Genomic DNA, 915082 nt, shown 5'->3' on the forward strand with positions numbered 1-915082 from the left:
ACGTACCGAAAGCCCGTCGGTGCCCTCGCCGAGGGTCAAGAATTCCACCGGGTTCGCTCGTGCGGTGAACTCGTGGCCGATACCCGAGAGGCGTGCGGTGAGTTTGTCGCTGGGCTCTCCCTGCTGGGCCAGGCCGCCCAGGTCGCCCTTGATATCCGCCAAGAAGACCGGCACGCCCTGAGCGCTGAGCTGCTCTGCCATCACCTGCAAGGTGACGGTCTTGCCGGTGCCCGTGGCACCGGCAATGATGCCATGTCGGTTGAGCATTCTTAAGGGAACACGAACTTGAGCCTCAGGCTCCGGCGTTCCAGCGACAATTGCCGCGCCAAGCTCCAGGCATGTGCCGTCAAAGGCGTAACCAGCCCGAAGGTGCGCGATGATCTCCTGCGAGGTACTTTCAACCATGCACATAGCCTACGCATCGCGTGGCGCTATCGGGAGAACGGCACGTAAAAATTCGTAGAAGACTTAGAAGGGATGCAAAAGCCGCTGCATAAAAGCCTTGGTGCGATGATGCGATGGATTACCGAGAACCTGGGCGGCGGACCCGTGCTCGACCACAACTCCACCATCCATGAACACCACGGTATCGGCCACGTCACGGGCAAAAGCCAGCTCGTGGGTGACTAGCACCATTGACCATCCCTCCTGCGCCAACTCCTTGATCACGGTCAGCACCTCGCCGACAAGTTCCGGATCCAGGGCACTGGTTGGCTCGTCAAAAAGCAACAGATCCGGCTGCAGCATCAGCGCCCGCACGATGCCCACACGTTGCTGCTGACCGCCGGAGAGCGAAGAAGGATAAGCCGCGGCCTTCTGCGAAAGGCCGACCCGCTCCAGCAATTCATTGGCTTTAGCCATCACCTCTTCGCGGGGCCGGCGCTGCACCTGCAAGGGGCCAATGGTCACATTTTGCAGCACCGTGAGATGGGGGAACAAATGGTGACCTTGAAAAACCATCGCTGAGCGATCGCGGAGCACCTGGGCCTTCTTAGGTGAAAGCCCAGAGGCAAAGCGCACCTCGGGGCCACCGGCAAAAGCTACGACTCCTTGATCCGGATTTTCCAAGCCGTTTAAGCAACGCAGTGCGGTAGTTTTACCCGAACCAGACGGTCCAATGAGTGCTACAACTTCACCGGAATGCACGGTAAAATCTATGCCGCGCAAAACCTGATTGCTGCCAAATGCCTTGTGCAGCCCGGTGACGTTGAGCAAGGGGGTGGGGTTCCTAGGCGACATACTTTTCAAGCCTGCTTTCCATGCGGTCCTGGATTGCCGAAAGGATCAGGCAAATGACCCAATAGATGGCTGCCGCTTCGAGGTATAGCAGCATGAATTCATAGGTGGTAGCGGCGATTTCCTGGGCACGCCGGAACATCTCGGTCACCAGAATCATCGATGCCAACGACGTGTCTTTAACCAGCGAAATGAAGGTGTTCGACAGCGGCGGTACTGCCACACGCGTCGCCTGCGGCAAGATGAGCCGATACAGGGTGCGCGTGCGGGACATCCCAATGGTGTAACCGGCCTCCCACTGCCCACCAGGCACCGACAGGATTGCGGCGCGGATGATTTCCGCGGCATAGCCTCCGACGTTGAGGGTGAACGCCAAAATAGCCGAAGGCCAAGGATCAATGGTGACTCCCAAGGAGGGCAAGCCATAGAAGATCACGAACAATTGGACCAATAACGGGGTGCCGCGGATGATCGAAATATAACCACGGGCAATTCCGGAGACCAGCTTGTTCGAGCTGATCCGCATCAGCGCGACCATCAACGCCAACGCCAGGCCCAGGCTGAAACTGATCAAGGTCAGGGGAATGGTGGCCATTAATGCGCCGCTGACCATCGGCCACAGCGAATCCAAGGCTAGCTGCCAGAGTGAATCCATTTGTTATCTTCCCGTCCTAGACAGCGGACACTGGCCCAAAGTGGGTCCTTGGGCCAGCTTACGTGTCGAGGTGCGACGATCGAGGCTAGTTACTTGGTGATGTCTTCGCCGAAGTACTTTTCGGAGATCTTGGTGAGGGTCCCGTCAGCCGACAATTCCTCCAATGCGGTGTTGATGGCATCGCGAAGTTCGGTCTGGTCCTTCTTCAAGGCGACGACGGTCTCGGACTTCTCTTCGGACTCGGCAGCGATCTTGATGCTGTCATCCGGGTTGGTCGTCTGCGAATCCAGGAAGGTGAGTTTGTCGTTGACCGTGGCATCAACGCGGCCCTGCTTGAGCAGCGTGACGGCCTGGGCCCAGCCCTCGACCGCCTGGATCTTGGCGCCCGCATCCTTGGCATCATCGTGGAAGCTACTGGTCAGCGACTGCGCAGTGGTTTTACCGTCCAGCGAATCGAAGGAAGTGATGTCGGTGTTCTCGCTTTTGGTGACGATGACACCGCTGGAGAAGTTGTATGGCTCGGAAAGCAGGTATTTCTCAACCCGTTCCGGGGTTACGTTGACCTGGTTGGCGATGACGTCAAATCGTCCGGCTTCCAGGCCGGCGAAAATGCCATCCCATTGGGTTTCTTGGAACTCGACCTCTACGCCGAGCTGATCGCCGACTGCCTCAATAACTTCGACATCAAAACCGGTCAGCTGATCGCCTTCGTGGAAGGAGAAGGGACGGTAGGTGCCTTCGGTGCCCACGGTCAGCACGCCGCTGTCTTTCACATGCTGCAGCAGGTTTTCATCCGCGGCGGGGGAGCTGGCGGAGTCTGTACTTGAGGCACCGCATGCACTCAGTGCCAGTGCGAGTACTGCCGTAATTGCCAGAAGGGGAGCTGTGCGCTTCATGATGACCTAACATTTCGAGGTGACGAGGTGTTCTCTACCCAGATCAACGGTGCTGACTTACCGGGTATTCCGTAAGATTTCCGTGAATAAACCTATGAAGCAACTGACATGTCATATAACTTCTTCTGGAAATCGATCATCCGTCGCCTAATCTTCCGCTAAAGCCCGAGGAGCAATGCCAGAATCATCATCATGGGGACGGCGCAGATAGTGGTGATTAACACCGTATCCTTGGCGACCGTCACACCACGCTCGTAGCGTTGCGCGGTGACGAAAATATTCTGTGCGGTGGGTAGCCCGGCCATAATGACCGCCGCGACCAGCATCCCACCGGAAAGGCCAAAGAGGTAGGCGGCGGCCAGCCACGCGAGCAGCGGCTGCAAGAATAGCTTCGCAACCGAACCCAGCAATACATCTGCCCGGCGTCCGGACTTCTTTTCCAAGGGTTTGGAGCCGACCAGGGAGATGCCGAATGCCATCAGCATGGCCGGAATCGACGCACCAGAAATTAGTTCGATAGGTGCCAATACCAATTCGGGAACCTCGAATCCAGTCAGCGCCACCACCAGTCCCAGCATCGAACCGATAATCATCGGGTTCTTCGCGGTGGCAACCACCAAGGCTATCGGGGTAGTGCGATGTGTGCTGGTCGTAGCATCTAGCATGGCCAGATTGATCGGCTGGTAGAGGGCCAACTGAAACAGGATGATGGGCGCCGCATGAGACACGTCGCCAAGCACGTACAAGGCGATGGGCAGGCCAAGATTCGCGGAGTTCACCGTGGAGGCCGACATGGCCGCCACGATTCGTTCGGCCGGCTCGCGTTTGAGCCACTTATAGGTCACCAGATGGTAAGCCAGAGCCGTCAAACCGGCAGAGATCGCGGCAACCCACATCAGCGGCCCTAGTACGGCCACCGGTTCTGACTCGGCCAAGGTGACAAACAACAGCGCCGGACTGGCAACGAAAAACGTCAGGCGGCTCAGCACATGGCGTCCCTGTTCGCCCAGCACTCCGGTGCGACCCACCAGGTAACCCACCAAGATCACTATCCAGATGATTGAGAATCCTGACAGCACACCGGTCATGGAAACTCCTCGGTTCGATAAGGCACGGGATGCCAACGCAAAACGTCGAGACACCTGAGGTGTCCCGACGTTCGGCCTAATGCGAGCGGGCGACGGGAATCGAACCCGCGTATCGAGCTTGGGAAGCTAGCGCTCTACCATTGAGCTACGCCCGCAATGCTCCGGGCGGCCTAATGGCGGCCCGGGCGAAGTCCAGCTTATCCTACGAAAACGCAGGTCAGAAATCTGCGAACCAAGATGTCCGAATTTTGACCCGAACTTACTCGGCCCGTTTTTCCTTGAGCAGTTCCTCCTTCAGGATGGCCACTCCATCCGCTGGAACTTCAAAGCTCAGCTCATCTCCCGGATTCACCACGAAACCGGTTCCTTCCAGCGCGCGCACAATCGTGGCACCCTGAACCTTAACTCCATAGGGGGCCATGTCGATGTAGGAGCCAGGGATACGATCCAAACCGGTAAACAGCGCGACCATTGCGGCCCCAGCCGGGTTGGTGAGCAGCATCGGCTGAGCGTTCTTGTTCTCCTCGGTCACCTCCTCGCGTGAGAGGAAGTAAACCTCGGCGGTCATGAAAGCGCTGATCACGGATCCGGAAAGTTCGGGTTTGTTAAGTCCGGCCTGCAACATCATCTCGAAGTGCGTTTTGGGACGTTCACGTTCCTTGTCCATTGGCGTTTCGACGGCCATATTCGGCTGGTCGTCGGGATTGCGTCCGTCCCGCGGGGCGTTGCTGTTATCGGAGCTCATGTACTCAAGCATGTCGCGCCAAACCCGCAGGTGCAAACGCCGAATGAGGAAAATCGGCGCAAAGGCCTAAAATAGTTGAAGAGCAATCATCATCATTTCCAAGGACTGAGCATGCCTGAATTTCGCTATGAAGATCTTCTGCCAATTGGCGAGGATCAGACCCCATACCGCAAGATTTCCTCCGAGGGCGTCAAAGTTGTCGCCGGACCGGATGGCAAGAACTTCCTGCAGGTAGCCCCCGAGGCACTGGAACAGCTGGCCGAAACCGCACTGCACGATATCTCGCACTACCTGCGTCCGGCCCACCTGCAGCAGCTGCGCAACATCCTCGACGATGACGATGCCAGCCCGAACGACAAGTTCGTGGCACTGGATCTGCTGAAGAACGCAAATATCGCCGCCGGCGGCATCCTGCCCATGTGCCAGGACACCGGAACGGCAATCGTCATGGGTAAGCGCGGCCAGCGTGTGCTGACCGAAGAGCAGGACGAGATTTCGCTATCGCGCGGCATCTACAACGCGTACACCCGGCTGAACCTGCGCTACTCGCAGCTCGCCCCGATCACCACCTGGGAAGAGAAGGCCACCGGCAACAACCTGCCCGCGCAGATTGACCTGTACGCAGACACCAAGGCCGGCCACGACACCGACTACAAGTTCCTGTTCATGGCCAAGGGCGGCGGCTCCGCCAACAAGTCCTTCCTGTACCAGGAGACCAAGGCGATCCTCAACGAGAATGCGATGCTGCGGTTCTTGGATGAGAAGTTGCGTTCCCTGGGAACGGCCGCTTGCCCGCCGTACCACCTGTCCATCGTCATCGGTGGAACCAGCGCCGAGATGGCCTTGAAGACCGCCAAATACGGGTCGGCCAAATACCTTGATTCGCTGCCCACCGAGGGTGCCATGACCGGACGCGGATTCCGCGATACGGAGCTTGAAGACAAGGTGCTGGAGCTGACCCGCCACTTCGGCATCGGCGCCCAGTTCGGCGGCAAGTACTTCTGCCACGACGTGCGAGTGGTGCGCCTGCCACGCCACGGTGCCTCGCTGCCGGTAGCTATCGCGGTATCCTGCTCCGCCGACCGCCAGATGATGGCGAAGGTCACCGCCGACGGACTGTTCGTCGAGCAGCTGGAAACCGATCCGGCGCGCTTCATGCCAGATGAGAACCACCCGGCGATCGCCGCGCACGACGACGAAACCACTGGGGTCTCCGGCACCGGCGGATCCTCCGTGGTCAAAATCGACCTGAACAAGCCCATGGATGAGATCCTGGCCGAACTGTCCAAATACCCGGTCAAGACCCGACTGTCGCTGAACGGTCCGCTGGTCGTGGCTCGCGATATCGCGCACGCCAAGATCAAGGAACGGCTGGACGCCGGCGAAGAGATGCCGCAGTACCTGAAGGACCACCCGGTCTACTACGCGGGTCCGGCGAAGACTCCCGAGGGCATGCCCTCGGGTTCCTTCGGCCCAACGACCGCCGGTCGCATGGACTCCTACGTGGATCAGTTCCAGGCAGCCGGCGGCTCGATGGTCATGCTGGCCAAGGGCAACCGCTCCGGCCAGGTCACCGAGGCCTGCAACACCCACGGCGGGTTCTACCTCGGTTCAATCGGCGGCCCGGCCGCCCGCTTGGCGCAGGACTGCATCAAGAAGGTCGAGGTCGTCGAATATGAGGAGCTCGGCATGGAAGCTATCTGGAAGATCGACGTCGAAGATTTCCCGGCGTTCATCGTTGTCGATGACAAGGGCAATGACTTCTTTGAAGCGACCATGAAGCCGACCTTCACTGGCATTCCGGTTCGCGCCAAGTAGTACGCGAACGTGGCTTAAATGCTTGGGGGCTCACCGAATGGTGAGCCCCCAAGCATTTAACATATGGATATTGAACTACTTTTCGGTGAAACCGAAACCCCAGTCGCGATACGGGGGAAGGAAACGAAGCACCAGCAGGTCGTCGTCCTTGACCGGACCTGATTCGTCCTTCTTCTTGGAAGCCGGCGGAGCGGAATCTTCTTCGACGGTTGCCGCGTTTTCCACGGTTTTCTCGCCAGCCTCTTCGCTTGCCGCTGCTTTCGCGTCGTGCAGGAATTCGTGATACTCCTCGAAGGTTTCGGCCTTCGATTCCTTCATGGCCGCGGCGTGCTCCTTGCCGATATAACGCACATGCCATGGCTCGTACTTATAGCCGGTGATCTCTTCCATGCCTTCCGGATAGCGAATGATCAATCCGTAGTCCACCGCATGCTCGGCAACCCACATGCCGGCGTTCGTTAGGCCGAAAGATTCTTTGAGATCGGTGCTGCCGCCGATGCTTCCAACATCTGCGGCCAAGCCAAGCTGGTGCTCGCTGGTTCCTGGGCGTGCAGAAATGCGTTCGGCATAGGCCGTACCGTATTTGGCCTGGTACTGGTTGAAGAGCACCGCTTGGCGTCCATAGGATCGGTAGGCGCTCAAAAGCTTGATGGGGTGACCGGACTTGCGTGCCCCGGCAATCAAAGCCTCAACGGCCTCGGCCGCTTCGGGGCGCAGCTTATGGGAAGTTCCCGCGACATCCACCAGCTTCTTTGGCGTGTAATCGGCAGGGGAGAGCTGGGTGTCGGGATTGATCAACGCGAGGAAGCTTGCGGCATCGGTAAATTCTCCAGCCTCGACTACTGGCAGCGCTTCGGGAGCCGCATGAGCTGCCACGCTGCCAGAGAGCACAACAACGCCCGCCAAAACGGCACTAGTGACTGCTGAAGCCAAGCGCATGAAACGTACCTTCTGTTGTGGATCGGCGAATGGGACACAAGTCCCTAGACCACGATAGCCTCAAATCCTCTATAAACTATGGGAATTTGAGCAGAACCACATGTTTCGATGTCACCGGGTTCACCCGGTGCACAGCACAGTGTCCGCGAGAATGACCGGTAGCATCAAGGAGACGAATCAAGAGTCTTGCTTCGCGCATAAGATCCGCACCTAGCCCCAATCATGCAAGGAACTCGATCTAGTTGAATAAGAACGAACTCAAGGCCGATGGGTTCACCGGTTTTCGGCCCTTTAAGGCGCTGGAGACGAACCGTGTGCCACAGCGTCAGGGCATCTTTGCGGTCTTGCGCCCCGCGGATTTCGAACCGCGTTTCCTGGCGCGCAGCGGCGCCGGAATATTCAAGAAGAAAAACCCTTCGCTGCCGATTGAAGACTTGAAAGCCCGCTGGGTCCAGGAGGCGGACATCTTGTATATCGGAAAGGCCAGCCCGGGCAGCCAAGGAAATCGCGGCCTCCGCATACAACTGAAAGAGATCATCGATTTTGGGGCGGGCAAACCCCCGGGGCACTGGGACAGCCGTTTGCTCTGGCAACTTGCGGGCTCCGGGAAGCTCATCATTGCCTGGAAGGAACTACCAGCCGAAGACCTGAACCAGGCTCTGGCCAACTATCAAGCGAAGTTCCTTGCGCACTATGGCCAGCTACCCTACGCGAATATCGTTCAAACGCGCGCCTAGGGTGAGCGATTCAGCAGATTCGGGAATAGTTTGCCCTAAAAACGCTACTTTTTGGGTTTCCTACTGCGACTTACAGGGATGAACAGGATAAATTTAGTTACGTGTTGTATTCAGATCGTGATATTCGTCGAGAAATTGTATCCGGTGAAATTGGCTTAGAGCCGTTTGACCCTGAGATGGTGCAGCCCGCATCGGTTGATGTGCGCTTGGACAGATTCTTTAGGCTCTTTGATAATCACAAGTACGCTCATATCGATCCGGAACAGGATCAGAATGAGCTGACCCGGCTTGTTGAGGTCGCCCCGGACGAACCCTTCATCTTGCACCCGGGAGAATTCGTGCTGGGATCCACCTTTGAGGCGGTGACTCTTGGCCATGGAGTTGCTGCGCGGCTCGAAGGCAAGAGCTCCTTGGGCCGCCTGGGTCTGCTGACGCACTCAACCGCGGGATTTATCGATCCGGGTTTCTCCGGTCACGTAACCCTGGAGCTGTCGAATATGGCAACACTGCCGATCAAGCTTTGGCCGGGATCGAAGATCGGGCAGCTGTGCTTCTTCAAGCTGACTTCGGATACCGAACACCCCTACGGCTCGGGTCCATACGGGAATCGCTACCAGGGGCAGCGCGGGCCGACCGCTTCACGTAGCCACCTGAATTTCCACCGCACCACTATCGAAGAATAGGTCCCGAGTTCCCCGCGCGCTGTTCTAGGGCAGGCTGCCCGGATAGGCCTTCGAGGTGTGGTTGCTCCTTAGCGCTAAGGAGCAACCACACCATCGCCATTTAAAGCATCAGGGCGCTTCCGCCGAGCCAAGAGCCGATGGCGAAGGTGACGACCAATGCCGTGGCCCCACCGATCAGCACGCGCAGCGTTGGGCGTAGCACCGGTGCGCCACCGAGCTTGGCACCTAAGATGCCGGTGACCGCCAGCGCGAGCAACACCGCGGCAAAGGTCACCGGAATCTTCAGTGGCCCAGGCAGCAGGACGGCGGTGGCAAAAGGCAGGACCGCACCGCTGAGGAAAGCAATAGCCGAGGCGATGGCCGCGTGCCACGGACTGAGCACCTCATCCGGATCAAGATTCAATTCGGCATCCAAATGGGCTCTGAGCACATCGTGCTCGGTCAGCTCAACGGCAACCTGTGCCGCGGTGCGGGCGCTCAGCCCCTTGTCCCGGTAGAGCTGGGTCAGCTCTTCGAGCTCGGCTTGGGGCGTGTCGCGCAGTTCGGCCTGCTCCTTCTCGATCAGCGCCCGCTGAGAATCTGCGGCGCTGGCGACCGACACATATTCACCGAGAGCCATGGAGATGGCTCCACCAATCACGGCTGCGGCGCCGGCGGTGAGGATCGGAGCGTTGGCGGTCGTGGCACCGGCAACACCGACGACCACGGCGGCAACCGAAACGATTCCATCATTTGCCCCGAGGACTCCCGCGCGTAACCAATTGAGCCGTTCGGCCACCCCCGAATCATGCGGCTCGACACCGTGCTCGGTATTTTCTGCGTTCATGAGCGACAGTCAATCACTAGTGCACCGGGCTTAGCCAGCAGGAGAAGATTTACGGCATTCGCGTTTCTAGCTGCCCGGTGTTTTGTGAGGCGAGCGGATCGGCAGCAGCAACAACAGGCCTAGCAGAAGCACCACTAAAATTCCCAGGATTCCATAACGTTGTGCCTGACCGCTCTCCACCAAGGGGGTGGCAAGGGCAATGGACAGTCCAAAGAGCGTCGGAGCGAGGAAGGAGACCGCACGTCCGGTGGTCGCGTAGAGACCGAAAAGTTCGCCCTCTCGCCCTTCGGGGATCATCCGGGACAGGTAGGAGCGCGAGGCCGACTGGGCCGGTCCCACGAATAGGGTGAGCAGCAGTCCGAAGATCCAGAATCCTGAGGCACCGGGGGAGAAGAACACCCCGGCCCCGGCAATCAGCAAGCCAATGAGCGAACCGGTGATTACCGCCTTCGGTCCAATCACGTCATCGAGGCGACCGCCTATTACCGCGCCGAGCGCGGCGACCATATTGCCCACAATTGCGAAGATGATGACCTCGGTGAGCGTAAAACCGAAGGTTCCGGCGGCAATCACGCCGCCGAAGGTAAAGATCGCGCTGAGCCCATCGCGGAAAACGGCCGAGGAGCCTAGGAAGAAGAGCAGATTGCGGTCTTCATGCCACAGACCCACGATGCGGCCCCACAACACCTTGTAGGACTGCGACAACGGAATCTTCGTCGACACCGTCGAGGTGCTTTCGGGAATGACGAAGAATAGCGGCAGCGCAAAGATCAGGCACCACAGTGCGCTGAACACCGCGACCCACCGCAAGTTCAGCGAGTCGGCCGTGTTCGCTCCGGGCCAGTCGACGATTGGCTGGACGAATCCGAAGAGCACCAGGGCCAGCGCCAGAATTCCGCCGACATACCCCATGCCCCAGCCGAAACCGGAGACCTTGCCAACGGTGGCGCGCGTGGAAATCTGGTTCAGGACCGCGTTGTAGTTCACCCCGGCGAATTCAGAGAACAGCGACAAGGCCGCAATGATCCCGACACCAAAGAGCAGGTAGTTCGGATCGGGGTAAACGAAGAAGCCGGCGGCGCAGACCAGCACAAGCAGCAAGGTATTAACGATGATCCAGAGTTTGCGCCGCCCGGCGGCGTCCGCCCGGAGCCCGGTCACCGGAACAAGCAAGGCGATCAACAAGCCTGCGATGGATAGGGCTTGCGAGAGGACCAGCGATGAATGGTCGGTATCACCGAAAAGTTCACTGGTCAGATACACGGTGAACACGAAGGTGATCATCACTGCGTTGATCGCCGCCTGGCCCCAATCCCAACTTGCCCAAGCCCAGGTGTACTTATTGAGCCACTTGCCACCGTGTTGGTCTACCACCGGTTCAATATTCGATCCCATGTGGGCATCGTACAGGTTTGCGGTGATCAGAAAATGAATTAGCACATGCATATGCCAGTGTCGGAATTCATCATGTTGTTCTCCGGTGGCGCAATTGCTCCCCGAAGCGCTCAACAGTGCATAAAATCCCCTCTGGACTGATAAAATTGCGTAGCGGACATTTTCTGTTCGTCGGACTCTGGCCCCTTGTTCAGTCGACAGAGGAGACATGTGTTAATAATTCTCATTGCACTCTTTGCAACGGCGGCGTTGTCCCCAATGCTGTTCCGGGCGCTCAAAAGAAACGCCTTCTATGTAGTGGCAATTGTTCCTGCAGTGGGTTTTATTTGGCTCATCACACGCATGCCGGCCGTCCTGGCAGCAGACCCGACCTTGTCATCCGGGGCCCCGAACGCGCCACCTTCTTTGAGCATCGACTGGATCCCGGGCCTGAATATCGGGCTGAACTTCCGCATGGATGCGCTAGCCGCAAGCCTGCTGCTGTTGATCCTCGGCGTTGGCGCACTCGTGCTGATCTACTGCGGACGCTATTTCAAGAACGATGACCCGCAAATCGGTGGCTTCGCCGCCAAGATGGTCGCCTTCGCCGGCGCCATGACCGGCCTGGTGACCGCCGACGACGTCATCATCATGTTCATCTTCTGGGAAATCACCTCGGTGCTTTCCTACCTGCTCATCGGCTTCAGCCAGCACCTGATCACCGCGCGACGCTCGGCAATGAACGCGCTGATCGTAACCACCTTCGGTGGATTGGCCATGCTCGCCGGGCTGCTGATGATTGGCGCTCAAACCGGCAGCTACCGGCTCTCCGAGTGGATCGCGCAGTCCGAACAGCTGGTCTCCACCGGAATGTTCGTTGACATGGCCATCGCCTTGATCCTGCTCGGAGCCATCTCCAAATCCGCGCTGGTTCCCTTCCACTTCTGGCTGCCTGGAGCAATGGCCGCACCGACCCCGGTTTCCGCCTATCTTCACGCCGCGGCCATGGTCAAGGCCGGGGTATACCTCATCGCCCGACTGGCCCCGGGCTTTTCCGAAACTGCTTTTTGGGTGCCGCTCACCGTAGGCATTGGCGTGCTGACCATGCTGATCGGCGGTTACCGCGCGCTGAAACAGTATGACCTGAAACTGATCCTTGCCTTCGGCACCGTCTCGCAGCTTGGCTTCATCATTGCGATCTTCGGCTTCGGCACCGCCGAAGCCGCCTTCGCCGCGCTGGCATTGACGCTGGCACATGGCTTGTTCAAGGCCACCTTGTTCCTCACCGTGGGCATCATCGACCACAACACCGGTACCCGTGATATCCGCAAGCTCTCCGGACTGCGTCGCAGCATGCCGATCCTGGCGCTGATCGCCGCTATCGCCGTCGCGTCGATGGCGGGGATCCCGCCATTGTTCGGATTCGTCGCCAAGGAGGCGGTCTACGAGGCCGCCTTGCACCTGGACACCGGCTGGGGGACGTTCGCGCTGATCGGGCTGGTTCTGGGCGCCGCGCTGACCATGGCCTATTCCTTGCGCTTCCTCATCGGGGCCTTCGGCGTGAAACCGAAGATCGCCGGCGAGACCACGTATAAGCGTCCCTCGCTGATCTTCCTGAGCCCCCTGCTGGTGTTGACCTTGTGCACCCTGGCGCTGGGCCTCTACCCGAAATTCATCGAACCGCTGATCGCCCACTGGTCGCTCCTGCAGGGCGGACCGGGGCAGATGCATCTAATGCTTTTCGCCGGGTTCAACCCGGCCTTGGGACTGAGCGCCATCTCGGTGGCCATCGGTATTTTGTTCTTCTGGCTGCGCAAGCGCACCGATACCGGAGCGCCGTTGCGGCGCAGCGTGATTTCCGCCGAGGAAGTCTACCGCGGGAGCATCAACGTGCTGGACCGTGTCGCCATTTGGACCACCGGTCGTACCCAGCGTGGTTCGCTGTCCTTCTACCTGGGCGTGATCCTCATGGTCGTGCTCATCTTGCCGCTGTCCATCGCGCTGACCGTCGAAACTCCGTGGCCCACCAACTGGGTCATTGCCGATCATCCGGCCCAGCTGGTCATCGGCGCGATCATCATCACCGGTTGCGTGATCGCGATCGTGGCGCCGAAGCGTTTCATGGCGGTGCTGATGGTCTCGGTGACCGGCTACGGGATGGTTGCCATCTTCGCGCTGCAGGGCGCCCCGGATCTGGCGCTCACCCAGCTTTTGGTGGAAACCATCGTGCTGGTCTCCTTCGTGCTGGCGCTGCGCGCCCTGCCCAAACGCCTCTGGGTTGGCCTGACCGAGATCAATTGGGGCCGCGCGGTGCTCGCCATCGCGCTGGCGATCATGGTGGTGTATATCGCTATCGCGATGATGGCCGCACGCACCGAAGCCCCGATCTCGCTGGCCTACCCGGATCTGGCTTACTACGAGGGCTTCGGCGAGAACATCGTGAACGTGACGCTGGTGGACATCCGCGTCTGGGATACCTTCGGCGAGATCACCGTGCTGGCGGCTGCGGCCACGGGCGTGGCCTCGCTGATCTTCGCCGGCCGGAGCTTCGGGCAGCGCGTGCGCGCCCATCATGTAGCACCGGGAAGCATCGACCGCGGCTCCGAAGCCATGGGCGACCAGCGGAGCAAGGAAGTTGGGCTGCGCGTGGCCCGGCGTTTCGCCAGCTCCAGCAACCAGGACTGGCTGATGGCCGGCAACACGCTGGTGGCCGAACGGCGTTCGATCATTTTCGAGATTGTCACCCGGCTGGTATTCCACACGGTGTTGCTGCTCAGCGTCTATGCGCTGATCGCCGGGCACAACGCTCCCGGCGGGGGATTCGCCGGCGGGCTGATCGCGGGGCTGGCCTTGACCATCCGCTACCTTGCCGGCGGACGCGTGGAGCTCTCCGAATCGATGCGTGTCGCACCTGGCATGCTGATCGGTGGCGGCTTGGCCCTGGCCGGAATTGCCGGAGTGATTCCGGTGCTTTTCGGCGACCCGATCTTCACCACCTACGTATGGGAATTCTGGCTGCCGGTCTTTGGCGAACATAAGTTCGTCACCTCAACGATTTTCGATATTGGAGTGTATCTGGTGGTCCTTGGCCTCGTACAGGACGTCCTGCGCTCCCTGGGTAGCGAAATCGATGAGCTCTCCGAGGGGCGCTCACCGATCGAACAACACGATGTCACCCACGCCACGGCTTCGGGGGTAGGACGATGAGCGTGAATATTACCTTCCTGGTGATTACCGGCGTGCTGCTGGCCGCCGGATTCTATCTGGTACTGGAACGTACCCTGACCCGCGTGCTGCTTGGCATCATGCTCTTGGGCAACGGGGTGAACCTGCTGATCCTGACCAGCGGCGGACGCCGCGGGGTGGCGCCGCTGTTCGATTCGAGCATTGCCCCGGAGGAGTACTCCGATCCGTTGCCGCAGGCCTTGATCCTCACCGCCATCGTGATCACCTTCGCGGTGACCGCGTTCCTGCTCGCGATGATCTATCGTTCCTGGGCGCTGACCAGCGCCGATGTGGTTGCCGACGATACCGAGGATATTAAGGTTTCGCAGTCCACCGCATATGACGAAGAAGAAGATTCGCCGGTAGCCGAGGACACGACAGAATTCGTCGATGAAGAAGGCCGACCGATTAGAGAAGGGGAAGAGTAACCATGGAATTTCTCGAACTCTCCCCGCTGGCTGTGCTGCTGCCGATATTCGGTGCCGGCGCAGCGTTCCTGGCGCGCCGCCGCCTCCGTGTCCAGCGGCTGATCACGATCGGCATCCTCTGCCTGACGCTGGTCCTCGAAGCCGGCATGGTGGCAGCGGTGTGGGGCGGCGAAAGCTATGCCATCCATATTGGCGGCTGGGACTCGCCGTTCGGCATTGCGCTGATGGTCGACGGCTTCAGCTCCTTCATGCTGCTGATTTCGACCGTGGTGTCCCTCGCGGTGCTGTTCTACGCGACCAGCCAGGGCCTGGCCGATGGGGACGAACCGGGGCCGGTATCGGTCTTCCACCCGGCCTACCTGATTCTGCTCGCCGGCGTGTCCAACGCCTTCCTCGCCGCGGATCTATTCAACCTGTATGTCGGCTTCGAAATCCTGCTGACCGCCAGCTACGTGCTGCTGACCCTCGGCGGTACCGCCGAACGCATCCGCGCCGGAACCACCTATGTGGTGGTTTCGGTGGTGTCCTCGGTGATCTTCCTGATGGCGATCGCAATGATCTATGCCGCCACAGGTACCGTGAACATGGCAGACCTGGCGGTGAAGCTGCCCGAACTGGACCAAGGCCCGCACCTGATCCTGCACGTGCTGCTGCTTATTGCCTTCGGCATCAAGGCCGCCGTTTTCCCGCTCTCGCTCTGGCTTCCGGACTCCTATCCAACGGCTCCGGCCCCGGTCACCGCGGTATTCGCCGGGCTGCTGACCAAGGTCGGGGTGTACGCGATCATCCGTACCGAAACGCTGTTGTTCCCCGGCGGGACGGTTAACGCCGCGCTGCTGGTGGTTGCGGCATTGACCATGGTCATCGGTATTCTCGGTGCGCTGGCCCAGACGGACCTCAAACGTATGCTTTCGTTCACGCTAACCAGCCACATCGGCTACCTGATCTTCGGTGTTGCCGTCGGCGGACCGCTGGCCATCGCCGCCACCATCTACTACGTGGGCCACCACATCATCGTGCAGACCTCGCTATTCATGGTTGCCGGGCTCATCGAACGCCGAGCAGGCAGCGCGAACGTGACCAAACTCGGCTCGCTGGCCAAGCTGTCTCCGATGCTTGCCGTGCTCTTCTTCATTCCGGCCATCAACCTCGGCGGCATCCCGCCCTTCTCCGGATTCCTCGGGAAGTTCGGGCTGTTGCATGCGGCGTCGTCCGAGGCAGACGCCTTGACTTGGGTGGTCATCGGCGCCGGGCTGCTGACCAGTTTGCTGACCCTGCTTGCGATTATTCGTGTGTGGGCGCGTATGTTCTGGCGCCGTGCGGCGGATGCCGAGGTGCCGAACGCGCAATTGATCGCAGAATCGACGCGGGTTCTGGAACATGCCGCGGCAGGCGGCGCCGAGTCCCCGCATCTGGGCAGGAAGCTTGCCCGCGAGTTGGAATCCGAGTCCCTGCCTTGGGGGATGCGCTACGCGACCGGTTCGCTCGTTGCCGCAGGTATCGCGCTGACCATTTTCGCCGGGCCGATCTTCGCCTTCTGTGAACGCGTGGCGGCCGAATTGATTGCACGTGAACCATTCATCAACGCAGTACTACCGTTGAGTTAGGAGGAAAGGCGCATGAAGGACAAGAACCTCAAACATCGTGACCAGCGCATCGATGATGCGCTGGATACCTCCGGTGTCCGTCACCGTGCCACCTTCAAGCAGGAGTGGCCGTTGCTCCTGCTGCTCATCTTCGTATGGGGTGCACTGTGGCAGGACTTCTCGGCCGGGAATCTATTGTTTGGCGCGATTATTTCGATCGTCATCGTGAATCTATTCCCGCTGCCGCCGGTGGTGCTTCCCGGACGAATAAACCTTTGGTATTGCCTGAAGCTCTTCGCGTGGTTCCTCGGTCAGGTATTCGTCGCCAGCGGCCATGTGGCGCGAGTTGCGATAGTACGCCGTAAGAAGGCACGCAGCGCGGTGATCGCAGTGCCGCTGCGCACCGAATCTGACTTGGTAGTGATGACCGTGGGCCATGTGCTGACCCTGATCCCAGGTTCCTTCGTGGTGGACGTGGACCGCAGCAGTTCCACCTTGTACCTGCACTATCTCGATGTGAATAGCGATGCGGATGTGGAAAAGGCGCGAGCGAATATCCACGACATTGAACGCCGGTTGATCATGGCCATCGGAAGCCCCGATGAATACGAGGCGATCAAGAATGAATGCGGTCCGGATTTCTCCAGCAGGAAGCCCAAGAAATGATTGAAATAGCTGTATGGATTGGCGGAGTGATGTTGGCGCTGGCCTCTATCGCTTGCCTGTGGCGGGTTTTCAAGGGCCCCTCGATTCTTGACCGGGTGCTCGCTCTCGACGTCATGCTGTTGATCATTTCCAGTGCGCTGTGCCTAGACATGGCGCTGAACCGGCACACCGATTACCTGCTGTTCACGGTGGTTGCCTGCACCTTGGGATTCATCGGCTCGGTTACCGTCTCGCGGTTCGTATCGGATCAGAGGAACGCCTAATGGACACGTTCTTAGAAGCACTCGCTGCGCTCTTGCTGGTACTTGGTTCCCTGATGTCGCTGATCGCCGGAATCGGTTTAATTACCTTCCCGGATCTGCTTTCACGCATGCACGCGGCCACCAAACCACAGGTATTGGGCTTCCTGCTGCTCTTCGCCGGACTCATCATCCACTTGCGCAGCTGGGGACTGATCCCGGTCTTTGCTTTGGCCTGGGGATTGCAGCTGCTGACTGCCCCGGTATCGGCGCACATGATTGGCCGCGCCGGATATCGCACGAAGCACGTGGCGAAAGAAACCTTGCATGTTGATGAACTAAAACAGGTCATTAGCAATCATTCGCAGACGACCGGAACCACCGCAGCGGTGCCGCCAGCGAAACCTGCACAGAACGACGAGCCCGAGAGCACCTAGCTGCTGGTTAAACTTTGGTGGGGCAGGCCAAATGGCCTGCCCCACCAAAGGAATTCGGCAATGTTACTTGCTGAACTTCTTCATGGCCTTGTTGGTGCCGCGATCAGCCAGCACCTGGATAATCGATGCGACCACGGCGGAGAAAATGGCGAACCCCAAAGCCTGACGCATACTCGCTTCCGCGGCTGCTTCCTTGCCGTGACGTGGCGCGTCGTTTCCGGTGAAGCCTTTCCAGACCTTGTCGACCAGTCTGCTTCCAAGCATTCCCGCTCCCATTGAAATTCCAAGGGTAACAAGCTTCTGCACTGAGTTCATGAGGACCTCGCATTCGCGTCGTAAGGTTTCGTTCTGTAGCCCAGCATACCTGCGGTATGGTGGTTGAGCAGTAATCATTCCGACAGGGGAGCGTCATGCCGTTCGCGGTGCAAGACGCTGAGAGTGCGATAGATCGCAGACCCTCGAACCTGCCCCGGCTAGTACCGGCGAAGGAAGTCGAGCATCTCGGATGCGGATCATGGCGCGCGATTAAACGCCCACCGGTCCGTGCATCTCCCCTCCTTACATAGGAGGACAAACCTTATGAACGTTGCACCAGCAACTAACCGTGCCAGCTGGCGCGTGGTCGACATCGTTGTGGCCTCGGTAATCGCGGTCGCCTCGGGCGTTATCTTTTGGGCTTGGAACGCCGGATACGGATTGGTCAGCCTTGCTTTCGTGGCTTTCCCACCGGCAAGCGCCTTCGTATCTGGCATGTGGCTTTTTCCCGCGGTGCTCGGTGCGTTGATTATCCGGAAACCCGGTGCCGCGCTGTATTGCGAGATCCTCGCCGCCGTCATCTCAGCCTTGCTAGGTTCCCAATGGGGATTAGCGGTGCTGTTCTCCGGCCTGATCCAGGGGCTCGGAGCCGAGGTGGTCTTTGCCGCAGTGAGGTACCGCCGGTGGAACCTGCCGGTGGCACTGCTTGCGGGATTCATGTCGGGAATTTTCGGCGGAATCGGCGAAGCCTACCTGCTGGGTTACTTCGCTGAGTACACCGAGGCGATGAAGCTGTTCCACGTAGTTGCCATGGGCATTTCCGGCCTAGTTATTGCCGGACTTCTCTCGTGGTTGGCAACCCGTGCTCTGGCGAAGACCGGTGCCCTGGGAGCATTGGCTAGCCGTTCGGCACACCTTGAAGGTTCGCTGCGCAGTGCCTGAATTGAGTTCTTCGACTACCGAAGCCACCCCCGGGCACCTCGGCGGTGGCGGCTTTGAGATCACGGCCGACAACTTTGGCTGGCACCATGCCGAACGTCCATTGCCGGCGCTTAGCGGACTGGACCTGCATATTCCCGCCGGGCAGAAGGTCCTGCTGCTAGGCCCATCTGGCGCCGGTAAATCAACGCTCTTGCACGCCTTGGCTGGAGTTCTGGAGATCGACGAACGGCAGCAGGCCACTGGCAAACTGCAGATTCAGCGACGGGATGCCTTTGCCCGCAGCTTCCCGGTCGGGTTGATGCAGCAAGACCCCGAAACACAGATCGTGCAGAGCCGGGTCGGCGACGATGTCGCCTTCGGGGCGGAGAATCTTGGAATGGCTCCGGAACTGATCCGCGCGCGAATCCCCGAGGTGCTTCGCGCGGTAGGACTTGGGAATCTGGATTTGTCGCACCGCACCCAGGAACTCTCCGGTGGCCAGAAGCAGCGGCTGGCCTTGGCCGGGATTCTTGCTATGGGCCCCGGTCTGATGCTCCTGGACGAACCCACCGCAAACATTGACCCGTCGGGGATCGCGCCGCTGCGTGATGCGGTGATTGCCGCCGCCAATGCCACCGGTGCGACACTGCTTGTGGTGGAACATCGCTTGCAGGCCTGGGCAGAACACGTAGACCGCGTACTCGTCCTTGCCCCTGGCGGAGGGATCGCCCATGACCTCGAGCCGCGGGCGCTCTTTGAGAATGAAAAGATTCGCCGTGAATTAGCCAGGGCGGGCATTTGGATTCCCGGCTACGTTCCGCACACCGAACCTCTTCACTCACGCGAGGGAGCGGAACTGCTCGCGGCGGTGAACCTGCGCGCGGCGCGCCATCCGCAGGCGGTGCGCACGGCCGAAATCAACTTGCGGCTGCGCGCCGGCCAAGCGTTGGTAATTCGCGGGGAAAATGGTGCAGGGAAATCCACCTTGGCGCTGACCTTAGGCGGATTGCTCGAGCCGGCTACGGGCAGTGTCGAAGCAAGCAGCGACCTGGCCGATGGGTTGAGTCCGCAACCCTTCAGCTGGCGGGCAGGGGCATTGGTTGCACGGATCGGGTCGGTATTCCAGGAACCGGAACATCAATTCGTCACGCAAAGCGTCCGCGAAGAATTGGCATTCGCACCTACCCGAGCACGCCAGGCCGGGGTGGAGAACGAGAAGTACGCTCCAGCGCAGATTGCTCTGCGGGTGGAGGAACTGCTGGACCGCTTGGGGCTTGCCCATCTGGGCGAGGCCAACCCGTTCACGCTCTCCGGTGGCGAGAAACGCCGACTTTCGGTAGCGACGGTGCTGGCCGCCTCACCAGATGTATTGATCTTGGACGAACCGACCTTCGGGCAAGATGCCAATACGTGGCTGGAACTGGCAAACATCCTGATCGAGGCGCTCGAATCGGGGATAACCGTGGTCGCGGTGACCCACGATGAAGATTTCGCTCACGCGCTCAACGCGGCGCAGATCGTAATGACTCGCGAGGAGCCGGATGCCAAGCCGGCAGCGGTACGCCAAGGCCCGATGCTCGACGCGCCCTTGGGGGATAGCTGGCTGGCAAAAATCAATCCGTTGGCCAAGCTGGGTGCGATCGCTGCGGCAACCTTGCCGTTGATCTCGACCATCGACTGGGTCTCTGCCTGCGTGGTCATCCTTGCTACGCTCTTTGCCTTGCCGCTGGCGGGCTTGCGTTTGGGCACGTTTATGCGCCGCGGCTGGCCGCTTATTGTTGCCGGGGCCCTCGCCGCCTGGGGAATTGCCTTGGTAGGTGAAGACTCCGGCGAAACGCTGCTAAGCCTGGGGATACTCAGCATTACCGAAGGATCGGTGAGCGCCGGAGTAGCTACCGGATTGCGTACCCTGGCGCTCGCGGTGCCCACGGTGCTCTTGCTCAGTTCAACGAACCCCAGCGACCTCGGCGGCGCCTTGGCGCAACAGCTCAAGGTTCCGCACCGCTTCGTCTTGGGAGCCCTGGCCGGGATGCGGTTGCTGGGCTTGCTGGTGGAGGAATTCACCACCCTGACGCTGGCCCGCCGCGCGCGAGGAGTCGGCGACCTTCGCTCACCGACCCAACGGGTGAAGGCGAAGCTCGGGCAGGTGCTCGCGCTGTTGGTGCAGGCATTGCGCCGTGCCGGAAGGCTTGCGGTGACCATGGAAGCCAAGGGCTTTGGCACGGGAACACGTACCTGGGTGCGCTCGGTGTCCTTCACCTGGCGTGACGGCGCGGTGTTGGCAACGGGTGTGCTATTGGGTACCGTGGCCATCGGTGCCGCCTTGTGGGCGGGCACCTTCAACCTGGTCTGGAGTTAGCGGACCGAAGCGCTGAGCTCGCTGAGCTCCGCATGGAGCTCGGCGTCTAGGCGTAGCGGTTTCGCATCAAGGGTGTGGACCGCAGTGAGCAGCCGTACCGAAGAAACCAGCCAGACCCCATCGGCCTGATAGAGGTCCTCCGGTCGGAGCGGACCGTAGCCCAGCTCCCAACCGTACTGTTCCGCCGCGTCGAAGATCGCGCTTTGGGTAGTGCCGGGCAGGATGCCAGTTTCAAGCATCGGGGTGATCAGCCGTTTGGTGTCTCCATCGCGTTGGGCAATGAGCACGGTGGAAGTTGGGCCCTCCAAGACCACACCGTCCGAGGAGGTGAAGATGACGTCCTGGGCTCCGTGCTTGTGCGCGAAACGCAAGGCCGCCATATTCACCGCATAGGACAAGGTTTTGGCGCCCATCAGAAGCCAGGGGGCCCGCTCGGCAAGCTTCGAATCGTAGCCGCGGTCCAGTAGCAGAACGTCGATTCCGGTCTCGCGCTGGTCTTTGCCCAACTGCGGGGCGGGGGCCACGGTTACCCAGCACAGCGCCTGCTCGGCGTCGGAATCAGCGCGCGAAACCACGAGTTTGACCACTGCTTCTTCGGCGCCGCCATCGGCGTCAAAGTCAGCCACGGCGGTATCGATGGCCGCGCGCCAACGGTGCTCGTCGGGGATGACAAGATCGCAGGCCTCGGCGGAAATAGCCAGACGGGCCAGATGCGCTTCCATTTTGCGTACGGCCTGGTTGGTGTACAGCATCGACTCGAACACGCCATCGCCTCGAGTCACGCCTTGGGCGGTTACTGGAAGTTGTGGTGCGTTAATGTCTGCCAAGCGCCCGGCAGGATACGCCGGATCAAGGAATACGAGTGAGCTCATAGTTAAAGATTATCGAAACTTTGCCGCACTACGCACCAATGAGGGCTTCAAGCACGCACAAGTCGCCACGGATTGGATAGTCTAAGTCAAGGAGTTTGGCGCGCTGACTGCGTCAAAGACGCTAAATTCGTAAATGAAAAAGAGAGCGGAGCGTGTTTAGATGTTGCCTAGCGGCGAACTGTTGCTTCAGATTGGTGCCGTCCTGTGGCCAATTGCCGTAGCAATTGACATCATTGTGCGCTTCGTGATGATTGGCATCGTCCCCGGAAACCGCCGTCCAACCACCGCCATGGCCTGGCTATTGGCGATCTATTTCATTCCCGTGGCAGGCCTGGCCGCCTACCTGCTTTTTGCGAATCCGAGGCTTTCGCGGCGTCGTTTGGAGAAGCAACGCCGCGCCAATGAAAGCATCACGAACGCCACCTCCCACATGCAGCTTCCCGAAGAATTCCACTCCACCGAAGAATGGGTGGAGTCTGCGGTCGTCCTCAATCGCAAGCTTGGGGCGTTCCCGCTTGACGGAGGAAACAAAATTGAGGTGCTTTCCAATTACAAGGCATCCCTGGAATCCATGCGCCAGGCCATCGAGCAGGCGCAACGCTACGTGCACATCCAGTTCTACATCATGGGCGATGATGAAGAATATGTTGGCCCGGTCCTCGACGCATTGGAGGCCGCCGCACGCCGCGGGGTGAACGTCCGCCTGCTCTTCGACCACCTAGGCACCTTGCGCGTGACCGGCTACCGGGATTTGAAGAAGCGGCTGCGCAAATCGGACATCGAATGGCGCGCGATGCTGCCCATCGACCCGATTGGCCGGCGCTGGCGACGCCCGGATCTGCGCAACCACCGCAAGATCCTCGTCGTGGACGGTGCGGTAGCGTTCACCGGCAGCCAGAACCTGATCGAACCGGGCTACAAGCGCGAGTCAGCCCATGCCCTAGGCCGCGAATGGGTCGAGATGATGCTGCGCGTCGAGGGTCCATTGGTGCGTAGCCTGGACGTCACCTTTGCGACCGATTGGTGGCAGGAAGATGACACTACCGATGTCTTGTCGGATTTGACCGAAGCCTCGCACCCGCTGTCGCAGGCAGATCAACCCGGAGCAACACTCGCCCAGGTATTGCCGAGTGGACCGGGCTACGAATCCGAAAATAACTTGCGGCTATTCAATACCCTGATGTACTCGGCCACCGAACGGCTGAAAATCACCAGCCCGTATTTCGTCCCCGATGATTCGCTGCTCTATGCCATCACCACCGCCGCGCAACGCGGCGTGGAGGTCGAGCTTTTCGTCTGCGAAAAAGGAGACCAGTTCCTGGTGCATCACGCGCAACAGTCCTATTATCAGCAGCTGCTGCAAGCTGGCGTGAGAATCTACCGCTACCCGGCCCCGAAGGTCCTGCACACGAAGTGTTTCACCGCCGATAACGATGTTGCCGTGGTCGGCTCTTCGAATATGGATATGCGGTCGTTCAGCTTGAATATGGAGATTTCGGTGATGATGCTCGGCCCGGAGATTGTCGACGCGGTGAACAAGGTGCAAGATCACTACCGCGAAATATCTTCGGAGCTGACCTTGAGCGAGTGGCGCCGCCGTCCACGCTTGCAGCGCTGGATCGACAACGTCTGCCGGCTGACCGCTACGCTGCAGTAATCCACGGGGCTCAGTCCCGCACCGGGAATTCTGTGCCGAGCGCCGAAAGCACACCCACGGATTTGGTGAGCACTTCTTCCCATTCCTCCTGCGGGTCGGAATCGGCGGTGATGGCACCGCCAAGCCCGAGGCTCAATTCCCAGCCATCGGTGGACAGCCGATCGCAGACAAGAGTACGGATGACTACCGAAAAATCCGCCGATCCATCGTGGCCAAGGTAGCCTACGGCGCCCGAGTAAAGCCCGCGGGGCCGTTGCTCTTCCAATTCGTCGAGGATCTCCATGCTCGAGAGCTTCGGCGCTCCGGTCATCGACCCCGGAGGAAAAGCTTCGCGCAGGGCCAGGGCCGCGTCTTGGCGGCTTCGCAACCGGGCATCAATGGTGGAAACCATTTGATGAACCGTCGCATAGGTCTCCACCGCGCACAGGCGCTTGACGGCTACCGTGCCGGGGAGCGCATAGTGCGACAGATCGTTGCGCAGCAGATCCACGATCATGATGTTTTCGGCGCGGTCTTTCGGGTGCGTGGCCAGATCGTGGGCCAGCGCCAGATCTTCGGGCTCGCTTTTACCGCGCGGGCGGGTTCCCTTGATCGGTTCGGCACGAAGTTTGCCGTGGGCGTCCAAGCTCAGGAATCTTTCCGGGGAGATGCTGGCGACCTCGAGATCCGCTATGCGAAGGTAGTGCGCAAAAGGTGCGGGGCTGGATTCGCGCATCCGGCAATAGGCTTCGAAGGGCGAGAAATCTTCGACCCGGGCTTTCAGCACAGTGGTGAGGCAGGCCTCGTAGGTGTTTCCCTCAAAAATCTGTTGTTGAACCGTCCGGACCTTCTGCCGATATCCGTTGGCGGAATCTGCGCATTCGAAGTCCAGGGCCGGCAATGGGGCGCCCTGGCGCGTACCGGCCGCGGCGGCCGCCGCGATGATCTCGCTAAGCGCGGCTACGCGGTCGGCGGCGCAGTGGAGCATCAGGCGATCCAACCGGTGGTCGACGACCAAGAGGGCATCGGGGCAGAAGAACTGCGCGTCGGGCCGAGTGCTGCCATCGGCCAACAGGACGCTGCGATCTTGTGCGCCGAGCTCGCGGCTCAATTCATAGCCCAGATAGCCCACCCATTGCGGCAGCGGATACTCCTGGGCCAGCGCCGAGTGCGGGGGCCACAAACGGTGCAGGGCGGTGAAGAACTCCCCGCCTTGCTGCACGGTGGCCGAGCCGGCATGGACTACGGTTCGATTCGCTACGCTCGAAAGGACTGCGGCGGCGGGATCCAGCGCCAAGGCGAGCACCGAGTACCTATTGCGATCCAACGGATCGGTAAGTTTGTGGCTCGTGGATTCCAGCAGTGCGGCCCTCGGCAGGGCGGAAGCTACGGCCTCAAACAGGGCCGCTACATCTGCCGGCGCCGCGAAGGTCGCCTGCAGCGCTGGGGCCGGCGCCGGGTCATCGTGGGGGAGCAGGCGTTGCAGCGCGGCCGGGAGGAATCGATGCGCCGTGCGTAGCTGTTGGCTCGGGGTTTGCTCCGTTGCCGCATTCAGCACGATGGTGACGTGTTCTTGCGGGGCCTCTGCGTGGAGATAGGCCGTCTCTTGGGCAGCCCACTGCTGCCAGTACGGGCGGTAGGTTTCGCCGTCTCGCGCCAACGCCCGCTCGCGGCGCAGGGTCGCGGGCGCGTCCAGCCAGATGCTCACATCCACGAAGTCGCGCGCAGCGGTTCCAGCGGCGCCAACGCCTTCGATGATGAGCACCGGGCCGGGGGCAAAGGTTCGTGGCGCCCCGTATTGGTTCGTTTCCCAGTCCCAGGCTTGCCAAGCCACTTCGTGGCCTTGAGCCAGTTCGGGAAGGAGCTCAGCGTAGAGCTTCCGGGCGCGTCCAAGCCCATCCCATCCGGGATACAGGTCTTCGAGGTGCAAGATATCTGCGCTTGCGCTGGCCCCCAGGGTGGTGGCTAGGGCGGCCGCGAATTGTGTTTTGCCCGCGCCGGAACGACCGTCGAGGGCAATAATATATGGTCTAGCGGTTTCCACGGGAGGCGATATTACTCCGCACATAATCGACGAGGGCGGGCAGGCTGGCAGCGATCATCTTCCAAGTTTCCCTGAAATCCCCGGCGTCGCCATACCAAGGGTCGTAAACGCCCTGGCTGTCATGGGGCTCGTTGGCAATTGCCGGATCGAAAGACCGGAACATGCGAAGCAGCGGTCGATCGGCTTGGTCGATCTCGGCTAGGTCCGGCACAAGGAATTCGAAGTGATCGGTGTCCATTGCCAATACCAGGTCCATATGCGCCAGTTCTTCGACGGTGACCTGTTGCGCCACATGCTCGGTGGCATCAAGACCGTGCTCGCGCAGGGTGTTTGCCGCCCGTGGGTCGATGGGATGGCCAACTTCCCCGTCGGTGGTCGCCCTGGAAGAGAGCTCGACCTCGGAGACCCCCGCGTCGCCCAACGCATTTTTGAGCATGTACTCGGCCATAGGCGAACGGCAGATGTTTCCCGTGCACACGATCATTATCCGGAACATGTCATTAGTCTAGGCACAAGTGGGGCTAACCTTCGAGAGCTACGCGCCCTATTTATGAGAACAAAAAGGCAACGATTTTGCTACGCGCTTCGGTGCCCTGGTGCTGCGCGGTGACTAATGCAGGAAAAGCAGCAGTGCGGCCACGAAAATGAAGAGCGTGCCAAAGACCAGATTAAGGATCTTCGCTCCGCGCGTGGTGGCGGTGAATCGTTGAAAGGTGCGTGCCGTGGCGGCGAAGAAGAACCACATCACCAAGATATCCACGCAAATGATCGTGCCGATGTAGATGGCATACTGCGCGATCAGCGGCTGGTCCGGACGAATGAACTGCGGTGTGAACGCCAGGAAGAACACGATGGCTTTGGGGTTCAGCAGATTCACCAGGATTCCGCGCCGAACCATGGCCCAGCGGCCCACCGCACCGCCTTGAGTGGTTCCGTCCGAGGCGACATCCGGTTTGGAAAGAATCATGCGGATGCCCAAATACACCAGATAGGCCGCGCCGGCATAGCGCACCGCGGCGAAGATCGCCGGTGATCCGGCAACCAGCAGCCCGACTCCAGCGGCAACGATGATCACGTGCATGAGCAACGCGATCTGCTGGCCGAGGATTCCCCAGATGGATGAGCGGAAGCCAAGCCTCATCGCGTTGGTCATCGTATTGATTGCGCCAGCGCCCGGGGTGAAGCTGATGACGATGCTCGCTCCGAGCAGGGAGATCCAAAGTGCAAGAGTCACTGGATCAGCTTAGTGTGTTTCGGCCCCCGGAGCGGATTTGGCTTCGTGACGTGACACGACTTCAGCTCTGGCGGCGTCGACCCCGGCTACGACTCGGCTCATGAAATCGGTAATGAGCGAGATTTGCTCGGAATCGTAGTCGGCGACGATTTCGAGCATGTTCTTGCCCAGCGGCAGAAACATCTCCTTCCCTGCGCGGCGTGCTTTGTCGGTCATCGCGATGCGCACGACCCGGCGGTCCTTGTCGGTTCGCTGCCGTTCGATATAGCCGATCTTTTCCAGCCGATCGAGCATCGCCGTCGTTGCCGGCGAGCTTAACTGCAGGTCCCGGCTTAGATCCCGCGGGGAGGGAAGGGCGCCGCGCAGCTGATGCTTCATGATGATCGAAAGCGCGTTCATATCCGTGCGGTGCGTGCCGTGGATCGATCCGGTCGACTCAACATATCGATCGGATGCAAGGCCGAATTCTCTTAATAGCGCCACAAGCTGATGGTTTGTAGTCGTAGACATGACTTTGATTGTATAGTTCATTTAATCATTCCATGATGGAACTACTTTCTGCTAGGCTGAGCTTGCCCGACATTCTTGGCAGAACCGTGTCATTGCGAAAAGGAACAAATCGTGCCGCATCTGAGAAAGCCAGAGTTGCCTTCGAAAAAGAAAGCCGTGGGAGTCCGCTTGGGGGTGTATTCCCTGGTGATCTTGCTTTGGTTGGCGATTGCAGGGGTGGGCGGGCCAACTTTCGGCAAGCTCTCCGAAGTCCAGACGAATGACCAGGTTGCCTTCCTGCCGGCAACCGCAGAGGCGACCCGAGCCCTTGAATGGCAGAACAAGTTCCGCACCTCGGATGCGATTCCGGCGGTGGTTCTGGTCACGAGCGAAACCGACCTCCCGGCCAGTGCCGGGGAGGACCTGGCCGCGCAGCTCGCGGACTTCGCCTATCTTGACGGGCAGGTTACCGGCCCCTTCGTTTCGGAAGACGGGCAAGCCGTTGAACTGCTGGTGCCGGTGAGCGCAGAGGTGAAAGCGAATGTTGGAGTCGAAGACCTTCGGGCGAAGCTGGCGCAGATCATCCCCGATGGCACCACGGGTTATGTCACCGGCCCCGCCGGGTTCAGCGCCGACCTCACCGAAGCCTTCGGCGGAATTGACGGGGTGCTTCTGGGCGTAGCCCTCGTGGCCGTGCTCGTCATCCTGCTGCTGGTCTATCGATCGGTGCTGCTGCCATTTGCAGTATTGCTCACCTCGGTGGTGGCGCTTTGCGCGGCGATCCTCACTGTTTACTACATGGCCGATGCGCAGTGGATCAGCCTCGACGGGCAGTCGCAAGGAATCCTGTCGATTCTGGTGATCGGTGCGGCGACGGATTACTCGTTGCTCTTCGTGGCGCGGCACAAGGAAGCTCTGGCGGAAGGCAAGGACAAGCGCCAAGCCGTCGCCAAGGCCTGGCGCAGCTCCTTGGAGCCGATTGTCGCCTCCGGCGGCACCGTGACGGTCGGCCTGCTCTGCCTGCTGTTCTCCGATCTGAACTCGAACAAGGCGCTGGGGCCGATTGGGGCCAGCGGCATCATCTTCTCCATCATTGCCGCTCTGACCTTCCTGCCCGCAGTGCTTGGCCTGCTCGGCCGGGCCGCCTATTGGCCATTCCCGCCGAAAGCCGCACAGCACGGTGAGCATGCCGTGGTGAAAGAAGGGCTGTGGGGGCGCATCGCGAACTTCGTCGCTGCCCATCCGCGTCCCATCTGGATCCTCACGTTGTTGGTTCTTGCCGCGGGTGCGCTGGGGGTAACCCAGCTCAAGGCGCATGGCGTTCCGCAAAGCGAGCTGGTCATTGGCGGTTCGGAATCACGGGACGGGCAGGCCGCCCTCGGTGAGCACTTCCCTGCGGGATCCGGCTCACCAGCCATCGCGGTGGTGAGCGAAGCCGATGCGGCCATCATCCTCGAAGATGTACTGGATGTCACCGGAGTGGACTCCGCTTACTTGCAGGCAGAAGACGGCGGGCCAGCCATGGCCGCACGCGGTGCCGACCCGCAAGTGATCGAGGGACGCAGCCTGATCTCCATCACATTGAGCGACGCCGCGGACTCGGATGAAGCCAAGGAAACCATTGGCGCACTCCGCGCGGCGGTTCATGCGGTGGACGCCGAGGCGCTGATCGGCGGAACCACCGCGACGCAGCTCGACACGGCCGATACCGCTCTGGCGGATTTGGCCAAGATCATTCCGCTGACACTCATAGCGATCCTGATCATTCTGATGCTGTTGCTGCGTTCGGTGCTCGCGCCGGTGCTGTTGATCGTCACCACGGTCATCTCCTACGGAACCGCAATGGGCGTGAGCGCCTTGGTGTTCAACGGCATCTTCAACTTCTCCGGCGCAGACCCGGCGGTGCCCCTGTTCGGTTTCGTATTCCTGGTGGCCCTCGGCGTGGACTACAACATCTTCCTGATGACCCGGGTGCGTGAGGAAACCTTGAAGTATGGAACCCGCGAGGGCATGCGCCGGGGGCTGAAGGTAACCGGCGGGGTGATCACCTCGGCGGGTGTAGTTCTGGCAGCGACTTTTGCGGCCTTGGGTGTCGTGCCGATCATGTTCCTCGCCCAGCTGGGATTCATCGTGGCCTTCGGGGTTCTGCTTGATACCTTCGTCGTTCGAAGCCTGCTGGTGCCGGCGCTAGTGGAGGAAATCGGGCCGAAAGTCTGGTGGCCCTCGAAGCTCGCGAAGAAGGCCGAATAACCCCCGACGTGTCTGAGATCTCTTGATTTGCGGGCATTTGACGGACTCAGGCACTGTCTGGGTCCGTCAATGGCCTGTAGACTGGGGTTGTGCGCACCAGTAAGTGATTTGGTGATTCTCCCGGAAAGCTCGGTGCGCATTCGTCGACAGTTTAGATTTCCCGCTGATGATCTGCGCCGCAATGCGCCTTTCCTCTCCCCAAGTTATCGGCCCGATTATGGCTTTTGCTTGTGGTGGACTTCCTCCTGGCTCGGCGAAACCAAACGTCGAAACCGGCGTGCGAATCAGAGAGAAAGTTTGAGCGTGACTACAACTTTTAGCGCCCTTGGCGTGCCCGAAAACCTATCGAATGTCTTGGCGAAGCTAGGCATCGAATCGGCCTTCCCCATTCAGGAAGCGACCCTTCCCACCACACTTGCAGGCGGCGACGTCCTGGGCCGTGGACAGACCGGTTCCGGCAAGACCCTTGCCTTCTCGATCCCATTGGTAGCGCGCTTGGCGCAGCGACCACAGCGTCGCAAGGCTCGCTTCCCACGAGCATTGATCATGGCTCCAACCCGCGAATTGGCCACCCAGATTGCCAAGGCAGTGGACCCACTGGCGGCAGCCTCCGGACTGCGCACCACCGTGATCTACGGCGGCGTGGCTCAGAGCCGCCAGGAGAAGGCCATGAACGAGGGCGTTGACATTGTCATTGCCTGCCCCGGCCGCCTTGACGATTTGATCAAGCAGAAGGTCGTTGACCTGTCCCAGCTGGAAATTTCGGTTCTGGACGAGGCCGACCACATGGCCGACATGGGCTTCTTGCCGGTAGTGCGCCGCATCATGGACCGCATGCCAACAGGAATCCAGCACATGCTGTTCTCCGCCACCTTGGACAATGGCGTGGACAAGGTCGTCAAGCGCTACCTGAGCAATCCAACCATCCACTCGGTTGATGCCCCGGAAGCCGCGGTGAACACCATGGAACACCACGTCTTCGTGATCCCGGCTGACGACAAAAAGGAACTGATCCGTATTCTGGCTCAGGGCACCGGACGCCGCATCATGTTCATGCGCACCAAGCACCACGCCAAGAAGATGGCAGTTGTCCTTTCAAAGGCTGGAGTCCCGGCAGTTGATTTGCACGGCAACCTGTCGCAGAACGCTCGTGATCGCAACCTCGCAGCCTTCTCCTCGGGTGAGGCGAAGGTACTGGTAGCCACCGACGTGGCCGCCCGTGGCGTACACGTTGATGGTGTGGAGCTCGTTGTGCACGTGGACCCACCGGCAGAACACAAGGCCTACACCCACCGCTCGGGCCGTACCGCACGTGCAGGTTCGGATGGAACCGTAGTGACCATCTGCACCCCTGATCAGCAGGGCGACGTTTCGACTTTGCTGAAGCAGGCCGGGCTGAAGGTACCTTTCGAAAAGGTCAACCTGAACTCGCCAGTTGTGGCTAAGGTCGTCGGCGAAGTTGCCGAACTCGTTCCTTATGTTGCTCCAGCACAGCAGACCCGCAACCCAGCGAAGAAGAAGCCTGCCGGCGAATCCTCGAACGCCCGTGGCGGACGCGGTGGCGCACGCAATGCACGCGGCGGCAAGCCTGCCGGTGAGGCGCAGGGCCGCGGCGGAGACCGTCGCCGTTCAGATCGTTCCGGTGCATCGAACCAGTCGGAGCGTCCAGCACGCGAATCACGCGGCGCTAATGCTGAGCGTCCAAGCCGTTCGGCTCGTGGAGCGAATGGCGAGCGTCCGTCGAACTCCCCACGCTCAGCACGATCCGGAGGCCGCAATGCTGCAGGTGCCGCAGGTGGTCGCTCACGTGGACCACGTCGTGCATCAAGCCCTGCTACCGGCGGACGGTAAGAACTAGTACGAAAAAGAACCTCCAGACAGCCAAAAGCTGTCTGGAGGTTCTTTTTGTAGTGGGGTTGCCGACCTGACCGGACAATGGGAATTGGAGACTTTTGCGCCGCATTGTGCAAACGTTTCCTATGTAAAAAGTTGGAAAAATACTGAAAAGTTTGATGTTTTCCCTGCATCCGAGTGTAAATGTTGGAAACGCTTGCACTTGATGGAATTCGCTCAGTAGTGTGGGCTGAATCACTGGCGAGTCAGCTCTTATGGCTTGCCGCTCGCACCTTCGAACTCAATGGAGCATTTCGTGAACAGCAAAAGCGCTGCTTCCTCCGTGCGCAGTCAGCCTCTGCCACCATACCTTCATAAACGTAGTTGGCGTCGTTGGGTCACCGCCTTGGCCGCAACCCCGATGCTGGCGCTCGCACCCCTGGCTAGTATTCCCGCCGTGGCAGATGAAACTTCTGTGACTCTGGCCGGTTCTTTTCAGTCGTTGTTGGGATGTTCCGCTGACTGGATGGCTGACTGTGAAGCTACCAGCCTGCAATCCACGGACCAGGAAGGGCAATACAGCCTGGAAGTGGAAGTTCCGGCGGGGAACTATGAATACAAAGTAGCGTTGAACAAAAGCTTTGACACGTCTTATGGACTGGATGGGGGAGAAGAGAACATTCCCCTAGCCCTGAGTGCGGATAGTCGATTGCGCTTCACCTTTGATACGGCCACTGGGCTGACACAAGTTGTGCCACTGGACCTTCGCGGAGAATATTCAGATACTGATGCCGAATTGGTCGCTGCGCCGGTCAGGCAAGCCGGTTCTGGTGAGCAATTCTATTTCGTCTTGACAGACCGCTTTGCCAATGGCTCAACGGCTAACGACACCGGCGGTTTGGAAGGTGATCGACTAACCACCGGGTTTGATCCGACGGACAAAGGATTCTATGAAGGCGGTGATATCGCAGGCTTACACTCCAAGCTCGACTACATTCAGGGCCTTGGCACCAGCGCCATCTGGCTCACGCCCAGTTTTAAGAACATGCCGGTTCAGGGTAGTGGTGATGATGCCAGCGCCGGATATCACGGCTATTGGGTCACCGATTTCACTCAGATCGACCCACATCTAGGCACCAATGAAGAACTCTCCGAACTGATTGATGACGCCCACAAGCGTGGCATCAAGGTGTATTTCGACATCCTCGTGAACCATACCGCGGATCTCATCGACAATAAGGAAAAGAAGTATTCCTACGTTGAGCAGTCTTCCCTTCCCTATAAGGATGCTCAGGGTCAAGCCTTTGACCCGGCGGACTACGCAGGCAGTGATACCTTCCCAGAGCTAGACGCTTCCAGTTCCTTCCCTTATACCCCGGTTGTTTCTGACCAAGTCAAGAAGGTCCCCGACTGGCTCAATGATCCAACGCTCTATCACAACCGCGGGGACTCAACCTGGGAAGGTGAGTCGGTCACCTATGGCGATTTTCAGGGGCTTGATGACCTCATGACCGAAAATCCTAAGGTTGTCAACGGTTTCGCAGAGGTCTACAAGAACTGGGTGGACTTCGGAATTGATGGCTTCCGCATCGACACCGCAAAACATGTGAATTTTGAATTCTGGGAACAATGGACCAAACAAGTTCAGGACTATGCACGAGCCCAGGGTAAAGACGACTTCTTCATGTTTGGCGAAGTTTATGATGCCGATGCAAAGAAGCTTTCGCCCTACGTGCGTAAGACGGAAATGAATTCCGTCCTTGATTTCACGTTCCAATCTGCTGCTGCCGGTTTCGCGGGAGGAAATTCAGCCAAAACGCTAAGCACGCTGTTCTCGGCGGATGACTACTACACCACGGCAAACACCTCAGCTGATGCTCTACCAACTTTCCTTGGCAATCACGATATGGGGCGCATTGGGTACTTCCTGAACAACAGCAATCAGAAACTCAAACGTGATGAACTGGCCCATGAACTGATGTTCCTGACCCGTGGCCAGCCGGTGGTTTACTACGGTGACGAACAAGGATTTGCAGGCACCGGTGGAGACAAGGATTCTCGCCAATCACTGTTCGCTTCTCAAGTCTCGGAGTATCAGAACCAAGAATTGATTACCGGAGAAAAGCTCGGAACCCAAGATCGTTATGACAGTGATTCTCCGATGTACCAGCACATCGCGGCCCTCTCTAAACTTCGCGAATCAAACAAAGCGCTGAAGGGCGGGGCACAAGTAGAGCTATACGCCCAAGATTCCAAGGGAGTCTATGCATTCTCGCGTGTGGACCGTGACGAGAAAACCGAATACCTGGTGGCCCTGAACAACTCGGAAGAATCCGCTGATGTTGAGTTGTCGACTCTGACCTCCGACGCAACCTACTCAGCGCTCTATGGCGCCGAAGACAAACTCAGCAGTGCTGCGGACGGGAAACTCAACGTGACGGTGCCAGCGCTATCTGCAGTGGTTTATAAAGCTGACAAGAACGTAGATAGTGCTGCCTTCACACCTGAGATTTCCGCTCCAAAATCTGGGGCCGGGCTCAGCGGCGTAACACCCGTATCCGTGGATTTAGGCGAACAGGCGTGGGCTGAAACAAGCATGTCGTGGCGTGAAGTGGGCACCGAGAAGTGGCACCTACTGGGCGTGGCAGAAGACCACACCCCACGAGTCTTCCACGACGTTTCATCGCTACCACAAGGCACCTTGGTGGAATATCGTGCCGTGAGTACCAATGCCGCAGGAGAACACAGCGCCGCTTCCACCTATGCTTCCGTGGGCAACGACGTTTCCGGGTTTGCGAAGGAAAAACCGGCTGAATCGGATATCTCCATGGTCACCGTGCCGGGAAGCCATAACACCGAAATGGGTTGTGTCACCGACTGGGATCCGGCCTGCGAGGCAGCCAAACTCACTGAACAGCCTGGCGGGGTCTATTCTGGTGAATTCGATGTCCCAGCAGGGGACTATGACTACAAGGTAGCCATCAACGGATCATGGGATCTGAACTATGGCGCTGCTGGTATTGCCGGTGGTGACAACCTTAAATATTCTCACGAAGGTGGGACCGTCAAGTTCTTCTTCGATCCCCGCAACAACATCGCACAAAGCGATCAACAGGGTCCGATGATCACCTTACCGGGAAGTTTTCAAGACGAATTGGGCTGTAAATCCGACTGGGATCCAACCTGTCTCGCTACTTTAATGGCGGACGCTGATGCTGACGGTACCTACGAATTCACTACGGAGAAGATCCCGGCTGGTACCTACGAATTTAAGGTGTCACACAACTTCGGGTGGGACGAAAATTATGGCGTTGACGGTGCCGTCGGAGGTGCTAACTACAGTCTTTCGGTAACCGAAGGAAAGCCAGTGAGCTTCAGCTACGACTCGAAGACTCACCTGTTGCAGATTGGTTCTGACACCCAAACAGTCGCCGGCGTTGGTCAAATGAAAGCGCAGTGGATTTCCGCTGACACCCTAGCGATTCCTCGTGATCTAGGCACTGGTGAAAACTATGCCCTCTACGCTTCAAAGGACGCCAGCTTGAAATTGGAGGGAGAAGAGATCTCCGGTGCGAAGCCAATCGAGCTCAAAGAAATTATTGGTGGGTTGAGTGCCGAACAACGCAAGAAGTTCCCACACCTTGCCGACTACCGTGCCTTGCGTGTTGAGCTAGATCGCGAAGACGTAGCCTCTGCATTGCGTTCACAACTGGCATTGGCACGATTTGATGGCGAAGGGGATACCCAGAAACTCACCGCCTTCACCGGAGTTCAGAGTGCTGGTGTCATTGATGATCTCTATGCCAAGGCGCTTGACGATGTAGAACTCGGCGTGAGCTTCACCGGTAAACGCCCTACCTTTAGGCTCTGGGCACCCACGGCCCAAAAAACAACACTGCTGATTACTGACAAGAAGGAGAAGACTGCACGATACGCTGCTAGCTATTCGAAGGACAGCGGTGTGTGGACGGTAAAGGGTAAACCTCAGATGGCTGAGGCGAAGTACCGGTGGGAAGTTCAGGTCTTTGTCCCTGAAACGGGCAAGATCGAAACGAATATTGTTACCGATCCATATTCGGTTGCGTTGACCACTAATTCCACCCACTCGGTCGCGGTGAGCTTGGAAGACCCTCACCACCAGCCAAAACAGTGGCGTAAGGCCAAAGCCAAAAACGTCGAAAAGGACGTGGACCGCAGCATCTATGAACTGCAGATCCGTGACTTCTCGATTTCAGATGCTTCGGTGCCCGAGAATCAGCGGGGCCGCTACGGAGCGTTTGGAGCAAATGGGGCCGGGAGTAAACAGCTCAAACAGCTTTCCGAGGCTGGCCTGACTACCGTTCACCTGCTGCCAAGTTTTGATATCGCCACCATTGAGGAGGAACAGTCACAACGTGTTGAGACGGACTGTGATCTGAAGTCGCTGCCGGCAGCTTCCAGCAAACAACAAGAGTGCGTTACTGCCCACGGTGATGAAGACGGATTCAACTGGGGGTACGACCCCTTCCATTTCATGGCTCCGGAAGGTTCGTACGCCACGAACCCTGAAGGAGCGAACCGTGTCGAAGAATTCCGCTCGATGGTTGGATCCTTGCACAGCATGGGGCTAGAAGTAGTGCTTGATCAGGTGTTCAATCACACCGCAGCCTCGGGTCAAGCCGATCGCAGTGTGCTGGATAAGATCGTGCCTGGCTACTACCACCGACTTGATGCCACCGGGAAAGTGGAAACCTCGACCTGCTGTCAGAACCTGGCCACGGAACACGCTGCGGCGCAGAAACTGATGGTTGATGCCCTGGTGGTGTGGGCCAAGGACTATAAGGTTGATGGATTCCGTTTTGACCTCATGGGCCACCACTCACGAGAAACCATGGAAGCCGTACGCAGTGCATTAGATGAACTGAAGCCGGGACGTGACGGAGTGGACGGCAAGTCCATTTACCTCTATGGCGAAGGATGGAACTTTGGTGAGGTGGCGGACAATGCTCGCTTCTATCAAGCGACTCAGGGGCAAATGAACGGTACCGGCATCGGGACCTTTAACGACCGACTGCGCGATGCCGTTCATGGTGGCAGTCCTGTTGATTCATCCTCAACATTCCGTCAGGGCTTTGGTACTGGCTTGGGAACGGATCCCAACGGTAATAAGGTCAATGGGAGCACCGAGGAAGCGTTGAAAGATCTCGGCCACGAAACCGACCTAGTGAAGCTCGGCTTGGCTGGCAATCTCGCAGACTTCGAATTCCTCGCTTCGGATGGCAGCGTGCACCGTGGTGATGAATTGGATTACCGCGGAGCGAAAGCAGGCTATGCTTCGCAGCCGGGAGAAGTGATCAACTATGTTGACGCGCACGATAATGAAACGCTCTACGACCTCACTGTGCTCAAGTTGCCACGAGATACTTCCATGGAGGATCGGGTGCGGATGAATACTCTCGCACAAGCAACCGTGATGTATTCACAAGCTGTTCCGTTCTGGCATGCCGGAACCGAGTTATTGCGTTCAAAGTCTTTGGACCGAAATTCCTATAACTCGGGGGACTGGTTCAACCGCATCGACTTCTCCGGAGTGGAAAATACTTTTGGCTCGGGTCTTCCGCCCGAGGCAGATAACGGGGAGAAGTGGGATCTGATGGCTCCACTATTAGAAGACCCTGCGCTCAAGCCGGATGCCAAGGCCATGGCTGATGCTGAAGGGGCAGCCTTGGACTTGCTGCAGACCCGCAAGGAAGTTGGACTCTTGCGATTGGGCTCAGCTGATCTCATTGGGCAAAAGGTGAGCTTCCCGCTGGGCGGGTCTGAGGCTGAACCGGGAATTATCGTGATGCGCATTGACGACACGGTGGGTAAGGATGTCGATCGCAAGCATGACGGTGCCTTAGTCCTCTTCAATGCCTCGCCGAAGGAGAGCACGCAAAAGCTTGAGGAGCTGGTAGGTCACGACTACTCGCTTGCCAAGTCTCTTGCGAAAGGCAGTGATGACCGGGTGAAGTCAACTTCGTTCGACAGTGCCACCGGTGAGCTGACTATTCCGGCGCGCACCGCGGCAGTCCTAGTGGAACCTCAGGGCTCGGCTAAGTAGTAGAACGGAGCATTCCTACTGGACCATCTGTAGGGATTATTCGCAGGACCATTGTTGGTAGATGAACTGATCTAGCCAGTGTGGCAATCGAGTTTTTCATTGCCAAAGCGTCCACGCTGACAGCGAACAACCCGCTCTCGTCATCACGAGAGCGGGTTGTTCCATTGTGTCTGTAAATCAGTTTTGAGGGTCTTTGCGACGCCCAAAAACAAAGTAGGAAATGCTTCCTAGTACGTTGAGGCAACTGACCACGGCCCACAGTGGTTTTGGCCCTCTCGCCAGCTGAACGGGGCGTCGACGAAGATCGCGCAAGGCTGCAAACATCAAAGTCAGCTCGATAATTCCAGCGAGGATGACAGCAACCTGGGTGCGGCGATCCAGCTCCCGGAAGGACCGTTTTTTCGGTAGGTTGAGGCGCCGGGAGGGCAGGGTGGATTGTCCTTGAATGCCTTGGGTGTCCTGTGTCTGAAAATTATTTTTCGGCATGGGAATCATTCTTGCCCTTTGTTCGTTGAAGAAGACAGAACGCAAAGTTGAGTGAGGTTGGCTCAAGTTAATTTGACAGTCGAAAGCGGCTGAGTAAACTTGAGTCCAGAACGCTCAATCAGGATAAAAATCCTCAGCGTTAGTACTTTCAACCAAGGCAAAGGAGAGCCATTATGTCGCGTGCCGTAGGTATCGACCTAGGAACCACCAACTCCGTAGTTTCCGTGCTCGAAGGTGGTGAGCCAACCGTTATCGCAAACGCGGAAGGCAACCGCACTACCCCGTCGATCGTTGCTTTCTCGAAGAGCGGCGAAGTTCTGGTCGGCGATATCGCCAAGCGCCAGGCAGTGAACAACATCGACCGCACCATCGCTTCGGTCAAGCGTCACATGGGTACCGACTGGTCCATCGACGTAGACGAGAAGAAGTACACCGCTCAGGAAATCTCCGCGCGCACCCTGATGAAGCTGAAGAACGACGCCGAGTCGTACTTGGGCGAAAAGGTCACCGACGCGGTCATCACGGTTCCTGCATACTTCAACGATGCCGAGCGCCAGTCCACCAAGGAAGCCGGCGAAATCGCGGGCATGAACGTGCTGCGCATCGTCAACGAGCCAACCGCCGCGGCGCTGGCCTACGGCCTGGAAAAGGGCAAAGAAGACGAACTCATCCTGGTCTTCGACCTCGGTGGCGGTACCTTCGACGTTTCCCTGCTCGAAGTTGGCAAGGACGAAGACGGCTTCTCCACCATCCAGGTCCGCTCCACCGCTGGCGATAACCGCCTCGGCGGCGACGACTGGGATCAGCGCATCGTTGACTGGCTGCTGGCTCAGGCCAAGCAGAAGGGCGCAGACCTGTCCAAGGACAAGATCGCGCTGCAGCGTCTGAAGGAAGCTGCCGAGCAGGCCAAGAAGGAACTCTCCTCGGCCACCAGCACCAACATCTCGTTGCAGTACCTCTCGGTCACCCCAGAGGGTCCGGTGCACCTGGACGAGCACCTTTCGCGTGCCAAGTTCCAGGACCTGACCAAGGATCTGCTCGATCGCACCAAGAAGCCATTCCACGACGTGATCGCCGAAGCCGGCGTGAAGGTTTCGGAGATCGCACACGTGATCCTCGTTGGCGGTTCGACCCGTATGCCAGCCGTTGCCGATCTGGTCAAGGACATGGCCGGCAAGGAAGCCAACAAGGGCGTCAACCCTGATGAGGTTGTCGCCGTGGGCGCAGCCTTGCAGGCAGGCGTGCTGAAGGGCGAGCGCAAGGACGTGCTGCTCATCGACGTCACCCCACTGTCCCTGGGTATTGAAACCAAGGGCGGCGTGATGACCAAGTTGATCGAGCGCAACACCGCGATCCCAACCAAGCGTTCGGAGACCTTCACCACCGCTGAGGACAACCAGCCTTCGGTGTCCATCCAGGTCTTCCAGGGCGAGCGCGAGTTCACCCGCGACAACAAGCCGCTGGGCACCTTCGAACTGACCGGCATCGCCCCGGCGCCGCGCGGCATCCCGCAGGTCGAGGTCACCTTCGACATCGACGCCAACGGCATCGTGCACGTCTCCGCCAAGGACAAGGGCACCGGCACCGAGCAGTCGATGACCATCACCGGCGGCTCCTCGCTGTCGAAGGAAGACATCGAGCGCATGGTGCAGGAAGCTGAAGCCCACGCCGAAGAGGACAAGGCCCGCCGCGAGGCAGCCGAGACCCGTAACGCCGCCGAACAGGCAGCCTACTCGGTTGACAAGCTCATCAAGGACAACGAGGACAAGCTTCCGGAAGAGGTCAAGACCGAGGTTCAGGCCGACGTCGACGCGCTGAAGGAAACCCTGGAGAAGCAGGACAACGACGACGAGGTCAAGGCCGCGTTTGAGAAGCTGCAGGCTTCGCAGACCAAGCTGGGCGAGGCAATCTACGCCAATGCCCCGACCGAAGGCGCCGAAGCTCCCGAGGGTGAGCAGGCTTCGAATGCTGATGAAGACATCGTCGACGCCGAGGTAATCGACGAAGACGACGAGAACGTCAAGAAGTAAGGGAGAGACGGGAATATGTCCGAGGCACAGGACCAGAACGCCAACTCCGGCCAGGAGCCGGAGAACGAGCAGGATGCCGCCAATGAGCAGCAGACTGCAGACGCTTTGGGTCAGGCCGAGGCGATCCTGAACGAGGCGGCCGCCGGCGTCGAAGAGGCGCAGGCTGAGGTCACCGAGAAGGAAAACGAGTTGCGCAACGACCTGCTCCGCCTGCAGGCCGAGTATGTCAACTACCGCAAGCGCGTCGAGCGCGACCGGGTGGCAGTGCGCGACAGCGCCGTCCAGTCGGTGCTCTCCACCTTGCTGCCGGTACTCGATGACATCGATGCCGCTCGTGCTCACGGCGACCTGGCCGATGGACCGTTTGCGGCCATCGCCAACAAGCTGGACACGGTTTTGGCATCGCACGGCCTGGAGCGAATCGACGAGGCTGGGGTCGAATTCGACCCTAACGTCCACGAAGCTTTGCTGCGCCAGCCGGTCCCCGAAATTCCGGCGGACCATGTGGGACAGGTATTGCGAGCCGGTTACCGCAAGGGCACCTACACTCTGCGCGCCGCGCAGGTGCTGGTCGCCACCGGCGAATAGCCGCACATCTAGATAGCGAAACTGCCCACTGCCGAGAATTCGTCAGTGGGCAGTTTCGAATCGCTAGTCGAAAGAAAGGGGGCCCTGATGGCAAGTCAGGACTGGATCGACAAAGACTTCTACGCCATTCTGGGCGTCTCCAAGGACGCCAACGAGGCGGACATCAAGAAGGCGTACCGCAAGCAAGCGCGTAAGTACCACCCGGATACCAACCAGGGCGATGCGGACGCCGAGCGGAAATTCAAGGACATCTCCGAGGCCAACTCGGTGCTTTCCGATAAGGAAGAGCGCGAACAATACGACGCCATCCGCGCCATGGGTGGAGGCGCCCGGTTCAGCGCCGGCGGAGCTGGCGGCGCCCCGGGCGGCCAGGCGGGATTCGACGACGTCTTCTCCAACCTCTTCGGCGGTGGGGGAGGCCCGCGCGGCCGCGGCGGACAGCCCGACTTCTCCGATCTCTTCGGCGGCGGGGCTGGATTCGGCGGCGGATTCGGCCAAAGCGCCCCGCCGCGCAAGGGAGCTGACCGGACGGCCAGCACCACCATCTCCTTCGCTGGTTCCATCAAGGGCACCACCATCGGATTGCGTGAGCAGAGCGGTGAAGTCATTGACGTGCGTGTTCCGGCAGGAATCAAGGATGGCCAGTCGGTGCGTGTGCGTGGACGAGGCCAACCTGGCGGAGCCGGCAACGGCGACCTGCTGGTCAAGGTCAAAGTCACCGAGCACCCGTTCTTCAAACGCGAAGAGAACAACATTCGTGTGCACCTGCCGGTTACCTTTGATGAGGCAGTCCTCGGAGCCAAGATCCACGTGCCGACTCTCGACGGGGAACAAGTAGCCGTGAAGGTGCCCGCCGGTTCGAACTCGGGTCGTACCTTGCGCCTGAAGGGGCGTGGGGTGAAGACCTCGAAGTCCACCGGTGACATGCTGATCGTCTTGGATGTGGTGATTCCACAGAACCTGAACGACAAGGCGAAGGCGGCCATCGAAGACTTCGCTGCCGCCACCGCGGGGGAAGATCCTCGCGTGGGACTTGAAGCCAAGGCCAGGCTCTAGGATTAATCCAGGAGCGATGTAGTGCAACGCGGCGGCGTGCCCCGAAAGGGGCACGCCGCGGTGGACAATGGATGTATCCCCAGCAGCGGAAGTAAGGAGACTGAATTTCATGGCCCACGAGTTCTTGCGACCTGTATTCGTCATTTCAGTCGCCGCGCAACTAGCCGACATGCATCCGCAGACGCTGCGGCAATATGACCGCATCGGATTGGTCTCTCCAAGCCGCCAAGCCGGCAAGCAGCGTCGCTACTCTCAACGTGATGTTTCGCTGCTGCGCCAGGTGCAGCTGCTGAGCAAGGAAGGCGTTTCGCTCGAAGGCATTAAACGCATCATCGAGCTGCAAAACCAGGTAGCCCACCTCCAGGGCCAAGTGGCCGAACTGCGCGATGAGCTGCACGCGGTCCAGCAAGGCCAAACCCGGGTCTTCGCCGCGGGTACGGCCGCCGGAGATGTGGTGTCCATGGCCCGTGGCATGCGCCCGGCACGCCGCGAGCCAAGCGTCACCCTATTTACCACCCGCCGCGCCATCGGCCGCTAGTCCCGCGCTCCGCGTACCTCTCGCACCCTCGACGGCGCCTCTCACCGATTTCAACTGGCCATTTGCCAGCATCCGGATTAGTCTCAGAATAACGTGATCCACCTCACCTTTCGTGAATCGCGCAGTTGCACACCGGAGCACCGTTCCGGACCAGAAAATAGTGCAGCAGGACTGTTTTGAGAACGGAGAGCTTCGTGCAGGAACATCTTTCAGCAACGGCGCACTTTCAGCCGGCACCTTCGGTTTCCGCGACCCCCGGTTTGCCGGTGCGCGCATGAAATCATATGCCCAGGGCGAAACAGGTGCACAGCTTCTCGACGAAACCATCGGCGCAAATTTAGAGCGTACCGTCGCCAAGTACGGTGAACGTGAAGCGCTCGTGGAGGTCGCCAGCGGAAGAAGATGGTCATGGAATGAGCTAGACCAGGCGGTCAACGACCTCGCACGCGGTCTGCTCGCGGCGGGCCTTCAGCAAGGCGACCGGCTGGGCATTTGGGCGCCGAACTGCGCCGAGTGGACGCTCACGCAATATGCCACCGCAAAAATCGGCGTGATCCTGGTGAACGTCAATCCGACATATCGCAGCCACGAATACTCCTACGCGGTCAATCACAGTGGCCTGCGAATGCTGATCACCATGTCCAGCTTCAAGACAAGCAACTATCGAGACATGGTCGAACGCTGCGCGGTGGACACCCCAACCCTTGAGCGGGTGGTTTACCTCGACACCGAGGACTGGACCGAACTAATCCACGGCGGACAGGGCGTGGAAGCGGGGCAGGTCGCGCAACGCCTGGCGCAGACGGCCCCGGATCAAGCGATTAATATTCAATACACCTCGGGGACCACCGGATATCCGAAGGGCGCAACGCTCAGCCATCGAAATATCTTGAACAACGGGTTCTTCGTCACCCAGACCATTCGGCTTGGACCGGAAGATCGGCTCTGCATCCCGGTGCCGTTTTATCACTGCTTTGGCATGGTGATGGGTAATCTCGGATGCACCGCGCACGGTACCACTATGGTGATTCCCGCCCCGAGCTTCGATGTCGAAACCACCTTGCGAGTCATCGCCGAGGAAAAATGCACGGGGATTTATGGGGTGCCCACCATGTTTATCGCCATGCAGAATCATCCCAGCTTCGGCACCCATGACCTGAGCACCTTGCGTACCGGAATCATGGCAGGTTCGGTATGTCCTGTCGAGGTGATGCGCCGCTGCCTCGAGGAGATGAACATGACCGAGATTTCCATCGCCTATGGGATGACCGAAACCAGTCCGGTCTCCTGCCAGACGCGTGCCGATGACGATTTGGCGGCTCGCACGGAAACCATCGGCAGGGTGCATCCGCACCTTGAGGTCAAGATCGTGGACCCGGCAACCGGCGAGACGGTGGAGCGCGGGCAACCCGGCGAGTACTGCACCCGAGGCTACTCGGTAATGCTCGGCTACTGGAACGACGCGGCGAAAACCGAAGAAGCCATCGACTCGGAGAACTGGCTGCATAGCGGAGACCTCGCGGTGATGCGCGAGGACGGCTACTGCACCATCGTCGGGCGAATCAAGGACATGGTGATCCGCGGGGGAGAGAACATCTACCCGCGGGAGATCGAGGAGTTCCTATTCGGGCATCCCGATATAGAAGATGTCTCCGTGGTGGGCGTGCCAAATGAAAAATATGGAGAAGAGATCTGTGCCTGCATCAAGATGAAGGCTGGCAAAACGCCCCTTGGGGTCCAAGACATCAAGAACTTCGCCGAAGGGCAATTGGCGCACTACAAGATCCCGGCCTATGTGATGATCCTCGATGAGTTCCCGATTACGGTCACCGGCAAGATTCGCAAGGTGCAACTGCGCGAAGACGCGGCGAAATCCCTGCTCAGCTAAGGACTGCGGGAGCCTAGATGCGGTCGTGCTTGGCTAAACGCGCCAAGAGCCCCTGCTTCACGCTGGGCCATTCGTGCGGCAAAATCGAGAAAACCACGGTATCTCGCAAGGTGCCGGTGCGAGCGTCATACATGTGATTGCGCAACACCCCATCTTGCTTGGCGCCTAGCCGGGCGATAGCTTCCCGGGACTGCCGGTTATGCCAATGCGTGCAGAAAGCCACGGCGATGCAGTCGAGCTCTTCGAAGGCGCGCTGAAGCAATAGGTACTTCGCGGCGGCATTGATGCCCGTGCCTTGGTGGGCAAGTCCCAGGAAGGTTGAACCGATTTCCACCCGACGATTGACCGCATCGATGTTGAGGTAGGTCGTCGCGCCCACTGCTTTGTTGCTTTGCAGATCGAGAATTGCGAACGGGGCCATCTTGCCTTCGCCCTGCAGGGCCAGCCGCCGCTCAATCTCGGAGTACATGGCTTGCGCCGAAGGGGTCTTAGCGAACCAGGCCTGGTCCAGCCCGTCGCGGGCCACCAGAGCGCTGAGATCTGCCGCATGCTTCGGGTCGAGCTGTTCGAGCCGGACACCGGCGAATTCTAGGGTGGGGGATGCGCTAAGGGCCATGGCTGCAAGTCTATTGCAATCATGGCCCTGCGAAACTAAGACCTACTTGGCGGCTCGGGTGAAGGCCAAGTCGAAGACCAAACGTCCCGCTTTCAAGGCCTTGCCTTCGAAGCTGGTGAGGATGCGACGCTCAAATCGTGGTGCCCAGCCACCTCGGTCATCGACAAATTCCGGTTCAGGGTCGAAGCCCTCCATGCCGTTCCGGCGCACCTTGGTCAGGTTGCTTTCCTCCCCGGCAGCGTTGCCGGGGTACTGGTTTTCGAAAGCCTGGTGAGCTTCCAGCACCTCGCGCATTTGCTCGGCATAGTTCGACCAGTCGGTGGCCAAGCGCAGTGTCCCGCCGGGTTTCAGCACGCGCGCGACCTTGTCCAGGAATGAGGAGGTAATGAGGCGGCGCTTGTGATGACGCGGCTTGTGCCAAGGGTCCGAGAAGAAGATCCAGAGCTCATCGGCGCTATTCTCTTCGAGCATGACCTCGAGTACTTCTGGCGCGTTGGCCTGCACCGCGCGAACGTTTTCCAACTCGAATGATTCAACCTTCAGCATCAGCTGGGCCAATCCCGGAAGGTACACCTCGACGGCCAGGTAATTGCGCTCGGGGTCATCCTTGGCGGCATTGGCGATGCATTCGCCCAAGCCCGTGCCGATTTCTACGATCAGCGGGGCGACGCGTCCGAATGCCTGCTCGGGATCCAAGCGGAAGTCGTCTGCCACCGAAGTATCTGCAATTTTACGCGGCGGCTCGATCACGTAGCGATCGGCGTTGCGGTCCCAAGCAGCTGCGCGGCGTCCTTGCAGCCGATTGCCTCTGCGTACGAAAGAGACCGGTTCGGCACGGAAATAAGATGGGTCTTTGGCCGCCTTGCCGGTGACTGCAGGCTGCTCTTCGCTACGTTCGCTCATGATTATTAATCCTAGCCGAGTACCGGCCGGCACAAACTTGGAATTTATAGGGCGTTGCACACCCGCGAAGCGGGCATCGAGAAATACTAGGGGGCGTTCCGGGTGTTCCCCTATGGCGAATAGCCGCCTCGAACAGGCATCCTAGAAGTATGACAGATCTAGTGCGCGGTTTATTGAACATCATTTGGCTTGTTTTTGGAGGACTTTGGCTGGCGTTGGGCTATGTCCTAGCCGGTATCATCTGCTGCCTGTTGATCGTCACGATTCCTTTCGGCATCGCGTCATTCAGAATTGCCGGTTACGCGCTGTGGCCATTTGGGCGCACGGTCGTTGACCGCGGGCCGGTCGGCGCGTTTTCGACGTTGGGCAACGTCATCTGGTTGATCTTCGCCGGTATCTGGATTGCCATCAGCCATGTGCTCACCGCGATCCCGATGTTCGTATCAATTATCGGCATCCCACTGGGCATCGCCAACCTGAAGATGATCCCGGTATCCTTGATGCCGCTGGGCAAGGAAATCGTTCCTTCCGACTACTTCATCGGCAACGTCCGCCGCTAAAATCCAAGAGCAATATCAAGGCCGATTCCCATTATTCAGGGAGTCGGCCTTGCTGCCTTCACGAGACTTCTGCAACTTTCGGTGCGTGCGCCGAGCAGCTGTTCGCGAAGGATTTCCGCATGCCCGCAGTGTTGGGCGAGCTCGCGCAGCAGGTGCAGCTGTATCCAGGCGAGCGAGAGCGGACCACGCCGATTTCCGGAAAGCACCGCATCATCCGCCAGGCCTTGGCGGATCTGGCGAGAGCGGGCTACCGCTTGTCGATAAGCCCGGCTTACCGAGGCGATAGTGTCCCCTGGCGCCAGGTCAAATGATTCATCCGGGGACTGCGGAATACCGAGTTCAGCGCGCGAGGCCCCGGTGGCTGCCTCGCCAAACCAGACCCGTTCAACAAACACCGCATGCTTCAGCAACCCGAGCAGCGTGGTCTTCGAGGCAACCAAATGTGTCCTTGCCTCGGACTCGGTCAGCCCATCGAGATATCCAAGCAGCATCTGGCGATGCTGCCCAATGAACACGTCCACCAGCTCGGCTGGGTCCTGGCGGTAGTGAATTGGGGCATCTGGATTGGTCATGCGACATACTTTGCCAGTTTTGCTAGACAGGTCAAGACCGTGGCCTGCGATGCCTTGGCGGAATGGCAACGTGGATAGGCCCCGCCTTGCCTGAGCACGGCCTCGCCATCCGCAGATCGAGCCACGCCAAAGATCGCGCGTAGGCCCTTCGGCATCCCCGCGAGCCGAAGACCAGCAGGACCTGTACACGGGGCTGAACACAGGACTAGAATCTTGAACATGCGTTCAGCTAAGGGTGGGCAAGACCCTGCGGGAAGCACGTCGACCGCGTCGCCGCCGGGTAGCAGCGACCTGACCGCGCGCGCCAGGATCCGCGATGCGGCGGCCTACCGGTTCGCGGTGGAGGGCTTCGGCGCCTCGGTGCGGGCCATCGCCTCCGACGCCGGGGTGAGCGCCGGCCTGGTGATGCACCACTTCGGCTCGAAGGCCAAGCTCCGCGACGCCTGCGATGAGAACATTCTGGCCACGATTCGCCGGCTCAAGCGCGAGCACGTCGCCGAGGCCGCCGCGGGCCAGAGCCTCATGCACATGTTCGCGGCCGCCGAGGAGAATGCGGCGGTCCTCGGGTACGTTCTGCGGTCCATGCAGGACGGCGGCCCGCTGGCCCGGGAGTTCATCGACCATATGGTCGACGACGCGGTGGGCTACAGCCGCGAGGGCGTCGCCGCGGGGGTGATCGTGCCCAGCCGGGACGAAGCGGCGCGGGCGGGCTACCTCACGCTTTCCGCGCTCGGCGCGCTGCTGCTGGAGGTGACGCTCAAGCCACCGGCGGACCCATCCGACCTCGCATCGATCGTCCGCGGCTACCTGAGCAGCAGCTACCTGCCGATGCTGGAATTGTTCACCGAGGGCTATCTCACCTCCCGTCGTGCGTTGGAGGACTGCCTCAGCTACATGTCCACCCCGCCCTAGCGGGAGCCGGCAGCGTCCGCGTTGCGCCCTGGGCCGCCGGTGGCACCGGGCCCGGGCGCGCTGAGTAGCAACAACTGCGACAGGCATGTGAAAGTGAGTGAGCCATGAGCACGACACCAGCTATCGAGATCCACGAACTGTCCAAGTCCTTCGGCAGGGTGCGGGCCCTGGACGGGCTGAGCCTGAGTGTGCAGCCCGGGGAGATCCGTGGTTTCCTGGGGCCCAATGGGGCCGGCAAATCCACCACCCTGCGCGTTCTGCTCGGGCTGCTGCGGGCCGACGCGGGCTCCGCCCGACTGTTCGGCGGCGAGGTGTGGCGCGACGCCGTCAAGCTGCACCAGCGCATCGCCTACGTGCCCGGAGACGTCAGCCTGTGGCCCAACCTGACCGGAGGCGAGTGCATCGACTACCTCGCCCGGCTCGGTGGCCGCGCCGACAAGCGCCGGCTCAAAGCCCGCAAGACCGAGCTGCTGGAGCGCTTCGAACTGGACCCGCGCAAGAAGACGCGCACCTATTCCAAAGGCAACCGGCAGAAGGTCGCTTTGGTTGCGGCCTTCCTGGCCGACGCGGAGCTGTACGTGCTCGACGAGCCGACCTCCGGGCTGGACCCGCTGATGGAGTCCGTGTTCACCGGGTACGTCCGCGAGGCCGGAGCCGCGGGCAAATCCGTGCTGCTCAGCAGCCACATCCTCTCCGAGGTCGAGAAGGTCTGCGACACCGTCACGATCATCCGCAACGGGAAGGACGTCGAGTCCGGCACGCTGGAGGAGCTGCGGCACCTCACGCGCACCAGCGTGAGCGCGGTGGTCGGCGCGGACCCGTCGGCGCTCGCCGCGCTGCCCGGGGTCCATGACCTGGCCGCCACGGCCTTCGCCGGTGCCACCCGGGTCACCTTCGATGCCGACAACGCGCAGATCGGCGCCGTGCTGACGGCGCTCACCGCGCTCGAGGTGCGCAGCCTCAGCGCCACCCCGCCGTCGCTGGAGGACCTGTTCATGCGCCACTACGGCGACGTGCTCGACCCTGGCACCGCAGCGGTGGGCGGATCGCCGGAGGGCGCCAAGGGCGCGGGTGCGCGATGAATGCCCACCTCGCCTCCGCAACGGCCGCTGCGGCGGAGCGTTCGGCCCGCGGATCGGCCTTGGCCGGAACCGGAGCGCTGGTGCGGTTCATGCTGCGCCGGGACCGCGTGCGGCTGAGCGTATGGACGGCGTCGATCGTATTCTTCTACGCGTACTTCGTGGTGGCGCTTGGCGCCTTGGGCGATCAGGCGCGCGCCGGGCGCGCGCTGATCATGCAGACCCCGAGCGGCATCGCCATGGGCGGACCGGGGTACGGCATCGAGAACTACACGGTGGGCGTCGCCATCGCCAACGAGGGCATCACCTGGATGGTCATGGGGCTCGCGATCATGAGCATCCTGCACATCGTGCGGCACACGCGTGGCGAGGAGGAGAGCGGACGCTCGGAGCCGGTGCTCGCCCGGACGGTCGGGCGGCACGCGCCCGCGGTCGCGGCGGCAATCACCCTGTGCGCCGTCAACGCCGTCATTGCGCTCGCCTCTGCGCTCGTCCTCTCCGGCGTGGGCGGGGCGGAGCTGGCTCTGGCCGACTCGTTCGCACTGACCGCCGGGAGCGGGCTGAGCGCCATGGTGTTCGGCGCGATCGCCTTGGTGGCCGCGCAGGTGACCGAGCACGGCCGGGGCGCGGTGGGCATCAGCCTCGCGGCGTTCGGTCTTGCCTTCATGCTCCGCGCCGCGGGCGATATCCAGCAGCGGCACGGCAGCGCGTTGTCGTGGTTTTCCCCGATCGCCTGGCCGCAGCAGATGCGGCCCTTCGTCGACGTGCGGTGGTGGCCGGCCGCGCTGTGCCTCGTCGCCATCTTCGTGTTCCTCCTCGTCGGCGCCTTCCTCGGATCACGCCGCGACTTCGGCGGGGGCCTGATTGCGGTTCGCGCGGGCCGGTCCGATGCCCGGGCGGTGCTGCGCGGGCCGGCCACCCTCGCCTGGCTCCAGCAGCGCACCGCGTTCAGCTGGAGCGCCATAGGGTTGGGCCTCATGTGGTTCGCCTCGGGCACCCTGTTGCCGGACATCACCTCCATGATCGCGGAAATCCCGGAGAGCAATCCGGTCTTCGCCGCGGTGTTCGGTGCGGATCCGAGCCAGTTCACCACGGCCTTCCTCGGGGTGATGATCATGTTCGCCATGCTGTGTTGCGCCGCATATGCCGTCGTGATGGGGCAGCGGGCCAAGGTGGAGGAAGGCGCCGGCCGTGCCGAAATCGCGCTGGCCAAGCCGATATCCCGGCATCGCTGGTTCGGCGCCCAACTGCTGGTCGCGGCGCTGGGTACCGGCATGCTTGCCGCGGTCAGCATCTGGGCCATGTGGCTAGGCGCGGCATCCGTTGGCTACGCGGAACAGACGTTCGCTGACTATACCGGGGTGCTGTGGCCCTACCTTGTGGCCCTGGCCAGCTATCTGGGATTCGCCACGGTCCTGTATGCGTGGATCCCGCGGGCGTCGGGCGCCGGGTGGGTGCTGCTAATCTACACTTTCGTGATCGGCATGTTCGGCGGGCTACTGCAGGACCTGCCGGACTGGGTGCACGGAATCTCGCCCTTCTACTGGCTGCCGGCCGCGTTCACCGAGCAACCGGAGCTCGGGCACATGCTAGGGCTGGCGGGGGTCGCCGTCCTCTTGTTCGCGCTTGGCTTCGCCGGATTTCGCCGGCGTGACGTGCCGACCGGCTAGGTGCAGTATCGCGGAGTCGCGCGCTCGCCTCGGCTGAACGGCATCGGTTGCCCATCGGTCCACGAGCCATGAGCTAAAAATCTGCGGCTCAGCCCCGTTGCCGTGCGAGGCTGCTTTCGCGGGGCACGCGCCAGGCCGCGGTGCTGGGGCCGAACAATCATGGAGTGCATTGTGCTCCGATGCGTGTACCGGAGCTGGGGGTGGGCCGCGCACCGTCTGCCCGTGCCTGGGCTGCCGGCGATACCTCGAGGCAAGCTATTTGCGTCGCGACGCGAATTTCTCGAAAAATATTTAGCAACCGCGGAATATCGATATGAAGAGTAGAGTTGAGTTAAGTACACTCAAGTTTATGGGTTCACCCTCAGAGAGAAAGGATGCGCGTGGACACCAAGCTCACTACCAAAAGCCAAGAGGCACTATCTGCTTCCGGGATGAATGCGTCGACCGCGGGCAATCCGCAGATCGAACCGGCTCACCTGTTGAAGGCTCTGCTGGATCAGCGGGACTCGGTCGCCGTGGCGCTGCTGAAAACCGCAGGACTGGACGTTGACGCCCTCTCCGTCGAGGCAAGCAGCGCCATCAATGCACTGCCGGCCAACTCCGGATCCTCGGTGGCCCAAGCGCAATTTTCGCGTCAGCTGCTCCAAGCGGTCAGCATCGCCCAGGAGATCGCGAACAATATGGGGGACACCTATGTCTCCACCGAACATCTGCTCATCGCGCTGGCCTCCGACCAGACCAAGGCCGGCGAAGCCCTGCGCAATGCCGGAGCCACCCGCGAGCTGCTGGTAGGAACCCTGCCAACCATCCGCGGGGACCGCAAGGTCGACAATCCGAACCCGGAAGACACCTTCCAAGCGCTGGAAAAGTTCGGCACCGATATGACGGCGCTGGCACGCGCGGGCAAACTGGATCCGGTCATCGGCCGCGACAAGGAAATCCGACGCGTCGTTCAGGTGCTTTCGCGGCGCACAAAAAACAACCCCGTGCTGATCGGTGAACCCGGCGTAGGCAAGACCGCCGTCGTCGAAGGACTCGCCCAGCGCATGATCGCCGGTGACGTACCGGAGTCCCTTCGCGGCAAGACGCTGATCTCCCTGGACCTCGGGTCCATGATCGCTGGCGCCAAATACCGCGGCGAGTTCGAAGAACGGCTGAAGTCGGTACTCGAAGAGATCAAGTCCTCCGCCGGGCAGATCGTCACATTTATCGATGAAATCCACACGGTGGTCGGCGCCGGCGCCTCCGAAGGCGCCATGGACGCCGGAAATATGCTCAAGCCGATGCTCGCCCGTGGCGAGCTGCGGCTCATCGGCGCGACCACGCTGGATGAGTACCGCGAGAATATCGAGAAAGACCCGGCCCTGGAGCGCCGCTTCGCCCAGGTCTACGTGGGGGAGCCAAGCGTGGACGACACCATCGCGATCCTGCGCGGCCTGAAGGAGCGCTACGAGGCGCACCACAAGGTTTCCATCGCCGACTCGGCGTTGGTCGCCGCCTCCACGCTGTCCAACCGCTATATCTCCGGGCGGCAGCTGCCGGATAAGGCCATCGACCTGGTTGACGAGGCCGCGAGCCGGCTGCGCATGGAGATCGATTCCGCACCGGAAGAGATTGATGAGCTGCGCCGCGAAGTCGACAGGCTGACCATGGAGGAGCTGGCGCTCTCCGGAGAGAGCGACCCTGCCTCGATCGAACGGCTGGAAGCACTGCGCTTCGACATGGCGGACAAGCAGGAAAAGCTGGACGCGCTCAACGCTCAGTGGGACGCGGAGAAGGCTGGGCTGAACCGCGTCGGCGACCTGAAGGTGAAACTGGACGATCTGCGCTCGCAGGCCGAAAAGTTCCAGCGTGAGGGGGACCTGGAGAACGCCTCGCGCCTGCTGTACGGGGAGATTCCGACGCTGCAAGGCGAACTTGAGGCAGCGGCCGAAGCCGAAGCCGGCAACACCGCGGAACACACCATGGTGGCTGACGAAGTCACGGCGGACGATATTGCCGAGGTCATCTCGGCCTGGACCGGCATCCCCGCTGGGCGGATGCTGCAGGGCGAAAGCCAGAAGCTGCTGCAGATGGAAGAGCGCATCGGACAGCGGCTGATCGGCCAGCAGCAAGCGGTTGCGGCGGTCTCCGACGCGGTGCGCCGCACACGTGCCGGGATTGCCGATCCGGACCGCCCCACCGGGTCCTTCTTGTTCCTTGGGCCTACCGGTGTGGGCAAGACCGAGCTGGCCAAGTCGCTGGCCGATTTCCTCTTTGACGACCCACGGGCCATGGTGCGGATTGACATGTCCGAGTACTCCGAGAAGCACTCGGTCGCCCGACTCGTCGGAGCGCCTCCAGGATATGTGGGATACGAAGAGGGCGGGCAGCTCACCGAAGCGGTGCGCCGTCGACCATACTCGGTCATCCTGCTCGACGAGGTGGAGAAGGCTCACCCGGAGGTGTTCGACATCCTGCTGCAGGTGCTGGACGACGGCCGCTTGACCGACGGGCAGGGACGCACCGTGGATTTCAGGAACACGATCTTGATCCTGACCTCAAATTTGGGTTCCCAGTTCCTGGTGGATCCAACCATGGAGGACAAAGACAAGAAGTCTGCGGTGATGAACGTGGTCAACGCGTCCTTCAAGCCGGAGTTCTTGAACCGTTTGGACGAGGTCATCATCTTCGATCCGTTGAGCATCGAGCAGCTTGGCAATATCGTGAAGCTGCAAATCGACCTGCTGGCCGAAAGGCTGTCCGAACGCCGGCTCAGCCTCGATGTGGACGAATCCGCCGGAGAGTGGTTGGCCTTGACTGGCTATGATCCGGCCTACGGCGCCCGTCCGCTGCGCCGGCTGGTCCAGCGAGAAATCGGTGACCGGCTAGCGCGGGAGATTCTCGGTGGAAGCATCCAGGATGGGGATACCGTCAAGGTCGGTCTCGATCCGGAGGGCGACCGGCTCAGGGTCGCTCGGGGTGAGGCGCCGCAACCTTAATGCCAGGGCATCGGATATAGCCGTGGCCGGTGGAATCCACCGGCCACGGCTATTGAAAATCTGCGGGGCTTAGCTTTCTTCGTTCTCTGGAAGCAGCGAGTTGCGCACATTGCCTTCGGAGAGGCTCAGGAAGCAGGAGACCTGGCGGTCTCCTTGCGTCCAGGTGCTTTCCGACGGGCGGGAGAAGTGATACGTCCAAGTTGAATCGAGGCCGGCGCTGGGGTCCAAGGAAACCGACTTGCACAGCGACTCGGACTCGGTCAGCAACTCGTTAGAGCCCGGGTATTCTTCGCCGGCTAGCTCGAAGGAACCGATGAGCTGAGCATTATGTGCAGAATCACAGGTCACTACGGTCTGCACTGCAAGCGGAGACTCGAAGCCGCGAAGGCAGTCGCCGAGGATGAGTTGTTCCGGTGGGATGGACGCGGCGATAATTCCATCCAGGCCGGGGCTCGGATTCCGCTCCACATTGTTCGCCTCTGGCGTAGCTGGCGTAATAAAGCGAAGTACAACGAATACCACCGCAGCGCTTAGGGCTAAAACGGCGATGACGAGTAAAACCCACTGGCCGATTTGCCGTTTGGGCTTCTCCGGTTCGGGCTGCAATGGCGGTAATGCCGCTTGCGGCTCGGGTAGATCTTTTTCCACCACCTGTAGTGCTCCTTGAAGGTTCGCCTTGGTTTGAAAGGGAGCAAGCTCACTAAATAGTCGTTGGACTAATCGACAGTCTAACGGGTCTGACACGTGTTGCGTTCAGCGCTCGCCGTCGAATCGTGTTAACCTTTAATTACGAAAGAACTGATCACATATTCGGGGGCCTTCACCTGTTAGGTGGACCACCTCCCGACTCTACTGAAAAGAGGGGGTCACGCCATGGGGCGCGGCCGTCAAAAGGCTAAAGCACAGCGTCAAGCGCGAGATATTAAGTACTACTCGCCCTCGACTGACCTTACGGCACTAGAGCGTGAGCTTGGTGTCCGGTCCGATTATCATGCCCAGAATCTGGAGCCTGATAATTCATCGCATGACGACGAAGAGTCTGATTACGACGAGCTGACTAAGAAGTACTCCGGAGACGACGACGCTGACTAATCCTCAGCTACTCAACCGAGAGTCATTGGCTCGGGTGCCTGCCTTCATATGAAGTTGTGCAGCTCTTCAGTACATTTTTGCGACATGCCGCAGCGACTAAGCTAAATTAGCTTCAAGGTCGTTGCGGCCTTTGTCGTCCCCGAATGCTCCGAAAGGTCAGAACGTGAGCACCCCCGAAGAGCTTTCCATCCAAATGGCCCACCACTCGGCCATCAGGTCCATGCAACGCATCGTGGAGCAGCAAGCGGATCCTTCCCCGGAAGAAGACGCCAGAGCCGGCGTGCAGGCAATGCTCGACCGAGGCAATGTGCTGGTGGTGACGGGTGCCGGAGTTTCCACCGACTCCGGGATCCCCGACTACCGGGGACCAAACGGCTCGCTGCAACGCCACCGTCCGATGACCTATCAGGAATTCAAATACCGTCCTGAGGCACGCCACCGCTATTGGGCCCGCGGGTTCGTGGGCTGGCGCCACATGTTCCAAGCCGAACCGAATGGAATTCACCGCCGGCTGGTGGGCTGGGAAGATACCGGCCGGATCAGTGGAATCATTACGCAAAACGTTGACGAGCTGCACCATCGGGCCGGATCAAAAACGGTGATCCCGGTGCATGGCGACCTTTCGATTGTGCGTTGCCTGGACTGCGGCCAGAGCGAGGACCGCCAACACTTCGACATCCGCCTGCAGGAGCTCAATGTCGGCTACATCGAATCCGTTGAAATCGACCCCAGCGCGATCAACCCGGATGGCGATGTGGAACTGCCGCAGTATTGGGTCGACCGGTTCATCATGGCTAGGTGTGAAAATTGCGGCTCCTTGGCGTTGAAACCCGATGTGGTGTACTTCGGCGAGAGCGTGCCGGTGGAGCGCAAGCAGCAGATGGCACAGCTCGAGGAGGCTTCTACCGGGTTGTTGGTGCTCGGCTCATCGCTGGCGGTGATGAGCGGGTACAAGATCCTGCTGAACTTCGTCAAACGCGGATTACCGGTCGCCTTGGTAACCAATGGCCACGTGCGCGGCGAGGAGAAAGCCACGTGGCGGTGGCGGGTGCCGCTGTCTCATGCGATGCGACAGCTCGATTAGCCACCGAAGGCAAAATTCGCGGCTGGGGATAATCCGTACTCGTCGTCGATGATCCTGGCTCCGCGCCCAACGGTGCATAACGCACAGGGGACAGGATGAAGAGGGCAGTGAGCAGCACCAGAATCACGGTGAGAACCGTGCAGAGGACCGATATCTTCCACCAAATACGCGGTCGTGCGCTCCTTGCCAGTCGTGCAGCGAGGACGTATCCGGTCAGGCCACCGAGGGTATTGACAATGACATCGGTGGCATCGGAACTCCCCAGCGCGAGAACGTACTGGATGATCTCGAAGGCCAGACTGACCCCGGCCATCAAGCCAACTGCGTGCAGCCAATGCCAAGCGCGAGCCAAGAGGCCCAGATAGAGGCCGAAGGGCATAAACAGGACAAGGTTCAGTCCAACTTCAACTGGCGCACTGGAGCCGGACTCGGCCCAAGCGACGAACGGCACGAGCTTAATGAGCCGCAGCGATCCGGAACCGACGAACGGAATCTCCAGCTTCCACAGCACCATCCAACCAAGCAAGACCAGATAGATGGCGAACAGCGGAACCAGCCGTTTGCTGGCCCGAGCCAATCCGGGCTCCGGGTGCTGTTCGTGCATGCCACGCTCCATTTCGGTAGGCGCCGTCGTACCGATTCTAGAGGAATCGAGCTGAGGCACCCCGGACTAGTGCCGTGGCTTGAGCGAGGTGTAGGACCATCGCTCCAGGGCTAGCCGGGGTGGGAATCGAGAACCTCCGCGGGCGAGAGCCAGTAGGTATTCCGGCGGGGGAGTTGCGGCGGGTCCAGCGACCGGGGCAAAAGCACCGCGGGAGGCCGGTCTTTGCGGATGATGACTTTGAAGAGCCCGGCATGGCGCGCGTGGTGGTGCCGGGGGCAGAACATCGCCCCGTTTTCAACACTCGTCTCGCCGCCCTCCTCCCACGGCAGGAGGTGGTCCGCTTCGCAGCGCCCCGCGGGCATGGTGCATCCCGGATACAGGCAGCCACGGTCGCGGGCAATCAGGGCTCGTTTCATATGCGGCGGGAAGAGCCGTTCGGACCGGCCGACATCGAGTATCTGTCCTTTGCCATTAAAAACCACCGGGAGGATCCCCGCATTGCACATCTGCGTGCGTGCCTCGGCATCGGAGAGCGGAATGCCGTTTTCGGTGATCGCGTAGCTCTTGTCGCCCGCGATCATTTTGGCGAAGTCCAGATGCACGACGACCTGCGGGGTGACGATGCCGGTGGTTTTCTTTCCCGTGGCGCCGGTGGAGCGAAGCGCGCTGAGCAGTGCGGTCAGGTGCCGCATCGCCGGGGTGAGGTCTTCGAAGGTCTGCGGGTAGAAGGAATCACCGGGCAGGGCTGCCGGCGCCGCGGCATGATCCGCGGGAGCCGGAGCCTCGGATTCCGCGTTTCCTGGCCCTGCGTGGGCAGCGGACTGGTCGCCGGAATTCTCCGCCGGGGACCCTTGCTCTTCGGGGGCACCGTCTTGCGCCCAGCGGGGCATGGTTTCCGGATCGTCCCACGGCGTGGTTGCTGGGGGTGGCGCGGGCACCGCCCCGGGCTCGGGAGCGGAATTGGACGACGCGCCGCCGCCTGCCTGCGCGTAGGTCCGCGCGGTCAGCTGCGCGAGTTGTTGCCGGTTGCCGGCGATGGTCGCCGGATTGTCGATCTGCGTGCGGAGGGATTCGATGAGTTCCGCCTCATGGGGCAGCACCTTGAGCTGATAGATCACCAGGCCGTTGCGCATGCCCTTGCGGAATATCCCGGCTTCGGCGACGAGCGCCTGGGGCGGGCGCTGCGTGCCGACCTGCTCTTGGACCAGCGTGCCCAGGTGCGTCAGGGCGGTAGCTGGCTCCTGGCGAAGCAGGGTGGCCGCCTGCCCTTCGAGCTGGTCGCGTTGCGCGGCGGAGGGCAGGTCCTTGTGCACGCCGCGGAGTTTGCTGGCGGCCTGGGCCACTAGGCGGGGATCGGTTTCCCGTCCGCTGAATTCGGCGGACAGCCGTGGGTAGGCCGGACCATGGCGTACCCCGTCCTCGGTGACCCGCGCGATCAGCGCGTCCGCCTGGGCGAGCCGGTAGTTGGCAGCGGAGACCGGCACCTGGAGCCATGAGGTGTACATCGAGGTGCAGTCCGTGAAGTGAGCGCGCCCGCTGGCCCGCTGGCCGGAAAGCTGCTCAAGGGTTTCGAGGGTGGGGGCCGGGCCGGCCTCGGCAACAGCTTGCAGGGACCGCTCGTCTAGTTGATGCGCGCCGCTGGAGCGCAGCGCGTCGGCCGCATGAATCTGGCTGCGGGCAAGCTCGGCCGCGCAGCGCTCGGTCAGCCAGGCGAAGTACGCGGCGTGGCCCGGTGCGAGGTCGATCCCGGCCAGCGCGCGCGTGGCCCGCGCGACCTGGCTGACGCCTTTCGCCAGCAGGTCCAGCGCCTGGGCGGTGGCTGCATGCGTACTCATGTGCCCCAGCATGCACCACGATGGGCCGGTGTCGGCAGGCGGCGGGCAAGCTGTGGATAAGCGGGCAAAAAAGGGGGCGAAACGGCACCGTGCTGGTGCCGTTTCGCCCCCTTTTGCGGGATGCTTCGAATGCTACTTGGCGTAGTTGCCGGTCAGCAGGACCGCGCCGCCGTCCACGCCCTTGGCGCCCTGGACGAAGTCCAGTCCGGCGGAGCTAGCGGAAGGCTCGAGGTTTTCGACCGAACCCATGATCCAGGCGCCCATGCCGGCCTTGTTCAGCAGTGCCACCGCGCGGTCGGCGACGTTCTGCTCGACCACCGCGACCATGCCCACACCCAGGTTCAGGGTGCGCTCAAGATCCGGCTGCGGCACATTGCCCAGCGCCGCAATGGTGGAGAAGACCGCGGGCAGCGACCAGGTGGAGCGGTCCACGCGGGCCATCAGGCCCTTGGGCAGCACGCGGGCCAGGTTGGCCGCCAGGCCGCCGCCGGTGACGTGGCTGAAGCCGTGCACCCCGAAGTTCTCCCCGTCGTTCAGCTCGCCGATCAGGTCCAGGCAGGCGGTGGTGTAGATGCGGGTCGGAACCAGCAGCTCCTCGCCCAGCGTGCGGCCGAATTCGGCGACCTCGCGCTCCAGCTCCCACTTGGCGTGCGCGATCACGCGGCGCACCAGCGAGTAGCCGTTGGAGTGGATGCCCGAGGAGGCCATGCCGATGACGACATCCCCGGCCTGCACCCGCTCCGGGCCTAGTAGCTGATCGGCTTCGATGACACCGGTAGCAGCACCGGCCACATCGTACTCGTCCTCGGCCAGCAGGCCCGGGTGCTCGGCGGTTTCGCCGCCCACCAGGGCGGTGCCGGCCAGCTTGCAGCCTTCGGCGATGCCGCGCACGATATCCGCGATGCGCTCCGGAACGACCTTGCCGGTGGCGATGTAGTCGGTCATGAACAGCGGCTTGGCGCCAACCACCACGATGTCATCGACCACCATGCCCACCAGGTCCTGGCCGATGGTGTCGTGGATGTCCAGCTTCTGCGCGATCGCAACCTTGGTGCCCACCCCGTCGGTGGAGGTGGCCAGGTAGGGCTTCTTGTACCCGGTGAGGAAGGAAACGTCGAACAGGCCGGCGAATCCGCCGACTCCGCCGACCACGCCGGTGGTGTGGGTGGCCTTGATCGCGCCCTTCATCAACTCGACGGCACGGTCACCGGCCTCGACGTCGACGCCCGCTCCGGCGTAGGTGATGGAGGTTGGCTGCTCTTGCGTGCCGCTCATGGCAGATGGATCCTTTTCTGTCGTGAACACCGAATAGCCGGTGCCGCTTGCAACGAGGTGGGTGATGGATTGGTGACTAGAGAGTTGCTTCGAGCTCGGCATCCGGGCCGGGCTCGCAACCGCTCTGATTTGCCTGCTCCAGCAGGTTCTTCCCGTGGCGCTCATCACCGGGCAGCGGGATCGGGTAGTCGCCGGTGAAGCAGGCGGTGCACAACTTCTCGCGCGGCTGCGCGGTGGCCCCGATCATGCCGTCCTCGGAGATGTACGCCAGCGAATCGGCGCCGATGGACTTTCCGATTTCGTCCACGGCCGCGCCATTGGCGATCAGCTCCGCGCGGGTGGCGAAGTCGATGCCGTAGAAGCAAGGCCATTTCACCGGTGGCGAGGAGATCTTCACATGCACCTCGGCGGCTCCGGCCTCGCGCAGCATGCGCACCACCGCACGCTGGGTGTTGCCGCGCACGATCGAGTCGTCCACGACCACCACGCGCTTGCCGCGCAGTACTGTCTCCAGCGCGTTGAGCTTCAGCTTGATGCCCAGCTGGCGCAGCGTCTGCGAGGGCTGGATGAAGGTGCGGCCCACATAGGCGTTCTTCACGAAGCCGTGGGTGAACGGAATGCCGGACTCCTCGGCGTAGCCGATGGCCGCCGGGGTGCCGGATTCCGGGACCGGGATGACGATGTCCGCGTCCGCGCTGTTTTCGCGGGCCAGCTGGCGGCCCATCTCCACGCGGGCTTCGTATACCGAGCGACCGGCGATGGTCGCATCGGGGCGGGCCAGGTAGACGTACTCGAAGACGCAGCCCTTCGGGGTGGCTTCGGCGAAGCGGGTGGAGCGGATGCCGGTCTCGTCGATGGCGATCAGTTCGCCCGGTTCGATCTCGCGGATGAAGGACGCGCCCACGGTGGCCAGGGCCGGCTGCTCGGAGGCAACCACCCAGCCGCGGTTCAGCCGTCCCAGGACCAGGGGACGCACCCCGTGCGGGTCGCGGGCCGCGTACATGGTGTTTTCGTCCATGAACACGAAGCAGAAGGCGCCCTCGATCTTGGGCAGCAGCTCCAGCGCGGTCTCTTCGAGGCTCTGGCCCTCCTTGCCCGCAAGCAGGGCGGTGACCAGCGCGGTATCGGTGGTATTGCCCTGGGCAATTTCGCCGCGCAGCTTGCCGCCCTCGGAGACCTGCTTGGCCTCGACCATTTCGGCGAGCTGCGCCGAGTTGGTGAGGTTGCCGTTATGCGCCAGGGCTACGGTGCCGGTCTGGGTCGGGCCCAGGGTCGGCTGCGCATTGGCCCAGTGGCTGGCGCCGGTCGTCGAATAGCGGCAGTGCCCCACGGCCAGGTGGCCGGTCATCGAGTTCAACGTGTTTTCGTCGAAGACCTGGGAGACCAGGCCCATATCCTTGTACACGTTGATTCGCGCGCCGTCGCTGGTTGCGATGCCCGCGGACTCCTGTCCGCGGTGCTGCAACGCGTACAGCCCGTAATAGGTTAGTTTTGCAACTTCTTCGCCAGGTGCCCAGACACCAAAAACGCCGCATTCGTCCTGCGGCCCTTTTTCGTTGGGAAGCAAGTCATGATTCAGGAATCCATCGCCACGCGCCATGTCAATTATTCTCTCATGTATCTATTGGTCGACACCGACCGTTTATGTGGTGAACGGCGACCAGGTGCGCGGCCACCGCTTGCCTTCCTGGGAAGGGGAGGGCGCCTAGCCTTGTCGCTCGCTGCCGGTGTCCCCGGCCAGGGGCACCGCCAGTTTTGGGGTGGTCTTGCGCGAAGTGACGCGATCGATAATTACATATGCGAGCGCGCCTAGCCCGGTGCCAAGTCCCGCGCAGAACATGGCGAAGAATCCGACGGCCGATCCCACGGTGTAATCCATGGACGGTTCACCAATCAAGCCAATGACTACGCCTACCAAGGCGCCGAGTACGGCGCCGGCGAGGACTATTGGCCAGAAGCGCGGTGCCGAATGAACCTGCACCTGGATTGGCTGGTCGGCGGATGGCGGGGTAGCGGGGTGTTGCTCCATAGCTTTAAGGGTACTCAATTAGCGGCAGGTGTGCCGACAAGTCTGCCCTTAGTCCGGAGGCGTGCAATTGCCCCGATTGCACTGCCGCAGCCCAGCCGGTGCGCCCGGTGACCAGTGAAAGCCATAATTCGGCGGGCATTTCGACCACATTTGGCGGTGTACCACGGGTATGGCGGGGCCCTTCAATGCATTGAGTCACACCAAAGGGCGGAACCCGCACCTCAACCGAGTTCCCCTCGGCCCGCGAAGCGAGTTCCTCCAAGGCGAAACGCACCGCCATGGCCAGCGTTGGGCGGGCTGTTTTCCCTTGGATTTCCGCGTTTTCGGTCCAGTTGCGAAGTGCTGCGCGGCCGGCGTGCTCGTCTATTCTTCGCTTGATCGCCATGGCGTTAAATTCCCTTCCTTGGATGACGAAAAAATGTCATATTCCGCCCCTGGATTTCGTTTTCGGTGGGGCTAGCGGGCCGCGAAGTCCCGGCCGAGGTAGCGAACCCCGGCAGCACGCGCCCCGGCGGTGTGCGCCGCGCTGCTCAGCCGGTCTGATAATTCTTCCAGCTTCCGCATGCTCAGCGCACCATGGGCAGCCAGCAGGCCCAACGCCAGCACATCGATTCCGCGCGAAGCGCCATCAAGGATTTTCACCGCCACGCTGACCCCGTTAGGGGCGGACATGCCCAGCACCCCTTCGGCACCGAGCTTGGCGATGATTCCGGTGGACTCGATGACCAGCGTATTGGGGCTGCCCGCACCGCGTACCGCCCACGGGTGTTCGCGCATGGCGCTGGCCACCGACCGGGCAGCCGGGTCGGTGGATGCCGCCAGCTTTCGAAACCCCTCCGCCAGGGACCGCAGCGACATCTGCGGTGCCGGAGCCCCGCAGCCATCGACGCCCAGGAAAGTGATCGGCCCGCAGAACTCTTCCATCGCCCGAGAGGCCGAACGCTGCACCGGATGCTCGGGCGACAGATAGCTGCCGAGCGGTTCACCGCTGGCCACAGCCGCCGCGAGAAAAGCGGCATGTTTGCCCGAACAGTTGAAGGCAAGCTTGTTTTGGCTGTGGCCGCGCGCGGCCATCTCGGAGCGTGTTGCCGAATCGCCGGGCCACGAGGCCGGGCATTGCAGATGCTCTTGGCCCAGCGCCACCGAGTCGAGCACGCTGCGCGCGAGCAGCTGATGTTGTTCGGTTCCCAGATGGCTGGCGCAGGCAAGCGCCAGTTGCGCGGATTCCAACGCCGCCCCGGCGCGCAGCGAACCGATCGCCTGAAAAGGCTTCAGCGCGGATCGCGGAAAGACCAAGGCTTCGGGATCGCCGATGGCCTCCAGAACCTGCCCGGCCGGATCCAGAACTACCGCTGCGCCATAATGCCGCGATTCGATCACCGAATTGCGGGTGATCCGCAGCAGCTCGCTGCACTGTGTGATGTCTATCGCTGAACCCATGAGGCCAAGTCTAGGCGCAGGCCCGCACGGAGGGCTTTCCCAAGGAAGGCAAGCCCCCAGGGGCTGGCGCGGTGATCTGGGCAACTTTTCATCGCCCGGTCACAGACCACTAATCGTGCGTGGTTCTCCGGTAAACTCGGTGCAGTGAAGGTACTGGTGATTGGCCCAGGCGGCCGTGAGCATGCAATTGTCCGTGCACTTAGTGCAGACCCCTACGTCAATGAGGTTCATTGCGCTCCCGGCAACGCCGGAATCGCACAGGACGTCACTACCCATGAGATCAACGCGCAGGACCCGCAAGCGGTTCTGGCGCTAGCCCGCGAGCTAGCCAGCGAGCTGGTAATCGTTGGGCCCGAAGCGCCACTGGCCGCCGGAGTTGCCGATGCGCTCATCGAAGCCGGGATTCCCGTCTTCGGGCCAACCCGCGCCGCGGCACAGCTGGAAGCCTCCAAGGCATTCGCCAAGGACGTCATGGCCGCCGCGCAGGTTCCCACCGCCATGGCGCATGTGGCAACGAATACTGCCGAAGCCGAAGCCGCCCTTGACGATTTCGGCGCACCCTATGTGGTCAAAGACGACGGGCTGGCCGCTGGCAAGGGGGTTGTGGTGACCGCAGACCGTGCCGAGGCACTGGCCCACGCAGAGCTCTGCTTTGCCGCCGGCGGCACCGTGGTTATCGAAGAATTCCTCGATGGCCCGGAAGTTTCGCTGTTCGTCATCTGCGACGGCAAGCACGCCGTCCCGCTGTCCCCAGCTCAGGACTTCAAGCGCATCTTCGACAACGACGAAGGCCCCAACACCGGTGGCATGGGCGCCTACTCGCCGCTTCAATGGCTTCCGGAAGGCTTTGTCGACGAGGTGATGGACCGCGTCGCCTACCCGACACTGCGCGAAATGGAAAAGCGCGGCACCCCGTTCACCGGCGTGCTGTACTGCGGACTGGCCATCACCAAGCGCGGCATCCGCGTCATCGAATTCAACGCCCGCTTCGGCGACCCGGAGACCCAAGCGGTTCTGGCTCGGCTGAAGACCCCGCTGGGCGCAATCCTCCTCGCCGCGGCGAACGGCAAGCTCGACGACGCCGAGCAGCTGCGCTGGTCCTCGAAAACCGCCGTGGACGTGGTCATCGCCGCCGAGAATTACCCGGATGCCCCGGTCAAGGGTGCGGTGATCGAAGGGCTGGAAGAAGCCAACCATGTCGGCGAGGTGCATGTGATGCATGCCGGCACCAGCACCGACGCCGAGGGCAATATCACCGTGGCCGGTGGCCGCGTCTTGGCGGTCGTCGCGTTGGGCGATGGCCTTGCCGCCGCCCGGGCGAACGCCTACGCGGGTGTTTCCAAGATCAGTTGGAGCGGTGCCCAGTCGCGCAGCGATATCGCCTTGAAGGCCGAACGCGGAGAAATCGTAGTGAACGGGGAGAGCAAGTAATGGCAGGATTCCAGACCGAAACGCTTTCCCTGGATGGCTGGGACCACTTCTATTCGGGCAAGGTGCGCGACCTGTACCTGCCGGCCGGGGTGAGCTTCGCGGACTCCGACCGTGTGCTGGTGGTCGCTTCGGACCGAATCAGCGCCTATGACTTCGTGCTGACCAGCGAGATTCCGGATAAGGGCAAGGTGCTGACCCAGCTGAGCCTGTGGTGGTTCGGGCAGCTGGACGAATTCGCCAACCACGTGATCTCCACCGAGGTGCCGGCGGCGGTAGCCGGCCGCGCGATGGTGTGCAAGAAGCTTGAGATGTACCCTATCGAGTGCATTGCCCGCGGTTATCTGACCGGCTCGGGTCTGGCCGAATACAAGGTCTCCTCGACCGTGTGCGAGCTGCCGTTGCCCGCGGGCCTGGTTGACGGTTCACGCCTGCAGCCGGCGCTGTTCACCCCTTCGGCCAAGGCCGAGGTCGGCGAGCATGACGAGAACATCTCCTTTGCGCAGACGGTGGAACGCGTCGGCGCGCAGGTCTCCGAGGCCTTGCGCGAGAAGACCGTCGCCCTCTACGAACGCGCCGAGCAGATCGCCCGTGAACGCGGCATCATCCTTGCCGATACCAAGGTCGAATTCGGCGCCGATCCGAGCAACGGCGAGATCACGCTCGGCGACGAGGTGCTCACCCCCGACTCCTCGCGCTTCTGGGATGCCCAGTCCTACGCACCGGGCAAGGCCCAGGCGAGTTTTGACAAGCAGTTCGTGCGCGACTGGTTGACCTCAGCGGAATCCGGTTGGGACAAGAATTCCGGGGCAGAGCCGCCGGCCTTGCCCGCAGAGATCGTGGAAAAGACCCGCGCCCGGTACATCGACGCCTATGAGCGTTTGACCGGGGAGAAATTCTCCGGCTAAGGGCAAAAACGAAAGGCCGGGGTGAAGGAGAAATTCCTTCGCCCCGGCCTTTTCGCTAAGCAGGGAACTAGCCGCCCAGCTCGGCTGCGTCCTTGCGTACGTGATACAGCACGTAGCCGTAGCTCAACTCGGTCGCCAACGGATGCCGCGCGATCCAGTCGCGAGCCAGATCCGCCGGAAATTCAAGGTGAAGTACCTTGGCGAGATCCTCTGCCGAGTCGAAGCTCCAACTGCTCATCACCTCATGGCGTTGGGCTCCCTGCGCGGCCCACCACCGCCGGATGTAGCCATCCTCGCCCTGATCCGCGGCCCAGTTGCTCTGCCGTAAAAGCGAAGCGAATTCTCCGTGCTGGTGGTCGTTGTCGATCACCAGCAGCGACCCTCCGGGGCGCAGGACACGCAGGACCTCGCGTAGTCCGGCGGCGCAGTCGTAGTTCGTTGAGGGGAAGAAATAGGCGAAGCGCGCGTGCACCACCTCCACGCTGGAGTCCGCCAGCGGAAGATGTTCGGCAGACCCGTGCAGCACCTGAACCCGCGAACTGCGCGCCCGCGCGGCGTCCAGCAGGCGCAGATCCGGTTCTACGCCGATAACCGTGCCATGCTCGGTGAGATATTTGGGGAGCCAATAGCCGCTGCCGCACCCCAAATCCAGCAGGACCTTGCCCGCCCAGGGCGCCAAGGAGCGCAATTGCGCAAAGAGCACCCCGGTTCGATCCAGCGCGCTATTTTCAATCTCGTAGACTTCCGGGTCCGCCCCCTGGTTCGGGGCCGGAAGGAAGTCGCCCAATTCGTTTGCCATGTGCTTGCGGCCGGTTAGACCAGCGAGTCCTTCCACGCCTTGTGCAGCGAAGCGAAACGTCCCTCGTCCGCGATCAGCTGTTGCGGGGAGCCGTCCTCGATGATTCTCCCATCGTGCACCACCAGCACCCGGTCGGCGATCTGCACCGTGGACAACCGGTGGGCGATGATCAACGCCGTACGGTTCCCCAGCAGCTGCTGCAGGCCGCGTTGCACCGCGCGCTCCGAAGGAATGTCCAGCGAGCTGGTGGCCTCATCCAGGATCAGCACGGCCGGGTCGGCCAAGAAGGCGCGAGCGAAGGAGATGAGCTGGCGTTGCCCGGCGGAGACGCGACCGCCACGCTTATTCATGTCGGTCTCATAGCCTTCGGGAAGTTCGCGGATAAATTCATCGGCGCCCACCGCCCTAGCCGCATCCTGGATCTCCGCGAGCGTCGCGGTGGGCTTGCCGAGCGCAATGTTCTCGGCAACCGTCCCGGAGAACAGGAACGCTTCCTGGGTGACCATCACCACATGCCGGCGCAGTTCCTGATTCGAGAGCTCATTGATCGGGACCGAATCGATTTCCAGGCTGCCCGAGCGCAGATCGTAGAAACGGGAAATGAGTTTTGCGAGCGTGGATTTGCCGGCACCGGTCTGCCCAACCACCGCCACCGTTTGCCCGGCTTCAAGCTTCAGATCGAAGCGGTCCATGATGATCGGCCCTTGCCCGTAGCCGAAGACCGCGTCACTGAAGACGATCTCTCCCTTGACCTGCTCGATACTGCGCGGTGCCAGCGGTTCCCTGACGCTAGGTTCCTCTTCCAAGAGCCCGGAGACCTTTTCGAGGGCTGCCGTGGCCGACTGCAAGGAGGAGTAGAACATGGCGATCTGTTCGACCGGCTGGAAGACGCGTTTAGCCGCAAGCAGCAGCGCCACCATCACGCCAACGGCCAGCGTCCCATCCAGAATGCGGAAGCCGCCGTAGGCGAGCAATACCGCGACGGTGAGGTTTCCAATGAGCACCAGGCCCGGCTGGAGAATGCCGAATAAGTTGAAGGAGCGCACCGAGTTGACCCGATATTTTTCGGCGATCTCAGCATAGTTTTCGTCATTTGCCGCTTCTCGGCGGAACGCCTTGACCGCGCGAATGCCGGTCATCGTTTCGACGAACATGGAGATCACCTTCGCGGAAACCACGCGGGACTCGCGGTAGAGCACCTCGGAACGGCTCTGGTACCAGAAGAAGAGGATCGCCACCGGTATGGCCGCGATGCACAGCACCAAAGCGCTGCGCCAATCCAGGATAAAGATGGTGGCCAGCGTGAAAATTACGAAGACGCACGAGGAGGCGAGTTCGGATACTCCTTGATCTAGCAGTTCACGCAGGGTTTCCAAGTCCGAGGTCTGCCGCGAGATGATCCGGCCCGAGGTGTAGTTCTCATGGAACTCGAGGCTCAGCCGCTGGGTGTGGCGGAAGACCTGCTGCCGCAGATCCAAGAGCATGGCCTGCGAAATGCGGGCGGCGCAATTGATGTACCAGGCCAGCAGGACGCCGGCCAGAATGGCGCAAACAATGTAGGCGCCGCCCGAAACTCCCAGCGCGCCCCAGTTACCCTCGCGGACCTGCGGCAGCGTCCAGTCGATGGCCAAGGCAATGAGGATAGGCAGGACGACGCGGGCCGCATTGGAAACCAGCACCAGCACCACGGTGAGAATGAAGAGTTTCTTCTGCGGCATGGCGAGCGTCGCCAGGAGCCTAAAGGAACGGCGGCGTACTCGTTTGCGTTGGGCGCCGGAGAGGTTGATGTTGTCCTCTTCGGTGACACCTAGTGGTTGGCTCATCGGGCGACCTCTTCGCTCATCGGTGCTTCGTCATCCAGGCTGGCAATCACATATCGGTAATGTTCGTTCGTGCTCAGCAGGTGCGTGTGGCTGCCGATCGCGTCGATGCGCCCATCGCGCAGCAGGGCCACCCGGTCGGCGAGCATCACGGTGGAAGGCCGGTGAGCCACCACCAAGGTGGTAGTGCCCTCCAGGACCTCGCGCAGCTTCGTGGTGACGGCTTCCTCCGTGCGCACGTCCAAGGCGGAGAGCGGATCGTCCAGGACCAGGATCCGGGGCCGGGCGGCGATGGCGCGGGCCAGGGCCAGACGCTGGCGCTGGCCGCCGGACAGGGACAAGCCTTCCTCGCCGATGAGCGTATCGACCCCCTGCGGCAGCTGATAGGCAAAGTGCGCCTGCGCCACGTCAAGGGACTGCGCCAAGAGCGCTTCGCGCTGCGCGGGGCTGTAATCCGCCGGGGCACCGAGCAGCACGTTTTCGCGGACCGAATTCGAGAATAGGGTGGTGTCTTCGAAAGCCACGGCTATTTCTTCGCGCAGCTCTTCCAGATCCCATTCGCGCACGTCTTGCCCGTGCACCAGTACCTGCCCGGCGCTCACCTCATGCAGTCGGGGGATCAGGTTCAGCAGTGTCGACTTGCCCGAGCCGGTGATTCCGACCAGCGCCATGGTTTCCCCGGCGCGGATCGTCAGCTCGATATCGGCAAGGATGGGGCGCCCGCGCCCGGAGGCATCGGGGTAGGCAAACCGAACGTGCTTGAGCTGTACTTCGCCGCTGCGTTCGGCCGGGGAGTTCGCCTGGGCGGGGGAGACGATGTCGTTGGAAGCGTCCATCACTTCGAAGTGGCGGTCCAGTGCGGTTTTGGTGCTCAGCGTCATGCCCAGCAGCATCCCCATGCCTTCCACCGGGCCTGCGATCACCGCTGCGATGGCGAAGTAGGCCACGAGCGAGCCGATGCTCAGCTGCCCGCCGGCAACCAGCGAGATGCCGATCAAGACGCCCAGCCCCAAGATCGTTTCGGGGATTGCGACGACGGCCATCAGGAAGCTGGCCAGGGTTTTGGCCTTGCTGATTTCCGTCTGTTGCAGCGATTTGGCCTGCTCGCTGAATCCGGCGTACACGTGGGGGCCGCGGCCGAAGGCCTTGATGACGCGAATGCCATGGACGGACTCTTCGACGGCGGTCGCCAGGTCGCCGGCCTGGTCTTGGCTCAGCCGGCTCGCGGCCCGGTAGTTGTTGCGGAAGTGGTAGGCCTTGATCGAGATGGGGATGGCGCCTAGCAGGTAGAGCAGTCCGAGGATCCACGAGTGGTAGAACATCAGCGCCAGCCCGGTGATCACGGTGACCGTGTCCACGATGAGCATCATGGCGCCGAAGGCGAGCCAGCGGCGCAGCAGCGACAGATCCGACATCGAGCGGGAAAGCAGCTGGCCCGAGCCCCAGCGCTCGTGGAAAGCCACGGGCAGGCGCTGCAGATGCTTGTAGAAGCGGATGCGCATCTGCGCTTCCAGCCCTGCCGCCGGGTTGAGCACGAATTGGCGGCGCAGGAAGATGAACAACGCTTCCAGGAAACCCAAGGCGCCGACAATCGCCATGGCGATCCAGATTGCGTTGTTCGTTCCATCGCTGTCCAGGACGTTGTTCACCAGCCAGGCGAGGACCTGTGGAATGACGAGGGCGACAATACCTGCGCCCAAGGCGCAGAGGAAGCCGCCGATGAGCCGCGGAAGAATCGGGCGGACGAACGGCCCCAGCCGTTTTAAGGTGGTTGTCAACGACACCGCTTCAGCTGCTTCTGAGTTTTGTTGTCGCGCCATGCGAGTTCCCCACCATCACCAATAACAATATCGACCGGACTACAGCCTACAGTCAGTAGTTGGGAAAATTCAATCAAATAATCACTAGTGGATAGATTATTTGTTGCTGGCTCAGAGACGGCTTCAGGCCCCGCACTTGAACCAAGTGCGGGGCCTGAAGGAATGGATGATCAGTCCCTTGCGGTGAGCGTGAGCAGTACTGCCTCGGGCGGGCAGGCAATGCGAAATGGTGCGAAGCGGGAGTGGCCCAGGCCCGCCGAGACGTTCAGTGGGACGGTGCGCCCGGCATATTCCCATTCGGTCAGCCCGCGGGCTCGCCACGTCGGCAAATCGCAGTTCGACACCAGGGCGCCGTATCCCGGAATGCATACCTGTCCGCCGTGGGTGTGGCCGGCGAAGATGATATCCGCCCCGGCCTCGGTGAGCTGATCCAGCACTCGTTGGTAGGGGGCATGGGTCAGCGCGATGCGTACGTGCGGAGCCTGGTATCCGGTGACCGAACCTTGCGGCCATCCAGCGAATTGGTCGCGATCCAGGTGCGGATCATCGATGCCGGTCAGATCAAGCCGGATTCCGTTGAGCACGGTGGAGTAAGCCCGGTTGGTCATGTTGACCCATCCGGCGGATCCGAAGGCCCGGTGCATCTCTTCGAAGGGCAGCTTGTCACGGCTCGAAGGGTTTGGCGTGCCGGAGCTTGCGCTGAGGTAGCGCAAGGGGTTCTTCATGCGCGGCCCGTAGTAGCAATTCGAGCCCGGCACGAAGGCGCCGGGGAATGCCATCAATGGCTTCAGCGCGTCGATCAGCGCCGGAACGCCATCGCGGTGGCTGAGATTGTCACCGGTGTTGATCACGTAGTCGGGGCGCTCGTCGGCGAGCCGATGCAGCCAGCGTCGCTTGAGGGCTTGGCCGGGGATCATGTGGATGTCCGAGAGGTGGAGCACGCGGATATCGCCCGCGCCGCGGGGAAGCACCTTGACGGTTTCGCGACGGAGCCCGAATTTCTGGGTTTCGTATAGTCCGTAGCCAAGCACCGCCGCGCCTGCTGCGACGGCGCCGCCGGCAAGCAGTGCTGCCGTGCCGGTGGCTCGACCGAATGCCGAAGAGAAATTAGTGTGTTCAACCATGACCGGTCCGTCATTGTCCTTTCAAGGGAACAGACCCGTTCGGGTCTGGTGATAGTGCCAATCTAAACCGAAAGGCCGCGTTCAACCAAAGTTGAACGCGGCCTTTCGGCGACTACCTAGTCGTCCGAATCCCCTCCGGGCTTGGCCGGAGTAGTCGGCTTCGACTTGTTTTGGCCGTTTCCGTTGCCATTACCGTTTCCATTGCCGGTGGCTTCAGACTTGTCGTCTTCGGACTCCTTGGAATCCTCTTTTTCGGAGTCTTCCTTTTTCGAATCTTCCTTTTTGGAATCTTCTTTTTTGTCCTCGTCGTCGTCGTCATCCTTTGGCTTTGGCTTCGGCTTCGGTGCCTTGCTGACCGAACCGAAGGAATCGCGCTCGTACTGCTGAACTGCCTTGGACATGAAGTCAACCCACAATGGAGCCGCATAGGTCGAGGAGTCAACCATCTCCGGAGCGCGTTCGTCGTTGATCATCGCCCCGTGCAGGGAGTTCTGCTTGGTGGCGGCCTTGCCGTCCAGGCGTCCGACCCAAGCCGCGGTGGAAATGCCCGTGCTGTAGCCGACGAACCAGGTGGAGGTGGCGTAGTCATTGGTGCCGGTCTTGCCTGCGATCGGTCCGGCAACCTGGCCCTTGGAGACACGGTTGGTGGCGATCTTCTTCAGCGTGCCGTTCAGGTCGGCCACGTACTGCGGGTCGATCTGCTGGGAGCAGTCTTGCTTCGGCACCTTGTACTTGGTTCCGTCCTTATCGACCACCGAAGTGATGGCCCGTGGTGCGCAGTATTCGCCCTTGTTGGCAAAGGTTGCGAAAGCCGCAGCCTGTGCCATCGGGGTGATATTTGCCGAACCGATGATGAACGCTGGGTTCGCCGGTGAAATTGGCGCTGGCTTGCCATCGTCTGCATCCTGATCCAACAGGCCCAATTTCTTGGTGTAATCGGCAATGGTGCACAAATCAACCTTATTGGCTTCCTGAATCGTGGCCGAGTTGATCGACCAGTACAGGCCGGTATCCACGGTCATGGTGCGGTAGAAGCCGCGCGAAGCATTTTTTGGAGTCCAACTCGAGCCTACGGTTGCAGTTCCCCCGGGAAGGCAGGAAGCCCTCCACTTGTCTCCGGGCCTAAAAGTTTCCTTTTTCGCGTTGATCTTGTCGTACATGTGATTGCCCTCGTGGAGCCATGCAAGAGTTGTGTAGGGCTTCATGGTCGAGCCACCCTGGAAGCCGCCAGCGCCACCCAACGCTCGTTCCACTGCGAAGTTGTAGAAAGTCCGGCTGCCGGTTTCTTCGGATTTTGGGGCGTAGGTGGTGTTCTGCGCCATAGTCAGAATATTTCCGGTACCTGGTTCAATCGAAACCAGCGATGAGTGGATGTCCTTGTTCGACTTGGCATCAGGATCAATGGCCTCGCGGGCGTCCTTGGCGGCCTTCTTATTCAACGCGGAGTTCAGCGTGGTCTTGATAACCAAGCCGCCACGGAACAGCAGGTTTTCGCGGTCTTCCTTGGTCTTGCCGAAGTTCTTGTCTTTGAGAACCAAGTTGGTGATGTAGTCGCAGAAGTAACCCGCGTCATCGGCAGCCATGCAACCCGAAGCCGACGAGCTTGGATCCACGCCCAGCTTGGACTTTACGGCCTTGTCGTATTCCTTCTTGGTGATCGCGCCGGTGCGGTACATGTTGCCCAGCACCTTATTGCGTCGATCCAAGGAGCGTTCTGGGTTCTTGATTGGGTTGTAGACGTTAGGCAACTGCACCATGCCGGCGAGCATCGCCGACTGCTGCAGGTTCAGGTCCTTGGCATCCACGGAGAAGAAGCGCTGCGCGGCGGCCTGCACGCCATACTCACGACCCGAGAACAACACGAGGTTCAGGTAGCCTTCGAGGATTTCGTCCTTGGACATTTCCTTTTCAATGGCTACCGCGTACTTCAGCTCGCGGATCTTGTCCGAGTAGTCCTTGTTGCCCGATACCGTCGTCTCGTCGGCTCCGGTCAAGATCTGGTTATTGACCAGCAGGTTGTTCACATACTGCTGAGTCAGCGTGGACGCACCGGAACGCGAAGAAGAGGTGGCGTTGCTGATGACCGCACGGGCAATGCCCTTGGGGTCAATGCCGCTGTGCTCGTAGAAACGCTCATCCTCCACCGAAACAATTGCTTTGCGCATGAACGGAGAAATGTCCTTGAGGTCCACCGGATCGCGGTTCTGTTCATAGAACGTCGCGATCAGCTTTCCATCGGAGTCCAAGACCTGCGAGGGCTCGGGAATGGGAAGCTTCTCGAATGTGCTCGGAAGCGCGCTTACAATATTATTTCCGGTGGTCAAACCGGTTTTTGCGATAGCTGCCACGGGAACGAGCATGCCCGCGGCCAGCACGCCACAAAGGGCACTGATTCCGAAGAACGCAACGATCTTTCCCAAAGTGGTAGCTGTATCAAAAAAGGGTGACTTCTTGGCTGCCATACCTACTAGTTTACAAGGACGCGCTAACGTATCGAGTATGACTAAATGGGAATACGCCACTTTGCCGCTCGTTATCCACGCAACCAAGCAGATTCTGGACCAGTGGGGTGACGATGGTTGGGAGCTCGTAGCGATCGTTCCCGGCCCCAACGGCACCAATCCAGTGGCCTACATGAAGCGTCCAAAAGCCTAACTTTCAGAAGGAGTAAAACCCCATGCAAGAAGCTACTTCCTCGCGTGTCGAAGCACGCCTCGCAGAGCTCGATCTGACCTTGCCAGCGGTGGCAAAGCCGGTCGCGGCCTACCTGCCAGCAATCACCACCGGCAACTACGTTTACACCTCCGGCCAGCTTCCGCTGATTAACGGAAAACTCTCAGCTCTTGGCAAGGTCGGCGCCGAGGTTTCGGCCGAAGATGCCAAGGCCATGGCGCAGACTTGCGCACTGAACGCACTGGCTGCCATCAAGGCAGAAATTGGTGACCTAGATCGCATTAAGCGTATCGTGAAGGTCGTTGGCTTCGTGTCCTCGGACCCGTCCTTCACCGGCCAGCCTGGGGTCATCAACGGGGCCTCGGAATTCTTCGGAAATGTCCTGGGCGAGGCTGGCGTGCATGCACGTTCGGCCGTAGGCGTGGCGGTTCTGCCGTTGGACGCTCCGGTCGAGGTTGAGGTCATCGCCGAATTTGAGTAGTCCACAACGCGATTCCGGTGTGCGCCAAGGGCGGTCTAGTCCGTCCGCGACGCGCACCGGAGTTTCGCGTCGCCTCGTAGAACTACCGCCGCATCAAATTCCAGCGGCGGAAAACTGGTTCACTTTCGGTTCGCGGACCCCGCGCACCGCCCGCCGTGCTTCCTCGGTCTGCCTGGTTCAAGACGGGGTGCACGGAGTAGAAACGTTCCTGGGCTACCGCCCCGGCGAGTCCCCTCTCGGGAGTGTGGCTTTTCCCGGAGGCAGCGTCGAAGCGGGAGACCGCGTGGAGTACAAGTGGTTCGGCCCGAACCTTTCGCAGTGGTCCAAGCGCATGGACGTGTTGGACCAGCAGCTCGTTCGAGCCCATCTGGTGTGCGCCATCCGCGAACTTTTCGAAGAAACCGGGATCCTGCTGGCCGGAACCGACGAACAGTCGGTTGTCGAAATGAACGATCCCGAGGAATGGATGTCCGCCCGCGAAGCCATCGCCGGACAGGACCTGGCCTTCGAGGAATTTCTTCGCCGGCGCGGGCTCGGCCTGCGCACCGACCTGCTGCGCCCGGTCAGCCACTGGCTGAGTCCCAACTTCGCCTTCCGGCGATTCGACACCTGGTACTTCACCGCAACGGTTCCCGTGCACCAGGAGCCCCGCCTGCTGCGCGCGAAGGGCAAATGGGCGCAATGGTGCAGCTCCGAGCAGATCATGGCCCAGCGAGCCACCAGCGAGCTGGGAGACCGCATTGGCCAGCCGAGCACCGTTGGCCTGAGGTTGTCGCAGATAACCAGCCCAGCGGTCGAGCAGATGCTGGAGCGGATGGCCGATGCCCACGGTGCGGTCGCCTACCTGTCGCGAGCGCGCACCTTGGATGTGCAGCATCCGGACCTGCTGGTGCGTGACGGAACCTATTATCTCGAAGTGCTTAGCGCGCTCGGGGTTGAATCGACGCGTCCTTGGCAGGCGGAACCGGGCCACTAGACCGACGGTCAAAAGCAAAAGGCCGGACAACCCGCGAGGGTTGTCCGGCCTTTTGCTCAGCGGTGCTTAGCGCGAACGCTGGCGCAGACGCTGGATGTCCAGGATCACGACGGCGCGGGCTTCCAGACGGAGCCAGCCGCGCTGCACGAACTCGGCCAGGGCCTTGTTCACGGTTTCGCGGGAGGCGCCGACCAGCTGGGCCAGCTCTTCCTGGGTCAGCTCGTGAGCGACCAGGATGCCATCGGTGGCTGGGCGACCGAAACGGTCAGCGAGGTCCAATAGCGCCTTAGCCACACGGCCAGGAACATCGGAGAACACCAGATCGGCTAGGGATTCATTAGTGCGACGCAGACGCGCAGCCAAAGCCTGCAGCAGCTGGATCGAGACCTCCGGGGAGTTCAGGATCGCCTTGCGCATGTTTTCATGGCTCAGACCAGCTAGTCGGGTCTCCGACACGGCGGTTGCGGTTGCGTTGCGCGGGTGTGGATCGAACAGCGCCATTTCGCCGAACAGTTCACCTGGGCCGAGCACGGCAATCAGGTTTTCACGTCCGTCGGCGGAAGTGCGTCCAAGCTTGATCTTGCCCGAGACGATGAAGTAGAGACGGTCACCCTGATCGCCTTCGCGGAACACTGATGCACCGCGAGACAGATCGACCTCGGTCAATTCTTCGGTTAGCGTGGCGAATACTTCATCACCAAGCGACGCGAAAAGCGGCGCGCGGCGCAGTACCTCGATATCCATTAAATCTCCTGTCAACAGTAGTAAGCGCTCACTTCATTGTGCCGTATTCGGTAACAATGTGACAGTTTCCACACGTGGTTTAACCAAGAAATGTTGAGAATCACGCTCGTCATACAAAAACTCGCGAATATTCTCGCAGAAATCCATCAGCTTCTAAGGGTACCTTGGGTTAATAGTAAGTTTGTGAATGAAGTGGGGTCTCGGTGCTCGGAGTATTCAGTTGGCTAGACGTTGCCATCTGTGTAGTTTTACTTTCATTTTTTATTGCCGGAATCCGTCGCGGCTTCCTCTATACGGTCGGCGACATGCTCGGGCTCATCGCCGGAGGCATCGCCGCATTCTTCGCCATTCCGCTGGTCTCGACCTTCGCCTCAAACCCCTGGTGGCGGGTCGCTCTGATGGTCGCCACGGCCGCCGTGCTGATCATTTTGGGCCAGGCCCTGGGCAGGGTAATCGCCACCCGCATCAGGCGCTGGATGAACTTCGATTTCCTGCGTGCCGCAGACGGTTTGGCCGGTGGCGTGCTTTCGGTTTTCATTACCGCCACAATCATCGGCGCACTGGCATTTTCCACGTCAAGCATGGGTATTCCGCGGCTTTCGAGCGAGATCGACAAGTCGAAAATGATCGCCTCGATCCGTGGGATGACACCCGAATTCGTGAACTCGGCAATCTCCTCGGCGCGTTCGGCGGTCATGGCCGAAACCATCCCCGCCCTGCTCGATCCCTTCGCCCCGCCGGTGCAGCCGGTCGAGGAAGGCGAATGGTCCGCCAACGACCTGCAGCGGGCCTCGGTGAGTTCGGTGGCAAAGATCTCCGGGACGGCCGTTCAATGCGGTGTGAACCTCACCGGTTCCGGCTTCGTCATCGACGACCAATTGGTGATGACCAATGCCCATGTGGTGGCAGGTTTGAGCGCGGCTACGGTGGAGGTCGAGGGTGATCAACTTCACCGCGGAAAGGTAGTTTATTTTGATCCGGAAGCCGATATCGCGGTGCTGCGTGTCGACGGGATGGAAGCGCAGCCTCTGGAGCTCGCCGACGAGAATCTGGGCCGCGGCGAGCAAGCTGCCTTCATCGGCTATCCGGCCGGTGGGCCGTTGCAGGTGCGCGGCGCGGTGGTCGCCTCACGCGCCACGGTGTCCATCGCCAATATCTATGGCGAGAACCCCGCCGCGCTCTCGGTTTACCAGCTGACGGCCAAGGTGGCCCAAGGCAACTCCGGCGGCCCCATGGTCAACGATTCCGGCGAAGCGGTAGGCATGATCTTCGCCAAGTCGCGAGGCAATGACGAGGTGGGCTTCGCGCTGAGCCTCGAAGAGATCGAACGCGCGCTCAAGGCGGCCGGGGACCGCACCACCTCGATCAAGACCGGTGAATGCATCGGCGGCTAGCGGCCGAGGATATGCGCCAGCTGCTGGACCGCGAGCCGGTAGCCATTGGTCCCGGCGCCGATGATGATCGAGGCGGCCACGGGGGAGACGTAGGAGTGATGGCGGAATGCCTCACGCCGGTGCACGTTGGAAATATGGACCTCTATCACCGGCAGCGACACCCCGCTGAGCGCATCGGCGATGGCCACCGAGGTGTGCGTGTAGGCGCCCGGGTTGATGATGATGCCGGCTTTGGTCAGCCGCGCTTCGTGAATCGCATCGATGAGCACGCCCTCGTGGTTCGACTGGAAGGCCTCCACGGTGAGGTCGTATCCCGCCGCGGTGCGCTGCGCCAGCGCCTCGACATCGGCGAGCGTTTCATGGCCATAGATTTCGGGTTCGCGGGTTCCTAGCAGGTTCAGGTTCGGTCCGTTGAGTAACAAGATGGTGCGCGAAGCGTTTTCAGACATGGAAACAATCTAATACACCTCGCGTTTGCTCCGGCGCTTCATGAACGTTTATGCGCTAGCTAAAAACGAAACGGGCCGCCGCTGGCGCACTCCGTTGCCGGTTGAACCGGTTGGCGGTGGCGCAGGCGGCGGCCCGTGGATCCCGGCCTGGGGGCCGGAGCTTGCTACTTCTTCATCGACTGCGCGATCTGCGTCATCACGGTCGCGTCGGACAGCGTGGTCGCGTCTCCGACCTCGCGGCCCTCGGCCACGTCCTTGAGCAGGCGGCGCATGATCTTGCCCGAGCGGGTCTTGGGCAACTCGGGGACCACCAGGATGTGGCGCGGCTTGGCGATCGGGCCGATGTCCTTGCCCACGTGGGCGCGCAGCGTGGCGACCACGTCCTCGCCTTCGGGCGGTTCGGTCTGCAGGATCACGAACGCGACAACCGCCTCGCCGGTGGTCTCGTCCTTGGCGCCGACCACCGCGGCCTCGGCCACGTACGGGTGGGCGACCAGCGAAGACTCGATCTCGGTGGTGGACAGCCGGTGCCCGGACACGTTCATCACGTCATCCACCCGGCCCAGCAGCCAGATGTCGCCGTCCTCGTCTTTCTTGGCGCCGTCGCCGGCGAAGTACATGCCCTCGAAGCGGGACCAGTAGGTCTCCTTGTAGCGCTCCATGTCGCCCCAGATGCCGCGCAGCATGGCTGGCCACGGGTCGCGGATGACCAGGAAGCCGCCCTCGCCGTCGGCCACCGAAACGCCGGCCTCGTCGACCACGTCGATGCTGATCCCCGGCACGGCGACCTGCGCAGAGCCCGGCTTGGTGGCGGTCACCCCAGGCATCGGGGTGATCATATGCGCCCCGGTTTCGGTCTGCCACCAGGTGTCCACGATCGGGGTTGGGTGCTCCTTGCGCTCGCCGTTCTTGCCGTTGTTGGTGCCGATGACATCGCGGTACCACATCCAGGCTTCCGGGTTGATCGGTTCGCCGACTGAGCCGAGCACGCGCAGGCTGGAGAGGTCGTAGCCGTCGGGGATCTCGCGTCCCCATTTCATGAAGGTGCGGATCGCGGTCGGCGCGGTGTAGAGGATGGAGACCTTGTACTTCTCGATCAGTTCCCACCAGCGACCCTGATGCGGGGTGTCCGGGGTGCCTTCGTACATCACCTGGGTGGCGCCGTTGATCAGCGGGGCGTAGGTGACGTAGGAATGCCCGGTGACCCAGCCGATATCCGCGGTGCACCAGTACACATCGGTTTCCGGGTGCAGGTCGAAGGTGTCGCGGTGGGTGACCGCGCCCTGGGCCAGGAAGCCGCCGGTGGTGTGCACGATGCCCTTCGGCTTGCCGGTGGTGCCCGAGGTGTAGAGCACGAACAGCGGGTGCTCGGAATCGTGGGCTACCGCGGTGTGCTCGGTGGCGGCGGTGCCGACTACGTCATCCCACCACTTGTCCAGTGCACCGAATTCGGTCGGCTCGCCGTTGCGCTTGACCACCAGCACGTTTTCCACGGTGTGGCCGGGCTTTTCAAGGGCGGCGTCCACCGCAGGCTTCAGCGGCGACGGCTTTCCGCGGCGCCAGGTGCCATCGGCGGTGACCACGAGCTTGGCGTCCGCGTCATCGATGCGGGAGCGCAGCGCGTCGGCGGAGAAACCGCCGAAGACCACCGAATGGATCGCGCCGATGCGCGCGCAGGCGAGCATGGTGATCACCGCTTCGGGGATCATCGGCAGGTAGACGGCCACCCGGTCGCCCTTGGCGACGCCCAAGGATTCGAAGGCGTTGGCCGCCTTCTTCACCTCTTCGGTCAGCTGCGCGTAGGTGTAGCTGCGGGTGTCTCCCGGCTCGCCTTCGAAATGAATGGCAACCCGTTCGCCCAGGCCGTTCTCCACGTGGCGGTCCAATGCGTTATAGGCCGCGTTGAGTTTGCCGCCGACGAACCACTTGGCCACCGGTGCTTCGGACCAATCCAAGGTCTCGGTGAAATCGGTGTCCCAAGTCAACACGCTCCGTGCCTGTTGCGCCCAGTAGCCCAACCGGTCTTCGCTTGCTGCCGCGTACTGGCTCGCCGAGCCGATGGCTTGGTCGCTGAAGTCTTTGCTAGGGGCAAACGCACGAGTCTCATGCGATAGGTTGTCCAGGGTCTTGGAGTCACTCACCGGTGATCGCGTCCTTTCGGTTAAACAAAAATTACTCTGTGATCAAAGTTACACGCTCGAACGCCGAGCCTGTGGTTTGTGTCACTGACGGGGCCAGTAACGGGCATTTTGTGCGCCGAGCGGTCATTTCGACGCGGTGAAATGCAGGCAAACAGTGATATTTTTCCCGGCTCATGACACGATCATCTCGTGGCAGCAAAAGTGAAAGTTGAATCAGAGATCGGACTCAAACGGCGGGCACGGAAGATGCACCGCCTGTTGGCCGAGGCATACCCCTATGCGGTGGCCGAATTGGATTTCGAGAATCCCTTCGAGCTGCTGGTGGCAACGGCGCTCTCCGCGCAAACCACCGACGTCCGAGTCAATTCGATCACCCCACGGCTCTTCGCAAGGTATCCCGACGCGCTGGCGATGAGCCAGGCCGAACGCGGGGCACTTGAAGAACTGATCCGGCCCACCGGATTTTTCCGCGCCAAGACAGATTCCCTGCTGGGGCTTTCGGCAGCGCTGGTGGAACGCCACGGCGGCCAGGTCCCTGCACGGCTCGAAGATCTGGTTAAACTTGCCGGGGTGGGGCGGAAGACCGCGAATGTGGTGTTGGGAAACGCCTTCGGCGTCCCGGGCATCACCGTGGACACGCACTTCGGCCGGCTCGCCAACCGCTTTGGCTGGACCGCGGAAACCGACCCGGTTAAGGTTGAGCACGCCGTGGGCGAATTATTCGAAAAGCGCGACTGGACCATGCTCAGCCATCGCGTCGTCTTTCACGGGCGCCGAGTCTGCCATGCCCGCAAGCCGGCCTGTGGCGCCTGCGTCTTGGCAAAGCTCTGCCCGTCCTCAGGGATTGGCGAGGAGATTCCGGCGAAGGCACAGAAATTGCTGAAGTATGAGCTCGCTCCGGGACGCGAAGAATTGCTGCAGAAAATGCTCGACGGGTCCACCCGCCGGGAACTGCGTGCCGAAGGATACGGACTGGACGCATGAGTGCACGTGCCGAGCTGGAAAAAGTCATCGCGACGCATGCCCAAAAAATGGGCTCTACGGTAAAACTTCCGAAACACTGGGTTTTCAACCAGATGGACGCCAACAGCGTGCGCAAGGCGGCGGTGCTCATCTTATTCGGGTCGGCCACCGGGCGGGGCGTGCACGAGGCGGCCAAGCCCGAGGAGCTAGACCTGCTTTTTGTGGAGCGCGCCTCCACGCTGCGCAAACATGCCGGGCAGATCGCCTTCCCCGGCGGCGGGATAGACCCCGACGATGGTTCGGCGAGCGCTGCGGCACTGCGTGAGGCGTGGGAAGAAACCGGGGTTGATATTTCAGGGATTGAAGTACTTGGCCAATTGACCGAAACCGAGCTTCCGGTCTCTAGCTTCTTGGTCACCCCCGTGGTGGGCTGGTGGCACACCGAATCCAGGGTCTATGCGGCGGATCTGCGCGAAAGCTCGGATGTCTTTCGGGCGCCGGTAACGCACCTGCTCGATCCGCATAACCGGCTGACCGCGGTGGTGCAGCGCGGTGCGCAACGCTTCAAATCCCCGGCCTTCGAATACGAGGGACACCTGATCTGGGGATTCACCGCGATTGTGATCGATCGTTTATTTGCCGAGTTGGGCTGGAACAAACCTTGGAACGCGCAACGCGAAATCAAGCTGAAGTAAGCGGCTATTTGCCTTCGGAATAGTTCTGCGAGATAGCGACGCTGACCGGAAAATTTGGGCTGTGCTCGCCAAAGAGCGTGCGTCCGGCGAGCAGCGCCGCGTGGCGCACCAACTCACCGAGGCGATCGGCCAGTTCTACCGGGCACTCGAAAACGACCTCGTCGTGAACGAAAAACACCTGCTGGCAGGACTGGGCCCATCCGGCCTGGCGAATCAGGTGACGGGCATGGCCCATCCACACCAACGCCCACTCGGCGGCGGTTGACTGCACCACGAAATTTCGGGTGAACCTGCCACGCGACCGTGCCGCGGCATCGGCGGCTCGTTGCCCGGCCTCATCTTGGGTAGCTCGCTGGGCTTGCACCCAACTTTCATCTGCCGGTGGGCAGCCGCGGCCTAGCCAGCTTTGAACTCCTTCGCCGCGCTCGCCTGCTTTCGCAGCCTGATCCACATACGCCATGGCCTGCGGGAAGTTTTTCTTCAAGGCCACGCCCACCGCACCGGAGGTGCCGCCACCGCCGCCGTAGATGACCGAGAGCATTCCCAATTTAGCCTCGTTGCGGTCCGAGACGAGCCTGGCATCGATGAGCCACTGATAAAGGTCATCTTGCTGGCCCGCCTCTTGGAGCCGACGATCTTGGGAGATCGCGGCGAGAATGCGTGGCTCGAGCTGCCGGCCGTCGGCAATGACGAAGGTGCGTCCTGCGGCGGTGCCCACCACCTGGCGGATCGAATGGGGCAGCTGCAGGGCTCCGCCGCCGCTGGCGGCCCAGCGCCCGGAGGCGACGGTGCCCAAAACGTAATGCGGGTGGAACCGCCCGTTCTTGACCCATTGGTCAAGCCAGGCGTCCCCGTGCGTGCTGGCCAGCCGGGAAAGCTTCTTGTATTCGAGGACCTGCGCGATGAGCGGATCCTTGAGCTGTTCCAGCTCCCAGGCCCGCACCGACTGGACTGAAAAACCTGCCCGGTGCAGGGCACGCAGGAGTTCGTGCGGGGAATCCGGGTTCAGCCCGGGCCACCGCAAGGCCTGTCCGAGGGCCTCGGCGAGGTGGGCGAGTTTGGCCGGACGCACCCCTTCGCCGACCGCAGGGCCAAGTTTCTCACGCAGCAGCGCGCGGTGATCTGCCTCGTTCCAGGCAAGCCCGGCATGCTCCATTTCGCAGGCTACGAGCGCACCGACCGACTCGGCATGAATGAGCAATTCAAGCTTTCGGCGCGCTGCCGGCTCTTCGGGCAGAGCCTGGCGTTGGCGCACATACATGGCCACGACTTCGTCCAGGCTTTCCCCGTTGACGGGTGTTTCGAATAAGGCGTCTTGATTGGGCCGGGCCATTGGGCTGTGCGGGTTTTCCAGATCGATGTCATCCAGTTGCTGCGCGCTCAGTGGGCTGCGGTGCAGGATTCGCTGCGTGAGCGAAAGCACGTGCGCCTTGGCAATGAAGACTCCCGCTGCCAGCAAGGAGGGCATCCAGTCCGCGGTGCGCAGCATGACCCAGCGTGGGGCATGTTCGTCTTCAATAGTGCGAACAGCCGTCGGGAACTGGGCTTTGGACACCGGGCGGCCCGGGAATACTGGCTTGCCACTTAGTGCGTGGCGAACTTCGAGGATGGCGTAGCCTTCGGGGTCAGCGGCGATAAAGGCAAGCATGCTCATTGTTCTATTGTGCATTGAAGACGGACAATATCCCCAGCTTGCCAAGCATCGGCTCGGCAGCAGCGAAACGATGGCACCGTTCAACTATGAATTGGTTATCTTTTCCCAGCTCCGCCTCACCGCCGGTGAAGAGCGATGGGCGGTTTGTGGCAACCGAACAAGCCTGCGATGCGCCGAGCTCGGCCGCGGTAGGCCCTGAGCGCCTCTGGGGCGCTGGCGAACTAGCCTGCACCCTGGTCAGCAACGACGAGCGGCTTGTCGAAAGCTGTGCGCTCATCGCCCTGGTGGCGGCCGTGCGCATACACCAATGTGCCGAGCTCAAGGATCTGCCGGCTCCCGGGAACGGCCCGGTGCTCTGGGGCGCGGATATGGCGGGCGAAGCGCTGGCATTCCCCGGACTCTGCGACGTTGTCCTCGGCTTTGAAGAAGACGACCAGCAGCTGTGGTCGGTGGCCAGCCAGATCCCGCGTGCCAGAGTGGCCATCTTGCCCAGGGCGCAGCAATGGTTGGGGGAGTACCTCGGACTTTGGGGAATGCGCGCAGGCCAGGCGCATTGTCTTTCCCTAGGCTCCCTCGCCGGCGGCTTGGGTACCAGTACCTTGGCGGCGCTCGTTGCCCACGCGGGCACGCTGTGCGGATTGAAGAGCCTGCTGATCGATCTGGATCCCCATTCCACCGGATTGTGGCCGCGGGTGACGCTCGATCCGCCCACGGGAATCGGCTGGGAAGAGCTGTGCCGCTCCGGTGGCGCGTTGGCACCGCACCAGCTGGTGGATACCTTGCCAACGGTGCGAGACACCGCGGTTTTGACTTGGTCGCCCAGCGCCGCACCCAGCGAGCTGGATGAACAACTGGTGGTGCGATTATTGGCGGCGGCCAGGCAAGGCTTCGACCTGCTAGTGGTCGATACCGGACGCGCGGTGCACCCGCAGCGTGCGGTGCTTGAGCAATTCGTTGACCGGCAGGTCTTGACCTGTGAAGATACCGGCAAGCCACCGGTCGCAGCGCATATCCGCTGCGGTCCAAGGAACCTGCGAAATTCGAATACCGCGACGGGACAGTATCTAGGGCATTTTCCGAGCTTGCCGAGGATCTCCCGGGCGATACAACGCGGCGTGCTCTTTGACGCGCTGCGCTCTCGAAAAGTCCGCCATGCGCTAGCGGACCTGCGGCTCCTGCCAGAATCCGAGGGGAACAAGCGATGAGCACGGGCAAACACAGTGCGCAAGGCTCGGGGCACACAACGCGTCGCGAAGTCGATGAACGCATCCTCGAATCGGTGCGTCAGCGGGCGATGGCCACCGGTGGGCAACTCGACGCGGTAGCCCTCGCCGGGGCCGTACAGGATTCTGGGGCCGCCTTAGGCGCCTCGGGAGCCGCCGAATCATTAAAAGCACTGCAAGACGAAGTCGCCGGACTATCGGTACTCGAACCATTCGCCCAACAACCCGAGGTGACCGATGTCCTGGTTGACGGGCAGGGCAGGGTGTGGACCGACTCGCCTCGCGGATTGGAACCCACCGAATACGTCTTCGGGTCGGCCGAACAGGTCCGCAGGCTGGCCGTCCACCTAGCCTCGCTGGCTGGACGAAGATTAGACGATGCAAGCCCATTTATGGACATGAGCTTGAAACACTACCGAGTCCACGCGGTGCTCCCGCCGATTGCAACGCAGGGGCCGCTGATCTCGATCCGTGTTAAGAAAACCAAGCCCTTGGACCTCGCCGGGGTACTGGAACACGCCGCGTGCTGGTGGCATCCGTTGCTTGCAGAGATCATGGAAAGGGAACTGAATTTTCTCGTCACCGGAGGCACCGGCAGCGGCAAGACCACCCTGCTTCAGGCAATGCTCTCGCTGGCTCACGAGGGTCAACGCATCATTGTCGTGGAAGACTCCCAGGAGCTCCACGTCACCCACCAACATGTGGTCGGCATGCAGACCCGTGCGGCTAATGTTGAAGCGGCCGGCAACATCGAACTGCGCGATCTGGTGGTTCAAGCACTTCGGATGCGACCGGATCGGTTGATCGTCGGGGAGTGCCGAGGGGCAGAGATCCGAGATTTCTTGGCCGCAATGAATACCGGCCATCAAGGTGCTGCCGGAACTCTGCACGCCAATAGCCCCGAAGCGGTTCCCGCCCGCCTGGCAGCTCTCGGCGCGCTAGCCGGATGGAACCTCCAAGCGACAGCCCTGCAGGCGACCAGCGCGCTTGACCTTATTATTCACATGGCGCGCGGAGAGCAGGGGCAACGCGGTCCGGTGGCCCTAGGCATCCTGAACTCCGCGGGAGACGGGCAAATGAGCGTGATCACGGCGGTCGACAGCAATCGGCACGCACCCCTGGACCGGGCTTCGTTGCCGATTCTTGAACAGAAACTCGGTCATGCAACTATCAGGGCGCTCGCCGAGCAGATGGCCCAAAGCGAAGGCTGAACGGCGATGTTGATTCTCCTGTTAAGCGCAGTGGCACTCTGGCTTTGGTTCCCTGGCACGGCTAAAAACGAAACGGGCGCTCGTCCCTGGCAGAAGCACGGTATTTTCGGGTCCTCGCGACGGCCGGATGAGCCGAAGCATATGTTGGCCGAGGATGCCCGCACGATTCGCGAACTTGCCGCCTTGGTGCGCAGCGGACTCACTTTCTACCCCGCCGTTGATGCATTGCTGGCCGCCGAACACAGCCAGTGTCCGGTGCGCCAGGCGCTTCACCAATTACGCGCCACGCACCGGCTGGGTGCTAGGAGCCCTTCGCCAACCGAACCGACGGCGAACAGCGCGCATCCCTCGTCGGTGCATCGAATGCATTGGTGCTTGCGGGTTTCCGAGCGCAGCGGCGCAAGCCTTGCGGAGGTGCTGGAACGGTTGGCCGATGATTTGGAAGCCGACCTGGTCGCAACACAAGCATTCGACGCCGCCATGGCCGGCCCCAAGGCAACGGCCAAGTTGCTGACCTGGCTGCCACTGGTTGGGTTCGGCGCCGGGATTCTTCTAGGCATTGACGTGCAAGGTGCCCTAGCCACCTCGTGGGCGGCGCAGCTAAGCGTGGTCCTCGGGCTGGCGTTGTGGCTGCTCAACCGGCTGTGGTGCAGGTACCTGCTGCGCACCACCACTCGGCAGGCGCTGCAATGACGTTCTTCGCGTTGTGCTGTGCGGTTGCCGCGGTCTTGCTGGCTATTTCTAGCCACGAGAGGCACGAAAGAACGCTGAGCATCAAGCGTCCGCAAGCCAAGGCCGTCGACATCCAGAATCAGCCTGTCGAGCTGATTCTGGATGTCAGCGCAAGCTTGTTGGATTCGGGGATGCCCATTAAAGACATTTTGGACACGCTGGGTCGCGGCGTCCCGCAAGGGGCACAGCTCTGCACCGTCGCACGATGCTTGGAAATGAACATGGAGTGGGATAAAGCCTGGCACTCGGCACCGGATTGGTTGCGGCCACTTGAAAAGGCTTTGCGCTTCGCTCATGTCACCGGAGCCCCGGCGGCGAGCTTGCTGCGCAATGCGGCAGCGCTGCAACGTCGCGAACGCAGCCAAAGAGTCGCAAGGCTGGGCGCGCAATTCGGTACCAGGCTGGTGCTTCCCTTGGGCGCCTGCGCCTTGCCAGCATTCATTGCCTTAGGCGTGGTGCCGCTGATTATTGCCTTGCTGCCGGGGCTCTGAACGAGTAATCCCCAGCTTGAAAGGAACCTAATCCGTGAAACGTTCAGGTGGCTCAAGCTGAAGGCACCACCCCAAATTATTTCGCATTTGGGAAACAACGAAAGGAAAAATCATGAAACGTATGGAAGCTATGATTTCCGAGCGTCTTGCTGACGAAGAGGGCTCAACCACCGCAGAATTCGCTATGGTCACTCTGGCCGCCGTAGCCTTCGCCGGACTGCTGATCAGCATCCTGTCCAGTGGGGATGTGCGAGGCATGCTGATGGGACTTATCAGCAAGGCCCTGTCGCTGTAGGCAATGAACTTCAACGATGAGAGAGGTAGCAGCACGGCGGAATTCGCGGTGCTGCTGCCGGCAGTTGCCGTGTTTTTATCCTTACTGTTGTGCTTTGGAGTGTTGGGTATGAAGCAGATCCAAGTGCAACAGGCTGCCGCTGCCATGGCCAGAGAACTGGCACGCGGAGAAGAAAGCTCGGTAGTGCATTCAAGCGGGGTCAGGCTCGCCGGAGATGACGCGACATATGCGATTTCACAGGGTGGGGGATTCTCCGAAGTTCATGTCAGCAAGTCTGTGCGCATTCCATTGCTTGGACCGATACAGGTCCATGGCGAAGCGAGCGTGGCGCTGGAATGAGACTACCAACCAGTGCAAGAGGCGAACGCGGCAATGGAACGGTGACGGCCACCGCGTTAGTGGCGGTGGCACTGATCCTGGCCTCGGCGGTGCTCCTCTGGACGGCCGCGACCCATGCATCGATGCGAGCGGCGGCTGCCGCCGATTTGGCGGCGCTAGCCGCCGCAGATACCGCTAGAGGTCTACGCGCCGGGGACCCCTGCGAGATCGCCCGAAGCGTATCGGCGGCTAACGAAGCCGAACTTGAGCAATGCGCCGTGGAGGACGGAGGAACCTCTGTGCGTGTAACCGTCAGTGTGCCGGTGACCTTCGTCGCCCTTGAGGTGAAGCTGCACGCGGCTTCGGCGCGAGCCCGGGCCGGTGCACCGCCCTTAGATCAGCGATGATGGGCAGGCACAATATCCTGCAGCACGGTGCTCAGCAGAAGTATGGCACCGCTTTTGTCCAATGGGTTATTGCGGTTTCCGCACTTCGGTGACTGCACGCAGCTGGGGCACCCGTGGGCGCATTCGCACGATTGGATGGCGTCTCGGGTAGCTCGCACCCAATCTAGGAAACGCTCGAAACCACGCTCGGCGAATCCGGCTCCCCCCGGCTGGGCGTCATAAACGAAGATGGAGGGGTGGCCGGTGTCCATATGAAGGGCCGTAGACACCCCGCCAATATCCCAACGGTCCGAGGTCGCGACCAGGGGAAGCAGCCCGATCATCGCATGTTCGGCCGCATGCAATGCCCCCGGGAACTGATCCACGGTGAGCCCGGCACCCAGTAGCCGCTGTTCGGTGAGCGTGAACCACACAGATTTAGTATGGAGTTCACGAGCTTCCAGCTCCAGAGGTTCCTCGGAGAGCACCTCGTTGGAGGCTACCGATTTGCGTTGGAACGAGACCACCTGAGTGGTGACGGTGACCTCGCCGAAAAATATACCGAGTTCCTGATGTTTGCTACTGCGCTCTTGGGAATGGACCTCTACCGTTGTCAGGTCGCGGGCGTTGGTGTAATAATCCGGATTGACTCGACTGACCACGACCACATGATTTTGTTCGTCGAGTTCTTCAACGTGGTAGCTGGCTCCTTGATGCACGTAAATGGCTCCGGGGTGTGCCTGATAATGTGTTTGCGGCGAATCCATGGTTCCAAGCAGCGCTCCGGTTTCGGCGTCGATAATGTCGACCGGGCCACCGCCGTCTGCCCGAATGGAGAACATCGAGGCGGCGTGTTGCGGATGGGTCCAGAACCATCCGGCCGGCCTACGGCGCAAGTAGCCGCGCTGCACCAAGGAGTCCAGCAACTCTTCGGTCTGCGGGCCAAAAAGAGCTAATTCTTCGGGCCGCAACGGGTGTTCCTGGGCGGCTGCGCACAAGTGGCCGCTGAGTACGTATTTATTATGCGGGTCAAAGACCGTCGCTTCGACTCCGAGTTCAAATATTGCCTCGGGATGGTGCACCAGATAGGTGTCGAGCGGGTCTTCGGCGGCGACAAATATGGCAAGCGCATCTTGTCCGCTTCTTCCGGCACGGCCGATCTGTTGGAAGAATGAAGCGCGCGTTCCGGGCCATCCGGCGACCACCACCGCGTCCAACCCGGCGATGTCGATGCCAAGCTCCAATGCGGATGTCGAGGTCACTCCCAATAATTGGCCGGAGCGCAATTGTTTTTCAACTTCGCGGCGTTCGGCCGGCAGGTATCCAGATCGATAGGCCGCCAAGCGGACGCTGAGTTCTGGAGCGAACTTTTCCAAATGCTTGCGCGTGAGTGCCGCAATGGTCTCTGCGCCGCGGCGGGATTTGATGAACACGATGCTGCGCACATGGTCCGCCATTAGGTCGGTAAGGATTGAGGCGCTCTCTGCGATCGCCGTGCGACGTAGCGGGGCACCATTTTCACCAGTCCGGTCGGTCAAGGGCGGTTCCCACAGTCCGATGACTAGTTCCCCCGAAGCGGAGAAATCGTGGGTAACAGCCTGCGCCGGGGCGCCGATGAGCCTCGAGAAGGATTCTTCCGGGTCCGAGCTGGTTGCCGAGGCGCCGATGAAGACCGGGTCGTTTCCGTAGTGGGCGCAGATGCGCCGCAGCCGGCGCATCAAGTTTGCGACGTGGGCACCAAAAACTCCGCGATATGAATGCGCCTCGTCGATGACCACGTAGCGCAACCGTTTGAAGAAACGCGACCAGGCCTGATGGTTGGACAGGATGCCACGATGGAGCATATCCGGGTTGGTGAAGACAAAGTTCGCGTGTTGCCTGACCCAGCTGCGGGTTCCTTGGTCGGTGTCGCCGTCATAGCTAGAGGCCCGAACGCCTGGCACCTTCAAAGCCTGCACCGAAGCCAACTGGTCTGCCGCCAAGGCCTTGGTGGGGCAGATGTACAAGATGGTCCCTTGGGCCTCGGCGTCATTGGGGCCGGTCTCTCGGGTGCGGTAGAGCAGGTCAATACTGGGCATGAGATATGCCAAAGATTTGCCGGAGGCCGTGCCGGTAGAAATGATCGTGTGGTTTCCCGCGTGAACGGATTCCGCGGCTTGCACCTGGTGCAGCCAGGGCCGCTGAATGCCTAGTTCCTCAAAGGTTTGCCGGACCGCGTCGTGGATCCAGGTCGGCCATGGCGCGGTGATCTCATCTTTCGCGGCCACCGACCTGCGATGGATGACCGCTTCGGGATCGTTTTGCCGATTGAACGGATCCAGCAACGCGCGCACGGACTTCACGTCTAGAGCCTCTCTGAGCAACGGTGGGTAGTTAAAAGCTTATCGCCGTCGAAAATAATTCCGACGGCGATCAGCGAAGAAATGGTGGCGGTTAGCCTTTGAACAGGACAACCTTGCCTAGCGAGGTCCAGCCCAAGGAAGCGTAGAGCTGCTGGCCGTCAACGGAGGCGATGAGCAGGCCCTCGTCCACATCGTGCTCTTGGGCCAGTGAGGCAAGCGCGCGCATGATCAAAGTTCCAAGACCCTGACGGCGGAAATCTGTACCGGTAATGATGCGGTCGAAGATCGCGAATCCGGCGACTGCCGAGACGTGGCCGGAAGCGGCTACGATCTCCTGATTGTCTTCTGGATGCAGCGAAACATAGGCATGGGTGCCGTCGCGTTCGATCTGGAAGACGAAGCCATCTGCGGGCAAAGGTACTTCGACGTCGTGCACGGCTAATTCGGTGACCATGAGGACTTCATCGTCTGCGGACACCTGAAGGCCAACCTCGCTGGCGGTACGCAGCAGTCCCTCGATTGAGTCATCGAATGCGGTGAGACGGCGCTTTGGATGCTTTTTAAGCGTCTCGGCGACCGCTGCGAGCTCTTCCTTGGAAGGCTCATAAATAACGTATTCCCAGTCCCCGGTCGTATCGTGACGGAGGGCCGCGTGGACTCGCCCCTCATGGCGGGTCTCGTATCCACGGACGCCTGCCCAGCCGTCTACCCAGGTACCAATCAGTTCATCGCTTGCGTTTGATGCCATGTTTTGACCCTACCCTGTCTCACCTAGGAATTAGCTGACGTTGAGCTAATCGTTGCTTACTTGAAACTATAGTCAATGCTGATACCCGGACAATGGTCGGGACCGAGAATGTGACTTTGCTCTTTTGCGCGGCGATTTGTGCCGAAAAGCTACTACCCTTATATGGTGGCCATTCATCGCATCGTTTTGTATTACGCATTTACTCCGCTTCCCGACCCGGAAGCCGTCCGCTTGTGGCAGCGTTCGCTGCTGGAACGCTGGGGCTTGCGCGGTCGAATTATCATCTCCAAGGACGGCATCAACGGGACCGTTGGCGGCGAGATTTCTGCCGTCAAGAAATACGTGAAGGCTACCCGCGAGTTCCCTCCATTCACAAAGATGGATATTAAGTGGTCCGAGGGCTCGGCCGAAGACTTCCCGCGTATATCCGTCAAGGTCCGTGACGAAATTGTCACGTTCGGCGCCCCGGGCGAGATCGAGATCGACGAGAACGGTGTGGTCGGCGGCGGGGTCCACCTGCGTCCCGAGCAGCTCCACGAACTGGTCGAAACGAAGGAGAAGGTTGGGGAGAAGATTCACTTCTTCGATGGCCGAAACGCGTTCGAAGCCCAGATCGGCAAGTTCAAGGACGCGATCGTTCCAGCGGTGGAAACCACCCGCGAGTTCATGGATGAACTCGATTCGGGAAAGTACGACCACCTGAAAGATCAGCCGATCGTCACCTACTGCACCGGCGGCATTCGCTGCGAGGTGCTCTCCGCGCTGATGGTCAAGCGCGGTTTCCAAGAGGTTTACCAGATGCAGGGCGGAATCGTCCGCTACGGCGAACAGTACGGTGACAAGGGCCTGTGGGAAGGTTCCCTGTATGTCTTCGACAAGCGCATGCACACCGAATTCTCCGAGGATGCGGTGACCATCGGCGAATGCGTCGGTTGCCAGGGGCCCACGAACAAGTTCGAGAATTGCGCGAACCCGACATGCCGCAACCTGCGTCTCTTCTGTGAAGACTGCGCCAAGGATGAAGAATTGCGCCGGTGCCCAGACTGCACCGAAGTATCGATCGAAGCCTAGGCAAGAACCAGCGCGCCGCATGATCTAGAGATCATGCGGCGCGCTGGCATTTAATCGGCGCTTAGGAACTTGGCCACAGGTCGAGTGACGCATCGATTACTTCGGTTTCCTCGGCCGTGGTGTCATAAACGCTGAAGCCTCGTGCTTGGTAGTTCGGGATGGCCGCTTCCCCATCCAACGAGCAGGTGTGCAGCCACACCCGGCCCACCGGCGGGAGATCTTCGAAGCGCGTGTGCAGATCCCAAGCCCGACGATTGGCTTCGCTGAGCAACAGACCACCGAGACCCTGCCCGATGGCTTCGGGGAATAGCCCGAAGTAGTAGATCTCTACCTCGCTCTGGGCCTCGGTCACCTCGGTCACCAGTTCCGCGTACCCCTTCGGCACCCCATCCTGGTAGAGCACATAGGTTTCAGAGCCCGCACGGCGCAGCGTCGCATCCCATTGTTCACGGCTGGAAGTCAGCCGATCTGCCCAGTTCAATTTGCTCCCCACGCTTTGATAGAGGAAGCGGGAAAACTCGGCCGAGATCTGTTGGGCGCGTTCGATCCTCGCATGCTGCGGAAGTTTTCTGGCACTCGGGCGCATTTCGGCACTCGAAAGCTGCTGCAAATAGGTGATGGTCACGACTGGCATACCGAACATCCTAAGGCGGTTGGGCAGTTGTTGCGCAGTCTTGTAACACCCGCGGACTCGTTAGACTTGGAACTGTGAATGCCGCTGAATTTTCTGCCATTGAAGATGCCCCTAGTAGTTACGACCTCGCGTTGCTGGACAAGCTCCATGCCGACTTGACAACAATGAAGTTTGGCTTTGATGCCATCACCGAGCTATTAGGTGATGATGCGGTGGCTGCTTATGGTCGGGATCAGATCCACCCGGCGCTTCGAGTTCTGAACAAGCAGCCCGAAGCCGGTTCCCTGGCGTGCGCCGTTCGGCTGTTCCAGTTGGGACAGGCGGAATCAGTCGCGGCGATCGCCGCGGCATTCCCCACGGTGCGTGCCGACGGGCTGCTCAAGCTCGGGTTGATTGAGCCATGGGCCTCGGGGTACCGGGCTAAGGTGGCGTTGGCGGTGCATGGCTCGGATGTAGATGGTGAATTGTGGGTGGCTCACGACCTGGGTTCGCACCAGCGTCCCGGGGTTCTGCGCACGGACCACGTTTTAGGCATTGGCCATGCTTCGCGCACGCTTGCGCAGGTCACCGTCCGTCCGGACGCTGAACGGGCCCTCGATCTCGGCACGGGATGCGGAATACAGCTATTCCATTTGCTCTCGCACTCCAAGCACGTGACCGCCACGGACCTTTCGGACCGCGCACTGGCGTTCACCCGGTTTAACCTGGTGCTCAACCACCGAGCTTTGAAGCTGGACCCGCAGCGGCTAGAAGAGCGGGTTACGCTATTGCAGGGCAGCCTGTTCGAACCGGTGGCCGGCCAGAAATTCGACTTGATCGCCAGCAATCCGCCATTCGTGATCACACCGCGCAATAAGTCCGAGCGTGAGCAAGACCGCTTCACCTACCGTGATGGTGGCATGGCCGGCGATTCCTTGGTGAGCACGCTGATTGCCCAGGCCCCCGAGCATCTGAACCCCGGTGCACATATGCAGATGCTGTCGAATTGGGAGATACCTCGCCTAGATGAGGAATCCAATGAACCATGGGCGCGGCGGGTCTCCGATTGGTTTGCCGATGACTTGGACGTCTGGGTGATTGAACGTGAACAGGCCACTCCGAGCGTTTATGCCGAAACCTGGTTGCGCGATGCGTCGCAAAGCGAGGACAGCGCCGCCTACGCGGCCGCCTATGACGCCTACCTCGACGACTTCGAATCCCGCCAGGTCGGTGCGGTCGGTTTCGGCATGGTGTATTTCCGCCGGCCCGCGCAACCGGAGGTAACCTTCCGTCTCTTCGAACAGATACCGCACCAGGTGGAACAGCCGCTGGCTCCTGCCTTGGAGCGAGACATTCTGATGGCAGATGCATTGCGCGAAGCCGGAGAAGAATGGAAGCAGTGGCACCTGCTAGTCGCAGAAGATGTCACCGAGGAACGTCATCAGCGCCCCGGTGCCGAACATCCAGGAGTGATCCTCTTGCGCCAGGGCGTGGGGATCCGCCGAACCGAAATTTTGGACTCGGCGCAGGCCGGATTCCTGTCGGCCTGCGATGGTGAATTATCGGTCGCGCAGTTGGTTGTAGCCCTTGATTCACTGATCGGTGAGGGCGAGGAGAATTTCACTGAAAGGCTTTATGAAGCTATTGCTCGCCTTCTGCGGCATGGAATGCTTCGTAAAATCTGAAACAAAGGCTAAACTTTTTCGTTATGACACGGAACACAGTCGAGGAAGACGGCGCGCAGCGCGCCGACGCGGAAGATCAACCCCCACAAGTGGTCTCGATCACCGACCCGCAGGCGATCCGCGCGCTGGCCCATGATGCTCGGCTGATCGTGCTCGACGAGCTTTTCGCATCGCAAACCACGCGCACCGCAACGGAGCTGGCATCGATGTGCTCATTGACGCCCAGCGCCATGAGCTATCACTTGCGCGCACTGGAGAAATACGGGTACGTGGCGCGCGCGGCCAGCGAAGGCGACGCGCGAGAACGCCGGTGGCGCGCCGCGGGCGAAAGGCTGGAGCTAAACACCCAGATCGATTCGACGAACGCGAAAACGGCCTACCTCAACGTGCAGTTGAACGCGTTCCGCACAAGGCTGAATGCCGAAGTGGAGCGGCGCGAGGCGGAAGCCAAGTCGGGAATCGAGCCGGATGCCGACCGCCCACCCTTGCTGACCAGTGGTTTAGTGTTTCTTCCCGAAGCGAAGCAAAAGGAGTTTAATCGGCGATTATTGGACCTCGTTTACGAGTATGAGGCAATGGCCACGGCCGAAGAACGCAACATCGACTCAAAGCGTATGTTCTACTTAATCTCACTACTACCCGAGTACCAGCACCCGGGTGGAGGTGCGAGCTAGAGAAAAGTTGTGCAGTTCTTCGGTGTAAGATCATCGGGAATTGCGACTGATTCTGGTCGCAAGGAATGGTGCTGCGATTGCCGCCCGAGCGTTACCTCGCTGGGAAGCGTTCGGAACCGCGTTGTATAAAAGGAGAGCTGTGCCCGCAAAGGCCAAGGAAAAGACCGGCAAGAAACTCGTTATCGTGGAGTCTCCTGCCAAGGTAAAGTCAATCGCCAAATATCTGGGCGAGGGCTTCGACGTGGACGCCTCGGTGGGCCACATCCGCGATCTTCCCCAGCCCTCCGAGCTTCCCACCGAGCTCAAGAAAACTTCCGTGGGCAAATTTGCGGTCGACATCGATAACGACTTCGAACCCTATTACATGGTGTACCCGGATAAGAAGAAGCGCGTTTCGGAGCTGAAGGCCAAGCTCAAAGATGCCGACGAACTCTACCTCGCAACAGATGCGGACCGCGAAGGCGAAGCCATCGCGTGGCACCTGCTCCAGGTGCTTAAGCCCAAGGTCCCGGTACGCCGTCTTGCCTTCACCGAAATCACCAAGGAAGGTATCGAGCGCGCCCTGGGCTCGATGCGTGAGCTGGATACCGATCTGGTCGATGCGCAGGAAACCCGCCGCGTCCTGGATCGCCTCTACGGTTACGAGATCTCTCCGGTTCTGTGGCGCAAGATTGCCCGCGGGCTCTCCGCCGGCCGTGTCCAGTCGGTCGCCACCCGGCTGGTGGTTGAGCGTGAACGTGAGCGCATGGCTTTCGTCTCCGCCGGGTACTGGGATGTCAAGGGAAGCTTCGCCACCACCGTTGGGGAAACCTTCGCCGCCAAGCTCTCCTCGGTGGACGGCAAGCGCGTCGCCTCAGGCCGCGACTACGATGACCGCGGCCAGCTGAAGACCACCCGCAACCCGGTCGCGGAGCTGAACCAGGAAGCCGCCGAATCATTGGTCAGCAATTTGGCCAACAGCGACTTTGCCGTCACCTCCGTGGAGGACAAGCCCTACACCCGACGTCCGGCAGCGCCCTTCACCACTTCGACCTTGCAGCAGGAAGCCAGCCGTAAGCTACGCTGGAGCTCGAAGCTGACCATGCAGATCGCGCAGCGTCTGTACGAAAACGGTTACATCACCTACATGCGTACCGACTCGGTATTCCTGTCGAATGAGGCCGTCCGCGCCGCCCGCACCCAAGCCACCGAACTTTATGGCTCGGATTCGATTCCCAAGAGCCCTCGCATGTACAAGGGCAAGTCCGACTCCGCTCAAGAAGCCCACGAAGCAGTTCGTCCGGCCGGTGACATGTTCCGCCGCCCAAAGGACGTCCGCTCCCAGCTCTCCAAGGATGAATTCACCCTGTACGAGCTGATCTGGAAGCGCACCGTCGCCTCGCAGATGGCAGATGCCAAGGGATTCACCGCCACCATCAAGCTCGCGGGCACCGCTAGCGATCAGCGCGTTGCCGAATTCTCTGCCTCCGGTACCGTCATCACCTTCCGCGGTTTCCTCTCGGCCTACGAAGAAGGCAAGGACTCCGAGAGCGACGCGGCAGATAAGCCGGAGAACGCCGAGGCACGCCTGCCTCAGCTCGCCGTGGGACAGGGGCTGACCGGGGATGAGCTGACCGCACTGGGCCACGAAACCACCCCGCCGGCGCGCTATACCGAAGCGTCCATCGTCGCCGAGCTGGAAAAGCGCGAGATTGGCCGTCCCTCGACCTACGCGCCGACCATCTCCACCATCATGGATCGCGGCTACGTGACCAAGCGCGGCGGCGCCCTGGTGCCAAGCTGGATCGCGTTCTCGGTAATCCGCCTGCTCGAAGAGCACTTCGCCAAGTATGTGGACTACGACTTCACCGCACGCTTGGAAGACGACCTGGACGAAATCGCACAGGGCAACCGTGCGCGCTCCGACTGGTTGAACATGTTCTACTTCGGCGGCAAGGGCGAAACCAGCCCGGAGGGCCTGAAGCACGTGGTGGACAACCTCGGCGACATCGACGCTCGGGCGATCAACTCCATCAAGATCACCGATGACATCACCTTGCGCGTGGGCAAGTTCGGCCCATACCTGGAACGCGCCATCCCGGAAGGCGCCGAAGAAGGCACCGACCCGCAGCGCGCGAATGTGCCCGAGGAACTGGCTCCGGACGAGCTGACCGCGGCGAAGGCCGAGGAACTGTTCGCCACCGCCCAGGTCTCCGAACGCGAGCTGGGCATCGAAGAGGCTACCGGCCGCAAGATCGTGGCCAAGGACGGCCGTTACGGCGCCTACGTCACCGAGATCATCCCGGAGCTCACGGAAGAGGAAATCGCCGCGCAGCCGGTGGAATACTACAAGAACGGCAAGCCAAAGCCGCCGAAGAAGCCGGTCAAGGTCAAGCCACGCACCGCGTCGCTGTTCAAGACCATGACCGTGGAAACCGTCACCCTGGATGAGGCTCTGCAGCTGATGAGCCTGCCCCGGGTGCTCGGTGCCGACGCCGAGGGCGAAGAGATCACCGTGCAGAACGGCCGCTTCGGTCCGTATCTGAAAAAGGGCAGCGATTCGCGTTCCATCGACAGCGAAGAGCAGATCTTCACCATCACCCTCGACGAGGCGCTGGCAATCTACGCACAGCCCAAGCAGCGTGGCCGCCGCGCCGCGGTGCCGCCACTGGCCGAGTTCGGGGTGGACCCGACGAGCGAGAAGAACATCGTGGTCAAGGATGGTCGCTTCGGCCCATACATTACCGACGGCGTCACCAACATCACCGTGCCGCGCACAACCTCCTTGGAGGAGCTGACGCGTGAGCAAGCCATTGAGCTGCTGGCGGATAAGCGCGCCCGTGGCCCGGTGAAGCGCACGGCAGCGAAAAAGGCTCCCGCGAAGAAGCCCGCAGCCAAGAAGGCCCCGGCCAAGAAGGCGACCACGGCGAAGAAAACCACCGCCAAGAAGAGCGAGAAGTAGACTTCGTCTCTGAGTTGAGGAGCGCACCATGAGACTTGGCGTTTTGGATATTGGTTCGAATACCGTCCACCTATTATTGGTGGACGCCTACCCAGGCGCCCGACCGGTCTCTTATGCCTCGCATAAACGACCGTTGTCGCTGGTGCGCTACCTCAACGAGTATGGCGCCATCACCGAAGAGGGGCAGCAAGAACTCATCGCCTTCATCAAGGAGGCAGCCGAGTTCGCCAAAAGCCATCGGGTCGAAGACTTCATGGGATTTTGCACCTCTGCCATTCGGGAATCCTCCAATGGCGTAGCTGTGCTCGAACGGGTGAGCCGGGAAACCGGTGTGAGCCTGATGGAGCTTTCCGGCGAAGAAGAAGCCGGAATGACCTTCTACTCGGTGCGCCGCTGGTTCGGCTGGTCGTCCGAATCGATCCTCAACCTGGATATGGGCGGTGGTTCGCTCGAACTTGCGGTGGGCACCGACGAATTCCCCCAGGTCGCCTTCTCCGTGCCGCTGGGCGCCGGCAGGCTGACCCGCGAATGGCTGCCCAACGATTTGCCTTCGATCAAGGAAGTCCGGGAGCTGCGCAACTACGTGCGTGATGTGCTCACCGACCCGACCACCGAACTGCGCCAATACGGCAAGCCCACGCTGGCCACGGCCACCTCGAAAACCTTTCGGTCGCTGTCGCGGATCACCGGATCCGCCCCCAGCGGGGAGGGGCCATACGTCAAACGCGTGCTGCACCGCGATTCGCTGAAACTCTGGACCAACCGGCTGACCGCGATGAGCTGGGACGAACGCGCCGAACTGCCGGGCGTCTCGGAAATCCGCGCCCCGCAGCTGCTCGCCGGTGCGATCGTTGCTCATGAGGCGATGAGCGCATTAAAACTCAAAAGTGTCCGCATCTGCCCTTGGGCGTTACGCGAAGGTCTCATGCTGCGACGTTTTGATCACGTGATGTTTGACTCTTCGACACCGCTCAGTAGTAGCGTGGGGGTAGGAGAGGTTGCATTGGGCTCGTTGAAGACCTTAAGTCTCGGCGAACCTACGGCCTAGCGCTTCACTGGAAAAGGCGCCGCTATGCAGCGGCGCGACGAGGAGGGGTCGGATATGGAAGACCAGCAGCGTGTACCTCGGGTACCGGTGACACTATCCAGTGCCTCGGTCTATCCGCTGACCGTACATGACGCCTTCGCGATAGCCAAGGACGTGGGCTACGACGGGCTTGAGGTGTTGGTGACCGGCAACCAGGCCAGTCAGTCAGCCACCGCGCTGATGGCCCTGATGGACAAATACCAATTGCCTATTATGGCGATACACGCGCCAACCCTGCTGCTTACCCAGCAGGTCTGGGGTTCGGCGTGGGCAAAAATCGAGCGGTCGGTGATCCTGGCGAAAGCGGTAGGAGCCAGCGTGGTTGTTGCGCACCCGCCGTTTCGTTGGCAGGGGAACTATGCCGAAGGATTCGTCGAGGGCGTACGCCGGCTGACCGACTCCACGGGCATGAAAATCGCGGTTGAAAACATGTACCCGTGGCGCAGCCGCGGACGTGAATCCTCCAAGATGTATCTGCCGCATTGGAACCCGGTCCCCGAGGACTATCGCCATGTCACTTGGGACTTTTCCCATGCGGCCATTGCAACTATGAACTCTCGCCAAGCGTTTGAGGACCTGGGGGACAGGTTGACCCACGTCCACCTGTGTGATGGGTTGGATAACGGCAAGGATGAGCATTTGGTGCCCGGATTGGGTACGCAGCCGGTCGTTGAATCGCTGAATTTCTTGCGCGATTCCCAGTGGGATGGCGTGGTCGCGGTGGAAGTATCAACGCGCAAGGCCAAACAGGCGGGGCAAAAAGAAGAATGGCTGGGCCAGACGCTCGAATTTGCACGCCAGCATCTGTCAATTAATCAAGACTCTGAACGGGTGACAAAATAACTGTATGAGCGAAGCTACGAATAATCTCCGACTCGCATTTTTGGGCACGGGCTCAATGAACGGAGCGATCCTGCGCGGTATCTTGGGCGCCGGACATGACCCGAAGAAAATTACCGCAACCCTGCGCAGCGACAACCGTGCCGCGCAACTGCGCGAACTGGGCATCAACGTGCTGATCGGCGACGAAGATCCCGAAGCGAATTCGAAGGCCGCCGCCGAAGCGGACATCGTTTTCCTCGGGGTGAAGCCGGTAGGGATTACCGCGCTCTGCGCCGAGATTTCCGAAGCCTTGCCTGCGCAGACCGTGGTGGTCTCGGTGGCCGCGGCGATTACCCTCGCCACCATGCAGGGGCAGCTGCGCGACGGACAGCCGGTGATCCGTTCCATGCCGAACACGCCGCTGATGGTTGGTTCCGGAGTCGTCGGCTTGAGCGCAGGCCAGGCGGTGAGCGAGACGCAAATCAACCTTGTCGCCGAGCTCTTTGCCGGTTCCGGGGAGGTCCACGTGATCGACGAGTCGCAGCAAAACGCGCTCGGGGCGATCTCGGGCTCCGGCCCGGCCTATGGCTTCTACCTGGCCGAAGCGATGACCAACGCCGGTATCGCCATGGGGCTCGACGAGAAGCTCGCCATGGATCTGGCCCGTGCCACCGTGGCCGGAGCCGGCAAGATGCTCGCTGACCCGCAGGCCAACCCGGCAGATATGCGTCGTGCGGTTACGAGCCCCAAGGGCACCACCGAGCAAGCGATTCTGACCTTCGATGCGCAGGGGATTCCAGCGATTATCGAAGCCGGGGCCAAGGCCGCCGCCGCGCGTGCCGCGCAGCTCAGCGCAGAACTCGGCTAATCCAGCGATTAAAAGTTCTATGGCGCCGGCACCCCGAACTGGGGGACCGGCGCCATAGCCGTCTTAACGCCCGTTTAGGGGCGGGCGGCGAAGCGTTCGAGCAGGTCCACGTGCCCGGAGACGATCAATATGTCACGCCTCGTGACCATCGTGTCCGGCACCGCGTAGGTGAAGTCCTCGCCCGGGGTTTTCACCCCGACGATGGTGATCCCGTATTTGGAACGCACCTGCGATTCGGCCAGGGTGAAGCCCTGGGTTTCCTTTGGCGGGTACATCTTCACAATCGCGAAGCCATCATCGAACTCGATGAAGTCCAGCATGCGTCCACCGACCAGGTGGGCCGCGCGAACCCCGGCATCGGCCTCCGGATAAATCACATGGTTCGCGCCGATGCGGGTGAGGATCTTGCCGTGGGAAGGCGTAATCGCCTTCACCCAGAGGTGCTCGATCCCCAGATCCACCAGATTCACGGTAATCAGCACCGAGGACTCGATCGAGGTGCCCACCCCGACCACCGCGGAGCTGAACTCCTGGGCGCCCAGCTGGCGCAGCGCATCGATATTGGTGGCGTCGGCCGCCACCACATGGGTCAGCGTGCTGGCCCACTGCTGGACCAATTCCGGGCTGCGTTCGATGGCGAGCACCTCGCGGCCCTGCTTGACCAGGGTTTCGGCCACCGAGGCGCCGAAGCGTCCCAGTCCGATGACGAGCACCGGTGCGTTGTGCTCCATACTTTTCTCAGCCAATGATCGGCCTTTCTTCGGGGAGGCTATACAGCGTATCGCGATGACGCATGGTCAAGGCGCTGGCCAAGGTGATGCTTCCGATACGTCCGGCGAACATCAGGGCGCTCAGTACGTATTTACCTGCGGGAGGCATCTCTGCGGAGACTCCCATGCTCAGTCCTACGGTACCGAATGCGGAGATCGATTCGAACAATGCGCGGGAGAAACCGACCTCCTGGTCGATGGCCAGCAGCAAGCCGGTGGACACCATCACCAAGGTGGCGCCGAGGGCGACCACCGACACCGCCACGCGCATGGTGCCTTCCGGGATGCGCCGGCCGAAAGCCTTCGCATCGCGCTCGCCGCGCACCTCGGCCATGATCGCCAGGAACATCACGGCGATCGTGGTGACCTTGATGCCGCCGGCCGTGGAGGCCGAACCGCCGCCGGCGAACATCAGCGCATCGGTGATGAGCACCGATACCTGGCTCATGTCGTTTTGGTCCACGAGGTTGAATCCGCCAGAACGGGTCATCACCGAGGCGAATAAGCCATGGACGAGCTTGTCGCCGGAATCCATGGTCCCAATGGTGCGCGGGTTGTTCCATTCGACCACGAGCCACAGCAGGGCGCCGGCGACCAGCAGGATCAGGGTCACCATCAGGGTGAGCTTGGTGTGCAGATTCCATTTCTTCGCATTGAACCGGTGGACGAGCAGCACCATGATCACGGGGAAGCCCAGGGAACCCAGGAACACCCCGAACATCAGCGGGCCGAGGATCCACAGGTCCGTTCCGTAGGGCACCAGCCCGTCGGAGTGCGGGGTGAAGCCGGCGTTGTTGAAGGAGGAGACCGCGTAGAACACGCCGTGCCAGATGGCCGAAGGCAGGTTTTCGCCGAGCACCGCGAAGCGCGGGACCAGAAGCAGCGCAATCAACGCCTGCAGGCTGACCGCGGTCAGGATCACGATGCGCAGCAGCGAGCCGACCTCGCCCAGGGCGGAGGCCCCGGTGGTGTTCATGGAATTCTGCGCCATCAGCTTGCCGCGCACGCCGAGCTTGCGCGAGACCGCCAGGGAGAGGATCGAGGCCAGGGTCAGGATTCCCAGCCCGCCCATGAAGGCGCCGATGATCATGATCAGCTGCCCGGCGAAGGACCAGTGGACCGCGGTGGAGACCGTGGTCAGGCCGGTGACGCAGACCGCCGAGACGGCGGTGAACAGCGCGTCGTGCAATGCGGTCGCTTCCCCGGAAGCCGAGGAGAACGGGGCTGCCAGCAGGGAAGTGAAAATCGCGATGGCCACGAGGAAGGCGCCTAGGGCCAAGCGGGCGGGGGAGCGGACCGTGAAGTCGGCGATCCGCACGCGCAACGCCAACCACTGTTTGCGCCGCTTTTCGCGTAATTCAGCTACCCGCGCCTTGTCGCGCGGTTCGCTCTGGGTGCTCATCGCCTTAATTCGCCATTTCGTTGGGACGGAGGGTTCTCCTTGTAATTTACGCGTTCGCAACCAATTGCGCTCGTCTTAGCCCCGCGAAACACGTGCAAAATGTCCCGGACGGCCATAAATGGGTTACAAGGATCACAATCGGGTAGCCTACAAAGGTGTTAGAACCTCGACATGCGCCGCAACCCACCCTGGTGCTCTGGGATGAAAAGTACTTGAAGTACAAGTTCAGCGACTACCATCCGATGCACCCCGCCCGGCTTGAGCTGACCCATCGGCTCAGCAAGCAGCTTGAAGTTTATGATGCTCCGACGGTGAGCATCTCGGCCCCCGAGGTCGCCAGCGACGCCGTGCTGCGGACCGTTCACGACCAGGGCTACCTGGACCAGGTGAAGCAGGTCAGCGCCGACCCCACGCTGATCGCGGTCGACTTTGGTTTGGGAACCGAAGACGACCCGGTCTTCGCCGGGATGTATGAGGCGGCCGCGCGCATCGTGGGCGGTTCGGTGATCGCCGCGGAGGCGATCATGGATGAATCAACCGTGCGCGCGGTGAACTTCGCCGGCGGGATGCATCATGCCAAGCGCAACAAGGCCAGCGGCTTCTGCATCTTCAACGACGCCGCCGCAGCCATTCACCGCATGCTGGAGCGTGGTGCGAAACGTGTTTGCTATATCGACGTCGATGCCCACCACGGTGACGGCACCGAATCGATCTTCTGGGACGATGACCGGGTCTTGACGATTTCCATCCATGAGTCGGGGCTTTCGCTCTTTCCCGGCACCGGGTTCGCCAACGAGACCGGAGGCCCGCAGGCCGAGGGCAGCGCGGTGAATATCGCCTTGCCCGCGATGACCGGGGACGCCGCGTGGATGCGCGCCTTCCACGCGGTGGTTCCGCAGCTGGTGCGCGCCTTCAATCCGGAGGTCATCGTGTCCCAGCACGGCTGCGATGCCCATCGCGATGACGACATGACCAATCTGAAGCTATCGGTGGACGCCCAGCGCCAGGTGGCTCTGGATATCTCCCAGCTGGCGGACGAGGTTTGCCAGGGCCGCTGGCTGGCTACCGGAGGCGGCGGCTACAACGTCACCGCCGTCGTGCCGCGCACGTGGACCCACCTGACGGCGATCGCCGCCGGCAAGCCCATTGCCTTGCGTACCTACGTTCCGGAGGGCTTCCGGCGCCATGTGCTGGAAACCTACGGCCGGGCGGTGCCCTATCTGATGGGGGATGACGCCCAATTGTGGTGGCGGAACTGGGAGGTCGGTTATGATCCGGCCGATCCGGTGGACCGTACGATTATCGCCACGCGTAAGGAAGTTTTCCCGCTCTATGGGCTGGACCCGTGGTTTGACTAAGGCGTTCGCTTTCCTGTGATCAATCTCGACCCTCAACAGGGGCAAAAAATTCGTTCCTGTAAGGCCATCTGCCGATAGGGTAATGTCTGTGGCTATTGACGACGTATTTTCTGCATTGGCAGAACCAACCCGACGCAAGATCATCGAGGCGTTAAAGATCGAGCCGATGGCGGTTGGTGCCTTGGTGGTTCAGTTGGAGATTTCTCAACCGACCGTCTCCAAGCACCTGAAGGTTCTGCGTGAAGCGGACCTGGTCAGCATGACAGCCCAAGGCCAACGCCGCATCTACAGTGTGCAGTGCGAAGCGATCGACACCCTGGTGTCCTGGTGCGTAGAGTTTTTGCCGGCCGAGGAGCCGGCGGCGGAGCTGATGCCGGTGGATCTGGACCTGATTCAAGATCCGCAGGACGCCAACGCACTTCCAGCCGCAGCTCATCAGCTCGGACGCAGTGTAGGGCGGGGGCTCGAACAAGTCACGGGACGAGCGCAAGAAATATTGGAGCGCTTCCCACGCTTCGGCCGTCGACGTTAGCTATCTGACCTGACTAAAAGCGGATTCGGGCATTGCGGTCGGTGATATTTAAGTTACGCAGGCGAGCGCTGTATGTAACAAAGAATTTTCATTGAGAATGTCAGGCATGGCATTCTCTTGCGTGGGGCAGAGTTGCCGGGCCGGTGGGCTTTTGCGCGCCCCTGAGGCCTGCCCCAAGTGATGAGGAGAAAAACTTGGACAAGCAACTAGCGAGTATTCGCGACGAAGTCTTCCGCCGTAATCCCGGTGAGGCAGAATTCCACCAGGCCGTGACCGAAGTCTTCGAGAGCCTCGAAGCGGTGTCACAGAAGCACCCAGAGTATGCAGAGGCTGCTATTCTTCAGCGCCTGTGCGAGCCAGAGCGCCAGATCATTTTCCGCGTGCCTTGGGTAGATGACCAGGGTCGTGTGCAGATCAACCGCGGTTTCCGTGTCGAGTTCAACTCCGCGCTGGGCCCATACAAGGGCGGACTGCGTTTCCATCCTTCGGTTTATCTGGGCATCGTCAAGTTCCTTGGCTTCGAACAGATCTTCAAGAACTCCCTGACCGGCATGCCAATTGGTGGTGGCAAGGGCGGCTCGGACTTTGACCCGCGCGGGAAGACCGACGGCGAGGTGATGCGCTTCTGCCAGTCGTTCATGACCGAGCTCTACCGTCATATCGGCGAATACACCGACGTTCCAGCCGGTGACATTGGTGTCGGTGGCCGTGAGATCGGCTACCTCTTCGGCCAGTACAAGCGAATCACCAATCGCTACGAGTCTGGCGTGCTGACCGGCAAGGGGCTGAGCTGGGGCGGCTCATTGGTACGCCCGGAAGCCACCGGCTACGGCGCGGTGATCTTTACCGAAGAGATGCTCAAGACCCGCGGGATGAGCTTCGACGGCCAGCGCGTGGTCGTTTCGGGGTCCGGAAACGTGGCGCTGCATGCCATCGAGAAGGCTCAGGATCTGGGCGCGAAGGTGATTACCGCCTCGGATTCCAGCGGATTCATCGTCGACGAAAATGGCATCGATCTTGATCTGCTGCGCCAGATCAAGGAAGTCGAGCGCGGACGTATCAGCGAATACGCCGAGCGCCGGGGGAGCAAGAAGGTTTCCTACGTGGCCGACGGAAACGTCTGGGACGTGCAGGGCGCGGTAGCCCTGCCGTGTGCCACGCAGAACGAACTTGGAGCAGCCTCGGCGAAGAAGATGGTTGCCGCGGGAACTATCGCCGTGGCCGAAGGCGCCAATATGCCAACCACCGCCGAGGCGACCTCGGTATTCCAGGATGCTGGCATCCTCTTCGGCCCGGGCAAGGCCGCCAACGCCGGTGGCGTGGCTACTTCTGCGCTGGAAATGCAGCAGAACGCTAGCCGCGACTCGTGGACCTTCGAGCACACCGAGCTTCGCCTGACCGAGATCATGGTAGGCATTCACGAGCGTTGCGCAACCACCGCCGACGAATACGGGGTGCCGGGCAACTACGTTGCCGGCGCCAATATCGCCGGCTTCGTCAAGGTTGCCGACGCAATGCTGGCTCAGGGCTTGATCTAGTCCCTCGACCCTCAAGCGACCTCTTGGCCGCTGTTTCGACGCCGTTTCCGGCCTCGGAACGGCGGCCAGCAGCTTTTAAAATCTCTTTTTTGAGATCTAAATGTGGTTCAGGTGTGTTCCGTGATGCAAAAGTTACGTAAGTGCGACTAGACTGGGATCGAGCGAACGTGAATATGATTGCCGATGTTGATCCCAAGTCGTATTTGTTCACGCGAGCAATATAAACGACGAATCAGAGATCAGCGTCAGGAGAAATTCCCCTATGGCGGATAAACAGAATTTTGCAGGAGCCCGTTTCATGACGGTCGCTGAAGTGGCCGAGATGATGCGTGTTTCTAAAATGACGGTTTATCGCCTGATTCATGCAGGCGACTTGCCTGCTGTTCAATTCGGTCGCTCCTATCGCGTTCCGGAAAACGCAGTGGAAGCCTACCTGCAAGCTGCGGCGATTGACCCGCAGCGTGGAACAGGTTCCCTCGGTCGATAGCCGCGCGATGGTCAGAGCATGGCCGAAAAGCGGGTAATCTATTAAGGAACGTTTAACGTCCGGTCAACCTTGTAGCTTATGCTTGTTCTTAAGCCTACATTTTGGTTGACATATTTATTTAGTTTGTGAGGAACCACTATGGGCTCTGTTATCAAGAAGCGCCGTAAGCGTATGTCGAAGAAGAAGCACCGTAAATTGCTTCGTAAAACTCGTCACCAGCGTCGTAATAAGAAGTAAATCTGCTTCAAGCAGCATTTGCCTCTTGGCAATTATCGCCACCGTATCAAGGCTTGACCTTGACGGTGGCGATTGCTTTTTCCCCAGCTATTTCCCGCGGCGGCTTGGTAGTGAACGCTTCGCGGCCCACACCGCGCCCAGCACACCGGCCAGACGCAGGCTGATCCGCGCCGCACGCTGTCCGGTGCGGAAGTCGTAGACCTGCCATCCGCGACGCTTGGCGTAGGCCCTCAGCCGCGCGTCCGGGTTGATCGCAACAGGATGTCCCACCGCCTCTAGCAGCGGCACATCGTTGTAGGAGTCCGAGTATGCCCAGGACTTGGAAAGCTTGATTCCACGTTCCTTAGCCAGCGTACGAACGGCCTGAGCTTTTTCGGCCGCATGCAAGATCGGGGTGGCCAGCGCGCCGGTGTATTTACCATCCACATTTTCAACCACGGTCCCCAAGGCACCGGTGAGTTCCAAGCGTTCGGATATGACGTTCGCTACTTCTAGCGGGGTCGCGGTGACCAGCCAAACTTCTCGGCCCACGGCGCGATGCTGATGGGCGATGGAGACCGTGCCTTTCCATAACTTAGGCTCAATGTACTCGTCATAGATTTCCTGGCCAATCTGCGCCATCTCGGCGACCGAAATGCCCTTGGCCATCAGCAGCGCACGGTCGCGAATCTGATGGATGTCGCCCAGATGCTCGCCGCGGGCGGCAAAGCGAAGCTGCTTGAGGGCAAACCAAAGAATTTCGCGTAGCCGGAAGAAACGACGCTGATGCATCTTCCTGGCCAGCAGATATAGGGAGGCACCACGGACCATGGTGTTGTCCACGTCGAAGAAGGCGGCAACGACGTCGCGTGGCGCCGACGTGTTCTGGCTGGTGAGGTGCTCTGAAGACTGCATTTGATCCAGTTTATTTCATTGCCGACTTAGACGCTGGTTGCGGCTCGTGAGATTATGGACAGGTGAGTAAAATGCATGAGATCCAGTTACTGGTGCGCCAAGGATGCCATTTGTGCGAGGCCGCCAGGGCGACAGTCAACGACGTCACCGAACGGATGAACATGGAGTTCTCCGAAATAGACATCGACGAGCATCCCGAACTGCTGGCACGCCACCACGAAGAGGTGCCAGTACTCCTCGTTGATGGTCAGGTCCGGGACTTCTGGACCATTGATGCCAAACGGCTTGAACGCCTGTTGGGCAGCTAATGGCATGAGAGGCCCCTTGATGCATTTACCGGCCCGTTCGAAAAGCAGAGCAGCGGCGCATGGCTGAAATTGAACCGCGGGTACTGCCCGAAGCGACGCTGACGCGCCTGACCCAGTATTTGCGGGCGCTCAATGCGTTCGAAGCGCAGGGCGTGGAACGCACCAGCTCGGGTGTGCTGGCCAAGGAAGCCGGAGTGAACCCGGCAATCCTCCGCAAGGACCTCTCCTTGCTTGGTTCCTATGGAACTCGTGGCGTCGGATATGTGGTGACCGAGCTGGCCGAACACATCAACCGGACCTTGGGCCTGAACCAGGACTGGCGTGTGGCCATCCTCGGCGCCGGTAACCTCGGACGTGCGCTGAGCGGCTACGCAGGTTTTGCCAGCCGAGGTTTCCAGGTGCGCGCCATCCTCGATGCGGACGTATCCCTGGTCGGCAGCGAGGTCGGCGAATTTATCGTGGAACCGGTCGGTGAGCTCGGCGAGGTGATTGCGCGGGAGCAGATCAATATCGCGGTCCTAGCGGTTCCCGGAGTCGCGGCCCAGGGGCTGATCGACGCGCTTGCGGCGCATGGGGTGAAGTCGGTGCTCAGCTTCGCGCCACAGCCGCTGCGCATTCCGGCGGGCATGATCGTCCGCCGCGTGGACCTGTCCACCGAGCTGCAGATCCTGGCCTACCACGCGGTACAACGCTAGGCGGCAACCGGGCAGTTAAAATCTAACGGCGTAGGCCGTGGCTCAAATGAGCCACGGCCTACGCCAATTTCAGCGCTGGGTCTGAGGACCCGAAACGGTTTAGCGGTAGCCAGCCCGGCGCGCCTGGCTGCGCTGGGCGATGTACTGCGAGGAAGCCGGCAACCAGGCGAAGACCACGCCGACGACGCCAGCAATGAATCCAAGGGCATAAACCACATTGATCATCGTGGCATCAGCCGCGTTGGCGTACATGCTGAACATCGGCAGGCTGATCAGCATGCCAACGACGGAGATGGCCGCCAGGATCGTGGCGATGATCCGCATCGCGCGGACCCCTCGACCGACGAAGTAGCCGACCAAGAAGTAGGCGATGAGCGTGATGAACATGCCCACCACGGTGAAGGTGGTCATGGTGGAAGTGATCTGCGACAGGAAAGTGTCGGGGTTTTCTATCATGCGTTCGATCTCTGCATTCATCGCGGCGTCGTTGGAAGACTCCATCTGCATGCGCATCTGATCTTCGAACATCGTCCACTGCGAGCGCACCATATTGCCGAAGAGGTTGGTGCTGTTGATCAGCCAGCTGGCTGCGGCGCTGAGCACCCCGGCAAGCATGATGAAAATAAACGCCATCTGCAAGGTCTTGGGACGCTCGGCAGGCGGCTGGACCGGAGCGTAGCCACCTTGCTGCTGGAACTGCGGAAGCTGCTGCGCTGCCGGCTGACCGTAAGGGGTCGGCTGCCCACCGTAGGGATTTTCGCCGTAGGGGTTCGGGTTCGAACTCCCGGACCCGGCTAACGGGTCATATGGCTGGCCTGGCTGGTTCGGATCGTTGGTGCTCATGATCGTCCTTTGATTGCTGCTAAACGGTGAGTAACTCTAACTACTAGCCTAGTCCGTGGCGTTTGTGATGTGCCCCTCCGAAAGGATGGTTTTTTGATATGGGAATCCCATGCAGAGGCTGTGAATACTTGATCGTGGCCACAATTTTCATCTTTTAGGTTGATTGTTTGAGAGACTGTAACCATGCCAGTTTCAACCGTTCATTTGTTGCGCCATGGGGAAGTTTTCAACCCGAACCGCGTTTTGTATGGCCGGATCCCGGGGTATGGCCTTTCCGAGCTGGGTTTCCAGATGGCGGATCGAGCCGGAGAGTACTTCGCCAAGGGTCAGGCCGAAGGCGCCCGAGTAGTCCGTCTGGTTGCCTCCCCGCTGCTTCGAGCGCAGCAGACCGCACAGCCCGCGGCCCAGGCTTTGGGCCTGCCCATCATCACCGATGACCGGGTGATCGAGGCAGGCAACAGCTTTGAAGGTCTGGCACAGATCAAGTCCCACCTGAAGAATCCGCGGTACTGGCCGCTGCTGCGCAATCCGCTGAAACCCTCATGGGGCGAACCGTACGCCGCGCAGGTCGCTCGCATGCGACAGGCCATGGACGACCAGCGCCAGGCGGCGGTGGCCGAACACGGCGACGGCGCCGAGATCATTATCGTCAGCCACCAGCTGCCTATCTGGGTGACCCGGCGCGCCGGTGAAGGCAAGCCGCTCTGGCATGACCCACGCCAGCGCGAATGCACGCTGAGCTCAATAACGAGTTTTGAGTTTGACGGAGACGAACTTCGCTCCGTGAATTACACCGAACCGAGCCCAGACCTGCTGGCGGGCGCGGCGAACATCCCTGGAGCCTAAGCCAAATGAATGAATCCTCGCAGAATCCTCGCTTCCTGAATCGTCGCACCATGCTGCGCTCGATGCTGGTTGCCGCGGCGGCTGTGCCGCTGGCCGCATGCTCGGTCACCGAGGATCCGCTAGCCAAGCAGGCGCGCTCCGGAGATAACAAAAACTACATCGCCGGCGACGGCGCGGTGCAGGAATATCTGCCCGCGAAGCGCAGCGAGCCAATCGAACTGACCTCCGAGACCTATCAGGGCACGCCCATCGATCTGGCGGCCCTGCGCGGTAAGCCGGTGGTGCTGAACTTCTGGTACGCCGCGTGCGCACCGTGCCGAATCGAGGCACCGCACCTGAAAGAACTCTCCGAGGACTTTGGCGAGGACGTTCCATTCATCGGAGTCAACGTCCGCGATGAGGCCGAAGCCTCGCTGGCCTTCGAGCGCAGCTTCGAAATCCCTTATGAATCCGTGCAAGACACCGATGGCCAGATCCAATTGGCGATGACCAAATACGTACCACTGCAGGCGGTTCCCTCCACGCTGGTTCTGGACCGCGAGGGACGGGTTCGCGCCCGCGTCATAGGTGCTATCGAAAAGGGGACGTTGAAGTCCCTGATCGACACCGCGCTCACCGAAGAGTTGTGAGCCTCCCGTTGATCTCTTCGAATCCCTTCGCCGACATTGCGCTCGACGGGTCGCTGCTGCTGGCCGCCCCGGTGGCCATGCTTGCGGGACTGGTTTCCTTCCTCTCACCGTGCGTTCTGCCCTTGGTCCCGGGATATCTCGGTTATGTCACCGGGCTGACCGGCGCCGATCTGCGCGAGCACCGCCGCGGTCGGGTCCTGCTGGGCGTGCTGCTGTTTGTCCTCGGATTCTCGGTAGTCTTTATCGCGGCCGGCGTGCTGTTCAGCCAGGCCACCGCGTGGCTGAAGTTCAACGGCGCCTGGGTAACCCAGGCCTTGGGCCTGGTCGTGGTGCTTATGGGCATCGTCTTCATGGGCGGAATTTCCTGGATGCAACGGGACCGAAAAATTCATCGGAAACCACCGGCAGGGCTCTGGGGAGCGCCGGTGCTGGGGCTGACCTTCGGTTTGGGCTGGGCCCCGTGCATCGGGCCTACGCTCAGCGCGGTGCTGATCATGTCCACTGGCACCGATGCGAACGTTGCCCGCGGAACGCTGTTGACGGTGTTCTATTGCCTTGGATTGGGTTTTCCGTTCATCCTGATCGCCCTCGGATTGCAGCGCGGCATGCAGGCGCTGGCATTCTTCCGCAAGCATCAGCTGCTGATTATGCGTCTGGGTGGGGGAATGCTGATCCTGCTCGGACTGGTCATGATCTCCGGGCTCTGGGGAACCTGGGTCGCTGAATTACAAAACTGGTTTGCCAATGAAGTGAGGTTGCCGATCTAATGGCGAAAAATAAACGAACCGGCAAAGACCGAGGCGACGCACCTGCCCTGGGTTTCCTTGGTTCGCTGCGGTGGATCTGGACGCAACTGACCTCGATGCCAACCGCCCTGTTCTTGCTGCTGCTGCTCGCGGTCGCTGCGGTTCCGGGATCGATCTTCCCGCAGCGGTCGATGAACCCCGAGACGGTCAATGAGTATCTCGAGCAGAACCCGGCAACCGGCCCCTGGCTTGACCGGTTCCAGCTCTTCGATGTGTATTCCTCCGCATGGTTCTCCGCGATTTATATTCTGCTCTTCGTTTCGCTGGTGGGTTGCATCATTCCCCGGGTGAAGAAGCACGCGCAGGCACTGCGCACCCCGCCGCCACGCACTCCCGCCCGACTCGATCGGTTGCCGCAGTACACCTCACTTTCGCTGGTTGAAGATGAAGCGGATACTCCTAGCGATGATGAAGTCATCGATGATGCCTACAAGGTGCTGCGCAAGCGCGGTTACCGTGTTGAGCGTCGCTCCGATGCAACCGGTCGTTCGGTAGCGGCCGAACGCGGCTACACCCGGGAAATCGGCAATCTGACCTTCCACATCTCGCTGATCGGTGTGCTCGTTTCGGTGGCCATCGGCGGAGCCTTCGGCTACGCCGGGCAGCGCGTCATCGTGGAGGGGGAGACCTTCGTGAACTCGCTGGTTTCCTATGATTCCTTCACCCCGGGCACCAGCTTCAACCCGGAGAATCTCACCGCCTATTCGGTGAAGCTGGACAAATTCGACATCGTCTTCGACCGCGAATCGAAGACGCACTTCGGCCAGCCCCTGGATTTCACCGCGCATGTGGAGACCCGGCGTTCTGCCGATGCCGAACCGGTGAAAGAAGAGCTGAAGGTCAACCACCCGCTGCGCATCAACGGCGCCGACGTGTACTTGGTCGGCAACGGCTACGCGCCGGTGGTGACGGTCCGTGACGGCAACGGGGATGTGTCCTTCTCCGGCCCGGTGGTTTCGGTGCCGCAGGACTCGGTGTACACCTCCCTGATGGTCATCAAGGCACCGGACGCGAAACCAGAACAGCTGGGTTTCCAGGGCTTCTTGCTGCCCACCGCCTTGGTCGATGAAACCGGCTTTGGCATCTCCGGGGATCCCAACGCGATCAACCCGCAGCTTCACCTGAACTCCTTCGCCGGAAACCTGGGCCTCGACGACGGCGTGCCGCAGAACGTGTATGTGCTGGACACCGAGAACCTCACCGAGGTGAATTCACGCAATCTCGACTCCGGCGGCATAGTGCTCGAAGCCGGGCAGACCTATGACCTGCCCGATGGCAAGGGGAGCATCGCCTTCGACGACCTGAAGCGCTTCATCGCCGTGGATGTGAATTACGATCCGAGCAAAACGCCGATCCTCATCTTCGCCTTCTTGTCCCTCGCGGGGCTGGCGGTCTCGCTCTTCACTCCGCGCCGACGCGTCTGGGTGAAGCTGAAGAACGAGGACGGGCAGCGCAGCATTGAATACGCGCTGCTGGCCCGCGGCGAGGATCCGCGCCTTGAACGTGAATCCGCAGAGTTGCACAATATCTTTGACAGCAAGTGGCCAGTGGCCAGCCAGAAGCAGGACCAAGGAGAAGTAAATGCCTAACGGCTCAAACCTCGCGCCAATCAACGAAACGCTGGGCAACTACAGCCAGCTGTTCATGTTGCTTTCGGCATTCGTCTACATGGTTGCCTTCATTTTCTTCGCGCTGGACCTGGCCAAGAGCAATAAGAGCATCAGCGAAATTGATGCGGCCGCATTAAAACGCGACTCCGAGATGCTCGTTGGTGCCGGAACGACCGCGGTGGCGCAGCCGAAACGCCCGAAGCGCGGTGCGCAGCCGGCGCGCGCCGACAACGTTGGCGAAGACATCGTCAACGACAAGATGAACTACACCGAGCACTCCTCGACGCGCAATATCGCACGCATCGCGGTGGTGCTGACCTGGCTTGGCGTGGCGATGCATGGCTTCGCGGTCGTCGCCCGCGGCGTCGCGGCGCACCGCGTGCCGTGGGGCAACATGTATGAGTTCTTGTCCACCGGCGCGCTGGTGGTCACCGTGGTGTACCTGGTGGTTTTGTTCTTCAAGGACCTGCGGTTCATGGGCAGCTTCATCATCGGCCTGGTGACCCTGATGCTGTGCGGCGCGACCCTGGGCTTCCCCACTCCGTTGGGCCACCTGGTACCCGCCTTGCAGAGCCCGTGGATTGTCATCCATGTGTCCATCGCGGTATTCGCCGCGGCGCTGTTCTCCATCAGCTTCGCCATGAACGTGCTGCAGCTGATCCAGCACTCGCGGATGAGCAAGCTGGCCGCCGGCCAGCCGGACAAGCTGCCATTCATGCGCTTGGTTCCCGGAGCGGGCGCGCTGGAGAACTTCGCCTACCGGATCAATACCATTTCGTTTGTCATGTGGACCTTCACCGTGATGGCCGGCGCGATCTGGGCCGAAGCGGCCTGGGGACGCTACTGGGGCTGGGACCCGAAGGAAGTCTGGTCCTTCGTGATCTGGGTGGTCTACGCCGGCTACCTGCACGCACGTGCCACCGGTGGCTGGACCGGGCCCCGTTCGGCCTGGCTGTCGATCATCGGCTACGGCTGCGTGATCTTCAACTTCACCATCGTGAATATGTTCTTCGACGGCCTGCACTCCTACGCCGGAGTCTAGCCCACACCCGGGACCCCGGTTGCCGGGGCAGCCCCGAGGGACGGACCACTCAAAGGTCCAGCCCTCGGGGCTTTTCCATGCCCGGAAAGCTCCTTGCCGTGACCAGCCGATCCGGAAGTTGAAGTCCACCGCGGCTAGGCCGCCGCCCAACAGCCGCCAGCGGCAGCTTAGCGGCCTTCCGGGCTTGGAATCAGCAACGGGCTAGCACCGCAGCGAAAACGTTGCGTAGAAAGAACTGCAGGGACCGGCATAAGCCGGGCCCTGCAGTTCGCTTCGCTGAAAATTAGCTGTCCTTGGACGGAGTATCTGAATCGTCCGAAGAATTACCCTTGTTAGGTTTCTTCTTCGCTTCGCGCTCTTTTCGTTTGAGTTCTTCCTCACGTGCTTTGAGCTCGGTTTCGCGCTGCTGCTGGCGCCGCCAGATTTCCAGCTGGCGGAGGAAATCCTCGTCGTCGTCGGGAGCATTCTGCTTGTCCGGGGACTTGCTTGCCCCCGCGGCCGGACGACCTAAAACAAACCACAATCCCGGCCCCAGCAGGGGCAGGAGGATGATGATGACTAACCATGCCGTTTTGGGCAGGGAGCGCACCCGATGTCGCTCGGTGCGTGCACACTCGATCAATGTGTAGATCATGAGCGCCACCGAAATGAGTGCGGCAAAAATAATGATGCGGACCATGCCTCTAGTCTAATGACTTTCTGGCTCACAGGTTCATCGGTAGACTTTAACGTATGCAGTTTGTGAAATATTCGGTGCTTCGGTTGGGTCTGTTCTGCGTTGTCTTCTTGGCAATGTGGAAGCTAATGGCCTGGCCGATCTTCACCTCGGGCCTGATTGCCCTGATAGTCGCCTTTGCCGTGTCCTATTTGTTCTTCAACAAACTACGTTTGGCAGCAAACGAGGACGCGCGCAACGCCTTTGCCAAAACCAGCGCATCGAAGACCGAATCCCAGCTGGCCGAAGAAGCCATCGAGGATTCCTTCGACGAATCGCAGCGACCGGAAAACAAATAAGCGAAGCCTTCCAAAGTTGTTCACTTTGGAAGGCTTCTGCCTTAGAGCCAGGCGTGCAGCATGATGGCCAAGCTGAAAAGCGCGGCGTAGACCACGTTCACCAGGCCCGTCTGCTTGAGCACCAGCACCAGCTTAGGCAGCGATTCTTCGCGCAGCATCAGCCAGCTTGGAGCGGCGGCCGGGATGAAGCTGAGCAAGATGAGCCACATCCAACCGTTTGACCCCGTGAGCAGCAGCGGCAAGACAATGGCGGCGCTCAACATCAGCACGTAGCTCAACCGGGCCGACTGTTCGCCCAGTCGCACCGCCAAGGTAATCTTGCCAACTTCGCGGTCCGTGGGAATGTCGCGGACGTTATTTGCCATCAGCAGCGCGCAACCGATCAGGCCGGTGCCGATCGCACCGAGCAGCGAAGCCAGCGTGAGCTGACCAATCTGCGTGTACGTGGTGCCCAGCGTGGCCACCAAGCCGAAGAAAATGAAGACGTAGAGATCTCCCCAACCACGGTATCCGTAAGGGTTCTTGCCGCCGGTGTAACCCCAGGCGGCAAAGATCGCCGCGACGCCCACCAAGAGCAGTGGCCACGAAGCGGAAAGAATCACGAGCAGCAATCCGAGAATCGCCGCCAACCCGAAGCATCCGAAGGCCGCGTTTCTCACGTGCTTCGGCTTCGCTAGTTTGGAGCCGGTCAAGCGCAGCGGGCCGACCCGTTCGTCGTCGGTTCCGCGGATTCCGTCGGAGTAGTCATTTGAGTAATTCACGCCGACCTGGAGCAGGAGCCCCACAAACAGGGCAAGGACAAAGCGGAACCATAAAAATTGGCCGGTTTCGCCCACTGCGGCCGCGGTGCCGATAACTACCGGGGCGATGACGATGGGCAGGGTGCGCAGGCGTGCGCCGGCGACCCACTGGGAAAGCGTTGCCACTTCTCGTTCCTTTCGGCGAGATCAAAAACTCGGACCCCTTAGTTTCCCGCGAAACTTCGGGCAAGGCGAATCGGATCAGCCGCCGGCGCGCAACTCGTCGAGGATTCGGCGTCGATCGAACTTCCCGTTGGGCAGCAATGGAAGCCCGGAAGGGTAGTGGCGGACCCGTTTGGGAACGGCCGCGGATCCAATAGTTTGACGCACGGCTTCGAAGGCATCCTGCGTATTTGTCGGACCTGAATAGGCTAAACCTACGCTTTGGCCCCATTGCGCGTCGGGTACCGGCAGCACCAGGCACTGCTTGAAGAACTCTTCGAGCAGGCCCTCAATTTTCCCGGCCGACAGTTTTACGCCACCGGTATTAATCACATCGTCGATACGCCCGGCGATATTCAGCCGGTTGCCGTCGACGCTGCCCAGATCATCGGTGAGGTACCAGCGCGTGCCTTCGTCGATGACGAAGTGTTCGGCGGTGGCTTCGGGATTATTTGCGTAGCCGTCGGCGAGCATCGGCCCGGAGACCAGGATGCGTCCCTGGCGTTCGGCAAGTTTCACCCCCGGCAGGGCGGTTCCGTTGTAGACCAGACCGCCCGAAGTTTCCGCAGCGCCATAGGTTTGGAAGATCTTCAGGCCCAGATGCCGCGAGCTTTGCAGCAGGTCCTTGCTGGCCCGTGCGCCGCCGAGCAAGATGGCGTCGAAACGCTTCAGCGCCGCAATGGTCCGTGGCTCCGGATTGTCCAGCAGGCGGGCCAACTGGGTGGGGACCAGGGAAGTCAGGCGGCGGGCATCGACCATTTCCTCGGCCGCGTCGGTGAACTTCTGCGCAGAGAAGCTGCCGGTCGTGTCCATCACCACCGGCTTGGTGCCAGCGAACAGGGAACGGGTCAGCACGCTCAAGCCGGCGACATAGTGCACCGGCAAGGCCAGCAGCCACTGGCCTTCAAAGCCGAGGAACTCGGCCGTGGCCTGCGCACTGGATGCCAGCGCCGAGACGCTGAGCACCGTGCGCTTGGCCCGGCCGGTGGAACCGGAGGTGCGCACCACTGCCATGGGCTGCTCGAAGCCCGGCAGGTCCGAGGCCGCAAGGTACTGGATGCGCCAGCCGCGGGGGCTGGACTCATCGGCCAATACCTCAACGGCCGGGCCCTCGTCGTTGGCCGCGTCGGCCAAGGCTGCCAGCAGTTCTGCTAGTTGTGCGTCCATATCCGGTTCTCGTTCCTTCACCGACGATTTAGAAGTAGTAAGGGTAGTTGGACCAGTCAGGGTCGCGCTTGCCCAAGAACGCGTCGCGTCCTTCCACTGCTTCATCGGTCATGTAGGCCATGCGGGTGGCTTCACCGGCGAAGACCTGCTGCCCGGCCAAGCCGTCATCGGCCAGGTTGAAGGCGAACTTCAGCATGCGGATGGCCTGTGGCGACTGGCGGGCAATATCTGCCGCATACTCCAATGCGACCTCCTCGAGGCGGGCGTGCTCCACCGATTCGTTGACCGCACCCATGCGGACCATGTCGTCGGCCGAGTATTCGCGGGCCAGGAAGAAGATCTCGCGAGCGGTCTTCTGCCCTACCTGGCGGGCCAGCAAGGCTGAACCGTAGCCGGCGTCGAAGGAGCCGACGGTTGCGTCGGTCTGCTTGAACTTGCCGTTCTGCTTCGAGGCGATGGTCAGGTCTGAGACCACGTGCAGCGAATGCCCGCCGCCGGCGGCCCAGCCGTTGACCACGCACAGCACCACCTTGGGCATGGTGCGCATCAGGCGTTGGACTTCCAAGATGTGCAGGCGTCCGGCACGGGCCGGGTCGATGGACTCGCGGGTCTCGCCCTCGGCATAGCGGTAGCCGTCGCGGCCGCGAATGCGCTGGTCCCCACCGGAGCAGAAGGCATGTCCGCCGTCTTTTTCCGATGGACCGTTGCCGGTCAAGATCACGGTAGCGACATCGCTGGTCATCCGTGCATGGTCCATGGCCCGGTAGAGCTCATCTACGGTGTGCGGGCGGAAGGCATTGCGCACCTCTGGGCGGTCGAAAGCGATGCGCACGGTAGGCAGGTCTCGCACGATGTTTCCCTGGGCGTCACGCTCCACCTGGCGATGGTAGGTAATGTCGGTGAAGTCGAAGCCTTCAACCAAGCGCCAGCGCTGTGGATCGAAGACATCAGAGACCTTCTTGGGCAAAACGGAATTATTCAGGCTACTCACCCTATGCATGCTAGTCGGTTTCGTGCCGAACTCTAAGAAAGCAGGCGTAGACTTTTCACGGCTTAAGACGCAAATGGGCGCGATATTTCCGCCGCCACGCTTCAGCCCGCCTTTTGGATCACGGGATTCATTTCACGATTTTTGTACCGGTTCAGCCTCTGGACCAGTGAGTCAGGAGTTGATCTATGCCATCTGGAGTGCATCACCGGGAAGATGCAGAAATCAGCGCAGAGGGTTATAAGAAATCCCTGAGCCGTCGCCACGTCCAGATGATCGCCATTGGCGGAGCCATTGGTGTGGGATTGTTCATGGGCTCCGGTGGCCGGTTGGCATCCACCGGTCCGGCCCTGGTGCTGTCCTATCTGGTAGCCGGTGCGCTGGCCTACCTGCTGATGCGGGCGTTGGGAGAGCTGATCATGTATCGGCAGACCTCCGGATCCTTTGTCTCCTACGCGGCTGAGCTCTTCGGTCCCAAGGGCGCTTTCGTTTCCGGCTGGATGTACGTGCTGAATTGGATCATGACCGGCGTTGCGGAGCTGATAGCGATTGGCTTGTACTTCCAATACTTCTTCCCGAATATCCCGGTCACCGTTTCGGCGTTCTGCGCGTTGCTGCTGCTGGTGGCAATTAACCTGTTCAGCGCCAAGGCCTTTGCCGAATTTGAATTCTGGGCAGCGTGCATCAAGGTCACCGCGATTATCTTGTTCCTGGCGGTGGGCATCTACATGGTGGTGACCAATGCGCAGGTAGGGGAGCACACAGCATCGGTTTCCAATCTCTTTATCGGAGACGAGAATGGCCAAGGTGGCTTGTTCCCTCGCGGCTTCTTTGTCAGCATCCTGGTGCTGAACTCGGTGATCTTCGCCTACAACGCCATTGAACTGGTGGGTATTGCCGCCGGTGAGATGGAGAACCCAGAAAAGGAAGTTCCCTCTGCGATCCGCGCCGTAGTAGTCCGCATCCTGGTCTTCTACGTAGGCAGTGTTTCGCTGTTGGCCATGGTGCTGCCCTGGCATGAATACGAATCCGGGGTGAGCCCGTTTGTGACTGTCTTCGAGAAGATGGGGCTGGGCTGGGTTGGCAGTGCGATGAACTTGGTGGTCATCACCGCCGCGCTGTCTTCATGCAATTCCGGGTTGTACTCCATTGGACGCATACTGCGCACCATGAGCGGGAACGGGCATGCTCCGCAGTGGCTGTCGAAAATGAACAAGCATTTTGTTCCTTCCGCCGGCATCATTTTCGTGGGCGTGGTTTACCTGGCCGGGGTCATCTTGAACATCTGGCTAGGTGAATCCTTCGCCTTCGACCTTGCGTTGAACACCGCCTCCATCGGCGTGCTGTTCACCTGGGCTTCGATCTTCGGCTGCCAGCTGATGCTGCGCCGCAAGAAGGGCGCGGTGTCGTCACTGCCCATGCCAGGCTCTCCGGTTACTGGTTGGGTTGGCCTGGTCAGCTTGCTGATCATCACCGTGCTGATTTCCTTCGATACCCTGACCGGAGAAAATGGTGAGGTCTTCCCGGTAGGGCTCTACACCATCGCCACGATTCCGCTGTTTGCCGTGGTGCTGTGGATCGGCTGGCGTTTCGCCCGCAAGCATGCCAAATCGAGCACCAATTTCTAAGCGGGGAACCAACTCGCCTGAAACAGCCAAGGGGCGCATCTGCATAATGCAGATGCGCCCCTTGGCTGTTGTGTTCGAGTGCTTAGGAGGTTCGGGTTTCATCCTGCTTCACTGCAGCGAGGATGCCGGTGTCCAATGCATCGGGGATCTCGGTGCCGCGCAGCGAAGCACCTGCGGTTTCCGGCATGAACTTGATGGCGATCGCACCAATGACACATGCTGCCATCATGTAGATGGCTGGGAAGAGCAGGAAGCCGGTGGCATTGATCGCTGCCTCGTTGACCATGGCTGCGGTGCCACCGAAGATCGCCGTAGCGATGTTGTAGGTGATGGCAAAGCCTGCGAAACGCACATGGGAAGGGAACATGGCCGGGAAGGTTGCGGTAATCGTGGCTAGCTGTGGAATATAGAGCAGGCCCAGTACTGCGAAGCCGACAATGGCCAAGGCGAAGGACTGGCCCATCAGCCAGAACATTGGCAGCGCCAGCACGAACAAGCCGATCACCGAGGCGTACCACATTGGTTTTCGCCCGACCCGGTCAGAGAGCGAGCCGGCAAATGGAATGACCGCCATCATCGCTACCTCACCAATCAAGATGGTGGCCAGCGAAGCGTTGGGATCCAATCCCAGCTGGGTTTCCAGATAGGTAGGCATGTAGCTGAGCAGCGTGTAGTTCACGACGTTCAGTGCGATGACCAGACCGGTCATGGTCAGCATCGGGCGCCAGTAGGTCATTACCAGTTCCTTGAGCGAACCGCCCTGCTGGGCTTCGCCGGCTGCTTCGATCTCCTGGAAGACAGGGGTGTCCTCCAGCTTGCTACGCAGGTACAGGCCGATCAGGCCCATTGGCAATGCGAGGAAGAATGGAATACGCCAGCCATAAGCCATCATGGCTTCTTCGCTGAGCATCACTTGCAGGCCAAGCATCACGGCCGTACCCAAGGCGAAACCGCCCAAGGTGCCGAATTCCAAGAATGAGCCGAAGAATCCGCGCTTGCGGTCCGGCGCATATTCTGCCATGAACGTGGCCGCACCGCCGTATTCGCCGCCGGTGGAGAAGCCCTGGACCATGCGCAGCAGCACCAGCAGAATTGGTGCGGCGATGCCAATGGTTTCAAAGGTCGGCAGTACGCCGATGAGGAAGGTGGCCAGGGACATCAAGATAATGGTCAACGCCAAAATCTTCTTGCGTCCCAGCTTGTCGCCCAGTGGGCCCCAGACCAGGCCGCCAATCGGGCGGACCAGGAAGGAGAGGGCGAAGGTGGCCAGAGCCATGAAGGTGCCGCCCTCGGTGGGGAAGAAGTGGGCGGTGATATAGGTGACGGCTACGGCGTAGACACCGTAGTCGAACCATTCTGTCATATTACCCATGGCCGAAGCGGCGGTGGCCTTGCGTACTTCTTGCCGGCCTTCTTGGGTGTTCATGTCCGGACCAATGTCATGGTCAAGGTCTGGAGTGAAATTATGGGTATTCGTGTTGTCGTTTGGCTGGCTATTTTCCGGTTGCATCGCTGCTCCGTCGTTTTCAGCTTTCCGTCGACCGATCGTCCAAAGGCCAGGAAGTAATTCATCGCCTTGGCCGCGGTCCACGATCTGGGATTTTTCCAGAGTCCGTTAAGTACCAGAGGGTATTCGAATCAATTTCTAATATCAACCGCTGACATGGAATCGATTGGACGCCGCGTGGGATAAAAGGCAATTAGAACAGCCAGGAGCAGCCCGGATGGCCGAGGGCTGAAAAAGTGCAATTGTGAAAATTTGCTGACCCGCGACTTTATTATTGAACGAATGGTCGGTAAGTTTAGGTGTTGAGAGTCACTTACCACTTTGGCATAAGGAGCACAGATGACCGAGGCATTTCTCGTTGGTGGAGCACGTACGCCGGTAGGCCGTTACGGCGGAGCGCTCAGTGCTGTGCGCCCCGACGACCTGGCCGCAGTGACCATCCGCCGTGTCATTGAAGACGCAGGGATCGATCCGGCACACGTGGATGAAGTGATCTACGGAAACGCCAACGGCGCCGGCGAAGAGAACCGCAACGTGGCACGCATGGCAGCCTTGCTCGCAGGCCTTCCGGTGACAGTCCCCGGGATAACCGTCAATCGCCTATGCGCCTCGGGCATGAGCGCCATTACGATGGCCAGCCATATGATCAAGGCAGGAGCTGCGGACATCGTGATCGCCGGCGGCACCGAATCCATGTCGCGCGCCCCCTGGGTGATGGAAAAGCCATCCAAGGCCTTCGCCATGCCAGGAGCAACCTTCGACACCTCCATCGGCTGGCGCTTCACCAACCCGCAGTTCCTCTCCGGCGACTACTCGCGTGATGGCAAGGCCACCTTCTCCATGCCGGAGACCGCTGAGGAAGTCGCCCGCGTCTACAACATCTCCCGTGAGGACTGCGACCAGTTCGCCGTGCAGTCCCACGAAAAGGCCATCGCCGCCATTGAAGCTGGCCGCTTCGTCGATGAAATCGTCCCGGTGACCGTCAAGCACCGCAAGGGCGAGAGCATCGTGGACACCGATGAAGGCCCGCGCCCCGGCACCACCATGGACGTGCTGTCCGGACTGCGCCCGGTCGTCAAGGGCGGCAGCGTAGTTACCGCCGGCAACGCCTCCACGCTGAACGACGGCGCCTCGGCCATCCTGGTGGTTTCCGAACGCGCCCTGAAGAAGTACGGGCTGACCCCGCGCGCCCGCATCGTCGATGGCCAGGCCGCCGGCCTGGAGCCGGAAATCATGGGCATGGGCCCAGTTCCAGCCACCCGCAAGGTGCTGGAACGTGCCGGGCTGGGCATCGAGCAGATCGGCGCCATGGAGATCAATGAAGCCTTCGCCAGCCAGTCGCTGGCCAGCATGCGCGAACTCGGCGTCGACCAAGAGATCGTGAACCGCGACGGCGGAGCCATCGCGCTGGGCCATCCGCTGGGATCAAGCGGTTCGCGCATCGTGATCACGCTGCTGGGCCGCATGGAGCGCGAGCTGGCAACAGCTGGGCGCAAGCTCGGGGTGGCCACCATGTGCGTCGGCGTGGGTCAAGGCTCGGCCATCTTGCTGGAAGGAGCCTAAAATGGAAAGCCTCGATAGCGAATTCCAGACCCTCAAGGTCAGCGAAACCGATGATCGACTATGGGTCCGGCTCCACCGGCCCGAGGTGCGCAATGCGATCGACCAGGCGATGGTCGACGAACTGCATGCCGTCTGCGATTACCTGGAAAGGAATCCCAAAATCCTGATCTTGGCCGGCACTGCCAGCCAAGCGCCCAGCGCCGCGAATCCCAAGGGGAGCAAGGGGATCTTTGCTTCCGGTGCCGACATTTCGCAGCTGCGAGAACGCCGCCGCGATGATGCACTCGCCGGGATCAACTCTGGGATCTTCGATCGCGTCGCCAAGCTGCCGATGCCCGTGATCGCCGCCCTTGACGGATTTGCTTTGGGCGGGGGAGCAGAACTGGCCTACGCCGCGGACTTCCGCATCGGCACCGAAGAGCTGCGCATGGGCAATCCCGAAACCAACCTCGGCATCATCGCCGCGGCCGGCGCGACCTGGAGGCTCAAGGAGCTGGTGGGTGAACCGATGGCCAAGGAGATCCTCCTGGCTGGCAAGGTGCTCACCGGCCGGCAGTGCCTGGAAACAGGACTGATCACGGAAATGCATCCGGCAAGCGAACTGGATGCGGCGGCTGAGGCGCTGGCTGATCGCATTGCGGCCCAGGATCCCTTGGCTGTGCGGATCACCAAGTCGGTATTCCACGCTCCGCGTGAAGCCCATCCGGTCATCGACACTTTGGCCCAGGGGATGCTGTTCGAATCCCAAGCCAAGTTTGAACGCATGCAGGCATTCCTTGATCGAAAGAAGAAGTAACCATGAGTGCAACCAATGAAATTGTGATGGGCCAGCTGCCTAAGTACAGCGGAGTACTCGGCGGCGGCCGCATGGGCGCGGGAATCGCCCACGCCCTGCTGACCAGCGGCAGCACGGTGGTTGTCGTTGAGCGCGATGAGGACTCTGCGCAGGCTGCCTATGAGAGGGTCGCCGAGTCCGTCGACAAGTCCATCGCGCGCGGCGTCGTGTGCGAATCCAAAGATGAGCTCATGCAGCGTTTCTCGGTGAGCACGGACTACGAGCAATTCGCCACCGCTCAATTGGTGATCGAGGCAGTTCCGGAAATCTGGGATTTGAAGGTCTCCTCGCTGCAGGCTGTGGAGCAGGTGCTGGACGCCGAGGCCGTGCTGGCCTCGAATACGTCCTCCCTGTCGGTCAGCGGGCTGGCTAAGGAACTGGCTCGGCCCGGCAAGTTCCTCGGGCTTCATTTCTTCAACCCGGTGCCCGCTTCGACGCTCATCGAGGTGGTCATCGGCGAGCAGACTGATAAGAACCTGGTTGATGCATCGCGCAGCTGGGTACAGGCGCTGGGGAAGACCGCCGTGGTGGTCAATGACGCTCCGGGCTTCGCTTCTTCGCGCCTGGGCGTGGCAATCGCCCTGGAAGCCATGCGCATGGTGGAAGAAGGCGTAGCCAGCGCCGAAGACATCGATAATGCCATGGTCCTGGGTTACAAGCACCCGACCGGACCGCTGAAAACCACCGACATTGTCGGCTTGGATGTGCGCCTGGGAATCGCAGAATACCTCCATGAGACCTTGGGTGACCGGTTTGCTCCACCGCAGATCCTCAGGGATATGGTGGCCGAGGGCAAGCTGGGGCGCAAGAGCGGCCAAGGCTTCTACAGCTGGTAGGAAACCCGCCATATAACCTTCAGCGACAATGGCCTCCGCCGGTCAGGAATGACTCGCGGAGGCCATTGTCCCTCTGGATCCTAGAAGAGATGTCCTAGCAGTGAAGCAAAGAGCTCATCTGGATCATGTGACAGTCCCTTGGAATCAAACCACTCGCACAAATTGACGCAGTCGCGGTGCAAGAAGTCCATGCCTTGCGGATTGCCCGCCAAATCCACGCACTGCGGAACATCGATGACCACTAGGCGCTCGCCGGAAACCAGGAGGTTGTAGGCGGACAGGTCGCCATGGGCAATGCCCAATCCAGCGAACTTCTCAAGGGCGTCAGTGAGTTGATCCCATAGTTCGGGAAGCCGTGGATCAAAGCGCGCAAGCTGTTGCAGGCGGGGTGCTGCCGCCAGCGAATTGTCCGGGTCGGCAATGAATTCCATGAGGATTTCGGTGCCGTCAATCTGTACCGGATACGGCACCGAAATGCCGGCTTCGTAACAGCGCAAGAGGTAGGTCCATTCCGCGTTGGCCCACTGCAAAGCGGCGATGTCCCGGCCGTAGGCGGAATTGTGGCTGATGGCTCGATTATCGCGCGAGCGCCGGGCAGACCTGCCATCGCTATAAGCTTGCGAACGGCTGAATTGAAGGTGGTCGCGGGAGCGATAGCGTTTGGCGGCCAGTAAGCTTGAGCGCTCCTGTGTTGCTCGTTCCAACAGGAAGACGTCGCCTTCTTTGCCGGTTTTGAGGATGCCTAATTCGGTGTCTACGGCACCGGCGTCCTCAATCAGCCATAGCGGGTATGGTTGCGGCCCGCGCATGCCCTTTTCGATAAACGGCCAGGTGGAGTAGCGCTGGCCAGCCGGTGGCTCATCCGAGGATGATTCGTTCCATACGGGCTTGTGCCTGCGGAATTTGAGTTTGGTATCTGCGTCAGCGAAGTTGGACGAGGTTACCTGTGAGCTGGTGGTTGGTTCTCCAGCAGGAAAATGCATGGGGATAAGTCCTTAGAAAAAGAGATCAATGACCGGGAACGGCGGTAAGCAATCATCGTTACCCCTCCTTCAATAGACTGATTGGCAGTTGCCAATGAGTAGAACTCTACAACAGAGAATCAATATGTTGCAATGGGTAAATGAGCCGGGGCCTGAACTATCAAAAGCAAAGCGGAGATCTGGAATGGGAAGGATCCGTGAATGCGCGGCATATTTGCGGAGCCTTTTATCGAATGGGTCGCCACGAGTGGCTTAGTGCCCGGGGCTGGCAGCAAATGCACGAGGGCGGAGTCAGCAAGGTCGTGGACCTGCGCAACCCCAACGAGATCCGCCGGCGGGAGCATGACCCCGCCGTACCCCAGGCAGCGTTCTCCGGCATTGAACTGGTGAACCTGCCGCTGGAGACGCCCGGCAATCCGAGGTTCGAATCGATTGCCGTGCCATATATGAATCACACCGCCATGTACAGGTTGGTGTGCGAAGAATTCGGCGACCAACTGCGTGCAGTCTTCGAGAATTTGGCGAACTCCCAAGGGTCAACCGTGATCCACTGTTCGGCAGGCCGCGACCGCTCCGGCTTGATTGCCACCATGCTGCTGGATCTCGCAGGTTCCCGGGATCAGATTCTCGTCCATGATGAGCTGGCGGTGCGGGGTATCAATGAATGGCATCGTGTCTCGCCGCGAAAGCATCCCTACGAGAGCTATCGGGGTGAAGAAGAGCTGCGGGAAATCATTCAAGAAAGAGCCACGGCCCTGTCGGAATGCTGTGCATGGCTTGGTACGGCCCGCTCCTATCTGCTGTCCCAGGGCATGAGCGAGGAGGGTCTCGATCACCTGAGTGATCTCGCACGGAATTCCTGAGTAGCGGGCGGGGTGGAGAATTCTCGCGAACAACAATTTGAGGTGTTCACGGTCACGCCCTTGCTGATAAGGTTAAGGTTAATACTGACCGACCGTTCAGGAAGGAATTATGTCGATGTCGACAAAACAGATCAGCGTGGTACCCAGCTTTATCGCCGGACAATGGCGGACCCCGCAGTCCGAGGGCGGAACAGAAGTCCGTGACGCCAACACCGGAGAACTTCTAGCCACTGTCACCAATGACAAGCTGGATGTTGCAGCGGCGGTGGACTATGGCCGTGGCACCGGGCATCAGGAGCTGGCCAAGCTCTCCTTGCATGAGCGCGCACTCAAGCTCAAGGAACTCGCGCTGTATCTGAACGAGCGACGCAAAGACCTTTACGAGATTTCCTTCAAGACCGGGGCCACCAAAATCGATTCCATGGTGGATATCGATGGCGGAATCGGTGTTCTGTTCACATTCTCATCCAAGGGCCGCCGTGAACTTCCCAATAGCAATGTCATCCTGGACGGGCCAACGGAACCGCTGAGCAAGGACGGCTCTTTTATCGGCACGCATATCTACACCGCAATGAGTGGTGTCGTGGTGCAGGTCAACGCGTTCAACTTCCCGGTATGGGGCATGCTCGAAAAGTTTGCCCCGGCGTTTATCGCTGGTGTTCCCACCATCGTCAAGCCAGCGACTCCAACGGGGTACCTCACCGAGGCAGCCGTGAGGATGATGCTCGAATCAGGCATCCTTCCCGAAGGGTCCCTGCAGCTTCTCTCGGGATCAGCCCGCGACCTGATGGACCACCTCGACTACCGTGACATGTTCGCCTTCACCGGCTCGGCCGCCACGGCCAGCAAGCTGAAGTCCCATCCAAATGTCATCGACGGGGGAGTGCGCTTCGCAGCAGAAACCGACTCCCTGAACGCGGCCATCCTCGGCCCTGATGCAGAGGAGGGAACAGCGGAATTCGAGGCCTTCGTCAAGGTCGTCGTCACCGAGATGACCTCCAAGGCCGGCCAGAAATGCACCGCGATCCGCCGCAATATCGTGCCTTCCCATCTGGTAGAACCGGTCATTGCCGCCATCGGCCAGCGAATCGAGCAGCGGGTTGTCATTGGCGACCCCCGCGTCGAGGGCGTGACCATGGGTGCCTTGGCTTCCCTGGAACAGCTGGCTGATGTGCGTGCTGCAGTGCAGGACATGATTGACGCTGGTGGCGAGCTGGCCTTTGGCCGCCTGGATGCCCCAGCCGTACGCGTGGCGCCAGAACGCGACGCCGTGGCCGAATTCGGTGCCTTCATGTCTCCGGTGGTTCTGCGATGGGCCGATGCCCGCAACCCGCTTGTGCACTCCCGCGAGGCGTTCGGACCGGTCAGCTCCGTCATCGGCTACGACAATCTTGACGAAGCCGTGCGGCTGGCCGCCATGGGTGCAGGGTCGCTGGTAGCCACCGTGTGCAGCAATGACACCGACACCGTGCGTTCACTGGCCCTGGGAATCGCCGCCCACCATGGCCGCGTGCACATCCTGAACCGGGAAACCGCGCGATCAACGACCGGTCACGGTTCACCAGTGCCACACCTGGTCCATGGTGGCCCAGGGCGCGCCGGCGGCGGCGAGGAGCTGGGCGGAATCCGATCAGTGAAGCACCATATGCAGCGCACTGCCGTTCAGGGCTCGCCGAATATGCTCACTGCGCTCAGCGGCGTGTGGCATGCCGGTGCTGAACAGCGCCTGGCCGGATGCGAAAAGTTCGGCGGCCAGGAGCAATACACGCACCCGTTCCGCAAGTCGCTGGCCGAGCTGCAAGTAGGCGATGGCTTCGCCTCTGATCTGCGCGTAGTGAACCTTGAAGAGATCAGCGAATTCGCCAAGAAAACTGGCGACACCTTCTACGCCCACACCGATGCAAAGGCAGCCGAAGCGAACCCGTTCTTCCCGGGAATCGTCGCCCACGGGTACCTGCTCGTGTCGTGGGCTGCCGGCCTCTTCGTAGAGCCAGCGCCGGGGCCAGTGTTAGCCAACTACGGATTGGAATCCCTGCGCTTCATCACCCCGGTGGCTGCCGGAGATTCAATCCGCGTGACCCTGACGGCCAAGAAAATCACGCCGCGAGTCACCGATGAATATGGCGAGGTCGCATGGGATGCGATCTTGCACAACCAGAATGATGAGATTGTCGCGACCTACGATGTCTTGACCTTGGTGGAGAAAGAAAACCTCACCTACGCCAACTTCGAAGGCTAAAACGCAACTTCAGCAAGGGTGGATGCCGTCAACCACGGCATCCACCCTTTTGCGTGCTCGGAGCCAGGACAGCTTTGCCGGATATCTATGAAAGCGTTTCCAATTTTGGCAAGATTTGACGCGGAGTGAAAAAATTTTAGGGCAATTTACGCGGACAGTTTCGCGGGTTTCCTGTATTTACAGGAATTTACTTATTGGAGAGAGCTAAGAAAACGCTTACAGTTGTGTGACAGGTCACGCGTTGATGGGGAACGTGTGGTTGAGCGATCCCGACGCTGTCGCGTCGAGCTATCGCAGCCCGATCATCACAATAAAGGAGTTTTTCTGTGGAACTTTTGCCATCACGCGCCAAATCAACACAACGCCGGCACGGAGCCAGGACGGTGAAGCCGGTGGCAGCACTCGGCGCCTCGCTCGCCCTGCTCGCCGCACCGTTGTTCGCAGCACCCGCCCAAGCCGCCACCCCATCCAACGACGGCAAGGATGTCATCCTCAACCTGTTCCAATGGAACTGGAATTCGGTAGCCCAGGAATGCGAGTCCAGCATCGGCCCAGCAGGATATGGCTACGTCCAGGTCTCGCCTCCAGCTGAGCACCTGCGCGGCACTGAATGGTGGACCTCGTACCAGCCGGTGAGCTACAAGGTGGACTCGAAACTGGGCAACCGCGAGGAATTCTCCGCCATGGTCAAAAGCTGCAACGACGCAGGCGTGAAAGTGATCGCAGACGCCGTGGTCAATCACATGACCGGAGCCGGGCAGACCGGTACTGGAACCGCAGGCTCGGCTTTCTCCGATGACAACTTCCCAGAGTATTCGGCCCAGGACTTCAACGATTGCCGCACCAACATCAACAACTATGCCGACCGCTGGCAAGTGCAGCACTGCCGCCTCGTGGGCTTGCAGGATCTGAAAACCTCCAGCAGCTACGTCCAGCAAAACATCGCCGACTATCTCGATGACCTCGTCTCGCTTGGGGTATCCGGATTCCGCATCGATGCCTCGAAGCACATGCCCGCAACGGACCTCGAAGGCATCAAATCCAAGATGAAGAACCCCGGCGTGTACTGGGTGCACGAGGTGATCGGGGCGTCGGGTGAACCGATCCAGGAAAGCGAGTACCTCGGCAGCGGCGACTCGCACGAATTCGACTACGCACGACAGCTCCATCATGATTTCGACGCGCAAATCGCCAACTTGCGCTTCATCGGCGACGGCAAGCTCACCAGTGACCGGGCCGGGGTTTTTGTCACCAACCACGACACCGAACGCAACGGCGAATCCATGAACTACAAGTGGGGCGCCAAGTACCTGCTGGGCAATGTTTTCATGCTGTCCTGGCCCTACGGGTCACCCACCGTGTATTCCGGATACGAGTTCACCGACAAGGATGCAGGCGCTCCGGGCGTCAGTGACGCATCGGTACCCAATGCCGACTGCGACTCCTCCGCCTGGACCTGCGAACAGCGGCAAGATGAAATCACCGGAATGGTGGGCTTCAACAACACCGTCGGCGACGCGGCTGTCAGCAATTGGTGGGACGATGGCGGCAACCAGATCGCATACGGCCGCGGCAATAAGGGCTTCGTAGCCATCAACAACACCTCGGCGGCAACCACCCGCGAATACACCAGCTCGCTGGCCGGTGGCACCTATTGTGATGTGGTGTCCGGAGGCGATTGCTCGAAGACCATCACTGTGGGCGCCGACGGCAAGTTCACCGCGACACTGCCTGCCTACGGTGCCATGGCCCTGCACATCGGTGCCGAATCCGATGGCGGATCAGGAACGCCGGATCCGGTCGAGGACACCGCTGATGTCAGCGTCGCGGTCACCGCCCAAACCGTCATGGGGCAGAACATCCGCATCGTCGGCAACCAGCCGGAACTAGGAAGCTGGGATCCGGCCAAGGCGCCACAGCTATCAGCTGCCAGCTACCCGAGCTGGAGCGGAACGGTGGACCTTCCGGCAGGAACGCAGTTCGAATACAAGTACGTCAAGTACGACCAGAGCGGCAATGCCACTTGGGAATCAGGGGCCAACCGCGTCGCGACCGTGAATGCGGACGGTTCCCTGAACCTGAACGACAGCTGGCGCAAGTAGCCACAAAAAAATGATCCCGCCCCAGTTCACACTGGGGCGGGATCATTCTAGGTTCAGCTACTTTTCGGTTTTGGCATTCAGCTTGTCCAAGGTTGCCTGCTTGGCTTTTTGCAAGGCCAGGCCTTCCTCGTCCAGCTCGACCTGCACCGGCTCGGCAGCCTGGGCAGGAAGACCGCGCCACAGGAAGTAGCCGTACGCGGCGGCCAGGGCGATGAAGACGTAGAGGCCAAGCATGCCCAGCATTGGCGAAATCAAGAAGTACACCACCAGGTCCGCGATAGCTGCCACAGCCAGCAGCAGCCAGCCTTCGCGAACGCCGCGCGCAATCATGACGAAGGAAGCGAAAATGGCGGCGTCAGCGAAATACATCACCCAGACTTCCGGGGTGGCGGTCAAGAAGCCGGAGTTGAAGAGGAAGGGGCCGAAGCGCAAGGCCACCAGCAGGATCAAGCCGACAACCATGCCCACGGCAGACCAGAGGGTGACCGGGGTCTTGGTCACTTCGCGCGTGAACTTGCCGTTGAGCATGAACTGCGAAAAACGCCATAGGCCGAAAATCGGCAGAAGCAGCAACGGGATCGCGTAGATCAGGCCCAGCAGGTCATACTGCAATGCGGAGATCATGGGTCCTACGAAAACCGAGAGAATCAGCGTCCACCAACCCAAATCATTGCGGTGCGCAAGAAGGATTGCGGAGACGAAAACTAGCAGCATGCTAGCGGCTGACAGCAGGATCTGGACATAGGAACTACCGCTGTCTGCAGTAGCCATGAACAGGGTTTCTAAGAAGGAATCCACGGTGCTCTTCACTCGATCGATTGGCAACGACAGGTGCACGAGGCACCCCTTAGATGCTAACGGTGATTCCTGTGAGGAAGACAAGATTACAAGGAGGCATACGCCACATTGCCGCTTGCCCTGTGGCACGCTTAAACGACGCTGGCTCCCACCGATCAGGTGGGAGCCAGCGCAAGATGCAATCCAGCGATTAAGCCGCTGTGGTGTGCAATCCGTTGAAGAGCAATGAAATGGCTTGGTCTTCCAATTCTGGTCCGTTGATCGGACCGTCAGCGCGGTACCAATCCACTACAGAGTTGATCAGGCCGAACAGCAACCTGGCCGTGGCCCGCGGTTCCAAGTCCGCGCGCAGCTTGCCGTCGGATTGGGCTGCGGTGACCAGCTCAGCGAGCTGGCGGTCCATCGCCCGTCGGCGCTGAAGAGCTTGGCGTTCCAGTTCGGTGTTGCCGCGCAAGCGCAGCAGCAGTGTCACGTAGGAACGCTTGGCCAACAGGATCCGGAAGGTAGCGCGCAAGAAGAATTCCAAACGCTCATCGGCGCTGCCCTCATGGGAGCGGACCTCGGCGATCACCGCTTCCAGGGGAATGAGCGCTTCATCCAACGCCAGACGCAGCAGGTCCTCTTTGGAAGGGACGTGGTGGTAAATCGCGGACTTGCTGATACCCAGCCGGTCAGCGAGCTTGCCCATGGAGGTCGCGTCGTAGCCGTATTCGTTGAATGCCTCTACGGCAATGCGCAATACGGTTTCCTGGTCGTACCCGGGGCGGCCACGCTTGGCCGGACGGTTCACAATATCGGTAGTTTCCATGATTTATCGATTATCCCATGTGCTCACTGGGTTAGCTGTTGCGCAGATCAAAGATGCGCTTGAGCTTGCCCATGGAACGCTCCAAGGATTCTGGCTCGACCACGTCGATGGCGCAGGAAGAACCGACGTGGATCTTGATCAGCTTGGCCAGCTCCTTGGCCCCGTTGGCGGCGTCCCCGGATGAGGCATCCATGCGGCGCTCCACCTTCACTGCCAGCTGGTCCATGCGGTCTGGACGGGAAAGGATGAGCTGGAAGTGCGGCGAAAGCGATGGCACCTTCAGGATCAATTCCTCGATCTGGCTTGGGAACAGGTTCACCCCGCGCAGGATGATCATGTCATCGCTGCGTCCGGTGATCCGGCCCATGCGACGGTGACCTGGGCGGGAGGTACCTGGCATCAGGCGGGTCAGATCATGGGTGCGGTAGCGGATGATCGGCAGCGCCTGCTTGGTCAGCGAGGTGAAGACCAGCTCGCCGTGTTCGCCGTCGTTCAATACTTTGGTTTCGTCGAACGCATCCACGATTTCGGGACGGAAATGGTCCTCCCAGATGTGGCTGCCGTCCTTGAGCTCGACCGATTCGCCGGCCACGCCCGGGCCCATGACTTCGGAGAGGCCGTAGATATCGCAGGCGTCGATGCCGAACATCTCTTCCAGCTCGTGGCGCATCTCTTCGGTCCACGGTTCGGCGCCGCAGACGGCGACCTTCAGCGAGGTGTCGCGCGGGTCCAAGCCTGCCCGCTGCATGGCATCGCCAATAGTCAGCAGGTAGGTCGGGGTGCACAGGATCGCGTCCGGCTCGAAGTCCTTGATCAGCGTAATCTGTTTTTCGGTCTGTCCGCCGGACATCGGAATGACGGTAGTGCCCAGGCGCTCGGCAGCCGCGTGCGCGCCCATGCCACCGGTGAACAAGCCGTAGCCGTAGGCGTTGTGGACCTTCCAGCCTGGCTTGACTCCGGAGAGGCGCAAGCAACGTGCGCCCATCTTGGCCCAGTCATCCAAGTCCTGCTGGGTGTAGCCCACCACGGTGGCGCGGCCGGTGGTGCCCGAGGAAGCGTGGATCCGCGCCACCTGATGCTGCGGAACGGCGAACATGCCGAAGGGGTAGCTCTTGCGCAGATCTTCTTTTTCGGTGAACGGGAACAGCTTCAGATCTGCCAGTTCCTTCAAGTCTGTGGGGTGCACGCCAGCCGCATCGTATTTGTCCTTGTAGTAAGGAACATTGGTGTACGCGTAGTCCAGCGTTTCCTTCAGTCGAGTGAGCTGAATCGACTCGATCTGGTCCCGGCTCATCGTCTCTTCGGGATCCAGTGGGTTGGGCAAGTTATCGCGGTCAGTTGGCTGTGACATGCTCATACTTTCGTGTGGTGACTGAATGTTTTAGCGGTTCTTAGGCTTGGGAACGGTGCGCGAGCGGCCCCTGAACTCGGCCACGGTTTCAATCCCGCCATTCGTTCCCGGCTGGGTGACCGTGATGTCGTAAATTCCGCTGCGTCCTTGCTGCGAGACGCGCTGCGCGGTTGCCGTCAGCAGGCGTCCCGGGATCCCTGGCTTGAGGAAATTGATGTCTGCGCCGGAGGCCACGGTGATGGTGTCCGCGGAGCCTTCCGGCGGATTGCAGCTCAAGGCAAACGCGGTATCGGCCAGCGAGAAGATCATTCCGCCATGGGCGATGCCGAAGCCGTTGAGCATTTCCTGGCGAAGCGTCATCGTAATGACCGCAAACCCGTCGCTCACTTCCACCACTTCAATGCCCATCCACTGGGTGGCATAGTCATTGTGCAAGATTGCGTGGGGTAGTGACTTATCGATTTGGGTTTCGCTCATAGGGACCTCCGCCGAATTAGTTACCGAACGATCATTAGGTAATACTAGATTGTGACCCATCTCAAGCCCTGCTGTCTAATGGCGGACGTCACAATTGCGCGGAGAGCCGGCGCCTCCCAGCGGCAAAGGCGCTGGTGAACACGCAGAATAGCGGGTTCCTTGAATTGCTGATATTCCATCGCCGAGCCGCCCTTGTCCGGCCCGGCGGCCGGCTCCGGCAGGGCTGCACGCCGGTCGAGAAGTGCTTCTGGCGGTGGAACTTCGCCGAGGGCACGGCCAGAGAATTCCCCGCGGCTGAAAACGAAACCGCCCACAGCCATCGAAAACAATCGAAGGTTGCGGGCGGATCGGTGGATTCAGGCTTAGGTGTCCTCGCGGGCTACTTCGCCGTGGCCGGGTTCTTGCCCAGCGCATCGAGGGCGAAGGCGTAATCCCAGGCGCGATTCTTCCACGCCTCGTAGCGGCCCGAGGCGCCGCCGTGGCCGCCCTCCATCTCGGTTTTCAGCAAGATCGGTTCGCTGCCGGTGCCGACCTCGCGCAGCTTCGCCACCCATTTGGCCGGCTCCACATACAACACGCGGGTGTCGTTCAAGGAAGTCACCGCGGCGATGCGCGGGTAGTCCACGGCCGTAACGTTCTCGTAGGGGGAGTAGGCCTTCATGTACTCGTAGACTTCCTTGTCCTCGATCGGGTTGCCCCATTCTTCCCACTCCAGGGCCGAGAGCGGCAGCTCCGGATCCAGGATCGAGGTCAGCGGGTCCACGAAGGGAACCTGCGCGATGATCGAGGTGTACAGCTGCGGCGCCAGATTGGCGATGGCGCCCATCAGCAGGCCGCCCGCCGAGCCGCCCAGGGCCGCGATGCGCGCCGGATCGGCCCAGCCCGCATCGATCAGGTACCGCGTGGCATCGATGAAGTCGGTGAAGGTGTTCCGCTTGGCGAGCTTCTTGCCCTGCAGGTACCAGTCGCGGCCCAGCTCGCCGCCGCCGCGCACGTGGGCGATCACGAAGACCACCCCGCGGTCCAGCACGCTCAACCGCGGAATCCCGAATCCCGGATCCATCGACACCTCATAGGAGCCGTAACCGTAGATCAGCACCGGATTCGGCACCGAGGTGTCCAAATCCGCGCGGCGCATCACCGTCAACGGAATCTTGGTGCCATCGGCGGCCGTCGCCCATTCGCGTGTGGACAGGTAATCCGCCGAGTCGTAGTCATTGACCGGAGTCTGCTTGCGCAGCACCAATTCCTTGTCATCCAGCCACAGGTCGTAGACGCGCGCCGGAGTGAAGTCCGAGGTGTAGCCGATGCGGATCAGCGGGGCTTCCAGATCGGCGAAGGTGGCAGCGGCGGTGAACAGCTCCTCGTCGAAGGCCGGCTCGAGCACCGGCAGCTGGGATTCGGTGCCCAGCGACTCCAACGGGATCAGCTGAACCCGTTCGCAGGTATCGCGACGCACGGAAACCACCAGATGCGTGGCGGTCAGCGCGGTGCCCTCGATCTTGACCGTGGACTCGTGCCCGAGCACGGTGCGCCAGCTCGCCGGATCGGTATCGGCGCCCAGCTGCGCCAGCTCGACCAGCGAGAGCATATTGTTCGGTGCCTGATGATCGTGGGTGATCAGGGCGCGCCGATCGTCTCCGGGCAACAGGTCGACCCCGTGGAGCAGGCGCAGTTCGCGCGGAACGAGCAGGCGAACCTGTCCGTCCTTGTCGTTCAGATCCAAGACGCTGGTTTCCGCGTATTCGGAGTTGCCGCTGGAAATGAGCAACTGCTGGAGATCGGCGCTGAGATCGAAGCCGAGCCACATGCCCGGATCATCTTCCTGGAAAACTACCGTATCGCTGGCCGGATCGCTGCCCAGCACATGGGCGCGCACCTGATGCGGGCGCCACGTATCGTCAACGACCAGGTAGTAGACGGTGGAGGAATCGGGGGAGAAGGCCAGCCCGTAAAACACGCCTTCGATGACGTCCGGAAGCAGCTGCCCGGTTTCCAGATCCTTGATGTACAGCGTGAAGCGCTCGTCCCCCTGGGTATCGATGCAGTATGCCAGCAGGTTGCTCGGCTCGTTGATGGCCATGCCGCCCAGCGCGAAGAATGACTGGCCCTCGGCCAGCTCGTTGCCGTCGAGCAGCACCTGCTCCCCGGGCAGCGCTTCGACCGGGTCGATGACCGGAGGCGTCCAGTCGGCGCGGGCATCGGGGGAGTCTTCGGCCTTGACCCGGCACTGAATGGTGTAGGGCTTGCCCTCAACCGAACGGGTGTAGTACCACCAGCCGCGCCGCCGCGTGGGAACCGACAAATCGGTTTCGACGGTGCGCGCCTTGATCTCCTTGAAGATCTCCTGGCGCAGCTCTTCCTGATCCGCGGTGACCGCATCGGTATAGGCATTCTCCGCATGCAGGTGGTCGAGTACCTGCTTGCTGGTCTTTTCCCGCAACCACTCATAATCGTCGGTGAAGTTATCACCATGGAATTCGCGGATCGTGGGAATCTTCGCTGCGAGCGGCGCGCTAGCGGTAATCGATGCAGAAGTCATGCACCCATTCAATCTCACCAGCGGCGATTGTGGGGTTGGCTATGCTCAGCGCGGACAGGAATCGGGCGGCAAATTCCTCGTTTTGGCACGCGGACATGGTGCAAAGGGTGTCGGCCGGCCGACATTGGCCATAGGCTAACTAACATAAAGAATCGAACTGCACCAAGGGCAAAGCGCCCTATTCGCAATAGAAAGTGATTCAGCAGTGAAAAACACACGCACAACTTTGAGGTCGAGGCGCTTGACTCGGTGGATTGCTGCGGCTGCCATCGGTTTCATGGCGCTGGTGGCCGGGGCCCCCGGGGCGTTGGCCCAGGGCAACGAGAGCGTCGAGGGTCAAACCTACGTCATCGGCACCGACACCACCTTCGCTCCGTTCGAGTTCCGCCAGGATGGCGAGCTCACCGGGATCGACATGGATCTGATCAATACCATCGCCGAGGAACAAGGCTTCAACGTCGAGATTCGTTCCCTGGGCTTCAGCGCTGCCTTGCAGGCGTTGTCCTCGAATCAGGTCGATGGCGTGATCGCCGGTATGTCGATTACCGACGAGCGCAAGGAAATCTATGATTTCTCCGAGCCATACTTTGAATCCGGTGTTCAGATGGCGGTGGATCGCGACGATGAGACCACCAAGGGCTATGAAGACCTGGAGGGCGAAACCGTTGTAGCCAAGACCGGTTCAGAGGGCGAGACCTATGCGAAGTCCATCGCGGACGAGTATGGCTTCACCGTCAAGTCCTTGGACCAGTCGGCCACCATGTACGAATCGGTGAAATCCGGCAGCGCCGTGGCCGTCATCGACGACTACCCGGTCCTTGCCTACGGCATTGCGCAGAACAACGGATTGAAGACCGTGACCGACAAGGTGCCGGGCGGCTCCTACGGATTCGCGGTCAACAAGGGCGAGAATACCGCACTGCTGGCGGCCTTCAACGACGGGCTGGCCGAGCTGAAGGCCAGCGGGGAGTACGACAAGATCCTGAACGAGTACCTGGCCGATCCGAGCGCCGCGGTGCCGAGCAACTTCTTCGACCTGGTGGCCAAGTCCTTGCCGGCGTTGATGACCGGTTTGGGGAACACCCTGTTGGTGACGGCGATTTCCTTCGCGGTGGCCATGGTCCTTGGTTTGCTCTTTGGCTTCATGAAGATTTCGGGCAACATCGTGGTCCGCGGAATTTCGACGTCATTCGTCAATATCTTCCGTGGCACGCCGCTGCTGCTCTGGGCTTTCATGTTCTACTTCGGCCTGCCTCAGCTCACCGGCTGGGATGTCAGCATCTGGGTTGCAGGTGTGCTCACGCTGTCGCTGAACGCCGGCGCCTATATTGCCGAGATCGTTCGCGGCGGCATCCAGTCGGTTGATCCAGGACAGCTGGAAGCCTCCCGTTCGCTGGGCCTTGGCTACGGGAAGTCAATGCAGAAGGTTGTGGTGCCGCAGGCCTTCAAGATGATGACTCCTTCCTTGATCAACCAGTTGATCATCATGCTCAAGGATTCCTCCTTGCTGCTCGCCATCGGCTTTGCCGAGCTGCTCTACCAGGGTCAGCAGATCTACGCGGCGAACTTCCGTGTCACCGAGACCCTGCTGATCGTTGGCGTCATCTACTTCATCGCCATCATGGCCCTGACCAAATTGGCAAACTTTGCCGATCGGAGGTTTAACAAGTGAGCACCGTAAGCGAGCAAACTGCCACGTCGAAGATCCAGGTCAAGGAACTGCGCAAGTCCTTCGGCTCAAACGAGGTCCTCAAGGGCATCGATCTTCAGGTGGGCGAAGGCGAAGTTGTCTGCGTGATCGGGCCTTCGGGCTCCGGCAAGTCCACGCTGCTGCGCTGCCTGAATAAGCTGGAAGATATTTCCGCGGGCAAGGTGATTGTCGACGGATTCGACGTCACCGATCCGAAGGTGGATATCAACGAGGTCCGTCGCCATGTGGGCATGGTGTTCCAGCATTTCAACCTGTTCCCGCATATGTCGGTGGCAGAGAACATCATGTTGGCGCCGGTGGAGCTGAAGAAGCTGAACCGGACCGAGGCGCGGGCCAAAGCCGAAGAGCTGCTGACCCGTGTGGGCTTGGCGGAAAAGGCCAATGCCCGTCCGGCCTCGCTTTCCGGCGGACAGAAGCAACGCGTGGCGATCGCCCGTGCGTTGGCGATGTCCCCGGGCATCATGCTCTTCGACGAGGCAACGAGCGCGTTGGACCCGGAGATGGTTGGCGAGGTGCTGCAGGTGATCAAGGAGCTTGCGGACTCGGGCATGACCATGGTGTTGGTCACGCACGAGATGGGCTTCGCCCGTGAAGTGGGGGACCGTGTGGTCTTCATGGATGGTGGCGTGGTATGCGAGGAAGGCAAGCCAGAGGAGCTGTTCGGAAACCCTCAGCAGGAACGTACCCGCGACTTCCTGTCCAAGGTGCTCTAGGTTTTCCCAGCGCTACCGCGTAAATTCGGCCCACTCTTGCAGCGTCCTCATCCGAGGCGCTGCCAGGGTGGGCCGAATTTGTGTGCGCGCTTTTGGGCTTGGTTGTTGCGCCACGCAACGTTAGTTGAAGATTAAAGTAAATTAACTTAGTCTGGAACCAGAGCTAGCGCCGACCCGTCGACGCGGAGCTGACCATTCGAGATCCGATGCTTTCGGATCAATCCACCAGGAGTCGCCCATATGAATAACCTCATCGACAACCCGCGCCTGCAGGTCATTGCCCAAACGATGCTGCGCCTTGCCTTTGGCTTCCTCTTCCTAGCTCACGGCTGGCAGAAGTACTTCCAGTACACCTTGGAGGGCACCACGGCGTCCTTTGACCAGATGGGAATTCCGGCCGCCGGAATTATCGCACCGGTCGCCGCGACCCTTGAGATCGTCGGTGGCGCAGCCTTGATCCTCGGCCTGCTGACCCGCGTGTTCGCAGGCTTGCTGGGTGCGCAAATGGTCGTTGCGCTATTCATGGTTCACATTCCAGGTGGCGTCTTCGTGGAGAACGGCGGCTTTGAGCTGGTGCTGGCGTTGGCCGCCGGCGCCCTTGCGCTGTTCCTCGTGGGACCGGGCCGCGTATCGGTTGATGCGTTGATCTTCAAGAACAAGAAGGCCGCCGTAAACGCATAACCGGCAGCCGCACGACCCTCAAATGCCCCAGGCGATGCCTGGGGCATTTTTGTGCCCGCGGGCCCGGTTCGCGGTCATTACCTTCAAGTGTGACGCCGCATCGCGGCGTTGCTGTTGACGTGATCGAGCGCACTCTCATATACTGAACGAACGGTCAGTATGTAAATTGAATTTCAGTGAGGTGAACCATGGCCCCGACCACACCGCAGGAGCCGGGACTGAGTGCCGTCCCAAGCTATGAAGAGCAGCAATCACAGGCGCGCTTCGACGCCCTAATTAACGACGATTCCCGTGTTGAACCTCGTGACTGGATGCCAGAGCCCTACCGCAAGACATTAACCCGTCAGGTGTCCCAGCACGCTCACTCCGAAATCATTGGCATGCAGCCAGAGGCCAACTGGATTACGCGCGCCCCTTCGTTGAAGCGCAAGTCGATTCTGATGGCGAAGGTCCAGGACGAGGCCGGCCACGGGCTGTACCTGTACTCCGCGGCAGAAACCCTGGGCACCGACCGTGACGAGCTGAACGACCAGCTGCTGACCGGACGCGCCAAGTACTCCTCGATTTTCAACTACCCGGCACGCACCTGGGCCGACATGGGTGCCATCGGTTGGCTCGTCGATGGTGCTGCAATCGCCAACCAGGTGCCGCTATGCCGTGCCTCCTATGGCCCATACGGACGCGCAATGGTGCGCATCTGCAAGGAAGAATCCTTCCACCAGCGCCAGGGATTCGAAATCCTGCTCTCCCTCTCCCGCGGCACCGAGGCACAGAAGAAGATGGCGCAAGAGGCCATCAACCGCTTCTACGAGCCGTCGCTGATGATGTTCGGTCCACCGGATGACCAGTCGCCGAACTCCGCCCAATCCATGGCCTGGAAGATCAAGCGCTTCTCCAACGATGAACTGCGCCAGCGCTTCGTGGGAATGATCGAAGAGCAGGTGAAGGTGCTGGGCATGACCCTGCCGGATCCGGACCTGCACTTCGATGAAGAGAAAAAACAGTGGATCCACAAGGATCTGAACTGGGACGAATTCATGAACGTCATCAAGGGCAACGGTCCAGCCAACGCCCAGCGGCTTGAACATCGCCGCAAGGCCCACCGCGAAGGTGCCTGGGTCCGTGAAGCCGCTACCGCATACGCCGCAAAGCAAGAACAAAGTGAGGTTGCCTAGCATGAGCCAAAAGAGCAATTGGCCCCTGTGGGAAGTATTCGTCCGTTCCTCCCGCGGGCTCTCGCATGTGCACGCCGGATCGCTGCATGCCCCGGATAAGGAAATGGCGCTGCGCAACGCACGGGATCTGTACACCCGGCGCAACGAAGGCATTTCCCTCTGGGTGGTGCTTTCCACCGATATCATCACCTCCGACCCGGACAGCAAGGACGCGTTCTTCGAGTCGCCGCAGGGCAAGGACTACCGCCACGCCACCTACTACAAGGCAAGCGAAGGGGTGAAGCACCTGTGAACCACGAAGAACTCGATGCTTCGCTCGATAGCTTCGGCGACGCGCTGGCCTCGGCCACCCGCGTCACCCCGGGCAACGCGCTGCGTCCGGAAGATATCGCGGTGGCAGGAGCCAAGCCAAGCGACGAAGTCGCCCAGTATGCCCTGCACCTCGGTGATGACGCGCTGATCCTGGCCCAGCGGCTTTCGCACTGGATCTCCCGTGCTCCGGAAATCGAGGAAGACATTGCCTTGGGCAATATTGCCCTCGATGTCCTTGGCCATGCCCGTTCGTTCCTGACCTATGCCGGTTTGGCGTGGGATAAAACCGAAGACGATCTGGCCTATTGGCGCGAGGAAGAGGAATTTACCTCGCTGCAGATCGTGGAACAGCCAAATGGCCATTTTGGCGTCACCATCATGCGCCAGCTCATCGTCTCGATCTACCAGCACCTGCTCTACAGCCGATTGCTGGAATCCGCGGATGAAACCATCGCGGCGATCTGCGCCAAGGCGGTCAAGGAAGTTGACTACCACCGGGACCACGCCATCGCCTGGACCATCCGATTGGGACAGGGAACCGAGGAATCGGCCGAAAAGATGCGCCACGCGCTGGAGATCCTTTGGCCTTACACCGGAGAGATGTTCCAGGACGAAGAGCTGCACAGCGAACTAGGCGATGTGGCGGTTCTCCCGTCCTCGCTGCGCGAAGCATGGGACGCTGAGATCACCTCCGTCTTTGCCGAAGCCGGGCTAGAAATACCGAAGTCGGGATTGGCGATGGCGCATGGACGCGCCGGAGAGCATTCCGAGCATATGGGCTACATCCTGGCCGAGATGCAAGTTCTTGCCCGCAAGCACCCCGGTGCAAGCTGGTAACCGATTCCCTAATCCGTTTGAAGGGAGCAACAGTCTTGAGCAGTGCAATAACCAGTGCAGAAGAACTCTATGGCGTTGCCGCCAAGGTCAATGATCCAGAAATCCCGGTGCTTTCCATCGCGGATCTGGGCATCTTGCGCGAGGTCAACGCCAATGCGGACGGCAGCGTGCAGGTGGTGATCACCCCGACCTATTCCGGTTGCCCGGCCATGGACGTGATTACCGAAGATCTGTACCTGGCCTTCCGCGCGGTGGGCATCGAGAAGGTCGACGTGAAGCTGGTACTGACCCCGGCCTGGTCGACCGACTGGATGACCGATGATGGGAAGCGCAAACTCGAAGAGTATGGAATTGCCCCGCCGACCGGTACCGGACATAGCGGGCGCGTCACCTTGGGCATGAGCGTCAAGTGCCCACGGTGCCATTCCTTGAATACCCGAGAGCTCGCGCGCTTCGCGTCGACTTCGTGCAAGGCGTTGTACTCCTGCAAAGACTGTTTAGAACCCTTCGACTATTTCAAGGTGCTTTCATGAGCGAACAAACTACCCCCACCCGTCGTCGGGCCACCTTCCACCGCCTGACGGTCGCCGAGGTGCGCCGGCTGACCAAGGATTCCATCGAGGTCAGCTTCGCGATTCCGGAAGAGCTTTCGAGCGACTTCGATTACTTGGCAGGCCAGTACGTCGCGCTGCGCAAAGAACTGCCAAACGCCGAAGGCGAGCTAGTTGAGGTTCGCCGCTCCTACTCGATCTGCGCGGCACCGACCGGCGAGCTGATCAAGGTCGCAATCAAGCGCGACCTTGGCGGTCAGTTCTCCACCTGGGCCAACGAAGAACTTGTCGCCGGAGACCAGATCGATGTGATGAGTCCTACCGGAGCGTTTATTTCGAAGCACAAGCTCACCGAAATGAACGATCCAAGCTCGGTGGATACCGTGAACCAGGACCAGTTCGTGGCCGTGGCCGCAGGCAGCGGGATTACCCCGGTGTTGGCGATTGCACGCACCATTCTCGAAGCGAACGAAAATACCCGATTCGATTTGATCTACGCCAATAAGGCAGCCATGGACGTCATGTTCCTGGAGGAGCTGGCAGATCTAAAAGATCGCTACCCGGCTCGCCTGGCATTGCACCACGTGCTGAGCCGCGAACAGCGTATTTCCCCATTGCTCTCCGGACGTATCGATGCCGAGAAGCTTTCGGCCTTGCTCACTAACGTCTTGCAGGCGCCGAAGGTCGACGAATGGTTCCTCTGCGGTCCATTCGAGCTGGTTCAGATGGTTCGCGATCAGCTCACCGAGCTGGAAGTCCCGAGCGAAAAGGTGCGCTTCGAGTTGTTCACCACCGGTGAGCCGAATCGTCCGCAGGGCCATGTGGGACGGCCAGTGCTTGTCGATGAAAACGAGAAGAGCATCGAAATCAGCTTCACCCTCGATGGTTTGCAGGGCGAGGTGAAGTCCCCGGTACTGGCCAACGAAACCGTGCTCAATGCGGCTCTGCGAGTTCGCCAGGACGTTCCCTTCGCCTGCGCCGGCGGAGTCTGCGGCACCTGCCGTGCCAAGGTCACTTCGGGAACCGTGACCATGGCGGAGAACTACGCGCTGGAACCGGAAGAGGTGGAAGCCGGCTACGTGCTGACCTGCCAGTCGCACCCAACCAGCGACAAGCTCAGCGTCAACTTCGACTCCTAGGGGATAAGCCATGATCGAGCTAAGCATTGACCAGGGCGTTGCCCGCATGGTGCTCAACGCACCGAAGAAGATGAATTCTTTGGACCCGGCCGCTCTGCATGAGCTCTCCGAGGCCTACGACCAGGCAGCCGCCGGGGTGGCCGAGGGAACGGTACGTGCGCTGGTGCTCACCGGCGAAGGCCGCGGATTCTGCGCGGGCCGCGATATTTCCGGAGTCAACCCGGCCGATGACGACGTTATGGGGTACCTGGATGGCCAGGTTCAGCCGTTGCTGGAGAAGATGTCCAGCTTCCCGGCTCCCACCTTCGCCATCGTGCAAGGCGCCTGCCTGGGTGTTGGGCTGGGGCTCGCGGTAGCCACCGACGTAGTGTATGTCGCGGAGAATGCGAAGATCGGTTCGCCGTTCGCAAATCTCGGCGCAACCCTCGACTCCGGCGGGCACTGGCTGCTCACCGAGCGTTTGGGAGCCCACCGCACGCTCGACATGATCTATACCGCCGAGCTGATTTCCGGTGCTGAGGCCGTGCGTTCGGGACTATTTTCTCGCGCGTTCCCGGCCGAGGAACTGATCGAACGCAGCGAAGAGATCATCTCGAAGGTGGCCCACGGCGCGACCCAAGCCTTTGTCGCATCCAAGGCGCTCGTTGCCGAGATCCGCGATCAGCGGGTAGGCCTCTGGGCCTCCATGCGCACCGAAAACAAGGCGCAGGCGGCGCTGTGCGACACCAGCGACTATGCCGAAGGGTTCAAAGCCTTCCAGGAGAAGCGGCCACCGGTCTTTACCGGCAGCAATTAAACAGCGAAAAGCGGGCGGAACAGTAAATGCTGCTCCGCCCGCTTTTTGCTGTCCGCGCTTAGCGGGTATCGGAATCCTCGAAGATCAACAACGTCTGGGTGTCCAGCACCGTAGGCAAAGATTGCAGATGTTCAAAAACCACGCGTCGCAGATCTAAATTGTCTTTGGCCCGGACCAGCAGAATCACATCGAAATTTCCGCCGACCAGACCGATATGATGCACCTCGGGAATCGAGGCGAGATGGTCGCGCAGTTCGCGCCAGGAGTGCTGGCGCAGTTTCAGGGTCACATATGCGCTGGCCTTTAATCCCGCTTTCACCGGATCAATCACGGCGGTATATCGGGTAATGACCCCCGCATCTTGCAGCTTTGCGATACGTGAATAGGCATGGGCCCGGGAAACGTGAACGCGCTGCGCCACCGTCGTCACCGATTGCCGCCCGTCGCTGGTGAGCTCGGCCAGGATCGCTCGGTCAACATCGTCCAGCTTCAGCTCCGCATCCGCGGCCATTTCTTCTCCTTGCAGGGGCAGGACGAGTATCCGCCAAACCCATTTTGTTCGTACTAATCGTCTACAAGTATACGGATCTTCAGCGCAACTTTCTACGATTCAACTCCGGAGTGGATACAAATTGATCGTCCTGCGCATAATTGATTGCAAATGATGTTTGGGTGAGTTGAGTCACAAGGCGTGGTTTCTTGAGACCCAACCAGAGAACGAAAGGCGGGATGGCATGAGCACCGAAGCTCACGAAGATCGCATCTCCGAAGTCAGTAAGAAGTTCGGGATTACCCCCGAAGATTACATGCTGCCAGCACGGCATATGATTAATCTTCTGGATCCGGATGGAACGCTGCGCGAGCAGAGCGACCAAGGCACCGAGCCGGGGCACGAGTACCCGCTGCCAAGCCCCGCCGAGCTCATGGACGCATATTCTGCCCTCGCCGTTGGCCGCCGCGTAAACGACCAGAACTCGGCCCTCGTCCGCCAGGGGCGCATGGCCGTGTACCCCTCGAGCCACGGACAGGAAGCCTGCCAAGTGGCCGCCTCCCTGTGCCTCGAAGCCGGCGACTGGCTGTTCCCGACCTACCGCGACACCGTCGCCGTGCTCACCAAGGGCGTAGCCCCGATGGAGGTTATGACCAGCTTCCGCGGTGAATGGCACTGCGGCTACGATCCCAAGGCCTACAACTGCGCGCCGATGTCCACCCCGCTGACCACCCAGCTGCTGCACGCGGTCGGCGTGGCCCACGCGGCGAAGCTGCGCGGGGAGAACACCGTGGTGGTCGCCATGTGCGGCGACGGTGCCACCAGTGAGGGCGACTTCCACGAGGCGCTGAACTTCGCCGCGGTCTTCAAGCTTCCGGTGATCTTCTTCGTGCAGAACAACAAGTACGCCATCTCCGTGCCGCTCGCGCAGCAGTCGGCCGCACCCTCCTTGGCGCACAAGGCCGTCGGCTACGGCATGGCGGGCGAGCGGGTAGACGGCAACGACCTGATGGCGCTGATGGCCGTGATGGGACGCGCGGTCCGGCTGGCCCGCGAAGGCAACGGCCCATTGCTGATCGAGGCGCACACCTACCGCATGCAGGCCCACACCAATGCCGACGATGACAAGCGCTACCGCGAGGACGCCGAGGTCAAGGGCTGGATCGCTAAGGACCCGGTGACGCGCATGCAGGCCTACCTCGACGATGCCGGACTGCTCACCGAGGCGGCGCAGGCGAAGATCACCGAGCGCGCCGAGTCGGTCGCGAAGAAGCTGCGCGACGGCATGAACCAGGACGCCGATACCCCGCCGAGCGAATTGTTCGAACACGTATTTGCTTCCAAAACCACCCAGCTGGCCGAGCAGCAGGCGCTGCTGGCCGACGAACTAGCCCGCGAGGAGGCCTAGCCATGACCGCCACGACATCACGGGTGAACCCGAACGTCAGCGATGCAACCGCACGCGCAGCCGCCCAGGCAGCCAACGAAAACCAGCCGGTCACCTTCGGCAAGGCGCTGAACACCGCGCTTGCCGACGCGCTGGTGGCCAACGACTCCGTGGTCATCTTCGGCGAGGACGTGGGAACCCTGGGCGGGGTCTTCCGCATCACCGACGGGCTGACCGAACGCTTCGGCACCGACCGCTGCTTCGACACCCCGCTGGCCGAATCCGGCATCGTGGGCATGGCCATCGGCATGGCCATCAACGAGATGCGCCCGGTGATCGAAATGCAGTTCGACGCCTTCGCCTACCCGGCCTTCGAGCAGATCGCCTCGCATGTGGCCAAGATGCACAACCGCACCCGCGGAAACGTGGAGCTGCCGATGGTTATCCGCATCCCCTACGCCGGCGGCGTGGGCGGCGTGGAGCACCACTGCGATTCCTCCGAGGCGTACTACGCGCACACCCCGGGCCTGAAGGTCTTCACCCCGGCCACCGTCAAGGACGCCTACCTGATGCTGCGCGAGGCGATCGACTCGCCGGACCCGGTCGTGTTCTTCGAACCCAAGAAGCTCTACTGGTCCAAGGAGCAGGTGGACCTCGCGGCGCTGGCCGCCGAGTACGAAGCCAAGCGTGCGGCACGCACCGAGGGCAGCGCGCGGATCGCGCGTGCCGGCTCCGACGCCACGCTGATCACCTACGGGCCGAGCGTGTCCACCGCCATGGAAGCGGCTAAGCTCGCCGCCGAGGAGGGCATCAGCCTCGAAGTCATCGACATCCGCACCATCGTGCCCTTCGACGACGAGACCGTCTGCGCCTCGGTACGCAAAACCGGACGCGCTATCGTGGTGGCCGAAGCCCAAGGTTTCGTCTCCGTAGCCAGCGAAATCGTGGCCCGCGTCCAGGAACGTTGTTTCCACTCCTTGGCCGCCCCGGTATTGCGCGTGACCGGTTTTGACATCCCTTATCCGGCACCAACCTTGGAGAAATACAACCTCCCAAGTGCCGAGCGCATCCTCGATGCGGTAGATCAACTTCAGTGGGAGGCATAAATGAGCGTCAAGACTTTTCTCCTACCCGATTTGGGTGAAGGGCTGACCGAAGCAGAACTTGTTCGCTGGATGGTTGCCGCCGGCGACTCGGTGGCCGTGGACCAGCCCATCGCCGAGGTGGAAACCGCCAAGTCATTGGTGGAGATCCCCTCGCCTTTCGAGGGCGTAGTTTCCACCTTGCACGGCGAGGCCGGCCAGATGATGCTGGTTGATGAGCCGTTCTTCTCGGTGAACACCGGGGGAGACGAAGCAGCCCCGGCCGAGGAGCCAGCTGCCGGGGCGCAGAGCTACCTCGAGGAGGAGCTTGCCGGAACGCAGGCGCCGGCGGAGGAAGACGAAGGCAGCGGCAACGTCCTGATCGGATACGGAACCGGTGCCGCCAAGACCGGTGCCAGCCGCCGCCGTCGCCCGCGCAACGGGATCACCACGGCAGCGGCGTCCAGCGAAACGACGTCGGTGGCAACACGGGTTATCAATCCGCTGGTGCGCAAGCTCGCTCGCGAAAACTCCGTGGATATCAACCAGGTGCGCGGAACCGGAGCCGACGGGCTGATTCTGCGCAGCGATGTGCAGTCGCTCATCGGCCAAGGCGCAGCTGCTGCCGATTCGCCAGCTGCGGCCAAGCAGGAGCAGGCCAAGCCTGCCCAGGGCTCGGCGGCACAGCCGGCCTCCTCGGATGCCGATTCGCGCACCGGCTTGCCGGTGGCCAGCTCGCAGGTGCTTACCGGCGTGCGCCGAACCATCGCCAACGCGATGGCTACCTCACGCCGAGAAATTCCCGAAGCCACCGTGTGGGTGGACGTGGATGTCACCAAGCTGTTGAAGCTCCGCGGCAAGCTCAAGGAAGCGCAGGGCAGCGCGCCAAGCATGCTCGCGTTGATCTCACGCTTCGCCGTCGCCGGGTTGGCTCGTTTCCCGGCGATGAACAGCCGCATCGACACCGAAGCCGATGGTTCGTTGCGCCATACCGTGTTCGACGGGGTAAACCTTGGTTTCGCCGCGCAGACCGATCGCGGTTTGGTCGTGCCGAACGTGCGCGGTGCAGATAAGCTCAACGCCGGAGAACTCTCGGCAGAGTTCGCCCGCCTCGCTGCCCTGGCCCGTGAGGGCAAGGCGCAGGTCAGCGATCTGTCCGGCAGCACATTCACGATAAACAACTATGGCGTGTTCAACGTCGATGGCTCGGCCGCGATCATCAATTACCCGGAAGCGGCAATTATGGGCATTGGCCGGGTCGTCGAAAAACCGTGGGTGGTCAACGGAAAGGTCAAGGTCCGCTCGATCTGCGAGATGACCTTGAGCTTCGACCACCGGGTGTGCGACGGCGGAACGGCCGCAGGGTTCCTGCGTTTCGTTGCGGATGCGATGACCGATCCGAAGGCGGCCCTGACAGCGCTGTAGGGAAGATCAACCAATAGCTATCGCCCGGTCCCGTGCCGGGCGATAGCTATTTGCCGGCCAAGCACCAAAATGATTCGCAACCATAAGAATTATTTGCAAGCCATAAAGCGTTTACTAGAATGATTTACATACTTCGGCGAGGCATTCTGGGCATTAAAAATCGACATGCTCCAGCCGAGCGCCAACCCCAGTGAATAGGATGCGATCATTTCAACATCACGCTTTGAGGTCAAACACCGTTCGCTGGTCACGCTCCTGCTGGTGCTGCCGCTCCTGGCGGTGTTGGGAACGAGACTGGTCTTGGGCGAGAGCCTGCCGGCGATTACCGCCACCCACTGGTCCGGAAGTTCATACCCCGACGGCTTCACCGACACCCGGGTCTTTGTGGCGGTGTGCTTGAGCCTCGCCATCGGCGGAGGGCTGCTGGGTTTCCTCTCGCTAGCGTTGGCCAGCAAGCCGATGCTGCATATTGCGTTACTGTTCCTCGGCGCCTTGGCAGCGTGGACCAGCGCCGGCCTGTTCGTAGTCTGCGCCGTGCCTACGGCACTAGCAGGGGATCCCACCCAGGCAGTGAGCGGCGGGCTGACCTTTGTCGGTGTGCTCGCTTCGCTCATTGGCCTGCTGCCGGTCTGGATTGCCGGGGTATACCAGCAATTCGCGCGCGAACACCAGGAACAGCGCCGCCGTCGCGTAGCCCAAGCCCAGGGGCGCACGGTGGATGAACCGGTGATGCCCGAACCGGAAACTGCCGCCGAGAACTTCAACCAGAAAGCCAGCGCCCCGTGGGGGTTCTGGCTGCTGGGACTATTCCCGCTGGTGATGGGTATCCTCATGCTGACCGTGATGAAGGGCGATGACGGTTCCGAAAGCCTCATGCTGCTGGTCGCCGGATCGATCTTTGTGCTGCTGCTGACCCCATTGATTCTCGGAGTCTGCCTGGTGCGCGTGCGAATCCACGACGATAAATTCCGGGTCTCCTCGGCCATCTTCGGATTCCCGCTGCGCACCCTTGACCTGGAGCAGATCAAGGAAGTGCACAGCGAAGAAATTTCTCCAACGCTGTGGGGCGGTTGGGGCTGGCGATTCTTCCCCGGAGGATCTGCCGTGGTGCTTCGCAAGAGCGAGGGGCTGGCATTTGAACTGCACAACGGCAAACGCTTCGCGGTCACCGTACCCGAGTCGCAACGCGCGTCCGCGATCTTGCAGGCAAAAATGCAGCAAGCCTGATCGGCTGCAGCGCAAGAGTCCAATGTGGTTAGATAGACCGTGCTCCGGCGCGGCGGGGCCGCCTAGTTCTGCAGCTGGCGCGTCGGACCCAGGATTACCGAGCGCAGGCACAGCCCGGCGATGAGCGAAACCGCAGTCACATGGACCAATCCGAGGATCGCATAGGCGATCAGCAGCGCTTCGGGGATGCGCTGGATGTGCGGGTGCGGCAGCAGGACCGAGGCAGCCAAAACCAGCAACCAGATCACCAGGCAGCCAATCCCGGTCTTACGGGACCACGCCGATTCTGAAACGACCGGGGCCAGCGGTTGGATGCGCTGCAGGATGGCGCTTGCCAGCACCAGCCAGAACGCCACGATGAGGAATCCTCCGGCGATATCGCTGGGCCTGTGCCATCCGCAAATCAGCGTAGCGAGCCCCGTGGCGGTCGCAAAGATCCAGGCGATAGGTTGCACCACCGGACGGAGCTTTGGCGGCGAAATGAGATACATCAGCCCCATGGCTGCCGCGGCGGCCGTGGTGTGTCCGGACGGGAATGAATTGCCAGCCGTGCCGAAATTGAAGTCGGGCCGTCCCAAGAGCAGATGTTTGAGTATTTGGGTGCTCAGCAACGCCGCGGCCACCGCCGCGACGGCAAGGGCCGCGCGCAGGAAACTACGATCCCGAATCACTCGGTAGAGTAGGAAAATCCCTGAAATTCCGGCGCAGATCCACGGCAGGAGATTCAAGAATTCGCGCACCGGGTCAAGTATTTCCGTGCGCGGCCACCACTGGGTCCACCCCACGAAGGCAGCCTGATCGGCCCATTGCCCTACGCGAAGCTGAACGAAGAACAAATATTCGACGGCAAATAGTCCGGCGAGCAGCACCAAAGCCCACCACCAGCGAAGGTGGCGAGGGGCAAGGAGGAATGACCGCGGACTCATGACTCTAGAATCTCACATTTTGGCCGACCAGCCCTATCGCCGATGCCTGTAAGCCTAGACACTATCGATAGTCTAGGCTTATGAATTTTGCCCTGCCTCCGGTGGAAGAACTGATAACGAATGCGCACGTGGTGCGTTTACCCATGCGGGTTAAATTCCGCGGGGTGACCGAGCGTGAAGCCTTGCTGATTCAGGGGTCGGCCGGCTGGGGGGAATTCTCCGCCTTCCTCGAATATGGTCCGCCAGAGGCCTCGCGCTGGCTTGCCGCGGCCATCGAAGCCGCCTATCAGCCCTTCCCGCCGGCCCTGCGCTCCAGCATCCCGGTGAATGCGACGCTTCCGGCGGTGGCCGCGAACCAGGTGAGCCGCGTCCTTGCAAACTACGATGCACCGCACACCATCAAGATCAAGGTCGCCGAGAAGGGCCAGAGCCTGGAAGATGACATTGCCCGGGTCGCGAAGACCCGCCAGCTCTTCCCGGAGGCCGCCTTGCGCGTCGATGCGAATGCCGGCTGGGGGATCGAGGAAGCTATCACCGCGCTCCTTGCCCTTGCGGAATACGACCTGCAGTACGCCGAACAGCCGGTTCCCGGAATTACCGGGCTGGCCCAGGTCCGCGAACGGCTGCGCGCCCGCGGAGTAGAGCTGAAAATCGCCGCCGACGAGGCCGTGCGCAAGCATACCGATCCGCTCGAAGTCGCCCGCCTGGGCGCAGCGGACCTGATGGTCATCAAGGCCCAACCCCTGGGCGGTATCAAGACGGTACTGGAAATCGCCGCCAAGTCAGGGCTGGACGTGGTGGTCTCCAGTGCCCTGGACACCTCCGTGGGGCTGGCGCAGGCCGCCGCCCTGGCTGCGGCCCTGCCGGAGCTTCCCTACGCCTGCGGGCTGTCCACCGGCTCGCTATTCACCGACGACGTGACATCGAAGCCGTTGCTGGCCACCGCCGGTCAATTGCCGGTTCGACCAGTGGAGCCGGAAGCTGAGAAATTGCACAAGCTGCGGGTCGCCGCGCCACGCAGAATTTGGTGGGAACAACGACTCCGTGACTGCTACGCGTATCTGGAGCAGCCAGAAAATCGCTCCTGACAGGTGTTTACGCGCAGTTAACCTGCGCGACGGCAACAGCTCACCTCTTGATGAAAAGCTCAACTAGTTCGTTCCCCTGAACTTGAGCCAAAGAATGAGGAAGTGCCGTAGTTATGAATCCCATCCGAACCCTGTTGCCAATGCTGGGCCACACCCGCGGCGGACGTTCCGCAGCTACCTGCCACTTCAAATGCGGCGACGCTTGCGTTAAGCCAGAGTGCAACACCTCGGGTAATAGCTACTTCAAGGACATCGCCGACCAGGCCCTCTCCCGCCGCAACGTGCTGGGCCTAGGCGCAGTCGGCGCCTCGGCGCTGATTATCGGCCCACAGCTGCTGGGCGCCCCGGGCGCCGTGGCCGCACCGCTGGTAGAGACCGGCCGCGGCAAGGGCGGCCACCTGAAATTCGAAGCCATCGAACCGGTTTCGCGTTCCGTGGACAATATGAGCGTCCCCGAAGGCTATGACTGGCACGCGATCATCCGTTGGGGCGATCCGCTATTCAAGTCGAGCCCGGAATTCGACGCCACGAAGCAGTCCGCCAAGGCCCAGGATCTGCAGTTCGGCTACAACTGCGACTACCTGGACATCATCGCCGATAAGTATTCCGGACGCACCGGCGTGCTGGTGGCCAACCACGAGTACTCCAACGAAGACATGATGTTCGATGCCCAGTGGTTTGCCGAGAACACCGACGAGGCCCGCCGCATCGCGATGAGCTCCCACGGCCTGAGCGTCGTGGAGATCAAGCGCAAGAAGAACGACAAGCGTTGGACCTACGTGGTCGGCGGGGAACGCAACCGCCGCATCACCGCAAATACCCCATTCGCCGTTACCGGTCCCGCCGCCGGCAGCGAGCTGCTGCAGACCGTCGCGGACCCGACCGGCAAGCTGGTGCTCGGCACGCTGAACAACTGCGCCGGCGGAACCACCCCGTGGGGCACCGTGCTGTCCGGCGAAGAGAACTTCGACCAGTACTTCCAGGGCCGCGGAACCGCCGAGGAATCCCGCTACGGCATCGGCACCAGCGCTTCGGGCCGCGGCTGGGAGCACACCGATCCACGCTTCGGCCTGAACAACGCGGGCTACGAAAATGAGGCAAACCGTTTCGGCTGGATCGTTGAGATCGACCCGCAGAACCCGAACTCCACCCCCGTCAAGCACACCAGCCTGGGCCGTTTCAAGCACGAGGGCGCTACCGTGCGCGTGGCGAAGAACGGCAAGGCCGTGGCCTACTCGGGCGATGACTCGCGATTCGAATACATCTACAAGTTCGTTTCGAAGGACACCTACCGCAAGAACGATCGCCAGCACAATATGTCCCTGCTCAACGAGGGTGACCTATACGTGGCCAAATTCTCCGGAAACTCCCCGGTTTCCGAATTTGACGGCAGCGGCCAGGTCCCAACGGACGGCGCGTTCGACGGCACCGGCCAGTGGCTGCCGCTGGTGCGCAACGGCGAGTCGATGGTCGAAGGCATGAGCCTCGACGAGGTTTTGGTTTACACCCGCTTGGCTGCGGACAAGGTCGGCGCCACGAAGATGGACCGTCCAGAAGATGTCGAGCCGAGCCCGGTATCGGGCAAGGTGTACGTGGCACTGACCAATAACACCGACCGCGGCAAGGCCGGCAAGGAAGGCGCCACCGAGCAGAACCCGCGTATCGCGAACCGCGACGGCCACGTGCTGGAAATGACCGAAGCCGGGAACGACGCAACCAGCACCCGTTTCACCTGGAACATCTTGCTGGTCGCCGGAGACCCGCGGGTCAATTCCTCGACCTACTTCTCCGGGTACCCGACCGACAAGGTCTCGCCGATTTCTTGCCCGGACAACCTCGCCTTCGACTCGGCCGGTAACCTGTGGATCTCCACCGATGGCGCACCAGGGGTCATCGGCCTGTCTGACGCGTTGCACAAGGTCAGCCTGCACGGCAAGGATCGCGGACGGGTCGAGCAGTTCCTGGCCGTGCCAACCGGTGCAGAGACCTGCGGCCCGGTGGTGCACGACAAGGACAACTCGGTCTTCGTCTCGGTCCAGCACCCGGGCGAGGGCGGCAGCTTCGCGCAGCCGACCTCCCTCTTCCCGGACTTCATCAATTCCGCAGATTCGGTCGGGAAGGGCCAGTTCTACGGCCCGCGCCCATCCGTAGTCCAGGTTTTCAAGCAGGGCAACGGCAACGGAAACAACGGAAATGGAAACGGCAACGGCAAAGGAAACGGCAAGAACAAAGACTAGTCTTCAGTCTTAGCCGACCCTAGACCCCGGTGAGGGCGACTCAGTGCAGCACTGAGCGTCCGCACCGGGGTCTTGCTATAACTGGGCATAGACTTGAACCGATGCTTTCAGGCGATACTTCAGGGGTGGAACACGGCGTGAGCGCGCGGCAAGACGAAGGACAACCGGCAATTGCCACGGCGCGTCAGGTTCTGGCTGCACTGATTCGCGCCGGGCTGCGCGACCTGGTGCTATCCCCAGGCTCACGTAGCGCGCCCCTGGCCTACGCCGCAGCCGAGGCGGAAGCCGCCGGACACTTGCGGATACACGTACGCATCGACGAGCGTTCGGCAGGCTTCCTGGCGCTGGGGCTGAGCCACGGATCAAAGACTCCCGTAGCGCTGGCCGCCACCTCCGGAACCGCGATCGGGCAGCTGCTGCCGGCCATAATGGAGGCCAACCACACGGCAACGCCGCTGCTGGTGCTCTCGGCCGACCGTCCCGATGAGCTACTGGGGACCGGAGCAAGCCAAAGCACCGACCAGAAGAACCTATTCGGCCCCCACGTGCGTGCCGCGTTGAACGTCGCCGCCGGTGCCGACCCGGCACCAGCGCTTGCCCAAGCACTTGCGGCCCTGGCAGGTTCAACCCAGCATCCAGCGGGCCCGGTGCAGCTGAACCTGCAGTTCCGCGACCCGCTGACCCCCGGAGAAGCAGACCGCGTCGCGAATCAGCCCTGGACCGACCTGGCCCCGGGGCGCTGGCACACGGCCACGGCGCCGGCAACCTGGGCTAGGCCCGAGACCTTGGCAACCCGCCGAACCGTCGTGGTCGCCGGCCATGGAGCCGGCGCCGAAGCCCAAATCTTCGCCGAGGCGCTCGGACTGCCGCTGTTCGCCGAACCGTCCTCCAACGCGCGCTACTCAGCCCAGGCCATCGGCCACTACCGGCCATTGCTTGCCGTGGGGGCGGAGCAGATTGACCGCGTGGTGCTTTTCGGCCGTCCTACGCTCAGCCGCCCGGTGGGGAAGTTATTGGCGAACCCCGCGGTGTCCAGCGCGATCTGGCAGCCGGGACCGGTGGCCTGGTATGAACCCGGACGCCGCCGCGAAATGGTGATTGGCGAACCGGAGAAACTGGTCGAATTCGCCGGGGCCGCGCCGGAGGGTTGGCTGGCGAGCTGGCAGGAGCTAGATGCCCAGGCGCTCGCCGTGCGGCAGGGTCTGGCACCCGAAACGCCACTCAGCGGCCCGGTGGTTGCCGAGGAAATTTGGCGGTCGCATTCCGGCCCGCTGCTCTTGGGATCCTCGAATATCGTCCGCGACTTCGATCTAGCCGCGATTCCCGCCGCCGCGGCCGGGGCTACGGTATTCGCCAACCGCGGGCTTGCCGGGATCGACGGAACGATCTCGACCGCGCTGGGCCTGGCGCTGGCCACCGGTGAACCGACGCTGAGCGTGATGGGAGATATCACCTTCCTGCATGATGCCAGTTCCCTGGCCTGGACCCCGGGGGAAGCGGAGCCGGACCTCGACGTGGTGGTCTACAACGATGGGGGAGGCGCGATCTTCTCCACGCTGGAACACGGCCAGGTAGAGCAGTCAGGACGCTACGCGCAGGCGGTCGAGCGGCTCTTCGCCACGCCGCAAAATGCCCGGCTGGAGGCGCTGGCGGCGGCTTATGGATGGCAATACCAACGGGTGGCGACGCCGACCGAGCTACGCGAGGCACTGCGGGCCCCCAAGGCAGGCAAGCTGCGGCTGATCGAAATCGGTGCGAGCAGAGCGGGGTTGCGGGCCGATAACCTTGAACTCAGCTCGCGCATAACCGAGCTTCGATGGCCCGCATAATCCCAAAAAAGCAGGGCGTGGAATCAGCGATCGCTGACTCCACGCCCTGCTTTTTAGCGGACCGTATCGCCTAGAGGTCTACGTGCGTTGGGTCCAAAACCCGACGCAGGAAGTCCTGCGTACGCGGCTGCTGCGGATTGCCGATCACGTCCACGGCCTTGCCTTCTTCGACCACGACGCCTCCGTCCATGAACACCACACGATCGGCAACTTCCTTGGCGAAGCTCATCTCGTGGGTCACCACCAGCATCGTCATGCCGGACTTGGCGAGGTTCTTCATAATCGAAAGAACTTCTCCGACCGTCTCCGGGTCCAAGGCGCTGGTTGGCTCATCGAAGAGCATCAGCGTTGGTTCCATCGATAGCGCGCGGGCGATCGCCACGCGCTGCTGCTGCCCACCGGAGAGCTGATCCGGGTAGCGTTCGCCGAAGTCGCCCAGGCCCACCCGTTCCAGGTTGCTCAGGGCGATCTTGCTGGCGTCCTTCTTATTCCGCTTGAGCACCTTGAGCTGGGCCACCGTGCAGTTTTCCAACACCGTCAGGTGCGGGAAGAGGTTGAACTGCTGGAAGACCATGCCCACATGCTGGCGCATCTTATCCAGATTGACCTCCGAATCGGTGGTCTCAAAACCTGCCACGTGGATGGTTCCGCCGTTGGGCTGTTCGAGCAGGTTCACGCAGCGCAGCAAGGTGGACTTGCCGGAACCCGATGGGCCGATCAGGCACACCACTTCGCCCGGTTTGACCTCGAGGTCTATTCCCTTGAGCACTTCATTTGAACCGTAGGCCTTGCGTAGGCCGACGATGTTCACGCCCGAAGCTTTGACCGATAGCTCATTGTTTGGAGTCGTCATTCTCTGTTCCTAACTATCGCTTGGTCCGCGCCGAGCGGGATTCGAACTTACGAGCAATCAGGCTCAGCGGAATGGTGATCACCAGGTAGAACAGACCGGCAACCACCAGCGGGGTGATACCTGCATCCAGCGATGAGATGCCGTCACGACCGAATTTGGTCATCTCGTACTGGGTGAAGGCGGCACCGAGGATGAAGGCCAGCGAGGTGTCCTTGGTCAGCAAGATGATTTCGTTGGTCATCGGAGGGAGCACGATCTTGAACGCCTGCGGGATCACGATGGTGACCATGGCACGCCAGGCGGGCATGCCCAGGGAGCGGGCTGCCTCGGTCTGTCCCTTGGGCACAGCCTGCAAACCTGCGCGCAGGGTCTCCGCGATGTAGGCGGAGGAGACCAGGCCCAAGGCGAACATGATGTTCACCGGTTGTGGCCAGTTGGTTCCAAATGCCTGAGGCAAACCGAATCCGAAGGCCAAGAGCACCAGGATGGCGGGAATGCCACGGAAGAACTCGATGAATGCGGTGGCGAACCACCGGTACGGTGCGAACGAGGCCATCTTCATCAGGGCCAGGAGCAAACCCAGGACCAGGCCAAAGGCGAAGGAAATCACCGTGTAGAACACGGTGTTTCTCAGGCCGATGAGGATCATGTCCGGGAACATCGGTCCCAATTTTTCGAAGGAGAAGAACGCATAGCGCGCCTTTTCCCAGTCCACGGCAAACAGAATCGCGACGACCGCGATCACGAAGATCACGATCTGGATGGTCTTGCTCATGCGGGCACGCTGACTCGTAGTCATTGCCATGCTTGAAAACCTCTCGTAAAGGTAAGGGGAGCCGCGGCGAGGACTTTTTGAGTCTCGCCTCGACTCCGCCTGGTGTTCATTCGTTCAGCGACGCAGAATTACTTCTCGCCGAACCACTTCACGGTCAGTTCTTCCATGGTTCCGGCATCGGTCAGACGCTTCAGGGTGCCATTGACCAGCTCGAGGGTTTCGGCCTGTTCCTTGGGCACCGCGATGCCCAGCTGTTCGCCGGTCTTGAAGTCTGCGACCACCTTGTAGCCTGGCTTGTCCTTGATGGTGTAGCCAAGTACCGACTGGTTGCCCAGCAGCGCGTCGACCTGGCCCGCTAGAAGCGCCTGGGTCTGCAGGCCGGCATCTTCATAGCCGATGGTGTCGGTGAGCCCCTGCTCCTTGGCGTACTTCTCGCCGGTTGTCGCCTGCTGTACGCCGACCTTCTTGCCCTTCGCGGACTCCAGATCGGTAACTCCCGAACCTTCGGCCGCGATCAGCACCAGATCATCGTCCATGTAGGGGGTGGAGAAATCCATCTTGGCTGAACGTTCCTCGGTGATGGAGACCGAGGAGATCGCGATATCGCACTGGACGCTGAACAGGCCCGACTCGATCGAGTCGAAGCTGGCATCGATGACATTCAGCTCGAGCTCGGCATCCTTGGCGATTTCGGCAGCGATGTCCATGTCGAAGCCGACGTTCTTTCCGTCCTGGACAAATTCGAAGGGCTCGTAGGGGATATCGGAGCAGAAGGTGAGCTTGCCGGCGTTGACCGGGAATCCACTGTCTTCGGACTCGTCGGAAGTCCCCGAACCGCAGGCGGTGAGGGCCAGGAGGGCCACCGAGGAGACGGCGAGAGTTGAGACGAAGCGCTTCTTGAGAGGACGCATAGGATCAGAACCTACTTTCGGTAATGCGAGTGGATCATTGCGTAGGAACAATCATAACCACGGACACACGAGACCGAGATTTCCATCACACATGAAGCGCAAAGCATAAGTTTTACTTATGCTCAGACTTGGCTCTCAGATGCTGCTGGATTCTATTCTGCGCGCAGGGCCTGGCGCATCGGACGCATCTTGGCCCAGGACTCGGCCAGTTCGGCTTCCGGTTCGGAGCCGGGCACAATGCCGCATCCTGCGTAGAGCCGCATGAGATTCTCCGCTTCGAGCATTCCGCCACGCAACGCGATGCCAAATTCGCCATCCCCGCGGCTATCCACCCAGCCCACCGGCCCGGCATAGGGGCCGCGGTCCATGCCTTCCAACTCACGCAGCAATACTCCGGCCGGCTTCGTCGGGGTGCCGCACACCGCGGCGGTCGGGTGGAAAATCTGCGCAACATCCAGTGCCGAGGGGAGCTGGCCCTCGGCGTCGGCGCGCAATTCGGCGCGGACGTCGCTTGCCAGGTGCCAGACATTGGGCAGCGCCAGGATAAACGGTTCCTCGGGCGACTGCATGCCGTGGGAAATTGGATTCAAGGATTCGGTCAGCGAATCGATGGCCAACTGGTGTTCGTGGCGCTGCTTGGGATCCTCGAAGAGCTTTTCCTGCGCGTAGCCGGGCGCGTTGGCGCCTTCGATGGCCCGGTCCAGGGTACCGGCCAGCACGCGAGCCTCGGCAAGCCCGTTGGTGACGCGCACCAGCATCTCCGGAGTCGCACCAACCAAACCATCAACGGCGTAGGTCCAGCAATTCTCATATTGTTCGGTCAAGGTGCGCAGCACCGAGGCCAGATCGATCGGCTTGGTGCTCCGGGCCAGGATGTCGCGTGCCAGCACCAGTTTGGAAATGCCTCGCTCTTCGAACTGTCCCAGCGCCGCCGTCACGGCTTCCAGATAGGATCCCGCGGTGAGCTGGCCGGTAGTGAGCTCGATTTCCCCTGGGTCCTGGGCGGGAATTGCCGAACTTGCGAGCTTTGCCTCGGCCAATCGCAGGGCGTCGGCAAATTCCATCCCTTCGAGCTTCTTTGCCGGTCCGGTGATCGTGATCCAGGCCTGATCCCCGTCCTTGCCCAGCACGACCTCCGGGATGACCAGCCGTGAGGCGAAGGTGCTGGTGAAGGAGAAAGCGAAGGAACCGAAGGCGACCAGGCCGCTGCCGGGACGGGCAATAGGGTCGGTGATCTGCGCCAGCTTGATGATTTGGGCAAACCATCCCCGGGCCTGTGCGAAGCGTTCTTCGCCCTGCGTGTGGATCTGGGCGGCGACGCCGAACCCGACGAGGCCATTTCCGTTGCGCGTCCAAACCATGGCGTGGTGGCGCAGGGAGTCGGAAATTAATGACTGCGCGGCATCTTTGAAATCGAAGGTGACACTGGTCAGGGCCGGTGTCGTAGATTGATGCGCGCTGGCGGCGAGAGCGGTCGAATCGGCAGACATGATAAGGCTAAGCCTACCGCGCAACGGGCTGGACGGTCGCGTGGAGGTGTTGCTGCTCACCCATGTGAGATGCGCCGGGTCTGTTCCTCCGCGCCTGCAGCAACCGGTAAACTCGGGGGCGAATACAGTTCAGGTACTTCGACTGTCATTGACGGTGGTTGCGGAGCGCCCGAAGACGTTGACTGGTAAGCATCGGCTAGAGTGAAGTTTGCGTGCATTTGGCATGCATGGAGTCTTCGTACTCTGCGATGACCAACCCGATGAAAGATAAGTAAGCCTTAAAACAGTGACTGATTCCAAGAGCAACTGGACCGCAGCCGGGCACGACGTGTCCGACTCGATTGAGCTGAATCCTGAAACCGCGGTGCTCGCTGCGGCCATCAATCTTCCCTCGGGCTTCGCGCTGATCGCCGAGGACCCGGAGTTTGGTCCCGCCATCTCCACCGGCATGGCCAAGGTTGAGAAGCTGCTGCGCGACGCGATCGCCAACTCCGACCCGCTGATAGATGCCACCAGCCGCCACCTTGTGGAGGCTGGCGGTAAACGTGTGCGCCCCCTGCTGGTGCTGCTCGCGGCGCTGCTCGGCGAGGGCATCAACGACGAGGTCATCAAGGCCGCCGCTATCGTTGAGTTAACCCACCTGGCTACGCTGTACCACGATGACGTGATGGACTCAGCTCCCATGCGTCGCGGTGCACCGACCGCCCATGAGGTCTGGGGAAACTCTGTCGCCATCCTCGCCGGGGACCTGATCTTCGCCCGCGCGTCGGTCTTTGGCGCCGAGCTCGGTACCGAGGCGGTGAATTGGCAGGCGCGCACCTTCGAGAGGCTGTGCCTCGGCCAGTTGCACGAGTCAATCGGCCCGCGCGAAAGCGAAGACGCGATTGCCCATCACATTCAGGTGATCAGCGACAAGACCGCTTCCCTGCTGGCAACCTCTGGGGCCTATGGAGCCAACTTCGGCGGCTGCCCACAATTTATCGACGTGCTGCGCGAGTACGGTGAAAAGGTTGGCGTCGCCTTCCAGGTTGCCGACGACGTGATTGATATTGCGTCCAAGGAAGCCGAGTCGGGCAAGACTCCCGGCACGGACTTGCGCGAAGGCGTGCCGACGCTGCCAATCTTGCTGCTGCGCCAGGCAGCCGAGCACGGTGACGAAGCGGCGCAGGCGGCGGTAGCGCTGGTCGAGGCGGACTTGAGCACCGATGAGGCGCTGGCGGTCGCCGTCGCGGCGGTCGCCGCGCACCCGGCCACCGCCGAAGCATGGAAGGTCGCCCGCCGCTGGGCGGACGACGCCATTGCCGTACTTGCGCCACTGCCCGAGGGAACCATCAAGCAGGCGCTGATTTCCTTCGCCGATGCAGTAGTGACCCGCGAGGCTTAGGCCCACTGACAATATGCGCTGCTGGCGGTCTCATCCGGGATCGCCAGCAGCGCTTTGTTTTTAATCCGCCAGCCGGCTACCGGTTTCTTGGCGAAGGGCAATTGCAGGATGAGGCAAAACGCCAGGCCGTAGAACGGGTTGGGCCGCAAGGATTCGCTCGTTGCGCAGAATTGGGCGGCCAACCGTGAGCGCCAGGTGCGCGAGCTTGGAAACATCAGGCCCTGTGAGCGGTCCTGTCAGCGGATGATTTCGTCCTGCTGAAGGCGGTTTGGGTGCTCGGGCGAGCATAGCGCCGCGCGCAGCTCCCTGGCCTTCTGCGCCCGGTCGTCGACCGGGACGCGATGGCGCAGCTGGCGGTACAGCTCGTCGTCTGCATAGCGCGGAAACACATGCTGGTGATAGTGCCAGACATGCTGATTGCCCGCAGGCTCGTTGTGCTGGCGGGTGCTGGTTCCTTCCGGATTCCACGCCAATTTCATCGCCAGGGCGACGCGCTTGGTCTCCCACATGATGGCAGAGCCGGTTCGCTCATCCAGGTCGTAGAGCGCTTCCAAATGCGCCGTGGGAATGATCATCACATGACCGCCGTAGTTCCCGAATCCGTCGCAGGCCATGATCGCGGCCACCAATTCGGTCTGATAGATCAGATCGCTCGGCGCGCAGAGGTTGCCTTCGCTAAATGGCTGCTCGTTGACAAGCTCGCAAAAAGGGCAACGATATCCTGCTGGTTCGTGGGAACTATGCAGCACTAGTCATCCAGTTCGGCGGCTAGTTCTTCGAAGACCCAGCTGAACAGGTCCAAGGTGAATTCGCTGAAGGTTCCTTCTTCGCTGACCCAGGTTCCCTTGGCATTATTGCGGCGGTAAACGATCGGATCCGGCACGTCGAGCTGGGAGGCTTTAAAGCCCCAAACGTATTTCTCTTCTTCGTCTTCGAGGAACAACAGGTAGTCCCCGTCGATTTCCAGCTCTTCGGGATCGAAGAAGAAATGGTAGGCCTCGGTGAAATCCTCGTTATTACCCACCGCAAGGTAGAACTCTTCGAGCACGAAAGGAATGGAAACCCCCGATTGGGCCAGCCCCTCGGCCAATTCTTCGGCGGTCAATCCGTCAGCTTCATTCCACTGGTCCTCAAGGTACTTGGGGACGAGGGAACGGAACTTCTCAAGAAACATGTCAGCCATGTCTTTATCCTATCGAGAATTAGCCCAGTTCAAGTGCGCTCAACGCGATCCACAGCTGCACACGATCGCTTGTGACGTTCGGGTCGTACCCGGTGAGTTCGGATATCTGCTGCATGCGATAGCGCACGGTATTGCGGTGCAAGCCCAGTGATTCCGCGACGGCGCCCACCGAACCGTCGCGATTAAGGTACTCACGCAGCGTCCGTTCGAGGTCGGAATCGTGAGTTGCATCAAATTTGCGAATCGGGCCCAAGGCTTCCTCGGCCAGGTCCTGCAAGGGCACATCTCGGGCGGCAAGCAACAGCGAGGTTAGCGACAACTTATTGGGCACGTTGACGCGGTCACCATGGCGCAAGGCTTCGAGAGCTTCAAAATAGCTCCACCGGATGCCCGGGGTATTCGGGTAGCGCCCGCCATATCCCACCCGTGCGGTGATACCCGCGTCATTCAGATAGGTATCAAGTCGTCGAACCGAATGCTGCAGCTGGTTGTGCGCCACAATAATCGCCAGGCGGTCCTCGACGATCACGGAAACCTGTGAGCTCAGTTCGGCTGGCAAGGGAAGCGCCGGTAGGCGTTCGGGGTGCGTCGCGGCCTGAATCAGGATCACCGCATGCTCGCGCTTCGGATTGAGCCCCAGCGCGCCGATTCTGACCGTCGCATCGTCCCCGGCCAGCGTGCCGGCGGCCAGGTCCGCCAGCACCTGCCCGTTGGATTGGCGCTCCGAGGCGAGCAGCCGGGCGTTGTTGGCAACTTCCAATCCGATCAGCGACTGCGCGTATTCGATCAGAGGATCCGGCGCGTACGGCTGCGCCAGGTGCAGAACGCATTTGTCGCGGATGCCGGTGGCCACCGGCAGGCTATTCCAATCGCGTTGCGCATCGTAGTTGCCACTGATGCATTCGCCATAAAGTGTCAACGCCACGTCGGTCTTCAATATCCGGGCGAGTTCGTCGAGCATGGTGTCCAGATCGGAGGACAGCAATGCGCGGGTCAGCCGCTGGTGCGAGCGCAGCAGCCGTTCGAGCCGCTGCAGGTGGTCCGCGTTCAGCGCCTCGGCGATGATTCGAGTGATTGCGGCAAAGGGAATCTGATAGGGAACCTCGAAGACCGGGAGACCGACCTCATTTGCTGTTTGCAAGATCGAGGCTGGGACATTTTTGTGGCCCAAGCCGGTACCGAATCCCAAGGCCACGACGTCGTTCTGCGCGAGGGTCTTGACGAATTCTCGTTGGCTGGCCGTCGTCTTCTGCCGTACGCCCGTGGTGAGCACGATTTCTCGACCGGTGAGGAAGTCTGCCGGATTGAGAAGTTCGGTGACCGCGCCCCAGGTGATTGCGGTGTCATTGGCTGCCGAATGATCGTTGAGCGGACGAAGATCCAGCTCGTCAAGGGCCAATAGGGCGCGTAGTGTGATTGCCATACCGCAATTCTATGGTGCCGCGCAAAAGTTCCCGAAAAACGAAGTTGTTCAGATTATGGACATTTTTCTTGGAGAATTGCCCATAATGTGAACCATTTGCGCTAGTTTAGTGCCATGAGCACTCCATCTTTGAAAAAGGGCGCTCCACTCGCTGAAGGCAAGCGCGAGACGTTCTCGTCGCGCAAGCTTTTTATTCTCTCGGCGATTGGTTCAGCCGTTGGTCTGGGAAACATCTGGCGTTTCCCCTATGTCGCCTACGAGAACGGTGGCGGCGCGTTCCTCATTCCGTACCTCGTCGCAATTCTCTGCGCCGGTATTCCACTGCTATTCCTTGACTATTCGATAGGCCACCGCTACCGAGGTTCGGCCCCGCTGGCATATCGCCGGGCGAGCCGCAAGGCCGAGGTGCTTGGCTGGTGGCAGGTACTGATCTGCTTCATTATCGCCATCTACTACGCGGCAATTATCGCGTGGGCGGCCATGTACTGCTGGTTCTCCCTCACGAAGGCCTGGGATGACAACCCCGATGGCGCTGGTGCCTTCTTCCAGAGCGACTTCCTCCAGGTCGCACCCGAAGCCGGTGTCTCGATGGATATCGTGGGCGGGGTCTTCGGGCCGATGCTCGGCGTCTGGCTGGTAGCCATCATCATTATGGTCGCCGGTGTCAACAAGGGCATTTCGCGTGCCAACGGCTTCATCATGCCGCTGCTGATCGTGATGTTCTTGATCCTTGTGGTCCAGTCCGTCTTCCTTCCCGGAGCAGTCGATGGCCTGAACGCCTTCTTCACTCCGAACTTCGAAGCATTGTCGAACCCAGGGGTTTGGGCTGCGGCCTTCGGCCACATCTTCTTCTCCCTGTCCATCGCCTTCGGCATCATGGTCACCTACTCCTCGTACATGAGGCGCAAGAGCGACCTGACCGGCTCGGGCTACGTGGTGGCCTTCGCCAACTCCAGCTTCGAACTGCTTGCCGGCATTGGCGTTTTCGCGGCGCTGGGCTTCATGGCCTACAACGCGAACTCCGCGGTCTCCGATGTGGCCGCCAGCGGCATTGGGCTGGCCTTCATTGCCTTCCCGACCATCGTTTCTGCCGCGCCTTTCGGCTCGGTCATCGGCGTGCTGTTCTTCGGTTCGCTGGTCTTCGCGGGAATTACCTCGCTGATTTCGATCCTCGAAGTCATCGTGGCGGCGTTCCAAGACAAGCTGGGCTGGAACCGCAAGGCCGCTACCTTGGTGGTGACCCTTCCGGTGGCGCTCGTTTCGATGATTCTGTTCCCAACCACCACCGGTCTGTACCTGCTGGATACCATGGACGCGTTCGTGAACCAGTTCGGCATTCTCGCCTGTGCATTGGTTCTGGTCATTGTCTTCGGCGCTGGCCTGGGCATGCTGCCGCGCCTGGCCAAGCACCTGAACCGCCACAGCTCCATCAAGCTGGGTACCGCGTGGATGGTTCTCGTCGGTGGTGTCGGTCCGGCAGCGCTTGGCTACATGCTGATCAACGAAATCCAGACCAAGATCGCCGAGCCGTATTCCGGCTACCCGGTCTGGTTCAACGGTGTCTTCGGCTGGGGCATGGCAGGTGCCTTGATCGTCGGTGCGGTGCTGCTCGCGCTCGTTCCATGGAGCAAAAAGTCGAAGCTGAACGATCCCGAATTTGCGGAACATCAGAAACACGTCGAGGCAGAAGAGTTGCCCGATCCAGTTGGAAAGGAGTACTAGTCATGAGCGGCATTGCAATCACCTTCATGATCATCGCCATGTTGACCATTTGGGGCGGCCTGGCGATCAGCCTAGTGAATCTCTCGCGCAATCCGGAAAAGCACGATGACGATGTCGAGCCGGTCACCACTGGCAACGAATAAACACCAGGCCACTGCCTAAAGAACTAAGCCTCCTCCTCTTCGGACCAGCGTCCGGAGCGGAGGAGGCTTTTTCTCTGTGCAAGTGCACTGTGAATGTGGTTCATTATTGTGCTGGTATGGGTAGAGCAATACGCCGCACGGCCATATTCTTCTAGATAGAGTCATTCCGGCAACAAGGACCGGCAATATTTTTCGAAAGGAAACACGGTGGACGTTACTTACCGCATTGAGCAGAAACGCCAGATTAATGGTGCCTTCCCAGGACCGAAGTCCCAAGCATTGAGCGCCCGCCGTGCCAAGGCGGTCGCCGCCGGCGTGGCATCGAGCCTGCCGGTCTACGCAGCCGATGTCGATGGCGGCATCATCGTCGACGTTGACGGCAACCAGCTGATCGACCTGGGCTCCGGCATTGCCGTGACCTCCGTAGGCGCTTCCAACCCTGCGGTGGCCAAGGCCGTTGCCGAGCAGGCGGCTCGTTTCACCCACACCTGCTTCATGGTGGCCCCTTATGAGAACTACATCGAGCTGGCCGAGAAGCTCGCAGCGATCACTCCGGGCAACTTCGAGAAGCGCGCAGTGTTCTTCAACTCCGGGGCCGAGGCGGTAGAAAACGCGATCAAGGTTGCTCGTGTGGCTACCGGCCGCCAGGCGGTTGTCGCCTTCGACCACGCCTACCACGGCCGCACCAACCTCACCATGGGCCTGACCGCCAAGGCAGCTCCCTACAAGCGCGGCTTCGGTCCGCTGGCACCGGAGATCTACCGGATGCCAATGAGCTACCCATACCGCGAGGAAAACCCGAACATCTCCGGCAAGGAAGCCGCCGAGCGCGCGATCCTGGCCATGGAGAAGCAGATTGGCGGCGACCAGATTGCCGCGATCATCATCGAGCCAATCCAGGGCGAGGGCGGCTTCATCGTCCCGGCCACCGGCTTCCTGCCGCGCGTGGTCGAATGGGCCAAGGAAAACGGCATCGTCTTCATCGCCGATGAAGTCCAGGCCGGATTTGCCCGCGCCGGTGCGTGGTTCGCTTCGGAAATCGAAGGGATCGAACCCGATCTGGTGACCGTGGCCAAGGGCATCGCCGGCGGCATGCCATTGTCGGGACTCATCGGGCGCGCAGAATTGCTCGATTCGGTGCACGGCGGCGGACTCGGCGGAACCTATGGCGGCAACCCGGTCGCGGTGGCCGCGGCGCTGGAGAGCATCAAGTTCATGGAAGAGCAGGATCTGGCCGGGCGCGCCCGCGAGATCGAAAAGCAGTTCTTCGCCCGCTTCGAAGCCCTGCAAAAGGATGTTTCGGCGCTGGGTGACGTTCGCGGCCGCGGCGCGATGGTTGCCCTCGAACTGGTCAAGGCCGGTGGCAAGGAACCAGACGCGGAGCTGACCAAGAAGGTCGCCGCCGAGTGCCTGGCCCAGGGGGTGCTGATCCTCACCTGCGGTACCTACGGCAACGTGGCGCGCCTGCTGCCTCCGTTGGTCATCGGGGACGCTCTGCTGAGCGAAGCCTTCGATGTCCTCGAGGCAGCGATTCGCAAGCACGCGTAACTCGCTCAAACACGAGAGGCCTGGTTCTGTTGAACCAGGCCTCTCGTGCGTCAACTAACCTGTTTAGGTTCCGGGCCGCGCCCTGCCCGCGGCGTGCGAACCATGTCGAGAATGATCAGCACAACCGCCGCCCAGACCAACCCGAAGCCGATCCAACGCTCCACCGGCATCGACTCGCCGAAAACCAGCAGGCCGAGGATGAACTGCATGATCGGTGCCAAGAACTGCAAGGAGCCCAGGGTGCTCAGCGGCAGGCGGCGTGCGGCACCGCCGAAAAGCAGCAATGGCACGGCGGTGATAATGCCGCTGGCAGCCAACAGGGCCAGCATCGGTAACTCAACGCCGGCTAGCGCCGAGGCGCCCTGGCTCGACGTCCAGATCAGGAAGCCGCCAGCGAGCGGCGCCAAGATGAGCGTTTCCATGGTCAGCGCGCCAAGGGCCGTACCGCTTTTCCCCACCTGGCTCTTGACCAGTCCGTAGAAGCCGAAGGAAAACGCCAAGCCCAGCGAGATCCACGGGACCCGGCCGAGGCCGAAAGTCAGAACCAGCACCGCGATCGTGGCAACGGCCAAGGCGGACCACTGCAACCGGCTCAGCCTTTCCTTCAGGACAATCACGCCGAGCACGATGGCGACGATGGGATTGATGAAGTAGCCCAGCGAGGCTTCAAGGACATGGCCGGTGAGCACCGCCACGGCATAGAGCGTCCAGTTCACCGCGATCAGCACGCTGGCCAGCGCCAGCCGGCCCACCGCCTGGCGATCCCTGAACATGCTGAGGAACAAGCGAATCTGCTTGGTCGCGAACAGCAGCAGGGCGCAGAAAACCAGCGAGAAGACGATGCGCACGGCGACGAATTCGAAGGCGGAGATTTCCGGCAGCAACAGGAAGTACAGGGGGAGCAGGCCCCAGACCAAATATGCGGTCGTGCCTTGGATCAGGCCAAGGGAATGTTCGGAGCGAACGGGTTTATTGCTGCCGGAACTCATTAGTTAATCGTTTCTACTTCCACCGAGCCGCCACGGGCCGCAAGGGCGCCATGGATCGAGCATTATGAGTCGATCGTATGCCCAACGGCCGGGCGCGGCCGTACAAGGTGATGGTAGTCACCCCGCGGCTCAATCTGGAAAGAGCCGGGAACTAAAGCACATCCGCGAGGGGCGCCGTGATCCATCTCGCACCCGGTGCGCGGGCCTCCGGCTGGGAACAAAAACATCGACTGGCTCGTTCAAATACACTAAAGGGAACCGCAATGGGATTTCGTATATGGGAGTGGACCTAAGGTGCATCAACACAACAATGGCTTCAAAACCGCGCTTTTGCTCGGTGGCATGTTTGCCCTCCTGCTGGCGCTCGGCTCGCTGATTTCCTTCGGCAGCGGAAACGGCTCATTCATCTGGATCTTTGCCCTGATCGGCGTGGGCACCACCGCCTATGGCTACTGGAACAGCGACAAGATCGCCCTGCGCTCGATGCACGCCTACCCCATCACCGAAGCGGATCAGCCGGCCATGTACCGCATCGTTCGCGAGCTGTCGATTAACGCCCAGCAGCCGATGCCGCGGCTCTATGTATCCCCAACGACCTCGCCCAACGCCTTCGCGACCGGCCGCAACCCGCAGAACGCCGCGGTATGCTGCACCGAGGGAATCTTGCAGCTGCTCGACGAGCGCGAGCTGCGCGGCGTGCTGGGCCACGAACTGATGCACGTGTACAACCGGGACATCCTCACCTCTTCGGTGGCGGCGGCCGTGGCCGGCGTGATTACCTCCGTCGCCCAATTCATGCTGTTCTTCGGCGGACGGGACAACCGCAACGTCAACCCGATCGCGTTGATTGCCATGTCCTTGCTGGCACCGCTTGCCGCGTCGCTCATCCAGATGGCCGTGAGCCGAACCCGTGAATTCGATGCGGATGAAGATGGCGCCAAACTCACCGGAGATCCGCTGGCGCTGGCCAGCGCCTTACGCCGGCTTGAATCCGGGATCAGCGCCGCCCCGCTTGCCGCGCAAGACCAGAAGCTGGTGAACAGCTCGCACCTGATGATCGCGAACCCCTTCGGCTCGCGCCTGAAGCAGATGTTCTCGACCCACCCATCCATGGACGACCGAGTAGCCCGTTTGGAAGCGATGGCCCGAGGCCGCTAAATACTTCGGTTGAAAATTCACCATGCAATGACAAAGCCGCTGCCAACTGTTCGTTGGCAACGGCTTTGTCATTGGCGCTCCGGCGGGTTCCTAGCGGAAGTTCACGAACTGGAGGTCAGCTTCGTCGAAGCCGCGCAGCAGCGTCATGGTCTCCTGCAGGTCGTCGCGGGACTTGGACGAAACACGCAGCTCGTCGCCCTGGATGGTGGACTTGACGCCCTTCGGCGCTTCGTCGCGAATGAGCTTATTGATCTTCTTGGCAACGTCTTGGGCGATGCCCTCGACGATGGACGCCTCGATGCGGTACTCCTTGCCCGAAGCATAAGGTTCGCCAGCGTCCAAGGACTTCAGCGAGATGTTGCGCTTGACCAGTTTGGACTGGAAGATGTCCAGCACAGCCTTGACGCGCTCCTCGGCGTTGGCCTTCATCAGGATCTTCTCGCCGCTGTAATCGATCTCGGCGCCGACGCCCTTGAAGTCGTATCGCTGCACGATTTCCTTCTGGGCCTGGTGTAGTGCGTTGGCGACTTCTTGGCTGTCTACCTTGCTGACGACATCAAAAGTGGAATCGCTAGCCATGTGATTTCTCCTTGGTGTTCTACGGGTCCAATTCGCTTCATAGCCTACCGGTTTAGCAGCGCGAATTTGGGCTGTGATCAGGCTTACATCAAAAATGCGCCTCTCGATTTCACAAGTCCCCGAAACTCCTGTAGAGTTATTTCTCGTTCCGACGTGAACAAACGGGGCAGATTACCCGAGTGGCCAAAGGGGGCTGACTGTAAATCAGCTGGCAACGCCTTCACTGGTTCGAATCCAGTATCTGCCACAAATGACTCCCAGATCTTAGGATCTGGGAGTTTTTTGCATCTCCGGAAAAGTACGCAAAAATCCCGATATTTCGGGTTTTCGAACTGCGCTCCATGTCTCTCAGCTACGTACTTGTGGCCGAATTCGGCTACCGTGTAAGCATGGCAACTAAAAATGTGAGCGAAGCAGAATTCGCCCAGCTGATTGAAGACAATGACATTGTGCTCGTTGATTTTTGGGCAGCGTGGTGCGGTCCTTGCCGTCAGTTCGCGCCGGTTTATGAGCAAACTTCGGAAAAGTTCCCTGACGTTGTGTTCTCGAAGGTGGACACCGAAGCCGAACAGGGTTTGGCCCGCGCTGCCAATGTCACGTCGATTCCGACCGTGATGGCATTCCGCGAAAAGGTCCTGGTTTTCTCCCAGCCTGGTGTACTGAATGCGGCCCAGCTCGAAGATCTAGTCACCGCAGTGAAGGGCATCGACATGTCCGAGGTGCACGCGCAGATCGCCGAGGAAGGCGCGCAGGCGGAATAGTACAAAAGCTATCTAGCAACTAAAGCTTCGGGCTACTAACGACCTCGATGATCCAACGGGGCATAGCGTGGCCCGAAGCTTTGCTTTTTCTGGCCGGAAAGCAGAAGCAGCCGAATCAGGCGCTGGCGCTGTCCGGCAAAAGGCGACAGCAGCTCAAGCATTGTCGAATCCTTGACGCGACGGCCGGTCAGCATCTGGCCAACGAACCCTGCCAGATGAAAGTCGCCGACCGAAATGTGGTCGGGGGAGCCGTGGGAACGCTGCAAGGTTTCGGCAACCGTCCAAGGCCCGATCCCGGGTATGGCCAGCAACGCAGCTTCCAGGGTGCCCGCGCCACTAGCCTGCGGCTTGATCTCACCCAGTTCCGGGGCGGCCCACCATTCCAAACGGCTCGCGGCGAACGCTAGCCTGCCCAAGGTCTGCGCCCGCTGATTCTCAACCCGGGCGCCTTGCCAATCCCAGCGTTTGAGCGCCGCGATTTGTTCCGGGCGCGGAAAAAGCCGCAGCCCGTCGGGCGCCGGGCCCGGTGCAGGTCTTCCATGGTGCCGGATCAGCCAGCGCCACGCATGATTAGCTTCGATACCGGTGACGCGTTGTTCCAGCACCGCACCGGCGGCATGCTCGAAGATCCGGTGGGTCCGCGGCAGCACCATATCCCGATGTTCCCTGCGCTGGCGCTGCACTATTTCGGGCAGGGCGGCGAAGAAGTCCGGCTCATCGAAGCGCGCCCAATCGTCCTGGCTGCCCAAGAGCTCCGGCGCGAAATCGATGGCCCAGCGCGCACCCGGCCCCCACGCGCCGAATCGAGCGACGCCAGCGGGTGACAATTTCGAGATGTGCAGCGTCGCATCTCCCTGCGGCGTCGCAAAGGCCAACCAGGCGTCCGTGGCCGACAGGCGGATGGTCGGGTCGCCGAGGCCGCGACGCAAAATCCCCAAGGACTTCAGCAAATTGACCGGACGCCGCGGGTCATAGGTGCTGCTGATCGCCGCGGTGTGCACGCTCGGTACCTCTTCCCTGTTCGGGCCCATCGCTAACATTTCGGGCCGGTGATGGCTACTGGATGACGCTAAGCTACGAGCGGCCACGACATGTGTGACATCCGCCGGTAAAGTTCTTGACATGAAGTATGCGTCTACAGTTCTAGATCTGATTGGCAACACGCCACTCGTCAAACTCAATCGCGTGACCGACGGTATCAAAGCCACCGTGCTGGTCAAGCTCGAATACCTGAATCCGGGCGGATCCATCAAGGATCGCATCTCCCTGAAAATGGTTGAGCGTGCGGAGCAGAGCGGCGAGCTGAAGGCCGGCGGAACTATTGTCGAACCTACCAGCGGCAACACCGGTGTCGGGCTGGCGATGGTCGGACAGCTGAAGGGCTACAACACCATCTTCGTCACCCCGGACAAGGTCGGCGAGGAAAAGCGCGACGTGCTGCGCGCATACGGAGCCGAAGTCGTGGTGACGCCCACGGCGGTAGCCCCGGAATCCCCTGAGTCCTACTACGGTGTCTCGGACCGTCTGGTCCGCGAGATCGAGGGCGCATACAAGCCAGACCAGTTCTCCAATCCCGGAGCCCCGGAAAGCCACTTCGAGTCGACCGGCCCGGAAATCTGGAACGATACCGACGGCAAGCTCACCCATGTGGTGATCGGCGCGGGCACCGGCGGCACCATCACCGGTACCGGACGATACCTCAAGGAGATTTCCGCCGATCGTGCCACGGGTCCGGTCAAGGTCATCGCCGCGGACCCGGACGGTTCGGTCTACTCCGGCGGCACCGGCCGCCCGTTCCTGGTCGAAGGCGTCGGCGAGGACATGTGGCCGGGCAACTACGATCCTGCGGTGCCCGATGCGGTCGAGGCGGTCAAGGATGCCGACTCCTTCGAGATGACTCGCCGGCTGGCTCGCGAGGAGGGACTGCTGCTGGGCGGTTCATCCGGGATGGCCATCGTGGCGGCGCTGCGCGTGGCCAAGGACCTGAGCGAGGACGACGTCGTAGTGGTCATCGCACCCGACGGCGGCCGAGGCTACCTGGCGAAGATCTTCAACGACTCCTGGATGCTCACCCAGGGCTTCACCTGCGAGGCGGACTCCGAGCTGGTGGGCATAGCCCGCGCGCTGGCTACCCAGCCGCAGCCGGCCTTAGCACCCGAGACCACCCTGGCCCAGGCCGCCACGGCGCTACGCGAGTCCGGTGCCGAAGCGCTGGTCGTGGCCACCAGCCAGCTACCCGCCCGGATCGGCGAAATCCGCGGGGTCATCGGCGCGGCGACCATCGCCGACGCGCTCCTGGCCGGTGCCGCGGCCACCAGCGAGCTGGCAGAGCTCGAGCAGCTGGCCATCCCGCTGCTCGGCGTGGGGGAAGATCTCGCCCGTGCCCAAGAACTGCTGGCCGTGCACCCGGCGGTGCTGCTGACGCACGGCGGAGACGTCGTCGCCGCGCTGTCCGCCTCGGACCTGCTGGCCTACGTCACCCGCTAACGAATTCCATCACAAGGACAGGAACGTCATGACCGAAAATACTCAGGGATCAAATACTCGTTTCGTACACGCCGGCCAGGAATTTGAACCGGTGACCGGCGCGGTAGTTCCGCCGCTGCACTTCTCCTCGACCTATGCGCAGGAGGCGATCGGCAAATTGCGCAACGGCTATGAATATGGCCGAGGCACCAACCCAACCCGTGATTCGCTCCAGGCGCAGCTGGCCGGAGCCGAATTCGGCAAACATGCGTTTTCCTTCAGCTCGGGCCTGGCGGCCGAGGACTCCTTGATCCGGGCGATCCTGCGCCCGGGGGACCACATCGTGCTGGGCAACGACGCCTATGGTGGAACCTTCCGCCTGATCGACCGAGTGCTTGGCGCCTGGGGCATCGGCAACACCCCGGTGGACATGTCCGACGAACAGGCTTTGACCGCCGCGATCGAAAAGAACAAGGCGAAGCTGGTCTGGGTTGAGACCCCGTCGAACCCGATGATGAAGATCACCGATATCTCCCGGGTCGCCCAGATCGCCCACGCGGCCGGAGCGCTGCTGGTTGTCGACAACACCTTCGCCAGTCCCTTCCTGCAGCAGCCGCTGACCCACGGCGCGGATATCGTCGTCCATTCCACCACCAAGTACATCGGTGGGCACTCCGATGTTGTCGGTGGTGCGATCATCGTGAACGACGACGAGCTGGCCGAGAAGATCGGTTTCATCCAGTTCGCGGTCGGTGCCGTCTCCGGCCCGATGGACGCCTTTCTGACCACCCGTGGGTTGAAGACCCTGGGCGTGCGCATGCGCACGCATAGCGAGAATGCGGCCCAGGTCGCTGCCTGGCTGCGCGAACGCAAGGAAGTGGAGCGCGTGCTCTACCCGGGCTTCGCGGATCACGCCGGACATGAGATCGCCAAGAAGCAGATGAGCGGTTTTGGCGGCATGGTGTCGGTGCAGTTCGCCGGTGGCGAGGCCGCCGCGCGGAAGATTGCCGAAAGCACGAAGCTCTTCACCTTGGCCGAGTCGCTCGGTGGCATCGAATCGCTGATGAACTACCCATCGGAGATGACTCACGCTTCGGTCAAGGGCACCGAACTGGCCGTCCCGGTGAATTTGCTTCGCCTCTCGGTGGGTATCGAAGACACCGCCGACTTGATCGATGATCTGGAGCGCGCCTTCACGGCGCTCTAAGCAGAAAAAACACCGCGGGACTCGCAACCATTTGGGTTACGAGTCCCGCGGTGTTTAACCGGGCCGCCGACTATTTCTGTTTGGGCTTTGGCGAGACGAGCTTAAAATACTTGATGCTTGCAGGTGTCCACATCAGCAGCACCGCGACGAGCACCACGGCCGCAAGAATCGCATAGCGTCCCATGCGCAGCAGGGTAGGCAGCGCCGCGATCAGTCCGATCCAGGTCAACTGGGCACGTGCCGACCGTTCGCCCTTCCACAGGCGGATGGCCAAGAGGCAGAACGCAATGCCGGCCACCGCCAGCAGGGCTACGAGTGCCAGCGGCCCTAGGTCCAGGGACCGGCCAGTCCAGGTATCGAAGAACAGATTGGCTGCGAAGCCCAAGAAGAGCACTCCGGCCAATATCCAAACAAACCGGGAGATACGCAGTGCACCGGGGGTTGACACGTCCGTAAGTGAGGGATTCGCGGGCTTTTTCACGTCTTCCAGCCTAGCGTTCCGGCAACGGTTTTGGGTCCTCTGCGTCGCGGTGCCCGAACTCACACGGCTCTCACCCTGACAAATGGCCCCTGATGTCGATAGTATTAGGTGTTCGCGAACATCAGGGTTTCCTTGCATCTCGCCCAATTTTTGAGGCTAGAGCCTTCTCGTGTTGTATTTCTTCCGCCAAGTGTGAGCGCGGTTTTTATGTCATAGGGGAGCGCTTGATGAGCGTGAGTAGTTTTTTTACTGTGTAGCCTATGCGTCGTTCTTTCTTTTGGGGACGGGTAGGCCTTCCCCCAAACGAATGAGGTAATTCTTCGTGTCATCTGACATGCCCGTAAACACCAATGACGAAAAGACCACCGAAGAGCCGACCGTGCTCTTCAGCGAACTTGGTCTTGACGCCCGAGTGCTTGCAGCACTGGCCGACCTCGGCTACGAGAAGCCATCGCCAATCCAGGCCGCCACCATCCCACTGCTTCTTGAAGGCCGTGACGTTGTTGGTTTGGCTCAGACCGGTACCGGTAAGACCGCTGCGTTCGCGCTGCCGGCACTGTCCCGCATGGCCGAGCTTGCTGACCTCAACGGTCCAGCTCGCACCCCGCAGATCCTGGTTCTGGCTCCAACCCGCGAGCTAGCCCTTCAGGTTGCTGAAGCTTTCACTTCCTACGCCAAGTACCTCAGCGACTTCACCGTCCTGCCGGTATACGGTGGCTCCCCATACGGCCCACAGCTCAACGGCCTGCGCCGCGGTGCACAGGTTGTTGTTGGTACCCCAGGTCGAGTCATCGACCACATCAACAAGGGTTCCCTGGACCTGTCCAACCTCCAGTACGTTGTCTTGGACGAGGCCGACGAAATGCTTCGCATGGGCTTCGCCGAAGAGGTTGACAAGATCTTGGAGTCGACCCCGGCCGACAAGCAGGTTGCACTGTTCTCCGCAACCATGCCACGCACCATTCGTCGTATCGCTGCGGAATACCTGCGCAACCCACAGGAAGTTTCCGTCAAGTCGACCACCTCGACCGGCACCAACATCACCCAGCGTTACCTGCAGGTTATGGGTGCCCACAAGCTGGACGCCATGACCCGTATCCTCGAATCCGAGGAATTCGAAGGCGTTATCGCCTTCGTGCGCACCAAGATGGCTACCGAAGATCTTGCCGACAAGCTGAAGGCACGTGGCTTCACCGCCGCAGCTATCAACGGTGATATCCCGCAGCAGCAGCGTGAGCGCACCGTCGAGAACCTGCGTTCGGGCAAGATCGATATCTTGGTCGCAACCGACGTGGCCGCTCGTGGCCTTGACGTGGAACGCATCTCCCACGTCATCAACTACGACATCCCACACGACACCGAGTCCTACGTGCACCGCATTGGCCGTACCGGCCGTGCAGGCCGCAAGGGCGACGCGATCCTCTTCATGACCCCACGCGAGAAGTACCTGCTGCGTGCCATCGAGAAGGCTACCCGCCAGCCGGTGACACAGATGCAGCTCCCTTCCCTGGACTCGGTCAACGACCGTCGCATCCAGCGTTTCATTGACCGTATCGACCAGACCATCAGTGGCCAGGATCTGACTACCTTCCGTGAAATCGTGGAGCGTTTCGCCAGCGAGCACGAAGACCTGGATCAGCTGGAAATCGCTGCCGCACTGGCACTGATGGCTCAGGGCGGTCGTCCATTGCTGATGACCGAACCAGTCATCCCACCATCGAAGAAGGCCCGCATGGACCGCGAAGGCGGACGTGAGGGCGGTCGTGACGGAGCCCGTCGCGAACCACGTGAGCGCGGTGCACGCAAGACTGCAGCCGAGGGCAACGCCATGTACCGTCTGGCCGTTGGCCGTCGTAACCGCGTTCAGCCAGGCTCGATCGTCGGCGCACTGGCAAACGAGGGCGGCTTCAACTCCTCCGAAATCGGTGGCATTGACATCCGTTCGGATCACACCCTGGTCGAATTGCCAGCAGAGCTGAGCAAGGACCAGTGGCGTGCACTGTCCAAGACGCGCATCGGCGGCGAAGCCATCGACCTGGAGCTCGACAACGGTCGTAGCCCAGCCGAAGACTCGGATCGCGGTGGCTACGGCGACCGTAAGCGCTCCGGTGGCTTCGGTGGCGGACGCGGCGGCTTCGGCGGCGGCGGACGCGGTGGCGAAAAGCGCGGCGGCTTCGGCGGCGGCGGACGTGGCGGCAAGAGCCGTTTCGGCGATTCGGGCCGTAGCGGCGGACGTCGCGACTACTAAGCTCTGATTTCAATAGCACCCTCCTGAGCCGTGAAAACGGCTCGGGAGGGTGCTTTTGTTTAACCCCGATATCTCTTGAGGTTATTATTCCGGTAAGGCGCCAGAAGGCCGCCTACCGTTTTCAAAGATGCTCTGCCCCGTCATCCTGGCTTCGTAGTCGATGGCCGGGCTTCGGCGTGCTGGCGCAGCAAGCTAGGAGTCCTAGGAGGACGGCTAACTGCCCTGCGGCGCGTTACTTAGAGGCCTGTGGCTGTGCTTCGGGCAGGACTACTTCAGCCAAGTTGCTTACTCTCGTTGATGCTTGGGCAGGTGGATGACCGGTGGTGTTGTATCCCGGACTACTCCGGTCGCCGGGGGAGCCAGGGACCGGTAGGTCCGTCCGTCTCCGGTGTCGATCACGATGGAGTGGGGCAGGTACGGATCGACTTTTTCATACCATCCCGGCAGTTCCTTCGCCTTGTTGCAGAATGAGCAGCGGAAGGAGGAGTTGTGCACGGTGGTCGGCCCGTTCAGGTGGTGCTGGACCACGTGGTCGATTTCTTCCGGGACTCCGTTGCAGTAAGGGGTTTGGCAGTGCGCGTCGCGGATGCGGATGAACTCTTTGAGGCTTTCGGGGAATTCGCGAGCTTTGGAGTCCATGGCGATGAGGTCTTGATTTCCTGGGGCGGTGTAGATCCGCTGGATTTCGGGGAAGGTGAAGATTCTGCGGTTCAGTTCGTCGTCGTGGCGGCTGAGGTGGAAGGGGTCTTCGAGGTCTACCCGGGCTCCGGCGACTAGTTCGCGGGCGTATTGGGCCGGGAGCATGCCGTAGCCGGGCAGGTTCGCCGGTTCCCGGTCGCCGAGGAACAGGGCCTTGTCGGTCATGATGAGCTTGACGTCGAGGAAGAGCGGGATTTTGGGTGGGAAGCCGTTGAGTTGGCTGCAGATGAGCATATCTGCTTGGAGCTGCTTTTTGGTGCGGGGGTCGTTTCCGGTGCGGTGGATTGCTTTGGCGCGTTGTGTGATGGATTTGGCCAGTGCGGTGCCTTCGATGAGGGGGAGCTTGGCGCTGAGCATGACGCAGTTTTTGCCTTTGCGGAAGCGGATGTAGCGTTTGGCGGCTTCGTCTTCGGCTTGGATGGCTTTTTCGCTGCTTTGGTAGCGTTCGGTGAATTTGCGGACGGTGTCGGTGATGGCGTTGGGGCCGAGGTGGTTGAACATGTCGGGGTGGGTTGCGAAGAGAGCGTCGAATTCGCGGCGTGGGTTGGTGTCGATTTCTTGCAGTGGTGCGGTGATGGCCAGTATTTGGCGTTCGGTGAGCTCTCCTTGTTCGAAGGCGTGGGCCAGGTGTGGGGTGTCTTCGTTGAGGATGCGGCAGGAGGTGAGGTAGTTGCAGGCGCCGTGGGTGGTTTGGCGGCGGTTGATGGCGATGGTTGCGGCGGCGCCGCGTGCGCTGTGGTCGATGTGGATGCCGCGGTCTTCGTGGTCGCGGACGACTGTTTTTTCGTAGTGGTAGGCGAGTTTGGCTTGGGCTGCGCTGCAGCTGGCTTTGAGTCGTTCGAGGTCGTCGATGGTTTGGGTGAGGGTGGTTTGGTTGCCGTGTTCCAGGATGGTGGCTAGGCGGGTGTTGAGGTCCTCGATGAAGGGCATGGGTTGGTTCAGGACGCCTGGGGTGGGTGGCCTGGGTGGGGGCTGGGTTTCGAAGTGTTTGTTGTCTTCGTTGTGTTCTTCGAACATATTTCCACTGTACGTGGGTGGCGTGGAGCGTTTGGGGTGGCGTTTACCAACTGTGGATTAGTGGAAACTTACCTGGCTGAGCGCCTGTGGAAAACGTCAATAAATCGCTGTGGCTTGAAGCTCTAGAGGCGTTGAATGAGTTGACAGGTATTGTCCCCGCAATGCGCAAGCTGCTGGCCTGGGGGCTGCGCCTATAGCGGGATCGTGGCCCGTGCTCTGATTCGGAAAGTATTTTGGCAAGCAAAAAGGGAGAAAATCTGCGAACAGATTTTCTCCCTTTTATCCGAGCCCCCTGCCGGAATCGATCCGGCGACCTCGTTCTTACCAAGAACGCGCTCTACCACTGAGCTAAGGGGGCAACAGGTAAATACTTTACACACAAATTATGTGTTTTCAAAATCAGGCACCGCTTAGTGCTTGACCTCACAAAATCCATGCTCAGTAGGGGTTCTCTGAATTCAATGGACACTGGTTGCTTGCCTGCGCAGCGGCGGCGTGATGGTCGGCCAATGCAACCAGCCGCCTTGGTTGCGAGGGCAAAATTGGGCGGAACTGGCACTGCGGGGAAGAGTGCGGGCGCATAGCAGAGAAGACTAGCTTTGAGTGAGTAGCGTCACGGGCAAGGTTTTTGGTGAGGGCCATTCAAAGTCCGCGAACAGAGAAAGTGAATAACCGTTTTCACTTGGATCTTTATGGGAAATTGGGGTTTGGTTCACGCGGGGTTGGTCCGATTTTTCTTTGCTGAGAAATCCGTGTAGAGTATTTACTCGTTGCCCCCTTAGCTCAGTGGTAGAGCGCGTTCTTGGTAAGAACGAGGTCGCCGGATCGATTCCGGCAGGGGGCTCTGAGTGGGAAGTCTTCTTGGCTTCTACAGGATGACTTCCCACTTGTGGCGGCGTAGCTCAGCTGGTTAGAGCGCACGACTCATAATCGTGAGGTCCCGGGATCGAGTCCCGGCGCCGCTACCGACAAAAGCCTCGAAAACTCGTTGAGTTTTCGAGGCTTTCTTCGTTTTCTAAGGCTGGCCGATATTATCGGCCGTGTTCCTCGATGCTTTCAGCGCCAATGTGCGGACCTGCTCGAGCAGCTCTTCATCGAATGGTTCACCGGTAGCCGGGTCTCCCGCATTCGCATCGTGCCCATGCACGGCCGTGTGAAGCCGCTGCATCTGGAAATCAAGTTTTTCGGCTGCGCCGGCCGCTTCGGTCAGTTCCTCGACCAAATGGCTCGGCACTGAGCCTTCGTACTTGTAGAAAATCTTGTGTTCTAAACTAGCCCAGAAATCTTGGGCGATGGTACGAATCTGCACCTCGACGATCACCGGGACTGGCCCCTCCGAAAGGAACACCGGAATCTCCAGGATTACGTGCAAGCTTTTATAGCCGTTCGGTTTCGGGTTCTTGATGTAGTCCTTGACCTGAAGCACCTTGAGATCGTTCTGTGAAGTGAGCGTATTAAGGATCTTGTAGGTGTCCTTGATGAAACTGCAGGTAATCCGGATTCCGGCGATATCGGTAATGTTCGCGCGAATTGAAGAGAGGGCTGGATCGATGCCGCGCTTGACTACTTTTCGAAGAATGCTCTCCGGTGATTTCACGCGTGAAGTGACATGCTCGATCGGGTTGTACTTGTGCAAATACAAGAATTCCTCGCGCAGGATCGAAACCTTGGTCAGTACTTCGTCCGCGGCGAAGCGGTATTCCATCATGAACTTTGGAAGCGATTGCCGCAGGGAAAGCGCGAAGTCATAGGCAAGCGGCCCGTCGCCGCCGGCGGAATTGCTGATCGGAGTAGGTAGGACGGCGTGGTGATCATCTGAATGGGGAGAAATTTCGGCCACCTCTGCATAAAGTAGTAGGCCCGAGGGCATACCAATATTTCGTCATCTTCTTCCACACTAATGCTGTCCACTAAGAATTAGGCATGAACGAGATACATGTTGGTAGTGCATTGTCGCGGTGTTTAACGCTCTAACGTTGTGTGCAGGACTTTTGAAAGGGTCGGATGATTCTCGAACGTGAAAACCGGCAGCTCTGCCATGGAATTAGTTTTTCGCAAAATGAGCCAGATCCAATGTTGCGCCTGCGCCGTGGCGATGACTGGATCAATGAACCGCTTCGCGAGAACCGATCGATCACGCTGAGCGTGGGGGAGACGAAGTTCTGTCTGGGATATGTGAGCATGCGTGCCGATGGTTCACGCAGCCTGCATCCCTGCCCGAAGCTCAAGGGACTGAACACCGGCACGCAATGCGATGGCTGCCGCCGTTTGGACCAGAGCAAATTCATGCACCAGTTCCACAAGACCGGAGAAGCGCCCGAGGGGCTGCGCAAATACCTGGAGCAACCGCATTTCCTGTACGTCGCAAGTTTCGCTCAAGGTGCTACCAAGGTCGGAACCACCTCGATGCAGAGCAAGTGGACGCGACTGGCGCAGCAAGGGGCGGTAGCCGCACGCTACGTCGCCCGGTCGGTAGATGGCGCAGCGATCCGCGTGTTGGAGGACCTTGTCACCGAGCATGTGGGTCTGAAGCAGCAGATTCGACAAAAATCCAAGGTTAAAGGGCTGACCTCGTGGGACATGGATGCCGCGAGTCTGGACGCTGCCAATGCATCGGCCGCGCGGCGCACGCAAACCTTCCTCGAATCGCAAGGGGACCTATCGGCCTATGGCGTGGAATTGATGGATCAGCGTTGGGAACAGCCCGCATTTGCGCGTGAGGTAATCCGCGCATGGGATGCCAAGTCCGTCCACCCATGGGCGGGAGCGGTTCCGGGAAGCGAACTGAATCTGCGCATTCGCGGGGTGCTTGGCCAGACGATTCTCGTGGACAGCGGCGCGGAGACGACTCTAAGATTGCTCGATGCCGCGGAACTGAAGACTCGCGTGGTGAGCGTGAAAGAGCAACGCGGTGAGTTCTTCGAGGAACAATCTCCATTGTTCTGAGTTTCACGCGCAATTTCGTTTCGCGCTGGGCACCGTGGCGCGCACCGTCAACTAAACTGGATGCCATGACCAACACTCCATGGGAAGCGGCCTCTCCGCGTTACAAGAAGCTTGTGTTCACCGCCATGGGTGTTATGGGCTTTGGGATTATTTTGGCAATCATCGGTGCGAACATTCCTTCGCTGCCGCTGGTCTACACCGCGATCTGCATTATGGTCGTTGGCATGCTGTGCCATATTGTGGCGCTGGCTGTCCGCGCCCGGGATACCCGCAACTGGCGCATCGCCAATGGACTGGCGACCCCGCGCGCCAAGAAGCAGAAGTAACAGAGCCACCAAAAGCTACTTAGCAACTCACAACGTGCAGGAGAACTAATGGGTATCAACCCTGACCTCGTGGGGCGTATCTACCCCGCCGGTGCGTCCTACCAGGTAGGACGCGAAAAGATTCGTGAATTCGCCACCGCAACCAAGGCAAGCTCGCCGGCGCATTTCGAGGTGAGCGCGGCCCGCGATCTGGGGTACGCGGATCTGGTTGCCCCGCCAACCTTCGCCATCATCATCGCGCAGCGTGCCGATGCCCAGCTCATCGCCGATCCGGCCTCGGGAATCGACTTCTCCCGCGTGGTGCATGCCGACCAGCGGTTCACCCACCACCGGCCGATCGTTGCCGGCGACGAACTGCTCGCCGAGCTCTACGTGGACCAGGTGCGCGAAATGGGGGCCGGGGCGATGATCACCACCCGCTCCGAGATCACCACCGTGGCCGGCGAGAAGGTCGCCACCACCACTTCATCGCTACTGGTACGAGCAGAGGACTAGGCCATGATCGAATTCTCCACCCTGGAAAAGGGACAAGTCATCGGCTCGAAGACGGTGAGCGTGAACCGGGGCGATCTGGTGCGCTATGCCGGCGCCTCGGGGGACTTCAACCCGATCCACTACAACGAGCGCTTCGCTAAGGAAGTTGGGCTCGACTCGGTGATCGCCCACGGCATGTTCACCATGGGTTCGGTCATCGAACTGGTCAGCGCGTGGGTGGGAAACCCCGGAGCGATCCTGGACTACCAGACCCGCTTCACCAAGCCGGTCATCGTCGAAGACCCGGCCGGGAGCAACCCGGGCGACGCGGCGGGCACCGCCATCGACATCGAAGGCAAGATCGGCGCGCTGGATGCCGAAGCCCGCACCGCGCGCGTGGACTTGACCGTATCGGCCAACGGAACCAAGGTGCTGATGAAGTGCCAGGCCGTGGTGCAGCTCTGAACAAGCACCCGGTAGGCGAAGCGCCCGGAGCGGTCATCGCCTGGCGCAATTCGCTGATGGCGGCCTACCTGGCCAGCGGCCTGCTGATCTCCGCTCTGGTTTCCCGGCTGCCGGCGGTGCGCGACGCGCTGGCGCTGGATCACGCGAATGTCGGCTTGCTGCTGCTCTGCCTCAGCGCCGGCTCCTTCCTGTCGGTAGCCCTCTCGGGGCAGGCCGTCCTGCGCGCCGGTGCCACCAACGTCATGCGCGTCGCGGCGAGCGTGGCGGGCAGCTCGCTGCTGCTGGTCGGGCTGGGCTCCGGGGCGTTGGGCTCCACCTGGCTGACCGGAGTATTTCTCTTCACCCAGGGGCTGGGGACCGCCGCGTGGAATGTGGCCTCCAATGTGCAGGGCGCGGCCATGGAACGGGCCCTGGGCAAAAGCATCATGCCCGCGCTGCACGGATTCTTCTCCATCGGCACCGTGCTCGGCGCCGGAATCGGTGCCGGCTCGGCCGCGCTGGCGCTGCCGGTGCAATACCACTACGGCGCGATGGGCCTGCTCATCGTGGGCACGGTGCTCTACAGCGCACGGTTCTTCGGCGAGGACTTCGCCAGGACCCCGCGCACGCACTCCGGGCCTTCGCTGAAGGCGGCCTGGCGGGAACCGCGCACGGTGCTGCTCGGCGTGCTGGTGCTGGGCATGGCCCTGGCCGAAGGGGCCGCCGGCGACTGGGTGGCCCTCGCCCTGGCCGACGGCTACCAGAGCAGCGCGGCGGTGGGCGCCATCGGCTACGGGGTGTTCGTGAGCACGATGACCTTGACCCGGTTGCTGTCCGGGGATCTGATCCTCCGGCTGGGCCGGGTGCGCATGATCCAGGCCAGCGCGATCGCCGCCCTGGCCGGCGTGCTGCTCTTCGCCTTCGGCGGCAGCCTGCCGCTGGCCTTCCTCGGCTTGGCCGTGTGGGGGATGGGCGTCGCGCTGACCTTCCCGCTGGCGATGAGCGCCGCCTCCGCGGATCCGCTGCATGCGGCCACCCGCGTCTCGGTGGTCTCCACCATCGGCTACGGCGCCTTCCTGGGCGGCCCGCCATTGCTGGGGCTGCTGGCCGGGGCGATCGGGCTGCTGCCGGCGCTGGGCAGCATCTCGATTCTGGTGGTGCTTGCCTTCTGCCTCTCCGCCAATATGGCAGGGTACCGCTCGGCCGAAGACCACTAGCACACGTAATTATCCGAAAGTAGGAGCATGCTGAAGAATTTGACGACATCGCAGGTCGGCGGCCCGGCCCAGTCGCTGCTGGTGGCCACCGCCGAGGACGAGCTGGTCGCGGCCATCGCGGCGGCCGACGCCGCCGGGCAGCGCGTGCTGCTCGTCGGCGGCGGCTCGAACCTGGTCATTTCCGATGCGGGATTCCCCGGGACCGCCATCCAGATCGCCACCCGCGGGGTGCGCGTGGAAGAGCAGAGCCCGCACACCGCGCTGCTGCGCGTGGCCGCCGGGGAGAACTGGGACGCCGTGGTTGAATTCAGCCTGGCCCAGGAACTGAGCGGGCTGGAGGCGCTCTCGGGCATCCCGGGCTGCGCCGGGGCCACCCCGGTGCAAAATGTGGGGGCCTACGGTGCCGACATATCGCAGACCCTTCAATGGGTGCGGCTCTACGACCGGGAAACCGGCGAGCGGCTCACCATGGACAAGGAGCAGCTGTCCTTCGGCTATCGCGACTCGCTGATCAAGCGCACGAGCGAGAACGGTTCGCCGCGCTACGTGGTGCTGGAAGTAGGCTTCGCACTGCGCCGCACGGAGGCCTCCGCGCCGATCCGCTATGCGGAATTGGCCCGGCGGCTCGGCGTGGAAGCCGGGGACAGCGCGCCGGCCGCAAAGGTGCGCCAGAGCGTGCTGGAGCTGCGGCGCTCCAAGGGCATGGTGTACGAGCCGAACGATCCCGACTCGCACTCCACCGGCTCCTTCTTCACCAACCCGATCCTGCCCGCCGAGGTGCTGAAGCGGCTACCGGCGGACGCACCGCACTACCCGGTGCCCGAGGCGGGGATGGTGAAGCTGTCTGCGGCCTGGCTGATCGACCGGGCGGGCTTCGCCAAGGGCTTCGGGCTTCAAGGCACCGCGGGCTACGAGCTGGCCGGCGGGCGCGCGGCCCTGTCCACCAAGCACACCCTGGCGATCACCAACCGGGGAGGGGCCAGCGCCGCGGATCTGCTGGCCATCGCCCGGGCGGTGCGCGCCGGGGTCCACGAGCGTTTTGGCATCATGCTGGTCAACGAGCCGCTGCTGATCGGCCTGGCGCTCTAGAGCGCGCAAAAAAGCCCCTTCGAGCCGATGGCTCGAAGGGGCTTTGCCATGTGCCTAGAGGCGGCCCTGGGCGATGGCCAGCATGCGGCGCAGCGGCTCCGCGGCGCCCCAGAGCAGCTGGTCGCCCACGGTGAAGGCGGAGATGTACTGCGGGCCCATTTCCAGCTTGCGGATGCGGCCCACCGGGATGTCCAGGGTGCCCGAGGCGGCGACCGGGGTCAGCGCGTCGACGGTGGCTTCCTTGGTGTTGGGCACGACCTTGGCCCACTCGTTGTCGGAGTCCAGCAGCGACTCGATCTCGGAGACCGCCAGGTCTTCCTTCAGCTTCAGGGTCAGCGCCTGCGAGTGCGAGCGCATCGCGCCGATGCGCACGCACAGCCCGTCCACCGCCACGTGCCGCTCTCCGCTGGTCTGCAGGATCTTATTGGTCTCGACCCCGGCCTTCCACTCTTCCTTGGACTGGCCGTTGCCCAGGTCCGCGTCGATCCACGGGATCAACGAGCCGGCCAGCGGCACGCCGAACTGGGTGGCGTCCAGCCCGCCGCGCTGCGCGGTCAGCACCTTGCGGTCGATCTCCAGGATCGCGGAGGCCGGGTCGTCCAGCTCGGAGGCGACGTGGGAGTTGATGTCGCCGAACTGGGTGAGCAGCTCGCGCATGTGCCGGGCGCCGCCGCCGGAAGCGGCCTGGTAGGTCATCGAGGTGCCCCATTCGACCAGGTTGTTCTTGAACAGCCCGCCGAGTCCCATGAGCATGCACGAGACGGTGCAGTTGCCGCCGACGAAGTCCTTGACCCCGGCGACGAGGGAATGATCGATCACGCTGCGGTTGACCGGGTCGAGCACGATCACCGAGTCCTCGTTCATGCGCAGCGTGGAGGCCGCATCGATCCAGAGCCCATCCCAGCCGGACTTGCGCAATTCGCTGTGGACCTTGGAGGTGTAGTCCCCGCCCTGCGCGGTGACGATAATGGGCAGCTTGGCCAGGGTTTCAAGATCGTAGGCGTCCTGCAGCGCCCCGGAGCCTTCGGCGAATGCCGGGGCGGCGCCGCCGGCGTTCGAGGTCGAGAAGAAGACCGGGTCGAGGTGCGCAAAATCGCCTTCGTCGAGCATGCGCTGCATCAGCACGGAGCCAACCATGCCGCGGTAACCAACAAATCCAACAGATGAAGTCATATCTCCATGGTAGGGCGCGCGGGCCATCTGGGCCGGGTTCGTTACAGCAGTTAAAGCAGAATCACACCCGAGGCCCAGCAGGGCTCGAGTGTGATTCGCGGAAGCCGAAGAGTTACTTTTCCTCCAGCAGCTTCTTGCGATTGTTGATGGCCCACATCGCGCCGAAGATGAACAGCTGGGTGGGGACCAGCAGCATGATCAGCCCGAAGACCTTGTTTCCGCTGAGCACCATGAAGAAGCCCAGGGCCGCCACCACCAGCGCCAGCAGGGGGAAGAGCATGTAGCCGAGGATGAACAGCGCCTCGGGGTGCGCCTTGAGCTCGCCAAGATATTTTTTCACGTCGGTTAGTCCTTTTCGCGGATCCAGGATTCGAAGCGGTAGCCGATACCGCTCTTTGAGCTATGCCAGGCCTCGGCCGGGTCGGCCGCGGAGAGCTTAAAATCTTCCGGGAGCGCCGGGGCCTTGGTATCGCCGGCCGGGCTCAGATCAAGCCGGGTGACCACCGCAACATCGAGCAGCTCCAGGGCCGCGGAGTAGAGCTGCCCGCCGCCGATGATCCAGATCTCTTCGCTGCCCGGGCTCTGCCGGGCGATATCCAGCGCTTCGCGCAGGCCGCCGGCCGGGATGCCGCCGTCGGCGCGGAGCTGATCCTGCTTGCGGGAGGTCAGCACGATATTGCTGCGCCCGGGCAGCGGGCGGAACTTGGCCGGGAAGGATTCCCAGGTGTTGCGTCCCATGATCACCGGGTGCCCGGCGGTGACGGCCTTGAAATGGGCCAGATCCTCGGGCACATGCCAGGGCATGGAGCCGGCGGCGCCGATGATCGAGTTGGTGCCCTGCGCCCAGATCGCGCCGATCAGCGGTGCCTGGCCGGTGGCGTGGCGTGGACTCATACGGCCACGGCCCCCTTGATGGTCGGGTGGTGCCGGTAGTCCCTGAGCACAAAGTCTTCCAGCGTGTAGTCGAAGAGCGAGGCCGGCTTGGACGCGAATTCCAGCTTCGGGTAGGGGTAGGGCTCGCGGCGCAGCTGCTCACGGACCTGTTCCAGGTGGTTGGTGTAGATGTGGGTGTCTCCGCCGGTCCAGATGAATTCGCCCGGTTCCAGATCCAGCTGCTGGGCGACCATCAAGGTCAGCAGCGCGTAGGAAGCGATGTTGAAGGGAACGCCGAGGAACATGTCGGCGCTGCGCTGGTAGAGCTGGCAGGAGAGCTTGCCCTCGGCGACGTAGAACTGGAAGAACACGTGGCAGGGAGGCAAGGCCATCTTCTGGATTTCGGCCACATTCCAGGCCGACACGAGGTGCCGGCGCGAATCGGGGTTGCTTTGCAGGGAATCCATGACCTGGGAGATCTGGTCGATATGCGCGCCGTCCGGGGTCGGCCAGCTGCGCCACTGCACCCCGTAGACCGGGCCGAGCTCGCCGTCTTCATCGGCCCATTCGTTCCAGATGCGCACACCCTGGTCCTGCAGCCATTTCACATTTGATTCACCGCGCAAAAACCAGAGCAGTTCCGCGGCAACCGACTTAAAATGCACCCGCTTGGTGGTGATCAGCGGGAAGGATTCGCTCAGGTCGAAGCGCAGCTGGCGGCCGAAAACGGAGCGCGTGCCGGTGCCGGTGCGGTCCTCTTTCGCGGCGCCATTGGCGAGCACGTCGGCCAGCAGGTCTTCGTATGGTGTGGCGATAGTCTGAGAAGTCACCGTTCCATCTTAGCTTTCCATGGCCCGATCGCACTAAAAGCGGTGCCGGCTCAGGCGAGCATATCGTGGTACTCCGGGTAGCGGGAGAGATAATCCTGCACATAGCTGCATTCGGGGACGATTGTGGCTCCCTCGGCGCGCAGCTCATCGAGCACCATGGTCACCAGCGCGCGGGCGTAGCCGCGGCGGCCGAACTCCTCGTTCACGATCGTATGCTGCAAGGTCACCTGCTGCCCCTCGCGGTGGTAGCCGATGAAGCCGACGAAGGTGGAGCCGTGCCATAGCGAGTAGCGTCCGCGCCCCGGGTCGTGGTCCATGCGCAAGCCCTGGTGCACGATCTTCTGCACCGGGTGTTCTGGCTGTTGGGCAGTCATGGCGGTTGCCTCCTCGCTGGTGACTTCTCTCACCTCTAGTCATAGTCCCATTTCGGGATAGATGCAACGACCGTGCACGAGTTAGTCGTGATAGGGCACGTGGATCTCCACGGACACGAACTGATGCTTCGCGCCGATGGCCTGCTGGGCCACGATCACGCCGCCCGGATCCAGGAACGGGTCCTGGGCCGGCAGCAGGGCCGCGACCTTCGCCGAAACCCGGGAGCGCAGGACCTCGATGATCAGCGGGAGCACCGGGCGGTGCGTGCAGATCACCTGCGAACGCGACTTGGCCACGAGCTTCTCGATGGCGCGTTGGGCCTTGTGCGGCTTGCGCTTGGCCTCGTGCTCGGTGATGGAGCGGATGGTTTTCAGCTTCAGCGCGTGCAGCACCAGGTACGGGGTCACCGTTTGCACGCAGCGCGTCCACGGGGAGGAAGCCACATGCTCCGGGCCCCACGCGTCGAGCATGCGCGCCACCGCCTGCGCCTGCCGGCGGCCGGTGGCCGCCAGCGGGCGTTCGCCCTCGGCGCGTGTCCACTTGCCGCGCGGCTTGGCCTTGGCATGGCGCAGGATGATGAAGGCCAGGCTCTCCAGGCGCTGCTTCTGGTGGGCCTTGAGCAGATCCTCGAGCGGGGCGAGATCCGAGGGGTTGGTCAGCAGCGCCGCGGCCTCGGCCGCCGCGACCCAGCGCAGCTCATCGCATTCGACGCCGTCGGGCTCCGCCTGCAGCGCAGGGTCCACCTTGGCCGCCCAGTAGTAGACGACCTTGGTTTTGCCCTTGACCGAATAGGCGGTGGCCGCCAGCGGGATGCCGAGGTTCAGCCGCAGGCCGACCTCTTCGCGCAGCTCGCGGATGGCGCATTCGGGGATCGACTCGCCGGAGTCGAGCTTGCCCTTGGGCCAGGACCAATCGTCATAGCGCGGGCGGTGGATCAGCAGCACGTGCAGTTCGCCGTCGCGCAGCTGCCAGGGGATCGCTCCGGCGGCGACCACATCGAATTCGCCCAGGCGGATCTCTTCGGCATCGCTTGAGCGCTGTAGTTCGCACAGCTGCAGACGTGAATGCTGGGACTGGGAAGCGGTCACTAGTTGTGCAGTCCGCTCTGCCGGCGCCGGGTGTGCTCTTCGGTGAGCCAGAACTGGATGTCGGTGAGCGCCTTGCCCTCGGCATCCTGGTGGTGGCGGGTCCACGCGCCATCGGAGCCCAGATGCCAGCTCATGGTTGAATCGTCCATATAGCGCCCCAGCAGGTCGGTGAGGGAGTCGATGTCCTCCTGGGCGTGCAGCGAAACGAGCGCCTCCACGCGGCGGTCCAGGTTCCGGTGCATCATATCGGCGCTGCCGATGTAGACCAGCGGGTCGCCGGCATTGCCGAAGAAGAACACGCGGCTGTGCTCCAGGAAGCGGCCGAGGATCGAGCGGACGCGGATGTTCTCGCTCAGGCCCGGCAGCTGCGGGCGCAGCGCGCAAATGCCGCGGACGATCACATCCACCTTCACCCCGGCCTGGCTGGCCCGGTACAGGGCATCGATAATGGCCTCGTCGACCATCGAATTCACCTTGATGCAGACGTAGGCGGCGACCCCGTTTCGCGCGTTGGCGATTTCCTTCTCGATCAGCTCCAGCAGCCCGGTGCGCACCGTGCGCGGGGCCACCAGCAGCCGGTGGTAGGTGGACCGCGGCGCGTAGCCCGAGAGCTGGTTGAACAGCCGCGAAACATCTTCGCCTACGGCTTCGTCGCAGGTCAGCAAGCCAAAGTCTTCGTAGTAGCGGGCGGTGCGCGGGTGGTAGTTGCCGGTGCCGATATGGCAGTAGCGGCGCAGCTTGTCGCCTTCCTTGCGCACCACCAGGGAGAGCTTCGAGTGGGTTTTCAGGCCCACGATGCCGTAGACCACGTGCACCCCGGCCTGCTCCAGCTTGCGCGCCCAGGTGATGTTCGCCTGCTCGTCGAAGCGCGCCTTGATCTCCACCAGCGCCAGCACCTGCTTGCCGGCCTCGGCCGCGTCGATCAGCGCGTCGACGATCGGGGAGTCCCCGGAGGTGCGGTACAGCGTCTGCTTGATCGCCATCACCTTCGGGTCCGCGGCGGCCTGCTCCAAAAACGCCTGCACGGAGGTGGAGAAGGAATCGTAGGGGTGGTGCAGCAGGATGTCGCGCCGGCGCACCGCGCCGAAGACATTCGCGGCCTTCGCGGTCTCCGATTCGTTCAGGAACCTGGAGGTGTGGCCCACATGCTTGGTGTAGTGCAGCTCGGTGCGGTCCAGCGCGGCGATGACGCCCAGCCCGCGCAGATCCAGCGGGGCCGGCAGCCGGAAGACCTCGTCTTCCTCGATATTCAGCTCGCGCACCAGCAGTTCGAGCACCTGCGGGTCAATGTCGTCGGCGACCTCCAGGCGCACCGGCGGGCCGAAGCGGCGGCGCAGCAATTCCTTCTCCAGGGCCTGGAGCAGATTCTCGGCGTCGTCCTCTTCGACCTCCAGGTCCTCATTGCGGGTGACGCGGAAGAAGTGGTGCTCGACGATTTCCATGCCCGGGAACAGCAGGTCCAGGTGCACGGCGATCAGCGCTTCGAGCGGGATGAACCGGGCGGTGCGCTGCGAGGAGTGCGCCGCCTTGGCTCCGTCGATGCCGACCAGCCGGGCGATGGTATCGGGCACCTTGAGCCGGGCGAAGAGCTCCTTGCCGGTCAGCGGGTTGCGGACCACCACCGCGAGGTTCAGCGACAGCCCGGAGATGTAGGGGAAGGGGTGCGCGGGGTCGACCGCCAGCGGGGTGAGCACCGGGAACACCTGGGAAACGAACCAGGAGGAGAGGTGCTGGCGCTCGGATTCGCCGAGTTCATCCCAGCGGGTAATCCGGATGCCTTCCTCCGCGAGGGCCGGGCGGACCTGCTCGGAAAAGACCAGGGCATGCCGGGTCTGCAGCTCGTGGGCCGAATTGAGCAGCAGTTCGAGCTGGTCGACCGGGTTCATCCCGTTGGCTGCGGGCACCGCCAGGCCGGTGGCGATGCGGCGCTTGAGCCCGGCCACGCGCACCATGAAGAACTCGTCGAGGTTCGAGCCGAAAATTGAGAGGAAGTTCACCCGCTCCAGCAGCGGGAGATCCTTGTCTTCGGCGAGTTCCAGAACGCGCGCATTGAAGTGCAGCCAGGACAATTCCCGATCCAGGAATCGTTCGTTGTTGAATCCACCCTCGGGATGCCGGGCCGGCGATTTGATGGCCGGCTCGATGCGGTCTTCGTTCATCTTCGACGCTGGCACATCACGTAACTGTGAGGCCGGCTGCTTCGGGGTGGTAGTCATCTACTGAACTCGCTTCTTTCTGCAAGTGGAAACCTAGTTGCACCTCATTGCGCTGGCCAGAGGCTCTGCTCTGCCCGGTACCCTACGATTCTATCGGCTGCGGGCCGTACATGATGTCGGTGTCCCAGAGTGTGAAGCCCAGCGAACGGTACAGGCTGACCGCCGCCTGGTTCTCGGCGTCAACGTAGAGCAAGACGGCGCCCACTCCCATTTCCAGCAGGTAGTTCACGCCGAGGGCGGTGAGCACGCGGCCCAGGCCCAGGCCCTGGGCTTCGGGGACCACGCCGACCACGTAGACCTCGCCCAGCGGGCGGACCGAATCCCCGGTGGCCGGGTGGATCTTGGTCCAGTGGAAGGCGATGACCTGCTCCGCGGCGTCGAAAGCCAAGAAGAAGCCCGCAGGATCAAACCAGGATTCGGCCATGCGCGAGTCCAAATCCGCCAGCGTGAGCGAACCCTGCTCCGGATGGTCCGCGAATGCCGCCGCGTTGGCGGCCAACCAGGCAGGCTCGTCCTCGCCCACCCGGAAGGTGCGGACGCTGCTGCCGCGGTCCAGCTGCGGAACTTCCAGCGCCTCGGGGCTTTCGCGGCGCAGCTTATGGAGTTCGCGCACGGTGGCCAGACCGATTGCCTCGGCCAGCTTCTTGGCCGCGGGATGCCCGCCGTGGGCCCACGCCTGAATGCGGCTCAGTTCCAGCTCTTCGCCGAGGCGCTGCACGAGAGCCGAGGCGATGCCTTGCTGGCGATGCTGCGGGTGCACCACGAGTTCGACCACCCAGGAATCGGCCTCCGGATCACGCACCGCGGCCACCACGCCGACCAGCGTGGACTCTCCGGGGTCCGCCTGCTGCTCGGCGCGCAGCGAGAAGACCTTGTCCGAGAATTCCTCGGAGCCAAGGGCGACCAGGGTCTGGTCGCTCAGCGGCGGGTTGCCGTCGTGTTCCTGAGCTGCGGCGGCAAGCTTGCGTACCTCAGCAAGTTCGCGTTCTTCCAGCTCACCTTGTGTTTTCTCGATGGACAAAGTAGTTTGTGGCAGTTCGCTCATACCTTCACCTTAGCCGGTGATTCCGTGCAGCTACCAGTGGCGGGAGAAACTTAAACTTCGGTGTAGAAGCGGTAGCCGACATTTCGCACGGTGCCGATCAGCTGCTCATGATCGGTGCCGAGTTTGGCGCGCAAGCGACGCACGTGAACGTCGACGGTGCGGGTACCGCCGTAGTAGTCGTAGCCCCACACTTCGTGGAGCAGCTGCTCGCGGGTGAAGACGCGTCCGGGGAACTGCGAGAGGTACTTGAGCAGCTCAAATTCCTTGTAGGTCAGATCCAGCATGCGGCGGTCGATCCGCGCGGTGTAGCTCAGCTCATCGATGGTCAGCCCGGAGGTATTCTCCTGGACCACCACCTCCGGTGCGGCCGAAAGGATCAGCCGGATCCGGGCCTCGAGCTCCCCGGGGACCGCGGTAGGCAAAATGAAGTCGGAAGCATGCCAAGCGGAATTCAGAACGCCCAGGCCACCCTCGCCAATGACCAGCAACAACGGTAAATTGACGGTAGAGTGGATGGTTTGCGCCAGGGCTCGCGCGGCAATCAGCTCGGTGCGCGCGTCGAGAATGACCGCTTCGGCGTCGCCGATTTGGCTCAGCGCCTCGGTGTTGGCCGGCAAGCAGCGGTTCTCGTGAAGCAGCAGTTCCAGCGCCGGAAGCACCTCGGCACCGGTGCTTGCATTATTACTCAGGAGCAGTAGGTGCGCCATGATGGAGTTCCTCCTGCCAGTGGTGTGCGAAAAAATCGTTTTTACGTGTCACAGTATAAAGAAAGAATCACTCAAAGTGCGCATGTGAACGAGCAAGTGCCCGGACTATTACCGATGGGAAATTTAGTTTGCGAATCAAGGTACTGATTAGTGGGCTGCTCGCCGCGGCCCTGTTGGCTGGCGCCGCCAGCCTCAGTTCGCTGAACTTTGCGATGGCGGCGGTCGCCGTGGTGCTGCAGCTAGTTTTCGCCTATACCTGGCCGCGGATGACGCGTTCGGAGACTCCCTGGACGATCAGCATCATCCTCGCGATCGCCGCCCTGGCCTCCACCGCGGCGACGCTCTTCATGCCGGGGGCCACGCAGACCTCGCATAGCGTCGAGGTCATTGCCGCCGGGGTGCTGATGATTTTCATTACGCAGGTCATGCGCGGCTCCACCGCCGATGGGCGGCTAGCCGGAGTGGTTTCGGGGATCACCGGTTTGGCCATCGTGGCGCAAGGCTCGGGATGGGCCGCCATGGGCCTCGGCGAGGGGGCGCTGGGGGTCACCGTCTTCACCCTCATCGCGCTCGTTGGCGCCGGGGCGATCGCCATTACCCGGTTGCCGGACCGGATTACCTTCGTGCTGGCCCCCTTGATCGGCGGGGCGCTCGGCGCGGCGGCCAGCGCGTTGACCTTCGGTCCCACCTGGTACCAGGCGCTGACCATCGGGGTGCTGGCGGGGCTGCTGGTGGGCAGCCTGCGTGCGTTGGCCTTGTCCACCCGCAGCATCCGCACGCTCTCCGGTGTGCTCGCCCTGGCTAGCGGGATCCTGATCCTGGCCGGAGCGATGAGCTGGTACGTGATGGCCCTGCTGAGCTAATCACGAAATGTGATGCCTGCTTCGTCACGAGTGTCGGAAATACCGAAGTGCTCGGGCTAAGATGTAGGCATGAATGAAAATTACCTTGCACTCGAAATTTTCTTCCTCGCCTTGCTGACCATTGCAGGTCTGGGCATGGCCGGATTCGCCGGACTTGTAGTAAAGCGTCTCTTCAAGGGGCAGAAGTAGAAGCAGCGCACACAAAAACGTGTGCGCTGTTTCCATTTAACCGGGCAACTTAGGAGCAGCTAGTCTATGGCTTTTGACATTCCCACGGACCTCATGCCGGAACTCGTGCCCTTCTCGTGGCTCATCGGCAGCTGGGAAGGAAGCGGGCGCCTCGGCGACGGGGAGGATGCGGACCCGCACTTTTGGCAGCAGGTCACCTTCCGCGAGGTCGGCGCCCCGTATCTGGAATACCGCAGCGAAGCGTGGCTCACCGAAGCCGACGGCACCAAGCTGCGGATCCTGGCCGTTGAAAACGGCTTCTGGTCGCTGGACCGTGAGCAGCAGGATGCAGACGCGGGCCCAGGAATGACCCCGGGAGAGATCTTCCCGGCCTTGCGCTCGGCCGACGACGTGCAGCAGCTGCACACCGCAGAGGGCTTCAAAATTCAGGCGCAGATCCTGCAGCCTGGCGGGATCAGCGAACTTTACTACGGGCTGATCGACGGTCCGCGGATGCATCTGGCCACCGAAGCGTTGTTGCGCAGCAAGAACGCGAAGCAGTACGCCTCCTCGACCCGGATGTACGGGCTTGTCGGCGGAGATCTATTTTGGCGTTGGGATGTGTCCTTGGGCAATCAAGATCTCAAGGCTCATGCCTCAGCCGCGCTGAAACGTGTTACTACAGAGGCGATGGATTCCTGACATGAGCGAAAATCAATATCGTTCGGTGCTGCTGGATCGTGCGGCAGCAATCGAGGCATCCGGGGCAGATGCCGGCGTGGCAGCGCATTATGGCGCGCCCACCCGCGAGGCCCGCAAGCTATTCCAAGGCCAGGCGATTGCCGACCTGAGCCACCTTGACGTGCTGGAACTGCGTGGCGAGGACCGGCAGAGCTGGTTGAACACGCTCAGCAGCCAGTCGCTCACCGGGCTGAAGCCGGGGGCCTCCAGCCAGGCGCTGCTGCTTTCGGTTCAGGGGCGTATCGAGCACGAGATGAAGGTGCTCATCGACACCGATCGGGTGCTGCTGATCGTCGAGCAGGGCCGCGCCGAGCCGCTGCAGAAATTCCTCGAATCGATGCGGTTCATGCTGCGGGTGGAACTGGCAAACCTTTCGAGCACCCATGGCGTGCTCGGCGCGGTGCGCGAGATTCCCAGCTGCAACGAGCTGGTGTGGCGCAATCCGTGGCCGCAGGTCAGCGCCGGGGGATGGGCCTATTCACGCGAGGACCACCCGGGTCTGGAACGACCGTGGTTCTTGCATGTTGTTGAACTTGAGCGCTTGGAAGAAGCCGTCGGCGAGGAAGAGCTTGCCGGGAGCATGGCGGTCGAGTCCCTGCGCATCGCCGCCTGGGAGCCGCGCTTCGGTTTCGAGAATGATGACAAGACCATCCCGCATGAACTGGATTGGCTGCGCACCGCGGTGCACATGGACAAGGGCTGCTACAAGGGGCAGGAAACCGTTGCCCGCGTGCACAACATCGGCCACCCGCCGCGTCGCCTGGTGTTCCTCGACCTCGACGGGTCGATGCACACCTTGCCGGCCGCCGGTTCGGAGATCAAGCTCGGTGAGCGCACCGTCGGCAAGCTGACCTCGGCCTCCCTGCACTATGAAGCCGGACCGATCGCGCTGGGCGTGATCAAACGCAATGTGGACCCCGAAGCGGTGCTGAGCGTCGTGGACGGCGAGAGTGTCTACCCGGCCGCGCAAGAGGTCATCGTGGCCACGGACGCCGGACAGACCGCGGGCCGGTTCACCGGTTTCCTGCGGACCCCGCCCCCGGCCTGAGCAGCTTAACGCAATAGCGGTCCGGCACCTCCCGCGGGAGGTGCCGGACCGCTGTTGCTTTGCCGGTGCGGAATTTAGCCGAAGAGGATCCGGGCCTCGTTGTAGCGGTCCATCGGAACCCGCTTGAGGTTGTTCAGCGCCGCGCGCAGCGGGACGCGGTTGACCTTGGTGCCGTGGATCGCGACCATGGTGCCCCAGGCCGAATCGGCGACCGAATTCACCGCGGCCATGCCAAGCCGCGTGGCCAGCACGCGGTCGAACGCGGTGGGCACGCCGCCGCGCTGGATATGGCCCAGCACGGTGGCGCGGGTTTCGAGGCCGGTTTGCTCCTCGATCAGCGGGGCGAGCATTTCGCTGATTCCACCGAGCCGCGCCCGGCCGAAGGTATCCACCCCACGCACCGAGAACGCCTCGTCCAGGCCCTCGGGGACGAACCCCTCGGAGACCACGACCAATGGTGCACGGCCACGCTCGTGGGCTTCGCGCACCCACTGGTAGATCTCTTCCATGGTGGTGGAAACCTCGGGGATGAGGATCGCATGGGCGCCGGAGGCCATGCCGGCGTGCATGGCGATCCAGCCGACGTGCCGGCCCATGACCTCGGCGATCATGCAGCGATGGTGCGAGTCCCCGGTAGTGCGCAGCCGGTCGATGGCCTCCACGGCGATCTGGTTTGCGGTGTCGAAACCGAAGGTGTAGTCGGTGGCGTCCAGGTCGTTGTCGATGGTCTTCGGGACGCCAACCACCGGCAGCCCGGCCTCGCACAGGCGCTGCGCGCCGGCGAGGGTCCCCTCGCCGCCGATCGCGATCAAGGCGTCGACATTGTTCTTCTCCAGCGTGGCGGCGATATGCTCGGCTCCGCCATTTTCTCCCTCGAACGCGTTGGTGCGCGAGGTGCCTAGAATGGTTCCGCCCTGTTTGGCGATACCGCGGACGGCGGTCCGGGGAAGCTCGAAGAAGTCGCCTTCCTTGACTCCCTTCCAGCCGTCGCGGAAGCCAACAAATTCGTAGTCATAGCTTTTGATGCCATTGAGCACCGCACCGCGGATCACCGCGTTCAATCCCGGGCAGTCGCCTCCCGAAGTCATGATTCCAATGCGCATTTACCCTCACTTAGTAAGTAGGGAAGACTTCGGATACACGACGGGTTCCTTGCTGAATGCTGCTGCGGAGCGGGCCGGGTATCCGAGGAAAACCCTTCGGACTTCATTCGATTCCGCGCACCATTGAGCATCGAGTTCTCTAAGATTCTACGTGGTTAAAACCACAAGAGCGAGTTGTTTGCCACCTGAGGTAGCGAACAACCCGCTCTGTTTCGGAGATACTCCGGGGGATTAGAACTTGCGCAGCAGTTTCTGCAGCACGATGCTGTCATCCTGGGCCGGAATCAGCAGCCAGGCCACGATGTACGCGCCGATGCCGATGACCGGCAGGAGGAAGGAGAGCAGCAGCCCGATGCGGACCAAGGTGACATCCCAGCCGAACTTATCCGCGATGCCGCCGGCGATCCCGGCAACCATGCGCGAGGGGCCGCGGCGCAGCGGGATCGAACGGATCTGGTTGAAGAAGGTATCCATGAGTGCTCCTAAAAAAGGTGGGTGCTAGTCGTTGTGGGAAGGTAGTTCGGTGTTCTTGCCGCTGGCCTTGCGTGCCGAGGAGATGCCCGCGAAGATCATCCCCACCCCGGCCAGGGCAACCAGCGCGATGAAGAACAACGGGGTGTCGAAGTGCCAGCTGAATAGGGTTCGGCTGAGCGTCGCAAGCGCGACCACGACGAGGATCAGGCCAAACACCAAGGTGCCGGCAGGAAATTTTGCTTCGGTTTGCTGATCAGAATTCATGCTGTCCGCTCCTTAGAACGTTGGGTTGGAGGCGCCGGTTCCATCGCTTGAGTACTCGGGATCGTATCCAGAGAATACGCCATTGATCACGACCGTGAGCGTGGGGGCATCTGCGGCGAAGCCGCCCGCCGGCTGCGAATTGTTTTCGTTGAGCGAGGAGAGGAACAGCCCGTCGGCCTGGATCTGCACCGGAATGTTCGTGGGCAGTTCGAGATCCACCTTGGAGAAGACCGAGGAGACCTCCACCGTCGTCGGCTCGGTGATCGTGGACAGGTGGCGCAGGTCCACCGTCGACTTGCTGAACACCGAGCTGTACTGGTTCGAATCCGTGGCCACGCCGACCGTTTCGCCCTGCATGCCGCGGAAATCGTTGCCACCGAAGATCACCGTGAGTACCAGCAATGGAATGGCCAGCCCGAGCAGCCCGCCGCTGGTGCGGTGCGCGAGGGAGACGAAGACCAGCGCCAAGCCGACCACGAACAAGCCGATGGCAAATGCCGTGCCCCACCCGTTGCCCGGCAGCGCGATCGCCCCGAGGTAATCCGCGGCGAGCACCAACGCCACCGTCAGGATGGTGACGCCGACGATGATGGTGGCAACCCAGCCGGGAACCGGGGGAGCATTGCGCAGCTTTTTATTCGCCTTGGCGAAATGTGGATCCAGCTGCGGCCCGTGGTCCTGCGGGATATGGCCGAAGCCGCGAGGTTCGGGGTCCATGGAGTCCTCCTCGGAGTCTGCGTTGCTCTTGTCGGTGTGCGGGTGCGTGGTTTCTGGATTGCGCAGCGGCTTCGTAGCCGGTGGGAACTGTTCGGGATAAACGGGTGCCTGCGTGCTGAAGGACTGGGCACGCTGCGCGCGCCAAGGCTTTTCAACGACGGAGCCGGGTGCCGGGTCGCTGGGCTTCGGCGTGCGGCGGGGTTTGGAGGTGCCGGCAAACTTGGTGTCGCGTCGGCTGAAGATCACGAAGAGGATTCCGGCGATCACCAGCAGCGGCCACAGAATCGGGGCCACGGTGCTGAGCAGCCAGGGGGCGAGGAAGAAGCCGATGAGCAAAAATACCAGGGCTCCGGTGAGCGCGCTGGTCCAGTCCTTGCCGTGCACCGCCCGCTCCAAGGGGATCGTGCCCTTGGGGCCGGGCAAGAGCCCCCAAGCCAGCCCGTAAACCAGGAAGCCGGTTCCGCCGAGCAAACTCAACGCGACGAATACCCCGCGCACCAGCACGACATCGATGTTGAATCGCTGTGCGATGCCCGCCGCAACGCCGCCCAGCCACTGGGAATCTTGCCGTTCGATGCCAATTTTGCGTAATTGGTCGAAAACGTTGCTGCGCGGAGAGTTCTCGTTGTCCATGCTTAAATCTTCTCCCGGGGGCGGGCTTAGCGCTATGAGGGGCTACCCTGATTCTTCCCTAGGGGCCGCCCTGACTTCCGGCAGCGACCCGGTTTTCTGCCCGGGAACGTGCTTGACTTGTCAGTATGGAACGAACCGAGCAGCGAAATCAGATCGTACGCAGTGAATCCCGGCTGATCGCCGGGGTGTGCGGCGGCCTCGCTGTGCACCTTGGCATACCGGTGAACTACCTGCGTATCGGGTTCTTGGGGCTTACCGCCCTGGGCGGGGCCGGCGTATTGCTCTACGCCTGGCTGTGGGTGTTCACTCCCAGCGCCGAAGAATCCAAGGCCGGAGCGCTGCGCTCCCGGGGTACGGGGCCGCGCACGCTCGCGGAGGAAATGGGCCGCGTACAGCAGGGCATATTTTCCCCGCGCGAGATGAGCGAGAAGCTTTCCTCCTGGCGTGAAACCCTCATCGGCGCGGCCTTGCTGCTGGTGGCGCTGCTGGCGCTGGGGCAGTGGCTCGGGCTGAATATTCGCTGGGATCTGATTTGGCCCAGCTTGGGCATCATCGCCGGCGTGCTGCTCGCCTGGCTGCAGGTCGATGGGCAGCACCTCGACGGTGACCGCAAGGCCAAGGCGCTCGTCTTCGGGCGGTTGATTCTGGGCCTGCTGCTCGCGATCGGCGGGCTGCTGGCGATTCTCAGCGGGAGCGTGAGCACCTCCGATCTGCTCGGCGGGATGTGGGCGGCGCTGGCGATTATCACCGGTGCGGTGGTGGTGCTGCTGCCCTGGGGCGCCAGGTTGTGGCGCGACTATCTTTCGGAGAGAAGCAATCGGCAGGCCGCGGCGCAGCGCGCGGACTTTGCCGCGCATCTGCACGACTCGGTGCTGCAGACGCTGGCCGTGATCCAAAAACGCAGCGATGACCCGGCCGCGGTGCGAACCCTGGCGCGCGTGCAGGAACGCGAGCTGCGCGCTTGGCTCTATGAGACCGAAGAGCTCGACGAGAAAGACGTGGTCGTGGAAATCCAGGCCGAGGCCGACAACGTCGAGAAATTGCTGCTGCGCGATGTCGATGTGATTACCGTCGGCAATGCCAGGGGCTTCGACGGACAGCAGGCGCTCGTGGCGGCGAGCCGGGAAGCGATGATGAATGCCGCAAAACATGCCGAGGGGACGATCTCGGTGTATGTCGAATGCAGCGAGCAGCTGATCGAGGTGTTCATCAGGGATCGCGGAAAGGGCTTCGACGTAGGCGGGATCGACAAGGACCGGTATGGGGTGCGCGAATCGATTATCGGGCGGATGCAGCGGGCCGGCGGGCAGGCTTCTATTCGCAGCGGCGAGACGGGCACCGAAGTAGAGTTGAAAATGCCAAGGAACAGCAGTCAGGAAGATACAGAATCATGAGTAGCGAACAGCAGAACTTCACTGTGGTGTTGGTAGACGACCATGGAATCTTCCGCTCCGGGCTCCGCGCGGATCTCGGTGAGGACCTGCGCATTGTCGGTGAGGCGGGGTCCGTAGAACAGGCTATCGAAGTCATCGAAAGCCAGCGGCCGGACGTGGTCCTGCTCGACGTGCATCTGCCCGGCGGCCGCGGCGGCGGGGGCGCCGAGGTCTTGCGCGGTTGCGCGCACCTGTTGGGTTCCACCAAGTTCCTGGCGCTGAGCGTTTCGGATTCGGCGCAGGACGTGGTCACGGTGATTCGGGCCGGGGCCCGGGGCTACGTGACCAAGAGCATTTCCGGAACCGAAATCTCGGACGCGGTGCGCCGGGTGGCCGGGGGAGATGCGGTGTTCTCGCCACGGCTGGCGGGCTTTGTGCTTGACGCATTCGGCGGTGCAAAAGTGGCCGAAGCGACCGGCATCGACGAGGAACTGGATCTGCTCTCGGACCGGGAATTGCAGGTGATGCGCCTGATCGCCCGCGGCTACAGCTACAAGGAGGTGGCCAAGGAGCTGTTCATCTCGGTGAAAACCGTGGAATCGCATGTCTCGAACGTGCTGCGCAAATTGCAGCTCTCGAATCGCCATGAACTCACGCGCTGGGCGGTGGACCGGAAGATCCTCTAGGCGTTGACGAATGCGGGCCCGATCCGGCGGATCGGGCCCGCACTGTCCGGATGCCGCTCTACTCGGCTTCGCCCAGCAACCGGGCCATCCGGGACACGCCCTCTGCCAGGTCCGCATCGCCCAGCGCATAGGACATGCGGATATAGCCCGAGGGCCCAAAGGCTTCGCCCGGTACGACCGCGACCTCCGCCTGCTCCAGGATGAACGCGGCCAGCTCGGCGCTGGTGTTGCTCACCACGCCGCGGATCTTCTTGCCCAGCAGCCCGCGTACGTCCGAGTAGGCGTAGAAGGCGCCCTCAGGCATCGGGCAGTGCAATCCGTCGATGGCGTTCAAGCCCTCGACGATGGCAAGCCGGCGGCGGTTGAAGGCGACCTTCATCTCCTCGACGGCATCCAGTGGGCCGGCCACCGCGGCCAAGGCGGCACGCTGGGACACATTGGCCACATTCGAGGTCGCATGGGACTGCAGGTTGGTGGCAGCCTTGATGACGTCCAGTGGGCCTGCCATCCAGCCCACACGCCAACCGGTCATGGCGTAGGTCTTGGCCACGCCGTTGAGGATGACCACCCGGTCTTCGAGCTCCGGAACCAGCGTCGCAATGGAGCTGAAGGACGCGTCCCCGTAGGTCAGGTGCTCGTAGATCTCATCGGTGACAACCCACAAGCCCTTTTCGGCCGCCCAGCGGCCGATTTCCTTGATCTGCTCTGCCGTGTAGACCGCGCCGGTAGGGTTCGAGGGGGAAACGAAGAGCAAGACCTTGGTGCGCTCGGTCAGCACGGACTCGAGCTGCTCGACGGTGACCTTGTAGCCCTGCTCGGGGCCGGCGAAGACGGATACGGGCACCCCGCCCGCCAGCTGCACCGACTCCGGGTAGGTGGTCCAGTAAGGAGCCGGAATGATGACTTCGTCTCCCGGGTCGAGCAATGCGGCAAAGGTGTTGTAGACCGCCTGCTTGCCGCCGTTGGTCACCAGCACCTGCGCGCCAGCCAGCTCGTATCCGGAGTGGCGCAGAGTCTTTTCGGCAATCGCTTCGCGCAGTTCAGGCAGGCCCGCCGCGGGGGAGTACCGGTGGTTCTTCGGATCCTGGGCGGCCTTGACCGCCGCCTCGACGATGTAATCCGGAGTTGCGAAGTCCGGCTCGCCGGCGCCGAAGCCGATGACCGGACGACCGGCTGCCTTGAGCGCTTTCGCCTTGGCATCGACCGCTAGCGTTGCGGACTCGGAAATGGCGCCGATGCGGCGTGAAATTCTAGACATAGAAAATGCATCCTGACGGTTACGTAAGCTGCTGTTAGTTCCAATCCTAGTTCCCAGTATTTGCCGATGCTCAGTGAAATCGAAAAATGACACCAACTGATCACTAACTAGTGGTCAGAATGCGGTGTGCGACACACAGGGTGCAGTCAGTTCGACATTTGCTGGTTCGTTGCGTAAAGTTATTTCTCGTTGCTGAGACATCGCAACCGACATGGAAAAGTCCTGATCGGCTAAGATGTTCTCAGTAAGAGCGGTAGCTCAAAGGGTAGTGGCGCAATTGGTAGCGCAGCGGTCTCCAAAACCGCAGGTTGCAGGTTCGAGTCCTGTCTGCCCTGCGCAGTAGCGATGGTAATAATCGCACAGCGAATCTCAAATCACGGTGTGTTGTGGTCGGTCAGGCTGCGGCGCACCGTGATTGTTTCAACTGGCCAAAAAAATTGAAACGAGGATCAGGTTGAGCGAATCAGCTGCCGTAAACCCCGGAAATGGTGAGAAGGCAAAGAAGGGCTTCTTCGGACGCATCTTCCTATTCCTGCGCCAGGTAATTTCAGAACTGAAGAAGGTCGTTACCCCAACGCGTAGCGAGCTCGTCAATTACACGCTGGTTGTAATCGGTTTTGTTTGCGTCGTTATGTTGATCGTCACGATCCTTGACTTCGTACTGGGCCAAGGTTCGATCCTCCTGTTCACCAATCAGCCAGAACAGTAATTTATTTGCCGCGGCGGTATAATCGCCCGCAGGTAGTAGATGTCATTCAGTCAAAGAAAGCAGGAGCTGCAGTGTCCGACAAGGAACTCGAACCGCAGATTAATGACGAGGTCGAAAACGAGTTCGTTGAAGCTGACGGCGCGCAGGTAGAAACCGCCGCCGAGGTTGCAACCGACGAGACCGAAGCTCCAGCCGTTGTTGCTGAAGAAGCCGTTCAGGGCGAAGCCGACGAAGACGAAGCTGCTGAAGCAGACGTTCAGGATGAAGCCGACGAGGACGAAGCTGCTGAAGCAGACGTTCAGGGCGAAGCCGAAGAAGACGAAGCCGCTGAAGCAGACGACGTCGACGTAGTCGCCGCGCTCAAGGAAGAATTCCGCTCGAAGCTGCGTCGCCAGCCGGGTGACTGGTTCGTCATTCACACCTACGCAGGTTACGAAAACCGCGTGAAGCTGAACCTAGAGACTCGTATCCAGACTCAGGACATGGACGATTTCATCTATGAAATCCAGGTTCCGATGGAAGAGGTCGTTGAGGTTAAGAACACTCAGCGCAAGATCGTTCGCCGCGTGCGCATCCCGGGCTACGTCCTGGTTCGCATGGAGCTGACCGACGCTTCTTGGGGTGTCGTTCGACACACGCCAGGTGTTACCGGATTCGTAGGAAACGCCCATGATCCTAACCCGCTGAACCTCGACGAAGTGTTCTCCATGCTGGAGCACACGGTGGTCGATCCGGTTGAGCAGCCATCGGCTTCCAAGCCGGGACGTTCACCAATCACCGAAGTCACCGTCGATTTCGAGGTTGGCGAATCGGTTACCGTCAACGATGGTCCGTTCGAGACCATGCCGGCGACGATCTCGGAAATCAAGCTGGAATCGGCGCAGCTGGTTGTCCTCGTTTCGATCTTCGAGCGCGAGACCCCAGTGACCTTGAACTTCAACCAGGTCACCAAGATCCAGTAGTATTAAGTCTTCGTGCCCCATTCCGTTTGCTTTACGGGGTGAGGGCACGTCCGGCTGTCGCGCCACGACGGCCACAACCCGCAGCACGCTCCTGTGTTGTGGGAACTGCAAGAGTATAAGGACCCGACATGGCCCCAAAGAAAAAGGTCACCGGACTCATCAAGCTGCAGATCCAGGCAGGCGCCGCTAACCCGGCTCCGCCAATTGGTCCTGCACTTGGCCAGCACGGCGTCAACATCATGGAATTCTGCAAGGCTTACAACGCAGCGACCGAGTCGCAGCGCGGTAACGTTGTACCAGTTGAAATCACCGTGTATGAAGACCGTTCATTCACCTTCATCACCAAGACCCCTCCAGCAGCAGAGCTGATCAAGAAGGCTGCTGGCGTTGCCAAGGGTTCGGCTACCCCGCACACCGTCAAGGTTGCCAAGCTGTCCCAGGCTCAGGTTGAAGAAATCGCCACCACCAAGATGGCTGACCTCAACGCCAACGACTTGGCTGCCGCCTCGTTGATCATCGCCGGTACCGCCCGTTCCATGGGCATCACCGTCGAAGGCTAATTTTTAGCTTTTCGTAGTTCACTTCGGTGACTGCAACAAAGAATTTAATCTAAGGCGAGCAGGGAACACCCTGTCCGCCCGTGGCAGGACCGGGCGCGGTCCATATGACCACGACTGCATAAGGAGATAACGCAGATGGCAAAGCGCAGCAAAGCATACGTAGCCGCCGCGGCCAAGATCGTGGCTGACAAGTTCTACGATCCAACCGAGGCAATTGTCCTGGCTAAGGAAATCGCAGGCGAAAAGACTAACTCCACCGTTGAGGTAGCTTTCCGTTTGAGCGTTGACCCACGCAAGGCTGACCAGATGGTTCGCGGTACCGTGAACCTTCCACACGGCACCGGTAAGACCGCCCGCGTGGTTGTCTTCGCCAATGGCGACAAGGCCGAAGCTGCAATCGCAGCCGGCGCCGACTTTGTTGGCTCGGACGACCTGATCGAAAAGATCCAGGGCGGCTGGACCGACTTCGACTCGGCCGTGGCAACCCCAGACCTCATGGGTAAGGTTGGCCGCTTGGGTAAGATCTTGGGTCCTCGTAACCTGATGCCAAACCCTAAGACCGGCACCGTGACCATGGATGTCGCCAAGGCTGTTAATGACATCAAGGGTGGCAAGATCGACTTCCGCGTCGACAAGCACGCCAACCTTCACTTCATCATCGGCAAGGCTTCGTTCGAAGCCAAGCAGCTGACCGAGAACTACGCAGCAGCTCTGGAAGAAGTACTTCGCTTGAAGCCTTCCTCCTCGAAGGGTCGCTACATCTCGAAGGCAACCGTTTCGACCACCTTCGGTCCAGGCATCCCTGTTGATTCGAACGTAACTCGCATCGAGGCCTAAAGCCCAACGAGCGCTAAAACCGCGGGACTGACCAGAGAGATCTGGTCCGTCCCGCGGTTTTTGTTTTCGCTCTCCATGGTTTCCTAGACAGGCTAACAAGTCGCCTGAAGGCCTAGTCAAAAGCTTGTTCAACGTCCGCGCTTGGCGAATTGCAAAGGTGGAGGCAGTCACGGAAACCGCTCACTATTTGTTCTGCTGTTTCGCAGCTAGACTGCCAGGGAAACCCGAGCTGACTAGATGGTATTCATCTGGTGATAGCTATTGGGTGCCAAATATGTGAATTACCTGTACTGTCGCCGTTATCTGCCTGTGATCTGTTCCGTAGTCGCAATGAGTAGTGATAAGCTTAAATGACCGACTTGATCGGCGGTTTCTACATGGGCCCCCCAAGACCATGTAGAAGCCGGATACGGAAGTTTCCCCAAAACTTTCGTGTCGACAAGTAGCCTGTTGTCAGCGTCCCCCAAGTGCTGACCTCAGGCCTTGTCATTTTAACGGCCATTGAGTGATTCGAATCATGCCCGCCTTGGCGCCATTGGATTTGGAAGTTGCTGCCTTGGCCGTTTAGACTAGATGTACCGAAGACCGTCGGCCGAGTGCATGCTTGCATAAACTCCTAAGAGCTCGAAAGAGCGGCCAACGCAGGTTTCATAGATTTGTTTTGACTTGAATTAGTTGAAATGCCCTGTGCTCCTGCGCGGGGCCTTTTTTATGGGCTCCGCCGGTTATGAAACGGTACCGAACAAATCCCCGGAAGGAGTGTTATGGCAACGCCTACCAAGACTGTAGCGATTGAAGAAATCACTGCAGACTTCAAGGAATCAACTGCGGCTGTCTTGACTGAATACCGTGGGCTTACCGTTGCACAGCTCAAGGAACTTCGCCGCTCACTTGGTCAGGAGACCAAGTACGCAGTTGTGAAGAACACCTTGACCGCTATCGCAGCGAAGGAAGTTGGCATCGATGCATTCGATGGTCAGCTTTCCGGTCCGACTGCAATCGCCTTCATTAAGGGTGACGCAGTTGCTGCCGCAAAGAGCCTCACGGAATTTGCCAAGGCTAACGAGAAGCTTGTCGTCAAGTCCGGCTTCTTCGAGGGCAAGGCCCTTGATAAGGCTGGCATCGCTGCTTTGGCAGCTTTGGAATCCCGCGAAACTCAGCTCACTCGCGTTGCTGCAGTACTGCAGGCTCCGGCCGCCGCAGCTGTACGCGTGGTGGACGCTTTGCGTCTGAAGCTAGAAGAGGACGGCGGCGCTGCTGCCGAGGAAGCTCCGGCAGAAGCCTAAGCTTTCGCGACTCTCTCGCATCGTAAACCCAATTCATAGGCCCCAGGGCCAAAATCGAAAGGACGCCGACCATGGCGAAGCTCAGCACTGAAGAGCTGCTTTCAGCATTCAAGGAAATGACCATCATCGAGCTCTCCGAGTTCGTGAAGGAATTCGAGGAGACCTTCGAGGTTTCCGCAGCTGCTGTTGCAGTTGCAGGCCCAGCAGCCGGTGGCGAAGCCGCAGCTGAAGAGCAGACCGAATTCGACGTTATCCTCGAGTCGGCTGGCGACAAGAAGATCGCAGTCATCAAGGAAGTTCGTGCATTGACTTCCCTCGGCCTGAAGGAAGCCAAGGAGCTCGTTGACGCTGCTCCAAAGGCTGTTCTTGAAGGTGCCGCAAAGGACGCTGCTGAGAAGGCAAAGGAAGCTCTCGAAGCTGCCGGCGCAACCGTCTCGGTTAAGTAGTAAGTTCAGCGGTCACTCGCAACTTATTACCAAAGGGTTCATGGACTTCGTGTCCATGGGCCCTTTGGTCGTTAACGTGAAAAAATCTCGTATCACAACTTTATAAGTTTATAACGTTTCTATTAACAGGGTTTATTCAAGTTCATTGTTTACAGTGAATAGGTGTCGAAAACCGAAACGCAAGAATCCAAGAAGACGGGTGCACGGCTAGGCTTACTAGACGCGCTGCGCATTAGCGCTGCCTTGATCGTTGTGCTCTACCACTACACAACCTGGGGGCATAGCCACTGGGGTGTCAAAGCGCCAGAAGCTTGGCCTGTCTTATCAGAGTTCACTCGGTATGGCTCGATCGGCGTACAGCTTTTCTTCCTGATCTCCGGATTCGTGATCCTGATGTCTGTCCAGGGGAAAAACATCATCCACTTCATCGGATCGAGACTTGGCCGGCTATATCCGGCCTACTGGTTGGCCGTCATTGCGGCGGCGATTCTGACCTTCAAAATCTGGCCGGCTGAGAAGGACGGACGAAGCAGCGGGGATATCGTTCCAAACCTCACTATGGTCCAGCAGGGGATGGGCGTTCGGGATCTGGACGGCGTCTACTGGACGCTGTGGGTAGAATTCCGTTTCTACGTCCTGCTCGGATTGCTCCTGGTATTCGGACTGGTGAAGACCAAAAACATCATGTGGCTGGCGTTCATCTGGCCGGCTCTGGGAATCCTTTTGCATGTGGCCGAGATGCCCAAGCTGCAAGAGTGGTTTGCCGGTCAGTACGCGGCACAGTTTGCCGCGGGCATGGTCTTGTTCCTGATCTATCAGAACGGGCATACCCTCGGACGCTGGGCCTTAGTAGCATTCAACGCGGTAGTGTCCGCCTATTTCACTGGCCTCAAGGGAAGCTTTGACAGCGACTATCTTTCCGGCCTGACCGTGCCTGCATGGCATTTCTCGGTATTGGCAGTGCTGTGTATCGCGTTGCTGGCGCTCTGCGTGCTCACACCATTGAGGTATGTTCAGGCTCGTTGGCTAGTCGTGGCAGGCTCACTGACCTACCCGCTGTACCTGTTCCACCAGCTCTGGGGCTGGTGGATCATTCACTCGCTGAGCGCCAGCTTGAACAAATATGTGCTCCTGGCGTTGACCATAAGCATCATGCTGATCGTGGCCTACCTCGTGGCTCGCTTCGTGGAGAAGCCAGTCGGGCTTTGGCTGCGAAACGAATCAATTAAGTCGCTCACCGCGCTCAATGGGTGGGCCAAGAAGCTTCCGAAACCAGCGGCAATATCTCCTACTCGGGAACGGAAATATCAGCAATCGTGGCATCAAATCCGGTAACCAAGTCGCGCGGATGTACCAGCAAGCCGTGCTCCGGTTCGCCGCAGCCCAGGGCGATGACTTCCGGGACAGGTTCTTGGAAGACACTGGAATCAATGTAGAGCGGCAAGACCGTGTGCGAACCAAACGGAGTGATGGTGCCGTGCACATAACGGGTGACGTCATAAGCTATATCCGCCTCTGGCAGGGAAAGCTTGTTGACTCCAACCTCGGCTCGCAGCTTAGGCCAGCTCAATTTGCGACCACCTGGGATCAGCGCAAATAGATACGTGTCGTCGGAACGCTTGATGACTAGCGTTTTGAGTAGATGCGCGGGAATGACGCCCAGCAATTTAGCGGCTTCTTCGAGCGAGGAAGCGGCTTCACGCGGCACTATTTCGATCGAAATATCCCGGCGTGAAGCATCGAGGCTGACACGGGTGAGAGCTTCATTGACTTTTGACTGATGCATGTTCTTCACTCCTGGTTGTTCATTGCTGTTCTCTGGCGGGTTAGAGTTCGAGCCGTAGCCGCGGCGTTCAGTGCCAGAATCTGGTCGTGTAACCCAACTGCTTTCTCCTCGAAGAGCTTTAGCCTTTCCCCGAGGCTAACTCATATTCATCACGATTTGGAGACATGGGGCGCATAAACGATCGGTACTAGCCAAAACAGCGAGCGGCGGGTGTCCCGCTGCTCGCTGTTTTGGACTCGTGATTATGTCGATTAGCTATGTACGTCCTGCGTCTCCAATGGATCGCTCTGCTGTTGGTCACCGTCATATTCATCGGTGCCGCCGGCCGGTACGGCTTTGCCTCGCACGAAGAACCAATAGCAAATTGCCAAGAGGGCTATCCAGGCGACGCCTGTGAGCAAGGCGCTGCGTGTCTGCGGAACGATGCCAATCATGATGATCACGAAGACCATGAACGCTACGGCAATGTAGCTTCCCAATGGCCACAGCGGTACCGGGAAAGCCGACGGCGCAAGATTGTCCCGCATGATCTTGCGCTTCATCGCGATATGCGAAATCAGGATCATTAGCCAAACCACGACCGTCGCAAAGGTTGCTAGGGCTGCAATCAAGAAGAAAATCTGGTCCTTGAACCAAATGTTGAGCAGCACGCCGATCAGCAATGCACCGATCATTGACATCGACGTCACCCAGGGGACCCCGTTGGCGGTGGTCTTGGTAAATACTTGCGGTGCCTGTCCAAGCCGTGCCATCCCGTGGATCATGCGACCGGCACCGAATATATCTGCGTTAATTGCCGACAAGGCCGCGGTAATCACAATGAAATTCAAAACGTGAGCCGCTGAGGAGAGCCCGATGCTTGAGAAAATCGAGACGAAGGGGCTTTCCTCGCCATTGATCGTGTTCCAAGGCTGGATGCTCATAATGACGCCCAGGGTCAGTACGTAAAACAGCAGAATTCGTACGGGCACCGAATTGACCGCCTGCGGGATGACCTTTCGAGGATTCTGCGCTTCTCCGGCAGTAATGCCAATAACCTCGGTGCCACCGAATGCGAACATCACAATGGTGAAGGACATCAGTACGCCCCAGATGCCCTGGGGCATGAATCCGTCGTGTGCGAAGAGATTTGAGATCCCGGCGGCGCCTTCGCTTTGATTGCCAAGACCGAAGAGGATGACCAAGATTCCGCCGGCGATCATCGCGATGATCGCAACCACCTTGATCAGCGAAAACCAGAATTCCAGCTCGCCAAAAACCTTGACCGACAGCAGATTCACCGCTGCAATGAAGAAGACGACTGCGAGGATCCAAATCCAGCGTTCAACGTTGGGGAACCAGAAGCCCATATACACGCCAAAGGCTGTCACATCCGCTAAGGCAACGACGAACATTTCGAAGGTGTAGGTCCATCCGGTGGCGAAGCCGGCAAAGCGTCCGACATACGTAGATGCGTAGCTGCCGAAGGACCCCGAGACCGGATTGCGAACCGCCATCTCGCCCAGCGCCCGCATGACCATGAAGACCACGGCGCCACCGACAAGATAAGCGAGCAGTACTGCAGGTCCAGCCATTTGTATGGCGCCTGCCGAGCCGTAAAACAGTCCCGTTCCAATTGCTGATCCTAGGGCAATGAATCGTATATGCCGAGTGCTCAAGCCTCGTTTGAGGCTCTGGGCTGGTTGACTGGTTCTCACTGCTCTCCTTGGAAAACTAGGGGATTCGAGCGGGAGCTGGAATATCGAATTCCTCGGCGTCCCCGTCGAGCTACCTGTCTATGTAATCGTGATCACAGGGCCGGTAGTAGGGACTTTTTTGATCAGCAGTCCGGAATTTCAGACGACACCAGGTTAAGCGTTTGTCGTTGCTGAAAGAGTGCGCCAGACCGGAATCGTGACGCAAGCCGATATCGAGAACGCAGCCTCAATGAGTGCGGAAGGGCAGGGGAGCGGTCCCCGGATGCTTATAGAAGTGGCTCGAAGGTGAGCCGCATGGGCCGTAGGAGTGGCCAAACCAGAAGCCGGAACGCCTACTGTGAGTAACAACACAGAAAAATGCAACGGTACCCATGGGGAAGCGAGCGTGTTCTGCGTGGTCGTGCTTCGAAGCCCCGGAACAGATGATTATTTGCCAGTTCACGTGGGAAAATGCTGAGGCGTTGGGCGAACTGGGTTTGGCCGCGGTCGCCGCCGGGAGAGGGGTGCGCTTGCGAATTCCGGGAAATTTCCGGCGACCGAAAAAGGCGGCAAGAAACTATAGCACGAATCTCTCCGGCGGATATCGACAAGCTTAAAATACTCCGGTAGAGTAGAAATTTGCGCCATACCTGTTTGCGCGCGGCCTTCATATAGCGGTGGGTTCGCGTCGTCACAAGAGGGCTTGTCCTATGACAGGCACCTTAGCACGGTTGGCGTTCGGAAACCTGACGGTCTTTGGAAGGATCCATCTTGGTCGCCTCGAGCAACCCTAACAACCAAACCGCTAGTTCGGCTCGCGATGCTGCATACGCTGGCCGACTTTCTTTTGCAAAGATTCACGAACCCCTTGAAGTGCCTAACCTGCTGGCATTGCAGACTGAGAGCTTTGACCGCCTCATCGGCAATGAACTCTGGAAGGCTCGCCTAGCCAAGGCCGAAGCCGCTGGTGACACCAGCGTGCCGGACACCTCGGGCTTGGCTGAAATCTTCGAGGAGATTTCCCCGATCGAAGACTTCCAGGACACCATGTCCTTGAGCTTCTCCGATCCGGAATTCGCTGATCCAAAGTACTCCATCGCTGAGTGCAAGGATCGCGACGCCACTTACGCGGCACCGCTGTATGTCAAGGCCGAGTTCATGAACAATGAAACTGGCGAAATCAAGCAGCAGACCGTCTTCATGGGCGATTTCCCACTGATGTCCGACAAGGGCACCTTCGTCATCAACGGCACCGAGCGTGTTGTTGTGTCGCAGCTGGTCCGTTCCCCTGGCGCGTACTTCGAGTCCGCTCCGGACAAGACCAGTGACAAGACCATCTACTCCTCGCGAATCATTCCTTCGCGCGGCGCCTGGTTCGAACTAGAAATCGACAAGCGCGACCAGATCGGTGTGCGCCTGGACCGCAAGCGCAAGCAGTCGGTCACCGTGTTGCTCAAGGCCCTTGGCTGGAGCGAAGAGAAGATCCTGTCAGAGTTCGGTCAGTACGACTCGATGCGTGCCACCTTGGAAAAGGACAACATCAAGGACCAGAACGAAGCATTGCTGGATATCTACCGCAAGCTGCGTCCGGGCGAGCCGCCAACGGTTGATGCCGCACAGGGTCTGCTGCGCAACATGTACTTCGAGCCAAAGCGCTACGACCTGGCCAAGGTTGGTCGTTACAAGATCAACCGCAAGCTGGGTGTCGAGACTCCGGTTGACGCCGAGAGCCCTGCCGTACTGTCGGTGGACGACATCGTCGCCATGATCCGTTACCTCGTTGCGTTGCACGCAGGCGAGAAGACCATCTCCGGCACCCGCAAGGGCGAGATCGTCGACGTATCGGTTAATGTGGACGACATCGACCACTTCGGCAACCGTCGTATCCGCGCCGTGGGCGAGCTGATCGAGAACCAGATCCGCACCGGTCTTTCGCGTATGGAGCGTGTTGTGCGCGAGCGCATGACCACCCAGGACGTCGAGGCGATCACCCCGCAGACGCTGATCAACATCCGCCCCGTGGTAGCTGCCATCAAGGAGTTCTTCGGTACTTCGCAGCTCTCGCAGTTCATGGACCAGAACAACCCGCTGGCCGGCCTGACCCACAAGCGCCGCCTGTCGGCTCTGGGCCCAGGCGGTCTGTCCCGTGACCGCGCAGGCATGGAAGTTCGAGACGTTCACCCGTCCCACTACGGACGTATGTGCCCAATTGAAACTCCCGAAGGCCCGAACATTGGCCTGATCGGTTCGTTGGCTACCTACGGCCGGATCAACTCCTTCGGCTTCATCGAAACCCCTTACCGCAAGGTGAAGGACGGCGTTGTTTCCAACGAGGTCGAGTACCTGACCGCAGATGACGAGCTGCAGCACTTCATCGCACAGGCCAACGCTCCATTGGGCGAAGATGGCCGCTTCGAAGAAGACGCCGTCTTGGTCCGTGAAAAGGGCGGTGGCGGCGAGCCCGTCATCGTTGAGCCGAGCGAAGTGACCTTCATGGACGTTTCGCCACGCCAGATGGTGTCGGTTGCCACCGCGCTGATTCCGTTCCTCGAGCACGATGACGCGAACCGCGCACTGATGGGCGCCAACATGCAGCGCCAGGCTGTGCCGCTGTTGGCCTCCGAGTCGCCACTGGTTGGTACCGGCATGGAGAAGTACGCCGCTATCGACGCCGGCGATTCAGTGGTCGCCCTGAAGCCAGGTGTTGTCACCGAGGTTTCCGCGGACCTGGTTGTTGTCATGAACGATGACGGCACCGAGTCGATGTACCCGATCATGAAGTTCGCACGCTCGAACCAGGGCAACGCGTACAACCAGCGCGTGCTGGTCACCGAGGGCGATCGCCTGGAATTCCAGTCGATCATCGCCGACGGTCCTTCGACCGACAAGGGCGAGCTTTCCCTGGGTAAGAACCTGCTCGTGGCATTCATGTCATGGGAAGGGCACAACTTCGAGGATGCGATCATCCTTTCGCAGCGCATGATCTTCGAGGACGTGCTCACCTCGATTCACATCGAAGAGCACGAAGTCGATGCCCGCGACACCAAGCTTGGTGCCGAGGAAATCACCCGCGATATCCCGAACGTGTCCGAGGACATCCTCTCCCAGCTTGATGACCGCGGCATCGTGTACATCGGCGCCGAGGTTGAAGCAGGCGACGTCCTGGTAGGCCGTGTCACTCCTAAGGGCGAGACCGAGCTGACCCCGGAAGAGCGCCTGCTGCGCGCGATCTTCGGTGAGAAGTCCCGCGAAGTGCGCGATACCTCGCTGAAGGTGCCGCACGGCGAGTCCGGTACCGTCATCGGCGTGCGCATCTTCGATCGCGACAACGATGATGACCTGTCCCCAGGCGTGAACCAGCTGGTTCGCGTGTACGTGGCACAGAAGCGCAAGATCACCAACGGTGACAAGCTTGCCGGCCGTCACGGCAACAAGGGCGTTATCTCCAAGATTCTGCCACTTGAGGATATGCCTTTCCTCGAGGACGGAACCGCGGTTGACGTCGTGTTGAACCCACTGGGTGTGCCAGGTCGTATGAACGTCGGCCAGGTTATGGAAATCCACCTGGGTTGGGCTGCCAAGCAGGGCTGGAATATCGAGAACGAGCCGGCTTGGGTGCGAAACCTGCCTAACCTGCCTCGCCAGTCCGGTCCGACCACCGTGTCCACCCCGGTCTTCGACGGTGCCTCGGAAGAGGAAATCCGCGGAATCCTGGATTCGACGAACGTCACTCGTGACGGCGACCGTCTGATCGGCAACACCGGTAAGACCCGTCTGTTCGACGGTCGTTCCGGCGAGCCATTCCCGGATCCGGTATCCGTTGGCTACATGTACATCTTGAAGCTTCACCACCTGGTGGACGACAAGATCCACGCACGTTCCACCGGTCCATACTCCATGATTACCCAGCAGCCACTTGGTGGTAAGGCCCAGTTCGGTGGCCAGCGCTTCGGTGAGATGGAAGTTTGGGCCCTGGAAGCTTACGGCGCCGCTTACACCCTGCAGGAACTTCTGACCATCAAGTCGGATGATATCCACGGTCGTGTGAAGGTCTACGAAGCCATCGTCAAGGGCGAGAACGTTCCGGAGCCAGGTGTTCCAGAGTCGTTCAAGGTGCTCATCAAGGAAATGCAGTCGTTGTGCTTGAACGTTGAGGTACTTGGTACCGACGGCAACACTATCGAAATGCGTGAATCGGACGAGGAATCGTTCCGTGCAGCGGAAGAGCTGGGCATCGACCTTTCCCGGTCGGAGCCAAACTCCGTAGAGGAGGTCTAGGTTCCACCGCTGCCTTGAGCGGCCCGCGGGCCCAGCGAGCGTAGCGGCTCACCAAGACTTACTTATTCGTATCGACTTCAGACACCAAAGAAGAGAGAAAAGGACCCTATGTCCAGCGATTCCTCATTCGGCCTCATGCGCATTGGCCTTGCTACCGCAGAAGAAATTCGCGGTTGGAGCTACGGCGAAGTCAAGAAGCCGGAAACCATTAACTACCGCACCCTGAAGCCAGAGAAGGACGGACTTTTCTGCGAAAAGATCTTCGGCCCTTCCCGGGACTGGGAATGCTACTGCGGTAAGTACAAGCGCGTACGTTTCAAGGGCATCATCTGTGAGCGTTGTGGCGTCGAGGTGACCCGCGCTAACGTTCGTCGTGAGCGCATGGGACACATCGAGCTTGCCGCTCCAGTGACCCACATCTGGTACTTCAAGGGCGTTCCATCGCGTTTGGGCTACCTGCTGGATCTGGCTCCGAAGGACCTCGAAAAGGTCATTTACTTCGCTGCCTACATGATCACCAGCGTCAACGAAGAGCGTCGCCACGCCGAATTGCCTAACCTGCAGGCCCAGCATGATCTGGAACTGCGCAACCTGGCAAACAACGCGGAAGCCGACAAGAAGGCCATTGCCGCCGAGCTCGAAACCGAGCTTGAGCGCATGGAGGCCGACGGTGCCAAGGGCGCCGAGCTGAACAAGGCTCGCACCCTGGCAGAGAAGACCGTGCTGCAGATCGACAAGCGCGCGAAGCTCGAAGCAGAGCGCCTGCGTGCGGTCTGGGAACGCTTCAAGGGCCTGAAGGTCGCTGACCTTGAGGGCGATGAAGGCCTGTACCGCACCATGCGTGAGAAGTACGGACTGTTCTTCGAAGGCTCTATGGGTGCAGAATCGATCCAGAAGCGCCTGCAGAACTTCGACCTTGCCGGCGAAGCCGAACTGCTCAAGAAGATCATCGACGAGGGCAAGGGCCAGAAGAAGGCCCGTGCACTGAAGCGCCTGAAGGTGGTCAACGCCTTCCTGGTCAACCAGAACTCGCCAGAGGGCATGGTGCTGGATTCCGTTCCGGTGATCCCACCAGAGCTGCGTCCGATGGTTCAGCTCGACGGTGGCCGTTTCGCCACCTCGGACCTGAACGACCTGTACCGCCGCGTGATCAACCGCAACAACCGCCTGAAGCGCCTGCTGGATCTCGGTGCCCCCGAGATCATCGTGAACAACGAAAAGCGCATGCTCCAGGAAGCTGTTGACTCGCTGTTCGACAACGGTCGTCGTGGCCGTCCGGTCACCGGACCGGGTAACCGCCCGCTGAAGTCCCTGAGCGACATGCTCAAGGGCAAGCAGGGTCGTTTCCGTCAGAACCTGCTCGGCAAGCGTGTTGACTACTCGGGCCGTTCGGTCATCGTGGTTGGTCCGCAGCTGAAGCTGCACCAGTGTGGTCTGCCTAAGCAGATGGCCCTGGAGCTCTTCAAGCCGTTCGTGATGAAGCGCCTGGTTGACCTCAACCACGCACAGAACATCAAGAGCGCCAAGCGCATGGTTGAGCGTTACCGCCCACAGGTTTGGGATGTTCTCGAAGAGATCATCACCGAGCACCCGGTACTGCTGAACCGTGCACCTACCCTGCACCGTTTGGGCATCCAGGCGTTCGAACCTCAGCTGGTCGAGGGCAAGGCATTGCAGCTGCACCCGCTGGTTTGTGCTGCCTTCAACGCCGACTTCGACGGTGACCAGATGGCAGTTCACCTGCCGCTGAGCCCAGAAGCCCAGGCCGAAGCGCGCATCCTGATGTTGTCCTCGCACAACATCTTGAAGCCTTCGGACGGCCGCCCGGTGGCACTTCCTTCGCAGGATATGATCATCGGTCTGCACCACCTGACCACCAAGCGCGCTACCGAAGCCGGTGCCGGACGCACCTTCACCTCGGTTGCCGAAGCCATTATGGCAATGGACCTGCGTGAGCTGCACCTGAACGCACCGGTCAAGATTCGCGTACCGAACTTCGTTCCTTCCGAGGAGCAGCCAGCTCCGGAAGGCTGGGAGCCAGGCACCGATGCGCTCTTGGAGACCTCGCTGGGCCAGGTGTTGTTCAACGACACCCTGCCAGCGGACTACCCATGGGTTGCACACGTGACCGGCAAGGATGCGCTTTCGGAGATCGTCAACGATCTGGCCGAGCGCTACCCGAAGATCACCGCCGCCGAAACCCTGGACAACCTGAAGGATGCCGGTTTCTACTGGGCAACCCGCTCGGGCGTCACCGTGGCAATCTCGGATATTACCTCGAATATGGACAAGGCAGCCATCCTTGCTCCTTACGAGGTTCGTGCCGCGAAGGTTCAGGCTTCGTTCGATAAGGGCTTGATTGCCGATACCGAACGCCGCCAGGACCTGATCGACATCTGGACCAAGGCTACCGATGAGGTTGCCGAGGCGATGAAGAACGGCATGGAAGAGCTGAACACCATTAACCGCATGGTGACTTCCAAGGCTCGTGGTAACTACCTGCAACTGCGGCAGATCGCCGGTATTCGTGGTCTGGTGTCCAACCCTAAGGGTGAAATTATTCCTCGCCCGATCAAGTCCTCGTACCGCGAAGGCCTGTCGGTTCTGGAGTACTTCATCGCGACCCACGGTGCCCGTAAGGGTCTGGCCGATACCGCGTTGAAGACCGCTAACTCGGGTTACCTGACCCGTCGTCTGGTGGACGTTTCACAGGACGTTATCGTGCGCGAAGAAGACTGTGGCACCCGCCGCGGCCTGACCGTGCCGATCGCCAACAACTCCGTTGGTGTGCGCATGATGCACGAAACCGTCGAGAACTCGGCTTACACCCGCACCCTGGCCACCGAGGCCAAGGACGCGGACGGCAACGTGCTGGCAGCAGCCGGCGCCGATGTGGGCGACGTGCTCATCGACCAGCTGTACGCAGCCGGCGTCGATGAGATCCGTGTCCGCTCCGTGCTGACCTGTGATTCGGCCGTGGGAACCTGTGCTCTGTGCTACGGTCGCTCGCTGGCCAGCGGCAAGACCGTGGACATCGGCGAGGCCGTAGGCATTATCGCCGCACAGTCCATCGGTGAGCCTGGTACCCAGCTGACCATGCGTACCTTCCACACCGGTGGTGTCGCATCGGCTGACGATATTACCCAGGGTCTGCCTCGTATCCAGGAACTGTTCGAAGCCCGTACCCCTAAGGGTGTGGCTCCGATGTCCGAGGTCACCGGTCGCGTGTCGATCGAGGACGACGAGAAGCAGCTGCGCGTTGTCGTCACTCCAGACAACGGCGACGAGAAGCAGGCCTACCCGGTTCTGCGTCGTGCTCGCCTGTTGGTTGAAGAGGGCGAAAGCATCGTCGCCGGTACTCAGCTCACCAGCGGTACCTTGGATCCGAAGCAGGTTCTTCGAGTCCTCGGCCCACGTGAAGCTCAGAAGTTCTTGGTCCGTGAGGTCCAGGACGTGTACCAGTCCCAGGGTGTAGGCATCCACGATAAGCACGTGGAAGTCATCGTCCGCCAGATGCTGCGTCGCGTCACCGTCATCGAATCCGGCGAAACCGACTTGCTTCCGGGCGAGCTGGCCGACCGTTCGCGCTTCACCGCTGCGAACAAGAAGGCAGTCACCGAGGGCAAGCGCCCGGCCGCCGGTCGTGACGAGATGATGGGTATTACCAAGGCATCGCTTGCCACCGATTCATGGCTGTCGGCTGCTTCCTTCCAGGAAACCACCCGCGTCCTGACTCAGGCTGCGATGGAAGGCAAGTCGGATCCATTGCTGGGTCTGAAGGAGAACGTGATCATCGGTAAGTTGATCCCGGCCGGTACCGGCTTGGATCGCTACACCCAGATCAATGTCGAGCCAACCGACGAAGCAAAGGCAACTTTGTTCACCGGTTCTTCGGCCTTCTCTTCGGGCCTGTACGACGATGCGCTGGAGGGCAATCTTTCGCCAGAGTTCCAGGCCATCTCGATGGACGACTACGACCACGGTTCGGACTTCCGCTAAACACGGATTCTTAACTAGTTAGTCAAAACGCCCGCCGGTACCTCGTGTGCCGGCGGGCGTTCCATTTAAGCGCAGACCAATTAGTGGATAGATCAGTGGGAGAATAGTCCACTAAAGATGATTTGCCGCAAACGACGCTGCTAGATTCACCCCGTGGTCACCTGCGGTATCGCCGCCGTTCAGCTTGGCTCGATAGGATCAGTGCATTGGTGAGATAGCTTACGGAAACTAGAGCGATGGCGGTTTAATGCTAGACTGAGATCAATTGTTTTAGGTGTGGCAAAATGGACTCGGTCCGGGTTGCGGGCAGGTTGCGCAACAAATGCCACACTTTCGCACGCCTAGGGACTTTCCGTTCCTGCTGGCCGCAAAGCAAGCAGCTAGCTCCACAACTTCGCAGATTCTGTTCGGTTGTGGTGCCGACAAACTTAGACAATGGAAGGACACGAAAGTGCCTACTATTCAGCAGCTGGTCCGTAAGGGCCGCTCGCCTAAGGTCGTCAAGACCAAGGCTCCTGCCCTCAAGGGCAACCCAATGCGTCGTGGCGTATGCACCCGTGTGTACACCACCACCCCGAAGAAGCCTAACTCGGCTCTGCGTAAGGTCGCACGTGTGCGCCTTGCCGGTGGCATCGAAGTTACCGCTTACATTCCAGGTGTCGGACACAACCTGCAGGAACACTCCATCGTGCTCGTTCGCGGTGGTCGTGTAAAGGACCTCCCAGGTGTTCGTTACAAGATTGTACGTGGTGCTCTTGATACTCAGGGTGTTAAGGGTCGTAAGCAGGCTCGTTCCAGCTACGGCGCGAAGAAGGATGGTAAGTAATGCCTCGTAAGGGTCCGGCGCCAAAGCGCCCACTAGTTTCTGATCCGGTCTTCGAATCCCCATTGGTCACTCAGCTGATCAACAAGGTTCTCGTCGACGGCAAGAAGTCCACTGCAGAGCGCATTGTTTACGGTGCACTCGAAGGTGCGGCCGCAAAGTCCGGCACCGACGCTGTGACGACTCTCAAGAAGGCCATGGATAACATCCGCCCGGCCCTCGAGGTTCGTTCACGCCGTGTTGGTGGCGCTACTTACCAGGTTCCCGTCGAGGTCAAGCCAGGCCGCGCAACCGCACTTGCACTGCGCTGGTTGGTTGGCTACTCGAAGGCTCGCCGCGAGAAGACCATGATCGAGCGTTTGATGAACGAGATCTTGGATGCATCGAACGGTCTGGGTGCCGCTGTGAAGCGTCGCGAAGACACTCACAAGATGGCCGAGTCCAACAAGGCCTTCGCCCATTACCGCTGGTAAGAACCGCTTGGAATTGCTGGGTGTCAAAAGGCACCCAGCCAATCCTAGCCTCACCTTTTAGGGAGACAACGTGGCACAGGACGTGCTTACTGACCTGAATAAGGTCCGAAATATCGGCATCATGGCACACATCGATGCTGGTAAGACCACTACTACTGAGCGCATCCTGTTCTACACGGGTGTGAATCACAAGCTCGGTGAGACCCACGACGGTGCGTCGACCACCGACTGGATGGAGCAGGAAAAGGAACGCGGTATCACCATTACCTCCGCGGCCGTGACTTGCTTCTGGAACAACAACCAGATCAACATCATCGACACCCCTGGCCACGTTGACTTCACCGTTGAGGTGGAGCGCTCGCTGCGCGTGCTCGATGGCGCCGTTGCCGTGTTCGATGGCAAGGAAGGCGTTGAGCCTCAGTCTGAGACCGTTTGGCGCCAGGCTGACAAGTACAACGTTCCGCGTATCTGCTTCGTCAACAAGATGGACAAGCTGGGTGCTGACTTCTACTTCACCGTAGATACCATCGTCAAGCGCTTGGGTGCCAAGCCATTGGTGATGCAGCTGCCTATCGGTTCCGAGCACGAATTCACCGGTGTGGTCGACTTGATGACCATGAAGGCATTCGTCTGGGAAGGCGACTCCAAGGGTGACGTCACCATGGGTGCCGCCTACGAGACTCGCGAAATTCCTGCAGATATGCAGGAAAAGGCCAACGAGTACCGCGCCAAGCTGGTTGAGGATGTCGCCGAGGGCTCTGACGAGCTCATGGAGAAGTTCCTCGAAGGCGAAGAGATCAGCAATGACGAGCTCAAAGCCGGCATTCGCAAGATGGTCATCAACTCGGAGATCTACCCGGTCTTCTGTGGTTCGGCCTTCAAGAACCGCGGCGTGCAGCCAATGCTCGACGCAGTGATCGACTTCCTGCCAAACCCACTTGACGTGGGCGCCATGGTGGGCCACGATCCAAAGGACGAAGAAGTTGAGCTCACTCGCGAGCCTACCGAGGATGCACCATTCTCGGCACTGGCTTTCAAGATTGCCGCGCACCCATTCTTCGGCCAGCTGAACTTCATCCGCGTCTACTCGGGCAAGGCAACTTCAGGTACTCAGTTGCTGAACTCGACGAAGCAGAAGAAGGAACGCGTTGGCAAGCTCTTCCAGATGCACTCCAACAAGGAGAATCCGGTTGAAGAGATCCACGCAGGTCACATCTACGCCGTGATCGGCCTGAAGGATACCACCACCGGTGATACCCTTTGCGATCCAGCGAACCCGATCGTGCTTGAGTCGATGTCGTTCCCAGCACCAGTGATCTTCGTGGCCATCGAGCCTAAGACCAAGGGTGACCAGGAAAAGCTGTCGACCGCTATCCAGAAGCTGTCTGCGGAAGATCCAACCTTCACCGTTTCGTTGAACGACGACACCGGCCAGACCGAAATCGGCGGCATGGGCGAGCTTCACCTGGATATCCTGGTGGACCGCATGAAGCGCGAATTCCGCGTGGAAGCCAACGTGGGTAAGCCACAGGTCGCATACCGCGAAACCATCAAGAAGGCTGTGGAGAAGGTTGACTTCACCCACAAGAAGCAGACCGGTGGTTCGGGCCAGTTCGCAAAGGTCCAGGTATCGTTCGAACCTCTAGAGGTTGTCGACGGAGTTACCTACGAGTTCAAGAACGCCGTCACCGGTGGTCGTATCCCTCGTGAGTACATCCCATCCATCGACGCCGGTATCCAGGACGCCATGCAGTACGGCATCCTTGCTGGTTACCAGATGGTCGGCGTGAAGGCTACCGTCATCGACGGTGCTTACCACGACGTTGACTCCTCGGAAATGGCGTTCAAGATCGCTGGCTCACAGGTATTCAAGGAAGGCGCACGCCGCGCTAACCCAATCTTGCTTGAACCACTGATGAGCGTCGAAGTTCGTACCCCGGAAGAGTACATGGGCGACGTTATCGGCGACCTGAACTCCCGCCGTGGCTCGATCACCGAGATGTCCGATGCAGCTGGCGTGAAGGTTATCAATGCCCACGTGCCACTGTCGGAGATGTTCGGTTACATTGGTGATCTGCGGTCCAAGACCCAGGGTCGTGCAGTGTACTCGATGACCTTCCACAGCTACTCTGAGGTCCCGAAGGCAGTTGCCGAAGAGATCATCCAGAAGGCCCGCGGCGAGTAATCGTCCAGGAAGCAAACTTGGCCGTGACCCCGCCAGTGTGGGGGAGTGGCCGATCGCGAAGCCGGCTTTATTGCCAATGAAGCCGGCCTCGCAAACGGCCAACGAGGGATTTGCATCACATGCAGGACCCGCGCAGGACCGAAATTTTCGTAAATATCCAAGCCCCCAGTAGACTGATTCCAGTTCGTTTGCGAATCGCGCAAACGAAAGTAAGTCTTCTGTAAAACGTTTCTAGGAGGAACCTGTGGCAAAGGCAAAGTTCGAGCGGACCAAGCCGCACGTCAACATCGGCACCATTGGTCACGTTGACCACGGTAAGACCACGTTGACCGCCGCCATCTCCAAGGTACTTGCTGACAAGTACCCTGATCTCAACGAGCAGCGCGACTTCGCGTCGGTTGACTCCGCTCCAGAAGAGCGCCAGCGCGGTATTACCATCAATATCTCGCACGTTGAGTACCAGACCGAGACCCGTCACTACGCACACGTTGACGCTCCAGGCCACGCTGACTATGTCAAGAACATGATCACCGGTGCGGCTCAGATGGACGGCGCAATCCTCGTGGTTGCTGCTACCGACGGCCCAATGGCTCAGACCCGCGAGCACGTTCTGCTTGCTCGTCAGGTTGGCGTGCCATCCCTGATGGTTGCACTGAACAAGTCCGACATGGTTGAGGACGAGGAGCTCCTTGAGCTCGTCGAGATGGAAGTTCGCGAACTTCTCTCCTCGCAGGGCTTCGATGGCGACGATGCACCAGTGATCCGCGTTTCGGGCCTGAAGGCTCTGGAAGGCGACGCTGAGTGGACCAAGTCCATCGAGGAACTGATGGAAGCAGTCGATACCTACATCCCGAACCCAGTTCGTGATCGCGATCGTCCATTCCTGATGCCAATCGAAGACGTCTTCACCATCACCGGTCGCGGTACCGTTGTGACCGGTCGCGCCGAGCGTGGCACCCTGAAGATCAACTCGGAAGTCGAAGTTGTCGGCATCCGTCCGATCCAGAAGACCACCGTTACCGGTATCGAGATGTTCCACAAGCAGCTCGACGAGGCATGGGCCGGCGAGAACTGTGGCCTGCTGCTTCGCGGTCTGAAGCGCGACGATGTCGAGCGCGGCCAGGTTATCGTAGCCCCAGGCTCGATCACCCCGCACACCGGCTTCGATGCCAACGTCTACATCCTGTCGAAGGACGAAGGCGGACGTCACAACCCGTTCTACTCGAACTACCGTCCGCAGTTCTACTTCCGCACCACCGACGTGACCGGCGTCATCACCCTCCCAGAGGGCACCGAGATGGTCATGCCAGGCGACAACACCGAAATGTCGGTTGAGCTGATTCAGCCAATCGCCATGGAAGATGGCCTCGGCTTCGCTATCCGTGAAGGCGGCCGCACCGTTGGTTCGGGCAAGGTCACCAAGATCACCAAGTAGTTCGCTGCTTAACTGATCTAGGCCAACTGGTCTGACAAAAAAGATCTCCACCACTTCTTCGGAAGAGGTGGAGATCTTTTTGCTTAACATCTGCGCGTTAAGTGCCAAGTATGTCAATGCAGTGGTCTAATTGGATTGCGTGGATATCCCTCTGCGAGTTCATCGATCTAAGGTCGCGGCATGTTCTGGTTCATCTTGGTTCTCCTGCTCGTGGCTGCCAGCTTCTTCATAGGCTTTCGCATTGGCCGCAGGAACCACACGGTGAACTCCGAGGCCAAGCAGCAAGCCTGGCAGGAAGGCTATAACGCCGCCACTAACTACGCGGCGCGTACCGCCCAGCAGCCTTCCACGCACGCTCTGCCGCCACCGAGCCAAGAGGCGAGTAATTGGCCCCTGGAAGCCCCGGTGGCGAACCCCGCTGCGCAGGTCTATGCCAGGCCGCCGGTCCAAGCACCCGCAGCGCCTGTCCGCCCGGTGAAGCAACTGACCCCGCGTGAACGGGAACTGCGCAATATCAACGTCACCCTCTACGTGGCCGCCCTGCTGATCGTGGCCGCCGGAGCCCTGTTCCTGAGCTTCGCATTACCGCCGTTGCCTAAACTCATCGCCTTGTTCGCATTGGCCGCGGCCTTTTACGGCGGAGGACTCTATGTGCACGGGGCAAAGCAGAATCTCAAGCCTGCCGCCAGCGCCTTCGCCGGAACCGGGTTGGCCTTATTGCCGTTATCGGGAATCGCGACCTACCTGACGCTCCCGGTGCCGGCGGCAGTGGTGTGGCTGGTCTTCTCGGTGCTGGGCACCCTTGCCGTGGGTTTCGCCACCCTCCGTTTACGCTCCCGGGTGCTAGCCTGGATCGCGGTCTTCGTAGTGGTGTCCACCACCATGGCCTGCGCGGCCACGGTGCAACGCGGCATCTTGTTCTACCTGCTCTTCTTACTGCTGCTCTCCCTGGTGCTGCTTGTCCTGGCCGTGCGCAGCGCAAAGGTACGCTCCTCGCTCTTCTACTCGGCCGTGTCCGCCACCGCGCAGTTGCTGCCGCTGTTGGTGCTTGGCCTGGCATTAGTCATGTTGACCACCTTGCATGCCCGCGACTTGGTGTGGGTGTTCTTCTTGGTGACCGCCCACCTGCTGCTCTCCATCAGATTGCTGGTGAGGTTCCGGCTGCATCGGCTCTACGCGGCACGCGTGAGCTTCATGCTGCTGATTTTCGCCACCGCAAATGACCTGGCCTGGGAACCACGGAATACCTGGATGCTCATCGCGGTGCTTTGGGCGGCGCAGGCCCTGGCGATCACGCATTATGCGCGAGGTTATCGCCGGCTTTTCACGGTGCCAGCCAACTGGTGGCGGGCCGAACGGGTGCTCCTCTGGGTGCTGGTCTGCGCCTCAATGCTCGCGGTTATGCTCAATGCCAGCGGAGAACTCATTCCTTGGTGGTATGCGGTGCTGTTGATTCCCGTGCTTCAGCTCTTCGCGGTTCCAGCCTTGGGCAAGCGGGGAAAGATTGAAGCGGCCGCTATCGTGGCGCTGGTCCTGCTGGGGATCACCGCCAGTGACTGGTTTGCCTGGCGGGCATTGCCGGGGGTAGCCGTGGCTCTGGTGGGACTCACACTCGCGATGCGCAGCGAAACGGATCGCCGCTGGCATCTGGCGCTAGACCAGACCCGGTGGATCGGGTTCCTTGTCTTCGGCGGATTTGGCGGTCGCACGGTGCAGCAGATGCTGAGCGGTTTTGATCACCAAACGGGTAGGTCAAGCTGGTACGCGATGAACGTGTCGGAGAATGTCTCGCTGCAGCTAGCGTGGGTTGTGGGCCTGTGGGTACCTTTGTTTGCACTGTGGCTCATCTCGACGCTCCAAGGCGCTCGGCTAGCCGACCGGACTCGTGGGCAACTCATTCGATTCGGTGCTTCCGCGCTGCTGGCGTTGATCACCCTGGGGTACATCGGATCTATGGTGAACCAGGTGGCTGGCGTGGATGCTGCTACGGCAAGCTTCCTTGGACTACCTGCCGGCAACTGGTTCTTCATAGGAATCCTCCTAACGTTGGCCAGCGTGATTCTGGCCGGTTGGCGCAACGATGGCTTCGGCCAGGAACGCGCAGTGCAAATACTGCGCACCATGGTGCTGGCAGCTAGTGGTGGGCTCTTCCTGCTCAGCTTCCAGGAGCCGCAAAACGCCCTGCCTTTCGTGGGACTTGTGAATCTATTCTTCTATCTGCGTGGCGCTCATCTGGTTCACTCACCACGCTGGAAGATGAGCTACGCCGGCGCCGCACAAATCACCTTCACCCTGAGCATCTGGTGGTTTGTGGACATGATCAATTTTGATTCCCATGGTCGCTTCGCCCTGTTGCTGGTATCGGTTATGGTGCCGCAACTGCTTCGCTTGTTCCTCGTCATGCGAACCGGACGCCGTTTGAGCCGAGAGATGCTGTGGATTACCGTCGGACTGGTTTGCCTGCTGCCGCTATTCCTACTCATCGGTGATGCGAGCTTTGGGCTGCATGACCGTGGCACCATGCTGTTGGGATTGAGCTTGTGGATCATTCATTCGGTGGCAGGGTTCTTGGGCATCAGAGGGCAGTCGAAGCATGCAGAGTTCCTGCTCTTCGCAGCCATCATGGGACTGTGCGGCCTGTGCTATGTCCAAGGCGTGCAAAGCTTCTCAGCCACCGGCTGGATTCACGGACCGTGGTGGTCTGTGCAGATGATTCAGATTCTGCTCATGGCGCTGGCGCTGATCAGCCTGGGGATACAGTGGCGCTTGCGCGATTCGGCCACACTGCGCTTCGCGCCGATCTTTGGCACGGTCTTCGCGTTGTTCTGCATTGGGCTCGTAGCTCCCGCCCCCGGGTGGTTCGCGCTGATCTTCCTGATTGCCGCGCTGCAGCTCGGGCTTTTGGTTCACACCCGGAAAATCCCGTGGTTGGCGGCCGGCGCCGGTCTTGCATTGCTGGGAGCTATTGGCCAAGGCATCGAGTTCTGGCGGGGGACTAGGCCACCTGGCCTGCAGCCCTGGATGGACCCCACCTGGCAGCTGCTATTCACTGCAATGGTGCTGTTGATCATTTCGCTCTTGCATGGCCGGTTCGCCGAGCCGGTTCCACATTTTCCCCGCGAACTGGTGACCTCGCGCGGGGCCAGCGGAGCCGCTGCGCGTATCTATTTCGCGGCGATGATTCTAAGCACCCTGATCGCCGGGGCGTTGGTGCATTTCAACGATCTGCGGGCGGTGTGGATTAGTGCCGGTGCGGTGCTGATCTTTGGTGCCGCCGTTCTAGTTCGGATGTACGAATTGCCGACGCGCTGGCTTCGGTGGGGGAGCGATGTGCTGATAGTGCTCGGCGCATTGTTGGGCTTCAGCAGCTACAGCCAGATTCTTCGCCTGCCAGATATCAGTTTCTTCTTCCTGTACTTCACGCTCGTTGCCGGCATCCTGGCCGTTCGTCACTTCATGGGCAAACGCTCGCCGGTGGCTCATGGGTATCTGGTCGCGGCCGCCGTTCTTGCCTCGCTGACCCAGTTGAGCACCCTGGCAGATGGCAATGGGACGGCGCAGGTCTTTAGCCTCTTCTTCTTTGCCGCATTAATCGTTCTCGGCCTGAAGCTGGGGCAGAAGCGCTACATCTGGTGGGGCGCGATCGCCATTACCGCGGCGGTGCTGTGGTTCTTGCGGTACCTGGCATTCCTTTGGCTGGTGCTTGCCGGCATCGCGCTGATTGTCGCGGCGGTGCTCAAGCTGGTGCGCGTTGAACGCAAGCCCAAGAGCGAGGAGGCTGACCCGGGCGGCGCGGAGCGAGAGCGCCAAGATCGCGGCGATGCCGGTTCGTGAGGTCAAGATCACTGGGCTGAATCCGGGCAAAAGATTTGCGCCACGGCGGTCGACCTGTCAGACTAGATAAGTTGCTTGATTGCAACCCGATCCCCGCGAGGGGTAATCGGTAGTGGTTTGCGCGACCGGGATCGGCTCTCACCCAGGATAATGCCTGGGGTTCGGGATCGATACAACCGCTGCAAACCAAAAGACCTTCGCACAAAGTGAAAACCCTGTCGGTTTTGTCGTGACTAAAATTTACACGACACGCCCGACCGCGGGGGTCGGAGCCACCTGCGGGTGAGGAACCCGGATCTGATCCGGATTCAGTCGCAGCGTAAGGCGTGCCGGTCCGCAAGGGCCCGTATACAGGCACAGTAATTCTAGATAGTGCTAACAGAAAGAGGCATGACGCCATGGCGGGACAGAAAATCCGCATCCGGCTGAAGTCGTATGACCACGAGGTCATTGACGTTTCGGCCCGGAAGATCGTTGAGACGGTCACGCGCGCAGGCGCAACCGTAGTCGGCCCAGTGCCGCTGCCAACGGAAAAGAACGTGTACTGCGTTATCCGTTCGCCACACAAGTACAAGGACAGCCGTGAGCACTTCGAAATGCGCACGCACAAGCGTCTGATCGACATCGTCGATCCGACCCCGAAGGCTGTTGATTCGCTGATGCGTCTCGACCTGCCAGCGGATGTCAACATCGAAATCAAGCTTTAAGGGGAGGTGGCGAGAAAACTATGACCGCAACCCGTAATTTCAAGGGACTGTTGGGCACGAAGCTCGGCATGACCCAGGTTTGGGATGAAAACAACATTCTGATCCCAGTCACCGTCGTGCAGGCTGACAGCAACGTTGTCACCCAGCTAGTTAACGCTGAGCGTGATGGCTACACCGCAGTTCAGATCGGCTACGGCCAGATCGACCCACGCAAGGTCACCAAGCCACTGGCTGGTCACTTTGAAGCTGCCGGCGTGACCCCACGTCGTCACCTGGTGGAGCTGCGCACTGAAGATGCAGCCGAGTACACCGCTGGACAGGAACTGTCCGTCGAGCTGTTCAACGCAGGCCAGAAGGTCGACGTTGTAGGCACCTCGAAGGGTAAGGGCTTTGCCGGCGTTATGAAGCGTCACAACTTTAAGGGTGCTCCGGCTTCCCACGGTGCGCACAAGAACCACCGCAAGCCAGGTTCCATCGGCGGCGCATCGACCCCAGGTCGCGTTTTCCGTGGACAGAAGATGGCCGGTCGCATGGGTGCTGAGCGGGTAACCACTCAGAACCTGACCATTCACGCCATCGACGCTGAGAAGAACCTTCTGCTGATCAAGGGCGCCGTTCCAGGCGCTCGCGGTCGCGTCGTTCTCGTACGCACCGCCGTGAAGGGAGCATAAGTAAATGACTAAGGCACTTAACGTCGACCTGCCAGCAGGTATCTTCGACGTACAGACCAACGTCCCGCTGTTGCACCAGGTTGTCGTTGCACAGCTTGCTGCTGCCCGCCAGGGTACCCACAAGACCAAGGACCGCTCGGAAGTTTCCGGCGCCGGTCGCAAGCCGTTCAAGCAGAAGGGTACCGGCCGCGCCCGTCAGGGTTCGATCCGTGCTCCACACATGACCGGCGGTGGCATTGTCCACGGTCCAACCCCACGTGATTACTCGCAGCGTACCCCGAAGAAGATGAAGGCTGCTGCACTGCGCGGCGCCCTGTCTGATCGCGCACGCTTCGATCGTGTCCACGTGATCGAGAACCTGGTTGCCGGTGAAACCCCGTCGACCAAGGAAGCTCTGGCAACCTTGCGTTCGCTGACCGAGCGCAAGAACCTGCTCGTCGTCATTGACCGCGCGAACGATGTTGCAGCACTTTCGGTGCGCAACCTTGATTCCGTGCACGTCCTATACGTCGACCAGTTGAACACCTACGATGTTCTGGTTTCGGATGACGTAGTCTTCACCAAGGCTGCCTTCGAAGCACTGGTCCAGAAGGAGGAAGCCAAGTGAGCGTCTTCTCAAAGGCTCCGCACGATGTGGTCATCGCACCAGTCGTTTCGGAAAAGAGCTACGGCCTGATCGATGAAGGTCAGTACACCTTCTTGGTCGACCCACGTTCGAACAAGTCGGAAATCAAGAATGCCGTTGAAGCTATCTTCAACGTCAAGGTTGAGTCCGTAAACACCATGAATCGATCCGGTAAGCGCAAGCGCACCAAGTTCGGGTGGGGTGCACGCAAGGATACCAAGCGCGCAATCATCACCTTGAAAGAAGGATCGATTGACATCTTCGGCGGTCCGCTTTCCTAAGCGGAGACCACTTTAACGAGGAATAAGAAAAATGGGAATTCGTAAGTACAAGCCAACTACCCCGGGCCTTCGCGGCTCGTCGGTAGCTGACTTCGCAGAAATCACCCGATCGACTCCGGAAAAGTCGCTGGTTCGCCCGCTCACCAAGAGCGGCGGCCGTAACAACTCCGGTAAGATCACCACCCGACACAAGGGTGGCGGACACAAGCGTGCCTACCGCGTGATCGACTTCCGTCGTCACGACAAGGACGGCGTTCCGGCAACCGTTGCTCACATCGAGTACGACCCGAACCGCACCGCACGTATCGCTTTGCTCCACTACATTGATGGAACCAAGCGCTACATCGTTGCTCCGAACAAGCTCCAGCAGGGCGACCAGGTTGAGGCCGGTCCAAACGCGGATATCAAGCCAGGTAACAACCTGCCGCTTCGCAATATCCCGGTTGGTTCCGTAATCCACGCGGTCGAGTTGCGTCCCGGCGGCGGTGCCAAGATGGCACGTTCCGCAGGCGCTTCGATCCAGCTGGTGGCTCGTGAGGGCCGCTTCGCTCAGCTGCGTTTGCCTTCGGGTGAAATCCGCAACGTTGATGTGCGCTGCCGCGCAACCATCGGCGAAGTTGGCAATGCCGAGCAGATCAACATCAACTGGGGCAAGGCCGGCCGCATGCGCTGGAAGGGCGTTCGCCCAACCGTGCGTGGTGTCGCCATGAACCCGATCGATCACCCACACGGTGGTGGTGAAGGTAAGACCTCCGGTGGTCGTCACCCGGTCAACCCTAATGGTAAGCGTGAAGGACGCACTCGTCGTCCGAACAAGGACAGCGACAAGCTTATCGTGCGTCGCCGTCGTACCGGCAAGAACAAGCGATAGGAGCCTGGAAACATGCCACGCAGCCTGAAGAAAGGCCCCTTCGTCGATCAGCACCTCTTCCTTAAGGTCGAAGCTGAAAACGAAAAGGGCACCAAGAACGTCATCAAGACGTGGTCCCGCCGTTCGATGATTATCCCGGACATGCTGGGACACACCATCGCCGTGCACGACGGTCGTAAGCACATTCCAGTGTTTGTCACCGAATCAATGGTTGGCCACAAGCTCGGAGAGTTTGCAGCCACCCGCACGTTCCGTGGCCACGTAAAGGACGACAAGAAGGGCAAGCGTCGCTAGGTCCCGTTAGGGATCTAGAGATGCTTACCCCTCTTCGAGAGACGAGAGAAGGAAAGCAATGGAAGCCAAGGCAATTGCGCGCCATATTCGCGTGACGCCTATGAAGGCCCGGCGCGTCGTCAACCTTGTTCGTGGTCTACAGACCAACGAAGCGTTGGCTATCCTGAAGTTTGCCCCACAGGCAGCTTCGGAGCCAGTGTACAAGGTTGTTGCATCGGCAGTGGCTAACGCCCGTGCCGCTGCAGACCGTGCAGGTGAAGCATTCAATGAGGACGAGCTGATCATCAGCGAAGCGTTTGTTGACGAAGGTCCGACCATGAAGCGGTTCCAGCCGCGAGCTCAGGGTCGCGCATTCCAGATCAAGAAGCGCACCAGCCACGTCACCGTGGTTGTTTCAACCCCGGAGAAGGGTGGGGAGAACTAAATGGGACAGAAGGTAAACCCGAACGGTTTCCGTCTCGGCATCACCACTGACCACGTTTCGCACTGGTTCGCCGATAGCAGCAAGCCAGGACAGCGCTACGCAGATTACGTAAAAGAAGACGTAAAGATCCGCGCATTGCTGTCCACCGGAATGGATCGTGCAGGCATCGCCCGCGTCGAGATCGAGCGCACTCGTGACCGTGTTCGTGTGGATATCCACACCGCACGTCCGGGCATCGTGATCGGCCGCCGCGGCGCCGAAGCAGATCGCATCCGTGGCGCACTGGAGAAGATGACGGCTAAGCAGGTTCAGCTGAACATCCTCGAGGTCAAGAACCCTGACATGGAGGCCCAGTTGGTCGCCCAGGGCATCGCCGAGCAGCTTGCTTCGCGTGTGGCTTTCCGCCGCGCGATGAAGAAGGCCATGCAGTCGGCAATGCGCGCTGGTGCCAAGGGCATCCGCGTTCAGTGCTCCGGTCGTCTTGGCGGTGCAGAAATGTCCCGCAAGGAGTTCTACCGCGAAGGTCGTGTGCCGCTGCACACCCTGCGTGCGAACATCGACTTCGGCAAGTTCGAAGCCAAGACCACCTTCGGCCGTATCGGCGTGAAGGTCTGGATCTACAAGGGCGACGTAACCGCCAAGGAACTTGCTGCACAGCAGGCCGCAGCAGCTCCGGCTCGCGGTGGTCGCGGCGGTGGCAACGATCGTCCACGTGGTGGAGAGCGTCGTCGTCGTCCAGAGCGTAAGGGCGCTGCAGCTCCGGCTGCGGAAGGAGGACAGGCTTAAATGCTTATCCCACGTCGAGTGAAGTTCCGTAAGCAGCACCACCCGAAGCGCTCCGGCGCTGCCAAGGGCGGAACCACTGTTGCTTTCGGTGAATACGGCATTCAGGCTCTTACTCCTGCTTACGTGACGAACCGTCAGATCGAGGCAGCTCGTATCGCGATGACCCGTCACATCAAGCGTGGCGGTAAGGTCTGGATCAACATTTACCCAGACCGTCCACTGACCAAGAAGCCAGCCGAAACCCGCATGGGTTCCGGTAAGGGTTCCCCGGAGTGGTGGGTTGCAAACGTAAAGCCAGGACGCATCTTGTTCGAACTTGATGGCGTTTCAGAAGAGGTAGCTAAGGAAGCATTGCGTCTCGCAATCCACAAGCTGCCATTGAAGGCACGCATCGTGCGTCGTGAGGGTGGTGAATAGGGATGACTATTGGTTCTAAGGATCTAAGCGTCGACTCCCTGGACGGCTTCGATAATACTCGTTTGAACGAGGAATTGAAGAAGGCCAAGGCAGAACTGTTCAACCTGCGTTTCCAGTCGGCTACCGGCCAGCTTGAGACTCACGGCAACCTGAAGGCTATCAAGCGCGACATCGCACGCATCTACACCGTAATGCGTGAGCGCGAGCTGGGTCTTCGTAAGGAAGTTGTTGTCCCGGTTGAAGAGACCAAGAAGGGCAAGGAAACCAAGTAATGAGCGAGAAGGATAACGTCGTGGACGCAGCTGTAGAGCGCAACGACCGCAAGACCCTCCGTGGTTACGTGGTTTCCGACAAGATGCAGAAGACCATCGTCGTTGACGTTGAGGACCGTGTTAAGCACGCCCTTTACGGCAAGGTCATGCGTCGCAACAAGAACGTGAAGGCTCACGACGAGAACAACGAAGCCGGCATTGGCGACTTGGTTGTAATCGCAGAGACTCGCCCATTGTCAGCAGACAAGAACTGGCGTCTCGTTGAGATCGTTGAGAAGGCTAAGTAAGCTTTCTTGGTGATTTCACGGATTACGTGAATAACTGAAAACGCCCCGGAGCGCTGCGCAAGCAGAGCCCCGGGGCGTTTTTGCGCCCCCGAGGGAGAGAAAACGGTAAATCCGAGCTCTTGAAGTGGCGGCGCAGCGCTGTCAGCATGGGGTATGGCTTCCATCGAATTCATCCGGCCCGCGGGCCTTGTCCACTCGCCTGCGTTCAGCCATGTGGCGGTGGTGCCGCCCGGGGCGAGAATGGTTTACGTGGGCGGGCAAAACTCGGTCGACGAGCGCGGGACGCTCATCGGTGCCGATGATGTGGCGGTGCAGGCCGCTCGGGCGTTGCACAACGCACGCATCGCCCTGAACGCCGCCGGCGCGGATCTGGCCGATGTGATCTCCTGGAACGTCCAACTTGCCGAGGGCGTCGAGGTATCCCGCGCCTATGGGGCTATCGCCGGCGAACTGAGCTCCCCGAGCCCGCCGCTGGTGACCGCGAGCCTCGTCGCAGGCTTGGGCGTGATGGGTGCGCTCGTCGAAATCAGTGCGGTGGCCGCGCTGTTTGATTAGGTTCGCGAAAGACCGCGTCTGCAGGTTTCGAATTTGCGCGGTAGGCGCTGGGGGTGAAACCGAGTACCTGGCGAAAATCGGTGGTGAGATGCGCATGGTCTGCGTACGCTAGCTCGGCGGCAATCTGGGCGATGGTTGTTTCGGGGCTTTCACGCAGCCGCTGCGCGGCTTCTTGCAGGCGGTATCGGCGGATGATGGTCAACGGTGCGAGCCCCACATAATCTTTTGCCAGGCGCTGCACGCTGCGCACCGAGATCCCCATGGCCTGTGCCAGCTGGGGGACATTGATGATTTCCCTTTGCCCGGCGGCCAGCTCAAGCATGCGATTCGCCAGAAGCCCTTGGACCGAAGGGTGCGGGATCTTCGCTTCGAGCCACGCAGCGAACAGCTGGATCGCCGATTCGATGGTTTCCCGCTTCACCGGTCCAGCCAGCAATGCGCTGATCGCTTCGTGCGGTGTCGCGCCCGGGATACTCATCTCGGCTCCGAGCAAGCTGCGCGGATCGATGCCGAAGGCCGGGGTGGACGCTGGCAGGAGCATGGCCGCGAGAACCCAGCCGGTTCCGCTCAAATCTCGGTGCGAGGCACCGGTAGCAACGCCGGAGAGCGTCACGCCCTGGCGTTGTATAACCACGTTCATGCAGGGGAACGGAAGCAATTCTTGGCGCGAGGTTCGCCCTGCGGCAATATCCCAGCGAGCCAGCCAGAACCAGCCCACGCGGTCACGCAATTCTTCGGGAGCCGGCACTCGGATGAATTCTGGCAGCATTGCGGGATAGAGCACGCCGCGACGGTCGGCCGAGCTGTCCATGACTGTTCCCCTCCAAACTTGGCGCGAATCTACAAGTCCCAGCGTGCCACAAGCTTCTAGGGTGAAGACATGGAATATCGAGAAGAAAACACAATGGGTGTGACCGGGCAGCACACCGTCGCAGGGATCCCTCACGGATCCACATCGTTGACCCCGTTTTTGGCGATCCGGAATGCGGCTGGGGCCGTGGAGTTCTACCGTGAGGTCTTTAAGGCCAGAGTCGTGGACTCCACGGAGATCGGGGGAGTGATGGTCCACGCAGACCTGGACTTTGGCAACGGCAAACTGCAGCTGGGAGAGCCGAGCCCGGATTACGGACTCGTTGCACCACCAGCGCAACCCGAAGCCTGCTACTCCATGGGCCTGTACTGCCCGAACGTCGATGAGCTAGTGGCAAAGGCCGAGGCGGCGGGCGCCACAATCCGCGAGCCGGTGGCAACCTTCGTGTCCGGTGATCGTTTTGCCTCGATCATTGATCCTTTTGGAGTGCGCTGGTCGCTGATGTCCAGGGTGGAGGATCTCTCCGAAGCTCAGAGCAAGGAACGCGTAGCCCGGTGGGCGGCCGAGCAGCAGGCCTGAGCTGCGCGTGGTCTGCGTGCTTCCGCATCGACTTCACCCTTGTGCGGATAGTTCAGAGAATCCTCGTTCAAATGCGGAGTGCAGCATCCAGCGGGGCCAAGGCAGTTCGGCCGCGGCTAGTGCTTCTTCGATGCTGCGCCCGGCGTTCCATGCGCTTCGAACCGCATGAGCCACAGCGTGGAGTTCTGCGGCCTGCGTGTTGGCAAATTGGAGATCCACGGTCCGCCCGTGCCCCGGAACGATCACATCCGCTGGCCCGATTCCAGTCAGCAGCGTGCGCAAGGATTCGGGCCAATCAAGCGGCCAGCTTCCCGAACCAAACATGGGAGGCCCGGATTCTTCGATCACGTCCCCAAGCATCCATACTCGGGCGTCGGGAACGAAGACCGCAAGATCTGTGTCCGTGTGTCCACGCGATACGGGCAAACAGGCAATCTCGCGTCCACCAGCGGTCAGCGTCGTCGCTTGTTCTACAAGCACGGACGGGTGCACCAAGGCGACCTGGTCCCATGCTTTGTCTGGTTCTCGGCTGGGATCCTTGCGCCATGCATTCAAACGTGGTGCTTCAAAGGAATCGAAGTGGGCAGGGATCCGCTGGTGGCCGATAATCGGAACGCCGAATTGGGCAAATACGGAATTACCAAAGCAATGATCGTAGTGAGCATGGGTATTGATCGCGCCCACGATTGGTTTGCCGAAGCGTTGCCTCAGCTCATCGACTATTGCCCTGGCTTCACTGGGTGAACCGCCGGTGTCAACGACGGTCGTACCGCTAGGCCCGGGGATCGCGGCAATGTTGACGCTATCTGCGCCATAAGATTTCACGAATACGTCATTTGCGACCTCAACCCAAGACATGACCACAACGGTACAGCCGTCGGTGGTCGAAATGTTGGATCAGCCGACAGCAATGGGCCTGGGCCATCGGCATCAGCACAATTTCCAGGATCATCTCGGCTGTGTCCGGGAGCGCAGAGTGCTCCACGAGCAGCGGGCCTAGGCAACCGTCGCAGGGGAGCGCTGCATCCGTGCAGTGCGGGTTATGGCAGTCAACTAATCGGTGCAACACTCACCGTTCGTCCTACCCGGAGAAGTTTGGCCCCCACCGGCGGCTCCAACGGCCAGATCCGCCACGAGAATCCCTGCGAGTTGTGCAACGCTACCGGCTGGGCAATGGAATAAATACTGTGAGCCGTGGGGCTGATTCCTGCTAAACATCCCGACAGGATAAGCTCCCGGTATGCCCACAATTGATCTGCAAAAACGGAAGAAGACCTTGTGGATCCCAGTGGTGCTGCTGTCACTGCTGATTTCGGGGCTTGCGCATATACCGTGGCTTGCCGGGGGAGTGCTTCCCAAGGTGCAGGCGGCCTCGCTGTGGCTTCTGCTGATCCCACTTGCCGCGCTGGTCTACGCCTGCTGGCGGCGCAAATTATTTCCCGGAGCGGTCCTGCTTTTGGCAATAATTATTGGATTGCAGCCTTACCTGCAGTTCAATCCGCCGGCCGGCACGGATCCCGGACCGGCGCTGAAGGTATTTTCGTTTAATACCTATAAAGCCCAGGCAGATCCCGCCGAGCTGGCGCGAGAGATCAGCAGCGAAGATCCAGATGTGCTTGTTTTGGTGGAGACCAGTGAGCCGCTGCATGAGTCGCTCGCGGCGCGCGGTGCGATGACCGAATATCTCTACCGGACAGCTCCGGCGCCGGCGGATGGAAACCGGGACACAGTCATTTTTTCAAAACTCCCGTTGACCCAGGCCGAGACTGAGCTGAGTACCGAAGAAACTGGGTGGTTCAGCATGCCCACGGTGCTGATCGAGGTTCAGGGGCAGCAGGTGCAGTTAGCCGGAGTGCATGTGTATCCGCCGTTGGACAAGGCGGAAACCTGGGAGCAGGGGCTTCGCAGCGTGGAGAAGTGGATTGAAACGCATGGTGAAAACCCGGTGATTTTGGCGGGCGACTTCAATGCCACGCGTGGCCATCCGCAGTACCGCCGCGCGGTGCAGGGGCTAGATGAAGCTTCGGGGTTTGTTCCTGCGGCGACTTGGCCGGCCACGCGACTGCCGAGTCCAGTCATAGAGATTGATCACATCATTTCTCGTGGGTTTACGGTCTCGGAGACGAAAGCGACCCGAATGCCCGGCTCAGATCATTTGGCGCTCAGCGCAACTTTGCATCTGAAGCCGCCAGCAAGCCCGTAAAGCCGGGAGCAATCCGGGCCGCGGGTGTGACCAAGAACGCTAGCTTTCCTATTACCACACCATTTCTAAATGGCGTGAATCTAGGCTAGACTTAAGGTTCTGTGCGCATTTCATTCGAGGACTATCCACCTTCGGTGCGATGCAGTGCGGCCTGACACCGTCGGGTCGCGCAGTACAGCCTCGATATTTTACGCCTCGGCCCTGCCAGCAATTGGGACCAGCATTCGGTGCGCCCGCGCCGGTGGGGGTAAGCGATCGTATCGTGGAGACCATATCCGTTCCGCAAGGCTCCCAGAGAGAACCAGCGAGACGACAGGAGTAAGAAGTGATTCAGAAAGAGTCGCGACTAAAAGTTGCCGATAACACTGGTGCTAAGGAAATCCTTACCATCAACGTGCTCGGTGGCTCGAAGCGTCGCTACGCAAGCATTGGCGACACTATTGTCGCTACCGTCAAGGATGCAATTCCAGGCGGCAACGTGAAGAAGGGCGACGTCGTCAAGGCTGTCGTTGTTCGCACCAAGAAGGAAATCCGTCGTGCAGACGGTTCCTACATCAAGTTCGACGAGAACGCTGCTGTGATCTTGAAGAACGAAGGTGAGCCCCGCGGAACCCGTATTTTCGGTCCAGTGGGTCGCGAACTTCGTGACAAGAAGTTCATGAAGATCGTTTCGTTGGCTCCGGAGGTGCTGTAAGCATGGGTGCAAAGATCAAAAAGGGTGATCTGGTTCAGATCATCTCAGGCAAAGAGCGTGGCAAGCAGGGCAAGGTCCTGACTGTCATCACCGCCACTTCGCGCGTTCTGGTTGAGGGCGTTAACCGCGTCACCAAGCACACCAAGGCTGGACAGTCCGAAAACGGAACCACGTCCGGTGGCATCGAGGTTGTTGAGGCTCCAGTGCACGTTTCCAACGTTGCAGTGGTTGACCCAGAGACCAAGAAGCCAACCCGCGTTGGTTTCCGCGAGGAAACCGTCGAGAAGAACGGTGTGTCCAAGACTGTGCGCGTCCGTTACGCCAAGGCTTCCGGAAAGGATCTGTAATGACTGAGACAGCCACCAAGATCCAGCCACGTCTGAAGGCAAAGTACGCCGCAGACATCCGCCCTGCATTGCAGGAGCAGTTCAGCTACGTCAACCCAATGCAGGTACCAACCCTGACTAAGGTCGTCGTGAACATGGGTGTCGGCGAGGCCGCTAAGGACTCGAAGCTCATCGAAGGCGCCGTGCGCGATCTGACCGCAATTACCGGTCAGAAGCCAGTGGTCACCAAGGCTCGCAAGTCGATCGCACAGTTCAAGCTGCGCGAAGGCATGCCGATTGGTACCCACACCACCTTGCGTAACGATCGCATGTGGGAATTCGTCGATCGCTTGATCACCTTGGCACTGCCTCGTATCCGCGACTTCCGCGGTCTGAGCGACCGCCAGTTTGATGGCAATGGCAACTACACTTTCGGTCTGACCGAACAGTCGATGTTCCACGAAATCAACCAGGACAAGATCGATCGCGTGCGCGGTATGGACATCACTGTGGTGACCACCGCCAAGACTGACGATGAAGGCCGTGCCTTGCTCAAGGCTCTGGGCTTCCCGTTCAAGACCAACAACTAAACTCGCTACGTTACAGGTCCCTAGCGGAAACCGTAACGAGGAAGGGCTGAAGCCCACATGTCTATGACAGATCCAGTCGCAGATATGCTGACTCGACTGCGCAACGCCAACTCGGCACACCACGACTCCGTGTCGATGCCGTCGAGCAAGCTCAAAGTGCGCATTGCCAACATCTTGAAGGATCAGGGCTACATTGCCTCCTTCGAGGAAGAAGCAGCAGAAGTCGGCAAGACGCTGACCATCACCCTGAAGTACGGCCCATCGCGTGAGCGTTCAATCGCTGGCGTACGCCGTATCTCCAAGCCAGGCTTGCGTGTATACGCAAAGTCCACCAACCTGCCTCACGTGCTCGGTGGTCTTGGTATCGCAATCCTGTCCACCTCCTCCGGTCTGCTTACTGACCGTCAGGCTGCAAAGAAGGGCGTAGGTGGGGAAGTCCTCGCCTACGTCTGGTAACGGGAAGGGAGAAACATACAATGTCACGTATTGGACGTCTTCCGATCACCGTCCCGGCAAACGTTGAGCTGAATGTGGATGGCCAGCAGGTCACCGCAAAGGGCCCGAAGGGTGAGCTTTCGGTCACCATCTCGGCTCCTATCACCGTTGCCAAGGATGAGAACACCGTTACCGTATCCCGCCCGAACGATTCGCGCGATGCGCGTTCGTTGCACGGCTTGAGCCGCACCCTGATCAATAACCTGATCATCGGTGTGACCGACGGATACGAAAAGAAGCTGGAAATCCACGGTACCGGTTACCGTGTTGTCGCTAAGGGCGCCGGCCTGGAGTTCGCTCTCGGCTACTCGCACCCAGTTAGCGTCACGGCTCCTGACGGCATCACCTTTACCGTCGAGGGCAACAACAAAATCACCATCGCTGGTATTGACAAGCAGCACGTCGGTGAAGTTGCCGCTAACATCCGCAAGCTGCGCAAGACCGAGCCTTACAAGGGCAAGGGCATTCGCTACGCTGGCGAGATCATCCGCCGCAAGGTCGGAAAGGCTGGTAAATAATTATGGCTATCGGAATCAAGGGCAAGAGCAGGTCCGCTTCACGCGGTCGTCGCCACCTGCGTGTGCGCAAGCGCATCGTTGGTACCTCGGTACGCCCACGCTTGGTCATCAACCGTTCGGCTCGTCACATGTTCGTACAGATCGTGGACGACTCACAGGGTCTGACCCTGGCCAGCGCTTCGACCATGGAAGCAGATCTTCGCGCAAGCGATGCCGACAAGACCGCAAAGTCCAAGCGCGTTGGTGAGCTCGTTGCAGAGCGCGCCAAGGCTGCAGGCATCGAAGCAGTTGTCTTCGACCGCGGCGGTAACCGCTACCACGGTCGCGTGGCAGCCATTGCCGACGGCGCACGTGAAGGTGGGCTGGCACTGTGAGCGAAGCTACTAACAAGAAGGAAACTCAGGTGTCTGAAGCTACTGAAGCAGCCTCGACTACTGCAGCTCCTGCCACGGAGAAGACCGGCGCCGCTCGCGGCGAGGGTCGTGGCCGTGGTGGAGAAGGCCGTGGCCGTGGCGAGGGTCGTGGCCGAGGCCGCGATTCGAAGGACAGCCGCAATGACGACAAGGACAAGTTCCTTGAGCGCGTTGTAGCTATCAACCGCGTATCCAAGGTCGTCAAGGGTGGTCGTCGCTTTAGCTTCACCGCACTTGTCGTCGTGGGCGACGGCAACGGAATGGTTGGCGTTGGCTACGGTAAGGCCAAGGAAGTTCCAGCAGCTATCGCCAAGGGCGTTGAAGAAGCCAAGAAGTCCTTCTTCCGCGTTCCACGCGTTGGCGGCACCATCCCGCACCTGGTCAAGGGCGAGGCCGCCGCTGGCGTCGTCTTGCTCCGTCCAGCTGCTCCGGGTACCGGCGTTATCGCCGGCGGTCCGGTGCGTGCGGTATTGGAATGCGCTGGTATCCAGGACATCCTTTCGAAGTCGATGGGTTCAAGCAACCAGATCAACATCGTGAAGGGCACCATTGCAGCGCTGAAGGGTCTCGAAGAGCCTGCAGCAGTTGCAGCTCGCCGCGGTCTTCCGCTGGACGAGGTTGCACCAGCAGCAATGTTGCGTCACATCCAGACCCAGAAGGCAGGTGCTTAATCAATGGCTAAGAACATTGTTCCAGGCGATGCCACGCTGGAAATCACCCAGATTAAGTCCATCATTGGTGGTAGCCAGGTTCAGCGCGACATCGTTCGCTCGCTGGGTCTGAAGCGCATCGGACACACCGTTGTCCGCTCCGCTGACCCTGTGACCGTAGGTATGGTCAACAAGGTTCCACACCTGTTGAAGGTTGAGGAGGCGAAGTAAAGATGGCTGAAGAAAAAGCACTTAAGGTTCACCACCTGCGTCCAGCTCAGGGTGCCAAGACCGCCAAGACCCGCGTGGGTCGTGGCGAGGCATCCAAGGGTAAGACTGCAGGCCGTGGTACCAAGGGTACGAAGGCTCGTTACCAGATCAAGGCAGGTTTCGCAGGTGGACAGCTTCCACTGCACATGCGTCTGCCAAAGCTGCGTGGCTTCAAGAACCCATTCCGCGTCGAGTACCAGGTTGTAAACCTGGACAAGATCTCGGAATTGTTCCCAGAAGGTGGCGAAGTTACCGTCGAGGCACTCGTTGCCAAGGGCGCTGTTCGTAAGAACCAGCCTGTCAAGGTGCTGGGCACCGGCGACCTGACGGTCAAGGTTGACGTGAAGGTTAACGCTTTCTCGGCTTCCGCAACCGAAAAGATTGCTGCTGCTGGCGGCCAGGCAGAAACCCTCTAATTCAGGGTTTGCGCTATAGCTAAATCCCCGGTGAGCTTGTTTAGACAAGCTCACCGGGGATTTTCTTATCTCGCGTTACTCGTAGTATTACGCTCCGAAATCCCAAGTAAACCACCGTATTTCCGCAACCACTGCGAAAAAATGGGGTTATAGCTGTGTGGCGTATTTGGCGAGATAGTACATAAGACGGCTAGAATCATTAGGTCATAGCAAGAGTCTTTACCTAGACTCAAGCACATACTTCAGGAGGACGCTTGTTCAGCGCCATAGCCCGAGTTTTTCGGACGCCTGACCTGCGCAACAAACTGCTTTTCACCCTCGGGATCATTGCGATCTATCGAGTCGGCGTTTTTATTCCGGCCCCGGGCGTGGATTACAGCAACGTTCAGCAGTGTCTGGCATTGGGTTCAACCACCGGTGGTCTTTATCAGTTCGTAAACCTCTTCAGCGGCGGCGCCCTGTTGCAAGTTTCGATCTTTGCCATGGGTATCATGCCGTACATTACGGCGGCCATTATTGTGCAGCTACTGCGTGTGGTGATCCCGCACTTCGAAGCACTGCACAAGGAAGGCCAAGCCGGCCAAGGCAAGCTGACCCAGTACACCCGCTACCTGACCATCGCATTGGCGCTCTTGCAGGGCACCACGCTGATCACTCTGGCGCGTACCGGCGGACTGTTCCCGAGCTGCACCCTGCCGCTGATTCCCGATGACTCGATTATCGTGATTCTGCTGATGATCTTCGCACTGACCGCAGGCACCGGCCTGATCATGTGGATGGGCGAATTGATCACCGAACGCGGTATCGGCAACGGCATGTCCATCCTGATCTTCATCTCGATCGCTTCGGGCTTCCCGGCCGCCATGGGCGCCATCGCGCAGTCCCAGGGTTGGGGCACCTTCATCGGGGTCATCGCCATCGGCTTCCTGGTGATCGCGCTGGTCGTGTTCGTGGAGCAGTCCCAGCGACGTGTTCCGGTGCAGTACGCCAAGCGCACCATCGGACGGCGCACCGTGGGTGGCACCTCCACCTACATTCCGCTGAAGGTCAACATGGCGAACGTGATCCCGGTGATCTTCGCCAGCTCGATCCTCGCCCTGCCGCAGATGATCGTCTCGTTCAACCAGAACGATGACGGCACCCTGCCAGGTTGGGCCATGTGGCTGCAGGAGCACTCGGCGTCCTCTTCACCGTGGTACATGCTCGTCTACACTCTGCTGATCATTGGCTTCACCTACTTCTATGTCGCGATTACCTTCAACCCGATTGAAGTCTCGGACAATATGAAGAAGTACGGTGGCTTCATTCCGGGCATTCGCGCCGGCAAGCCAACGGCCGAGTATCTGCAGTTCGTGATTTCCCGAATCACCTTCGCGGGCGCCCTGTATCTGGCGTTCGTCGCGTTGATCCCGCTGATCGCCTTCGTGCTGTTCAACGCAGACCAAAACTTCCCATTTGGCGGCACCTCGATCCTCATCATGGTTGGTGTGGGTCTGGAAACCGTCAAGCAAATCAATGCTCAAATGCAGCAACGAAACTATGAAGGGCTACTGCGATGAGTCGACTGTTAATTATTGGTCCACCGGGTGCCGGCAAAGGCACCCAAGCAGTGAAGATTTCCGAGCGTTTGGAGATCGTCGCGATCTCCACCGGTGATATCTTCCGCGCCAACGTCAAGGGCGGCACCCCACTGGGTGTCGAGGCGAAGAAGTACATCGACGCCGGCAACTTCGTGCCGGACTCGGTCACCAACAACATGGTTGAAGATCGACTGGGCCAGGAAGATGTCGCCAACGGCTTCCTGCTCGACGGCTACCCACGCACCAGCGCACAGGTTGATGCCCTGGATGCCATGCTTGCCGCTCAGGGCGTCGAGTTGGATGCAGTGCTGCAGCTGACCGCCGATGACGAAGAGCTGGTAGCGCGCCTGCTCAAGCGTGCTCAGATCGAAGGCCGTGCCGATGACACCGAAGAGGTCATCCGCCACCGCCTGGGGCTGTACAACGAAGAGACCCGCATCGTGGTAGATCGCTACGAAGAGCGCGGCATCGTGCGCAAGGTCGATGGCATTGGCGCCATCGACGAGGTCACCGAGCGTGTGCTCTCGGCGTTGAACGTTACCGCCTAAGCATTTCCACTTACACGTAGGGACCGTGCCGCGAACAGCCTCTGAGGGCCGTGGCACGGTCCCTGCGTGGTTTAGCTACACATATCCAAACGCTTACTTGGGTTCTGAGACCCGAAAGAATTAAGGGGCATGACATTGGCTCTAGGTCAGCCACGAATTGAGTACAAAACCAATTCGCAGATTTTGAAGATGCGCGAGGCCGGACTGGTGCTCGCCGAAGCACTCGACGAGGCCAGCGCCGCCGCCCGTCCGGGGGTCACCACCAAGCAGGTCGATGCGGCCTTCGCGAAGGTGCTCGAACGCCACGGCGCCACCAGCAACTTCCTCGGCTACCACGGTTTCCCGGCGAACATCTGCGCCTCGGTCAACCACGAGGTCGTCCACGGCTTCCCCAGCGAGTACGAGCTGAAGGACGGGGATGTGCTGAAGGTCGATGGCGGCGCGATCATCGATGGCTGGCATTCGGACTCCGCACGCACCCTGCTCATCGGCAAGGTGGATCCGGCGGACCAGCGGTTGAGCGAGATCACCGAGCAGGCCATGTGGGCCGGCATCGCCGCCTTCTCCAAGGCGCGGTACATCGGGCAGATCGGCGAAGCCATCGACGACTTCGTCAGCTCCCAGCCGGGGGCCCCGCTGGGCATCTTGGAGGAGTACTGCGGCCACGGCATCGGCTCGGCCATGCACATGGCCCCGGATGTGCTGAACTACAACACCGGCCACCGCGGATCGCGGATCAAGCCCGGCATGGCGCTGGCCATCGAACCAATGCTGGTGCGCGGCAAGATCGCGACCTCGGTGCTGGAAGATGACTGGACGGTAGTCACCGACGACAAGGCGAACGCCTCGCAGTGGGAGCACACCGTAGCCATCCACATGGGCGGCATCTGGGTACTCACCGCACATGATGGCGGCGAAGCGGGATTGGCGCCATTCGGCGTGACTCCCTCGCCGATCAAGCCTTAAGTTCTGGCTCCGGCACGCCAAGCGTGCCGGAGCTAACAGTTTAAGTGCGTCCTTGGATTTGTCCTAGAGTCTGCCAATGGCGTATTCTTAATTTTTGGTTGTCTATTTGACTGAGCCTAAAACTCTTAGGGTTCGGTGAGGTCGTAAACAGCCAGAACCAATTACTTGTTGATGGAAAATCGTCAACAACAAAAGTTAGCGGGGAAAATGGGCAAGAAGGAAGGCGTCATCCAGGTAGAGGGCTCCGTATCCGAAGCGCTGCCGAACGCGATGTTTCGCGTAGAGCTGCCAAACGGTCACGTGGTGCTCGCCACTATCTCGGGTAAGATGCGTCAGCACTACATTCGTATCCTCCCAGAGGATCGAGTGCAGGTTGAAATGAGCCCATACGACCTCAACCGAGGCCGTATCGTTTACCGCTACAAGTAAATCTGCAGTCCATAGACATTAGCCTGACGGACGTTGAACGAGTGATCGTTCGAACGCCCGTCTGAGGAATGTCCCTGGGACGAACTGCTTATTCACTGCTCCACTCAATAACTGCAACCGCAAAAGGACAAAGCCTTGAAGGTTAACCCTAGCGTGAAGCCGATCTGCGATAAATGCAAGGTGATCCGTCGTAATGGCGTGGTCATGGTGATCTGCGAGAATCCACGCCACAAGCAGCGTCAGGGCTAATTCCGTTCTTCGGAATTTCCCACGCGTAGTCATATAGGCAGTACCGCATCGAAGTATCGATGCACACCCCCGGGTTCGGAGGCCGGGGCCAGGAGATATCCTGGGTGGTACTGCTCCAGACCTCCGTTGGTTGAAAGGTAGCCACTTGGCTCGTTTAGCAGGCGTGGACATTCCACGCGAAAAGCGCGTAATTATCGCGCTGACTTACATCTACGGCGTGGGCAAGACCCGTGCAGAAGAGATCATCGCAGCGACCGGGACCAACCCGGACACGCGCGTTAAGGATCTCAGCGACGCTGACCTCGTTCAGCTGCGTGACTTCGTCGAAGGCACTTACAAGGTAGAAGGTGACCTGCGCCGCGAGGTTCAGGCTGACATCCGCCGCAAGGTCGAGATCGGATCCTACGAAGGTATTCGTCACCGTAAGGGCCTGCCGGTCCACGGTCAGCGCACCAAGACCAACGCTCGTACCCGCAAGGGCCCGAAGCGTACCGTCGCAGGTAAGAAGAAGACTCGCTAAATCTTAGCGGTCTAGTTCAAATACTTTTTTCGTAGGAGAAGAAATGCCCCCAAAGACTCGTGGAGCGGTACGTAAGCCGCGTCGCAAGGACAAAAAGAATATCGCGCAGGGACAGGCGCATATCAAGAGCACCTTCAACAACACCATCGTATCGATTACCGATCCGTCCGGTGCTGTTATCTCGTGGGCTTCGGCCGGCGAGGTAGGCATGAAGGGCTCGCGTAAGTCGACCCCATACGCTGCTCAGATGGCCGCTGAATCTGCCGCTAAGCGCGCGCAGGAGCACGGCATGCGCAAGGTTGACGTTTTCGTCAAGGGCCCGGGCTCGGGACGCGAAACCGCGATCCGTTCGCTGCAGGCTGCTGGCCTTGAGGTTGGATCCATCCAGGATGTTTCCCCAAGTGCCCACAACGGTTGCCGCCCATCAAAGCGTCGCCGCGTCTAATTGATTCGCTAGGCTGAGCCTAAAGAAGTCACCGAGCCATTCTTGCCGAATGGGTCGGTGACGTTCTTGGACTCTCATGCCTGCAACAGACGAACGGCCAACAGGCTACCGTCGTTTCCACCCCCGTGAGGCGTCATATAGCGGACGCTCGCTGAAAGGAAATGTAAGTGCTCATTACGCAGCGCCCAACCCTGACCGAAGAAGTAGTTTCCGAGAATCGCTCCCGGTTCATCATTGAACCGTTGGAGCCAGGCTTTGGTTACACCCTAGGCAACTCACTCCGCCGTACCCTGTTGTCCTCGATCCCTGGTGCAGCTGTCACCAGTGTTCGACTCGACGGTGTATTGCACGAGTTCTCTACCGTAGCCGGTGTCAAGGAAGACGTCACCGAACTGGTTCTTAACATCAAGAACCTGTCGGTCTCTTCCGAGCACGACGAGCCGGTCGTCGCCTACCTGCGCAAGCAGGGCCCAGGCGTCGTCACCGCAGCGGATATCACCCCACCAGCGGGTGTAGAGTTCCACAACCCTGAGCTGCACATCGCTACCTTGAACGCCAATGGCAAGTTCGATTTGGAACTGACCATTGAGCGTGGCCGTGGCTATGTGTCAGCTGCTCAGAACAAGAGTGCCGACACCGAGATCGGTCGAATCCCAGTTGATTCGATCTACTCGCCGGTGCTGAAGGTGACCTTCCGCGTGGAAGCTACCCGTGTTGAGCAGCGCACCGACTTCGATCGCTTGATCGTTGACGTTGAAGCAAAGCCGTCGATCACCCCGCGCGATGCTGTTGCATCCGCAGGTACCACGCTGGTTGAGCTGTTCGGTTTGTTCCGCGAACTGAACACCGCAGCCGAAGGTATCGAAATCGGCCCATCGCCAACGGATGCAGCTTTGGCTGCAGACATGGCGCTGCCGATCGAGGATCTGGAACTGACCGTTCGCTCGTACAACTGCTTGAAGCGTGAGGGCATCCACTCCGTGGGTGAACTCGTAACTCGCTCCGAGGCCGACCTGATGGACATCCGTAACTTCGGTGCGAAGTCCATTGACGAAGTCAAGGCCAAGCTTGTTGAACTGGGTCTAGCACTGAAGGATTCCCCTCCAGGGTTCGACCTTGCCGCTCGTAGTGCCATCGAAGATGGCGACGACGTCTACGACGAAGGCCTGTAAAGACCTTAGTCTCGCGACACACTACTTCACCCGACCTGCCGGTCACATACCGGCGGACTCGGTCATTCATCTAGGAGAACTACCATGCCTACCCCTACTAAGGGTCCGCGTCTCGGCGGCAGTGCAGCACATGAGCGATTGATCTTCGCTAACATGTCCGCACAGCTCTTCGAGAACAAGAAGATCACCACCACCCTGACCCGCGCCAAGCGTCTGCGTCCACACGCAGAGCGCCTGATCACCTTCGCAAAGCGTGGAGATCTGGCCTCGCGTCGTCGCGTCCAGTCGGTTATCGCTTCGCGCTCGCGCACCAACAAGTCGATCGTTCACGAGCTGTTCGCGAACATCGCACCTGCTATGGCCGATCGCCAGGGTGGCTACACCCGCATCACCAAGATTGGTAACCGCAAGGGCGACAACGCCCCTATGGCTGTTATCGAACTGGTAATGGAACCGGTTTCGCCAAAGCAGGCAGTCGTCAAGGAAGCCACCCAGGCTACCGAGAAGGCAACCGAAGCTACCACCGAAGAAGCCTAAGCTTTAGCTTGTGAATCTTCACCGGTAAAACGGTCAAGTTATCCCCGGACAATCCGCAAGGAATGTCCGGGGATAACTATTTAACGCAACGAAGCCCGGCAAATCATTCGGTCCGGACGTGGTGCCTGTCCGCGGCGTTCATTCAGACGATAGGCCACCCCAGTTGTACCGAGGCTTTGCGCGCCATGGTCAACACATCAATGTGGGTCAGGTTCCGGGAAAAAGCGGGTGCCATCGGGAAAGCGGTACGCGCGCGCGAAAAGAGAACCACCATGGGCGTACCAACCATCGTTGAATTCACGTAGATGCCGTCAATGCCAGCGCCAAGCTGCAGGTTGATCTCCTTAGCCCACGCTCGGCAAACATTCTTGGGCTGTCCATTCAAGGAAGCCGAGGCCCGATGTCTCAGCAGCCACGTAGATGTAGTCAAATCAAGGAGCTGAAGTGGGCGTATCGGCGACCACGCGGAGAGTGTTCGGCTCTTGTCGAAGGAAATCGCGCGAACTGTCTGAAAGACCTCGGCAAAGGCGGTGACGTAACTAGGAGTTGTGTAGGAGACTCCAAACCCGGGATGAACATTTACCGGGAGAGGATGAGGCTCCCATCTGAAAGCCTTGATTGGACCGTACTCGCGCAGGTTGTTCCATGGTGCGCTGAAGGCTCCGGAACTTGTGTGTATTCTCCACAGAGGTCCTTGCCAAATCCTCAAATCATGGGGGATCAGGGTGAGCGGCACAGGTGGCTTGCGAGGATTCTTCGGTGCCTTGGCAGTCACTCGAATTCCAAATGAGAAACCAATTCCAGTACGGCTTCAAGTGCACCACCGGTAATAAGCCAATCCGCAGGGGAGCGCCCTCCGAGATAGTCCTCATTGGATTGGGTCATTACGGTTTCGATCGCCAGCGGGTGATAGAAACGCGGGAAAGCGGGAATCAGTTCCCGCAGTCCGGGGACCACGCCCTCGCTGGTGAACTGCCATTTCGGGAACAGGGATTGTTTCCCCTCACTTCGAGCTAGCGCGAAATAGTCACCCTTAGCTTTCGCGCGGCGCACATTCGCCTCGTCCCGACCAACGATCTGCGCAACTTCAGCGGTGGTGTAGGCGGATTTCTCCACCAGATCCAGTGATTTTGCTTGGGCGTCTAGGACGATCAAATCGGATTTCAGCCGTCCTTCAGGGCTTAAATCGGCCTCCGACAGGTCTGTGTTCTCCAGCAGGAAATTACGTTCGCCCTCGGTCAATGGTTCGCTGATGCTATCTGACACATCCGAAACTACACGCAAGAAATCTCGGGGTGCCATGCTGCCACCGTGTTTGTCCAAGAAGATCTGTACCGTCGACTCCAGATCCTTCCGGATGTAGTTCATCGCGCCGCTCATAACCATGATGATACGCCGTATCCAACCGTGGATAAATAGGTAAACCCTGCCATGTGGACGACGTAACGCGAGCATCATGGACTGATGACGGCTGCCGCGATTAAGCCGAGAAATACGACCACAAGCGTGCGGCAGCAATGTTCCGCAGTGAACGGAATCGATATGCGGGGGCGTCTTGGCATGCCCTGCCTGCCGAACAGGTTCATTCGCTCCCTGCGGCACTTGGCCGGAGGACTGCAGAGCGCGCGAATCGCAGTGCTGCCGGCAGGTCAAGATGCGGCAGAAAGCGCATGTCCAGCCGCGGTTGGGGCTTCGGTTCGCGATTCACTCTTGTTCCAAGGGATAATTGAAAGCATGAATTCGCAGTCAGAGATCATTGATCCATTCGGTACCACCGCTCTGGGTACTAGTTCGTCCCCGGCGCTGATCCGCATGCGCATGGTGCTTGGATACGACGGCGCAGCCTACAACGGCTGGGCGCGGCAGCCCAATGTCGTCGGTGTGCAGCAGCTGGTCGAAGAGGCACTGGAAACCCTGATCCGCCGCCTGGTCCGGGTGGTCGTCGCCGGACGCACCGACGCCGGGGTGCACGCGCGCCGGCAGGTAGTCCACTTCGATCTGACCGAGGAAGAATACCTGGCGCTGCCGCGCAATTCGGATCTGTTACCGGGCCCGGCGCTTCTGCGCCGCATCAATGGCCTCTTGGGCCGCCAAGATAAGGCCGTGTGGGTCCATGAAGTGGCCAAGGCCGCCGAGGGTTTCGACGCACGCTTCTCCGCCTTGGCCCGTCGCTACTCCTACCGCATTGCCGACGGCATCCACCGCTGGGATCCGCTGAGCCGGCAGCTGACCATGTGGTACCGCGAAGACATTAACATCGACCTGTTGAACGCTGAGGCCCGGTCGGTCCTCGGACGCCACGACTTCCTGTCCTACTGCAAGCCGCGCCCGCGGGCCACCACCATCCGCACGCTGCAGGAGTTCGAATTCAGCCGTGCCGAGGATGGGAACATCCTGGTGCATTTGAAGGCCGACGCGTTTTGCCACAATATGGTGCGTTCGCTGATCGGGGCGGCGCTGCGTGTGGCCAGCGGCAGGGAAGAGCCCGGTTTCCTGGCCGAACGCCTGGCGCTGATGGTGCGCGATTCGAAGTCGATTCTGGCTCATCCGCACGCGTTGGTGCTCGAAGAGGTCTACTATCCTGATGACCACGAGCTCGCCGAGCGAGCGGCACTCACCAGGGCAAGACGCGACGTTTCGCAGAAGGATTCATTAAAAGACCTCGATTAATGACCCTTCGGGTGTCATTGCTCACCTAGAGGCACCTTTGTTTTGGTCGTCTGAGTGTTAATCGGCTAAACTTTTATGAGTTGTGTATGTCCACGTTCGACACTACACGCCCAAGCGTGACGGCTTAGTTGCATAGTCGCTGGTCTGCTGGGTGTGCGAACAATATATGGACGGCCGGTCATCATCAGTCCTCACCTGACGTACTGGTCTAAGCACAAGAACAACACGACAGTGCTCGTCACTGGAGGATCTCACGCCTCGACACCTGCGACTGTTTGACCAGAAACGAATCAACGTAAGGCAATTACTGTGCGTACGTACACCCCTAAGCCGGCTGACCAGACTCGTCAGTGGTTTGTCATTGACGCCACCGACGTAGTACTCGGCCGTCTCGCCGTCCAGGCCGCAACCCTGCTGCGCGGCAAGCATAAGCCAACCTTCGCAGCTCACATGGACATGGGCGACCATGTCATCATCATCAACGCCGAGAAGGTCGCCCTGACCGGTAAGAAGCTGAAGGACAAGCGCGCCTACCGTCACTCGGGCTTCCCGGGCGGTCTGAAGAGCGTTAACTACGCCGAGCTCCTTGAGAAGAACCCAGTTCTGGCCGTCGAGAAGGCCATCAAGGGCATGCTGCCAAAGAACAAGCTTTCCGACGCTCAGCTGTCCAAGCTGAAGGTATACCGCGACGCCGAGCACCCACACGCTGCTCAGGCTCCAAAGGTACTGGAAATCAGCCAGGTCGCTCAGTAGTACTGGCCCCGAGAACAAAGACTTAATAGGAGATTATCGTGGCTGAGAACGCTGAAGAGACCACCGAATTCGAAGGCGAAACCCCTTCGACTTACACCACCGAGACCGCTGCATCGACCGTCGTAGCCGACACCGAGCGCGCTCCACTAACCGTTCCAGGTGGCGCAGTAGGCCGCCGCAAGCAGGCTATTGCCCGCGTTCGCCTGATCCCAGGCTCGGGCAACTGGGTCGTCAACGGCCGCACCCTGGAAAACTTCTTCCCTAACAAGCTGCACCAGCAGGATGTTAACGAGCCATTCAAGGTTCTGGGTCTAGAAGGCGCATACGATGTTATCGCCCGTATCCACGGTGGCGGCATCTCCGGCCAGGCCGGCGCATTGCGTCTTGGCATTGCCCGCTCGCTGAACGAGATCGATCGCGATGCAAACCGCGCGGCGCTGAAGAAGGCCGGCTACTTGACTCGTGACGCACGCGTCATCGAGCGCAAGAAGGCTGGTCTCAAGAAGGCCCGCAAGGCTTCGCAGTTCTCGAAGCGCTAAACCTTACCCACAGGTTTCCCAAAGGCCCGCATCTTCGGATGCGGGCCTTTGGCCGTTTAAAGCCCCTTTGTGACCTCTTGGCCATTAAAGTTTTCTCACATAGCGTTCCAAAGCTCACATGTGCACGGGTAAATCGATGCGCAGGGCTTATGATTGACGATGATGGCAAGGTTATTTGGGACCGATGGGGTCCGAGGAAAAGCAAACGAGTTGTTAACCCCCGAGCTGGCGCTGGATCTAGCGCAAGCAGCTTCGGTGGTTCTTGGTTTAAGTCAGTCGGAAGACGGACGCAAGCCGGTCGCCGTGGTGGCGAAGGATCCGCGTATCAGCGGCGACTTCCTCTCCGCCGCGATCGAGGCTGGTCTGGCCGCTTCCGGAGTTGACGTTAAGGATGCGGGCACGTTGCCGACTCCGGCCGCCGCATTCCTGGTCGGTGATCTCAACGCCGACTTCGGCGTGATGATCTCCGCCTCGCATAATGCCGCGCCGGATAACGGCATCAAGTTCCTGGCCCGGGGAGGCAAGAAGCTGGACGACGCGTTGGAAGACGCGATCGAAGCCTGCCTGGACATGCCGAACCCGCGCCCCACCGGTGGCGCCGTAGGACGGATCTCGCGTTTCTCCGACGCCGAGGACCGCTACATCATGCACCTGCTGGCGGCTATGCCAAACCGCCTCGAGGGCGTCAAGGTGGTCTTGGACTGCGCCCACGGCGCGGCTTCGGGCTGCTCGCCAGAGGTATTCAAGAATGCCGGCGCAGAGGTCATTGTCATCGGCGCCGAGCCAGATGGCATCAACATCAATGACGGCTACGGCTCCACCCACCTGGAAAAGCTCCAGGCCGCCGTGCTCGAGCACGGTGCGGACCTGGGCATCGCCCACGACGGCGACGCGGACCGCTGCCTCGCGGTGGACCACGAGGGCACCGTCGTTGACGGGGACCAGATCATGGCCGTGATGGCCATCGATCTGAAGGCCCGCGGCGAGCTGGTGGATGACACCCTGGTAGCTACCGTGATGAGCAATCTCGGTTTGAAGATCGCCATGGAAGAAGCCGGCATCACGCTGAAGCAGACCGGCGTCGGAGACCGCTACGTGCTCGAAGGCATGCGCGAAGGCAACTACTCGCTGGGCGGCGAGCAGTCCGGCCACGTCATCTTCAGCAAGTACGCCACCACCGGTGACGGGGTGCTGACCGGCCTGCTGCTGGCAGCCCGGGTGAAGGCCACCGGCAAGACCCTCAAGGAGCTTGCCTCCGTGCTTACCGTGCTGCCGCAGGTGCTGATCAACGTGCGCGGCGTGGACAAGGCAGGGGTTGCCGAGTGCGTACCGCTGCTCAACGAGATCGCCGTAGCCGAGGCCCGCCTGGGTTCCACCGGACGGGTGCTCTTGCGCCCCTCGGGCACCGAGCCAGTGGTTCGCGTGATGGTCGAGGCCGCCACCCAGGACCAGGCCCAGCTCGAAGCGGAACTGCTGGCCAGCGCCGTGGCAACGCACCTGGCGCTTTAAGGCAACCACCCAGTAAACATCAAGAAAACTCACACCCCCGTACCGCGTTCCCGCAAGGATCATGGTGCGGGGGTGTGGCATGCTAACTAGTAGTTATTGGGTTAGATATCTGGGGAGTAGTACTTCGTGACTTTGCGTATCAGCGTCATCGGCACCGGCTATCTTGGTGCAACTCATGCAGCGTGCATGGCAGAACTGGGCTATGAGGTCATCGGCCTGGATGTTAATGCGGAGAAGCTCCAGGCACTGGCTGCCGGGATCCTTCCCTTCCACGAGCCGGGCCTGCCCGAGCTGCTGCGCAAGCATGTCTCCAGCGGGCGCCTGCGGTTCACCGACTCCTACGCGCAGGTGGCCGAACTGGCCGACATCCACTTTGTCACCGTCGGCACCCCGCAGCGCGCGGATTCCCAGTCCGCGGATATGAGCTACGTCGATGCCGCCGTGGACTCCCTGGTGGAACACATCAGCGGCGAGGCGCTGATCGTGGGCAAATCCACGGTGCCCGTGGGCACCGCGCGCCGGCTGGCCGAACGCATCGAGGCCACCGCGGGCCCGGAAAGCCACATCACCCTGGCCTGGAACCCCGAGTTCCTGCGCGAGGGCTTCGCCGTGAAGGACACGCTGACGCCGGACCGCTTGGTCTACGGCCTGGTGGACGAGAGCGCGCTGGGCAAGCTGCGCGAGGTCTACGCACCGATCCTCGCCGCCGGCACCCCCGAGGTCGTCACCGACCTGGAGACCTCGGAGCTGGTCAAGGTCGCGGCCAACGCGTTCCTGGCCACCAAGATCTCCTTCATCAACGCCTTCGCCGAGGTCACCGAGAACGTGGGCGGGGACATCAAGACGCTGGCCGACGCGATCGGCCACGATGCGCGCATCGGCCGCAAATTCCTCAACGCCGGCGTCGGGTTCGGCGGCGGCTGCCTGCCCAAGGACATCCGCGCCCTCCAGGCCCGGGTCAGCGAGCTGGGCCTGAGTCAGACCATGGGCTTCCTCGCCGAGGTGGACCAGATCAACCTGCGCCGCCGCGACCGCGTGGTGTCGCTGGCCTCCTCGATCCTGGGGGAGCAGCTGGCGGGCAAGCGGATCTGCGTGCTCGGGGTGACCTTCAAGCCCGACAGCGACGACGTGCGCGACTCGCCGGCGCTGGACATCGCGGTGCGGCTGTACAACTCCGGGGCCGAGGTTTCGGTCTACGACCCGGAGGGCAATAAGAACGCGGCCGGCCGTTTCCCGCGGCTGAACTACGTGGATTCCTGGCGCGAGGCGGCGAAGGCCGCGGACCTGGTGCTGCTGCTGACCGAATGGAATGAATTCCGGGCGCTGGACCCGCAAGAGCTCGGCGAAGTCGTTGGCACCCGCGCGCTGATCGACGGGCGCAATGTGCTGGACCGCCCGAAGTGGCGCGAGCAGGGCTGGGTCATCACCGGGCCCGGCGAGAAGTTCGAGCTCGACGAAAACTAGCCCAGGGCAAGCCTTAGCTTCCCGAGCGTTCAGGAGAGCGAGAATAGTTCAATGTTGCCCGCTTTTTTGGTTTAACGCCCACGATCCCTGTACAAACAATTGCCGGAACCGTCGGCATTGAGCCTCTCGCTGGCGATCGGGCCAAACAAAGCGACGCTAGGAATCATCGGCGGTAAATTGAACCGACCAAGACTGCCGAGATTCTGATGTTAACGCGCAGCCGAACAAGGTATTCCAAATCGACTATACGGGAGGGCCCTAAAGCCTCGGGCCAAGTCCTTATCAGCATGATCAGCGTCGTCGCGTCCGACCCAGAATTGTACAAATAGGATGTCAAGCGCATCACCGTAGCAAAAGAGTGATCTTGCCTGGCAGCCCGATACACGGCTACGGATCCAGTGCTTGGCGCGCAACTACCTAAAATCACGCAACTTCAGACAATTGATTCGTTTCCTAAAATCATTGGATGCTGCATCAGAGAGTTGGTTTTCTGAACGTTTATTTTGGGATCGATACAGTCATTTGAAATCAGTGTATGAAACTATGATGAGCGCAAGTATGAGAAGTGCAAAGGCTATCCAATTAATACGTATCGTCCAGAGCGCCATTTTCATTCCGCGCTGTTTGACCTGACCGCGCTCATTAGCCTCGGCGATCTGAACTCGGGCGAGACCTCCCAGAATCAATCCGAGCGGTGGGAAAACGCTCAGGAAAACGCTTGAAATGGCGAGACGGTTCAAGGGCGGCTTCGACTTTAGATTCGAACTGTTGGAGAGATTTTTCAACCTATTCAAGTTCTTTTCGATTCGGCGCACCAAAAGTTCCCGTAAGAATCCTCTTGACGAATTTCCGGTTCCTGATGATATTGATCGAAGTGCAAGAAAAACGGTCGATAAGAGCAGCATAAAATACACTAGTAGTGTTTTTGAAGCATATCCCCATGGCTCGTACTGGCCGGAGAGTATCAACACGATCGAGACAATAGACGCGAGAAAGAGACTGGAGATCCCTACTGCCGCGATAATAAGTACGGTGAAGTCCATCCACGCCTTTACCACTGACAAGTGGAATAAATTCACGACTAGTGCGTAAACGCAAATAGCAATAGCTGATGACACCAGGAGTACCGCAAGAGTTATTCCGAGGTCTCCGCCTAATAGGAACATTTGGAGTAACGCCGTCATGAGAGGCGGAATGCAAACCAAGACTACGATTTGGTTCAAGCGTTCTCTTGGCTTCGACTCAGAGGTCCCAGCTTTCGCTGCCCGGCACCCTGCCTCAAGAAGCGTACTTCTTCGACGACGCCAGGCTAACTGCAATTCGTTATCAGCCAACTCTGGATTCGAATAGGTGCCAGCGTCCGCTGCGAAAATGGCGATCAGGATCGCCGTCAATATGGGGCCGAAAAGTCGAACGAAGTCGACAGAAGCGAATGTATCGAGGTTCTGAAAAGCAAGATATATTCCGAAGAGCATCACGAACGGTATCAACAGACGAGCGAAATCGACGAGAAATTGTTTTCGGGCAAGTTCACGAGCAATCGGTTGCAATCGGTTAGATACGGTCTTTACCATGACCTGTAGCGCAATCACGATTGTAGAAAGTATGCCGAAACCTGCCAACGCGATTCCCGCCGGTATAGGAACCAAGAGGACCTGAACGTCGTCTGTGCCGACGGTGCCGGGTAGGTTGCTGCCCCATTCGACGAATCTCAATATGAGGTAAATGAAGGCCGCAAAGCCGGAGCCTATTAAGAGCTGGGTGCGGATGCTGCTCCAGTAGCTTTCGTACTCTGAAACGGTCTGATCGGCTATTTCCTCTTGTGAAGGATTCTCGCCTTCGGGATCTTTCATTTTCCGACGGCTAAAACCCAGTAGCAACTTTTCTCCTATGCTAATTCGGTACGTAAAGTCGAGTTTCCCTTATTTCCTGTGATTGCAATTGTCTCAAGATGTGTCCTTTCGGCAAGCTGATTCATAGCTAGAGGTGGACACAAACTCAAATGACTTAAATGGACTGGCCTTCAAAGCGGAAAAGGTTGGTATTCAGCGTCGCCCATGTTTCGAAAAGACAATGTTTTGAAGGACTGTTTCGGATAGTCCTCTTTTGTTGAGTCGAGGAAAGACAAGGCAGTTGTTGACTGCCGGAGGAGATCATTGACTCGGTCGGTTTTTTAGAAGCCGAATTCCTTCATAACCGCCGGAAGATTTTCGATCAAGCGCGAGGCGCTCACGGTCCCTTGCTCGGCGCTTACCCGGCCCAGATGGCCATGGATGACCGCCGCGCAGGCGGTGAGTTCCATCAGGCGGCCATTGCTGACGGTCTCCAGGCCCTGGATGCCGGTCAGCGAGCTGTCGGAGAGCAGGTAGCCGAGAATGCCCGTGAGCACGTCTCCAGAGCCTGCAGTCGCCAGCTGGGCCGCCGCATGGCAAACCACGAGGTTGGCACCGTCCGGGGCGACCACATAGCTGGTCGGCCCCTTCAGTAGCACCACGGCGTTATAGGCAAGGGCCACCCAACGGGTCCAGCGGATCGGGTCCTGGGCGACTTCCTCGGTGGTGACGCTCACCCCGGCGCGGCGCAGCAGCATGCGAAGCTCCTTGGCATGCGGGGTCAGCACACGCGGCTGCTCGCTGGGACCGGCGGGGACCACATCCAGCCCGCTGGCATCGATGACCGCTGGCTGGCGGCTTTCGAACACATTGGCGATAACCCCGGTAGGGGGAGTGCGGCTATCAATACCCGGGCCAATGGCCCAGGCCGAAATCTTCGCCCCGCGCCCGTGGAGGTGGCGGCGAGCCAAGGACAAAGCCTCGGAGATCTGCTGGTCATCCAGCGGAACGGTTTCCGGCGCGGCGATGGACAGCAGTGGCTGCACCTCTCCGGGTACGTGGGTGCGCAGCAGGCCCGTGCCGCAGGCCACGGCGGCCCGTGCGGTCAGCAGCGCGGCACCGGGGTAGAGCGCGGAGCCGGCAATGAGGCCGAGGACTCCGCGTTCGTACTTATGGCGCCCGGCGTCCCGCCAGCTGCGGTGCTCATCCAGGAGCGCGCGGGCCGAGGCTTCGTCCACCAATTCGGTTTCCGGGCTGAGCGCGGAAAAATCAAAGTCCAGGCTGGCAACCTGAATCTCACCGGTGACCAAGGGGGCGTCGCGGGAGATCAATCCGGTCTTCAGCGCCCCGAAGGTGATGGTGCGCTCGGCAAGCAGCACATGGTCATCGGCAACGCCGGTTTCGCAGTCCAGCCCGGAGGGAACATCGCAGGCCAGGACGCGTGCGCCGGCCGGCAGCTGAGGCAGCTGTGCTCCGGGGCGGTAGCCAATTCCATAGATCGCATCGATGACCAAGGCCGCCGCAGCCAGCTCGGACTGGCCCGCTGCCACCGGCTTCACGGTGCCGGAAGCAGCAGTATAGGCCTTCAAGGCTTCGGGGTGGCAGGTGTCGGTGCACTGCAGGGCGAGGATCCGGTAGCCGAGCTGGGCCAGTTCGGCCAAGGCGTAGAGCCCGTCACCGCCGTTGTTGCCCGGACCGATCAGCGCGACCACCAGGGTGTCGGTGCCCGATGGCGCTTGGGACAGCATGCTCTCGGCCGCGGCGGCGAGTTCACCGGCGGCGGCGCGCATCAGCGCTTCACTTCCACGTGTGGAGATCTCTTGGGCCTCGACCGCACGGACTTGCGCAACACTGTAGACAGGGATCATAAGACAAACTTTACTCACCCAAGCGGTGATACGCCCGTTTTAACCGCTAACGTGTCGTTTTATCGCTCGGCGACAACCATGGCCACTGCCATATCCCCGTCATGCGACATGGTCAGATGCCAGGAAGTAATGCCGCGCAGTTCACTGGCGGCGGCAACCGTGCCGCGAATGAGCACCTGCGGATCTCCGGCCTCGTCCTTGGCGATGGTGCAATCCTGCCAATTCATCCCCACCGGAGCGCCGAGGGCCTTGGCGATGGCCTCCTTGGCGGCGAATCGCACGGCCAGCGAACGAAGCGGCAAGTCGCGTTCCACGGCGGTGAAGAGTCGTTCACGCAGGCGGGGGGTGCGTTCGAGCTGTCGGCCAAAGCGTGGCACGTCGACAATGTCGACACCGATTCCTGCAATCATGATCTCCAGTCTATCCAGAGCCTTGGAAGAGAAAAAATTGCGGGCAACCCCGAAGGGATGCCCGCAATTATGGATAAGCGTGGATTACTCCACGGTCACCGACTTGGCCAGGTTTCGCGGCTGGTCCACGTCGAAGCCCTTGGCCGAGGCAAGTTCGCAAGCGAAGAGCTGCAGCGGCACGGTGGCCAGCAGCGGCATCAGCAGCGTTGGAGTCTCCGGGACGTAGAAGACCCACTCGGAGTAGTCCTTCACATCGTGATCGCCGTCTTCGGCGATGACCAGGGTCTTGGCACCACGGGCGCGGACCTCCTGGATGTTCGAGACCACCTTCGAGTGCAGCGAGTCGCGGCCGCGAGGGGAAGGAACTACCACGAAGACCGGCTGGCCGTCGTCGATCAGGGCGATCGGACCGTGCTTCAGCTCGCCGGCGGCGAAGCCCTCGGCGTGGATGTAGGCAATCTCCTTGAGTTTCAGCGCGCCTTCCATGGCCACCGGGTAACCGACGTGGCGGCCCAGGAACAGCACCGAGGAAGCATCTTCCATCGAGCGGGCAAGTTCCTTGATTTCGTCCGCGCGGTCCAGGATGTCCTGGATCTTCGCCGGGATCTTGCCCAGGTCGGCCAGGATGTCCTTGATCTGGCCCTGGAAGAGGTTGCCGCGCAGCTGCGCCAGGTACAGGCCCAGCAGGTAGGTGGCGGTGATCTGCGCCAGGAAGGCCTTGGTGGAAGCCACCGCGATCTCCGGACCGGCGTGGGTGTAGAGCACCGCGTCGGATTCGCGGGGGATGGTCGACCCGTTGGTGTTGCAGATCGACATGGTCTTTGCGCCCTGCTCCTTGGCGTAACGCACGGCCATCAGGGTGTCCATGGTTTCCCCGGACTGCGAGATCGAAACGATCAGGGTCTTCTCGTCAACGATCGGCTCGCGGTAGCGGAACTCGTGGGAGAGCTCCACCTCGACCGGAATGCGGCACCAGGATTCGATGGCGTACTTGGCCACGGAACCGGCGTAAGCGCTGGTACCGCAGGCGAGCACAACGATCTTGGAGATCTTGGAAAGTTCTTCCGGATCGATGCGCAGCTCATCGAGGGTCAGGCGGCCATCGGCGTCCGAGCGGCCCAGCAGGGTGTCGGCCACGGCGGCTGGCTGGTCGAAGATTTCCTTCTCCATGAAGGAAGGGAAGCCGCCCTTTTCGGCGCTGGCAGCATCCCAGTCAACGTGGAATTCCTTGCCTTCGGCAGGGTTGCCGTCGAAGTCGGTGATGCTGTGGGTATTCGGGGTGATGGTCACGATCTGGTCCTGGCCCAGTTCCACCGCACGACGGGTGAAGTCGATGAAGCCAGAGACATCGGAACCGAGGAAGTTTTCGCCATCGCCCAGGCCCAGCACGAGCGGGGAGTTGCGGCGGGCTGCCACGACGACGCCCGGGTGGTCTTGGTGGACTGCGAGCAGGGTGAAGGCGCCTTCGAGGTGCTTCACGGCCAGCTGCATGGCCAGGGTGAGATCCCCATTGGCTTCGGTGCTGTAGAGCTTGCCCAGCAGGGCGGCGGCTACTTCGGTATCGGTGTCCGAGAGCAGCTCGACTCCTTCGGCTACCAGCTTTGCCTTGATGCCCGCGAAGTTCTCAATGATTCCGTTGTGGATCATTGCAAGCTTGCCGCCATCGGCGAGGTGAGGGTGGGCGTTGCCGTCGCTTGGCCCGCCGTGGGTGGCCCACCGCGTGTGGCCGATACCGGTGTGAGACCCAGGCAATGGCTGCTCGGCGATCACATTTTCCAGGTTGACAAGTTTGCCAGCCTTCTTGCGTGAGTGAATGGCACCATCGGCGACCACGGCAACACCGGCCGAGTCATAACCGCGGTACTCCAACCGACGTAAACCTTCAATTAGAACGTCAAGTGCACCGTGATCGGTGACTGAGCTTGACGCTCCCGCATATCCAACAATTCCGCACATAGGAAAAAGCGTACCGGTTGATTCCCCAAGGATGGGAGATATCGTGGCGCATCACTCAAAAAGTCGCGTGTCATAGGTCACCGGAGAACGCGAATTATGGGTCATTTGCAAAGAAAGCGATGGCAAAGTTTGGGTTGTGAGGGTAATCCTTGGCAGAATTTGTCTCCGTGGAACCACAAGGAACGTTAGAGACACCGATTACCCCTTTCGTCGAGCTAGAGCGCGACACTTGGGCCCGCCTCTCTAACAAGATGGAACAACCCCTCAACGAAGAGGATATTGAACGGCTGCGCGGTTTAGGCGACGCTCTGGACCTCGATGAGATTCGCGACGTATACCTGCCATTGAGCCGTTTGCTGTACCTCTATGTCCAAGGCGCCGGGGCGACGCACCGGGCAACAACGACATTCCTCGGCGAGCAAACGAGCCGAACTCCCTTTGTCATCGGCGTCGCCGGTTCGGTGGCGGTAGGCAAGTCCACCACCGCCCGCGTGCTTCGCGACATGCTGCGCCGCTGGCCGGAAACCCCGGACGTGCAGCTGATTACCACCGACGGGTTCCTCTACCCCAACGCCGAGCTCGAGCGCCGCGGCATCATGGACCGCAAGGGATTCCCGGAGTCCTATGACCGCCGCGCGCTGCTGCGCTTTGTCTCGGCGGTGAAGTCCGGCGTTCCGGAAGTCGGCGCCCCGGTGTACTCGCACCTGACCTACGACATCATTCCCGAAGAGCGCAACGTGATTCGCTCGCCGCAGGTGCTGATCGTCGAGGGGCTGAACGTTCTGCAGCCGGCACGGACCCGTTCGGATGGAACCGTGGGCCTGGCGCTCAGCGACTTCTTCGACTTCTCCGTCTATGTCGACGCGCGGACCAAGGACATTGAAGAGTGGTACATCCGCCGTTTCATGAACCTGCGCTCGGGCGCCTTCGCCGACCCGGCGAGCTACTTCCACCGCTATGCGCAGCTGACCGACGACGAGGCGCGCGAGACGGCGCACGGCATCTGGAAGCGCATCAACGAACCGAACCTGAAGGAAAATGTACTGCCTACCCGTGGCCGTGCGCAGTTGGTGCTGCGCAAGAGCGCGGATCATTCGGTGCACCGGATGCTGCTTCGCAAAATCTAGACATTCTTCCTAACGGGAACCGAATTTCTTACAAAATTTAAGTTTTCGCGCAAAATGTCCGCTCTCGCTGTGTTTTTGCTGTGTATGCTCAAATCATGCTTAAGGGATTCCGCGATTTTATAATGAAGGGCAACGTCATCGATTTGGCGGTTGCTGTTGTAATCGGTGCCGCATTCGGTGCCGTGATTACCGCTCTGGTAGAGAACATTCTCATGCCATTGATCGCTGCATTGGTTGGTTCGCCAAACTTTGACAGCTTCCTGCTCATTACCCTCAACGGAAATGACATCAAGATCGGTGTCTTCATCACCGCTTTGGTCAACTTCCTGCTGATCGCCGCGGCCGTCTACTTCGTCTTGGTTATGCCAATGCAGAAGGCGACCGAGGCAAGGAACCGCCGCCACGGCATCACCGAAGAAGAGGACGAAGTCGACCCGCAGGTTGCTCTGTTGGAGCAGATCCGCGACGAACTGAAAACTCTTCGATAACAGCCCCCATAAACGCGCAAGGGCCGCTAGTCTCAAACATGTTTTGAGCGCAGCGGCCCTTTACCTTTAACCTGTGGACCGCCGTTGGCTCGGCCTGCGGGGTGCGACGCGGCATCGGTTGCGGAAAAGTGGGAAGATAGTTTGGTGAACTCTGAATCTCTTGAGGAAATCAACGCGCCGGAAGCAGGCGACACCGCTCCTTACATTGGTTGGGAACGCCGTGCAGTAATCGACCTGTCCGCGATCCGCAGCAACGTCAAGCAAGTCGCCGATCTGGTGGCCCCGGCCAAAGTCATGGCCGTGGTCAAGGCCGACGGCTACGGGCACGGAGCATTGCCGGTTGCTACCGCGGCACTGGAGGCCGGCGCACGCTGGATTGGCTGCGCCCATGTGGCCGAGGCCCTCGCCCTGCGCGAGGCGGGCATCGAGGCGCCCATGCTGGCCTGGCTGCACACCAATGACACCCCGTTCGAAAAGGCCATCTCCGCGGGAATCGACCTCGGAGTCTCCGGCTGGGATCTGGAGCTGATCGCCGCCGCCGCGCAGGCGGTGCAGACCCCGGCGCGCATTCACCTGAAGGTGGATACCGGGCTGGGACGCAACGGGTCCACCATGGCAGATCTGCCTTCCTTGCTGGAACGTTCAGCGAAGTTCCAGTCCGAGGGCCTGCTGCGCGTTGTGGGAGTGTTCTCGCACCTTGCGGTGGCCGATGAACCCGAACGCCCCGAAACGGATCTGCAGCTTGAGGTCTTCGATCAGGCCATCGAAATGGTGGAGGCCGCCGGCTTCAACCTGGAGATGCGCCACGTCGCCAACACCCCGGCGATCCTCTCCCGCCCGGACTCGCACCACGAAATGGTGCGCTTGGGTCTGGGCCTCTACGGGCTGAGCCCGTTCGAAGGCGAAACACCGGCCACCTATGGTTTGCGTCCGGCAATGAAGCTGGTCACCAAGGTCGCCAACGTGAAGAAGGTCAACACCGGGCAGGGCGTCTCCTACGGACTGCGCTACCTCACCGCGAAAGAAACCTATCTGGCGCTGATCCCGATGGGATACGCCGATGGACTTCCACGCGTGGCTACCGGTGCTCCGGTCACCATCCACGGCAAAACTTACCCGGTGCGCGGCACGATCGCCATGGACCAGTGCGTTATCGATCTGGGGCTGGATATTGACCCTGAACAATTCCTCGGGGCCGAAGCGATTATCTTCGGCGAAGGGGGAGAATCCGCGACCACCTGGGCGCACGCGGCCAATACCATCAACTACGAGATGGTCACCCGCATCTCGCCGCGCGTACCGCGTTACTACGTTGAGGGAACCTGGGGCCAAGCCGGTGACTAGAAAAGTTTTGGAATTCAGCTGCCAACTCGAAGACCTGACCGCTACCGAAGCGCTCGGCGAAGCACTGGGCAGTCACTTGTCCGCAGGGGACTTGGTGATCCTCACCGGTTCCCTTGGCGCCGGCAAGACCACCCTGACCCAATCGCTCGGGCTAGGACTGAACGTCCGCGAGGGAATCATCTCGCCCACCTTCGTCCTCGCCCGCCAGCACCCGTCGCTTGCCGATGGGCCGGGGCTGATTCATGTGGATGCCTACCGGCTCAACGGGGATAGCGACGTGGACACCCTGGATCTGGAGTCCACCCTGGCCGACTCGGTCACCGTGGTGGAGTGGGGTCTTGGCAAGGTTGAGCACCTGAGCGATTCACGGCTGGAAATCCAGCTGGACCGCGAGGTCTGGGCCGTTCCGGCGAGCAACCCGTGGGAAGAATCAGATGAAGAGCTAGATGAACCGCGCCTTTTCACGCTCAAGGCCATAGGCCCGCGCTGGGCCGAAGAGAATTTCACCGAACTGAAAAACGCGTTGCTGCAGGCCATCGGGCTGCAGCACTCGGGAGAAACACATGCCTAACTATCTGTCCATTGACACCTCGGCGCACGCCTCGGTGGCGCTGGTCGATTACACCACTGGTTCAGTAATCGCTCAGAGAACCTCGCCGAAAGGCAACGACCAGACCGAAACTCTGGCCAGCTATGTCCGGGACATGCTGGAGGAGAACAATGAAGAGGGCAAGAACTTGGCTGGCATCTTCGTTGGCGTGGGCCCAGGCCCTTTTACCGGACTGCGCGTCGGCCTGGTGGCTGCACGCACGTTCGGCTTTGTCTGGAACGTTCCGGTCCATGGAATCATGTCGCTGCATGCGCTCGCCGAACGCGTGCTTCGTTCCGGTGAGAACCCGAAAGAATTCGTGGTGGCCTCGGATGCACGTCGTAAGGAACTGTACTGGGCGCGCTATGACGCAGAGGGTAAACTGCTGGACGGTCCGCATGTATCCGCTGCTACTGAGTTGCCTGTGCTACCGGTTTATGGCGTGGGTGCTGGCTTGTATAAGGAACAGCTGGAGTCCGTTGGTAGCCAGCCACGGGAACGTTCCTTTGACTGGGTAATCGATGCACGGCATCTGGCCCATCGCGGCATGGATGACCTAGCCTCTGGACTCGATCTGTCGGATACCGCACCGCAGTACCTGCGCGAATCAGATGCCCAGGTACCGGCGTTCATGAAAAAGGCCAAGGCATGAGCATTACCCTTCGCGAGATGACATCCGAAGACATTCCCGCAGTCCACACGCTGGAAACCCAGCTGTTCCCCGAGGACGCTTGGCCACTGGCCGGATTCGAAGCCGAGCTGGCTCAGCTGGAGACCCGAAAATACTGGGTCTATGAGGACGCCGGTAAGATCATCGGCTACGCCGGCTTATGCACCGTGCTGCCCATTGCAGACGTGCAGACAATCGCGATCATCCCCGAGTACCAAGGCCAGGGTTTGGGCCGTGCGCTGCTGACGGAACTGATCACCACTGCACGGGCCAACCGCGCCTTGGATCTGATGCTCGAGGTGCGCTTTGACAACCCCTCAGCCATTGGACTCTATGAGTCCATGGGATTCGAGACCATCCATCGCCGCCCGCGCTACTACAAGGGCGGCATCGATGCGCTGATCATGCGCCTTCCACTGCACGCGCTAGACACCCCGGAGGCCACCGAATGAGCACCCCGCAGCACCCCCTAGTACTGGGCATCGAATCCTCTTGTGATGAAACAGGAATCGGGATCGTGCGCGGCACCCAGCTGTTGGCCAACACCGTATCCAGCTCCATGGATGAACACGTGCGCTTCGGGGGAGTGATTCCGGAGATCGCAGCACGAGCCCACCTCGAAGCGTTTGTGCCTACCTTGGAACAGGCGCTCGCCGAAGCTGACGTGACCTTGGAGGAGATCGACGCGATCGCCGTCACCAGCGGTCCTGGGCTAGCCGGTGCGTTGATGGTGGGCGTGGCCGCGGCGAAGGCGCTGGCGCTAGCCACAGGCAAGCCGCTGTACGGCATCAACCACCTGGTGGCGCATGTGGGCGTCGGCGTGCTGGAAGGCACGGTTCTTCCACCGACCTTCGGGGCGCTGCTGGTCTCCGGCGGTCATACCGAGATCTTGAAGGTCACCTCGTTGACCAACGATGTGCAGCTGCTCGGTGCGACCATCGATGACGCGGCGGGCGAAGCCTACGACAAGACCGCCCGCTTGCTGGGTCTGGGCTATCCGGGTGGACCGGCCATCGACAAGGCCGCCAAAGACGGAGACAAAAAGGCTTTCCGTTTCCCGCGAGGGCTGTCGCTACCGAAGTTCGTGGGCTCCGCCGAAGAACCGGGCAAGCACCGCAACAACTTCTCTTTCTCGGGTCTGAAGACCGCGGTGGCTCGCTGCGTGGAACACTTCGAAGCGGCAGGGGAGCCGATCCCTGTGGCAGACATTGCAGCGTCCTTCCAGGAAGCGGTGGTGGACGTGATTACCTCCAAGGCGGTGCGCGCTATGCAGGAGCATGGATTGAAGACGTTGCTGTTGGGTGGGGGAGTTGCGGCGAATACCCGTCTTCGGGAACTGCTTGCGGCACGTTGCGCATCGGCTGGCATCACGCTGGTGGTTCCGCCGTTCTCGCTGTGCACGGATAACGGGGGCATGGTTGCCGCGCTTGGAGCTCAGTTAGTGGCTGCTGGCGCCGAGCCTTCGGGCCTGGACTTTGCTACCGATTCTTCGCAACCGGTCACTAATATTGTGCTGGAGCCACGCGGCTAAGCATCTGGCTAGAGATGCAGTAAGCGTCCGTCCTCTTCGGGGTGCGGACGCTTATTGCGTTGATCATGTAGATGAGTAGGAGCCTGCAATAACCCGGTTGCGGAGTTCGCTAATTCCCTGAACGCGGCAGAAGACCTCATCGCCCGGTGTGTTCTGGCGGCATCTAGCAGGCAGACCGGTCAAAACGACAGTACCCGGGCGCAGGGTCATGAACGAATGATGATGGTGCATCAACATGAGCTAGATTCTGGCGAACGGTTGAAAACGCGTTAACGGAGCGGGATGCTGTGAGTCTCAATGGCAACCCGCTCCGCTTGAACGAATGCTCAGTTAGGCGTCAACAGCAGTTTTTGAGTGACGAATGAATGGGTCGCCCATGACTTGCTGATCGTCCTTTTTCAGCGCAAAGAATCCGTAGACTCCAGCAAGCAGCACTACCAACGAGATGGTGGTGAAGGTCTGGCGGTAGCCCACTTGATCGTGGAGCATGCCCAACGGTGTGGAGAGCAAGACGTTTCCAATTTGCGAAGATACTTGGAACCCAACCATGTACAAGGTTGCAGACAACGCCGGGTTGAAGTGCAGGGTGAAGTAACGGAACACCGGAAGAATGAACAACGGCGTTTCGATGGCGTGCAGCATCTTAATTGCGGAGACGAGCAGGGGATCATCAACGAGCGCGCAGCCCAAGATACGAACGAACATGATGGCGACACCCAAGAGCAGTGCTGAACGCACGCCCACGCGGCGCATTAGCAGAGGTACGAGTCCCAGCATGGCGGCTTCAACGAAGACCTGCACCGAGTTGAGGATGCCATACACTTGCTGACCGGTTTCCTGGTCTTCAAAGAGTCCCGTGTAGAAGTCGGGGAACATTTGCTGATCAAAAACCGTGTAGAACGTCCAGGACAGCATCACGAATACGATGATGAGCCACAGGCTTGGTAAACGGAAAAGGCCCAGCATTTCACGAAAGCCCGGAGTAGATGCTGGAGACAGTTTTCCGCTGGTTGGGAGAGGAGCTACTGGTTTGGCTTCGAAGCGCCAAAGCAACAACATCAGCAGGTGGACCAGTCCGAGTACCGAGCCGATCCAAAAATTCAGCATTGGGTTGATAGTAAACAGGAAGCCTGCAGCCAGTGCCACGACGGCGTAACCGAATGATCCCCACATGCGCGCTTGTCCGTATTCGAAGTTAAAGCGGCGGCTGTAGCGTTCGGTAAGCGCTTCAAAGAGGCCTACGCCTGCAAGGAATCCAACGGAGAATACGACTGCGCCGGCAATAACACCCATCATGAAATGGGACTGCAGCAGCGGCTGGTAGACCCACATGCAGAACGGTCCGGTAAGCGCGGTCACCGCGGCAATTACTACCGCAAGATGCTTTCTCAGACCCAGACGGTCTTGCAGTGCACCATAGCCGAACATCAAGAACAGCGTCACGAGCGAGTTCACCGAATAGACGGTACCGACCTGTGCGCCGCTGAGTCCCAAACCGTTGGATTCGCTGGTGAGCCAAATTTGGAAGAATGACCACCAAATTCCCCATGATGCGAAGAACAGTAGCATCGAGAAGGAACTGTGAAGGTACGTAGGGTTTCTAAGAGTTGTGCTTAGTCCAGTCATCTTTGCCCTGGTTTCTTTGTAATCGTTGGAAAGTTCTTAGTGAGCTAATGCGCGGGAGAAATCATTGACCCACGGTGGATTCGCACCGGCCTGTGCCACGGTTAATGCTGCCGAAGTTAACGCGTGGTGCAGCGCTTGCCTGATATCAGCTGGTTCGGAGGCGGTTCCGGTGCGGAGCGCGTGGGCTAGCTCAGGTAGCGAGAGCACACCGTAAAGAAGTCCGGACATGAACGCGTCACCGGCACCTATGGTGTCTTTCAGGTCTGTCGGCAAGGCCGAGATGTCATATCGATTTCCGTGGGCAACAGCTAGGCAGCCGTCACCACCTTGAGTCATCACCGCGAAAGCTGGCCCGAGGCTGGAAACATGCGCCAATACGTCCCACAGATCCAGATCAGGATAAAGCCACTGAGCGTCTACATCGCTGAGCTTAACGATATGACTCAGTCTCATCAGCAATTCGATTCGTTCGATTGCTGCTTCGCGGTCTTCCACCAGATCTGGACGAAGATTTGGGTCGTAACTACGCAGTGAACCAGTTGCGACATGAGAGAAGGCATCAACGATGCTCTGCCCCGAAGGTTCAATCCACGCGGCAATGGAGCCAGTATGCAAGAGTTCGGTGACGGCGTCTGCTGCCACCGGTGGAATCTGCTGGTGGATATCAAAGGTGTAATGGGCGTTTAGTTGCTCGTCAACGTGAACCTGAGCCACCGAGGTGGCCCGCTCGGTGACCGAGCCGGAAGCTACCTTCACACCTGCTTGCTTCAGATGCTCGGCAATTTGTTGCCCATGGGCATCTTGGCCAAATTCGGTATGGAATTGCACAACATGTCCTAGGCGAGCGAGTCCGACGGCAACGTTCAGTGGTGAACCACCGGGGTGGGCCAAACCCGAGACTACGTCTACTAACGATTCTCCCATGACGGTAATACTGCTCATGCGCTGCGCTCCAAGCTCGTTTCACTCAATGGCAGGACACCCGCAGCTGCGCGCGTGCTGCCGGAGTAATGGAGCACCCCAAAGGCTGGCGCAGCTTCGCCGGTGAGCTGATCGGTCAGCGAACGCCGGCCATCCGCACCCAGAATTTCAATGGAACCATGATCCAGAAGAACCTGGACGACTAGCTCGGTGGAGTCCTCTGGTAACGGCATGCGTTGGCTGGAAGCGTAGAGCTCATGCTCAACCTTGCCTGCGCCGCGGTGGTGCTGAATCAAAGTTGGTTCAACGGTCACTTCGCTGATCACGCTGTGATCTGCGCGGTGCAGGAGCAATCGTGCCTGTCCGGTGAAGTCAGCGGGGAGGCTCAGTTCCAAAAGTGCCGGGGTATTAAGCTCAATGCGCGTATCGCCGGTAAGCACCGCGCTGGTTCGTACAGGGGACTCGGGCAGGCCGCTAAGGCGTTGACGAATTTCAAAACCGCCGTCGCCAAGCTGCACCAAGTCCAGGGTGCGAGCTGCGCTCATGGAACCGCGCCAGCCGTCGTGGGGCAGATCGCGGGCGTAGTCCCAGTTGCTCATCCAAGCGATGATGGTTTGCTGGTCCACAGGCAGGCCGTGGAAACTGACGCCCGCGTAGAAGTCGCGGCCCCAGTCCAGCCAGCTGCCCTGGCTTAGCTGCTCGAAGGCCAGGGAATCATGGGCTTCCTGCTGCTTGTCGGGGGTGAATGTGAAACCGTCAAATTCTCCCACGAAGTATTGGGTTCCGGAGCCACCTGCCACGCCGCCGGGATTCAGCGAAACGAGCAGGACCCACTTGAGCTGATCGTTGCCGGTGACCGGCAGCTGGATGAGGTCCGGGCATTCCCAGATGCCGGCGATGGCTGCTTGCGGGCCGAAGCTAGATGCCTCGGTCCAGTCGATGAGGTTTTCCGAACGGTAGATCAGCACGCGGCGTTCGATGGCTTCTACTGCCACCATGACCCAGCACGAGCCCTGCGCGGATTCGTAGCGGAAGACCTTGGGATCACGGAAGTTCTTGGAACCACGGTCCAGTACCGGGTTCTGTGCGTACTTGGTGAAGGTTGCGCCACCGTCCAGCGAGTAGGCCAGCGCTTGGGACTGGTTGCTTTCGTCCTTGGCTGCCGCGGTGTACACCGCGATGATCGGCGCGGTGCTTCCGTCTCCGAGGCCGCTGGTGTTCTCCCGGTCCACAACGATGGAGCCGGAGAAGATGTCTGCGACATCCCCGTGCAGGATGGCGATGGGAAGTTCGGTCCAGTTCACCAGATCGGTGCTGACCGCGTGTCCCCAGGACATGTAGCCGTGGCCAACTCCGTTGGGGTTGTGCTGGAAGTACAGGTGGTATTGCTCGCCGTCAAAGAACAAACCGTTGGGATCATTGATCCAGTTTTTCTTGGGGGAGAAGTGAAGCTCTGGTCGCATGACCGCGAGTTGTTGTAGTTCGGGCAACGTCGTCATCCTTAATCAAGATATGCTAAATGGATTTAGCATAAGACTGTAACAGCGTCAGGACGTCGCTGCAATAGGCTAGGCTCGAATAATTGCAGGTACCCAGTCGCAAGAAGGACACGTGAATACGCAAAAAGCCAAGCGGGTAACGATAGCTGACGTCGCAGAAGCTTCAGGGATGTCAAGGGCCGCAGTCAGTTTGATCCTGAACAACAAGCCTGGGACCAGGCTTTCCGCAGAGGCCACCGAGAGGGTTCGCGCGGCAGCCAAGGAACTGGGTTACCGTCCAAATGCTGCCGCTCAGTCATTGCGCAGTGGCAAGACGCGAACCCTGGGACTGATTTCCGATCAGGTCACGGTCACACGTTTTGCTTCCGGCATGATCACCGGCATTCTTCGTGCAGCCGAGGAGCGCGGCCATACGGTGCTGATTGCAGAGACCTTTGGGAAACCTGATCAGCTAGCTGAAGCCATCCAGCAGATGGCTCATCGGGACGTTGATGGTCTCATCCTTGGATTTATGGATTCACGGAAACGTGACTTAAAAATCCCAGCCACGGGCCTGCCTACCGTATTGGTCAATGGTCTTGATGACAGCCCCTGCACCGCGGTGCTGCCGAACGAGCTGGATTCCGGTGCCCGTGCGGTGCACCGAGTTCTGGAAACCGGTGCTAAAAGCGTCGCGCTGATCGGAGCGCATCAAAATGCTGAGAATAACCCGGTGAGCTATCCGAGTATCACCCGCCGCTTCACTTCGCTTCGCAACGCCTTGCAAGAATCGAAACTTGAAGTACTCGGCGAATGGGTTCTCGAAGACTGGAATCCCACCGATGGATATGCGGCAACCGCTCAAATGCTCACCGATGGGCACCCGCCTGATGCCGTCATCTGCGCGAATGACCGCGTGGCCATGGGCGTCTTCCAGGCATTGGCCGAACAAGGACTAGTTCCCGGCAAGGATCTTTCGGTTCTTTCCTTCGATGATGAGATCATCGCTAGCTATCTGCGTCCGCAACTGACATCGATCAGACTTCCTTATGAAGAAATGGGAGCGCTCGCCGTTGAGCTACTTCTTGATGGAAAGCTGGATCCTGTTGAACATCAGGTGGAAATGCCGCTGATTGAGCGCGATTCAATGAAGGCCCGCTGAACCAAAGCTGACCGAGCTTGGGAGCTAAATATTCTTAGGGCTCGAACTGCAGGGAAGTACCACAGTCTCCTAGCGTGACTCATGAAGCTTCCTTGCCGAGAGTCGAATTGACTAGCCTCTTCACCTTGCCTGATCATCAAATTCCTGGATACCCAGAATAGTTTCTGGGTAGCTCCGTGCGCCCAAATATCTTGCTGCGCGAGATGCCGGTTCTGTCGAAAGCGCGCGATCTTCGCAGAGATCTACATTTATGCGCAAATAAGAATTGACTGCTTGACACCCATAAGTGATGTGCGTTACCTTATTTCTCAGCGTAGTAACGCGCGTTACTGAATCGTGTTAGCAAATCTGCAATACGGCCAGTTTCGTATTGATCTCAAGGGGGAGGAGGGGAAATGACGCAGCAATCCGTGACCATGGCCGATGTCGCCAAGGCGGCCGGCGTGAGCCGAACAACCGTCTCATTTGTGCTCAATGGCCGGATGGAAGCAAATATCCCCGAAGCCACCAGAGAGAGAATCAACCAGACGGCGCGCATGCTGGGCTACCGCCCCAATGCGGCCGCACGAACACTGGCTAGCAAACGCAGCGCCTGGTTCGGTCTGGTGACCGAGATTGCTACATCGCCATTTGCTACCGACGTGATCAAGGGAGCACAACGCTCGGCATGGAAAGATGGAAACTTTCTGCTCATCGCACCCAGCGATGATGACCCCGGCATGGAAATGCTCGCGGTGGAGAAGCTCCTTGAACAACAAGTAGGCGGGCTGATCATTGCAACCACCTGGCACCGAGAAATCATCGTGCCGGAGAATGCAAAATCGGTTCCCTGCGTTTTGGTCAACTGCTTCGACGCCGCCGGAGAATTTCCATCAATCGTCCCGGACGAAGTGGCAGGCGGTTACGCCGCAGCCGAAATCCTCGCACGGGCCGGACACACCAACATTGGCCATATCACTGTTGCCCAAGGAATCCCTGCTCAGATCGGGCGCCAAACCGGCATGAAGCAGGCTCTGCGGGATCACGGAATTAGCCAGGAAGAGTCAAAGATTGTTGCCGGTGACGGTACCGCCGATAGCGGATATCACGGAACTCAAGAGTTACTGGCTCAACCAGATCCGCCGACCGCGATCTTTTGCGGTAATGACCGGATCGCCATGGGCGCCTATGACGCAATCAAGGAACTCGGTTTGCGAGTGGGGGAAGACATCTCAATCGTCGGATTTGATGATCAAGAGATTCTGGCACCACATATGCGACCAAAACTGACAACCATCGCTTTGCCCTTTGAAGAAATGGGTATGGCAGGGGTGTCATTACTGAATCAAATGGTAGAGGGCTCACCGATTGAGAATCGCCAAATTACCATCGGCTGCCCTCCACGCATTCGTTCATCTGTGGCCATGCACGGCCAAAGATGAGCTTCCCCTCCGCTACACATCACATGAATGGATGAGGAACTTCCATGATAGTCAAATACTTACGCCGCGCGCACCTTGCCGTGGCTGCGACCGCAGTGGTCGGCGCGCTCGCGCTGACCGGATGCGTCGCATCAAATCCAGGCGGAACCGAAGCTGACGGCGCAACAACCAGTTCAGCGTTCCTCACCATCCCGCGTGAAGACATGGGTACCTTCTCCAGGAATTTCAACCCGTTCTCGCCCAACGCCGCGCCAATGACCGGCCAGTCCATCTACGAGTCCATGCTGGTTTACAACCCTGCCGGCGGCGACACGGTGCCCTGGCTGGCCACCGACTGGGAAGCGGGCAGCGACGGCAAGTCGCTGACCTTCACTTTGCGTCAAGGAGTCAAGTTCTCCGACGGCACCGAGCTGACCTCCAAGGACGTGAAGCTTTCGGTGGAACTGCAGAAGGAACTGCTCGGCGGCTACGACTACCTGAAGTCCATCAAGACCCCGGATAAGACCACCGTGGAGTTCACCTTCAAGAAGGCCTTCGCTCCGGCACTGTACGAATTGGGACAGCAGGTCATAGTGCCTGCGCACATCTGGTCCAAGTTCGACAAGCCGGGCAACGAAGAGAACCCGACCCCGGTCGGCACCGGCCCGTACACCGAGATCGCCAACTTCCAGGCCCAGTCCTTCGACCTGCAAAAGAACCCGAACTACTGGCAGCCCGAGAAGCAGAAGCTTGGCGGCATCCGGATGCTCGCCTTCGCCGGCAACGACGGTGCCAACCTGGCCGCCATCTCCGGCGATGTCGACTGGACCCAGACCTACATGCCAGACATCCAGACCACCTATGTGGACAAGGATCCAGAGCATCGCCACTACTGGTTCCCAACCACAGGCTCCGAGATCAACTGGCAGCTGAACACCACCAAGGAAGAATTCTCCGACGTGCGGGTGCGCAAAGCACTAAGCATGGCCGTTGACCGTGAACAGGCGGTCAAAGTTGGCATGAGTGACTACACCGTTCCGGCCGACTGCACCGGACTGTCGGGCAACTACGACCAGTGGCGTGATGCCTCGGTCGTAGAGAAATGCGACTGGACTAAGCGCGATCTTGAAGGCGCCAAGAAGTTGCTGGATGAAGCTGGCTACAAGGAAAACGCCCAAGGACAGCGCACCACCCCAGACGGTAAACCATTCACCTTCGACATCTCCGTGGGTTCAAGCTCCACTGACTGGCTGTCGGTAGCAAACATTATCGCGCAGAACCTTCAGGACGTGGGCATCAAGGCCACCGTTGATTCTCCCGACTGGGCCGCGGTGACCGCAGCCTACGAGACCGGTGAATTTGATACCGGCATCGTCTGGACTGCTAACGCTCCGACCCCGTATCAGTACTACCTGAACCTGATGGGAAGCGAAAACGTCAAGCCGGTCGGCAAGCAGACCTTTGATAACTACCACCGCTTCAGCGACAAAAAAGCAGATGACCTGCTGAACAAGTTTGTTGCTACCGGTGATGAAGGAGAGCAGAAGCAGGTCATCAATGACTTGCAGTCGCTGTATAGCGAACTAGCTCCGGTTGTGCCGTTGTTCCCTGGCCCGGAGTGGGGTGCCTACACCACCGAGAACTTTGTCGGTTGGCCCACCGAGGAAAACCCTTACGCGACTCTGAGCAACCGCGCACCGACCACCGTGCTGGTGCTCACCAACCTAGAACCCGCGAAATAGCATCAAGCTCCCACGTGGTGGGCAGCCTCTGGCTGCCCACCACGACGCGATCTTTCGTGAAGGACACATATTATGAGCTTCCTCTTCCGGCGTCTGGGCTTTTACCTGCTAGCCTTCTGGGCGTCCATCACCCTAAACTTTCTGCTGCCGCGGCTGATGCCCGGTGACCCGGTCACCCGCATGCTTTCCCGCTCGCAGCAACGCCTCGAACCACAGCAGGTCGACGCGCTACGCACCATGATGGGCGTAGACGGCGGCCCGCTCATCCCCGAATACTTCAGCTACCTTGGCCGCATCCTCACCGGCGATTTCGGCATGTCGATTTCCCGTTTCCCCACGCCAGTCGCCGAAGTTATCGCCTCTCAGCTGCCTTGGACCCTGCTGCTCGGTATCACCTCATTGGTGATCGCGGTGATCCTCGGCAACCTGCTGGGTATCCTGGCGGCCTGGCGCCGAGGCGGTTTCCTGGACTCGGTGGCTCCGCCACTGCTGGTATTCATCGGTTCCTTCCCGTACTTCTGGCTCGCCATGGGTGCGCTGTACATCTTTGGCATCAATATGGGTGTCGCCCCGATGCGCCACGCCTTCTCCGTGGGGCTGGTCCCCGGATTCAACCTTGAATTCATTTTGGATGTGGCAGCTCACCTGTTCCTGCCGGCACTAACTATTGTGCTGGTGTCCTTGGGCGGCTGGATGCTGGGCATGCGCAACACCATGATCGCAACCAACTCCGAGGATTACATCCTGATGGCCGAGGCCAAGGGCCTGCGCCCGCACCGCATCATGCTGAACTATGCCGCACGCAATGCCATGCTGCCCTCGGTGACAAGCATGGGTATGAGCATCGGGTTTATCGTCGGTGGAGCCTTGCTCACCGAAGTAGTGTTCGCCTACCCAGGCGTTGGCTACCAGCTGCTCGCTGCAGTCCAAGGCCTTGACTACCCCTTGATGCAGGGCATGTTCCTGACCATTACCGCCGCGGTGCTGATCGCGAACTTCCTTGTAGACCTGGTCTACGTCCGACTTGACCCTCGTGTGCGGAAGGGCTGAACCTCATGAGCCAGATAACCACAGATTCCCTGACTTTGATTCCCGAGGACTCGGCGGCAGAAAGCGCCGCGGATCGCGCTCGGCTGGGCGCCACACGCCTGCTGCGAACCTTGCTGCGCAATGGCAAGGCGGTGGCAGGGCTGAGCATCATTTTAGTGTTCATTGCGCTGGCCCTGCTGGCTCCGGTGTTCTTCCCGGGAGATCCGGCGCGCATCACCTCTGCCGGTGCCGCCGCTCCGAGTCTGGAACACTGGCTGGGCACCACCACCAAAGGCCAAGACGTCCTCGGTTTGACCTTGTGGGGCGCGCGCTCCTCGCTATTTGTCGGCTTTGCCGCCGGAATCTTGTCCACCGTGATCGGCGTGCTGATCGGATTGAGCGGCGCGTACTTCGGCCGTGGTCTGGACGAGGCGCTTTCGCTGGTGACCAATGTGTTCCTGCTGGTTCCGGGTCTGCCGTTGTTGGTCATCCTGGCAGCATTCATGCCGCCGGGCCTTGGAACGGTCATCGTGGTGCTGGTGATTACCGGTTGGGCCGGTAGTGCCCGCGTCATGCGTTCTCAAGCCATGTCCATTCGGGGCAAAGATTATGTGGCGGCCGCTCAGGTATCCGGTGAACGTCCACTGCGCATTATGGTGCGCGAGATCTTGCCGAATATGGCCTCGGTGGTCATGACCACCCTGCTGGGCTGCATTATCGGTTCCATTGGTGCCCAGGCCGGACTCGAATTCCTGGGTCTGGGAGACGTCAACACGCTCTCCTGGGGCACCAACCTGTTCTGGGCTACCAGCGATGGTTCGCTGATGCTCGGCCAGTGGTGGATTTTTGTTCCATCGGGTCTGGCTATTGCGTTAGTGGCCTTCGCCTTGGCGTTGTGCAACTACGCGGTAGATGAGATTACCAACCCGCGCCTGCGCCGGCCTAAGCATGCAACGAAGAGCACCGCGGCGACCACCGTGGCGCGAAAGGAAGAAAAATGAGCGTCCCGGTATTGGAAGTCCAGGACCTGACCGTCGAATACGTCAGCGACGAGCGTGCGGTCCGCGGTGCGGACCGGGTCAGCTTCACCATCCATTCTGGTGAGATCTTTGGCCTCGCGGGCGAGTCCGGCTGCGGCAAGTCCACGATCGCGAACTCGATCATGCGTCTGCTCAAGGACCCGGCGCGGATCAGCAACGGCAAAGTCCTCTTTGACGGCACGGACGTGCTGGGCATGGATGAGGCAGCGTTGCGTGCCTGGCGTTGGAATAACGTGGCCATGGTGTTCCAGTCGGCCATGAACTCCCTGAACCCGGTCACCCGTATCGGTGAGCAATTCATCGACGTGATCCGCACCCACCGTGGCGGTACCCGGGCGGCCGCGCTGCATCGCGCCCACGAACTGCTTAAGATGGTGCGCATTGATCCGGTACGGTTGCGCGCTTACCCGCACCAGCTGTCCGGAGGCCAGCGCCAACGCATTGTCATCGCCATGGCCTGTGCTTTGAACCCGCGGCTGTTGATCCTTGATGAACCTACTACTGCGCTAGATGTGGTGGTGCAGCAGGAGATCTTGGAGCAGATCCGTGAACTGCAAAATGAACTTGGCTTCGCGATTTTGTTCATCACCCACGACATGTCGTTGATGCTTGAACTCTCTGACCGTATTGGCATCATGTATGGCGGTCGTATTGTGGAGCTAGCTCCGGCGACAACGCTGCGCCATGGTTCCCGGCACCCTTATACTCAAGCGCTGCTGGGAGCTTTCCCACCTCTGCATGGCCCACGGGTTAAGCTCACCGGGCTGGCCGAAGGCACCAAATTCACCAACATCCAGGATCTGGAAGACACCGGTGAGGGCCATTGGGTGGCTCCCTCGGATCAGCCTGTGCTGTCGCAAGGAGAACTGCTATGACTTCAACTGCAATCCAGCGGACCGCAGTGGGCCCGGCCGTGCGAATCCGTTCGCTGAGCAAATCGTTCACCAGCTCCGCGTTGTTTAGTCGAAAGAAAATTCCTGCCTTGCGGGATATCGATCTGGAGATGCAACGCGGGGAAATCGTGGCACTGGTGGGGGAATCGGGCTCCGGCAAGTCGACGCTGGCCCGTTGTCTTGCTCTGCTTGAAACTCCGGATTCCGGCGAGGTTCTAGTTAATGGAAAAGATATTGCGGGGCTGAAGGGGGCAGCGGTGCGCAAGTACCGCAGCGAAGTGCAGATGGTCTTCCAAGACCCCTTCGGTTCGCTGAATCCTACCTTCCGCGTGGAGCATATATTAGAACGTGCCTTGGCTCTGCACCAGCCAGAAATTAAGTCAAAGCGCAGTGAAATGGCAAAGCTGGTGAGTACCGTGGGCCTCAGCCCGGATGTGCTCTCGTCCTTCCCGCATGAGCTCTCTGGCGGACAGCGTCAGCGCATCGCGATTGCCCGAGTGCTGGCGGCCAAGCCGAGCATCATTCTGGCCGACGAACCGACCTCAATGCTAGACGTCTCGGTGCGCATTGGTGTGTTGAACCTGCTGCATAAGCTGCGTGACGAGCATGGGATCACCATCTTGTACGTCACCCACGATCTGGCTTCGGCCCGTTATCTCTCGGACCGAATTGCCGTGCTCAACGAGGGGCGAATCGTGGAATCAGGAGAATCCGTGCAACTGCTGGATCACCCGAGCCATCCATATACTCAACTGCTCGTGGGTGCGGTGCCTGACCCTGACCGAGACAGTAGCTTCGACGCACCAAAGCGCGCGGCCCTGCGCGAACAAATCCAGCGCTGGTCCACCAGCGCCAACCTGCAAAAGCACATTATCGATGAATCAAGCCAGCACTGGGTGCTGGCGGACGAAAGCGAAATGACATGAGTGCGAACAAAGACATGGTCCATGGCGGACCGTCCAGACGAAGCATCGTTGCCACCCTGACCTCGGCCACTGCATTGACGCTGACCGGACTAGGCACTGGGGCGGCCGTTGCGGCCCCTGAAAAACGGGGAAAAAATGACAAGAAGGCTTCTGCCGCGATGAGCTACCGTCCCAGTTATCACTTCAGCGTTCCGGATAATTGGAAAAATGACCCGCAGCGTCCGGTGTATCTGGACGGTGAATACCTGTACTACTACCTTTACAACGAGGACTACATGCTCGGTGGCAGCGGTACAAGCTGGCGTTTGGCGACCACCAAGGACCACGTGAACTTCACCGACCACGGCGTAGCCATCAGCAAGCATGAAAGTCCTAATGGGGATTGCTGGTCCGGCTCGATTGTTATCGATGAAAAGAACACCGCGGGCTACGGGAAAGGCGCGTTGATTGCTCTGGTCACCCAGGCACCGGGCGGGGTGCAAGCCCAGTACCTCTGGTACTCCACCGATAAGGGACGCAGCTTCAAACCCGGTGGAACCAAGCCGGTGCTGGCCAACCCAGGCGTGGAAGCTTTCCGAGACCCGAAGATCATCTGGCATGAGCAAAGCTCACAGTGGGTCATGCTTAATGCCGAGGGGGACCGCATCGGGTTGTATACCTCGGTGAACCTGAAGCGGTGGAAAAGAACCAGCGAATTTGTGCGCACCACCTTGGGCACCCTCGAATGCCCGGACCTGTTTCAGATCCAGGCTTCTGACGGAACCAAACAATGGGTGCTTGGCACCAGCGCCAATGGCAAGCCACATGATCTGCCCGCCACCTACGCATACTGGGTGGGCGACTTTGATGGAAAGGCCTTCACCACCAAGGAAGATGATCCGCAATGGCTTGACTGGGGCTTTGACTTCTATGGTGCGGTGACCTATCCGGATCATCGTGCCGACGGGAGTGAAAATCCCAAACTGCGCCGTGTCATTGGGTGGAACAACTTCTGGGATTACCCACACAATGCCCCAAGCATGGCCACAGATGGCTACAACGGTGATGACATGATTGTGCGCGAGGTGCGGATGATCGCCGGTGCTGAAGGCTACTATCTCGCCTCGGTTCCGGTAAAGCAGTTGGATAAGCTGGCCGGTCCGGCGAAAAGCTTAGGCAGCCCGGCGGTATCCGGGGAGCAGGTATTGGATTTCTCGGGCAGCGCCTATGAGCTGGAATGCGAATTAAGCTGGGATCCGGCCAACCCGCCGGAGAACGTGGGATTTGAGCTGTGCCGGGCAAAAACCGGCACGCGTCACGTGGCCACCGGAATCTATCTGGCTGGAGGGTTCGCCTACGTGAACCGCAAGCCAAGTTTCCACCCCGGGGATAAGAGCGAAACCAAAAGCCCAATAGAGGCACCAAGCGGAAGACTCAAGGTGCGCATCCTAGTGGACCGCTCCAGCGTCGAAGTGTTCTTGGGGGACGGCAGGATCGTCCACTCACACCGGGTATTCCCGCTGGCTTCGGATTCCGGGATCAAATTGTTCGTTTCGGGCGGGACAGCAACGTACAAGAACCTCACCGTGCGCAAGCTGGCATTCGCTTAGAAATTATTCGCGGGCTCGGTCGAGACTAGTGTGGCCCGGGGAAGTTTGCTTCCCCGGGCCATCCCTACTTTTCCTGGCGCAAAGAGGGGTATCCGACCGGTCGTGTGATCGCCTGCTACGGGGAATTGCGGATCTTGCTGAGGATTTTGTAAGTCATGATGAGTGCTGGCATCAGGTCGCGGTTCAACAAAGTTCCAGAGCCTGTCAGTTTGTTTGTGTAAGCCCCTAGTCACATCCGTTATTCAAGGGTTCGTAATACTCAATTCAAATAAGGTTCAATACGCTCCGGATACGCCATCGCCAGCTGCTGCAAGGCCTGCTTCCAGCCACTGGTCCCGGCACCTTCCACCAGATACGAACCAGCGCCAGCCCTCGGGGTACGGCCCTTCTTCTGCGCGTCCTTGAACCGCTCCCGGGCACGCTTATCCTCGATATTGCAGATCGCCAACCACAGCATTTTCACCGCTGCTGCATCGGAGGGGAAATGGCCACGGGACTTGGTGACCTTGCGCAGCTGGTAGTTCATCGATTCAATCGCGTTCGTCGTGTAAATGACCTTGCGCAGCTCCGGTGGGAACGCCAGGAACGGGGTGAACCGTTCCCACGCATTGCGCCACGTCGCCACCGCTGACGGATACTTTTTTCCTAGCGTGCTGGCCTCGAAATCATCCAAGGATTTCAGTGCGGCTTCGATGCTCGGAGCCGTGTAAATGCTCTTCAACTGCTTGCTGACTTCCTTGCGATCCCCGTAGGACACGAACCGGTTCGCCGCCCTAATCAGGTGCACCACGCACGTTTGCACCGTCGCCCGAGCCCAGGTCGCTTCGATCGCTTCCGGGAACCCGGTCAGCCCGTCGCAGCAAGCGATGAGCACGTCCTTCACGCCGCGGTTGGCCAGTTGGGCGCAGACTTGCGCCCAGAACTTCGCACCTTCGTTCTCCGTCACCCAGATCCCCAGCACGTGTTTGATGCCTTCCACGGTGACGCCGATAGCCATATGCGCGGCCTTGTTCCGCACCTGGTGCCCGTCGCGGACCTTGATGACAATCGCATCCAGCTAGAGGATCGGGTAGAACTCTTCCAGCGGGCGTTCCTGCCACGTAGCAACCTCATCGAGCACCTCGTCGGTGATCTTGGAGATCGTGTCGTGGGACAGCTGGGTGCCGACGGTGGTTTCCAGATGGTAGGCGATATCCCGGACGGTCATCCCACCGGCATAGAGGGAAATGATCATCTCGTCCAGCCCGCCGGTGCGGCGTGAGCCCTTGGGCACCAGAGTCGGGACGAACGTGCCGGCTCGGTCCCGCGGGATCTGCAGGTCAACATCGCCGGCGATAGTGGACACGGTCTTGGGGTAGGAACCATTGCGGGAGTTCGGCGCGAACCGTCCTTGCCCGTCGCCTTTGTCGTAGCCCAGGTGGCTGCTGAGCTCTGATTTCAGGCCGCGTTCCAGCCCTGCGCGGATGATCTGCTGAATGAAGCCGTTTTTGCCGTCGAGCTGGATCTCGCCTCGGTCAATGAAGCCCATGAGTTCGTCAAAAGCACCTGATTCCTTCACGGCGTCCATGGATCCCAGGGCGGCGATTTTCTCGGCGATGTCGGAGGCGTTTTCCACTGTCTGTTCGGCCTGGTCTTTCTGGGTGGTCATATTGTGTTTTTCCTAGTCTCTTTCTATCAATTGACTAGGGGTCTTACACAATCCATCTGACAGGCTCCTTGGTCGTGTTCTCTTCGGGAATGGCAGCGACCCGAGCGCATTCTTGACGTGCCGTATTGCGCGTCATGGACTGGAGCGTTCCGGTAAAGACGACAACACGCCCATAGAGTTATCCATCAGAGTCGGCATTTGCATTTACTGAAACAGGCGTGAATCCACGCGATGACGAACTCTGCGCCACACTTCCTGAATATTTTCCCAGGCTCATGGTTCCGAGGCGGACACCGATTTTTTGTGCTAAGTCCTGTACATCCGTGGCGTTTTCTCGCTGTGCTAGCTGGTTGACGATCTTCACGACCGCTTCTGCATCGGCGTGGGCGTCGTGGTGGTTCTCTAGTGAGAAACCTAAAGAAGCAGCGACATAAGGCAGCCGGTAGGAGGGAAGTGCCAGTGCCTTTCGTGCCGCTACCAGCGTGCAAAGAAAATCGAATGCAGGCCATTGGATGTCGTCAGCTGCACAGGCGTAGCGGATCACTCCGGTATCGAAAGCTGCGTTATGGGCCACCAGCGTGTCTGCCCCAACGAAGTCCACGATATGAGGCAACACTTCCTTCCACCGCGGTGCCTCGGCGACCATTTCGGGGGTGATCCCGTGAATATTCATGTTCCAGGGATCGAACCAGTCCGCCGCTTCTGGAGGACGAATAAGCCAGTGGCATTGCTCGGTGATTTCTCCATCACGTACGCGGATGAGCCCAACCGCGCATGGAGATCCACGGAAGGAATTAGCGGTTTCGAAGTCAATCGCAGTAAAGTCCAACACTGTTATCGCTAGCCCCTGGTTGATGCTGACGCGTTCTTGGCGTGCTTTCTGACTGTTTATGAGTACTGCAGAGCTAGGCGATCATGTGGCGCAAGAACCCTGGTAGCGCCAGTGTTAAGGACTAGCAATTCATTGAATAACAATGGTCGATCGAGGCTGATGGCTGCTCAGGTTCTCAAGAAAAAGAAACCATCGCCTGCTAAGCCGCCGCACGGTGCAAAACGAATGAGATAGTCAGACGCCGATGTTTCCAGCATGCGTCAAAGTTAGAGACAAAGTAGCTTACCATCGAGGCATAGCGATAGATTCAACCTCAGAACCAACTCTGGCTAGACTAGGGACGCTAACTTTTTGAGGGAGCTTGCTTTGAATCTACGTGGACATCTTGACTCCGAAGCTTTTGCCAAGCTCTCAGCGCTGGCCAGTAAGCAGGCACCTCGCGAGAAGGTGCTTGACGTCAAGAAGTTTGCTCCACAAGCTATCGAGCCATCAACTGATGAAAAGCGGCGGCTGGCCAAGGCGAAGGCAAGAATTGAGCGCCATGAGCGCAGGAAGCAAGCGCATGCAGCGCGATCTGCCGCCCCGAAAACACCGAAACCAGCTCCTGCCAGGGTAAAGGCTAATCGCAGCCGAAAATTGGCGCCAGCGACCGTCGAGATCCGTAAGGTCAACGGGTTGCCATTTCCAGCAAGTGCCCTACCTGCGACTCGGCAACTGGCGCTGGTAGTGAGCCCAATGCCGAAGCAAGTTACTCACAATGCGGCGCCGCAGGATGCGCGGCTGCAGGCTGTGAAGAACCAGGCAATGAAAACGGTTCACAAGAAGTATCGGAAGCCGGATGCCAAAGTTCGACTGGAGGTGGCTGAATCACAGCTTGAGATCTCAGAAAGCGAGCTCCTCGCACTCTGCGATGAGCTCAGCATCGAGCCGCAGTCTAAAGACGGCATGGAGTACTTGACCGGTGCTGACTTCGAGAAACTGCGGTACCACATCCCGGTGAAGGGGCTTGAGCCAAAACTCACCACATCTTCGACCTTCGAAGCGCGGCTCCGCCAGACCTATGGCGCTAATCAATGGGCGGCTGAGGGAACCCCGCTGGAACGATATGAAGCGAAGGAAGCTCAGCGCAGCAAGGAGCATCATCCTGCTAAAGCAAAGACCGACGCGGATCGGGTGCCATACGTCAAAATTGTTTCAGGCGGTCTGCCGACCCTCGGCAGAGGTCATAAATAAGCTTCGGGGCTGCGCTTGACACTACTTATTTGACGCGGCAACTTGTTCACGGCTGGTGCTTGATCCAGAAACCAATTAAAAACGTGACCTCTAGATACATCAGTAACAGTTCTGTATCAACACCTCGGCAAGAATTCATGTATCGAGACATCGGTGACAGTTAGCCTCATGTTTCGCAGAACGCGAACCAGTCCAATTTCAAGACACCTTGGAACTCCTCGAAGTTCGATTCTATGAGCAATGCTGCACGCTGATGGTTCAGCGCGCAGCATGCGATGTTGACTGAGGCATCGGCATCGGCTCGTCGATAGGCTGCGCCTTCGCGCTCATATCGATGCCCAGATCCTTGGCGAATACCGTGCGGGTTCCGGTGTAGACCCCGTCCTTGTTCTCGTCGAGCTCGAAGACTCGGGCACCACGAAGATCGTGGTCATCTGTACCACCCAGGCCGTAGGTTCCAAAGCCGGTACTCGGGGCGTAGCCCAGCTCGATGTCGTAGTAGTCGCCCTTAAAGGTATTGATGTGGTCGTGTCCGCAGTACACGCCACGAACGTCTCCGCGCTCCTGCAATGTAGCGAACATGCCGGAGTTGAAAGCGCCAACGTAGATGCCTTCGTTCTTAACTCCCTCGATGGAGTGCTTTGCCACGGCTTTCTCGTGGTCGGCATCATTCGAGGTGAACTGGGAGCCGTACCACATGTGGTGGTGTTCCCAGAGGGGGATATGGAAGAACATCAATGACTGGACATTGCCATAGCGTGCTTCGGTGGCCTTGGAAGCTTCGCGGTACCAAGCGATCTGCTCGGGGCGGATCCAGTCGTAGGACATGAGGCCCTCAAAGTCCTGTCCGCCAATAGTCTTTGGCGCGTAGCGATTTGAATCGAGCAGCCAGATACCGAAGACGGGCTTGGCGTTCTTGGATGAGGCGATCAGCAGCTGGGTGTTCGATTCACCCTGGATCTTGTCATTCTTCGAGTTGGTGTTGAACTTGTAGCTGCGGATGAAGTCCACGAGCTTGGCTTCGTCCATGCCGGTTCCGTTGGACATCGAGTCCTCGTCATGATTGCCAAAGGTCAGCGCCCAGGGAATGCCCCGGGATTCCATGGGCTGCACAACGTTGTTGATTGCCTGCTTGACCTCGGTGGTGGTTTTCGGCGAACCATTGATGACATCGCCGTTGATGAGCGCGAAGCCCGGCTTTTCGGTATCCAGCACCTTGTCCATCAGCTCCAGGGTGCGGCGATCGGTGAGCGGGCCATCCTGGGTGTCGTTGAACTGCACGATCTTGAACTTGCCGTCTGCCGCGAACTTGAGCTTCGGGGTAGCCGCTGAAGCCTTCTTGGCCGGTACTGCGGACGCTGCCGTGCTGTTGGCAGCAAGGAGTCCGGTAATCGCGGCAGCTGTGCTGCCGATCAAAACTCCGCGACGGGGGACAGGAGAATTGCTCACAGGTGTGCCTTTCACATGAATAAGGAAGCCAGTATGAATTAGTTGGCCGATAACCACTAGAGCGTAGAGCTGGCTAGTGACCAGTGAGTGAACGTTGGTAGTCGCTTCCTGCCCCTGCGCGTAAATAAAGCTGTAGAACATGCACCTTCGGCATTCCAACAGAATCGGGCGTGCAACAGCTCACAAGATTTGTCGAGGCAAACATCAAACGTCTAATGTTTAAACGTGATCGTCAACTCATCTGAACAGCTCGTCCCGCCCGATGCCCCGCAAACTCGGAAATCCCCGTGGGTGGTCGGTGCCGTTGCCGTCGCCGCGGTAATCCTCGTCGGGTTGAACCTGCGCATGGGCATCGCCTCCGCCTCGCCGCTCTTCCACGAGCTGCAGGAGATGCTGGGCTATGGCACCTTTATCGCCTCGCTGCTGCCCACAATTCCGGTGCTCTGCTTCGCGGTGGCAGGTGCCGCGACCAGCATCGTGATTCGCCGGACCGGCCTTGAATTGGGCATTGCCCTTTCCTTGCTGCTGCTCACGGCTGGCTTGGCCCTTCGAGTCGTCGATTCGACTTGGGCGCTATTGGCAGGCACTGTGGTGGGCATGAGTGGTCTGGCAATCTGCAACGTCGCCATGCCTTCCTTCATCCGCGAGCATCATGGACACCGTTCGGCGTCTATGACCGCTGCGTACACGACAACCATGTCAATTGGCGCCACCTTCGCCTCGGCGGTCAGCATCCCTCTGGCGATGCAAGTCGGATCGCCTACTACCGCCTTGGCTTTTTGGGCGATACCGGCCAGCTTGGCACTGCTGGCATTTGTGCCCTTGTCTTTCTCGGGAAACCGCACGAAGCCCACTGCGGGCGCGCATGTCTCACCTTGGCCGCTGCTGGCCACGGGCAAGGGGCTACTATTCACCACAGTCTTCGGAATCCAGTCGCTGCTGGTCTACACGGTGGTCAGCTGGTTGCCGCATATCCTCATTTCGCGCGGACTTGAACCGGCCGCCGCCGGGCTGATGCTCGGAATCGTGCAGGGAGTTAGCATCCCGGCGGTCCTGATCATGCTCTGGATGGCCTCGAAGCCGGGTTTGCTGCGCAGCGCTTTCTTGCTGACCACAAGCTGCTCGGTACTCGGCTTCTTGGCCCTGCTGGTTCTGCCCGTGGAATTGTCCTTGATCAGCTCGATACTCATCGGACTGGGATTCGGCGTCTTCCCGCTGGTTATGCTTATGCTCAGCCGCAGCGGTGGAAGCGCGGAGGAAACCACGGCCCTGTCCACGGTGGCTCAGTCGGTAGGCTACTTGGTTGCAGCCCTTGGCCCGTTCGTACTGGGTCTGATGCATGGCGCCTTGGGATCCTGGACCTTGGGCCTGGCGATAGTGCTGGCATTCGCGGTGGTTCAGCTGGTGTTCTGCTTTAAGCTCGGAGGCCTGCGCACCGAGGCAGAATCCCGGCAGTTGGTCGAAGTTGATGGTTCGGCCGAAGTAGAGCAATCATGAGCAATACACCCATGCGCCCACCGCTGGCCGATGAGGTCGTTGCCCGCTTGAGCGATGCCGTGGCTCAAGGACGCTGGGCAGTAGGGGATCGCATTCCGGCAGAACCCGAGCTGATCGCCGAAATGCGTGTTTCGCGCGGAACGTTGCGCGAAGCAATTAAGGCTCTGGCTCGCACGGGCATGTTCGAAGTGCGCAGGGGAGACGGAACCTATGTGCGGGCCACCAGCGAAATCAGCGGAACCGCGCAACGCGTCTACCGGGAACACTCGGACCAGGATGTGCTGCAGGTGCGTTTCGCTTTGGATACCCAGGCCGCGAGGCTCGCTGCGAAATCCTCCGATGCGCAGGTAATCCAGCGGTTGCGTACTTTGCTGCGTCAACGAAGTGACGCATGGCGGGCGCAGGACTATCAGGCTTGGTCGCAGGCAGACTGGCAGTTCCATCTTGAAGTTGCGCGCGCATCCGGAGTTCCGCTGCTGCATGAGATTTACGAGAGCTTTGGCAACGTCTTCCACGGTACCAAGATGACCCAGCGCCTAGCGGAGGGATTCGACGGTTGCCTGCGCGATGGGCATGAGTCACTGGTGGATGCCCTCGAAGCCGCCGACGACGAAGCGGCTGCCCGAACAGTTGTAGCCAACCTCGATTACTGCATGAGTTGGATGCCGTAATTTTCCACCGCGCGACCCAGTGGCTGCGCGGAGCTAGTTAGGATTAGACGTACTTAGGCCGCTGGAACTATCTCTTGAGAGAACCCTAAACGATGAAAACGCGCAGCTCTTCGCAACGATTTCTATTTCGTCACTTACCTTTCGCACCTTGTTCGTGGAATGGGCATACCCGTGACGTTGACCGTCCTGTCGCAGAGCAGGAGTACCACCAGATGCGATCAGGCATAATGATCAGGTCAGTGATTGATACCTGCATTGCACATGTCTCCTATGAAAAGTACATAGTGCACGGATATCTCAATAAGGAACGGAATTTTATTCACTCACCTTGGGCAGTGTCAAGTTATATACGCAGACCTTCCGCTTCCGGCCAGTCCTCTGGAACTAAGGCTGGCGGCTTAGACCAAGTAGGTTCGACCAATGCCTCCTGGAACCAATCTTCTTGGAGGTTTGCATGCTCTGTGATGATTAGCTGGAAACCTGGGTTCTCCTCGCGTACGTATTCGAGAAACAAATTGAACAGGCGCCGCACAGCAACCATATCCGCGTCGGCTTCAGTTCGCTCGACTGTACCGTCTGCTTCCTTATATTTCTCTTCGGTGGGGAAATATACTTGCGTTGGCTGATCGATTAGCAAGAAAGATGGGATGGGACACCCATTTTTTGAAGAGTAAAGATGGATTGCCAAGAGTGCTGCCACGTGATAAGCCAAGTGGTTTTCGCCGCCACCGCTCAATGCCATCGGTACCGGACGTCCCGGTCGATCAATGACGACCGTAAGTTTTCTAAGATCAAAACGACTCGGTGTGCCGGCAAACTCTGCTTCTAATGCATCAATATATCTAGAAACATCTTTCGAAATGTTATTTAATACCGATGCGATTGCCTCCTCTCGGTCATCGTCGCCAACTTCCAGCTTGAGCTTTTCCACTTTGCCCTTCAGCTGATAAATTTCATTCTCTGCATCCGAGACTTCCCTGTCAGGTGCTAACGATTCCAAGAAGAGACTTACTCGTCCTACAACTCGGGCCGACGCGACGGCCCTGTCACGCAAGTTTTCTAGCCGTTCGTCAGCCTCGATGAGAGCGACTAGTTTGGCCTCTAGATTCTGAATAGCTTCAGTTGTTATTCTTGACTCTTGCTCCAAAACAGCAATAAAGTCATCAATTTTTGGCCTTTCCCCTGTTACAGCTTCGAGTTCTTGATCAAGGGACGCGAGCTCCGATAGAAGAGCCGAAGCTACGGGTACATCCAACCCCAAATTCTCCTCTGCAAATGGCCATTGCCATTCACCTGTACTCCGTTTCTTCGGGAAAGCCAAGATTGACGAGAGCCTGTCACGTTGTTCTATGGCTTCATCTACAAAGCCTCCAGCTTGAGCAGAGTACCTCCTAGTGGAATCCAATTTGAACTGGATTTCTCGCCGACCTTGCCTTAGCTTTTGGATCTGAGCCTCCAATTCGGTAATTTCATGAGTCTCACCAAATGACTGCTGTGAATCAAGTGGCGCCCAGAATTCAATAGCACGAAGTTTTTCAATAAAGTCATCATCTGATGTCGCAGGAGCCAGGAGTCCCACAGCAACTGCTTCGGAGTGCAATTTGAATGCGGAAATCTGCGCACCCGCTATAGCACCTTCCAAGGAATCAAGCTTTTTCTGTGCCAAACTCAAATCACGCTTCGCCGCACGTAACTTCGATTGATAGGTAAATCGATCCGGGGAGTCTATGCCGAGCAGAACGGGGAACGTGTCTTGAATGCTCAGTGGAATGTACGGCTCGTTTTGACGGTAGAACAGCTGGTCCTTATTGGCGATTAAACCTTGTTTTTGGAAAAGATAGAACAAAGTGTGGTTGATTTGCGCTGCATAACTGACCCTGCTTTGATCCATAGGAACGAGAGTTCTGTTCTCGGGGATACCCAACAGCTTGGAAAGTATCACTCTTACTGCAGTATCATCAGTATTCGCTTCGAGTCCTTCAAATGGAGGGATTGCGATGTTTGTTCCCCTGCGTATCATCGCTGCACTAGCGCTCTGTGCGCCATTGCTAGGGGCCTGCTTGGCGACCAGAACTTCCTCGCCTTCGAATCGGTAGATTACCGCAAACCAAGAAACCTTATCTCGAATCACGCCCTCTGGGACTTTGAATTCAGAGACGCCCATACAATACTCGATGATTTCCGAAAGGGCGGACTTACCTGTCGAAGATCGACCCGTGATCACGTTTAGACCCTCTTTAAATGAAAGGTCCCGCCGCCGATGGTCATGGCTGTAAATATGGATGGACTTAATTCTCATGGTCGCACTCCTAGGGTGGTGTAAATGGTGGCTCGATCTCCGATGCGAGCGAACTCTTTTCCGAGTCGAATCGCGTTCTTCTGGCATTCTTGTGATTCTTGAGTGCCATCTACGGCAGCTCGAATTCTCTTTGGGACAGCATGAATTCGCCCCTCACGGGAAACTTCTATGCAGTGATTACGCGCCAGAATACTGAAAGCTTCGTGGGTAAACGTGAGTATATCTCGGGCTCTTTCATCAAAACCCAGTATCAGGTCTGGATGTTTTTCAAAGATTGTTAAGAGTCGCGTTTTTGGATGTGCAGTCAGTTTTTTTCGAGTATGGCTGTGCAAACTAAGTGGTAATATGAGAAGTGACAATGAGAAAGGCATGCCGCGCGGGTCTACTTCTTGATAACTCTTAATTGCTCGTTGCAGCAAAAGCCCGCAAAATGCTGGATTGAACAAGTTTCGAACTTCAATTGGCCGCTGTGTCCAAGGTTGCATGATTCCTACCCCAGTACTTCATCAAGTCGGCTGAGAAACGTCGGGTGCCAATAAACTCTCGGTTGCGGTTTTTCATTGGCAAGAATATGGAAGCCGCCCCTCACAACGTATGGCTCTGTGACCTTTTCCCGTATCCGGAGAGAGTCGAGATTTCCACTTTCCAAATCTGCCCACCTGTAGAGTTGTTTGCCTGCTTCCGCTAGCTTTTCGTTAGCTATCGTGACATCAAAATCCTCAAATACAACGTCACGATAACGACTCCATTCATCTACAAGTTTGGCTTCAAATCTGCCTATTTCTCCGGGCATTAGGACATTTTCTCGAGCCCAAACCGAGCGTTGAGCGTACGCGCGATAATAGTCAAGAATGGCATTTCGAATTCTTCCAGTTTGGACTCCGATTTCACGGAGCTGTATGACGAACTGGCGTTGGTCACCTTCAGCATCAATTTCATATTCTGGAGTTGCTCCGAAGAAATGGATCGGGAGATTGTTTGTTTTATACTCGTCTGCAATACCAGATAGCTTGTCTGAAAGCTCGTATCCGGAGAGTGGAGCAGCGCGTTCACCAGTAAGAAGCAAGATCATTTCCTGGCTCCACCATCCCAGTAGACGATCAAAAATTGCGGGGCGAAATTCTCTGGAGATGCTTCGCATATGTCGGTTGATGATTTTTTCCGCGATGTCAGATATACGTGGTGTCGAGTCGATTATGGTGACGCGGGCGAAAAAATCTTCACGCTGTGCGTCCGTCAGGCTATCGAGCTCAGAACGAACCTCCTTAGATAATGCGGTATTTGAACGCTCCAGTGCCTCCCTGGCGCACATAACCGCATCAGCTATGTTCTCGCCCAAATTAGTCAGCCTTGAACTAAATTTATGGAGATAGGACGTGGGTGAAATCTCAGACGTCGTAAATAACAGGAATTTTAAGTCAGATTCTTGGAACGAATCTCGCTTGTAGCGAGAGATCCAAATGCGTACTGATTTCCAAAAATCGACTGATAAGTCGGTTAGTCGGTCTCCGACGCTCTTATGCTTCAACGAGCCAAGTGATTTTGCGCCGTTGAGATCAACAAAATCGAGATCATCATCCATTTCGATGTACACCTCCGTTGATTCAGCTAGCTCAAACAGCCGGAGCAGAGCAAATTGAGGTTGGTACATGTACCCAAGCCCTTGTTCGCTCGCGGAGTATTTGTCTTTTGGTAGCGTATTCACGCGAGAGTCCTTTCTCGAACTGGAAACCTCGATTGGGGGAATATCCCTGATCGTTGCATTCGCATCCGATTTCCTCGTAGGTCGAGCCTTAGATTCATTACAATCAATTAGTCAGAGCCTACCGAGAATATTAATCTTTTCAGACTTCTGTTTCGGCGGTGTGCCTTTTCAACATAGCCTTTCCTTGCGTGAATACCGTGGTCTCCTACATGTACATGTTCTGCACCACAACTGCAGCAAGGTGCCAAGGCACTGAAGTCACCAGAATTTCGTCGTGACGGCTCGATATTTTGACCCAGTGGTTTCACGGCGTACGCGTATTTAGTATTCAATAATAGCAAAAAGGAGATCTGGAGTTGGGAAGGAAATAGGAGCGTTCAAGATCTATGATTCATGAATCAAAGGTCACCATTTCGATGATCAAATATTACTGGCCTCTCGCGGCCTCCACTCGTTGAACTTGCCGCCCAATATCTGACCGTCTATGTCAGGCTGGGAGCGCTGACAGACCAGTTGGATGCTCTGCATTTCCGTGCGTTGTTTGAAGATCGATTCACCCAGTTCCTCCCACCATCTGCGACACTCCGCTCCGGTGGTCCACGTCACCGGAGAAATCCTTGTCGCCTTTACGCACACCTGGAAAAAGGCGCGAGTTGTGTGAGCGAAAGAATCGAATTCCTCAATCAATCCCTAGTTGCGCTGCCTGAGGATCACTTTGACGAAGATGTGTCTATTGTCTTTGAGATGATCATGGTCCGCACCAACATAACTGGTGTCTCTCGTGAAATCCCGAACGACCTCAATAGCTTAGGAAACCAGTTCAGCACGCCACTTTCCCTACCAAAGCTGAGAGAGTCGGAAGGGAAGGGAAGGGAAGGGAAGGGATGGGAAGGGAATCAAGTCAAAGCCTTTTCGACCAACGCGGCTACCTTTGATAGTGCGGAGTTGAACCGTCGGCATCGAGCTCACAGCGAATGCGAATACCGGAACAAGTAATTGAAACATTCCTACTAGAGCAATCTTGCTCAAAGGGCGTTGGCCGTGAACCGACCATGGCCCCATTCGGCTCCCCTGGCAGTGAGCTACCTGTCAAAGGTTCAGTTAGCGATCATCCGATCACACGTAGGGCCGGGGTGTGGGATCCTGAGGAGGAGGATTCGGCTATTCATTCTAGTTGGGAAACCAAACATGAGTGGACGGCAAACTAAGCACCTGATCCCGTGCATCATGGAATAGAGGCTTGGCTCCCCACCTTTATCATCAATATCTGCGAGAGTTTGCGACTGTTCCGGAGACACGAGCTACTTTCAGACTGTACCTGTCGTTTGCCCCTGCCCGTCAACGGATTGAAAGCTATGAAGGACATAGTCGTGACCCTCATAGGCTGGCGAACTCAATCCCTCGTCAGATTACCAGAAACGAGTAAAGACCGCTGAGATTAACAAGAATCCTAGATCAGCGGCTTTCGGTCTCACATTGAAACAATCGGGCTAGGCATTGGGATATTCTTGCACTGCAGTGAGTTGAAGGTTAGTAGTAGTAGAGAGTTGAAGGTTAGTAGTAGTAGATTTCTCGAACAAGCTCCGTCGAATGCTGTCATGGGTGTGCAGCCGGTCGCTCATATTGGGTGAAGACAAATACAGGTCAGTTAGATTCTGACAATTCAGAATCTAACTGAGCTATTGTCTGTCTCTTTTACTGCTTGGTTGCTCTAAACAGCTTTCATCCGCGCCACATTCTCATGCACCACAGCCTTGAAATCGCCACCGGACGCCGCGAAGGTAATGCGCTGCAACTGATACTCGGCGCCGCGTTCAATCAGCCGGATAATGCCCTGCAGTTCATTGGAACAACCAAGCTGCTCGGCCACCGGTGCCAGACGCTTCACTTCGGCGCGCAGGTGGTCGGTCACGAGCATTTCATCGCCCTGAGCGTTGAGGATGATGATGGCATCCAGCCCGTAACGAGCGGCTCGCCATTTGTTCTCCACACGGAACCAGGCCGGCATGACCGGAACCTTATACCCGGCCTCGATGGCCAGGGACATATCGTGCACCAGGCACTGGGTCAGCGCGGTTATAGCGGCAATGTCATCTAGGGAGCTCAGTCCGTCGCAGATTCGCATCTCCACGGTGCCGAAGCGAGGTACCGGGCGGACGTCCCAGCGGATTTCCGAAACGTCATCGATCACGCCGGTGTGCAGCATGTCCGCCACATGGGATTCGTATTCGGACCAGGAATTAAAATGGAAAGGGATTCCGGCGGCTGGCAGCTGCTGGAACATCAGCGAACGTTGCGAAGCGTACCCGGTGTCCTCGCCGCCCCAATAGGGGCTGGAGGCGCTGAGCGCCTGGAAATGCGGCTGGTAGTTGATCAGCCCGTCGGTGATCGGCAGGGCCTTGTCGCGGCTGTCCAGACCGACGTGTACGTGCACCCCGTAGATCACCATCTGGCGTCCCCACCACTGGGTGCGGTCAATCAGCTTGGCGTAGCGATCCTTGTCGGTGACCGGCTGTGAGATCGGCGCGGCGAAGGGGTGGGAACCGGCGGAATACAAATCCACCCCGTGCTTCGCAGCCACCTCATTGAGCATGCGCACATTGGTGCGTAGCTCTTCCGCCGCATCTGCGACGGTGTTGTGCACCCCGGTGACCACCTCAACGGTGTTCATCAGCAGTTCGGGCTTCACCGTGGGGTGTTCATCCTCGTGACCCAGTCCGGCATCTTCCTTGAGCTGATCGAGGATTTTTTCGGCGACCGAGCACAAGTCCGCGCTTTCGCGATTGACCAAGGCGATTTCCCATTCAACACCAATGGTGGATTGAGATGAGTTGGCGAACTCGATTTTCTGCACGGCGCTCCTCTTGCTGATGTCTCGGACGGAAGGCTCCGGAGCCGAATAAAACTAGACGGTTAAACCATCGAATTATTCGAAGGCCTTCCATGCTTATTGTAGGTTTTGCGCCACCCCAGCCAAGACATTCATCCGGTGGGACGTGCATCACTATAGATTAGTGCGGTTCTACCTCGACGGCCACACGATTCTGGCCGATGCGGGCAAGAATGAGCGTTGCATGCTTTTTCGCCGACTTCGGGGTACCGGCCAGCAGGATGCGGCGCAGCTCCTCGGGCAGCACATCTACTCCACGTTTTTTGATATCCAAGCTGCCAATGCCGTTGGCCTTCACCCAGGACTTCAGCTTCTTCACGTTGTAGTCGTGGACCTCCAGCACCTTGAAGCCGCGGGCGAATGGGGTCTGCAGCTGCTCGGTGTGCGTGAAATACGCAATGTGCTCATCCAGCAGGTGCCCGCCGGTGGAGTCGAGCAGTGTGGAAATGAGGTGCGAACGAATCACCGCACCGTCGGGTTCATAGAGGTGTGCCTCGAGTTCACCCACGGGAGCCAGGGGGTCCTGCTCCACGGTGAGCTTGCTGGTCAGCTCGTGAGCGCCGGTCTTGTCGATGACCAGTGCAGCGCGGGACACCTCCGGACGTTTCAGCTTGCCGAACCACAACCCGGCTTCGATCACCGAACCATGATCTGAAATCCACACCGCCTCTGCGCCGGCCGGAATCGCTTCATGCGGCAGGCCCGGGCCGAGCTTCACTCCGGCGTCCAGTCCGGAGTCCACGAGCTTTTCCACGAAGGACAGGGGAGGGGAGAAAGCCTCCGGGTCAAAGAGTCGGCGGGTACTGCCGGTGACGTCGGTGCGTCGGGCCGGATCCAGCCATACGCCATCGATGCCGGTGAGGTCCGCAGTTTCGGCGCTGCCGTGCACTACGCGGGCATTTTCGAAAGGCATCAAGTTCAAGGTGGTCGCCGCGGCGGTGGTTTCATCCTGTTCCACGGCGGTGACCTGCAGCCCGGCGCTGGCCAGGGCGATGGAATCGGCACCGATACCGCAGCCCAGGTCGGCCACGTGGGTGCTGCCGGCCTGAACGAAGCGGCGGGCATGCAGCCCGGCTATGGTCAGACGCGTGGCCTGCTCAAGCCCGGCGGGCGTGAAGATCAAGGTGTCGGCAAAAGGGCCGAACTTGACCCGGCCGCGGAAGCGAAGCTCGGCTTGAGAGATCACCGCACGCACCACCTGGGCGTCGTGACCTTCCTTACGCAGTTTTTCGTTCAAGGACCACGCCGCGTCCTTGGTTGCCGCCATGGACGGATCGACGGTCGCCAAGAGAGCCCACCCCTCGGGGGAAAGAAGGGCAGCGAATTGGTCGTTGAGTGTTGAATCATTTGAAGCCTGGGCCATGGAACAAGCCTATCGTCATCCGGTGCCCTTCCCGGCGTTCGGGATTTCGAGGCTTCGATGGAGGTGCTGGGACACAATGTGACAAATGCGCGTCATATTCATGGGGCTTGTTCTGAGCTATCAAGCCCCATGAAATGCAGCGGGAGGCGCTTCAGTCCGAGGTTTTTTGCGGGCGTGCCCGTGCAAAAATCGGCGCAGGTGACTGATCACTAGAGTAAGTGTTACTAACTCTTGCATAGGCGAAGGCCAAGCAAAGCATGCTTCTTGAATGGGGCACCTTCCATCTCGTCCTCCGTGTCAACGCTCATGCTTTACTCTTCTCCGGCCCATGTGTCGAAGCGGCATGAGCCTTCGAGGCCGAAGGTGGTGTCATTGTTGGCGGGGGAGATGCTCGCCGGGCCCGTCTCTGCTGTGGCGCACGTCGCATCAACCCCGTCTCCTCGTGTTGTATGTCACCTGTGAACAAACTTAGGCAGAGCACGAGTCAACCCGCAGCGGTGCAGCGTGGCACCGCGGCGGAGAATCCAGCAACGGGAACGGACCCGGCCCAGCACCAGCTCAAGCGCGGGCTGAGCAGCCGCCATCTGCAGATGATCGCCATTGGCGGTTCCATTGGCACCGGGCTTTTCGTGGCCTCCGGCGGCACCATCGCCCAAGCAGGCCCGGGTGGCGCGCTGCTTGCCTACGCCGCGGTGGGCCTTATGGTCTACCTGCTGATGCAGTCGCTGGGGGAGATGACCGCCAAGATCCCGGTGGCCGGTTCCTTCCAGACCTTCGCGACCCGCTTCGTCTCGCCCTCCTTCGGCTTTGCCATCGGCTGGAACTACTGGTTCAACTGGGCCATTACCGTCGCGGCCGAATTGGTGGCCGCCGGCATCGTCATGAGCTTCTGGCTTCCCGACGTTCCGGGCTGGATCTGGGCCGGGGCCTTCCTGGTGGCACTCACGGCGCTGAACGCCCTGTCTTCCAAGGCCTTCGGCGAAGGCGAATTCTGGCTGGCCATGATCAAGGTGGTCACGGTCGTCGCCTTCCTGGCCGCCGGCATCCTGATGATCTTCGGGGTGCTCGGCGCGCAAACCGATCCGCTGGCCAATTGGCGCGAAGGCAAGGACGTCTTCCACGGCGGCTGGCTGTCTATCGTCTCGGTGTTCATGATCGCAGGGTTCTCCTTCCAGGGCACCGAGCTGGTGGGCGTGGCCGCCGGCGAGGCCAAGGATCCGCGCCGCGAGGTGCCGAAGGCCATCCGCCGGGTGTTCTGGCGCATCATGCTCTTCTACATCGGCGCCATCTTCGTCATTGGCTGTCTGATTCCCTTTGCCGATCCCAGTCTGCTGGCCAGCGGCGAAGCCGATGTGGCTTCCTCGCCGTTCACCCTGGTCTTCGAACGCGCCGGCATCGCCTTTGCCGCCGCCGCAATGAACGCGGTCATCCTCACCGCCATCCTCTCCGCGGGAAACTCGGGGCTCTATGCCTCGACCCGCATGCTCTACTCCATGGCCCACGACGGCAAGGCGCCTAAGATCTTCGGACGTACCAACTCCCGCGGGGTGCCGATCATGGCCTTGCTGGCCACCTCGGCAGTAGGCCTGTTCGGCTTCCTGACGGCGCTGGTGGGACAAGGTGCCGCCTACACCTGGCTGTTGAATGTCTCCGGGCTGTGCGGTTTCATCGTCTGGGTGGGTATCGCCATCTCGCATTACCGCTTCCGCCGGGGCTATCTGGCGCAAGGTTACAGCGTCAAGGACCTGCCCTATCTCGCGCCGCTGTTCCCGCTGGGACCTATCGTGGCCTTCGTGATGCTCATTGCCGTGATTGTCGGGCAGAATTACCAGGCGGTGATGGCCGGGCATGGGCTGGAAGTGCTTTCGGCCTATATCGGGCTGCCGCTGTTCCTGGGGCTGTGGCTGGTGCACCGGATGGTCACCAAGTCCAAGGTGGTCAAGCTTTCCGAGATGGATCTCTCCGCCCCGGAGGACATCGAGGAGTCGGCCGCAGTGCGCTCTGGGCGAACCAGTGTGACGAACACGGTCAATCGTTAGCACTCACCTTGACCGAGTGCTAATCCACGGCCTAAAGTCATCTGTGGGTGTCAACTTGAAAGAGACGTTTGTCCCTTTTGAAATGACACACCGCCTGACTGGATCACACCAACTGGCACCGCGACGACGGTTGGTCCAATGCCATAGGGCGAAACCCTACATTCATTGGTTCATACACGAAAAGGAGAGACCATGTCTGTCTCCATCAAGCCACTCGAAGACCGTATCGTCATCAAGCAGGTCGAGGCCGTAACCACCACCGCTTCCGGTCTGGTCATCCCTGACTCCGCCAAGGAAAAGCCACAGGAAGGCACCGTTGTTGCAGTAGGCCTAGGCCGCGTTGACGACAACGGCAACCGCATTCCTCTGGACGTTGCCGAAGGCGACGTGGTGCTGTACTCGAAGTACGGCGGAACCGAGGTCAAGGTCGGCAACGAAGAGTACCTGGTGCTCTCGGCTCGCGACGTCCTGGCTGTCGTCGTAAAGTAACGCCAACCTCGCAGCTCTCCGGTCCCAACTCCTTTAACGCGAACGCGTTTGACGGGGTTCGGGGCCGAACTGCGACCGATGCTATTTCAGGAGTTAATGCATGGCTAAGCAGCTAGCATTCAACGAGGAAGCGCGACGCGCCCTCGAAGCGGGCATCGATAAGCTCGCAAACACGGTGAAGGTCACCCTCGGCCCACGCGGCCGCAACGTGGTGCTCGCCAAGAGCTGGGGCGCCCCGACCATCACCAACGACGGTGTCACCATTGCGCGTGAGATCGATCTGGAAGACCCATACGAGAACCTTGGCGCGCAGTTGGCCAAGGAAGTCGCTACCAAGACCAACGATGTGGCCGGCGACGGCACCACCACCGCGACCGTGCTGGCACAGGCACTGGTCAAGGAAGGTCTGAAGAACGTAGCGGCCGGCGCCGCACCGGGCGATATCCGCAAGGGCATCGAACTGGCAGTGGAGATTGTCGCCGAACGCCTGAAGGCCAACGCCGTGGCGGTCGAAGACAAGGTCGCCAACGTGGCAGCCATCTCGGCACAGGATGAGGAAATCGGCGCACTGCTGGCCGAGGCCTTCAAGACCGTGGGCACCGACGGTGTCATCACCATCGAAGAGTCCTCGACCACCGCCACCGAACTGGTCCTCACCGAGGGCATGCAGTTCGACAAGGGCTACCTGTCCCCGCAGTTCATCACCGACCAGGAACGCCAGGAAGTTGTCCTGGAAGACGCCGTCGTGCTGATCAACCCGGGCAAGATCTCCACCGTGGCAGAATTCCTGCCGCTGCTGGAAAAGGTGCTGGAGACCAAGAAGCCGCTGCTGATCATCGCCGAGGACGTCGAGGGCGAAGCCCTGTCCACGCTGGTGGTCAACAAGCTGCGCGGCCTGCTGAACGTGGTAGCCGTCAAGGCTCCGGGCTTCGGCGACCGCCGCAAGGCCATGATGCAGGATCTGGCGATCCTCACCGGCGCCCAGGTTGTCTCGGCCGAGCTCGGCCTGCAGCTGGACCAGGTCGGCACCGAGGTTCTCGGTTCCGCCCGCCGCGTGACCATCACCAAGGATTCGACCACCATCGTTGATGGCGCCGGAACCGAGGAAGATGTCGCCGAGCGCGTAGCCCAGCTGCGTGCGGAGCACGCCCGCACCGACTCCGAATGGGACCGCGAGAAGCTGGCCGAACGCCTGGCCAAGCTCTCCGGCGGCATCGGTGTCATCAAGGTCGGCGCCTCCACCGAGGTTGAGCTCAAGGAACGCAAGCACCGCATCGAGGACGCAGTGTCCTCCACCCGTGCGGCGCTTGAAGAGGGCATTGTCGCCGGTGGCGGTACCGCACTGGTTGACGCGCTCTCGGCACTGGACGAAGACGCACGCGTCGCCTCGGCGACCGGCGATCTGGCAGCCGGCGTGGGCATTGTGCGCCGCGCCCTGGTTCAGCCGCTGTTCTGGATCGCTACTAACGCCGGCTTCGACGGCGCGGTAGTAGCCTCGAAGGTGGCCGAAACCGGCCCGAACGAGGGCTTCAACGCCAAGACCGGCGTCTACGAGAACCTGCTCAACGCAGGGGTCATCGACCCGGTCAAGGTCACCCGTTCGGCGCTGCTCAACGCGGCATCGATCGCTGCCCTGGTGCTGACCACCGAAACCTTGGTTGCCGAGAAGGCTCCCGAGGAAGAGGCTCACGCCCACTAGCAGTACCGAGAAGCCGCCGCTTCCCCTAAGGACTTGGGTCTTGCGGGGGAGGCGGCGGCTTTTTGCTGTCCTGATGTGACCCTTGGTACCGTTGACAGCATTAATGAGCGCGCTCATAATTGATTTGAATCAGTTAATCGACGATGGCAACCATCTTGCACCAGGAGATCACGCATGCGCGCATTCATTATCGAGAAATACAAGGGCACCCTGCGGGAAGCCGAGGTCTCGGAACCCGGCGTGGGGGAGCATGATGTGCTCATCGACATCGCGGCGGCCGGCGCAAATCAGCTAGATGAGAAGATCCGCATGGGTCAATTCAAGGCGATCCTGCCCTACAAGCTGCCGCTGGTCCTCGGCCACGATGTCGCCGGCACCGTCATTGCCCTCGGGGCAAGCGTCCAAGGCTTTGCCCTCGGAGACCGGGTCTATGCCCGGCCGCGCGATCACCGGATCGGAGGCTTTGCCCAACGCATCGCAGTCGACGAGTCGGAAGTTGCACTGGCGCCGAAGGCGATCGACGAGGCGCAAGCCGCCTCGCTTCCCCTGGTGGCCCTCACCGCCTGGCAGGCGCTGGTCGAGCGGGGAACCTGCAGCCAGGGCAAAAGGTCCTCATCCATGCCGGCGCCGGCGGCGTGGGCACCATCGCCATCCAGCTGGCCAAGCACCTCGGAGCCCACGTGGTCACCACTGCCTCCGCAAAGAACGCCGAGTTCCTGCGTGCCCTGGGAGCCGACCAGGTGATCGACTACCGGAGCCAGGATTTCGCAGCGGAGCTGTCCGATTTCGACCTGGTGCTGGACAGCCTCGGTGGTGAGAACCTGTCCAAGTCGTTGACGATCCTTCGCGCCGGCGGCAAGGCCATCGGAATTACCGGTCCGCCCACCCCGGAATTTGCCGCAGAAAACGGCTTGAATCCCGTCATGGGGCTGGTGACCCGTGCGTTCAGCTCAAAAATACGCCGGCAAGCCAAGAGCCTGGGCGTGAAATACGAGTTTCTCTTCATGGCGCCCAGCGGAAGCCAGCTGCGCCGCATCGCCGAGCTGGTGGACTCCGGTGCCATCAAACCGGTCGTCGGCAAGACCTTTGGCTTTGCTCAAGTCCCCGAAGCCCTTGGCGCCTTAGTTGAAGGCGGCCTGCGGGGAAAGGTGGTCATCACCGTGCCCTAGCGGGGATGTCCCATCTTCCCGTTCTGCACTGTGTCCCGCCGGCTACTCCGGAAGGACAGCGTCGATCTGGACGCGCACGCCCTTGGCTAGCTGCGCAATGGAGATCTCCGGGTCGATGACCGAAGCCATGGCCACGAACTGGACCGAGGAGATGACTCGCGCCAGTGTGGCCGCTCTTGCCGCGTCCAGGCCCCGATGCTCGATCAGGATGTCGGCGATGGCCTGCTCGGTGCGTCCCACGATTTGCAGCGCTTCGCCATGATGCGGTTCGGTCGGATCGCCGAAGAGCATTTCGCGCAGGTAGGTGCGCCCGTTCTCGACCTGCACCCGGTTGCACTCGATCACCGGCAGCAGCAGCGCCATGATCGCGTCGAGCGCATTCGAGGCCTCGGCGGCCGCCTCGATGCCCTGCTCTAGTGAGTTTGCGTAGTGGTGGTTCTGCACGAGCAGCAGCAGCTCGCCCTTCGTCCTGGCATAGAGGAAGAGCGTGCCGGTGCCGATGTCCGCCGCATCGGCGACCTGCTGGGTGGTGACCTCATCAACGCCGCGGGCGGCAAATAGCTCGCTGGCCGCGGCGATGATCCGTTCAAGCTTTGCCTGCTTATTGCGTTCACGCCGCCCTGGCGGCGGGGGAGTCGGTGGCATCGGGAAATCTCCTGGAGCAAACGTGAATAGAATTAATCATGAGTCTAGTCAATATCGTCCGGGCGCGGGTTCGGTCGCTCAACGCTCCAGCACCGCGGGCCGGGCGCGCCCACTGTGACAGAATCAGTTCGCCCGGGCCCGAGGGGTAAATTCCGCACGTCATCCCGGTGAGCCCGATATTCTTATCCGGCTCAGGTGCGCTCGCACAGCTCGCGTTATGCGCAAAAGGAGCTGCCCTTGGTAGAATCTTTGGTTGTCCGGTGCCGATCACTGCCATCTTGGACAATTGCCCACCAATCGACGAGGAAAGCGGCGCCGCGTGTCACCAGCGATCCCCAGCCCACGGAGCACCGTGCCGCGCACGGAATTCCGTGCCGATCTGCAGGGCCTGCGCGCGCTCGCCGTGCTGCTGGTGATGTGCTATCACATCTGGTTCCAACGGGTCTCCGGCGGCGTGGACATCTTCCTGATGCTCTCGGCCTTCTTCCTCACCGGCTCGCTGGCGCGCAAGCTCCAGGGCGGGGACAAGCCCTCGGTGCTCGGCAACTGGCTGCACCGCTTCTCCCGGCTGCTGCCGCAGGCGGCGCTGATCATCATCGCCACCGCGCTCACCGCCTGGCTGGTGCTGCCCGGAACCCGCTGGCTGGCGCTCATCCAGGAGGCCTTCTCCTCCCTGTTCTTCATCCAGAACTGGACGCTGGCCACCGCCGAGGTGGACTACTACGCCTTCAACACCTCCGCCGCCTCCCCGCTGCAGCACTTCTGGTCGCTTTCGGTCCAAGGCCAGATCTTCCTGCTCTGGCCGCTGCTGCTCATCGGCGCCGCGCTGCTTTGGCGGCGCTGCTTCTCCCGGCACAGCTTCGCGAAGATCGCGGCCATCATGTTCGCGGCCATCTTCGCCGGCTCGCTGGGCTACTCCATCTACCTCACCGCGGCCGATCAGCAGCTGGCCTACTTCCACACCGGCACCCGGCTGTGGGAGTTCGCGCTCGGCTCGCTGCTGGCCCTGGGCCTGCCAACCCTGTCCCGGCTGCCCGAGGCGCTGCGTCGGATCGGCGGCTGGGCCGGACTGGTGATCATCATCGGCTGCGGCGCGCTGCTGGACGTGCAGGGACAATTCCCCGGCTTCCTCGCGCTGGTGCCCACCCTGGGCGCCGCCCTGCTGGTCATCGCCCCGGGCACCGCGCGCCGGATGAACCCCGCCGGCTGGCTGGGCAACGCGGCGCTGGTGAAGCTCGGCGAACTGTCCTACGGCATGTACCTGTGGCACTGGCCGCTGCTGGTCTTCTACCTGCACCTGGCCCCGGTGGACCACGCCTCGCCGCTGGCCGGGGCGCTGCTGATTCTCGGCTCCATCGCGCTGTCGGCGGCGAGCACCCGCTGGGTGGAAAAACCGCTGCTGGCCGTGCAGCGCGCCGGCGCCCTGCCGGTGCTGCGCTTCCTGGGCCAGCCAAAGCTGGTCAGCCAGGCGCTGGTGATCGTGGTGGCCCTCTCGGTGGCCTCCGTGCCGATCGCCGCCTGGGAATCAAATGTCGAAAAGCGCCGCGCGCAGGCCGCCGCGCAGGCCCCGGAGGAGAACCCCGGCGCGATGGCCACCGACACCTGGGACCCGTCCCCGGCCGCGCTCACCCTGCCGCTGCGCACCGAACTGGACACCGAATGGCAGACCCCGGGTGAGAACTGCAGCGGTGCACACACCCCCGAGGATCCTGCGATCCTGTTCTGCAACCAGGGTGGGGATCCGGCGGCCAAGCCCGATCTGGTGCTGCTCGGCGACTCCCATGTGCAGCACTGGTCCGAGGCCGCCGCGCGCACCGTCGAAGAGGCCGGCGGCAGCTGGGTGATGATCTACCAGCCGGGCTGCCGCTACGGCTCCACGGATAACCTAGATGACCCCGAATGCGCCGCCTTCCTGCCCGCGGCCCGCGACTACGTGGAGGCGCTGGCCCCGGAGATGGTGCTCACCGTGGCCACGCGCACCGCAACCTGGACCGACGACGCCGGGCGCAGCGCCGGAGCCCAGGAGGTCATGGCCGATGACTACGCCGGCGCCATCGAGCCCTTCGTGCAGGCCGGCAGCCAGGTGATCGCGATGCGCGACACCCCGCGCTATGAATATTCCATCCCCGAATGCGTGGACCGCAACCGGGCCGCGCCCGAGGCCTGTGATGCCCCGGCCACCGACAAGCTGGCTGAGGTGAACCCGGTGGACCGGTTCCTTCAGGACCACGATTACGGCTCCCGGGTGGTCTCGCTGGATCTGACCGGGATGCTCTGCCCGGCGGGCACCTGCAAGGCGGTGATCGGCAACGTGCTGGTGTACCTGGACGATTCGCATTTGTCCAAGACTTTTGTGACCAGCGCCGCCGATCGCTTCGCCGCCTCCTTCACGCAGGCCACCGGCTGGAACAAGGAATAAAAAACCGGCCCTGTGACGTTAGCTTAGACACAGATCTCCGACGGGAATCGTCAGCACCCCAAAAGGGATCTACCATTTAAGCAACCTCCGCTTTCGCTCCGAAAGGTTCTTACGTGACTGAGTTCAACCCCTTTGCCTTTGAAGGACTCACCTACGACGACGTCTTGTTGTTGCCTGGCCCCACGGATGTGATCCCCTCCGACGCGGACACCACCACCCGCTTCACCAAGCGCATCAACATCCAGACCCCGATCAGCTCGGCGGCGATGGACACCGTAACCGAGGCTTCCATGGCAATCGCGTTGGCTCGCCAGGGCGGCATCGGCGTGATCCACCGCAACCTGTCCATCGAGAACCAGGCCAAGCAGGTGGACCAGGTCAAGCGCAGCGAGTCGGGCATGATTACCGACCCGGTCACCGTGCACCCCGGGGCCACCCTGGCCGAATGGGACGACCTCTGCGCCCAGTACCGCGTCTCGGGCCTGCCGGTCATCGATGAGAACCGCAAGCTGCTGGGCATCATCACCAACCGCGACACCCGCTTCGTGCCGCGCGAGAACTACATGACCACCAAGGTCTACGAGGTGATGACCGGCATGCCGCTGGTCACCGCCAAGGAAGGCGTCGCCCGGGATACCGTGATCGAGCTGCTTTCCAAGAACCGCATCGAGAAGCTTCCGCTGGTCGACGACTCCGGTGTGCTCACCGGGCTGATCACCGTCAAGGACTTCGACAAGGCCGAGCAGTACCCGCTGGCCACCAAGGACGAGGACGGCCGGCTGCGCGTCGCCGCCGCCGTGGGCTTCTTCGGCGAAGGCTACGAGCGGGCGATGACGCTGATCGAGGCCGGCGTGGACGCACTGGTGGTGGACACCGCCAACGGCCACTCCCAGGGCGTGCTGGACATGATCGCGCGGCTGAAGAAGGATCCGGCCGCCGCGCACGTGGACGTCATCGGCGGCCAGGCCGCCACCCGCGAGGGCGCCCAGGCGCTCATCGACGCGGGCGCCGACGCCATCAAGGTGGGCGTGGGCCCCGGCTCGATCTGCACCACCCGCATCGTCGCCGGCGTGGGCGTGCCCCAGGTCACCGCCATTTACGAGGCGGCCAAGGCCGCCATCCCGGCCGGCGTGCCGCTGATCGCCGACGGCGGCCTGCAGCACTCCGGCGACATCGGCAAGGCGCTGGTCGCCGGAGCCGACTCGGTGATGCTCGGCTCGCTTTTGGCCGGCACCGCCGAATCCCCGGGCGACCTGGTCTTCATGGGCGGCAAGCAGTTCAAGGCCTACCGCGGCATGGGGTCGATGGGCGCGATGGAAACCCGCGGCAAGAACACCTCCTACTCCAAGGACCGCTACTTCCAGGCCGATGCACCGTCCAACGAGAAGCTGATCCCCGAGGGCATCGAGGGCCAGGTTCCGTACCGCGGCCCGCTCTCCGCGGTGGTCCACCAGCTCGCCGGCGGCCTGCGCCAGACGATGTTCTACGTCGGGGGGCGCACGATCCCCGAGCTGAAGGCCCGCGGCAAGTTCGTGCGCATCACCTCGGCCGGGCTGAAGGAATCGCACCCGCACGACATCATGATGACCGTCGAGGCGCCGAACTACCGTTCACGCTAAAGCAGCCAGGCCCAGCGCCCCGGACCTTCCCCCAGCGGAAGGACCGGGGCGCTTTGCCATGTTCCCGAAGGGGCCGCAGGGTTTAAACTAAAGAGCACAGGAGAGTCGCACCCCGCGCGAGCTCGGGGACCTGCACGTCTCTCGCGGCTGCCAAGGAGCAAGTGATGAACAGCATCGAGCCATCCTTCGACCGGTACACCAGCGGCACCCTGCGCGATCGGGTCTTCGCCGCGCTGCGCAGCGCGGGAGTGAATCCGCAGGCCTTCAAGCCGGCTGAGCTGCGCGAGGCGGACCATTTCCACACCGGCGGGCTGCAGGCGACCAGCTTCGTGGCAAATTCCCTCGAACTCGGCGCGGGAACCCGGGTGCTCGACGTGGGCGCCGGCCTGGGCGGACCGGCGCGCTGCTTCGCCATGCGCGGCGCCCTGGTCACCGGGGTGGACATCACCGCCGAATTTGTGGACCTCGCCCGGGAGCTGGACGCGAACTGCGCGCTGGATCGATCGATCACCATGCTGCGGCGCCCGGGGCACGACACCGGGTTGGCCGACGCCAGCTTCGACGCGGCGGTGCTGATGCACGTGGGCATGAACCTGGCCGACAAGCCTTCGGTCTTCGCGGAGGTCTGGCGGCTGCTGCGCCCCGGGGCGGTCTTCGGCATCTACGACCTGATGGGCACCAACAACCTGTCCTACCCGATGCCGTGGGCCGAGCGGGCCGAGGCCTCCTTCGTGGAATCCGCCGCGGACTACGCCGGCGCGCTGGCCGATGCCGGGTTTGCGGTCACCGGGCAGGTCGAGCGCACCGTGGAGGTGCTCGAGGTGCTCGAGGTGCTGGAGCAGATGCGCGGGGCGCTGACGGCGGGATTCGACCCGCTGGCCACCCCGCTGGTCCTGCGCGAAGACGGCCCGGCGGCCATGGCTAACCTCAGCGCGGCGATCACCTCCCGGCAGCTGGTCCCGCGCCTGATGCTCGCAAGCAAGCCGGGGGACCGGCCCGCATAGCACCCGGTTTCCCTGCGCGGAGGCTTATCCACAGTCCGCGCACCGCAAGCCCACCCCCGTTTGTTCGCGGGCATACTCGAACCCATGAACACCACCGCCCTCGGGGACACCCTCAGCCAGCTGGACCGGGAGCTCACCGAGCTCACCGGCCCGAGCGCCCCGAACCTCACAGGCACTAGCCTGCGGGCCCTGTTCACCGGCACCACACAGCTGCTCAGCACCCTGCGCGAACACCTGGCCGGCACCGAGGACCCACGCCTCGCCCTGGAACTGGCTTCTGCCGGACAAGCGCTGGCCGATGAAGCCGCCCGCATGCGCGTGACCGCCGCGGACCGCCTCGCGGCCACCAACGCCCACACCCTCCACCCGGACGAACTGGACGCACTGCGTACCACCGGCGCCGACACCAGCCGGGACGCGCAGCGCTGCACCGGAAGGCCCAGCTTCCTGGACCCCGCCGCCCTGCTCGCGTCTTGGCTGCACCTGCCATACACCGAAGCGGCCACCCTCATCCAGGACGCCAGTGACCTCATCGGCCGCCGGAACCCGGCAGGCCAGTCGGTCCCGCCGCGCTTCACCCACCTCGGCGCACTGTTCACCACCCCGGACCCCACCAGAACCCCGGTCCTGCATCCGTCCCTCGTGCAGGAGACCAGCCGCAAACTGGCCAAACGCGAACCGAAGGACCTGACCTTCGAAGGCACCGGCACCGAACCAACACTGCGCCATACTGACGGGCGGGCGGTGGAAGAACACGCCGCCGACGTGCTGCGCGGGGCGCAGAGCGTGAAGGAAGCCGAGAAGCACGTGACGAAGCTGATCAGCAGCGCCGCCACCACGCCGGGCACCGCGACCAAAGCGTCGGTGCGGCGCGGGTTGTATGCGTTGCCGGTGCGCAATGCGCTCAGCCGGGAGTTCCTCTTGCGGGTGAGCACGCTGGAGGGCGAGGTGCTCGATTCGTTGATCGCGCAGGCCAATAATCCGCGCACCCGGGTGGGGCAGGCGGTGCGCACGAACCCCGGTGCCCCTGCACCGTCCCACGACGAAGCAGAAGCATCCGGCACCACCGAGCCGACCAGCGGCGAACAAAACGGCACCGACGAGGATGAAGACGCTGCGTCGGCCGTGGATCCGAGCATTCTCGAACCGGCCGTACCGGAAGCCACCACCGAACCTAACACCGCCAGTTCGGGCTTCCCGGATTTCCTTCCCGAAGGCGTGGGCAACGAAGCGCGCTGGGACCCCGAAGAGACCGAAACCATCGCCACCGTGCCCGAGCGGGCGTTGAACGCGCTGCTGGACATCCTCACCACCACCACCACCACCACCACTGCTGGTGGAGGGGCGCGGATCCGGCCCGAGGTGATCGTGCATCTGAAGTTGGAGAACCTGCAGGATTTGGCTGCCGGGGATGCGCGGACCGCGCACGGGGTGCATCTGCCTCCCGGAGAGCTGAGACGGCTCTTGTGCCAGGCCGAGATCATTCCGGCGGTGTTCAATTCGAAGAGCGAACTGCTTGATTATGGCCGGGCCCAACGGATCGTGCCGGTGAAGCTCAAGCGGGCGGTGCTGGCCCGCGATGGCGGGTGCATTGTGCCCGGGTGCACGGAGCCGCCGGAGAAGGTGGAGTTCCACCATATTGATCCGTGGTGGAAGGGCGGGGAGACGAAGCTGGGCAATTTGGGGGCTTTGTGCCGGGGTGCGCATATGGATGCCGATGCGGGGCGGATCCAGGTGGTGTTGGTGGATGGGTTGCCGCATGTGATTTTGCCGAAGCATGTTGATCCGGAGCAGCAGCCGCGGCGTAATACGTATTGGGACTAGCCACTGGTTAGCGGGAGAACTCCGCCCACCGCGCGGGGCACACCACCGGGGGAGCCAATGCGGAACGCCAAGCTCCGCGCGTCGAGGGGATGAAAGCGGGAGCCGCGCCCACGTAGAATGAAGGCACGGCGGCACCCACCGGTGCGCGGGAGCTACCCGCCTGCGCGTATCCGTGAACGAAGGACATTATCTTGGCACAACCCGCGAATCTGAAGAAGCTCGCCCGCGAACGCATGGAACGTACCGGGGAGAGCTATACGACCGCGCGCAAGAACATCCTGACCGACAAGCCCGAAGGTCCCAAGGCCGTGCGCGCCGCGGCCGCCCGGAACTACGCCAAGGAAGCACGGGATGCCAGGGCGGCAGAGAAAACCGGCAAGAAGCCCAAGCCGGCCCCTGCGCCAGCACCGGCCACCTCACCGGAGGAGGAGCTTCCCGAATACCCGGCTCCGACCGACGTTGTGCAGTACGACGCGGGCCTCTGGCATCGGGTGTTCACCCAGGCCGGAGTGACCAATCCAGCCACCGGTGAACCGATGAGCGAGGCCCTGCTGGCCGGTCTGGCCGGAGGCATCGGCTTCATGGTCTTCACCTTCGAGTACGAAGAGGTGACCACCGCAACCATCGTGACCCGCGCACACCCCGAGCCGTACACGCAGAACCTGCTCACCCGCAGCGGGGCGAAGGTCAACGAACGCACCACCGGTTCGGCCGAACGCGCCGCCGAATACCTGGACCACGCGCTGGACGCCGGACGCGCGGTAGTCGTGCGCGTGGCCGTCGGCGCCCTGCCCTGGATCGAATCCAGCGAGGTCGACGAGGCCGAAACCATCGACCTGGCCATCGTCGGCGAACACGAGGATGACCTGCTCGTCGACGACGGATCGGGCTCGCTGATGCCGATCAGCCCGAGCGACCTGGCCGCCGCCCGCGCCAAGCGCAAGAAGGAAAAGCACTGGCAGGCGTGGATCCCTTCGCGCCGTTCGCCCAAGCTTGAAACGCTCACCGCCAATGTGCTCGAGGCGATCACCGAAACCAACGGCCGGCTGCTGGGCACCGCCGAGCTGAAGGGGATCCCGGTGCATTTTGCCAACCGCTTCGGCATCGCCGGCATGCACACCTGGGCCGAACGGCTGCGCGACACCAGCACCAAGAAGGGCTGGACGCAGATCTTCGCCGATCCGCAGCGCTTGAGCGCGGGGCTGGCCCAGCTGCACGGTTTCATGACCGATACCCGCTTCGGTGGATTCGGCGGCCTGCGCGGGCTCTACGCGGACTTCCTCGACGAATGCGCGGAACTTCCCGGCTTGGAACCGCTGGCGGAACACTCCGCTGATTACGCGCAGCTCAGCGCCGACTGGATCGACCTGAGCGAAATGATCGATCCGGACGTGGATCCCGAAGCCCGCAGCGAGCTCTTCGGGCGCATGGCCGATCAGATGGAACGCATCGCGCAGGCCGAGGAACGCGCCGCCACCGCCCTGGCGGGCACCCTGGCCACGCTGAATCCGGCTGGCTAAGGCTGAATTCGCCTGCCCCGGCGCGCGGATCGCGGTGAGCTTGCTCACCGCTTTCTCCCGGAATCACGCCCCGTGCCTGTATTGGTGCGGGGCGTGCCGTGCGAGATAAAGCGGGAATCTGCGCGGAACTTGGTAACCTTGTCTGGTGAGTAACGAGATTGAGATCGGCCGTGGCAAGCGGGCCACGAAGGCATATTCCCTGGACGACGTAGCGATCGTACCGAATCGCCGCACCCGTGATCCCAAGGACGTTTCGGTGTCCTGGCAGATCGACGCCTTCCAGTTCAACACCCCTATCCTGGGCGCACCGATGGATTCGGTGACCTCCCCGGCCACCGCCATCGCGTTGGGCAAGCTCGGCGGCCTGGGCGTGCTGAACCTCGAAGGGCTGTGGACACGCTACGAGAACCCCGAACCGGTGCTCGCCGAAATCGCTGGGCTGAAGTCCGAGGCGTCGGTCCGCAACGATTCGAAGATCACCGCGAAGCTCCAGGAGCTCTACGCGGCACCGATCCAGCCGGAGCTGATCAGCTCCCGGCTCTCCGAGATCCGCGACGCCGGCGTGGTCGTGGCAGGCTCGCTGACTCCGCAGCGCACCCAAGAGCACTACAAGACCGTGCTCGATGCCGGCGTTGACATCTTCGTCATCCGCGGCACCACGGTCTCTGCCGAGCACGTCTCGCAGACCACCGAACCACTGAACCTCAAGCAGTTCATCTACGAGCTCGACGTCCCGGTCATCGTCGGCGGCGCGGCCGGCTATACCCCGGCCATGCACCTGATGCGCACCGGCGCGGCCGGCGTGCTGGTCGGCTTCGGCGGCGGCGCCTCCTCGACCACCCGGCGTACCCTGGGCATCCACGCTCCGATGGCCACCGCCATCGCCGATGTGGCAGCGGCCCGCCGCGACTACATCGAAGAGACCGGCGGACGCTACGTGCACGTGATCGCCGACGGCGGCCTGGGCAACTCCGGGGACATCGTCAAGGCGGTCGCCATGGGCGCCGACGCGGTGATGCTCGGTACCGCCCTGGCGCGTGCCGAAGAGGCTCCCGGCGCCGGATTCCACTGGGGCATGGAGGCCGTGCACGAGGCCAGCCCGCGTGGTGACCGCGCGCAGATCGGCACCGTCGGCACCCTGGAGAACGTGCTCTTCGGCCCGTCCCACGAGACCAATGGCACCTCCAACCTGGTCGGTGCGCTGCGCCGCTCGATGGCCACCACCGGCTATTCGACGCTCAAGGAATTCCAGCGCGTCGACGTGGTTCTCTCGCCCTACGAGTCGGACCGCTTCTAAGCTCCTTGCACCGCAGTCCCGCCACGCCGATCCCCGGCGCGGCGGGACTGCGGCGTTTAACCTGCCCTTCAACGAACGAGGATGCGAGATGGTTCCCGAAGTGCGCAAGCTATCGGGTTAGGCCAATCTCACCCCGTGCCCAGTGGAACTTCTACAAGCAATCGAAGTACGGTTAGAGTGTGCTGAAAACCGCTCTGAAACCCAAATGGATCGCCGCATTGCTCGGTGCGTTGCTCGTGGCCACCGGATTTGTGGCCCTTTCGGGCTGGCAATTCGGGGCTTCCTCCACCGAACCGGCCGTCAAGATCGACGAAACCGAGGTTCCGGTCCCGCTGACCGAGCACTACACCCCGGGCGTGGAGATGCTAGGCACCAAATCGGATCAGATCGTCACCTTCTCTGGCGAATTCCTTCCCGGCACCGACGTGCTGGTCGAGGGCCGCGTGGACGATGACCGCCTCGGCAGCTGGGTGGTAACGGCCTTCGCCGTGGACGGCGCACCGGATGGCGAGGCGATGGCCGTGGTCCGCGGCTGGCAGCCGGAAACCGGCACCCCGTCCGCGGCTCCCGAGGGCTCGGTGGAAATCACCGGGCGCCTGCTGCCGCCGGAAGGCCCGGAGCTGAACCATGATGTGCGCAACCCGGCGCTGGCCACCCTGTCCACCGCGCAGCTGGCCAACATCTGGGACCAGAACCTGTACTCCGGGTTCGTCACCGCACATGCACTGAGCGTCGACGGCCAGCCGGCTAACCAGCCGGGCATCGATGCGATCTACGTCGGTCCGCAGCCCCAGGAGCCGCAGATCAACTGGCTGAACGTCTTCTACGGCATCGAATGGGTCGTCTTCGCCGGTTTCGCATTCTTCCTCTGGTACCGGCTGGTGCGCGATGATTACCAGCGCGGCATGGACGAGATCGCCGAAGCCGCCGCGCAGACCGCCGCCCGCGAGAAGCACCTAGAGAACTAGCCCCCACCTCCCACCTTCGGAAAGGACTCCTTGCAGATGTCCAGCACCACTCCCGCCGCCCGCCCCCGCAAATTCGGTGGCACCCCGGCCCAGATCCGCTCGGCCGCCATCTTCTACAAGGTGTTCGCCTACGCCACCGGCGTGATGCTGCTGCTGCTGGTGGCGGAAATGATCTTCAAGTACTTCTGGCAGCTGGAGCTGTTTGTCGGCGGCGAATTGCTGGGCGGCACCGCCAACACCATTTCGATGCTCAACCGCGCCGAAATCAGCGGGGGAGTGAACATCTCGCTGGGCATCCTGATCGTGCACGGCTGGATGTACGTGGTCTACCTGTTCGCCGACTTCCGCCTCTGGTCGCTGATGCGCTGGCCATTTAGCCGCTTCATCACCATCGCCCTGGGCGGGGTGATCCCGTTGCTCTCCTTCTTCACCGAACGCACGGTGCACGCCGAGGTGGACGCCGAGCTGGCTGCCCACCCCAAGGCCGCCAAACGCTACTAGGCTGCTCTGCTTCATCCCCGTCACGCATCGCCGTGGCGGGGATTTTTGCTTCCCGCGCCCGATGCGTGCGCGCCGCCTTATGCTCCGGGTGACGCTGATGACACGTCATGCGCTATTTCGCGCCCGGCGAACCGCGTAGACTAGAGCTCGTGACTACTGCTCCCCTCACCCCAGAACATAAGCCGGTTCTGGTCGTCGACTACGGGGCCCAATACGCGCAGCTCATCGCTCGCCGCGTACGTGAGGCCCGTGTGTACTCGGAGATCGTTCCGCACACCCTGTCCACCGAAGCCATCCTGGCCAAGAACCCTGCAGCGATCATCCTCTCCGGTGGTCCCTCCAGCGTTTACGCCGAGGGTGCGCCGAGTGTTGGTGCAGACCTCTTCGAAGCCGGTATCCCGGTCCTCGGTATTTGCTATGGCTTCCAGGCCATGGCAAACGCTTTGGGCGGCACCGTCGCGGAGACCGGCCTGCGCGAATACGGTTCGACCCAAACCACCTTCAACGGCGATGCCCGTTCGCTGCTCGCCGGTGCCGAAAAGGCACCGAACGTGTGGATGAGCCACGGCGACTCCGTCTCCGAGGCACCTGCAGGCTTCGAGGTGCTCGCCACCACGGCAGGCGCCCCGGTCGCCGCCTTCGCCAACGAGGCCAAGCGCCTCTACGGCGTGCAGTGGCACCCAGAGGTCAAGCACTGCGAGTTCGGCCAGGACATCCTGGAGAACTTCCTCTACAACGGTGCGGGCCTGAAGGCCGACTGGACCGCCGGCAACATCGCCGAGGAGCAGATCGAGCACATCCGCACCCAGGTCGGCGACGGCAAGGCCATCTGCGGCCTGTCCGGCGGCGTTGACTCGGCCGTGGCCGCAGCCCTCGTGCAGCGCGCCATCGGCGACAACCTCACCTGCGTGTTCGTCAACCACGGTCTGCTGCGCGAAGGCGAAGCCGAACAGGTGGAGAAGGACTTCGTCGCCGCCACCGGCGCGAAGCTCTACATCGCCGACGAACGCGAACGCTTCTTGACCGCGCTGGACGGGGTCACCGACCCGGAGACCAAGCGCAAGATCATCGGCCGCGAATTCATCCGTGCCTTCGAGGCCGCGGAGATCGCGATCCTGAAGCAGGAAGCGGGCAAGGGCGAACCGGTCAAGTTCCTCGTCCAGGGCACGCTGTACCCGGACGTCGTCGAATCCGGCGGCGGCGAAGGTGCCTCCAACATCAAGAGCCACCACAACGTCGGCGGCCTGCCCGAGGACCTGGACTTCGAGCTTGTCGAGCCGCTGCGCACCCTGTTCAAGGACGAGGTCCGCGCCGTGGGCCGCGAGCTCGGCCTGCCCGAGGAAATCGTGGGACGCCAGCCGTTCCCCGGCCCGGGACTGGGTATCCGCATCATCGGTTCGGTCAATGAGGAACGCCTGACGCTATTGCGCAAGGCCGACGCCATCGCCCGCGCCGAGCTGACCGCAGCCGGACTGGATGAGGAAGTCTGGCAGATGCCGGTCGTCCTGCTCGCCGACGTGCGCTCGGTGGGTGTCCAGGGCGATCACCGCACCTACGGCCACCCGATCGTGCTGCGCCCGGTCTCCTCCGAGGATGCGATGACCGCAGACTGGTCGCGCCTGCCCTACGACCTGCTCTCGAAGATCTCGAACCGCATCACCAACGAGGTGGACGGGGTCAACCGCGTGGTACTGGATGTTACCTCCAAGCCACCGGGAACCATCGAGTGGGAGTAATCCCACAGCACTAGCTGGCACGGGTCCGCCCGTGGCCGCCAAGCGGAACCGCCTCACCTGCAGCGCCCCTAGGGGACCTTCGGTGAGGTCCGGTTCCGCTTGCCGGGTTTAAAACGTGTTTCGCGCCCCGGTTCTCACCGGTGCGTGCACTACGTTAGGAAGGAGGCGCGCTGTCATTGTGGCGCGCCGTGATGGTCGGTTCAGTGAAGGGAATAACTGTCGTGACTAGTGGCCAAAATGCTGCTGCCGAGCGCGTCGCCACCTGGGTGAAATCCCTGGGCCAGAGTGCCGGCGCCGACACCACCTTGCGATTTGCGCCGTCGATGTCGAACAGCATCGACATCACTCACGCAAATCCATCGGGTTTGGCCCAGTTTCTTGCAGGTCGGCGCACCCGCCTGTCCACCTTGCTGCACGATGCGGAGCAGTTTGCCGCCGCGCGGCGCACCGCACGGGCGCTGAGCGCCAAAACCGCCGAGCTCTGGGAAGAGCGAGGCATCGACGTGGGCTACCTGGCCGCCGGTGTCGCCAATTGGCGTGCCGTGCACGAGGGCAAAAGCGAACCGGTATCCGCCCCGATCATGCTCGGCCGGATCACCCTGACCAAGCACCTGGACCACGACGACTACGACGTGCAGCTGGTAGGCCGCGCGGAGATTTCCCCGGCCTTCGTAAGGCAATTCGAATCCGACCACGAAGCCCGCATCGACGTGGACGCGGTGGACGCCGCCGCCTACTCCATCGCCCGCTTCGACCCGGTCCGCGGCATGGACGCACTGCGCCAGCAGCTCTCCGAGGTCCCCGGCGTGGTCATCGGCCACCGCCTGCTGGTCTCCACCTTCTCCGATCTGATCGACCCGGCCGACCCGGCGAAGCTCACCGGCTCGCACCCGGTGATCGAGGCACTGATCCGCGCCGAGGAAAACGCCGGCGAGCCCGCCGAAGCCGAGCCAGCCGCGCCAGCCGCGCCAGCCAAGGCTCCGGCGGACGCGGACTCCGAGACGCCAACCGAGGCGGAACCCGAAGGCAAAACCGAGGAGCCGGGCGGCTCGCGGCTGCGCCGCGTCGCCAGCCTGATCAAGGACTCCTCCAAAACCCGGCGCTCCGGCGAGCCAATCGCTCCGGCGCCGGGCGGCTCCACCCGCAAGGTGCACACCGGAACCAGCGTGCTGGCCAAGAACAGCGACGAACGCGACCCGGCCGAAGAGCTCTACCTGCTGGACGCCGACGAATCCCAGGCGCGCATGCTGGACTACATCTCCTCGGGCGAATCGGTGAGCATCAACGCCGCCGCCGGCACCGGGGCCACGCAGACCGCGCTGAACGCCGCCGGCCTGCTCGCCGCCCAGGGCAAGCGCGTGCTGGTCGTCGCCGAGCAGCGTTCGGCCGCCGAGGAATTCGTGCGCCGCTTCAACGAACAGCTCGACGCCGGCAGCCTGCTGCTGGAACCCAACGAGGACCCCGAGGCGCTGCGCAACCTGCTGATCCGCGCGATCCTGCGCAACGAACGCGCCACCGAACCGCAGCTGGGCAGCCTGCTGGAAAAGCTGCGCGCAAGCCGCAATGCGCTGCACGAGCACGTCAAGTCGCTGCATTCGGTGCGCAGCCGCTGGGGCTGCTCGCCCTACCAGGCGATGCAGGAGCTGGCCCGGCTCACCTCGCTGGACCCGGCCCCGTCCACCACCGTGCGGCTCAAACGCTCGGTGCTCGACTCCATGGGCCAGCGCGGCCACGTCGCCGCGCAGCTCAAGCGCGCCGCGCAACTCGGCGCCTTCTCCAAATCGCACACCACCAGCCCCTGGTTCGGCGCGCCGCTGCGCAACCAGGAAGCCACCGAGCAGGCGCTCACCCTGGCCAGCGGGCTGGGCCGGGACCTGCCGATCCTGCACGAGCACATGCAGAAGATCGCCGCGCAGTCGCAGATCCGCCTGGAGGACAGCTACGACAAGTGGGGGGACCAGCTCCAGCTGCTGGTCGCCGTGCGCGGTTCGCTGGACAAGTTCGAGGCGGACATCTTCGAAGGCGAGATCGACGACCTGATCGCCGCGACCGCCTCCAGCGCCTGGCGCCGCGAGCACGGGGTGGAGATGGGTTCCATCGTCCGCTCCCGGCTGCGCAAGATCGCCAAGGAGTACGTGCGCCCCGGCATGCATGTCTCCGATCTGCAGGCGGCCCTGCAGGCGGTCTCCGTCCAGCGCGACGCCTGGCGGACCTACGCCACCAGCCAGCGGAACCCCGCGGTTCCCGGCGGGCTGCTGGATGTGGAAGCCGGATACCACGACGCCGGCGCGCGGATCGACAAGCTCGCCGCGGTGCTGCCGGCCCAGCTTGGTGCGCGGCTGCGCGAAATGCCGATCGCCACGCTGCTGGACACCATCGCCGCGCTGGTGGACCGCAAGGAAGACCTGGCCGAGCTGCCCGAACGCACGCTGATCGCCGAACAGCTCTCCGAAGGCGGGCTCGCGGATCTGCTAGCCGACTTCGCCGAACGGGAAATCGACGCGGACGCGGTGGACGCCGAGCTCGAGCTCGCCTGGTGGCAGTCGGCGCTGGAGGCGATGATCTCCGGGGACGACTTCCTCGCGATGAACGACGGCGCGAAGCTGGAGAAGATCGAGGCGGACTTCCGGCTGGCCGACGGGGCGCATATCGCCTCGGGCCCCTCCCGGATCCGCTGGGCGCTGGCGCGCAATTGGAAGGCCTCGCTGGCCGACCACCGGGCCGCCTCCAAGGCGCTGCGCGGCATCCTGAAGGACGGCACCCCCACCGTCGCCGGCCTGCTCGACTTCGGTCCGGCGCTGGTCAACTCGCTGACCCCGGTCTTCGTTTCGGCTCCGCTGCTGCTGGGCAGCGCGCTGCCGGCAGACACCGAATTCGATGCGGTGATCCTGCTGGAGGCCAACTACCTGACGCTGCGCGAGGTGCTCGATGCGGTGCGCCGCTCCAAGCAGGTCATCGCGATCGGCGATGAGATGCTCGGCGGCCCGAAGACCTTCGAAGTTTCGGTGGACCCCACCGCGCGGCTGAAGGAACGCAAGCCCGGGCTCTCCGCGCTCACCGCGCTGAACCGCGTGCTGGTCACCGGCACCCTTTCCACCGTGTACCGCGGCATCGACGAGGGGCTGGTCGAGCAGCTCTCGAACACCTACTACGATTCGGCCATCTCGCGGCTGCCGGTGGCCGTGACGATCACCGGAAGCAGCCCGCGGCTCACCGGGGTGTACGTGCCCGATGCCACCGGAACGCTGTCCAGCAGCGAGGAGGGCGTGCAGACCACCGCCGCGGAGGTCGCCAAGGTCGTGGACCTGGTCTTCGCGCACTTCGCCGCGCACTCCACCGAGTCGCTCGCGGTGATCGCCTCGAACCGGGCCCATGCCGCGGCCATCGCCGAGGCGATCCGCGTGCAGCTGCCCAACCACAAGTACGCGATGAACGCGCTGCGCTCCAAGGTCGAACCCTTCGTGGTGACCACCATGGACCGGCTGATCGGGGTGCGCCGCGACGCGGTCATCTTCGCCTGGGGCTTCGGGCGGACCCCGCACGGCAAGACGCTGCACGAATTCGGTGCGCTTTCCCGCCCCGGCGGGGAGCAGCTGTTCGTGTCCGCGATGACCCGTTCGCGCAAGCGGATGACCCTGGTGTCCGGGCTGCTGCCCAGCGATGTGGACCTGGACCGGGTGTACCGCGGGGCGCGGCAGTTCTTCGAGCTCTTCGGCCGCGTGCAGGCCGGGGATTCCGGAGTCAGCTCCATGCGCAGCCCGCGTTTCGACGCGCTCGTCTCCGATCTGGCCCGGCGCCTGCGCGAACGCGGCGCGATCGTGGCCGAGGACTACCGCGGGGTGCTGGATCTTTCGGCCCACGCGCTGGATATGGACGGGGCCGGCGCCGTGCGCCCGCTGGCCGTGGTCTACGACGGCACCGAGCACTATGCCGGGCTGACCGTGCGCGAACGCAGCCGGCTGCGCCCGGAATTCTTCGAGAACCACGGCTGGCGCTACGTGCCGCTGTGGACCATCGACGTGTTCACCGACCCTGCCTCGGTCACCGACCGGCTGGCCCGCAGCCTGGAGCTGAGTCCCGCCGCCTCCGCGGCGACGCACACCGGGCCGCGCACCCGGGTGCCGATGGCCCCGCCGGTCTCCGCAAGCTCCGTCACCGCCGACCCGCCGGCCGCGAAGAAACCTGCGGCCAAGCCGGCGGAGCAGCCAGCGCAGAAGCCAGCGCCGAAACCGGCGGCCGCGCAGCCCGCCGAGGAGGCCGTGCCGACTCCCGCGCCGATCCCGGCGCGCGCGGAAGGCGCAGAGCCGAAAACCGACGGGAAATGAGCAAGCAGCCGGCCGGCAAGCCAGCGGGCCGGGTGAAGCGTCCGCGCGTCATCGCCCCTCCCCAGCAGCTGAGCGTCAAGGCCGAACTGACCGGCAGCTATGCGCCGGTGCCCGCCACCGAATCGGTGGATCGGGCGCTGGCCGCAAGCCGGGACGGTTCCGCGCCAGTCGCCGAGCAACCGCAGAACCCGCTGGACGAGCTGCGCGCCAAGGACGATGACCCGCGGATGTGGGGAGAGCCGGACGAGGACCTGGCCGAAGCGATGAAGCGGGACAAGCCGCCGCACTGGGGCTAGTTCACCAGCACCGCGGAGACCTTGCCGCGCGAAACCGCCCCGGCCAGCTCGTCGGAGCGGGCATTGGCGGCGGCGACCACGATGATCCCTTCGCCGGGCGTGCCGGCGGCGCTGAACATTCCCAGCTCTCCGCCGCTATCGCTGCTGGGCACCCAGAGCACCGGCACCGCGCGGGCGATGGTGCGCGAACTGATCTGCTGCTCGAACCCGTCCCCGGTGGTCAAGACGATATCCACCAGCTGGCCCGGATGAATCAGGGTCACCGTCGCCGGATCGCTGAGCCGGATGGGCACCGCGACGGTCCCGGCGGCGGCACCGGTGAGCAGATTCGGCCCGACCAGCAGGTGCTCGCGCAGCACCGTGCCCGCGGGGACCGCCACCGCCAATCGTTGGCCGAGCACCGCGGCCGGCTCGCTGATCACCTGCCGGTCATCGGGAGCCAGCGGAACGCTTTGCACCTCGATCTGCTGCGCGCTCACCGTGCGCCCGGCGGCGATATCCGCCAGCGCGACCACCACCTGGCGCTGGGCCAGCTGCCCGGTGGCCAGCACGTTCAGCGCCGCGGCCAACGCCAGCAGGGTGAAGGCCAGCGCCAACGGTTTGCGGTAGCGGCGGAACAGCTCGCTGCGGCTGCGCGCGGCACGGATCCGGGGCCGCGGAATCACCGGGGTGCGGCGTGGGGATAAATTGCTCATGCCCCCAGCAAAACCCCGCCCGGCACGCTCGCCGCGCGGCCGGCGGCGAACTGTGGGCAACCGGCTAGGGGTCGATGGTGTGCACCAGCTCCGGGGTGATCACCAGGTCCACCGGACGGTCGTGCGCGTCGACCGGGAAATGTCCGGCGGGCACGTATTCGTCCGCGTAGACCAGTGCGGCGATCCGGGTGGCCTTGTCCGCCACCTGCGGCAGGAAGCGGTCGTAGTAGCCGCCGCCCTGGCCCAGGCGCAGGCCGTGCTCGTCGACCAGCAGCGCGGGGATGAACAGCGTGTGCACCGTGTCGAAGAGCCGCGCGCCGTGGCGTTCGCCCACCGGCTCGCGCACCGGGGCCCGCGCGCTGTCCACCAGCTGCACCTCGGGGGTCCAATGCGCCCAGCACAGTTGGTATTCCGGTTCGCACACCGGCAGGTACACCTCGATGCCCGCCTGCACCAGCCGGGGCAGCAGCACCGAGGTGTCCGGTTCATCGGGCATGGACAGGTAGAGCCCGACCCGGGTGACGGTTCCGGTGGAGGAGTCCAGATAATCGAGCACGCGCGCGGCGAGCTGTTCGGCCAGCAGCGCCGAGCTGTTCGGGGTGATCCTCCGGCGGGCGGCCCGCACGGCGGCGCGCCGGGCCTGCTTGCTCTCGCCCGGCGGTGGGGAAGTGGCTGCATTCATGGTTTTACTCTACGCGCCACCCGCGCCGTGGGTCATAAAAGTGCAGGTGAGCTCCGCGGGGATACGATATGTGCATGCTGAGTTTTCTGCGCGGAAAAGCCGCGTTGCCCGAGTTGTCCTCCTCGCGCTTGCTGCTTCGCGAGCTGCTGCTGCGCGATCAGGAGCAATGGCTTGCCCTGCGCTCGGCGAACGCGAGCTGGCTCAAGCCCTGGGACCCGACAAATCCCTTGGGTCCGCCGGAGCCGATGAGCTTCCGGCAGCTGCTGCTCGCCAAGCGGGCGGCGGCGCGCGAGGGCACCGGGTACTCCTGGATTATGACGCTGCCGCAACTGCACCGAGCCCACCCGCGGATCATCGGGCAGATTTCGGTCAGCGGGATCCAGTACGGGGCGGCGCGCTCCGCCTCGCTGGGCTATTGGATCGACGGCGCCCATGCGGGCTACGGGTTGGTCCCGGAGGCCTGCGCGCTGGTGATCGATTACTGTTTCCAGGACTTGGCGCTGCACCGGATGGAGATCAACATCCGCCCGGAGAACGCCCCGAGCCTGCGCGTGGTGGACAAGCTGGGCTTCCGCGACGAGGGGCTGCGCAAGGGGTTCCTGCATATCGACGGGCAATGGCGCGACCATCGAACATTTGCACTAAACCGCGAGGAGCTGGATTCCAGCATGCTAGAACGCATCTACGAATAAAGCGGTGCGCCCGTTGGCCGAAAGCCCGCTGCGGGCCCAGAAGTGCCCATCACTTGCGAATTCTTGCGGACACACCGAGAAATTTGCCCGTCGATGCACCCGGCGTTGCATAGTGTTGACCGAGGAAGCTAACTATTCGGCTTCCACCTGATCTGACCGTTCAAACGGTGTTGGAGGACCCCATGGCTGGCACGTCACAGAGCGAAACGCGAGCGCAGTCTGCCGAGAGCGGACTCAAGATACGTGTGCGCTATGGGCGGTTGGCGGTGGCGGTGCTCGGCCTGTTGGCGGTGCTCGCCACGCTTCTCGGCCTCGTGCTGGCGCCCTTCACCGCGCTGAGCTTCTCCGCCGTGGGCATCTTCTTCGCCGTCGCCCTGGCGTCGGTGGCCACGCTGCGCGCCCTGGCGGTGCGTGATCGCAACCGCAAGCTGCTGGCGCATCTGCAGGCCACCCGCGAGCAGGCCCTGCAGACCCCGGCCTTCGCCGACGAGGCGAACCAGGTAATCACCCGCAAGTCGGGCGAGGATGAGGTTTTCGACGCCCGCCCGGGTTCGGCCCGGCGCGCCCCGGCGATCACCGCCGAGGAACTGCGTGCCGAGGCGGTGCGCGTGGCCCGCGGGGACGGCGGCGTGAAGCAGCCGGCCACCTGGGAGCCGACCAATGTGCCCAAGCCCACCTACGTGGAGGTGCGCGAGGCGACGCAGCGCGAAATCGTCGACCGGGTGCGTCCCGAGCCGATCCCGGTCTCCGAACCGCTGCGCCCGACCAAGCACATCAGCCTCAAGGCCGCCGAGGGCGCCAAGCGCCTGGCCGCCGAGGTCAGCGCAGAGGAACGCGCCTCGATCGCCAGCGTCGTGGCCAAAACCGAAGCCCCAGCGCCGGCGCCGGTGGAAAAGCCGGTCGAAGCCTCGGCAGCGAGCAAGCCGAAACTGAACCTGGACGCCGTGATGCAGCGCCGCCGCGCCTAGCACACCATATGACGAAGGCCCGCATCGACAAGGATGCGGGCCTTCTGCTATGCCGGTGGGACTAGAGCTCGCCGAAGGGCAGCGGTCCGCGGTTTCCCAGCTGGTGGTCGAAGACGAGCGTGGTTTCGGTGTGCCCGACCGATTCGTCGGTGGCCAGGTTGTCCAGCACCCAGTCGCGCAGTTCCTCGGTGGAGCCGACCGCGATATGCAGCAGGTAGTCGGTGCCGCCGGAGACATGGAACATCGAGAGCACCTCGGGCAATTGCGGGATGCGCTGGCGGAAGGTGTCGATCTTCTCGCGGTCGTGGGCGCGCAGCTTGACCGAGATCAGCGCCTGCACGGTGCGCCCCACCGCGGCCAGCGAAACCTCCGCGTGGTAGCCGGTGAGGATGCCGCGGTCCACCAGCGAGCGGGTGCGCAGCAAGGCGGTGGACGGGGCGATGCCCGCGCGCTGCGCGAGCGTCGCATTGGAGATGCGGGCATTGCTGACCAGCTCGTCGATGATGATTCGATCGATCTCGTCCAGATCGGTGCCGAAGGAAGACTCTGCGTGCGATGACATAAGAATATTTCACCATACCCGCCGCGGTTCGTTGAAATGTTTGGCGGTTTTCTGCTTCGCCTCAGCCCGCAGATCCCGCCGCCGGTGGCGCCCGGCCGATATATTGGGGCCTATGACACGACGTTCCGAAACCACCGGTGAACCCTTCGACACCCGCCTGGCGGCCTACGCCCTGGTGGAGCACGAGTCCAAGGTGCTGCTCACGCTGTGGGATATGCGTCATCGCGATGCCAGATTCACCCCGCGCTGGTCCTTGCCCGGGGGAGGGGTGGACCTGGGCGAACAGGCCACCGACGGGGTCATCCGCGAGGTCTACGAGGAGACCGGCTACCGGGTGGGCCAGCTCTCCCTGCTCGATGTCAGCACCGGCATCATCCCCGCCGCGAAGCGCTACTCCGGGGATGGGCACCCGATGCAGACCGTGGCGGTGACCTACCGGGCGCGGCTGCTCGGCGGGGCATTGCGCCACGAGCAGGACGGCTCCACCAGCGAAGCGGCCTGGTTCACCCGGGAGGAAATCCTGGGGCTGAACCGCATCGAACGAGTGGACAGCATCCTGCGTTTGACCTCGCCCGGCGTGCGCTAGCGCAAAAGCAAGACCCGCTGGCCTAGAATTCAGGGGAGATGAATTTAGCTAAAATCACCACCGCCGGCGCGCTGGCCCTCGCCGCGACGCTGACGCTGTCCGCCTGCACGAGCCAGTCCCCGGAGCCGGTCGAAGAATCCAAGGGGATCGAGCTCTCCCTGTCCGCCGGGACGGACCCCACCCAGCGCGCGCTGGGAAAGATCTATGCCGATGCGCTGCGTGCGGCCGGCTACCAGGTCACCGAGCTCCAGCCGAGCACGGATCCCTACCAGCAGGTGCTCGACGGCAACGCCGACGTGGCCCTCGCCGAGTCCACCGCAGCCGAGCTGCGGGCGGCCACCGCCGGAACCGCGGCGCACAGCCTGGCCTCCAGCGGCACCAATGGCTCCGCGGTGCTGGTGATGAGCGCCGCCGAGGCCAAGCACCATGCGGTGGATTCGGTGCCCAGCCTCGCCGCCGCCTGCCCGGAGCTGAGCTTCATCGGCGCCCAGCCGGCCAGCGACCAGCTGCTGGAAGCCCTGGAAGACGCCGGATGCGCCAAGCCCGAGGTGAAAACCGTGGCCGCGGAGCAGCTGCCCGGGCAGCTGCGCGCCTCGCTGGATCGGGTGCTGGTGCTCTCGGCCGCCGATGCGATCATCGGCGACGAGGGCTTCTACATCGTCCCGGGCAGCGAGGAGATCTTCGCGGACGCGCCGCTGGTGCCGCTGGCCGGTGCGGACCTCGACGAGCCGGCGCAAAACGTCGTGGACCAGGTCAGCGAGCAGCTGGACCAGGAGGCCTTGATCGGCATCAACCGGATGGTCAGCGGAGCCGACGCGCTGGACCCGGAAACCGCCGCCACCCGGTACAAGCTGCTGAACAACTAACCGCGGCGGGTGTTCATGCGCCGACAAGAAGGCGCGCGCCCCGCCCCAATCATGAGAAAGTGTACCCATGGCAGAATTCAAGCAATCCTCGAAGCTCCACAACGTGCTCTACGACATTCGCGGGCCACTGCTTGAGCACGCCCAGCGGATGGAATCCGAGGGGCACCGCATCCTGAAGCTGAACATCGGCAACCCGGCGCCCTTCGGGTTCGAGGCGCCCGACGCGGTGCTGGTGGACATGATCCGCAACCTGCCCAACGCGCAGGGCTACTCGGACTCCCGCGGCATCCTCTCGGCGCGCACCGCCGTCTCGCAGTACTACCAGACCCGCGGCATCCAGACCATCGGGGTGGACGACGTCTACCTGGGCAACGGGGTCTCCGAGCTGATCACGCTGTCGCTGAACGCGCTGCTGAACAACGGCGACGAGGTGCTGATCCCGGCGCCCGACTACCCGCTGTGGACCGCCTCGGTCTCGCTGGCCGGCGGCACCCCGGTGCACTACCTGAACACCGAGGAAGAGGGCTGGCTGCCGGACCTGGCCGATATGGAAGCGAAGATCACCGATCGCACCAAGGGCATCGTGGTCATCAATCCGAACAACCCCACTGGCGCGGTCTACCCGAAGCAGACCCTGGAGGGGATCCTGGAGCTGGCGCGCAAGCACAACCTGATCGTCTTCTCCGACGAGATCTACGAGAAGATCCTCTACGACGATGCGGTGCACATCAACACCGCGGCGCTGGCCGACGACGTGCTGGTGCTGACCTTCTCCGGGCTGTCCAAGGCCTACCGGGTCTGCGGCTTCCGCTCCGGCTGGATGGCCATCTCCGGGCCCAAGCACCTGGCGAAGGACTACGTGGAGGGCATCAACCTGCTCACCAACATGCGCCTGTGCGCCAATGTGCCCGGGCAGCACGCGATCCAGACCGCGCTGGGCGGCTACCAGTCCATCGATGACCTGATCCTGCCCGGCGGCCGGCTGCGCGAACAGCGCGACGCCGCCTACGATCTGCTCCAGGCGATTCCGGGGGTGAGCGTGCAGAAGGCCAAGGGCGCGCTGTACATGTTCCCGAAGCTGGACCCCGAGGTCTACCCGATGCACGACGATGAGAAGTTCGCCCTGGAACTGCTCAAGGCGCAGAAGATCCTGATCACCCAGGGCACCGCGTTCAACTGGCCGGCCCCGGACCACTTCCGCCTGGTCACCCTGCCGGCGGTGCGGGATCTGAAGGACGCGGTGGGCCGCATCTCGGTGTTCCTCGAGGATTGGCGCGCCCGGGCCTAGGCCTGGGCGCTAAGCTGAAGCGATGAGCGAATATCCACAGAATCTGCTGGCCCGGCTGCGCGTGGTCGGCGAGGTCGACCTGTCCCAGCACGCCACCGGCGAACCCGACTGGTGGCCGAAGGACGCCCCGCGCAGCAAGCGCAAGGCGGCCAAGCGGCTGGAGGCCATCGCCGCGGAGCTCACCGAGCTGCAGGAGCGGCTATTCGCCTCCGCGCTGCACGGGCAGCTGCGCGACTCGCTGCTGCTGGTGCTGCAGGGGATGGACACCGCGGGCAAGGGCGGGATCGTGCGCCACGTGATGGGCCTGTTCGACCCGCAGGGCGTGGACCACCACGCGTTCAAGGCACCCACCGACGAAGAGCAGGCCCACGATTTCTTGTGGCGCGTTCAGCAGCGGCTCCCCGAACCGGGGATCATCGGCGTCTTCGACCGCTCGCACTATGAGGACGTGCTGATCCACCGGGTGCAGAAGCTCAGCAGCACTCAGCAGATCGAGGCGCGCTACCCGAAGATCGTCGACTTCGAGCACGCCCTGCACGAACGCGGAATCCACCTGCACAAGGTGATGCTGCATATCGGCCCCGCGGAGCAGTACGCGCGGCTGAGCGAACGGCTGGATCGCGAAGACAAGCACTGGAAGTATTCCCCGGCCGATGTCGAGGACCGGCTGCTCTTCGCCGAATACCAGCGCGCCTACGAGCTGGCCATCGAACGCACCGCGACGGTGGATGCGCCCTGGTATGTGATCCCGGCGGATCAGAAATGGCGGGCGCGGCTCTGCGTGGCGGAGCTGCTGCTGCACACCCTGCGGGAGATCGACCCGCTCTGGCCGAAGGCCGACTTCGACGTCGCCGCCGAACGCAAGCGCCTGGACGCGACCAAGTAGGAGCTCAGCCGACGGCATGCACCGCGAAGGCGGTGAGGAAGCCGGCGGTGGCGATCAACCCGGTGAAGTCGTGCTCCACGGCCCAGGCCTCGGGGATCATCGTATCGGCCACCATGGTCAGGATGCCGCCGGCGGCCAGCGCGATCGCGAAGGCGGTCCACCCCGGATCGGTGAGCGAAAGCAGGGCGAACCCGGCCCAGGAGGCCACCCCGGCGACCAGCGTCACCGAGCCCCAGAGCAGGAAGATGCCGCCGGCCTTCTTGCCCGCCTGCTTCTGCTGCGCCGTGCTGGCCAGCGCTTCGGGAATGTTGGAGATGAAGATGGCGACGAGCATCGCCGGATTCACCGCGCCTCCGGCGACCAGCCCGACACCCAGAGCCACCGATTCGGGGATGCCGTCGATCAACGCCCCGACGGCCAGCGCATTGCCCGAGGCCGAGGCGGAACCCGGGGCGCGGGAGCGCTTGGCCACGATCCGGTTCGCGAAGAAGTAGAGCAGCGCGCCGCAGATCAGCCCGAGCGCGGTGACCAGCAGCCCGCCGGTGGCGTAGGACTCGGCGACCAGCTCGAAGGCCAGCGCGCAGATCAGCACGCCCGCGCCGAAGGCCATGATCCCGGCCACGGCAGCCCGCGGAAGTTTCAGCCACCAGCCCGCCGCGGCGCCCAATAAAAGCGAGGTCCCGGAAACCAGACCCCAGATCAGTGCCCACCATGCCATGCTCATAATGCCCAGCGTAGCCAAGATACTGGCCGCTGGGCAGGCAAGAGCGGACTAGTCGGCCGAGTTTTCCACCCGGCGGCGGGCCTGGTCCAGGCGTTCGGAGACGCCGTTGAGCCAATTCTCGCAGTGCGCGGCCAACGCTTCGCCGCGCTCCCACAGCGCCAGCGAGGCTTCCAGCGGGACTCCGCCGGTCTCCAGCTGATTGACCACCGCCATCAGCTCCTCACGGGCCTGCTCATAGGAGAGCTGTGCGATATCTTCGGGGATTTGCTCGGTCATGGGGTTTCCTTAAAGTGCTTCGGTGGCCGGTGCGGCCGGGAAAATTTCGTCGACGGTGGCGCTCAGCTTGCCGGCGGCCACGCGGATGCGCAGGCCCTGGCCGGGATGCAGCTCCTCGGCGGTGCGCACCACCGTGCCATCGGCAAGCTGGGTGACCGAATAGCCGCGGTCCAGGGTCTGCTGCGGGGAGAGCGCGCGCATCTGCGCGCGCAGATGGCCCAGCTCGTCTCCGGCGCGTTGCACCCGGTGGCGGATCAGCGCCATCGAGCGTTCCCGCCAGCGCCCCAGATCCTCGGCGCGCGCGTCGATCATGGCCTGCGGATTGGCCAGCACCGGGCGCTGGCGCAGCGCCGTGATGGTCTGCGCCTCGCGCTGCAGCAGGTTGTTGATCGCCCGGTCCAGGCGTTGGCGCGAGAGCTCGATGCCGGCGAACTCCTCGTTCAAATCCGGGACGATGCGCTTGGCCGCGTCCGTCGGCGTCGAGGCGCGCAGATCGGCCACATCGTCCAGGATGGGCCGGTCCGCCTCGTGCCCGATGGCCGAAACCACCGGGGTGGTGGCGGCGAAGACGTCGCGGATGAGTTCTTCGTTGGAAAAGGGCAGCAGGTCCTCCAGGGCGCCGCCGCCGCGGGCGATCACGATGACCTCGACGTTCGGGTCGGCGTCCAGCTCGGACAGCGCGGCACGCACCTGGGCGACCGCGTCGTTTCCCTGCACCGCGGTGTTGATGATGCGAAAGCGCACCGCCGGCCAGCGCAGCGTCGCGTTGCGCACCACGTCCTTCTCGGCGTCCGAATCGCGGCCGGTGATCAGCCCGATGGTGCGCGGCAGCACCGGCAGCGGCAGCTTATGCTCCATCGCGAACAAGCCCTCGGCGCCCAGGGCCTGGCGCAGGCGTTCGAGCCGCGCGAGCAGTTCGCCCAGGCCCACCGGGCGCAGGTCGGTGGCGTTCAGCGAGAGCCGCCCGGTTTTCGCATACAGGCTCGGCTTGACCCGGGCGACCACGCGTGCGCCGACCTCCGGGGTGGATTCCAGCTTGCGCATCACCGAGGACCAGACGGTCACCGAGAAGGAGTTGTCCGCGTCCACATCGCGCAGCGTCAGATAGCCGTGGCCATTGCGCACATTCGCTTCGAGCAGTTGGCCCTCCACCCAGGTGACCGGGGAGTTCTCGATGTGGATCTTCAGTTTTTCGGTCAGTATGCGCAGCGGCCACGGGTTTTCGGCACTGGTCTCCGCGGCCGTTGCCGGCATGGTGCGCGGCGCTTCTGGTGGCATGGGTCCTCTCCTGCATAACCGGGGCCCGTCCGTGATTAAACGTGCCGGTGGCTCATGAGAGACTATCGCACAATGCCGACGATTTGCCGGATTGCAGGGTGCCCGCCGGGGTGCGCGAGCGGCGGTGCCAGGGTCACAATCCGGGCAAAAAATGACGGATTTTCATGCCGCGCAGGCGGTGCGCGGCGCGTTTTTCAACGATTGGGATAATCCTGCCTCAAGCCGTTGTCCGCCTTCGGGCGGGGGAGGACACTGAGCGGTAATTGGGGAAAATTACATAGAGAGATGCAGGATCATGCGGTGGCCATTGGGGAAGAAAAATCATGTTCGTTCGTCCACCGCGACCTGTTTGGCCTTGGGATTACTGGTGGGCATGGCGCCTCTGGCCGCAGCGGCGGCAGCCCCCGCGAGCGCGGCCATCGCTGTGGCCGCGGAGCTGTCCATCGACCTGCCGGCCAAGGTACGCACCACCGACAACCTCAATCTGCGCACCGGCCCGTCCACCGCCTATCGGATCCTGGTCTCGATCCCCAAAGGCACCGCGGTCCCGGTCTCCGGGCGCGCCTCCAACGGGTGGTACAAGGTCAGCTACGCCGGGCATACCGGCTACGTCAGCGGATCCTACGTAGTCGCCGCCACGGTGCGCACCCTGGACAGCCTGAATCTGCGCAGCGGAGCGTCCACCTCGTACAGGATTCTGGTGACCATTCCGCGCGGGAGCACGGTCCCGGCCTACGCACGGGCGGGCAACGGATGGTACAAAGTCAGTTATGCCGGGCGCACCGGCTGGGTCAGCGGCAGCTATGTCACGACCTATCCGAAGCCACCGGCGGCCCCGCAATCCACCGGCCCGAATCGGACCGGCCGGGTGGTGCTGACCTTCGACGACTGCCCGAGCAGCCTGAGCTCCTTCAACTCGGTCATTTCCTATGCGGCGACCAACAATATCGGCCTGGTGCTCGCTCCGACCGGTAATTGCCTCGGCTCCTACAAATCGCGCTACGCTGTGGACCTCGCGGCGCTGGCCCGGGCCAAGGGGCAATGGGTCATCAACCATTCGATCAGCCATCCGGACCTGCGTCCGCTGTCCTGCCTGCAGGCCGGCGCCCAATTGAGCGGCAGCGGAGTGCATACGAACTTCGGCCGGCCACCCTACGGCGCCATCGATGCCAGCGTGCGATGCGGCTACGACAGCCGCGGCATGGGAATCTGGACCTGGACGCGGGACACCCGGGACTGGGAGGCGAAATCCAAGTCGATCACCGTGGCGCGGGCCGCCGCGGCAGTCCCCGGGGACACGGTGCTGATGCATATGCAATGGTACGGATTCTCACCCGATGCGCTGAAGCAGATCAAGGCCAAGCTGGCGCAGCGCGGGGTGAACGTGTGCCGTGCCTATCACGGGACCGATGGCGTCGGCGCCGTGGTGCGCACCCCGGTCAGGCTGCCGAGTTCCCTGCCTTGCTAGCAGCGATTACGGCCACGGAGGCAGATCTCACAGCCCGTTAAGGGTGGCGCGCATCATATGAGCATGCGCTAACTTGCGCCGGGTTCGTAGACTAGAGATATGGCTACTTCCACTTCTGTCCCGGTCTCGTTGCCGATCCCTCGGATTCCGCGTATTCGCCGCACTCCCGAGCAGATCGCCGCAGCCTCCTCGCAGGTCACCGAACGCAAGGTGCTGCTCGCCGCCCCGCGCGGCTACTGCGCCGGCGTGGACCGCGCGGTCATAGCGGTGGAGAAGGCCCTGGAGCACTACGGGGCCCCGGTGTACGTGCGCAAGCAGATCGTGCACAACGTGCATGTGGTCTCCGAACTCGAATCCCGCGGCGCGATCTTCGTCGAAGAGAACGAAGAGGTGCCCAGCGGCGCGCTGGTGGTGTTCTCCGCCCACGGCGTCTCCCCGGCGGTGGTGCAGTCCGCCGAGGACCGCGGCCTGCGCACCATCGACGCGACCTGCCCGCTGGTCACCAAGGTGCACCGCGAGGCCGTGCGCTTCGCGAAGAATGACTACGAAATCCTGCTGATCGGCCACGAAGGCCACGAAGAGGTCGAGGGCACCTACGGCGAAGCGCCGGAGGTCACCACCATCGTGAACAACCCCGAAGAGGCCGACACCGTGCAGGTGAAGGACCCGGATAAGCTCATCTGGCTCTCGCAGACCACGCTGAGCGTGGACGAGACCATGGAGATCGTGCGCCGGCTGCGCAAGCGCTTCCCGAATCTGCAGGATCCGCCCAGCGATGACATCTGCTACGCGACCACCAACCGGCAGGCGGCGATCAAGGAGATCGCCCCGAGCTCGGAGCTGGTGATCGTGGTCGGTTCGGCCAACTCCTCGAACTCGGTGCGCCTGGTCGAGGTTGCGCTGGATCACGGGGCGAAGGCGGCCTACCGGGTTGACTTCGCCAACGAGGTGGACGAGACCTGGTTCGAGGGCGTGTCCAGCATCGGGGTCACCTCCGGCGCCTCGGTGCCAGATGTGCTCGTCCAGGAGGTGCTGGCCCTGCTCGCCGACTACGGATTCACCGACGTCGCGGAGGTCACCACCGCCCAGGAAGACATCATCTTCTCGCTGCCCAAGGAAATCCGCGGCAAGCTCAAGGAGTCCGGCGACGACGCCCGGGCCCTGGGCGGACGGCGCTCCTCGGAAACCCGCTAAGCACTTCATTTCCCGCATCTCCTAAGCAAAGGTAGAATTTCCTCCCGTGGCTCTTACTATCGGAATCGTCGGACTGCCCAACGTCGGCAAGTCCACCATGTTCAACGCGCTGACCCGTGCCCAGGTACTGGCGGCCAACTACCCGTTCGCGACCATCGAACCCAATGTGGGTGTCGTCCCGCTGCCGGACGCGCGGCTGAAGGTGCTCTCCGGAATCTTCGGTTCCGAGCGCATCCTGCCAGCTACGGTGTCCTTCGTGGACATCGCCGGCATCGTCAAGGGCGCCTCGGAAGGCGAAGGCCTGGGCAATAAGTTCCTCGCCACCATCCGCGAAGCCGACGCGATCTGCCAGGTGACCCGCGCGTTCGTCAACGACGACGTGATCCACGTGAACGGCAAGGTCGACCCGGCCTCGGATATCGAGACGATCGCCACCGAGCTGATCCTCGCCGATATGCAGACCATCGAGAATCAGCTGCCGCGCCTGGAGAAGGAACTGCGCACCAAGAAGATCGAGAAGTCCTTCGTGGACGCGGTGCTCAACGCGCAGAAGATCCTCGAAGAGGGCAAGACGCTGTACTCCGCGGCCAAGACCGACGGGGTGGACCTCGAAGAGCTCGCCCCGATGCAGCTGATGACCACCAAGCCATTCATCTACGTGTTCAACACCGATGAGGCCGGCCTGGCCGACACCGAGATGCAGGCTAAGCTTTCGGCGCTGGTCGCGCCGGCCGAGGCGATCTTCCTGGATGCGCAGTTCGAGGCCGAACTCGCCGAGCTGGAAGAAGACGAAGCCGAAGAGATGATGGAAGATGCGGGCATCGTCGAGTCCGGTCTGGGCAAGCTGGCTCGCGTCGGCTTCGACACCCTGGGACTGCAGACCTACCTGACCGCTGGCCCGAAGGAAACCCGCGCCTGGACCATCAACAAGGGCGCCACCGCACCCGAGGCTGCCGGAGTCATCCACACCGACTTCCAGCGCGGCTTCATCAAGGCCGAGGTTGTCGGCTTCGAGGACCTGGTTGAGGTCGGCTCGATTGCCAACGCCAAGTCTGCGGGCAAGGCGCGCATCGAAGGCAAGGAATACATCATGAAGGACGGCGACGTGGTGGAGTTCCGCTTCAACGTGTAGTCGCGTTTCGCTTTAACCTCTTGCGAATGCGCCGGATCCGATTGTCGGGTCCGGCGCATTTGTCTCCGCAATCGGGGTATTGAATCCGTGAATGGTCTTCAGATTCAGGATCAAAGATTTGATCGATCGGAAGTGCTGTGCCCATCGACAGAGGAACAGTCCCGATCCTATTCTGTTGCTGAGCGCGCGGTGAAGGAGTCCTGCGGTGATGGGAGGTGTTCAGCCCGTCCATGAAGTTTATCAAGGACGGCCAGATCGGTCCTGGCGTGTCTGCCATGGTGAAGACTCTGACAGATACTGGTATGGGCGGCTGGATACTCTAGGCCTGGTTGTGTACGCTGACAGGGCCGTTGAGTGATGAGATCCTGTGTGAGTCGGTAAAGGGTCACCCCGAGCGTGCCTTCACATTCGCCTCCTGCGCCACTCAACACCACACCCTCCTGGCAGAGGAATAGAACTCCCAGGCGGCCCGGAGGGTCGCGTGGTGGGGTAGAAATCCAATAGCTGCGGTTTGTATGGACAAAAGGGGAGTGTCATGGAGAAGAAGCAGGGTCGCGATTTGCCTTCGCGACGAATCGTCACGGCCGATGATGAGGGTCTGGCCGTGGCCTTTGAACGCATGGGGGAAATGCTTGGTCGAATGAACGAGGGGGAGAACCCGAGGGAGTACCTACTTCGTGGCCCAACGATAATCGCCGAGCATGTCAAGGCCATCGCGGACTCATTGAAGGACGCTGACGCCTTCGACGTGATCGAGCTCATGCGGATGCGCGAGATGCCGATGATCCTCGATGGCTACCGCGAAAGCCTTGCTGATCAGATGCCAGCAGCGGTCGAACTCATTGCGCTCATTCTGCTCACCAGGGGGCAGCGCGAGCCTAGGTCGACGCCGACGAGCAAGACCCGCCCTGCGGGATTGATTCCCGACCTGCATGAACGGGCGCGGGAAATGTTGATGCTGGGCTCCTTCGCCCTATTCAGTTCGGGTGATCGAAACGAATTCGGACCGCTGACCATGTTGTCCGCCCAATTCGTCAGTCACGATCTGACAGTGCGGTTCATGCAGTACGCGCATATCCATGACGAGATCAACGAGGAGCTGTTCTCATCGCGCCACCTCGGTGATTTGCTCCCCGAGACGCTTGGTTTCAGCTACGAGGACTTCTGCGCCGTGCGTGAGTCAATCATTCGCGTCCACGGGGAGAAGTTCTTCGCTATCCGCGACACCGTCGGCGAGATGTTCGAACAGCATGCCGAGAAGAAGAACGATCCTGCGTTTGAAGAGGACGCGCGCTCCGCCTTGATGAGCATGTTGGAGTTTCCTGGCGAGCGCGCAACCATCACTGTTCAAGAGGTTGCCGCAGCTTCGGGTGTGCCGGCAGAGCGGACCCAGGCCGTTCTGGATCGGTTCAGCCTGGCGTTCAACGGCGCTGACGACGCGCTTGCCGTAGTGACGAAGTACCTGAGCGGCGATAACCCGTTCCGCTTTGCATCGCTGGTCAATGACGCCGACGGCAACTACATCCTGACAGGCAAGCCGATCGGCACCGACTGCTTCCGTCAGATCGTCGAAGAGGCACTCAAGGCGGCCCCCGCAAAGTTTCGCCGTTATGAGAAGCGCCGCATGTTCGTAAGTGAGGAGCTCGCTCTGAAGCGTCTGGCCGCCATCCTAGACTCAGATGCAGCCCACGCGAACCTCAAATACTTCCGCGCCAATCCGGGCATCGAGGTTTCTGAGCTCGGACCCGATGCGCAAGACATCAACTCGATCGCCGAGCAGACTGAAGCAGATGGGCTATTCATCATCGAGGATGTCGCGATTTGCGTAGAAGTGAAGGCAAAGAGCATCTCCAGTCACGCCCGGCGTGGGCATGTCCAGAGGTTGTCTGCCGACCTGCGGGAGACGGTCGGGAGCGCGACTGACCAGGCACTCAGGCTTGAGAACCATATCCGAACCAATCACGGGCTGTGGCTTGAGAATCGCGAATGGCTGGATCTCTCGGAGATCCACGAGATTCGCTCGGTGACTGTCTACCTCGACGACTTCGGCCCGCTGTCCACTGCCTTGGACGAACTCGTGCGTGCCAAGGTCGTGGGAAGCGATCGTTTCCCTTGGCTCGTGACGTTGCACGACCTGAGCGTCATTGCCGAGGTCATCGATAGGCCCACGGAGTTCTTGCTCTATCTGCGACGTCGTACAGAGTCAGAAGTGTCGCTGAAGTTCTCAGCCGTCGACGAGCTCGATCTCTTCATGCTGTTTCTCTCCGGCGGCTTGTGGGTTGAACCGGACCCAGATCGGGTAAGCGAAGAGTTCCTTGGCGTCGCGCCTTCCACGGGCAAGGAGCGTCGCCGGTATCAGGTGTCGGCTGTTCCCACTCGTGTGATGACTCAAACCGATGAGTTGGATGCTTGGGTCTACTTCCAGGAAGGCTCTAGCGCTGTAGAAGCTGAGAAGCCTTCCTTCGGCATCCCGCCGGGCATCGCCCGGATCGTAGACTTCCTTCAGGATGGGCACAAGCCGGGGTGGTTCCGCTTCAGCGCCGATCTGTTGAACCTTGCTGAGGAGTCGCAGGAGTCGCTGGGTGAGATGGTCGAACGCTTGGCGTTGATGACACGGCAGGACGGCCTCCACCACAATTCGATGATGGCGTTCGCCGGAGCGTGGGGCTACCCGACGTTGTTCATGGGCTCCAAACCTCGAAAGATGTCTATCCAAGAGGCTAGCACCCGGCTCGCGACCTACGGATTCGCGAAGAAGCACCAGATTCAGTCGGATCGTGCGCTCATGGTGGTATTCGATGAGGAGCAGCGCATCGTATCGATCCGTTGTGACAACTCGCCTCCGGTAGAGAACAAAGAGTTTGACAGCCTCATTGTGGAGATGGGCCTCATCCCTCCGGCTGTAATGAGTCGTCTGACCCCACCGTCGGCGCGAAGAGCGACCGCCAGGCAGAATCCGAGTCGGAAGCCGAAGAAGAGGGGCAAGCGACGCCGCTAACGACAACCCCTCGCAACACCGCAAGCAAAGGTTGGTATGTGCGGCGACGTCGTGGAGTTCCGCTTCAACGTCTAATCTCGTTTCGCTCTTAACTCTATTGGTTTTGCAGCGAGAGGGCTGGATCTGCACTTCGGTGCGGTTCCAGCCCTCTTTCGTTAGGCTGAGAGGTCAGCGAGCATTCATGCCGAGCTGACTGGATTCAGCGATACTGTGTGGTGCAGTAACCCACAGGTTTTCGAGAGGGAAGAACATGGTTTCTGGGTATGGGAAATACATTTCGCGCGCTGCACAGTCGGAGTGGATGCACTCACTTCGACCGAACACTGCTCACATAGAATTCGCCTTCAACAACGGGGACGACGGCCACCCGTTGCTTGCAGCATTGGCTCACCTGAATTCAATTAGAACGGTGGGCGTCGAGTCTGGGAACGGATACTATTTTCGGCCACGTCCGACGGTGGTGAAGCGAAGGTTTGTCTATGACCGAGAAATCATCCGAGCCATTGACCGTTTTGGGTGTTTCTTCCCTGAATCTGCGAGCTCGGAACAATGGACAGAGCTGGGCGATGTTGATGTGGTGTTCCTCGACAAGTGGGGAAGGATGCTCGGAGCGACAGTGACACACGAGGGAATGATCATTACGCCTGACGATGAAGATGAGAATCGTCTGCCTCGTTGATCATGAGGTTGCTTCGTGCAGCGACGTGGTGGAGTTCCGCTCCAACGTCTAAACCTGCTTAGCTAAACGCCCCCGGGTCTCGAAGCGCTGGCCTTCGTGTGGGCTCGATAACTGCTGATCGCAAGCACAAGTGCCGTCAGCAGCAGCGCTCCACCGACGGCCCAGCCGCCCACAGTGTAGTCGACGAGCTGAGGGACGCGAGGCAGGTTGATCGCGGACACTGCGAGGAAGAGAAACACCACGACGGCGCTCTTCCTTGCGGTGGACGGCTTATTCCGAATCGTTGCCATTTGCTTGTTCGTTTCTCGTGATTAGCTGACACCGATTAAGCACGGTCCGACGGATGCGCCGGCAACTGCAGTGAAGCCAGCCACGCAGATGATGCAGCCTGCTCCCACGGTAACAGCGCAGAAGGCTGCGCTGTCGCACCGCTGCTGCTGATCTACGGTGCTGCGTGTCTGGCAGGGAACGTCGTGGGTGGGCGGTTGCGGATCGAGAGCTGAACCGTGCTCACATGATCACGCTCACCGGCACGGGACTCTCATTGCTCGTCGCAGGATTTGTCAGTGCCAGTCCGGTCGGTGCCACGTATTTTCCACCTTCCCGCCTCTGAACACCTGGATCGCTACCAGTGCCGATGGAATCGCGCCCGGGCTGGCCCTCGCTGTCAACAGCTCCGCGTTCAACATCGCCGCCGCCGGAGGGCGCGGCGGTGCAGTACTGACCGCCGGGCTGGATGCCATCAGGCTTCCCTATCTTGGAATCATCGGCGCTCTGGCTGTGGCCGTCCTGATCTCTACCGTGTTCCGGGCAACCCAAAAGTCCTCGGCTCACGTGCTTCGACCATGAGGGCTGAATGGCTTCGCCGCGGGTGCAGCATCGTCCGAAGTCTGCATGGGTCTCGCGTCGACGGCGATTTAACGCGCAAAGTTAAATACCGGAACGCCGTGGAGTTCCGGTTTTCAATTTAATGTCTGGTGAGGTTCCAGGTGCTAATCGGCAACCTGTCGTTACCTGGTCGATTCGGTTGATTTCGTCTCTCAGGAAAAAGTTTGCGTGAGCTATCCACAGGGGTCTCTAAGTGTAGGAGGCTGAGCGCCACGTTGGCGATTGCTAAGGACGACTGCACAGAGCCACACCCCATGTCCCCGATGATCGGTGCACCGAGCACTTTTACGACGGACTCGCCTTGAACTAAGCATTCTGTTTACGGGGACGCGAGTCCCGCCCACGGGCGCAGAATTGGCTTGAGAGGAGATGTCTTGGCTACCCTCCGAACGGCTTCAGTTCTCTCCGAAGTTCGTCGCACTGGCCTACTGCCGCTTTTCGTTCGCTCTGCTCAGCCCGCCGAGCCATTCGATGAGGAGCTGGGTCTCTGCCCTGCCAAGGACGTCTGGTTGTGCTGCGGCGAGCTCGATGGTGGTGGTGATCGGGTTGTCGGCTCGTGTTCCCGCACCGGTGATCGCTGAGATAGCACCTTCACGGACAGCCTGAGAGAGGGTAGGGTCCGGCGCTGCCAAGACGATCTGCCGCAGGGTGACACCGATATTTGTCACGAGGATGTGTGCCGCAGCCTGCTGCGCAGGAACGGCGAGCCGGCCCTGCGTGGCTGCGCGCGTCGTGAGGCCGAGGAGGATTTCGCTTGGCCGCGACTGCGCTTCAGGGGAGTAGCCTGGTTGAACTTTGCCGTACATGAGTGAGTAGAAGCCGGGATTGGCCAGGCCGAAGGTGACGTGGGCGTCCCATCCGACGCGGATGTCCTGGATGGGGTCCCCGGACGACTCCATCGAAGACTTCTCGCCCAGGTACAGGTCAAAACCATGTTTAATGACCGCATCGATCAAACCCTGCTTGGAGCCGAAGAAGTGGTACAGCGTCGGCATCTTCACTCCGACCGTCTCGCACACCGCACGTAGCGAGAACTCCTCCCCGGGGGCGGCAGCGATGAGGTCGGCAGCCGCCGAAATCAATCGCTCCCGTGTATGGCTTGTCGGCGTTACTGTCATGATGCTATGTTAGCTGATATAGCGGGATGATACTGTTGCATACTGACGATACAGAGGGAACATCATGGCTGAGCACACACTCAAGGGCAAGAACGTTCTGATCGCGGGCGGCGCGAAGAACCTCGGCGGGTTGATCGCCCGCCAAGCGGCCGAGGGCGGCGCGAACGTCGCGATCCACTACAACTCCGACTCCAGTCGCGCCGACGCGGAGCAGACACTCGCTTCGGTCAAAGCCGCTGGAGCCAAGGGGGCAATCTTCCAGACAGACCTCACCGTGCCCTCGAACGTGACCCGCCTGTTCGCTGACGCGGAGGCGGCTCTGGGAAAGATTGACATTGCGGTGAACACATCCGGCAAGGTGCTGCGTAAGCCGATCATGGAGACCACCGAGGACGAGTACGACTCGATGTTCGACATCAATTCCAAGGCTGCCTACTTTTTCATTCAGGAGGCCGGCAAGAACCTCGCCGACGGTGGCAAGATCATCACCATCGTCACGGCTTTGCTGGCTGCCTTCACCGACGGCTACTCAACCTACGCCGGAGGCAAATCCCCGGTCGAGCACTTCACCCGAGCTGCGGCCAAGGAATTCGCTGGCCGCGGCATCTCCGTCACCGCAATCGCACCGGGCCCCATGGACACGCCTTTCTTCTACGGCCAGGAGACCCCCGAGCGGGTAGAGTTCCACAAGTCCCAGGGCATGGGCAACCAGCTCACTAAGATCGAAGACATCGCCCCGATCGTCCGCTTCCTCGCCTCCGAAGGCTGGTGGATCACAGGCCAGACGATCTTCGCCAACGGCGGCTACACCACTCGCTGAGCTCGACCCCACGAAAAGAGGAGTATCTCATGGCAGCACCGACCATCCCCGAACCAGTGGCCTCGTTTATCACCGCGGTTAACAACCACGACGAACAAGCCTTCCTGGACGCTTTCACTCCGAAGGGAGCCGTCGACGATTGGGGCCGCGACTTCACTGGACGCGATCAGATCAAAACCTGGAGCGACAAAGAGTTCATCGGTTCACACGGCACGCTCACCGTCGAGAAAGTCGAGAGGGTAGGTGGTTCTATTACGGTCATCGGCGACTGGCGCTCCACCCACGCCAACGGCCGGTCGAAGTTCGTCTTCGACGTCGACGGCGACAAGCTCGCGAAGATGACAATCCGCGAAGGCTGAGAGCCGGCACTTGCATCTCGATCGGGCGTCCAGCCAGATGTACGCCCGATCGGTGCTGTCGCCTTCGAGACCCCCATACGACACGCATATACGAGGATCGCCAACCATGACTACCGTCCCGCTCGCCCGCACCGGGCACCGCCGATCCGAGGTTGGCCCCGTCGAGCTCTTCTTCGACCTGGTCTACGTCTTCGCCATCATCCAGCTCTCGCACCTGCTCATCGAGCATCTCTCCTGGGAGGGCGCTGCCCAGACCATCGTGGTGTTCGCCGCCGTGTGGTGGGGGTGGAATTACACCGCCTGGGCGATGAACTGGCTGGATCCGAGCCGCACCCCGGTGCAGCTGCTCTCCGGAGTGCTGATGCTTGCCGCACTGGGCATGTCGATCGCCATCCCCAGCGCTTTCGGCGATGGAGCATGGTTGTTCGTAGGGTGCTACCTGTTCATGGGCATACTTCGTCCGGTGTTCATGATGATCGCCTACCGCGGCCACCAGCTCGCAGCCAACTACCGCATGCTGTTGCTGTGGACACTTTTGGCCGGCATCTTCTGGGTCCTCGGTGCGGCGCTTCCCCTCGAATGGCGGCTGGGGCTCTGGTTGATCGCGGTGCTCATCGACTACGCGGCCCCGCTGGCCCACTATAGGATCCCTGGTATCGGTGCAGCCCCCATGCACCATTGGGACACAGACGCCGAGCACCTGGCCGAGCGCAACCGTCTCGTCTTCATCATCGCCCTCGGCGAATCCATCCTACTCATGGGCGGCAGCATCGTCTCCCACGGGCAGCTCACCCCGTCACTCGCGTTGAGCATGGTCGTCGGCTTCGCGTCGCTGTTCGTGCTCTGGTGGAACTACTTCGCACTCGCCGGGCCAGATACGCAAGGCGGAGATTCTTCCACGGGTGCTCTAAGGTCGGCCTATGCCTACGCGCATTCCTTCATGGTCCTGGGCGCGATCCTCGTCGCCGTGTCCATCGAACTTCGGATCTCGCATGACCACCTCACGCCCGCCATCGTTCTCGTGACGGCAGCAGGTCCGCTCGTTTACCTGGCGGGGAACCTGTTGTTCCTCCGGTCCCGCTTCGGACGCCTCGCACGGTCCCGTTTCATCGCAGCAGCCGTGCTGGTGGTGATCACGATCGCTGCGATGGTGCTGATGGATCACTTGCCGGTAATCGGGCTCAGTGCAGCCGTACTTGCCGTGACAGCCGTTCTCGCCGCCCACACCGCGTACACGACATCGAAACATTCGGCGCTCGGATAATTGGCGATGGCCTAGCAACCTTTACCTGAGATTCCTTTGCCCCCGTTCACGGTGCTCAGGATCGAGCGACGCGCTTGTTTTTTTGCGACAGCGGTCGCCTGCCATAGCTGCCCGAACGGATTCCCATATATGCTTCTGGGCATCGCAGGTGGCTTCGCGCTCTTGGCCTCCGCCGTGCACAGTACGACCTGCTCAGCGGAACACTCTGATCCTCGCGATCACTAACGATGGCAACGTAGCTACTGGAAGTCGGAGGTTGGGCTATGTCGGAACTCGTGTGGAAGACCAGTTCAAAACTGTTAGTCCATTGTCTGCAGAGCGCATTGCCCCGTACTTGATGTCCAGGGCATAGCATCCCAATCTCGGATTGGCCCGCAGCTTCATGCTGGGAACGTCGGTTTAGTAACGCCACCAGCTTGGTCTGTCGCGCATACCCATGTGCCAGGCGCGCGGTTGCGGTAAGTGCACCTGTTGCTGCTCTGGTTTGCCAAATCCGGCGCTGTAGTCCTTGCGATGACGCAAAGGATCCCAGCCCTCCATGTGGGGACGAAGGTCGTCTGCTGAGGGTTCGGCATCGAATACACCGTCGTCGAGGTGTTCGAGATTGGCAAGCGGATCAATGTCGTCTGCGCGAATACGCGCCCATTCGAGCCATTCTCGCAACTTCGGACGGTTCGCCAGCAGTCCCTGTGCCGTGGCTTCTGTCTCTAGTTGTTTCGCGAATGCCCGCAGTTCTTGGGCTCCTTGCCAAGCCTCGAACGCGCGTGCAAACGTAGCTTCTCGGAGTTCGAGGATCGCTTTCGCTCGGGCATGGTCCCGTAAGTTCTCCCATGCGCGCAGTTGTGCAGCTTGTTCGCGTTGGTGTGCTTCGTGCGCCTCGGCGTGCCGTTGTTTCTGGCGTTCGAGGGCGTCGTCGTCATCGATCACCCCTTTCTTGATCTCGCGTGCGATTTCGCGGACTTGACGTTCAAGGGGCTTCTTCTTCTCGTCAGACCACGTATCGCCGTTGCGTTCGTACCGATAGTTTTGGCGGTCGATCTTTACCTCGTGCGTGCCGTCTCGTTCCACATGGAGTTGCAATCGGCCGGATGGCGAGCTGTCGAACTTCGGGATTCGCGTCCACGGTGCACGCAAAAGCTCGCGCTGCTCTGCTGCTGTCGTAACGTGGGGGACCTCATTCAAGATCTCGGTGAGGTAGAGATTTCGGCGGCGGGTGTCGTCTTGAACAAACAACTTCGGTGTCTTGAGCTTGGTGTTCGCACCTAGCTTGAAGTCATGCGCGCGTAGGTGCTCGGCGAGATCAAGGACTATCTCAATGGCTCGGGGCCGGAGGGGTTCGCTGACCGGTTTGAGGATAGATGTGGTCTCTAATGCTTTGCGGAGCACGTCGAGGTTTGTCGTGATCTTTCGCGTAGTCGTTCTGATGCGATCCCAGTCGGAAGAATCTGCAGACGAGCCCGTGCTGAGCATGATGACGATCTCACCTGAGCTGCGTCCGGTGAAGCGTAATTCGTGGTCTTCCGGTACCAGATGATGGACCCTGCACGCGTGGAGAACGCGGCGGTAACGGGCGCGAGTCGACTCCACTGGGTCCGCGACGGTGATTCGTTCTGAGTCCCGGAGTTGAGCGATGAGGGCCTTCGCTTGTGCGAGCGTCTCTGACGCGCCGTCGCCAAGGCCGAGATCGACTGCTACGGCGCGGTGGGCTCGGACGGCGGGAACGGTAGGGGCCTTAGGCGACGCGCTAGGCGGGTAGGTGCCGTGCTCAAGGTAGTGGGTTCCCGCTTTGGTAACAGCGGCGGTCCAAGTACTGCCGTGACGCGTGATCGTTACGAGTCCCCGGGACTTCAATGCGGCGGCACTGGTCTTATAGGGGAATCCGTCCTCGGGCCACTTGCCTTCAGGGCAACCATCGGAGATCCATCGCAAAACTTCGAGCTGCCGCTCGTTTACAAGTCCGTCCATGAAAGCACTGTACCGAATAACGCTTGACCCTCTTGGGCATCACCTCAGAGCGCGTCCAAGGGAAGCTGTGTGAGGAGTTTTTCCGATGCTGATTCTGGACGTGCTTTCGTGAAGTTCGTTCTGATCTCCCACACCACCGAAATGCGGTGGGGATGAACGCTAAAAGGACCGGCAGCGAACGTACCGTTTTACTCAGTTCTGTCCTCGATCACGATCATGCCGATTTTGAGGATGGTTCCAACATCGATGACTACAACGATCTTTACAACTAGACGTTCGGAAAGAAATTGAAAGCCGTGTCCTTGGCCAACCACAATGAGCGCCTCCTGGAGTTCTTAGAGAACTATGGGAGTTTCACTATGCCGTTAAGGTTAGGTTCTCGTACGTTCCCTACCTCTTGTCGAGTAGCTCTCAGAGGTTACGTCGGTCGACTTCGAGACAGCGGCACAGAGGTTGGTATCTGTGGCGACGTGGTGGAGTTCCGCTCCAACGTCTAGAACATCGTGCTCCGGAAGCCGGGTGACTTCCGGCTTCCGGAGAGCTTGCGGGACGGTGGCTGATAGACGCTAACTGCGAGCGGATTTCACAGGTAGGGGCGTGTGATCAGCTCGAGGTAGTGGCCTGAGGGATCGAGCAGATAGACGCCGCGACCGCCGTGCTCATTGTTGATCTCTCCGGGTCGGGATCGTTGAGGGTCGGCCCAGTGCTCCTGCCGTCGGTCGACGATCTTCGCGTATGCGCGATCGAAATGCGCGTCACCGAGCAGGTAGGCGTAGTGCTGCGGCGGGAACTCCATCGGTGGGCTTGCGAACTGCAGCAGGACACCATCGGCGATTTTGATGTTGACGAACGGACCCCAGGCCGGAGCGTCGTCCGCTTCGAGCAGGTCTCGATAGAACCTGGACATATCGGCAGGGTCCGTTGAGGCGATGATCGTGTGATTGAAGTGCGCTGTCATGATTCTCCTGGTGGTGGCGTGAGTGAGCTCCGCTGACCTCACGCAAGGATGGACACGAATCAGGGAACAACCAGAGAGCCGTTCCCGGTGCGTCCGACTTGGGCCTGACTTGTCATCATCGCGGAGAGCCTACCTCCCCGTTGGATGGAGGTCAATCATCATTTGTTCTGACCAGAGCGCAGAAGTTGTTCGGTGCCCGAACTGGGTTGAATTCCGCTTCAACGTCTGACACACAAGTTCTGGATAATTGCCTGCAGATCTTGCAGGGTCTAAACTGTTGGCGTCTGGAGTGTAGACATCGAGCTGATCGCGGGCGACAAGGCTGGCGATTAGTAGCGTTTGTACAAGAGGAGCATTCCACTGGCTGACGTACTGTTCGATGAGCACCTGCGCAGATCGAGAGGAGAACGATCGAGATGGCCAAGACCCTGAAGGACTTCGTCGCCAAGCACCCCGTGGACCGGGAGCTCGTTGAAGCGCACAAGGAGCGGATGCTCGCCGAGGTGCGTGCGTACCGCCTCCGCGAGTTGCGCGAAGGGGCGGGCCTGACCCAGGCCCAGCTCGCCGAGCGCATCGGCGTGGGCCAGCGCCAAGTCTCCAAGATCGAGCATGGCGACCTCGACAGCGCGAAGATCGGCACGATCCGCAGCTACCTCGAGGCAGTCGGTGGCGGGCTGGCAATCGAGTTCGTGGTCGGCGACCAGCGCGTCCGGGTGGCCTGAGCCCAGACGTTTGCCAACCGTGGCGACGTGGTGGAGTGCCGCTTCAACGCCTAAAACTCCTGACTAGAATGAATTTATCCTTCTTGAGATCGGTGTAGTTTCGTTGAAGCTGTAGCCGACTTGTCGCAGCCGTCGCGAACGTGTTGATTTCGATGGTGGGCCCATCGGAGGCCTAGCAATCGTCCCTCGATCCGGCGGCCATCGGAGTTCGGGGTCGGTTTCGTTGAGCCTAACGTTCGAGCAGCCTGTGGTTGGCGACAAAGGACACCAGGGGCGAGAGCGAAGCTAACCGGACTCCGTTGAAGACACGGTTGGCTTCGCTCTCGCGTGCCCGAACTCAGACGGTCAGAACGATTTTCCCTGCGACGTGTCCGCTCTCGCCGAGTTCGTGGGCGCGGTGCCCATCTCTCAGAGGGAAGGTAGCTGCGATCACGGGGCGGACAGCCCCGTCGTGGAGGAGTTCGGCGATCGCCTGCATGCCCGCTTGGTCGCCTTCTACGAGCATCATCTCGTGGCGGGCACCGATGGCGCTGGCTTCGGCAGAATGGTCAGTGGTGGTGTTCAATGCGATGGAGACGATGGTGCCGCCGGCTCGGAGGGTTCGCAGGGAGCGAGGAACGTAGTCGCCGCCGATTGTGTCCAGTACTACGTCAATGTCTTGTGCGGCTGCCGAGAAGTCATCTTTGGTGTAATCGATGACTTCGTCTGCTCCCAGCGACGTGACCAGTTCATGGTTCTTGGAACTCGCCGTCCCGATCACATATGCACCCTTGGCTTTGGCGATCTGCACGGCGAAGTGACCAACTCCACCAGCGGCCGCATGGATGAGAACTCGCTGTCCCGGTTGCACGTCGGCGACATTGACGAGCGCCTGCCACGCGGTCAACGCTGCGAGTGGCACGGCAGAAGCTGCTTCATGATCGATGTTCGCCGGCTTCCGGGTCAAGTGCCGCGCAGGGGAAACGACGAACTCGGCCGCGGCTCCGTGCCCCTGCGGGTAAGGGAGCATTCCGAACACCTCATCACCCGCCTTGTGGATGGAGACACCGAGGCCGACCTCCTCGACGACGCCCGACACATCCCAGCCGAGCACTTTCGATCCGTCCCCTAGGAATCCGGGGATACGCCGGTGCACCCAGTCTGTCGGGCTCAGTCCCGTCGCGCGGACCCGGACGAGGACTTCGGCTGGTCCAGGGGTCGGGCGCGGCTGTTCAGTCAAGTGGAGTACTTCTGGCCCGCCGAGAATGTTCTGGGTGAGCGCTTGCATGGTGTGATCTGTCATGGTTCCAATTCTGGTCTCCTCGCGTCGCCCTGACGAGTGGCCCGCTGGCCATTATGTGGGAGGATTGGGCCATGCATCGTGTTGTAGTTCTCGCATCCCAAGGAGTGCTTCCCTTCGAGCTGAGTATCGCGACGCGGCTGTTCGGTTCCGCGCTCGACGAGAATGGTGAGCCTCTGTATGAGGTGATCACCTGCTCACCAGATGGGCACCCGGTCCGCACGGCCGCAGACTTCACGATCACGGTGACGCACGACGCGTCCGTTCTCGCGACCGCGGACACTATCGTCATCCCCGCGGGGGAACACCACGCGAACATCACCGGGCCGGAGCAGCTCCCAGAGGACCTCGCTGCCGCCGTCGCGCTCGTCCCGCCCGCTGCGCGCATCGTTGCCATTTGCCTGGCGTCGTATGTGCTCGCTGCGGCGGGTCTACTCGAAGGGTGTCGCGCCACAACGCATTGGAAGAGAACTGAGCATTTCATCGCTTCCTACCCGGCCATCGAGGTAGAAGTTGATGTGCTCTATGTGCAAAGTGGACGGATCTTCACGTCCGCCGGAGCCGCGGCCGGCATCGACCTGTGCCTGCAGCTGATCCGCATCGACCACGGCAGCCGGGTTGCGAACGATGTTGCACGACGCTGCGTCATTCCGCCCTGGCGTGACGGTGGACAGGCGCAGTACGTGGAAAGACCCGTGCCCCATTCTGACGACTCGAGCACCTCTGGGACCCGAACGTTTGCACTCCGACACCTTCAGCGTCCGCTACCCGTCGCCGAGCTGGCCGAACACGCCGGAATGAGTCGCCGGACCTTCACCCGACGATTCCGCGCGGAAGTCGGACAAAGCGTCGGGGAGTGGCTCACCCGACAACGAATCGAACTCGCGAGAGCGCTCCTTGAGACCACAACGCTCCCCATTGATCAGGTCGCAGAGCAAGCCGGATTCGGAAGCGCCTTCACGCTCCGTGACCACTTCCGCGCTTCTCTTGGCACGTCTCCTAGCCAATATCGGAACAGTTTCCACGAATAGCAACAGGGCCCGGCATGCCAGTCTCGCCCCGGAGCAGCAAGCGACGAGGGATAGAAATATCGGAACCCGGATTCTGCGCCTTGGCCACCGGCGAGAGGTCTATCGATGAGGGACAGTATGGCTCAGAGTCAGAGGTTATTCCGTACCGTAATGCGGTGGAGTTCCGCTTCAATATCTAAGCTTGGCAAGCGCTCGGTCTTCTTCGGCATCGTCGAGCCCGCCTGCGGCGAACGATTATGGTGTTGTTCGTAGGCATAAACGTCGGGCGAATCATTAAACTTGAGCCGGGCTATTGTGTCATGCAGGAGGGCCCGAGGCATGGCGATCGTGACGCAGTCGCGCTAGCCCGGTTCCATGATCCACAGCGGCAGCGTAGCAGGCTCTATCCATGAATTGATGCCAAGAACTGAGCGCCATCCGGCAGGCATGAATCGGATCAATCCCGAGGGCACAATCGTCGAGGAAGACTCAGTGAATTGCGATCATCGCAGCTAGACCGGATTGGGCCTGTTGGCCCCATCGAATACGAGACCATCTAGGATCTGGCCGTGACCCTCGCGGTCCGGCACCCCACCGCCGCCTAATCTTCTTGCAACCCTCAGACGGGTGGCTGAGGTGATCGCGAGGCAATTTGCTCCGCTCAGAAACGCCACCTATCCTGAGCGAGGTATTCAGAAACATCTATAGGTGGGAGGTATCGCAAGTGAGAAAAATTTCACGGGTTGCCATGCAACGCGTGGCGCTATACCTCGGCATCTCCGTTTTTGGCATGGGCCTGCTGATTGGAGCGTATTGCCTGATATCGGGTAGGTCGCCGGTAGAAGTTCTTGAAAACCTGTGGGTCGCATTGTTATTCGCTTTCTTTGTGGCCGTAGCCACCGCGTTGCGCGACCAGCGGAAAGACGAAGCACCGCGTTCCAAGGGAACGAATCGCAAGTGAGGTGGGGGCCTTCTTTTTGTTCCGTCTGGGCAGCTCAGGCCAGTCGCTGCTGGGCATGCTGAGCGAGGTCTCCGGGGGAGAGTCAGACGAGGACATCCGTGAGGCGAATACACTGTGCAGATTCGTTGTGCCCGACCGCGAGAGCTACAGCTAGTGCCCACTTTTCCAATGGCGTACGTGCCAGAACGCGGCTGTATTCAGGTTTAACGTCTAGCGTTATTGACGCACTCCGTTATATACTGGAACTGTGATCAGATCGTTTGGCAGCAAGGATACCGAGCGTCTGTGGCTTCGTGAGCGCGTGCCGTCCATTGATCCTCGGATACTCCGGGTGGCGCTGCGCAAGCTCCGCCAGGTGGGGTCAGCGACGAACCTGGATGACTTGCGAAGTCCGCCGGGCAATCGGCTCGAAGCCTTGAAAGGCGACCGGGCCGGCCAGCACAGCATACGTGTTAATGACCAATGGCGGATCTGCTTCAAATGGACAGACGCCGGACCAGAGGAGGTGGAGATCGTTGACTACCACTGAGAAGATGCAGCCCATCCACCCGGGCGAGGTCCTCATGGAGGACTTCATCGAGGGATTCGGGATCACGCAGAACAAGCTCGCTGTGTCGATCGGAGTGCCGCCGCGGCGCATCAACGAGATCGTGCACGGCAAGCGTGGGATCTCGGCGGACACCGCGCTGCGGCTCGCGAAGTACTTCGGCACATCGGCCGAGTTCTGGCTCAACCTGCAGAGCCACTACGAGCTCGATCGCGCAGAGGACATTGCGGGGGAGCAGATAGCTTCGATCACGCCGCTGAAGGTGGCATGAACGGTGGAGTGCGGGTCGCAGGCCCCGATCGACACATGCCAAATGATGTCGCGCTCCTGCTCGTCACGGTTTCCCAGTAGTTCGGGCAACCGGAATCCAACGCCGAGCTGCGTTTCACCGTTGTCGGCCGAGCAGTGCACGGTTCAGGCCTCGGTACCTCGATGCGCAGGGTTATCGATGACGCCGCCCACCACGGGGCCTGCTTCCTGGAAGTGAAGACGCTCGCAGCCTCTCATCGGGATGCCGGATTCACGCGTACACGCGCTTTCTCCGCGAAGTGGGGGATTCTAGCCGCTGGTGGAGGCTGAACTATGGGGTGAAGCCGGGCACTTGGGCAGCAGCTGCTTCCTGAGAATCCGGGCGTAAAGAATTGCCGGCTCGTGATCTGAACGAGTGCGGGCAAGGGAGCGGACCGACGAGGTGGACCCTGGCACTGGTCAACGGCTTGTCGACCAGAAAGCCTTGCGCCTAAGTCGGGCGAGCCCGTAAAAAAGATTTGGCCCAGGGTGTTTCTGTCGGAATGCGCTTTCGCGAGAGGTTTCTCCGTGCCCGAACTCGGTGGAGATCCGCTTGAACGTGTAAAAATTCATTGAAAAGTGCTTGTAGGCCCGCGGGCTGACGGGCACCTTTATTCCTGGCGTGGTGATGCCGCCGCGAGAACCATTTCCAATGATACTTCTCTGGCAGGAGCCGGCTAGAACTTGCCTACGTGAGGCTGTCTCGCAGCGACATCAGGTGAGCGCGGCTGCGCTGAGCGGCCGCGGCCGCGTCTCGATCGAAGATCGCGTCGGCGAGCCCACCGTGAAGGTCCTGGTCCGCCGTGTGCCCAAATGTCTTGCGGATTCGCAGCATTTCGATCATCGCCTCGCGAAGCCGCGGGGTGAAGCTGTCGAACAGATCCAGAAGTATTGGATTGTGCGCTGCGGCCACGATCGCGCGGTGGAACGCGGTGTCGGCATCGACGTGGCTCTCGATTTCATCGCGGTATTCGGCGCGGGCGGAGAGGGCCTGCCGGATCGCACGGACATCCGCCGGGGTCCGGCGTGCGGCTGCGAGCGAGGCGGCTTCCGTTTCGATGGCGATACGTGCCTCGATGACCGAGATGATGCCGGCGCGACGCAAGACGATATCCCAGTCTTCCGAGACATCCAGGGCTGTGATGAAGACACCCGATCCCTGCCGGGAGGCCAGGACTCCGCGCCCTGCCAGCTGGCGAATGGCCTCGCGCAGTGTGGATCGTCCGACGCCGAGCTGGGGAGCAAGCGTGGTCTCGCCCGGGAGTTTTTCTCCCAGCGCCCATTCGCCCGACCGGATGCGTTCGAGTAGCAGATCCGCTGCCTGATCCGCCAACGGTGTTCGAGTCACTTGTGCCACGTAATCGCCTTCCAACTCATCAGCTTGTCTGAGGAGTTGTGTTACAGTCTATCCATGTTCTTCGAAAATTTCCTTCTACTTCGCCGCCACGGCGGGGCGTAGCCAGACCGGCTCCCCGTCGTGGAGGCGAATGCTGTGCCGGTCGCAATTCTTGGACTGAAGGAAACAAAAATGACAAAGACATCATTTCCCCATATCTCGACTCCGGCAGGCTCCGTGCCGGATAATGCACCGAGCTGGAACCAGCAGCGATACTCACAGATGCCCTCGCACCGCTACTCCAACGTCTACTCTCGAGTCGACGTGCCACTGGCCGCACGCGACTGGCCGTCGAAGCAGCTTACCGAGGCTCCGCAGTGGGTTCCGGTTGACTTGCGCGATGGCAACCAAGCGCTCGCTGAGCCGATGGACCCGGCACGCAAGCGCCGCTTCTTCGAGCTCATGGTCGCCATGGGCTACAAGGAGATCGAGGTCGGCTACCCTTCGGCATCACAGACCGACTACGACTTCGTGCGGCTGATCGCGGAAACCGGCATCGCCCCGAATGACGTGACGATCGTCGTATTCACCCCAGCTCGACGAGAGCTCATCGAGCGGACGGTTGCCTCGCTCAAGGGGATTTCCAACCCGGTCGTGATCCACATGTATACGGCGACCGCCCCAACGTGGCGCAACCTGGTGCTCGGATACGAGCGGGAAGCGCTCAAAGAACTGATTTTGGCCGGTGGACGTGATGTGCTCGAATTTGCCGGGGACATGCCGAACGTACGCTTCGAATTTTCCCCAGAGGTTTTTAATCTGACCGAACCGGACTATGTACTCGACATCTGCAACAGCATGACAGAGCTGTGGGATGCGAGGCCTGAGCGTCCGGTGATTCTCAATCTTCCGGCCACCGTCGAAATCGCAACTCCAAACGTGTATGCCGACCAGATCGAATACATGCACAAAAATCTTGCACGCCGGGATTCCGTCATCCTGTCGGTGCATCCGCATAATGACCGCGGTACCGGGATCGCCTGCGCCGAGCTTGCGGTCCTCGCCGGAGCTCAACGCGTCGAGGGGTGCATCTTTGGAAACGGCGAACGCACCGGAAACGTCGACATCGCGACTCTGGCGCTGAATCTCCATGCCCAAGGCATCGACCCAATGATCGATTTTTCCGACATCGATGAGATCCGTCGAACGGTGGAGTATTGCAATCGTCTGGAGGTGCACCCGCGCCAACCCTACGTCGGGGACCTCGTGCACACCGCCTTCAGCGGCACCCACCAGGATGCGATCAAAAAGGGGTTTATCGCTCATCGCGTTCAGGCAAGCGCCGAACAGCGTCCGGAACACGATATTCCCTGGAACGTCCCTTACCTGCCGATCGACCCGGCAGATTTAGGGCGAAATTATGCTGCCGTAATACGCGTGAACTCCCAATCGGGCAAGGGCGGAATCGCATATCTGCTCGAAGCTGAGTACGGGATTGAGCTGCCACGGCGCCTGCAGATTGACTTCGCCCGCCACGTGCAGCGGCATACGGACTCCACCGGCAGCGAAGCTAGTGCAGCCGGGCTGTGGAGTGTTTTTCAGCAGGTCTATCTGCATCAGGGCTCATCGGCCGAGCGCCTCGCGTTGCACAGCTATCAGGTTGTAGATATGGAGGGAGCCGCTCGTGTAGAGGTTGTTCTCGACGTTTCCGGGCAGCAACACAGCAGCACGCATGATGGTGTTGGGCCGGTTGAGGCTTTGACTTCCGCACTGGAGATTCACGGCATCGCAGTTGACGTCCTCAGCTTGCACCAGACCAGCGTGGGTGCAGGCAACGACAGCGAGGCATTAACTCTGCTTGAATGCCGAACCGATGACGGCATTTTCTGGACCGCTGGGCGTGGGCGTTCGGTGTTGGCGGCGAGTATGTCGGCTGTTATGTCAGCGGCCAATCGGGTGACCGCACAGAGGCAGCCGGAAAAATCGGGGGTTATTGGCCTGCCGTAGTCTTCCCGTTCGAGAAGCTGCCAGGTTTCCGGCAGAGCACGCCTGGCGGTGGTTTCGTGTGGCGACGTGGTGATTTCAGGTTCAATGCCGTGGTCCCTGAGCTACGCTAAACCTTTGCGATGGCGCCATGAACAAGTGTTCGTGGCGGTCATGCGCATTTCCGAGCGGTTGCCACCTTGGTGCAGCAATCAGATTTTGTGCACAACCAACCAGCGGCGAAAATTGTGTTCGTAATTCCCTTAGAACAGCGGCCAGGGAACCGCTGGCATCTCACCGCTCGGTGCCGGAAACTGCCCTGCCGAGCGCAACTTGGCGCAGCGCGCGGCGAGAGATGCGAGTTCTTCGGCGCTGAGCAACGCCGCCAGGCTTTGGCCCAGTTCACCGTGCAGCCCTTCGCTGACACGGTGTATGCCCGCTTCTTCCTCGGCGGTTAGCGCCTCTCCGCGCCATCCCCACAGCACCGTGCGCAGCTTGTGCTCATGGTGAAAGGTGAGCCCGTGGTCCACGCCGTGGCGGTGACCGTCGGCCAGGGCGAGGATGTGGTCGCCCTTGCGGTCGGCGTTGTTGACGATGACGTCGAACACCGCCATGCGTCGCAGAGCCGGGGTGTCTTCGTGAACGAGGGAGACCGCTCGTCCGCTCTCATCTTGTCCCTGGAGAACCTGTTTCCAACCAGTTGCCGGCACCTGGTCCGCCGCGATCAGGTTCACGGCATCTTGGGCGGGGTCCGGCTCCTGCCAAAGCTGCACCATGCCAACGCCGAGCGGGCCATCGCGCAGCCAGGTGCGGGGCACCACGCCCCAGCCGAGGGCCTGCGAGACCTGGTAGGCGGCCACCTCCCGGTGGGCCAGCGTTCCCTGGGGGAAATCCCACAGCGGGCTTTCGCCGGCGATCGGCTTGTAGACGACCACCGTCTCGCCGATGCTGCCAAGAAAGGTGGCGTTTGACGCGGTGGTGATGCGGCCGGTGAGCGTCAACTCGGCGGCCATGAGTTCAGGAGATTGCATTAGGCCTCGGGAAGGGTGCAGGTGTGTCCGTCGGCGTCCACGGGATAGCCGCACAGCAGGCACATCGGACGCCCGGCATCTACGATCTCGCGGGTGCGCTTGGCGAATGCGCGGGCGGTGCCCACCGGCATCCGGACGCGCAGCATTTCGGTCTCCTCGGCCTCCTCGGGGTGAAGCGACTCCTCACCGAGCTGCGCATCGGGATCTTCCTCGGCGAGGGGATGGGCCTCGATCACGATCTGGGACGTGGATGGGTCCCAGCCCAGGCTCATTGCACCGGCGCGGAACTGCTCCTGGTCCTCCTCAATCGGGTCATTGTCGACAAGTTCAGGGGGAGTTCCGGTGGGAATGCTGAACGGGTTGCCGTCGACGGTGAGGAGCTGGTCGAGAATGTCATCGATATTCTCCGCGAGCTGAGCCGACTGCTGCTTTTCCAGCACGATGCTCACCAGCTGCTTGCCCGCGCGCACCTGCAGGTAGAACGTACGCGACCCTGGAAGGCCGGTGACGCCAACGACGACCCGATCGGGCCAGGAAAATTCGTGAATACGTGTAGGCATATAAATATTCTAGGCTCCTGAAGTCCGTGGTGTCTGTTGCCCTGCGCCGCCGCCCACCGGGGCATCTGCCGAGTGGAGGCCTTTGGCCAGCCACGAGAGATCACCCGCATCGGTATTCATCGCGTAGACGCTTGGCCGGCCAGCGCCGTAGCGCACGATCGAGATGGAGGCTGGGCCCACATTGATGCGCTGGAACAGGTCAAGGTGCATGCCGAGCGCGTCGGCGAGAACTGACTTGATGATATCCCCGTGGCTCACCGCAGCCCACACGGCCTCTGGCCCGTGCTCGGCTTCAAAGGCCGCATCGTGGCGTCGAATCGCCGCGACCGATCGCGCCTGCATCAGTGCCATGGATTCACCACCGGGAAAGGTGACTGCTGAGGGTTGCGACTGCACCACCGGCCAGAGGTCTTCGGCAGCCAGCTCGCTGAGCGTGCGGCCTTGCCACTGGCCGTAGTCGCATTCGGTGAGATCTAGATCGGTGGGCGCGTAGGGGGTGCCGGCCTGGCGGTCCAGAATGTACCGTGCGGTTTGCTGGCAGCGTTCCAGCGGGCTTGAGACCACCCCGGCTAAGGGCACCGGCGCGAGCCGCTCTCCGGCCAGTGCCGCTTGATCCATCCCGGTCTGATCCAGATTGACGCCGGACGCCCGGCCGGCCAGCAGGCCCGTGGCGTTGGCTGTGGTGCGGCCGTGCCGCACGAGAATAACTGTTGCCATCCACCCAGCCTATCCACTTGCCATCGGCAAACACAGCGGCCGTTCCATTGTTGCCCGTGGCGGAATCATGCAACTGCAAGGATTGGCGAAAGCTGGGCTTCGATGGCGGATGCGAACTCCGCGTTATTGCTCGACGCTACCGATTCTTGAAAGATGCCCGCCAGCTCTGCACTGCGTAGCAGAGGGTGCCGACCAGCAATGCTGCGAATATCGTTGTCCGCCAGGTCACGAATGATTGCGCGTTGAGGATCGAAACCACGATGAGCGCCGCGATCAGCGCGCTGCCAGCTGTCCAGGCCCACGCCGCACGGCGCGCGCGATAGGGCTCATTCGGTGTGAAGCTGGCCGCATAGCTGGCCGGAGTACCGAATTCCTCCTGCAGAGATGCCTCGGCCTCCGCAGCGTGGGCGCGGGTTTCGTTCACGATCACGCGAATCCGTCGGTCACTGAGATCACCGCGAAGCCGGAGATTCGCCTGAAGCTCGCCCACCCATTCGTCTTGAGAAACTGCAGCGGCTTCCGGCGCGATGCGCGCAGCGGCCTTTGGGTTGCGCTTCAGGACGACGCCGATTGCGTAGTGAATGAGCACGTACGGCGGCACCGGTGCCAGATACCAAAGAACGCTTCCTGTCCCAGCCGAACCTTGCAAGAGCATGGCGAGAGAGCTGAGGGCAAGAGTGCCAACGATTAAGGACACCGCGGTCCAGACCATCGCCATCGGGCGCGTAAATTTGCGCACCGCCAGATTCCAAACTTGCACTAGGCCTATGGTTGCTGCTGCCAAGAAGAAGGGAAGGGCGAACATCATCCAGCTCAAGCGTGCTGTCCACCCGTCGTCGATCAGCGCAACAATGGTTACTGCCACGGTAATCAATGTCGCGCTGAAGCAGATGGCTTGCGTGAACTGCCCCGTCGAGAGCAATTCGTGCCGGTCGTAGGCGGGGGTTCCGGACTGCTGCCAGCGCTCCTGCTGTTCCTTGGCCCAGACCTTTGGATCGCCGAACAGGTCTTCCGCCGGTTCCTGCGCATCTCTGAGTACCGGCAAAAGCTTGATGAGTGCCTCTTTGGCGGTAGCAATCTTGACGCCGTCGAGCATGAGCCGCCCTGCAACGGTTCGCAGCCACTTAACGTCGCTTTCCGCTCCCCGGGCCGCACGAAATTCTTCGATGAGCCCGGTGAGATCAAGCTCGGTGAGTGGCTGAGGGGAATGCTGAGTCATGGCTGCTTTCCTTCGCGGTCCGAGTCGTTGTCAGTAGCTGGTTTTGGCGCGCTTAGCGATTCGGCTAGAGCATGCCAGGCCCGGCGTTCCTCTTGGAGCCTTGTATGCCCGGGCGGAGTCAGTGCATAGTTGCGTTTTCCGGGGCCGTTCTGTCCTTGCTCCCATTGCGCGATCACGGCGCCATCGTTTTCCAAGCCGGTTAGCAACGGGTAGAGGGAGCCGCCCTTTGGACGTCCGAAGCCAAGTTCGTTAACTGCCTGCGCGATTCCGTACCCGTGCAGCGGCCCGTTCTCAAGACTGGCGAGAACGGCCGTTCCCAGCGCGGCACGAGTCCACGTTGACGGCCATTCCGGTTTCACCTCATCGTCGTTCATGTATCTAAGTATAATGTGTATCTAGATATTTGAATTACGAAAGTGGCGGTAACTGTTGTTTTGCCGGTCGATGGCTGGGCTACGCTCAAATAGGACGGTTAGCGAGCTTTGCGAAAGGCCGATGCGGTTGTGAAGATGAATAGTGCACCTTGGACGGCGGGACGAGATGCTCAGCTCCCGGAAGACACCGCACGACTGTTGTCAACCGTTCCCGAGTGGTTTGGGCAGCCTGAATCCAACGCGGAGTACATCGAGGCCGCGCGCACCAAAGAAACCTGGACGGTTCGGGACAACGCGGGGAAAGTCATCGGACTCACGCTGGTTGACCGGCATTTTCCGCATGTCGCGGAAATCCATCTGACAGTTGTTGATCGTGAATTCCATGGATCCGGCGTGGGTAGTGCGATGGTTGAGGCGCTTGAAGCCGAGGCGATCGGCAACGGGGTCAAGCTGCTGGAAGTGAAGACGCTCGGAGCATCTCATCCGGATGAAGGATATCGACGCACGCGCTACTATTATGAAAAGTGCGGTTTTCTTGCTCTGGAGGAGACCAACCTGTGGGGCGAAGATACCCCTTGTCTGATTATGGTGAAGCCGCTATTCCCGAAGGCAACAACCAGGCGCCGAAGCTGAACCGACTATTCTCGGGTCTGATCTGTACCGCACTGCAATCCGGGATTCGCGCAATTATATGGACCGCCGGGAAGCCCTTGAACTGCCTCAAGCACTACGCCTCTAAGCTGTGGGAACTCCAAGGGATGGGCACTCTGTTGTTTACCCCGGCCAACGAGAGTTATCGGGAATACCTCTGCCTGTTCATCGACCCGCTCCATGAGCGATATGGTGGGGAAGCCCAACCGGTAAACTGTCGCCGTCAAGGGATAAGGTGCAGGATAAGGAAGCGCTGATGAGAAGCTCGCCAGAAAACATCTTGTTGCGATTGGCGGATGCCGAGGAGCAACAGATCCGCGAGGTGTTCGCGCGTCTTTCCGAGCGTGGGTTTCCGGCGCAACAGCAGACGCCGCATATCACCATCACCTTTTCACCTGCAATGGCCGATGAGGTTGCGCAATGTTCTGCGCGGTTGCTTCCTGCGCTGATCCCGGCACGGCTGGAACGTGCGGGCACCGTTGTTTTCGGAACGAAGCGAAAGCAAACCGTCGCCTGGTTGCTTGAAGCCTCCGAAGAACTGGAATCCGCTGCACGCGAGATTAGCGCGCTGAACCCGGATGGTCGAGGGTCGAGATGGACTCCGCATCTGACGATGGGCCTTCGGCTGCCACGAGAAATCGTCCCGGACTACATTCGTGCGTTGGATGAGCTGACTCCACGGAATTTGGAGCAGCTCACCGCTATCCGGGCGGCACTGTGGAAACCACTTGGCGGTGAGCTCACCGTACTTGCCGAGGCGAGCAGCGCTCACGAGACAAGAACCTAAGCGGACTAGATTGCACAAGCAGGCAGGATAGGCACGGACAAAATTCCGGAATTCAGCGTAGCTGCAAAGTCTCTGGGCAGGCGGCCTAGGAATTGAGCTGGGCCGCTGCGGCTTTGAGATGTTCGTCGGCTCCGGTCTGCAGCGCGAAGAGGCCGTAATCAACGGCGGCGGTACTGAAAAGTTCGGCGCAGTGCTCCGCCAAAAGCGGAGAAACCACCCCGCCTTGAGCTACGTACCGGGCCACGGTGGCATCGAACGCCTGCGGAGAAACGCTTGCCTGGTGGAAGACGAAATCCCGGGCCGGGTCGCCGATGGCCGCGGTGGTCCAGTCCAGTATGCTGTCGATGCGCTCGCCGGTCATCAGTTGGTGCGCGGGATAAATTTCTCCGTGCGTCACGGTGGTGTGCTGCGGCCAGTACCGGTCATCGGCCAACCAGGCGTTCCAGCGGTCCTGCAAATCTGGGGCTACCTCAAATTCGTTCACGACTGTGGCGATGTCCTCTCGCTTGCGTTGGCGCACGGAGTCGGGAGTGAACACCTCGATCCCGCTGTCGGCAACTACCCGTGGATCCACCGCATGCAATTGCTCAATCACATCCGCCAAGGAGTGCGCGTAGTGCCGGGATTCCAGGTCGAAATGCCACTGTGGCTGCCCTGCCTCGTCGAGGGTGAGCCCCGGTTCGCCGGGCAATAGCGGATAGGCGATCAACTGCTCGCTATGGATTTTCCAATCGGGAATCGCTACGTCCAGGTGCGGCGCTAGGCAGTGGAGCAGCCGGCCTTCTACCGCCGCGCGTTCGGTGACATCGGGGCGGCGTGGAATCCGCAGTACCCAGGAATCGCCGGAATTTGTGGTGCCGATGGCGACCTGGAAATCCAAGCCTAGTTCGTTGATGGTGATACTCGAAGGATCCAGCGTCAATCCGTGGATCTCGGCCAGCGCACAAATTTCTCGAATCGCAGAGTTTTCCATGATCCCAGCCTTGCTGGTTGAGCGGGAAAAGTACATAGCGGTGCTGGCACCTGGCCGGCTGAACATCACCGAGCCGCTGAGCACGAGGGCCCCGTCAAGGCCGCGAAGCCCAACCTTTCGTCGAGGGACTGGGGTGGCGATTCGATCCAGGCATGGCGCTGGCCCGTTTGAATTTAGTCTCCCTCGCCTCTGGAATCTGGACGGGCCCGATAGTTGGTTTGTCGCTTGGACTGGCAGCGAAGAGGCACCACAGAGCTGTGAGCAGTGGAGCGCTTAGCGGAAAACTCGGCCGATGCCACCGCTCAGTTGCGACAGCTGCATCCAGATCCCGAAACGAACGAGCGGGCGAAGGAGCAGTTCGATCCATGGGTGAACGACGCGGTTGGCATTGCGTTCCCAGCGCAGGTGGATATGAAGCTGGGTGCCGCCAGCTGCAGGCTCCAACTCAATACGTATTCGCTTGATGTTGGCCCGCGCCGATTCTGGAAAGGTGAACTGCCACTCGATCAATGTTGCGTCTCTGCATGCGACAAGCTCGACATCCTGGGTCTGGAATTCAGGCTTAATTCGAAGCTGCTTGCCATCGGGCCGCTGCGTGCGAGTGCGTGCGCTCCAGCGTTCGCCAATATGGATGCGTCCCAGTGGATCGTTGCCGGCGATTTCATTGATAGTCGGTTCCCACTGAGGTATCCGCGACGGGCTGTAGAGCAAATCCCAGACCTGTTCAACGGCAGCGGGAATAAATGCCTCGATGCTTCCCGAACGTTGGTCCGGCCGAATGCTGTGTCGTGGCTTGAAGGCAGTGAAGTGCTGGGCTTCATCGATTAGCGCGATCACCTGATCGGGTGCCGTATTTAGCCGCCGTAGTATTTGGTCGATCATGCCGCTCGGCTCCGTCATGAGTTCACCCAGTACGTCAGCGGCAGTTCCCCGACGCCCGCCGCCGCTCGCGCGTTTGATCACGGCTAACGCGCGGTCGCTCCATTCGTAGCCACCGGTTTCATGGAAGACGATCCGCCCTTGTGGCGGGAGTCCGCTGTTGACGCCGAGCGAGGCGAGTTGTGCCGAATGCTGCTCGTTGACGGCAGCTCTTGCCGATTCAAGAGTGATCCCCATGCTTCGCAGGACCTGTCCGGCGCTCTGCTCGCTGAGGACGAGTGCAAGAAGCAGATGCTCGATGTCGGCGGTGCGCTGTCCGATGCGGGAGGCTTCCTCCATGGCGGCGAGCGAGAGCGTGTGCGATGTAGTTGCCGCGTCGCTGAACTTGCTCAATGGGCCCTCCTTGCTACGGGGATAGTCTGATCGACCTTCTTCGCGTACTTCTTGTGCGCTGCCTGGCGGGAGACCCCGAGTGCGTCGGCAATGTTCTGCCAGCTCATGCCCAAGCGCAGGGCCGCCTCAACTTGCGCGAGTTCGAGCCGCTCGGTGAGTGCACGCAGGGAAGCGATAGCGCGAAGCCCGGAGCGTGGGTCGCTGGTGTCTGCCGCGACCGTGGTGATCTGTGTTGACTCCATGCTGTCAACCTACGTTGCCAAGCAATCGCCTGTCAACAAAGGTTGCTAGCCGGGTGTCTGTGGCGGGGGATTGGTTGGACTTACCGGTGATTGTTAGGTGTGGCGACGAGATAGGGGCCCGCATCAAGATCTAATAATGCCAAGAAACCCGCATTCTGAGAGGCGTTTTCCCGGATCGCAGCAGTGGAGCTGAGAACATCATGCCCGTCAAGGAGCTCGCTCTCCAGATATTCGGCCGCCAAACCGATTGCGGATCGAAAATGCTCTGCGCTAGGGTTCAAGTGATTCCAGATCTCAAGAGCTTAGGGAGTTGCCATGGTCCGGACGCGGGTACATAACTTGCTAGTTTCCTCGGATGGCTATGCCGCAGGTGAGTACGTGACGCTCGAGAAGCCGATCGGTGACGCCCGCGCGCTTTTCGGCAAATTCGACGGACGCGTCATCCACGGCATCCATGGCATCGATGACCCGGTGACCGTGGATCGGGCCATGTTCAGCATGTGGGGCCAGGGGATCGGGGCGGAGATCATGGGCCGCCGTAAATTCGGTCCGCAGACGGGCGAATGGCCCGATGACGGCTGGGAAGGGTGGTGGGGAGACGAACCGCCCTTCCTCACCCCGGTGTACATCCTGACCCACTATCCACGCCAGAAACTCGAATTCGCCAACGGCACCAGCTTCCACTTCGTCGATGCGTCGCCGAAGCAAGCGCTTGGCCTGGCGCAGGAAGCGGCCGGCGGGTTGGATGTCCGGATTGGCGGTGGACCATCGACCGTGAGCCAGTTCTTGCAGGCTGATCTCATCGACTTCCTGCATGTGGTGATCGTTCCGATCGTGCTCGGTTCCGGTGTCCGGATCTGGGATCACCTGGCCGGCTTGGAAGACCGCTTCAGCGTCGAATCCATTGGCACCTCCAGCGGACTGACCCATCAGTTGTGGAATAGGACGAGCCGCGAGTGAAGTCCTCATGTGGCCACCAAGTGGAAACCATGAACTGGAATTCTGCCTTTCTGCGTCCAACGCCTGCCTGGGAACTGTGCATGCATCCTGCCGCACGCCACTGGCCTGTCTGAACGAGGGAAGCTGAGAACCATGAGAATGCTGCTGGGGGATGTGTTGCGGACCGCGGGCGATCTGCCGTGGACGCACGCCCTGTATGCTTCCGCAGGCCGGCGGTCCTTCGAGGAGTCCGCGCCGGTGCTGGTCTGGGATGTGGATGACGTCTCCGATGCCGCCATGGATCTGCCGGCCGAAGCGATCGCGCTCGACTACGAGTATGTCCTCGCGATCGATGACGTGCAAAGCATCGTCGCCAACGCCCTAGCGCAGCGACCGGGCGCGACAACCGCGGAGCTGCTCCTGGCGTTCCAGCACTATCTCGACCGCGACGCATTCATCGTGTGGGATGGTTGAACCATGCTTTCAAGAGAGGCACTGAGCGAGAAGTTCACCCTGCATCCGCCCGCCTCGCCCGCTGTTCTGGAGACCGAGCGGGGCGAGTATGGCGGTCCGCTGCCCGAGGAATATGTGGATTTGCTTCGGATCTCCAACGGTCTGTACACCGAAGGGAACCTGAGCATCCTCGGGGCCGAGGGCGTAGTGCAACGCAACGTCGACTACGAGGTGCAGGCCTACCTGCCCGGCTACTTCATGATCGGCGACGACGGCGGCGGGACCGCGATCCTGCTGAACCTGCAGGACCGTGGCATCTACGAGGTGGACATGGGCGTCATGGATGAGCAGAGCATGGAACGCAACGCCGGTTCCCTCGATGAATTGCTCCGGCTCGGCACGTGCCTGGCCGAGCGCAACGGCTAGCGAGGGAACAAGCACCGGCGGGCACCTTGATGAAATTGATCAATCTAGTTAAGCCATTGAGCTGCGTCTGATTCCGGTGCGGGCGCCAGCCTCGGGCGCGTTGCCCTGCCCGTGGCTATTGAATGTTTCTGCTGGGATCGGCTGACTTTTCGCAAGCAGCTACACGGTGCGGGAATAGCGGTATCCCCAAAAATCGCGAGCACGCTCAATCCGGGACGAGCTCAGGGGGTTCAACGCAGGATCCAACGGGCCATTCAATTACTACGGAGCACAGTGGCAATGGAGTAGCACCTTGAAAAGTCGCAAAGCTGTGGTTCCGTCAAGTCCATTGTTCTCCTCGTTATTCTGAGCTCCGGATTCTCATCGACAGATAGTTCGAGAATCCGGCACGCTTGGCAAACTTCACCGGGCGCGAGTGCGATTCACGGAATCCGAGCTTGCGGTATAGCGCCAACGCGGCGGTGTTCGTATTCTTGATGTCTCGGAGCACGAATTCCTGGTAAGGCAACCGCAGCAAATGCTTCATCAGAGCGGTTGCGACGCCCTGGCCTTGACGTTGTGGCACGGTGGTCACGAAGCCGATCTCGGCCAGAGCGGGCCGTGCGTCCGCGTAGGCCCCGAGGAACTGGCTCCGAACGATAAAGTAGCTGATTGCTCCGTGCCAGTTTCCCAACGCACGCCGAAATTCACGTCCGCTGGGCTTGAAGCACTCCTGATCTCCTTCCGTCAGGGTCGCAACCGCCGCAGGTTCTCCATCGACCAGTGCAATATAGAAGCGCTCTAGGATGATCATGTGTTCGAAAGCGTCCGCCAGAACCTGCGGGTCTTTCGAGAAGTACTTGAAGTCGTCGGCAAATCCGTGGATTAGCACCGCGGTGATGTCCCGGCGGGAGTTCTCGCCAAGCTCGTCGCCACGTTTGATCTCGATCATGGGTTTCCCTCGCCAGTTAGTAGGCGAAGCACAACGTCTGCGCCTGAGTCGGTCAACGCGTCCTGGATGACCAGGCGCATGTTCGCAATACCCGACAGCATTGCGAAATAATAGGCGGTTAGTTGCTCCGGATCGCCATCTGCGAACTGTCCGGAGGTTTGTCCCCGACGGATGAGCTTGGCGAAGGCTTCCCAGAGAGAGCCCTGTTCGGCCGCGAGCCGTGCCGCCGTTCCTGCCGGGGTGTCGCTCAGGAATCCTTGGTTGATCACGAGATAGAACTCGGCTGCCTCTTGATCTCCCGCAAGGTCGGAGAGGAAGTCATGTGTGAAACCGCGCACTAAGGCGAGCGGATCGCCGTCGCCCGAAAGAGTATCGGAGACCGCTTCTAGGCCGGCCGCGGCCTGCTTGAGCAGGTCGTCGAAGAGGACTTCCTTGCTCGCATAATGCCGGTAGATGGATCCGATGCTGAGCCCAGCTTCTTCCGCGATGTGCCGGATGCTCGACGCAGCAAATCCATGCCGTGCAAAAATGCGGACGGCGGCGCGCTCGATCGCCTGGCGCGTAGTCTCGCGCAAGGCCCGATTCTGTTCTGCTACACGCACGAACACCTCCATAGAATGAACTGATGTTCATTCTATGGATTTCAGACCTGGCGTGCAATGCTCATCTGTTATCGAATGGCTGACCGTCGATGTTTTCGCCACGGAACAATAGCGGGATTCGCGATTCGCACGATCCGTAGTCCTTATCTGGATAATATCCAGCTCGTCCCTTCCCCGGAAGGCCAGGCTTGCGACTCGACGCAGATTTCCTTGCGGTCACCGCATCAGCATGATTGCTGCTCTGGCTCCTCGAATTGGCCGCTGAATAAGAGCTGCAGAGCTGTGCGCCCCGGGGCATTTGCGGCAGGCACCGAACCGCAGCGCGTCAGCAATTGGCGTCCGCAGGAGTCTTCGCCTGGGTGCGCCCCGCCAGGGCCATGATCAGCAGCGCGAGCGCCGTCAGCGCGGAGGCCACCCAGATCGGGGAGAGCAGGCCCAGCCCGGTGGCCAGGCCGAATGCACCCAGCGCGGGCCCGGCGGCGGCTCCGGTGTTCAGCGCCGCGGTGGCGTAGGAACCACCCATCGTCGGCGCCCCCGAAGCCGCGTACAGCACTTGTGTGATCAGGGTGCTGCCCACGCCGAAGGACAGCGCTCCCTGTACGAACAGCAGGATCATCAGGGCGCCCGGATGGGATGCGCTCAAGGCCAAGGCAATCCAGCCGGCAAGCAGCAGCGGTCCGCCGACGGCGAGCACGGCCCCCGAATGCCGATCCGCGAGCCGCCCCGCGAGCGTGACGCCGAGGAGCGACCCGCCGCCGAAGATCACCAGGGCGACGGGGATCCACCCTTCGGCCAGCTGCGCGTGTTCGGTGACTACCGGTGCCAGGAAGGTGAACGCGGCGAAGGTGCCGCCGTTGACCAGGGCGCCGAGTCCCAGGGCGAGACTCAGGCGCGGCGTGGCCAGCTCGCCGAGTTCCACGCGCAGCCTCGGAGCGCCCGAAGCGTCCGCGGGCTGCCCGGGAGTGGGCCCGAGACCGCGCAGGATGCCAATGGCTGCGGGAATGCAGAGGACGGCGATCGCCCAGAATGTGGTGCGCCAGCCCATCGCCGTGCCCAGCAGCGCCCCCGCGGGGACGCCCGCGATGGTTGCGAGCGTGGTTCCAGCGAGCAGGATCGACAGCGCGCGTCCCTTCTGGTTCTCCGGCACGAGCGTGCCGGCCGCGCTCAGTGCGACGGCGAGAAATCCGGCGTTGGCGAGGGCGCCGAGCACGCGGGTGATGAGCAGAATCGAGAACAGGGGCGTTATCGCTCCGATGACGTGGCTTGCGGCAAAGAGGAGAAGGCAGAGCAGCAGCGTGAGCCGCGGCGGCCAACGCCGGGCGAAAGCGGCCATCACCGGCGCGCCGATGACCATGCCGAGCGCAAAGGCGGAGGTCAGCAGCCCGGCAGTGCCGAGGGGCACGTCAAGTTCGGTGGCGATAGCGGGCAGCAGGCCCGCGAGCATGAATTCTGAGGTGCCCATGACAAAAACGGCCAGGGCAAGCAGGTAGAGAGCAAAAGGCATCGAGGACTCCGAGGTGAGAGGTCAAAAGGGGGTTCCTTTTTGTCACCACGGCCAGGGGCCCGGATAAGTCAGGCACGCGTGCGCGCAGGGCGCGGCGCTGGTGCTTAGCGGTTCAGGGGACTGGCGGGGTGACCGGCAGTCCCCGACTTGTCTGACTCGGGACTCGACATGCCTGAAACTATACATGGTGCCGATGCGCCGCATTCCGGAATTTCCGCCGGGCTGCCCGGGAGAGTGGATCAGCAGGAGGCGGCTTGCGCGACGGTGAAATGCTGGCCGCCGCCGGGGCTCTCGAGTTCGTCGAGCACGGAGATGGCTAGGTCGGCCGCGGTGATCCGCGAGATGCCATGCGCATCGGTGAGCAGTGTGCCCCGCCCGCGCCGATATCCGCCCGTGCGCTCGCCGGGTTCGAGAATCGCCGGCGGGCTCAGGTAGATCCATCCGCTGTAGGGGTGCCTCTGGCAGGTTTTGAACTGGTCGAGGCTGGCCTGCGCGACGTGCTTCCACGCAGCGGGCACGTAGTCGGGGTCTTCGATCAAGAGCCGGCCGGGATCCGTCGGGGAGCGCAGCGGTGCCGCGCCGCCGACGATCAGCACCCGAGTGCCGTGCTGCTCGGCGGCGTCCAAAACGCCTCGGGTGAGCGGCGCCAATCGGGACTCTTCGCCCGGGCCGAGCCGGATGGCGAGCACCGCCGCGTCGGCCTTGCCGAGCACCGGGTGCAACGCTGCGGTGTCGGCTGCATCAACGGCCAGTGTACTCAGTCGGTCGTGGCGAGGTGCTGCGGCGTGGTGCCCTCGGGAGAGCGCGATGACGTGGTGTCCGCGGTCGAGGGCTTCTGCGGCGATGGCTTTGCCGGCCATGCCGGTGGCGCCGAGAACTGCAATGTTCATGCGGGGAACCGTGCTTTCTTCTTCGTTGGGCCCAGTTGACCGGCGACCATGGCGATGAGCGCGACGGCGAAGCCGAAAAGTTGGCCTGGTGTGAGGACCTCGGCGGCGATGGCCGCGCCGAGGGTTGCGGCTACCAGCGGGGAAAGCAGCCCGAGCAGTGCGGTCGCGGTCACCGGCAGCCGGCGGATGCCGGAGAACCATAGTCCGTAGGTCAACAGCGTGCCGATCAGGCTCAGCCACAGGTATCCGGCGACCGCCGGGCCATCGATGCCCGGCGGGATTCCGTCGAAGAGCATGGCCGGGATGAGCAGCAGCAGTCCGGCGGCGGTGAGCTGCCAGCCGGCGAGTCCGATCGCCGAGACGCCCTCGGGCCTGCCCCATTTCTTCGTGAGCACGACGCCGGTGCCCATCGAGGCGGCCCCGGCTAGGCCCGCGAGGATGCCGAGGGGATCAAGCCCCGCGTCGGGACCGAGCACCACGAGGCCGACCCCGGCCATGCCGCCGAGGCCCCAGATGACCCGCCATGCGGAGAGCTTTTCGTGCAGGATTGCCACGGCGAGCAGCGCCACCACGATCGGCTGCGACGCACCCAAGGTGGCGGCGATGCCGCCGGGCAGGCGCTGGGCGGCGAGGAACAAGAGTGGAAAGAACGCGCCCATGTTCAGCGTGCCGAGAACCAGGGACTTCCACCACCAGGACCCGCGCGGCAGCCGCCGGGCGATCAGCAGGGCGAGCAACCCGGCGGGCAGTGAGCGCATCAGCGCCGCGAAGAAGGGATGCCCCTCGGGCAGCAAGTGCGTCGTGACGATGTAGGTCGTGCCCCATACGGCCGGGGCGATCGCCGTCAGCAGCGTCCAGCCGATGCGCGAGGGCAGCAGGGTGCCGGGAACTGGCAGCGGGATCGTCGTTGTGTTCATATATTCATCTTCTGTCGCACCGATGAATGAGTCCAACACATTGTTGTCATGCCATCGATGAACTGCAATCATGAATGCATGGAACTTCAGCAGATGCGCTATGCGGTCGCGGTCGCCGAGGAACGCAGCTTCACCCGCGCCGCCGCGCGCTGCCACGTGGTGCAGTCCGCGCTCAGCCACCAGATCAAGGCCCTGGAACGCGAACTGGGTCTCAGCCTATTTGCCCGCACCAGCCGCCGCGTCGAAGTCACCGCCGCCGGCGAAGCGTTCCTCGTCTCGGCCCGGCTGAGCCTCGAGGCTGCCGAACGCGCGGTCTCGGCTGCCGCCGCCGCGACCGGAGAGATCCGCGGCACGCTGACCATCGGGGTGATTCCGACGGTGACGGCGCTCGACATTCCCGCGGTGCTTGGAGCCTTCCACCGTGCACATCCAGCAGTGGGGATCAGGCTGCGCAGCGGAGGCAGCGACGAATTCATCGCAGCCATCGCCGACGGAAGCATGGATGTGGCCGTGCTGGGGCTCCCCGGGGCGATACCGCACGGCGGGGTCGACGCCAGCGTGCTGGCGCGTGAACGGCTCGTCGCCGTCGTATCCGCGCAGCATGAGCTCGCCGGCCGACGCGAGCTGCGGCTGGCGGAGCTGGCCGAGGAGACGTTTGTGGACTTCCCCGTAGGCACAACCGGACGAGCCCCCTCGGATCTTGCCTTCGCGGCGGCCGGGATCCGTCGTGAGGTCGCGTTCGAGGCGATGAGCACCGACCTCATGCTGGGCCTGGTGCGCAGCAACCTCGCCATCGCGCTCCTCTCCCCGGCGGTGATCCCCGACAGCGGCGACTTCCGCGCCATCCCGATCAGCGACGGGCCGACGCGCATCGAGTACCTGGCGTGGAGCGGCTTCAACCTCTCGCCGGCGGCCAAGGCCTTTCTGGACGGTCTGCATGGTTCTGCAAGCGCCTGAATCCCCACGGTCCGGGCCTCGCGGCGACAATCGAATCGAGCCGGGCCGATCCACGACTTCAACCTCAGGCTCCGGGTTGAGATTCTCGAGATTGTGCCAGAATGATTTCATGATTCTGCCGACCCCGACCATGGAGACCGAACGCCTGCGCTTGCGTCCCTTCACGGATGCCGACACGGAGGACCTTTTCGCCTTGCAAAGCGATGCCCAGGTGCTGCGCTATTGGGACTCGCCGCCCTGGGATGACCGGGCGTCGATCGCCCGCTTCATGGCGGGGTGCAGGAAAATGGCGGAGGAAGGCAGCGGTGCCCGCGTGGCCATTGAACGCCGCTCCGACCAGGCATTCGTCGGCTGGTGCACGCTGAACAGCTGGAATCCGGCATTTCGAAGCGCTTCTCTGGGATATTGCCTCAACCAGGCCGCCTGGGGCAACGGCTATGCGACGGAAGCGGGACACGCCCTGCTGCGCTGGGCGTTCGGCGCCTTCGACCTCAATCGCATCCAATCCGAGGTCGATACCCGCAACGCCGCATCGGCTCGGGTGCTCGAAAAGCTGGGCTTCCGCTTGGAAGGCACCTTGCGCGAGGACTGCATTGTCGATGGCGTGGTATCCGATTCCTGGGTGTATGGCTTGTTGGGCAGCGAGTGGGCCGGTTGAGGGGCACATGGCCGCAACGGAACATGGCGATGTCAAGGGGCTCGGGCAATTGATCTGGAGCCTTTGACGCACCCGTCGTGCGGCTGCCCGCCGAGGTAGCAGGGCGTCGGCCGCGTGCCTGGCCTTTCGAGGACTGGAGGAGCCCCTGACATATTGGTCAGTATGCGCTGTATAGTCATTGTATGCTGACTATTGCTTCTCGTCTGGATGTCATGAACCGGCTCGGCCGGGCCATGGCCGATCCGACCCGCTCCCGCATCTTGATGACCCTGCTCGGTGGGGCGAGCTACCCGGCGGTGCTGTCGCGGGAACTGGAATTGACCCGCTCGAACGTCTCGAATCACCTGGCCTGCCTGCGCGACTGCGGGATCGTGGTCGCCGAACCCGAGGGCCGGCAAACCCGCTACGAGATCGCCGACCCGCACCTCGCCGCGGCGCTCACCGCGCTGGTGGACGTGACCTTGGCCGTGGACGAGAGCGCGATATGCCTGGATCCGGCCTGCGCGGTTCCCGGCTGCTGCGCAAAGGGTGCCGTGCAGTGATGGCCGCGGAACTCACGCTGGCACGGAGGGACGTGCTGCGGCGGCGGATCAAGATCGTCGTGGCAATCACGATCTCCTGGAACGTGATCGAAGCCGTGATCGCGCTGATCGCCGGTTCGGCCGCCTCCTCGGCGGCGCTGATCGGCTTCGGACTGGACTCGATCGTCGAAGTCCTTTCTGCCGCGGCGGTGGCTTGGCAGTTCGCCGCGCCGGACCCCGAACGGCGGGAGAAGGCCGCGCTGCGGGTCATCGCGGTCTCGTTCTTCGCTTTGGCTGCCTACGTCTCGGTGGATGCCGTGCTTTCGCTCTCCGGGCTGCGCGAGCCGGAACACTCCCCGGTGGGTATCGCGATCGCCGGGTTGAGCCTCATCGCCATGCCGCTGTTCAGCTGGTTCGAGCGCCGCACGGGCCGCGAGCTCGGGTCCGCCTCCGCGGTCGCAGATTCCAAGCAGACCCTCATCTGTGCCTACCTGAGCGCCGCCCTGCTCGCCGGCCTGCTGCTCAACAGCCTGCTCGGATGGGCATGGGCCGACTCGGTCGCCGCACTCGTGATCGCCGTCTTTGCCGTCCGCGAAGGAGTCGAAGCGTGGAAGGGCGATGCCTGCTGTGCCGCCCCGCTGGCCGTGCTCACCGGGGAACTGAAGGCAGAGGGGTGCAGCGATGATTGCGGTGACCACTGACCGAGCCAAAAGCTTCCCGATTGCTAATCTGGGAAGATGAACATTCGGCGAGCCGTGCTTCGCGGCCTGATGCTGTGGTTGATCTTCTCGCTGGTCGGGATCGGCATCGTGGCGGTACCCGACAGTGGTGGTGCGGTTTTCCGGCTGAGCCAGGGGCATGGGCCTTCGCCGTGGGATCTGCTCGGTATCGCGATGCTGCTGCTCGGCTGGGTCCTTTTCCTCGTGCCGCTTATCCGGGCCCGAGCGCTGTGGCCGGTTCCCGGTCTCGTCCTCGGCGGGTTCTTGGCCGGCCTGGCAATAGTAGTGTGGTCGGTGCTCTCGGATACCGGATCGTGGTGGATTCTTGGTGCCTCGCTATCAGCCGGGGTCCAGCTGGTGGCCGCAATTGCTGTCGCCGCCGGGCGGGGCCCCACCCTGCGCGGAATTCGGCCGCAACGGAAATAGCCCCAAGGCAGCTCATGGCACGGGCCACCACATCCGGGTGCGGAGCTGCAACCGGTCGGCGACGGCGGCTACTTCGAGGCTAGCTGCCGTTGAATCCGCCGCCCGGTGCAGAAGCCCACGATCGGTTGCAATGCGATGCCGAGCGCCGCGAGCACGATCCACAGGGCCAGATTCGCCTCGGCAGGCGGGGACATGAACAACCTGGAGCCAAGCCACATGCCGATACCGGTGACGGCAAACAGGAATACGTAACCGAGGAGCTTGCTCGGCATTTTGCTGGCCGTCATCCCCAAGAGGGCCAATGACGACCAGAAGAACGAGGCGATGACAAACAGCGCCGACAACCCAAATGCCAGCGGCTCAGAGATGTACCAAGCGGCAACGGTTGTGCCGTAGATATTTTGGTCAACGGCTATGGGCCAGCTGATCATGAAGATCAGCATCAGCAGGACTGCAACCAGCGTGGAGAGCATTAAGAGCTGAGGCAGGCCTTTGGCGGGCAATCCCGAATCCGGGCGCTTGGAGTCAACGCCCAGGAAAGTGAAGAGCAATGCGCACATGGCGACGGCGATGCCGGACCATGCGCCATCTCGCTGGACTTCATTGATGTGGTTTGTGGTCAGGAGCCCGGTAGCGGAAAGCAACACCAAGATGGTCCCCATGACCGCGACGAAGATCGCCTTGTAGAACATCGTCCGGAGCACCGGAATCCAGATCAGCGGCGAATCACCCTTGGCGCGCTTTGACGTTTGCTGATCCGATTTTGCTGCGCGTCGGTTAAGGGAACCCATCTGACTATTCTGCCTCAATGCGGCGGGAGCTAGGGTGCCTTGCGCTGTTCGCTGGCGGTCTTCCGCATGATCCGCAGGTAGCCGAAACCGACGAACAGATGCAGCAGGGCACCAGCGGCGAGAATGTAGATACCCGGGGTGAAGAGTACCGAAAGCTGTTCGATGCGCCCCAGCGCAACACAGGCCAAGCCCAGCATCATGATCCCTGTTCTGATCTTTCCAAGCCATGTTGATTCCGGCGGGGAAGACAGGCGCAAGAAGAAGTAGGTGCACAGCAAGGTCAGATCGGTGATGAAGATGGCCAACCCGATCCACAGCGGAACCGATCCGTTCAGCACAAAGGCGATGGCGATGGCAACGATTCCCAGGCGGTCGGCGATGGGATCGAGCAGAATGCCGAGCCGGGAAACCTGGCCGAACTTGCGTGCGATGAAACCGTCGATCCAATCGCTCAGGCCGAAGGCCAGCAGCAAGATGGCGGTGAGCACCGGCCGCGTATCGGAGATCAGGTAGCCGCAGATGGGTATGACTAGCAGGAAGCGGAGCACCGTGATGGCGTTGGGGATCGTTGCCCAATCATGCTTACGTCCCGAGCGCATCGCCACCGTTTTCTCCTTTTCTCCTACGTTGAACGATTGCTTACTGTGGAGAAAATTACAAGAGCTCGGGGGGCTTCGCGGGGATTAAAACACTGATTGGAAGCCACCCTAGAGTGCGGATACGGTCACTGGTACGCTGAGCCTTGTTCAGCGACTCCAAGGAGAACCCACATGTCTGATGTCACACAGCTCGCCCAGCAGCTCGCCGACCTGCACGATTCCGGCCGTACTTTGGTTCTTCCCACGGTTTGGGATACCTGGAGCGCCAATGTTGCGGTCAGTGCGGGATTTGAAGGTCTCACCATCGGAAGCCACCCCGTAGCTGACGCCACGGGCAGCGCAGATGGCGAAAAGATGGACTTCAAGGATTATCTGCGCCACAGCCAGGTCATTATGGATTCGGTCAACATCCCGGTCAGCGTCGATGTTGAATCCGGCTACGGACTGGAACCAGCGGAACTTATCGGGCGGCTTCTCGATGCTGGCGCCGCCGGTGCGAACATCGAGGATGTGGTGCACTCCGAGTCAAAGCGCGTGCGCGATCGCCAGGAACATGCCGACTACATTGCCGCCGCGCGCCAGAGCGCCGATGAGGCGGGTGTTTCCTTCGTCATCAATGGGCGTACCGACGCGTTGAAGTTCGGCACCGACGTCTTCGCGGACCCCGCGGAAGAAGCGATCGCGCGGGTGAAGCTCATGGAGCAGGCCGGCGCGCGTGCAGTCTACCCCGTGGGGCTGAGCACCGCCGAACAGGTCCGGCGCTTTGTCGAAGCGGTGCAGATCCCGGTCAACGTCACGGCTCATCCGGTCAAAGCCCACGGCGCAGGGAACCTCGCGGAGCTCGGCTCGCTCGGAGTTCGCCGCGTGACCTTCGGCCCGCTATGGCAAATATGGTTGGCAGAACTTTCCGCGGCGGAACTGGCCAAATGGGTCAAGTAGCCCGTCGCGAAAGGTAATTTGCGCTGGAGTGCACTCCTCGATCGGGATGGCTAACTTCCCGATCGAGGATGACCGATCCCCTGGGGGAGCGGCTGGCCCCCGAGGTGGCTTCAGCGATCAGGCCAGGGTTCCGGCCGCGTAGGCGGCCTGTCCGACATGCTGGATTGCATCGTCGAGCATGGAGAGCAGCCGAACCCCGCGGGTCACCGGTGGCTCCCACGCGCGGTCGACGATCTCATCGAGCTGCGCTTCGCCCAAGGTTCGGACGTACCCGCTCAGCGCGGCGAGCGTTGCCTCGAGGTAGTCGAGCAGCAGCTGCTGGTCCTCGACGACAATGCTCCTCGCCTGCTCTCGGCTATGCCCGTAGCCGATGCCCATCCCGATCTCGCCAAGCTCAAACCGCTCGCCGAAGTCTTCCCAGACCTGGCGCCGGTCGTTGAGCTCGGCTAATTGCACATCGATTTCCCGGGCGCTATGCCACAGCAGCCAGGCAATTGAATTCGGGTGTCCCGCAGGATGCGCGTTGAGCTGCGCGGCGCCGAGCGGTGGAAGATTTCGGGCGGCCGAAAGCGGCAGCGTAGCCAGCTGGATGAGCATCTCTTTGGAATCCATATTCCACATTGTGCCCCGCTCGCCGCGCTATGTCAGCCCGGCGGCTCGGCGAGCAGCTCAAAGTGCACGGTGTGCGTGGGAACCCCATTGATCTGCAATGCGATCCCATGAAGCCCGGGATAATACCGGCGGGTGGTGATCGCCCGGAATGAATGGGAACGGCCGATGTCCAGGCTTTCGCCCGGTGCCAAGGTGCGCGTGGCAATTTTGAAGACCTTGGCGCTGGTGGACCCGTTGGCCTTGAGATGGTGGACGAGGTAGTCGATGGCCAGCGCGCTCGGCTCGGCGCCGGCATTGCGTATGGCCGCGGTGAATTCCACGTTTCCACCCCATGGAACTTGTTGCTGGCCGAGCCGCGGGCCGTCGATCTCCAGCGTCGCCGGAGCAAAGCCGAGGACCGCCAGGGCCTGGGGATCTCCGCGCTTGATCAAGGTACGCAGCGCGTGCTTCACCAGCGGCAGTGTGGTTTTCTCGGGAGCTTGCAGCCAGCGGCGAGCGGTCTGCGTGACCAGCTGCGGAGCATCGCGGCTCAGGTCGTTCAGGTGGTTCGCCACGGAACGACGCACATACTGGCTTTCATCGCGGTACAGCGCATCGAGGATGGGGATGGTGCGGCCGGGCGTCGCGGTGAGCTGCGGAACGCGAACCGCCCAGGGCAGATAGGGGCGGGTGCCCTCGCTGGCCAGCCGGCGCACGTGCTCGTCGGGGGACCGGGTCCACTCTTCGGCGATCTCCAGGGCCTTGTCCAGGTCATGGATGAGCAGCGTCCGAATGGCGAACTCCGCGGTCAATCTCCCGGTGAGCGCGGCCAACAGGGCCATAGCGTCGTTGAATGCCGCGGAGGTATTCTCCCGTACCGCACGGGTCGCCACCGCGCTGGTCACCGGCCAGATCATCCAACCGGTGAAGGTCGCGGAACGCTCGCTGGCTTCTCGGATGACCGTTGCCAGCCGCGCGTAGTCATCGGGGAATTCCGCCAGCAGGGCATCGCGCAGGGCATCGGCGCGTTCGCGCAGGCTCAGCTCGGCCAGAGCGGCACTGGCTGCCGGCAGGAATTGCAAGGGGTGCTCCGGGATGACGGCCTGGATCTCATGGGCGAGCTGTTCGGCGACATCGGCACCGATGAGTTGATCGGCGAAAGGCATAATGCCATTGTTTCCCGCATCTGCGGGATCTGCGAATTCTGAGACCGGGGAATTCGGATGAAGCGCTGGGCTGATGCCCAAAAAGCCTGCGAGGGCCGCCCGGCTGGGCGACCCTCGCGGGAAGCTTAAGGAGCGAACCGAGGTTAGCTTTTAGGGAGGATCTGGAAGCTGACGGCGCCTTGCTCGTCAACGGCCGCGTCGAGCACCTTGTCGTCGAGCTCATCGGTGATCAGCTCGTCCAGGTAAACCGGGCTTCCTTCGCCGCGAACTACCACGTCGGCTGGTTCCGGTGCGGGAACAATCTGCACCGCGAAGGCTGCTTCGTTCGGCGCTCCGGCACCTTCGGACTGATGGATTCGGAGTCCGGCATCGGCTGCCTCGGACTGGTTGGTGACGATCGCGGTAACGATCGTATCTGCCTGGTCGGTCAGTGTGAGCACGAGGCTCTCCTTCCGGTTGCGGACATGCCAAGATCAGGGCACGTGGGTGCCACCATTCCAAAAACAAGCACGAATCTCAACCCCGCTTAACACCTGCGAAATACGCATACGCATCACCGAGCTCTCAGGTACCCTCCTCCTTCGCAAAGGCGCCGCAGGGCTCTAGCCGAAGGCGAGGTACGGCGCGGATTTCCCGGGCTCGCGCACCCTGAACCGCAGTTCCAGGTCGCTGCGCTCGATCAATTGCAGCTGATGTGCGTAGGGCTCGCTGATGACATACACGGTGTCGCGCAGCTGCCATTGCTCGGCGAACCATTGGCGCAGCGCAGCCAAGAGGCGTTCATCGAGCCCGGATTCCAGCCGCGATTCACGAACCCAGAAATAGATGACCGCCTCCAGCTCCGCCCATGCGCCGGAGCCCACGGCGCTCACGGTGGATTTGGCCAGGAATTTGGCGCCGGGCGGGTAGACGTACACGCAGCCCAGGCACTCGGTTTCGCTGGGATCGAGCATCGTGTAGGTAAAGGCGCGATGCTCCTTGTGGAAGCGCTCATGCTCGATGAGGTCCTCGCGGTTCTCCGCCACGCTGAAGTCATCGGCCGGCCACGGGTCCTGCTCCCAGAGCCGCAAGGACTCGCGGGTTTCCATCACCGCCGCGTAGTCCAATGCGGCATCCTCGGCGGTGGGCGGACGCAGCAAGAACTCCGCGTTGCGCAACTGAACGGGAATCGGTGCGTTCGGATCGGTGATCAACACGAGCAGCTCCTGACGGCGAAGGGGTCAACCCAGCATAGATTGCTATGCAGGGAAGTTGTGGCCGAAGTCCGTGTGCGGTGCGCTAGCGTAAGACCATGAGCAACATTGCAGGACTCGAGGAACTATTAACCGCCCTGAACGCGGGCCAGAGCATCACCGGAGGTTCCGGGCATCACCAGGCGATGCACGCCGCGAGCCAGGAGGCGTTGCGCATCGCCGCTCAGCTGAACGGGAGCTACCACTCGCCCGCGGCGGTCCGTGCGCTGCTCGGCGAGCTGACCGGGAGAGAGGTGCCAGAATCCGTCCAGCTGTTTCCGCCATTTACGGCCGACTTCGGCAAGAATATCCACTTCGGCGAGAACGTGTTCGTCAACAGCGGCGCCAGATTCCAAGACCAGGGCGGGATCGAGATCGGCGAGGGTTCGCTGATCGGGCATAACGCGGTGATCACCACGTTGAACCATGACATCGTGCCTAGCCGGCGCGCGGATATGCACCCGGCACGGGTGGTGCTTGGCGCCGGCGTCTGGCTTGGCGCGAATGTGACGGTGCTCCCCGGGGTGCGCATCGGCGATGGCGCGGTGGTCGGTGCCGGGGCGGTGGTGACCAAAGACGTGCCGGCCGGGGCCATCGTCGTGGGAGTTCCCGCCAAGCAGGTGGGCAGCGTACCGCAAGAGTAGTCCAACGTCGGGTTCAGCGGCCGCCACCGGTCAGCGCACGGTTGAATTCCAGGGCTGTGCCCAGCCACGAAGCCAAAGCATCGTCCTTCTCGAGGCTCGCGGCGTCCACCTGGATCCAGCCCGGCCCCATGCTCCGTCCGGTGCCCATTTCCGCCTGGCCGGCTCCGGGGCTCAGCAAGAGCTCGGCGTGGTTCGCCGGGGCAACATGAACCAATAACGCCCCTTCCTTGAGCGCGCCGACCAGAAGTTTCTCGTTGACCATAAATGAGTGGCCGCCGAACATCGATACCTCGCGCAGGACCGGCTCGCCGGCTAGTTTCTCGCGAATGCGCTCGATGAGCAGCTGCTGGGCCGTGTGCATCATCTCTGCCCTCGCTTAGCGGGGCTCGGCCGGAGCATAGGACATCCGGTCAAAGACCAGCACGCTGTCGCTGATCTGGCCGTCGGAGACGGTAAAGCATTCGCCGGCCACGGCGGAGGAGGTGCTGGTGGTCTGCGGGTAGTAGAACAGCGCCACGCGGTTGCCCTCGGCGAATTCGGCGATCTGCGCGGTACCGGTCAGCAGTGGCGCGAACCCGGCGATGAACTGCCGGTAGGCCTGTTTGCCCTCCAGATCGAGGCCCGGCGCCCGGCAGGTGATGGCATCGGCGACATAGCTCATCGCCAGCTCGACATCGCCCGAAGTCCAGGCCCGATGATAGTTCTTGACAATTTCCAACGCTGAGGATTGCTCCATGGAGGGTTCCTTGGGATTTAGAAGGTCAGTTTTGTGCGGAGGCCGCGGACGACGAAAAAGAGGATCACTGCCTGCGCGGCAAGCAGGAACGCGCCGGAGCCGACACTGTCCCAGCCCATTGCCAAGCCCGACTGCAGGGTGCCGATGCCGCTGGCCACGGGGTAGAACAGCGGCCAGAGGATCGCGAGGTTACGCACGCAGGCAAAGACGATGGCGAAGGCGAGGGCGAACAATCCGAAGCTCAGCGCCACCGGCAGCGGAACCGATCCCACATGCTGCAGGGCAAAACCGAGGCCGGTGAGCGCGATGGCCGGCAGCCAGCCGAAGGCGCGTTCCCAGCGTAGATAGAGCCAGCCGAAGACGAAGAAGGGCTCCCAAAACACCAACAGGTTGGCTAGCAGGTGGGGGAGGAGCTCGACCTGCTGCGCGGCGGCAGTGGTGATGAGCTGGTAGGCGGAGCCGGCCCCGAGGAGCGCGGCGATGATCAGGGAGCGGAGAAGGAATCTGCGGGTGATGCCGAGCCCGGCCCAGCCTTCCCGACGCTGCCTGAGCACGGTAAGCGCCGGAATGAGTGTGCCGAAAAGCAGGATGCCGACAATCAAGAACCCGCCGCCGAACGCGCTGCCGGCCCAATAGCAGGCCCAGAACGCCAGCAGCGTGCCCAAGGCAATGACGGTGTCGCGGCCGGGATCCCAAGCGAAGATCCGCCGCGGGATCCGCGGCGGCGAACCAGATGCGGTGGAATCGGAGGTCGGGGTGCTGGAACTCGACATGCTCATATCCTCGTCGGTGCGGTGAGTTGAGCCGCTTCTGGGTCCGAAGCGTGGCCCGGTGGCTCTTAGCCTAGAGCCGATTCCGATAGCTGGCTAGGGAGCTCCGCCGGACCGCTAGTATTCGCCCTTGATCACGAAGTAGGATCCGCGGATGGTTCCGGCAAGTTTCGACTTCTGCCGGGCGAATTTGAAGCGCTGGGCAAGTTCCTCGGGCACGTCCATCCCCTCGGAGAGCTTGAATCCCACCGCACGCTTCGCGCCGGGTGCCAGGGAGTAGAGCACATTGATCGAGAGACCGGATTCGTAGAAGAGGTAGGCGCGTTTGGCGCCATCGGCTTCGAAGAGGCTCGCCTGCAGCACCGGGGATGCGATCTGCAGGTCGCGTTCGTCGGCGAGGATGCGGTGCACCCAGTCGACAATTTCGGGGACGTCTTGGGCGGCACTGAGCATGAGGTCGTGGTCGAACTTATTCTTCAGGTACCGGGCCTCATTGGCGCGCAATCCGGCGAGGGCATCGGCCACCGGTGAGCTTTCCAGACCCGCGGTGCTCACCTCTTTGAAATCGACTAGATAGGACATGCATGCTCCTGGAAAATATTGGGCCGACCGGTTATGCCGATCCTACCTTTGCTTGTGCCTGTTCACGAGATGGGCAGGGGCGCGAAATTCTAGCCGGGAGCGTAGCATCGAAGCATTAGACGGAGCCGCGAATTAGAGGAGCCATGTCGATGCTGCGCATTCCACCGCCGGTATTAGCGCTGGGCGCCGGTGCGCTGCAGGCGCTCCTGTCGCGCCATCGCCACAGCTCGCCGCGCTCACGAGTATTCGCGGGATTGCTGTTGCCGGTCTGCTTGGCGCTGGATATCTCCAGCCTCCGGGCCTTCCGCCACCGGCAAACGACCATCAACCCGATGGCCTTGGACTCGATGAACGATCTGGTGACGGACTCGGCGAACACCTTGACTCGCAATCCGATGTATCTGAGCCTGGCGGTGTTGCTCGTAGCGCACGCCCTGTGGCGGCGCAGCGCGCTGGCGTTGCTTCCGGCCGCGGGAGTTGTGCTGCTGCTGGACAGGGTGCAGATTCCCGCCGAGGAAGCAGCGCTCGAAAGGGCCTTCGGCCAGCGCTATCGCCGCTACCAGGAGCAGGTCCCGCGGTGGGTATCGGGGCGCACGATCCAGCGACTGCTCGCACGGTAGGCTGGGCGCATGTACCTGGAAAACATCGTTTTTGACTCGGTGGATCCGCAGCGTCTCGGTCGATTCTGGCAGGAGCTGCTGGGCTGCGAATTTCTGGACGAGGATGCCAGCGGATTCGAAACGCGCCTGCACATCCCCGACGGGCCGACCCTCGATCTGTGCTTTCAACGTGTTCCCGAAGCTCCGCGGGATCCGGTCCGGCTGCATCTGGACCTGCTCGGTGGCCAGGAGCAAGAACAGGTGATCGCCCACGCGCTCGCCTTGGGCGCGAGTCCCAAGGATATCGGGCAGCAGGATGTCCCTTGGGTGGTGCTGGGCGATCCTGAAGACAACGCCTTCTGCGTCATGGAAGGCCGCGCAAGTTATAGCAATACCGGACCTATCGCCGCGCTGCCCCTGGATTCCTCCGATGTGCGTCGCGATGCCGCCTTCTGGTCCTGGCTCACCGGCTGGGAGCAGACCGCGCTTGGCCGGCCCGGAACGCTGCGCCATCCAAGCTATCGGGGGCCGGTGCTGGAAATATGCCCCGAACCTCTGGCCAAGGGACCGGAAAAGAATCGACTGCACCTGGACGTGCGTTTGGAAGCCGCCGATGATGCCGAGGCGCTCGCCCGAGAGATCGTGCGCCGCGGGGGCACGGAATTGCATCCGAATTGGGGCGAACTGCCCTGGCGCGTCTATCAGGACCCCTCGGGCAACGAATTCTGTGTCCTGCCCGCGGCGGGAAATGACCTATGAGCCAGGAGCTTGAAGCCGACGCTTGCTTCGCCGATGCGCGCCTCGCCGAGCTCTATGACCCGCTTGATGCCGACCGCAGCGATCTGGAGCCCTATGCGCAGATCATCGACTCGTTGGGTGCGCGCAAGATCTTGGACGTGGGCTGCGGGACCGGAACCTTCGCCTGCCAACTGGCCGCGCGCGGACTGCAGGTCACCGGGGTCGATCCTGCGGGCGGCAGCTTGGCGGTGGCCGGAGCCAAGCCCCAGGCGCCGCTGGTGCAATGGGTGCATGGGACGGTGGATGATGTGCCGGCAGGAAATTTCGACGCGGCGGTGATGACCGCAAACGTCGCGATGGTCTTCACCGGCGATGTCCAGTGGCAGCAGACCCTGGAGCGCATCGCGCAATTGCTGAAACCTGGCGGGCGGCTGATTTTCGAGGCACGGCGGCCCGAAGCGCGTGCCTGGCTGAATTGGACGCCGGAATTGACCCGCGAAACGACCCTGATCGATCGGCTGGGGCCGGTCAGCACCTGGATCGAAGTGCTGGACTACGCCGATGAGTTGCTCAGCTTCCGTGAGACCTTTCGCTTCGAGCAGGAAGGCACCGAACTGGTCTCGCATTCCACACTTCGCTACCGCACTCGCCAAGAGCTGACGCGCACGGTGGAAGCCGCGGGATTCTCGGTGGAGACGGTGCAGGAGGCCCCGGATAGGCCCGGGCGGCAGTTCGTGTTCATTGCCCGGCGCGACACGAGCGATTAGTCTCGTCTCCATTGGCGAGAACCACCCAACGCAAGGAAACATCGTGAGAGAGCAACAGCCGTCTCAACCCCTGCCCGAGGGCATCGCCGCGGTCTACGGCACCGGATTTCCGGTGGTCCTGGTGCACGGCAACGGGGTGGACCACCGGATCCTCTTCGCCCTCGATGAGCAGTTGGAAACTGCCGGCACCCTGCAGCGCATCTACATCGACCTGCCCGGATTCGGTGGGACTCCAGCCTTGGCGGGCCGCGCCGGCCTGCCCGAATTCGCCGCCTGGCTCCAGAAGCTGTTGCAAAGCCACTTGGGGGCACGCCCGTTCGCGCTGATCGGCAATTCGCTCGGCGGCCTGCTCGCCCAGGAGATGGCAGACCGCTTCGAATCCCAGGTGCGCGGAATGGTGCTGCTGGCGCCGGTGACCCGACCGGCGGCCGAGGAACGCACGGTGCCGGCGCGCAGCGTGGTGCACGAAGACGAACTGCTGCTCGAGGAGCTGGGTCCGGTCAATGCCGGGCACTACGCGCAGATGTCGGTGATCCAGACCCGCGCGAACTGGGAACAATTCGAGCGCCATGTGCTGCCCGGAGTGCTCGCCGCTGACCTGCGCGCCATGGCGCATCTGTCCACCCGCTACTTCCTGGAGACGTTGCCGGTGGACCGCGAGCGGATTTCGCAGATTCCGGTGCTCATCGCCTGTGGAAGGCAAGACCATATCGTCGGGTTCGAGGACGCCAAGGCGCTGCTGGTCCGCTACCCCAACGCTTCCTTCCTCGAACTGGACCGTGCCGGACACAACGCGCATATTGACCAGCCCGAGATTTTCGCCCAGGCGTTGGCGCGCTGGACCGCGACGCTCACTATTAGCGGCTAGCGCTCGCCGGTATCCTCGCCGCACCCTGCCATGACTTGCCACTACTTCCGGGAGTTCTGATTCGTTGCGTCAGATGAAAACCTCGGGGTGTGACTGATAACTTTATTTGGCGGTTAAGTTGCAGCTCTACATGGCGGTTCGTGCAGTCCCAGTAGGGGGAACGTTCTACGGGAAAGTTCGGGGCAGCCGTTTGCGCAGTACACCGCTGTGCAGAGGCGCGTTGATTTTTCGGAGGGAGTGAATCGGAACGATCTTTTCCTGATCTTAGAATGCCGAATATGCGCACCGAATACGATCGTTTAGGAGGCCGATTCAGCTGGGCACTTCTCCTCTTGTCGGTACCGGGTGTCAGAATGGAGACATGCAGCATACGGTCCCTATTTACAGCATCGCGAAATCCTACACCGCCGCCGCCGTTCTTTTGACGTTTAATCCGCAACAACACATCGGTGATCGCCTAGCCTGGCTACCTGCGCATTTGAAGCCTCTGTCGTTCGAAGACAGCTCACTCACACCGTTCCGGGCTCAATGATTACTTTGTTTGGCCAGACTATCGAGTAGCAGTAGAAAACGCCGCAGAACCCTGGGACTCAAAGGACATTATCGCTCGTGCAGAGGTGCAAAACCCCGGCGTATTTCGCTATTCAAATATCGGGTATCTACTTTTACGCTTAGCTCTCGAAGATTTCCACCAGAAGCCTTTTTTCAACGTGCTCGACAGCTTGATCTTTAGCCCTCTTGGTATTCAAGCCTCCCCTTTTGATTGCCCTGATGATTGGGAACAGTGCAACCATCCCGCGATCACTGAAGAATTGCGCAATTACCACCCAGGATGGGTGTACACCGGAACTTTCGCTGCCACGCCCGATGAAGCTGCACGCGGTATTGCATTAATCATGCGAAATGAGCTGGGGTCGGCTTTGCCTGAAGCAATGTTGAAAACCCATTTGGTTGGTGCTCCGCAGAATCATCCAATGTCGCCGGAAGCTGGATACGGGCTGGGACTTATGACGCGCGGCCTACCTCCAGTAGTTGTTGGGCACGGTGGGCAAGGCCCAGGGTTTAATCACTTCACTGCGGTCAGTTCCGATGGTTCTCGCTGGTGCGGAGCTACGAGCGTGCAGGAAGGTGAAGATCAGGATTTGATTCGTCGTTGCGCGGCGGCTGTGAATCCTCGGTGAGGACGCAGTAGATGCCACACCGAAAACGATCGTTTTTGGGATATTAAAGCCGCCACTTTACAAGTTGTGACTGTTGGGTTCGTTTGACGGCTAAATCGCAGCTCCAAGTGGCGGTTTTAGGCGCCCATAAGCGGGACTATATATGTGAGCGCCGAGAAACGCGAGGGCACGGTCCAAAATCTCGAAGCCCAACGCATCGACCGTGAGATGGAGAGCATTCGCGTCGAGGTGACGTCAGCTCAGGAAGCCTGCCATCAGGGCCGTCAAGAGCACCAGAAAGGCCAAAGCTCCTAGGGACCGCACACCCCGCGGCCTTGGCACTCAAATTCAATGACCTGGCTTGGATCAATAGTGATCTCGCCTGTCAGCGTTCTAATTTCTTCGATAGGTCGCAAAGTCGGACGTGACCGATGCCTCGAATCAGCCCTTATCGAAGACTATGAACTTTCAGCCTGCTGTAGGGTGCATTGTGGTAAAAACTTTAGGCGAGAAGTTACACTATTGAAGATAATAAAAATATTGAGTCCAGAACCAAAAGTTTAAACTACAAGCGTCAGGCATAACGATGAATTTTACTTTTGTAGCATTACCCCTTGCGTTGTCTTTGGTAGCTGCATTACCGGGGATGGCGCAGGCTGTTGAAACTCCTGTTAGCGAAACCCACACGGTGCAGCAGTCCTCGGAATACGCCCTTTCAACGAAAGATTTCTTCCCCGAAAAAACCCCTACGGAATCGAACTACATCGAAGCGGAATCGCCTGCCGATGCAGTAGCCAAGATGGATAAGATGGACGAACTACACAAAGCCGGATTCAATGTGGGTGCCATGGCAAAAGTGAATTATGGGCCTTGCAAGATCGTTGCCGCAGGTTTTCACACCAGAAAATCTGGGAACTATAGTACGGGTGGCTTCAAATCCACAACCTATTGCACCACGAAAGTCACTTCGATCAAGCATTCTTCACAGGCGCGATTTAAACGATTAGCCTGGTGGATCAAAGGTGGCCCGGATATTAGCCAGCCAGCCCAAAAGATAAAGGGCGATAAATATAACGGCACTTACTATCCTGTTGTCTTCACGCAGACAAATCACGCACTGTCATGCAAATCTGCGAAAAAAACCACATGGTCAGGCCGTACTCTCGGAACTATTGTCTACAAAGGCAAGACTTACTATGCTGATGCCTACGCTCCTGTACAGAAGGGGGTTCCATGCCGTCTCTAAGCAGCATCCTGACAAAAATCAAGATTCGCCTTGGCTCGAAATATTCAGAAGATCTGATGGTCTACGTCGTCTATGGGAAACAACCCAGCCCATTTCCAGATCTTGAATACATAGAGCCAATAATTGCGATCGTGGCCAGCGAACGTGAATGCTTTGCGATTCAGGAAAAGTATCTAGACACTAAAGTCAGCTGGGAAGCTCGAAAGGTGCAGGGTGCCGAAAGCATAGACCTGGTAGATGGCTGCGTTTTGTATCTGACGCATACTACTTTGTCATCGTACGATGAGGACGCCGATGGGAATCCAATCTTCGGGATCATGGAGAATCCACAGCCCACGGCTCTATATTGCAGTCGGGACGCCGCTGAACAGCAAGCACCGGAACAATACCTGCACATCGTTACCCTCGGTGAAATAAACCTTCGTGGCGTCGGAGAGCTTTTGGAATAAGTGTCCAGCACCCTACGCCAATACCTGAAGTTGCCAGACATGACGGGGCCGCACCTGCCAGGTGTGGCCCTCTTCATGTTGCTTGCCGCGTTGCAGGAGATGGTATTGGGTTAGATGCCTGTTTGACCCTATCCGTGTTGTCTCAACAAACTATGGGTTGCAAGACGTTTCAAGCACGTTGAAAAGTACGAACGTTGGTGATTGAGTTTCCGGCGTTGCGGTGTTCTACGAGGGCTCCACTCTTGGAGCTCCATGAACCGCCAATTAGTGTCGCGATTTAACCGCCAAATAAAGTTGGCAGTCAAAACCTCCGGGAAAGCATCTCGCCGGCCAGCAGTCCCAGCACCTGCAGACTGGGCTGCCGTTGCGCTGCAACCGGAGAATCACCCACGAACTTGGCGCAGGAACAAGGGCGAATATTTTTTCATTCAGTCACCGAACCCGAACCCCAATCCATCCACCGGAACTCACACCGCGTATACCACTAATAGGCACCAAGGGCGCTGTGCCCCGGCAACCGGTAAATAAGTGTTCGGCAGGTGAAGTGATCTAGCGGCTGTGAATGAAAAAATTCACCCAAGAAGCCCGGAAACTCCAGACGGATCAGCCGGCCCGGTTGAGCGGGTCAGTGCCCATTGTGGAATTGAGAATTTGCCGATGGCTAGTCCCAGATGTTTTTGAGAGTCAATGGCCGCCCTATCCGCGTCGTTCTTCCGGGCGTAACCTGAAAGTACGACGGCAGACAACGCACAGGCCGGTCGCACCGGCCGGCCCATTTCAGGAGGCGGAGGGTTATGCAACGGAAACTCGGGGTGAGCACCTGGGTGTGGACCTCCAGGCTGACCGATGAATCTTTGGCGCATTTGGCTACCCAAGCGGCGCAGCTGGGGTTCGATGCCATCGAGCTACCACTGGAACAACTCGGCGACTGGGATCCGGAACGGGCCAAGGACCTGCTGGGCGAACTGGGTTTGCACCCGGTGCTTGCCGCAGTGATGCCTGCGGGGCACAACCTCATCGGGGTGCCGAGGGCAGAAGTCGAGGCAACGCAGGACTACCTCCGCGGCTGCATCGACGCGGCGGCATCGCTCGGCGCAACCACCGTCGCCGGCCCGCTGTACACCGCCACGGGCAGGCTGTTCGCGCTGGACGACGGGCAGCGCAGGGCGGCCTATGCGCAATTGCGCACCGCGTTGGCCCCACTGGTCGAGCACGCCGCCGCGCGAGGCATCACGCTGGCCATCGAACCGTTGAACCGTCACGAAACCTCGCTGCTGAACACCATCGACCAGTGCTTCGACGCGCTAGAGCCCTTGCTGGGCCCCGGATTGGGCATGGGGCTGGACACCTACCATCTGAATATCGAGGAGCAGGAAATTGCCGCCGCGGTGGCCCGGGCCACGGAGCACATCAACCATGTGCAGCTCAGCGCGAACGACCGCGGAATCGTGGGAGCTGACCATTTCGATTGGCACGGGTTCGTCCATGCCCTGGACCTCGCGGGCTACGACGGACCGCTGTGCGTGAAGTCCTTCAGCCCGCACAGCCCCACGCTCGCGGAGGCCGCAGCGATCTGGCGGCCGCTGGCCAGCAGCCAGAATGCCTTGGCCGCCGACTCGCTGGCCTACCTGCGCAATCTCCAAGCCGGCGGCCTCCGCTGAGCGTTGCGCCGGCCCGCGTGCGCTATTTGCCGGCGAAGCGGTTGACCAGCCGAACCGAATCGGGGTGTTCCGACAGGCGGGCAATGCTCGAAGCCTCGGCATGCAGATGGGCTTCGAGTTCCTCCGCGACGCCGGCGCGGAGCAGGGACTTGGTGGGGCCGATCGCCTGCACCGCGCCGCGCACGAAGCCGTCTTCGAGCTCCGCGAGACGCGGCGCGAAGGTTTCGGAGGACACCGCCTCGTTGGCCAGGCTCCAGTCGACCGCCTGCTCACCGTCCAGCTTGCGCCCGCCCAGGGTCAGCTCCACGGCCCGTTGATGGCCGAGAACCCGGGGAAGGAAATAGGAGACCCCCGTGTCCGGGCTCAGCCCGATGGAGGCATATGCGGCCACCAGCGGAGCGGACTCGTCGACCAGCACCCAGTCGGCGCAAAGCACCAGCCCCAATCCAGCGCCGGCCGCCGCGCCGTTGACCGCGGCGATCACCAGCAACCGGGAACGCACGATCGCCAGTGCCAGCTCGTGGGCCGCCCCGGCCAGCTGCGCCAGATACGCCGGACGGTCCCGGGCAGCTAGCGCGGCCATGGAATACACGTCGCCGCCGGCGCAGAAGTACCGGCCCTCGCCGGTCAACGTCAGCACCTGCACGTCGGGATCTTCCTCCGCGGCGCGCAGCGCGGCCAGGGCCTCGCGCGCCAACGCCAGATTCAGCGCATTGCCCTGCCCGGGACGCTGGAAAACTATGCGCACGATTCCCGGCCGAGTCTTCACGCGGATCGCGGTTGCTGCCTGATTCCTGGTTTCCACCGTGGTGATGGGGATGGGCTGGCTCATGCGCGCGGTCCGCTTTCGACTCCGGCACGTTCGGCCCGCAACTGGCGTTTGAGCAGCTTCCCGGATTGGTTGCGCGGCAGCTGCGCCACAAAATCCACGCGCTTGGGCACCTTGTAGTCGGCGATCCGGCTTTTCACGTGGCTGCGCACGGATTCGGCGCTCAGCTCGGCCCCTTCCTTGAGCACCACCACCGCCGTGATGGCTTCGATCCAACGCTCGTGGGCGATCCCGAGCACGGCCACCTCCGCTACCTGTTCGAGTTCGTAGATGCAGTCCTCGACCTCGCGCGGAGCGACCAGCACCCCGCCGGTGTTGATCACGTCCTTGATCCGATCCACCACCTGGATATAGCCCTGGGAATCGACGGTGACCTGGTCGCCGGAACGGAACCAGCCGTCGACAAAGGCCTGCGCCGTGGCTTCGGGCTTGTTCCAGTAGCCGCTCATCACCTGCGGGGAGCGGTATTGGATCTCGCCTGGTTCGCCAGCCTCGGCTAGTTCCCCGGCGGCGTTGAGCACCCGGGCCTCGACGTAGAACACCGGACGGCCGCAGGAGGCCGGACGGGCCTCATGCTCCTCGGGGCGCAGCACCGAACACAGCGGACCCAGCTCGGATTGCCCGAAGCAGTTGTAGAAACCGATCTTCGGGTAGCGTGAGCGCAGCCGCGCCAGAACCGTCACCGGCATGATCGAGGCACCGTATTGGGCTTTGGCCAGCGAGGAGAGATCACGTCTTTCCAGGTCCGGGTGGTTGCTCAGCGGCACCCACACCGTCGGGGCCAGGAACAGCGACCCGATGCCCTCGGCTTCGACCCTTTCCAGGGTCTCGGCGATATCGGGACTGGCTTGCAGCCGGACGCGTGCCCCGAGAGACAAATAGGGCAGCAGGAACACGTGCATGGCCGCGGAGTGGTACAGCGGCATCGCGATCAGCGGGCGGTCCTCGGCGGTGAAATCCAAGGCAATGATTGAGGAAACATACTGGGCCAGCAGCGCGGCGTGGGTCATCATCGCGCCCTTGGGCGCGGAGGTAGTGCCCGAGGTATACAGCAGCTGCACCAGCTCGGTCCCGGAGCCTTGCGCCGCCGGCAGCTGCGCCGCCCCGGGATCCAGCGCGGTATCCAAGATTGCGGGCTCCCCGGTGCCGGCCGGCAAGAGCGTCCATACCCGTTCCACCGCCGGGGCCCGGCCCTGCGCGCGAACCTGGTCGACCAGGGCGAGCCGCCGTTCGTCGGCTACCACCAGCACCGCGCCCGAATCCTCCAACAGGTAGCTGAGCTCATCGCCTTTCAACGCGAAGTTCACCGGCACATGCACCAGCCCGGCGAGGGCGCAGGCCAGGAAGAGGATCGCGTAGGCATCGGAATTCGCCGCGTAGGCGGCCACCCGGGAACCGGACGGGAGGTTCGCCACCTGCAGCCGGCGGGCCACGCGCCGCGCCGCGCTTTCAAGCTCGCGGTAGCTCCACTCGCGCTCTTCGAAGAGCAGGGCGCTGGCCTCGGGGTTGCGCGCGGCGCTGCGGCGCAGCAGGGCACCGATAGTGTTATGCGAATCCTTGAGGGCGGCAGACATCGGGTTCGGCTCTTCGCTTGCTGGCAGGGAATCGTTCATGAGCGGGAATCCTTAATCGAGAAATCGTTGGCCCGTTCGGGGCTTAGAGCCGTTCGAGGATGGTGACGTTCGCCTGCCCGCCGCCTTCGCACATGGTCTGCAAGCCCCAACGGGTATCGCTGCGTTCCAGCTCATGCAGCAGCGAGGTCATCAATCGGGCACCGGTGGCACCGATGGGGTGGCCGAGCGCAATGGCGCCGCCATTGACGTTGACCTTAGCCATATCCGCCTGCGTTTCCTGCTGCCAGGCGAGGACCACGGCGGCGAAGGCCTCGTTGATTTCGATGCGGTCCATGTCCTCCAAGCTCATTCCGGTGCGGGCCAGCGCGTGCCGCGTGGCGTTGATCGGTGCCGAGAGCATCATCACCGGGTCATCGGCGCGGGCCGAGATGTGGTGGATCCGGGCGCGCGGCTTCAGTCCGTAGCGTTTGACCGCGGCTTCGGAGGCGATCAGCAGCATGGCGGCGCCGTCGGACATCTGCGAGGCGCTGGCGGCGGTGTGCAGGCCGCCGTCGATAATCGGCGGCAGCGAGGCCATCTTCGCCCGGTCCGGTATGCGCGGTCCCTCATCGGCGCGCAATTCGGCCAGCGGCAGGATCTCCCGCTCAAAGTAGCCTTGCTCCTGGGCATGCAGGGCCTTTTCATGGGAAGCGACGGAGAAATCTTCGAGCTGGGATCGGGTGAGCCCCCACTTCTGAACCATCATCTCCACCCCGCGGAACTGCGAGATCTCCTGGTCCCCATAGCGCTGGGCCCACCGCGCGGAGCCGGTGTACGGGTCGGGGAAGCCGAACTGCGCGGCGGCCGTATTGGAGTAGGACAGCGGAATGCTCGACATCGATTGCACGCCGCCGGCGACCACTAGATCGCTGGTGCCGCTGAGCACCGCCTGGGCCGCGTAGGACACCGCCTGCTGCCCCGAGCCGCACTGGCGCTCGATCGTGGTTCCCGGGACTTGTTCCGAGAGGCCCGCAGCCAACCACGCGTTGCGCGCGATGTCCATGGCGTTTGGTCCTACCTGGTCGATGCAGCCGAGGATGATCTCGTCATATTGCGTCGAATCGATGCCGTTGCGGCGTACCAGTTCCGCCAGCGGCGCGGCCGCGAGATCCAGCGGGTGCAAGGCCGTCAGGGACTTGCCGCGGCGTCCCACCGGTGTGCGCAGCGCATCGATAATGTAGGCCTCGGCCATGGGCTCTCCTCCAAGGTTCGGCGGTTCGCGGACCGTTCATCACCGTGTTTTCAGTGGTGAAACCGTGTAATCGAATGGTCGTTGATGCTATGACTAGGATGTCGAACTTACCTTGCGTTGTCTAGGTCACATCAGCGGTGCCGGAACGATGGCGTCCTGCCGGGGCCGGGGAAGCGGTATTGAGCGACCCGCAGGCTTGCTTCGGGACGTGGCAAGAACCCTCAGAGCGGCGCGCCAAGCGGGGAAATACTGCGATCAGCACTTGAACGCGGGGTTCAGGAAGCGCTAAGTTACGAATCAGTAGGGTGCGTAGTGCACCCTGCACAGGAGGAGTAGCAATGGATTCGCAAAGCCCCGACATGAACCAGCCGCCCTCCGCGCACTCCTTGAGCATCCGCCCATGGACGGGCATCGAAGAAGTTCCGGAACTGCTGGACGTGTGGAGATCCTCCGTCGAAGGGCGGCTGGATTTCCTCTCGGCCGCCGATTTGACCTCCGTAGCCTCGACCTTGGAAACCGTTTATGCGCAACGTGCAGAAATTTTCGTAGCGCACCTGGGCACGCAGGTCGTGGGCTTCATGGCCCTGGGCGATCGGCGTGTGGAGCTCCTATGGGTCCACCATGAGCATCGCCAACAAGGTATCGGCAGAGCGTTGGCCGACTTCGCCCGCTCCCGGTGCGCGGAGATCGAGATGGTGCTCAACGCGCAAAATGCCGCTGGGTTGGAATTCTACAAGCGCTGCGGATTCGAATCGGAGGACCAAGCCGGTCTTGTCGGTGCCGACGCTAAAAGTCCTAGCGTGTCCCTGCGTCATGCCAAGGTCCGCGAGCGACCCGTGGAACGATAGACGCATGACAGAAAATACCCGTTCCCTGCGTAAAGTCTCCATCGAACGCCTGGCCTCGCGCCGTTACCAGGCGACCAGCACCGAGAGCGGTGCGAGCATCGAGTTCGGCCAAGGCGAAGGCCTGCTCTCCCCGGTCGAACTGCTGCTGGCCGCGATTGCCGGGTGCTCATCGATTGACGTCGATGCCGCGACGACCAGGCATGCCGAGCCCGAAAAATTCGAGGTCACCGCGACCGGCTACAAGGTCGAAGCAGGCGGCGCGAGCCAGATGGAAGACATCGATATGTCCTTCAACCTGAAGTTCCCCGATACCGTGGAAGGCCGCAAGGCAGCCGGAATGGTCCAGCGCATTGTGAAGCTCTCGCACGACAAATACTGCACGGTCTCGCGCACCGTCGAGCTGGGGTCCAAGGTCACCAGCACCATCGAGGGCGCCGACTCGGCCTCCTGAACGGCCAGCATTTTCGCGGGTCCGAACCAGGGCCGCGTTGAATTCGACCGGCCATGCCAGACGTTGCACCGGCATGGCCGGGATGGTGAATTCCTGGTGTGCCTCTCCGCACGGAAAGCCGGGCGCATGTAACCGGGAATTCAGACACTTGCGAGTCATCCAAAGTCAAGCCCGGAAAGTCGAACTTGTGACCGGGGTCGAAACCAAAATGTTCAAGTACAGTGGTTTCGTATCAAATCATGTGATCTACTGCTCTATCCGTTGAATTTGCACGTTTTGGGTGCGGATTTAGTTCCTCGATGTCGGTATTTGTTATCCGCTAGGGCCGCCGGTTCGCTCCTTGCCCTAGTCAGCAAAAAATCCTCGTCGTAGTGTCTAAATTATCCCCACGTTGAAGGAGCAGAGATGCAAACTCAGAACGTTCTAGGAAACATTGACTGGGCGTCGATGCTGCAAAAAGTTGCCATCGCGCTTGTTATTCTCATCATCACCTGGCTGGTGGCCAAGGTTGTCAAATGGGCTGTCGCCAAACTCGTCACCAAGATCAAGTTCCTCCAGAAGGAGGGCACCGATGGCAAGCAGATCGGTGATTCGCTAGGCAAGGTCGCGTCGCTGGTCGTTTGGCTCTTCGGCTTGATCGCTATTCTCCAGGTCTTCTCGCTGACCGAGGTGCTGACCCCGGTGCAGGACTTGCTCGCCGGAATCATGGGCTTCCTGCCTAACCTCATCGGTGCGGCCTTCATCTTCATCATCGGCTATGTGATCGCCAATGTGATCAAGCAGCTGATCCAGACCGGTCTGGGAACTGTCGATTTCAGTTCCCTCGTTCGCAAGCTGACTCCCGGCGACGGCGAAGAAGTCGACCCCGAGACCTCGCTGCGCACGCAGCGGACCATCGTGGACGTCATCGCAAATATCGTGTTTGCGCTGATCCTGCTGGTCGTGGCTATTTCCGCACTGCAGGTGTTGGGCATCGAGGCCATCTCGGTACCAGCGCAGGAGATGCTGCAGATCGTCCTGACCGCAATTCCACAGGTAATCATGGCCCTGATCCTTCTGGCCGTGGGCTTCCTGATCGCCAAGTTTGTCGGCAAGCTGCTCGAATCAACGCTGCGCGGTGTGGGGACCGACAGAGTTGTGGCGGGCTGGGGAGTTGTTCCCGAGGGGCAGAGCGCATCGGGAATCATCGCCACCATCGTGAAGATCGCAATTATCCTGTTCTTCGCGGTCATGGCAGCAAGCATGCTGAACTTCCCGGCAATCACCAACATCCTCAACGAGGTCTTGGAATTGGGCGGCAAGGTCATCTTCGGTGGAGTCATCATCGCCATCGGCTTCGTGCTGGCAAGTGTGATCGGTCGACTGATGGGCGATACCACCGCCTCGAAGATCATCCGCTACACCGCCATCGCACTGTTCATCGCGATGGGCCTGAAGTACATGGGACTGGCCGATTCGATTATCAACATGGCCTTCGGCGCCATCGTGATCGGTGCGGCCCTGGCAGCGGCTTTGGCCTTCGGCCTTGGCGGCCGCGATGCTGCGGCTCGCACCCTGGAGAAAATCGACATGAGCAAGATGGACGGTCCCGACACTTCGGGCACCGCGCCAACTCGTCGGTCGTCGGCGACACCGCCGACGCCTCCAAATGAGTTCTAGAACTTAGAACCAGCAAGGAGTGGGACCGGGTAACCGGTCCCACTCTTTTTCTTTCCGTTCCGCTGCGGCCCCGAAGAAAATCAGCCTCCCGCCGCCTCCGCGCGAAACTCCAGCGGACTGATCGGCGGGATGGGATCGGTGGGCAACCGCGCATAATTCAACACATCGATCCGCTGGCCATTGATCAGGAACTTGCCGCGCTCGCGTCCTTCGAGAATGAACCCGCAACGCTCGGCGACTAACTTCGACGCCGGATTGTTCACGCGCAAACCCAACTCCAGTCGCTGCAAGCGGTAGCTGGAGAATAACTCCGCCGAGAGGGCGGCCAACGCCCGGCTGCTCAACCCGCGGCCCCGATGCTCCGCGTGCAGCCAATACCAGACCCAGGCGCTCAGGTTCGCCTCATCGATGGTCCCGCACACCAGACCAACGAGCGCAGAATTCTCGACGACGGCCAACGGAACCTGCCGGGCCGGGAATTCGAGCAACATGCGGACATAGGCTTCGGCCTCGGCAAGCGTACTCACCTCGCCTTGCCGGGCCATATCCGGGCTCGAAAGGAAGGCCGCGAGGACTTGCGGTGCATCCGCTAGGCGAAGCGGACGCAAAGATGCCGTCGTTTCGCCAGCGGCGCCGAGCCGCCGGCCGCTGATCTGGGACGACGCGGATTGACCGGTGCCTTGATGAAAGAGCAACTGCCAACCTTGGGCCGAATGAACCCAGAGCGAGGTGCGTTGGCTCAGGTTCTCCGGCTTGGTTCGCCACCGCAGCATCAGCAGCGAATCGCTGAGCCTGCGCACGCGCGGATCATGCACTTCGTCCCTAGGCGATTCAACGACTGGTTCATTGCACAGCTGCTCGATAATCTGCGCGCGAGAATAGCACCTGCCCGAGGCACCAACCTCTTCGAAATCTGCGTGGAGCAGCCGCAATAATGCCTGCCGATCCCGGCGGACGGCAGGCAAGAGCAGTTGCCGTTCGCCATCGATGACAACCTGTGCCAGCCGATGATCGGTAGACAAATCCTCCGGACCACTGAATTCGCTCATGCCAACGAGTAAATCACAGGCAGAACCACAGGTTGAAGTCATGAAGTTCGCCAAAGTGAGCTGAGGCATGCTTATAATCCAAGTACTCCGCGGGAGCCCAACAGCGATTGGGCTGAGAAGGCCATGTGCCGACCGCTACACCTGATGCGGGTCATGCCGCCGTAGGAAGGAAATGCCTTCGTGCATATAGTCATTGTCGGCGCCGGAATCATCGGGCTTGCCACGGCATTCGAACTGCGCGCCCGCGGCGCCGAAATCACGCTAGTGGATCCGGCGCCTGGGCTAGGAGCCAGCCACGCCGCGGCGGGAATGCTCGCACCGACCGCCGAAACCACCTGGGGACAGGGCGCACTTCACCGCCTGATGGCCACTTCGGCCAAGGAATACCCCGCATTCATTGACCGCGTGGAACAAACCACCGGCAGCAGACCAGCGTACGTAGAAAACTCCACGCTGGTCGTCGCCGCCGAAACCGCGGATATGGACGCACTGCTTGCGCTCATGAAGCTGCAAGCCTCGCTGGGATTCAGCGCCGAGCGGCTGCTGGGCAGCGCGGCACGCAAACTCGAGCCGGCGCTTGCCACCGGCATCGCCGGCGCCATCCGCTGCGCCGAAGACCAGCAACTGGACCCGCGGTCCCTGCTGCGCATCCTGATCGATGAGCTTGACCGGTCGATCGTGCGCGAAACGGCGGTGCGGCTGCTGCGCCAGGGATCACGGACCAGCGGAGTGCTTACCTCAACTGGCCAAGAAATCCATGGCGATCAGGTACTGCTTGCCAACGGGTTGGGCGCGCTAGCAGGTGCGCCGGCTCTGCCATTGCGCCCGGTCTACGGAGACATCCTCAGGCTCCAAGGACCGGTGGGCGCGCCGCTGATCAAGCACACCGTGCGCGGAATCGTGCATCGGCAGCCGGTCTACCTGGTGCCACGCACCGATGGAAGCCTCGTGCTGGGCGCGTCGAGCCGCGAGGACGGCCAAGAGCAGGTGAACGTGGGAGAAATGCACGCCCTGCTGGACAATGCGCGCAGGCTCGTGCCGGGCATCGTCGACACCACCTTGAACGAGGCGATCGTGCGGGCCAGACCGGCGACACCCGATGATCGGCCGCTGCTCGGACGCGTAGATGAGGGACTGGTGGTTTCCACCGGTTATTCGCGCCACGGGGTGCTGCTTACCCCGCTCGGCGCACGGCTGGGGACCGAGCTGCTGCTCGGGAACCCGGCAGATGCACAACAGCTGACCAGCGTTTCACTCGATAGGTTTGGCGCGCAACTCGCCAACAGCACACCATTTTAGGAGCCAGAGAAGATGCAACAGATCGAATTTATCCTCAACACCGAGGCGGCCACCGTGCCGGCGGGAAGCACCGTGCGCGAGCTGCTCGCGGCGCACTTGGGAAAGAGCATCGGAACGGACGGACGGGCCAGCGACGGGTCGCGTTTAGGCGTTGCGGTGGCGGTGGACTCGGCAGTTGTCCCGCGCAGTGGCTGGAATGACTTCGAGCTGAAGCCCGGCCACCGGGTTGAACTCGTCACCGCGGCTCAGGGAGGCTGAAGATGGAAGAGCTAACTCTTGACACCGATGGCTTCGAGGTCGCCGGGGAACGCTTCGACTCCCGGCTGATTCTCGGCACCGGCGGGGCGACCTCGATGCATACCCTCGAGCAGGCCCTGCATGTTTCGGGCACCGCGCTGACCACCGTCGCCATTCGCCATTTCGCCGCGGCCGGTTCCGGATCGGTGTACGAGCTGCTGGCGCGCAACGGGGTGCGCCCGCTGCCCAATACCGCCGGATGCTTCACCGCGCGAGATGCGGTGCTCACCGCCCAGCTGGCGCGCGAAGCGTTGGAAACCGACTGGATCAAGCTCGAAGTGATCGCCGATGAGCATACGCTGCTGCCGGATCCGATCGAATTGTTCACCGCGGCCGAAGAACTCGTCGCCGACGGCTTTAAGGTCTTCGCCTATACCAACGATGATCCGGCCCTGGCCATGCGGCTCGAACAGCTAGGCGTGGCAGCGGTCATGCCGGCCGGATCCCCGATCGGCTCCGGAATGGGGATCCTGAATCCGCACAACATCTCAACGATTACCGCGCGCGCCGGGGTGCCGGTGATCCTCGACGCCGGGGTGGGGACCGCCTCGGATGCGGCCAAGGCGATGGAGCTGGGCTGCGATGCGGTGCTGCTCGCCAGCGCGGTGACCCGAGCGCAAAACGCGCCCTTGATGGCCGCCGCGATGCGCGACGCGGTCCGGGCCGGGCGCGCGGCGTTCCTTGCCGGGCGTATTCCGCAACGCGATCTCGCGCTGGCCTCATCTCCGACAGCGGGAATGATGCAAAGACTCGTTGGAGAATTCTGATGTCTACCAAGCCGATGCCGCCGCGCAGCCGTGCACAACTCGCCCGGTACACCCGCCATCTGTCCCTGCCCGGGGTGGGTGTGGAAGGCCAAGAGCGTATCGCGAACGCGAAGGTACTGATCGTGGGCGCTGGGGGATTGGGCAGCCCTATCGCCAGCTACCTGATCGCGGCCGGCGTCGGAGAGCTGAGCGTGATCGATCCGGACACCGTCGAACTCTCGAATCTGCAACGCCAGACCGTGCACCGTGAAACGGACCAGGGCCAGCTTAAGGTTGAATCGGTGCGGCGCCTGGCGGAAGAACTGAACAGCGAAGTTTCTGTGCGGCTCTACGCACAGCGACTGGATCCTGGCAACGCGTTGGAACTTTTTGCCGAACACGATGTGGTGATTGACGGCAGCGACAATTTCGCCACCCGGTACCTGTCAAACGATGCCGCGGAGTTGACCCAGACGCCGCTGGTCTGGGGCACCATCTTCCAATTCTCCGGTCAGGTCTCGGTGTTCGACCCCCGAGTGGGCCCAATGCTCAGGGATATTTTTCCCGACCTCCCGGAAGCGGATTCGGTCCCTTCCTGTGCCGAGGGAGGAGTCTTCGGGGCCCTTTGCGGAGTCATCGGTTCGCTGATGGCCACCGAGGCGCTGAAGCTGATCACCGGCGTCGGAGCACCTTTGAGCGGAAAGCTCTGGCTCTACGACGCGTTGGAGGCAAGCGTTCGCATCTTGACGTTTGCACGAGATCCGGAGCGTGCTCCGGTCACCGGGCTCGGTGAATATACCGTGGCGTCCTGTGCGGTTGCAGGCTCCGCCCAGGAGCTGAACGCAAGTGAATTTGAACTGCTTCGGGCCGCCCGGGAAGTCCTGGTGGTAGATGTTCGCCAGGGGTGGGAACGCGAGCTTGCGGTCATTCCCGGCAGTGTCCACTTCCCGCTGGAAAGACTTGCCAACGAAGGCTGGCGGGAGCTTCAGAGCTTCCCTGCAACCGAGCTGGTTTTCGTGTGCAAAACCGGTGTTCGCTCGCTGCGCGCCGCCACGGAATTGAACCAGTCGCTCCCCGAAGGCAGCGCCCGGGTGCGGAGTTTGCGCGGGGGAACGCTTGGGTGGCTTGCGGAAATCCGCGATGAAATAGTGACTTACTAGCCGGTGCTGACATACTGAGGTTATGCAGCGTTCCACGAAACTAGTGATCAGAGAGCTTGTTCCGGATGATGAAAGGCAGGCTATCGCCGCTCATCACGACTTGCTGGACGATGACTTTGATTTTCTTCCGACGTGGTCCGCACGCCAAAACTGGGAGGCGTACATCGAGCGCATGGCCGAGGGGCGTAGCGGCGAGTTCGTCCCCGAGGGATGGGTGCGCAGCGGACTGTTCGTTGCCGAATTGGACGGACAACTCGTTGGCCGTGTTTCGGTGAGGTACGAACTCAACGATTTTCTCAGCGAAGTCGGCGGACACCTGGGCTATGGTGTTGTCCCGAAATTCCGCGGACAGGGAATCGCCACCCAACTGTGCAGATTCGCCCTCGCCGAGCTGGGATCCCACGGTGTCGACTCGGCTTTGGTAACCTGTGATAAGCAGAACGCCGCCTCGCGCGCAACGATTATCGCGTGCGGCGGCCAAATAGATCAAAACCGTCCCTCGGTTGAAGAAAACGGCGGAAATACGAAGCTCCGCTATTGGATTTCAACACGCGGCTAGATCCCGTTAATCAAGTAATTTCTGTATGTTGCGCCACAGATAAACAACGCAATTGCCTCGAGCGCGTAAAATAGTATGTTGGGTCGCCTGTGGCCCCGCCTCCGAGACCCTAAATTCTCTACACGAAGTGAGCCTTCCCGTATGTCAGATACAACTCTCATCCGTCGCGACGACCTGCGCAACGTAGCAATCGTTGCTCACGTTGACCACGGCAAGACCACCTTGGTCAACGCAATGCTCCAGCAGACTGGTGCATTCGACAGCCACGGTGAAACCGAAGATCGCGTGATGGACTCCGGCGAGTTGGAACGCGAGAAGGGCATCACCATTCTTGCTAAGAACACCACGGTGTTCTATAGCGGTCCGGCCGCCGAGGGCAAGAACATGACCATGAACATCATCGACACCCCGGGTCACGCTGACTTCGGTGGCGAGGTCGAGCGCGGCCTTTCCATGGTCGATGGCGTGGTTCTGCTGGTTGACGCTTCCGAAGGTCCACTGCCACAGACCCGTTTCGTGCTTCGCAAGGCCTTGAGCGCCAACCTTCCGGTGATCATCGTCGTGAACAAGACCGACCGCCCGGACTCGCGCATCGAAGGCGTCATCTCCGACTCCATGGATCTGCTGCTGGGTCTGGCCTCGGACTTGGCCGATGAAGCTCCAGATCTGGATCTGGACGCGATCTTGAACGTTCCTGTCGTCTTCGCTTCGGGCAAGGCCGGCTACGCGTCGAAGAACCAGCCAGAAGACGGCACCCTGCCAGACAATGAGGACCTCGAGCCATTGTTCGAGACCATCATCAAGCACGTGCCGGCCCCGACCTACAACGAGGGCGAAGTTCTCCAGGCGCACGTCACCAACCTTGACGCCTCGCCATTCCTTGGCCGTCTTGCCTTGCTGCGTATCTTCAACGGCACCCTGCGCAAAGGCCAGGTCGTCGCCTGGGCCCGCCAGGATGGCACCATGAAGCAGGTCAAGATCACCGAGCTGCTGGCCACCAAGGGCCTGGCCCGCGTTCCGGCCGAAGAAGCCGGTCCGGGCGAGATCGTTGCAGTCGCCGGTATCGAGGACATCATGATCGGTGAAACCCTCACCGACCTTGAGAACCCAAAGCCATTGCCGCTGATCACCGTTGATCCACCGGCCATCTCGATGACCATCGGTATCAACACCTCGCCGCTGGCCGGCAAGGTGAAGGGTGCCAAGGTGACCGCGCGCCAGGTCAAGGACCGCCTGGACAAGGAACTGATCGGTAACGTTTCGTTGAGCGTACTGCCAACCGAGCGTCCGGATGCTTGGGAAGTTCAGGGCCGTGGCGAATTGGCACTGGCAATCCTCGTCGAGCAGATGCGCCGCGAAGGCTTCGAACTGACCGTTGGCAAGCCACAGGTTGTCACCAAGATGATCGACGGCAAGGTCAACGAGCCAATGGAACACATGACCATTGACGTGCCAGAGGAGTACCTCGGCGCAATCACCCAGCTGATGGCTTCGCGCAAGGGCCGGATGACCAACATGGCCAACCACGGCACCGGCTGGGTCCGCATGGAATTCATGGTTCCAGCCCGAGGCCTGATCGGCTTCCGTACGCGCTTCATGACCGAAACCCGCGGCGCCGGCATTGCCGCCTCGTTGGCTGAAGGCTACGAGCCATGGGCCGGTCCGATCGAGTACCGCATCAACGGTTCGATCGTGGCTGACCGCGCTGGCGTGGTCACTCCGTTCGCGATGATCAACCTGCAGGAACGCATGAACTTCTTCGTGCGTCCAACCGAAGAGGTCTACGAGGGCATGATCGTTGGCGAGAACTCGCGCGCCGATGACATGGACGTGAACATCACCAAGGAAAAGAAGCTCACCAACATGCGTGCGGCTTCCTCGGACTCCTTCGAGAACCTGACCCCACCGCGTAACCTGACTCTCGAAGAGTCGCTGGAATTCGCTCGCGAAGACGAGTGCGTTGAGGTGACCCCGGAAGCGATCCGCATCCGCAAGGTGCTGCTGAACGCAAACGACCGTGCCAAGGCAACGCGTGCACGAGCAAAGAGCTAACCAGCCGCTCACCGTCGGCGGCAACCCGGGCGCGCTGCTGCGTGGCCTGGTTGCCGCCGTGGTTGCAGGTTTACTCGGTACGGCAATCCACGCTTCGCTGAGCTACGCGGGCGATATCCCGCTGGTCTGGGGAGTGCTGCTGGCTTGGCTGCTGCTGGGGCTGCTCGTTTACTGGTCGGTGATTGCCTCGGGCAAGCTCTGGGCCGGGGCGGTCGGCTTCATCGGCTGCTACCTGGTCGTCGGCTCGATTTCCTATTTCGGAAACGACACGCTGATCTTGCCGCTGCAGTACCTTCAGTACCTGCCAGGTCCGACCATCGCGTCCCTGTTGTGGATGTATGGAATGATCGTGCCCGCCGTGATCGCGTTAACCGCTGCACTGCGAGTGCTTCGCAAACGCCAGCGTTAAGCCAAAAAATCCCCAGCCAATGGCTGGGGATTTTTTTGCGCAAAAACTACTTATTGCCGGTCACATCGAGGTGGTGGGCCAGGAACAACGAGGTGGCAACGCCGTCAACCTCCGGTTCGCGCATCGCATAGTCTTCGATAACCGCGCGAATGCGGCCCATCATTTCCTTCTGCGTAGCCTCGGATAATTTCAACCCCACGCGGATGACCTGAATTTCCTCGGGCTCCAGCCCGTTGATTTCCTGCAAGAACGTGTCCACAAGCAGGGGAGCGGCATCGGGGATGCGGGTACCCCACGATTGGCGGGTGCTGCGATACGGGACTTCCTTCGCCCCCCGGTTTCCCCGGCGAGGTTCCTCTGCGCTGAGAAAACCGCTGCTCACCAGCGTGCGTACGTGATGCAACGAGGTAGCCGGGTTCAACTCGAGAATGTCAGCTATTTCCTTGTTGGTGCGAGGCTCATGCAGGCATAGGCGCAGAATTCTAAGCCGCAACGGCGAGCTCAATGCTCGAGCGCGGGCTTGGACGTGTTCGTCGGACGGCATATGGCCAGCATACGCGAAATTGGCCCAGTGATTGGTATCTTCAAATCACATGTCGCGAAACCAGCGGTCTGCGGGCGGCGGCGCAACCGCGCAAGGAGCTCCGCGGGGCTCCGTGGAACCTCTGCGGGCCTGTCAACGCGCGGGCTCGCGCGGAGGGGTTACTTCAGGGTTGGCGGACGAGATCGGCGTACCGGTGGCGGCGGAACGCGTTTGGCATGGGTGATATTTTCACGCTCCACCTCGACCGGGCCGCGCCGAGTGCTGATGCGGATCTTGTCCGCATTCACCTCGATGACCTCCCCAAGTACGTCGCTGCTGGCGCGGTTGCCTGTGGCGACAGATGACTCGGTAAGTCGGTAGCGGACCACAATGCGGTCACCGGGAGTAAGATCTTCAAATTTGAGCATATTTTCCGTCATGTAATTGTAAGAAGAATTCACTTTCGCAGTCGCGCAACGAAATGTGAATGGTCGATTACGTCACAGGATGAGTGTGCGAGATCCCTTGCATGGGTATCAGGACTAGACTGTAGCTAGAGCTTACTTGCGGATTCAACGAGCAGTCGTTAAATCCGTGAAACCGAAGTGAAATCTTAAAATTGCGCTAAGAAAGGTCTCAGCACCCGTGACTTACATCATCGCCCAGCCGTGCGTCGACGTTAAAGACAAGGCGTGTGTCGAAGAGTGCCCGGTAGATTGCATTTACGAAGGCGAACGCTCGCTGTACATTCATCCCGATGAGTGCGTCGACTGTGGTGCTTGTGAACCGGTGTGCCCCGTCGAGGCCATCTACTACGAGGACGATGTTCCGGACGAGTGGGCCGACTATTACAAGGCCAATGTCGAGTTTTTCGACGAACTTGGTTCACCCGGTGGCGCCGCTAAGATTGGAAACACAGGAAATGACCACTCGTTGATCAGTGTCCTGCCTCTGCAAAACCAAGGCTAGGTTCCCCCTTTTATGCTTGAGCTCCCCGATTACCCCTGGAACCAGCTCGCACCCTACCGCGAGTTGGCTGCCGAACATCCAGGTGGTGTTGTCGATCTTTCCATCGGCACACCTGTCGATGACACACCACAGGTAATCCAGCAGGCTCTGGCAGAAGCCGCAAATTCCCATGGATACCCGACCACCCACGGAACGCCCGCGGTGCGTCAGGCAATCGTCGACTGGTATGCCCGACGGCGCAACGTCACCGGGCTCGGTATTGACGATGTCATGCCCACCGTTGGTTCCAAAGAGCTGGTGGCCTGGCTCCCGCTCTTGCTCGGCATGGGTGCCGAGGACATCTTGGTGCGTCCGAAGATTGCTTACCCCACTTACGATATCGGTGCTCGCTTGGTTGGAGCCACGGCCATCGCCGCGGACGATTTGAGCGAACTGACCGAGGCGGAACGCGCTCGCGTGAAGCTGGTCTGGGTCAATTCTCCCGGTAACCCCACCGGCAAGGTCCGCGACGTGGAATCGCTGCGCCAATTGGTCGCCGAGGCGCGCGAACTCGGTGCGGTCGTGGCCTCCGACGAATGCTACGCCGAGCTTGGCTGGGATGAGTTCGACGGTCAGGTGCCCAGTGTTCTGGACCCGCGGGTCAACGGTGGAAACCTGGATAATTTACTCTCGCTGTACTCGCTGTCCAAGCAATCGAACCTCGCTGGATACCGGGCCGCATTCGTTGCCGGTGCCCCGAATTTGATGCCCGCGTTGGTCAACAGCCGCAAACATGCCGGCATGATCGTCCCGGGTCCCATTCAGCACGCAATGGTCATCGCCCTGGGTGATGACGCGCATGTGGCCGCGCAGCGTGAACTGTATCGGGCGCGCCGCGAAGCGTTGCGCCCAGCTCTTGAAAACTTCGGGTTGACCATCGAGGATTCGGTGGCCGGACTCTACCTCTGGTGCACCGAGGGCCGCTCCAGCTGGCAGACGCTGCAGCGCCTGGCGGAGCTTGGAATCGTCGCCGGCCCAGGTGCCTTTTACGGAACTGCCGGGCAGTCGCACGTACGTGTGGCGCTGACCGGTTCCGACGAACGGATCGCCACGGCCGTTGAGCGGTTGAATTCATCCGCCGCCCGGTGAAGATGACAGTCTAATTAGCATGAACGGGTCAGTTAGCGGTATGTTCTACCGTGACGACTGACCTTTCGGAACTAAAGCCTTTCCGGTTAGGAGATGCAATGACAGATACTAAATCTGCACAGCTACATTTTGGTGAATCCAGCCTAGAGCTACCGGTTATCCCGGCTGCCGAGGGCAATGATGGTTTTAACGTAGCGCCACTATTGAAGACCACCGGGAACGTAACCTACGATCCCGGCTTCATGAATACCGCGGCCACCAAGTCCGCGATCACCTACATCGACGGCGACGCAGGCATCCTGCGCTACCGCGGTTACCCAATCGAGCAGCTGGCACAGCACTCGAGCTTCACCGAGGTCAGCTACCTGCTGATCAACGGCGAACTGCCTTCGGCGACCGAGCTGGAAACCTTCGATGGTTCCCTGCGCCGCCACACCCTGCTGCACGAAGAGCTCAAGGGCTTCTTCGGCGGCTTCCCCCGCGATGCACACCCCATGCCGGTGCTGTCCTCGGCCGTTTCGGCCCTGTCGACCTGGTACCAGGATTCGCTGGATCCAACCGACGACGTGCAGGTCGAGCGTTCGACCCTGCGCCTGCTGGCAAAGCTGCCGGTACTTGCCGCCTATGCGCACAAGAAGTCCATCGGCCAGGCACTGCTGTACCCGGATAACTCGATGAACATGGTCGAGAACTTCCTGCGCCTGTGCTTCGGTACCGCCGCCGAGCCTTACGAGCTGGACCCAGATGTGGTCAAGGCCCTCGACCTGCTGCTGATCCTGCACGCAGACCACGAGCAGAACTGCTCGACGTCCACCGTGCGCCTGGTCGGCTCCTCGGATGCGAACATGTTCGCCTCGGTCTCCGCAGGCATCCATGCCCTGTCGGGCCCAGCACATGGTGGCGCCAACGAGGCAGTGCTCAAGATGCTGCGCGAGATCCAGTCTTCGGGCATAACTCCTGAGGCCTTCATGGAGAAGGTGAAGAACAAGGAAGACGGCGTACGCCTGATGGGCTTCGGCCACCGCGTGTACAAGAACTACGATCCACGTGCACGCATCATCAAGCAGACCGCACACGATCTGCTGGCCAAGCAGGGCAATAACCAGCTGCTTGACATCGCGATGAAACTGGAAGAAACGGCGCTGAACGATGAATACTTCATCTCACGCAAGCTCTACCCGAACGTGGACTTCTACACCGGCCTGATCTACACCGCGATGGGCTTCCCGGAGAAGATGTTCACCGTGCTCTTCGCCATCGGCCGCCTGCCGGGCTGGATCGCCCAGTGGCGCGAACTGATCAAGGACCCAGAGACCAAGATCGGCCGTCCACGCCAGTTGTACATGGGTGAGACCGAGCGCAACTACCCGGGCGTCTAAACCGCGGATAGACGATTGAGTCTTGGCGAAACGGCCGGGCAAGCACGAAAGTGTTTGCCCGGCCGTTCCCTGTTTTAACGCGGAATTTCGGCGTATCCTAGGGTTCTAGGGCGCAATGATGCGTGGAAAAGTCAGGTGGTGCGCGTGTATTTTCGTCGTGGCAATAATTGGACTTTGGCCATAAATACAAATCCGAGCATGGTGTTGGCACTTTACCTACGCGAGTTGGGCGGGCTGGACCCGACCGAGGTGGGACCGAACTCCGGACTTGCGCCTGGCATCAAGGCACGCGGCAATCGGCAGGTGGCGGCCGGGCAAATCAAGCAGGAATGGTCCTCCTGGTGGGATTCGCTCATTTCCCGGGATCCAACAAGCGACGCCGAAGGCACCGTGGATCTGCTGGCGGACCTAGGCGCCGGCTGCTATCCAGAACTAGCGAAGCTGGCCAGCGCGCACTACGGGCAGGCCACCTTGTATGCTCAGCAGCACCGTGCGAAATTCAGCGAGCAGTCCAAAGACTATATTCCGCAGCGCATGGACGAGGTCGAACGGATTCTCATCGACCACGGGGTAGAACATGCCCAAGAGGTGGAAGAAATGCAGATTCAGGTCATCGACGTGCCGCTCACCGAGCCGCGGGCCTGGCTGATCGGCGGCGCGACGATCGTCGCGAGCACCTCGTTGTTGCGTGACGGGCGGGCCTTTCACGGTTACATCCAACCCATGGTGACCATCATCTTCCCCTGAGTGCTGTACGCAAAGAGGTCGAGGGACGCACCAGCCGGTGCGTCCCTCGACCTTTTGCGTTGGGAGAACTAGTTGGCGTGCAGCGCGCTGTTCAGCTCGACCTGCTGTCCGGCGCGGGCCAGTGCCTCCACGGCGCCGCTGACCGAATTGCGGCGGAAGAGCAGGTTCGGGACACCGGAAAGCTCCAGGGCCTTGACCGACTTCGCACCGAGCTGCACCCGGGTGCCAGCGGTAACGTAAAGTCCTGCTTCGACCACGCAGTCATCTCCGATGGAGATGCCCACCCCCGCGTTGGCTCCCAGCAGGACGCGCTCGCCAATGGTGATGCGTTCCTTGCCGCCGCCGGAGAGCGTGCCCATGATCGAGGCGCCGCCGCCGACATCGGAGCCGTCGCCGACAACCACGGAGGCCGAGATGCGCCCTTCGACCATCGAAGCGCCCAGGGTGCCGGCATTGAAGTTCACGAAGCCCTCGTGCATCACCGTGGTGCCTTCGGCCAGGTGCGCGCCGAGGCGGACACGGTCCGCATCGGCGATCCGCACGCCGGTGGGCAACACGTAGTCGACCATGCGCGGGAACTTGTCGACGCCGAAGACATCGACGTTGCCGCGGGCACGCAGTTTCAGTCGGGTCATTTCGAATCCCGCCACCTGGCAAGGGCCGAAGTTGGTCCACACCACGTTGGCCAGGTGTCCGAACACGCCGTCGAGGTTGATCGAGTTCGGGGTGACCAGGCGGTGCGAAAGCAGGTGCAGGCGCAGCCACACATCGGCGGTGTCGGCAGGCGCCACATCGAGGTCGATGGTCAGCGAAATGACCTTCTGCGTGGTGCCACGCTGGGCGTCGTCGAGTGCGGCGGCGGAAAGTTCGCCGGAAAGTTCTGGAGCCTCGGCGAGCACACCGAGAACGGGGGCCGGGTACCAGACGTCAAGTACGGTGCCATCGGTCGCGATGGTGGCCAAACCATGACCGGAGGCCAAACGTACTGAGGAGTCAAAAGAAGTTGCTGCAGGTTCAAAAGTCATTCTCTGATCGTAGCGTTTGCACTGCGAGTAATGTTGATAAATGACAGCGGTATGAACTCAAAAAGTGTAGAACGATGGGTATTGTGAACGAATTAGACCTTCGAGAAGACGTCGCCAGCTTGACCGAACGGATCATGAATATCGAATCCGTCTCCGGAAACGAAAAGGCGTTGGCAGATGCGGTCCATCAAGCGTTGTTGGCGCTGGAGCACCTGGAGGTGCATCGGGACGGGGACTCCATCGTGGCGCGCACTCGGCTCGGTCGCGAGCGACGGGTGGTGCTGGCCGGGCACCTGGATACGGTGCCGTTGCCGCATACCCAAGGAGCGCGCGGCACGGTGCCGGCCACGGTGGTCGACGGGGTGCTCTACGGCCGCGGGGCGACGGATATGAAAGGCGGGGTCGCGGTCCAGCTGGCTCTGGCCGCCGAACTGACCGATCCACGCTATGACGTCACCTACATCTTCTACGACCACGAAGAGGTCGCCGCGGCGAAATCCGGATTGGGACGTCTGGCCCGGAATGCGCCAGAGCTGCTGACCGCCGACTTTGCGATTCTGCTTGAACCGACCAACGGCACGGTGGAGGGCGGCTGCAATGGCACAAGCCGTTTCCTGGTGCGAACCACCGGCGCCGCGGCGCATTCGGCTCGCGCCTGGATGGGGGAGAACGCCATCCACAAGGCCGCTCCGATCCTGGCACGCTTGGCAGCCTACGAGCCGCAGACCGTCGATGTCGAAGGCCTGGCCTACCGGGAATCGATGAACGCGGTACGGATCTCCGGTGGCATCGCCGGGAACGTGATTCCGGATTATTGCGAGGTGGAGGTCAACTACCGCTTCGCCCCGGATAAGGACCTGGCCCAGGCCGAAGCGGCCGTGCGCTCGCTGTTCGAGGGATTTGAGGTCGAACGCACCGATGGTGCCGAAGGCGCCCGCCCGGGCCTGGACCAAGCCATTGCGGCCTCGCTGGTCGAGATCCTCGGGCAGGAGCCCAAGCCGAAATACGGTTGGACCGATGTGTCGCGTTTTTCTGCGCTGGGAATCTCGGCGGTGAACTTTGGCCCGGGCGACGCCTTGCTGGCCCACACCGATGGCGAGCATGTCACGCAGCAGGCTATCCGCGATTGCCGCAACACCCTGCGTGCCTGGTTGAGCGAAACCAAATAGTAGCCGGACCCTTGGACCCGGGGGTTAAAACAGCAGTTGCCTCCCCAAAAGGAGAGGCAACTGCTGGCGAGGAGCAATCCGACTAGCTCCGAGGATTCGGTTCGTCCTCGGCGTTCGGAGTTGGTTCCACCGGCAATACCGAGGGAGCTCCGACGACTGCAGCCTGCGGGGCCTGGCCGCCGGTCTTGTCCTTCTTCTCCCTGCTGCCCAGACGGCGCGAGACGATCTCGGCAATCTTGCCCAGGGTGAAGTTGATCAGGATGAAGATCGCCGCGGCAACGATCAGTGCCTGCAGGACGTTGCCGTTGGGAGACGAGTAGGTGCGTGCGAAGAACAGCAGCTCGTTGAAGCTGATGATGTAGCCCAGCGCCGAGTCCTTCAAGATGACGATGAACTGCCCGATCAGGGCCGGCAGCATGGCCACCAACGCCTGGGGGATTTCAATGAACCGCAATGACTGCCCGCGGGTCAGGCCGATCGCAATGCCTGCCTCGCGTTGCCCCTTGGGCAGGTTATGCACGCCGGAGCGCACCAGCTCGGCGACCACCGAACCGTTGTAGAACACCAGTGCGGCGACCACAGCCCACAGCGCGGTATCTCCTGGCAGCTGCAGGGAACGGGAGAAGAACACGTTGAAGAACACGATCATCAGCAGCACCGGCACGGCGCGGAAGAATTCCACGACAACGGTGCTGAATCCGTTGATGAGCTTGTTCTGCGAAAGCCGTCCGACGCCGAAGATCAGGCCGAAGATCACCGAGCCGACGATGCCCAGCACGGCGGCCTTGAGCGTGTTCAGCAGACCCGGCAGCAGATAGTTGGCCCAGGTGCTGCCTTCGATGAAGTCATCCCATTGGGAAGGCTGCATCTGGTCCTTGTTGGCCAGCCCGAAGATGATCCAAGCCAGGAGTCCGGCTGCAATCAGCGCGCCGACGACGTTGATGGCCAGGATGTTTCGCCGGGCCTTAGGACCCGGGGTGTCAAAGAGAATCGAGGCGCTCATCGTGCCACCGCCAGTTTCTTGGAGAGCCAGGTTGTTAGCAGACCCACCGGGATCACGATGATCACAAAGCCGACGGCGAAGGTCAGGAAGATCGGGATCACGATGTCCGCGCGGAATTCGATCATGGTCTTCATGGTCGAGGAGGCCTCGGTTGCCACCGAGCCGACGGCTGCTACGGTCGAGTTCTTAATCAGCGCGATCAAGGTGTTGCCCAACGGGACGATTGCGCCGCGGAAGGCCTGCGGCAAGATGACCTCGCGGGCCGCAGGCAAGAAGCTCAGCCCTATGGCGCGAGCGGCCTCGGCCTGCCCCAGCGGCACGGTGTTCACGCCCGAGCGGATGGCCTCGCAGACGAATGCTGCGTGGTAGAGGGCAAGTCCCATGACCGCCAAGCGGAAGAAGTTCCCCTGGAAATCTCCACCCAGGTTGAAGCCCAATTGCCCGTAAAGCGCCAGCACTCCGAAAAGGATGATGATCGTCAGCGGAGTGTTCCTGATGAGGTTCACATAGCTGGCGCCTATCGCACGGAAGCTGGCGACCGGTGAAATGCGAAGGAGCGCAAGTACCGTGCCTAGGAGCAGGGCGCCCAGAGCGGCCCAGAAAGTTAGTTGGATGTTGACCCAGAATGCTCCGGGTACGTCGTATTCAGTGAATATCGATAGATAGTTGTCCACTGCAAGCCTCTATCTCGATGGCCGCACCTGCGGCCAAGCGGCTATGGGTGTGGTGCCCGCTGCACGGGGCACCGCGAAACATGAAGGTGTGCAAAGGGGCCAAGGGCAATGCGCTTGGCCCCTTTGCTACGGATGCTGCTAAGCGCAGGTATCCGAGAGTTCCGGTGGGTTGGTTTCCGAGTTCGGCGTGTAGCCGGTGCCCTCGGTGTTTGCCGTCAAGGCTTCTTCCCAGGCGCCGGATTCGATCATCTTGGTGATCGCCGCGTTGATGTCGCCGCACTTGTCGGTTCCGTCGGGAAGGCCCACTCCGTAGTTTTCCTCGGAGAACGGTGCACCGGCAACCTTGAACTTGCCCTGGTAGGCAGGCTGGGCCGCCAAACCGGCGAGGATGATGTCATCGGTGGTCACCGCGTCGATGGTGCCGCCGCCCATCTGGGTCACGCATTCTGCGTAGCCCGGAAGCTCCTGCAGGTTGGTGTTCTCGGCGTAGTTGTCCTTCACCTTCTGGGCCGACGTGGAACCGGTGACCGAGCACAGGTTCTTGCCGTTGAGGTCTTCGGGGCTGGCGATATCCGAATCGGTGGCCACCAGCAGATCCTGGCCTGCAACGAAGTATGGTCCGGCGAAGTCGACAACCTTATTGCGTTCCTCGGTGATCGAGTAGGTTGCGAAGATCATGTCGACCTGGTCATTCTGGAGCATGGTTTCGCGGTTCGCCGAAGGGGCCGAAACCCATTCGATGTTCTCCTCGGCGTAGCCCAGCTCGTTGGCAACGTACTTGGCAACATCTACGTCGAATCCGGTGTAGTTGTTGCCGTCTTTGAAGCCGAGGCCCGGCTGGTCGAACTTGATGCCGATGCGGATGCTCTCGGCATCGCCTTCGCCGCTCCCGCCGCCACATGAAGTGAGGGCCAAAGCCGCCACGGCTGCCATTGCAGCGACAGCGCCTAAACGATTCTTACGCATGATTCCTCCTGAATACAGAATGCGGTGATGGAATTAGTGGTTGGTAATGAGCTTGCCCAGGAAGTCCTTGGCACGGTCGCTCTGCGGGTTGGTGAAGAACTCGTGCGGAGTGGCCTGCTCGACGATCTGCCCGTCGGCCATGAAAATCACTCGGTCGGCGGCCTTGCGGGCGAAGCCCATCTCGTGGGTCACCACCAGCATGGTCATGCCTTCCTTGGCCAACCCGACCATGGTGTCTAGCACCTCATTGATCATTTCCGGGTCCAGCGCACTGGTCGGCTCGTCAAACAGCATGACCTTCGGCCTCATGGCCAGCGCACGGGCAATTGCCACGCGCTGCTGCTGGCCGCCCGAGAGCTGAGCCGGCAATTTGCCGGCCTGGTTGGCGACGCCCACGCGCTCCAAGAGCTGCATGGCGAGCTTGTCCGCCGCGGCCTTCTTCAGCCCCTTGACCTTGATCGGGCCGAGAGTCACGTTCTCCAGGATGGATTTGTGCGCGAAGAGGTTGAAGGACTGGAAAACCATTCCCACATCGGCGCGAAGCGTCGCCAGCGCCTTGCCCTCCTCGGGCAGGATCTTGCCATCGATGCTGATTTTGCCGTCGTCAATCGTCTCCAGACGATTAATGGCGCGGCAGAGCGTCGACTTGCCCGAACCGGAAGGTCCGAGAATGACTACAACCTCACCCTTGGTGACCTGAAGATTGATGTCGTTCAGTACATGGAGTGCCCCATAATGCTTGTTGACCCCAGTCAATTCAACGATGGGGCCGTCAGAAGAAGCTTGAGCTTGCTGATCGCTTTTCATAATCTAGACATTACTTCATGTGACGCACATAATGCGAGGCTACGAATGCGTCACAAAAAGTTGTTATCAAACTGTTCCGTAATCGTGCATCGGGCAATGCGCTGGATGCTGGGTGGTTACCGATAGAGTGAGGTCATGGTCCATAAGCGTAAAAGCGAAGAAAATGCGCATGCAGGGCGCAAGGTCCACGTTGAGGCGAGCTGGCCAAACAAAGAGCCAGCCGAGCAACTTGACCGCTATCTGCTGGAGAGTCCGCAGGAAGACGTCACGCATAGCGATGTGTGGCGCGTGCTGCGCATCCAATCGGAATTCGTCTCTGGATTCGGTTCGTTGGCAGGGCTGGGACCAGCGGTGTCGGTTTTCGGTTCGGCGCGCACCGATCCGGACAGCCTGTACTACAAGCAGGCTTATCGCATCGGGCAACGGCTAGCCCAGTCCGGGGTAATCACCATCACCGGTGGCGGCCCGGGCGCGATGGAGGCTGCCAACAAGGGTGCCAGCGATGCGGAAGGCTCCTCGGTGGGGCTGGGGATCGAACTGCCCTTCGAAACCGGGCTGAATTCCTGGGTGAACCGCGGCATCAACTTCCGCTATTTCTTCGTGCGCAAAACCATGTTCGTCAAGTACTCGCAAGGATTCATCGTGCTGCCCGGCGGTTTTGGCACCTTGGACGAGCTTTTCGAGGCATTGACCTTGGTGCAGACGCAGAAGATCACCGGATTCCCCATTGTCTTGGTTGGCACCGAATATTGGGGTGGGCTGGTGGACTGGCTGACGGATGTGGTTGCCAAGGAACGCGCCATTTCACCAAAGGACCTGGATCTCTTCCACCTCACCGACGATCCCGACGAAGCCGTGGACATCGTGTTGCGTAATATGGTGGAGGACCTGGACAAGAAGCAATCGAGCCGGAGCTAGCCATGCCATTTTTTCTCATAGCATTGGCAATCCTGGCCGTGGGCGGCGTGGCGTTGCTGATTTCAAGCCAACGGAAATCGGTTCCGGCCGGCCGGCATTTCGAATCCACGAGCGAGCCAATTGTGGGGCTCGTGGAGCATGAAGCGTCGTTGCCGCCGGTGTTGTTGCCGGAGCATCCGCGCGCCAACGATATTGACTCCGTGAAGTTCTCGCTGGGGCTGCGCGGCTACCGCTGCGATCAAGTAGACGACACTCTTGATGTGCTGGCTGCCGAGATCACCCGACTGGAAAATACAATTCGTGACATGGAGTCCCGGCGTGTGATTAGCGACACGACGCAAAATTAGCAATAATAGAAGATAAGTGTCCCTTATCAGCGACGAATCATCGCAGAAGGTGGACTTAGACATTGGGTTGTGCGCAAGGCAAAAAATGTTGCGCGCGTTAGCCACGGACGAAGGGAACAGCTCATATGGCTGCGATGAAGCCACGTACCGGTGACGGGCCGATGGAAGTCACCAAAGAGGGTCGAAGCCTGATTTTGAGACTGCCAATCGACGGCGGAGGTCGTCTGGTGGTGGAGCTGAACAGTGCGGAAGCAACTGAACTGCGTAACTGTCTAGTTGGGGTCACCGAATAATTCTTTAGCAAACCGAGGGCCGGCAAGATGCCGGCCCTCGGTTTTTCTACCCGCCGAACGCCCCGCTAGCGCGCTTTAGGTGCGGGCAGCACCGTGGCCACGAACAATCCCTGCTCGCTGGGGAAGAGGTGGGTCTGCAGCTTCGGGTCCTCGCGCAGCAGGCGCAGGGCATCGCGGGTGGCGACGGTGGAGGCGCGGCGTACCGCGGGACGCGCGAGGCGGTGTTCATCGAATGCGTTATTCAGCACGATCACCCCGCCCGGACCCACCAGGCGCTTGGCCTCGGCCACGTAGTCCAGCAGCAGTTCCGCGCTGGCATCGATGAGCACCAGGTCATAGGCGTGGTCGGCCAAGCGGGAGAGCACGCTTTCGGCGCGCTCGTTGATGATGCGCACGCGAGCCGAGAGGATTCCGGCTTCGCGCAGGCCCTGGCGCATGGCGTTGGCATGCTCCAGATCCGATTCGATGGCCGTCAGCGTCCCCGTGGCGCCCATGGCTTCGAGCATCGCCATGGAGGCGACGCCCACTCCGGAGCCGATCTCGACGATGCTGTGCGGGGCGCGCAGGGTGCAGAGCAAGGCGAGCATCGAGCGCCCGGCCGGATCGATGCATCGAACACCAAGATCCGCGGCCCGTTCGCGTGCGGCAAGCACATGATCGCGCTCGGGCAGCTGGTTTTGGCTGAAGCCCCAGCTGGCGAGGAGTTCTGGATTCATCGAAGGCATGAGTGTGAGGTCCTTGGGGTTGTCTGTCGGGTGGTCCGGAGACCATCGTACCTACCGAGTTGGGCCGATCTTGGACGAACTGCTGGCAGGTGCGCAGGCGATTCTTAGCTTCAGCTCAGCTTTCCGGGTCACAATTGAAGAGTGAACACTGCAAGTAGCCAGCTAATTGCCCCCGTGGACGGCCCCGAAACCGAGACCCCCTCATGGGACTCCATGGTGCACGACCATGGCGAACGGGTCTTTCGTTTGGCGTACCGTCTGACCGGTAACCGCCAGGATGCCGAGGACCTGTCGCAGGAAGCCTTCGTGCGGGCGTTCAACGCGTTGGAGAAGTACACGCCCGGCACCATGGGCGGATGGCTGCACCGCATCACCACCAACCTGTTCCTCGACCAGGCGCGGCGCAAGTCCAAAATCCGTTTTGACCGTTTTGCCGAGGGCGCCGAGGACCGCTTCCCGAGCAACGCGGTCACCCCCGAGCGGGACTTCGAATTCAACAATCTGGACGTGGATGTGGCCAAGGCGCTCAAGGCGCTCGCCCCCGACTTCAGGGCGGCGATCGTGTTGTGCGATATGGAGGGCTTCTCCTATGAGGAAGTCTCGCAGATCCTGAATGTGAAGCTGGGCACCGTGCGGTCGCGCATCCACCGTGGGCGCGCCATGCTGCGAGACGCCTTGGCGCACCGCAACCCGGCCAACCGCGCCCCGTTGACCGTGAGCCTGCCGCGCATCCCGTTGGGGCTGCGCACCGCCAAGCAGGGCTGACGCATAAGTCATCCGCCGTGGCGCGGTGACTTCGACCATTCGAAGCCGACAAGGTAATCTTTCATACGTGGAGTTAATTGGAATCAATGGCGGAGAATTCATCATTCTCGCCATCCTCGCAGTGGTGATCTTGGGTCCCGAGAAGCTTCCGGAGTACGCCAAAAAACTGGCTAACCTGGTCAAGGAACTACGCCGCATGGCCAATGGCGCCAAGGAGCAGCTGCGTGAAGAGGTCGGCGACGAGGTCGCAGACATGGACTGGCGCAAGCTGGACCCGCGGCAGTACGATCCGCGGCGGATCATCAAGGAAGCGCTCGTCGATGAATTCGACGAGGCGGTGAACGCGGCCAAGGCGCCGCCGCACCCCGCGCAGGCCCCGGTGCGAACGGCCGTTGAGACCGCCAAGCAGCAACCGCTGGCGGCCGACGAGCTGGCCCCCTTTGACACGGAAGCCACCTAGAACCTCTAGAAGGACATTGGCAGCGATCGCCCGGCAAGCCCGCGCGGCCGCTGCCCTAATTTCTGCGCCAGCTGGCGCAGGGAACCTGCCACCGGCGACTCCGGGGCGCCCAGCACCACCGGGACCCCTCGATCCGAGCCCACCCGCACCGCCTCTTCCAGCGGCAGCTGGGCGAGCAGCTCCACCGGATATCCGAGCTGTTCGCTGAGCGATTCGCTCAGCCGCAGCCCGCCGCCGGTTCCGAAGATCTCCATCTTGCCGCCGTCGGGCAGGCTCAGGTAGCTCATATTCTCCACCACGCCGATGACCTGCTGCTTGGTTTGCAAGGCAATGGTTCCGGCGCGTTCGGCCACCGCTGTCGCGGTGGACTGCGGGGTGGTGATCACCAGCAGTTCGCTATTGGGCAGCAGCTGCGAAACCGAGATCGCCATATCCCCGGTGCCCGGGGGCAGGTCCAGCAGCAGCACGTCCAGGTCCCCGAAGTACACGTCGGTCAAGAACTGTTCCAGCGCGCGGTGCAGCATCGGCCCGCGCCAGATCACCGGCTGGTTCGAGTCCAGGAACATGCCGATGGAAATGACCTTCACCCCGTGGGCCACCGGGGGCAGGATCATCTCGTCCACGCGGGTCGGTTTCCCGGTGATGCCCATCAGCGCCGGGATCGAGAAGCCGTGCACGTCGGCATCGATCAGCCCGACCTTCAACCCGTCCGCGGCCATGGCGGCCGCCAGATTCGCGGTGATCGAGGACTTGCCCACCCCGCCCTTGCCGCTGGCCACCGCGATCACCCGGGTCAGCGAATCCGGGTCGGAGAATACCGTGCGCTTGGCTTGCAGCTTCGCGCGCAGCTCGGCGCGCTGGACCGGGTCCATCACATCCAGCACGACGTTCACCGCCGCCACCTCGGGCAGCTCGCCCACCGCCTTGGCCACGTCGGCCTCGATGGTCGAACGCATCGGGCAGCCGGCGATGGTCAGCAGGATGCGCACCTTCGCGGTGCCCGCGACCAGTTCCGCGGAGCCCACCATGCCCAGTTCGGTGATGGGGCGGCGCAGCTCCGGGTCGATTACGGATTCAAGGGCGCGGTGCAGGGCCGCGGATTGGGTCACTTTGGGTTTGCCTTCCGATGCTGGGAGCGGTTGGAGTCAACCGTGTCAATTAACCCGGTGGACGGATTGCTGTGCTTGTTCTTGCGCTTGGCGCGCAGATGCAGGTCTTCGCCGTCGGTGGTTTCGAGCAGTTCTTCGAGCACATTGCGCAGTTCGGAACGCACATAGTCGCGGGTGGCGACATCGCGCATGGCCAGGCGCAGGGAGGCGAGCTCCCGGGTGAGGTATTCGGTGTCGTAGAGGTTGCGCTCGGCGCGGTTGCGGTCCTCGGTGAGCGAGACGCGGTCGCGGTCATCCTGGCGGTTCTGCGCGAGCAGCAGCAGCGGGGCCGCATAGGAGGCCTGCAAGGAGAGCATCAGGGTCAGCGCGGTGAAGCCGATGGCCGCGTCATCGAAGCGCCAGGCGGCCGGGGCGACGGTATTCCAGACGAGCCAGAAGGCGCAGAAGATCGTCATGTAGAACAGGAACTGCGGGGTGCCCATGAAGCGGGCGAATTTCTCCGTCGCCGAACCGAAGAGGTCCGGATCGGGGGAGAACTTCGGCCAGAACCGGCTGCGTGCCGAAAGGGGAGTATCCAGCCCGTTGCTCTTGCGCTGTTCGGCCATCCGGTGAACTCCTTTGCTGCTGATCGAGAATGCTGAAGCTTGCCGGCCTAATCCGCCGAGCGCCAGTCATCGGGAAGAATGTGGTCCAGGACGTCGTCGACGGTGATGGCGCCGACGAGCCGCCCCTCGTTGTTGACCACGCCCACCGAGGTGAGGTTATAGGTGGCCAGATGGCGGACCACGTCGGTGATGCTCGACAGGTCCGACATCGGTTCAAGTTCCTTGTCAAGAATATCGCCCAAGGGCTCCGGGGGAGCGGCGCGCAACAGCGCCTGGATGTGAACTTGGCCCAGGTAGCGGCCGGTGGGGGTCTCCAGCGGCGGACGCACCACATAAACCGTGGAGGCCAGCGCCGGGCTGATCTCTTCGAAGCGGACCGAAGCCAGCGCCTCGGCCACCGTGGATTCCGGGGTGAGGATCACCGGCACCGGGGTCATCACCGAACCGGCGGTGCCTTCGGGATAGGCCAGCAGGCGGCGCACGTCCTCGGCCTCCTCCTCGTTCATCAGCTCCAGCAGCTGGTGCTTGGTCTCCTCTTCCACCTCGGCGAGCAGGTCGGCCGCGTCATCCGGGTCCATCTCCTCGAGCACATCCGCGGCGCGCTCCAAGCTGAGCGCGGAGAGGATTTCGACCTGTTCGCGGTCCGGAAGCTCCTGCAAGACGTCGGCCAGCCGGTCATCTTGCAGATGCGCGGCGACTTCCAGCCGGCGTTTGCCGGTCATCTCATGCAGCGCGTCGGCGAAGTCGGCGGCCTTCATCTCATCGTGGGTGGCCACGAAGTTATCCGCGGACTGCGGTTCGCTCTGCGCCCCCTGGCGGATCTCCTCCCAGGAGACCAGCACCTTGTTGCGGCGGCGGGTGCGCAGGCCCAGCAGCGTGCTGGTCGTCTCCAGGCGCTGGACGAAGTACTCGTTGATCTCCCAGTCCCCGCGCCGGGTCTGGGTCAGCCCCACGTCCTCGATCAAACCGCGCCCGGAGGCATCGAGGAAGGTGACCGTGCGGTCGAACATTTCGGCGACGACGAGCATTTCCTGCCCGCGCTGCTGGAAGCGGCGCATGTTGACCAGTCCGGAGCAGATGACCTGGGTGGATTCCATCGACTGGATCCGGGTCATCGGCACGAAGACGCGGCGTTTACCCGGAACTTCGACGACCACGCCGACACAGGCCGGGGCCCGCTGCGGGCCGCGCGAAACGACGACGACGTCGCGTAGCCGGCCCAGGCGATCGCCCAAGGGGTCGAAGACGTCCAGCCCGAGGAGCCGGGCGACAAAGATTTTAGAAACGTGTGCGCTCACCGTTCTAGCCTAGCGTGCAAAGGGGCCGTTGGCGGTGTGCTGGGCCACGAAGCGGCACAGGATTCTTTCACCCTCAGCGATAGTGGGTGTACAACTGGGCGCACTCACAGTATTAGCGTGCACAATATAGGTATGACCTCGCCGCATGGAGTAAATTCAATCAGCCCCAACGGTTTGCCCCGTGGCGAACTGCTTGGGCGCTACACCAGCTATCTGGATGCCCAGAAACTGGTCGACTATCTTGCAGATAACAACTTCCCGGTCTCCGCCGTGAGCATCGTGGGCAACGACGTGCGCACCGTGGAACGGGTGACCGCGAAGCTTTCCTACCCGAAGGTGGCGCTGTCCGGCGCGGCGCAGGGCGGCATGATGGGCCTCTTCGTGGGCCTGCTGCTCTCGCTCTTCGGCGGCAGCGGAACCGGCCTGTACCAGATCCTCTCGGCCATCGGGCTGGGCATGGCGATCTGGATGATCGCCGGAGTCGTTTCCTACTCGATGCGCCGGGGCAAGCGCGACTTCGCCTCCTCGAGCAAGTTCGTGGCGACCAGCTTCGACGTGGTCGTGGACTTCGAGCATTCGCAGACCGCCCGGCAGCTGGCCGCCCAGCTGCCGATGCGTCCGCAGCCGGCACCGGGCAGCGCGCCGGCAGCGCAGCCGGTACAGCCGCCCGCCGCCCCGGTGGCGCAGCCAGTACAGCCGCCCGCTGCGACGCAGGCTCCGGCAGCTCCGGCAACGGAAGCAGCGCCCGCACCGACCAGCCAATTCGGCGACCTGCCAGATGGCCGCCCGCGCTACGGTGTGCGCGTGGACGAGCCAAAGCCCGCGGCGCCGGCGCAGCCCGAGGCGCAGGATGTGGCGCAGGCCGAGCCGACGGTTAAACAGGATGCGGTGCAGCCGCCCTCCGGCGAAGCCGCCCCGGAGACGGCCGGCCAGCCACAGGCCGAAGCCAAGGAATCCGAAGAAGAGACCAAGCAGCAGTAACCAAGCGCAGCAAACCCGCCACGAAGTTTTCCGCACCGAGCGGAGCAGCGTGGCGGGTTTTTGCTTGCCCGCTGGTCCGCGGCAGGCAGCCAGCGACGCAAAAAACCAGGGGCAGCCGGGCTTCCGAGGTGGAAACCGGCTGCCCCTGGCAACTGTGCAATGACCGCTGGCGGACTAGCCGCGCAGCTTTGCCATCCACGCCTCGACCTCGTCGGGCTTGCGCGGCAGGGCCGCGGAGAGGTTCACCGCACCATCGGCGGTGACCAGGATGTCGTCCTCGATGCGCACGCCCAGCCCGCGGTACTCTTCCGGGATGGCCAGGTCCTCATTCTTGAAGTACAGGCCCGGTTCGATGGTGAACACCATGCCCTCGACGAGTTCCGCGTCCAGGTACAGATCCGCACGGGCCTGGGCGCAATCATGCACATCCAGGCCCAGATGGTGGCTGGTGCCATGCGGCATCCAGCGGCGGTGGTGCTGGCCTTCGGGGGACAGCGCCTCCTCCAGGGAAACCGGGAGCAGCCCCCAATCCTGCAGGCGTTCGGCGAGCACGGTGGTGGCGATGAGGTGCAGGTCGCGGAACTTCAGCCCCGGGCGGACCGCGGCGTAGGTTGCATCGGCGGCGTCGAGCACGGCCTGATAGACCTTGCGCTGCAGCTCGGTGTACTTCCCGGAGACCGGCAGGGAGCGGGTGATGTCCGCGGTGTAGAGCGACTCGGCTTCCACTCCGGCGTCCAGCAGCAGCACCTCACCCTCGTTGACCTCGCCGGTGTTGCGGATCCAGTGCAGGATCGTGGCGTTGTTGCCCGAGGCGGCGATGGTGTCATAACCCAGTTCGTTGCCCTCGAGGCGGGCGCGGGCGAAGAAGGTGCCCTCCACGATGCGTTCCCCGCGCTGGTGGGCGATGGCGGCATCCAGGTTGCGCACGACGTCTTCGAAGCCTGCGATGGTGGCATCCACGGACTTCTGCAGTTCGGCTAGTTCGTACTCGTCCTTGACCAGGCGCAGCTCGGAGACGAACTCGGCGAGCTCGTTATCCAGCGCATCGCTGGCCTCCAGATCCTGTCCGGTGTTGATCCGCGAGGTATCGACCAGCGCCTCGACGTTCAGGTCGATCTCGCGCATCAGGCGGATGCGGATCCCGCCCAGGGCCTGCGGTCCCGAGTTCTTGGTCAGCGCATTTTCCAGCAGATCCAGCGACTGCGTGGAGATGCCGGTGCGGGCGGACATGGTGCTCAGCGTGGGACGCGGGCCCACCCAGAATTCTCCGGCGCGCGAGTCGAGGTAGAAGTCCGAGCTGTCCCGGCCCGCCATCGGCGCGAAGTACAAGGTGGCCGCGTGGTTGCCGCCCTGGTCCCCGGCCCCGTCGTCGGTTGGCTCCAGCACCAGGACCGCATCGGGTTCGTGGTCGACGCCCAGACCGGTCAGGTGCGCGAAGGCCGAATGCGGGCGGAAACGGTAGTCCGTATCATTCGAGCGGACCTTTGCCGGGCCGGCCGGAATGACCAGGCGTTCGCCCGGGTAGTGCGCGGAGAGGGCCGCACGGCGGGTGGCTGCAAAGCTTGCGGCAGGATCTGCTGCGGGAAGCTGGGAGGTGTCCGGCGCCCAAGAGGAAGCCATGAACTTCTTGAATGCTTCCGAGGTGGGACGCTGGGAGCGGTTGTTGACGCGATCTTCGAGCGGCTGGTCGTTGCCCGAAGGCGAAGAAACTTGATTGGTCATACTACTTAGTGTGTCACCGATTCGGGTATCCGGGCAAAGTAGCAGTAGGCCAGCTAATCTAGGGATATGCGAATTGACCTGCACACCCATTCAAATGTTTCGGATGGGACGCAACCGCCTGCCGAACTGATCGCGGCCGCGCAGCACGCCGGATTGGATGTGGTGGCGCTGACCGATCACGATCAGACCGCCGGGTGGGGCCAGGCGCGGCAGGCCGCGGCGAAACTTGGTGTGGGTTTTGTCCCCGGAATGGAAATCACCTGCCAGGACCATCAGGGAATCAGCGTGCACCTGCTGTGCTATCTGCAGGACCCCGGCTATCAGCCGTTGCTCGATGAATTGGATCTTTCGCGCAATTCCCGGGTCATCCGCGCCCAGCGCATCGTGGATCGGCTCGCCGAAGATTTTCCGATCAGCTGGGATTTGGTCTCCGAGCATTGCCAGCCGGGCGCCACGGTGGGACGCCCGCATATTGCCGACGCGTTGATTACCGCGGGGGTGGTGGAAAGCCGCAATGAGGCCTTCGCCAACATCCTCTCGGCGCGCTCGCGATACTACGTGGGGCACCCGGCCATCGACCCGCGCGACGCGGTGCGCCTGGTCCTGGAAGCCGGGGGAGTGCCGGTCTTCGCGCACCCTGCGGCCGCCTTGCGCGGACGGGTCGTGCCCGAAGCGACCTTCCACGAGATGATCGATGTGGGACTGGCCGGGGTGGAGATCCACCACCGGGACAACAGCGCGGAAGGCAAGCGCTTCCTGGCCCGGCTGGCCAAGCAATACGACCTGATCGTGACCGGTTCTTCCGATTACCATGGGGCCGGAAAACTGAACCGGCTCGGTGAGAATCTCACCGAGCCGGACATGCTGGATCGAATTATTGCGGCGGGAACCGGAGCTCAGGCCTCTTTGTAGGTGGTGGTTTCCGGCAAGCGGGAACGCATCACCTCGATGGCCTCGGCGTTCTGGTCGATCAGCACGAAGCGCCGATTCAACTTCGCGGCTACCGCACCGGTGGTCCCGGAGCCGGCGAAGAAATCCAGCACCCAGTCGCCTTCGCGCGATGAGGCGGCGATGATCCGACGCAGGATACCTTCGGGCTTCTGCGTCGGGTAGCCGGTCTTCTCCTTGCCGGTCGGAGAGACGATGGTATGCCACCAGACATCGGTGGGCAGTTTGCCCAGGGCGCGCTTTTCGGGGGTCACCAGACCGGGAGCCATATACGGTTCGCGGTCCACCTCGGCCGAATCGAAGTGGTACTTCTTCGGGTCCTTCACGTATACCAAGATGGTGTCGTGCTTCGCCGGCCAGCGGCTTTTGGCGCGGGCACCGTAGTCGTAGGCCCAGATCAATTCGTTCAGGAAGTTCTCGCGCCCGAAAATCTGGTCCAGCAGCACCTTGACGTAGTGCACCTCGCGGTAGTCCAGGTGCACATAGAGCGTGCCGTCTTCGGCAAGCAACCGGTGGGCTTCGTGCAACCGGGGCTCGATGAAGCTGAGGTAGTCATCGAAGCTGTCGTGATAGGAGCGCGCGGCCCCCAGCTCGGTGTTGTAGGAAAGACCCTTGAAGCCCACCCGATCGCCTTCGCCCTCGGCGGCCCGCACCATGGTGCGTTGCGCCCGGGTTTGCTTCCGGCCGGTGTTAAACGGCGGGTCGACATAGATCAGCGTGAAACTCCCGTCGGGCAGTTCCGACAAAGCCTTCACATTGTCACCGTGCAGCACGGTATTTTCCTGCGCCGGAGCGCCCGCGGTGAGTGCGGGCGCTCCGGTTTCGGGCAGGGTGGAATCCTCTGGTTGAGCGAGCACCGTTGGTACTGAATCCTTTCGGAAGAAGAATGGAAACGGAGAACTAATTAGTCCTGCGTTCCACCTTCGGTGCTGCGGGTGCGGCGGCGGGGCCGGCGGCGCGCACGCGATTCCTGCTCGGAGTCGGTGCCGGCAGCTGGCTGTTCCTCGTGCTGGTGGGTTTGGCGGTGGCGTTCGCCCTCGCGCGCCGGGCGGTCCTGCTTGCCCTTGGAATGCCCGTGGCGGCTGGCGCCCTGGTCGCCGGACTGTTCGCCTTCGACGGTGCGGGTACGGCTGCGGCCACCGGTGCTGCGCCTGCGCGGGGTGCGCTCGGTGCGCTCGGCTTGGTCGCGGCGCGGGGAACCGTCGCCCTCGGCCGGCGCGGTCTTCTTTGCACGCTGCAAGCGGCCCTTGGTGCCCTTGGGGATGTCCAGGTCGGCGAAGAAGTGCGGGGAGGAGGAGTAGGTTTCGACCGGCTCGGGCACATTCAGGCCCAGCGCCTTGTTGATCAGCGACCAGCGAGGCACCGAATCCCAGTCCACGAAGGTCACCGCGATGCCGGTGTTGCCGGCGCGGCCGGTGCGGCCCACGCGGTGCAGGTAGGTCTTCTCGTCATCCGGGCACTGCAGGTTCACCACGTGGGTGACGTCGTCCACGTCGATGCCGCGGGCCGCGACGTCGGTGGCGACCAGGATCTCGACCTTCCCGGCGCGGAAGGCCTTCAGCGACTGCTCGCGGGCCCCCTGGCCGAGGTCCCCGTGCAGGGCGCCGGCGTTGAATCCACGGTCGATCAGTTCGTCGGTGAGCTTGGCTGCCGAACGCTTGGTCTGGGTGAAGATGATGGTCTTGCCGCGGCCCTCGGCCTGCAGCAGGCGGGCCACCATCTCGTCCTTGTCCAGGTTGTGCGCGCGGTAGACCAGCTGGCGGATGTTGCGCTTGGTCAGCGAATCGTCGTCGCCCGGGTCGGTGGCGCGAATGTGGGTCGGGCGGGACATGTAGCGGCGGGCCATGGTGATCACGGCGCCCGGCATGGTAGCCGAGAACAGCATCGCCTGGCGCAGCGGCGGCAGGGCGGCCAGGATGCGCTCCACGTCGGGCAGGAAGCCCAGATCCAGCATTTCGTCGGCCTCATCGAGGACCACGGTCTTGATCTGCTTCAGGTTCAGCACGCGCTGGCGGTTCAGGTCGATCAGGCGTCCCGGGGTGCCGACGATCACGTCGGTGCCGGCCTTGAGCGCGTTGATCTGCTCCTCGTACGGGCGGCCGCCGTAGATGGTGGTGATCGAGATATTCGAGTGCTTCGAAGCCTGCGCCAGGTCGGCGCCGACCTGAATGGCCAGCTCGCGGGTCGGAGCCACGATCAGCGCCTGCGGGGCGCCGGGGAATTCGAGCTTCTCATAGCCCTTGTCGCCCTCGCGGATGACGCGCTGCAGCGCGGGGATGCCGAAGCCCAGGGTCTTGCCGGTACCGGTCTTCGCCTGTCCGATGATGTCGTTGCCACCGAGCGCCACCGGAAGGGTGAGCGACTGGATGGGGAATGGGTACTCAATACCTGCTTCGAGCAGCGAAGCGACGATGTCTTCGCGGACCTTGAGCTCGGCGAAGGTCTGCTTGGGAACCTCTACGTCGGCGGTATCAATTGGCTCGGGGAGTTCGACCTGTTCGGTCGATAGCGTCGTGTCGGTCACGATGTGTGTGTTCTCGTTTCATTTGTGGCACCGGTACTGGTGCTGCCAGCCCTGAGCTTCCAGGGGGCCGGCACCTGCCGGTGCGGGTCCAGCGGAGCCGATCGCGTCATACACGTCAACCGCCGCACGGGCGGATGTCGCAATGGTGACCGCTGGGAAGTCACCACGAAACTGTTCTCTTCGTTCAGCACGGTGCGACCGGGCATCCTAAATAGTGATAGCCCAAGCATAGCCTCTCCGCGCCGGATTCCCGTCGGCCGGGGGCGCTAGCCAACGATGTCGAACATGATCTTGCGTGTGGCGGGGTCCGCCGAACGCAGCGTGACGGTGACCAGCGTGCCTGGTGCCGCGCTTCCGGTGAACTGCCCGGTGATCGGTTCGGTGACCAATTGCAGGTTTCCGGGGCGGTCCTTGGCCTCGGTCGAGGCGGGATCGCCATTGTGCGCTCCGGTGGCCTCGCGCAACACGATGGCCTCAAACCTCTCGCCGACCCGGTGCTGCAGGACGTAGGCCTCGATCAGGTTGATGGCCGCCCGGGAGATCTGATTCGCCGAAATTGAACTTTCCCGCATCAGCCCCGGCAACTGCTCCAGCGCTTCGCGCAACTCGTCCGGGATGGGCTTGGCATGGGCTTGCAGGAAGCAGCACAGCAGCACGAAGCGGTCCACCAGGCGGCGCAACGGTGCGGTGGTGTGCGCATAGGGGGCGGCCAGCGCCGCCTGCTCCATCTCGTCTTCGTTTTGCCCGTTGATCACGTCATAGTCTGCGCCGCGGAACAGCGAGGCGGCCCGATGCATGATGACCAGCTGCCGCGGATCATTCACGTCTAGGGTGCGTAGATACTGGCCGTAGTTAAGCTGTCCATCCCAGGGGTGTCCCAGCAGCTTGGTCTGCTCCTTGAATTCTGCCAGGTCCTTCTCATCCGGGGCCGGCATGGTGCGCAGAATTCCGGTGCCGTGATCGAGCATGATCCGGGCGGCGGCCATGCCGGTGAGCAGGGAAATCTGCGCGTTATAGTCTTCCAGCGGCAAGGGCTGGCGGCTGACCAGTTTGTAGCCGCCATTGTCGGGCTCGACCTCTTGATCCGGAAGGTTCAGCGAGGCACCGCCGCGCAGGCGTTCCTGCTCGATGCGCACCGCGCCGATTTGTGCCAGCAGCTCCAGCTGCTCCCCGCCGTGGCCGGAGTCCAGCTTCGCTTGCGCGGAGGCGTAGTCCAGCATTTCCCGGGATTTGATCGTGGTGCGGCGCAGCTGCACGTCGGTGATGGCCCCCGCGGAATCCAGCGTGATAAGCCACAGGAATACCGGGCGGACCGCGCCGGGCAGCAAGGAACCGGCATCTTCTGAAATCAGCGGCGGGTGAAGGTTGATCTTGCGTTGCGGCAGATAGTAGGTCTGTCCGCGTTCCCTGGTGACCTCATCGAGTTTTGAGTTCAAGGCGACGAATGTGGGAACGTCGGCGATCGCATAGTGCACCAGGTAGCCGTCGTCTTTTCGTTCCAGGTACATGGCCTGGTCGAGATCCGTGGCACCCTCGGGGTCGATCGTGAAAAACGGCAGCGCGGTGTCGTCGTGTTCCGGTGCCCGCAAGTTATCGACTGCCTCCTGGGCAGCTTTGAGGGTTTGCTCGTCGAAGGGCGCGGGGACCCCCAATTCGCTTTCCAAGGCGAGCAGCAGCTCGTCCAGATTCGCTGCGGCATGTTTGCGGGGGCTGTGGATTCGTGGATTGGTCACACACCTAGGATTATCACAGAAGAGTGATTCAAACCACGATTAACGCAGCGTGGCCGCCCCCAAATGCCGGGGGCGGCCACGCTAGCGCAGGAAAGTTTGCCTTACTGGGCGAAGCCCACGCGGCGGGCCTCTTCGGGACCAACCTCAACATAGGCGATACCGGCCGCTGGGACCAGCACTTCGCGGCCCTTGGGATCCTTCAGCGATAGCATCGTACCCTCGGAGATCGCCTTGGATAACAGCTCGTTCACTTCGGCGTTGCTCAGCTCGGACTCGAGCACGACTTCGCGGGCTACATTCTGAATGCCAATCCGGATTTCCATGATTGTCAATGATCCTCTCGAAAGAATTACGAGTCCCGTCAGGGGCCTCTGAAACAAATCTAGCTAGTTTTCCTTCGGGAACCGTGAAATTCCGCGCCAAGCTAAACGCGAGATCAGGTCGACTGCGGTTTCCTGGTCCACCGGCTCGCCGCTGGTGGCCCAATATCGTGCCGAAACCTGGGACAGGCCGGCCAAGGCGCGCCCCACAAGCAACCCTTCGTCCTCGTCGAGGTCGGTATCTTTGACAACAACCTTCGAAATCGAAGTTGCCAGCGCATTGTTGAATTCTTCAATGCGTGCGGCGACCAGCGGATCGGAGAGCACATCCGACTCGAAGATCAGCCGATAGGCCTGCGACTCACGTTTGATGTACTGGTAATAGGTGTTGATCGTTTCGAAGACGCGTTGGCGGTTTTCGTTTGTCGAGGAGATTGCGTCATCCAGCAGCTTGGTGAAATCGGCCAGATGCGAATCGAGCAAGGCCAGATAAAGTTCTCGCTTGCCGGGGAAATGCTGGTAGAGCACCGGTTTGGAGACGAGTGCAACCTCGGCGATCTCGTCCATCGAAGCCCCGTGGTAGCCGTGGGCTACGAATACCTGGTGGGCTGCCTGCAGCAGCTGGCGGCGGCGCGCTTCGCGAGGCATCCGCTGGGTGCGTGGATTCTTGATTTCCCCGAGTTCCGCCATGATGTAGACCTTTCAACCTGCTGCGTGTGGTGGTTGCCGGCGAATGCTCCGCCCGTAAAACCACCACCTACTTGCAAGTAGTATTCCATGTCGCGCCGAAAATATCGCCAGCGACGGCGGGGTGTCTGAAGTGCTTAAGCGCTTTGCTCCAAGGGAAGTACCGGGCAGGCGGCGTTATCTGCAGATTCTGCGTCGACACGCACCGGCTTGGCCGGCGCGGTGGCCGCGGAACCGGAGAGATCCAGCCCGTAGAGGGTTTCGAGGGCTGCCACATATTCGTCGGTACGGCCTTCGGCCGCCAACTCGCGGGCCCGCATGGTTGGCACGTGGAGCAGCTGGCGCATCATCCGGCGCATGGCTAGTTCCACTTCTTCGGCCGCGGCGGTGCATCCGTGCTGCGCGCGGACCTTCGCTACTTCGGCGTCCAATACGGTCTTGGTGTGGGCGCGCAGCGCCACAATGGCGTGGTCCGCTTCGCGCTCGCGCTGCGCGGCGGAGAATTCGCGGGCGGCCTTGGTGACGATCCTGGTGGCGTCGTGCACGGCCAGAGCCTGGTCGTTGGGCGCTGCCATCCGAACCGATTCGAGGGTGATGAGCTCAACGTCGGCCAGTTGCGCAATGGTTGGATCAAAATCGTGGGTCAACGCCATATCGATGGCTATCAGCGGCTGGCCCTCAACGCGCAGTTCCTCCAAGGTATGGCTTTCCAAACGGTTTCCACCGCCGGAACAGCCGACGATGACGTCGGCTTCGCGCAGGGCTTGGGTCAGGTGCTGCTCGCTCAGCGGGAAGCCGCCGCGCTTATCGGTGAAATCCGTGGCCCGGCCCGAGTGGGAGTACACGCTGATGCGCTTGACGCCGCGTTCCTTCAGCAGCGCCATGGTGGCGCCCGCATAGGATCCGGTCCCGAAAAGCACGATGTCCTGGTCTTGCCAGCTGCGGCTGCCATCCATCAGCTCTTCGGCGAGATCCAAGGCCACCGAAACGACGGATTTTCCTTGGGAGCCCAAATCGGTGCTGCTTCCGACATCCTTCGCGGCGCGCGTGGCGTTTTGGAAGAGCCGGGTGAGGCTGCTCGTGGCTGTTTTCTCCTGCTGGGCCTGGGTCAATGCGCGACGGACCTGACCGGCAATTTCACGTTCGCCCACCACAGCGCTGTCCAGGCCGGCGCCCACGGAGAAGAGGTGGTCGATTACCGGTTCCCCTTCCAGGGTGGTCAGCCGGCGGGCGAGGAAGTCCGCGGACAGCTCGGTGTGCGCGGAAAGTTCATTGACCAGATGCTCGGTGGCATCTTCGACGTTTTCCACATCCGCATAGACTTCGAACCGGTTGCAGGTGGCCAGCACCACGGCACCGTTGATAGCCGCCGAACCATTGATGGAAGCGGCGGCTAGCCCGCTGGCCGAAGCGCTCAGTTGCGCCACGGTCTCCAGGTCGAGCTGTGAATGCGATGCGACAAGAGATAAGAAAACCACAATGTTCCAAGAATAGGCCGAATTAGGGCAGCTAAACAACGCAGGCGAACCTAACTGATGGGGGTTTTGGCCCGTAATGTTGCTCACCTTCCCCTGAGGGTGAACGGCACAAATGGGCTTTTACCTGCAAGAGTTGGCATCATTGAATCATGACTCTGTCGCAGAACCATCCCTTCGTTGATGGACGTACCTCCGATTCCGCATTGATCCAGGCCCTGACCGGTCGCACACCGAGCCACCACCCGGTGTGGTTCATGCGCCAGGCAGGGCGCTCGCTGCCCGAATACCTCAAGCTCCGCGAAGGCGTGAGCATGCTTGACTCGTGCCTGGACCCTGCGATGGCCAGCGAAATCACCTTGCAGCCGGTGCGCCGGCACAAGGTCGACGCCGGCATCTTCTTCTCCGATATTGTGATTCCCTTGCGGCTGGCGGGCATCGGCGTGGACATCGTCCCCGGTGTCGGCCCGGTCCTGGACAAGCCGATCCGCACCGCAGAAGACGTGGCCAATCTGCCCGAGCTCACCGATGAATCCCTGGACCCGATCCGCGAAGCGGTGGCGCTGACCGTCGCCGAGCTGGGCAGCACCCCGTTGATCGGTTTCGCCGGGGCACCGTTCACCGTGGCCGCCTACATGGTTGAGGGCAAGCCGAGCCGCGACCACCTCGGCCCACGCACCATGATGCATTCGGAACCCGAGGTCTGGGACAAGCTGATGAGCTGGGCCGCCGACGCTTCGGGCAAGTTCCTGCGCGCCCAGGTGGAGGCCGGCGCCTCCGCCGCGCAGCTGTTCGACTCCTGGGCCGGTTCGCTGTCCCTTCCGGATTATCAGCGGTTCGTCGCCCCGTATTCTTCGCGTGCGCTGGACTTCGTCCGCGATACCGGCGTGCCGCTAATCCACTTTGGCACCGGCACCGGCGAATTGCTGACCGCCATGCGCGACTCCGGCGTGGACACCGTGGGCGTGGATTACCGCATCCCGCTGGAAACCGCGATCGAGCGGCTGGGCCAGAGCGTGTCGGTGCAGGGAAATATTGACCCGGCCCTGCTCACGGCCCCCTGGGAAGTGCTCGAAGCCCACGTCCGCCAGGTCGTAGCCAGCGGCGCCAAGGCCCGCGGGCATGTGCTCAACCTGGGGCACGGCGTGCCGCCAACCACGGATCCGACGGTGCTCACCCGAGTGGTTGAACTAATCCACTCGCTCTAGGCACACAGGGCTAGGCTAGGTTTCAAAGACAGATCTCCGCTTCCGGGACGCGCCGGCAATCCCGGCACGTCCCGTTCGGCGGGGAACATCGAGTTGAAGGTGGAAGGTGCAGCGCCCATGACCAAGAATCAGCGCAACGCCCCGGCGGCAGACAAACAAGGTGCACGTCCGGCGGTAAAAATCCGCCGTGATCTCGCCGGAGACACGGCAGCACATGCCCTGCGCCTGCTGGAAAAGGTCCGCGCGGCCGCGGAAACCCGGGCCTCGAAAGACAGCGCACCGCACGCTGCCGCACCGCACGCGATAGTTGTCGGCGGCGGTATCGCCGGATTGGTGGCCGCGCGTGAAATGAGCCAGACCGGATACCGGGTTACGGTCCTTGAAGCCTCGGACAATTTCGGTGGCTGCCTGCGCCGGGTTGAGGTCGCCGGCCTGGCCCTCGACGCCGGAGCCGAGTCTTTCGCGTTGCGCGGCGGCACCGTCAGCGCATACCTCGATGAGCTGGATCTGAGCGAAAAAATCGCCCAGACCTCCGGGGTCGGCGCCTGGCTGATCCAGGGGGACGCCGAAAACGTCGAGGCTAATCCGCTGCCGCCGAGCTCCTTGCTGGGGATCCCCTCGAATATCCGCAGCGATGAGGTGCGCCGAATCATCGGCCGGGCCGCCACCGTGCGTGCCGCGGCCGATCTGGTCACGCCGATGCCCAAGAAGTGGGCCACGGAAAAGCTTTCGCTCGCCGAGGTGGTGCGCCACCGCATGGGGCAGAGCGTGCTTGACGCTTTGGTCGCCCCGGTAGTCAACGGGGTGTACTCCACCGACCCGGCACGGATCGACATCGACGCCGCAGCCCCGGGGCTGCGCGAAGCAATGCAGCGAACCGGATCCCTGGCCAAGGCCGTGGCCCAGCTGCAGGGCGATGCCCCGGCAGGTTCGCGAGTCGCCGGCCTGGACGGCGGCATGTACACGCTGGTGACGACGCTGACCGAGCAGCTGCAGGAATCCTCGGTGGCGCTGGTGCGCAATTCGCCGGTAACCGAGATCCGCCATCACGACGGGGCCGCGCAGCCGTACACCGTGCAGACCCTGGGCCAGGAGCTCGGCGCGGACCGGGTAGTCATTGCCACCGAGGCCCAATCCGCGCTCAAGCTGCTCAACCCGCTGCTTGAAGAGCAGCAGCGCATCAGCGCCGAGGCCGAGGCCAATTCCATCGCCCTGGTGGTGCTCGTGGTCGATAAGCCAGAACTCGACGATGCGCCGCGCGGTTCCGGGGCGCTCGTGGCCAAGGAAGCGCCCTTGGCGGCCAAGGCCATGACCCATGCCAGCGCGAAATGGCCGTGGCTGGCAGAGCAATCCGGTCCGGGCACCCACGTGCTGCGGCTGTCCTTCGGCCGGATCGGGCAGCATGAGCCGCTGGTCGAATCCGGAGACGAGCAGGCGCTGCTTGCGCAGGCAGTCAAAGATGCTTCAAAGATTCTCGGTGTTGAATTGCATCAGGACGATGTCGTGGGAAGCGCCGTGTCGCGCTTCAACGACATGGTGCCGCTGCAGGGCGAGGCCGCCAGCGCACGCCGGGCGCAGGTGAACTCGGCGGTGGAGAAGTTTGATGGTTTGGACCTCGTGGGCGCGTGGCTTGCCGGCACCGGGTTGGCCCGAGTCATCGGACACACCCGGCGGACAGTTGCCATCAGCGCCCGCTAACTAGTTTTAAAGCATGAGATAGATCAGTTGATCAAGGAGAGCACTAAGTGAGCTACGAAGTACAGCACAATTCACCGGTCATGCGAGACCGCGACGCCGCTGGTGAAAACCCGACCATGTTCTACACCTTGTGGACCGTGTTCAAGCGCTCCGCCAACGTGGAACTAGGCGCGGCGGATGTTGCGGCCTTCGACTCGCTGGTCGCCGAACTTGCCGCATCCGGTGTGGCCGTGCGCGGTATCTACGACGTGTCGATGATGCGCGAAGAGGCCGACGTGATGCTCTGGATGCACGGACCGGCCGCCGAGCTGCTGCAGGCCTCGATGCGCCAGCTGCGCCGCAGCTCGCTGCTCGCCGGCACCGAGATCGTGTACTCCACGATGGCCGTGCACCGCGAAGCCGAATTCGCCAAGGACCACTCGCCGGCCTTCGCCCGCGGCCTGGATGCCAAGGAATGGATGACCGTCTACCCCTTCGTGCGCACCACCGACTGGTACACCATGGACCCGGCGGACCGCGGCAAGATGCTGCGCGATCACGGCATGCTCGGCCGCGAATTCCCGAACGTGCTGGCAAATACCGTTGCCGCCTTCGCCTTCAGCGACTTCGAATGGCAGATCTGCCTCGAAGCCGACGACATGATCGACCTGGTCGACATGATGCGCCACCTGCGCTACACCGAAGCCCGCCACCACGTGCGCGAAGAGACGCCGTTCTACACCGGACGGCGCATCTCGGCCGCCGAGGTCATCGAGGTTTTGAAGTGACCCAGGATTTCGATCCACGCACCGGCTATGACGCCAACGGCAAGATGGCGCCGAAAGCCTACGACGCGATTCTGCTCTCCTCCTTCGGCGGTCCCGAAGGCCAGGAGGACGTGATCCCGTTCCTGCGCAATGTCACCGCAGGCCGGGGGATCCCCGACGAACGCCTCGAAGAGGTGGCGGTGCACTACCGCAAGAACGGCGGCGTCTCGCCGATCAACGCGCAGAACCGCGCGCTGCTTGCCGCCCTGCAGGCCGAACTGACCGCGCGTTCCATCGGGGTGCCGGTGTACTGGGGCAACCGCAACTGGCACCCGTTCGTCAACGACACGCTGAAGCAGATCGCCGAGGACGGGCACCGCAAGGTGCTGCTGCTGGGCACCGGGGCGTACACCGGCTACTCGGCCTGCCGCCAGTACCGCGAAGACCTCGGCATGGGACTGCGCGATACCGGGCTGGAGGGTGTGCTGGAAGTTGACAAGCTGCGCCAGTTCTTCGACACTCCGGCCTTCGTGCAGCCCTTCATCGAGGGGCTGGGGGCCTCGCTGGCCGAGGTGCGCGAACAACTTGCGGCGAAGGACAATGCCGAAGGCAAGATCAAGATCGTCTTCGTGACGCACTCGATTCCGCGGGCCGACGCGGACGCCGCGGGACCTGCTCAGCTGCGCGCACAGGCGAGCGAGAATCTCTATACCGCCCAGCACCGTGCGGTCGCCGAGCATATTCTGGCCAACGTTCCCGAGGCCCAGGGCCTGGAACACAGCCTGGTCTACCAGTCGCGTTCCGGGGCCCCGCACGTTCCGTGGCTGGAACCGGATATCAACGACGCGCTGGCCGAGGACGCCGCCGCCGGGGTGGCCGGGGTCGTGGTGGTGCCCATCGGGTTCATCTCCGACCACATGGAGGTCTTGTGGGATCTGGACACCGAGGCCAAGGACAGCTGCGCCGAACTGGGGTTGGCCTTTAGCCGGGTCGCAACTCCGGGAACGCACCGGGCTTTCGTCTCGGGCCTGGTCGATCTGCTCGAAGAGCGCCTGGCAGATGCCAACGGCCAAGCGCTGCGCGCAGGCCGGATGAGCGCCGTTGCCGGTGGACCATGGTTTGACGTGTGCCGCCCGAATTGTTGTGAAAAGCGCGCGTTGGACGGCTCCTTGCGTCCGACCATCGCTGCGGTCGATTCCGAAGTGGGGGTGCCCCAGGCATGAGCGAGAGCTTTCGTGTAGGTACGCGCGGCAGCGCGCTGGCGACCACGCAGACCGGGTGGGCCGCCACGCGCTTGGCCGAAGCCTCCGGGCTTCAGGTGGAGACGATTCTGGTCAAGACCGAGGGAGATGTGATCACCGGGCCGCTCTCGCAGCTTGGCGGTACCGGGGTCTTCGCCGCCGCCTTGCGCCAGCGGTTGCTGGATTCGGGCTGCGATCTGGCGGTGCATTCGCTGAAGGATCTGCCCACCACGCAGCCCGAGGGCCTGGTGCTGGCCGCCATCCCGGAACGTGAAGACATGCGCGACGCCCTGTGCGCCCGCGACGGGCTGACGCTCGCCGAACTGCCCGAAGGGGCGAAGATCGGCACCGGTTCGCCGCGCCGCGCCGCGCAGCTGCTGGCCTTCCGCCAGGATCTGCAGATCGTCGACATCCGCGGCAACGTGCCCACCCGGCTCGGCCGGGTGAAAGGCACCGGCGCCACCCATGACGACGGAAGCGTGGGGCGCAGCGTGCAGGGTGACCTGGACGCCGTCATCCTCGCCGCCGCCGGCATGCGCCGGCTCGGCCTGGAAGCGCACATCACCGAGTACCTGGATCCGGCCATCATGCTGCCGGCCCCCGGGCAGGGGGCGCTGGCCTTGGAGGTGCGCGCCGCCGGCTCGGATCACCCGGCCCTGGATCGGGCGCTGGCCGAACTGGATCACCTGCCAACGCGCCTGCAGGTCGAGGCCGAACGTGCGCTGCTGGCGGCTTTGGAAGCCGGCTGCGCGGCGCCGATCGGCGCCCTGGCCCGGGTTCAGGGCGGCACGCTCGTCTTGGAGGCGGTCGCCTGCAACCCGGACGGCTCCGAAACCATGCGCCGCAGTGCCCGAGCAGACGCGGCCACCGTAGCGGAGGCACGCGAGCTTGGACGCGGTCTGGCCGAATCGATGATCGCCGACGGCGCGGCGGTAGTCGCAGGCTTGGCTTAATTGCGACCATGAGCTATCAGGCGTTGATCCTGCGCGACGCGGCGCGAGCCGCGGCTACCGTGCGGGAATTTGAGCAGCTGGGCATCGAATCTTGCTGTGCCCGGCTGATCGACACCGTCTGGCCCGCGGATCGCAGCGAGCTGTCCCGCGGCGTCGCGGCACTGGCGGCGGGCTCCTACCAGTGGCTGGTGCTCACCTCGGTGAATACCGTGGAGGTGATCGCCACCTTGCTGGCCGGACGCCCGCTTCCGCCGCGGCTGCGCGTGGCGGCGGTGGGCACGAAGACCGCCAAGGCCGCCCGCGCGCAGTTGGGCGTCGATGCGGATTTTGTGCCGACGGAGCAGTCCGCGGCCGGAATGGTGGCCCAGTGGCAGCTGGAACCGGGGCAGAAGATCTTCTATCCGCATGGGGACCTGGCCAGCTCGACGCTTGGCGCCGGGCTCGGCGCCCATGAAGTCCACGAGGTCCTGGCTTACCTCACGGTTGCCGCCGGCAGCGGGGGAGCACCGCTTACGGCGGTGCCGGCGCCACCGGGAATTCGCGTGCTCGCCCCGGAAGAGATAACCCGGCAGCTGGATCGGCTGGATCTGCTGGTGTTCAGCGCACCAAGCATCGTGCGCCGCTTCGTGCAGCTAGCCGGTGACCGGTTGCCCGAGCGGGTGAAAACCGTTGCCATCGGCCAGCCTACGGCCGCGGCCTTGCGCGCGGCCGGGTTGCGCGTTGACGCCATCGCCGCGGAACCGACGCCCGCCGGTTTAGCTCGCGCGGCCCAAGAACTTTTGCACAATGCGAATCATCAATTCTAGAAAGAAGTGACATGGCTTTCCCTCAGCACCGACCTCGCCGGCTCCGGCAGAATCCTGCAGTTCGCCGACTCGTCGCGGAGTTCGAGCTGTCCTCGCGTCAGTTGATCCTGCCCGCCTTCGTCCGCGAGGGCATCGGCGAGCCGAACCCGATCAGCTCCATGCCCGGGGTCGTGCAGCACACCATGGATTCGCTCAAGGCCGCTGCGGCGGATGCCGCCGAGCGGGGCCTGGGCGGCATCATGCTCTTTGGCATCCCGGAGGACCGGGACGAAAACGGCAGCGCCGGAATCGACCCGAACGGCATCTTGAACCGGGGCATCGCGGCCGTTCGCGAAGAGGTCGGCGACGAGCTGGTCATCATGTCCGACGTGTGCCTGGACGAGTTCACCTCTCATGGCCACTGCGGCGTGCTTGATGCCCAGGGCCGGGTGGACAATGATCGGACCCTGGAAATCTATGCCGAGATGGCGGTAGTCCAGGCCGAGGCAGGGGCGCACATCCTGGGCCCTTCTGGCATGATGGACGGGCAGATCGCGGTGATCCGCGAGGCCCTGGACCAGGCCGGCCAGCAGGACGTGGCGGTGCTCGCCTATGCGGCGAAATACGCCAGCGCCTTCTACGGCCCATTCCGCGAGGCCGTCGACTCGCAGCTGCAGGGGGATCGTCGCAGCTACCAAATGGACGCCTCGAACCGCCGCGAGGCGCTGCTGGAAGTCGAACTGGACCTGGCCGAAGGCGCGGATATGGTCATGGTCAAGCCAGCCATGAGCTACCTGGACATCGTCTCGGATATCGCTCAGCTGTCCCCGGTTCCGGTCTCCGCCTATCAGATCTCCGGAGAATACGCGATGATCGAAGCCGCGTCGGCCAACGGCTGGATCGACCGCCGCGCCGCGGTGCTCGAATCCCTGCTTTCCATTCGCCGGGCCGGCGCCCAGCAAATCTTGACCTACTACGCAGCCGAAGTCGCCGGCTGGTTGAACGAAGGAAAAAAATAAATGTCGAATTCCGAGAAGCTTTTCACCGAGGCCCGTGACGTCATGCCCGGTGGCGTGAACTCGCCGGTGCGCGCCTTCGGCTCCGTCGGCGGCGTGCCGCCGTTCATGGTCGGCGCCAAGGGCGCTTACCTCACCGATGCCGATGGCAAGGAATACGTTGACCTGGTGTGTTCCTGGGGTCCTGCCCTGCTGGGGCATGCCCACCCGGAGATCCAGTCGGCGGTGCACGCCGCGGTCGACCGCGGGTTGTCCTTCGGCGCCTCCACCCCGGATGAGGCAAAGCTCGGCCGGCTGATCAAGGATCGCATGGGCGGCGTGGACCGGGTGCGCATGGTTTCCACCGGCACCGAGGCCACCATGACCGCCGTGCGCCTGGCCCGCGGCTTCACCGGCCGCGAATTGATCATCAAGTTCTCCGGCTGCTACCACGGCCACCTCGACAGCTTGCTTGCGGATGCCGGCTCGGGCGTCGCCACCTTGGCGCTGCCGGGTTCCGCCGGGGTCACCGCGGCCACCGCCGCCGAGACCTTGGTCCTGCCGTATAACGACCGTGCCGCCATCGACGCGGCGTTCGCCGCGCACGGGGCGAATATCGCGGCCGTGATCACCGAATCCGCACCCTGCAATATGGGCGTGGTGGTACCGGAGGAGGGCTTCAACAAGTTCCTGAAGGACACCACCGCCAAGCATGGCGCGCTGCTGATCCTCGACGAGGTACTGACCGGCTTCCGCGCCTCGTCCTCCGGGTACTGGGGCTTGACCGGCAAGGAAGAGGGCTGGAACGCGGATCTGTACACCTTCGGCAAGGTCATCGGCGGCGGCTTGCCGACCGCGGCCCTGGGCGGCCGCGCCGAGGTGATGGATTATCTGGCTCCCTTGGGCCCGGTCTACCAGGCGGGAACCCTCTCGGGTAACCCGGTCGCCATGGCGGCCGGCATCGCACAGCTGACCCACGCCACCGAGGAGGTCTACGCACACATCCTCAAGGCGTCCACCGCGCTGGAAGGCGCGCTGCGCGAGGCCTTTGACACCGCCGGGGTGGATCACTCGATCCAGCGCGTCGGTTCGCTGTTCTCGGTGGCCTTCGGCACCTCGGCCAAGGGCGTGCACAACTACGCCGACGCGCAGGGGCAGGAAGCATTCCGCTACGCGCCGTTCTTCCACTCGATGCTCGACTCTGGCATCTACCTGCCGCCAAGCGTGTTCGAGGCTTGGTTCCTCTCCGCGGCACACGACGACGCAGCCATGGAGAAGATCTTCGCGGCACTGCCAGCGGCCGCTCGGGCCGCCGCTGCGGCCACCGCATAGTAGCCACCAGCACCAAGAGGCCACGGTAGCCGCTCGCCCCATCCGGGCAGCGGCTACCGTGGCCTCTTGCTATTCTGGGCCGGGAACTGGGCAGCCGCCGGCGGTCCCTGATAGCTTGGCCCACAGCATCAGCATCAACAACGGCAGTGAAAACCAGAGGAGCGCCAGATGACCGAGACGATCGCCGAGCACATGATTCCCCTGATCGACGAGCAGATTCCGGATTTGTTGGACTATCTGGGCATACCCGGGGTGGCCGATATCCATGTGCACTTTCTGCCCGAGCCGATGCTGGAAAAGGTCTGGGCGTACTTCGATGAGGCGGAGCAACGTTATGGTCGTTGCTGGCCGATTACCTATCGCATGGCTGAGGACGCCCGAATCCAACGGCTCCGTGAGATCGGGTTGGCGGCTATCCCTGCGCTTTCGTACGCGCATAAGGCGGGCATGGCCAGTTGGCTCAATGATTGGGCGGCGCGCTTCGCCGAACGCGTCGACGGGGCACTGCATTGCGCAACCTTTTACCCGGAGCCCGGGGTAGGCAGCTACGTTCGGCAGGCCATCGATGCCGGGGCACAACTATTCAAGATCCACATCCAAGTCGGCGGGTTCGCGCCCCACGATGCGCTGCTCGACGAAGCATGGGAAGTCCTCGAGCAAAGCAGGATACCGGTGGTCATCCATGCCGGTTCGGCACCGTTGAGCGGCAACTACACCGGGCCGCAGAACGTTCGAATCCTGCTGGAGAAGTATCCGGACCTCGTGCTGGTCATAGCGCATATGGGGATGCCCGAGTATCACGAATTTGCCGATCTTGCCGAGGCGTTTTCAGGCGTTTACCTGGATACGACCATGGTGGGTACCGACTTCACCAACGAATTCGCGCCGATGCCGCAAAGCTATATTTCCCGTTTGGCTTCACTCCAGGACAAAGTCATTCTCGGCTCGGATTACCCGAATATCCCTTATCCCTATGCGCATCAGCTGCAGGCACTAGCCCGGTTGGGGCACGGAAAATCCTGGATGCGAGCGGTGCTCTGGGAGAACGGGGCACGGCTGCTGGGACTTTCGCAAGCTGGCTAATCTCTAGGACTTTGACCGCATAAAGTAGAGCTGCGCTGTTCCTCAAAACGGGAACAGCGCAGCTCTATTATTTACTTGTGCTTAGAAAGCTGGGATGACGCTTCCATCGGTCCAAGTTTCGCTAATGTAGGCTCCAACCTCATCGGAGTGCAGCAGTTCGTCGAGCTTGGTGATTGCAGGAGTTTCTTCACCGGCACGCCAGGTCAGGAAGTTAGCATGTGGATTGTTTTCGCCGCTTTCCTGATCAAGTTCTTCGTCAAGATTCAACTTGGCCTGGGCAATGAAGTTTCCGTTGATTACCGCAACGTCGACGGAATCGTCTTTGGTGTAAACCTGTGGAACCTGTTCGGCATTCATCTCAGTGAACTTCAGTTTCTTGGGGTTCTTTGCTTCGTCGTCCTCAATGGTCAACACGGTGTCGCTGTCTTCCAGTCCGGAAAGCAAGCCTGTGCTTTCCAACAGACGCAAGCCGCGAAGCTGATTCGCTGGGTCGTTGTTGAGGACGACAGATGCACCTTCGGTGACGTCAGCTGGCTCACTGAACTTTTTGGAGAAAACGGTCATCGGCTCGACATGAATGCCTTTGCCGTGCTCAAATTCGTAGCCCTTGTCCGCAACCTGCTGGGCTAGGTAAGCCTCAGTTTGGAAGTAGTTGGCATCAAGTGAGCCATCTTCCAACGAGGTGTTTGGGAGGATATAGTCATCGTATTCAACGATGTCCAGATCGATGCCAGCATCTTTGGCAAGCTCTTCATCAACGTACTCAAGAATCTGAGCGTGTGGAACAGAGCTTGCGCCTACAGTGACGACAACAGGGTTTGCCGGGTCCAGGCTGGCTTCTGCGGATGGTTCGGTGGAACCGGTGCTACCGCAAGCGGTCACCGCAAAGAGAGTGGCGACACCAGTGACGGCGAGAGCGAGCTTTTGACGCATGTGAGTGATTCCTTTGATATGGACCGTTGCCGGTAACGGGGGAGCTGAATGGAGCGGTGAGGGTGCCGCCCCAGTCCGCCGGTGGCCCGGCGGAATAGTGATTTCCTAGCGGTGATCAACCTTGCGGGCAATCCAGTCGCCGAGGATCTGTACCACTTGCACCATTATCACGATGATGATGATGGTAATGATCATGATTTCAAGTTCGTAGCGCGTGTAACCGTAGTTGTAGGCCAACCGGCCCAAGCCGCCGCCGCCAACCAAACCTGCCATGGCAGAGTATCCAATGATCGTCACGACGGTGGTGGTGATCGCCGAGACTATACCGGGTAGCGCTTCGGGAACCATGACCTTGCGAATAACCTGCATCTTGGTGGAGCCCATGACCAGCGCGGCGTCGATCTTTCCGGATGAGACATCGCGTAGCGCGGTCTCCACCAGTCGAGCGAAGAAAGGGACCGTACCGATAGTCAGCGAGACTGAGGCGGCGATGGGACCTAGCGATGTGCCAACAACCAATGCCGAGAATGGAATCAAGGCGACCATCAAGATTGCGAACGGGATTGAACGGGTGATATTCACGATGATGCCCGACAAAATCACGTTCAGCCAACGCATGGGCGCCAGCCCAGTCTTATCGGTGGTGTGCAATAAAATGCCAATCAGCAAACCCACCACGACGGATACTACCGACGAGATGAAAACCATTTGCATGGTCTCAACGGTGGCCGGCCACATGGCCTTGGTGATGCCTGGGTTATTCAAGAGTTCAGTGAAGTAATCCATAACTTACTTGGCCTCCTTCACGGTCACTGCAATACCTGTGGACTCCAAATGTTCGATAATCGCAGCGATGTCCACGTCTGGGGCAAACTGCACACGCAGATGCGCGAACTGCTGGTCGCCCAGATGCTCTACGGAACCTGCCAAGACATTGACGTCGGTGTTGAACTTTCGTGCGATGCCGGAGATGACCGGCTCGGTGGCTTGCGCGCCCGTGTAGAGCAGGTCAAGTACGCGACCTGCACCTTCTGCCTGCGGGGCTTCTCCCGGCAGTGGAAGCAGCGTAGAAGCCAAACGTCCTGAAGCGTTGGTGATGACCGCTTCGAGGTCGCCGTGCTCCACGATCTTGCCGGCTTCGAGCAGGGAAACCGAATCGCAAATCTGCTTGACGACGTGCATCTCGTGGGTGATGATCAGTACCGTGATGTTCAACCGGTCGCGAAGCTTCCTAACCAGTTCAAGAATTTCATCGGTGGTGGCCGGGTCCAAAGCACTGGTTGGCTCGTCGCAGAGCAGCACGTCGGGGTCTGTCGCTAACGCGCGGGCGATACCCACGCGCTGTCGCTGACCACCGGAAAGCTGCGATGGGTAGCCCTTGGCGAACTTCGTCAGCCCGACGAGTTCCAAAAGCTGCGCAACTTTCTCGGCGATTTCCTTCTTCGGTGTGCCCACCAATTCCAGTGGGTAGGCAACATTCTGTTCGGTGGTTCGTGAATCGAACAGATTGGCATGCTGGAAGACCATGCCGATACGGCGACGAGCGTTGCGTAACGCGTCGGAGTCGACATTCGTCAGTTCCTTGCCGTTAACCGCAACGGAGCCGGACGTAGGCTGGTCAAGCAACGTCAGGCAGCGGACAAGTGTTGATTTGCCAGCTCCGGAATGTCCAACGATGCCATGAATTTTCCCGGTCGGGACTTCAAGGCTGACACCATCCAGTGCAACAACGTCATTGCTGCCTTGACGATAAACCTTACGCAGGTCACTAACTGTGATCACTAGGCGCGTTCCTTCAATTCTCAAGGGGTATAGAGAGTACCCTCCATTGAATCACTATCGAACAATATCGCCCGAACCGCCCGCAAAACACATTCACTATTCTTCATATGCGGCCAAAATCGGGGGACGAATCGAAGATGATTCGCAGATTTGTGACTGAAGATGAACTAATGACTTACCCGGAATCTCGCGGGAGCCAGTTTTTAGGATGTGAAGTGCCTAACATTCACTGGAAATGCATGGTTTAGCTGTCTTTTATCGGCCAAGCGCCATCGACGAGGGCCTGGGGATCGCGCTTGCGCAGGTATTCCTGGAAGCTCGCGGCTTGTTCGCGAGCCCACCCGATCTGCCAGCCGTGCAAATCCTGCGGATCAACTTGTAGCTGCGGGTACTTCTCGGCGATGGCTCGCGCTACCGCCACGCATGCCACCGAATCGGCGAAGGAGGTGTGGGCATTTTCCAGGACGACGCCGTAGTGTTCGCAGGCAGCTGCCAGCGTGCGCTTTCCCTTGCGGAACTTGTCGACCTGCTTGTCGATGATGAACGGGTCAATCACGTTTCCGGGGATGAACGGCACCAGGTCGTAGCGCAAGGCCTCGGCATGCAGGACGGAGAAGTCATAGGCGGCATTGAACGCGACCACCGGGGACTGCTGGGCGGCGAACTGGAGCAGGTTGAGGATCTCGGCAACGCCCTGAGCGGCAGGAATGCCTTCCGCACGAGCTTTTTCGGTGGACACGCCGTGCACCGCGGCAGCAGCCTCGGGAATTTCAACGCCGGGATCAATCAGCCACTCCCGCTGGTTCACAACCTGACCTTGGGCATCAAGCAGAACCACCGACGCAGTGACGATGCGCGCCGTAGTGGTGTCGACGCCAGTGGTTTCCAAGTCAAAGCCAACTGCAAGGCCCTTATGCCATTCATTCATGAAATCAACGCTACCCGCTCATTCGGTCAAGCATTGGGCTGACGCTCCGGTTGTGGACGAGGATGTCTAAGTTGGCACAATAGGGACATGAGCTCCGAATCAAGCCACTTGCCCCTCGATTATGCCGAGGCCGTCCATCGCCTCGCGGCACTTGTCCCGCCGGGAGCGGTACTCAGTTATGGCGACGTAGCAGAGCTCCTGGGGGTCGGCGGCGCTCGGCAGGCTGGCAAGGCGATGGGAAGTTCACCGGAGGGGACACCCTGGTGGCGCATTCTTCGGACCGACGGCACCCTGACTGTGGCACTCGGCGAACGAGGAGAGGACGAGTGGACGCGGGAGAACACTCCCCGCCGGGGTCGACGCGTGAATATGGCCCAAGCACGCTGGAAACCGAACGATGCCCAATGGGCGCAAATTGATTCGCTCAAAGCGGCGTTGCAACCGGGCTACTTGTCCGAAGCGGATGATCAACTATGAACATGGAAGATATGACCGACCCGGCACAACTGGATACGTCTTCGCTGCTTGAAAGGCTGGCAACGGTAGCCAAACCTACCCTCGTGACCGGGGCCCCGGGGACCGGGAAAACCACGGCCCTGCTGGACACAGCCGTGGCGCATCTGGACGCTGGTTTGGATCCGCTGCAGCTGTTGATTATTGCGCCAACTCGTCTGACCGCTGCCGGCATTCGAGACGACCTCAGCCGCCGAGCGGATCAAACTTTTACCGAGCCGGTGGTGCGGACCTGGTCCGCATATGCCTTTGATCTCATCCGAAGGGCACGCTTGGAAGGCCTGCTGCCGAATTTGGAACGGGCTCCTCGACTCCTTTCGGGACCTGAACAGGATACGCTCATCGGCAACCTCCTCGAAGGCCACCAGCAGGGATTGACCGCGGGCCCGGGGTGGCCCGAGGACTTGAACTTAGCGGTCGAAACACGCGGGTTCAGGAAAGAACTGCGTGAATTCTTTGACCGGGTTTCTGAGCTTGGACTTGAACCGGTAGATATTGCGCAGCTTGGGGAACAGGCCAAGCGCGCAGAGTGGGTGGCCGCGGCACGCTTCTATCAGGAATACCGCGACCTGCTGGACCTAGGCAGTGCCGAAGCTTTTGACCCGGCGGGTCTGATGACCCGTGCCGCCCAATTGTTCGAACAGCATCCAGAGTTCCTGGCCGAAGAGCACGAAAAACTGCAGCTGATCCTCGTCGATGACCTGCAAGAGGCGACCTTGTCGCAGCATCGGCTGCTGCGGCTGATCGCGCGTGATCGCCGGCTCGTTGCCTTTGCGGCGCCAGATAATGTGGTCCAAGGATTTCGTGGTGCACGCCCCGATGAGCTGAACCGTTTCTCGCAAAATTACAGCAGCAACGATGAGGCTCAACTCTTCGAATTGGATACCAGCTTGCGCATGGCACCGGCCATTATGGATGCTTGGAAGCGCGTCGTGCGGCGAATCCCGCTAGCGGCCGGCCTGCGCGGACGAAAACTGGAAGCGCCAGCGGAAACCGAAACCGGGCAGGTTCAAGCTCTGTGCTTTGAAAACTCCACCTTGGAAGAACGCTACATAGCCCAACGCATAGTCCAGATGGATCTCTACGAGGGCTTCCCGCTCTCCGACATGGCCATCGTGGTCCGCAACGGTTCACAGGTACGGTCCTTCAGTCGGTTCCTCGAAGGCCAAGGGATCGCGGTCCAGGTTCCACCGGCCGAAATCCCCTTGAAGGATGAGGGCGCGGTACGGCCCTTGCTCGACCTGGTCCAGCTGGCCCTGGCCGGCGGCGTAAGCGACGATCCGCTGCTGATGCAGAACTTGCTGCTCTCGCGCTACGGAATGAGCACCGCCTTGGAAATTCGACGCCTGAGGCAGCTGCTGCGCCAACGCGAAAGCTCGGTGGGCGGACGGCGATCCAGCCAAGAGCTTCTCGAAGCGAGCCTTCATGAACCGGAACTGAGCCGTGACTTGGGGCCCGTAGCCTTTGGCTTGGAACGCCTGCTGAGCATGTTCGGTGCCTTGCGCACCGAGCTTGCCACCGGGCAGGCAACCCCGGAAACGGCGCTGTGGGCGTTGTGGGAAGCTTCGGGCCGGGCCAACGCCTGGCGCAAGGAAGCGCTGGGCACCGGAAATACCGCCCGTCGTGCCGATCACGACCTGGACGCGGTCCTTTCGCTATTCCAGGCAGCCGAACGGTTTGTGGATCAGCTGCCCGGTGCCAGCGTGGAACTTTTCATCGATCACATTTTGCATCAGGAACTGCCGATGGACTCACTGGCCTCGCGAGCCACCGGGACGAAAACGGTCACGGTGCTGACCACCGCGGCGGCCGCAGGCAAGCACTGGCCCGTCGTATTCATTCCGGGCCTGCAGGAAGGCAGCTGGCCGAACCTGCGGCTGCGCGGTGAGCTGCTGGGTTCCAACGCCCTGGCCGACGCGGTAGAACACGGCCTGGCCTTCCTGAGCACACGCACCCCGACGCAGCTGGTGCGCGGAATCCGCAATGATGAAATGCGAAGCTTCAGCAACGCCGTTTCGCGCGCCTCGCGATTGTTGATTTGCACGGCGGTGGATAACGAGGACTCGCAACCCTCATCGTTCTTGGACCTGGTTGATCCAAACGGCGGCGCGCAACGAGAACTCACCGCGGTCCCACGAATCAGGGCCCTGCCCACGCTGGTGGCTGAACTGCGTTCGATGGCCGAACGCGCCAAGGCCGCGCAACTCGGCGCGGTCCCCGCTCCCGAGCACGTTTCGGCCGACGAGATCTACCACGACGCCATCACGGTGCTAGGGCAATTGGCCGACAGCGAATACCCGGTGCGTGGCGCTCACCCAAAGGGTTGGTGGGGATTGAAGCCACTGAGCACCAGCGCCCCGGTGGTTCCCGCCGATCAACCGCTGCGTGTGTCACCCTCAAAGGTCGAGACCCTGGTGAAGTCGCCGCTGAACTGGTTTGTGCAAAGCGCCGGGGGAGAAGCGGCGCATGACTTCGCCGCCTCCCTGGGCACCTTGATTCACTCCATCGCCGAAGAGCACCCGGAGGCCAGCGGGAGCGAATACTCGAACATCCTCGAGCAGCGGTGGCCGGAGCTGGAAAAGCTCCCGAATTGGGAGGGGCAGCGCGACTTTGACAGAGCCGAAGAAATGCTCAAAAAACTTGCGCAATACAGCATCGCCATGCGCACCTCCGGGCGTGAACTACGAGCGAGAGAACTGTCCTTCCAGGTTGACGTTCCGCAGGAAGGCAAGCATATCCAGCTGCGCGGAGTCATCGACCGGGTGGAAGCCGACGCGCAGGGCAAGGCCACGGTGGTAGATCTGAAAACCGGTGGCAAAGCGCCAACGCTCAAAGACACCGAAACCCACCCGCAGCTGGCCGTCTACCAGACCGCGGTGCAGCTCGGTGCATTGCAGCAGCACGATGAAACCGCCGCGCTTTCCACCGAACCAGCCGGAGCGTCGCTGGTCTACGTCGGTACCCCGACGAAGTCGGCCACCCTGCGGGATCAGCCGGCCCTTGGAACAGAAACCTGGGCGCGGGAGCTGATTCTCGAAGCGGCCGAGCTGATGGGCGAGAGCGAATTCACCACCCGGCACACCATTGGCTCCGAGGGCCTGCGCGGATCGTGCACGCTGCCCGAAATCTGCCCATTGTGCGAGCAAGGACGACAGGTCACCGAACCATGAGCAATATTCGATTCACCCCGCAGGAACTTTCCGAAGCCCTAGGGGAGCAGTTCCCGCCAACCGCGCAGCAGGCCGAGATCATCTGTGCCCCCTTGGAACCCATGCTGGTCATCGCCGGCGCGGGTTCCGGCAAGACGAAGACCATGGCGGACAAGGTGGTTTGGCTCGTCGCCAACGGGCTGGTTCGCCCGGAAGAAATCCTCGGCGTGACGTTCACGCGCAAGGCAGCCGGCGAACTTTCCGCACGTATCCGAGCCAAGATCGCGCAGCTAGTGGCCACGGGGCTGCTCGGTGAAGAGGAAACCAGAGACTTCCTGGACCCGGCGGTATCCACCTACCATTCCTATGCCAATACCTTGGTGCAGGACTACGGACTTCGCCTGGGGATCGAAGAAGACACGGTATTGCTCGGTGCGGCGCAATCCTGGCAGCTGGCCCATCAGGTGTTGGAGAGCTATACCGGAAACTACGAGCATCTCGGCTCGGCGACCAGCACGCTGATCGACGCAATCGTCTCATTCAGCTCCGAGTCCTCCGAGCATCTGGTCTCCCCGCCGCAGGCCCAGCAATGGCTCGACAACCTCATTGCCGAAGTCTCCCTGTTCCCGATGCAGGCGGACAAGGAAAAGAAGCGGACCGTTGCGGCGCAGAACATGATCGACCGGCTCGCCTCCCGCGCGACCATCGCCGAGCTGGCCCAGGAATACGCCCTGTCCAAGGCGAAACTCGGGGTGATGGACTACGGCGATCTGGTCTCCCACGCGGCGCATATTGCGCAGGAAGTTCCGGCCGCGGCGCTTGCCGAGCGCACCAGCCACAAGGTGGTGCTGCTCGATGAATTCCAAGACACCTCGCATGCCCAGATGGTGCTGTTCTCGCAACTTTATGGCGATGGCCACCCGGTGACCGCGGTGGGGGATCCCAACCAATCCATCTACGGATTCCGCGGTGCCAGCGCCGGCCAGCTATTCCGCTTCCCCCAGGAATTCCCCATAGTGCGCGAATCGAGCAGAGACCTCGCACATGTCAAGCACCTCACGGTGGCATGGCGGAATACCGTGAACGTCTTGGACGCGGCAAACCACATTACCGCTGGCGGTCAGCAGCCGGCCATTGGACCGGTCTCCGTCAAGCCGCTTGAACCCTCGGCTTTTGCGCAGCCCGGCCGAGTAGTGCTCAATCGCTGCGCGAGCGTCCGCGAGGAGGCCGAACGGATCGCGGACCTCATCGTGGCAGAAAATCGCCAGGGCGTCGGTGCCGAGCACAAGACCAGCGCGGTGCTCAGCCGCAACCGGGCGAATCTCTCGGTGATGGGCGAGGTGCTTGGCGAACGGGGCATTGCCTATCAGCTGGTGGGGCTGTCCGGGCTGCTCAGCACCCCTGAGCTCACCGACCTCGTGTCCTGTTTGCATGTGCTGGTGGATCCGTTGCGCTCGGACAAGCTGATGCGCTTGCTCGCAGGCGCCAGATGGCGTTTGGGCGCCGCCGACCTCGCAGCATTCGCCGATTGGTCGCGTTCGCTGGCCCGGCGCCGGGAGCGCGGGCTGAATCCCGAACTGGACTCCGCCGAACCGATCACCCAGAATCAAAGCACGGAGGAGGCGGCCCGCGCGGAGCTCAACGACGCTGCAAGCCTGATCGAGGCGCTGGATTACCTTCCTCCGGCTGGTTGGACGAGCTCCGACGGCCGGCGGTTGTCGAATACCGGCTATGAACGGCTCGAAGCGCTGCGATCCGAACTGCGGCAATTGCGTTTGATCGCCAACGATGATTTGGAAGCGTTGATTCGAGAAGTCGAACGCGCCATGAACCTGGACATCGAGGTGGCTGCCAGACCGTGGATTGCCGCGGACAAATATCGGGTGAACCTGGATGCCTTCGCCGATGTGGTGCGCGAATATTGCCGCAATGCCCCGCGCGTGGAGTTGGCGGGTTTCCTCATGTGGCTTGAACAGGCCGCCGAAAAGGAAAAGGGGCTCCCGCTGCCCTCCGAAGATGCTGATCCGCTGGCGGTACAGTTATTGACTATTCATGCCTCGAAGGGGCTCGAATGGGACATCGTCGCGGTGATGTCTTTGAACGAGGGGGTCTTCCCGGGAGCCAAATCCGATCGTTGGACCAGCGGCGATAAGGCGCTGCCTTGGCCGTTGCGCGGAGATGCCGGCGATTTGCCGCAGTGGGATACCGACCAGCCGGCGCTGAAGGAACTGATCGAGGCCGAATCGATCTTCAAAGATCGGGTGGACGACCATCATATTGCCGAAGAACGCCGCCTCGCCTACGTGGCAGTCACCAGGGCTAAGTCATTGCTGATCTGTTCAAGCAGCATTTGGTCGGGATCGCGCTCCAAGCCCTGTGAACCTTCGGTCTTCATGGACGCACTGCTGCCACTGGCCGAAGGGGAGGAACCCCGCGCCGAAATTGGAGTGTGGGTCCAAAACGATCAGGGGCCCGAGGAAAATCCGGTACGCTCCCAACCGATGGAGGCGCGCTGGCCGTACGACCCGCTTGACGGGCCGGTGATTACCGGCACCGTGCAAAAGTCGCCGCACCCCTATTCTCGTCGCGAGGTGCTCAGTGCGCTTGCCGAAGACGTTGTTGCCGCCAAGGCGAAGAGCCAGATGCTGACCGGCTTCGGTGAGCATTGGAAGGACGAGGCGGAGAGGTTGCTGGCGCAACGCGAGTTCCTGAACAACCGCGAACGCGTCATCGCTGCGCCCGAGCATGTGCGGGCCTCATTGTTCGTTGAACTTGCCGAAGACCCTGTGGAGGTGCTGGAGAACCTGCGCCGCCCCGTTCCGCGCCGCCCCGGCCTGGCTGCCCGGCGAGGCACCGCATTCCACGCCTGGATCGAGGAATACTACGAACAAACCCAGATGCTCGACCTAGGCGAGATCGTGGAGCCAGCGGATCGATATATTGACGACGTGCTGGATCTTGCCTCGATGAAGGAAGCGTTCCTAGCCAGCGAATGGGCCGAACGCCAACCGGCATATGTTGAGGTGCCGCTGGAAACACGTGTGGGCCCGGTTGCGGTACGCGGGCGCATCGATGCGGTCTTCCAGCTTGAAGATGGCACCTGGCTGATGCTCGACTGGAAAACCGGAAGGGTGCCCAGCGGCAAGGACCTGAAGAGCAAATTGGTGCAGCTGGCGGTCTACCGTCTTGGCTGGTCACGCCTGCACGGGATCCCGCTGGAACAGATTCAGGCCGCGTTCTACTACGTTGGCGCCGGCATCACGATTCACGCCGAATATCTGGCATCCGAAGAAGAACTTGAATCCATGATCGCCGGGGCCTTCGAAAACCTGACGGAGCAGGTCGAAACGGAAGTTACGAAGTAGTTTCTTCCTTGGAGTCGGTGCCTTCCACGGGCACCGACTCGCTTGGCTTCGCATCCGGTGCAGGGTTATTTCCCGAATCGGCCTTCGCGGCATCCTCCGGCGAAGTGCTGTCTGCGGCCGCTGCGTCGTCTGTGTGCTGTGCCGCGGGGGACTGCACGCCAGCTTCAACGGGGACGGCGGAGACCGCTGGAGGCTTGGGCGTGCTGTCCTCCGGTGGGGCGTCGGTTTCTACCTCATCCTCGACGGGTAGCTGTGTAACCTTTGAAGAGTTGATTGCCGGAGCGCTCGGCTTCGGCGCTACTTCAGGTTTCTCAACCGAAGCGGATGCCGGAGCGGCCAGCGGGCGCGGAGCCTCAACGACGGACAGCGGCTCACCGCCGTACTCGGCTATATTCGTATCCAGTTCCTGCAGCATTTCGTCGGCATCGGCAATGCGCTCGGTGTCTTTGCTGTCCAGGGACTTGACCAACCACTGGGCGAGCGCGAATTCCGCAGCCAGCGCAGCACGGCGCATGATGTGCGGATCTGCTGAGTTGCCGCGAGCCTCCACATAGGCGGCGAATACTCGTTCGCTGAAGCTCTGGTCATCAATGGCGGAGAGCCAGGCGAAGTCGTCGGCGGGGTCGCCCACATGCAAGTCGGTCCAGCCCTTGACGGCGGTAATGCTTGAGTGTGAAACCTGCAGCTGCTCTTCATCGAAGTCGCCATGGACCACCGTGGCGTTAAAGCGCCACAGCGACACATCTTCCATGGCGTGCTCCCAACGCCGCAGCAGGCGGCTAGGCACTCGGCCCGTCGCGGCGGCGGTGTCCAGCTCGTTGAGCTTGCGCTGGCGAACTTCATCGGCGGTGTAGGTCGGCAATCCGGCAACTTCGACCGAATCATCGGGAATCTGGTGGATCGCCGCCATGCACTGACCCAAGGCCACCGCAAGCTTGCTTCCCTCCTCGACAAGTTCGTCGAGGGTGGGAACCCGGCCGGGAAGATCTTTATATACGAAGGTTCGCAAGGGGCCCTGACGCACAGTTCCGGCGACAGAGGGCAGGGCGAACGGAAGCGCGGCCCTGACCTTGGCCGAAAAAGCGCGCAAGGCGGAAAGCTCCGCTTCCAGGCGCATACTCGCTTCGTCGTGGCGCGGCGAGCGTACGCGCCAGCGGTGTTTTTGGGAATCTACGATGAGTGCCGAATCGAAGTCTTCTGCATCATCGGACAACGCGGCGAACCTTACCGGGGTCAATCCCGGCACGGCGGCGGTGGCAATAGCGGCGAGTTCCATGGCAGAGCGTTTCACATCCTCCACCGTATGCGAGATCCGGCGTTTCATTCGTTAATGACGCACGGAAGATGGCTAGTTTCAACGCACATGACGGCAGATGCGATTTAGATCATTCGCAATTGTTTTCACCGTGAAGCCAAACCAAGCCAGTGCTCAGCGAATTGCACTAGGTTAGGAGTATGGCGTTGGCAGAAAAATATCGATTACCACTCACCTCATTGAGCTTCGCACGATCCGTGTATGAGCGTCCGGTGACCGAGCATGACCAGCCTGACCTGCTACCACAGGTCATGGCCGACCCGCAGAGTCGAGTGATGCTGCTTTCCGAGCTTGGTGCTGCGCTAAACGGCGAATCGTTGTTTTTGATCCCAGGCCCGGACTATCAGGCGTCCGGGCAGGAAAAATTCGTCTACCTCGGCCGTGACAAGCAGCACTTATTTGTTTTAGCTATTGTCGACTCCTCGGTGCTTGATGAACGGACCGAGTCATCATGGACCACGCTGCGAGACGCATTTAATGTTCTCGATGCGGCTCAGGCCGAGTTGTTTGTTGAGGCCCAGGCAATAGCCAACTGGAGACGCAACGAAGTGTTCTGTCCCCGGTGCGGTTCCGAACTTCGGTCCTCTACCTCCGGTTGGGTGCAACGCTGCGTGGACAATGGCCACGAGCTGTTCCCGCGCACCGACCCGGCGGTGATCGCCGCCATCGTCGATTCCGAAGATCGTTTGCTGCTCGGTGCCAACAGCACGTTCAAATCCAAGATGTACTCGGTCCTAGCTGGTTTTGTCGAAGCAGGAGAATCACTTGAGTCTGCGGTGCGTCGAGAGATCTTTGAGGAATCAGGGGTACACGTCGGCGATGTTGCCTACCGTGGGTCCCAGCCATGGCCAATGCCGCGCTCACTCATGCTGGGCTTCACCGGCGAGGCGCTGAGCACGCAGCTGGTACCTGACGGTGCCGAGATACTCGACCTTCGCTGGTTCACCCGCGAACAACTCGGCTCCGAATTGAGCGCCGGCACCCTGCAAATTCCGCGCGGTATTTCCATCGCACACGCACTGATCCGTAACTGGTACGGAGAAGCCCTTCCGGAGGCCCCAAGCAAGTGACCGAGCAAGAAAATATAACGGCCCCCGATCTTTTGGCAGGGCTTGACGCCGAACAGCGGCTCGCGGCCGAGACCCTGAGCGGCCCAATATGCATCCTTGCCGGTGCCGGGACCGGCAAAACCCGCGCCATCACACACCGCATAGCGCACGGTGTGCATACCGGGGTCTACAACCCGACCAGCGTGCTGGCCCTGACCTTCACGACCCGTGCCGCATCCGAGATGCGCACACGGCTTCGCTTGCTGGGAGCTCCGGGCGTCCAGACCCGGACATTCCACGCCGCTGCGCTTCGGCAGCTGCAGTACTTCTGGCCGCAGTCGGTCGGTGGGACGTTGCCAAACTTGGTGGAGCACAAGGCGCCGCTCATCGCTGAATCCGCGCGCCGACTTCGAATTTCGAGCGACCGCGCCATGGTGCGCGACCTTGCCTCCGAAATCGAATGGGCCAAGGTATCGATGCATTCTCCCGAAAGCTACGCCAAGGTCGCTGCCAGCAGAGATCTGCCCAACGGCCTGGAACCGGTGAGCATGGCACGCATCTTCCAAACCTATGAGGAACTCAAAGACGACCGTAGCGTGATCGACTTTGAAGATGTTTTGCTGCTTACCAGCGCAATTCTTGAAGAAGACGAGAAAGTCGCCGCCAACGTCAGGTCCCAGTATCGACATTTCGTGGTGGATGAGTACCAGGATGTTTCGCCGCTGCAACAGCGGCTGCTCGACCTGTGGCTCGGTGGGCGCGACGAACTATGTGTGGTGGGCGATGCCTCCCAGACGATCTATTCGTTCACCGGTGCCCGACCTGATTACCTGTTGAACTTCGGCACCCGATTCCCCGAAGCAACCGTCGTCAAGCTCGTGCGTGACTACCGTTCGACACCCGAGGTGGTGAATCTGGCGAATAAGGTGTTGTCCATGCGCCGGATAGAAACTTCGATGCCTGATCCGACCGTCATTTGGCCAGAACCCTTGGAACTCATTGCCCAGCGCGAGCATGGACCCAGTCCTGAATTTTTCGAGGCTGCCGACGATGAACAGGAAGCGGATGAGGTTGCACAACGCATCAAGGCGCTAGTCAAAGACGGGCAAGACGTCTCTGAAATCTCGGTGCTATACCGCACCAACGGTCAGTCTCAAGCCTTTGAACAAGCGCTCACGGCGCACGGAATTTCCTACGTCATGCGTGGCGCCGAGCGGTTTTTCTCGAGGCGTGAAGTCAAAGAGGGAATGCTTGCACTCCGCGCCGCATTAAATGTTGCAGGAGACTTGTCGGTGCCTCAGCTGGTGCGCGATGTGCTCTCCTCGCACGGGTATGCTCCGGAAGCTCCCACCGGCAGCACCGGTGCGGTACGCCAACGGTGGGAATCGTTATCCGCCCTCGTGCGACTGGCCGACGACCTGGTTGCCGGCAAAGGCGACCAGGGGCACGAAGTGACCTTGCGCGATGTGGTCCGCGAACTTGAAGAACGCGCCGCGACACAACATGCGCCGACCTTGGACGGCGTCACGCTCGCGTCCTTCCACGCGGCGAAGGGCCTTGAATGGGATGTTGTTTTCTTGGCAGGCCTCAGCGAGGGACTCGTACCGATCACCTATGCGAAGGACCAGGCTGGCTACGATGAAGAACGTAGGCTGCTCTACGTAGGAATTACTCGTGCGCGCATACGGCTCTACCTGTCGTGGTCCTTAGCCCGGACCCCGGGTGGCCGGGCGCATCGATATCCGTCGAGATTCCTGGACGGGATTAAATCTGTGCGGCAGGCCAGCAGCCGGCAGCAAGCACCGGTTCGCCGCAAGCAGCAGAAACTCACGCCATCTGTTTGCGCCGGTTGCGGATCATTTTTGACCACTGCGAAGGAACGGAAACTCAAACGATGTTCCTCTTGCCCCGCCGCGTACGACGAAGCGCTCTTTGAGCAGCTGCGTAGCTGGCGAGCCTCGGTGGCCCAGAGCAATTCGATTCCCGCATTTGTGATTTTCACCGATGCGACGCTCATGGCAATCTCGGAGCATCGACCGAATTCGGTCCAAGGGCTGGCCAAAATCTCAGGAGTGGGGCGCAGCAAACTTGAACGCTACGGTGAAGCGGTACTGGCGGTTTTGGCCGAATACCAAGGCTAGTTATCGACAGCTCGCAGGGAATGAAAAATCGGTTCACCTACGTGGACCTATGGTGAGCTCATAAGCGACAAACCATCGCAAACCTGTGAAGGATAGAAGTGGAGGCACCCGATGCCGGCATACCCTCAGACCGTTGATTTTATCGCCGCGGATGACATCCCGGTCCGTATCGTACGTTCGAGCAAACGGAAGAAGACCATCTCCTCGCAATGGCGCGAGGACCGGTTGGTCGTTCAGGTGCCCGCGGCGCTGAATGAAAGCACGGAGCGCGCATTCGTGGACGAAATGCTCAAGAAATACCGCCAGCGTAAGAGCCGACAATCGGCGGCCATCACCGAGGACTCGTTGATGGAACGGGCCACATATTTGGACCTAAGGTATCTTGATGGGCTGGCTAATCCGGTATCGGTGCGTTGGGTCAATAATCAAAATAAACGGTGGGGCTCTGCCACCCCAATCCAGCGGACCATCCGACTTTCCGCCAAACTGAAGTATGCCCCGAATTGGGTGCAAGACTATGTTTTGGTCCATGAGCTAGTCCATTTGGCAACGCCGGGCCAAGGGCACGGAAAAAGGTTCCAGGATCTGCTGGACCGGTTCGAAAGAAGAGCCGAAGCGGACCAGTATCTCGCCGGATTCAGCGCAGGTTTCCGCGCACATGCCAAAGAAAACGGACAGACCGATACCGAAACTGGCGGGTTTGACGATCTCGACGACAAGTGACCTGCGATTTTGAGGTCCGCTCCAACGAAAAGTAGGGGGTCCAAGCAGCTTGAGCTGCTTGGACCCCCTACTTACATCAGAGCTCTTAGTTAGTTCTTCGGATCGTCTGGATTAGAATCCTCAGGGTTTTCGACTTCAGGTTCCGGCTTATCGAATCCGCCATCGAGTAGCTTGCCTAGCGCGGCGTCAAACTCGTCATATTCAGATGCAGCCGACTCTCGGCGCTTGGTAAAGCCCGCCGGCTCGCTGAGATCTTCGGCCGTAGGCATCAAATCGGGGTGGTCCCAAATAGCATCTCGGCCTTCGGTACCACGTTCCTCATGGAGGTGTTCCCAGAGGGCGGCAGCCTCACGAAGCTTGCGCGGACGCAGTTCCAAGCCGACCAGCGAAGCAAATGCTGATTCAGCAGGACCACCAGAGGCACGGCGACGGCGCATGGTTTCTCGAAGGTGAGCCGCGAATGGCAAGTTGGCGGCCGCGAGCGACACAACGTGGTCGACCCAACCTTCGATCAGTGCCAGCGTCAGTTCGAGATTTTCAAGTGCCTTTTCCTGCTGGCCTGTGCGCTCTGGCGTAAACAGCCCTTCGCCGAGCAGTTCCTGCAGGTTCTCCGGATTTGACGGATCGATGCCGCGAACTGCTTCTTCGACACGTGACATATCGATATGAATGCCACGTGAGTAAGACTCGACCGCTCCGATGAGTTTCGAAGAAAGCCATGGAACCCGATTGAATAGTCGCGCATGAGCGTGCTCGCGCAGAATCACGTAGAGCAGCACTTCCTGCTCAGGGATTTCCAACCCCTCGCCAAAGTTGGCGACGTTGGCGGCGACCAGGCCGGGTGTCGTTCCTGCCAGGGGCAACCCGATATCGGTGCCTCCAAGCACATCCTTGGCTAAGCCGCCTAGGGCAGTTCCCAGCTGCATTCCAAACATGCTGGAACCAAGATTTCGGAACATCGCATCGGAGTTGCCGAGCATGCCCTTCATCTCTTCTGGGATTTGGTCCTTCATTGCGCTGGTGATTGCACGGGTCACGGATTCGGCCACCGGTTCGGTGACCTTCTTCCAAACACCCAAAGTTTTGTCGTACCAGCGTTTGCGAGTCCAGACTTCGGTAGCTTCGCCCTTGGACTCAAAAGCCGTGGCGTTATTGAGCCACAGATCGGCCAGATAGGAAGCGTCGACAATGGCGCTTTTGCGCGATTCAGAAACTTCGGGGTCTTCACCGGCATAGGACTGAAGCGCGGTATCCGAAGCAAGCTTCCAATTCACCGGCCCTTCAGAGGCATTGTTCTGCATCATTGCCGACATCATTGCTTGTGCCTGCTGCATCATTTGCTGCATAGCGGCGGGATCCTGTGAACCCATCGCTTCGCGAAGCTGAGGCGGGAGATCGTTTGGGTCGAAACTGCCACCGAAGAGCTGTGAGAACATCGCTGACATTGGATCCTGCGGATTGTTTTCGTCGTCGTCACCGTCGGGTCGGTTATTCGGAGGGTTCTGTGCCATGTCATTAAAAGTACCCCCTACGCCTGAGAGTTCACATCGGTGCAAGCCTGAGTTCGCTTTCGGCACATCGAATACTCCTTATAGCTGATGAAGTTCTGCATGGGCTTTCAGTAGGCTAGAGGGGGTGGCGTTTGTGAAAGCGCCCCTGAAATATTTTTGAGCGGCGGGAGCAAGGTCAGTGCACGAACAGGAACCATCATCCACGAAGGGCGCGAGCCCGAATTTGGGTACGCAAGTTCCTGGTTCCAAGCCCGTGAAAACCACGATCGCAGGGACACTAGCCCTGCTGTTGGTTGGTCTGATCCTCTTCTTACCCACCAACTTTGTCGTGCGCACACCTGGACCAGTGCTGAACACGCTGGGGGAGTACGAGGGCAAGGAGCTCATCACCATCGACGGTGCCAAGAGCTTTCAGTCCAACAGCATTTTGGACATGACGACCATTTACGTTCAAGGCGGTGGGCAGAATCGGGTGTCAACCCCGGTGATTCTCGAAGCGCTATTTAATCCGAACAAAGATATCGTCCCGGAAGAGACCATGATTCCGCGTGGAGTTACTAGCGAAGAACGTGGCGCGGCCAACGATTCGATGATGGTTTCTTCACAAGAATTGTCGATTGCAGCAGCCATGAATGAGCTGGGGCACGAATATTCCACTTGGTTGGAAGTCGCGGATTTCTCCACGGATACCAATAGGGATTCATTAAAGCCAGGAGATAGGTTGCTGGGGTTCGAAGGGAAACCAGTATCCAACTTGGAAGACTTGAAGGCAGACCTCAATGAGCGTGGAGATCAGCCAAGCACGATGACGGTTCGCAGGGCCTCCGGTGAGGGTGAGCCGAAGGAGACTGAGGTCAGCGTCACCACGTCAGCCAATGCAGAAGGCTCTCGCCAGCTTGGGGTCTACTTGAGCACCGCCTTTGATTTTCCCATCGACGTGAAATTTGGCGTGGAAGAGGTCGGAGGCCCGAGCGCCGGCATGATGTTCGCCTTGGCGATCATTGATCGGTTGACCGAAGGATCGCTGGCCGGAGAGAATCACATCGCCGGGACCGGAGAGATTACCGCCGAGGGCAAAGTCGGGCCTATCGGAGGGATTGCCCAGAAGATGGTCGCCGCGAAGGCAGATGGTGCGACGGTCTTCCTAGCGCCGTCAGAGAACTGCTCGGATGTACAAGGACGAGTGCCGAACGGGCTGCATGTCGTCAAGGTGGGCACGCTGCATGAAGCACGGCAGGCGCTGACAAAAATTGAGCAAGGAGCCGACCCCACCACGTTGGAATCCTGCTCATAGATCCACTCGACACCGTTCATACAACTTGGTGTCTGAAGCTTAGTAAGTACAGTGATAGATATACGAGTTCTGGCGTTAGCAAAGGCGTGCGGGACATTTAGGTAAGGAATGAATAGTGTCATACGGATCGGATAGTCCGTTCGGGGGTCCACCGAGACCCCAAGGGCCGCAACAACCTTCTAAGCCCGCAAATAAAAAGGCGTCTCCACTGACGCTGACGGTATTTGCGGTGGTCATCTTGGTGGCCGTGTTTGTCTTCCTCTCGAACTTCTACGCAGATATCCTCTGGTTCAATCAGCTGGGATTCTCGGAAGTCTATTGGACCGAGCGCATCGCCAAACTCATCATCTTCTTCATCGCGTTGGTCTTGATGGCCGTGCCGATGTGGTTCTCTATGCGCAGCGCGTACAAGCATCGCCCTGTCTACGCACCGGAGACGAGTCGTCCAGACTCCATGTCCCGCTACCAAGCGCAGCTCGAACCGGTTCGCCGTTTCCTCATGATCGGCATTCCTGCAGTGGTGGGTTTGTTCTCAGCCATCGCGGTAGCCGGACAATGGCAAACCATTATGTTGTTCCTCAACCGGGTTCCATTCGGATCCACCGATCCGCAGTTCAATATGGACCTGGGATTCTTTATCTTCACCCTGCCATTCATCGGATTGATCACCGGATTCTTGATTTCTGTAGTTCTGCTCGGCGGAGTTGCAGGATTGCTAACGCATTATCTCTACGGTGGCATTCGCGTTGAAGAACGTGGCGGCATCACGGTGGGCAAGGCTGCCCGCGTGCATACCGCAGTGGTCGTGGCAGTGTTCTTGCTACTCCAGGCTGTCAATTTCTGGATCTCTCAGTACGAGACGCTTAACAATCAGTCCGGGCGCGTAGCCGGTGCACTGTACAAAGACGTTCACGCGGTTATCCCTGCACGGATGATTCTGGCAATTGTCGCAATTCTGATCGCAGTTACCTTCGTGATTGCGGCGTTCAACGGTCGCTGGCGCTTGCCACTGATTGGTACCGCAATGCTCGTGGTGACGATGATTGTCGCCGGCGGCGTTTACCCATTCCTGATACAGCAGTACCAAGTGGTTCCTTCGCAGCGTACGTTGGAACGCGAATATATTGATCGAAATATCCAGATGACGCGTGAGGCCTTTGGCTTGGACGATGTCGAAGTCACTCCGTACGACGCCAAGGTCAGCACCGAGAAGAACGCGTTGGCTAAGGAAACGGAAACAACGGCGAATATTCGCTTGTTGGACCCTAACTTGGTTTCTGCCGCATTTGCGCAGCTGCAACAGTTCCGTGGGTACTACACCTTCCCTGAAACTTTGAATGTTGACCGCTACGAAATTGACGGAAAAGTCGAAGATACGGTTATCGCCGCACGTGAAGTCAACGTCAACCCCAATGACACCTGGGTGAACCAGCACATTACCTACACCCACGGTTACGGGCTGGTTGCTGCTTACGGTAACCGCGTAGCTGCCGGTGGCCGCCCCGACTTTATGCTCGGAGGCATTCCGTCCACCGGTGATTTGATCACCGAAGAAGAATACGAGCCGCGCATTTACTTCGGTGAGAACTCTCCTGAGTACTCGGTAGTTGGCGGTCCGGAAGGCTGGACCGATCAGGAGCTTGACCGTCCAAGCGCTGGTGGCGAGGGCGAAGACACCCGCTACACCTTCCAGGGAGAGGGCGGCCCTAACGTAGGCAACCTGTTCAACCGTGTGGTGTTTGCGTTGAAGTTCGCTTCTACAGACCTATTGCTCTCCAACGCGGTCAACGATGAATCACAGATTCTGTACGACCGTAACCCGCGCGATCGCGTGAGCAAGGTAGCCCCGTACCTGACGCTCGATTCCAGTGCCTACCCGGCAATTATCGATGGGCGAGTCAAATGGATCGTCGACGGCTACACCACCTCAAATGATTTCCCCTATGCACAGCAGCAGCAGATTGAATCGGCTGTTTCCGACTCGCTGACTAACGCTTCAGATTTCGATCGATTGTCGGGTCGCGTGAACTATATGCGTAACTCGGTCAAGGCTACCGTTGACGCCTACGACGGCAAGGTTGATCTGTACGCGTGGGATACCGAAGACCCAATCTTGCAGGCTTGGCAAAAGGTCTTCCCAACTGCCGTCCAGCCGCTGGATAACATTTCCGGTGATCTGATGGAGCACGTGCGTTACCCGGAAGATATGTTCAAGGTTCAGCGCGAAGTCCTCACGACTTACCACGTTGATGACCCCGACGCGTTCTACGAGTCCAATGACGCGTGGGCGGTGCCGGATGATCCGACCTCTTCAACTCAGGGAGTGAAGCAGCCTCCTTACTTCCTGTCATTGAAGATGCCAACTCAAGATGCGGCATCGTTCTCGCTGACTTCCACCTTCATTCCACAGGCAGCAGCCAACGGGCAACAGCGTAACGTGCTGTTCGGCTTCCTATCAGCGAATGCAGACGCGGGCAGTGAAGATGGCGTGAAGACAGAAGACTACGGCAAGCTTCGCTTGTTGGAGCTCCCTCGCGATACGGCTGTACCTGGCCCAGGCCAGGCACAGCAGAACTTTGATACCAACCCACGTGTGACCACAGAGTTGAACCTGTTGCGCCAGGGTGCTTCCGAGGTGAAGAGCGGTAACCTGCTCTCGCTGCCAGTCGGCGGCGGTATCCTCTACGTTCAGCCGGTATATGTTCAGTCCTCGGGCCAGACCAGTTACCCAACCTTGCGTAAGGTGCTAGTTGCCTTCGGTGACCAGGTTGGCTTCGCGAATACGCTCTCAGAAGCTCTCGACGAGGTCTTTGGTGGCGATTCGGGCGCCGTAACCGGTGAGAACGGTGATGGTGCGACACCAGAAGAACAGCCGGGGGAGAGCGAACAGCCTACGCAGTCTGAAACCCAGAAGCTAACGGATGCTCTGGATGCGGCAAATGCCGCGATCCAGAAGTCTGACGAAGCTCTGAAGGCTGGCGACTTCGCCACCTACGGCGAAGCACAGAAGGAACTTCAGGAGGCCCTGAGCCGTGCCTTGGAAGCTGACGCTGCCATCAACGGCGAAGCTGCCCCGGAAGGTGAAGTACAGACTAGCTCCGAAGCCCCGGAAGCTCCGAGCGAGTCCGCTGAGCCTAACGACGCTAATAACGGATAGTCATGTTCGTAAGCTGAACCCCCGATTTGCATTCCACTCCGCGATGATGAAGAATAGTCTAGTCATCGCGGGGTGGAGCAGTTCGGTAGCTCGCCGGGCTCATAACCCGGAGGTCATAGGTTCAAATCCTATCCCCGCCACTTATGGGACAAGTCGAGAATGATTCGGCGATGACCAAGCAAAATCCCCCAGTCTTCGGACTGGGGGATTTTGCTTTTCTGCAGCTTAAATAGGGATCCTCTTTTCAACGCTCCGTACGCGCCCGAATGATGAATTTGGGTACGCGATACCAAGGGAAGGGCTAAGCGGGGATCGGCGGCAAGCTCACCGCCGCGCAGCGGTGCGGTGACGCAATATGCACGAATGAGGAAGCACCTCTGGTAGGTCCCTAATCCGCGGCACAGGCCTTGGCGGTTCGTGGCCCCATCGTTCCGGTTCATTGGTTGAGGCTGAACCCTAAGCAGGTACGAAGCTAGAAGCTAGTTGCGCCACGCTATAGGCCTTCGCATTCAACGGATTGACTCTCCGCAGCGACCAGCGGGCAAGCAGCATTTTCCGTAATGTACCCATGCAAGGCCGAATGCGGTGCGGCCGATCAGCGGCAGCTTCGAGCAAGAAGCAGAAACTTTTAGAGCAACTTCCCGGGCTTAGATTCGCCTTGTGACTAAGGACATGTCAGCTCAATTAGGCATGAGGTTTACTAGTTGGTAATGTTGTATTTACCGACGCGGGGTGGAGCAGTTCGGTAGCTCGCCGGGCTCATAACCCGGAGGTCATAGGTTCAAATCCTATCCCCGCCACAGAGAAAAAGTGGAGATCCGAATGGATCTCCACTTTTGCTTTAAGCCATGAGCTGGTGATCCGGCATCGTTACCGGGGAGTAATTCCGCCAAGCCAGGGGGCCATAACGCGCCGACCAGCGTTCAAGACTTCGAAACGGGCATGATCCGGACTTCGAAAGCAAGCTGCGTGAGGTCCAGAAACCCCGAACTCGCCTGATTGTGGGTAGATTCTTCGCTCCTACGGATAGTTCTATGCCGACATGCTTTTGCCCGAGGGCGCATGTGGTGGCCGGGGCCTTCGGCTTCGCCGGCGAGCCTCAAGCCTTATTCGACTAGCTGAGGATTCGGCGAAAACTACACGCTATTTGCCGACTAAGGGCTCACCTGCCGGCGCGATGCGATGAACTGAGGAAATCAATCTCAGTTGGGGGTAGTGGCTGCAGGGTCAATTGATCTGTCCTGTGTTCTGGAATTATAGGACGGTGGGCTGCGCCGGTCTAGCGCTATTTCTTGAAGCCTGAATTTAACGTCAAGAAAAGTGTTGGGCTTGGCTACTCGGATTAGCTCTCATTCAATGAATTCCATTTGGCAGTTGATCCGCCCCAGGAAGTCCGCGTTCAGATCAATTTTTAGTCACCATAATCGATCTCCGATCCATGCATTGAGAACCGTTGATTTTCGCCGCTTAGGCCGACATAGCACCACTGTGATGTACGACATGGCCCCTCGATTCGCCATACGGTTTACGAGTTGGTAATGTTGTATTTACCGACGCGGGGTGGAGCAGTTCGGTAGCTCGCCGGGCTCATAACCCGGAGGTCATAGGTTCAAATCCTATCCCCGCCACAGAGAAAAAGTGGAGATCCGAATGGATCTCCACTTTTGTTTTAACTCATGGAACTGAACGAAAAGAAGGGCGCCGGAACGGAAATATCATTCTGACCCGGCGCCACTATTCATTTCGGTGAGCTTAGCTCTCCAAGGCTCCGGTCTGGTTGGCCTTCAGAGCCGCCAGGCGAGCCTCTACCTCAGTCTGTTCACCAAGATCCTCCAAGGACTCAAACTGAGCGTCCAGACTCGACGAGGCGAGTTCGGAAGCACCGATCACCTTTGCCTCTTCACGGCGAATCTTTTCCTCGAACCGGCTGATCTCGCTGGTCGGATCCATGAGGTTCACGGACTTGACGGCTTCGTTGACCTGGTTCTGTGCATGGGCAGCTTTGGAACGAGCGATCAACTCGTCGCGCTTGCTGACAAGTTCAATGCGCTTTTCCTTCATCTGGTTCAAGCCGGTCTTCAGCTTCTCAACGATTTCACGCTGCGAGTTGATGGTTGGGTTGGCGGATTTCATCTCGCTTTCGGACTGCATCTGACGCTGGATCGCTACCTTGGCCAAATTATCAAATTTGGCGGCGTTGGCTGAGTCAGCAGCTGCGCGGAATTCATCAGCCTTATTGGAAGCGGCGAGTGCTTTGGTGCCCCACTCAGTGACCGCCTGTTCGTCCTCGCGGTAGTCATCTTCCAACATGCGCAGGTTGCCAATGGTCTGCGCCACAGCCTGCTCGGCTTCGGCAATGTTGTCGGTGTAGTCGCGGACCATCTGGTCCATCATCTTCTCAGGATCTTCGGCTGAATCTAGGATGGCGTTGATGTTGGCTTTTGCCAGCTGGGCAACGCGTCCGAAAAGTGATTGCTTGGTCATGGTTGGACCTTTCTATACGAAATAGTGCTGCTGAAATTTGCGTACTACTTGGGATAAACCGCGTATCTCTAGAAACTGCCGCCGGCTCCGCCTCCGAAGCCTCCACCACCTCCGCCGCCGCCGAACCCGCCGCCGAAGCCTCCGCCACCGCCGCCAAAACCGCCGAAGCCTCCGCCGCCGAAGAATCCGTCGTCACCGCCGTGATTGCCTCCGCCGCGGTTACCGCCGCCGAGTAGCGAGTCAATCAAGATGCCGCCGAGAACGGCTCCGCCGATCCCGTCAAACATACCGCCACGACCACGGTTTCCGCCGCCGAAGCCGCCCAAACCACCATCGCCGCCGAAGCCGTTGACATCCTGCTCAGCCATGCGTGCTGCCTGGTCTGCCAGCTGCACTGCCCGCTGCGCGGCAGCCACCGCTTCGGTGGGGCGCTGTGCCGCTTGGCTTAGTGCCTGATCATAGGAGCGCTGCGCTTCGGCCAGACGAGTACGGGCCGAAGAACGTACGCCGCCACGGCGGGCACGAATGTAGTCTTCCGTTCCCTGAATGCGCGATGCCGCCGTATTCAACAGTGACTGAAGCTGATCGCGCGCCACCCGGTCCTGCTCGGCTCGGTCGCGTAGCGTGCCCAAGGCGGTGGCTAGCGGTTTAGTCGATTCGTCGAGGGCCGAGATCAAGGCCAATGGGTTGTGCTTGCCACCGCGCAATGCCTGCTGGATGTTGCCTAGGGTGCTTTCTACCCCGGCGATGGGACCTGCAAGGTTCGGCTGAGTGCCGTTGGCAACTAGCGCCTTAGCCTGCGCCAGATCCCTGGCGGCCATGGCGACAGCTGACTCCAAATCGGCATCTGCTTGGCGCAGCGAGGCCGCCGATTTGGTGATAGCTTCGAGCAGTACTTCGGCTTGGTCATGAGCTTCTTCAGCATTCTGGATGAGAAGTGCCGCGCCGGAGCGATCCGTATCGAGCTTCTCGCGCGCTTGCTTCAGCACTGAGGCTGCGAACGTTAGTCGTTCCGAAGCTTGCTCGGCGTTATCGGTAATCTGCGAGACGGCGCTGTCATCGTATTTCGAAGTCAGTCCCTCAAGCTCGGACACCCGTTGGGAAAGCCGCTGGGCTAGCGGTTCCTTTTCCGCAGCAACCTCATTGATTCGGGACTCTGCGTTCTGTTCCAACTGGCGAAGATTTTTGAATTCGGCGGCGTGCTCTTGCAACGTGTCATTGACTTGTCCGCACCGATTGATAATTTCACCGAGCCATGAACGTTGCTCTTCTTCGGTGTCGGGGATGTGATCATCGAGCTGTTGCTGCAGTCGGAAGGACTCAACCAGATGGGTCTTGGCCTCGATGAGGTCCGTAGAAAAGACCTTGATGGCATCTGGGCCGTACTGAGCTTCAGCGAAACCGAGTTCTTGCTCAGAAGATCGTATGGAATCGTCTGCCGCGACCAGCAACTGGTCAGCCTGCAAACGTAGCTTATCCAGCGACTCAAGCTGCTGGGGCTGATGACCGTTGAGATTGCCGTGGTTCTGCGGTAGCTGGTTGGTCTTCTTCTTGCTGCGCCGCGATAGCATCACGTAGGCGCCCACTGCCACGCCGCCAACAAGCAACAGAACCCAGAAGATGCCGCCACCGGAGCCGGACGAGCCGCTAGCGCTGCCCCCCTCGGATACATTTGCGATGCCCTCAATAGCGCCTTCAGCGGCTCCTGCCCAATCTAGTTGGCCGAGAGCCGGAGAGATATGTTCTGAGTAGATCTCTTGAGCCGAGGCATTCAGCGGCCCATTTTGATCGCCGGCAAACCGCGCTTGCCGCTGATCTGTGGCTACGACCAAAATCGCATCCGAGCTGCCCATATTTTTCGTACTCGCAACTTCTTGCATCCACTGGCTAGGATCCGAGGGATTGGTGAATTCATCGACGTAGACAACAAAGAGACTGATTCCAGTCTCGTCCCGAAGTTCTTTAATATCGTTTTCGAGATTGCTTTCATCGCCACCGAGCACCTGCGCGTTGTCGACAACGAAGTCGCCAGGTGGAATGGTGACAGGGGGCTCTGCAAATGCTGGTGCCGACGCTCCCAGCGATAATGCCGCCACCGTTAATGCTGCAGCAGTGACTCGCCGCGCTTTGGAAATCATTGTCGTCCTCACCTGAATTACCGAATCGAACTAATAATTTGACCACTCGTCCGACCACGTTTACCTGCGACTACTTTCACAGCTCAATTTGATTCTATTTGCACGGCAACACAGCGTCCATGCTATTCCGCTGCCAGAATAGTTAACTCACAGCTTGCGCAAAGTCATCCCTCGCAACTGCCACAGTTCGACCCTGAATAATAAGACTCAAGAGATCCGATATTCGAAAGAGGCATGAAGATGAGCCAGACACCGGATGAACCACGAAATAAAAATATGGGCGAACCCGAACAGCCGAAGGATATCGCCCAGACTCCGGAGCATGCGGAGGAACCTCGCGTGAATCTCCCGGAGCCGCAGTCGTCGTCGGATGCCGGCGAGACACGTAGCTATAACCAGGTAAGCCCCGTGTCCAGCCCGGAAGAGCAGCAGACCGACGTTTATTCACGTGCCCATTACCCCACCGAGCAACAGCCGGCCACCGGGGTCTACGGTCAAGGATCCACCGAGCACGCTTCGCAGTCCGGACCGTCCTATGCCGCCGGAGCATATGGCCATGCTGAACAGCAACATTCAAACTACCCAGTTCCGCCAGAACGTGCACCGAAAAAGAAGTTCGCCGGCAGCACGCTGATCGCGGGCATGGTCGCTGCGGCACTTATCGGTGGTGTGACCGCTGCCGGCACCACATACTTCATGGCCGGCGGGAATGATTTGGGCGGTTCCTCGGTGCAGACCCCACAAAACGGTGTGGTGATCAACAATCCAAAGTCCGTCACAGAGGTTACCGCTGCGGCAGCGAAAGCATCGCCTAGCGTGGTCACCATCGAAGCTTCCGGTAGCGGGTCTAGCGGTTCGGGCTCTGGAATCATTCTGGATACCGAAGGTCATATATTGACCAACACGCACGTGGTCACTTTGGGAGGAGAAACCGGCGACCCAACGCTTACCGTTCGCTTGAGCGATGGCAAGGTGCATCAGGCAACGCTCGTTGGCACCGATCCGCTCTCAGATCTTGCGGTCATTAAGGTTGATGTGCCGAACCTCGTGCCCGCGACCTTGGGGAAATCCTCCGAGCTAAACGTTGGCGACACCGCGGTAGCAATTGGCGCGCCATTGGGCCTGAGCGGAACCGTGACCGATGGAATTGTCTCCACGCTCAACCGCACTATTTCGGTGGCATCCTCCGCAGTGCCGGAACAAAACGCGCAGGATGAGGGCGAGGACGGCGGAAGCCAGTTCAACTTCCAATTCCCAGGCATGCCCGAAGGGCAGGACCAGTCCGGGCAAGGCTCGATCTACATCAACGTGATGCAGACCGACGCAGCGATTAACCATGGAAACTCCGGTGGTGCGCTGGTAAATAACAAGGGCGAAATTATCGGCGTGAACGTCGCCATTGCTTCTGGTGGAGCCGGTGGTGAAGATTCGGGTTCGATTGGCGTCGGGTTCGCGATTCCTGTGGATTACGCTCAGCGTATCGCTCAGGAACTGATCGCCAATGGTAAAGCCACCCACGGTCTGCTGGGCGCAACGGTACAAGCGCAGGGCGCTTCGACTGGATCGAACGCTTCGCAGTTCAGTGTCGGTGCAGCGATCCGGGAGATCTCACCGAATTCGGCGGCCGAGGAAGCCGGTTTGAAATCCGGAGACATCATCACCGGCGTCAACGGACGCGCAATCCAGGATTCCCAGACCTTGACTGCCGCAATTCGAGAGGTGCCAGCTGGCGGCAAAGCCGACATCACCTACACGCGGAACGGTGCCGAAAACAAAGTCTCAGTGACGGTTGGGTCTCTGGAATAGGCCAAATAGATCCAAGAAAAGTGACGTGCCGCAGGATCCTGCGGCACGTCACTTTTGGTTTTGGCCCAAAAATCGAGGTACGCCGAGGATCTCGATACGATAGAGAACAACACTTCAGCCCGCGGTCTAAGACCAATTTTCCAAACGAAAACTATAGGGCCACGAAACGCCTTGCCAATACCCTGCCCTCGGCAGCCACAGAGATTTGACGATGCTAAGCATGATTGATCCGAACAAATTCATTAACTCAGCTACCCAGCGGGTGCTGGCTTTTGCAGCGCACCCCGACGATTTGGATTTCGGCGCAGCCGGAACCGTAGCCGCAATGACCGCCGCGGGGATAGAGGTGCAATACTGCATCATGACCGATGGCGACGCTGGAGGTTTTGACGACCGTGATCCTGCCGAGACGGTTCGCTTGCGCCACGAAGAGCAACGCGTTGCGGCAGCCCGAGTTGGTGTCAGCACCGTGCATTTCATGGGAGAGCGTGACGGCTATCTAGAGCCAAGCCACGACGTCATGCGTCAGGTGGTTCGACTGATCCGCCAGGTGCGCCCGCAAATAGTTATGGCCATGCACACCGAACGAAACTGGGACCGCATTCAGCGCTCACACCCGGACCACCTTGCCTGCGGCGAAGCGGTAACCCGGGCTATCTACCCGGCAGTCGAAAACCCGTTCGCCTACCCGGAGCTGCTCGCGGAAGAAGGACTGGAAGCCTACAAACTACCTTGGCTTTGGTTATATGGAGCCCCCAAGGAACGCGAAAACGGCTTTGTGAACATCACCGAGTTCTTTGCGCAGAAGATGGATGCTTTGCGAGCCCATTTCACCCAGCACCCCGACGTCGGGGCGATGGAGAAATTTGTGCTCGAGCAGTGCCAAGCGAATGGCGTACGCGCGAATATGCCTTCCGATGAGCTGGCTGAAGGCTTCCACCTCGTGGCCGTGAACGCCGATGACACGATCGCAGGATTCTGACTTAACTACGGGTTAAAGTAATTCGGCGCGGTTCCCGCTTTGGGGAACCGCACCGTATACGTCAGATGAATGCTAACTTATCGACAGATAACCCATCGCTAGCTGGTTAGGCTTTGGGCTCTTCCGATTGGCCTAGCGGCAGGTCCACCGAGGCCTCGGTGTCTTCCGACGGCGAGGCGGGTATCTCTGAACCTTCCACGGTGATATGTACCGCGAGAACATCGTCGATGGGGGAGAGCCCGCCCTTGGCGTCTTCTCCCGAGGTCTTGCTCACTACGCTGATGCCGCCTTCTTCATGCACGGCCCAAACAACGTACTGTTCAGAATCATCAAGTGGTGGCAGAGCAGTCAGTTCGACGCCTAGCGCATTCTCCTGCTTGGAGGTACTGATGGTCGCCTGACCGCCGCTATTGAGTTCAACTACCTCTGTGAGCACATCATCGGCCTTTGCGGCTTTAGAAGATTTCGTCTCGCTATTGAGCAAGGAAAAGGTCACGAGGGCCAAGACGACCACGATTACCAAACCAATCACTGCGAAGATCCAGCGTTTTGGCCGTGCGCTCCGTTCCGCACGAGAGCTGTGGGCCACTTGACTGACTAGGTCCAGACCCAGATTTTCGTCCTGAGGCTCGTCGCGGTGCTGCGAAGGGCTACCGTTCATTGTTTTGGAATCTCCCGAGAAGTCGTCGGTTTTGTCGGAATGCACGCCTGCGCGAACATACTCAAAAGCTTACTTTATAAAGATTGGGTAAAGCTGTGTACTTGGCCCGATTGGGCTGGTATTTTAGGCTCCTGCAAAACCGTTCTGCCGCCAAGCCTCAAAGGCGACAACGGAAGCGGCATTGGCAAGGTTCAGCGATCGGCGCCCCGGCAACATCGGCAATCGGACCAGATCGGTCACCCGTTCGTGGGCTTTATCTGCGGCGCTAAGCCCCACCGACTCCTTACCGAACATGAGAATGTCACTTGGGACATAGCCCACCTCGGTGTACAGCGTGTCGCCATCGGAACTGAACGCAAAAACACGACCCTCGCCCAACGACGCGAGGGCTTCTTCGAGGTTTTCGTGTACGGTGACCACCGCTAGATCGTGGTAGTCCAACCCCGCACGACGCAGGTTGGCGTCTTCAAAGTTGAAGCCCAAGGGCTTCACTAAATGAAGTTCGGCACCGGTGATTGCGGCTAGGCGGATGGCATTCCCGGAGTTGCCGGGAATTTCGGGAGCATTGAAAAGAATACGGAACACATTTAACAGTTTAAGCTCTCGGAGCAGTAAAACTGGTAATCAGTACATTCCGCCTAAGACTCGGGACAGTACCGAACGGTCAACAATGTTCGGGGAAGGGCCTGATCCGAGGAAGAGTTTCAGTTCGCGGATGAGTCCTGCCGCATTGAGCACGTTGGGCGTGGAGGCCAGCGCCGGATCGGCCCTGCGGTGATATTCGATGACCGGCTCGTGGGGATTGCCCTGGCTCGAAAGGACCAACGTGAAAGCGACGACATTCATCTGCATGAATGCGCGTTGCATCCCGGTGATGTTCAAGGCCGGGGGCTGCGTCATTTTATTTCCATGACGCAATACGTTCCCATCAAATGCGTAATAGCCCTCGGGAAGCGTCATCGTGTTGACGATCGCCATACGATATCCGGCGGTCAACACATGGTCATAGTGCCCGCCGCCGGGTGCCTGCAAGCCATTGACCAGCCGGGCCGCAGGCAGCACGTTGAGCACGTTTTTGCTTAGCATGCTGATCGTCTGTGCTTCTCGGGTAAGCCTGGAACGGGAATTGAACAGCCCGCGCTTTCGTGGCTCACCGTGGCTTCGTTGAATCGAGTGGGCCCTATCCAGCAAACCAAAGGAGTCGTCATCGAGACGAGGGACGTATTCGGTAGCTAGCTGGGCCTTGGGCTGTTGCGGTGAGGTGCGCAGCTTTTCATCGTACTGGCGGGCGGAGGTTCCGGCTCGTGGTGCTTGGCCGGGGGACTGGAAAGACCTATCAAAGCTTGAACGGCTTCGATCATCCGACAGCGTCTGAAATGCCTGTTGGACGTCTTTGAACTCGTCGGCGCTACCTCCCAGATCCGGGTGTGACGCGCGAGCAGCCTTCCGATACGCAACCTTGATCTCTTCGAAAGTTGCCGTCCGGGGCACGCCAAGAATTTCGTAGGGACTTGGCGAACTCATGATACGGACGAATCCTCTCGGTTAAGGCAATTCCCCGCGGCCGGTGCCGCGCGATCAAGTGCCAATTAGAACATTTTACCTTCCATGATTGGGAGTTGGCTTTTCAAACCCGAGCGTTTGCTGGGTATTCTCTATCCGTATGGTGCCCTCCGTGAAATATCAGCACATTCGCATAGTCTTCCATCCGAGCTCGGGCAAGGGTTTGGCATTGCGACGGGTCGAAGAGCTGGAAGCCCGGCTCGAGGCTCACGGTATTCAATCAGACAGGTTGAATACCGCACATCTCCAAGGGCGAGAATTCGGAAAAGCCTTGGCAACAGCCGATGCCGTAGTAGTCATCGGCGGAGACGGACTAATACACCACACCATCCAGTATCTTGCAGGGAAGAACATTCCAATGGGGATCATTCCGGCAGGCAGCGGCAACGACACCTGGCGAATGTACGGCGCACGATCGGCGGAAGAAACGATCCAACAGGTGGTTAGCTTTCTGGCCGGAGGGGCAGCAGGGACCCCGATCGATTTGCTCCAGCTGCGATTTGCCAATGACCTGCCACGAACTACGCTTGCCGTGGGCGCGGTGTCGTGGGGATTCGAAGGACAGGTTAACCGGCGAGCCAATGGTTTGCCACGCCGCCTAGGCGCGCTGCGCTATATTCTCGGACTGCTGCTGTGCCTCCCCACACTTCGCGCGTACCCCACCGAAATTCAGGCTCAGGAACTTGAATTCAAGGGTTCGGTCTTTGCGGCAAGTATTGCGAATATCAAGTCGCTTGGCGGTGGGATTAAGCTTTTCCCGCACGCGGACTACGCAGATGGATTGGCCGATATCGTGCTGGTGAAGGGCCCGCTATTGCTACCGGTGTTGCCTTTTGTAGGTCATATTCTGCGCGGAAAGACTCACCGGCACCAACTGTCCACCAGGAGCGCACATGTAGTTGTGCGAACCAGGCAGGAAAGTTATGCGGACGGGGAGCTTATTGGACAGGGTGATTTTGAGCTGACCGTGCTCGACGGGGCGCTGACGCTTATTCCGGGCGCCGATAATCGCAAAAGAGCATAGATTCCTCCTCGAACAGCGAATGGATTTTCATCGCAAGGGCCGCCTGCCGTGGACCGTGCGCTATGCGCTGTCCAGACCCCGCCAACAGCATCGGCGAATAGCTCACGCACATCGAGTCGAGACGATCGGCGGCGATGAATTGGCCAAGCAAATGCGGGCCACCCTCGGCATGTATGAAACCCAGCCCTCTGGCTAGCAGATCGGCAACGATTTCCTGCGGGTCACAACCCCGGTCTGCTTCGGCAACTTCAACCAATTCGACATGCGAAGCGAAGCGACTGCGGTGCTCCTCGGTGACTTGAACGCTGGTGAAGACCAGCACCGGGACGGGGCTTAGCGTGAACACCTCGTCATCGGGCTCCAGATGCAGCCCGTGCGAAACGATCGCCAGGACCGGTTGCGCGGACAAGCCCCGGGCTTCACGCCAGGAAATGTCCTCATCACCGATCAGCGCCCCCGCGTACCCTTCGGCGCGGACGGTGCCGGCACCGACCAGGATGACATCTGCCAAGCGTCGCAACAAACTAAAGATCCGCCCATCGCCCGCGCTGCCCAACCCGCCGGACAGCCCATCGCGCTGGGCGCTACCGTCGATGCTTGAAACGAAATTGAAGCGCACAAAGGGACGTTGCGACGCGGCGTAACGCTCCAAAAGGTAGGTATCGCCAACCTCCGGCATATTGCTGGGTAGCAGTTCACGCATGGCTCGGGTCCTATCGGCTGGCTTCACGTTCGGGATGGGCAGGGGGATTGACCTCGCCCATGTTGTGGATCTGGTAGGCAGGGTCCCGCCACCCCTGTGCCGCTTCTATCAGCCGGACGGTTTGCACGGATTCGGCGATATTGTGCATCCGGATGATCCGCGCCCCACCCATCACGCACATGGTTGCCGCCACCATGGAACCGACAAGACGTTCGGGTTTGGGCAGGTCCAAGGTTTCACCGATGAAATCCTTATTGGATACCGCCGCGAGGGCCGGGTATCCCAATGCGGCGATGGCCTCAAAATTCGCGGTCAGATCCAGGGTGTGCCGGGTGTTCTTATTTAGGTCGTGCCCCGGATCAATGATGATCTTTGACGCGTGGATTCCTGAGTCCAGTGCCAGCTGGACCTTTTGCGCCAGATAGTCGCGCACTTCGGTAACCACATTCTGGTACTGCGGGCGGGGATAGACGGTGCGTGGTTTCGCCAACGAATGAGTCAGCACCAGATGCACATTGTTTCGGGCAACAATTTGAGCCATCTCGGGGTAGGCCAGCCCGGTGGTGTCGTTGATGACATCCGCTCCGGCATTGATCGCGGCTTGGGCAACTTCCGGGAGGAACGTGTCGGCGGAAATCACCACATCACTTTGTTTGCGTACCGCTTCGATCACCGGAACCACACGTGCGGCTTCTTCCTCCCAGGGGAGCTCCGGGCCGGGCGAAAACGGTACGCCGCCGATATCAATCCAGTCCGCTCCGGCCTGCACCGCACGCATCGCCGAGGAGACTGCGTCGTCCAAACCGAAGGTGGACCCGGCATCATAGAAAGAATCCGGGGTGCGGTTGATCACTGCCATCACCGCGATGGTCCGCGAGAAATCTATGCTCCGACGCGAAAAGTGGTGAATCGGAACCTGCAACTCGGGTAAAAACATCGACCTGGTCTCCCTTGATTCGCGGTCGTGCCGCTGCGCATTGCTTTGTTCATTCATATCACCCGCTCGCGACCTGATGCGGGATATGTCTGGATGCTGGTTAGGCTTGTACTATGCAGTTCTCCCATGTCTCAGCCACCCAGGGCCAATGGATCATTGATTCCTGCGCCACCGCCGACCAGCTGACGGTAGTCGCGCAAGTGCCCGTGGGTTACGAACGCTACGCACGGATCTTGCATCCGGCCTATGACGAGTTTGACCAGCCGGTGAAGTGGGGGACCGTGGCTAGCAGCCGCGGCCATATCCTCACCGCAGCAGATCTCTTCGAAACTGTCGCCGGCTGGGATGCCCAGGGCAACCCGGCAGCCGAGGATGCCTGGGAAGAGACCGACCTGCCGGTAGACGAGTTGCCTGTAGAGCAGTGGCAGGCGCTGGTGAAGCAGCTCCGCGCGGCAACTGAGCAGGAAAAGTTCGTGGTCGGCCTTTGGGGAGGCTATGCCTTCATTGAAGGTGGCGAACGCATCCAGATCGAGAACGAACCCGATCCGGAGCTCAGCGACGAAGAAAACCAGGCCGCTCACGCCGCCGCGCTCGCCGAGGCGCAACGTCCTGCCTTCGCACCGGAGGTGCTCACGACGCCGGCGCTTGAACTAGGAGGCGGTTACCGAAACTACCGGCTCTTCGAAGTGGATGGCGAATTTTTGGCGCAGCCGCTTTGGGCGACGACGGTCGAAGGTCCGCAGCGTCAACGCCCGGCCTTGGCTTTTCCCGAAGACCGCAGCTGGATGCTGTCTACCGAACCTTATGATGACTGCACGCTGATCGGTGGCTCGGCCGAGCTTATCGAGGCAATTTTGCGCGATCCGTTGCTGGAAGCCATTGAAGTCGGGCAATTCACACGTATTGGCCATTCAAACTAGGCAGGGAAAGCTCGTACCATTAAGACGATGACTAATTCCGCCGTATACCTCGATCACGCGGCAACTACCGACCTCAACCCGGCGGCGTTGTCGGCCATGACCGAGCAATTCGCCCACACCGGCAACCCCTCCTCGTTGCACGGTGCCGGTCGCCGCGCCAACCGCGTGATCGACGAGGCACGCACGAAGATCGCCGGGGTGGCAGCGGCTCATCCAACCGAAGTGATCTTTACCTCCGGCGGAACCGAATCCGATAACTTGGCGCTCAAGGGCCTGTTCTGGAATCGGACAGAGAAGAACCCGGAAGCTCGCAGCATTTTGGTGGCTGGAATTGAACACCATGCGGTGCTGGACACCGTGGCCTGGCTCGAAACCCACGAAAACGCGACGCTTCTATGGATGCCGGTCGACGCCGACGGCGTGCTGGATCTGCAGGCAGCCGAAGAGCTCATCGAGGCGAACCACGAGCGGATCGCGTTGGGCACCCTCATGTGGGCAAACAACGAGGTAGGCACCATTGAACCGATCGCCGCTTTCGTGGCCCTGGCCGCTAAGTACCAGATTCCGGTGCATTCGGACGCGGTACAGGCCTTCGGCACCGTCCCTACGGATTTTGCGGCGAGCGGTCTGGCAACCATGGCCATCAGCGCCCATAAGGTCGGCGGCCCGGTAGGAATCGGTGGCTTGCTGGTACGCCGCGACATTGTCCTGATGCCCGTCCAGCACGGTGGCGGCCATGAACGCAAACTCCGCTCTGGCACCTTGAACGCGGCGTCGGCGGCAGGGTTTGCGGCGGCGGCAACCGCGGTCCAAGCCAATTTGGATGCCGAGAGCAAACGACTCAGTGAACTTCGCGACTATGCGGTGCAGCGGATCGCGCAAAGCATCCCCGAAGCGGTGCTCAACGGTCCACGCGATGCGCTGAACGAGGGCAAACGGCTACCGGGAAACCTGCATTTCACCTTCCCAGAATGCGAGGGGGACTCCTTATTGTTCCTCTTGGACATGTTTGGGATTGCATCCTCCACCGGTTCTGCCTGTACCGCGGGCGTGCCGCAACCCTCGCACGTGCTGGTGGCCATGGGCAGGGATGCACGAAGCGCACGAAGTGTGCAACGCTTCACATTGGGGCATACATCCATGCGTGAGGACGTTGACATACTTTTAGAGGCGCTGCCCGAAGCCTATCAACGGGCAAAGAAAGCCGGTATGGCGGCAGACGAAAGCAGCATTCACACAGCAGGGACGGGTTTTACACGATGAAGGTACTAGCAGCGATGTCCGGCGGCGTCGATTCGGCAGTCGCCGCAGCACGTGCGGTCGAAGCCGGGCACGACGTAGTCGGAGTCCACCTGGCGCTCTCTCGCATGCCCGGGACCCTGCGCACCGGTTCGCGCGGCTGTTGCACGGTGGAGGACTCCAACGACGCATGGCGCGCCTGCGACAAACTGGGCATCCCCTACTACGTTTGGGATTTCTCCGATCGGTTCGCCGAGGATGTGGTCCAGGATTTCGTCGACGAGTATGAGGCCGGACGCACCCCGAACCCGTGCATGCGCTGCAACGAGAAGATCAAATTCGCGGCATTGCTGGAGAAGGCACTGGCGCTGGGCTTCGACGCGGTCTGCACCGGCCACTACGCCAAGGTATTGCGTGACGAATCGGGCAACCCGGAATTGCACCGCGCGGCGGACTGGGCCAAGGACCAGTCCTACGTGCTCGGCGTGCTCACCCACCAGCAGCTCGAGCACTGCATGTTCCCGCTGGCGGAGACCCCTTCCAAGGCCGAGGTGCGCGCCGAGGCGGAAGCCCGCGGGCTCACCGTGGCCAATAAACCCGACAGCTACGACATCTGCTTCATCCCCGACGGGGATACGCGCGGCTGGCTGGCCGAGCGTATCGAAATGAAGCCGGGCGACATCGTCGATCAAGACGGAAACCAGCTCGGCGAGCACGAGGGTGCGCAGGCATTCACCGTGGGCCAACGCAAGGGCCTGCGCTTGGGACGGCCGGCATCCGACGGCAAGCCGCGCTTCGTGCTGGAAATCCGCCCGAAGGACAACAAGGTGATCGTCGGGCCCGAGGCTTTGCTCGCGGTCGATGAGCTGCGCGGCATCCGGATCTCCTGGGCCGGAGTGCCGATCCCGGCGGTGCTCACCGGCGAAGAATTCGATTGCATGGTGCAGGTTCGTGCCCATGGCGATCCGGTGACCGCCAAGGCGCGCATGGAGCGTGCCGATGGGTCCGAGGTTTTGGTCGTTCAGCTTCCCGAGGGGATGCGCGGCGTCGCACCGGGCCAGACCATGGTCGTTTACCAGGAAACCCGTGTCCTGGGCCAGGCTACGATCGATTCGGCCAGGTCTTCTGCATGGGACCCGGCTTCGGTACTCTAGCCTTCCCACGACACCTCTTGGTGGCTACAAAATTAACTAGGTCGGCCCGAGAATCCACAAGGATTCTCGGGCCGACCTAGTTAATTTCAGTTACCGCCGGCTATTCGTTGCCCTCGTCGACAATGCCGAACATGCGTGCGGAAATGTCTTGGTATTCCACGCGGGTCTTTCCCGTCTCCAGTTTCGGAAGCTGGGCGGGGGAGTGAATGGCGCAGTGCACGAAGTCGAAGTTCGGCCACCACTTCTTTGGACGTTCGTATTCGTCTTGCCCGCATACGATGCAGGTCAGGTGGACCCAAACCGGGCGGCTGCCGGCTTTGCGATTAGCCCGCGACTGGACCAGCCAGGCCGGCGGGTTTGCATTGAGCTCGGCAAATTCTTTTTCGCTCATTCGCGAAGGGACGCCATGGCGCTTGGCCATTTCCATGGGAATATCCAACGCAATTGCTGCGTCTCTACGTGTCATCATCGTCTCCAAGCCTAGAGTACCGGGGCATTCTTAGGTATATGTCATTGCTCTCGCGGCATTTAAAAGCATCCGAAAGCGAGGTGGAGATCACCCGGGGATGCGGCATGGGTCTCACTTTCTGCGTCGAAACCGGATAATTCATTCGCCTTTCGTGAGCTCCATCACTTAGGCTGTATGAAGCATGTGCTAACTATCACTCCGCATGTTCTACGACAGAGAAGGATTGCTCATGGCCAGCAAAAAGAACGGTATGCGACTCGCAGCTGCCGTTATCGGTATTTCCGCCATCGCGCTGACCGGTTGCACCGGTCCGTCATCAAATGACTCGGGTGACAACGGATCCGGTGAAGCCAGCAGTGCCCCCATCACCTTGGGCACGACCGATAAAGTAACGTCGCTTGACCCAGCGGCCTCTTACGACAATGGCTCGTTTATGGTCATGAACCAGATCTACCCGTTTGTGCTGAACTCGGAACCGGGCAGCCCAGACCCATCCAATGACCTGGCCGAGTCGGCCGAGTACACCAGCCCTACCGAATTCACCGTTAAGTTGAAGCCGGGATTGAAGTGGGCCAACGGAAATGATCTTGATTCGAAGGATGTGAAGTTCTCCTTCGACCGCCAGCTGGAGATCGCGGACCCCAACGGCCCATCATCGCTGTTGGGCAACATGGAATCGGTTGAAGCTCCGGACGCCACCACCGTGGTCTTCAAGCTCAAGGTTGCCGAGGACCAGACCTTCCCGCAGGTGCTCACCTCGCCGGTCGGCCCCATCGTTGACGACGAGGTCTTCCCGGCCGACGAGGTTCTCGATGACCAGAAAATCGTGGATGCCAACGCCTTTGGCGGCCAGTACATCATCGATTCCTACAACAAGAACAACTTGATTTCCTTCGCGGCAAATGAAGCCTACCAAGGCGTGCTCGGTGCACCGGCCAACTCGAAGGCAGCGATCAAGTACTACGCGGACGCGAACAACCTCAAGCTCGAGGTGCAGCAGGGCAAGATCGATGTTGCCTGGCGCTCGCTGACCCCAACGGACATTGAAGATCTGGGCAAGGAAGAGAGCCTCGCGGTCCACAAGGGCCCTGGTGGCGAGCTTCGCTACATCGTCTTCAACTTCGATTCGATGCCATTCGGCGCCAAGACCGAGGACGCTGACGAAGCGAAGTCGCTGGCGGTACGTCAGGCAGCCGCACATCTGGTAGACCGCCAGGCGATCGCCACGAACGTCTACAAGGACACCTTCACTCCTGCCTATTCATATGTTCCACAGGGATTCACCGGTGCGATCGAACCGTTGAAGGATATGTACGGCACCGATGGCAAGCCAGATGCTGCCAAGGCCAAGAAGGTTCTGGAAGACGCTGGCGTGGAGACCCCGGTGGAGCTCGCGCTGCAGTACAACCCGGATCACTACGGACCTAACTCGGGTGACGAGTACGCGCTAGTTGAAAAGCAGCTCGAAGCCGATGGCCTGTTCGACGTTGACTTGAAGTCGACCGAGTGGGTTACCTACCAGAAGCAGCGCGTCACCGACTATCCCGCCTACCAGCTGGGCTGGTTCCCGGACTACTCGGACGCCGACAACTACTTGTCCCCGTTCTTCGCTACCGAGAACTTCCTGTCGAACGGCTACGACAACGCGGAGGTCGATTCGCTGATCTCCGAGCAGCGCGGCCAGTCCGACGTTGCAGAGCGTACCGCCTCGATCGAGGAGCTGCAGCGAATGGTCGCCGAAGATCTGTCCACCTTGCCGCTCTTGCAGGGCTCGCAGGTGGCCGTGGCCGGTAAGGACGTTCAGGGTGTCGAAAAGACCCTGGACGCATCATTCAAGTTCCGCCTCGGTGTGCTGAGCAAGTAATCTCGACGGCACCGTAAGTACACCTAAGACCAGGGGATCTACCTCAAGTGCAGAACTTCGTGCACCAGGTAGATCCCCTTGGCATGTCCATTTCGGACCATGCGCCAAAATTCTGATCCTGATACTAAGGACAAAAGATGACAATCACGTCGCAAACGGGCGAAACTCACAGCCCGGCACCTGCGCGCAAACCAGCGAAGCAGAAGGGCGGAGGATTCCTCCGCTATCTGATTACCCGCTTCCTGTTGATCATTCCCACCGTTTTCATCCTCATCACGGTGGTCTTCTTCCTCATGCGCGTAACCGGTGACCCGATTACCGCTGCCATGGGTGGACGTCTAACTCCAGACCAATTGGCCATACGAATTCATGAGGCCGGCTATGATCGCCCGGTCCTCATCCAGTACATCGAATACCTAGGCCAGGTGTTCACCGGAAATCTCGGACGCACCATGAGCGATAACCGTGCTGTCACCGAGGTCTTGGTGACCTATGGCGCAGCTACCTTAGAACTTGCGGTTAACGCGGTACTCGTCGCGTTGCTTGTAGGCATCCCCTTGGGTCTGGTCGCGGCAAAATTCCGTGACCGCTACCCGGATGCGGTCCTGCGCATCCTGGCGATCCTCTCCTATGCGACCCCGGTCTTCTTCGCCGGCCTGCTGCTCAAACTGATCTTCGGGGTGTGGCTGGATTGGCTCCCGATCAGCGGTCGTGCCGATTGGCAGACCGAACTTGCGCTGACCGGTCTGCAAAACCCTTCGGGCATTTATTGGCTGGATGCCCTGCGCAGCGGTAACCTGAACGCCTTCGGCGACGTAGCCGCCCACGCGGTGCTCCCGGCGTTGGCCTTGGGATTGCTGACCGGTGGGGTGTTCCTGCGTCTGGTGCGCACCAACGCGATTGGCACACTGGGACGAGAATATGTTGAAGCCGGACGTTCACGCGGCGTCAGCGAATTCCGCCTGGTTACCAAGCACGCTTACCGCCCGGCATTGATTCCCATCATCACCGTGATGGGGTTGCAGATCGCCATGCTGCTCGGCGGCGCGGTGCTCACCGAAACCACCTTCGAGTGGGCGGGGCTCGGCTTCAAGCTGGCCGAGTACCTCACCGCCCGAGACTTCGTCGCGGTACAGGGCATCGTAGTGGTGCTGGCCATTATCGTGGCGGTCACCAACTTCATTGTTGACGTCCTTGCGGCCCTGATCGACCCGAGAGTCAGGTACTAATCATGAGCATCCCTTCGATTGCCTCGGCCCGAAAGTCCTGGTTCGCCCGGCTTCCGGTCGTTTCACACCTGCGCATGTCCTCTGGTCTCCAGCGCGGCATGTTGATCGCCGGCCTTGCACTTTCGGCGTTGTTTATTTTCTCGGCCCTCTTCGCCCCGTTGATTGCTCCCTTTGATTTCGCCCAGTCATCAGATATGTCCGGCGACTTCCCGCGCCAGGCGGCTCCCGATGACAAGTTCATTTGGGGGACCACCGTCACCGGCTACGATGTCTTCTCCCGCACCATGTACGGTGCGCGAACTGCGATCTGGGTGATTATCGCCGCGGTGCTGATGTCGCTGTTCGTCGGAGTGCTGTTGGGCCTGATCTCCGGCTACCTCGGTGGCTGGTTTGACCGCATCATGGTGGTGCTCGCCGACGCGATCTACGCATTCCCGTCACTCTTGCTGGCCATCGTGATGTCCATCGTCATCTCACAGGGCCAATCGAGCCTTTGGGGCGGCATCATGGCGGCGGCAATATCCATTACCGTGGTCTTCATCCCGCAATACTTCCGCGTGGTGCGCGCCGAGGTGATGCGCCTGAAAGCCGAACCTTTCGTCGAATCGGCGCAGGTCATCGGTGCCAGCCCGTGGCGCGTGATGACCACGCACCTATTGCGCAACTCGACGCGCACCTTGCCGTTGATCTTCACCCTGAACGCCACCGAAGCGCTGTTGACGCTTGCCGGCCTGGGCTTCCTCGGATTCGGCATCGAACCGACCGCCGCGTCCGAATGGGGCTTCGACCTGAACCGCGCGATGTCCGACGCGACCAGCGGCATCTGGTGGACCGGGCTGTTCCCAGGTCTTGCCATCGTGCTCACGGTCATGGGCCTGACCCTGGTCGGCGAATCGATGAATGACCTCAACGATCCACGGCTGCGTCGTTTCAGCCGCAAGAAGGCACAACGCATCACGCAGGCAGGAGCCGCACGGTGAGTAACAATCTGAAAATTGACATGAACGCCACAGAGAATGTGTTGCGCATCGAGAACCTGAATGTCGACTTTGTCACGGATGCGGGGGCCGTCCCTGCGGTCCGCGGCGTGGATTTGTCGGTCAAGCCAGGGGAGATCCTGGCCATCGTCGGCGAATCCGGATCGGGTAAGTCGGTGACCGCGCGCACCGCGTTGGGGATCTTGGCGGAAAATGGTGCCTCGCATGGCGCTGTCTACCTGAAGGGCCAGAATATGCTGACCCTCCAGGGGTCCGCATTGCGGGCGGCTCGCGGACGAGACGTGTCGATGATCTTTCAGGAGCCATCCACCGCACTGAACCCGGTGTACACCGTTGGCTGGCAAATCATGGAGGGCATCCGTGCACACACCAAGCTGTCGAAAAAGGAAGCCAAGGCGCGCGCCGTCGAGGCGATGCGCCAGGTAGGCATTCCGGATCCGGAACAACGCGTGGATTACTATCCGCACCAGTTCTCCGGCGGGCAGAAGCAGCGTGTGGTGATCGCCGCGGCGCTGGCGCTGGAACCCGATTTGATCGTGGCCGATGAGCCGACCACCGCGCTGGACGTCACGGTGCAGGCCGAAATCCTGGCTCTGCTGCGGAACCTGCGCGATGAGCTGGGGACCGCAATTGTGATCATCACCCACAACATGGGCGTGGTGGCAGACATCGCGGACCGGGTCATCGTGATGAACCAAGGGCAGATTGTCGAACAAGCAACTTCGCGTGAGCTGTTCGAGAACCCGCAGGACGAGTACACCAGAACGCTGCTGGCGGCCGTACCGCATCTGGGACGCAATTCCGCCTCTGCCGGCCTGGAAGAGCGGCCCCACGCCCAAGCCGAAGTGCTCGTGGAGGCCAAGGGGCTACGGGTGCATTTCCCTGGACGTCTCGGAGCTCCTGGATTCACCGCGGTGGACGGAGTGGATCTGAAGATTCACGCCGGTGAGGTTTATGGACTGGTGGGCGAGTCAGGGTCTGGAAAAACAACCATCGGGCGCAGCATCGCCGGGCTCAATAGGATCACCGATGGTTCGCTGCAGGTGCTCGGCTATGAAATGGCGCAGTTCAAGGAACGCAGCTTCAAGCCGCTGCGCAAGCAGATCGGTTTCGTTTTCCAGGATCCCGCGGCGAGCTTCAACCCGCATCTGACCGTGGGGGAGTGCGTGGCCGAACCGTTGAACGTGCACCGAGAACTGAACCCTTCACAGACTCGGTCAAAGGTCGCTGCGCTCTTGGAATCCGTGCAGCTGCCCGGAGGCTTTGCCGATCGGTACCCGCATGAGCTTTCTGGCGGTCAACGTCAGCGAGCTTCCTTGGCGCGGGCCTTGGCGCTGGAACCTAAGCTGCTGATCGCCGATGAGCCCACGAGCGCGCTGGACGTGTCGGTGCAGGCGAAGGTACTCGAACTATTCCGTGAATTGCAGGCGGAACTAGGATTCGCCGCGTTGTTCGTCTCCCACGACCTCGCAGTGGTTGACCTGTTGGCTTCGTGGGTGGGCGTCTTGTTCCGGGGTTCATTGATCGAGGAGGGGTTAGGCTCCAAGGTGCTTTCCGCGCCGCAAAATGCCTACACTCAGCGTTTGATCGCGTCCCTGCCAGTTCCGGATCCTCGCGAACAAGCCGTGCGACGAAAGATCATTGAAGAATTGAACGGCGCCTAGCCTGGATTCTAGATTTTGCCCCGACATCCTTTTTCAGGTTGTCGGGGCAACGTCACTTAATGGGAAATACACGAGATGACCACGTAAACTAAACATCATGAGCGAGCCGAACACTACTGCCCCTATCGAGGAATTCGACCCGCATGCAAGTTCTCTGCCAGGGGAAGTTGAGCAAGAAGTCCTCGACGAGTTGTACGCCATCCGTGGAAGCATCGATAACTTCGATGCCCAGTTGGTGTATCTGCTTGCCGAACGCTTTAAGGCCACACAACGCGTGGGCCTGCTTAAAGCACGTCATGACCTGCCGCCCAGCGATCTCAATCGTGAAAAAGCGCAGATTCAGCGCTTGCGCACCTTGGCTCACGAGGCACACCTTGACCCGGAGTTTGCCGAGAAGTTTTTGAACTTCATCATCTCCGAGGTCATTCGCCACCATCAGAACATTTCTGACGCGCATAAAAATGACTGAACCAAGTGACGATTTCGCCCGTTCGGATGTCTTCGTCACCTCGTTCTGCCAATTTCCCGGTCAAGATCCGTTGGAGATTCACAAGGTTATCCGCGGGGAACTAGGCGAACCGAATTTGGCGGTTTTCCCGCAATTAGTGGACCGCGGTATGGGTTCCGATGCACTGGGCCGAAGCGCCAGCATGGTCAGCGACATGGGCTTTGACCTGCAACCGCATGGTTGGCGCATCGGGGTCACCGATGGGATTGATGCCCGTCGGGCGCGGAGCTTGTTGCGCAGCGACGAAAACCTCTTGGCTGATGTCATCGGCGCCGAGAAGAAACCAGCGACGCGACTGAAGATTTCGACCCTTGGGCCGTGGTCATTGGCGGCAGGGCTCTACCTGCAGCACGGTGAACGGATCCTGATTGATCACGGGGCACGCCGGGATGTCTTGGAGGCTTATGCCGACGGGGTGAAGCAGCAGCTCCTGCGGATGCGCGGGAGCACCACGATTCAAAGATTTACGGTGCAGCTCGATGAGCCGCAGCTGCCCGCTGTGCTTGACGGCGCATTGCCCACCGCCAGCGGATATCGCACCTTACGCTCCATTCCACGACAGGAGGTGCGCGAGGTTTACTCCCGGTTTGTGCAGACGCTTGCCGAGGTCGAAGGCACGCAAATAGTCGTTAATCTGCCCAGCGCCGATGAGCAGTGGATCAAACGCGTGGACATCTTGCATCAGGCCGGTGTGCAAGGGTATGTGATCGATCCGGCGCGAATGGATCACCGCTCATGGGAGCGCGTCGCAGCTTTGGTGGAAACCGGGGCGCAGATTTACCTTCAGCTACTTGAACCGGGCAAGCGTGCCCCGGGAGTTGTCGACGGGGTGAACAAGGTGCTCCGGCCGTGGCGGCAGCTTGGCCTGCCGTTGACGCAGTTAGGCCAGCTGACGCTGATGCCCGCAGGCACGTTTGCCAACGCGAGTGCAAATCAGGTGGTTGAATGCCTGCAACATTTAACCGGTTATGCCCAAGCTTTGGAGCAAACGCGGGTTGACGCGTAGCGGAATCCTTGATTTGTGCGGTCACAGCACGAAAACGGGGGTGTGTCATGTATCTTAGGAAGAGTGGGGAAAGTAAAAGTACCCGTATAGGCGACGTGGGTGACGCCACTGTTTTCGGTTTCAGGGGGATGTTGTATGAAGTTTCGGATTTTAGTCGTCGATGATGACGAGGCGTTGTCGGAGATGATCGGCATCGTCTTGCAGAATGATGGTTTCGAAGCATCATTTTGCTACGACGGATCCGGCGCAATCGAGGCATTCCGCGAAGCTAATCCCGACCTGGTTCTGTTAGACCTGATGTTGCCTGGAATTGACGGCATCGAGGTCTGCAAGCAGATTCGTGCGGAGTCGGACGTTCCGGTGGTCATGCTGACCGCAAAATCTGATACCGCAGATGTTGTTCGCGGCTTGGAATCCGGGGCTGACGACTATGTGCCCAAGCCCTTTAAGCCAGCAGAGCTGGTAGCGCGCGTTCGAGCCCGGTTGCGCCCGAATGAAACGCATGTGGCAGAAACTCTGACCGTGGGGGACGTGACAATCGATGTCGCCGGGCACCGCGTGACCCGCGCTGGTAATCAGGTCTCCCTCACCCCACTTGAATTCGATCTATTGGTCACCATGGCACGTAAACCGTGGCAGGTCTTCAGCCGCGAGCAGCTCTTGGAAGCTGTATGGGGTTACCGACACGCAGCCGATACGCGCCTGGTGAACGTTCACGTGCAGCGATTGCGGTCCAAAATTGAATTAGACCCTGAAAAACCACAGGTCATTCAGACCATTCGCGGTGTGGGTTACAAGGCTGGTACGGCAAGTTGAGTGAACACGCCACGACCGGAAGCGAGATTGCACCGGTCGAAGTGCGTGCTCAAATTCCTCCGGTAGCTCCTGCATTCTTGAGGGTAAGGCTTTGGGTCAAACGACCTATTGAATGGATTCGGCAGCGCTGGCAGCGCCACCTGATGTATCGCACGGTGATTTCGACCTTGCTCTTTACCTCCTTGGCGCTGTTGGCAGCCGGCGCTTTTTTGTCCAACCAGATTTCCTCCGCGCTATTCAGCGAGCGGTTTAATCAGATTTCAAAAGAATCTGAACGTGGTCTGGCTCAGGCGCGTTCAATTCTTGAATCTGCCTCCACAACCGACCGTGTTTCTACCCAGTCCTTGGTGAACTCGACCTTGGCGACGCTAGAAGGCGACGGAGCCACGGTGATCCGTGACTTTGTGCTCAAACCAATTCCGGTCGCAGGTGATGAAAACCTGTATGTAGGACCCACCGCTTCTGGCTCATTGACTACCCGAGTAGTCCCAGACGACCTGGCCGAAAGTGTGCAGAGCGATTCGGGGATTTTTTGGCGTTCAATTGAGCTTGGCGTTGGTTCGGAGATTCAGCCAGGCATCATCATCGGCACCAAGGTGTTGATCCCTCCGGGCCGTGAATATGGGCTGTACTTGGTCTATGACTTATCCAGCGTGCAGGACACCCTGGAATTCATCAACCGTGCCATGGCCTTTACCGGTCTGGTCTTGTTGCTAGTCGTTGGCTTTATTTCCTGGTCTGTATCCCGCACCGTAGTGCGTCCAGTTGCAGACGCGGCGTATGTATCCGAACGGATTGCCTCGGGCGATCTCGACCGGAGGATGAAGGTTGCTGGCAAGGATGAAGTCGCCAGACTCGGTACTGCCTTCAATCACATGGCGCACTCGCTGCAAGAACAGATTACCCAGCTCAATCACCTCTCGGCCATGCAGCAACGTTTCGTTTCCGATGTTTCCCACGAATTGCGAACCCCGCTGACCACAGTGCGTATGGCCGCTGAGCTAATTCACGATGCTCGCGAGAACTTTGATCCGCTCACCGCCCGTTCGGCGGAGCTCATGTATGAGCAGATTGAACGTTTCCAGAACCTACTCAATGACCTCTTGGAAGTGTCCAGATTCGACGCCGGCGTTGCGGTCCTTGATCGAGAGTCCACCGACCTGAACGTCATTGTACGAAAGGTGATCGACACCGCCACGCCCGTGGCCGATGAATATGGCTCGATTATCCGGTTCAACGCCCCGGCAGAGGGATGCGTGGCGGAATTCGACCCGCGCCGAGTTGAGCGTGTGGTGCGAAACCTCGTGCTAAACGCCGTAGAACACGGCGAACAGAACCCCATCGATATCACCATCGGCCAGAACGAAAGCTCGGTCGCGGTGACCGTGCGAGACTACGGCATCGGGATGAGTCCCGAGGCCTGCAAACATGTTTTCGATCGCTTCTGGCGTGCGGACCCGGCACGTGCCCGGACTACCGGCGGCTCGGGGTTGGGCCTGTCCATTTCAATGGAAGATACCCGGTTGCATGACGGACGCCTGGAAGCCTGGGGAAAGAAGGGCGTGGGCTCGGCATTCCGCTTGACCTTGCCGCGGACCGCGCACGACGCGATTACCTCATCCCCACTTCCATTGGAACCTCCGGTGACAGAAGAAATTCTCGGTCTGCTCGGTGATTCCTTCCCGTTGACCGGTGAGGTGCCGAAGATCGGCTACACGCCGTTGATCTTGGACGACGAAGATATTCTTATCGAGGACGAAATCTTCCCCAAGCCGGTGGATCCATCCGAGAATCCGGGGGAGGGCAAATAATGCGCTTACGGTTGCTGAGAGTTCTAACTATCGTATTTACCGGGCTGCTCATACTTTCAAGCTGCGCCGCCATCCCACGTAATTCGACCGTGCAGAAGATTGAAGCCGAATCCGACCAGGGCGAATCGCAGCCTTTTCGCTTTGATGCCCAAGGGCCAACGGAAGGTGCAGATGCACGCCGTATCGTCGAAGGGTTCGTCGAAGCTGGACGATCGGTCCTCGAAGATTATGCGCTTTCGCGGGAATTCATGACCCCAGAGTTGGGGGCCGACTGGCGCGGGAATACCCGCACGCTGATCTATGAGGCGATGAACGTACTCACCGGTGCCGAAAGTAACCGATACACGGTGCAACTGGAAATATCTGGTGAGGTTGACGCGATGGGTGTTTACACCCAAGAACCAGAGCATTCAACGCGCGCCGTGGACGTGGAACTTACCCAGGTGGATAACCAATGGCGGATTTCCAATGCGCCGGACGGGATCATGCTGGAATCGAGTTCCTTCAGCAAGATCTTCGCTCCGCAAACTATTTATTTCTACGACGCCAGCTACCAATATTTGGTGCCCGATGTCCGCTGGTTTACCTCTGGCGCGGGTACGACGACGTCTATGGTGGAGGCCTTATTGGCTGGTCCGGCGCCATATCTGCAGAACGCCGTCGTTTCGGCCTTTTCTCCGGCAAGTACGCTCGTGCGTTCGGCGGTGCCGGTGCGAGATGGAACGGCGACGGTTGATCTCAGCGCCGAGAGCCTCAGCGATGCCTCTGATCATGCGAAACAGCTCATGCAGCAGCAACTTGAAAAAACGTTATCGCCCTTGTCCTCCGTGAGCATTGTGCGCATGCTTCAAGATGAAACCGAAGTGACCTTGGGCTCGCCGTCGGCAAACTTTGTGCCGGCGCTGATCAATCCGAGTACCCCGGACACACTGATCGCGATTTCCAATGAATCGCTGGTTTACGTCAAAGGACGATCGATCATCCCCGTTGGCGGAGTCCCGGACATTTCGGCGTTCCACCCGCGCCATCCTGCCATGTCAGCGGTGGGGAATCGGTATGCCTTCCTCAATGGCAAGGGCACGCAATTGATGACGATCAGCGAGAGCGGAAGCGTCAGCGTGGCCGCTCAAGGCGGCGCCTTAATCCGCCCCTCGATGGACATCGCGGGCTGGACCTGGACGGCTGACAACACCGCGGAGCATCCGCTGCTGGTGGTGCCCGAAGATGTGGCCGGGCAGGGAGAAGTGCGCCCGATTAGCGTCTCCTGGCTCGAAGACACCAAAATCAGTTCCTTGGCTATTTCGCGTGATGGCGCACGTGCGCTGATCGTGGCCGAAGAGAATGACGAAGCTAAAGTATACGTCGCCGGCATCGTGCGTGACGCCGATGGTGTGCCACGCGGACTGACCGACGAGCCGATGGAAATCTTCCCAGATGTGCCAGTTTCCACCGCCGTATGGGACTCGGATCGTTCAATCATTGTGGCCGAGTTGAGCGCAACCGAACAGGTTGCAGCGGAACAAATCACTTTCGAGCATGGATCTGAACGGTTGGGTCTGCTGCTCGGCATGAGCGGCATAACCTCGGGTGTCGGAGATCGCCGACCGGTGTATGCCGAAACGAGCGAGGAACTTTACACGCGGGTGGGCAATTCATGGCATGCGCTCGATGACTACGCCAAAGACGTCGCATACCCGGGCTGAATTCACAATTGGTGAGACATCTTCCAGCGCAAGGCGGTTGCAGCGACATCCTTGAAGCATGTCACTCCAACGCCGTTCCGCTGGCTTACTTGATGCGCTGGTTCATGCGCGGAGCGCCGGATGGATCATTCACTCGGTGCGCGAGACGCTGAACCTACTTTTACCTACGAGTTGCGCAATTTGCGAGCGTGCGGATTTTAGGCTTTGCCCCGAATGCCGGCACAAGATTCATCAGCAGCTGTTTTTACCACCATTGGGGGATCAGCTGCAGTTCTATATTGAGCTGCCCAGTACGCAGTGGCAGCTGCCGGTCAGCGCCAGCGGTATCTACAGCAACGAACTGGCGCGAGCTATCTTGGCCTACAAGAATCAACAACGTCATTTCTTGGGCCAAGAGTTCGCTCCTTTCCTGGCCGCGGCGATTAATATTGCTTGTCCTCCTAGAGTATTGGGCCAGCCTACGTTGGTGGTTCCCATGCCCAGCTCCGTGCGTGCCCTGAGCACGCGCGGTTATCGACCAGTAGAGGTCATGCTGAAAATGGCACAGCGCCAGAGGCTGCTCGGGGAGCACACTCGGACCTCACCGGTACTTCACTATCGTTTCCGTCAGCTTCTTGGTGGGCAGCAGAAGAGCAAAGCTGGGCCCGCGCGGCGAAGCGGTGACTCGCGGCTGATTGCGGAAATTCCGAAGTATTCGGGACAGCCGATAATTCTCGTCGACGACGTCACGACCACGGGGTCCACCCTTCGCAGTGCGGCGCTGGCTTGCTTTGAAGCAGGCTACGACGTGATTGGAGCCGTGGTTCTCGCATTCACAAAACCACCTAGCGATGACGAGGACTAGCCGATTTCGCTGAACGCGATATGAAATCTGGCTGTTTGGTACTTGAATCCTGCCGGATGTGGCATAGGGTGAAGTATGGGTTGCATCACAGATGCAGCGAAGGCCCATCTTCAGCCTTTGGGGGAGGAAAACCCCGGGCTGTTGTGTCACCCGACTCCCTATTGGAGGACACCATGGAGCTGAATTACAGCGGACGTAATATCACCGTCTCGGATCGATTCCGTGAGTACGTTGACGAGAAAATCACCAAGGTCGACCAGCTGGCCAGCAAGATTCAGCGCATCGATGTGAAAGTCGTCAAGGAAGCACACGCCCGCAACCAGAGCACCGCGCTTAGCGTCGAACTGACGGTCGTTTCACGGGGCCCCGCAATTCGTGCGGAAGCTCGCGGAGCAGATAAATTTGCGGCGTTCGACATCGCATTCGCAAAGCTCCTCGAAAGATTGCGCAAGGCACGGGATAAGCGGAAGGTTCATCGTGGAAACCATGCGCCAATCGCTGTCCACGAGGCGACTAGCTCGCTACCCGTAGCTCCAAGCGACAAATCTTTGGTGCAGGAGACGCTCGAAGCCCAGGCAAGCGCTGAAGCCGAGGCAAACGCGAAGGAAGCGGAGTATTCGCCGGTCGTCATTCGCCGCAAGGTCTTCCCCGCTGAAGTCATGAGCGTTGATGACGCAGTTGATCGCATGGAACTCGTTGGGCACCCCTTCTATCTGTTTATCGATGAAGCCACCGGCGCTCATTCGGTCGTCTACGGACGTACCCAGTACCAGTACGGCGTCATCACCCTCGACCCGTCATTGGGTGAAAACGACGAATTGCCAACCGAAGTTCGCGGTTACCGCGATAAGGCCCTGGCTAACGAGGGCTAATCATTAACAACTCTCACGACCTGGGCGGTCAACGCACTCTGGGCTTATCTCAAGCACGAAGAATTGCGTTGGCCGCCCAAGGTCTGTCTCGACCACGCAAGCAGACCAAGGTTTCCAAGCGCCACCTTGTGGGGGTTCTTGACGCAATCGGGCAATTGCAGATTGACTCGATAAACGTCGTCAGCAGGGCGCACTATGTTCCATTGTTCGCTCGACTTGGTCACTACGACACCCAACTGCTGGATGCCTTGGTGTCGCAACGGCATGGACCGGCAACCGAATACTGGGCACATGAGGCAAGCTATGTGCGTAGCGAGCTCGTGGCAGATCTCGTGCCCTGGCAACGCCGGCGCTGGGTTGATCGTTCGGAACAATTCGATGGCGATTTGAAGGACCTGAGTGCCCGGGTAATCGAGCACCTCTCGTTGCACCCGGGTACTAGCGCACGCCAGCTCAGTGCCTCGCTGGGAGTCAATCCCATGAAGGATCGAAACCACTGGGGATGGAACTGGAATGACACCAAGATTGTCACCGAAGCATTATTTGCGCAGGGCAGGATTCTTGCATTGGGTCGAAACACGCAGTTCGAGCGATTATTCGCACTGAGCCAGGATGTCTTGCCGGAGCTGCCGGCGGTCGACCAAGAGCATAAATATCAGGCGCTACGTCGGCTAGTCGTAGAGTCCTTGACCGCTCAAGGCATTGGTACAAAGCATTGCGTTGCCGAATACTTCAGATTGCCAATTCGTGAGGTTCAGGCAGCTCTGGAATCCATGGCTGACGAGGGACTGGTGGAACGCGTGCAAGTTGAACGAGTGACAGAGACGTGTTTCATGATCCCCGGTACGAAGATCCCTCGGAGAATCGCACCGGATCTGCGCTTATTGGCGCCATTTGATTCGATGGTGTTCAACCGCAAGCGGCTGGAACGCTTCTTTGATTTCGAATACCGAGTCGAAATCTATGTTCCCAAAGAGAAGCGTCGCTATGGTTATTATGTTTTCCCAATGCTTTACGGGGAGCGCTTCGTTGGTAGGGTCGATTTGAAAGCCGACCGCGCGAAGGGCGAATTGCAGGTAAATTCGGTGCATTATGAGGCGCACGCACCGAACGAAGTTGCTGCTGCCTTGGAAATTGAACTCGGACGAATGGCGCGCTGGCTTGCCTTAGACAACGTGAAATACAGGCTGTGAACAGCCTGTTAGCGCAGTTCCTATTTGCATGCAGAACACCAAACCGCCCCGGGAAATAGCAAGTTGTGCTGTTTTCCTCACGTAGACTAAAGACGCCAGAATTTACTGTGCTTGAGATATTGGGAGCTACCACGTGGCATCATTGCTAGAACGTATTTTGCGTACCGGCGACAAGAAGATTCTAAAGACTCTTCGAGCTTACGCCGACACGATCAATACGTTGGAAGACGAATTTCGCGACATGTCGGACGAGGAGCTTAAAGCCGAGACCGATAAGTTCCGTGCTCGTTTAGCAGAAGGCGAAACTCTTGAAGCATTGCTTCCGGAAGCTTTCGCGGCCGTTCGCGAGGCCTCAGACCGAGTTCTGGGCATGCGCCACTTCGACGTGCAGCTCATGGGTGGCGCTGCACTGCACCTGGGTAATATCGCAGAAATGCGTACCGGTGAAGGTAAGACCCTGGTTGCGACTGCGCCGGCTTATCTGAATGCCCTGTCCGGTAAGGGCGTGCACGTGGTGACCACCAACGACTTCCTCGCGCAGTATCAGTCGGATCTTATGGGTCGTGTTTTCCGATTCCTCGGCTTGAGCTGTGGTTGCATCTTGTCCAATATGGATCCAGCCGCGCGGCGTAAACAATACGAGAACGACATTACCTACGGAACGAACAATGAATTCGGATTCGATTACCTGCGCGACAACATGGCATGGAATAAGACCGAACTTGTCCAGCGCGGACACAACTTTGTAATCGTCGATGAGGTCGACTCGATTCTGATCGACGAGGCACGTACGCCATTGATCATTTCGGGCCAAGCATCAGGCGACGTGAACCGTTGGTACACCGAATTCGCCAAGATCGTCAAACGCCTCGACCGTGAGGATGACTATGAAGTCGACGAAAAGAAGCGCACCATCGGTGTGCTGGAAGACGGTATCGAGAAGGTCGAAGACTATCTTGGCATCGACAACCTGTACGAATCGAATAACACCCCGCTGATCGGTTTCCTGAACAACGCTATTAAAGCCAAGGAACTGTTCAAAAAAGACAAGGACTACGTCGTTGTCAAGGACGAAGTCATGATCGTCGATGAGCACACCGGACGCGCCCTTGAGGGCCGCCGCTATTCCGAAGGCATGCATCAGGCCATCGAAGCCAAGGAAGGTGTCAGCATTAAGGCTGAGAATCAGACCTTGGCGACCATCACCTTGCAGAACTACTTCCGCATGTACGACAAGATCTCGGGCATGACCGGTACCGCGCAGACTGAAGCCGCCGAATTCATGGGTACCTACAAGCTCGGTGTCGTCGAGATTCCAACAAACCGCCCGGCCATTCGAAACGATCAGGCCGACCTGATCTACAAGAATGAAGTTTCCAAATTCAATGCGGTCGTCGAAGACATCGCCGAACGTCACGGAACCGGACAGCCCATCCTGGTGGGTACCACCAGCGTTGAAAAAAGCGAATATCTGTCGCGGCTGCTCTCCAAGGGCGGCATTCGCCACGAGGTGCTGAACGCTAAACAGCACGCACGCGAAGCTGCCGTCGTTGCCATGGCGGGTCGTAAAAATGGCGTCACCGTCTCCACCAACATGGCCGGACGTGGTACCGATATCATGCTCGGCGGCAACGCCGAGTTCCTGGCCGTCGCCGAAATGGAACGCCGAGGATTGGATCCGGAGAACCATCCGGAGGAGTACAACAAGGTCTGGGACGAGGTCTTTGCGAAAGCCAAGGCCACCGTGGCTAGCGAAGCCGATGAGGTCACTGCGCTCGGTGGGCTGTACGTGCTTGGCACCGAGCGCCACGAATCGCGGCGTATCGACAACCAGCTGCGTGGTCGTGCGGGTCGTCAGGGTGACCCGGGTGAGTCCCGTTTCTACCTCTCGATGACCGATGACCTGATGCGGCGGTTCAACTCCGGCATGGCTGAACGCATCATGAATAATCCGTCGATGCCAGACGAGGTGGCCCTGGAATCCAAAATGGTCTCCAAGGCCATCGAGTCCGCGCAGGCGCAGGTCGAGGGAGTAAACGCCGAACAGCGTAAGAACGTGCTGAAATACGATGACGTGATGAACCGTCAGCGTGAAGCAATCTACGCCGACCGTCGCGCGATCCTAGAAGGCGAGAATATCGACGAGAAGGTCAGCCACTTCCTCGAAGACGTCGTGAAATCCATGGTCAACGAGGTCACTCTGGTTGGCAACCCGGATGATTGGGACCTGAAGCAGCTGTGGACAAACCTCAAGCAGCTTTACCCGATCGGCCTCACTGTCGATGAAGTGGTCGAGGAGGTGCACGGCGTTGGGCATCTAACTCCACAGTTCCTTGAAACCGAGATCCTCTCGGACGCTAAGTACCAGTATGAACTGCGCGAAAAGGCCATCGGCTCCGAGGTCTTGCGAGATCTCGAACGCCGCGTCGTGCTTTCCACGATCGGTCGCAAGTGGCAAGAGCACCTGTACGAGATGGACTATCTCAAGGAAGGCATCGGTCTGCGTGCCATGGCTCAGCGCGATCCGTTGGTTGAATACCAGCGCGAGGGATACACCATGTTCCAGACCATGATGGAATCCATCCGTGAAGAAAGCATCGGAACACTCTTCAACCTCGACGTGCCAGCCGGATCGGAAACGAGTCAGGAATCCTCCGGTGCAGTGGGCGAACCGGCCGTTCCGAAGAACTTGCAGTTCACCGGGCCTGACGAGGACGGCGAAGCCAGTACCCAGGCCAAGCAAGCTTCGAACCCGGCCAAAAAGAACAAGAAAAGTAAGCGCCGCTAAAGCATTTCCACACTGGTGATTTGCCATCGTCCGTGCCATGGCTCAATTCTGAGAGCTACGGCGCGGACGCGGTGTTTAAAGGCCACGATGACCGAGCATTCGTAGGCACCGGATATCGTAGGCCACAAATGCAGCGAACGTACCTCGCCGTGGCTGGTGCCCGGCATCGGCTGGACGGTGTAGCCACCGGTTTGCAGAATTGCCTGCGAACGAAGCTTTTTTACGCATTCGGGGTCCATGACAAAAGCCAATTGGCTCACCGAACGATATCCAGCGATGATCTCGAAGACTGCTCGGGACACCGCATGAGAGAGTTCGACGACGGTCTTGCGCTCGGATGGTGCAATCGCCGGTCGATGAAATATGCGATCCATGGCCAACGAAATTTGCTGTGGCGATCTGTTGGCGCTGGGCTGGCGATGTTCTGCGGTGAAGCGTAGCGGTGTGTTTGGGCAGCTGCCTGCCCTGCTATTTCTTGTCCGGTTGGCAAGCAGCTCTGACTCGATGCTCACGGTGTTTTCCTCCCTAGTCGGTTTTGGGCAACTGCAGTTCGATACCAAGCCGCAGCAGATTTGGGTCCTCCCCGATCACCTGGCGGTTCAACTCATATATTTGCGGCCAAAGCTCGGCAATCTCGGCAGGCGATCCGTGTCTGTTGAGCAAGTCGTTGGCGATGCTCCATAAGGTTTGTCCAGATGCGACGACTACATGATCCGGTTGCGCAGAGGCACTTTTTCGGTCATTCCCGGATCCCAGAAGTCGGTTCATAGGAATGCTCAGTGAGCCAGGAAACCAGCCCGGTGTTGGGATTTCGGTATTTGGCTGTGCTGAGGCAGTTTCTGGGCTGTGTGGCAAAGATGCCAGCTCCCCGGTTTGGTGGTGCGAGATATCCGGGTGAGGAGTCGTCGCGCCGTTGGCAATGCCGGTTCCGGACAGTGCCAACGTTGTTCCTAAGATCGGGCCCACTGCACGGTGAGCCAAGCTTGGGGCCAACCGGATCAACAATTCCAAGAAGCCGCCATGCCCGTGGCGTGCCGCGTTAATTGCCGCGCGCAGGAGAGCATAAAAAATCAGGTACGCACCAAAGAGGACTCCGGTGCCAAGCAGAAATAACACCAGCAAGTTCTGCGACAGGTCGCCAGCTGGATCGAAGTGGGGCCGTGAACGTACGGCCCATTCGGCCAAGGCCAACAGGATGACCAACGTTGCACCAGTCAGCAGACCGACCATGAAAGTCTTCCTTAAGCGGAACATCCATCTCGCCTCTTTTTATGTAATTTGATGCAGTTTGCTATAGTTAGATATAGATGATGACACTTTAATTGATTTTATGGAAGAGGGTTTCCCGAAAAACTCTTCTCTCGTACAGTGGGCGCATGCGATGGGATTCCCTTTTTGAAGATCTTGAGGCCCAGGCCGAAGCCCAACTGGCGGCACAGTTCCGCGAAGAGGTAGCGGAATGTATTCGTATCGAACGAGCTACAGAGCAAATGCATGAGCGCTTGCTTCGGCTTCAAGGATCGGCAGTTGCCCTGAAGCTGGCCGGCGAATACGAAATAAACGCAAGGCTTGGCCCCATCGGTAGAGAATATTTCTGCCTCGAAAATGAAGGCAAGCGTTGGCTGGTGAAGAATTTGGCGCTGCGTTCACTGGAAATGAATCAGATCGGTTCTAACCTCGCAGGGCGCTTATCGCCAGTAAAGTTCTCCACCGTGGTTCGCGGCGTGCTGCGTGATCGCCAACGAACCTTGGCATATGACATCAACGGCAAGCCAATAGCCGAAGGAACCTTGTCGCAGGTAGGTAAAGACTTTCTCATCATTGCGCTTCATCCCAGAGACGATTACGCGCGTGATCGCAGTATCACCGGCTATCAGCTCCTGCCGCTAGATACGGTCGGCTGGGTCCAAGTCGTCGATGTCTAATAATCCACAGGCCCCGGAATAGGTCTTCACACCAACCGAAACTTGTCGTAGGCTCTCGAAACAAGTAGCTAGCGCGGGCAAAGGACAGAGCATGAGCGGCGAACAGAACACCGGCACGACCCGTTCTGCTAGCGCACCGCGAGTAAAGCGACCGACGTGGAAGGACCCGAGATTGGCCCTGGGCGCGGTCCTGGTCGTGGCTTCAGTGGTTGGCACGGTTTATCTCGTGCGCGAACTGAACCACACCACAGAGGTTTATGTAGCCGGAGCAAACATCACTCTGGGAGAAGAACTCTCGACGCAAAATCTTCGAACTGAGAATGTGAAACTCGGGGAATCCGGTGTTCAATACCTCGAAGCGAATCCGGAGCTCATTACCAACGCCCGCGCCAATACCTTCATTGGAGCCGGTGAGTTCATCCCGAACGACTCCATTACGCACAACGAATTGGGCTCCCGCCGGCCAATCAATATTGATCTGCCAGCGGATCTTACGCCGGCGATTACCCCGGGTAGTTTCGTCGATGTATGGATTGCCCAACGTGAAAAGGGCGGTTCGGCGTACGGAGTTCCAGAACAGTTGGCAAGCATGGTGGAAGTCTCTGCACGGGTTGCCCGCGCAGGGGGACTCGTGAATCAAAACGGTACCAATCTGGAGCTGCTCGTCGAACCCGACCATCTCGAGCCATTGCTTCAAGCCTTGGCTAACGAATCGAGAATTATCGTGATCTACAATCCAGCCGGTACCCAGCAATGAGTATCTCGGTGGTGGTCTTGGGAAATGGTGAACACGTTGTCCGCCAAATCGAAGGGTATCGCGGCGAGTTGATGGTCACTCGCGTATGTGAAGATATTGCGGAGGCCGTTGCGGCCTGTGCGGTGGGCGCAACAGACGTGCTGTTGGTGTCCGGTCGGGAGCTGCTGCCGCCACTGGAACAGATCGACGCGGTGATTTCGCAACAAACGGTGCTGGTACTGCTGGACGAAAAACCTCGAAGCGGTGGCACCACCCAAGGAATGCTCGAAGTAATTGAGAGCGTTCCAATGCTGGAGCTAGAACTACTCGTGGTGCAGGCGCTTCGTGAATTGACGCATCCCGATGAGTTAGACGAAGCACAGGTCACCGAGGCCTCCGCGCAAGCGACATTGTCGACCGGAAAAATTGTCTGCTTTTGGGGCGCGGCGGGTGCACCGGGCCGAAGCACGGTGGCGCTGAACTACGCTGTGGAAGCCGCGCTCTCAGGAAAAACGGTGGTGATACTGGACGCCGATACTTTTGCCGCGTCCATTTCCATACAGCTGGGTCTGCTCGATGAATCCGCATCTATCGCGCAGCTTTGTCGCGTGATTGACTCGGGATCACGCGAACCTGCAAGGTTGGATGCAACTTGCTTGAGCGTCGAAGTTGGTACTGCGATACTCAAAGTAGCGACCGGTCTGCCCCGGTCAAGCAGGTGGCCGGAGGTGAGGGCCTCTGCGCTACGTCGTGCGACAAGTGTCTTGCGTGAACACAATGATTTGGTGGTGCTTGATGTCGCATCGCAGGTGGAAATGGACGAACAACTGAGCTTTGACACCCAAGCGCCTCAGCGCAACGCGGTCACCGTGGAGATGCTTCGCTGTTCGGATGAAGTATTTATGGTTGTCGCCGCAGATAGCGTAGGGATCCCGCGCGCCCTTCGAGCGATCGATGAATTGGAAGATCAAGTCCCCGGAGTGAGTCTGCAGATTGTTTTCAATAAACTCGGTGCTGCGAATACCGGGCATAGCCCCAAACGGCGTCTCCTGGAAACCTGGGATCGGTTCGGGCCCAATCATTGCATCGCTGGATACCTGCCCCAAGACGTGGTGAGCTGCAATGCGGCGCTACTAGCCGGATCGCCCTTGGCTGAAATCGCCCCTAAGAGTACATTGCGTACTGAAATACGGGGTTTGCTGGGCATTAAATCCACGGAAAAGAGACGGAAGCGACTGAGTCGTCGAATCGGCTGAAACCTTGAACTTTGGTACTCGAAAACACGGTAGTGTGGTTTCTATCGGAGATCCGCAAAGACGCGGATTAATTAGAACTTCGTTCTTGGAGGCGTTCACTTGAACTCGTCGGAATCCAGCATGTCAGAATCATTTATGGATGCGACACTCACCTCGCAGTTGGTGAGCGAGTACTATGGCCAAATCGCTAGAGAAGATGTCGCGGCGTTTACGCCCGACGAGCTCGAGGCGCGAGTAGCCGCACACTTGGAAATCGGATATGGCCGCGACGTTGATACGGCCAATGTATCTATTACCCGCAACAATGGTGTTTCGGTGGTACATATCGTCACCGACGATATGCCGTTCTTGGTTGATTCGGTCACCGCGGAACTGGTCCGGCTTTCAGCCCCAATTCAGCTCGTCGTGCACCCGACTTTCGTGGTCTCCCGCGATCGAGACACCGGACTGATCAAAAAGCTGTCGCACACGGGGTTGCAGCACGTTGCCAGTGGCGATACGGCTGCCTTGTCGGATCTCAGCACGCTGACCTCGCTCGACACCCATACCAAGGTTGAATCCTGGATTTCGGTAGAAGTCGCACGCGACCTCTCCGACGATGAAGCAGTGACGATCGTTGAAAATTTGCTGAAGGTCCTTGCCGACGTGCGGGTTGCCGTGCAGGACTGGCCCGCAATGCTGGATCGTGCAAAGAGCATTGCCCAGACGCTGCCGCAGACCGCCAATGCAGGCGAGATTGCCGATCTCGACCAAGCGGTAGAGCTGCTGAACTGGATGTCGGACGGTCGTTTCACCTTCTTGGGCTACCGCGACTACTATCTGACCACGGAGCACGGGGAAGACGTACTCGTTGCCCGTGAAGGAAGCGGTCTAGGGCTCATGCGATCCCTGGAGGACCAGGGCCCACAGCACCTGACCAAGCGTGGCCGCGCGACGGCCCGCGACAAGCGCGCATTGATCATCACCAAAGCGAACTCGCGTTCCACCGTGCACCGCGGAGTCTACCTGGACTATGTGGGGGTTAAGAGCTTCGATGCCAGCGGCGAAGTCAATGGTGAGCGTCGCTTCATTGGGTTGTTTGCTACCAAGGTGTACACCTCGAGTGTGAAAACCGTACCGGTGGTGCGTGAAAAAATCGAAGCGGTCCTGAAAAGTACCGGATTCGCCCGAGACTCGCACTCCGGCAAGGACATCGTCACGATCCTAGAGTCCTACCCGCGCGATGAAATGTTCCAGATCTCGGTAGACGACCTGACCGAAATTGCATTAGGCATTCTGCGTCTGCAAGAGCGTCGCCGCACCTCGGTCTTCCTGCGCACTGACTCCTACGGGCGCTTTGTGACCGCAATGGTGTATCTGCCACGCGACAGGTTCTCCACCGATGTGCGACAGCGTATCGAAAAAGAGCTGGATTCCAGCTTCAATCCGGTGTCCACCGAATATGAAGCGCAGCTCGGAGCCGGCGCCTTGGTCCGGCTGTTCTATCGACTTCGCCTTCAGCACCATGGGTTGACCCCGGTGGTGGATCGCAAGGCGTTGGAGAATCGAATCGCCAAGGCAGTTCGCTCCTGGAACGACGCGATTACCGACACCGCACGGAATAGTCTCGAACCGGGCGAAGCCAACCACCTGGCCAATTCGTGGGCCGGCGCATTCCCTGCAGCGTACAAGGTGCAATTTGAGATTGAAGATGCACTGGCCGACATTGATCTGCTGGAGGAGCTTGATGCTCCGGATCAGCAAGGACCAGTCGTTTCCTTCTACGATGCTGCCAATGACGAAGATTCCGCTGTCACCAAGCGAATGAAAATCTTTGTAGACCGGCCGTTGCTGCTTTCAGGGATCCTGCCCGTACTGCAGGATTTGGGCCTTGATGTGGTTGATGAGCGCCCGTATGAGCTGAACCCCGAAGGTATCGGCGAGCGGTACATCTATGACATGGGGCTGAAGGTTGATCCAGAAATCGACTTCGCCACCATCGAAACCAAACTTGCCGACGCCTACTCTGCCGTGGTTCGCAACGCCGCCGAATCGGACAAGCTCAATGCGCTGGTGCTGCGTGAAGGGTTAACCTGGCAGGAAGTCGCCATGCTTCGTGCCTACGCGCACTACCTTTTGCAGCTTGGCATTTCGAATTCCACCGGATTCATCGCATCGACCCTGGTCAACAATGCGGCAGTGACACACGGTATCGTCGATTTGTTCCATGCCACCTTCGATCCTTCGCTCTCTGCTGCGGCTTCAACTTCGGCACGGGATCAGGCTCTGGCTCAGATCGACGAAGCACTTGAAAATGTGCCTACCTTAGACGCGGACACGCTGCTTCGCCGTTTCGTAAAGGTCATAGAGGCAACCAAGCGGACGAACTACTACACCGAACGTCTCGCGCTGGCCTTCAAGCTCGCACCCGAAGAGATTGACTTTGCCCCATTCCCACGGCCAAGGCATGAAATGTGGGTCTACTCGCCACGTGTCGAGGGTGTGCATTTCCGGTTTGGTGCGGTTGCCCGCGGTGGCCTGCGCTGGTCCGATCGTCGAGAGGACTTCCGCACCGAAGTGCTGGGTCTGGTCAAGGCGCAGATGGTCAAGAACTCGGTGATTGTGCCTACCGGAGCAAAGGGCGGTTTCTACGCCAAGCAGCTACCTAGTCCGGCAGTAGATCGGGCAGCTTGGATGGAAGAAGGCAAAGCCTCCTACCGCATCTTTATCCGGACCTTGCTGGATTTGACCGATAATCTGGTCACCGATGAAAATGGCGAGCACGTCGAGTCACCAGCTAATGTGGTGCGCCACGACGGGGATGACACCTATCTGGTAGTGGCCGCGGACAAGGGCACAGCAAGCTTCTCAGACATCGCCAACTCGATTTCGCAGGAGAAGGGCCACTGGCTGGGTGACGCCTTCGCCTCGGGTGGCTCCGTAGGCTATGACCATAAGGGCATGGGCATTACCGCCCGTGGCGCATGGGAATCGGTCAAGCGCCATTTCTTCGAGCTTGGTCTGGATACTCAGCGTGAAGAGTTCACCGCTGTAGGCGTTGGCGACATGTCAGGCGACGTCTTTGGCAATGGACTACTGCGCACCCGTACCGTGAAGCTGGTCGCCGCATTCGACCACCGCGACATTTTCCTAGATCCAAACCCGGCGCCGGAAGCCTCCTTTGTCGAGCGCCAGCGCCTATACGATCTTCCGCGCTCCAGCTGGGCAGACTACAACAAGGAACTGATTTCCGAAGGCGGCGGAGTCTACTCCCGCAGCTTGAAGTCGGTCCCGATTGGCGTGCAGGTACGCGAAGTCCTGGGCTTGGACCCCTCGGTCACTAAGCTGAGCCCAAACGAATTGCTCAAGGCGATTCTGTCGGCACCAGTTGACCTGCTCTACAACGGCGGCATCGGAACCTATGTGAAATCCAGCGCCGAAACACACGCACAGGTGGGCGATCGCGCCAACGACGCGATCCGTGTTGATGGCGGCGCAATTCGCGTCAAGGTCATCGGCGAGGGCGGAAACCTGGGCATGACGCAGCTTGGCCGCATCGAGGCAGCCCGCAATGGCGTTATCCTCAATACCGACGCCATCGATAACTCTGCCGGTGTAGATACGTCGGACCGTGAAGTAAACATCAAGATCTTCGTAGACCGGCAGATCAAGGCGGGAAAGCTCACCGCTGAAGAACGCACCGATTTCTTGTTGTCGATGACGGACAATGTGGGCGACCTGGTGCTGCAGGCCAATTTTGATCAGAACGTGCTACTGCTGAACGAAAAGCATGCAGCCAAGGTCTGGGCTCCCGCCTACGAGCGACTGATGCAGTGGCTGGAAAAAAACGCTGATCTGAATCGTGAGCTGGAGTTCCTGCCAAGTAGCGAGGAGCTGGAACAGCGCAAGAGCGCTGGTGAGATGATGACCGCGCCGGAGATTTCGGTGCTGGCCGCCTACGCCAAAATTCAGCTCGCGCATGCGCTGGCTGAATCCGATCTGGCGGATGATCCGTATTACGTAGCGACATTACGCCGCTACTTCCCGCAGCAGCTAGTGGATCGCTTCGGCGATCAGCTGGAAACTCACCCGTTGCGCCGGGAGATCATTGCGACTGTTGTTGCCAATGACATCATCAACATCGGTGGGGTCACCTATGTCTTCCGTGCCATGGAAGAAACCGGTGCAAACGAAGTCCAGATCGCCAAGATGTTCACCGCGTTGCGTGAAATCTATGGTTTCGACCGGCAATTCGCTGCGATCAACCTCCAACCCGCTGGTACGGAGGTGGCGTACTGGGGAAGACAGCATCACGACATGCGTCGCTTGCTTGATCGTACGACGCGTTGGTTCATCAACCGCGTTGATCAGCAGCAGCCGGTCGAAGAAATCGTAGGCAACTATGAACCGATCGTCAGCGAGTTGCGCCAGAGCCTGCCGACGCTGTTGCGCGGGTCGGATCTCGAACGTTACAACGCATGGCAGCTTGATGCGATCAGCAATGGGATCGACGAGCATCGAGCAAGCATGTGGGCCTCTCAGTTCGAATCCTATACATTGTTGGATATCGCCGAACTGGTTGGTCGTACCGAGTATTCGGCACAGCAGGTCGCCGAGACCTACTTCGTGTTGTACAACCAGTTTGGCGCCGACGATTTGCTCAATCGGATCACTAAGCTGCCGCGTTCGGATCGTTGGCAGGCGTTGGCCCGTGCAGCAATGCGTGACGACCTGTATACGACACTCATTGATCTGACCTTGAACGTGTTGGACAACGGTGCGGAGATTGCCGGTCCGGCAGAGCGTGTTGCAGCTTGGGAAGAAGCAAACACGGCTAACCTTGATCGTGCGAAGACAATGTTTGCTGAAGTAAACAGCCTCGGACGCGACGACATGGCGTCGCTGTCTGTAGCCCTTCGCCTTCTGCGTTCCATCGTCCGGAGGTAACACCCCCTAATGGCCCTCATCACCGAGCAACTCCGTCAACAAGCAAACCTCGGGCCCGGTGATGAGGACTGGCTCCACCTGCTGGTGGGGGACTGGCAACTGATCTCAGATCTGGCGTTCGCTGATCTTGTTCTTTGGTTCCCCACCGGCGACGGGTCCTATGTCGCGCTTGCGCACGTACGGCCTTCTACCTCCCACACCGTATTCCACACGGACTTTGTGGGAGAGCGGATCCGTAGAGATTTGCGACTCATGGTCGACCATGCCTGGGACAGCCAACGCGTGCAAAAATCTGCCGAGCAACCAAGCGCTGATCTGATTTCCGGATTAACTTCGGTCCAAGCCATTCCCTTGGTGCGCCAGCACCGCCCTGTTGCCGTGATCACCTCACACTTTGATCCAAATCAGGCACGTACGCCCTCGAACCTGGAACTCGTGTACCGGCAGAGCGCCGAGGACCTTCTCACCATGGGAACCCGCGGGCTGTGGCCGGACTTCGCAAGCCCTACCGGCTCACGCCGCGGCGCGCCGCGTGTCGGTGATGGATTCATCAGGCTCAACGTCAACGGGGTGGTCGAATACGCCAGCCCGAACGCAGTGTCGGCTTTCCGCCGGCTAGGGGCGGCCGAAGTTCTTCAAGGTCAACCGCTCGCGGATCTCACCATGGCCCTGGTCAGTGACCGGCGCGTTGTCGATGAGACGCTACCACTGGTGCTGCAAGGCAAAATGCCTTGGCGTACCGAAGTCGAATTTTCCGGGGTCACCCTGTCTCTTCGTGCAATCCCGCTTCGAGACGAATCGAAACGTTGGGGTGCCCTAGTGCTTTGCCGTGATGTCACTGAGCTCAGACGTCGCGAGAAGGAACTTGTCACCAAAGACGCGACGATTCGCGAGATTCACCACAGGGTAAAAAATAATCTGCAGACCGTGGCGGCTCTATTGCGCATGCAATCGCGGCGGATGAACTCAGTCGAGGGTCAGCAAGGACTCGAACAGGCTATGCGGCGCGTTTCAACTATCGCATCGGTTCACGATTTCTTGTCCAAGGGCCTGAACGAAACCGTCAAATTTGATGACCTGATGGATCGTCAGTTCCGGCTCATTGTCGAAATTGCCTCTCCGGGTCAGCGCGTTGCTACGCGGCGCGAAGGCGAATTCGGAATGCTCGATGCCGATTTGGCCACACCACTGTCGTTGGTTATCAACGAACTGGTGACAAACGCGGTGGAGCATGGATTAGCTAACAGGGATGGCGAAGTTGGACTCCTCGCGAATCGGTACCGCGGACATGACGGTAAAGATTGGCTGCGCGTGGTGATTCAAGATGACGGACATGGCCTGCCAGACGGTCCACGGCGTGAAGGTTTGGGATTGCAGATCGTGCGCACCTTGGTCACCAGCGAATTATCTGGTGAAATCCAGTGGGTGCAATCTGAACCGCAAGGAACAAAGGTTGTCATAGAAATGCCGCTACACCGCAACCGGCGCGAGCAGTACACGGCATAGGCGAAGAAGTAATTTGTTAAAGAGTAGTGGGGGCAAGTTCCTAAAGAACTTGCCCCCACTACTCTTTGGGTTTAGCTGTACTGCTTCATCAAAGATTTGACGCTCGCGACGTAACGCTTGGTGTCTTCGAACATCCCGTACTTTCGGACTCCTCCGAGTCCTTGATAGTACGAAGCAATTGCATCATCCAAGCTATCGGTGTTATCCAGATTGAAACGGATCGTGGCCACGCCAGCAGCGACATTGTCCTGTGGCTTCAGCAAATTCAGATCGCGTCCGAGCCGGGACGACATCCACTCGCCGGTGCTCGGAATAACCTGCATGGCGCCCAAGGCGTTGGCGGGGGAGACTGCACGCATGTTGAAGCCAGATTCCTGCATGGCGTGTGCCATGGCAAGTGCAGGGTCAACACCCATGCTGTTAGCGGTCGAACGGATCATGGCTTTCATTTCATCACGGCTTGGGACCGAGACGGAATCTAAGTAGTTCTTGTTCTGATTGGCATCATTGACGGTGGCATCCGGATAGGTGCGCCCCTCAAAAGTATTGCCGATCTTGCGGTCTTCCTTCTTCTCGACATTGCCGTTTGGCTGTACCGAGGAACCGGAGACCTTGAGCTTTTCACCAATCTTCAGCGGAGATTGGGTGCTTACCTGCGGGTTCAAGTTAAGCAGCGCCGACAGCTTCATATTGTGCTGGCCAGCGATACCGCCGAGCGTGTCACCGCTCTTGACGGTGTAGGTTGCGTTGCCGGACTTCTTCGGTTCGCTCTTCTTCTCAGAATTTTTGGAACTCGAAGATCCACCAGAAACGATTAGTTTATCGCCGGGAAAGATGTGCTTGCCGGCGCTGATGTTGTTCTTGCTCAACAGGGCCGAGAGGCTCATGTTGTGCTTGACTGCGATGCCACCGAGGGTGTCGCCGCTCTTGACCGTGTAAGTAGAAGAGCTTGAACCTGAGTTTTGGTTCTTGCTTTCGCTCTTTGGCGAAGAGGACTTGGAGCTGCCCGAAACGGTGAGCTTGTCGCCTGGGAAGATTGGCTTCGAAGCTGAAATGTTGTTCTTGCTCAACAGGGCTGAGAGGCTCATGTTGTGCTTGGCTGCGATGCCACCGAGGGTGTCGCCGCTCTTGACCGTGTAGGCAGAAGAGCTTGAACCTGAGTTTTGGTTCTTGCTTTCGCTCTTTGGCGAAGAGGACTTGGAGCTGCCCGAAACGGTGAGCTTGTCGCCTGGGAATATCAGCGAGCTAGCAGAGATATCATTCTTGCTCAGCAACGAAGACAAGCTCATATTGTGCTTCGCGGCGATTGCCCCAAGCGTATCGCCATTTTTGACCGTGTATGACGAGCTTCGAGTGCTCTGGGACTTTGACTTCTCCTGTGATGAGGAAGCACTGCCCGGAACCTTAAGAGTCTTTCCGGCAACAATAACGTCGTTCTTGAGATTGTTGAGTTTCTTCAACTCGGAGACGGAAGTGTCATACTCCCTGGCAATGCTCCACAACGACGAGCCTGGCTCGACCTTGATTTCCTTGATGCTGCGTTTAGCAGGAAGTCCCATAGTCGAAACACGAGAAGCGAGCAGATGCGCCTTGATATGGTCTTCAGCGATCTTGACGGTCTCTGGTGAGACGCTTTTTGGCGATAAGGAGTTTGGGCTCAGAGTCAATGGAACAGGAGCCGCCTGAACTGCGGGGGCTAGGGCCAGGCTGCCGATCACTGCGGCAGGTATAGCCGCGCCTGCTACGACGCCTAGCGCATGCTTAGCTGCATAGCTCGATTCGTGTGGCATGGGGTCAATCCTCAAATCAGGGGTGTAGGTAACAACTTTCACTCGAACGATGCTAGGTAACGGCACCAATGTTGTTCATGTGGCAATTGTTATCAAAGTGATACATGAAAATTTACACTACTACTGTGGCGCATGGAAACCATTGTGGCTCGTCGGGATTAAAGTTTCTGCACCGTTCACTAATTTGTGGGAACCTTTAGAGGTGAATGAACTTCAAAAAACCGTTGGCCAGTGGCTAACCCTGCCGGACCTAGCCGAAATTCTTGACGTCGATATTCGACGTGTCCACCGCATGCTCGATGAGCGCGCTATCATTTCCGTACGGATCGGTGAGCGTCATGTGCGGTCAATCCCCGCAGACTTCGTTCTTGACGGCGCTGTAGTGGAGAGCCTCAAAGGAACCCTGTCGGTGCTTCAAGACGCCGCATATTCGGATGAAGATGCCATCAAGTGGCTATTTACCGAAGATGAGTCGTTGCCAGGAACACCAATGAATGCCTTGCGCACCGGACGAAAAACCGAGATCCGTCGTCGTGCGCAAGCCCTCGCCTGGTAGGCCCTTCGACAAGACCATAAAGTCTTTATAAAAGAGAGGTCTCGGCCACGTCAACGCATTGGACGTGGTCGAGACCTCTGTTATTTTCCTGAGACCCTACCTAGATCGCGCATTACGCTGACTCACCGAGTAGTACCTCGTTCAAGGCGATTGGAGTTCCAGGAGGATTCGGTGGCGCTTTGCTCAGCTAGCAATCTTTGAAGTAACGGGTTCTTGGAGGCGCGAAGAGTTCATTTGCTTCGCTTAGTGACTGCATCGCTGAGATAATGCATTCCGGCCAAAGGAAGCGGAGCGACATCGATGCGTTCTAGTGCTGCCAGTGACTGCGTAGTCAGATCGCTGATACTGGACTCGGTTTCCCGCAGCGCGCCAGACGCCCGCAAAATATTGCTCATTTTGGCAACTTCCACATCGCTTAAGTTTTGGGCACCGAGGCGAGTTTGGATAAACTCGCGTTCCTCCGGGACGGTTAGCGCCAAGGCATGAGCAATCAATTCGGTGCGCTTTCCTTCGCGAAGGTCATCGCCAGCAGGTTTTCCGGTGACCGATGGATCGCCAAAAACTCCGAGAACGTCATCCCGTAGTTGGAAGGCTTCACCCAAGGGCAAAGCGAAAGCACTATAGCTTTCCAAGAGTTCGTCGCTCGCATTAGCCAATGCGCCACCAAGCAAGAAGGGATTCTCCGTCGAGTATTTTGCGGACTTGTATCGAACGATGGTGCGAGCGCGCTTAACTGCCTCGGCCGGATCGTAGGCAGAGCCAGCGGACTCTTCAAGAACGTCCAGATATTGTCCCGCCATGACTTGCAGCCGCATCTTGTTGAAGATCGCCCGGGTGCCTGGCGTTAGGCTGTCAATCCCGGCAAAGACTTCTTCACTCAGAGATAGGCACAAGTCCCCGGTGAGGATGGCGCTCGCTACGCCGTACTGTGCTGCGTTCCCAGTTAATCCGAGCGAAGAATGCTGGGCCTCAAAGCGCTTGTGTACGCTCGGTTTGCCTCGACGAGTATCTGAGTTGTCAATAATGTCATCGTGGATGAGCGCGGCACCCTGGAAGAGTTCTAGAGCTATGCCCAGGCGAACAATATTCTCGTCGTCGGGCTGACCTCCAGCCCCGAGAAACCCCCAATAGGCGAATAGCGGACGAAGCCGCTTTCCGCCACGAGTAAGATCTTGAATGCTGTTGACGATTTCCGTGGCGCTGGCAGTAATCTGAGCAACTTCTTCGCTTTTTGACGACAAGAAGTCTTCCAGGCGATGAGCGACCGCATCGGTGTACGTGCGGCTCACCTCCCCGGCTTCTGACACGAGGGCTGACAGAGATTCAGACGGCGACATGCAAAACCATTTTCTAAGCGTGAACTGCTAACGGATAGTTTCAACTCTACCGTTATCTTTATGGGTTGCTAGCAGAGCGCAGAATGGCCCCATATTGGATTGCTAACACTTGCCAGCCATCCGTCGGTGACGCTCACTAGACTGTAGATATGTCAGTCTTGGAAAACCGCGCGATCTTGCATGTGGATATGGATGCCTTTTTCGTGTCTGTAGAGCTGCGCGAGCGTCCCGAGTTAAGGCATGAACCGGTGATCGTCGGATTTCCAAATGGCCGAAGCGTAGTCTTATCCGCATCCTATGATTGCCGGGCACGCGGGGTGCGATCGGCTATGCCGATGAGCCAAGCAATCGCCTTGATGCCGCAGGCAACGATTATCGAACCGCAGCATGGGGTGTACTCTGCGGTTTCTGCCCAGATCATGAACTACTTTGAGACTATTACGCCTTTGGTTGAGCAAGTAAGTATCGACGAAGCGTTCCTTGACGTCACCGGAAGCATGAGGTTGCTCGGTGGCCCGGTCGCGATCGCTCACCGAATTCGCGCCCACCTGGCCGAGGAATTGAATCTACCCTCCAGCATCGGCATTGCTCGAAACAAGTTTGTCGCAAAACTTGCCTCGACGCATGCCAAGCCCAATGGGCTGATCGTCGTCGCACCAGAACGAACCACGGAGTTTCTGCATCAATTGCCAGTATCGGCGATGTGGGGTGTCGGGAAGAAAACTGGAGAACAACTTCACGCGTTGGCGATCGAAACTATCGAGCAATTAGCCGACGAGCCCCAATCACGTATGATCCAACGTTTTGGTGAACACGGCCGTTCCTTGCACCTGCTGGCCCATGGCATCGATAACCGAGCAGTTCAGACCACAAGGGAAGAAAAGAGCATTTCTGCCGAACATACCTTTGCCGGCGATATTGCAGACCTCGAATTGCTGGAAGAAGAATTGCTCAGACTAGGACACCGGATAGGCCAGCGGCTTCGCGCCTCCAATAAAGCCGCATCCGCAGTGGGCCTCAAACTGAAATACCAAGATTTTACTGGCGTAACAAGATCCCGTACTTTGGCCGCGCCAACAGACTCGTCTTCCGCAATAAGTCAAAGTGCCATCGAACTATTGCGTCGGATGACTCCGTTGCCGCAGCCGGTACGGCTTGTGGGAGTGAAGGCAGAAAGGCTAAGCGACCCTGAGTTGGGCATTCAGCTCAGTTTGGATCCAGCGGAGGGCAAAACCCGCGAAGCTGAGAGGGTTGCGGACGAAATAAGCCAACGATTCCCTGACTCCGGATTAGCTCCGGCCCGCTTCCTTCGACCCAAAGAAAAATAGCTTTAATCGGCGTAGCTATGAAGTTGCCTGAAAGAGCTGAAGATCAACTAGCAGGGTAGCGGTAAAAGAGACTATCCTAATAAGTAGGTAGCAAATACCGATTGGAACGTTTCCAAGTGGTTGTGCGTTATACCTGTAGGCGGTGGATGACCGCTACAGCAGTGATTGGAAGGAGAAGACGATGCCGCTATCAGAGCACGAGCAACGTCTGTTGGAGCAGTTGGAAAAGCAGCTGCACGAAGACCGCCGCTTCGCCTCCAGTATGAAAGCTCCAGCTAGCAGTGGTCGCCTTTCAACGCGCAACATTGCACTCGGCGCGCTTCTGGTCATAGTTGGGCTTGCTGGTCTAATTTATGGCATTTCGCAGCAGCTCATCATCGTGGGTGTTGTTGGTTTCGCCGTCATGTTCGGTGGGGTACTGCTGGGCCTGGCCAAGTCCGCAGCAGGCAAGGTTGGTGGTGCGAAGGCGCCAGCCGATTCAAAATCATCCGGCCCGGGAAACTCGCAGTTCATGAGCGGTCTGGAAGAAAAATGGAATCAGCGCAAGCGGGACCAATCCGACGGCTAGAATCCTTATTTACGAGGTGTAACCCTTTATTGGGGTTGCACCTCTTTTTCTTTTTAACGGTCATTTCAACCGTCGACACGCGCTACGTCGATTCTCGGCAGATTCCTAGGAAACACATTCTCACCGCTTCCTAACGATTCCCCACTTTCCTCCCCGTCTCCCTCCACCGCCCTCCCCATTCACCCAAAAGGCCCGAAAGTAGCGGTATCTCGGTAATTTCTTGGTCGAATTTCGAGGTGCGCACGTTCTCGCCCCTGGAGCCCTCCACAGCGCATGCTGGGAAAAACCCGCCAAAACACGGCATTTTTTATGTCCAACCCCTCGCGAAAACGGTTGGATTGCGTTGACAGTGGAGGGTTGTGGAGTAAAGTGGAGTGCAGTAGAGGGAATTGGGGTTTCCAGCCACTTCACATGAAAGGCGGTGTGCATGTTCCTTGGAACTTACACGCCCCGACTTGATGAAAAGGGCCGGCTGATTCTCCCCGCAAAATATCGTGACGATCTGTCTTACGGACTCGTATTGACCCGTGGGCAGGAGCGCTGCATTTATGTTTTCAGCCAACGAGAGTTCGAGAAGCAGCATGAGCAATTAGCTCAGGCATCGCTTACCTCGCGTAAGGCGCGAGACTATGCACGTGTTTTCTTGTCCGGAGCTTCCGACGAAGTGCCGGATAAGCAAGGACGAGTCACGATTCCTCAAGTATTGCGAAACTATGGAGACCTTGACCGTGAAGTGACGGTCATTGGTGCGGGCAACCGCATAGAAATTTGGGACTCCACGGCATGGCAGCAGTACTTGCAGGAACAGGAAGACGTATTTTCCGAAACGGATGAAGACTAAGGCTCCAACAGGAGCCGGTTTACATCCACATCAGGTAAGAGCGCTGGGTTGAGATCTCCAGCCACCTTCAGGGGGACTTGCTCTGGCTCCACTTCCCCGGAGCCAGATCGAAGATCGCCGTTACAAGGTTGGAGGGGGATCTGAATCCAGCGAACACGACGATAGCGAAAGGGGGCGCAGTGCCGAATCAAGATTCTCAACGACCCGCATCGGAACGACACGTTCCGGTATTACTGGATCGATGTGTCAATCTCTTGGCACCGGGCATCGAACGCGCCAACGCCGCCGGACGCAAGGCAATCGTCGTGGACTGCACTTTAGGAATGGGCGGGCACTCCGAAGCCATTCTCCAGCGCTTTGACAACCTCCACTTGATCGGCCTCGACCGCGATGAACAAGCCCACGAACTTGCAGGTGCACGGCTCAAGCCCTACGCCTCGCGCGTTGATTTGGTTCATGCGGTGTACGACGAAATTTCAGATGTTGTCGAAGACCTCGGCTACCCGGGAATCGATGGTGTCCTCTTTGATCTGGGCGTCTCGTCGCTTCAATTAGACGAACGCGAACGCGGATTCGCCTATTCCTACGATGCACCATTGGATATGCGAATGGACACCTCGGTAGGTCCAACTGCCGAAGATCTAGTCAACGACTTGGACCGTGAAAAGCTGCTGCGCATCATTCGGCAGTGGGGTGAAGAGAAATTCGCGGGTCGAATTTCCACCGCAATCGTCGAAGCCAGGGATAAAGAACGAATCACCACCACCGCCCAACTGGTGGACGTGATCCGAACAGTCGTTCCAGCTGCTGCCGCTCGTACTTCCGGCCACCCGGCCAAGCGGACCTTCCAAGCGTTGCGTATTGCGGTCAATGAAGAACTCGATGTACTGGAGCGGGCTATTCCTGCCTCAATGTCTTCATTGAATATTGGTGGTCGAGTGGTCGTGATGAGCTATCACTCGCTGGAAGACAAGATCACCAAACGTCACTTCGTGAAGGGCTCAACTTCCTCCGCGCCACCGGGCTTCCCGGTCGAGCTGGAAGAGCACAAGGCTGAATTCAAGGTTCTGACTAAGGGCACCGAAAAGCCGAACGAAGCAGAAATTGCAGAAAACCCACGCGCTGCATCGGCCCGCTTACGGGCGGTCGAAAGAGTTCTGAAAAGGAGCTAGCCATGAGCCAACGAGCCCAACGTCGAGTATTGAAGACTGCCGCTATGACCGCACAGCCGGTTGTAGAAGGTAGCGCCGCTCGCGATGTTCGTCCGGAGCCGGTGGCGGCGAGCGAACTGGCTGGCAATGACCCTCGGCAGCGTGTGACGCTCTCGCTCGTTCCTCGAATGAACGAGACGAATAAACGCTCAATGCTCGTCATGGTAATCGCTTTAGTCCTGCTGGCCTTCGCGGTTATGGTCACGCTCGTTTTCATGAATACCTCGGTCGCGCAGCGCCAGTACGACATCGTCTCCTTGCGAAACCAAGAACGCGCGCTCTCTCAGGAGAACCAAGCGTTGTTGAAGGAAGCCCAGTCGTTGTCCGCTCCACAGGCGCTCGCCAAGGAGGCCAAAGCGATAGGCCTGGTGGCTCCGGGAGCACCGGGTCTCGTCGACCTGTCAGACAACAGCATCAAGAAATCAGCCGACAAGGCCGTCACTGCAGAAGGAAACGCCGCAAATTATGCGACGCTCCCGTTGCCAGGACAAAGCATCCGCGAGAAGGCTGACACGAAAAAGAGCGAGTCGAAGGCTCCCGCTCCCACCGTGGGGCAGAATTCCAAGGACGAATCCAAAACCTCTAATGAGGCATCGGATTCCAAGGACTCCACGAAGTCCGAGGCGAAGGAAGAGGCGGCAACTCGCAAGGTCGCTGATGACGGGCGTCCGGTCTTCAACGACAGCGAGCTCAACGGCGGCACGATCCCGGCACCAATGATCAAATCCCCGACGAACTAACTTTCGCTTTCTAAGCTAGGACTACGGCGGTAATTCTCGCTGTCAAGAAACCACGTTGAGGGGACTGAGTATCACCGTGAACTCGACCGCACTGGAAACCGCAAAAAAGCGCATGCGCTTTTTGCTGATCCTATCTTTGGCAGCACTCCTGGCGATTGCTGGTCGGCTATTTTGGGTGCAAGGCATCAACGCTTCCACCGTCGCCGACGCCGCTCAGGCCGATCGTCAGCGCGAAGAAATCATCGCGCCGACTCGCGGTTCAATTGTCGATCGCAAGGGAACCTTGTTGTCGGTCAGCGTGGATCGATACGACCTGGTGATCGATCAGCGTGATCAACGAGATCAAATCCGCCGCGCCAAGCGTGATGGGACTAACGGCAGCGAGTTCATCGGCTGGGACCAGGCGATCCAGGAACTTGCGGAAATTCTTGAGCAGAACCCCGAAGACCTTGCCAAATCGGTTCAGCCGCAGGATGACGCCAAGCCCAAAGGCTACGTGGTTCTTGCCAAGGGAGTCACCCCAGAAGTCAAGAACGAAGTCATGGAAGTTGGCATCCCTCGTCTGACGCCATTGCTGCGCAGCGAAAGGCAATATCCGCAAGGCGTCATTGCCGGACCGTTGCTTGGCTTTGTTCGCAATTCCGAAGACCAGACCACCGTGGTCGGCGCCGAAGGGCTCGAACTGAGCCAAGAGGAGCATCTGAAGGGAACCAACGGCAGCCGCAAGATCGAGGTGAGCGCCGACGGCGTGCGCATCCCGGTCACCGAAGTCGAAGAAACTCCCGCGGTCAATGGCCAGGACGTGATGCTCACCATCGATTCCGACGTGAACTATGTGGCCCAGCGTGAAGCCGAAAAGAAGCAGAAAGAATTCAACGCTGAATGGGTTTCGGTCGTCGTCCAAGAAGTGAAGACCGGCAAGATTCTTGCCATCGGCGACTCCGCCCAGCTGGATCCCAACGATCCGGGAGCCACCGACCCGGAATTCCGGCGTTCGGTGGCCATTACCCGTGCCTTTGAACCAGGCTCCACAGGCAAAGCCGCCATCTTCGCCGCAGCGATAGACCAAGGTGCGGTGACTGCGAAGACCGAAATGCGCGTCCCGAACAAAGTGACGGTCACCAGAGAGACGATCCACGACTCGTTGCCGCACGCCACCTATGACATGACCGTGGCCGGAATCTTCGCCCGATCCTACAACACCGGCACGGTGATGGTTGGCAATAAGCTCAGCAACAAGGAACGCTATGACTACATGCGCAAGTTTGGGCTGGGCAGCCCGATCTACCTTGGTCTGAATGGTGCCAGCGCCGGTCAGCTGGCAAAACCCGAGAATTGGGACCGACGCCAGCAGTACACCACCATGTTCGGGCAGGGCTATTCCCAGACGGTGCTGCACACGGCATCGATCTTCCAAGCCTTGGCCAACGGCGGCGAACTGATTGCTCCAAGCCTCATCGAGGGGTACAAGAACGAAGACGGCAGCATCACCAAACCTGAAACCCCGAAAACTACCCGAGTTGTGAAAAAGACGACATCTAAAGAGATGCTCAAACTCATGGAAGGTGTCGTGGAATCCGGCACCGGTACTAAAATGAAGATACCGGGCTACCGGGTAGGCGGAAAGACCGGTACCGGCCAGGCCGCCAGCGACAAAGGCTACGACGGATACAGCTATTCGTTTGCCGGCGTAGCACCACTGGATGACCCGCAATACGTTGTGGTGGCAACCATGTACCGTCCACAAGGCAGCTGGAAGAACTTTTCGGTCGCCGACACGTTCACCGAGGTGATGAGCCACGTGCTCAACACCTACAACGTGCCGCCAAGCTCCACTAAATCTGAGTCGTACGACGTCTTCGTTGGTAAGGAACAAAAGAAACCTTGGTAGTCCAGGAATCAGGCACGCCACGCGAGCTGGAACGTTATTTACGACCCCAATCGGTCAAGGGAATCAGCTTTGACCGGCTCTGCGTGACGGTTGCCGCAACTGCAAAGGACCGAGGTACCGGGCTTAATCCGCACATTACCGGTGTGAGCCTGAACCCGCAGATCGTTCAGCCGGGAGACGTGTTCCTAGCGATTTCGGGTGCCAAGCGGCACGGAGCCGAATTCCTTGCGGCTGCGCTCGAACACGGTGCAGTTGCCCTGATCACCGATCCTGCCGGGCTGGAGTTCTTGCCAGCCGAACTGTCAATCCCGGTAGCAGTGGTGCCGAACGTCCGGCAGATAGCCGCCCAAGCCGCTAGCAGCGTCTACGGCACAGATACACGCTGTCCACAGCTGCTCGCGGTCACCGGCACCAATGGCAAAACCACGACAAGCTACATGATTCGCGCGATAACCGAGGCCCTGGGCAGGCACTCAGGCCTCGTGGGCACCATCGAAATGTCTGCTCGCGGCCAGATCATCCCCAGCGTGCTGACCACGCCCGAGGCCACCCAGCTGCATGGTGTCCTGGCGCGGATGCAGGAGCAAGAAGTCGCCACCGTGGCCATGGAAGTCTCCAGCCACTCACTGAGCTATGGCCGAGTGGACGGACTTCGATTTGCAGTCTCCGGATATACCAATCTCACCCAAGACCACTTAGACCTGCACGGTTCGATGGAGGAGTACTTCCAGACCAAGGCGAAGCTGTTTAACTCGCAGCATAGCGAACGCGCGGTGGTGATGGTAGACGATCCGTACGGCCAGCGCTTGGCGGAGCAGGCCCTGATCCCCACCGAATCGCTGAGCCTCGACGCTGCCAACGGGACCGCCGACTGGAGAGTCACCGGCCTTGCGCCTAGTGCGCTTGGACATAAATTCTCCATCGTGCACCGCGACGGGCGAACCCTGCACGCGCGTACCGGGCTGCCGGGCCTATTCAACGTCGCCAACGCGGCCCTGGCCACGCTCATGGTGCTTAGCAGCGGAGTTGACCTCGATACGCTGCAACAGGTGCTGGAGGAGTTCGAACCGTTGTCCGTGTCGGTTCCCGGACGCATGCAGGTGATCGGCGAAGCCCCGGTTGCCGTGGTGGACTTCGCGCACAATTCCGACGCACTGGCTAAGGCTCTGGACTCGGTACGCACCGGAGAGCAGGGCCGGCGGATCATCGTCTTTGGCGCCACCGGTGAACGCGACAAGACCAAGCGGCCGGACATGGGCGCGGTAGCCGCACGCCATGCCGATATCGTCATCGTCACCGACGACGACCCGCACGGCGAAGACCCCGCACCGATTCGCGAGCAAGTCGCATCCGGAGCGCGCGCTGTCATCGAAGGCGAACGCCGGCAGGTGCAGCTGTTCAACATCGCGCCACGCGCTAAAGCCGTAGAGTTCGCTGTGAGTTTGGCGGGGGTCCAAGATGCGATCCTCATCGCCGGTCGTGGACACGAAGTCAGCCAAGACGTAGCGGGAATTGACGTTGCCCTCGATGACCGCATCGAATTGGCCAACGCCCTAAAACTTCATGGATTTGTGACCATTTACTAGCTCACAGAAGTCCTCGACCACGGCCGCACAAGTGTAAAGTCCTAATTGCCATGATTGATTTGTCCTTCTCCGACCTGCTCGCGATCACCGGGGGTCGCGCGACAGCTTCTGTCGTCCCATCCACCGTCATCTCATCGGTCACCACCGATTCGCGTGACGTGCTTCCCGGAGCCCTCTTTGTCGCCAAGCCCGGTGAGTTCTCCGACGGGCACGCCTTCATCGACAAGGCTCTCGCCGGTGGTGCCGTGCTGGCCTTGGCCGAACGCATCACCTTAGATGACCGGCGGGTCGAGCACCCGGCAATCATCGTGGAAGACGCGGTCGAAGCCATGGGCCAGATTGCCGCGCACATCGTCAAATACCTGAAGACCCGGAACGATGCCGTGGTGATCGGGATTACCGGTTCGGCCGGAAAGACCACCACCAAAGACCTGCTGGCGACGATCTTGGACAAGGTCGCACCGACCGTTTCGCCGATCGGTTCCTACAACGGCGAAGTCGGCGTTCCGCTGACGGTGTTCACCGCCACCGAGGAAACCAAATATCTGGTAATCGAAATGGGCGCCACCGGCGTGGGACACCTGACCTACCTGACCGACATGGTTCGCCCGAAGCTTGGCGTAGTGCTCTGCGTCGGGACCGCGCATGCCGGTGAATTCGGCGGAGTCGAAAACATTGAAAAAGCCAAGGGCGAACTCGTCGAGGCCTTGGACGCCTCCGGGACCGCCTTGCTGAACTTCGAAGATGCCAGGGTAGCGCGCATGGCGGACCGCTCCGGGGGAGCGGTCCGGTACTTCGGCAGCATCCAAGGAAAGCCACAGAACGCCAGCGTTTGGGCCAGCGATGTTGTGGTTAATGCGCAAGGCCAGCCCGAGCTGACCCTCGAATTCGCCGACGGCTACAGCCAGCGGATCACCTCCGGCCTGCTGGGCCGCCACCACGTGAGCAACATTCTCGCCGCCGCGAGCGCAGCCTTTGAACTCGGGATCGCGTCAGCGCAGATCGCCGAGACCCTCGATGGGTTGGCCGCCGGCAGCCGCTGGCGGATGGAGCGCATCGAGCGGGCCGACGGCGTCACCATCATCAATGACGCCTACAACGCAAACCCGGAATCCATGCGCGCCGCGCTACGCACCTTGGCCGAGCTCGGCCTGCCCGATGAGCAGGGCCACGCCCGGCGCACTTGGGCGGTCCTGGGCGAAATGCTTGAACTCGGCGACGACTCCCGGCATGAGCATGATGTGCTGGGACGGATCGCGGTACGCATGAACATCAAGAAATTGCTGGTCATCGGCTGGGGCGCGAAACTTGCCTATAATTCGGCGGTGCTTGAAGGCAGCTGGGGAGACGAAGCTTATTTCGTGGAAGATCTAGACGAAGCACGTACCTTGCTTCAAGAGCAGCTACTACCTGGAGATATTGTCCTGTTTAAATCCTCAAATGGGGCCGGTCTGCGGCACCTGGGCGATGACATCGCTGCACTTGTGAAAGAAGGCGAAGACGCGTGATCGCATTGATTCTAGGCGCAGGCATTGCCCTGGTGCTGACCATGGTGGCGATGCCGTTATACATTCGGCTGCTCACCAAAAAGCAGTACGGCCAGGTCGTGCGAGACGACGGCCCCAATTCGCACGCGGTGAAGTCCGGCACCCCCACCATGGGCGGGGTGGTCTTTGTGCTTGCGGTGTTCGTCGCCTACTTTGCCACGCACCTGATCCTCGGATTAATGGGACGCACCTCCTCGGGCATCACCGCCAGCGGTTTGCTGGTGCTGCTGCTCTTTGGCGGAATGGGCCTGGTCGGCTTCCTCGACGACTTCATCAAGATCGCCAAGAAGCGTTCCCTGGGCCTGCGTGCCTACCAGAAGATCGTCCTGCAGGCGATCGTGGGCATCAGCTTCGCCATCCTCGCCTTGCAGTTCCCCAACAGCCAGGGCCTGACCCCGGCCTCCACCGCGATCTCCTTCTTGCGCGACCTGAACATCGATCTGGCCTTTGCCGGACCAATGCTCGGCTTGATCCTGTTCGTGCTTTGGGCAAACTTCATCGTCACCGCCACCACCAACGGCGTGAACCTCACCGACGGCCTGGACGGCTTGGCGACCGGGGCCTCGATCATGGTGTTCAGCGCGTACACCTTGATCGGCATCTGGCAGCAGAACCAGGCCTGCGGCAACGCCAACGCCATGGAAGTCTGCTACACCGTGCGTGACCCGCAGGATCTGGCGCTGCTCGGCGCCACCATCTCCGGTGCGCTGATCGCATTCCTGTGGTGGAACGCCAAGCCGGCAAAGATTTTCATGGGCGATACCGGTTCCTTGGCCATCGGCGGTGCCGTGGCGGCCATGGCCATTCTTTCGCGCACGCAGCTGCTGCTGCTAGTTATCGCCGGGCTGTTCGTGATCATTACCCTGTCGGTAATCATCCAGGTGGGTTACTTCAAGCTTTCCGGCGGCAAGCGCGTGTTCAAGATGGCGCCCCTGCAGCATCACTTTGAGCTCTCCGGCTGGTCCGAAGAGAATGTTGTTATTCGATTCTGGATTCTGGCCGGACTGTTCGTGGCAGCCGGACTGGGTCTGTTCTACTCCGAATGGGTTGTCGCACTGTGAGTGAAAAACTGGCCGATCTGAGAAGCTGGGATGCTAATTGGAAGGGCCTGCGCGTTCTCGTTGCGGGGCTCGGGCTTTCCGGTTTCTCTGCCGCGGATACCCTGATCGAGCTGGGCGCGATCGTCAGCGTCATCGACGGCCGCGACGATAAGATCAACGCCCAGCGCGCCGAAACGCTCAAGCTGGTCGGAGCCCACGAGGTGCTGCTCGGCGAGCAGCACGTCGCTTCGCTGCCACAGGTCGATGGCGCTGCGCCAGACCTGGTGATCGTCTCGCCAGGCTGGAATCCGCGTCACCCGGTCTTGCTTCAAGCCGCGGATGCCGGCATCGAAATCTGGGGCGACATCGAACTGGCCTGGCGGGTCCAGAACCGCGCCGGGCGTACCGCGCCGAAGTGGCTGGCGATCACCGGCACGAACGGCAAGACCACCACGGTAGGAATGACCGAAGCGATCTTGCAGGCCGCCGGCCTGCGGGCGATCGCCGTGGGCAACGTCGGCACCCCGATTCTCGATGCGGTGCGCGAACCGGTGGAATACGACGTGTTCGTCGTTGAGCTCTCCAGCTTCCAGCTGCACTACACCCACAGCATTTCGCCGCTCGCCTCGGTGGTGCTGAACATCGCGGAGGACCATGTCGATTGGCATGGTGGATTCGAAGGCTACAAGGCCGACAAGGCCAAGATCTACGAACGCACCGAAGTCGCCGCGATCTTCAACACTGCCGATGCGCCGACGCTCAAAATGGTCGAGAACGCGGATGTTGTCGAAGGCTGCCGGGCCATTGGCTTCTCCACCGACAGCCCAGCGGTTTCCACCGTAGGCATCGTCGAAGGACTGCTGGTGGACCGCGCATTCATCGAAGATCGCCGGACCAACGCGCTTGAACTGGTGGCGCTGAAAGATATCGGCGAGATCGTTCCACGGCATACCGCGGCCAACGCCGCGGCGGCGGCCACCTTGGCCCGCGCCTACGGGGTGGAAGCCGAAGCGATCGCCAAGGGGCTTAGCGGGTTTGATTCCGGAGCGCACCGCATCCAAGCGGTAGCGCGTCGCGATGAGATCTTGTGGATCAACGACTCCAAGGCAACTAACCCGCATGCGGCAAATGCTTCCCTTGCGGCGTTCAGCTCGGTGCTGTGGATCGCCGGCGGCCTGTCCAAGGGCGTGGACTACACCGAGCTGGTCAAGGAGCATGCCCAACGGCTACGAGCCGTGCTGCTGATCGGCACGGACAACGATTCGCTGCGTGCGGCGTTGGCCGAACAGGCACCGCAGGTACAGCTGATCGACATTACCGCTCAAGGGCTAGCCGCCGAGGGCGTTGTCCCTAGCGGGACTCAGGTGATGACCCAAGCGGTGCGCAAGGCGGCAGAACTAGCTCAAGCCGGCGACACCGTGCTGATGGCTCCGGCCGCGGCATCGATGGATCAATTCAGTTCCTACGCCCAGCGTGGCAACGCATTTATCAGCGCGGTCAGTGATCTGATGGATGCGGGCACCGAAGAAACCAAGTAAGCAGCGGACGGGACGGGAGGCAGATATGGCGTCACCACGTGGCAAAAAAGCCAAGAACGGAAAGCCTAAAATCTCCCCGATTTCTCGGCTCATCGGCAATATCGAATCCGGTAGTGCCCGGACCGCCTCCATTGACTACATGCTGGTGTTCGTCACCTCCATCGCCTTAGCCGTCTTCGGTGTGCTGATGGTCCAGTCCTCGGCATCGGTCGAGGCGATCGCGCGCGGAAACGATGGCTTTGAGGTGGCAATCTCCCAGGCGATGTTTGCCGCATTGGGGATCGCGTGCATGATCGTCATGCAATTTTTCAAACCAGAGTCCTTGAAGCGGCTCGCCTGGCCGGCGGCAATCATCGCGTTCGGGCTGCTCTTCCTGGTGGCCTTCACCCCGCTGGGCCATGAGGTCTTGGGCAACCGAAACTGGATCCGCATCACCGCCACCGTGGGGCTGCAGCCCAGTGAATTCGCCAAGCTGGCGTTGGCGGTTTTTGCCGCGTTCATGCTGGAAAAGAAACAGGGCATGTTGCACGACTACAAGCACCTGTTCATTCCAGTAGTTGCTCCCGTCGGCGGCGCCATCCTCCTGCTGGTGCTGTGGGGCAAGGATGTGGGTACCGCGCTGATCCTCATCCTGATCATCGCCACCGCATTATTCCTCGGTGGGCTCAAGGTCAAGTGGCTGGCCCTGACCGGCGCCGCGGGTTTTATCGTGCTCTCGGTCTTGGTTTTTGCCTCTAGCAACCGCCGTGCCCGAGTGCTGGCGTGGCTGAACATCGACTGCGGACCCGACGACAGGATCTGCTACCAGTCGAGCATGGGACTTCATGCCTTTGCATCCGGCGGCTGGTTCGGTGTTGGCGCCGGGCAATCACGGTTGAAGTGGTCCTATGTTCCGGAAGCTCAAAACGACTTTATCTTCTCAATTCTTGGTGAAGAGTTCGGCTTTGTCGGAGTGCTCTTCGTGCTGTCCATGTTCGCGCTTTTGGCCTTGGCCATGTACCGCATTTCGATGCGCGCAAATGACCTGTACACGAAGGTCCTCATGGGGTGCATTTCTTCGTGGATCATCGGCCAGACGTTCATCAACCTCGGCACCGTGAGCGGTCTGCTGCCGGTCATCGGCGTGCCATTGCCGTTCATCTCTTCCGGTGGCTCGGCCATGCTGGCGGTAATGCTCGCCATGGGTTTTGTCCTGTGTTCGGCTCGCGCCCAAAAGGTCGCCGCATTGGCTACCCTTGTCGAGGATGCCAAGAAGCCTAAAAAGTAGTATTCGCCTACGTTATTGCCTAACAGCCGGTCTTGGACCCAAGGAGTAGAAAAAGCCATGAGTGATCCGATCCGTCTGGTCGTTGCCGGAGGCGGAACCGCCGGCCATATCTCGCCGATGCTGGCGATCGCCGATGCGGTCCGCAAACGGGAGCATCGAGCAGAAATCCTCGCGCTGGGATCCCCGGGCGGACTCGAAACGAAGCTGGTGCCGGAAGCTGGATATCGGCTGGAGCTGATTCCCAAGGCGCCGATGCCCCGCAGTATTTCGCTGGATCTGCTCAAGTTCCCATTTCGATTCCTCAAGGCGCTAAGCCAGGCGAAGCGGACCCTGCGCGTAAGCGGGGCCGAAGCACTGCTCGGCGTGGGCGGCTACGTATGCACCCCAGCCTATTTAGCGGCAAAGCAGCTGGGGATACCGACCTTTGTCCATGAGGCGAATTCGGTTGCCGGCATGGCCAATAAGTTGGGTGCCAAACACGCCGTTGCGGTCGGAACCACCTTCGCCAATACGGGGTTACCCAAGGAACGCCAGGTGGGCATGCCGATGCGCTCGAATATTGCGCTGATGGACCGCAACGCGTTGCGCGAGGAAGCACGCGCGTATTTCGGACTCACCGACGAAGCTCCGGTACTCCTGGTCACCGGCGGTTCCTCCGGGGCGCAAAGCCTCAACACCACGATGGTCGCCGCGCTCGATGAGCTGACGGCCGCCGGAATTCACGTGGTGCATATTACCGGCCGCGATAAGCAGGCCACCGATGCCCAGGGAAATCTCTTGGCGCGGCAGGGCTATACGCAGCGCGAATATGTGGAACGCATGGACTACGCCTATGCGGCGGCCGATCTGATGATCTGCCGTTCGGGTGCCGGGACCGTTTGCGAGCTGGCCGTGGCGGGCACCCCCTCGGTATTGGTGCCCTTGCCCATCGGCAATGGCGAGCAGAAGCTCAATGCGCGTGCACTCGTCGCAGCAGGGGGCGCGGTGCTGGTCGCCGACGATGAGTTCACTCCCGAGTTTGTCACCGACACAGTCCTGAACTTGGTCACCGATCAGCATAAACTTGAACAGATGTCGCAGGCTGCCGCCGCCCTGGGGCAGCGAGACGCCGCCGAGCAGATGGCGGCCCTGATTATCGATGAAGTTTCATCCCGCCGTTCAGCGTCGGGTCAGAAAGGCTAAACATGGCACAGCAGCCAGGCGAACACATCGCCGAACTTGGCAAGGTACATCTGATGGGTGTTGGCGGTGTTGGCGTTTCTGCCGTTGCCCGACTGCTTTTGGACTACGGGGTATCGGTTTCCGGCTCCGACGCCAAGGACCTGCCGGTACTCGACGGCTTGCGCGGGCGCGGTGCGCGTATCCATGTCGGCTATGACCCACAGAACTTGGGCGACGCGGACACCGTGGTGATCTCCTCGATCATCAAGCCCGGGAACGCCGAGTACGATGAAGCACTACGCCGGGGACTGCGCATCATGCACCGCTCCGAGGGGCTCGAAGCGACCATGCGCGGCCATCAGCAAGTGGTGGCCATCGCCGGAACCCACGGCAAGACCACCACCACGTCGTTGACCGCCCATATGCTGAAGACCGCCGCGGCAGCCCCGTCTTTTGCCGTGGGCGCGAACATTCCGAGTCTGGGCACCAACGCAGAACTCGGCGCGGGAGCGATCTTCGTCGCCGAGGCGGATGAGTCCGATTCATCGTTCTTGAATTATCGGCCAAATGTCATTGTGGTCACCAACGTCGAAGCCGATCACCTCGACCACTACGGTACGGCGGAAGCCGTGCACCAGGCCTTTGTAGATTTCGCTCGGCTGCTGCCCGCGGATGGCCTGCTCATTTGCTGTGCAGATGATGAAGGCGCCAATGATCTGGCTCGCAAGATGCGCCACGAACGTCCCGAACTGCGGATCCAGACCTACGGTTTCGCCGATCACGCTGACCGTCGGCTCAGCGATGCGCGCGCGCTGGACGACGGGCGTTTTGCATGCACCATCGAATGGGGGAGCGGCGAGAGCCATACGCTGAACCTTGCGGTGCCCGGCCAGCACAATCTGCTCAACGCTGCCGCAGCCCTGGCGGTAGGCATGGATGCCGGGCTCGAAATCGACGATGCGCTTGAGGCATTGGCGAGTTTTGCAGGTGCAGCGCGCCGTTTTGAGTTCAAAGGCGAAGCCGAAGGCGTGCGTGTCTATGATGATTACGCCCACCATCCCACCGAAGTAAACGCCGCCTTGAAGGCAGGACGTGCAGTGGTGGGAGACGGAAAGCTGCATGTGGTGTTCCAACCGCATCTTTTCAGCCGAACCCAAGAGTTCTACCGCCAGTTCGCCCAAGCCTTGTCGCTGGCCGACAGCGTGCGCGTTCTGGAGATCTACCCGGCACGTGAAGAGCCGATCCCCGGAGTCACCAGCGCGCTGATCGCCGAGCGGATCGAAGTGCCAAGCGAAGTGCTCAGCCCGGCGGCGGCGGTGGCCCACGTGGTCGAGTATGCCGAACCCGGAGATGTTGTGATGACCATTGGTGCCGGCGACGTGACCGAACTTGGTTCGCAAATCGTTGCAGCACTGTCCTGCGAATAAAGCTGGGAGCCACCATGGGAGAAAACACCAAGGTTGTCGAGCTGCCAGCCAGCCCGGAGAAGAAACGACGCAAGCTGCTCATTGTCATCGCCGCAAGCATTGTGGCGCTGAGCATCGCGGCGGTATTGATTCTCAGCTTTTCGCCGCTGCTTGCCGCCAAGAAGATTGAGGTGGCCGGAAGCAAGCTGGTCAGCGAGAAGAAGCTGCTCGAAGCGCTGGCGCCGCTGGAAGGAGTGCCGCTGCCGCGGATCTCCGAATCGCGTGTCGCAGAGCTTATCGGCGATCAGCCAGCCGTGGACGAGATTGTGGTGCGTGCGAAAATGCCCGACACGCTAGTCGTCGAAGTGGTGGAGGCCGAGCCTGTGGCGATCCTAGTGGAGGGGAAAAATTCCTATATCGTCTCCTCTACCGGAGAGAAGCTGAAAAAAGTCGGAGAGAAGGACAAGACCAAACTTCCTCGGGTGAAGGCCTCGGATCAAACCAAAGACCCGGAACAGTTTCAGCTGTTGACCGGGATCCTGAGCACGGTGGAGCCCAACGTGCTCAAGCAGGTCTCCACCGCTACGCTGACCCAGGCCGGTTTCATGGAACTCGCCTTGCCGAAGAAGCGAACTCTGATCTGGGGAGACGGGGCGAAAGCCGCACTTAAGAATGAAGTTGCGAAGATTTTCCTCGATGAACTAAAAGAAAATCCGAAGATGGCCAAGGTCATCGACGTGACCAATCCAGAAAACCCGGTGACGTATTAAGTCGTTCGCCACGGGCGAGGGATGAACATTCTCAAGGTAAATTCTGGAAAGATAGGTTTCAATAGGCGACACGCCACGGCGGTCGTTGCAGAAAGCCAGCATGGCTCATAGCGTTCTTAATAGCGATAGCTTGACAGAAACTTAACCTTAAGGCAAAAGGTCAAGGTTTCGCGCATGAATCGTGAAATATGTAGCACATCTAACAAGGGAAGCGGGACGTGGCAGCTCCACAGAATTACCTCGCGGTCATTAAAGTCGTCGGAATCGGCGGTGGCGGTGTAAACGCAGTCAATCGAATGATCGAAGTCGGTCTCAAGGGCGTTGAATTCATCGCCATCAATACCGATGCGCAGGCTCTACTCATGAGTGATGCCGACGTTAAGCTCGACGTAGGACGCGAACTTACTCGCGGTCTCGGCGCTGGCGCGAACCCTGATGTGGGACGCCAGGCAGCCGAAGACCACGTAGAAGAGATCGAAGACGTCCTCCGCGGCGCCGACATGGTCTTCGTGACCGCCGGCGAAGGCGGTGGCACCGGTACCGGTGGCGCGCCCGTCGTGGCACGAATCGCCCGCGGATTGGGCGCACTGACCATCGGCGTCGTTACCCGCCCATTCACCTTCGAAGGTCGCCGCCGCGCAAACTCGGCCGAAAATGGCATCGAGGCACTACGCGACGAAGTCGATACTCTGATCGTCATCCCGAACGACCGACTGCTGTCCATCTCGGACCGCAACGTTTCCGTTCTGGACGCATTCCGCCAAGCAGACCAGGTTCTGCTTTCCGGTGTTCAGGGCATCACCGACTTGATCACTACCTCGGGTCTGATCAACCTCGACTTCGCCGACGTGAAGTCCGTTATGCAGGGTGCCGGCTCGGCACTTATGGGTATCGGCTCGGCACGTGGCGAGGATCGTGCGGTCAAGGCCGCGGAACTAGCAATCGCTTCGCCGTTGCTGGAAGCATCCATTGACGGTGCGCACGGCGTCCTGCTCTCCATTCAGGGTGGCTCGGATCTCGGTTTGTTTGAGATCAACGAGGCAGCTCGTCTGGTTCAGGAAGTCGCGCACCCAGAAGCCAATATCATCTTCGGTGCCGTCATCGACGACGCCTTGGGTGACGAAGCTCGAGTCACGGTAATTGCTGCCGGCTTTGACGAGCCGGACGTAACCAGCAAGCCGATGGCTCCGCTGGTTTCAAAGCCAGCGGCCAGCCGTCAGGCACAGGAGCAGCAGCCTGTTCCAGCTGCGGTGGCCCCTGAAGCAACACCAGCTCCGGCGGCTGCTGCTCCAGAAGCAAAGCCAGCGGCAGCGGAGCAGAACAACTCCTTCCAGGATCTTCCAGACGTTGTCGACTCGGACCTTAACGGTTCGAACGATGACCTGGACGTTCCGGACTTCCTAAAGTAAAAACAGCGACAAGCTGAGCAGTGCTACATTTCGCGTCGAACCTCGATTCGAGTATCCAACTGGCATTTACCACGCAAGCCGAGGGAAACCTGGCCTTGCATGTAAACGATGACCCCCACTTAGTAGGGGAGCATCGGGCCAAGCTGGAAGACTCGATCGGGGTTCGCCGTTTTTCATTGCACTTCATGAACCAAATCCATTCCACCGTGGCGGTGCACATTGCCCCAGGCCTGCGAACCTCATGGAATGAACCCGAGGCGCCGACCTGCGATGCGCTCATTGACCCTACCGGTCGCGAGGCCCTGGCCGTCATGGTCGCCGATTGCCTGCCCGTCCTTTTTGTTGCACGAGACAAGCGCAATGATCGGACTTTCACCGCCGCGGCCCATGCCGGGCGTCGAGGGCTTCTGGGTGGGATTCTGACGCGTACCGTCGACGAACTGCGGCAATTGGGTGCAGATGCGGTCGAGGCCGTCATCGGTCCGGCCATTTGCGGGCGCTGCTATGAAGTCCCTGAAGCGATGGAGGCCGAATCCGAGCTTGCGCGACCGGGGATACGATCCAGCACTAGCTGGGGAACTCCCGCTCTCGATCTGCCAGTTTCGGCCGAGCAGGAACTCTCAGCCCTTGGTGTTACGGTACAGCAAAGCGGAATTTGCACCTTAGAGGATGAGAGATTCTTCTCCTACCGAAGAACTCCGCAAGCGGGTCGATTGGCTGGCCTGATATGGCCGAAAGCCTAGCCTTGCGCGACACACCGCGCAAAAAAATTCGAATGAGCGATGCCTGTCGATTGCCGTGCGGTAGCGTCAGAGTAGCGGAATCATGCACCTGCGGGTGCATGCACGGGACAACTGAGGAGAAATATCGTGGCTGACGGACTACGTAAGGCAATGGTCTATCTCGGCTTGGCGGATGCTGTTGAGCAGAGCGAGGCCGAAATGGACAACTCAGAACCTAGGACCCAGGTGCGGGCCGTAGAAGATGCTGCCCCGCAGCGTCCTTCCGAAGCTCCGCGCCCGCAGCCGGTAGTCAAGTCGGTTGCCCCGCATTCCGTAGCCAAAGAACCAGAGAACGAATACCGTGCTCCGGTCACACCGATAAAGCGTGCCCCTTCAGTACGGGATGAGGATTCCGAATTGCGTCAAATTACTACCGTTCACCCGCGTTCTTACAACGATGCCAAGATCATCGGTGAGAACTTCCGTGACGGAATCCCGGTGATTATGAATGTCACCGATATGGGAGAAACCGATGCTAAGCGCCTGGTCGACTTCTCGGCTGGCCTAGTCTTCGCACTCCACGGCTCCATCGAGCGAGTCACGAATAAAGTATTCCTGCTCTCCCCGGCCACTGTGGAAGTACTGGGTGAAGACCGTAAACAGTCCGAAGCTCAGGCGACCTTCTTCAACCAGAGCTAAGCTGCAGGAGCGAGCGCGTAAACATGGTGTTCGGGATTATTTATTTCCTGCTAGCTGTCTTGCAGATTCTGCTAATAATGCGAATTGTGTTGGACATAACTGAAAGTTTTGCACGGCATTGGCGCCCGAAAGGGATCGCGCTAGTGGCCGCAACAGCAATCGTCACTATTACCGACCCGCCGTTGCGTTGGTTGAGACGCAGGATTAAGCCATTGGATATCGGTGGAATCCGGCTTGACTTGTCATTTTTGATCCTGTTTATCGTCGTAATGATTGTCAAATCGATCATTAGTGGCGTAGGTTACAGTACAGGGATCTGAGCAGGTATTTCGTAGAAGAATACGAGGATCTGGCTGGATCCTAAACTGTAAAATTCAATAGAAAAAGAGCTGTCCCGGCAGTTCGGTTTCGTAATTAGTGTCCGAATCGTTATATCCTTTAGGAAATAGTGCTCCGACTTCACCGGTCGCGACACTGAATGAACGGTAAGTGTTTCGCTAGACATCAACGGTCGAGCGGAAATGATCCCAGTATTGAGGTGACCCAATGGCTTTGACGCCAGAAGACGTAGTCAATAAGCGGTTTCAGCCGACCAAGTTCCGTGAAGGCTACGACCAAGACGAGGTAGATGACTTCCTCGACGAGATCGTTGTGGAGCTGCGTCGCCTGACCGGTGAGAACGAAGAGCTGCGCCGCCGCTTGGCAGCGCAAGGCGGGGACACCAGCGTCTCGGCCAAGGAACAGTCCGTTCCAGCTCCCGTGGCCGCCGCTCCAGCTGCGAAACCAGCTGAAGAAAAGAAGGCTGAAACCAAGCCGGAAGAGCCAAAGAAGGTCGAGACCCCAGCAGCTGCACCAGCAGCCGAGGCCAAGAAGGCCGAAGCTCCGGTTGCTGCAGCCAAGGTCGAGGACAAGAAGGACGCGGCTCCTGGAGCCAACGCCGTTCCTGCTGCCGCTCCTCGCACCGAGTCCGCAGAATCTGCAGCCAACGTGCTTTCGATGGCACAGCGACTGCACGATGAATACGTTGCCTCCGGTGTTGAGCAGCGTGACAAGATCATCTCGGAAGCTAAGACCGAAGCGAACTCGCTGGTTACCTCTGCAGAAGAGAAGAGCCGCAAGACTCTCTCCGCACTGGAACAGCAGAAGTCAGTACTTGAGCGCAAGCTTGAGCAGCTGCGTGGCTTCGAGCGTGACTACCGTGCACGTCTGAAGACTTACATCGAAGGACAGCTCCGCGACCTTGAGTCGCAGGGATCCATCGATAACGCAACCAAGTCCAACTAGTCCCTTACGGGTTTGATGGCTTGAACTAAATATCAGTACAGTTGACGGTGGTGCTCGGGATTGTCCGGCGCCACCGTTGATGTTTAAAGGGAATTAATGGGTAATAGTTTGAGTGCTTCACAACCGAGAAGTGCTGCTGCGGCCAAGCGCTTCACCGGCATCGGGCTGGTCATCGCCTTGATCGCGCTGGTCTTGGACCAGGCGGTCAAGATTCTCGTGGAGAGGAATATGGAACTCGGCGAATCCTTCGTGGTCATCCCGAATTTCTTGGATATCCATTACATTCTCAACCCCGGGGCCGCCTTCTCCATGGGCGAAGACTTCACGATCATCTTTGCCATCTTGCAAGCGGCGGTCGTGGTCTACGTGATCTACCTGCTCTTGCGCAAGGTCGCGGTACGCTCCTGGGCGATCACCCTGGGATGTCTGCTCGGTGGGGTCGCGGGAAACCTGACCGACCGAATCTTCCGCGAGCCGGCCTTTGGCTTCGGGCATGTCGTTGACATGTTCTCTGTCCAAAACTTTGCCATCTTCAACGTCGCCGACTCGTTCATCGTCTGCTCGATGATCGTGGTTGCGCTGATGCTGATCCGCGGGAGAAATTTGGATGGCACCATCGGCGATGCGCCAACTAAGAAAATGAACGACGGGGACGACGAAAGCACGGAGCCCACAGCATGAGCGGTACCGACACCACCGAGATCCACGAACTACTCGTCGCCCCTGAAGACGCAGGGCAACGCCTGGACGTCCACATCTCCAAGGCCCTGGAAATCCCGCGCACCCTGGCCAAGTCCCTGTGCAAAGATTCGATGGTTGAAGTCAACGGACGGATTGTCACCAAGCCGCTTAAGCTCCAAGTGGGGGACAAGCTGCACGTGACCATCCCACCCCAGGCCGATCCATTAGAAATTAGAGTAATAGCCGTGGAAGATCTGAAGATTATTGCCGACGAAGATGACTATGTGGTCATCGACAAGCCGGTAGGCGTCGCGGCGCATCCCTCGCCCGGTTGGGTCGGCCCGACAGTTGTCGGCGCGCTGATGGCCGAGGGATATAACATCTCAACCTCCGGCGCGTCAGAACGCCAGGGCATCGTGCATCGGCTCGACGTCGGCACCAGTGGCCTGATGGTGGTGGCCAAGTCCGAACGCGCCTACACCGCGCTCAAGCGCGCCTTCAAGGAACGTACTCCGAAAAAGGTCTACCACGCGGTGGTCCAGGGACTGCCGGATCCCCTAGAAGGAACCATCGACGCGCCCATCGGCCGCCACCCGGGACACGACTGGAAATTTGCGGTACTCGAAGGCGGACGTGATTCGGTGACCCATTACGAAATGCTTGAGGCCTTTGGGCGGGCAAGCTTGGTCGAAGTGCAATTGGAAACCGGCCGAACCCACCAGATCCGTGTGCACTTCTCAGCCTTCGGCCACCCCTGCGTCGGCGACCAAACTTATGGCGCGGACCCGAAGTTCAGCGCCGCCCTGGGACTGACCCGCCAATGGCTACATGCCAAGCGTCTGGGATTCAACCATCCTGTCACCGATCAATGGGTCGAGTACGAAAGCGAATATCCGCACGACCTGTCGGGTGCATTGGAGCTACTGCGCGAGGGAACTTACTAGATCCCACGCTACTTGCTATGAGAGCTCCCACAGCGGGTGGGGCAGTGGACGAAATTCGTTGCGTGAATCGCTAGACTGGTTCAGTGAGCGCGACACGTGACGGATTTGTCCATCTGCATACCCATACCGAATACTCCATGCTGGACGGAGCAGCCCGGCTAGGCGAGCTATTCGAAGAAGCCAACCGGCAAGGCATGGAAGCCATGGCCATCACCGACCATGGATACCTCTTTGGCGCCTTTGATTTCTGGAAACGGGCGACCGACGCCGGCGTCAAGCCAATTATCGGCGTAGAAGCCTATGTCACCCCGGGCACCGCCCGTGATGACAAGACCCGTGTGAAATGGCGTACCGACGAATCGCAAAAAGGCGACGACGTTTCCGGCGGTGGCCTGTACAACCACATGACCTTGCTGTCCTATAACAACAAGGGCATGGACAACCTGTTCAAGGGTTCCTCCAGAGCCTCATTGGACTCGGTGTTCGGCAAGTACCCGCGCTGGGACCGCGAACTGCTCAACGAGCATTCCGAGGGCCTGATCGCGACCACCGGTTGCCCCTCCGGGGAGGTGCAGACCAAGCTTCGCCTCGGGCAATACGACGCGGCCAAGGCTGCCGCGGCGGAGCTCCAGGACCTGTTCGGCAAGGAAAACTACTACTGCGAGATCATGGACCACGGTCTGGAGATTGAACGCAGGATCACCAAGGACCTGTTGCGCCTGGCCCGCGAGCTGAGCATCCCCTTGGTGGCGACCAACGACCTGCACTACACCCATGAAGCTGATTCGAAAGCGCACGAGGCGCTGCTTGCCATCAACTCGGGTTCCACGCTCGATGAACCGACCTATGACCAGGGTGGCAGCCGCTTCGCATTCTCCGGTTCCGGTTACTACCTCAAGAGCGCGCGCGAAATGCGCGAGCTGTTCAAGGAACATCCAGAAGCCTGCGACAACACCCTTGAAATCGCAGATCGCGTTGATCTCACCTTTGACACCAACGCGAACTACATGCCGAAGTTCCCTTGTCCTCCGGGAGAAGATGAGACCAGCTGGCTGATCAAGGAAGTCGACAAGGGGATGCACTACAGGTATCCCAATGGCGTTCCGGACGCTTCGCGCCGGCAGGCGGACTATGAGCTGGACGTCATCATCAAGATGGGCTTTCCTGGCTACTTCCTCGTCGTGGCGGACTTCATCAACTGGTCCAAGGACAACGGCATCCGTGTCGGTCCGGGCCGTGGCTCCGGTGCCGGTTCCATGGTTGCCTATGCCATGCGTATTACCGACCTCGACCCGCTGGTGCACGGGCTGATCTTCGAGCGCTTCTTGAACCCGGAACGTGTGTCCATGCCCGACTTCGACGTCGACTTCGATGATCGCCGCCGCGCGGAGGTCATCAAGTACGTGACCGAAAAGTACGGCGACGAACGTGTCTCCATGATCGTGACCTATGGTTCGATCAAGACCAAACAAGCGCTGAAGGACTCCTCACGCGTGCTTGGCTACCCATTTAGCATGGGTGAAACCTTGACCAAGGCATTGCCTCCGGCGGTGATGGCCAAGGACATTCCGCTCAACGACATTGAGAATCCGGATTCGAAGCGCTATTCCGAAGCCGGGGACTTCCGCAACCTGGTGGCGAATGACCCGGAAGCCGCGCGTGTCTTCGAGACCGCGAAGGGCCTGGAAGGGCTGAAGCGCCAGTGGGGTGTACACGCCGCCGGCGTCATTATGAGCTCGGATCCGATTATTGACGTGATCCCGATTATGCGCCGTTTTCAGGATGGCCAAGTCATCACCCAGTTCGACTACCCGACCTGCGAAGGTTTGGGGCTGATCAAGATGGACTTCCTGGGGTTGCGCAACCTCACCATCATTTCCGACGCGCTGGAGAACATTCAGTACAACACCGGGAACGAGATCAACCTCGAGGTGTTGACCTTGGAAGATCCCGCGGCCTACCAGCTGCTTGCCCGCGGTGATACCCTCGGCGTGTTCCAGCTCGACGGTGGCCCGATGCGTTCGCTGCTGAAAATGATGCGTCCGGATAACTTCGAAGACATTTCCGCAGTCATCGCCCTGTACCGTCCGGGTCCAATGGGCGCGAACTCGCACACCAATTATGCATTGCGTAAAACCGGGTTGCAGGACGTTACTCCGATCCACCCGGAACTCGAAGAACCGCTTGCGGATATTCTCGGCGGGACCTACGGCCTGATCGTGTATCAGGAGCAGGTTATGGCGATCGCGCAGAAACTGGCCGGCTACTCGCTGGGCCAGGCAGATATTCTGCGCCGCGCCATGGGCAAGAAGAAGAAGTCCGAACTGGATAAGCAGTTCGCCGGCTTTAAAAAGGGCATGAACGACAGCGGGTATTCCGACGCCGCAGTGAAAACCCTGTGGGACATTCTGCTGCCCTTCTCCGACTATGCCTTTAATAAGGCCCACTCGGCAGCCTACGGTGTGGTCTCCTACTGGACCGCCTACCTCAAGGCTCACTACCCGGCCGAATACATGGCCGCCTTGCTCACCAGCGTCGGCGACGACAAGGATAAGCTCGCGCTGTACCTGAACGAATGCCGCCACATCGGCATCACCGTGCTGCCGCCTGATGTCAACGAATCGGCCTTGAACTTTACCCCTGTGGGCAAGGACATCCGCTTCGGCATGGGCGCCATCCGAAACGTCGGCGCCAACGCCGTGGCTGGCATGGTCGAAGCGCGCACCGAAAAGGGAGCCTACCGGGACTTCAGCGACTTCCTGAGCAAGGTTCCGGCGGTGGTATGCAACAAGCGCACCATCGAATCCTTGATCAAGGCCGGTGCTTTCGACTCGATGGAGCACCCGCGCCGTGCGCTGGTGGCTATCCACGAAGAAGCAGTGGACTCGGTCATCCAGCTCAAGCGCAATGAGGCCGCGAACCAGTTCGACCTGTTCAGCGCGCTGGATACCTCCGATGTTTCGGACGCGATGACGGTGGCCGTCCCCGACCTCCCCGACTGGGAGAAGAAGGAAAAGCTCGCTTACGAACGGGATATGCTCGGCCTTTACGTCTCGGACCACCCTTTGCAGGGACTGGGCTCTGCCCTGGACCAGTACGCGGATATGCCGGTCACCAGCGTGCTTTCGGATGAAGGGCCCTCCGATGGGCACGTCATTTCGATTGCAGGCATGATCAGCGGGCTGCAGCGGCGCATTGCCAAGAAATCCGGCAATCCCTACGCGCGGTGTGAGATCGAAGACCTCTCGGGCTCCATGGAAGTCATGTTCTTCGGGCAGGCTTATCAGCCGATCGCCGAGATCCTGGCCGATGACCTGATCGTGGTCATCAAGGGCCGCGTGCAGCGCCGCGATGATGGTTCGATTACGCTCAACGCCCAAGAAATGATGATTCCGGAACTCTCCGATGCCTCTGGCACCGGACCGGTGGTCATCGGGATTCCGACGCATAAGGCCACCGAATCGCTGATCCAAAAGCTCGGTGACGTGCTGCGTACCCACAATGGCAATACCGAGGTGCGGGTGAAACTCACCGGCAGCCGGGGAACCTCCTTGATGCGGCTAGGGATGAACTTCAGGGTCAATCCGAACCCCGCATTGTTCGGAGACCTCAAGGTACTGCTGGGCCCTGCCTGTTTGGATGTGTAGCAACTTCCAGAGGCGTATGACCGGGTTGGGTAACCAAAGGAAAGCTAACCCGGTCAGAGGCGTTAAACTAGGAGCGTGACTTCAAACCCAGATACAGTCTTTTCCGAACTCGCGACCATCGATTGGCGTGGAGAGAAACTCAACCGTGCTCAGCTCAAGGCCAAACTGCCGCGACCTGAAGTGAACTCGCAGACCGCCGCCGAGGTGGTCCAGCAGATCATCGAGGACGTGCGCGAGCATGGCATGAAGACGTTGAAGGACCTCGCGAAGCGATTCGACAAGGTTGATCTGGAGCATACCCGGGTACCCCAGGGCGAACTCGATCGTGCCCTGGACGAGCTAGACCCGCAGGTCCGGCTGGCTCTGGAAGAGTCGATCAGCCGCGCGCGAGTCTTCGCCGCAGCGCAGCTGCCGCAGGATGCAAATGTGAGCTATGGCCACGGCGGCACCGTGACGCAGCGCTGGGTGCCGGTGCGCCGCGTCGGACTATATGTTCCCGGAGGACTGGCCGTCTATCCCTCCTCGGTGATCATGAACACCGTCCCGGCGCAGGCGGCAGGCGTCTCCTCGCTGGCGTTGGCCAGCCCTCCGCAACGTGACTTCGGAGGACTGCCGCACCCAACGATCCTTGCCGCGGCGAAGCTGCTGGGCATTACCGAGGTGCACGCCATGGGAGGTGCGCAAGCCGTCGCGGCCTTCGCCTACGGCGTCGAAGTCCCCGGAGACCAGCGCGGAGATATCGAACCGGTAGATGTCATCTCAGGTCCGGGCAATGTCTTCGTCGCGACCGCTAAGCGCCTGGTCAAGGGAGTAGTGGGAATCGATGCGGAAGCCGGACCCACCGAAATTGCGATCCTCGCCGATCACCGGGCCAACGCGGCCTTCGTCGCCGCGGACATGATTTCGCAGGCCGAACACGATGCGAATGCGGCGGCCGTCCTGGTCACCGACTCGCCGGAGCTAGCTGTCGCTGTGCGCGCCGAACTTGCCACGCAGGTGGCCGCAACAAAACACACCGAACGCGTGCAGCAGGCTTTGGCAGGTACGCAATCGGCGATCATCCTGGTCGATGACCTGGAGCAGGGGATCGACGTATGCAATGCGTATGCGGCCGAACACCTCGAGGTGCTGACCCAAGACGCCGCCGCGGTTGCCGCGCGGATCAATGCTGCCGGGGCGATCTTCGTAGGTGAGTACGCTCCGGTGTCGCTGGGAGATTACTGCGCCGGGTCAAACCACGTGCTTCCTACCAGCGGTACCGCCCTGCATGCCTCGGGGCTGAATGTGAACACCTTCTTGAAGGCCATCCAGGTGATCGACTACGACAAGCGCGCGCTTGCTGAGGTCGCCGCTCACGTGATCAATCTGGCCAATGCGGAGGACCTTCCAGCGCACGGCGATGCAGTCGCGGTCCGTCAGGCGCTTTAGAAGCTAAACTATTAGGTGACGTGTGTGGATTTCTGTACGCCGTAGGCCTCGGTAGACACCACGGTCGCAAAAAGTTGGAGGTGCCATGAATTGCCCTTATTGTCGCAACGCAGATTCGCGTGTGGTCGATAGCCGAGTCGCCGACGATGGCGTGTCCATTCGACGCCGTCGTCAATGCACCGAGTGTTCGCGCCGTTTCACCACCACGGAAACCGCTTCGCTGAGCGTTTTGAAGCAGTCCGGTGCCGTGGAGCCATTCTCGCGCCACAAGGTCATCAATGGTGTGCGCAAGGCTTGCCAAGGACGCCCAGTGACCGATCACGATCTGGCCATCCTGGCTCAAGAGGTTGAGGAAGCGGTCCGGACTTCCGGGGCCGCAGAAATCCCGGCCCATCAGGTTGGGCTGGCGATTCTCGAGCCGCTGTCGCGCCTGGACGAGGTCGCTTATCTGCGTTTCGCTAGCGTTTATCACAATTTCCAGTCGCTCACGGATTTCGAAACTGCGATCGCGAAGCTGCGCGACCGCCGGGCCAAGACCCCGCAGGGAAACCAGCGTCCGCTTACCGCAGACTAGTGGCCAACGCTTCCCAGCCGTAGGCAGATAGTTTCAAGGCCGGGCCCCGAACCATGACGGTTCGGGGCCCGGCCTTGTTCTTTGCCGACAATCGAGTATTCGAGCCGCTACGGAAGGGTGAGAATCTCGGCGCCGTCGTTGGTGACCAGCAGAGTGTGCTCGAACTGTGCGGTGCGCTTCTTGTCGCGCGTGGTCACCGTCCAGTCATCGGCCCACATATCCCATTCAATGGTGCCCAGGGTCAGCATCGGCTCGATGGTGAAGACCATGCCAGGCTCGATCAAGGTATCGTAGGCCGGCGCCGCATCGTAGTGCGGAATGATCAGCCCGGTGTGGAATGCCTCGCCGACCCCGTGGCCGGTGAAATCACGGACCACGCCATAGCCAAAGCGCTTGGCGTAGCTTTCGATGATGCGCCCGATGACGTTGATTTCACGCCCCGGCATCACTGCCTTGATCGCCCGCTTCAAGGACACTTCGGTGCGTTCCACCAAGAGCCGGGATTCTTCGTCAACGTCGCCCACGAGGAACGTTGCATTGTTATCCCCGTGCACCCCGCCGATGTACGCGGTGATATCGATGTTGATGATGTCGCCATCCTGCAACACGGTGCTGTCCGGGATGCCGTGGCAGATGACCTCATTGAGCGAGGAGCAGAGCGACTTGGGGAATTCCCGATAGCCGAGAGTCGATGGGTAGGCGTTGTGATCCATCAAGAATTCGTGACCCAGACGATCAAGCGCATCTGTGGTCACGCCCGGCTGGCAGGCCTTGCCAACTTCGGCCAGCGCTTGGGCCGCGATCCGTGAGGCAATGCGGATTCGCTCGATCACTTCAGGACTTTTAACTTCCGAGGCCGTGCTTTTTGCCGGTTCTTTCTTGCCCACATATTCGGGTCGTTCGATATGCGCCGGGACGAAGAGCTCCGGTGAGATCGTGCCAGGGGTCAGGGTTCCAAGTGGTGCAGTTGCGACAGTAGCCATATAAACATTCTAGCTAAGGGGCTAGCCCAACATCGCGTTTCTGAAGCCACCGATGTGCGTGAGATTGAGCTAGCGTGGAGTCAGCAACAGCAAACGAACCTAGGAGCTGACCGTGAGCCAGAGCGCCACCCCCGGTGAAGGCAAATATTGGTACAACGTATCGACCGGCGGAATCGAGAAGGGACCGCAGTCCGACTGGACCCAGCTTCTCGGCCCCTACGATACCGAGGACGAGGCACGCAACGCGATGTCCAAGGTGCAGGCCCGCAACGAAGCCTGGGATGCCGAAGACGAAGAGGACGAATAACCAGCTGGACCCGGGTGCAGGGAAATTGATTCCTTGCACCCGGGTCCAATGTGGTGGCCGTGGAACTTGTTAGTCCTTGAATTCGTACTCGGCCGAGGGGAATGCGCCGCTCACCACGTCCCGGTGGTACTCGCTGACGGCCGTGGAAATCACCGAGCGAAGATCGGCGTACTTCTTCACGAATCGCGGGGTGCGGTGGGCGCCCAGCCCGAGGAGGTCCTGCCAGACAAGTACCTGACCGGTGGTCGCGTTTCCCGCGCCGATGCCAATGGTTGGCACCCGCAGGGCCGCATCGACCTTGCCCGCCACAGGGCTTGGCACCATTTCCATGAGGACCGCAAAAGCTCCGGCACGCTCTAGCGCCTGGGCATCCGCGATCATCTCCGCGGCGGCGTCTCCGCGTCCTTGAACACGGTAGCCGCCCAGGGCATGCTCGGATTGCGGGGTGAATCCGATATGTCCGATGACCGGAACTCCGGCAAGCACCATCGCTTGAACATGCTCGGCGAACTGATGGCCGCCTTCAACCTTCACGGCCTGGGCGCCGCCCTCCTTCATGAGCCGAACCGCGCTGGCTACCGCTTGCTGCGTGGACTGCTCGTAGGAGCCAAATGGGAGATCGGCTACGACCAGAGCGCGCTTGGCACCATTGGCAACGGCCTTGGTGAACACGATCATTTCGTCCACGGTAATAGGCAAGGTGGAGTCGTAGCCGACAACGGTGTTGGCGGCTGAGTCGCCTACCAGAAGCAGCTCGATGCCTGCCTGGTCGAAGATCTCGGCCATCATGACGTCATATGCGGTTAACATGGCGAATTTTTCGCCATGCTCTTTTGCCTGCTGTAAATGGTGAACCCTAATGCGGGAAGGACCTTTGTCAGGGTCGGAAAGATATGGTTGGGGCATAGAAAAACCTTATCGCACTTGGACCCAGCGGTGCGTGGCAGAGTTTGAGGCTCAAAACGTATAGTCTTGCATCAGGTTGTTTAACTCCCGGCTGTGATCAGTGCCGGAATCAAAGATTTTGAGGCGGTGAATTATGGATCGTCAGCAGGAATTCGTGCTGCGCACCATTGAAGAACGTGATGTTCGGTTCGTGCGTATGTGGTTTACCGACGTCGTCGGTTCCTTGAAGTCTGTAGCGTTGGCCCCGGCCGAAGTTGAAGACGCCTTCGAAGAGGGCTTGGGTTTTGATGGCTCGTCGATCGACGGGCTGTCGCGCATCTCCGAATCAGATATGCTTCTGCAGCCAGATCCGGCGACCTTCCAGATTCTGCCATGGCGCGGCGAAGTCGAGCCCACCAGCCGCATGTTCTGCGACATCCTCACCCCCGAAGGCCAGCCTTCCAGCGCGGATCCTAGACAGGTGCTTAAACGCCAGCTGACCGAAGCGGCCGACATGGGATTCACCTGCTACACGCACCCTGAAATCGAGTTCTATCTGCTGGAGAACAGCAAGCTCGATGAGCAGGGCCGCCCGCAGCCGATAGACAATGGCGGCTACTTCGACCACGTGCCCGATGGTGTGGGCCAAGATTTCCGTCGCGCCTCGGTGACTACCCTGGAAGCCTTGGGGATTTCGGTCGAATTCTCGCACCATGAGACCGGGCCAGGGCAGAACGAAATTGATCTGCGCTATGCAGATGCACTGCAGACCGCCGACAATATTATGACCTTCCGCACCGTCATCAAGGAAATGGCCATGCAGAAGGGCATCCACGCCACCTTCATGCCCAAGCCGTTTTCGGACCAGCCAGGCAGCGGAATGCACACTCACTTCTCGCTGTTCGAGGGCGACGCGAATGCATTTTTCGAGGCCGGCCGCGAGTACCAGCTCTCCGACGTAGCTCGTTCATTCATCGCCGGCATTTTGCACCATGCGCCCGAGATGACCGCGATCACCAACCAGTACGTGAATTCCTACAAGCGACTCTGGGGCGGCGGTGAAGCTCCAAGCTACCGTTCGTGGGGCCACAACAACCGTTCCGCGTTGGTCCGCGTGCCGCTGTACAAGCCAGGCAAGGGACAAAGCGCCCGCGTGGAATACCGCGGCATCGATTCCGCCGCCAACCCCTACCTGGCCTACGCAACCCTGCTTGGCGCCGGGCTGAAGGGCATCCGTGAGGGATACGAACTGGAGGAGCCGACCGAGGACGATGTCTGGGCACTGTCCACCGCAGAACGCCGTGCCTCGGGCCACGTCCCGCTGCCTGGCACGCTGCACGATGCGCTGAAGGCTATGGAAGAATCCGAGCTGATGGCAGAGGTGCTTGGCGAACAGGTTTTCAACTCCTTCTTGGCCAATAAACGAGCCGAGTGGGAAGAGTACCGTCAGGTCATCACCCCCTACGAGCTCAACAAGTATCTGGGAATCCTCTAAGGAGTACGCCACGTCCACGACGTGGTGGCAAGTGGGAGACACACGAAGAATATGGCAGAAGTATCCTCACGGGCACTGATCAACGCTGGATTCAGCGATACCGAACGCGCCAAGAAGTTCCTTGAAGCAGAAGAACTGGCGAACGTTGATCCGGTTCTCATCGTGAGGATGATGGCGCACGCGCCAGATCCCGACCAGGCCCTTCTGCTGGCGCTCAGGCTCGTGGATCGTCATCCCGAAGCCGCAGAGATTTTCCGGGAGCCGGATACCTGCTTGGCAATGGTGCGCCTGCTTGGCGGCTCCTCGGCCCTGGGCGAGTTCTTGATCCGCTGCCCCGAGGCCTTGGCCGTAGTCAACCAGGCGCCGAGCACAACTTTTCGGCCAGTCGGTCTCGAATCCCTACGCAGTGCCATGCTCGACTCGGTCGGCGCCACGCGCACCGCCAACGAACACTGGATATCATCGTGCATTGGGGCCGAAGCACGGCAGAAATTACGTGCGAGTTACCGCAAGGCGCTGCTGTCTTTGGCGTACCGAGACCTTGGCGCCGCGGACCCGCAGGAAATTCTTCCCTTCGTCGCCGCCGAACTCGCTGATATGGCTGGTGCGGTGCTCGAAGGTGCACTGGCAATCGCACGCGCCGAAGCCTCCGAGCAGTACACCCCGGAAGATGTAGACAGCGTCAAGCTTTCCATCATCGGCATGGGCAAATGTGGTGCTCGGGAACTGAACTACATTTCAGATGTAGACGTGATCTATGTGCACGGCAGCACCCCGAACCTGGATGAGGACCTCGCATCGGCCATCGCCACCGTACTGTGCGGCAATACGGCCCGTGCAATTATGGTCCCTGGCCCCGAACCGATGCTCTGGGAAGTGGACGCGAACTTGCGTCCGGAAGGCAAGGACGGGGCGCTGACCCGGACTTTGTCGTCACATGAAGCCTATTACAACCGGTGGGCGCACTCCTGGGAGTTCCAAGCGCTGCTCAAGGCGCGAGCCATTGCCGGGGACCCGGAACTTGGACGTTCTTACGAGCGCATGGTCTCCCCGATGATCTGGTCCAGCTCGGAGCGCGAAGGCTTCGTTGAATCCGTGCAGTCCATGCGTCGGCGGGTGAGCGACCACATCGACAAGGAAGAAGTTCCTTGGCAAATCAAGTTGGGGCCTGGCGGACTGCGCGACGTGGAATTCACCGTGCAGCTTCTGCAATTGGTCCATGGACGCGTGGATCCCGAGATCCAGGTGCCGACGACTACGCTGGCGATACGGGCGATGAGCGAGATCGGCTACATCAGCCGCGAAGACGCGAGAAACTTTGACGAGTCTTACCGCTACCTGCGCCTGCTAGAACACCGAATCCAACTTAGCCAGCTGCGCCGTACGCACCTGATGCCACGCGTTGAGGGGGCACAACGGGTGCTGGCCCGGGCAGTGCGCGGAGCCGGTGACCTGCAGGCCACGAACCCCGAAAAGCTTTTGCGCCGGTGGAATGAGACCAAACGACTCGTTCGTTCGCTGCACGAACGCATCTTCTACCGCCCGCTGCTGGTCACCAGTTCGAATCTCTCGGCAGACCAGGTGCGCCTGACCCCGGAATCCGCTCAGGCACGCCTGCGTGCCCTGGGCTATCTGGATCCAAAGGCGGCGATGCGCCATATCGAGGCGCTGACCGGGGGAGTCTCGCGCCGGTCCTCGCTGCAGCGGCAACTGCTGCCGGTGCTCCTGGATTGGTTCGCCCGGGGCGTGGACCCGGACGCCGGCCTGTTGGGGTTCCGCAGACTCAGCGAGGCCTTAGGGAAGTCTCCGTGGTTCTTGGGCATGTTGCGTGATACCAATGCGGCGGCCGAGCGGTTGAGCCACCTGCTGTCAAACACACGGTTCTTGACCGATTTGCTGGCCAATGAGCCGGCGGCCGCCGCATGGCTGGGCTCGAACAGCGCGTTGGCACCGCAGACCTACCAGAGCCTGCAGCAACAGAACGCCTCGATCATCCAGCGCACCAAACAGCCCGAGGCGGCGATCCGGCAAATCCGTTTGGTGCGCCGTCGCGAGTTCTTGCGCGTTGCGCTGGCGGACGGAGCGGGTCTTCTGAACGTCTCGCAAGTCGGCGAGGCCCTGTCGAATATCGACGGAAACATGATCGATGGAATTTTGAAGGTGCTGCTCGCGGCGGACCAGCAAAAGCATGGAGTGCATGCGATCATCACCGTCATCGCCATGGGGCGGCAAGGTGGGGAGGAGATCGGCTACGGTTCAGACGCCGACGTGCTCTTCGTGCAGCGTCCCGTGGACGGCACCAGTGCCCAAGAATCTCAGGAACAGGCCTTGCGCGTGGTGACCGAGTTGACCTCCTGGAGCAATAAGCCGCTTAAACCGGCCATTCCTGCCGAAGTGAAACTTCAGGTCGATTCCGATCTGCGTCCCGAGGGGCGAGCCGGAATGCTGGTTCGTTCGCTTGACGCCTATGCCCAGTACTACGAACGTTGGGTGGAAGTCTGGGAACGCCAAGCTCTGCAACGTGCCCGCCCCTTTGCCGGCGATGCGCAACTTGCCGCGGACTTCATCCAGCTTATCGAGCCGGTACGCTACGGCCAGGGCCTCGACGAGGGCCAGATGAAGGACATTCGAAAGATCAAGGCTCGCGTCGAGTCCGAAAGACTGCCGCGCGGTGCCGATCCTAACCGGCATCTGAAACTTGGCCGGGGCTCGCTTTCCGACATTGAATGGCTAGTTCAGTTTTATCAACTGCGCTACGCGTGGAAACATCCATCGCTACGCACTCCGGCCACGCGCAAGGCATTGGATGCCATGGCCGGATTGGAGCTGATCAGCGAGGAGGAAGCCGAGCTCTTGGACTTCACCTGGTCCTTGGCGACACGGATTAGAAGCGCAGAAATTATTACCTCCGGGCGTTCTAGCGACGTGCTGCCACGCTCGGCGAGGGATATGGAGGCAGTGGCACGCTGGTGCGGCTACGAGGCCAATCAAGGTCCCGCGCTGGAAGAGGACTACCTGCGAGCCACCAGGCATTCGCGGGCAATCTTTGAACAGCTCTTCTACGGTTTTGAGGACTAATGGCGGGCTCGGACGCACCCGTTCCCGCGTCGTTGACGTCTCCCGAGAGCCAGATCTGGGAAGCCGGAGATTTTGGCCATCTGCGCTGGGAGAAAACGGTGCGGATTGGTTCGGGGGAGCGTCATTGGCGCTGGGCTTCGGAGCACGTGCTGCGCTGGGGGATCAAAACCCGCAGCGGATTTAGCGTGATTCCTGCGCTTCCTGTTGCCGTGGGACAGCGCCCGGTCATCAGGGTCAATTTGCCGGGGGCGAGGATCCTTGAACCCGTGGAAGTGATCACCGTGGTTGAAACGACTCAGCGAGTCGGCTTCGCTTATCGGACCTTGGCGGGGCATCCGGTTAGCGGCGAAGAGTGCTTTGTCATCGAACAACGTACGGGCGGAAACTTCCTCACGATCAGGTCATTGACCAGACCTTCCGACGTGCAGCCTTGGCGCGGACTGTTCCCCTTGCTCAGAGCCGCCCAACTGATTGCCCGCTACCGGTACTTCAAGGCGCTCAGAACGCCTGGCAGTTCGCGGGCGGGCGGCAGCAGAACGACCGGCTCTACCAATAGCCGGTGAATCTCCCTAGACTGGCAATTGGGCCACCATTGGATGCAACATTCGGGAAATGGCGCGGTTCAAGCAGGTAGAAAGCGGTGCAACTATGGACGAACGATTTTTCGACGAGGCGGTCGCTCTGTCGCGTCAGGGTATGCAAGCCAACCAGGGAGGGCCTTTCGGGGCAGTGGTCGTTCTCAACGGTGAGGTGATTGCGACGGGCAATAATATGGTGCTCGAGCTGAACGATCCGACAGCCCATGCCGAGGTGATCGCGGTCCGCAACGCCGGAGCGAAGCTTAAAAGCTTCGACCTGTCGGAATGTGAGCTCTATACCAGTTGCGAGCCATGTCCCATGTGCCTCGGTGCGATTTACTGGTCGCGGTTTAAACATGTGTATTACGCAAACACGCGCCAAGATGCCGCTCGCATCGGATTTGACGACGAACTTATTTACACGGAACTGGACAAACCGATGGGTCAACGACTGATCCCCTTCACCCATGTTCCCTCGGCCGATGCTGCATCGGTCTTCGCCGAATGGGCCGACAAAGAAGACAAGACGAGCTACTAGTCCAGCGGGTAGGGAACCAGAGCGGCATCAACATCGGGCCATGCCAGGTGAATTCTTTCGGTAGGCATCAGCGCCTTGGTCAGCAGCGCATCGGCCACGACGATACCTGCTGGGGAAACTTCGAGAATAGACAGCGGCCCGTGCCTATCCGAAGCGGCATTGCGGAGCATCCAATGGTTCATGAGCTCGCCGATGCCACGCTCGGTCAACAACTCTTCGCCCTGGAAATAGTCGCATGAATCCATCACAGGGTGGCCCAATACCGATCTCGGGCAGACTCGATCGTAGGACGCAACAAGTGGTTCTAGGTATCCTACGGTTTCCCCATCGGCACGTTTAACGGGGAGCCAGTTCGAAGTATCCATAGCACAAGGCTAGACCGGATCAGCCATATCGGCTATTGATCCGTTGTGGCAATGACGAGACGAAAAAAACCTGTCCCGTGGACCAAGAGGTCCGCGGGACAGGTTTTGAATTCTTAGCGGTTCCGTAGAGCCGTTACGGAATTAGCAACCGTAGTAGAGCTCGAACTCGTATGGGTTCGGACGCAGGCTCAGTGGCTTGATTTCGTTTTCACGCTTGTACTCAACCCAGGTGCGGATCAGGTCCTCGGTGAATACCCCACCTTCGAGCAGGAACTCGTAGTCGGCCTCCAACGCCTTCAGAGCCTCTTCTAGGCTTTCTGGAGCGCGCTGGATGTCCTTGGCTTCCTCGGCAGGAAGCTCGTAGAGGTCCTTGTCGATTGGGTCCGAAGGCTCAATGCGGTTCTTGATGCCGTCCAGGCCGGCCATCAGCTGAGCCGCGAATGCGAGGTAAGGGTTCGAGGAAGCATCCGGTGCACGGAACTCGATGCGCTTGGCCTTAGGGTTCGATCCGGTGATTGGAATACGGATACCTGCGGAGCGGTTGCCCTGCGAGTAAACCATGTTGACCGGTGCTTCGTAGCCCTTGACCAGACGGCGATAGGAGTTCACCGTCGGGTTGGTGAATGCCAACACGGCAGAAGCGTGCTTCAGCAGGCCGCCGATGTACCAACGAGCGGTATCGGACAAGCCGGCGTAGCCCTTTTCGTCGTAGAACAGCGGATCGCCGTTGGCCCACAGCGACTGGTGCACGTGCATGCCCGAGCCGTTATCGCCGAAGACCGGCTTTGGCATGAAGGTGGCGGACTTGCCCCAAGCATCGGCAACGTTCTTCACGACGTACTTGAAGAGCATCAGCTCGTCGGCCGCGTGGACCATGGTGTTGAACTTATAGTTGATCTCAGCCTGACCGGCTGCGCCAACCTCGTGGTGGCTGCGTTCAACTTCGAGGCCAACGTTGTCCAGCTCGACGCAGATCGCATCGCGCAGGTCGGCCTGCTTATCGGTTGGCGACACTGGGAAGTAGCCACCCTTGTAAGGGGTCTTGTACCCCTGGTTGCCGCCCTCTTCCTTGCGGCCGGTGTTCCAAGGCGCCTCGTCCGAGTCGACCTTGTAGAAGGCACCCTGTGGGGTGGATTCGTAGCGGACGTCTTCGAAGATGAAGAATTCGGCCTCTGGTGCGAAGAATGCGGTGTCGGCGATGCCGGTCGATTCCAGGTAAGCCTCGGCGCGCTCGGCTACGCCACGCGGATCGCGGTGGTAAGGCTCACCGGTGCGTGGGTTGATGATCGAGAAGTTGAAGGCCAAGGTCTTTTCGATACGGAACGGATCGACGAAGCCGGTGGTGACGTCGGGGATCAGTTGCATGTCGGAATCAGAGATGCCAGCGAAACCACGAATGGATGAACCATCGAAGAGCTGGCCGTTGACGAAGAAGTCTGCATCCACGGACTTCGCCGGAACGTTGAAGTGCTGCTGGACGCCTGGTAGATCGGTGAAGCGGATATCAACGAATTTGATGTCCTCTTCGGCAATATATGCCAAGACTTCTTCTGGGCTGGTAAACATGTGCAGGTGACTCCCTGTTGAGTTATTGGTTTGGTAAACGGAACGATCATACGAATTGATCTGATCAGTTCTCTTGCTTACCAAGTAATCCTACCTAGAAACCGTTTCTGAATGGTGTCTCGATTGTTTCGGCTACGTTACAAAGCGCAAGTACGGGCGCGTCGTACCGGGTCAGTAGTGGCTTTGTGATGCGTAACAAACTGATGAGATTCACACAGATCGCCCAGATACACTAGTTATGTGGAACGCAAAGACTTTAGCTCGTGGCTCGAAGGCCCCCCGCAATTAAACTCGCAAGAATGGCCGGGCCAGCGCTTGGGACGCCCGGAAAAAGGGCCTGGGTCGATCGGCCGGTTGCCGCGTCGGCTCGGCGCGTTAGGCGTGGACTGGGGACTATCCATGTTGCTGAGCTGGTGGCTGTTCAACTTGAACGACCTCGCCACGCTCGCATTGTTCTGTGCCGGCCAGATGATTGCCGTTGGCTTCACCGGCCACAGCATTGGGCATCGGACCTTTGGGCTGCAAGTCCAATCCATGGATGGCACGGCTATCAAGCCGCTCACGGGGGTCATTCGATCGGTGCTGTTGTGCTTGGTGATTCCGGTTCTGTTCTCGGACGCGGATCAGCGCGGCTTCCACGACCGGGCAGGAAAAAGCGTACTGGTGAATATCCGCTAGTCCGCGTTCAAGAATCCAGGCATAAAAAAACCGCACTAGCGAACTAGTGCGGTTTTCTTTGTGCCTGATTAGCGAGCTCGGCGGTTAGGGCGTGCTCGGTTTGGGTCGATGCCCTTGGGAATCGGCAGGCGGTTGGCGGTGAGCGTGGTTAGTCGCTTGTCTACCGCGCTGATCTCCAGCTTGGTGATTGCCTTCGGAAGCTTCTTCATCTTCTTGCTGACTTCTACCAGATCGGTCTGGTCTTCGTCCTGGCCGGCGTTGATCACGTGGATCGGAACATTCGGCAGAACGCGAGCAATACGCTTGCGTTCGGACGCCACCAGATCACGCACGCGGCTGCTTGGGCCTTCGGTGACCAGCACGACGCCGGGACGGCCAACCGCCAGGAACACCAGATCCTGGTGGCGGTTGAACGCCACTGGCTCATCCTTCAAGATCCAGCCGCGACGCAGTACGCTCATCGCCGCGCCAGCGGCACCCGGACGGCCTTCAAGCTGCGCGAACGCGGCCTTCTCGGCTCGACGGGACATGATGAACAGGGCGGCGAGCAAGCCAAGCGGGATCGCGATAATCAGCAACGTGATCCAGTTGTTGATCAAGATACCAATGACCAGTCCAACGGCAATGACGCCAAGGAAGGCCAGGACCATCCACCAAACGACCATCGGATCGTTGCGGCGGGTCATCTGGAAGACCTGCACCATTTGCTTTAGGCGCCCGGGCTCTTTATTTTGTTTTTCAGCTTTTGGTTTACGCGAAAACAGACCACGCTTCTGTTGCGCGGCCGCATCGTTATCGGAGTTTTTGGCCATAGTGCTTCAATTCTACGCGATCCGGCTGGCTTATTTTTCTTCGGAGGAATTCCGGGCGAATCCGGAGGGTTCGCGCGGTGCGCTGCACAACATGAATTCGGACCCAACAGCCGGGTTTTACGGCTATTGGATCCGAACGCTTGAACATCTCGTTGGGCTCAGCGGTTAAGCAGCGAAGCAGCTTCCTGACGGGTGGTACCCGAGGATTCGATGTGGGAAAGGGATTCTGGGATCTCGCGACCCTTCTTGCGCATGGCGCCAGCCCAGAGTCGTCCCGCGCGGTATGAGGAACGAACCAATGGCCCGGACATGACGCCGGCAAAACCGAGTTCCTCGGCTTCTTGCTGCAGCTCCAAGAATTCCTGTGGCTTGACCCAGCGATCGACCGGAAGGTGACGTTCGGTTGGGCGTAGGTACTGGGTGATCGTCAGCAGATCGCAGCCTGCCTCATGCAGGTCGCGCATTGCTTCGGAAATCTCCTCACGCGTTTCGCCCATGCCCAGAATCAGGTTCGACTTGGTGATCAAACCGCGGTTCCGACCGTGGGTGATGACATCCATGGAGCGTTCGTAGCGGAAAGCCGGACGGATGCGCTTAAAAATACGCGGGACGGTTTCCACATTGTGTGCGTAGACTTCAGGCTTCGAATCGCAAATGGCGTCGAGGTTATCCGGTTTTCCGGAGAAATCGGGGATGAGCAGCTCGACTCCGGTGGTCGGGTTCATCTTGTGGATCTGGCGTACCGTCTCGGCGTACAGCCAGACACCTTCATCTTCGAGATCATCGCGGGCCACGCCGGTGACGGTTGCGTAACGCAGATCCATCTTCTTCACGCTCATGGCCACCTTGAATGGCTCTGAACGATCTAGTGCAGCAGGCTTTCCGGTGTCAATCTGGCAGAAGTCGCAACGACGGGTGCATTCGGAACCGCCGATAAGGAACGATGCCTCGCGGTCTTCCCAGCACTCGAAAATATTGGGGCAGCCAGCTTCTTCACATACTGTGTGGAGGCCTTCGGACTGCACCAAATTTTTCAGGCCCACATATTCGGGACCGATCTTGAGTTCGGCGCGGATCCACTCGGGCTTACGCTCAACTGGCGTCTGGGCGTTGCGCTTTTCGACGCGCAGCAGTCGACGGCCTTCAGGTTCAATGCTCATTAGAGGGTCCTTCTACGTTAGTAATATTTTGCTTAGACGACTTGTGGCGAGAGGAGACGTTCAAGTTCCTCTTGCACCCGCTCAACGACATCGTTGGGGGAGACCGTCTGGCCTAGTTCTTCGGAGATCGTGGTTACGCCGGCATCGGTAATTCCGCAGGGAATGATCTGGCCGTAAGCGGTCAGGTCGTTTGAGCAATTGAGCGCAAAACCGTGCATGGTGACTCCACGGGTGATGCGGATGCCAATGGCGGCTATCTTTCGGTCTTCTTCGCCGTCCTTGCCTGGGACCCAAACGCCTGAACGCCCCTTGACCTGAACGGTGGGGATGCCCATTTCATCTATAACGTTAATCAACGCTTCTTCGAGGGTCTCCACGTACAAACGTATCGCACTGATTTTCTTCAGCTTCACGATCGGGTAGCCGATGAGCTGTCCGGGGCCATGCCAGGTCAGTTTCCCGCCACGGTCAACATCAACAACGGGGGTGCCATCTAGGGGTAAGTCTTCAGGTTCGGTCCTTTTGCCGGCGGTATAGACCGCCTCATGTTCAAGAAACAGGACTCGCGGGGTCTGTTCATCGGCCGCTACAGCATCGTGCAATTTTTGCTGGTAATCCCATGCTTGCATATATGGAATTAGCTCCGTGCCGAGTCCGACTCGTTCGAATTCGATCGCCATAGTGGTTACCATACGCCTTTTGCAACAGGCCCCGCTAATTGGCTGAGAAGCGCTGAGCTGTGGATAACCGGGGCGAGAATCTGTACTTTGCGTTAGAACTGGAACATGAATGATTCAAACAATCTGTTGGCCTGGCCAACTAGCCCCGGATATGTGACGGTTCGTCCGTTAAAGGCCAAGTCACCGTGCAAAGTTTGGTTAATGCGTCGTGACTCGGATCAGAGTTACATGGTGTTGAAACTTTCTTCGAACGCCGAAAGTATCTGTTCGCTGCGTCAGAAGCAGGTCGAATCCGCAAGGAAATATGTCATAGATTTTTACGGCACCCTTTCGACACAGTTGGGCGAGGGGATTCTGATGGAGTACTGTCCCGGCGGAAGCTTGGCTCAACTTCTCGAAGAACGAGCACCATTTTCTCTCGGAGAGTGCGTCACGGCCTTGGCACCGGTAGCCCAAACCCTGGCAGCCTTGCACTCCACTGGGCAAGTCCACGGCGACGTCTCGGCTGGCAATGTGTTGTTGACAGCCGATGGAATGCCGAAATTAGGCGATTTCCAAGAAAGTCGAACCGGTATCGATCAGACACCCGGGTCGGGTACTCCCGGGTTTATGGCGCCTGAGGTTTCCGCTCGCGAACCTGAGGGACGCCTCGGCGAGCAGGACGTTTACTCCTTAGGTGCGTGCCTCTGGTTCCTGCTTGAAGGAACCGCTCCTCCAGAACCGAATATGCGTCCACCTGTCACGGTCATCTTCCCGTCGGTGCCCACGCTGGTCCATGAGCTCCTGCTTGATTCTCTGCACCAAGATCCGGTGCAGAGGCCGACAGCGGAGCAATTCGCCAGGACGCTCTTCGCTGCGGCGCAGGCTGAAGCCATCACTTGGGAACAGTGCACGCCGGTGGAGTCGACTCATCTCATGGCCACAGTTCACCCTAGCGAGGTGCGCGGTAGGCGTCGGCGCAGGCGGTCAAGAAGACCCCAGGCTGAGAAGGGTCAAAAAGACTATGCCGCACCCGAATGGCGTATGCATGAATTACGCCGAACCCCAGGGCGCGCCAAGGTCTATCTGGCTGTCGCTGGAGGGGTAGCGCTCGTGGGCGTGAGCTTCCTCGGTGTAAATCTAGTGGGGGAGCGCGGGCAATCGGAGTCGGGGACTCTGTCGCAAACACAGGAGCGTCGTGAACCATGCCGGATCCTGGACGGCGCCGTGGTTCCTGCCTGCGCGTTCTCCGCTGAGACGGTGATAGCCAGTTTCATCAAGCTTTCACGCGAACGGGATGCGGCCTTAGAGTCCGAGGACCTCAAAGCATTGTCAGCGATTTATCCGCCCGCCTCCGAGCAATTCCAAAGGGACCAGCAAACGCTTGAACGCTTGGACTCACTGAAGCTGGGAATCAATGGATTAGCTACCCGCTTGGAAGATATCTCGGTGACTGCCCGTGCGCAACCAGACACCGTGATACTACGTGCGACATCCACTCAGGAAGCCTACGACTATGTGGATTCAGCGAACCGTGTGGTCCATCAGGTGGCCCGTGGCACGCGGGAACGTATCGAAGTGGAACTGAAGCTGATTGAGGGGAACTGGAAAATTGGAAAGGTGCTCAGCCGCGAGGCATGACAAAGGCGAGGCAGCCCGAATTGCCTTCGGGGTGCCTCGCCTTTGCCTGGAACTACAAGACTGCCTCGTAGCTTAGACCCAGAGAGTCGCGATCGCGATATTGATCAATGCCAGGCCGCCGGTTGCGTGCGCAATCCCGGTCGAAACCTCTTCGCCGGCCTTGACCTTCTTGCGACCGATGAATGCCGCTACGAGAATGGCGATGGCGATGACAACCTTGACGCCAATCTTCATGTGATTCACGTCGCCATCACCTGCTTCGGCCATGCCAACGAGAGCCAAACCGGTAATTAGCTGAGCAATCGCGCCATACCACTGCCAAACATTCACGGTAGGGGTCTTGAAGTTTGCCAGCCAGCCACCGAAGATCGCTGCCGCACCGAGAATATGCAAGAAAACAAGGATAAGAGTTAGGAAGTCCATAACTCCAGCCTAATTGATTTTCGACGAATTGTAGAAACGACGATCGCCCCTCCCGGATGAACGGAAGGGGCGATCGTTTACCTAGCTTGCGAAAGTCGATCGACGACTTTACAGACCCAGGTCGCCTTCGAAAGCGCCACCCTCAAGGCGGGCCTTGAGAGTCTGCAGGAATCGACCTGCATCGGCGCCGTCAACCAGACGGTGATCGTAGGTCAGGCAGAGGTACATCATGTGACGGATGGCGATCGAATCGTTACCATCGGCATCGGTGATGACCATTGGGCGCTTCACGATCGCACCGGTACCCAGGATTGCTACCTGCGGCTGGTTGATGATCGGGGTATCGAACAGTGCTCCGACCGAGCCGATGTTGGTGATCGAGAAAGTGCCACCGGAAAGCTCATCCGGACCAATCTTGTTGGTGCGGGTGCGCTCTGCGACGTCAGCAATCCGCGAAGCCATGCCAGCCAGATTCAGATCGCCAGCGTTCGACACAACAGGAACCAGCAGGCCCTTGTCGGTGTCTACCGCAAACGCCAGATGCTCGGCATTGTGGTAGGTGATCTGCTGAGTCTCTTCGTTGTACTCGGCGTTCAGCTTCGGGTGAGCCTTCAAGGCTTCGGCAACTGCCTTGGCGATGAATGGCAGGTAGGTCAGGTTGACGCCATTGACTGCCTTGAAATTGTTCTTGGCAGAAGCGCGCAGCTTGACCACGCGGGTCATGTCAATCTCGTGAACCTGAGTCAGCTGGGTGGAGACCTCAAGGGACTCACGCATACGACGGGCGATTACCTGACGGATACGTGGAGCCTTCTCGGAGGTACCGCGCAACGAGGATGCCTCGACAACCGGGGCGGCCGGCTTAGCGGCCGCAGGAGCGGCAGGCGCAGCAGCCGGTGCGGCGGCGGCTTCCTTGGCAGCTACTGCGTCAAGGACGTCTTGCTTGCGAATACGTCCACCAACGCCGGTGCCCTTGACGGAAGCGATGTCGATTTCGTGCTGGTTGGCCAAACGACGCACCAGTGGGGTGACGTAGCCAGCGTCGCTGTTGTTTTCGGCGGCAGCAGGAGCAGGAGCAGCGGCTGGTGCTTCTTCCTTCGCGGCCGGTGCTGGAGCGGCTGGAGCTTCTTCCTTCGCAGCTGGTGCTGGAGCGGCTGGAGCTTCTTCCTTCGCAGCTGGTGCTGGAGCGGCAGGTGCTTCTTCCTTGGCGGCCGGAGCAGCGCCCGCAGCACCGATCACTGCGAGAACGGCACCAACTTCGGCGGTGTCGTCTTCGGCAACACGGATTTCCAGCAGGGTGCCGGCAACTGGCGAAGGAACTTCGGTGTCTACCTTGTCGGTGGAGACCTCGAGCAGTGGCTCGTCTACAGCGACCTCTTCGCCAACTTCCTTCAACCAGCGGGTAACGGTACCTTCGGTGACCGATTCGCCCAGAGCTGGGAGGGTGACCTCGGTGCCCGAAGCGGAGTCTGCTGCAGCAGGTGCTGCTGCAGGGGCTTCGTCGGCTGCTGGAGCAGCAGGAGCTTCCTCCTTGGCCGCAGGCGCCTCTTCGGCGGCCGGAGCCTCTTCAGCTGCAGGAGCCTCCGGCGCCGCGGCGTCGGAACCTGAGCCATCACCGATACGAACCAGAGGAGCGCCTACTTCGGCTTCCTCATCTTCGGCGACGAAAATTTCTTCGATAACACCAGCGACAGGTGATGGAACCTCGGTATCGACCTTGTCGGTGGAAACTTCCACCAACGGCTCATCAACCTCAACGCGGTCGCCGACCTGTTTCAGCCAACGGGTTACCGTACCCTCGGTAACGCTTTCACCCAGTGCGGGCAGGTTTACGGTCTCAGACATCTTCCCGTATCTCCTCTTAAATAAAGCTTGAAGTGTGGTTTGGGTGCGCAATTTAAACGGTTGAACACCCAAAACCGATGAATGGAGGCGTTGCCTCCGAGCTTAGTGCACCGGGTAGGGTGTGTGTGAACGCACTACCCGGTGACCAACAGCGTAATTAGCCGTGAAGTGGCTTGCCGGCCAAAGCCATTGCGGCTTCGCCCAGCGACTCGTTCTGCGTTGGGTGTGCATGGATGAGCTGTGCAACATCCTCCGGGTAGGCTTCCCAGTTCACGATCAGCTGTGCTTCACCGATCTGCTCGCCGATACGGCCGCCGATGCCGTGAACGCCCACGATTGGGCCGTTCTTGACGCGGACCATCTTGATCAGGCCGGAGGTGCCCAAGATCGAGGACTTGCCGTTGCCAGCCAAGTTGTACTCGGTGGTTTCGATCTGGTCCTCGCCGAACTTCTCCTTTGCGGCAGGCTCGGAGTAGCCGACCGAGGCGATTTCTGGCTCGCAGAAAGTTACCTTTGGAATGTTGATGTCTTCGACGATGGTTGGGTTCTGGCCAGCGATTTCTTCGGCGACAAAGATGCCGTGCTGGTAACCGCGGTGTGCCAACTGAACGCCAGGGACCATATCGCCGATGGCGTAGATGTTGCCCACGCCGGTGTGCAGGCGCTCATTAGGGATCACGAAACCGCGATCGAGGGTGATGCCCTGCTCTTCGAAGCCCATGTTCTCGGTGACCGGGCCACGGCCGACGGCCACGAGGACAATCTCGGCTTCGAGGGTCTTGCCGTCGGCTAGGGAGACCTTGACGCCGTCGGCATCCTGCTCGACCTTCTCGAAGAAGACACCGGTGTTGAACTTGATGCCGCGCTTCTTGAAGGAGCGCTCGAGGTTCTTGATGATTGCTGGGTCTTCGTTTGGAACCAGTGAAGGTAGGCCCTCAACAATGGTCACGTCGACGCCGAAGGACTTCCAGACGGAGGCGAACTCAACACCGATAACACCGCCACCAAGCACAATGGCGCTCTTTGGCATGTCAACCATGTTCAGCGCTTCGGTGCTGGTCAGCACGCGTCCACCGATTTCCAGACCGAAGGTCTTGGAGGTCGAACCGGTCGCGAGAACGATGTTCTTGCCCTTGTACGGAACGCCATCAACCTCGATAGTGTCCTTGGAGACCAGTCGTCCGCTACCTTCGATAACGTTGACTTTCTTCATCTTCAGTAGACCCTGAAGACCCTTGTGCTTGCCGGCGACGATGCCGTCCTTGTACTTGCGTACTCCGCCCAGGTCAATTGACTCGAGGGAGGAGTTGATGCCGTACTTGGCACCTTCGCGAGCGTTTTCGGCGAGCTCTGCTGCGTGCAGGTACGCCTTGGTTGGGATACAGCCGGTGTGCAAGCAGGTGCCGCCGACCTTTTCCTTCTCGATCAATCCAACGGTGAAGCCCAACTGGATGGCGCGTAAAGCGACCGAGTATCCAGCGGAACCACCGCCGAGGATGAGGACATCAAATTCTTGCGTTGCTGCCGAATCGGCCACGTGAACGCTCCCTCGTAATAGCTAAGTGAGGTCGGCCATGGCCGACCTGGAGATCGGGTGGTGAACTGGACTAACTCTCGCACGGGGCGCGAGCCAATTAATTCACCGGTGATGTTTCAAAACTTACCTTAGTACCGCCAAAGCACCAGAGTCATCTTGAGCTGGCTAAAAGTCGGCCATATCTCGTATTTTGGCACACATCCCGGCGCATTGGGCTATGACATCGCACGCACCGGGATGTGTCGAAAAAGGCATTTCTAGCGGGTGCCAGACATCTTCTCGGCGTAGGCGACCAAGGTGCGGACCTGCGAGCCGGTGCCGTTCTTAGGGGTGTAGCCCCATGGCGAACCCTCGTTGAAGGCCGGACCAGCAAAGTCGATGTGCGCCCAAGGAATCTTCTGACCGTCGGTTTCGCCCACAAATTCTTCCAGGAAGACCGCAGCGGTCATCATCCCGCCCATGCGCTCTCCAATGTTGGCCAGATCGGCGACCTGGGAATCGATGCTTGGACGGAGCTCTTCCGGAAGCGGCATACCCCAGGCGAGCTCGCCCACTGCATCCGAGGCTGCGACCAAATCGTTACGTACCTGCTCGTTGCCCATGACACCGGCGGTGCGCAGGCCCAATGCGAGCATCTGTGCACCGGTCAACGTGGCAATGTCGATCACTACATCCGGATTCTCCTGGCTGGCCGCTACCAAACCGTCGGCCATGACCAGGCGCCCTTCGGCGTCGGTGTTGAGCACTTCGACAGTCTTCCCGCCGAGCATGGTCAGTACGTCTCCGGGACGCGTCGAAGCACCGCCTGGCATGTTCTCAGCCAGGCACAGCCACGCGGTGACCTTCACGTCGAGGCCAAGCTCCGATACCGCGGCGATGGTGTGGAAAACTGCCGCGGCGCCGGACATATCGGACTTCATCGCGTGCATGCCCGCGGCTGGTTTGATCGAGATGCCACCGGTGTCAAAGGTAATGCCCTTGCCCACCAGTGCCAGGTGCTTGGCGGCCTTGGCCGGGGAATACTCGACCTTGACCATGCGCGGCTGGCGGGCCGAGCCGCGACCAACGCCCATCAGTCCGCCGAAGCCTTCCTTGGTCAGGCGCTTCTCATCAAAGATGGTGACCTTCAACGGCAGTGACTTGGAGTAGTCCTTCACCGCGGTGGCGAAGGTTTCCGGGTACAAGATATTGGCCGGGGTGTTGATCAGATCTCGGGTGCCACGCACGGCGCGGCCGATAACCGCGGCGCGCTTGAGCAGGGCTGGCAGATCCTTGGAGGTTGCGACCGCGGTGGCGATGAATGCCTCGCCAAGGACTGGCTTGTCGTTCTTCTTCGAACGGAAGTTCTCGAAGCGGTATGCGCCCAGGGCTACGCCTTCGGCCACTGCTGAAACTTGCTCGAGCGTGTCGGCAGGCAAGGCGAAGATCGCGGTCTTGGCGTGGGAAAGCTGGCGTGCTGCCGATCCGGCGGCGCGACGCAACTTCTCGTCGTTGAGCTCGGAGAGATCCTTCACTCCCAAGCCGATGCACATGATCGTCTTGACCTTGATGCCGTCAATTGCTGGAAGCACGGTTGCTTCGTCGGCAGAACCGGCAACGTTCAGCGCGGCCAGCGACTGTTCCAGAGCGGTGGTGGTTTCTGCCGCGAGGGGTGAAGCGGCGATGGATACCTTGTCGCCGTTTTTCAGCACGCCCAAAATGAGGGCGTCGGCGTTTTTACGTTTGATGTCTGCACCAATGGCGGTCAACGTGAGATCACTGGAGTTGATCACAAAATCATTCCTTCTATGCCTTTGTAGGGTCTAAGGACGGTTCAGCCCGCGAGAATAACCGGTGGATGGTGCCGGTGAGCTGAGTGTTTCCTACACCCGATGTTAGCCGAGGTTTGAGCTCGGCGTGCGATACTTCACAGCGAGCGAAAGGCTGAACGGATAGGATAAGTTCTTGAGCTTTAAGTAATCGCCTCTGTTTGGCGGTACCGAAAACGATTGAGGTGAGAATGTCCAAGGATCCGTTGATGACTCTGGTCAGCACTAACTTGGACGATCCGAGTCTGCAGGGTCTAGGGATGTACGTTTCGTTGCGTGGCGTATCTGACGCGGGCCATGCCCATGACTTGGTATGCAATGAGCTCTTCGGAAATTTGAATTCTGAACTCTATGCCAGTTTTGACGCGGATGAGCTTGTTGTCTACAGCGCCCAGCGCCCGCGGGTGTCTTTCCTCGGCGACCACTTCGCCGGCTATCAAGAGCCGCGCATCGAAATCTACCTGATGACCGACGCATTGGACCGGAAGTTCTGGTTCCTCACCGGAGTCGAACCAGATCTGCGTTGGGAACGCACCATCGCCGAGTTGCTCAACTTTATCGACGCGTTCAACGTGCAATTGGTGACCGGCACCGTGTCGCTGCCTATGCCTGTGCCACACACCCGCCCAGTGGGAGTGACAGCACACGGAAACCGCAAGGATCTCACCGAAAATATCTCCACGTGGGCCCCTACTGCCGAAACCCCATCGGGGCTGATGGCGCTCTTGGAGATCCGCCTGAATGACGCGGGCCGCGACGTCGTAGGCTATTCGTTGCACACCCCGCACTACCTGGCCGAATCCGAATATCCGGCGGTTGCCGTGGCTGCCTTGGAGCATGTGGGTGCCGCGCTGAAGCTGGCACTTCCCACGGAGAAGTTGCGCGAAGCGGCCCGGTTGATCGAATCTCAGCTTGCCGAACAGATCGAAGGCAGCAACGAAGTCAAGCAAATGGTGCTCGGTTTTGAAAAGCGCTTTGACGAGCACGCGCAAGACCACGAGCGCCGTTCGCTGCTGTTGGACGAAGACGAAAAAATGCCAAATGCCGAGGAGCTGGGGGCAAGTGTTGAAGACTTCCTGGCCACAATCGAGGACAGCGCCGACTGGTTGAACGCCAACGGAAAGTCCGGGGGAGCGGACTCCGCATCGGGTGACCCTGACCAGTGATTCAATCTCACCTAAACTCGGCGCGATCTTGGTTGGTGGTTTGTGCCGGAATATTTACCTATATGGCGGCCGTGTCCCAACGAACAAGTTTTGGTGTTGCAGGGCTTCAGGCCACCGAAAGATTTGACGCCACCGCTCAAATCCTGGCGTCATTTTCGGTGGTTCAGCTTGTTGTCTACGCTGGCGCTCAGGTTCCGGTAGGACTGCTGCTGGACAAGGTTGGACCGCGCATCATGATCATCACCGGTTCGGTGTTGATGGCTATGGGTCAAGCGTTCTTGGCTATTTCAACGAGCGTTCCAATGGGGCTAGGCGGGAGAATCCTGGTCGGGTCGGGCGACGCGATGGTGTTCGTCTCGGTACTCAAGCTGCTGCCGTTGTGGTTCTCCGGCTCGCGCATTCCCGTACTAACACAACTGGTAGGAACCTTTGGGCAGGCCGGACAACTGGTCAGCCTCTTTCCTTTTCATCTGATCTTGGTGCAGTTTGGATGGACGCCGGCATTTTCAATTATGTCCGGTCTGGCTTTAGCAAGCTTGCTAATCGCGATATCGCTGATTCGCAATGGTCCGGGCTGGGCGCATCTGAGCGAGAGCGCACCGATGCGTACCCGTGATCGATTAACCACCGCGTGGAAGCAACCCGGAACCCGGCTTGGGTTCTGGACACACTTCACCACCTCCTTTATGCTCAATGTCTTCTTGCTGACCTGGGGGTACCCATTCCTAGTTCAAGGTCAGGGGCTCGAGGGTGGTTTCGCATCCGGGTTGATGTCGATTTTCGTGGCGGTTGCGGTCTTATACGGGCCACTGCTCGGAGCATTGACGGCCAGATATCCGCAAAAGCGCTCGAACTTTGCCCTGGGCGTTATTGGAGCCATGGTGTTCATGTGGGCGGTGGTGTTGTTCTGGCCTGGTGCAGCGCCGTTATGGGTGCTGATCATTTTGCTCGTTGCGGTGGCGGCTGGTGGCCCTTCATCGGTTATCGCGTTCGACTTTGCCCGGACCTTCAACCCACCAAACATCATGGGTACCGCCATTGGGCTGGTCAATACCGGTGGGTTCTTCGGCGGGTTCGTCACCATCTACCTGGTCGGCGTCGTGATGGACTGGCTTTATGTGGCCAATGGGTCGGTGGGCGAGCTCTACAATTTGCCGGCCTTCCGCATTGCGTTGTCGGTGCAATTTGTCATGGCGGCGATCGGGGTGACGTTCATGCTGATCGAACGGCGCAAGGCCAGACGGCAGCCGGCCAACATCCTGTAGGTACACTTCTCCACAGCGCGCGCTGAACTGCAGGCCGGAATGGTTGTTGGGACGCATCGTGGGGTTATGACTACTACACCCGAACGGCAGCCCCTCTCGTTGTCTGATTGCGATGACGTACTCGCCTATATTCCTCATGCCCTTGGCTTTCACCCGCAAAAGTCGATGGTGCTCCTACTGATCGTCGGCCAACGCCTCGAAGCGACGCTTCGTGTTGACCTGCCCAGCGAAATTCATGAAGTTGACCGCCAGCCGTGGGTCGCGCAGGTGCTCAGCTTGCTTCGACGACTTCCGCAGGTGCGCAGTGTTGTCGCAGTGGTATACGCACCGGGAGACATCAAAATCGCAGAGGAGATTCCCTATCAGCAAATGATCTGCGAACTCGAAGAAGCCTTTGACCCGCAGGGCATTCAACTGCGACAAGCCTGGTGCCTTTGCCGCGAAAAAGTCTGGGACTACGACGACGGCGACGTCGGTGTAGCTTTCCCGCGGCCAGACATCGCGCTGGGAGAAACCAACCTGTCGCTGGTCCTTGCCGGTTCTGCTCCGTTGGACCACCCTTGGGACGGAACCGGAATAGCAACGTGGGCTAACGCGGCAGAAGTCCAAGAGCTCACCGGCGCATTTGGCGATGACCTGGTGGACAGCCTCGACGATTGGGCAGAAGTATTGAACCTGAGCGATGAAGAAGCACTAGAACGCATTCATTCGAGTTCGCTGAGCAGCGCACGCATGCTGGCCGGCCTGAGAATTCGTCTCGTACGTGATCTACTACCTTTTCTTGCTGGTGTCGGTGCGGCGCAAACCATAGAAATGTCCAAACAATTGTGCGTTGGCAATGAGGGCGAGCAGGTTAAACCCTTGGCAGATTTTCTCTTGGGACGAGGGTGGCAGAGCCCGGACTGGAAACGATTGGAACGGCTATGGTTGGTTTCTCGCGATCTGCTCGGTGTTGCGATTGACGGTGAACGTCACGCCTTGATGTGTATCCTGGCTTGGATCGAATGGGCTCGCGGGCGAGGCACCATGGCCATCGCTTTGCTCGATCGAGTCCTAAGCGAGCAGGGAGACTACCGGCTAGCCCAGCTCCTTCGAGAGCTGATGAATCGCGGATCGATGCCCGAATGGGCGACGGACGAACTACGTGCCTGGCGTGCCCAGCTGGGTTAGCGGACGCGCGGGTGACCGGGTCAAGTGGTGTCTGTGGGCGAATTAGTGGATAATGAAAAAACAGACCCGGTTAGGTTCGAGTTGTCTAGGTTCCAGAAACGTAGTTTTTGGGAACATTAGACGTGGTTGGTGCGTTGTTATCAATGTACCCGCCGTCGCGTTGAGTCACTGATACAGCGCATTCGGACTTGACAGGGTCATAGTGGTGTTACCGGCAGGTGCATCCGGAACGCATCGTTAGAAAGGTTATTCGTGTCATCTTCTGAGACGAACGCTAATCGTAAGGTTACTGAGGCTGAGGCCGCAGAGGCCGAGGAAACGGCAGAAACTCCTGTCGCGAAAAAGCGCGCTACCCGTGCGAAGGCTAAGCCTCGCGCAAAGAAGACTGCAACTTCCGAGGAGTCGGACGTCGAGCAGGGTTCTGAAGAGTCCGAAGACGATGCTGAGTCGGGTGCCACTGACGCAGCTGGCGCCAAGGACGGCTCGGCAAAGCCGGAAGAGGAATCCAAGGGATTCACCTTGTCTTCCGCCGATGATGATGCTCCGCAGCAGCAGGTCATGGTTGCAGGTGCAACCGCCGACCCGGTCAAGGACTACCTGAAGCAGATCGGTAAGGTCGCGCTGCTGAACGCAGAGCAGGAAGTCGACTTGGCTCTGCGTATCGAAGCAGGGCTTTTCGCTACCGATAAGCTTTCCAAAGATGACGGCTCAATCGATCAGCGCTTGCGCTGGGACTACGAGCAGATCATCCACGACGGCAAGATCGCAAAGAATCACCTACTTGAGGCGAACCTTCGTCTCGTTGTTTCGCTGGCAAAGCGCTACACCGGGCGTGGGATGCTCTTCTTGGACTTGATTCAGGAAGGTAACCTGGGTCTGATCCGTGCGGTCGAGAAGTTCGACTACACCAAGGGATTCAAGTTCTCCACCTACGCGACCTGGTGGATCCGCCAGGCCATTACCCGCGCCATGGCCGACCAGGCACGTACCATTCGTATCCCGGTCCACATGGTTGAAGTCATCAATAAGCTGGCGCGTGTACAGCGACAGATGCTTCAGGATCTGGGCCGCGAACCGACTCCAGAAGAGTTGGCCAAGGAACTGGACATGACCCCTGAAAAGGTTGTTGAAGTTCAGAAATACGGTCGCGAACCAATCTCGCTACACACCCCGCTGGGTGAAGATGGCGACTCTGAATTCGGTGACTTGATCGAAGACTCCGAAGCGGTCGTTCCGGCCGATGCGGTTTCCTTCACCTTGTTGCAGGAACAGCTGCACTCGGTTCTGGACACCCTGTCCGAACGTGAAGCAGGCGTTGTAGCTATGCGCTTTGGCCTGACCGACGGTCAGCCGAAGACCTTAGACGAAATCGGCAAGGTTTACGGTGTCACCCGTGAGCGTATTCGTCAGATCGAGTCGAAGACCATGTCGAAGCTGCGCCACCCATCGCGTTCACAGGTTCTGCGTGACTACCTAGACTAAATTTTGACGTCATGCGGTCGCAATATCCCAATGGAGGATACTGCGACCGCATTTCTTTTTAAGCTGTAGCGCGGGGAGGAAGCGCTTAAAACAAGAAGGGCGATCCAGCATCGGCTGGATCACCCTTCTGTTGAATAGGACCTAGGTCCTAGTTGTTTAGTCGTTGATGTCGACCTTTGGCTTTTCGTAAAGTCGTGCCGACTCGTCCTGCCAGACCGAAGTGATTGGGCGCAGCTTGGGTTCCACGGAGCGTGCGTGGTGGGCACAGAAGAGTAATTCTCCGCTGTTCGAAGCCAGCACAGCCCGTACATAAGCCTGTGCGCCGCATCGGTCGCACCGGTCGAGGGCATTTAGTTCACGACTAGTGGTAGTAGTAGTCATTGCCAGCCTCCTTAAATCGATGTTCAATCTATACAACCAGCTTTGGCCTTGACTTTATCCCCAAATCGAGGTGCTTTCGCTCACCGCGTAGCGTTTGTGGAGAACTTTCGATGACGACTCGGGAGAATTACCGTCCGGGCGATAGCACCAAGTTCGAACACATAAACGAGTAGAATGATATCTAGTTCATTCTTTTCCCGCGTCAGTAGGAGATTGCAGCCCCGTGGCCTCAGCCGATAATTACAATGCACGTCATCTCTCCGTTCTTGAGGGGCTCGAAGCGGTACGCAAGCGACCTGGCATGTACATCGGGTCAACCGATTCTCGTGGCTTGATGCACTGCCTGTGGGAGATCATTGATAACTCCGTCGACGAGGCGCTAGGCGGTTTCGGGCAATCCATCAATGTCATCTTGCATGCCGATGGTTCGGTCGAGGTGCATGATGATGGGCGTGGCATTCCCGTTGACATCGAGCCGAAGACCGGTCTGAGCGGCATGGAAGTCGTCTTCACCAAACTACATGCCGGCGGTAAATTCGGCGGCGGCTCCTATGGGGCTTCCGGCGGCTTGCACGGGGTAGGCGCTTCGGTGGTCAACGCTCTTTCTGCTCGACTAGACGTCGAAGTTGATCGCGGCGGCAAAACCTATTCGATGCAGTTCCGCCGTGGTGAGCCAGGCAAATTCGCTGATCGTGGCCGGCCCAAAGCCGATGCCCCCTTCGCCGCTCATGAAAAAGCAACCGTTCCGGAAATCATCGGCAAAGCAAAGCGCGGGGTGACCGGTACCCGTATCCGTTACTGGGCAGATGACCATATCTTCACGTCGGACGCAAAATTCTCATATGAAGAACTCCAGAATCGCGCCCGCCAGACCTCTTTCCTAGTTCCTGGACTGCGGATCACCTTGCGCGACGAACGTGCGCTGGCCGGAACCGCGGGAGCCGAAGGACCCTATGAGGAGGTCTTCCAGCACGACGGCGGCATTAGCGAGTTCGTCGAGTACCTGAGCAGCGATTCGTCGGTCACCGACGTGTGGCGCGTCCATGGCAGTGGTTCATTCCACGAGAAGGTTCCGGTAATCGACGAGAACGGGCGGAGCCATATCGAAGACGTTCAGCGCGTGTGCGAGGTCGACGTCGCGTTGCGTTGGGGGATTGGATATGACACCACCATCCAAAGCTTCGTGAATATCATTGCCACGCCTAAGGGCGGAACGCATATTTCCGGCTTCGAGCAGGCACTGCTGAAGTCTTTCCGCAAGAATGTCGACGCCAATGCTCGCAAACTCAAATTTGGTCAAAAAGACAAAATTGAGAAAGACGATGTGATGGCCGGGCTGACCGCAGTGCTCACGGTGCGCCTTGCCGAGCCCCAATTCGAAGGACAGACCAAGGAAATTCTTGGTACTTCGCAGGTCCGGCAGATTGTCACGAAGGTTGTCGAAAAGGCGCTGAACGAGCGCCTGGCATCCACCAAGCGCAATGAAAAGGCCGAAGCGTCGACGCTTCTTGAAAAAGTCGTCAATGAAATGAAGTCCAGGGTTTCGGCTCGGATGCATAAGGAAACTCAGCGTCGCAAAACCGCGCTCGAGTCTTCCTCGCTTCCAACCAAGCTGCTTGATTGCCGGAGCAAAGAAGTCGGGCGTTCTGAACTCTTCATCGTCGAGGGTGACAGCGCATTGGGTACTGCGCGTGTGGCGCGTTCCAGCGAGTTCCAGGCGCTACTGCCAATTCGAGGCAAGATCCTCAACGTGCAGAAGGCCTCCATTTCGGACATGCTCTCGAACGTGGAATGTGCTGCCATGATTCAGGTGATTGGCGCCGGATCGGGGCGAAGCTTCGATATCGAGCAGGCCAGATACGGCAAGATCATCTTGATGACGGATGCCGACGTTGATGGGGCGCATATTCGAACGCTGCTGTTGACGCTGTTCTATCGGTACATGCGGCCCATGATCGAGCACGGCCGCGTCTATGCAGCAGTTCCGCCATTGCATCGTATTGAGGTGATCAACCCGGGGTCGAAGGCGAACGAGGTAATTTACACTTATTCCGAGGCCGAGATGTCTGCCCTGCTGGCCAAGATTGAAGCCGAAGGTAAACGCTATAAGGAACCGATCCAACGGTACAAGGGACTTGGCGAGATGGACGCTGACCAGTTGGCCGAGACGACCATGGATCCGCAGCATCGGATGCTTCGGCGCGTGGGCATTGAACACGCTCAGGCGGCCGAGGAAGTCTTCGACTTGCTGATGGGCTCGGACGTCGCTCCGCGCAAGAACTTCATCATTGCCGGCGCCGAGAACCTTGAACGGGACCGCATCGACATGTAGTCGGCCTTGATATTTATGCACGAGATGGCCCTCCCGGGATGCCTGCCTAATCGCAAGCCCGGGAGGGCTTTGTCGTAGCTTGAGCGCTGTCATGCGCCCGCCTGCGTTGGCTAGTTACCAGGACAGCAAACGCGGGGCGATGAGCAAGACCGTGGGGCATACCAAGAGCAGCACCGTGCAGGAAAGAACCACAAAATTCTGCAATCGATTCAGCGGCGCTACCGGTGACAACAGGCGTTGCAGCCGCCGCGAGGAAACTTCACCTCCGGGCATCCCTACGACTTCGCCGGTGGCGGCGCTTGAGGCATTCTTGGGTGCCCCAACCGAGGCAATAGAGGAAGCCACGCTCACTATGGCGCGAAGCAGAACCGGTCGGGCCACTACCTCGAGTGCTTTGTCATCGGCGAGCATCTCGATTAGTTGCCGCACCGCATCCAGTGCCAAACGCGAGGTAGGCAGCCAGGGTAATGCTTCGTTCCAGGCGGTAAAGGCAAGAATCAGCAGATCGTGTCGCTGGTCGAGATGTGAATTCTCGTGCGAGATGACGGCGCGTTGTTCCTCGGCCGAGAGCTGGGTCAGCAGGCCCTTTGACAGCACCGTGACCGATCCGTTGAAGCCCGGAACGCAATAGGCCACCGGAAGGTCATGATCGAGCACGAGCGTATTGGGCCGGGTCTGCGAGGGGTTGCTCAACAATCGCAAGAGCTGGCGGTGCCGGGCTCTTTGCAGGGTGGTGCGCCACGAAGCTCTCACCAGGGTGAGCACCAGATGAAAAGCGAAGAGCAACGCCGTACTGAGCGCAAATAGGTGAACGACGCCGGGGTACTGAACGCTGGTATCGCCGGTGACCAGAAGCCAACCTGCATGCAGCGCGGAGATGAGGTCGTTGCCGAGCGGGGTCAGCCCCCAGACAAGCATTGAGCCAATCATGGACAGGCCACCGCCCAGAGCGATCGCTTGCCAGAGCAATACCGCCGCCACCGGGGCACGCGCGGTCCATTTTGCTTTAGACAATGCCAACGGCGTCGGCCACGCCAAGACGATAGCCAACGCCGCTAGGAAATATGAGGTGAGAAGCACTCAGTCCCCGAAGTTCATGTTACTCAGACAGTCTTTACAGAATCCAAGATAGCACGCAGGGAGACTGCTTCATCAGCCGAGATTCCTCCGATAAATCGGGCGAGGACGGCTTCGCGATCTTGAGCGGTGCCCAAAGCGTCGTTTAGCAGTCCAACAGTATGGTCCTCGCGAGACGAGGACGCGGTGTAACGATGTGGACGAGTGGAGCGTTCCCGCGCCACAAGTCCCTTCTTCTCCAGTCGTGCCAACACGGTTAGTACCGTGGTAACTGCGAGTTCTTTTGCATCAGTACCGAGTGCCGCTAGGGCATCACGAAGATCGTTAGCGGTAAGCGGTTCTGCAGAATCCCACAGCAGGTCCATGACGGAGCGTTCCAGATCGCCAAGGCTGGCCACCAGGTCTTACCTCACTTGCTTTAGTGCTGATGCAGTGCTGCCAACCTCCATAGTGGGGGAAAGCATTCTGCTTGGAAACTTCATTATATAGGCGTTTCTCCGATATTTCTACGTGGCGTAAAAATATCGAGTGATGACTGGGTTTGCGGATAACCACCTTGGGCCGGTCAAGTGGTGGCGCTGCTTCGAGTTGACTTGGGGTTTTTTGTTTCAGAAAGTTCAATCTGTGTCAATGCTAGGAATCTTGGTTTTTGCATCCCCGGGAAACTGTTGCGCTTCCGACGGGCCGCGAGTTCTACAGGCTGTCGAAATTGGTCTATTCTGGCAATACGGTCATTTTCTACGACATGTAGAAAATGAAGTATCGACTTCTCGTGACAGTTGAGGAATCCATGGATGTATTAGAGATTGCCCGGTGGCAATTCGGTATTACCACCGTGTACCACTTCCTGATGGTGCCGCTTACCATTGGCCTCGGGCTGACCGTTGCCGTGATGCAGACGGTTTGGCACCGAACCGGCAACGAACACTGGTTGCGCATGACGAAGTTCTGGGGCAAGCTCTTCCTCATTAACTTCATCATGGGGGTAGCTACGGGCATCGTCCAGGAGTTCCAATTTGGAATGGCGTGGAGCGAATACAGCCGATACGTGGGCGATGTCTTCGGCGCACCCCTGGCCATGGAGGCCTTGCTCGCCTTCTTCGTCGAGTCGACCTTCCTCGGATTGTGGATCTTTGGATGGAAGAAACTACCTCCGCGGATCCACCTAGCCACAATCTGGTGCGCCTCACTGGCGGCGATCCTTTCGGCCTACTTCATTCTGGTTGCCAACTCCTGGATGCAGCATCCGGTAGGCACAGAGCTCATCGACGGGCGCGCGGTGATGACCGATGCCTGGGCGGTATTCACCAACAACACCGCACTGGTGACCTTCCCGCACACAATTTTTGGTGCATTCGCGGTCGCCGGGGGCTTCCTGCTGGGAATCTCCTGGTTCCACCTCTACCGCCGCCGCAAGGAAGGCATCGACAGCGTTGATGCCAATGGACGAGTCGTCGTCGGTGAGGACCCGGCTAAGGGCCGGGTGCGAGATCGAAAGGATCACAAAGTCTGGATCACTTCATTGCGCATCGGCGCAGTGATCGCCGTGGTCTCCTTCGCCGGGGTCGCGCTGTCCGGCCATGAACAAGCAAAGCTCATGTTCGAGCAGCAGCCCATGAAGATGGCAGCCGCCGAAGCAGCATGCCATGACGGAACCGGCTTTTCGGTGCTCACCCTCGGTAACGTGAGCACCGAAGGGGCGACCACTTGTGACGACGTCGTTGCGGTCTTCGAACTGCCGGGGCTTTTGTCCTACCTCGCCAACGGCGATTTTGAGACTCCCGTCAAGGGCGTGAACACGCTGATTCCCGAATATCAGGAAAAGTACGGAAGCCACTACCCAGATGACCCGGCCTTCGGGCAGTACGCAGGCGAAGAGATCAGCTACCTTCCGGTGATGGAAGTAACGTACTGGGGATTCCGGCTGATGATTACCCTCGGCGGGCTTTCGGCGGTCGCTGCAGCCCTAGCGCTGTGGCTCACCCGCAAGGGGACGGTGCCCTACAGCAAATGGCTTTCACGGCTAGCTCTGCTCAGCATTGCAGCGCCCTTCGGCGCGAACTCGGCAGGCTGGATCTTCACCGAAATGGGCAGACAGCCATTCACCGTGGCGCCGAACCCTCAGATGGGCGGAGTGGACCAAGTGTTCATGTACACCGCCGCCTCGGTTTCTCCCACCGTGAGCGCCGGAGAAATGCTCTTCTCATTGATCACGCTGACCTTGGTTTATGGGGTGTTGCTGGTGGTGGAACTGGTGCTGCTCACCCGATACATCCGGGGAGGCACCGGATCGGCCATGCCCGAACTGCTGGATAACGAGCAGCCTTCGGACAAGGACCCTAGCGACGACGAGGGCGACGTACTCGCCTTCGCATATTAGACAGGCGATAGCAATGGATTGGCTTCCTACTCTCTGGTTTATCCTCATCGCCGTGCTCTGGACCGGCTATCTGTTTCTGGAAGGTTTCGACCTTGGCATCGGAATGCAGATCGGTCTGGGCCGCGGCGGCGAAAAGCACAAGCGCGTGCTGCTCAACACCATCGGCCCGGTCTGGGACGGAAACGAGGTCTGGCTGCTGACCGCCGCTGGGGCAACCTTCGCGGCCTTCCCTTACTGGTATGCGTCACTGTTTTCCGCGCTGTACCTCCCGCTGACGCTCGTGCTGGTGGCACTGATCTTCCGTGCGGTAGCCATCGAGTACCGCGGAAAAGCCGAAAGCAGGAGAACTCGCGGACTGTGGGATCTAGCCCTGGGCTGGGGTTCCCTTGTTGCGGCTTTCGGGGTCGGTGCAATGCTCGCCCTGACCACCCTCGGCCTGCCGCTGAACGAAAATGGCGACCGGGTCGGCGGGCCCTTCGCCTGGCTTACCTGGTCGGCAATACTCGGCGGTGTAGCGGTGGTGGCCTTTAGCTGGATCCACTCGATTGCCTTCCTGCGGCTGAAGACCGACGGGCCAATCCGTGCACGTTCGGGCAGGCTCTTTGTCCGTTGGCTCCCGCTGTGCATCGCCCCATTGCTGCTGTGGTCGCTGGTCGTCCTGCTCGGGCAGCGCTCGGCAATTGCCTGGGGACTCCTTGGGCTGGCCCTGATCGCGGTGTGCGGCGCATGGATGAGCGCACGGTCGGGACATGAAGCTCGCTCCTTCATAGCCCTGGGCATCACGCTCTTGGCCGCGGTGGCGGCGATCTTCGTCGCAGCCTTCCCGGTGGTGCTTCCCTCGACCCTTGACGCAGCCTTTGATTTGACCATCGACAACGCGTCGAGCTCGCCCTACACCCTGAAGCTGATGAGCATCGTGGCCGCCTTCGGCGTGCCCCTGGTGCTCGCGTACCAGTCCTGGAGCTACTGGGTATTTCGCAAACGCATCAGCGAAAAGCATATCCCGGAGGATCACCTGGTGACCTCGGTCGTGAAGTAGTTTAGCCAGTTCGAAAGGAACCGCTCATGCCTGCGCCCCGCTTTTTGCCTCGTGACCTGCTGCCCCGCCGACAGGTTGCCCTGTTGGCGGCCTTCTCGGTGCTCAAAACCAGCGGGCTAATCCTCGTGGCCTACACGTTGGCCACGTGGATCGCCCAGATGTCCGTCGGGCAGCCGCACCAGCAGCTGCTGCTCTGGTTGGCGCTGGGCGGGGCGGCATTGCGCACAGCGGGAGTCTGGGGACTCAACGCCGGCTCCCGGCGTATGGGGGCCGGAGCGAAAGAGCGGATGCGCGCAAACCTGATCGAATCCGCCGCTTCGCGCCCGGGGATCGTTGCAGATCAGCAAAATGACCTGTCGCTGGCGGAGACCTCGACGTTGGCAAGCCATGGCATCGAAAAGCTCGATGACTACTTCACCAAATTCATTCCCGCGCTGATCGGCGCCACGGTTGTGCCGCTGCTTCTGGGGATCTACATCTTGCGGATCGATTGGCTCAGCGCCCTGGTGCTGCTGCTGACGATTCCGCTGATCCCGGTATTCATGGCGCTCATCGGGATGCACACCCAAGACACCATCGAGCAGTCGCAAGCCAAGCTCGACGCCCTAGCCAACCAACTCTACGAACTCGCCCAGGGGCTGCCGGCGCTGCTCGGACTGGGGCGTGCCCGGCACCAAGGGCACGCCATCGCAAAGGTGAGCGAACGCTACCGGACCGCGACCATGCAGAACCTGCGGACCGTTTTCATGTCCAGTTTCTGGCTGGAACTGATCTCAACGCTCTCGGTTGCGGTGCTCGCCGTACTCATCGGTGTTCGACTCGTTGGCGGAAACATGGATCTGGGCACCGGGCTGACCATCTTGATTCTCGCGCCCGAACTGTTCATCGCCTTGCGTGAGGTCGGTTCGGCCTACCACGCGGCCGATGACGGGCTCGCCGCCTACGAACGCTACAGCAAACAAATACAAGGCACTCCCGCCAGCCCGCTGCGCGCCCCAACCGGCCCGAGGCACAAGGCCAATGTGCTCGAAGTGCGAAAGCTGGCGCTTAGATACCGGGGGCAGGAACCGATCTATAGCGATTTTAATATGGACCTGCGCGCCGGAGACCGCCAGGTGCTGAGCACCGCCAGCGGTAGCGGAAAAACCAGTCTGCTCAAGCTCATCGCCGAGGCGCAAACCAGCAGCAATGAGTTCGCCGCCGAGCTGGTGAGCGGCGAGATCTTTGTGGCCGGTGAATTGGCATGCATCAGCCAGCACCCGCAGTTCAACGCCCAGACGGGAACCGAGCAAATCGCACAAGACGCGCCAGGCGCGCCCAAGGAGCTGGCCGAAAGGCTAGCTGCCGAACTGAACCTAAGCGCAATGTTGCCACGTGCCATAGCGGAGTACTCGCCAGGGGAACTACGCAGGCTCGAGGTGCTGCGCGCGCTATTGCGGCTGCACTCGGTGCCCAGCTGCCGGCTGCTGCTGGCCGATGAGCCCACGGCCCATCTAGACGAACAGAACGCGGACACGGTCCGCCGGCTGCTGGCCGAACTACCTGAAGATTGCGCCATGCTGGTGGCCAGCCACGACCCGCTCATCACCGAAACCGGTCCCGCGCTGAGCGCCCGCCAGCCAGCGCCCAATCACCTGCACGCGGTATCCCCGGCGCCGATGCGCGGCGGGGCCGCGCCCCAGGGGCAACCAGAGGACAAGCCCCGGTGGAACCCACGCAGGGAAGTCATGAGCAACTATCCGGCAGCCCGCAAGGCGCTGTGCTACGGGGTGCTCTCCATCCTGTGCGCCGTTGCGCTCGCCGGGCTCAGCGGTTGGCTCATCGTCGAAGCCAGCTACCAGCCGGCGATCCTGCACCTCACCGTCGCCTTTGTCATGGTGCGCACCTTGGGCATCGGGCGCGCGGTATTCAGGTATCTGGAACAGCTCGCCATCCACGACGCGGTGCTCGGCTATGCCGGGGCCCTGCGTGAAAAGCTGTGGAACGCCATGGTCGCCAACCCGGCACGCTGGGGCATGATGAGCCGCTCCTCGGTGGTGCTGCGGTATTTGCTCGCCGAAGTCGACGAATTACGCGACTCCCTCGCCCGAGTGCTCTTCCCACCCTTGCAAGCACTGATCGTGTGGGCCCTGGCCACTGCGGTGCTTTTCCAGATCCAGCCAGAGTTCGGCTACGCGGCGCTTGGCGCCGGGCTCTTCCTGGTCTTCCCGGCGCGCTGGCTGGTGAAGCAAGTCGAAGGGCGGCATCTGGCCCTGGCGCTGCGCCATCGCTTGCAGCTGAACCAACTGGTGCTATCGATTCTGCGCACTAAGGAAGCACTGCGCGCCTACGGCAGCCTCGGCCCGGTGCTGCAGAAGCTAGCCCGGTCCGAAAGCCGGAATACCGCCCGGGCTCGCCGCCATGCCTATGGCCAAGGCACCGCCCCGGCGCTGGCCGCGTTGACCACGGTGGTGCTTGCCACGGCGTTGGTGTCCCTCTCGCAAAGCAGCGCATCGTTCACGGCCCTCGCCGTGCTGCTGGCCTTGTCCCTGGCAGAACCGGCAGCTAGCGCGCTGGGCGCGATCCAGCAGGGGCGAGCCTTGCACGAGCTGACCGATCAGCTCGCCGGCCGCGGGGTAGGGGAGCAACGCACTGCGGGACCAGGCGCAACCGCACCGAAACCTGGCTACACGGTCCACGGCTACCGGCTGGCCGGGCTGGAACTGGGCTACGTGCCCGGAACCCCGGTGATCAGCAACCTGGACGCGCAGATTCGCCCCGGAGAGTGGACCGCGCTGACCGGAGCCTCAGGCTCGGGCAAATCCACGCTCCTCACCGCCTTGCTCGGCGCCCTGCCCGCGAGCGGGGGACGCCTGGAAAGCATCGATGAGCACGGCAACTACCGTGCCCTGGAGCAGGGGGCGATGGACTCGGTGGCCTGGTGCCCGCAAGAAGCGCACCTATTCGATTCCACTCTTCGACGGAACCTGAACCTGGCAGCCAACAGCGCGGCGCCGGCGTCCGACGAAGCGCTCATCGGGATCCTGCACCGGGTGGGGCTCGCCGGCTGGTACGCGGCGCAACCTGCCGGGCTCGATACACGGATCGGCAGCGGCGGGCACCGGCTCTCCGGCGGGCAACGCTGCAAACTTGCGGTCGCCCGAGCCCTGGTCGGCGGGCAGCAGGTGATCCTGCTCGATGAACCGACCGCGCACCTAGGCGTTGATGAAAGCGCCGAACTAATCCGCACCCTGCGTGCTGCGCTCGCCGGACGGACCGTCGTGCTGATCACCCACGAGACGAAGCTGGCCGAAATGTGTGAGGGTTCGATCTGCTTAGACCGAACCCTCACACCCACCAGCTAGAAGCAGCCGCCCGTTTAGAGCAGCACACCGCCATCGGAGAACGGCAAGGTGTCCTCCCCTGGATGCAGCTCTGGTTTCACCCGGGGCTTGGCGGCCGGGGCGGCGTCGCTCTGCTGTGGCGCAGGCGCGCTCGGCTCACTGCCGGCCACCGCACCGGCAGGTGCTTGGCCCGGCAGGGAACCGCCGAGAATGTTGATCGTCTGCGCCAGCGGGGCGCCGGAACCGTCACGCTTGGCGAATTCGGTTGGCAAGGCGCGCACCACCCCGGCGGCCGAACTGGCGCGGGCCGGCCCGTAACCGGCGTAGCCCAGCGCCAGGTAGTCCTCGCCCTTGGCGAAGCGGTGTGCCCGCACACCGGCCGTCGCGCGTCCCTTCACGGGGAACTCGCTGAAGGAACTGAGCTTCACCGACTGGCCCGAGGTCCCCGGAAGGGTCTGCGATCCGGAAGCTATGGTCGCCACGACCGCGTCCTCATTGGCCTGGCCCACCACGCCGAAATGAATGACCCTGTCCTCTCCGGCCAGTTTGATGCCGGCCATGCCCGAGGCGGTCCGCCCCTGCGAGCGCACGGCGGTGGCGGGGAATCGCAATAACTGGGCCTGACGAGTCAGGAAGACCAGCTCATCGGAGTCCTCGGCCGGCGCGGCGGAAACAACGACATCGCCGTCCTTCAAGGTGATCACCTCGAACTCTTCGCGGTTCAACGGATAATCGGGGGTGACGCGTTTGACCACGCCATTTTGCGTGCCCAGGGCGAAGACCCGGTCCAGCGGCAGCAACGCCACCACGCGTTCGCCCTTTTCAAGCTTCAGGAATTCGCCGACCGGGACGCCATTGGCCAGCTGCGGGAAGCCATGAGTTTCGGGCAGCACCGGCACGTCGATCAACGAAATGCGGATCATCCGTCCGGTGGTTGTCAGCGCGCCGATCTCCCCGCGGGCGGTCGAGGAGACCTGGGAGGAGAGCACATCGTGCTTGATGCGTGCGGAGGAAAAGTCCAGCGGGCTCCGGTCATGGGTGCGGGCGATCTGCCCGGTGGCCGAGAGCAGCACGAAGCAGGGCGAATCGGAGACTTCCAGGGCCAGCTTCGCTGTTTTTCCGGTGCCTACCTCTTCGGGCAGCGCGGTGCCCTTCAGCGGTTCGAGGGCGGAGGACTTGTTCAACTTGGTGCGCCGCGGCGTGCCGAAGGTCTCCGCCATCTGGCCGAGCTCCGCGGAAACCAAGGCATGCAGCTTCTGATCGTCGCCCAGGATTTCGCGCAGCTCGGCGATTTCGGCGCGCAGCTGCTCGGCTTCGGCCTCCAGCTCGATCCGCGAGTACTTGGTCAGCTGGCGCAGGCGCAGTTCCAGAATGTGGCTTGCCTGTGGTTCGCTGAGATCGAAGACCGTCATCAGCCGTTCGCGGGCTTCGGCGGTCTGCTCGGAGGAACGGATGATTGCGATGACGTCATCGATGTCGAGAATCGCGATCAGCAGCCCTTCGACCAGGTGCAACCGGTCTTCGCGCTTGGCCAGACGGTGCGCGGTCCGCCGGCGGACCACATCGATGCGGTGCTCCACATAGACGGTCAGCAGTTCGCGCAGTCCCAAGGTGCGCGGCTGGCCCTCCACCAGGGTCACATTGTTGATCCCGAAGGAGTCTTCCATCGGGGTGTACTTGTACAGCGCGGCCAGCACGGCGTTCGGGTTGAAGCCGTTCTTAAGCTCGATCACAAGCTTCAGACCATGGTGGCGGTCGGTGAGGTCAACGACATCAGAGACGCCAACGATCTTCTTGTTGTTGACGCCGTCCTTGATCTTCTCGATGACTTTTTCGGGCCCTACCGTGTAGGGCAGCTCGGTGACCACCAGCGCGGACTTGCGAGCCGAGATCTTTTCCAGGCTCACGGTGGCGCGGGTGCGGAATGCGCCGCGGCCGGAGCGGTAGGCGTCCTTGACGCCGTCAAGTCCCACAATCGTGCCGCCGGAGGGCAGATCCGGACCCGGAACGAACTTCATGAGTTCTTCGACCGGTGCATCCGGATTCGCGATCAAGTGCTGCGCCGCGGCGACTACCTCGTTGAGATTGTGCGGTGCCATATTCGTGGCCATGCCCACCGCGATACCGGTGGTGCCGTTGACCAGCAGATTGGGGAACGCCGCAGGCAGCACCTCGGGCTGCATGAACTGGTTGTCATAGTTGGGGACGAAGTCCACCACGTCTTCGTCGAGGTTTGCGGTCATCGCCACCGCGGAGGCGGCGAGCCGGGCCTCGGTGTAACGCGGGGCGGCCGGTCCGTCATCGAGCGAACCGAAGTTGCCGTGGCCATCGATCAGCGGCAGGCGCAGCGAGAAGCTCTGCGCCAGACGCACCATCGCATCGTAGATCGCCGTGTCCCCGTGCGGGTGGAGCTTACCCATGACTTCGCCGACCACGCGAGCCGACTTCACGTGGCCCTTCTCCGGGCGCAGGCCCATTTGGGCCATCTGGAAGAGGATGCGTCGCTGCACCGGCTTCAGGCCGTCTCGGGCATCCGGTAGCGCACGCGAATAGATCACCGAGTAGGCGTACTCCAGGAAGGAGGATTCCATTTCGCTGGTGACATCGATATCGACGATGTTCTCGACGAAATCCTCGGGAATCTCGGGAGTTTTTTTGCGAGCCATTACTCTGCCTTCGCCCTTCATCTGCTGCTTCACGGCCTAAAATGTCGGATTTCGTGTTGCAGCTGGGCGCAAACGCGAAAGCGCGACTATTCTAAGCCTATGGTGGATCGTAAACTTTCAGCGGCATATCCAGCCCACTGGGAAGCAGATGTTGTTCTTCGCGACGGCACGACCGCGCATCTTCGGCCAATTACGCCCCAAGATGCTCAAGCCTTGCAAGATATGCACAAACAGCAATCTGAAACTTCGGTTTACCTACGCTATTTTACGTACAAGTCGTCGCTGACTCCTAAAGAGCTCGAACGGTTCACCAATGTCGACCATCGCAACCGGGTGGCCTTCACCGTGCTGCGCGGTTCGAAGATCATCGGGGTAGGCCGCTATGACCGGCTGGACGATCCAACGGAAGCCGAGGTCGCGTTCAACGTCTCGGACGAATACCAAGGCACCGGAATCGGTTCAATCCTGCTCGAGCACCTTGCCGCCGCCGGGCGAGAAAACGACATAGTCAAATTCACCGCCGAAATCCTGCCGGAGAACCGCAAGATGCTCACCGTATTCTCGGATGCCGGCTATGCGGTGGCCCGGCACTTCGAGGATGGGGTGATCATGCTGGAATTCCCCATCAGCCCCACCGAGAAATCAAAAGAAGTCACCGAAGCGCGAGAACACCGGGCCGAAGCGAGCAGCGTTGCCGGGGTGCTAGCACCGTCCGCCGTAGCGGTTATCGGTGCCAGCCGCGCCTGGGGGAGCATTGGCCACGACGTGCTGGACCGGCTCGTCGAAGGCGGATTTACCGGCACCGTCTATGCCGTCAACGAGCAGGCCTTCGAGGTCGGCGGGCTGCCGAGCTATGGAAATATTACCGAGGTCCCCGGCCCGGTGGACTTGGCAATTATTTGCGTGCCACGAGAACGGGTTCTGGAAACCATCCAGGACTGTGGCGCGCACGGAGTCAAAAGCCTGATTCTCATGACCGCGGGCTACGAGACCGCCGACGGCCTAGTGGCCCAACGCAAGCTGGTGGCGCTGGCCAGGGCAAATGGCATGCGCGTCATCGGCCCAGCGTCCTTAGGGGTACTCAATACCGATCCGCAGATCCGCCTCAATGCCTCGCTGGCAAGCGAATTGCCGCAGGCAGGACCGGTAGGCCTGTTCAGCCAGTCGGCAGCCATGGGCATTGTTTTGCAAGGCGCAGCGATGCAACGCGCGGTAGGCCAAAGCAGCGCCATCTCAGCCGGGCTGCGCGCAGATGTGTCCGGCAATGACGCGATGCAATATTTCGAGGATGACAAGCGCACCGGCGTTGTGGCGATGCATTTGGAATCCTTCGGCAATCCACGTAAGTTCTCCCGCATCGCCCGTCGCCTGGCACGCAGTAAACCGGTGATCGTGGCCAAATCCGACCTGATGGGCCGACGGATACCACCGGGACACTCGGTGCGCTTGGGCGAAGCCCCTCCGGCGGCGTTGAATGCGATGCTGCGGCAATCCGGGGTGATCCGAGTGAGGTCCATCGAGGAGCTCATGGATGTCGCCTCGCTGCTCTCGGTATTCCCGGCACCTGCCGGACCGCAAGTAGCGGTGCTCTCGAATTCTTTGGCCCTGGCCGAAATCGTCTGTGACGTCACGGTGGGACGCAACCTGTTCGCCACCGCGCAGAGTGAAGAATTGGATTACTCGCTCGGAGAATCACGATCGATCTCGATATTGCGTGCGCGGGTGACCGAACTTGTGCAAGATCCGCAAGTGCACTCGGTGATCGTGGCGCATCTTCCGGCCATCGGGATAAACGCTCAATCGGTGATCAAGGTGCTGACCGAATTCAAGGGGCAGGACAAACCCGTCATTGCCCTCATGCCAGGCATCACGGATCCGAAATTCCGTGAGGGTGTGCATCAAGGCATTCCGGTGTTTACCTCGCCTGCCGAGGCCGTTGGCGCGCTGTCCAAAGCCTACGGCTACAGCCAGTGGATGAACGTCCCGTTTCAAGCCCTGCCGGAACCCACAGATGTGGATGTTGCCGGCGCGCATGAGTACCTTGAGCAGCTGGTCGGCGACATCGTCGGTACCGAACTGAAAGAGCTGAACCACGAACAGTCCAGTAAACTCCTTGGCTACTATGGCATCAAGGTATTCGATTCGACGGTGGTCAAGTCCGCCGAGCAAGCCCTGGATGCCGCCAACCGGCTCGGTTGGCCGGTCGCGCTGAAAGCCAACGATCCGGATATGCGCCAACGCCTCGATCTGGGCGGCGTTCGATTGAACATTCCAGATGCGCAGAGCCTAGAGGCAAACTTCAATCATATGAGTTCGCTCATGGCCTCGTACGACGTGACCTCGCTCGAAGTGCAATCCATGGCACCGGCAGGTCAAGCCTGCGTGATCAAGGCGGTGGAAGACCCGTTGCTCGGGCCGGTGATCTCCTTTGGACTGAGCGGCGATCCGGTGAACCTGCTCGACGATTGGGCCCACGGGGTGGCGCCACTGACCACGGAAGACCTCGACAACCTGATTCGACGCCCGCGCAGCAGCGTCCGGCTCCTTGGCTATCAGGGTCTGCCGGCGGTGGACCTGGAATCCCTGAAAGACTTCATCACGCGCGTCTCGATGCTCAAGGATCATCACCCAGCGGTGACGATTATGAACTTTGCGCCGGTTAGCGTGGCTCAGGATTCGCTGAGTGTCCTGGGGGTCAGCATGAAGATCGGCAATACCGAACAGCGTACCGATAGCGTGCGGCGGGCCCTGCGAAGTTGAGCTGAGGGGTGGCTTGGATGATTTGGTCCGTTGCACTCGGTAGAATTAGGTTATGAACTCACCAACGTATTCCACTACCGCTGGTGCTGAATTGCAGCACGACCTGGTCAGGGCCGGCTTCTACCCGCAGATGGTGCAGGACGTCTTAGCCGAGGCAATGATGTCCCAACCGGTGCTTGACCACTACGTTCATCTGGAGACGCACTTCGACCACACCGAAGTTCACCGCCACATCACGGTTTTGGTGCTCAGCGAAAAAGTCTTGTTCATCATCCACGTAGACGATCAGCAGCTCGATGACCACGGCAATAATGTCGTGGCTCAGGTCTCGACCGAAATGATCTCCTTGCGACGTATCGCCTCGGTCGCTACCAATTATGTCTATCACCAGCCACAGCATTACCGCACAGGCGATGAGGTGCGTGAGCTGACCTTCGGCATGTCATGGAACGGGACGAGCCGAATCGACCTCGCCCCTGCTCCCTGCACCGATCCGCAGTGCGATGCAGATCATGGGCTGAACGGAACCGCGCAACCCGAGGACTTGGTGATTCGGGTCAGCGCCGAGGCCGACGGGCAGCGCGCGGTCAACAAGGCACGCGAGTTCGCGGTGCGTTTGCGACAAGAAACTATCTGATTGCGTATGAGCCAAATTTTGAGCGATCCCGCGTTGCCAACGCCGCCTCAGGCGCTGCCTGCGGCCCCTGCCTACGGGAAAACGACACTGTCGGAAATTCTCCCTTCCGCCGCCCACGCACTAGGCGTTCCCGGCTACCGCAATCCGCTGGGGCTAAAAGCCACTAAACGGGTCAGCTTGATCATGGTTGATGGGTTGGGTTGGAATCAGTTCAAATCCCATGCGGCGCACGCCCCATTCCTACGTTCGCTCTTTGAGCGAGCACAGAAGCTGGGCACCGGTTTTCCTTCGACGACTGCGACGAGCCTGACCAGCCTGGCCACAGGTGTGGCACCTGGCGAGCATGGCATGCTCGGCTATGACGTGATCGATCCCGAGCGTCGGCGAGTAGTTAACCAACTTGGCGGCTGGCCCGCGGATCTGAAGCCAGAATCCTGGCAGACCGTTCCCACGGTATTCGAGCGAGTCCATGAACACGGCATCCATGTGGCTTCGGTTTCATTGCCCTTCTTTGCGAATTCTGCATTGACCCGCGCCGCCTTGCGCGGGCCGAAATTTGTGGCGGCCAAACAAATTACCGCACGCGCCCGGGCCACTCAAGAAGTTTTTGCCAGCCACCGCAACGCACTGGTGTATACCTACTTTAATGAACTAGATAAAGTCGGCCACAAATTCGGTGTGGATTCCAGCCAGTGGCGTGACACCCTCGAGGAAATTGACTACGTCATCAAATCGCTGGTCTCCCGATTGCCGGAGGAGACCACCGTGCTGATCACCGGTGACCACGGAATGGTCGATGTCCCTGAATCACAGCGCATCGATTTCAGCCTCGAACCAGAACTCATCGAGGGAGTCGAGCTCACCAGCGGGGAACCGCGCGGCGTGCATTTAACTTTTGCCGCGAAGACCAGCGACGCGCAACGCCACCAGGTACGCGAAGCATGGCGACGTGCCTACGGCTCGAAGGCCTGGGTGCTCAGCCGCGAGGAAGCGATCGATCTGGGGTACTTCGGCGATATCTCTGAAGCCCATGCCGCTCGCATGGGTGATTTGATCATCATGGCCGCCGAAGCAATCGCTTTCTACGATGGTCGGCGGGTGGCTCCGATGGCCTTTGACATGATTGGCCAGCATGGCTCGCTGACCGCCGGCGAGCGATTCGTTCCGCTATTTACGCATCGCACCAAGTAATTCGCGGATAAGTCGATTTCAGACCGGTAAAACAAGAGGCACTGCACAAAGTTGAAAACATTTGTGCAGTGCCTCTAGTTTTGCGCGGAAGCGGCTCGTTTAGGAGTCGGTGTCCTTCTTGCGCTTTCCAAACATGATGTCATCCCAGCTTGGAACCGAAGAACGCTTCGGCTTGCGCGGGGAGGAATCCTCGGCGGAAAGTTCGGGTTCCTGACTTGCGTCGTTGGAATCTTCCTTGTCCGTGACTACCATCAACTGCGAAGTCCGAGATGAGATGCCTTGTGACAGATGGGGGAATGACTCCTCATCGTCGTTCTCATACTTGCTCATGCTGCGTTCAATGATCTCGTTCAACCGGTCATCCTTCGCAGGATCCTCCGGGGCACGCTGGCCACGACGGGAATTGAGCAGGCTGACCAATTCCTCGGAATCGTTATTGTCTGCGCTGGCACTTGGTGCGGCCGGCTGCTCGGCCTGGCCTACGGCTGCGATGGGACGAAAATACTCTGGTGCCTGCTGCTCGCTTAACGTTTGCGCCCAACGATTTAGGTTCTTCAAGGACTTGCGCGCCGGGGTGAAAGCCCACTTGGCGACATTTTCCTTACCGTCCGCCGAACCGTTGTCCAGCGACTCAACGTTTTCAGATGGCAACGGAGAATCAAACTCCACCGTTACGATCCACTGGCCCTCAGGATCCTTCCAAGAGTTCCAGCGTGCGTGTTCGGCGTCGATATTGAGCTGGTGCAAACGATGCGTCACCATTGAACCAAGGTCCGCCGGTTCTTCGCCGAAAATCTCGCGGTACTCGGCATCGGTTTGAGGCCCGGAAACCTCTACCCGACGAGCCAATTCAGCGATGTGCTCACGTTCTGCTAACACTGGGCCTTCATACTTGACGATCTGTTCAACCGGAACATTCCATTCCAAGGACAGATCGTAAGCGGAAGCTCCAGCACGTACTCGTGCCTGGATCTCACGCGGCGAATGAACCGAAGACTCATCGCGGTTTCGCGGCGCCCGAGCTCGGGCGATTTCGGCCATTGCACTGCGCAGCGCATCGTCGACGGAAAGCTCAAAGCTCATCCCATCGTCGCTGCTGACCTGCAGGCTGGAACCATTTTCATGAATTCCTACCAGTCTCAGCTGACGCATTACTACCCTCCACACGGTCTATTTCCTGAGTAAAACTCTGCCACCTATGACCCTGATTTCCTATTACCGCCCCGGGTGTGGCGCAAGAATACTCGCAAGTTCATATCACTTTGTGGCTGATGTGTCACTGGCGGGAATGTTCGGCGCAGTTCAACGTTATACTTTTAGGCCGGTACTGGTGTTTACCAACAAGTGCCAAGTATCGAGATTATCGCCAGCGGAAAAGAGTGAAATACGATCATGGCCAATGAAAATGTTGCCTCACGTGAGACCAGCCAAGACCAGTCCCGCGCCGAGCAGCTGGCCGCAGCGAAAAAATTGGGCACCGCCGCGTCCGCGAACCTGGTCGATGAAAGCGAAGCTGAGCTTGCCGAAGCCTATGTTTTGCCCGGGGGAGAAGCCGGCCAAGACGAAGCAAATGTGGATATCATTCCGGAGCAAGCCGACGAATTCACCTGTGCCTCGTGCTTCATGGTGCGCCACCGTTCCCAGCTTGCCCGCGAAGATCAAGGGCAAAAATATTGCACCGAGTGCGAGGGCTAAGCCCCAACACTCGATGCAAGAAACAGACTTTCGGGGCTAAGCGCTAGCCCTGTTCTTCGGTAGATTCCGGAGCGCGGAACTGGATAGCCTCTTTGGCTTCCTGTTCTGAGGAATCACGCTGAGCCTCCTCGGTGAATTCATACATCACCCCGCCCAGAGCCGCGGTGAGCTCTTCGGGGCGGCGCGTGGAAGTGATCCAATAAGGGGTCTCATCGCGCGGATCGGTGACTTCCATGCGAACTACCGCATCGAGCCAGCCGCGCAAGTTCATGAATGCTAGTCCATGCAGCTTCTGGCCACGCTGCTTGAATGCTTCTTCGCCGCGATAGCCGATGGCCTCGCCGACGAATTTTCGCTCAATGGTAGCGCGGCCTACGGTGAGGCTTTCTTCGGTGACTTCCAGGGTAGGGACCTTAAGCAAGAAGATCACCGCGATGCCGACCAGGACAATGAGTCCGATTGCGATACCCCAAGGGATACTGATCGGGGCGACCGCTACGCCTGCGGTGATCGCGATTAGTAAAGGCCAAATCCATGTGCCGACCGAAGGCCATAGCTTTTCACGGAATAGAACATTTGAAGCCTCTGGGCTGGGAGTACTCATACCAACCAGTTTAGGCAATTTTTCGGAGTTGAATAACCGCTCGGATTCACTGGCGCAACCCTTTGGCGGCGCGCGATAGAGTTGGACAGGTAGAAAACGACCAATCGATTTACCGGGAGATTAGAAAAACTCATGAATGAGCCCACGATTTCAGTCAAAATCAAGATGCTCGATCCGCAGCTCCCGGCCCCCAGCTACGCCCACCCGTCCGATGCAGGTGCTGATCTGCATGCCCGGGGTGACGTAGTGCTCAAGCCGGGGGAACGCGCACTGATCCCTACCGGGCTCGCCTTGGCACTCCCGCACGGATATGTCGGCCTCGTTCACCCGCGAAGTGGTCTGGCCGCGAAGCACGGTATTACCGTCGTCAACGCACCGGGTACTGTTGATGCCGGATACCGTGGCGAGATCATGGTCACACTGTTGAACACGGACAACTCCAACGACTTTGAAGTACGTCGTGGCGATCGTATTGCACAGCTGGTTATCCAAAAAGTCGAACTAGCCCATTTTGAGCAGGTCGAGTCCCTCGACGACACGGCTCGCGGTACCGGTGGTTTTGGTTCAACAGGCGGATTCAACGCTAACTAAGTACCCTTGGTGTAAGAGCGCAAAACTTTAAGGACATCATGTTTTTCAAGCGTAAGAAGTCGGTAGAGCAGCCGGTCGAAGAGCCAACCGTCGAGGAAAGCACTCCGGAGCCCACCCCTACCAGCGGCCCATTCGACATCAGCGACGTGCCCGAAACCGATAGCTACCTCGACTTCGGTTCGATTCTCGTCAAGCCGATCCCTGGCATGAAGGTGCGCATGGATATCGAACAGGCGAATCAGCGGGTTGTGGCGGTTTCGCTGGAGATCGCCGAATCGCGCGTCCAACTGATGGCTTTCGCTTCTTCGAAGTCGGCATCCCTATGGCCCGGTATCCGTGAAAAAATTACCGGCGATATCCATGGGCAGAAGGGTGAGATCTTCACCCGCGAAGGAGAATATGGCGAAGAGCTTCTCGCCAAGGTTCCGCAGCAGCTGCCTGATGGCCGTGCCGGTCACGTCGCGCTGCGTTTCGTGGGCGTCGACGGGCCGCGTTGGTTCCTGCGCGCGGTCGTTGGCGGTGCCGCAATCGCCGATGAGGAAGCTACCCAGATCGTTGATGAACTGCTGCGTAGCGTCGTGATCAACCGCGGCGATAAGCCACTGCCGCCGGCTGAGCTACTTCCATTGAACGTACCGAGCAATGCCAGTACCCGCGTCGAGACACCCGAGCCGGAAATCACCCGTCCGGAACGCGGCCCTGAAATCACCCAGATCGGCTAATGGCATGTCCTGCGAGCCCGGCCCTTTAGAGGCCCATCTTGGCAGCAGGGAAGTCAGGCCGGCACACCTGCGCCTGGAGTCCTTGTCCGAGTTGCCGGTAAAGGGGCGAGTTGAGCACCTCGGGTACATTCAGTCGGTCAGCTACTCGGCCCCCAACACGCCACCGCGTCTGACCGCCGTAGTGGTGGACCGGTTGGCTGGAGTTGGTGGGCGCCGTGGCACCGTTCCGCATGTAAAGCTGCTGTTCATGGGCCAAAAGCAGGTACCCGGGATTAAACCCGGAGTAAAGATCAGATATGCGGGCATGGTTGCGCAGGTCGATCATGTGCCCAGCATCTTCAACCCGCGCTACCTGATCGTTCCGGTCAACCGCCGCTAAGTTTTGGGTTCTATAGTTGCCGTATAAGCAGGTCTCGCACCGCGACCGAGGCAGAAGTGAGAAGCATGAACAACGAAGAACAGCCAAACGAGCCGCAACGCCACAAGGAGCACTCGTTGGCTTCGAGCCTCGGACAGAATGCAAAGCTGGCGCAGAATGCCGACGGCGGGATCGATGTCATCGCCAGCGTTGGCGGTCCCCGCGGCATCGTTGAGACGGTGCTCCCGGGTTTCGTGTTCGTCATGGTGTACGCGCTCAGCCTAGAGCTTTCGTGGGCGTTGATCGCCTCGATCGGGCTCGGGGTGCTGTTCATGATCGTGCGGCTAGTGAAGAAGTCATCGCTGATGCAGGCCGCCAGCGGTCTCATCGGGATTCTGATCTGCGCCTTCGCGGCTCGTGCCACAGGTGAAGCCAAGGACTACTATGTTCCAGGCTTCTTTATCGGCGCCGGCTATCTGCTCGCGATGCTGATTTCGATTATCGTCAAGTGGCCGCTGGCCGGGGTGCTCTTCGGATTCATCCGCAACGAGGGAACCGCTTGGCGTTCCCAGCCGGCAAGGCTACGCCGCTACAGCGTCGCGACGTGGATCATTATCGGGGTATTCATTGCACGTCTCGCGGTGCAGTTGCCGATGTACTTCGCCGACAATGTGGTGGCCCTGGGCCTTGCCCGCGCGTTGATGGGCGCCCCGCTGTATGCCGCTGGGCTCTGGTTCGCCTGGCTGGTATCCCGTCCGGCCAAGGACATCCAGCCGGAGCAGACTCGGCAGTAAAACTAGCGGGCCGCTCCGCGCAGAGTGCGTCGCAACGGGCTTTCAGCCTCGGGAGTGGTGATGAAGAAGATTTCGTCTCCACCCTCGATCACGTCATCATCGCTGGGCGGGAACGGCGCCTTATCGCGCACCACCGCCACGATGGTGGTGTCTTGAGGCCAGGTGACACGGCCCAGGGTACGTCCAATCAGCGCTGAATCGTGCGGCACGGTGAATTCGACCATATGCACCTCACCGCTTTTGAGCGTCAGCAGGCGTACCAGGTCTCCAACTTCTACTGCCTCTTCGACCAAGGCAGTCATCAGCCGCGGGGTGCTCACCGCCACATCCACGCCCCAGGCGTCGTCGAACATCCATTCATTCTTTGGGTGGTTTACCCGTCCCACGGTTCGACGCACACCAAATTCGCTTTTGGCCAGCAGCGAGACCACCAGGTTAACTTTGTCATCTCCGGTGGCCGAGACGACCACATCGTATTCTTCGAGCTTGGCTCGCTGCAGGACCGCCAGTTCGCAGGCGTCTCCGATGAGCCACTGGACGTTTTCCAGATCTTCTCGGTCAGCCATTTCGGCTTTCGGATCGACAATGAGCACCTGATGGGAATTTAATACAAGCTCGCGGGCGATAGACGAACCAACTGATCCGGCCCCGGCAATCATTACTTTCACGTGTTTAGCTCTCTCCTTCAGTCGCTGACTGGAATCGGCGCATTGGCAAGGACTTTTTCCACATCTTTGCTTTTTTCAAGGCGCATCATGACATGGACCAAGTCGCCGCCTTGGAGGCGTGTGCGGCTTTCTGGGATGGTTCCTTCACCGAAACGGGTCAGGTAGGCGACCCGAACACCGGCAGCTTCTTCGAGCTCCTTGACCAGGTGTCCGTACCAGCCTCGATGCAAGGCGACTTCGGTAAGCATCAGTCGTCCCGAGGGCTCGCGGTAATCGCCACGGATGGAATATTCGGGAAGGATGCGCCGCAGGACTTGATCGGTGCTCCAACGAACCGCTGCAACCGTGGGGATTCCCAAGCGTTGATAGATTTCGGCGCGTCCCGGGTCGTAGATTCGCGCCACCACATGCGGCACGTTGTAGCTTTCCCGGGCCACGCGGGTGGCGAGAATGTTGGAATTATCACCGCTGGAAACGGCCGCAAAGGCGTAGGCCTCGGCAATTTTCGCCTCCACCAGGGTATCCCGGTCAAAGCCCAAGCCGACGACCTTGGTTCCCGAAAATTCTTGTCCCAGCCGGCGGAAAGCCTCAGGATTTTGGTCGATTATCGCCACCGAATGTCCGGCTTCGTCTAGCGTATGGGCCAGCGCAACGCCTACGCGTCCGCAACCCATGATCACAAAGTGCGCCACCGCCAACTCCTTGTTTTCTTGCCACCAGTGCAACTTCTGTGTGCTGCGCAGTTCACAGCCACGCAAGTAACAATAGCGCGCCGCGAACCACGCGCCTGAGACGAGGGTACTGCCTATGGCGCGCCCTGCGATAACGTTATCTCGTGCCTGCTTTATTTGATGGTCTTAAAAGGATCCTCGTGGGCCGGCCGTTTAGCACCGAACAGCTCAAACGCAAGCCGCTCCCACCTAAGATCGCTCTGCCGATCTTCTCTTCCAGCGCGCTATCGTCTTTGGCCTATGCGCCGGACGAAATTCTGCTGACCCTAGCCATGGCGGGCATTGCCGCGACAATGCTCTCGCCGGCGGTAGGTGTGGCGGTACTTGTCGTGCTGCTAGTGCTCGTGCTGTCCTACCGTCAATCGGTGGAGGCCTACCCCTCGGGCGGCGGCGACTATGAGATCGTCCGGAAAAATCTCGGGCCGCGCTCCGGAACCACCGTGGCCTCGGCTCTCCTGGTCGACTTCGTGCTCACCGTTGCGGTGTCCAGCTCTTCGGCCGCGCAGTACCTCTCGGGCGTTTTCCCCGCCTTGGAAGAGCATCGGGCCTGGGTGGCCTCGGCGATTGTGGCATTCTTGGTCGTCGCGAACCTCCGCGGCCGCGGACAGGGGCGTTGGTCCCTGGCCATTCCGGTGTACCTGTTCGCCGCCGGAATGCTGGCAATGATCGCCATCGGCGGGGTCCTGGCGCTGACCGGAAATCTGGGGCTGGCGCCGAGCGCCGAGTTCAACATTATTCCGGAACAGGAATTTGAGACCGGCATGCACGGCGTCTTTGGCGCCTTGCTGATCCTGCGCGCCTTCTCCACCGGCTCGGCGGCGCTGACCGGTATCGAAGTGCCCATTTCAAATGTGCATCACCTGCGCAAGCCCCGGGCCCGAAACGCCGGGCGCATTCTGCTGGTGCTGGGTCTGCTCTCCGGGGTGCTCACGCTCGGAACGCTGATGCTCGCCCGAGCCACGGGAATCAAGGTCGTGGCCGATCCGCAGGCCTCGTTGATGCTCGCCGGCCAGCCAATCGCGCAAGATTATGTGCAAGTCCCGGTCTTGGGGCAGTTGGCCCAAGCCGTCTTCGGAGACTTCTTCCTCGGCACCGTGGTGGTGTCCCTGCTGACCATCGCAGTCTTGCTGCTCGCAGGCAACCAGGCATTTAATTCATTCCCCAACCTCGCCAGCCATTTGGCTGGGGATGGCTACCTGCCGCGTCAGCTACGCACCCGTGGCGACCGCTTGGGCTTCTCCAACGGCATCCTTTCCCTCGGCGCCGCGGCGATCGTGCTGATCTTGCTGTTCAGCGGTGATGTGACGATTCTGGTGCAGCTCTACGTGGTTGGCGTGTTCGTTTCCTTCACGCTCAGCCAGCTCGGGATGCTCAAGCACTGGTCCCGCGTGTTGATCACCGTCACCGATCGCAAGGTGCGCGCCGCCAAGCAACGCAAGCGCCTGCTGAACCTGATTGGGTTGATTCTTTCGCTGCTGGTGCTGGTGATTGTGCTCGCCACCCGATTCGTTCACGGCGCCTGGCTTGCGGTGCTTGGCATTGTGGCGTTGACCTTGATCATGGAGTCCTTGCAGCGTCACTATCAGCAGGTTGACGACGAACTGGCGATCTCCGACGAGCATTCGGCGACCGCGTTGCCAGCCCGTGTCCATGCCCTGGTGCTGGTGTCCACGGTGCGTAAACCGGTGCTGCGTGCGCTCGCTTTCGCGCGAGCCTCACGCCCCTCCAAATTAGAAGCGATCATCGTGGACATCGAAGCGGAGAAGACCGAGCAGACGTTGGCCGCCTGGGATCGATTGCGCATTCCCGTGCCGATTACCGCGCTTGCTTCGCCCTATCGCGAAATTGCCGGACCGCTCATCGAACATATTCGCTCGATTAAGCGTGAATCTCCCCGCGACCTCATCGTTGTTTACATTCCCGAATATGTGGTCGGGCACTGGTGGGAACAGCTGGTGCATAACCAGACCGCGCAGCGAGTGAAGAACCGCCTGCACTACGAACCTGGAGTGCTCATCGCCTCGGTGCCTTGGCGCCTGCTGAGCTCATCCGAAGCACTGATCGGTGGCCCGACCGAGGAATCCTCGGCACACCGCCATACAACACCTCACGAAGGATAACTTTGATGAACGCCACCGAAACCCTGCAGCTGCGGTTAGGTTCGATAGCCCACGGTGGACACACCGTAGCTCGCCATGAAGGACGGGTAATTTTCGTCCGCCACGGCATCCCCGGCGAACTGGTCAATGTGCGCCTGACCGATGCGGGCGAGAGCGCCAAGTTCTGGCGCGCCGATGTCGTTGAGGTCCTCGAAGCGAGCGAGCACCGCGTAGCGCACGTCTGGGAACAGGCCGACGCGTTGAAGCACCGCGATCCGGTTGGGGGAGCGGAATTCGGCCATATGTCCCTGGACTACCAGCGCGAGCTAAAAGCCCAGGTGGCTGCCGAGCAGCTGACGCGCTTAGGCGGCTTGAAGGCCGAAGACTATAATTTCCCGGCGGTACAGGCCGTGGCGGGCGACTCCACCGGCCTGGGCTGGCGTACCCGGATGTCCTACTCGGTCACCGAGGACGGCCGGCTGGCGATGAGCGGATTCCGCAGCAACGAACTCACCGCAATCGACAACATGCCCTTGGCGCATCCGGGTATCGAGGCCATCGGCCTGTATTCCGTGGATTTCACCGGGATCGACCGGGTGGAGGCTGCGGTCTCCAGCGAGGATGACTCAACCGTTCTGGTCTTGCTCTCGGAACTGCGTCCGGGCGCGGCCAAGCGGGTGGCGCAGCAGCTGCCCGAAGGGGTGAACGTTGCGGCGTTCAGCCAGATCGGTGGTTCTGCCGCCGATGGCAAGGGGGAGCTGCAGACCATCGTGGGCAACAGCTGGTTGACCGAAAAGGTGCTCGGCAAGACTTTCCGGATCACCGGCGAGGGATTCTGGCAGGTGCACCGTCAGGCAGCCACGTTGTTGACCGAACGGGTGCTGGACCTGACTCAGCCGGAACCGGGCGAGGTCATTGCCGACCTCTACGCCGGTGCAGGCTTGTTCTCGCTGCCCCTGGCAGAAGCTGTGGGGCAGCACGGACGAGTGTTCAGCATCGAAGGTGCGCCGGGAACCCATGCGGATGCGAAGAAGAACCTGGCCGAGGTGCGCCAGGTGACGGTGACCCGCGGACGCGTGGAACGGCTGATGCGCCAGCTGGCCCGCGAAGCAGACCTGGGTGCGGTCGTCCTCGACCCGCCGCGCACCGGATTGGACAAGCAGTCCGCCGCGGAATTGGCGGAAAGCGGCGTTCCACGCATTTGTTACGTCTCCTGCGACCCGGCTGCTTTTGCCCGTGATACGGCTCGTTTGATGTCACGCGGCTACGAATTAGATCACATGGAGATTCACGATTTATACCCGCATACCCACCATATGGAGTCAATTGGCTTGTTCGTGCGCCGCTAAACGAGGGTTTGCGTCCGTTGGAACACGAATTTGCGGGATTGTTTCTGCTGATCCGGCATTTTCTTTCAGTAACGGATAGACTGTTTTTAGCACTGCAGCGATACAAGCATGACAATCTCAGTTAGGAACGCCTAACTGGAATAATGTTTGCACATGCATGAAGAATGAGTGTCTGGCGAGAGGAGTCCCAATGAGTAAAGTGGACAGTTTCGGTGCCAAGGGCGTACTTGACGTCAAGGGAACCGAATACGAAATTTACCGACTGAACAAGGTCGAAGGCTCGGACAGCCTTCCCTACAGCTTGAAGGTTCTTCTGGAGAACCTGCTTCGCACCGAAGATGGCGCGAACATCACCGCAGATCACGTCAAGGCCCTGGGCCAGTGGGATGCATCGGCTCAGCCGAATACCGAAATCCAGTTCACCCCGGCGCGCGTCCTGATGCAGGACTTCACGGGTGTGCCTTGCATCGTTGACCTTGCCACGATGCGTGAAGCCGTGCAGGAACTCGGCGGCGATCCTACCCGTGTGAACCCGCTGGCACCTGCCGAAATGGTCATCGACCACTCCGTGCAGATCGACACCTTCGGTTTCGCCGGAGCGGTCGAGCGCAACATGGAAATCGAATACCAGCGCAATGGCGAGCGTTACCAGTTCCTGCGTTGGGGCCAGACCGCATTTGACGACTTCAAGGTCGTCCCACCGGGCACCGGTATCGTGCACCAGGTCAACATCGAGTTCCTGGCTCGCACCGTGATGACCCGCGAGGTCAACGGCGTGCTTCGTGCCTACCCGGACACCTGCGTCGGCACCGACTCGCACACCACCATGGTCAACGGCATGGGCGTACTTGGCTGGGGCGTTGGCGGCATCGAGGCCGAGGCAGCAATGCTCGGCCAGCCAGTGTCCATGCTGATCCCACGCGTTGTCGGCTTCAAGCTCGCTGGCTCGATCCCGGCCGGCGCAACCGCAACCGACGTGGTGCTGACCATCACCGAAATGCTGCGTAAGCACGGCGTGGTTGGCAAGTTCGTTGAGTTCTACGGCGAAGGCGTGGCAGCAGTGCCGCTGGCTAACCGTGCAACCATCGGCAACATGTCCCCAGAGTTCGGCTCGACCGCCGCAATGTTCCCAATCGACGATGTCACCTTGGACTACCTGCGCCTGACCGGCCGTAGCCAGGAGAACGTGGACCTGGTCGAGGCATACGCCAAGGAACAGGGCATGTGGCACGATCCAAACCGCGAGATTCGCTTCAGCGAATACCTCGAGCTGGATCTGTCCACCGTGGTGCCATCGATCGCCGGCCCGAAGCGTCCACAGGACCGCATCGAGCTATCGGGCTCGAAGGAACAGTTCCGCAAGGACATCCACAACTACGTTTCGAACTCGGAAGACACCCAGGGTGTTGGCCGTCCATCGACCGCAGTTGAGGTGACCAAGGAAGATGGCGAGAAGTTCACCATCGACCACGGTCTGGTTTCGATCGCTTCGATCACCTCGTGCACCAACACCTCGAACCCTTCGGTCATGCTGGCCGCAGCGGTGCTTGCACGCAACGCCGCCGAAAAGGGCCTTGCCTCCAAGCCATGGGTCAAGACCTCGGTCGCCCCAGGCTCGAAGGTCGTCACCGAGTACTACGAGAAGTCCGGCCTCATGCCGTACCTGGAGAAGCTCGGCTTCTTCGTCGTAGGCTACGGCTGCGCAACCTGCATCGGTAACTCCGGCCCGCTGGATGCCGAGATCTCCGAGGCCATCAACGCCAACGACCTCGCAGCCACCGCGGTGCTCTCGGGCAACCGAAACTTCGAAGGCCGCATCAACCCAGATGTGAAGATGAACTACTTGGCTTCCCCGCCATTGGTCATCGCCTACGCACTGGCCGGCACCATGGACTTCGACTTCGAAACCGATTCCCTGGGCAAGGACAACGAGGGCAACGACGTCTTCCTGAAGGACATCTGGCCATCGCCAGTCGAGGTTCAGGAAATCATCGATTCCTCGATCGACGAAGGCATGTTCGCCAAGGGCTACGAAGGCGTCTTCGAGGGCGACGACCGCTGGAAGGCGCTCGACACCCCAGAGGGTTCAACCTTCAAGTGGGACGAGAAGTCGACCTACGCGCGCAAGGCTCCGTACTTCGACGGCATGACCGCCGAACCACAGCCGGTTTCCGACATCGACGGCGCTCGCGTGCTGTTGAAGCTGGGCGACTCGGTCACCACCGACCACATCTCGCCTGCAGGTTCGTTCAAGTCGGAAACCCCGGCCGGACAGTACCTGATCGAGAACGGTGTGGATCGCAAGGACTTCAACTCCTACGGCTCACGCCGTGGCAACCACGAGGTCATGATCCGCGGTACCTTCGCGAACATCCGCATCAAGAACCAGCTGCTGGACGGCGTCGAGGGTGGCTTCACCCGCGACTTCACCCAGGACGGCGCTCCGCAGGCTTACGTCTACGACGCTGCCGAGAACTACAAGAGCGCCGGCACCCCGCTGGTCGTGCTTGGCGGCAAGGAATACGGTTCGGGCTCCTCGCGTGACTGGGCTGCCAAGGGCACCGCACTGCTGGGTGTCAAGGCCGTCATCACCGAGTCCTTCGAGCGTATCCACCGCTCGAACCTGATCGGCATGGGCGTTCTGCCACTGCAGTTCCCACAGGGCGAGTCCGCTGATTCGCTGGGTCTGACCGGTACCGAGAGCTTCTCGATTGCCGGCGTGACCGAGCTGAACAACGGCACCACCCCGAAGACCCTGAAGGTGACCGCTACCGCCGAAGACGGCAAGGTCACCGAGTTCGACGCCGACCTGCGCATCGACACCCCAGGCGAAGCAGATTACTACCGCAACGGTGGCATCCTGCAGTACGTGCTTCGCCAACTTGCCGGTAGTAAGTGATTTCCTCGAATATGAGGCTGTCTAGGAGCTGACACCTCCGGCCGAATTTAGCTCCAGCGTCTCACACATGCGCCCCGATAGGCTTAGGCCCGTCGGGGCGCATGTGTCCATGGTTCAGTCGAGGTGCAGACGCCAGAACGGGTCGTCTGCCCAGGGGGCGGAGATGTCTCTGGCTTGCAGTTGCATGACCAGCCTTCAGCGCAAGTTCAGAGCCCGACGAATCGTGAAGTGCTCCTCCTTCATCCGTTTGCCCCGCGTGCACCGAGGCCGTATGCTTGTACCAACACGACAGGTCCGCTTCTCTAGATGAGACGCGGGCCTGTTCTCTTTCTGCCCCGCGCCGGGGACGCGGGGACGATAAGCACATGAGCACGCCGGACAGCACCTGCGCCAAGCCATTCCTGACGATCCCCGAGCAAATCCGGCGACTGCGCACCCGCGGCTTGGACTGCGGCCCGGATCAATTCGCTTCGGGAGTCCTCGAGCGCTACGGCTACTACCGGCTGTCGGGATATTGGCACCTCCACCGAGCTCGGCCCGAGCCTCCCGCGGATCGTTTCGACAAGGACGGTCGAGAGATCCGTCTGGAATCGTTCGTGCCCGAGACGAGCCTGGCCCACGTGGTCGCCCTATACGAGTTCGACCACGAGCTACGGACCCGTCTGGGCGACATCATCAGCATGGTTGAGACGTCGTTCCGGTTCCATGTCGGCCACCGACTCGGAAGGGGCGACCGGTTCGCTCAGCGGCGTCCTGAGAAGCTCGGCGCGCTCCGGCCGGCTGATTCGAGCGCGTCACCTGAGCCGACCACTGCCTACCGCGAATGGCTTGAGGAGTATGACCGCCATGAGAAGCGTGCACGGGGCGACTTCGTCGTCCACTTCCGCGAGACCTACGGTCCGCACCTGCCGATCTGGGTGGCGACGGAGGCGATGTCGTTCGGTGTCCTGAGCGGTCTCTACGACCTAATGCCCCAGGGCGACCAGGAGATCCTCGCCGCGCGGTTCCAGATCAGCACCGCTGACGGCAAGGGTGACCGCGGTGCCTTGAGTAACTGGCTTAACAACCTCCGCAATGTCCGGAACATCTGCGCGCACTACGGCCGCCTGTGGAACCGCACATTCGACGTGGTCATCGACGCGCCGGGGCGGGCGCGCACGGACGCGAGCCACCTCCTGGCCCCGCTCGTCGGCGATGGCATGAGTAACAAGCTCTATGGCGTGCTGCTCATCCTGCGCCACCTGATGCTGAGCATCGCGCCGGAGCGGTCCGACGTCGTCGACGTCGCCGACCTCATCGAGGCCAGGTCGCAGGAGATCGGATTCTCCGTGGCCCAGCTCGGCTTCCCCGACGGCTGGCGGAGCAGCTCGGCCTGGGGTCGGGGCTTCTCGCTCGATCCCTCGCCGATGCTGGCGGCCAGCTTGCTCGACCGCGCCAAGTGCTGGACAGCTGCAGAGACGCGAGCCGCGCTGACTCACGCAGAGGTCACTGAGGCCGAGCATGATCGGACCCCGGAGCAGGCGTCGCGGGCGTTGAAGGCGGCCCAGCGCAGCCTGCTGCGGGCCTATCGGAAGCACCAGGTCGTGATCGAGGTCGAACTGGGGAAGACCAAGCTCTATCCCGTTTTCCAGTTTCGCGACGGCAAGATCATCGACGCCCTCGCGGAGATCAACAAGGCGTTTGCCGCGGCTTGCGAAGACGCGGAGCCAGCGCCAGTCGCCGCGGCGCTGCTGGGTTGGTGGCAGACACCGCATCCTGGACTGCCGAAAGATTCGGACGGCTCGGATCGATCGCCGGTCGACCTACTGTACTCAATCTCCGAGCAGGACTTCGAAGCGGCAGTCGAAGACGCGGACGCCACGAGCAGCTTCGTCGTGCCGAGGCGGAGCTAGCGCCCGGGCAGACGGCGTCTCATGGAGCGCTGGCCTGCTAATTCCCATACTGCGGTGGTGAACGGTGGCCCGCCGCTAGGTACACCTCGCAGGGTTCCCACAGCTCGAGACCACGCACTTGCCGTTGGGGATTGATGAATGAAGCGCGTGGCTTCTTGGGCGCGCCGTGCGCAGATCACGCAGGGTCTCCTGCACAGGAGAGATCAGCTCGGGCCTTTCGGTAACGGGCTGATCGTGATGGGACGAGCGTGGTGCGGTCGCGCCGGTCTCAGCGTAGGACGCCGCGTGGGGTAAAGGCCTCAGCCATATCCTCGGCGATGACGATGCGCCTGTCGTGCGGAGACTGCATCCGCCGGCGCAACACTTGCGAGCCGATAACAAACCCAGGGTGATCCAGTCCAGGAATTTTGCGGACCTGTTCGAAGGGGCCGCCTTCAACTATATGAATGGTGCCCTTATGCGAACACCCCATCCCACATCGCCAGGCGCTGATTCAGACATCCGTTTGCGTGACACGGCGATCGATCGGATGCCGCCAAACGAGCACGACGATTGTTCCCACGAGAATCGCGGCTGTGAGCGCGAAGGGAACAGGGATCAGGGGGTCGACGAGAATCAGAAGAGCTGCTCCGGGTATGACCGTATTGACGATTTGGTCTGCATGGGGCCTGATCGCCAGCGCCCATATGCCGACGACGAATACCGCCAGCGGGACCGTGTAAGCGAACGATGCCCAGGGTTGATGCAGCTGGCTGTGACCGGTGAGGACGTCGATCTCAACCTCGATCCCAGCGGAGAACGCTCCAGCAGCAGCGAAGATGAAGTAGTGACCGTAGCCGTAGACCAGTGAGCTCCAAATCCCGTTGATAGCTCGGTGGTGTGGCGGCCAGAAGTAGATCCACCACAGTGCCGCGGTGGCGATGAGTGTGAGAACGGCGATCGAAATCAGTGGCCCGATTGCATCGGCGTCGTGCACGGCTTCGATGATCGCGTTCGCGGAAGCCAGCAGGCTCTCGCCGAGAAGGATGAGGGTGAACAGTCCGTACCGCTCGGTGATGTGATGCGGATGCCATGGGGTCGAGCCGGTGTGGTCAGCGACGATCGGTACAGAGATCTCCGCGACGAACAGCAGGACCAAAGCGACTGGGAATAGGCCTGCCGGCAATAGCAAGGCAGTGAGCCAGAGGACCTGAACCAGGGCGATGCCGCCCGCGTAGATGAGGGTTGCGCGGCGTGCCGATCCTGCTCCTCGAGATGCGCGCAGCCATTGGGCGACAAGTGCCAGCCTCATGACGACGTACGCGAGAATCAAAACAGAGAAGTCGTGCTCCTCGAATACCGGGCCGATGCCAGAGGCGAGGACCAGTACGCCGCCCATCTGGACGATGGTCAGTACTCGGTAGAGCCAGTCATCGGTATCGAAGCTGGTGGCGAACCAGGTGAAGTTCATCCACGCCCACCAGATCCCGAAGAACACGATCAAGTAAGTGACGATGCCGTCGAGGATGTGGCCCTCGACGAGCTCGTGATGCAACTGGGCGGCCGCAATGCTCACAGCGACAACGAAGACCAGGTCAAAGAACAACTCCAGCGTGGAGGCTGTCCGCCCGGATTCGTGCGGGTCGCGCGGTCGCATGGGCACAAGGCCGAATCGAGAGGAGGTGGGCATGGTGCAGAATCCTAATCCGTTGAGAACCCCGGCGACCAGTGTTGGTCGCCGGGGTGCTCATTTGAGTCGTCGGTCAATGAGTGGGAGCACCAGTGAGGTGTGAACGAGCCACGACTGTTCCAAAAATAGTCGTCCTCGCGGCAGCCAGGGCGTGCCTCCTTGCGTGGCTCTGGAAGCACACCCTGGCTAAATCCTTAGCCGACTGCGGTGCGGGCGATCTCGGCGTCCTGTTCGGGCGTTCCACCCGAGACGCCGAGCGCGCCGATGAGCCGACCGTTCTCGTCCAGGATCGGAACGCCGCCGCCCATCAACAGGAGCCCACCGTTGGTGTGGTCGAAGTGCGGGACGGGCTCGCCGATCTGCAGGGGCGCGTTCAGCGCTTCGCTTGGTGCCTCGAACATGACTGAGGTTCGTGATTTCGCCAGCGCGAGATCGTTGGAAGCCAGCCAGGCTCCATCCATGCGCTCGAAAGCGACGAGATTTGCTCCAGCATCAAGGACGGCGAAGACGGCATTCAGGCCGAGATCGCGGGCCTTCTCCTGGCCGGCGTCGATAATCCGGCCGGCAGCTTCAAGAGTGATTGTCGAGTGTGACATCAGATTGGTTCCTTTCTTCTGCTCTGCCTCAGGCCTTCTGGGTCCATTCGGTTTCCTGCCACTGCTTGGCGGCATCGATGGTCTCCAGTGGCCGCATGGTCCGGTAGTCAGGATCGTTAGAGACGATGGTCTCCACCATCGCGTCGACCATTTCCTGCGGATCGGCCTGGTCGGCCAGTGAGGGTCCAAAGTCAGGCATGGGGACGTGCGCGGTCTCGGCGTCGTGCCATTGCACGTAGCTCTCAGCGCCGGTGTCGTTGAATCCAGTTCCGAAGACTCCGGGGTTAACGGTGGCGACCTTGATGCCGAACTGCTCCAGCTCGGCCTTCATGGAGCCGGCGACGGCCTCGATCGCGTGCTTAGTCGCGCAGTAGGCACCGAGGAAGGGAACGACGAGGATCCCGCCCATCGACGACGTCCACACGATTCGTCCGCTCTTTCGGGCGATCATCTTCGGCGTGATGGCCTGGACTAACTCGAGATGTCCGAACAGGTTGATGTCGAACGATTCCCGCACGCGCTGCAGCGGGATGTCGACCATTGCTCCGCCCTCCATGACGCCGGCGTTCAGGACGAGGACGTCGACGTCGAAGGAACCGGCGTGGGCAACGTCGATCGCGTCGAGAAGATTGAGCTTGATGACTTTGAGCTCGACGCCAGCCGCTTCGGCGTCCGCCCGGAGGCCACGGACCTGTGGCCAGGTCTCGGCGGCGGCGATCACCTTGTGGCCTTGACGGGCAAGCTCCAGTGCGGTTCCTTGGCCGAATCCGCTGCTGGCACCTGTGATGAGTATCTTCTGGGACATGTGAAACTCCTCTGAGTAACTATCTGGATACTTACATACGGAAGCCTGCCACATCTTGCCGGCACGGTCAATAACTAGATGGTTACCTATAGACTGAGGGCATGCCACCAGATGCAACAGACACCAAGCGACGGATCCTCGTCGCGGCACGCGGAGAGTTCGCCCAGTTCGGCCTGGCCGGCGCGCGGGTGGACCGAATTGCCAAGACGGGACGGGTCAACAAGCGATCGATCTATGTGCACTTCGGGCCGAAGGATCAGCTTTTCGACCTGGTCGTGGCAACGGCATTGACCGAGATGGCCGAAGAGGTGCCGTTCACTGCTGAGGATCTGCCGTCCTACGCTGGCGCACTGTTTGACTACTTGACTGCACGGCCCGAGGTCTTGCGGTTGACAACCTGGGCTGGTCTTGAGCGTGCCGATGCCTCGCAGGGCGAGGTTCAGGCATATGCGCCCAAGGTAGCAGCTCTGTCGGAGTCGTTCGATGATGCAGCTGTCGACGTGCTCGCTTTGTTGCTTGGCCAGATCACCGCCTGGCAGTTCGCGTCGTCTGCACTGCGCGCACATGCTGCAGAAGGACCCTGGTCAACTGAGCGTCTTCGGCGACACCGCATCCTGCTCATCGCATCAGTCGAGGCGCTCGTCAGTGTCGCGGAGGGCAGTGTCAAGGGGTCGCCTTCGCCGAGCTGAGATCTGCCCCCCACTTGTAGAGAGGTAGCACAAGGCGTGGGCTCGTTCGATCGATGCCGTGAGGACCTCACGCTCCCCACGTCCTCGTTTCTGGTTCGGCGTCTCGTGATCATCTCCCTGACAATCCACGTGACGCGGAGCCCGATCGGGCGGTGGCCTCGGTGTCAGAAGTCGGAGTCCAATACGCCTCATACGCGACGACTTTTCGAGATGCCACGACAGGTGCAGCGGCCGTCCTCAGGATTCCACACGACCGGCGACAAGGCGAGCATTCGGGGAAGGGGTGAGGCTCCCAAGTACCGCAACCGAAGCATCTCAACGGGGATAGATGGGCAGCTGCAAAGTAGTCACACACGCCTCCTAATGTGCCTCTGATCAGGAAATTTGCCTCGTCGACAGGAGCGTTCAACTACCGCACACTTCAGCGAAGCATGTCTCAGTACGTCCTGCGCCAGATTGCCGCTGCTAACTAAGGTTTCCACCTGAAGTTGGTTCCGGTTTCTGGAACAACGCCGAAGGCCCCAAAGCAATTGCTATGGGGCCTTCGGGCATTTAATGCCCTGCGGCAAGGAACTAAGCTGAAGCCATGAGCGCTAACTGGCATCGTGGCCTGCTCGCCGACCCGCAGGCGGCATTGGTGCAGCAGTGGCTGAGTTCTCCGCTGCTGGTTGAAGATCTCTCGTGGGGTCTGACCGACACCCGAGTGCTGCGCCTGCGTTCACTCGGACGGGACTACATCCTCAAGACGGCCGGATCGGCGAATCTTCATCTCGGCCGAGAGTTCAAGGCCCACGCAGGCTACACCGCCCCGTTGCTGGCACACGGGCTGACCGCTGCATTGCGTCATGAAGACCGGGCGCTGCGTCTGCTGCTCCTGGATTATTTGCCCGGTGTCTTATGCGAACGGACTTCCAGCGCCGATGACCCGGAGGTACACGAGCAGGCGGGGCGGGCATTGCAGCTCCTGCACGGGCAGCACGCCAAGGTGGACGAAGGATATGAAAAGAATTTCATAGCCAATGGCCTGAAATGGCTGGACGCAGAGCACCGGATTGAACCGAGTTTCGTGGCCGCCGCGCGCAAGATCTTCGCAGATTATCGTCCTGAACCGGTCCTCGTGGTGCCCACGCACGGTGATTGGCAACCGCGTAACTGGTTGATAGATCAAGGGAAACTGCGGGTGATCGACTTCGGCCGTTTCGCCTTCCGGCCCGCCGAAAGCGACCTGGCCAGGCTCTCGGCCCAGCAGTGGCGCGAGCATCCTGAACTAGCTACCGCGTTCTTTCGAGGGTATGGCCAGGACCCGCGGGAATTGCGCAGCTGGCCCATCGTGCAGCTGCGCGAGGCGATCGGCACCGCGGCCTGGGCCTACCAGGTCGGCGACACGGCCTTTGAAATCCAAGGACACCGTATGCTGCGCGACGCGTTGGAACTATTCTGAAAATACCGGCGGCGGCCCCAGGCTTGCGGGCTGCCGCCTAACAGTAGTCAAGGTCATTGCGGGTAAATTCGCACCTCACCGCAAGGTGACGGATAATGGAAATAGTCCTGCGAAAGCTACACTAAGAGTTTCGGATGGATCGACCGGTCCGTAGTGGGCGAACAAGTAAAGGGGATGACAGTGTCTTTGTTGGAGACCATCAACAAGCCTAGCGATCTGCGGGCACTTACCCTGGAACAATTGGAGGACCTCGCGGGGGAAATTCGCGCATTCCTCATCGCCAACGTGGCCCGTACCGGCGGCCACCTCGGACCGAACCTCGGGGTGGTCGAACTGACCTTGGGCATTCACCGTGTCTTTGACTCACCCACCGACTCCATCGTCTTCGATACCGGTCACCAGTCCTACGTGCATAAGCTCGTCACCGGACGCCAAAACTTCACCACCCTGCGTCAGCAAGGTGGACTTGCCGGTTATCCGGACCGCGGAGAGTCCGAACACGACATCGTCGAATCATCCCACGCCTCCTCCTCCCTCTCTTGGGTCGATGGCATCTCGCGGGCCAACAAGCTGCGCAAAAACACCGAGCGCTACGCGATTGCGCTGGTCGGTGACGGCGCCCTGACCGGTGGCATGGCCTGGGAAGCGGTCAACAATATTGCCGCCGACAAGGATCGCAAAGCCATCATCGTGGTCAACGACAATGGACGCTCTTATGCGCCGACCATCGGCGGACTCGCCAACCAGCTCTCGGGCCTGCGCCAGCAGCTGGATAAGTTCCGCACCCACCCGTACTACGAAGATGCCATGAGCAAGCTCAAGGGCAGGCTCAAGGACTCGGGGGCGGTAGGAAACTTTGCCTACAAGTCCCTGCATGCCACCAAGAAGGGCATCAAGGACTGGTGGGCTCCGCAGGGCCTGTTCGAGGATCTGGGGCTGAAATATATCGGACCCATCGATGGGCACAACCAGGGCGCCGTAGAAGAAGCATTGCTCCAGGCCAAGCAGTTCGGCGGCCCGGTGCTGGTGCATGCGATGACCGAAAAGGGCCACGGCTATGCGCCGGCCATTGCCGACGTGGCGGATCAGTTCCACGCCGTGGGCGTGATCGACCCGGAGACCGGCACCCCGGTGTCCAGCGGGGGAGCGCAGAGCTGGACCAGCGTCTTCGGCGAGGAAATTGCCGTAGTGGCGGATGAACGCGAGGATATTGTCGCAATCACCGGGGCCATGCTGCAGCCGGTGGGCCTGAAGAAGATGGCCGACAAGTACCCCGAGCGCGTCATTGACGTGGGAATCGCCGAGCAGCATGCCATGACGGCCGCCGCGGGACTGGCCTTTGGCGGCCTGCACCCGGTAGTTTGCGTCTACGCGACCTTCCTGAACCGGGCCTTCGACCAGCTGCTGATGGATGTGGCACTGCACAAGGCCGGGGTCACCATCGTGCTGGACCGGGCCGGAGTCACCGGCCCCGACGGCCCAAGCCATCACGGCATGTGGGATATGGCGCTGACCCAGATCATTCCAAATCTGCACCTGGCAGCCCCGCGTGATGCCTCGCGGCTGCGCGAAGAACTCCGCGAAGCGCTGGCCATCGACGACGCGCCGAGCGTGGTGCGGTTCTCCAAGGGATCGGTGGGCGAGGAAGTCGAGGCGATCGACCGGCTGCCAGATGGGGTGGACGTGCTGGCACGGCTCGGCGACCGGGCGGCCCCGGATGTGCTGATCGTCTCGGTGGGCGCGATGAGCGAGCTCTCCCTGGACGTCGCACACCGGCTGAACAGCCAAGGCATTTCGGTTTCCGTCGTTGACCCGCGCTGGGTGCTGCCGGTACCGGCTTCGGTGGTTTCCTTGGCCGCCCGCCACCGCATCGTGGTCTGCATCGAAGATGGCGTGCGCGCCGGGGGCGTCGGTTCCCGGCTGCGTACCGAAATGCGCGCTGCAGGGGTCGACACGGCCTTGAACGAGGTCGGTCTGCCCACCGAGTTCCTGGCTCACGGCAGCCGCGCCCAGGTGCTTGAACGCGTGGGGTTGACCGCCAAGCAGGTAGCCCGCGACACGCTGGCCCAGGTGCTCGGCACGAAGGTGCCCTTCGCCCGGCCGCTGCCTGGCCAGGAACTTCCCACCGGGCAGATTCCCAAGCTGTGAGCGGACCGATGCCATTGCCAACCGGGTTAACGCGGAACCCGGAGCCGATGAAATTCGGCTCGCTGATTGTCAGCCGTGCCTGGAAATACGACGGTAGCCCCCACTGGGTGGTCCCCGGTTTTTACCTTGGCTCCGATGAACACGGCCATTGGCTGCACCAGCCGGCCGGTTCTTTGGTCGCCAGGCCCGGAACCGCGCATCTGGCGGCTACCGACGCGCTGTGCCTGGTTCCGCACCGGGGCTTCTGGGTAGCGACCCTGTATTCAGATGCGGCCGATGACTTCGATGTCTACATCGATCTGGCTACTTCCATCGGCTGGCAGCCGCTGCGCCGCGGCGGGTGGGAAGTGAATTCCGTGGACATGGACCTCGACGTCATCCGTTCGCGCACCCGAGGCACGTTCCTGGACGACGAAGACGAATTCGCGGAGCATTCGCTCAGCATGAAATATCCCGAGGAACTGCAGCGCCAGATGCGCGAAACCAGCGCCACGCTATTGCACGACGTCGCCGAGAACCTGCCGCCCTTCACCCACGCACACCGACAGATCTGGCTGGCCAAGGTCGCGGAACTCCCGCACTGAGCCCGGCACCCAAACCTACCTAGAGGAAAAAACTATGGCGATCATCCGCACCTACCGTCTTGACGAGAAGAACGAACTGCAGTTCCGCGAAGCCTGGTACCAGCAGTTTGACGACGAGGAACTCGGACAGTTCGTGATCAACCACGGTACCGTCGGCCACATGTCAAAGACCAACGAAGTCCAAGATGTGAAGGCCGAACGCGCCGACGAGCTCTTCGCCGGATTCCTGGCCACCTGCGCGGAGGACGGCTTCGCGGAGATCCCTACCGAGGAACAGAGCTGGGTGATCGTGCAGTACGCGCTGAAGACGGTGGAAGGCACCGAACGCGACCGCTACATGGAGAAGAAGGCGACCGAAGCGCTGACCGGACACCTCGCCTGGCGGGGACTTGGCACCGTGGAGTCTAGCGACTTCGCGCCGCGCAAGTTGAACATCCGGGTGCTCTCACCGGCTCCAAAGCTTGCCGTCGCGGCGGTTAAGGTGTGCATCCGTGACGCCAAGCTGGACTTCACCAAGATGAGCGTGGGCACCGCGCCCTATGACAACCTGGAGGCCGTCAAGATGGCTCACCCGATGCCGGCGAAACCATTTTCACTGAGCTAGAAGCGACGGGGCCGCACGCTGGCCCGCAGTAGCTGCGCCCGAAAGCGATGCTGAAGCCAGGCTTCTCCGCCATCGGCCGCACGAAGCACAAAGGACTAAGGACAAATGATTCCACAAGAGGATCGGGACGAATCCCCGGGAGCCACGCGTAAAACATCACAGATCGGGGCCACTCGAACACCACTTCACCTGGTGTTCCAAGCCTGCCTCGGTGTGATTGTTGGAATTGGCATTACCTCGCTGCTCGGCGAGGTGCCCGGTGCCCAGCTGGCCCTGGGCGGCGTCTTCGTGGTGCTTGCCGCGTGGATCGTTGAGCAAGGTTTCCGGCTGCCGGCCCCGACTACGAAGACCGGATCGCGGATCCGCCTGGTCTTGCGCCTGGTTTCGCTGATCGGCTTCACAATCGCCGTCAGCCCGCTGCTGACCCTGATCGAAGCATGAGCGATTCACCACGAGCCAGCTAATCGCTAAGCGGTAACCGGAGCAAGGCCCTGCTCTTGGCCACCCTCCAGCCGAGCCCCGGCGTGGTGCTGGGCTTCGGCTTGGCTTTGCAGCCGCTTTTGGTGCTCAACGGCTGGAGCGCAGCCAGCTAGCCGACCAGCAAGTTTTAGCATGCAGCGCAAAGCGCAAGAGCCGGCCGGAACAATCCCGCAAGGGAAAAGTTCCGGCCGGCTCTTTTGGCTTGCCGCGACGCTTAGTCGGTGCCGGAGTCGAACGCTGCGGACTCGATGGCGCGGTCCTGCGCCCGTCCGGAATCATCCACAGGCGAAGCGTCAACGATATCGTTGGCGCCGCCGTTCTCCAACGAGCCAACGAGCTTTGCGGTGGATCCACCGACAAGGCCCATGCCGGCGTACTGTTCCAGGCGACCGCGTGAATCGGCGATGTCCAGGTTGCGCATGGTCAGCTGGCCGATGCGATCCAGTGGGCCGAAGGCTGCGTCGCCTACGCGCTCCATGGACAGCTTATCCGGGTGGTAGCTCAGGTTCTCGCCTTCGGTGTTCAAGATGGTGTAGTCGTCGCCGCGGCGCAGACGTACCGTCACGGTACCGGAGATGGCCGAGCCGACCCAACGCTGCAGCGCCTCGCGCAGCATCAGCGCCTGCGGGTCCAACCAGCGGCCTTCGTACATCAGGCGGCCCAGGCGGCGGCCTTCGTTGTGGTAGCTGGCCACGGTGTCTTCGTTGTGGATGGCGTTGACCAGACGCTCGTAGGCGATGTGCAGCAGCGCCATGGCCGGAGCCTCGTAGATGCCGCGCGACTTCGCCTCGATGATGCGGTTTTCGATCTGGTCGCTCATGCCCAGTCCGTGACGTCCGCCGATGATGTTTGCCTCGTTGACCAGGGCCACCGGATCGGTGTATTCCTTGCCATTGATGGCAACCGGGCGGCCGGCGGAGAAGGTGACCGAAACATCCTCGGCCTTGACCTCGACGGATTCGTCCCAGTACTTCACGCCCATGATCGGCTCGACAGCCTCGAGGGAGGTGTCCAGCAGTTCCAGGGTCTTCGCCTCGTGGGTTGCGCCCCAGATGTTGGCATCGGTCGAGTAGGCCTTTTCGGCCGAGTCGCGGTAAGGGAAACCGTGCTCCTGCAGCCATTCGCTCATCTCCGAGCGTCCGCCGAGCTGAGCGACGAATGCCGGGTCAAGCCATGGCTTGTAGATGCGCAGCTTCGGGTTGGCCATCAGGCCGTAACGGTAGAAGCGCTCGATGTCGTTGCCCTTGTAGGTCGAACCATCGCCCCACACGTCAACGCCGTCTTCGCGCATGGCGCGCACCAGCAGGGTGCCGGTGACCGCGCGGCCCAGCGGGGTGGTGTTGAAGTAGGCTTTTCCGCCCGAGCGAATGTGGAAGGCACCGCAGGAAAGCGCGGCGAGACCTTCTTCGACCAGGGCTGGCTTGCAATCGACCAGGCGCGAGGCTTCGGCGCCGTATTCCAGGGCGCGGTCCGGAACTGCATCGATATCTGGCTCGTCGTACTGGCCGAGATCGCCGGTGTAGGTGTACGGGATGGCGCCCTTGTCGCGCATCCAGGCAACTGCGACCGAAGTATCAAGGCCGCCGGAGAACGCGATACCTACGCGTTCGCCTACAGGGAGAGAGGTGAGGACTTTAGACATGTTTCCATCCTAATGGATAAATATGCAACACAGTGAATTGAGGCGTGAAATGTTCCGCACACCGTCCTACCCGATAGCCTATGGGTAAGTAGCCGTTGCGTGAAGCGGCCCCACGAAAACAATCAAAGAGGTGCTTATGGAATTTCGTCAGCTTGGCCGCAGTGGTCTGAGTGTTTCCGTCGTCGGACTCGGTTGCAACAACCTGGGGCGTCCCGGAACCGCCACGGAATCTCAGGAGGGAACCGACGCGGTGATCCGCGCCGCCCTCGATTCAGGAATCACCCTCTTCGATGTTGCCGACACCTATGGGCGTGAACCCGGATTGTCCGAAGAGCGCCTGGGCAAGGCGTTGGGCGCCGCCCGCAAGGACGTGGTCCTAGCGACAAAATTCGGCATGGATATGAAAGGCGTCAACGGGCCCGACTTTTCGGCTCGTGGCTCGCGGCGGTATATTGTCAACGCCGTGGAGGCCTCGCTGCGCCGACTTGGTACCGACCATATCGACCTGTATCAGTTCCACACCCCTGATGCGAACACTCCCATTGACGAAACCTTGCGTGCCCTGGATGACCTGGTCACCAGCGGCAAGGTGCGCTACCTCGGCCATTCCAATCGGTCCGGCTGGCAGATCGCCCAGGCGGAATATGTGGCCCGCGAGCTGGGAACGGAGCGATTCATCTCGGCGCAGAACCACTACAACCTGATCGACCGCCGGGCCGAGCTGGAAGTGTTGCCCGCAGCCAAGGAGTTCGGGCTCGGGGTCCTTCCCTACTTCCCGCTGGCCAATGGATTGCTCACCGGAAAGTACGCCAAGGGCTCGGCGCCCCAGGGCAGCCGGTTGACCCATGCCCGCCAGCAACTACTGGAAACCAGCGATTTCGAACAGCTGGAGAAGTTCTCCGCCTTTGCCGCCTACCGCGATCTGGCACCGGCCGAGCTGGCCTTCTGCTGGCTGGCTGCACAAGGGCCGGTGGCTTCGGTGATCGCCGGTTCCACGCGTCCGGAGCAGGTCAAGGCCAATGCGCACGCGATTCGGTGGGTGCCCACCACGGAGGAAAGCGCTGAAATCGACGCGATCTTCCCTAGCCCGCAAAAGGTTGCCCTGTTTTAGCGGAACACCGCCAAAGACGCGGAGCTAAGGTGCGCCAGCCCAAGAAGGGGTCGGCGCACCTTAGCTCCGTGAACTGTCAGCTGTCCGTGGTTCAGGAATCCTGCGGCGGGTAGACGAGGATGTTCTCGCCCTCGATGGCCGCCGCGTAGCGAACCAGCGGTCGCGGGGCCGGCCCACCGAGCACGGTACCGTCCTGGTAGGCATAGCGTGATCCGTGGCAGGGGCAATAGAAGTTCGCCTCATCGGTGTCCGTGCCGACCGCGCAACCTTGGTGGGTGCAAATATTCGAGTATGCCAGCACCGTGCCCGCGTCGGCGCGATAGAGCAAGACTCCTAGGTCCTTGCCGCTTGCTGGACCGCGCACGGTCACTTCGGCCTTGCCGTTCTCGGGCAATTCTGCCGTGCCGAGCACAATTTGCCCTTCCCCGCTGGGGCTGGGCGCCTCGCTCTCCGGGATAGCTGGCTCGGAGGAGGATCCGCCGCTACAGGCGGTGAGCGCAACGATGGTTCCTGCGGCACCGGCCGCCCCGAGCAAGTTGCGGCGCGTTGGTGGGATAGATCCATTCATAGGCCAATTGTTGCAGACGATGCCCGGGCTGGCACTAGCCCAAGGGCATTTATTCCTCCGCCGCCCGTCGCTAGGCCTGGCCCAGATACACCACGATCTGCTCATCTTCGATGGTGCAGGCATAGCGAGGCAGCGCGGCAATGGCCGGACCGGCGGACACCGCACCGTCGGCGGGTTGGAATCGCGAGCCGTGGCAGGCGCAGTAGAAATCATCTTTGGAAGATTTCGTAGTCACCGCACATCCTTGATGAGTGCAGATATTCGAGTAGGCATGCACGGTCTTCGCATCCTGGCGGAAAAGCAAGACGCCTATTTCTTCACCGGTAGCCGGGTCCTTCGCCACGACCTGTGCGCGGGACTTCTCGGGAAGGTCCGCCAACGGCAAGACGTTCTGCGCTTCGCCGGTTGGTTCGGGCACTTGCCCGGGTGTCGGATTCGGGGCGGCAGATTCTCCGTTGCCGCAGGCGGCGAGCAGGGCGCTGGATCCTAGAAGCGCGGAGGCGCACATCACCGTGCGGCGGGCTGGGCGTGCAAATTCGGTCATACCGGGATTCTCTCAGATGAACCTGTGCCATAGCTAAGCCGAAGATTACTCTCGTCTCTAGTCAACGCCGATTGTGTCCGGCATGGACAACGCCCCGTGCTGCCAACGACTCCGTGGGGGAGTCGGCAACACGGGGCGTGAACTGCCGGGGTGTTAGGAATTGAATTTCTTCCCGTTCACCCGCTCGGAGGCTCCGACCTGATCCAGATACGGGGTGATCCCGCCCAGATGCATTGGCCAACCCGCACCGGTGATCATGCACAGATCAACGTCGGCGGCCTCGGCGACCACCCCTTCGGAAAGCAGCAGGCCGATTTCTTCGGCCAGCGCATTCTGCACCCGGGTGAGGATCTCATCCTTGGTCGACGGCTTGCCGCCGAAGCTCAGCAACGCTTGGGCCGCGGGATCCAGCATCGGCTGGCCGTTGCCGTCCTTGGCCCATAAGCTGGTGATCTTCGCGTCGACCAATTTGCCGAGGTTCTCGGACACCGCGAACCGATCCCCGAAGGACGCGTTGAGCGACTCGTTGACGTGCTGCGCGACGGGCAGACCCACCATGGCCAGGAGCGTGAACGGCGTCATCGGCAGGCCCATGGGAGTCAGCGCGGTATCCGCCGTCTGCGCGTCGGTGCCTTCGTCGAACGCGGCCTGAACTTCGCTCATCAGCCGCAAGAGCACGCGGTTCACCACAAATGCCGTGGCGTCCTTGGTGCGCACCGTCGTCTTGCGCAGGTTCTTGCCCAGGGCGAAGGCGGTGGCTACGGTGGTTTCATTCGTCCACTGCGTCGCAGCGATTTCCAGCAGTGGCATCACCGCTACCGGGTTGAAGAAGTGGAAGCCGACAAGGCGTTCGGGATGCAATAGGTCCCGTCCCATCTCGGTGACCGAGAGCGAGGAGGTGTTCGTGGCCAGGATGCATTCGGGGGAGACGACGGCTTCTACCTCGGCGAAGACCTGCTTCTTGACGTTGAGTTCCTCGAAGACCGCCTCGATGACGAAGTCGGCATCGGCGAACACCTCCTTGGTGACCGAACCGGAAACCAGCGCCTTGGCGCGGTTGACCGCGTCCTGGCTCATCCGGCCTTTGCCGTGCAACTTGTCGATCTCACCGTGGATGTAGGCCAAGCCCTTGTCGATGCGTGACTGATCCAGATCGGTGATGATCACCGGAACGTTCAACTTGCGCACGAAGAGCAAGGCCAGCTGGCTGGCCATGAGGCCCGCGCCGACCACGCCGACCTTGGTAACCGGTCGGGCGAGCTTGGCATTGGGCGCTCCGGCCGGGCGCTTGCCGCGCTTTTGCACCAGCTCGAGGAAGGCATACACGGTATTTTTGAACTGGTTGGTGGCCATCAGCTCGGTGAGCGCCTGGATTTCCAGTTCGGCCGATTCCTTTTGGGTGAGCTTCAACCCCTGGCGGAAGACTTCGAGCACCTTGTAGGGCGCGGGGGCTGCTCCGGAAAGTTTCGCGTCGACAAACTGTTCGGCCTTGTCTGCCGCCTGCAGCCAGCGTCGGGCTACCTCTGGATCGCTGGGGTCTACCGAATTTTCTCGTTTGACCTCGATGTCGCCGCTGAGCACGCCGTCTGCGAACGCGACCGAGCTCTCGATGAAGTCGGCGGGCTCGAATAGCGCATCGGCCACACCGAGCTTGTAGGCCGCCGGGCCGGAGAGCGTGCGGTTGTTGTTCAGCGGGTTCTCCACCATGACCTGCAACGCGTTTTCTGGTCCGATGAGCCGCGGCAGTCGGTAGACACCGGCCCATCCCGGGATCAGGCCCAGGAAGGCTTCGGGCAGCCCCAGGGCTCCGGCTGCGGTGCTCACCGTGCGGTAGGTGCAGGCCAGCGCGATTTCCAGACCGCCACCTAGGGCAAGCCCGTTGGTGAACGCAAAGGTCGGCACCCCTAGATCTGCGAGCAATGCGTAGGCTCGGTGCCCGAGGGTGGCCATCGCGGTCGCCTGCTCCGGTGCGGAGAGCCGGGTGACCGCCGAGAGGTCGGCGCCGGCGATGAGGAAGTAGGGCTTGCCGGTGATGGCCAGTCCGTGGATTTCCCCGGCCTTGGCGCGGGCCGCCTGCTTTTCGAGCGCGGCATGCAGCTCCAGCAGGCCGTTGGGGCCCAGCGTGGTGGGCTTCTTATGGTCCAACCCGTTGTCCAGGGTGAGCAGTACCAGGGTTTTGCCGCTCGGTAGGGCTACATCCTTGGTGAACGAGTGGGTGATCGTTTCATCGTGCATGAGTTCGGCTACGGCCGAAAAGTCCTGAGTCATTTCTTGCTCCCTAAGCCTTTGCGCCAAATTCTGCGTGGTTTGGATTCTCCCAAATCACCGTGCCACCCATGCCGAGGCCGATGCACATGGTGGTAATTCCGTAACGCACCGTGTGGTCCTCTTCGAACTGGCGGGCCAGCTGAGTCATCAGGCGCACGCCCGAGGAAGCCAGCGGATGGCCAACGGCGATCGCCCCGCCGTAGCGGTTCACCCGCTCATCGTCTTGTGCGATGTTGTAGAAGTCGAGGAAGGAGAGCACCTGCACGGCGAAGGCCTCGTTGATTTCGAACAGTCCGATATCGGTGATGCTCAGGCCGGCCTTGGACAGCGCCTTTTCGGTGGCCGGAACGGGGCCGTATCCCATGACATCGGGCTCCACCCCGGCGAAGGCGAAGGAAACCATGCGCATCTTCGGTGTCAGTCCCAGCTCACGCACCGCTGCGCCGCTGGCGAGCATAGCTGCGGTGGCCCCGTCGTTCAGTCCCGCCGCGTTGCCGGCGGTCACCCGGCCGTGGGCACGGAATGGGGTGCGCAGTTCGGCCAGCGATTCCAAGCTGGTGCCCGGCCGCGGTGGCTCGTCAACGGTGTTGACCGCCCAGCCTTCGCCCGGACGCTGCGCGGCGACCGCCACGAGATCCGGCTGGATCTGGTTGTTCTCATAGGCGCGAGCCAGTTTGTTTTGCGAGGCTACCGCGTAGCTGTCGGCGCGTTCCTTGGTGATTTCCGGAAAGCGGTCGTGCAGGTTCTCCGCGGTGTTGCCCATGTTCAGGGCCTGCGGGTCAACGATCTTCTCGGAGAGGAAGCGCGGGTTCGGATCCGCGCCCTCACCCATGGGGTGGTTCCCCATATGCTCGACGCCGCCGGCGATGGCCACGTCGTAGGAGCCGAAGGCAATGCCGCCGGCCAGCGAGGTCACCGCGGTCATGGCGCCCGCGCACATCCGGTCGATGGCGAATCCGGGCACCGACTTTGGGATTCCGGAGAGCAGGCCCACGGTGCGTCCGATGGTCAGTCCCTGGTCGCCGGTCTGGGTGGTGGCAGCCATGGCGATCTCATCGATCTTCTCGGCGGGTATTTCTGGGTTGCGGCGAAGCAGGCCACGTACGGCCTTGACCGCGAGGTCATCGGCGCGGGTGCCGTGGTAGATTCCCTTCTCGCCTGCCTTGCCGAAGGGGGTGCGTACCCCGTCGATGAAGACGACATCGCGGTCGTCGAGCGAGGTGTGCGCGTTTCCGGGCACGGTCGAGGTGTTGACACTCACCGTCGGGCTCCTTGGGGTAGTTTCAGGCTGCCCCGAGAGCCGGGGCAGTGGCCAGCATCACTGTGACCTGAACCATACGTTACTCATGAGTAACTTCAAGTGCAAGTGCTGGTTCCACCCTCCGGGCCCCGCTAGCGCTATTTTGCTCTAGCCGCGCAGCGCCTGGGCGAGTTTTGCGCTGAGCAGATCACGTTGCCAGGGGCGCGCGCCGAGTTCTTCCAAAGCGGCATCGATCGATCCGGCGCTGTATATGGCCGGGGGATTCCAGCACAGCGCACGCAAGAACTTCGGGGTCAGAAGATTTTCTCCCGGAATGTTCCATTCTTCGCTGACTTCCGCAAGCACCTCTCGGGCAGCCGTCAGCCGGACCGCGGCCTGCGGGTTCTTCTCGCTCCACAGGCGCGCGTTCGGCAGTTCCGAACCGCCGGTTCGCAGGTCTGGGAGGTCCGTGGAATTTCGCCCGCGCTGCATCGCATCCAGCCAGCGCGGAGCGTCGCGCTTGGCGCTGCGCCCGTGGAAGCCGGAAATCTGCAGCAATGCGGGGACGCTGTTCGGCCGGTGGTCGACGGCTGCCATAATCGCAGAGTCTGGCAGCAAGCGGCCCGGAGCCACATCGCGGGACTGGGCCAGGGTCTCGCGGGACTGCCAGAGCTCACGCGCCACCGCGAGATTGCGCCGGTTTTTGATCTTATGGATTCCGGAGAGTTTGCGCCAGGCTTCCGGTGGGGCCACCGGGTCCGGCAGCTGGCGGACGTACTCGAATTCTTGGACGGCGAATTCCAGCTTGCCCTGCTCCTCAAGCACCTCGGAAATCTTTTCGCGCAGTTCGAAGAGCACCTCGACGTCCAGCGCCGCGTAATTCAGCCAGGACTCCGGCAGCGGCCGGGTGGACCAGTCCACCGCCGAGTGTTCCTTGGCCAGCTGCAGTCCAAGCAGTTCGCCGACCATGGTGCCCAGGGCCACGCGGGGGAAACCCGCCAAGCGTCCGGCCAGTTCGGTATCGAACAGGCCGGTGGGGGAGAGTCCCGCGTCGTGCAGGCAGGGTAGATCTTGGGTGGCCGCGTGGAGGATCCACGGCAGCTCGTTCATGAGTTCCAGCAGCGGGTCCAGCGAGTCGAGGCTCTCCGGGTCGATCAGCCAGGTGCTTGCGCCTTCGCGGCGGATCTGGATGAGGAAGGCGCGTCGTCCATAGCGGAATCCACTGGAGCGTTCGGTATCGACGGCCAGGTCCCCGGTGCCGGCGCGTAGTGCGCGCACCGCTCGATTCAGCGCCGCCGCGGTGTTGATGACTTCCGGAATGCCGTCTCTTGGGGCGGTCAGTGGGGTCAGGGTTGGCTGGTCTGCGGCTGGCTCTGAAGTAGTCATGGTCCCTCTATTCTAGGACCGATGGCGCGAAGTTTTAGCTTAGGCGGCGATGCGGCAGCTGCTGCACGCCCTCGGGAAGCGGCGGCATGCCGGCAAAAGTGCACACCATATCGGCCCAGGCGCTCAGGTGTGCCCCGAGCTCCTCGCTCTGCTGCGGGGTCCAAGAAGCGCGCAGTTCGATGTCGATATGGTCTTGCTCGCCTTCCAAATTGCCAAAGGACTCTGAGATGACCCGGGTGGCGGTGCCACCGGCAGAATGGTAGGAGGCCTGGCGTTCGCGCAAGGCATCTTCAAGCCAGCTCCAGGCAACCGAGGCAAGCATCGAGTCCTGGCCCATTTCATGATCCAGGCGCGCCCGGATATAGCTCACGACGCGGAACTGGCCGCCCCATAGTTCCTGGCCTGCCGGGTCGAAGAGCAACACGAAGCGTCCGGTCGCCAGCGGGGCTTCGGGCTGCAAAAACGGGGTGCGCGAGTACTCCTGGCCGTGCTCTCCGTGGCCGGGCCCAGAGCCTTCCAGCACATCACCGCTGAGCGCCAAGGCGAACGGCGCCAGACGCGCAGGAGCAGGGATTTCGGTGATCTTCAATTCCTTGCGAACGGCGGCATGCGAAAGTTCGCCCAGGGCCTTGGAAAACGCCGGTGGGATAGCTGCAGAAGCACGATCGTTGGTCACAGGTCGAGTCTAAAACGCGCCGCACCGCGGTAGCGGTACGGCGCGCCGAGACGGCTCAAGCTGCGCGGTAGGCAGCCAGCAGCTCGCGAAGTTTTGCGGTGAATGCGCTGACATCTTCCTCGGTGGTGTCGAAGGAGCACATCCAACGCACGTGACCTGCTGCGCGGTCCCAATCGTAGAAGCGGAAGTGCTCACGCAGCTGATCGGAAACCTCGGTAGGCAACTGCGCGAAAACCCCGTTGGCCTGGGCCGGGTACACCAGCTCTACGCCGTCGAGCTCTTCCACGGCGGAAGCCAACTTCGCAGCCATCGCATTCGAATGCCCGGCCAATTCGCGCCACAGCCCGGTCCCGTAGAGTTCGAGCAATTGCGCTGAGATGAAACGCATCTTGCTGCCGAGCTGCATGTTCATCTTGCGCAGGTACTTCAGATCTTGGGCCAACGCGGGATCAAGGGTCAAGATCCCTTCGCCAAGCAGCAACCCGTTCTTGGTGCCGCCGAGCGAGACGATGTCGACCCCGACGTCGGTGGTCAGCTCGCGCAACTCGACACCGAGCGCGGCGGCGGCATTGCCCAAGCGTGAACCATCCAGGTGAACCTTCATGCCCAGTTTGTGGGCGTGCTCGGTGATGGCTCGAATTTCATCCGGGGTGTAGATCGTGCCTAATTCGGTGCCCTGGGTGATCGACACCGCCAGCGGCTGTGCCCGGTGCTCATCGCCCCAACCCCAGGCCTCCTGATCGATCAGTTCGGCGGTGAGCTTGCCATCGGCCGAGTCGACCTGCAACAGCTTAAAACCGCCGATGCGTTCCGGCGCGCCATTCTCGTCGACATTGATATGCGCGGTGCTCGCGCAGATCACCGCACCCCAGCGGGGCAGCAAGGACTGCAGGGCGGTGACATTTGCGCCGGTGCCGTTGAAGACCGGGAAGATCGCGGCCTGCGCACCGAACAGTTCTCCCGCCATCGCGTCCAGCGCGGCGGTGTATTCGTCATCGCCGTAGGCGCTCTGGTGCCCGCCATTGGCGCGGGCAATTGCCTGGAGGATGCGTGGGTGCACGCCGGAGTAGTTATCGGAGGCGAATCCGCGCACCGCAGGGTCGTGGCTAAAAGTCATGAGATTTTTGGTCCTTCGTAATGGTGCTGAGCAGGTGATGTGCCCAGTGGAAAACGCTACACCAGCAGCGCCAAATCGCGCTTAGGCCTGGGCCAGCGGTAGTCGCTGTCCGTTGTGCTCGAGCGCCGCGGCGTCCAGAAGCTGCACCGCTGCCTGCGCGACGGTGTCGACGGAGGTATGCCCTGTCGGAATCTCACCGGCAGACTTGTCGCTCAGTGCCTTGACAACCCAACTCACGGCGGCTGCCTGCGGGGCCTGCTTGCTAAATAGCCGGGCGATCGCATTGATCCAGTGCTCGGCGGCGGCCTTCACCGCGCCGTAGTTCGCGTTCGACGGGGTCGGATTCGTCACCGCCTGGGCGCTGATGATGGCCAGCCGGCCGGCCTCCGAAGCCACCAGGTCATCAACGAAGGCGCGGGTGGTGTTGCGCAGCGTGGTCAACACGTTGGTGTGCAAGAAGTCCCAGTCGGAGTCTGTCTGCCCGGTGATCGACTTGCCGCCGCGCCAGCCGCCGACCAGATGCAGCAGCACATCGATCTGGCCGTGCTGCGCATGGACCTTCTCGGCCAGGTCATCGACGGCTTGGCGGTCGGCCAGGTCGCATTCGTAGCGTGCGGTGGCGAAGCCAAGGCGTTCGTCCAGGCGTGCGGCGTTGCTGCCGACCACCAGCACGCGCGCCCCGGCGTTGAGGAGTTGGCGGGCCGTTGCGACCCCGGCGGCCGAGGTGGCCCCGGCGATCAGCACCAGCTGATTGTTCTGTACTTTGCTCACGGTATCGATCCTAGATGCTGGTGGCGCCGGTCATGCCGCGGGTGGACTCGATCACCGCCGCCATTTTTTTGTTCAACGCCTCGTAGAACATCGACAGGGGGAACTCATCGTCCAGCACCTGGTCGGTGATTTCGCGCAGTGGCGCGGTCAGCGGCAAGGCTTCAGGACCCTTGGCCCACGCCGAGGCAGGGTTCGGGGTGACGGTGGCAGAGACCAGCTCATAGGCCGCCAGCCAATGGGCGAGCTTCGGGCGGTCGATGGACTTCCAGTACAGTTCGTCGATCGCTTCCCCCAAGGCCGCAACCACCTCGGGCACCTGATCCCAGTCGATGCTCAGCTTGGTGTCGGTCCAGTGCAGGACGTGGTGCTGGTGCATCCAGGCGAAGAGCAGCTGCCCGCCCAACCCGTCGTAGTTGCGCACCCGCGAGCCTGTAATCGCGAAGCGGAAGATCCGGTCGAATATGACCGCGTACTGCACCAGCTTCGCGGTCTGTGCTGCCTTCGGATCGCTTGCCGGGTCCGCGGCGATCTTCATGGATTCGCGGAAAGCCGTCAGGTCGCAGCGCAGCTCTTCGAGCGAGTAGAGGAAGAACGGCATGCGCTGCTTGATCATGAATGGGTCGAAGGGCAGGTCCCCGCGCATGTGCGTGCGATCGTGGATCAGGTCCCACATGATGAAGGTTTCTTCGGTCAGCTGCTGGTCGGTGAGCAGCTGCGCCGCATCGGCGGGCAGCTGCAGGTTGGTGATCGCCGCGGCTTCCTTGAGCACCTTGCGGAAGCGGGCCGCCTCGCGGTCCTGGAAGATGGCGCCCCAGGTGAAGGAGGGGGTTTCGCGGATGGCGACCGATTCGGGGAAGAGCACCGCGGAATTGGTATCGTAGCCGGCGGTGAAATCGATGAAGCGCAGCGGCACGAACAGCGCGTTGGAGTAGCTGCCCGCCTCCAGCTGCGCGATGAAGTCAGGCCACATGACCTGCACCAGCACGGCTTCGAGGTGCCGGTTGGTCGAACCGTTCTGCGTGTACATCGGGAAGAGCACCAGGTGCAGGAGCCCGTCTTCACGCTGGGTCTGCGGCTGGAATTCGAGCAGCGCATCCAAGAAGTCCGGCGCGCCGAAGCCGCTGGCCTCCCACTTTTTCAGATCTGCGACCAGCGCCTGCAGGTAGTTCGCGTCATGGGCGAAATGCGGCAGCAGGTCATCGATGGCCTCGACGATGGTGCCGATCAGTTCGCCCGCGCGTGGCTGCATCGCGGCCTCGGCGAGGGAGCCGTCCTTGGACTGCAGCGTCTGGAATTCACTGGCAGACGCCTTCAGTGCCAGCCATGCCTCGTGGGTGGCGAGCATCTGTGCGGTTGCCTGTGGGCTGTGGGAGATCTGGGTCATCGTGGGGCACCTCTTCAAGTTCTTTGGTCGTTTGCGTTGCTTAGCTATCACGCTACGCCCAAAGAACAGAATTAGTGTTGCTCAGCCAATCATGACTAAGCATTCCTAATGCTTAGTGTGAGGTGCGACCCACGACGGTCAGAGCTTTTAGCCCTCCGTTTCCCGCAGGGTCAGGCTCAACGAATTCATGCAGAAGCGCAGGTCCGTCGGCGTCTTGAAGCCTTCCCCCTCGAACACGTGGCCCATATGCGAATCGCAATTCGCGCAACGCACCTCAACGCGTTTCATGCCCATCGACTCGTCGGTTATGTAGCGCACCCGATCCTCGGCCAGCGGCGCATAAAATGAGGGCCACCCGCAGCTGGCATCGAACTTCGTGCTGCTGGCGAACAGCTCCGCCCCGCAGGCGCGGCAGGCATACACGCCCTCGGTCGTGGTATCCCAGTATTCACCCGTAAAGGGTCGTTCGGTTCCGGCCTGGCGCAAGACATGGAACTCCTGCGGGGAGAGGATCTGCTGCCAGTCGATTTCGGTCTTCTTCGATTCTTCGCTCATACTGATGCAAACGAATTGCGTCGCGAGATGATTCCCGAGACCGCATTTGAGAGTATGGAATCATGGCCCGGAACATTGTTGAAACCTTAGAACCGCGCAAAACGGTGCCCGCGACGCTGATCGGCGTGGGCCTAGGCGTTGCCGCCGGCTCGTTGCTGGCCGCGAGCGTTTCCGCGCTGGCCGGGTATTTTGCCCGGCGCGTGGTCACTCCCGAAGAACGCCGCACCGGCAACGCGGTGATCCGCGAGATCGTGACCGACGCGGAAGGCCAGCTTTGGCTGCACTTCCTGAAGGATGCCGACACCGCCGATCCCGGCGGGTGCACGCTGATCTCCGAAGCCGATACCTGTGCCGCCCGGCTCTCGGCACCCCGCGCGGTGCCCGGCAAACCGCGGCTGATCGCCCGCAAGCTGGAGCATATCTACCGAGGGAGCCTGGACGGGGTGCGCCGCGGCTACCTCTCCGGGGCGATCTACGAACATCCCGAAGACCTCGGCATCGCCGCGCAAGATATCGAACTGGCGCTGGAAGGCGGCCCGGGACCGGCCTGGCTGGTGCCGGGCACCAGCCACAAGAACCTCTGGGTGATCGGGGTGCACGGGCGCGGGGCACGGCGCAACGAAACCATCCGCGCGCTGCCGGTGCTCACCGAGATCGGCGCCACGGTCCTGCTGATGAGCTACCGCAATGACGGGCTTGCCCCGAATGCGGCCGATGGCCGCTATGGGCTGGGGGATACCGAATGGCACGACGTGCAAACCGCCGTGCATTACGCCCGCGAGCACGGGGCCACGCAGATCGTCTTGCTCGGCTGGTCCATGGGCGGGGCGATCAGCCTGCAAACCGCGGACCGCTCCGAGCTGGCCCAGTGCATCGATTCGCTGATGCTCGTCGGCCCGGTGATCAACTGGGTGGACGTGATCTCCCACCAGGCGCGGCTCAATAAGATCCCGCAGACGGTGGGGCTCTTTGCCGGCTGGCTGCTGACCAACCGGGCCGGGCGCTGGGTCACCGGGCTCGCGGCGCCGGTGAACCTCAAGCGGCTGAATTGGGTGGAGCGGGCCAGCGAACTGAAGCACCCGACGCTGATCATGCACAGCCAGGACGACCAATTCGTCCCCTACGGACCTAGCCTGAAACTGGCTGCGCTGCGCCCGGACCTGGTCACCCTGCGGGTCTTCTCCGGGGCCGGGCATACCCGCGAGCCCAATAGCGACCCACAGGGATTTGCCGCCGCGATTCGCGAATTCCTCACCGAACGCCTGGCCGCTCAGCGCTGAGTGGAGATCGGCGCCAGCAGCGCGCCGAGGGCCTTCACCGCATCCTGCGGGCGCAGTTGCAGGCTGAAGCCGCGCCGCCCGCCGGAAATGAAGATGCTCTCGAACCGCTGCGCACCGGCATCGAGCACGGTCGGCGAGCTCTGCCGCTGGCCGAAGGGGGAAATCCCGCCGAGCACATAGCCCGAACGGCGCTGCGCGGCCGCCTTATCGGCCATCTGCGCCTTCTTCTTGCCCAGCGCCGCGCCGACCGCCTTCAGATCCAAGGCCGCATCCACCGGCACGATCGCCACCGCCAACTCCAAGCTGGCATTCGCGCCGGTGGAGACCATCAGCGTTTTAAACACCCGATCCCCGCCGACGCCCAGCGCCGCGGCGGCCTGCGCGCCATAGCCCTCGGCCGAATCGCCCGGGCTGTAGCTGTGCGCCACATAGCTGATGCCCGCCGCGTCCAGCGCGAGCGTTGCCGGGGTGGAGGCCCCCTTCGATTTCTTCGCCATTTTCCTGTCTTTCGCTGCGCGCCGAGCCCCGCGCGGCTACGCGGCCAGCTGCTCGGAGACCTGGCGCTTGATCCGGGCGAGCATCGCGGTCATCCCACGCATCCGCAACGGCGACAACGCCCGGGACAGGCCCAGCAGCGCCGGCATATCCTCGGGAACCGCCAAGATCTCGGCGGCCGGGCAGCCATCCAGGCCGGCGGCCAGCACCGAGGCGAACCCGCGGGTGGTCGGCGCCTCCGGCGGCGCGGAGAAGAACAGGTTCACCACCCGGTCGGCGTCCACCTCGACGATCAGGAACAGCGGCGACTGGCACTCCACCACCTGCTCGAACAGTTCCGGGTGCTCGGCCAGACGCGTTGGCAGCTCGGGCAGCTCGCGGGAGAAGTCCAGCAGCAGTTCCAGCCGATCGGCCTCCGGGACCTCGGTGAACTCCTCGACGATCTCGGCCAGCGCCGGAGTCAGCGCGCTCATGCGCGGGCCCCGCGCTTGGCAGGTAGTGCGCCGCCAGCTTCGCCGCGAACGATCGGCACGCCCACCGCGTTGCCCCACTCGGTCCACGAACCGTCATAGTTGCGCACGGTCTCAAAGCCCAGCAGGTGCTTGAGCACGAACCAGGTGTGGCTCGAACGCTCACCGATGCGGCAGTACGCAACCACCTCATCGCCCGGCTTCAAGCCGGCCTCGTCCAGGTAGATGGCTTCCAGCTCCGCGCGCGGCTTGAAGGTGCCATCGGCCGCCGCGGCCCTGCCCCAAGGCACCGAGGCGGCGGTCGGGATATGCCCGCCACGCATTGCGCCCTCTTCGGGGTAGTTGGGCATGTGGGTGCGTTCGCCGGTGTATTCCTCCGGGGAGCGCACGTCGATCAGCGGGTTGCCCAGGTGCTCCAGGACCTGCGGCAGGTAGGCGCGAATCACCGAATCGTCGCGTTCGACCACCGGGTAGTCGGTGGCCACCACCGCGGGCTTGCCGGTGGAAAGCTCCCGGCCCTCGGCGATCCACTTATCGCGGCCGCCATCGAGCAGGCGCACGTCTTCGTGGCCGAAAAGGGTGAAGACCCACAAGGCGTAGGCAGCCCACCAGTTGGACTTGTCGCCGTAGAGCACCACCGTGGTCTCGCGGCTAATGCCCTTCGCCGACATCAGCGCGGCAAAGTCCTCGCCTTCGACGTAGTCGCGGGTGACCTCATCGTTCAGCTCGGTGAACCAATCGATCTTCAGGGCGCCGGGGATATGGCCGGTGGAGTACAGCAAGATGTCTTCGTTGGATTCGAGCACCACCAGGTTCTCGGCCCCCAGATTCTCGGCCAGCCAACCGGTGGAGACCAGCCGTTCGGGGTGGGCATACTGTGCGTAACTTGGGTTGTGCTCAACAGGCAGCGACATGCGCGATCACGTTCCTCATAGTTCGGTTTCCGGCCGACGCGCGAAGCGGCGGCCGCATTCTCACCTTCTAGCCTAGTCCCCGTGGCTGCGCATTCGTGTGGGGTGCGACATTCTTCTCCATTTTCGCGCCCCCGCCAAGGTAAACTGGCCGATGGGCCAAGGCAGCGGCCCCGCATCATCACCCGCACGCCAACCTAAAGGACACCTTCGAACGCATGGCCAAGATCATCCACCTGACACAGACCACACCGAACCTTTCGGTCGATGAACTGCTGGCCGGCTTCCACCCGTCCTACCGTTTCGGCGAGGTGTCCTTCGATACCTACCGCCCGGACCCGAACCAGCCCTCGCAGGCCGAAGCGGTCACCAAGTTGAGCAACTTCGCCCAAACCGTGGGCAAGAACAACGGCGGCGGCCTGTTCTCCAAGCTCTTCGGCAAGAAAACGGCCACCAAGAACGGCTACTACCTCGACGGCGGCTTCGGAGTGGGCAAAACCCACCTGCTCGCCTCGCTCTGGCATGCCAGCCCCGGCCCGAAGGCCTTCGGCACCTTCGTGGAATACACCAACCTGGTCGGCGCGCTTTCCTTCCGCCGCACCGTCGACGTGCTCAGCGAGTACAAGCTGGTGTGCATCGATGAATTCGAGCTCGACGACCCGGGGGACACCGTGCTGATGTCCCGGCTGATGCGCGAGCTCTCCGATGCCGGAGTGAAGCTCGCCGCCACCTCCAACACCCTGCCCGGGGCGCTGGGCGAGGGCCGCTTCGCCGCGGTCGACTTCCAGCGCGAAATAAAGACCCTCTCCGAGCAGTTCGACGTGCACCGCGTGGACGGGGTGGATTTCCGCCACCGTGGCCTGCCCGATGCGCCGGCGCCGTTGGAAGACGAGACCATCGAGGACTTCGCGGCCGAACGCTATGCGGATCAGACCCTCGCGGTTGATGACTTCGCCGAGCTGGTCGCCCACCTGCACAAGGTCCACCCCTCGCGCTACCGCCAGCTGCTGGCGGAAACCGACGCGCTGGTGCTGCACAATGTGGACACCATCACCGATCAGTCGGTGGCGCTGCGCTTCGTGGTGCTCGCGGACCGGCTGTATGACAAGGACGTGCCGATCATCGCCTCGGGCAAGCCGTTCAGCGAGCTGTTCACCGACGAAATGATGTCCGGCGGCTACCAGAAGAAGTACTACCGCGCGGTCTCCCGGCTGACCGCCCTGGCCCGCGAGGGGCAGGCCGGCGAGCCGGCCCTCTAGGCCTAGCGCAGCGCCAGCAGCTTCATCGTCGAGCCTCGCGCTCGACGATGAAGTGCGTTAACAGCCCGGCCACCAGCGCCCAAAATGCGCCGCCGATGCCGAAGAGCGTGAGATTTCCGGCAGCCACCAGGACGGTGACCAGTGCGCTCAGCCGCCAGGACGGATCGGCCACCGCCCCGAGGAGCGAATTGCCCAGCGTGGCCAGCAGGGCCAGGCCCGCCGCCGCCTGGAACAGCCCCTCCGGCGAGGCGCTGGCCACGGAGACGATCAGCGCGCTGAGCGCCGCGAAAATGAGATAGAACACCCCGGAACTGGTGGCCGCCCGCCAGCGCCGCGAGGCGTCCGCTCCGGCCTGCTCGCCCGCCGCGAGCGCCGCGGTAATCGCCGCCAGATTAATTGCATGCCCGCCAAAGAAGGCGCCGAGCGAGGAACCTGCCCCGGTGACCAGCATCGAGGAGCGCCACGGCAAGGCATAGCCGAAGGATCCGAGCACCGCGACCCCCGGAATATTCTGCGAGGCCATGGTCACGATGAACAGCGGCACGCTGATGCTCGCGATCGCCTGCCAGGAGAATTCGGGGGAGACCCACTGCAGGTGCGGCAGCAGCTCAAGCTGGCCCCACAAGCCGGTGCGTGCGATATGCCACAGCCCGAAGCCGAGCGCGGCCAGCATGCTCAGCGCGACGGCGAACTTGGGCAGCAGCCGCAGCCCGAGGAAAAACACCAGCAGGATTCCCAGCGCCGGGAGCGGAATCGTGCCCAGCGCGGTAAAAGGCGTCAGGCACAGCGGAATCAGCACGCCGGCGAGCATGCCTTGCGCGATCGGCACCGGAATGCGCGTGAGCAGCCGATGCAGCACCGGAACCAGCCCGGAGAGCATGATCATCACGCCGCCGACGATGAACGCGCCCACCGCCTGGGCAAAGCCGAAGGCCCCGGGAGCCAGCGCCGCGAGCATCGCCGCGCCGGGGGTGGACCACGCAATGCTGATCGGCACGCGGTGGCGCAAGGACAGCACGATGGTGCTCAGGCCCACGCACAGGCAGAGGATCAGCAAACCGGAGGCCGCCTGCCCAACGGTTGCGCCCACCTGGAATAACCCCGCCAGCACCACCGCGAAGGATGCAACAAAACCCACCATGGTGGTGATCAAACCGGCGATGATCGCCTGGGCTATGCCATCGGCCTGAGCCGCAGTGCTTCGAGTCATACTCATTTTCTACAGGCTGCGGCTACCCCTGCGGTAATCGCCGCACGTCACGGCCCGAAGATGACGTTAAAACAAGAAAGGCACCGACCAGCGGTCGGTGCCTTTCCAGGATGCTCGGGCAAGGCCAAAGCACAATCACAAGGGGATTAGCCCTGGTTGTTCTCGCCTTCGTTTTCCTCGGCGTTGCCACCGAGTCCACCTAGGAAGTCTCCGGCGCCCTGCTGGACCCCGTCAACCTGATCAGCGAACTTGCCACCGGTCTTGTCGTCGACAAAGTCGCCGGCCTTTTCGATGCCTTCTGAAACCTGATCCGGGTTCTGCTTTGCGAATTCCTCTGCCTTGCCACGCAGATCATCAAATCCTGCCATGCTGCACCTCCATTCGACGGTGGGAACCCCTTTTAGCTCCACAACTGCTCTCCACACTAAAGCGAAACGGCCGCGCAGGGAAGAGTTGGAGCAATCCCGGGCGTGTTGTTCATCTGGAAGTTAAACAAAAATGGGAATCACTTGGAGTGATTCCCATTTTTTATGGAGCGGTCAACGAGGTTCGAACTCGCGACCTCAACCTTGGCAAGGTTGCGCTCTACCAGCTGAGCTATGACCGCATGAATACCAGTAAAAACCAATATCCAGTGCGCGATACTGGGATCGAACCAGTGACCTCTTCCGTGTCAGGGAAGCGCGCTACCGCTGCGCCAATCGCGCCGAAGGATTCCGAAGAATCTCGACAGAAAACAAAGTAAAACTCTGATTTCTCAGAGCGGACAACGAGGTTCGAACTCGCGACCTCAACCTTGGCAAGGTTGCGCTCTACCAGCTGAGCTATGTCCGCATATTTGAGTCTTGATCCGAAAACCAAAACTCCGTGCGCGATACTGGGATCGAACCAGTGACCTCTTCCGTGTCAGGGAAGCGCGCTACCGCTGCGCCAATCGCGCAAAAAGATTTTTACCTCTTTGCGAGGTGGGGACGGGATTCGAACCCGCGTAAACGGCTTTGCAGGCCGCTGCCTCGCCTCTCGGCCACCCCACCATACTCGGCCGAAGCCGAGCTGACTAATGTTACTTAGTCGATGAATCTTTCTGCGAGCGGACAACGAGGTTCGAACTCGCGACCTCAACCTTGGCAAGGTTGCGCTCTACCAGCTGAGCTATGTCCGCAAAAAGTGCTTGTTTTCGCGCCGTTTCCGTTCGCTCCAACGAGTAAAAACTCTATACGAGTTTCCGCAAGCTGCCAAATCGAGAGCGTGAGATCTGGTTCACAAGCCCGGAAACCCGCGGAACTACGCGGAAAATTAGTTATTCTCGTGCGGACTAGGAGCAAAGCGTCCGCGGCCCGTGCCATGATCGTGTGCATGACGTCACCAAAACTTGCGATTCAAACCGATCTAGGACGAATGTACAGCCGTCAGGTGGGAGGAGAAGCCACGGTCCCGTCGATCACCACGGTGATCGGGATGGACAAGATGGATCTTTCTGGCTGGGCCGGATATATGGCCGCCAAGTCCCTATCCGAAGATCAGCGTTTGTCCGATGCGTTGTCGCAACCGGGCAAGATGCGTTCGCTGGTGCGCGACTCCGCGGCCGCCGCAGAACGCTACCGCGATGCCGCCGCCGAACGCGGGGACCGCGTGCATAACTACGCAGAGCACTTTGCGTTGCGCGCGCTGGGCAAGCCCGATGAACTAGCTGCCGTGCGCTCGGCCCTCGAGGCCAACGACGAGCTGGGCTTCGCGACGCACTTCGAAAAATGGTGGGAACAGTACCAGGTGGAACCGCTGGCAACCGAGGTGACCGTCTGGAACGAAAGCGTAGGTTATGCCGGAACCATCGACCTGGTCGCCCGCATCGGAGGGAAGGTGTGCCTGCTGGACTACAAGACGAAGGGCAGCGATCGCGAGGGATTGGTGAAAACCCCGGACGACAAGGTCATCATGCAGCTCGCTGCCGCGGCCAAAGCCGAAGAGCGTGTAGCGGACGCCGAGACGGGCAGCTGGGAGCCGTGGCCCTACGGCACCGATTCGATGCTGCTCGCGGTGGCCCTCGGGCAGAGCGGAACCCGGACTTTCATGGCGCCACCGGCCGCCTTGCCCGATTATTGGTCCAAGTTCTATGCGCTGCGCCGCAATTGGGAGGCGCAGTTCAAAATCTCCAAGGCACGAGCCGCGCTGGTCGAGATCACCCCGCCACCTCATGCCTAGAAGCCCGGCGCACCGTAGACTGGTGTGGTTAGTGTCGGTCCGCCCGAGACTGAGCGATAGTTGACCAACAGAGAGGGAGCCACACGTACCATGGCGATTTTGGGAATTCGGATCATCGGCGATCCCGTTCTACGCACACCAGCGCAGGAGGTGACCGAGTTTGGACCGGAAATCCAAAAGCTGGTCGACGACATGGAGCAGACCATGGAAAACGTTGACGGTGCAGGCCTCGCCGCGCCCCAGGTCGGGGTCTCGCTGCGCGTGTTCACCTACCAAATCGGCAAGGAACGCGGACATATCATCAACCCGGTGCTCGAACTGAGCGAGGACTTCCAGCCCGACGAAATCGAAGGCTGCCTCTCGATCCCGGGTATTTCTGCTCCGGTGCCGCGCCGCCGCCAGGTGGTTGCCAGCGGCGTGGACAAGTTCGGAAAACCGGTCCGCATCGCCGGAGAAGGGATGCTGGCGCGCTGCGTGCAGCATGAGACCGATCACCTCGACGGCATCCTCTTCCTGGACCGCTTGGCCCCGGAGGAAAAGAAAGCCGCCTGGCGCACCTTGCGTGCCGGCAACTACGAACAGACCGCCACCGCCACCGTGGCGCAACGCGCAGGATTCCTCGGATCCAGCTTCGGCGCCGGAATGGGGAACTAACCCATGCGCATCCTCTTCGCCGGCACCCCGCAGGTCGCCGTCACCTCGCTGGACCACTTGCACGCCGCCGGTTTTGACATCGCCGCCGTGCTGACCCGCCCCGACGCCCCGCTGGGGCGCAAACGCGTGCTCACCGCCTCGCCGGTCGCCGCCCGCGCCGAGCAGCTGGGCCTGCGCACCATCAAGTCGAATAAGATCGACGCCGAGGTCACCGGGCAGCTGGCCGAGCTCAACCTGGACGCCGCCGCCATCGTCGCCTTCGGCGGGCTGGTTCCGGCCGCCGCGCTGAACGTGCCCAAACACGGTTGGATCAACCTGCACTTCTCGCTGTTGCCCGATTGGCGTGGCGCCGCCCCGGTGCAGCACTCGATCATCCACGGCGATGACATCACCGGCGCGGTGACCTTCCAACTGGAAACCGGGCTGGATACCGGCCCGGTGTTCGGGCAGGTCACCGAGCGGATCGGCGAGCTGGACACCGCCGGGATCATGCTCGATCGGCTCAGCGAATCCGGTTCCACCTTGCTGGTGCAGACCCTGCAGGCGCTTGATGCGGGTCAAGCGGTGGCGATACCGCAAAGCGGATCGCACACCTATGCGCCGAAAATTACCGACGTCGACGCGCAGTTGGACTTCACCCGCACGGCCACCGAAATCCGTCGCCGCGCCCATGGCACCAGCCCCTTTCCGGGCGCCTGGGCCACCGCGGATCAGGCACGCTACAAATTCGGCCCGCTGCGTGAGCGGCGCGAGATGGCCGAGCTGGCACCCGGCGAGGTGCACATCGAACCGGGCAAGCACCCGGTGGTTTATGTGGGCACCAGCACCTGGGCGCTGGAACTTTCAACCATCCAGCCGCCAGGCAAAAAAATGATGAACGCCTCCGACTGGGCTCGCGGCGTATTGACCCAGGGAACGAAAGTGAGCTTCGCATGAGCGGGCACGAACCAGTAAACGAACCACGACGCAATGAATCCGGCCGCACCCGCAACCGCGGCCAGGGCGACCTCCCGCGCAAGTACAGCCAGTCCGCCCCCGGCCAGCGCAAGCGTGCGGCCGATCCGGCCCGGCTGGTGGCTTTCAAGGTATTGCGCGAGGTCTCCGCCAAGGACGCCTACGCCAACCTGGTCCTGCCCAAGCTGATCCGCGAGCACCAGCTGGAAAAGCGCGATGCGGGATTCGCCACCGAACTCGCCTACGGCGCACTGCGCTCCCAGGGGTTCTACGACGCAATCCTCACCACCTTGGTGGACCGGCCGCTGGCCGAGCTGGACCCGGCGATCCTCGACGCCCTGCGCCTGGGCGCCCACCAGCTGCTGGCCATGCGCGTGCCCAAGCACGCCGCGCTCGATGAGACCGTCTCGCTGGCCCGCGCGCAGATCGGCGCCGGGCCCTCCGGGCTGATCAACGCGGTGCTGCGCAAGGTGAGCGTGAAGGAACCCGAAGAGTGGATCGCGCTGCTGACCGCCGCAGCGGGCAGCGCGTCCGAAAAGCTGTCGATCGAGCATTCCCACCCGGACTGGATCGTCCGCGCCCTGCGCGGCGCGCTCATCGCCCACGGACGGGATGCCGCGGAGCTGCCCGAGCTGCTCCAAGCGGATAACCTGGCTCCGGTGGTCAACCTGGTCGCGCTGCCCGGGCTGGGCACCCTGGAATCGGCCCTCGAAGCCGGCGCCGAGCCGGGTACCGTGGTCGAGTCCTCGGCCACCTACAAGCACGGGGACGTGGCCCGGGTGCCCGGAGTGCGCGAAGGGACCGTGCGCGTGCAGGATGCCGGAAGCCAGCTCATGGCCCGCGCGCTGGCCGCGGTGGAACTCCCGGTGGACGGCGAAGACAAGTACTGGCTGGATCTGTGCGCCGGCCCCGGCGGCAAGGCCGCGCTGCTCGGCGCGCTCGCGGTGCAACGCGACGCGCGGCTCACGGCGAACGAACCCACCGAACACCGTGCACGGCTGGTCGAGCAGTCGATGTCCGCGGTCCCCGCGGACTACTGGATGGTCACCACCAAGGACGGCCGCGAGTTCGGCACCGCCGACTTCGCCGGGGACTACGATCGGATCATGGTCGATGCCCCCTGCTCCGGGCTCGGTGCGCTGCGCCGCCGCCCGGAATCGCGCTGGCGCAAGCAGCCACGGGACATCCCGGAGCTGACCAGCCTGCAGGGCGAACTGCTTGCCGCCGCCTTCAACGCGGTCCGCGTCGGCGGGGTCATCGGATTTGTGACCTGCTCGCCGCATATGGCCGAAACCCGGCTGGTGGTCGAAGATTTCCTGAAGTCGAACCCCTCCGCCACGCTGCTGGACACCGGGGCCGCGGTGTCCGCCGTGGCCCTGGACGGCACTCCCGCCGCCGGGCACGAGCTGGCCGGCGGCAGCACCGCCCAGCTGTGGCCGCATGTCCACGGCACCGACGCCATGTTCATGGCGATCATCACCAAAAGCGCGTAGCCCGCGCGCCGGAATCCAGCGCCCACCCCCAAGGAGCACCGATGAGCAACCCGCGTATTAATCCGTCGATCTTGTCCGCCGACTTCGCGAACCTGGCCAGCGAACTGGCGCGCATCCACACCGCCGACGCGGTGCACGTGGACGTGATGGACAATCACTTCGTGCCGAACCTGACCCTCGGGCTGCCCGTGGTCGATGCGCTTGAAAAGGTCAGCGACCTGCCCATCGACGTGCACCTGATGATCGAAGACGCCGATCGCTGGGCCCCGGAATACGCCCAGCTGGGGGTGGACTCGGTCACCTTCCACGCCGAGGCCTCCGCGGCGCCGATCCGCCTGGCCCGCGAACTGCGCGCGGCCGGTTCGAAGGCGGCGATGGCCCTGCGCCCGGCCACCCCCATCGAACCGTACCTGGATATGCTCGGCGAGCTGGACATGGTGCTGCTGATGACCGTGGAGCCGGGCTTCGGCGGGCAGAAGTTCCTCGACCTGGTGCTGCCCAAGATCAAGCGCACCCGGGCGGCCATCGCCGGAACCGGCAAGCCGATCGCGCTCCAGGTGGATGGGGGCATCTCGCGGGATACGATCCTGCGCGCCGCCGAAGCCGGAGCGGACGTGTTTGTCGCCGGTTCGGCCGTCTACTCCGCGCCGGAACCGGCGGCGGAAATCGACGCATTAAGAAATCTTGCACGCATCGCGCATTAAAATATGCCAAACTAGTCACTAGTAAACACGAATACGTGCTCCGGGGTCGGTGTAAGTCCGAACCGGCGGTTATAGTCCGCGACCCGCAACCAAGGCCACAAGCCAAGGAAGCGGTTGAGCCGGTGAAATTCCGGTACCGACAGTTAAAGTCTGGATGGGAGAAGCACGGGTTTGATTTGCCATGGCCTAGCCAACCGTTCCGCTCGAGCGAGCCGAACGAACGCCTGGCCATAGGCCCATCAACTGCACACCCCCGGAGCCGCCGCTTCGAGAAGGGTGAATGATGGATATTCTGCGGTGGCTCATTGAAGCTTTTAACTCACAAATTGCGATCGGCTCCTCGGCACTTCTGGTGCGCGAAGTCGTCGGCAATATCTTCGGCCTGGCCAGCGCGCTAGGCGGCATGCGCCGCAAGGTCTGGGCCTGGCCCGTCGGCATTGTCGGCAACCTGCTGCTCCTGACGGTCTTTTTGGGCAGCATCTTCGACACCGGCTACACCGCCAACCTATGGGGCCAAGCCGGACGCCAGATCATGTTCATCGCCGTGTCATTCTATGGCTGGGTGCGCTGGAAGCAGGCCCGCGACGGGGTCGACGGCGGCCACGCGGTCACCCCGAAATGGGCCACGACCAATGAACGCATTGGCTTGATCGCCGTGCTCATCGTCGGCACCATCGCGGTGACCCCGCTGTTCCGGATGCTCGGATCCTACGATCCGGTGTGGGCCGACGCGTGGACCTTCGTCGGTTCGCTGCTGGCCACCTATGGCATGGCCAAGGGCTGGGTCGAATTCTGGCTCATCTGGGTGGCCGTGGACGCGGTCGGCGTGCCGCTGCTCTTCTCCGCCGGCTACTACGCCAGCGCCTTCATGTACCTGTTCTACGGCGGCTTCACCATCGTCGGCTTCTTCGTCTGGATGAAGGCGAAAAAGGGCGAAAAGCCGCAGATCGAAACCGAAATGCTAGATCCTACGATCAAAGGAAAGCAGCCATGATCGGGCAGAGCGAATTGGACCAGGCGCTGCGCACCGCGCTGGAAGCGGCGCAACGCGGAGCCCGCGGCGCAAATCCGCTGGTCGGCGCGTGTGTGCTCGATGGGGCCGGGCGCGTGATCGCCACCGGATTCCACCTGGGCGCCGGCAACCCGCACGCGGAGATCGATGCGCTGCGCCGGCTGGGCCGCATGGACCGCAGCCAGGCGGCGGAGCTGACCATGGTGGTCACCCTGGAGCCATGCAACCACCGCGGGCGCACCGGCCCCTGCGCGCAGGCCATCGCCAACGCCGGCATCGGGCAGGTGCACTATGCAATGAGCGATGAAACCGCCACCGCCAGCGGGGGAGCGGCCTACCTGCGCTCGCGCGGGGTCGCCGTCAGCCAGAGCGAGCAGCATCTGGCCGCCTGGGAGTTGAATCACCGCTGGTTCCGCGCCAAGGCGCAGGGCCGTCCGTTCATCACCGTGAAAACCGCGCAGTCCCTGGACGGGCGGATCAACGCCCCCGACGGCAGCAGCCAGTGGATCACCGGAGACGCCTCGCGCAACCACGCCCATGGGCTGCGCTCCCGGGTGGACGCGATCGTCGTGGGCACGAACACCGTGATCGCCGACGACCCGCGGCTGACCGCGCGCACCGCCGCCGGGGGACTGCACGAGCACCAGCCCTACCGATTTGTGCTGGGCCACCGGGCGCTGCCCGAGGACCTGGCGCTGGCCTACGACGATCGTTGGGAGCAGCTGCGCACCCACGAGGTCAACGACCTGGTCAACCGCGCCACCGAACTGGGCTTCAACCACCTGCTCATCGAGGGAGGTTCGATCATCGCCTCGGCGTTTATCGAGGCCGACCTGGCCGATGAGATCTATTGCTACCAGGCACCGGTGATCATCGGCGCCGGCGGCACCTCGGTGAATATCGGCTCGGTGACCACCCTGTCCCAGGCCCGCCAGTTCAGGCTCGACGCCCACCAACCCGACGCGCTCACCCGCCTCGGCGCGGACGTGCTGATGCATCTGGAACCGCTGCCCGAGCGCACATCCCACACACTTTAAAGGACCCCAAAAAATGTTTACCGGAATTATCACCGGCACCGGCACGGTGCTGGGCATCGAGAACCACCCGAACGAAGATCTTGCCGTGCTCACCTTGAAGGCACCGGGCCATACCGAGGCGCTGGGCCTCGGCGGCTCGCTGGCGGTCAACGGCGTCTGCCTGACCGCCACCGAACTGGAGGGCGAAACCCTGAGCGTGGACGTGATGGGCGAAACCCTGCGCCGCACCAGCACCGGGGAGCTGCGCGCCGGCTCGATCGTGAACCTGGAGCGCTGCACCCCGGCCGGCGGCCGGCTCGACGGCCACGTCGTCCAGGGCCACGTTGATACCGTCGGCACGGTGCTGGCCCGCGAAGATCACGGCCAGTGGACCACCTTCCGCATCGGGCTGCCCGATGAATACGCCCCGCTCACCGCGGAAAAGGGCTCCATCGCGCTGGACGGCATCTCGCTGACCATCACCGCGGTCTCCGCGGCAACCGCCACCGGAGCCCACTGGGTGGAGGTCGGCATCATCCCGATCACGCTGGAGGAGACGACCATGGGTTCCCGCCAGGTCGGCGACGCCATCAATATCGAGGTGGACGTGCTCGCAAAATACGTGGCCCGGCTGAACGCGTTTGGAGGCGGCAAGTAATGGCCCGCAAGGAACTGGACTCGATCCCCACCGCCCTGGCCGCCCTGGCCGCGGGCAAGGCCGTGGTCGTGGTGGACGATGAAGACCGCGAAAACGAGGGCGACATCATCTTCGCCGCGCAGTTCGCCACCGCCGAGCTGATGGGCTTCACCATCCGCTACACCTCCGGGGTCATCTGCGTGCCGCTGGAAGCCCAGCGCGCCGACGAGCTGGGCTTGGCCCCGATGGTCGGCATCAACCAGGATTCCAAGGGCACCGCGTTCACCGTCTCCTGCGACGCGGTCAGCGGAATCAGCACCGGAATTTCCGCCGCCGACCGGGCCGTCACCTCCCGGCTGCTGGCGGACCCCGCCGCCGAGGCGGCACAGCTCAGCCGCCCGGGGCACATCTTCCCGCTGCGTGCCGCCGCCGGAGGCGTGCTGGAGCGCCGCGGACACACCGAAGCCGCGGTGGATCTCTGCCGCGGTGCGGGCCTGGAGCCGGTGGGCGTGATCGGCGAGGTCGTCAACGACGACGGCTCGATGATGCGCCTCGATGATCTGCGTGACTTCGCCGCGGCCCACGATCTGCCGCTGGTCAGCATCGAGGACCTCGCCCGGTGGCGCCGGGTCAACGACGAAATCTCGCTGACCGAAGCCGTTTCGCTGCCCACCCCCTTTGGCACCTTCAGCGCCCGGGCCGCCAGCGTGGAGGGCCACGAGCACATCGTGCTCAGCCACCCGGCCCCCACCCTGGAGGGGGCCACGAATCTGGTGCGCATCCACTCCGAATGCCTCACCGGCGACGTCTTCGGGTCCTACCGTTGCGATTGCGGCGAACAGCTGCATGCGGCGCTGGAGCAGATCGCCGCCGAGGGCGGGCACCTGGTGTACGTGCGCGGCCACGAGGGCCGCGGCATCGGCTTGTTCAACAAGCTGCGCACCTACGCGCTGCAGGAAACCGGCGTGGACACCCTCGACGCGAACCTCCACCTGGGCTTCCCCGCCGACGCGCGCGAGTACTTCGCGGTCGCCGCGATCCTGAAGCACCTGGGGATCGATGAGATCCGCCTGTTGAGCAACAACCCGGACAAGCAGGCCAAGCTCGCCCAGGCCGGGGTGGCGGTGACCGAATTGGTGCCCAGCCGAATCGCACCACGCAGCGAAAACGAAAGCTACCTGCGCACCAAGCAGGCCCGGTTCGGCCATGACCTGCAACTGCCGAACACCAAAACTAGCTTCTAGAACAGCAACGCAAACCTTAAGGAATATCACATGAGCAAGCATGGAGCCCCGACAAATGTCGCCGATGAGCTCAAGGCGCTGAACTTGTCGGGACTGAAAGTCGCGATCGTTGCCGCCAGCTGGCACGAGATCATCATGAACGGCCTCATCGACGGCGCGCAGCGAGCCGCGCGCGACGCGGGGATCGAGAATCCGAGCCTGATCCGCGTGCCCGGCACCTTCGAACTCCCGGTGGCCGCAAGCGCGCTGGCTAAGTCCTACGATGCGATCATCGCCCTCGGCGTGGTGATTCGCGGCGGGACCCCGCACTTCGACTATGTCTGCCTGGCCGCCACGAACGGGCTGACCGACGTTTCGGTGAACACCGGCGTACCGGTCGGATTCGGCGTGCTCACCTGCGACGACGAGCAGCAGGCGCTGGACCGCGCAGGCCTGGAAGGTTCCAGCGAGGATAAGGGCTACGAAGCCTTCTCGGCCGCTGTGATGACCGTCGCAGCGCTACGCTAATGGCCGCTTGGGACGTCACAATAGGCATGGAAAATTCGGGCACCAGCCGGAAAAACGCTAGTCTTGTAGACGTGAAAACTTTTGACGAGCTCTTCAGCGAACTGTCGCTCAAGGCCCAAACCCGCCCGGAAGGCTCTCGTACCATCACCGAACTTGATTCCGGTGTCCACGGCATCGGCAAGAAAGTTGTCGAGGAGGCCGCCGAAGTTTGGATGGCCGCCGAGTACGAAAGTGACGAGGAAACAGCCGAGGAGATCTCCCAGCTGCTCTACCACTTGCAGGTTTTGATGATTGCCAAGGGTCTGTCCTTGGCCGACGTTTACAAGCATCTATAGCCGTCGCGCTGCTGCGACCGGGTCATCGCACCCGGTCGCAGGCACCGCTCGGCGGCAGTAACAACGGCCAATTAAATCCTTGGCGCTTGTTTTTGGCTTATCGCCCGGCGCCACACTCATGAAACGAGTAAATAAATGCTTCGCGTAGCCCTGCCCAACAAAGGCGCCCTCTCCGAAATCGCCTCCACCATGTTCAAGGAAGCCGGCTATCTCCAGCGCCGCGACACCCGCGAACTGGTTCTGGTCGATGAAGAGAACAACGTTGAATTCTTCTACCTGCGTCCGCGCGATATCGCCGTCTATGTAGGCCGCGGCATCCTTGACGTCGGAATCACCGGTCGTGACCTGTACCTCGATGCAGATGTCGACGACGATGTCGAGGAGCAGCTATCCCTTGGCATCGGCAAGTCCGCTTTCCGCTTTGCTGCCCCGGTCGGAGCGTTCAACTCCGTCGAAGAGCTCAACGGCAAGCGCATCGCCACCAGCTATGACATTCTTCTGGACCACTACCTGAAGAAGCAGGGGATCGATGCGAGCGTCGTCCGCCTGGATGGTGCGGTTGAGTCCTCTGTGCGTCTCGGTGTGGCCGATGCGATCGCCGATGTGGTCGAAACCGGAAACACCATCAAGGCCGCCGGCATGGAAATCTTCGGCGATGTGCTGCTCCAGTCGGAAGCGGTGCTCATCGGACGAGTCGGCCACAAGCCGGCCGGTCTTGACCTGCTGATCCGCCGCTTGTCCGGCGTGCTGGTCGCCCGCCAGTACGTCATGCTCGACTATGACATTCGCCGCGTTCAGGTCGAAGAGGCCTGCGCGCTGACTCCCGGGCTGGAATCGCCGACCGTTTCCGACCTGGCGAACTCGGACTGGTGCGCCGTGCGCGCCATGGTGAAGAAGTCGCAAACCAACAACATCATGGATGAGCTGTACGACGTTGGCGCTCGCGCGATTCTGGTCAGCCAGATCCACGCCTGCCGCATCTAGTTACGCCACCCTAGGAGATTCAGCTCATGAGCGTAGCAATCCGTGTTATTCCATGCCTCGACGTCGATGCCGGACGCGTCGTCAAGGGCGTTAATTTCGAAGGCCTTCGCGATGCCGGGGACCCGGTGGAACTTGCCCGGCGTTACAACTTGGCCGGTGCCGATGAACTCACCTTCCTCGACGTGACCGCTTCCAGCTCTGACCGGGAGACGACCTTCGAGGTCGTTCGACATACGGCCGAAGAGGTTTTCATCCCATTGACCGTTGGCGGCGGCGTGCGCGCGGCGGAGGATGTCGATCGCCTGCTGCGCAATGGCGCAGACAAGGCATCGATCAACACCGCGGCGGTGGCTCGGCCAGACGTGATCAACGAGATTACCGAACGCTTCGGTTCGCAGGTCTTGGTGCTTTCCCTGGACGCCCGTCGGACCAACGATCCGTCGATCGCCTCGGGCTTTGAGGTCACCACCCATGGTGGCCGCACGGGCACCGGCATGTGCGCGGTTGCGTGGGCCAAGGATGCAGCCGAACGTGGCGTGGGCGAGATCCTGCTGAACTCGATCGATGCCGACGGCACCAAGGACGGGTTCGATCTGGAAATGATTCGCGCCGTCCGCGCGGCTGTGAAGGTTCCGCTGATCGCCTCCGGCGGTGCAGGAAAGCCGGAGGACTTCCCGCCGGCGATCGAAGCCGGAGCCGATGCGGTGTTGGCTGCTTCGATCTTCCATTTCGGTCCCACCGACATGATCGCTAAGGTCAAGGAGAAGATCCGCGAAGCGGGCTATCCGGTACGCTAGGCATTAAACAACTAGTGGGTCAGTTCATTTTGAACTGGCCCATTTTTGTGTCCGCAAGATCGCAGCCTCGGCAAATGCTAATCCGTGGCGATGAGTTGCTTCTTGGTTCGCCAGACATCAATTTCGATAGGGTCGCTTGGCACGGCGGCTTGTCCCGGGATTGCCTGCCACGGGCCGCCATCGACGCTGAATTCTCCGCGGAACAACGTGGTGAGCCCGACACCGTAGGTGCCCGTTTCTGTGTAGGAATGGCTTGTCGGTGTTTCATCTCGAAGGGTATGCTCCGGTGCTGGCTCGCCTGGGAAATCCAGGTTCCGGGTGTTTCCATCACCATAATTCCAATTCCAGCCAATGGGAATCGCCCGGATTCGTACAGGAGTTTCTAGAATATTCGAGTTGAACGTCTGGCTCTGTCCTTCAGCCCAAAAATGAGAGTGCCCGTTTCGAAGTGAAAAATTTTCTGGATTGCTTAGCATCTGTGAGGCTGTAATTGGAAATGACCTGAATTGCTCGGGTGTAATCATAATTTCAACTATAAAATCTTCACTTGGAATATCTGGATCGAAAGGATCGCCCGGACAAAGCCTATATGTTCGGATAACGAGTCCGGATTCAATACCCTCGACACCGATAATTTGTCTTAGTATTGGGAAAGATCCATCTGGACAGGCAGTCTGATCCGGGTTTGAATCGCATCCTCTAACGGTTTCGAGTCCAGGAATGCAGGTGTCGAAATCTCGGATTTTATATTTGGGGGCATTGCGTTTTTCAATGAACTCAGGATCGGTTGGTCTGTACCATCCCTCGTCGTCGGATGTCTCCTGATTATTGTCATTTTCAGGACATTTCCAGTAGTGTGTGATTTTCTGTTTGTCAATTTTGTTGACCTTTATGCAATTTCCCAAATTGTCCGCTGCAAATTCATTGCTGTCCAACGAAATTAAGGAAGTTTGACTTATAAGGATTGCAATGGCGGCCGCAGATGTACCAGCGCGACTGGTAATACTCATGATTCGTCGTCCGCGACGAGAAGTTTCAATACGACCCAACCATTGTCGAATTTGAGTTGCAATGTGGCTAGCGAAGGCGTAGTTGCTTCGTAATGCGCGATTGGATCATCGGGAATAGTGTAGGTTTTTGACTCATTTATATGGAAATTGAGAGTTACAATGGCCAAATTATCTGCGGACTTGTATGAATCAATCACCATAAAATCATAAGTTCCCCCAACTTGCCACTGGTCTATTGCTTTACTTTTATCTGCTGGATCAATTATTCCCTCGCCACAGAGTTGGCACTGACGCGATGTGACCTTTTTTAGCTGATCTGCGTTGTTAGTTTCCCCGACGTAGTTCATTAGCTGAAAGTAGTATTCAGCGAATGCTTTGGCCCCTTTTTCGGTCTTTTTATGAGCTAACGCCGGATATTCCGGGAGAACCACATTTTTCGCGGGCCCTTTTGCGGTTGCCGGCTCGTATTTCGGCTTCGCCGGGGACGGGCTTGGCGTGGTGGTTTTCGATTCTTGCACCACCGGGCTAGATGACTCTGTGGGGTCCGGCGGGGACGCGCCACCCGCGCAGGCCGTAACCGTCAATGCACAAGCCAAAACGACAGATTGTGCCACTGCAATTTTCCGAGTGTTCATGAGAACTCTCCGAGCATGTCGAGGATCGCGTTTGAGCGATATCCTAGACCCCTCGCGCAGTTATTGGGAGAGCATGCGAGAAATGTGTGGATAACTCGAGGCCGTCAGGCCGAGCCAGGAATTAGTGACGAGCGCTAGATCGAGGGATGGTAGCCGCGGATAATCTGCAGCGCGCTTTGACCGGCTTCGAAGGTCACCAGGGCTTCATCGGTGCGTCCGGAGGCGTACATCATCAGCTCGGTGACCGGGCCGTTGATGGATACGGCGTTGGGAGCCTTCTTCGCTACGTGGCGTTGCCCATCCGGACGGCACAGGATGATGCCCACGGGCGCCTTGCGGAAGAACAAGCGCGAGGTCTTGATGAGGGATTGCCACAGCAGCTCCGTGTACTCCTTGTCCAGCACCCGGGGAGCCCACTGGGTGCGCGCACGGCGCACATCTTCGGTGTGGATGAAGAATTCGTTGAGGTTCAGCGCCTTGTCCAGCTTTTCGAAGGAAAAGGGGGAGTAGCCCTTGGGTCCGGCACGGAAACGGCGCACCAGGGCCGCATACCGTTCGGGGGTTTGCGCGTCGTCGGCGAGTTCTTGCAGGCGCACATCGAGTTTCGTGGCGAGCGGCTTCAGCACGACGCCGGCGCTGAGCAGAGAATTTTCGCGGAGGACCAAGTGCGCGGCGAGGTGGCGGGTCTGCCAACCGGCGCACAGAGTGTCGGCGCTGGGGCCCGCTGCTAGCAGGGTCTCGGCCAACGCCAATCTGGAAGCTTGTACTAGGTGCATCACCTCTGAAACTAGCACGGGTCGGCGATTGATGGGCGTAATCATCCGCGGGTGTCGCCAAGCGGTTGCGATTGGCTCTAAGCGGTGCGTCACGCTCGGGAGCTGAACGCGGGAGACCCAGTATGCTAAAGGGGATGTCTACTTCTCAGAGCGGCTCGAATCCGAGCCCCGAACCAGAAAACCTCGACCCGCAGATCGCGCAGCGCTTGAAGCGCGATGCGAACGGGTTATTCGCCGCGATCGTGCAGCAGCATGACACCGGGCTGGTGCTCATGCTTGGCTGGATGGACGACGAAGCGCTGCGCCGCACGCTGTCCACCGGGCGAGTCACGTTCTACTCACGCTCGCGCCAGGAATACTGGCGCAAGGGAGATACCTCGGGGCATGGGCAGTACCTGAAGTCCGCCGCCCTGGACTGCGACGGCGACGCGTTGCTGCTGATGGTCGACCAGGTGGGAGCCGCCTGCCATACCGGCACCGAGTCCTGCTTTACCGACCGCCAGCTGCCCGCCACCGTCGGCCACCGCCCCGAATAGTCCGGGCTTGCAGCCCACGAGCGCCCCGGCAAGCATCGGGCGTCCGCAAAGTTTACGCGTTTGAAAAGAAGCTGAATGAAAACCCTAGGCAAGATTTCCCCTTCCCGCGAGGCCTTTTTGGCCATGGCACCCAACCGCCGCGTCATTCCGGTCACCATCTCGGTGCTCGCCGATTCGCTGACCCCGATCGGCTTGTACCGCTCGCTGGCCGGTGGACGGCCCGGCACCTTCCTGATGGAGTCCGCCGCCCCCGGCGGGGTGTGGAGCCGGTACTCGTTCGTGGGGGTGAACTCGCCCGCGACGCTGAGCACCCGCGGCGGAGAGGCCTACTGGCAGGGGCATGTACCCGAGGGGCTGCCCACCGGCGGGGTGAGCGTGGACGTCCTGCGCGACACCGTGCGCGCGCTGCATACCGAACCGGTCCCGGGCATGCCGCCGCTGACCGGCGGCATGGTCGGCTTCATCGGCTGGGAGTGCGTGCGCCACTGGGAGCGCCTGCCCAATCCGCCGGTTGATGACCTGAACATCCCCGAACTGAGCATGAACCTGGTCGCCGACATGGCCGCGCACGACGCCACCGAGGGCACCGTGACGCTGATCGCCAATGCGATCAACTTCGATGGCCGCGAAGAGCACGCCGAGGCGGCCTACGATGCCGCGGTGGCGCGGCTGCAGAAGATGCTCGACCAGCTCGGCACCCCGCTGGACTCCACGGCCATCACCCTGCAGGGCACCGACGTGCCGCGCGAAACGCTGATGGAAGCGGTCAGCCACTCCTGGGCCGAAAACGAGTATTTGGAGGCGCTGGCGAAGGCGAAGGTGGCCATCGTCGACGGCGAGGTGTTCCAGATCGTCGTCTCGCGCCGCTTCGAGCTGGAGACCAAGGCGGACGCGCTGGACGTCTACCGGGTGCTGCGCGCGACCAACCCGAGCCCCTACATGTACCTGTTCAACTTCGAGAACGAGGACGGCGAACCCTTCCAGATCGTCGGCTCCTCCCCGGAGGCGCTGGTCACGGTCAACGATGCGCATGTGGTCACCCACCCGATCGCCGGATCCCGCCCGCGCGGGGCGAACTACGAGGAAGACCAGCTGCACGAGAAGTCGCTGCTGGCCGACGAGAAGGAACGCGCCGAGCACCTGATGCTGGTGGACCTCTCGCGCAACGACCTCTCGCGCGTCTGCCAGGCCGGCACCGTGGAGGTCACCCAGTTCATGGAGGTGGAGCGCTTCAGCCACATCATGCACCTGGTCTCCAACGTGGTCGGCAAGGCCCGGGAGGACGTGGACGCCTACGACGTGCTCGCCTCCACCTTCCCGGCCGGCACGCTCTCCGGGGCGCCCAAACCCCGGGCGCTGCAGCTGCTCGACGAGTACGAGCCCTACCGCCGCGGAGTGTACGGCGGCGTGGTGGGCTACCTGGACTTCGCCGGCGACATGGACATGGCCATCGCGATCCGCTCCGCGCTGCTCAAGGATCACCGCGCCTACGTGCAGGCCGGCGGCGGCATCGTGAACGATTCGAAATTCGCCGACGAAGCGTTGGAAACCGTCAACAAGGCCGCCGCCCCGCTGCGTGCGGTGTGGGCCGCCGGCTCGATGCGCCCAGCCAATACCGAAACTGGTGGAACCAAGTGAAAAAACATCTCACCGCCCGCAATACCGCCCTGCTTGGCATCCTCGGAGCGCTGGCCGGACTGTGGACCGCCACCCGCACCTGGGTGGTGGTCCAGGTCGAATCCGGCACCGTGCAGGTCCCGGAGATCGTCGTCGACGGGTCCACCGCCGCCGCCTCCGTCACCGCCCTGTGCGTCGCGGTGCTCGCCGGTGCGCTTGCGCTGCTGATCGCCGGGAAGATCGCCCGCTACCTGATCGGGCTGATCACCCTGCTGGCCGGCATCGCGGTGATCGCCGCCGGAGTCCAAGCGGTCACCAACCCGCAGGCGGCGGCCGCCGGCGCGGTGGCCGAGGCCACCGGGCTGACCAGCGGCGCCGGGCAGTACACCGTTTCGCTTTGGCCGTCGCTGACCGTGGTGGCCGGGGCGATCATCGTGCTGCAGGGAATTCTGGTGCTGATCTATTGCGGCGGGTGGAAGAAGAGCTCGAAGTACGACCGGGAGGTTTCCGCGGCCCCCGCGGCCAAGGACGCGCAATCGCGCGGGATCTCCGACTGGGAGCAGCTCTCCAAGGGCGAGGATCCCACCAGCGGCAACCAGTAGGTGATTCGGCCCACCGGGACGCAACGAAGCGCCGTGGAATAGGCCATCATCAAGTCCAAGTGGCAGAATAGTAAGCGAAGTCCATCGCGCCGACCGGTCCACCGGGGCGGCGCGCAATCTGAAGAGCAAAAGGGAGACATCCAGCAATGTCGCAGAACACCGAGATTGACCCGGTCTACAACGAAGAAATCGGCCACGGCAACTCGATCGCAGCCTGGGCCTGCGTCGGCACCATGATCGTCGGTTCGATCGTCGGCGGCGTCGCCTTCGCGTTCCACAACTCGGCCATCGTCTACGCGGGCGCGGGCATTATGGTGCTCGGCCTGATCGTCGGCTGGATCATGAAGAAGGCCGGTTTCGGCGTGGGCGGTTCGCGCAGCGGAGCAGCGCACTAAATTGACTGTTCTTGATGACATCATCGCGGGCGTCCGGGAAGACCTGGGCGCCCGTCGCGCCATCACCAGCCTCGCGCAGGTGAAGGCCGCCGCGGCCGCCATGCCGGCGGCCCGCGACGGCTTCGCGGCCCTCGGCGGCCAGGCCGGTCCCGCCGCGCGCGACACCATCCTGCGGGTGATCTCCGAGGTGAAGCGCAAGTCCCCGTCGAAGGGCGCGCTGGCGCAGATCCCCGAACCGGCGGAGCTCGCCGCGGCGTATGCCGCCGGCGGCGCCTCGGTGATCTCCGTGCTCACCGAACAGCGGCGCTTCGGCGGTTCGCTGGCCGATTTGGACGCGGTCCGCGAGGCGGTCTCGATTCCGCTGCTGCGCAAGGATTTCACCGTCGACGAGTACCAGATCTACGAGGCCCGGGCGCACGGCGCGGACCTCGTATTGCTCATTGTTGCGGCGCTGGATGATCAAACGCTCTCCAGTTTCCTAGAATTGACCCACGAGCTGGGAATGAACGCACTGGTGGAGACGCACACCGAGGAGGAAATCGCGCGGGCCGTAAAGGCCGGGGCGAAGATCATCGGCGTGAACGTGCGCAACCTGAAGACCCTCGAGGTCAACGTGGACACCTTCGGCGCGTTGGCCCCGTTGCTGCCAAGCGACGCGGTGCTCATCGCCGAGTCGGGTGTCGAATCGGCCGAACAGGTGGAAATCTACGCTGCGGCCGGGGCGGACGGAATCCTCGTCGGGGAGGCGCTGGTCAAGCACGCGGACCCGCAATCCACCGTCGCGGAGTTCATCGCGGCGGGTACCGCAGCCAAGCCGGCGCGCTAGGCGAGCCGAACCCAGATCTTCGGTGCCCGGCCAGGGCCTGCTTCCTGGCCGGGCACCGCTAAAAAATTCAAGAGAAGAGGGAATCGATGAACGCATCGGATGACTCGCTGAAACATGCCAGCGGACCGTATTTTGGGCAGTACGGCGGACGCTGGATGCCCGAATCGCTTATGGCGGCCATGGATGAGCTGAACGAGACGTTCGAGGCGGCCAAGGCCGACCCGGCGTTCATCGAAGAGGTCAAGGAGCTGAACCGCAGCTACTCGGGCCGCCCCTCGCTGCTGACCGAGGCGAAGCGCTTCTCCACCGAGGCCTGCGGCGGCGTGCGCGTATTCCTCAAGCGCGAGGACCTGAACCACACCGGCAGCCACAAGATCAACAACGTGCTCGGCCAGGCGCTGCTGGCCAAGCGCATGGGCAAGACCCGCATCATCGCGGAGACCGGAGCCGGCCAGCACGGCGTCGCCTCGGCCACCGCAGCGGCCCTGATGGGCCTGGAATGCGTGGTCTACATGGGCGCCGAGGACACCCGCCGGCAGGCGTTGAACGTCGCGCGCATGCAGCTGCTCGGCGCCACGGTGATCCCGGTGACCGTCGGCTCCCAGACGCTGAAGGACGCGATCAACGAGGCGCTGCGCGACTGGGTCGCCAATGTAGGCACCACCCACTACCTGCTGGGCACCGCCGCCGGCGGGGCCCCGTTCCCGGCCATGGTGCGTTACTTCCACGAGGTCATCGGCGAAGAAGCCCGCGAGCAGATCATCGCGCAGGCCGGCCGCCTGCCCGATGCGGTCACCGCCTGCATCGGCGGCGGATCGAACGCCATCGGCATCTTCCACGGCTTCCTCGACGACAAGGAGGTGGAACTCTACGGTTTCGAGGCCGGCGGCGACGGCGTGGACACCGACCGCCACGCCGCGACCATCACCCTGGGCAAGCCCGGCGTGCTGCACGGGGCGAAGAGCTACCTGATGCAGGACGACGACGGGCAGACCATCGAGTCGCACTCGATCTCCGCGGGACTTGACTACCCGGGCGTCGGCCCGGAGCACGCCTACCTGGCGGATATCGGCCGCGTGCACTACGAACCGGTCACCGACACCGAGGCGATGGACGCGTTCAAGATCCTCTGCCGCACCGAGGGCATCCTGCCGGCGATCGAATCCGCGCACGCGCTGGCCGGCACCATCCGGCTGGCGGCCCGCAAGATCGCCGAGGGCGCGCAGCCCGAAGAGACCATCATCATCGCAAACCTGTCCGGCCGTGGGGACAAGGACGTGTCCACTGCCGCGCAATGGTTCGGCATGCTCGATTCCGAGGCCGCCGAGAACACCCCGGAGGGCAACTAAATGTCGCGTGTCACTAGTGCAGAAAAGATCGCCGCGGCGCGTGCCGAAGGCCGCCCGGCGCTGATCGGCTACCTGCCCGCGGGCTTCCCGGACGTGGAAACCAGCATCGAGGCGGCCGTCGCGCTGGCCGAGAACGGGGTGGACGTCATCGAGATGGGCATCCCCTACTCGGACCCGGTGATGGACGGGCTGGTCATCCAGGAGGCGACCAACCACGCGCTGGCCAATGGCTTCCGCGTGGCACAGATCTTCGACATCGTGCGCGGGATCACCGAGCGCACCGACGCCGCGGTGATGGTGATGACCTACTGGAACCCGGTGCTGCGCCTGGGCGTGGACGAATTCGCCCGGCGCTTCGCCGAAGCCGGCGGGGCCGGGCTGATCACCCCCGACCTGGTGCCCGACGAGGCCGCCGAATGGCAGGCCGCAAGCGAGAAGTACGACCTGGAACGGGTGTTCCTGATCGCTCCGAGCTCCACCGAGGCGCGCGTGAAGCAGACCGTCGCGGCCTCCTCCGGGTTCGTCTACTGCGTTTCGCTGATGGGTGTCACCGGGGCGCGCAGCGAGGTTTCCTCCGCCGCGCAGGCCGTGGTGGACGCCGCCCATGCCGCCGGCGCCGCGAACGCCTGCGTCGGGCTCGGCGTTTCACGCCGCGAACACGTCACCGAGATCGGCGGCTACGCCGACGGGGTGATCGTGGGCACCGCGCTGGTCGCCGCGCTGCGCGACGGGGGAGTGCCCGCCGTGGGCCGCCTCGCCGCGGAGCTGAGCGGACGGGCCTAGGCATGCTCCCGGTCTCCATCCCGTCTCCGCCGGAGGAATTCTCCAAGCTCTCCCTGGGCCCGCTGACCATCCACGCCTACGCGCTGTGCATCTTGCTGGGCATCGTGCTGGCGCTGTGGCTGACCGGGCGGCGGATGCGTGCCCGCGGCGGCGACTCGGACCTGCTCTGGGACATCGTCATCTGGGCGATCCCCTTCGGCATCGTCGGCGGCCGGCTCTACCACGTGCTGATCACCGACCCGATGTACTACTTCGGGCTCGGCGGGCAGCAAGCGCACTGGGCCGAGATCCCGCAGCTCTGGCTGGGCGGACTGGGCATCATGGGCGCGGTCTCGCTGGGCATCGTCGGCGCCTGGATCGGCTGCCGGCGGAGCGGGGTGCGGCTCTCGGCCTTCATCGACGCCGTCGCCCCCGGCGTGCTGCTGGCCCAAGCCGTGGGCCGTTGGGGGAACTGGTTCAACCAGGAACTCTTCGGCGCGCCGACCACCCTGCCCTGGGGACTTGAAATCGACCCGGAGCACTATAACTTCCCGGCCTCGCTGCCGCCCGAGACGCTCTTCCACCCGACCTTCCTCTACGAATCATTGTGGAACCTGCTGGGCGTGGTGGTGCTGCTGGCGCTGGACAAGAAGTTCGCGCTGCGCCGCACAGCGTTGTTCTGCTGCTACGTGATTTGGTACGGCATCGGCCGGACCTTCACCGAGTCGCTGCGCCTGGACGCGGCGGAGATCATCAGCATCGGCCCGCTGTCCCTGCGCATCCACCAGTGGCTGGCCATCGCCCTGGTCGTCTTCGGCTCGCTGGCGCTGGCCTACGTGCTGGCGAAGCTGCGCGGGGAAGGCAAGGATTCGCTCTTCCTGCCCGGGCGCGAGCCGGCGGCCCGCGCCGCGGCGGCGGGCACCGACGCTCCGTCGAGCAACACCGAGCGGCAGATCATGAAGGACGACGAGCAGCCGCCGGGCTGATCGCGGAGCTGCCTCCGCACCTCCAACGGGGATCGAAAAACACCAGCGCGTGTTTTTTCGGTCCCCGTTTCGGCGTTAACGCGGGACTTTTTTGCCCCTCGGGTGGGCGGTACGCAATCTGCGCGAAACATTTAAAAATCGGCTCAACCCCGGGCGAAACAATGGAAAAGGCCAGCATCACCGCGAATAAACCTGCTTTTTAGCTGGCGCTGTGCGTGACCGTTTTAACATTTTCGAAACAAAACCGCGCGAAAGCGGGAAACATAGGGGGCGTAAGGTAAATCTACGCACCTCTCCGGGAGTCCACACCCCATGACCCGGGCGAGGCGCAGGAACCACAACGCGGTGGATCCTTCAACCTTCGAAGCAGCGCACCCGCTCGGCCCCACCCCGCCGGCGGCGCAGCTGGCCACGAGGTTAAGGCGACCGGTGGCTGACGCACCTTCGAGAATCCCCAAGGTGGGACCCGGTTCGCCTTTTTCCGCCGCATGAACCACGAAAGGCACGCTCATGAGCATGACCGGAGTCCAGTTGAACGCCTCGCCCGGATTTGGCGAGGCCGCCCCCTCGCCCTATACCCGATTCGCGGCAATTCCGCCGGCGCAGGGTTTATACGACCCGAGCGCCGAAAAGGATGCCTGCGGACTGGCGATGATTGCATCGCTGAAGAACCACCCAACTCATGAGATCGTCAGCCACGCGCTGACCGCGCTGCGCCGCCTGGAACACCGCGGGGCCATCGGCGCCGACGAAGGGACCGGCGACGGAGCGGGCATCCTGCTGCACCTGCCCGATGCCTTCCTGCGCGCCGTCACCGAATTCGAGCTGCCCGCCCCCGGGAGCTACGCGGTCGGCATGGGCTTCCTGCCCGCGGCGCAGAACGAACTGGAGTTCGCCAAGGCCGAACTCGAAGAGCTCGCCGCCGAAGAGTCGCTGACCGTGCTCGGCTGGCGCACCGTCCCGGTGGATCCGGAAGTACTTGGCGCCTCCGCCCGTGCGGTCATGCCGCATATCACCCAATTCTTCGTCGCCTCCAGCGCGGCCTCCGGTGAGCTCGACTCCCGGGCCCTGGACGCGGCAGCCTGGCGCATCCGCCGGCGCGCGCACAATAAGATCGGCGTCTACTTCGCCTCCTTCTCCGCGCAGTCCATCGTCTACAAGGGCATGGTCTCCACCGCCCAGCTCGAGCCGTTCTTCCCGGATCTGTCCGACGAGCGCTTCACCAGCCGCTGCGCGATCGTGCACTCGCGCTTCTCCACCAATACCTTCCCGTCGTGGCCGCTGGCCCAGCCGTTCCGCACCATCGCGCACAACGGCGAGATCAACACCGTCAAGGGCAACCGCAACTGGATGCGCGCCCGCCAGTCGACCCTGGAATCCGAGCTGCTCGGCGAGGTGCCCGAGGAGCTCTTCCCGATCTGCACCCCCGGCGCCTCGGACTCCGCGAGCTTCGACGAGGTCGCCGAGATGCTGATGCTCTCGGGGCGCAAGGTCACCGAGGCGATCATGATGATGATCCCGCAGCCCTGGGAAAACGACACCCAGATGGACGCCGATCTGCGCGCCTTCTACCAGTACCACTCGATGCTCATCGAACCGTGGGACGGCCCGGCGGCGGTCTGCTTCACCGACGGCCAGCTGGCCGGCGCGGTGCTGGACCGCAACGGACTGCGCCCGGCGCGCTGGTGGGTCACCGACGACGACCTGGTGGTGCTCGCCAGCGAGGTCGGCGTCATCGACATCGCCGAGGAGCATATCGTCTCCAAGGGCCGCGTGGCCCCGGGCAAGATGTTCGCGCTGGACCTGAATGCCGGACGCATCGTGGATGACGCCGAGATCAAGGCCGAGGTCGCCGCCGCGAAGCCGTGGCGCGAATGGGTCGGGACGAATATCAAGTCCCTGGAGGAGTTCCCGGACCTGGAGCATGTGCGCCACAATTCGGCCTCCGTGTTGCAGCGCCAGCTGACCTTCGGCTACACCGCCGAGGAGCTGCGCATGCTGCTGGCCCCGATGGCCACCACCGGCGCCGAGCCGCTGGGCGCCATGGGCACCGACAGCCCGATCGCCGCGCTCTCGCAGCGCCCGCGGCTGCTCTTCGACTACTTCACGCAGTCCTTCGCCCAGGTCACCAATCCGCCGCTGGATGCGATCCGCGAGGAGCTGGTCACCTCGATGCGCACCTCCATCGGACCCGACGGCAACCTGCTCTCCCTGGACCGCGTGGCGCAGACGCAGATCGATCTGGACTACCCGGTGCTGACCAACGACCAGGTCGCGAAGATCGTGAACCTGCGCGACGCGTCGGGCGCCAAGTACTCGCTGAAGGTCCGCGGGCTCTACCGCCCGGCCGGAGGCGAATCCGAACTGCGGGCCCGGCTGCAGGAAATCTGCGAAAAGGTCTCCGCCGCGGTGAACCGCGGGGTGCGCTACATCGTGCTCTCGGACCGCGACTCCTCCGCGGCCTGGGCTCCGATTCCGTCGCTGCTGCTGACCTCCGCGGTGCACCACCACCTGCTCAAGAGCTCGACCCGCACCCGCGTGTCGCTGATCATCGAGTCCGGCGACGCCCGCGAGGTCCACCACATCGCGCTGCTCATCGGCTACGGTGCCAGCGCCATCAACCCGTACCTCGCGCTGGAAAGCGTCGAGCAGCTGGCCGAGGAAGGCTCGCTGCCGGGCATCACCGGGCAGGCCGCCGCCGCGAACCTGATCAAGTCCCTGGGCAAGGGGGTGCTGAAGATCATGAGCAAGATGGGCATCTCCACGGTGTCCTCCTACTGCGGGGCGCAGACCTTCGAGGCCGTGGGGCTCTCCCAGCGCGTGGTCGACCAGTACTTCACCGGCACCGCCACCAAGCTCTCGGGCATCGAGCTCGACGTCGTCGCCGCCGAGGCCGCGGCCCGGCACGCCCGGGCCTACCCGGAGCATTCCGGGGCGAGCCAGCCCAACGAGCTGGAGGTGGGCGGGGAGTACCAGTGGCGCCGCGAAGGGCCGCCGCACCTGTTCGACCCGCAGACCGTATTCCGCCTGCAGCACTCCACCCGGACCCGCCGCTACGACGTGTTCAAGGAGTACACCAAGGCCGTCGACGACCAGGCCTCGGAGCTGAAAACCCTGCGCGGGCTGCTGAAGTTCAACACCGAGTCCATCACCCCGATCCCCATCGACGAGGTGGAACCGGTCAGCTCGATCGTGAAGCGCTTCGCCACCGGGGCGATGAGCTACGGTTCGATCTCCGCCGAGGCGCACGAGACCCTGGCCATCGCGATGAACCGGCTGGGCGGCAAGTCCAACACCGGTGAGGGCGGCGAGGATCCCGAGCGGCTGCTCGACCCGGTGCGCCGCAGCGCCGTGAAGCAGATCGCCTCGGGCCGCTTCGGGGTGACCAGCCTGTACCTGACCAACGCGGATGACATCCAGATCAAGATGGCCCAGGGCGCGAAGCCCGGCGAGGGCGGCCAGCTGATGAGCCAGAAGCTCTACCCGTGGATCGCCAAGACCCGCCACTCCACCCCGGGCGTGGGACTCATCTCCCCGCCGCCGCACCACGACATCTACTCGATCGAGGACCTGGCCCAGCTGATCCACGACGCGAAGTGCTCCAATCCGGCGGCGCGCGTGCACGTGAAGCTGGTCTCCGAGTCCGGCATCGGCACCGTCGCGGCCGGCGTGGCCAAGGCGAAGGCCGACGTCGTGCTGATCTCCGGGCACGATGGCGGCACCGGCGCTTCGCCGATGAATTCGCTCAAGCATGCGGGTACCCCGTGGGAGATCGGCCTGGCCGAGGCGCAGCAGACGCTGATCCTCAACGGGTTGCGCGACCGCGTCACCGTGCAGGTGGACGGCCAGCTGAAAACCGGGCGCGACGTGCTCATCGGCGCGCTGCTCGGCGCCGAGGAATTCGGCTTCGCCACCGCCCCGCTGGTGGTTTCGGGCTGCATCATGATGCGCGTGTGCCACCTGGACACCTGCCCGGTGGGCGTGGCCACGCAGAACCCCGCGCTGCGCGAACGCTTCAGCGGCAAGGCCGAATTCGTGGTGAACTTCTTCGAGTTCATCGCGCAAGAGGTCCGCGAACTGCTCGCCAGCCTGGGTGCGCGCACCCTGGAGGAGGTCATCGGCCGGGTGGAGCTGCTCAGCGGCGCGCAGGCCGGCGCCCACGACAAGGTCCAGTCCCTGGCCCTGGGCGCGATCACCCACGTGCCCGACGTGGAACTCACCGCACGCCGCCGCCGGATCGGCCAGGACCACGGTCTTGACAAGCATCTGGACCAGCGGCTCTTGGCCGCGGCCGCGCAGACCCTAGCGGACCGGATCCCGGTGGTGATCGACGCGGACATCGTGAACACCGACCGTTCGGTGGGCACGCTGCTCGGCCACCACGTGACCAAGACCTTCGGGCTCGAGGAACTGGCCGCGGACACCATCCGGGTGAACCTGGCCGGGCGCGCGGGCCAGTCCCTGGGCGCCTTCCTGCCCGCCGGCATCACCCTCGGGCTCTCCGGCGACGCGAACGACTACGTCGGCAAGGGGCTTTCGGGCGGACGGATCTCCATCCACCCGCCGCGCACCACCCTGTCCAACCCGCAGGACCAGGTGATCGCCGGAAATGTGGTCGGCTACGGCGCGACCAGCGGTGAGATGTTCATCAACGGCATGGTCGGCGAACGGTTCGCGGTGCGCAACTCGGGCGCCACGATCGTCACCGAAGGCATCGGCGAACACGGCTGCGAATACATGACCGGCGGCCGAGTGCTGATCCTGGGCGCCACCGGACGCAACTTCGGCGCCGGGATGTCCGGCGGCATGGCCTGGGTGCTGGACTTCGAGGAGAAGAACCTGAATCCGCTGGCCGCCGCGGCCGGCGATCTGCTGGTCCGCGGGATCAACGACGATGAGGCGCAGACGATCCACGCGCTGCTCACCGAGCACATCGCGCTGACCGCCTCGCCGCAGGCGCAGCGCCTGATCCTGGATTGGGAGCAGACCCGCCAGCGCTTGACCAGCATCATCCCGCGCGATTTCGCCGCGGTTGAAAATATCCGTGCCGAAGCGGCGGCCGCCGGAGAGAATCCGGATTCGCCGCAGGTATGGGACAAGATTTTGGAGGTGACCCGTGGCTGATCCACGCGGATTCTTGAAGGTGACCGAACGCGTCACCCAACCCAAGCGCCCGGTGCCGGTGCGCCTGATGGACTACAAGGAGGTCCTTGAGCGCCAGCAAGCAGGCACGCTGCAGGAGCAGGCCTCGCGCTGCATGGACTGCGGCATCCCGTTCTGCCACCAGGGCTGCCCGCTGGGCAACCTGATCCCGGAGTTCAATGACCTGACCTACCGCGGGCGGATGGACGATGCCGCGGCCCGGCTGCTGAGCACCAACAACTTCCCGGAACTGACCGGTAAGCTGTGCCCCGCTCCCTGCGAGGCGGCCTGCGTGCTGAGCATCAACCAGCCCGCGGTCACCATCAAGCAGGTCGAGGCCGAGCTGGCCGAGCATCTGATGGACGCCGGCGACTTCATCGCGCAGCCGCCGGCGCGCCACACCGAGAAGCGCGTGGCCATCGTCGGTTCCGGTCCGGCCGGACTGGCTGCCGCCCAGCAGCTGACCCGGGTGGGCCACACCGTGGCGGTCTACGAGCGCGACGAGCAGATCGGCGGCCTGCTGCGCTTCGGCATCCCGGACTTCAAACTCGAAAAGCAGATCATCGACCGCCGCCTGGACCAGATGCGTGAGGAAGGCACGATCTTCCGCACCGGCATCGAGATCGGCAAGGAGATCAGCTGGGATCAATTGCGTCGCGATTATGACGCGGTGATCGTCGCCACCGGCGCCACCATCCCGCGGGAGCTGCCCATCCCGGGCCATGACCTGGATGGCGTGCACCACGCCATGGAGTTCCTCACAGAGAACAACCGCGTGGTGGCCGGAACCCTGGACGCTGCGCGCATCGATGCGAAGGGCAAGCACGTGATCGTGCTCGGCGGTGGCGACACCGGATCCGACTGCATCGGCACCGCGCTGCGCCAGGGAGCCGCTTCGGTGACCACCTTGGCCATCGGCCAGAAGCCGCCGACCGAACGCGCCGACACCCAGCCGTGGCCCACGATGCCGCTGCTCTTCGAGGTGCAGTCCTCGCATGAGGAGGGCGGCGAACGCAGCTATCTGGCCTCGACCGTGAACTTCGTTTCCGGCGAGGGAGCCGAGCAGAATAAGGTGATCGGTGTTACAGTTGCAGAGACAGAATTCGTTGCCGGCAAGCGCCTGCCGAAGCCTGGGACGGAACGCGTTATCAAAGCGGATCTGGTTCTCCTGGCTCTTGGCTTCACCGGTCCGGAACCTTCCGGGCTCGATGAGCAGCTCAGCATCGAATTCGACAACCGGGGCAACGTCGCCCGAGATGGCTACTACATGACGAACTCCGAATCGGTGTTCGCCGCCGGAGATGCCGGTCGGGGGCAGTCGCTGATCGTCTGGGCTATCGCCGAAGGCCGCGCTTGCGCCGCCGGAGTCGATAAGTTCCTGATGGAAACGACGAACCTTCCTGCACCAGTTGCTCCAACAGATAGAGCCATCAGCATCATTTGAGTGGCATAGGCTTTGATGCGGCGAACCCAAACGGGTTCGCCGCATTTTGCCTATGCAAACATGAAAGGCATTTGGCTGACGGTATGAGACGCGCAAAAATTGTGGCAACATGGGGCCCGGCCCTAGCGAGCTATGAAAACACCGTAGCGGTACTTCAAGCGGGCGTAGACGTCGCCCGACTGAACATGAGCCATGGAGACTACTCCATGCATGCTCAATCCTTGGCAAACGTACGTAACGCGGCGACCGAGGTGGGGCGCGCGGTCGGCATTTTCGCAGACCTGCAAGGCCCGAAGATCCGCCTGGGTCGTTTCAAGGACGACGCCAAGTACATCTTGGAAGTCGGCGAAGAATTCACCATTACCATCGAGGACATCCAGGGTACTCGCAACCTGTGCTCGACCACCTTCAAGGGCTTGCCAACCGATGTGAAGCCGGGGGACTTCCTGCTGATCAACGACGGCAAGGTGAAGCTCAAAGCCATCGAGGTCACCGATACCGAGGTGCGCTCCGAGGTCGTGGTCGGCGGCGAGGTCTCCAATAACAAGGGCATCAACCTGCCCGGCGTTGCGGTCAACGTGCCGGCGCTGAGCGAAAAGGACGAGGACGATCTGCGCTGGGCCATTCGTGCCGGCGTCGACATGATCGCGTTGTCCTTCGTGCGCAATGCCAGCGATATCGAGCGCGTGCACGAAATCATGGACGAGGAAGGCCGCCGCCTTCCGGTGATCGCAAAGATCGAGAAGCCGCAGGCAGTTGCCGCGCTGGAAGAAATCATCAACGCCTTCGACGCGATCATGGTTGCCCGTGGCGACCTGGGCGTGGAGCTGCCGCTGGAAGACGTTCCGGTGGTGCAGAAACGTGCGGTGGAGCTCGCGCGCCGCTGGGCCAAGCCGGTCATCGTCGCCACCCAGGTGCTCGAATCGATGATCGAATCGCCGACCCCAACCCGTGCCGAGGCTTCGGACTGCGCCAACGCGGTGCTCGACGGCGCCGACGCGGTGATGCTTTCGGGGGAGACCTCGGTGGGCGCCTACCCGGTGGAGACCGTGGAAACCATGTCGCGCATTATTTCCTCCACCGAGCAGCACGGGCTGGATCGCATTCCACGTCTCGGCTCGCAGCCGAAGACCCGTGGCGGCGCGATTACCCGTGCGGCCGTGGAAATCGCCGATCAGCTCGACGCGAAATACATCGTCGCCTTCACCCAGTCCGGTGACTCCGCACGACGCCTTTCGCGCCTGCGCCCGAAGCGCCCGGTGCTGGCCTTCACCCCGCTGCAGCAGACCTACAACATCATGACCCTGATGTGGGGAGTGCAGGCACGCCTGGTGGCCTACGCGGACCACACCGACAAGATGACCGCACAGGTCGATGAGCAGCTGCTCAGCGAAGGCCTGGCCCAGATCAACGATCTGGTTTGCATCGCTGCCGGTTCCCCTCCGGGGCAAGCCGGTTCGACCAATTCGCTGCGCGTGCACAAGGTCGGGGACCTGGCTGATGCCGGTCAGCTGGTCGACGGCAAGCCAATGCCGGCGCGCGAAGTTGTCGGGCCATGGGATCCTGCGAACGTTTCGACGCCCAAGGATCTCTAAGCCGTAGCTTTGAGCCAACAAAAGTGAGCCTGCCCGCAAGATCGTTTCATCGATCCTGCGGGCAGGCTCATTCGCGTTTGGAACCAATCCATCCTCGCTGCGAGATGCATCACAGGGGCGAATAATTAAAAGAAAAAATGCCGCCGGAGAGAGTTTTCACTTTCTCCGACGGCATTCATGATGTGCCCAAGGTGGGACTCGAACCCACACATCTTTCGATACCGCATTTTGAGTGCGGCGCGTCTACCGATTCCGCCACTTGGGCGAGCACATTGACGAGTTTACTAGAGGTTTCGTAGATTTCCTAATCGATAACCTCGCGTCATCGCCCTAATAAGGGTACATGCAAGTAGGCTTAGATACGAAACGGGAGCAGCGCGGCTCGCCGCGAAATACATCTTGAATTCTGCCGGCTAACGAGGCAGGTACGCAGACCACTAAGGAAGGCGCCCTATGAGCGAGCTACCAGAAATTACCAAAATCCCTTCCGAGGCGCCTTCCGCGGCGCGACGCGTGCTCGTAGCCGAAGACGAGACGCTGATCCGCCTGGATATCGTTGAGATCTTGCGCTCCGAAGGCTATGACGTGGTGGCCGAGGTCGACAACGGCCAGAGCGCGCTGGAGAAGGCGCGTGAGTTGAAGCCGGATCTGGTGCTGATGGATGTAAAGATGCCGGTGATGGATGGCATTACCGCCGCCGAGTCGATCGTCAAGGAGCGCATCGCCCCCGTCGTGCTGCTCACCGCATTCAGCCAAAAGGAATTGGTGGAGCGGGCGCGCGAAGCCGGCGCCATGGCCTACGTGGTCAAGCCCTTCACCCCGGCCGACCTGACCCCGGCGATCGAAATCGCGATTTCGCGCAACGACGAGCTGCGTGCCCTGGAGTCCGAGGTCAGCAACCTCGCCGAGCAGTTCGAGACTCGAAAGCTTGTGGACCGGGCCAAGTCGCTGCTCATCACCAAGATGGGGTTGACCGAACCGGAAGCATTCCGCTGGATCCAGAAGACCTCGATGGACCGTCGACTGAGCATGCGGCAGGTCGCGGACACCGTGATCGATCAGGTTAAGTAGCCTCCCGCCATTGCCTGCGGCGCAGCGAGCCGCGCGAATGTGCGCCAAGCCACCTATGGTTTGGCGCACATTTTCTCTGCCCGCAAAAGCGCGATCCGGCATGAACGCGGTAATTGCCTACTTGGGCACCAAAAGTTCATGCGGAATTTGCCCGGGGTTGGTTGACTGGCCGGATTGACGTATCTGTTCAGGGGCATAAGATTGAAATTGCGCTTTGAGCCCAATCCCGCACGCCATCATCTTCGCTGGATTTTGCAGCTCTCGGCCCAAGTTCTTTTTCCTTGCCGTTCGACCCTCAGGCTGGTATTCAATGGATTTGACGCTAATCGTCGTCCTGGTCATCGCCTTGGCGTTGTTTTTCGACTTCACCAATGGTTTTCATGACACGGCCAATGCGATGGCCACCCCAATCGCAACCGGAGCAATCACTCCAAAAAAGGCTGTAGCTCTCGCTGCGGTTTTGAACCTCGTCGGTGCTTTCCTCTCTACGGAGGTAGCCAAGACGATTTCTGGCGGCATTATCAACGAAGATCCCACCACCGGCGTGCAGATCATGCCGGAAATGATCTTTGCGGGACTTATGGGCGCGGTGATCTGGAACGTATTCACCTGGATGCTCGGCCTGCCTTCAAGCTCCTCCCACGCCCTGTTCGGTGGGCTGGTTGGCGCCGCGATCGTCGGTGCCGGGTTCGGCGCCATCGACTACGGGGTGTTGCTCTCCAAGGTGCTTCTGCCGGCATTGTGCGCCCCGCTGATTGCGGGCATTTCCGCGTATCTATGCACGAAGCTTGCGTACTCGATCACGAAGCGGCAGAACGGCGCCTCGCCTAAACGCGGAGGCTTCCGCTACGGACAGATCTTCTCTTCCTCGCTCGTGGCGCTGGCGCACGGCACCAATGACGCGCAGAAGACCATGGGTGTTATCACCCTGACTCTGGTCGCTTCGGGGATGCAGCGCGCCGGCACCGGCCCGCACCTGTGGGTCGTTGCAACCTGTGCGGTGGCCATTGCCTTGGGCACCTACACCGGTGGCTGGCGCATTATCCGCACCATGGGTTCGGGGCTCACCGATGTGAAGCCCGCGCAGGGCTTCGCCGCCGAGGTTTCGACCGCCTCGGCAATTCTCACCTCATCGCACCTGGGCTTCGCCTTGTCCACCACGCAGGTGGCATCCGGCTCGGTCATCGGTTCCGGCCTGGGACGCAAGGGCGCAGAAGTGCGCTGGGGCACCGCGGGCCGCATTGCCCTGGGGTGGCTGTTCACCCTTCCGGCGGCCGCCATCGTTGGCGGTGCCGCCGCGGCGCTGACCCATATCGGCGCAGTCGGCGTCGGGATCGTCGCCGTCGTCGGCGTGGGAACCCTGCTGCTGTTCTGGTACATGTCCCGCAAGGACCATGTGGGGCACGATACCGCGATGTCCGACATCGATAATTCGGGAGCCGCGGTCAATATCCTTTCGAAGAAGGAGCGTCGCGCCCGCGCCAAGGCCGAAGCAACGGCGGCCCGGAAGCTTGCGCAGGAAGCCATGGACAAGGAAGCGGATATCTCATGATCGAATGGTCAGCTTTTCTCATCGTCGCGCTGGTCAGCTGGGTAGCTGCCATGTGCATCGTCGTCGCATACTCCTTTGGCGTGCGCCTGCTGGCGGTGGCCCGCGACGAGCACCGCAATACCCAGGTTAATAAGTACGGCGCCTACCTCTGCTTCGGACTGTGCGGGCTGATCGTGCTCTTCGGCGTGGTGCTCATCGTTCCGCAGCTGAGCGAAGCGATCTTGGGCCTCTAGGCATCCGGCACGCCCGGTGGGCGGCAAAAACTAGATATTGCCTTCGATGGAGGCACCCCTAGACTGGAGCTATGACTAGCTTCAAGTACTACGTGGGTGCCTCCATCGACGGCTTTGTGGCCGATCAGTCGGGCGACACGCATTGGCTACGCCCATTTACCGAGCTGCCCGGCTACCAGGCCGACCTTCGCGAGTTCTTCGACAGCATCGGCGCGGTGGTCGTCGGCGGCAAAACCTACGAAACGATCGTGCGGGATATCGGCGAGGGGCACCTGCAATGGCCATTCGGCGCGAAGCCGGTGTGGATCTTCACGCACCATGAGCTTCCCTCGTTGCCCGACACGGACCTGACCTTCATCCGCGGTGAAATCAGTTTCTGGAGCCGTGACATTGCCAAAAGCGCCGGCGCCGGAGATGTCTGGCTCGTGGGCGGTGCGGATCTGGCCGGCGGCTTTATCGAGGCCGGAATGCTCGACGAACTCACCGTGGTGACGGTGCCGGTGTTCCTCGGCGGCGGGGTGAACATTTTCGGCCGCGATGCCAACGCGCAGCTATCCGGACTGAAAATCCGTGAACTCGGCGACGATATCTTCGCCGCAAGCTACGCCGTCTCCTAGCGCTCGGCTAGCCCTCGATGGGCAGGAGCATATTGGTGATTCGGGCCGTGGCCACGCGTTGGCCTGCCTCGTTGGTGATGACGATCTCATGGGTGGTGACGCGCCGGCCCAAATGCAGCGGCGTGCACACGGCGCTGACCAAGCCCTGGCGCGCGGCCTTGTGGTGGGTGACATTCAGGTCGACTCCTACCGGGTTTGCCTTGCCCCGTGCGTGCAGGGCGGCAGCCATCGAGCCCAAGGTTTCGGCCAGCGCGGCGGATGCCCCGCCGTGCAGGATGCCCACCACCTGAGCGTTTCCTGCGACCGGCATGGTCGCGCAAACTCGGTCGGCGCCAAACTCGGTGAAGTGGATATCAAGCTTTTCGACTAGGGTGCCCACCCCGTGTCCCTGGAGAAAAGGCCACATCGCCTGCGGGACACCATGCCTAGTCAACTGCTGGGCAAAGGGGTGTGCTGAAGATTGCTCGTCGTGAGAAGTGAAATTGTCGCTCATGGCAACTAGGCTTTCAGGTGTGAGCGAAACTACCAAAACGACATTCACGTCGGACAAGAAACTTCTGATCATCGACGGACACTCGATGGCCTTCCGCGCGTTCTATGCGCTGCCAGCCGAAAACTTTGCGACAAGTACCGGCCAGCACACCAATGCCGTCCACGGATTCGTCTCCATGCTATTGACGATGATCCGCCAGCAGAAGCCCACGCACGTTGCGGTGGCCTTCGACCTGGACACCCCAACGTTCCGTTCCCTGGAATACACCGAATACAAGGGCGGACGAAATAAGACTCCGGAAGAATTCTATGGCCAGATCGACCTGATTCAAGAGGTCATGAAGGCGATGAACATTCCCAGCATCACCCTTGAAAGCTTTGAGGCCGACGACATCCTGGCCACCCTGGCAACCCAGGGCGAAGCGCAGGGCTTCGAAGTCCTTGTCGTCTCCGGTGACCGCGATGCCTTCCAGCTGATCACCGACAAGACCATGGTGCTCTATCCGAAGAAGGGCATTAGCGATATCCCGCCGATGGACGCCGAAGCGGTAGAAACCAAGTATTTCGTGCGCCCCGAGCGCTACTCGGATCTGGCCGCGCTGGTGGGGGAGACCGCCGACAACCTGCCGGGCGTGCCCGGCGTGGGACCGAAGACCGCCGCGAAATGGCTGAACCTCTACGGCGACCTCAACGGCATCCTGGAAAATGCCGACGCGATCAAGGGCAAGGTCGGCGAGAGCCTGCGCGCCCACCTGGACAACGTCACCCGCAACCGGCGGCTGAACCAGTTGCGCCACGATCTGGAACTGCCGGTGACCCTGGACGAAGCCGAACTGGTCGCGCCGAACCGCGACGAGATCGAAAACCTCTTTGACGCCCTGGAATTCAACACCCTGCGCAAGCGGCTCTTCGATCTCTTTGCCGCGCAGGAGGACGAAGAGCAGCCCGAAGCGGCGGCGTTCGAGCGACTTGAAGCGAAGGATGCGAAGGCACTGGGCGAATTCATCGCCCAGGGCGAGGGAGCGCCGATTGCGGTGCAAGCGGCGGTGACCGCGGGCGAAGCCGTCGGGGTGGCACTGTTCCGTGAGGGCAAGGCGCTCTGGCTGGAACTGTCCAGCCTGGGCGAAGACACCGAGAAGGTGCTTGCCGGCTTCCTGGCCGACGCGCAGGCACCGAAGATCTTCCACGACGCGAAACTCGCCATGCACCGGCTCTACGAGCGTGGCTTCCGCGTCGCCGGCCTAGGCGATGACACGTTGATCAGCGCCTACCTGATCCAGCCGGACCGGCGCAGCCACGAGCTGGTGGATCTGGTGCAATACCACCTGAAGTACACGGTACCGGTGCTCAAGCCGGCGAAGAAGGGCGAACTGGATCTGGGTCTCACCGCGGACCTGATCGAGCCGACGCTGGCGCAGGCACAGGCGATTTTTGATCTGTCCGCGTTCCTCGCCACCAAGCTCGCCGAAAAGCATGCCGCGGAGCTGGCCAAGGACATGGAGCTGCCGCTGATCGACGTGCTCTTCGAGATGGAGCGTGCGGGCATCGCAGTGAGCCGGGAACGCCTGGACGAGCTGCACGCGCACTTCACCTCGCAGGTGGACCAGGCCACCAAGGAAGCCTACGATTCCATCGGGCACGAGGTGAACCTCTCCAGCCCGAAGCAGCTGCAGGTGGTGCTCTTCGAAGAGCTCGACCTGCCGAAAACCAAGAAGATCAAAACCGGTTTCACCACCGATGCCGAATCCCTGCAGGATTTGCTGGTCAAGACCCAGCACCCGTTCCTGGTGGCGCTGATGGCGTACCGCGAGGCGATCAAGCTGCGCCAGACCGTTGAGGGGCTGCTCAAATCGATCGGCGACGATGGCCGGATCCACACAACCTATGCGCAGACGGTGGCCGCGACCGGACGCTTGTCCAGCCTGAACCCGAACCTGCAGAACATCCCGATCCGCTCCGAAGAGGGTCGGCGCATCCGCGACGTGTTCGTCGTCGGCGAGGGATACGAAACCCTGCTGACCGTGGACTACTCGCAGATCGAAATGCGTATCATGGCGCACCTGTCCGGCGACGAGGGCCTGATCGAGGCCTACCAGAGCGGCGAGGACCTGCACCGGTTCGTCGGTTCGCATGTCTTCGACGTGGCCCCCGAAGAGGTCACCAGCGAGATGCGTTCGAAGGTGAAGGCGATGAGCTACGGCCTGGCCTACGGGCTGAGCTCCTTCGGGCTGTCCAAGCAGCTGAAGATCTCCGTCGATGAGGCGCGCACGCTGATGAAGGACTACTTCGCACGCTTTGGCGCGGTGCGCACCTATCTGCGTTCCGTCGTCGACCAGGCGCGCAAGGACGGCTACACCGAAACGATCTTCGGCCGCCGGCGCTACCTGCCGGAGCTCAACAGCTCCGATCGCAGGCTGCGCGATATCGCCGAACGCGCGGCGCTGAACGCGCCGATCCAGGGATCCGCCGCGGATCTGCTGAAGGTCGCGATGCTGAACATTGCCAAGCTGCTGGCCGAGGGGAAGTACAAATCCCGGATGCTTTTGCAGGTGCACGATGAGCTGGTGCTGGAGATAGCCGCCGGTGAACTCGACGCGGTGCAGGAACTGGTGACGGGCGAGATGAGCCGGGCCGCCGAGCTGAAGGTCCCCTTGGACGTCCAGCCGGGCATCGGCAAGTCCTGGCATGAGGCCGAGCACTAAGAGCCCTGCTCCCGAAGCGAAGCAAACACCGAGGGGCAGGGGCATCTGATGGTGCACCTGCCCCTCGGTGCGAACCACTGTGCATGATGGAAGAGACGAACATGGAACAGCGCTCGCGCCGCTGGGCTTTGAAGGCCGGAGCCTTGGGCTTCGGGGCAGCCGCAGCGGGGCTGCTTAGCAGCTGCGCTGCACAGGTGCCCAAGGGTGCGTCGGAATCGATGGCTGCATCCTCGCCTGCTTCGACAACCAGTACCCCTGCAACCAACGCGCCCTCGTCCGTTGCCAGCCCCGCGCAGCAGTACCCCACGCGCGCGCAGATCATCGAGCAATTCAAGAATGCTCCGGCAGGCGAGTTCGGTTTGGAGGCCAAGGGGATCGAACTGGCGATGCCCACCGGGAAAAATAGGGTGGCGCTGACCTTTGACGCCTGCGGGGGAGCGCATGGTTCGGCTATCGACCATGCGCTGATCGATGCCTTGCGCGAGCGCGAGGTGCCCGCAACATTGTTCGTCAACCAGCGATGGGCCAGGAGCAACGGCAGATACTTGGCGCAGCTGGTAGACGATCCATTGTTTGAAATCGCAAATCATGGAACCTCGCATGTTCCATTGACCATAGATGGGCAAGCGGCCTACGGAATTTCCGGAACTCGTTCGGTGGGCGAAGCCTACGACGAGGTCATGGGCAACCAGCGGTATCTGAACGATGAGTTCGGGGTGGCGGCGCGGTTTTTCCGATCGGGCACCGCGCATATGGATGAGGTCTCAGCGGCGCTGTGCCGCCAGCTGGGACTGATCCCGATGAACTTCACGGTGAATCTGGATGCGGGCGCGACCTTCCCGGCAGCAACGGTGGCCGCACAATTTCAGTTGCTGAAGGACGGCGGCGTGGGGATCGGGCATTTCAACCAACCGGCGTCAGGCACGGCCCGGGGGATCGCTCGCGGACTGGCTGGTGCCCTCCAGGACGGACTGGAGTTCGTTAAGCTCTCCGAAGCCTGGTGAACCCCTTGCGCCGCACCGGCGCTAGCATAGACTGTGATCAGCCACATATTTCCTGCCGAGGAGCACGATGGAATTAGCAAGCAAGCCGAAGCTGGAAACCCGGACCTACCAGGCCACCGTCCGCAGCCCCGAGCTCGATGAATCGATCAAGCTGTTCCACCAGGCCACCGGGATCGGCTTCTATGAGCAGCTGCCCGAAGAGAACCAGTGGTCGAACTACCTGGATCTGACCTACGCGCTGAAAATGCGCTTTTCACTGGTGTTCGATCCAGCTGCCGAGCCGCACTCGCGACATGCCGCGCACCCGGTGCACACCTATGGCGCGTTCCCAGGGCTGCTCAATGCCGGCGGCCAGGCGCCCGTTGCAGCGCACAAGATTACTGCGGTCACGGTCGCTCCGAGCTATCGGCGGCGCGGAATCCTGTCGAGGCAGATCACTGCCGACCTGGCTTATGCCCAGCAGGCGGGATTCCCGATTGCGGCGTTGACCGCGTCGGAGGCGACCATTTACGGGCGGTACGGCTTCGAGCCAGCCACCTACCAAAGCCGATTCACGCTCAAGTGCGCCCACGGGGTCAAGCTGCGGGTGCAGGTGCCTGGACAGGTGATCGACATTGATCCGAAGCAGTTCGGGGCCGAGTATGCTGCGCTGGCCGTGCGTGCGCTGGAGCAAACCTTCGGTTCCGTGGACAGCACCGAGTACGACAACGGCTTCGCCCTGGGACGCTGGGACACTTGGGAGACCTTGGATAAGCCGAAGAACCTGCGCTTCGCCGCTTATTACGACGGCGCCGGCCAGCTCGGTGGTTTCGCCGCCTACAAGTTCGGCGGATGGGATGAGCCCAAGGCAAAGCTGGTCGTGCAAAAGCTGGTGGCCACGAGCGACGCCGCCCGCTTCAAGCTCTTCGAGTACCTGGGCAACCATGACCTGGTCGAGGAAGTGCACGGCCAAGGCCCTGTGGCGGATCCACTGCGCAATGTACTGGATAACGTGCGGGACTACCAGGTGCGTTCGATCGATGATGTGCTGTGGCTTCGGGTGCTTGACGTTGCCGCTGCCTTCGAAGCCCGCGGCTACCAGCGTGACGGCCGTCTGCTGTTGTGCGTGAATGATCCGATGAACCTGATCTCCGGAACCTACCTGTTCGACGTGTCCGATTCCCGCGCCACGGTGAGCCGAATCGAGGAAGGGCAGGCCGAATCCGATCTGCCGCGGGTGGCGCTGTCGGAGCGGGATCTGGCTGGACTGTATCTGGGCACTGTTCAGCTGGACCTCCTGCTTGCGTCAGGACGCGCTGAACTGGAAGGCGGAGGAACAGCAGGGCCGTGGCTGGACTTATTCAGCACGGCTTGCGAGGGATTCACTCCGCACGGTTTCTAGTGGGACGGGTCGCATTAACCGGCAGATATGACGAAGTTCACAAAACGCTTGCGAGGATGTTGGCGGGTTACGCTTTGACCCGCCGTGTGCTAGGCGCGTAGACTTGAACAGCGTGCCATGGCTTTGTCGTGTCCGCATTCATGTTCTACCCCCTTCGAAATTCCGGGACTTCCGGGGTTTCGACTGATCAAATCTATCCACATCGGAGTCCCTACTACATGACCATCACCTCGAACGAGAACAGCAGCGCACCAGTTGTCGCAATTAACGACATCGGATCCGCTGAGGACTTCTTGGCCGCAGTCGATGCCACCATCAAGTACTTCAACGATGGTGACCTCGTCGAAGGCACCGTCGTCAAGGTTGACCACGACGAAGTTCTGCTCGATATCGGTTACAAGACCGAAGGTGTCATCCCTTCCCGCGAGCTTTCCATCAAGCACGACGTTGACCCAGGTGAAGTTGTCACCGTTGGCGACAGCGTCGAAGCCTTGGTCCTGACCAAGGAAGACAAGGAAGGCCGTCTGATCTTGTCCAAGAAGCGCGCTCAGTACGAGCGTGCCTGGGGCGACATCGAGAAGATCAAGGAAGAAGACGGCGTCGTTACCGGTACCGTCATCGAGGTTGTCAAGGGTGGCCTCATCCTGGACATCGGCCTGCGTGGCTTCTTGCCAGCATCGCTCGTCGAGATGCGCCGTGTGCGCGACCTGGCTCCGTACATCGGCCAGGAAATCGAAGCCAAGATCATCGAGCTGGACAAGAACCGCAACAACGTTGTGCTTTCCCGCCGTGCATGGCTCGAGCAGACCCAGTCCGAGGTCCGCTCGACCTTCCTCAACAAGCTGGAAAAGGGCCAGGTTCGTCCGGGCGTCGTTTCCTCCATCGTCAACTTCGGTGCATTCGTGGACCTTGGCGGCGTAGACGGTCTCGTCCACGTTTCCGAGCTGTCCTGGAAGCACATCGACCACCCATCCGAGGTTGTCGAAGTTGGCCAGGAAGTCACCGTCGAGGTTCTCGAAGTCGATCTGGACCGCGAGCGCGTTTCGCTGTCGCTGAAGGCTACCCAGGAAGATCCTTGGCAGACCTTCGCCCGCACTCACGCGCTGGGCCAGGTTGTACCAGGTAAGGTCACCAAGTTGGTTCCATTCGGTGCGTTCGTTCGCGTCGAAGACGGCATCGAAGGCCTTGTCCACATCTCCGAGCTTGCAGTGCGCCACGTTGAACTGGCCGAGCAGGTTGTCTCCGTGGGCGACGAGCTGTTCGTCAAGGTCATCGACATCGACCTGGAACGCCGCCGCATCTCGCTGTCGCTCAAGCAGGCTAACGAAGGCGTGGACCCAGAGGGTACCGAATTCGATCCAGCTCTGTACGGCATGGCCGCAGAGTACGACGAAGAGGGCAACTACAAGTACCCAGAGGGCTTCGACCCAGAGTCGAACGAATGGCTCGAGGGCTTCGACACCCAGCGCGCCGCTTGGGAGGCACAGTACGCTGCCGCTCAGGAGCGTTGGGAAGCTCACAAGAAGCAGGTTGTTGCCGCAATCGCTGCCGACGCAGAAGCAGAGCCTGCTGCTGCCGGCGAAACTGCCGCAGCTGCTGCTCCAGCATCGTACTCCTCGGAGGCTCCAGCCACCGATGCAGGCACCCTGGCTTCGGACGAAGCACTGGCTGCCCTGCGCGAGAAGCTGACCGGCAACTAATTTCTGTTGCTGCGCTGAGCTTAGCGTCAAGCTAGGCAAGTACTGAGAGGAAAGGTCCAACCCGCTCCGGGTTGGGCCTTTCCTTCATTTAACTGCTCTTTTCCAGATGCGGTTCATCCAGGCTGCGTAGGGGGCGTATTGAAGATCAACCCAAAGGTGGAGTGCAAGCATAAAGTCCGGCCTATAGACTAAATCATTGTTAGCGGGTAGTCGAGGCCGGTGAGGATAAGCAATGGCTCAGTTGAAGGCGAGATACGCCTCGGAGGGAGTGCGGGCGGCGCAAAGCAAGCCTGTGCCGTTCTACTCGGTGACCGAGGAAGAGTGGCGCAGCATCCCGCGCGACATCCCCAATGTGATCGTCCTGCTCGCGAGCTGGCTGCCGCTGATCGCGTTGAACGTTTACCTGTTCCGCTTCGCCTACCGCGATCGGGAAGAGCTCGAACTGGGCGGACTGCTGACCTTCTCGGTGATCGCCGCATGCGTTGCGGTGATGTGGGCCGCCTGCCGGATCGCGCCCTGGCTGGCTTTGACGGCGACGGCCGCGCTGTATCTGATCCTGCAGCCAGTGGGTGTGCCGCAGCTGGTGCTGCTGGGCAGCGGCGCCTTCTTCGGGCTGCTGGCGCTGACGGGACTGTTCAATCAGCTGCGCTTTATCGCCAGGTTGCGTCGTTGGCGTGCTCTTTCAACCTCCACGGTCGATATTCCGCCCGAGCAGCGCTCGCGGTTGCACGCCTACCGGCAATTGCCGAAAACGTTGTGGTATCTGGCGCTGGGCTCGATGATCTACCCCTTGCTGAAGCTGGTCTGGCAGTTTTTCACCGATGCGAAGCAGGTGGTCAACGCGCTGGATCGGGATCGCATCGACTCCCTGGTCATCGGAGTCATGGCATTGGCTCTGTGCCTGGTCGTGGTGCTCGTGCGGTTCATCGAACAACGGCTGGCCGGGCACCTTGCACTGGAGATCCCGCTGGCCCGGGGATATGGACCGCTGAGTTTCACCGCGGTGGGCAAGGTGGTGCCGGCCGAGCCGCTGTCCGGGGGCGGATGCGACTGCACGGATCCGGGCCGGGAGCCCAAGACGCTGGAATACGGGCAATTCGCCGAATGCCTCGATAACTGCCGGGTGCATGGGATCGCGGCGGTTAATAACTTGAGCCCCGCCGAATTCTTGCGCGTGGCCGATCAGCCATGGGTCTGGGGCGAGCATGTCAGCGACCGTCTGGTGCGGCGCGGGGACCGGATGGTGATCGCCGGGCTCAGCGGCTGGGACTCGATGCCGGTGCGTTTGGAGGTGCGTACGGTGTTCGGCCAGGGCCGCCAAGCGGCCGCGAACTACCTGCCGCGCCGGGCCGCGGAACCGCGCAAACGCCAGACGCGTGGACTGCATTGGCGCGATGGAGCGGATAACACCATGCAGGTCGAACAGTTTGACCCGGCCGCACTGCCGGAGTTCGAGCGGATCTCCTTGGCTGGCGCCGGGATCGATGGCTATGCGGTGCGGGTGCGCAGCAAGCGGCCGTTTATCTGCGGGCACCTGGTAGGCTAGGCCGCGCGGCGGGCATTGATGCTGTTGCGTTGCGGAGTCTGCGTCGGATCGACGAATTTGGGCAGGATGACCTGCGGGACGCCGCCGTTGGAGGCAACCTTCAGCACTCCGGCATGCACGTCGTGATGATGCCCGGTGCACAGGCAGCAGCCCAGGTACACCGCGGTGGGTCCACCGTTTGACCACCACCAGATGTGGTGGAGTTCGCAGTGCTCGGGCGGCACGGTGCAACCGGGCACAATGCAGCCACGGTCTCTGGCTTTGATCGCCCGGCGCATGTACTTGGGGAAGTTTCGTTGTTCGCGGCCGATGTCCAGGATTTCTCCGCGGCCGCCGAGCACCAGGGGAATGATCTTCGCTTTGGCCAGGGCCTGTCTCAGGTCGGTGGGCCGCATTTCAAAGCCGCTGTCGGTCACCCCGTGGGTTTTGGCCAATCCGGTCAGCTCCGCCAAGGTCAGATGGACCATGATGGTGGGCTGAACCACCGGGATCTCGAGGTCCGCCGGGGCGAGCGCCTCGCCGGGTGTGCCCGCGGAGGGCTTCTGCGCGGTGCGGGCGGTCAGCAGCCGGCTGAGCTTCTTGCTATTGACCGTCAACAGGTTCATCAGCCCCTGCAGTCGGCGCCGGGCGACCGTCGCCTCCACCAGCGGGTTCCAGGTGCTCGCCGCGGCCTGTTCGTCGGAGACGAAATCCGGGTGCTCCGGGATGGTGCCCGGTGCGTTGGCCGATTCGACTTGGCGGCTGGCGGCGCCGGCCTCGGTGCGCGGATTGTCCGCCTGCGAAAGCAGCGATTCGAAGGCATCGGCGTCCAAGGCGGAGAGCCGGACCTGGTAGACGATGAGCCCATCCTTTTCACCCTGGCGGTAGATTCCGGCAGCCGACTCCGGCTCGAGCTCGGCAGCAGTGGCCTTGGCGGATTTGATCAGCTGGTTCAACTTCTTGGACCGGGTTTTCGGTTCCGGCTCCTCCAGCAGTTCCACGGCGGCTTCTTCGACCAGCTGCCCGCTGGCATCCTGCGCACAGGCCGTGCCGGGTGCGTCGAATTCTCCCGGAACCGGTTCGAGCTTATGCAGCCGGCGGGCGGCGCTCAGCGTTTCGCGAGGGTCGGCGCGGCGGGTCGCGAAGCGTTGGGCGAGGCGGGGGAATTGCGCCGGGTAGCGGTTTCCCTGCTGGTCGAATTGGCAGATGACCAGGTGCGCGTCCTCCACCCGGCGGCGGGCCTCGAAAATGTCGAGGTTCAGCCAGGCGGCGAGGAGTTCCGTCGCGCCCTTGTAGCTGGGGCGGGACTCGGCGAATGCCGGGGCGGTGGCGTAGTCGATGGCCTGCGCGCGCAGCGCGTCGAGGGTGGCGATGTCCAAGCGGTGCGCGCCGCTGGCTTCGACCAGGTGGGCGCAGTGGGTTTGGGTGCGGACCGCCTCATGGGCCAGCCGTTCGGTGTGCGTGCTCAGGGCCAGCGCGGCCCGCGGGTCGGTGAGCGTGGTGCTGGCGGTGCGCAGGGCGGGCAGGATATCGGCGGCGAGCGAGGACAGGGTCAGCAGCTCGGGGGTGGAAAGTTCCCCCGAGCCGGCCAGCTGCGCTTGCAGATCCGCGACGGTCTGCTCGATCCTCGTACTCATGGCTCCAGTGTGCCCGGGGCGCGGTCCGAAGCGCGCGGCCGGGTTCCGGGGTGTGGATAAGGTCAGCGGCGGCGAACGGAGCGGGTGACGGTGAAGGTGGAGTTGCGGGCGAGCTGCTCGGTGGGGCCGATGCGCCGGGCGAGCTCGCCGCGGTAGCGCAGGTGCGAGTTGAAGACGCAGAGCAGGATCCCGCCCTCGGCCAGCACGCGGGCCGCCTCGTCGATCAATTTCAGCGCGATGCCGGCGTGGACCGTGTTCCCGATGTGGAAGGGCGGATTGAGCGTGACCAGCGTGGCGCTGGCCGCGGGGTGCCGGGCCAGGCCGTCGTCCTGCACGGCGCTGATCCGTCCTTCGAGCCCATTGGCGGCGGCCGAAAGCCGGGTGGAGGCGACCGCCGAGGCCGAATGATCCGAGGCGTCCACGCGCAGCGCGCGGTGGGTGAGCGCGGCGTAGACTCCGATGGAGCCGTTGCCGCAGGCCAGATCGAGCAGCGTGGCATGGTCGGAGAGCTCCGGCAGGTTCTCCAGCAGCAGCCGGGTGCCCGGGTCCAGGCGTTGCGCGCCGAAGGTGGCCGCCCCGGCGCGCAGGGTGAATTCGGTCCCGTTCACCGAATGCGTGGCCGCGAGCGGGTAGGCGCCCGACGGTGCCCCGGGCAAGGGGGTGTGCACGGTGAGCACGCGGGCCTTCTGCCGGGCGTGCGAGACCTCCAGGGCGGCGAAGCGCTTGGCCAGCAGCTCGTTCATCGTGCGGTTCATATGCTTGAGCATGCCGCCGGCGTGCACGATGGTGTGCGCGTCGCACTGTGCGGCGATGGCGGCGGCCTGCTCCTCGAGCACATCCAGCCCGCGCGGCAGGCAGAGCAGCACCAGGGTCGCGCCGCGGGCGACCTCATCGAGCGCGCGGAATTCCAGGCGGTCCGCCCAGTCCGGGGCCAGCCGCTGCAGGTTCGCGCTGATCGCCCGCGCGGAGGTCAGCGAGTCGGTGTGCACCTGCACCCGGCTTGCGCCGGAGGCCAGCGCCCCGAGGGCCAGCGCGCCGTAATGGTCCCCGATCACGGCCACCGTTTCCGGCCAGTGCGTGACGGTGTCCAGGATCAGCCGGTCCGCGGCATCGGCGGCGAAGAGGTTCTCCGCCTCGATATCGGGCCAGCGGCGCAGCTGCGCCAGGAGTTCGCGGCTCATAGGTCCACCCATCTGGTGTCGATCGGGCGCAGCATTCCGGCGCCGGAGGTCAGTGTGGCGATGGCGGTGCGCAGCGCCTGGGCGTCACCGGGCTCGTCGTTGATGCCGATACGCAGCACCGCGTCGGTCTCCCGCCAGAGCGTGTCGCCCAGCTGGTAGCCGGCGGAGCGCAGCTCGTTTTCCCAGCGGGCGGCCAGCGCATGCGCGGCGGGCAGCTCGAAGAGGCGCAGCCGTTGGCGGGTGCGCAGGGCCGCGTGGTTCAGCGCCTGGGAGACGGAGTCGGAATAGGCGCGGACCAGGCCGCCGGCGCCGAGCTTGATGCCGCCGAAGTAGCGCACGCAGACGGCGAGGACATCGGAGAGGTCAGCGCCCTGCCCGGTATCGCGTTTGGCCAGCGCCTCGAGCATCGGGATGCCGGCGGTGCCCGAGGGCTCCCCGTCGTCGTTCGAACGCTGGGTCATCCGATCCGGGCCGATGATGAACGCGCTGCAGTGGTGGCGGGCGTCGAAATGGGTTTTGCGCAGCGCCGCGAGATGCGTCCGGGCGGCGGCCTCGGATTCGACGCGGAAGAGGTAGGTGATGAAGCGCGAACGCTTGATCTCGACCTCGTGCACGCTGTCGCCGCCGAGCGTGGTGTAGCGGGTGGCGGCCGAGTCGTTGGTGTTCATCGTACTTAGTTTATAGGGTGGTAGACATGATCCATGTGGGACTGACCGGCGGCGTGGCTTCCGGCAAATCGGCAGTGGCGGCGCGTCTGGTGGAACTCGGCGCGGTGCTGATCGACGCGGACAAGCTCGCCCGGGAGGTTGTTGCGCCCGGAACGCCGGGCCTGGAAGCAATCCGGACGGCCTTCGGGGAGGGAGTTTTCTCCGCCGACGGGTCGCTGGACCGGGCGGCGCTCGGTGCGCTGGTCTTCGGCGACGAGGCCCAGCGGCGCAAGCTCAACGCGATCGTGCACCCGCTGGTGCGCGCCCGGGCGCAGGAGCTGCGCGCGGCCGCGGGGCAGCAGGCGATCGTGGTGGAGGACATTCCGCTGCTCGCCGAATCCGGGCAGGCGCAGGATTTTGACACCGTCATCGTCGTGCAGGCCCCCCGCGCGGAGCGGATCCGCCGGATGATCGAGGACCGCGGGTGGACCCGGGCGGATGCCGAATCCCGGATGGCCGCCCAGGCCAGCGACGCGCAGCGTGCGCAGATCGCCGATCATCTGCTGCATAATGAGGGGACACTCGAAGAGCTCCGCGCCCGGGTGACCGAACTATTTGAGAAGGAACTGCGCCGCTGATGCTGAAAATTTCGAAGTGGACGATGCTGGCGAGCTTCGCGCTCGCGCTGGTGCTCTGGCTGGGCTTCGGGGGCCGGGCGGAATATGTTGCCTCCAATGGCCCCTACTCGCCGGTGGTGTATCTCTCCGGCTGGATCGCCCTGCTCGGGCTGATCGCCGCCACGGCGCTGACCGTCGGGTTCTTCGGCGCGCAGATCCGCCGGACCGCGGCGCGCAATGCGGTGCGCACCGGCACCCGGCTGGGCCGCGGCAGGTAATTTCGCGATCGGCATGCCCCCAAGCGTAGGCGAGTGTCGGTGCGCCTCGTTATGCTGGAGGCATGAGCCTTGCACAGCCGATCAAGCGCGTCGTCGCCCCCTTCGAAGTCGTCAGCGAATACACCCCCGCCGGAGATCAGCCCACCGCCATCGCGGAGCTGACCCAGAGGCTCAACGGCGGCGAGAAGGACATCGTGCTGCTCGGCGCCACCGGAACCGGCAAGTCGGCGACCACCGCCTGGCTGGTGGAGCAGGTGCAGCGCCCCACCCTGGTGCTGGTGCAGAACAAGACGCTCGCCGCGCAGCTGGCCAACGAATTCCGCGAGCTGATGCCGAACAACGCGATCGAGTACTTCGTCTCCTACTACGACTACTACCAGCCCGAAGCCTATGTCGCGCAGACCGATACCTTCATCGAAAAGGATTCCTCGGTCAACGAGGAGGTCGAGCGGCTGCGCCACTCGGCGACCAACTCGCTGCTCACCCGCCGGGACGTGATCGTGGTGGCCACGGTGTCCTGCATCTACGGCCTGGGCACCCCGGAGGAGTACGTGGAGGGCATGGTCACGGTGCGCCGCGGCGAGGAGCTGAACCGCGACGCGATGCTGCGCCAGTTTGTGGCCATGCAGTACACCCGCAATGACATGGACTTCCACCGCGGCACCTTCCGGGTGCGCGGGGACACCGTGGAGATCATCCCGATGTACGAGGAGCAGGCGCTGCGCATCGAGTTCTTCGGCGACGAGGTGGAAGCGATCTACACGCTGCACCCGGTGACCGGGGAGGTCATCCGCGAGGAAACCGAAATGTACATCTTCCCGGCCAGCCACTATGTCGCCGGCGCCGAGCGCATGCACAAGGCGATCAAGACCATCGAGGACGAGCTGGCGGCGCGGCTGAAGGAGCTGGAGTCGCAGAATAAGCTCGTCGAGGCCCAGCGGCTGCGCATGCGCACCACCTATGACCTGGAAATGATGGAGCAGATGGGCTTCTGCAACGGCATCGAGAACTATTCGCGGCATATCGACGGCCGCGAGTCGGGCAGCGCCCCGCACTGCCTGATCGATTATTTCCCCGATGACTTCCTGCTGGTGATCGACGAGTCGCATGTGACGGTGCCGCAGATCGGCGCCATGTACGAGGGGGATATGTCGCGCAAGCGCAACCTGGTGGAGCACGGCTTCCGGCTTCCCTCGGCCATGGACAACCGCCCGCTGAAGTGGGATGAATTCCTCGAGCGCGTCGGGCAGACCGTGTATCTTTCGGCCACCCCGGGCAAGTACGAGCTGGGCAAGGCCGATGGCTTCGTGGAGCAGATCATCCGTCCCACCGGGCTGATCGACCCGGAGATCATCGTCAAGCCCACCAAGGGGCAGATCGATGACCTGCTCGACGAGATCCGCGTGCGCGTGGCCCGCAATGAGCGCGTGCTGGTGACCACGCTGACCAAGCGGATGGCCGAGGACCTGACCGACTACCTCACCGAGCACCAGATCCGCGTGCAGTACCTGCACTCGGATGTGGATACGATCCGCCGCGTGGAGCTGCTGCGCGAATTGCGCATGGGCTCCTTCGACGTGCTGGTGGGCATCAACCTGCTGCGCGAGGGCCTGGACCTTCCCGAGGTGTCGCTGGTGACGATCCTGGATGCGGACAAGCAGGGCTTTTTGCGTTCGGCGACCAGCCTGATCCAGACGATCGGCCGTGCCGCGCGCAACGTGTCCGGCCAGGTGATCATGTACGCGGACAAGGTCACCGATGCGATGGAAAAGGCCATCGAAGAAACCAACCGGCGCCGGGAGATCCAGCGGGCGCACAACGAGAAGCATGGGATCGACCCGACCCCGTTGCGCAAGAAGATCGCCGATATCACCGATCAGCTGGCCCGCGAGGATGCCGACACCCAGGAGCTGCTGAGCAACAACCGTCTGGCCAAGGACGCCAAGCGCAAGGCCGCGCCGATCCGCAAGGATGGTCTGGCCGCCGCGCCGGCGGAGGACCTGCTCGGGCAGATCGAGCAGATGACCGAGCAGATGCATGCGGCGGCCGCCGAGCTGCAGTTCGAGCTGGCCGCGCGCATTCGCGACGAGGTGGGGGAGCTGAAGAAGGAACTACGCCAGATGAAGGACGCCGGGCACGCTTAACACAATGTTAATCAGCGCCGTCCGTGTACCCTCTGACTAGCGTGGATGCAGGCGCTGGAGGTGCAGGAAGGGTGGTGGCGCGGCAGTGGGGTGCCCCGCCCGGGGCGCGCGCTAGACCGCCTGTAGGCTACAATTGAATCTCGTACGTAGGGGAGTATCCCAAATGCTGTGAACGTCAACACGCGGACCATCGAAGTTTCGCCGGGCGCAGCAGCCGAACACGAATTGATTTGTGACGGCGGAGAGACTTGCGAATCTTTGTCCTACCCTTACGACGAAAGGCTGCTCTTCTGTGGGCACTACAGGGTTAACTATCCAATTTGAAATCATTGCCTTGGTGGCGCTGTGCGTCATCCTGCTGCTTGATTTGTTGTACGTCGTGCGTCGACCGCACGAACCATCGATGAAGGAAGCCGGGCTTTTTGTCGGTTTCTACATCACCTTGGCGCTGATCTTCGGCGGCATTGTCTGGTGGCAGGCTGGCTCCCAGATCGGCCAGGAGTTCTACGCCGGCTGGATTACCGAGTACTCGTTGTCCATCGACAACCTGTTCGTCTTCATCATCATCATGACCCGCTTCGCGGTGCCGCGTAAGTACCAGCAAGAGGTGCTGATGTTCGGCATCATCATCGCACTGGTGCTGCGTGCGATCTTCATTCTCGCCGGCGCGGCCATGATCGAGCACTTCTCCTGGGTCTTCTACATCTTCGGCGCCTTCCTGCTCTGGACCGCTTGGCACCAGCTCAAGGACGACGATGAGGATGAGGGCAGCGAAAACGGCCTGGTCAAGAAGCTGACCAGCAAGATGCCATTCGCCAAGGAGTACGACGGCAACAAGCTGCGCACCGTGGTAAACGGCAAGAAGTTGTTCACTCCAATGGTCATGGTCTTCATTACCATCGGCATGACCGACCTGCTGTTCGCGGTCGACTCCATTCCGGCGATCTTCGGGCTGACCGATTCGGCATTCATCGTCTTCACCGCGAACATCTTCGCGCTGATGGGCCTGCGCCAGCTGTACTTCCTGCTTGGCGGCTTGATGAACCGCTTGGTCTTCCTGAAGCACGCACTGAGCTTCATCCTGGCCTTCATCGGCGTCAAGCTCGTATTCCACGCCTTGCATGAGAACGAGCTGCCGTTCATCAACGGCGGCCAGCACATCGACCTGCCATGGCTCGACATCAGCACCTCGCTGTCGCTGATCGTCATTCTGGCGACCATCGTTATTGCCACGGTGCTCTCGCTCTGGACCCCATTGGGCCGCAACGCGGCCGCCAAGGCCGAGGCTGCGGAGGCCGAAAAGGCTGCTTCCAATGCTTCGATCGAACGCGATCAGGACTCGGGCAAGTAGTCCGAACCCGAATCGGGAAATCACCCGCCGTATTCCATCCTCACCGATGGAATACGGCGGGTTTTCTGTTCTCTGGGTAACATAAAGCCGCAATTTACATAGGTGGCCTATGTAAATCTGCTAGGTTGTACTTATGACAAGCGAAGAAGATCCCCTGGCCGGCCTCGCGGGAGGCCTGACGCTCTTTTCCGGGGCGATGTCCCGGCTGCTCGGCCAGGCCGCTGGCGACGGGCGGTCGGTCACCGCATGGCGGGTGCTCTCGGTGCTCCACCGGCAGGGACCGCAGCGCGTGGGGGATCTGGCCGTGCAGCAGCGCATCGCCCAACCGAGCATGACCGGGTTGGTGATGCGCCTGGAAAAGGACGGACTGGTGCAGCGTGCCGCCGATCCGCAAGACGGCCGCGCCTCGCTTGTCTCGGTGACCGAGCTCGGGGTAGAAGAGCTCACGGCGTATAGGCAACGGGCGATCAACGCGTTGACCGGCAGCATCGAAGCGATGACCGAGCCGGAGCGGGAGACGCTCAACCGGGCGCTGCCGCTGCTCGAGCGCATGGTGCTGGAACTGGCCGAAAACCTGGATCGCTAGCCCCGCGCCGCACCTGCCAAAACAACTAATAATTCGCAGAAGCTGGCTTTATGACGAAAAATACTCAACCGCGCAATCCGCTGTTGCACCAACCAAAATCCGTGTGGGCCATCGCCTTCGCCTGCATGGTCTCGTTCATGGGAATCGGGCTGGTCGATCCGATCCTTCCGGCGATCAGCCGAGACCTGGACGCCACGGCCTCGCAAACCATGCTGCTGTTCACCAGCTACCTGTTCATCACCGGGTTGGCGATGTTCTTCACCAGCTGGGTCTCCACGCTGATCGGCGTGAAGCAGACCCTGCTCGGCGGACTGGTGCTGATCGTGCTCTTCGCCGCGCTGGCCGGGGCCAGCGGCTCGATCAACCAGATCCTCGCCTACCGCGCCGGCTGGGGACTGGGCAATGCGCTATTCATCTCCACGGCCCTGGCCGCCATCGTCGGCGCCGCCAGCGGTGGCAGCCGGCAGGCGATCGTGCTTTACGAGGCGGCGCTGGGCGTGGGCATGGCGGTGGGGCCGCTGCTGGGCGGGGTGCTCGGCAGCCTGTCCTGGCGCGGACCGTTCTTCGGCACCGCCACGCTGATGGCGATCGGACTCATCGCGATCCTCGCATTCCTCAGCTTGCCGGACAAGCCCGCGGGCCAGCTGAAGATCTCCCCATGGGCAAGCTTTGCGGCCCTGCGGAATCCCGCCCTGCGCACCATGGCGCTCACCGCGGTGCTGTACAACTTCGGGTTCTTCGTGCTGCTGGCCTATTCGCCCTACCCGCTGGAGGCCGCCGCCAAGACGCAGGGAATCGAATTTGGCGCCGCGGAACTTGGTTGGGTGTTCTTCGGCTGGGGACTGTTGCTGGCGATCACCTCGGTGCTCGTCGCCCCGTTGCTGACCCGGCGTTTCGGCCTGCGCCCCATCATGTTTGCCGCGCTGAGCCTGCTGGGACTGCTGCTCGCCTCGATGGCGGTGTTGCACACGCAGCTGAGCGCGCTCATCGCGCTGATCGTCGTCGCCGGCCTGGTGTTGGGCATCCTCAACACCGCGCTGACGGAGGCGGTGATGGAAGCCACCGAGCTGCCGCGCAACGTGGCAAGCTCCACCTACTCGGGAGTGCGTTTCCTGGGAGGAGCGATCGCCCCTGCGGTGGCCGGGCCGATCGCCGCGGCCATGGGGGCCGGCGCGCCCTACTGGTTCGGCGCCGCCGCCGTGTTCGCCTCGATCCTGGTGCTGGGACTGCTCGGTGGGCATCTGTCCCACCTCGGTGCCGGGGCGCACACGGGGCCCGAGGAAATAGCCGCCGCCGATACGGTGGCTCCCACCGGTTCGACCCGCTAGCCGGGCTTAAAACGATGCTGGGGCCTGACTTACCACTTAAGGTAACTCAGGCCCCAGCCGTGTTTAGCTGATACTTAGTTCGTCGGAGTGAGGATGATGCGCAGTGGCGCGAGCAGCGCCTCTTCCTCGGCCGGCAGCCCGAAGGTCTCCGCCAACATCACGATGAATGCTCCGCCCATGGTGGGGTGCAGCATGTGGTGGTTGGTGTAGATCAACGGGATTTCATCTTCGTCCTCTTCGGGGTCCACTTCGTAGGCCTCGGTATCGATGGGACGTGCCAGAACCAAATGGTCGCCGTTCTCAACGAACAGCAGCTCGTAGCGGTAGCCATCCTCGTAGAGCAGCACACTGTTCGGCTTGTCCGAGGGGCCGAAGTACTCGGGGTGCTCGGCCACGAAAGGCAGTTCGGAAACTTCCTGCCAATTCTGCGCCAGGTTCACGAAGTCGGTGAGCCGTTCGGCGAAGTCCTCGGCGGTGAGCGGGAACTCCGGGTCGAAGGTATAAACCGGCTCGAAATCAGCGTCCGAATCATCCAGTGCGGAGGTCGTGGCGAAAATTGCTTCACCGTGGAGAACCAGGGCGAAGTCAATTTCGGACTCGACGAACTTGTAGACCAACGCGTCCTCTTCGGCGCGATCGATCGTCATGTTGTATGGCAGGTGTGCGGCTGCGATGATGCCGTCAAATTCTTCGACCTTCGAGACCAGATCGTCTGGAACATCGACACCATTAGTATTGTTTCCCATAGTGTTCCTTTCGACCTATATATCGGGCTAGCTGCCCTTGAGCGAAAACCTAGCACGCGCGGCGTGCGCGAACAGCATCCGCCACACCAGTTGCACCAAGGCCCGCCAAAGCGAAGGCGCCAAGCAACTTCGAGGTTGGTTGGCGCCTTTGCTTGTGTGCCAGTCTAGCCACCGCGGAGCACCGGCGATAGTGCTCAGTCGCCGGCCGCTGCGGCTTCCGGGTCTTCCCCGTTAGTCATCGCCAGCAGCCGGCGGAAGATGGCCGGACCGTCATCGCCGATTCCGTCGTGGTGGAAATCCTCGGTGACCCAGGGTTGCAGGCCCTTGACTTGGGAAGCGGTGCGCAAGGACAGTTCGCGGTCGACATAGACGTCATCGTGGTAGACGGCGGCCGCGACCGGGACGGTGTTGCGCGCGAGCACGTCGAGGTCGTAGAGCGGGCCGAAATGTTCGTGCTCGGCTAAAATCCGAGCCACCTCTTCGAGCGGGCGCAGCGCGGGATCTTCGGTGAAATGCCAGCGGTAGACCATCTCACCGGTGAGCAGCGGGGTGTCCGCCTGCTCGGCGAAGCCCGGATACTCCTCCAGCACCTGTTCCGCGGCCCAATGGGTCGCCGAACCTTGGGCGTAGATGGTTTCGTGCATCAGCGCGTAGAGCGGATTGGTGGCGAAGGAGGCCTGGGCGTACAGGGCGGACAGGAAGGCATCCGAGAGCCGGGGTCCTCCCGGAGTCGGTGCGAAGGCCTCCTCGAAGACGTGGTGCAGCAGGTGTACGCGGGTGTTGCCGCCTAGGAACATGCCGAGCATCTGCACTAGCTGCACGGTGACCTTGCGCCCGTCGGGCAGCAGCTCGTCGTCATTGTGCCGCAGGTGCTCGTAGATCTTGTGCAGGGTCTCGAAGTCTTGCGGGTACCAGGAGAAGTATTCGCGGTTGCGTTCGGCCATGCGCTGGTAGGTGGCCCGGTACACGGTCTGCGCATCGGCATCCAGGGAGGCGAGCCCGCCGGTGACCAGGCTGCGTTCGAGGGATTCGGGGAACATCGACAGGTAGGTCAGCGTGCAGAACCCGCCGTAGCTCTGCCCGAAGGTGCTCCACTTCTCGATGCCCAGCTGCTCACGCAGCGCCTCGGCGTCGCGCACGATCGAGTCGGCGCGGAAGTGCGTGAGGTAGCGCGCTTGGGCGGCCGCGTCGCCCCGCAAACCCAGCGTCTGGTGGGTCGCCGGGGTGGACAGGCCGGTGCCGCGCTGATCGAGCAGCAGCACCCGGAAGTGCTTGGTCGCTTCGGCCAGCCAGCCGGACAGGGAGCCGGGGCGCGGGGCCTTCCCGCCCGGGCCGCCCTGCAGGAACAGCAACCATGGCTTGCCCGCATCGGTGCTGATTTCGCGGGCGAAGACGGTGATCTTCTCGCCGCCTGCGGTCCCATGCACCAGCGGGACTTCGACGCGGTGCTCGGTGACGTCCATGCCGCGGTAGTGAATCATCGGGCCAACTCCTCTAGTGCGGGGCCGTCCAGGCGGCGAGTGCTCCAACCGTCCATGGCGGAGGAATGAATCGAATCGTAGAAGGCGATCGCCGGGGCATTCCAGTCAAGGACCGCCCACTCCAACCGGCGGTAGCCGCGCGCCACGCAGATCTGCGCCAAGGTTCTGAGCAGCGCGGTGCCGGTGCCTTTGCCGCGCTCGCTTTCCTGCACGTACAGATCCTCCAGGTGGATGCCGTGGCGCCCTTCCCAGGTGGAGTAGGTCGGGAACCACATCGCGATTCCGACAAGCAGCCCGGACTCGTCCTCGGCGACGTGGGTGAAGACCTTCGGATCCTCGCCGAAGAGGTGTTCTTCCAAGTCCGCGACCGTGTTCTTCACGGCGTCTGGTTCTTTTTCATACACCGCCAGCTCGTGGATCAAGTCGAGGATTCGCGGGCAGTCCGCAAGGCGCGCTTCTCTGATTCGTGACATGTGCTTAAGCTTACCGCCGTCGTGCGGCTATAACGTCGGTGACCAGTCCTAAGGTGGAATCCATGATGGGTGGACACCACGCCATGAGCGGCGCAGCCGCATGGCTAGCAATAACAACTCCGGTGACCGTTGGATCCGTGAACCTGGGATTCGGCGCATTGCACATGGAGCGGTGGGAAACCCTCGCCGGGGCGATCGTCTGCGCCGGGGCGGCCCTGCTGCCCGACGCCGACCATCACAACGCCACGATCGCCCGTTCCCTGCCGCCGATTTCCAATATCCTCGCGCGGATCATCGGGAAGGTCGCCGGCGGCCACCGCAACGGGACGCACTCGATCCTGGGCATCTTGTTCTTCATTTTTGTGGCCTGGCTGGCCGACTCGTGGTCGATGGAAGTGTCCCAGCTCGGGGTGGTGTATCCCGGCGCAGCGCTCTTTGCGATCCTGCTGATTTCCTTCGCGGTGAAAAGCGTGAAATTCATGCCGCCCTTGCTGTGCTGGGTGATTGCCCTGGCCGCCGGGGCGTTTGTCGGCATGAACGCTCCGCTCGAACGGGCCTGGTTCCCGCTGGCGGTCACCGCCGGGGTGATCGTGCACATTCTGGGGGATATGCTCACCATCGGCGGGTGCAACTTGCTGTGGCCGATCAAGATCGGTGCCCCGCGGTGGTTCCGCAGAATACCGGTCATCGGGGACTGCTGGAAAGCTAACGGGCGGGTCGCCTTGCCGATCCTCGCCGAAACCGGTTCGAAGGCCGAATGGATCCTTGCCAGCCTGATGACATCCTATGTGGCCATAGCGATCATCTTGGCTTAGCGCGTGCGCTCGTACTCGATGATGCTCACTCCGGAATCAAAGGTCCGAGTGCGCACCGGGACAAAGGGCAACGCGGCGTAGCCGGCGGCACCGAACAACGCGATTCCCGAGCCGAAGACCAGCGGGTGGCGTTTGAGGATGAGCGTGTCGATTTCCTCGCTGAGCGCTCCGGCCAATTGCCCGCCGCCGCAAAGGTAGATATCTAGCCCGGCATCCTGTTTCAATTCGCGTACCTTGCCCACCGGGTCGCCGGTGAGTTCAATGTGCTCCGGGACCGTGCGCGCGGAACGCGAGACCACAATCTGCCGAAGATGGGTGTAGGGGCTGTCGAGGCCGCCGTAGATTTCGGGATTGTAGGTATTCCAGCCCATCAGCACGGTGTCGAATTTGGTACCCGGAGCGCTGGTTCCAAGGGCCTGGTGAATATGTGCGGGTACCGCGTCGGCGTATTCGCCAAGGATCGGTTGCATGTGGTCTCCCTCGGTGGGAAACGCCGCAAAACCGCCATCGGGCGCCGCGATATAACCATCCAGGCTCACCGCCACATAGTAAACAAGCTTTCGACCCATCGCGCACACCCTTCTTCGAACCGGTTCTCGGCCCGGTAATTTTCACATGCTAACACGCACGGAATACGGCCGCTAGGGAACCGGGCCTGGGCGGTGTGCCCAGAGTGAAAGCCCTTTGTTGTGGCCTCTGCCACTGCTGTACTTGGGAGCATGAAACTTCTTGTGCTTGGCGGAACGATGTTCCTATCGCAGTACGTTGCCCAATTCGCGTCGGATGCCGGGCACCGGGTCACTTGCGCGGCCCGCGGGGAAAGCGGGGTGGCTCCGCAGGGCTGCGAGTTCATTTATTGGGACCGGAACGAGCCGGCGCCAGTCGAACTCACCGCCGGGCAATTCGACGCGGTGATCGATGTCTCGCGAACCCCGGCGCACGTACGCCGGGCCACGCAAGAGCTCCGCGCCGATCATTGGGTCTTCGTGTCCACCATCTCCGTGTATGCCGATCTGTCGCACCCCGGCGGAACACCAGCCGACACCAAACTATTCGAACCGCTGGAAAGCGACGGCGGGCGATCAACGGCCGAATCCTATGGGGCGATGAAGGTTGCCTGCGAGCAACTCATTGTTGAACTTCACGCGCCGGCCGCGATCATCCGGCCGGGACTGCTCATCGGGCCCAAAGATCCCACCGGCAGGTTCAGTTATTGGCCGGAGCATGCGGCGCGCAGCCTAGCGGACGGCTTGGAACTATTGGTGCCGCTTGCCGCCGAAGACCCGGTGCAGGTGCTGGACGCGCGCGATCTGGCAACCTGGCTCATCGAGCTCGCCGAGAATAAATCCACCGGAACCTTTGACGCGGTGGGCCCGGCAACTTCGCGCCGCGAATTCATCGCGCAGATCTTCGAGGCGCTGGAAGGCGAGCCAAGGGTGCACTGGGCCGATGCTGCGTCGCTGCACGAGCAGGGCGTGGTGCCATGGAGCGGGGAACGCTCGCTTCCGCTGTGGCTTCCGGATCCGGCGGTGGCCGGCATGCTTGATCGCGATCATCGTCCGGCTCGGCAAGCGGGGCTGCGCACCCGGTCCTTAGCGCGGACTAGTCTTGACACGCTTCAATGGCTCAACGGAACAGACCGCGCACGGACCGGTCTGAGCCGTGAAGAGGAGGTAGGCGTCCTGGAAAATTTGGCCGCCGCCGCGCGCGGAACCAGCCGCTAGGCCACGCGCCGTAGCGAACCGCGTATTTTAATTATTCCCCGGACGGGGCGGTTCGCCGGTTTAGGGCTGAGGCAACCCTTGCGCCTGGGACCGTGGTTTCCAGCTCTGGTACAGCAACCACGTACCCGCAACGGTCAATGCCACCTGCAGCAGCGTGGCCAGCAGATCTTCGGCGGTGAACAGCACCGCGTGATTGCTAATGAGACTCAGCCATGCGAGGAACATGACGAAACTGCCGATCTTGCGCAGCCTGATTGGATTCATGGGACAAACAATACCGTCGAATCCACGCAAAAGGTTAGCCGTGACAGGTTAATTTCCGCCGAATTTTTTTCGGCTGCGTTTGACCGTGGGCAAGTACCCGCTAGAGCTATCTGATAGCCGGCCGGACTAGGAGATATGGAAAAACCTTGCTGCTATAAAAGTGGCGGTTCTCATGCACCTGCATCAGGTACATGACAACCGCCACTAGGTGAGCGAAAGGCAAGGCAATCGACTGCCGCGAAGAACTAGTCCATCCGACCGACCGCGGTGACCGTGACTACCGGGGCGCCGAGTTCATCGGAGTCGTCCAAGGAGATGGTGGCGTTGATTCCCCAGTCATGGTGCTCTTCCGGATCGGCGAAGATCTGGCGGACCTCCCAGATCCGGTTCGGCTTCTCGGTGACCACAAATAGGTTCGAGCCGCGGCCGTTCGGGCCGTCATCGATGTCCTCGTGTTCCTCGAAGTAGTCATCCATGGCCTCGGCCCATGCATCGGCAGCAAAACCGCTATGCCCATCGAGTTCGCCCAAGGCCTGATCTTGTTCATCGGCGAAGAGCTTGACCCGGCGGAACATCTCGTTGCGAACCATCACGCGGAAGGCACGCATATTCGTGGTGAGCCTCTCCGGGGCGGGGGGAGTGATCTCGGTTTCTTCGTGCAGCTCGCCGCGCGAGAGCTCCTCCCATTCGTCGAGCAGCGAAGAGTCAATCTGGCGGATCAATTCGCCCAGCCATTCGATGAGGTCTTCGAGGTCTTCGCGCAGCGAATCCTGCGGGACGGTCTGGCGCAGGGCCTTGTACGCGTCGGTGAGGTAGCGCAGCAGCACACCTTCGGAGCGAGCCAGCTGGTAGTACTGGACGAAGTCCGAGAAGCCCATGGCGCGTTCGTACATGTCGCGCACGACGGACTTGGGCTGAAGCTCGAAGTCCGCCAACCAGGGGGCACCGGAACGGTACTGCTCGAAGGCCGCCTCGAGCTTCTCCGCCAGCGGCTGCGGGTAGGTGACCTCATCCAGGGCCGCCATGCGCGCGTCGTAGTCCAGGCCTTCGGCCTTCATCGCGGCAATTGCCTCGCCGCGGGCCTTCTTCTCCTGGCCCGAAAGCACCTGGCGCGGCTTCTCCAAGGTCGCCTCGATCACCGAGACGACATCCAACGCGTAGCTGGGGGATTCTGGTTCGAAGAGTTCCAGGGCCGCCAGGGCAAATGGCGACAGCGGCTGGTTCAGCGCGAAGTTCTGCTGCAGGTGCACGGTCAGCTCGTAGTAGTTGCCGTATTCATCGGGTTCCGCGCGCCGCACCACCACGCCGGTGGCGATCAGCTCGCGCAGAATGCCCAGGGCGCGCAGCTTCAGCTTGCGCTGTGAGGCGGGGGTCTCATGGTTCTCGGTGAGCAGGCGCATGGCCGCCTCGAAGGCATTGTCCTCGCGTTCGAGCAGGTTCAGCAGCATCGAGTGGGAGACCTGGAAGGAGGACTTCAGCGTCTCCGGATCGGCATGCACGATCTTGTCGTAGGTCTTCTCGCCCCAGGTGACGAAGTTCTGCGGCGGCTTCTTCTTCGGGATCTGCTTGAGCTTTGAGGAGCCCTCACCGTGCTTCTTCAGGGCCTTTTCCATGGCCTTGTGGTTCTCGATCGCATGCTCGGGAGCCTGGACCAGCACGGTGCCGGCGGTGTCGAAGCCGGCGCGCCCGGCGCGGCCGGCAATCTGATGGAACTCGCGGGCGTTGAGGGTGCGGGTACGGGTGCCGTCGAACTTGGACAGCGCGGTGATCAGCACCGTGCGGATGGGCACGTTGATGCCCACGCCCAGGGTGTCGGTACCGCAGATGACCTTCAGCAGCCCGGCCTGGGCCAGCTGCTCGACCAGCCGGCGGTACTTGGGCAGCATGCCGGCGTGGTGCACGCCGATGCCGTGGCGCACCAGCCGGTTCAGCGTCTTGCCGAACCCTGCCGCGAAGCGGAATCCGGCCACCAGCTCGGCGATGCGGTCCTTTTCCTCGCGGGTGCACACGTTGACGCTCATCAAGCCGGTGGCGCGATCGATCGCGTCCAGCTGGGAGAAGTGCACGATGTAGATCGGGACCTGCTGGGTTTTGATCAGTTCCTCGACGGCTTCCTGAACCGGTTCCATCGAGTAGTAGAAGTGCAGCGGGATGGGACGCTCGGAGTGCGCCACCGTCACGGTGGTTTTTCCGGTGCGGTCTTCAAGTTCCTTCTCGAAACGGCTCACGTCGCCCAGGGTGGCGCTCATCAGCAGGAACTGCGACTGCGGCAGCTCGATGAGCGGCAATTGCCAGGCCCAGCCGCGCTGTGGATCTGCATAGAAGTGGAACTCGTCCATGATGACCACCCCGGCATCCGCGCGCGAGCCTTCGCGCAGGGCGATGTTTGCCAATATCTCGGCGGTGCAGCAGATGATCGGCGCGTCGGCATTCACCGAGGAGTCGCCGGTGACCATGCCGACGTTTTCGGCCCCGAAGATCTTGCACAGGTCGAAGAACTTCTCCGAGACCAGGGCCTTGATCGGGGCGGTATAGAAGCTGATCTGGTCGCGGGACATCGCGTAGAAGTGCGCGGCAATGGCGACCAGCGACTTGCCCGAGCCGGTGGGCGTCGCCAAAATGACGTTGCTTCCGGCGGCCAAGGCCATCGAAGCCTCGTCCTGGGCGGGGTATAGGTCGATGCCGCGGGTGGTTACCCAGCGGCCAAAGGACTCGTAAATCTCGTCGTCGGAAACGTTCTTCGCATCTGCAGGCAGGTAATCGGTGAGCAACATGATGTTCTAAGCCTATCCGTTGAGAACTGTGACCGGAGGCTAGCTGAACGCTGAGCCGTGGTACTAGGCTCGGAAATATGAAATGGAACCCGAATAAATACGCTGAATTCGCGAATTACCGCGGACGACCCTACGAAGACCTGCTGGGTCAGCTAGGCGAAATCACCCCTAGGCAGATCGTTGACCTGGGCTGCGGGCCGGGAGACAAGACGAGTCTGCTGGCCGAAACCTGGCCGCAGGCGCAGGTGACCGGATTGGATTCCTCGCCGGAGATGATCGCCCAAGCCAACGGCGCGGTGCGGCTGCCGAATCTGGGCTTCGACCTGCTCGATGCACGCCACTGGCACCCGGGACCCGAGATCGACCTGCTCTTTTCCAACGCCATGCTGCAGTGGCTCCCCGAACACCGCGAACTGCTCAAAAACTGGTTGGGTGATTTGAAGGCCGGCGCCTACGTCGCAATCCAGATGCCGGGAAACTTCGGCGCTGCCTCCCATGCGGTGATGCGTCAGGTGGCCGACGGGGCGAAGTGGGCGGGCAGGCTCGGTGGCGTCCTGCGGCACGAAGACGTGGTGGGTGAACCACAAGAGTACCAGCGGCTATTGCTCGAGGCAGGGTTCCAGGCAAATGTGTGGGAGACGACGTACCACCAGGTGATGGTGGGGGAGAGCCCGATCCTTGACTGGGTGCGAGGCACCGCTTTGCTGCCCATCAAGGCCACATTGCCCGAGGACGAATACCTGGATTTCGAAGCGGACTATTCCGCTGCCGTCGCCGAGCATTACCCGTCGTTCACGGCACCGGACGGTGCCAAGCTGACGAACTTTCCCTTCCGGCGCATCTTTATGGTGGCACGCAAGCAGGGCTGAATCACTGGTGCCGGCGCTGGACATGGAGGACAATGGCCGCATGGAAAAGCGGCGCACCTACGTAGCCAAGGCGGAACACTGCGCGCAGCTGGCAAAGCTGCAGGCTGACTTCAATGCGGAGTTCGGTTCTCCCTGCCCCACGGAGCAGATACTAGCCAGGCGGTTGCGGGGTATGCTCGCTGGCCCACACTGTTATGCGGTGCTCGCCGGTCCTGCATCTGAGCCGTCGGGCCACGCCATCGTGACCCTGCGGCCAACCATCTATTCGGACGGGCCGCTCGCGGTGCTTGATGAGCTGTATGTGCGCCCTCCACTGCGAGGCCAAGGCGTCGGCGGCGCCATCCTTGATCATGTCCTGCGCCAGCTGGCCGAGCGCGGGGGCAGCGAAATGCACATCAACGTGGATGAAGACGATGCGCAGGCTCGTCGCTTTTACGAGGACCGCGGGTTTGTGAACCACGAACCGGGCAGTGAATGGCGGATGCTGCTCTACCTGCAAGAATTGCCCACCGGGCCGTAACCTGATGGGCAATGCTGCAAATGATGGATTACCAGCCGCGCTGTCGCCATGCACCGAGGTGCGGGCGCTCGGTGCCCACGGTGGTGGAGCCACCGTGACCAGGCAGGACGACGGTATCATCCGGGAACTTTTCGAAGATACGTTCGGATACGTCGTTGAGCAACGACTCGAAGCGCTCCGGGTCCTCCCAGGTATTGCCTACACCCCCGGGGAAAAGGCTGTCTCCGCTGAAGATGACCTGCTGTCCCGAGGAGTCCTGCAATGCATATGCGATCGAGCCCGCGGTGTGCCCGCGAAGGTGGATGGCCTCAAGTTCCACCTTGCCAACGGAAACTCGATCACCATGGGTCAGCCCGTGGCTGATCTTCACGCCCGACTCCTTGGCGATACCGTTGATATCTTCGGCGCCTGCATACGTGGGAACGGCGAAGCGTTCGACGACCTCGGCCAGGGCCCGCACGTGGTCCCAATGCTCATGGGTCGTGGCGATGCCAACGACCTCTGGTTCGGGGCCATCCTTGGCGGCGCTTGCCACGAGTTCTAGAATCGCGGGAGTTTCGTCGGCCGCATCGATCAGTAGCTGTTTGCCACTGGCCCTTTCGGTGACCAAGTAAACGTTGTTGTTCATTTCCGAGACGCTCACCGAACGAATCGTGACGTCGGCTAATAGAAGTTCACTCATGGTTATTACCTTACGATGGCGATTGGACTGAACACGATAGGCTCAGTGAATCAACCGAAGTATTGCACCGAATGGAGCGCCAATGGCCAACCTGGATTTCATCCGTATCGACTCGAAATCGGCTGTAGCACCGTATCAGCAGGTACGTGAGCAAATCCTTGCAAGTATTGCCGGTGGTGATTTGGCACCCGGAACCAAGCTTCCCTCGGTGCGGGCGCTCGCCGGTGACCTGGATCTTGCGGTGAACACGGTGGCGAAGGTCTATAAGGAGCTGGAAGCCCAAGGCGCGGTCGTGACCCGCGGGCGACACGGAACCATCGTGCAAGCAGCCGAGGATCGTGCCCAGCAAGAAGTCGGCGACGCCGCAGCCGATCTGGCACGCGTAGCCCAGACCTGGTCGGTAGATGAAGAAACCGCGGTTAAGTATTTGCGCGCCGCGTTCAGCTCGCTGCCGCGTTAATCAGTGGCCTTCGGGCCGTGGGGCACCGGGCTGTGCGAGGCGAGCTAACCCGAAACGCGATTTGAGTGTCCCTAAAGGTCGGTTCATGCAGCTTGGGCCCAAACCGCACTGCACCAGAACCAGCGGCAGATTCTGCGGCACGCTCAGGTAACTCGGGGAAATCCTGTCAGTTAGCGGTTCGGAGCAGTGAAGCCGATTTCTTCCAGAGCTGTTCTGCGAACTTCGGGTTGTGCATTTCGGCACTTACCCTTGTCGCTATCCTGCGGGATTCATAGTAGGAACCCGGCAGGAAAGACGTTCCAGGAGTCCCTTCCGCGAGCCAAACAAGCTGATCTGACCCTTTTTCGGGAGTGACGGTAAAAAGACGTTTGAGCGGGCCGTGGTAAATGCGCCGCATGAAATGTGTGGTTTCGCTGGCGAAGCTGCTGGCGACGATACCCGGATGGAAAGCAACGGCGGTGATGCCTCGTGGTCCGAACCGGTGCTGCAATTCCTGAGTGAAGAGGATATTAGCGAGTTTCGCGTTGCCATAGGCTTTCTGCGGGGCGTAGCCCTCGGTATTCTGCAGGTCTTCGATATCCAGCCGCCCGAAGATCCGGGCGGCCTTGCTGGCTGTCTGGATAATCGTTGCCTTGCCGGCAAGCAGCGCTGGCATGAGCAAGCTGGTGAGCAGGAACGGAGCAAGGTGGTTGACCTGGAAAGTAATTTCATGCCCATCAACGGTCTGGGTTCGCTCACCCATGATGCCGCCTGCATTATTCGCGAGCACGTTGATTACGGGGTACGCCTCCAGCAGATCATCTGCCAGCTTTCTAACTTGGGTCAGCTCAGCGAAGTCCGCAACATAATAAGGAACAGACAGCTCTGTCGCGATGCTTTTGGTTTTGCTCTCCGAGCGCCCCACGATGACGACGCGATGGCCACGGCCAACCAGCGTGCGCGCGGCGGCCGCACCGATGCCGTCGCTGCCGCCGGTGATGATAATGGTTTTGCTCATGGTGAATTCATTTCCTCAATGCCGGCGCGGGAGCTCAGCCTCCCATTCTCGGAGCGAACTGGTAAGTCATCCTAGCGGACGCCGGTGGCAGTATTTAGTTGAAGGCCAAGGGTTCCGGGGCCGGGTTGGAGTACCACGCCGGGAGGCGCCGGCCACATGGCTCGTCGGGAAACTTTTGTGGGGAACATGCGAAGAAAATGCGCCCTGCCGGCGCTGTCGCCTACTTGTCGGCTAGTCATCGTGTTCTGCCTGTGCGATCCGATTGAGCCTCGAAACGGCCGCCGACCAGCAAATCTTCAGGGCTGGAAATGCCCGGGATATCGCCCTGCGCGAAAGTAACGCGCATTTGTGCCAAGCACCACGTTTATTCGAAGTAGTTTTCGATTAGTATTACTTCGTGGCTATTACTGCAGAAAGCAAAAAACTGGATTTGTCCCGTCTGATCGTCAAGGGTGCGCGCGAGCACAACCTGAAGAACGTAGACGTGGATCTTCCGCGCGACGCGATGATCGTCTTTACCGGCTTGTCCGGATCGGGCAAGTCATCGCTGGCCTTCGACACGATTTTCGCCGAGGGGCAGCGCCGCTATGTCGAATCCCTGTCCGCCTATGCGCGCATGTTCCTGGGCCAGGTCGACAAGCCGGATGTGGACTTCATCGAAGGGCTTTCCCCGGCCGTGTCGATCGACCAGAAGTCCACGAGCCGCAACCCGCGGTCCACCGTGGGCACCATCACCGAGGTGTATGACTACATGCGCCTGCTCTGGGCCCGCGTAGGACGCCCGCACTGCCCCGAATGCGGGGAACCCATTTCGAAGCAGTCGCCGCAGCAGATCGTCGACCAGCTGCTGGAGATGCCGGAGAAGACCCGCTTCCAGGTGCTTGCCCCGGTGGTGCGCGCCCGTAAGGGCGAGTTCGTGGACCTGTTCGCCGAACTCTCCTCCAAGGGATTCTCCCGTGCCCGGGTCGACGGCAAGACCATTCAGCTGACCGAGCCGCCCAAGCTGGCCAAGCAGGTCAAGCACACCATCGAGGTGGTCGTTGACCGCCTCGCCATTAACGACACGGTGCACCAGCGGCTGACCGACTCGGTGGAAACCGCACTGAACCTGGCCGAGGGCCGCGTGCTGGTGGACTTCGTGGATCTGGAAGAGGACGACCCGAAGCGCGTCCGCGCGTTCTCCGAGAACCTCGCCTGCCCGAACGAGCACCCGCTGGCCATCGATGAGATCGAACCCCGAACCTTCTCCTTCAATAACCCCTTCGGCGCCTGTTCGGCCTGCAGCGGCATCGGCACCAAGCTCGAAGTCGATGAGCACCTGATCGTCCCGGATGCCGAGGTCAAACTGGCCGACGGGGCCATCGCGCCGTGGTCCTTGGGCAAGGCGACCACCGAATACTGGAACCGGTTGATCGAGGGGCTCGGCAAGGAGCTGGGCTTCAGCATGGACACCGCCTGGAAGGACCTGCCGGCACCGGCGCGCCAGGCGATCCTGAACGGCAAGGACCACAAGGTCGTGGTGCAGTACAAGAACCGTTTCGGCCGGGAGCGCAAGTACTCCACCGGGTTCGAAGGCGTCATCTCCTACGTGCACCGCAAGCATGAGGAAACCGAATCGGATCACGCGCGCGATCGCTACGAGCAGTACATGCGCCAGATTCCGTGCCCTACCTGCGGCGGCGCCCGGCTGAACCCGGCCTCGCTGTCGGTGCTGATCGGCGGCAAGTCGATCGCGGCGGTGGCGGCCATGGATTTGCGCGCGGCGGCCGAATTCCTCACCACCTTGGAGCTGAGCGACCGCGAGGCGCAGATCGCCACCCAGGTGCTGAAGGAAATTGGCGCGCGCATGAAGTTCCTGCTGGACGTGGGCCTGGAATACCTGACCCTGGAACGCGCCGCGGGCACCCTGTCCGGTGGCGAGGCGCAGCGCATCCGCCTGGCCACGCAGATCGGTTCCGGCCTGGTCGGCGTGCTCTACGTGCTGGACGAGCCCTCCATCGGCCTGCATCAGCGCGACAACCGCCGGCTGATCGAAACCCTGCTGCATCTGCGTTCGCTGGGCAATACGCTGATCGTCGTCGAACACGATGAGGACACCATCGCCGAGGCGGATTGGATCGTGGATATCGGTCCGGGTGCCGGGGAGCACGGCGGCGAGGTAGTCCATTCCGGCTCGCTGGAGGGGCTGAAGGAGAACACCCGCTCGCTGACCGGCGACTACCTCTCCGGACGCAAGCAGATCGAGCTGCCGAAAAAGCGCCGCAAGGCCGACAAGAAGCGCATGCTCAAGCTGGTGGGCGCGAAGGAAAACAACCTGCGGGACGTCACCGTGGAGTTCCCGCTGGGCGTGCTGACCGCGATTACCGGTGTCTCGGGTTCGGGCAAGTCGACGCTGGTCAACGACATCCTGTACAAGGTGCTGGCCAATAAGCTCAACGGCGCCAAGCAGGTTCCCGGACGCCACACCCGGGTGCTGGGCCTGGAGCACCTGGACAAGGTCGTGCACGTGGACCAGTCGCCCATCGGGCGCACCCCGCGGTCGAACCCTGCCACCTACACCGGGGTCTTCGACAACATCCGCAAGCTCTTTGCAGAGACCAATGAGGCGAAGCTGCGCGGCTACCAGCCGGGCCGATTCTCCTTCAACGTCAAGGGCGGGCGCTGCGAGTCCTGCTCGGGTGACGGCACGCTGAAGATCGAAATGAACTTCCTGCCGGATGTCTACGTGCCGTGCGAGGTCTGCCAGGGCCAGCGCTACAACCGCGAAACCCTGCAGGTGCTCTACAAGGGCAAGAACATCTCGGACGTGCTGAATATGCCGATCTCCGAGGGCGCCGAGTTCTTCGCCGCGTTCACCCCGATCGCCCGCCACCTGAAGACCCTGGTCGATGTGGGACTGGGCTATGTGCGCCTGGGGCAGCCGGCCACCACGCTTTCCGGCGGCGAGGCGCAGCGTGTGAAGCTCGCCGCGGAATTGCAGAAGCGTTCAAACGGCCGCTCCATCTACGTGCTCGACGAACCGACCACCGGTCTGCACTTCGAAGACATCCGTAAGCTGCTGCTGGTTCTGCAAGGACTGGTGGACAAGGGAAACACCGTGTTGACCATCGAGCACAACTTGGACGTCATCAAGTCGGCCGACTGGGTGATCGATCTGGGGCCGGAAGGCGGCTCGGGCGGCGGAACGATTTTGGCCACCGGAAGCCCGGAATCCGTGGCGAAGGTCGACGAATCGCACACCGGAAAGTACCTGGCCGAAATTCTCTAAAACCTCAAATCCCGAGCGAGGCGGACCCGCTGAATATGCGTTTTCAGTTATGGATTCCTAACGTGAGTCCGCTTCATGGGATGATGTCTAAGTGAATATGTCGGTAACAAGCGTGCTCTTTGATCTGGACGGGACTCTCGTGGACCCTGCAGGTTCCATTACTTCCGGAATTCGTCATGCCCTCGTGGCGCATGATGTCGCCGATCCCGGCGAGGAAGCCGTCGAGGCGTTGGTGGGTCCACCGCTGCAAATCGGTCTGCGCACCCTGGACGGTGTCACCGACGAGAATATCGATCAGATCATCGCCGCATACCGTGCCAGGTACGCGGCGGTGGGCATGGCCGCCTCGCGGGTTTACCCGGGACTGCGCGAACTGTTGGCTGCGCTCCGCGCGGCCGGAATCTACGTGGCAGTGACGACGGCCAAGCCGGAGCCCATTGCACGGGACCTGATCGGCAAGCAGGGTCTGGATTCCTTGCTGGACGCCATCTTCGGCAACGCCTCGGAGCACGGATCCTTGGGTGCGAGCAAGACGCATATCGTCCGGGCCGCGCTCCAGGCGGGCGAGCTGGATCCGGCACGTACCGTGGTCGTCGGCGATCGCTACTACGACCTGGATGCGGCGCGTGAAAACTCGGTGGCATCGATTGGTGTCAGCTGGGGTTTTGCGCTTCCCAACGAGTTGGACGCGGCAGACCACCTGGCCGATAGCGTGCCTGAGCTCGCCGTCCTATTGCTGGGTGAAGAACGTGCTGCGGCGCTCAACGGACAGCCGATGCAGGAGGGCCTGTACTAATGAGCCTCTACACCATGACCCGCTCCTCGATCCGCGGCATGCTGCACACCCTGTGCCGTCCGGAGATTACCGGGGTCCACAACGTTCCCAAGGAAGGCGGCTTCATCGTCGCCTCCAACCACTTGTCGTTCCTCGACTCGATTATCGTGCAGGCGTTGACCCCACGCGATGTCGCGTTCTTCGCCAAGGCCGAATACTTCACCACTCCCGGCCTCAAAGGCAAAGCCATGAAGACCTTTTTCGAATCCGTCGGGTCCATCCCGGTGCAGCGCGGTGAGCAGGCGGCCTCCGTGGCGGCCCTGGACTCGCTGGTGGAGATCATCGAAAACGGAAGCGGCATCGGCATCTACCCGGAGGGCACCCGGTCACGCGACGGCAAGCTCTACCGTGGCCGGACCGGAGTGGGCTGGCTGGCCCTGACCACGGGTGTCCCGGTGATCCCGGTGGGACTGATCGGCACCGAGAAGCTGCAACCGGCCGACACCAAGGGCATTCGCCCGACGAAGTTCTCCATTCACTACGGGGAGCCGCTGTACTTTGACCAGCTGGGCCGCAAGCATCCGCTGCCCGAACGCCGCCGCGCGACGGACCGGATCGTTGACGCGATCGCCGAGCTGAGCGGTCAGGAACGTGTGGACTCGTACAACCAGTTGCCACCGGACGCGAAGTAGCCATGGCAGATCCAGCCAGCTACCGTCCGAAATCATCGGATATCCCCACTAAACCGGGTGTCTACCGCTTCCGCGACGAGCACGGCCGGGTCATCTATGTGGGCAAGGCCCGTGTCCTGCGCAATCGGTTGGCCTCATATTTCATCAACCCGGAACGCCTGACCGCTAAAACCCGCACGATGGTGTTCACCGCGGCCAGCGTCGAATGGACAACCGTCGGATCCGAGCTGGAGGCGCTTCAGCTCGAGTACACCTGGATCAAGGAATACACCCCGAGATTCAATATTGTCTTCCGCGACGATAAGACCTATCCGTACCTGGCCATCACGATGGACGAACAATTCCCGCGCGCCCTGGTCATGCGCGGGGACAAGCGCAAGGGCGTGAAGTATTTCGGCCCGTTTTATCCGGCCAAGGCGATCCGCGAAACTCTCGATACGCTTTTGCGCGTCTTCCCGGTACGCACCTGTGCGCCCGGGGTCTTCAAGCGTGCCGAAGCCTCGGGCCGCCCGTGCTTGCTGGGGTATATCGATAAATGCTCCGCGCCCTGCGTCGGTCGGATCTCTCCAGAAGACCACCGAGCCCTGGCCGATGACCTGTGTACCTTCATGGGTGGCGAAGCAGGGAAGTTCACCCGCGAGCTGACCGCGCAGATGCAGGCTGCCGTCGCCAATCTTGAATACGAACAAGCAGCCCGCTACCGTGATGACATCGCCGCCCTGAACAGGGTTTTCGAGCGCAATGCGGTGGTGCTTGCCGAGAGCACCGAAGCGGATATCTTCGGCATTCATGCCGATGAGCTTGAAGCCGCGGTGCAGGTCTTCCACGTGCGCGACGGCCGTATCCGCTCGCAACGCGGATGGGTGGTCGAAAAGGTCGCCGACCTGACGGACGCTGAATTCGTCGAGCAGCTGCTCACCCAGGTTTATGCCGATCATGCCGACCGGATCCCGCGTGAAGTTCTGGTGCCCACCTTGCCCGATGACATTGAAGATGTCACCACTTGGCTGACCGAACTGCGTGGCTCGAAGGTTTCCCTGCGCGTTGCGCAGCGTGGTGACAAGGCGGCGCTGGCCTCAACCGTGGTGGAGAACGCCGAGCAGGCGCTGCGCCTGCACAAGTCCAAACGTGCCGGTGATATTTCGACCCGTTCGGCCGCGATGCAGGAACTGCAAGAAGCGCTCGGTGCCGAAACCGCCCTGTTGCGCATCGAATGTTACGACGCGTCGCATACGCAGGGGACCAACGTCGTCGCCTCGATGGTGGTTTTCGAGGACGGGCTGCCCAAGAAGAGCGAATACCGAAAATTCTCGATTACCGGTGATGCCGCGCGTGATGACACGGCGAGCATGTACGACGTGATCCACCGACGCTTTAGCCGGTACCTGAAGGAAAAAATCGACCCGGACACTTTCAGCACCGGCGAGGTTGAGCCCGGAACCAGCGAAGTGAAGAAATTTGCTTACCCGCCGTCCTTGGTGATCGTCGACGGTGGCCCGCCGCAGGTGGCCGCGGCTCAAAAAGCCCTCGATGACTTGGGGATTGATGATATTCCCGTCGTTGGCTTGGCGAAGCGGCTCGAAGAGCTTTGGCTGCCGGAGGACCCATTCCCGGTGATCTTGCCGCGTGCTTCGGCGGCGTTGTACCTGGTGCAGCGCCTGCGCGATGAGGCACACCGCTTTGCCATTACCTTCCACCGCGCCAAGCGTTCGAAGTCGATGATTTCCTCGGATTTGGATGCCGTTCCGGGCTTAGGCAAATCGAAACAGGAAGCGCTCCGTAAGCACTTTGGATCGATGAAAAAGATCCGGGCCGCGTCCTTGGAGCAGCTCATGGAGGTCTCTGGAGTCGGGGAAAAGCTTGCGACTTCCATCAAAGAATCCTTGGAAGATACTTCACGTGCGGGTGTGAACATGACTACCGGTGAAATTCTCGACTAGCCTTGAGGTATGACCACCGAGTATGAAGCTGTAAAACCTCCGGAATCCGAACTCGTGATCGTCACCGGCATGTCAGGCGCCGGTCGAACCACGGTGGCCCACGCACTCGAAGACCTTGGCTGGTATGTGGTGGAGAACCTGCCGCCATCCATGCTGGGTATGCTCACCGAGCTGATGAGCCGTTCCCAAGGAACCATTCCACGATTGGCAGTGGTCATGGATGTGCGCTCCAAAGATCTCTTTCCAGAGATTCGTGAATCTCTGGCGCTGCTCACCAGCGGCGGGGTGAAGTACCGCCTGGTCTACTTGGACGCCAGCGATGAGGTCCTGGTCCGGCGCTTCGAACAGGGTCGCCGTCCGCACCCGTTGCAGGGCGACGGGCGGATCGTCGACGGCATCAAGCGAGAGCGGGACGTGACTGGACCGTTGCGTGAAGCCGCTGAACTCATTCTGGACTCCTCATCCATGTCGGTGCATGACCTGGCGCGTTCGGCGAATGAGCTATTTGCCGAATCGGGTCCGATCATTTTGCGGATCAACGTTATGAGCTTCGGGTTCAAATACGGCCTGCCCACCGACGCCAACTACGTGGCCGACGTGCGCTTCATTCCGAACCCGCACTGGGTTCCGGAATTGCGTCCGCAAACCGGCAAGGACAAGGAAGTCTCGGACTACGTCCTGCGTCAGCCGGGGACCAATGAATTTATCGAAAACTACCTTAAGGCACTGGAGCCAGTGTTCGAGGGGTATCGGCGAGAGAATAAGCACTACGCGACGATTGCCGTTGGCTGCACCGGCGGCAAGCACCGCTCCGTGGCAACGACCATTGAATTGGGGCGCCGACTGGCGCAGCTGCCCAATGTGCGAGTGAATATCACGCACCGTGATTTAGGCCGGGAGTAGTCTTCGATGGCATTCGCAACGGGACCAATCCCGATTCAGGGTCTTACCCGGCCCGATGATATGCGCAACCCCTCGGTGGTTGCGTTGGGTGGTGGGCATGGCCTGTCTGCCTCGCTTTCGGCGCTCCGCCGGCTCACCACGGAACTGACCGCCGTGGTGACCGTGGCCGATGACGGTGGAAGTTCCGGAAGGCTGCGCGGTTCCTTCGATGTGCTTCCCCCGGGGGACCTGCGCATGGCGCTGGCCGCCTTATGTGACGATAATGACTGGGGCCGCACCTGGCGCGATGTCATGCAGCACCGGTTCCAATCGGATGAGCATCCAGAAGAGCCGCTGAACGGCCATGCGGTGGGCAACCTGCTGATTCTCGCGCTCTGGGAATTGCTTGATAGCCCGGTAGCTGGACTGCGCTGGGCCGGCGCGTTGCTGGGCGCACGTGGCCAGGTGCTGCCCATGAGCACCGTTCCGCTGTCGATCCATGGTGAAGTTCTTGAAGCGGACGAAGTCACCGATACCCTGATCAAGCGTCGCATAGATGGCCAGGCGCAGTTGGCCGCGGCGGGTGGCGGGGGACTGGTCTCCAAGGTGTATTTGGAACCTGACGGAGCTCCGGCCTGCCCCGAGGCGTTGGACGCGATCGAATTGGCCGACTGGATCATTCTGGGTCCAGGGTCGTGGTACACCTCGGTGCTTCCGCACTTGTTGCTGCCCGATATGCGTCAAGCCATCGCAGATACCACGGCGAAAAAACTGTTGACCATGAATCTATCCGTCGATACTGCCGAGACCTCCGGAATGGATGCCGCCGCGCATCTAGAGGTTTTGGGACGTTACGCCCCGAACGTTCAATTCGACGCGATTATCGCTGATGAATCGCGGGTTCGTAACAAGGAGAGATTTGAGCTGGCAGCGCAAAAACTCGGGGCACGTGTCTTCTTTAGTAGAGTAGGTGTATCTGACGGTCGTGCCGAGCACGACCCGTTGCGCTTAGCGGCGGCCTATCATGAGGTGTTTACCGCAATAGGATCCTAATCGGATCTATGTAAGGGAGTTTGATTCATGGCATTGACGGCTTCCGTCAAAGACGAGCTGTCGCGGGTTGAGATTCGCAAGCCATCGGTGCGCAAAGCCGAGGTTTCGACCATGCTCCGCTTCAGCGGCGGACTGCATATTGTCTCCGGGCGAATAGTAATCGAGGCTGAGGTTGACTTAGCTGCGACCGCTCGCAGGCTCAAGGTCGCCATTGGCGAGCTCTACGGACACGACGCGGAGATTGTCATGGTCTCCGGTTCCGGCATCCGTAAGGGCAGCCGATACATCGTGCGCGTCGCTAAGGACGGCGAAGTTTTGGCACGCCAAACCGGGCTTCTCGACCAACGTGGACGGCCGGTACGTGGTCTGCCCTCGGTCATCGTCAACGGTTCCACGGCCGACGCCGAAGCGGTGTGGCGTGGCGCGTTCTTGTCCCACGGTTCACTAACCGAACCGGGACGAAGTTCGGCACTTGAAATTACCTGCCCCGGCCCAGAGGCCGCACTCGCCCTGGTCGGTGCGGCTCGACGCCTGGACCTGACCGTCAAGGCGCGTGAGGTACGCGGGGTGGACCGAGTGGTGATTCGCGATGGCGATGCCATCGCCCAACTCCTGACACGCATGGGCGCACACGACGCACTGATGGTGTGGGAAGAACGCCGGATGCGCAAAGAAGTCCGCGCCACCGCAAATCGGCTAGCGAACTTCGACGATGCGAACCTGCGCCGCAGCGCGCAAGCTGCTGTGGCTGCCGGTGCACGCGTGGAGCGCGCACTGGAGATTCTTGGCGACGAGGTGCCTGAGCACCTGCGTTACGCCGGGGTGCTTCGCCTGGAGCACAAGCAAGCGTCGCTGGATGAATTGGGCCGCATGGCCGAACCTCCAATGACCAAGGACGCGATTGCCGGCCGGATCCGCAGGCTCTTAGCCATGGCGGATAAAAAAGCTGGTGATCTGGGAATACCTGGTACTGAGTCCAGTGTTCCAGTAGATGAACTGGAACAGTAAAAAGTGTCCCCGCGGCAGACCTTCCGCGGAGATTCAACCAATTGAGAAGATTGAGGAGAATCATGGCTGTCTATTCACTGCCAGAACTGCAGTATGACTACGCTGCACTGGAGCCGAACATCTCGGCTCGCATCATGGAGCTGCACCACTCGAAGCACCACGCAACCTACGTTGCAGGCGCTAACTCGGCGTTGGAGCAGCTGGCAGAAGCCCGCGAAAAGGGCGAATTCGGCAACATCCCGAAGCTTTCGAAGGACCTGGCGTTCCACTTGGGTGGACACACCAACCACTCGATCTTCTGGAACAACCTCTCACCAGAGGGTGGCGACAAGCCAGTAGGCGAGTTGGCAGCGGCCATCGACGAGTTCTTCGGCTCCTTCGACGGATTCCGCGGTCACTTCACCGCTTCGGCCATGAGCCTGCAGGGCTCGGGCTGGGCAATTCTGGCCTACGAGCCGCTAGGTGGCCAGCTGGTCATCGAGCAGCTGTACGATCAGCAGGGCAACGTCCCAGTGGGAACCATCCCGCTGCTGATGCTGGACATGTGGGAGCACGCCTTCTACCTGGACTACGTCAACGTCAAGGCTGACTACGTCAAGGCCTTCTGGAACATCGTGAACTGGGCCGACGTCCAGGCTCGCTTCGAAGCCGCTCGCACTGGCGCTGCTTCGCTGGTGGTTCCAGGTAAGTAATTATTGCCGAATTAACCTTCTGGTAATTCAGCTCACATTCTCCGCGAATTTCGCGTAGGATGTATCAGGTGTGTTGCAGACCTCGTGTTTCACGAGGTCTGCAACTCACGACACAACGGAGTGTCCTCTTAGATAAGCAGGCCACTTCCGTGAAAAGCACGGCAGTGGCGCAATCATCCCATTTAGAGGAGATAGCCACATGACTACTCGTGTTGGAATCAATGGTTTCGGTCGTATCGGACGCAACTTCCTGCGTGCCACTCTGGCGCACAAGGCAGACATCGAAATCGTTGCAGTCAACGACCTCGGTTCCATCGATGCACTGGCTCACCTGGTGAAGTTCGATAGCGTTCTGGGCCCAGTCGGCGAAGCGGTATCCGTAGATGGCGACACCATCGTCGTCGGAGAGCGCCGCATCAAGGTGCTCTCGGAGCGCGACCCGGCAAACCTGCCATGGGGCGAATTGAACGTCGACGTTGTCATCGAATCGACCGGATTCTTCACCAAGGCTGCCGACGCTGGCAAGCACATCACCGCCGGTGCAAAGAAAGTCATCATCTCGGCTCCGGCCAGCGATGAAGACATCACCATCGTGATGGGCGCCAACCACGACAAGTACGATCCAGCCACGCACAACATCATCTCGAACGCATCGTGCACCACTAACTGCCTGGCCCCAATGGCCAAGGTTCTGAACGATGAATTCGGCATTGTCGACGGCCTGATGACCACCATCCACGCATACACCGCCGACCAGCGCCTGCAGGATGCACCGCACAGCGACCCGCGCCGTGCCCGCGCCGCAGCGCTGAACCTGATCCCGACCTCCACCGGTGCCGCTAAGGCCATCGGCGTGGTGCTTCCGGAATTGAAGGGCAAGCTTAACGGTTACGCAATGCGCGTACCGGTACCAACCGGCTCGGCCACCGACCTGACCGTCAACCTGGCTCGCACCGCGACCGTTGAAGAAATCAACGCCGCCTTCGAAAAGGCTGCCACCGAAGGCAAGCTGGCCGACTACCTCGAGTACTCGACCGATCCGCTGGTTTCCTCCGACATTGTGACGAACAAGCACTCCGCCATTTTCGACTCCGGCCTGACCTCCGTGATTGGCAACACCGTCAAGGTTGTGGCTTGGTACGACAACGAGTGGGGCTACTCCTCGCGACTTGTTGACCTTGTTGAATTCGTGGGATCAAGCCTCTAGTCGATAACCTAGAGACATGTCTTCTCACACTCTCGACGAATTACTCGCTGACGGTGTCCGCGGGCGGTACGTTTTGGTCCGAAGCGACCTGAACGTACCGCTCGACGGGGCGACCGTAACCGATGACGGACGCGTGCGCGCGTCCCTTCCGGTCATCACCAAACTGACCGAGGCTGGCGCCAAGGTCATCGTGATGGCACACCTGGGTCGCCCTAAGGGCCAGGTCGATTCGAAGTACTCCATCGAGCCTGCCGCTCGCCGCTTGAACGAACTTGCAGACTTCGATGTCACCGTGGCAACGGACGTAGTAGGAGCTTCGGCTCGCGAATCCGCCGCCGCGTTGGCCGAGGGTGCGGTGCTGGTCCTCGAGAACGTGCGCTTCGACGCCCGCGAGACCTCCAAGGCCGACGCCGAGCGTGAAGAATTCGCCACGGCGCTGGCCGCACTGACCGGTGACAACGGCGCCTACGTCAACGATGCCTTCGGTGCGGTGCACCGCAAGCATGCCTCGGTATTCGACATCGCAGCCTTGCTGCCAAGCTACCAGGGCGACCTGGTGGCAACCGAGGTCAAGGTCCTCAAGACCCTGACCGAAGCGCCAAAGCGTCCCTACGTGGTCGTACTGGGCGGGTCGAAGGTTTCGGACAAGCTCGCGGTCATCGACAACCTGCTAGGCAAGGCCGATCAGCTGCTGATCGGTGGCGGCATGGCATTCACCTTCCTCAAGGCCCAGGGATACGCCATCGGCGGCTCGCTGCTTGAAGAAGACCAGATCTCGGTCTGCCAGGAATACCTGGCCCGCGCCGAAAAGCTCGGTTGCGACATCATCGTTCCATCGGACGTCGTCGTTGCCAGCAAGTTCGGGGCAGACGCCGAGCACGAGGTGCTTGCCGCCGACAAGATCGAAGAAGCCAGCTTCGGCTCGAACGGACTCGGCCTCGATATCGGACCGAAGTCCGCCGAACTGTTCGCAAGCTACATCACGAGCGCAAACACCGTGTTCTGGAATGGCCCAATGGGCGTCTTCGAGATCCCGGCCTTCGCCGAGGGCACCCGCACGGTGGCCCAGGCATTGGCAGGTTCCGAGGCGTTTAGCGTCGTAGGCGGTGGCGACTCAGCCGCCGCGGTACGTGCCCTGGGCTTCTCGGAGGACGACTTCGGCCACATCTCCACCGGTGGCGGAGCGTCGCTCGAATACCTTGAAGGCAAGACCCTGCCGGGTGTTGCCGCTTTGGAAGGCTAAATTTATGACGATGTCGAATAACGGCGCCTACGTGCGCCAGCCGCTGATCGCGGGCAACTGGAAGATGAACATGGACCACGTCCAGGGCATCACCCTGGTGCAGAAGCTCGCGTGGACGCTGAAGGATGCGCAGCACGATTACGACCGTGCCGAGGTTGCGGTGTTCCCACCGTTCACCGACATCCGCGGTGTGCAGACCCTGACCCTGGGCGACAAGCTGGACGTCGTCTACGGGGCACAGGACCTGTCCGCACAGGACTCGGGAGCCTATACCGGGGAGATCTCCGGCCAGTTCCTGAATAAGCTTGGCTGCAGCTACGTGCTGGTCGGCCACTCGGAGCGCCGCGAGTACCACAACGAGTCCAACGCCGTGATTGCCGCGAAGCTTGCCGCCGCGTACCGCCACGAGCTGACCCCGGTGCTTTGCGTCGGCGAAGGCCTTGAGGTACGCCAGGCGAACGAGCATGTTGCCTACACGCTGAACCAGCTTGCCGAGTCCCTGGAAGGCGTCACCGCCGAACAGGCCGAAACGCTGGTCATCGCCTACGAGCCGGTGTGGGCTATCGGAACCGGCGAGGTGGCGGGCCCGGCCGATGCGCAGGAGCTGTGCGCCGCGATTCGCGGAGCATTGGTCGAGCGCTTCGGCGAGGAGATTGCGCAGAAGGCGCGCCTGCTCTATGGCGGAAGCGTCAAGGCCGCAAATGCCGCGCAGATCATGCGTGAACGCGATGTTGATGGCCTGCTGGTCGGCGGTGCTAGTTTGGATGCCGAAGAGTTTGCTAATATTGTTAGGTTCGAGCACCATCTCGTCACCGACTGAATCTAATTAAGGAACCGTCGACTTGGATATCATCAAGATCATTCTGCAGGTACTGCTGGGTATCACCAGTGTCCTGCTCACCCTATTGATCCTTCTCCATAAGGGTCGAGGCGGCGGTATGTCCGACATGTTCGGTGGCGGCATGACCAGCTCGATGGGTTCCTCCGGTGTTGCCGAGCGCAACCTGAACCGCATCACCATTGTTCTTGGTCTGGTCTGGGGCGCGGTCATTATCGGCCTAGCCCTGGTCATGCGCTTCAGCATCGAGTCATAGCAGACAACTAGGAAAGGGGATCCACGACAGTGGGTCCCCTTTCCTAGTTAAGCCTGGATTCGCTTTTGCCGCCTAGCGCAGCTGGCCGAAGCGATCGGTGTCCGCGGTGGATCCAAGCACCAGCACGCGGTCCCCTTCGACCAGCACCGTGTCCGCATCGGTATTCTGCCAAACGCCGGACGCATTGGCTTTCGCGGCGATGGTGACCCGGTACTTCTTCCGGACCCCCATCTCGCTCAACCGCATCCCATGCAGGCTAGCCGGTGCGGTCATCTTCACCAGGGCGTAGCCCGGGTCGACCTCCACGTAATCCATGATCGAGCCGCGCACCAGATGCGCTACGCGCCGGCCCATATCCTTTTCGGGGTAGACAATGTGGTGCACCCCAAGTTGTTCGAGGATCAGCCCGTGCCGGTCATCCTGAGCCTTCGCCCAAATCAATGGAATGTTCATGCTGACCAGCAGCGAGCAGCACAGGATGGAGGACTGCAGATGGCTGCCTACGGCGACCACTACGCGGTCAAAGTCGTGAATTGAAAGCTGCTCGAGCACCTCGCGGCGTGCGGCGTCCGCCCGCACCACCTGGGTCAGCTCACCGTTCAACGCCTGGACATTATCCTCGTTCAAGTCGATGCCCAGCACATGGGTGCCCGATTTCATCAATTCCATGGCGAGCGAAGCGCCAAAGCGCCCCAAGCCAATCACCGCGACCGAGTCCGCGGCGGCAATGTTCTTCGAATCTGAGCGGAAATTCAGTAGCTTACCCAATTGCGGGCCTTTCTTTTGGAAGTTCGTAGAGGGCCTTGCGGTCGCGCAAGGCGAGGGCCGAGCCGAGCGAGAGCACTCCGACGCGCCCTAAGTACATGAGCGCGATCAGAATGGTTTTGCCGCCATCGGGCAGGTCGGGGGTGATGCCGGTGGACAGGCCAACGGTGGCGAAGGCCGAGGTCGCCTCGAAGAGGCAACGATCCAGCGAATACGGCGTCAGCAGCAACAATCCCATGGTGCCCGCGAAGACCGCGGCGGTGCCCAAGAGCGTGACCGTCAGCGCTTGGCGATGAATGGACCGCGAAAGCCGTTTGCCCAGCACATTGACGGCCGTTTCGCCGCGCAGCTCGGTGAGGATGATAAATAGCAGCACCGCCGCGGTGGTGACCTTGATGCCACCGGCGGTGCCGGCCGGGCCGGCGCCGATGAACATGAGTACATCCATGCCGAGCCACGAGGCCGGGTGCATGGCACCGATATCGATGGAGTTGAACCCGGCGGTACGAGTTTGCACCGAGTGGAAAAAGCCGGCAAGCACGCGTGCCGCCGGGTCCAAGGTGCCAAGGGTTTCCGGATTGTTCCACTCCATGGCGGTGATGAACACCGTACCGCCGAGCAGCAGCAGGGCGGTCATGAGCAGCACGAGCCGGGTGTTCATGCTCCATTTGAGCGTGTTGCGTCCGTAGCGGCGCAGCTGAACGAGTACCGGGAAGCCGAGTCCGCCGAGGATGATCGCGAAGCTGACCGGCAAGCTGATCCAGGGGTCGTCCACGAAACCCATGAGGCTGTCCGAATAGAGCGCGAATCCTGCGTTGTTGAACGCGGACACCGCATGGAACACCGCGTGCCATAGGGCCGAGGGGCATCGTAGTCGTAGCCCAACCAGAAGCGCAGGGCCAGTGGCACCGCTGTGACGGCTTCGAGGGACAGGGAGAAGAGCAGAATGGTTTTCGTGGCTGTGCGGACGTCCTGTCCGCTCAGGGCCTTGCTTTCGCGCTGGGAGGACTGCCGGGTGAGCAACCCGATCTTGCCCATGAGCAGCATGCTCAGCAGGGAGGCGACAAGCATGATGCCCAACCCGCCGAGCTGGATGAGCGCCAAGATGATGATCTTGCCGAAGAGCGTGTAGTGGGTTGCGGTGTCCACCACGGTCAGGCCCGTGACGCAGACCGCCGAGGTGGCGGTGAAGAGCGCGTCGATCAGTGGGGTGAATCTTCCATCGGTGTGTGCCCACGGTGTGGCGAGCAGCAAGCCACCGATCAGGATAGCGCCCAGAAACCCCAGGGCGACGAGTTGCGCTGGCCGGGCCAGGGAATCGTGGCGAGGGCTCACTTGGAGTCCGGACTTCTTTGCGAGCATGATTTCACATTGGTCGTAGTGACGCCGTGCGGAAGCGCGAGCGCGTGTAACGAATGAAATACTACGCCTGTCTTCAAGGTATTAATCCGTGATATGCATCTCATCGAATCGGGCCGCCCGGTGCGTCGACGATCGGGATTAAAGCGTTGATCCCCGAAGTCAAACCGCATAATCGGGATTTGCCTTCGAGGATCTTCGGGGAATGCGAGCGGCTAGTGGCTTTCGCCGACCAGCTCGACGACGCGCTGCGCGGTGCCCCACGACAGGGTGACTCCCGCGCCGCCATGGCCGTAGGCGGCGATGACCGGAATCCGGTGTCCCGCAACGCGTTCGAGGCGGATGGCATCGCGCGCCGGGCGAAGTCCCACCTTGTGCTCCAGGACCTCCAGCCCTTCGAGTTCTGGCACCAGCTCGGTGGCGCGGCGCAGAATTGCCGCCGCGGTCTCCGGCTCGACGTCGCGGTTCCAATCATTGACCGTGTCGGTGCCGCCGACAATGATGTCCTCGCGCCGGGGAATGATGTAGCTGACCCCGCCGGGGTAGTCGTCGTCGCACAGCCAGTCGGTGAGCTTTTTCGTGTTGGCCAGGCGTACCACCTGGCCGCGGATCGGGTAGACGGACTCGTCATCGCCCAATAGCTGTCCACCGCGCAGCCCGCCGGCGATGACCGCAAGATCTGCGCTGCCATTAAGCTCGGTTAGTTCCTTGACCGTAGCGTGGATGAAAACCACCCCGAGCGCTTCGACCTCAGTGCGCAGCCACGATAGGTAGGTGGTCATGGTGATGATCGGGAGGCGCGCGTAGACTCCGGCGTGGGCACCTTCGGGCAGCTCTGCCTTCGGCGCTTCGATTGTCTTCGCAACGATTCTGGTCCAGGAGCGGTCGGCCCCGGGCAGGTGATCCACGTTTAGACCCGAACGCAGGTCCACTCCGGTTTCGGGGATGGACGCCAGTTCTTCGAACCGCGCCAGCGAGCGTGCCAGCAGCAGATCCGCGGCGGGGGAGTTCTCCGAGTGGTAGGGGAACCAGATGGCGGCGGCCACGGCGGAGACGGTCTCCCACGGTTCTTGATCCGAGATGACGGTGACGCGGTGGCCGGCGCGGACCAGCTCGTGGGCGGTGGACAGCCCGATCACTCCGGCGCCGATCACCGTGATGCGCTGAGCCTCTGCCGGCTGTTGCTGCGCGGTCATGTCTAGGGTCCTTTCAAATCACCAAGACCGGTGCCGCCCATTGCTTTGGGGCGGCACCGGTCTGCGGTGATGCTTAGAGCAGCGTCGCGGCGCTGCGGTCGATCAGCCAGCGGGTAGCCTCGGTGCCTTGCACGGCGCTTGCCGGCACCTTGGCCTCGTTGACCTCGTGCTGTGCGGCGGCCAAGGCTGGCGCCTTCTCCGCGCCGGAGACCAGCAACCAGACCTCGCGGGCCGTGTTGATGGTGCTCATGGTCAGCGACACCCGGTGCGGTGGCGGCTTGGGGGAGTCGTGCACCGCGATCGCCCCGAGCTCGGTGGAGCGCGTGTGGTCCGGGAACAGCGAGGCCACGTGCGAATCCGGGCCCATGCCGAGCATCAGCACGTCGAAGACCGGGTTCGCCGCGCCGTCGCCGGCCTCCTCGGCGAGCAGCCGCGTGTAGGCGGCAGCCGCGTCCTCGGCGCTGGCGTAGGCGTCGCTGTCACCCATCACGTGGACGGTGCCACGGTCAAGGCCCAGCTCGTCCAGGGCGGCGAACAGCGGTTCGGCCTGCACCGCGTTGCGCTCGGTGCTGCCGGCGGCGACGAAGCGCTCATCTCCCCACCAGAAGTGCACCTGGGACCAATTCACCGAAGCCTTCGCCGGGTTCTGCGCCACGGCAACCAGCGCCGCGATGCCCAGCGTGCCGCCGGTAACCACCACATGGGCGACCCCGCGGGCGGCGATCGCATCGGCGATGGAGGTGATCAGCCGGGCTGCGACCCCGTGCGCGGTGGCGGCGGTGTCTTCATGGATGACAATCTGTCTAGCGATCACTGGGAATGATGCTCCTTAGGTTGGTCAGGTTCAGCCCGCGGGTGATGACCTCGCCGAAGACATCGTCCGCGTCCAGGCGGCGCATCTCCTCGGCCAGGCATTCGGCCACCGAGCGGCGCGGCAGCGAGATGCGCTGCGGCGCGCTGCCGGGCAGGTAGAGGTGGGCCACGGCTCCGGAGGGACGGGAAAGCTCCACGTCGCCATCCTCACGAGCCAGACGCACGCTGGAGAGCCCGCCGGTGGACTTATCCGCCGCGATGGTCACCGGGACGTCCAGGCGCATGGTCAGCCAGGCCGCCAGCAGCGAGGTGGACGGAGAGTTCTCCGAACCCTTCACGGTGATGCCGCTCAAGCCCTCGGTACCGATCAAATCGATAATGCTCGCCAGCTGGGCGCGCCAGAGGGTGATGCGGGTCCACGCCAGGTCGGTGTCCCCGGCGCGGTAGGTGCTCGCGCGCTGGAAGAGCGCCTCGGTAGGATCCTTGGTCTCGTTCGAGTCGGTGATCCGCCGGTGCGCCAGCTTGCCCAGCGCGGTGTTGTACGGGTCGGCCGGGACCCCGTGCGGCCACCAGGCCACGATCGGCGCGTCGGGCAGCAGCAGCGCGGAGATCAGCGCCTCGTCGGCGGCCATATCCGGGCCATGCGTGCGCATCACGATGACCTCGGAGGCGCCGGCGTCACCGCCGACGCGGATCTGCACGTCGAGCCGGTTCTCGCCCTTCTCCGAGCCGCGCACCACCACGATGATGCGGCAGGGGTGTTCGCGGCTGGCCAGGTTGGCCGCCTCGATGGCGTTCTCCGCGAACCCCTCGCGGGTGATGACCACCAGGGTCAGCACCCGGGACAGGGCCACCACCCCGTGGGTGCGGCGCGAGGAGAGCAGCTTCTTGGCCACCTTCGAGGTGGTCGTGTTGGGAAGATCGATCATCATGGGCGTCGCCACGTCCTTCCGTCTTTGGCCATCAGCTCATCGCCGCTGGCCGGGCCCCAGGAGCCGGGCAGGTAGGGGTCTGGCTGTTCGGGCTGTGCGGCCCAGTAATCCTCGAACGGGTCGAGGATGCGCCAGGACTGCTCGACCTCTTCATGGCGCGGGAACAACGGCGGTTCGCCGAGCAGCACGTCGAGGATCAGGCGTTCGTAGGCCTCCGGTGAGGACTCGGTGAACGCGTTGCCGTAGCCGAAGTCCATGGTCACGTCGCGGATCTCCATCTGGGTGCCGGGCACCTTGGAGGAGAAGCGGATGGTCGCGCCCTCATCGGGCTGCACGCGGATCACGAAGGCGTTCTGCCCGAACTCGTCGTCCGCGTGGTCGGTGAACAGCAGGTTCGGTGCGCGCTTGAAGACCACCGCGATCTCGGTGACGCGGCGTCCCAGGCGCTTGCCGGCGCGCAGGTAGAAGGGCACCCCGTCCCAGCGGCGGGTGTTGATGTTCAGCCGCACCGCCGCGTAGGTTTCGGTTTTGGACTTCGGGTTGAAGCCCTCCTCGTCGAGGAAGCCGACCACCTCTTCGCCGCCCTGCCACCCGGAGGTGTACTGGCCGCGGGCGCTGGCGGCCCCCAGGTCTTCGGGCAGCTGCACCGCGGTGAGCACCTTTTCCTTCTCGGCGCGCAGGTGATCTGCGTCGAAGGAGATGGGTTCTTCCATGGCGGTCAGCGCGAGGAGCTGCAGCAGGTGGTTCTGGATGACGTCGCGGGCCGCGCCCACCCCGTCGTAGTAGCTGGCGCGCCCGCCGATGCCGATATCCTCGGCCATGGTGATCTGCACGTGGTCCACGTACTTGTTGTTCCACAATGGCTCGAACATCTGGTTGCCGAAACGCAGCGCCAGCAGGTTCTGCACGGTTTCCTTGCCCAGATAGTGGTCGATGCGGAAGACCGCGTCCGGCGGGAAGACCGACTCGACGATCTCGTTGAGCTCGCGGGCGCTTTCCAGGTCGTGGCCGAAGGGCTTCTCGATGACCACACGCTCCCAGCCGGGATTCTCGTCCTTGGCGAGCTTGTGCTCGGAGAGCTTCTGGCAGACCACGTCGAACCAGCTCGGCGGGATGGACAGGTAGAAGGCGTGGTTGCGTCCGGTGGAGCGCGAATCGGCCAGCTCGTCCAGGGTGGCGGAGAGCTGCTGATAGGCGTTGTCGTCGTCGAAGGCCCCGGAGATGAAACGCATTCCGGAGGCCAGCTGGTCGAACACCGTCTCGTTGAACGGGGTGCGCGCGCTGGCCAGGATCCATTCGCGGGCCTGGTTGGCGAAGTCCTCGGCGGACCAGTCGCGGCGGCCGAAGCCGACGATAGCGAAGTTCGGGGGTAGCAGGCCGCGGTTGGCCAGGTCATAGACCGCGGGCATCAGTTTTTTGCGGGCCAGGTCGCCGGTGATTCCGAAGAACACCAGCGCGCCCGGACCGGCGATGCGGTTAAGCCGCCGGTCGCGGGCGTCGCGAAGTGGATTGCTCATATTGTGTTGTTAGCTCGCAGCCTCAAGCAGCGCCGCGATACCCGCGGCGCGATCGGTTAGATTCACGCGCAGCACCGGACGGCCGTGTTCGGCGTCCGCGAGCACCGCGCCGTCGCCGGTAGCCTGGGCGGTGATCAAACCGCCGAAGCTGTAGGCGCGGCCCGGGATCTCCAGGTCCTGCTCGTGGTTCGCGGTGACCTGCAGGAAGACCCCCTGGCGGGGGCCGCCCTTGTGGTACTGGCCGGTGGAGTGCAAGAAGCGTGGTCCCCAGCCGAAGGTCACCGGGCGTGAGGTGCGTTCGGCCAGCAGGTCGCGCAGCGCCTCCAGCTCCTTGTCGCCGTGGCGGTTCAGGTAGGCGTGGATGGACAGGTAGCCATCCTCGCCCAGCTGTGCGGTCAGCGCATCGAGCGCGCCGGCCAGGTCCGCGGCCTGCGTGCCGAACAGCTCGACGCTGCCGTCCACCGCATCCGGGGATCCGGCGGCCGGCGCGTCGAGCAGCGAGCGCGCGGCAATCTTGGCGGCCTCGACATCCGGCTGGTCAAACGGGTTGATGCCCAACAGGTAGCCGGCCACGGCGGTTGCGTACTCGAAGATCATGAACGAGGTGCCCAGCGGTGCACTGAGGTGGATCGCGGTGGCCTCCTCATCGATTTCCGCGGGCAGCTGCTCGTGCAGGTAGAGCGGCAGCACGTCGGCGGCCACCTGCTCCAGCTCGGGCGCGTCCGCGTGGGCCACCACGGGGAGCACTCCCTTGCCGAGCTTGCCGGTGGATTCGGCGATGAGCTGTTCGGCCCAGTCCCCGAAGCCCGGCAGGGCGTCGCCGATTTCCGCGATAACCAGCTTGTCGCGGCCGGCGGTAACCAGCGCGGCGCCTAGGTGCAAGGCAATGTTGTCTTCGTCGTCGCCGCTGAGCAGGTCCGAGATCAACCCGGCCTCTTCGATCAGCGCTTCGATATCGGCCCCGGCAAGTCCCGAAGGCACCAGCCCGAAGGCGGTCAGCGCCGAGTAGCGCCCGCCCACATTCGGGTCGGCGTTGAAGACCGCGCGCACGCCTTCCGGATTGTCCATCGGCGAACCCGGATCGGTGACGAGCACCAGTCGGGTAGCCGGATCGATGCCGGCGGCCTCGAAGGCCGCGGTGAAGGCGCGTCGCTGCGAATCGGTTTCCACGGTGGACCCCGATTTGGAGGCGACGACCACGACGGTGCGCTCCAGCTCGGTGTTCACGATCTCGGAAACCATCTGCGGGTCGGTGGTATCGCAGATGACCAGGTCGACCTCGTCATGCGCGGTGATCACCTCGGGTGCCAGCGAGGAGCCGCCCATGCCGCACAGGGCGATCCGGGTCAGGCCCTCGGCCAGCAGCTGCTCGCGCAGCTCAAGGATCTGCGGAAGCAGCTTCGCGGCGGCTTCGAAGGGCTGAGCCCAGCCCAGGCGCATGGCGGACTCGGCTTCGGCCTCGGCGCCCCACACGGTGGGGTCCTGGCCGGCGATGCGGCTGCCGATCTTGGCCTCGATGAGCTGCGGAAGCAGCCGGTCGACCGAGGCGAGGGCCGCGCCGGAAGTAACTAAGCCCAACTCCATCTACTTGGCCTCTTTCAAAGCCACAGACATGTCCTCGAGCAGTTCGTTCCAGGCGACGTCGAACTTCTGAACGCCTTCGACCTCGAGCAGCGACACAACCTCGTTGTAGTCCACGCCCTGGGCCGCCAGCGCGTCGAGCACGCCGTTGGCCTGGGCGTAGCTGCCGGAAACCACGTTTCCGCGGATCTCCGCCTCCGCGGCGGTAGCCTCCAGGGTCTTTTCCGGCATGGTATTCACGGTCTGCGGTGCCACCAGTTCGGTGACGTACAGGGTGGATGGGTAGGCAGGATCCTTCACGCCGGTCGAAGCCCACAGCGGACGCTGCACATTGGCCCCGGAGGCTGCCAGCGCTTCGTAGCGTGCCGAGGCGAAGGTCTCCTCGAAGACCTGGTAGGCCAGGCGGGCGTTGGCCACACCGGCCTGGCCGCGCAGGGCCAGTGCCGCCTCGGTGTCGATGGCGTTCAGGCGCTTGTCGATTTCCGAGTCCACGCGGGAAACGAAGAAGGAGGCGACCGAGTGGATCTTGGACAGGTCCAAGCCCTTGGCCTTGGCCTTCTCCAAGCCGATCAGGTACGCGTTGATGACCTCGCGGTAGCGTTCCAGCGAGAAGATCAGGGTGACGTTGACGCTGATGCCCGCCGCGATGGTTTCGGTGATGGCCTCCAGGCCGGCCAGCGTGGCGGGGATCTTGATGAGCACGTTTTCGCGGGCTACGCGTTCGTGCAGGGCCTTGGCCTGGACGATGGTCTGCGCGGTGTCGTGGGCCAGACGCGGGTCGACCTCGATGGACACCCGGCCGTCGAAGCCGTTGCTGGAGTCGTAGATCGGGCGGAACAGGTCGCAGGCGGCGGCAACGTCGTCGCTGGTGATCTCGGTTATCGCGTCTTCGACCGACTTGTGGCGCTGCTCGGCGATGGCCTCGCCGTAGACCGCTGCGTTGGTCAGTGCCGCGGCGAAGATCGACGGGTTGGTGGTCACGCCGACGACGTTCTGCTCTTCGATGAGCTTGGCCAGCGAACCGCTGGTCAAACGCTCGCGGGAAAGGTCGTCCAGCCAGATCGAAACGCCGGCGTCGGACAGGGCCTGGGTATTTGGGTTACTCATAATGTGTGCCAGTTCCTTTACTTAACAACTTTTTCGGCGGCTGCGACAACTGCATCGGTGGTGATCCCGAATTCGCTGTAGAGCTTCTTGTAGTCTGCGGATGCACCGAAGTGATCCAGGGAGATGATTTCGCCCGCGGCGCCGACCAGCTCGCGCCAGCCCTGGGCTACGCCGGCTTCCACCGAAACGCGGGCGGTGATGGCCGCCGGGAGCACCTCTTCGCGGTAGGCGGCGTCCTGCTTGGCGAACCATTCGAAGCTCGGCAGCGAGACGACGCGGGCGGCGATGTTCTTCGCGGCCAGTGCCTCGCGGGCCTCTACGGCCAGCTCGACCTCGGAGCCGGTGGCCAGCAAGATGACATCCGGGGTGGTCTCGGCGCCCTCGCGGACTGCCTCGGCCAGGATGTAGCCACCCTTCAGGGTGCCTTCGGCGCCGCGGAAGCCTGGTGTCGAACGGTCATAGATCGGCAGGTTCTGCCGGGAGAGCACGATACCCGATGGGGTGTCGGTCAGTTCCAGCATGCCGCGCCATGCGTAGGCGACCTCGTTGGCGTCTGCCGGGCGGACGACGTCGAAGTTCGGGATGATGCGCAAGGAGGCGAGCTGCTCCACCGGCTGGTGGGTCGGGCCGTCCTCGCCCAGGCCGATCGAGTCGTGGGTCCAGACGAAGATCGATGGGATGCCCATCAAGGCGGCCAGGCGGATGGCCGGACGCTGGTAGTCCGAGAAGATCAGGAAGGTTCCGGAGAACGCGCGGGTCGGGGAGGAGAGCACGATGCCGTTCACGATCGACGCGGCGGCGTGCTCGCGGATGCCGAAGTGCAGGACGCGGCCGTAAGGGCTGGCATCCCAGGAATCGGTGGAGCGGCGCTCGGGTGCGAAGGACTTCGCGGTGGCGATGGTGGTGTTGTTCGAACCGGCGAGGTCCGCGGAGCCGCCCCACAGTTCGGGCAGCTCATCGGCGATCGCGTTGATGACCTTGCCCGAAGCGGCGCGCGTAGCCATGGTGGAACCCGGTTCGAAGGTCGGGATCTTTTCGGTCCAGCCCTCCGGCAGTTCCCCTGCCTGCAGGCGCTCAAGCAGCGCTGCCTCTTCGGGGTTGGCGCGCTTCCACGCCTCGAACGTCTCGTTCCAGGACTCGTGCAGCGCTGCGCCGCGGGTCACTACCTCGCGAGCGTGTGCGAGTACTTCCTCATCGATGTGGAAGGACTTCTCCGGGTCGAAGCCCAGAACATTCTTCAGCCCTGCGACTTCTTCGCCGCCGAGCTTCGAACCGTGGATGCCGCCGGTGTTCTGCTTGGTTGGCGAAGGCCAGCCGATGATGGTGCGCAGCGCGATCATCGAGGGACGGGAGGTCTCGGCCTTGGCGGCGCGGATCGCGGCGTCCAGGGCGTGCATGTCTTCGACGTATTCGCCGGTGACGGTCCAGTCCACGCGCTGGGTGTGCCAGCCGTAGGAGTCGTAGCGGCCCAGCACGTCTTCGGTGAACGCAATGTCGGTGTCGTTCTCGATGGAGATCTTGTTGTCATCGTAAATGACGACGAGGTTGCCCAGTTCCTGGTGGCCCGCTAGCGAGGAGGCCTCGGAGGTGACGCCCTCCTGCAGGTCGCCATCGGAGGCGATGACGTACACGGTGTGGTCAAACGGGCTGGTGCCGGCTTCTGCTGCCGGATCCAGCAGGCCGCGCATGCGGCGCTGGGAGTAAGCGAAGCCAACGGCCGAGGCCAGGCCCTGGCCCAAGGGGCCGGTGGTGATCTCCACGCCGGCGGTGTGGCCGTATTCCGGGTGGCCCGGAGTCTTCGCGCCCCAGGTGCGCAGCGCTTCGATGTCTTCCATCTCCAGGCCGTAGCCCGAGAGGAAGAGCTGCAGGTAGAGGGTCAGCGAGGTGTGACCGGGGGAGAGCACAAAGCGGTCGCGACCGATCCAGTTCGGATCCTTCGGGTCGTGGCGCAGGTGCTTCTGGAAGATCAGGTACGCAGCCGGAGCCAAGCTCATGGCGGTACCGGGATGGCCGTTGCCAACTTTTTCTACTGCGTCGGCTGCCAAGACACGAGTGGTGTCGATGGCCTTATGATCCAACTCGGTAAGTGAGAACTCTTCTACTAAGGATTCAATCGCCACTGCGGCGTTCCTTCCATTCAGGCTTGGACGGGGTTTATCCCGCTGACACGCAATACGCCGTCGACCCTGCTACCCGTAGTCGAGCTTTTTGGGGTATCAGGTGGCGACGGCGCGATTAGTGTCCACTGTATCGCGAATCGCTCTACGACTGTATGGGTTGAACAAACATGACACGCACATTTTGCATCAATCTTTGACCCATCGAACATTGCCGAGAGCACAACCGGAGGGCGAGCCTCCCGCGGCCCGGGTTGCGGCAATGACCGGGCGAACTGAATTAGGGACCTTCTGCTGCGCTCCGGCGCGGCGCGAATGCCGCGCCGTGGCCGGGCGGGGCCGTGGGGAAATGGTTATCGCGCGGAGCGCACTGGACATCCAGGCGAGGTTGCGTTTGAAGCTTGGGAAAACCCTTGGTCAACAACGTTATATTCTTGTTTGTCTTTGAATTACAAACTTTGAAGATTGTTTATTCGGGACGGGATGGCGGTGCCGCCGCGCGGCGCGGGTGCCGGCTGGCGGAGGTCGTCCAGCATTGCGAAGCGTGCGCGGCTGCTCCTGGATGATGTCGGAGGGGGTAAAGATGACCGGAATCACGGAGTTGGCCTTGAATACTTACATCAAGCAACTACCGTCTGAGTTCTATTCGTCGTAGAATAGGTGGTGTCTGTCTTGTACCCGTGTAGAACTGAGTGCGTTTAATTGAAGACTCTTAGCGTCGCCGGATCGTTAGTACCGCGCTCATCGCGCCAACCTGACGAAAATGCTGGGGATTTTGCCAAGCGCAAGGCCCGTGCCTATCTGGCGCTCACCAAGCCTCGCGTCGTAGAGCTGCTCCTGGTGAGCACCTTGCCGACAATGATCTTCGCAGAGCGCGGTTTCCCTGCCGTCTGGTTGATGGTTGCTACCATTCTTGGCGGTGCCATGGCCGCCGGCGCGGCAAGCGCATTCAACTGCTACCTCGATCGCGACATGGATAAGTTGATGAAGCGCACCAAGGGGCGGCCTTTGGTTACCGGTGACGTCACCCCGCGCGAGGCCCTGATCTTCTCTTGGGTCTTGGCGATCGCATCGCTCGTAGTCTTCTGGTTCGGCACCAATCCGCTGGCCACGGCCCTGGGACTTGCCGCGATCCTTCTCTACGTAGTTCTCTACACGATGATCCTCAAGCGCCGCACCTCGCAGAACATCGTCTGGGGCGGCATTGCCGGTTGCATGCCGGTCCTTATCGCCTGGGCGGCGGTCACCGAGACCGTGGAATGGCCAGCGATCATCCTATTCCTGGTGATTTTCCTTTGGACCCCGCCGCACTACTGGCCACTGTCCATGAAGTATGCAGATGATTACAACGCCGCCTCGGTGCCGATGCTAGGAGCGATCGCCAACGCCCGCCGTGTTTCGGTGCAGGTAGTTCTCTATGCCTGGGCCACGGTGGTCTGCTCCCTGCTGCTGCTGCCCATGGGCTATGCGGGCATCGTCTACACCGCGATTGCCGGCGGGGCAGGCGTATGGTTCGTCTACGAGTCACATGTGCTCTACCGCGAAGCTCAGCGCGATCACAGCCCTGCCGAGATGAATCGCAAGGCCATGAAGGTCTTCCATATTTCGATCACTTACCTATCGATCGTGTTCCTGGCGCTGGCTATTGACCCGTTCGTCGGCAGCCCGCTGTTTGGCTAAGTAATACTCTGAAATCCCCGCTTCCATTGAGTTGGAGGCGGGGATTTTTGTCTCTTTGGACCCGATCCGACTGTCGCTGATGCTGCTTCCGGAAATTTCTAACTGGCCGCGCTCCCGGTTTGGCTCTAGGCATCCCGTCCTCTGGCCGCTGCGGAGGCCATCGTGCTCAAGGGCAGAACCACCCACTGGGTCGCGCACTTTGACGCGGCGATACACTGTTGGTCGCGGGATTCGACCGAAGGTATGCTCGTTGCCGCCCTTGTGGCTGGTGGAAAGCATGCTTCGCAGAGCAGGCGCTAGCCCATGCGGATAGAGAAAAGGCTGGAAACCAGGTGGTTTCCAGCCTTTTGCCATACTGCCTGCGAAGTTAGTGCTGCTCGACGCGCTCGCTCTTCGGCAGCCTGGCCGCACGATCCCAGAGGTTCGTGGAGGCGACCATCAGCAGGCTCGCACCGAGCATATGCAGAAGGACCAAGCCGATGGGGAGCCCGGTGAAATGCTGGATGTAACCGAGGGCCGCCTGCAGGGCAATGACGAGGACCAACCACCAGCTGGCCGCACGGAGCTTGGCGTTGCCTCCGGTGCGGTAGGCCAGCACCAGGACGATCACCGTGGCAAGGACGAGCAAGTACACCGGGGCCGTGTGCATGCGCGTGACCAGCAGGGGATCGAAGAGGTGCCGGGGAGCGGTGGCGTCGCCGGCGTGCGGGCCGGTTCCGGTCACGATCGTCCCCATGATGACGGCAAGCATCGACAGGACCCAAGCGGCCGTCGCGAATTGCCCAATGGTCTTCGTCGTTGGCGGGGTGATGTCATGCTTCAGCTCGCGGCGGGTTCGGTTGACCAAGATCGTCGCCAGGCAAACCAGCGTGCCCGAAAGTATGAAGTGCAGAGAAACAACCCAGGGGTTCAGATCCGTCCAGACGGTAATGCCGCCGATCACGCCTTGAGCCGGAATGCCCGCCAGCAGCACCACTGCGAGCTTGAAGATCGAAGGGTGGCTCTTGCGCATATTCCAGATTGAAATTAAGAAAGCCACGGCAATTGCAAGCAGGACGAAGGTCAGCAGGCGGTTCCCGAACTCGATCAGCCCGTGGTAGCCCATTTCTGGAACCGGGGTCATCGACCCCGGGACGCAGTTGGGCCAGTGCGAGCAGCCGAGGCCGGACTTGGTCAATCGCACCGCACCACCGGTGACGATGATCCCAATCTGCGAAACCAAGGAGGCAATTGCCAGGCCGTGGACGATGCGGGTGACCTTCGGCGGCATAGTGCCTAGCCATGCGACGGCGGCAGCGACAATGATTCCGAAGAGGTCACCGATCTTGGCGAGCAACTTGGAAGCCCAGCTTCGTTTAGCTAGGTCTGAAGACATGGAAATCTCCCCTTCATGGTGTTCTGGTTAGTTCCACTTGAATAGTTTGATGGCGGCAAATGAACCAGCGGCGGCCCAAAGCACCAAGAAGATTACGCTTGCGATGCTGAACCGGCCTTCAATGAGCGCCGAGCGCATGGCGTCGCCGAGTGCGGCAGAGGGCAAGGCGTCCAGGGTCGGCTGGATCCAATGCGGCGCCATGCTCAGCGGGAAGAGCACCCCGCCCACGCCGGCGAGCAGGATCCACGCCAAATTCGTGATTGCCAAGGTGGCTTCGGGGCGAACGGTGCCCGCAATCAACAGCCCCAGGGCGGTGAAGGCGGCTGCTCCGAGAAGCAAGAATAAAATTGCCGGAAGGATTCCAAACAGGTTTGGCTCCCATCCGAGCAGCAAGGCCACAAGGGTGATGAGGACTACCTGGATGGCCAGCACGGTGAGCACCGCGATGACCTTTCCGAAAATCAGGCCGGTCTTTCCCAGGGGAGTCGTGGAGAACATCCGCAGCACGCCATAGCGGCGGTCGAAGCCCGTTCCAATGCCCTGGCCCGTGAAGGCTGTAGAGATCACGCACAAGGCCAGCACGCCCGGGACGGCGGCATCAATGCTGCGCGGGGCAACGCCTTCGAGCAAGTCGGTAAAGGTCAGCCCGAACAAGGCGATGATAGGCAGCACCACCGCGAGCACTAGTTGCTCGCCATTGCTGAGCATCATGATCGTTTCGTATTTGCCCTGGAGCGCGATGCGCTTGGGGGTGGAAACCGCGTTGGATTTGGCAATAGTCTGGCTCATGCGGGTTCCTCCTTTTGCGCGAATTCCAGAAAAACATCTTCGAGGCTACGTGCCTGCAGATTCATATGCTTAGGCAGGATTCCCTCGCGTGCCCACCAGCTGGTGAGCCAGTGCAGATGCTCCGCGGTGCTCACCCCGGTCAAGTGGTACTCGCCGGGAGTGGTTTCGCTCAAGTGCAGGCCTGCGGGGGGTTGCGGGAGCGTGAGGCCAGGTGCCGCGCCAAAACCCACGGGGCGGGTCTCATGCTCGGCGGCGGCCAGCGTCGTCAATTCTGCGACGGTGCCCTGCGCAACGGTGCGGCCCTTGTCGATGATGTACACGTAATCACTCAGGCGTTGCGCGTCATCCATCAGATGGGTGGTGAGCACGATCGCCTTGCCGGCGTCGCGCTGTTCGCTGATCAGATCGAAAACTACTTGACGCGACTGTGGGTCCAGACCCGCGCTTGGCTCGTCCAAGAACAAGACTTCGGGGTCCCCGGCCAGCGCCAGGGCCAAAGCGACGCGTTGCTTTTGGCCGCCTGAAAGCCTGCGGATGGTGCGGCTGCCAAAGGATTCGAGATCTAAACGCACTATCAGCGCATCGATATCTATTGGGTTCTTGTACATGGCCGCGACATGGCGCAGCAACGGAACCGGGCGCATCGAGGGAGGCAGCCCGCCGTCCTGCAGCATTACGCCGACACGCGAGCGGAGGGCCGGATTGTCCCCGTAGGGATCTTGGCCGAGCAATTGCACCGTTCCGCCTACAGGGCGCATAAGCCCCTGGGCGCAGGCGAGGGTCGTTGACTTGCCGGCGCCATTGGAGCCGAGAAGCGTGGTGACCTGCCCGGGGAAAGCTTTGAGGGAGACGGAATCCAGGACCCTGAGCATGCGATTATTCAGCGCAGGAACCGGTCCCAGATCCTTGCTCAGCTCATTGATGATGAGGCTGGGAGTAACTGAAGACACCACAGCATTCTACGTCATGTCGAAGTCAAGGGCTCTGAGTCCTTTGTCACGAAGGCTCGAGTTCGTTTTGCGTGCGGAGGATGATGGTTGTAGCGGAAGAGAAAATCCGCGAGATTTCCAAGGTGACAAGCTCTACCTTAGTAAGTCCTTCCTTACTAGACGTAGGCTAAAAATATAGGCATGCTTGTGTTGTGTATTCATCTAATTCAGACACAGCTAGTACCACAACTGGCACTACGGTTGACGCGGTTGGGGATACTGAGGAGCGCACGCGAGACCGAGTTCTGAACGCAGTCCTTGAAGATGGACCGGTCAGTGCAGCCGAGCTTGGCACCAAGCTCGGGTTCACGCCCGCGGCGGTTCGGCGTCACCTCGATGCCTTGTCCAAATCCGGACTGGTAGAGGTGAAGCTGGTAGCCAACCAGAAGTCGGGCGCAGGCCGTCCGTCCCGTCGGTACGTACTTTCGCACCGGGGACAGACAAAACTGGGCAATGACTACCTGGATATCGCCACCCAGGCACTTAAGGTGTTGGGGGATGCGGCGGGAGAAGATGCGATTCGCAAATTCGCCCAGGACCGTTTCGCGACGATGGAAAGCCGCTATGCGAAAGCGTTAGACGGTGTTGAAGGGTTGGAGGAGCGAGCAGCGAAGCTAAGCGAATTACTTAGCTCCGATGGTTTCGTTGGCTACACCCGCAAGGTTGAAGCGAAGGTTTCAACAGCACTAATGCGCAGCGTTCAGCTGTGCCAGGGGCATTGCCCCATACAAGATTTGGCACGCGAGTTTCCGGTGTTTTGCGACATGGAAACTGAAATGTTTGCCCGGCTGGTCGGTGTCGACGTGAGAAGGCTGTCGACGCTAGCCGGCGGCGGACATGTGTGCACGACCCACATCCCTGTGGGTCGCGGAAAGGCGCCAATACGCGCTGAGAAGAGAACTCGAATCAAGTTCACGAAGCAGGAGAGGCCGCGATGACGGATCAGATTGCACAGGAGTCTGCCGACCCAGGTGTAATTTCCGATATTCTGGAGAAGAACCCCGAACTCCACGGAATCGGTAATTACGAATACGGCTGGTCAGACAAGAACGACGCGGGTGCGAATGCACGTCGCGGCGTTGATGCCGATGTTGTAGCTAACATTTCCAACCTCAAGTCAGAACCTGAGTGGATGTTGGAGCTGCGCCAGAAAGGCTTGAAGTACTTCGACCGCAAGCCGATGCCTACCTGGGGTCCAGACCTCTCGGGCATCGACTTCGACAACATCAAGTACTTCGTTCGCTCGACCGAAAAGCAGGCCACCACGTGGGAAGACCTGCCCGAAGACATCAAGAACACCTACGACAAGCTAGGCATTCCAGAGGCTGAAAAGCAGCGTCTGGTTTCCGGCGTAGCTGCTCAGTACGAGTCCGAGGTTGTTTACCACCAGCTGCGTGAAGACCTCGAAGCCCAGGGCGTCATCTTCCTCGACACGGATACCGCGTTGAAGGAACACGAAGACATCTTCAAGGAATACTTCGGCTCGGTCATCCCAGCAGGCGATAACAAGTTCGCTTCGTTGAACACCGCGACCTGGTCCGGTGGCTCCTTCGTCTACGTCCCCAAGGGCGTACACGTGGAGATCCCGCTGCAGGCCTACTTCCGTATCAACACGGAAAACATGGGTCAGTTCGAGCGCACCTTGATCATCGCCGACGAGGACTCCTACGTCCACTACATCGAGGGCTGCACCGCCCCGATCTACCAGTCGGACTCGCTGCACTCGGCGGTCGTGGAAATCATCGTGAAGAAGGGCGCCCGCGTCCGCTACACGACGATCCAGAACTGGTCGAACAACGTGTACAACCTGGTGACCAAGCGTGCCGTCTGCGAAGAGGGCGCCACCATGGAGTGGGTCGATGGCAACATCGGCTCCAAGGTCACCATGAAGTACCCGGCTGTCTACTTGGTTGGCGAGCACGCCAAGGGCGAGACCCTGTCCATCGCCTTCGCCGGCGAAGGCCAGCACCAGGACACCGGTTCGAAGATGGTTCACATCGCTCCGAACACCTCCAGCACCATTGTCGCCAAGTCGGTGGCCCGTAACGGTGGCCGCTCCGCTTACCGCGGTCTGGTCCAGGTTCGCGAGGGTGCCAAGGGCACCAAGAACTCGGTCGTGTGTGACGCGCTGCTGGTTGACCAGATTTCGCGTTCGGACACCTACCCATACATCGACGTCCGCGAGGATGACGTGACCATGGGCCACGAGGCAACGGTTTCCCGTGTTTCCGAAGAACAGCTGTTCTACCTGCAGTCCCGCGGCCTGGCCGAGGACGAAGCAATGGCGATGATCGTGCGTGGCTTCGTTGAGCCAATCGCCCGTGAACTTCCAATGGAATACGCGCTGGAACTGAACCGCCTTATTGAACTCCAGATGGAAGGATCGGTCGGCTAAGAATGTCCGAGACCACTACTCAGATTCCCGATGAGAAGGCGCGCATTGGCGCCCCCTCCATCCCGGGCTTCACAGAAGAGGGCGAAAACCTTTCGCCATTGAACGACAGCGCCACCTCCCCACTTGCCGGCGACTCGGCCAAGAGCCACAGCCACGGCGGCGGCGAAGGTGTGACGGATTCTTCACGTGCCGGTCGTTTGACCAGCTTCAACGTCGAAGATTTCCCCAAGCTGACCGGACGCGAAGAAGACTGGCGCTTCACCCCGCTCAAGCGCATCGGTGGCCTGCACACCGCTGAACTGACCGGCAAGGCACCGAAGGTTGAACTGACCGGTTCCGACAACGTCTCGCTGCGCACCGTCGCGGCAGACGACGCGATCCGCGGCAACGCCTTCACCCCTGATGACCGCGTGTCGGCCAACAGTTGGAAGTACTCCAACGGCGCACAGGTGCTCACCATCCCGGCTAACGCCGAAGATGTGAAGAGCGTCCTGCGCATCACCGGTGAGTCGCTGGATCCAGCGGCTCAGCACCTGATCATCGTGGCGGAAGAGAACTCCGAAGCCATGGTCGTTATCGACCACGTAGGCTCGGCAGTGCTGGCGCAGAATATCGAATTCGATGTTCGCCAGGGCGCTCGTCTGCGCGTTGTCTCGCTGCAGGCTTGGGAATCGGATGCAATCCACGCTTCCTCGCAGCAGGCCTCGGTGGCCAAGGACGCAACCTTCAAGCACATCGTGGTCACCTTCGGTGGCGACCTGGTGCGCGTGAACCCTTCGGCTCGTTTTGCCGGAGAGCACGCCGAGATCGAGCTCTACGGCCTGTACTTCGCCGACGCCGCTCAGCACTTGGAGCACCGCCTGTTCGTCGACCACGCGGTACCGAACTGCAAGTCGAACGTGCTGTACAAGGGTGCCTTGCAGGGTAAGAACGCGCACACCGTCTGGGTTGGCGACGTGCTGATCCGGAAGGCTGCCGTGGGAACCGATTCCTACGAGGCGAACCGCAACCTGGTGCTCACCGACGGCACCCGTGCCGACTCGGTGCCTAACCTGGAAATCGAGACCGGCCTGATCGACGGTGCCGGACACGCTTCCACCACCGGACGCTTCGACGACGAGCACCTGTTCTACCTGATGGCTCGCGGTATCGATGAGAAGACCGCACGCCGCTTGGTGGTTCGTGGCTTCCTGAACGAAATCGTCCAGCAGATCGGTGATGAGCAGCTCCAGGAGCGCCTGACCGACACCATCGAAGAAGAATTGGCAACCACTACCCTCTAGGTAGTGCCGGTTCTACCAGCCTTTTAGATATAGAAACGGAACGACGTATGTCTACTCTGGAAATCAAAGACCTGCACGTCTCGATCGACACCGAGCAGGGTGAGAAGGAAATTCTCAAGGGTGTTTCGCTGACCATCAACACCAACGAAACCCACGCAATCATGGGCCCCAACGGCTCGGGCAAGTCCACCTTGGCCTCGACCATCGCCGGCCACCCACGTTACAAGGTCACCTCGGGTTCGATTACCCTTGATGGCGTCGACGTGCTGGAGATGAGCGTTGACGAACGCGCCAAGGCCGGCCTGTTCCTGGCCATGCAGTACCCAGTCGAGGTCCCCGGCGTGACCATGACCAACTTCTTGCGTACCGCCAAGACCGCAATCGACGGCGAAGCTCCGAAGCTGCGTACCTGGACCAAGGACGTCAAGGAAGCCATGGCGAAGCTGAAGATCGATGCGGACTTCGCTGGCCGTAACGTCAACGAAGGCTTCTCCGGCGGCGAGAAGAAGCGCGTCGAAATCCTGCAGATGGAACTGTTCAAGCCTAAGTTCGCCATCTTGGACGAGACCGACTCGGGCCTCGACGTTGACGCGTTGAAGACCGTGTCCGAGGGCGTCAACCGCGCTCAGGATGATAACCAGATGGGCACCTTGCTGATCACCCACTACACTCGCATCCTGCGCTACATCAAGCCAGACCACGTGCACGTGTTTGTTGACGGTCGCATCGCTGAGCAGGGTGGCCCGGAACTTGCAGATCGTTTGGAAGACGAAGGCTACGACCGCTTCCTCAACGTCAAGGCCTAGTAAGGTAAATTCCATGAGTGAATCAACCGAACAGAGCACGGGAGCCGCTACGACTCCGTTGGAAGACGTAGAGGAGGCGCTCAAAGACGTCATTGACCCGGAACTCGGTGTTAATATCGTCGACTTGGGCCTGCTTTACGGTCTGAAGTACGCGGAAGACGGCGCACTTATTCTCGACATGACCCTGACCACCGCGGCTTGCCCGCTCACCGATATTATCGAGGAGCAGGTCGCCCAAGCGATGGAAAGCGTTGTCGACGAGCATCGTTTGAATTGGGTCTGGATGCCGCCTTGGGGTCCGGAACGCATTACCGACGATGGTCGCGACCAGATGCGAGCCCTTGGGTTCAACATCTAAGTTGTAGAGCCAAAAGGCACCTTTCGAATCTTTCAAGATTCGAAAGGTGCCTTTTCTTAATCCGCTTGTTGAATCTGCGCTGGTTGTAGCCCCGTCCCTGGCCCGATGGTTTTAGTCGGGCTGTGTGTACACCGATTCAAAAGCCACCGCCGTACCGGTGCCACCGGCGGCGGCCATGAGGGCCAGACAGAGTTCATCGCCGCGTGCGGTGGCCCGTGCCTGCCAAAAGAGCCGGGTAGCCAACAAAGCCCCGCTGGCACCGTAGGGGTGTCCCAAGGCAAGCGCGCCGCCATCACGGTTAACCGTTGAGGCGCCAATTCCTAGCTCTGCAAGGCAAGCCAAGGCCTGGACGGCGAACGCCTCATTGAACTCGATGAGTTCCGCCTTGCCTAGCCGGTCGACGCCGAGCAGCTGCGCAAGCTTTTGATACGCGGGCACCGCTGCCATGCCAAGGATTTGTGGGTCGCAGGCCCCGGTGCCGGTTCCTAGATATCTCAGGGCAAACCGTGCGTCAAGTCGTGCATAATGCTCTGCATCGACAACCAACACCGCTGCGGCCCCATCATTTATAGGGCATGAATTGCCTGCCGTGACGGTACCGCCGGGAACGAACGCGGGACGCAAGGAGGCTAGTTTCTTGGCCGACAATCCCTCGCGTGGGCAGGTATCGGACTGGACCACTCCCGAAGGAGTGCCAATCGGCACGATTTCCTGGTTGAAGCGTCCGGCTTGCTGCGCTTGCACCGCGCGTTGGTGACTGCGTAGGGCAAACTCGTCCTGGGCGGTGCGGGAGATCTGGAACTGTGCGGCAATGTTCTCCGCGGCCACACCCATTTCCGGGTCGACTTGCGGGTGCGGGGTAAAACGGGCGCGCGAATAGATCCGTGGCGGAGAAGCGGGATCCCCATTTTTCTCCATTCGCCAAGGTGCGGTGGATACCGATTCGACACCACCAGCGATCACGGCCCGTGCCTCGCCGCAGCGCACCATTCTGGCTGCCGCTGCGATTGCCTCCAACGCGCTCGCGCATTGGGCATCGAGGGTAGTCGCCGGCACGGAGTCAGGCAGCCGAGAAACCTGCGTTGCGACGCGCGCAATGTTTCCGCCGGGTCCTGCCGCGTTTCCCGCGAAGACGTGGTCCACGTCTGCAGGGGAGATTCCAGTGTCCTCCAACAAGGCGTCAAAGACCTTGCCCAGTAGTTGGTCGGCTCCGAGACGAGCGAATTCCTTATTTGAGCGCACCACTGGCGTGCGCCTGGCGGCTATGATCAAGGCTTCATTCATCGCAAGCGCAGCTTTCTCAGTCCGGATGTTGTTGGTGCTGGAAGAGTTTGAATATCGCATTTGCCGCTGGCGGTCAGTGGCCAAGAAGGCAAAAACACTACGTCGTGGGGAATTTTATAAACGGGCAGAATCTCGCGGAGTGCCTGCGAGACCGAAGATGGATCGGGCAGTGGCTGGTGAAGAGCAAGTTGCACATAGGCGGTCAGCACCGTCTTGCCGTGGGCCAGGCGGTGCGCCAGAACGAGCGACTGCCTCAAGCCTGCCGCTTCGAGCGCTCTGGTGATCTCCGCAGGATAGACGTTGTTTCCATTGATGTTCATCATCTCGCCGCCGCGGCCAAGGATTTGAATACGTTGACCGGGTAGCAAGCGGGCAATATCTCCGATTCCGGTCGCTTCCTCGCAGCGTTCTAGCTGGCCCGAGCCCTGCGGGTCATAACCGATGGCGTTGAAGGCACTTCGAATCATGAGCCGACCTGTCCCGTCGGTGCCATTCTGTGCATGCAAATGTGCCCGGACTCCGTCGAAGAGCGTCCCCATGAAAGGGCTCTCCTCGACTTCTTCAAGGCTGCGCTGGCGGTAGGCAATCAGGCTGTGCTCGCTGCTGCCGAAGTATTCGATGCAATTTACGTCTTTCGAGAGCTGTAGGATCTGCTGGGCCAGATCCAGGCTCAGGGCTTCGCCGCCGGTGACCACGTGACGCAGCCCGGAGAGCCGCTGGAGTGGAATCTGCTGGAGCAGCAACCGCACGAGCGAAGGAACTGCAACCAGTCGGTTACAGCTGGTTGACTGCAATAGTCGCCGAACGTGCCCGGCCTGCCAACGTCCCGGTGCCACTAGGGTGCCGCCGAGCGCGACCGATTCAACCAGCGCATATAGGCCGAGGCCATGAGCGAGCGGACCGGGAACAAGCGTTGTGGAATCTTCGCTGGCCCCGAGAATCCCCGCGCACCGGCTGATGGACTGCTCCCATGAATGGCGGGTGCGAACAACTGCCTTCGGGCTGCCGGTGGATCCGGATGTGAAGATGAGCAAAAGCTCGGAGTCGGAGCCGGCCTGTGTGGCCAGGTCCGCAAGCGCATGGCTGGGATCCGATACCGTGCGCACGCCTAGAGCCGTGTGGCCAAGCTCTGTCACCGACGCTTCACCGGGCTGATCCGTTAGGACCTTCGGAGACCCGAATTGCGTGAGCGTGGTCTTCAGCTTTTCGGCAGGCCAGGTCGGATCGAGAATCATGGCGCTCACCCCGGCGAGCACGCAGGCATGGAATCCTATGGCCAATGCGACCGGATCCGAGCAGTAGAGTCCTACGCGACGGCCAATGCGTGGATCCCGCTGCAATGCCTGAGCCAAATCGTGGCTCGAGGCGTACAGGGTTGCGTAATCGATTACCTGGGAAATGCTGATTACCGCCGGGTGATCTGGACGAGTGAGCGCGTGATGCTGCAGCTGGCTGGCGAGATTCATGGATCTAGCGCATGAGTCCCCGGTAGCTGCGGTGAACGGTGACGGCCACGAGCGTGGCGACCACTGCCTTGATCAGATCCCCGGGGATGAACGCCAGGGAACCGAGCGCAGAGGTGCCAAGGTCAAGGCCGGTCACCACGGAAGTCCAGGGAATTCCGAAGAGGTAGATGATGCCTATTCCACCCAACAGTATGGAAAGCAGTCCGGTCACGATGCGTGTGCCCTGGCTTTTCTGGCGAAGCACCCAGTACTTGAACAATACGCCAATGACCAAGGAGCCAAAGATCCAGCCGAGCAGGTAGCCGCCGGTTGGGCCGAGTAGGACCGCGAGTCCGCCGCGGCCGCCTGCTAGGAGCGGTAATCCTGCCAGGGCAAGGACAACCACAACCAGGCTGGAGAGCATGCCTCTGATGGGGCCCAGCAGCGCGCCTGCCAGCATGACGCCTAAGGTCTGCAAGGTGATGGGCACCGGAACGATGCCAATCACGATTGGGGGAACAAGTCCCATGGCGGCGATCATCGCAGCAAAAATAGCTACGTAGACGGTATTTCGGGTTTGCGAAGAAGTGGCAGTTGCCATAGTTGGGTCCTAACGAATGATGCTGCGAGAGCTGATGGCGAGGTTATTTGAGTTTGTCGGCAGAGTCGTACCCACGAGCTTCCAGTGCTTCGGCAGTGTCGTCGGCAATTCGCAGTGAGCGAATCACCAGCGGGACCGCCACAGCCAAAGGATTGTTGGCCAGCCCGCGCGCATGCTGTGCCTCGCGTACTTCTAGATAAACTCGCTTGAGCTCTGGAATGAAGCGAATGGCTAGAGATAGCCCCAAGGAAATTTGGGCCGGGTTAGCGCCCACATAACGCAGGGGAGAGGCCACCTGCTGAAAGAGTTCCAGCATGGCGTCGAAGGTTGTGGTCAGGCTGACGGCGTAGGCGAACATGCACATGGTGAGTAATCGAAGCACGGACACCCAAGCGTTTTCCCAGTTGGTCTGCATGCCCAGCGAAATAAAGACAAAGCTGAGGATCAGCAACAAGGTGATCAAGGCGGTGCGCAATTGCTGAAATTTCACTCGCGCGCTGAACAGCAGCAGGAGGCTGCCAATGAGCAGCACGACAAGCGCTTGCCAACTTGGGATCAGGTACAACCCGATGCTGATAGCCAAGAGCGCGCCAAACTTTAGTCCGGCAGGAAGCTTTGCCAGGTAGGAGGTATTGTGTGCCGCGATCATACGTGGCTCCACTGCCGGTAGTGAGCGATGGCGTCCGCTGGAAGGCCGTCAAATGCAATGGTTCCGTCGGTGACGACCAGAACGCGATCGAAATCTTCTAGCAGTTCCAGATCGTGTGTGATCACGATCGCGCGCTGTGGAAGCTGCGCAATTTCGCGTTGGAAGCGTAGCCGGTTGCGCAGATCGAGCATGGTCGTTGGCTCGTCGAAGACGATCGTGCGTGGCTGCATTGCGATGACGGCGGCCAGCGCGACCATCTGCTGCTCGCCCCCTGAAAGGGTATGGCTTTCCCGGTCCGCCAGATGCTTGATGTTCAACTCGTCTAGCGTTTGCTCGACCCGGACCTTGCGGTCGGCCTTTGACAGCCCTAGGTTCTTCAGGCCGAACGCAATGTCATCGGCCACCAGCGGCATGATGATTTGGTTTGCCGGGTTTTGGAAGACGAAACCTACATCGCGGCGTATCTGTTTTGCATGCTTGGAGGTATTCATTTCGCCTACGCGCACCGTGCCATAGGTGGGAACAACGAGAGCATTGAGCAATCGCGACAGGGTGCTTTTCCCTGCGCCGTTGGCGCCGATGATTCCGATGCGACGTTCGTTGAGCGTCAGATTGATATCAGCTAGGACGGTGCGGTCCTCGAAGCTGACGGTGACCTGCTCAAGTTGGATCTCTGGTAGTTCCACAATGCTCCATCGCGACGTACTTGTTCGCCCAGTAAAACACCAGTGGCTAGTTGGCGGTAGGGCTGCGTTCTTCGTGGCCGATTCAACCACTGAGAAAAGAGCATACTTGATCACTGTTCAATTGTCTTGATCGGTGTTCAAGAAATATTTAGAAGCCGAGGAACTGTTCGTAGATAAGAACTAGTGAGAGTCCGATCATGATGATTCCTGAAGATGCGGTCACTATGCGTGCGGCTAGTGGACGTGAGCGTAATAAAAGACGCGAGGCGAAGGCAATCGAGAAATACACAAGGACTGACACGGCGAAGTGCGTGAGTCCAAGCGCTCCGGTCTGCAGCGATAGCGGCCAGGTGGCAGAGCGGTCAATGAATTGGGGAATGAGCGCAAGGTAAAGTAGCAAAGCCTTCGGGTTGGTGCCGCTGGTGAGAAGGCCCTTGAAAAACGCGCCGCGCCATGGGCCGCCAGGTTTCAGCAGCGGACGGGTTTTGGTAAGCACGGCGGTAGCCGCGAAGGGAAGCTCCGCGGGATCGCTTGAAGAATTCACCGGAGTCATGGACTCGGAAGATGCAGGCGATGAGGTGCCATAAAATTTCGCCGACCTCCAGCTCGCGAGGGTGACGACGCCAAGCCATAAAAGGTAAAGGGAACCGGCCATGGTGAGCCATAGCAAGAGTTGCGGCGAGCTGGCCACAAGTGCCGCTACGCCGCAGACCAGTAGCGCGGTATGAAACAGATATCCGGTGAGTAGCCCCCAAACTGCTGCGCAATATCCCTTGGGCCCAATGGCCGAAGAAATGATATACGCCCAATCGGCACCCGGAGTGCAGGCGAGCGTTATGGAGACAAGGAGGAATCCGGTTAGTTGAGCGATATCCAAGGTGTCTCCTCGTGGTTCCAGCAGTACTAGTGCAAGCGTAGGAAATATTCATCAAAAAGTGTTTGCCGATTTTGCTTGAAACTGGGAAACATAAGCACGATTTTTACGATCATTGTGGAATTGGCGCAAAAATATTGCGTAGTATGCTGGTGCTATGGATAAATTGGATCGTGCGATTATCGCCGAGCTGCAATTGGACGGCCGGATGAGTGCAACCGCCTTGGCGAACAAGGTGGGACTGTCGGTTGCGCCATGCCACCGCCGCATTCGAGAACTCGAACGCACGGGGGTGATCGCCGGATATCAAGCCGTTGTCGCCCCTGAGCGCGTAGGGCTGGCCTTCGAGGCGTTGGTGTTCGTGACGCTGAAAGATCGCACCCAGCTCAAGGCCTTTGAGGCGGCTGTAGAAAAGGATGAACTCATCGTCGAGGCGCAGCGCCTGTTTGGCGAACCGGATTTCCTGCTTCGCGTGTACGCCAAAGACCTGACGCACTATCAGCACCTATACGATGACGTGCTAGTCGAACTGCCTGGAGTGGAAAAGCTAAATAGCACGATCGTGATGCGAAATATCAAAGAGCGGGCGATCCTGCCGGTCTAGTGGTTGACTTCAACCGCGTTGCCAGATTGCGCTGCGCGAGGTGTGATGAGCAGCGAAATCACCAGAATACCCGCAATGATCCATAGCGCCTGCGGCAAGCCAGTGGCATCTGCAACGAAACCGATAACCGGAGGTCCGCTGAGCATCGCGCCATAACCGAAGGCGCTGATCACGCTCACTGCTCTTGGGCCGAGGTGATCGCTACGTGAGGCAGCGATCGACATGCCAACAGGGAAGCCAAGGGCGCTTCCAAGACCCCAGAGCACGGCGCCCGCTCCTAGGGTTGCCGTATCTTCGCCCAGGATAAATAGCACGATCCCAATGAGGCCGATCATTCCCATGATCATCAGCGAGCACTTGGTGCCAATGCGGTCCACGATCGGCCCACCGGCAAACCTGCCTATCGTCATGGCTCCGGCGAACAGGGTGAACATCAAGGCCCCGCTTGGGTGGTCCAAACCATGGCCGTCAACCGAGGCCACCGCCAGCCAGTCATTGGCTGCCCCTTCGGCGAAGCTCAAGCCAGCAACCATTAGCCCGAGCAAGAGCAGCAAGCCCCGGTGGGAGCGCGCTCCGGACGTCTGCAGCTGGGACTTGTCTCGCGGACGGGAATAGTTGTAGTTCCAATCCCTGAATCCAGTCTGTGCTATGAGTGCCAAGGAAATAATCATCACGGCGACCAAAATAAAGTGCCACGCGGTGGTGATGCCCAAGCTGAGGGTGGCCGTCGCGATTCCTGCACCAAGCAATGAGCCGAGGCTGAAGTAGCCGTGCAGCGAAGGCATGATGCTCTTGCCAAGTTTTCGTTCGACCTTGGCCCCATTGACATTCATCGTGATGTCAAGGGAGCCAAAAACCAGCCCATTGGTGAAAAGCACGACGAAGGCTAAGGCCTCGCTGTGCAGTATCGACACGGACAGTCCTAGCCCGACAAGTATTAGGGCAAGAATTATCGGCAACACCAGTAGCAAGTTCTTGGCCGAGACTCTTCGGCTCAGCGCCGGCGCAAACGTGATGCCGGTCAGAGTTCCAGCGGTCATGCAAAAGAGGAAAGCCCCGAGCCGAGAGCCAGAAAAATCAAAGATCATGGCGAAGATCGAAAGTCGGCCCGCCCAGGAGGCGAAGGATAAACCAGCAATCAAAAAGATCAGGTTAACGCTTAAGCGTTCGCCGAATATCGGCTTTGCTCGAGCGGGGGCGATGAGCGCCATTTACCGGTTCCTCCTGATTTGTACAGCACCTTGAGTTTATCCCAGTTTCAAAAAAGTTGAAACTAAAATCTATGCGATCCCGAGTACTGCTAGCGCACTTTTAGGGGGCTCCTATGAAACTCTAAGTATCGGTTACTTTTCGGCTGGGCGTTCCGCTAGCCGGGGTTCTTTCTAGGCCGCTGAGCATGAGGATTTCTATCGACAATAAGGCGATTGGCGAAGTGCCGCGAAGGCACCACGCAAGCGATGCGGCGTGGGGCCAGGGGTGAAGCGAGGAGTTTTCGAATCAAATTGCTGTGGGATTGCTAGTGGCGATCCACGAGCAGGAATGCAATCCCGGCGGGCAAACGCAATAGCTCAGAGGCGTCATGAAGAGATCGCGAACCTGGCGGGCTGTTGCAGGCTTGAACCCTTGCTCGAGGAATACTTCTTTTGGTGATACGCAAATCCGAAGAGGGGCCATGGGGTGGGGGCTCAAAACAAAAACTATGGTCAAAACCCGCTAAGGTCTCTTTCTCGTTTCAAAAAGAAAAACCGCCGCTCATTTGTATTACCAAGTGAGCGGCGGTTTAATTTGGTACCCCCGGCCGGATTCGAACCGGCGACCTAGAGATTAGAAGGCTCTTGCTCTATCCAGCTGAGCTACGGAGGCGTAACCGAAAATTAGTTTAGCCCATTGACAAGCAAGATCTCTAACCGGAGGCGCTAGTGTTGTAGGAGGAGCGCTTTGTTAGCTGTTGAGTAGGGGATCTTTGTATGCAGCGATGGAGAATTGGCGGACTGAAAAGTATCGCCTGTTATACGGCCATAAGTTTTGGGCTCGCGTGGCTCGTAGCTTTGCCATTGTGGCAAGGCGCGGGCCTTCACCATCCGCAGTTCATGTGGATTGCCATGGGTATGATGCTGACGCCCACTATCGCTGCCCTGTGCATGAGCTTGCTTCAACGTCGCGGAAAACAGTTTTTGCAGGAATCCGGGCTGCTTCCGCTTGGTAAGCCCACGCGATTTCTGCTCGCAGTGCTGCTTGCCTACCTATTGCCGATCGTCCTAATAATTCAGGCGCCAATCATTGGCACATGGCTGGGGGTCTTCCCCGGAGACTTGAACCAGTTTATGGTCTTGAACTTCGTGGCGGGGACCGACGGGCCCGGCAAATATTTGCTTGGCCAGGCAGGAATCATCCTCGTTGCCGGACTAATGAACCTCATTCCTGCCCTGGGCGAAGAGATCGGTTGGCGCGGGTGGCTATGGCCAAAGCTTCAACCACTGGGGCAGCTGCCCGCAATCTTGATTTCAGGTGTTATTTGGGGTCTCTGGCATGCTCCATTGATCCTATTGGGATACAACTATCCGTTCGCCAAGGGCGCGTGGGGCCTTGCCGCGATGTGCGGAATGTGCATCTTTGTGGGGGCAGTTTTTGCGTGGCTGCGCACATTCAGTGGCTCCGTCTGGCCTGCCGCATTTGCTCATGGCGTCTTCAACGCCAGCGTGGGTTTGGTATCGCTGTTCATGGTTATGGGGTCAATGCTTGATTCGACCAAGGCCTCAATCCTGGGCTGGTCGGGTTGGATCTTTCCCGGGGCGGTGATTTTGGTGATGGTGCTATTCGGAGCCTTTCGGGCTAGGCCCGATCCAAGTTATCCACAGAATGAGCCGAGGAGTACCGGATCTAATCGGCCTGGGCTCAGCATGGACTGAAGCCCCGGGGCCGCTCCCGGGGCAGGACCAAAGGAGAAGAACGTCATGAGTGATCTTGTGACCATCCGTGCAGTAGTTGGAACAGAGCCACAATTGAGCATTACCCCACAGGGGCTAGCGGTGCTCAAATTTCGTGCGGTGACTCATGAACGCAAAAAGGACCCTGAAACCGGACAATGGGTTGACGCCGGAACCAATTGGTTCTCAGTGAGTGCTTTCCGAGGGCTGGCCGAGAATGGGATGGAGTCGTTGGAGCAGGGCGACCACATTGTCGTGATCGGCAAGCTCCAAATACGCCAGTTCGAACGGGCGGATGGATCGCGCGGAACGAGCGCTGATATTGAGGCCTTCTCGTTCGGCCATGACCTGAAGTTCGGGACCTCGCACTTCACTAAAGTGCGAAACGCCTCGGGCGACATTGAACGTTCGTCCCATCCCCAGCAAGCCGAATCGCGCCACCAGTCCGTGAACGAAAACACCGGTGGCTCGTGGCCTGAGAGGGACACCGACGCAGCGTAATTCCTCCGCATTCAGTGGTGTCACGGGAAAACGTGTGAAACCGGGCACCACTGGAGCAAAATAGTGGTGTGTGGATTCGGATTTGCACCCACTGAGGCACTAGCCTTAAGGGCATGGCGGAATTTATTTACACGATGACCAAGGCTCGCAAGGCCGTTGGTGACAAAGTCATCCTTGACGATGTCAGCATGTCGTTCTACCCGGGCGCCAAAATTGGTGTCGTGGGCCCTAACGGTGCTGGTAAGTCAACGATCCTGAAGATTATGGCGGGAATCGATACCCCGTCCAATGGTGAGGCACGTCTTTCACCTGGTTACTCTGTGGGCATCTTGCTGCAGGAACCACCCCTCAACGAAGAAAAGACCGTCTTGGGCAACGTCCAGGAAGGCGTCGGCGAGATCTATGAAAAGATCACCCGATTCAATGAAATCTCAGAAGAGATGGCTCAGGAAGGTGCCGATTTCGACACCTTGCTAGAAGAGATGGGCAAGCTCCAGGAGGCTATCGACGCCGCCGACGCTTGGGACATCGACAACCAGCTCGAACAGGCAATGGATGCCCTGCGTTGCCCACCGGGCGACGAAATGGTCACGCACCTCTCCGGTGGTGAGCGTCGACGCGTCGCGCTATGCAAATTGCTGCTGCAGAAACCAGACCTGTTGCTCCTCGATGAGCCCACTAACCACTTGGACGCCGAGTCAGTATTGTGGCTCGAACAGCACCTGGCAGCCTACCCGGGCGCGGTTTTGGCCGTAACCCACGACCGTTACTTCCTGGATCACGTCGCCGAGTGGATCTGTGAAGTTGACCGCGGTCGTCTGCACCCATACGAGGGCAACTACTCCACTTACCTGGAGAAGAAGCGCGAGCGTATGGAGGTGCAGGGCAAAAAGGATCAGAAGCTTGCTAAGCGCCTGGCTGAAGAGCTCGATTGGGTTCGCTCCAACGCCAAGGGCCGCCAGACGAAGTCGAAGGCTCGTCTGGCCCGCTATGAAGAAATGGCCGCGGAGGCCGAGCGTACCCGCAAGCTTGACTTCGAAGAGATCCAGATTCCACCTGGTCCACGTTTGGGTCAGGTCGTCATCGAAGCCCAGGATCTGAACAAGGGCTTCGGAGAACGTGTGCTAATCGACGGACTGTCCTTCTCGCTTCCTCGAAATGGCATCGTCGGCGTGATCGGTCCTAACGGTGTTGGTAAATCGACTCTGTTCAAGACCATTGTTGGCATGGAAGAACTTGACGGGGGCACGCTGAAGATCGGCGATACGGTCAAGATTTCCTATGTTGACCAGAACCGCGAAAACATTGATCCGACAAAGTCCCTTTGGGAAGTTGTTTCGGAAGGCCTGGATTACATTCAGGTTGGTCAGGTTGAGATGCCTTCGCGTGCTTATGTTTCGGCATTCGGCTTCAAGGGCCCAGACCAGCAGAAGAAGGCCGGTGTCCTCTCCGGTGGTGAGCGTAACCGTCTGAACCTTGCATTGACCCTGAAGCAGGGTGGCAACCTCTTGCTGCTCGATGAGCCTACAAACGACCTTGACGTTGAAACTCTCTCGTCCCTGGAAAATGCTCTTCTCGAGTTCCCAGGTTGCGCAGTGGTCGTCTCGCACGACCGTTGGTTCCTGGACCGAGTCGCTACCCACATCCTGTCTTACGAGGGTACGGAAGAAAACCCATCGAACTGGTACTGGTTCGAAGGAAACTTCCAGTCTTACGAAGACAACAAGGTTGAACGGTTGGGGGCCGATGCAGCTAAGCCGCATCGTGTGACTCACCGTCGCCTGACTCGCGACTAAGTCTGAGTCGAAGCCAAAGGCCACCACGAATTATTTTCGTGGTGGCCTTTGGGCTATCTAAGTAAGGTTGCCGATGCAATCCTAGATTATTTACACGGCACCGATGCATCGAGCAATGAGGGCAGCTTCAGGTATCCGCGGTTCTGGTACATCAGGTGCTGAACTGGCTCTCCCGTGATGACTTCAAGGATCTCTGCCGCAATCAACCGCGAACCTCCGACGCTAATCGAGGAGTGAATCTGTGCGCGCATGGACACCGGGGCCTTGTGGAAGTGCGGCTCGCCGGTTGGCAGGTAGGACCAACCCTGATCGGGCGTGAAGCGAGGAGCGCCTGGGCGGGCGAAATTGTCGGCAAGCTCCGAATGGTCCTCGCCCAGCATGTGAATCATGAATGAGCTTGCGGAAAGCACCGCACCTGCGGCTCCGGATTCTTTGGTGAGTGAAAAAGAAACCGCTACGGGCTCGATGGACAACGATGCCAGGCTGGAGATTGTTAGACCGTAGGGAATGCCAGCAACCGATGCGGTGATCAAGGCTACGCCCGCGGGGTGGGCGCGAAACGCATCGCGGAAATCAGCCGACAAGTTCTGCATAGGTGAGTAGTCCTTCGCTTGCTGAATCTTTGCGATCCATGGTTCCTATTCGAAAAGTTTCTGTGTGGCTAGACACTAACTACCCTTAGCGTAGAACCTCAAGTAAGCTTGAGGTCAAACTGCTGGTCAGTGATGATGGGCACAGGGGAGTGAACATGATCGAAAATGCAGTACCCGGACAGCAGCTTCTCGGGATTGGCCACGTGAGCGAACGCACCGGCGTGGCAAAATCAGCGCTGCACTACTATGAAGAAATCGGATTGATCTGTTCGACTAGAACCTCCGGTAATCAGCGGCGCTACCCACGCCATATGCTTCGACGCATTTCGCTGATTACGGTCGGCAGCAAGCTCGGCATTCCGTTGGCGGACATCCGTCACGCTCTTGACCCGGTGCCAATGGATAAAATTCCTTCCGAAAAGGACTGGCAACGCGCATCCAACGAATGGAAGCGGGTCCTCGAACGCCGCAGGCGCGCAATCGAAGAACTAGAAGACAGGCTCATGGGCTGCATCGGCTGCGGGTGCCTTTCGATGCAAGCATGCTTGCTGCTGAATCCAGAGGACGCGCTGGCCCAAGAAGGATCCGGTGCCCGAAGGCTGGAAACCGGCGAAGCCGAAAAAGATATCTAGTCAATAAGTTCCAGAGTTGGGCCGAGCTCAACAACATCGCGACGACTTCGGTCCGTTCCGGCCCGGATTGTGGGGTGTCTGACTTCCCTCGCCAAGGAGCGGGCAACTTAAAACCTGTCCAGTGTTGCGTGCTGCCCCATAGAATACCGTTTGGGATTCGAGCGTGAGCCGGAGCCTATTCGTCTTCCGCTAAAAATTCTGGGAGTCTCACCATGCCCTCTTGAGCTACGGTTGCGACCAGTTCGCCGGCAGCATTGAAGACCTGCCCGGTGCCGAGTCCCCGAGCCGAAGAAGCGCTCGGTGATCGCAGGACATAGAGCAGCCACTCGTCGGCTCGGAATTCGCGATGCCACCACATGGCATGATCCAGGCTGGCGATGCTCAGGCCACGATGAATCCAACTGACGCCATGGCCTCGGAGCACCGGTTCAAGCAGCATGTAGTCGCTGGCGTAGGCCAGAGCGGCGCGGTGCAACATCGGATCATCGGGCATCGGGGCGGTGGTGCGCATCCATACCGCTGCCATGGGCTCGTGCTGGTCATAGCCTGGAAGATAAACCGGTTCGGTGATGTGGCGCATGTCGAACGGCCTCTCGTAGGCCCATTCGCGAGCAACCGGGTGGTCGAACTTCCCGATGATTTCCGCCGTTGTGCGCAATGTTTCCGGGGCCGGCACTTCAAATGGCACCGGATCGTGATGATCCAGGCCGGATGCAGGTTCCTGGAAAGAAGCAATCATGGACAGGATGGGCACGCCGTTTTGATAGGCATGTACTCGTCTCGCCGAGAATGAGCGGCCGTCGCGCAGCCGCTGGACACCGAAGGTGATGTTCTGCGATGCATCACCTGGACGTAGGAAGTAGCCATGCATTGAATGAATTGCCCGTCCCGCGGGAACGGTGCGCGATCCAGCCACCACGGATTGGGCCAAGACCTGGCCACCGAAGACTCGGGTTCGAGACTGCTTGGGCGTATGACCGATGAAGATATCTTCATCCGTACGCGCCCGGTCTTCTCCGTCTAGATCCAAGAGATCTAGCAGGATCTGAGTAGTGCCTAGTTCCTCTGTCACGATAATGACTCCTTGACGTGCTTTCGATGACTTTGAAAACTCTATCGTGAGAAGTGTCAAGAATCTCGCGACAGCACCGCAGGACAGTGCCGGCATATGACGAAAATGCTTGCGTGCACCGGATGATTAGGATCAAGTCATGAGACGATTGCACTATGGTCAGTGACGCACTTGTTTTTGAAGATTCCAATTCAGTCAGCGATTTAGCCAACCTGCTGAGCAGGGCAAAGGCAATCGAAGATGACGGAGCCTTGCTGACCGCACGAGGCACTGCCCTTGCGGTGTATGTTCCGGTGCTAGTCCCGGCAGAGCTAGGCCAGGGCGATTACACCATTCTTGGTATGCGTGTGCATCGGTTGGCCGTGGAGGGCGCGGTAAATGCATGCTATTCCTTCTCCGCAATTCAGGATCGCCTGGCGCGAATGGGCGAAGCATCCACCGAATTCGTGTTACCGCCAGTGGAAGAGAATCCCAGGTGGGCGGCTATTACCGTGCCAATGGCTGGATGGGAAGATGCTGGGAGCGTTCCTGATGACGTGCTATCCGCAGCCACGCAGACAGGTATCGACGCGGTGGCCCAAGCCTTGCCTGCCAATCCGGGGAAACCTGTCGTAGCGCAAATCCGCCAGCGGATTTGGTCTTCCGAGTTGGAGAACACCGAGCCTCGTCTGCCGCTTGGCGCCGCCTTCGCGATGCATGCCTTGGGATTCCTGACCCCGGGCGGCGAAAGCCGTGTACTGCGTCAGGGGAACTGGATTCGAGTCAGCAACGGACTGGGACATGTGCTGCTGCGCCGTTCGGCCCTGCTTGCTTAAAAAGTGAAATCCGCGCCGGCAGCACCGGCGCGGATTGCCACTAGGGAATCTAACTTGATGCGTTGAGCAAGGAATGCGCCGCGCGATCAAAATATTCTCGCAGCGTCTCGGCATGGAGCATTGGTAGCTCCAGCTGATCGATAGCCTTGTTCATATGCCCGAGCCAGACATCTCGATTATGCGGGTTGACGAGGTAAGGCATGTGGCGCATGCGTAGGCGTGGATGCCCGCGGTGCTCCGAGTAGGATGTCGGGCCGCCCCAGTACTGCTCGAGGAACAGCTGTAAACGAATTTGCGCCGGGTAGAGATCCTTCTCCGGATACATTTCCCGGAACTGCGCATCTTCTGCAACGGAGGCATAGAAGTTTTTGCTCAGCTGCGCAAAAACTTCGCGGCCGCCTACCTCCTCGTAGAAGGTTCCGGCGTAGTCGGACGGATCCACCGGTGCCTGAGCCAATTGCAGGAATTCTTCACTTGACGGACCGGTAACCACCGGATTGGTCATGGGATCCCGTTTCACGGTGTGGGGCAGTGGGTTCAAATCGCTCATGGGTACTTTCCTGAAATTATGCGGCAACTGGTTCATGGAGAACCGGAAAATTCACGGATCTAGCGATGAAACATACCTTATTGGCTTGCTGGTGGAGGGAATCCGCGAGTTCTCGTTGGGACTCATCGGCTAACTGAACCTGCGGGCGGAGAATCACTTCGGTAAATTCGCCACTGTTATCTCGGTTCAACTTCAAGCTACCGGAAGCCTGATCCTGATAGCTGGTGACAACTACTCCGTGGGTCACGGCTACATGGAGATAGGAGAGCATATGGCATTGGCTCAAGGCCGCCAATAAGAGCTGTTCGGGGTTCCAGCGATCGGGACTGCCATGAAAAGTCGGATCGGCCGTGCCCGCGATGTCGGGTAGCCCGTCCGCGCGGATGAGGTGCTCACGGCCGTAGTCACGATAGCTGGTGGTGCCAGCTCCGCGATTACCCGTCCACTCTATCTCTACCTGATAGCTGTGCTGCGAGAGGTCCATGCTGCTATTCTCCCACCCTTTAAAATGCTTGTGGTGTGCGGTGTGGCACAATGACTGGTTTCCGTACCTACTAGGTACCATAACCCCATCGAGCCATGCCGCACACCACTGGGGCACACTAAAAGTTAAGCTCCGGTGTCCGTGGCCCGCGCGGCCAGCGCCCGAACCACATCTGCTTTGCATTCAACCAGCAGCCGGCGCATGGCCGGATGCTTTTCACCTAGCGTCGACAAGAACACATCGGTGCGTTCGATGGTCTGCGGAGAGACCATCGAGGTGGGGTAGAAGCCGAGCACGATCTGCTTCGCCATTTCATGGGAAAAATTCTCCCACGCATTGACCAGCAGATTAAAGTAATCCTCGGTGTAGCTTTCGAGCAGCGAGTTGTCATGGGCAATATTGAATCCGGATATCACCGCTCCTTGCTGATCATTGGATAGTGTCGCCGAAGTGGCTGCGGCAAAGGCCTCGGCCTTCGCCTCGGCTGTTGGACTAGCTGCCCGGGCAGTGAACCAGTTTGCCTTGCCCTTGGCGGTGTCGTCGCTTGCGAGCATCGCGTCGAGAGCTTCCCCGTCCAGGCGAGACCCTGCAGACAACGCGATCGCCAGGGACCAGCGCAGATCGGTGTCGAGGGTAAGACCCTGCAACAGCACCGTGCCGTTGAGCAAGCCGGCCACCTGGTCGAGCTGGGCCGCGGTGCGTGAACGATGCGCAAACGCCTTGGCGAACTGAAGCTGGGCATCGGAACCGGCTTCGGCCCGCTGCGCCAATTCCCACAGGCGATCGGCGGCTTGCACCGAAATTTCCTTGGCTTTGTCGCCAGCTACGTAGTAATCCATCGCAGTATTCAACTGGCGCAACAGCACCATGATTACCGAGGAATCAATTTCGTGCCCGATATTGTTGAGCAGCAGTTGCACGTAGGCGCTGGCCGGGGTCTCAGCATCGCGCACGGCATCCCAAGCTGCGCTCCACACCAAGGTGCGTGGCAGCGACTCGGTGAAGTCCTTCAGGTGCTCAATTGCGGTAGCCAGCGAGAGCTCGTCCAGACGGATCTTGGTGTAGGTCAGGTCATCGTCGTTAAGCAAGACCAGATCGGGGCGCTGCATTCCTACAAGCGCTGGAACCTCGGTGGCCGGGCCAGCAACATCGAGCTCCTCACGGTGTACGCGCACGACCTTGCCCTGCTCATCTAGGGTGTAGAAACCCACCGCCAGCCGGTGCTTGCGCAATGTTGGGAACTGCTCGATGGCCGACTGGTTAATGGTGAAGCCGGTGATGCGTCCGGACTCATCGGTGGAGATGTCCGCCTTCAAAGTATTCACGCCGGCGGTCTCCAGCCAGGATGTGCCCCAATCGTTCAAATTACGCCCGCTAGCCGACTCAAGCTCGGTCAGCAGGTCAGGTAGCTCGGTGTTGGACCATGCATGTTTTTTGAAATACTCGCGTACACCGGCCATGAACTCTTCTTGGCCAACGAAGGCCACCAGCTGGCGTAGCACCGAAGCGCCCTTGGCGTAGGTGATGCCGTCGAAGTTGACTTCCACATCTTCCAAATCGTTGATCTCGGCAACGATCGGATGGGTGCTCGGAAGCTGGTCCTGGCGGTAGGCCCAGTTCTTTTCCATGATGTTGAAGGTGGTCCAAGAGCTGGTGAACTCGGTATTCTGTGCCGCGGCAAGGGTCGACATGAACTCCGCGAAGGATTCATTGAGCCAGAGGTCATTCCACCACTTCATGGTGACCAAGTCGCCGAACCACATATGGGCCAGTTCGTGCAGGATGGTGATCGCTCGGCGTTCCACCATGGCGTGGGTCGGACGGGAGCGGAAGATGTATTCTTCGAGGAAGGTCACGGCTCCAGCGTTCTCCATGGCCCCCGCATTGAATTCCGGTACGAACAGCTGATCGTACTTTTCAAACGGGTATGCCACTCCGAAGTTCTTTTCATAGAACTCGAATCCCTGACGAGTGATGGTGACGATATCTTCGGTATCCAAATACTGCATCATCGAGGCGCGGGCAAAGACTCCAAGCTCAATGGTGCGGCCATCGGCCGAGACCAGCGAGTCCCGTGCAACCTCGTAGGGTCCAGCGATTAGCGCGGTGATGTAGCAAGAGATGCGTTGAGTGGCAGGGAAATCCCAACGTGAGTCCTGGCCATCGACCACTGGCTGGGGAGTTGGCGCGTTTGAAACTACGTTCCACTTCGTCGGGGCCTTCACCGAAAACTGGAAGGAAGCCTTAAGATCCGGCTGTTCGAATACGGCGAACATGCGGCGGCAGTCGGCGACCTCAAACTGGGAGTAGAGGTATACCTCCTGGTCGACTGGGTCTACGAATCGGTGCAGTCCCTCGCCGGTATTCATATAGCGCGCATCGGCGTCGATCACCAGCACGTTCTGTGCCGCGAGTTCTGGAAGCTGGATCCGTACCCCGTCGGCGACGACCGTTGGGTCCAGCTCGGTGCCGTTGAGGTTCACCGAGCGGACGGTGTCGGTGATCGCGTCGATGAAGCTGCTTGCTCCCGGGGTCGCGGTGAAACGGACGGTGGTGCGGGACGTGAATACGCGGTCGCCCTGGGTTAGATCCAGACTCACCTCGTAGCTGTCGACATTGATCAGGTTCGCGCGTTCGTTTGCTTCGGCGCGCGTGAGGTTCATTCCGGGCATTGGGCTCTCCGTCTTGAGGCGATGAAGTGACATCGCCGCAGTTTCTGAAACGAATATTGAATAACTTCCTCCATTGTGTCACTGGCAACGGGGGAGCACGCAAGTCCTTGACCGCAAAATTTTTATGACTGGCAAAATAGTGCGTGCTCACATGAGGTGTCACAGACACTGCGAAACATCGCAGAGTTAGATTCTATGTCCGGTGGGTCGCTAAGCTTGAGGGAGCATTAAACCGGCTTTCCTCCCAACGAATGAGGCAATAAAACATGCGCGTGCATATCGCCACTGACCACGCAGGTCTGGAACTGAGCGACTTCTTGGTCAAGCACCTCACGGACCGAGGGTACGAAATGGTCAATCACGGGCCGAAAGCCTATGACCCCGAAGATGATTACCCAGCTTTCTGCATTAACGCGGCTCAAGCTGTCGTCGCGGATCAGCGCGCGGGCTTAGACGCCTTGGGTATCGTCCTCGGTGGGTCGGGCAATGGGGAACAGATCGCTGCGAACAAGGTCGAAGGCGTGCGCGCAGCGCTAGCGTGGAACCTTGATACCGCGAAGCTTGCTCGCGAGCACAATGATGCAAATGTCATCGCGGTTGGCGGACGCCAGCACTCGGTGGTGGAAGCCGCTGAATTAATCGAAGCATTCCTGGCTGAACCTTTTAGCGACGCCGAACGTCATGTGCGCCGCATCGGTAAGATCGCCTCGTATGAAACAACCGGCGAGGTTATCGACTAACAGTGCCTGAAGGACATTCCCTGCATCGCCTGTCCCGCCAATTCGACGATGTCTTTGGTGGGCAGGCGGTCCAGGTTACTTCGCCCCAAGGGCGCTTTGCTTCAGATGCCGCTCGCATTGACGGCCACGAGCTAGAGCACGCCTTCGCCAAAGGGAAGCAACTGTTTTGCCGCTTCTCAAACGACCTATATCTGCGGGTGCATTTAGGCCTCTATGGGGCTTTCGATTTTGGCGGCGACAGCCTATTCGCTGGTGCTTCGTCCATCGGTGCTCCACGACGCATGGGCGAGCGTGAAGCCCGCATGCAGGAGACTGCGTCATACTCCGGACCGCCTGTTCCAATCGGCGCGGTCCGTGCTCGCATCGTGTCCAAGCACGGCTGGGCAGATCTGCGTGGACCCACCGCATGCGAAGTTTTGGACATCGATCAGGTGCAACGGCAGCTAGCCAAGCTTGGACCAGATCCTCTGGCGGGGGCATCGGCCCGTTTTCAAGCTTCCAAGGGGCAGGTGGAACCAGGTGGAGACCAGCGATACTTGGATGCAGGGCTCAGGGAATTTCGAGTGAATCTCGCGCGCACCAGCACTCCCATCGGCGTAGCGTTGATGAATCAGAACGTGATCAGCGGTGTTGGGAATATTTATCGCGCCGAGGCGCTATTCCGCAATCGTGTTTCCCCAACCCTTCCGGCCAACCAACTTTCCGGGCGAACCGCCAACAAATTGTGGTGGGATCTTGTCGCCATCATGGAGGACGGGGTCCGCGATGGAAAGATCATTACTACTCGTGAAGAAGATCGCGAACCTGAAGGCGTGCTCTGGCCGGACAGCGCCTACTACGTTTATCAGCGTCAGGGGATGGGCTGTCGCAAGTGCGCGGGGAGCATACGGCTCGAAGAAGTAGCTGGTCGGAAACTGTACTGGTGTCCGCGGTGCCAGAAGTTGCCGCGCAGCAAGGACGTTTCACGCTAAGCATCTGGATGCTTGGGTGCGGATTAACTCAGGAGATTCTGGCCCCTCGGCGTGTTTATCACCTTGCCGGGCTCCACGTGGTGCTATAGAGGATGTGTCCAAGTCGGAACCCAAATCAGCCGATTTGCATGGACCTAGATTTATGGTCTAGACTAAATTCTGTTCGCGGCGATGAAGTCACGAAATGTGGGGATGTAGCTTAGTGGTAAAGCCTTAGTCTTCCAAACTAATGATGCGGGTTCGATTCCCGTCATCCCCTCCAAATAAAAAGGTCCCGCTGATGCGGGGCCTTTTTTGCGTCGATGCTCGAGTGATGCCTACACCACGCAGAATTCATTTCCTTCGGGATCTGCAAGAACCACATGATCCAGTTCACCATTAATGCAGTGCCGCGCCAGTTCACTAGCCCCCAGGCCCATAAGCAGCCCAACCTTCTCTTCGATCCGTTGCCGGCGCAAGTGTGCGGGCTGATTCCGCCCCAAGCCAACTTTCAGATCTAGATGAATCCGGTTCTTTGCGATCTTCCCTTCCGGGACCTTTAGCATCGAAATTTGCGGACCTTCGCCTGTAGGGTCGCAAATCGCGGCCCCGTCATCCCATTCGTCCTCTGGAACATCGCAAGCGATAAGCCAGTCGGTCCAAGAGGTGAACTCCGATGGCGGGGGAGCGTCCGCATAATCAAGCGCCGCTTTCCAGAATTTTGCTTGCTCCACCGGTGAGTTGCAGTCAAAGGTCAGTGCCCAAGTAGTTGCCATACGGCGATCGTAGTCCCGATCGCTTGACTGCGCGGAGTCTATGGATGGTCCCGTCCCGTCCCGTGCGGTGCGGTGCGGTTCGGCGGCTTCAGCCATCGTGGAACTTGCTGGATGATTTGAGTGCAAAAGCGATGAAAAACGTTCAAATTTCCTGTTACTCACCTCACCTTTTTCGCTGATTTACGCTAAAAAGAGACGTCAAGGCGGTAAATTCCGCGTAAATTCGCTGAAGTTGTTGATAATTGCCAGCAGGATGCCGATTTTGCATTTAGCGCGAACCCGTGTAAATTTATTTCTTGTGATCACGCAGGGATAACAAAAACCCAGCAGCGATTCACAAGATGTTGACTCAGGTGAAAAGGGATTTTCACTAGGAGTTCAACGGGGTATAGCTCAGCTTGGCTAGAGCGCGCGCTTTGGGAGCGTGAGGTCGCAGGTTCGAATCCTGTTACCCCGACTCATGAAATAAAAAAACTTCGGTTTATATCTCATGAAATCGAGAACTAAATATAATTTAGCTCTGGTGATCACCGGAAACTGTGAAAGGTTAGCGGTATGCATCACAAACGATTAGTGGATAAAGGATAACTCAGGTTAGACTAATCACTGCTAATCGGGGTGTAGCTCAGCTTGGCTAGAGCGCGCGCTTTGGGAGCGTGAGGTCGCAGGTTCGAATCCTGTCACCCCGACTCTGTCGAATAACCCCGCAACGCCACCATGTTGCGGGGTTTTTTGCAGATCAGACCTAATTCTTAGACACTCAGGAGTACAACGCTGTGAAGAGCGCCGTCGAAAACGTCAACCCGACTCGGGTGAAACTGAACGTTGAGGTTCCTTATGAGGAACTGAAGCCCCGCGTCGATGAGGCGTACAAGACCATCGCTCAGCAGATTCAGGTTCCAGGCTTCCGCAAGGGCAAGGTTCCAACTCGCATGATCGATCAGCGCGTTGGTCGCGGTTACGTCATTGAAACCGCTGTGAACGAGGGGCTGAACGACTTCTATCAGAAGGCCATGGTCGAGCACGAGCTGACCCCGCTGTCCCGCCCAGAGGTTGACATCACCGAGCTGCCTTCCATCGAGAAGGAAGGCGAAGGCCAGCTGGTCTTCAGCTTCGAAGTTGATATCCGCCCGAAGGTTGAACTGCCTGACTACAAGGGCATCGAGGTCTCCGTCGAGGCAAAGGAAGTTGCCGACGAAGATATCGAGAAGGCCCTAGACGACCTGCGCGGTCGCTTCGGCACCCTGAAGGATGTTGAAGCACCAGCAGCTGCAGATTCCTTCGTCACCCTCGACCTGACCGCTTCGGTTGAGGGCGAAGAGGTTGACGCTGCACAGGGTCTGTCCTACCAGGTGGGCTCGGGCAATATGCTTGAAGGCATGGACGAGGCTGTTACCGGCCTGTCCGCTGGCGAAGACGCAACCTTCGAGACCACCCTTGCCGGTGGCGAGCACGCAGGAAAGACCGCAACCGTCAACGTTGTCGTCTCCGCCGTGAAGTCGCGCGAACTGCCAGAAGCGAATGACGACTTCGCTCAGCTTGCTTCCGAATACGACACCATCGCTGAATTGCGCGACTCGCTGTCCAAGGATGCTGCTGAGGGCAAGATTGTTGAGCAGGGTGTTGAGGCGCGCGAACTCGTCTTGGACAAGTTGGTCGAACTGATCGAGGTCCCTGTGCCTGCATCGGTGATCGAAGAGCAGATCGAGCAGCACTTCAACGCACCTGACGCTGAAGCTGACCACGACACCGAGGAGCACCGCGCAGAGGTTCGCGGGAACACCGAGCGTGCTTTCAAGAACGAAATCATCCTTGACGCCGTCGCAGACGCCGAGGAAGTTGGCGTTGAGCAGTCCGAGCTGATCGACTACATCGTGCAGACCGCAGGTCAGTATGGCATGGAGCCGAACCAGTTCGCGCAGATGCTGGACGGCGCCGGCCAGGTCCCAATGCTGATGGGCGAGGTTCGCCGTCGCAAGGCACTTGCCAAGGTGCTGGAATTCGCAACCGTCACCGACTCGAACGGTGCCGCTGTGGATCTCACTTCCTTCGTGAAGCCAGCTGGCGAAGAAGAAGCTGTAGCGGTCGAGGAGACCACCGAGGCCAAGTAGTCCCCGGCATATAGATGGCCGCCTGCCAGCTTGGAAACAAGCTGGCAGGCGGCCATTTTTTGTTCGCTCTCGGTGTACTCATGCGCCGTGAGCGAAAACGGGGCATGAAACGCCCCAAGGCCGGGTTGAAGTCAGTAATCTCAAAGTAACCAGTTGCAGCTTTGAGATTCGAAATAGAGTTTCAAAATCTGATCTACACGTTTGGAAGAGGTAGAGAACATGTCAAATGATTCGCGCACTCCCACCATGGCCACCGTTGACCCGGCCGGCCGTGAGGATTACATCTACAACCGCCTGCTCAAGGAGCGCATCATCTGGCTGGGCTCCGAGGTCCGCGACGACAATGCGAACGCTATTTGCTCGCAGCTGCTGTTGCTTTCGGCGGAAGATCCTGAGAAGGACATCTACCTTTACATCAACTCTCCAGGTGGCTCCATCACCGCGGGCATGGCTATCTACGACACCATGCAGTACATTCCCAACGATGTCGTCACCGTTGCAACCGGCCTGGCTGCTTCGATGGGCCAGTTCCTGTTGTCCTCGGGCACTCCGGGCAAACGCTACGCTACGCCGAACGCCCGCATCCTGATGCACCAGCCTTCCGGCGGCATCGGTGGTACCGCCTCGGATATTAAGATCCAGGCCGAGCTGATCATGCACATGAAGAAGGTCATGAGCGACCTGACTGCCGAGCAGACCGGTCAGAGCGTTGAGCAGATCCTTATCGATAACCAGCGCGATAAGTGGTTCACCGCTGAAGAGGGCCTGAAGTACGGCTTCTACGATCAGATCGCCATGCATGCCGGCACAGTCACCGGTGGTGGCGGCGTCGATACCGCCAAGTAGTCGGTCTTACTCATCCGCCTGAATCCCAAAGATTTGTCCTAGGAGAAAACCATGAACTTCAATCCGGAAGCCATCAGCGGCCAGACGCCGTCGGCCCGCTACATCCTGCCGCAGTTCGAAGAGCGCACCCCATACGGGTTCAAGCGTCAGGATCCATACGCCAAGCTGTTCGAAGATCGCATTATCTTCCTCGGCGCCCAGGTCGACGACGCGTCGGCCGATGACGTGATGGCACAGCTGCTGGTGCTCGAATCCATGGATCCGGAGCGCGATGTCACCTTGTACATCAACTCACCGGGTGGCTCGTTCACCGCGATGACCGCGATCTATGACACGATCCAGTTCATTCGCCCAGAAGTGCAGACCGTTTGCCTCGGCCAAGCAGCCTCAGCAGCAGCTGTGTTGCTGGCCGCCGGCACCCCGGGCAAGCGTCTGGCGCTGCCAAACGCCCGCGTGCTGATCCACCAGCCATCGATGGGCGGGGGCGAACGCGGTACCGCAACGGACCTGCAGATCCAGGCCGAAGAGGTAATGCGCATGCGCGCGTGGTTGGAAGAGACCATTGCCGGGCATTCGGGCCAGTCCGTGGAGAAGGTTCGCGACGATGTGGAGCGCGATCTATTCATGACCGCTGCCGACGCCAAGGAATATGGCATCGTTGACGAAGTGCTTACCCCACGCAAGGTAAACCGCGCTCAGCTCGGTAACTAGGCCTTACGCGGAATAATCATTGAATATTGGCGGTTTACCTTGTAGGTGCGTTCTCCACAAGAGGAGGACACCACGCAGGTAGACCGCCATATTCAGCTAATTTTGGGGTTATCTGACCTAGAATTGGGATAGTCCACGGCAACTCAAGCAAACAGGAGATCGGTGCGATGGGACGAATGGGCGAAGGCTCGGATCTGTTGAAGTGTTCTTTCTGCGGAAAGAGCCAAAAGCAGGTTAAGAAGCTAATTGCAGGCCACGGAGTCTACATCTGTACCGAATGCATCGAACTGTGCAATGAAATCATTGCAGAGGAGTTTGCTGAAGAACAGGTCTCCGAAGATTTCTCGCTGCCAAAACCGCTTGAGATCTTCAATTCCCTAGAGGAGTACGTGATCGGCCAGGAGAACGCGAAGCGTGCTCTGTCCGTAGCCGTGTACAACCACTACAAACGAATTCATGGCACCCAGGAGCAAGGTCCGGTCGCTGCCATAAACAGTGACAACCCACTGGACGATGTTGAGGTTTCAAAATCCAACATCATGTTGATAGGTCCCACCGGTTGCGGTAAGACCTATCTGGCGCAGTCGCTGGCCAAAAAACTCAACGTCCCGTTCGCCGTTGCAGACGCGACCAGCTTGACCGAGGCAGGTTACGTTGGTGAAGACGTTGAAAACATTCTGCTCAAGCTAATCCAAGCCGCAGACTTCGATGTGAAGAAGGCCGAGACAGGCATTATCTACATCGACGAAATCGATAAGATCTCGCGCAAGAGCGAGAATCCGTCGATTACCCGCGATGTCTCGGGTGAAGGCGTCCAGCAGGCATTGCTGAAAATTCTCGAAGGTACCGTTGCCGCAGTCCCGCCACAGGGGGGACGCAAGCATCCGCATCAAGACTTCTTGCAGTTGGACACGACAAACATCTTGTTCATCGTAGCTGGCGCTTTTGCGGGGCTCGAAGAGATTATTTCTTCACGCGCGGGACGTAAGGGAATCGGCTTCGGCGCGCCCTTGACCGCGCTGAAATCTGAAACCCCGTCGTATTCCGATGTTCGTCCTGAAGATCTGCTGAAATTCGGTTTGATACCCGAATTCGTCGGACGACTGCCAGTGATCACCACGGTCGAACACCTTGATCGCGAATCCCTGGTTCGGGTCCTGACTGAGCCGAAGAACGCTTTGGTCAAGCAATACCAAAAAATGTTCCGCATGGATGGTGTGGAGCTGAGCTTCGAACCGCAGGCATTGGATGCGGTCGCGGAGCTGGCCATCGAACGTGAAACTGGTGCTCGCGGGCTTCGGGCCATTTTGGAAGAGAGCCTTGGCGGGATCATGTTTGAACTGCCAAGCCTCGAAGAAATTGCGGAAGTGGTTGTCACCCGTGGCACGGTAATGAACCGTGAAGCACCGCTACTTCTTTCACACGATGTCGCTGCCAAGCGAAACAAGAAGTCCGCGTAGTTTAAAATCCCGTTGAGTTATCGGTAGAAAGTTGAGGGTTCATGCCCAAGCGCACTCAAGTTGATTTCTGGTTTGACCCGATTTGCCCCTTTGCATGGGCCACTAGCCGCTGGATCAAGGAAGTTGAAAAGGTCCGCGACATCGACGTGAGCTGGAATGTCATGAGCTTGTCGGTGCTCAACGAAGGGCGGGAACTTCCGGAAGACTACCGCGCGTCCATGGATATCTCTTGGGGTCCGGTCCGAGTCGTGATCAAGGCGGCCCAAGACCATGGTGATGAAGTGATCGACAAGCTCTATACGGCCATGGGCGAACTTTTCCATCACGAAAAGGTTTCAGATCGCGATGAGGTGATCGCCCGAGCTCTTGCGAAGGTAGGTTTGCCTGCCGAACTCGCAACTGCGGCGAATACCGATGAAAATGATGCTGCACTTCGTGCAAGCCACGAGGTAGGCATTTCCAAGGTTGGCCAAGATGTAGGAACACCAATCATCGCCGTGGATGGTGTCGCGTTCTTTGGGCCGGTTATCACCCGGATCCCAACCGGAGAAGACGCCGGCAAGATGTTTGACGCTGCAGCGCAACTTGCTTCGTTCCCCTACTTCTTCGAGATGAAGCGCAGTCGGACCGAAAGCCCAATCTTCGAATAGTCCGGGATTGCTTAAAAGAGCAAAGGGTCCAGCCAAGAAGTTCTTGGCTGGGCCCTTTGCGCTTGGCATGGGGCAAACGATACTTTCGGCTCCCGATCAACAATGAGCAGTTAGTTCGCGACGCATCATAAGTAACCTCTTGGATCTCTGGGGAGCGCTCTCACTGACTAGTCGTGAGTTAATGCTTGCATCCTTGCTAATTGTTCCGAAAAAATTTATATGAATTTTCTATGCAGGTAATGTGAAGTGCCTCACGGTTCTTTCACAAATTATTCCAGCTCCTACACGGAGTGGCTGGTTCCGTCGACCGGCGTGTGAGATCGGAGCTTCTCGGAGATTACTGGGCAGTAGCGAATGCAACCCGAAAGCAAAGGGTGCACGCGGGTTTTCGGTGCCATGAAAGTTTCCGGCAGAAGTTATTAGTAGGAAAAAATCCGTTTCAGACTTTTTGACGGTTGCGACAATGAACTCTCAAATATCTTGTTGGAAACCCCTAGGTAATGCCTGAAAGATGTGTTTGACTAACTCCCACAGGTGCTTCGGCACATGCTTTCGATGGCGGCCCCCATCCGCCAGATAGGGAGAAATCGTGCAAGATAGATACGAAGATCGTGGTCCAAAGAAGGGCAAAAACAAGGGCAGAGCATTCGCCGCGCTTTTGCTGGCCGGCGGACTCATCGGTGGAAGTGCATCGATGGCTATGGCTGCCCCCACAGCCCCCACGGACAAGATCGAGTCGACAAGCATTACCTTGTCGCAGGCGGAAAATGCAATGAGTTATTGGACTTCTGAGCGCATGGAAAACGCCAAGTCCGCTGACAGCCTCGCCCACGGTAAATCAACTTCAAACGCCCCGCTGAAGGCGGGAAAATCAAAGAAGATTGCCGGCCAGGAAGCGATGAAGCGCAACGAGAACGCCAACAAGCCGAAAAGAGGATCTGCGGTCACTCCGGTGTCCCACATTGGTAAGGTGTTCTTCACCCTCGGCGGATCTGACTATGTTTGCTCGGGCAACTCGGTTGTCTCGGCCAACGAATCGACCGTGTCCACAGCCGGACACTGTGCCAATGAAGGACCGGGCGCGTTCGCAACTCGATGGGTGTTTGTTCCCGCCTATGAAAATGGCAACGCACCCTATGGATCCTTTGCGGCTACCGAACTGGTCACCCCAACGCAGTGGAGCAACGGCGGCGACATTAGCTACGACACCGCCTTCGCGGTGGTCACCGACAACAGCGGGGTAAGCCTCGCAGATCAGGTTGGAGCTTCGGGTGTCGCGTTCAACCAGGCGCGCGGATTGAACTACACAGCTTTCGGATACCCTGCCGCGACTCCGTTCAACGGTGAAACTTTGCAGTCCTGCAGCGGAACTGCCACAGCTGATCCCTACGGACAGTCGCAGTCTCAGGGTATTCCCTGCGACATGACGGGCGGTTCCTCCGGCGGCCCATGGTTCCTCGGCGGTTCCGATGGATACCAGAACTCCGTCAACAGCTTCGGCTACAGTGGAGTGCGCAACACGATGTTCGGCCCCTACTGGGGATCGGTCGTTGAGCAGGCATATAACGCAGCTCAGAACTAGCAAGACGTGATTTGGGCGGAATGTCAGCGACGACATTCCGCCCAAACCCGTTTAGGAGCAGGGGATGCAAGCAGAGGATGACGCTGCTGGCGAATGCGCCAGCGGAAAGAGCAGTAGGCAAAAGTTGGATCAAACGGTCAGCGAACAGCTTTCATATTTTAACGATACGCGGAAGCAGGATGCTAAGCCGATGCAGGTAGTAATACCAAGCCCAACCGGGCAAAGCAAGGATGAGGACGGCGGCTGACCCTGCCGCTGGGCATTCTGGTTAACGCATACTGCTCTCGAACCGACAGGTTCGAGAGCAGTATGCTAGGTATCGCTCGCAACGCGGCTATTTGGCTAGCTCACGAACGTGAAATTGAATGGATACCTGTAAGAACGACCTGCCTGATATTCGTTTGGAGCATTAACTGCGGCCACGATGGCCACCACGAAGCAGATGAGGCCGCCGAGCAGACCGATGACCCAACCGACCACGGGCAGGAGCGCCAATAAAGCGATGATCGCGCGGATGATGCTGAAGTTCAGGGTATCTCGATGGAAGTCTCGCACTATCGGGTTGGTGCGTTCCTTATCGATGATGAAGAAGATCAGCGCTGGAATAATTCCGAAGAATGCAGATAGCCAGCCGTTGAGCTGGATCCGTTGGAGGTTCTCATCCGGGCTTTGCCCCTGGTAGCTCTGTTGCGGGTCATTCACCCGCCCCGGATATGGTCCAGCCGGTTCTGAACTGGAAGGGGGCGTCGTTGATTCGCCAGACGAGGGAGTCGAGCGATTGCCCTCGCGGAGCGGATCGGAGTCATTTGGGTCTTCCGGTGTGGTAGTCATACGAGCCTCTCTAGAGAGTAGCTTGAATATGTAGTATGAGCGTACCCCTCGACTCTAAGCCATGAATAAATAATATCAAGGCGTCGAGAACCAACAATTGACTTCGGCATCGTCTTCGAAGACCGATTCAAGGAACGGTTGAGAAATGAGGAAGGCCGTCGAGAGATTCTCGACGGCCTTCCTCACAGACTGTTTTCGAAGACTAGGCTTCTTCTGCGGGTGCCAATTCCACGTTCACTACGCTCAGCTCGCCTTCGGCCTCAACCAAAGTCAGTTCGCGTGCGTTGCCAGCCGACTTGAGGTCGGCGAAGCCGGCTCGCAGCTGTTCAACCTGAGCCGCTGGTGCATGGATCTCACCGGAAAGGACCTCGGTGCGCTGCTTGACCTTCGCGTCCGACTTGGCCTTACGGATGCCAGAAAGTGCCATGCCGACGGTTGGGAGAACCGTTGCGTCGGCACCTTCGGTAGCGGCAGCCAGGTGAGTGGAACTAGGCCACTGCGACAGGTGCACGGAACCGGTGCGCCACCAGCCCCAAACCTCCTCGGTAGCGAACGGCAGGAATGGTGCGAACAAACGCAGCACCGAATCCAAGGTCGTAGCAAGAGTCGCCAGCACGCTAGCCTGCTCCGCTGCACCATGACCGCCGTAGGCGCGGTCCTTGACCAATTCGACGTAATCGTCGGTGAATGACCAGAAGAAGGACTCGGTGATGTCCAGGGCGCGGGCATAGTCGTAGTTCTCGAAGGCACGCTGTGCGTCCTGGATGACCGTGGACAGACGCAGAAGCAGCGAGCGGTCCAGGCCGTTGGCCACCACCGATGCGTCGTCGGTGAGCACATTGGTCTCGGTGGCGCCCAGGTTCAAGACGAACTTCGAGGCGTTGAGAATCTTGATCGCTAGGCGGCGACCGATCTTCATCTGGTTGATCTCGTAGGCGGTGTCCGCGCCCAGCTTGGCGCTGGCTGCCCAGTAGCGCACGGCGTCAGAACCGAACTTCTCCAGAACCTCGTTCGGAACCACAACGTTGCCCTTGGACTTGGACATCTTCTTGCGATCCGGATCCAGGATCCATCCGGAGATGGCCGCATGCTTCCATGGGACATCATTGTGCAGCGCATCTGCGCGCACGGCGGTGGAGAACAGCCAGGTGCGGATGATGTCGTGGCCCTGCGGGCGCAGATCGAAGGGATAGACCTTGGAGAAGAACTGGTCGTCGCGTCCCCAGCGGCCCGCGATCTGTGGAGTCAGCGAGCTGGTAGCCCAGGTATCGAGCACATCTGCGTCACCGATGAAGCCGCCGGCCACGCCGCGCTGATCCTCGGTGAATCCTGCCGGAGCGTCGGCAGCCGGGTCAACCGGAAGCTGCGCTATCTCGGGCAAGATCGGAGCATCGAAATCCGGTTCGCCATGTTCGTCGACCTTGTACCAAACAGGTACCGGCACGCCGAAGAAGCGCTGGCGGGAAACCAGCCAGTCGCCATTTAGTCCCGAGACCCAGTTCTCGTAGCGCGAGCGCATGAACGAAGGATGGAAATCGATCTGCTCGCCGCGCGCGATCATCTGGGTGCGGCGCTCTTCGTCGCGCCCGCCATTGCGGATGTACCACTGACGCGAGGTGACGATCTCCAGTGGCTTGTCGCCCTTTTCAAAGAAGTTCACCGGACGGGAGACCTTCTTCGGCTCGCCATCGAGCAGATCCGCCTCGGTGAGCATCTTGACGACGCTTTCCTTGGCGGAGAATACGGTCTTGGCCGCGATCTCTGCGTAGGCGGCCTGGCCGGCTTCGGTGCTGATCCACTCCGGGGTGTCGGCCAGGATTCGGCCGTCTCGGCCGATGATGGCACGGGTTGGAAGCTGCAGTTCGCGCCACCAGGTGACGTCGGTCAGGTCGCCGAAGGTGCAGACCATGGCGATACCCGAACCCTTGTCTGGCTGGGCCAGCGGGTGCGGGTAGACGGTCACCGGTACGCCGAAGATTGGCGAGGTGACGGTCTTGCCGAAGAGGTGCTTGTAACGCTCGTCTTCGGGGTGGGCCACAAGACCTGCGCAGGCCGCGAGCAGCTCCGGGCGGGTGGTCTCGATGAAAACCTGCTCGCCGCCTTCGGCATTGAATGCGTAGCGGTAGTAGGCACCGGGCATTTCGCGGTCTTCGAGTTCCGCCTGGGCCACCGCGGTGCGGAAAGTAACATCCCACAGGGTAGGCGCCTCTGCCATGTAGGCATCGCCCTCCGCCAGGTTTTCCAGGAAGGCGCGCTGCGATACGGCGCGGGAATTGTCATCGATGGTGCGGTAGGTCATGCGCCAGTCCACGGACAGGCCCAAGGTGCTGAACAGGTGCTCGAAGACCTTCTCGTCTTCGACCGCCAATTCTTCGCAGAGTTCAATGAAGTTCTTGCGGCTCACCACATCCCAGTCGCGCTGGTTCTTCGCCGGGGACTCCGGCGGGCGGTAGCCCTCGATGTACGGCTTGGTCGGATCGCAGCGAACGCCATAGTAGTTCTGCACGCGACGCTCGGTGGGCAGGCCGTTGTCATCCCAGCCCAACGGGTAGAACACGTTCTTGCCGCTCATGCGCTGGAAGCGAGCCAACACGTCGGTCTGCGTGTAGGAGAACATGTGTCCTACGTGCAGGGAACCCGAAGCGGTCGGTGGGGGAGTGTCGATGGAGTAAACGGCCTCGCGGGTCGTGTCCTCGTTGAAGTGATAGGTGCCCTCGGTGCGCCACCGGGACGAAAGACGTTCCTCCAAGCCTTCCAAAGCGGGCTTGTCAGGAACGGAAACCGTTGCGGGCGTGTCTGTGCCCAAGTTGTCTTCTGCCATGGTTCCATTCTTCCATGCTTTGCCGGGGAGCCGGGCATTGTGATCCATGGTCTCCGCCACGCAGGAGTCTCAAAAAATCTAAATCTTTGAAGTGGGTCGAAATTCAACCTAGGCAGCGTGTGGAACGTATTCTAAGTAAAAGACTCTAAGCCAATTCATTCATAATCGCTATAGTGGTGCATGCCAAATAAATCTTTGATTTGTAACCGGAATCAAGTACGCAACTGTTGGTATAATAGTGACAAAGGGTTCGGGAATTTACAGCTACGGTATCGGGAATATTTTCTCAGTTTCGACCTGAGCGACCTAAAATTTTAAGGAAGGTATGGATCTTTGAGTTCCAGTGCACCCAATCGAGATGATAAAGGCAACCGGGTAGCGCAGGCAATCGAGACCAACGAACGTTATCGCGGCAGAGCGCGATCTATTGCTACGATTACGGCTGCTAGCACAGTGGCCCTGGCGGCTGGGCTGGTCATTGCGCCGGATACGAATATAAGCCTTATTTCAAGAATATTGGGTCTCTTCGCGATACTCGCGATGATATGTTCGACATGCTTCTTAATTGGAGCGAGTGCAACTCGGACATCACAAAATGGGCCGAAAATTAGGAATAAGTTTCTTAGAAGGCTAATGATTTGGCATCACATTGTGGAAAAGCCTGATGATGGTACTTCAATCGATCTTAAAACGGCGGCGCGCAGTTTAGGGAAGAGGATATCCTCATTGACGGATGTGGGCATGATTCTTTCTTTACTTTCCGTCTTTATCTTGATTATTTCTCTGATCACCATATCTTTTTCTAGCGTCAATAGTGAATTTATCCATGTGAAAATCATGGGAGATTTAGAAATTGAAGGTTGTTCGAAGATCCGAAGCTCAGTTCTTGCGACAGTTGAGTCATCAGCCTTAGACAAGTACACCGAGCGAATTGCCGCGAGGATTGATCCGGAGCAATGCGATGGCAAGGATTTATACTTTTACCCGGACATGAAATCAATTTCGATTGAATTGGCGCTAGACAATTGATAATTGATGTTAGAAGCCTTGGCGCCTTCGACGTGTCCATGTGGCAAAGTAGATTTCTACTAATAATTAATGAATTTTCAAAATCTGGAATAAATAATGTATTTACTGCGGATGAGAATGCAGATAAAGTGGATATATTGTTCATATTATATGATTTATCTAATCATCAATGGATAGAGTCTGATCGACTTTTGGAACTGGAAATATCTAAGGCGCGGTATAGGATTGACACCATTTATGTCGTAGGTTGTGGATTAACAGCAGGTTCAGGAGCATCGGATAAGAGTGAGGTGAGTAAGATGGTCGTTTCTCAAACGGCTCACTTCTCAGGCACGTCTTTGTGCGAATTGATCGTATCACCACCAGGCCTGGATAAACCGATTTACGAGTTATTTAATGCGAGGGCAGGGTGGAGTCAACTTGGTCGTAGCTCTGATTTCGTTCATGATGAATACAGCGCCGTTGCCAGTGAGCTAAGCACCACTAATCTGAATTCATTTAGTCAAGAGATCGAGGATTTGTGAGTACCAAAAATTTTCTTGAAACTGAATGGATAGTTTCAATCCTGGCCCCGTGGACAATATCGCCGCATCCAAACTTTAGATCCCAGCAACTTGAAGGTGCTGCCGCACTTGCGTTGATAGCTGAGTGTCGGCAGATGCCGCTTTCGTTGGACGAACTAGGTGCAACGTGGCGTACGTGGGAGCTTGAGCTGGTTCAAAGTGCTGCAGATTCGCTCGACAATAGCAGCCAGTACACGGCTACGGGGAGATTGGTTGAGCTAGCCTCGGATTTAAATATTCCATTCGGTGCACGAGCTGCTGCTGCTGGATTCGCGAGTCTAGGCCTAATGGAGATGGAGCAGGCAAATGAAGCCGTCGCGCTCCTCTTGAACTTGCTGCAGGACATGGAACTCTGCCATGGAAATGAACCGTCAAAAAATTCTAGCTCTGAACGGTTGCTTCGAGCGTACGCTATGCAGCAATTGGCCTTGAGGAGTATCGACTCTTGCCAGTTTGATCTAGCCCGAGAATCGATTAGTGGCGTTTTAAAGTGGTTACCAAATTTATCAAGTCGTGATTTCAATAAATTTGAAACATCAGAAGGGATAAGTTGGGGATCAATTTCAGTTCTACAAGATATTACTAAATCAATAAAGTACCACGCCTTGAGCACTAGGGTATTTTTGGAGTCGATTCGAGGTAAAACTTGGGTCCAGGTTGTAAGGTCGAAATCTAGTTGGGTTGATTTACGTCGGTATCTGGCCTCGTCGAAACGGGATGAATTGGTCGTCCGGGACTTATTTGAGGATACGATCGAAGCAAACTCTGGTACACAGCATTTCATGCGAGAAACACCCGAGTCTGCAAGCTACGCGTCATTACTTTTGGCCGAGCTATCTGGGTCATATCGGTTAGTAGCCCGGGAACGTGAAAATCACGCAAAAGTTCTTCTGCTCAAGCGTAGTGAGCACGAGTTTGAAACCGGTGAGGCCTTGAGGCTCCTTCGTAACTCGGGTGCCATTAAGACGATGAGATCGGCTCTAATCTGGTTCCGTAACCAAGGTCCTACTGCGGCAATTGTTTTCGACGCATTGCGAGTCTTGGATCGGATTGAGAAGTACCGATGGCGCACCGAAACAGACTTGCTCCTTTTTGAGCTTTCTGCTGATTTTCTTCCGGTAGCCGTTAGGGAGCGTGCACTGAATGCGATTTTTTCCGATTGGAATATGGAATTGCCACCGCAAGGGGCAGATTGGGTTTATCAAAATCGTATTTGGAAAGCTGCCGCTAGGCTGGTTCCTAAGACTTCGCTCCTTGACTCAGTCCTATCTAGGGCTCTGGAGATGCTTGGAGCGGCGACTGATATTGAGCGTCAGCTTGCCGAGACCATAGCAAGAATAGTGGATAAGACGAATTGGAAGTCCATAGACTCTGACTTGGCGCTTAGTTGGAAAACATGGGCGCGCGAAAATGAGGCAATTGATTCAAGCAGTCTGATGCCTATCGTGAATTCAATTTTACGATCTACTAGTGATAATTCTTCTAGCAACGAGCGGGTCTTGGACTTGGAAGATGTAGCGAAACTAGTTGATTCTACAACAAGCGATCTCGACGGAGTCACTCTGTCTGGATGCGGAATTATCTTGGTCGAGTCTTTGCGGACTGAAATGAAGGCGAGTAAAGGGGGAGCGTTTAGTCAAGGAGGTCTCTCAGCCTCCAATGTTGCTTCTGCCTTTGTTCTAAAGTTTGGTTCGGAACCTTTATGGGGCGAGTTGATTTCCTTTCTAGGTGATCCCGATGTATTTGCTGAACTTAAAACGTTGGCGGTAGAAAGGCTCGCGAGAGAACCAGAACGGATTCCCGCCCGTGAAAAAAGACAATTAGTGTCCGTCTATAGGTCTCTACTTGCGTCAAAAAATTCTGGCGGGTTTTTTGGGGATTCCAGTCCAAAATATTTTACGTCGGCGATCAGGCTGGGGATTGCTATCGATGCGATAGGTTTTGATGATTCGCTGGGGATGATATTGGATTTGGCGAGCGCTATGGTAAGTGACCGTATTGAGGCTGCTAAGACGATTCCTTTTGAACTAGCCCGCAGCAAGGATCCTGTTTGGGGGCAAGTGCTACTACTGCAATTATCGCATGACTCGGATCCTTCCGTTCGTGCCGAGGCCGGGAAATCGCTCGCACAGTCACTGAATTATCAGAGTGGGTTGCATGCCCAAGTAGTTGCGAGAATCGAAGAACTACTAAGGTGTGATGGAATCCAAGTTCCGCTTGCGACGCTGCACGGATTACAAATGATCGCTGCGCGCAATGTCCGCTCAGTTCTAAATGTTTCAACCATTGTTTATGACGTAGTTCGCGATACCAAAAGTAGCGTCGTATGCGAAGCGGCCGAAGTCGTATTGAGTTTACTGGGTAGAGAAACCAATGGTGAGCTGGAACCTTTCAACTGATTGCCGAAATGAATTGGGGCGTTGCCGATCTTCGTCCCTAGACCCGAATAGTGTTAGTACATGACTACTTCGCAAAATACTGAAATCTCCCGTTCGGCCCTCGTCACCGGCGCGTCCAGCGGCATCGGACAGGCAACGGTGCGCGCGCTTCGCGCACAAGGCTGGAAGGTCTTCGCCGTGGCCCGCCGTGCCGAGCGGCTCAACGCCCTCGCCGCAGAGTGCGGCGCGATTGCCTTGGCCGCCGACGTGAGCGTGCAGTCCGAGGTGGACGCACTGGTACTGAGCCTTGCCGAACAAGGCGGTGCGGACACGCTGGTAAATTGCGCAGGCGGCGCTCGCGGCAGCGACTACTGGGCCGAGGCCAAAGACGAAGACTGGGAATTCATGTGGCAGTCGAACGTCATGGGCACCATGCGGCTGACCCGAGCGCTGCTGCCGTCGCTGCGCACCACCGGCGGCACAATCCTGAATGTCACCTCCACCGCGGCCTTGGCAAGCTACGAAGGCGGCAGCGGATACAACGCCGCCAAGGCGGCGCAGCGCGCCATGAGCCAGGCGCTGCGCCTGGAGGAAGTCGAAAACGGGATTCGCGTCATCGAGATCCTTCCGGGTCTGGTGCAGACCGAAGAGTTCGCATTACGCCGGCTGGGAAGCAAGGAAGCCGCGGAGAACGTCTACGCCGGGGTCGCCGAACCACTGACCGCCGAAGACGTAGCCGAGGTGATCCGCTACGCAGTCAGCGCGCCGGCGCATGTGAACCTCGACGAAATCGTGATCCGTCCGCAGGCCCAGGCCGCCAACCACAAGCTGATCCGCAAGGGCTAGGACACCGAATATGGGACGAATACACGTACTCGCCGCCTCGCACGGCACCGATAATGAACGCGGCCAGCAGCTGATCCACGAGCTGCGCGCACAGCTCGAAGAGCTGGCACGCGACGCCGGGCTCACCGAGCTGGTGTGGCATGAAGCCTATGTAGATGTCCAGCATCCGCGGCTTCCCGAAGTGCTCGACTCGCTGCCCGCAGATGAACCGGCAGTGGTCTTGCCGCTGCTGGTAGCCGACGGCGTGCATACGACATATGACATCGCCGGCGCGGTAGCAGCAAGAGCCAACAGCACCGCGGCCGCCCCGCTTGGCTCCTTGCCGGATCTTGCCCAAGTCTTGGCGCAACGCGCGCAAGCTCATCTTGATTCACACCCCAGCGTTGTTCTAGCCGCTGCCGGAACCAGGCTTGAAAAAGGCCAGCAACAGGTCCGGAAGCTGGCAGAACGGCTCTCGGACGAACTTGGACGGGAAGTGCAGGTCGCTTACTGCGCGGGCGCCAAGCCGCTGATCCAGGATCTGCTCTCCACCGAAATCCAGCCACCGGTGCTCGTGCTGAGCGCGCTGCTCGCCGATGGTCTATTCCAAACCCGGCTCGCTAGCACGGGTGCCTCGGTGATTACAAGCCCGCTGTTGCCGGACGTCATGATCGCTAAATGTTTCTTCGTAAGACTCCAAGAGGCGCTCAAAGCGGCCGGTTAGCTTTCCTTAGATGACGAAGTGCATCGTGATTGAGTAAAGCGCGTTCATGTGACTACTCGTGGTTGCCAGCCCCCCGGGGCTGGTTTCTACGCTGGCTTACATGACGCAATCAACCGCACCCGTTCGCCCCAAGCGGGCAGCTAAACCTCAAGGTCAATGGAAGATCGACGGCCACGAGCCGTTGAACCATAACGAGGAACTCAAAGCCGCCGACGACGGACTGAACGTCCGGGAACGTATCGAACAGATCTACGCGCTCAAAGGCTTCGACTCGATAGATCCAGATGACCTGCACGGTCGTTTCCGTTGGTGGGGCCTATACACCCAACGCGCCCAGGGCATTCCCGGCGGGAAGACCGCCACCCTTGAGCCGCACGAACTTGAAGACAAGTACTTCATGCTTCGAGTGCGCATCGACGGCGGGGCGCTGAGCACCGAGCAGCTGCGCGTCATCGCCGGGATCTCCACCGAATTCGCCCGCGACACGGCCGACTTCACCGACCGGCAGAATATTCAGCTGCACTGGGTGGACGTGGTTGATGTGCCAGAAATCTGGCGCCGCCTCGAAGCGGTGGGCCTGAACACCACCGAAGCCTGCGGAGACGTCCCGCGCGTCATCCTGGGCTCACCGGTGGCCGGCATCGCCAAGAATGAGATCATCGACCCCACCCCGGTGATCCAAGAGATCGCCCGACGCTATGTGGGCAACCCGGAATTCTCCAACCTGCCGCGCAAGTACAAGACCGCCATTACCGGTCACCCGAATCAGGATGTTGTCCACGAAATCAACGACTTCGCGCTGATCGGCGTCGTGCACCCGGAACTCGGTGCCGGATATGACCTCTGGGTGGGCGGCGGATTATCTGCCAACCCGCGCCTCGGCGAACGGCTCGGCACCTTCGTCAGCGAAGCGAAGGCGGCCGAAGTATGGGAGGGCGTCACCTCCATCTTCCGCGACTACGGTTTCCGCCGCCTGCGCAACCGGGCCCGCTTGAAGTTCCTGCTCGCCGAATGGGGAACCGAGAAGTTCCGCCAGATCCTCCAAGACGAATACCTCGGCTATGAGCTTCCAGATGGCCCGCCAGCGGCCAAACCGGAAGAATCAGGTGACCACTCCGGGGTCCATGAGCAAAAGGACGGCCGGTTCTATATCGGTCTCACCCCACCGGTGGGCCGGGTCTCGGGAAGCATCCTGAACAAGCTCGCAGACCTCGTCGAAGCAGCCGGATCCACCAGGCTGCGCACCACCCCGCACCAAAAGGTGATCGCCCTGGATATTCCCGCAGATCAGGTGGATGCCTTCACCGCCGCGGTGCAGGAACTGGGGCTGGATCCCTTCCCCGGGCTGATCAAGCGCTCGGCAATCGCCTGCACCGGCATCGAATTCTGCAAGCTGGCCATCGTCGACACCAAGGACACCACCATCGACGCGGTCAAAAAAATCGAATCAAGGCTAGCGGACCACGAAGGAAAGCTCCCCAAGGCCCTGTCCCTGCATGTCAACGGTTGCCCAAACTCCTGCGCCCGCATCCAGACCGCAGACATCGGGCTGAAGGGACAGCTGATTACCAACGCCGAAGGCGAACAGGTCTCCGGATTCCAGGTGCACCTCGGCGGAACGCTAGCCGGCTTCGAGAACGGCGAGGCTGGACTGGGCCGCACCGTGCGCGGGCTGAAGGTCGCCGCCGATGAGCTGCCCGAATATGTGGAACGCGTCGTCAAAAGCTATTCAACCCACGCCGAAGAGAACGAGTCATTCGCCGCCTGGGCACACCGCGCGGAGGAGGAAAAACTGGTATGAGCACCGTACAGCGCAGCGAAGCAGAGCTCCGGCAGATTGCCGCCTTAGGGGCCGAAGAACTCGGCTGGGACGCAACCGCCGGGCAGGTCATCAAATTCGCCGCCAGGCATTTTGAACTACGTGAGGTTGCGGTCGCCTGTTCCATGGCCGATGCGGTACTCCCGCACCTGGTCTCCGAAACGATTCCGGAGGTGGACGTGCTGTTCCTGGAAACCGGGTACCACTTCGCCGAAACCATTGCGACCCGGGACGAGGTCGCCCGAGCCCTGCCGGTACGCATCATCGACGTCCTGCCCGAGCTCACGGTGGCCGAGCAAGACGCCAAATTCGGCAAGGAGCTATTCGCCCGCGATGCAGCGTCCTGCTGCCAGATGCGAAAAATGGATCCGCTGAAGAAAGCCCTGAACGGATACGGGGCTTGGTTCACCGGGGTGCGCCGCGACGAGGCACCCACCAGGGTGAACACCCCGCTGGTGGCCTTCGACGAAGCCCACGGGTTGGTGAAGTTCAACCCGCTGGCCGCCTGGACCTTCGATGAACTCATCGGCTACGCCACGGAGCACACGGTTCCGGTGAATATGCTGCTCGCCCACGGGTATCCATCCATTGGCTGCCAACCATGCACCCGGCCGGTGGCCGAAGGCGAAGACCCCCGCGCAGGTCGCTGGGCGGGGCTGGCGAAAACCGAATGCGGCATACACATCTAGTCGAGGAGAGAAGCAAATGACCATTACAGCCAATGCGCCCACCCAAGCGCGGCGCAGCGTCCTTGACGCCTTAGAAGCCGAATCAATTCACATCATCCGCGAGGTGCTTGCCGAATTCGAGAATCCCGGATTGCTGTTCTCCGGAGGAAAAGACTCGGTCGTCGTACTGCACCTGCTGGCCAAGGCCGTATTCCCCGCCCGAGTGCCGATCCCGGTAGTTCATATCGACACCGGCCACAACTTCGGTGAGGTACTCAAATTCCGTGACCAGGTGGTGGCCCGCTACGGACTGAACCTGGTCGTCGGCTCGGTGCAGGACTATATCGACCGCGGTGAATTGACCGAGCTGGCCGATGGCACACGCAACCGGTTGCAGACCCGGGTCCTGCTGGACACCATCGAGGCCAACCGCTTCGACGTCGTCTTCGGCGGGGCCCGCCGCGACGAAGACAAGGCCCGCGCCAAGGAACGGATCTTGTCCCTCCGCGATGAATTCGGGGTGTGGGATCCGCGCAACCAGCGCCCGGAAATCTGGAGCTTGTACAACGGACGGCACGCCCCCGGGGGACATGTGCGCGCCTTCCCGATCTCCAACTGGACCGAACGCGACATCTGGGCCTATATCGAGCAAGAACAAATCGAGCTCCCACCCATCTACTTCGCCCACAAGCGCCAGGTCTTCGAACGCGACGGCATGTGGCGGGCGGTCACCTCCGTCTCGCAGCCGGCCAAGGGAGAGATCGTGAGCATCCGGCAGGTGCGCTACCGCACCGTGGGAGACGCAAGCTGCACCGGCGCGGTGCTTTCCGCGGCGGATACGGTGCCCAAGGTACTGGATGAACTAGCCCTGGCAACCTTGACCGAACGCGGCGCCACCCGTGCAGATGACCGAATTTCCGCTGCGGGAATGGAAGACCGCAAGACCGAAGGGTACTTCTAAAATGACCACCACACTGCTCCGCATCGCCACCGCAGGCTCGGTAGACGACGGAAAGTCAACGCTCGTGGGCCGGCTGCTGCATGACGCCAAAGCCATCCTCGCCGACTCCCTGGACGACATCGCCCGGACCAGCGCCGAACGCGGCTTCGGAGGAGAGACCCCGGCCCTGGACCTGGCGCTGGTCACCGACGGGCTGCGTGCCGAACGGGAACAGGGCATCACCATCGACGTGGCCTACCGGTACTTCTCCACCCAGAACCGCTCCTTCATCCTGGCCGACTGCCCGGGCCACGTGCAGTACACGCGCAATACCGTCACCGGGGCATCCACCGCAGATGCGGCGATCGTGCTGGTCGACGCGCGGCACGGAGTGCTGGAGCAAACCCGCCGCCACCTCGGGGTGCTTGCCTTGCTGCGGGTGCCGCAGCTGGTGGTGGCCGTGAACAAGATGGATCTGGTCGGCTGGGACGAGCAACGCTTCAGCGACATCGAAACCGACATTCTGCAGATCGCGGCCGGCCTTGGAATCACGCAGAGCGCGGTCATCCCGGTCTCGGCACTGAACGGCGACAACATCGTCGACGCTTCGTCGCTCAGCGACTGGTATGCCGGCCCCACCCTGCTCGGGCTCCTCGAAAGTCTCGAACCGGGCAGCGGCCAGGGCGCCGGCCGGCTCGATGTGCAGTACGTCATCCGCCCGCAGGGGGCGCTTGCCGCCGGACTGGACGCCGAAGAATACCGCGACTTCCGCGGTTACGCCGGCACCCTGGTCGACGGGAGACTATCGGTCGGCGATTCGGTAGCCATCCTGTCCAACGGCCAGCCGGCCAGCAGCCGGATCAAGGCCATCCGGACCCCGGCCGGCATGGTGGAAACCGCGCTCGCCGGAGCCGCGGTGGTCGTGCAGCTGAGCGAAGAGATCGATATTGCCCGCGGCGACACGATCATCGCGGGGGAGCTCGATGCCGCGGTGCGCGAGATCGAAGCCAATATTTGCGTGCTGGCTCCGGCGAAGCTCACCGCCGGACAGCAGCTGCTCATCAAGCACGGCACGAAGGTGGCCAAGGCGAAGATCCAAAGCCTGGATCACGTGATCAACGTGGCCGACTTCTCGCGCAGCGCGGCCACCGAGCTGAATCTGAACGACCTGGCTCGCGTGACGGTGCGCAGTTCGGCGGCCTTGGCCGTCTCCGAGTACCAAGACTCACGCACCGCCGGTTCATTCCTGCTGATCGATCCGAGCAGCGGGCAGACCTTGGCAGCGGGAATTATCGAGGCCCAGAATGCAGCCGCCTGAGCACCAATCCTCCGAACGCCAACGCTTCACCTCGCTGGTCGAGCAGCCCAATCACCGGGCGCGTTTTGCCGGGGTTGTGCTCGTTGGAGTGCTGGCGGCATTGGCGCTGACCACGACCGTCGTTCCGCCGCCGAGCACGGAACGAAGTGCGGCGGCCGGCCCAAGCCCGGCAGCGGAGTTGCGCCTGGGGTACTTTGCCAATGTCACCCATGCCCCGGCGCTCATCGCAGATCAGCGCGGCATCTTGGAATCGGCGCTGGAGACGGATTCCACGGCCTTGGAGACGCAAATCTTCAATGCCGGTCCGGCTGCGATCGAAGCGCTGAATAGCGGGGCGCTGGACGCAGCCTATCTGGGGCCGGCTCCTGCGCTGAATAGCTACCTCTCCAGTGGTGGATCCTCGTTGCAGGTCGTCGCCGGGGCAACGAATGGGGGAGCGAGCCTGGTGGTTTCCGAAGATATTGCTTCGGTTGAACAGCTGGCCGGTACCGAGCTTGCCACGCCGCAGTTCGGCGGGACCCAGGATGTGGCCTTGCGGAACTATCTGCAAGAACGCGGGATCCAAGACTCCGTGATCGTGACACCAAGCTCGAATGGCACGGTTCCACAGTTGTTCGCTCGCGAGGCCATCGATGGAGCGTGGCTTCCGGAACCGCATGCCTCGCTGCTTGTCGAGCAATACGGCGCCCACCGGCTGGTGGACGAAGCGACGCTGTGGCCCGATGGCAAGTTCCCCACGACCGTATTAGTGGTCAACCAAGACTTCTTGGAAGAACACCCGCAAACGGTCAAGGAACTTGTTGCCGCCAACGCCGAAGCAATCAGCTGGTTGAACACGGCCGAAACCGCCGAACGCTTGGCCGCGGTGCAGGAGGCCTTGACCGGGATCAACGGGAGCAGCCTGCCGGATACGGTCATCGGTGCGGCGCTTGGCGAGGTCGGCTTCGATGAGAATCCGTTGGAAAGTACCTTCCCGACGCTGATGGAACATCTCGAATCCGTAGGCTTGGGCGATTCTGGAGATCTTTCCAAGATCGTAAACGACCAATGGATCGGGACAGACTGATGGGTGTGGAACTCCACGAAGTTTCGCTGAGCTACGAAGGCTCGGATCTGGTGATAGAGAATCTCAGCGCACAGATCGAAGACGGTGAATTCATTGCCATTCTCGGGGCCTCGGGCTGCGGTAAATCTTCGCTGCTGAACCTGATTGCCGGACTGCTCCAGCCCACCTCCGGGTGGCTCGAAGTCCCCAAAGACGGCGCCGCCTTCATGTTCCAAGATGCAAATCTACTCCCGTGGCTCAGCGCAGCGGAGAACATTTCTCTGGCGTTGAAACTTGGGGGATACCCGGCCGAGCAACGTGACGTGCGAGTTGCGGAACTGCTCCGACTGGTGCAGTTGGGGCAAGCCGGAAAGAAAAAGCCGCATGAACTCTCCGGAGGCATGCGGCAGCGCGTGGCGCTGGCCCGTGCCCTCGCCCAGGACCGTCAGGTGCTGTTGATGGACGAACCGTTCGCCGCATTGGATGCGATCACCCGAGACATGCTGCATGAAGAATTGCGGAATCTCTGGCAACAGACGGGTAAGACGATCATCTTCGTCACCCACAATGTGCGCGAAGCGATTCGGCTCTCCGGCCGGATCCTGGTGCTTTCTTCCCATCCGGGGCGAATCCTGGAGACCCGGCGTATCTCCACCCAGTTAAGAAACGACCCCGCCCAGTCGGCCGCCCTCGCCGACGAGCTCACAACAATCCTCAGGAAGGAGCAGCGAAAGCATGAGCACTTTGACTCAGCGAGCTAGCCGGCCTGCGGCCAACGCCGCACGCCAGGGCAGGGCGAAGAAAACATTGGATGCGTTCATCGCGCCAATCATCACGGTGGTTGTGCTCATTAGCCTGTGGCAGATAGCTTCGTGGGCTGTTCCGATCCGCGAAGACCTCTTCCCAGGTCCCGGAGCCGTTGCCGCGAAGCTGCCTGAAGTGTTGGCCAACGGATCGCTGGCTGCTGCCGTAGGCACCTCACTGTTTCGAGCCTTGACGGGATTTCTGCTCGCGGTGGTCATCGCGACTCCGATTGCCTTGCTGCTGGCGCATCAGCCACTGGCCCGCCAGGGCATCGGGCCGCTGATTTCGGCGATGCAGGTGCTTCCATCCATCGCCTGGGTTCCAGCGGCCATCATTCTCTTCGGGTTGAGCAATGCGACCATCTACACGGTTCTCTTGCTGGGCGCGGTTCCCTCGATTATTAACGGGTTGCTCTCCGGAATCGACCTGATCCCGCGGCAGTACCGCGCGCTGTCCACGGTGCTCGGCGCAAACAAACGCCAGCATATCTGGCACGTTGAACTGCCTGCCGCATTGCCAGGATATGTTGCCGGGCTCCGGCAAGGGTGGGCTTTCGCCTGGCGGTCATTGATGGCCGCGGAACTCATCGCAGTGGGCGGATCGCTGGCACTCGGGGTGGGCTCGTTGCTGCAACGAGGCCGCGATCTGGCAGACCTGCCCTTGGTGATGTTGGTCATATTGGTGATCTTGCTCGTCGGCATACTCATCGAACTTTTATGCTTTGCCCCCTTGGAGCGCAAGCTCTTGCGCGACCGGGGAATGAATCGAACTGGAGGAAAAAATGGCTAAGGGAAAAATAACCCTGATTGGTGGCGGCCCGGGGGATCCCGAGCTGATCACCGTGGCCGGATATAAGGCACTTTTGGCAGCGGATGTGGTGCTCGCCGATCGGCTTGGTCCCACCGCGCTGTTGGCGGACCTTGCCGAGGGCGTCAAAGTTATTGATGTCGGAAAAGCCCCCGGTTGCCACGTCAAAACCCAGAATGAAATCAACGAACTACTAGTCAAGTACGCTTCCGAAGGGCTTGATGTGGTTCGCTTGAAGGGCGGCGACCCGTTCGTTCTGGGCCGCGGCGGTGAAGAAATGCTATTCGCCGCGGAGCATGGAATTTCGACTCGTGTCATTCCGGGAATTACCAGTTCCATTTCGGTGCCTGCCGCGGCGGGAATTCCGGTGACGCATCGGGGCGTGGCTGCCGGGTTCACGGTGATCAGCGGCCATGACGATCTCACCGACGTCCCGCTGCGCGCCGATCACACGCTGGTAGTGCTGATGGGGGTGTCTAATCTGCCACAAATCGTTGAGGCTTTGCTTACCCGTGGCTTAGCGTCAAGTACGCCAATTGGGATAGTTGAGCGAGGTTACTCACAGACGCAGCGGACAACTATCGGTACGCTAGAAGAGATTGTAGTGCGCGCCCGCAAGGCCGCCGTGGCGAATCCGGCCGTCATCGTGATCGGTGACGTTGTTCGTCTGGCACCTGAAGCTTCAACCCAGTTGGTTGGACTTCAGCCGCTGGACACCGTCGACGCCGCAGCGTCGGCCTCATTCGCTGACTAAGAAAGTAGATGTTGTTTGATGAGTGAAATTCACGTACCTGGACATTTGACCTCCCGCGCCCTGCGCGTTGCCATTGTCGGTGCCGGTCCTGCAGGCATCTACGCAGCAGACCTGCTCAATAAGAGCCAGCCTGTTTCCTCCGGCGAGTTGTCCCTCAAGGTGGACCTCTTCGATGAGCTTCCCACCCCGTTCGGCTTGATTCGCTATGGCGTATCCCCGGACCACCCGCGCATTAAGGGCATCATCACCGCCCTGCACAAGGTGCTGAATAATGACTGGATCAACTTCTACGGAAATGTTGGTCTGGGTCGCGACATCAGCCTGGAAGAACTCCAGGAACGCTATGACGCGGTCATTATTTCAACCGGCGCCCAGAAGGACGCAGACCTGAACATCCCAGGTGTTGAACTTGCTGGTTCCCATGGTGGCGCGGACTTCGTTTCCTGGTACGACGCACACCCGGATGCGGATAAGGACTGGGACCTGTCGGCCAAGGAAGTTGCCGTGATCGGCAACGGCAACGTCGCGTTGGACGTGGCCCGTATCCTCTCCAAGCATGCGGACCAGCTGCTGGAAACCGAAATCCCGGCACATATTTTCGAACAGCTCAATGACTCGGCAGTCACCGACGTGCACGTCTTCGGTCGCCGTGGCCCGGCACAGGTGAAGTTCACCCCGTTGGAACTGCGCGAACTGTCGCACTCCAAGGATGTGGATATTGTCCTGTACGAAGAAGACTTCGACTTTGACGAAGGTTCGGAGGAAGCAATCCGAACCAGCAACCAGACCAAGACCATGGTTGCGACCCTGACCAACTGGTTGATTGAACAGGAGGAACGCGAGGAAGCCAGCAGCGCTTCTCGCCGCCTGCACCTGCACTTCTTGCAGTCTCCGGTTGAAATCCTCGGCGAAGATGGCAAGGTCACCGGCCTGAAGCTTGAACGCAATGAACTCGACGGAACCGGTAACGTCAAGGGCACCGGCGAATTCGTCGAGTACCCGGTCCAGTCCGTTTACCGTGCGGTGGGCTACTTCGGCTCTGCCGTGGATGGCATCGAATACGATGGCAAGCGCGGCGTGCTGCCAAACGTCGAAGGCCGTGTGCTGGATGCTAGCGGCACCCACATCGACGGCTTGTACGCGACCGGATGGATCAAGCGCGGTCCAATTGGCTTGATCGGCCACACCAAGGGCGATGCCCTGGAGACCATCAACCACCTGCTTTCGGACCTGGGCAGCCTTCCGGTCCCAACCTCCGAGCAGAGTGCAGCCGAACTCCTGGAATCCCGTGGCGTGGACTACGCAGACTGGGAGGGCTGGATGAACCTGGACGAACAGGAAAAGGCTCTGGGCGCTGCCGCAGGCACCCTCGAAACTCGCTTCGGTGAAATCACCCGCGACCGCATCAAGCTCGTCGAGCGCAACGACATGCTGGAGTTTGCTCGAGCAAAAAAATTAGCTAAGAGCCTGTAGTACGCAGACAGGTTCAGGAATAACTGGCACTCGATGATCTTTTGATCATCGAGTGCCATTTTCCTTTAACCAGCAAAAGCAAGAAAGCGATCCGGCGGATCTTGATCGTGCCCGAAGCAAGGCGTCTGCCGGGGCTACCCGGGCCCCAGGCTAAAACGGAAATGGGAGAGGCGGTTGCCCGTTATGTCGTTGACAGCTCCTAAACTCCGAGGAACATAGGAGCTGCCGGCCGAACCACGGCCTGGCCCGACAAGGATTGGTTCTTTGCGTTCGCGGCGTTCCTCATCGACATTCCCGCCAGCCTGCTTGGCAATCCAATCCGCAGACAGGTAATTAGATTCCGCCCACTTGATCATGTCCCAAGTGATCAAGAAGTAAGAGGCGAACCTCATCGAGTTGATGATGTTCAGCCCGATGCGCAGACGATCTCCGACCTCTTTAGCGACGCGCCCGTCACCGCGGTCTTTTGCTCCATTTTTAACCAGCTTATACAAGAATTCTTCCGCAGTGCCTTCACCCTCCGGGATCGGGAAATCGGGGAGGCGCTGCCGGTCGTCAGGAATGGTCCGATCAGCAACCTGATCAGCGACCAGCTGGGTGTTGGCACATGCCTCTCCCCATGCGGAAGCTGCGGCTTCATTTTGGGGTTGCCAAGTACGGCTAGCATCTCGTCCTCGGACTTGATGTAGTAGTCCGGGGTGCCGTTGGAACTGAACCGTTCGGGATCATCTAACGTTTTCTTCACGACGGCTAGGAATGCATCGTACGCGTGGGCGTCCTCTTGGTGTTCGTAGTGGCAGTCGTTGGTAGCGACCAGTGGGATGCCGGTTTCCTCAGACAATGCGCGGATCTCACGGAATGCATGCACCTCGGCGCCAATGCCGTGGTACATGACTTCAAGGAATACATGCTCGCGTCCCACCGCATCGATGAGGATATCGAGGTTCTTGCGAGCTTCAGTCCGAAATAGCTCTGCGGTTTGCGCATCGCCTCGCTTCTCAGTTGCCCCCGCGCGGGACAGCGGCCCGGCGACTGGCCCACCCAAGCAGCCGGTGAGGATGGTCAGTCCTTCCCGGTGCTTTTTGATCAGGTCAAAATCAATTCTCGGCTTATACCGAAAGTAATCTTCGGCTTTGTTGTGCAGGGCGAGCAGGTTCTTCCAGCCAGTTTCATTGCGCGCCACCACGGTAAGGTGCATGTACTTCTTGGATTTTTCTTTGCCGTCATCAGCATCAGTGGCGTTGTCGTCATCGTTGGCTACCGTCTCGGAGTTCTTCTCGGAACGCGAGCCGATCGCCAAATAGAACTCCACACCGATGATTGGCCTGATGCCCTCGTGCAGGCTTGCTTTACGGAACGCGTAGGCGCCAGTGAGATCTGCGTGATCGGTGATCGCCATAGCTTCCTGGCCTAGAGCCGTGGCACGCTTCGGACCGGCTTCATCACGACGCAGGCCATCTAGGGATCTCATCTCCGAGTGGACATGCGGATGGGTGAACGCCATTGTGGCTGCCTTTCGACGATTGGTATTTCGGGGAACGATCCCCGTAATCCTGTCTATGCAAGGGAGAGCTCCACAGGGCTTGGAACCCATTTGTGCGGGAGATTCCGGACAGCTCCCCGGACGCACCAAACCGCACCGAGGTAGCACGGTGCGGTTTTTACCGGCTTCACGCCGTTTTAGGTCACTGCTGCAGCGCTCCGGTGCTCTGAACCTCCCGGCTGAAGTCGGGAGCACGCCGCACTAAAGGTCGGAGTCAGCTGCTTCTCGCTGGCGGTATAAACCTTGCCGGTTTTCGAACGAGAATACGCTTCGAATCCTTCGCCGACTCAGGTAGACGCGGCACAATAGGTGTCTCCATGGGGGAGAAGCCCCGCTTCATCAAGGTGCTCGGAATCGCCGAATTAGTTATCTTCCGCGGTACCCTGGCCGGCTTCCTCCGGGGTGGCCTTGTCCTGGCTCCAGGGGATTGCGCCGAAAGTGGCAGCAAGCACGCCTGTGGTGAGGATGGCGGCAACAGCTACGCCGGTCATGATGCAGGGGAGGTCAAAGGAGCCGGATTGTCGGTGCAGCCGCGCGCGGCAGCACGCTGAAGTTCTTGGAGGTATATGCGTTGGAACATGCACAGAAAGGCGGCAGTCTAAGCTCAGATTGCCCTACTCCTCGATCGCAGGGTCTTCGGTGAACCAACTCGCGCAACGATGAGGTCTTGTTCTACGGTGCACCCCGCGAACAGAAAAGCACCCCGCTTCCGTGGTGGAAGCGGGGTGCTTCTAGGTTATTGTTTCAGCAATCTATCGGGTCGTACGCCAGCGTCAGTCCAATTGATTTTTTGTGCGTGTCGCAGCAGTTCGTCGCCGTAAATGATCAAACGATTGTGTAGATTTATTTTTGCCTCCCCATCTAATGGGTATCTACTAGTAAATCGAAAGTTAAGGTGAAGTAGTGACTAAACTCTTAAAGCGTATTGTGGCTTCAACTGGAGCAGCAGTTTTGGCCACGTCACTATTGGTGACTCCTTCATTCGGCGCACCCATTACTCCGGAGCTCCAGATAGATACAAGTGATCAAACGTTCGAAACTCTTCGGTCCAACATGCCACAGGGTGACCGTGTCAAGTTCGACCGCCTATCCGGGGCGCAACAGCAAGAACTTTTAATAGCAGCTCTCGACCCGGAATCCACGTTCAATGCTGGGACCGGGAAGTGGAAAAATGTAAAGGAAACAGATTCCAGCGGTGCGGTAGCAGCCGTAGCTCAGCCTGCTGATCTAAATTTTGGGCAGATGGCGGCTACTAAGCGTAAAACGGATTCGCACAAAAAATCGTGGAAAATGTTTGGAATCACCTACGCCTCAGTTGAAGCACGAATGACTTACCAGTACAACGGTAAGACTGTTACCAGCATCAACAGCTGCGGAGGTTTCTATACGAACCTGATTCCACTCAGAACCATTCAATCGATACCTTCGCAGTACTTCGAGAGCAAGAAGACAAAAGCAGTTTGCGAAATCACTTGGCATGTGACCAAGAGCGGCGGTATACAAGAAGGTAAAGCTGTTCAAGGATTGCGTGTAAGCGGGAAAGGAGTTCGCATTGGGTATTGGGACTACGATGCTTGAGATAAATCTATTTGAAGCCATATTCCTCTTCGTGTGGCTTGCTGTGATTGTGATGACTGCTTGGAATCTATGGGTGGAAAGATCTTTCAAAAACCTTGTTGTCTTACTTGCATCAGCAATAATTCCCGTACTGGGCACAGTTGTTGGAATTGTCGTAGGTGGCCTCGAATGGGCCAGACGCGTAAAGGCTCACCGAGAAAGTAAGGCTTGATCACGCCCGCTCTCTCACTGTCTTGGAGAACAAAAGATCGGCCTCGAACCAAAGTAGGGTTCGAGGCCGATCTTTTGTTAGAAGATTCCTGAATATCGACGTCATTTGGATCGGTGGTGATGGGAGCACGCCGCACTAAAGGACGTGCGACATCCGGCTCGGAAACCGCCGGGACTGCGAGGCCTTCCAAACAATGCCGTTCAAGCAAGTCCTTCGGCTGACCGTATTGCTGGCATGACTCATAGTTCATCAAGCGAAATCGAAAGCCTTATCCGACAAGATGCCCTGGGGAAGCCCGGTCGGGTCTACGATCCCCATTTCCTTCGACTCATCAGCCCTCCGTTTGCAACCTCCGTAGAGAGCTAACCGAGGCGATATCTTTCGCCTAAGGCCAGCAGGGCTGCATGGCCCACTTCTTGCCGTGCATCAGGAGCCGCGGTGAAAACTTCATGAAACTCTTTGACGACATCTTTCCAGAGGGCGGATCTTCTGCCCCGACGAGGGCAGTCGATCATCTGGGTTGTCAGGCCAGTCAACCAGAGACAACCGGTACCGGCCAATGACATTGTGTCTACGTTCGCTGTCCAGAACAGAATCGATGCAAGGTACGCGCGCGGTAACCCCTTGGCGTCCGCATGCTTCGGACGTGTTTCGTGCCATGATTCGGGATCTGAAAATCGAAATAGGTTCTGACTTGAGGATTTAGCATCCAAGTGGTGCTGATGTGGTTACTAAAAATCCGTGTTTCGGTACGCTAAAGAGCATGGAATCACGATTCATTCGCAAAGTTCGCACCGCGTCCGGCGTGGTTGCAGTGCAAACCGTGGTGAAAAATGGCCGGACCATGACCGGCGTTGAACACCTGGGCTCTGCGAACACCGACCAAGACCTTGCGGCCCTACTGGCAACAGCGAAAGATCGGCTGCTTCCCGGCCCGGACACCCTCGATTTCAGCGTAGAGCAAGAGCCCGTGACCATAGGCGATATCCCGAACTGGACCGTGCAATAGCTTCCTGAAGAAACACGCTCCGTAGGCCGACCACGCAGCGCCCCAGCCACTGTCCTCTGGGAGATTTTTGAAGCAGCTTGCGACCGGCTCGGGTTCAGCATCCTAGACGCTCCGGCGTTCAAAGCCATGGTGCTGGCGCGGCTGATCGAGCCGACCTCGAAGGCACAGAGCATTCGTGTCCTCAAGCAGGTTGATGCACCCCATCTTTCCTTGCGCACGTTGTTCCGCAGCTTGGGCACCTGCATCGACAAGGACTACCGCGACCTGCTGGCCAAAGCCCTGGCGCCTGCCGACCGGCAACCGCCGGACTGGCTTCTTTAGTCATGTACGACGTAGCCACACTTCATTTTTGAAGCGAAAGCCGAAGAAAAACTGCGCAAAGGTCGGCATGAGCAAGGAACGCCGCGTCGACCCGCAAATCCAGGTCGGACTGCTCGTCGACCCGGCAGGGTTCCCGCTGGAACTGCTTATGTTCGAAGGGAACAAGGCCGAAACCACCGCGATCATCCTCGTGCTCGAAGCGTTCCAGGAACGCCACGGCATCACCGACCTGGTGGTCGTGGCCGACGCCGGGATGCTCTCGGCCAACAACCTGAACGTGATCGAGGATGCCGGGTTCACGTTCATTGTCGGCTCCCGGCTTACCAAGGCACCTTACGACTTTCAAGAATATTTTGATGCCAAAGGCAACAGGTTCACCAATGGGGAGGTACTCGAATCCACCCGCCTGATGGGTACCGGGAAAAATGCCTGGGAACTCAGGGTGGTGTACCAGCGGTCGGCCAAACGCTTGGCCAGGGACAACCGCAATATTAACCTCATGGAACGCAAGGCTCTAGCGGTGGCCGAGGGGAAGTCCCTGTTGAAGAAGATGCGGTTCCTGAAAGTGACTGGAGCCGAGAAAGAGCTGAACGAGAAGATCATCGAACGAGCCAGGATGCTGGCCGGACTCAAAGGCTACGTCACGAATCTGCCAATCGAAGCTGTGCCTGCCACCAAAGTGATTAGTGCTTATCACGACCTGTGGCAGGTTAAAGCGTCTTTCAGGATGACGAAATCAGACCTGCGTGCCAGGCCGATCTTCCACCGTGAAGTGGATTCCCTTGACGCGCATTTGACCGTGGTATTCGCTGCACTGGCTATCGGTCGGCATCTGCAGAAACTGACCGGATTGCCGTTAAAGCGGCTGATCACCGATCTGAAGGCTGTCCGATCAGCGAAGGTGCTGATCAATGGGCAAGTGGTGACCTTCGTTGCGCAGATTACGGAAGGGGTGGGAGAAGTACTTTCCAGACTTCGTGGTGGTTACTAAGGAATTTGGCACGACTCAGGGAAGGGAAAATTGCCCCTCCCATGAGCTCCAGTCCTTGCACAGACTACCTTTAGGCGGTGATCTTTTCGACCGGCTCAGCCCCGGCGCCTGCCGGAACGCTGCGGCGAAGCATGACGAACAGCAAGATCATTCCTGCGGTCAGGGCCATGTGTCCAAGCCCGGCGATGCCGGAGATCATCTTGGATGATTCAAGGCCCAGCACGGTGAGCATGCCGTGGGTGACCTGCATTCCTGCGGTCAGGATTACTCCGGCGTTGTAGATGCCAAGGAACCAGGCATACAGCTTGCGGTGGGCACTGAGGTTGAAGGCCTTCTCCAGCAGCAGGACCAGCAAGGTGACGATGAATCCAAGGACCAGCAAGTGGGTGTGAACCACCGACAGCTGCGTCCAGCCGCCTTCGGGGAATTCATTGATCTTGGTGAATTCGCGGTAGAAGAGTCCGGAAGCAACGCCTACGAGCATGTAGGCAAAGGCGATGTTGATGAGCTTACGCATGGGTTTCACTTTCAATGAGTTCGGCATTCGAAGAATTTTCGGGGGTAATGCTGGTGCCGCGGTATCCGAAGACCGGCGACTTGGCGCGGCCCAGCAAGATGAACAGCGCCGGCAGGAGCAAGGTTCGCACCACGAAGGTGTCCAACAGAACCCCGAGGCCAACGATGAGGCCAAGCTGGCCAAGAACCATCAGGGGCAGACTGGACAGGGCGGCGAAAACGCCGGCCAAGACCACGCCAGCACTGGTGATCACGGCGCCGGTCCGGCTCGTTGCGTTGACGATCGCTTCATCCAGTGGCAGCCGGGCCGCATCTTGCTTGACGCGTTGGGTCAAGAAGATCGTGTAGTCAACACCCAGCGCGACCAGGAAGACGAAGGCCAGCAGCGGCACCTGGACATCCAAGGCGGCCGTGTCGAAGACCATGGAACCGAGCAAGGAACCCAAGCCAACCGCGGCCGCAGCGCTGAGCAAGTTAGTCAGCGACAACACCAGCGCTGTGCGGAATTTGCCGGTAACTACCCAGAGCATCGCCAGGCACACAAGCACGATCAGCGGAGCGATGACCGCGAAGTCACGAAGGTGGCTTTGGTGCGCGTCATAGGCTTCGGCAATGGATCCGCCGACCAACGCCTCGGCGCCGGAAACCTGATTCAATTCGTTGCGCAGCGACTCGATCAGTTCAAAGCTCTGGGGAGAGCCGGATTCGCTGTTGCCGACAACCATCAAGCGTTCGAGCCCGGAATCCGGTAGCGCGGGCAGCAGGGTGGCGCGCTCCACGCCTGGCAAATTTCCGGCTACCGCGGTGACCGCTTCTCCGGTACCAGGTTCTGCCAGTACCGTGATCGGGGCGGTTTCACCGATCGGGAAGTGCTCGGCGAGCCGTTCGGTGGCGGAAGAGGATTCGGTGGCGCTCCGGAACTGCTCGGTCTGGCGCAATCCCACGTTGGTTGCCCCGAGCGCCGAAGCGAGGACCACCAAGATCAAGACCAGTGCCGACAGGTTCACTACCGGACGCTTGATGACCGCGGCGGCGGCCTTGCCCCATAGGGAGCGCTTTGCCGCAGCCTGATCCGGTCGAGGGATCAACGGCCAGAACACCTTCCGGCCACAGAGCGCCAGCAGCGGGGTGAGTACGAACAGGTTGAACGCGGCGGCCACCAGCAGCCCGGCGGCGCAGGCAATTCCCAATCCGCGCGTGTCATCCATAACCGCCAGTGCCAACGACGCCAGGGCGAAAACCACGGTCAGGTTCGAGGAGGCAATCGCTTCGAAGCTATTGCGCCAGGCGCTCGCAAGCGCCGCACGGTGATCGGCATGCTGATGCAGTTCATCGCGGTAGCGCGAAATCAGCAGCAGGGCATAGTTGGTGCCGGCGCCAAAGACCAAGACGCTCAGTACACCAGAGTCGAAGTGCAGATTCAATGGCTGGCTCAGTGCGTTGGCAATGAGACTCGCGCTGCGGTCGGCCATGGCCACCACGATCAGTGGAATCAGCCAGAGAACCGGGGAGCGGTAGGTCAGGATCAGCAGCACCGCAACGATGCCGATGGTCACCGCAAGTAGCGTGAAGTCGGCTCCGGCGAAGGTGGCCGACAGGTCGAGCCCGAATGCTGGAGCGCCGGAGACCTCGATCAAGAATCCCGAATGATTGTGTGCGCTGATCTGTTCGCGCAGCTCGGCAACGAGCTGCCGATCGGCGTCGGTTCCCGCGCTCTCCCAGGAAGCTGTGAGCAAGGAGAGCCGGCCGTCTTCGCTGGGCAGCGGCTGGGAGATCTCCACGGGAAGCGCGGTGGTCAGTTGGCCCGAGATTGTCTCAAGGCCCTTGAGGTCGTTGCTGCTGAGCTTGTGCTGATCGCCGTGGCCGGCGACGAGCAAAGCGGATTCCTTTCCGGAGTCGGGAATCTCTTCCAGAAGCTTTTCTACCTGGGCCGAATCGGAGCCGGTGACCAGAGTGCTGGTGCTGCGTTCGGCTGCCGGCGCGGAGCTGAGCAAACCGAAAACTGCGAGGATGGCTGCGAGCGCTCCGAGCAACCACAGGCGCGCACCGCGCCGTGAGCTGAGCGAGTTCGCTAACGAACTGAGGACTGGATGTTTCATACTTCTAGTCAATGCCAAATATGGGTCTGGCGAATCGTGGAAGCGTTCGAATTGCTTGTCAACCGTTCGGTTGATACCGCAGGAGGTTGCGGGTTGCTAAATTAGTCCGTGATTGCGTGCGGCCTGCACCGCCGCGGTGCGGGTAGGGGCCTGGAGCTTGTCGAAAATATGCACCAAATGGGTCTTCACCGTCGCTTCGGAAACGAAGAGCGTACGCGCAATTTCGCGGTTGCTCGAACCGGTGGCCAGATGCTTGAGCACTTCTGTTTCCCTGCTGGTCAAGGTAATTTTTGGTTTACGCAGACCGGCAACGACGCGTTGAGCCATCTCGGGAGCCAGTACCGTGTATCCGGCTGCCGCTTGGCGTACCGAGTCGATGATGGTTTGCGCGGCGACGTCCTTGAGCAGATACCCCGCGGCTCCGGCTTCGATGCACTGCAGGATCTCGGCATCTTTGTCGAAGGTGGTCAAGATGATCACCTGTGGCGGATTGGGCAGTGCACGCAAGGCAACGGTGGTCGCGACGCCGTTCATTCCCTCACCCAGACGGAGGTCGCACAACACGACGTCCACCGGATTTTTGGTGGCCAAGCCGACCGCTTCTTCTCCACTGCCTGCCTCGCAACGTACGGTAATTTCGTCGTAGTTCGCGAATAGCGCGCGCAGCCCGGTGCGCACGATCGGATGGTCGTCAACCAGCATCAGATTAATCAATTGCCCGCCTCCGGGTTCTTCAATGGGACGTAGGCCGACAGTGCCGTGCCTTCGCCCAAGGTGCTTTCAATGTCCAGCCCGCCACCTAGTTCGCGAAGCCGTTGGCGCATGGCGGGCAGTCCGAATCCTCCGGATTCGAGGTTCTTGCCGAGGGTGGATTGCCAGTTGCTCAGGTTGAATCCAATGCCATCATCAACGATATCGAGTCTGATGGCGTCTCCCGTGTCGACTAGCGAAACGACGGTTTTAGCGGCTTTCGCATGCCGGCGTACGTTGGCGAGCGCGGACTGAGCGGTGCGCAGCAGCGCCACCTGTATGCCCGGATCCAGTACGGGGAGTTCGGCATCTACGCGCAGTTCGCTGGATACCGAGCTGTCCTTTTCGAAATCTACCAGCATGCGCCGCAAGGCCCCGGCCAGGGCTTGCGCATCGAGTTCGCTGGGCGACATCGCGGTAATGATTCTACGCAGGTCGGTGAGCCCTTGCCCGGAGAGCGCCTCGATCCGGTCCAGGGCCTGGAAAGCCTGCGGGGCTTGTTGGGAATCCAGGGCGGCCTTCGCGTGGAGGCCGATGGAGGAGAGCTGCTGGGCTATGGTGTCGTGAATTTCGCGGGCTACGCGGGTGCGTTCGGCTAGGGCGCCGGCTTCATGCTGGGAGCGGGCCAGCTCTTCTTGGAGGTCCGCCATTTCCTGATGGGCGCGCAGCAGTGAGGAGACCAGTTCGTTGCGCTCGGCGATGTCGCTTTCCAGCTGCAGGTAACCGCGCGAGATGCCCCAGGCGAAGGTTCCGCCGACTAGCGGGCCGACAATTCCAGAAGCCGTGGTTTGCCCCTGATGGAGGAACGGGGCTACGACCGTCACCACGTAAACCGCAGCCGACCACAGCACAGAGAGCCCCAGGGCCAGCTGGTGCCCGATGAGCAGCCAGAGGCTGAACGCCAGCCACATGAATTCCGGTGAGGCCACCATGCCTAAAGCCCAGATGGCCAACAGGACCGCCAACCAGTATCCGGGGAGCCTCGTGCTTCCCTTGGACCGCAATACGACAAACCCGAAAAGATACCACAGGCCGAAGAGCGTGCTCGCTGCGACGGACAGCCAGGTGCCGGAGGTTGGACTGGAGATGGCTCGCAGCAGTGCGACGAGCAGGAGCACCGCGGTGATCAGGTGCTGGCCCCAACGCAGCGCGCGCACCGAGAGGACGCGTTGCTTGGAGATCCTTTCCGAAGATTTCCCCCTGCCCAATGCCGAAGTTGCGGTGCCTTCAGCGGTGTCCATAGTTGGCCCACCGCCTCGACAACATCTGCCTTGCACAAGAATTCATGTCTTTGACTCTATCTAAACGCAGGGCCACGCGGGCTTAAGGCGCGATGTTGATTCCGCGGACGCCAGCGCTCGATTCGGGCTCGATCAGTTCTTTAGTTCCGATTCATACCGCGTTTGGCAGCGCGTGGTTTCCATCAGGGATCGTGGCAGAAGTCCCGTTGAGAAAACTAAGGAGATATCTGAGATGAAACTACGTTCCCTCGCAGTAGGCGCGTTGGCCGCCTGCTTAGCCACCACCGCACTCAGCCCGGCCATGGCAGCGCCCAAGGGTGATCAGGACGAGACTATCTTGATCGGCCACCGTGGCGCCGCCGGGGTGGCCCCGGAAAACACCCTTGCAGCGATCGACGCCGGCAGCCGTTCAGGTGCCCAATTCGTTGAGATCGATATCCAGCTCTCCGCCGACGGGGTTCCGTTCATCTTCCACGACAATACCCCCGCCCGCACCACCAATGTGGCCGAGGTCTTCCCCGGCCGCGAAGCTGACCCCATCACCTCCTTCACCTGGGCTGAGCTGCAGCAGCTGGACGCGGGTTCATACTTCTCCGCGGAGTTCACCGGCGAAGGAATCCCGCACTTCGACGCGGTTGCAGATGCGCTGAACGGCGAAACCGGTGTGTTTATCGAGATCAAGTCGCCAGCTAATTCTCCCGGGGTCGAGCAAGTGGTCGCCGATTACCTGGCCACCGATCCGCAGTGGAGCGCATTGGAAGACGCCGGAAAGATCGAGGTGCTCAGCTTCGATGCGACGTCGAACAAGAAGTTCGCAGAAATCGCTCCGGAGGTTCCCTTGCAGCAGTTGGTCGGAACCGTTCCAAGCGAATCCGAGTTGGCAGAAATTTCCGCTTTCGCCGATTCCTTCGGAACCAACTACCGCACCCTGGATGAAGCCGGCGCGCAGCGTGTGAAGGCTGCAGGTCTGGGCTTGGGCGTGTATACGGTGAACTCTGCCGAAGCCGCGCAGGCTTCGTTGGATCTGGGCGTGGAACGCCTGACCGGTGATTTCCCCCGGGAGATTCAGCGTCATTTGAAGGGGCAGAAGATTTTCCCATCGAATAACGGCGTGGTCATCGGCGATTCGGTCAACGACGTTCCGGGCAATGATCTCCAGGCCGAGACCGGCGAGCATGTGGTACTGAGCAACACCGGCAAGCGCACCATCGACGTCTCCGGCTACCTCGTTCGAGATGCTGGAAACAACCTGTTGCCGGTTGGTCAGGGATACTTGCTGGAACCAGGCGACGAGCTGCGCGTTTACACCGGTCCGGGCACCAACGCTGAGGACGCCTACTATAACGGTGGCACCGCTAACGTGCTGAACAACGGTGGCGATTCGCTGGCCCTGTGGACCGCGGACGGCAAGCTGGCCGATACCTTCTCCAACTAATTCCGGGAGTGGCTGTTCTCCGGGCCGCGCAGGAGGCATGCTCCGCCCGGGGAACGGCGCCGTTTAATTAGTGAGCACGTGGTCCCAGAGATACTGTTCGCCGACTACCGGAAGTCCATAGTCGCGTGCCTTGCGCGCCTTGCCGGATAGCGAATCCGGGTCGGCTGCCACCAGCATGCCGACTTTCTTCGTCACCGCTGGGTGCGGCTTGAAACCAGCTTGGGTTAATAGGGATTCCATCTCCGCGCGCGGACGGCTCATCTCGCCGGTCAACACAATGAGGCTCCCGGGTTCCAATCGCTTGTGAATCGCACCGGGACCTTGCACGGTGGCCACCGAATCACCGCGGGCCGGAGGGCGCAACGCCTGCTCTAGCGTGGCTTGACCGATGCCCAGCAGTTTGGCTACCTGTTGCAGATCCGAGCGTTCGGCACCGGTGAGCACCCCGTCATGCCAGGCCGCAGTCGCCAATGAAGCGAAGTAATCCAGGTGTAGTTCCACCGCCCGAGCCCGATCGATTCCCAAGGAGCCTGCCAGCTCAACAAGTTGCGCCTGCTCATGGGCCGAGAGGTAGCGGTCGATCAAAGCTTGATCCAGCACGGCAAAATAGTCGTCGAATTGCTCCGCACCGGTCATTTCGGGCAGGCGCTGGACCAAGCGCTCTAAAAAGTGCTCCGCCGAAGCGCTATCGCCGACGCTTCGCTTCGCCGGGGCGAGCAGGACTTCCGGAGCCTGCGTCCGCCATCTTGCGCCGGCGGCTTGCTCCAGGCACTGGTCCCAGTCGGGCAGCGTTGGCTCTAGCTCCAGGTACCGTGAGAGCAATACCGCCGTTGCTTCGGCATCACCCGCGGCGCTGTGCGCCTGCTGCAAGGTAATGCCAAAGGAGTCACAGCAGTCTTGCAGGGATCGTCCGGCGCCTTGCAGGAACTGGTGGGACATGCGCATGGTGCACAGTCCCCGGGGCAAGTAGAAGTCTGGAAGCGAGCGCCCTGCTCGGGCAAACTCTGCTTCGAGGAATCGCGCGTCGAAGGACAAATTGTGGGCGACCGCCACGGTGCCCGAAAGCCGCCACTCCAACTCGTCTGCAATCTGCTCAAAGCTGGGAGCCTGCAGCACGTCGCGTGCCTGAATTCCATGGATGCTTTGCTTGCCAAGGTCACGTCCGGGATTGACCAGTGTTTCCCAACGGTCAACGATCTGTCCTTGGCGATCCATTCTCAGCACCGCAATCTCGGCGATTCGATCGTGCGCACCGGGAAATAGCCCGGTGGTTTCCGTGTCTATAACCGCGAAAAGCCCGTGATCCATTTCCCGCCCCTAAATTTTGTGTCCTGCTTTCAAACTAGCCGGAGACATGGAGGGAATGCTAGTGCAGGCTGCTCCGGCCAACCACGGGCTCGCTAGCCCGGCTGGTCGGTGAGGATGACCAATTGAGCGGTGGCACGGGTCATCGCAATGTACCTGTGCACTGCTCCGGAAATTCCCGGGTCGAAATTTTCCGGACGGTTCAGGACCACCAGGTCAAATTCAAGTCCCTTCGCTTGTTCCGGGCTCAACGCGCGGATCCGGTCCGTGTCGTTAAAGCTCGGGTCGCCAATGACCACGCCGACCCCGAGCGGATGTTCGTCTTGCCACTGGCGCAAAAGGTCCTGTTGCCGTTCAGGCCTGGCGTAAATGACCGCCGCACCATCGGTCCGGATCGAGGAGGGCACGTTTGCATCTGGCAGCTGCTCACGAATCGCCGATTCGGCTGCGTCCATGATCTGTTCGGTGGTGCGGTAGTTCACGCTTAGCGAGGCAACACGGCAACGGGAAATGCCCGCGTGCGCCAGACGCTGTTCCCATGTTTCGGTAAACCCGCCAGCGGCTTGGGCTCGGTCGCCGACGATCGTCAGGCTCCCGGAAGGGCAGCGCCGCAGCACCATGGCCCACTGCGCTTCGGTGAGATCCTGCGCCTCGTCGATGATGATATGCGCGAAAGGCCCAGCCAAGGCGTCGGGGGACGGGTCGGCTTCGGTGCGCTGGCGAATCAAGGTGTCTTGAAGGTCCGCATGGCGCAACTGAGAGGAGAGATCTTCCATATCGTCTGCGGCAGAAATCAGATCATCGATAACCTGGCTCATCAGGTCCCGTTCGGCGACCAGCCGGGCCTCGCGTCGACGCGCCGCTGCCTCAAGCTCCGGATCGCCCACCAGAAAACGCGCGGCATCCAGCAGCGGCCCGTCTTCGACGGTGAATGCGCTCGGGTCCTTGCGGAACAAGAGTTCGGATTGCTCATTGGTGAGCCACGGTGCGCTGTAGCGCAGCAGCGCCGGAATGGAGTACAGCGCGCTCAGCAGTTTTGCCGGACCCAATAGCGGCCAGTGCGCTTCGAAGGCTTGTGCCAACTGAACGTTCTGGGCCAGTTCGCTGCGGACTTGCTTCTCGGGCGCGCAGCCTTCGGGAAGCTGTTCGAGCAGGATTTCTTCGAGCGCCTCTCGAATCTGCAGCCGGGACTCGTTGTGGTTGGTGCCCGGCTCGACCGCCGCGAAGGCATGCTCCCAGTGCCGCACCGTCAACCGCAGATCGGCCCACTGGGTCTCGACGAGCAGGTCTTGGGCTGGCGGTTGCTCGAATACGCTCACCGCCCGGCGCAGGGCAGCCAGCATGGCTCCCGAGGTCTTCAGCGTCGCTACCTCGCTGGAGGCCTCCGGTTGCGCCGCGCGAATTTCGGGGACCATTGCCTGCAAGGTGGAAATGAGCACATCTTCCTCGCCCAGGTTTGGCAGGATATCCGAGACATAGGCGGTGTAGGCATTGTGCGGGCCGAGCACCAGCACGCGACCGCCACGGCCTTGCAGCTGCGCGTCGGCATGCAATAGGTAGGCGGCGCGGTGCAGCGCAACGACGGTCTTGCCGGTTCCGGGTCCGCCGTCCACCACTAGTGCTCCCTTGGCAGCGGAACGGATGATGGCGTCCTGATCCGCCTGGATGGTTGAGAGCACATCCTGCATTTTTCCAATCCGGTTGGCACCGAGAGAGGCCAGGAATGCGGAATGTTCGTCCAAGGAGGGGCTCGCGGTGAGCTGCGCCAGGTCGAAGACCTCATCCCAGAAGTCGATAATGGCCCCTTGGCGCCAACGATAGCGCCGCCTGCTGGAGAGATTCATCGGATGAGCGTGCGTTGCAGCGAAGAATGGTTCGGCGGCCGGCGCACGCCAGTCCACCAGCAATTGCGCGGAGTTTTCATCGGAGAGTCCGGCTCTTCCCACGTAAGTGCGCCGTCCGGTGCTTGCCTCAACCATGAACCCCAAGCATGCCTCTGGGCCTAAGCGTTCGAGCGCGTGCAGCCTGCGGGCTAGCTGGTGCAAGTCAACATCGCGATCCAGGGACTGCTGCAGGTTTCCGGCCCTGTCTTGACCGCGCAAGGCGATGCGCTGAGCCGCTTCCTGACGCTGCGCATCCACGCGCTGAGCGATGCGGCGAAGCTGATGCTGATCTTCAAAAATTTGCTCGATTATTTGCTGGTTCTCCATAGGCTCGGATAGGCGGAAATAGCCGTGAATCGGATCGGTGCGCATAATCATTGCTCCGGTCTTTTGCTGCGAAAGCGGTGGGGGACAAGTACCTATTGTGAGCCTTGCAGGGGGTCTTGCGGCAAGACCCCCTGCAGGCTATATTCTGAAAATGTAGGGACAATTGATGTTCCACTTTCACTGGGCATTCCGGCCCTGGCTCAACCTGCTTTCGATGCTCCGCCTCTTGTTTCTCCGAACGGCTAGCTCGCCTTGCTCGCAAATTTGGGGGAAACGCATATTTTCGTAATTGACCTATTGGTTGTTTCTCTAATCCTTGATGTTTATCGCAAAATTTGATTAGCTGGGAGTCCTATCCAGATGCCAAGGGCGGAAGCGGCCGATGACTCAAGAGCTGAACATTCGACGAAGCGCGGCGGGTACTGCCCTGATCATGTTCATTGCCGGGCAGGCCGGAACTCTGAGTTGGCCTTGGGCGTTTGGCCTGGCCGGCTCTTTGGCGGTCATTGGAGTTCTGCGTCTGGCGATCGAGCGCAAGGCAGGGCCGAACTTGCGGCGTATCACGATGAAACCGGGTCTGCTCCTTTGCATGGTGCTCATGATGCTCGCTTCGGGATTGCTTTCCGAGCTGGACCCCGTGGTGCGATTGCTGCTTGGTGCCGGCGCGGCCGTATTGCTCTACCGCATCGCGCTGCGCGATGGCGAAAAGCAGATCCAGCGGTACGTTGAAGACGTTGAGAGTGATCCAGCTTTCATCGCGGTGAATTGAGTTTTCAGCGCCTGCCAGACGCGCTAGACTGGAAAGCATACGACGTTGATCCGGATATCGCCGGGGAGTCCTTGGAAGAACCCTCGGGATGACTCTTTTGCTCCCGAATTAGTAGAACCAAGCGGGACCAGCCCGTCACAGCTGATGAGAAGCGGTTCGCCACTTGTGTGCGCAAGCATCACGGTGGCGGATAAGCGGGGTGGTACCGCGGCCAAGTGCCGTCCTCGTAGGCAAGATTTTCGACCCTACGCTTGAAGGATGGCCATTTCGATGAGCTTCTACCCAAAGGTCACCACCGACCCGACCGGTTCAACCCCGGCTTCACCGCGTTTCCCAGAAATTGAGAAGCGCGTCCTCGAATACTGGAAGAACGATGATACCTTCCAGGCCTCCATCGACCAGCGCGAGGGCGAAGAATTCGTCTTCTACGACGGTCCGCCCTTCGCCAATGGCCTGCCGCACTACGGACACCTGCTCACCGGCTACGTCAAGGACCTGGTAGCCCGCTACCAGACCCAGCGCGGCAAGCGCGTCGAACGCCGCTTCGGCTGGGATACCCACGGCCTGCCGGCCGAGCTGGAAGCCATGAAGCAGCTGGGCATGACCGACAAGCAGCAGATCGAATCCATGGGCATCGACAAGTTTAATGACGCCTGCCGCACCTCGGTGATGAAGTATGCCGACGAATGGCAGAACTACGTCACCCGCCAGGCACGCTGGGTCGACTTCGAAAACGACTACAAGACGCTGAACGTCGAGTACATGGAATCGGTCATCTGGGCCTTCAAGCAGCTCAGCGACAAGGGGCTGACCTACCAGGGCTTCCGCGTCCTGCCGTACTGCTGGAAGGACGAGACCCCGCTGTCCAACCATGAGCTGCGCATGGATGACGACGTCTATAAGAACCGCCAGGACCAGACCGTCACCGTGGGCTTTACCGTTCTTGCCGGTGAAACCGAGGCATCCCAGGCGCTGGCCGGTGTGCAGGCCCTGGCCTGGACGACTACCCCGTGGACCCTGCCAACCAACGCGGCGCTGGCGGTTCACCCAAGCATCGAGTACGTGGTGGTTCCGGCAGGCGAGGCCGGAGTGAAAGCCTCCGCGGCAGCCGGGCCGTTCCTGCTGGCCCGCGACCTGCTCGGCTCCTACGCCAAGGAGCTTGGCTACAAGGATGTGAAGGAAGCGGCCGCCGCCATCACCGCCAGCTACCAGGGCTCCGAGCTTGCAGGCGTGCGCTACGCGCCACTGTGGGACACCTTCGCCGACGTGGAGAAGTACGAAACGCAGAACGCCTGGCAGATCGTCACCGCGGACTACGTCACCGTCGCCGACGGTACCGGCATCGTGCACCAGGCCCCGGCCTACGGTGAAGATGACCAGAAGGTCTGCGAAGAGCACGGCATCCCGGTGATCCTCTCGGTGGATGAGGGAGCGAAGTTCCTGCCGCTGTTCGCCGGCGGACCGCTGAACGACATCGCGGGCGTGCAGGTCTTCGAGGCCAACAAGACCATCACCAATGTGCTCAAGGAAGACGGCAAGCTAGTCAAGCAGGCCTCCTACGAGCACTCCTACCCGCACTGCTGGCGTTGCCGCACTCCGCTGATCTACCGTGCCGTCTCCTCGTGGTACGTGGAAGTCACCAAGATCAAGGACCGCATGGTCGAGCTCAACGAGCAGATCAACTGGATCCCGGGCAATGTCAAGCACGGTCAGTTCGGCAAGTGGCTGGAAAACGCCCGCGACTGGTCCATCTCGCGCAACCGCTACTGGGGTTCGCCGATCCCGGTCTGGGAATGCTCGGGAGCCGAATGCACGCACCGCGAGGTCTTCGGTTCGCTGGAAGAAATCAAGAACTTCTTCGGCCGCCTGCCGCTGAACCACGAGGGCCAGCCGGATCTGCACCGCCCATTCATCGACGAGCTGACCCGCGCCCACGAAGGCTGCGCCGAGTCCGGCACCCTCACCCGTGTCGAAGACGTGCTGGATGTCTGGTTCGACTCCGGGTCGATGCCTTACGCCCAGGCGCACTACCCCTTCGAAAACAGCGAATGGTTTGATTCCGGGCACCACCCGGCGGACTTCATCGTGGAGTACATCGGGCAGACCCGCGGCTGGTTCTACACCATGCACGTGCTGTCCACCGCGCTCTTCGACCGCCCCGCCTACACGAACGTGATCTCCCATGGCATCGTGCTCGGCTCGGACGGGCAGAAGATGAGCAAGTCGCTGCAGAACTACCCGAACGTCACCGAGGTCCTGGACCGCGACGGCGCGGACGCCATGCGCTGGTTCCTGATGTCCTCCCCGATCCTGCGCGGCGGCAACCTGGTTGTCACCGAACAGGGAATCCGTGACGGCGTGCGCCAGGTGCTGCTGCCCTTGTGGAACGTGTGGCACTTCTTCAACCTGTACACCAACTCCGCGAATAACGGGGCCGGCTACGAGGCGAAGCGCTCGCACAGCTCCACCGATCCGCTGGACCAGTACATGCTGGCCGCCACCGGGGCACTGGTCCGCGAGGTCACCGAGGCGCTGGACGGCTACGAGGTCTCGGAAGCCACCGAAGCGGTGCGCCACTACATGGACACGCTGACCAACTGGTATGTGCGCCGGTCCCGCCAGCGCTTCTTCGAAGAAGACACCCAGGCCTTCGACACCCTGTACACGGCGCTCGAAACCCTGGTGAAGGTCGCCGCCTCGCTGCTGCCGCTGGCCAGCGAGGAGATCTACCGCGGGCTGACCGGGAAACGCTCGGTGCACCTGACCGATTGGCCAGAGGCCGCGGATTTCCCGGCAGATGCCCAATTGCTCGAAACCATGGAAACCACCCGCAGAATCTGCTCGGTGGGCTCCTCGCTGCGCAAGGCGAAGAACCTGCGCGTGCGCCTGCCGCTGGCGGAGTTGAAGGTGGTGCTCACCGACGCTGCCCGACTGGAAGGCACCTACGCTTCGATCATCAAGGATGAGCTGAACCTGAAGCGCGTCACGCTGATCGACGCCGAAGGCGTGGACACCGCCAGCTACGGCATCAGCCAGCAGCTGGTGGTCAACGCCCGCGCCGCCGGCCCGCGCCTGGGCAAGTCCGTGCAGCAGGCCATCAAGGGGGCGAAGTCCGGTGACTGGTCGGTGACCGACGGTGTGGTTACCGCCGGCGGCCTGGAACTGGCCGAGGGCGAATACGCCTTGGACACCGTGGTGGATGAGGCAGCCGAAATCGCCGCCGCGGTCATCGACGGAGGCTTCCTGGTGCTCGATACCGAGGTCACCACCGAGCTGGCCGCCGAGGGCACCGCCCGCGATATGATCCGTGCGATCCAGTCCGCCCGCAAGGAAGCGGATCTGCAGGTCTCGGACCGTATCCGCACGGTCATCACCGCCTCCGCCGAGGTGGTGGCGGCGCTGGAATTGAACCGCGAACTGCTGAGCAGCGAAACCTTAACCGCCCAGCTGGACCTAGTTGCCAACGGGGCGCTAACCGAAGCGAAGATCGAAGTGGAGCCCACCGTATGAGCGATCTAGAACGCGTTTACGCGCAACTGCTGGCGCGCGCGCCGGAAAATAAGATTGAACCGCGCATGGAACCGATGTTCCGTGCCATGGAGATCCTCGGCGAACCGCAGAAGTCCTCCCCGGTCATCCACATCACCGGTACCAACGGGAAGACCTCCACCGCGCGGATGATCGAGTCCCTGCTGCAGGCCCACGATATCCGCACCGGCCGGTACTCCTCGCCGCATCTGGTGAAGGTCACCGAGCGGATCAGCATCGATGGGGAACCCGTCGACGATGAGACTTTCGTCCGCGTTTGGGATGAGATTTCACCGTTCCTGGACCTGGTGGATGCCGAATTGACCGAGCAGGGCGAAAACCGGTTGACCTACTTCGAAGCGGTGACCATCCTGGCCTTCGCGATCTTCGCCGAAGTTCCGGTGGAGGTGGTGGTGCTGGAGGTAGGCCTCGGCGGAATCACGGACGCGACCAACGTGTCCGATGCCGAAGTTTCGGTGATCACCCCGATTTCCTTGGACCACACCGACCTGCTGGGGGATACCCCGGGACTGATTGCCGAAGAAAAGATCGGGATCCTCAAGCCCGGCGGTTACCTGGTCTCCGCGGTCCAGCCGGTGGACGCGGCGGATGTGCTGCTCGCCAAGGTGCGCGAGCTTGAAGTTCCCGTGGCTTTCGAATCGCTGGACTTCAAGCTCATCGAGCGCACCATGGGCGTTGGCGGCCAGGTATTGGCCATCGAGGGGCAGGCGGCTCGCTACGAGGAGATTTATCTTCCGCTCTACGGCGCGCACCAGGCACAGAACGCCGTCGTGGCGCTGGCAGCGGTCGAGGCCTTCCTCGGCGGCGGAGAACGTGAACTGAATATCGAGCTGGTCCGCAACGGATTCGCCGCAACGACCAGCCCGGGCCGCCTGGAACTGGTGCGCAGCGCGCCCAGCGTCCTGGTTGATGCGGGGCACAACACGGACGGCCTCAAAGCCAGCGCCGAAGCCATCAAGGAATCCTTCGGGTTCTCCCGCCTGGTGCTCATGGTGGGGATCCTGCGCGAGAAGGACGCCGAAGCGATGCTCTACACCATGCGTGAAGAGTACGGCGATCTGGTTGATGACCTGTGCCTGACCCAGTCTTCCTCGCCGCGGGCCATTCCCGCGGGGGAGCTGGCCACCCTGGCAGTCGATGCCGGGTGGCCCGAAGAAGACCTGCATGTCACCGAGAATCTTGAAGACGCCGTGGAATGGTGCGTTGGCCGTGCAGAGGCCGGGGAAGACCTGGCCGGCGGCGTCCTGGTGACCGGTTCGATTACACTGGTGGGCGAAATCTCACTACTGCTCAAGGGAGGGCAGAACTCCTAATGGCCAAGCTAACTAGGGCGCAACGCGAATGGCACCCGGGGATGAAGAAGAAGCAACGTTCCACCAAGGTGATGTTTGCTTCGACCGTATTGACTTGCGAGGCGTTCCTGGCAATCTTCGTCACCTTGGCCGCCTTCGGGCTCAAGCGTGCCGAACCAGCACTGGTGCTCAGCCTCGGCGCCGCAGTGGCGGTACTGTGCATCATCACCTGTGCGTTGCTCCGCAAACCGGCAGGATACCTGATCGGCTGGATCCTGCAGGTGGTCTTCTTCCTGTGCGGGTTCATCTTGGTGGACATGTTCTACCTGTCGGTCTTCTTCGGACTGTGCTGGTGGTACGCGCTGAAGAAGGGCGGGGAAATCGACGTGGAGAATAAGCGTCGCGCGGCCGCTCAGCAGGAGTGGGACCGCGCTCATCCGAACGTAGAATCTTAAACAGACCAAAAGTATCAAAGAACGAAGAGGTAGAAACATGACCGAACGTACTCTCATTCTCGTCAAGCCAGACGGTGTGAAGCGCGGCCTGACCGGCCAGATCCTTGCCCGCGTCGAAGCGAAGGGCTACAGCATCGCCGAGCTGAAGCAGCTGAACGCTTCGCGCGAGGTGCTCGCCGAACACTATGCCGAGCACGAAGGCAAGCCATTCTACGAGCCACTGGTTGAGTTCATGCTCTCGGGACCGATCGTCGCCATCGTTGCCGAAGGCCACGGCGTGATCCCAGGTTTCCGTTCGCTGGCGGGAACCACCGATCCAACCACCGCCGCACCGGGCACCATCCGCGGTGACTTCGGCCGCGATTGGGGCCTGAAGGTTCAGCAGAACCTGGTTCACGGTTCGGACTCCGTCGAGTCCGCGGAACGTGAGATCGGCATCTGGTTCGGTAAGTAGACCGCTCAAGTCCCTCTCGCACGAGAGAAGGAAATCCCCGTGGGGATCCACTAGTGACGTGGATCCCTACGGGGATTTTTCGGTTCCGGAAACGCTGGACAGCAAATCGGTGGAGCAGCCTGAGGGGGCTTGGCGGCGCGGAGCATGGCGGACGTGGAGTCTATCCGATGGATCCGGCGGGACACTATGTGTAGCTGATCAATAAGCCGCATCTCTGGGCAGCTGGCCCGAGTGCGTGGCAGGGCCCTAGAACCAGTCGTCGAGGGAGTTGTGCGCATGCGGCAGCAGGGCCGCACCGGTGGCCGGCGAAGAGCCCCATAAGGTTTCCGTTGAAGGACGCAGCGAAGACTGGCGGATCGAATCATAATCATCTTTGGAGATCATGACGACAGATTCTCTCGGGGACCTGGAAACGGAGACGACAGCATGCTCGGAGACTACGTTGTCGACAAGACTCGAGAAATTCTTTAGTGCTTCCTCATAGCTGAAATTCAGCATGAGTACCTCCCAAATATCGCGGTGAGCGCCTGACGGCACTTCGAGTTTGAGTAGAAGTGTGTCCCGAACTAGCGCTTCGTGCTCCCTGCTGATCGAGCGACGGGGCAGTGGCAAGAATTCTCAAGGAGTTGCTCTTGCCACTTCAATACACATCTTTCACTTGAGTCACATTAAACACATCCGTCTATGAAAGCGCAATGTTGCGCGTCATCATGTGGCGGCTTCAGTCGGTAGCAAGCCGTGCAAAGAGCAAGGAATCGCGGCGTCGATCGCGAACGAGTTTATGCTCGCGCAAATGCCCTTCGTAGGCGAACCCGGCCTTTTCCAGCACGCGTCGGGAGGCCAAATTCTCGGGGGCGCAAGTGGCTGTGATGCGGTGCAGATCCAGGGAAGAAAATCCAAGATCGAGCAGCATCTTCGTTGCCAGCGTGGCGTAGCCGCGACCCCAGAATTTGCGATTCAGGCTATAGCCCAGTTCACCGCGGCGGTGGTCCGCATCGGTGCTCCACACCGCCGCGCCTCCGATCACCTGTTCATCGACGAGGACCGCCAACGTCAGCGCTTGGCTGTTGGGCAGGCTGGCTTCTAAGAGATACTGCCGGGTCTGCTCTGCGGAATTCGGACCCCACTCGGCATATCGGTAGACCATGGGGTCCGTGGCGTACTCGTGGACCGCTGCGAAATCCGAAGCCCGGTATCGCCCCAACGACACCCCCTCGCGTGTGGCGATCACTTCTCGATCGGGTAAAGTCACCGAAATTCCTTTCTGGAGGGGAAGAAAAAGGTCTTGGCCTCATCCAAGGGATGAGGCCAAGACCGGAGGCAAGGAAACGCTAGCTATTGTCTGCGCTAGGCGCAGGCTCTGGGTTAGCGGTTTCTTTGGCTTTTTCTACGAGGCTTGGCTTCTCCTCGGGTTTGACCTTCTCTCGGATGTCTTTTTTCGCGTCATCCACCGCATCCGAATTATCGCGATCGGTCCACACCTTGATCACTGCCCACGCTGCGGCGGTCAGCGGCACGGACAGCACGGCGCCGATAATACCTGCAAGTACGGTACCAGCGGTCAAGGCCATCAAGACCACCAGCGCGTGCAAGTTCAGTGCGTTTGCCATCACCACCGGCTGCAGGAAGTTGCCCTCCAGCTGATTGACCAGGATGACTGCGGCCAGCACGATCAGGGCTACCACAGGACCGTTGGTGACCAAGGCGATCAGGGTAGCCAAAATGCCTGCCACGGTGGCACCAACCATCGGAATGAACGAACCGAGGAACACGATGACGCCCAGGGGAAGCGCTAGCGGAACCTGCAGGATCAGCAAGGTTGCGGTAATGCCCAAGGTGTCCACCGCGGCCACAGTAGCGGTTCCTCGAATATAGCCGCCGAAGGTGCGCAGCGCCCGGTCACCGGAAAGGATCCACTTATTGCGGTAGTGCTTGGGCGTCCAAGACACTGCAAAGGCCCAGATCCGGTCGCCATCTTTCAGGAAGAAGAACAAGATCACCAGGAGCAAGATCAAGCCCGTCACGAAGCTACCTGCGGCACTGAGCGTGTTCAGAGCGCCGGTGCCGAATTGGGAACTGGTCAGGAACGAGGTCACCGTGTCCACGACGCCGTCGATCTGGCTCTGATCGATGGACAATGGCATATTGCCGATGATTCCCTGCGCCATGTCGTTGAGCTGATTGAAGCCTTCGACCGCTTGGTCGACCAGCTTTGGCCATTCCTTAATGACCGAGAAGACCAACCCGGTGCCGATGCCGCCGAGCACCAACAGGGAGCTGAGGAAGACGATCCAGGCGGAGATCAAAGGAGAAAAGACCTTGCGAAGCTTCAGCACCAAGGGCCACAGCGCGCACGAGATAATCACTGCAAGCAACGTTGGAATGACGATCATCGTCAGACGCAAGAGTCCGATGATGAAGAAGGTGGTTAAGGTGCCAACGATCAAGACCTGGGCGCTGCGGATACCGAGGCGCCCGAGCATGTCCGTCCACAGGGAATGCACGGTGAAGTTTGGCTTGGTAACCTCTGACTCGCTGAGCAATTCACCTACCGGAGGTTCCGGGGTCGGTGCCGGAGCAGCCGGTGGCTTGCGCTTGGGTAGCTTTAGTTTGCGGAGAAAATCCATTGGTGCTCCTTGAGGCTGATACTAACTAGCTCCAACAATAGGCTAACGAGTTGATTAGGAATTGCCACAACGCCGAGGAAACGTCATTTCGGCGCTGGCTTTCGCTTTTACGCTCACAAAGCACATGAAAAAGGGGTGTTTCTCCACCTAAGGTTGAAGAAACACCCCCATTTCCAAATTCCCGGATTAGCGGCCGAAATACTCGTCAGCCAGCAGGCTCATCAGAATGCGGTCGTGGAACGCCCCATCGTGAAAACCAGCCTGGCGGTTTCGCCCTTCCTCGCGGAACCCGGCGCGGGAGAACGTGCGCAAAGCCCGCTCGTTATAGGCCCAGATCCCTAGCCCGACCCGGTTCAGCCCCATTTCGCGGAAGCCGAAGTCCACGATCATCTTGGTTGCGACCGTGCCGTATCCCTGCCCAACATTGGAACCGCCGATCATCAGCATGAGATCCGCCGAACGGGCCGGGGCGTTGAAATTGTAGAGTGCGGTGTGGCCGATTAGCGTGTCGTCGGGCAACGTAATTGAAAGGCCTACACCATCCTTGGTGCCTCGGTTCAGGCTCCAGCTCTTGAATAGGTTTGCGGCTTCGACGCCGGGATGCGGAAGTACGATATTTCCCTGCAGCGCCATGAATTCCGGGCTATTCCACCATTGGGCCAGGATCGAGAGATCTTCATCCTGTAGTTCGCGTAGCCGGATCGTGTCCGAAGTCAGTAGATTGATGCCGTAATCTTGGGCGTTTTCTGTATTCCATTTGTGGCTTCCCATGACCCTAATCTAGTCGCTTTAGCTTGGAGCCGGGTGACCTGCCTCATTTTAAAGTCTCGTGCCTAGGCGTGGGATGCGGCGTAAAGTCATCGATAAATTGCGTGTTCATCAGGTTTCTAGCGGTACAGCTCCGCCGCGGCCTTTCGCTGATAGCGGGAATTAGGTCCGGCGGCGTGCCGCTCGATCCGCCAGCGCAGCCGTCAGCGCCCCAACAATATAGGCCAGAAGATCCATCGCTGCGAAGCCAGTGCCCAGTACCAACCGCGAGGGAGGAAAGAGGGCCGCAGCCTCTCGCGGCAACGAGGTGAGCTGAAGCAGCTCTACCGCCACGCACCACCCTAGCGCCCAGGCCCCGACGGTGAGCCAAGAGCGCGTTGGGACAATGAAGGCGACTACTACGTAGATCAGCGCCGCGTATAGGACCCCGCCGGCCAGGTCGGCGACGAGCCCCCAAGGCAGAAAACGCAGGAACAAGCCAAGGGGGACCAGCGCACAAGCGCTGATCCCCAAAATGATTCGGCGCCGGGTGAGGCTATCCAAAGAATGCGTTCGGGAAGCGGAGGACGATGGATGCGATAACCAAAACCCAAAGGATCGCAACGACGATCCAGCTCCATTCCTTGGCGAACTTCTTCACGCCTTCGGATGCGGGGATGACTCCGTTGACGATATTGCGCGACGTGGTGAAGACGAAGAGCGGAATCATCATCGCCCATACGACCATGCAGTAGGGGCACAAGGCGTTGATCTCATACAAAGCCTGGGACCATAGCCAGGCGATGAACGCCATGGCCAGCGTCACTCCGGACTGCACTCCAATCCAGAACCAGCGGTGGAACTTTGCGCCGGCCAGCAGCCCCATTCCGATGGTAATCAGCACGCCAAAGAGGACGATGCCCAAGAGCGGGTTCGGGAAACCGAGCAATTGAGCTTGGTCGGATTTCATGACGGTGCCGCAGGAAACCCAGGGGTTGATATCGCACCCGGTGATGTAGTCGGGGTCTTTGTAAAGCTCGAGGCGTTCAAGGACTAGGATCCCCGAGGCGACCCAAGCAATCGTGCCGGTGAGCACGGCGAATATTCCGAAGCCGCGTTCTTTTGCCCACCAGGGCAACACGCCCGAGTTCTGAGGACTCTCAAGTGATGAAACCATGTCTTGACTATTCCATATGTTCAGACGAATGCGGGTCATTGCGCACCTTGCTTTTCACATACTATGAAGCTTTTCTGTGCAATATATATGAGCTGGTGAACTAGTGATGAACGAACTATGAGAGAATGGAGGAGGTTGTTCGCGGATCCACAGTCTGCTTTCAACCCGACGACAGACTTTTGAAACGACAGATCGTCAAGCGATGCATCGCTTCGGTTGAGTGCCCATTACGTGCGCCTCCCGTAGGAATACCGCGGATCGTAGGGCTGCAAAGGAAAGCAGCCGGTTTTCAATGGCCACGTTGAACCGCAGCTAGTTCTCTTGAATCGGAAAATTGATTCAGGACAGAACCCAGATGCGGAACACACAAGGACTTTTGTGTCTGGCCGACTCACGAAGACGGCCGAAAGACACGTGACGAATGTTGTTTCAGCCTAGGCACCGTCTGTGGAGGTCGCCGAAGCGGGAATTTAAACTAGGAGCACGCGAATTTAAATGAGCGCATCAAATCAGCGAAAAGGAGGGGCACAGGGAAGTAAGCGAGGCAATCGTTCAACACGAGCCCGCCGTACCACTGTAGCCACCACCCCATCACGTCCATTGCGGCGTGCGTTGACCCTGGCAGAGCTAAATGCCGCAGCCGGAGTCGAAGAAAGCCCATACCGTTGGCGCGCAACGCGTCGTACCCAGGTATCCACTCCTGACTCGGTCAAGCGCATGAGCCGCCAGGCCGAACGCCGTCAGCAGGTCGCCCGCGACACAGTCGAACAGGCAGCCGCGGCCTCCGAGGAAGTGGCTTCCACCGAGGCTCCGGTGACCACCGCAGCCCAGGCACCGGAAGAAACCGGCATCAAGCTGGCGCCCGCGGTGACCGAACCGGCAAAGGGTGCCGAGGTCTTCGAGTCTTCGGCCGAGGATCATACCGGTGCACTGCTAGCCGAACACGGCAGCTCCATGATCATGAACCCGTTTGCGATCCCGGAAGCAGCGCACACGGTGGTGCAGCATGTGGTGGCGAACACCGCCAAGCCGGAAACTGCACCCGCCTCGCGCCAGAAGGACGAGGATCTGGAAGCAGACGATGTGTCCTCGCGCCGCCGCCGTCGGCGCCGTCGCGGCGATGTCGATCTGGAGGTCGATGGTGGTTCGCAGGACGATCCGCCAAACACCGTCACCCGTGTGCGCGCTCCGCGTGCCAGCGCCGATGCGCATATCCCCGCATCGGACCGGGTCACCTCGGTGCGCGGCTCCACCCGTTTGGAAGCCAAGCGCCAGCGCCGCCGCGAATCCCGCGAGACCGGCCGCCGCCGTCCGGTGATCACCGAGGCCGAGTTCTTGGCTCGCCGCGAATCGGTGGAACGCAAGATGATCGTGCGTCAGCGCGAGGACCGCATCCAGATCGGCGTATTGGAAGATGGCGTGCTCGCCGAGCACTTCGTCTCCAAAACCCAGCAGGATTCGCTGATCGGCAACGTGTACCTGGGCAAGGTGCAGAACGTGCTGCCATCCATGGAAGCCGCCTTCGTCGATATTGGGCGCGGCCGCAACGCTGTGCTGTACGCCGGCGAAGTCAATTGGGATGTCGCAGGGCTGGAAGGCCAGCCGCGTCGTATCGAAAACGCGTTGAAGGCCGGGGACTCGGTTCTCGTGCAGGTCACCAAGGATCCGGTGGGCCACAAGGGCGCACGGCTCACCAGCCAGGTTTCCCTGCCTGGTCGTTACCTGGTCTACGTGCCGGGCGGTTCGATGACCGGCATTTCCCGCAAGCTTCCAGACGTGGAACGCCAGCGCCTGAAGAAGATCTTGAAGGACCACTTGCCGGAGAACGCGGGCGTCATCGTCCGCACCGCCGCCGAAGGCGCCTCCGAAGAAGAGCTGACCAATGACATCAACCGGCTGCGCGCCCAGTGGGAAGGTATCGAGGCGCAATCTTCCTCGACCAAGACCCTGGCCCCGGAGCTGCTGTACTCGGAGCCGGATCTGACCATCAAGGTGGTGCGAGACGTCTTCAACGAAGACTTCACCAAGCTGATCGTCTCCGGCGAACAAGCTTGGGACACCATCGAGGCCTATGTCATGTACGTGGCCCCGGATTTGATGAGCCGCCTGGAGAAGTGGGAGCAGTCCGAAGATATCTTCAGCAACTTCCGCCTCGACGAGCAGATCAACAAGGCACTGGATCGCAAGGTTTTCCTGCCATCGGGTGGTTCGCTGGTTATCGACCGCACCGAAGCGATGACCGTGATCGATGTGAACACCGGAAAGTTCACCGGTTCCGGCGGCAACCTCGAAGAGACCGTGACCAAGAACAACTTGGAAGCGGCCGAGGAAGTTGTCCGCCAGCTGCGCCTGCGCGATATCGGCGGCATCATCGTCATCGACTTCATCGACATGGTCCTGGAAGCCAACCGCGACCTCGTGTTGCGCCGTCTGGTCGAGTGCCTGGGCCGGGATCGGACCAAGCACCAGGTCGCCGAGGTCACCAGCCTTGGTCTGGTGCAGATGACCCGCAAGCGCATGGGCACCGGCCTGCTTGAGGTCTTCGGCGAGTCTTGCGAGGCATGTGCCGGCAGCGGCTTCGTCACGCACGAAGAGCCGGTCGAGCACCGCAAGTCCTTCAACGCTTCGGGCGAAGTGCACGCTAAGAAGTTCGCGGAGAAGTCTGCGGCTCCTCGCTCCGAGCGTCGTCGCCGTCGCGGCAACGAACGTGAAGAGCCGAAAGCCAACGAGCATGGAACCGAGAACGCCGAGGCAGAGGGCGGGGAGCAGCACGAGGCGACCCGCAACGCGCTGGCAAATATTGCTGCCGCTTCGCACCTCGATCAGCCAGCCGAATCGGGATTGAAGTTCGATGGGGCTACCGTGCCGGTCGCCAAGGCCGCAGCAGCACCTTCGGATGCCGCTGCCGAGGATGCCTCGGTGACCCTGGAAGCTCTGGAAGCAGCTTTGCCCGGGGGAGAGGAAGCCGAAGGCGCCGAGCAGCACGAGGGCGGGCGCAAGTCACGCCGTCGTTCACGTTCGCGTTCCCGTGGCCGCGGCCAGGGCGAGCAGGCGCAAGCCAGCGAGCAGAGCGCGGATGAATCCTCCACGCCGGAGGTCGAGCCTTCACCGGCGCAGGCCCCGGTTGCGGAAGAGCAGCCTGCACCAAGCGCACGCAAGCGCGGCTCCCGTCGAGCCACACGTGCTCAGAGCGAGTCGGTTGCGCCGTCAAGCGGTTCGGACCAGCCAACGCTGACCGGACTGGCGATGCCCGCCTCGCAGGCCGAGGTTGCCGCTGCTGCGGCCATCACGGAGGGCAAGCCGGCCGCAGCAGCTGCTGCGGCCCCACAGAGTTCCACGCAGCCAAAGCGTCGCAGTCGTCGGGCCACCTCGGTCCAGGGCGATGCGCATGCAGAGGTTCGCGTGGCGGAGGTATCCGCTGCCACCGGTTCGGTGGTCCAGATGGATACCAACAGTGCACGAAACGAAAAGCCAGCCGAGGCTGCCGGGCAACCGGTTATGCTCGGAGTTGGGGTTCCGGTTCGTGAACTGAAATAGATGAACTTGATCACGCTTCACCCGCTGGGGCAGTTTGTATTTGCCCCAGTGGTGTGGACTAGCGTAATCTGGTTCATCGGTGCTAAACGCCAAGATCACGGATTTCTGATCCGCTCGGCGTCAAGGCACAAGCGCATGAGATCCCTGAATAAGGTGCCTGATTTATCAGGCGTCCGGGTTGATTTCTGCGCCGGTAAGACAATAAACGTCGAGTAGAAGCGAGTACCCACGTGGTGTACGCAATTGTCCGCGCAGGCGGCCACCAGGAGAAGGTTTCCGTTGGAGACCTCATCACCGTAGACCGTCTTCAGGCTGCCCTAGGTAGCTCTATTGACCTTCCAGCCTTGCTGTTGGTAGATGGCGAGAAGGTAACTTCCGCCGCTGCCGACCTGGCTAAGGTCAAGGTCACCGCTGAGGTTGTAGAAAACCTTCGCGGCCAGAAGATTGTTATCCAGAAGTACAAGAACAAGACCGGTTACAAGAAGCGCCAGGGCTTCCGTGCCGCTCTGACCAAGGTCAAGGTCACCTCGATCGCCTAATTTGGGCTGATCGTACTAACCATTTTTGTAGCGAAAGAGGCTAAAAGGCATGGCACATAAGAAAGGTGCGAGTTCCACTCGCAACGGTCGCGATTCCAACGCACAGTACCTAGGCGTAAAGCGCTTTGGCGGTCAGGATGTCAAGGCAGGCGAAATCATCGTTCGCCAGCGCGGCACCCACTTCCACCCAGGCGCCGGCGTAGGCCGTGGCAAGGATGACACTCTGTTCGCTTTGGCTGCTGGCGCAGTCGAGTTCGGCACCCGTCGTGGTCGCCGCGTGGTGAACATTGTAACTGCTGCCTAATTTAGGCGACAGACAATTTTTTGAGTGCACAAGGGGTGGGCCGATTTCGGTCCGCCCCTTGTGTGCGTATAGATAGACTTTAAGCGAGTAGTAACTCGCACCCCCGTTATAGGAGAAGATGGCCCCGTGGCTGCATTCGTTGATCGCGTAACTCTAAATGTCACCGCAGGTAATGGTGGCCACGGTTGTGTGTCCATCAAGCGCGAGAAGTTCAAGCCCCTAGGCGGACCGGACGGGGCAAAGGGCGGAGACGGCGGAAATGTCATCTTGCGCGTTGACCCGCAGGTCACCACGCTGCTTGAATTCCACCACCTGCCACACCGCAAGGCCAACAACGGCGAGCCCGGCCAGGGCGGACTGCGCCCCGGCAAGCAGGGCGAAGACCTGATCCTCGGCGTGCCTGCGGGCACCGTGGTCAAATCCAAGGATGGCGACATCCTTGCGGACCTGGTCAAGACCGGCGATGAGTTCCTCGCCGCACAAGGCGGCATGGGCGGACTGGGCAACGCGGCCATCGCTTCCGATAAGCGCAAGGCCCCAGGGTTCGCCCTGCTCGGCACCCCGGGCACCGGCCAGGAAGTAGTCCTGGAACTTAAGTCCGTCGCAGATATCGCGCTGGTGGGTTACCCCTCGGCCGGTAAATCCTCGCTGATCGGCTCGATCTCCGCGGCACGTCCAAAGATTGCCGACTACCCATTCACCACGCTGGTACCCAACCTGGGCGTCGTGCAGGCCGGCGAAGTGCGCTTCACCGTCGCCGACGTGCCCGGGCTTATCCCAGGTGCCTCCGAAGGCAAGGGGTTGGGCCATGAGTTCCTGCGCCACGTCGAGCGTTGTGCCGCGATCGTGCACGTGCTGGACTGCGGCTCGCTGGAGACCGACCGCGACCCGATCCACGATTTGGAAACCATCGAAGCGGAACTGGCGGCCTATGAAGCCGACTCCAGCTTCGCTGGAACCGACGGCACTAGCGTTGCTTTGACCGAGCGCCCGAAGCTTATCGCGCTCAATAAAGTAGATATGCCCGACGGCTCCGACATGGCTGAATTCGTGCGCCCAGAGCTCGAAAAGCGCGGCTACCGCGTCTTTGAAATCTCCGCACTGGCACGTAACGGATTACGCGAATTGACCTTCGCCATGGCTGAATTGGTAGAGCAGGCACGCTCCGAGCGTGTCGAAGAAGCCCCGATCGTGGAAGTTCCGATGCTGCGTCAGCGCACCGGCAAGAAGACGGAATTCACCATCCGCCGCGAAGAGGTGAACTTCGAACCACTCTGGCGAGTGATCGGTGAAAAGCCTGAGCGCTGGATCGTGCAGACCGACTTCCGTAACGACGAGGCCGTCGGCTACCTGGCAGACCGCCTGGCTAAGCTGGGTGTTGAAAACCAGTTGTTCAAGGCCGGCGCCAAGCCAGGCGACGCGGTTGTTATCGGCGCCGAAGATAACTCGGTAGTCTTCGACTGGGAGCCAACCATGGCCGCCGGGGCCGAATTGCTCGGCTCGCGCCGTGGCGAGGACATCCGCCTGGAAGACCGAAACCGAAAGACGCGTGAAGAGAAGCGCGCCGAGCATGATGAGCGTCGCGCGGCGAAAGCCGCCGCACGCGAAGAGCTTGAAGCCGAGCGTCGGGCGGGCATTTGGACCGAATCGGTACATGCGAAGAACGCTGAACGCGCTGCTCAGAATCGGGCAGCAGATAAGGAAGACTAAGTATGAATGTGCGAGCAACTAAGACATTATCTTCAATTTCCTCACTTCGAGATCTACCCCAAGCAAGACGCGTCGTCGTAAAGGTGGGATCCAGCTCGTTGACAACTGTCAGCGGCGGGATCTCCCACGAGCGGTTGAAGTTCTTGGCAGATACGCTCGCACACACGCTGCATGATGATACCGAAGTTATTTTGGTTTCCTCTGGCGCTATCGCCGCCGGACTGTCGCCGCTAGGGCTGGAAAAGCGTCCAAAAGACCTTGCCACCCAGCAGGCGGCAGCGGCCGTAGGCCAGGGATTGCTGCTGGCGCAGTACACCCAAGAATTCGCAAGACACGACATCAATGTCGGTCAGGTGCTGCTGACGGCAGATGATCTGATGCACCGCAACACGTACACCAATGCGCTGCGCTCGCTCACGCGCTTGCTGAACCTGGGCGTGCTGCCAATCGTGAATGAAAATGATGCGGTAGCTACCCGCGAGATTCGTTTTGGCGACAATGACCGACTCGCCTCGCTGGTCGCCCACCTGATCAAGGCCGATGCGCTGTTGCTCTTCTCCGATGTTGACTCGGTTTATGACGCGCACCCGGAGGACGGTGGAAGCCGCATCTCGCATGTGGGCCATCCCGACGAGCTCGACGCTGTTGACTTGGGCACTCCGGGAGCGGCCGGCGTCGGCACCGGTGGCATGATCACCAAGGTCGACGCGGCCACCATGAGCGCCTCGGCGGGTATTCCGACGCTGGTGACCAGCACCGACAATGCCGCCAGGGCGCTGGCGGGCGAAGACGTGGGAACCTGGTTCGCCGCGCGCAACACGCGCCGCTCGGCCCGTGACGTATGGTTGGCGCACCTAGCCTCCTCCGAAGGCCGCCTGGTCCTGGACGCCGGTGCGGTGCGTGCCGTGGCGGACGGAACAAATTCCTTGCTTGCCGCGGGCATCACGTCGATTCGCGGAGAGTTCGAAGCCGGGGACGCAGTGGAAATCTGCGATTCAGAGGGCAACATCATTGCTCGTGGGCTAGTGAACTACTCGGCCGAAGAACTTCCGGAAATGCTTGGACGCACTACCGTCGAACTGGCCGAGTTGCTCGGCGAGGGTTACGACAAAGCCGTAGTACATGTCGATGATCTGGCCTTGATCTAAGGAGGCCAATAGAATGGGAGATATGAGTCTAGATTCAGCCGAAACAAAGACCGAATCCACCACCGACGTATTCGCGTCGGTCAACCAGCTGGCAGATCGTGCCCGCCGGGCCTCGCGCACTCTGTCGCGGGCAAACCGTGATTGGAAAGACAAGGCTTTGCGTGCCATCGCAGAGACCATCGATAGCCATCGCCGGGAAATTAAGGCGGCCAACGCCAAAGACCTTGAAAATGGCCGGGAACGCGGCACCAGCGCCGCGCTGCTTGACCGCTTGAAACTTGATGACCAGCGTATCGACGGTTTGATCTCAGCCCTTGAAGAGCTCATCGGACTGCCCGATCCAGTCGGCCGCGTGGTACGCGGCGAAACGCTTCCCAACGGCTTGCGGATGCGGCAGATCAACGTCCCGATGGGCGTGATCGGCACCATCTACGAAGCCCGCCCCAACGTAACAGTCGATATCGCCGGTCTCTCGTTGAAAAGTGGCAACGCAGTATTGCTGCGCGGCGGCTCGGCGGCGCTGAACTCGAATGTAGCTCTGGTGGGATACATCCGCAATGCCCTCGAATCCGTTTCCTTGCCTCGTGACCTGGTAATCTCCGTGGACGAATACGGACGCGAAGGCGCAGACGCGATGATGGCAGCACGTGGACGCATCGACGTGCTGATTCCACGAGGTGGCCGCGAGTTGATCCAGCGTGTGGTCACCACCGCGAAGGTTCCGGTCATCGAGACCGGAGAAGGCAACGTCCACATCTTCATGGGCGCCAGCGCCGATGAGAAAATGGCAACCGATATCCTGCTCAACGCCAAGACCCACCGTCCAAGCGTATGCAATACGGTAGAGACGCTGCTTGTCTCCAAGGATGCTCCGGCCGCACAGGGTGTGCTCAAGGCCTTGGCCAAGGCCGGGGTTACGCTGCACACCGACGCCCGCGCGGCGGCACTGGTCCCAGAACTGGAAACGATAGCCGCCGGTGAAGATGACTGGCGCAACGAGTATCTGGACCTGGACATCGCGGTGAAGCTGGTGGACACGATGGACGAAGCGCTGGAGCATATCCGCGAATACTCCACCGGACACACCGAAGCAATCATTACCTCGTCTTTGGCCGAGTCCGAACGGTTCATCGCGGAAATCGAGTCTGCGGCAGTGATTGTCAATGCTTCGACCCGCTTTACCGATGGTGGCGAGCTGGGGCTGGGTGCCGAGGTAGGCATCTCTACGCAGAAGATGCACGCACGTGGACCGATGGGCTTGTCGGAACTGACGACCACCAAATGGATCGTTCAGGGCGACGGGCATATCCGTAAATAGTTTCTGCCCCCTGTCTTCGGTAGGATGTAGAAGAATCGTACCGTTACTTTTCGGACCTGAATTTGCGTCGCAGATTTGGTCTCGATAAAACGTCTGGAGAAATAAGTTGAACGCGCTGATTATGGCTTCTGAAGCTGCATCCACCGGTATTGACCCACATACCATGGCAATCATCGTCGGTGGTGGCATCTTCGTCGCACTGATGGTTCTGCTGCTGGTCACGGTTTCCTACACCAACGTGGGCCTGCGTCACGCAGACCACGACGAAGTGGATGACATTCACCGTCAGTTTAAGGTCCACGGAGACAAGCACTAGTCTTGGCGGATCCACTGAACAAGAACCGCCCATTGCGCCTCGGCGTGATGGGCGGTACTTTTGATCCCATCCACCATGGTCACTTGGTCGCTGCCAGTGAAGTTGCGGCCGAGTACGACTTAGATGAAGTGGTCTTCGTGCCTACCGGCAAGCCCTGGCAGAAGGTTGCCCGAGATGTGACTGCCGCAGAGCACCGTTACCTGATGACGGTGGTCGCTACCGCGTCGAACCCGCGTTTCACCGTGAGCCGCGTCGACATCGACCGTGAGGGTGCAACCTATACGCACGACACGTTGCTTGATCTTCGGGCCGAACGGCCGGAGGCGGAGCTCTTCTTCATCACTGGTGCTGACGCATTGAGCAAAATCGCCAGTTGGAAGGATGTCGATCAGGTCTGGGATCTGGCGCATTTTGTTGGCGTCAGCCGTCCAGGCCACGTTCTGCCAGAACTAGAGCAAGAGAACGTTTCACTATTAGAAATCCCAGCATTGGCGATTTCCTCCACGGATTGTCGTGGGCGCATAGCCCAAGGCAAGCCCGTTTGGTATCTGGTGCCGGACGGTGTGGTGCAGTACATTGCAAAATATGGGCTTTATACCGAGTCGTAACCTCACATTGATGCGTCCAACACGGCATAATCTCTAGGTAAGGGTGACGGTATTTGTCTAAGCGGTCGGGAGAAGAACAGGATGAGCGATAACACGCAGCCGGCTTCAAGCCGGCGAGCTTTGCGTGAAAAGCGGCGCGCTGAAATGGAAGCCATGCTGGCGAGCAGTAAAGCCGAGCAGGACGCCAAGCAGCTCGCTGATCAGAAGGCAACTGAAAAGAAGGATGCAAAGCCTTCGGCAGGTGCCAGCCCAGCTGACCCGAAAACTTCCTCCCCTGCCCCAAAAGCCCCTGCAAAGCCGGTAGCTGGCGCGCAGCAAGGCCAAGGTTCGAATAAGCCGGCAGCGGCGAAGACCCCGTCCGCGACGCCGGCGAATGCTCCGACCGCGGCCGGCAAGGCTGCCGAGCCGAAGCAGGCCGCCGAGAAACCCGCCGAACAGGCGAAGACCGTAGCGCCGGCTAAAAAGACCGCACAAGCCAAGGCCGCACCGTCGCCGGCCAAGCCTGGACAGGCTAAGGGGACGCCAACTCCGGCAAGGCCGACTTCCAGCGCTCCGAAGGCCAAGCCCGCGGCTGGTTCAGTACCGGCTGCCGACACGTCGCACGATGCAGCGGATAAGCCAATGGGGGAGCGCGCTTCCTTGCGCCGCGCTCGCGACCGAGAAGCGCTACGTGAGCGTCGACGCCTTGAAGAAGAAGTCGGCGCACTCACCACAAACATTCCAACGGTCGAACCAGCCGAAGATCCGAAGCCACTGACTCGCCGTCAGCTACGACTTCAGTCGCTAGCGGAACAGAATCCGGACGCTGCAGATCAGAAGCAGGGCGCCGCTAAGCCGGTGGCCAAGCCAAAGCCTACAGACGACTCGCCGGAAACCACCGTGATGAGTGTGGAGGAAGCGCTAGCCGCACGGCGTTCACATGCGCCCGAAACACTTGTTGATCCGAATCTTTTGAATGATGATGACGGTGAGATTGATCTCGAAGTTCTTGCCCATCAGCGCGAGATGGCGGCACGTGCAGCCATCATTTCTCGCCGGGCCGCAGAACGCGAACGGCTCCGGATTGAGAACGCCAAGAGTGGCAAGGAACAGGCCCTGTCTGATCCGTTCACCGGGGCTCTGGGCAATATTCGCGAAGTCGAAGACCGCATCGCCAAGACCGGCGTGCGGGGCCCGCAGACCGAAAGTGTTTCGCTAGATCTTGATTCCAGCGGCAAATTATCTGACAAACTGAAGCACAATTCGCAGGCTGCCAAGAAGCCAAGCAATGCGAAAGCTCCGCTAAAACCAGCGCCAAAAACTGTAAAGCCTGTAGTCAAGTCCGAGTTGAAGGCTGGAACTGGCAAAACTTCGCCGGCAGCGCCCAAGCCTCAGGCGATGCCAGCGCCGAAACCTGCAGCAAAATCCGCAAGCAAGCCAGCATCGGGTTCAAAGCCCAAGGCACCGGCCTCATCGGTTCCCGCTCCAGCTGAAGCTGGGGCCACACAAGGGAATGTGGAAATGCCGCGCATCGATGCGGTGAATGCCCAAGGCCTGCAGCCTCTGGACGCTCAGACCCACGGTGTGCGACGAGCAAATAACAGGCTGATTGCTATGATCGCGGCGCTCAGCGTCGGCGGTGCAGCGCTTGTTGCGGGCATCGTCATGTTGATCAGTTCGCTTACTTCGTAGGACAATTAAGTTCTTGATCTATACCTCTAAAAGGAGACACCCCACTTCATGGGAGCACACGCAGACTCTATCGCCCTCGTTAACGTTGCAGCATTGGCCGCATCGGACAAGTTGGCAGAAGACATTGTGGCACTTGATGTCGCCGAACGACTGGGCGTAACCGACGCGTTCCTTATCGTCTCCGGTGGCTCTGAGCCACAGGTAAACGCAATTGTTGATGAGATCCAGGCCAAAGTACTCGAAAAGTTTGAGATGCGCCCGGTACGTCGCGAGGGATTCGGCAGGGGGCGTTGGGTCCTTCTGGATTACGGCGACGTTGTTGTTCACGTACAGCACCAGGAAGACCGCGTTTTTTACGCTCTAGAGCGACTATGGTCGGACTGCCCAGTCATTGAACTTGCTACGGAAGCCAAATAAAGCCCTAGTAGCATGGGATTTGCTTCCTGATTCGGCATTCATCTATGATTAGTGAGTTGCCTTATCGGGTAGCAATCCTTTTGGGGGTATGGCGCAGTTGGTAGCGCGTCTGCATGGCATGCAGAAGGTCAGGGGTTCGAATCCCCTTATCTCCACACCTTATCTCCACACCCTTATCTCCACAAATGTGAAGAGTCGAGACATGGTTTACATCTGAGTCGCGACATGCTTTACAAATCTTCATCGGAATCCCTCGGCCAGCGGTCGGGGGTTTTCTGTTTTCGATCCCGTTGCCAAGAATCGGCCGCGAAATGACCTGCTCCATTGTGCCTTCAGGGATTGTTGGAACGCTAGGCAGTTTCACGCCAACGGGCCGTATCTGGAAGTAGTGGATAGATTGCTGCCTGACAGGGTGAGATTCCGAAATAACTCAGCCTATGCCGTTTTAAGCGTTGATTGATCTAGCGAGTAGAGTCGGTCTCAGAAGTTACTAGAGGAGAAAAGCCATGAGCTTAAAAGAACGCCTTCGCGATGACAGCATTATTCACCTGAAAGCAGGGAATGAGCTGGAAAAGACCACCTTGCGAAATATCTTGAGTGCCATCGGCACCAGAGAGAAATCTGGTAAGAATCCAACGGAGATGACCGACCAGGATGTCGAGAACCTTCTCCGTAAAGAGGTCGCCAATCGAGAAGAAACTGCAAAAGTTGCGTCCGCGGATAGCCGCGAGGAGATGGCCAAGCGAGAATTGGCCGAAGCTGCATTCATCTCGACGTACTTGCCGAAGGTACTGACCGAGGATGAGGCTCAGGGCATCGTGGATCGGATTATGGCGGAACTTTCCGCCGATCATGCACTCACCATGAAAGATATGGGCTCTGCGATGAAGGCGGTAGGCGCTGAAATCGCTGGACGTTTTGATGGTAAGGCTGTATCGCAAATGGTGCGCGCCAAACTTAGCTAATTGGCCCCCCATGGTCTACCTTGGGGTCAATCCAGGGAGATTACGGTAGAAACACTGCCTGCAGACCGCAATGGCAATTGAAATTCGGGGTACCAAGCCGTGAACGTGGCTTGGTACCCCGAATTTTCCATTTACGCACGTATTGCAATGCTCGTTCGTGAAAACACACGTCAAGCATTGCCTGACGTCAGGATTTGCATTAATCAGCGACAGAATATTGGCAATGAGAACGGTTGTTCCTCGACGCCGACTTAAGCGATCGCCCGGAGCTCTACCTGCGTGGTCAATCCTTGATGGTAATCCTCAAATTTTACAGACCCGCGAATGCATTATTCTGCTCCTCGAAGATGCAGGGGAGTAGGATCATTGGTGTTGAGGGGCTATAGCTCAGTTGGTAGAGCGCTTCGTTCGCAACGAAGAGGTCAGGGGTTCGATTCCCCTTAGCTCCACCAAAGAAGTATCATTCCAACGAATTGCCGAGTGCACGTCGAAAGACGAAAGCACTCGGCAATTTTGGTTTTCAGACCCTTTTTCACCGGGTCCGCGCAGATTAGTGGTTTCGGCGCTTTTCCCTTGTCTTAGGGCGTTCTGTGTCGTTTGGGCGGCGTAAAATTGCCTGAATGGTTCGGCAACCAGGATCGACGCATCATCGTCTTCGTTGACGAAGAACTTTTCGACGAATGTCTTGTTGACGGTTCGACGCATCTCGTCTGTCGCGAGGTCATAGTACCGTGACACGCTTTGCAGGAGAGCAAAGACGTGATGCATGGTGCGGAAGCCAAGATCCAACGTTGTATCGATATTGGCAAGCTTTTCCTGTAGCGCTCCACGATGAATTGAGATCGCGAGCATACGCTCACGGATCTTATCCTTCGACAACAGTCCTTCGGTTGCCAGGTCGAGAAGACGCTCTTCCTTGTCATTTTCTTCCTGGATTTTCGCCTGAAGGTCTTTCTTGGTTTCGCGAACAGACGATTGCTCGTCTGCTACAGCTACTTCCAGCTGTCGCTTCACTTCTTCTATATAGCCTTCTGGTAGGTCAAGGCGCGTGAAGGCAGCATGGATTGAGTCCTCTACTCTGCAGACCGGTAGGTAGGATAGATCGCAGTTGCCGCGTTTCCGCTCGTTACAGAAGTAATAGGCGTAACGATCTCCCCGGCCTTTGGCCAGTGTGTAGGTCAGGACAGACTCGCGTCCTTGTGCATGGCATCGAGCGCAGTACAGCATGCCGCGGAGGTAATGGGAATGCACTCTGTCCTTCTGAGTACTTCCGCTGCGATTGTTCATAACCTCTTGCACACGATCGAACAACTCGATGCTGACGATCGGTTCGTGCCGTCCTGGAATATGTTGACCTTCGTAGAGCACGAAGCCCGCGTAGTACTGCTCACGGAGCATCTTGTGCAGGGTTGAGATCTTGAGCGGCGTGGATGGAAACTTGGCGGTACGGCGGGTTGTGAGTCCGAACATGGTCATTTCATCGAGCAATGCCGTGACTGAGTATTGCCCCGTCGCGTAAAGCTCAAAAGCCTTTCTGACGAGCGGAGCCCGCTCAGAATCCAACGCAATGGAGTTGACCAGGTAACCGTCCACGTCCTTACGGACATTGAGGTAGCCAAGCTTGGCCTTGCCGATCGTGCCGCCGTTCTTGGCCTTGTTACGCATCTTGAGCTTGATGTCTTCACCGGAGAGCTGGTTCTGGACTTGGTTCATAATGTCCGTAAAGGCTTCCATCGCGTCGGCGTAGACGCCTTCGCCGAAGTCTTCGCGAACAGAGATGAGCTTTATTCCCATATCTTCGAGTGATCGGCGGGTAATGGCCGCATCGGTGAAGTTACGGAAGGCACGGGAACGGGCATAGATAATGACGTAGTCAATGCCGGGGTTCTCTTTGAGGTACGTGAGCATACTGCGGAAGGCTTTGCGTTTGGTAATCGTCTGGGCGCTGACACCCGGCTCGACGAACTCTTCGACAACTTCTGCGTTGAGGTCGGAAGCCTTTTGCAGGCCGTACTCGCGCTGGGTGGCAATGGAGTTTCCGTCCTTGTCGATATCCGTGGCGGTCTTCGTCTGCGCGGCTGAGGAGACGCGCAGGTACAGGACGGCTTTCTTTGGGGCGGCGGTATCTGGGGTTTGGGATTTTCGTGTCATGACGTTGGCTCCTTTAGGCGTGGATTGGCTGAGCTGAGAATGCTTGGGCTGCTGCTCGCGGCATCCAGCGCGAGCCTGACGTACGGCAACGCTGGGCGCGTTCGGTGATCCCGGTCTGCTCAAGACGGATAGCCATGGCGGTTGGTGAAACACCGAAGAGCTGCGCGAGTTCGCTTGGTTTTTGGATGCCGCTGAAGAACGCTCGCTTGAGCAGCGCTTTCGGCATGAGCAGGCACGCGGCGAAGTAGTCGGCAACGGATTCAGCATGCTTGCTTGACTGCGGTGCTGACTTGGACCCGTAGAGCTGCTGGGCGCGGCCGTGGTCGATGATGTGCTTGTATTCGTGAGCGAGACTGAAGCGCTGGCGCGCCTTGTTCTCGTAGCGGTTAAGCTGGATGACCCACTCGGTGCCGTTCCAAAACGTTGCTCCGGAAACCGGCTGCTCGCAGTATTCGATACGGATCTTTGGCAACTGATCGATGATCATCTCGACCGGCACTGGCCATGTCGTGATGCCGTGCAGTGTTAGAAGCTTTGCAGCTTGGTGCTCGGCGATTCGTTTGGCCTCGTCGAAGTTCTCGATGTCCCGATCTGGGATAAGCGTGCGCAGGGTGGCCAGCACGCTGCGGTTGGTGTTTGGGGTGTGTGAAATATTGAACATGCTGGATGCCCTCCTTTGTGGGTAGTGATAAAAAGTGATGGGTGAACGGTTACTCGTCGTCGCCAGGTGCAGGACCGTCGAAACCGGTGATGCCGTGTTTGGCTGCAATGGTTTCAAAGTGCGCTTCGATCTCACGGATAGCTTCGGGTGGCAGATCTTTGTACTTCGTGCGCAGGTACGGTGTCATGGCTGGGAAGTCTTGACCGTCAATGATCTTTGATTCGGTCAGTAGCTCGGTCAGGGGGATGCCCAATGCTTGAGCCAAGACGTGGACGGTTTCGATCTTTGCCTGAGTAATCTCACCAAGCTCGGTGCGCGTAATCGTGGCGGTATTTAGTCCAGTGCGCCGGGCAAGCTCGCTGGCGGAGATGCCAAGGCGTTGACGGTACTTGGTGACTGCTTTTCCGAGTTTTGTGGGATTGATATCTGACATGGTATTTCGTCCTTTTCTGTGCCGTATTATGAACGGTTCGTTGCGACCGTGCAATGGGTTAAGACAAAACCACAACAGAATATTTGGCAAGGCAGGAAGTCCTACCTGACAAGTAGAAACGAGTATTCATCTGGTTCGAATACTGTCCTCTAAGGTCTATTCCCGGTGGCTCAGATATGGGAGTTGAAGACGAGTACTTGCCCATCGAAATCCATGTACCAGATGTCGCCGTATTCCAAGTCGCGTACCAGGGCGTCGCGGTCGATTTTCACGTATGAGCGGAACGATTCAGGCACAGACTCATCGAGTGACGCCTCAAGATCGAGATCGTCCATCATTTGGTCAGCGTAGGCCTCGATACTGTCATAGGTACCAAGATAGGCATCTTCGAACTTGTGCCAGTCTTCGGGATCGAGTCCGGTGTGATCGATCCAGCAAGCGAAGGCTTCGCCGTGTTCCTTGATACCTTCAGCAATGGCTGCGATTCGTTCGATGTCTTCGTATTCTCCGAGCCGTAGGGTGCCGAATCCTTCGTAGTCATGAATGGCGTATTCTTCCGGTGTTTCACTTTTGGACGTGGCGAGCATGGCTTGGATTTCTTCGCGAATGGTGTCGATATCCTGAGTGGCATCGATCCATTCCCCGGTGAGATAGCCGTTGACGTAGTCAGCGAGCGATGCGACATAGATCGAGGGCGGTGTCTGCTCGATGCTTCGTTCATGGTCTTCGGGGCTGTTCCAAGTATTTGGCGTTTGTTCTGGATTCATGAGGTGGTTCCTCCTTTCGGTTTGGTGGTAGTGATCCTGTGGCGGCAACGAGAAGCGAGATGCTTCGGTTGCCGCCACAGGGACCCAGAGAATGGTGCGGCTAGCGTGCTCTGCCCTGCGGGCGTGGCTTATCGCTGGTGCCGAAGAGCTGCGCGAGCACGTCACGGCGTGCGGCTGCTTCACGTTCGATTTCCGCCATGGCTGATTCGGCTTGGGAGACTAAGTCGCTGCTGGCCTTTGCCTGCACCACGTGAGCGGCGAGGGCTTGGCGGATTTCTTCGGTGATGGTGCTGCCCTTCAGCTGTGCGATCAGCGTGAGCTGCATGTGGACGTCGTTCTCTAGGCGTATGGCAAGCGTCTTGACGCTGCCGGTGTTTTCGGTGGCCATGATCTGGCTCCTTACCGGTTCGGCTGCGGACGATGTATCGGCGGATTTGCAGATACTGATGCTCGTTCTCGCAGCCCACCGGCAATGAGCCTTGGTGGCCGCTTTCTGTGCGGTTAGGTTTTTCGTTCTCTCGCGATTCGTGCCAAGGATTCAAGCGCGAACTGTGCGTTCAGCTCGATGCCTTCCCATCTACGGCCGATACCCTCGGCGACGACAGCGGTCGTGCCGGATCCCATGAATGGGTCGAGGACGACTCCTGGCTCTGTACCTGCATCGGTATGTGCGCAGGTTGGTGCGGCGGGTTCCCTGGTGGCGGTTCCGTCTTTGTGACGGATTAGCTGGCGGATATATGGTGCGCGGCATGCGCGGCAACGCTGTGCAGGGGTGGAAGCGGTGATGCAGCGAGTGGCCAGATCTTTCGGGAAGGTCGCGTGGTGCGTTCCCTGCGACGTACTGGAGGCCATGAGCCAGGAGTCTGTTGGGTTCTTACCTAACGGATGCGCCGTAATTCCGCGCTGTTTCATGGCTGCCAGTCCGGTGGTGGTGTCGGCGTTGGGGCCTCGCCATGATTCCCTACCCTTTACAGACTTCCGGGGCGAGGCTCTGGGCTTTGCCGCCAGGATCTTGGGTGGAATACGGATGCTGTCCAGATCGAAGTAGTAGCCGCGTGACTGTTTCGCGAAGACGTAAATGACTTCGTGGGATGCCGTCAGTCGATCAGAGGCACTCGACGGCATGGGGTTGGTCTTGACCCACGCAATCTTATTACGCAGCACCCAGCCGCGCTTGAGCATGGCGCTAGCGATCCGTTCCGGGGCGAGCATGAGCGACTTGTACGGTGCGCCCTGATTCTGGTGCGCACTGTAGGTGTCGCCGAGGTTCAGCCACAAGGTGCCGGTGGGCACCAGGACGCGGTGCAGCTCGTCAGCGACAGCCAGAATGCCTTCTACCCAGTCCTGGATATGAGACTCCAATCCGATTTGATGCTTGTGGCCGTAGTTCCTCAGGGAGAAGTATGGCGGGCTGGTAACGCAGGAATCGACCGATCCGGCTTCAAGGGTTTTGAGGGTGGCCAGGGCGTCGCCGACGTGCAGCTTGCCGTGCTCCGTGAGATATACGGTCGGCTGACTGGAGTCAGGCGATGACCCAGGGCGCGGTGAGGGGTGAGTTGTTATGGTCATTCGTTGCTTGCCTCCTTTACGAGATACGCGGCTGCGTCTTTAGTGGTGATGATCGTGTGCAGATGGTGCGGGATCTGCGGGTGTTCTTCGAGCGCCCGGGAGAGCGCTTCGATGCGTCGCTGCGTGGTGGCGGACTTGGGGGAGTCCATAACCCAGACGATGCGCGGAAAGCCTCCGTATTGGCGTTGATCCTCTCCGCTGGCGCGGTACTGCTCGTAGGCCATCGCCTTATTGATCAGGGTTGGCAGTGATTCGTGGCCGAGGTCAATCTCGATGAAGAACGCGCTGATTGTTTCCGCTCCGGGCCGTGCGGCAAGTTCAACGGCAAGATCTGGTGCGAGTCGTCCGGTACCGCCGTGAGGTGCGGTGTAGCTGCGGCGCGGCTCCGGAGTGAGACTGACAATCTCCGCACCGCTGACTCTGCCGTGGTGGTGCAGTCCGGCGGCGAGGTTGGCGATCGCCAGGGTGTGATCCATGAACCGGGCTGAGGGTTCTTCGAAGCGCTTCCGGGTGGCTGATCCAGTGGCGTTTCGGTGCAGTCGTTCCCCGGCGGTATCCAGGTAATAGACCATCCCTTCGGAGCCTGCGCGGATGCCGCCGATGCGCCGCTCCACGACCCCGAGGACGCGTAGCGACCTCAGTCTGGATAGGACTCGCCGGGCAGTTCGAGCTGCGGATGCGTCGCTGGCGTGGTCATGGAAGAACATCAGGGTCAGCTGCCGAGCGGTCACGAACCGGTAGACCCCAGCGGCACCGAGGATGCTCCAGTCTCTTACTGAGAGTGACGCGGCAATCTTCTCCAGGTGTTTGGCGGAGATCCGTGGGGAGCTGTGAACCCCTTTTGCCTGTTCGCCTCTTCGTGGCGTGGAGAAGGAACCGATACCAGTAGGTTCTTTACCCGCCACTACCTCACCTGTTTGTGCTGTGGCCTGTGGGGTTACCGGGGTCGCAGGTGAGCCGGTCGGTAGATCGACTGGTAGACCTGATTCCTGGTTCTGGTGAGCTGTGTGGCTGGTGTCGTGGGTGGTCATGGCGTTCTCCTTTGTCGTTTTCCGGCACGTTCCGGTGATTCGGCGTGTGGTGGTGTGATGGGGGTGACGAGGCTGCGCAGCTGTGCTTCAACGGCGGCGCGAGATTGCCCGTATGCTTTCCTCGATGCGGCGATGATCTTCGCCGGGTCGCTGGTGCGCTGCGGGGTGTCCACGGTGCGACCAGATGACCAGTCGGTGACCGCGCCATCGCGGACAAGCTGGGCGTAGATATGCCTACTGGGAAGTGCGGTGAAATCTTCTGGTGCCAACCCGGGCGAGAGTCGCGACGCGTAGGTGGCATCGTGGCCGGCGAGTTGGAAGAAGATTTTGTTGCGGCAGTTCGCTTCGAATCCGCGCAGTAGTTTCGACGAGAGCTGATCGGTGTATTGGTGGCTCAGGTGAAATGCTGCGCCGAGTGATCGGCTCATGGCCAGCGCGTCGGCGATATCTACCGGGAAGCGTTCGAGGAACATCTGCGCTTCGTCCAGGTAGATCATCACGGTGCGGCGCAGTCGTTCCGGGACACGGACGCGCTCCTTGAGTGCTTCCCAGAGTTCACTGATTACCAATGATCCGAGCAGTGACGCTGCTTCGGTGCCGAGCGTGCCAGAGTGCAGGGGTACGAGCAGGATCTTGTTTCCGTTGACGGCGTCGCGCAGGTTGAAGCGTGGTGAGGGTTGCGCCAGGATGCTGCGCAGCGGTTCGTGCAGAAAGAGTCGGAGCTTATTCTGGAGCGGTGCGATCGCCTGGGCACGGGCATCCGGTGACAGACTTTCGTACCATTGCCAGAATGGTGCGGCGTGCAGTGGGTCGGCGGCGATCCGGGGTGCCGTGAGTTTGTGCCGGAATCCTGGATTGGTCAGCAGGAGCGGCAGCATGGCGAGCGTGGGGTTCTCGGCGTGAGCAACCGCGTCCAACGCAAGCCGGAGGATGTCAGCCGATCGGGGTCCGAGCACGTCCTTTCCGTAAACAGCGGCGAAGAAGCTGAAGAGCTGATCTGCCACTAGTGCGGGTGAACGTCCGGCAAGATCCAGGGGGTTGAACCCGGTGGGTGTGTCATCGAGCGGATCGAGGAGTACCACGTCGTCTTTGCGATGATCTGGAACCTGTGTCAGCACGTCGGCCACGAGATCTTTGGGTTCGATCACGATGACTGGCCGGCCGGCTTCCATATCCTGCCGAATAAGGTTCAGTAGCAATGAGCTCTTGCCTGTGCCAGTGGGACCCATGACCCAGGTGTGTCGCCGTGAATCCATCTCAGAGATACCGATCCGCTGCGCTTCGCATCCTGGTGCTGTTGATGTAGCCAGAATGCGGTCGCCGGTTTTAGCGACGAACGAGGGGCGGATCAGGGCCGGATGCAGTGCGGGCAGTCCCGGGTACGGTTGGTTCGGATCACCAAATGGCCAAGCGGTCATGAGGGTGACCTCATTGATGCTGAGCTTGGTCGATCCAGGAAAGAGCGGCCACGTGCTCGCGGGGTTATTGATGACGCCACTGCGTTCTGGTGCAAGGCGCAGTTCCAGGCCAGGGCTGAGTGCGGCACGTAGCGCGCTCAGAATGCTGGTGGTCATCCGCTTGCGCCGGTCGGGTGTCGAAGCGGTGACACCGATGCGAATAATGGCACCGAATCCGAACGCTTCGGCCTTGACCTGAACATGCTTCAGGGCGGTTTGTGGTGCGGTTCGCTTGGCCAGTTGCTGATTTGCTGGTTTCGGCACGTAGCGGTGCCCGAGCACGATCTGGATCACGGCGGTTTCCTTTCCGCGAAGTCCGGTTAGGCTGGCGAGAACACCGCGGACGGATGCTTCATTGCCAGAAATATCCAGTGACTGCTGCGGTGTTGAGTAGATGACTTTGCGCGCGGTGGACACGGACTTCCGGCGGTCGTCTTCGGTGGCGGTGATGACGGTGCCTGGAACGAGTTGTTCGATGGTGCGGCGAAGCGCTGGTTCGAACTGGCGATTGGTAGCCGCTAGGTATTCGATTCCCTGCGAGGTGGCGCGGGTTTCGAGAATAATCTGCGGCGCGTGGGTCAAGGATGCGAGGTGTTGGAGTGCCCCGATGGCCTGCTCATATGGCAGTGGGCGTGCCCAGAAGATCGTGAACCACACAAGTTCGGTGCGCTGGCGGTACTTAGGGGAGCGGCTCATGATTGGTCTCCTTCCCTGCTTCGCTTTTGATTACGGTCTGGACGGATGCGGCGAGACGTGTCCGGGTGCTGCTCGGTGAGCTGCTGAGCTTCGGCTTCTCGCTGCGCATCTGCCAGTGCCAGACGGATGGCGGCACGAGCGAGGGTGCGAATGTCGGGTGTTTCGCGGAGAACTCCGTGAGCGACGATGCGCCGGTTCTTATGGGAGCCGTGGGTGGAATTGTTTTTGGGCATGACGAAGATGAACCTCCTTTCCAGTAGGTGTTGCGGTGATGGGTATTGTGCCTGGTCATTGCGTGGATGCAACGGCCTTGCTGCGCATTACTATGAGCCAAACGTTGCGTGGATGCAACGGGAAAATGCGGCTTTGGCAGAAACTACAACACCGACTGGAAGTTGATGAAAACGGTTGAGGGGAGACGGATTGGCGCACCTGGAATGGTGGTTCGAAGGTGCGCCAATCACGCGCGGCATCGGTTAGCTAGAAACGCGAGTTACGCCACCAACGCACCGCGACGACGAGCCCAGCCACCAGGCCAAGGACACTGAGGATCACGACGAGCGTTGGCCAGACGGATTCGATCAAGGATGCCGCCCATGCGAGGCCGACAAGCGCCAAGATGATTGAGAAGCAGGCGCTCAGCATGCCATCGAACCAGGAGCGAGGATCATTGCCGTTGCTAGTCATTGTGGCGCTCCACTTCGGCCAGGAGTGCGCGGTGCAGTCCAATGTTGACGAAGTCCAGTCCGAAGTGCAGCTGGTCTTTGACGTACCGCTTGGCGACGGCATAGAACAATGCTTGGCCGACTGCGTCAGACAGGAGCAGATGCCACGCGATGGAACCTCGACGGATGCCCCAGTTCTCTGCCCTGTCCATGAACTCGCAGGCAAGCACGTATTCATCGAGGGTATTGAAACTCAGCCCGTTGGTGACGTGGAGGACATCGTGAGCGAAGCGGAGCGCATGGTTAGCCTCTGGGGTGCCAAAGACGGTCGCCGATGAATTGTCATCCGACACTGGCAGTGATTGGCCGGTAGTCTTTGACGCGGCGAAGCACCGTTTCAGATCCGAGTATGTACTGGGCGCGTCGGGAACGGCTTTCCAATCGAATCCGTGGCAGGTCGCCAGCTCATTGGCAAGGTCGAACACGAAGCCGCGTAGGTCTGCTTGTGCTGCCCGGATCGCCGGGTGTCCAACGGTGAGCAGCTGCCCGCTGGGTGGGGTGGCTGCGCGTGATGGGGCGGAGTTCTGGGTGTTTTTCGGCATGACAAATAACCCCTTTCGAGGGTAACTTTTGCTTGGGTGGCTGAGTGCCAGCGACGCAGCGGAACGTAGGAGAAGGCGTGCTGGCACTCAGAGGGGAGCCCGGTGGGATGCAACCACTCGGGTGTTAGCTCGACGGGATGGTGCCCGTTTCGATCAGCCAGTCCTGCAAGATCGAGGTGCGTGCCTCGCAGAAGGTGGTGGCCGCATCGTCGATTCGGAACGCGGTGGCCGGATCATACGACTCGATTCGCCAGGCCTCGCGGCGGAGTTCTTCCACTACCTTCTGAAAACGCTCGGCGACCAGGTTGATCGCTGCGCTTGCCACGGGCGGCGGCGGAACACAACGGGTGGGAGAGGAATCCGAGTCACCCATTGCGGTACTGCCTGATCTCCCAGGCGGCATATTCTGCGTAGCAGTCCGCGAGGTGGTTCAGCCTGGCGGTCGCGCCCGGGTCACCATCTGCAAGGAATTGAGCTTCCCTGCTGATCATGCCGGTCATCTGCATTGCTGCTGCGGTCACCATGCCAGCGGAGTGAACGCGGGACGCGACCACTGAGCCGCGTGCGATCTCGGCATTCTGCGCCCTGGTCATGGATCTCATCTCTGGCTTGGTGAACCGACTGAGAATACCAGTGGCTGGCGGCTCAGCGTTGGCACCTGATCGGGGGATGATATTGCTCATTAGGAGAGCACTCCTTTGCACGTATGACTGAAAGGTATGGAACCTTTCGATCACGCCTATGTGGCGATGGAATAACTCTAAAATGAGCCCTGACCTCAATAAAAGCATAAGCGTGATAACTCTGCTACTGTCATCCCATGAGTGATGCGCGGTATCCAGAAAACCATATGGAGTTTGCGCCTGAAGCGCCGGATGAATGGGAAGAGTTTGCGAATCGGCGCGAGGCCCTTCTGCTGAACTATGGATACAACACGGCACGTGCTTACTGGGCTGATCTCCAGGACTGGGCTGAATGGGCGTATCGCCGGGGGAAGAATGTTCTGGCGCTTACCGAACAAGATAAGAAGGAATATGTTGCTCTCCACCGCAGGAGGAAATACAGCGAGAGCACGATTCGGCGGCGTTTGGTTGTCATGCGCTTGCTTGAACAGACGGAGCTGTGACCCGTACTTGGTAGCTCCTAGATGCTTACCGTCATTGATCCCGCAAATTCGTATCGCGCATAACGTAGGTATGGGTTCAACCCGGTTGTATACATAGTCTTGACTGAATACTTCTTATGCTTCGTAATCCACGGCAGAATGTGGGCAAGATCTAAACATACCGCTTCCGACAAGGATAATCGAAACGGATTCACGATCGTCGAGCTGCTGATCGTGATCGTGGTTATCGGTATTTTGGCGGCGATTACGATTGTTGCTTACAACGGCATCCAAAACAGAGCCTACGACACTACCATTCAAAGCGATCTGTCGTCGATGGCGAAATCACTCGAACTCTACAAGGCTGACACAGGTGTATATCCACAAAACGCAACCGAGCTGATCGCAATGAAAACCGCAGGCAACTACCTTCTTCGCGCAACTCGCAGCGCCTATGATCCGGTTAATAGCTTCATCTACTGCCAGAAGAGTGGCGGTGGCGCTTATGCGATCGTTGCGAAGAGTAAGTCCGGCAGAAGCTATATTTCAACCCACTCAAACTCGGCACCGACCGAATTTGCGGGATATTCAGCTACGCAGGTGCAGGTGTGCCCGAATGCCGGCATGGAAAGCACTGGTTACTGGGGGTATGCGAACGGGACGTGGCAGGACGGATGGGTGTCATGAGTGGTCGCCATCCTAGTTCAGCGATTTCAGCAGGCAGCAAGAGGTCAAAGACAAGCTATACGCAGTGCGATTCAACTTTGTCGATTTGCTCTTCCCTGATCTTCTCCCAGCTAATCATTTGTTGATCGTATTGCTCTACTTCATCCCAAGGCACATTGAGTCGCGTACCAGGAATGGATTCTTGACGGCCATCGTCAAAGTTCACGAGCGCGCGAACTTTTGTCTTTGTTGATTCGATGTTCGCAATAAACACTCTTTCGGAGGGGCTGGAATCACGTCGTCGGTAGGCCCAATGTTCGCCGGGCTTTGCAGGTACGGAAGATGCGGTCATAAGGTGAATATACGACGTACTTCCGTTATAGCGTAGAACTGGCGGACGAGTCTTCTATAAAAACCCTAGTCATGTCATAATAATCAACAACATGTAACGTTCAAGTAAGTCCCCGTTTGATTCCGGTACAGATGACTTGCTTGAGATACCAGGCCAGACCGGTTGCCCAGCCTCATTCTGAGGGAGCGCTACGGTAACGTTACTAGTGATCCAAAAGTAAATAGTGCATTTTCGCACGGGAGAAAGTTGATGGCCAGTAGCGTGAAGGAACAACAGCGAGCAGAACTGCACAAAACAATCTGGCAAGTAGCCAATGATCTTCGCGGTTCGGTGGACGGCTGGGACTTCAAGTCGTACGTCTTGGGCATACTTTTCTACCGCTTCATCTCCGAAAACCTCACCAGCTACATCAATACCGGCGAGCATGAGTCTGGTGATGCTGAGTTTGATTTCGCGCAGCTTTCTGACGATGAAGCTGAATTTGCCCGAGAGGAAATTGTCAACGAAAAAGGCTTCTTCATCCGACCTTCGGAACTGTTTGAAAACGTGCGCAAGCGTGCACAACAGGACGAGAACCTGAATGAAACGCTAGAAAGCATCTTCCGTGATATTGAGGGATCAGCAACCGGGACCGATAGCGAAGACGACCTCAAAGGCCTCTTTGACGACCTGAATGTAAACAGCTCCAAGCTCGGCAATACTGTGTCGAAGCGTAATGCCAAGATGGTCAAGCTGCTCGACGCGATCGGTGACCTCCCATTGGGCGGCAAGTTCTCAGACAACTCCATTGACCTATTTGGTGACGCCTACGAGTACCTGATGCAGATGTACGCATCTAGTGCCGGTAAATCCGGCGGCGAGTACTACACCCCGCAGGAAGTCTCTGAGCTGCTAGCAAAGATCACCACGGTCGGTAAGACCCGCGTGAATAAGGTGTACGACCCCGCCGCTGGTTCGGGCTCACTCCTGCTCAAGTTTGCCAAGGTACTTGGCAAAGAGAACGTGGGCGGGTTCTATGGTCAGGAAATCAACCTCACCACCTACAACCTGGCTCGTATCAACATGTTCCTGCACGATGTGAACTACGAGAACTTTGACCTGGCGCTGGGTGACACGCTGCTGGAGCCGCATCACTGGGACGATGAGCCGTTTGAAGCGATTGTCTCTAACCCGCCCTATTCGATCAAGTGGGAGGGCGACGCGAACCCAATCCTGATCAACGATCCACGTTATGCGCCGGCTGGTGTGCTGGCGCCTAAGTCGAAGGCAGACCTTGCTTTCACGATGCATATGCTGCACTGGTTGGCGACCAACGGTACGGCAGCGATTGTTGAGTTCCCTGGCGTACTATACCGAGGGGGCGCTGAACAAAAGATCCGTAAGTACCTGATCGACAATAACTATGTTGATACGGTGATTCAGCTTCCTTCTGATCTGTTCTTTGGTACCACGATTGGCACCTGCATCATCGTGCTGAAGAAGTCGAAGAAGACCAATGACGTGCTATTTATTGACGGTTCGGCTGAGTTCGTGCGCGGAGGCAACAAGAACAAACTGAGCGAAGTCAACCAGCAGGCTCTGCTTGATGCGTTCACGAATCGTGAATCTTCGGAGTACTTCTCAAGACTCGTTGACAACAGTGAAATCGCCGCGAATGACTACAACATTGCCGTGTCATCGTACGTTGAGGCTGAAGACACTCGCGAAGTCATCGACATTACTGAGCTGAATACCAGAATCGAGCAGATCGTTGCCAGGCAGGCAGAGCTGCGCACATCGATTGATGCGATTGTGTCAGATCTGGAGGGCGTGAAGTGAGCCGTATCGATGAATTGATAGCGGAGCACTGTCCGGCGGGCGTTGAGCATAAAACCTTGGGCGACGTAGGTCAGTTTATTCGGGGTAATGGGCTGCAGAAGAAAGACCTGTTCCACGAAGGCTTTCCGGCCATCCATTATGGCCAGCTCCATACACTTTATGGCGTCTCGGCGAGTGAGACTTTATCTTTTACCACTCCTGAACTCGCCTCGAAACTACGTCATGCGCGCCATGGCGATTTGTTGATTGCAACTACCAGCGAAGACGATGAAGCCGTGGCCAAAGCTACTGCATGGCTGGGTGGTACTGAAGTGGTCTTGAGTGGAGACGCATTTATCTATCGCCATGAGCTGGAACCTCGTTATGTTTCCTACTATTTCCAGAGCCGTCAGTTTCAAGATCAGAAGCAGCGCCACGTCTCCGGAACAAAGGTACGACGAATTTCTGGCTCATCGTTGGCCAAGCTAATTATCCCCGTTCCGCCGCTTGAAATTCAGCGTCATATCGCAGATATTCTTGATACTTTTAGTAAAATGGAAGCGGAGCTGGAAGCGGAGCTGGAAGCTCGGAAACAGCAGTATGAGCATTATCGATCGGTCTTGGTATCGAACTCACAAACCGGTGACCAGCTCTCTCTCGGAGAGATCGAAAACAGAGGAATAATCAAACTAGGTCGCGGAAAAGTAATTTCTAAAATGGCGTTGGATGCAACTCCAGGAAATTATCCAGTTTACTCTTCGTCGGGGACAGGCACCGGGGAGTTTGGCCGCTACGGCGACTATATGTTTGATGACGAGAGAATCACTTGGTCTGTCGATGGAGGGGGGAGATTCTTCTATCGTCACCCACATAAGTTCTCTGTGACGAACGTTAGCGGTTGGATGACAGTCGACACTTCAGTTCTTAATGTTAAATATCTTTACTATGTTCTTACAACCCAATGGGAGAAACAGGAATTTAACTACACTCGAAAAGCCCACCCTTCTGTGATTCGAGACGTTTATTCGATTTCATTGCCACCACTCGGCGATCAAGAGGAAGTTGTGCAAGCACTTGATAATTTCGATGCTCTTGTGAACGACAATTCGACAGGTCTTCCAGCCGAGCTTGCGGTGCGTAGTCAGCAATACGAGTACTACCGTGACAAGCTCCTCACATTCAAGGAGCTGGAGCCGGTCTCATGAGTACAACTCCGGTGAATGTGCAGATACCTTCGGATACTGAAGCGCCGATCATTGCCGACTTTGTCGAGCATGCACTGCGAGTAGCGTATTTTGATCGCCAGCATTGGGCGTCCCTGCCCGCGAGCGACTGGGACGCACCTGGGGTGTATGTCTTGATGACAGCCGATGGTTCCAATCGTGTCTATGTTGGTCAAGCGCGGAAGTTGCGCGGCCGCTTGCAGCAGCACAACAACAAGGAAAAGCTTCCCTGGCATCGAGCGTTGGCGGTGAAGCGCGATACCACCGCGGGGTTCAACACGGCCGAGATCGGATATCTGGAAGGCCGTATCGCCGCTGAGCTGAATGCGTTGACTCAGATCACGGTAGTGGAGGGGCAGACGAGTGGGGACGAGACGCTGCCGAAGCACATGATGATCTCCCTGGATGCTTTCGTGAAAAGCATCCTCGGTGCGCTTCGCTTGGCTGGGTTGGATATTAGCCGGAGTAATCCTCAAACGCTGACCGAAGACGAGCAACCTTCAACTGCGCTAGTGCCATCTAACAAGCCGAATAAAACTGTGACGGTTGCTGACCTGGTTTCCAGCGGTCTACTCCAAGCAGGTCATGCGTTGTACCTGAGCCAGGCTGGAAGAGAAGCAGAAGGCAGTGTGACGGCGGATGGTGAGATCATCGTGCGCGGGGTTTCCTATAAATCCCCGAGTGCGGCAGCAAAGATTGTGCTTGACGGCCAGGCATCTAACGGTTGGATGACGTGGAAGGTCGGTAGCCCCTCCGGCTCACCACTGGATACATTGCGGCAACAATGGCTGGCCCAACAAGCAGCTGAGGCGGAAAAATGATCGAAGCACAGGCACGCAAATACGACACTATCGCAGTAAGCAATGAGAGCACCGTCGTTGCTGAGTTTCTCTCTGATTCCACCAAAGAGACTGCGTATCAGTCCGAAGCCCAGCTGGAGCGGGAATTTATTGGCTTGCTGGAAGGCCAAGCGTACGAGTATGTGCTATTGACGAGTGAAGAGCATCTCGTCAAGAATCTTCGTACCCAGCTCGAGGCATTGAACCGTTTCACTTTTTCGGATACTGAATGGCAACGCTTTTTCAAGGAGCGGGTCGCCAGCACCGGGGATGGCATCGTCGAGAAGACGGTGCGCATCCAAGAAGACCACGTCCAGTTGCTGACTCGGGATGACGGCTCGACGAAGAACATCACCTTGCTGGATAAGCAGAATATCCATAACAACCGTTTGCAGGTGATCAACCAGTATGCGGTGGATCGCGGCGAGGGTGGGGCAAGTTTCTCGAACCGGTATGACGTGACCGTTCTAGTCAATGGGTTGCCGATGGTGCATATCGAGTTGAAGCGCCGCGGCGTGCCGATTCGTGAAGCCTTCAACCAGATTGACCGGTACCAGCGTGATAGTTTCTGGGCTGGCTCTGGCCTGTTCGAGTACGTGCAGCTGTTCGTGATCAGCAATGGGACGCAGACGAAGTATTATTCGAACACCACTCGCCGTCAGCATGTGGCTGATGCGACGGGTATGAAGAAGAAATCGAAGACGTCCAATAGCTTCGAGTTCACCTCGTGGTGGGCTGATGCGCAGAACAAGCCGATTCTTGATTTGACGGCGTTCGGCAAGACGTTTTTTGCCAAGCACTCCCTATTGAATATCCTCACCCGTTACTGTGTCCTGACTAGTGACCGGGTGCTGTTGGTGATGCGTCCGTACCAGATTGTGGCGACCGAAAAGATCTTGCAGAAGATCGATATCTCCACGAACTACAAGACGCTTGGTTCTCAGGAAGCGGGTGGCTACGTCTGGCACACGACCGGCTCTGGCAAGACATTGACCAGTTTCAAGGCTGCTCAGCTTGCTTCACGTCTGGAGAGCGTGGACAAGGTGCTGTTCGTTGTTGACCGTAAGGATCTGGACTACCAGACTATGAAGGAGTATGACCGGTTCGAAAAGGGCTCGGCGAACTCGAATAATTCGACTGCGGTGCTGAAACGGCAGCTGGAGGATCCTTCGAAGAGGATCATCATCACGACGATCCAGAAGCTCTCTACTTTTATCGCAAAGAACAAGGGTCATGAGATCTACTCAGGCCATATTGTGCTGATCTTCGATGAGTGCCACCGCTCCCAGTTTGGCGACATGCACACGGCCATTACGAAGGCGTTCAAGCGGTATAACTTGTTCGGGTTTACGGGTACCCCGATTTTTGCTGAGAACTCTGGCAGTGGCGGCAATCCGCAGTTGAAGACGACCGCGCAGGCGTTCGGGGAGAAGCTGCATACGTATACGATCAAGGACGCGATCACCGATCAGAACGTTCTTCCCTTCCGTATTGATTACGTGAATACGATGAAGGTCGGCTCGGTCATAGACAAGCAGGTGTCGTCCATCGACACTGAGAACGCCCTACTGTCACCTGTGCGTGTTTCTCAAGTGGCCTCGTACATCTTGGAGCATTTCGATCAGAAGACGAAGCGATCCGTTGGCTATGCTTTGGGGGAGAAGCGTGTTCGTGGGTTCAACTCGCTCTTTGCCACGGCATCGATAACGGCTGCCAGGACGTACTACAACGAGTTCAAGCGCCAACAAGCTGAGCTAACGCCTGATCGCCGGCTGAAGATCGCTACGATCTTCTCTTATGCCCCGAATCCCGACTCAGAGGACGGGGTGCTGGAAGAGGAAGGGTTTGAAACCGAGAACCTTTCCGGGGACGCTCGCTCGTTCCTGGAAACGGCGATTGCTGACTACAACCAGATGTTTGGCACGAGCTACGACACGAGTTCGGACAGTTTCCAGAACTACTACAAGGACTTGTCGCTACGGCTGAAGAACCGTGACTTGGACATGGCCATTGTGGTGAACATGTTCCTCACTGGCTTCGACGCAACCACGATGAATACGTTGTGGGTCGATAAGAACCTGCGTTCTCACGGGCTAATCCAGGCGTACTCACGCACGAACCGTATTTTGAACTCGGTGAAGACTTACGGGAACATCGTGAACTTCCGTGATCTGGAAGAAGCGACGAATGATGCGATTGCCCTCTTCGGCAATAAGGACGCAGCTGGCATCGTTCTGTTGCGGCCTTATGGCGAATACTACGATGAGTATGCAGAGAAGACCTCGGCCTTGCTGGAGAAGTTTGTTCCTGGTCAGCATATTGACAGTGAATCTGCACAGAACGAGTTCATCAAGATCTATGGTGAGATTCTTCGTTTGAAGAACATCTTGACCTCGTTTGATGAGTTTGCTGGAAATGAGATTCTCTCGGAGCGTCAGGCCCAGGATTACCAGTCGGTATATCTGGATCTTTGGAATGAGCGGAAGAAGCATGATTCCGGTGAGAAGGAACAGATTACCAGTGACCTGGTGTTCGAGATTGAACTGATCAAGCAGGTCGAAATTAACGTTGACTACATCCTGCTACTCGTGCAGAAATACCGCGAGGAGCGCGGCGACGGCGATGACAAGGAACTACGCGCTGGCATTTCCCGAGCGATTGATTCCAGCCCTTCCCTGCGCAACAAGAAGGATCTGATCGAGAACTTTGTGGACTCTGTGTCTGTGGATGGCTCGGTTCAGGACGAATGGCAGGAGTACGTGCAGAAGCAGCGTGAGAGTGAACTTGAGGAAATCATTGCTTCGGAGAACTTGAAGCGTGAGCAGACGCTAGGGTTCGTTGATTTAGCGTTCACTGACGGTGTACTGCGCACTACGGGCACAGAGGTCACGAAGATTCTGCCTCCCGTGTCTCGATTCTCGAAAGAGAAGAATCATGGAGATAAGAAGCGCCGCGTGATTGAACGGTTGACTGTATTTTTTGAGCGGTTCTTTGGCCTGAGCGCAGAAGGTAGGAATAGAAATTGACGAACCTAGAAAAGCAACTTGTTCAATGGTCAGACAACCAATCTCCGTGGAAGCAAGACCTGCTTCGGCGCCTGGCCCTCGGTGAAATTCTAGCTGACGCTGATTACCGTACCTATGCTAATGCTGCGGTCAGCATTGAAGTGGACAAGACTGCACCATGGCGATCGAAGCCAGAAGATATGGGGTTATTCGAAGTTTTTAATCCACTGACCGAAGCTCACCTTACAAACATTTCTAGTGAACATGATCCAGTGAAGGTAACTCGCCTGCTTCATGTCCATGGTGCGAATGACCTTGCACCCGGGACAAACCTAGAATTTTCGCCGGACGGCTTGACGATAATTGCCGGTAAAAATGGAAGCGGGAAATCTGGACTTGCGCGTATCCTCAAACAAGTGGCGGCCTCCCGCTCATCTGAGAAGATACTTCCCAATGTATTTCAACCGGAAGTTACCCCAAAAGCTGTCGTGGGCTATTCTCTGGGAGATGAATCGCAAGGCGAAGAACTAACATGGGAACACGACTCGGAGCCCATCGAAAGTCCGATGAAGCGCGTTCGTATTTTTGATTCTCATGCTGCGACTGCCCAACTGGCTGGCTCCAATGAGGTCGCATATGTTCCGCCAACATTACAAATTCTTGGCGAGTACACGGAGGCACTTCAAGAAATTGCAACGATTATCGAAAACGACCAAGTTCAGCAGAATTTGAGACGGGCGCAATGGCCCGACCTTGAGAGCGCTGCAGGACTCACGATTTTTGAAAATCTTGGTAAGCAGACTGCACTTGATGAACTTGAAAGAATTTCCGAATTAACTCCAGATGAACTTAAAGAGCTCGATGGCATTCCTGCAAAAATATCAGAGCTGACTACATCTAACCCAGCCACTCAGGCGGTCAAGGCTCGGAACATTGCCACCCAGTTCGCTGGCCTAGCCAAGAATATAGAGACAATCCAGAAAGCGCTTAGTGTTTCCGAAATTACCCTCGCTCAAAAACTCAAGACTGAAGTTCAAAACGCGAAGACGGGATTGGAGGATGCTCGGCGTGGTCTGAATCAGGATGGCATGATCACTGGTACGGGCAATGAATCTTGGCGAAGAATGTGGCTGGCAGCCAAAGAATTCAAAGAATCATCGGACCATGAACATGACTTTCCTCAGGGCATTTCGATGTGCCCTCTGTGCGTCCAGACACTAAATCCAGAAGCAAAGACGCGGTTTGAGCTATTTTCAGAGTTTATGGCAAATGAAGCCCAAAAGAAGCTAATTGCGGCTCAGAGGCTTTGGGATGAAAAGAAGAACAGCCTGTCTAGTCTGACGATTAAAGGATTAGCTCCGGCCGATACTATCGCGCTAGTGGGTACGTACGATGAAACGCTAGCAGAATCGATTGAACCGATATTGACTCGGGCAGAAAGTCTCAGAAGTGCGATAGATGAATCATCCCAGACTGATGCAGCCAGTGAGGTTCCTGATCCAGAAAATATATCGGAGTCTCTTGAAGCCCTCGCTAAGAAGATTCGTGAAGCCTCTCAGTCGGAAGAGGACAAAGCAACCAAGCTAGCCGAAATGCATAGCTCCGCAGAAGCAGTTGTCTTGCTTACTAAACGCCAACAGTCCCTATCTTTGCGGCAAAATATTGCAGCGAAGAAAACTGAGATAGGTGCCGAACACGACCGAGCAATTTTGATATCCCGTTTGTCACAAGCGAAGTCTGCATGTGGGACTAGTGGTGCTAGTCGCAAGAATTCAGAACTTTCAAAAGAATATGTGACTGCTGTTTGCGATCGGTTCGCCGAAGAATCAGAAGCCCTTGGATTACACCGGGTTCCTGTGGAACTCGTTTTTGATCGATCTTCTCGTGGCGTAAGCTTCATCAAGGTCAGCATCAAGGGCGTTGGTTCGACGGTAAATGGGGTACTCAGCGAAGGAGAGCAACGAGTAGCTGCAATTGCGGGTTTTTTTGCAGACCTCACTGAATCTGGCGATCAATCGACGCTGGTTTTTGATGACCCTGTGTCTAGCCTTGACCAGGAATTTAGAGTCAAGGTGGCTCAAAGACTTCTGCAAGAAGCTGAAAGTCGACAGGTTCTTGTTTTCACACATGACTTTACCTTTGTTCAATACCTTTACGAAGAGAAAGTCGCACGGGAACGGAAAGCCCGTGCTCAAGGTCTTGAGCATTCAGAGACTTTGACATACCTCCATATCGCAAGATCGCCGGAGGGGGCAGGAGTTCCCACCTCAGCAGAGGTTTGGCGTCACGTTAGCGTTAGGGAGCGTTTGGGCCGACTCAGGGAGCGCCAACAAGCAGCCGCAGCCCTTTTTAGAGGGAATGATCTGATCGCCTATGAAAAAGAAGCTCGTGACATTGTGGGGGCGCTTCGTGAGACATGGGAAGTTTTTGTCGAGCAAGAATTACTAAATAATGTTGTTACGCGACACGAACGGAGTGTTCAGACGCAGCGTCTTAACAAAATACTGGAGCTACAAACTTCAGACGTTGCTGCAGTCGAATATGGGATGACTATCGAATCCCGATATATGACAGGTCATGCTGCTCCAGCGTCGGACGCATCAGCACCGGTCGATCCTAGGTGGCTTCTTGGCGAAATTGACTCATTTGCGACGTTCCGTAAAGAGTTCCTTAAGCGAATTAGCAAGTGACATGATTCGCGCAATCGTCTTGTCAGTCAGATTATTCAAGTCGCCGAAGCAATGTACCGCTGAATTGCACTGTAATTCGATCCGATTTGCCGCGCCACTTCATCTAGCGTCAGTCCTGACTGGCGTAGGCGGGTCGCTTGCTTCTTTTGCTTGTCTGTCAGGCCCAGCTTTCGGATCGTTATGCCGTGTTCGTTCAGGATACTGATCACAGTAGTCTTGGAGATCCCAAATGCTTTGCCTACCGTTGCGCTGGCTTCCCCAGCCTCATAGCGGTTTAGAATACCTTGAACCTGCGTTTCAGTGAGCCGGTACTTGATCTTGTGTGGTGCGGGTGTTGACGTTTGTCGGATCCTGGGCTTGGCGGTTTGTCTCTGTTGGCAAAGATATGCCTGCATCGTCTCCACTAATCGCCGAAGGCCATTTTCGTAGTGGTGACCCCTGTTGGAGAGGTCGCTGGCAACCTCCACAAAATCCCTCAGTATATTGCTAGTGCGTCCTCGGCCAGCACTCGGATCGGCTAGGCAAGTCTAGGCCGGCTTTTTCCATCCTTCGAGCGCCTGGACCCAAGGACTGACTTGTACCTCAGCGCCGTCGAGCACATCCAGCGAGGTGTCCTGGCCGTCTATTCGTGGAATCAATTTCACCGGTTCGAGTCCGGGCAAGAGGCTGACCTCCAGGCTTTCGGTTTCGTTGGGGATCGTTGGCCGTAGACATGGCGGCCCATTTCATCGTGGACATTGCGGTTTCCCCGGCCGGTATGAGCACCAGTTCGGGCGAAATATTAGGGGTGGCGATAATGGTGACGTCTTCTTGAGATTCACCAAGGCCATTGAAAAATTCGATAGCCGCCAGCCCCTGAACTGCACAAGGCTGATTGGAAACGTTCGTGGCAAAGACCGAAAGATACCGCGAACCCAATGCAGCGTCCGGGGCGCTCAGGGTGAAACGGACTGCCTCGGTGGTGCAATAAGAAGCATCGGGATCTCGTGTCCAGGGTTCGACGCCCTCGGGCAGCGGCGCTGGTGACGGGATAAGTGCCGCGGGAAGTACCTCGCCGATCCAACCGTCGACAATCTTCGCAAATCCGGGAGACGAGATGGAGTATTTCAACGGTTCGTTGTTTGGCGGGGTGCGTTGCTCAAGCCAGCCTTGGATGGCTCGTGTCTCGACCGAGCTATCAGGTGACGTGGTGTGAATGGACAGCGACTGACTGCCGTAAATGGCGCTCCCTACGTCCTGCAAGGCTCCGGCATCGATAACGAGCTGAACTTTTTCCAGATCGATCGTTGCCTCGGGCGTATATCGCACGGAGCTGTCTTCGGCTTCGAAGCTCACCTGGTAGTTTTGCTGCACCGCGAATTCGGCAAGCGTCTTCAGGCTTTGCGAATCAGCGGCGACCACAGAAGAGTTAGCAACTCGCAAGGCCCCGGCATCTCTGAATTCGTAGGCCTGCTTGAGCTCCGCACCAAGGTCTTCATGCGGAATGATGCTCAGCGGATAATATTTGCCGGTCGTCGCGCCCGTATTAATGACTTGCGGTTTACCTGTAGTGAATTGCGAGTAGTGATTCAGCGTTACACCTGGAAGCGAAATCCCCTGAGTGATCCGCTCCGCCCGAAGTGCCGCGTCAGTAGCTTCGGAGGCCACCGGATCTTCCGAAAGACCTATCGTCCATGTTGCCGTGGCACTATCACCATCTTTCGGATCTGCGGACGTAACCTCGTACTCCAGCTCCACCGATGCGACGCCGTTCAATTCCTGGATCTCATCAAATTTCTCGCAGACGGACGCCGGCGCATCGCATGGATCCCAAGGATTCCAAAGGACAAGCCACGTAGCGATTAAAACCAGGGCGGTGACCAACGCGATCACTGGAGATCTCTTCACTTGCTCACCGTACCAAAGCAAGGCGATCGAATCGGAGGCTTTGCCTCCTTCCGGTCTGGGGCGGGATGACTGACCATCATTCGATTGGGTCCGTCGGCGTCGCACGGGTTCGTCTGGGAAATCGTATGCCCAACACTGGGAATCGCCATTCGAGTCCATGCCTGTCCAGCATTCGATTCAGGAAAACGCGCGTGGAGCCACAGAAAGCTCCGGCGGCCATATAGCTTAGAGATACGCTACTTTGAATCCGGGTCGGTAAAACGGATCGTCGCGGAATCTGCCGACGACCAAAGTTCGTCGGTATTGAGATAGGAGCCTAGGTGAGGGAACCTACACGCAGGGTCATAGGTCGTACGAGCCGCGAAAATGATCTGCAGAAGTACGAGCATGCCCCGGTCATGGTCAGATTCATCGAGCATGGAACGGTGCACGCTGCCCCTGCAGGCACCACCGCGGCAAGCGCCGTGGAGTACGCTGCGAGTGCCGCCGGGAGGGCTTCGCTCAGCCTGTACCCCACACCAGATGAGCAGGACATCCATGAGCTTGCCGAAGCATGGCAGCTGCACCCGGTCTTGGTTGACGACTTGATGCATGCGCAGCAGCGGCCAAAGCTGGAACGCTATGGCGAGATCCTCCTGCTGGTTGTCCGCTCGGCGCAGTATCTGGATGAACATGAAGAAGTTGAGCTCTCAGAGTTCCATATCCTGCTTCGCCAGGGATCTATCGCGGTCTTATGCCAAGACCATCGGTGGATCGACGGCACACCTGGTCTGGAACTTGAAACTACCGTCGCCGATGAATTTGTCGCTCGCGACCGCACCTTGCTGACCGACCATAAACTACTGAGCATGGGCGCCGAAGCGGTGCTGTATCGGCTACTAGACGAGATCGTCGACGGCTATGTCCCGGTTCTGCAAGGCTTGGGAATCGATAAGGAACAGATCGAACGTCAGGTGTTCAGCGGTGACGCCGCGGTCACCGAACGTATTTACCGATTGAGCCAAGAAGTCATCGACATGCAGCATTCAACGGCCTCATTGCTCGAAGTCGTTCGCTCGCTATCGGACGGATTCACCAAATACGACGTCCCGAATGAGCTGCAGACCTACCTGCAGGACGTGACAGATCACCTGACCCGCGCACACGCCCAGACGGTGGAATACCGGGACGCGCTGTCACAGATTTTGAATGTTAATTCGACACTTGTGGCGCAACGTCAAAACGAGGACATGAAGAAAATATCAGGCTGGGCAGCGATCCTTTTCGCGCCGACCCTGATTGCAGCGATTTACGGAATGAACTTTGACGTAATGCCCGAACTGCACTGGGCGTTTGGCTACCCAGCGGCAGTCGTCTTGATGATTGGATTCGCGGCATTCCTCTACATCATGTTCCGGCGTCGCCGGTGGTTCTAAGGAAACGGATACTCCTATGCATGCGAAAGTAGATCTCAAGAAAACTCTTCCGAGCTATAAGGCCAAACATGAGGTGTTCGGCCTAGTCGAGGTTCCCGAACTGCAGTATCTCATGATCGACGGACACGGGGATCCGAACACCTCGGTCGAATATGCTCAAGCCCTGCAGGCGCTGTATCCGGTGGCCTACAAGCTGAAGTTCATGAGTAAACGTGAACTTGGCAGGGACTACGTTGTCATGCCCTTAGAGGGGCTCTGGTGGGCGCAAGACATGTCGGCATTTACCGAGCACAGAGATAAATCCCGGTGGGACTGGACCATGATGATCCTGCAGCCCGAATGGATCGACAGCACCATGTTTGAAACCATCCGTGAGCAACTGGCCGAGAAGGAACCTCCAGCTGCACTGGACAAGGTGAGGCTTGAAGCATTCGCAGAGGGGCTGTGTGCGCAAACCCTGCATATAGGTGCCTATGACGATGAAGCCCAAACGCTGCACCGGATGCATCGGCAATTCATCCCCGAGCAGGGACTGGAGCTGACTGGCAAGCATCACGAAATTTACCTCAGTGACCCGCGCCGCGTTGCACCGGCCAAGCTGCGCACAATCCTTCGCCAGCCGGTACGATCCATCATCGAATAGCGGGTACAGCCGATGACGAGCGGACGCTCACCTGAGGAGCCGAAGATATGGCCCGGGCAAGAACATCTGGTGCGGCTTCCCGATGGGGTCCTGATCCGCGGTTCGAGCCTGAAGCAAAGCAAGGTCTTGCCGCCACCTGATTTTGGCGTGTATCTGCTGGGAAAAGATCCACGATTCACCGACCGTGAATACAGGTGGGTGAAATGGCGTGATTTTTCGATTCCTTCATCCACTGCAGGCACCTTGGAGGCGTTACGCCAAGCGTATGGGAGAGCGTCTAAGGAGCGCGTGGAAATTGCTTGTCGCGGGGGAGTGGGAAGAACCGGAACCGCACTGGCCGTAGTGGCTGTGCTCGGTGGGATCCAGGCTTCCGACGCGGTGGAATGGGTCAGGAATAACTATCATCCAAAGGCAGTCGAGACATCAGGGCAGCGTCGCTGGCTGCTTACCGTCTTGCCTGATCTGACGTTGAATGAAGATCACTGATCCCCAAACCAGCAGGACTTGGCCTAGTGCAGGGGCACCGAGAGAGAATTTGAGAGAAGATGAAGGTATGAGCACCGATATTGGACTGAACCCGTCGAGCACCGTTGCAGAGGTGCAAGAGGCATTAGCTGCCTTGGAGAACCCGAAGATGCGTGCCGTCAACGAAAAGCGCGGTGATGACTTCGGGGTAAACCTTGGCAAATTGCGAGCGTTGGCCAAAGCGCTGAAGAGCAACCAGGAGCTTGCCGTCGAACTATGGAAGACCGGGCAAACGACGCCGCGACTGGTGGCCATTCTCATCTGCAAACCGCGTGCATTCTCTCTAGATGACCTTGAAAATTGGATCCGTGAAGGCGATCGTCCGAAGGTTCAGGGCTGGTTCCTGAGCTACGTGGTGAAGAAAAGCAAGCACCTCGAAGAACTGCGCCAGCGATTAATGCAGGATCCGGACCCGGTGATCGCCAGTGCCGGTTGGGAGCTCACCGCGCATCAGGTCATCAAGGCACCGGACAACCTCGACCTGGACAAATTACTCGATGTGATCGAAGCCGAGATGATGCAGGCCCCGGAACGACTCCAGTGGGCCATGAATAACACGCTGGCGCAGATTGGTATCTCAAACGCAGGACTGCGTGCCCGGGCTTTGGAAATCGGGGAGACGCTGCAGGTCTTGGCGGATTATCCAACGTCGCCGGGTTGCACCTCGCCTTTCGCTCCCATCTGGATCAATGAGATGGTCAAGCGCCAGAAAGACTAGCTGCCGCCGTTAATGGCGCAGAGGCCGGCGGAACCTGTTGGGTTCCGCCGGCCTCTGCGCGTTATGCGCTGTGCTCTAGCGCTGGTGCGTGGTGGCACCCAGACGCAGCACCTTGGATACCAGCCACAGCGCACCGGTCAGTCCGAGCGTGAGCAGCAGCTGGGTCCGGGCCACCGCGTCGGTCATCGCGATGCACACGATAAGCACCATCATGGCGATGGTCGCCAAGGACAGGTACGGGAAGCCCCAGAGCTTCAGCGGAAGTTCCGTGCCTTCGCGCTCGGCGCGGCGGCGCAGGATGTACTGCGTCACCGCGATGAAGCACCAAATCACGATGATTGTCGAGCCAACGACATTCAACAGGATCGGCATAACTGCATCGGGCCAGATCCAGTTCAACCCGACGGCAATGAATGAGAAAGCAACCGAGCTGAGCACCGCCTTGGCCGGTACTCCCTTTCCGGTCACGTGAGTCACCGAACGAGGGGCCATCTTGCGGGTACCGAGCGAGTACAGCATGCGCGAAGCACCGTAGATGTTCGCGTTCATGGCTGAGAGCAGTGCGATCACCACGACGGCGCTCATCAGCAATTCCACGCCAGGGACGTTCAGCACGCCCAAGACCGCGGAGAACGGACCGTCGACGATGGACGGGGTATTCCATGGCAGGATCGCCACGATCACGATGATGGAACCGAGGTAGAAGAACATGATTCGCATCATCACCGATTTGATGGTGCGTTTGATGTTGCCCTGCGGGTCATCGGATTCGGCTGCGGCGATGGATACAACCTCGGTGCCGCCGAAGGAGAAGATCACGATCAGCAGGGCCGCTGCAATGCCGGTGAGCCCGGCCGGCGCGAAACCACCATGCGAGGCGAGGTTGGCCAGGCCAACCGGCGCATCGGTCGGGATGAGGCCGAACAAGACCAGCGCGCCGACGGCCAGGAAGGCGATAATCGCCGCGACCTTGATGAAGGCAAACCAGAATTCGAACTTGCCGTAATTGCCCACGCCCAAGAGATTCGCGCCGGTGAAGAGCACCACGAAGCCCAAGACCCAGGTCCATTGCGGGAAGCCAGGGAACCAGGCGGCGACAATGGCCGCCGCGCCGGTGGCTTCTGCGGCAATCACCACGACCAGCTGGATCCAGTACAGCCAGCCGACGGTGCTTCCGGCGCTGCTGCCCATCGCCTTGTGCGCGAAGGTGCTGAAGGCGCCAGAGGACGGATCGGCCGCGACCATTTCGGCGAGCATCGACATGATCACGATGACCACGGTGCCGGCGATGAGGTAGGAGAGCAGTACGGCCGGGCCGGCAATGGAGATGGCCTGGCCGGAACCTATGAACAGCCCCGCGCCAATCGCTCCGCCCAGCCCCATCATCGAGATCTGGCGCTGGCTTAGCCCTGCATGGAGTTTTGGTGAGTTATCCGCCGCGCGGACCTTGGTTTGCATGCTCATACGCTAGCTACCTGTACCTTGCTGGTGACGGCAGCCAAGACGCGGTCAACGTCCTGAACGCTGCCTGAAGAGATGCGCAGGCCTTCGCCCGGGAAGGCGCGGACCACTACATTGCCTTCGCGCAACAGGGCTTCGAGCTCGGCGGTGCGATCCGCCGCCGCTACCCAGACGAAGTTCGCCTCGGAAGGTACCGCCGGGTATCCGGCAGCCAGCAGGCCTTCAAGCATCCGCTCGCGCTGTTCGACGACCTCGTCGATGCGCACGCCAAGTTCGTCGGCGGCTTCGAGGGAGGCCACCGCTGCACGCTGAGCCAGATCGGTGACGCCAAAAGGCACCGCAACCTTGCGCAGGTTCTGCGCTACGGGCTTGGGGCTGACCGCATAGCCGATCCGCAGGCCGGCCAAGCCGTAGGCCTTGGAAAAGGTGTGGAGGACCGCGACGTGCGGGTACTTGCGAAATAGCGCAAGGCCGTCGGCGCGGATATCGGAACGGTCAAAGTGAACGTAGGCTTCGTCGATGACCACCAGAATATTCCGGGGGACGGAGGCGACGAACTCTTCCAAGGCGTCCGCCGCAACGACGGTACCCGTGGGATTGTTCGGGTTGCAGATGAAAATGAGCCGGGTGCGCTCGGTGATCGCGTCCAGCATTGCTGGCAGGTCATGCTTGAATTCGGCATCCAGCGGAATCTCGACCGGAACCGCGCCGGCAATGCGCACCAGCGATGGGTACGCCTCAAAAGAGCGCCAGGCGAACATGACCTCGTCGTCTTCTCCGGCGACTGCATGAATGAGCTGGGAGGCGACCTCAACCGAACCGGCACCCAGGCTGATCTCTTCCGGGTCCAGATCGTACTGGTCAGCCAACGCCGTGATCAGCTCCGGTGCCGCCATATTCGGGTAGCGGTGAATGCTTTCCAGCCCCTCGGCGATACTCTGCACCACCGAAGGCAGGGGAGCGTGCGGCGATTCATTCGACGAGAGCTTCGAAGCGCCCGGGGCCGCCGATTTTCCCTGGCGGTAAGCCGGCACGGCGGCAAGGGAGGGGCGTTGATTGATGTTCATTGATTCCTCTCTAAAAGTCATGAACCGCTTGGAACATTCCGGTGGTGTACGGTTTGCCCAAAAATTTGAGACGGGCTCAAGATTTCGACATTCCCTGGGCAGCTATGGCCCAAATGGAGGTGAAGCGAGTCACAAGAAAAAACTGTAGGTGGTGGCAATCACAGGGCGCAATCGATGCGCAAAGGGCTATGCACACTGCATACCGATTGGACTTCGGCAGCGAAGATTACTGGTCGATCTGTATAGCCTTTTCCTCTGGCGGTGAATTTTTTGCGTAGGCCTTAACGAGCGGCAAGGTCCTGCCCTGGAAGTGTTCGCGCAAGGCCAGCGAGGAAGAGGTGCGCGCGACTCCGGGAACTTGGTTGATCCGATCGAAGATCGCTTGAAGGTCTACCGCATTTCGAGCGACTATGCGCAACTGCAAGTCGGAGGTTCCGGTCACCGTATACATGTCCACGATCTCCGGGATCGAATCGGCCAGGGCCGTGGCCACCGGCTCGTGGCCGTATTTCTGAATTATTTCCACCGAGCAAAAGGCGACCAGCTGGTAGTCGAAGCCCGCAGGCTGAACTTGCGGGATGATGGCCCGGATTACCCCGCCTTCGTGCAGGCGGGCAAGGCGGCTGGTTACCGTGCCCCTGGCCACGCCGAGGCGGCGGGCGCATTCCATGACTGGAAGCATGGGGGACTCGGTGAGAAGCTCGATGAGGTCGGCGTCGAGACGGTCAATACGCACTGCTTAGGTCCTCTGCTGGGTGCAAACATCGGAATGGCTGCCAGAAAAGCTGCGTCTAAGGGCGATATTTCTGATCACTCTTCAAGGGTAGCGCGAAGATCTGTGACCGAATATTCCCGGCGAGCACCTGCCCGTGGGACTTGGGGTGCCGGTGCGGGGCCAATCAGCCCGATGTAATGCAGCTCACCTTGTAGGCTAAGGCTCACTTGGCCTTTATCGGCCTACCTGGGAGAGGGGAAACGATGAGTGCGAGCACGCCATTGAAATCTGTTGCGGGACTGACCGTCTTGATTACCGGAGCCGCGCAAGGCATGGGCGCTGTCTTCGCACGAACGGCCTGCCTCGAAGGTGCGCGGCGAGTGATTCTATGGGATATCTCCAGCCAGATGCTTTCTGCCGTCTCCAAGGAGTTAGAGCAGCTTGATTCCGGAAGCGTCATTCATACCCAGGTAGTCGATTTGCGCAATCAGGCGGCGATCATTGCTGCGGCAGATCAGTCGCTGGCCGCGGGCGCGGTGGACGTGCTGGTGAACAACGCCGGGGTCGTCACCGGCACGTCCTTTGCCAAGCATCGTACTGAACAGATCAATGACACCATGGCGGTGAACGCACTGGCGCCAATGTATCTCACCCATGCGCTCCTGAGGCAAATGGGTCAAGACGGCAGTCCTGCCCGAATCCTTACGATCGCCTCAGCAGCCGCCTTGGTTTCAAATCCGAATATGAGCGTGTATGCAGCTTCTAAGGCAGCCGCCATGAGCTGGAGCGATTCGCTGCGACTGGAACTGGAACGGGAGGCCGATTCCGATATCAAGGTCACCACATTCTGTCCCACCTACGTTTCAACCGGAATGTTCGCCGGGGCGAGAAGCATGTTGTTCACCCCAATCATGGACACCGAGTATGTGACAGCCAAAGCGTGGAGCGCGATGCTGCGCGGAACGCCGCTGGTGCTACTGCCCTGGACGAGCAAGTTCGGTCAGCTGCTGCGCGGAGTCCTTCCGCGCGGCGCATGGGACCTGGTGGCCGATAGGGTCCTGAAGATCTATAGCTCCATGGATGATTTCACCGGACGGGAGAGGCAAACGCCTGACAACGAGCCGGTTTCCTAGTTCGGTTTGCCGTTGGCGCAGAATTCACCATCCGAATGTTTACCTCCTCGCCTACGCGGAGTAGCGTAGGCGTGGTAACCCGGAATGTGACCTCAGGCGGCTCTAGGATTTCTTGGTGGTCACTGATGCGGGATTTCCGATCACCAGGAGCGACTCGCCATGCAAAAGTTCATCCCGAATCTCTGGTTCGCTGCTAACGCCGAAGAAGCAGGACAGTACTACGCAGGTGTATTCCCGAACACCTCCGCATTTGTAGAATCGCGGTACCCCACCGAAGGGTTGCTCGACTTTCAAGAACCACTGGCCGGTGCTCCGCTGACGGTCACTCTGGACTTGAATGGTACGAAGCTCACCCTGATCAACGCCGGAAACGACTTCACTCCCAACCCATCGATCTCATTCATAGTCAGCTTTGATCCGGCCAATTATTCGGGAGACGCCGATGCGACACGCGCGGCGCTCGATCAAACCTGGGATCAGCTCATCGACGGCGGCAGCGTCCTGATGGGATTGGATACCTACCCCTTCAGCGCCCGCTACGGCTGGGTGCAGGATCGCTATGGCATCAGTTGGCAGCTCACCCAGTCCGACGCCGGCCAAAGCGAATCGTTTATTGTCCCTTCGCTGATGTTCGGTGGGGCCGCGCAGAACTTGGCGGTGCCTGCGGTGGATTTCTACGTAGAGTTGTTCGAGAACTCACAGGTAGGCAGCCGATTCCCATATCCCGAACCGACCGAAGTGACAGTTCCCGGAGCGGTGATGTTCAGCGATTTCAAGTTGAACGGGCAGAACTTTGCGGCCATGGATTCCGCCGTCGCGCAACCATTCAGTTTCAGTCCGGGGATCTCTATTGAAGTCCAGTGCGAAGACCAAGCGGAGATCGACAGGTTGTGGGAGGCGCTATCCGCAGTTCCGGAGGCCGAGCAGTGCGGCTGGCTGCAGGATAAATTCGGCGTGAGCTGGCAGGTGGTTCCGAAGAACATGGGCGATCTGATGGCTCGGCCCGGAGCCTTCGAAAAGATGCTGAACATGAAGAAACTGATGATCGAGGACTTCTAGCCCTTGGATTCGGGCGGTGCCGAGTCCAGCGATATCCTGACACCACGCTGCGGTCCAAGCCAAACTTGGTGGATGGAGATCAAGGGTGTCAAAACGTCGTGCGGTAATCGCCGGAGCCTCCGGATTCATCGGAGAGCGACTGGTTCATGAGCTGTCGGCTCAGGGGTACGAGCTGAGCGTCATCGGCCGCGGTGGGCCGATCAGCTGGGCGGACCAGGCTGCGATCGACGAGTCGGTCGATGGCGCGCAGTTACTGGTCAACTTGGCGGGAAAGAACGTGGGCTGCCGATACAGCGATGCGGCGCGCAACGAAATTCTCGGTTCCCGGGTTGAGACGACGCGGATTTTGCACAGGGCGGTAGCTTCGGCCCAGCATCCGCCTAAGCTGTGGCTGAATGCCTCGACCGCGACCATCTACCGCCATGCTGTGGACCGGCCGAATACCGAAAGCATCGGAGAAATCGGTGAAGGGTTCTCCGTTGATGTCGCACGCAACTGGGAACGCGAGTTCTTCGCGGGGGAGCTCTCAGCCACCCGCCGGGTGGCGCTGCGCATGGCGATCGTGCTCGGCGACGGACCGGCGAGCCAGAAACTTCTTGGGCTTGCCAGATGGGGCGTCGGCGGGCCGCAAATTGATGGGTGGTGGCCAGCGCACCGAAGATACCGCGGGATCGGCCCGGACCCCACGGGCCCGGAGAAAAGCGGTTTCCATCCGACCCGGGGCCAGCAGCGGTTCAGCTGGATTCACCTCGATGACGTCATGGGCGCGATCTGGCATCTGATTGAACATCCAGAAATCCGCGGACCGGTGAACCTGAGCGCTCCGCACCCGGTGACGAACGCCGAACTCATGTCGAGCCTGCGACGCGTCGCCGGGCGCAGGTTCGGACTATCGGCGTATCGTTGGATGTTGGAACCAGCGATGTTCGCGCTCCGAGTTGAACCGGAAATGCTGTTGAAGTCTCGGTGGGTGCTACCCGAGACGCTTGAACGTTCCGGCTACGAATTCAAGTGGCCCGAGCTGCATCCCGCGCTGGCTGACGTCGCAAAATGAACACCGGTGATCCCCGGTGCAAGTTTTTGCAGAATTGAAAGGAAGCTAGGCATGGCTCGTCTCAAAACAAACGGTATGGCTCCGCGCATACGAGAGTTCCGGCTTCCGGAACTGGAAGCCGGAACCGTCGAGGACCTGCTTGGCGGCGGTTATGTCGAGGTGCTTCATTTCACCGGCTATGACCGGAATCTGCTTGATCTGACCGACGGCCGCGTAGAAGATTGCCTGTTTTCTGAACTGAATATCGGTGAACTTTCCATGCGCAACGCGCGCTATATTCAATGCGAATTCAAGCAGCTAAGCGCGCCAATCGTGGAGGGCGCCGGAGCGACCTTGAATGACGTGCGGATGATCCACAGCCGCTTCGGCTCGGCCGATCTCTCGGATTCCTCGACCGACTCGGTGGTGTTTGACCATTGCAAATTCGGTTGGGTCAATCTTCGCTCCGCGCAGCTGCGGGACGTGCTCTTCCGGGATTGCAGCTTTGATGAAATTGATTTGCAGCAGGCCAAGGCGCAACGAGTGAGATTTGAAAATTGTCGTACCGGGACGCTGAGCGTGGAGCGCGCAAATCTCAGCTCGGTTGATCTGACCGGGTTGGAGATGTCGCAAGTGCAAGGCATCGAAGGACTGCGCGGTGCCACGATTAGCGAGCAGCAGTTGAGTTCTCTGTCGCATGAGTTCGCCGCATATCTCGGACTACGTATCAAGGACTGAGCTAGCTAGCGGTCAGCAGGCTTGTGATTCGAGGCTGGCGGTCGGCCAGTGCCCGAGCCGTGCTTAGAATGATTTCCTGCATGGCAGCGGCGGCACGAGTCAATGAAACATCTCGGCGATGCGCCAGACCGATGGTACGCGTCAATTGTGGATCTTTCAGCGCGGCGGCGCTGAGCCCGGGGCGATCAACCAGTACCGTCGCCGGAACAACCGCAACCCCCAACCCGACTTCGACGAAGCGCAAGACAGCGTCCATCTCGGCGCCTTCCAAGATTACGTTGGGGATCAGGCCCTGTGCGCGGTAGGCGTTCATCGTACTTGCGCGCAGGTCGTAGCTTTGCGAAAAAACAATCTGGGGAAGCCTCGACAGTGCCTTGAGATCCAAGGATTCTCTGCCCTCAAGACGTGGTTTACCAGTCGAGTCGATGACAACAAGTTCTTCGGATAACAGTGGGAGGCTGGCCAGGCTTTTCTCCGCAACGGAGTGCTCCGAGGTAACAACCAGGGCCAGATCCAGCAATCCGCCGGCCAGCTCATCCAGCAGATTCTTCGACCCGGCTTCGCTAAGGTGAAGCTCAATGCCGGGGAACCGGCGGTGAAATACTTCGAGAACTTCGGCAACCAGCGAGACGCACAGGGTTGGGGGAGCGCCTAGCCGAACCCGGCCCTTTCGCAAGCCTGCCAGTTCTGCCATTTCGGTGCGCACATTTTCTTCATCGGCGAGCATGCGGCGTGCCAGCGGCAGCAACGCTTCACCGGCGGCGGTCAGCGTGATGTTGCCCCGCGCCCGGTGGAATAGCTGGGAGCCCAGATCGTGTTCGAGGGTGGCGATCTGACGGCTCAACGACGGTTGCGTCAGATGCAGATCCTCGGCAGCTCTTGTGAAGTGCCCCACCCTGGCGATTGTCGCGAAACCCCGCAACTGCTCTAGATTCATATCCCATAGCATACGGCTATCGAAACCATGAAGATAATTCATTGGACGTATGTTTCTTAGCGGCAGATGCTTGATGTCATGAACACTTACAGCAGCAAAGAACAGCAGATTTCAACCACCGTCCTAGTTATCGGGACCGGCGGTTCGGGGCTCCGGGCGGCCATCGAACTCGCCGAACTCGGCGTAGATGTACTGGCCGTAGGAAAGCGTCCGCGTCACGATGCGCACACCTCGTTGGCGGCCGGTGGAATCAACGCGGCCCTGGGCACCATGGATGAAGAGGACAGCTGGCAGCAACACGCTGCAGACACCATCAAGGAAAGCTATTTCCTCGCCGATCCGCGCACCGTGCAGACCGTGGCCCAGGGAGCGCAACGCGGAATCGAAGATCTCGAACGGTACGGGATGAATTTTGCCCGGGAACAAGACGGCCGCATTTCCCAGCGCTTCTTCGGAGCGCACAAGTTCCGCCGCACCGCATTTGCAGGGGACTACACCGGCCTGGAAATCCAACGCACGCTGATTCGACGTGCCGACCAACTGCAGATCCCAATCCTCGACAGCGTGTATATCACCCGATTGCTCGTCAAGGACAATCAAATCTTCGGCGCCTACGGCTTCGACGTGAACAACGGAACCCGGTATCTGATCCATGCCGACTCGGTCATCCTGGCCGCCGGTGGGCACAACCGCATCTGGCGGCGCAGCTCGTCGCGACGTGACGAAAACACCGGGGATTCGTTCCGCTTGGCTGTCGAAGCCGGCGCCCGCCTCCGCGACCCGGAACTCGTGCAATTCCACCCCTCGGGAATTATCGAACCCGAATCTGCTGCAGGAACCCTGATCTCCGAAGCGGCGCGCGGGGAGGGCGGAATTTTGCGCAACCAGCTCGGTGAACGCTTCATGAAGAACTACGATCCGGAACGCATGGAGCTTTCTACCCGTGACCGAGTTGCACTCGCGGCCTATACCGAGATCCGCGAAGGACGCGGAACGGAGAAGGGCGGGGTCTGGCTCGATGTTTCGCACCTGCCGCGCCAGCTGATCATGGAGCGGCTGCCCAGGGTGTACCAGACGATGCTCGAAGAGCAGATGCTGGACATTACCCGCGAACCCATCGAGATCGCACCGACCGCTCACTATTCGATGGGCGGGGTCTGGGTGGACCCCTATGATCATTCAACCGAAGTCACCGGACTCTATGCGATAGGCGAGGCCTCAAGCGGACTGCACGGTGCAAACCGATTAGGCGGCAACTCGCTGATCGAGCTCTTGGTTTTCGGGCGAATCGTCGGACAGGCGGCAGCCGCGTATGCCAGGGCACTGGAATCCCAGCCTCGATCCGCAGAAGCTACCGCGGAGGCTAGGCGCGACATCGAGGACCTCTTGGCCGCAGATGGCGTGGAGAACGTCCGTGCATTGCAGCGCGCAATCCGCGATGTGATGACCGAGCACGCCGGAGTGGTGCGAGACGAGCAAGGATTGCTTGCCGGCCTTGCGAAACTCGACGAGATCGAAAAGCGCATGGCGAATGTCGGAATTCATCCCGACATCGCGGGGTTCCAAGACCTATCCCATGCCTTTGATCTGAAATCTTCGGCGCTGGCCGCCCGGGCCACCCTGGAAGCCGCCTTGGAACGCCGCGAAACCAGGGGCTGCCACAACCGCAGCGACTTCCCAGCCATGGATCCCGGCTTGCAGGTGAATCTCGTTTGGTCGCCTAAGACCGGGATCACCCGAGAAGCCATCGTGGAAGTGCCAGCAGAAATAGCGGCATTGATCCAAGAGGTCTCCAGCGCCGGCAAGCTCGTCGAATAATTTTCACGCCCAGGCAGGGGACCGGAAAACGCCTGGTATATGGTTCGCCGGTTTCCTGCGCTCTGGCCTGGCGCATCCGCTCAGCCACAATCCATCCAGTGCGTGGACGGTTCTTTGGCGTGGGAGCTTTTTGGACGCAAAGCCTGTCGCGATCAAATTTTAGTGGCTGGTTAAGCGAGAAAGTCCCGCCTGGGGAACTAGCTCCGTTCGCCAGTTCCCCAGGCGGGACCATCCGCAGTGTGTTTAGCGCTCTCGCTGCACGCGTTTTTCGTCCCACACGGGAGTATCGGACTCGTAGACCTTGCCATCTGAGCCAAAGACCAGGAAGCGGTCAAACGATTTCGCAAACCAGCGGTCGTGCGTCACGGCGAGCACGGTGCCTTCAAAGGAATCGATCGCATGCTCGAGCGCTTCGCCGGAATGCAGGTCGAGGTTATCCGTCGGCTCATCTAGCAACAGCAGGGTCGCTCCGGATAGCTGCAGGAGCAGGATCTGGAATCGGGCTTGTTGGCCGCCGGACAGCGACTCGAACTTCTGCTCTGATTGGCCAGCCAGACCGTAGCCATCCAATGCGCCGGCGGCAGCCTCACGGCCTAGCCCCGAACGGTGCTCGTCGCCGCGGTGCAGAATCTCCAGCAAGGTGCGGCCGAAGAGGTCGGGGCGGGTGTGGGTCTGGGCAAAGTAGCCAGGGCGAATTCGAGCGCCGAGCTTTACCGTTCCCTCATGAGGTACTTCGGCGAGCTGCACATCGGAAACCGGCTCGTGCTCCCGTTCGGGATCGGTGCCGCCGGCGGCCAGCAGCCGCAGGAAGTGGGATTTGCCCGAGCCGTTGGAACCCAGTACGCCTACTCGGTCGCCAAACCAGATCTCGTTGCTGAAGGGCTTCATAAGTCCGGTAAGTTCGAGCTTTTCGGCTACGACCGCGCGCTTGGCGGTGCGTCCACCCTTCAAGCGCATCTTCACGTTTTGCTCTAGCGGAATCGCCTGGGGCGGGCCGGCCTCCAAGAACTTATCCAAGCGTGTCTGTGCCGCGTGATACCGGTTAGCCATATCCGAACGGAATGCCGCCTTGGTCTTATACATGATGACCAATTCCTTGAGCTTGGAATGTTCTTCATCCCAGCGCTTGCGCAGTTCCTCGAAGCGTTCGTTGCGTTCCTTGCGAGCCTGCACATAGGAGCCGAACGAACCACCGTGGATCCACGCGGTGGCTCCACCATGGCCGGGCTCCAGCGTGACGATGCGCGTGGCCGCGTTGTTGAGCAACTCGCGGTCGTGGCTGATGAATAGCACGGTCTTCGGGGAGCGCTCCATCATTGCTTCAAGCCAGCGCTTACCCGGTACGTCTAGATAGTTATCGGGCTCATCCAAGAGCAGCAGGTCGTCGTTGCCTTCGAAAAGCGCCTCCAATACGAGGCGCTTCTGCTCGCCGCCGGACAAGGTGCGCGCTTGGCGGTCCTGGGCGCGATCAAACGGGATGCCCAGCGCGGCCATGCAGACCTTGTCCCAAGTGGTTTCCAGCTCGTAGCCGCCGGCGTCACCCCACTCGATAATCGCTTCGGCGTAGCGCATGTGGACCTTTTCATCCTCGCTGACCAGCATCTTCGCTTCGCACGCTGCAACCTTGGCGGCTGCAGCAACGGCGGACGGGTCGGCGGTGGAAAGCAAAAGATCCTTCACCGTCGATTCGTCGCGGACCTGGCCCACGAACTGGCGCATAATGCCCATCGAGCCCGAGCGATTAATCGCGCCCTCGTCGGCTTTGAGATCACCGGAGATGATCTTGATCAGGGTGGTTTTGCCGGTGCCGTTCGGCCCGATTAATGCGGTTTTGGAGCCGGCGGTCACTTTGAAGGTGACTCCGCCCAGCAACTGGGTGCCGTCGGAAAGGAAGTATTGGATGTCGGAAACGTCGATATGTGCCACCAGCCCATCCTAACCGCGATTGCTTTCCCGGCTGCTATGAGGAACTTGCGCATGCCGGTCTGTGGCATGCGCGTGAGGAGTGCCTAGTGGTACTTGTAGAACCCTTCGCCCGTGGCAGTGCCGAGTTTTCCGTGCTCGAGGTAGTTGGTTTTGAGCAGTTCTGCGAATTTTTGGCTGGTTTCATCGCCGGAACGTGAAATGTTGTACGCGGTATTCAGCCCGACGATGTCGTAAATTTCAAAGGGGCCCTTGGGCGCTCCGGTGCCCAGTTTCCACGTCTGGTCAATGGTTGCTGCGTCCGCGACGCCATTTATGAGCAGATGGCTTGCAGACTGCAGCAAAGGTACGAGCAGCGAATTGAGCACGTATCCCGGCTGTTCCTTCAGCACCCGAATCGGGACCATCCCGGTGCGTTCGGCGAAGTTCACCACCACTTCGTAGGCTTCGGCGCTGGTCGACGCGGTGCCCATGACTTCGCCGGTATTGTTTTGCCAAACTCGGTTGGCGTAGTGCAACGCGAGGAAGCGATCGGGCCGGCCGGTGAATCCTGCAATAGCTGAAGGAAGCAACGTCGAGGAGTTGGTGGCGAATACGGTGCGAGCCGGGGCTGATTGCGCTAGCTTCCGGTAGGTATCCTGCTTGATTTCCAGACTTTCGGGCACCGCTTCGATCACCAGGTCCGCATCTTCGACAGCCTCGGCCAATTCACTGCTCAACCGAATGGAATCGCGTGCTGCTTGAGCTTTCGTGTTGTCGCCGGCGTCAAAGTAGTCCGCGTAAACCGGGACTAATTTATCCAGCCTGGCGGCGGCGGCTTCGAGGGCAGCGTCATCGATGTCGTAGCCGACAACGGGCAGACCATGGTAGGCGGTTTGGAAGATGATCTGGGAACCAAGTACGCCGGTACCTAAGACTGTGGTGTTGTTCAGGATCATGAGCTCGTCCGTTCTTGATTTCCTTGTGAATTTATAAGCCGCGCAGGTACACCGAGATGCCTGCACCCACATTCACTCACATTTAGTTGAGTATATTCAACTAAATGTGAGTGAAGGAACTAGCCACAACTTGTTCAACTCCCGTTGCCCGGAATTCACCTCGCGGCCGGATTGATTTGCCAATCTTAAGAGGGAATTTATGGGAAACATCAAGCTTGATGGGGATAGGGAACGTGAACCGAGTCGCAAAGAAATCTGCAGGCATTCTCGCCGCTGCCATAGTGGTGGGCGCAGTAGGCGCTGCGCCATTGACTACGGCGGGGGTCGCAACCGCCGATACCGGGAGCTACTTTGAACGCACCGCGACATACCCGGTGTATCAGAACGACCCAGATGGGGCCGCAGCCGAAACTGCCTCCGAAATCTCGACCGTTTCCGACGATGGCAAAACCCTGATCTACTCTGACGCGCTCGCCCGCCAGGTGGGATTCTTGGATATCAGCGACCCCGCCGCACCGAAGGGTTTGGGAACGCTCCCGCTGCACCAGCTCGGTAGCCCAGAAGACGAACCAACTAGCGTTGCCGCCTATGGCGAGTACGTTTTTGTTGTAGTCAACACCTCGGAAAGCTACTCGAACCCTTCGGGACGGTTAGACGTTGTGCGCATCGCTGACCGTACGCTGGTCCACAGCATCGAATTGACCGGACAGCCGGACTCCATCGCGATCTCCGAAGACGGAGCCTACGCGGCGATCGCCATCGAAAACGAACGTGACGAAGACGCCGGAGACGGCGGGCTGCCGCAGGCGCCCGCTGGTGCTATCGAGATCCTGGATCTCGTGGGCGAAAACCCCGAAGCCTGGAGCGTTCGCGAGGTGCCGCTGACCACGGGGACGCGCGAAGCCCCGATTGCGCTTCCGATGCTTAGCGACGCTGGATTCGACACCCCACAGGATCCGGAGCCCGAGTACGTCACCATCAATGCCAAAAACCAATTGGCGGTAACCCTCCAAGAAAACAACGGCGTAGTCCTCATCGACCTGCCCAGCGGTGACATTACCGGCGCCTTCAGCGCAGGCAGCGTTGACCTGGAAAACATAGACATCGAAGAAGACGGAAAACTGGATCCCACCGGCTCGCTGAAAGACGTTCCGCGCGAACCGGACGCGATCGGCTGGATCCAAGATCGCTACCTCGCCACCGCCAACGAAGGGGACTGGAAAGGTGGCAGCCGAGGCTTCGCCATTTTCGATTCCGAAACCGGCGAAGTTGCTTGGGACGCAGGAAACACCTTCGAACGCTTGGCGCTCGCCCAGGGGCTGTTCCCGGAGAAGCGCGCTGGCAAGAAGGGGGTGGAACCCGAGGGGTTGGCGATCGACAGCTTCAACGGCGTCGACTACGCCTTCGTTGCCTCGGAACGAGGCAACTTCGTCGCGGTGTACGAACTTAGCGATCCAACCAATCCGGAATATCTGCAGACCCTGCCAACCACCAACGGGCCGGAAGGCATCCTTCCGATCCCAGGCCGGAACTTGCTGGCCGTGGCCTCGGAAACCGATGAGGCAGACAAGGGCGTACGATCGTCGATTACGCTATTCTCCTTCGGTGCAACCGAAGCGCAATTCCCCGCGTTGGCATCCAGCATCGAGAACCTGGTGCCGTTCGGAGCGTTGAGCGGGTTGAGCGAGAATCCCGAAGATTCGGAGAAACTTTACGCGGTCAGCGACAACGCCTATGAACCACGCATTTACTCCATCGACACCGCGCAGCAGCCCGCGCTGATCGAGAGCTCCATGGCCGTGACCAAGGACGGTGCCCCCGCCGAATTCGATCTGGAAGGCATCGCGGCCCGTGCTGAGGGAGGGTTCTGGGCTGCGCATGAAGGCGAGGAAGGCGCAGAAAACGCGTTGCTGCGCATTGATGAAGCCGGTGCCGTCACCGAGGAAGTGCCGTTGCCTGCGGAAGTCGTCGCGGAACTAGGCGGACAGGGGCTCGAAGGTGTCAGTGTGCGTGGTGAAGGCGCAGAAGAAGAAGTCATCTTCACCCTGCAGCGTGAAGTGCCAGGCGAAGACTTCGTCCGCATCGGCAAGTATGTTCCTGACTCTGCCGAATTCACCTGGTATGGCTACCAGCTTGAGCCCGCCGGTGACGATGGATCGTGGAATGGGCTTTCGGAAATCACCGAGCTTCCGGACGGATCGTTCGCCGTCATCGAGCGCGACAAGCGCAACGGTGAGAATGCCCAACTCAAGGCCCTGTATAAGTTTGAGCTTCCAGAAGGTGTGGCTGGTGAGGTCACCATGCTGGAAAAGGAACTAGCAGTTGACGTGCTTCCGGTGCTTGAAGCGACCAATGGCTGGACCCAGGAGAAGCTCGAAGGCCTGGCCATCGCCGGTAGCGGTGATGCGTATATCGTCACCGATAATGATGCGGTGGATGATGCCAGCGGTGAGACGGTGTTCGCTAATTTGGGCACGGCCGCAGAGGTCTTTGGGATAGGCGAGCGCCCCGTTGAGTCGCAGGCTCCGGATGAGACCAATGCACCGGACGAGTCGGCATCGCCGGAGGCTTCGCCCACGGCCGAGCCTTCCCAGCACCCAGAAGTGAATGAAACCCCGAACGAAGAAACCACGGAACCCAAGCAGGAACAAAGCTCCGAACCGACCACAGAACCCTCTGAGGGGGAGTCTGAGCAGCGCAAAATCGATAGGCTCGCCGACACCGGGGTAAACAGTCTCTGGCTGCTTCCGGTCGGCCTAGTTGCCGCAGGATTAGGACTCGCGGCCGCAATCAAGAACTCGCGTGCTCGTCGATAGTTCTTGAAAAACCAGCGGTAGTCATTGCAAGGCATCGGGTCTGCTTGGAGATATTTCCGAGCAGGCTCGAAATCTTGTTCAGGGTAGCTCGGCTCGGTAGGCGAGGCGCGGAGAAACCTTGACTTTCCATCATGGAAAGACAAGACTTTCCTTAATGGAAAGTAGGGTGTGATGGACAGCGGAAAGCATGTGGCGGGCAACTATGAGCCGCGCGAAGCACTGGCCGAAATAGAAGATGCTTCGGAGGCGATGGTAGGTGCCACGGAGGCGCCGCGTAAAATCATGTATGCCATGCTGGCTTTCGTGGCAACGATCTGTGCATTGGCGAACTACGTGTCATGGCCGGTCTTCTTTGCGCTGCTTCTGCTGATCATTCCTCTGGGTTTCTGGTATGTCCTGCTGATGCGCAAGCGGCCCAAGGCGCGTCCGATTCTCAAGCATTCAGGCCGCTACATGGGCTATGTTCTTCTTTTTATGTTGACCTTGCAGGTCGCTAGCTTCTGGGAACCTGGGTCCTGGGGCGAGGTGGGCCTGAAATGGCTGGCGCTATTTGGTGTTCTGTGTTTGTGCATGACCGGTATGCGCACGGCAACGATCAAGAATCGGCTCAAAGACGCGAATGAGCGCGATGTCTAATCACGGGGAGTTCAATGAACTAATTCATGCCCCAATCCGTCTGCGCATCTGCGCCAGCTTGGCTCCACTCAAATATGTCGAGTTTGCTCAACTGCGTGATTCGTTGGGAATTGCCGATTCGGTACTGAGCAAGCATTTGAAGCAGCTCTCCGAGGCCGGATTTATCGACGTGGAAAAATTCTCGAAGGGTGGGCGAAGCCATATGCGGCTAATGCTCACTCCCAACGGGCGGCAGGCTTATGTCCGCCATGTCGCAGCGCTTCGGGCGCTAACGGAAGGTAGCTACTAGTCTTTGGGCGCCCGCGTGGCCGGGCTGCCGACTTGAGGCCAGGAGGCGTGTTGGCATCACGCTATTGCTTCACGAACGTGGAGCTTGAAACGTTTTCTCATCTTGCCTCAGGTGAGCCGAGCCGTAACGCGTTTTGGCTCCGGCCGGGATTGGGCATTCTGAAAGCCGATTCGGCCGTTTGCCAACGATCCTGAGGTTTGGGACTAGCCGTGATCAGAATATTGGCGTTTTCGCTAGATAGCGGCAAGCAGCCGCTGGTAGCGCAGCCAATTGCTTTTGCTCCACGCACGCGAAAACCGTGGCTCCGAAACTTTCAGAACCACGGTCTTAGGCGCTGACTAGCTTGAATGCGAGAGATTAGTGAGCGGCGCTCTTCTTCGTGCTGGAGACAACGACGGCGATAATCGCCGCAACGACTGCTCCGACCAGCAACAGCTTGCCGCTCTTGCAGGACTTCTTTGGCGCGCCCAGCTTCTGCTGCGCGGTCTTCACCGCGTTCTCAACGGATGAACGGGTGCGCTGCGCGGCCTTCGAATTGCCACTGACGCTTTCGATCAGGTTGGCGCCCGCGTTGCCGATAGCTTCACCGTTCACTCCGGAGATTGCGTTATTCCACGTCTCGCGAAGATCCTTCGGGATTTCTGCCTTGGCTGACTTAGCCAACTTGTTCAGCGATTTCTCGACTTCTTTGAAAGTCTTGGCAGTCTTTGACATTTTTACCCTACTCTCGTTGAGGATCCCGTGGTTTGTTACTTTTTGGTAACTCGGGCCACTCAATCTACCCTAGCCAGCCCGAAGATAACTCTCAATAGTGGAGGGTTTAGCTCATTGCGAACTCACAGCGTACGCGAGGCTGGTCTTGAGATCTCGCAACCAAACTGGGCATCCAGCGTATCTGAAGATTGCGGTGCAGCGTGTTGAGCCGGTCGGCCCCGGGAGCAAAGCCAATGCGCGCCTTGGAATGCAACGCAGTTTGGTGCATCCCCGGCCAGGAAGCCACTCAATGAGCCGTCCCCATGTGGTTTGCGAGATTCCTCCAGCAAGCAGCCCGACGGCCACCGGCATACTCGTTCTGCGCCAAGTCAAGGACAAAGGATAGAGTGGGTGCGTGACTGAGCAGACTACCAAAGCAAACCATTGGGTCCGAGCCGCGATCGCCCTACTTGACGCAGATGCGAACCGCAGCGCCGACACCCACCTCCATGTCTTTCCGCTGCCAAAGCAGTGGGGAATCGACCTGTACTTGAAGGACGAATCGGTGCATCCCACCGGATCGCTCAAGCACCGTTTGGCTCGCTCATTGCTGCTCTACGGTTTGGTCAATGGCAAAATCGGTGAGCACACCACTCTTGTGGAAGCCTCTAGCGGCTCCACCGCGGTATCCGAAGCGTATTTCGCCCGCATGCTCGGCCTGCCTTTCATCGCTGTAGTACCCCGGACTACCAGCAGGGAGAAAATTGAACTCATCGAGTTCTATGGCGGACGCTGCCACCTCGTCGATGCCGCCGGCGAAGTGGATCTTGCGGCCCGGCAGCTCGCCGAGGAATCCGACGGATACTACCTGGATCAGTTCACCTACGCCGAACGAGCCACCGACTGGCGCGGGAACAACAACATTGCCGAATCCGTGTTCTCGCAGCTTTCGGCCGAACGCCACCCGATTCCTTCATGGATCGTGGTCGGCGCCGGCACCGGCGGCACCTCGGCGACTTTTGGCAGATACGTGCGTTACCGCCAGCATGACACCCAGGTGGCCGTGGCCGATCCGGAAAACTCATCCTTCTACGAGGGGTGGCGTACCGGAAATATGCAGTACTCCACCGGGCTCGGGTCGCGGATCGAGGGGATTGGCCGGCCCAGCGTTGAGCCGTCCTTCGTGCCCGGGGTCATCGACCAGATGATCCAGGTGCCCGATGCGGGCTCGCTGGCCGCCATGTACCTGCTGCGGGCACACACCCGGCACTGGACCGGAGGGTCGACGGGAACCAACCTCTACGCGGTCTTCCAGATCATTGCAGGCATGCTCGAACGCGGGGAAAAGGGAAGCATCGTGACGCTCATTTGCGACTCCGGCGAGCGCTACGCCAACACCTATTACAACCAGCAGTGGCTGGACGCCCAAGGTTTGGACCTCGCACCGCACCGCGCGAAGCTTGAAAGATTCCTGGACTCCGGACGGTTCGAAGGCTAATCGGCGTCCGGGCGCAGCACCGGCATCAGGCCCAAGGTCTTCTTGCGTTGATGCACCGAGAAGTACTTCAGCCCGTGGACTCCGGCGACGAAGTGCCGCCTGGAACGTGCCGGAAGGTAGAGCACGTCGCCGAGCTTCAGCGAGATCGAATCCGTTTCGGTGTGCAGCGTCCCGGTGCCCTCGAACACGTGGATGAGTACGTCCAGTTCCGGGCCGCGGTGTTCGCCGATTTCCTGGCTGGGCGCCAGCGCGATGACATTCGCATCCAGGTCGCGGCCCTCCGGTTCGAGCTTCCAGATGGCACCGTCTACCGTGCTGCCTTGTTCGCCGAGCCAGGCCGTGTTCGTCATGATGCGCGGCGCCGGGGTGCTGGCGAGCTTGGTGATGATGACTTCCCAGTCTCCGCCAATCCGTTCGGTCGCCTCCCAGATATAGGTGCCGGGGAGGTTGCGTTCGAATTCCGCGTGCAGGTTCACCGGTTCATGGTCATTGAGCAGGCTCAGGTACCCGCCGGTGGGCAAGGAGTCGTAGGCCTCCATGATTTTTCCGTGGCGTTCGGGTTTCGGGATGTTCCGCGCATCGACCACGTGACTGCTTGACTGTTCCTCCACTGCAACCTCCAAGGTTTCGCTCGCCTGCCCGCTGGTTGCCTCTAGCCTAGTTGCTATGAGCCCGGGGCGGCCCGTGGCGTATTACGATGAAGCCAGATCAGCAACATCTCCGGTCAGATGCAGGAGCAATACCGTATGAACCAGGCAACCTCGGATTCAAGCGCCGCGCCCACCGCGAACACCGTGGCGCAGTTCAAGGCAAACCTCGCCTCAGTCCGCGGGCGCATCGCGGCGGCCGAACTCGCTGCCGGGCGGGAGCCGGGCAGCGTGCGACTGCTGCCGGTGACCAAAACGGTGCCCGAAGAGCGGCTGCGCCTGGCGATCGCGGCGGGCATGGACTGGCTGGGGGAGAACAAGGTGCAGGAGGCCGCGCGCAAGGCGCAGAACCTCGCCGACATTCCGGGGCTCAAATATTCGGTGATTGGCCACCTGCAATCGAATAAGGCCAAGGACGTGGCCCGCTTCGCCGACGAATTCCAGGCCCTGGATAATTTGCGCCAGGCCACCGCGCTGCAGCGCAGGCTGGAACTCGAAGACCGCACCCTGGATGTTTTCGTGCAGGTGAACACCTCTGGCGAGGAAACCAAATTCGGCCTGGACCCGGCAGCGGCCCCTGAATTCTTGCGTTCGCTGCCGGGCCTGGACCGCCTGCGGGTGAAGGGGCTGATGACCCTTGCGATCTTCTCCTCCGACCAACAGGCGGTGCGTACCTGCTTCACCACGCTGCGGGAACTGCGCGATCGGCTGCGCGAACAGGCACCCGAGGGGATCGGGTTGGAAGAATTGTCCATGGGGATGAGCGGGGACTTCGAGCTGGCCATCGCCGAAGGCGCGACCGTGGTGCGGGTGGGCCAGGGGATCTTCGGTGCTCGTGCACTGCCCGATTCGCATTACTGGCCGGGCTTTGCCGGTTAGCGGTTAGCCAGCCGGCGCTTTTCTCTCGTAGGCTGAGCGTTATCAACCGGTGGAATCCGGCCCCTTGTTTGCAGGAGGAAATTAATGCCTACCGTCGCCGAACACATGATCGAACAGTTCCACACCCAGGGTGTCAAGCGCATCTACGGGGTCCCGGGAGATTCGCTGAACGGGCTGACCGATGCGCTGCGCGAAAACGGGGAGATGGAATGGATCCATCATCGCCACGAGGAGGGCGCCGCCTTCGCCGCAACCGCCGAAGCCGAACTCACCGGGGAACTGGCCGTCTGCGTCGGCTCCTGCGGGCCGGGAAACCTCCACCTGATCAATGGGCTCTACGACGCGCAACGCTCCCGGGTACCGGTGCTGGCCATTGCCGCGCAGATCCCCACCGACGAGATCGGGTCAAACTATTTCCAGGAAACCCACCCGGTAGAAATCTTCCGCGGCTGCTCGGTCTACGCCGAACAGGTCTCGGACCCCAAGCAGTTGCCGCGGATGCTGCGCATCGCCATGCGCGAGGCGATCGAAAAGCGCGGGGTTGCGGTGCTGGTGATCTCCGGAGACGTGGCGCTCTCCCAAATGGAACGCAGCGGAACCCAAGCGATCGTCAAGACCAACCCGCGGGTGCTGCCCGATGACGCGGAGCTTGCCCGCGCCGCGCAGCTGCTTGAATCCTCGGCCAAGGTCACCATCCTGGCCGGGGCCGGCACCGCCGGGGCGCACTCGGAGGTGATGGAGCTGGCCGATAGGCTCGCCGCCCCGATCGTGCACTCGATGCGCGGCAAGGAGCATATCGAATACGAGAATCCCTTCGACGTGGGCATGACCGGGCTGCTCGGCTTCGCCTCCGGCTACCGGGCGATCGAGGAATGCGAGGTGCTGCTGATGCTCGGCACCGATTTCCCCTACCAGCAGTTCTACCCGCAGCATGCCAGCATCATCCAGGTCGACCTGCGCGGGGAACAGCTCGGCCGGCGCACCACCGTGGATGTGCCCCTGGTGGGCACGGTGAAGGACACCGCCGCGGCGCTGTCGGCGTTGCTGCCCCGGCAGGGCAAGCGCAAGCACCTGAACGACGCGCTGGAGCACTACGCGAAAACCCGCACCAAACTCGACGAGCTGGCCACCCCCTCGCGCGGCAAGGCGGCCATCCACCCGCAATACCTGGCCCGGCTGATCGACCTGGCGGCGGATCAAGACGCGATCTTCACCGCCGATGTGGGATCCCCGGTGATCTGGGCGGCCCGCTACCTGAGCATGACCGAAGACCGCCGGCTGCTCGGCTCCTTCAACCACGGCTCGATGGCCAACGCCCTCTGCCACGCCCTGGGCGCCCAGGCAATCGACCGCACGCGGCAGGTGATCGCCTTCGCCGGGGATGGCGGGCTGACGATGATGCTCGGCGAGCTGCTGACCGCCACGCAGAATAAGCTGCCGATCAAGGTGGTGGTCTTCAACAATTCCTCGCTGAACTTCGTGGAACTCGAAATGAAGGCCGCCGGCTTCGTGACCTATGCCACCGAGCTGGAGAACCCCGACTTCGGTGCGGTGGCCAACGCCGCGGGACTCAAGGGATTCCGGGTGGAGGACTCCGCGCAGCTCGAGGCCACGGTCAACGAATTCCTCGCCCACGAGGGGCCGGCGTTGCTGGACGTGGTCACCGACCGGCAGGAAATGTCGATGCCGCCAAGCATCAAGGTGGAGCAGGCCAAGGGCTTCGCGCTCTATGCCATCCGCACGGTGCTCTCCGGGCGCGGGGACGAATTGTTCGATCTGGCCAAGACCAATTGGCGCCAAATGTTCTAGCACCGGGATCTATGCCTATGCTTAAAGCCGGGCCCGCGTGAGCGGGGCCGGCTTTTGCAGCGAGCACCACCAAACAGAAAGAGGCGCAGGCGCTTTGATAACTTCGCAACCGGCCGCGGCCCAGGCGGCAACCACCGAGGATTTCGCCCGGAACTTGGCGAGCGTCAACCAGAAGATCGCCGCCGCTGCCGCCCGGTCCGGCCGCGAAGCCGGCGCGGTGCGCCTGTTGCCGGTCACCAAAACCATCGAGCCTGCCCGGCTGCGTCTGGCCATCGATGCCGGAGTGGACACCCTGGGGGAGAACAAGGTCCAGGAAGCGCTGGCCAAATACGAGGAATTCGCCGCCGACTACCCGGATCTGCGCTATGCGGTCATCGGACCGCTGCAGGGCAATAAGGCGAAGTTCGTGGCTCGCTTCGCCCATGAGTTCCACGCCCTGGATTCGCTGAAGCTCGCCGAAACCCTGCAGCGTCGCCTCGAAGCCGAGGACCGCAGCCTCCAGGTCTTCCTACAGGTCAACACCTCGGGCGAAGAAACCAAATCCGGGATCGACGCCGGCCAGGCCTCCGCGCTGCTCGAAGCCATCGCCCCGTTGGACCGGCTCATCCCGCGCGGGCTGATGACCATGGCCGCGAACACCACGAACGAGTCCTCCATCCGCGCCAGCTTCGCGCTGCTGCGCACCACCGCGGCGCAGCTGCGTGCCGGAGGAGCCCCCGAAGGCTTCGACCAGCTCTCCATGGGCATGAGCGGGGACTTCGAGCTGGCCATCGAGGAAGGCGCCACCGTGGTGCGCGTGGGCCAGGGGATCTTCGGCGCCCGCCAGTACCCGCAGGCGAACGCGTGAGCGGCTTTGAGCTAGACACCCGCCCGGTCGCCGCCGTGGTGCTCAGCTCCCAGCTGGCCTACGGTTCGGTGGGCAACAACGCCATCGCCCGAATGATCGAATTGGCCGGGCATCGCGCGGTGGCGGTTCCCACCGTGCTGCTCAGCAACCTGCCGCACTATCCCTCGGTGGCCGGCGGCCCCATCTCGGATCAGTGGCTTGGCGCGATTCTGGAGGACCTGCTCAACCGCGATGCGCTGCGCGATGCCAGCTACGTGGTCGTCGGCTATCTGGGGGCGGCCAGCCAGGGGCGGATCATCGCCGAATGGTTCCTCGCCGCCCGGGCCCGCTACCCGAAGCTGCGGCTGATCCTGGATACCGCCTTCGGAGATACGGACGTCGGGCTCTACGCGAGCGAGGAGGTCGCCTCCAGCTATGCCGAGCACCTGATCGAGCATGCCTGGCTGATGACGCCGAACTGCTTCGAGCTCGCGCTGCTCACCGAAACCCAGATCCACGACGAACAAGACGCGGCCAACGCGGCCTTGGACCTCATGGAGGCCGGTCCCGCGCATGTGATCGTCACCTCCGCGCCCACCGACGACAAAGATTTCATCGGCTGCCTGCTCGCGATGGACGAGGAAGAGCTCGAGCAGTTCGACACCGGCCGGATTAGCACCGAGGCCAAAGGGGCGGGGGACTGCTTCCTGGGCCAGCTCACCGGTGCGCTGCTCTCCGGCCTCGCCCTGCCCGAAGCAGTGTCCCTCGCGGTTGCCGGGACCTCCGAGGCGTTGGCCGGGGTGCACCCGGCCTTCGCGGTGCAAGCGGGCTGAAATCACTTACCCACAGTCCGCCGGAGCGCGCCTAAAATGTCGGTTCGCCGGCGGACACTGGAGCTAGGGCACATCTTGTGTCCGGGCGTCGGGCAAGACGACGCGGAACACGCCGAGGAACATCTCACATGAAGAATTTTTAAACCACATCGACCATCCTCGAGGCTGTGGACAAGTTTTGGCCGACCGCGAGAAATCGGGGTTTAAATGACCGTTAATATCCACAGCGGCTGTGGACGGCTCGGTGGATGAATGACATACTTGTAATACATCATCTTGTGGCCACTTGACCGGCCAAACACAAGATGTAGTATTGAACCCGTTGGTGAGTGAAACACCGAAAACACCCCATAGACAGCAATTTGGGGCATCCGAGAGGGTGGCCGGAAGCACCAGAAAATGGTGGAGTCCGAGCCAAAACAAGGACTTTTAAAAAGGGGAAACAGGGAAATGGCAATCACCGTTTACACGAAGCCGTCCTGCGTGCAGTGCAACGCTACATACCGCGCTTTGGACAAGCAGGGCATCGAGTACAACAAGGTAGACATCTCGCAGGATGCCGCCGCCCTGGAGCACGTCCGCGGCCTTGGCTACCAGCAGGCGCCGGTCGTTATCACCGACAACGATCACTGGTCGGGTTTCCGCCCAGACAAGATCGCTACCTTGGCCGTAGCCAACTAGTCGGCATCCGGGCCCCGCACGGGGTCCAAGGGAACTTACTCGTCGACCACCTAGCGGAGGCGAAGAAATGCCACCAGCAGCAGTTGCCGATCGACGGCAAAACGCTGAGGCTCACGAAGCCAAGGTGTACACCGATACCAACTTGATTTACTTCTCCTCGGTATCGGAGAACACCTTGCGCTTCGTAGAAAAATTGAATTTCAGTGCGGCTCGCATCCCGGTTTTTGCAACCGAACCGCAACTGATCGCAACGGCACCGTATGTATTGCTCATACCAACCTACGGCGGCGAAAGCGGGAAGCGTTCAATCCTTCCCCAGATTTTGAAATTTCTGGGTCACGAAGAGAACCGCGCAAACTTGCGTGGCGTGATTGGCGCAGGGAACACGAACTTCGGCGAGTACTACTGCATCGCGGCCAAGAAAATTGCTGCCAAATGCGACGTACCCGTTTTGTACACATTCGAACTTATGGGAACGCCGGAAGATGTTCTCAACGTCAATGAAGGGCTTGAAACCTTTTGGGCACCAGCGTCGCACAAGAAGAAGTAACGATGAATGACACCAAAGAGCTCCCCGCAAATATGCAGGGCCTGAGCTACAACGATCTGAACGCCATGCTGAACCTCTACGGTCCAGACGGCAAGATCCAATTCGAGGTGGACCGCTACGCAGCCCGCCAGTACTTCTTGGATCACGTGAACAACAACACCGTCTTCTTCCACGACCTGGATGAGAAGCTCGAATACCTGGTGAAACACGAGTACTACGAGCGTGAAACCCTCGACCAGTACTCGATGAACTTCATCCGCGATCTGTTCAAGCGCGCCTTCGCCAAGAAGTTCCGCTTCGAAACCTTCCTCGGTGCCTTCAAGTTCTACACCTCCTACACGCTGAAGACCTTCGACGGCAAGCGTTACCTGGAGCGCTACGAGGACCGCGTGTGCATGGTAGCCCTGCACCTGGCCCGCGGCGATGAGCAGCTTGCAACGAGCCTGGTCGATGAAATCATCGCCGGCCGCTTCCAGCCGGCAACCCCAACCTTCCTCAACGCCGGCAAGGCGCAGCGCGGCGAACTCGTCTCCTGCTTCCTGCTGCGCATCGAAGACAACATGGAGTCCATCGCCCGCGCGGTGAACTCCTCGCTGCAGCTGTCCAAGCGCGGCGGCGGCGTGGCGCTGTCCCTATCGAACCTGCGTGAGCACGGTGCTCCGATCAAGCAGATCGAGAACCAGTCCTCCGGCGTCATCCCAGTGATGAAGCTTCTTGAAGATTCCTTCTCCTACGCAAATCAGCTTGGTGCACGTCAGGGCGCAGGCGCGGTATACCTCAACGCCCACCACCCGGATATCCACCGTTTCCTGGATACCAAGCGCGAAAACGCCGACGAGAAAATCCGTATCAAGACCCTCTCCCTTGGCGTGGTCATCCCGGATGTCACCTTCGAACTTGCCCGTAAGAACGAAGACATGTATCTCTTCAGCCCGTATGACGTGCAGCGCGTCTACGGCGTGCCGTTCAGCGAAATCTCGGTCTCCGAAAAGTACGAAGAGATGGTCGATGACTCGCGCATCAAGAAGACCAAGATCAGCGCCCGCGAGTTCTTCCAGACTCTGGCGGAGATCCAGTTCGAATCCGGCTACCCGTACATCATGTTCGAGGACACCGTAAACCGGGCGAACCCAATCGAGGGCCGGATCACCATGTCGAACCTCTGCTCGGAAATCCTCCAGGTTTCCTCGGCTTCGGAGTTCGGCGACGACTTGAGCTACTCGAAGGTCGGCAAGGACATCTCCTGCAACCTCGGCTCGATGAACATCGCCAAGGCCATGGACGGCAAGGATATCGCCGGCTCGGTGGACATCGCGATTCGCGCCCTGAGCGCGGTATCGGATATGTCCTACATCGCTTCGGTGCCGTCGATTGCCGATGGCAACAAGAAGTCGCACGCCATCGGCCTGGGCCAGATGAACCTGCACGGCTTCTTGGCCCGCGAGCACATCTACTATGGCTCCGAAGAAGGCATCGACTTCACCAACATCTACTTCTACACGATCCTGTTCCACGCGTTGACCGCATCGAACAAGATCGCCATCGAACGCGGCGAAACCTTCGACAACTTCGAGAACTCGCAGTATGCCTCCGGTGAATTCTTCGACAAGTACACCTCGCAGCAATGGGCTCCGGCCACCGAGCGCGTGCGCGAACTCTTCGACGGAATCCACATTCCTACCCAGGAAGACTGGAATGCGCTGAAGGCTTCGGTCATGGAGCACGGTATCTACAACCAGAACCTCCAGGCCGTTCCGCCGACCGGCTCGATCTCGTACATCAACAACTCGACTTCCTCGATCCACCCGGTCGCCGCGAAGATCGAAATCCGCAAGGAAGGTAAGATTGGCCGCGTTTACTACCCGGCTCCTTACATGAACAACGAGAACATCGATTTCTACGAGGACGCCTACGAAATCGGCTACGAGAAGATCATCGATACCTACGCCGCTGCAACCCAGCACGTGGATCAGGGCCTGTCGCTGACACTGTTCTTCAAGGACACCGTGACCACTCGTGACATCAACAAGGCGCAGATCTACGCATGGCGCAAGGGCATCAAGACCTTGTACTACATCCGCCTGCGCCAGCTTGCGCTGGAAGGTACCGAGGTCGAAGGCTGCGTTTCCTGCATGCTGTAAAGACTCCTAGTTAGTGGCCAGTTAGCTGGTCATTAATTTCACGCAACAGCTGTCGTCTGGTCCTCCCACGCGGCAGCTGTTGCGCATGTAAGACCAAGTCAGATTGTCAAGAATCTGGAATCCATGAAGGCCTGACTGCATCTGCCGGTTTCGAAAGAACGGTAGAGTAGTAGGCAAAGTTATAAACACGATTTAGCGTTTCGATGAGGGGCAATGACCGAGAAGATTCAGCTCACCCACAAGGTTGAAGCAATCAACTGGAACCGTATCCAGGACGAGAAAGACGTAGAGGTCTGGAACCGACTGGTCAATAACTTCTGGTTGCCGGAGAAGGTTCCGCTGTCCAACGACATCCAGTCCTGGGGCACCCTTACCGAAGCCGAGAAGCTGCTGACCATGCGCGTCTTCACCGGACTGACCCTGCTTGACACGCTGCAGGGTACCGTCGGCGCAGTTTCGCTGATCCCGGACGCGCTGACCCCTCACGAAGAAGCCGTGTACACCAATATCGCCTTCATGGAATCGGTGCATGCAAAGAGCTACTCCTCCATCTTCTCTACCTTGGCTTCCACCAAGGAGATCGATGAGGCATTCCGTTGGTCCACGGAGAATGTGAACCTGCAGAAGAAGGCTCAGATTATCGAGAGCTACTACCATGGCGAAGATCCGCTCAAGCGCAAGATCGCCTCGACGCTACTGGAATCCTTCCTGTTCTACTCGGGCTTCTACCTGCCGATGCACTGGTCCTCGCACGCGAAGCTGACCAACACCGCAGACCTGATCCGCTTGATCATCCGCGATGAGGCCGTTCACGGTTACTACATTGGCTACAAGTTCCAGAAGGGCCTGGAAGGTGCAAGCGAAGAGCGCAAGCAGGAGCTGAAGGACTACACCTTCGAACTCATGTATGAGCTGTACGAAAACGAAGTTCAGTACACCCACGATCTCTACGATCCGGTAGGCCTGTCCGAGGACGTCAAGAAGTTCTTGCACTACAACGCCAACAAGGCGCTGATGAACTTGGGCTACGAGGCAATGTTCCCGGCAACCGTCACCGACGTATCGCCAGCGATCCTGTCGGCATTGAGCCCGAATGCCGATGAGAACCACGACTTCTTCTCCGGCTCCGGATCCTCCTACGTGATCGGCAAGGCCGTGAACACCGAAGACGAGGACTGGGACTTCTAAGCGCTTAGTCTCTTCCTGGCAATGGCCCCGTTTCTCAACGGGGCCATTGCCGTACCCGAAGAAATAAGCCCGCGGCCAGCTGCATATCGTGGATACTTGGACAGTAACGGATCCAGTGATGAGCGAACGCGGGGGTGAATGTGCAGATCGAATCAGCATCCAATGATCTGGGCACATTAGACGAGCAGCAAGTGCAACGGATTCGACGCAAATCGATTTCGGTACTTGCGGCCGGACAAATCCTTGGTGGGCTAGGCGGCGGAGCCACCTTGACTCTGGGGTCCTTGCTGATCGTCAGCATCTCGGGTCTGGACTCACTGGCAGGCATGGCAGCCACGATGAATACGCTGGGCGCGGCGCTCATGGCAATTCCGCTGGCGTTGATGGCGCAGAAGTATGGGCGACGGATATCCCTCTCGAGCGGTGCAATACTGGCGGCAAGCGGCATCGTGGTCATTATCGCCGCCGCATTCCTCGACTTCTGGCCGCTCTTGATGCTGGGCATGCTGATCCTTGGCACGGGTGCCGCAATGAATCTCCAATCGCGATTCGCCGCCACGGATCTTTCCACGAAGGCCACCCGTGGACGCGATCTTTCGGTAGTCGTCTGGTCAACGACCATCGGCGCGGTCATCGGTCCGAATCTCTTTGAGCCTGGTGAGGTAATCGCCCAGTACATCAACCTTCCGCCCTATACCGGCGGATTCCTGATCGCCATGTGCGCACAGCTAGCCGGTGCACTGGTCTACTGGATCGGGCTCCGGCCCGACCCGCTGCGAATAGCGCAGCGTCAGGCTTTGGGCCGGCCGGATTCCGGGCAGGCCCGCCGCCGCGGATGGCATATATTGCGTACGTCCGTAGCCGCGCGCCGGGCGGTGCTCACCGTGGCCCTGTCGCATATGTATATGGTGTCGATGATGTCGATGACCCCGATTCATATGCAGCACCATGGCGCAACGCTCACCTTGATCGGTTTCACCATATCCATGCACGTGGCCGGCATGTACGCCCTGTCGCCGGTCTTCGGGTGGCTGACCGACAAATGCGGTTCACGGGTGATCATTCTGGCGGGGCAGGCGCTACTGATCTCCGCCAGCGTCTTGGTTTGGAGCAACTCCGCAGATCATGTGGTTACCACCATGGCCTTGCTTTGTTTGGGCCTGGGCTGGTCCGCCGCAACGGTTGCGGGATCAACCATGATTTCCGGTGCCGTGGGAATCAACGAACGCCCGCAACTGCAAGGTACTTCAGATCTTTGCATGAGCTTGGCCGGGGTGATGGGCGGGCTCTGCGCCGGACCGATTCTAGCCGCCATCGGTTTCCAAGGACTGGCTTTAGTCCTCCTCGCCCTCGCGATGATCATGATCATGCTGAACATCAAGAGGTCCGCGCCGGAGGCTATCCATGAGTAGGAATTAGTGCGAAGGTGAAATTCACGGACAGTTGCTGAAGGGATAGCGCGCATGGCACATAGAACTCGATGCATCATCGTTGGCGGTGGCCCGGCCGGCATGGTGGCCGGACTCCTCTTGGCGCGGAGCGGAGTCCCCGTGACGGTATTTGAGAAACATCAGGATTTTCTTCGTGACTTCCGTGGCGACACCATCCACCCATCCACGATGTTGCTGCTTGAGGAACTTGGATTGATGGAAGAGTTTGAAAAGATCGGCTACAGCAAGGTGTCCCAGGCGCAATTTCCCGCACGAGACGGGGCCCGCGCCACGGTTCTCGACCTGTCCAAGATCAACCATCCCTATCCGTTTATCGCGATGGCTCCGCAGTGGGACTTCCTGGATCTATTGGCTCGTGCCGGTGAGTCCGAAGCGAATTTTGACCTGCGCATGAATTGCGACGTGACCGACGTGCTCACCATGGGAGAACGCATTGTGGGCGTACGTTATTCGGGGCCCGACGGAATCGGCGAAATGCACGCGCTGTTGACCATCGCGGCCGACGGAAGATGGTCGAAGATCCGCGATGCTGCGGGGCTCGCCATTAAAGAGTTCGCCGTGCCAATTGACGTCTGGTGGTTCAAGATCCCCGGAGCATTGAATCTAAAGAATGTATTGTCTCCGGCCTTCACCAGGGACAGATCTTTCGTGCTTATTCCCAGGCACGGGTACGTTCAGACAGCGATGCTCTTGCCGAAGGGGAAAGACGCAGAGCTGCGTGCTCAAGGTACCGAACGGTGGCACCGGGCGATTGTCGAGGCCGCTCCCGAACTTGAAGAAGGGGTCCCGGCGCTGACACTTCAGGACGCTAAATTACTGGATGTGAAACTCAACCGCGCGATACGGTGGTGGCGCCGCGGGCTGTTGTGCATCGGGGATTCGGCACATGCCATGAGCCCGGTTGGGGGAGTGGGCGTGAACCTGGCGGTTCAGGATGCAGTCGCGGCGGCTCGAATACTTGCCGAGCCGCTCAAAGCCGGAACGATTTCGGATCGGGATGTGGCCGCTGTCCAGAACCGGCGCATCCTCCCGACCATCGTGGTCCAGAGCACCCAGCGGCTGATGCACCTAGGATTGCGGCGGTTGATGAAAACAAGCAATGACGTGCTCTTGCCGGGACCTGTTGCGAGAATCTTGCGTACGTTTCCCAAGCTCACTTCGATTCCAGCCCGGCTTTTGGGGGTAGGGATCCTGCGCGAACGCCCGCCGGAAGCTGCAAAGCGAAATTCAGCGGAACGCTAGGACCCCTAGAAACACCAATGGTGCAGTACCATCCGAAACGGACGGTACTGCACCAAAAGTTTGGCAGTTGCTAAAGCTTAGCGAGCCTGGATGTTGGTTGCCTGTGGGCCCTTTGGACCGGCTTCCAGGGTGTACTCAACGTTCTGGCCCTCTTCGAGGCTACGGAAACCGAAGCTCTGGATTGCGGAGTAGTGTGCGAACACATCTGCCGATCCATCGGAAGGAGCGATGAAGCCGAAGCCCTTTTCAGCGTTGAACCATTTTACGGTGCCAGTAGCCATGTTTTTATTTCCTTATTTATTCATTGGCCACTACGTGACCTTGTTGCCGAGTCGAAATCCGAAACGGAAAATTAGTGGTTACCTCGAGCAGTACTATGTTGGGCGATTTCCATGCCGTCGGTATCAGCGATCGAATGCTGATTTTGCCGATACCGGCCAAAACGGAGGTCGCTACGCACGCTAAATGTCCTTGCGGTCCATAGACATGACTGTGGAATAATGGCCAGAGTCAGTGGAGTAGAATTTGGAAGCCGCATCGTGGAAACGCTGAGAAGCGCCTGGACGAGCTGTAAGCGGTGAAGAAGAGAAGATGAAAATTCGTTTCGATAGGAGTTCGCTAATTCCGAAGAATCGTTGAACCGATTTGCTGCACAGACGATTTGCTTGTCTTGCTACAAATCTAAACTGCTAACATTCGCTGGCGGATGACTCACACCTGCAAACGTCGAGGTAACAAATTAAGCGTACCATCATTTTTCGCCCTTGTCCTACAGCCGGCCTCTCATCGAGGGGTTGGCTGCAGGACAAGGGCACCCAGGGCTACATATCGGAGTACCAGTGATCGAATGGGTTGGCGGGTTCGTCTTCGTCTTCCAGGTCATCGTCTCCGTCAAAGGATCGGCGAATCGAATCGTCGCGGACACCCCCTTGGAAGGCCAAAGATTCCCCGGGATAATCGGAGTTTTCGCCTAGCCGGACAAATAGTGGACCCGTTGGCAGGACTCCCTGCTCGTACATCTCGTGGTGCACGTGGTTGGTCATTTGCCGCCACGCTCCAGAATCAAATGCCCGGAAACCGTGTCCGGTGAAAGAAATTTGAAAATCAGGCAAATTAGTTTTCACTGCTCCTGGTGCAATCGAGGTTTCCGCGCTTGCCTCGATGCCTGCGTGCATTCTGAATAGCGTCCCCTCCTCCGGGGCGTCCATTGTCTCGATCCAGTACCAGATCTGGTCTTTGACTTCTTCGGCCTCGGCTTCTGGCAAGAGCTTCTCGGCCAGCGCCTTTGTTGCCTGCCTGAGATTCCCGACGCTTCTGGACGCGAGCGGTACCGAAATGCTGAGCAATGCCGAGCGGGGCCCATGCGTAAAGCCGGAGCCGTCAACGTGGGGCGGCATTGGACGGAGGCATCCGCTGAGCATTGGCGGTGGCACCCTGTCGCAAACGATGGTGTGCATCGCCGAATACATCTCGGCAAAACCTGAAAGCTCATCTTCTATGCCCAAGGTTGCTGCAAGCGCACCGTAGGTTTGCAGATCCTTGGTGATCCTGTCTCGCAGTGAGTCTTTCCTGTTTTCGAGGATCGCTTCGTACGAGTCGTCATCGACTTCGTCGATAATGATCCGCTTGATAGCAGCCAAGGGGAGTCCAAGATGCTGATGCTGGCGAATCTGCATCATGGTTTCAAACTGGGCCGAGCTGTACTTTCGGTACCCAGTGAACTGATCGACCCGAGCCGGATTGAGCAGGCCGAGCTTTTCATAGTGGTGAAGCGTCTTCACCGTCACGTTCATTAACGCGGCAAATTCTCCAATGCTGTACTCCATGTTGACATCGTATTGTCTGCCCTTAGGGGAGAGTTCAAGCCGAGAGTCACTTTCTTGCCAATTTTTTCTTGGCCGATTCCATAACTAGATCAGCATTGATGGCGGCGCCTGCCATAGTTCCGGCGGCGGTTGCCAAACCAATCATTGCCCCTAGGCTCGAGGCGTTGCCAGCTGCGTAGACTCCTGGCACGCTTGTGGCTCCCATCTCGTTGACCGAGATGAACTCGCCCATGGGGTTTTGGCTCAAGTGCCCGCCGAGCTGGAGGAACAGTGACGCGTTTGCTTTCATCTGGCTTGCCACCACTACGGCCTGAGCGTCCAGGGTGCTTCCGTTGTTCAAAGCCAAGGACTGCACCTGTCCTTCATCGCTGACGGCTATGTCGGTGACTTGCGCGTCGACGATTTCTATTTCCACTGCGGCGAGCAGTGCGCGGTTTTCTTTTGTCAGCGTTTGCTGCGCATGGTTAACGTAGGTGACAGCGTCGCTGAGCTGGCCAAAGAGCAGGGCCTGATGCGTGCTCATTTCACTGACACCTAAGATGGCGATGCGCTGATCGCGCACCTCCCATCCGTGGCAGTACGGGCAATGCAGGGCCGAGGTTCCCCAGGCTTTTTGCAGTCCTGGGATCTCGGGCAGGGTGTCGGTTAGTCCGGTTGCCAGGAGGATGCGTGCGGCCTGCCATTGCGAGGACTCGGTGGATACTGTGAATCCTTCTTCGAGCGAACCGCTCAGCGACTGAATGCGGGCGGACGCAAACTCGACTCCGTAGTCCCTTGCCTCCGTGCGGCCTAGCTCCAATAGCTCATGTGGGCTGATGCCTTCATGGCCAAGCACATTGTGCGCGTGCGCTGAGACGGCGTTGCGTGGTTTGCCTTCATCGACCACAAGGACTTTGCGCCGGGAACGGGCCAGCGCGATGGCTCCGGCTAGTCCTGCGTTGCCGCCTCCGATGATGATGGCGTCGTATTTTTCCATGATGCTCTCCTTCGCGGGGGTTTTGATTCACTATCCAAACTATCGATACATTGCATTGATCGTGTATGTTTTTGCGTATGACGCAAGAATTGGATTTAGACTCGGTCATTCGACAGCGCATTCGTGCCCTTCGCCAAGGCAAGGGGTGGTCCCTGGAGGCCCTTGCGAACCGGGCCGAACTCAGCGTTTCGACGCTGAGCCGGATCGAAACCGGCAACCGGAGGATCGCCCTGGACCAGCTGGTGCCGATCGCCAAGTCCCTGGGCACCACCTTGGACGAGCTGGTGGCTCCCGCCGACGGGAAAGGCGTGATCATCGGCCCCGAACCGATCGCTGTGCCGGGAATGACGATGTGGAAATTATCGGACGACGACGCGGTCAACGGGGTGGTGGTCACGAAGATCCGCTACGACCCGCAGCAGCAGGTGGTCCCAACGGAGGACAGGGTCCACCCGGGCAAGGAATGGTTCACCGTGCTCTCCGGCGAAGTGCAGCTCCGGCTCGGCGAACGAGTCTTTCACGTGAAAGCCGGGCAGGCGGCACAATTCGACACCATGACGCCGCACTCGATTCGTGCCCTCGGCGGTATCGCCGAGGTGCTGAGCATGATGGACAGCGCCGGCACCCGCGCGCACCATCACGACGGGCATTGAGTCTAAGCCGCATCGCGGACCAAGTTTGGCTAGGCTGTGATCAAGAACCATTTAGCTTGCAGATCGGGAGATCGATTCATGACACACCAGCTCGAAGAAGAACTGGACAAGATTCTTGCCAACGGCGACTTCTACTTTGAAGAGCTGGGAGAAGGGCACTATCGGTCTTCCTGGCATACCCAGGGAGCGTGGAATCCTCACGAACAGCATATGGCGCCGGCTTCGGGGATCTTGACGCATGCCTTGGAGAACTTCCAGCCTCGCGATGACATGCGCATCGCCCGGTTGAGCTTCGAAATTCACGGGCTGATCCACGCCGGTGAATTCGAGGTCACCACGCGGATGATTCGCCCAGGCCGAACCATCGAACTGATCGAAGCCGAAATGACGGCCAAGGGGCGCACCAGCATCGTCGCCAGAGCCTGGCGAGTGATCACCGCAGACTCAACCGCGGTTGCGGGAACTGAAGATGCCGAAGTACCGGGTCCCGAGGACAGCGAACCGCAGAACATTTCCGCGCAGTGGCCCGGTGGGTACATTCGTTCCATCGAATTCCGCGCCGCTCCCGGCCGCCGCCCGGGTAAGGGCATCGCCTGGTTGCGGACCCCTTATGCGCTGCTAGATGGTGTGCAGGCCTCGCGATTGGCAAGTTTGATCGGGCTGGTGGATACCGCGAATGGCGTGGTGCCCCGCGTCGAGCCCGGCGATGGCAGCTGGATGTTCCCGAACCTGGATCTGCAGATCCACATGTACCGTGCGCCCGAAGGAGAATGGCTCGGCCTCGAGGTGCAGCAGAGCTACGGCACCGACGGCATTGGCCTGACCTCCACCGTGCTGCACGATGCCAGCGGACCCTTTGGCCGCGCCGAACAGATACTGACCGTGCGTCAGCTCTGATCTTGGATAGCCGCTAATTCGGCCAATAGCTTCTTCAGCTGCGCCTTGGGCATGATGGTGAAGCCCTTGGCACGGTAGGTTTCGCGATCTGCACCGTGGGCGCGGAACAGCGCATAGCCGCGCTTGACCAAAAACAGCACCGGCTTGCGGCGCTCGGATACGTCGCGGATGAAGCGGCGGACCGTGGTCAGCAGCGCTGGTTCGTCCACATAGTAGGCCTGAACATTGATTCCCTCGGCGCGCAATGGTTCCAGCACCTCGGAGAGGAAAATTCCTTCGGCGATAATCGGCCCGCCGGTTCCATGCACTTCGCGATGCCCGCTGTAGCTGGAGGTAGCGATCGAATAATTCGGTACCTGCGTGCGGCCTTGGCGCAGCAGCTCATCAACCGCGTTCAGGGCAGCGTGCTGATTCCATGTATGCGGATGGTCCCAATCGATTTCGCCGTATCCGGTGCGCGGGAACGACTCTGGGTGCCCATCTTCGCTGATCTGCCGGTAGAACTCGTCCAGCGGAAGGTGCGGATTGCCGAAACGGTTGGCAAGGTATGACTTGCCAGAACCGGATGGACCGCCGAGCAGGATCACTGGGGTGGAAGAATTAGGCACCAGATTATTATCACGCAGAACCTCGCGGAACCCGAATTCTGAGCCTCTCATCACAGCCCCCGAGGGATCTTTTGAGGCATGGTGAACCGGCGTACGAAGCGGACTGAATTAGACTCTGAACATGACCCTTTGGAATCCCGAATCGAGCGCGCCGCTGTCCTACCAGTTTGAGGAAGCCAGCGGGGATCCCGAAGCTGACTTGGAACGCGGGGTTCAGCTGCTACGCGAGGTGCAGGCCGGTACGCGCGGCCCGCTGCTGCGTTTCTATCGGCCGGATCCAACGCTGGCCTTTGGCCAACGCGACGTCCGCCTGCCCGGGTTTCAGCGTGCGGCCGAGGCGGCCGAGGCGCGCGGCTTTGCCCCCTTGGTGCGCAAGGCCGGGGGACGGGCAGCGGCCTATCACCGCGGCACGTTGATCGTGGATCATATCGAACCGCATGCCGAAGCGATTATCGGACAGCAGCAACGCTTTAAGGTTTTTGCCGACCTCTACGCCCGAGCCTTCCGCCGGCTCAAGATTGACGCGCACGTGGGGCCGATCCCGGGCGAATACTGCCCCGGGGACTACTCGGTCCACGGGCTGCCCACCGCTGGGTCACGCAGCGAGGTCCCGGTAAAACTTATCGGTACCGCGCAACGGGTGATCTCCGGGGCCTGGCTGTTCAGCAGCGTCTTTGTCATCGAGGATTCCGCCCCGCTGCGTGCGGTGCTCGACACCGTGTACCGGGCGATGGAAATCCCCATGGAGCCCTCCACCGTGGGCGCCGGCGACGATCTGGTCTCCTCGGTCACCGTCGAAAGCTTTATCGAGGCATTGCTCGCCGTCTACCGGGAGCACACCGAATTGCTGGAATCCTAGCCGCCAAGGGAGCGGAGCAACAAGTGAAGCCCGGCGCTTTTTCCCAAGAGGGAAAAGCGCCGGGCTTCGAATGTTCAGTGCGGTCTACCGCAGGGCTTTAGACGCCGACGCGCTCGACGACTTCTTCGATGCGCGGGTTGGTGGCCGCAGTGCCATCGGGGAAGATCAGAGTCGGCACGGTCTGGTTGCCGCCGTTGAAGGACTCCACGATCTCGGCGGTGCCTTCGACATCTTCGATATTTACCTCCGTGTACGCCACGCCCTTCTGATCCATCAGCCGCTTGAGGTTGCGGCAGTAGCCGCACCAGCTGGTGGTGAACATGGTGACCCCGCCCGCAGCAGGAACATACTTCTCAAGATTTAATTCGTTGCTCATACCTCATGCAACCACGTGAGCTATCGATTTGTTCCACATTTCGCCCGCGGACCAGAAGAATTCTATGACGCACTAGTTGTCCGCACCGAAGCGCCGGGCGCGGACTACACTGGTGCCCACCGGATAGGTTCGAAGAGAGGCGAAAATCATGTGCGGACGCTACGTCATGGCCAAGGCGATCGGCGACCTCGTCGCGGAGGCCGAAGCCGAGGCGGATGACAACCTCCAGCTGCGCCACTCATGGAACGTCGCCCCCACCACGGATGTGCCGATCGTGCTCGAGCGGCTGATCGACGATGCCCTGCACCGCCAGGTCCACGTGGCCCGGTGGGGACTGGTTCCCGGCTGGGCCAAGGAACTCTCGGTGGGGGTGCGCGCCTTCAATGCCCGCAGCGAGACCGCGGCCAGCAAACCGACCTTCCGGGCGGCGGTCAAAAAGCGTCGCGCAGCCGTCCCGATGCAGGGGTACTACGAGTGGAAGAAGGAAGGCAGCAAGAAGCGGCCATTCTTTGTGCACCGCGAGGATGGGAAATTGATGTTCTTCGCCGGACTCTACGAATGGTGGAAGGACGAAAACGGGGACTGGATTCTGTCCACCTCGATCCTCACCATGGATTCACCCTCCGCCGAGGAACCCGGGGTGCTCGGCGAGCTTGCCGGGCTGCATGACCGGCTGCCGATCCCGCTGGACCCGGAGATGCTTTCCCGCTGGCTGAACCCGAGCGAAGCCGACGGCGAGGGGCTGATCGAAGAGGTCCGCGCTCAGGCCTACGATGTGGCCTCCACCTGGAGCCTGTACGAGGTGGACCCCGCGGTAGGCAACGTGCGCAACGATTCGGCAGAGCTCATCGAAGAGCACAAGTCGCTGTTCTAGCTCTGGCCCCGCCGCGCGGCACGCCGACCGAGCGACAGCCCGGCACCGGCACCCAGCATCGCGAAGCCGAACCCCAAGGCGAACTTTCCGAAAATCGCTGCGGCGCTCGCCGAGATCTGCCCATGGAGCTCGGCGGTGCTCAGCGGAGCGTAGGCGAACCAGCCAAAGGTTTTCACCTGGACGCTATCCCACCACAGCAGGCCACCGCCGGCGAGCAGCAGCAGCACACCGAGGCCGAGCGGGATCCAGGGTGCCATCCGGCCGAGCAGGGTGCCCCGGGAGAGCAGAAAGCCGCAGCCCACTCCGCAACCGGCGAGCCCGAGGCCAAGCAGAAGCTGTCCCAGCAGCATGGTGGCGCTGGGCCCGAAGTAAAACGTATCCTCGCGCAACGACACATAGGACCCGGAATAGATCGTCACCATCTGCTGGCCGTCCCACCAGAGCAGTGCGCTGCCCGCGAGCAGCAGGAGAATTCCGAGGCCGAAGGATAGCGCGGGGATCTTGCGCGGTGTCGGAGCTGTAGATTCTGGCATGGGAACTATCTTTCCACGTCCGGCCATTTACCGCTTGTCTCTGGAGTTAAAAACTGCCGGCCAGCTTGGAAGCTGGCCGGCAGTCAAGGAAGGCTGCGCGGTTTAGTGCCCGCGCGCGATCCATTCTTCAAGATTCGGCGCCTCGGCGCCGATGGTGGTGGCATCTCCGTGGCCAGTGTGCACCACGGTCTGCTCGGGCAAGACGAACAGCTTGGTGCGGATCGACTCGATAATCGTCTCGAAGCTGGAGTAACTGCGCCCGGTAGCCCCCGGACCGCCGTGGAACAGCGTGTCACCGCTGAACAGCACACCCAGGTCCTCGGCGTAGAAGCAGGTGGAACCCGGGGAGTGGCCCGGGGTATGCAGCGCGGTCAGCGTCGTTTCACCGATGGTGAAGGTATCGCCCTCCTGGATTTCGGCATCGACCTTGCGCTCGGGATAAACGTTCTCCCAGAGCATCGTATCGGCCGGGTTCAGATACAGCGGCGCCTCGACCGCATCGGAGAATTCGACCGCGGCGCGGATGTGGTCGTCGTGCCCGTGGGTGAGCAAGACGGCCATCACCTCGCGGTCGCCAACCTGCTCGAGGATCTTCTCCACGTCATGCGCCGGGTCGATCACCATGACCTCGGAATCATCGCCGATGATCCAGACGTTGTTATCGACCTCCCAGGTGCCGCCGTCCAGGGAGAAGGTGCCCGAGGTGACGACGTTCTCGATCTGCGCGCTCATTAAAGCTCCACCACCGAACGCAGCACGGTGCCCTCGTGCATCTTGTCGAAGGCCGCCTCGATCTCGTCCAGCTTGATGCGCTCGGTGACGAAGGCATCCAGATCCAACCGGCCCTGCTTGTACTGCTCAACGAGCATCGGGAAGTCGCGCGAAGGCAGGCAGTCGCCGTACCAAGAGGACTTCAGCGAACCGCCGTGGCCGAAGACGTCCAGCAGCGGCAGTTCCAGCTTCATCTCCGGGGTAGGCACCCCGACCAGCACCACGCGGCCGGCAAGGTCGCGGGCGTAGAAGGCCTGCTTGTAGGTTTCCGGGCGGCCCACCGCGTCGATGACCACGTCGGCGCCGAAGCCGCCGGTCAGTTCCTTGATCGCTTCGATCGGATCGACCTTCGAGGAATCGACGGTGTGGGTGGCGCCGAGCTGCGTGGCGGTCTCCAGCTTCGTCGGGTTCAAATCCACGGCGATGATGGTGGTCGCTCCGGCCAGCTTGGCGCCGGCGATCGCTGCCACGCCCACGCCGCCGCAGCCGATAACCGCTACGGACTCGCCGCGCTTGACCTCACCGGTGTTCATGGCCGCACCGATGCCGGCCATCACGCCGCAGCCGAGCAGGCCCACGGCGGCGGCGTCTGCGTCCTCGTCCACCTTGGTGCACTGCCCGGCGGCTACCAGGGTCTTCTGGGCGAAGGATCCGATGCCCAACGCTGGGGAAAGCTCGGTGCCGTCCTCCAAAGTCATCTTCTGGGTGGCGTTCGCGGTATTGAAGCAGTACTGCGCCTGCCCCTTGGCGCAGGCGCGGCACTGGCCGCAGACCGCACGCCAGTTCAGGATTACCCGGTCGCCTACGACCACATTGGTGACGTTCTCACCGATCTGGCTGACTACCGCGGTGGACTCGTGGCCCAGCAGGTACGGGTAGTCGTTGCCGATGCCGCCGAGCTTGTAGTGCAGATCGGTGTGGCAGACGCCGGCGGTCAGTACATCGACGATGACCTCTCCGGGTCCCGGGTCCGGAACGATGATATCGACGACCTCTACCGGGGCGTCTTTGGCGCGGGAAATAACGGCTTTGACCTTATGCGGCATGGATTTGCTCCTGGGTTTAATTGTTCGTGTGTCTTGATGCTATCGGTGTGCTCCAAGCTAATCGAGTATTCGGGACACAGTGACGTGAGAAGTTTCGCGCGCGGCGTAGTCGAGGGCACCGACCGCGCTGCGCTCGGCCATGGCCATGCGGCGGATCAGGCCGTAATGAGGAGCAGAAGTGATCCGGCCGCGGAGCCTGCTGCACGCAGCACATTAACCCGGTGCCAGCGGGGCCGATAGCGCGCCCACGGTAGCGTTGCGCGCTGCAGGGCACGGTTCAAGGGAACACTGAGGAAGATGGTGAGCAGGGCGCCGGACAGCACCAGTGCCGAGCCCAGTGCAGGGACCAGGAGGCCCTGCGCTAAGGCGTATGCAGTGTAGCCGAGACTGCCGACGAGGCTAAGGAAAAATAAGCTGAGAAACGCGGGCCGTTCGGCGTGCTGGTTCACCGAGATCATGAAGTCTCCGGCTGCCGAATCCTGGACCGAGGCCAAGGCAGGGAGGACCGTGAGCGCGAAGGCGGCATAAAAACCTGCAACAATCCCGGAGCTGGTAATAGTTGTTATGAGCAATGTGGCCGCTAGCCATTCGGGGATCATGCCACCGCCCCTGGCCGGGGTGTGAGAGCTGAGAAGGGAGCCGTTTTCCTATGCATGGTACTCATTCAAGCGCACGGATCGCAGATGCAGAATGTTTGAAACTCGACAAAACATGCGTCATCGTCCAATCTGAGGGAGTGACCGCTCAAGATGCCTTTCCTGCGGGGCCGCGTGCCCGTGACGGCTTCATCCTGCGCATGAGCATGGCAGGGAACTGGCAAGTCGAAGTCCAAGATCGCTGCGCGTTGACAATCCTGGCGGTGCGTACCGGATCTTGCGCGGTGCAGCGAGGCGAAGCAACGATCCAAGCTGAACCGGGAAACCTAGTGGTCATTCACGGGACGGCGCCTTATCGGGTGCTTGCGGACAGCACGCAGCCGCGTGCCGCCGCCGTTGAAACATACCTCATTGGACCAGGCCAGCAATGCCTCGGCCCTGCGGCGCAGCCGGTCACTGAGACGCTGCGCCACGGCGTCCGCTCGTGGGGTAACGCCCGCGACGGGGCGGACCAATTGCTGGTCTGCACCTTCACCACAACCAGTGCGATTACCGACCTGATCTGCGAGGGGCGAGCGCTACGCCTGATAGATGATGCAGCGCTCTGGAATTGGGCTGAGCTGCTGCACCTTGAAGCCGAGCGGCAAGGACCTGTGCAGTCGCTGGTCTTGGATCGGCTTTTGGATATCCTCGCGCTCCAAGTGCTGCAGCAAATGCCGGGGGCCGGCATGGTCCCAGGTGCAAAACCGGGGATTTCAGCCGCGGTGGGGGCAATGTGGTCCGCTCCGGCGGAGCCCTGGAATGTGGCACTGCTCGCCGGGATCGCTGCCATGTCCCGTTCGGCCTTTTCTGCGGCGTTTCATGAAGCCATGGGAATGCCACCGGTTGGATACCTCACCCGGTTGCGTCTGGCGCTGGCCTGGGATGCCCTGCAGAACACCAATTCTCCATTGGGGCAGATAGCCGGTGAGGTCGGCTATTCCTCCGCTTTTGCCCTGAGCGCTGCCATTCGTCGAGTCTATTCGGCAAGTCCCTCTGAAATTCGGATGCTCCGAAGGAACGGTTGAACCCTCCGCCGGCTCAACCGTTCCTCACGCTGTGCAACGTCAAGGTACGCCACTTGGCGGCGTGAGCCACGGGCCAACGAACGTGGAGTTCCATCCCGGTCGGCCGGGTCTCATTTTTAGGTAATAGGCCAGCGGCCGCAAATGGGTTCGGTCCGGTAGCCAACTTCGTCTCAGAGCTTTCCTTGCCCTTGATCTGCGTGCTTCAGGGCGCGGACCCGCGTAGCGCCAGAGCCCTAGGCATGGACGGGGCTGTGATTACTTGCCCGGCGCTAAACTGTCCGTCGAGCTGACTAGCGTAACTGTTGTTCGAACACGTATTCGAATAAGATTGAGTTAGTAGGGTTGAAGGAGTTGCACGTGGGCATTTTTACCGAGTCGATCCAGGTTTCCTGCGCCCCAAGCGGGGTGCCGTTGCGGGTTTCCTGGCAGGGGTGCGAATATCGGCTGGTCGCCGAGCCGCAACGGTGGTTCGAACGCCGCAAATGGTGGGACGAAAACCTGCGCATACCCCGCGGAATCGGCGCTGGACTAGCGGATTACGAGATCTGGCGGCTGGAGATTACCCAAGCAGTGGACCGCGGCCCCACGCGGAGCATCGACGTCAGCTTCGACCCGCAATCCACGCGCTGGCGGCTGATCCGGGTGAATCAGGAGTTGCCAATCAGCGCCTGACCGGGCATAAATGCACATCTTTCGAAACTTTGTTCTAATGGTATTCCTACGCTGTTTCGAAGGATCCGCCCATGAGCTTCACCCACCTGAACGTCACCTCCTCCTATAGCGCGCACTATGGCGTCTCCAGCCCGCCCCAGCTGGCGGCCGCCGCCCGAGCGCAGGGAGCCGAGGCGCTGGCGCTCACCGACCGAGACGGGCTCTTCGGCGCGGTCAAGCATGTCGGAGCCTGCCTCGCCGAGGGGCTGCGCCCGATCCTCGGAGTGAACCTCGCGGTGCTTGACGGCCAGGGAAAACCCGCCGGACGCATCATCCTGCTCGCCCGCGGAAACACCCAAGGACGCGGATACGCCGCGCTGTGCCGCGCGGTCTCCGCGGCGCACCAGAACCCGCGCGGAATCATCGGGCTGAGCCAAGCCGACCTGGCGCAGCGGCTGGCCGGCGGGCAACTGATGCTGCTGCTCGGTGCCGAATCCGACGTGTCGCGGGCCATCGAGCGCGGTAAATACTCCCAGGCCCGGGCGCTGATGGCCCACTGGAAGAAGCTGGCCGGCGGGCAGCTGCGCGCAGAAATCACCACCCACCTCTCCGCTCCCGGCAAGCGCTACAGCCTGGGCTTCGCCAGCAAGCTGCTGCGCTTCGCCGCGGAGCTCGGCGTCGCCCCGGTGCTCAGCAACGCGGTGCGCTATGCCGATGCCGATGGGGCGGTCACCGCCGACATCCTCGACTCGGCCCGGGTGCTGGGCAGGCTCAGCGCCTTGGAAGAGCTGCAGCCCACCGGGCAGGGATGGCTGAAAGCCCCGGCCCAGATGCACCAGCTAGCCCAAGATCTCTCCCGGGTGACCGAACGCGCCTGGGCCTATAGGCTCCTGCGCAATACCGAGCAGCTCGCCGACTGGGCGGCGCTGGATGCGCATACGGATCTTGGCTGGAAGCAGCCGGTGATCCCCGAAGCGAAAATCATCGGCTTGCACCGTCCGGCCCAGCAGGAACTGACCGAACGAGTCTTCGCCGCCGCACCGCGCCTGCTGCCGAACACCAAGCGCAGCGAGATCGAAAAGCAGCTGGCCCTGGAGCTGGGGGTGATCGAAAGGCTGGACTTCGCCGGCTACTTCCTCACCGTCGCCGAAACCGTCAACCTGATCACCGGCATGGGCGTGCGGGTGGCTGCCCGCGGCTCCGGCGCCTCCTCCCTGGTCAACTACCTGCTGGGGATCAGCCAGGTCAACCCGCTGCAGCACGACCTGGTCTTCGAACGCTTCCTCTCCGATACCCGCACTACCTTGCCGGATATCGACATCGACGTGGAATCCGCGCGCCGCCACGAGATCTACCACAAGATCTTCGACACCTATGGGGAGGAGCGCGTGAGCCTGATGAGCATGCAAAACGCCTACCGGGCACGCGGCGCCGTCCGCGACGCCGGAGCCGCCCTCGGCCTGGAGCAGGAACAGGTCGACGAGATCGCCAAGCAGCTCTGGCGCTTCTCCGCCTCCTCCTTCCGCGAGGCGCTGGAGGAAAAGCCGGAGCTCGCCCCCTTGGCCAAGCGCATCACCTCCGACGGGCAGCTGGACATCCTCATCGACGCGACCGAACGCCTGGACCGGCTGCCACGGCATATCTCCATGCACCCCTGCGGGGTGATCCTCTCCGACGCGAGCCTGCTGGACCGCACCCCGGTGCAACCCTCCGGGATGGGGCTGCCCATGAGCCAGTACGACAAGCACGATATGGACCTGATGGGGCTGATCAAGCTCGACGTGCTCGGGGTGCGCATGCAATCGGCGATCGCCTACACGCTAGCGGAGATCAAGCGCCTGCATCCCTCCCGGCAGTCGGTCGCCCGCGCCGGGGGACACCGGCAGCCGGAGTACATCGAAGCGGACGGGCAGATCGACTTCGCCCGCGTTCCGCTGGATGACCCGATCACCTACGAGCTGATCCGCTCCACCCACACCCTGGGCTGCTTCCAAATCGAATCCCCGGGCCAACGCGAACTGATCGGCAAGCTCGCCCCTACCGAATTCAACGACCTCATCATCGACATCTCGCTCTTCCGCCCCGGGCCCATGCAATCGAATATGGTCAAGCCCTACCTGGAGCACCGCCACGGTTTCGCTCCCGAGCAGTTCCTGCACCCGGATCTGAAGCCTGCGCTCGCCGAAACCCATGGGGTCACCGTCTTCCACGAACAGGTGCTGCGCATGCTCCATGTGATGACCGGCTGCACCCTGGGGATGGCAGATGTCTACCGCCGGCATCTGGGCAACCCGGCCCAGGAACCCGCGGTCGAAAAATTCTTCCGCACCAACGCCACGCGAAAGGGCTACGCGCCGGAGATCATCGATAAGGTCTGGAAGGTGCTCGCAGGCTTCGGCTCCTTCGGCTTCTGCAAGGCCCATGGGGCGGCCTTCGCCGTACCCACCTACCATTCGGCCTGGTTGAAGGCGCACCATCCCGAGGCATTCCTCGCCGGCATCTGGGAGCACGACCCGGGCATGTACCCCAAACGCCTGCTGGTCTCCGAGGCGCGCCGGATGAACATTCCCATCCTCCCGCTGGACGTCAACCTCTCCACCGGCCATTATCGAGTCGAACGCGTGTTCGAACATGCCGTGCGCGGCACCCCGATCGTCCCGCGCGCCGCCGGAACCATCCGTCCCGGCCAATACGGCATCCGCCTGGCCTTCCGCGACATCCACCAGCTGAGCGAACGCGAGGTCACCCGGCTGGTCGCCGGGCAACCCTATGACAGCCTCGCGGACGTCCGCCAACGCGCCGGCCTGTCCCGGCGCAGCTACCAGAACCTCGCGGCGCTCGGCGTCTTCGATTCGCTCCTTGCCGGCACCAGCAGGGCGGACACCATCGCCCACACCCAATCCATGGCGCACGCCAGCATCCCGGCCAAATACCGGCCCGGCCCCGGACAGCTCGCCCTGCCGCTGGGCGCCATTGAGCACATCAAGGCCACCGGCGCGCAGTTGAGCACCGAAGAGGTAGTGCGCACCGAACTGGACCTGCTGCACCTGGACGTGAGCGAGCACCTGATCACCTCCTACCGCACGCGCCTGGACCACCTGCCGATCACCCAGGCGGTGGAACTGCTGCACCTGCGCAACGGCGCCGAAGTGCTGGTGGCCGGGGTGCGCATCGCCACGCAGACCCCGCCGATGCGCGGAGGCAAGCGGGTGGTCTTCATCTCGATCGACGACGGGTCAGGCTGTGTGGATGCCACCTTCTTCGATGACACCCAGCAGCGCACCGGACCGCTGCTCTTCTCCACGCGCATGCTGCTGATCCACGGCATCACCCGGCGCACCGGCCCGCGCGGCATCTCCCTGCAGGCGCTGAACGCCTGGGACCTGCACGCCCCGGATACGCTGCCGGGCGCCGGGTACCTGGAATCGGCGGCCCGCCCGAAACCCAGCTACCGGCCCAAGCTCGGCCAAGGCGCCGCGGGAGGGCAGAGCGTAGGCGAACTGGCCAAGCGCATGGACGCCGAGGGGCTGGACCAGCGCGGGGCTTAGGATCATTGCATGAGCACCAGTCCAGACAACCGGCCACGGCGCCTGCGAACGGAAATTCCCAAGCCGCTGGATCCCGCCCTGGTGGCAAGCCTGGGCGCGGCGGACCTCGGGCTGCGCCGCGGAGTCGTTGCCCTGGCTGCGCCGTCGCCGCGCTGGGCCGAGGCCTTCACCGGCGTGGCGAACGTCTTGAACGCGACCCGGCCCGCAGGTATCGGGGCCATCGAGCATATCGGCTCGACCGCCGTTCCCGGGCTTGCCGCCAAGCCGATCCTCGACCTCGCCATCGGGTTCGCGGCGGAGGCAAATCTAGACCGCATCCATCCGTGGTTGCTGGGCCTGGGCTTTCTCTGCCTCGGCGAAAAGGACGCCAGCCGTCCGGATTCGATGTATGGATTCGAAATCGAACCGGGAATCCGGCTGGTCAACGCACACGTCATCGAGCACGGATCACCCGAATGGACCGGCTACCTGGCCTTCCGGAACTATCTGCGAACGCACGCAACCGAACGCGACGCCTATGGCGCGCTCAAGCGGAGCGTGGCGTTGCAGAACCCCGGGGACCGCATCGGCTACCTCGCCGGCAAAGCGGAGTTCATCCATGCGCGGCGCTCGCACTGAAGAAAACGGGCCAGCAAGCAAACCGCAGCCGCTATACCGAAGTCACATGCCCGTCTGCACCAATGACGAACGACGGATTATGCACAAAATCCCAGCGGAACCCGTCCGGATCGGCCACGCAGGCACTCATCCCGCCCCACGGCTGCACCGTCGGCTCGGACACCGAGCTAGCCCCGGCATCCAGCGCTCGCCGGTAGTGATGTTCGACCTCGGTATCGGAGCGCACATTGTGGCCCAGGGATACCGGGGGAGCCTTCTCGCCGTGGCCGATGTTGCCGTATTCGCTGGGCATCTGCGAGACATCCCACAGCGCGAGCATCAGTCCGTGTCCGGCGCGGACGAACGCGATCTCCGGGTGGGCCGGCTGGACCAGCTCGAACCCCAGTCCCTCGGTGTAGAACCTTGTTGAAGCACCGACATCGCGCACGCCGAGGGTGATTGCGCTGATGGTCGGTGGGGCCGACTTGTTCATGGCTCAAGCCTAGGTCCAGAAGGATCCAAACGGTAGAGGTTCTGCACCCCTGGCGCCTACAGGTAGTTCCACTGCTCGGTCGGCGGCAGCGGCCGCTGGGTGGTATGCGGCTGCTGGCCGTAGGGATCGGGGAAACGTCCATGGTGCGCGCGGGCCAGTCGCTTGCCGCCGTGCGCCGCACCGGTGCCGCGGGACCCGTCGCCTGGGTTGGCGTCCACCGGCGCCTCGGCGCTGCGCTGCCGCTTATCCGCCGTCGTTGCCAGCTGGACTTCATTCCACTGCCCGGTGCCGGGGATGCCGCGAATCAGCGGGGAGCACCACGCGCCCAGTGCGGCGAGCATCACCAGCGTGCCGAAGAAGATCAGCGTGGGTCCCATGCCCAGCCACTGGATGCCGATACCGGCGCACAATGGCGCCAGCGGCAGGGCCGAGAGCGCCATGAAGGTCACCAGCGCGCTGGCCCGACCGGCCATCTCTGCCGGGATCACCGCCATGAAGTACCCTCCGGCTCCGGCATTCAGCGCCGGCACGCTGAGGAAGGACAGCGCCAGCATCGCTCCCATCCACCACAGGCTGGAGCCGAACCCCATGAGCAGGCTGCCCAGCCCCAGGGTTGTGAGGCAGAGGCAGGTCAATGGGCCGGTGCGGAAACGGTCGATCAGCCCGGTAGCCAGCAACGAGCCGAGCAGCATGCCCACGCCCATGCACGTGGAGACCAGTCCAATCACCCACGGCGCCTCGCCGCGCTGCTGCAAACCATAAATCAGCGTGGTGGCAATGCCGTTGGTGCCCAGGTTGACCACGACGATCAATAAGAGCAGGGTCCGCAGCTGGGGCCGGGCGAAGCACCAGCGCATCCCCGGCAGCACTCCGCCGGCGATGCGCTCGGCGGGTTGCTTCGAGGCGCCGGGCATGCTGCGGGCGCTGCGCAGCGGGGCGGCGAGCATCCGCCCGGCCACCGCCGAGATGAGCTGCAGGACGCTGACCAGAAGCAAGGTGAGGCCCGCGCCGAAGCTCAGGAGCATCCCGGCCAGCGGCGCCGAGGCCAGGGTCAGCGTCGCATCGCGGCCCTGGTTTGCCGCCATCGCACGGCCCAATTGCCCGGGGTGCACCGCATCCTTCAACGCGGCGTTGCTGGCGCTCGAGAAGTATCCCGAGCGCAGCTCCATCAGCACATGAGCCACGCAGAGGAGCAATGCTCCGAGGGTTCCGGTCCAGGCCGCCACCGCCAACGCCCCGGAAAGCGCCGCGCCGGTTAATCCGCCGAGCACGATCATCCGCGTCCGCTCGGCCCGGTCCGCCATCGCTCCGCCGGCCATGGTCAGGCTCGTGCGGGCGAGCAGCCCCAGCGCCGCCAGCGCTCCGGCTTGGGCGGGGGAGCCGGTGGCCGCGAGCAGCAGCAGGGGGAGGGCGAATTGGTAGATGCCGCCGGCCAGCAGGGCCGAGGTGTCCGCGGCCCACCAGCGCCGGTAGGCAGGTTGGGAGGAAAGCCGGGGAAGCCTAGTAGCCTCGGGCGCAACGGCGGGTAGATCCGGAGCTGGGGTGAGCGTCATGAATCAACCATAAGTCCGCAAATAATATTGCGCAATAGAACTTGCGCAATTTAAATTGGGGAATTGCTATGCTGTGCTCATGAGTCACAACGAGCCGCCGGTCACATTCACTACACCCATGCTCAAAGCCATCGCTAACCCCCTGCGGCGGCAGATCCTTGACACGCTTTCTGCCATGGAAACTGCTCGTGCGGCAGATCTGGCGCTCACCCTGGGGATTCCGGCAAATAAGGTCAGCTTCCACCTGCGCGAGTTGGCCAAAGCCGAGATGATCGTCGAAGTCCCCGAGCTGGCTCGCGACAAGCGGGATCGCGTGTGGAAGCCCGCGGCGCGCGGGTACACCACCGGCGAGGTAGGGGAGCGGCCGGAAGATCAAACCGGAACCGCCATGGATGCATATCTGGGGCAGGTCATCCATGATGAGCAACGGCGCCTCCAGGCTGCCTTGCGCCATGCTGAACAGCACTATCGGGGGCAGCAGCCCGGGCCGGTCAAGGCGCAGATGCAAACGAGCAATCTCATGCTCACCCAGGATGAAATGCAAGAGCTCATCCACCGGATGGAAGAAGTGGTCCCGGCCTTCCGCGAAGACTTGAAGAGCGGCAAGATCGCCAGCGCCCAGCCGGCGGAATCGCGCCAGGTGTGGCATGTCATGAGCCTGTTCACCGAGGAGTCCTTGTTGAATGAGTCATATGGCGAGGATCAAACGCCGTAAAACCTGTAGTGAACGCACGCTATGGCGGAGTCCTGAACTAAACTGGACTCTGGCTGGCTGTGGCCAAGGTATGCCACAAGCTATGAAGCCATCACAGATTGAAAGGCAGAACCCGATCTCATGAGCGAGCAGCGCACTCTCACCATCGATGGCGAGCAGGTCCAGGTGGACGCGGGAACAACCGGTTTGCAGTTCTATGCCAAGGATAAAGACGTGGTTGTTATGCACGTCGACGGCGTATTGCGCGACCTGGCCCGCGAACTCGAAGCAGACACCACCGTCACCCGAGTCACCATCAGCGATCCGGAAGGGTTGGAGGTGCTGCGCCACTCGACCGCTCACGTCATGGCCCAGGCCGTGCAGCAGCTGCGCCCGGACTCCAAGCTCGGCATCGGCCCCTACATCACCGACGGCTTCTACTTCGACTTCGATGTCGAAGAGCCGTTCACCCCGGAAGATTTGAAGCAGCTGGAAAAGATGATGCAGAAGATCATCAACCAGAACCAGCTCTTCGCCCGCCGCGAGGTCACCCCCGATGAGGCCAAGGCCGAAATGGTCGACGAGCCCTACAAATGCGAGCTGCTGGCCAAGGCGGACTCCGATGACACCTCCGGCGAGGGCGTCAACGTTGAGGTCGGCGCCGGCGAAACCACCATCTATGACAATGTCGACCGCAAGTCCGGAGAGACCGTCTGGAAGGACCTGTGCCGCGGCCCGCACCTGCCGAACACCAAGCTGATCAAGAATGCCTTCGCGCTGACCCGTTCGGCCGCCGCCTACTGGCTGGGCAGCGAGAAGAACAAGCAGCTGCAGCGCATCTACGGCACCGCCTGGCCGACCAAGGAAGACCTCAAGGCCTACCAGGAGCGTCTGGCCGAGGCCGAGCGCCGCGACCACCGCAAGCTCGGCGCGGAACTCGACCTGTTCTCCTTCCCGGACGAGCTCGGAAGCGGCCTGCCGGTGTTCCACCCCAAGGGCGGCATCATCAAGCGCGAGATGGAAGACTACGTGCGCGATCGCCACGTCGAAGAGGGCTTCCAGTACGTGGGCACCCCGCACATCTCCAAGGACGGGCTCTTCCACACCTCGGGCCACCTGCCGTACTACGCGGACACCATGTTCCCGGCGCTGCATATCGATGAGGAGCGCGACGAGGACGGTAACATCACCAAGCAGGGCCAGGAATACCGGCTGAAGGCAATGAACTGCCCGATGCACAACCTGATCTTCCGCGGCCGTGGCCGCTCCTACCGCGAACTGCCGCTGCGCCTCTTCGAATTCGGCCACGTCTACCGCTACGAGAAGTCCGGCGTGGTCCACGGCCTCACCCGTGTGCGCGGCTTCTCCCAGGACGACAGCCACTCCTACGTCACCAAGGAGCAGGCACCGGCCGAGGTTGAGCACCTGCTGAACTTCATGCTCTCGCTGCTGCGCGACTTCGGCATGGACGACTTCTACCTGGAGCTATCCACCCGGGATCCGGAATCCGATAAGTTCATCGGCACCGCAGAGCAGTGGGAGGAAGCCACCGAGGTGCTCGAGCGCGTGGCCACCGAATCCGGCGTCGAGCTCGTTGCCGATCCGGGCGGCGCGGCCTTCTACGGCCCGAAGATCTCGGTCCAGGCCAAGGACGCCATCGGCCGCACCTGGCAGATGGGCACCGTGCAGTACGACTTCAACCAGCCGGCCCGCTTCGGCCTGGAGTACCAGGCGGCCGACGGCTCCCGCCAAGAGCCGGTGATGATCCACGCGGCGAAGTTCGGTTCCATCGAACGCTTCCTGGGTGTGCTCACCGAGCACTACGCCGGCGCCTTCCCGGCCTGGCTCTCCCCGGTGCAGGTTCGCGCCATTCCGGTGGCCGAGGCCTTCAACGACTACCTGGCCGAAGTGGTGGCCAAGCTGAAGGCCCAGGGCGTGCGCGTGGAGCTGGATGACTCCTCGGATCGCTTCCCGAAGAAGATCCGCAACGCTTCCAAGGACAAGATCCCGTTTGTGCTCATCGCCGGCGGCGAGGATGCCGACGCGAATGCGGTCTCCTTCCGCTTCCGCGATGGCAGCCAGGAGAATCAGGTTCCGGTCGATGACGCGGTAGCCCGCATCGTCGAGGCCATCAAGAGCCGCGACAACAGCAACTAGTACGGGCAAGGGAGTCCATGGGTATGCAACACCACGCAGATCGGTCCGTCACCGACGATTTTGAACTCGCCGGCGTGCCGGATTCGTTCCAGCGCCTGTGGACTCCCTACCGCATGGCCTACATCAAGGGCGGGCAGGACCAGGTCAAGGACGAGGCCAGCTGCCCGTTCTGCGCCGGTCCGAAGCGCACCGATGAAGAAGCGCTGATCGTGCACCGCGGGAAAACCTGCTACGTGATCCTGAACCTGTTCCCGTACAACCCGGGCCACCTGCTGGTCTGCCCCTACCGCCACGTGCCGAACTATACGGACATCACGCTGGAGGAGACCGCGGAGATGGCGGCCCTGGCCCAGCAATCGATGCGCGTGCTGCGCCAGGTCTCCAACCCTGCCGGTTTCAACCTGGGCATGAACCAGGGCGAGGCCGGCGGCGCCGGGATCGCCGCGCACCTGCACCAGCACATCGTGCCGCGCTGGAGCGGGGACGGAAATTTCTTCCCGATCATCGCGCAGACCAAGGCCATCCCGCAGACCCTCTCCGAGGTCCGCGAGGCCATTGCAGGGGCCTGGGATAGCGAAAACCCAGCCTAGGAATCGCCACTGCTTGAGCCGGGGCGGCAAGAATGCTGAATCGTTCTTGCCGCCCCGCGGCTTTTAATGCCTTTCTGCCCCGCCTGATCTGGTGACTTGATGGATCAAATCCGAAGCCACGTAGCTAGACTGATGCTGTCCGCTCAAGATCCACCCGCAGTGCCGGAGGCAATCCATGAACCCTAGCGCAGGCCACGGTCTTATGCCCTTGCCCCCGCCCATGGCGCTGCCAAGTGCCGCAGAGCCACGCGAAACGCCGGGGGCGTCCTGCGGGCCACAAACGGCCAAGCACGAGCTGGCGAACCTCGCGGCCAAGCTGCCGGTGCCGAAGATTTCTACCGGTGAGTCCAAGGCCCGGAAGTGGGAAGCGGTGCATGCCGCGCACTCCGGCTTCGGCGATTGCGCGGCCCTGTCCTGGAGCGAGAACGCCGGATCCGCCAAGCATCGCGGCGACTTCCCGCCCGGTTGCGCGCCATGACATCGACCGGAACCCTTGAGGAGCTCCGTGCCTGGATCATCGGCGGGACAGAGCATGAAATCCGTTTCGCGGTCCAAGGCGCCGCGCGGTATTCGATCGGCACCCTGGTCGAGTTGCTCGAGGAGCTGCATTTTGACTACGACGAGGCCTGCGACAAGTTCCTGCTCGGCTGGCTGGAAACACTCAGCCCGCTGGAGCGCCTAGCGGCCGCGCTGCGAACCGAGCACTTCTACCAGCTGGGTCTGTGCGCGATCCCGCATGCGGCGGATCGCACATTGCTGCAGGTACTGGACTCGGTGGAGCCAGCAGTCGAGGAGCTGGCCGAAAACTTCGAATCGACCCATCGCCGCGCCAGCGATCCGGATCCCTCTTTCACCAAGCGCTACACCTCGCGCCTTCTGGCCTACGCAGGGCAACTGCGTTCGGTGGCAGCGGATATTGGCAACGATGCGCCGCTGCTGCGACATATCTCCGCTGAGGTGGCGCGCCTGGAGCAGGCAAATCCGGAAGGGCGCGGACAGCCGGAAAAATACCGGGTTGCGGACGCCCTGGAGGCCGAGCCTGAAATCCCATTCAAAAAACGTGTTGACTAGTGATTTGACGTGAAATCTCAATGTTACGCACTAACCGGTAACTAGGGGATGAATCTACCTGTAGTCATTTGTGACGCAACACGGGAGGTAATAAAGCAAAGCGCTCCTACGATTACTGGCATAGCACCATTGTGCAATCACGTGTTCGAAAGGAATTTCCCGAAAATGTCATCAGCAGATCAGCGTCGCGATACCGTCGTCGGCTCCCAGCGCGTCAAGCGCGGCATGGCCGAAATGCTTAAGGGCGGCGTCATCATGGACGTTGTCACTCCAGAACAAGCACGCATCGCCGAAGATGCCGGTGCGGTGGCAGTGATGGCACTTGAACGCGTTCCTGCCGACATCCGCGCCCAGGGCGGCGTCTCGCGGATGAGCGACCCGGACATGATCGACTCGATCATCGCCGAGGTCTCCATCCCGGTGATGGCCAAGGCCCGCATCGGCCACTTCGTCGAGGCGCAGATCCTGCAGTCCCTCGGCGTGGACTACATCGACGAGTCCGAGGTGCTTTCCCCGGCGGACTTCGAGCACCACATCGACAAGTGGCCATTCACCGTGCCGTTCGTCTGCGGCGCCACCAACTTGGGCGAAGCCCTGCGCCGCATCAACGAGGGCGCGGCCATGATCCGCTCCAAGGGCGAAGCAGGCACCGGCGATGTCTCGAACGCCACCGGGCACATGCGCAAGATCCGCGCCGAGATCGCCAAGCTGGCGGCCCTGCCAGAGGACGAGCTCTACGTGGCGGCCAAGGAACTGCAGGCCCCGTACGAACTGGTCAAGGAAATCGCGCACACCGGCAAGCTTCCCGTGGTGCTGTTCACCGCCGGTGGCATCGCCACCCCGGCCGACGCTGCGATGATGATGCAGCTGGGCGCCGATGGCGTATTCGTCGGCTCGGGCATCTTCAAGTCGGGCAACCCGGAGCAGCGCGCCGCTGCCGTCGTGAAGGCCACCACCTTCTACGACAACCCGGATGAGCTGGCCAAGATCTCCCGCGGTCTGGGCGAAGCGATGGTCGGCATCAACGTCAACGAGCTGCCAGAGCCGCACCGCCTCTCCGAGCGCGGCTGGTAATAGCTGCCAACTGACACTCTCCGGGGTCACGTTGCCTGTAATTGGTGGCGTGGCCCCGGTTCGTTATGCCCGTCGCTGCAGGGAGATGCGTCGATCAACGGATAATTGCGGTTGGCAGATGGTGAACTTCCGACGAGCACGAGACGCAATATGAATCTGCACTGGAGGCGGGCACAGCTTGGCACGACCCGCCCGCACAGTGGCGAGTCCACGTAGTTCATTCGAAAAAAGGGGCTACTTCGTTTCATTCGGGTGGCTCGTGTCAACCTGTTCCAGGAAGACCGTGCGCTCGTGGACATAGAACCAGATGCGGGCCGCGCCCTTCGCTGTCCGCTTATGTTGCCACCGCTCGTGCGACGTCTCCCCGCGGGAGATCATGCCGAGCTCGTCCTTGAGCCTATAGTTCAACCGCCAAGGCATTTTCGTCACGCGAGTGGTCGAGCGTGAGGACTAACCCGACGTTGCGCTGGCCCGGTGCGTTCTGCGGATTCCCGTAGTGCCCAATGAGTCGATCAATCTGTTCCTCGACGGATAGCCACGGCTTCATGTACACCGCCGTGGGCCTGCCAACAAAGAAAATCAGCCCGCGCCTTGCGGCAACGGGCTGATCATGATGACTAGAAGTCTAGCGCAATGAGCTTGAGCACCTGCCTCTTCTGGAGGCGAATGCGCCGTTGCCAATGCGAACGACGATCAGTTCTTGCCAGTCGACAGCCGGCAACCGCCGAGGGTTTTCGGCCTTCGCGAAGAGTTCCGTTCAGGCGCCGGTGCCGAGCTTGCAGTAGCTCCGAAAAATGGCAGACTGAGCCCATGACACAGATCATTTTCGACGCGGCCGTCACCCTGAATGGCTTCTTGGCCGATGAGAACCACAGCCTGCAATGGCTCTTCGACGTGCCCGGTGCCGGCGAACCCGATCCGGGACTGCTGCCGCAGAACGTGGGCGTGCACGTGGAGGGCGCCAACACCTACCTATGGGTGCTGGAACACGAAAATCTGCTGGCCGAACCGGCCAAGTGGCAAAAGCTCTACGGGGACAAGCCCACCTACGTCTTCACCCATCGGCAGCTGCCGATCCCCGAGGGGGCGAACGTGAAACTAGTCAGCGGCTCGGTCGCCGAGCAGCTGCCGGAGCTCCGCCGCGCGGCGGGCGAAGCTGATATCTGGGTGCTCGGCGGAGGGGAACTGCTCGGCCAGTTCCTCGATATCGATGCGCTCGATCGACTCGCGCTGACCATTGCTCCGGCGACGGTGGCCGGGGGAGCGGCCCTGCTACCGCGCAGCATCGGCAGCGAGCGGCTGGAGCTGGCCGAGGCGCGCCAGGCTGGCCCCTTTGCCCGGCTGGTCTACCGGGTCAAAACCCTGGCCTAGGGCAAACAGGAGTGAAACGGCTGTGGCGGGACCCGGTGAAAACCGGTGTCCCGCCACAGCCGCAAGCCGCAATCTAGTTCCAGGAACGCAGAATCATATGCCTTCCGCGGCCGAGCAGACGCAACCCATTGGAGCTGAAGAATTCGGCACTGCCCGGGGTGCACGCGGCCAGCAGCTCCTGGGTTTTTTCCTCATCGGGCGGATCCAGCGGGTTGATCAGCGAACGCGACAGCCCGTGCAAGAGCGCGGTCCCCACGCCCTGGCGCCGATAGCCGGTGCCCACCGCCAGGGAATGCACCATCAGCTGCCCGCCCAGACCCTGCTGCACGAATCCGCGTCCGACGATATCCCCCTCCTCGGTGCGCGCCACCGCGTGCTCCACGCGGCGCAGCGCCGGGTGGCCGCTGGAGAGCTGTGTGGAGGTCTCGCGCCACAGATTCGTCACCTTCAGCTCGGCGGCATCCGGGCCGGTGGCCTCGGGAACGTTGTTGCCCAAACGGATTTTTCCCTCCCAGCGATTCATCGGGATCGCCAGCCGTCCGGCATGCCAAGCGATCTGCGCGCTGTCGGTGAAGCCGGCTTCCTTCAGCCCCTTGGCATCGGACCCGGAGTTCACCCAGGCCTCCACCCGTTGGGCACCCAGCCGCATTCCCTCGGCCAGCGCCGGACGCAGGCCCGCGGGCTCGGCCTGCTCGGGGAAGAGCAGCACCAGGCGCTTGCGCACCGGCTGCCAGGCCCAAGAACAGCCGTGGGTGGTAAAGATCTTGCCGCCGGTGGCTACCGCGAGGGCCTGCTGCCAATGGCTGAGAGCTTCCTGCGCGGAGGCAATTGTCGTCATTATTCTGCGTTCACCAATCCTCGACGGCGCAACAGCGGTTCGACCCGTGCGCTGCGACCGCGGAACATTTCGTAAGACTCAAGTGGATCGCGCGTATTTCCACGCGCGAGCAATTCCTCACGGAACCGCATTCCATTTTCGCGCATTAAGCCCCCGTTTTCCTCGAACCACTGCACAGTGTCGGCATCCAGTACTTCGGACCAGATGTAGGAGTAGTACCCGGCCGAGTAGCCGTTGGCGAATATATGCTGGAAATACGCGGTCCGATAGCGCGGCGGGATCAACTCTGGGGTGAACCCGAAGTTGGTCAATGTCTCACGCTCGAATTCTTCCGGGTCGGTGATGCGCGTTCCGGGCTCCAAGGTATGCCAGGCCCAATCGAGCACGCTGGCCGCCAGGTATTCGGTGGTCGCGAACCCCTGGCCCCACAGCTCGGCCGCGCGGATCTTCTCAATCAGCTCATCCGCCAGCGCCTCGCCGCTCTCATGGTGCCGCGCATAGCCGCCGACTACCTCGGGATGCAGCACCCACATCTCGTTGACCTGCGAGGGGAATTCGACGAAGTCCCGCGGCACCGAGGTCCCCGAGAGCGTCGCATACTTCCCGTCGGAAAGCAGACCGTGCAGGGCATGGCCGAACTCGTGGAAGAGCGTATTGGTCTCATCCAGGGTCAGCAGGATCGGCTGCCCGGGCCCCGGGGCCGGGATATTGAGCGTATTGGTGACGATAGGGCGTTCGTGAAGATCCGCGGCGGCGTCGCGGATCGAGGTCATCCAGGCCCCGCCCTTCTTCGTTTCGCGTGCCAAGAAGTCTCCGCTGTACAGGCCCAGCGGGCTCCCGTCGGCATCGAATACCTCCCACACCCGCACCTGCGGATGGTAGGTCGGCAAATCGAAGCGTTCGCTGAAGCTGAGCCCATAGAGTTTTCCGGCGGTGGCGAACACGCCCTGGTGCAGCACCGAGTCCAGCTCGAAGTAGGGGCGCAGGGCCGCCGAATCCACCGCATAGCGCTCGCGCAACACCTGATTGGAATAGTAGGACCAGTCCCAGGCGTTCAGCTGACCGCCGGCCAATTCGCGCAGCGTTTCCGCTTCTGCATCCGCGTTCCGCACCGCGGCCAGGGTCAGCTCTTTCAGGCGCGTGGCCACCGCCTGCGTGGAGGGTGCCGTCGCGTCGGCCAGCACGGTTTCGGCATGGTTGGCATAGCCAAGCAGTGCCGCCCGATCGGCCCGCAGCGCGGCCATCTCCGCAGCCAGTGGCAGCGTTGAATTTTCGCTCAAGCCGCGGCTGAGCGACGCTTCGAATACCTTGCGCCGGGACTCCGACCGAGCCAAGGATGCCAGCACCGGCTGCCCGGTGGGGGAAACCAGCGGCAAGAGGCATCCGGACTCGTGCCCGGCGGCTGCGGCCGCGGCGCGGGCGGAGTCCAGCTGGGCCGGTTCCAGACCTTCAAGCTCTTGGGCATCGGCAAAGTAGACCGCGTGGGCGTTCTGGTTTTCCAGCGCCTTGCTGGAGAACTCGGTGGACAGTTGGGAAAGCCGCGCATTCAGCGACTTGAGCTCTTCCTTGGCTTGCGCGTCCAATCGGGCGCCAGCAAGCTCGAAGGATTTGAGCGTCTCTCCGGCCAGCCGGGCATCTTCGCCCTGCAGTGTTTCCAGGTCTACACCGCGCAGCCGCGCATAGAGATCCGGGTTCAGCTGGATCTCGTCGCGCTGTGCGGTCAGGATGCCGTTGAGTTCGGACTGGATCTCGCGCAGCTCTTCGGTGCCGTGCGCCGAAAGCACGCTGAAATAGGCCATGAGCGTGCGGCGCAGCAACTGCCCGCTGCGTTCCAGCGCGAGGAAGGTGTTCTCGAAGCTCGCCGGGGCAGAGTCGGCCACGATGGCCGCTATCTGTCCAAGGTGCTCCTCGGCACCGGCATGGGCGGCCTGCAGGTAATCTTCGGCAGTGATATTCGCGAAATCTGGCCACTGATAGGGCAGCTGGCTGGGGTTCAGAAGCGGGTTTGGCATAGTGCCAGATAACCACAGGACACGTGATTTAGCTTGCATTAACACGGTCGCCCAGGCGCTAGGCTGGAGCCCATGAAGCAACGCGCGCTCCCGGTGTTCCTCGCATTCCTCCTGCTCACGAGCTGTTCTGCGAACACCTCCGGTGAGCCGACGCCGACGGCCAACGCACCGCAAAGCACGCCAGCGCCCGTCCCAAGCACCCCCAGCCCTCCTCCCGAGCCGCAGGAGCTCTCGCTGATGGCCACCGGGGATGTGCTGCTGCACCCGCAGCTGCTTGACGAGGCGGAAACGGGCGATGGCCATGATTTCGCTCCGCTGCTGGCCGGGCTGGAGCCCTATGTGCAGGACGCGGACGTGGCCTTGTGCAACCTGGAGACGCCGATCGGCACCGCGCCGTACACCGGCTACCCGATGTTCAGCGTCCCGGCGCAGATCGTCACGGACCTGGCCAAGCTCGGCTACGACGGCTGCACCACCGCCACCAACCACACCGTGGACAAGGGCACCGCCGGGGTCAACCGCACCCTGGACACCCTGGAGCAGCAGGACCTGTTCGCCACCGGCTCCTACCGCACCGCCAAGGAGGCCGCGGCGCCGCCGATCATGACGGTGGATGGGGTCAAGCTCGGGATCATCGCCAGCACCTATTCGCTGAACGGGATGCGCGCGGACGCCGACTGGCAGGTGGATACCGGGGTGGGCGCGGCCAAACTCATCCAGCGGGCCAAGCAAGCGGCCAAAGATGGGGCCGAAATCGTTGTCGCCGCAATCCACGACGGCGCCGAATACAGCAGCAAACCCACCGAGGCGCAACGCCGGCTCGGGCGCACCCTGGCCGAATCCGGCGCCTTCGACTTCATCTACATGCACCACACCCACTCGGTACTGCCCATCGAGAAGCACGCCGGGACGTGGATCGTCTACGGCCTGGGCAACTCGGTGGCCAAGCATGCCACCCCCACGATCCTGAACCGCGAGGGGATCAGCATCAAGGCCACCTTCACCCGCGACCCGAAGGAGGACTGGGGGCTCAGCGAGCTAGCCTGGGTCCCGCATCAATTGAGCGAGTCCCCGGTGCGCTGGTGCCAGGTCGCCACCGCCGATGACTGCCTGCCGGCCGCCGACGCCAAGGCTTCGCTTGCGCGCACCACACAAACCGTGAACGCCTTTGATGCCTTCGACGACGGACTGGTGCCCTGGGAGCTGAACTAGTGCCCGAAGCTGTCCGAGTCCATCTTCGGGCCGTCCCCGGAATCCAGCGCATCAATCGCGCGCATTTGCGCATCCGTCAGCTCGAAATCGAAGATGTCCAGATTCTCCGCCTGCCGCCGCGGATCCGCCGACTTCGGCGCGGCCCCGCGACCGGACTGCACATGCCAGCGCAAGGTGATCTGCGCCGGGGTTTTCCCGTAGTGCGCCGCCGGGGCGCTAATCGCCTCGGCCTGCAGGAATGCACCCATCCGGCCCAGCGGGGTATAGGCCACCGTGCGCACCCCGTGCGCGTCATTGGCCGCCAGCGTCTCGGCGTTCAGGTGCTCGGGGTCGATCATGATCTGGTTCACCGCCGGCAGCAGCCCGGCCTCGCGTACCGCCTGCAGATGCGCCGGCTTGAAGTTCGAGACGCCGGCCGCGCGGATCTTTCCCTGTTCGCGCAATTCGATGAGCCCGGCCAGCGCGTCGGTGAAGGTGCCCTGGTCCGGGTTCGGCCAGTGGATCAGAAACAGGTCCAGGTAGTCCACGCCCAGGCGCTGCGCGGAATTCTCGAACGCCTGGCCCACCCCGGAGAACGAATGCCAGCGCTTGTTGAATTTGCTGGTCAAGAACACCTGGTCGCGCGGCAGCCCGCTGGCGCGCAGCCCGGCGCCCACCGCCTCTTCATTCTCGTAGTTTTCGGCGGTGTCTACATGCCGGTAGCCCAGGTGCAGGGCGCTGGCGACGGCGTCGCGCGCTTCGTTCCCGCGCATCGGCCAGGTGCCTAGGGCCAGCGCGGGCATATCCACTCCGCCTGGCAGTTCGAGGGTTTTGTGCTGGGCATCCAACGGGTAGCTCCTTGGCGAATCGGGTGGCGTCAACGGCCGGCGGATTTCGCGCCGAACCTCAAAGCAAGCTATCAACATTGCCCGCCGGCGGCCAACGTATCCACGACACACCGGGAAACATGCGCCGCGTCACGTGCCACCAGGCACTACCGTTGATCCGTCGCTAATTTTCCGGCGCCACTTCAGCCAAGCAATATTCGAAGGTAGATTCATGACGGTTATCGGCGTGCTCGCGCTCCAAGGCGACTTCCGCGAACATCTCAACGCCCTGTCCGGGCTCGGGGTCAAGGCCAGCGCGGTGCGTACCGTCCAGGAGCTGGCGGCGGTCGATGCGCTGATCATCCCGGGCGGTGAATCCTCGGTGATCGACCGGCTGACGCGCAGCTACGGGCTGGCCGAACCGATCAAGGCGCGCCTGGCCGCAGGAATGCCCGCCTATGGCTCTTGCGCGGGCATGATCATGCTTGCGGACCGGCTGGACAACCCGGCGGTTTCAAGTATCGGTTTGCAGCAGCAGACCCTGGGCGGGATCGACATGCTAGTGCGCCGCAACGCCTTCGGACGACAGGTCGACTCCTTCGAATACCCGCTGGAATTCGCCGGGCACAGCCTCGATGCGGTGTTCATCCGCGCACCCGAAGCCCTCGAAGTCGGGCCCGACGTGCAGGTGCTCAGCACGGTTCCGGCCCCCGAAAGCCGCGCACAAGGTAGAATCGTTGCAGTACGCCAGGGGAATTTGTTGGCCACCAGCTTCCATCCGGAAGTTACCGGTAGCCGCGCTATCCACGAATTTTTCATTAATATCACGCGAGGAGACGCTTAAAGCATGTCAGGCCACTCCAAATGGGCAACCACTAAGCACAAGAAGGCCGCGATCGACGCCAAGCGCGCCAAGGCCTTCGCTAAGTACATCAAGGGCATCGAAGTCGCCGCTCGTGTCGGCGGCGCCGATATGGCCGGCAACCCGGCCCTGGAACTTGCGGTCAGCAAGGCGAAGAAGAATTCGGTCCCGATCAACAACATCGACCGTGCCGTCAAGCGCGGCGCCGGGCTGACCGGCGAGGTCGTCGACTACACCGAGATCATCTATGAGGCACGCGGCCCGCAGGGCTCGGCGCTGCTGATCGAGTGCCTGACCGACAACAAGAACCGTGCGGCCTCCGAGGTCCGCGTGGGCATCAACCGCAACGGCGGCTCCGTGGCCGACCCCGGCTCGGTTTCCTACCTGTTCGCCCGCAAGGGCGTCGTCCGCCTGCCCAAGGGCGAGCTGACCGAGGATGACCTGCTGATGGTGGTGCTCGATGCCGGCGCCGACGAGATCCTGGACGAAGAGGAGAACTTCGCCATCGTCTGCGATCCCTCGGATCTGCGTGCCGTGGCCGCGGCTTTGGACGAAGCCGAGATCGCCTACGAAACCGACGAGATGGAATTCATCCCGTCGATGAAGGTGGACCTGGACGTCGAAGGGGCGCGCAAGTTCCTGCACCTGTACGACGCGCTGGAAGAGCTCGATGACGTGCAGAGCGTCTACACCAACGCCGACCTCTCCGACGAGGTCCGCGCGGCCCTCGACGAAGAGAACTAAGCACCGGCTTGGCCCTGCGCATCGTAGGCGTCGACCCCGGCCTGACCCGTTGCGGGCTGGCCGCGGTCGACGTCGCCGCCAATCGGCAGGTTGAACTGGTTGGCTTCACCGTGGCCGGCACCCCGACGGGCACTCCGCTGGACGCGCGCCTGCTGGCCATCGCCGAGGCGATCGACGCCTGGCTCGAACTGCACCAGCCCGACGTGCTCGCCTTGGAACGCGTCTTCGCTTCGGCGAACGTGTCCACGGTGATAGGCACCGCCCAGGTGACCGGCATCGTGATTCTCGCCGCGGCTCGCCGCGGCATTCCCGTGGCTCTGCACACTCCGACCGAGGTGAAGGCCGCGGTCACCGGCAGTGGCCAGGCCACCAAGGTTGCCATCGGCAAGATGGTCGCAAAGATCTGCCGGCTCGACGAGCCGCCCAAGCCCGCCGATGCCGCCGATGCGGTGGCCCTGGCCATCGCCCACGGGTGGCGCGGTGCGGCGGTCGGGTCCAACGCCTCGGCCTCGGCCACCGCCGGGCGGGTCGGTTCGAACCAGCTCACCGCCGCCCAGCAGGCGTGGATCGCCGCCGAAGCCTCGTCGAAGCGCCGGGCAACCCGCCGCTAATCGCCATTCGTAGGTATCTTCGATAAGCTGGGATCGTTCGAACATATTTTTGAGGAGTGGCATGATCAGCTCACTGACCGGCACGGTCCAGGCGGCAACCCTGAATTCCGCGGTTATCAACGTCAACGGCTTCGGCATGCTCGTGCACGCCACCCCCGCCACGCTGTCCACCCTGCACCTGGGCCGCGAGGCCACCGTGCACACCTCGATGGTGGTGCGCGAAGACTCGATGACCCTTTTCGGTTTTGCCACGCCCGATGAACGCGAGGTCTTCGAGGTGCTCATCGGCATCTCGGGCATCGGCCCGCGCACCGGATTGGCGATCCTGGCGGTGCACACCCCCGAAGAGGTCCGCATCGCGGCGAACACCAAGGACACCGCCGCCTTCACCAAGGTCTCCGGCATCGGACCGAAGGGCGCCAGCCGCATCGTGCTGGAGCTGAACGGAAAACTCGTACCTACCGGAGTGGATACCGCAACAGGCCGCCCGGGCACCGCCTCGGTGTGGGAGCCGCAGGTTATCGAGGCACTCACCGGTTTGGGCTGGACCGAAAAGGATGCCCAGTCCACGCTCACGGCGCTGGGCAAGGCGAATCCAGAGGTTGTCGAAACCGGCAACGTCTCCGAAATACTGCGTGCGGCCCTGCGCAGCATGTCCACCGGCGCCCGCGCCCGATAGGATGGCCCCGTGAATGAGTCCACGCAGCTGACAAACGCCGGAAGCGAACCGGAAGAACGGGTGATCGAGGCCGCCCTGCGCCCGCGGAACCTGGATGACTTCGTCGGCCAGGGGCGGGTGCGCCAGCAGCTTTCGCTGGTGTTGGAAGCGGCAAAAATCCGCGAGCGAACCGCCGACCACGTGCTGCTCTCCGGACCTCCGGGGCTGGGCAAGACCACGCTGTCGATGATCATCGCCGCCGAAATGAACGCCCCGCTGCGCATTTCCTCCGGCCCTGCCATCCAGCACGCCGGCGACCTCGCCGCGATCCTCTCCTCGCTCACCGAGGGGGAGGTGCTCTTCCTGGATGAAATCCACCGCATGTCCCGTCCGGCCGAAGAGATGCTCTACATGGCGATGGAAGATTTCCGTGTGGACATCATTGTCGGCAAGGGGGCCGGAGCCACCGCGATCCCGCTGGAAATTCCACCGTTCACCCTCGTGGGTGCGACCACGCGCGCCGGGCTGCTGCCCGGGCCGTTGCGTGACCGCTTCGGCTTCACCGGGCATCTGGAATTTTATGCGGTCGAAGAATTGGAACTGGTGCTGCGCCGCTCGGCGATGATGCTTGACCTGCGCGTGACCTCCTCCGCATTCAGCGAGATCGCTAGCCGTTCGCGAGGCACCCCGCGTATTGCCAACCGCCTGCTGCGCCGCGTGCGCGACTGGGCGCTGGTCAACAAGCTCGAGCAGATCGATGCCAGCGCCGCAGCCGCTGCCCTTGAAATGTATGAGGTCGACCCGAGGGGGCTGGACCGGCTGGACCGTTCGGTGCTCGAAGCGCTGTGCAAGAAGTTCGGCGGCGGCCCGGTGGGGCTATCCACCTTGGCGATCGCCGTCGGAGAAGAAAGCGAGACGGTGGAAACCGTCGCCGAGCCCTTCCTGGTCCGCGAAGGCTTGATGGGGCGCACCCCGCGTGGCCGTATCGCGATGCCCGCGGCGTGGGAGCACCTAGGCCTAGTGATGCCCAAGGACGCGATTTTTGCCGGAGCCCAAAACTATGAAACCGATGTGGATTAGGTGAATAACTCTACTCTGCCCGCGTAAATGGCTAGGCGATTTGCTTTCAGCCATTAGACTGGAGACGCCCGACACATGCCCCGATTTTGGCATGCCCGGGCGTCTTAATTCTTTTAACGAATCGTTAGCAGGTATTACACGTGAATTCCCTCGTCCTTGCCCAGGCAGCCGGTGGCGGCTTCAACCCATCCATAATCCTGATGGTGGCGCTGTTCGCAGTGCTGATCATCATGATGATCCGCGGCCGCAAGAAGGTCTCCAAGCAGCAGGAAGCCCTGAAGACCAAGTCGGTTCCGGGCGCCAAGGTGATGACCAACTCGGGGATCTTCGGCACCATCATCAGCATCGATGAGCAGGATCGCGTGCTCGTCGAGGTCGCCAACGGCGTCGTGCTCACCTTGCACCGCCAGGCCATCTCCACCTTCCTGGACGCCGATGCGCCCGCCGCCCCGGCCGAAGACGCCGAGCAGGCTCCTGCCGTCGCCGAATCTCCAGAGGAAAGCCTGCGTCGTTTGAACGGCGAAGGCAAGGACGACCGCAACGCCTAAGGCAGGCACCATCGCGGTGGTAAACCATCACGCCACCAGTTCAAGAAAGCACAATAGATGTCATCAATTGGACCTGTAAAACAGGCACGCAAGGCGTTGCTGTGGTTACTGGTCGTCTTCATCATCGCAACCGGAGTCCTAGTTGCTGGTGTATCGACGGGCCAGACCAGCGCCGCCCCGAAGCTTGCGCTAGACCTTGAAGGCGGCACCCAGATGATCCTGGCCCCGCAAGTCAAGGGGGATGAAAGCATCAGCCAGGAGCAGCTGGACCAGGCGGTGGAGATCATCCGCCAGCGTGTAGCCGGCTCGGGTGTCTCCGAAACGGAAATCACCACCCAGTCCGGGCGCAACGTCGTCGTTTCGATGCCCGGTACCCCGGACGCCGAAACCCGCGAGCTGATCCAGGCTTCGGCCAATATGGAATTCCGCCCGGTGTTGATCACCGGTTCCTTCGAGGCTACGCCCGAGGAGCAGCGCACCGCCGAGGCGGACGTGCCAGAACCAAATGGCGAGCCGGAGAACCCTTCGGACACCAACTGGATCAGCAAAGAGATCTACAAAGAGTTCGAAGCCTATGACTGCCCCACGGTGCTCGCGGAGCGTGAAACCACCGAGCAGGATCCTACTAAGCCCACGATCTCCTGCGACCCGCGCCAGGGTGTGAAGTACATCCTCGGCCCGCAGGAAATTCCGGGTGACCAGATTTCCGATGCCTACGCCAATCTGGCGCGCGGCGTGCAGGGTGCGGTCACCGGCGAATGGGTCGTGGTCATCGAGTTCAACAAGCAGGGTGCCGAAACCTTCGCGGAAACCACCCAGCGCCTGATTGCATTGCAGGGTTCGCAGAACCAGTTCGCGATCGTGCTCGATGGAACGGTGATCTCCGCTCCGACCACCAACGCGGTGATCTCCGATGGCCGCCCGCAGATTTCCGGCGGCTTCACCGAAGAATCCTCCCAGGCGCTGGCTCAGCAGCTGAAGTACGGCGCACTGCCGATCAGCTTCGAGATCCAGTCCGAGCAGCAGGTTTCCGCCACCCTCGGTAGCGACCAGCTCAAGGCCGGCCTCATCGCCGGCGTCATCGGCCTGGTCCTGGTGTTCATCTACTCGCTCTTCCAATACCGCGCACTGGGCCTGGTGACGATCTTGTCGCTGCTGGTTTCCGGCGTGCTCACCTATCTGGCGATCGTGCTGCTTGGCTGGGCGATGAATTATCGCCTGTCGCTGGCCGGTGTGGCGGGTCTGATCGTCGCGATCGGTTTGATCGCCGACTCCTTTATCGTGTACTTCGAACGTGTGCGTGATGAGTTGCGCGATGGCCGTTCGCTGGCCAGCGCCGTGGACGTGGGCTGGTCCCGCGCCAAGCAGACCATCCTGGCCTCCAAGGCGGTCAACGTGCTGGCCGCCGTCGTGCTCTACGTGGTGGCGGTGGGCAACGTGCGAGGCTTCGCCTTCACGCTGGGCCTGACCGCAATCATCGACCTCGTCGTCGTCTACGGTTTGACCCACCCGACGCTGATGCTGCTGGCGCGCACGAAGTTCTTCGCCGATGGGCACCGCCTCTCCGGGCTGGACCCATCCTTGCTCGGCGTGGTGCCGCTGTACCGCGGCGCCGGAAAGGTCCGCCGCTTCAACGAGAACGTTGATGCGAACCGGGGCAAGAAGAACTCCAAGGCGAGCGGCGAGGCGGCCAAGCGCATGACCATCGCCGAACGCCGCCGCGCCGAAGCAAACCGGGAGGAGAACAATGAATAAGCTCGCAGAGTGGGGCAACCAGCTCTACACCGGGAAAACGTCCTACCCGTTCACCCAGAAGCACCGCCTGTGGTTCCTGATCGCCGCGATCCTGGTGATCGCCTCGATCCTGGTCCCGGTGGCCAAGGGTGGCTTCAACCTGGGCATCGATTTCCGCGGCGGCTCGGAATTCATGGTTTCCGGAGTGCAGAATACCGACATCAGCCTCGGTGAGGAGGTGGTGAAATCCGCCGCCTCCGGTGCCGAAGCCACCGTCACCAATATCGCTCCGGGCACCATGCGCGTGCAGACCGAACGGCTCAGCGACGACCAGACCATCACGGTGGCCGGCGAGCTGGCCGAAACCTATGGTGTGGATGCCAGCGAGGTGACCAGCAACTTCATCGGCCCGACCTGGGGACAGGACGTCTCACGCCAGGCGATGCTGGGCCTGCTGGCCTTCGTGGTGCTCGTCGGGTTGCTGATGGCCGCGTACTTCCGCACCTGGAAGATGTCGGTCGCCGCCATCGGGGGCCTGTTCGTGGTCATCATCATCACCGCGGGCATCTATTCGCTCTCCGGTTTTGAGATCACGCCCAGCGCGATCATCGGCTTCTTGACGATTCTGAGCTACTCGCTCTACGACACCGTGGTGGTCTTCGACAAGGTCCGCGAGAACACCAAGGACTATGACCAGCAGCAGAAGCGCACCTACCAGCAGCTGGTGAACCTCGCGGTGAACCAGACGCTGGTGCGTTCGATCAACACCTCGGTGGTGGCGGTGCTTCCGGTGGCGTCGATTCTGTTCATCGGCTCCTACCTGTTGGGTGCCGGTACGCTCAAGGACCTGTCCTTGGCGCTGTTCATCGGCATCATCATCTCCAACTTGTCCACGTTGTTCGTCCAGGCGCCGCTGTACAACTGGCTGCGCCACCGCGACGAGGACGTGCGCAAGCACACCCAGAAGCTGGAAGCGCTCGACGCTTAATCGTCCGGTCGCTTCCACCGCAGATTCCCTGCGGATCGGCTGAACGACTAGTGCCTCGGATCCACCGATCCGAGGCACTTTTTCGTCGCCGAAAAGTTCGCGTAATTAGTTGTCACCGCGCGAACGTGCTATAACGAATGAACTAAAACAATGCATGGAGCCGGCATCACGAGCTTGGCACCTAGCACCGTTATGACCGGCGACGGTGGGAAGGAGCGAGGCATGGCAAACACGCCGAACCTGAACAATTCGAAGCGGCGCTCGATCTCACGCCTAGTACGTTTTGCGGGCCGAGGAAGCACACCGAGCACCTCGCCGACATTGGAGCCGCTGCTGCGCACGGTGAAGTCCAAGCATCCCAAGGCGGATCTGGACCTGCTGATCCACGCCTACGAGGTGGCCGAGAAGCATCACGAGGGGCAGAAGCGCAAGAGCGGAGACCCCTACATCACCCACCCGGTGGCCGTAGCGACGATCCTCGCCGAAATGGGGATGACCGGTTCGATCCTCGCCGCGGCGCTGCTGCACGACACCGTGGAAGACACCGACTATTCGCTGGAATCGGTCACCAAGGAATTCTCCGAAGAGATCGCGATGCTCGTGGACGGCGTCACCAAGCTCGACAAGGTGACCTACGGGGACGCGGCCCCGGCCGAAACCGTCCGCAAAATGGTGGTCGCGATGTCCCGCGACATCCGCGTGCTGCTGATCAAACTCGCCGACCGGCTGCACAACGCGCGCACCTGGCGCTACGTGTCCCCGGAGTCCAGCTCCCGCAAGGCGAAGGAAACCCTGGAGATCTTCGCGCCGCTGGCGCATCGCCTGGGCATGAACGCGGTGAAATGGGAGCTGGAAGACCTCTCCTTCGCCGCCTTGCATCCCAAGGTCTACCAGGAGATCGTGCGCATGGTGGGGGACCGCACCCCGGAGCGCGAAAAGTACCTGGCCAGCCTCCGCGAACGGCTGAACAGCAAACTCGGCGAGCTGAACGTGCACGCCGCGGTGAGCGGGCGCCCGAAGCACTACTACTCGATCTACCAGAAGATGATCGTGCGCGGCAAGGATTTCGACGACATCCATGACCTGATGGGCGTGCGCATCACCGTCGACTCGGTGAAGGACTGCTACGGGGCGCTGGGCGTGGTGCACGCCGAATGGAATCCGCTGCCCGGACGGTTCAAGGACTACATCGCGCTGCCGAAGCTGAACCTCTACCAGTCGCTGCACACCACGGTGATGGGTCCCGAGGGCAAGCCGGTAGAGATCCAGATCCGCACCCACGAGATGCATCTGCACGCCGAAAACGGAGTGGCCGCGCACTTCCAGTACAAGCACGGCGAACGCGGCGATTCGATGCTCTCCGCGGAGAAGAACATGGAATGGCTGCGCTCGTTGATGGAGTGGCAGGAAGACACCACCGACTCCGAGGAATTCCTCGACGGGTTGCGCTACACCATCAACTCCGCCGAGGTGTACGTGTTCACCCCGAAGGGCGACATCATGTCGCTGCCGGTCGGGGCCACGCCGATCGACTTCGCCTACTCCATCCACACCGATGTCGGCCACCGCACCATCGGCTCGCGGGTCAATGGCAAGCTCGTTCCGCTGCATACCGAATTGAAGCAGGGCGACGTGGTGGAGGTCTTCACCTCCAAGGCCGAGGATGCCGGTCCTTCGCAGGACTGGCAGCACTTCGTGAAGTCCCCGCGCGCCAAGGCGAAGATCCGCGCCTACTTCAGCAAGGAGCGCCGCGAAGAGGCGATCGAAAAGGGCAAGGAGCTGCTCACCAAGGAGCTGCGCCGCAATCAGCTGCCGCTGCAGCGGCTGATGACCCACGAGCTGCTGACCACGGTGGCCACGAACCTGCACCACGTGGACATCTCGGCGCTCTACCAGTCAGTGGGCGACGGGCATACCAGTGCGCAGAACGTCATCGAGCATCTGGTGGCGCTCACCGGCCCGCCAGCGGGCGAACAGGTCGACGAGGAAGCCACGGTCACTCCGAGCCTCGCCAAGCCCACCACGGGCAACGACGCGGGCGTCATCGTCCAGGGCGTGGGCGACGTGCTGGTTAAGCTGGCCCGTTGCTGCACCCCGGTGCCTCCGGATGACATCGAAGGCTTCGTCACCCGAGGTGCCGGCGTCTCGGTGCACCGCACCGACTGCCTGAACCTGGCTCAGCTGGCCCAGCAACCGGACCGGCTGGTTTCGGTCGCCTGGGCGGAGAAGCACCATGGGGTGTTCGTTGTCGAAATCCAGGTGGAGGCGCTGGACCGCAAGCAGCTGCTTTCGGATGTCACCCGGATCCTGTCCGAAAGCCACCTGAATATCCTCTCGGCCAGCGTGCAGACCAGCCGCGAACGCGTGGCGATCTCGCGCTTCTCCTTCGAGATGGGCGATCCGAAGTTCCTGAGCCACGTGCTCAACCAGGTCCGCCGCATCGATGGCGTGTACGACGTCTACCGCACCACCGCCGGCAGCCGCCGGTAAGCAGCATAAAGCGAACCCCGCCACCGCGACGCGACGTCAGCGGTGCCGGGGTTCGCTTTATGCCGCGCGCGCCTGGTAGGACTGCACCAGCCGCAACGCGCGTTCCACCGCAGGGGCGGAATCGAGCCGCGAGAGCCGTTCGCCCACGGCGGCCAGGTTCAAGAACGGATCCTCGAGCCGCTGAATCTGGTTGAACACGCTCGTCGCGATCGGCAACGGGTCGAAGCAGGCCACATCGCACACGGTGCGCAGCAATCCGGTGAGCTTCACCCGCTTGCGGTTCACCAGATCAGCCTCCTCGATCGGCAACTGCACAAATTCGAAGCTCAGCGAATTTCCGGGGCGGTAGGGCCGATGGTAGGCATTCGAAGAGATGCAGATCGTATTCACATGGGGCAGCAGCCCATGGATCCAGGCCGCTGTCTGCTGGCAGAACACGTCGGTCCTGCCCAGTTGGCGGCCGGCGAGGAACGCGGCGATAGCGGCGCGCGCGCTCGAATCATAACGGAACCTGGTCTCCACAAAGCACCCGCCAATGGATTCGCGCAGCAGCCCATGGGTTTCCATGGCGCCGAGCTCATTGCGGGTGAAGGGTTCGCCGACGATGAACAGGTCTTCGGGGATACGCAACGCGGCGACGCGCTGTCTCGTAGCTTTCTCCATGAAGCTACTGAACCAGCAAGCGCCGCCGCGTAGGGGGTGTTCTGCCGAACTGTGGATTCTAGTCCAGGTCGGCTGCCGACTTCTCCAGGGTGTTCAACCACATCTGGCGGGCGTCCAAGGCCTCCTGGGCCTTGGCAATGCGCTTGGCATTGCCCTGCTTCTTCGCCGCTTCAAGATCCGCTTCGAGAGCCGCGATGGTCTCCTGCAGCTGGGTGAGCATCGAATTCGAGCGGGCCTTGGTCTCCGGGTTGGAACGGCGCCACTGCTCGTCTTCGGCGCCCTTGACGCCCTCTTCGACCTGGCGCAGCGCCGATTCGACACGCTGCAGATCCGCGCGCGGAACCTTGCCTGCCTCTTCCCAGCGGCCGCGGATGACGTCGAGCTTCTGCTTGGTGATGGCCAGATCCTTCACCGGCAGCAGCGCGCGGGCCTCTTCGAGCAGGGCCTCCTTCACCACGAGGTTCTGCGCGTATTCGGCGTCGACCTTCGCGTTTTCGGCGGCGCGGGCCTGGAAGAACACATCCTGTGCGGCTCGGAAGCGGCTCCAGAGCGCGTCGTCGTCCTTGCGCGAGGCGCGGCGGGACTTCTTCCACTCGTCCATCAGCTTGCGGTACTCGGCGGCGGTTCCCGCCCAGTCGGTGGAGCTCGCGAGCGCCTCGGCGCGCGCGATCAGCTCTTCCTTAACGGTTTTGGCCTGCGCGTTGGTCGCGTCCAGCTGGGAGAAGTAGGCGCGGCGGTGCCGGTCGAAGGTGGTGCGGGCGGCGCGGAAACGCTTCCACAGGGCATCTTCGGTGGCGCGCGGCAACCGCACGGAAGAACGCTGGGTTTCCTTCCACGTGTCGAACAGCTCGTTCATCTCGGAGGACGCGGTCTTCCACTGGATCTGCTCGGGACGCTTCCCGGCCAGTGCCTCGGCCTGCTCGACGAGTCCTTCGCGGACCTTGAGCTGCTCGGCGCGAGCGGCCTCATTTGCCTGGCGCTGCGCGGCGGACAGGGTGCTCACCGCACCGCGCAAAGACTCGATGCGGGCCTCGATGGCGCGGATGTCGCCGACCAGGTGGCGTTCGGCCACGGTCGCTGCGAGGGTGTCGAGGGTTTTGGGCATGTCGCCGCTGGGCGCCTTGGCCGCTACGCGCTGTTCGAGCAGCATCAGCTGCGAGACGACGTCATCGTACTTGCGCACGAAGTAGGCCAAGGCCTCTTCTTCGCTGGCGTCCGGGTACTGCCCGACCGGATGCTCGGTGCCGTCGATGATGACAAACACATGGCCATCGTCGGTCACACGGGCAAATTTGGCCGCTTCTTCGAGGGGAGTGCTGTGGTCGACGGGCTGAGCCACTACCGGCTTTGCCACTGGCTTATGGGCCTGTGGCAAGGGGATGTTCGGGCTGTCGTCGGATTTCTGACTGGTGGTCACCGCTGAAACTCTTTCGCTTTACTGTTCGCTTGCTAGAGGTAACTCTACCTGTGACCTCCGTTTCTTAGTAAGCCGACGTGCACAGTATTCCAATGTGTTGCGTCGTAGGATAGATGGGCAACCATTTTGTACTAAGGAGTTTCATGGCACGCAAGGCCTCATTATCAGGTTTCCCCGAATGGCTTCCGGCCGAGCGGGCCGTCGAACAGCATGTGCTGGACACCTTGCGTCGCACCTTCGAACTCCATGGCTTCGCCAATATCGAAACGCGCGCGGTGGAAACCCGCGGGCAGCTGCTGCGCAAGGGCGAAATCGACAAGGAAGTCTACGGGCTTTCCCGGCTGGCCGCCGATGCCGAGGACAAGAACGACCCCAACGCGCTGGCGCTGCACTTCGATCTGACCGTGCCCTTCGCCCGCTACGTGGTGGAAAACGCCGGGCACCTGGCCTTCCCGTTCCGCCGCTACCAGATGCAGAAGGTCTGGCGTGGCGAGCGCCCGCAGGACGGGCGCTTCCGCGAATTCACCCAGGCGGATATCGACGTCGTCGGCGAGGGCAGCTTGCCCTTCAGCTACGATGTGGAGCTCGCGCTGACCATTGCGGACGCGCTCTCCGCCTTGCCCATCGGCGACTTCCGGCTGCGCGTGAACAACCGGAAGCTGGCCGAGGGCTTCTACCGCGGGCTGGGCCTGGCAGACCCGGACGCGGTGCTGCGCGCCATCGACAAGCTGGAGAAGATCGGCGAAGACGGCGTCGCGAAGATCCTGGTCACCGAGGTCGGGGCCAGCGAAGAGCAGGCCCGTGCCGCGCTGGCGCTGGCGGCGATCCGCACCCTGGACACCGGCTTCGTCGCCCAGGTGCGCGCGCTGGGCGTGGAGCACGAATTGCTGGACACCGGGCTCGATGAGCTCGCCCAGGTCATCGACGCCGCCTCGAAGCGTGCCCCGGGCAAGGTGATGGCGGATCTGTCCATCGCCCGCGGGCTGGACTACTACACCGGCACCGTCTATGAGACGGTGCTCGTCGGGCACGAGTCCCTCGGTTCGATCTGCTCCGGCGGACGCTACGAGTCGCTGGCCTCGAAGGGCAAGAAGAACTACCCGGGGGTGGGCCTGTCCATCGGCGTCACCCGGCTGATCTCGCGCATCCTCGCCGAGGAGCTGGCGAGCGCCGCGCGCGCCGTGCCCTCGGTGGTATATGTCACCTTGGCCAACGCCGATTCCTGGCACCAGGCCCAAGACGTCGCCTCCGCGCTGCGTGCCCGCGGCATCGCCTGCGAGGTCGCCTCCAGCGCCGAGAAGTTCGGCAAGCAGATCAAGTACGCTGACCGCCGCGGGATTCCGTTCGTCTGGTTCACCCAGGAGGACGGCACCCACGAGGTGAAGGACATCCGCTCCGGCGAGCAGCTCAGCGCGGATGCCGCCAGCTGGACGCCGCCGGCCGAGGATCTGCACAACACCGTCAACTAGTTACGGTGCACTAAACTCGTCATCGAGAAGAACTGAAGAGATTTCACGTCTCAACCGACCGAAAGGATCGTAGTGCTACGCACTCATCAGCTGGGCGAACTCCGCGCCGAGCACATTGGACAGCAGGTCACCCTCACCGGTTGGGTCGCGCGTCGACGCGACCACGGTGGTGTGGCGTTCCTCGATTTGCGCGACGCCTCCGGCTTCGCCCAGATCGTGGTGCGCGACGAAGAGGACTTCCACCCGCTGCGCAATGAATTCGTGCTGCAGGTCAAGGGCAAGGTTGAGCGTCGCCCGGAAGGCAATGAGAACCCGAACCTGCCAAGCGGTGAGATCGAGGTGATTGCCGATGAGGTCATCGTGCTGAACACCGCCGCGGCGCTGCCTTTCCAGATCGATGAGCACGTCGAGGTCGGCGAGGAGGCGCGGCTGCGCCACCGCTACCTGGATTTGCGCCGTCCGACCCCGTCGCGCAACCTGCGTCTGCGTTCCGAGGTCAACCGTGCCGCGCGCAACCTGCTGCACGACGAGGGCTTCGTCGAGATCGAAACCCCGACGCTGACCCGCTCCACTCCGGAAGGCGCCCGCGACTTCGTCGTGCCCGCTCGCCTGAGCCCGGGCGCCTGGTACGCGCTGCCGCAGTCCCCGCAGCTGTTCAAGCAGCTCTTGCAGGTCGGCGGCTTCGAGAAGTACTACCAGATCGCGCGCTGCTACCGCGATGAGGACTTCCGTGCGGACCGCCAGCCGGAATTCACCCAGCTGGATATCGAGGCTTCCTTCGTCGAGGAAGATGACATCATCGAGCTCGGCGAGAAGCTGGTCAAGGAAATCTGGTCGTTGATCGACGTTGAGATCCCGACCCCGATCCGCCGCATGACCTACGCCGACGCGATGTCCAACTACGGTTCGGACAAGCCGGATCTGCGCTTCGGCCTGGAACTAACCGAGATGACCGAGTACTTCGCGAACACTTCCTTCAAGGTGTTCCAGTCCGCCTACGTCGGCTCCGTGGTCATGCCAGGTGGTGCCGCGCAGCCGCGCCGCACCCTGGATGCCTGGCAGGAATTCGCCAAGCAGCGCGGCGCGAAGGGACTTGCCTACGTGCTGCTGAAGGAAGACGGCGAGCTGGCCGGCCCGGTGGCGAAGAACCTCTCCGATGAGGAGAAGGCCGGACTGGCCGAGGCCACCGGCGCGAAGCCCGGTGACTGCATCTTCTTCTCCGCCGGCGACAAGGCCGAGTCCCGGGCGCTGCTCGGTGCGGTGCGCGTGGAGATCGGGCACCGCACCGGGCTGATCAAGGACGGCGACTGGGCGTTTGTATGGATCGTTGATGCGCCGATGTTCGAGCCAGCCTCCGCGGCCGTCGCTTCCGGCGACGTGGCGGTGGGCGCCGGCGCCTGGACCGCAGTGCACCACGCCTTCACCAGCCCGAAGCCAGAGTTCATGGACACCTTCGATACGGATCCGGGCTCGGCCTTGTCCTACGCCTACGACATCGTCTGCAACGGTAACGAAATCGGCGGCGGCTCGATCCGTATCCACCAGCGCGACGTGCAGGAACGTGTCTTCAAGCTGATGGGCGTGTCCGACGAGCAGGCGCAGACCCAGTTCGGCTTCCTGCTGGAGGGCTTCAAGTTCGGCGCCCCACCGCATGGCGGCATCGCCCTGGGCTGGGACCGCGTGCTGCAGCTGCTCACCGGTTCCGAGTCGATCCGCGACGTCATCGCCTTCCCGAAGACCGGTGGCGGATTCGATCCGCTGACTGCCGCTCCTGCACCGATCACCCCGGCGCAGCGCAAGGAAGCCGGCATCGACTTCAAGCCGGAGAAGAAGAAGGCCGAGGCCCCGGTGGCCGAAGCCGCTAAATAGGTTCATAGCTCAAGTTCGCGGCCGCTAACCGCAAGGAGCAGGATGAAACGTTTATTCGTTTCATCCTGCTCCTTTCTTGTTTTCGAACAGCCGCAACGTCATTGGACACCTCGTAATTTTTGAACTAGGTTGAATTTTGACCTAGTTATCTGAAGGCAGTTCGGAGCAGCCAATGTCCCCGGAATCTCCCAGTGGAGTCATCGAAGAGTACCCAGAAGCAGACCGCTCATGGGCCCAAACTTTCCTGGTTTCCATCGCTTGGAACGACCTCTCCAACGAGCAATGCCGCAACGAGCTGCGCAATCAGCTTGCTGCCGTGCACGATAGCGGTGCCGGTGCCGACGAACTGTTTGGCGATCCGTGGAAATACGGCGTGCAACGTGCCCAAGCAACGCTTACGCCCCAGCAGCGGGCCAACGCAGAGCTCACGGTGCAGACCGGTACCGCGCTGCTGACCGTCGTTGGCATGCTGGCCGGGCTGATCTGCGTGGGCTTCGGCCTATGGATTGGCTTCCGCGACGGATGGGCGAATTATTCATGGCACTACTGGCAGCTGGCGGCCCTGGCCGGAGGGGTTGGCATTGCCGCTTCGGCCCACCTTTGGTGGTTCTACCGTTTGAAGGGGCGTTTCGAAGCTTCCTGGCTGATCGGTATTTCCGGGTGCCTGGCAAGCATCGCCGCGGCTATCGGGATCGCCGTCCTTGGCGGCGAAGGCCACCTGCCGGTGCCAAATTGGCTGGCGCCGCTCCTTGGGGCGGCGGCAGCGCTCGGCTCCTGGTTCCTGCCCTTCACCAGGGATGAGGAAAAACCCTCGACCGGCACGGCGGAAGCCCTTGATCCGAGCCTCTGGTTCGACGAGGTAGCGCGATTGCTGCGTGGCCGCTACGGAATGAACGCGAAGGAAGCCCGGGAGGCACTGGCCGCGGCACGCCAGCATGGTTCCGATCTCGGTGCGGCAGGCAACAGCGTGGACATGCTCGAAGAATTCGGGTCACCCAGCACCTTTGCCATCGGCCTAGCGGTGAACACCGAAAGTGCGCTCAAGCGGCGCTGGCTGCTCCGTCGCCTGCTGCCGCTGGCCGTCGCATGCGTCTATGGCATCAGTCTCATTCCGGAGCTGCTGGAAGCAGGGATCAGCGGTTGGAATATTTTCATCGCGATAACATTCATGGTGTTCATCGGCATCTCGCTCTACCAGCTGCGCCGCGCCGATCGGGCGGACTACGTGCAAGCCAAGCTTGCCGAACGCCGGGCGCATGCCCAGGCGCTGCAGGAAGGCCGCGATGAGTAGCGAATTTCCCGGCTCCTGGCAGCGCGCGATGCTGCCGATGCTATTGCTTGCCGAACTGTCCGGCGGCCAAGCGCATGGCTATGCGCTGTCCAAATCCTTGCAGGAACGCGGATTCGGGCCGATCAAGGGCGCGACGCTCTATCCCGCACTGGCCAAGCTGGAAGCCTCCGGATTGCTCGGAACACGGTGGGAGGAAGGCCAAGGCGGACCGGGGCGAAAAGTCTACGAGCTCTCCGCCGCCGGCCGCTCCGAACTGCAGGCACAGCGCGCCAGCTTCGACCGGCTCGTGCACTTGGTCCGGGGCACGGGCCGCTAGGCCAGCTCTGCCGAATCCACGATCACCGTGAACGGGCCGGAATTTGTGAGGTTGACCTCCATCATCGCGCCGAACACCCCGGTCTCCACGCTGGCGCCGAGCTGACGCAGATAGTCCACGAAGTATTCGTAGAGCGGTTCGCTGTGCGCGCCGGGCGCCGCCGCCGACCAGGAGGGGCGCCGTCCCTTGCGCACCGAGGCGTAGAGCGTGAACTGGCTGATCACCAGCAATGGAGCGCCAAGCGATTCGCAGCTGGCTTCATCCTCCAAGATGCGCAGCCCGTAGATCTTCTGCGCCACCTTGCGGGCGGCAGCCTCGTTATCCTCGTGCGTGATGCCCAAGAGCACCACGAGCCCCGGGCCAGGCAGCTGCCCGACGATCGAACCGTCGACTTCGACGCTGGCCCGGCTGGCTCGTTGTAATACTGCGCGCATGTGATCCTTTCTTCGCAGCTACCAGAGTATCGGTAGGCTGGGGGAGTGAACGATTTGCTGGATGCCCTGGACGACGGTTCGATCAAGCGCCCGCGCCCGCCGCTGGCGGTGCGCATGCGCCCCAAGACGCTCGATGAGCTGGTCGGCCAGCAGCACCTGCTGGGCCCCGGTTCCCCGCTGCGGCAGCTCGCCGAGCACCCGGAAACCGGGTTGGCCGGCCCGGCCAGCGTGATTCTCTACGGCCCGCCGGGCATCGGCAAGACCACCATCGCGCATGTGATCGCCCGCGCCACGGACCGCAAGTTCGTCGAGCTCTCGGCGATCACCGCCGGGGTGAAGGATGTGCGCCGGGTGATCGACCAGGCCAAGGACGACCGCGACCTGCGCGGGATGACCACGGTGCTGTTCCTCGACGAGATCCACCGTTTCAACAAGGCCCAGCAAGATGCGCTGCTGCCCGGGGTGGAGAACCGGGTGGTGGTGCTCGTCGCGGCCACCACCGAAAACCCGTCCTTCTCGGTGATCTCGCCGCTGCTCTCGCGCTCGCTGCTGCTGACCCTGCGCCCGCTGACCGACGTGGATGTGGCGGAGCTGCTGGAGCGGGCGGTTGACGATGAGCGCGGCTTCGATGCGCAGGTGATCCTGCCGGCCGAGCAGCGCGACGCGATCGTGCGCCTGGCCCAGGGCGACGCCCGCCGTTCGCTCACCGTGCTGGAAGCCGCCGGCGCGGTGGCCTGGAACGCCGCCGGAACCGCGGCGCAGCCGCCGATACAAATTGCGGACGAGCATGTGCAGCTGGCCATGGACCAGGCGGTGCAGCGCTACGACAAGGACGGGGACCAGCACTACGACATCATCTCCGCGTTCATCAAGTCGATCCGCGGCTCGGATGTGGATGCGGCCCTGCACTATCTGGCGCGCATGCTTTCGGCCGGGGAGGACCCGCGGTTCATCGCCCGCCGGCTGATGATCAGCGCCTCGGAGGATATCGGCATGGCCGATCCCACCGCGCTGCCGCTGGCGGTGGCCGCCGCGCAGTCGGTGGCGCTGACCGGGATGCCGGAGGCGCGGATCATGCTCGGGCACGCCACCGTGCACCTGGCCACGGCGCCGAAGTCCAACGCCGCCTATAACGCGATCAACGAGGCGTTGGCCGACGTGGCCGCCGGCAAGGGCGCGCTGGTCCCGGACCATCTGCGCGACGCGCACTACCCGGGGGCCAAGGCGCTGGGCCACGGGGTGGGCTACATCTACTCCCACGATGCCCCGCATTCGATCGCCAGCCAGCAGTACCTGCCCGATGACCTGATCGGCACCGACTACTACCGCCCCAACGCCAACGGGACCGAACGCTCGCTGAGCGATCGGCTGGCGCGGCTGCGCGAGATCATTCGGCGCAAGGACAAGAAGAAACGTTAGCGAGCTTCGTTACAGCTCACCTGCTGGCCGGGGTGCATCGTGTAGACTTGATCTTTGGCTGGCAAGCCATGCCGCCCGTGCGAGTCATCGTTCGGGAGGCGAGGTTGCAGTGGTCGAGGGCCGCGACGCCCCAACACTCTCCGTCCCGGAGGCCAGTAGATCCCGTCGCTAAATCGAAAAGGACACACATATGGCTAACGCCCGTGCCCGCCGTACCGTGCGCCTCTCGCGCGCACTCGGCCTTGCCCTGACTCCAAAAGCTGAAAAGTACATGGAGCGTCGTCCCTACGGTCCCGGCCAGCATGGCCGTGCCCGCAAGAAGCAGGACAGCGATTACGCGGTTCGTCTGCGCGAAAAGCAGCGTTTGCGTGCCCAGTACGGCATCCGCGAAGTTCAGATGCTGAACGCATTCAAGGAAGCCAAGCGCCTCGGCGGCCAGACCGGTGACAACCTGTTGGCACTGCTCGAGTCCCGCCTGGATGCCCTGGTGCTGCGTGCAGGCTTCGCCCGCACCATCCAGCAGGCCCGTCAGCTGGTTGTGCACCGCCACATCCTGGTTAACGGCCAGCGCGTGGACCGCCCATCGTTCAAGGTGCAGCCGGGTCAGCTGATCCACGTGCACGAACGCAGCGAGAAGATGGTTCCATTCCAGATGGCAGCAGCAGGTGAGCACTCACAGGTGCTGCCAGCAGCTCCTGCTTACCTGGACGTGAAGCTGGAAGCCTTGCAGGCTACCTACCTGCGCGCTCCTGAGCGTGCAGAGATCCCAGTGACCTGCGAAGAGAACCTCGTGGTCGAGTACTACGCACGCTAAATCTAGCGCGTGTTCAATGGCCCGCAACCGACTCGGTTGCGGGCCATTGGCTTAACTACCTATATCAGCTCGCGGTTCGCTAAGCTGGACTGGCAGCAAACACCCAAAGCAGAAGAGGAAGCACATGTCGGGTTCGGATATTGCAGGGCTCATCGCAGCCGGCGTCTTTGCCATCCTGGTGGCACTGTTGGCGGTGCCGATCATCAAGTTGGGCAAGGTGTTTGATGAGCTTCGCAACTCGATCAAGGACCTCTCGGACGGGACGACCCCGCTGATTGGCGAGGTTGCCAATACCGTCGCCACGACCAATGACCAGCTCAAGAAGGTCGACGCGATCACCTCGAACGTCTCCGATGCGAGCGCCAACGTCTCCGCGCTGTCCTCCTTGGTGGCAGCCACCGTGGGCAAGCCACTGATCAAGATCGCCGCATTCACCTCGGGTGTGCAGGCAGCGATCAATGCGAACACCAGCGGCAAGGGCCGCCGCAGCCGTTAGGGGAGACTAGAATGAAAAAGCTTTTGTGGGTTGTTATCGGCGTGGGCGTCGGAGTCCTCGCCACCAAGAAATACACCGAAGTATCCTCCGGGGCGGCCCTGAACCGTCAGGTCGGCAAGTACGCCGACCGCATCTCGGAGGTAGTGGGGGCATTCCGCGAAGGAATGAACTCCCGCGAAGTAGAATTACGTTCCGCCTTGGGCGTGGACACCGCTAAGTGAAGGGATCATCCGTAACACGATGAAAACGCAGGAAATTGCACGCCGCTGGGTCGACTTCTTCGTCGCGAAGGGGCACACAGCGGTACCCAGCGCCTCGCTGGTCTCATCTGACCCGTCGCTGTTGTTCACGGTGGCCGGCATGGTCCCATTCATCCCTTACCTGACCGCCCAGGAGGAGGCGCCGTACGCGCGCGCCACTTCGGTGCAGAAGTGCATCCGCACCGGCGACATCGAAGAGGTCGGCAAGACCGTACGCCACGGCACCTTCTTCCAGATGTGCGGCAACTTCTCCTTCGGCGACTACTTCAAGAAGGAAGCGATCCACTTCGCTTGGGAGCTGCTGACCGGTTCGCTTGCGGACGGCGGCTACGGCCTGGATCCCGAACGCCTCTGGGTCACCGTCTACGAAGACGGCGCGGAGAAGGACGAAGAAGCCCGGCGCATCTGGGAAGAGCAGATCGGCATCCCGCGCGAACGCGTGGTGGGCACCGGCAAGGAAGACAACTACTGGAACACCGGCCAGCCCGGCCCCGGCGGTCCCTGCTCGGAGATCTACTACGACCGTGGCGCGGAGTACGGCCTGGACGGGGGGCCGGCGGTCGACGAAACCCGTTTCATCGAAATCTGGAACCTGGTCTTCATGCAGTACCGGCTCTCCGCGGTGCGTTCCAAAACCGATTTCGACGTCGCCGGCGAACTGCCCAAGCGCAATATCGACACCGGCCTGGGACTCGAACGCCTGGCGATGATCCTGCAGGGCGTGGAGAACATGTACGAGACCGACCAGCTGCGTCCGGTGCTCGACAAGGCCGCCGAACTTGCCGGCATCGTTTACACCTCCACCGAGGACCCGGAAGATCCGAACCACGCCAACGACGTGCGCCTGCGCATGATCGCGGACCACATCCGCTCCTCGCTGATGCTCATCTCCGATGGCGTCACCCCCGGCAACGAGGGCC

Annotated in this window: 846 protein-coding genes, 22 tRNA genes, 6 pseudogenes and 3 riboswitches (2 of these 877 only partly in view); of the genes and pseudogenes, 544 read left to right on the top strand and 330 right to left on the bottom strand. The window is 60.7% G+C overall.

The genetic code is table 11. The features are described 5' to 3' along the window. From CQ019_RS00255 to CQ019_RS00285, 7 genes are all read right to left on the bottom strand, one after another. On the bottom strand, positions 1 to 405 hold the 5' portion of the coding sequence (locus CQ019_RS00255) for a helicase HerA-like domain-containing protein (RefSeq protein WP_105568689.1). The gene continues 1299 nt to the left of window position 1, outside the view; 405 of the gene's 1704 nt are visible here — the first part of the coding sequence; it begins with the start codon at positions 403 to 405; the stop codon falls past the left edge of the window. Between the two features lie 63 nt (positions 406 to 468). Beyond that, positions 469 to 1239, bottom strand: coding sequence for an amino acid ABC transporter ATP-binding protein (locus tag CQ019_RS00260; RefSeq protein ID WP_105568690.1), 771 nt, complete (start codon positions 1237 to 1239; stop codon positions 469 to 471). Beyond that, complete coding sequence (locus CQ019_RS00265) at positions 1229 to 1891, bottom strand: amino acid ABC transporter permease (RefSeq protein ID WP_105553285.1); 663 nt, start codon at positions 1889 to 1891, stop codon at positions 1229 to 1231. The genes CQ019_RS00260 and CQ019_RS00265 overlap by 11 nt, the downstream gene beginning before the upstream one ends. Positions 1892 to 1980: 89 nt before the next feature. Continuing rightward, entirely contained in the window at positions 1981 to 2787 is an 807-nt protein-coding gene (locus tag CQ019_RS00270) for an amino acid ABC transporter substrate-binding protein (protein WP_105553284.1), read from the bottom strand. A 158-nt stretch (positions 2788 to 2945) separates the two neighbouring features. Beyond that, positions 2946 to 3875 (bottom strand): AEC family transporter, encoded by a 930-nt coding sequence (locus tag CQ019_RS00275; RefSeq protein ID WP_105553283.1) that lies wholly within the window; start codon positions 3873 to 3875, stop codon positions 2946 to 2948. Positions 3876 to 3959: 84 nt separating this feature from the next. Further along, a tRNA-Gly gene (locus CQ019_RS00280) sits at positions 3960 to 4030 on the bottom strand. A gap of 104 nt (positions 4031 to 4134) precedes the next feature. Continuing rightward, positions 4135 to 4620 (bottom strand): SseB family protein, encoded by a 486-nt coding sequence (locus CQ019_RS00285; protein WP_181148207.1) that lies wholly within the window; start codon positions 4618 to 4620, stop codon positions 4135 to 4137. A gap of 111 nt (positions 4621 to 4731) precedes the next feature. On the opposite strand from CQ019_RS00285, the gene CQ019_RS00290 reads away from it, so the two are divergent. Beyond that, positions 4732 to 6438, top strand: a complete 1707-nt coding sequence (locus CQ019_RS00290; protein WP_105553281.1) for a fumarate hydratase — start codon at positions 4732 to 4734, stop codon at positions 6436 to 6438. Between the two features lie 75 nt (positions 6439 to 6513). Here the strand turns inward: CQ019_RS00290 and CQ019_RS00295 are convergent, their stop codons facing one another. Next, positions 6514 to 7377, bottom strand: coding sequence for a D-alanyl-D-alanine carboxypeptidase family protein (locus tag CQ019_RS00295; RefSeq protein ID WP_096283287.1), 864 nt, complete (start codon positions 7375 to 7377; stop codon positions 6514 to 6516). 242 nt (positions 7378 to 7619) lie between these two features. On the opposite strand from CQ019_RS00295, the gene CQ019_RS00300 reads away from it, so the two are divergent. Both CQ019_RS00300 and dcd read left to right on the top strand, forming a co-directional pair. Beyond that, a complete protein-coding gene (locus CQ019_RS00300) occupies positions 7620 to 8114 on the top strand; it encodes a hypothetical protein (protein WP_096283288.1) in 495 nt (164 codons plus the stop codon). Between the two features lie 101 nt (positions 8115 to 8215). After that, positions 8216 to 8797, top strand: coding sequence for a dCTP deaminase (gene dcd / locus CQ019_RS00305; RefSeq protein WP_105568691.1), 582 nt, complete (start codon positions 8216 to 8218; stop codon positions 8795 to 8797). Between the two features lie 100 nt (positions 8798 to 8897). On the opposite strand, the gene CQ019_RS00310 is transcribed toward dcd, so the two are convergent. Both CQ019_RS00310 and CQ019_RS00315 read right to left on the bottom strand, forming a co-directional pair. Then, the gene (locus CQ019_RS00310; RefSeq protein WP_096283290.1) at positions 8898 to 9623 is read right to left on the bottom strand and encodes a VIT family protein; all 726 of its coding nucleotides are present in this window, start codon (positions 9621 to 9623) and stop codon (positions 8898 to 8900) included. 66 nt (positions 9624 to 9689) lie between these two features. Continuing rightward, positions 9690 to 11018, bottom strand: coding sequence for an MFS transporter (locus tag CQ019_RS00315; protein WP_096283536.1), 1329 nt, complete (start codon positions 11016 to 11018; stop codon positions 9690 to 9692). A gap of 210 nt (positions 11019 to 11228) precedes the next feature. On the opposite strand from CQ019_RS00315, the gene CQ019_RS00320 reads away from it, so the two are divergent. The 6 genes from CQ019_RS00320 to mnhG are packed head-to-tail and all read left to right on the top strand — an operon-like array spanning position 11229 to position 17578. Beyond that, entirely contained in the window at positions 11229 to 14204 is a 2976-nt protein-coding gene (locus CQ019_RS00320) for a Na+/H+ antiporter subunit A (RefSeq protein ID WP_105568692.1), read from the top strand. Next, a complete protein-coding gene (locus CQ019_RS00325) occupies positions 14201 to 14650 on the top strand; it encodes a Na(+)/H(+) antiporter subunit C (protein WP_096283292.1) in 450 nt (149 codons plus the stop codon). Before CQ019_RS00320 ends, CQ019_RS00325 begins: the two co-directional genes overlap by 4 nt. A 2-nt stretch (positions 14651 to 14652) precedes the next feature. After that, positions 14653 to 16257: a Na+/H+ antiporter subunit D gene (locus tag CQ019_RS00330; RefSeq protein ID WP_096283293.1), complete on the top strand. Its 1605-nt coding sequence runs from the start codon at positions 14653 to 14655 to the stop codon at positions 16255 to 16257. Positions 16258 to 16269: 12 nt separating this feature from the next. Beyond that, entirely contained in the window at positions 16270 to 16902 is a 633-nt protein-coding gene (locus CQ019_RS00335) for a Na+/H+ antiporter subunit E (RefSeq protein ID WP_105553278.1), read from the top strand. Beyond that, the gene (locus CQ019_RS00340) at positions 16899 to 17165 is read left to right on the top strand and encodes a monovalent cation/H+ antiporter complex subunit F (protein ID WP_096283295.1); all 267 of its coding nucleotides are present in this window, start codon (positions 16899 to 16901) and stop codon (positions 17163 to 17165) included. Before CQ019_RS00335 ends, CQ019_RS00340 begins: the two co-directional genes overlap by 4 nt. Then, positions 17165 to 17578 (top strand): monovalent cation/H(+) antiporter subunit G, encoded by a 414-nt coding sequence (mnhG, locus tag CQ019_RS00345; RefSeq protein ID WP_096283296.1) that lies wholly within the window; start codon positions 17165 to 17167, stop codon positions 17576 to 17578. The genes CQ019_RS00340 and mnhG overlap by 1 nt, the downstream gene beginning before the upstream one ends. A 63-nt stretch (positions 17579 to 17641) precedes the next feature. On the opposite strand, the gene CQ019_RS00350 is transcribed toward mnhG, so the two are convergent. Beyond that, a complete protein-coding gene (locus CQ019_RS00350; protein ID WP_096283297.1) occupies positions 17642 to 17893 on the bottom strand; it encodes a DUF4235 domain-containing protein in 252 nt (83 codons plus the stop codon). 74 nt (positions 17894 to 17967) lie between these two features. Continuing rightward, positions 17968 to 18086, top strand: a riboswitch (TPP riboswitch). A 71-nt stretch (positions 18087 to 18157) separates the two neighbouring features. On the opposite strand from CQ019_RS00350, the gene CQ019_RS00355 reads away from it, so the two are divergent. Then, positions 18158 to 18775, top strand: coding sequence for an ECF transporter S component (locus tag CQ019_RS00355; RefSeq protein WP_096283298.1), 618 nt, complete (start codon positions 18158 to 18160; stop codon positions 18773 to 18775). Position 18776: 1 nt separating this feature from the next. Continuing rightward, a complete protein-coding gene (locus tag CQ019_RS00360; protein ID WP_105553365.1) occupies positions 18777 to 21113 on the top strand; it encodes an ATP-binding cassette domain-containing protein in 2337 nt (778 codons plus the stop codon). Here the strand turns inward: CQ019_RS00360 and CQ019_RS00365 are convergent. Next, on the bottom strand, positions 21110 to 21985 hold the full coding sequence (locus tag CQ019_RS00365) for an aminodeoxychorismate lyase (RefSeq protein ID WP_105553276.1): 876 nt from the start codon (positions 21983 to 21985) through the stop codon (positions 21110 to 21112). The genes CQ019_RS00360 and CQ019_RS00365 overlap by 4 nt on opposite strands. Positions 21986 to 22145: 160 nt before the next feature. Here CQ019_RS00365 and cls point away from each other — a divergent pair, with 160 nt between their 5' ends. Continuing rightward, positions 22146 to 23642, top strand: coding sequence for a cardiolipin synthase (gene cls, locus CQ019_RS00370; RefSeq protein ID WP_105553275.1), 1497 nt, complete (start codon positions 22146 to 22148; stop codon positions 23640 to 23642). 10 nt (positions 23643 to 23652) lie between these two features. On the opposite strand, the gene pabB is transcribed toward cls, so the two are convergent. From pabB to CQ019_RS00390, 4 genes are all read right to left on the bottom strand, one after another. Further along, the gene (gene pabB, locus CQ019_RS00375) at positions 23653 to 25665 is read right to left on the bottom strand and encodes an aminodeoxychorismate synthase component I (protein ID WP_258133803.1); all 2013 of its coding nucleotides are present in this window, start codon (positions 25663 to 25665) and stop codon (positions 23653 to 23655) included. After that, entirely contained in the window at positions 25652 to 26161 is a 510-nt protein-coding gene (locus tag CQ019_RS00380; protein ID WP_105553364.1) for a low molecular weight protein-tyrosine-phosphatase, read from the bottom strand. Before CQ019_RS00380 ends, pabB begins: the two co-directional genes overlap by 14 nt. 114 nt (positions 26162 to 26275) lie before the next feature. Next, the gene (locus tag CQ019_RS00385; protein WP_105553273.1) at positions 26276 to 26899 is read right to left on the bottom strand and encodes a LysE family transporter; all 624 of its coding nucleotides are present in this window, start codon (positions 26897 to 26899) and stop codon (positions 26276 to 26278) included. A 9-nt stretch (positions 26900 to 26908) separates the two neighbouring features. After that, entirely contained in the window at positions 26909 to 27409 is a 501-nt protein-coding gene (locus CQ019_RS00390) for a MarR family winged helix-turn-helix transcriptional regulator (protein ID WP_105553363.1), read from the bottom strand. A gap of 111 nt (positions 27410 to 27520) precedes the next feature. Between CQ019_RS00390 and CQ019_RS00395 the strand changes: the two genes are divergently transcribed. From CQ019_RS00395 to pulA, 3 genes are all read left to right on the top strand, one after another. Further along, on the top strand, positions 27521 to 29638 hold the full coding sequence (locus CQ019_RS00395) for an MMPL family transporter (RefSeq protein ID WP_374954771.1): 2118 nt from the start codon (positions 27521 to 27523) through the stop codon (positions 29636 to 29638). Positions 29639 to 29941: 303 nt separating this feature from the next. Next, positions 29942 to 31489 carry a DEAD/DEAH box helicase gene (locus tag CQ019_RS00400; protein ID WP_105553272.1) on the top strand — a complete coding sequence of 516 codons (1548 nt, stop codon included), beginning with the start codon at positions 29942 to 29944 and terminating at the stop codon, positions 31487 to 31489. Between the two features lie 298 nt (positions 31490 to 31787). Then, entirely contained in the window at positions 31788 to 37553 is a 5766-nt protein-coding gene (gene pulA, locus CQ019_RS00405; RefSeq protein WP_258133545.1) for a pullulanase-type alpha-1,6-glucosidase, read from the top strand. A 177-nt stretch (positions 37554 to 37730) separates the two neighbouring features. Here the strand turns inward: pulA and CQ019_RS00410 are convergent, their stop codons facing one another. Further along, positions 37731 to 38039, bottom strand: coding sequence for a PLD nuclease N-terminal domain-containing protein (locus CQ019_RS00410; RefSeq protein ID WP_105650079.1), 309 nt, complete (start codon positions 38037 to 38039; stop codon positions 37731 to 37733). Between the two features lie 173 nt (positions 38040 to 38212). Between CQ019_RS00410 and dnaK the strand changes: the two genes are divergently transcribed. From dnaK to CQ019_RS00435, 5 genes are all read left to right on the top strand, one after another. Continuing rightward, positions 38213 to 40069 carry a molecular chaperone DnaK gene (dnaK, locus tag CQ019_RS00415; protein WP_096283306.1) on the top strand — a complete coding sequence of 619 codons (1857 nt, stop codon included), beginning with the start codon at positions 38213 to 38215 and terminating at the stop codon, positions 40067 to 40069. Positions 40070 to 40084: 15 nt separating this feature from the next. Continuing rightward, the gene (locus tag CQ019_RS00420; protein ID WP_096283307.1) at positions 40085 to 40657 is read left to right on the top strand and encodes a nucleotide exchange factor GrpE; all 573 of its coding nucleotides are present in this window, start codon (positions 40085 to 40087) and stop codon (positions 40655 to 40657) included. An 87-nt stretch (positions 40658 to 40744) separates the two neighbouring features. Then, positions 40745 to 41713, top strand: a complete 969-nt coding sequence (locus tag CQ019_RS00425) for a DnaJ C-terminal domain-containing protein (protein ID WP_105568695.1) — start codon at positions 40745 to 40747, stop codon at positions 41711 to 41713. A 109-nt stretch (positions 41714 to 41822) separates the two neighbouring features. After that, complete coding sequence (locus CQ019_RS00430; RefSeq protein WP_105553267.1) at positions 41823 to 42251, top strand: heat shock protein transcriptional repressor HspR; 429 nt, start codon at positions 41823 to 41825, stop codon at positions 42249 to 42251. 274 nt (positions 42252 to 42525) lie between these two features. Beyond that, entirely contained in the window at positions 42526 to 44139 is a 1614-nt protein-coding gene (locus tag CQ019_RS00435; RefSeq protein ID WP_105569229.1) for an AMP-binding protein, read from the top strand. Positions 44140 to 44152: 13 nt separating this feature from the next. On the opposite strand, the gene CQ019_RS00440 is transcribed toward CQ019_RS00435, so the two are convergent. Continuing rightward, positions 44153 to 44755, bottom strand: coding sequence for a GNAT family N-acetyltransferase (locus tag CQ019_RS00440; protein ID WP_105553266.1), 603 nt, complete (start codon positions 44753 to 44755; stop codon positions 44153 to 44155). Between the two features lie 42 nt (positions 44756 to 44797). After that, positions 44798 to 45658 (bottom strand): tRNA (guanosine(46)-N7)-methyltransferase TrmB, encoded by an 861-nt coding sequence (trmB, locus tag CQ019_RS00445; RefSeq protein ID WP_105553265.1) that lies wholly within the window; start codon positions 45656 to 45658, stop codon positions 44798 to 44800. A 149-nt stretch (positions 45659 to 45807) separates the two neighbouring features. On the opposite strand from trmB, the gene CQ019_RS00450 reads away from it, so the two are divergent. After that, the gene (locus tag CQ019_RS00450) at positions 45808 to 46218 is read left to right on the top strand and encodes a YccF domain-containing protein (RefSeq protein ID WP_255248325.1); all 411 of its coding nucleotides are present in this window, start codon (positions 45808 to 45810) and stop codon (positions 46216 to 46218) included. A gap of 35 nt (positions 46219 to 46253) precedes the next feature. Here CQ019_RS00450 and CQ019_RS00455 read toward each other — a convergent pair whose 3' ends face one another. Continuing rightward, positions 46254 to 46790 carry a DinB family protein gene (locus tag CQ019_RS00455; RefSeq protein WP_105568696.1) on the bottom strand — a complete coding sequence of 179 codons (537 nt, stop codon included), beginning with the start codon at positions 46788 to 46790 and terminating at the stop codon, positions 46254 to 46256. A gap of 219 nt (positions 46791 to 47009) precedes the next feature. Here CQ019_RS00455 and CQ019_RS00460 point away from each other — a divergent pair, with 219 nt between their 5' ends. The 4 genes from CQ019_RS00460 to clpB all read left to right on the top strand — a co-directional run bounded on the left by CQ019_RS00460 (position 47010) and on the right by clpB (position 53432). After that, complete coding sequence (locus CQ019_RS00460) at positions 47010 to 47702, top strand: TetR/AcrR family transcriptional regulator (protein WP_105568697.1); 693 nt, start codon at positions 47010 to 47012, stop codon at positions 47700 to 47702. 104 nt (positions 47703 to 47806) lie between these two features. Beyond that, on the top strand, positions 47807 to 48784 hold the full coding sequence (locus tag CQ019_RS00465) for an ABC transporter ATP-binding protein (protein ID WP_105553262.1): 978 nt from the start codon (positions 47807 to 47809) through the stop codon (positions 48782 to 48784). Continuing rightward, on the top strand, positions 48781 to 50451 hold the full coding sequence (locus CQ019_RS00470) for an ABC transporter permease (RefSeq protein WP_105568698.1): 1671 nt from the start codon (positions 48781 to 48783) through the stop codon (positions 50449 to 50451). Before CQ019_RS00465 ends, CQ019_RS00470 begins: the two co-directional genes overlap by 4 nt. Positions 50452 to 50831: 380 nt before the next feature. After that, positions 50832 to 53432 carry an ATP-dependent chaperone ClpB gene (clpB, locus tag CQ019_RS00475; protein ID WP_105568699.1) on the top strand — a complete coding sequence of 867 codons (2601 nt, stop codon included), beginning with the start codon at positions 50832 to 50834 and terminating at the stop codon, positions 53430 to 53432. Positions 53433 to 53501: 69 nt separating this feature from the next. Here clpB and CQ019_RS00480 read toward each other — a convergent pair whose 3' ends face one another. Further along, positions 53502 to 54080: a septum formation family protein gene (locus tag CQ019_RS00480; RefSeq protein WP_181148208.1), complete on the bottom strand. Its 579-nt coding sequence runs from the start codon at positions 54078 to 54080 to the stop codon at positions 53502 to 53504. 225 nt (positions 54081 to 54305) lie between these two features. Between CQ019_RS00480 and CQ019_RS00485 the strand changes: the two genes are divergently transcribed. Further along, on the top strand, positions 54306 to 54524 hold the full coding sequence (locus CQ019_RS00485; RefSeq protein WP_096283320.1) for a DUF3073 domain-containing protein: 219 nt from the start codon (positions 54306 to 54308) through the stop codon (positions 54522 to 54524). 193 nt (positions 54525 to 54717) lie between these two features. Beyond that, positions 54718 to 55608, top strand: coding sequence for a Sir2 family NAD-dependent protein deacetylase (locus CQ019_RS00490; protein WP_105569230.1), 891 nt, complete (start codon positions 54718 to 54720; stop codon positions 55606 to 55608). Here the strand turns inward: CQ019_RS00490 and CQ019_RS00495 are convergent. From CQ019_RS00495 to CQ019_RS00525, 7 genes are all read right to left on the bottom strand, one after another. Further along, entirely contained in the window at positions 55496 to 56212 is a 717-nt protein-coding gene (locus CQ019_RS00495; RefSeq protein ID WP_105568701.1) for a VanZ family protein, read from the bottom strand. The genes CQ019_RS00490 and CQ019_RS00495 overlap by 113 nt on opposite strands. 110 nt (positions 56213 to 56322) lie before the next feature. Continuing rightward, complete coding sequence (locus CQ019_RS00500) at positions 56323 to 58047, bottom strand: HNH endonuclease signature motif containing protein (protein WP_105568702.1); 1725 nt, start codon at positions 58045 to 58047, stop codon at positions 56323 to 56325. Positions 58048 to 58179: 132 nt separating this feature from the next. Then, the gene (purM, locus tag CQ019_RS00505) at positions 58180 to 59322 is read right to left on the bottom strand and encodes a phosphoribosylformylglycinamidine cyclo-ligase (RefSeq protein WP_105553256.1); all 1143 of its coding nucleotides are present in this window, start codon (positions 59320 to 59322) and stop codon (positions 58180 to 58182) included. A gap of 76 nt (positions 59323 to 59398) precedes the next feature. After that, positions 59399 to 60922, bottom strand: a complete 1524-nt coding sequence (purF, locus tag CQ019_RS00510) for an amidophosphoribosyltransferase (protein WP_105553255.1) — start codon at positions 60920 to 60922, stop codon at positions 59399 to 59401. A 105-nt stretch (positions 60923 to 61027) separates the two neighbouring features. Next, positions 61028 to 61351, bottom strand: coding sequence for a hypothetical protein (locus tag CQ019_RS00515; RefSeq protein ID WP_105553254.1), 324 nt, complete (start codon positions 61349 to 61351; stop codon positions 61028 to 61030). Positions 61352 to 61355: 4 nt separating this feature from the next. Continuing rightward, positions 61356 to 61736: a sterol carrier family protein gene (locus tag CQ019_RS00520; RefSeq protein ID WP_105553253.1), complete on the bottom strand. Its 381-nt coding sequence runs from the start codon at positions 61734 to 61736 to the stop codon at positions 61356 to 61358. A 71-nt stretch (positions 61737 to 61807) separates the two neighbouring features. After that, positions 61808 to 62791: an asparaginase gene (locus tag CQ019_RS00525; protein WP_105553252.1), complete on the bottom strand. Its 984-nt coding sequence runs from the start codon at positions 62789 to 62791 to the stop codon at positions 61808 to 61810. Positions 62792 to 62935: 144 nt separating this feature from the next. Between CQ019_RS00525 and purD the strand changes: the two genes are divergently transcribed. Together purD and CQ019_RS00535 are read left to right on the top strand one after the other, a co-directional pair. Next, on the top strand, positions 62936 to 64222 hold the full coding sequence (gene purD / locus CQ019_RS00530; RefSeq protein WP_105568703.1) for a phosphoribosylamine--glycine ligase: 1287 nt from the start codon (positions 62936 to 62938) through the stop codon (positions 64220 to 64222). Continuing rightward, the gene (locus CQ019_RS00535; RefSeq protein WP_105568704.1) at positions 64222 to 65127 is read left to right on the top strand and encodes a phosphoribosylaminoimidazolesuccinocarboxamide synthase; all 906 of its coding nucleotides are present in this window, start codon (positions 64222 to 64224) and stop codon (positions 65125 to 65127) included. The genes purD and CQ019_RS00535 overlap by 1 nt, the downstream gene beginning before the upstream one ends. A gap of 67 nt (positions 65128 to 65194) precedes the next feature. Here CQ019_RS00535 and CQ019_RS00540 read toward each other — a convergent pair whose 3' ends face one another. The 5 genes from CQ019_RS00540 to CQ019_RS00560 all read right to left on the bottom strand — a co-directional run bounded on the left by CQ019_RS00540 (position 65195) and on the right by CQ019_RS00560 (position 73152). Next, entirely contained in the window at positions 65195 to 65926 is a 732-nt protein-coding gene (locus CQ019_RS00540) for a class I SAM-dependent methyltransferase (protein WP_105553249.1), read from the bottom strand. A gap of 14 nt (positions 65927 to 65940) precedes the next feature. Then, positions 65941 to 67749, bottom strand: a complete 1809-nt coding sequence (locus CQ019_RS00545) for an ABC transporter ATP-binding protein (RefSeq protein WP_105568705.1) — start codon at positions 67747 to 67749, stop codon at positions 65941 to 65943. Continuing rightward, complete coding sequence (locus tag CQ019_RS00550) at positions 67746 to 69566, bottom strand: ABC transporter ATP-binding protein (RefSeq protein WP_105553247.1); 1821 nt, start codon at positions 69564 to 69566, stop codon at positions 67746 to 67748. The genes CQ019_RS00545 and CQ019_RS00550 overlap by 4 nt, the downstream gene beginning before the upstream one ends. Positions 69567 to 69736: 170 nt before the next feature. Further along, complete coding sequence (locus CQ019_RS00555) at positions 69737 to 70690, bottom strand: metallophosphoesterase (protein ID WP_105553246.1); 954 nt, start codon at positions 70688 to 70690, stop codon at positions 69737 to 69739. 116 nt (positions 70691 to 70806) lie between these two features. Further along, a complete protein-coding gene (locus CQ019_RS00560; protein ID WP_105553245.1) occupies positions 70807 to 73152 on the bottom strand; it encodes a transglycosylase domain-containing protein in 2346 nt (781 codons plus the stop codon). Positions 73153 to 73189: 37 nt separating this feature from the next. On the opposite strand from CQ019_RS00560, the gene CQ019_RS18395 reads away from it, so the two are divergent. Genes CQ019_RS18395 through CQ019_RS00570 form a run of 3 tightly spaced genes read left to right on the top strand, consistent with a single transcriptional unit; the run spans position 73190 to position 74820 of the window. Continuing rightward, entirely contained in the window at positions 73190 to 73345 is a 156-nt protein-coding gene (locus tag CQ019_RS18395) for a hypothetical protein (protein ID WP_096283344.1), read from the top strand. A 22-nt stretch (positions 73346 to 73367) separates the two neighbouring features. Beyond that, positions 73368 to 73844: a RidA family protein gene (locus CQ019_RS00565; protein WP_105553244.1), complete on the top strand. Its 477-nt coding sequence runs from the start codon at positions 73368 to 73370 to the stop codon at positions 73842 to 73844. 19 nt (positions 73845 to 73863) lie between these two features. Then, positions 73864 to 74820: an NUDIX hydrolase gene (locus CQ019_RS00570; protein ID WP_105568706.1), complete on the top strand. Its 957-nt coding sequence runs from the start codon at positions 73864 to 73866 to the stop codon at positions 74818 to 74820. 66 nt (positions 74821 to 74886) lie between these two features. Here the strand turns inward: CQ019_RS00570 and CQ019_RS00575 are convergent, their stop codons facing one another. Then, on the bottom strand, positions 74887 to 75564 hold the full coding sequence (locus tag CQ019_RS00575; RefSeq protein WP_096257040.1) for a Crp/Fnr family transcriptional regulator: 678 nt from the start codon (positions 75562 to 75564) through the stop codon (positions 74887 to 74889). A 203-nt stretch (positions 75565 to 75767) separates the two neighbouring features. Between CQ019_RS00575 and CQ019_RS00580 the strand changes: the two genes are divergently transcribed. Then, the gene (locus CQ019_RS00580) at positions 75768 to 76958 is read left to right on the top strand and encodes a MarP family serine protease (protein WP_105553242.1); all 1191 of its coding nucleotides are present in this window, start codon (positions 75768 to 75770) and stop codon (positions 76956 to 76958) included. Here the strand turns inward: CQ019_RS00580 and aroQ are convergent. Together aroQ and acs are read right to left on the bottom strand one after the other, a co-directional pair. Beyond that, positions 76955 to 77407, bottom strand: coding sequence for a type II 3-dehydroquinate dehydratase (aroQ, locus tag CQ019_RS00585; protein WP_105553241.1), 453 nt, complete (start codon positions 77405 to 77407; stop codon positions 76955 to 76957). The genes CQ019_RS00580 and aroQ overlap by 4 nt on opposite strands. Positions 77408 to 77571: 164 nt before the next feature. Further along, on the bottom strand, positions 77572 to 79548 hold the full coding sequence (acs, locus tag CQ019_RS00590; protein ID WP_105553240.1) for an acetate--CoA ligase: 1977 nt from the start codon (positions 79546 to 79548) through the stop codon (positions 77572 to 77574). Positions 79549 to 79737: 189 nt separating this feature from the next. On the opposite strand from acs, the gene nth reads away from it, so the two are divergent. Then, entirely contained in the window at positions 79738 to 80532 is a 795-nt protein-coding gene (gene nth, locus CQ019_RS00595) for an endonuclease III (protein ID WP_258133805.1), read from the top strand. Further along, positions 80529 to 81206, top strand: coding sequence for a CoA pyrophosphatase (locus tag CQ019_RS00600; protein WP_096283360.1), 678 nt, complete (start codon positions 80529 to 80531; stop codon positions 81204 to 81206). The genes nth and CQ019_RS00600 overlap by 4 nt, the downstream gene beginning before the upstream one ends. A gap of 4 nt (positions 81207 to 81210) precedes the next feature. On the opposite strand, the gene CQ019_RS00605 is transcribed toward CQ019_RS00600, so the two are convergent. Further along, a complete protein-coding gene (locus CQ019_RS00605) occupies positions 81211 to 82860 on the bottom strand; it encodes a bifunctional 3'-5' exonuclease/DNA polymerase (protein WP_181148209.1) in 1650 nt (549 codons plus the stop codon). A gap of 146 nt (positions 82861 to 83006) precedes the next feature. On the opposite strand from CQ019_RS00605, the gene CQ019_RS00610 reads away from it, so the two are divergent. The 7 genes from CQ019_RS00610 to CQ019_RS00640 all read left to right on the top strand — a co-directional run bounded on the left by CQ019_RS00610 (position 83007) and on the right by CQ019_RS00640 (position 87537). Then, positions 83007 to 84065 carry a hypothetical protein gene (locus CQ019_RS00610; protein ID WP_146112454.1) on the top strand — a complete coding sequence of 353 codons (1059 nt, stop codon included), beginning with the start codon at positions 83007 to 83009 and terminating at the stop codon, positions 84063 to 84065. After that, on the top strand, positions 84062 to 85294 hold the full coding sequence (locus CQ019_RS00615) for a TadA family conjugal transfer-associated ATPase (RefSeq protein ID WP_105553236.1): 1233 nt from the start codon (positions 84062 to 84064) through the stop codon (positions 85292 to 85294). Before CQ019_RS00610 ends, CQ019_RS00615 begins: the two co-directional genes overlap by 4 nt. Positions 85295 to 85435: 141 nt before the next feature. Next, complete coding sequence (locus CQ019_RS00620; RefSeq protein ID WP_181148210.1) at positions 85436 to 85987, top strand: type II secretion system F family protein; 552 nt, start codon at positions 85436 to 85438, stop codon at positions 85985 to 85987. Then, complete coding sequence (locus tag CQ019_RS00625) at positions 85984 to 86517, top strand: type II secretion system F family protein (protein WP_105568709.1); 534 nt, start codon at positions 85984 to 85986, stop codon at positions 86515 to 86517. Before CQ019_RS00620 ends, CQ019_RS00625 begins: the two co-directional genes overlap by 4 nt. Positions 86518 to 86629: 112 nt before the next feature. Then, on the top strand, positions 86630 to 86812 hold the full coding sequence (locus tag CQ019_RS00630) for a DUF4244 domain-containing protein (protein ID WP_105553233.1): 183 nt from the start codon (positions 86630 to 86632) through the stop codon (positions 86810 to 86812). Positions 86813 to 86815: 3 nt separating this feature from the next. Continuing rightward, positions 86816 to 87151 (top strand): TadE family type IV pilus minor pilin, encoded by a 336-nt coding sequence (locus CQ019_RS00635; RefSeq protein WP_105568710.1) that lies wholly within the window; start codon positions 86816 to 86818, stop codon positions 87149 to 87151. Beyond that, positions 87148 to 87537: an Rv3654c family TadE-like protein gene (locus CQ019_RS00640; RefSeq protein ID WP_105568711.1), complete on the top strand. Its 390-nt coding sequence runs from the start codon at positions 87148 to 87150 to the stop codon at positions 87535 to 87537. Before CQ019_RS00635 ends, CQ019_RS00640 begins: the two co-directional genes overlap by 4 nt. Here the strand turns inward: CQ019_RS00640 and CQ019_RS00645 are convergent. Then, entirely contained in the window at positions 87528 to 89858 is a 2331-nt protein-coding gene (locus CQ019_RS00645; protein ID WP_105568712.1) for a DEAD/DEAH box helicase, read from the bottom strand. The two genes, CQ019_RS00640 and CQ019_RS00645, sit on opposite strands and share 10 nt — an antisense overlap. Positions 89859 to 89949: 91 nt before the next feature. Next, positions 89950 to 90606, bottom strand: coding sequence for a GNAT family N-acetyltransferase (locus CQ019_RS00650; RefSeq protein ID WP_096283380.1), 657 nt, complete (start codon positions 90604 to 90606; stop codon positions 89950 to 89952). Positions 90607 to 90771: 165 nt separating this feature from the next. Between CQ019_RS00650 and CQ019_RS00655 the strand changes: the two genes are divergently transcribed. Then, on the top strand, positions 90772 to 91677 hold the full coding sequence (locus CQ019_RS00655; protein WP_096283550.1) for a rhodanese-related sulfurtransferase: 906 nt from the start codon (positions 90772 to 90774) through the stop codon (positions 91675 to 91677). A gap of 61 nt (positions 91678 to 91738) precedes the next feature. Here CQ019_RS00655 and CQ019_RS00660 read toward each other — a convergent pair whose 3' ends face one another. Further along, on the bottom strand, positions 91739 to 92311 hold the full coding sequence (locus tag CQ019_RS00660; RefSeq protein WP_105553229.1) for a GNAT family N-acetyltransferase: 573 nt from the start codon (positions 92309 to 92311) through the stop codon (positions 91739 to 91741). A 74-nt stretch (positions 92312 to 92385) separates the two neighbouring features. Between CQ019_RS00660 and CQ019_RS00665 the strand changes: the two genes are divergently transcribed. The 6 genes from CQ019_RS00665 to proC all read left to right on the top strand — a co-directional run bounded on the left by CQ019_RS00665 (position 92386) and on the right by proC (position 100367). Continuing rightward, positions 92386 to 93975: a methyltransferase gene (locus CQ019_RS00665; RefSeq protein ID WP_105553228.1), complete on the top strand. Its 1590-nt coding sequence runs from the start codon at positions 92386 to 92388 to the stop codon at positions 93973 to 93975. Between the two features lie 23 nt (positions 93976 to 93998). Beyond that, entirely contained in the window at positions 93999 to 94649 is a 651-nt protein-coding gene (locus CQ019_RS00670; protein WP_096283385.1) for a helix-turn-helix transcriptional regulator, read from the top strand. 139 nt (positions 94650 to 94788) lie between these two features. Beyond that, positions 94789 to 97590, top strand: coding sequence for a type I DNA topoisomerase (topA, locus tag CQ019_RS00675; RefSeq protein ID WP_105568713.1), 2802 nt, complete (start codon positions 94789 to 94791; stop codon positions 97588 to 97590). Positions 97591 to 97618: 28 nt separating this feature from the next. Further along, positions 97619 to 98638 (top strand): Ppx/GppA phosphatase family protein, encoded by a 1020-nt coding sequence (locus CQ019_RS00680; protein ID WP_096283389.1) that lies wholly within the window; start codon positions 97619 to 97621, stop codon positions 98636 to 98638. A 54-nt stretch (positions 98639 to 98692) separates the two neighbouring features. Further along, positions 98693 to 99520, top strand: coding sequence for a sugar phosphate isomerase/epimerase (locus CQ019_RS00685; RefSeq protein ID WP_096283552.1), 828 nt, complete (start codon positions 98693 to 98695; stop codon positions 99518 to 99520). A gap of 4 nt (positions 99521 to 99524) precedes the next feature. Continuing rightward, the gene (gene proC, locus CQ019_RS00690; RefSeq protein WP_096283391.1) at positions 99525 to 100367 is read left to right on the top strand and encodes a pyrroline-5-carboxylate reductase; all 843 of its coding nucleotides are present in this window, start codon (positions 99525 to 99527) and stop codon (positions 100365 to 100367) included. Positions 100368 to 100441: 74 nt separating this feature from the next. Here the strand turns inward: proC and CQ019_RS00695 are convergent, their stop codons facing one another. Together CQ019_RS00695 and CQ019_RS00700 are read right to left on the bottom strand one after the other, a co-directional pair. After that, positions 100442 to 101098 (bottom strand): TrkA family potassium uptake protein, encoded by a 657-nt coding sequence (locus CQ019_RS00695; RefSeq protein WP_096283393.1) that lies wholly within the window; start codon positions 101096 to 101098, stop codon positions 100442 to 100444. Between the two features lie 7 nt (positions 101099 to 101105). Next, a complete protein-coding gene (locus CQ019_RS00700; protein ID WP_105553226.1) occupies positions 101106 to 102539 on the bottom strand; it encodes a TrkH family potassium uptake protein in 1434 nt (477 codons plus the stop codon). Between the two features lie 242 nt (positions 102540 to 102781). On the opposite strand from CQ019_RS00700, the gene CQ019_RS00705 reads away from it, so the two are divergent. The 5 genes from CQ019_RS00705 to CQ019_RS00725 all read left to right on the top strand — a co-directional run bounded on the left by CQ019_RS00705 (position 102782) and on the right by CQ019_RS00725 (position 106691). Beyond that, positions 102782 to 103897 carry an acetoin utilization protein AcuC gene (locus CQ019_RS00705; protein WP_105569231.1) on the top strand — a complete coding sequence of 372 codons (1116 nt, stop codon included), beginning with the start codon at positions 102782 to 102784 and terminating at the stop codon, positions 103895 to 103897. Positions 103898 to 103979: 82 nt separating this feature from the next. Next, complete coding sequence (locus CQ019_RS00710; RefSeq protein WP_374954772.1) at positions 103980 to 104429, top strand: ArsR/SmtB family transcription factor; 450 nt, start codon at positions 103980 to 103982, stop codon at positions 104427 to 104429. Between the two features lie 194 nt (positions 104430 to 104623). Beyond that, positions 104624 to 105967 (top strand): NADP-specific glutamate dehydrogenase, encoded by a 1344-nt coding sequence (gene gdhA, locus CQ019_RS00715; RefSeq protein WP_105553225.1) that lies wholly within the window; start codon positions 104624 to 104626, stop codon positions 105965 to 105967. 262 nt (positions 105968 to 106229) lie between these two features. Continuing rightward, entirely contained in the window at positions 106230 to 106454 is a 225-nt protein-coding gene (locus CQ019_RS00720; protein WP_096257016.1) for a helix-turn-helix domain-containing protein, read from the top strand. A 138-nt stretch (positions 106455 to 106592) separates the two neighbouring features. Beyond that, positions 106593 to 106691 (top strand): 30S ribosomal protein bS22, encoded by a 99-nt coding sequence (locus CQ019_RS00725; protein ID WP_005504750.1) that lies wholly within the window; start codon positions 106593 to 106595, stop codon positions 106689 to 106691. 87 nt (positions 106692 to 106778) lie between these two features. Here the strand turns inward: CQ019_RS00725 and CQ019_RS00730 are convergent, their stop codons facing one another. Beyond that, the gene (locus CQ019_RS00730) at positions 106779 to 107585 is read right to left on the bottom strand and encodes an HAD family phosphatase (RefSeq protein ID WP_105553224.1); all 807 of its coding nucleotides are present in this window, start codon (positions 107583 to 107585) and stop codon (positions 106779 to 106781) included. Positions 107586 to 107656: 71 nt separating this feature from the next. Between CQ019_RS00730 and CQ019_RS00735 the strand changes: the two genes are divergently transcribed. Both CQ019_RS00735 and CQ019_RS00740 read left to right on the top strand, forming a co-directional pair. Further along, positions 107657 to 107893 carry a glutaredoxin family protein gene (locus tag CQ019_RS00735; RefSeq protein WP_105553223.1) on the top strand — a complete coding sequence of 79 codons (237 nt, stop codon included), beginning with the start codon at positions 107657 to 107659 and terminating at the stop codon, positions 107891 to 107893. Positions 107894 to 107916: 23 nt separating this feature from the next. Next, positions 107917 to 108588 (top strand): redox-sensing transcriptional repressor Rex, encoded by a 672-nt coding sequence (locus tag CQ019_RS00740; protein ID WP_374954779.1) that lies wholly within the window; start codon positions 107917 to 107919, stop codon positions 108586 to 108588. 99 nt (positions 108589 to 108687) lie between these two features. On the opposite strand, the gene CQ019_RS00745 is transcribed toward CQ019_RS00740, so the two are convergent. Then, positions 108688 to 109431, bottom strand: a complete 744-nt coding sequence (locus tag CQ019_RS00745; protein WP_105553221.1) for a DUF4199 domain-containing protein — start codon at positions 109429 to 109431, stop codon at positions 108688 to 108690. 183 nt (positions 109432 to 109614) lie between these two features. On the opposite strand from CQ019_RS00745, the gene CQ019_RS00750 reads away from it, so the two are divergent. Genes CQ019_RS00750 through ccsB form a run of 5 tightly spaced genes read left to right on the top strand, consistent with a single transcriptional unit; the run spans position 109615 to position 114364 of the window. Then, positions 109615 to 110277: a histidine phosphatase family protein gene (locus CQ019_RS00750; protein ID WP_105568715.1), complete on the top strand. Its 663-nt coding sequence runs from the start codon at positions 109615 to 109617 to the stop codon at positions 110275 to 110277. A 5-nt stretch (positions 110278 to 110282) separates the two neighbouring features. Continuing rightward, the gene (locus CQ019_RS00755) at positions 110283 to 110906 is read left to right on the top strand and encodes a TlpA disulfide reductase family protein (protein WP_096283410.1); all 624 of its coding nucleotides are present in this window, start codon (positions 110283 to 110285) and stop codon (positions 110904 to 110906) included. Then, positions 110903 to 111673: a cytochrome c biogenesis CcdA family protein gene (locus CQ019_RS00760; protein WP_255248329.1), complete on the top strand. Its 771-nt coding sequence runs from the start codon at positions 110903 to 110905 to the stop codon at positions 111671 to 111673. The genes CQ019_RS00755 and CQ019_RS00760 overlap by 4 nt, the downstream gene beginning before the upstream one ends. Further along, positions 111673 to 113301: a cytochrome c biogenesis protein ResB gene (locus CQ019_RS00765; protein ID WP_096283412.1), complete on the top strand. Its 1629-nt coding sequence runs from the start codon at positions 111673 to 111675 to the stop codon at positions 113299 to 113301. The genes CQ019_RS00760 and CQ019_RS00765 overlap by 1 nt, the downstream gene beginning before the upstream one ends. Continuing rightward, the gene (gene ccsB / locus CQ019_RS00770) at positions 113294 to 114364 is read left to right on the top strand and encodes a c-type cytochrome biogenesis protein CcsB (RefSeq protein ID WP_096283414.1); all 1071 of its coding nucleotides are present in this window, start codon (positions 113294 to 113296) and stop codon (positions 114362 to 114364) included. Before CQ019_RS00765 ends, ccsB begins: the two co-directional genes overlap by 8 nt. A gap of 283 nt (positions 114365 to 114647) precedes the next feature. Here the strand turns inward: ccsB and CQ019_RS00775 are convergent, their stop codons facing one another. Then, complete coding sequence (locus CQ019_RS00775; protein ID WP_105553219.1) at positions 114648 to 115043, bottom strand: PLDc N-terminal domain-containing protein; 396 nt, start codon at positions 115041 to 115043, stop codon at positions 114648 to 114650. Positions 115044 to 115096: 53 nt separating this feature from the next. On the opposite strand from CQ019_RS00775, the gene CQ019_RS00780 reads away from it, so the two are divergent. Next, a complete protein-coding gene (locus CQ019_RS00780) occupies positions 115097 to 115378 on the top strand; it encodes a DUF4229 domain-containing protein (protein ID WP_096283418.1) in 282 nt (93 codons plus the stop codon). Between the two features lie 41 nt (positions 115379 to 115419). On the opposite strand, the gene CQ019_RS00785 is transcribed toward CQ019_RS00780, so the two are convergent. The 3 genes from CQ019_RS00785 to CQ019_RS00795 form a co-directional block, all read right to left on the bottom strand. Continuing rightward, positions 115420 to 116304: a 1,4-dihydroxy-2-naphthoate polyprenyltransferase gene (locus tag CQ019_RS00785; RefSeq protein WP_105568716.1), complete on the bottom strand. Its 885-nt coding sequence runs from the start codon at positions 116302 to 116304 to the stop codon at positions 115420 to 115422. A gap of 75 nt (positions 116305 to 116379) precedes the next feature. Beyond that, complete coding sequence (locus tag CQ019_RS00790; protein ID WP_105553217.1) at positions 116380 to 117507, bottom strand: AMP-binding protein; 1128 nt, start codon at positions 117505 to 117507, stop codon at positions 116380 to 116382. Positions 117508 to 117535: 28 nt separating this feature from the next. Next, on the bottom strand, positions 117536 to 118498 hold the full coding sequence (locus CQ019_RS00795; protein ID WP_374954773.1) for a 1,4-dihydroxy-2-naphthoyl-CoA synthase: 963 nt from the start codon (positions 118496 to 118498) through the stop codon (positions 117536 to 117538). Between the two features lie 185 nt (positions 118499 to 118683). On the opposite strand from CQ019_RS00795, the gene CQ019_RS00800 reads away from it, so the two are divergent. Beyond that, the gene (locus CQ019_RS00800; protein ID WP_105568717.1) at positions 118684 to 120123 is read left to right on the top strand and encodes an amino acid permease; all 1440 of its coding nucleotides are present in this window, start codon (positions 118684 to 118686) and stop codon (positions 120121 to 120123) included. A gap of 82 nt (positions 120124 to 120205) precedes the next feature. On the opposite strand, the gene CQ019_RS00805 is transcribed toward CQ019_RS00800, so the two are convergent. Beyond that, positions 120206 to 121633: an MFS transporter gene (locus CQ019_RS00805; RefSeq protein WP_013349788.1), complete on the bottom strand. Its 1428-nt coding sequence runs from the start codon at positions 121631 to 121633 to the stop codon at positions 120206 to 120208. A gap of 336 nt (positions 121634 to 121969) precedes the next feature. Between CQ019_RS00805 and CQ019_RS00810 the strand changes: the two genes are divergently transcribed. From CQ019_RS00810 to CQ019_RS00820, 3 genes are read left to right on the top strand one after another with little or no spacing between them, the layout of a single operon-like run. Then, positions 121970 to 123193, top strand: a complete 1224-nt coding sequence (locus CQ019_RS00810; protein ID WP_105553214.1) for an acetyl-CoA C-acyltransferase — start codon at positions 121970 to 121972, stop codon at positions 123191 to 123193. A 1-nt stretch (position 123194) separates the two neighbouring features. Beyond that, positions 123195 to 123989: an enoyl-CoA hydratase/isomerase family protein gene (locus CQ019_RS00815; RefSeq protein WP_105553213.1), complete on the top strand. Its 795-nt coding sequence runs from the start codon at positions 123195 to 123197 to the stop codon at positions 123987 to 123989. Between the two features lie 2 nt (positions 123990 to 123991). After that, complete coding sequence (locus CQ019_RS00820) at positions 123992 to 124864, top strand: 3-hydroxyacyl-CoA dehydrogenase family protein (RefSeq protein WP_105553212.1); 873 nt, start codon at positions 123992 to 123994, stop codon at positions 124862 to 124864. An 80-nt stretch (positions 124865 to 124944) separates the two neighbouring features. Here CQ019_RS00820 and CQ019_RS00825 read toward each other — a convergent pair whose 3' ends face one another. Next, positions 124945 to 125847, bottom strand: a complete 903-nt coding sequence (locus CQ019_RS00825) for a serine protein kinase RIO (RefSeq protein WP_105553211.1) — start codon at positions 125845 to 125847, stop codon at positions 124945 to 124947. Between the two features lie 140 nt (positions 125848 to 125987). Between CQ019_RS00825 and CQ019_RS00830 the strand changes: the two genes are divergently transcribed. From CQ019_RS00830 to CQ019_RS00840, 3 genes are all read left to right on the top strand, one after another. Next, on the top strand, positions 125988 to 126710 hold the full coding sequence (locus CQ019_RS00830; protein ID WP_105553210.1) for a tyrosine-protein phosphatase: 723 nt from the start codon (positions 125988 to 125990) through the stop codon (positions 126708 to 126710). A 115-nt stretch (positions 126711 to 126825) separates the two neighbouring features. Beyond that, on the top strand, positions 126826 to 128949 hold the full coding sequence (paaZ, locus tag CQ019_RS00835; protein WP_105553209.1) for a phenylacetic acid degradation bifunctional protein PaaZ: 2124 nt from the start codon (positions 126826 to 126828) through the stop codon (positions 128947 to 128949). Positions 128950 to 129275: 326 nt separating this feature from the next. Beyond that, positions 129276 to 131051, top strand: coding sequence for a carbohydrate-binding module family 20 domain-containing protein (locus CQ019_RS00840; protein WP_258133541.1), 1776 nt, complete (start codon positions 129276 to 129278; stop codon positions 131049 to 131051). Positions 131052 to 131108: 57 nt separating this feature from the next. On the opposite strand, the gene CQ019_RS00845 is transcribed toward CQ019_RS00840, so the two are convergent. The 5 genes from CQ019_RS00845 to CQ019_RS00870 all read right to left on the bottom strand — a co-directional run bounded on the left by CQ019_RS00845 (position 131109) and on the right by CQ019_RS00870 (position 137027). Then, positions 131109 to 131888 (bottom strand): nicotinamide mononucleotide transporter, encoded by a 780-nt coding sequence (locus tag CQ019_RS00845; RefSeq protein ID WP_105553208.1) that lies wholly within the window; start codon positions 131886 to 131888, stop codon positions 131109 to 131111. Between the two features lie 151 nt (positions 131889 to 132039). Further along, positions 132040 to 132657: a TetR/AcrR family transcriptional regulator gene (locus CQ019_RS00850; RefSeq protein WP_013349779.1), complete on the bottom strand. Its 618-nt coding sequence runs from the start codon at positions 132655 to 132657 to the stop codon at positions 132040 to 132042. Between the two features lie 31 nt (positions 132658 to 132688). Next, positions 132689 to 134008, bottom strand: coding sequence for a phenylacetate--CoA ligase family protein (locus CQ019_RS00855; RefSeq protein WP_105553207.1), 1320 nt, complete (start codon positions 134006 to 134008; stop codon positions 132689 to 132691). 30 nt (positions 134009 to 134038) lie between these two features. Further along, complete coding sequence (paaI, locus tag CQ019_RS00860) at positions 134039 to 134485, bottom strand: hydroxyphenylacetyl-CoA thioesterase PaaI (RefSeq protein WP_096283446.1); 447 nt, start codon at positions 134483 to 134485, stop codon at positions 134039 to 134041. Between the two features lie 379 nt (positions 134486 to 134864). Beyond that, positions 134865 to 137027, bottom strand: coding sequence for a S9 family peptidase (locus tag CQ019_RS00870; RefSeq protein WP_105568719.1), 2163 nt, complete (start codon positions 137025 to 137027; stop codon positions 134865 to 134867). A gap of 277 nt (positions 137028 to 137304) precedes the next feature. Between CQ019_RS00870 and CQ019_RS00875 the strand changes: the two genes are divergently transcribed. From CQ019_RS00875 to CQ019_RS00915, 9 genes are all read left to right on the top strand, one after another. After that, positions 137305 to 138699, top strand: a complete 1395-nt coding sequence (locus CQ019_RS00875; RefSeq protein ID WP_105553204.1) for an amino acid ABC transporter substrate-binding protein/permease — start codon at positions 137305 to 137307, stop codon at positions 138697 to 138699. Beyond that, the gene (locus CQ019_RS00880) at positions 138696 to 139451 is read left to right on the top strand and encodes an amino acid ABC transporter ATP-binding protein (RefSeq protein WP_105553203.1); all 756 of its coding nucleotides are present in this window, start codon (positions 138696 to 138698) and stop codon (positions 139449 to 139451) included. Before CQ019_RS00875 ends, CQ019_RS00880 begins: the two co-directional genes overlap by 4 nt. A gap of 240 nt (positions 139452 to 139691) precedes the next feature. Continuing rightward, a complete protein-coding gene (locus CQ019_RS00885) occupies positions 139692 to 140132 on the top strand; it encodes a DoxX family protein (protein ID WP_105553202.1) in 441 nt (146 codons plus the stop codon). A gap of 188 nt (positions 140133 to 140320) precedes the next feature. Continuing rightward, positions 140321 to 141307 (top strand): 1,2-phenylacetyl-CoA epoxidase subunit PaaA, encoded by a 987-nt coding sequence (gene paaA, locus CQ019_RS00890; RefSeq protein ID WP_105568720.1) that lies wholly within the window; start codon positions 140321 to 140323, stop codon positions 141305 to 141307. Position 141308: 1 nt separating this feature from the next. Next, positions 141309 to 141599 (top strand): 1,2-phenylacetyl-CoA epoxidase subunit PaaB, encoded by a 291-nt coding sequence (paaB, locus tag CQ019_RS00895; protein ID WP_096283458.1) that lies wholly within the window; start codon positions 141309 to 141311, stop codon positions 141597 to 141599. Further along, positions 141596 to 142456 (top strand): 1,2-phenylacetyl-CoA epoxidase subunit PaaC, encoded by an 861-nt coding sequence (gene paaC / locus CQ019_RS00900; protein ID WP_105568721.1) that lies wholly within the window; start codon positions 141596 to 141598, stop codon positions 142454 to 142456. Before paaB ends, paaC begins: the two co-directional genes overlap by 4 nt. 35 nt (positions 142457 to 142491) lie before the next feature. Beyond that, entirely contained in the window at positions 142492 to 142989 is a 498-nt protein-coding gene (paaD, locus tag CQ019_RS00905; RefSeq protein WP_105568722.1) for a 1,2-phenylacetyl-CoA epoxidase subunit PaaD, read from the top strand. Further along, positions 142986 to 144146, top strand: a complete 1161-nt coding sequence (paaE, locus tag CQ019_RS00910) for a 1,2-phenylacetyl-CoA epoxidase subunit PaaE (RefSeq protein WP_105568723.1) — start codon at positions 142986 to 142988, stop codon at positions 144144 to 144146. The genes paaD and paaE overlap by 4 nt, the downstream gene beginning before the upstream one ends. 10 nt (positions 144147 to 144156) lie before the next feature. After that, the gene (locus CQ019_RS00915) at positions 144157 to 144942 is read left to right on the top strand and encodes an enoyl-CoA hydratase/isomerase family protein (protein ID WP_105553197.1); all 786 of its coding nucleotides are present in this window, start codon (positions 144157 to 144159) and stop codon (positions 144940 to 144942) included. Positions 144943 to 145000: 58 nt separating this feature from the next. On the opposite strand, the gene CQ019_RS00920 is transcribed toward CQ019_RS00915, so the two are convergent. After that, entirely contained in the window at positions 145001 to 145453 is a 453-nt protein-coding gene (locus CQ019_RS00920) for an Lrp/AsnC family transcriptional regulator (protein ID WP_105553196.1), read from the bottom strand. A 223-nt stretch (positions 145454 to 145676) separates the two neighbouring features. Here CQ019_RS00920 and pdhA point away from each other — a divergent pair, with 223 nt between their 5' ends. From pdhA to CQ019_RS00940, 4 genes are all read left to right on the top strand, one after another. Next, entirely contained in the window at positions 145677 to 146840 is a 1164-nt protein-coding gene (gene pdhA / locus CQ019_RS00925; protein ID WP_105568724.1) for a pyruvate dehydrogenase (acetyl-transferring) E1 component subunit alpha, read from the top strand. 2 nt (positions 146841 to 146842) lie between these two features. Next, positions 146843 to 147925: an alpha-ketoacid dehydrogenase subunit beta gene (locus CQ019_RS00930; protein ID WP_105553194.1), complete on the top strand. Its 1083-nt coding sequence runs from the start codon at positions 146843 to 146845 to the stop codon at positions 147923 to 147925. Continuing rightward, a complete protein-coding gene (locus tag CQ019_RS00935) occupies positions 147926 to 149326 on the top strand; it encodes a dihydrolipoamide acetyltransferase family protein (RefSeq protein WP_105568725.1) in 1401 nt (466 codons plus the stop codon). 261 nt (positions 149327 to 149587) lie between these two features. After that, the gene (locus CQ019_RS00940) at positions 149588 to 150553 is read left to right on the top strand and encodes a hypothetical protein (RefSeq protein ID WP_105568726.1); all 966 of its coding nucleotides are present in this window, start codon (positions 149588 to 149590) and stop codon (positions 150551 to 150553) included. 62 nt (positions 150554 to 150615) lie between these two features. On the opposite strand, the gene CQ019_RS00945 is transcribed toward CQ019_RS00940, so the two are convergent. Further along, complete coding sequence (locus tag CQ019_RS00945; RefSeq protein ID WP_105553191.1) at positions 150616 to 151479, bottom strand: phosphatase PAP2 family protein; 864 nt, start codon at positions 151477 to 151479, stop codon at positions 150616 to 150618. An 80-nt stretch (positions 151480 to 151559) separates the two neighbouring features. On the opposite strand from CQ019_RS00945, the gene CQ019_RS00950 reads away from it, so the two are divergent. The 3 genes from CQ019_RS00950 to menD all read left to right on the top strand — a co-directional run bounded on the left by CQ019_RS00950 (position 151560) and on the right by menD (position 156633). Further along, positions 151560 to 152567, top strand: a complete 1008-nt coding sequence (locus CQ019_RS00950) for an o-succinylbenzoate synthase (RefSeq protein ID WP_105568727.1) — start codon at positions 151560 to 151562, stop codon at positions 152565 to 152567. Positions 152568 to 152680: 113 nt separating this feature from the next. Next, positions 152681 to 154804, top strand: coding sequence for a PhoX family phosphatase (locus tag CQ019_RS00955; RefSeq protein WP_105568728.1), 2124 nt, complete (start codon positions 152681 to 152683; stop codon positions 154802 to 154804). Positions 154805 to 154905: 101 nt separating this feature from the next. Further along, positions 154906 to 156633, top strand: coding sequence for a 2-succinyl-5-enolpyruvyl-6-hydroxy-3-cyclohexene-1-carboxylic-acid synthase (gene menD / locus CQ019_RS00960; RefSeq protein ID WP_105568729.1), 1728 nt, complete (start codon positions 154906 to 154908; stop codon positions 156631 to 156633). 70 nt (positions 156634 to 156703) lie between these two features. On the opposite strand, the gene CQ019_RS00965 is transcribed toward menD, so the two are convergent. From CQ019_RS00965 to CQ019_RS00980, 4 genes are all read right to left on the bottom strand, one after another. Further along, the gene (locus CQ019_RS00965; RefSeq protein WP_105553187.1) at positions 156704 to 157486 is read right to left on the bottom strand and encodes an amino acid ABC transporter ATP-binding protein; all 783 of its coding nucleotides are present in this window, start codon (positions 157484 to 157486) and stop codon (positions 156704 to 156706) included. Positions 157487 to 157499: 13 nt separating this feature from the next. Further along, positions 157500 to 158291, bottom strand: a complete 792-nt coding sequence (locus CQ019_RS00970) for an amino acid ABC transporter permease (protein ID WP_105553186.1) — start codon at positions 158289 to 158291, stop codon at positions 157500 to 157502. Positions 158292 to 158389: 98 nt separating this feature from the next. Continuing rightward, positions 158390 to 159172, bottom strand: a complete 783-nt coding sequence (locus CQ019_RS00975) for an ABC transporter substrate-binding protein (protein WP_105553185.1) — start codon at positions 159170 to 159172, stop codon at positions 158390 to 158392. A gap of 152 nt (positions 159173 to 159324) precedes the next feature. Next, entirely contained in the window at positions 159325 to 160662 is a 1338-nt protein-coding gene (locus CQ019_RS00980; RefSeq protein ID WP_105553184.1) for an isochorismate synthase MenF, read from the bottom strand. A 286-nt stretch (positions 160663 to 160948) separates the two neighbouring features. Between CQ019_RS00980 and CQ019_RS00985 the strand changes: the two genes are divergently transcribed. Beyond that, positions 160949 to 162046, top strand: a complete 1098-nt coding sequence (locus tag CQ019_RS00985; protein ID WP_105553183.1) for a polyprenyl synthetase family protein — start codon at positions 160949 to 160951, stop codon at positions 162044 to 162046. Here the strand turns inward: CQ019_RS00985 and CQ019_RS00990 are convergent. From CQ019_RS00990 to CQ019_RS01005, 4 genes are read right to left on the bottom strand one after another with little or no spacing between them, the layout of a single operon-like run. Then, a complete protein-coding gene (locus CQ019_RS00990) occupies positions 162043 to 162228 on the bottom strand; it encodes a hypothetical protein (protein WP_146113294.1) in 186 nt (61 codons plus the stop codon). The two genes, CQ019_RS00985 and CQ019_RS00990, sit on opposite strands and share 4 nt — an antisense overlap. Positions 162229 to 162282: 54 nt before the next feature. Next, on the bottom strand, positions 162283 to 162795 hold the full coding sequence (locus CQ019_RS00995) for an HIT family protein (protein WP_105553181.1): 513 nt from the start codon (positions 162793 to 162795) through the stop codon (positions 162283 to 162285). Continuing rightward, a complete protein-coding gene (locus CQ019_RS01000) occupies positions 162795 to 163229 on the bottom strand; it encodes a hypothetical protein (protein ID WP_096283502.1) in 435 nt (144 codons plus the stop codon). The genes CQ019_RS00995 and CQ019_RS01000 overlap by 1 nt, the downstream gene beginning before the upstream one ends. Before the next feature lie 19 nt (positions 163230 to 163248). After that, positions 163249 to 164652, bottom strand: a complete 1404-nt coding sequence (locus tag CQ019_RS01005; protein ID WP_105568731.1) for a PucR family transcriptional regulator — start codon at positions 164650 to 164652, stop codon at positions 163249 to 163251. 114 nt (positions 164653 to 164766) lie between these two features. On the opposite strand from CQ019_RS01005, the gene CQ019_RS01010 reads away from it, so the two are divergent. The 3 genes from CQ019_RS01010 (at position 164767) to gabT (ending at position 168065) form a co-directional block, all read left to right on the top strand. Beyond that, entirely contained in the window at positions 164767 to 166374 is a 1608-nt protein-coding gene (locus CQ019_RS01010) for a sodium-dependent transporter (RefSeq protein WP_105553179.1), read from the top strand. Positions 166375 to 166376: 2 nt separating this feature from the next. Further along, complete coding sequence (locus tag CQ019_RS01015) at positions 166377 to 166517, top strand: methionine/alanine import family NSS transporter small subunit (protein WP_105553178.1); 141 nt, start codon at positions 166377 to 166379, stop codon at positions 166515 to 166517. 207 nt (positions 166518 to 166724) lie between these two features. Further along, positions 166725 to 168065 (top strand): 4-aminobutyrate--2-oxoglutarate transaminase, encoded by a 1341-nt coding sequence (gene gabT, locus CQ019_RS01020; protein WP_105553177.1) that lies wholly within the window; start codon positions 166725 to 166727, stop codon positions 168063 to 168065. 50 nt (positions 168066 to 168115) lie between these two features. Here gabT and rarD read toward each other — a convergent pair whose 3' ends face one another. Further along, positions 168116 to 169054 (bottom strand): EamA family transporter RarD, encoded by a 939-nt coding sequence (gene rarD / locus CQ019_RS01025; protein WP_105553176.1) that lies wholly within the window; start codon positions 169052 to 169054, stop codon positions 168116 to 168118. A gap of 294 nt (positions 169055 to 169348) precedes the next feature. On the opposite strand from rarD, the gene htpX reads away from it, so the two are divergent. Then, a complete protein-coding gene (gene htpX, locus CQ019_RS01030; RefSeq protein ID WP_105553175.1) occupies positions 169349 to 170212 on the top strand; it encodes a zinc metalloprotease HtpX in 864 nt (287 codons plus the stop codon). A gap of 90 nt (positions 170213 to 170302) precedes the next feature. Here the strand turns inward: htpX and CQ019_RS01035 are convergent, their stop codons facing one another. Next, positions 170303 to 170791, bottom strand: coding sequence for a YajQ family cyclic di-GMP-binding protein (locus tag CQ019_RS01035; RefSeq protein WP_105553174.1), 489 nt, complete (start codon positions 170789 to 170791; stop codon positions 170303 to 170305). A 165-nt stretch (positions 170792 to 170956) separates the two neighbouring features. Between CQ019_RS01035 and CQ019_RS01040 the strand changes: the two genes are divergently transcribed. Together CQ019_RS01040 and CQ019_RS01045 are read left to right on the top strand one after the other, a co-directional pair. Further along, a tRNA-Tyr gene (locus tag CQ019_RS01040) sits at positions 170957 to 171038 on the top strand. A 142-nt stretch (positions 171039 to 171180) separates the two neighbouring features. Continuing rightward, the gene (locus CQ019_RS01045; RefSeq protein WP_096283570.1) at positions 171181 to 171552 is read left to right on the top strand and encodes a co-chaperone YbbN; all 372 of its coding nucleotides are present in this window, start codon (positions 171181 to 171183) and stop codon (positions 171550 to 171552) included. Between the two features lie 35 nt (positions 171553 to 171587). Here CQ019_RS01045 and CQ019_RS01050 read toward each other — a convergent pair whose 3' ends face one another. Then, the gene (locus tag CQ019_RS01050) at positions 171588 to 172583 is read right to left on the bottom strand and encodes a DNA-3-methyladenine glycosylase (protein WP_105650038.1); all 996 of its coding nucleotides are present in this window, start codon (positions 172581 to 172583) and stop codon (positions 171588 to 171590) included. Between the two features lie 91 nt (positions 172584 to 172674). On the opposite strand from CQ019_RS01050, the gene CQ019_RS01055 reads away from it, so the two are divergent. Continuing rightward, positions 172675 to 174039, top strand: a complete 1365-nt coding sequence (locus CQ019_RS01055) for a pyridoxal-phosphate dependent enzyme (protein WP_105568732.1) — start codon at positions 172675 to 172677, stop codon at positions 174037 to 174039. A gap of 28 nt (positions 174040 to 174067) precedes the next feature. Further along, positions 174068 to 175225 (top strand): cystathionine gamma-synthase, encoded by a 1158-nt coding sequence (locus CQ019_RS01060; protein WP_105553171.1) that lies wholly within the window; start codon positions 174068 to 174070, stop codon positions 175223 to 175225. Between the two features lie 70 nt (positions 175226 to 175295). On the opposite strand, the gene CQ019_RS01065 is transcribed toward CQ019_RS01060, so the two are convergent. Then, complete coding sequence (locus CQ019_RS01065; RefSeq protein ID WP_141393447.1) at positions 175296 to 175706, bottom strand: hypothetical protein; 411 nt, start codon at positions 175704 to 175706, stop codon at positions 175296 to 175298. A 334-nt stretch (positions 175707 to 176040) separates the two neighbouring features. Here CQ019_RS01065 and CQ019_RS01070 point away from each other — a divergent pair, with 334 nt between their 5' ends. Beyond that, entirely contained in the window at positions 176041 to 177954 is a 1914-nt protein-coding gene (locus tag CQ019_RS01070; protein WP_105568733.1) for a DEAD/DEAH box helicase, read from the top strand. Between the two features lie 285 nt (positions 177955 to 178239). On the opposite strand, the gene CQ019_RS01075 is transcribed toward CQ019_RS01070, so the two are convergent. Further along, on the bottom strand, positions 178240 to 179670 hold the full coding sequence (locus CQ019_RS01075; RefSeq protein ID WP_105568734.1) for an HNH endonuclease signature motif containing protein: 1431 nt from the start codon (positions 179668 to 179670) through the stop codon (positions 178240 to 178242). Positions 179671 to 179956: 286 nt separating this feature from the next. Beyond that, positions 179957 to 180028, bottom strand: a tRNA-Thr gene (locus CQ019_RS01080). Positions 180029 to 180442: 414 nt separating this feature from the next. Here CQ019_RS01080 and CQ019_RS01085 point away from each other — a divergent pair. Further along, positions 180443 to 180514: transfer RNA gene (locus tag CQ019_RS01085), tRNA-Thr, on the top strand. 47 nt (positions 180515 to 180561) lie between these two features. Continuing rightward, positions 180562 to 180635 (top strand) — tRNA-Met (locus CQ019_RS01090). 50 nt (positions 180636 to 180685) lie between these two features. Here CQ019_RS01090 and CQ019_RS01095 read toward each other — a convergent pair. Then, positions 180686 to 181402, bottom strand: coding sequence for a GTP pyrophosphokinase family protein (locus tag CQ019_RS01095; RefSeq protein WP_374954780.1), 717 nt, complete (start codon positions 181400 to 181402; stop codon positions 180686 to 180688). Between the two features lie 341 nt (positions 181403 to 181743). Between CQ019_RS01095 and CQ019_RS01100 the strand changes: the two genes are divergently transcribed. The 6 genes from CQ019_RS01100 (at position 181744) to CQ019_RS01125 (ending at position 186166) form a co-directional block, all read left to right on the top strand. Next, positions 181744 to 182616, top strand: coding sequence for a DUF2797 domain-containing protein (locus CQ019_RS01100; RefSeq protein ID WP_105568735.1), 873 nt, complete (start codon positions 181744 to 181746; stop codon positions 182614 to 182616). A gap of 65 nt (positions 182617 to 182681) precedes the next feature. Next, the gene (locus CQ019_RS01105) at positions 182682 to 182942 is read left to right on the top strand and encodes a hypothetical protein (protein WP_096283766.1); all 261 of its coding nucleotides are present in this window, start codon (positions 182682 to 182684) and stop codon (positions 182940 to 182942) included. A 48-nt stretch (positions 182943 to 182990) separates the two neighbouring features. Next, positions 182991 to 183437, top strand: coding sequence for a MaoC family dehydratase N-terminal domain-containing protein (locus tag CQ019_RS01110; RefSeq protein WP_105553165.1), 447 nt, complete (start codon positions 182991 to 182993; stop codon positions 183435 to 183437). Positions 183438 to 183440: 3 nt separating this feature from the next. Continuing rightward, the gene (locus CQ019_RS01115; protein WP_105553164.1) at positions 183441 to 183881 is read left to right on the top strand and encodes a MaoC family dehydratase; all 441 of its coding nucleotides are present in this window, start codon (positions 183441 to 183443) and stop codon (positions 183879 to 183881) included. Next, positions 183857 to 185077 (top strand): MFS transporter, encoded by a 1221-nt coding sequence (locus CQ019_RS01120; protein WP_258133806.1) that lies wholly within the window; start codon positions 183857 to 183859, stop codon positions 185075 to 185077. The genes CQ019_RS01115 and CQ019_RS01120 overlap by 25 nt, the downstream gene beginning before the upstream one ends. Positions 185078 to 185104: 27 nt before the next feature. Next, complete coding sequence (locus tag CQ019_RS01125) at positions 185105 to 186166, top strand: UDP-N-acetylmuramate dehydrogenase (protein ID WP_105568736.1); 1062 nt, start codon at positions 185105 to 185107, stop codon at positions 186164 to 186166. 54 nt (positions 186167 to 186220) lie between these two features. Here CQ019_RS01125 and asd read toward each other — a convergent pair whose 3' ends face one another. The 9 genes from asd to CQ019_RS01170 form a co-directional block, all read right to left on the bottom strand. Further along, positions 186221 to 187339 (bottom strand): aspartate-semialdehyde dehydrogenase, encoded by a 1119-nt coding sequence (gene asd / locus CQ019_RS01130; protein ID WP_105553162.1) that lies wholly within the window; start codon positions 187337 to 187339, stop codon positions 186221 to 186223. 112 nt (positions 187340 to 187451) lie between these two features. Beyond that, entirely contained in the window at positions 187452 to 187679 is a 228-nt protein-coding gene (locus tag CQ019_RS01135) for an NF038396 family protein (RefSeq protein ID WP_096283756.1), read from the bottom strand. A gap of 5 nt (positions 187680 to 187684) precedes the next feature. Beyond that, a complete protein-coding gene (locus CQ019_RS01140) occupies positions 187685 to 188233 on the bottom strand; it encodes a dihydrofolate reductase (protein WP_105568737.1) in 549 nt (182 codons plus the stop codon). Continuing rightward, a complete protein-coding gene (locus tag CQ019_RS01145) occupies positions 188230 to 189042 on the bottom strand; it encodes a thymidylate synthase (RefSeq protein ID WP_105568738.1) in 813 nt (270 codons plus the stop codon). Before CQ019_RS01145 ends, CQ019_RS01140 begins: the two co-directional genes overlap by 4 nt. 50 nt (positions 189043 to 189092) lie before the next feature. Continuing rightward, the gene (locus tag CQ019_RS01150) at positions 189093 to 189416 is read right to left on the bottom strand and encodes a GNAT family N-acetyltransferase (protein WP_105568739.1); all 324 of its coding nucleotides are present in this window, start codon (positions 189414 to 189416) and stop codon (positions 189093 to 189095) included. Between the two features lie 81 nt (positions 189417 to 189497). Continuing rightward, positions 189498 to 190505: an NUDIX hydrolase gene (locus CQ019_RS01155; protein ID WP_105568740.1), complete on the bottom strand. Its 1008-nt coding sequence runs from the start codon at positions 190503 to 190505 to the stop codon at positions 189498 to 189500. Then, positions 190505 to 192721, bottom strand: coding sequence for an RNA degradosome polyphosphate kinase (locus tag CQ019_RS01160; protein WP_105553157.1), 2217 nt, complete (start codon positions 192719 to 192721; stop codon positions 190505 to 190507). Before CQ019_RS01160 ends, CQ019_RS01155 begins: the two co-directional genes overlap by 1 nt. Positions 192722 to 192803: 82 nt before the next feature. Beyond that, positions 192804 to 193766 carry a mycothiol synthase gene (gene mshD / locus CQ019_RS01165; protein WP_105553156.1) on the bottom strand — a complete coding sequence of 321 codons (963 nt, stop codon included), beginning with the start codon at positions 193764 to 193766 and terminating at the stop codon, positions 192804 to 192806. Between the two features lie 50 nt (positions 193767 to 193816). Beyond that, positions 193817 to 194473, bottom strand: a complete 657-nt coding sequence (locus CQ019_RS01170; RefSeq protein WP_105553155.1) for a response regulator transcription factor — start codon at positions 194471 to 194473, stop codon at positions 193817 to 193819. A 128-nt stretch (positions 194474 to 194601) separates the two neighbouring features. On the opposite strand from CQ019_RS01170, the gene CQ019_RS01175 reads away from it, so the two are divergent. The 3 genes from CQ019_RS01175 to CQ019_RS01185 all read left to right on the top strand — a co-directional run bounded on the left by CQ019_RS01175 (position 194602) and on the right by CQ019_RS01185 (position 197293). Then, positions 194602 to 195336, top strand: coding sequence for a hypothetical protein (locus tag CQ019_RS01175; protein WP_105553154.1), 735 nt, complete (start codon positions 194602 to 194604; stop codon positions 195334 to 195336). A gap of 255 nt (positions 195337 to 195591) precedes the next feature. Continuing rightward, positions 195592 to 196206 (top strand): FABP family protein, encoded by a 615-nt coding sequence (locus CQ019_RS01180; RefSeq protein ID WP_105568741.1) that lies wholly within the window; start codon positions 195592 to 195594, stop codon positions 196204 to 196206. A 1-nt stretch (position 196207) separates the two neighbouring features. After that, the gene (locus tag CQ019_RS01185) at positions 196208 to 197293 is read left to right on the top strand and encodes a folate-binding protein YgfZ (protein WP_181148212.1); all 1086 of its coding nucleotides are present in this window, start codon (positions 196208 to 196210) and stop codon (positions 197291 to 197293) included. Positions 197294 to 197367: 74 nt separating this feature from the next. Here the strand turns inward: CQ019_RS01185 and CQ019_RS01190 are convergent, their stop codons facing one another. From CQ019_RS01190 to CQ019_RS01205, 4 genes are all read right to left on the bottom strand, one after another. Beyond that, a complete protein-coding gene (locus CQ019_RS01190) occupies positions 197368 to 198396 on the bottom strand; it encodes a 6-phosphofructokinase (RefSeq protein WP_105553152.1) in 1029 nt (342 codons plus the stop codon). A 231-nt stretch (positions 198397 to 198627) separates the two neighbouring features. Beyond that, entirely contained in the window at positions 198628 to 198870 is a 243-nt protein-coding gene (locus tag CQ019_RS01195; protein ID WP_096283732.1) for a PspC domain-containing protein, read from the bottom strand. Between the two features lie 24 nt (positions 198871 to 198894). Next, the gene (locus CQ019_RS01200; RefSeq protein ID WP_105553151.1) at positions 198895 to 199134 is read right to left on the bottom strand and encodes a hypothetical protein; all 240 of its coding nucleotides are present in this window, start codon (positions 199132 to 199134) and stop codon (positions 198895 to 198897) included. 12 nt (positions 199135 to 199146) lie between these two features. Continuing rightward, entirely contained in the window at positions 199147 to 200484 is a 1338-nt protein-coding gene (locus CQ019_RS01205; protein WP_105553150.1) for a PspC domain-containing protein, read from the bottom strand. Between the two features lie 125 nt (positions 200485 to 200609). On the opposite strand from CQ019_RS01205, the gene CQ019_RS01210 reads away from it, so the two are divergent. Both CQ019_RS01210 and CQ019_RS01215 read left to right on the top strand, forming a co-directional pair. Next, positions 200610 to 201878: an ATP-binding protein gene (locus CQ019_RS01210; protein WP_105553149.1), complete on the top strand. Its 1269-nt coding sequence runs from the start codon at positions 200610 to 200612 to the stop codon at positions 201876 to 201878. Further along, a complete protein-coding gene (locus tag CQ019_RS01215; RefSeq protein ID WP_105553148.1) occupies positions 201875 to 202543 on the top strand; it encodes a response regulator transcription factor in 669 nt (222 codons plus the stop codon). The genes CQ019_RS01210 and CQ019_RS01215 overlap by 4 nt, the downstream gene beginning before the upstream one ends. A 58-nt stretch (positions 202544 to 202601) precedes the next feature. On the opposite strand, the gene CQ019_RS01220 is transcribed toward CQ019_RS01215, so the two are convergent. Further along, positions 202602 to 203801: a pyridoxal phosphate-dependent aminotransferase gene (locus CQ019_RS01220; protein WP_105568742.1), complete on the bottom strand. Its 1200-nt coding sequence runs from the start codon at positions 203799 to 203801 to the stop codon at positions 202602 to 202604. 262 nt (positions 203802 to 204063) lie between these two features. Between CQ019_RS01220 and CQ019_RS01225 the strand changes: the two genes are divergently transcribed. The 8 genes from CQ019_RS01225 (at position 204064) to CQ019_RS01260 (ending at position 209936) form a co-directional block, all read left to right on the top strand. Further along, positions 204064 to 204136 (top strand) — tRNA-Trp (locus CQ019_RS01225). Positions 204137 to 204255: 119 nt separating this feature from the next. After that, entirely contained in the window at positions 204256 to 204510 is a 255-nt protein-coding gene (gene secE, locus CQ019_RS01230) for a preprotein translocase subunit SecE (protein ID WP_105553146.1), read from the top strand. A gap of 71 nt (positions 204511 to 204581) precedes the next feature. Further along, the gene (nusG, locus tag CQ019_RS01235) at positions 204582 to 205472 is read left to right on the top strand and encodes a transcription termination/antitermination protein NusG (protein WP_105553145.1); all 891 of its coding nucleotides are present in this window, start codon (positions 204582 to 204584) and stop codon (positions 205470 to 205472) included. Positions 205473 to 205600: 128 nt separating this feature from the next. Beyond that, positions 205601 to 206032, top strand: coding sequence for a 50S ribosomal protein L11 (gene rplK / locus CQ019_RS01240; protein ID WP_096283716.1), 432 nt, complete (start codon positions 205601 to 205603; stop codon positions 206030 to 206032). Positions 206033 to 206167: 135 nt separating this feature from the next. Further along, entirely contained in the window at positions 206168 to 206869 is a 702-nt protein-coding gene (rplA, locus tag CQ019_RS01245) for a 50S ribosomal protein L1 (protein ID WP_105553144.1), read from the top strand. Between the two features lie 764 nt (positions 206870 to 207633). After that, positions 207634 to 208155 (top strand): 50S ribosomal protein L10, encoded by a 522-nt coding sequence (rplJ, locus tag CQ019_RS01250; RefSeq protein WP_105553143.1) that lies wholly within the window; start codon positions 207634 to 207636, stop codon positions 208153 to 208155. A gap of 71 nt (positions 208156 to 208226) precedes the next feature. Further along, positions 208227 to 208601 carry a 50S ribosomal protein L7/L12 gene (gene rplL, locus CQ019_RS01255; RefSeq protein ID WP_105553142.1) on the top strand — a complete coding sequence of 125 codons (375 nt, stop codon included), beginning with the start codon at positions 208227 to 208229 and terminating at the stop codon, positions 208599 to 208601. Positions 208602 to 208763: 162 nt separating this feature from the next. Further along, on the top strand, positions 208764 to 209936 hold the full coding sequence (locus CQ019_RS01260) for an acyltransferase (protein WP_105568743.1): 1173 nt from the start codon (positions 208764 to 208766) through the stop codon (positions 209934 to 209936). On the opposite strand, the gene CQ019_RS01265 is transcribed toward CQ019_RS01260, so the two are convergent. Continuing rightward, complete coding sequence (locus tag CQ019_RS01265; RefSeq protein WP_105553353.1) at positions 209890 to 210387, bottom strand: aminoacyl-tRNA deacylase; 498 nt, start codon at positions 210385 to 210387, stop codon at positions 209890 to 209892. The two genes, CQ019_RS01260 and CQ019_RS01265, sit on opposite strands and share 47 nt — an antisense overlap. Positions 210388 to 210638: 251 nt before the next feature. Continuing rightward, positions 210639 to 212084: an amino acid permease gene (locus CQ019_RS01270; protein WP_105568744.1), complete on the bottom strand. Its 1446-nt coding sequence runs from the start codon at positions 212082 to 212084 to the stop codon at positions 210639 to 210641. A gap of 750 nt (positions 212085 to 212834) precedes the next feature. Between CQ019_RS01270 and rpoB the strand changes: the two genes are divergently transcribed. The 19 genes from rpoB (at position 212835) to CQ019_RS01365 (ending at position 235280) form a co-directional block, all read left to right on the top strand. After that, positions 212835 to 216341 (top strand): DNA-directed RNA polymerase subunit beta, encoded by a 3507-nt coding sequence (gene rpoB / locus CQ019_RS01275; protein WP_105553352.1) that lies wholly within the window; start codon positions 212835 to 212837, stop codon positions 216339 to 216341. Between the two features lie 108 nt (positions 216342 to 216449). Then, a complete protein-coding gene (locus tag CQ019_RS01280) occupies positions 216450 to 220340 on the top strand; it encodes a DNA-directed RNA polymerase subunit beta' (protein WP_105553139.1) in 3891 nt (1296 codons plus the stop codon). Positions 220341 to 220791: 451 nt separating this feature from the next. After that, positions 220792 to 221166: a 30S ribosomal protein S12 gene (rpsL, locus tag CQ019_RS01285; RefSeq protein WP_096283780.1), complete on the top strand. Its 375-nt coding sequence runs from the start codon at positions 220792 to 220794 to the stop codon at positions 221164 to 221166. Continuing rightward, positions 221166 to 221636, top strand: a complete 471-nt coding sequence (rpsG, locus tag CQ019_RS01290) for a 30S ribosomal protein S7 (protein WP_096283700.1) — start codon at positions 221166 to 221168, stop codon at positions 221634 to 221636. Before rpsL ends, rpsG begins: the two co-directional genes overlap by 1 nt. Positions 221637 to 221706: 70 nt before the next feature. Further along, positions 221707 to 223821, top strand: coding sequence for an elongation factor G (fusA, locus tag CQ019_RS01295; RefSeq protein WP_105568745.1), 2115 nt, complete (start codon positions 221707 to 221709; stop codon positions 223819 to 223821). A gap of 244 nt (positions 223822 to 224065) precedes the next feature. Next, positions 224066 to 225256, top strand: a complete 1191-nt coding sequence (gene tuf / locus CQ019_RS01300; protein WP_096283696.1) for an elongation factor Tu — start codon at positions 224066 to 224068, stop codon at positions 225254 to 225256. Positions 225257 to 225436: 180 nt separating this feature from the next. Beyond that, the gene (locus CQ019_RS01305) at positions 225437 to 229090 is read left to right on the top strand and encodes a hypothetical protein (RefSeq protein WP_105568746.1); all 3654 of its coding nucleotides are present in this window, start codon (positions 225437 to 225439) and stop codon (positions 229088 to 229090) included. Positions 229091 to 229488: 398 nt separating this feature from the next. Continuing rightward, a complete protein-coding gene (gene rpsJ / locus CQ019_RS01310) occupies positions 229489 to 229797 on the top strand; it encodes a 30S ribosomal protein S10 (RefSeq protein ID WP_013349689.1) in 309 nt (102 codons plus the stop codon). A gap of 20 nt (positions 229798 to 229817) precedes the next feature. After that, entirely contained in the window at positions 229818 to 230468 is a 651-nt protein-coding gene (rplC, locus tag CQ019_RS01315; RefSeq protein ID WP_096283691.1) for a 50S ribosomal protein L3, read from the top strand. 4 nt (positions 230469 to 230472) lie between these two features. Continuing rightward, positions 230473 to 231075 (top strand): 50S ribosomal protein L4, encoded by a 603-nt coding sequence (gene rplD / locus CQ019_RS01320; protein WP_096283689.1) that lies wholly within the window; start codon positions 230473 to 230475, stop codon positions 231073 to 231075. Next, on the top strand, positions 231072 to 231374 hold the full coding sequence (rplW, locus tag CQ019_RS01325; protein ID WP_096283687.1) for a 50S ribosomal protein L23: 303 nt from the start codon (positions 231072 to 231074) through the stop codon (positions 231372 to 231374). Before rplD ends, rplW begins: the two co-directional genes overlap by 4 nt. Positions 231375 to 231405: 31 nt before the next feature. After that, positions 231406 to 232245, top strand: a complete 840-nt coding sequence (gene rplB, locus CQ019_RS01330) for a 50S ribosomal protein L2 (RefSeq protein WP_096283685.1) — start codon at positions 231406 to 231408, stop codon at positions 232243 to 232245. A gap of 12 nt (positions 232246 to 232257) precedes the next feature. After that, the gene (gene rpsS / locus CQ019_RS01335; protein WP_096283683.1) at positions 232258 to 232539 is read left to right on the top strand and encodes a 30S ribosomal protein S19; all 282 of its coding nucleotides are present in this window, start codon (positions 232258 to 232260) and stop codon (positions 232537 to 232539) included. Between the two features lie 58 nt (positions 232540 to 232597). Next, entirely contained in the window at positions 232598 to 232963 is a 366-nt protein-coding gene (gene rplV / locus CQ019_RS01340) for a 50S ribosomal protein L22 (RefSeq protein ID WP_096256898.1), read from the top strand. Continuing rightward, positions 232964 to 233749: a 30S ribosomal protein S3 gene (gene rpsC, locus CQ019_RS01345; RefSeq protein ID WP_096283680.1), complete on the top strand. Its 786-nt coding sequence runs from the start codon at positions 232964 to 232966 to the stop codon at positions 233747 to 233749. Beyond that, entirely contained in the window at positions 233750 to 234166 is a 417-nt protein-coding gene (gene rplP, locus CQ019_RS01350) for a 50S ribosomal protein L16 (protein WP_096283678.1), read from the top strand. A 2-nt stretch (positions 234167 to 234168) separates the two neighbouring features. Continuing rightward, complete coding sequence (gene rpmC, locus CQ019_RS01355) at positions 234169 to 234438, top strand: 50S ribosomal protein L29 (RefSeq protein ID WP_096283676.1); 270 nt, start codon at positions 234169 to 234171, stop codon at positions 234436 to 234438. Beyond that, a complete protein-coding gene (rpsQ, locus tag CQ019_RS01360) occupies positions 234438 to 234725 on the top strand; it encodes a 30S ribosomal protein S17 (protein WP_096256894.1) in 288 nt (95 codons plus the stop codon). Before rpmC ends, rpsQ begins: the two co-directional genes overlap by 1 nt. Positions 234726 to 234878: 153 nt before the next feature. Further along, the gene (locus tag CQ019_RS01365) at positions 234879 to 235280 is read left to right on the top strand and encodes a RidA family protein (protein ID WP_105568747.1); all 402 of its coding nucleotides are present in this window, start codon (positions 234879 to 234881) and stop codon (positions 235278 to 235280) included. Here CQ019_RS01365 and CQ019_RS01370 read toward each other — a convergent pair. Beyond that, the gene (locus CQ019_RS01370; protein WP_105568748.1) at positions 235252 to 236091 is read right to left on the bottom strand and encodes a helix-turn-helix transcriptional regulator; all 840 of its coding nucleotides are present in this window, start codon (positions 236089 to 236091) and stop codon (positions 235252 to 235254) included. The genes CQ019_RS01365 and CQ019_RS01370 overlap by 29 nt on opposite strands. A gap of 69 nt (positions 236092 to 236160) precedes the next feature. Here CQ019_RS01370 and CQ019_RS01375 point away from each other — a divergent pair, with 69 nt between their 5' ends. Next, entirely contained in the window at positions 236161 to 236670 is a 510-nt protein-coding gene (locus CQ019_RS01375; protein ID WP_105568749.1) for a glyoxalase/bleomycin resistance/extradiol dioxygenase family protein, read from the top strand. Between the two features lie 33 nt (positions 236671 to 236703). On the opposite strand, the gene CQ019_RS01380 is transcribed toward CQ019_RS01375, so the two are convergent. After that, positions 236704 to 237528 (bottom strand): MBL fold metallo-hydrolase, encoded by an 825-nt coding sequence (locus tag CQ019_RS01380; protein ID WP_105568750.1) that lies wholly within the window; start codon positions 237526 to 237528, stop codon positions 236704 to 236706. 502 nt (positions 237529 to 238030) lie between these two features. Here CQ019_RS01380 and CQ019_RS01385 point away from each other — a divergent pair. From CQ019_RS01385 to rplQ, 19 genes and pseudogenes are all read left to right on the top strand, one after another. Then, on the top strand, positions 238031 to 238873 hold the full coding sequence (locus tag CQ019_RS01385) for an endonuclease/exonuclease/phosphatase family protein (protein WP_181148213.1): 843 nt from the start codon (positions 238031 to 238033) through the stop codon (positions 238871 to 238873). Positions 238874 to 239198: 325 nt separating this feature from the next. Then, positions 239199 to 239567 carry a 50S ribosomal protein L14 gene (gene rplN, locus CQ019_RS01390; protein ID WP_096283660.1) on the top strand — a complete coding sequence of 123 codons (369 nt, stop codon included), beginning with the start codon at positions 239199 to 239201 and terminating at the stop codon, positions 239565 to 239567. A gap of 2 nt (positions 239568 to 239569) precedes the next feature. Beyond that, positions 239570 to 239914 (top strand): 50S ribosomal protein L24, encoded by a 345-nt coding sequence (rplX, locus tag CQ019_RS01395; protein ID WP_096256888.1) that lies wholly within the window; start codon positions 239570 to 239572, stop codon positions 239912 to 239914. After that, positions 239914 to 240483 carry a 50S ribosomal protein L5 gene (gene rplE / locus CQ019_RS01400; RefSeq protein WP_096283658.1) on the top strand — a complete coding sequence of 190 codons (570 nt, stop codon included), beginning with the start codon at positions 239914 to 239916 and terminating at the stop codon, positions 240481 to 240483. Before rplX ends, rplE begins: the two co-directional genes overlap by 1 nt. A 57-nt stretch (positions 240484 to 240540) precedes the next feature. Continuing rightward, positions 240541 to 240939: a 30S ribosomal protein S8 gene (gene rpsH, locus CQ019_RS01405; RefSeq protein WP_096283656.1), complete on the top strand. Its 399-nt coding sequence runs from the start codon at positions 240541 to 240543 to the stop codon at positions 240937 to 240939. A 20-nt stretch (positions 240940 to 240959) separates the two neighbouring features. Beyond that, a complete protein-coding gene (gene rplF / locus CQ019_RS01410) occupies positions 240960 to 241496 on the top strand; it encodes a 50S ribosomal protein L6 (protein ID WP_096283654.1) in 537 nt (178 codons plus the stop codon). A gap of 2 nt (positions 241497 to 241498) precedes the next feature. Further along, positions 241499 to 241870, top strand: coding sequence for a 50S ribosomal protein L18 (rplR, locus tag CQ019_RS01415; RefSeq protein ID WP_096283652.1), 372 nt, complete (start codon positions 241499 to 241501; stop codon positions 241868 to 241870). Positions 241871 to 241899: 29 nt separating this feature from the next. Continuing rightward, on the top strand, positions 241900 to 242580 hold the full coding sequence (gene rpsE, locus CQ019_RS01420; protein WP_176484079.1) for a 30S ribosomal protein S5: 681 nt from the start codon (positions 241900 to 241902) through the stop codon (positions 242578 to 242580). A gap of 3 nt (positions 242581 to 242583) precedes the next feature. Then, complete coding sequence (rpmD, locus tag CQ019_RS01425; protein ID WP_096283647.1) at positions 242584 to 242790, top strand: 50S ribosomal protein L30; 207 nt, start codon at positions 242584 to 242586, stop codon at positions 242788 to 242790. A 2-nt stretch (positions 242791 to 242792) separates the two neighbouring features. Then, entirely contained in the window at positions 242793 to 243245 is a 453-nt protein-coding gene (rplO, locus tag CQ019_RS01430; protein WP_105553130.1) for a 50S ribosomal protein L15, read from the top strand. A 254-nt stretch (positions 243246 to 243499) separates the two neighbouring features. Next, on the top strand, positions 243500 to 244804 hold the full coding sequence (gene secY, locus CQ019_RS01435) for a preprotein translocase subunit SecY (RefSeq protein WP_105568752.1): 1305 nt from the start codon (positions 243500 to 243502) through the stop codon (positions 244802 to 244804). Beyond that, positions 244801 to 245373 carry an adenylate kinase gene (locus tag CQ019_RS01440; protein WP_105568753.1) on the top strand — a complete coding sequence of 191 codons (573 nt, stop codon included), beginning with the start codon at positions 244801 to 244803 and terminating at the stop codon, positions 245371 to 245373. Before secY ends, CQ019_RS01440 begins: the two co-directional genes overlap by 4 nt. Positions 245374 to 245508: 135 nt before the next feature. Next, complete coding sequence (gene map / locus CQ019_RS01445) at positions 245509 to 246339, top strand: type I methionyl aminopeptidase (protein WP_105569234.1); 831 nt, start codon at positions 245509 to 245511, stop codon at positions 246337 to 246339. Between the two features lie 207 nt (positions 246340 to 246546). Next, complete coding sequence (gene infA, locus CQ019_RS01450) at positions 246547 to 246768, top strand: translation initiation factor IF-1 (RefSeq protein WP_096256877.1); 222 nt, start codon at positions 246547 to 246549, stop codon at positions 246766 to 246768. 135 nt (positions 246769 to 246903) lie between these two features. Then, positions 246904 to 247017: a 50S ribosomal protein L36 gene (rpmJ, locus tag CQ019_RS01455; RefSeq protein ID WP_013349661.1), complete on the top strand. Its 114-nt coding sequence runs from the start codon at positions 246904 to 246906 to the stop codon at positions 247015 to 247017. A 145-nt stretch (positions 247018 to 247162) separates the two neighbouring features. Next, complete coding sequence (gene rpsM / locus CQ019_RS01460) at positions 247163 to 247537, top strand: 30S ribosomal protein S13 (protein ID WP_096283639.1); 375 nt, start codon at positions 247163 to 247165, stop codon at positions 247535 to 247537. A gap of 43 nt (positions 247538 to 247580) precedes the next feature. Next, a complete protein-coding gene (gene rpsK, locus CQ019_RS01465) occupies positions 247581 to 247982 on the top strand; it encodes a 30S ribosomal protein S11 (RefSeq protein WP_096283637.1) in 402 nt (133 codons plus the stop codon). 167 nt (positions 247983 to 248149) lie between these two features. Beyond that, positions 248150 to 249154 carry a DNA-directed RNA polymerase subunit alpha gene (locus CQ019_RS01470; protein ID WP_096283635.1) on the top strand — a complete coding sequence of 335 codons (1005 nt, stop codon included), beginning with the start codon at positions 248150 to 248152 and terminating at the stop codon, positions 249152 to 249154. Between the two features lie 84 nt (positions 249155 to 249238). Then, positions 249239 to 249685 (top strand): annotated as a pseudogene (gene rplQ / locus CQ019_RS01475) (50S ribosomal protein L17); the annotation flags it as partial. Between the two features lie 148 nt (positions 249686 to 249833). Here the strand turns inward: rplQ and CQ019_RS18895 are convergent. Both CQ019_RS18895 and CQ019_RS01485 read right to left on the bottom strand, forming a co-directional pair. Beyond that, complete coding sequence (locus CQ019_RS18895; RefSeq protein ID WP_181148214.1) at positions 249834 to 250466, bottom strand: RES family NAD+ phosphorylase; 633 nt, start codon at positions 250464 to 250466, stop codon at positions 249834 to 249836. Next, a complete protein-coding gene (locus CQ019_RS01485; RefSeq protein WP_146112450.1) occupies positions 250463 to 251071 on the bottom strand; it encodes a hypothetical protein in 609 nt (202 codons plus the stop codon). Before CQ019_RS01485 ends, CQ019_RS18895 begins: the two co-directional genes overlap by 4 nt. Positions 251072 to 251503: 432 nt before the next feature. Here CQ019_RS01485 and truA point away from each other — a divergent pair, with 432 nt between their 5' ends. The 5 genes from truA (at position 251504) to CQ019_RS01510 (ending at position 256626) form a co-directional block, all read left to right on the top strand. Continuing rightward, positions 251504 to 252361: a tRNA pseudouridine(38-40) synthase TruA gene (truA, locus tag CQ019_RS01490; protein ID WP_374954781.1), complete on the top strand. Its 858-nt coding sequence runs from the start codon at positions 251504 to 251506 to the stop codon at positions 252359 to 252361. Between the two features lie 309 nt (positions 252362 to 252670). Then, the gene (gene rplM, locus CQ019_RS01495) at positions 252671 to 253114 is read left to right on the top strand and encodes a 50S ribosomal protein L13 (protein ID WP_096283625.1); all 444 of its coding nucleotides are present in this window, start codon (positions 252671 to 252673) and stop codon (positions 253112 to 253114) included. A gap of 38 nt (positions 253115 to 253152) precedes the next feature. Beyond that, positions 253153 to 253653 carry a 30S ribosomal protein S9 gene (gene rpsI, locus CQ019_RS01500; RefSeq protein WP_096283623.1) on the top strand — a complete coding sequence of 167 codons (501 nt, stop codon included), beginning with the start codon at positions 253153 to 253155 and terminating at the stop codon, positions 253651 to 253653. Between the two features lie 162 nt (positions 253654 to 253815). Next, entirely contained in the window at positions 253816 to 255162 is a 1347-nt protein-coding gene (gene glmM / locus CQ019_RS01505) for a phosphoglucosamine mutase (protein WP_105569235.1), read from the top strand. Positions 255163 to 255288: 126 nt separating this feature from the next. Continuing rightward, positions 255289 to 256626, top strand: coding sequence for a UDP-glucose/GDP-mannose dehydrogenase family protein (locus CQ019_RS01510; RefSeq protein WP_105568756.1), 1338 nt, complete (start codon positions 255289 to 255291; stop codon positions 256624 to 256626). A 518-nt stretch (positions 256627 to 257144) separates the two neighbouring features. Here the strand turns inward: CQ019_RS01510 and CQ019_RS01515 are convergent. The 4 genes from CQ019_RS01515 to glmS form a co-directional block, all read right to left on the bottom strand. Continuing rightward, a complete protein-coding gene (locus tag CQ019_RS01515) occupies positions 257145 to 258479 on the bottom strand; it encodes a DUF4190 domain-containing protein (RefSeq protein WP_105568757.1) in 1335 nt (444 codons plus the stop codon). A 320-nt stretch (positions 258480 to 258799) separates the two neighbouring features. After that, entirely contained in the window at positions 258800 to 260326 is a 1527-nt protein-coding gene (locus CQ019_RS01520; protein WP_105568758.1) for an NAD(P)H-hydrate dehydratase, read from the bottom strand. Between the two features lie 59 nt (positions 260327 to 260385). After that, positions 260386 to 260736, bottom strand: coding sequence for a holo-ACP synthase (locus CQ019_RS01525; RefSeq protein ID WP_096283617.1), 351 nt, complete (start codon positions 260734 to 260736; stop codon positions 260386 to 260388). Between the two features lie 84 nt (positions 260737 to 260820). Beyond that, the gene (glmS, locus tag CQ019_RS01530; RefSeq protein ID WP_105568759.1) at positions 260821 to 262692 is read right to left on the bottom strand and encodes a glutamine--fructose-6-phosphate transaminase (isomerizing); all 1872 of its coding nucleotides are present in this window, start codon (positions 262690 to 262692) and stop codon (positions 260821 to 260823) included. A gap of 167 nt (positions 262693 to 262859) precedes the next feature. Between glmS and coaA the strand changes: the two genes are divergently transcribed. From coaA to tsaD, 7 genes are all read left to right on the top strand, one after another. Continuing rightward, positions 262860 to 263819, top strand: a complete 960-nt coding sequence (gene coaA / locus CQ019_RS01535) for a type I pantothenate kinase (RefSeq protein ID WP_105569236.1) — start codon at positions 262860 to 262862, stop codon at positions 263817 to 263819. A 95-nt stretch (positions 263820 to 263914) separates the two neighbouring features. Further along, a complete protein-coding gene (gene mscL, locus CQ019_RS01540; protein WP_096283772.1) occupies positions 263915 to 264307 on the top strand; it encodes a large conductance mechanosensitive channel protein MscL in 393 nt (130 codons plus the stop codon). A gap of 144 nt (positions 264308 to 264451) precedes the next feature. Further along, positions 264452 to 265651: an alanine racemase gene (gene alr, locus CQ019_RS01545; RefSeq protein WP_096283613.1), complete on the top strand. Its 1200-nt coding sequence runs from the start codon at positions 264452 to 264454 to the stop codon at positions 265649 to 265651. Then, a complete protein-coding gene (gene tsaE / locus CQ019_RS01550; RefSeq protein WP_096283611.1) occupies positions 265644 to 266222 on the top strand; it encodes a tRNA (adenosine(37)-N6)-threonylcarbamoyltransferase complex ATPase subunit type 1 TsaE in 579 nt (192 codons plus the stop codon). Before alr ends, tsaE begins: the two co-directional genes overlap by 8 nt. Then, on the top strand, positions 266215 to 266892 hold the full coding sequence (gene tsaB, locus CQ019_RS01555) for a tRNA (adenosine(37)-N6)-threonylcarbamoyltransferase complex dimerization subunit type 1 TsaB (RefSeq protein WP_096283609.1): 678 nt from the start codon (positions 266215 to 266217) through the stop codon (positions 266890 to 266892). Before tsaE ends, tsaB begins: the two co-directional genes overlap by 8 nt. Next, positions 266889 to 267362, top strand: a complete 474-nt coding sequence (gene rimI / locus CQ019_RS01560) for a ribosomal protein S18-alanine N-acetyltransferase (protein WP_105568760.1) — start codon at positions 266889 to 266891, stop codon at positions 267360 to 267362. The genes tsaB and rimI overlap by 4 nt, the downstream gene beginning before the upstream one ends. Beyond that, positions 267359 to 268441 (top strand): tRNA (adenosine(37)-N6)-threonylcarbamoyltransferase complex transferase subunit TsaD, encoded by a 1083-nt coding sequence (gene tsaD / locus CQ019_RS01565; protein WP_105568761.1) that lies wholly within the window; start codon positions 267359 to 267361, stop codon positions 268439 to 268441. Before rimI ends, tsaD begins: the two co-directional genes overlap by 4 nt. Positions 268442 to 268504: 63 nt before the next feature. Here tsaD and CQ019_RS18900 read toward each other — a convergent pair whose 3' ends face one another. From CQ019_RS18900 to CQ019_RS01580, 4 genes are all read right to left on the bottom strand, one after another. Beyond that, positions 268505 to 268678: a fumarylacetoacetate hydrolase family protein gene (locus tag CQ019_RS18900; protein ID WP_146113295.1), complete on the bottom strand. Its 174-nt coding sequence runs from the start codon at positions 268676 to 268678 to the stop codon at positions 268505 to 268507. 93 nt (positions 268679 to 268771) lie between these two features. Next, a complete protein-coding gene (locus tag CQ019_RS01570; protein ID WP_105568762.1) occupies positions 268772 to 270067 on the bottom strand; it encodes an MFS transporter in 1296 nt (431 codons plus the stop codon). 36 nt (positions 270068 to 270103) lie between these two features. Beyond that, positions 270104 to 271009, bottom strand: a complete 906-nt coding sequence (locus CQ019_RS01575; protein ID WP_105568763.1) for a carbohydrate kinase — start codon at positions 271007 to 271009, stop codon at positions 270104 to 270106. Continuing rightward, complete coding sequence (locus CQ019_RS01580; protein ID WP_181148215.1) at positions 271006 to 272451, bottom strand: glycoside hydrolase family 32 protein; 1446 nt, start codon at positions 272449 to 272451, stop codon at positions 271006 to 271008. Before CQ019_RS01580 ends, CQ019_RS01575 begins: the two co-directional genes overlap by 4 nt. A 148-nt stretch (positions 272452 to 272599) precedes the next feature. Here CQ019_RS01580 and CQ019_RS01585 point away from each other — a divergent pair, with 148 nt between their 5' ends. From CQ019_RS01585 to CQ019_RS01620, 8 genes are all read left to right on the top strand, one after another. Continuing rightward, the gene (locus tag CQ019_RS01585; protein ID WP_258133807.1) at positions 272600 to 273628 is read left to right on the top strand and encodes a LacI family DNA-binding transcriptional regulator; all 1029 of its coding nucleotides are present in this window, start codon (positions 272600 to 272602) and stop codon (positions 273626 to 273628) included. Between the two features lie 395 nt (positions 273629 to 274023). Beyond that, complete coding sequence (locus tag CQ019_RS01590; protein ID WP_105568765.1) at positions 274024 to 275049, top strand: LacI family DNA-binding transcriptional regulator; 1026 nt, start codon at positions 274024 to 274026, stop codon at positions 275047 to 275049. 44 nt (positions 275050 to 275093) lie between these two features. After that, positions 275094 to 276770, top strand: coding sequence for an ABC transporter substrate-binding protein (locus CQ019_RS01595; protein ID WP_105568766.1), 1677 nt, complete (start codon positions 275094 to 275096; stop codon positions 276768 to 276770). Positions 276771 to 276842: 72 nt separating this feature from the next. Beyond that, on the top strand, positions 276843 to 277820 hold the full coding sequence (locus CQ019_RS01600; RefSeq protein ID WP_105568767.1) for an ABC transporter permease: 978 nt from the start codon (positions 276843 to 276845) through the stop codon (positions 277818 to 277820). Between the two features lie 5 nt (positions 277821 to 277825). Next, the gene (locus tag CQ019_RS01605; RefSeq protein WP_105568768.1) at positions 277826 to 278800 is read left to right on the top strand and encodes an ABC transporter permease; all 975 of its coding nucleotides are present in this window, start codon (positions 277826 to 277828) and stop codon (positions 278798 to 278800) included. After that, the gene (locus CQ019_RS01610; protein WP_105568769.1) at positions 278797 to 279714 is read left to right on the top strand and encodes an ABC transporter ATP-binding protein; all 918 of its coding nucleotides are present in this window, start codon (positions 278797 to 278799) and stop codon (positions 279712 to 279714) included. Before CQ019_RS01605 ends, CQ019_RS01610 begins: the two co-directional genes overlap by 4 nt. Next, on the top strand, positions 279711 to 280658 hold the full coding sequence (locus CQ019_RS01615; RefSeq protein ID WP_105568770.1) for an ABC transporter ATP-binding protein: 948 nt from the start codon (positions 279711 to 279713) through the stop codon (positions 280656 to 280658). Before CQ019_RS01610 ends, CQ019_RS01615 begins: the two co-directional genes overlap by 4 nt. Continuing rightward, a complete protein-coding gene (locus CQ019_RS01620) occupies positions 280655 to 282247 on the top strand; it encodes a glycoside hydrolase family 32 protein (RefSeq protein WP_258133808.1) in 1593 nt (530 codons plus the stop codon). Before CQ019_RS01615 ends, CQ019_RS01620 begins: the two co-directional genes overlap by 4 nt. Positions 282248 to 282506: 259 nt before the next feature. Here CQ019_RS01620 and CQ019_RS01625 read toward each other — a convergent pair. Then, positions 282507 to 283895, bottom strand: a pseudogene (locus CQ019_RS01625) (IS256 family transposase). Between the two features lie 178 nt (positions 283896 to 284073). Continuing rightward, positions 284074 to 284727 (bottom strand): 3'-5' exonuclease, encoded by a 654-nt coding sequence (locus tag CQ019_RS01630; RefSeq protein ID WP_258137238.1) that lies wholly within the window; start codon positions 284725 to 284727, stop codon positions 284074 to 284076. 366 nt (positions 284728 to 285093) lie between these two features. Here CQ019_RS01630 and CQ019_RS18155 point away from each other — a divergent pair, with 366 nt between their 5' ends. Then, on the top strand, positions 285094 to 285960 hold the full coding sequence (locus CQ019_RS18155) for a hypothetical protein (RefSeq protein ID WP_146113296.1): 867 nt from the start codon (positions 285094 to 285096) through the stop codon (positions 285958 to 285960). A gap of 258 nt (positions 285961 to 286218) precedes the next feature. Here the strand turns inward: CQ019_RS18155 and CQ019_RS01640 are convergent, their stop codons facing one another. Further along, positions 286219 to 287409, bottom strand: coding sequence for a metallophosphoesterase family protein (locus tag CQ019_RS01640; protein ID WP_258133810.1), 1191 nt, complete (start codon positions 287407 to 287409; stop codon positions 286219 to 286221). Between the two features lie 225 nt (positions 287410 to 287634). Between CQ019_RS01640 and CQ019_RS01645 the strand changes: the two genes are divergently transcribed. Both CQ019_RS01645 and CQ019_RS01650 read left to right on the top strand, forming a co-directional pair. After that, positions 287635 to 288906: a CynX/NimT family MFS transporter gene (locus CQ019_RS01645; protein ID WP_105568774.1), complete on the top strand. Its 1272-nt coding sequence runs from the start codon at positions 287635 to 287637 to the stop codon at positions 288904 to 288906. Next, on the top strand, positions 288903 to 289577 hold the full coding sequence (locus CQ019_RS01650) for a FadR/GntR family transcriptional regulator (protein WP_105568775.1): 675 nt from the start codon (positions 288903 to 288905) through the stop codon (positions 289575 to 289577). The genes CQ019_RS01645 and CQ019_RS01650 overlap by 4 nt, the downstream gene beginning before the upstream one ends. 343 nt (positions 289578 to 289920) lie before the next feature. Here CQ019_RS01650 and CQ019_RS01655 read toward each other — a convergent pair whose 3' ends face one another. Genes CQ019_RS01655 through CQ019_RS01665 form a run of 3 tightly spaced genes read right to left on the bottom strand, consistent with a single transcriptional unit; the run spans position 289921 to position 293581 of the window. Continuing rightward, positions 289921 to 291876 (bottom strand): DUF3732 domain-containing protein, encoded by a 1956-nt coding sequence (locus tag CQ019_RS01655; RefSeq protein ID WP_105568776.1) that lies wholly within the window; start codon positions 291874 to 291876, stop codon positions 289921 to 289923. Next, on the bottom strand, positions 291873 to 292361 hold the full coding sequence (locus CQ019_RS01660; protein WP_105568777.1) for a three component ABC system middle component: 489 nt from the start codon (positions 292359 to 292361) through the stop codon (positions 291873 to 291875). The genes CQ019_RS01655 and CQ019_RS01660 overlap by 4 nt, the downstream gene beginning before the upstream one ends. A gap of 5 nt (positions 292362 to 292366) precedes the next feature. Further along, positions 292367 to 293581 (bottom strand): ABC-three component system protein, encoded by a 1215-nt coding sequence (locus tag CQ019_RS01665; RefSeq protein WP_219844233.1) that lies wholly within the window; start codon positions 293579 to 293581, stop codon positions 292367 to 292369. A gap of 657 nt (positions 293582 to 294238) precedes the next feature. Between CQ019_RS01665 and CQ019_RS01675 the strand changes: the two genes are divergently transcribed. Then, positions 294239 to 294577, top strand: coding sequence for a hypothetical protein (locus tag CQ019_RS01675; protein WP_105568779.1), 339 nt, complete (start codon positions 294239 to 294241; stop codon positions 294575 to 294577). Between the two features lie 715 nt (positions 294578 to 295292). Here CQ019_RS01675 and CQ019_RS01680 read toward each other — a convergent pair. Further along, positions 295293 to 296435, bottom strand: a complete 1143-nt coding sequence (locus CQ019_RS01680) for a glutamate--cysteine ligase (protein ID WP_105568780.1) — start codon at positions 296433 to 296435, stop codon at positions 295293 to 295295. A 157-nt stretch (positions 296436 to 296592) separates the two neighbouring features. Further along, the gene (locus tag CQ019_RS01685; RefSeq protein ID WP_105568781.1) at positions 296593 to 297834 is read right to left on the bottom strand and encodes a class I SAM-dependent methyltransferase; all 1242 of its coding nucleotides are present in this window, start codon (positions 297832 to 297834) and stop codon (positions 296593 to 296595) included. A gap of 497 nt (positions 297835 to 298331) precedes the next feature. Between CQ019_RS01685 and CQ019_RS01690 the strand changes: the two genes are divergently transcribed. The 4 genes and pseudogenes from CQ019_RS01690 (at position 298332) to CQ019_RS01705 (ending at position 303230) form a co-directional block, all read left to right on the top strand. Beyond that, positions 298332 to 299873: an amino acid permease gene (locus tag CQ019_RS01690; RefSeq protein ID WP_258133867.1), complete on the top strand. Its 1542-nt coding sequence runs from the start codon at positions 298332 to 298334 to the stop codon at positions 299871 to 299873. A gap of 192 nt (positions 299874 to 300065) precedes the next feature. Then, positions 300066 to 300362 (top strand): co-chaperone GroES, encoded by a 297-nt coding sequence (groES, locus tag CQ019_RS01695; RefSeq protein ID WP_096283020.1) that lies wholly within the window; start codon positions 300066 to 300068, stop codon positions 300360 to 300362. Positions 300363 to 300462: 100 nt separating this feature from the next. Continuing rightward, the gene (gene groL / locus CQ019_RS01700; protein ID WP_096283021.1) at positions 300463 to 302061 is read left to right on the top strand and encodes a chaperonin GroEL; all 1599 of its coding nucleotides are present in this window, start codon (positions 300463 to 300465) and stop codon (positions 302059 to 302061) included. A 174-nt stretch (positions 302062 to 302235) separates the two neighbouring features. After that, positions 302236 to 303230: pseudogene (locus tag CQ019_RS01705) on the top strand (NADP-dependent oxidoreductase). Between the two features lie 42 nt (positions 303231 to 303272). On the opposite strand, the gene CQ019_RS01710 reads toward CQ019_RS01705, so the two are convergent. Next, positions 303273 to 303875 (bottom strand): TetR/AcrR family transcriptional regulator, encoded by a 603-nt coding sequence (locus CQ019_RS01710; RefSeq protein ID WP_105568783.1) that lies wholly within the window; start codon positions 303873 to 303875, stop codon positions 303273 to 303275. Positions 303876 to 304194: 319 nt separating this feature from the next. Here CQ019_RS01710 and CQ019_RS01715 point away from each other — a divergent pair, with 319 nt between their 5' ends. The 11 genes from CQ019_RS01715 to CQ019_RS01765 all read left to right on the top strand — a co-directional run bounded on the left by CQ019_RS01715 (position 304195) and on the right by CQ019_RS01765 (position 321384). Beyond that, positions 304195 to 306294, top strand: coding sequence for an acyltransferase family protein (locus tag CQ019_RS01715; protein WP_105568784.1), 2100 nt, complete (start codon positions 304195 to 304197; stop codon positions 306292 to 306294). Between the two features lie 113 nt (positions 306295 to 306407). Further along, positions 306408 to 307913 carry an IMP dehydrogenase gene (gene guaB, locus CQ019_RS01720; protein ID WP_096283025.1) on the top strand — a complete coding sequence of 502 codons (1506 nt, stop codon included), beginning with the start codon at positions 306408 to 306410 and terminating at the stop codon, positions 307911 to 307913. Positions 307914 to 308077: 164 nt separating this feature from the next. Beyond that, complete coding sequence (locus CQ019_RS01725; RefSeq protein WP_105568785.1) at positions 308078 to 308917, top strand: class I SAM-dependent methyltransferase; 840 nt, start codon at positions 308078 to 308080, stop codon at positions 308915 to 308917. A gap of 1269 nt (positions 308918 to 310186) precedes the next feature. Beyond that, on the top strand, positions 310187 to 310741 hold the full coding sequence (locus CQ019_RS18905; RefSeq protein ID WP_374954782.1) for a DUF222 domain-containing protein: 555 nt from the start codon (positions 310187 to 310189) through the stop codon (positions 310739 to 310741). A 191-nt stretch (positions 310742 to 310932) separates the two neighbouring features. Continuing rightward, positions 310933 to 312261: a DUF4872 domain-containing protein gene (locus CQ019_RS01735; protein WP_105568787.1), complete on the top strand. Its 1329-nt coding sequence runs from the start codon at positions 310933 to 310935 to the stop codon at positions 312259 to 312261. A 145-nt stretch (positions 312262 to 312406) separates the two neighbouring features. Beyond that, positions 312407 to 313558, top strand: coding sequence for a GuaB3 family IMP dehydrogenase-related protein (locus tag CQ019_RS01740; RefSeq protein WP_105553087.1), 1152 nt, complete (start codon positions 312407 to 312409; stop codon positions 313556 to 313558). A 179-nt stretch (positions 313559 to 313737) separates the two neighbouring features. Further along, positions 313738 to 314526 (top strand): SURF1 family protein, encoded by a 789-nt coding sequence (locus CQ019_RS01745; RefSeq protein WP_105568788.1) that lies wholly within the window; start codon positions 313738 to 313740, stop codon positions 314524 to 314526. Between the two features lie 36 nt (positions 314527 to 314562). Next, positions 314563 to 315027: a DUF3817 domain-containing protein gene (locus tag CQ019_RS01750; RefSeq protein WP_096283031.1), complete on the top strand. Its 465-nt coding sequence runs from the start codon at positions 314563 to 314565 to the stop codon at positions 315025 to 315027. Positions 315028 to 315134: 107 nt separating this feature from the next. After that, positions 315135 to 316763, top strand: coding sequence for a glutamine-hydrolyzing GMP synthase (gene guaA, locus CQ019_RS01755; protein ID WP_258133811.1), 1629 nt, complete (start codon positions 315135 to 315137; stop codon positions 316761 to 316763). Between the two features lie 221 nt (positions 316764 to 316984). After that, positions 316985 to 321088, top strand: coding sequence for a DNA helicase (locus CQ019_RS01760; RefSeq protein ID WP_181148216.1), 4104 nt, complete (start codon positions 316985 to 316987; stop codon positions 321086 to 321088). Then, complete coding sequence (locus tag CQ019_RS01765; RefSeq protein ID WP_105568789.1) at positions 321085 to 321384, top strand: hypothetical protein; 300 nt, start codon at positions 321085 to 321087, stop codon at positions 321382 to 321384. The genes CQ019_RS01760 and CQ019_RS01765 overlap by 4 nt, the downstream gene beginning before the upstream one ends. Here the strand turns inward: CQ019_RS01765 and CQ019_RS01770 are convergent. Further along, positions 321381 to 322079, bottom strand: coding sequence for an RcpC/CpaB family pilus assembly protein (locus CQ019_RS01770; RefSeq protein WP_105568790.1), 699 nt, complete (start codon positions 322077 to 322079; stop codon positions 321381 to 321383). The two genes, CQ019_RS01765 and CQ019_RS01770, sit on opposite strands and share 4 nt — an antisense overlap. A 64-nt stretch (positions 322080 to 322143) precedes the next feature. Then, positions 322144 to 322761 (bottom strand): 5-formyltetrahydrofolate cyclo-ligase, encoded by a 618-nt coding sequence (locus tag CQ019_RS01775; protein ID WP_105568791.1) that lies wholly within the window; start codon positions 322759 to 322761, stop codon positions 322144 to 322146. A 74-nt stretch (positions 322762 to 322835) separates the two neighbouring features. Here CQ019_RS01775 and CQ019_RS01780 point away from each other — a divergent pair, with 74 nt between their 5' ends. Both CQ019_RS01780 and CQ019_RS01785 read left to right on the top strand, forming a co-directional pair. Then, positions 322836 to 323453, top strand: coding sequence for a GNAT family N-acetyltransferase (locus tag CQ019_RS01780; protein ID WP_105568792.1), 618 nt, complete (start codon positions 322836 to 322838; stop codon positions 323451 to 323453). 182 nt (positions 323454 to 323635) lie between these two features. Beyond that, positions 323636 to 324421 carry a hypothetical protein gene (locus tag CQ019_RS01785; RefSeq protein WP_105568793.1) on the top strand — a complete coding sequence of 262 codons (786 nt, stop codon included), beginning with the start codon at positions 323636 to 323638 and terminating at the stop codon, positions 324419 to 324421. Between the two features lie 61 nt (positions 324422 to 324482). Here the strand turns inward: CQ019_RS01785 and CQ019_RS01790 are convergent, their stop codons facing one another. Beyond that, positions 324483 to 324983 (bottom strand): Lrp/AsnC family transcriptional regulator, encoded by a 501-nt coding sequence (locus CQ019_RS01790; RefSeq protein WP_105553080.1) that lies wholly within the window; start codon positions 324981 to 324983, stop codon positions 324483 to 324485. A 112-nt stretch (positions 324984 to 325095) separates the two neighbouring features. On the opposite strand from CQ019_RS01790, the gene CQ019_RS01795 reads away from it, so the two are divergent. The 4 genes from CQ019_RS01795 to CQ019_RS01810 all read left to right on the top strand — a co-directional run bounded on the left by CQ019_RS01795 (position 325096) and on the right by CQ019_RS01810 (position 328609). Next, a complete protein-coding gene (locus CQ019_RS01795; protein WP_105568794.1) occupies positions 325096 to 325569 on the top strand; it encodes an NUDIX hydrolase in 474 nt (157 codons plus the stop codon). A 38-nt stretch (positions 325570 to 325607) separates the two neighbouring features. Next, complete coding sequence (locus tag CQ019_RS01800) at positions 325608 to 326435, top strand: glycine betaine ABC transporter substrate-binding protein (protein ID WP_105568795.1); 828 nt, start codon at positions 325608 to 325610, stop codon at positions 326433 to 326435. 67 nt (positions 326436 to 326502) lie between these two features. Beyond that, on the top strand, positions 326503 to 327723 hold the full coding sequence (locus CQ019_RS01805; RefSeq protein ID WP_096283041.1) for a pyridoxal phosphate-dependent aminotransferase: 1221 nt from the start codon (positions 326503 to 326505) through the stop codon (positions 327721 to 327723). A 22-nt stretch (positions 327724 to 327745) separates the two neighbouring features. Continuing rightward, positions 327746 to 328609 (top strand): PPK2 family polyphosphate kinase, encoded by an 864-nt coding sequence (locus CQ019_RS01810; RefSeq protein ID WP_105568796.1) that lies wholly within the window; start codon positions 327746 to 327748, stop codon positions 328607 to 328609. Between the two features lie 4 nt (positions 328610 to 328613). Here CQ019_RS01810 and CQ019_RS01815 read toward each other — a convergent pair whose 3' ends face one another. From CQ019_RS01815 to xseA, 3 genes are read right to left on the bottom strand one after another with little or no spacing between them, the layout of a single operon-like run. Next, a complete protein-coding gene (locus CQ019_RS01815) occupies positions 328614 to 329333 on the bottom strand; it encodes a ZIP family zinc transporter (protein WP_308727228.1) in 720 nt (239 codons plus the stop codon). A 48-nt stretch (positions 329334 to 329381) separates the two neighbouring features. Next, positions 329382 to 329609, bottom strand: coding sequence for an exodeoxyribonuclease VII small subunit (locus CQ019_RS01820; protein WP_096283043.1), 228 nt, complete (start codon positions 329607 to 329609; stop codon positions 329382 to 329384). Between the two features lie 9 nt (positions 329610 to 329618). Then, complete coding sequence (gene xseA / locus CQ019_RS01825) at positions 329619 to 330887, bottom strand: exodeoxyribonuclease VII large subunit (RefSeq protein WP_105568798.1); 1269 nt, start codon at positions 330885 to 330887, stop codon at positions 329619 to 329621. Between the two features lie 373 nt (positions 330888 to 331260). Here xseA and CQ019_RS01830 point away from each other — a divergent pair, with 373 nt between their 5' ends. From CQ019_RS01830 to CQ019_RS01845, 4 genes are all read left to right on the top strand, one after another. Further along, a complete protein-coding gene (locus CQ019_RS01830; RefSeq protein WP_181148217.1) occupies positions 331261 to 332355 on the top strand; it encodes an SH3 domain-containing protein in 1095 nt (364 codons plus the stop codon). A gap of 99 nt (positions 332356 to 332454) precedes the next feature. Then, positions 332455 to 333549 (top strand): 4-hydroxy-3-methylbut-2-enyl diphosphate reductase, encoded by a 1095-nt coding sequence (locus CQ019_RS01835; RefSeq protein WP_105568800.1) that lies wholly within the window; start codon positions 332455 to 332457, stop codon positions 333547 to 333549. A gap of 46 nt (positions 333550 to 333595) precedes the next feature. Beyond that, on the top strand, positions 333596 to 334681 hold the full coding sequence (ychF, locus tag CQ019_RS01840) for a redox-regulated ATPase YchF (protein WP_096283047.1): 1086 nt from the start codon (positions 333596 to 333598) through the stop codon (positions 334679 to 334681). Between the two features lie 535 nt (positions 334682 to 335216). Then, complete coding sequence (locus CQ019_RS01845) at positions 335217 to 337679, top strand: hypothetical protein (protein ID WP_258133813.1); 2463 nt, start codon at positions 335217 to 335219, stop codon at positions 337677 to 337679. A gap of 741 nt (positions 337680 to 338420) precedes the next feature. Here the strand turns inward: CQ019_RS01845 and CQ019_RS01855 are convergent. The 3 genes from CQ019_RS01855 to CQ019_RS01860 all read right to left on the bottom strand — a co-directional run bounded on the left by CQ019_RS01855 (position 338421) and on the right by CQ019_RS01860 (position 340364). Further along, positions 338421 to 338600 (bottom strand): hypothetical protein, encoded by a 180-nt coding sequence (locus CQ019_RS01855; protein WP_146112442.1) that lies wholly within the window; start codon positions 338598 to 338600, stop codon positions 338421 to 338423. A 268-nt stretch (positions 338601 to 338868) separates the two neighbouring features. Then, positions 338869 to 339192 carry a hypothetical protein gene (locus tag CQ019_RS18160; RefSeq protein ID WP_146113297.1) on the bottom strand — a complete coding sequence of 108 codons (324 nt, stop codon included), beginning with the start codon at positions 339190 to 339192 and terminating at the stop codon, positions 338869 to 338871. 479 nt (positions 339193 to 339671) lie between these two features. Further along, positions 339672 to 340364, bottom strand: a complete 693-nt coding sequence (locus CQ019_RS01860) for a TetR/AcrR family transcriptional regulator (protein WP_105568802.1) — start codon at positions 340362 to 340364, stop codon at positions 339672 to 339674. Positions 340365 to 340428: 64 nt separating this feature from the next. On the opposite strand from CQ019_RS01860, the gene CQ019_RS01865 reads away from it, so the two are divergent. The 3 genes from CQ019_RS01865 to CQ019_RS01875 all read left to right on the top strand — a co-directional run bounded on the left by CQ019_RS01865 (position 340429) and on the right by CQ019_RS01875 (position 342807). Continuing rightward, positions 340429 to 341184, top strand: a complete 756-nt coding sequence (locus CQ019_RS01865) for an SDR family oxidoreductase (RefSeq protein ID WP_105568803.1) — start codon at positions 340429 to 340431, stop codon at positions 341182 to 341184. A gap of 29 nt (positions 341185 to 341213) precedes the next feature. Next, positions 341214 to 341543 (top strand): nuclear transport factor 2 family protein, encoded by a 330-nt coding sequence (locus tag CQ019_RS01870; RefSeq protein ID WP_105568804.1) that lies wholly within the window; start codon positions 341214 to 341216, stop codon positions 341541 to 341543. Between the two features lie 106 nt (positions 341544 to 341649). Continuing rightward, positions 341650 to 342807, top strand: a complete 1158-nt coding sequence (locus CQ019_RS01875) for a low temperature requirement protein A (protein WP_105553063.1) — start codon at positions 341650 to 341652, stop codon at positions 342805 to 342807. 399 nt (positions 342808 to 343206) lie between these two features. Here the strand turns inward: CQ019_RS01875 and CQ019_RS01880 are convergent, their stop codons facing one another. Both CQ019_RS01880 and CQ019_RS01885 read right to left on the bottom strand, forming a co-directional pair. Then, the gene (locus tag CQ019_RS01880) at positions 343207 to 344772 is read right to left on the bottom strand and encodes a hypothetical protein (protein WP_105568805.1); all 1566 of its coding nucleotides are present in this window, start codon (positions 344770 to 344772) and stop codon (positions 343207 to 343209) included. 583 nt (positions 344773 to 345355) lie between these two features. Then, on the bottom strand, positions 345356 to 345730 hold the full coding sequence (locus CQ019_RS01885; RefSeq protein ID WP_105568806.1) for a VOC family protein: 375 nt from the start codon (positions 345728 to 345730) through the stop codon (positions 345356 to 345358). A gap of 416 nt (positions 345731 to 346146) precedes the next feature. Between CQ019_RS01885 and CQ019_RS01890 the strand changes: the two genes are divergently transcribed. Beyond that, positions 346147 to 346452, top strand: coding sequence for a helix-turn-helix transcriptional regulator (locus tag CQ019_RS01890; protein ID WP_096288917.1), 306 nt, complete (start codon positions 346147 to 346149; stop codon positions 346450 to 346452). A gap of 337 nt (positions 346453 to 346789) precedes the next feature. Here CQ019_RS01890 and CQ019_RS01895 read toward each other — a convergent pair whose 3' ends face one another. Next, positions 346790 to 347734 carry an NADP-dependent oxidoreductase gene (locus CQ019_RS01895; protein WP_217990434.1) on the bottom strand — a complete coding sequence of 315 codons (945 nt, stop codon included), beginning with the start codon at positions 347732 to 347734 and terminating at the stop codon, positions 346790 to 346792. Positions 347735 to 347805: 71 nt separating this feature from the next. On the opposite strand from CQ019_RS01895, the gene CQ019_RS01900 reads away from it, so the two are divergent. From CQ019_RS01900 to CQ019_RS01920, 4 genes are all read left to right on the top strand, one after another. Continuing rightward, positions 347806 to 348762 (top strand): GlxA family transcriptional regulator, encoded by a 957-nt coding sequence (locus CQ019_RS01900; protein ID WP_105569242.1) that lies wholly within the window; start codon positions 347806 to 347808, stop codon positions 348760 to 348762. Between the two features lie 703 nt (positions 348763 to 349465). Then, entirely contained in the window at positions 349466 to 349702 is a 237-nt protein-coding gene (locus CQ019_RS01910) for a dicarboxylate/amino acid:cation symporter (protein WP_141393613.1), read from the top strand. Between the two features lie 247 nt (positions 349703 to 349949). Continuing rightward, entirely contained in the window at positions 349950 to 350231 is a 282-nt protein-coding gene (locus CQ019_RS01915) for a type II toxin-antitoxin system RelE/ParE family toxin (RefSeq protein ID WP_096288909.1), read from the top strand. Then, positions 350218 to 350520: a HigA family addiction module antitoxin gene (locus tag CQ019_RS01920; protein WP_096288907.1), complete on the top strand. Its 303-nt coding sequence runs from the start codon at positions 350218 to 350220 to the stop codon at positions 350518 to 350520. Before CQ019_RS01915 ends, CQ019_RS01920 begins: the two co-directional genes overlap by 14 nt. Positions 350521 to 351225: 705 nt before the next feature. Here the strand turns inward: CQ019_RS01920 and CQ019_RS01925 are convergent. After that, a complete protein-coding gene (locus tag CQ019_RS01925; RefSeq protein ID WP_105568807.1) occupies positions 351226 to 351894 on the bottom strand; it encodes a FadR/GntR family transcriptional regulator in 669 nt (222 codons plus the stop codon). A 261-nt stretch (positions 351895 to 352155) separates the two neighbouring features. On the opposite strand from CQ019_RS01925, the gene CQ019_RS01930 reads away from it, so the two are divergent. After that, entirely contained in the window at positions 352156 to 353880 is a 1725-nt protein-coding gene (locus tag CQ019_RS01930) for a 2-isopropylmalate synthase (protein WP_374954783.1), read from the top strand. Positions 353881 to 354119: 239 nt separating this feature from the next. Here the strand turns inward: CQ019_RS01930 and CQ019_RS01935 are convergent, their stop codons facing one another. The 5 genes from CQ019_RS01935 to CQ019_RS01955 all read right to left on the bottom strand — a co-directional run bounded on the left by CQ019_RS01935 (position 354120) and on the right by CQ019_RS01955 (position 357757). Beyond that, positions 354120 to 354887, bottom strand: coding sequence for an SCO1664 family protein (locus CQ019_RS01935; protein WP_105568809.1), 768 nt, complete (start codon positions 354885 to 354887; stop codon positions 354120 to 354122). Next, positions 354887 to 355447, bottom strand: a complete 561-nt coding sequence (locus CQ019_RS01940; protein ID WP_105568810.1) for a DUF3090 domain-containing protein — start codon at positions 355445 to 355447, stop codon at positions 354887 to 354889. The genes CQ019_RS01935 and CQ019_RS01940 overlap by 1 nt, the downstream gene beginning before the upstream one ends. 9 nt (positions 355448 to 355456) lie before the next feature. Then, positions 355457 to 356164: a histidine phosphatase family protein gene (locus CQ019_RS01945; protein WP_105568811.1), complete on the bottom strand. Its 708-nt coding sequence runs from the start codon at positions 356162 to 356164 to the stop codon at positions 355457 to 355459. A gap of 136 nt (positions 356165 to 356300) precedes the next feature. After that, positions 356301 to 357383 (bottom strand): hypothetical protein, encoded by a 1083-nt coding sequence (locus CQ019_RS01950; protein ID WP_105568812.1) that lies wholly within the window; start codon positions 357381 to 357383, stop codon positions 356301 to 356303. Beyond that, positions 357380 to 357757 (bottom strand): PadR family transcriptional regulator, encoded by a 378-nt coding sequence (locus CQ019_RS01955; RefSeq protein WP_105568813.1) that lies wholly within the window; start codon positions 357755 to 357757, stop codon positions 357380 to 357382. Before CQ019_RS01955 ends, CQ019_RS01950 begins: the two co-directional genes overlap by 4 nt. Before the next feature lie 108 nt (positions 357758 to 357865). Here CQ019_RS01955 and CQ019_RS01960 point away from each other — a divergent pair, with 108 nt between their 5' ends. Together CQ019_RS01960 and CQ019_RS01965 are read left to right on the top strand one after the other, a co-directional pair. Then, the gene (locus tag CQ019_RS01960; protein WP_258133815.1) at positions 357866 to 358390 is read left to right on the top strand and encodes a GNAT family N-acetyltransferase; all 525 of its coding nucleotides are present in this window, start codon (positions 357866 to 357868) and stop codon (positions 358388 to 358390) included. A gap of 274 nt (positions 358391 to 358664) precedes the next feature. Continuing rightward, on the top strand, positions 358665 to 359195 hold the full coding sequence (locus tag CQ019_RS01965) for a 2'-5' RNA ligase family protein (protein WP_105568814.1): 531 nt from the start codon (positions 358665 to 358667) through the stop codon (positions 359193 to 359195). An 85-nt stretch (positions 359196 to 359280) separates the two neighbouring features. Here the strand turns inward: CQ019_RS01965 and CQ019_RS01970 are convergent, their stop codons facing one another. The 3 genes from CQ019_RS01970 to CQ019_RS01980 form a co-directional block, all read right to left on the bottom strand. Further along, complete coding sequence (locus tag CQ019_RS01970; RefSeq protein ID WP_105569244.1) at positions 359281 to 360168, bottom strand: macrolide 2'-phosphotransferase; 888 nt, start codon at positions 360166 to 360168, stop codon at positions 359281 to 359283. A 273-nt stretch (positions 360169 to 360441) separates the two neighbouring features. After that, positions 360442 to 361440, bottom strand: a complete 999-nt coding sequence (locus CQ019_RS01975; RefSeq protein ID WP_105553050.1) for an SRPBCC domain-containing protein — start codon at positions 361438 to 361440, stop codon at positions 360442 to 360444. Next, positions 361437 to 361682, bottom strand: a complete 246-nt coding sequence (locus tag CQ019_RS01980; RefSeq protein WP_096288886.1) for a hypothetical protein — start codon at positions 361680 to 361682, stop codon at positions 361437 to 361439. Before CQ019_RS01980 ends, CQ019_RS01975 begins: the two co-directional genes overlap by 4 nt. Before the next feature lie 315 nt (positions 361683 to 361997). Here CQ019_RS01980 and CQ019_RS01985 point away from each other — a divergent pair, with 315 nt between their 5' ends. The 3 genes from CQ019_RS01985 to CQ019_RS01995 all read left to right on the top strand — a co-directional run bounded on the left by CQ019_RS01985 (position 361998) and on the right by CQ019_RS01995 (position 363500). Next, on the top strand, positions 361998 to 362642 hold the full coding sequence (locus CQ019_RS01985; RefSeq protein WP_105553049.1) for a dihydrofolate reductase family protein: 645 nt from the start codon (positions 361998 to 362000) through the stop codon (positions 362640 to 362642). Between the two features lie 132 nt (positions 362643 to 362774). Further along, positions 362775 to 363095 carry a hypothetical protein gene (locus CQ019_RS01990; RefSeq protein WP_146112440.1) on the top strand — a complete coding sequence of 107 codons (321 nt, stop codon included), beginning with the start codon at positions 362775 to 362777 and terminating at the stop codon, positions 363093 to 363095. Positions 363096 to 363098: 3 nt separating this feature from the next. Beyond that, positions 363099 to 363500: an SMI1/KNR4 family protein gene (locus CQ019_RS01995; RefSeq protein WP_096288880.1), complete on the top strand. Its 402-nt coding sequence runs from the start codon at positions 363099 to 363101 to the stop codon at positions 363498 to 363500. Positions 363501 to 363840: 340 nt separating this feature from the next. Here the strand turns inward: CQ019_RS01995 and CQ019_RS02000 are convergent, their stop codons facing one another. From CQ019_RS02000 to CQ019_RS02020, 5 genes are all read right to left on the bottom strand, one after another. Then, positions 363841 to 364431: a GNAT family N-acetyltransferase gene (locus CQ019_RS02000; RefSeq protein WP_096288878.1), complete on the bottom strand. Its 591-nt coding sequence runs from the start codon at positions 364429 to 364431 to the stop codon at positions 363841 to 363843. Next, positions 364428 to 365006 carry a TetR/AcrR family transcriptional regulator gene (locus CQ019_RS02005; RefSeq protein WP_258133816.1) on the bottom strand — a complete coding sequence of 193 codons (579 nt, stop codon included), beginning with the start codon at positions 365004 to 365006 and terminating at the stop codon, positions 364428 to 364430. Before CQ019_RS02005 ends, CQ019_RS02000 begins: the two co-directional genes overlap by 4 nt. Before the next feature lie 352 nt (positions 365007 to 365358). Further along, entirely contained in the window at positions 365359 to 366537 is a 1179-nt protein-coding gene (locus CQ019_RS02010; protein ID WP_105568816.1) for a Cmx/CmrA family chloramphenicol efflux MFS transporter, read from the bottom strand. A 239-nt stretch (positions 366538 to 366776) separates the two neighbouring features. Beyond that, positions 366777 to 367427, bottom strand: a complete 651-nt coding sequence (locus CQ019_RS02015; protein WP_105568817.1) for an NAD(P)-dependent oxidoreductase — start codon at positions 367425 to 367427, stop codon at positions 366777 to 366779. Beyond that, complete coding sequence (locus CQ019_RS02020; RefSeq protein WP_105569245.1) at positions 367424 to 368344, bottom strand: EamA family transporter; 921 nt, start codon at positions 368342 to 368344, stop codon at positions 367424 to 367426. The genes CQ019_RS02015 and CQ019_RS02020 overlap by 4 nt, the downstream gene beginning before the upstream one ends. A gap of 78 nt (positions 368345 to 368422) precedes the next feature. Here CQ019_RS02020 and CQ019_RS02025 point away from each other — a divergent pair, with 78 nt between their 5' ends. The 5 genes from CQ019_RS02025 (at position 368423) to CQ019_RS02045 (ending at position 371625) form a co-directional block, all read left to right on the top strand. After that, the gene (locus tag CQ019_RS02025) at positions 368423 to 369301 is read left to right on the top strand and encodes a LysR family transcriptional regulator (RefSeq protein WP_105568818.1); all 879 of its coding nucleotides are present in this window, start codon (positions 368423 to 368425) and stop codon (positions 369299 to 369301) included. 109 nt (positions 369302 to 369410) lie between these two features. Beyond that, the gene (locus CQ019_RS02030) at positions 369411 to 369959 is read left to right on the top strand and encodes a GNAT family N-acetyltransferase (RefSeq protein WP_105568819.1); all 549 of its coding nucleotides are present in this window, start codon (positions 369411 to 369413) and stop codon (positions 369957 to 369959) included. Positions 369960 to 370141: 182 nt separating this feature from the next. Then, positions 370142 to 370501, top strand: coding sequence for a helix-turn-helix transcriptional regulator (locus tag CQ019_RS02035; RefSeq protein WP_105568820.1), 360 nt, complete (start codon positions 370142 to 370144; stop codon positions 370499 to 370501). Then, the gene (locus CQ019_RS02040; RefSeq protein ID WP_181148219.1) at positions 370501 to 371181 is read left to right on the top strand and encodes a cation transporter; all 681 of its coding nucleotides are present in this window, start codon (positions 370501 to 370503) and stop codon (positions 371179 to 371181) included. The genes CQ019_RS02035 and CQ019_RS02040 overlap by 1 nt, the downstream gene beginning before the upstream one ends. A gap of 36 nt (positions 371182 to 371217) precedes the next feature. Beyond that, on the top strand, positions 371218 to 371625 hold the full coding sequence (locus CQ019_RS02045; protein ID WP_105719006.1) for a hypothetical protein: 408 nt from the start codon (positions 371218 to 371220) through the stop codon (positions 371623 to 371625). 68 nt (positions 371626 to 371693) lie between these two features. Here the strand turns inward: CQ019_RS02045 and CQ019_RS02050 are convergent, their stop codons facing one another. Then, positions 371694 to 372416 (bottom strand): hypothetical protein, encoded by a 723-nt coding sequence (locus CQ019_RS02050; RefSeq protein ID WP_105568823.1) that lies wholly within the window; start codon positions 372414 to 372416, stop codon positions 371694 to 371696. A 29-nt stretch (positions 372417 to 372445) separates the two neighbouring features. After that, positions 372446 to 373015 carry a CDP-alcohol phosphatidyltransferase family protein gene (locus CQ019_RS02055; RefSeq protein WP_105568824.1) on the bottom strand — a complete coding sequence of 190 codons (570 nt, stop codon included), beginning with the start codon at positions 373013 to 373015 and terminating at the stop codon, positions 372446 to 372448. Between the two features lie 171 nt (positions 373016 to 373186). Between CQ019_RS02055 and CQ019_RS02060 the strand changes: the two genes are divergently transcribed. After that, positions 373187 to 373954 carry an isocitrate lyase/phosphoenolpyruvate mutase family protein gene (locus tag CQ019_RS02060; protein WP_105568825.1) on the top strand — a complete coding sequence of 256 codons (768 nt, stop codon included), beginning with the start codon at positions 373187 to 373189 and terminating at the stop codon, positions 373952 to 373954. A 117-nt stretch (positions 373955 to 374071) separates the two neighbouring features. On the opposite strand, the gene CQ019_RS02065 is transcribed toward CQ019_RS02060, so the two are convergent. The 4 genes from CQ019_RS02065 to CQ019_RS02080 form a co-directional block, all read right to left on the bottom strand. Next, a complete protein-coding gene (locus CQ019_RS02065) occupies positions 374072 to 374566 on the bottom strand; it encodes a DinB family protein (RefSeq protein WP_105568826.1) in 495 nt (164 codons plus the stop codon). A 32-nt stretch (positions 374567 to 374598) separates the two neighbouring features. Next, entirely contained in the window at positions 374599 to 375711 is a 1113-nt protein-coding gene (locus tag CQ019_RS02070; protein WP_105569246.1) for a DNA alkylation repair protein, read from the bottom strand. Positions 375712 to 375854: 143 nt separating this feature from the next. Continuing rightward, on the bottom strand, positions 375855 to 376151 hold the full coding sequence (locus CQ019_RS02075) for a Fe-S cluster assembly protein HesB (protein ID WP_096288849.1): 297 nt from the start codon (positions 376149 to 376151) through the stop codon (positions 375855 to 375857). 162 nt (positions 376152 to 376313) lie between these two features. Next, positions 376314 to 376907 (bottom strand): N-acetyltransferase, encoded by a 594-nt coding sequence (locus tag CQ019_RS02080; RefSeq protein WP_258133818.1) that lies wholly within the window; start codon positions 376905 to 376907, stop codon positions 376314 to 376316. 95 nt (positions 376908 to 377002) lie between these two features. Between CQ019_RS02080 and CQ019_RS02085 the strand changes: the two genes are divergently transcribed. Further along, a complete protein-coding gene (locus CQ019_RS02085) occupies positions 377003 to 377587 on the top strand; it encodes a DapH/DapD/GlmU-related protein (RefSeq protein WP_096288845.1) in 585 nt (194 codons plus the stop codon). A gap of 13 nt (positions 377588 to 377600) precedes the next feature. On the opposite strand, the gene CQ019_RS02090 is transcribed toward CQ019_RS02085, so the two are convergent. The 4 genes from CQ019_RS02090 to CQ019_RS02105 form a co-directional block, all read right to left on the bottom strand. After that, a complete protein-coding gene (locus CQ019_RS02090) occupies positions 377601 to 377951 on the bottom strand; it encodes a TfoX/Sxy family protein (protein WP_105568828.1) in 351 nt (116 codons plus the stop codon). 12 nt (positions 377952 to 377963) lie between these two features. After that, positions 377964 to 378323 (bottom strand): nuclear transport factor 2 family protein, encoded by a 360-nt coding sequence (locus tag CQ019_RS02095; RefSeq protein ID WP_105568829.1) that lies wholly within the window; start codon positions 378321 to 378323, stop codon positions 377964 to 377966. A gap of 17 nt (positions 378324 to 378340) precedes the next feature. Next, positions 378341 to 379096 (bottom strand): hypothetical protein, encoded by a 756-nt coding sequence (locus CQ019_RS02100; RefSeq protein ID WP_105568830.1) that lies wholly within the window; start codon positions 379094 to 379096, stop codon positions 378341 to 378343. 114 nt (positions 379097 to 379210) lie between these two features. After that, positions 379211 to 379675, bottom strand: a complete 465-nt coding sequence (locus tag CQ019_RS02105) for a phage tail protein (RefSeq protein WP_105568831.1) — start codon at positions 379673 to 379675, stop codon at positions 379211 to 379213. 149 nt (positions 379676 to 379824) lie between these two features. Between CQ019_RS02105 and CQ019_RS02110 the strand changes: the two genes are divergently transcribed. The 10 genes and pseudogenes from CQ019_RS02110 (at position 379825) to CQ019_RS02140 (ending at position 387163) form a co-directional block, all read left to right on the top strand. Beyond that, positions 379825 to 380295, top strand: coding sequence for an isoprenylcysteine carboxylmethyltransferase family protein (locus CQ019_RS02110; protein WP_181148220.1), 471 nt, complete (start codon positions 379825 to 379827; stop codon positions 380293 to 380295). 9 nt (positions 380296 to 380304) lie between these two features. Then, on the top strand, positions 380305 to 381033 hold the full coding sequence (locus CQ019_RS02115) for a VOC family protein (protein ID WP_096288835.1): 729 nt from the start codon (positions 380305 to 380307) through the stop codon (positions 381031 to 381033). Then, the gene (locus CQ019_RS02120) at positions 381030 to 381779 is read left to right on the top strand and encodes a bifunctional 2-polyprenyl-6-hydroxyphenol methylase/3-demethylubiquinol 3-O-methyltransferase UbiG (RefSeq protein WP_105568833.1); all 750 of its coding nucleotides are present in this window, start codon (positions 381030 to 381032) and stop codon (positions 381777 to 381779) included. The genes CQ019_RS02115 and CQ019_RS02120 overlap by 4 nt, the downstream gene beginning before the upstream one ends. A gap of 43 nt (positions 381780 to 381822) precedes the next feature. Then, entirely contained in the window at positions 381823 to 382647 is an 825-nt protein-coding gene (locus CQ019_RS02125) for an alpha/beta fold hydrolase (protein WP_219843917.1), read from the top strand. Positions 382648 to 383008: 361 nt separating this feature from the next. Next, positions 383009 to 383179: a hypothetical protein gene (locus tag CQ019_RS18400; RefSeq protein WP_181148221.1), complete on the top strand. Its 171-nt coding sequence runs from the start codon at positions 383009 to 383011 to the stop codon at positions 383177 to 383179. Between the two features lie 37 nt (positions 383180 to 383216). Next, positions 383217 to 383828, top strand: a pseudogene (locus CQ019_RS02130) (serine hydrolase); the annotation flags it as partial. A 144-nt stretch (positions 383829 to 383972) separates the two neighbouring features. After that, complete coding sequence (locus tag CQ019_RS18405) at positions 383973 to 384122, top strand: hypothetical protein (protein WP_181148222.1); 150 nt, start codon at positions 383973 to 383975, stop codon at positions 384120 to 384122. Positions 384123 to 384393: 271 nt separating this feature from the next. Beyond that, entirely contained in the window at positions 384394 to 385053 is a 660-nt protein-coding gene (locus CQ019_RS18165; protein ID WP_146112438.1) for a hypothetical protein, read from the top strand. Continuing rightward, positions 385041 to 385502: a hypothetical protein gene (locus CQ019_RS02135; RefSeq protein ID WP_105553031.1), complete on the top strand. Its 462-nt coding sequence runs from the start codon at positions 385041 to 385043 to the stop codon at positions 385500 to 385502. Before CQ019_RS18165 ends, CQ019_RS02135 begins: the two co-directional genes overlap by 13 nt. A 794-nt stretch (positions 385503 to 386296) precedes the next feature. Beyond that, entirely contained in the window at positions 386297 to 387163 is an 867-nt protein-coding gene (locus CQ019_RS02140; protein WP_105568835.1) for a sugar phosphate isomerase/epimerase, read from the top strand. A gap of 22 nt (positions 387164 to 387185) precedes the next feature. Here CQ019_RS02140 and CQ019_RS02145 read toward each other — a convergent pair whose 3' ends face one another. The 3 genes from CQ019_RS02145 to CQ019_RS02155 all read right to left on the bottom strand — a co-directional run bounded on the left by CQ019_RS02145 (position 387186) and on the right by CQ019_RS02155 (position 390797). Then, positions 387186 to 387995: an enoyl-CoA hydratase/isomerase family protein gene (locus CQ019_RS02145; protein ID WP_258133820.1), complete on the bottom strand. Its 810-nt coding sequence runs from the start codon at positions 387993 to 387995 to the stop codon at positions 387186 to 387188. Next, entirely contained in the window at positions 387992 to 389566 is a 1575-nt protein-coding gene (locus CQ019_RS02150; RefSeq protein ID WP_105569248.1) for a fatty acyl-CoA synthetase, read from the bottom strand. Before CQ019_RS02150 ends, CQ019_RS02145 begins: the two co-directional genes overlap by 4 nt. Before the next feature lie 82 nt (positions 389567 to 389648). After that, positions 389649 to 390797 (bottom strand): acetyl-CoA C-acetyltransferase, encoded by a 1149-nt coding sequence (locus CQ019_RS02155; protein WP_105568836.1) that lies wholly within the window; start codon positions 390795 to 390797, stop codon positions 389649 to 389651. Positions 390798 to 391135: 338 nt separating this feature from the next. Here CQ019_RS02155 and CQ019_RS02160 point away from each other — a divergent pair, with 338 nt between their 5' ends. The 3 genes from CQ019_RS02160 (at position 391136) to CQ019_RS02170 (ending at position 393755) form a co-directional block, all read left to right on the top strand. After that, positions 391136 to 391645, top strand: coding sequence for a GNAT family N-acetyltransferase (locus tag CQ019_RS02160; RefSeq protein ID WP_105568837.1), 510 nt, complete (start codon positions 391136 to 391138; stop codon positions 391643 to 391645). Positions 391646 to 391649: 4 nt separating this feature from the next. Further along, positions 391650 to 392096, top strand: a complete 447-nt coding sequence (locus CQ019_RS02165; RefSeq protein WP_105568838.1) for an OsmC family protein — start codon at positions 391650 to 391652, stop codon at positions 392094 to 392096. 405 nt (positions 392097 to 392501) lie between these two features. After that, the gene (locus tag CQ019_RS02170; RefSeq protein ID WP_105568839.1) at positions 392502 to 393755 is read left to right on the top strand and encodes a mechanosensitive ion channel; all 1254 of its coding nucleotides are present in this window, start codon (positions 392502 to 392504) and stop codon (positions 393753 to 393755) included. An 80-nt stretch (positions 393756 to 393835) separates the two neighbouring features. Here the strand turns inward: CQ019_RS02170 and CQ019_RS02175 are convergent, their stop codons facing one another. After that, complete coding sequence (locus tag CQ019_RS02175; RefSeq protein ID WP_219844235.1) at positions 393836 to 394804, bottom strand: GNAT family N-acetyltransferase; 969 nt, start codon at positions 394802 to 394804, stop codon at positions 393836 to 393838. 79 nt (positions 394805 to 394883) lie between these two features. Continuing rightward, positions 394884 to 394989, top strand: a riboswitch (TPP riboswitch). Here CQ019_RS02175 and thiO point away from each other — a divergent pair. From thiO to CQ019_RS02210, 7 genes are all read left to right on the top strand, one after another. After that, a complete protein-coding gene (thiO, locus tag CQ019_RS02180) occupies positions 394985 to 396103 on the top strand; it encodes a glycine oxidase ThiO (protein ID WP_096284512.1) in 1119 nt (372 codons plus the stop codon). Its footprint overlaps the riboswitch before it by 5 nt. A 12-nt stretch (positions 396104 to 396115) precedes the next feature. After that, entirely contained in the window at positions 396116 to 396361 is a 246-nt protein-coding gene (gene thiS / locus CQ019_RS02185) for a sulfur carrier protein ThiS (protein ID WP_096284514.1), read from the top strand. A gap of 2 nt (positions 396362 to 396363) precedes the next feature. Beyond that, the gene (locus CQ019_RS02190; RefSeq protein WP_105553023.1) at positions 396364 to 397167 is read left to right on the top strand and encodes a thiazole synthase; all 804 of its coding nucleotides are present in this window, start codon (positions 396364 to 396366) and stop codon (positions 397165 to 397167) included. Further along, positions 397167 to 398306, top strand: coding sequence for a ThiF family adenylyltransferase (locus CQ019_RS02195; RefSeq protein ID WP_105568840.1), 1140 nt, complete (start codon positions 397167 to 397169; stop codon positions 398304 to 398306). Before CQ019_RS02190 ends, CQ019_RS02195 begins: the two co-directional genes overlap by 1 nt. A 22-nt stretch (positions 398307 to 398328) precedes the next feature. Further along, positions 398329 to 398865: a GNAT family N-acetyltransferase gene (locus CQ019_RS02200; RefSeq protein ID WP_105553021.1), complete on the top strand. Its 537-nt coding sequence runs from the start codon at positions 398329 to 398331 to the stop codon at positions 398863 to 398865. A gap of 141 nt (positions 398866 to 399006) precedes the next feature. Beyond that, positions 399007 to 400917 (top strand): translational GTPase TypA, encoded by a 1911-nt coding sequence (typA, locus tag CQ019_RS02205; RefSeq protein ID WP_096284523.1) that lies wholly within the window; start codon positions 399007 to 399009, stop codon positions 400915 to 400917. Next, on the top strand, positions 400898 to 401326 hold the full coding sequence (locus tag CQ019_RS02210; protein ID WP_096284526.1) for a hypothetical protein: 429 nt from the start codon (positions 400898 to 400900) through the stop codon (positions 401324 to 401326). The genes typA and CQ019_RS02210 overlap by 20 nt, the downstream gene beginning before the upstream one ends. A gap of 46 nt (positions 401327 to 401372) precedes the next feature. Here CQ019_RS02210 and CQ019_RS02215 read toward each other — a convergent pair whose 3' ends face one another. Together CQ019_RS02215 and CQ019_RS02220 are read right to left on the bottom strand one after the other, a co-directional pair. Then, a complete protein-coding gene (locus CQ019_RS02215) occupies positions 401373 to 401870 on the bottom strand; it encodes a helix-turn-helix domain-containing protein (RefSeq protein WP_096284528.1) in 498 nt (165 codons plus the stop codon). Positions 401871 to 402028: 158 nt separating this feature from the next. Beyond that, the gene (locus CQ019_RS02220; protein WP_105568841.1) at positions 402029 to 402289 is read right to left on the bottom strand and encodes a hypothetical protein; all 261 of its coding nucleotides are present in this window, start codon (positions 402287 to 402289) and stop codon (positions 402029 to 402031) included. Between the two features lie 205 nt (positions 402290 to 402494). Between CQ019_RS02220 and fdxA the strand changes: the two genes are divergently transcribed. From fdxA to CQ019_RS02240, 4 genes are all read left to right on the top strand, one after another. Further along, positions 402495 to 402818: a ferredoxin gene (gene fdxA / locus CQ019_RS02225; protein ID WP_096284532.1), complete on the top strand. Its 324-nt coding sequence runs from the start codon at positions 402495 to 402497 to the stop codon at positions 402816 to 402818. Between the two features lie 12 nt (positions 402819 to 402830). Further along, positions 402831 to 403946 (top strand): succinyldiaminopimelate transaminase, encoded by a 1116-nt coding sequence (gene dapC, locus CQ019_RS02230; protein WP_096284534.1) that lies wholly within the window; start codon positions 402831 to 402833, stop codon positions 403944 to 403946. Between the two features lie 98 nt (positions 403947 to 404044). Next, positions 404045 to 405325, top strand: a complete 1281-nt coding sequence (locus tag CQ019_RS02235) for a citrate synthase (protein WP_096284536.1) — start codon at positions 404045 to 404047, stop codon at positions 405323 to 405325. Between the two features lie 198 nt (positions 405326 to 405523). After that, entirely contained in the window at positions 405524 to 406072 is a 549-nt protein-coding gene (locus CQ019_RS02240; RefSeq protein ID WP_096284538.1) for a hypothetical protein, read from the top strand. A gap of 68 nt (positions 406073 to 406140) precedes the next feature. Here the strand turns inward: CQ019_RS02240 and dapD are convergent, their stop codons facing one another. Further along, positions 406141 to 407097 (bottom strand): 2,3,4,5-tetrahydropyridine-2,6-dicarboxylate N-succinyltransferase, encoded by a 957-nt coding sequence (dapD, locus tag CQ019_RS02245; protein WP_096284540.1) that lies wholly within the window; start codon positions 407095 to 407097, stop codon positions 406141 to 406143. A gap of 74 nt (positions 407098 to 407171) precedes the next feature. On the opposite strand from dapD, the gene dapE reads away from it, so the two are divergent. Beyond that, positions 407172 to 408266, top strand: a complete 1095-nt coding sequence (dapE, locus tag CQ019_RS02250) for a succinyl-diaminopimelate desuccinylase (RefSeq protein ID WP_096284542.1) — start codon at positions 407172 to 407174, stop codon at positions 408264 to 408266. Between the two features lie 82 nt (positions 408267 to 408348). Here dapE and CQ019_RS02255 read toward each other — a convergent pair whose 3' ends face one another. From CQ019_RS02255 to CQ019_RS02270, 4 genes are all read right to left on the bottom strand, one after another. Beyond that, positions 408349 to 409269 (bottom strand): amino acid ABC transporter permease, encoded by a 921-nt coding sequence (locus tag CQ019_RS02255; RefSeq protein WP_096284544.1) that lies wholly within the window; start codon positions 409267 to 409269, stop codon positions 408349 to 408351. Beyond that, on the bottom strand, positions 409266 to 409943 hold the full coding sequence (locus CQ019_RS02260; protein ID WP_096284546.1) for an amino acid ABC transporter permease: 678 nt from the start codon (positions 409941 to 409943) through the stop codon (positions 409266 to 409268). The genes CQ019_RS02255 and CQ019_RS02260 overlap by 4 nt, the downstream gene beginning before the upstream one ends. A gap of 138 nt (positions 409944 to 410081) precedes the next feature. Next, positions 410082 to 410909, bottom strand: coding sequence for a glutamate ABC transporter substrate-binding protein (locus CQ019_RS02265; RefSeq protein ID WP_096284548.1), 828 nt, complete (start codon positions 410907 to 410909; stop codon positions 410082 to 410084). 33 nt (positions 410910 to 410942) lie between these two features. Further along, entirely contained in the window at positions 410943 to 411674 is a 732-nt protein-coding gene (locus CQ019_RS02270; protein ID WP_219843920.1) for an amino acid ABC transporter ATP-binding protein, read from the bottom strand. A gap of 177 nt (positions 411675 to 411851) precedes the next feature. Between CQ019_RS02270 and CQ019_RS02275 the strand changes: the two genes are divergently transcribed. The 3 genes from CQ019_RS02275 (at position 411852) to CQ019_RS02285 (ending at position 413274) form a co-directional block, all read left to right on the top strand. Next, positions 411852 to 412634 (top strand): TIGR00730 family Rossman fold protein, encoded by a 783-nt coding sequence (locus CQ019_RS02275; RefSeq protein WP_096284552.1) that lies wholly within the window; start codon positions 411852 to 411854, stop codon positions 412632 to 412634. A gap of 23 nt (positions 412635 to 412657) precedes the next feature. Then, the gene (locus tag CQ019_RS02280) at positions 412658 to 412981 is read left to right on the top strand and encodes a DivIVA domain-containing protein (RefSeq protein WP_258133822.1); all 324 of its coding nucleotides are present in this window, start codon (positions 412658 to 412660) and stop codon (positions 412979 to 412981) included. A 125-nt stretch (positions 412982 to 413106) separates the two neighbouring features. Then, complete coding sequence (locus CQ019_RS02285) at positions 413107 to 413274, top strand: DUF3117 domain-containing protein (RefSeq protein ID WP_096284556.1); 168 nt, start codon at positions 413107 to 413109, stop codon at positions 413272 to 413274. 65 nt (positions 413275 to 413339) lie between these two features. Here the strand turns inward: CQ019_RS02285 and CQ019_RS02290 are convergent, their stop codons facing one another. After that, on the bottom strand, positions 413340 to 413999 hold the full coding sequence (locus CQ019_RS02290; RefSeq protein WP_096284558.1) for an O-methyltransferase: 660 nt from the start codon (positions 413997 to 413999) through the stop codon (positions 413340 to 413342). A 141-nt stretch (positions 414000 to 414140) separates the two neighbouring features. Here CQ019_RS02290 and sigE point away from each other — a divergent pair, with 141 nt between their 5' ends. Beyond that, entirely contained in the window at positions 414141 to 414764 is a 624-nt protein-coding gene (gene sigE, locus CQ019_RS02295) for an RNA polymerase sigma factor SigE (protein ID WP_255248371.1), read from the top strand. Positions 414765 to 414831: 67 nt separating this feature from the next. Beyond that, a complete protein-coding gene (locus CQ019_RS02300) occupies positions 414832 to 415224 on the top strand; it encodes a sec-independent translocase (protein ID WP_096284562.1) in 393 nt (130 codons plus the stop codon). Positions 415225 to 415229: 5 nt separating this feature from the next. Here CQ019_RS02300 and CQ019_RS02305 read toward each other — a convergent pair whose 3' ends face one another. The 3 genes from CQ019_RS02305 to CQ019_RS02315 are packed head-to-tail and all read right to left on the bottom strand — an operon-like array spanning position 415230 to position 418236. Next, the gene (locus CQ019_RS02305; protein ID WP_258133823.1) at positions 415230 to 416333 is read right to left on the bottom strand and encodes an Mrp/NBP35 family ATP-binding protein; all 1104 of its coding nucleotides are present in this window, start codon (positions 416331 to 416333) and stop codon (positions 415230 to 415232) included. Further along, positions 416330 to 416938 carry a DUF1003 domain-containing protein gene (locus CQ019_RS02310; RefSeq protein WP_096284564.1) on the bottom strand — a complete coding sequence of 203 codons (609 nt, stop codon included), beginning with the start codon at positions 416936 to 416938 and terminating at the stop codon, positions 416330 to 416332. Before CQ019_RS02310 ends, CQ019_RS02305 begins: the two co-directional genes overlap by 4 nt. A 47-nt stretch (positions 416939 to 416985) precedes the next feature. Then, positions 416986 to 418236: a magnesium transporter MgtE N-terminal domain-containing protein gene (locus CQ019_RS02315; RefSeq protein ID WP_096284566.1), complete on the bottom strand. Its 1251-nt coding sequence runs from the start codon at positions 418234 to 418236 to the stop codon at positions 416986 to 416988. 132 nt (positions 418237 to 418368) lie between these two features. On the opposite strand from CQ019_RS02315, the gene CQ019_RS02320 reads away from it, so the two are divergent. Next, positions 418369 to 419217, top strand: coding sequence for a general stress protein (locus tag CQ019_RS02320; RefSeq protein WP_181148223.1), 849 nt, complete (start codon positions 418369 to 418371; stop codon positions 419215 to 419217). Between the two features lie 174 nt (positions 419218 to 419391). Here CQ019_RS02320 and CQ019_RS02325 read toward each other — a convergent pair whose 3' ends face one another. Further along, positions 419392 to 420939 carry an aminopeptidase P family protein gene (locus CQ019_RS02325; RefSeq protein ID WP_105553013.1) on the bottom strand — a complete coding sequence of 516 codons (1548 nt, stop codon included), beginning with the start codon at positions 420937 to 420939 and terminating at the stop codon, positions 419392 to 419394. Positions 420940 to 421005: 66 nt separating this feature from the next. Here CQ019_RS02325 and CQ019_RS02330 point away from each other — a divergent pair, with 66 nt between their 5' ends. After that, on the top strand, positions 421006 to 421851 hold the full coding sequence (locus CQ019_RS02330; protein WP_096284570.1) for a PHP domain-containing protein: 846 nt from the start codon (positions 421006 to 421008) through the stop codon (positions 421849 to 421851). Here the strand turns inward: CQ019_RS02330 and CQ019_RS02335 are convergent. From CQ019_RS02335 to CQ019_RS02360, 6 genes are all read right to left on the bottom strand, one after another. Next, positions 421836 to 422717 (bottom strand): site-specific DNA-methyltransferase, encoded by an 882-nt coding sequence (locus CQ019_RS02335; protein ID WP_105553334.1) that lies wholly within the window; start codon positions 422715 to 422717, stop codon positions 421836 to 421838. The genes CQ019_RS02330 and CQ019_RS02335 overlap by 16 nt on opposite strands. A gap of 74 nt (positions 422718 to 422791) precedes the next feature. Continuing rightward, complete coding sequence (locus CQ019_RS02340; RefSeq protein WP_105553012.1) at positions 422792 to 424411, bottom strand: DEAD/DEAH box helicase; 1620 nt, start codon at positions 424409 to 424411, stop codon at positions 422792 to 422794. 266 nt (positions 424412 to 424677) lie between these two features. After that, the gene (locus CQ019_RS02345) at positions 424678 to 426144 is read right to left on the bottom strand and encodes an RNB domain-containing ribonuclease (protein ID WP_105568842.1); all 1467 of its coding nucleotides are present in this window, start codon (positions 426142 to 426144) and stop codon (positions 424678 to 424680) included. Between the two features lie 101 nt (positions 426145 to 426245). Continuing rightward, positions 426246 to 426467, bottom strand: a complete 222-nt coding sequence (locus CQ019_RS02350) for a DUF3107 domain-containing protein (RefSeq protein ID WP_096284576.1) — start codon at positions 426465 to 426467, stop codon at positions 426246 to 426248. Between the two features lie 63 nt (positions 426468 to 426530). Then, positions 426531 to 427154: a TetR/AcrR family transcriptional regulator gene (locus tag CQ019_RS02355; RefSeq protein ID WP_096284578.1), complete on the bottom strand. Its 624-nt coding sequence runs from the start codon at positions 427152 to 427154 to the stop codon at positions 426531 to 426533. A 134-nt stretch (positions 427155 to 427288) separates the two neighbouring features. Continuing rightward, positions 427289 to 428629, bottom strand: a complete 1341-nt coding sequence (locus CQ019_RS02360) for a glutamyl-tRNA reductase (RefSeq protein ID WP_105553010.1) — start codon at positions 428627 to 428629, stop codon at positions 427289 to 427291. A gap of 149 nt (positions 428630 to 428778) precedes the next feature. Here CQ019_RS02360 and hemE point away from each other — a divergent pair, with 149 nt between their 5' ends. The 9 genes from hemE (at position 428779) to CQ019_RS02405 (ending at position 438667) form a co-directional block, all read left to right on the top strand. Next, positions 428779 to 429834 carry a uroporphyrinogen decarboxylase gene (gene hemE / locus CQ019_RS02365; protein ID WP_105568843.1) on the top strand — a complete coding sequence of 352 codons (1056 nt, stop codon included), beginning with the start codon at positions 428779 to 428781 and terminating at the stop codon, positions 429832 to 429834. 117 nt (positions 429835 to 429951) lie between these two features. Next, on the top strand, positions 429952 to 431532 hold the full coding sequence (gene hemG, locus CQ019_RS02370) for a protoporphyrinogen oxidase (protein WP_105568844.1): 1581 nt from the start codon (positions 429952 to 429954) through the stop codon (positions 431530 to 431532). 80 nt (positions 431533 to 431612) lie between these two features. Continuing rightward, complete coding sequence (gene hemQ / locus CQ019_RS02375; RefSeq protein ID WP_096284654.1) at positions 431613 to 432299, top strand: hydrogen peroxide-dependent heme synthase; 687 nt, start codon at positions 431613 to 431615, stop codon at positions 432297 to 432299. Continuing rightward, a complete protein-coding gene (locus CQ019_RS02380; RefSeq protein ID WP_258133519.1) occupies positions 432296 to 433501 on the top strand; it encodes a ferrochelatase in 1206 nt (401 codons plus the stop codon). Before hemQ ends, CQ019_RS02380 begins: the two co-directional genes overlap by 4 nt. Beyond that, positions 433498 to 434472, top strand: coding sequence for a hydroxymethylbilane synthase (gene hemC, locus CQ019_RS02385; RefSeq protein WP_105553008.1), 975 nt, complete (start codon positions 433498 to 433500; stop codon positions 434470 to 434472). The genes CQ019_RS02380 and hemC overlap by 4 nt, the downstream gene beginning before the upstream one ends. A gap of 8 nt (positions 434473 to 434480) precedes the next feature. Continuing rightward, positions 434481 to 435278, top strand: a complete 798-nt coding sequence (locus tag CQ019_RS02390) for a uroporphyrinogen-III synthase (protein ID WP_105568845.1) — start codon at positions 434481 to 434483, stop codon at positions 435276 to 435278. An 11-nt stretch (positions 435279 to 435289) separates the two neighbouring features. Then, positions 435290 to 436276 (top strand): porphobilinogen synthase, encoded by a 987-nt coding sequence (hemB, locus tag CQ019_RS02395; protein ID WP_105553006.1) that lies wholly within the window; start codon positions 435290 to 435292, stop codon positions 436274 to 436276. Continuing rightward, on the top strand, positions 436277 to 437584 hold the full coding sequence (hemL, locus tag CQ019_RS02400) for a glutamate-1-semialdehyde 2,1-aminomutase (protein WP_096284592.1): 1308 nt from the start codon (positions 436277 to 436279) through the stop codon (positions 437582 to 437584). A gap of 168 nt (positions 437585 to 437752) precedes the next feature. After that, positions 437753 to 438667 (top strand): amidohydrolase family protein, encoded by a 915-nt coding sequence (locus tag CQ019_RS02405; RefSeq protein WP_258133825.1) that lies wholly within the window; start codon positions 437753 to 437755, stop codon positions 438665 to 438667. A gap of 81 nt (positions 438668 to 438748) precedes the next feature. Here CQ019_RS02405 and CQ019_RS02410 read toward each other — a convergent pair whose 3' ends face one another. From CQ019_RS02410 to CQ019_RS02425, 4 genes are all read right to left on the bottom strand, one after another. Continuing rightward, on the bottom strand, positions 438749 to 439600 hold the full coding sequence (locus tag CQ019_RS02410) for a MetQ/NlpA family ABC transporter substrate-binding protein (RefSeq protein WP_105553005.1): 852 nt from the start codon (positions 439598 to 439600) through the stop codon (positions 438749 to 438751). 105 nt (positions 439601 to 439705) lie between these two features. Then, entirely contained in the window at positions 439706 to 440386 is a 681-nt protein-coding gene (locus CQ019_RS02415) for a methionine ABC transporter permease (protein ID WP_105553004.1), read from the bottom strand. A 3-nt stretch (positions 440387 to 440389) separates the two neighbouring features. Beyond that, a complete protein-coding gene (locus tag CQ019_RS02420) occupies positions 440390 to 441382 on the bottom strand; it encodes a methionine ABC transporter ATP-binding protein (protein ID WP_105553003.1) in 993 nt (330 codons plus the stop codon). Positions 441383 to 441626: 244 nt separating this feature from the next. Next, complete coding sequence (locus tag CQ019_RS02425; RefSeq protein ID WP_096284601.1) at positions 441627 to 442310, bottom strand: 3'-5' exonuclease; 684 nt, start codon at positions 442308 to 442310, stop codon at positions 441627 to 441629. Between the two features lie 87 nt (positions 442311 to 442397). On the opposite strand from CQ019_RS02425, the gene CQ019_RS02430 reads away from it, so the two are divergent. The 3 genes from CQ019_RS02430 to CQ019_RS02440 are packed head-to-tail and all read left to right on the top strand — an operon-like array spanning position 442398 to position 449337. Continuing rightward, positions 442398 to 442787, top strand: a complete 390-nt coding sequence (locus CQ019_RS02430) for an MGMT family protein (RefSeq protein WP_105553002.1) — start codon at positions 442398 to 442400, stop codon at positions 442785 to 442787. A gap of 2 nt (positions 442788 to 442789) precedes the next feature. Next, positions 442790 to 445993: an ATP-dependent DNA helicase gene (locus CQ019_RS02435; protein ID WP_258133826.1), complete on the top strand. Its 3204-nt coding sequence runs from the start codon at positions 442790 to 442792 to the stop codon at positions 445991 to 445993. Next, positions 445990 to 449337 carry an ATP-dependent DNA helicase gene (locus CQ019_RS02440; protein WP_096284607.1) on the top strand — a complete coding sequence of 1116 codons (3348 nt, stop codon included), beginning with the start codon at positions 445990 to 445992 and terminating at the stop codon, positions 449335 to 449337. Before CQ019_RS02435 ends, CQ019_RS02440 begins: the two co-directional genes overlap by 4 nt. Here the strand turns inward: CQ019_RS02440 and CQ019_RS02445 are convergent. Further along, the gene (locus CQ019_RS02445; protein WP_105569252.1) at positions 449327 to 450628 is read right to left on the bottom strand and encodes a phosphotransferase; all 1302 of its coding nucleotides are present in this window, start codon (positions 450626 to 450628) and stop codon (positions 449327 to 449329) included. The two genes, CQ019_RS02440 and CQ019_RS02445, sit on opposite strands and share 11 nt — an antisense overlap. A gap of 203 nt (positions 450629 to 450831) precedes the next feature. Between CQ019_RS02445 and nudC the strand changes: the two genes are divergently transcribed. The 3 genes from nudC (at position 450832) to CQ019_RS02460 (ending at position 454565) form a co-directional block, all read left to right on the top strand. Then, positions 450832 to 451722: an NAD(+) diphosphatase gene (gene nudC, locus CQ019_RS02450; RefSeq protein WP_181148224.1), complete on the top strand. Its 891-nt coding sequence runs from the start codon at positions 450832 to 450834 to the stop codon at positions 451720 to 451722. Further along, positions 451719 to 453842: an ATP-dependent DNA helicase UvrD2 gene (locus tag CQ019_RS02455; protein ID WP_105568848.1), complete on the top strand. Its 2124-nt coding sequence runs from the start codon at positions 451719 to 451721 to the stop codon at positions 453840 to 453842. The genes nudC and CQ019_RS02455 overlap by 4 nt, the downstream gene beginning before the upstream one ends. Before the next feature lie 111 nt (positions 453843 to 453953). Further along, the gene (locus CQ019_RS02460; protein ID WP_105552999.1) at positions 453954 to 454565 is read left to right on the top strand and encodes a M48 family metallopeptidase; all 612 of its coding nucleotides are present in this window, start codon (positions 453954 to 453956) and stop codon (positions 454563 to 454565) included. Between the two features lie 89 nt (positions 454566 to 454654). Here CQ019_RS02460 and CQ019_RS02465 read toward each other — a convergent pair whose 3' ends face one another. Then, positions 454655 to 456076: a zinc-dependent metalloprotease gene (locus tag CQ019_RS02465; protein ID WP_105568849.1), complete on the bottom strand. Its 1422-nt coding sequence runs from the start codon at positions 456074 to 456076 to the stop codon at positions 454655 to 454657. A 253-nt stretch (positions 456077 to 456329) separates the two neighbouring features. Between CQ019_RS02465 and CQ019_RS02470 the strand changes: the two genes are divergently transcribed. From CQ019_RS02470 to CQ019_RS02490, 5 genes are all read left to right on the top strand, one after another. Next, complete coding sequence (locus CQ019_RS02470) at positions 456330 to 457370, top strand: PDZ domain-containing protein (protein WP_096284617.1); 1041 nt, start codon at positions 456330 to 456332, stop codon at positions 457368 to 457370. 115 nt (positions 457371 to 457485) lie between these two features. Further along, positions 457486 to 460527 carry a UPF0182 family protein gene (locus CQ019_RS02475; protein ID WP_105568851.1) on the top strand — a complete coding sequence of 1014 codons (3042 nt, stop codon included), beginning with the start codon at positions 457486 to 457488 and terminating at the stop codon, positions 460525 to 460527. A gap of 66 nt (positions 460528 to 460593) precedes the next feature. After that, positions 460594 to 460667: transfer RNA gene (locus CQ019_RS02480), tRNA-Met, on the top strand. 586 nt (positions 460668 to 461253) lie between these two features. Next, positions 461254 to 461327 (top strand) — tRNA-Met (locus tag CQ019_RS02485). Positions 461328 to 462081: 754 nt separating this feature from the next. Then, a tRNA-Met gene (locus CQ019_RS02490) sits at positions 462082 to 462155 on the top strand. 124 nt (positions 462156 to 462279) lie between these two features. Here the strand turns inward: CQ019_RS02490 and CQ019_RS02495 are convergent. Then, a complete protein-coding gene (locus tag CQ019_RS02495) occupies positions 462280 to 463011 on the bottom strand; it encodes a PspA/IM30 family protein (protein ID WP_096284621.1) in 732 nt (243 codons plus the stop codon). 68 nt (positions 463012 to 463079) lie between these two features. Further along, positions 463080 to 465149 (bottom strand): TPM domain-containing protein, encoded by a 2070-nt coding sequence (locus CQ019_RS18850; protein WP_105568852.1) that lies wholly within the window; start codon positions 465147 to 465149, stop codon positions 463080 to 463082. Between the two features lie 240 nt (positions 465150 to 465389). Between CQ019_RS18850 and CQ019_RS02505 the strand changes: the two genes are divergently transcribed. Together CQ019_RS02505 and CQ019_RS02510 are read left to right on the top strand one after the other, a co-directional pair. Further along, positions 465390 to 466955, top strand: coding sequence for a trypsin-like peptidase domain-containing protein (locus CQ019_RS02505; protein ID WP_258133827.1), 1566 nt, complete (start codon positions 465390 to 465392; stop codon positions 466953 to 466955). A gap of 220 nt (positions 466956 to 467175) precedes the next feature. Continuing rightward, positions 467176 to 467937, top strand: coding sequence for a PIG-L deacetylase family protein (locus tag CQ019_RS02510; protein WP_105552468.1), 762 nt, complete (start codon positions 467176 to 467178; stop codon positions 467935 to 467937). 106 nt (positions 467938 to 468043) lie between these two features. Here CQ019_RS02510 and CQ019_RS02515 read toward each other — a convergent pair whose 3' ends face one another. The 3 genes from CQ019_RS02515 to CQ019_RS02525 all read right to left on the bottom strand — a co-directional run bounded on the left by CQ019_RS02515 (position 468044) and on the right by CQ019_RS02525 (position 470122). After that, positions 468044 to 468598, bottom strand: a complete 555-nt coding sequence (locus CQ019_RS02515) for an anti-sigma factor (RefSeq protein ID WP_146112417.1) — start codon at positions 468596 to 468598, stop codon at positions 468044 to 468046. 123 nt (positions 468599 to 468721) lie between these two features. Then, on the bottom strand, positions 468722 to 469183 hold the full coding sequence (locus tag CQ019_RS02520; protein ID WP_096284632.1) for a tRNA (cytidine(34)-2'-O)-methyltransferase: 462 nt from the start codon (positions 469181 to 469183) through the stop codon (positions 468722 to 468724). Between the two features lie 39 nt (positions 469184 to 469222). Further along, entirely contained in the window at positions 469223 to 470122 is a 900-nt protein-coding gene (locus tag CQ019_RS02525; RefSeq protein ID WP_096284634.1) for a J domain-containing protein, read from the bottom strand. A gap of 151 nt (positions 470123 to 470273) precedes the next feature. Between CQ019_RS02525 and CQ019_RS02530 the strand changes: the two genes are divergently transcribed. After that, a complete protein-coding gene (locus tag CQ019_RS02530; RefSeq protein WP_181148225.1) occupies positions 470274 to 471185 on the top strand; it encodes a diacylglycerol kinase family protein in 912 nt (303 codons plus the stop codon). Here the strand turns inward: CQ019_RS02530 and CQ019_RS02535 are convergent. Continuing rightward, positions 471151 to 471888 carry a dihydrofolate reductase family protein gene (locus CQ019_RS02535; protein WP_105568855.1) on the bottom strand — a complete coding sequence of 246 codons (738 nt, stop codon included), beginning with the start codon at positions 471886 to 471888 and terminating at the stop codon, positions 471151 to 471153. The genes CQ019_RS02530 and CQ019_RS02535 overlap by 35 nt on opposite strands. A 10-nt stretch (positions 471889 to 471898) precedes the next feature. Next, on the bottom strand, positions 471899 to 472825 hold the full coding sequence (gene folP / locus CQ019_RS02540) for a dihydropteroate synthase (protein ID WP_105568856.1): 927 nt from the start codon (positions 472823 to 472825) through the stop codon (positions 471899 to 471901). Positions 472826 to 472938: 113 nt separating this feature from the next. Between folP and CQ019_RS02545 the strand changes: the two genes are divergently transcribed. The 3 genes from CQ019_RS02545 to mnmA are packed head-to-tail and all read left to right on the top strand — an operon-like array spanning position 472939 to position 476138. Next, positions 472939 to 473745, top strand: a complete 807-nt coding sequence (locus tag CQ019_RS02545) for a hypothetical protein (protein ID WP_096284642.1) — start codon at positions 472939 to 472941, stop codon at positions 473743 to 473745. A 27-nt stretch (positions 473746 to 473772) separates the two neighbouring features. Continuing rightward, on the top strand, positions 473773 to 475008 hold the full coding sequence (locus CQ019_RS02550; protein ID WP_105568857.1) for a cysteine desulfurase family protein: 1236 nt from the start codon (positions 473773 to 473775) through the stop codon (positions 475006 to 475008). Continuing rightward, on the top strand, positions 475005 to 476138 hold the full coding sequence (gene mnmA / locus CQ019_RS02555; RefSeq protein ID WP_105568858.1) for a tRNA 2-thiouridine(34) synthase MnmA: 1134 nt from the start codon (positions 475005 to 475007) through the stop codon (positions 476136 to 476138). The genes CQ019_RS02550 and mnmA overlap by 4 nt, the downstream gene beginning before the upstream one ends. Before the next feature lie 100 nt (positions 476139 to 476238). On the opposite strand, the gene CQ019_RS02560 is transcribed toward mnmA, so the two are convergent. Further along, on the bottom strand, positions 476239 to 476607 hold the full coding sequence (locus CQ019_RS02560; RefSeq protein ID WP_096286613.1) for a hypothetical protein: 369 nt from the start codon (positions 476605 to 476607) through the stop codon (positions 476239 to 476241). 229 nt (positions 476608 to 476836) lie between these two features. Between CQ019_RS02560 and CQ019_RS02565 the strand changes: the two genes are divergently transcribed. From CQ019_RS02565 to secA, 13 genes are all read left to right on the top strand, one after another. Next, the gene (locus CQ019_RS02565; RefSeq protein WP_105569253.1) at positions 476837 to 478471 is read left to right on the top strand and encodes an ABC transporter substrate-binding protein; all 1635 of its coding nucleotides are present in this window, start codon (positions 476837 to 476839) and stop codon (positions 478469 to 478471) included. A gap of 137 nt (positions 478472 to 478608) precedes the next feature. Continuing rightward, positions 478609 to 479700: an ABC transporter permease gene (locus tag CQ019_RS02570; protein WP_105568859.1), complete on the top strand. Its 1092-nt coding sequence runs from the start codon at positions 478609 to 478611 to the stop codon at positions 479698 to 479700. Positions 479701 to 479702: 2 nt separating this feature from the next. Then, a complete protein-coding gene (locus tag CQ019_RS02575; RefSeq protein ID WP_105552459.1) occupies positions 479703 to 480680 on the top strand; it encodes an ABC transporter permease in 978 nt (325 codons plus the stop codon). A gap of 20 nt (positions 480681 to 480700) precedes the next feature. Further along, a complete protein-coding gene (locus CQ019_RS02580) occupies positions 480701 to 482362 on the top strand; it encodes an ABC transporter ATP-binding protein (protein WP_105552458.1) in 1662 nt (553 codons plus the stop codon). Positions 482363 to 482459: 97 nt separating this feature from the next. Then, positions 482460 to 482831: a chorismate mutase gene (locus CQ019_RS02585; RefSeq protein ID WP_096286604.1), complete on the top strand. Its 372-nt coding sequence runs from the start codon at positions 482460 to 482462 to the stop codon at positions 482829 to 482831. Next, on the top strand, positions 482824 to 483876 hold the full coding sequence (locus tag CQ019_RS02590) for a hypothetical protein (protein WP_105552457.1): 1053 nt from the start codon (positions 482824 to 482826) through the stop codon (positions 483874 to 483876). Before CQ019_RS02585 ends, CQ019_RS02590 begins: the two co-directional genes overlap by 8 nt. A gap of 135 nt (positions 483877 to 484011) precedes the next feature. Next, positions 484012 to 484692 (top strand): MtrAB system response regulator MtrA, encoded by a 681-nt coding sequence (mtrA, locus tag CQ019_RS02595; protein ID WP_105552456.1) that lies wholly within the window; start codon positions 484012 to 484014, stop codon positions 484690 to 484692. A gap of 41 nt (positions 484693 to 484733) precedes the next feature. Then, complete coding sequence (mtrB, locus tag CQ019_RS02600) at positions 484734 to 486503, top strand: MtrAB system histidine kinase MtrB (RefSeq protein ID WP_258133868.1); 1770 nt, start codon at positions 484734 to 484736, stop codon at positions 486501 to 486503. Between the two features lie 89 nt (positions 486504 to 486592). Beyond that, complete coding sequence (locus CQ019_RS02605; RefSeq protein WP_181148226.1) at positions 486593 to 488206, top strand: LpqB family beta-propeller domain-containing protein; 1614 nt, start codon at positions 486593 to 486595, stop codon at positions 488204 to 488206. Between the two features lie 136 nt (positions 488207 to 488342). Continuing rightward, positions 488343 to 489050, top strand: coding sequence for a ComF family protein (locus CQ019_RS02610; protein ID WP_105552453.1), 708 nt, complete (start codon positions 488343 to 488345; stop codon positions 489048 to 489050). A gap of 173 nt (positions 489051 to 489223) precedes the next feature. Then, positions 489224 to 489922 (top strand): ribosome hibernation-promoting factor, HPF/YfiA family, encoded by a 699-nt coding sequence (gene hpf, locus CQ019_RS02615; protein WP_105569254.1) that lies wholly within the window; start codon positions 489224 to 489226, stop codon positions 489920 to 489922. Positions 489923 to 489990: 68 nt separating this feature from the next. Further along, positions 489991 to 491115 carry a winged helix-turn-helix domain-containing protein gene (locus tag CQ019_RS02620; protein ID WP_181148227.1) on the top strand — a complete coding sequence of 375 codons (1125 nt, stop codon included), beginning with the start codon at positions 489991 to 489993 and terminating at the stop codon, positions 491113 to 491115. Positions 491116 to 491248: 133 nt separating this feature from the next. Next, on the top strand, positions 491249 to 493903 hold the full coding sequence (gene secA / locus CQ019_RS02625) for a preprotein translocase subunit SecA (protein ID WP_105552450.1): 2655 nt from the start codon (positions 491249 to 491251) through the stop codon (positions 493901 to 493903). Here the strand turns inward: secA and CQ019_RS02630 are convergent. Both CQ019_RS02630 and CQ019_RS02635 read right to left on the bottom strand, forming a co-directional pair. Continuing rightward, positions 493900 to 494277: an Rv3235 family protein gene (locus CQ019_RS02630; protein WP_105649572.1), complete on the bottom strand. Its 378-nt coding sequence runs from the start codon at positions 494275 to 494277 to the stop codon at positions 493900 to 493902. The two genes, secA and CQ019_RS02630, sit on opposite strands and share 4 nt — an antisense overlap. A gap of 151 nt (positions 494278 to 494428) precedes the next feature. Next, a complete protein-coding gene (locus CQ019_RS02635; protein ID WP_146113300.1) occupies positions 494429 to 495088 on the bottom strand; it encodes a LysM peptidoglycan-binding domain-containing protein in 660 nt (219 codons plus the stop codon). Positions 495089 to 495279: 191 nt separating this feature from the next. Between CQ019_RS02635 and CQ019_RS02640 the strand changes: the two genes are divergently transcribed. The 5 genes from CQ019_RS02640 (at position 495280) to CQ019_RS02660 (ending at position 504252) form a co-directional block, all read left to right on the top strand. Next, positions 495280 to 495828: a hypothetical protein gene (locus CQ019_RS02640; protein ID WP_105568864.1), complete on the top strand. Its 549-nt coding sequence runs from the start codon at positions 495280 to 495282 to the stop codon at positions 495826 to 495828. Between the two features lie 172 nt (positions 495829 to 496000). Continuing rightward, positions 496001 to 496585, top strand: a complete 585-nt coding sequence (locus tag CQ019_RS02645; RefSeq protein ID WP_105552446.1) for a hypothetical protein — start codon at positions 496001 to 496003, stop codon at positions 496583 to 496585. After that, positions 496582 to 497820 (top strand): hypothetical protein, encoded by a 1239-nt coding sequence (locus CQ019_RS02650; RefSeq protein ID WP_105649571.1) that lies wholly within the window; start codon positions 496582 to 496584, stop codon positions 497818 to 497820. Before CQ019_RS02645 ends, CQ019_RS02650 begins: the two co-directional genes overlap by 4 nt. A 120-nt stretch (positions 497821 to 497940) precedes the next feature. Then, positions 497941 to 502746, top strand: coding sequence for an NAD-glutamate dehydrogenase (locus tag CQ019_RS02655; protein WP_258133828.1), 4806 nt, complete (start codon positions 497941 to 497943; stop codon positions 502744 to 502746). Between the two features lie 9 nt (positions 502747 to 502755). Then, positions 502756 to 504252, top strand: coding sequence for a sensor histidine kinase (locus CQ019_RS02660; protein WP_105568866.1), 1497 nt, complete (start codon positions 502756 to 502758; stop codon positions 504250 to 504252). Between the two features lie 71 nt (positions 504253 to 504323). Here CQ019_RS02660 and CQ019_RS02665 read toward each other — a convergent pair whose 3' ends face one another. Next, positions 504324 to 506042 (bottom strand): lytic transglycosylase domain-containing protein, encoded by a 1719-nt coding sequence (locus tag CQ019_RS02665; RefSeq protein WP_105568867.1) that lies wholly within the window; start codon positions 506040 to 506042, stop codon positions 504324 to 504326. Between the two features lie 202 nt (positions 506043 to 506244). On the opposite strand from CQ019_RS02665, the gene CQ019_RS02670 reads away from it, so the two are divergent. Further along, a complete protein-coding gene (locus tag CQ019_RS02670; RefSeq protein WP_096286571.1) occupies positions 506245 to 506598 on the top strand; it encodes an Rv2175c family DNA-binding protein in 354 nt (117 codons plus the stop codon). 230 nt (positions 506599 to 506828) lie between these two features. Here CQ019_RS02670 and CQ019_RS02675 read toward each other — a convergent pair whose 3' ends face one another. Then, positions 506829 to 507935, bottom strand: coding sequence for a polyprenyl synthetase family protein (locus CQ019_RS02675; protein ID WP_105568868.1), 1107 nt, complete (start codon positions 507933 to 507935; stop codon positions 506829 to 506831). Positions 507936 to 508084: 149 nt separating this feature from the next. Between CQ019_RS02675 and dinB the strand changes: the two genes are divergently transcribed. From dinB to nrdR, 24 genes are all read left to right on the top strand, one after another. After that, positions 508085 to 509263, top strand: coding sequence for a DNA polymerase IV (gene dinB, locus CQ019_RS02680; RefSeq protein WP_181148229.1), 1179 nt, complete (start codon positions 508085 to 508087; stop codon positions 509261 to 509263). A 181-nt stretch (positions 509264 to 509444) separates the two neighbouring features. Then, the gene (locus tag CQ019_RS02685; RefSeq protein ID WP_105552440.1) at positions 509445 to 509831 is read left to right on the top strand and encodes a DUF3040 domain-containing protein; all 387 of its coding nucleotides are present in this window, start codon (positions 509445 to 509447) and stop codon (positions 509829 to 509831) included. 427 nt (positions 509832 to 510258) lie between these two features. After that, positions 510259 to 510672: a division/cell wall cluster transcriptional repressor MraZ gene (mraZ, locus tag CQ019_RS02690; protein WP_105552439.1), complete on the top strand. Its 414-nt coding sequence runs from the start codon at positions 510259 to 510261 to the stop codon at positions 510670 to 510672. 179 nt (positions 510673 to 510851) lie between these two features. Continuing rightward, on the top strand, positions 510852 to 511844 hold the full coding sequence (gene rsmH, locus CQ019_RS02695) for a 16S rRNA (cytosine(1402)-N(4))-methyltransferase RsmH (RefSeq protein ID WP_105552438.1): 993 nt from the start codon (positions 510852 to 510854) through the stop codon (positions 511842 to 511844). A 2-nt stretch (positions 511845 to 511846) separates the two neighbouring features. Beyond that, on the top strand, positions 511847 to 512623 hold the full coding sequence (locus CQ019_RS02700) for a hypothetical protein (RefSeq protein WP_146112413.1): 777 nt from the start codon (positions 511847 to 511849) through the stop codon (positions 512621 to 512623). A 76-nt stretch (positions 512624 to 512699) separates the two neighbouring features. Continuing rightward, positions 512700 to 514514 (top strand): penicillin-binding protein 2, encoded by a 1815-nt coding sequence (locus CQ019_RS02705; protein WP_258133830.1) that lies wholly within the window; start codon positions 512700 to 512702, stop codon positions 514512 to 514514. Further along, positions 514508 to 516100 (top strand): UDP-N-acetylmuramoyl-L-alanyl-D-glutamate--2,6-diaminopimelate ligase, encoded by a 1593-nt coding sequence (locus CQ019_RS02710; RefSeq protein ID WP_105568869.1) that lies wholly within the window; start codon positions 514508 to 514510, stop codon positions 516098 to 516100. The genes CQ019_RS02705 and CQ019_RS02710 overlap by 7 nt, the downstream gene beginning before the upstream one ends. 50 nt (positions 516101 to 516150) lie before the next feature. Next, the gene (gene murF / locus CQ019_RS02715) at positions 516151 to 517608 is read left to right on the top strand and encodes a UDP-N-acetylmuramoyl-tripeptide--D-alanyl-D-alanine ligase (protein ID WP_105552435.1); all 1458 of its coding nucleotides are present in this window, start codon (positions 516151 to 516153) and stop codon (positions 517606 to 517608) included. Then, positions 517605 to 518708, top strand: coding sequence for a phospho-N-acetylmuramoyl-pentapeptide-transferase (mraY, locus tag CQ019_RS02720; protein ID WP_105552434.1), 1104 nt, complete (start codon positions 517605 to 517607; stop codon positions 518706 to 518708). Before murF ends, mraY begins: the two co-directional genes overlap by 4 nt. Further along, on the top strand, positions 518690 to 520225 hold the full coding sequence (murD, locus tag CQ019_RS02725; protein WP_105568870.1) for a UDP-N-acetylmuramoyl-L-alanine--D-glutamate ligase: 1536 nt from the start codon (positions 518690 to 518692) through the stop codon (positions 520223 to 520225). The genes mraY and murD overlap by 19 nt, the downstream gene beginning before the upstream one ends. Before the next feature lie 25 nt (positions 520226 to 520250). Beyond that, positions 520251 to 521492, top strand: a complete 1242-nt coding sequence (locus tag CQ019_RS02730; RefSeq protein ID WP_105568871.1) for an FtsW/RodA/SpoVE family cell cycle protein — start codon at positions 520251 to 520253, stop codon at positions 521490 to 521492. Between the two features lie 57 nt (positions 521493 to 521549). Next, positions 521550 to 522674 (top strand): undecaprenyldiphospho-muramoylpentapeptide beta-N-acetylglucosaminyltransferase, encoded by a 1125-nt coding sequence (gene murG / locus CQ019_RS02735; protein ID WP_105568872.1) that lies wholly within the window; start codon positions 521550 to 521552, stop codon positions 522672 to 522674. Positions 522675 to 522676: 2 nt separating this feature from the next. Beyond that, positions 522677 to 524080, top strand: a complete 1404-nt coding sequence (gene murC, locus CQ019_RS02740; RefSeq protein ID WP_105552430.1) for a UDP-N-acetylmuramate--L-alanine ligase — start codon at positions 522677 to 522679, stop codon at positions 524078 to 524080. Positions 524081 to 524094: 14 nt separating this feature from the next. Beyond that, complete coding sequence (locus CQ019_RS02745; protein WP_105552429.1) at positions 524095 to 524829, top strand: cell division protein FtsQ/DivIB; 735 nt, start codon at positions 524095 to 524097, stop codon at positions 524827 to 524829. Positions 524830 to 525047: 218 nt separating this feature from the next. Further along, positions 525048 to 526238: a cell division protein FtsZ gene (gene ftsZ / locus CQ019_RS02750; RefSeq protein ID WP_105552428.1), complete on the top strand. Its 1191-nt coding sequence runs from the start codon at positions 525048 to 525050 to the stop codon at positions 526236 to 526238. A 20-nt stretch (positions 526239 to 526258) separates the two neighbouring features. Further along, positions 526259 to 526981, top strand: coding sequence for a polyphenol oxidase family protein (locus tag CQ019_RS02755; protein WP_105568873.1), 723 nt, complete (start codon positions 526259 to 526261; stop codon positions 526979 to 526981). A gap of 126 nt (positions 526982 to 527107) precedes the next feature. Then, entirely contained in the window at positions 527108 to 527659 is a 552-nt protein-coding gene (locus tag CQ019_RS02760) for a cell division protein SepF (protein WP_105552426.1), read from the top strand. Between the two features lie 23 nt (positions 527660 to 527682). Continuing rightward, on the top strand, positions 527683 to 527979 hold the full coding sequence (locus tag CQ019_RS02765) for a YggT family protein (RefSeq protein ID WP_096286481.1): 297 nt from the start codon (positions 527683 to 527685) through the stop codon (positions 527977 to 527979). A gap of 226 nt (positions 527980 to 528205) precedes the next feature. After that, entirely contained in the window at positions 528206 to 528943 is a 738-nt protein-coding gene (locus CQ019_RS02770; RefSeq protein WP_105552425.1) for a DivIVA domain-containing protein, read from the top strand. Between the two features lie 108 nt (positions 528944 to 529051). Next, positions 529052 to 529624, top strand: coding sequence for a signal peptidase II (gene lspA / locus CQ019_RS02775; protein ID WP_258133469.1), 573 nt, complete (start codon positions 529052 to 529054; stop codon positions 529622 to 529624). After that, positions 529621 to 530568, top strand: a complete 948-nt coding sequence (locus tag CQ019_RS02780; RefSeq protein WP_105552423.1) for an RluA family pseudouridine synthase — start codon at positions 529621 to 529623, stop codon at positions 530566 to 530568. The genes lspA and CQ019_RS02780 overlap by 4 nt, the downstream gene beginning before the upstream one ends. Positions 530569 to 530651: 83 nt before the next feature. Further along, positions 530652 to 534215, top strand: coding sequence for a DNA polymerase III subunit alpha (gene dnaE, locus CQ019_RS02785; RefSeq protein WP_105552422.1), 3564 nt, complete (start codon positions 530652 to 530654; stop codon positions 534213 to 534215). A 75-nt stretch (positions 534216 to 534290) separates the two neighbouring features. Beyond that, on the top strand, positions 534291 to 535643 hold the full coding sequence (gene hisD / locus CQ019_RS02790; RefSeq protein ID WP_105552421.1) for a histidinol dehydrogenase: 1353 nt from the start codon (positions 534291 to 534293) through the stop codon (positions 535641 to 535643). Positions 535644 to 535728: 85 nt separating this feature from the next. Further along, positions 535729 to 536217 (top strand): transcriptional regulator NrdR, encoded by a 489-nt coding sequence (gene nrdR, locus CQ019_RS02795; protein ID WP_096286469.1) that lies wholly within the window; start codon positions 535729 to 535731, stop codon positions 536215 to 536217. Positions 536218 to 536324: 107 nt separating this feature from the next. Here the strand turns inward: nrdR and map (CQ019_RS02800) are convergent, their stop codons facing one another. Then, entirely contained in the window at positions 536325 to 537200 is an 876-nt protein-coding gene (gene map, locus CQ019_RS02800) for a type I methionyl aminopeptidase (RefSeq protein ID WP_105568874.1), read from the bottom strand. Between the two features lie 112 nt (positions 537201 to 537312). Between map (CQ019_RS02800) and CQ019_RS02805 the strand changes: the two genes are divergently transcribed. Further along, a complete protein-coding gene (locus tag CQ019_RS02805) occupies positions 537313 to 537507 on the top strand; it encodes a hypothetical protein (protein ID WP_105552420.1) in 195 nt (64 codons plus the stop codon). A 69-nt stretch (positions 537508 to 537576) separates the two neighbouring features. Here CQ019_RS02805 and panB read toward each other — a convergent pair whose 3' ends face one another. Continuing rightward, the gene (gene panB, locus CQ019_RS02810) at positions 537577 to 538413 is read right to left on the bottom strand and encodes a 3-methyl-2-oxobutanoate hydroxymethyltransferase (protein WP_105568875.1); all 837 of its coding nucleotides are present in this window, start codon (positions 538411 to 538413) and stop codon (positions 537577 to 537579) included. Positions 538414 to 538546: 133 nt separating this feature from the next. On the opposite strand from panB, the gene glnA (CQ019_RS02815) reads away from it, so the two are divergent. The 4 genes from glnA (CQ019_RS02815) to CQ019_RS02830 are packed head-to-tail and all read left to right on the top strand — an operon-like array spanning position 538547 to position 544081. Then, a complete protein-coding gene (gene glnA, locus CQ019_RS02815; protein ID WP_105552418.1) occupies positions 538547 to 539887 on the top strand; it encodes a type I glutamate--ammonia ligase in 1341 nt (446 codons plus the stop codon). Between the two features lie 51 nt (positions 539888 to 539938). Beyond that, entirely contained in the window at positions 539939 to 542965 is a 3027-nt protein-coding gene (locus tag CQ019_RS02820) for a bifunctional [glutamine synthetase] adenylyltransferase/[glutamine synthetase]-adenylyl-L-tyrosine phosphorylase (RefSeq protein ID WP_105568876.1), read from the top strand. Further along, complete coding sequence (locus CQ019_RS02825) at positions 542965 to 543528, top strand: DUF1990 family protein (protein WP_105568877.1); 564 nt, start codon at positions 542965 to 542967, stop codon at positions 543526 to 543528. The genes CQ019_RS02820 and CQ019_RS02825 overlap by 1 nt, the downstream gene beginning before the upstream one ends. A gap of 49 nt (positions 543529 to 543577) precedes the next feature. Beyond that, a complete protein-coding gene (locus tag CQ019_RS02830) occupies positions 543578 to 544081 on the top strand; it encodes a nucleoside deaminase (RefSeq protein ID WP_258133468.1) in 504 nt (167 codons plus the stop codon). Here CQ019_RS02830 and CQ019_RS02835 read toward each other — a convergent pair. Together CQ019_RS02835 and glnA (CQ019_RS02840) are read right to left on the bottom strand one after the other, a co-directional pair. Then, on the bottom strand, positions 544078 to 544446 hold the full coding sequence (locus CQ019_RS02835; protein WP_146112412.1) for a hypothetical protein: 369 nt from the start codon (positions 544444 to 544446) through the stop codon (positions 544078 to 544080). The two genes, CQ019_RS02830 and CQ019_RS02835, sit on opposite strands and share 4 nt — an antisense overlap. Before the next feature lie 141 nt (positions 544447 to 544587). Next, complete coding sequence (gene glnA, locus CQ019_RS02840; protein WP_105552414.1) at positions 544588 to 546012, bottom strand: type I glutamate--ammonia ligase; 1425 nt, start codon at positions 546010 to 546012, stop codon at positions 544588 to 544590. Between the two features lie 240 nt (positions 546013 to 546252). Between glnA (CQ019_RS02840) and CQ019_RS02845 the strand changes: the two genes are divergently transcribed. Continuing rightward, entirely contained in the window at positions 546253 to 546690 is a 438-nt protein-coding gene (locus tag CQ019_RS02845) for an RDD family protein (RefSeq protein ID WP_105568879.1), read from the top strand. Positions 546691 to 546758: 68 nt separating this feature from the next. On the opposite strand, the gene CQ019_RS02850 is transcribed toward CQ019_RS02845, so the two are convergent. The 3 genes from CQ019_RS02850 to lipB form a co-directional block, all read right to left on the bottom strand. Continuing rightward, entirely contained in the window at positions 546759 to 547502 is a 744-nt protein-coding gene (locus CQ019_RS02850) for a DUF4191 domain-containing protein (protein ID WP_105568880.1), read from the bottom strand. Positions 547503 to 547660: 158 nt separating this feature from the next. Continuing rightward, the gene (gene lipA / locus CQ019_RS02855) at positions 547661 to 548662 is read right to left on the bottom strand and encodes a lipoyl synthase (RefSeq protein ID WP_105552411.1); all 1002 of its coding nucleotides are present in this window, start codon (positions 548660 to 548662) and stop codon (positions 547661 to 547663) included. Positions 548663 to 548694: 32 nt separating this feature from the next. After that, on the bottom strand, positions 548695 to 549342 hold the full coding sequence (gene lipB, locus CQ019_RS02860; RefSeq protein ID WP_105552410.1) for a lipoyl(octanoyl) transferase LipB: 648 nt from the start codon (positions 549340 to 549342) through the stop codon (positions 548695 to 548697). A gap of 105 nt (positions 549343 to 549447) precedes the next feature. Between lipB and CQ019_RS02865 the strand changes: the two genes are divergently transcribed. Next, positions 549448 to 550962, top strand: a complete 1515-nt coding sequence (locus CQ019_RS02865) for a serine/threonine-protein kinase (protein WP_105568881.1) — start codon at positions 549448 to 549450, stop codon at positions 550960 to 550962. A gap of 72 nt (positions 550963 to 551034) precedes the next feature. On the opposite strand, the gene CQ019_RS02870 is transcribed toward CQ019_RS02865, so the two are convergent. From CQ019_RS02870 to CQ019_RS02885, 4 genes are all read right to left on the bottom strand, one after another. Next, entirely contained in the window at positions 551035 to 551385 is a 351-nt protein-coding gene (locus CQ019_RS02870; protein WP_096286439.1) for a hypothetical protein, read from the bottom strand. Positions 551386 to 551493: 108 nt separating this feature from the next. Continuing rightward, positions 551494 to 553230: a 2-oxoglutarate dehydrogenase, E2 component, dihydrolipoamide succinyltransferase gene (gene sucB / locus CQ019_RS02875; RefSeq protein WP_105568882.1), complete on the bottom strand. Its 1737-nt coding sequence runs from the start codon at positions 553228 to 553230 to the stop codon at positions 551494 to 551496. Positions 553231 to 553387: 157 nt separating this feature from the next. Continuing rightward, positions 553388 to 554767, bottom strand: coding sequence for a dihydrolipoyl dehydrogenase (gene lpdA, locus CQ019_RS02880; RefSeq protein WP_096286435.1), 1380 nt, complete (start codon positions 554765 to 554767; stop codon positions 553388 to 553390). 257 nt (positions 554768 to 555024) lie between these two features. Continuing rightward, positions 555025 to 556539 (bottom strand): leucyl aminopeptidase, encoded by a 1515-nt coding sequence (locus CQ019_RS02885; protein WP_105568883.1) that lies wholly within the window; start codon positions 556537 to 556539, stop codon positions 555025 to 555027. Positions 556540 to 556784: 245 nt separating this feature from the next. Between CQ019_RS02885 and CQ019_RS02890 the strand changes: the two genes are divergently transcribed. From CQ019_RS02890 to CQ019_RS02905, 4 genes are all read left to right on the top strand, one after another. Then, on the top strand, positions 556785 to 557741 hold the full coding sequence (locus CQ019_RS02890) for a proteasome assembly chaperone family protein (protein ID WP_258133466.1): 957 nt from the start codon (positions 556785 to 556787) through the stop codon (positions 557739 to 557741). Between the two features lie 35 nt (positions 557742 to 557776). Beyond that, on the top strand, positions 557777 to 559006 hold the full coding sequence (locus tag CQ019_RS02895; protein ID WP_258133831.1) for a nitrate/nitrite transporter: 1230 nt from the start codon (positions 557777 to 557779) through the stop codon (positions 559004 to 559006). Between the two features lie 66 nt (positions 559007 to 559072). Continuing rightward, the gene (locus tag CQ019_RS02900; RefSeq protein WP_181148230.1) at positions 559073 to 560176 is read left to right on the top strand and encodes a DUF4192 family protein; all 1104 of its coding nucleotides are present in this window, start codon (positions 559073 to 559075) and stop codon (positions 560174 to 560176) included. Between the two features lie 252 nt (positions 560177 to 560428). Beyond that, positions 560429 to 561658, top strand: coding sequence for an RNA polymerase sigma factor (locus CQ019_RS02905; protein WP_105552403.1), 1230 nt, complete (start codon positions 560429 to 560431; stop codon positions 561656 to 561658). Between the two features lie 156 nt (positions 561659 to 561814). On the opposite strand, the gene CQ019_RS02910 is transcribed toward CQ019_RS02905, so the two are convergent. Further along, entirely contained in the window at positions 561815 to 562039 is a 225-nt protein-coding gene (locus CQ019_RS02910; RefSeq protein WP_096286423.1) for a hypothetical protein, read from the bottom strand. Between the two features lie 223 nt (positions 562040 to 562262). Here CQ019_RS02910 and CQ019_RS02915 point away from each other — a divergent pair, with 223 nt between their 5' ends. After that, positions 562263 to 564371 carry a type IIA DNA topoisomerase subunit B gene (locus CQ019_RS02915; protein ID WP_105552402.1) on the top strand — a complete coding sequence of 703 codons (2109 nt, stop codon included), beginning with the start codon at positions 562263 to 562265 and terminating at the stop codon, positions 564369 to 564371. A gap of 114 nt (positions 564372 to 564485) precedes the next feature. Here CQ019_RS02915 and CQ019_RS02920 read toward each other — a convergent pair whose 3' ends face one another. Beyond that, positions 564486 to 565451: a M56 family metallopeptidase gene (locus CQ019_RS02920; protein WP_105552401.1), complete on the bottom strand. Its 966-nt coding sequence runs from the start codon at positions 565449 to 565451 to the stop codon at positions 564486 to 564488. A 23-nt stretch (positions 565452 to 565474) separates the two neighbouring features. Further along, the gene (locus CQ019_RS02925; RefSeq protein ID WP_096286417.1) at positions 565475 to 565846 is read right to left on the bottom strand and encodes a BlaI/MecI/CopY family transcriptional regulator; all 372 of its coding nucleotides are present in this window, start codon (positions 565844 to 565846) and stop codon (positions 565475 to 565477) included. Positions 565847 to 566238: 392 nt separating this feature from the next. Here CQ019_RS02925 and CQ019_RS02930 point away from each other — a divergent pair, with 392 nt between their 5' ends. The 3 genes from CQ019_RS02930 to cydC are packed head-to-tail and all read left to right on the top strand — an operon-like array spanning position 566239 to position 572211. After that, entirely contained in the window at positions 566239 to 567828 is a 1590-nt protein-coding gene (locus tag CQ019_RS02930) for a cytochrome ubiquinol oxidase subunit I (RefSeq protein ID WP_105552400.1), read from the top strand. A 13-nt stretch (positions 567829 to 567841) separates the two neighbouring features. Next, positions 567842 to 568867: a cytochrome d ubiquinol oxidase subunit II gene (cydB, locus tag CQ019_RS02935; protein WP_105552399.1), complete on the top strand. Its 1026-nt coding sequence runs from the start codon at positions 567842 to 567844 to the stop codon at positions 568865 to 568867. Positions 568868 to 568893: 26 nt separating this feature from the next. Beyond that, positions 568894 to 572211, top strand: a complete 3318-nt coding sequence (gene cydC, locus CQ019_RS02940) for a thiol reductant ABC exporter subunit CydC (RefSeq protein WP_105568884.1) — start codon at positions 568894 to 568896, stop codon at positions 572209 to 572211. Positions 572212 to 572225: 14 nt separating this feature from the next. Here cydC and CQ019_RS02945 read toward each other — a convergent pair whose 3' ends face one another. Further along, positions 572226 to 574856, bottom strand: coding sequence for a DNA topoisomerase (ATP-hydrolyzing) subunit A (locus CQ019_RS02945; RefSeq protein ID WP_105568885.1), 2631 nt, complete (start codon positions 574854 to 574856; stop codon positions 572226 to 572228). A 99-nt stretch (positions 574857 to 574955) separates the two neighbouring features. Between CQ019_RS02945 and CQ019_RS02950 the strand changes: the two genes are divergently transcribed. From CQ019_RS02950 to CQ019_RS02960, 3 genes are read left to right on the top strand one after another with little or no spacing between them, the layout of a single operon-like run. After that, entirely contained in the window at positions 574956 to 577616 is a 2661-nt protein-coding gene (locus tag CQ019_RS02950; protein ID WP_105568886.1) for a GNAT family N-acetyltransferase, read from the top strand. A 52-nt stretch (positions 577617 to 577668) separates the two neighbouring features. After that, positions 577669 to 578253 carry a DUF5998 family protein gene (locus tag CQ019_RS02955; protein ID WP_096286405.1) on the top strand — a complete coding sequence of 195 codons (585 nt, stop codon included), beginning with the start codon at positions 577669 to 577671 and terminating at the stop codon, positions 578251 to 578253. Between the two features lie 6 nt (positions 578254 to 578259). Further along, entirely contained in the window at positions 578260 to 579444 is a 1185-nt protein-coding gene (locus CQ019_RS02960) for an alkaline phosphatase family protein (RefSeq protein ID WP_105568887.1), read from the top strand. A 99-nt stretch (positions 579445 to 579543) separates the two neighbouring features. Here CQ019_RS02960 and sepH read toward each other — a convergent pair whose 3' ends face one another. Further along, on the bottom strand, positions 579544 to 580596 hold the full coding sequence (sepH, locus tag CQ019_RS02965; protein ID WP_105552393.1) for a septation protein SepH: 1053 nt from the start codon (positions 580594 to 580596) through the stop codon (positions 579544 to 579546). Positions 580597 to 580836: 240 nt separating this feature from the next. Here sepH and CQ019_RS02970 point away from each other — a divergent pair, with 240 nt between their 5' ends. Next, positions 580837 to 581139: a DUF4193 family protein gene (locus tag CQ019_RS02970; protein WP_105552392.1), complete on the top strand. Its 303-nt coding sequence runs from the start codon at positions 580837 to 580839 to the stop codon at positions 581137 to 581139. A gap of 43 nt (positions 581140 to 581182) precedes the next feature. On the opposite strand, the gene CQ019_RS02975 is transcribed toward CQ019_RS02970, so the two are convergent. Further along, positions 581183 to 581743 (bottom strand): DUF3093 domain-containing protein, encoded by a 561-nt coding sequence (locus CQ019_RS02975; RefSeq protein ID WP_105552391.1) that lies wholly within the window; start codon positions 581741 to 581743, stop codon positions 581183 to 581185. Between the two features lie 132 nt (positions 581744 to 581875). Between CQ019_RS02975 and dut the strand changes: the two genes are divergently transcribed. The 4 genes from dut to CQ019_RS02995 all read left to right on the top strand — a co-directional run bounded on the left by dut (position 581876) and on the right by CQ019_RS02995 (position 584208). Continuing rightward, positions 581876 to 582334 carry a dUTP diphosphatase gene (gene dut, locus CQ019_RS02980; RefSeq protein WP_105552390.1) on the top strand — a complete coding sequence of 153 codons (459 nt, stop codon included), beginning with the start codon at positions 581876 to 581878 and terminating at the stop codon, positions 582332 to 582334. Between the two features lie 38 nt (positions 582335 to 582372). Continuing rightward, positions 582373 to 583056, top strand: a complete 684-nt coding sequence (locus CQ019_RS02985) for a DUF3710 domain-containing protein (RefSeq protein ID WP_105552389.1) — start codon at positions 582373 to 582375, stop codon at positions 583054 to 583056. Positions 583057 to 583060: 4 nt separating this feature from the next. Continuing rightward, positions 583061 to 583435 carry a hypothetical protein gene (locus tag CQ019_RS02990; protein ID WP_105552388.1) on the top strand — a complete coding sequence of 125 codons (375 nt, stop codon included), beginning with the start codon at positions 583061 to 583063 and terminating at the stop codon, positions 583433 to 583435. Between the two features lie 65 nt (positions 583436 to 583500). After that, complete coding sequence (locus tag CQ019_RS02995) at positions 583501 to 584208, top strand: DUF3159 domain-containing protein (protein WP_105568888.1); 708 nt, start codon at positions 583501 to 583503, stop codon at positions 584206 to 584208. A 2-nt stretch (positions 584209 to 584210) separates the two neighbouring features. Here the strand turns inward: CQ019_RS02995 and CQ019_RS03000 are convergent, their stop codons facing one another. Together CQ019_RS03000 and CQ019_RS03005 are read right to left on the bottom strand one after the other, a co-directional pair. Beyond that, positions 584211 to 584876, bottom strand: coding sequence for a TrkA family potassium uptake protein (locus CQ019_RS03000; protein WP_105552386.1), 666 nt, complete (start codon positions 584874 to 584876; stop codon positions 584211 to 584213). Positions 584877 to 584893: 17 nt separating this feature from the next. Continuing rightward, the gene (locus tag CQ019_RS03005; protein ID WP_105552385.1) at positions 584894 to 585568 is read right to left on the bottom strand and encodes a TrkA family potassium uptake protein; all 675 of its coding nucleotides are present in this window, start codon (positions 585566 to 585568) and stop codon (positions 584894 to 584896) included. Between the two features lie 143 nt (positions 585569 to 585711). On the opposite strand from CQ019_RS03005, the gene CQ019_RS03010 reads away from it, so the two are divergent. The 4 genes from CQ019_RS03010 to CQ019_RS03025 all read left to right on the top strand — a co-directional run bounded on the left by CQ019_RS03010 (position 585712) and on the right by CQ019_RS03025 (position 593846). Beyond that, positions 585712 to 587727 (top strand): APC family permease, encoded by a 2016-nt coding sequence (locus CQ019_RS03010; RefSeq protein ID WP_105552384.1) that lies wholly within the window; start codon positions 585712 to 585714, stop codon positions 587725 to 587727. 5 nt (positions 587728 to 587732) lie between these two features. Further along, positions 587733 to 589055 carry a class I SAM-dependent RNA methyltransferase gene (locus CQ019_RS03015; protein ID WP_105568889.1) on the top strand — a complete coding sequence of 441 codons (1323 nt, stop codon included), beginning with the start codon at positions 587733 to 587735 and terminating at the stop codon, positions 589053 to 589055. A 190-nt stretch (positions 589056 to 589245) separates the two neighbouring features. Next, positions 589246 to 591954: an aconitate hydratase AcnA gene (gene acnA / locus CQ019_RS03020; RefSeq protein ID WP_105552382.1), complete on the top strand. Its 2709-nt coding sequence runs from the start codon at positions 589246 to 589248 to the stop codon at positions 591952 to 591954. A 365-nt stretch (positions 591955 to 592319) separates the two neighbouring features. Continuing rightward, positions 592320 to 593846 carry an Abi family protein gene (locus CQ019_RS03025; RefSeq protein WP_105552381.1) on the top strand — a complete coding sequence of 509 codons (1527 nt, stop codon included), beginning with the start codon at positions 592320 to 592322 and terminating at the stop codon, positions 593844 to 593846. A 493-nt stretch (positions 593847 to 594339) separates the two neighbouring features. Here the strand turns inward: CQ019_RS03025 and CQ019_RS03030 are convergent, their stop codons facing one another. From CQ019_RS03030 to CQ019_RS03040, 3 genes are all read right to left on the bottom strand, one after another. Further along, on the bottom strand, positions 594340 to 595515 hold the full coding sequence (locus CQ019_RS03030) for a low temperature requirement protein A (RefSeq protein WP_181148231.1): 1176 nt from the start codon (positions 595513 to 595515) through the stop codon (positions 594340 to 594342). A gap of 194 nt (positions 595516 to 595709) precedes the next feature. Further along, positions 595710 to 596111, bottom strand: coding sequence for a heme-binding protein (locus CQ019_RS03035; RefSeq protein WP_105552379.1), 402 nt, complete (start codon positions 596109 to 596111; stop codon positions 595710 to 595712). Between the two features lie 28 nt (positions 596112 to 596139). Further along, on the bottom strand, positions 596140 to 596916 hold the full coding sequence (locus tag CQ019_RS03040) for an SDR family oxidoreductase (RefSeq protein ID WP_105552378.1): 777 nt from the start codon (positions 596914 to 596916) through the stop codon (positions 596140 to 596142). A 101-nt stretch (positions 596917 to 597017) separates the two neighbouring features. On the opposite strand from CQ019_RS03040, the gene CQ019_RS03045 reads away from it, so the two are divergent. From CQ019_RS03045 to CQ019_RS03070, 6 genes are all read left to right on the top strand, one after another. After that, positions 597018 to 597605: a TetR family transcriptional regulator gene (locus CQ019_RS03045; RefSeq protein WP_105552377.1), complete on the top strand. Its 588-nt coding sequence runs from the start codon at positions 597018 to 597020 to the stop codon at positions 597603 to 597605. A gap of 586 nt (positions 597606 to 598191) precedes the next feature. Continuing rightward, positions 598192 to 599046: a phosphotransferase family protein gene (locus CQ019_RS03050; RefSeq protein WP_105552376.1), complete on the top strand. Its 855-nt coding sequence runs from the start codon at positions 598192 to 598194 to the stop codon at positions 599044 to 599046. 180 nt (positions 599047 to 599226) lie between these two features. Next, positions 599227 to 601194, top strand: coding sequence for a 1-deoxy-D-xylulose-5-phosphate synthase (gene dxs, locus CQ019_RS03055; RefSeq protein WP_105552512.1), 1968 nt, complete (start codon positions 599227 to 599229; stop codon positions 601192 to 601194). Between the two features lie 8 nt (positions 601195 to 601202). After that, the gene (locus tag CQ019_RS03060; RefSeq protein ID WP_105569256.1) at positions 601203 to 601778 is read left to right on the top strand and encodes a DUF402 domain-containing protein; all 576 of its coding nucleotides are present in this window, start codon (positions 601203 to 601205) and stop codon (positions 601776 to 601778) included. A gap of 34 nt (positions 601779 to 601812) precedes the next feature. Next, positions 601813 to 602382, top strand: coding sequence for a hypothetical protein (locus tag CQ019_RS03065; RefSeq protein ID WP_105568890.1), 570 nt, complete (start codon positions 601813 to 601815; stop codon positions 602380 to 602382). 105 nt (positions 602383 to 602487) lie between these two features. After that, complete coding sequence (locus tag CQ019_RS03070) at positions 602488 to 602823, top strand: hypothetical protein (RefSeq protein ID WP_105552374.1); 336 nt, start codon at positions 602488 to 602490, stop codon at positions 602821 to 602823. Positions 602824 to 603076: 253 nt separating this feature from the next. Here CQ019_RS03070 and argG read toward each other — a convergent pair whose 3' ends face one another. Continuing rightward, a complete protein-coding gene (gene argG / locus CQ019_RS03075) occupies positions 603077 to 604504 on the bottom strand; it encodes an argininosuccinate synthase (RefSeq protein WP_096286375.1) in 1428 nt (475 codons plus the stop codon). Positions 604505 to 604640: 136 nt separating this feature from the next. Here argG and CQ019_RS03080 point away from each other — a divergent pair, with 136 nt between their 5' ends. Further along, on the top strand, positions 604641 to 605615 hold the full coding sequence (locus CQ019_RS03080; RefSeq protein ID WP_105568892.1) for an aldo/keto reductase: 975 nt from the start codon (positions 604641 to 604643) through the stop codon (positions 605613 to 605615). Between the two features lie 91 nt (positions 605616 to 605706). On the opposite strand, the gene CQ019_RS03085 is transcribed toward CQ019_RS03080, so the two are convergent. The 10 genes from CQ019_RS03085 to msrB form a co-directional block, all read right to left on the bottom strand. Continuing rightward, positions 605707 to 606183 (bottom strand): ubiquinol-cytochrome c reductase iron-sulfur subunit, encoded by a 477-nt coding sequence (locus CQ019_RS03085; RefSeq protein WP_181148232.1) that lies wholly within the window; start codon positions 606181 to 606183, stop codon positions 605707 to 605709. Positions 606184 to 606253: 70 nt separating this feature from the next. Next, positions 606254 to 606727: a Rieske (2Fe-2S) protein gene (locus CQ019_RS03090; protein WP_105568894.1), complete on the bottom strand. Its 474-nt coding sequence runs from the start codon at positions 606725 to 606727 to the stop codon at positions 606254 to 606256. A 153-nt stretch (positions 606728 to 606880) separates the two neighbouring features. Continuing rightward, positions 606881 to 608995 carry a 3-hydroxyacyl-CoA dehydrogenase NAD-binding domain-containing protein gene (locus CQ019_RS03095; protein ID WP_105568895.1) on the bottom strand — a complete coding sequence of 705 codons (2115 nt, stop codon included), beginning with the start codon at positions 608993 to 608995 and terminating at the stop codon, positions 606881 to 606883. Positions 608996 to 609005: 10 nt separating this feature from the next. Next, on the bottom strand, positions 609006 to 610256 hold the full coding sequence (locus tag CQ019_RS03100) for an acetyl-CoA C-acyltransferase (RefSeq protein ID WP_105552369.1): 1251 nt from the start codon (positions 610254 to 610256) through the stop codon (positions 609006 to 609008). 147 nt (positions 610257 to 610403) lie between these two features. Continuing rightward, positions 610404 to 611621 carry a ribonuclease D gene (locus CQ019_RS03105; RefSeq protein ID WP_105568896.1) on the bottom strand — a complete coding sequence of 406 codons (1218 nt, stop codon included), beginning with the start codon at positions 611619 to 611621 and terminating at the stop codon, positions 610404 to 610406. Between the two features lie 34 nt (positions 611622 to 611655). After that, positions 611656 to 612297, bottom strand: a complete 642-nt coding sequence (locus CQ019_RS03110) for a DUF3000 domain-containing protein (protein ID WP_105552367.1) — start codon at positions 612295 to 612297, stop codon at positions 611656 to 611658. A gap of 55 nt (positions 612298 to 612352) precedes the next feature. Beyond that, entirely contained in the window at positions 612353 to 613414 is a 1062-nt protein-coding gene (locus CQ019_RS03115; protein ID WP_105568897.1) for a low specificity L-threonine aldolase, read from the bottom strand. Positions 613415 to 613495: 81 nt separating this feature from the next. Next, positions 613496 to 614185 (bottom strand): SDR family oxidoreductase, encoded by a 690-nt coding sequence (locus tag CQ019_RS03120; RefSeq protein WP_181148233.1) that lies wholly within the window; start codon positions 614183 to 614185, stop codon positions 613496 to 613498. Between the two features lie 10 nt (positions 614186 to 614195). Next, entirely contained in the window at positions 614196 to 615569 is a 1374-nt protein-coding gene (locus CQ019_RS03125; RefSeq protein WP_105568899.1) for a DUF6421 family protein, read from the bottom strand. 147 nt (positions 615570 to 615716) lie between these two features. Further along, a complete protein-coding gene (msrB, locus tag CQ019_RS03130) occupies positions 615717 to 616124 on the bottom strand; it encodes a peptide-methionine (R)-S-oxide reductase MsrB (RefSeq protein ID WP_096286355.1) in 408 nt (135 codons plus the stop codon). A 62-nt stretch (positions 616125 to 616186) separates the two neighbouring features. Here msrB and CQ019_RS03135 point away from each other — a divergent pair, with 62 nt between their 5' ends. Next, complete coding sequence (locus tag CQ019_RS03135) at positions 616187 to 617404, top strand: S9 family peptidase (RefSeq protein WP_096286353.1); 1218 nt, start codon at positions 616187 to 616189, stop codon at positions 617402 to 617404. Here CQ019_RS03135 and ybaK read toward each other — a convergent pair. From ybaK to CQ019_RS03150, 3 genes are read right to left on the bottom strand one after another with little or no spacing between them, the layout of a single operon-like run. After that, on the bottom strand, positions 617395 to 617901 hold the full coding sequence (ybaK, locus tag CQ019_RS03140) for a Cys-tRNA(Pro) deacylase (protein WP_096286351.1): 507 nt from the start codon (positions 617899 to 617901) through the stop codon (positions 617395 to 617397). The two genes, CQ019_RS03135 and ybaK, sit on opposite strands and share 10 nt — an antisense overlap. A gap of 36 nt (positions 617902 to 617937) precedes the next feature. Beyond that, entirely contained in the window at positions 617938 to 618372 is a 435-nt protein-coding gene (locus CQ019_RS03145) for a SufE family protein (protein WP_096286349.1), read from the bottom strand. Next, positions 618369 to 619283: a sulfurtransferase gene (locus tag CQ019_RS03150; protein ID WP_105568900.1), complete on the bottom strand. Its 915-nt coding sequence runs from the start codon at positions 619281 to 619283 to the stop codon at positions 618369 to 618371. The genes CQ019_RS03145 and CQ019_RS03150 overlap by 4 nt, the downstream gene beginning before the upstream one ends. Positions 619284 to 619498: 215 nt before the next feature. On the opposite strand from CQ019_RS03150, the gene zapE reads away from it, so the two are divergent. Then, entirely contained in the window at positions 619499 to 620539 is a 1041-nt protein-coding gene (gene zapE, locus CQ019_RS03155) for a cell division protein ZapE (RefSeq protein ID WP_096286345.1), read from the top strand. Positions 620540 to 620561: 22 nt separating this feature from the next. Here the strand turns inward: zapE and CQ019_RS03160 are convergent, their stop codons facing one another. The 8 genes from CQ019_RS03160 to CQ019_RS03195 form a co-directional block, all read right to left on the bottom strand. Further along, positions 620562 to 621749 carry a benzoate/H(+) symporter BenE family transporter gene (locus CQ019_RS03160; protein ID WP_105552361.1) on the bottom strand — a complete coding sequence of 396 codons (1188 nt, stop codon included), beginning with the start codon at positions 621747 to 621749 and terminating at the stop codon, positions 620562 to 620564. A 146-nt stretch (positions 621750 to 621895) separates the two neighbouring features. After that, the gene (locus CQ019_RS03165; RefSeq protein WP_105552360.1) at positions 621896 to 622117 is read right to left on the bottom strand and encodes an antitoxin; all 222 of its coding nucleotides are present in this window, start codon (positions 622115 to 622117) and stop codon (positions 621896 to 621898) included. Between the two features lie 163 nt (positions 622118 to 622280). Further along, positions 622281 to 622356: transfer RNA gene (locus CQ019_RS03170), tRNA-Gly, on the bottom strand. A 28-nt stretch (positions 622357 to 622384) separates the two neighbouring features. Next, positions 622385 to 622456: transfer RNA gene (locus CQ019_RS03175), tRNA-Val, on the bottom strand. A 54-nt stretch (positions 622457 to 622510) separates the two neighbouring features. Next, positions 622511 to 622583 (bottom strand) — tRNA-Gly (locus CQ019_RS03180). Positions 622584 to 622617: 34 nt separating this feature from the next. Next, positions 622618 to 622689, bottom strand: a tRNA-Val gene (locus CQ019_RS03185). Positions 622690 to 622712: 23 nt separating this feature from the next. Then, a tRNA-Cys gene (locus tag CQ019_RS03190) sits at positions 622713 to 622783 on the bottom strand. A gap of 55 nt (positions 622784 to 622838) precedes the next feature. Beyond that, positions 622839 to 622911 (bottom strand) — tRNA-Gly (locus CQ019_RS03195). Between the two features lie 194 nt (positions 622912 to 623105). Between CQ019_RS03195 and CQ019_RS03200 the strand changes: the two genes are divergently transcribed. The 13 genes from CQ019_RS03200 (at position 623106) to hisF (ending at position 634288) form a co-directional block, all read left to right on the top strand. Further along, the gene (locus tag CQ019_RS03200; protein ID WP_146113301.1) at positions 623106 to 623951 is read left to right on the top strand and encodes a cytochrome; all 846 of its coding nucleotides are present in this window, start codon (positions 623106 to 623108) and stop codon (positions 623949 to 623951) included. 90 nt (positions 623952 to 624041) lie between these two features. Then, the gene (gene def, locus CQ019_RS03205; RefSeq protein WP_105552358.1) at positions 624042 to 624605 is read left to right on the top strand and encodes a peptide deformylase; all 564 of its coding nucleotides are present in this window, start codon (positions 624042 to 624044) and stop codon (positions 624603 to 624605) included. Positions 624606 to 624608: 3 nt separating this feature from the next. Further along, positions 624609 to 625541 (top strand): methionyl-tRNA formyltransferase, encoded by a 933-nt coding sequence (gene fmt, locus CQ019_RS03210; protein ID WP_105568902.1) that lies wholly within the window; start codon positions 624609 to 624611, stop codon positions 625539 to 625541. After that, complete coding sequence (locus CQ019_RS03215; RefSeq protein WP_105568903.1) at positions 625538 to 627052, top strand: RsmB/NOP family class I SAM-dependent RNA methyltransferase; 1515 nt, start codon at positions 625538 to 625540, stop codon at positions 627050 to 627052. Before fmt ends, CQ019_RS03215 begins: the two co-directional genes overlap by 4 nt. 41 nt (positions 627053 to 627093) lie before the next feature. Then, positions 627094 to 627756 (top strand): ribulose-phosphate 3-epimerase, encoded by a 663-nt coding sequence (gene rpe / locus CQ019_RS03220; RefSeq protein WP_105552355.1) that lies wholly within the window; start codon positions 627094 to 627096, stop codon positions 627754 to 627756. A gap of 32 nt (positions 627757 to 627788) precedes the next feature. Further along, a riboswitch (FMN riboswitch) is annotated at positions 627789 to 627926 on the top strand. 113 nt (positions 627927 to 628039) lie between these two features. Beyond that, positions 628040 to 628750 carry a nicotinamide riboside transporter PnuC gene (gene pnuC, locus CQ019_RS03225; RefSeq protein WP_105552510.1) on the top strand — a complete coding sequence of 237 codons (711 nt, stop codon included), beginning with the start codon at positions 628040 to 628042 and terminating at the stop codon, positions 628748 to 628750. Next, the gene (gene ribD, locus CQ019_RS03230; protein WP_105568904.1) at positions 628747 to 629805 is read left to right on the top strand and encodes a bifunctional diaminohydroxyphosphoribosylaminopyrimidine deaminase/5-amino-6-(5-phosphoribosylamino)uracil reductase RibD; all 1059 of its coding nucleotides are present in this window, start codon (positions 628747 to 628749) and stop codon (positions 629803 to 629805) included. Before pnuC ends, ribD begins: the two co-directional genes overlap by 4 nt. A gap of 13 nt (positions 629806 to 629818) precedes the next feature. After that, a complete protein-coding gene (locus CQ019_RS03235) occupies positions 629819 to 630442 on the top strand; it encodes a riboflavin synthase (RefSeq protein WP_105568905.1) in 624 nt (207 codons plus the stop codon). Beyond that, a complete protein-coding gene (gene ribB / locus CQ019_RS03240) occupies positions 630442 to 631665 on the top strand; it encodes a 3,4-dihydroxy-2-butanone-4-phosphate synthase (RefSeq protein ID WP_105568906.1) in 1224 nt (407 codons plus the stop codon). The genes CQ019_RS03235 and ribB overlap by 1 nt, the downstream gene beginning before the upstream one ends. Before the next feature lie 30 nt (positions 631666 to 631695). Beyond that, entirely contained in the window at positions 631696 to 632172 is a 477-nt protein-coding gene (ribH, locus tag CQ019_RS03245; protein WP_105568907.1) for a 6,7-dimethyl-8-ribityllumazine synthase, read from the top strand. 71 nt (positions 632173 to 632243) lie between these two features. Then, positions 632244 to 632507 (top strand): phosphoribosyl-ATP diphosphatase, encoded by a 264-nt coding sequence (locus CQ019_RS03250; protein ID WP_096285317.1) that lies wholly within the window; start codon positions 632244 to 632246, stop codon positions 632505 to 632507. 135 nt (positions 632508 to 632642) lie between these two features. Continuing rightward, positions 632643 to 633491: an ATP phosphoribosyltransferase gene (hisG, locus tag CQ019_RS03255; protein ID WP_096285257.1), complete on the top strand. Its 849-nt coding sequence runs from the start codon at positions 632643 to 632645 to the stop codon at positions 633489 to 633491. Positions 633492 to 633517: 26 nt separating this feature from the next. Beyond that, positions 633518 to 634288 (top strand): imidazole glycerol phosphate synthase subunit HisF, encoded by a 771-nt coding sequence (gene hisF / locus CQ019_RS03260; RefSeq protein WP_105568908.1) that lies wholly within the window; start codon positions 633518 to 633520, stop codon positions 634286 to 634288. Between the two features lie 77 nt (positions 634289 to 634365). Here hisF and CQ019_RS18175 read toward each other — a convergent pair whose 3' ends face one another. From CQ019_RS18175 to CQ019_RS03270, 3 genes are all read right to left on the bottom strand, one after another. After that, positions 634366 to 635298: a hypothetical protein gene (locus CQ019_RS18175; protein WP_146113302.1), complete on the bottom strand. Its 933-nt coding sequence runs from the start codon at positions 635296 to 635298 to the stop codon at positions 634366 to 634368. Continuing rightward, on the bottom strand, positions 635295 to 635933 hold the full coding sequence (locus tag CQ019_RS03265) for a DUF6318 family protein (protein ID WP_146113303.1): 639 nt from the start codon (positions 635931 to 635933) through the stop codon (positions 635295 to 635297). Before CQ019_RS03265 ends, CQ019_RS18175 begins: the two co-directional genes overlap by 4 nt. Before the next feature lie 134 nt (positions 635934 to 636067). Further along, positions 636068 to 636709, bottom strand: a complete 642-nt coding sequence (locus CQ019_RS03270; RefSeq protein WP_105552509.1) for a TIGR03085 family metal-binding protein — start codon at positions 636707 to 636709, stop codon at positions 636068 to 636070. Positions 636710 to 636843: 134 nt separating this feature from the next. Between CQ019_RS03270 and hisI the strand changes: the two genes are divergently transcribed. The 11 genes from hisI to pyk all read left to right on the top strand — a co-directional run bounded on the left by hisI (position 636844) and on the right by pyk (position 651963). Next, a complete protein-coding gene (hisI, locus tag CQ019_RS03275; protein WP_096285251.1) occupies positions 636844 to 637245 on the top strand; it encodes a phosphoribosyl-AMP cyclohydrolase in 402 nt (133 codons plus the stop codon). Positions 637246 to 637320: 75 nt separating this feature from the next. After that, a complete protein-coding gene (locus tag CQ019_RS03280) occupies positions 637321 to 638883 on the top strand; it encodes an anthranilate synthase component I (protein WP_105552349.1) in 1563 nt (520 codons plus the stop codon). After that, positions 638880 to 639464 (top strand): Trp biosynthesis-associated membrane protein, encoded by a 585-nt coding sequence (locus tag CQ019_RS03285; RefSeq protein ID WP_181148234.1) that lies wholly within the window; start codon positions 638880 to 638882, stop codon positions 639462 to 639464. The genes CQ019_RS03280 and CQ019_RS03285 overlap by 4 nt, the downstream gene beginning before the upstream one ends. Positions 639465 to 639610: 146 nt before the next feature. Beyond that, positions 639611 to 639859, top strand: coding sequence for an HGxxPAAW family protein (locus CQ019_RS03290; RefSeq protein WP_105552347.1), 249 nt, complete (start codon positions 639611 to 639613; stop codon positions 639857 to 639859). 1 nt (position 639860) lies between these two features. Then, entirely contained in the window at positions 639861 to 640685 is an 825-nt protein-coding gene (gene trpC / locus CQ019_RS03295) for an indole-3-glycerol phosphate synthase TrpC (RefSeq protein ID WP_105568911.1), read from the top strand. An 86-nt stretch (positions 640686 to 640771) separates the two neighbouring features. Next, positions 640772 to 642034, top strand: a complete 1263-nt coding sequence (gene trpB / locus CQ019_RS03300; protein ID WP_105552345.1) for a tryptophan synthase subunit beta — start codon at positions 640772 to 640774, stop codon at positions 642032 to 642034. Next, entirely contained in the window at positions 642035 to 642817 is a 783-nt protein-coding gene (trpA, locus tag CQ019_RS03305) for a tryptophan synthase subunit alpha (protein ID WP_096285238.1), read from the top strand. It begins immediately after the preceding gene. A gap of 2 nt (positions 642818 to 642819) precedes the next feature. After that, positions 642820 to 643782: a prolipoprotein diacylglyceryl transferase gene (gene lgt / locus CQ019_RS03310; RefSeq protein ID WP_105568912.1), complete on the top strand. Its 963-nt coding sequence runs from the start codon at positions 642820 to 642822 to the stop codon at positions 643780 to 643782. Positions 643783 to 644292: 510 nt separating this feature from the next. Continuing rightward, on the top strand, positions 644293 to 648906 hold the full coding sequence (gltB, locus tag CQ019_RS03315; protein WP_374954775.1) for a glutamate synthase large subunit: 4614 nt from the start codon (positions 644293 to 644295) through the stop codon (positions 648904 to 648906). Beyond that, positions 648899 to 650368: a glutamate synthase subunit beta gene (locus CQ019_RS03320; protein ID WP_105552343.1), complete on the top strand. Its 1470-nt coding sequence runs from the start codon at positions 648899 to 648901 to the stop codon at positions 650366 to 650368. Before gltB ends, CQ019_RS03320 begins: the two co-directional genes overlap by 8 nt. 83 nt (positions 650369 to 650451) lie before the next feature. Beyond that, positions 650452 to 651963: a pyruvate kinase gene (pyk, locus tag CQ019_RS03325; RefSeq protein WP_105552342.1), complete on the top strand. Its 1512-nt coding sequence runs from the start codon at positions 650452 to 650454 to the stop codon at positions 651961 to 651963. A gap of 183 nt (positions 651964 to 652146) precedes the next feature. Here pyk and CQ019_RS03330 read toward each other — a convergent pair. Continuing rightward, positions 652147 to 652228, bottom strand: a tRNA-Leu gene (locus CQ019_RS03330). Between the two features lie 188 nt (positions 652229 to 652416). Here CQ019_RS03330 and CQ019_RS03335 point away from each other — a divergent pair. The 4 genes from CQ019_RS03335 to CQ019_RS03350 all read left to right on the top strand — a co-directional run bounded on the left by CQ019_RS03335 (position 652417) and on the right by CQ019_RS03350 (position 655436). Continuing rightward, on the top strand, positions 652417 to 653034 hold the full coding sequence (locus CQ019_RS03335; RefSeq protein ID WP_096285230.1) for an ANTAR domain-containing response regulator: 618 nt from the start codon (positions 652417 to 652419) through the stop codon (positions 653032 to 653034). 310 nt (positions 653035 to 653344) lie between these two features. After that, positions 653345 to 654586 (top strand): inorganic phosphate transporter, encoded by a 1242-nt coding sequence (locus CQ019_RS03340; protein WP_105568913.1) that lies wholly within the window; start codon positions 653345 to 653347, stop codon positions 654584 to 654586. Continuing rightward, a complete protein-coding gene (locus tag CQ019_RS03345) occupies positions 654583 to 654819 on the top strand; it encodes a hypothetical protein (protein ID WP_105552340.1) in 237 nt (78 codons plus the stop codon). The genes CQ019_RS03340 and CQ019_RS03345 overlap by 4 nt, the downstream gene beginning before the upstream one ends. A gap of 71 nt (positions 654820 to 654890) precedes the next feature. After that, positions 654891 to 655436, top strand: a complete 546-nt coding sequence (locus CQ019_RS03350) for a dihydrofolate reductase family protein (RefSeq protein ID WP_105568914.1) — start codon at positions 654891 to 654893, stop codon at positions 655434 to 655436. Between the two features lie 7 nt (positions 655437 to 655443). Here the strand turns inward: CQ019_RS03350 and CQ019_RS03355 are convergent, their stop codons facing one another. Further along, entirely contained in the window at positions 655444 to 655929 is a 486-nt protein-coding gene (locus tag CQ019_RS03355; RefSeq protein WP_105568915.1) for a hotdog fold thioesterase, read from the bottom strand. On the opposite strand from CQ019_RS03355, the gene polA reads away from it, so the two are divergent. The 5 genes from polA (at position 655928) to CQ019_RS03380 (ending at position 664261) form a co-directional block, all read left to right on the top strand. Then, positions 655928 to 658630, top strand: a complete 2703-nt coding sequence (polA, locus tag CQ019_RS03360) for a DNA polymerase I (RefSeq protein ID WP_105552337.1) — start codon at positions 655928 to 655930, stop codon at positions 658628 to 658630. The genes CQ019_RS03355 and polA overlap by 2 nt on opposite strands. A 101-nt stretch (positions 658631 to 658731) precedes the next feature. Next, on the top strand, positions 658732 to 659634 hold the full coding sequence (locus tag CQ019_RS03365) for a polysaccharide deacetylase family protein (protein ID WP_105568916.1): 903 nt from the start codon (positions 658732 to 658734) through the stop codon (positions 659632 to 659634). Between the two features lie 67 nt (positions 659635 to 659701). Next, on the top strand, positions 659702 to 661015 hold the full coding sequence (locus CQ019_RS03370) for a GNAT family N-acetyltransferase (RefSeq protein WP_105568917.1): 1314 nt from the start codon (positions 659702 to 659704) through the stop codon (positions 661013 to 661015). Positions 661016 to 661233: 218 nt separating this feature from the next. Continuing rightward, positions 661234 to 662715, top strand: coding sequence for a 30S ribosomal protein S1 (gene rpsA / locus CQ019_RS03375; RefSeq protein WP_105552334.1), 1482 nt, complete (start codon positions 661234 to 661236; stop codon positions 662713 to 662715). A gap of 232 nt (positions 662716 to 662947) precedes the next feature. Next, entirely contained in the window at positions 662948 to 664261 is a 1314-nt protein-coding gene (locus tag CQ019_RS03380) for a hypothetical protein (RefSeq protein WP_105568918.1), read from the top strand. Here the strand turns inward: CQ019_RS03380 and CQ019_RS03385 are convergent. The 3 genes from CQ019_RS03385 to CQ019_RS03395 all read right to left on the bottom strand — a co-directional run bounded on the left by CQ019_RS03385 (position 664258) and on the right by CQ019_RS03395 (position 667726). Then, the gene (locus tag CQ019_RS03385) at positions 664258 to 665877 is read right to left on the bottom strand and encodes an HNH endonuclease signature motif containing protein (RefSeq protein ID WP_105568919.1); all 1620 of its coding nucleotides are present in this window, start codon (positions 665875 to 665877) and stop codon (positions 664258 to 664260) included. The genes CQ019_RS03380 and CQ019_RS03385 overlap by 4 nt on opposite strands. 62 nt (positions 665878 to 665939) lie before the next feature. Then, the gene (locus CQ019_RS03390) at positions 665940 to 667058 is read right to left on the bottom strand and encodes a class I SAM-dependent methyltransferase (protein ID WP_181148235.1); all 1119 of its coding nucleotides are present in this window, start codon (positions 667056 to 667058) and stop codon (positions 665940 to 665942) included. After that, on the bottom strand, positions 667055 to 667726 hold the full coding sequence (locus tag CQ019_RS03395; protein ID WP_105552330.1) for a YigZ family protein: 672 nt from the start codon (positions 667724 to 667726) through the stop codon (positions 667055 to 667057). The genes CQ019_RS03390 and CQ019_RS03395 overlap by 4 nt, the downstream gene beginning before the upstream one ends. Positions 667727 to 667752: 26 nt before the next feature. Between CQ019_RS03395 and coaE the strand changes: the two genes are divergently transcribed. The 6 genes from coaE (at position 667753) to CQ019_RS03425 (ending at position 674009) form a co-directional block, all read left to right on the top strand. Next, the gene (gene coaE / locus CQ019_RS03400) at positions 667753 to 668343 is read left to right on the top strand and encodes a dephospho-CoA kinase (protein WP_105552507.1); all 591 of its coding nucleotides are present in this window, start codon (positions 667753 to 667755) and stop codon (positions 668341 to 668343) included. Continuing rightward, positions 668343 to 668600 carry a hypothetical protein gene (locus CQ019_RS03405; RefSeq protein ID WP_105552329.1) on the top strand — a complete coding sequence of 86 codons (258 nt, stop codon included), beginning with the start codon at positions 668343 to 668345 and terminating at the stop codon, positions 668598 to 668600. Before coaE ends, CQ019_RS03405 begins: the two co-directional genes overlap by 1 nt. 62 nt (positions 668601 to 668662) lie before the next feature. Then, on the top strand, positions 668663 to 670744 hold the full coding sequence (gene uvrB / locus CQ019_RS03410) for an excinuclease ABC subunit UvrB (RefSeq protein WP_096285200.1): 2082 nt from the start codon (positions 668663 to 668665) through the stop codon (positions 670742 to 670744). Positions 670745 to 671036: 292 nt separating this feature from the next. Beyond that, complete coding sequence (locus CQ019_RS03415; RefSeq protein ID WP_105568920.1) at positions 671037 to 672095, top strand: TerC family protein; 1059 nt, start codon at positions 671037 to 671039, stop codon at positions 672093 to 672095. A 133-nt stretch (positions 672096 to 672228) separates the two neighbouring features. Then, positions 672229 to 672681, top strand: coding sequence for a MarR family winged helix-turn-helix transcriptional regulator (locus CQ019_RS03420; protein WP_096285196.1), 453 nt, complete (start codon positions 672229 to 672231; stop codon positions 672679 to 672681). Positions 672682 to 672731: 50 nt separating this feature from the next. Continuing rightward, positions 672732 to 674009 (top strand): MFS transporter, encoded by a 1278-nt coding sequence (locus tag CQ019_RS03425; RefSeq protein ID WP_105568921.1) that lies wholly within the window; start codon positions 672732 to 672734, stop codon positions 674007 to 674009. Positions 674010 to 674083: 74 nt separating this feature from the next. Here CQ019_RS03425 and CQ019_RS03430 read toward each other — a convergent pair whose 3' ends face one another. From CQ019_RS03430 to CQ019_RS03440, 3 genes are all read right to left on the bottom strand, one after another. Further along, positions 674084 to 674755, bottom strand: coding sequence for a hypothetical protein (locus tag CQ019_RS03430; protein ID WP_105568922.1), 672 nt, complete (start codon positions 674753 to 674755; stop codon positions 674084 to 674086). A 194-nt stretch (positions 674756 to 674949) separates the two neighbouring features. Beyond that, entirely contained in the window at positions 674950 to 676236 is a 1287-nt protein-coding gene (locus tag CQ019_RS03435; protein ID WP_105568923.1) for an alpha/beta fold hydrolase, read from the bottom strand. Further along, positions 676233 to 676709, bottom strand: a complete 477-nt coding sequence (locus CQ019_RS03440; RefSeq protein WP_105568924.1) for a GNAT family N-acetyltransferase — start codon at positions 676707 to 676709, stop codon at positions 676233 to 676235. Before CQ019_RS03440 ends, CQ019_RS03435 begins: the two co-directional genes overlap by 4 nt. Before the next feature lie 62 nt (positions 676710 to 676771). On the opposite strand from CQ019_RS03440, the gene CQ019_RS03445 reads away from it, so the two are divergent. After that, on the top strand, positions 676772 to 677524 hold the full coding sequence (locus CQ019_RS03445; protein ID WP_105568925.1) for a metal-dependent hydrolase: 753 nt from the start codon (positions 676772 to 676774) through the stop codon (positions 677522 to 677524). On the opposite strand, the gene CQ019_RS03450 is transcribed toward CQ019_RS03445, so the two are convergent. Next, positions 677521 to 678093, bottom strand: coding sequence for a dihydrofolate reductase family protein (locus CQ019_RS03450; protein WP_105568926.1), 573 nt, complete (start codon positions 678091 to 678093; stop codon positions 677521 to 677523). The genes CQ019_RS03445 and CQ019_RS03450 overlap by 4 nt on opposite strands. 150 nt (positions 678094 to 678243) lie before the next feature. On the opposite strand from CQ019_RS03450, the gene CQ019_RS03455 reads away from it, so the two are divergent. Next, the gene (locus CQ019_RS03455; protein WP_146113304.1) at positions 678244 to 679248 is read left to right on the top strand and encodes an NAD-dependent epimerase/dehydratase family protein; all 1005 of its coding nucleotides are present in this window, start codon (positions 678244 to 678246) and stop codon (positions 679246 to 679248) included. A 60-nt stretch (positions 679249 to 679308) separates the two neighbouring features. Here the strand turns inward: CQ019_RS03455 and CQ019_RS03460 are convergent, their stop codons facing one another. Both CQ019_RS03460 and CQ019_RS03465 read right to left on the bottom strand, forming a co-directional pair. Then, positions 679309 to 679512, bottom strand: a complete 204-nt coding sequence (locus CQ019_RS03460) for a hypothetical protein (protein ID WP_105568927.1) — start codon at positions 679510 to 679512, stop codon at positions 679309 to 679311. Between the two features lie 245 nt (positions 679513 to 679757). Further along, positions 679758 to 682286, bottom strand: coding sequence for an RNA helicase (locus CQ019_RS03465; RefSeq protein ID WP_105568928.1), 2529 nt, complete (start codon positions 682284 to 682286; stop codon positions 679758 to 679760). A gap of 77 nt (positions 682287 to 682363) precedes the next feature. Between CQ019_RS03465 and CQ019_RS03470 the strand changes: the two genes are divergently transcribed. Further along, a complete protein-coding gene (locus CQ019_RS03470; RefSeq protein WP_105568929.1) occupies positions 682364 to 683155 on the top strand; it encodes a methyltransferase domain-containing protein in 792 nt (263 codons plus the stop codon). 40 nt (positions 683156 to 683195) lie between these two features. Then, positions 683196 to 683675, top strand: a complete 480-nt coding sequence (locus CQ019_RS03475) for a GNAT family N-acetyltransferase (protein ID WP_105569258.1) — start codon at positions 683196 to 683198, stop codon at positions 683673 to 683675. Positions 683676 to 683703: 28 nt separating this feature from the next. Here CQ019_RS03475 and CQ019_RS03480 read toward each other — a convergent pair whose 3' ends face one another. Next, positions 683704 to 684357: an MBL fold metallo-hydrolase gene (locus CQ019_RS03480; protein ID WP_105568930.1), complete on the bottom strand. Its 654-nt coding sequence runs from the start codon at positions 684355 to 684357 to the stop codon at positions 683704 to 683706. Between the two features lie 82 nt (positions 684358 to 684439). Here CQ019_RS03480 and CQ019_RS03485 point away from each other — a divergent pair, with 82 nt between their 5' ends. Further along, positions 684440 to 684817: a GntR family transcriptional regulator gene (locus tag CQ019_RS03485; protein ID WP_105568931.1), complete on the top strand. Its 378-nt coding sequence runs from the start codon at positions 684440 to 684442 to the stop codon at positions 684815 to 684817. 166 nt (positions 684818 to 684983) lie between these two features. On the opposite strand, the gene CQ019_RS03490 is transcribed toward CQ019_RS03485, so the two are convergent. Next, a complete protein-coding gene (locus tag CQ019_RS03490; protein ID WP_105568932.1) occupies positions 684984 to 685814 on the bottom strand; it encodes an SDR family NAD(P)-dependent oxidoreductase in 831 nt (276 codons plus the stop codon). Between the two features lie 397 nt (positions 685815 to 686211). Here CQ019_RS03490 and uvrA point away from each other — a divergent pair, with 397 nt between their 5' ends. The 12 genes from uvrA to secG all read left to right on the top strand — a co-directional run bounded on the left by uvrA (position 686212) and on the right by secG (position 699668). Continuing rightward, positions 686212 to 689082, top strand: a complete 2871-nt coding sequence (gene uvrA, locus CQ019_RS03495; protein ID WP_105552314.1) for an excinuclease ABC subunit UvrA — start codon at positions 686212 to 686214, stop codon at positions 689080 to 689082. Between the two features lie 97 nt (positions 689083 to 689179). Then, a complete protein-coding gene (locus CQ019_RS03500; protein WP_258133836.1) occupies positions 689180 to 689878 on the top strand; it encodes an HAD hydrolase-like protein in 699 nt (232 codons plus the stop codon). Next, positions 689878 to 690549 carry a 1-acyl-sn-glycerol-3-phosphate acyltransferase gene (locus CQ019_RS03505; protein WP_105552313.1) on the top strand — a complete coding sequence of 224 codons (672 nt, stop codon included), beginning with the start codon at positions 689878 to 689880 and terminating at the stop codon, positions 690547 to 690549. The genes CQ019_RS03500 and CQ019_RS03505 overlap by 1 nt, the downstream gene beginning before the upstream one ends. Positions 690550 to 690551: 2 nt before the next feature. Beyond that, the gene (uvrC, locus tag CQ019_RS03510; RefSeq protein WP_105568933.1) at positions 690552 to 692489 is read left to right on the top strand and encodes an excinuclease ABC subunit UvrC; all 1938 of its coding nucleotides are present in this window, start codon (positions 690552 to 690554) and stop codon (positions 692487 to 692489) included. A 9-nt stretch (positions 692490 to 692498) separates the two neighbouring features. Continuing rightward, on the top strand, positions 692499 to 693392 hold the full coding sequence (rapZ, locus tag CQ019_RS03515; protein WP_096285160.1) for an RNase adapter RapZ: 894 nt from the start codon (positions 692499 to 692501) through the stop codon (positions 693390 to 693392). 6 nt (positions 693393 to 693398) lie between these two features. Then, complete coding sequence (gene yvcK / locus CQ019_RS03520; RefSeq protein WP_105552311.1) at positions 693399 to 694424, top strand: uridine diphosphate-N-acetylglucosamine-binding protein YvcK; 1026 nt, start codon at positions 693399 to 693401, stop codon at positions 694422 to 694424. A 27-nt stretch (positions 694425 to 694451) separates the two neighbouring features. After that, positions 694452 to 695432: a DNA-binding protein WhiA gene (gene whiA, locus CQ019_RS03525; RefSeq protein WP_105552310.1), complete on the top strand. Its 981-nt coding sequence runs from the start codon at positions 694452 to 694454 to the stop codon at positions 695430 to 695432. A 62-nt stretch (positions 695433 to 695494) separates the two neighbouring features. Next, a complete protein-coding gene (locus CQ019_RS03530) occupies positions 695495 to 696124 on the top strand; it encodes a superoxide dismutase (RefSeq protein ID WP_105552309.1) in 630 nt (209 codons plus the stop codon). 199 nt (positions 696125 to 696323) lie between these two features. Further along, positions 696324 to 697331: a type I glyceraldehyde-3-phosphate dehydrogenase gene (gene gap / locus CQ019_RS03535; RefSeq protein ID WP_096285152.1), complete on the top strand. Its 1008-nt coding sequence runs from the start codon at positions 696324 to 696326 to the stop codon at positions 697329 to 697331. Between the two features lie 16 nt (positions 697332 to 697347). After that, positions 697348 to 698574: a phosphoglycerate kinase gene (locus CQ019_RS03540; RefSeq protein ID WP_105552308.1), complete on the top strand. Its 1227-nt coding sequence runs from the start codon at positions 697348 to 697350 to the stop codon at positions 698572 to 698574. A gap of 4 nt (positions 698575 to 698578) precedes the next feature. Beyond that, positions 698579 to 699394 carry a triose-phosphate isomerase gene (gene tpiA / locus CQ019_RS03545; protein WP_105552307.1) on the top strand — a complete coding sequence of 272 codons (816 nt, stop codon included), beginning with the start codon at positions 698579 to 698581 and terminating at the stop codon, positions 699392 to 699394. Positions 699395 to 699416: 22 nt separating this feature from the next. After that, on the top strand, positions 699417 to 699668 hold the full coding sequence (secG, locus tag CQ019_RS03550; RefSeq protein ID WP_096285146.1) for a preprotein translocase subunit SecG: 252 nt from the start codon (positions 699417 to 699419) through the stop codon (positions 699666 to 699668). A 72-nt stretch (positions 699669 to 699740) separates the two neighbouring features. On the opposite strand, the gene CQ019_RS03555 is transcribed toward secG, so the two are convergent. From CQ019_RS03555 to tkt, 10 genes and pseudogenes are all read right to left on the bottom strand, one after another. Continuing rightward, positions 699741 to 700436, bottom strand: a complete 696-nt coding sequence (locus CQ019_RS03555; protein WP_219843897.1) for a TrkA family potassium uptake protein — start codon at positions 700434 to 700436, stop codon at positions 699741 to 699743. Beyond that, positions 700429 to 701277 carry a potassium transporter TrkG gene (locus tag CQ019_RS18855; RefSeq protein WP_308727231.1) on the bottom strand — a complete coding sequence of 283 codons (849 nt, stop codon included), beginning with the start codon at positions 701275 to 701277 and terminating at the stop codon, positions 700429 to 700431. Before CQ019_RS18855 ends, CQ019_RS03555 begins: the two co-directional genes overlap by 8 nt. 113 nt (positions 701278 to 701390) lie before the next feature. Further along, a pseudogene (locus CQ019_RS18860) lies at positions 701391 to 701795 on the bottom strand (potassium transporter TrkG); the annotation flags it as partial. 212 nt (positions 701796 to 702007) lie between these two features. Beyond that, the gene (locus CQ019_RS03565; RefSeq protein WP_105568934.1) at positions 702008 to 702988 is read right to left on the bottom strand and encodes an FAD-dependent oxidoreductase; all 981 of its coding nucleotides are present in this window, start codon (positions 702986 to 702988) and stop codon (positions 702008 to 702010) included. A gap of 73 nt (positions 702989 to 703061) precedes the next feature. Further along, positions 703062 to 703802, bottom strand: a complete 741-nt coding sequence (gene pgl / locus CQ019_RS03570) for a 6-phosphogluconolactonase (RefSeq protein ID WP_105552304.1) — start codon at positions 703800 to 703802, stop codon at positions 703062 to 703064. After that, positions 703792 to 704733 (bottom strand): glucose-6-phosphate dehydrogenase assembly protein OpcA, encoded by a 942-nt coding sequence (locus tag CQ019_RS03575; RefSeq protein WP_105552303.1) that lies wholly within the window; start codon positions 704731 to 704733, stop codon positions 703792 to 703794. The genes pgl and CQ019_RS03575 overlap by 11 nt, the downstream gene beginning before the upstream one ends. Then, the gene (gene zwf / locus CQ019_RS03580) at positions 704730 to 706250 is read right to left on the bottom strand and encodes a glucose-6-phosphate dehydrogenase (protein ID WP_105552302.1); all 1521 of its coding nucleotides are present in this window, start codon (positions 706248 to 706250) and stop codon (positions 704730 to 704732) included. Before zwf ends, CQ019_RS03575 begins: the two co-directional genes overlap by 4 nt. Before the next feature lie 9 nt (positions 706251 to 706259). Further along, positions 706260 to 707834 (bottom strand): glucose-6-phosphate isomerase, encoded by a 1575-nt coding sequence (locus CQ019_RS03585; RefSeq protein WP_105568935.1) that lies wholly within the window; start codon positions 707832 to 707834, stop codon positions 706260 to 706262. Next, positions 707835 to 708938 carry a transaldolase gene (gene tal, locus CQ019_RS03590; RefSeq protein WP_105568936.1) on the bottom strand — a complete coding sequence of 368 codons (1104 nt, stop codon included), beginning with the start codon at positions 708936 to 708938 and terminating at the stop codon, positions 707835 to 707837. Positions 708939 to 708955: 17 nt separating this feature from the next. Further along, positions 708956 to 711058 carry a transketolase gene (gene tkt, locus CQ019_RS03595; protein ID WP_105568937.1) on the bottom strand — a complete coding sequence of 701 codons (2103 nt, stop codon included), beginning with the start codon at positions 711056 to 711058 and terminating at the stop codon, positions 708956 to 708958. A 699-nt stretch (positions 711059 to 711757) separates the two neighbouring features. On the opposite strand from tkt, the gene CQ019_RS03600 reads away from it, so the two are divergent. Continuing rightward, the gene (locus CQ019_RS03600) at positions 711758 to 712735 is read left to right on the top strand and encodes a heme o synthase (RefSeq protein WP_096285128.1); all 978 of its coding nucleotides are present in this window, start codon (positions 711758 to 711760) and stop codon (positions 712733 to 712735) included. A gap of 367 nt (positions 712736 to 713102) precedes the next feature. On the opposite strand, the gene CQ019_RS03605 is transcribed toward CQ019_RS03600, so the two are convergent. Genes CQ019_RS03605 through CQ019_RS03615 form a run of 3 tightly spaced genes read right to left on the bottom strand, consistent with a single transcriptional unit; the run spans position 713103 to position 715852 of the window. Continuing rightward, the gene (locus tag CQ019_RS03605; protein ID WP_105568938.1) at positions 713103 to 714110 is read right to left on the bottom strand and encodes a heme A synthase; all 1008 of its coding nucleotides are present in this window, start codon (positions 714108 to 714110) and stop codon (positions 713103 to 713105) included. Positions 714111 to 714137: 27 nt separating this feature from the next. After that, positions 714138 to 714899: an ABC transporter permease gene (locus CQ019_RS03610; RefSeq protein WP_105568939.1), complete on the bottom strand. Its 762-nt coding sequence runs from the start codon at positions 714897 to 714899 to the stop codon at positions 714138 to 714140. Beyond that, positions 714896 to 715852 (bottom strand): ABC transporter ATP-binding protein, encoded by a 957-nt coding sequence (locus CQ019_RS03615; protein WP_105568940.1) that lies wholly within the window; start codon positions 715850 to 715852, stop codon positions 714896 to 714898. The genes CQ019_RS03610 and CQ019_RS03615 overlap by 4 nt, the downstream gene beginning before the upstream one ends. A 188-nt stretch (positions 715853 to 716040) precedes the next feature. Between CQ019_RS03615 and CQ019_RS03620 the strand changes: the two genes are divergently transcribed. From CQ019_RS03620 to CQ019_RS03640, 5 genes are read left to right on the top strand one after another with little or no spacing between them, the layout of a single operon-like run. Further along, the gene (locus tag CQ019_RS03620; protein ID WP_105552295.1) at positions 716041 to 716826 is read left to right on the top strand and encodes a metalloregulator ArsR/SmtB family transcription factor; all 786 of its coding nucleotides are present in this window, start codon (positions 716041 to 716043) and stop codon (positions 716824 to 716826) included. Beyond that, positions 716823 to 718283 carry a Fe-S cluster assembly protein SufB gene (gene sufB, locus CQ019_RS03625; RefSeq protein ID WP_105552294.1) on the top strand — a complete coding sequence of 487 codons (1461 nt, stop codon included), beginning with the start codon at positions 716823 to 716825 and terminating at the stop codon, positions 718281 to 718283. Before CQ019_RS03620 ends, sufB begins: the two co-directional genes overlap by 4 nt. 2 nt (positions 718284 to 718285) lie before the next feature. Then, positions 718286 to 719566, top strand: coding sequence for a Fe-S cluster assembly protein SufD (gene sufD, locus CQ019_RS03630; protein WP_105568941.1), 1281 nt, complete (start codon positions 718286 to 718288; stop codon positions 719564 to 719566). A 47-nt stretch (positions 719567 to 719613) separates the two neighbouring features. Continuing rightward, positions 719614 to 720372: a Fe-S cluster assembly ATPase SufC gene (gene sufC, locus CQ019_RS03635; protein WP_096285114.1), complete on the top strand. Its 759-nt coding sequence runs from the start codon at positions 719614 to 719616 to the stop codon at positions 720370 to 720372. A 13-nt stretch (positions 720373 to 720385) separates the two neighbouring features. Continuing rightward, on the top strand, positions 720386 to 720730 hold the full coding sequence (locus tag CQ019_RS03640; protein ID WP_096285112.1) for a metal-sulfur cluster assembly factor: 345 nt from the start codon (positions 720386 to 720388) through the stop codon (positions 720728 to 720730). A 111-nt stretch (positions 720731 to 720841) separates the two neighbouring features. Here CQ019_RS03640 and CQ019_RS03645 read toward each other — a convergent pair whose 3' ends face one another. From CQ019_RS03645 to CQ019_RS03670, 6 genes are all read right to left on the bottom strand, one after another. Next, positions 720842 to 722074, bottom strand: coding sequence for a thiolase family protein (locus CQ019_RS03645; RefSeq protein ID WP_105552292.1), 1233 nt, complete (start codon positions 722072 to 722074; stop codon positions 720842 to 720844). Next, on the bottom strand, positions 722011 to 723480 hold the full coding sequence (locus tag CQ019_RS03650; protein WP_105552291.1) for a class I adenylate-forming enzyme family protein: 1470 nt from the start codon (positions 723478 to 723480) through the stop codon (positions 722011 to 722013). Before CQ019_RS03650 ends, CQ019_RS03645 begins: the two co-directional genes overlap by 64 nt. Positions 723481 to 723484: 4 nt before the next feature. Further along, complete coding sequence (locus CQ019_RS03655; protein ID WP_096285106.1) at positions 723485 to 724060, bottom strand: biotin transporter BioY; 576 nt, start codon at positions 724058 to 724060, stop codon at positions 723485 to 723487. Between the two features lie 43 nt (positions 724061 to 724103). Further along, positions 724104 to 724709, bottom strand: coding sequence for an energy-coupling factor transporter transmembrane protein EcfT (locus CQ019_RS03660; protein WP_096285104.1), 606 nt, complete (start codon positions 724707 to 724709; stop codon positions 724104 to 724106). Next, the gene (locus CQ019_RS03665) at positions 724706 to 725395 is read right to left on the bottom strand and encodes an energy-coupling factor ABC transporter ATP-binding protein (RefSeq protein ID WP_105552290.1); all 690 of its coding nucleotides are present in this window, start codon (positions 725393 to 725395) and stop codon (positions 724706 to 724708) included. Before CQ019_RS03665 ends, CQ019_RS03660 begins: the two co-directional genes overlap by 4 nt. Positions 725396 to 725543: 148 nt before the next feature. Then, positions 725544 to 726272, bottom strand: a complete 729-nt coding sequence (locus tag CQ019_RS03670) for a LysE family translocator (protein WP_105568942.1) — start codon at positions 726270 to 726272, stop codon at positions 725544 to 725546. A gap of 154 nt (positions 726273 to 726426) precedes the next feature. On the opposite strand from CQ019_RS03670, the gene CQ019_RS03675 reads away from it, so the two are divergent. After that, entirely contained in the window at positions 726427 to 726873 is a 447-nt protein-coding gene (locus tag CQ019_RS03675) for an Lrp/AsnC family transcriptional regulator (protein ID WP_105552288.1), read from the top strand. On the opposite strand, the gene CQ019_RS03680 is transcribed toward CQ019_RS03675, so the two are convergent. Continuing rightward, positions 726870 to 727913, bottom strand: a complete 1044-nt coding sequence (locus CQ019_RS03680; RefSeq protein ID WP_181148237.1) for an MFS transporter — start codon at positions 727911 to 727913, stop codon at positions 726870 to 726872. The two genes, CQ019_RS03675 and CQ019_RS03680, sit on opposite strands and share 4 nt — an antisense overlap. Before the next feature lie 46 nt (positions 727914 to 727959). On the opposite strand from CQ019_RS03680, the gene CQ019_RS18415 reads away from it, so the two are divergent. Beyond that, positions 727960 to 728118: a hypothetical protein gene (locus CQ019_RS18415; RefSeq protein ID WP_181148238.1), complete on the top strand. Its 159-nt coding sequence runs from the start codon at positions 727960 to 727962 to the stop codon at positions 728116 to 728118. Between the two features lie 541 nt (positions 728119 to 728659). On the opposite strand, the gene CQ019_RS03685 is transcribed toward CQ019_RS18415, so the two are convergent. Further along, positions 728660 to 728736 (bottom strand) — tRNA-Arg (locus tag CQ019_RS03685). A gap of 278 nt (positions 728737 to 729014) precedes the next feature. On the opposite strand from CQ019_RS03685, the gene CQ019_RS03690 reads away from it, so the two are divergent. The 3 genes from CQ019_RS03690 (at position 729015) to ettA (ending at position 732097) form a co-directional block, all read left to right on the top strand. Beyond that, positions 729015 to 729782: a CPBP family intramembrane glutamic endopeptidase gene (locus CQ019_RS03690; RefSeq protein ID WP_219843895.1), complete on the top strand. Its 768-nt coding sequence runs from the start codon at positions 729015 to 729017 to the stop codon at positions 729780 to 729782. Between the two features lie 45 nt (positions 729783 to 729827). Further along, the gene (locus CQ019_RS03695; protein ID WP_105552285.1) at positions 729828 to 730301 is read left to right on the top strand and encodes a single-stranded DNA-binding protein; all 474 of its coding nucleotides are present in this window, start codon (positions 729828 to 729830) and stop codon (positions 730299 to 730301) included. 113 nt (positions 730302 to 730414) lie between these two features. Next, positions 730415 to 732097 (top strand): energy-dependent translational throttle protein EttA, encoded by a 1683-nt coding sequence (gene ettA, locus CQ019_RS03700; RefSeq protein WP_096285090.1) that lies wholly within the window; start codon positions 730415 to 730417, stop codon positions 732095 to 732097. Positions 732098 to 732183: 86 nt separating this feature from the next. Here the strand turns inward: ettA and CQ019_RS03705 are convergent, their stop codons facing one another. Then, positions 732184 to 732690, bottom strand: a complete 507-nt coding sequence (locus CQ019_RS03705) for a flavin reductase family protein (RefSeq protein ID WP_258133839.1) — start codon at positions 732688 to 732690, stop codon at positions 732184 to 732186. Between the two features lie 155 nt (positions 732691 to 732845). Here CQ019_RS03705 and soxR point away from each other — a divergent pair, with 155 nt between their 5' ends. Continuing rightward, a complete protein-coding gene (gene soxR / locus CQ019_RS03710; protein WP_105552284.1) occupies positions 732846 to 733322 on the top strand; it encodes a redox-sensitive transcriptional activator SoxR in 477 nt (158 codons plus the stop codon). Between the two features lie 175 nt (positions 733323 to 733497). On the opposite strand, the gene CQ019_RS03715 is transcribed toward soxR, so the two are convergent. Then, positions 733498 to 734394 (bottom strand): acyl-CoA thioesterase II, encoded by an 897-nt coding sequence (locus tag CQ019_RS03715; RefSeq protein WP_258133461.1) that lies wholly within the window; start codon positions 734392 to 734394, stop codon positions 733498 to 733500. A gap of 155 nt (positions 734395 to 734549) precedes the next feature. On the opposite strand from CQ019_RS03715, the gene CQ019_RS03720 reads away from it, so the two are divergent. Next, positions 734550 to 735209 (top strand): hypothetical protein, encoded by a 660-nt coding sequence (locus tag CQ019_RS03720; protein ID WP_105552282.1) that lies wholly within the window; start codon positions 734550 to 734552, stop codon positions 735207 to 735209. A 49-nt stretch (positions 735210 to 735258) separates the two neighbouring features. On the opposite strand, the gene CQ019_RS03725 is transcribed toward CQ019_RS03720, so the two are convergent. From CQ019_RS03725 to pepN, 3 genes are all read right to left on the bottom strand, one after another. After that, positions 735259 to 735759, bottom strand: coding sequence for a globin (locus CQ019_RS03725; protein WP_105568943.1), 501 nt, complete (start codon positions 735757 to 735759; stop codon positions 735259 to 735261). Between the two features lie 16 nt (positions 735760 to 735775). Next, positions 735776 to 736243 (bottom strand): OsmC family protein, encoded by a 468-nt coding sequence (locus CQ019_RS03730; protein ID WP_105568944.1) that lies wholly within the window; start codon positions 736241 to 736243, stop codon positions 735776 to 735778. Between the two features lie 125 nt (positions 736244 to 736368). After that, positions 736369 to 738915 (bottom strand): aminopeptidase N, encoded by a 2547-nt coding sequence (pepN, locus tag CQ019_RS03735; RefSeq protein ID WP_105568945.1) that lies wholly within the window; start codon positions 738913 to 738915, stop codon positions 736369 to 736371. 266 nt (positions 738916 to 739181) lie between these two features. Here pepN and CQ019_RS03740 point away from each other — a divergent pair, with 266 nt between their 5' ends. The 3 genes from CQ019_RS03740 to CQ019_RS03750 all read left to right on the top strand — a co-directional run bounded on the left by CQ019_RS03740 (position 739182) and on the right by CQ019_RS03750 (position 740888). Continuing rightward, positions 739182 to 739655 carry a ribose-5-phosphate isomerase gene (locus tag CQ019_RS03740; RefSeq protein ID WP_105568946.1) on the top strand — a complete coding sequence of 158 codons (474 nt, stop codon included), beginning with the start codon at positions 739182 to 739184 and terminating at the stop codon, positions 739653 to 739655. A gap of 2 nt (positions 739656 to 739657) precedes the next feature. Next, positions 739658 to 740626: an Fpg/Nei family DNA glycosylase gene (locus CQ019_RS03745; RefSeq protein ID WP_105568947.1), complete on the top strand. Its 969-nt coding sequence runs from the start codon at positions 739658 to 739660 to the stop codon at positions 740624 to 740626. A gap of 188 nt (positions 740627 to 740814) precedes the next feature. Then, positions 740815 to 740888: transfer RNA gene (locus tag CQ019_RS03750), tRNA-Gly, on the top strand. Positions 740889 to 740943: 55 nt separating this feature from the next. Here the strand turns inward: CQ019_RS03750 and CQ019_RS03755 are convergent. Next, a complete protein-coding gene (locus CQ019_RS03755; RefSeq protein ID WP_105568948.1) occupies positions 740944 to 741381 on the bottom strand; it encodes a VOC family protein in 438 nt (145 codons plus the stop codon). A gap of 382 nt (positions 741382 to 741763) precedes the next feature. On the opposite strand from CQ019_RS03755, the gene CQ019_RS03760 reads away from it, so the two are divergent. The 8 genes from CQ019_RS03760 (at position 741764) to CQ019_RS03795 (ending at position 748741) form a co-directional block, all read left to right on the top strand. Continuing rightward, positions 741764 to 741838: transfer RNA gene (locus tag CQ019_RS03760), tRNA-Pro, on the top strand. A gap of 157 nt (positions 741839 to 741995) precedes the next feature. After that, positions 741996 to 742070 (top strand) — tRNA-Pro (locus tag CQ019_RS03765). Between the two features lie 87 nt (positions 742071 to 742157). Then, positions 742158 to 743492: a trigger factor gene (tig, locus tag CQ019_RS03770; protein WP_105568949.1), complete on the top strand. Its 1335-nt coding sequence runs from the start codon at positions 742158 to 742160 to the stop codon at positions 743490 to 743492. Positions 743493 to 743738: 246 nt separating this feature from the next. Continuing rightward, positions 743739 to 744338 (top strand): ATP-dependent Clp protease proteolytic subunit, encoded by a 600-nt coding sequence (locus tag CQ019_RS03775; protein ID WP_096285303.1) that lies wholly within the window; start codon positions 743739 to 743741, stop codon positions 744336 to 744338. Positions 744339 to 744389: 51 nt separating this feature from the next. After that, positions 744390 to 745049: an ATP-dependent Clp protease proteolytic subunit gene (locus CQ019_RS03780; RefSeq protein WP_096285072.1), complete on the top strand. Its 660-nt coding sequence runs from the start codon at positions 744390 to 744392 to the stop codon at positions 745047 to 745049. A 167-nt stretch (positions 745050 to 745216) separates the two neighbouring features. Next, positions 745217 to 746509 carry an ATP-dependent Clp protease ATP-binding subunit ClpX gene (gene clpX, locus CQ019_RS03785; protein WP_105552274.1) on the top strand — a complete coding sequence of 431 codons (1293 nt, stop codon included), beginning with the start codon at positions 745217 to 745219 and terminating at the stop codon, positions 746507 to 746509. Between the two features lie 41 nt (positions 746510 to 746550). Continuing rightward, complete coding sequence (locus CQ019_RS03790) at positions 746551 to 747159, top strand: DsbA family protein (RefSeq protein ID WP_105552273.1); 609 nt, start codon at positions 746551 to 746553, stop codon at positions 747157 to 747159. Positions 747160 to 747748: 589 nt separating this feature from the next. Then, complete coding sequence (locus CQ019_RS03795; RefSeq protein ID WP_105552272.1) at positions 747749 to 748741, top strand: serine protease; 993 nt, start codon at positions 747749 to 747751, stop codon at positions 748739 to 748741. A gap of 342 nt (positions 748742 to 749083) precedes the next feature. Here CQ019_RS03795 and CQ019_RS03805 read toward each other — a convergent pair whose 3' ends face one another. Beyond that, positions 749084 to 749572, bottom strand: a complete 489-nt coding sequence (locus tag CQ019_RS03805) for a DUF4870 domain-containing protein (RefSeq protein WP_105552270.1) — start codon at positions 749570 to 749572, stop codon at positions 749084 to 749086. 202 nt (positions 749573 to 749774) lie between these two features. After that, positions 749775 to 752393 carry a valine--tRNA ligase gene (gene valS, locus CQ019_RS03810; protein WP_105569261.1) on the bottom strand — a complete coding sequence of 873 codons (2619 nt, stop codon included), beginning with the start codon at positions 752391 to 752393 and terminating at the stop codon, positions 749775 to 749777. Positions 752394 to 752726: 333 nt separating this feature from the next. Between valS and CQ019_RS18180 the strand changes: the two genes are divergently transcribed. The 14 genes from CQ019_RS18180 to CQ019_RS03875 all read left to right on the top strand — a co-directional run bounded on the left by CQ019_RS18180 (position 752727) and on the right by CQ019_RS03875 (position 767540). Further along, a complete protein-coding gene (locus tag CQ019_RS18180) occupies positions 752727 to 753422 on the top strand; it encodes a hypothetical protein (protein ID WP_146113305.1) in 696 nt (231 codons plus the stop codon). A gap of 32 nt (positions 753423 to 753454) precedes the next feature. After that, a complete protein-coding gene (locus CQ019_RS18185) occupies positions 753455 to 753946 on the top strand; it encodes a hypothetical protein (protein ID WP_146113306.1) in 492 nt (163 codons plus the stop codon). Further along, entirely contained in the window at positions 753943 to 756384 is a 2442-nt protein-coding gene (locus tag CQ019_RS03820; protein WP_146113307.1) for a hypothetical protein, read from the top strand. The genes CQ019_RS18185 and CQ019_RS03820 overlap by 4 nt, the downstream gene beginning before the upstream one ends. A 60-nt stretch (positions 756385 to 756444) precedes the next feature. Next, the gene (locus CQ019_RS03825; protein ID WP_105568952.1) at positions 756445 to 757209 is read left to right on the top strand and encodes an SDR family oxidoreductase; all 765 of its coding nucleotides are present in this window, start codon (positions 756445 to 756447) and stop codon (positions 757207 to 757209) included. A gap of 10 nt (positions 757210 to 757219) precedes the next feature. Further along, positions 757220 to 757912: a sirohydrochlorin chelatase gene (locus CQ019_RS03830; RefSeq protein WP_105552268.1), complete on the top strand. Its 693-nt coding sequence runs from the start codon at positions 757220 to 757222 to the stop codon at positions 757910 to 757912. Positions 757913 to 758012: 100 nt separating this feature from the next. Then, entirely contained in the window at positions 758013 to 759713 is a 1701-nt protein-coding gene (locus CQ019_RS03835; protein ID WP_105569262.1) for a nitrite/sulfite reductase, read from the top strand. Further along, on the top strand, positions 759710 to 760420 hold the full coding sequence (locus tag CQ019_RS03840; RefSeq protein WP_105568953.1) for a phosphoadenylyl-sulfate reductase: 711 nt from the start codon (positions 759710 to 759712) through the stop codon (positions 760418 to 760420). The genes CQ019_RS03835 and CQ019_RS03840 overlap by 4 nt, the downstream gene beginning before the upstream one ends. Before the next feature lie 16 nt (positions 760421 to 760436). Then, positions 760437 to 761360 (top strand): sulfate adenylyltransferase subunit CysD, encoded by a 924-nt coding sequence (gene cysD / locus CQ019_RS03845; RefSeq protein WP_105552266.1) that lies wholly within the window; start codon positions 760437 to 760439, stop codon positions 761358 to 761360. 1 nt (position 761361) lies between these two features. Then, positions 761362 to 762657, top strand: a complete 1296-nt coding sequence (locus tag CQ019_RS03850; RefSeq protein WP_105568954.1) for a sulfate adenylyltransferase subunit 1 — start codon at positions 761362 to 761364, stop codon at positions 762655 to 762657. Continuing rightward, entirely contained in the window at positions 762644 to 763723 is a 1080-nt protein-coding gene (locus tag CQ019_RS03855; protein ID WP_105568955.1) for an ABC transporter substrate-binding protein, read from the top strand. The genes CQ019_RS03850 and CQ019_RS03855 overlap by 14 nt, the downstream gene beginning before the upstream one ends. Then, positions 763723 to 764463, top strand: coding sequence for an ABC transporter ATP-binding protein (locus tag CQ019_RS03860; RefSeq protein ID WP_105568956.1), 741 nt, complete (start codon positions 763723 to 763725; stop codon positions 764461 to 764463). The genes CQ019_RS03855 and CQ019_RS03860 overlap by 1 nt, the downstream gene beginning before the upstream one ends. After that, positions 764438 to 765295 carry an ABC transporter permease gene (locus CQ019_RS03865; RefSeq protein ID WP_105568957.1) on the top strand — a complete coding sequence of 286 codons (858 nt, stop codon included), beginning with the start codon at positions 764438 to 764440 and terminating at the stop codon, positions 765293 to 765295. Before CQ019_RS03860 ends, CQ019_RS03865 begins: the two co-directional genes overlap by 26 nt. Beyond that, positions 765288 to 766067 carry a uroporphyrinogen-III C-methyltransferase gene (cobA, locus tag CQ019_RS03870; RefSeq protein ID WP_105568958.1) on the top strand — a complete coding sequence of 260 codons (780 nt, stop codon included), beginning with the start codon at positions 765288 to 765290 and terminating at the stop codon, positions 766065 to 766067. The genes CQ019_RS03865 and cobA overlap by 8 nt, the downstream gene beginning before the upstream one ends. Before the next feature lie 18 nt (positions 766068 to 766085). Next, positions 766086 to 767540: an FAD-dependent oxidoreductase gene (locus tag CQ019_RS03875; RefSeq protein ID WP_096285038.1), complete on the top strand. Its 1455-nt coding sequence runs from the start codon at positions 766086 to 766088 to the stop codon at positions 767538 to 767540. A 134-nt stretch (positions 767541 to 767674) separates the two neighbouring features. On the opposite strand, the gene CQ019_RS18910 is transcribed toward CQ019_RS03875, so the two are convergent. Together CQ019_RS18910 and CQ019_RS03885 are read right to left on the bottom strand one after the other, a co-directional pair. Beyond that, on the bottom strand, positions 767675 to 768034 hold the full coding sequence (locus tag CQ019_RS18910; RefSeq protein WP_176484129.1) for a hypothetical protein: 360 nt from the start codon (positions 768032 to 768034) through the stop codon (positions 767675 to 767677). After that, complete coding sequence (locus CQ019_RS03885; RefSeq protein WP_181148239.1) at positions 767947 to 769044, bottom strand: PHP domain-containing protein; 1098 nt, start codon at positions 769042 to 769044, stop codon at positions 767947 to 767949. Before CQ019_RS03885 ends, CQ019_RS18910 begins: the two co-directional genes overlap by 88 nt. 356 nt (positions 769045 to 769400) lie before the next feature. On the opposite strand from CQ019_RS03885, the gene CQ019_RS03890 reads away from it, so the two are divergent. The 5 genes from CQ019_RS03890 to CQ019_RS03905 all read left to right on the top strand — a co-directional run bounded on the left by CQ019_RS03890 (position 769401) and on the right by CQ019_RS03905 (position 773193). Beyond that, on the top strand, positions 769401 to 769634 hold the full coding sequence (locus CQ019_RS03890; protein ID WP_096285032.1) for a hypothetical protein: 234 nt from the start codon (positions 769401 to 769403) through the stop codon (positions 769632 to 769634). Positions 769635 to 769986: 352 nt separating this feature from the next. After that, positions 769987 to 770661 (top strand): hypothetical protein, encoded by a 675-nt coding sequence (locus CQ019_RS03895; protein WP_146113308.1) that lies wholly within the window; start codon positions 769987 to 769989, stop codon positions 770659 to 770661. Between the two features lie 974 nt (positions 770662 to 771635). Continuing rightward, positions 771636 to 771881, top strand: coding sequence for a hypothetical protein (locus CQ019_RS03900; protein ID WP_096285026.1), 246 nt, complete (start codon positions 771636 to 771638; stop codon positions 771879 to 771881). A 126-nt stretch (positions 771882 to 772007) separates the two neighbouring features. Beyond that, positions 772008 to 772202 (top strand): hypothetical protein, encoded by a 195-nt coding sequence (locus tag CQ019_RS18420; protein ID WP_176484127.1) that lies wholly within the window; start codon positions 772008 to 772010, stop codon positions 772200 to 772202. A gap of 67 nt (positions 772203 to 772269) precedes the next feature. Next, positions 772270 to 773193, top strand: coding sequence for a transposase (locus CQ019_RS03905; protein ID WP_176484126.1), 924 nt, complete (start codon positions 772270 to 772272; stop codon positions 773191 to 773193). Positions 773194 to 773263: 70 nt separating this feature from the next. On the opposite strand, the gene CQ019_RS03910 is transcribed toward CQ019_RS03905, so the two are convergent. The 4 genes from CQ019_RS03910 to CQ019_RS03925 all read right to left on the bottom strand — a co-directional run bounded on the left by CQ019_RS03910 (position 773264) and on the right by CQ019_RS03925 (position 777799). After that, positions 773264 to 773710 (bottom strand): DUF2871 domain-containing protein, encoded by a 447-nt coding sequence (locus tag CQ019_RS03910; protein WP_096285022.1) that lies wholly within the window; start codon positions 773708 to 773710, stop codon positions 773264 to 773266. After that, on the bottom strand, positions 773703 to 775808 hold the full coding sequence (locus CQ019_RS03915) for an MMPL family transporter (protein ID WP_096285020.1): 2106 nt from the start codon (positions 775806 to 775808) through the stop codon (positions 773703 to 773705). The genes CQ019_RS03910 and CQ019_RS03915 overlap by 8 nt, the downstream gene beginning before the upstream one ends. Before the next feature lie 96 nt (positions 775809 to 775904). Then, complete coding sequence (locus tag CQ019_RS03920) at positions 775905 to 776522, bottom strand: response regulator transcription factor (RefSeq protein WP_258133842.1); 618 nt, start codon at positions 776520 to 776522, stop codon at positions 775905 to 775907. Beyond that, entirely contained in the window at positions 776519 to 777799 is a 1281-nt protein-coding gene (locus tag CQ019_RS03925; protein WP_105568960.1) for a sensor histidine kinase, read from the bottom strand. The genes CQ019_RS03920 and CQ019_RS03925 overlap by 4 nt, the downstream gene beginning before the upstream one ends. A 232-nt stretch (positions 777800 to 778031) precedes the next feature. Here CQ019_RS03925 and CQ019_RS03930 point away from each other — a divergent pair, with 232 nt between their 5' ends. Beyond that, positions 778032 to 779234 carry a glycerophosphodiester phosphodiesterase family protein gene (locus tag CQ019_RS03930; protein ID WP_105568961.1) on the top strand — a complete coding sequence of 401 codons (1203 nt, stop codon included), beginning with the start codon at positions 778032 to 778034 and terminating at the stop codon, positions 779232 to 779234. 63 nt (positions 779235 to 779297) lie between these two features. On the opposite strand, the gene CQ019_RS03935 is transcribed toward CQ019_RS03930, so the two are convergent. Next, positions 779298 to 780542 carry an exonuclease domain-containing protein gene (locus CQ019_RS03935; protein ID WP_105568962.1) on the bottom strand — a complete coding sequence of 415 codons (1245 nt, stop codon included), beginning with the start codon at positions 780540 to 780542 and terminating at the stop codon, positions 779298 to 779300. Positions 780543 to 780634: 92 nt separating this feature from the next. Next, positions 780635 to 782794 carry an RNA polymerase recycling motor ATPase HelR gene (gene helR, locus CQ019_RS03940; protein ID WP_181148240.1) on the bottom strand — a complete coding sequence of 720 codons (2160 nt, stop codon included), beginning with the start codon at positions 782792 to 782794 and terminating at the stop codon, positions 780635 to 780637. Between the two features lie 337 nt (positions 782795 to 783131). Between helR and CQ019_RS03945 the strand changes: the two genes are divergently transcribed. The 5 genes from CQ019_RS03945 (at position 783132) to ndk (ending at position 789268) form a co-directional block, all read left to right on the top strand. Next, entirely contained in the window at positions 783132 to 783518 is a 387-nt protein-coding gene (locus CQ019_RS03945; RefSeq protein WP_105568964.1) for a hypothetical protein, read from the top strand. Between the two features lie 270 nt (positions 783519 to 783788). After that, positions 783789 to 787028 carry an isoleucine--tRNA ligase gene (gene ileS, locus CQ019_RS03950; protein ID WP_105569263.1) on the top strand — a complete coding sequence of 1080 codons (3240 nt, stop codon included), beginning with the start codon at positions 783789 to 783791 and terminating at the stop codon, positions 787026 to 787028. Then, positions 787025 to 788380 carry a folylpolyglutamate synthase/dihydrofolate synthase family protein gene (locus tag CQ019_RS03955; RefSeq protein ID WP_105568965.1) on the top strand — a complete coding sequence of 452 codons (1356 nt, stop codon included), beginning with the start codon at positions 787025 to 787027 and terminating at the stop codon, positions 788378 to 788380. The genes ileS and CQ019_RS03955 overlap by 4 nt, the downstream gene beginning before the upstream one ends. Next, the gene (locus tag CQ019_RS03960) at positions 788380 to 788814 is read left to right on the top strand and encodes a DUF4233 domain-containing protein (protein WP_096285004.1); all 435 of its coding nucleotides are present in this window, start codon (positions 788380 to 788382) and stop codon (positions 788812 to 788814) included. Before CQ019_RS03955 ends, CQ019_RS03960 begins: the two co-directional genes overlap by 1 nt. A gap of 37 nt (positions 788815 to 788851) precedes the next feature. Continuing rightward, positions 788852 to 789268, top strand: coding sequence for a nucleoside-diphosphate kinase (gene ndk, locus CQ019_RS03965; RefSeq protein WP_096285002.1), 417 nt, complete (start codon positions 788852 to 788854; stop codon positions 789266 to 789268). Positions 789269 to 789514: 246 nt separating this feature from the next. Here ndk and CQ019_RS03970 read toward each other — a convergent pair whose 3' ends face one another. The 6 genes from CQ019_RS03970 to CQ019_RS03995 all read right to left on the bottom strand — a co-directional run bounded on the left by CQ019_RS03970 (position 789515) and on the right by CQ019_RS03995 (position 793819). Then, positions 789515 to 789766 carry a type II toxin-antitoxin system Phd/YefM family antitoxin gene (locus tag CQ019_RS03970; RefSeq protein ID WP_096285000.1) on the bottom strand — a complete coding sequence of 84 codons (252 nt, stop codon included), beginning with the start codon at positions 789764 to 789766 and terminating at the stop codon, positions 789515 to 789517. 223 nt (positions 789767 to 789989) lie between these two features. Next, positions 789990 to 790520 (bottom strand): GNAT family N-acetyltransferase, encoded by a 531-nt coding sequence (locus tag CQ019_RS03975; protein ID WP_217990357.1) that lies wholly within the window; start codon positions 790518 to 790520, stop codon positions 789990 to 789992. 79 nt (positions 790521 to 790599) lie between these two features. Beyond that, positions 790600 to 791895: an AI-2E family transporter gene (locus CQ019_RS03980; protein WP_096284995.1), complete on the bottom strand. Its 1296-nt coding sequence runs from the start codon at positions 791893 to 791895 to the stop codon at positions 790600 to 790602. 186 nt (positions 791896 to 792081) lie between these two features. Then, positions 792082 to 792666, bottom strand: a complete 585-nt coding sequence (locus CQ019_RS03985) for a GNAT family N-acetyltransferase (protein ID WP_096284993.1) — start codon at positions 792664 to 792666, stop codon at positions 792082 to 792084. 159 nt (positions 792667 to 792825) lie between these two features. Then, positions 792826 to 793206: a DUF2809 domain-containing protein gene (locus CQ019_RS03990; RefSeq protein WP_176484125.1), complete on the bottom strand. Its 381-nt coding sequence runs from the start codon at positions 793204 to 793206 to the stop codon at positions 792826 to 792828. Then, positions 793199 to 793819: a vitamin K epoxide reductase family protein gene (locus CQ019_RS03995; RefSeq protein ID WP_105568966.1), complete on the bottom strand. Its 621-nt coding sequence runs from the start codon at positions 793817 to 793819 to the stop codon at positions 793199 to 793201. Before CQ019_RS03995 ends, CQ019_RS03990 begins: the two co-directional genes overlap by 8 nt. Positions 793820 to 794314: 495 nt before the next feature. On the opposite strand from CQ019_RS03995, the gene CQ019_RS04000 reads away from it, so the two are divergent. The 13 genes from CQ019_RS04000 to CQ019_RS04065 all read left to right on the top strand — a co-directional run bounded on the left by CQ019_RS04000 (position 794315) and on the right by CQ019_RS04065 (position 806804). Next, positions 794315 to 797356 carry an Rne/Rng family ribonuclease gene (locus tag CQ019_RS04000; protein WP_096284987.1) on the top strand — a complete coding sequence of 1014 codons (3042 nt, stop codon included), beginning with the start codon at positions 794315 to 794317 and terminating at the stop codon, positions 797354 to 797356. Between the two features lie 230 nt (positions 797357 to 797586). After that, positions 797587 to 797895 (top strand): 50S ribosomal protein L21, encoded by a 309-nt coding sequence (rplU, locus tag CQ019_RS04010; RefSeq protein ID WP_096284983.1) that lies wholly within the window; start codon positions 797587 to 797589, stop codon positions 797893 to 797895. A gap of 49 nt (positions 797896 to 797944) precedes the next feature. Further along, positions 797945 to 798199 carry a 50S ribosomal protein L27 gene (rpmA, locus tag CQ019_RS04015; protein ID WP_096254657.1) on the top strand — a complete coding sequence of 85 codons (255 nt, stop codon included), beginning with the start codon at positions 797945 to 797947 and terminating at the stop codon, positions 798197 to 798199. Between the two features lie 126 nt (positions 798200 to 798325). Beyond that, positions 798326 to 799909: a GTPase ObgE gene (gene obgE / locus CQ019_RS04020; protein WP_105568967.1), complete on the top strand. Its 1584-nt coding sequence runs from the start codon at positions 798326 to 798328 to the stop codon at positions 799907 to 799909. A gap of 2 nt (positions 799910 to 799911) precedes the next feature. Then, positions 799912 to 801057 (top strand): glutamate 5-kinase, encoded by a 1146-nt coding sequence (gene proB / locus CQ019_RS04025; protein ID WP_096284979.1) that lies wholly within the window; start codon positions 799912 to 799914, stop codon positions 801055 to 801057. Between the two features lie 22 nt (positions 801058 to 801079). Beyond that, positions 801080 to 802375 carry a glutamate-5-semialdehyde dehydrogenase gene (locus CQ019_RS04030; protein WP_255248389.1) on the top strand — a complete coding sequence of 432 codons (1296 nt, stop codon included), beginning with the start codon at positions 801080 to 801082 and terminating at the stop codon, positions 802373 to 802375. A 121-nt stretch (positions 802376 to 802496) separates the two neighbouring features. Then, complete coding sequence (locus CQ019_RS04035; RefSeq protein WP_258133845.1) at positions 802497 to 802691, top strand: hypothetical protein; 195 nt, start codon at positions 802497 to 802499, stop codon at positions 802689 to 802691. A gap of 2 nt (positions 802692 to 802693) precedes the next feature. Then, positions 802694 to 803299 (top strand): nicotinate-nucleotide adenylyltransferase, encoded by a 606-nt coding sequence (gene nadD / locus CQ019_RS04040; RefSeq protein WP_096284973.1) that lies wholly within the window; start codon positions 802694 to 802696, stop codon positions 803297 to 803299. 81 nt (positions 803300 to 803380) lie between these two features. Next, complete coding sequence (locus CQ019_RS04045) at positions 803381 to 804970, top strand: hypothetical protein (RefSeq protein WP_146113309.1); 1590 nt, start codon at positions 803381 to 803383, stop codon at positions 804968 to 804970. 48 nt (positions 804971 to 805018) lie between these two features. Then, a complete protein-coding gene (rsfS, locus tag CQ019_RS04050) occupies positions 805019 to 805387 on the top strand; it encodes a ribosome silencing factor (RefSeq protein WP_096284969.1) in 369 nt (122 codons plus the stop codon). An 82-nt stretch (positions 805388 to 805469) separates the two neighbouring features. Then, positions 805470 to 805542 (top strand) — tRNA-Ala (locus CQ019_RS04055). Positions 805543 to 805893: 351 nt separating this feature from the next. Continuing rightward, on the top strand, positions 805894 to 806352 hold the full coding sequence (locus CQ019_RS04060) for a GatB/YqeY domain-containing protein (protein WP_105568969.1): 459 nt from the start codon (positions 805894 to 805896) through the stop codon (positions 806350 to 806352). 376 nt (positions 806353 to 806728) lie between these two features. Further along, positions 806729 to 806804: transfer RNA gene (locus CQ019_RS04065), tRNA-Ala, on the top strand. An 835-nt stretch (positions 806805 to 807639) separates the two neighbouring features. On the opposite strand, the pseudogene CQ019_RS18915 reads toward CQ019_RS04065, so the two are convergent. The 13 genes and pseudogenes from CQ019_RS18915 to CQ019_RS04135 all read right to left on the bottom strand — a co-directional run. Continuing rightward, a pseudogene (locus tag CQ019_RS18915) lies at positions 807640 to 808503 on the bottom strand (recombinase family protein); the annotation flags it as partial. 13 nt (positions 808504 to 808516) lie between these two features. Next, the gene (locus tag CQ019_RS04080; protein WP_105568971.1) at positions 808517 to 809164 is read right to left on the bottom strand and encodes an ImmA/IrrE family metallo-endopeptidase; all 648 of its coding nucleotides are present in this window, start codon (positions 809162 to 809164) and stop codon (positions 808517 to 808519) included. A 49-nt stretch (positions 809165 to 809213) separates the two neighbouring features. Continuing rightward, complete coding sequence (locus CQ019_RS04085; protein ID WP_105568972.1) at positions 809214 to 809597, bottom strand: helix-turn-helix domain-containing protein; 384 nt, start codon at positions 809595 to 809597, stop codon at positions 809214 to 809216. Positions 809598 to 809767: 170 nt separating this feature from the next. After that, positions 809768 to 810364, bottom strand: a complete 597-nt coding sequence (locus CQ019_RS04090; protein WP_105568973.1) for an antirestriction protein ArdA — start codon at positions 810362 to 810364, stop codon at positions 809768 to 809770. A gap of 100 nt (positions 810365 to 810464) precedes the next feature. After that, positions 810465 to 810752, bottom strand: a complete 288-nt coding sequence (locus tag CQ019_RS04095; protein ID WP_105568974.1) for a DNA-binding protein — start codon at positions 810750 to 810752, stop codon at positions 810465 to 810467. Between the two features lie 113 nt (positions 810753 to 810865). Next, on the bottom strand, positions 810866 to 811933 hold the full coding sequence (locus tag CQ019_RS04100) for a site-specific DNA-methyltransferase (RefSeq protein WP_105568975.1): 1068 nt from the start codon (positions 811931 to 811933) through the stop codon (positions 810866 to 810868). Continuing rightward, complete coding sequence (locus CQ019_RS04105; protein WP_105568976.1) at positions 811930 to 812964, bottom strand: replication-relaxation family protein; 1035 nt, start codon at positions 812962 to 812964, stop codon at positions 811930 to 811932. The genes CQ019_RS04100 and CQ019_RS04105 overlap by 4 nt, the downstream gene beginning before the upstream one ends. Beyond that, positions 812961 to 815117 (bottom strand): type IV secretory system conjugative DNA transfer family protein, encoded by a 2157-nt coding sequence (locus CQ019_RS04110; RefSeq protein ID WP_105568977.1) that lies wholly within the window; start codon positions 815115 to 815117, stop codon positions 812961 to 812963. Before CQ019_RS04110 ends, CQ019_RS04105 begins: the two co-directional genes overlap by 4 nt. Then, positions 815114 to 815350 carry a hypothetical protein gene (locus CQ019_RS18195; RefSeq protein WP_146113310.1) on the bottom strand — a complete coding sequence of 79 codons (237 nt, stop codon included), beginning with the start codon at positions 815348 to 815350 and terminating at the stop codon, positions 815114 to 815116. Before CQ019_RS18195 ends, CQ019_RS04110 begins: the two co-directional genes overlap by 4 nt. 247 nt (positions 815351 to 815597) lie before the next feature. Next, a complete protein-coding gene (locus CQ019_RS04120; protein ID WP_105568979.1) occupies positions 815598 to 815804 on the bottom strand; it encodes a hypothetical protein in 207 nt (68 codons plus the stop codon). Beyond that, positions 815797 to 816384, bottom strand: a complete 588-nt coding sequence (locus CQ019_RS04125; protein WP_105568980.1) for a hypothetical protein — start codon at positions 816382 to 816384, stop codon at positions 815797 to 815799. Before CQ019_RS04125 ends, CQ019_RS04120 begins: the two co-directional genes overlap by 8 nt. Positions 816385 to 816508: 124 nt before the next feature. Next, positions 816509 to 816757, bottom strand: coding sequence for a hypothetical protein (locus CQ019_RS04130; RefSeq protein WP_105568981.1), 249 nt, complete (start codon positions 816755 to 816757; stop codon positions 816509 to 816511). Beyond that, positions 816750 to 817067, bottom strand: a complete 318-nt coding sequence (locus tag CQ019_RS04135; RefSeq protein ID WP_105568982.1) for a hypothetical protein — start codon at positions 817065 to 817067, stop codon at positions 816750 to 816752. Before CQ019_RS04135 ends, CQ019_RS04130 begins: the two co-directional genes overlap by 8 nt. A 137-nt stretch (positions 817068 to 817204) precedes the next feature. Here CQ019_RS04135 and CQ019_RS04140 point away from each other — a divergent pair, with 137 nt between their 5' ends. Further along, positions 817205 to 817510, top strand: a complete 306-nt coding sequence (locus CQ019_RS04140) for a site-specific integrase (protein ID WP_105568983.1) — start codon at positions 817205 to 817207, stop codon at positions 817508 to 817510. Positions 817511 to 817609: 99 nt separating this feature from the next. Next, positions 817610 to 818176: a type IV pilin protein gene (locus CQ019_RS04145; RefSeq protein ID WP_146113312.1), complete on the top strand. Its 567-nt coding sequence runs from the start codon at positions 817610 to 817612 to the stop codon at positions 818174 to 818176. 55 nt (positions 818177 to 818231) lie between these two features. On the opposite strand, the gene CQ019_RS18200 is transcribed toward CQ019_RS04145, so the two are convergent. Then, positions 818232 to 818507, bottom strand: coding sequence for a hypothetical protein (locus CQ019_RS18200; protein ID WP_146113313.1), 276 nt, complete (start codon positions 818505 to 818507; stop codon positions 818232 to 818234). A 249-nt stretch (positions 818508 to 818756) separates the two neighbouring features. Between CQ019_RS18200 and CQ019_RS04150 the strand changes: the two genes are divergently transcribed. The 5 genes from CQ019_RS04150 to CQ019_RS04170 are packed head-to-tail and all read left to right on the top strand — an operon-like array spanning position 818757 to position 828061. Then, entirely contained in the window at positions 818757 to 820325 is a 1569-nt protein-coding gene (locus tag CQ019_RS04150) for a type I restriction-modification system subunit M (protein WP_105568985.1), read from the top strand. Then, positions 820322 to 821509 carry a restriction endonuclease subunit S gene (locus tag CQ019_RS04155; RefSeq protein ID WP_105568986.1) on the top strand — a complete coding sequence of 396 codons (1188 nt, stop codon included), beginning with the start codon at positions 820322 to 820324 and terminating at the stop codon, positions 821507 to 821509. Before CQ019_RS04150 ends, CQ019_RS04155 begins: the two co-directional genes overlap by 4 nt. Beyond that, complete coding sequence (locus tag CQ019_RS04160) at positions 821506 to 822348, top strand: GIY-YIG nuclease family protein (RefSeq protein ID WP_105568987.1); 843 nt, start codon at positions 821506 to 821508, stop codon at positions 822346 to 822348. The genes CQ019_RS04155 and CQ019_RS04160 overlap by 4 nt, the downstream gene beginning before the upstream one ends. Continuing rightward, positions 822345 to 825392: a type I restriction endonuclease subunit R gene (locus CQ019_RS04165; RefSeq protein ID WP_105568988.1), complete on the top strand. Its 3048-nt coding sequence runs from the start codon at positions 822345 to 822347 to the stop codon at positions 825390 to 825392. The genes CQ019_RS04160 and CQ019_RS04165 overlap by 4 nt, the downstream gene beginning before the upstream one ends. Further along, the gene (locus tag CQ019_RS04170) at positions 825389 to 828061 is read left to right on the top strand and encodes an AAA family ATPase (RefSeq protein WP_105568989.1); all 2673 of its coding nucleotides are present in this window, start codon (positions 825389 to 825391) and stop codon (positions 828059 to 828061) included. Before CQ019_RS04165 ends, CQ019_RS04170 begins: the two co-directional genes overlap by 4 nt. Positions 828062 to 828643: 582 nt before the next feature. Here the strand turns inward: CQ019_RS04170 and CQ019_RS04180 are convergent. Then, positions 828644 to 829933 carry a DUF4232 domain-containing protein gene (locus CQ019_RS04180; RefSeq protein WP_181148241.1) on the bottom strand — a complete coding sequence of 430 codons (1290 nt, stop codon included), beginning with the start codon at positions 829931 to 829933 and terminating at the stop codon, positions 828644 to 828646. Positions 829934 to 830268: 335 nt separating this feature from the next. Between CQ019_RS04180 and CQ019_RS04185 the strand changes: the two genes are divergently transcribed. The 4 genes from CQ019_RS04185 to CQ019_RS04200 all read left to right on the top strand — a co-directional run bounded on the left by CQ019_RS04185 (position 830269) and on the right by CQ019_RS04200 (position 833249). Continuing rightward, a complete protein-coding gene (locus CQ019_RS04185) occupies positions 830269 to 831363 on the top strand; it encodes a magnesium and cobalt transport protein CorA (protein WP_258133847.1) in 1095 nt (364 codons plus the stop codon). Positions 831364 to 831379: 16 nt separating this feature from the next. Then, positions 831380 to 832006: a GyrI-like domain-containing protein gene (locus CQ019_RS04190; protein WP_105568993.1), complete on the top strand. Its 627-nt coding sequence runs from the start codon at positions 831380 to 831382 to the stop codon at positions 832004 to 832006. Between the two features lie 12 nt (positions 832007 to 832018). Then, entirely contained in the window at positions 832019 to 832492 is a 474-nt protein-coding gene (locus tag CQ019_RS04195; protein WP_105568994.1) for a protein-tyrosine phosphatase family protein, read from the top strand. Positions 832493 to 832559: 67 nt separating this feature from the next. Beyond that, a complete protein-coding gene (locus CQ019_RS04200) occupies positions 832560 to 833249 on the top strand; it encodes a DNA alkylation repair protein (protein ID WP_105568995.1) in 690 nt (229 codons plus the stop codon). Positions 833250 to 833324: 75 nt separating this feature from the next. Here the strand turns inward: CQ019_RS04200 and CQ019_RS04205 are convergent, their stop codons facing one another. From CQ019_RS04205 to CQ019_RS04215, 3 genes are all read right to left on the bottom strand, one after another. Next, on the bottom strand, positions 833325 to 834713 hold the full coding sequence (locus CQ019_RS04205) for an amino acid permease (protein WP_105568996.1): 1389 nt from the start codon (positions 834711 to 834713) through the stop codon (positions 833325 to 833327). After that, positions 834710 to 835777 carry a histidinol-phosphate transaminase gene (hisC, locus tag CQ019_RS04210; protein WP_105568997.1) on the bottom strand — a complete coding sequence of 356 codons (1068 nt, stop codon included), beginning with the start codon at positions 835775 to 835777 and terminating at the stop codon, positions 834710 to 834712. Before hisC ends, CQ019_RS04205 begins: the two co-directional genes overlap by 4 nt. A gap of 226 nt (positions 835778 to 836003) precedes the next feature. Beyond that, positions 836004 to 836513 (bottom strand): Lrp/AsnC family transcriptional regulator, encoded by a 510-nt coding sequence (locus tag CQ019_RS04215; protein ID WP_146112403.1) that lies wholly within the window; start codon positions 836511 to 836513, stop codon positions 836004 to 836006. Positions 836514 to 836755: 242 nt separating this feature from the next. Here CQ019_RS04215 and CQ019_RS04220 point away from each other — a divergent pair, with 242 nt between their 5' ends. From CQ019_RS04220 to CQ019_RS04235, 4 genes are all read left to right on the top strand, one after another. Next, on the top strand, positions 836756 to 837625 hold the full coding sequence (locus CQ019_RS04220; protein ID WP_105568998.1) for an SDR family oxidoreductase: 870 nt from the start codon (positions 836756 to 836758) through the stop codon (positions 837623 to 837625). A gap of 159 nt (positions 837626 to 837784) precedes the next feature. After that, positions 837785 to 838684, top strand: coding sequence for a VOC family protein (locus tag CQ019_RS04225; protein WP_105568999.1), 900 nt, complete (start codon positions 837785 to 837787; stop codon positions 838682 to 838684). Between the two features lie 85 nt (positions 838685 to 838769). Next, a complete protein-coding gene (locus CQ019_RS04230; RefSeq protein WP_105569000.1) occupies positions 838770 to 839738 on the top strand; it encodes an epimerase in 969 nt (322 codons plus the stop codon). Positions 839739 to 839789: 51 nt separating this feature from the next. Continuing rightward, positions 839790 to 840455 carry a pentapeptide repeat-containing protein gene (locus tag CQ019_RS04235; RefSeq protein WP_105569001.1) on the top strand — a complete coding sequence of 222 codons (666 nt, stop codon included), beginning with the start codon at positions 839790 to 839792 and terminating at the stop codon, positions 840453 to 840455. Between the two features lies 1 nt (position 840456). Here CQ019_RS04235 and CQ019_RS04240 read toward each other — a convergent pair whose 3' ends face one another. Then, positions 840457 to 841392, bottom strand: coding sequence for a LysR family transcriptional regulator (locus CQ019_RS04240; RefSeq protein ID WP_105569264.1), 936 nt, complete (start codon positions 841390 to 841392; stop codon positions 840457 to 840459). 78 nt (positions 841393 to 841470) lie between these two features. Between CQ019_RS04240 and CQ019_RS04245 the strand changes: the two genes are divergently transcribed. Then, positions 841471 to 843210, top strand: a complete 1740-nt coding sequence (locus CQ019_RS04245) for an FAD-binding protein (RefSeq protein ID WP_105569265.1) — start codon at positions 841471 to 841473, stop codon at positions 843208 to 843210. Between the two features lie 243 nt (positions 843211 to 843453). Here CQ019_RS04245 and CQ019_RS04250 read toward each other — a convergent pair whose 3' ends face one another. Continuing rightward, on the bottom strand, positions 843454 to 845136 hold the full coding sequence (locus tag CQ019_RS04250) for an ABC-F family ATP-binding cassette domain-containing protein (RefSeq protein ID WP_105569002.1): 1683 nt from the start codon (positions 845134 to 845136) through the stop codon (positions 843454 to 843456). Positions 845137 to 845219: 83 nt separating this feature from the next. Further along, positions 845220 to 846071, bottom strand: a complete 852-nt coding sequence (locus CQ019_RS04255; RefSeq protein WP_105569003.1) for a 3-hydroxyacyl-CoA dehydrogenase — start codon at positions 846069 to 846071, stop codon at positions 845220 to 845222. Positions 846072 to 846304: 233 nt separating this feature from the next. Here CQ019_RS04255 and CQ019_RS04260 point away from each other — a divergent pair, with 233 nt between their 5' ends. The 3 genes from CQ019_RS04260 (at position 846305) to CQ019_RS04270 (ending at position 849812) form a co-directional block, all read left to right on the top strand. Continuing rightward, positions 846305 to 848887 carry an esterase-like activity of phytase family protein gene (locus CQ019_RS04260; RefSeq protein WP_105569004.1) on the top strand — a complete coding sequence of 861 codons (2583 nt, stop codon included), beginning with the start codon at positions 846305 to 846307 and terminating at the stop codon, positions 848885 to 848887. Between the two features lie 171 nt (positions 848888 to 849058). Then, the gene (locus CQ019_RS04265) at positions 849059 to 849523 is read left to right on the top strand and encodes a hypothetical protein (protein ID WP_105569005.1); all 465 of its coding nucleotides are present in this window, start codon (positions 849059 to 849061) and stop codon (positions 849521 to 849523) included. Beyond that, positions 849516 to 849812, top strand: a complete 297-nt coding sequence (locus CQ019_RS04270) for a transcriptional regulator (RefSeq protein WP_308727232.1) — start codon at positions 849516 to 849518, stop codon at positions 849810 to 849812. Before CQ019_RS04265 ends, CQ019_RS04270 begins: the two co-directional genes overlap by 8 nt. 357 nt (positions 849813 to 850169) lie before the next feature. On the opposite strand, the gene CQ019_RS04275 is transcribed toward CQ019_RS04270, so the two are convergent. Beyond that, entirely contained in the window at positions 850170 to 850526 is a 357-nt protein-coding gene (locus tag CQ019_RS04275) for a hypothetical protein (protein WP_105552210.1), read from the bottom strand. A gap of 394 nt (positions 850527 to 850920) precedes the next feature. Between CQ019_RS04275 and CQ019_RS04280 the strand changes: the two genes are divergently transcribed. After that, a complete protein-coding gene (locus tag CQ019_RS04280) occupies positions 850921 to 852003 on the top strand; it encodes a PLP-dependent cysteine synthase family protein (protein ID WP_105569007.1) in 1083 nt (360 codons plus the stop codon). On the opposite strand, the gene CQ019_RS04285 is transcribed toward CQ019_RS04280, so the two are convergent. Continuing rightward, a complete protein-coding gene (locus CQ019_RS04285; protein WP_146113314.1) occupies positions 852000 to 852614 on the bottom strand; it encodes a DUF2249 domain-containing protein in 615 nt (204 codons plus the stop codon). The two genes, CQ019_RS04280 and CQ019_RS04285, sit on opposite strands and share 4 nt — an antisense overlap. Before the next feature lie 135 nt (positions 852615 to 852749). On the opposite strand from CQ019_RS04285, the gene CQ019_RS04290 reads away from it, so the two are divergent. From CQ019_RS04290 to CQ019_RS04335, 10 genes are all read left to right on the top strand, one after another. Then, entirely contained in the window at positions 852750 to 853529 is a 780-nt protein-coding gene (locus tag CQ019_RS04290) for a YggS family pyridoxal phosphate-dependent enzyme (RefSeq protein WP_105569009.1), read from the top strand. An 84-nt stretch (positions 853530 to 853613) separates the two neighbouring features. Then, complete coding sequence (gene poxB, locus CQ019_RS04295) at positions 853614 to 855338, top strand: ubiquinone-dependent pyruvate dehydrogenase (protein ID WP_105569010.1); 1725 nt, start codon at positions 853614 to 853616, stop codon at positions 855336 to 855338. 94 nt (positions 855339 to 855432) lie between these two features. Further along, positions 855433 to 856185, top strand: a complete 753-nt coding sequence (locus tag CQ019_RS04300; protein WP_308727233.1) for a YggS family pyridoxal phosphate-dependent enzyme — start codon at positions 855433 to 855435, stop codon at positions 856183 to 856185. Next, entirely contained in the window at positions 856182 to 856997 is an 816-nt protein-coding gene (locus tag CQ019_RS04305) for a PfkB family carbohydrate kinase (RefSeq protein WP_105569011.1), read from the top strand. Before CQ019_RS04300 ends, CQ019_RS04305 begins: the two co-directional genes overlap by 4 nt. A gap of 450 nt (positions 856998 to 857447) precedes the next feature. Then, positions 857448 to 857678 (top strand): glutaredoxin-like protein NrdH, encoded by a 231-nt coding sequence (nrdH, locus tag CQ019_RS04310; RefSeq protein WP_096284911.1) that lies wholly within the window; start codon positions 857448 to 857450, stop codon positions 857676 to 857678. 67 nt (positions 857679 to 857745) lie between these two features. Beyond that, a complete protein-coding gene (nrdI, locus tag CQ019_RS04315) occupies positions 857746 to 858228 on the top strand; it encodes a class Ib ribonucleoside-diphosphate reductase assembly flavoprotein NrdI (RefSeq protein WP_096284909.1) in 483 nt (160 codons plus the stop codon). Positions 858229 to 858230: 2 nt separating this feature from the next. After that, positions 858231 to 860369 (top strand): class 1b ribonucleoside-diphosphate reductase subunit alpha, encoded by a 2139-nt coding sequence (gene nrdE / locus CQ019_RS04320; RefSeq protein WP_105552204.1) that lies wholly within the window; start codon positions 858231 to 858233, stop codon positions 860367 to 860369. A 213-nt stretch (positions 860370 to 860582) separates the two neighbouring features. Next, complete coding sequence (gene nrdF / locus CQ019_RS04325; RefSeq protein WP_105552203.1) at positions 860583 to 861557, top strand: class 1b ribonucleoside-diphosphate reductase subunit beta; 975 nt, start codon at positions 860583 to 860585, stop codon at positions 861555 to 861557. Positions 861558 to 861697: 140 nt separating this feature from the next. Continuing rightward, a complete protein-coding gene (locus CQ019_RS04330; RefSeq protein WP_105569266.1) occupies positions 861698 to 862969 on the top strand; it encodes an MFS transporter in 1272 nt (423 codons plus the stop codon). 51 nt (positions 862970 to 863020) lie between these two features. Then, positions 863021 to 864250, top strand: coding sequence for an FAD-dependent oxidoreductase (locus CQ019_RS04335; protein WP_105569012.1), 1230 nt, complete (start codon positions 863021 to 863023; stop codon positions 864248 to 864250). Between the two features lie 77 nt (positions 864251 to 864327). On the opposite strand, the gene CQ019_RS04340 is transcribed toward CQ019_RS04335, so the two are convergent. From CQ019_RS04340 to CQ019_RS04350, 3 genes are all read right to left on the bottom strand, one after another. Then, positions 864328 to 864531 carry a cold-shock protein gene (locus CQ019_RS04340; RefSeq protein ID WP_096254701.1) on the bottom strand — a complete coding sequence of 68 codons (204 nt, stop codon included), beginning with the start codon at positions 864529 to 864531 and terminating at the stop codon, positions 864328 to 864330. A 540-nt stretch (positions 864532 to 865071) separates the two neighbouring features. Then, positions 865072 to 866076: a helix-turn-helix domain-containing protein gene (locus CQ019_RS04345; RefSeq protein ID WP_105552201.1), complete on the bottom strand. Its 1005-nt coding sequence runs from the start codon at positions 866074 to 866076 to the stop codon at positions 865072 to 865074. A gap of 46 nt (positions 866077 to 866122) precedes the next feature. Further along, complete coding sequence (locus CQ019_RS04350; RefSeq protein WP_105552200.1) at positions 866123 to 867052, bottom strand: NAD(P)/FAD-dependent oxidoreductase; 930 nt, start codon at positions 867050 to 867052, stop codon at positions 866123 to 866125. Positions 867053 to 867129: 77 nt separating this feature from the next. Between CQ019_RS04350 and CQ019_RS04355 the strand changes: the two genes are divergently transcribed. Both CQ019_RS04355 and CQ019_RS04360 read left to right on the top strand, forming a co-directional pair. Continuing rightward, positions 867130 to 867705, top strand: a complete 576-nt coding sequence (locus tag CQ019_RS04355; protein ID WP_105569013.1) for a helix-turn-helix domain-containing protein — start codon at positions 867130 to 867132, stop codon at positions 867703 to 867705. A gap of 78 nt (positions 867706 to 867783) precedes the next feature. Beyond that, positions 867784 to 868602, top strand: a complete 819-nt coding sequence (locus CQ019_RS04360; protein ID WP_105552199.1) for a thioesterase family protein — start codon at positions 867784 to 867786, stop codon at positions 868600 to 868602. Here the strand turns inward: CQ019_RS04360 and CQ019_RS04365 are convergent. Further along, complete coding sequence (locus CQ019_RS04365) at positions 868593 to 869210, bottom strand: uridine kinase (RefSeq protein ID WP_258133848.1); 618 nt, start codon at positions 869208 to 869210, stop codon at positions 868593 to 868595. The two genes, CQ019_RS04360 and CQ019_RS04365, sit on opposite strands and share 10 nt — an antisense overlap. A 121-nt stretch (positions 869211 to 869331) precedes the next feature. On the opposite strand from CQ019_RS04365, the gene CQ019_RS04370 reads away from it, so the two are divergent. Next, the gene (locus CQ019_RS04370; protein WP_258133849.1) at positions 869332 to 870069 is read left to right on the top strand and encodes a lipoate--protein ligase family protein; all 738 of its coding nucleotides are present in this window, start codon (positions 869332 to 869334) and stop codon (positions 870067 to 870069) included. Between the two features lie 97 nt (positions 870070 to 870166). Here the strand turns inward: CQ019_RS04370 and CQ019_RS04375 are convergent, their stop codons facing one another. Continuing rightward, positions 870167 to 870445, bottom strand: a complete 279-nt coding sequence (locus CQ019_RS04375) for a glutaredoxin domain-containing protein (RefSeq protein ID WP_105569015.1) — start codon at positions 870443 to 870445, stop codon at positions 870167 to 870169. A gap of 148 nt (positions 870446 to 870593) precedes the next feature. Here CQ019_RS04375 and CQ019_RS04380 point away from each other — a divergent pair, with 148 nt between their 5' ends. Continuing rightward, complete coding sequence (locus CQ019_RS04380) at positions 870594 to 871319, top strand: SOS response-associated peptidase (protein ID WP_105569016.1); 726 nt, start codon at positions 870594 to 870596, stop codon at positions 871317 to 871319. Here the strand turns inward: CQ019_RS04380 and CQ019_RS04385 are convergent. From CQ019_RS04385 to CQ019_RS04400, 4 genes are all read right to left on the bottom strand, one after another. Then, entirely contained in the window at positions 871316 to 871852 is a 537-nt protein-coding gene (locus CQ019_RS04385) for a hypothetical protein (protein ID WP_105569017.1), read from the bottom strand. The two genes, CQ019_RS04380 and CQ019_RS04385, sit on opposite strands and share 4 nt — an antisense overlap. A 102-nt stretch (positions 871853 to 871954) precedes the next feature. Next, entirely contained in the window at positions 871955 to 872584 is a 630-nt protein-coding gene (locus CQ019_RS04390) for an MBL fold metallo-hydrolase (protein ID WP_105569018.1), read from the bottom strand. Then, complete coding sequence (locus CQ019_RS04395) at positions 872584 to 873669, bottom strand: S-(hydroxymethyl)mycothiol dehydrogenase (RefSeq protein WP_105552193.1); 1086 nt, start codon at positions 873667 to 873669, stop codon at positions 872584 to 872586. Before CQ019_RS04395 ends, CQ019_RS04390 begins: the two co-directional genes overlap by 1 nt. Before the next feature lie 155 nt (positions 873670 to 873824). After that, positions 873825 to 874268, bottom strand: a complete 444-nt coding sequence (locus CQ019_RS04400) for a DUF1772 domain-containing protein (RefSeq protein ID WP_105569019.1) — start codon at positions 874266 to 874268, stop codon at positions 873825 to 873827. A gap of 137 nt (positions 874269 to 874405) precedes the next feature. Here CQ019_RS04400 and CQ019_RS04405 point away from each other — a divergent pair, with 137 nt between their 5' ends. The 4 genes from CQ019_RS04405 to CQ019_RS04420 all read left to right on the top strand — a co-directional run bounded on the left by CQ019_RS04405 (position 874406) and on the right by CQ019_RS04420 (position 880149). Next, positions 874406 to 875332: an AraC family transcriptional regulator gene (locus CQ019_RS04405; RefSeq protein WP_181148242.1), complete on the top strand. Its 927-nt coding sequence runs from the start codon at positions 874406 to 874408 to the stop codon at positions 875330 to 875332. Between the two features lie 357 nt (positions 875333 to 875689). Beyond that, on the top strand, positions 875690 to 876004 hold the full coding sequence (locus CQ019_RS04410; protein WP_105569021.1) for a DUF6504 family protein: 315 nt from the start codon (positions 875690 to 875692) through the stop codon (positions 876002 to 876004). A gap of 71 nt (positions 876005 to 876075) precedes the next feature. Beyond that, the gene (locus CQ019_RS04415) at positions 876076 to 879531 is read left to right on the top strand and encodes a DNA polymerase III subunit alpha (RefSeq protein ID WP_105569022.1); all 3456 of its coding nucleotides are present in this window, start codon (positions 876076 to 876078) and stop codon (positions 879529 to 879531) included. A 9-nt stretch (positions 879532 to 879540) separates the two neighbouring features. Beyond that, positions 879541 to 880149 carry a GrpB family protein gene (locus CQ019_RS04420; protein ID WP_105569023.1) on the top strand — a complete coding sequence of 203 codons (609 nt, stop codon included), beginning with the start codon at positions 879541 to 879543 and terminating at the stop codon, positions 880147 to 880149. 31 nt (positions 880150 to 880180) lie between these two features. On the opposite strand, the gene CQ019_RS04425 is transcribed toward CQ019_RS04420, so the two are convergent. Together CQ019_RS04425 and CQ019_RS04430 are read right to left on the bottom strand one after the other, a co-directional pair. After that, positions 880181 to 880621: a VOC family protein gene (locus CQ019_RS04425; RefSeq protein WP_096284872.1), complete on the bottom strand. Its 441-nt coding sequence runs from the start codon at positions 880619 to 880621 to the stop codon at positions 880181 to 880183. A gap of 56 nt (positions 880622 to 880677) precedes the next feature. Next, positions 880678 to 882174: an MFS transporter gene (locus CQ019_RS04430; RefSeq protein WP_105569024.1), complete on the bottom strand. Its 1497-nt coding sequence runs from the start codon at positions 882172 to 882174 to the stop codon at positions 880678 to 880680. Positions 882175 to 882253: 79 nt separating this feature from the next. Here CQ019_RS04430 and CQ019_RS04435 point away from each other — a divergent pair, with 79 nt between their 5' ends. The 6 genes from CQ019_RS04435 (at position 882254) to pdxS (ending at position 887760) form a co-directional block, all read left to right on the top strand. Further along, positions 882254 to 882889: a helix-turn-helix domain-containing protein gene (locus CQ019_RS04435; RefSeq protein WP_105569025.1), complete on the top strand. Its 636-nt coding sequence runs from the start codon at positions 882254 to 882256 to the stop codon at positions 882887 to 882889. A 120-nt stretch (positions 882890 to 883009) separates the two neighbouring features. Continuing rightward, complete coding sequence (gene thrS / locus CQ019_RS04440; protein WP_105569026.1) at positions 883010 to 885025, top strand: threonine--tRNA ligase; 2016 nt, start codon at positions 883010 to 883012, stop codon at positions 885023 to 885025. Between the two features lie 23 nt (positions 885026 to 885048). Further along, a complete protein-coding gene (locus CQ019_RS04445) occupies positions 885049 to 885615 on the top strand; it encodes an HIT domain-containing protein (RefSeq protein WP_181148243.1) in 567 nt (188 codons plus the stop codon). 175 nt (positions 885616 to 885790) lie between these two features. Beyond that, positions 885791 to 886093, top strand: coding sequence for a hypothetical protein (locus CQ019_RS04450; RefSeq protein ID WP_146113315.1), 303 nt, complete (start codon positions 885791 to 885793; stop codon positions 886091 to 886093). Further along, the gene (locus CQ019_RS04455; protein WP_105569029.1) at positions 886090 to 886686 is read left to right on the top strand and encodes a hypothetical protein; all 597 of its coding nucleotides are present in this window, start codon (positions 886090 to 886092) and stop codon (positions 886684 to 886686) included. The genes CQ019_RS04450 and CQ019_RS04455 overlap by 4 nt, the downstream gene beginning before the upstream one ends. A gap of 165 nt (positions 886687 to 886851) precedes the next feature. Beyond that, complete coding sequence (pdxS, locus tag CQ019_RS04460; RefSeq protein WP_096284856.1) at positions 886852 to 887760, top strand: pyridoxal 5'-phosphate synthase lyase subunit PdxS; 909 nt, start codon at positions 886852 to 886854, stop codon at positions 887758 to 887760. 234 nt (positions 887761 to 887994) lie between these two features. Here pdxS and CQ019_RS18425 read toward each other — a convergent pair whose 3' ends face one another. Together CQ019_RS18425 and CQ019_RS18430 are read right to left on the bottom strand one after the other, a co-directional pair. Further along, on the bottom strand, positions 887995 to 888168 hold the full coding sequence (locus CQ019_RS18425; RefSeq protein WP_181148294.1) for a hypothetical protein: 174 nt from the start codon (positions 888166 to 888168) through the stop codon (positions 887995 to 887997). Continuing rightward, complete coding sequence (locus CQ019_RS18430) at positions 888158 to 888307, bottom strand: hypothetical protein (protein WP_181148244.1); 150 nt, start codon at positions 888305 to 888307, stop codon at positions 888158 to 888160. The genes CQ019_RS18425 and CQ019_RS18430 overlap by 11 nt, the downstream gene beginning before the upstream one ends. A gap of 263 nt (positions 888308 to 888570) precedes the next feature. Between CQ019_RS18430 and CQ019_RS04470 the strand changes: the two genes are divergently transcribed. Further along, entirely contained in the window at positions 888571 to 889131 is a 561-nt protein-coding gene (locus tag CQ019_RS04470) for a dihydrofolate reductase family protein (protein WP_105569031.1), read from the top strand. A gap of 73 nt (positions 889132 to 889204) precedes the next feature. Here CQ019_RS04470 and CQ019_RS04475 read toward each other — a convergent pair whose 3' ends face one another. Next, complete coding sequence (locus CQ019_RS04475; protein ID WP_096284850.1) at positions 889205 to 889969, bottom strand: GNAT family N-acetyltransferase; 765 nt, start codon at positions 889967 to 889969, stop codon at positions 889205 to 889207. Continuing rightward, complete coding sequence (locus CQ019_RS04480) at positions 889969 to 891981, bottom strand: M3 family metallopeptidase (RefSeq protein WP_096284848.1); 2013 nt, start codon at positions 891979 to 891981, stop codon at positions 889969 to 889971. The genes CQ019_RS04475 and CQ019_RS04480 overlap by 1 nt, the downstream gene beginning before the upstream one ends. Before the next feature lie 72 nt (positions 891982 to 892053). Here CQ019_RS04480 and CQ019_RS04485 point away from each other — a divergent pair, with 72 nt between their 5' ends. After that, positions 892054 to 893193 carry a CapA family protein gene (locus CQ019_RS04485; protein WP_105569032.1) on the top strand — a complete coding sequence of 380 codons (1140 nt, stop codon included), beginning with the start codon at positions 892054 to 892056 and terminating at the stop codon, positions 893191 to 893193. On the opposite strand, the gene CQ019_RS04490 is transcribed toward CQ019_RS04485, so the two are convergent. After that, positions 893190 to 894020, bottom strand: a complete 831-nt coding sequence (locus CQ019_RS04490) for an aldo/keto reductase (RefSeq protein WP_258133851.1) — start codon at positions 894018 to 894020, stop codon at positions 893190 to 893192. The genes CQ019_RS04485 and CQ019_RS04490 overlap by 4 nt on opposite strands. 211 nt (positions 894021 to 894231) lie before the next feature. Between CQ019_RS04490 and pdxT the strand changes: the two genes are divergently transcribed. The 9 genes from pdxT (at position 894232) to CQ019_RS04535 (ending at position 903714) form a co-directional block, all read left to right on the top strand. Next, the gene (pdxT, locus tag CQ019_RS04495; RefSeq protein ID WP_105569034.1) at positions 894232 to 894843 is read left to right on the top strand and encodes a pyridoxal 5'-phosphate synthase glutaminase subunit PdxT; all 612 of its coding nucleotides are present in this window, start codon (positions 894232 to 894234) and stop codon (positions 894841 to 894843) included. Positions 894844 to 894846: 3 nt separating this feature from the next. After that, the gene (locus CQ019_RS04500; RefSeq protein ID WP_096284838.1) at positions 894847 to 895605 is read left to right on the top strand and encodes a YebC/PmpR family DNA-binding transcriptional regulator; all 759 of its coding nucleotides are present in this window, start codon (positions 894847 to 894849) and stop codon (positions 895603 to 895605) included. An 8-nt stretch (positions 895606 to 895613) separates the two neighbouring features. Further along, positions 895614 to 896216: a crossover junction endodeoxyribonuclease RuvC gene (locus CQ019_RS04505; RefSeq protein ID WP_105569035.1), complete on the top strand. Its 603-nt coding sequence runs from the start codon at positions 895614 to 895616 to the stop codon at positions 896214 to 896216. A 61-nt stretch (positions 896217 to 896277) separates the two neighbouring features. Then, entirely contained in the window at positions 896278 to 896895 is a 618-nt protein-coding gene (ruvA, locus tag CQ019_RS04510) for a Holliday junction branch migration protein RuvA (protein WP_096284834.1), read from the top strand. A 9-nt stretch (positions 896896 to 896904) separates the two neighbouring features. Further along, positions 896905 to 897954 carry a Holliday junction branch migration DNA helicase RuvB gene (gene ruvB, locus CQ019_RS04515; protein ID WP_096284832.1) on the top strand — a complete coding sequence of 350 codons (1050 nt, stop codon included), beginning with the start codon at positions 896905 to 896907 and terminating at the stop codon, positions 897952 to 897954. Positions 897955 to 898094: 140 nt separating this feature from the next. Further along, the gene (gene yajC / locus CQ019_RS04520; RefSeq protein WP_096284830.1) at positions 898095 to 898502 is read left to right on the top strand and encodes a preprotein translocase subunit YajC; all 408 of its coding nucleotides are present in this window, start codon (positions 898095 to 898097) and stop codon (positions 898500 to 898502) included. Between the two features lie 57 nt (positions 898503 to 898559). Continuing rightward, entirely contained in the window at positions 898560 to 900257 is a 1698-nt protein-coding gene (gene secD, locus CQ019_RS04525) for a protein translocase subunit SecD (protein WP_105552174.1), read from the top strand. Then, positions 900250 to 901224 (top strand): protein translocase subunit SecF, encoded by a 975-nt coding sequence (secF, locus tag CQ019_RS04530; RefSeq protein WP_105552173.1) that lies wholly within the window; start codon positions 900250 to 900252, stop codon positions 901222 to 901224. Before secD ends, secF begins: the two co-directional genes overlap by 8 nt. A gap of 222 nt (positions 901225 to 901446) precedes the next feature. After that, positions 901447 to 903714 carry a bifunctional (p)ppGpp synthetase/guanosine-3',5'-bis(diphosphate) 3'-pyrophosphohydrolase gene (locus CQ019_RS04535; protein ID WP_105552491.1) on the top strand — a complete coding sequence of 756 codons (2268 nt, stop codon included), beginning with the start codon at positions 901447 to 901449 and terminating at the stop codon, positions 903712 to 903714. Positions 903715 to 903771: 57 nt separating this feature from the next. Here the strand turns inward: CQ019_RS04535 and CQ019_RS04540 are convergent, their stop codons facing one another. Continuing rightward, positions 903772 to 904377 carry a hypothetical protein gene (locus CQ019_RS04540; protein ID WP_146112400.1) on the bottom strand — a complete coding sequence of 202 codons (606 nt, stop codon included), beginning with the start codon at positions 904375 to 904377 and terminating at the stop codon, positions 903772 to 903774. Between the two features lie 58 nt (positions 904378 to 904435). Next, positions 904436 to 905794 carry a DUF349 domain-containing protein gene (locus tag CQ019_RS04545; protein ID WP_105569036.1) on the bottom strand — a complete coding sequence of 453 codons (1359 nt, stop codon included), beginning with the start codon at positions 905792 to 905794 and terminating at the stop codon, positions 904436 to 904438. 143 nt (positions 905795 to 905937) lie between these two features. Here CQ019_RS04545 and hisS point away from each other — a divergent pair, with 143 nt between their 5' ends. From hisS to CQ019_RS04565, 4 genes are all read left to right on the top strand, one after another. After that, entirely contained in the window at positions 905938 to 907263 is a 1326-nt protein-coding gene (gene hisS / locus CQ019_RS04550; RefSeq protein ID WP_105569037.1) for a histidine--tRNA ligase, read from the top strand. Positions 907264 to 907335: 72 nt separating this feature from the next. Then, positions 907336 to 909132: an aspartate--tRNA ligase gene (gene aspS / locus CQ019_RS04555; RefSeq protein WP_105552169.1), complete on the top strand. Its 1797-nt coding sequence runs from the start codon at positions 907336 to 907338 to the stop codon at positions 909130 to 909132. 172 nt (positions 909133 to 909304) lie between these two features. Beyond that, entirely contained in the window at positions 909305 to 910423 is a 1119-nt protein-coding gene (locus CQ019_RS04560; RefSeq protein ID WP_105569038.1) for a hypothetical protein, read from the top strand. After that, complete coding sequence (locus CQ019_RS04565) at positions 910416 to 910739, top strand: PadR family transcriptional regulator (RefSeq protein WP_105569039.1); 324 nt, start codon at positions 910416 to 910418, stop codon at positions 910737 to 910739. The genes CQ019_RS04560 and CQ019_RS04565 overlap by 8 nt, the downstream gene beginning before the upstream one ends. Here CQ019_RS04565 and dtd read toward each other — a convergent pair. Beyond that, positions 910736 to 911173 (bottom strand): D-aminoacyl-tRNA deacylase, encoded by a 438-nt coding sequence (dtd, locus tag CQ019_RS04570; RefSeq protein ID WP_105569040.1) that lies wholly within the window; start codon positions 911171 to 911173, stop codon positions 910736 to 910738. The genes CQ019_RS04565 and dtd overlap by 4 nt on opposite strands. A 45-nt stretch (positions 911174 to 911218) precedes the next feature. On the opposite strand from dtd, the gene CQ019_RS04575 reads away from it, so the two are divergent. The 5 genes from CQ019_RS04575 to alaS form a co-directional block, all read left to right on the top strand. Further along, positions 911219 to 912592 (top strand): replication-associated recombination protein A, encoded by a 1374-nt coding sequence (locus CQ019_RS04575; RefSeq protein WP_258133448.1) that lies wholly within the window; start codon positions 911219 to 911221, stop codon positions 912590 to 912592. A 190-nt stretch (positions 912593 to 912782) separates the two neighbouring features. Then, entirely contained in the window at positions 912783 to 913406 is a 624-nt protein-coding gene (gene rpsD, locus CQ019_RS04580) for a 30S ribosomal protein S4 (RefSeq protein ID WP_096284810.1), read from the top strand. Positions 913407 to 913530: 124 nt separating this feature from the next. Then, a complete protein-coding gene (locus tag CQ019_RS04585; RefSeq protein ID WP_105552165.1) occupies positions 913531 to 913902 on the top strand; it encodes a DUF948 domain-containing protein in 372 nt (123 codons plus the stop codon). 11 nt (positions 913903 to 913913) lie between these two features. Then, positions 913914 to 914123, top strand: a complete 210-nt coding sequence (locus CQ019_RS04590) for a hypothetical protein (protein WP_096257770.1) — start codon at positions 913914 to 913916, stop codon at positions 914121 to 914123. Positions 914124 to 914142: 19 nt separating this feature from the next. Continuing rightward, a protein-coding gene (gene alaS / locus CQ019_RS04595; protein ID WP_105552164.1) for an alanine--tRNA ligase crosses the window boundary here: on the top strand, positions 914143 to 915082 show its 5' portion. It continues 1751 nt past the right edge of the window; the window shows 940 of its 2691 coding nt (coding positions 1-940); the start codon lies at positions 914143 to 914145; its stop codon lies beyond the right edge, outside the window.

It is taken from the genome of Arthrobacter sp. MYb229 (assembly GCF_002975405.1).
Lineage (GTDB): Bacteria > Actinomycetota > Actinomycetes > Actinomycetales > Micrococcaceae > Glutamicibacter.

Excerpts from the sequence above, each read along its gene's own strand:
- CQ019_RS01820 (WP_096283043.1), bottom strand. The coding sequence starts at position 329,609 with ATGACCGAGCAAATCCCCGAAGATATCGCACAGCTCTCCTATGAGCAG.
- CQ019_RS00290 (WP_105553281.1), top strand. The coding sequence starts at position 4,732 with ATGCCTGAATTTCGCTATGAAGATCTTCTGCCAATTGGCGAGGATCAG.
- CQ019_RS02320 (WP_181148223.1), top strand. The coding sequence starts at position 418,369 with ATGACCTCGCCGCATGGAGTAAATTCAATCAGCCCCAACGGTTTGCCC.
- CQ019_RS01370 (WP_105568748.1), bottom strand. The coding sequence starts at position 236,091 with ATGGACAGCTCGGCCGACCGTCGCGGCGTGCTCTATCCCGCAATGCTG.
- CQ019_RS01815 (WP_308727228.1), bottom strand. The coding sequence starts at position 329,333 with ATGAGCATGGCATGGTGGGCACTGATCTGGGGTCTGGTTTCCGGGACC.
- groL (WP_096283021.1), top strand. The coding sequence starts at position 300,463 with ATGGCTAAGCAGCTAGCATTCAACGAGGAAGCGCGACGCGCCCTCGAA.
- CQ019_RS00780 (WP_096283418.1), top strand. The coding sequence starts at position 115,097 with ATGCAGTTTGTGAAATATTCGGTGCTTCGGTTGGGTCTGTTCTGCGTT.
- CQ019_RS04500 (WP_096284838.1), top strand. The coding sequence starts at position 894,847 with ATGTCAGGCCACTCCAAATGGGCAACCACTAAGCACAAGAAGGCCGCG.
- CQ019_RS00560 (WP_105553245.1), bottom strand. The coding sequence starts at position 73,152 with ATGGCAGCCAAGAAGTCACCCTTTTTTGATACAGCTACCACTTTGGGA.
- CQ019_RS03455 (WP_146113304.1), top strand. The coding sequence starts at position 678,244 with ATGAAACTTCTTGTGCTTGGCGGAACGATGTTCCTATCGCAGTACGTT.
- CQ019_RS01125 (WP_105568736.1), top strand. The coding sequence starts at position 185,105 with ATGCTGAAGAATTTGACGACATCGCAGGTCGGCGGCCCGGCCCAGTCG.
- CQ019_RS03115 (WP_105568897.1), bottom strand. The coding sequence starts at position 613,414 with ATGACTTTTAGCCACGACCCTGCGGTGCGCGGATTCGCCTCCGATAAC.
- cydB (WP_105552399.1), top strand. The coding sequence starts at position 567,842 with ATGGATTGGCTTCCTACTCTCTGGTTTATCCTCATCGCCGTGCTCTGG.
- ribD (WP_105568904.1), top strand. The coding sequence starts at position 628,747 with ATGATCGGGCAGAGCGAATTGGACCAGGCGCTGCGCACCGCGCTGGAA.
- CQ019_RS01215 (WP_105553148.1), top strand. The coding sequence starts at position 201,875 with ATGAGTAGCGAACAGCAGAACTTCACTGTGGTGTTGGTAGACGACCAT.
- CQ019_RS00450 (WP_255248325.1), top strand. The coding sequence starts at position 45,808 with ATGACAGATCTAGTGCGCGGTTTATTGAACATCATTTGGCTTGTTTTT.
- CQ019_RS00420 (WP_096283307.1), top strand. The coding sequence starts at position 40,085 with ATGTCCGAGGCACAGGACCAGAACGCCAACTCCGGCCAGGAGCCGGAG.
- CQ019_RS00885 (WP_105553202.1), top strand. The coding sequence starts at position 139,692 with ATGAATAACCTCATCGACAACCCGCGCCTGCAGGTCATTGCCCAAACG.
- dtd (WP_105569040.1), bottom strand. The coding sequence starts at position 911,173 with ATGCGCGCAGTATTACAACGAGCCAGCCGGGCCAGCGTCGAAGTCGAC.
- CQ019_RS00315 (WP_096283536.1), bottom strand. The coding sequence starts at position 11,018 with ATGGGATCGAATATTGAACCGGTGGTAGACCAACACGGTGGCAAGTGG.
- rpmC (WP_096283676.1), top strand. The coding sequence starts at position 234,169 with ATGACTATTGGTTCTAAGGATCTAAGCGTCGACTCCCTGGACGGCTTC.
- CQ019_RS00790 (WP_105553217.1), bottom strand. The coding sequence starts at position 117,507 with ATGGACGCACAACTAGCAGAACTGCTGGCAGCCTTGGCCGACGCGGCC.
- CQ019_RS01170 (WP_105553155.1), bottom strand. The coding sequence starts at position 194,473 with ATGGCGCACCTACTGCTCCTGAGTAATAATGCAAGCACCGGTGCCGAG.
- CQ019_RS03340 (WP_105568913.1), top strand. The coding sequence starts at position 653,345 with ATGGATTTGACGCTAATCGTCGTCCTGGTCATCGCCTTGGCGTTGTTT.
- panB (WP_105568875.1), bottom strand. The coding sequence starts at position 538,413 with ATGCCCCAACCATATCTTTCCGACCCTGACAAAGGTCCTTCCCGCATT.
- CQ019_RS01115 (WP_105553164.1), top strand. The coding sequence starts at position 183,441 with ATGATCGAATTCTCCACCCTGGAAAAGGGACAAGTCATCGGCTCGAAG.
- CQ019_RS00630 (WP_105553233.1), top strand. The coding sequence starts at position 86,630 with ATGAAACGTATGGAAGCTATGATTTCCGAGCGTCTTGCTGACGAAGAG.
- CQ019_RS00460 (WP_105568697.1), top strand. The coding sequence starts at position 47,010 with ATGCGTTCAGCTAAGGGTGGGCAAGACCCTGCGGGAAGCACGTCGACC.
- CQ019_RS01650 (WP_105568775.1), top strand. The coding sequence starts at position 288,903 with ATGAGCAATACACCCATGCGCCCACCGCTGGCCGATGAGGTCGTTGCC.
- CQ019_RS04150 (WP_105568985.1), top strand. The coding sequence starts at position 818,757 with ATGGCCAGTAGCGTGAAGGAACAACAGCGAGCAGAACTGCACAAAACA.
- CQ019_RS04060 (WP_105568969.1), top strand. The coding sequence starts at position 805,894 with ATGAGCTTAAAAGAACGCCTTCGCGATGACAGCATTATTCACCTGAAA.
- CQ019_RS02650 (WP_105649571.1), top strand. The coding sequence starts at position 496,582 with ATGAGTATCTCGGTGGTGGTCTTGGGAAATGGTGAACACGTTGTCCGC.
- CQ019_RS03280 (WP_105552349.1), top strand. The coding sequence starts at position 637,321 with ATGAAAACCCTAGGCAAGATTTCCCCTTCCCGCGAGGCCTTTTTGGCC.
- trmB (WP_105553265.1), bottom strand. The coding sequence starts at position 45,658 with ATGAGCGAACGTAGCGAAGAGCAGCCTGCAGTCACCGGCAAGGCGGCC.
- CQ019_RS01780 (WP_105568792.1), top strand. The coding sequence starts at position 322,836 with ATGCTGAGTTTTCTGCGCGGAAAAGCCGCGTTGCCCGAGTTGTCCTCC.
- CQ019_RS04235 (WP_105569001.1), top strand. The coding sequence starts at position 839,790 with ATGGCTCGTCTCAAAACAAACGGTATGGCTCCGCGCATACGAGAGTTC.
- nrdF (WP_105552203.1), top strand. The coding sequence starts at position 860,583 with ATGACCGAGAAGATTCAGCTCACCCACAAGGTTGAAGCAATCAACTGG.
- CQ019_RS03565 (WP_105568934.1), bottom strand. The coding sequence starts at position 702,988 with ATGACCGCGCAGCAACAGCCGGCAGAGGCTCAGCGCATCACGGTGATC.
- CQ019_RS00950 (WP_105568727.1), top strand. The coding sequence starts at position 151,560 with ATGAATTTTGCCCTGCCTCCGGTGGAAGAACTGATAACGAATGCGCAC.
- CQ019_RS01075 (WP_105568734.1), bottom strand. The coding sequence starts at position 179,670 with ATGTTCGAAGAACACAACGAAGACAACAAACACTTCGAAACCCAGCCC.
- CQ019_RS02565 (WP_105569253.1), top strand. The coding sequence starts at position 476,837 with ATGGCCAGCAAAAAGAACGGTATGCGACTCGCAGCTGCCGTTATCGGT.
- pyk (WP_105552342.1), top strand. The coding sequence starts at position 650,452 with ATGAGACGCGCAAAAATTGTGGCAACATGGGGCCCGGCCCTAGCGAGC.
- CQ019_RS02135 (WP_105553031.1), top strand. The coding sequence starts at position 385,041 with ATGCCGTCTCTAAGCAGCATCCTGACAAAAATCAAGATTCGCCTTGGC.
- nrdR (WP_096286469.1), top strand. The coding sequence starts at position 535,729 with ATGAATTGCCCTTATTGTCGCAACGCAGATTCGCGTGTGGTCGATAGC.
- CQ019_RS03575 (WP_105552303.1), bottom strand. The coding sequence starts at position 704,733 with ATGATGATCGATCTTCCCAACACGACCACCTCGAAGGTGGCCAAGAAG.
- CQ019_RS02175 (WP_219844235.1), bottom strand. The coding sequence starts at position 394,804 with ATGAGCGAATTCAGTGGTCCGGAGGATTTGTCTACCGATCATCGGCTG.
- sufD (WP_105568941.1), top strand. The coding sequence starts at position 718,286 with ATGTCCGAGACCACTACTCAGATTCCCGATGAGAAGGCGCGCATTGGC.
- CQ019_RS02570 (WP_105568859.1), top strand. The coding sequence starts at position 478,609 with ATGACAATCACGTCGCAAACGGGCGAAACTCACAGCCCGGCACCTGCG.
- CQ019_RS03030 (WP_181148231.1), bottom strand. The coding sequence starts at position 595,515 with ATGCCCACCTCCTCTCGATTCGGCCTTGTGCCCATGCGACCGCGCGAC.
- CQ019_RS00730 (WP_105553224.1), bottom strand. The coding sequence starts at position 107,585 with ATGCAGTCTTCAGAGCACCTCACCAGCCAGAACACGTCGGCGCCACGC.
- CQ019_RS02350 (WP_096284576.1), bottom strand. The coding sequence starts at position 426,467 with ATGGAAATCCGGATTGGCATTCAGAATGTAGCCCGCGAAGTCGTGCTC.
- CQ019_RS04560 (WP_105569038.1), top strand. The coding sequence starts at position 909,305 with ATGTCCCCGGAATCTCCCAGTGGAGTCATCGAAGAGTACCCAGAAGCA.
- CQ019_RS04125 (WP_105568980.1), bottom strand. The coding sequence starts at position 816,384 with ATGCCGAAAAACACCCAGAACTCCGCCCCATCACGCGCAGCCACCCCA.
- rpsC (WP_096283680.1), top strand. The coding sequence starts at position 232,964 with ATGGGACAGAAGGTAAACCCGAACGGTTTCCGTCTCGGCATCACCACT.
- paaZ (WP_105553209.1), top strand. The coding sequence starts at position 126,826 with ATGTCGACAAAACAGATCAGCGTGGTACCCAGCTTTATCGCCGGACAA.
- nrdE (WP_105552204.1), top strand. The coding sequence starts at position 858,231 with ATGAATGACACCAAAGAGCTCCCCGCAAATATGCAGGGCCTGAGCTAC.
- gap (WP_096285152.1), top strand. The coding sequence starts at position 696,324 with ATGACTACTCGTGTTGGAATCAATGGTTTCGGTCGTATCGGACGCAAC.
- polA (WP_105552337.1), top strand. The coding sequence starts at position 655,928 with ATGGCAACTAGGCTTTCAGGTGTGAGCGAAACTACCAAAACGACATTC.
- ybaK (WP_096286351.1), bottom strand. The coding sequence starts at position 617,901 with ATGGCGAAGAAATCGAAGGGGGCCTCCACCCCGGCAACGCTCGCGCTG.
- pdxS (WP_096284856.1), top strand. The coding sequence starts at position 886,852 with ATGTCATCAGCAGATCAGCGTCGCGATACCGTCGTCGGCTCCCAGCGC.
- CQ019_RS01830 (WP_181148217.1), top strand. The coding sequence starts at position 331,261 with ATGGCGCCTCTGGCCGCAGCGGCGGCAGCCCCCGCGAGCGCGGCCATC.
- CQ019_RS00970 (WP_105553186.1), bottom strand. The coding sequence starts at position 158,291 with ATGGCAATGACTACGAGTCAGCGTGCCCGCATGAGCAAGACCATCCAG.
- thrS (WP_105569026.1), top strand. The coding sequence starts at position 883,010 with ATGAGCGAGCAGCGCACTCTCACCATCGATGGCGAGCAGGTCCAGGTG.
- CQ019_RS03485 (WP_105568931.1), top strand. The coding sequence starts at position 684,440 with ATGGCCAACCTGGATTTCATCCGTATCGACTCGAAATCGGCTGTAGCA.
- CQ019_RS02410 (WP_105553005.1), bottom strand. The coding sequence starts at position 439,600 with ATGCGTCAAAAGCTCGCTCTCGCCGTCACTGGTGTCGCCACTCTCTTT.
- CQ019_RS02510 (WP_105552468.1), top strand. The coding sequence starts at position 467,176 with ATGATTGATCCGAACAAATTCATTAACTCAGCTACCCAGCGGGTGCTG.
- tpiA (WP_105552307.1), top strand. The coding sequence starts at position 698,579 with ATGACGATGTCGAATAACGGCGCCTACGTGCGCCAGCCGCTGATCGCG.
- CQ019_RS03640 (WP_096285112.1), top strand. The coding sequence starts at position 720,386 with ATGAGTGAATCAACCGAACAGAGCACGGGAGCCGCTACGACTCCGTTG.
- CQ019_RS00750 (WP_105568715.1), top strand. The coding sequence starts at position 109,615 with ATGCCAGTTTCAACCGTTCATTTGTTGCGCCATGGGGAAGTTTTCAAC.
- CQ019_RS18430 (WP_181148244.1), bottom strand. The coding sequence starts at position 888,307 with ATGAAGCCGTGGCTATCCGTCGAGGAACAGATTGATCGACTCATTGGG.
- CQ019_RS02865 (WP_105568881.1), top strand. The coding sequence starts at position 549,448 with ATGAATGATTCAAACAATCTGTTGGCCTGGCCAACTAGCCCCGGATAT.
- CQ019_RS01055 (WP_105568732.1), top strand. The coding sequence starts at position 172,675 with ATGAAGTATGCGTCTACAGTTCTAGATCTGATTGGCAACACGCCACTC.
- CQ019_RS03095 (WP_105568895.1), bottom strand. The coding sequence starts at position 608,995 with ATGACTCAGGACTTTTCGGCCGTAGCCGAACTCATGCACGATGAAACG.
- CQ019_RS04275 (WP_105552210.1), bottom strand. The coding sequence starts at position 850,526 with ATGTCAAAGACTGCCAAGACTTTCAAAGAAGTCGAGAAATCGCTGAAC.
- CQ019_RS04160 (WP_105568987.1), top strand. The coding sequence starts at position 821,506 with ATGAGTACAACTCCGGTGAATGTGCAGATACCTTCGGATACTGAAGCG.
- CQ019_RS03850 (WP_105568954.1), top strand. The coding sequence starts at position 761,362 with ATGACCACCACACTGCTCCGCATCGCCACCGCAGGCTCGGTAGACGAC.
- valS (WP_105569261.1), bottom strand. The coding sequence starts at position 752,393 with ATGGCAGAAGACAACTTGGGCACAGACACGCCCGCAACGGTTTCCGTT.
- CQ019_RS01610 (WP_105568769.1), top strand. The coding sequence starts at position 278,797 with ATGAGCGTCCCGGTATTGGAAGTCCAGGACCTGACCGTCGAATACGTC.
- CQ019_RS02825 (WP_105568877.1), top strand. The coding sequence starts at position 542,965 with ATGGCGGGCTCGGACGCACCCGTTCCCGCGTCGTTGACGTCTCCCGAG.
- CQ019_RS03905 (WP_176484126.1), top strand. The coding sequence starts at position 772,270 with ATGAGCAAGGAACGCCGCGTCGACCCGCAAATCCAGGTCGGACTGCTC.
- CQ019_RS02890 (WP_258133466.1), top strand. The coding sequence starts at position 556,785 with ATGACTCTGGTCAGCACTAACTTGGACGATCCGAGTCTGCAGGGTCTA.
- CQ019_RS02430 (WP_105553002.1), top strand. The coding sequence starts at position 442,398 with ATGAGCTCCGAATCAAGCCACTTGCCCCTCGATTATGCCGAGGCCGTC.
- ribB (WP_105568906.1), top strand. The coding sequence starts at position 630,442 with ATGGCCCGCAAGGAACTGGACTCGATCCCCACCGCCCTGGCCGCCCTG.
- cobA (WP_105568958.1), top strand. The coding sequence starts at position 765,288 with ATGGCTAAGGGAAAAATAACCCTGATTGGTGGCGGCCCGGGGGATCCC.
- CQ019_RS02265 (WP_096284548.1), bottom strand. The coding sequence starts at position 410,909 with ATGCGTAAGAATCGTTTAGGCGCTGTCGCTGCAATGGCAGCCGTGGCG.
- CQ019_RS02590 (WP_105552457.1), top strand. The coding sequence starts at position 482,824 with ATGACTGAACCAAGTGACGATTTCGCCCGTTCGGATGTCTTCGTCACC.
- paaA (WP_105568720.1), top strand. The coding sequence starts at position 140,321 with ATGGCCCCGACCACACCGCAGGAGCCGGGACTGAGTGCCGTCCCAAGC.
- murF (WP_105552435.1), top strand. The coding sequence starts at position 516,151 with ATGATTGATTTGTCCTTCTCCGACCTGCTCGCGATCACCGGGGGTCGC.
- CQ019_RS01945 (WP_105568811.1), bottom strand. The coding sequence starts at position 356,164 with ATGGCAACAGTTATTCTCGTGCGGCACGGCCGCACCACAGCCAACGCC.
- hisG (WP_096285257.1), top strand. The coding sequence starts at position 632,643 with ATGCTTCGCGTAGCCCTGCCCAACAAAGGCGCCCTCTCCGAAATCGCC.
- CQ019_RS00915 (WP_105553197.1), top strand. The coding sequence starts at position 144,157 with ATGATCGAGCTAAGCATTGACCAGGGCGTTGCCCGCATGGTGCTCAAC.
- CQ019_RS01770 (WP_105568790.1), bottom strand. The coding sequence starts at position 322,079 with ATGAGCAATTTATCCCCACGCCGCACCCCGGTGATTCCGCGGCCCCGG.
- CQ019_RS00850 (WP_013349779.1), bottom strand. The coding sequence starts at position 132,657 with ATGGAAACTACCGATATTGTGAACCGTCCGGCCAAGCGTGGCCGCCCC.
- CQ019_RS02065 (WP_105568826.1), bottom strand. The coding sequence starts at position 374,566 with ATGGATTCCAAAGAGATGCTCATCCAGCTGGCTACGCTGCCGCTTTCG.
- CQ019_RS03825 (WP_105568952.1), top strand. The coding sequence starts at position 756,445 with ATGACTACTTCGCAAAATACTGAAATCTCCCGTTCGGCCCTCGTCACC.
- CQ019_RS02255 (WP_096284544.1), bottom strand. The coding sequence starts at position 409,269 with ATGAGCGCCTCGATTCTCTTTGACACCCCGGGTCCTAAGGCCCGGCGA.
- secF (WP_105552173.1), top strand. The coding sequence starts at position 900,250 with ATGAATAAGCTCGCAGAGTGGGGCAACCAGCTCTACACCGGGAAAACG.
- CQ019_RS02835 (WP_146112412.1), bottom strand. The coding sequence starts at position 544,446 with ATGGATACTTCGAACTGGCTCCCCGTTAAACGTGCCGATGGGGAAACC.
- CQ019_RS02700 (WP_146112413.1), top strand. The coding sequence starts at position 511,847 with ATGAGCCAACGAGCCCAACGTCGAGTATTGAAGACTGCCGCTATGACC.
- gltB (WP_374954775.1), top strand. The coding sequence starts at position 644,293 with ATGAGCATGACCGGAGTCCAGTTGAACGCCTCGCCCGGATTTGGCGAG.
- zapE (WP_096286345.1), top strand. The coding sequence starts at position 619,499 with ATGGCCAAGATCATCCACCTGACACAGACCACACCGAACCTTTCGGTC.
- CQ019_RS03025 (WP_105552381.1), top strand. The coding sequence starts at position 592,320 with ATGAGCACGCCGGACAGCACCTGCGCCAAGCCATTCCTGACGATCCCC.
- CQ019_RS01160 (WP_105553157.1), bottom strand. The coding sequence starts at position 192,721 with ATGACTACCACCCCGAAGCAGCCGGCCTCACAGTTACGTGATGTGCCA.
- CQ019_RS01750 (WP_096283031.1), top strand. The coding sequence starts at position 314,563 with ATGTCCAGCACCACTCCCGCCGCCCGCCCCCGCAAATTCGGTGGCACC.
- CQ019_RS01865 (WP_105568803.1), top strand. The coding sequence starts at position 340,429 with ATGGCTGAGCACACACTCAAGGGCAAGAACGTTCTGATCGCGGGCGGC.
- CQ019_RS03080 (WP_105568892.1), top strand. The coding sequence starts at position 604,641 with ATGGAATTTCGTCAGCTTGGCCGCAGTGGTCTGAGTGTTTCCGTCGTC.
- CQ019_RS03775 (WP_096285303.1), top strand. The coding sequence starts at position 743,739 with ATGGCCACCGTTGACCCGGCCGGCCGTGAGGATTACATCTACAACCGC.
- sufC (WP_096285114.1), top strand. The coding sequence starts at position 719,614 with ATGTCTACTCTGGAAATCAAAGACCTGCACGTCTCGATCGACACCGAG.
- CQ019_RS02095 (WP_105568829.1), bottom strand. The coding sequence starts at position 378,323 with ATGGAGCAATCCTCAGCGTTGGAAATTGTCAAGAACTATCATCGGGCC.
- proB (WP_096284979.1), top strand. The coding sequence starts at position 799,912 with ATGAATGTGCGAGCAACTAAGACATTATCTTCAATTTCCTCACTTCGA.
- CQ019_RS03970 (WP_096285000.1), bottom strand. The coding sequence starts at position 789,766 with ATGCTGAATTTCAGCTATGAGGAAGCACTAAAGAATTTCTCGAGTCTT.
- CQ019_RS02190 (WP_105553023.1), top strand. The coding sequence starts at position 396,364 with ATGGAAGAGCTAACTCTTGACACCGATGGCTTCGAGGTCGCCGGGGAA.
- purF (WP_105553255.1), bottom strand. The coding sequence starts at position 60,922 with ATGGCGCGTGGCGATGGATTCCTGAATCATGACTTGCTTCCCAACGAA.
- CQ019_RS02010 (WP_105568816.1), bottom strand. The coding sequence starts at position 366,537 with ATGCCTTTTGCTCTCTACCTGCTTGCCCTGGCCGTTTTTGTCATGGGC.
- CQ019_RS03150 (WP_105568900.1), bottom strand. The coding sequence starts at position 619,283 with ATGTCGCTGCCTGTTGAGCACAACCCAAGTTACGCACAGTATGCCCAC.
- CQ019_RS04345 (WP_105552201.1), bottom strand. The coding sequence starts at position 866,076 with ATGGAGTACAGCATTGGAGAATTTGCCGCGTTAATGAACGTGACGGTG.
- CQ019_RS02425 (WP_096284601.1), bottom strand. The coding sequence starts at position 442,310 with ATGAATGAATGGCATAAGGGCCTTGCAGTTGGCTTTGACTTGGAAACC.
- CQ019_RS03925 (WP_105568960.1), bottom strand. The coding sequence starts at position 777,799 with ATGGACACCGCTGAAGGCACCGCAACTTCGGCATTGGGCAGGGGGAAA.
- poxB (WP_105569010.1), top strand. The coding sequence starts at position 853,614 with ATGCCTACCGTCGCCGAACACATGATCGAACAGTTCCACACCCAGGGT.
- tsaD (WP_105568761.1), top strand. The coding sequence starts at position 267,359 with ATGAGCACCCCGCAGCACCCCCTAGTACTGGGCATCGAATCCTCTTGT.
- CQ019_RS04130 (WP_105568981.1), bottom strand. The coding sequence starts at position 816,757 with ATGGGTGACTCGGATTCCTCTCCCACCCGTTGTGTTCCGCCGCCGCCC.
- CQ019_RS03585 (WP_105568935.1), bottom strand. The coding sequence starts at position 707,834 with ATGGAGTTGGGCTTAGTTACTTCCGGCGCGGCCCTCGCCTCGGTCGAC.
- CQ019_RS03165 (WP_105552360.1), bottom strand. The coding sequence starts at position 622,117 with ATGGCAGGATTTGATGATCTGCGTGGCAAGGCAGAGGAATTCGCAAAG.
- CQ019_RS01990 (WP_146112440.1), top strand. The coding sequence starts at position 362,775 with ATGAGAATGCTGCTGGGGGATGTGTTGCGGACCGCGGGCGATCTGCCG.
- CQ019_RS03945 (WP_105568964.1), top strand. The coding sequence starts at position 783,132 with ATGACTCAAGAGCTGAACATTCGACGAAGCGCGGCGGGTACTGCCCTG.
- pdhA (WP_105568724.1), top strand. The coding sequence starts at position 145,677 with ATGAGCACCGAAGCTCACGAAGATCGCATCTCCGAAGTCAGTAAGAAG.
- CQ019_RS03365 (WP_105568916.1), top strand. The coding sequence starts at position 658,732 with ATGGAACAGCGCTCGCGCCGCTGGGCTTTGAAGGCCGGAGCCTTGGGC.
- secD (WP_105552174.1), top strand. The coding sequence starts at position 898,560 with ATGTCATCAATTGGACCTGTAAAACAGGCACGCAAGGCGTTGCTGTGG.
- purM (WP_105553256.1), bottom strand. The coding sequence starts at position 59,322 with ATGAGCGGCACGCAAGAGCAGCCAACCTCCATCACCTACGCCGGAGCG.
- map (WP_105568874.1), bottom strand. The coding sequence starts at position 537,200 with ATGGCTACTGTCGCAACTGCACCACTTGGAACCCTGACCCCTGGCACG.
- CQ019_RS01935 (WP_105568809.1), bottom strand. The coding sequence starts at position 354,887 with ATGCAATCTCCTGAACTCATGGCCGCCGAGTTGACGCTCACCGGCCGC.
- CQ019_RS03425 (WP_105568921.1), top strand. The coding sequence starts at position 672,732 with ATGACGAAAAATACTCAACCGCGCAATCCGCTGTTGCACCAACCAAAA.
- CQ019_RS04100 (WP_105568975.1), bottom strand. The coding sequence starts at position 811,933 with ATGACCATAACAACTCACCCCTCACCGCGCCCTGGGTCATCGCCTGAC.
- CQ019_RS03935 (WP_105568962.1), bottom strand. The coding sequence starts at position 780,542 with ATGGATCACGGGCTTTTCGCGGTTATAGACACGGAAACCACCGGGCTA.
- CQ019_RS02440 (WP_096284607.1), top strand. The coding sequence starts at position 445,990 with ATGAGCAATATTCGATTCACCCCGCAGGAACTTTCCGAAGCCCTAGGG.
- CQ019_RS02055 (WP_105568824.1), bottom strand. The coding sequence starts at position 373,015 with ATGCGCTCGGGACGTAAGCATGATTGGGCAACGATCCCCAACGCCATC.
- rplJ (WP_105553143.1), top strand. The coding sequence starts at position 207,634 with ATGGCAACGCCTACCAAGACTGTAGCGATTGAAGAAATCACTGCAGAC.
- CQ019_RS02910 (WP_096286423.1), bottom strand. The coding sequence starts at position 562,039 with ATGACTACTACTACCACTAGTCGTGAACTAAATGCCCTCGACCGGTGC.
- def (WP_105552358.1), top strand. The coding sequence starts at position 624,042 with ATGGCGATTTTGGGAATTCGGATCATCGGCGATCCCGTTCTACGCACA.
- CQ019_RS01575 (WP_105568763.1), bottom strand. The coding sequence starts at position 271,009 with ATGAGCAGTATTACCGTCATGGGAGAATCGTTAGTAGACGTAGTCTCG.
- CQ019_RS02660 (WP_105568866.1), top strand. The coding sequence starts at position 502,756 with ATGGCCCTCATCACCGAGCAACTCCGTCAACAAGCAAACCTCGGGCCC.
- CQ019_RS00515 (WP_105553254.1), bottom strand. The coding sequence starts at position 61,351 with ATGGAGCAACACCCCGCTACCCCGCCATCCGCCGACCAGCCAATCCAG.
- CQ019_RS03040 (WP_105552378.1), bottom strand. The coding sequence starts at position 596,916 with ATGTCCCAGAAGATACTCATCACAGGTGCCAGCAGCGGATTCGGCCAA.
- rplC (WP_096283691.1), top strand. The coding sequence starts at position 229,818 with ATGACCGCAACCCGTAATTTCAAGGGACTGTTGGGCACGAAGCTCGGC.
- CQ019_RS01200 (WP_105553151.1), bottom strand. The coding sequence starts at position 199,134 with ATGAATTCTGATCAGCAAACCGAAGCAAAATTTCCTGCCGGCACCTTG.
- CQ019_RS00825 (WP_105553211.1), bottom strand. The coding sequence starts at position 125,847 with ATGCATTTTCCTGCTGGAGAACCAACCACCAGCTCACAGGTAACCTCG.
- CQ019_RS01615 (WP_105568770.1), top strand. The coding sequence starts at position 279,711 with ATGACTTCAACTGCAATCCAGCGGACCGCAGTGGGCCCGGCCGTGCGA.
- CQ019_RS03345 (WP_105552340.1), top strand. The coding sequence starts at position 654,583 with ATGATCGAATGGTCAGCTTTTCTCATCGTCGCGCTGGTCAGCTGGGTA.
- CQ019_RS01580 (WP_181148215.1), bottom strand. The coding sequence starts at position 272,451 with ATGCGACCAGAGCTTCACTTCTCCCCCAAGAAAAACTGGATCAATGAT.
- CQ019_RS03875 (WP_096285038.1), top strand. The coding sequence starts at position 766,086 with ATGAGTGAAATTCACGTACCTGGACATTTGACCTCCCGCGCCCTGCGC.
- glmM (WP_105569235.1), top strand. The coding sequence starts at position 253,816 with ATGGCAAGGTTATTTGGGACCGATGGGGTCCGAGGAAAAGCAAACGAG.
- CQ019_RS02000 (WP_096288878.1), bottom strand. The coding sequence starts at position 364,431 with ATGATCGAGATCAAACGTGGCGACGAGCTTGGCGAGAACTCCCGCCGG.
- cysD (WP_105552266.1), top strand. The coding sequence starts at position 760,437 with ATGACCATTACAGCCAATGCGCCCACCCAAGCGCGGCGCAGCGTCCTT.
- CQ019_RS03900 (WP_096285026.1), top strand. The coding sequence starts at position 771,636 with ATGGAATCACGATTCATTCGCAAAGTTCGCACCGCGTCCGGCGTGGTT.
- CQ019_RS04085 (WP_105568972.1), bottom strand. The coding sequence starts at position 809,597 with ATGTCAGATATCAATCCCACAAAACTCGGAAAAGCAGTCACCAAGTAC.
- rpsS (WP_096283683.1), top strand. The coding sequence starts at position 232,258 with ATGCCACGCAGCCTGAAGAAAGGCCCCTTCGTCGATCAGCACCTCTTC.
- CQ019_RS00705 (WP_105569231.1), top strand. The coding sequence starts at position 102,782 with ATGCACCCCGCCCGGCTTGAGCTGACCCATCGGCTCAGCAAGCAGCTT.
- tal (WP_105568936.1), bottom strand. The coding sequence starts at position 708,938 with ATGAGTAACCCAAATACCCAGGCCCTGTCCGACGCCGGCGTTTCGATC.
- CQ019_RS04000 (WP_096284987.1), top strand. The coding sequence starts at position 794,315 with ATGAGCGCATCAAATCAGCGAAAAGGAGGGGCACAGGGAAGTAAGCGA.
- CQ019_RS00270 (WP_105553284.1), bottom strand. The coding sequence starts at position 2,787 with ATGAAGCGCACAGCTCCCCTTCTGGCAATTACGGCAGTACTCGCACTG.
- CQ019_RS00425 (WP_105568695.1), top strand. The coding sequence starts at position 40,745 with ATGGCAAGTCAGGACTGGATCGACAAAGACTTCTACGCCATTCTGGGC.
- CQ019_RS03610 (WP_105568939.1), bottom strand. The coding sequence starts at position 714,899 with ATGAGCCAGACTATTGCCAAATCCAACGCGGTTTCCACCCCCAAGCGC.
- CQ019_RS04385 (WP_105569017.1), bottom strand. The coding sequence starts at position 871,852 with ATGCCAGAATCTACAGCTCCGACACCGCGCAAGATCCCCGCGCTATCC.
- CQ019_RS03720 (WP_105552282.1), top strand. The coding sequence starts at position 734,550 with ATGGTCAGTGACGCACTTGTTTTTGAAGATTCCAATTCAGTCAGCGAT.
- CQ019_RS03865 (WP_105568957.1), top strand. The coding sequence starts at position 764,438 with ATGAGCACTTTGACTCAGCGAGCTAGCCGGCCTGCGGCCAACGCCGCA.
- CQ019_RS02630 (WP_105649572.1), bottom strand. The coding sequence starts at position 494,277 with ATGGATCGCATATTTCATCGACCGGCGATTGCACCATCCGAGCGCAAG.
- CQ019_RS01980 (WP_096288886.1), bottom strand. The coding sequence starts at position 361,682 with ATGGAGTCAACACAGATCACCACGGTCGCGGCAGACACCAGCGACCCA.
- cydC (WP_105568884.1), top strand. The coding sequence starts at position 568,894 with ATGCCTGCGCCCCGCTTTTTGCCTCGTGACCTGCTGCCCCGCCGACAG.
- dut (WP_105552390.1), top strand. The coding sequence starts at position 581,876 with ATGAATGAGCCCACGATTTCAGTCAAAATCAAGATGCTCGATCCGCAG.
- CQ019_RS03125 (WP_105568899.1), bottom strand. The coding sequence starts at position 615,569 with ATGACCCAGATCTCCCACAGCCCACAGGCAACCGCACAGATGCTCGCC.
- glnA (WP_105552418.1), top strand. The coding sequence starts at position 538,547 with ATGGATCGTCAGCAGGAATTCGTGCTGCGCACCATTGAAGAACGTGAT.
- CQ019_RS03270 (WP_105552509.1), bottom strand. The coding sequence starts at position 636,709 with ATGCACCTAGTACAAGCTTCCAGATTGGCGTTGGCCGAGACCCTGCTA.
- CQ019_RS03660 (WP_096285104.1), bottom strand. The coding sequence starts at position 724,709 with ATGATCGCGGCACACAATACCTCCTACCTGGCAAAGCTTCCTGCCGGA.
- CQ019_RS00555 (WP_105553246.1), bottom strand. The coding sequence starts at position 70,690 with ATGGTTGAACACACTAATTTCTCTTCGGCATTCGGTCGAGCCACCGGC.
- CQ019_RS02550 (WP_105568857.1), top strand. The coding sequence starts at position 473,773 with ATGACTAATTCCGCCGTATACCTCGATCACGCGGCAACTACCGACCTC.
- CQ019_RS03835 (WP_105569262.1), top strand. The coding sequence starts at position 758,013 with ATGACGCAATCAACCGCACCCGTTCGCCCCAAGCGGGCAGCTAAACCT.
- rplE (WP_096283658.1), top strand. The coding sequence starts at position 239,914 with ATGACTGAGACAGCCACCAAGATCCAGCCACGTCTGAAGGCAAAGTAC.
- CQ019_RS02460 (WP_105552999.1), top strand. The coding sequence starts at position 453,954 with ATGCCGGCATACCCTCAGACCGTTGATTTTATCGCCGCGGATGACATC.
- CQ019_RS01440 (WP_105568753.1), top strand. The coding sequence starts at position 244,801 with ATGAGTCGACTGTTAATTATTGGTCCACCGGGTGCCGGCAAAGGCACC.
- rplK (WP_096283716.1), top strand. The coding sequence starts at position 205,601 with ATGGCCCCAAAGAAAAAGGTCACCGGACTCATCAAGCTGCAGATCCAG.
- trpB (WP_105552345.1), top strand. The coding sequence starts at position 640,772 with ATGAACGCATCGGATGACTCGCTGAAACATGCCAGCGGACCGTATTTT.
- CQ019_RS01280 (WP_105553139.1), top strand. The coding sequence starts at position 216,450 with ATGTCCAGCGATTCCTCATTCGGCCTCATGCGCATTGGCCTTGCTACC.
- CQ019_RS03420 (WP_096285196.1), top strand. The coding sequence starts at position 672,229 with ATGACAAGCGAAGAAGATCCCCTGGCCGGCCTCGCGGGAGGCCTGACG.
- CQ019_RS01150 (WP_105568739.1), bottom strand. The coding sequence starts at position 189,416 with ATGACTGCCCAACAGCCAGAACACCCGGTGCAGAAGATCGTGCACCAG.
- CQ019_RS04080 (WP_105568971.1), bottom strand. The coding sequence starts at position 809,164 with ATGTTCAATATTTCACACACCCCAAACACCAACCGCAGCGTGCTGGCC.
- ndk (WP_096285002.1), top strand. The coding sequence starts at position 788,852 with ATGACCGAACGTACTCTCATTCTCGTCAAGCCAGACGGTGTGAAGCGC.
- CQ019_RS03045 (WP_105552377.1), top strand. The coding sequence starts at position 597,018 with ATGCCACCAGATGCAACAGACACCAAGCGACGGATCCTCGTCGCGGCA.
- pepN (WP_105568945.1), bottom strand. The coding sequence starts at position 738,915 with ATGCCCGGAATGAACCTCACGCGCGCCGAAGCAAACGAACGCGCGAAC.
- CQ019_RS01305 (WP_105568746.1), top strand. The coding sequence starts at position 225,437 with ATGTTCTGGTTCATCTTGGTTCTCCTGCTCGTGGCTGCCAGCTTCTTC.
- rpsG (WP_096283700.1), top strand. The coding sequence starts at position 221,166 with ATGCCTCGTAAGGGTCCGGCGCCAAAGCGCCCACTAGTTTCTGATCCG.
- CQ019_RS04535 (WP_105552491.1), top strand. The coding sequence starts at position 901,447 with ATGGCAAACACGCCGAACCTGAACAATTCGAAGCGGCGCTCGATCTCA.
- CQ019_RS01875 (WP_105553063.1), top strand. The coding sequence starts at position 341,650 with ATGACTACCGTCCCGCTCGCCCGCACCGGGCACCGCCGATCCGAGGTT.
- thiS (WP_096284514.1), top strand. The coding sequence starts at position 396,116 with ATGCAACAGATCGAATTTATCCTCAACACCGAGGCGGCCACCGTGCCG.
- CQ019_RS03065 (WP_105568890.1), top strand. The coding sequence starts at position 601,813 with ATGGCGATCATCCGCACCTACCGTCTTGACGAGAAGAACGAACTGCAG.
- CQ019_RS04420 (WP_105569023.1), top strand. The coding sequence starts at position 879,541 with ATGAGCACCAGTCCAGACAACCGGCCACGGCGCCTGCGAACGGAAATT.
- rplX (WP_096256888.1), top strand. The coding sequence starts at position 239,570 with ATGGGTGCAAAGATCAAAAAGGGTGATCTGGTTCAGATCATCTCAGGC.
- CQ019_RS04110 (WP_105568977.1), bottom strand. The coding sequence starts at position 815,117 with ATGAGCCGCTCCCCTAAGTACCGCCAGCGCACCGAACTTGTGTGGTTC.
- CQ019_RS02170 (WP_105568839.1), top strand. The coding sequence starts at position 392,502 with ATGCAAACTCAGAACGTTCTAGGAAACATTGACTGGGCGTCGATGCTG.
- nrdI (WP_096284909.1), top strand. The coding sequence starts at position 857,746 with ATGCCACCAGCAGCAGTTGCCGATCGACGGCAAAACGCTGAGGCTCAC.
- CQ019_RS03675 (WP_105552288.1), top strand. The coding sequence starts at position 726,427 with ATGGATAAATTGGATCGTGCGATTATCGCCGAGCTGCAATTGGACGGC.
- CQ019_RS02060 (WP_105568825.1), top strand. The coding sequence starts at position 373,187 with ATGTCTGATGTCACACAGCTCGCCCAGCAGCTCGCCGACCTGCACGAT.
- xseA (WP_105568798.1), bottom strand. The coding sequence starts at position 330,887 with ATGCCACCAGAAGCGCCGCGCACCATGCCGGCAACGGCCGCGGAGACC.
- CQ019_RS02970 (WP_105552392.1), top strand. The coding sequence starts at position 580,837 with ATGGCCAATGAAAATGTTGCCTCACGTGAGACCAGCCAAGACCAGTCC.
- CQ019_RS03960 (WP_096285004.1), top strand. The coding sequence starts at position 788,380 with ATGGCCAAGCTAACTAGGGCGCAACGCGAATGGCACCCGGGGATGAAG.
- CQ019_RS18900 (WP_146113295.1), bottom strand. The coding sequence starts at position 268,678 with ATGTTGATGCACCATCATCATTCGTTCATGACCCTGCGCCCGGGTACT.
- CQ019_RS02745 (WP_105552429.1), top strand. The coding sequence starts at position 524,095 with ATGGGAGAAAACACCAAGGTTGTCGAGCTGCCAGCCAGCCCGGAGAAG.
- CQ019_RS04370 (WP_258133849.1), top strand. The coding sequence starts at position 869,332 with ATGACCCTTTGGAATCCCGAATCGAGCGCGCCGCTGTCCTACCAGTTT.
- CQ019_RS03480 (WP_105568930.1), bottom strand. The coding sequence starts at position 684,357 with ATGAGTGAACTTCTATTAGCCGACGTCACGATTCGTTCGGTGAGCGTC.
- ruvA (WP_096284834.1), top strand. The coding sequence starts at position 896,278 with ATGATCAGCTCACTGACCGGCACGGTCCAGGCGGCAACCCTGAATTCC.
- CQ019_RS02405 (WP_258133825.1), top strand. The coding sequence starts at position 437,753 with ATGACCGAGACGATCGCCGAGCACATGATTCCCCTGATCGACGAGCAG.
- CQ019_RS03860 (WP_105568956.1), top strand. The coding sequence starts at position 763,723 with ATGGGTGTGGAACTCCACGAAGTTTCGCTGAGCTACGAAGGCTCGGAT.
- dapC (WP_096284534.1), top strand. The coding sequence starts at position 402,831 with ATGCTTGAGCTCCCCGATTACCCCTGGAACCAGCTCGCACCCTACCGC.
- CQ019_RS00295 (WP_096283287.1), bottom strand. The coding sequence starts at position 7,377 with ATGCGCTTGGCTTCAGCAGTCACTAGTGCCGTTTTGGCGGGCGTTGTT.
- CQ019_RS18175 (WP_146113302.1), bottom strand. The coding sequence starts at position 635,298 with ATGAGTATTACCAGTCGCGCTGGTACATCTGCGGCCGCCATTGCAATC.
- dnaK (WP_096283306.1), top strand. The coding sequence starts at position 38,213 with ATGTCGCGTGCCGTAGGTATCGACCTAGGAACCACCAACTCCGTAGTT.
- CQ019_RS01795 (WP_105568794.1), top strand. The coding sequence starts at position 325,096 with ATGACACGACGTTCCGAAACCACCGGTGAACCCTTCGACACCCGCCTG.
- CQ019_RS03070 (WP_105552374.1), top strand. The coding sequence starts at position 602,488 with ATGATTCCACAAGAGGATCGGGACGAATCCCCGGGAGCCACGCGTAAA.
- rplV (WP_096256898.1), top strand. The coding sequence starts at position 232,598 with ATGGAAGCCAAGGCAATTGCGCGCCATATTCGCGTGACGCCTATGAAG.
- CQ019_RS00265 (WP_105553285.1), bottom strand. The coding sequence starts at position 1,891 with ATGGATTCACTCTGGCAGCTAGCCTTGGATTCGCTGTGGCCGATGGTC.
- CQ019_RS00260 (WP_105568690.1), bottom strand. The coding sequence starts at position 1,239 with ATGTCGCCTAGGAACCCCACCCCCTTGCTCAACGTCACCGGGCTGCAC.
- CQ019_RS00520 (WP_105553253.1), bottom strand. The coding sequence starts at position 61,736 with ATGGCGATCAAGCGAAGAATAGACGAGCACGCCGGCCGCGCAGCACTT.
- CQ019_RS00735 (WP_105553223.1), top strand. The coding sequence starts at position 107,657 with ATGCATGAGATCCAGTTACTGGTGCGCCAAGGATGCCATTTGTGCGAG.
- CQ019_RS03435 (WP_105568923.1), bottom strand. The coding sequence starts at position 676,236 with ATGATTCACTACCGCGGCATGGACGTCACCGAGCACCGCGTCGAAGTC.
- CQ019_RS04335 (WP_105569012.1), top strand. The coding sequence starts at position 863,021 with ATGGCACATAGAACTCGATGCATCATCGTTGGCGGTGGCCCGGCCGGC.
- CQ019_RS00550 (WP_105553247.1), bottom strand. The coding sequence starts at position 69,566 with ATGGCGCGACAACAAAACTCAGAAGCAGCTGAAGCGGTGTCGTTGACA.
- CQ019_RS04265 (WP_105569005.1), top strand. The coding sequence starts at position 849,059 with ATGGACAGCGGAAAGCATGTGGCGGGCAACTATGAGCCGCGCGAAGCA.
- rpsD (WP_096284810.1), top strand. The coding sequence starts at position 912,783 with ATGGCTAACGCCCGTGCCCGCCGTACCGTGCGCCTCTCGCGCGCACTC.
- CQ019_RS01265 (WP_105553353.1), bottom strand. The coding sequence starts at position 210,387 with ATGCATCAGTCAAAAGTCAATGAAGCTCTCACCCGTGTCAGCCTCGAT.
- CQ019_RS02275 (WP_096284552.1), top strand. The coding sequence starts at position 411,852 with ATGGTCCATAAGCGTAAAAGCGAAGAAAATGCGCATGCAGGGCGCAAG.
- CQ019_RS04200 (WP_105568995.1), top strand. The coding sequence starts at position 832,560 with ATGAGCACCGATATTGGACTGAACCCGTCGAGCACCGTTGCAGAGGTG.
- CQ019_RS04120 (WP_105568979.1), bottom strand. The coding sequence starts at position 815,804 with ATGACTAGCAACGGCAATGATCCTCGCTCCTGGTTCGATGGCATGCTG.
- CQ019_RS00355 (WP_096283298.1), top strand. The coding sequence starts at position 18,158 with ATGAACGTTGCACCAGCAACTAACCGTGCCAGCTGGCGCGTGGTCGAC.
- menD (WP_105568729.1), top strand. The coding sequence starts at position 154,906 with ATGCTTTCAGGCGATACTTCAGGGGTGGAACACGGCGTGAGCGCGCGG.
- sepH (WP_105552393.1), bottom strand. The coding sequence starts at position 580,596 with ATGCGTCAGCTGAGACTGGTAGGAATTCATGAAAATGGTTCCAGCCTG.
- mnmA (WP_105568858.1), top strand. The coding sequence starts at position 475,005 with ATGAAGGTACTAGCAGCGATGTCCGGCGGCGTCGATTCGGCAGTCGCC.
- CQ019_RS00930 (WP_105553194.1), top strand. The coding sequence starts at position 146,843 with ATGACCGCCACGACATCACGGGTGAACCCGAACGTCAGCGATGCAACC.
- CQ019_RS00600 (WP_096283360.1), top strand. The coding sequence starts at position 80,529 with ATGAGTGCACGTGCCGAGCTGGAAAAAGTCATCGCGACGCATGCCCAA.
- CQ019_RS02730 (WP_105568871.1), top strand. The coding sequence starts at position 520,251 with ATGGCGTCACCACGTGGCAAAAAAGCCAAGAACGGAAAGCCTAAAATC.
- CQ019_RS04400 (WP_105569019.1), bottom strand. The coding sequence starts at position 874,268 with ATGATCCCCGAATGGCTAGCGGCCACATTGCTCATAACAACTATTACC.
- CQ019_RS03645 (WP_105552292.1), bottom strand. The coding sequence starts at position 722,074 with ATGCGATATTCAAACTCTTCCAGCACCAACAACATCCGGACTGAGAAA.
- CQ019_RS02990 (WP_105552388.1), top strand. The coding sequence starts at position 583,061 with ATGTCCTGCGAGCCCGGCCCTTTAGAGGCCCATCTTGGCAGCAGGGAA.
- CQ019_RS18415 (WP_181148238.1), top strand. The coding sequence starts at position 727,960 with ATGGCGAAGATCGAAAGTCGGCCCGCCCAGGAGGCGAAGGATAAACCA.
- CQ019_RS04585 (WP_105552165.1), top strand. The coding sequence starts at position 913,531 with ATGTCGGGTTCGGATATTGCAGGGCTCATCGCAGCCGGCGTCTTTGCC.
- helR (WP_181148240.1), bottom strand. The coding sequence starts at position 782,794 with ATGCGCACCGATCCGATTCACGGCTATTTCCGCCTATCCGAGCCTATG.
- CQ019_RS00980 (WP_105553184.1), bottom strand. The coding sequence starts at position 160,662 with ATGTCTGCCGATTCGACCGCTCTCGCCGCCAGCGCGCATCAATCTACG.
- CQ019_RS04360 (WP_105552199.1), top strand. The coding sequence starts at position 867,784 with ATGACACACCAGCTCGAAGAAGAACTGGACAAGATTCTTGCCAACGGC.
- CQ019_RS00435 (WP_105569229.1), top strand. The coding sequence starts at position 42,526 with ATGAAATCATATGCCCAGGGCGAAACAGGTGCACAGCTTCTCGACGAA.
- rpmA (WP_096254657.1), top strand. The coding sequence starts at position 797,945 with ATGGCACATAAGAAAGGTGCGAGTTCCACTCGCAACGGTCGCGATTCC.
- CQ019_RS02770 (WP_105552425.1), top strand. The coding sequence starts at position 528,206 with ATGGCTTTGACGCCAGAAGACGTAGTCAATAAGCGGTTTCAGCCGACC.
- CQ019_RS02495 (WP_096284621.1), bottom strand. The coding sequence starts at position 463,011 with ATGACCAAGCAATCACTTTTCGGACGCGTTGCCCAGCTGGCAAAAGCC.
- CQ019_RS02930 (WP_105552400.1), top strand. The coding sequence starts at position 566,239 with ATGGATGTATTAGAGATTGCCCGGTGGCAATTCGGTATTACCACCGTG.
- CQ019_RS04590 (WP_096257770.1), top strand. The coding sequence starts at position 913,914 with ATGAAAAAGCTTTTGTGGGTTGTTATCGGCGTGGGCGTCGGAGTCCTC.
- CQ019_RS02145 (WP_258133820.1), bottom strand. The coding sequence starts at position 387,995 with ATGAGCCAGCCCATCCCCATCACCACGGTGGAAACCAGGAATCAGGCA.
- CQ019_RS04045 (WP_146113309.1), top strand. The coding sequence starts at position 803,381 with ATGAGCGATAACACGCAGCCGGCTTCAAGCCGGCGAGCTTTGCGTGAA.
- sucB (WP_105568882.1), bottom strand. The coding sequence starts at position 553,230 with ATGTCTGAGACCGTAAACCTGCCCGCACTGGGTGAAAGCGTTACCGAG.
- CQ019_RS03085 (WP_181148232.1), bottom strand. The coding sequence starts at position 606,183 with ATGAATGGATCTATCCCACCAACGCGCCGCAACTTGCTCGGGGCGGCC.
- CQ019_RS18195 (WP_146113310.1), bottom strand. The coding sequence starts at position 815,350 with ATGCCCAAAAACAATTCCACCCACGGCTCCCATAAGAACCGGCGCATC.
- CQ019_RS01955 (WP_105568813.1), bottom strand. The coding sequence starts at position 357,757 with ATGAACGACGATGAGGTGAAACCGGAATGGCCGTCAACGTGGACTCGT.
- CQ019_RS03740 (WP_105568946.1), top strand. The coding sequence starts at position 739,182 with ATGCGCGTGCATATCGCCACTGACCACGCAGGTCTGGAACTGAGCGAC.
- CQ019_RS03730 (WP_105568944.1), bottom strand. The coding sequence starts at position 736,243 with ATGGACCTCTCGCAGCACAGCTATCAGGTAGAGATAGAGTGGACGGGT.
- CQ019_RS01015 (WP_105553178.1), top strand. The coding sequence starts at position 166,377 with ATGAGCGGCATTGCAATCACCTTCATGATCATCGCCATGTTGACCATT.
- CQ019_RS02580 (WP_105552458.1), top strand. The coding sequence starts at position 480,701 with ATGAACGCCACAGAGAATGTGTTGCGCATCGAGAACCTGAATGTCGAC.
- CQ019_RS00430 (WP_105553267.1), top strand. The coding sequence starts at position 41,823 with ATGGCCCACGAGTTCTTGCGACCTGTATTCGTCATTTCAGTCGCCGCG.
- mnhG (WP_096283296.1), top strand. The coding sequence starts at position 17,165 with ATGGACACGTTCTTAGAAGCACTCGCTGCGCTCTTGCTGGTACTTGGT.
- murC (WP_105552430.1), top strand. The coding sequence starts at position 522,677 with ATGGCACAGCAGCCAGGCGAACACATCGCCGAACTTGGCAAGGTACAT.
- CQ019_RS00755 (WP_096283410.1), top strand. The coding sequence starts at position 110,283 with ATGAATGAATCCTCGCAGAATCCTCGCTTCCTGAATCGTCGCACCATG.
- CQ019_RS00575 (WP_096257040.1), bottom strand. The coding sequence starts at position 75,564 with ATGGATATCGAGGTACTGCGCCGCGCGCCGCTTTTCGCGTCGCTTGGT.
- CQ019_RS00615 (WP_105553236.1), top strand. The coding sequence starts at position 84,062 with ATGAGCACGGGCAAACACAGTGCGCAAGGCTCGGGGCACACAACGCGT.
- CQ019_RS04240 (WP_105569264.1), bottom strand. The coding sequence starts at position 841,392 with ATGAATCTAGAGCAGTTGCGGGGTTTCGCGACAATCGCCAGGGTGGGG.
- rplD (WP_096283689.1), top strand. The coding sequence starts at position 230,473 with ATGACTAAGGCACTTAACGTCGACCTGCCAGCAGGTATCTTCGACGTA.
- CQ019_RS01525 (WP_096283617.1), bottom strand. The coding sequence starts at position 260,736 with ATGATTGCAGGAATCGGTGTCGACATTGTCGACGTGCCACGCTTTGGC.
- CQ019_RS04450 (WP_146113315.1), top strand. The coding sequence starts at position 885,791 with ATGAACCCTAGCGCAGGCCACGGTCTTATGCCCTTGCCCCCGCCCATG.
- CQ019_RS01660 (WP_105568777.1), bottom strand. The coding sequence starts at position 292,361 with ATGCAACCTTGGACACAGCGGCCAATTGAAGTTCGAAACTTGTTCAAT.
- CQ019_RS02585 (WP_096286604.1), top strand. The coding sequence starts at position 482,460 with ATGAGCGAGCCGAACACTACTGCCCCTATCGAGGAATTCGACCCGCAT.
- CQ019_RS01010 (WP_105553179.1), top strand. The coding sequence starts at position 164,767 with ATGAGCACTCCATCTTTGAAAAAGGGCGCTCCACTCGCTGAAGGCAAG.
- CQ019_RS00935 (WP_105568725.1), top strand. The coding sequence starts at position 147,926 with ATGAGCGTCAAGACTTTTCTCCTACCCGATTTGGGTGAAGGGCTGACC.
- CQ019_RS03370 (WP_105568917.1), top strand. The coding sequence starts at position 659,702 with ATGGAATTAGCAAGCAAGCCGAAGCTGGAAACCCGGACCTACCAGGCC.
- CQ019_RS04105 (WP_105568976.1), bottom strand. The coding sequence starts at position 812,964 with ATGACCACCCACGACACCAGCCACACAGCTCACCAGAACCAGGAATCA.
- fmt (WP_105568902.1), top strand. The coding sequence starts at position 624,609 with ATGCGCATCCTCTTCGCCGGCACCCCGCAGGTCGCCGTCACCTCGCTG.
- ccsB (WP_096283414.1), top strand. The coding sequence starts at position 113,294 with ATGCCTAACGGCTCAAACCTCGCGCCAATCAACGAAACGCTGGGCAAC.
- CQ019_RS02240 (WP_096284538.1), top strand. The coding sequence starts at position 405,524 with ATGGTGTTGGCACTTTACCTACGCGAGTTGGGCGGGCTGGACCCGACC.
- CQ019_RS01965 (WP_105568814.1), top strand. The coding sequence starts at position 358,665 with ATGAGAAGCTCGCCAGAAAACATCTTGTTGCGATTGGCGGATGCCGAG.
- asd (WP_105553162.1), bottom strand. The coding sequence starts at position 187,339 with ATGACTTCATCTGTTGGATTTGTTGGTTACCGCGGCATGGTTGGCTCC.
- CQ019_RS01880 (WP_105568805.1), bottom strand. The coding sequence starts at position 344,772 with ATGGACGGACTTGTAAACGAGCGGCAGCTCGAAGTTTTGCGATGGATC.
- CQ019_RS02215 (WP_096284528.1), bottom strand. The coding sequence starts at position 401,870 with ATGCCGTCCGACGAACACGTCCAAGCCCGCGCTCGAGCATTGAGCTCG.
- CQ019_RS00800 (WP_105568717.1), top strand. The coding sequence starts at position 118,684 with ATGCCATCTGGAGTGCATCACCGGGAAGATGCAGAAATCAGCGCAGAG.
- dinB (WP_181148229.1), top strand. The coding sequence starts at position 508,085 with ATGTCAGTCTTGGAAAACCGCGCGATCTTGCATGTGGATATGGATGCC.
- rpsQ (WP_096256894.1), top strand. The coding sequence starts at position 234,438 with ATGAGCGAGAAGGATAACGTCGTGGACGCAGCTGTAGAGCGCAACGAC.
- CQ019_RS01375 (WP_105568749.1), top strand. The coding sequence starts at position 236,161 with ATGGAATATCGAGAAGAAAACACAATGGGTGTGACCGGGCAGCACACC.
- CQ019_RS03450 (WP_105568926.1), bottom strand. The coding sequence starts at position 678,093 with ATGGGTCGAAAGCTTGTTTACTATGTGGCGGTGAGCCTGGATGGTTAT.
- CQ019_RS02035 (WP_105568820.1), top strand. The coding sequence starts at position 370,142 with ATGCTGACTATTGCTTCTCGTCTGGATGTCATGAACCGGCTCGGCCGG.
- CQ019_RS03235 (WP_105568905.1), top strand. The coding sequence starts at position 629,819 with ATGTTTACCGGAATTATCACCGGCACCGGCACGGTGCTGGGCATCGAG.
- CQ019_RS03215 (WP_105568903.1), top strand. The coding sequence starts at position 625,538 with ATGAGCGGGCACGAACCAGTAAACGAACCACGACGCAATGAATCCGGC.
- CQ019_RS01765 (WP_105568789.1), top strand. The coding sequence starts at position 321,085 with ATGAGCAAGCAGCCGGCCGGCAAGCCAGCGGGCCGGGTGAAGCGTCCG.
- pnuC (WP_105552510.1), top strand. The coding sequence starts at position 628,040 with ATGGATATTCTGCGGTGGCTCATTGAAGCTTTTAACTCACAAATTGCG.
- CQ019_RS00805 (WP_013349788.1), bottom strand. The coding sequence starts at position 121,633 with ATGCAACCGGAAAATAGCCAGCCAAACGACAACACGAATACCCATAAT.
- CQ019_RS03335 (WP_096285230.1), top strand. The coding sequence starts at position 652,417 with ATGAGCGAGCTACCAGAAATTACCAAAATCCCTTCCGAGGCGCCTTCC.
- CQ019_RS00310 (WP_096283290.1), bottom strand. The coding sequence starts at position 9,623 with ATGAACGCAGAAAATACCGAGCACGGTGTCGAGCCGCATGATTCGGGG.
- CQ019_RS04475 (WP_096284850.1), bottom strand. The coding sequence starts at position 889,969 with ATGACGACAATTGCCTCCGCGCAGGAAGCTCTCAGCCATTGGCAGCAG.
- CQ019_RS02665 (WP_105568867.1), bottom strand. The coding sequence starts at position 506,042 with ATGCCACACGAATCGAGCTATGCAGCTAAGCATGCGCTAGGCGTCGTA.
- CQ019_RS02545 (WP_096284642.1), top strand. The coding sequence starts at position 472,939 with ATGCAGTTCTCCCATGTCTCAGCCACCCAGGGCCAATGGATCATTGAT.
- CQ019_RS03405 (WP_105552329.1), top strand. The coding sequence starts at position 668,343 with ATGCTGAAAATTTCGAAGTGGACGATGCTGGCGAGCTTCGCGCTCGCG.
- CQ019_RS03465 (WP_105568928.1), bottom strand. The coding sequence starts at position 682,286 with ATGTTGCTCACCGATTACCTGCCTGCAGATGCGAAGAACGTTTCCGAC.
- uvrB (WP_096285200.1), top strand. The coding sequence starts at position 668,663 with ATGAGCCTTGCACAGCCGATCAAGCGCGTCGTCGCCCCCTTCGAAGTC.
- rpe (WP_105552355.1), top strand. The coding sequence starts at position 627,094 with ATGAGCAACCCGCGTATTAATCCGTCGATCTTGTCCGCCGACTTCGCG.
- CQ019_RS02780 (WP_105552423.1), top strand. The coding sequence starts at position 529,621 with ATGAGCGGTACCGACACCACCGAGATCCACGAACTACTCGTCGCCCCT.
- hisI (WP_096285251.1), top strand. The coding sequence starts at position 636,844 with ATGTCTACTTCTCAGAGCGGCTCGAATCCGAGCCCCGAACCAGAAAAC.
- CQ019_RS01985 (WP_105553049.1), top strand. The coding sequence starts at position 361,998 with ATGGTCCGGACGCGGGTACATAACTTGCTAGTTTCCTCGGATGGCTAT.
- CQ019_RS03725 (WP_105568943.1), bottom strand. The coding sequence starts at position 735,759 with ATGAGCGATTTGAACCCACTGCCCCACACCGTGAAACGGGATCCCATG.
- CQ019_RS03350 (WP_105568914.1), top strand. The coding sequence starts at position 654,891 with ATGACTAGCTTCAAGTACTACGTGGGTGCCTCCATCGACGGCTTTGTG.
- CQ019_RS01620 (WP_258133808.1), top strand. The coding sequence starts at position 280,655 with ATGAGTGCGAACAAAGACATGGTCCATGGCGGACCGTCCAGACGAAGC.
- CQ019_RS02165 (WP_105568838.1), top strand. The coding sequence starts at position 391,650 with ATGACAGAAAATACCCGTTCCCTGCGTAAAGTCTCCATCGAACGCCTG.
- CQ019_RS04220 (WP_105568998.1), top strand. The coding sequence starts at position 836,756 with ATGAGTGCGAGCACGCCATTGAAATCTGTTGCGGGACTGACCGTCTTG.
- CQ019_RS01845 (WP_258133813.1), top strand. The coding sequence starts at position 335,217 with ATGGAGAAGAAGCAGGGTCGCGATTTGCCTTCGCGACGAATCGTCACG.
- CQ019_RS00485 (WP_096283320.1), top strand. The coding sequence starts at position 54,306 with ATGGGGCGCGGCCGTCAAAAGGCTAAAGCACAGCGTCAAGCGCGAGAT.
- CQ019_RS18400 (WP_181148221.1), top strand. The coding sequence starts at position 383,009 with ATGCAGCATACGGTCCCTATTTACAGCATCGCGAAATCCTACACCGCC.
- uvrC (WP_105568933.1), top strand. The coding sequence starts at position 690,552 with ATGGCAGATCCAGCCAGCTACCGTCCGAAATCATCGGATATCCCCACT.
- CQ019_RS01685 (WP_105568781.1), bottom strand. The coding sequence starts at position 297,834 with ATGGCCCAGGCTTCAAATGATTCAACACTCAACGACCAATTCGCTGCC.
- CQ019_RS03780 (WP_096285072.1), top strand. The coding sequence starts at position 744,390 with ATGAACTTCAATCCGGAAGCCATCAGCGGCCAGACGCCGTCGGCCCGC.
- CQ019_RS00695 (WP_096283393.1), bottom strand. The coding sequence starts at position 101,098 with ATGGAGCACAACGCACCGGTGCTCGTCATCGGACTGGGACGCTTCGGC.
- CQ019_RS01005 (WP_105568731.1), bottom strand. The coding sequence starts at position 164,652 with ATGGCAATCACACTACGCGCCCTATTGGCCCTTGACGAGCTGGATCTT.
- CQ019_RS03830 (WP_105552268.1), top strand. The coding sequence starts at position 757,220 with ATGGGACGAATACACGTACTCGCCGCCTCGCACGGCACCGATAATGAA.
- CQ019_RS01035 (WP_105553174.1), bottom strand. The coding sequence starts at position 170,791 with ATGGCTAGCGATTCCACTTTTGATGTCGTCAGCAAGGTAGACAGCCAA.
- CQ019_RS03035 (WP_105552379.1), bottom strand. The coding sequence starts at position 596,111 with ATGTCACACTCGACAATCACTCTTGAAGCTGCCGGCCGGATTATCGAC.
- CQ019_RS02030 (WP_105568819.1), top strand. The coding sequence starts at position 369,411 with ATGATTCTGCCGACCCCGACCATGGAGACCGAACGCCTGCGCTTGCGT.
- CQ019_RS01775 (WP_105568791.1), bottom strand. The coding sequence starts at position 322,761 with ATGAATGCAGCCACTTCCCCACCGCCGGGCGAGAGCAAGCAGGCCCGG.
- CQ019_RS04430 (WP_105569024.1), bottom strand. The coding sequence starts at position 882,174 with ATGACGCTCACCCCAGCTCCGGATCTACCCGCCGTTGCGCCCGAGGCT.
- CQ019_RS03890 (WP_096285032.1), top strand. The coding sequence starts at position 769,401 with ATGGGGGAGAAGCCCCGCTTCATCAAGGTGCTCGGAATCGCCGAATTA.
- CQ019_RS00620 (WP_181148210.1), top strand. The coding sequence starts at position 85,436 with ATGTTGGCCGAGGATGCCCGCACGATTCGCGAACTTGCCGCCTTGGTG.
- msrB (WP_096286355.1), bottom strand. The coding sequence starts at position 616,124 with ATGAGCGAAGAATCGAAGAAGACCGAAATCGACTGGCAGCAGATCCTC.
- CQ019_RS02235 (WP_096284536.1), top strand. The coding sequence starts at position 404,045 with ATGACAGATACTAAATCTGCACAGCTACATTTTGGTGAATCCAGCCTA.
- CQ019_RS00410 (WP_105650079.1), bottom strand. The coding sequence starts at position 38,039 with ATGCCGAAAAATAATTTTCAGACACAGGACACCCAAGGCATTCAAGGA.
- CQ019_RS01800 (WP_105568795.1), top strand. The coding sequence starts at position 325,608 with ATGAATTTAGCTAAAATCACCACCGCCGGCGCGCTGGCCCTCGCCGCG.
- mtrA (WP_105552456.1), top strand. The coding sequence starts at position 484,012 with ATGAAGTTTCGGATTTTAGTCGTCGATGATGACGAGGCGTTGTCGGAG.
- lipB (WP_105552410.1), bottom strand. The coding sequence starts at position 549,342 with ATGGCGATCGAATTCGAACGAGTCGGACTCGGCACGGAGCTAATTCCA.
- CQ019_RS01970 (WP_105569244.1), bottom strand. The coding sequence starts at position 360,168 with ATGGAAAACTCTGCGATTCGAGAAATTTGTGCGCTGGCCGAGATCCAC.
- aroQ (WP_105553241.1), bottom strand. The coding sequence starts at position 77,407 with ATGTCTGAAAACGCTTCGCGCACCATCTTGTTACTCAACGGACCGAAC.
- CQ019_RS02105 (WP_105568831.1), bottom strand. The coding sequence starts at position 379,675 with ATGTCCTATCTAGTCGATTTCAAAGAGGTGAGCACCGCGGGTCTGGAA.
- CQ019_RS02995 (WP_105568888.1), top strand. The coding sequence starts at position 583,501 with ATGAACAACGAAGAACAGCCAAACGAGCCGCAACGCCACAAGGAGCAC.
- CQ019_RS02040 (WP_181148219.1), top strand. The coding sequence starts at position 370,501 with ATGGCCGCGGAACTCACGCTGGCACGGAGGGACGTGCTGCGGCGGCGG.
- CQ019_RS01520 (WP_105568758.1), bottom strand. The coding sequence starts at position 260,326 with ATGATCCCTGTCTACAGTGTTGCGCAAGTCCGTGCGGTCGAGGCCCAA.
- CQ019_RS03385 (WP_105568919.1), bottom strand. The coding sequence starts at position 665,877 with ATGAGTACGAGGATCGAGCAGACCGTCGCGGATCTGCAAGCGCAGCTG.
- CQ019_RS01195 (WP_096283732.1), bottom strand. The coding sequence starts at position 198,870 with ATGGATACCTTCTTCAACCAGATCCGTTCGATCCCGCTGCGCCGCGGC.
- CQ019_RS02830 (WP_258133468.1), top strand. The coding sequence starts at position 543,578 with ATGGCGCGGTTCAAGCAGGTAGAAAGCGGTGCAACTATGGACGAACGA.
- CQ019_RS03160 (WP_105552361.1), bottom strand. The coding sequence starts at position 621,749 with ATGACTCGAAGCACTGCGGCTCAGGCCGATGGCATAGCCCAGGCGATC.
- CQ019_RS02640 (WP_105568864.1), top strand. The coding sequence starts at position 495,280 with ATGCGATGGGATTCCCTTTTTGAAGATCTTGAGGCCCAGGCCGAAGCC.
- CQ019_RS03605 (WP_105568938.1), bottom strand. The coding sequence starts at position 714,110 with ATGTCTTCAGACCTAGCTAAACGAAGCTGGGCTTCCAAGTTGCTCGCC.
- yvcK (WP_105552311.1), top strand. The coding sequence starts at position 693,399 with ATGGCATTCGCAACGGGACCAATCCCGATTCAGGGTCTTACCCGGCCC.
- CQ019_RS01190 (WP_105553152.1), bottom strand. The coding sequence starts at position 198,396 with ATGCGCATTGGAATCATGACTTCGGGAGGCGACTGCCCGGGATTGAAC.
- CQ019_RS02200 (WP_105553021.1), top strand. The coding sequence starts at position 398,329 with ATGCAGCGTTCCACGAAACTAGTGATCAGAGAGCTTGTTCCGGATGAT.
- CQ019_RS00440 (WP_105553266.1), bottom strand. The coding sequence starts at position 44,755 with ATGGCCCTTAGCGCATCCCCCACCCTAGAATTCGCCGGTGTCCGGCTC.
- CQ019_RS00720 (WP_096257016.1), top strand. The coding sequence starts at position 106,230 with ATGGCGGATAAACAGAATTTTGCAGGAGCCCGTTTCATGACGGTCGCT.
- CQ019_RS04140 (WP_105568983.1), top strand. The coding sequence starts at position 817,205 with ATGAGTGATGCGCGGTATCCAGAAAACCATATGGAGTTTGCGCCTGAA.
- cls (WP_105553275.1), top strand. The coding sequence starts at position 22,146 with ATGTTGCCTAGCGGCGAACTGTTGCTTCAGATTGGTGCCGTCCTGTGG.
- CQ019_RS02465 (WP_105568849.1), bottom strand. The coding sequence starts at position 456,076 with ATGGCACAGAACCCTCCGAATAACCGACCCGACGGTGACGACGACGAA.
- CQ019_RS02515 (WP_146112417.1), bottom strand. The coding sequence starts at position 468,598 with ATGAACGGTAGCCCTTCGCAGCACCGCGACGAGCCTCAGGACGAAAAT.
- CQ019_RS00685 (WP_096283552.1), top strand. The coding sequence starts at position 98,693 with ATGGAAGACCAGCAGCGTGTACCTCGGGTACCGGTGACACTATCCAGT.
- CQ019_RS04090 (WP_105568973.1), bottom strand. The coding sequence starts at position 810,364 with ATGAATCCAGAACAAACGCCAAATACTTGGAACAGCCCCGAAGACCAT.
- CQ019_RS00535 (WP_105568704.1), top strand. The coding sequence starts at position 64,222 with ATGGCAGGATTCCAGACCGAAACGCTTTCCCTGGATGGCTGGGACCAC.
- rplO (WP_105553130.1), top strand. The coding sequence starts at position 242,793 with ATGGCTGAAGAAAAAGCACTTAAGGTTCACCACCTGCGTCCAGCTCAG.
- hemG (WP_105568844.1), top strand. The coding sequence starts at position 429,952 with ATGACCAAGAATCAGCGCAACGCCCCGGCGGCAGACAAACAAGGTGCA.
- CQ019_RS03060 (WP_105569256.1), top strand. The coding sequence starts at position 601,203 with ATGCCATTGCCAACCGGGTTAACGCGGAACCCGGAGCCGATGAAATTC.
- CQ019_RS04540 (WP_146112400.1), bottom strand. The coding sequence starts at position 904,377 with ATGGAGAAAGCTACGAGACAGCGCGTCGCCGCGTTGCGTATCCCCGAA.
- hemQ (WP_096284654.1), top strand. The coding sequence starts at position 431,613 with ATGCGAGACCGCGACGCCGCTGGTGAAAACCCGACCATGTTCTACACC.
- CQ019_RS02975 (WP_105552391.1), bottom strand. The coding sequence starts at position 581,743 with ATGAGTACTCCCAGCCCAGAGGCTTCAAATGTTCTATTCCGTGAAAAG.
- CQ019_RS00470 (WP_105568698.1), top strand. The coding sequence starts at position 48,781 with ATGAATGCCCACCTCGCCTCCGCAACGGCCGCTGCGGCGGAGCGTTCG.
- rplB (WP_096283685.1), top strand. The coding sequence starts at position 231,406 with ATGGGAATTCGTAAGTACAAGCCAACTACCCCGGGCCTTCGCGGCTCG.
- CQ019_RS00605 (WP_181148209.1), bottom strand. The coding sequence starts at position 82,860 with ATGAGCATGCTTGCCTTTATCGCCGCTGACCCCGAAGGCTACGCCATC.
- CQ019_RS00540 (WP_105553249.1), bottom strand. The coding sequence starts at position 65,926 with ATGGCAAACGAATTGGGCGACTTCCTTCCGGCCCCGAACCAGGGGGCG.
- CQ019_RS02850 (WP_105568880.1), bottom strand. The coding sequence starts at position 547,502 with ATGGCCAAAAACTCCGATAACGATGCGGCCGCGCAACAGAAGCGTGGT.
- mshD (WP_105553156.1), bottom strand. The coding sequence starts at position 193,766 with ATGAGCGAACTGCCACAAACTACTTTGTCCATCGAGAAAACACAAGGT.
- CQ019_RS01060 (WP_105553171.1), top strand. The coding sequence starts at position 174,068 with ATGACCGAAAATACTCAGGGATCAAATACTCGTTTCGTACACGCCGGC.
- ribH (WP_105568907.1), top strand. The coding sequence starts at position 631,696 with ATGAGCAAGCATGGAGCCCCGACAAATGTCGCCGATGAGCTCAAGGCG.
- CQ019_RS04425 (WP_096284872.1), bottom strand. The coding sequence starts at position 880,621 with ATGAACAAGTCGGCCCCACCGACCATCAGCGCAATCACCCTCGGCGTG.
- CQ019_RS03265 (WP_146113303.1), bottom strand. The coding sequence starts at position 635,933 with ATGAACACTCGGAAAATTGCAGTGGCACAATCTGTCGTTTTGGCTTGT.
- CQ019_RS00820 (WP_105553212.1), top strand. The coding sequence starts at position 123,992 with ATGAGTGCAACCAATGAAATTGTGATGGGCCAGCTGCCTAAGTACAGC.
- guaA (WP_258133811.1), top strand. The coding sequence starts at position 315,135 with ATGCGCTATTTCGCGCCCGGCGAACCGCGTAGACTAGAGCTCGTGACT.
- CQ019_RS03105 (WP_105568896.1), bottom strand. The coding sequence starts at position 611,621 with ATGACTACTTCAGAGCCAGCCGCAGACCAGCCAACCCTGACCCCACTG.
- CQ019_RS01725 (WP_105568785.1), top strand. The coding sequence starts at position 308,078 with ATGAACAGCATCGAGCCATCCTTCGACCGGTACACCAGCGGCACCCTG.
- CQ019_RS02390 (WP_105568845.1), top strand. The coding sequence starts at position 434,481 with ATGAGCTATCAGGCGTTGATCCTGCGCGACGCGGCGCGAGCCGCGGCT.
- ettA (WP_096285090.1), top strand. The coding sequence starts at position 730,415 with ATGGCGGAATTTATTTACACGATGACCAAGGCTCGCAAGGCCGTTGGT.
- CQ019_RS01930 (WP_374954783.1), top strand. The coding sequence starts at position 352,156 with ATGCCCTCGCACCGCTACTCCAACGTCTACTCTCGAGTCGACGTGCCA.
- CQ019_RS02955 (WP_096286405.1), top strand. The coding sequence starts at position 577,669 with ATGAACTCACCAACGTATTCCACTACCGCTGGTGCTGAATTGCAGCAC.
- CQ019_RS01000 (WP_096283502.1), bottom strand. The coding sequence starts at position 163,229 with ATGGCTGACATGTTTCTTGAGAAGTTCCGTTCCCTCGTCCCCAAGTAC.
- CQ019_RS04030 (WP_255248389.1), top strand. The coding sequence starts at position 801,080 with ATGAGTCTAGATTCAGCCGAAACAAAGACCGAATCCACCACCGACGTA.
- CQ019_RS04270 (WP_308727232.1), top strand. The coding sequence starts at position 849,516 with ATGTCTAATCACGGGGAGTTCAATGAACTAATTCATGCCCCAATCCGT.
- CQ019_RS01995 (WP_096288880.1), top strand. The coding sequence starts at position 363,099 with ATGCTTTCAAGAGAGGCACTGAGCGAGAAGTTCACCCTGCATCCGCCC.
- ileS (WP_105569263.1), top strand. The coding sequence starts at position 783,789 with ATGAGCTTCTACCCAAAGGTCACCACCGACCCGACCGGTTCAACCCCG.
- CQ019_RS03440 (WP_105568924.1), bottom strand. The coding sequence starts at position 676,709 with ATGTCACGAATCAGAGAAGCGCGCCTTGCGGACTGCCCGCGAATCCTC.
- CQ019_RS01810 (WP_105568796.1), top strand. The coding sequence starts at position 327,746 with ATGAGCGAATATCCACAGAATCTGCTGGCCCGGCTGCGCGTGGTCGGC.
- CQ019_RS02945 (WP_105568885.1), bottom strand. The coding sequence starts at position 574,856 with ATGGCTCGCAAAAAAACTCCCGAGATTCCCGAGGATTTCGTCGAGAAC.
- CQ019_RS01110 (WP_105553165.1), top strand. The coding sequence starts at position 182,991 with ATGGGTATCAACCCTGACCTCGTGGGGCGTATCTACCCCGCCGGTGCG.
- hemC (WP_105553008.1), top strand. The coding sequence starts at position 433,498 with ATGAGCGAGAGCTTTCGTGTAGGTACGCGCGGCAGCGCGCTGGCGACC.
- rpmD (WP_096283647.1), top strand. The coding sequence starts at position 242,584 with ATGGCTAAGAACATTGTTCCAGGCGATGCCACGCTGGAAATCACCCAG.
- CQ019_RS03200 (WP_146113301.1), top strand. The coding sequence starts at position 623,106 with ATGACGTCACCAAAACTTGCGATTCAAACCGATCTAGGACGAATGTAC.
- glmS (WP_105568759.1), bottom strand. The coding sequence starts at position 262,692 with ATGTGCGGAATTGTTGGATATGCGGGAGCGTCAAGCTCAGTCACCGAT.
- CQ019_RS01940 (WP_105568810.1), bottom strand. The coding sequence starts at position 355,447 with ATGCCTACACGTATTCACGAATTTTCCTGGCCCGATCGGGTCGTCGTT.
- CQ019_RS01860 (WP_105568802.1), bottom strand. The coding sequence starts at position 340,364 with ATGACAGTAACGCCGACAAGCCATACACGGGAGCGATTGATTTCGGCG.
- CQ019_RS00660 (WP_105553229.1), bottom strand. The coding sequence starts at position 92,311 with ATGCCAGTCGTGACCATCACCTATTTGCAGCAGCTTTCGAGTGCCGAA.
- rpsK (WP_096283637.1), top strand. The coding sequence starts at position 247,581 with ATGCCCCCAAAGACTCGTGGAGCGGTACGTAAGCCGCGTCGCAAGGAC.
- CQ019_RS02525 (WP_096284634.1), bottom strand. The coding sequence starts at position 470,122 with ATGAGTTCGCCAAGTCCCTACGAAATTCTTGGCGTGCCCCGGACGGCA.
- CQ019_RS00625 (WP_105568709.1), top strand. The coding sequence starts at position 85,984 with ATGACGTTCTTCGCGTTGTGCTGTGCGGTTGCCGCGGTCTTGCTGGCT.
- hemB (WP_105553006.1), top strand. The coding sequence starts at position 435,290 with ATGGCTTTCCCTCAGCACCGACCTCGCCGGCTCCGGCAGAATCCTGCA.
- CQ019_RS01365 (WP_105568747.1), top strand. The coding sequence starts at position 234,879 with ATGGCTTCCATCGAATTCATCCGGCCCGCGGGCCTTGTCCACTCGCCT.
- CQ019_RS01655 (WP_105568776.1), bottom strand. The coding sequence starts at position 291,876 with ATGAGAATTAAGTCCATCCATATTTACAGCCATGACCATCGGCGGCGG.
- CQ019_RS03460 (WP_105568927.1), bottom strand. The coding sequence starts at position 679,512 with ATGAATCCAATCAGGCTGCGCAAGATCGGCAGTTTCGTCATGTTCCTC.
- CQ019_RS02950 (WP_105568886.1), top strand. The coding sequence starts at position 574,956 with ATGGTGGATCGTAAACTTTCAGCGGCATATCCAGCCCACTGGGAAGCA.
- CQ019_RS03015 (WP_105568889.1), top strand. The coding sequence starts at position 587,733 with ATGAACGCCACCGAAACCCTGCAGCTGCGGTTAGGTTCGATAGCCCAC.
- CQ019_RS02765 (WP_096286481.1), top strand. The coding sequence starts at position 527,683 with ATGGTGTTCGGGATTATTTATTTCCTGCTAGCTGTCTTGCAGATTCTG.
- paaI (WP_096283446.1), bottom strand. The coding sequence starts at position 134,485 with ATGAGCGAAACCCAAATCGATAAGTCACTACCCCACGCAATCTTGCAC.
- CQ019_RS02115 (WP_096288835.1), top strand. The coding sequence starts at position 380,305 with ATGTACCTGGAAAACATCGTTTTTGACTCGGTGGATCCGCAGCGTCTC.
- CQ019_RS03790 (WP_105552273.1), top strand. The coding sequence starts at position 746,551 with ATGCCCAAGCGCACTCAAGTTGATTTCTGGTTTGACCCGATTTGCCCC.
- CQ019_RS18395 (WP_096283344.1), top strand. The coding sequence starts at position 73,190 with ATGACTAAATGGGAATACGCCACTTTGCCGCTCGTTATCCACGCAACC.
- CQ019_RS03050 (WP_105552376.1), top strand. The coding sequence starts at position 598,192 with ATGAGCGCTAACTGGCATCGTGGCCTGCTCGCCGACCCGCAGGCGGCA.
- CQ019_RS00765 (WP_096283412.1), top strand. The coding sequence starts at position 111,673 with ATGGCGAAAAATAAACGAACCGGCAAAGACCGAGGCGACGCACCTGCC.
- CQ019_RS02535 (WP_105568855.1), bottom strand. The coding sequence starts at position 471,888 with ATGCGTGAACTGCTACCCAGCAATATGCCGGAGGTTGGCGATACCTAC.
- CQ019_RS02675 (WP_105568868.1), bottom strand. The coding sequence starts at position 507,935 with ATGTCGCCGTCTGAATCTCTGTCAGCCCTCGTGTCAGAAGCCGGGGAG.
- hpf (WP_105569254.1), top strand. The coding sequence starts at position 489,224 with ATGGAGCTGAATTACAGCGGACGTAATATCACCGTCTCGGATCGATTC.
- CQ019_RS01895 (WP_217990434.1), bottom strand. The coding sequence starts at position 347,734 with ATGACAGATCACACCATGCAAGCGCTCACCCAGAACATTCTCGGCGGG.
- CQ019_RS04225 (WP_105568999.1), top strand. The coding sequence starts at position 837,785 with ATGCAAAAGTTCATCCCGAATCTCTGGTTCGCTGCTAACGCCGAAGAA.
- CQ019_RS00495 (WP_105568701.1), bottom strand. The coding sequence starts at position 56,212 with ATGCACGAACAGCACCCGGAGCCCGGATTGGCTCGGGCCAGCAAACGG.
- CQ019_RS04205 (WP_105568996.1), bottom strand. The coding sequence starts at position 834,713 with ATGAGCATGCAAACCAAGGTCCGCGCGGCGGATAACTCACCAAAACTC.
- glnA (WP_105552414.1), bottom strand. The coding sequence starts at position 546,012 with ATGTTTACCAGCCCAGAAGAAGTCTTGGCATATATTGCCGAAGAGGAC.
- CQ019_RS04455 (WP_105569029.1), top strand. The coding sequence starts at position 886,090 with ATGACATCGACCGGAACCCTTGAGGAGCTCCGTGCCTGGATCATCGGC.
- CQ019_RS01220 (WP_105568742.1), bottom strand. The coding sequence starts at position 203,801 with ATGTCTAGAATTTCACGCCGCATCGGCGCCATTTCCGAGTCCGCAACG.
- CQ019_RS03995 (WP_105568966.1), bottom strand. The coding sequence starts at position 793,819 with ATGGTTTCATCACTTGAGAGTCCTCAGAACTCGGGCGTGTTGCCCTGG.
- CQ019_RS01590 (WP_105568765.1), top strand. The coding sequence starts at position 274,024 with ATGACGCAGCAATCCGTGACCATGGCCGATGTCGCCAAGGCGGCCGGC.
- CQ019_RS00870 (WP_105568719.1), bottom strand. The coding sequence starts at position 137,027 with ATGACTTCTGCATCGATTACCGCTAGCGCGCCGCTCGCAGCGAAGATT.
- CQ019_RS00635 (WP_105568710.1), top strand. The coding sequence starts at position 86,816 with ATGAACTTCAACGATGAGAGAGGTAGCAGCACGGCGGAATTCGCGGTG.
- CQ019_RS00945 (WP_105553191.1), bottom strand. The coding sequence starts at position 151,479 with ATGAGTCCGCGGTCATTCCTCCTTGCCCCTCGCCACCTTCGCTGGTGG.
- CQ019_RS00325 (WP_096283292.1), top strand. The coding sequence starts at position 14,201 with ATGAGCGTGAATATTACCTTCCTGGTGATTACCGGCGTGCTGCTGGCC.
- CQ019_RS00390 (WP_105553363.1), bottom strand. The coding sequence starts at position 27,409 with ATGTCTACGACTACAAACCATCAGCTTGTGGCGCTATTAAGAGAATTC.
- CQ019_RS02325 (WP_105553013.1), bottom strand. The coding sequence starts at position 420,939 with ATGACCAATCAAGTTTCTTCGCCTTCGGGCAACGACCAGCCGCTCGAA.
- CQ019_RS01710 (WP_105568783.1), bottom strand. The coding sequence starts at position 303,875 with ATGCCACCGACTCCCCCGCCGCCAGGGCGGCGTGAACGCAATAAGCAG.
- CQ019_RS03805 (WP_105552270.1), bottom strand. The coding sequence starts at position 749,572 with ATGACTACCACACCGGAAGACCCAAATGACTCCGATCCGCTCCGCGAG.
- CQ019_RS02220 (WP_105568841.1), bottom strand. The coding sequence starts at position 402,289 with ATGACGGAAAATATGCTCAAATTTGAAGATCTTACTCCCGGTGACCGC.
- CQ019_RS00680 (WP_096283389.1), top strand. The coding sequence starts at position 97,619 with ATGAGACTTGGCGTTTTGGATATTGGTTCGAATACCGTCCACCTATTA.
- rplA (WP_105553144.1), top strand. The coding sequence starts at position 206,168 with ATGGCAAAGCGCAGCAAAGCATACGTAGCCGCCGCGGCCAAGATCGTG.
- CQ019_RS01100 (WP_105568735.1), top strand. The coding sequence starts at position 181,744 with ATGTTGCGCCTGCGCCGTGGCGATGACTGGATCAATGAACCGCTTCGC.
- CQ019_RS01105 (WP_096283766.1), top strand. The coding sequence starts at position 182,682 with ATGACCAACACTCCATGGGAAGCGGCCTCTCCGCGTTACAAGAAGCTT.
- rplL (WP_105553142.1), top strand. The coding sequence starts at position 208,227 with ATGGCGAAGCTCAGCACTGAAGAGCTGCTTTCAGCATTCAAGGAAATG.
- CQ019_RS01185 (WP_181148212.1), top strand. The coding sequence starts at position 196,208 with ATGAGCGAAAATCAATATCGTTCGGTGCTGCTGGATCGTGCGGCAGCA.
- CQ019_RS03910 (WP_096285022.1), bottom strand. The coding sequence starts at position 773,710 with ATGCGTAAGCTCATCAACATCGCCTTTGCCTACATGCTCGTAGGCGTT.
- CQ019_RS03840 (WP_105568953.1), top strand. The coding sequence starts at position 759,710 with ATGAGCACCGTACAGCGCAGCGAAGCAGAGCTCCGGCAGATTGCCGCC.
- CQ019_RS00640 (WP_105568711.1), top strand. The coding sequence starts at position 87,148 with ATGAGACTACCAACCAGTGCAAGAGGCGAACGCGGCAATGGAACGGTG.
- nrdH (WP_096284911.1), top strand. The coding sequence starts at position 857,448 with ATGGCAATCACCGTTTACACGAAGCCGTCCTGCGTGCAGTGCAACGCT.
- CQ019_RS02985 (WP_105552389.1), top strand. The coding sequence starts at position 582,373 with ATGTTTTTCAAGCGTAAGAAGTCGGTAGAGCAGCCGGTCGAAGAGCCA.
- CQ019_RS00875 (WP_105553204.1), top strand. The coding sequence starts at position 137,305 with ATGGCGCTGGTGGCCGGGGCCCCCGGGGCGTTGGCCCAGGGCAACGAG.
- CQ019_RS04415 (WP_105569022.1), top strand. The coding sequence starts at position 876,076 with ATGAGCTTCACCCACCTGAACGTCACCTCCTCCTATAGCGCGCACTAT.
- CQ019_RS00545 (WP_105568705.1), bottom strand. The coding sequence starts at position 67,749 with ATGAGCCAACCACTAGGTGTCACCGAAGAGGACAACATCAACCTCTCC.
- CQ019_RS03650 (WP_105552291.1), bottom strand. The coding sequence starts at position 723,480 with ATGAATCTCGCCAGCCAGCTGCAGCATCACGCGCTCACTCGTCCAGAT.
- CQ019_RS03655 (WP_096285106.1), bottom strand. The coding sequence starts at position 724,060 with ATGGCAACTGCCACTTCTTCGCAAACCCGAAATACCGTCTACGTAGCT.
- CQ019_RS04375 (WP_105569015.1), bottom strand. The coding sequence starts at position 870,445 with ATGAGCAACGAATTAAATCTTGAGAAGTATGTTCCTGCTGCGGGCGGG.
- CQ019_RS01210 (WP_105553149.1), top strand. The coding sequence starts at position 200,610 with ATGGAACGAACCGAGCAGCGAAATCAGATCGTACGCAGTGAATCCCGG.
- CQ019_RS04565 (WP_105569039.1), top strand. The coding sequence starts at position 910,416 with ATGAGTAGCGAATTTCCCGGCTCCTGGCAGCGCGCGATGCTGCCGATG.
- CQ019_RS04255 (WP_105569003.1), bottom strand. The coding sequence starts at position 846,071 with ATGATCCTGAACAACACCACAGTCTTAGGTACCGGCGTACTTGGTTCC.
- CQ019_RS00650 (WP_096283380.1), bottom strand. The coding sequence starts at position 90,606 with ATGGCATCAAACGCAAGCGATGAACTGATTGGTACCTGGGTAGACGGC.
- rplR (WP_096283652.1), top strand. The coding sequence starts at position 241,499 with ATGGCTATCGGAATCAAGGGCAAGAGCAGGTCCGCTTCACGCGGTCGT.
- CQ019_RS00710 (WP_374954772.1), top strand. The coding sequence starts at position 103,980 with ATGTCTGTGGCTATTGACGACGTATTTTCTGCATTGGCAGAACCAACC.
- CQ019_RS02015 (WP_105568817.1), bottom strand. The coding sequence starts at position 367,427 with ATGAACATTGCAGTTCTCGGCGCCACCGGCATGGCCGGCAAAGCCATC.
- CQ019_RS04435 (WP_105569025.1), top strand. The coding sequence starts at position 882,254 with ATGAGTCACAACGAGCCGCCGGTCACATTCACTACACCCATGCTCAAA.
- sufB (WP_105552294.1), top strand. The coding sequence starts at position 716,823 with ATGACGGATCAGATTGCACAGGAGTCTGCCGACCCAGGTGTAATTTCC.
- CQ019_RS00955 (WP_105568728.1), top strand. The coding sequence starts at position 152,681 with ATGAATCCCATCCGAACCCTGTTGCCAATGCTGGGCCACACCCGCGGC.
- CQ019_RS03500 (WP_258133836.1), top strand. The coding sequence starts at position 689,180 with ATGTCGGTAACAAGCGTGCTCTTTGATCTGGACGGGACTCTCGTGGAC.
- CQ019_RS02110 (WP_181148220.1), top strand. The coding sequence starts at position 379,825 with ATGCTGCGCATTCCACCGCCGGTATTAGCGCTGGGCGCCGGTGCGCTG.
- rpsA (WP_105552334.1), top strand. The coding sequence starts at position 661,234 with ATGACCATCACCTCGAACGAGAACAGCAGCGCACCAGTTGTCGCAATT.
- CQ019_RS04485 (WP_105569032.1), top strand. The coding sequence starts at position 892,054 with ATGAAGCAACGCGCGCTCCCGGTGTTCCTCGCATTCCTCCTGCTCACG.
- CQ019_RS01140 (WP_105568737.1), bottom strand. The coding sequence starts at position 188,233 with ATGAGTCCACGCCACGCCACCGGCCAGGCACCGCTGATCGGCGCGATC.
- CQ019_RS00465 (WP_105553262.1), top strand. The coding sequence starts at position 47,807 with ATGAGCACGACACCAGCTATCGAGATCCACGAACTGTCCAAGTCCTTC.
- CQ019_RS02100 (WP_105568830.1), bottom strand. The coding sequence starts at position 379,096 with ATGTCGAGTTCCAGCACCCCGACCTCCGATTCCACCGCATCTGGTTCG.
- murD (WP_105568870.1), top strand. The coding sequence starts at position 518,690 with ATGGGTTGTCGCACTGTGAGTGAAAAACTGGCCGATCTGAGAAGCTGG.
- CQ019_RS02685 (WP_105552440.1), top strand. The coding sequence starts at position 509,445 with ATGCCGCTATCAGAGCACGAGCAACGTCTGTTGGAGCAGTTGGAAAAG.
- CQ019_RS01570 (WP_105568762.1), bottom strand. The coding sequence starts at position 270,067 with ATGACTGGACTAAGCACAACTCTTAGAAACCCTACGTACCTTCACAGT.
- CQ019_RS03930 (WP_105568961.1), top strand. The coding sequence starts at position 778,032 with ATGAAACTACGTTCCCTCGCAGTAGGCGCGTTGGCCGCCTGCTTAGCC.
- zwf (WP_105552302.1), bottom strand. The coding sequence starts at position 706,250 with ATGAGCAATCCACTTCGCGACGCCCGCGACCGGCGGCTTAACCGCATC.
- dapE (WP_096284542.1), top strand. The coding sequence starts at position 407,172 with ATGGGTATTGTGAACGAATTAGACCTTCGAGAAGACGTCGCCAGCTTG.
- CQ019_RS03430 (WP_105568922.1), bottom strand. The coding sequence starts at position 674,755 with ATGGGAAACAATACTAATGGTGTCGATGTTCCAGACGATCTGGTCTCG.
- CQ019_RS00525 (WP_105553252.1), bottom strand. The coding sequence starts at position 62,791 with ATGGGTTCAGCGATAGACATCACACAGTGCAGCGAGCTGCTGCGGATC.
- CQ019_RS01790 (WP_105553080.1), bottom strand. The coding sequence starts at position 324,983 with ATGTCATCGCACGCAGAGTCTTCCTTCGGCACCGATCTGGACGAGATC.
- CQ019_RS04480 (WP_096284848.1), bottom strand. The coding sequence starts at position 891,981 with ATGCCAAACCCGCTTCTGAACCCCAGCCAGCTGCCCTATCAGTGGCCA.
- CQ019_RS03390 (WP_181148235.1), bottom strand. The coding sequence starts at position 667,058 with ATGAGCCGCGAACTCCTGGCGCAGCTGCGCCGCTGGCCCGATATCGAG.
- CQ019_RS01050 (WP_105650038.1), bottom strand. The coding sequence starts at position 172,583 with ATGGGCCCGAACAGGGAAGAGGTACCGAGCGTGCACACCGCGGCGATC.
- CQ019_RS02120 (WP_105568833.1), top strand. The coding sequence starts at position 381,030 with ATGAGCCAGGAGCTTGAAGCCGACGCTTGCTTCGCCGATGCGCGCCTC.
- CQ019_RS00340 (WP_096283295.1), top strand. The coding sequence starts at position 16,899 with ATGATTGAAATAGCTGTATGGATTGGCGGAGTGATGTTGGCGCTGGCC.
- CQ019_RS01835 (WP_105568800.1), top strand. The coding sequence starts at position 332,455 with ATGGCTACTTCCACTTCTGTCCCGGTCTCGTTGCCGATCCCTCGGATT.
- CQ019_RS00335 (WP_105553278.1), top strand. The coding sequence starts at position 16,270 with ATGAAGGACAAGAACCTCAAACATCGTGACCAGCGCATCGATGATGCG.
- CQ019_RS00975 (WP_105553185.1), bottom strand. The coding sequence starts at position 159,172 with ATGCGTCCTCTCAAGAAGCGCTTCGTCTCAACTCTCGCCGTCTCCTCG.
- CQ019_RS02655 (WP_258133828.1), top strand. The coding sequence starts at position 497,941 with ATGTCAGAATCATTTATGGATGCGACACTCACCTCGCAGTTGGTGAGC.
- rarD (WP_105553176.1), bottom strand. The coding sequence starts at position 169,054 with ATGAGTTCCGGCAGCAATAAACCCGTTCGCTCCGAACATTCCCTTGGC.
- paaB (WP_096283458.1), top strand. The coding sequence starts at position 141,309 with ATGAGCCAAAAGAGCAATTGGCCCCTGTGGGAAGTATTCGTCCGTTCC.
- CQ019_RS03355 (WP_105568915.1), bottom strand. The coding sequence starts at position 655,929 with ATGAGCGACAATTTCACTTCTCACGACGAGCAATCTTCAGCACACCCC.
- CQ019_RS03690 (WP_219843895.1), top strand. The coding sequence starts at position 729,015 with ATGAGCTTGCTTCAACGTCGCGGAAAACAGTTTTTGCAGGAATCCGGG.
- CQ019_RS03540 (WP_105552308.1), top strand. The coding sequence starts at position 697,348 with ATGTCTTCTCACACTCTCGACGAATTACTCGCTGACGGTGTCCGCGGG.
- CQ019_RS00965 (WP_105553187.1), bottom strand. The coding sequence starts at position 157,486 with ATGACGACTCCAAACAATGAGCTATCGGTCAAAGCTTCGGGCGTGAAC.
- tsaB (WP_096283609.1), top strand. The coding sequence starts at position 266,215 with ATGCCTAACTATCTGTCCATTGACACCTCGGCGCACGCCTCGGTGGCG.
- lgt (WP_105568912.1), top strand. The coding sequence starts at position 642,820 with ATGCTCCCGGTCTCCATCCCGTCTCCGCCGGAGGAATTCTCCAAGCTC.
- CQ019_RS02050 (WP_105568823.1), bottom strand. The coding sequence starts at position 372,416 with ATGGGTTCCCTTAACCGACGCGCAGCAAAATCGGATCAGCAAACGTCA.
- rpsJ (WP_013349689.1), top strand. The coding sequence starts at position 229,489 with ATGGCGGGACAGAAAATCCGCATCCGGCTGAAGTCGTATGACCACGAG.
- CQ019_RS02090 (WP_105568828.1), bottom strand. The coding sequence starts at position 377,951 with ATGATGCACACGGCCCAGCAGCTGCTCATCGAGCGCATTCGCGAGAAA.
- CQ019_RS03530 (WP_105552309.1), top strand. The coding sequence starts at position 695,495 with ATGGCTGTCTATTCACTGCCAGAACTGCAGTATGACTACGCTGCACTG.
- CQ019_RS02560 (WP_096286613.1), bottom strand. The coding sequence starts at position 476,607 with ATGATGACACGTAGAGACGCAGCAATTGCGTTGGATATTCCCATGGAA.
- CQ019_RS03505 (WP_105552313.1), top strand. The coding sequence starts at position 689,878 with ATGAGCCTCTACACCATGACCCGCTCCTCGATCCGCGGCATGCTGCAC.
- CQ019_RS03380 (WP_105568918.1), top strand. The coding sequence starts at position 662,948 with ATGGCTCAGTTGAAGGCGAGATACGCCTCGGAGGGAGTGCGGGCGGCG.
- truA (WP_374954781.1), top strand. The coding sequence starts at position 251,504 with ATGCGCATGGTGCTTGGATACGACGGCGCAGCCTACAACGGCTGGGCG.
- CQ019_RS00330 (WP_096283293.1), top strand. The coding sequence starts at position 14,653 with ATGGAATTTCTCGAACTCTCCCCGCTGGCTGTGCTGCTGCCGATATTC.
- CQ019_RS01885 (WP_105568806.1), bottom strand. The coding sequence starts at position 345,730 with ATGACAGCGCACTTCAATCACACGATCATCGCCTCAACGGACCCTGCC.
- typA (WP_096284523.1), top strand. The coding sequence starts at position 399,007 with ATGTCAGATACAACTCTCATCCGTCGCGACGACCTGCGCAACGTAGCA.
- CQ019_RS02820 (WP_105568876.1), top strand. The coding sequence starts at position 539,939 with ATGGCAGAAGTATCCTCACGGGCACTGATCAACGCTGGATTCAGCGAT.
- CQ019_RS03680 (WP_181148237.1), bottom strand. The coding sequence starts at position 727,913 with ATGACCGCTGGAACTCTGACCGGCATCACGTTTGCGCCGGCGCTGAGC.
- CQ019_RS01605 (WP_105568768.1), top strand. The coding sequence starts at position 277,826 with ATGAGCCAGATAACCACAGATTCCCTGACTTTGATTCCCGAGGACTCG.
- CQ019_RS02155 (WP_105568836.1), bottom strand. The coding sequence starts at position 390,797 with ATGGCCGAGGCCTACATTATCGATGCGCTGCGCACACCGGTGGGACGC.
- CQ019_RS02505 (WP_258133827.1), top strand. The coding sequence starts at position 465,390 with ATGAGCCAGACACCGGATGAACCACGAAATAAAAATATGGGCGAACCC.
- CQ019_RS00565 (WP_105553244.1), top strand. The coding sequence starts at position 73,368 with ATGCAAGAAGCTACTTCCTCGCGTGTCGAAGCACGCCTCGCAGAGCTC.
- CQ019_RS01485 (WP_146112450.1), bottom strand. The coding sequence starts at position 251,071 with ATGAGCGGCGCGATGAACTACATCCGGAAGGATCTGGAGTCGACGGTA.
- proC (WP_096283391.1), top strand. The coding sequence starts at position 99,525 with ATGAGCGAAGCTACGAATAATCTCCGACTCGCATTTTTGGGCACGGGC.
- paaE (WP_105568723.1), top strand. The coding sequence starts at position 142,986 with ATGAGCGAACAAACTACCCCCACCCGTCGTCGGGCCACCTTCCACCGC.
- pdxT (WP_105569034.1), top strand. The coding sequence starts at position 894,232 with ATGACGGTTATCGGCGTGCTCGCGCTCCAAGGCGACTTCCGCGAACAT.
- CQ019_RS03445 (WP_105568925.1), top strand. The coding sequence starts at position 676,772 with ATGATGGGTGGACACCACGCCATGAGCGGCGCAGCCGCATGGCTAGCA.
- CQ019_RS03290 (WP_105552347.1), top strand. The coding sequence starts at position 639,611 with ATGTCGCAGAACACCGAGATTGACCCGGTCTACAACGAAGAAATCGGC.
- CQ019_RS18165 (WP_146112438.1), top strand. The coding sequence starts at position 384,394 with ATGAATTTTACTTTTGTAGCATTACCCCTTGCGTTGTCTTTGGTAGCT.
- CQ019_RS03090 (WP_105568894.1), bottom strand. The coding sequence starts at position 606,727 with ATGACCGAATTTGCACGCCCAGCCCGCCGCACGGTGATGTGCGCCTCC.
- CQ019_RS01900 (WP_105569242.1), top strand. The coding sequence starts at position 347,806 with ATGCATCGTGTTGTAGTTCTCGCATCCCAAGGAGTGCTTCCCTTCGAG.
- CQ019_RS03985 (WP_096284993.1), bottom strand. The coding sequence starts at position 792,666 with ATGGGAAGCCACAAATGGAATACAGAAAACGCCCAAGATTACGGCATC.
- CQ019_RS01805 (WP_096283041.1), top strand. The coding sequence starts at position 326,503 with ATGGCAGAATTCAAGCAATCCTCGAAGCTCCACAACGTGCTCTACGAC.
- CQ019_RS02900 (WP_181148230.1), top strand. The coding sequence starts at position 559,073 with ATGACTACTACACCCGAACGGCAGCCCCTCTCGTTGTCTGATTGCGAT.
- CQ019_RS00285 (WP_181148207.1), bottom strand. The coding sequence starts at position 4,620 with ATGAGCTCCGATAACAGCAACGCCCCGCGGGACGGACGCAATCCCGAC.
- hisC (WP_105568997.1), bottom strand. The coding sequence starts at position 835,777 with ATGAACATCAATCAACGCCCCTCCCTTGCCGCCGTGCCGGCTTACCGC.
- CQ019_RS03470 (WP_105568929.1), top strand. The coding sequence starts at position 682,364 with ATGAAATGGAACCCGAATAAATACGCTGAATTCGCGAATTACCGCGGA.
- CQ019_RS00490 (WP_105569230.1), top strand. The coding sequence starts at position 54,718 with ATGGCCCACCACTCGGCCATCAGGTCCATGCAACGCATCGTGGAGCAG.
- CQ019_RS03755 (WP_105568948.1), bottom strand. The coding sequence starts at position 741,381 with ATGGCAACTACTTGGGCACTGACCTTTGACTGCAACTCACCGGTGGAG.
- CQ019_RS00455 (WP_105568696.1), bottom strand. The coding sequence starts at position 46,790 with ATGACCAATCCAGATGCCCCAATTCACTACCGCCAGGACCCAGCCGAG.
- murG (WP_105568872.1), top strand. The coding sequence starts at position 521,550 with ATGAGTGATCCGATCCGTCTGGTCGTTGCCGGAGGCGGAACCGCCGGC.
- CQ019_RS04355 (WP_105569013.1), top strand. The coding sequence starts at position 867,130 with ATGACGCAAGAATTGGATTTAGACTCGGTCATTCGACAGCGCATTCGT.
- clpX (WP_105552274.1), top strand. The coding sequence starts at position 745,217 with ATGGGACGAATGGGCGAAGGCTCGGATCTGTTGAAGTGTTCTTTCTGC.
- folP (WP_105568856.1), bottom strand. The coding sequence starts at position 472,825 with ATGTTTTTACCCGAGTTGCAGGTTCCGATTCACCACTTTTCGCGTCGG.
- CQ019_RS00810 (WP_105553214.1), top strand. The coding sequence starts at position 121,970 with ATGACCGAGGCATTTCTCGTTGGTGGAGCACGTACGCCGGTAGGCCGT.
- CQ019_RS02310 (WP_096284564.1), bottom strand. The coding sequence starts at position 416,938 with ATGGCCGAACAGCGCAAGAGCAACGGGCTGGATACTCCCCTTTCGGCA.
- CQ019_RS04290 (WP_105569009.1), top strand. The coding sequence starts at position 852,750 with ATGAACCAGGCAACCTCGGATTCAAGCGCCGCGCCCACCGCGAACACC.
- dapD (WP_096284540.1), bottom strand. The coding sequence starts at position 407,097 with ATGACTTTTGAACCTGCAGCAACTTCTTTTGACTCCTCAGTACGTTTG.
- CQ019_RS04190 (WP_105568993.1), top strand. The coding sequence starts at position 831,380 with ATGCATGCGAAAGTAGATCTCAAGAAAACTCTTCCGAGCTATAAGGCC.
- coaE (WP_105552507.1), top strand. The coding sequence starts at position 667,753 with ATGATCCATGTGGGACTGACCGGCGGCGTGGCTTCCGGCAAATCGGCA.
- CQ019_RS02290 (WP_096284558.1), bottom strand. The coding sequence starts at position 413,999 with ATGCCTTCGATGAATCCAGAACTCCTCGCCAGCTGGGGCTTCAGCCAA.
- CQ019_RS04445 (WP_181148243.1), top strand. The coding sequence starts at position 885,049 with ATGCAACACCACGCAGATCGGTCCGTCACCGACGATTTTGAACTCGCC.
- CQ019_RS01045 (WP_096283570.1), top strand. The coding sequence starts at position 171,181 with ATGGCAACTAAAAATGTGAGCGAAGCAGAATTCGCCCAGCTGATTGAA.
- CQ019_RS00365 (WP_105553276.1), bottom strand. The coding sequence starts at position 21,985 with ATGAGCTCACTCGTATTCCTTGATCCGGCGTATCCTGCCGGGCGCTTG.
- CQ019_RS00500 (WP_105568702.1), bottom strand. The coding sequence starts at position 58,047 with ATGAGTACGCATGCAGCCACCGCCCAGGCGCTGGACCTGCTGGCGAAA.
- CQ019_RS01515 (WP_105568757.1), bottom strand. The coding sequence starts at position 258,479 with ATGAAAGATCCCGAAGGCGAGAATCCTTCACAAGAGGAAATAGCCGAT.
- CQ019_RS03395 (WP_105552330.1), bottom strand. The coding sequence starts at position 667,726 with ATGAACACCAACGACTCGGCCGCCACCCGCTACACCACGCTCGGCGGC.
- CQ019_RS04245 (WP_105569265.1), top strand. The coding sequence starts at position 841,471 with ATGAACACTTACAGCAGCAAAGAACAGCAGATTTCAACCACCGTCCTA.
- CQ019_RS00775 (WP_105553219.1), bottom strand. The coding sequence starts at position 115,043 with ATGGTCCGCATCATTATTTTTGCCGCACTCATTTCGGTGGCGCTCATG.
- CQ019_RS04095 (WP_105568974.1), bottom strand. The coding sequence starts at position 810,752 with ATGGCCACCGAAAACACCGGCAGCGTCAAGACGCTTGCCATACGCCTA.
- CQ019_RS03490 (WP_105568932.1), bottom strand. The coding sequence starts at position 685,814 with ATGAGCAAAACCATTATCATCACCGGCGGCAGCGACGGCATCGGTGCG.
- CQ019_RS00855 (WP_105553207.1), bottom strand. The coding sequence starts at position 134,008 with ATGTCACAGCCAACTGACCGCGATAACTTGCCCAACCCACTGGATCCC.
- CQ019_RS04380 (WP_105569016.1), top strand. The coding sequence starts at position 870,594 with ATGTGCGGACGCTACGTCATGGCCAAGGCGATCGGCGACCTCGTCGCG.
- CQ019_RS02960 (WP_105568887.1), top strand. The coding sequence starts at position 578,260 with ATGAGCCAAATTTTGAGCGATCCCGCGTTGCCAACGCCGCCTCAGGCG.
- CQ019_RS02025 (WP_105568818.1), top strand. The coding sequence starts at position 368,423 with ATGGAACTTCAGCAGATGCGCTATGCGGTCGCGGTCGCCGAGGAACGC.
- CQ019_RS01950 (WP_105568812.1), bottom strand. The coding sequence starts at position 357,383 with ATGACTCAGCATTCCCCTCAGCCACTCACCGAGCTTGATCTCACCGGG.
- mraZ (WP_105552439.1), top strand. The coding sequence starts at position 510,259 with ATGTTCCTTGGAACTTACACGCCCCGACTTGATGAAAAGGGCCGGCTG.
- CQ019_RS01600 (WP_105568767.1), top strand. The coding sequence starts at position 276,843 with ATGAGCTTCCTCTTCCGGCGTCTGGGCTTTTACCTGCTAGCCTTCTGG.
- CQ019_RS01870 (WP_105568804.1), top strand. The coding sequence starts at position 341,214 with ATGGCAGCACCGACCATCCCCGAACCAGTGGCCTCGTTTATCACCGCG.
- CQ019_RS01180 (WP_105568741.1), top strand. The coding sequence starts at position 195,592 with ATGGCTTTTGACATTCCCACGGACCTCATGCCGGAACTCGTGCCCTTC.
- CQ019_RS01380 (WP_105568750.1), bottom strand. The coding sequence starts at position 237,528 with ATGTCTTGGGTTGAGGTCGCAAATGACGTATTCGTGAAATCTTATGGC.
- infA (WP_096256877.1), top strand. The coding sequence starts at position 246,547 with ATGGGCAAGAAGGAAGGCGTCATCCAGGTAGAGGGCTCCGTATCCGAA.
- trpA (WP_096285238.1), top strand. The coding sequence starts at position 642,035 with ATGTCGCGTGTCACTAGTGCAGAAAAGATCGCCGCGGCGCGTGCCGAA.
- CQ019_RS00350 (WP_096283297.1), bottom strand. The coding sequence starts at position 17,893 with ATGAACTCAGTGCAGAAGCTTGTTACCCTTGGAATTTCAATGGGAGCG.
- CQ019_RS02575 (WP_105552459.1), top strand. The coding sequence starts at position 479,703 with ATGAGCATCCCTTCGATTGCCTCGGCCCGAAAGTCCTGGTTCGCCCGG.
- CQ019_RS02140 (WP_105568835.1), top strand. The coding sequence starts at position 386,297 with ATGCAACGGAAACTCGGGGTGAGCACCTGGGTGTGGACCTCCAGGCTG.
- soxR (WP_105552284.1), top strand. The coding sequence starts at position 732,846 with ATGATCGAAAATGCAGTACCCGGACAGCAGCTTCTCGGGATTGGCCAC.
- CQ019_RS02195 (WP_105568840.1), top strand. The coding sequence starts at position 397,167 with ATGTCTACCAAGCCGATGCCGCCGCGCAGCCGTGCACAACTCGCCCGG.
- rsfS (WP_096284969.1), top strand. The coding sequence starts at position 805,019 with ATGGGAGCACACGCAGACTCTATCGCCCTCGTTAACGTTGCAGCATTG.
- CQ019_RS04390 (WP_105569018.1), bottom strand. The coding sequence starts at position 872,584 with ATGAGCGCGCAGATCGAGAACGTCGTCACCTCGGGCACCTTCTCCCTG.
- CQ019_RS03915 (WP_096285020.1), bottom strand. The coding sequence starts at position 775,808 with ATGAAACATCCAGTCCTCAGTTCGTTAGCGAACTCGCTCAGCTCACGG.
- CQ019_RS02020 (WP_105569245.1), bottom strand. The coding sequence starts at position 368,344 with ATGAACACAACGACGATCCCGCTGCCAGTTCCCGGCACCCTGCTGCCC.
- CQ019_RS04470 (WP_105569031.1), top strand. The coding sequence starts at position 888,571 with ATGACACAGATCATTTTCGACGCGGCCGTCACCCTGAATGGCTTCTTG.
- CQ019_RS00920 (WP_105553196.1), bottom strand. The coding sequence starts at position 145,453 with ATGGCCGCGGATGCGGAGCTGAAGCTGGACGATGTTGACCGAGCGATC.
- CQ019_RS04135 (WP_105568982.1), bottom strand. The coding sequence starts at position 817,067 with ATGAGCAATATCATCCCCCGATCAGGTGCCAACGCTGAGCCGCCAGCC.
- CQ019_RS01890 (WP_096288917.1), top strand. The coding sequence starts at position 346,147 with ATGGCCAAGACCCTGAAGGACTTCGTCGCCAAGCACCCCGTGGACCGG.
- acnA (WP_105552382.1), top strand. The coding sequence starts at position 589,246 with ATGAGTAAAGTGGACAGTTTCGGTGCCAAGGGCGTACTTGACGTCAAG.
- CQ019_RS03955 (WP_105568965.1), top strand. The coding sequence starts at position 787,025 with ATGAGCGATCTAGAACGCGTTTACGCGCAACTGCTGGCGCGCGCGCCG.
- CQ019_RS18200 (WP_146113313.1), bottom strand. The coding sequence starts at position 818,507 with ATGACCGCATCTTCCGTACCTGCAAAGCCCGGCGAACATTGGGCCTAC.
- CQ019_RS04395 (WP_105552193.1), bottom strand. The coding sequence starts at position 873,669 with ATGCCGCATAAGGTCAAAGCCGTTATTTCCCGCGCCAAAGACGCCCCG.
- CQ019_RS02085 (WP_096288845.1), top strand. The coding sequence starts at position 377,003 with ATGAGCAACATTGCAGGACTCGAGGAACTATTAACCGCCCTGAACGCG.
- CQ019_RS03885 (WP_181148239.1), bottom strand. The coding sequence starts at position 769,044 with ATGGCGTTCACCCATCCGCATGTCCACTCGGAGATGAGATCCCTAGAT.
- rapZ (WP_096285160.1), top strand. The coding sequence starts at position 692,499 with ATGACCACCGAGTATGAAGCTGTAAAACCTCCGGAATCCGAACTCGTG.
- CQ019_RS04195 (WP_105568994.1), top strand. The coding sequence starts at position 832,019 with ATGACGAGCGGACGCTCACCTGAGGAGCCGAAGATATGGCCCGGGCAA.
- CQ019_RS18850 (WP_105568852.1), bottom strand. The coding sequence starts at position 465,149 with ATGATTTCCAAAGCGCGGCGAGTCACTGCTGCAGCATTAACGGTGGCG.
- CQ019_RS03475 (WP_105569258.1), top strand. The coding sequence starts at position 683,196 with ATGGAAAAGCGGCGCACCTACGTAGCCAAGGCGGAACACTGCGCGCAG.
- CQ019_RS02415 (WP_105553004.1), bottom strand. The coding sequence starts at position 440,386 with ATGGATTACTTCACTGAACTCTTGAATAACCCAGGCATCACCAAGGCC.
- lipA (WP_105552411.1), bottom strand. The coding sequence starts at position 548,662 with ATGAGCATTGAACCTGAAGGCCGTCGACTGCTGCGCGTCGAAAAGCGC.
- CQ019_RS02870 (WP_096286439.1), bottom strand. The coding sequence starts at position 551,385 with ATGGACTTCCTAACTCTTATCCTTGTTTTCTTGCATATTCTCGGTGCG.
- CQ019_RS04165 (WP_105568988.1), top strand. The coding sequence starts at position 822,345 with ATGATCGAAGCACAGGCACGCAAATACGACACTATCGCAGTAAGCAAT.
- hisF (WP_105568908.1), top strand. The coding sequence starts at position 633,518 with ATGAGCGTAGCAATCCGTGTTATTCCATGCCTCGACGTCGATGCCGGA.
- rplF (WP_096283654.1), top strand. The coding sequence starts at position 240,960 with ATGTCACGTATTGGACGTCTTCCGATCACCGTCCCGGCAAACGTTGAG.
- CQ019_RS00830 (WP_105553210.1), top strand. The coding sequence starts at position 125,988 with ATGAGCCGGGGCCTGAACTATCAAAAGCAAAGCGGAGATCTGGAATGG.
- CQ019_RS00700 (WP_105553226.1), bottom strand. The coding sequence starts at position 102,539 with ATGAGCACCCAGAGCGAACCGCGCGACAAGGCGCGGGTAGCTGAATTA.
- CQ019_RS03145 (WP_096286349.1), bottom strand. The coding sequence starts at position 618,372 with ATGAGCGCGCTGACTCCGGCGCTGGCCGAGATCGTCGAGGAGTTCACC.
- CQ019_RS03705 (WP_258133839.1), bottom strand. The coding sequence starts at position 732,690 with ATGCAGAACTTGTCGGCTGATTTCCGCGATGCGTTTCGCGCCCACCCC.
- CQ019_RS04340 (WP_096254701.1), bottom strand. The coding sequence starts at position 864,531 with ATGGCTACTGGCACCGTAAAATGGTTCAACGCTGAAAAGGGCTTCGGC.
- CQ019_RS03855 (WP_105568955.1), top strand. The coding sequence starts at position 762,644 with ATGCAGCCGCCTGAGCACCAATCCTCCGAACGCCAACGCTTCACCTCG.
- groES (WP_096283020.1), top strand. The coding sequence starts at position 300,066 with ATGTCTGTCTCCATCAAGCCACTCGAAGACCGTATCGTCATCAAGCAG.
- CQ019_RS02355 (WP_096284578.1), bottom strand. The coding sequence starts at position 427,154 with ATGGCGGAACTCGGGGAAATCAAGAATCCACGCACCCAGCGGATGCCT.
- rimI (WP_105568760.1), top strand. The coding sequence starts at position 266,889 with ATGAGCATTACCCTTCGCGAGATGACATCCGAAGACATTCCCGCAGTC.
- CQ019_RS02285 (WP_096284556.1), top strand. The coding sequence starts at position 413,107 with ATGGCTGCGATGAAGCCACGTACCGGTGACGGGCCGATGGAAGTCACC.
- CQ019_RS02070 (WP_105569246.1), bottom strand. The coding sequence starts at position 375,711 with ATGCCTTTCGCCGATCAACTCATCGGTGCCGATGTCGCCGAACAGCTC.
- CQ019_RS01595 (WP_105568766.1), top strand. The coding sequence starts at position 275,094 with ATGATAGTCAAATACTTACGCCGCGCGCACCTTGCCGTGGCTGCGACC.
- hemL (WP_096284592.1), top strand. The coding sequence starts at position 436,277 with ATGTCGAATTCCGAGAAGCTTTTCACCGAGGCCCGTGACGTCATGCCC.
- rpsH (WP_096283656.1), top strand. The coding sequence starts at position 240,541 with ATGTCTATGACAGATCCAGTCGCAGATATGCTGACTCGACTGCGCAAC.
- argG (WP_096286375.1), bottom strand. The coding sequence starts at position 604,504 with ATGTCTAAAGTCCTCACCTCTCTCCCTGTAGGCGAACGCGTAGGTATC.
- CQ019_RS00815 (WP_105553213.1), top strand. The coding sequence starts at position 123,195 with ATGGAAAGCCTCGATAGCGAATTCCAGACCCTCAAGGTCAGCGAAACC.
- CQ019_RS02330 (WP_096284570.1), top strand. The coding sequence starts at position 421,006 with ATGCGAATTGACCTGCACACCCATTCAAATGTTTCGGATGGGACGCAA.
- CQ019_RS01205 (WP_105553150.1), bottom strand. The coding sequence starts at position 200,484 with ATGGACAACGAGAACTCTCCGCGCAGCAACGTTTTCGACCAATTACGC.
- CQ019_RS02150 (WP_105569248.1), bottom strand. The coding sequence starts at position 389,566 with ATGTCTGCCGCCCTCAAGGATTCGCATAACACTATCGGTGCCCTGCTG.
- hemE (WP_105568843.1), top strand. The coding sequence starts at position 428,779 with ATGACTCTGTCGCAGAACCATCCCTTCGTTGATGGACGTACCTCCGAT.
- CQ019_RS03980 (WP_096284995.1), bottom strand. The coding sequence starts at position 791,895 with ATGGATTTTCTCCGCAAACTAAAGCTACCCAAGCGCAAGCCACCGGCT.
- CQ019_RS00725 (WP_005504750.1), top strand. The coding sequence starts at position 106,593 with ATGGGCTCTGTTATCAAGAAGCGCCGTAAGCGTATGTCGAAGAAGAAG.
- whiA (WP_105552310.1), top strand. The coding sequence starts at position 694,452 with ATGGCATTGACGGCTTCCGTCAAAGACGAGCTGTCGCGGGTTGAGATT.
- CQ019_RS01070 (WP_105568733.1), top strand. The coding sequence starts at position 176,041 with ATGCCCGTAAACACCAATGACGAAAAGACCACCGAAGAGCCGACCGTG.
- CQ019_RS03135 (WP_096286353.1), top strand. The coding sequence starts at position 616,187 with ATGGCCCGGAACATTGTTGAAACCTTAGAACCGCGCAAAACGGTGCCC.
- CQ019_RS00275 (WP_105553283.1), bottom strand. The coding sequence starts at position 3,875 with ATGACCGGTGTGCTGTCAGGATTCTCAATCATCTGGATAGTGATCTTG.
- CQ019_RS02045 (WP_105719006.1), top strand. The coding sequence starts at position 371,218 with ATGAACATTCGGCGAGCCGTGCTTCGCGGCCTGATGCTGTGGTTGATC.
- CQ019_RS02435 (WP_258133826.1), top strand. The coding sequence starts at position 442,790 with ATGGAAGATATGACCGACCCGGCACAACTGGATACGTCTTCGCTGCTT.
- rplP (WP_096283678.1), top strand. The coding sequence starts at position 233,750 with ATGCTTATCCCACGTCGAGTGAAGTTCCGTAAGCAGCACCACCCGAAG.
- CQ019_RS18420 (WP_176484127.1), top strand. The coding sequence starts at position 772,008 with ATGGTGCTGGCGCGGCTGATCGAGCCGACCTCGAAGGCACAGAGCATT.
- CQ019_RS00670 (WP_096283385.1), top strand. The coding sequence starts at position 93,999 with ATGACACGGAACACAGTCGAGGAAGACGGCGCGCAGCGCGCCGACGCG.
- hisS (WP_105569037.1), top strand. The coding sequence starts at position 905,938 with ATGGCACGCAAGGCCTCATTATCAGGTTTCCCCGAATGGCTTCCGGCC.
- mscL (WP_096283772.1), top strand. The coding sequence starts at position 263,915 with ATGCTTAAGGGATTCCGCGATTTTATAATGAAGGGCAACGTCATCGAT.
- CQ019_RS02160 (WP_105568837.1), top strand. The coding sequence starts at position 391,136 with ATGGATTCGCAAAGCCCCGACATGAACCAGCCGCCCTCCGCGCACTCC.
- CQ019_RS00380 (WP_105553364.1), bottom strand. The coding sequence starts at position 26,161 with ATGTTCCGGATAATGATCGTGTGCACGGGAAACATCTGCCGTTCGCCT.
- CQ019_RS04035 (WP_258133845.1), top strand. The coding sequence starts at position 802,497 with ATGGCTTCTGAAGCTGCATCCACCGGTATTGACCCACATACCATGGCA.
- CQ019_RS03695 (WP_105552285.1), top strand. The coding sequence starts at position 729,828 with ATGAGTGATCTTGTGACCATCCGTGCAGTAGTTGGAACAGAGCCACAA.
- CQ019_RS04350 (WP_105552200.1), bottom strand. The coding sequence starts at position 867,052 with ATGGAAAAATACGACGCCATCATCATCGGAGGCGGCAACGCAGGACTA.
- CQ019_RS01785 (WP_105568793.1), top strand. The coding sequence starts at position 323,636 with ATGGCTGGCACGTCACAGAGCGAAACGCGAGCGCAGTCTGCCGAGAGC.
- CQ019_RS00745 (WP_105553221.1), bottom strand. The coding sequence starts at position 109,431 with ATGAGCACCAACGATCCGAACCAGCCAGGCCAGCCATATGACCCGTTA.